Here is an 888,612-nt window from a genome sequence, read left to right as displayed (position 1 = left end):
CGCGGTCGATGCGCACGATGGCAAGGCCGCGCGTGCCGGAGACGCTGCCGAGCGTGCCGATCGGCTTGCCGCCGGCCAGAAGCTCGGTACCGGATGCGGGAAGGGCGGTTTCTCCGCTGACGATGACCGGGCGGCGCCGCGCGGTGCCGCGATGCTGCATGCGGGAGACCACCTCCTGGCCGATATAGCAGCCCTGACGGAAGGAAAGACCGTCGGTAAGGTCGAGCAGCACGTCGTGCGGGAAGGCGTCGCCCAGCGCGTAGTCGCGGCCGGCCTCCGGGAGGCCGGCGCCGATGCGCAGGGTGTCGTAGAGCGCCGGATCGTCGCTGCCGCCGGCGCCCGGGCGGCGCGAGACGGCAAGGCCGGCCTTGGCGAAGCGGCCGTCCCGCGGGGCGTCGGCCTCCGGCGCGTCCCAGTCTATCGCCACCCGATCCCCCTCGACGGCTGCAAGATCGACCGCCGCGCGCAGCTTGTACAGGGTAAGCCGTTTCAGCAGCGCATCGCGCTGTTCGCCCGCCGTCTCGATCAGGAAGGCGCCGTCGCCGTCGCGGCGGACAAGGAAGTCGAACAGGATCTTGCCCTGCGGCGTCAAAAGCGCGCCGGGGCGGATCTCGCCGGCCGGAAGGTCGGGCAGGTTGGTGGTGATGAGCGATTGCAGGAAGATCTCGGCATCGGCGCCGGAAATGCGAAGGAAGGCGCGGCCGGAAAGCGTGACGGAAGGCATGATTCGACCCAGGTTTTGCGCCCGCCGGCACCATGCGGCAGCGGGCGGTGCATGATCGCACCCGTTGAAACAGAAGTAGAACGGCAGGACGCCTTTCGCAAGGTCGCGCGGCCTTGCCTTGCGCGCCGCGCGGGGAAACGCGGCTCAATCTCCGGTGACGAAGAACTTCCACTGGCCGTCCGGCGTGATGCCGACGCGGTAGAAATTGTAGCTGCCGAATTCCTTCATGTCGGCGAAATCGCCGGCCGTGACGATGCGCAGCAGCTCCACCTTTTCCGGCGCCGTCAGGCTCGCGAGCGGCTTTTCGGCGAAATAGGGCCAGACATACATCTCGTCCGCCGTGCCCTTGCCGACATGCACGAAGCCGGTCGCCAGCACGTCGAGCAGGATCGCCAGGACCTCGATGCCTTCCTCGTCGCCCGACTGGCCCTTGAGGGTCTCGACGGGGCCTTCGTCGGTCTCGACGATGGAGACCTGCGTTTCCGTCATGCCCTTGCCGAGCAGCGGGCGCAGGCGCTCGATATCGCCGGAGGCGGCGGCCTCGACGATGAGTTCGCGCATGCGGCGCACGGGTTCCGGCGCCTTGGCGATGTCGGAGAAGAACTCGACCGGAACCTCCGGCGCGTCGACCGCCGTGTCGTCGGTGACGGGCGCGTCGTCCGAAGGCTCGGTCACGGCCTGGTTCCGGCGAATCAGCGGGTCGGGCAGCGGCAGTTCGAGGGGAGCGGTCTCTTCCTGCTCCTCCTCGACGGGCGGCGCTTCGCCGGCCTCGGCCGGCTTCTGCTGCGCCTCGCCCTGCTCGTTCTTCAATTCGCTGAGCGCGAAGGCGGGGCGGACGGGCGCGACCAGCGCCGTTGTGGTGAAAAGCACCGACAATACGATGAGGCTGCTGCGGAACAGCGTTTTGCCGTCAGGCGATGTCTGCATGACCTGTCTTTCCAGCCTATTGCAGGATGCGCTCGGGGGAGAACTCTCCGGCCAGCATGCGCTCGCGCAGCGATTCGAGCATCGCCTCCGCGCCCCGTTCGCCATGGATGCGGATCGTCTCGCGCATGGCGAGCGCGATGGCGGCATCGGCGATGATTTCCGGTTCGATGCCATCAGCCATGCCGTCGGCCCAGGCCTCGTTCTGGTATTCCAGAGCGGCCTGCATCTTCTCGTGCACGATCATCTCGTCGATATCGTTGAGAGTAGGTTCCATTGATCGGTCCATGCGAGGCATTCAGTTCTTACTTGACTGTTAACGACCTTAGCAGCCTTTTCCCAAAACGGCACTGGGTCGTGTAAAAAGAGGTTAATTAACCGCTAATTTCCAAAGCGCGCGGTAATTTCTGTGGCAAGTGTTGCCCCTTCGTTACGGTATCTCTCTTCTGCGACAACGGCCGAGTCGGTGCAAGCGGTATAGATGGCCGCGAAGGAACGATATCCCCGGTTGAATGCGGCTGTCAGTTTTTCCTGTCTTTTCGGCTCGTTAGCCGCTTCGAGCGCGATGAGGCGCTGCATGGAGGCCCGCCAGCCGTCCTCCGGCTTGTCCAGGCAGAGATTGCGCAGGTAGTGCACGGCGCCGAGGATTTCCGAGAGCCGTTCCAGCCGTGCGTCATAGGGCGCCGGCTTCTCCTCGATTGCGGCGGCCGGCGGGGTTTCCTTCGCCTCGCCCTTCGCCTTCTGGGCGAAGGCGGGCGCGGAAAACGTCAGGGCGAGGAGGAGGGCGAGCCGAATCACCGTCATTCCATCTGCCTCGTCCGCTCCGCCTCTAGACGCCGGATGCATTCGCGCACGCTGTCGGGCGCCGGCAGTTTTTCGATCTCCCCGGCCGTGTACCAGCCGACGGCTGCCGCATCGTCCGAGGCGACGGCGACGGTCGCGGCATCCGCCTTCACCCTGAAGACGGAGAGGCGGAACGACGGGCTGTCGGGGCCGTCCTCGCGGCCGGGCAGGTCGTAGGTGGCGAAAAGCGAGGGCTTTTCGGCGCGGATGCCGGTTTCCTCTAAGAGTTCACGCAGCGCCGTCTCGGCCGGCGTCTCGCCCTCTTCGCCGCGCCCGCCCGGAAAGGCGTACATGTCGGCCGAGGGCGGGTTGCTGCGCAGGACCAGGAGATAGCGTCCGTCGCGCTCGACGATGGCGGAGGAGGCGGGCTGGGGCGTCTTGGATGTCTTCATCGCGGTCCGGTCCGGTTGCGCTCGATTGACCCCTTATAGGCAAAGTGCGATGACGATGCCATGTGTGGACGATTTGCATTGCTGGCGAAGCGGGATCTGGCGCGCGACTATCTCGACCTTGCCGAACTGGACGACCTGCCCGAGCGCTACAACATCGCCCCGACGCAACCGATCCTCGTCGTCGTCGCGGGCGAGCGGCAGCAGCCCGGCAGCAACCTGCCGGAGCGCCGGGCCATGCTGGTGCGCTGGGGCTTCATGCCCGGCTGGGTGAAGGACCCGCGCGATTTCCCGCTGCTCATCAATGCGCGCGCCGAGACGGCGATCGGCAAGGCCTCCTTCCGTGCCGCCATGCGCCATCGCCGCATCCTCGTGCCGGCCTCCGGCTTCTTCGAATGGCGCCGGCCGGAGGGCAAGGGCGCCAAGGCCCAGGCCTACTGGATCCGCCCGAAGAAGGGCGAGATCCTGGCCTTTGCCGGGCTGATGGAGACGTGGTCGTCCGCCGACGGCTCCGAGGTCGATACCGGCGCGATTCTGACGACGGCGGCCAACAACGATATCGCCCGCATTCACGACCGCATGCCGGTCGTCATCCGCCGGGAGGATTTCTCGCGCTGGCTCGACTGCAAGACGCAGGAGCCGCGCGACGTGACCGACCTGATGACGCCGATCGACGACGGCTTCTTCGAGGCGATCCCCGTCTCCGACAAGGTGGGCAAGGTCGCCAATATGGGGCCGGATATCCTGGAGCCGGTGGAGGAGCGGGCCGAGGAGGCGCCGGCGGAAAAGAAAAAGGGCGCAGAGGCGCGCCCATCGTCCGACCAGCTTTCGCTGTTCTGAAACCGCGCCGGCGGGGCGGCCCGAAGGCGGCTCAATCGTAGAGCGGCTGGAGCACGGCGGGAATGTCGCGCTTGGGACGCTTGACCTCGGTCTTCGCCTCCGGCTTGCAGCGCGTGGCGGCCACCACGGCGGGCAGGCCGAGCGGCTTGTAGCGCGCCTGGAGAGGTTCGTCTGCTGCGCGGTCCTGCAGCGGTTGTTTCCTTGCGGTCGACATTGTCTTTCTCCTGAGTGTCGGGCAGCCCCGTTTCGTTCCCCGGTTGCTGCCCTCGATGCGCCAAGCCTTACGCGGCCCGTTCGGCCAAATTCTGCTCGAATTTTGATCGCTCTGCGGCAAGTGGCTGAAAATACGGGTTTTTGCGATCAACTATTGTGACCGGCGCAAACATTCATTTTCCCGGCCTCTTGCGCACCCTGGTCATCATCGCCGCCGCGACGACGGCGCGGATGCCGATCGGATTGTAGCGGGCGGCAAGGTCGGCCTCGGGGCGTGCTGCTGGCTTGCGGATCTTCATGGTCCTGTCCCTTTCGTTTGCCGGCGGCCTCCGCCGGTCTCGCCCGTTCCTTTTCCCATGCCGGCGGCCCCGGCCATGTCACCGCGGGAACACGGGCTCCGGCGAGATTTTCGCCCGGGAAGGCGCCGAGCCCGCTTGACCGGACGCGTGCAGGGCGCGATAAAGCAGGCCATGAAAACGGTACTCTGCATTCGCCGGAGCATTATTCGCTAGCGCACGCGCTGGCCCGGCCGTTTTCGTCCCTCAAAATCCCCGGATGACAACGACCCGGCCAGCCGGGTGCACGCCTTTTGGGGAGATTCTCATGGCTGAAAAGCCGGTCCTGACGCTGTACAACACGCTCACGCGCTCGAAGGAGCCCTTCGCTCCCATCGATCCCGACAATGTGCGCATGTATGTCTGCGGCCCGACGGTCTACGACTTCGCCCATATCGGCAATGCGCGGCCGGTCATCGTGTTCGACGTGCTGTTCCGCCTCCTGCGCCATGTCTTTGGCGAGGACCACGTCACCTATGCCCGCAACATCACGGACGTCGACGACAAGATCAATGCCCGGGCGCTGCGCGATTTCGGCACGGAGATCGAGAACGGCACGCTCTCGCTCAACGAGGCGATCCGCCGCGTGACGGAGAAGACGGCGAACCAGTTCCACGCGGATATCGCTGCGCTCGGCGCCATCGAGCCGACGCACGAGCCGCGCGCCACCGAGTTCGTCCAGCCGCGCGGCGACGGCAAGGTCGACATGATCACGCTGATCGAGCGCCTGATCGCGCGCGGCCACGCCTACCAGGCGGGCGGCGAGGTGCTGTTCGACACGCAGTCCATGGCGGACTACGGCCGGCTTTCGCGGCGCAACCTCGACGAGCAGCAGGCGGGCGCCCGCGTCGCCGTCGACGTGCACAAGAAGAACCCCGGCGATTTCGTGCTGTGGAAGCTCTCCTCCCCCGAGGAGCCCGGCTGGGAGAGCCCCTGGGGCCGTGGACGTCCGGGCTGGCACATCGAGTGCTCCGCCATGTCCGCCGCCTATCTCGGCGAGACCTTCGACATCCACGGCGGCGGCCTCGACCTCATCTTCCCGCACCACGAGAACGAGATCGCCCAGTCGCGCTGCGCGCACGGCACGCCGGTCATGTCGAATGTCTGGATGCACAACGGCTTCCTGCAGGTCGAAGGCCGCAAGATGTCGAAGTCCGAGGGCAATTTCCTGACGATCTCGGAACTCCTGCACGAGGAGAGGTTCGGCGGCCGCAAATGGCCGGGCGAGGTGCTGCGCCTCGCCATGCTGATGACGCATTACCGCGAGCCGATCGACTTTTCCGTCAAGCGGCTGGAGGAGGCCGAGCGGCTGCTCGCCAAATGGCCGGCCGGCGGCGATCCGGCCGAGGGCCGGGTGGACGAAAGCGTGCGCGCGCCGCTGCTCGACGACCTCAACACCGTCGCGGCCGTGCAGGCGCTGCACGCGCTCGCCCAGTGCGCCAATGCCGATCCGCTGATGCTGCCGGTCTTCGCCGCCAGCGCCGCGCTTCTCGGCGTCCTGCCGAAGAAGGCCGAGGTCTCCAGGGCGCTGGAGGACAGCATCGAGGCGCTGATCCAGCTTCGCCTGGACATGCTGAAGGCGAAGAATTTTGCCGAAGCCGACAGGATCCGCGACGACCTTTCCGACAAGGGCATCCAGCTGAAGGATGGCAAGGATCCGCAGACCGGCGAGCGCGTGACGACGTGGGAGGTGAAAAGGTGACCACACCCTTCTACACCGGCGGGTGCCAGTGCGGGGCCGTGCGCTTTCATGTCGAGGGGGCGCTCGGCGATGCGTCGGTCTGCCATTGCCGCATGTGCCAGAAGGCGAGCGGCAATTTCTACCTGCCGCTCGTCTCCGTGCGGCAGGCGAAGCTCACCTGGACGCGGGGCGCGCCGAAGCGGTTCCGGTCGTCGAACCACGGCTATCGCGGCTTCTGCGCCGATTGCGGCACGCCGCTGACCTACGAGGCGCCGGACGGCGTGGCGCTGACCATCGCCGCCTTCGACGATCCGGCCGGGATCGCCCCGCGCATCCAGTGGGGCATCGAGGCGAAGCTGCCCTATGTGGACGCGGTCCGCGACCTGCCGGGCGAGGACACGATGGCCGACCAGGACGCGGCGTCCTTCCTCGCCGACCTCGTCTCCTACCAGCACCCCGACCACGACACGGACGAATGGCCGCCGGAGGACCGTCCATGACCGTCGTCCTCTATCCCGCTTACCGTTGAAGGAGCCGTCATGAGCGTCGAACAGGAAGAGACAAGAACCGGCGGCTGCCAGTGCGGCGCCGTGCGTTTCCGCATCAGGGGCGGGCTCGGCCGCCCGTCGATCTGCCATTGCCGCATGTGCCAGAAGCAGTTCGGCGGATTCTTCGGCCCGCTCGTCACGGCCAAGGGCGAGGTGGAATGGCCGCGCGAGGAGCCGGCCTATTTCCAGTCCTCGGTCAACATCGCCCGCGGCTTCTGCCGGCAGTGCGGCACGCCGCTCACCTACAAGCATCCCGGCGGGCTGGAGATCGCCATCGGCGCCTTCGACCTGCGCGACGACCTCGTCCCGCAGGTCCAGGTCAACTACGGCTCGCGCCTGCCCTGGGTGGAGGAGATCTTCGCCGCGCCCGCCCATGACGACCCGGATTACTACAGCCATCAGGAGAAGATCATCTCCTTCCAGCACCCCGACCATGAAACCGAAAACTGGCCTGCCCACGGAATGAAACTATGACCGAGACCCTGCGTACCCTCTATCCCGAGATCGAACCCTATGCCTCCGGCCATCTCGATGTCGGCGATGGGCACAGCATCTATTGGGAGCGCGCGGGCACGCCCGGCGCCAAGCCGGCCGTGTTCCTGCACGGCGGCCCCGGCGGCGGGTTCTCGCCGGACCATAGGCGCCTGTTCGACCCCGCGCTCTACGACGTGACGCTGTTCGACCAGCGCGGCTGCGGCAAGTCCACGCCGCATGCGGCGCTGGAGGCCAACACGACCTGGCACCTCGTTTCCGACATCGAGCGGCTGCGCGAGATGGCCGGGGCGGAGACGTGGCTGGTCTTCGGCGGCTCCTGGGGCTCGACGCTGGCGCTCGCCTATGCGGAAAAATATCCCGAACGGGTGTCCGAACTCGTCGTGCGCGGCATCTACATGCTGACGAAGGGCGAGCTCGACTGGTACTACCAGTTCGGCGTCTCGGAGATGTTCCCCGACAAGTGGGAGCGCTTCATCGCGCCCATCCCGCCGGAAGAGCGCCGCGAGATGATGCATGCCTATCACCGCCGCCTGACGAGCGACGACAAGGCGACGCGCATCGCCGCCGCCCGGGCCTGGAGCCTGTGGGAGGGCGAGACCATCACGCTCTTGCCGGAACCCTCGACGAGCGACAAGTTCGGCGAGGACGAGTTCGCCCATGCCTTTGCCCGCATCGAGAACCACTTCTTCGTCAATGGCGGCTGGATGGACGAGGGGCAGCTCCTGCGCGACGCGCACAGGCTGACGGGCATTCCCGGCCTCATCGTGCACGGGCGCTACGACATGCCGTGTCCGGCCAGGCAGGCCTGGGCGCTGCACAAGGCCTGGCCCGAGGCGGAATTCTATCTCATCGAGGGGGCGGGCCACGCCTATTCGGAGCCCGGCATCCTCGACCGGCTGATCTACGCGACGGATAAGTTCGCGGGGAAAGAGTAGGCGCCGTGCCTGCCGCTTTTACCCCCTCTGCGTGCAAGTATCATCCCTCAGGAGGGAACAGATGAAGAAAGACCGTATCCATCTTTTCGACACCACGCTTCGCGACGGCCAGCAGACGCCCGGCATCGACTTTTCCGTCGAGGACAAGATCGCCATTGCCGGCATGCTGGATGCGTTCGGCCTGGATTATGTCGAGGGCGGCTATCCCGGCGCCAACCCGACGGATACGGCTTTCTTTACGAAGAAGCGCACCGGCCGCGCGAAATTCGTCGCCTTCGGCATGACGAAGCGCGCCGGCGTTTCCGCCTCCAACGATCCGGGCCTTGCCGCGCTTCTCGATTCGAAGAGCGACGCGATCTGTCTCGTGGCCAAGAGCTGGGACTATCATGTGCGCGTGGCGCTCGGCTGTTCCAACGCGGAGAACATCGAGAGCATCGCCGAATCGGTCAAGGCCGTCGTCGCCTCCGGCCGCGAGGCCATGGTCGACTGCGAGCATTTCTTCGACGGCTACAAGGCCAATCCCGACTATGCGCTGGCCTGTGCCGCCACGGCCTTCGCCTCCGGCGCGCGCTGGGTGGTGCTGTGCGACACCAATGGCGGCACGCAGCCTTCCGAGGTGCAGGCGATCGTCAAGACGGTGATCGCCGCCGGCGTGCCGGGCGACAATCTCGGCATCCACGCCCACAACGACACGGGGCAGGCCGTCGCCAATTCGCTTGCCGCCGTCGAGGCCGGCGTGCGCCAGATTCAGGGCACGCTGAACGGCATCGGCGAGCGCTGCGGCAATGCCAACCTCGTGACGCTCATCCCGACGCTGGCGCTGAAGGAAACCTATGCGACGCGCTTTTCGATCGGCATCGACACCGAGGACCTCACCGGCCTTACCAAGCTGGCGCATACGTTCGACGAACTCCTGAACCGCTCGCCGGACCATCAGGCGCCCTATGTCGGCGCCTCCGCCTTCGCCACCAAGGCCGGCATCCACGCCTCGGCGCTCCTGAAGGACCCGCGCACCTACGAGCATGTGACGCCGGAAAGCGTCGGCAACCTGCGCAAGGTCATGGTGTCCGACCAGGGCGGCAAGGCGAATTTCATCAATGCGCTGAAGCTGCGCGGCATCGCCGTCGGCAAGGACGATCCGAAGCTCGACCGCCTCATCCAGATCGTCAAGGAGCGCGAGGCGACGGGCTATGCCTATGAGGGCGCGGATGCGAGCTTCGCGTTGCTCGCCTACCGCACGCTCGGCACGGTGCCGGATTTCTTCCACGTCGAGAGCTTCCGCGTGATGGTGGAGCGCCGCTACGACGCCAACGGCCAGCTCAAGACCGTGTCGGAGGCCGTCGTGCGCGTCATCGTCGACGGCGAGACGATGATGTCCGTCGCGGAAGGGCACGGCCCCGTCAACGCGCTCGACCTTGCGCTGCGCAAGGACCTCGGCAAGTACCAGGCCGAGATCGCCGATCTGGAACTGGCGGACTACAAGGTGCGCATCCTCAACGGCGGCACCGAGGCCATCACCCGCGTCCTGATCGAATCGACCGATGCGACGGGCGCGCGCTGGTGGACGGTCGGCGTCTCCGACAACATCATCGACGCCTCCTTCCAGGCGCTGATGGATTCCATCGTCTACAAGCTCCTGAAGAACCGCGGCGAGGCGGGCCGGGCGGCGGCGGAATAGGCGGACAAGGTTCAGCGCGGCTCATCCTCCCTTCACCGGAATGAATTGGTGCATTCACGGTTGTTGGAGTATCCCGTCAGAAAATCCATAAATTGACGGGATGCCACACCATGGCCGACGCAAAAAACACCAGCGGCCCCCAGACCGGCGATTCGCCCCGCGGTTTCGCCTTCGCCTTGACGGCCTACGTGCTCTGGGGGTTCCTGCCCTTCTTCATGAAGGCCGTCGCGCATATTCCCGCCGCCGAGGTGGTGGCGCACCGCATCGTCTGGTCGGTGCCGCTGGCCGGCCTGGTGCTCATCTGGCTCGGCCGGACCGCAGACATCAAAGTGGCGCTGCGCTCGCCGCGCATGCTCGCCATGGCGACGCTGACGGCGGTGCTGATCACCATCAACTGGGGCATCTATGTCTGGGCCATCGCCGCCGGCCGGGCGATCGAGACGGCGCTCGGCTACTATATCAACCCGCTCTTCTCGATCTTCCTCGGCGCGGTCCTCCTCAAGGAGAAGCTGGACCGGGTGCAGATCCTCGCCATCGTGCTTGCCGCCCTGGCGGTGGGGATCCTCGCCTTCGACGCCGGCGGCCTGCCCTGGGTGTCCCTCAGCCTCTGCATCTCCTGGGGGTTCTACGCCTTCTTCCGCAAGACGCTGCCGGTCGGGCCCAACCAGGGCTTCTTCCTGGAGGTGCTGCTCCTGAGCGTGCCGGCGCTCGGCTACATCCTCTGGCTCGAATCGTCCGGTGAGGGTCATTTCGGCGATACCGGCCTTGCGGACGTGCTGTGGCTGCTCGCCTGCGGCGTCGTCACCGCCGTTCCGCTGATGGTCTACGCCAACGGCGCGAAACTGCTGCGCCTGTCCACCATCGGCATCATGCAGTATATCGCCCCGACCATGATCTTCCTCATCGCCGTCTTCGCCTTCGGCGAACCCTTCGGCACGACGAAGCTCATCGCCTTCGCCTTCATCTGGGCCGCGCTCGTCCTCTATTCCAGCTCCATGGTGCGCACGGCGCGGGCACGGCGCCTCGCGGCGGCGGAACTCAGGCCGGCGGAATAGACGGGGCGGGGAAGGGACTGTTCCGGGGAATTGCCTTGGAGTCCGTCAGGTTCATTCTGAACCGGACAGACTCTGGGCTTCCTTGTTTTCGTTTGTCTCTTCGGGAAAACCGGTTCCCACTTTTCCCTGATGAACTCTAGAGCCGGGCGATGATGTCGGCTTCGCCCTCGCGGTCGACCTGGCCCGCCCAATGGCCGACGAGCGCGGCGACGATCTCTTCCGGCTCGTCGATGACCATCGGCTGGACGAGATGGGCCGTGTGGATGAAGCCCTCGTCGGCCATGTGGCGGATGAGCTTCAGCATCGGATCCCAGAAACCGCCGATATTGGCGAAGACCATCGGCTTGCGGTGGCGGCCGAGCTGTGCCCAGGTCATCACCTCGACGATCTCCTCCAGCGTGCCGATGCCGCCCGGCAGCGCCACGAAGGCGTCGGCGCGCTCGAACATCTTGTGCTTGCGCTCGTGCATGTCCGGCGTGACGATGAGTTCGCTGAGCTGGCCGAGCGAATGGCGGGTGGCCTCCATATCCACGAGGAATTGCGGTATGATGCCGGTGACGCGGCCGCCATGCGAGAGCACGCCGCTGGCCACCGCCCCCATGATGCCCTTCGTGCCGCCGCCGTAGACGAGGCGGAGATGGTTTTCGGCCATCGCCTGGCCGAGGCGCCGCCCGGCGGCGACATAGACGGTTTCGCGGCCCGGCTGGGAACCGCAGTAAACGCAGACGGATCGAATCGGCAATGTTTGTTCGCTCATGGCGGGATTCAGCCACCCGGCCGGCTGCCCGTCAAGGATAATGACGAAAAAGCACGGGGCGGCGGCCCCGGAACGTGTCGGGAACCTTGTGCGGGCCATTGGGAATCGATAGCAATTTCAGGAGGGGACCCCCGGGAAACCGGGACAGAGAGAGAGTTGATGATGAAGAACAAGACCGGTCTGGTGGCCTTGATCGTGCTGGCGGCGGCAACGCTGCTCATGGTTTTCTTCGTGCTGCCCAACATGAACAAGGACAAGCCGGCGGAAACCCCGGTCGCGACCCTTACCGACACGACGACGCAGGGCGGTGGCGAGACCACGACGGCCGGCGGCAAGCAGGCCCGTCCGACGACGGGGACCGGCGAGGCGGCAACGGGCGAGACGGCGACCGATACGCAGGCCGCCGCGGGAGGCGACAAACCGGCCGATGCAACGGCGGGCACGGCGGCGACAGCCACCGAGGAGGTCGCCAAGGCGGAGACGACGCCGGCCGATCCGGCCGCCGGCTGGGTGACGCCGGCCTTCGACGTCCTGCGCGTCGAGCCGGACGGTTCCACGGTGATCGCCGGCCGCGGCGAGCCGAACACCAAGCTTGAGATCAGGAACGGCGAGACCGTCGTCGCGACGGCCGATATCGGCCCCTCCGGCGATTTCGCTGCCGTCTTCGACCAGCCGCTCGCGGCCGGCGACTACCAGCTCACCTTGAACACGACGGACGACAAGGGCGCCTCGAAGACCTCGGAGGAGGTGGCGACCGTCTCCGTGCCGAAGGATACCGGCGGCGAACTGCTCGCCATGGTCTCGAAGCCCGGCGAGGCGAGCCGCCTGATCACGGTGCCGGAGACCGCGGAAAAGGCGGCCGGCGAGGCCACCGCCGCGGCGGAAAAGACGATCGACCAGCCGGCCGGCGAAACCGCCGCGGCCACGGATACGGCCGCTGCCACGGACACCGGCGCGGCCGCGGCCGTTGCGGACGACAAGCCCGCCGCGAGCGAAACGACGGAGGCCGCCACCGAGACCTCCACGGCCGCCGCCACGGCGACGGAGACCGCAAGCGATGCCGCCAGCACGGCGACGGAAACGGCGGCCAGGCCCCAGGCGCGCGTTTCGGCCGTCGAGCTGGAAGGCGAGCGCATGTTCATCGCCGGCACGGCCCGGCCCGGCGCGCTGGTGCGCATCTATGCCGACGACAAGCTCGTCGGCGAGGCGAAGGCCGACGACGAGGGCCGCTACGTGGCCGACGGCACGATCGATCTTTCGGTCGGCCGCCACACCGTGCGCGCCGACGTGATGAGCCCGGATGGCGGCAAGGTCGAGTTCCGCGCCTCCGTTCCCTTCGACCGGCCGGAGGGCGAGCAGGTCGCCGTGGTCGCGCAGGAGAACGCCACGGGCGATACCAGCCCGGCGCTCGGCCTCATCGGCGGCGGCACCTTCGACAAGCTGCGCGCCGAGGCCGACAAGGCGCTGGCGCTGCTGAAGGGGCTCTATGCCGACGGCCGCACCCCGACCGTCGAGGAACTGGCGGCTGCCCGTTCCGCGACGGAGATCGCGCTGAAGTCGCTGTCGGAATTCAAGCCCGGCCCGGAAGAGGGCGAGGCCGCCCGCGCCATGGCTGCCAAGGTCTCGGCCGCCGCCGCCTCGGCGCTCGCCCGCCTCCAGGCGCTGCCGAAGGACAGCGCCGCCGTCGGCGAAGCCCTCGGCGCGATCGAGACCGCCGTCGCCGACGCGCTGGCGCCGGCCATCGAGACGGCGCAGGCCGTGGCGGGTAGCGCTTCGGCCGCCGTGGACAGTTCCATCGAGGCGCTGGCCGGCCAGGCGACCGCGCTCCGGCAGCAGTTCGTGGCGCTATTTTCCGACGGCCGCAACGCGACGACGGCGGAGATCCAGACCGCCCGCACCGCGCTCGAAGGCGCCCTCAAGGCCGTCACCGGCTTCACGCCGCCGGCCGACGCGGCCGCGGACGCGGCGGCGGCGATCGCCAGGCTGAAGGGCTGGGCCTCGACCGCGCTCGACCGCCTTGCCGCGGTTCCGGCCGGCGCCGGCAAGGAGGCCTACCAGCAGGCGCTCGCGGCGCTCGAGGGCATGCCCTCGCTGACCGCGGCCGCCAATGCGGTGGCGAGCGGCACGCAAGAGGAGGCCGGCACGCCGGTCGCCGAGGCCGCAAGCCCGGCGGAGGAAACGACGACGGCTGGCGAAACCGCAGCCGCGACCGGCAGCGAGGGCGGTACAGCCGCCTCGGGCGAAGCGGCCGCGACGGGCGGCGGGGTGGTCGCCGGGGAGCCGGAGACGGTGGAGCAGGCGCCGCTGCAGGAGAGCAAGACCTCGGTGATCATCCGCCGCGGCGACACGCTCTGGCAGATCTCCCGCCGCATCTACGGCAAGGGCGTGCGCTACACGACGATCTACCTCGCCAACGAGGACCAGATCACCGATCCCGACCGCATCATTCCCGGCCAGGTCTTCGGCGTGCCGGACAAGACGCTGGAAAGCGATGCGGAGGCGGAAGAACTGCACCGCAAGCACGTTCGCGGCGATTGACCCGGCGGGTTCCGGCGGCCTTGCCGGAATTGCGCAAGGACAATTTCCGGCCGGCTGTTGCGAAGCGGCCGGCAAGGACCTATCTCCCCCATGCGGCGCCCCACCGGGCGCCGCATTTTCATTCGGCAGGTCCGGGACGAAACGAAGACGGGAACGCGACGGCGACCCGGCGGAGGCCAGCGTGGCAACGACGACGAAGAAGACGGTTTCGGCCGACAGCGGCAATCTCCTCCAAACGCTGGTGAACCTCTGGCCCTATATGTGGCCTTCCGACCGGCCGGACCTGAAGATGCGCGTCGTCTGGGCCTCGGTCTTCCTGCTCGCCTCCAAGATCGTGCTGCTGCTGGTGCCCTATTTCTTCAAATGGGCGACGGATGCGCTGAACGGCAAGGCGGATGCCGTCGCGCTGCTGCCGGCCTTCCTGCTCGGCGCCGTCATGCTGGTCTTCGCCTATAACGGCGCGCGCATCCTGCAGGCCGGGCTCAACCAGTTGCGCGACGCGCTCTTTGCCAGCGTCGGGCAATATGCCGTGCGCCAGCTCGCCTACCGCACCTTCGTGCACCTGCACCGCCTGTCGCTGCGCTTCCACCTGGAGCGGCGCACCGGCGGCCTTTCGCGCGTCATCGAGCGCGGCACCAAGGGCATCGAGACGATCGTGCGCTTCACGATCCTCAACAGCGTGCCGACCTTCATCGAGTTCCTGCTCACCGCCGCCATCTTCTGGTGGGGCTACGGGCTGCAATACCTTCTCGTGACCGCCGTCACCGTCTGGCTCTACATCTGGTTCACCGTGCGCGCGAGCGACTGGCGCATCTCCATCCGCCGCGCGATGAACGACAGCGACACCGAGGCCAACACCAAGGCGATCGATTCGCTGCTCAACTTCGAGACGGTGAAATATTTCGGCAACGAGGCGATGGAGGCGCGCCGCTTCGACCAGTCGATGGAGCGCTACGAAAAGGCGGCCACCCAGGTCTGGACGTCGCTCGGCTGGCTGAACTTCGGCCAGGCGCTGATCTTCGGCGTCGGCATGGCGGTCATGATGGGAATGTCGGCGCTTGCCGTGCAGCGCGGCGAGCAGACGATCGGCGACTTCGTCTTCATCAACGCCATGCTGATCCAGCTCGCCATCCCGCTCAATTTCATCGGCTTCGTCTACCGCGAGATCCGCCAGGGCCTGACGGATATCGAGCATATGTTCGAGCTGCTGGAAGTGGAGGAGGAGGTCAAGGACAGGCCGGGCGCCGCCGACCTCGTCGTCGCCGACGGCGCGATCGCCTTCAAGGACGTGCATTTTTCCTACGATCCGGCCCGGCCGATCCTCAAGGGCATCTCCTTCGAGGTGCCGGCCGGCAAGACCGTCGCCGTCGTCGGCCCTTCCGGCGTGGGCAAATCGACGCTCTCCCGGCTGCTCTACCGCTTCTACGACGTGCAGCAGGGCGCGATCACCATCGACGGGCAGGATGTGCGCAACGTCACGCAGAAGAGCCTGCGCGCGGTGATCGGCATGGTGCCGCAGGATACCGTGCTGTTCAACGACACCATCGCCTACAACATCCGCTACGGCCGGCCGGGCGCAAGCGACGCGGAGGTGGCGGCGGCCGCCGAGGCCGCGCAGATCGGCCCCTTCATCCGCCACCTGCCGGACGGGTTCCGGGCGATGGTGGGCGAGCGCGGGCTGAAGCTTTCCGGCGGCGAGAAGCAGCGCGTCGCCATCGCCCGCACGATCCTGAAAAGCCCGCCGATCCTCATTCTCGACGAGGCGACCTCGGCGCTCGATACCCGCACGGAGCAGGAGATCCAGGCGGCGCTCGACGTCGTTTCGAAGAACCGCACCACGCTCGTCATCGCCCACCGCCTCTCCACCGTCATTTCGGCGGACGAGATCATCGTGCTGAAGGACGGCGGCATCGCCGAGCGCGGCACCCATGGCGAACTGATGCAGCGCGAGGACGGCCTCTACGCCTCGATGTGGAACCGCCAGCGCGAGGCCGTGCAGGCCGAGGAGCGGCTGAAGCAGGTGCGCGAGAGCGACGAGCTCGGCGTCATCGTGCGCGGCGCGCCGGCAGCGGAATAGGAATTCGGCAGTAGGCAATAGGCATTAGGGAAGGACGGCGCGGCTGCCCCGCTTCCCTTCCCCCGAATTCCTACCGCCTACCGCCTACCGCCTAAAACATTGCCCCCATCGCCATTTCACGCTAGGTCGATGGCGTGAAATCATCAGGAGATGTCGGAAGATGAGTTTGGTCGATACGATACGCAGCACCCTGGTGCCGATCCATCGGGAGGGCTGGAAGTTCGTGGCCGGCTTCTTCGTCGCCTCGCTGCTGCTCGGCCTGGCCTGGGAACCGCTGATGTGGATCGGTTTCGTGCTGACGGCCTGGTGCGCCTATTTCTTCCGCGATCCCGAGCGCCTGACGCCGCAGGATGACGATCTCGTGATCAGCCCGGCCGACGGCCGCGTCTCGGCCGTCGCCATGGTGACGCCGCCGGCCGAACTGGAACTCGGCGACCAGCCGATGATGCGCATCTCGGTCTTCATGAACGTCTTCAACTGCCATGTGAACCGCGCGCCGATGCGCGGCCGCGTTGCGCGCGTCGCCTATCGCGCGGGAAAGTTCCTCAATGCCGACCTCGACAAGGCGAGCCAGGAGAACGAGCGCAACGGCCTCGTCATCGAGAGCGCGCACGGGCCCATCGGCGTCGTGCAGATCGCCGGTCTCGTGGCGCGCCGCATCCTGTGCTGGACCAACATGAACGACAGCCTGGAGGCCGGCGAGCGGTTCGGCCTCATCCGCTTCGGCTCGCGCCTCGACGTCTTCCTGCCCGAGGGCGTGCAGCCGCGCGTCAGCGTCGGCCAGACGGCGATCGCCGGCGAGACGGTGCTGGCGGAATTCGGTTCGGCCAAGGGGCCGGTCATCAGCCGCAGGGGATGAGGAAACGAGGAGATAGGCAGTAGGCAGTAGGGTTCGAGAAACTATCTTCCACTGCCTACAGCCTGAAAACAGCGAAGCGAAACGCGATGGATACACCCTTTCCGCCCTATGAGCCGAATGGACCGAACGACGAGGCGCGCGGCCCGCGCCTGCGGGAAATCCCGCTGCGCATCATCATCCCGAACCTCATCACGGTGCTCGCCATTTGCGCGGGCCTCACGGGCATCAGGCTCGCCTTCGAGAACCGCTACGAGCTTGCGGTCGGCATGGTGCTGCTCGCCGCCTTCCTCGACGGCATCGACGGGCGCATCGCGCGCCTGCTGAAGGCCACCTCGAAATTCGGCGGGCAGATGGATTCGCTGGCCGACATCGTCAATTTCGGCGTGGCGCCCGCGCTGGTGCTCTACGTCTTCATCCTCGACCAGGCGCGCTCCTTCGGCTGGATCGCGGCGCTGATCTACGCCATCGCCGCCGGCCTGCGCCTCGCACGCTTCAACGTCATGGCCGAGCGCGAGACCAAGGCGAAGTGGCAATCGGAATATTTCGTCGGCGTGCCGGCGCCGGCCGGCGCCATGCTGGTGCTGCTGCCGATCTATCTCGGCTTTCTCGGCCTGGCGCCGAGCCCGCTCTTCGCCTACCTCGCCTCCGGCTATACCGTGCTGATCGGCTTCCTGCTGGTCAGCCGCCTGCCGGTCTGGTCGGGCAAGTCGGAAGGCAGCCGCATCCGCCGCGACCTCGTTCTGCCGGCCATCCTGCTCGTCGTGCTCTATGTCGCCACCTTGATGAGCTTCACCTGGGAGACCATGGTGGTGACGGTCGTCGCCTATCTCGCGACCCTGCCGTTCGGCGCCCGCTCCTGGCAGCGCAAGTACGGCGGCTGGACGGCGCCGGTAACGCCCGGCGCCAGCGAGTTCCCCGAGGAGCCCGACGGGCATTAGAGCGTTTCCGCTTTTCTTCGAATCGCGAAAACGCTCTATCTTTTTGTTTTAACGCAATTTCGGACGCAAAACCGCTGCGCACTTTTGCTGAAATTGCTCTAGCCCGCCATCTCATCCGCTTGAACCTTTGACAGGCCCTGTCCGCACAGCGCGGGCGGGGCTTGATTTTTTGTTGCAGGTCGATTATCCAGCAGTCAAATAGATAGCAAGCTAATTGTATTTGGGCTACCGAGATGAGCACATCCGATCCGCGCGAGCGTATCCTCGACGACCTGTCCCGCGTGCAGCGCAAGATGCGCGCCCTGTTCGATGCCCGGGTGAAGGAGCGGGGGCTGACGCTGCCGCGCGCCCGCGCGCTCCTGATCCTCGGCCGCGGCGTCAATCTCAACCAGCGGGAACTCGCCGACGAACTCGACATCGAGACGCCGACGCTCGTGCGCCTGCTCGACGGCATGGAGAAGCAGGGGTTCATCGAGCGCCAGTCGGTGGAGGGCGATCGCCGCGCCAAGCAGGTCGCCATGACGCCGCACGGCGCCAGGGTCGCCGAGGAGGTGCTGGACCTTGCCCGCTCGCTGCGCGCCGACGTCCTGAAGAGCATATCGGTGGGCGACATGTCGACCACCGTCAAGGTCTTCGCCGCCATGTCCGACAATATCGCCAAGAGCTGTCGGGAGAGCGTCGAGGCATGAGCAACGTTCCCGCTTCCGGCGGGCGCGAAGGGGAGGGCGAGCCGCCGCGGTCCGGGGCGGTGGCGCCGGCCGGCGGCCTGCCGGCCGCTCCGCCCCCGCCGCCGCCGATGGCCCCGCCGCGCGCCGCCGCCTACATGGTCGCGTCCACCCTGCTTGCCATGACGCAGGGTTTTGGCCTGAACCTCGTGGCCGCCAATATCCCGCAGTTGCAGGGCCCTTTCGGCGCCACCGCCGCGGAGGCGACCTGGCTGATGGCCGCCTACATGGCGCCGAACGCCTCGCTTTCGCTGGCGCTCATCAAGATCCGCAACCAGTATGGCCTGCGCCCCTTCGCCGAACTCGGCATCGCCGTCTTCCTCCTCGTGTCGGTGGCGCATATCTTCATCACGGACCTGCAATCGGCCCTCGTGCTGCGCTTCTTCGCCGGCATCGCGGCCGCGCCGCTCTCCTCGCTCGGCTTCCTCTACATGCTGGAGGCCTTCAGCCCGGCGCGCAAGCTGACGATCGGCATCTCGCTGGCGCTGACCAATATCGGCCTTGCCGCCCCGCTCACCCGGCTCGTCTCGCCGGCGCTCATCGATATCGGCGGCGTCCGGGCGCTGCTGCATTTCGAGTTGGCGCTCGCTATGCTCTCCTTCGCGGCGATCTACCTCCTGCCCCTGGCGCCGCCGCCGCGGGTAAAGGTCATCGAGAAGCTCGATATCGTCAGCTATCTCCTCATCGCCGTCGGTTTCGGCTCGGGCGCCGCCGTGCTCGTGCTCGGCCGGCAATATTGGTGGCTGGAAGCGCCCTGGATCGGCGAGCTGCTCGTCGTCATGGTGGGCACGCTCACCGCCGCCGCCGTCATCGAGCTCAACCGGGAGAAGCCGCTGATCGACCTTCGCTGGCTGTTCAGCCGGGAGATCCTGCACTTTGCCGCCGTGCTGGTGCTGTTCCGGCTGATGCTGGCCGAACAGACCGCCGTCGCCGGCAATTTCTTTCAGATCACCGGCCTGCAGAACGACCAGCTCGCCGGGCTCTACGGCTGGGTCGCGCTCGCCACCGCGGCCGGCGGTCTCGTCTGCGCCGCCATCCTGAAGCCCGGCCGCGAGCCGGCTCTCCATATGGCGGCGCTGCTTTTGATCGGCGTCGGCGCCTTCCTCGACAGCCGGGCGACGAACCTGACGCGGCCGGAGCAGATGTATCTCAGCCAGGCGATGATCGCGGCGGGCGGCAGCCTGTTCCTGCCGCCGGCCATCGCCTCCGGCTTCACGCTGGCGCTGCGCAAGGGGCCGCAATACATCCTCAGCTTCATCGTCGTCTTCCTGGTGACGCAGAGCCTCGGCGGGCTTGCCGGCTCGGCGCTCTTCGTCTCCTTCATCACGCTGCGCGAAAAGTTCCACTCGAACATCCTCGCCGAGGCGATGACGCTCGCCGATCCGCTCATCGCCGGCCGCGTGGCTCAGCTTTCCGCCGCCTATGGCCGCACGATCACCGATCCGGCCGTGCTGAAGGCGGAGGGCGTCGCGCTGCTTGGCCAGCAGGTGACGCAGGAGGCCAATGTGCTCGCCCACAACGACGCCTTCCTCGTCATCGCGCTGCTCGCCGTCGCCGCCGCCGTGGCGCTCGCCATCCACATGCTCTCCGTCCGTATCAGAGAGGCCGGCGCCCGCAAGGACGGGCCGGCGGCCGTTGAAGGTTGACCGAAATGAAGACTTACATCCGCAACACCGCCACCGCGCTCGCCCTTGCCCTCGGCGTGACCGGCATCGGCGCCGTGCTCTACGCCTGGCAGCTTCCGCCGTTTGCCAGCGACGTCCAGACGACGGACAACGCCTATGTGCGCGGCTACGTGACGCTGATCAGCCCGCAGCTCGCCGGCTATGTCACCGAGGTGTCCGTCAAGGACTACGAGACGGTCAGGGCCGGCGCGGTGCTCGCGCGGCTCGACGACCGCATCTTCCGCCAGAAGGTCGAGCAGGCCAAGGCCACGCTCGCCAGCCAGAAGGCGGCGCTCGCCAATTCCGAGCAGCAGGAGAACGCCGCAAAAGCCCGCATCGGCGCCAGCGAGGCGGCGCTCGACAGCGCGACCTTCGCCAAGCGCCGGGCGGAGGAGAACTGGAACCGCATCGAGGAACTGTCGGACAAGGGCATCGCCACCCAGAGCGACCGCGAGCAGAGCCGCACCACGCTCGACCAGGCCGAGGCCGCCATCGCGCAGGCGCAGGCCAATCTCGAAGTCTACCGCCAGGACCTGCAGACGATCATCGTCGGCCGCGATTCCCTGCGCGCGGCGGTGGCGGGCGCGGAGGCTTCGGTGGAGCTTGCCAGGATCGACCTTTCCAACACCGTCATCACCGCCCCGCGTGACGGCGCGGTGGGCGAGGTGGGCGTCAAGCTCGGCCAGTATGTCGCCGCCGGCACGCAGCTCATGGCCGTCGTGCCGCACGACACCTGGGTGATTGCCAATTTCAAGGAGACGCAGCTTGCCTATATCAAGCCCGGCCAGAAGGTCGAGGTCAGCGTCGATGCGCTGAAGCACGCGGTGCTGACCGGCCATGTCGAGCGCTTCTCACCCGCCGCCGGCTCGGAGTTCAGCGTGATCAAGCCCGACAACGCCACCGGCAACTTCACCAAGATCGCCCAGCGCGTGCCGGTGCGCATCGCCATCGACGCGGGGCAGGAGCTCGCGAAGCACCTTGCGCCGGGGCTTTCGGTGGTGGTGAGGACGGTTGTGGGAGAGTAGGGGCGCCGCTGTTTGCGGGTGTGGCGTGGATCCTCGGGTCAAGCCCGAGGATGACGGAGGAGAGGAAGCGGCCGAACAACGTCAACGGCTTATCCGAAAACCTCCACTCCACCCTCCGTCATCCTCGGGCTTGACCCGAGGATCCACGCGCCACGCTCAACGTGACCGATTCACTCCGGCAGGCGATAATCCAGCAGGCGCCCCTGCCGCATGTCGAACAACTTCCCCGTCTCGGCATAGTCAGGCGCCACCAGCGACAGGACGACCTTCGCCACCTCCGAGGGGTGCTGCAGCGTCGAGGGGTCCTCGCCGGGGATCGCCTGGGCGCGCATGGCGGTGCGGGTGGCGCCGGGGTCGAGCGAGGTGATGCGCAGCGCCGTGCGCTGCGTCTCGCCGGCCCAGGTGCGCGCCAGCGCCTCCACGGCGGCCTTGGAGGCCGAGTAGGGGCCCCAGAAGGGCTTGCACTTGTGCGCGGCGCTGGAGGAGAGGATGACGGCGCGGCCGGCATCCGACTTCAGGAGCAGCGGCTCGAGCGAGCGGATGAGGCGCCAGGTGGCGGTGACGTTGATCGTCATCACCTTGTCGAACACCTTCGCCTCGATATGGCCGATCGGCGAGATCGTGCCGAGCACGCCGGCGTTCGCCACGAAGATGTCGAGCTTGCCCCAGCGCTCGAAGATCGAGCCGCCGAGCTTGTCGATCGCCGCCATGTCGGCAAGGTCGAAGGGCACCAGCGTCGCCGAACCGCCGAGCGCCTTGATCGCATCGTCCAGTTCCTCCAGGCCGCCGACCGTGCGGGCGCAGGCGATGACATGCGCGCCGGCCTTTGCGAGTTCGAGGGCGGTGAAATAGCCGATGCCGCGCGACGCGCCGGTGACCAGCGCGAGGCGGCCTTTCAGGTCGATGCTCATAATGTCTTCAATTATCCGTTGCTTGCCAGAACCGAGACCTTCCGTCCCATCGTCTCGCCTTCCTTGTCAAGGAGGCGCGTCGGATAGTCGCCGGTGAAGTAGTGGTCCGTGAACTGCGGGCGGGCCGGGTTGCGGTCCTCGCCGCCGACCGCGCGGTAGAGCCCGTCGATGGAAATGAACTCCAGCGAATCGGCCCCGATATACTTCGCCATCGCCTTGACGTCGTTGTACTGGTTGGCGAGCAGCTTGTCGCGATCCGGCGTGTCGATGCCGTAGAAATCGGGGTAGAAGATCATCGGGCTGGCGACGCGGATATGCACTTCCTTGGCGCCCGCATCGCGGATCATCTGCACGATCTTCAGCGAGGTCGTGCCGCGCACGATCGAATCGTCGACGAGGATGACGCGCTTGCCGTCGATCATCGCGCGGTTGGCGGAATGCTTCAGCTTGACGCCGAAGGCGCGGATCTGCTGCGTCGGCTCGATGAAGGTGCGCCCGACATAGTGGTTGCGGATGATGCCGTATTCGAACGGGATTCCGCTCTGCTGCGCATAGCCGAGCGCGGCGGGCGTGCCGCCGTCCGGCACCGGCACGACGACATCGCCCTTGACCGGGTGCTCCTTGGCGAGGTTCATGCCCATGTTCTTGCGCGCGACATAGACCGAGCGGCCGCCGACGACGGAATCGGGACGGGCGAAATAGACATATTCGAAGAGGCAGAGGCGTTCGGGCTGCGCATTGCCCGATTTCTTCGCTTCGATGGTGATCGAGCCGTCCGGCTGGATCTCGCAGACGACGATCTCGCCGTTCTCGACATCACGGATGTATTTCGCGCCGATGATGTCGAGCGCGCAGGTTTCCGAGGCGAAGATGGGCTTGCCGTCGAGTTCGCCCATGACGAGCGGGCGGATGCCCGTGGGGTCGCGCGCGGCGATGAGCTTCGTGCGGGTGATGCCGAGCATCGAATAGCCGCCTTCCATCTGGCGGATCGCGTCGATGAAGCGGTCGGTCGTGGAGGTGTAGCGCGAGCGGGCGATGAGGTGGAGCACCACTTCGGTGTCCGAGGTCGACTGACAGATGGCGCCGCCGGCGATGATCTGCCGGCGCAGCGTCATGCCGTTGGTGAAATTGCCGTTATGGGCGACGGCGATGCCGCCGACCTCCAGTTCCGCAAAAAGCGGCTGCACGTTGCGCAGCGCCACTTCCCCGGTCGTGGAATAGCGCGTGTGGCCGATCGCCATGTTGCCGGGCAGCTTTGCGAGCGTCACCGGGTTCGTATAGTGGTCGCCGACGAGGCCCATATGCTTTTCCGTATGGAACTGCTTGCCGTCGAAGGAGACGATGCCGGCGGCCTCCTGGCCGCGGTGCTGCAGCGCGTGCAGGCCGAGCGCGGTCAGCGTGGCGGCTTCCGGATGGCCGAGAATGCCGAAGACGCCGCATTCTTCGTGAAGCGTATCGCCGTCGAGATCGTCGTCGTGGCGGCCGGGAAACAGGAAATCGCTCATTGCTGCAAGCCTTTGCTCGGGACCTTGGAGGTTGCGCGGGGGTCTTTCGTCGCCCATATGGGTATCGCCGGAAGCATTTGCCACCGAGGCCCGGAAGCGTCAGTGGCGATGGTCTATACTACCAGAAAATCAGAAAGCCCGCCTTCGTCATTTCTCGCGAGCGGCGGGCTCTCCTCGTCTCATCATCCGTTCGTGGCGGGCGTCTCTTCGGCGGGCGCCTGGTTCGTGCCGCCGGTGGCGCCGTCCGGGTCCTCCGTGGCGCCTTCGCCCTCGGCGGGCTTGCCGCGCAGGCGGTCGAGGATCGTCGCATCAGCGTCTTCCGGCAGCAGCGCCACGAGGCGCGAGCCGAGATTGTCGAGCAGCGGCTTGGATTTCGCCGTGGTGACCCAGGAAGGCTGCTGCTGCGGGGCGACCAGCCAGTTGAAGAACAGCATGGCGACGACGACGAGCAGGATGCCGCGCGCCGCGCCGAACAGGAAGCCGAACGTGCGGTCCAGCGCGCCGATGCGGCTGTCGATGATGAAATCGGCAATCCGCATGGTGATGAAGGAGATCACGATGAGCGCGACGAGGAAGACGGCGGCGGCGGAACCCACCATGGCGACCGTGTCGCTCGTCGTATAGTCCTTCGCATAGGGCAGGAGGACCGGATAGAGGAAATAGGCGGCGGCCGCGGCACCCACCCAGCTTGCGACGGAGAGCACCTCGCGCGAAAAGCCGCGCACCATCGCCAGTACGGCGGAGAACAGCGCGACGCCGATGACGATACCGTCGAGAATTGTGATGGGCATGTTCGTCCTACTCCAAACCCGAAATGTCGCCGGGCCCCGCCTCGTTCAGGCGGGGGCACCTTAGCGGAAGGCGTCTTCGCCGTCTCAGTCCGGCACGCCGGCGGCCGATGTTTCCCACAGGCCTTTGCCGTCAAACGTCCTCGTCGTCCCGTTTCAGAGCCGCCTTCGATCCGGCAATGCGCGCCACCAGATCCGGAAGGCTGTCGATCTCGCTCCAGCGGCCGCCATTGCCCTTGGGCAGATCGACGGAACCGGCGGGCAGGACGGCCTGCGAAAACCCCAGCTTTTCCGCCTCCTTGAGGCGCTGGGCGGTGTGCGCCACCGGGCGAATGGCGCCCGACAGGCTGACTTCGCCGAAATAGACGCAATCGGCGGGAAGGGCAAGACCGGCGAGCGAGGAAACCAGCGCCGAGGCGACCGCAAGGTCCGCCGCCGGTTCCGTGATGCGATAACCGCCCGCGACATTGAGGTAGACGTCGTGCTGCCCGAGGCGGACGCCGCAATGGGCTTCAAGCACCGCGAGGATCATCGAGAGCCGCGCCGAATCCCAGCCGACGATGGCGCGGCGCGGTGTGCCGAGCGAGGTGGGGGCGACCAGCGCCTGAACCTCGACGAGAACGGGCCGCGTGCCCTCCATGCCGGCGAAGACCGCGGCGCCCGGCGATTTCGCATTGCGCTCGCCGAGGAAGAGTTCCGACGGGTTGGAGACTTCGCGAAGCCCCTTGTCGGACATTTCGAAGACGCCGATCTCGTCCGTCGGCCCGAAGCGGTTCTTCACCGTGCGCAGGATGCGGTAGTGGTGGCCGCGGTCGCCCTCGAAATAGAGCACGGCATCGACCATGTGCTCGACGACGCGGGGACCGGCGATCTGGCCGTCCTTGGTGACATGGCCGACCAGCACCATGGCGGCGCCCGTCTGCTTGGCGAAGCGGATCATCGCCTGCACGCCGGTGCGCACCTGCGTCACCGTGCCGGGCGCGGCTTCCGCCGTGTCGCTCCACAGCGTCTGGATCGAATCGATGATGACGAGGTCCGGCCGCCGGCCTTCGCCGACGGTGGCGAGGATGTCCTCGACATTGGTCTCGGCGGCGAGCAGCACGTCGGTCTCGGCGGCCTGCAGGCGCTGGGCACGCAGGCGCACCTGCGCGACGGCCTCTTCGCCCGAGACATAGACGATGCGGTGGCCGCGGCGGGAGAGGGCGGCGGCCGCCTGCATCAGCAGCGTCGACTTGCCGATGCCGGGATCGCCGCCGATCAGCACCGCCGAGCCGCGCACGAAGCCGCCGCCGGTCGCCCGGTCGAGCTCGCCGATGCCGGTGTGGATGCGCGGCGCCTCCTCGATCTCGCCCGAAAGCGCGGTCAGCGCGACCGGCCGGCCCTTCTTCGGCACCTTGCCGGGGCCGGAGCCGATGCCGCCCATCGGGTCCTCCTCGACCACGGTGTTCCACTCGCCGCAGCCCTCGCATTTTCCGACCCAGCGGGAATGCGCGGTGCCGCAGTTCTGGCAGACAAATTGGGTGCGGGCTTTCGCCATAAAATCTCGCTTTCCGGAATCGCTCCGGAAGTCCCTAGCACAAAAGGGGAACGTGTCCTATTTTTTCGCCGCCTCGTAGCGCCGCTCATAGCGGCTGCCGAGGCTGGTCAGGAGCTCGTAGTCGATGGTGCCGCCGGCGCGGGCGACATCCTGAATGGGCATGTTGCGGCCGAAGAGCTCGATGAAGTCGCCGGCCCTGACGCTGCCCGCCGGCAGGTCCGTCACGTCGAAATGGGTGAGGTCCATGGTGACGCGGCCGATGAGCGGCACCGTGCGGCCGTGCAGCACGCCGCTTGCGCCCGGGATGTGCGCCGTGCGCAGCGGCACGCCGGAGCCGGAAAGCGCGCGCATGTAGCCGTCCGCATAGCCGACGGCGGCGACCGCGATGCGGCTGTCGCGGGCAAGGACGGTCGAGGCGCCGTAGCTGACGCTCTCGCCGGCCTTCGCCTCGCGCACCTGCAGGATGCGCGCCTCGGCGGTGACGACGGGCTTCATCGGGTTCGGCACGTCGTTGACGGCCGCTCCGCCATAGAGCGAGATGCCGGGGCGGGTGAGGGTGAAGTGATAGTCCTCGCCGAGGAAGATGCCGGCCGAATTGGCGAGCGTCGCGTCGATGCCGTCGAAGGCGTCGACGACGGTGCGGAAGCGCTGGAGCTGCTGGCGGTTGAGCGGATGTTTCGGGGCGTCGGCGCAGGCGAGGTGGCTGAGCAGCATGATCGGCGAGAAGCTCGCCGGCCGCGCCACGTCGCCGGCCAGCGCCAGCGCATCCTCGACGCGCAGGCCGAGCCGGCTCATGCCCGTATCGACATGCAGCACGCAGGGGTGGTCGCTGCCGTCGGAGACCGCGGCCATGAAGACGGCGAGCTGCTCTTCCGAGGCGATGACGGGCACGAGGTCGAATTCGAAGAACAGCCGCTCGGAGCCGGCCCACATCCCCGACAGCACGTAGATGCGGGCATCCGGCAGCGTGGCCCGCAGCACCGCGCCCTCCGCGGGCGTGGCGACGAAGAAATCGCGTGCGCCCGCCAGGTGGAAGGTCCTTGCCGCCGGCTCCAGCCCGATGCCGTAGGCGTCGGCCTTCAGCACCGCGGCCGTGCGGGCGGCGCCCGAGCGCCGCGCCATGGCCCGCCAGTTGTCGGCCAGCGCGGAAAGCTCGACGGTCAGGCGGGCATGGTCCTCGCCGGCGACGGGCAGGGTGGCGCGGGGGGGCGTATGGTGCGTGCTCATGGCTCCTGAAATACAGCCTGTGGACCATGGCGGCAATACGGCCGCCCGCCGCATTGCCGCCGGGAGGGGCGGCCTCTATGGTGCAACGCGCAAAAGCGGGGAGGGACATGCGGCTGCGGAGACGAAAGACCTTGTGGGCGGCAGCGCTCGCCGCGGCTTCCTGGGGGCCGGCGGCCGCGCAGGATGCGCCGGGGGACGCCGCCCTGCGCGAGGCCCATGCGGTCCTGCTCGGCCTTGCCCAGGGCGGCGGCGAGCCGGTGCGCGAGGCGGGCGCGGACATCTACTATTCGATCGTCGACAATCCCGATGCGCCGCGGCTGGTGACGCGGCTGGAGGTTTCGGCCGCGCCGTGCCGCGCCCGCACGACCTCCGCCCTGCAGTTTCCCGGGCAATGGGCGACATTGACGCTCGGCCTCGTCGATCTCGGCCGCGTCGCCTCCGTTGCCGCCTATGCCTCGGCCGACGACATGATCGCGGAGATCAATCCCGTCCCGCTCTATTCGCCCGAAGCCGAGCAGGTCGTGCTGACCGGCGTGGGGCTCTACTGCACGAGCCGTCTGTCGCTCTCCGGCAGGAACGCCTCGGACGAGACCTGTTCGGACAGGCTCGACCTGTCGATGACGGACGAGGAGCAGAAGGCGCGCGGCCGGCGCGCGCTCGCCATCGTGGCCGACATCTGCAAGGCGCCGGCCTTCGGGAGGAAGTGAGGGGACGTTGGAAAACACTTCCCTCTGCCCGGCAGGGCAAAAGGGGCATTGCTCGACTCGTGCTACCGCCCGTCAGTGCTCGTACTGGGTGAAGGACGGGTCGGCGAGGTCGGTGAAGCGGGTGTATTCCGACTGGAAGGCGAGCTTGACCGTGCCGGTGGGGCCGTGGCGCTGCTTGGCGATGATGACGTCGGCCGTGCCCTTCACGGCCTCTAACTTCATCTTCCATTCCTCGTATTTCGGGTCGAACTCGTCGCGCGGCTCGAGGTTCTTCACGTAGTATTCCTCGCGGAACACGAAGAGCACCACGTCGGCGTCCTGCTCGATCGAGCCCGATTCGCGAAGGTCGGAGAGCTGGGGGCGCTTGTCCTCGCGGCTTTCCACCTGGCGGGAAAGCTGGGAGAGCGCGATGATCGGCACGTTCAGTTCCTTGCCGAGCGCCTTCAGGCCCGTCGTGATCTGGGTGATCTCCTGCACGCGGTTGTCGCTCGATTTGCCCGAGCCGGTCATCAGCTGGATATAGTCCACCACGAGGCAATCGAGGCCGCGCTGGCGCTTCAAACGGCGCGCGCGGGCGGAAAGCTGGGCGATCGAGATGCCGCCGGTCTGGTCGATATAGAGCGGCACCTTCTGCATCATCTGGCTGCAGGCGACGAGCTTTTCGAAATCGGCCTCGGAAATGTCGCCGCGGCGGATCTTCGACGAGGAGACTTCCGTCTGCTCGGAGATGATGCGGGTGGCGAGCTGCTCGGAGGACATTTCGAGCGAGTAGAAGCCGACGACGCCGCCGTTCTTCGCCTTGAAGGAGCCGTCCGCCTGCACTTCCGGCTCGTAGGAGGCGGCGATGTTGTAGGCGATGTTGGTGGCAAGCGAGGTCTTGCCCATGCCGGGGCGTCCGGCGAGCACGATCAAGTCCGAGCGCTGCAGGCCGCCCATGCGCGCGTCGAGCGAATGGATGCCGGTGGAAATGCCCGACAGCGAGCCGTCGCGCTCGAAGGCGGCGCCGGCCATGTCGATCGCCAGCGCCACCGCGTCGTTGAACGACTGGAAGCCGCCGTCGTAGCGGCCGGTCTCGGCCAGTTCGAAGAGCCGCCGTTCGGCATCCTCGATCTGGCTCTGCGGCGGCATGTCGAGCGGCGCGTCATAGGCGATGTTGACCATGTCCTCGCCGATATTGATCAGCGAGCGGCGCAGCGCCAGGTCGTAGATGGCGCGGCCGTAGTCTTCCGCGTTGATGATCGTCACCGCCTCGGCGGCAAGGCGCGCCAGATATTGCGGGATCGTGAGGTCGCCGACCTTGCCGTCCGAGGGCAGGTGGGTCTTCAGCGTGATCGTCGTGGCGATCTTGCCCATGCGGATCGTGTCGCCGGCAAGCTCGTAGATCTTGCGGTGCAGCGGCTCGTTGAAATGCATCGGCTTCAGGAAGTCCGAGACACGGTAATAGGCGTCGTTGTTGACGAGGATCGCGCCGAGCAGGGCCTGTTCCGCCTCGACGTTGTTCGGGGCTTCACGGTGGTGCAGTTCGGTCGTGTCGCGACCGGCCTGGCTGAGCTTGCGCGCGGCGTCGTTCATCGTCCCGAATCTCCCGTAGCCGTTTCATGAAGCCCGGTGGTTTCGGACCTTTCCGCCCATGGGTCAAGCGGTTCCGCCGCCGCCTTCGTTTTAGGCCCGGTGTTAGACTTTTCCACAGGCGCCCGGGACACGGCAGGCCCGGATCGCGCCGGGCCTGCCCGCTTTCGGTTGACAGCACCTGCGAATCTCAGAGCGAGGCCTCCTGCGGGAACTGCCGCGCGCCGCGGCGCTCGCCCTTCGGGTTGTCTTCATGCGCCTTGAGGCAGTCCTCGCCGCGCCCGATATAGTCGCGCGTCAGCGGCACGGCCCGCTGGTCATGCGCCATCTGGAGCTGGAAGACGACGAGGTTCTGCCAGCGGAAGGCGCTTTCGGAGGCGGCGAGGTAGAACTCCCAGATCCGGCAGAACCTTTCGTCGTAAAGTGCCCTGGCCTCGTCGCGCCGGGCCATGAAGCGCTCGCGCCAGTGGCGCAGCGTCTCGGCATAGTGCAGGCGCAGGATCTCCACGTCCGTCACGGCAAGGCCGCTCTTTTCCACCGCCTGCATCACCTCGGAAAGGGCCGGGATGTAGCCGCCCGGAAAAATGTACTTCTCGATGAACGGGTTGTTGGCCGAAGGCTGGTCGGTGCGCCCGATCGTGTGCAGCAGCATCACGCCATCCTGCTTCAGCAGCGATGCGCTCTTCTTGAAGAAGGTCGGGTAGTTCGGCCGGCCGACATGCTCGAACATGCCGACGGAGACGATCCGGTCGAATGGACCCTCGACATTGCGATAGTCCTGCAGCAGGAACTTGACCTCCTCCGTCAATCCGGCCTCGACGGCCCGCTTCTCCGAGAGCGCGTGCTGCTCGTCGGAGAGGGTGACGCCCGTCACCCGGGCGCCGAGCTGGCGGGCGAGGTAGAGCGCCATGCCGCCCCAGCCGCTGCCGATGTCGAGCACGCTCTGGCCCGGCCTGATAATGTTGAGCTTGGCCGCGATGTGCCGCTTCTTGGCAAGCTGCGCCTCGTCGAGCGTCTGGTCCGGCCGTTCGAAATAGGCGCAGGAATATTGCCGGTCCTGGTCGAGGAAGAGATCGTAGAGTGTGCCCGTCAGGTCGTAGTGGTGCTGGACGTTGCGGCGGGCGCGCACGATGCTGTTCTTCTCGCGCGCCCAGCGGAAGAGATAGCGCACCCGCTCGAGCAGGCGGTTCCAGCGGCTGTCGTAGTACTTGAAATCGGGATTGCCGGTGAAGACGGCCCTGAGCAGGCCGTACATGTCGCCCTCGACGATGTCGATATCTCCGGTGCCGTAGTGATGGCCGAGATAGTAGGCGGGGTCGATGGCGATCCCCCAGAGGGCCTTCTTCGTGTTGAGGCGCAGGTGGACGGGATTGCCGGTGCCGTCGCCGAAGGTCTGGCTGGTTCCGTCGGGATAGGTGATCTTGAGGTTCCCGGTCTCGACGAGGCGGGAAACGAGTGTCTGCACAAGGAATTTCATTCGCTAAACTCCGTCACGCTTGAAAATCTGGCGGAAACGGGTCTGGTCGGAAACCGGCCTTGCAAGCGGCCCAACCGCCAATCCAGTCTAACGGAATATAGATATTGATGGAAAAGGCGCGATTTCAAGCCGTGCTTTCTGGCCCTTCAAACGAAACGGGCCGGCAAGAGCCGGCCCGTCCTGTAGCATCCGTCGAAGGCGGATATTATGCGTCTTCTTCTTCGATGCCCTCGGCTTCCGGGTCGAAGAAGTCGGCAGCCGTCAGCGCGTCTTCGTCGACGCCGTAGATCGCGTCGGCCGACGTCAGGCTTTCGCCCTTCGACTGGCGCTCGGCTTCCTCGGCGGAGCGGGCGACGTTGACTTCGACCGAGATCTCGACTTCGGCGTGCAGGTGCAGGACGACCTTGTGCAGGCCGATCGCCTTGATCGGGGTGTTGAGCTCGACCTGGTTGCGGCCGACGTTGAAGCCGTCGGCAGCCAGCGCCTCGATGACGTCGCGGGCAGCGACCGAGCCGTAGAGCTGGCCGGTTTCGCCCGCGGAGCGGACGATGACGAAGGACTTGCCGTCGAGCTTCTCGGCAACCGCCTGGGCTTCCGACTTGCGCTCGAGGTTGCGGGCTTCGAGCGTCGCGCGCTCGGATTCGAAGCGCTTCTTGTTGGCTTCGTTGGCGCGCAGCGCCTTGCCGAGCGGCAGCAGGTAGTTACGGGCAAAGCCGTCGCGAACCTTCACGGTTTCGCCCATCTGGCCGAGCTTGGCGATGCGTTCGAGGAGAATGACGTCCATTTTAGAGTTCCTTTCTGAATGTCAGCTGTTCTGGTTTTTCTTCTCTCCCGGGCCGGCGGGCGTCAGCGCGATGGTGCGCCGCGTGTCCATCAGGCCCAGGACGAGGATGGCGAAGATCGGTATGGTGAAGAGCAGTACCGAGATATAGGCGAACCACAGGGCAAAGAGCCGCCACGGCTTGCCGCGCGTCCTGAAATGCAGGCTCGCGAAGCCGGCAAGCACGAAACCGGCCCCGAAGGTGCCGCAGACGAGCGCGCCGATGATCGCCGGCACGCCGCCCATGAAGGCGAGGACGAGGCCGGCGAGGAAGAAGAAGATCGCGTTGCGGTGCATGCGCAGCGTCGAGGGCATGTCCTCGCGCGGGCGAAGGCCCCGGCCGGACAGGCGCACGATGAAGGTCGCGACATAATAGGCCGCAAACAGCAGGAAGACCCAGAGCGCGCCCTGCACGAGCGGCAGGGCGAGCGCGAAGATGGACTTCAACTGCGCGACGGCGGCCGCGTCGGGATCGTAGAGCGGCTCCTGGGCCTTCAGCGTCTGGATGACGATGTCGACGAGCTGGCTCGCCATGGCGCTGTCGTAACCGACGATCGCGCCGACGGCGATCATGCCGAGCGTCACCATGACGGCGAGGTGCGCGAGGATGTTGGACAGCGGATACCAGGCGAGCGCGTCTTCCGGGCCGCCGAGTTCGGAGGCGGGGCGCGCCAGGTTCGCAAGGTTGGACAGCCAGCCGGCCGGGATCAGCGTGATGATGACGATCAGCAGCGCGAAATGCGAGGAGACCAGCATGGAGGCGGTCGCCCCGCCGGCGACGACGGCGATCAGCGCGCTGGCATTGCCCCAGCCGAGGCCGGCGATCAGGATGGGAAGGGCGGACGCGGCGTAAAGCACGATCGCCAGCGTCGACTGCGCATTCGCGCTCAGCGAAAGCAGAGCGGCGGTCACACCGGCAATCAGGCCGGTCGCAATCGATGTCGGCGTCAGGGTCTTCACGGCTTCGCTGTCCTGTCCGGTCAGACAGTTAGAGGAGTTTCCTGAAAGATTGATTCAGGACCGTCTCCCCAACATGGGATTTTGACTTCAGATTTCCCGCAATCCCGGACGCAAAACCGTTTCACACTTTTGCTGGAATTGCTCTGAAAGTCGGCGGCTCCGATCCGCGCCCAACGCGGAAGGGAAAGGGGAAGGCGGCAGGGCCGTCTTCCCCGGAGTCATGTGTCCCGGCCCGACCTTGAGTCAGGCCGCAGAGTCACGTCCTTACGCTACGACGTAGGGCAGCAGGCCGAGGAAGCGGGCGCGCTTGATCGCCTTGGCGAGTTCGCGCTGCTTCTTCTGGGAAACGGCCGTGATGCGGGACGGAACGATCTTGCCACGCTCGGAAATGTAGCGCGACAGAAGACGGACGTCCTTGTAGTCGATCTTCGGAGCGTTCGCGCCCGAGAAGGGGCAGGTCTTGCGGCGGCGGTGGAACGGACGGCGTGCCGGAGCGGAAGAAACATCAGCCATAGTCAAAATCTCCTTCTGCTTCGATTACGCGCGGTCTTCGCGGGCCGGACGGTCGCCACGCGGCGGGCGGTCGCCGAAGTCGCGGCGCGGACGGTCGCCGAAATCGCGGCGCGGGCCGCGGTCGTCGCCGTCACGACGCGGACGGTCGTCGCGGTCGCGCTTCTGCATCATGGCCGACGGGCCTTCCTCGTGGGCTTCCACGGCGATGGTCATGTAACGAAGAACGTCTTCGTTGATGCGCATCTGGCGTTCCATCTCGTGGATGGCGGCGGCCGGGGCGTCGATGTCCATCAGCGCGTAATGCGCCTTGCGGTTCTTCTTGATGCGGTAGGTGAGGGACTTGAGGCCCCAGTTCTCAACCCGGCCGACCTTGCCGCCGAGCGATTCGATCACACCCTTGTACTGTTCGACGAGAGCGTCGACCTGCTGGGCGGACACGTCCTGGCGGGCCAGGAAGACATGTTCGTAAAGAGCCATGTGGCTTTGCCTTTCTTGCGTTTACACCCGAAACCGGCGCCAAGCCTCAACGACAGTTCCCAAGGGCTTCAGGAAGCCCCAGCCAAGAAAAGCGTTTAATCCAGACGGTCGAGAGCGGAGACACGGGAGGCCGGAGCCCTTGGCTCCAAACGGCGATTTTCAACGATCGCCGGCCCTCCGTTCAGCCACCAGCCGATTGACCGGGTGTGTTGAACAGCGCGCCTTATACGGGTTTTCCGGCCGAAAGCAAGACCCGGAGCAAAATACAAGACCCGAGACCGGAACGCGTTGCCTCGTTTTGCGACAGGCTGGAACCAAAAGGAAGACGCCGCGTTGTTCATTGCGATCCAACCAGATGGAGTGACCGAAATGCAAGACCCGAACCTTGTCAATCGTCCCCCGGAAGATCGCATCACGCGCCCGGTGGATGATCGCGGACCGACCGTCGTGAACCAGAGCAGCGGGAGGGGCACGGGCGGCTGGGCCGTGGCCGTCATCCTTGCGGTGCTCGTCGCCGTGGGCATCTTCTATTTCGTCGGCAGCGGAACGCCGGGCGACGGCGTCGACCCGAACGCCAACACGTCGGCCATCGGTACGACGGACACGGCGCCGGCCGGCGGCACGGCCACGGATGGCCAGGCAGACGGTGCCACCGGCACGCAGCCGCTGGAAAGCCAGCCGGACGGCGGCGGTGCCGAGGGTGGTGCGACCACCACGAACCCGTAACGTCACCCCGCATGTGGCAAAGAAAAACCCGCCGGAAACGGCGGGTTTTTCTGTTTATCACATGGGCGCCGGGTAGAGCCTATGGATGCGGCGGATGCCGTTCAGCACATCGGGCGGGAGCGTCACGTCCGCCGCGCCGATATCCGTCTGCAACTGCTCCATCGTCGTCGCGCCGATGATGACGGAGGCCATGAAGGGCCGCGTCAGGCAGAAGGCCAGCGCCATCTGGCCGGGATCGAGTCCATGCTCCTTCGCCAGATCTACATAGGCGCGCACGGCCGGTTCCTGCAGCGGCTGGTAGCGTCCGCCGAGATCGCCGTTCTTCGTCAGGCGCGAGCCTTCCGGCCGGGCGCCGTCGAGATATTTTCCGGTGAGAAGCCCGGCGGCGAGCGGCGAATAGGCGAGAAGCCCGACATCCTCGTGATGCGAGACTTCCGCAAGGTCGAGATCGTAGGCCCGGTAGAGCAGGTTGTACTCGTTCTGGATCGAGGCGACGCGGGGCAGGCCCTTGTCCTCGGCGAGCGTCAGCATCCGCATCGTGCCCCAGGCCGTGTCGTTCGACAGGCCGAGCGCCCGCACCTTGCCGGCCTTCACGAGGTCGCCGATGGTTTCGAGTATCTCCAGAAGCTCGGCGGCGACCTTTTCGCGATCCTGCTTCGACGGGTCGTAGCTCCAGGAATTGCGGAAGTGGTAATGTCCGCGGTTCGGCCAGTGCAGCTGGTAGAGGTCGACATAGTCGGTCTTCAGGCGCTGGAGGCTGCCGTCGATCGCCGAAAGGATGCCGGCGCGGCTCATCGGCGCTCCGTCGCGGATATAGGGACGGCCGGGGCCGGCGACCTTGGTGGCGAGGACGACCTTGTCGCGGTTGCCGCGCGCGGCCATCCAGGTGCCGATGAAGCGTTCGGTATCGCCGTAGGTTTCGGCGGAAAGCGGGGTCGTCGGATAGAGTTCGGCCGTATCGATAAAGTTCACGCCCCGGGCGAACGCGTAGTCGAGCTGGTCGTGCGCGTCCTTCTCGCTGTTCTGCGAGCCCCAGGTCATCGTGCCGAGGCAGATTTCCGACACGCTGATGCCGGTCCGGCCAAGCGGATTGTATTTCATGGGAGGAGAAATCCTGTTGTGGGAACGGCGCGAATGTAGGCGGCTACCCGCGAAGCGCAAGATGCAAAGCGGCTTTTCCCTGTGCGAAGGCCTTGGAAATGCCGGCTTCGGGGTGCCGGAAGCCCGCCGCACGCCTTGACTCGCCGGGCCGGAATGTGAATGGAAAAGAAAACATGAGACGGGAGAGACCCCTATGAGCGTAGCATTCACCTTCCCCGGCCAGGGCAGCCAGGCCGTCGGCATGGGCAAGGATCTCGCGGAAGCCTTCCCGGAGGCGCGCGCCGTTTTCGCGGAAGTCGACGAGGCCCTCGGCCAGAAGCTTTCCGCCATCATGTTCGAGGGACCGGAAGAGACATTGACGCTGACGGCGAACGCCCAGCCGGCGCTGATGGCCGTGTCGATCGCCGTCATGCGCGTGCTCGAGGCGCGCGGCCTGTCGCTGAAGGACCAGGTCTCCTACGTCGCCGGCCATTCGCTCGGCGAATATTCGGCGCTCTGTGCCGCCGGAACCTTCACGCTGGCCGATACCGCGCGCCTCCTGCGCATCCGCGGCAATGCCATGCAGTCCGCCGTGCCGGTGGGCGAGGGCGCCATGGCGGCGATCATCGGCCTGGAGCAGGCGGATGTCGAAGCCGTCTGCAAGGAAGCCTCCACCGGCGGAAGCTGCCAGATCGCCAACGACAATGGCGGCGGCCAGCTCGTCATCTCCGGCTCCAAGCCGGCCGTCGAGGTCGCCGCACGGCTCGCGACGGAGAAGGGCGCCAAGCGCGCGCTGATGCTCACCGTCTCCGCTCCCTTCCATTCCGCCCTGATGGCCCCGGCCGCCGACGCCATGCGCGAGGCGCTGGCGGGCGTGTCGGCGAAGGCCCCGGTCGTGCCCGTCCTCGCCAATGTCCGCGCCGCCCCGGTCAGCGATCCGCAGGAGATCGTCCGCCTGCTCGTCGAGCAGGTCACCGGCCAGGTGCGCTGGCGCGAGACGGTCGAATGGTTCGCGGCAAACAACGTCACGACGCTTTACGAGGTCGGCTCCGGCAAGGTCCTGACCGGCCTTGCCCGCCGCATCGACAAGTCCGTCACCGGCATCGCCATCAACGGCCCGGCGGATATCGACAATGCGTTGTCGGCGCTGATCTGAGGAATTAGGCAATAGGCAATAGGGCCTGGAACCGGCCTCGAATGAGCATCCCTATCGCCTAATTCCTACTGCCTAATTCCTGTTTCCATTTGCTCAACACACAGGAGCCTATCCATGTTTGATCTTTCCGGCCGCAAGGCTCTCGTTACCGGCGCATCCGGCGGCATCGGCGAGGAGATCGCCCGCATCCTCCATGCCCAGGGGGCGATCGTCGGCCTGCACGGCACGCGCGTCGAGAAGCTGGAAACGCTGGCCAACGAGCTTGGTGAGCGCGTCCACATCTTCCCGGCGAACCTTTCCGACCGCGCCGAAGTCAAGGCGCTCGGCGAGAAGGCCGAGGCCGATCTCGGCGGCGTCGACATCCTCGTCAACAATGCCGGCATCACCAGGGACGGCCTGTTCGTGCGCATGAGCGACGACGACTGGGACGCGGTCCTGGAGGTCAATCTCACGGCCGTCTTCCGACTGACGCGCGAACTCACCCATCCGATGATGCGCCGCCGCTACGGCCGCATCATCAACATCACCTCCGTCGTCGGCGTCACCGGCAATCCGGGCCAGGCGAACTACTGCGCCTCCAAGGCCGGCATGATCGGCTTCAGCAAGTCGCTCGCCCAGGAGATCGCGACGCGCAACGTCACGGTCAACTGCGTGGCCCCCGGCTTCATCGAAAGCGCGATGACCGGCAAGCTGAACGACAAGCAGAAAGAGGCGATCATGGGGGCCATCCCGATGAGGCGCATGGGCACCGGCGCGGAAGTCGCCTCCGCCGTCGCCTACCTCGCTTCGTCCGAGGCCGCCTACATGACGGGCCAGACGCTGCATGTGAACGGCGGCATGGCGATGATCTGAGGAAGGCCGAATGCCCGGCCCAAGTGCCCGGCGTTGCAGCATGAATAGCATGTTGACCGCTGGCGCGCCGGGCATTTTCGCACTTTGCGGCGGACTTAAACCGTGTTAATCGGGCCATGACTGTCAGCAGTCGACCGGTTAATGCCCGAGTGATCCGACGGTACGGAACAGTATCGCCGATGCCGCATTGCCAGTTGAATGGCCCGGTTGAAGGGATTGCCGGATGTGTTCTTGAGGCACATCGGGCGTGTTGAGTGTCCGGTGCCGTGACAGGCGCCGATCAAAAACAAAGGTCGAGGAATCCGACATGAGCGATATCGCAGAACGCGTAAAGAAAATTGTCATTGATCATCTGGGCGTTGACGCCGAAAAGGTCAGCGAAGGCGCAAGCTTCATCGATGATCTTGGCGCGGACTCGCTCGACACCGTCGAACTGGTCATGGCGTTCGAAGAAGAATTCGGCGTCGAGATCCCGGACGATGCCGCCGACTCGATCCTGACGGTCGGCGACGCCGTCAAGTTCATCGAGAAGGCCCAGGCCTGATCTGATCTCCGGCGGGCCGCCTTCGGGCGGCCCGTCCACGGCCCTTCCGGGGCCGCACCTCCTCTTGGGGCAATAGGCATAGAATACATAAGGGTGGATCACGGACGATGAGGCGTGTCGTTATCACGGGTACCGGCATGGTATCCCCGCTTGGCTGTGGCACCGAAATTACCTGGAGCCGGCTTCTCGAAAGCCGCAGCGGGGCTGCCAGGGTAACCACCTTCGAGGTCGAGGACCTTCCCGCAAAGATCGCCTGTTCTATCCCGCTCGGCGACGGCACCGACGGCACCTACAATGCCGACCAGTGGATGGAGCCGAAGGAACAGCGCAAGGTCGATCCCTTCATCGTCTACGCCGTCGCGGCCGCCGACATGGCGCTGGCCGACGCCGGCTGGCACCCGAAGACGAACGAGGACCAGATCGCGACCGGCGTGCTCATCGGCTCCGGCATCGGCGGCCTCGACGGCATCGTCGAGGCCGGCTACACGCTGCGCGACAAGGGCCCGCGCCGCGTCTCGCCCTTCTTCATCCCCGGCCGCCTGATCAACCTCGCCTCCGGCCAGGTCTCCATCAAGCACAAGCTGCGCGGCCCGAACCATTCCGTCGTCACCGCCTGCTCGACGGGCGCGCATGCCATCGGCGACGCCAGCCGCCTGATCGCGCTCGGCGACGCCGACGTCATGGTGGCGGGCGGCGCCGAATCGCCGATCTGCCGCATCGCGCTCGCCGGCTTTGCCGCCTGCAAGGCGCTCTCCACCGCCCGCAACGACGACCCCACCGCCGCCTCGCGCCCCTATGACCGCGACCGCGACGGCTTCGTCATGGGTGAGGGCGCAGGCGTCGTCATCCTGGAAGAGCTGGAGCACGCCAAGGCGCGCGGCGCGAAGATCTATGCCGAGGTCGTCGGCTACGGCCTTTCGGGCGACGCCTATCACATCACCGCCCCGTCGGAAGACGGCGACGGCGCCTATCGCTGCATGCAGATGGCGCTGAAGCGCGCCGGCATCCCGGCGAGCGAACTCGACTATATCAACGCGCACGGCACCTCCACCATGGCCGACACGATTGAGCTTGGCGCGGTGGAGCGCCTCGTCGGCGATGCCGCCTCCCGCGTCTCCATGTCGTCCACCAAGTCGGCGATCGGCCACCTGCTCGGCGCCGCCGGCGCGGTCGAGGCGATCTTCACGGCGCTGGCGATCCGCGACAACATCGCCCCGCCGACGCTGAACCTCGACAATCCCGATGTCGAGACGGCGATCGACCTGGTGCCGCACAAGGCGCGCAAGCGCGAGATCAACGTGGCGCTGTCCAATTCGTTCGGCTTCGGCGGGACGAATGCATCGCTTGTTCTCAAGCGTTACGCCTGAACCGGGGCCCGTGCTCCGGCACGCCACACACCCGAATGCGCAGGGCAGGTTCATCCTGCTTTTGCCGTATTGCTCTGCTGGAAGACAGTCGAGCAATGCCCGAACATGAGGACAGTCCGTGAGCGACACGAACGAACCCGGCGAGACGCAGTTTGGCCGCGGCGAGGCCTCCGGCCAGTCGCGCATCATCCCCAAGTCCGCCAACGAGGCCCTTCGGCCGGAACAGGTGCCGCAGCCGCCGAGCCGGCGGCGTTCGCGCAAGGCACGCAGCCAGATCGTCATCTTCCTCAATTTCGTCATGACCGTGGTCGTCTTCGCCACGATCGTCGGCATGGGCATCTTCTACTACGGCGTGAAGCGCTACGAGGAAGCGGGCCCGTTGACGGCAAACACGAACTTCATCGTGCGTGCCGGCGCCGGCACGAACGAGATTGCGGCCAATCTCGAGCGCAACGACATCATCTCCGACAGCCGCGTCTTCCGCATTCTCTCGCGCATCTATCTCGACGGCGAGACGCTGAAGGCCGGCGAATACGAGATCAAGGCCGGCGCGACGATGCGCGAGATCGTCGAATTGCTGAAATCCGGCAAGTCGATCCTCTACAGCGTCTCCGTGCCGGAGGGGCTGACGGTCAAGCAGGTCTTCAGGCGCCTGTCCGACGATCCGGTGCTGGAAGGCGACCTGCCGGCCGACCTGCCGGCGGAGGGCTCGCTGATGCCCGACACCTACAAGTTCTCGCGCGGCACCAAGCGCGCCGACATCCTCCAGCAGATGCTGGCGGCGCAGAAGACCCTCGTCGACCAGATCTGGGAGCGCCGCGACGACAACCTGCCGATCGCAAGCCGCGAGGAATTCGTCACGCTCGCCTCGATCGTCGAGAAGGAGACGGGCCGGGCCGACGAGCGGCCGCGCGTCGCCTCGGTCTTCCTCAACCGCCTCGACAAGGGCATGCGCCTGCAGTCCGACCCGACGATCATCTACGGCATCTTCGGCGGCGACGGCAAACCGGCCGACCGGCCGATCTTCCAGTCGGACCTCGAGAAGCAGACGCCGTTCAACACCTATATCATCAAGGGCCTGCCGCCGACGCCGATCGCCAATCCGGGCCGCGCGGCCCTGGAGGCGGTCGCCAACCCGTCGCGCACGCCGGACCTCTACTTCGTCGCCGACGGCACCGGCGGCCACGTCTTCGCCGAGACGCTGGACGAGCACAACCAGAATGTCCGCCGCTGGCGCAAGCTGGAAGCGGAGAAGGCGGCCGAGGCCGCGAAAGAAGCGGAAGCCGCCGGCTCGCAGTAAGAGCGCCTTCCTTCCCTGCGGAAAGACCCCGGCATCGCCGGGGTCTTCTCGTTTTGGGGCATGCTTTCCGGCTCATCCCCACCTTTGATGTGGATCGCGCGCCGTTCCCGGCGCTCCCCCGTTTCCAACCCCGTGAAACTGCTCCACTTTGGGAGATGGCTTTTCGCGCCTGCGGCGCGTTTCGGCGGCCCGGCTTTCCGGCTCGACCTGCCGTCGCCGGGCGCCACTGGAGGATGACATGACATTGCAATCGATGACCGGCTTTGCGCGGGTCGAGGGAACCAGCGGGCGCACGCGCTGGGCGTGGGAACTGCGCTCGGTCAACGGCAAGGGCCTCGACATCAGGCTACGCCTGCCGCCCGGCTTCGAGGCGCTGGAGGCCGATGTGCGTCCCCTTGCGGGCGAAACGCTCGCGCGCGGCAATCTCCAGATCGCGCTTTCCGTCAGCGTCAGCGAGGCGCAGGTCGAGGCGGTGGTGAACCAGGGGGCGCTTGCCGCCGTGCTGGCGCTGCGCACGCAACTGGCCGGCACGATCGACCCGGCGCCCCTGAAGCTCGATACGCTGCTGTCCATGCGCGGCGTCGTCGATTTCCGCGAGGCGGACGAGAGCGAGGCCGAGCGCACGGCACGGGACGCCGATATCCGCGCGGGGCTGGCCGAGGCGATCCGTCGCCTGGCCGAGATGCGGCGCCGGGAAGGGGCGGCGCTGGCCGGCGTGCTGCTCGGCCAGGTCGCCCGCATCGCGGCGCTGACGACGGCCGTCGAGGCCGATCCGTCGCGCAGTATTTCTGCCGTCGCCGAGCGGCTTTCCGCGCAGGTCGCCCTCCTCATGCAGGGAACGACGGCGCTCGATCGCGACCGCCTGCACCAGGAGGCGGCGCTGCTTGCCACGAAGGCGGACCTGCGCGAGGAGATCGACCGGTTGAAGGGGCATGTCGCCGCGGCGCGCGAACTCATCGCCGCGGGCGGGCCGATCGGCCGCAAGCTCGATTTTCTCGCACAGGAATTTAACCGGGAATCGAATACGATCTGTTCCAAGTCGAACGCCGCTGCTGTAACGGCTGCAGGTATCGAACTGAAGGTCGTCATCGACCAGTTCAGGGAACAGGTCCAGAATCTGGAGTAGGCCATGGCCGAGCCGTCAAAGCATATCCAAATCGAACGCCGCGGGCTCATGCTCGTCATCTCCTCGCCGTCGGGCGCCGGCAAGTCGACCATCGCCCGCAACCTCCTGGAGGCCGATCCCGGCCTCAGCCTGTCGGTCAGCGTCACCACGCGCCAGCGCCGGGCGAGCGAGATCGCCGGCCGGCACTACCATTTCATCAACCACAAGGAGTTCGAGCGGCTGCGCGACAGCGACGCCCTGCTCGAATGGGCCGAGGTGCACGGCAATTTCTACGGCACGCCGCGCGAGCCGGTGGAGGAGGCGATGTCGGCCGGCCGCGACATGCTGTTCGACATCGACTGGCAGGGCGCCCAGCAATTGCAGGAGAAGATGCCGGCCGACGTCGTCTCCATCTTCATCCTGCCGCCCTCGATGACCGAGCTGCAATCGCGCCTGCATCGTAGGGCCGAGGACACGGAGGAGGTCATCCAGACCCGCCTTGCCAATTCCTGCGCCGAGATCGAGCACTGGCGGGAATACGACTACGTCATCCTCAACGACGACCTCTCCGTCGCCTTCGACGCCGTGCAGAGCATCGTCAAGGCCGAACGCCTGCGCCGCGACCGGCGGCACGGGCTGTTCGAGTTCGTGACGAAGCTGGTGACGGAGAAGCCGGTTCTTTAGGGTCGCCCGGCTGAGGCCGCCCCCCTACAGCACGTTCGCCAGCCGCACGAACTCTTCCACGCTCAGCGTCTCCGCCCGCCGCTGCGGATCGATCTGCGCGCGCGCCAAAAGGGCCTCGCCGCCGAGCGACTTGACGCTCTGGCGCAGCATCTTGCGGCGCTGGCCGAAGGCGGCGTGGGTGACGCGCTCCAGCGCGCGGGCCTCGCAGGGCAGGGGATTGGGCACCGGCTCCAGATGCACCACGGAGGAGGTGACCTTCGGCGGCGGGGTGAAGGCCTGGGGCGGCACGTCGAAGGCCATGCGGGCATGGGTGCGCCAGCCCGAGAGCACGCCGAGCCGGCCATAATGGTCGTCGTTCTCCTCCGCCACGATGCGCAGGCCCACCTCGCGCTGGAACATCAGCGTCAGCGTGTCCCAGAAGGGCGGCCAGGCCTTCGGCAGCAGCCAGTTGACGAGAAGCTGCGTGCCGACATTGTAGGGGAGGTTGGCGATGATGCGCACCGGCTCGCCGGGCGCCAGCGCCTCGAAATCGGTCTTCAGCGCGTCCCCTTCGATGACCGTCAGGCGGCCGGGATAATGGTTCGAAATCTCCGCCAGCGCCGGCAGGCAGCGCGCGTCGCGCTCGATGGCGATCACCCGCTTGGCGCCGAGCGCCAGGATGGCGCGCGTCAGGCCGCCCGGGCCGGGGCCGACCTCGATGACCGTGTGGTCCTCGATGGGTCCGGCGGTGCGGGCGATCTTCTGGGTGAGGTTGAGGTCGAGCAGGAAATTCTGGCCGAGCGCCTTCTTCGCGTCCAGCCCGTGGCGCTGGATGACGTCGCGGAGCGGCGGCAGCCCGTCGAGTGCGGCCATCAGCCGGTCTCCTTTGCGGCCCGTTCGTGCCGGGCGAGGTCATGGGCAAGGCGGAGGGCGGCGAGCAGGCTGTCGGGTTTGGCGACGCCCCTGCCGGCCAGCGAGAAGGCCGTGCCGTGGTCCGGCGAGGTGCGGATGAAGGGCAGGCCGAGCGTGGCATTGACGGCGTCGTCGAAGCCGAGCGCCTTGGCGGGGATCAGCGCCTGGTCGTGATACATGCAGAGCGCCACGTCGTAGGTGGCGCGGGCGGCGTCATGGAACATCGTATCGGCCGGCAGCGGGCCGACGGCGTCGATGCCGGCTGCCTTGAGCCGCTCCACGGCGGGGCGCACGACGGCGTCGTCCTCAAGGCCCAGCGCGCCGCCTTCGCCGGCATGCGGGTTGAGCCCGGCAAGGGCAAGGCGCGGACGGGCGATGCCGAAGCGTTGCCGCAGGTCCCGCTCGGTGATGGTCGCCGTCTCCACGATCAGCGCTTCCGTCAGCGCCTCCGGCACGTCCTTCAGCGGAATGTGGATGGTGACGGGCACGCTGCGCAGCTTCGGCCCGGCCAGCAGCATGACGGGCAGCGCCTGCCGGCCCGTCGCCTTTGCGGCGAGATCGGCGAGGAATTCGGTATGGCCGGGAAAGCCGAAGCCGGCATCGTAGAGCACGGCCTTGGCGATCGGGTTCGTCACGACGGCGGCGGTGCGGCCGGCGAGCGTCAGGGCGACGGCGGCTTCGATCGCGCCGGTGATGGCGCCGGCATTGCGGGAATCGGGCGCGCCTGCCACGGCCGGAACGGCGAAGTCGCTGGCGAGCACCGGCAGGGCGGCCGGGAAGAGGGCGGCCGCCGTCTCCGGCTCCGCCGCCGCGACCGTGACATCGAGCCCGAGGGCGGCGGCGCGTTCGCGCAGCACCGCGGCATCGCCGATGAAGAGGAAGGGCGGCAGGGAAAGCGCCTTGCGGGCCGACCAGAGGGCAAGCGTGATATCCGGCCCGATCCCCGCCGGATCGCCCATGGTGAGCGCCAGCGGAGGGAAACTTGTCGTCGTCATGGGACCCTGCCGTCAGCGGGTTGGGGGAAGCGCCGCGCGGGCCGCGGCTGCGGCATCAGCGTTCGGTGATCGTCGCCTTCTTGCGCAGTTCGGCGATGTACTTCTGGCTGTTCTCGTCGTTCTCGTTGCCCTTGGCCTTGCTGAGGTCCTCGGCGCGGAAGACCATTTCGGCGGCCACGTCGTCATTGACCTCGCGCTTCTTGCAGATGGCGAGATATTCGACGCCGCGCTCGGTGACGCGCGTGCCCGTCGTCATGCCGTTCGCCTTCTCGACGAGCGGCTTCCAGTCCGCCGGCATTTCCGGCTCCAGCACGCGGCCGAGATCGCGGATCGAGACGTCGCGCATGGTCGCGGCGAAGACCTTCGCCTGGTCGCAGCCGGGGAATTTCGAGCGCGAGGCTTCCGCCTCCTGCTTGCGCTTGCCGAGAATGGCGTTGCGGCGCTTCTCCGGCACGACGAAGATGACCTGCTTGAGGAAATATTCGGTGGTGACCGGCTTCTTGCCGCCGTTCTCCTGCATGCGCTGGACCAGCGTCTTGCTGTCCTTGGCGGCGCCGTAGCGGGCGTTGACGACGCGCGGCCAGCTCATCTGGATGGCGATATACTGCTTGAAATGATCCGAACCGACGCCGGCGCGGCTGAGGATCTCGCCGAGCTGCTGCACCGACATCTTGTTGGAGGCGGCAAAGCGCGCATAGGCGGCATCCACCTCGGAGGTGCTGACGGACATCTTGAGGCGCAGGATCTCGGTGCGCTTCAGCACCTCGTCGATCATCTGCTCGCGGGCCTTGGCGCGCAGGTTCCCCCCGGTGCGCTGCAGGCGCAGGAAGGCGGCGCGGCGCTCGACCTCGCCGGAGGTGACCGGCGTGTTGTTGACGACGGCCACGATACCGCTTGCGGCCTGGACCGTGCCAGCCGGAACCGCGATCGTCGCCGCGGCGGCAAGCGCCACGCCCATCATCATGGAGCGAACCAGAGAGTGTCTGCCCGTCATGCCAGTCCCTTTCCCAAACCCATTTCGCGCGCGCCGGTATCGTTCGTGCGGGAAGGCCGTCCACGCAGGAGGCCTTCGCCGGCGGGCGTTTCTCCCGGATGTGCATAATACATGCGGCCAAACGATGACAAGAGCGCGGCGGCGCTCACTCGAAGCCGGTCAGCGTCGTGTCGCCGACATTGATGTCGCCGAGCGTGCGGAACATCAGCCGCGCGCCGATCGACCAGTCGTTCGCCGTCGTGCCGGATTTGTCGCGCGTCTGCTCGTAGACGATCGAGAAGACCGTGTCGCGATCGTCATAGGAGAAGCCGATGCCGTTGCGCGACAGGCTCTGGCGCTTGATGTCGTAGGTCAGCGACCCGAACACCGACCAGTAGTCCTCGAACTTGAAGGCGGCGGCGCTCTGGATCTCGCTGGAATCCTCAGCGAGGCCATAGGCCGGCTGCGCGGCGATGCGCGTGTAGGTGATCTCCGTCTCGAAGCGGGCGCCGTCGAAGCGCACCGAGGTGTCGGCGCGGCGCATGGAGAAGTCGTCCTTGTCGAGGCGGGCGCTGTGGGTGATCGACAGGCCGTTCGGCAGGTCGATGCCGGCCATGCCGACATAATCGGACGAATCCGTCTCCAGCCCCGAATTGGCGCCCGCATTGACGAGATCGGGCGTGGCGAAGGAGTTCACGCCGCCGAGATGGAAGGACTGGCCGACGATGGAGCGCAGGCGCAGGCCGTTGTCGAAGGTGCCGGTATAGCGCAGGCCGAGATTGGCGCGCGAACCGCCCTCGATCCGGTCGAAGCCGGAGAACTTGTCGCGTTCGAAGAGGTTGGTGGCGTCGAAGACGAAGCTCTGCGCATCCTCGTTCGGCAGGCCGCCGGCATGGTCCTCGTCCGGGCGCAGGTAGACCTGCGCGACCGGCTCGAACAGATGCGTGCTGTAGTCGGTCGTCGCGAGGATCGGGTAGCGCGCCTCCAGGCCCGCCGTCAGCATCGTGCGTGTCGCGCTGTTGTCGTCGACATAGTTGCCGGCATAGCCGGCACCGGGATCGTTCATGTCGAGGCGGTGGATATCGCCGCGCGCCGCCAGCAGCGGGGTCAGCACGAGGCCGCCCGGCACGACGAACTGGCGCCGCCATTCCACTTCGCTGGTCAGCCGCGTCGTGCCGCCGGCAAGGCCGCGGAACCGGTCGTTGCCGCGCACGCTGTAGGCGTCGCGCAGGTCGCGCTCGACATTGGTGATGTTCGTGGTGATCGACAGTTCGCCGCCCAGCACCGGCTGCGGCACGATATATTCGTGGTCGAGCGTCTGGGCGATCGCCTGCTTGCGTTCAAGCTTGTCCTGCGGGTCCGCGTCCTGCACGTCGAAATAGAAGGAGCGCAGGTCGAGGACGTTCCGGTCGCCGAGGCCCGTCAGGTAGACCTGGTTGGCGTGGATGCGGTCTTCCAGGCCGTCGAGGTCGTAGGTGCGCGAGAAGTTGTTGTCGGTCTGCGCCATGACATCCCAGCCGAAGGACCAGCGGGGATTGATCTTGAAGCGGCCCTCGGAGGCGACCATGCCGCGGAAGTCGTCGCGCCGGTCGCTCGTGCCGGCGGTGAAGACGCTCGGGTTCCACTGGTCGATGCCGGCGGCGCGCAGCGTGATCTGGCCGTTGTGGAAGCGCTTGCGGAACTCGCCCTCGACGAGGAAGCCCTGGCGGGTCAGCACGGTCGGCGAGAGCGTCGCGTCCATGTCCGGGGCGATCGCGAAATAATAGGGCGTCGTGATGCCGAGGCCGAGCTTCTGCTCGTAGCTGAACTGCGGGAAGAGGAAGCCGCTCTTGCGCTTGACCGTATGGTCGGGCACTTCCAGCACGGGAATATAGGCGATCGGCCTGCCGAACATCTCGAAGCGCGCGCGCTCCATGCGGATGGTCTTGGTGCGGCCGTTCTGCACGATGCGCTCGGCCTTGACCTGCCAGAGCGAGCGGTGCGTGGGATCGGTGGCGCAGGGCGTGCAGGCGGTATAGACGGCGTGGTTGAGGATCATCTCCTCGCCGTTGACGCGCTCGCCGCTGGTCGCCGCCAGCTTGGTGAGGTCCGTGGTCTCGATGCGCAGCGCGTTGACGAAACCGTTGGCGAAATCGTCCGACAGGTCCATCTCGTCGGCATAGACGCGGTTGCCGGTCGGCTCGATGAGCTCGATATTGCCGTGCGCCGTCAGCCGGCCGGTCTTCTGGTTGTATTCGACCTGGCGGGCGACGAGCTTGTAGCCGCCATAGTTGATCTGCACCGCGCCGCGGGCGATCACCTTCTCGGTATCGTTGTTGTAGACGAGCTCGTTGGCCGCCAGCAGCAGCTTGGCGTCGTCGGGGATCTTCGGTTCCATCGACTGGATGTCGGGCGCCTGCGCCCGGGCGGGAAGCGCTGCGGCGGACACGATGGCGCCCATGGCCGCACCTGCAAGCAGGGCGGCTTTCAACCACCTGTTCGTTTTGCGGTCGCCTGCCGCCACTAGCCATCCTCCTGATGGAGAAGAATCGTCGCGCCCAACGACATTGCGACGACCACTGGGAGCCAGGCCGCAACGAACGGAGGAACAACACCGCTGCTTCCGAATGCTTTCACAAGCACGGTGACGACATAAAGCATGAAGCCTGAAAGGATTCCACCCAGAATCACCGCACGCGATTGATTAAACCGGCTAAATTTCAGTGATACACAGGCCGCGATCAGCGTCATGGCGACGAGCAGCAGCGGCAGCGACAGCATGGAATGAAACTGCGTTTCCAACGCATCCGTCGGGAAGCCGAAGGACTTTGCCGCCTCGATCTTGCGCCCGAGGCTCAAAAACGGAATGGATTCAGGCTTTTCGAGGCTTTCCTGGACGAATTCCCGTTTCAGGTTGGTACGAAGCTGTAGCTCAGCGAGACGGGCCGGCAATTCGCCGTTGCGCGTCTCGTGTACGTTCTTAAGGAGCCAGTAACCATCTTCCAAGGTCGCCGAATCGGCATCCTGCCGCAGCACGATGCGGCCGTCGGGATCGAAGTGGATGACGGTGACGTTCGCAAGGCGCGTGCCGCCGTCGAGAACGGCCTTGGCGCCGATGATCGCCTGGTCGTCGCCGTAGATCTGGCGCAGCCACGGCACGGCGGTCTCGGTGCGCGCGGCATTGCTGGCGCCCCAGCCCGATTCCAGCTCCGCCGCCTTCCTGGCGCCCCAGGCGGCGATGGGGTTGATGGCGAGCACGGCCATGACGCCGAACAGGAAGGCGCCGATGATGAAGGGGCGCAGGAACTGCCAGACCGAAATGCCGGCCGCGCGCGTGACGACCAGCTCGTAGCGCCTGTTGAGCGAGATCAGCGCCGCCATGCCGGAAAAGAGCGCCACGAAGGGCACGGTCTGCATCAGGATCATCGGGATGCGCAGCGCCGTCACCAGGAGGCCGCTCGTCAGCGTATAGCCCGGCAGAACGCCGACGCGGTTCGACATCTCGCTGAAATCGATGATGAAGATCAGCGAGAAGATGCCGGCGAGGAACCAGACCGTCGTGATGATGTAGCGGCGGAAGAAATAGAAGCCGAGGGTGGGGATCATGGCGTGCCGCCCCCGCCGCTGGAGGCCGGGCCCGTTCGCGAAAGACGCGCCAGCAGCCGGTCGCGCAGGTCGGTCAGCCGCTCGCCCAGCGTCACCGGAATGTCGAGGCTCTTGTTGCGCCCGAGATAGCGGATCGCCAGCGCCCCGGTGACGACCGGGATGATGTACATGATCGGGATGTAGTAGCCGGAATCGTCCGCATTGTTCGACGCGTAGAAGCTTGCCCAGCGCACGAAGAGGGCTGTCAGCAGCGCCGTGATCATCGGATGAACGCGGGCCTCGCGATGCGAGCGGGCATCGCCGCTGACGACGAGCGCGATGAGGCCGAAGACTGCCGGGAAGAGCCATTCGGTGAAGCGGCGGTGGATTTCCGCGGTGAAGGCGCCGGGATTCTTCTTGTATTGCGGATCGTCGGTGTCCGGATCGAGAAGATAGAAGAAGTCGCGGTCCTTGGCCCGGATGTTGGACTTGCCGGCGGCCTGGGTGAGGTCGGCGAGGTCGAAGGCGTAGGAATCGAACTTGATGATCGAGACGTTGCCGTCCGGCAGCTTGCGGTGCACCTCGCCGTCCTTCATGACGAGCGCCGAGCTGTTCTCGTCCACCGCGCCCTCGCGGGCATAGTAGACGAGCTCGAAGCGCGGATCGCGCGTATCGGCGACGAAGAGGCCGCCGAGCACGCCGCCGTTGCGCCGTTCCGCCACCTGCACGTAGAGGCCGTCGGTGATCTTGCGGAAGGTGTTTTCCTGCACGACGGCCGAGAGCATGTCGGCATGGGCCGTCGCGATCATCTTGCGCACGGCGGTGCGCGAATAGGGCTCGACGAAATTGTCGACGGCGAAGGAGACGAAGCTCATCGCCACGGCGAGGATCATCACCGGGCGGATGATCGTCATGCGCGAGGCGCCGGCCGAGTTCAGCACCGTCAGCTCCGAATCGGAGTTCATGACGGTCAGCGTCTGCGACACGCCGATGACCAGCGCGAAGGGCAGGATGATGGGGATGACCGAGGGCAGGACGAGCGAGGCGAGCTTCAGGAAGGCGAAGATCGACTGGCCGCTGTCGGTGACGAGGTTGATGCTGCCGAGGGCCTGCGTGACCCAGACGATGCCGAGCAGGGGCACGAGCGTGGCGACGAACATGAGCGACGCTCGCCGCAGGATATAGCGCTCGATCAGTTTCATCGTTTCGTCCGCGTTTGCGACAGGCAGCTCCGGCCCTGGGCGGGGGCGCCCGCCGGAACAGCCATGGGCATATAAGCTTTCTTCAGGCTGACGCCATAGGCAGGAACCCGCATCTGCATGGAAAATTTATGGCGAACAAGCATGCCCATCCATCTGTAAACAAGCTGTCGCATCTTGCCAAGCGCCGCAAAAGCGACAAGGAGTTGATGAGATTGGCGGCCTCCCGGGCGGGATGACAGGCCTGCCGGCACTACATTCGGAGTAAGTCATGGCTTCCAGGTTCGACATCGGTTTCACAAAGACGGCGCGCGCTTCGGGCGGCCTGGCGATCCTTCTGCAGATCGCCGGCGAGGCCGCGGCCGGCCTCGGCGAGGTCGATCCGGAAGGCGTCGTCGCGCGGGCGGCGGGCGTCGCGAAGTTCACCGGCAAGGCGCTGAAGACGCTCGACGTCCTGGCGCCGCACGGCGCGCCGGTCGACCGCATCCTCGTGCTCGGCCTCGGCGAGGCTGAAAAGCTTGCGGCCCATGACTGGCTGAAGGCCGGCGGCGCGGCGGCGGGCAGGATCGGCCGCGCGGAGAAGGCGACGGTCTATCTCGATGCGCCGGGCGCCGACGTGACGGCGAAGAACGCCGCCGATTTCGCCCTCGGCATGCAGCTCGGCGCCTACAGCTTCGACACTTACAAGACGAAGAAGGGCGAGGACGACGAGGCGAAGGCCCAGAAGGCCGTGAAGGTGACGATCGTCACCGCCGCCGCCAGCGCCGCCAAGAAGGCGAACGAGCTGTCCGAGGCGCTCGCCGAAGGCGTGATTCTCGCCCGAAACCTCGTCAACGAGCCGGCCAACGTGCTCGGCCCGGTCGAATTCGCCGACAAGGCCAGGGCGCTCGAAAAGCTCGGCGTCGAGGTGGAGATCCTCACCGAGCGCGAGATGAGGAAGCTCGGCATGGGGGCTTTGCTGGGCGTCGCGCAGGGCTCCGTGCGCCCGCCGCGCCTTGCGGTCATGCACTGGAAGGGCGGCAAGGAGAAGGACCGGCCGATCGCCTTCATCGGCAAGGGCGTCGTCTTCGATACGGGCGGCATCTCCATCAAGCCGGCCGCCGGCATGGAGGACATGAAGGGCGACATGGGCGGCGCCGCCGCCGTCATCGGCCTCATGCACACGCTCGCCGCCCGCAAGGCGAAGGCCAATGTCGTCGGCATCCTCGGCCTTGTGGAGAACATGCCCGACGGCAACGCCCAGCGCCCCGGCGATATCGTCAGGTCGATGTCCGGCCAGACGATCGAGGTCATCAACACGGACGCGGAAGGCCGCCTCGTGCTGTGCGATGCGCTCTGGTACTGCAACGAGACCTTCAAGCCGCAGTTCATGGTGAACCTCGCGACGCTGACGGGCGCGATCATGGTGGCGCTCGGCAGCCATCATGCCGGCCTCTTCTCCAACGACGACACGCTCGCCGCGCGCCTCACCGCCGCGGGCCTGTCGACCAACGAGCGGCTGTGGCGCATGCCGCTCGGCCGCGAATACGACAAGATGATCGACAGCAAGTTCGCCGACATGAAGAACACCGGCGGGCGCTATGCCGGCTCGATCACCGCCGCGCAGTTCCTGCACCGCTTCGTCAAGGACACGCCCTGGGCGCATCTCGACATCGCCGGCACGGCCATGGGCTCGCCGACGGACGAAATCAACCAGTCCTGGGGCTCCGGCTTCGGCGTGCGCCTGCTGGATGAGCTGGTGCGCGCGAATTACGAAGGGTGAGGAGAGGGTGAGCGAAGTCCTCTTCTACCACCTGACCGAATCGAAGCTCGAGGACGCGCTGCCGCCGCTCCTCGACAAGAGCCTCGAACGCGGCTGGCGCGTCGTCGTGCAGACCGGCGACGCGGAACGGCGCGATGCGCTCGACACGCACCTCTGGACCTTCCGCGAGGAGAGCTTCCTGCCGCACGGCACCGACGAGCAGGCCTTTCCCGCCGACCAGCCGGTGCTTCTGACGACCGCCGCCGACAATGCCAACGGCGCGACGGTGCGCTTCCTCGTCGCCGGCGCCGAACCGCCGGCGCTCGATGCCTATGCGCGCGTCATCTTCATGTTCGACGGTTACGACCAGACCGAGGTGGAGACAGCGCGCGCGCACTGGAAGCGCCTGAAGGGCGAGGGGCACCAGCTCACCTACTGGCAGCAGAACAGCGACGGCCGCTGGATGAAGAAGGCCTGACCGCGTTCAGGCAGGCCTTGCGTCCGGCTTGTCGTGGGTATATGCCCGCAAGCATGTCCAGGGATATCTGCCACTGCATCGTCCTGCGCAAGGCCTCGCGAAAGGTCTCGTCCTACTATGACGAGGCGCTGGCGCCGCTGGGCGTGAACATCGCCCAGTTCAGCCTGCTGCGAACCATCGACCGCATGGCCCCCGTCTCGCTGACCGACCTCGGCGCGCGCGTCGAGCTCGACCGCTCGACGGTCGGCCGCAATGCCAGGGTGCTGGAGCGCATGGGGCTGGTCGCCATCAAGCCCGGCAAGGACCAGCGCGAGGCCATGCTGACCATCGCCGAGCCCGGCCGTGCGGTGCTGCGGGAAGGGGCCCCGCTTTGGGACGGCGTGCAGGATGCCATCGAGGCCCGGCTGGGGCCGGACGGCGCCCGGCAGTTGCGGGACCTGCTCGCGGCGCTGTGATTTTTTGACGATAATAGGGGTATCTACCCGCAAAATCGGCCGCACCGGCGGCAACGAGGAAAGGGACCGAACCATGATCTCGACAGGCGTCGCCCGCTGGATGGCCGGGCGCAATCTTCACTACGGCTGGGTGGTGGCCGCCACCACCTTCCTCACCATGCTGGGGACGGCCGGCGCGATGGGCTCGGCCGGCGTCATGATCCAGCCGCTGCATGAGGAATTCGGCTGGGACATCGCCGATATCTCGTCCGCCATGGCGGTGCGGCTGGTGCTCTTCGGCCTGCTCGGCCCCTTCGCCGCCGCCTTCATGAACCATTTCGGCATCCGCCAGGTGGTCGCCACGGCCCTGGCGCTGATCATGGGCGGTATCGTCGCCTCCTTCCTCATGACCGAGGTCTGGCAGCTTCTCGTACTCTGGGGCCTCGTCATCGGCGTCGGCACCGGCATGACGGCGCTGGTGCTCGGCGCCACCGTCGCCGCACGCTGGTTCTCCAGGCGCCGCGGCCTCGTCGTCGGCCTGATGACGGCGAGCAGCGCGACCGGCCAGCTCGTCTTCCTGCCGCTGCTCGCCGCGCTGACGCAAGCCTATGGCTGGCGCGCGGCCCTGACGCTCGCCGTCGCCGTCATCGCCGCGGCCATGGTGCTCGTCCTTCTCCTGATGCGCGATCATCCCGCCGATCTCGGCCTGCCGGCCTATGGCGAGACGGCGGTCGTCCGCCCGCCGAAGCAGGACCACAGCCTGCGCGCCACGCTGCTTGCGCCGCTCGTCACGCTGAAGAGCGTCTCCGGCAACGCGGTCTTCTGGGTGCTGTTCGGCACGTTCTTCGTCTGCGGCCTGTCCACCAACGGCCTCATCCAGACGCACTGGATCTCGATCTGCGGCGATTTCGGCATGGCGGCGGTCACGGCCGCCGGCACGCTCGCCGTCATCGGCCTCTTCGATTTCTTCGGCACCGTCTTCGCCGGCTGGCTGTCCGACCGCTACGACAACCGCTTCCTGCTCTTCTGGTTCTACGGCCTGCGCGGCCTGTCGCTGCTCTACCTGTCCTTCTCCGGCTTCGGCGTGGTGGAGCTTTCGGTCTTCGCCGTCTTCTACGGCCTCGACTGGGTCGCGACCGTGCCGCCGACCGTCAAGCTCGCCGCGGAGAATTTCGGCCGCGAGAAGGCCGGCCTCGTCTTCGGCTGGGTTTTTGCCGGCCATCAGCTCGGCGCTGCGACGGCGGCCTTCGGCGCGGGCTATCTCAAGAGCGATTACGATACCTACATGCCCGCGCTGCAAGTCGCCGGCCTGATGTGCATCCTCGCCGCGCTCTCGGTGCTGCTGGTGAAGCGCCCGGGCCCGGCCCCGCTCGGCGCGCAGGCGGGGTGATGGCAAAAGGCCCGCCGGTTGGCGGGCCTTTTGCCTGTTCAGTCGTGGAAGGTCTCGACGAACTTGCGCCGGCCGAGCATGAAGGCATCGGCGACGTGGCGCAGCGGCGCGAGGTCGACGTCGGACTTCCCGGCCTTCACCAGTTCGGCGAAGCGCCTGTAGAGCATCGGATATTCCTGCTCCGGCGCCTCGTGCACCAGCTTGCCGTCGATGGAGAGCTTCGCGCCGCCCTCCGACAGGACCATCGCGCCGGCCTCGGTCTCGGCAACGATGTCCCAACTCTGCTTGCCGGTCTGGCGCCAGTCGAATTCGGCGGCAAGGTCGAGGCCCTTCGCATCGGTGAAGGTCATCGCGGCGGCGATCGGCGCGTCGCGGTTTTCCGGGAATTCCAGCGTGGCCGCGGTGATGAAGACGGGGCGCGGCAGGATATGGGTGACGATGGAGAGCGCGTTGATGCCCGGGTCGAAGACGCCGAGGCCGCCCGCCTGCCAGATCCATTCCTGGTTCGGATGCCAGTGGCGCACGTCCTCCTTCCAGATCACCCGCATGGAGCGGATCGTCGTGCCGGCAAGAAAGCTCTTTGTGGCCTCGACGGCCGGCGCATAACGCGAATGCCAGCTCGCGAAGAGCGAAACGCCCTTGGCGGCGGCTAGCGCTTCGAGGTCGGCGACTTCGGAGAGCGTCGCGCCTGGCGGCTTTTCGAGGAAGACGTGCTTGCCGGCCGACAGCGCCTTTTCGGCCGCCTCGTAGCGGTATTGCGGCGGCATGCAGAGCGAGACGGCGTCGATCGCGGGCACGGCGGCCAGCATCTCGTCGATCGACTTGAAATTGTCGATGCCGTCGACCGTGCCGTGGCGGCTCGCCGCGGCGATCAGCCTGTAGTCGGCATCCTTCGCGACGGCCGGAAGATGCTGGTCGCGCACGATTTTGCCGACGCCGACGATTGCGAGATTGATCGGGGACATGGCTCCACCCTCATTTGTATGATGATTTGGCGCTGTTGTAGCAGAACCGCGGAGGGGGGCAAGGGTGCCCGTGCGCGCGGATTTGCCTATCGTTTGTGCAATGCGGCCGAAGCCCTCTTCGCCTTTCGTCTAATGGAGGCTCTCAGGCCGGGAAAACCGGACCGCGGGCTTGAAACGGGTCTTGAAATCGGCACTCTGGCTGTGCTTGGCACTAAAGCAATAACACACCAAGCGGGGAGGAGTTCTCATGAAAGCGCTGCTGGCCTTCAGCCGGCTCATCGACGTGATCACGGAAAACATCGGGAAGGCCGTCGGCTGGCTCATCCTGGTCGCCGTGCTCGTCAGTGCCGGAAATGCCGTCGTCCGAAAAGCCTTCAACACATCGTCCAATGCCTGGCTCGAGGCGCAATGGTATCTCTTCGGCGGTGCCTTCATGCTCGCCGCCGCCTATACGCTGGCGCAGAACGAGCACATCCGCATCGACGTGGTCTACGGCAAGTTTTCGCGCCGCGTGCAGCACCGGATCGACCTTATCGGCCATTGCCTCTTCCTGATGCCCTTCGTGCTGCTGATGGTCTATTTCCTCGTGCCCTACGTCCTGATGTCCTTCCGCTCGGGCGAGGGGTCCTCCAGCGCCGGCGGCCTCATCGTCTGGCCGGCCAAGGCCGTGCTGCTCGGCGGCTTCGTGCTGCTGGCCTTCCAGGGCGTTTCCGAGATCATCAAGAAGATCGCCATCATGCGCGGCGACATGGAGGACCCAACGCCCTACGTGCCGTCGCATGCCCCGCTCGAATCGGCCATCGCAGAGGAGAAGGGCGCATGATCGAGTTCATCGCGGAAAACCTCGCGCCGATCATGTTCATGTCGCTGATCGTGTTCCTGCTGCTGGGCTATCCGGTGGCGTTCTCGCTGGCGGCGAACGGCCTGCTCTTCTTCATCGTCGGCGTGGAGCTCGCGCCGCTGTCCGATTCGATCAACCTCTCCTGGCCGCTGCTGAACGCGATGCCGGAACGGCTCTGGGGGGTGATGTCGAACGACACCCTGCTCGCCATCCCCTTCTTCACCTTCATGGGGATCGTGCTGGAGAAATCCGGCATGGCCGAGGACCTGCTCGACACGATCGGCCAGCTTTTCGGGCCGATCCGCGGCGGCCTTGCCTATGCGGTCATCTTCGTCGGCGCGCTGCTTGCAGCCACCACCGGCGTCGTCGCCGCCTCGGTCATCGCCATGGGCCTCATCTCGCTGCCGATCATGCTGCGCTACGGCTATGACCGGTCGATCGCCTCGGGCGTCATCGCGGCCTCCGGCACGCTGGCGCAGATCATCCCGCCGTCGCTCGTCCTCATCGTGCTTGCCGACCAGCTCGGCCGCTCGGTCGGCGACATGTATGCCGGCGCGCTCATCCCGGGCCTGGTGCTGACCGGGCTCTACATGCTCTATATCCTGCTGATGACCTTCCTCAAGCGCGACGCCATGCCGGCGCTGCCGCTGGAGGCGCGCTCGCTCGGCGCGGGGGTCACGTCGCTGGCCATAGCGCTCGCGGTGGCGGCCGGCTTTGCCTATGCCGCGCATATCTTCCTCTATCCGACCCAGGGCGAGAACGCCGACATCCTCGGCGCCACCGTCGGCGTCATCTTCATCTATATCGTGGCGGTGGCCGACAAGGCGTTGAACACCAACATGATGTCGCGGCTCGCCCAGCAGGTCATCATCGTGCTGATCCCGCCGCTGGCGCTGATCTTCCTCGTGCTCGGCACGATCTTCCTCGGCATCGCCACGCCGACGGAGGGCGGGGCCATGGGCGCGGTGGGGGCGCTCGCCATGGCGGCGGCCAAGGGCCGGCTGAGCATGGAGGTCGTCCGCTCCGCGCTGACGGCCACCACGCGGCTTTCGTCCTTCGTCATGTTCATCCTCATCGGCGCCCGCGTCTTCTCGCTCACCTTCTACGGCGTGAACGGGCACCTGTGGGTCGAGCACCTGCTGGTCTCGCTGCCGGGCGGCGAGACGGGCTTCCTGATCGCGGTGAACGTGCTGGTCTTCTTCCTGGCGTTCTTCCTCGATTTCTTCGAGCTCGCCTTCATCATCGTGCCGCTGCTGGCGCCGGCCGCCGACAAGCTCGGCATCGACCTCATCTGGTTCGGCGTGCTGCTCGGCATCAACATGCAGACGAGCTTCATGCATCCGCCCTTCGGCTTCGCGCTGTTCTACCTGCGCTCGGTCGCCGCCCGTGTCCCCTATCTCGACAAGGTGACCGGCAAGGTGACCCAGCCGGTGACCACGACGCAGATCTACTGGGGCGCCGTGCCCTTCGTCGGCATCCAGGTTGTCATGGTGGCGCTCACCATCCTCTTCCCGGGCATGGTCATGCACTACAAGGGCGAGGGGACCGGCATCGATCCGGCCACCATCAAGATCGAGGTGCCCGGCTTCGGCGGCGGCCTGACGCTGCCCGACAATGGCGGCGGCCTCGGCCTGCCCGGCGGCCTGCAGCTTCCCGCCGGCAACCCGCTGGAGGGCGGCGAGCAGAAACCGGCCGAGGGCGGTGACCAGAAACCGGCAACGGACCTCTCCAGCCCACCGTCCTTCAACTGATGAACTGCCAATGGGGCTGGCGCAAGCCGGCCCTTCAGACTGATGGCGAAGTGCAGCAAACCTCTCCTCTCCGTCATGGTCGGGCCTGACCCGACCATCCACGCTCCGGGCGCGGAGGTGGATCCTCGGCTCAAGGCTGAGGATGACGTCGTGGGTGGTGTGAGGTCTGTCAACAAACCGAGGAGTCGCCGCAAGCCAAAGAAAAACCCCGGAGCATCGCTGCTCCGGGGTTTTTTGCGGTTTCCGGCGGGCGCTTACAGCTTGTCGCTGCGCTGCTGGATCATCATGAACGTGTCGTAGTTGTATTCGGCGATCTGGGCGTTGAGGTAGTATTCGCCGCGGAAGCCCTTGATCGAGTCCCAGATCTTCTTGAAGGTCGGGTTCGAGGCTTCCATCTCGGCATAGACCTCGTTGGAGGCGTCGAAGCAGGCCGACAGGATTTCCTGGCTGAACGGGCTGAGCTTCGCGCCGGCGGCGACGAGGCGCTTGATGGCCGAGGGGTTCAGGTAGTCGTATTTCTGCAGCATGTTCGCGTCGGTCGCCTGGCAGGCCGTGCGCAGCAGCGACTGGTAGGCCTTCGGCAGGCCGTCATAGGCCGCCTTGTTGAACATGGCATGCACCGTCGGGCCGCCTTCCCACCAGCCGGGATAGTAGTAGTAGGGTGCGACCTTGTAGAAGCCGAGCTTCTCGTCGTCATAGGGGCCGACCCATTCGGCGGCGTCGATCGTGCCCTTTTCGAGCGAGGGATAGATGTCGCCGCCGGCGATCTGCTGCGGCACGACGCCGAGCTTCTCGACGACCTTGCCGGCAAAGCCGCCGATGCGCATCTTCAGGCCCTGCAGGTCGGCGACGGTCTTGATCTCCTTGCGGAACCAGCCGCCCATCTGCACGCCGGTATTGCCGCCGGGGAAGCCGACGAGGCCCTGGGTGGCGAGGAATTCGTTGAAGAGGTCGATGCCGCCGCCATGGTACTGCCAGGCGTTCATGCCGCGCGCGTTGAGCGCGAAGGGCACGGCCGCGCCGAGCGCCCAGACCGGGTCCTTGCCCCAGTAGTAATAGGCCACCGTGTGGGCGGCCTCGACCGTGCCGGCGGCGGCGGCATCGGCGGCCTGCAGGCCGGGCACGATCTCACCGGCCGCGAAAGCCTGGATCTGGAAATTGCCGTCCGTTGCTTCGGAGACGTATTTCGACAGCACTTCGGCGCCGCCATAGATCGTGTCGAGCGATTTGGGGAAGGAGGAGGCGAGGCGCCAGTTGATCTTCGGATTACTCTGCGCGATGGCCGGGGTCGCAAGTACCGTGGCGGCCGCACCGCCCACGCCGGCGACACCGGCTTTCTTCATGAATGAACGACGATCCATAATGTTCCTCCCAATGGCGAGCGGTGCTTTTCCCGCTCCTTGTCATCACCGGGAACCTAACCATGTCGGCAAGGGGGTTTCAAGCCGGGGCGGGAAAGAACGCGAAAGCGCCTTCTACAACTTTCGTCTTAGGCGTCGATTCTCCGCTATCTGCCTGTTTTTTGGACTTTTCCGGCGCTTTCCGGTGCCGGTTGACAGCCCTTGCCGCGATTGAAAGATTGGGCGGGAAACGACGGGGCGGAAGGCGACAGCATGGATATCGAGATTCGCAGGGCCTATCGCGACGAACTGGTCGAGATCCTCGACTTCGCCGCGGCGGAAGGATGGAACCCCGGCCTCGGCGATGCCGCGCCGTTCTGGGTGGCCGATCCCGAGGGCTATCTCGTGGCGGAGGCCGACAAGCGCCTCGTGGGCGCGATCTCGCTGGTGCGCTACGGCGCGCATTACGCATTCCTCGGCTTCTACATCGTGCATCCGCAGGCGCGCGGGCAGGGCGTGGGCCTGCGCCTGTGGAACGCGGCGATGGAGCTTGCCGGGGGCCGCACCGTCGGCCTCGACGGGGTCGTCACCCAGCAGGAGAACTATCGTCGCGCCGGCTTCGCCTTCGCCCATGCCAACATCCGTTATGGCGGCCGGGTGCAGAGCCCGATGCCGGGCGATCGGCGGCTGACGCCGGTCTCGCCCGTCCACATGCCGCTGATCGTCGACTACGATGCGCGTTTCCATCCCGCGCGCCGCGAGGCGTTCCTGCGCGAATGGCTGAAGGAGCAGGAGACGCGCCAGAGCGTCGCGCTGCTGCACGGCACCGGCATTTCCGGCTACGGCACGATCCGCGCCTGCCGGGAGGGTTTCAAGATCGGTCCGCTGTTTTCCGACACCGATGTGGGGGCGGAACTGATCTTCCGCGCGCTGGTCGCAAGCGTCGGCGGCGGGGAGGTGTTTCTCGACATTCCCGCGCCGAACGCCGAGGCGAAGGCGCTCTGCGTGCGCCACGGCCTCTCGCCGGTCTTCGAGACGGCGCGCATGTATCGCGGCGCGGCGCCGGACCTGCCGCTCGGCCATATCTTCGGCATCACCACCTTCGAACTCGGCTGAGCGGCGCTACCCGGCCATCGCTTCCTCGTACTGCGCGGAAAGCTCCAGCCACTGTTCCTCGGCGTCGTTCAGCTTGCCGGCCGCCATGGCGCGCAGCTTGGCCTTTTCCGTGGCCTTGGCCGGGCTCTTCTCGTAGAGCACCGGATCTGCAAGCTCCACGTCAAGAAGCTGAATCTGCTTCTGCAGCTTTGCCGTCAGGGATTCGATTTCATTGATCTTTTTCTTCAAGGGGGCGAGCTGGGCGCGCCGGTCGGCATTGGCCTTGCGCAGGTCCGCCTTGCTGGCCTCGCCGCCGTTGGAGGCGGATTTCTCCCTGTCGTCCTTCCTGCCGGACTGGACGATGAGGCTGCGATATTCCTCCATGTCGCCGTCGAAGGTCTTCACCGTGCCGTTGTTGACCAGCCAGAGCCGATCGACGGTCGCCTCGATGAGGTGCCGGTCGTGCGAGATGAGGATGACCGCGCCCTCGTAGTCGTTCAGCGCCTCGATCAGCGCGCGGCGGCTGTCGATGTCGAGATGGTTCGTCGGTTCGTCGAGGATGAGGAGGTTCGGCGCGTCGAAGGCCGCAAGTCCCATCAAGAGGCGCGCCTTCTCGCCGCCGGAAAGGTCCTTTGCCGCGGTCGACATCTTCTCCGTCGCAAGCCCCATCTGGGCCACACGGGCGCGCACCTTCGCCTCCGGCGCCTCGGGCATCAGCCGGCGCACATGCTCGACCGGCGACTGCTCGGGGACAAGGTCGTCGAGCTGGTGCTGGGCGAAGAAGCCGATCTTGAGGCCCGGGGCGCGCTTCACCGCGCCCGATTCAGCCTCCAGCCGGCCGGAGATGAACTTGGCGAAGGTCGACTTGCCGTTGCCGTTCGAACCCAAGAGGGCGATGCGGTCGTCGTTGTCGATGCGCAGGCTGATCTGTTTCAGGATCGGCTTGCCCGGCACATAGCCGACCGCGCCGCCCTCGATCGCCACGATCGGCGAGGCGGGCTGCTTTTCCGGCTCGGGGAAGGTGATCGGCTGGACATGCGTTTCGACGACGGCGGCGACCGTGCCCATGCGCTCCAGCGCCTTGACGCGGCTCTGCGCCTGCTTGGCCTTGGTCGCCTTGGCCTTGAAGCGGTCGATGAAGCTCTGCAGGTGTTTTCGCGCGGCCTCGTTCTTGGCCTTGGCCTTCATCTGCAATTCGTCGGCTTCGGCCTTCTGGCGCTCGAACTGGTCGTAGGAGCCGCGATAGAAGGTCAGCTTCTGCTGGTCGAGATGCACGATGGCGTTGACGGCGGTGTTGAGCAGGTCCCGGTCGTGGCTGATGATGATGACCGTGTGCGGATAGCGCCGCACGTAATCCTCCAGCCAGAGCGTGCCTTCGAGATCGAGATAGTTGGTCGGCTCGTCGAGCAGCAGCAGGTCCGGCTCGGAGAACAGCACGGCCGCCAGCGCCACGCGCATGCGCCACCCGCCGGAAAAGCTCTTCGCCGGGCGCTGCTGCGCCTCGTGGTCGAAGCCGAGGCCGGAAAGGATGCTCGCCGCGCGCGCTTCCGCCGAATGGGCGCCGATATCGCCGAGCCGCGTCTGGATCTCGGCGATGCGATGCGGGTCGCTCGCCGTCTCCGCTTCCTTCAGGAGGCTTGCACGCTCCTTGTCGGCGGCCAGCACGATCTCGATCAGCGGATCGTCCGTGCCCGGCGCTTCCTGCGCCACCTGGCCGATGCGCGCGTTCTTCGGCAGCGAGATGCTGCCGGCCTCGGAGGCGAGCTGGCCGGTGATGACGCGGAACAGCGTGGACTTGCCGGTGCCGTTGCGGCCGACGAGACCCACCTTCACCCCGCTCGGCAGCGAAAGGGAGGCGTTATCGATGAGGAGGCGCCCGGCAACGCGGGCGGTGAGGCCGGAAATCGTGATCATGCCGGGTCTATAGAGCAATTCCCGCGAAAGTGCGAAGCGGTTTTGCGCCCGGAATCATGCCAAAAGAGAAGACGGCGCGCGTCAGGCCGCCGCGCCGCCGCGATAGCCCCGGCCGGACCGGTCGGCGACCTCGGCCGAGTAGATGCGCAGCGCGATGCCGGTTTCGCCGGCATAGGCGAGCGCCTGCCCGGCCTGGTCGTAGAGCATGGCCGGCGTCGTGGCCGCATCGCTCATCGAGACGCCGGCCGTCAGCGTCAGGAAACCGGCCGGCAGTTCGCGCTCCATGAAGGGGAAGGGCTTTTCCGCAACCCGCGCGGCGATGCGGCGGGCGATGGTCACCGCGATCTCGCGGCTGACGTCGGACAGCAGCAGGCAGAAGACGTCCGGCCCGGTACGCGCGACGAAATCGCCCTTCTTGACCGAACGGCGGAAGATCGCGGCGAGGCGCTTCAGCGTCTTTTCCGCCGCGCCCGCCGGGTGGGTCTCGGCAAATTCCCTGAGCTGCTCGACGCGGAACATCAGAAGGGCCGCGGTCTCGCCCGTCGCCTCGCCCTGGAAGAAGGCCTTCAGCAGGCCGAGCAGCGCGGCGTGGTTGCCAAGGCCGGTCACGGGATCGTGGGTCAGCGCCTCGCGGCTGACGGAAAGGCCCGAGCGCAGGCCGTCGAGATGGGCCTGCAGGTCTTCCAGCCGCGCGGTGGACGCGCGGTCGGCGCCGAGGATATCGCGCAGGATCGACAGGAGTCGGCCGGCATCGCTGGAAAAATCGGAAATGCCGAGCACCGGGTCCTGGCGCATGCGGGCGGCGATCTCTTCCAGTTCCTGCAGGGCGACCGCGCGGTCGCGCCGGCTGGCTTCCCCCGCCGCCGCGATTTCGCCGAGCACCCGCACCGCTTCGCCCGCCGCCTGGCCGGCCGCCAGCGCATTGTGGCTGGGCAGGGCGTAGCGCAGCGCGATCGAATCGAGCGACGCCTGGTCCGGCGCCTTGCCGAGCGCCGCGATCTCGCGTGCCACGCCCGCATTGCCGTTCATCGCCTCGAACAAGAGTTCGTAATTGCGCGGCAGGCCGGTTATGCCGAGATTGGCCATCACATGGGCGATGCGCGCCGTGATCGGCGGCACGGCGGGCTGCGTGTTGGGGGCGGTGCTGTCCTTGCTGCTCATGAGACGCCGTCGGGTGGTGCGCCGGCGGACGGCCGGCGCTGGAGCTATCGATCGGCGTAACTATCGGATCGCGCGGTTAATTTTGCGTGTGCCGGTGAAAAATTCAGGCCAGAGTTGATTAACCGCAAGACGGGTGGACCGCATCCTCGTACGGCGGCATCCGCGGTTGCCGCCGTACGAGGAGGTGGTCCGGACCCTCATGCCGTCCGGCGGGCAAGCGGGATCACCCGCATCACCTGCCCGAACACGGTGGTGCGGGGCGGCTGCGCGGCGCGGGGCGCGCGATTTTGCTGGAGGTCGCGCAGGGCTGCCGCATATCCCTCCGCGCGCGCTTCCTGCAGCGCCACGTCCAGGGTCTTCTCGATCACCGGATAGCACTCCTCCGGCAGGTAGGCGTTCGGGGCGTCGGTGCCGTAGACCCGTGCCATCTTGCAAAGCGTACTGCCGAGCAGGGCTGCCCACTCTTCGGTCGTTCTTGCCATTGTTCTTCCCTCTTTCAGGAGAGGCCCGTGCCGTCCCGCACCGGCCTCAATGGCAGCGACTATCCCATTACCGATCGCCCATGCCTGTCACTTGGGTGACAGGGCGGAGCAGCCCCCTTGATCGATGCCGAGCACTCCCATACCGCGCGACTGTATCACTACTCTTGCAGGAGCAGGAAGAGGCACTCACCCTAAAATTTATAGGAATTCCCTTCCGTCCGTGCGCGCGAAATAGATGAGATCGAGTGTGATGCTCGGCCCGCCGACCATCGTCAGCATGGCATGGCACTGGCCGCGATGGTGGGTCTGGTGGTTGAACATGTGGGTGAGGGCAGGGCCGAGCGGGTGGGTGATGACAGTGGGATTGGTGAGCGGGCTATAGGTGATATCGGCGGCGATCGTCTCTTCCGACAGCGAATCGACATAGGCGGTCAGCCGCGCGTCTTCCGCCTGCCGCGCCGCCAGCAGGCCGGGAAAATCCTCGTGGAGGATCGCGTCGAGGCACGTCGGGGCGTCGCCGGCACCGGTAAAACGCTTCAGCCAGATGCGGTCGGCGGTCAGCAGATGGTTCAGCGTGCGGTGCAGCGAGCCGAAGAAGGCGCCGAGATCCCGGCGGAAGGCCTCGTCGTCGAGCTTGCCGACCTCGGCATAGAGGGTGCGGTTGGCCCAGGCATTGTAGGCGGCGTACAGGCGGTAGTGGTCGCGCATCGTGGTCTCCGTGATCTGCCGGGACTATAGCCGAAGCGCGCATCGGCGGCATGAATGCCATTCATGAAATTATCTGATTTGCGCCAGGCGCCGTCCTGCGGTCCAATGGCGGCAAACCGAACGACGAGGCCTTCATGACCAGACTGCTCTATGCGCTTTCCGGCGCCGACCGCACCCGCCAGTTCTCGCCCCATGTCTGGAAGACCGTCATGTCGCTCGCCCACAAGGGCCTTTCCTACGAGACGGTGCCGGTCGGCTTCACCGAGATCCCGGCCATCGAGGACGGCAGCACGGCGACCGTGCCGCTGCTGCGCGACGGCGACCGGCTGGTGCGCGACAGTTTCGACATCGCGCTCTATCTCGACGTGGCCTATCCCGACCGGCCGTCGCTGTTCGGCGGGGAGGGCGGCAGGGCGATGGCCCGCTTCGTCGAGAGCTGGTCGCAGTCGGCCCTGCACATGGCCGTGACCCGCATTGCCATCCTCGACATCCACAACCTGCTGGAGCCGGCAGACCAGACCTATTTCCGCCGCAGCCGCGAGGAGCGCCTCGGCGCCTCGCTGGAGGACATCGCGGCGGCCGGCAAGGCGGAGATCGAGGGCTTTTCCAAAAGGCTCCAGCCGCTGCGCAACATGCTGAAGGCCCAGCCCTTCATCGGCGGCGAAAGCCCGCTCTTTGCGGACTACATCGTCTTCGGCGCGCTGCAATGGCTGCGCACGACGGCCGGCACGAAAGTGCTGGAGGAGGGCGATGCCGTCGCCGGCTGGTTCGCCCGCTGCCTCGACCTGCACGGCGGCGTCGGCCATCGTGTGACGGCGGCGTGAAACTTTGCCGCCGGCGGCGCCAATCGCGGCGCCCCTCTTGTTTTGCTGGGCGCGGGCGGCTATGGAACCGGCCACTTTCACCGGAAAACCAAGGGAAACGGGAAAATGGCGATTGAACGCACCTTTTCGATGATCAAGCCGGACGCGACGAAGCGCAACCTGACCGGCGCGATCACCAAGATGCTCGAAGACGCGGGCCTGCGCGTCGTTGCTTCCAAGCGCGTCTGGATGAGCAAGCGCGAAGCCGAAGGCTTCTACGCCGTTCACAAGGAGCGTCCGTTCTTCGGCGAGCTCGTCGAAGGCATGACCTCCGGCCCGACGATCGTCCAGGTCCTGGAAGGCGAGAACGCCATCCTGAAGAACCGCGAAATCATGGGCGCCACCAACCCGGCCAACGCCGACGAGGGCACGATCCGCAAGACGCACGCCCTGTCGATCGGCGAGAACTCGGTTCACGGCTCGGACGCTCCGGAAACGGCTGCCCAGGAAATCAAGTACTGGTTCTCCGACACCGAAATCGTCGGCTGAATCGGTTTGTCCGGCTGCGGCCGGAAGCCTTTGACAGGATTTGGGAACCGGGGCCGAAAGGCTCCGGTTCTTCATTTTTCCGGATCGAACTTGAAGATCGGCTGGCCGGCGAAGAGCAGCGCTTCGGCCGGATGGTGCAGATAGCTCGCGCAGCCGCGATCGAGGCGGATCGCGAAATCCGTGGCGAGGGCAAGCCTCGTTTCGGCCGGCTCGACGGCAAGGACGAAATCGGCAAGGCGGGCATGGTCGCCGGCAGCGAACAGCAGTTCCGCGACAATCGGCGCCTTGACCGGGTCTTTGCCGAGCGGCGTCAGCGGCACGGATTTCAGCGAGCCGGAAAGCTCCGTCCACAAGGGCCATTCCGCCTGGAATTTCGCGCTGATATCCACCGGCATTCCCGGCAGGACATCGGCTTTGCCGGTGAGATAGGGCCCGAGCGCGTCGATCGCGACGACCCGGTCGAGGAGGTCCCGTATAGAGACATTGCCGGTCGGGGGAACGATGCGGCGCGTGTTGATGGACATGCTTTCGAGCGTCGTATCGACCACGGCGGGATCGTGTCCGGCAGCGCGAAGCGTCCGGTAGGCCACAAGCCATGCGGGATCGAGCAGGCCTTCCTGCCTGATTCGCCCCGCCGCGATCTCGGCCAGGACCGCGTTCGCCGCCTTTTCCGCCGCGGCGATGTCGCCGGTCTGGTTCAGATAGGTCATCAGGAAATCGCGTTCCGGCGCCCTCGCCGCCATAATCCAGACGGTGTGCAGGCTCTTCTGCGTCGCCTGGGCCGCGGCGTCGGGCACCGGGATCCGCGGCAGGGCCGGATTGCCGACGAGCGCCGGCGTCCAGCTCCACATCCGCGTCAGGTCGGAAAGCCGGCTCGTATCGGGAAAGCCGGCGACGAAGGCGGACCAGGCATTCGCGTCGCGCCGGCTCGCCACGAGACCGGCCTGGAGGAAGAACAGCTTGTGGCGGCCCGCCGATGCGGCAAGTTCCGCCTTCTCCTCGTCGGGCCTGTCCGCGATGACGGGCACGATCCGTCCGCTGACCGGGACTTGCCGTTCCGGCGGCAGGCTGGCGATGGCGGCCAGCAGCTTTTCGCCGTCGCCGTGCAGCAGGATGGCCCGCAGGGTGGAAACCAACCCGTTCAGCTGAACCGGATCGGCATTGTCCAGCGCGCCGAACCCGTCGCGCGTCGCATCGATGGCGCCGGCAAGATCGATCGCTTCCCGCACGCCGGCATCGCGCAGGGCATGGGCGAGCTCCGCCGCCGCGTCCATGGAAAGCCCGCCATAGCGGATCTTCAGATAGGCCGCCTCCGCCCCGAACCCGCGCGCCTCCAATCGCGGCAGCGTCTCCCGATCCGCCAGCACCATGTCGGAAAAGGCGAGGATGACGGGTTGTGCCGGGCAGGCTGCCGCATCCTCGGCATGGGCCGCGGGGGCGAGCACGGAAAGGCCGAGCGCCAGGCCAGGCAGGAATCGCATTGGTCCGATCCTTGAAGAAGCACCTTCGAAGGGAACGCACGAAACCCGGCGAATATTCGTCAGCCGGCGGGGCACGTCGCCGTTTCGAAATGCGCGGGCGCCTTGCCATCCTTGAACACCTCCGGGTTCCGGTCGTAGCCGGGGCCGACGACGAGGGCCTTTGCCGGCAGGATGCTCTGGTCGGCACTGGAGGTGACCTGGGTTTCCAGGCTTTGCAGCACGGCGCCGTCAGGCCCGACCACCCGGATCGACACCTTGTAGGGCACGCCCTTCTTCACGCAGGAAATATCCGGGCTCTCCAGCGCGACGCGGGTGAGGTTGGCGAATAGCCTGCGCTCCAGCGTCAGCGGCGCGCCGCCCGCCGGGTTCTCGAACTCGGCCCGCACCACGGAGCCTTCCGGCACGGGTTCGGTACGGTCGAGCGTGACCATGTAGGTGGCATAGGCGAGGCGGTAGTTGAAGACGAACATCTTGCCCGTCAGCGTCAGCGGATCGGTTCCCGTCTCGCGCTGGCAGGCGGCAAGGACAAGCAGGAGCGGCAGCAGCATCAACCAGGATTTTCTCATAGCGCTTTCTCCTCGCGGTTGCGGTGGTAATGGCGGCTGGCCTTCGCCCGGTTGCCGCAGACGGCCATGTCGCACCAGGCGCGCGAACGGTTGCGGCTGCGGTCGAGGAAGAGCCAGTGGCAGTTCGGGCAGATCTTCAGCCGTTCCGGCTCCGGGTGCGCCAGCAGCAGCAGCGCGGAGCGCGCCGTCGCGCTGTCGAGCGCCCGCGGCCGGGTGCCGGAGCGGCGCAGCGTCGCGGCGATCGCCTCCAGCAGGTCGGCAAGCAGCGCCGGCGTCCCATGCCCCAGCACCTCGGCGCGGAAATGCCGGTCGATCGCCTCGCGCAGCGAAACGAGCCCGGCGCGCGCCTCCCCGGTGACCCTTTCGAGCGGGCCGAAGAGCGCGCGTTCCGCCCCGTGCCGGTCCGCTCCGGCGGAAAAGGCGTCCATGGTGGCGGGATCGGCGAAACGGTCGATCCGCCGTTCCGGATCGCCGCGCAGCACGACGGAATTGGCGACGTCGAGGGCGAGCGCGCCGCCGGAGAAACGATGCGGGGTCCAGGAGAAGGTCATGCGATATTCTAACTGGTAAAAGCATTTTTACCAGTTATAATTTGCGCGCTCCTCCAGAACGGCCGGCCGCCGTTTTCCGGGAAGCCGATGTGACGAAGCGGAAGAGCCCGGAGCCGGGATGGCCTATTTCCTCCAGCAGATCGCCAATGCCGCACCGGTCGCCGCGCTCTATGCGGCGCTCGCCTTCGGCTATGCGATCGCCTTTGCCGTGACGCGCCGGGCGGATATCGGCTATGGCGCGCTCTTCGCCTTCGCCGCGCAGATGTTCGTCTTGTTCTCCGGCTACGGCTGGGACCGGCTCTGGCTGGTTCTGCCTGCCGCTCTCGGCTTCGGCGCGACTGTCGCGCTGCTCTACGGCGTCGGGGCCGGGCTCGTCGTCGGGCGCCATGTCATGCGCCCGCTCGCCTTTTCCTCGGACAATACGGTGGTGGTCGCCGCGCTCGGCGTCGTGCTGGTGCTGATGGAGACGGCGCGGCTCGCCTCGGACACGCGCAGCCTCTGGCTGCCGCCTTTCCTCAACGCGCCGGTCGTCCTGTGGGGCGATCCCGCCTTTCCCGTCGCGCTGACGGTGCTGCAACTGGCGAACACCCTCGCCATGGCGGCCATCGTCCTTGCCGGCCACGTCTTCCTCGCCCGCTCGGCCTGGGGCCGGCGCTGGCGGGCGGTCTCCGAGGACCGGCAGGCGGCGGAGCTTTGCGGCGTCGATGCGGCGGGCGTCTATCTCTCGGCCTATGCGCTCGCGGCCCTGATCGCCAGCCTCACCGGCATCCTCGCCGTCTCCTACTACGGCAATATGGATTTCGGCGGCGGCCTCGCCTTCGGGGTGAAGGTGCTGTTCATCGCCGCCATCGGCGGGGCCGGCACGCCGCTCCTCTCGGCCCTCGGCGGCGCGGCCATGGGCCTCGCCGAAACGCTGTGGAGCGCCTATGGCGATTTCCTGTGGCGGGATCTCGTGATCTTTTCCGCGCTGGTGCTGCTGCTGGTGATCTTCCGGCGCGAGCGGCCGGTGCCGTAGCGGGCGCTACGACCACGCCTCCCGCGCCCGGTCGTCGCTCTCCTTGGCGTCCACCCAGTCGCCCTCGCGACCGTCGGCGAAATGCTCCTTCTTCCAGAAGGGAGCGGAGGTCTTCAAGAAATCCATGACGAAGGACGCGCCGTCGAAGGCGGCGTGGCGATGCGGAGCCAGCGCGACGACGAGCACGATGTTCTCGCCCGGCGCGATCCTGCCGACCCGGTGGATGGCGGCGATGCCGAGAAGCGAGAAGCGCTCCACCGCCTTCCGGCAGATGCGGCCGATCTCGGCCTCGGCCATGCCGGGATAATGTTCGAGTTCCAGCGCGGAGAGCCTGCCGCCCTCGTCGCGGCAAAGGCCGGTGAAGGTGACGACGGCGCCGGCATCGCGCCGGCCGGCGGCAAGGCGGGCAGCCTCCGCGGCCGCATCGAAATCGTCCGTCTGGACGCGCACGACGACCGGGGCGCCGGTCACCGCTCAGCCCCCCGTCATCGGCGGGAAGAGGGCGATCTCGCGCGCGCCGAGGATGGGCTCGTCGTGCTCGACATGCTCCTGGTCGATCGCGATGCGGATGACCTTCTCGTGCTCCAGCGCGTGGGCATAGTCCTCGCCGCGCGTCTTGAGATAAGCGAGGAGGTCGCCGCCGGTCGTGACGGAGGCGGGCAGCTCGATCTCTTCCTCGCCCTTGCCGATCCGTTCGCGCACCCAGGCGAAATAGACGAGCCTCGTCATCTCACTCGTCCACGATATGCTTCAGGCCGACGCGGAAATAGTCGTAGCCGGTATACATGGTGATGAGCGCGGCGGCCCAGAGCAGGGTGATGCCGATCTCGGTCGTATAGGGCAGCACCTTGTCGCCGGCGGGGCCGGCCAGCAGGAAGGCGATGGCGAACATCTGGAGCGCCGTCTTCCACTTGGCGATGCGCGTGACGGGCACGGAGACCTTGAGGTCGGCGAGATATTCGCGCAGGCCCGAGACGAGGATCTCGCGGCACAGGATGATGATCGCGGCCCAGATCGCCCAGCCGGCGATGGTGCCGTCGGCGGCCATCAGCAGCAGTACGGAGGCGACCAGCAGCTTGTCGGCGATCGGATCCAGCATGCGGCCGATATTCGACGTCTGGTTCCAGATGCGGGCGAGATAGCCGTCGAGATAGTCGGTGATCGAGGCGACCACGAACAGCCAGAAGGCCGCCCAGCGCGCGAAGTCCGACGATTCCAGCCGCCCCTCGACGAAGAAGCAGAGCACGATCAGGGGTACGGCCACGATGCGGGCGTAGGTGAGGAGGTTCGGGATGCTGTATGCGCGGGAAGCCATGGATTCTTCGATCTCGACAGGTTTGCGGGTAGATGAGGTCTTTGTGACAGCGCCGTCAACCTTTGTTTCCGGCAATTCTTGGCGAATTTACGGAGCGCGGGGGAATGTCGCAGCCATTTGCGGCATTCCGCGCGGGACCGGCTATCCGGCCGCGTCGTCGTGGAAGTGGTTGTAGACGATGCGCGCGACGCTTTCCGAAATGCCGGCGACCGCCATCAGGTCGGCCATCGCCGCGCGGGACACGGCCTTGGCGGTGCCGAAATGCTGCAGCAGGGCGCGCTTGCGCGTCGGGCCGACGCCGGCGATCTCGTCGAGCGGGTTCTTCACCATCTCCTTCTTGCGCCGCGCCCGGTGCGAGCCAATGGCGAAGCGGTGCGCCTCGTCGCGCAGGCGCTGCACGAAATAGAGCACGGGGTCGCGCGGCGGCAGGGAGAAATCCGCAAGGCCCCTCATGAAGAAGCGTTCGCGCCCGGCCTCGCGGTCGGCGCCCTTGGCGACGCCGATGGCGATGACCTGGTCGGTGATGCCGAGTTCCTCCAGGATGGCGCGCACCGCCGTCATCTGGCCCTGGCCGCCGTCGATGAGGATGACGTCGGGCCAGGCGGGGAAGGGCAGGTCCGCCGCGTCCGTGCCCGGGTCGGCGCTGCGGTCCGGCAGGCCCTCTTCCTTGATGAGGCGCGCGAAGCGCCTTGTCATCACTTCCTTCATCATGCCGAAGTCGTCGCCGGGCGTGATCTCGGTCGATTTGATGTTGAACTTGCGGTACTGCCCCTTCACGAAGCCTTCCGGCCCCGCCACCACCATGCCGCCGACGGCATTGGTGCCCATGATGTGCGAGTTGTCGTAGATCTCTATGCGGCGCGGCACGGTGGGCAGCTTGAAGGTGGCGGCCAAGCCCTCCAGCAGGCGCGATTGCGAAGCGGTTTCCGCCAGCTTGCGGCCATGCGCCTCGCGCGCGTTGGCCACCACATGGTCGACGAGGTCCTTCTTCTCGCCGCGCTGCGGCACGGAAATGGCGACCTTGTAGTTCGAGCGCTCGGAGAGCGCCTGGCCGAGCAGGTCCATCTCCTCGACGGCCTCCGAAAGCAGGATCTGCCGCGGACAGGGCTTGTCGTCGTAGAACTGGGCGAGGAAGGCGTTCAGCACCTCCGCGCCCGAAAGCTGCGGGTCGGCCCTGGGGAAATAGGCGCGGTTGCCCCAGTTCTGCCCGGTGCGGAAAAAGAAGACCTGGATGCAGGAGACGCCGCCCTCGTGGTGGATGGCGAAGATGTCGGCCTCTTCCACGCCGGCCGGGTTGATGCCCTGGTGGCTCTGGACGTGGCTGAGCGCGGCCAGCCGGTCGCGATAGACGGCGGCGCGCTCGAAATCGAGGTCTTCCGCCGCCTCGTTCATGGCGGCGGCCATGTGCGCCTTCACCTTCTGGCTTTTGCCGGAAAGGAAATCCTTCGCCTCCTGCACCAGGTCCGCATAATCGGCATCGCTGATCTCATGGGTGCAGGGGGCGGAACAGCGCTTGATCTGGTAGAGCAGGCACGGCCGGGTGCGCGTCTCGAAGACGCTGTCGGTGCAGGTGCGCAACAGGAAGGCGCGCTGCAGCGAGTTGATCGTGCGCCCCACCGCGCCGGCCGAGGCGAAGGGGCCGAAATAATCGCCCTTGCGGCTGCGCGCGCCGCGATGCTTGAAGATCGCCGGCGCGCGCGTGTCGCCGGTCACGAGGATGTAGGGAAAGGACTTGTCGTCGCGCAGGAGCACGTTGAAGCGCGGGCGCAGCCGCTTGATGAGGTTCGCCTCCAGCAGCAGCGCCTCGGTCTCGGTGCGCGTGGTGACGAACTCCATGTTCGCCGTCTGGCGGATCATCTGCGCGATGCGGTTGGAATGGCCGCGGCCCTGCGCGTAGTTCGTCACGCGCTTCTTGAGGCTGCGCGCCTTGCCGACATAGAGCACGTCGCCGGCCGCGTTGAACATGCGGTAGACGCCCGGGCTGTTCGGCAGGCGCTTGACGAAGAGCTGGATCAGCTCTGCGCCCAAAACGCCCTCGGGCGCGCCGCCGCCTTCGTTCCAGTCTATGCCGGGCGTGACGGCGGCGGTCGCCGCGGGGGCTTCCTGCAGCTCGTCCTCGTCGTCCGTCTCGTTCTCGTCATAGAGGATGCCGCCATCCTCCACCTTCCGGCCGTTCATTCCGATATTCCCCCGACATCGGGTGTTTCCCAGGCGAGATGCTGCCCGCCGTCGAGCGCTATCATTTGCCCCGTAATGGAGGGCGTGTCGAACAAAAAGCGAACTGTGCGGCCGAATTCGTCGAGACCAGGCCCGCGACGCAGGATCAGGCCCTCCACCTGCGCCTGGAAGGCGGCATCGTCCTGCCGCTCGTTCGGCAGCGACGGGCCGGGGCCGATGGCGTTGACGCGCACGCGCGGCGCAAAGCTCTGCGCCATGGTGCGGGTCGCCATCCACAGCGCCGATTTGGAGATCGTGTAGGAATAGTAGCGCGGCGTCGGGTTCCAGACGCGCTGGTCGATGATATTGACGATCGAGCCTGCGACGTCCTGCGGGAGTTGGCGCACGAAATCGCGCGCGAGGATCGACGGCGCCTTCACATGCACGGCGAAATGCCGGTCCCACAGCGCGTCGTCGAAGGCCTCCGCCGTGTCGGGCTTGAAGAGCGAGGCGTTGTTGACGAGGAGGTCGATGGGCCCGAGCGCGTCCGCCGCCGCGTCGATCAGCCGGCCCGTCGCGGCGCCGTCGGCAAGGTCGCATCGCAGGGCGACGGCCCGTCTGCCGCCGGCATTGAAGGCGCGGGCCATCGCCTCGGCGTCTTCCAGGGATGTGTTGGCGTGGATGGCGACGGAAAAACCGTTCGCGATGAGGTCTTCGACGATGGCCTTGCCGATGCGTTTCGCGCCGCCCGTCACGAGGGCCGTCCTGAGGGGCTTGTTCACGAAAATCCATCCTGCCGATTCATTTGTTTAACCGGACCAAGATATAGACATCCCGGCGCAGGCTTAAACTCCCCCCTGACAATTGGTTGCGGAAAAATTAACCGGAAAAGCACCTTCAAAGTAATTTGAAGTATATTTTACCGATTTTTGTACTTATTGATTTTATGGTTAACAAATCTCCTGGTGCGCAAAAGTCACATCTAATTTGCGCCGTGTCGCTGCCACAATCATTTCACATTTTGGCTCTTTCAATTCCTCAATCTTTATTCAATTTCCGCTCAACCGGGCGGGACTGAATTGGAAATGACGATGCCCGATCGCCTCCCACAGAGGGCGTCGTTCAGTAAAGGAGAATATCATGCGTACACTCATCGCCACCCTCGTCGCTTCGACCGTTTCCCTGGTCGCTTTCCAGGCCGCTCACGCTGCTGACGCCATCGACGAAATCCCGCAGGCTCCGGCCGCCGAATATTCCGAGCCGGTCGCCAGCGGCAACTGGGCCGGTGCCTATGCCGGTGGTACGGCAAGCTGGCAGCGCGGCGACTTCAACCGCCAGGGCGATGCCAAGGCGAACGGCCTCGGCGGCGGCGTCTACGGCGGCTACAACATGCAGAGCGGCCAGATCGTCTACGGCGGCGAAGCGGACCTCAACTATTCGGGCGTCGATGCCGAGCGCAACGGCCTGAAGGGCAAGCAGGGCGTCAACGGCTCGATCCGCGGCCGCGTCGGCGTCGACCTGAACCCGGTCCTCGTCTACGGCACGGCCGGCATCGCCGGCACCAATGTCGAGATGAAGAACGCCGCCGGCAAGGACGACCGCAACATGGTCGGCTGGACCGCCGGTGCCGGTGCCGAAGCCTTCGTGACCAACAACGTCACGGCGCGTATCGAATACCGCTACAGCGACTACCAGAAGAAGAGCTTCGACCTCGGCGGCACCAAGGTGAAGTCCGGCTTCGAAGACCACAGCGTCCGCGTCGGTCTCGGCGTGAAGTTCTAAGCCGAACGGCTTTGGAAATGCGGAAAGGCCGGGCGAAAGCCCGGCCTTTTTGTTTGTCGACTTGTCTTTTGAAGGTTGCCCCTTACCCTGACCCTCTACCCGCAAGCGGGGAGAGGGGACTTGCCCCACGAACGGGTCGTGATTGAGGAAAAGGGCGCGGCATAAGCCCTTCGCCCCGCTTGCGGGGAGAAGGTGCCGGCAGGCGGATGAGGGGCATTCCTGCGGTTGGACCCTCAATCCTTGAACTGCGCGTAATCCGGGAAAACCGCCTCGAAGCGCGAAAGGAAGCGCTTCAGCTTCGGCCGGCCGCGCTGCCATTTGCCGGCAAAGCGCAATTCGATGTAGCGCAGCATGGCGGCCAGCGCGAAATGGCCGGCATTCGGCTTCTTGCCGAGGCGCGGCATGTTGGCTTCCAGGTGATCGAGCGCGCGCTCAGCCTTTTCCCACTGGCGGTCGATCCACGGCTGGTGGATCTTCTCCTCCGGCCGCAGGCGGCGCTCGTAGACGATGGCGAGCAGGCTGTCGCAGATGCCGTCGGCCGTCGCCTCCAGCACGTCCACCTCCGTGCGCTTGGCCGCATTGCGCGGGTAGAGCGAGCCGCGCGTCTGGCGGTCGATATAGTTCATGATCGCGCGGCTGTCGAAGACGGCAAGGCCGTCGTCCGTCAGAAGCGTCGGGATCTTGCCGAGCGGATTGGCGGCCAAGAGTTCCGCCGGGTCGGCATTGGTATCGGTCGCCACCGACTGCGCGGCAAGGCCGGCGAAATGCGCGGCCATGCGCACCTTGGTGGAATAGGGCGAGGCACTCGAATAGAAGATCTTCATCAGCGGCATCCTGTTCTAGCGAATGGGCGGTTGGTCGATGGAGTTGGCCCGGCAGCCGGCACGGTCGACGGCAGGGCAGGTGCGGAAGGAAAGGTCGGCCGTCATGCAGATGCGAACTTCCTCCAGCCGTCCGCCCTCGCAGGTGACGGCGATGCCCTTGCGGTCGAGGCCGGGATTGGCGGCGATGAAGGCTGCCTCCACAGCATCGGGAGAAAGCCGGCTGCCGCCGCGCTGCGGCGTGAGGGCGGCGGGAATGTAGACGCGCTCGAAGGCGGCGCGGGTGACGGCGAAATAGTCCTTCTGGCCGAGGCCCGAGCAGGAGCCGTGCTTGCGCCACTGATGGCCGATCAGGCCCATGGAGGGGATGATGTCGAGCACGGTGTGGCCGAGGCTCTCCGGCACGCGGTCCGGCTGGCGCGTCGGGCAGAATTCCGGATGGCCGCGCTCGTTCTGCGGCCACAGCCCGTGCACGATGAAGCCGTTGTCCTCGCCGCGCCGGCATTGCTGCGTCCGGCCGCCGGCATCGTTGCCGGCGCACCAGGTCGGCGACCAGGAGAGCGACAGGACGTAGAAGTCGAACCCCTTGCCGAGCGGCACCGCCGCGCGCCGCTCCGGCGCCTTGCGGCTCGTCTCCGTCTTCGGCTTGTCGGCCGGCTTCTCCTCGCTGCAACCGGCAGGCAGCGCCAGGCCGGCGAGCAGCAGGAAGAGCGGGCGGGCGAGGGGAATGCGGGGTAGCAGGCTCATGGGCGGGCGGCACGAAATGGCGTCATCGAGGTTTTCCAGTTCGGCGCGCGATTGTTGCCGCCGGGCGGCAAAGGTCAAGAGGCCTTCGTCTCCCCGGCGATCCAGAAGGCGCGGGCCGAAGCGAAGCGATCCTGCGCCAGCCGCTCCTTGAGGAAGGGCAAGAGGACGTCGAGTTCCTGCTTCAGCGTATAGGGCGGGTTGACGACGATGAGGCCGGAGCCCGTCAGGCCCGTCGTCTCCCGGTCGCTCCTCACGGTAAGCTCGGCGCAAAGCATTTTCGCAATGCCCGTCTCCTTCAGCGCCTTGTGGAAGGCGGCGACGGGGGCGTTCTTCTTCAAGGGATACCACAGGCAGTAGACCCCGCCGGCAAAGCGGCGCACGGCCTTTTCCAGCCCGTCGACCAGCCGTTCGTACTCGCCCTCGATCTCGAAGGGCGGATCGACCAGCACGATGCCGCGCTTCTCCTTCGGCGGCAGGTGCGCGCCGAGCGACAGCCAGCCGTCGAGCCTTGTGATGCGGCTCTGGAAATCGCCGTCGAACACGCGGTGCAGCGTCTCGTAGTCGTCCGGGTGCAGTTCCATGGCGGACAGCCGGTCCTGCGGGCGGAACAGCAGGCGCGCGAGTTTCGGCGAGCCCGGATACCAGGTCAGCCCGCCCTGCGGATTGAGGTCCTGGACGGCTTTCAGGTAGGGTGCGAGGATGTCGGCCACCGCCGCCGGCATGTCGCCGGCAAGGAGCCGGCCGATGCCGTCCCGCCATTCGCCGGTCTTCTGCGCTTCCTCGCTGGAGAGGTCGTAGAGCCCGATGCCCGCATGGGTGTCGAGCACGCGAAAGGCCTTGTCCTTGCCCTGCATGTAGAGGATGAGGCGGGCGAGCACGGCATGTTTCAGCACATCCGCGAAATTGCCGGCATGGTAGATGTGGCGGTAGTTCATTTCAGGCCCCGGCGACGCCCACGATCATCCGCGCTGATGCGACGATGAATTGTTGCAATGGTAGAATGATTTGCCTTTTGGCACTTCGTACTCTGCAATATAGAAAAGCCATGAACGTTGCGACCCCCCATCTCGGAAAACCGCGCATCGGCCATTCGGCCTGTCCGCACGACTGTCCCTCCACCTGCGCCCTCGATGTCGAGATCAGCGCGGACGGGCGCATCGGCCGCGTCAAGGGCAGCGCGGACAACAGCTATACCGCCGGCGTCATCTGCGCCAAGGTCGCCCGCTATGCCGACCGCCTCTACCACCCCGACCGGCTGATGAAGCCGCTGGTGCGCAAGGGCGACAAGGGCGGCGGCGAATGGGCCGACATCTCCTGGGAGGCCGCGCTCGATGCCATCGCGGAGAACTTCGTCAGGGCCGAGCAGGCCCATGGCAGCGAGGCGGTCTGGCCCTATTTCTATGCCGGCACGATGGGCCTCGTGCAGCGCGATTCCATCGAGCGCCTGCGCCACGCGAAGCGCTATTCCGGTTTCTTCGATTCCATCTGCACCAATCCGGCCTGGACCGGCTTTTCCATGGGCGCCGGCACTTTGCGCGGGCCCGATCCGCGCGAGATGGCGAAATCGGATTGCGTGGTGATCTGGGGCACCAACGCCGTCTCCACGCAGGTCAACGTGATGACCCATGCGGTCAAGGCGCGCAAGGAGCGCGGGGCGAAGATCGTCGTCGTCGACATCTACGACAACCCGACGATGAAGCAGGCCGACCTCGCGCTGAAGCTGCGGCCGGGCACAGATGCGGCGCTCGCCTGCGCCGTCATGCACGTCGCCTTCCGCGACGGCTATGCCGACCGCGCCTATATGGCGAAATTCGCCGACGATCCGGCCGGCCTCGAAGCGCATCTTGCGAGCCGAGATCCCGCATGGGCGGCGGCGATCACCGGCCTTGCGGTCGAGGAGATCGAGGCTTTCGCCGCCCTCGTCGGGCGCACGCAAAAAAGCTTCTTCCGCCTCGGCTACGGCTTTACCCGCAGCCGCAACGGCGCCGTCTCCATGCATGCGGCGCTCTCCATACCCACCGTGCTCGGCTCCTGGCAATATGAGGGCGGCGGGGCGTTCCACAGCAATTCCGGCATCTTCCGCCTGCGCAGGGGCGAAGTGATGGGCATGAAGCTCGTCGATCCCGATATCCGCACGCTCGACCAGTCGCAGATCGGCCGCATCCTCACGGGCGATGCCGTCGCGCTGCGCGGGCGCGGCCCGGTCACCGCCATGCTGATCCAGAACACCAATCCGGCCAATGTCGCGCCCGAGCAGCGCCTGGTGAAGCAGGGGTTCCTGCGCGACGACCTCTTCGTCGCCGTGCACGAGCATTTCATGACCGATACGGCGAAACTCGCCGATATCGTGCTGCCGGCCACCATGTTCGTCGAGCATGACGATATCTATCGCGGCGGCGGCCACCAGCACATCCTGCTCGGCCCCAAGCTCGTCGAGCCGCCCGCGACGGTGCGCAGCAACCTCTTCGTCATCGAGGAACTGGCACGGCGCCTCGGCGTCGGCGACATGCCGGGCTTCGGGCTCTCCGCGCAGGAGCACATCACGCGCATGCTGCCCTATTACGATCTCGATTTCGACGGCCTGAAGGAGGAGAAGTGGATCGACTGCCAGCCGGATTTCGAGACCGCGCATTTTTCCAGGGGTTTTGGCTTTCCCGACGGGAAGTTCCGCTTCCGGCCGGACTGGACGAACACGCCGGCCCCAAACAAGCCGCCCAAGGTGCTCGGCGCCTTCGGCCCGCATGAGGACCTGCCGGCCTTCCCGGACTATGTTCCGGTCATCGAGGTGGCGGACGAGAAACATCCTTTCCGCCTCGGCACGTCGCCCGCCCGCACCTTCCTCAACTCCACCTTCACGGAGACGAAGGGGTCGCGCGAGCGGGAAGGCCGGCCGGAGGTGATGATCCATCCGCAGGATGCGGCCGCGAACGGCATCGCGGAGGGCGATATCGTGCGGCTCGGCAATCCCCGCGGCGATATCCGCCTGCATGCCCGGGTCACCGACGGCGTGAAGCCGGGCGTCCTGATCGCCGAGGGCATCTGGCCGAATTCCGCCCATCTCGACGGCGAGGGCATCAATGTCCTGACCGGCGCCGACCCGATCGCGCCCTATGGCGGCGCCGCCTTCCACGACAACCGCGTCTGGCTGCGCAAGGTCTGAAGAGGTCCCCCGATGCTTGATTCTGCCTCTCCCATCCGCATCGTCGACCAGCAGACGGTCTGGAAGCGGTTCATCCACCTTCGCACCGTCGTGGTCGAGCAGAGGCGGGCGGACGGCCGGGTCGAGCGGCTCGACCGCGAGGTGCACGACCACGGTGCGGCGGCCTGCGTGCTGCTGGTCGATCCCGCCCGCCAGTCGCTCGTTCTCGTGCGCCAGTTCCGCCCCGGCGCCTTCTTCGGCGGCCATCCGGACGGCTTTCTCACGGAGGTGCCGGCGGGCCTGCTCGACGACGACGCGCCCGAGGTGGCCGTCGCCCGGGAGGCGATGGAGGAGACCGGCTATGCCGTGCGCGACGTCAGCCACCTCTTCGACCTCTATTCCAGCCCCGGCACGCTGACCGAGCGCGTCGGCTGCTACGTCGCCCGCATCGACGCCACGGCCCGCGACGGCAAGGGCGGCGGCGTGGACGGGGAGGGCGAGGATATCGAGATCGTCGAAATGCCGATCGACGACGCCTACGGCCTCATCGCGACGGGCGGCATCCAGGACGCCAAGACGATCGTCATGCTGCAATGGCTGATGCTGCACCGGGCGGAGTTTCGCTGATTCCTTGCCGTGGATCGGTTCACCGGCACGGCGCGCAGCCCCTCACCCTAACCCTCTCCCCGCAAGCGGGGAGAGGGGACGTGCCCCACGAACGGATGCTGGTTGAAAAAGGCGCGGCATATCCCCTTCGCTCCGCCTGCGGGGAGAAGGTGGCGGCAGCCGGATGAGAGGCGGAGACAACCGGCGGCTTGCCCAAAAGCCCCCCAAGCCTTGACAAACAGCCCCGGCCATGCGCTTTTCCGCGCGATTTTTCTTGGTCGCTGCGCCGGGTTCTTCCTGCGCGGCCTATCAGCATTTCAGGATACCACGATGCACCGTTACCGCAGCCACACCTGCGCCGCCCTTCGCAAGTCCGACGTCGGCCAGACCGTCCGTCTTTCCGGCTGGGTCCACCGCGTTCGAGATCATGGCGGCGTGCTCTTCATCGACCTGCGCGACCATTACGGCATCACCCAGGTCGTCGCCGACCCCGATTCGCCGGCCTTCAAGAAGGCCGAGACCGTGCGCGGCGAGTGGGTGATCCGCATCGACGGCCTCGTCAAGGCGCGCACCGAGGACACGGTCAACAAGGCCATGCCGACCGGCGAGATCGAGCTCTACGCGCAGGAGATCGAAGTGCTCTCGGCCGCCAGGGAACTGCCGCTGCCGGTCTTCGGCGAGCCGGAATACCCGGAAGACGTGCGCCTGAAATACCGCTTCATCGACCTGCGCCGCGAGACGCTGCACAGGAACATCGTCAAGCGCACGCAGATCGTCTCCGCCATGCGCAAGGGCATGGGCGAGGCGGGTTTTGCCGAATACACGACGCCGATCCTCACCGCCTCCTCGCCGGAAGGCGCGCGCGACTTCCTCGTGCCGAGCCGCATCCATGAAGGAAAGTTCTTCGCCCTGCCGCAGGCCCCGCAGCAGTACAAGCAGCTCCTGATGGTCGCCGGCTTCGACCGCTATTTCCAGATCGCGCCGTGCTTCCGCGACGAGGACCCGCGCGCCGACCGCCTGCCGGGCGAATTCTACCAGCTCGACGTCGAGATGAGCTTCGTCACCCAGGAAGACGTCTGGGAGACCATGGAGCCGATGATGACGGCGGTCTTCGAGGAGTTCGCCGAGGGCAAGCCGGTCACGAAGAAATGGCCGCGCATCCCCTATGACGAGGCGATCCGCAAATACGGCTCCGACAAGCCGGACCTCAGAAACCCCATCGTCATGCAGGCCGTCACCGATCACTTCGCGGGCTCCGGTTTCAAGGTCTTCGCGAACATGATCGCCTCGAACCCGAAGGTCCAGGTCTGGGCGATCCCGGCCAAGACCGGCGGCTCGCGCGCCTTCTGCGACCGCATGAACGCCTGGGCGCAGTCGACCGGCCAGCCCGGCCTCGGCTACATCTTCTGGCGCAAGGAGGGCGAAAAGCTCGAAGGCGCAGGTCCCCTTGCCAAGAACATCGGCGAGGAGCGCACGGAAGCCATCCGCACGCAGCTCGGCCTCGATGACGGCGATGCCTGCTTCTTCGTCGCGGGCGACCCGGCCAAGTTCTACAAGTTCGCCGGCGAAGCCCGCACCCGCGCCGGCGAGGAACTGAACCTCGTCGACCGCGACCGCTTCGAAATGTGCTGGATCGTCGATTTCCCGTTCTACGAATGGAACGAGGAGGAGAAGAAGGTCGACTTCGCGCACAACCCCTTCTCCATGCCGCAGGGGGGGCTTGAAGCCTTCGACAGCAAGGATCCGCTGGAACTCAAGGCCTACCAGTACGACGCGGTCTGCAACGGCTTCGAGATCGCCTCGGGCTCGATCCGTAACCAGTCGCCCGAACTGATGGTCAAGGCCTTCGAGAAGGTCGGCCTTACGCAGGACGACGTGGAAGAGCGCTTCGGCGGCCTCTACCGGGCCTTCCAGTACGGTGCCCCGCCGCATGGCGGCTGCGCCTTCGGCGTCGACCGCGTGGTCATGCTGCTCGTCGGCGCGAAGAATCTCCGCGAGATCTCGCTGTTCCCGATGAACCAGCAGGCGCAGGACCTCCTGATGAACGCCCCGTCGCCGGCCACCCCGACGCAGCTTCGCGAACTCGCGCTGCGCGTCGTGCCGTCGCAGAAGAAGGACTGAGCCCGAACGGCTGTATCCTGCGGAAGGGCCGGTGGAGACACCGGCCCTTTCCTTTTGCGCTGACGCCACAATGCCGCGAATTCGCCGCCGGTCGATCCCAATTCCGCGCGCAATCAGTCGAAATGCACCCCTAGCGTGAAGCTGCGCCCGAAAGAGGCGATTCACGACTGGAGGGACTTTTCATGACAACCACCGAAGCGGACGATCCCGTCCCTGCATCCCCGCGCCATCCGAATGTCGAGCCGCGCGCCCTTGCCACGTTCCTGCGCTCGCCCGGCGTCAAGTTCATCATGATCGGCATCATTTCCGTGGCGCTGCTGGTGCCGCTGCTCCTGGTCTGGGGGCTGACGGAGGAGCGCGCGCAGCGCGCGGCCGATGTCTCCCGGCGCATCGCCCATGGCTGGGGCGGCGAGCAGGCGATCAACGGCCCCTATCTCGCCGTGCCCTTCGAGGTCGAGCGCAGCCGCGTCCTGGAGGCGCGCACGGTCGTCGAGCGGGTCACCGAATGGGTGCTCGTCATGCCGGAAACGCTCGACGTGACGGCCAACCTGAAGGCCGAGGAGCGCAGGCTCTCCATCTACACGCTGCCGGTCTATAACGGCGCGCTGACGCTGAAGGGCCGCTTTGCCGGCAACATCCTGCAGGACCTCGCGCAGTTCGACGGCACGCCGCAACTCGACCGGGCGTTCCTCGTGCTCAACATCAACGACATCACCGGCATCCGCTCCGATGCGGGCGTGGCGATCGACAACGGCGCCGCGCGGCCGTTCGATCCCGGCATGCGGCAGATCTCCGCGATGGCGAGCACGGGCACGGACGGCTACGCCTCGCCGCAGACGAGCGCCGGCGTGCACCGGACGATCGAGCGCCCGCTCGTCGAGAACGGCTTCGCCTTCGAGATCGCCCTGTCGCTCAACGGCTCGCGCAGCTTCGCCGTCGCGCCCGCCGGACAGACGACGAGTTTTTCCGCCAGGGCGAACTGGCCGCATCCGGGCTTCGAGGGCCTCTTCCTGCCGGAGGAGAAGACCGTCACCGCGACGGATTTCTCCGCCAGGTGGACGATCCCCTATCTCGCCCGCGGCATCGACCGTGTCGCCGCCGGCCCGACCCTGCCGCTCTCGGGCAGCATGATGTCGATCAACCTCGTGGAACCCGTCCAGTTCTACCAGGTGATCTCGCGTACGCTAAAATATTCGATCGGCTTCATCTCGCTCGTCTTCCTCGCCGTCTTCGTCGTGGAGCTGAAGGGCGGGCGCATGGTGCACTGGATCCAGTACGTGCTGACGGGCCTTGCGCTCATCGTCTTCTACGTGCTGCTGCTGGCGCTCGCCGAACATACCGGCTTCACCATCGCCTATGCGGCGGCTTCGCTCGCTACGACATTCCTCATTGCCGCCTATCTCGGCAGCGCGACGGGCAGCCGCAGGAACGGCCTGTCGCTCGGCGCGGTGCTGCTCTCGGCCTATGGCGTCATGTACCTGGTGCTGCGCGAGGACGAATATGCGCTGCTCGCCGGCGCGCTGATCTCCTTCGTCACCATCGCCGCGACCATGTATGCGACGCGGCGCGTCGAGTGGTCGGCGCCGGTGCCGCAGGCGATCGCGGCCGGCTGAAAGAAGAAGGCCCGGGGCGATTGCCCCGGGCCTTTCCCGTGCGTGCGATGGGCCGCGTGGCGGCTTACATCTCGTTGTTGGCCGTGACCGTGACGCCGAGAACCTGCGGGATGGTCTGCGGCGCACCCATGGCGGCGCCCATGATCATCGGGAACGGCACCGGCTCCTTCGGCTCGGCGCTGATCGTGATACTCTTGGGATCGTCGAGATAGGCGTTGGCGGCTTCGGCGATCTGGTTCTGCAGGTCGGGCATGTTGAGCTGGGCGATCATGATCGGGATGAGGCCCTTCAGCGACTGCGCCATCTGGTCGCCCGAAACGCCCTGTTCGCTGCCGGCGTAGTCGAGCAGCTTCCTGGTGATCGAGGCGTCCTCGAAGGAGATGGAGGCGCTGTTGAAGGTCAGCTGCTGGACGAGGCCCATCATGGACATGCCCATGGCGGCGTTCGCCTCTTCCTTGTTCGGGTTGGCTTCGGCGGCCTTGATGGCCTCCTGCATGCCCTTCAGGAAGTCGAGCGTGTAGCCGGAGAACTCCAGCGAGAGGCTGAGGCTGCCGACGTCCTTGAAGTCGAAGGTGTATTCGTCGACGGCGAGCTTGCCGCTGGCCAGCTCCCAGCTGCCGGACATGGTGACCTTGCCGTCGAGCGAGCTCATGCCGAGCTTGGCGAGCGCGTCCTTGGCCTTGGGATCCTCGACGCTCGTCAGGTCGGCCTTGAGGTCCGACAGGGTGGCGTCGAATTCGAGGCCGGCATCGCCGTCCATGCGCGTGATGTTCGCCTCCATGCCGGACATGGAGAAGACTTCCTTGCCCTTGGAGGTGACGGAGACCGGGCCGGCGGTGGCCGATTCGTACATCAGCAGCGATTCCAGCGTGCCGGGAACGACCGTGCCGGGAATGGTGACGCCGTTGATGGCGATGTCCTTGGCCGAAACCGTGGCCTCCGCCTCGGTGGCGTTGATGTCCTGGAACGAGACGGTCTCGACGGTGTAGCCGCCTTCGCCGTCTTCCTCCACGCCATCCATGGTGATGGTGCCGAGCTTGATCGGGGCCTCTGCGCCGGTGGCTTTCAGTTCGGCATTTTCCAGCGTCACGGTGGAGCCGTCGGTGGCGACGTTCGACGAGCTGACCGTCACGCCGCTCGTGGCATAGGTGGCGTTCAGCTTGGCGAGCAGATCCGCGCCGTCGAGCGCGAAAGCGGGGCTTGCCAGGGTGGCGAGCGCGGCGCCGGCGAGCAGGGAACGGAAATGGGAGGTGCGCATCATGTGAGGCTCTCTTTCTGGATTTTTGGACGGCTGCCTTGCCGTTACCGCTGCTATACGTGCGGTGCGGCGACTATATTCGGGCCGCCGTAACTTTCCATGGAAATCTCATGCGCCGCATGGATTTCCCGGACGGCTTTCGGAACGCTATCCACAGGTCGGTCGCCCGGTTTCCTTGCCGCGAATCGGCAGGAACGCTAAGTCAAGTCCCATGGGACAGAACACTTTGCCGCCCGATGGCGGAGACGACAATATCCTGCCGGTCGACCTCAAGGCGGCGCTGGAAGAGCGCTACCTCGCCTATGCGCTATCGACCATCACGCAGCGCGCGCTGCCGGATGTGCGCGACGGCCTGAAGCCGGTGCACCGCCGCATCATCCACGCGATGAGCGAAATGGGCCTCAGGTCCAATTCCTCCTTCAAGAAATGCGCGCGCATCGTCGGCGACGTCATCGGTAAGTTCCACCCGCACGGCGACCAGTCCGTCTACGATGCGCTGGTGCGCCTGGCGCAGGACTTCTCGCAGCGCTATCCGATCGTCGACGGGCAGGGGAACTTCGGCAATATCGACGGCGACAACGCCGCCGCCTACCGATACACCGAAGCGCGCATGACCGAGGTCGCGACGCTGCTGCTCGAAGGCATCGGCGAGGACGCCGTCGATTTCCGCCTGACCTACAACGAGGAGGACGAGGAGCCGATCGTCCTGCCCGGCGCCTTCCCGAACCTGCTCGCCAACGGGTCCTCCGGCATCGCCGTCGGCATGGCGACGTCCATTCCCTCGCACAACGTCCATGAACTGTGCGACGCCGCGCTGCACCTCATCCGCCATCCCGAGGCGGATGTCGAGAAGCTCACCGAATTCGTGCTCGGCCCGGATCTTCCGACCGGCGGCATCATCACCGACGGTCGCGAAAGCATCATCGAGGCCTACAAGACGGGCCGCGGCGGCTTTCGCGTGCGGGCGAAATGGGAGACGGAGGATCTCGGCCGCGGCGGCTACCAGATCGTCGTCACCGAGATCCCCTACCAGGTGCAGAAGTCGCGGCTGATCGAGAAGATCGCCGAACTGCTCATCGCCCGCAAGCTGCCGCTCCTGGAGGATATCCGGGACGAATCGGCGGAAGACGTGCGCATCGTGCTGGTGCCGAAGAGCCGCACCGTCGACCCGACGATCCTGATGGAATCGCTGTTCAAGCTCTCCGAGCTGGAAAACCGCATTCCGCTCAACATGAACGTGCTGTCGATGGGGCGCGTGCCGAAGGTCATGGGCCTGAAGGACGTGCTCGTCGAATGGCTTGCCCACCGGCGCGAGGTGCTTCAGCGCCGCTCGCGGCACCGGCTCGCGGCCATCGACCGACGCCTGGAAATCCTCGGCGGCTACCTCATCGCCTATCTCAACCTCGACGAGGTGATCCGCATCATCCGCGAGGAGGACGAGCCGAAGGTCTCCCTGATGGAGACCTTCTCGCTCACCGACGTGCAGGCCGAGGCGATCCTCAACATGCGCCTGCGCTCGCTGCGCAAGCTGGAAGAGTTCGAGATCCGCACCGAATTCGACAACCTGTCGAAGGAGAAGGCGGAGATCGAGGCGCTGCTGGCGTCCGACGAGAAGCAGTGGCAGACCGTCGCCTGGGAAATCGGCGAGGTCCGCAAGAAATTCGCGAAAGCCACCGAAATCGGCCGCCGCCGCACCCAGTTCGCCAGCGCGCCCGAGGCCGATGTCGAGGCCATCCAGCAGGCGATGATCGAGAAGGAGCCGGTCACCGTCGTCATCTCGGAGAAGGGCTGGATCCGCGCGCTGAAGGGCCATATCGCCGATACGTCGGGCCTCACGTTCAAGGAGGGCGACGCGCTGAAGGTCGCCTTCCCGGCGCAGACGACCGACAAGGTGCTGATCATGACGACGGGCGGCAAGGTCTATACGCTCGGCGCCGACAAGCTGCCGGGCGGGCGCGGCCACGGCGAGCCGCTGCGCATCATGGTGGACATGGAGAACGATCAGGACGTGCTGACGGCCTTCGTCCACGACCCCGCGCTCAAGGTCATCGTCGCCTCGCAGGCCGGCAACGGCTTCGTGGTGGCCGAGAGCGAGATGGTCGCCAACACCCGCAAGGGCAAGCAGGTGATGAATGTCGGCATGCCCGACGAGGCCAAGCTGGTGGTGCCGGTGCGCGGCGACCACGTCGCCGTCGTCGGCGAGAACCGCAAGATGCTGGTCTTCCCGCTGGCGCAACTGCCGGAAATGTCGCGCGGCAAGGGCGTGCGCCTGCAGCGCTACAAGGACGGCGGCGTCTCGGACCTGCGCTGCTTCGCCATCGCCGACGGCCTCACCTGGGACGACAGCGCCGGCCGCAATTTCGTGCGCAGCAAGGAGGAGCTTGCCGAGTGGCTGGCCGACCGCGGCAGCGCCGGCCGCACCGTGCCGAAGGGTTTCCCGCGCAGCGGCAAGTTCAGCGGCTGATCAGCGGGAATACGGGACGCTGACGTCGCGAAGGAAGCGCGTCGTCAATGCTTTGCGAGTTCCCGGAGCGCCTCTTTGTATTTTTCCATGGCTATGCGGGCAGCGTCCAATTGTCTCGCCGTGTTCTCGTCGTCGGGCGGCCGCTGGCTGTCGCGCTGTTCATCGCTCTGCGCCATGGATGCTTCCTTCACCCTATGCTCTCCTGTGTTGAGTTCGACTGGAGCATAACACGTCACCCCGTGACCGGAAACTCCGCCGCCGTGTCGCCCTCCCTGGCGGCGCGGGCCTTCGCGCGCATCTGCCAGAGCGAATGGGCCAAGAGCGCGAGGATGAGGATGGAGCCGCCGGCGAGGGTCTGGCGGCTGGGCGTTTCGGAAAAGACGATCCAGACCCAGATGGGCGCGAGCACCGTTTCCACGAGGTAGAACATGCCGACTTCCGGGGCGGAGAGATAGCGCGGGCCGGTCGCCAGGCACCAGAAGGCGAGGGGAAGGAGCACGAGGCCGTTGAACAGGATATAGGCTGGCTCGACGATCGAAACGCCGCCGGGCGGCAGCAGGAACAGCGCGACGACGCCGGAAAGCGCGGCCGCCACGAGCGGCACGAAGCCCATGTCTGCGCCGCTCCTGCGGCTCAGCGTCAGGGCGATCGCCAGGAGCAGCGCCGAACAGGCGGCCATCGCGTCGCCGAAGAGGTTTCCGCTTGAAAGCCCGTCATGCACGATCAGGAGGACGCCCGCGACCATGGCGGCCATGGTGAGGAGCGTGGCGTTGGCGGGACGCTCGCCGAGGAAGATCCAGGAGAGGACGGCGGCGAACATCGAGGTGAAGGCGAGGATGAAGACGACATTGGCCGTCGTCGTGTTGAACACCGCCAGCATGAAAGTCAGCCCGTTGATGGCGTAGCAGAGGCCGATCAGGAGGCCGATGCGCCCGGGAACGAGCACCGTCCGGCGACGCAGGACGAAATTCAGGCCAGCCCAGAGCGCGATCGCCACCGCGAACACCGAGATGTTGCGCACGGCGACCATCGACCAGACGTCGCCGTCGGCCGAGCGGATCAGCGGAATGTCGAAGGAGAGGGCAAGGCCGCCGATGGCGGTGATGATGAGGCCCTTGCGGTGAAGGGCGGGATCGCTTGTCAGGGGCACGGCGGGACCGAATCTGTGGTTACGGGGCGTTGGTCTCGTCGTTATAGCGTTCCCAGCCGCGCGGCATCAGGTGTTCCTGCGGCAGAAACTTTGTCTTGTAGTCCATTTTGCGCGATCCCCTGACCCAATAGCCGAGATAGACATGCGGCAGGCCGAGCGCCTTCGCGCGGCGGATGTGGTCGAGGATCATGAACGTGCCGAGGGAGCGCTCCGCCGCCTCCGGCTTGTAGAAGGAATAGACCATCGACAGGCCGTCGCCCATGCGGTCGGTCAGGGCCACCGCGAGCAACTCGCCCTGCGGGCGCTCCTTGAGGCCAGAGCCTTCCTCGCGCAGGCGGTATTCGATGATCTTCGTGTGGACATGGGTGTCCTCCACCATCATCGCATAGTCGAGCACCGACATGTCCGACATGCCGCCCTTCTGGTGGCGGGCGTCGAGATAGTGGCGGAAGAGGGAATATTGCTCACTGGAGGGTTCGGCCGGGTATTCATGCGAGACGAGATCGGCGTTCGCCGCCAGCACCCGCCGCATGGAGCGGCGCGGTTCGAACTGGTCGACGAGGATGCGCACGGAGATGCAGGCGCGGCAGGTCTCGCAGGCCGGGCGATAGGCGATGTTCTGCGAGCGGCGGAAGCCGCCCTGCGTCAGGAGATCGTTCAGTTCCGGCGCGCGCTCGCCCACCAGATGGGTAAACACCTTCCTCTCCATCTCCTGCGGCAGATAGGGACAGGCCGCGGGCGCGGTGAGATAGAATTGCGGAGAGGATGTTGCCTGCGTATTCATCGGTCGTGCGGCGACTCCGTCGCTGTGTGACGCTTCTATGCCAATACCATGGCCTAGTTCGAGAAAAGGTCAACCGGCGCATGACCCTTCGAGCCGGAATCGGTCCGTTCCCTCAGTAGCGGTTGCGGCGAACCATCACCGTGCCGAGCAGGAGATCGTGCAGCAGGCGGCCGCGATCGGTGAAGAGGCCGACGAGCACGATGAACGGCGTCAAAAGCGCATTGCCGATCCAGAACAGCACCAGATGCACGATCGCCGTCAGGAAATCGACCGGCCGCCCGTCCACGCGGGCAAGGGCGAGGCCCATGACGTTCAAGCCGGCGCTCGCCTGGCCCGGACCGCCCATCGTCAGGCCGAAATACAGCATGGCGACGATGGCGAACAGCGCCGGATAGAGGAAGAATCCGAGACCGAGCGTCAGGATGCCGAGGAAGAAGACCACGACGGCGGCCGGGATCCAGAGCAGGGCGACGATGGCATAGTCGATCAGAAACGCAAAAATCCGGCGCGACAGCACGCCGCGATAGGCTTGCCAGTCCGTCGTCGGAGCCTGCGTTTCGTTGAAATCAGCGCTCATCTGCCTGTCTCCTGGGTGGAACATGCGTTTTATATGGGAAGGTTTCCGCAGGAAAACAACAGGTGCGGGCACGGCTTGCTGATATGGCGCGTGCCCCTCTCCCCGCAGACAGGGAGAAGGTGGCCGGCAGGCCGGATGAGGCGCCCCGACCTCAACCCTTGCGGGCGAGATGCCGCGCCACGTCCATCGCGAAATAGGTCAGGATGCCGTCGCACCCCGCCCGCTTGAACGCCAGCAGGCTCTCCAGCATGACGCGCTCGCCGTCGATCCAGCCGTTCATCGCGGCGGCCTTGATCTGGCTGTATTCGCCGGAAACCTGGTAGGCGAAGACCGGTAGGCCGAAGGCCTCCTTCATGCGCCAGCAGATGTCGAGATAGGGAAGGCCCGGCTTGACCATCAGCATGTCGGCGCCTTCCTCCACGTCGAGCGCCGCGTCGCGGATCGCCTCGGTGCCGTTGGCCGGGTCGATGTAATAGGTCTTCTTGTCGCCCTTCAGGAGGCCGCCGGTGCCGATCGCGTCGCGGTAGGGACCGTAGAAGGCGGAGGCGAACTTCGTGGCGTAGGACATGACGCCGACATTCTGGTGGCCGGCGGCGTCGAGCGCCTGGCGGATCGCGCCGATGCGCCCGTCCATCATTTCCGACGGGGCGATGATGTCGGAGCCCGCATCGGCCTGGATGACGGCCGCGCGCGCCACAAGCTCGACCGTCTCGTCATTGGCGATGACGTCGCCGCGCAGCACGCCGTCATGGCCGTGGCTGGTGAAGGGATCGAGCGCGACGTCGGTGATGACGCCGATGTTGGGCACCGCCTTCTTGATGGCGCGCGTCGCCGCGTTGATGAGGTTGTCGGCCGCAAGGCTGTTCGAGCCGGTCTCGTCGCGAAGATGCATCTCGATGTTCGGGAAGGTGGCGATGGCGGGAATGCCGAGGTCGGCGGCTTCCTTCGCCGCCTCCACCAATCTGTCGATGCTCATGCGGTCGACGCCGGGCATGGCGGCGACGGGATCGACGATATTTTCGCCCGGCACCACGAAGACCGGCCAGATGAGGTCGTCGACCGTCAGGCGGTTCTCCTGCACGAGCCGACGCGTCCAGTCGGCCTTCCGGTTGCGCCGCATGCGGCGGTGGCCGGTGATCTCGTCGACGATGTTCCTGCTGCCGGTCATGATGCCATTTCCTTGCCTGGGCCGTTTTCCGCTTCCTTATCACGCCGCAGGCGTCAATCAAATCGCCGGCGGCGCGGGGGCGTGCGGCATATGGCCGTGCATGATCGCGGTTACGGGCTTTATGCCGGCCGGCCTTGCCCTTACTGTCCGCGCCATGGTTGCTGATTCTGCCAAGGGCCCGAGGCCAAGCCTGACCGAGACGCTGTTCGCGCTGTTCCTGCGGCTGGTGGCGGTGAGTTCGCTGTGGTTCGCGCTGCAATACTGGGCGATGCTGACGGGCTTCTCCTTCGGCGGGCAGGGGCGCTTCGACCTGTTGCCGCCGGCCTGGAAGGCGGCCTATACGGCGCTTGCCGTGCTGTTCCCCGTCGCGGCCGTCGGCCTCTGGCTCCTCGTCTCCTGGGGACCGGTGATCTGGCTGATCGCGGCCGCCACCGAGATCGCCATGCACGAGGTCTATCCCTCGACCTTCGGCGTCAACCGGCTCCTGGTCGTCACCCACGGCGCCATCGCCCTTCTCTTCCTTCTTTTCCGCATCGCGCTCTTCGTCCAGCGCCGCCGGCAGGCCCGCACGGTAAGGACTGATTCACCCTGAGACAGGGTCGCCTTCCGGTAAGGCGCTGTTAAGCCTGCGGTTTAAGTAGAATTTTAGATGCATTCGATAGGGTCTCACTCAAGGCGGGAAAACAAACCACACCGCCAAACAAAACAGTGAGGCAGTAACCATGAACACCAAGATGAAGCCGCAGCAGGCCCCCGTCGCCGATCCGCAGGAAGACGCGATCCGCAATCTCTACCTGGAATCCCTCCACCTCGTCGAGCGCCTGCACCGTCGCCTGCTCGACGTCATCAAGGACGAATTCGACCGCGCCGGCCGCTCCGACGTCAACGCCATCCAGGCGCTGCTCCTCTTCAACATCGGCAATTCGGAACTGACGGCCGGCGAACTGCGCTCGCGCGGTTACTATCTCGGCTCGAACGTCTCCTACAACGTCAAGAAGCTGGTCGACCTCGGCTTCATCAACCACCAGCGCTCGCGCATCGACCGCCGCTCCGTCCGCATCAGCCTGACGGAAAGCGGCCAGGAAGTCGCCGAGACCGTGGCAAAGCTCTACGAGCGCCATATCGGCTCGATCCAGAAGGTCGGCGGCATCGGCGAGGGCGAGTTCAACCAGATGAACAAGCTGCTCCAGCGCCTCGATCGCTTCTGGAACGACTCGATCCTCTACCGCCTGTAATCGGCGTTCCTTCTCGACCTCCTCCCCAAAAGCCGGCCGCGTCCCCTGCGCGTCCGGCTTTTCACGTTTTCGCGCGGGCGCTCGGGATGGCCCGCACCCTGCCGAGACACGAATTGGCCATATTGCTGTGACACCCGGACACTGGGCTTAGGTATGCGCGGGCGGCAGGGCCGGTTTGCGTTTGTTAACCCTGTTCGTGATAGCTGCATGGGGTATGGACCCTTCGGGGTCGCCGTGCCGTGCGCACCGCGCCGCCCCTGGCGGCGCCCAGGAGATGGTAGGATAAATGTCTCGCAAAACCGGATTTGATGTGTTCTCGCGCCGCGCCTTCCTGCGCTCCGCCGCAAGCCTCAGCGCCGCCGCCGTGGCCGGCCCGACGCTCGCCCAGACAGCGCTCGACGACATCCTCAATGCTCCGCGCCGCGGCAACTGGGACGACCAGTTCGACGCTGCGGCCTCGCGTACCGCCACCGCCATCGTCTCCAACAACCCGATCTTCGGCTCGGGCACCACGGGCTATCTCCAGCAGGCGATCGTCGATTACCAGAACATCGTGTCGAACGGCGGCTGGCCGACGGTCAACACGCAGCAGAAGATGGAGATGGGCGTCGCCGACCCGGCGGTCGCGCAGTTGCGCCAGCGCCTGATCATCTCCGGCGACCTGCCGCGCTCGGCCGGCACGAGCGGCGCCTTCGATTCCTATGTGGACGGCGCGGTAAAACGCTTCCAGGCGCGCCACGGCCTGCCGGCCGACGGCGCGGTCGGCGAATACACGCTGAAGGCGCTGAACGTCCCGGCCGTCACCCGCCTCGGCCAGCTCCAGACCAATCTCGTGCGCCTGCAGGCCATGTCCGGCGACCTCGGCCGCCGCTACGTCATGGTCAACATCCCGGCCGCCTATATCGAGGCGGTCGAGAACGGCCGCGTCGCCTCGCGCCACACCGCCATCGTCGGCAAGATCGACCGCCAGTCGCCGGTGCTGAACTCCAAGATCTACGAAGTGATCCTCAATCCCTACTGGACCGCGCCGCGCTCGATCATCCAGAAGGACATCATGCCGCTGATGCGCAAGGATCCGACCTACCTTTCGCGCAACGCGATCCGCCTGTTCGACGGTTCGGGCAGCGAGGTCTCGCCCGAGACGGTCGACTGGAACGCCGAGAAGGCGCCGAACCTGATGTTCCGCCAGGACCCGGGCAAGATCAACGCCATGTCCTCGATGAAGATCAACTTCCACAACGAGCACCAGGTCTACATGCACGACACGCCCCAGCAGGGCCTGTTCAACAAGCTGATGCGCTTCGAATCGTCCGGCTGCGTGCGCGTGCAGAACGTGCGCGACCTCTCGGTCTGGCTGCTCAAGGAAACGCCCGGCTGGTCGCGCTCTCAGATGGAGACGACGATCAAGAGCGGCGTCAACACGCCGATCAAGCTGGCCGAGGAAGTGCCGGTCTTCTTCACCTACATCACCGCCTGGTCGGCCAAGGACCGCGTCGTGCAGTTCCGCGACGACATCTACCAGAAGGACGGCGCCACCGAACTCGCCCTCCAGACCAACTACAACCAGGAAGGCGGCCAGGCCGTCGACAGCGATCTGTTGCCGCAATAGGCGCAATCCGCCCGACGTTTTTCGAGGGTCTCGCTTTCTGCCGGAAGCGGGGCCTTTTTGCTGACAAGCCTCGCCCCACGCGGCACCCGCGGCTGTGGATGGTCGGCTCGAAGGCCGACCATGACGGAGGAGAGGTTTCCGGAACTGGTTGGCGGTCTGGCGGGCCGGGCCATCCCTGTCGCTTTTATCGCATAAGCCGCATTGAAATGGCGCAAACCGTGGAGCGGATATTGCCCTTGCCATGCGAGGACGGTAAACACCGTGCCACTTGACCCTAAGGAGCCTCGAGGATGAGCAATTCTTCCGCTACCGACGTTTTCTTCACGCGTTCCCTTGTCGATACCGATCCGGAGATTTTCGGCTCGATCCAGAAGGAGCTCGGTCGCCAGCGCCATGAAATCGAACTGATCGCCTCTGAAAATATCGTTTCGCGCGCCGTGCTCGAAGCCCAGGGCTCGATCATGACGAACAAATATGCCGAGGGCTATCCGGGCAAGCGCTATTACGGCGGCTGCCAGTTCGTCGACATTGCCGAGGAACTCGCCATCGAGCGCGCCAAAAAGCTGTTCGGCGTCAACTTCGCCAACGTGCAGCCGAATTCCGGCTCGCAGATGAACCAGGCCGTCTTCCTCGCGCTGCTCCAGCCGGGCGACACCTTCATGGGCCTCGACCTCAATTCGGGCGGCCACCTGACGCACGGTTCGCCGGTCAACATGTCCGGCAAGTGGTTCAATGTCGTCTCCTACGGCGTGCGGGAAGAAGATCACCTGCTCGATATGGACGACGTCGCCGAGAAGGCGCGCAAGAACAAGCCGAAGCTCATCATCGCCGGCGGCACCGCCTATTCCCGCATCTGGGACTGGAAGCGTTTCCGCGAGATCGCCGATGAGGTCGGCGCCTACCTCATGGTCGACATGGCGCACATCGCCGGCCTCGTCGCCGGCGGCCAGCACCCGTCGCCCTTCCCGCATTGCCATGTCGCCACCACCACCACGCACAAGTCGCTGCGCGGCCCGCGCGGCGGCATCGTGCTGACGAACGAGGAAGACATCGCCAAGAAGATCAACTCGGCCGTCTTCCCGGGCCTGCAGGGCGGCCCGCTGATGCACATCATCGCCGCCAAGGCCGTCGCCTTCGGCGAGGCGCTGCAGCCGGAGTTCCAGGACTACGCCGCGCAGATCGTCAAGAACGCCAAGACGCTCGCCGAGACGCTGAAGGCCGGCGGCCTCGACATCGTTTCGGGCGGCACCGACAACCACCTGATGCTCGTCGACCTGCGCAAGAAGAACGCCACCGGCAAGCGCGCCGAAGCCGCGCTCGGCCGCGCCTATGTCACCTGCAACAAGAACGGCATCCCGTTCGACCCCGAAAAGCCCTTCGTCACCTCGGGTGTGCGCCTCGGCACGCCGGCCGGCACGACGCGCGGCTTCAAGGAAGCCGAGTTCAAGGAGATCGGCAACCTGATCGTCGAGGTTCTCGACGGCCTGAAGGTCGCCAATTCGGACGACGGCAATGCCGCGGTGGAAGCCGCCGTTCGGGAAAAGGTCGTCAAGCTGACGGACCGCTTCCCGATGTACACCTATATGTAAGGAGCCCAGATGCGCTGCCCCTATTGCGGTTCGGAAGATTCGCAGGTGAAGGATTCCCGTCCGGCAGAGGACGGGGCCGCCATTCGCCGCCGGCGCATCTGCCCGGATTGCGGCGGTCGCTTCACGACCTTCGAACGGGTGCAGTTGCGGGAACTGATGGTCGCCAAGAAGACGGGCCGCAAGGCCCCCTTCGACCGCGACAAGCTGCTTCGCTCCTTCGAGATCGCGCTTCGCAAGCGGCCCGTCGATCGGGATCGCATCGAACGCGCGGTCTCAGGGATCGTCCGCCGGCTCGAAAGCTCCGGCGAGACGGAAATCTCCTCCGAGGAGATCGGGCTCCAGGTGCTGGAGGCCTTGAAGGCGCTCGATGACGTCGGCTTCGTGCGCTACGCCTCGGTCTATCGCGACTTCTCCCATGTCGACGATTTCGAGAAGATCCTTTCCGAGGTCGCCGCCAAGATCGCCCGCGATCCGGGCGCCGACGGTTGAGAATGTCCGGCGCGGCGACAGGCGATGCACGCTTCATGGCAGCGGCCATCCGCCTCTGCCGCCGCCATCTCGGCCTGACGGCCGCCAATCCCTCCGTCGCCTGCCTCATCGTCAAGGACGGCGTGGTCCTTGCCGCCGCCGTCACCGCGCGCGGCGGCCGGCCGCATGCCGAAACGCAGGCGCTGGCGGACGCCGGCGAAGCCGCGCGCGGCGCCACGGCCTATGTGACGCTCGAACCCTGCTCGCATCACGGCAAGACGCCGCCCTGCGCCGATGCGCTGATCGCCGCGGGCGTCGCGCGCGTCGTCGTCTCGGTGACGGACCCGGACGAGCGTGTGGCGGGCAGGGGGCTTTCGATGCTGCGCGATGCCGGCATCGTGGTCGAGACGGGCGTGCTGGAGGCGGAAGGCCGGCAAGCGCTTGCCGCCTATCTCACCCGCCAGACGAAGAAGCGGCCCCATGTGACTTTGAAACTTGCCGTTTCCGCCGACGGCATGCTCGGCCGCCTCGGCGCGGGGCAGGTCGCCATCACCGGCCCGGTCTCGCGCGGCCAGGTGCATGTGCTGCGCGCCGAGACGGATGCGATCCTGATCGGCATCGGCACGGCGATGGCCGACGACCCTGAACTGACCTGCCGCCTGCCGGGGCTCGAAGCCCGCTCGCCGGTGCGCATCGTGCTCGACCCGCGGCTGGAACTGCCGCCGGCTTCGAAGCTGGCGCGGACGGCGAAGGACGTGCCGGTCGTCGTGGTGACGTCGAAGGGTGCGGAAGCGCCCCCCTCTGACCTGCCATCCGCCAACGCCCGCGACCTCGAAGCCGCCGGCGTCGAGATCCTGACCTGCGACCCGCGCCGGCTCGATGACCTGCTGGTGGCGCTGGCGACGCGCGGCATTTCCTCGCTGCTCGTCGAGGGCGGCGCGCGCACCGCGCGCTCCTTCCTCGATGCCGGCCTCGTCGACCGCATCCTGCTGTTCGAGGGGGCCGGCACCATTGGCAAGGACGGGGTCGCATCCCCATCTGTGCCGGGGCGCGTGCCGGATGGGTTTTCGCTCCGGAACACGGCGCGCCTTGGCGCGGACAGTTGGCACGAATACGAAAGAGACGATTGATGTTTACCGGCATTGTCACGGATATCGGAACGGTCGAGGCGGTCGAGCCCATGAACGAGGGGGTGCGCCTGCGCGTGCGTACGGCCTACGACCCCGCCACCATCGACATGGGCGCCTCCATCGCCCATTCGGGCACCTGCCTCACCGTCACGGCGCTGCCGGAAGAGGGGGCGAACGGCCGCTGGTTCGAGGTCGAGGCCTGGGAGGAGGCGCTGCGCCTGACGACGATCGCGACCTGGACGCCCGGCACCCGCATCAATCTCGAACGCTCCCTGAAGATCGGCGACGAACTCGGCGGCCATATCGTCTCAGGCCATGTCGACGGCAAGGCGGAGATCCTCTCCGTTGCGGCGGAGGGCGACGCGACGCGCTTCCGCATCCGCGCGCCGGAAGGCCTGGAGCGCTTCGTCGCGCCGAAGGGCTCCGTCGCGCTCGACGGCACCTCGCTCACCGTCAATGCCGTGGACGGCGCCGTCTTCGACGTGCTCCTCATCCGCCACACGCTGGAGGTCACCACCTGGGGCGAGCGCAAGGCGGGCGACTTCGTCAATTTCGAGGTCGACACCATGGCGCGCTATGCGGCGCGGCTTGCGGAGTTCCCGGCACCGAAGGCGTGACGGCGGCGTGACACGCGCAAAATTCCGTCGCGGATCGGCACAGCCGCGCGCGGCGGCCCGTCTTTAAGGTAACGATATCGATACTTCTTGGTCTCTAGTGTGCGCGCACCGGATCGCTGGAGACCGTCGTCACATGGCGCCTGACTACCCAACCCTTCTGCTGGCGATCGGGCTGGCGGGCTTCTGCCTGTCGGCCACGCTGTTCGCCTCGTGGATGTCCGCCCGTGTCGAGCGCTTCCTGCTCTGCTGGTCCATCGGCATCGGCTGCATCGTGCCGGCCGTGGCCGTCTATAGCCTCTATATCGACCGGGTGAGCGTCGCGGTCGGCTGCCTTGCCTTCCTGCTACATTTCCTCGGCTTTGCCTTCATCTACGGCGCGGCCTACCGGTTCCGCACCGGCCGGCGCGCACGCCGGCGCATAGCGGCCGTCTTCACGGCCTGCCTTGCCGTTGCGCTTCCGCCGCTGGTGGCCGGTTACGACGGCATCGCCTTCATCGCGCTCAACCTGCTCATCGCCGGCTGCCTTGGCGCGACGGCCCTGGAATACTGGCGCGGCCGGGCGGAGGCGCCGCTGCCGCTGACCGGCATCGTCATCCTCTATCTGCTGACCGCCGTCTCCTTCCTGCTGTGCGCCGGCGTGCTCCTCCATGACGGCCGGTGGGTGATGGGCCATGCGCCGGACAACTGGGCGGAAAACCTCAACCTGGTCGCCGCGATCATGGGCATCACCGGCATCGGCGCCATGTCGCTCGCGCTCAACCAGTGGCGCATCGCCGGCAGCCACCAGAGGGCGGCCATGACCGACGCGCTGACCGGCCTGTTCAACCGCCGTGCCCTCTTCGACCGCTACGGGGCGCTTCCGGTCGAGGAACACCATGCGGCGATCGCCTTCGACCTCGACAATTTCAAGGCGATCAACGACCGGCACGGCCATGCGGCAGGCGACGCCGTGCTGATGGTCTTCGCCGATGTCCTGCGCGATACCTGCGGGGCGGCGGCCTACCTTGCCCGCCTCGGCGGCGAGGAATTCGTCGTCGTCCTGGAGCGCACCCCGCCGGACCGAGCCCAGCGCATCGCCGAGCGAGTCCGCGAGGATTTCGCCGCCAAGCTCATCCCGACGGGCGGCCGGTCGATCACCTGCACCGTCAGCGCCGGCATCGCCTTTGCCGGCGAAAACGGCACGAGCTTCGATTCCCTCCTCAGCAATGCCGACAAGGCGCTTTACACCTCCAAGCGCAACGGCCGGAACCGGGTGTCTCTCGCCGCCTGAGCGGGCCTCAGGCGCCGGGCTCGCCCTCCCAGTAGTCGACGTCCTCACCCGTGCGGCCGATGGTGCGGAACTCCGTCCGCCCGCCCGCGGCAAGGCGCGACTTGGCGAGGAACTTTCCGGAATCCGGATATTCGCAGATCTCCGTCGCCGCCATGGACGAGATGGACAGGTATTTCAGCGGCACGGTGCCGGTATTGACGATCTGGTGCGCCGTTTCCGGCCCGCCGGCCGGCGCGCCCAGCACGTCGCCGGGGCCGACGAGATGCCGCGCGCTGCCATAACGGTAGGTGCCGTGGCCCTCCAGGATGACGAAGAGCTCGTCCTCGACATGGTGGCTGTGGAAGGGACAGCCGGATTTTCCGGGCGGCACCTCGCCATAGCCGATGCCGAGGTCCTTCAGGCCGAGGCGCGCGCCGAACGACGCGTCGCGGGATTCGTAGAGCGTGCCCTGCGTCCAGTGCTCCAGCGCGAGCCTGGCGATATTGACGATCGGCGGTTCCTGCGCGTCCATGCCTGCTCCTCCGCGGCTCTTGACATATTGTTCTCTTTTTGTTCCATTGTGTCAATCCGGTTCGTGCGATGCGGCTCCTGCCGGGGCGCCGAAATCGCCGCAGGGGGTGGAAAATGCTTGCCAAGCTCCGTCCGTCGTGGTTTGACCGCCGCCTCTGCCCGCTGATGCGTGGCCTGCCTCCAATGTTCAGGTGATTTATGGCCAACACCGATAATCCCCATCTTCTCATCGTCGAGGCGCGCTTCTACGACGACATGGCCGACGCGATGCTCGACGGCGCCAGGCACGCGCTCGATGCCGCCGGCGCGACCTACGACGTCGTGACCGTCATGGGCGCGCTGGAAATCCCCGCGGCCATCTCCATGGCCCTCGACGGCATGGAAAATGCCGGCACCTGGTATGACGGCTTCGTCGCGCTCGGCATGGTCATTCGCGGCGAGACCTACCATTTCGACATCGTCGCCAACGAATCGAGCCGCGCCCTGATGGACCTGTCCGTCAGCGAGGCCCTGCCGATCGGCAACGGCATCCTGACCGTCGAGAACGACGCGCAGGCCTGGGCGCGCGCCCGCCGCTCGGAAGGCGACAAGGGCGGCTTTGCCGCCCGCGCGGCGCTCACCATGATCGATCTGAAGAAGAAACTGGGCGGCGAACAGTGACGACGGACAGGGATCAGCAGCCGGTGAAGCCGGCCAACCAGCGCGGCGCGGCGCGTCTTGCCGCCGTGCAGGCGCTCTACCAGATGGATATCGGCGGCACCGGCGTCTTGGAAGTCGTCGCCGAATACGAGGCGCATCGCCTCGGCCAGGAAGTCGACGGCGATACCTACCTCAAGGCGGACGCCTCCTGGTTCCGCTCGATCGTCGCGGGCGTGGTGCGCGACCAGCGCCTGCTCGACCCGATGATCGGCGCCGCCCTGCAGGACGACTGGGCGCTGTCCAGGGTCGATTCCACCGTGCGCGCCATCCTGCGCGCCGGCACCTTCGAGCTGAAGGAGCGCAAGGACGTGCCGGTCGCCGTGATCGTCACGGAATATGTCGAGATCGCCAAGGCGTTCTTCGAGGACGAGGAGCCGAAGCTGGTGAACGCGGTGCTCGACCGCATCGCCAAGCAGCTTCGGCCGGACACACGCAAGTAAGACACGGCGAGTAAAACGGTAGGCGGCATGAGCACGGGCACGGTCGAAGGTCTTGAACGGGAACTTTCGGCCGCGCGCCGCAACGTGTTCCTCCTGATGATCGCACAGGCCCTGCTTGCCTCGGCCGGGCCGATCGTCTTTTCCGTCGGCGGCCTTGCCGGCTACAACCTGCTCGGCGCGGACAAGTCGCTCGCCACCGCCCCGCTGACCGGCTTCAATGTCGGCGTGGCGCTCGGCGCCGTGCTCGTCGCCATCGCGGCCCGCATGCTCGGCCGCACCTACGGCTTCATCGTCGGCGCGCTGATCGGCGCGGGCGGCGGGCTCGTCGCCGCCATCGCGCTGTTCCGCGGCGATTTCTGGCTCTTCGCCCTCGGCTTCGTGCTGGTCGGCATTTCCAGCGGTTTCGCCCAGAAGATCCGCTTCGCCGCAGCCGATGCCTCGCCGTCCTTCTACAAGCCGCGCGCCATTTCCTGGATTCTCGCCGGCGGCGTCATCTCCGCCGTGCTCGGCCCGCAGGTCGTCATCCTCACCAAGGACCTGTTCGAGCCGGTGCTGTTTGCCGGCGCCTTCGTGGCGCTGGCCCCGCTCTGCCTTGCCGCGATCGGGCTCTTCCTGTTCCTGCGCCTGCCGGACCACAAGGCGGCGGCCGTGGCGACGGGCGAGGCGGCGCGGCCGCTCGGCGAGATCGTGCTGACCCAGCGCTTCCTCACCGGCATGGTCTGCGGCATCTCCTCCTACGCGCTGATGACCTTCATGATGACCGGCGCGCCGCTCGCCATGGTCATCGGCTGCGGCTTCTCGCCGGAGCTGGCGACGCTCGGCATCCAGTGGCATGTGCTCGCCATGTTCGCGCCGAGCTTCTTCACGGGCATGCTGATCCAGCGCTTCGGCACGGAGAAGGTGGTCGCCGCGGGCCTCATCATCCTCATGGCCTGCGCGGCGGTCGCCCATGCCGGCATCGCGCTGTGGAATTTCTGGGGCGCGCTGATCCTGCTCGGCATCGGCTGGAACTTCGGCTTCATCGGCGCCACCGCCATCGTCGCCTCCAGCTACAAGCCGCACGAGGCCGACAAGGTGCAGGGCTTCCACGACATCATCCTGTTCGGCACGGTGGCGCTCGCCTCGTTTTCCTCCGGCAAGGTGTTCAACGCCTATGGCTGGCAGACGATCAACCTGATGTTCTGGCCGATCACCGGGGTGAGCCTCGTTCTCGTTCTTCTCCTGCTTTTGCGCAGCCGCCGCCAGGCCGCCTGAGCCCGGCCGTCGACCGACGCCGAAAAATCCAGCGTAGCGCGTCGCTTGCCGCATTGCGGCGGCTTGACGCAACCGATTCGCAAACGCACTCTGGCCTCGCGCCGGCCCCGTCTTGTGAGGAGGCAAACGGGAGCGGGCGCATATCGGCTGCGGGGAGAGGACCCCGCCGCCTTCAAGGAGGACAGAGCGAAATGACCATATTGTTGGGCGTTATCGCATGCGGGTTGCTCTCGGTGGTTTATGCCATCTGGGCGACACGGTCGGTGCTTGCCGCCGATCAGGGGAATGCCCGCATGCAGGAAATTGCAGGCTATATCCGGGAAGGGGCGCAGGCCTATCTCACCCGGCAGTACAAGACCATTGCCATCGTCGGGGTCGTCGTTTTCGTCGGCACCTGGCTGCTGCTTTCCGCAACGGCCGCCATCGGGTTCCTGATCGGCGCCGTTCTCTCCGGTGTCGCCGGTTTCATCGGCATGCATGTGTCCGTCCGCGCCAATGTGCGCACGGCGCAGGCCGCATCCGTCAGCCTGTCCTCCGGCCTCGACATCGCCTTCAAGTCGGGCGCGATCACCGGCATGCTGGTCGCCGGCCTCGCGCTGCTCGGCGTGTCGATCTACTATTGGGTCCTCACCGGGCTGCTCGGTCAGGAGCCGGCCTCGCGTGAGGTCATCGACGCGCTCGTCGCGCTCGGCTTCGGCGCCTCGCTGATCTCCATCTTCGCCCGTCTCGGCGGCGGCATCTTCACCAAGGGCGCGGATGTCGGCGGCGACCTCGTCGGCAAGGTGGAAGCCGGCATTCCGGAAGACGATCCGCGCAACCCGGCCACCATCGCCGACAATGTCGGCGACAATGTCGGCGATTGCGCCGGCATGGCGGCCGACCTGTTCGAGACCTATGCGGTGACCGTCGTCGCCACCATGGTTCTCGCGGCGATCTTCTTCGCCGGCACGCCGGTTCTCGGCACCGCCATGATCTATCCGCTGGCCATCTGCGGCGCTTGCATCATCACCTCGATCATCGGCACCTTCTTCGTCAAGCTCGGCTCGAACGGCTCGATCATGGGCGCCCTCTACCGGGGCCTCATCGTCACGGGCGCGTTGTCGATCCTCGGCCTTGCGGCCGCCACGTCGGTCACCGTCGGCTGGGGTGTCGTCGGCACCGTCGCCGGCAAGGAGATCACCGGCACGAACCTCTTCATCTGCGGCCTGCTCGGCCTCGTGGTGACGGCGCTCATCGTGGTGATCACCGAATATTATACCGGCACCAACAAGCGCCCGGTGAACTCGATCGCCCAGGCATCGGTCACCGGCCACGGCACGAACGTCATCCAGGGCCTCGCGGTCTCGCTGGAATCGACGGCGCTGCCGGCCATCGTCATCGTCGGCGGCATCATTTCCACCTACCAGCTGGCCGGCCTGTTCGGCACCGGCATCGCGGTTACCGGCATGCTCGGCATTGCCGGCATGATCGTGGCGCTCGATGCCTTCGGCCCGGTCACCGACAATGCCGGCGGCATCGCCGAAATGTCGCACCTGCCGCCGGAAGTGCGCAAGTCGACCGACGCGCTCGACGCCGTCGGCAACACGACCAAGGCCGTAACCAAGGGTTACGCGATCGGTTCGGCGGGCCTCGGCGCGCTGGTGCTCTTCGCCGCCTATTCGAACGACCTCGCCTATTTCGCGGCAAACGGCGACAAATATCCGTATTTCGCGGATATGGGGCCGGTCTCCTTCGACCTCTCCAACCCCTATGTCGTCGCCGGCCTGATCTTCGGCGGTCTCATCCCGTACCTCTTCGGCGGCATTGCGATGACCGCCGTCGGCCGTGCGGCTGGCGCCATCGTCGAGGAAGTGCGCAGGCAGTTCCGCGAGAAGCCCGGCATCATGGCCGGCACCGAACGGCCGGACTATGGCCGCGCGGTGGACCTTCTCACCAAGGCGGCGATCCGCGAGATGATCGTGCCCTCGCTGCTGCCGGTGCTGGCGCCGCTCGTCGTCTATTTCGGCGTGCTGCTGATCTCCGGCTCCAAGGCCTCGGCCTTTGCGGCGCTCGGCGCCTCGCTGCTCGGCGTCATCGTCAACGGCCTCTTCGTGGCCATCTCCATGACCTCCGGTGGCGGGGCATGGGACAATGCCAAGAAGAGCTTCGAAGACGGTTTCGTCGACAAGGACGGCCAGCGCCACATGAAGGGCTCGGAGGCCCACAAGGCCTCCGTTACCGGCGACACCGTCGGCGACCCCTACAAGGACACGGCAGGCCCGGCGGTCAACCCGGCGATCAAGATCACCAATATCGTGGCGCTCCTGCTGCTGGCCGTTCTCGCCTGACGGGCAGCGCCGTCCGGCGACCAAAAAGAAACCGCGGGGAGCGATCCCCGCGGTTTCGTATTTTCAGGGACGGGCGAAGGCGCCTTATTTCGGGCCGCCGCCGCCGAAGATGTTCTGGATCGCCGCGCCCGGCGCACCGCCGGTGCCGCGCAGGAGCTGGCCGAGGAAGGTGAGCTCGACGCCGCCGGTCGGCGTGACGCGCGAGATCATGTCGAAGACGCGGCCGTCCTTCAGCGTGTAATGCGCGAGGCGCTCGACGACGCCTTCCTTGTCGAAATAGATGGCGAGGACGCTCTGCTCGACGACCTTCGGCTTCATGAAGGCGACGGGGCGCTTGCGGGTCTGCGAAACGTAGTAGAAGACCTCGTTGTCGAAGGTCGCGGTGGCGGACGGCGAGCCGAGCGAGAGCAGCACCTGCTCGCGCGAGGAGCCGACCGGCGCCAGCGCCAGCGTTTCCTGGTCGACGACGTAACCCTGGTGCAGCACTTCGCCGGGACCCTGGCAGCCTGCGAGAACGGACGAGGAAAGCGCGATGGCAATGGCGGCGTTACGCAACAGCTTCATGTTCAGAGCATCTCTCTTCAACAACATCCCCGGGACTGTGATGGCCGCGCAGCCATTGCAATTCATGCCTGCTTCGGTAAACCAGCTTCGAGCGTCATGCAACATGACTTGCGACGGCTCCATGGTTTGAATCGGGCAAAACTAGGCTTTATGATGATTTTCGGCCTGTTCGGCAAAAAAAACGGCAACCGGCGTATCGTCGAAAAGCAGTACGCGACGCTGACGACGGCGGCGCGCCATCCCTATCTCTATGAAGTGCTTGATGTTCCCGACACGGTGATGGGCCGTTTCGAGATGCTCTCGGCCATGCTGATCCTCTACTTCCGGCGCACCCGCGCAAGCGGCACGTCCGGCCAGGAGATCGCCCAGGAGATCGTCGACGCCTTCTTCGAGGACGTGGATCATTCGATTCGCGAGCTCGGCGTCGGCGATGTCGGCGTGCCCAAGCGCATGAAGAAGTTCGCCGGCATGTTCTACGGCCGGCTGGAATCCTACGCTGCGGCGCTCGATACCGGCGACCGGGACGGCCTTGCCACCGCCCTCCGGCGCAACATCCACCCGGAGGCCGGGGAGGATGCGCCGTCGATGGCCGACCTCGCCCACTATCTCTTCACGGCCGAAAAGGCGATGATTGCCGTCGGCGAGGACGAGATCCGGGTCGGCGCGCTCACCGTCGCGGAGCCGGAGCGCAGGGACACGCCGCCTGAGGGCGGCCAAAAGGGAATAGAATGAAGACAGACGACGACACGCCCTTCTCCTATCCGGTCAAGGTGGGGCACATTTCCGCCAATCCGGTCGAGGTGACGATCCGCGCCGATGCCGAGGAGTGCGCGGGCCTTGCCAGGATCTGGTCCGTGCTGGAGGTGAAGGCGCTTTCCGCCACCTTCCAGCTCCAGCGCTGGAAGCGCGACGGCGTGCGCCTCAAGGGCCGCGTCACGGCGGATATCGTGCAGGCCTGCGTCGTCACGCTGGATCCCGTCGAGGCGCATATCGACGAGCCGGTCGAGGTGGTCTTCGTGCCCGAGGGCTCCAAGCTGGCACGGCTTCCGGTCGCAAGCGAGACCGGCGAGATGCTGCTCGATCCCGACGGGCCGGATGCGCCGGAGATCTTCACGGGCGACACGGTCGATGCCGGCGTGGTTGCGGCCGAACATGTCGCACTCGCCATCGACCCCTATCCGCGCAAGTCCGGCGTGGGCTTTTCCGGTCACATCGAGAGCACCGGCAAGGACGACAGAAAACCGTCGCCTTTCGCCGTTCTGAAGGACTGGAAAAAAGACTGAACGTCTCCTGCGACGCCCGATAATTCAGTTGTGCCCCCGGCGAAAAGCGGTATTTTGACCGGATTCCGCCGCGGCAGCCCTCTGTCCCTGGAAAACAAGAATTAAGGCAAGACACGCGTGGTCAGAATTTCCGTCGATGTCATGGGTGGCGATTTCGGCCCCAAGGTCGCTATCCCGGGCGCAGCCAAGGCTCTCGAGCGCCATCCCGACATTCGTTTCGTGCTCTTCGGCAATGCCGCCGAATGCGAGCCGCTGCTGGCGCAGCATCCCAAGCTGAAAGCCGCCAGCATCTTCCACCACTGCGATGTCGCCGTCGCCATGGATGAGAAGCCGAGCCAGGCGCTACGCCGCGGCCGCGGCAAATCCTCCATGTGGCAGGCGATCGATGCCGTCGCCAAGGCCGAGGCCGACGTCGCCGTTTCCGCCGGCAATACCGGCGCGCTGATGGCCATGTCGAAATTCTGCCTGCGCATGATGGCCAATATCGAGCGCCCGGCGATCGCCGGCATCTGGCCGACGCTCAAGGGCGAGAGCATCGTGCTCGATATCGGCGCGACGATCGGCGCGGATGCGAACCAGCTCTTCGATTTCGCGCTGATGGGCGGCGCCATGGCGCGGGCCCTGTTCGGGATCGATAAGCCGACGCTGGGTCTGCTCAATGTCGGCGTCGAGGAGATCAAGGGCCAGGAAGAGGTGAAGGCCGCCGGCCAGCTCATCCGCGAGGCCAATTTCGACACGATTGACTATTACGGCTTCGTCGAAGGCGACGATATCGGTCGCGGTACGGTGGACGTGGTGGTCACGGAAGGTTTTGCCGGCAACATTGCGCTGAAGGCGGCGGAAGGCACGGCGCGGCAGATCGCCGAGTACCTGCGCGCCGCCATGTCGCGTACCTGGATGGCCAAGCTCGGCTATATCCTCGCCAAGAGCGCCTTCGACCGGGTGCGCGAGAAGATGGATCCGCGCAAGGTCAACGGCGGCGTGTTCCTCGGCCTCAACGGCATCGTCATCAAGAGCCATGGCGGCACGGACGCCGAGGGGTTTGCCGCGGCCGTCGACGTCGGCTACGACATGGCCCGCAACGGCCTGAAGGACAAGATCGAGAGAGATTTGCAGAAGTATCATGCCGGCCGCCCCGTCGAAGGTGCCGCCCAGGGCATGAGCGACGAGGTATAGAATGATTCGTTCAGTGGTCCGCGGCTTCGGAGCGGCGCTTCCGAAGCGGGTACTTACCAATGCCGAGCTGGAAAGCATGGTCGACACGTCCGACGACTGGATCGTGCAGCGCACCGGCATCCGCCAGCGCTACATCGCCGGCGAAGGCGAGACGACCGCATCGCTCGGCGAGGGCGCCGCGCGCGCCGCGCTCGACAAGGCGGGCCTGACGCCCGCGGACATCGACGTCATCATCGTCGCCACCTCGACGCCGGACAACACCTTCCCGGCGACCGCCGTCAACATCCAGAACCGCCTCGGCATGCACCATGGCTTCGCCTTCGACGTGCAGGCCGTCTGTTCCGGCTTCGTCTATGCGGTGACGACCGCCGACGCCTATATCCGCGGCGGCCTTGCCAGACGCGTGCTGGTCATCGGCGCGGAGACCTTCTCGCGCATCCTCGACTGGACCGACCGCACGACCTGCGTGCTTTTCGGCGACGGCGCCGGCGCCATCGTGCTGGAGGCCGCGGAAGGGGCGGGCACCAATCAGGACCGCGGCGTGCTGACGACGCAACTGCGCTCCGACGGCGCGCACCGCGAAAAACTCTTCGTCGACGGCGGCCCGTCCACCACGGGCACGGTCGGCCATCTGCGCATGGAAGGCCGCGAGGTCTTCAAGCATGCGGTCGGCATGATCACCGACGTGATCGTCTCGGCCTTCGATGCCACGGGCTTTGCGGCCGAGGACGTCGACTGGCTGGTGCCGCACCAGGCGAACAAGCGCATCATCGACGGCTCGGCCAAGAAGCTCGGCATTCCGCTCGAAAAGGTCGTCGTCACCGTCGACCTGCACGGCAATACCTCTGCCGCCTCGATCCCGCTGGCGCTGGCTGCGGCGGCCGGCGACGGGCGAATCAAGGACGGCGACCTCGTGCTGCTGGAGGCCATGGGCGGCGGCTTCACCTGGGGCGCGGTGCTGCTGCGCTGGTAGTCGCTTCCCCCTGGAAGACGGGCAACGGGCAGGCTCCGGCCGTCCCTTCGCCGGGGTAGAGCGCCGGTCGGGCGCCCTATCCCGCGTCCGGGCGCAGGGGCCGCTTGACCCGGGGGGGCAAGGACAATACTCTTCCGCCACTTAACCATAGGCTTTCAATGGGATATCGGTGAGGAACGATGAGCGGCAAGACGGTGACACGCGCAGATTTGGCCGAATCGGTTTTCCGGAAGGTCGGCCTTTCGAGGACCGAATCCGCAGAGCTTGTCGAAACCGTGATCGACGAGATCTGCAATGCCATCGTGCGGGGGGAGAGCGTGAAACTCTCCTCCTTCGCCACGTTCCAGGTGCGCGACAAGAACGAGCGCATCGGTCGCAACCCCAAAACCGGCGAGGAAGTGCCGATCTCGCCGCGCCGGGTGATGACCTTCAAGGCGTCGAACGTGCTCAAGCAGCGGGTGCTGAAGGCACATATCGCACGCAAGGCGAAACAGAAGCCGGCGTCGCCCGCCTCCTGAGCGTTTTTCTGCCGATTGCCGGCGGATCGGCAATTTGAAACTTGAATATCGTCCGGCAACCCGCTGAAATGAATACGATTCGGCAGGGCCTTCCGTTGCCGTGCATGGGTTTTCACCGAGGGTAGAATGGACAAGAGTCCGGACGCGTTCCGCACCATCAGCGAGGTTGCCGACGATCTCGACCTGCCGCAGCATGTGCTGCGCTTCTGGGAGACGCGCTTCACGCAGATCAAGCCGATGAAGCGCGGCGGCGGGCGCCGCTACTATCGCCCGGAAGACGTGGACCTGCTGAAGGGCATCCGTCATCTCCTCTACGACCACGGCTATACGATCAAGGGCGTGCAGAAGCTCCTGAAGGTCAACGGCAACCGCTTCGTCGCCGCCATCGCCAGCGGCGACCTTGCCACCGTCGAGGCGCTGGCCGCGGCGAGCCACGAAGAACCGCCGCCGCCCAAGGCCGGCAGCGACGAGGACCAGATCGTCGGCCGCGCCAAGGCGCCGGCCAGCCGCCGCTTCTTCTCCTTCGTCGGCGGTGGCGACGAGGCGCCCGAGATCTCGATCGGCAAGACCAGCGTCGGCAAGGAAGACCGCGCGCTCCTGCAGGAAGCGCTCTACGATCTCCTGGAATGCAAGCGCCTGCTCGACCAGGTGCGCTGAGGGAAGAAAAGGCCCCGCACGGTGGCGGGGCAAACAAGCGTCACGCTTGGCTCTTTGTGACGCGGGGGAGTGCTCGCAAATGACAAGCGAGCGGGGCCACACTACGACTTTCGTCTAAGGCCCGGGAAGGTCTGATTCGGGGTTTCCGGTACGGTCGTGCGAAAAATTGTCGTGCGAAAAATTGCGCTTTTCGGCCTTCCGGCCGGCGGCGCCTGTATGGACCGGCGGCTTTGTCCGGCGTCAATAAGCGCTAAGCATATTCAGAACTTCCGGTGGGACTTTCGGTTTCCACCTGCGCCTATCCATCCCGTTTGTTCCTTTTCCGTGCTTTCTGTAAAATTCCCCCTTGCATCCAAGTGCCCGAGACTATAGGGGTTTCGGCGGTCCGGAATGTAGCGCAGCCCGGTAGCGCACTTGACTGGGGGTCAAGGGGTCGCGGGTTCGAATCCCGCCATTCCGACCATTTTCCTTTTATTTTCGACAGGATGCATGGTTCCGCCGGAACCTTGCGGGCTTTCTTGCGTTTTCTTCGGCCGGCCTCGTTCGCCGGTGATATTGGCAGGGTCAAGGAGACGGAAATGGAAGATGCAGGCGTTGGCTGGATTGCGGCCATCATCATCGGCGGTGTAGCGGGATGGCTCGCCGAAATGTTCATGAAAAGCAATATAGGCGTGCTGATGAACATCGTGCTCGGCATCGTCGGCGCGGCGGTGGCGAACCTCTTGCTCGGGCTGATTGGCGTGTCGCTCGGCGGCTGGATCGGCTATCTGATTGCGGGCTTCATCGGCGCCTGCATCCTCATCGCGTTGGCGCGGGCGATCCGGCGCTAGAGTTTGTCAGGGAAAAGTGGGAACCGGTTTTCCCGAAGAGACAAACGAAAACAAAGAAATCCAGAGTCTGTCAGATTCACAATGAACCTGACAGACTCTGGAGCCAATCCCGCGAAAGCCGCCGCCCCGAAAGGGCGGCGGCTTTCGCTTTCAGGCGATAAGGCCGCGATAGATCGTCTCGGTCTCGCAGACCATGCGCTCGAGGCGGTATTCGGGGCTGCGGGCACGGGCGAGGGCAGCGACCGTGTGGCGGGCGAGCTGGCCGGGATCGCTGAGCCGCAGCATGGCCTCGGCGAGGGGCGCCGGATCGTCGGCGTTCTTCAGGAGGATGCCGTTCTCGCCGTCCTTCAGCACCGTGGAGACGCCGCCCACATCGGTGAGGATCAGCGGCCTGCCGGCGGCGGCCCCCTCCAGCATGACATAGGACATGGCCTCGTAGCGGCTCGGCATGGCCAGCACGTCGATGGCGGCCATCGCCTCCACGCCGGTGAAGCCCGTTGTGAGGTGGATGCGGGCCGCCTGGCCGCTCGCCTCGACCTGCCGGCGCACCTCCCCCTCCATGTCGCCGCTGCCGATCATCAGCAGGCGGGCGTGCGGCACGCGTTCGGCGACGCGCGCGAAGGCCGCCACCAGGCGTTCCGGCGCCTTCTGGTGGCAGAGCCGGCCGACGAAGCCGAAGAGCAGCGCCTCCATTGGAATGCCGAGCGCCTGGCGCACGGCGGCGCGGCGATCGGCCGGCGGCGTCTCGACGCCGTTGACGACGATCGACAGCTTTTCACGCGGCATGCCGAGGGCGCGGGCATGAGCGTATTCATCGGCGGAAACGCAGATGACGCGATCGGTGAAGCCGCGGGCGAGCAGTTTTTCGATCGCGCCGTAGACGTGGCGGCCGAGCGTGCCGAGGCCGGGATCCATCGTGTAGAAGGCATGCGGCGTATAGACCCGCGGGATGTGGCGGCCGGGCAGGCGAAGGCGCGCCAGCGCGCCGGCCTTGGAACTGTGGGCATGGACGACGTCGAAGGGGCCGGCGCTGCGCATGACGGCGCGGATCTGCCGCCAGGCGTAGAGGTCCGACGGGCCGGGTGCGCGCGTCATGGCCACGGCGTGCAGCCCGGCAAGGCCGAGCGCCTGCATCTCCTCGACGAAGCGTGCCTCCGCCCGCAGCGGCGAGTAGATGGCGTGCACGGCGTGGCCGCGGGCCGTCAGGCCGCGGCACAGGTCGATGAAATGCCGGCCGGAGCCGCCGCCGCCGGTCTCCAGCACCTGCAGGAGGCGCATCCGGCGCAAAACCCTGTCCTGTCTTCTTGTCATGGTTCTGTCAGTCCGGGGCGGTCTGCCTGTTGTGGCGCTTCTCGAGGGCAAGGCATCCCCAGACGATCCCGAGCAGCAGGTAGAAATGCCGCCAGTGATCCGTGTCGATGACGAAGCCGATCGCGGTATGGCCGGCGATGGTGATGTAGGAGATCATCAGGAAGGGTTGCCAGGGCCGGTTGCGCAGGAGCGCCTTGAAGCCGGCCGAAAGCGTCCAGAGGATCAGCGCGAGGTAGGCGGTGAAGCCGAGCCAGCCGTAGGTGGTCAGCGATTTCAGCCAGATATTGTGCTCGTCCTCGGGGAACAGCTTGCTGAACTCCATGGGGCCGATGCCGAGCGGCTTTTCCATCGCCATGAGGAAGCCGATGCGATGGCGCTCGAAGCGGCCGAGATGGCCGCCGTCATAGTCCTGCACGAGCTGGGTGCGGCTGGAGAAGAGGTTCGCCACCTTGTCGAACTGCAGCGCGACGACGAGCGCCACCACCATCAGGCCGGCGGCCGAGAGGCTGAGGATGAGGATTTTCAGGCGGAACGCCCCGGTGCGCTCCTTCAGCAGCATGACGAAGACGAGCGCGACGACGCAGAGGAGATAGAGCCCCCAGGCGGCGCGCGAGAAGGACAGGAAGATGCCGAGCGCCAGCACCAGCACGCCGAAGACCTTCAGCGGCGCGCCGAGGATGCGGCCGGAGAGCAGGCCGTAGAGCAGGTAGAGCGAAGGCCCGACGAGGAAGGGGCCGAAGACGTTGGGGTCCTGGAAGGCGCCCTTGGCGCGGTCGTAGAGCGTGAAGGCCTCGGCGCCGGGAAAGGCATGGAAATAGCCGAGGATGCCGAACGCGGCGGTGATGAGCGCGCCGGCCACCCAGGCGCGGAAGATCAGCACCAGCCGCGCCGGATTGGCCTCCACGATGGCGGCGAAGAACACGCTGGAGAGCGCCAGGAAGAGCGAGACGGCGATGTACATCGGCCCGACCGACAGGTCGTCGAGCATGGTCAGCGACAGCATGCCGCCGATGTTGAACAGGATGAGCAGCACGAGCAGCGGCGCGATGCCCCGCGAGATGCGCAGGCCGACGGTCGCCCACAGGCCGATGAGCCCGGCCATGAAGAGCTCGTAGGGCGCCGGCTCGCTGATGACGAAGCCGGAAAGGAACACCCCGACCGCCACCAGCAGCGAGCCGATGATGCCGAGGGCCGCCAGGCGCGGCCGGAACGGCGCCGCATAGGGGAGGGCCACGTCGCTCAATAGGCGTTTTCCGTGTTGAGCAGGCGCATCGGGGTCAGGACGAGGATCTTCAGGTCCAGCCAGAGCGACCAGTTCTCGATGTAGTAGAGGTCGAATTCGGTGCGGAAGCGGATCTTGTCGTCATGGTCGATCTCGCCGCGCCAGCCGTTGATCTGCGCCCAGCCGGTGACGCCCGGCTTGACCCGGTGGCGGGCGAAATAGCTCTCGATGACGTCGACATACTTGCGGTCGTTCGACTGCGCCTGGATGGCGTGCGGGCGCGGGCCGACGAGGGAGAGGTCGCCTTTCAGCACGTTGAAGAACTGCGGCAACTCGTCGATCGAGGATTTGCGCAGGAACCGCCCGACGCGGGTGACGCGCGGGTCGCCCTTCGTCACGGCGGCCTTGGCCGTGGGATCGGCAAGATGCGTGTACATCGAGCGGAACTTGTAGACCTCGATGACCTCGTTGTTGAAGCCGTGGCGCTTCTGCTTGAAGATGATCGGGCCGGGCGAGGAGAGCTTGACCGCGATGGCCGCGCCAAGCATCACCGGCCAGAGCAGGACCAGCGCGACGATGCTGAAGAAGATGTCGAAGAGGCGCTTGGCGACATTGTCCCAGTCGGCGATCGGCTTGTCGAATATGTCGAGCATCGGCAGGTTGCCGACCTGCGAATAGCTGCGCGGGCGAAAGCGCAGGCCCTTGGAATGGGCGGCAAGGCGGATGTCGACCGGCAGGATCCACAGCTTCTTGAGAAGCGCCAGGATGCGCGCCTCGGCCGAGAGCGGCAGCGAGATGATCAGCATGTCGATGCGGGCGAGGCGGGCGAATTCGACCAGTTCGGCGATATTGCCGAGCTTCGGGTAGCCGGCGATGACGGCCGGCGAGCGGCGCTCGTCGCGGTCGTCGAAGATGCCGCAGATGCGGATGTCGTTCTCCGGCTGCTGTTCGAGCGTGCGGATGAGTTCCTTGGCCGGCTCGCCGCCGCCGACGATGACGGCGCGGCGCTCCATGGTGCCGTTGCGCGCCCAGCGGCGGATCGAATAGGCGATCACCTGCCGTTCGATGACGAGGTATACGGATCCGGCGAGGAACCAGGAGGCGAACCAGATGCGGGAATACTGGTCGCCGGACTTGAAGAAGAACACCATGAGCGCCATGGCGCCGAAGGCCAGCGCCCAGGCTGTGAGGATGCGCGGCGTCATGCGCCAGGGCGAGCGCAGGGCCGGCACCTGGTAGGCATCGGCCAATTGGAGCATCAGGACGCCGATGCCGGCGCCGGTGCCGAGCACCAGGAGGTAGAAGAAGGGCATGCCCATGTCGCTGACGTAAAGCGCATGGATGACGTAGCCGAGCGCGAGCAGCGCGCCGAATTCGAGAAGGCGCAGGAGGCCGATGATCATGCTCGGCGAATAGGTGTCGACGCGGAACTGCGCCGCGATCTTGCGGGCGAGCGGGTTGAGTTCGACGGTGATACCCGCATCCTGGCTTTCGCCCGGTCCGTTGACCGATATTTCGGACACCTTGCGCCGCAGGGCTTCCGGATCGAAGGAGACGGGCTTGTCGACATGGTTCATGGCACGCACCTGTGGGGGCTTTGCCCCGGAAATAGCACGAAGCCCCTAAGAAACGTTTACGTTGTGATTGCCGTAACGTCAGGCGCCGTGCCGGTTCGTGCCGGCCTGCCGGGCGAGGATGTCGTAATAGAGGTCGAGCAGGGCGTTGGCCATGACGGAGGCGGAGAAGGACGCCTTGAAGGCGGCCGGCTCGGGCATCACCTTGCGCGGCCAGTCCGCATCGGCGATCGCCGCGGTCATCAGCGCGGCGAGCCCGTCGGGATCGCCCGGTTCGGCAAGGGCGATGCTGTCGCGGCCGAGCACTTCCGGAATGCCGCCGACGCGCGTCGCGATCACCGGCTTTCGCGCCGCGAGCGCCTCCAGCACGATATAGGGCATGGCCTCGGCGCGCGAGGGCACGACGACGTTGCGCGTCAGCGCGAAGGCGTCGTGCGCCTTGCGCGCCGGCAGCATGCCGATGCGCCGGCCAAGGCCCATGCGCAGCATCATGTCCTCGTATTTCGCCCTGTCCGGCCCGTCGCCGATCACGAGCGCCGAGAGCGGGCGGCCGACCAGCCGCTCCGTGCGGGCGAAGGCCTCGACGAAGACGTCCGGCCCCTTCAGGTCGCGCAGCATGCCGATATAGAGGAAGTCGACGGCGTCCTCGCGCGAATGGACGGGCGCGAAGTCGCGGTCGTGGATACCGTTGTAGATGCGCTCCGCCCTGACGCGCGGCCGGCCGACGCGCGCGGCATAGGCCTCGCGCTCGTAGTCGCACACGAAGACGAGCGCGTCGCCGAGCCGTTCGAGCACCTGCTCGGCGGTGAGGATCGCCAGGCCCGTTGCCGAGCGGCGATTGTAGTGCAGGCTGCCGCCGTGCGGCGAATAGAGGCGGGCTACGCGATACCTGTTGACCCGCAGGGCTGAGCCGATGAGCCGGGCGATGGCGCCACCCTTGGCGCCGTGCCCGTGCAGGACGTCCGGCTGCAAACCTTTTATTTCGTGATAGCTGCTCCAGAAGGCGCCGATGTCGCGCGGGCTGATCGACCGGCTGATCGGCAGGCGCGTGAGGCCGAGCGAGAGATAGGGGCGGATTTCGTCGAACAGGCCGTCCTCGTAGGAACTGCCGGTAAGGCTGTCGCAGACGATGCCGACGTCGTGGCCCGCCTTGGCGTGGAACTCGGCGAGATCGCGCACATGGCGGAAGATCCCGCCGATGGGCGAGCGGAAGCAGTGAATGATGCGCAGAGGCCCATCGTCCGCCATGTTGCTCAGAACAACCGTTCGCGGACGTAGATCGTGTCGCCGGCCAGCACCGGATCGGAGATGGAGACGCGGCCCGTGAGGACCTTGCCGTTGATCTTGCGCGTGACGTCGACATCGCCCTGGTTGGCGCGCGGCGAGAAGCCGCCGGCGAGCGCGATGGCGTTCTGGATCGTCATGCCGGCGACATAGCTGTACTGCCCGGCCTGGCCCACTTCGCCCATGACGTAGATTGCACGGTAGCGATCGACCTCGATGGAGACGTCCGGATCGCGCAGGTATCCCTGCCGGAGCTTCGTCGCGATGATGCCTTCCAGTTCCTGGAGCGTCTGCCCGCGCGCCGGCACGGCGCCGATGAGCGGGAAGGCGACATAGCCGGCCTGGTCGACGGAATAGGTGTTGCTGAGGCCGGCCTGTTCGAAGACGGTGATGCGCAGCCGGTCGCCGCTGTCGAGGCGGTAGGGCTGGATGGTTGCCTCATGGAAGGCCTTCGGGGCGGGGCGATAGCCGCTGCAACCGGCAACCGCCGGCACGATGAGCGCCAGCGCCAGCAGCATGCCCTTGTTGATCGTTGCGAATGCCATTCGCTTTCCCAATCCGGATTAAGAAGTCTGGCGCCCGTTATCGATCCGTTAGGGTTAATGGTCGGTAAAGGGGCGGCGCGGATGGGCCGGGCGACGCGGGTTTTTTCGCATTGCGGGCCGGGGAAGGGGCGCCGCACAACGCCCGGGGGTTAACCCTTGCGTTACCATGTTTGTTTACCGTGCGCGGAAATTGCGGTGTTTGGAGTTGGGATATGTCGGGCGCACACAGCCAGCAGGATGTCGATATCGATCTTGGCGGCCTCTTCGGCGCGATCTGGCGCAACCGCCTGCGCGTGCTGCTCGCCACGGTCGCCTGCGCGGGTGTCGCCTTTGCCGGCGCCAGCCTCGTTGCGCCGCGCTACAAGAGCGAAGCCCGCCTCCTCATCGAAACGCGCGAGCCGGCCTTCACGACGGGCACCGACCGCGCGCAGGGCCGCGAGCAGCCGCCGGCGTTCGATGAACTCGGCATCGCCAGCCAGGTCCAGCTCCTCAAGTCCGCCGACCTCATCAAGCAGGTCGCGCGCAACATGAAGCTCTACGAGCTGGAGGAGTTCGACCCGGCGTCGAAACCCTCGGCCATTTCCGACCTGCTCGTCCTGTCGGGCCTGAAGAAGAGCCCGCTCGAACTCGAACCGGAAGAGCGCGTCCTGAAGGAGTTCATCGACAAGCTCGTCGTTTACCAGGTGGAGCGCTCGCGCGTCATCGGCATCGAGTTCTCCTCCAAGGACCCGCACCTTGCCGCCGAGATTCCCAACGAGATGGCGAAGGTCTATCTCTCGCTGCAGAGCGGGGCGAAGCTCGACACCAATTCCGAGGCGACGCGCTGGCTGGAGCCGGAGATCGCCAATCTGCGCGAGAAGGTGCGCGAGGCCGAGCAGAAGGTTGCCGAATACCGCTCGCAGTCCGATCTCCTGCCGACCGGCGACAATTCCAACTTCGCCGCGCGCCAGCTCACCGACATCTCGACCGAGCTTGCCCGCGTGCGCGGCGAGCGCGCCAATGCGGAGGCGCGGGCCGGAAGCGTACGCGCCGTGCTGAAGACCGGCGGCGCGCCGGACACGCTGAGCGACGTGGTCGGGTCGCAGATGATCCAGCGGCTGAAGGAAAGCGAGGCGCAGATCCAGGGGCAGATCTCCGATCTCTCCACCTCGCTGCTCGAAGGCCATCCGCGCCTGAAGGGCCTGCGCTCGCAGCTTGTCGGCATCCGCGGGCAGATCAAGACGGAAACGCAGAAGATCCTGTCGAGCCTTGAAAACGAGGCCAAGACCGCCGAGCTGCGTGAAACCCAGCTCCTGCAGCAGCTCAACCGGGTGAAGGCGAACAGCGCGCGCGCCGGCGAGGACGAGGTCGGCCTCAAGGCGCTGGAACGCGAGGCGACCGCCCAGCGCCAGCTGCTGGAGACCTATCTCGCCCGCTACCGCGAGGCGACGTCGCGTACCGACAGCAGTTCCACGCCGGCCGACGCCCGCATCATCTCGGCCGCCGTCGAGCCGACCGAGGTGGCGTTTCCGAAGATCGTGCCGATCACCGTGGTCGGCGGCGTCGCCGGCTTCATGCTGAGCGCGATCGCGGTCCTGCTGGCCGAACTGTTCAGCGGCCGTGCGCTAAAACCCGTCGGTGCGATTGCGGCGGTGCCCGCGGCCCACGCTGCGCGGCGCGAGGAGGAGGGTCGCGAGGACGAGATCGAGGCGGACGCCGTGGCGGAGACGCCGGCCGTCAACAGGGACCCCGTCACGCGCCGCGATCCGGTCGCGCGGCTCGATCCGGCTCCCGTGCGCGCTCTGCGGGCGCCGGCCAGGTCGCTCCTCGCCGACATCACGCCCGACGAGGACGAGGAAGAGGCCGGGAACGTGCCGGAGGAGGGCGCGCGCGCTTCGCTGCTCGATACGCTCGACAGCGAGGAGGAGGACGAATTCTCCATCGCCGCCGTCGCCCGCTACATGGTCGAGAACAATATTTCGGTCGCGGTCTCCGTCTCGCCCTCCGGCGACCGCGGGTCTACCGCCACCGTCATGCTCGCCCGCCGCATCGCCGAGGAGCATCGCAAGACGCTGGTCATCGACCTCACCGGCTCGGCCTGCCCGACGCGCCTGATGGCCCAGTCCGTCCATGTACCCGGCATCACGGACCTGCTCGTCGGCGACGCCGTCTTCGGCGACATCATCCATGGCGACCGGCTCTCCGGCGCGCACATCATTCCGCGCGGCAATGCCAACATCAAGCGCGCCATGCGCGGCATCGACCGGCTGGCGGTGGTCATAGCCTCGTTCGCCGATGCCTATGACACGGTGATCGTCGAGTGCGGCCCGGCCGAGGTGGAGGGCGTGCGGCGCCTGACGCGCGACCAGGAGACCGACATCATCCTCTCCCTTCCGGGCGCCGACGAGGACGAGATCGTCGAGATGATCGACGCCTTCGGCGCGGCCGGCTACAGCGAGGTCATGCTGATGACGGGCGAGGGTGCCGATCCGCCGCGCTATCCGGGCCGCCGGGCGGCTTAGGACCGCTCGGCATCCGGCCTTGGGGGATCACTCCGCGCTGTCCTCGCGCAGCCGCGCCGCCTTGCCGGAGCGCAGGCGTTGCAGGAAGGCGTAGACCTGCGGCTTTTGCTTGATGAGGCGTTTCGCGCCGGTCTTGGCCCGGTGCAGCGCGGCCATGGTCGCCCCGGTCATCGTGGTGGGCCAGATAAGGTCGTGCTGCCGCGTCTCGATCGTGCACCAGGAGCGCTTGTAGGCCTGGTCGCCGATGCCGAAATCGAACAGGCGCACGCCCTCGCCGCAGAGTTTCCTGATGGCGAGGTAGAACAGGAATTCGCCGGGGCTGGCATCCGCGGCGATCGTGTCGTCGATCGAGCCGAACTGGCAGATCACATGGTCGCCCTTGCGCGACAGGCCGGCAATGGCAACGATGCGGCCGTGGTTTTCCCCCTTGAGGCGCACGGCATGAAGCTGAAGCGGATAGCCGCCGTCCGCCTCGGGCACCGACACCAGGCGGCGGAAGAAATCCCGCGTGCCTTCGTCGCGGAAGACGTCCGGCAGGCCCATGGCGTCGAAACGCGCGGCCTTCTGCCCGAAGAAGGTCTCCAGCAGCGTCCGGCTTTCAGCGCCCGCCCCGGCAATGACATGCTCGTAGCCGCCGAGCGCCGCCAGGCGGCGCTCCGAGGCGCGGAACTTCTTGCGGCGGCGGCGGGCGTTGAGCTGTTCCAGCGTGCGTTCGAAATCGGCGAGGAGCTCGATCTGGAAGGCGGCGTTCTGGTTCAGCACCGCGGGAAGGTCGCAGAAGGGGCTGGCGTCGCCGCGCCAGTCGAGCGGTATGTTCTCCAGAAGGAAGACGTCGCAGTGGCGGGCAAGCTGGCTGCGCACCGCCTCGAACGCCTGCCTGAGGCGCGGCGGAGCGGAAAGGCTGCGGAACTCCCGCGAATAGAGGCCCGTATTGATGTTGCTGAACGGTGCGGCGAGGAAACGGGCGATACGGACCGGCCCGCGGCGCACCACTTCGAACGGCAGCAGGAGGTGGGTGCGCCCGCCGGAAAAGCCCTCGACGATCAAAAGCTTGCAGGCACGGCTTGCCACCCAGGCGCGGCACCAGTCGTAGCTGTGGTGGAGCGAGAGGCCGCTATCCGCTTCCAGCGCCCGCCAGCGGGCCTCCAGCGGCTCCATCTGCCCGTGCAGGCGGATCGAAAGCGGCATCGGCCGGGTCTGGTCCTCTTCGGCCGCCGGCGACAGGGCGCCGCGGGCAAGCTCGCGTTCGGACGGCATGATCTGGAAATGGAGTTGCATCGCTCCCATGGGCTTGCCTTCGTGCATTCGGTTGCCGCGGCCACACCATAGGCGCTAGGCTTGCGCAATTGGTTTAAATCCGCGCGCGCCGGCCCGCATGCCGCGGGAAATCGGCCGGCGCGGTTAGCAAGTCGATAACGAGAGCGGCGGGCGGCGGGCCCGCCGGCGGGAGGAACCCATGCAGACCTGGCGGCCGCCGCAGAAGATCCATGTGAAGGTGCTGGGGCTTGCCTGGCACGGCGGCCGGCTGCTGGCGGCGGAAGTGACGCGCGACGACGGTACGGTCAAGGGCGTGCGCCCGCCTGGCGGCTCCATCGAGTTCGGCGAAACGCGGGAAGAGGCGCTCGCCCGCGAGTTCCGCGAGGAACTCGGCTGCGAGATCGCCATCGACGGCCCGTGGACGGCCTTCGAGAACCTCTTCTGGCATGAGGGCGCGCAGGGCCACGAGTTCATTTTCGCGGCGACCGTCTACCTGCTCGACGAAAGCCTCTACCGCCGGCCCGAGATCGCGCTCGTCGAGCACGACCGTTCGGTCTGGACGGCGCGCTGGTTCTACCCGCTTGCGCTGCCGGCCGGCGTGGAGCTCTACCCCGCCGGCCTTGCGGCCCATCTCCAGACGTGACCTACTCGTCGCGCGGCTTGCCGGGCTTTTCCATCCACTTGATGATCAGCATGGCCGGCAGGATCCACAGGAGGCCGGTGACCGTGAAATAGACGAGGTGCACATACCACGGCGACTGGCCGAGCGTCGCGGCGGCGATGGTGGTCGCCACCAGCGCGTAGACGAGCACGAGGATGATGATCAGGACCGTGCCGATCAGTTTTCGAAGGCGAGGGGGCATGGGCAGTCTTTCAATCGGGTAGCGGCAAAATGGCGCGACGGCGCGCCGCAAGGGTTCGGGCCTTGTTTTGCACGGGCCGGTCAGGCAAATCAACGCCACAGTCATTCCGCGGAGGCCGCGCGCGCGGTTTCGCATCCGGAGGGACGCAGGAAAGCAACCGGAATGGCGGGCCGGCCGCCGTTCCGGAAAAGGAGCCGAGACGATGAGCGCCACGACCGCGACCGCATACCGCAACCACAGTGACACGGACAGGATCGACCGCGACCGCCGCCAGGTGCGCCGCTGGCTCGGCTTCGTGCTGTTCACGCTGTTCGTGCTGGTGCTGGTGGGCGGCGCGACGCGGCTCACCGAATCCGGCCTCTCCATCACCGAATGGAAGCCGATCCACGGCGTCATCCCGCCGATCGGCGACACGGCGTGGCAGGAGGAGTTCGACCTCTACAAGCGCATTCCCCAGTACCAGCAGATCAACAAGGACATGACGGTCGAGGAATTCAAGACGATCTTCTGGTGGGAATGGGCCCACCGGCTGATCGCCCGTTCCATCGGCTTCGTCTTCGCCGTGCCGCTCGCCTTCTTCTGGCTGACCGGCCGCATCGAGAGGAAGCTGCGCTGGCCGCTGATCGGCCTGCTGGCGCTCGGCGGCTTCCAGGGCTTCATCGGCTGGTGGATGGTGTCGTCCGGCCTTGCCGAACGGGTCTCCGTCAGCCAGTACCGGCTGGCGACGCACCTCACCATCGCCTGTCTGATCTTCGCCTGGACGACGTGGCTGATGCGGGCGCTCTCGCCGCACAGCGGCGATGCCGCGCCGACCGATGGCTCCCGCCGCATGGCCGGCATCATCGCCTGCATGGCGATCTTCCAGATCTATCTCGGCGCCCTCGTCGCCGGCCTCGATGCCGGGCTTTCCTACAACACCTGGCCGCTGATGGACGGCGCCGTCGTGCCCGGCGGCCTCTTCGTGCAGCAGCCCTGGTGGATCAACCTCTTCGAGAACCCGAAGACGGTGCAGTTCGTCCACCGCATCGGCGCATACGCGCTCTTCGCGCTCGCCCTGGCCCACCTGATCGGCTCTCTGCGCGCCGCGCCCGAGACGACACATGCCCGCCGCGCCCTCGTGCTCTTCGGCCTCGTCTGTCTCCAGGCGACGATCGGCATCCTCACGCTGATCTGGCAGGTCCCGCTCGGCTGGGCGCTGGCGCACCAGGGCGGCGCCCTCATCGTGCTCGGCTTCGCCATCGCTCACTGGCGCGGGTTTTATGGGGAAATGCAACGGGCGTGACTTGATGCGCCGTTTCTTCTATAATCGGGCATGTTTTATAGAAGAGGTGTCCCATGGCACTCAGCCTGAAGGATGCGGAGACGGACCGGCTCGCCCGTGAAGTGGCCGCCCTCACCGGCGAGAGCCTGACGGCCGCCATCCGCAACGCACTTGCCGAACGCCTTGCGCGGGAGCGCCGTCGCCGCGGCCGGTCGACGGACCTGAAGGCGCGGCTGCTCGCGATCGGCGCGGCCTGCGCAGCCTTGCCGGAACAGGACAACCGCGCCGCCGACGAGATCGTCGGATATGACGACGACGGGCTTTGGTGATGGTCGTCGATACCTCGGTGCTGGCGGCCCTTCTCTTGCTGGAGGACGACGCCGAGATTTATGCGGGCGCACTGGCCGGCGTCCAGAAGTGCTTTCTGTCGGCGGTCACCCGCGTTGAAATCGCTTTCGCGATCGAGGGGCGCAAGGGCGCAACCGGTCGGGAAACGCTGGAAACCTTCCTCGAAGTCCTCGATCCGGAAGTGATACCTGTCGATGCGCGGCAGGCCGACCTCGCGATCCACGCATTCCGCACCTACGGAAAAGGCCGGCATCCTGCCGGCCTCAACATTGGCGACTGCTTTTCCTACGCGCTGGCAAAGGCACTCGACGAGCCCCTGCTCTTCAAGGGCAACGATTTCGGCCAGACGGATATCCAGTCCGCCTTGGGCTGAGACCTCATCCCTTGAGCATCAGGTCCATGTTCTGCACGGCGGCGCCCGAGGCGCCCTTGCCGAGATTGTCGAGCAGGGCGACGAGGTTGACATGCGGGGCGCCGGCGGTGCCGAAGACGTAGAGCTTCATGCGGTCCGTATCGGCGAGCTCCACCGCGTTGACGCGGGCAAGGCCGGCGCTTTCCTTCAGGTCCACCACCTCGACGATGTCCTGGCCGGCATAGTGGTCGGCCAGCGCCTCGTGGAGCGAGCCGAGCGAGGCGCGGTCGTTGAGGTCGGAAAGGCAGAGCGGCACCTGCACGATCATGCCCTGCGGGAACTTGCCGACGGAGGGCGAGAACAGGGGCGCGCGGGTGAGGAGGCCGTGCACCTGCATTTCCGGCACATGCTTGTGCTTGAGCGTCAGGCCGTAGAGGAAGTGCGGCGCGTCGATGCGCTCGGGATGGCCGGCATCCTCCATCTGCGCGATCATCTGCTTGCCGCCGCCGGTATAGCCCGACACGGCGTTGACCGTCACCGGATAGTCCTCCGGCAGGATACCTGCGAGGCGCAGCGGGCGCAGGAGCCCGATCGCGCCGGTCGGATAGCAGCCGGGATTGGCGACGTAGCGGGCGCCGGCGATCGCCTTCGGCTGGTCGCGGTCCATCTCGGCAAAGCCGTAGGCCCAGTCCGGATGGACGCGGTGCGCCGTCGAGGTGTCGATGATGCGCACGGAATTGTTGCCGGCGACCATGGCGACGGCTTCCTTGGCCGCGTCGTCCGGCAGGCAGAGGATTGCGACGTCGGCGCCGTTCAGGAGGTCTTCGCGCAGCCTGGCGTTGCGGCGCTCGGCCTCGGGGATGGAGAGGAGCTCGACATCGCCGCGGCCGGCCATGCGGGTCCGGATCTGCAGGCCCGTCGTGCCGTGTTCGCCATCGATGAAGATCTTCGGTTTCATCTCTCGTCCCATCCTGTTCTGCGCGTCCGCCGTCGATATAGCCCCTTGCCCTGTCGTATTCAACGCCGTGTTTCAGCGTCGCTCCGCCAGTGTCTCGGCATGGAGGCCGAGCATGTACATGGCGATGCTGGAGCCGGCGATGGCGGTGATATCCGCATGGTCATAGGCCGGCGCGACCTCCACCACGTCGGAGCCGACGATGTTCAGCGCGCCGAGCTTGCGCAGGACCGAAAGGATGCGGGCGCTGGTGGGGCCGCCCGGGACGGGCGTGCCGGTGCCCGGCGCGAAGGCCGGGTCGAGGCAGTCGATATCGAAGGTGAGATAGGTCGCCCGGTCCCCGACATGATGGGCGATCGCGTCGGCGATCTCGCCCGCGCTCATCTCCTCGACGTCGTATCCATAGAGGATGCGGATGCCGCAATCCTCGGGCGCATGGGTGCGGATGCCGATCTGGATCGAGCTTTCCGCGTCGATCAGCCCCTCGCGCACGGCGGTGCCGACGAAGGAGCCGTGGTCGATGCGGCCCTTCTCGTCCGCCCAGGTGTCCTGGTGCGCGTCGAACTGGACGAGGGAGAGGGGGCCGTATTTTTCCGCATGGGCGCGCAGGAGCGGCAGCGTGATGAAATGGTCGCCGCCGAGCGTCAGCAGGTAGGCGCCGGATTTCAGGATCTTCCTCGCCTCGCGCTCGATGGTGCCGGGCGTCTTCTGGTGGTTGCCGTAGTCGAGCAGGCAGTCGCCGTAGTCGATGACGGCCATGTCCTCGAAAAGATCGCGCTCGAAGGGATATTGCGGATCGTTGTCCATGATCGCCGAGGCGCGGCGGATGGCCTGCGGCCCGAAGCGCGCGCCCGGCCGGTTGGAGGTCGCCGCGTCGAAGGGGATGCCCCAGACGACGGCGTCGACATCCTTCAGCACCTTGGTGTAGCGGCGGCGCATGAAAGAGAGGATGCCCGCATGGGTCGGGTCCGAGGCGGCGCTCTTCAGCGTCCTGGCCGTGATGGCATGGTCGATCGTCTTGTTGGCCATGAAAGATTCCCCCGAATGTGGCGGGACGTTCGCCAATCATCGATGTGAAGGCAAGGGATTTTTGGGGGCGCTTTCCCCTGAAAACGAAAAGGCCGGGGCGAGCCCCGGCCTTTCCTGAACCAAAAATCGTCCGAGCGCTTAGCGCTTGGAGAACTGGAACGAACGACGGGCCTTGGCCTTGCCGTACTTCTTGCGTTCGACGACGCGCGAGTCGCGGGTCAGGAAGCCGCCCTTCTTGAGGACCGGGCGCAGGCCCGGCTCGAAGTAGGTCAGCGCCTTGGAGATGCCGTGACGAACGGCACCGGCCTGGCCGGAAAGGCCGCCGCCGGCGACGGTGGCGTCGATGTCGAACTGGCCGTCACGGGCAGCCGCGACGATCGGCTGCTGCAGGATCATCTGCAGGACCGGGCGGGCGAAATAGGCTTCGAACGACTTGCCGTTGATGGTGATCTTGCCGGAGCCCGGCTTGACCCACACGCGGGCGACGGCGTCCTTGCGCTTGCCGGTGGCGTAGGAACGGCCCTGGGCGTCAACCTTCTTGACGTGAACCGGGGCGGAGGCGGCCGGAGCTGCAGCAGCGACGCCGAGGTCCTTGAGCGAGGAGAGGTCGGCCATTATCAGGCGCTCCTTGTGTTCTTGCTGTTCAGCTTGGCGACGTCGAGGGCGACGGGCTGCTGGGCTTCATGCGGGTGGTTGGCGCCGGCGTAGACGCGCAGGTTCTTCATCTGGCGACGGCCGAGGGGGCCGCGCGGAACCATGCGTTCGACAGCCTTCTCGAGGACGCGCTCCGGAAAGCGGCCTTCGATGATCTGGCGCGCCGTGCGCTCCTTGATGCCGCCCGGGTAGCCGGTGTGCCAGTAGTACTTCTTGTCGGAGTACTTCTTGCCGGTGAAGACGACCTTCTCGGCGTTGATGACGATGACGTTGTCGCCGTCATCGACGTGGGGCGTGAAGGTCGCCTTGTGCTTGCCGCGCAGGCGATTGGCGATGAGGGTAGCGAGGCGACCGACAACGAGGCCTTCGGCGTCGATGAGGATCCACTTCTTTTCTACCTCGGCGGGCTTCTGTACGAAGGTTGCCATGGGAGATGTCTTTCTTTTGCGATCCCGCGGCTTGAGGGCGGCGGGCGTTTCTTGTTGCTTGGTTTGGCTCCTTGCGGATGCCAAAAATCGAAAGCGGCCCGTGAGGACCGCGATCTGGGGCGGCTTATAAGCGAGCGCCGATGGGACGTCAAGGGATGCGATCCGGGCGGCCCTAAAGATATGTAAGCAAAAACAATAGCTTATGATTGAGGTATTTTGATACCGCAATTTATCGCGGCGGAATCGAATAGGTCGCGGTGGCATGGGCCACCGGATCCTCGCCGTCCGCGCCGAAGATCGACGCCTCGATCACCGCCAGCCGCTTGCCGAGCTTGAGCAGCCGGCAGGCGCAGGTGAGGGGACCGGGCTCGGGCTTGCGCAGGAAGTTGATGTTGAGATTGGTGGTGACGGCGAGCGCCACGGGGCCGATATGCGCCAGCACCACGCAATAGGCCGCGACGTCGGCCAGCGCGAACAGGGTGGGGCCGGACACCGTGCCGCCGGGGCGCAGGTGCCGCTCGTTCGGATCGAGCCGCATGACGACCGTGCCGGGGCCGACTTCGGTCACGTCGAAAACCTTTCCGTCCGTATGGATCTGCGGAAAATCGGTTTCGAGGAACCGGTTCAGGGCGTCCCTATCCATGATGGGGGTCAGATTCACGGGCGTTCTCCTCCGCTGCCTTGCGTTTACAGACCGATTTGCGCCGCGGGGCAAGCCCTCCCGAAGTCTATGCCGCCGGCTTGAAACGGGGTGCCGCGAAGCGTAGGACGCTGGGGACGAACGAAAGGGAGGCAGTCATGGCGGATGTGGTGTCGTTCAGGAAAGAGGAGCCGGCCGGCCCGGTGCGCATCGAGCGGTATGAGCCGATCCTGCGGATCACGCTCGACAACCCGCCGGCCAACGCCCTCTCCATCGCCGTCATGGAGGCGCTCGGCGAAGCGCTCGATGCGGCGGCAGGCGACGGGGCCATCCGCGTCGTCGTGCTCGCCTCGACCGGAAAGGTGTTTTCCGCCGGCCACGACCTCAAGGAGATGACCGCCCGCCGCGACGACCCGGACGGCGGGCGCGGCTTCTTCGAGAAGACGATGCGCATGGCGGCGGATATCATGCTGAAGATCGCCGCGCTGCCGCAGCCGGTCGTCGCCGAGATCGACGGGCTCGCGACGGCCGCCGGCTGCCAGCTCGTCGCGAGCTGCGACCTCGCCATCTGCACCGATACCTCCACCTTCTGCACGCCCGGCGTCAATATCGGGCTTTTCTGCTCGACCCCGATGGTCGCCGTCACCCGCGCCGCCCATCCCAAGCAGGCGATGGAGATGCTTTTGACGGGCGAGACGATCGACGCCTCGACCGCCAAGGATTTCGGCCTCGTCAACCGCATCGTGCCGCGGCAATACCTGCGCCAGGTCGTCGACAAATACGCCGCCGTCATCGCCTCGAAGTCGCCGCAGGCGCTGCGCATCGGCAAGGCCGCCTTCCGCGCCCAGGCCGGCCTGCCGCTCGCCGAAGCCTATGACGTCGCCGTCGCGGCAATGACGGACAACATGCTGGTGGACGACGCGAAGGAGGGGATCGGCGCGTTTCTCGGCAAGCGCATGCCGGAGTGGAGGCAGAAGTAGTGGCCCGGATTACACATTTTCAGCGCGACCAAATGGACCGCCTTCAGCTTCACGACGAAGTTGATGCAAAGCTGTTTGTTCAAAACTACGATGGTCGAAAGCTTGTTCAAATATCAACTTATGGGCGTTCCAGCCGGCAGGATGTTGGCAAGATGAGCCAAACGTTTCAATTGGACGAGGAAGCGGCCCGCCAATTGTTTGGGATTATGAAGGCTGAATTTGGCTTTGAGTAGCTGCTAAGCCAGCTTCAGCACCAGCACGCCCGCCGCGATCACCGCGCCGGCGATGTAGCGCCAGATGCTGGCCTTCTCCTTGAGGACGAAGACCGAGATGAGGAGGGCGAAGAGGATGGCGGTCTCGCGCAGCGCCGCGACGGTGGCGACGGGCGCCTTCGTCATGGCCCAGAGCGCAAGGCCGTAGGAGGCGATGGAGCCGGCGCCGCCGAGGAGGCCGCGCGCCCAGTTGCGGCGCACATGCGTCCAGACCGGCCGGCTGCCCCGCCGTGCGACGGCCCAGCCGAAGAGCAGCACCGGCGGCAGCAGCGACATCCACAGCGTATAGGAGACGGCATTGCCCGATATGCGCGCCCCGGCGCCGTCGACGAAGGTGTAGGTGGCGATGACGGCGGCGTTCGCCAGCGCATAGACGATGGCGCGGCGGCTGCCGTGGCGCGCTTCGAAGGCGAGCGTGAGCACGCCGGCGGAGATGACGAGAACGCCGGCCATCGCCCCCGCCGTCAGGTGCTCGCCGAGGACGATGCCGCTCGTCGTCGCGACGAGGAGCGGTGCCGCGCCGCGCATCAGCGGATAGACGAGGCCGATGTCGCCGGCCCTGTATGCGGCGGCCACGAGCTGGAAATAGGCGAATTGCAGAACGGCCGAGGTGAGCACGAAGGGCCAGGCCGCGGGGGCGGGCATGGGCACGAACGGCAGCAAGGCAAGCCCGACCATGCCGCCGCCGAGCGAGACCATGGCTGCGTCGAGCGACTTGTCCGTGCCGGATTTGACGAGCGCGTTCCAGACGGCATGCAGAGCCGCGCCGAACAGCACGAGAAAGAGAACGTCTAACGGCAATCCGGGAACCTCGATGGGCAGGCCGTGGGGCGAGGGGCTGGGCCCTTCATCTGCGCAATTTCACCGATTTGCAATCGGGATTGTGGCGGATTTTCCGTCAGATCGGCCGAATCTGCTCCGGATTGGCACAATCGGCGGGCGAATGCCGGCGCCGAGGCGGTCGTCTTCTTTAAGGTTCTGCGCTAGTCTCGATGCCAGGAAGACATGTGAGAGACGGTCGCGAGCGCCGGAGGAGGCAACGATGAACCACGATCACTATCCCGACGGCTATATCCGCCACATCCTGAAATCCGTGCACACGATCGCCGTGCTCGGCGCCTCGCCGAACGATGCGCGGCCGAGCCATGGCGTCATGGGTTTCCTGCTCGGCAAGGGCTATCACGTCATCCCCGTCAATCCGGGCCATGCCGGAAAGACCATCCTCGGCCAGACGGTCCGCGCGCGCCTTGCCGATATCGAGGAGCCGATCGACATGGTCGACGTCTTTCGCACGGCAAGCCAGTTCGGCGCCGTCGTCGACGAGGTGCTGGCGCTCGATCCGCGTCCCGCCGTGCTGTGGGGCCAGTTCACCGTGCGCGACGATGCCGCCGCCGCACGGGCCGAGGCCGCCGGCATCCAGGTGGTCATGGATCGCTGCCCCGTGACGGAATATCCGGTGCTGATGCTCAAGGCTTCCTGAGCGCGCCATATTGACTTCACGCAACGTTACCCCAATTCTCCGGCAGCAAAACGGGGTAGCCGCATGAACCACGATTCCTATCCGGACTATTACATCGCCGACATCCTGCGCTCGACCGGGCTGATCGCGCTCGTCGGCGCCTCGCCCAATCCGGAGCGCCCCAGCCACCGGGTGATGGCCTTCCTGCTGCGCAAGGGATACCGCGTCATCCCGGTCAATCCCGGCCAGGCCGGCAAGGAGATCCTCGGCCAGCCGGTCGTCGCCCGCCTTGCCGATATCGTGGAGCCGATCGACATGGTCGACGTTTTCCGCGCGGCGGATGCGCTGCCGTCGGTCGTCGAGGAGGCGCTGGCGCTGAACCCGCTGCCCAAGGTCATCTGGGGTCAGCTCTCGGTGCGCCATGACGCGGCGGCGGCAAGGGCCGAGGCGGCCGGCATCAAGGTGGTGATGGATCGCTGCCCGGCGATCGAATATCCCCGCCTCGTCGCGTGAGCTGTGCCATTGCCGCAATGCGTATTGCCGTGCCCCGCGCTTTTCCGGAAAATCTTTCTTTGACCGGCTCTTAGCTCTCTGGAATAGTGCGCCCGACTCTAGCCAGGGAGGCCATTTCATGACGAAGAACAAGCCCGGATTCGCAACGCTCGCCATCCATGCCGGCGCCCAGCCGGACCCGACGACCGGCGCGCGCGCGACGCCGATCTACCAGACCACGAGCTTCGTGTTCAACGACACGGACCACGCCGCCTCGCTCTTCGGCCTGCAGGCCTTCGGCAACATCTACACCCGCATCATGAACCCGACCCAGGCGGTGCTGGAGGAGCGCGTCGCGGCGCTGGAAGGCGGCACGGCGGCACTCGCCGTCGCCTCCGGCCATTCCGCCCAGCTCCTCGTCTTCCACACGATCATGCGCCCGGGCGACAATTTCATCGCCGCCAACCGGCTCTACGGCGGTTCGATCAACCAGTTCGGCCACGCCTTCAAGAACTTCGACTGGCATGTGCGCTGGGCCGATCCGGCCGACCTCTCCTCCTTCGAAAGCCAGATCGACGACAGGACCAAGGCGATCTTCGTCGAGAGCCTGGCCAATCCGGGCGGCACCTTCGTCGATCTTGCCGGCATCGCTGACGTGGCGCACCGCCACGGCCTGCCGCTCATCGTCGACAACACCATGGCGACGCCCTATCTCGTGCGCCCGCTGGAGTACGGCGCCGACATCGTCGTGCACTCGCTGACCAAGTTCATGGGCGGCCACGGCAATTCCATGGGCGGCGTCATCGTCGACGGCGGCACCTTCGACTGGACCGTCTCCGGCAAGTATCCGGCGCTGTCCGAGCCGCGGCCGGAATATGCCGGCATGGTGCTGCACGCCACCTTCGGCAACTTCGCCTTCGCCATCGCCTGCCGCGTCCTGGGCCTGCGCGATTTCGGTCCCTCGATCTCGCCGTTCAACGCGTTCCAGATCCTGACCGGCATCGAGACCCTGCCGCTGCGGATGCAGCGCCATTGCGACAACACGCTCACTGTCGCCAAATGGCTGAAGGGCCACGACAAGATTTCCTGGGTCAATTACGCCGGCCTCGATGACGATCCGAACCACGCCACCCAGCAGCGCTATTCACCGAAGGGCGCAGGGGCCGTCTTCACCTTCGGTCTCAAGGGCGGCTACGATGCGGGCAAGCGCTTCGTCGAGGGCCTGGAAATGCTCTCGCACCTCGCCAATATCGGCGACACGCGCTCCCTCGTCATTCACCCGGCCTCCACCACCCACCGCCAGCTCAGCGAGGAGCAGCAGGTCGCCGCCGGCGCCGGCCCCGATGTGGTGCGCCTGTCGATCGGCATCGAGGACGTCGCCGACATCATCGCGGATATCGAACACGCGCTGGCCAAGGCGTGACACTCTCCGGGCGGCCTTCGGGCCGCCCGTCCCATTTCGGAAGGTGGATTGACCCATGAGCAACGCGCAACCCTTCGACACCTCCGGCATCGAGCCCGAGACGGGCCGCCCGGCCGCCGACCGGCTGATCTCGGGCGATCCGGTCTTCACCACCTGGAACATCGAGGAGGCCGATGGCGGCCTCTATGCCGGCATCTGGCAGTCGACGCCGGGGAAATGGCGCATCCAGTACGATGAGTGGGAGTATTTCCACATCCTCGAAGGCCGCTCCATCGTGACCTCCGACGACGGCACGGTTTTCGACCTTGCGGCCGGCGACCGCCTTATCCTCAGGCCCGGCTTCAAGGGAACCTGGGAAGTCGTTGAAACGACTCGCAAGGACTACGTCATCCGGCTGTAATCACCATTCCAGTTCCAGCGCCTCCAGGCCGTGGAAGTGATAGACGTCCTTCACCACGGGTGCTTTCGCGATCTTCAGCCCCGGCAGGCGCTGGAAGAGGATCGGCAGGGCGATGTTGAGCTCCAGCCTTGCGAGCGGCGCGCCGATGCAGAAGTGGATGCCGGCGCCGAAGGAGAGGTTCGCGCCCTCCTCGCGCTCCGGCTTGAAGGCGAGGGGATCGGTGAATTTCCTCGGGTCGAGGTTGGCGGCCGCGAGGATCATCGCCACCTTGTCGCCGCGGCGGAAATGGATGCCGTCGCGTTCGACATCCTCCAGCGCGAAACGGTCGAAGATATGCACCGGCGCGGAGATGCGCAGGCACTCCTCGACCGTGCGTTCCGTCGTCTTCGCGTCGGCAAAGAGCACGGCCGGGTCCGCGTCGTTCTCCAGGATGGTGCGCACGGCATTGCCGATCTGGTGCACGGTCGCCTCGTGGCCGGCATTGAGAAGCACGATGGTGGTCGAGACCAGCTCGTCCTCGGTCAAAAGCTGGCCGCGATGCTCGGTATGCACCATGTGCGAGAGCAGGTCGTCGCGCGGCTCGGCCCGCCGCTCGGCGATGACGCTGCGGACATAGGCGGAGAATTCTTCGGCCGCCCTGTCGGCCGCAAGCTCGTCCTCGCGGGTGCGGCCGAACATGTACATGCGCACATAGGCATGCGACCATTTCAGGAGCTGCGGGCCCATTTCGTCGGGAATGCCGATCATGCGGGCGATCATCGTCACCGGCAGGATATCGGCGAAGGCGGCGAGCAGCTCGACCCTGCCGTCCTTCTCGAACCAGTCGATCGCCGCGTGGCAGAGCGCGGAAATCTCCGGCGTCAATCTCTCGATCATGCGCGACACGAAGGCGCGGTTGACGAGGGTGCGCAGCCGCGTGTGCTCCGGCGGTTCCAGCTCCAGCAGCGACCAGGCCTCCGCCGCGTCGAAATGGGCAAGATGCGCCTGCGGCTCCGGCAGGCCGAGCTCCTCGCGCCCCGCCACATGCAGGATCTGCCGGCCGAAGCGGCGGTCGCGCAGGAGGCCGTTCACATGGTCGTAGCCGGTGAAATACCACATCTTCTGCTCTTCCCACCAGAAGGTGGGACAGTGCGCGTGCAGCGCCGCGTAGACCGGGTTCGGATCGCGGTAGAAATCGGGGTTGCGGCCGTCGAGCGAAACGCGGCGGCTGGCGGGATCGATGGAGAGGAAGGGGAGATGTGCCGTGGTCATGAGGGATGGGTAGCGTATTCCGGCGTCGGGTAAAACCGGAATTTGATTAATCCGGAGCAATGGACTAAGTTCATCGGACTAAGTCCATGGAGCGGCGATGCGCACGTTCAATATTCATGATGCGAAGACCAACCTTTCGCGCCTGGTCGAGCAGGCGGCGAAGGGGGAAAGTTTCGTCATCGCCAAGGCGGGAAAGCCGATGGTCAGGGTCGTGCCGCTCGAAACGGTGGGTGAGGGTGAGACGAGCCGTTTCGGCTTTTTGCGCGGGGAACTGACGGTTCCTGACGATTTCGACCGGATGAGCGAGGATGAGATCGCCCGGCAGTTTTCCGGTGAAGAATGAAACTCCTCATCGACACGCATCTCCTGCTCCGGGCGGCGGCGAGCCCGGAGCGCCTCGGCGAGGCCGCGACGGCACTGATGGCGAATCCGGAAAACGCCCTCTATTTCAGCGTCGCAAGCCTCTGGGAAGTGGCCACCAAATCGAGCCTCGGCCGCGAAGACTTCCAGGTGGACACCGCGCGGCTGCGGCGCGGCCTGGTCGACAACGGCTACATCGAGCTGCCGATCGTCGCCGGCCACGCCATCGCCGTGGCGGAGCTGCCGCACCTGCACCGCGATCCTTTCGACCGCATCCTCATCGCGCAGGCGAAGCATGAGGGCCTGCTGTTGCTGACGGCAGATGCACGCGTTGCCGACTATGGCGGGCCTGTTCGCCTCGTCTGATCCTATTTCCCGACCGCAATCCCCTCCCGCCGCGGGTCGGCGGCGCCTGCAAGGCCGTCGGGGGAGATGGCGATGGCGTGCAGGCCGGAGTTCATCTCGCTCAGCTTCACCTCGTAGCCGAGGGCCTTCAGCGGTTCGGCGAGCTTTTCGGCGTCGGTGCCGGCTTCGAGGTCGTAGGGGCCGAAGCGGTTGATGAGGTGGGGCATGGCGACGATCGCGCCGACATCCATGCCCCAGTCGATATGGGCGATCAGCGCCTGGGCCACATAGCCGATGATCTGGCTGCCGCCGGGCGAGCCGATGGCCAGCACGGGCTTTCCGTCCTTCATCACGATGGTCGGCGACATGGAGGAGCGGGGGCGTTTTCCGGGCTCCACCCGGTTGGCGACGGGCAGGCCCGCATCGTGGGTCTTGAAGGAGAAGTCGGTGAGTTCGTTGTTGAGCAGGAAGCCGCCGGTCATCAGCCGCGAACCGAAGCCGTTCTCGATGGTCGTCGTCATGGAGACGACATTGCCCGCCTTGTCGACGATGACGAAATGGCTGGTGGAAGGCAGTTCGAGCGCGGCGTCGCGGCCGAAATTGAGTGCGTGGTCCCATTCCGGCTTGCCCGCCGCCACGGCATCGGCGCCGAGCGCCCTGTCGCCGTCGAGCAGTCTTGCCCGCTCGCCGAGATAGGTTTTCTCCAGAAGCCCCTTGATCGGGGCGGGCACGAAATCCGTGTCGGCGAGGTAGCGCTCGCGGTCGGCGAAGGCGAGGCGGTGGGCGTCGCCGATCAGCCGCCAGCTTTCCGGATTGTCCCTGCCGAGCGCCTTGAGGTCGAAATTCTCCAGCATGCCGAGCATCTGGCCGACGGCCACCGCGCCGGAGGAGGGCGGCCCCATGCCGCAGACGTCGAGGGCGCGATAGGCGATGCAGACCGGGCGGCGCTCCTTCACCTGGTAGTTCTGAAGGTCGGCGAGCGAGAGCACGCCGGCGTTCTTGCCGGAGCTGCGCACCCTATCGACGATGCCCTGGGCGATCGCGCCGGTATAGAAGGCCGGCGCGCCGCCCTCGGCGATGGCGGACAGCGTCTCGGCATAGGCCGGGTTCCTGAGGACGGTGCCGGCCTTCAGCGGCGCGCCGTCCGCGCCGAAGAAATAGGCGGTCGTCGCCTCGAAGGTCTTCAGCCTGTCTCCCTCGGCGGCGATCAGGCCGGCAAGGCGCGGCGAGACGGCAAAACCGTCGCGGGCGAGTTTTTCGGCGGGGGCGAAGAGGTCCTTCCAGGGTTTTGCGCCCCAGCGGTTGTGCGCTTCCTGCATCAGCATGACGGTGCCGGGCGTGCCGACGGAACGCCCGCCGACGACGGCGTCGAAGAACTGCATCGGCGCGCCCTTGTCGTCGAGGAAGAGCTTGGGCGTTGCCTCCATCGGCGCCGTCTCGCGGCCGTCGAGCGTGGTGAGGCGCCCGGTGCCGGCGTCGTAGTAGACGAGGAACGCGCCGCCGCCGAGGCCGGAGGATTGCGGCTCGACGAGGCCGAGCACGGTCTGGACGGCGATCATGGCGTCGATCGCGCTGCCGCCGTCCGAAAGCACCTTCTCGCCGGCATCCGCCGCAAGCGGATGGGCGGCCGCCACCATATGGGCCTTCGCGGTGGCGACCTTCGCCGCCGCAAGGCCGGTCGCCCGCTCGGGCGCGACGCTGTCGGAGGCCTGCTGGGCGGGCGCCCCGGCCGATGTGAGGAAAAGAAGCCCGAGGGCGACGAGGGATCGTTTCATCATGGTTGCCTCCGCTGGGAAGGGATATAGTGCGGGCAATCGCCCGGAGGAGGCAAGGCGTCGACCGGGATTCATCCTTTCTTCACCGTGCCGACGCTCCGCTTGTGGAAATCGCCGCCAGCCGTTGCGTGAGTTAACCGCATTCTCGCATAGAGCGTCGCAAAACGCGTGCCTGTCTTGAAGTCCGCTACCCTCACACTCTATGTAGGGAGGACGAAACTTGCTGATTCCCAACGTTTGCGAAGGGTTTCAGGGCCACACCGATGAAGGATTGACATGAGAAATCCCGTAGATACCGCCATGGCTCTGGTGCCGATGGTCGTCGAGCAGACCAACCGCGGCGAGCGTTCCTACGACATCTATTCGCGCCTCCTGAAGGAGCGCATCATCTTCCTGACCGGTCCGGTGGAAGATCACATCGCCACGCTCGTCTGCGCGCAGCTTCTCTTCCTCGAGGCCGAGAACCCGAAGAAGGAGATCGCGCTCTACATCAATTCGCCGGGCGGCGTCGTCACCTCGGGCATGGCGATCTACGACACGATGCAGTTCATCAAGCCGGCCGTCTCGACGCTGTGCATCGGCCAGGCCGCCTCGATGGGCTCGCTGCTTCTGGCCGCCGGCCACAAGGACATGCGCTTTGCCACGCCGAACGCCCGCATCATGGTGCACCAGCCCTCCGGCGGCTTCCAGGGCCAGGCCTCCGACATCGAGCGCCACGCCAAGGACATCCTCAAGATGAAGCGCAAGCTGAACGAGGTCTATGTCAAGCATTGCGGCCGCACCTACGAGGAAGTGGAGCAGACGCTCGACCGCGACCATTTCATGAGCGCCGACGAGGCGAAGGACTGGGGCCTTGTCGACCGGGTCATCACCAGCCGCGAGGCGATCGAGGGCGCGTGACGCCATGGTTTTGCCGCGGATGAAGCTATTGTGACACATTTGTAAGGGTCACGGGCTTTATCCGCATCGTAAAGCCGGTAATATTGGCCGTTAATGCTATGTTGATGTGTGACGGCCTAGCATTTGGTATTTCGGTGGGGGACTCGTTGCCACCGGTTTTGGGCGAAGCCCTGTCCGGTCAGTACCCCTGGAGCCTTTGAAGGAAAGCGCGAGCGGCTCCGGCAAAGGCGGTTTGAGTGGTCCGGCCATCTTCCGGGAGATGAACGGCGTGCTGGAAGGAAAGTGATATGAGCAAGGTCAGCGGCAGCAACGGCGGCGACTCCAAGAATACCCTCTACTGCTCCTTCTGCGGCAAGAGCCAGCACGAGGTCCGCAAGCTTATTGCAGGGCCGACGGTGTTCATCTGCGATGAATGCGTCGAATTGTGCATGGACATCATCCGCGAGGAGAACAAGACCTCGATGGTGAAATCCCGCGACGGCGTTCCCACGCCCCAGGATATCATCAAGGTCCTCGATGAATATGTCATCGGCCAGCAGCAGGCCAAGCGCATCCTGTCGGTCGCGGTGCACAACCACTACAAGCGCCTGGCGCATGCCGCCAAGGGTTCTGACGTGGAACTGGCGAAGTCGAACATCATGCTGGTCGGCCCGACGGGCTGCGGCAAGACCTACCTCGCCCAGACGCTCGCCCGCATCATCGACGTGCCCTTCACCATGGCCGACGCCACGACGCTGACCGAAGCCGGTTACGTCGGCGAGGACGTGGAGAACATCATCCTGAAGCTGCTTCAGGCCGCCGACTACAATGTCGAGCGCGCCCAGCGCGGCATCGTCTATATCGACGAGGTCGACAAGATCTCGCGCAAGTCCGACAATCCGTCGATCACGCGGGACGTCTCGGGCGAAGGCGTGCAGCAGGCGCTGCTGAAGATCATGGAAGGCACGGTCGCCTCCGTTCCTCCGCAGGGCGGCCGCAAGCATCCGCAGCAGGAGTTCCTGCAGGTCGACACGACGAACATCCTGTTCATCTGCGGCGGCGCCTTTGCCGGTCTCGACAAGATCATCTCGGCCCGCGGCGAAAAGACCTCGATCGGCTTCGGCGCGACGGTGCGCTCGCCGGAAGATCGCCGCGTCGGCGAGGTGCTGCGCGAGCTGGAGCCGGAAGACCTGGTGAAGTTCGGCCTCATCCCGGAATTCATCGGCCGACTGCCGGTTCTGGCGACGCTGGAAGACCTCGACGAGGATGCGCTGATCCAGATCCTGTCGGAGCCGAAGAACGCGCTGATCAAGCAGTACCAGCGCCTGTTCGAGATGGAAGACGTGGAGCTCACCTTCCACGAGGACGCGCTGCGCGAGATCGCCAAGCGCGCCATCATCCGCAAGACCGGGGCCCGCGGCCTGCGCTCGATCATGGAGAAGATCCTGCTCGACACGATGTTCGAACTGCCGACGCTGGAAGGCGTTCGCGAGGTCGTCATCTCCGACGAGGTGGTCAAGGGATCGGCCCGTCCGCTCTACATTTATTCGGAGCGCACCGACGAGAAGGCCAACGTCTCGGCCTGACCGGCCCGCCGACACCGGCCCTCATCCCGCTGCCGCGACCTTCTCCCCGCAAGCGGGGAGAAGGTGCCGGAGATGGATGAGGGCTTCACGCCGACGATCAAGGACCCGCCGCGGCGGGTCTTTTCATGTGAGCCGCCTAGCGACATTTCGTGACTGGCCGCCCGCTGCGGGAAGGGGCATGATGCGTGACCTTCCGCTGCTTCGGCGGGCCGTTGCGAAACGCCCCGCGCCAAGCCAGAATGGAAGACTTCGATTCTGTCTCGCGTATGCTCCGGCGGTATCGCCGGGGGGAAGGCCGCAAGTTCCGCGACAGCGCGGAAGACTAGACTTCCGTCGTTGGTCCGCTTGTCCGTTGCAGGGTGGGGCACTCCGCAACCGGGCTTGAAAATGTGTTAGCCGCACGCCACTTGTGGATGGAAAAGATCGCCGGCCCGGCACCCCAAGCGCCGAATGGTCCGGTTCCCGGAAACGGGACGTTTGAAAGGAAATGACATGACGAAAAAGACGTCTGCGTCGCACGACACCACGGCCTTCCCGGTCCTGCCCCTGCGCGACATCGTGGTGTTCCCGCACATGATCGTCCCGCTGTTCGTCGGCCGCGAGAAGTCGATCCGCGCCCTGGAAGAGGTGATGGGCACCGACAAGCAGATCATGCTTGCCACCCAGATCAACGCCTCCGACGACGACCCGGAAACCGACGCGATCTACCGCATCGGCACCGTCGCCAACGTGCTCCAGCTCCTGAAGCTGCCGGACGGCACCGTCAAGGTGCTGGTCGAGGGCCGCGCGCGCGCCGAGATCGACGGCTACACCGACCGCGAGGAATTCTACGAGGCGATGGCCCATGTCCTGGCCGAGCCCGAGGAGGACCCGGTGGAGGTCGAGGCGCTGTCGCGCTCGGTCGTCTCCGAGTTCGAGAACTACGTGAAGCTCAACAAGAAGATCTCGCCCGAAGTCGTCGGCGCCGCGAGCCAGATCGAGGATTATTCGAAGCTCGCCGACACGGTCGCCTCGCACCTCTCCATCAAGATCGTCGAAAAGCAGGAAATGCTGGAGACGACGAGCGTCAAGCTGCGCCTTGAAAAGGCGCTCGGCTTCATGGAAGGCGAAATTTCCGTCTTGCAGGTCGAGAAACGGATCCGCTCGCGTGTAAAACGCCAGATGGAGAAGACGCAGCGCGAATACTACCTCAACGAACAGATGAAGGCGATCCAGAAGGAACTCGGCGACGGCGAGGACGGCCGCGACGAGATGGCCGAACTCGAAGAGAAGATCGCCAAGGTCAAGCTCTCCAAGGAGGCCCGCGAGAAGGCGGACGCCGAACTGAAGAAGCTGCGCCAGATGAGCCCGATGTCGGCGGAAGCCACCGTCGTGCGCAACTACCTCGACTGGCTGACGGGCATTCCGTGGGGCAAGAAGTCGAAGATCAAGACCGACCTCAACGCCGCGGAAAAGACCCTCGACGAGGATCATTTCGGCCTCGACAAGGTCAAGGAGCGCATCGTCGAATATCTCGCCGTGCAGGCCCGCTCGACCAAGATCAAGGGCCCGATCCTGTGCCTCGTCGGCCCTCCGGGCGTCGGCAAGACCTCGCTTGCGAAATCGATCGCCAAGGCGACCGGCCGCGAATATATCCGCATGGCGCTGGGCGGCGTGCGCGACGAGGCCGAGATCCGCGGCCACCGCCGCACCTATATCGGCTCGATGCCCGGCAAGGTCATCCAGTCGATGAAGAAGGCGAAGAAGTCCAACCCGCTCTTCCTGCTCGACGAGATCGACAAGATGGGCATGGATTTCCGCGGCGATCCGTCGTCTGCCCTGCTGGAGGTGCTCGATCCGGAACAGAACTCGACCTTCATGGACCATTACCTGGAAGTCGAATACGACCTGTCCAACGTCATGTTCGTGACGACGGCGAACACGCTGAACATTCCCGCGCCCCTGATGGACCGCATGGAAGTGATCCGCATCGCCGGCTACACGGAAGAAGAGAAGCTGGAAATCGCGCAAAGGCACCTCCTGCCGAAGGCGATCCGCGACCACGCGCTGCAGCCGAAGGAATTCTCGGTCACCGACGGCGCGCTGATGGCGGTCATCCAGCAGTACACCCGTGAAGCCGGTGTGCGTAACTTCGAACGCGAATTGATGAAGCTCGCCCGCAAGGCGGTCACCGAGATCATCAAGGGCAAGGCGAAGAGCGTCGAGGTCACGGCGGAGAACATCCACGACTTCCTCGGCGTTCCGCGCTTCCGCCACGGCGAAGCCGAGCGCGAGGACCAGGTCGGCGTCGTCACGGGTCTTGCCTGGACGGAAGTCGGCGGCGAACTGCTCACCATCGAAGGCGTCAGCCTGCCGGGCGGCAAGGGCCGCATGACGGTCACGGGCAACCTGAAGGACGTGATGAAGGAATCGATCTCGGCGGCGGCCTCCTATGTCCGCTCGCGCGCCGTCGATTTCGGCATCGAGCCGCCGCGCTTCGACAAGACGGACATCCACGTCCACGTTCCCGAGGGCGCGACGCCGAAGGACGGTCCGTCCGCCGGTATCGCCATGGCGACCGCCATCGTCTCCATCATGACCGGCATTCCGGTCTTGAAGGATATCGCGATGACGGGCGAGGTGACGCTGCGCGGCCGGGTGCTGCCGATCGGCGGCCTGAAGGAAAAGCTGCTCGCGGCGCTTCGCGGCGGCATCAAGAAGGTGCTGATCCCGGAAGAGAACGCCAAGGACCTGGCCGACATTCCGGACAATGTGAAGAACAGCATGGAGATCGTTCCGGTCTCGCGCATGGGCGAGGTGATCAAGCACGCGCTCGTGCGCCGGCCGGAGCCGATCGAGTGGGACGCAACGGTCGAGGATGCCAAGGTTCCGGCGGTCGAATCGACCGACGAGGGCACCGGCGCGATCGCCCATTGAGCCTTGCAGCCGGGCGACATACCCCGGCATTTTCGAGCGAAACGGGAAAAGACCGGCCTTTCGGCCGGTCTTTTTCGTTGAAAAACGTGTGCAAACCCTGGATTCTCAGGGTTTTGCGACGAAATTTTCTTGCGGGGCGAGGGGCGATGCGTATTCTGCCCCCGACTTGTATGAGTCGTTTCAAACCGAATGAAAGGGGTGGAAACATGAACAAGAATGAACTCGTATCCGCAGTGGCTGAGAAGTCTGGCCTCTCCAAGACGGACGCGGCATCGGCTGTCGACGCCGTTTTCGAGACCATCCAGGGCGAACTCAAGAACGGCGGCGACGTTCGTCTCGTCGGTTTCGGCAATTTCTCCGTATCGCGCCGTGAAGCCTCCAAGGGCCGCAACCTCTCGACCGGCGCCGAGATCGAGATCCCGGCACGCAACGTGCCGAAGTTCTCGGCCGGCAAGGGCCTGAAGGACGCCGTCAACGGCTGATTCTCCGTTCGGGCAGAGCGGTTATCCACTCCGCCGCCAAACCTGGAATTCAGGGTCGGGGTCCGGTTTTTCCGGGCCCCTTTTTATTTGCGGGGGGAAGGGCCGGGCGTGTCGCCGAATTGTCATCGGCCTGTAACAGGAAAGCCTCAGAACCGCCGGGTTCCTTTTGACCGGATCCCGGAGGATTTCATGAAGACCCGTTCGATCACCGCCGCGCTCGCCGCGGTCCTCGCCGCTTCGGTGGCCTCTGCCGCCAGCGCCGAGCCCGTATTCAATCGCATTGCGTCCTTCGCCGTCGCCGACAACCTGCCCGAGGGCGTCGACAAGGCGAGGCCGACCTCGTCGGAAATCATCAGCGCCTCGGAAGACGGCAACACGCTCGTCTATTCCGACAGCCCGAACAAGGCGATCGGCTTCATCGACATCACCGATGCGAAGGCCCCGAAGGCCGGCGGCACCGTCGCCTTCGACGGCGAGCCGACCTCGGTCACCATCGCCGCCGGCAAGGCGCTCGTGGCGATCAACACGCGCGAAAGCTTCGTGAAGCCGTCGGGCGTCCTCGCCCAGGTCGATGTCGCCTCCAAGGCCATCGAGGCGACCTGCGATCTCGGCGGCCAGCCGGATTCGATCGACCTCAACAAGGACAGGACGATCGCCGCCATTGCCATCGAGAACGAACGCGACGAAGAGGTCAATGACGGCGCCATCCCGCAGATGCCGGCCGGCGATCTCGTGCTCATCTCCCTGAAGGACGGCGTCGTCGATTGCGGCTCGATCAAGCATGTCACGCTGACCGGCCTTGCCGACGTTGCCGGCGAGGATCCCGAACCGGAATTCGTCTCCTTCAACAACCTCGACGAAGTCGCCCTGACGCTGCAGGAGAACAACCATATCGTCATCATCGACGGCAAGACCGGCACGGTGAAGTCGCACTTCTCCGCCGGCACGGTCAGCCTCGAAGGCATCGACACCAAGAAGGACGGCGCGCTCACGTTCACCGGCGAGATGAAGGATGTCCCGCGCGAGCCGGACGCCGTGAAGTGGCTGGACGACAACCGCCTGGTCGTCGCCAACGAGGGCGACTGGAAGGGCGGCGCGCGCGGCTTCACCATCTTCGACAAGCAGGGCAAGGTCCTCTACGAGAACGGCGCCGGCTTCGAGCGCGAGATCGCCCGGATCGGCCATTACCCGGACAAGCGCAACAAGAAGGGTGTCGAGCCGGAAGGCATGGAAGCCGCCAAATTCGGCGACGACAACCTGTTCTTCGTGCTCGCCGAGCGCGCCTCGGTCGTCGGCGTCTACAAGGATACCGGCGGCGAGCCCGAGCTTCTCCAGTTGCTGCCGTCGGGCGTCGGGCCGGAAGGCGCCGTCGCGATCCCCAGCCGCAACCTCTTCGTGACCGCCAACGAGACCGACCTCGTCGAGGACGGCGGCGCCCGTGCGCATGTCATGATCTATGAGCGCGCCGAAGGCGAGGCCGCCTATCCGCAGATCGTCTCCACCGACAAGGACGGCGAACTCATCGGCTTCGGCGCCCTCTCGGGTCTCGCGCCGGTCGAGGACAAGCCGGGCATGCTCTATGCCGTCAACGATTCCTTCTACGCCTCGCAGCCGACGATCTTCACGATCGACGCCACCGCGAAGCCGGCGAGGATCGTCGATGCGCTGCGCATCACCCGGGGTGGCGCCGCCGCCCAGAAGCTCGACAGCGAAGGCCTGACGCCGGACGGCGAGGGCGGCTTCTGGCTCGCCAACGAGGGCGATGCCGACAAGCTCTACAGCCACGCCATCCTCCATGTGAACGGGAAGGGCGAGATCCAGAAGGAAATCGCCATTCCCGCCGCGCTGCGCGCCGGCGAGAAGCGCTTCGGTTTCGAAGGCATCGCCAGCGTCGGCGAAGGCGACGACAAGGTGCTGTGGATGGCCATGCAGCGCGAATGGGGCGACGACGAGAAGGGTTTTGTGAAGCTCGTCTCCTACAAGCCTTCCTCGGAAGAATGGGGCGCCGTGCGCTATCCGCTCGAAAAGACGGAAAGCGGCTGGGTCGGCCTTTCCGAGATCACCGTCCATGGCGACCATGCCTATATCATCGAGCGTGACAACCTGATCGGTGAGGCCGCCAAGCTGAAGAAGCTCTACCGCGTGGCGCTTTCAGACCTGAAGCCGGCCGCGCTCGGCGGCGATCTGCCCGTCGTCAGGAAGGAAGAGGTCCGCGACCTCATCCCGGACCTCAAGGGCGCCACCAACGGTTTCGTCGTCGACAAGGTCGAGGGCTTTGCCGTCGACGCCGCCGGCAACGGCTTCGTGGTGACCGACAATGACGGCGTCGACGATTCTTCCGGCGAGACGCTGTTCTTCGGCATCGGCCCGATGAACGCCATGTAAGCCGGCATCGGCCGAGCGACTATCACAAACGAGAAAGGCCGGGATCGCAGGATCCCGGCCTTTCTACCGTCTTCCGTTGCCGCCCGGCTCAGCCGATGGCGCGCAGGGGGCGCGCGGCGTCCGTGCCGCTCTCGGCCTTGTCCCGCTCGCGTTGCAATTCTTCGGTCTTCTCGCTGAGGCAGCGGACGATTTCCTTGAGGTGCTGCTTCTGGTCTTCGGTCAGCACCGCGAAGATCGCCTCGATCGTCTTGTGCTGCGGCTGCTGGGCGGCGGAGATCACCGTGCGGCCCATATCCGTGATCGAGACGATCTTGGCGCGGCGGTCCTTCGGGTCCGGCTCGCGCTTGACGAGCTTGTCGCGCTCCAGCCCGTCGATCGCCTCCGTCACCGTGCGGGGCGCGAAACCGAGCGCGCAGGCGATGTCCGTCGAGCGCTGCGGGCCCTGACATTCCAGAAGAAGCAGGAACTTGCTGCGGGCAAGCGACACGCCTTCGTCCATCATGCACTCGTTCACCAGGCGGCTCACCTGATGGTAGAGTTTGAACATGCCCTGGGAGATTTCTATCGTGCTACTCATGAGGGGAAATATAGGTATTATGAGGGACCATGTCAAATGATCGTGAAGGTTTTCGGATAATTTGATCATATATATTGAACGATCTCTGTAAATGCGAACGGTCAGGTCGCGGCGGTTATTCCCGTTCTTTCCCGGAATTTTCGGGGTGGGGTGATTTCTCTCCTGCATAACCTTGCCGGCGGGGCGCCAAGCATTGACCCGGCGGAAGGGGAAAGCGATTGTCCGGGGATGCCGTTCCGCTTCATCCACACTGCCGATCTCCACCTCGATTCGCCCCTCACGTCGCTCGCCTTGCGCAATGCCGAGCTTGGCGACCTGGTGCGCGGGGCGACGCGCAAGGCGCTGGAGCGCATCGTCGACCTTGCGATCACGGAAGCGGTCGACGCGCTCATCATCGCCGGCGATCTCTACGACGGTTCGCAGACCTCCATGGCGACGGCGCTCTTCCTGATGGGGCAGATGCGCCGGCTGGAGGCGGCCGGCATCCGCGTCTTCCTCATCCGCGGCAACCACGACGCCCAGTCGCAGATCACCCGCGAACTGACCTTTCCGCCGAACGTGCACGTCTTCGACGGCCGCGGAAAGCCGGTGAGGGCCGGCATATTGGCGAGCGGCCGCGAAATCCACGTGCACGGCATCAGCTTTGCCCATCCCCATGCCCCGGCCTCGCTGCTGCCGGGCTTCCGCGCCCCGGTGCCGGACGCCGTCAATATCGGCCTCCTGCACACCAGCCTTGCGGGCGCCAGCCGCCACGATCCCTATGCGCCCGTCGGCGTGGCCGATCTTGCCGCGCACGGCTTCGACTACTGGGCGCTCGGCCATATCCACCAGCGCCGGGTGCATCTCGAAAAGCCGTGGATCGTCATGCCCGGCAATCCGCAGGGGCGCGACATCAACGAGGGCGGGCCGAAGGGCGTGACGCTCGCCACCGTCGAGGACGACGGCACGATCACCTGCGCGCTGCATCCGGTGGCCGTCGCGCTGTTCGAGCGGCTTTCCGTCGATCTCTCCGGCGTCGACGACTGGCGCGGCATGCTCGACCGTGTCGAAACCGCGCTGGGGCAGGCGAGGGCCGGGGCGGGCGGCGCCCATCTCGTCGCGCGCCTTTCCCTTGCCGGCGCCACGCCGCTCGCCTGGCGCCTGCGCCGCGACGAGGACCTCCTCACGGCCGAGTTGCAGAACCTTGCCGCCTCGCTCGGCGAATGCTGGATCGAGGCGGTGGAGCTTTCCGCCGCCGTGCCGCTGGCGGCGGCCGGTGCCGATGCCGGCCCGCTTACCGAACTGTCGCGGCTGATGCGCGAGGACGTCCTCGGCAATCACGCCTATCGCGAGGAACTGCGCGAGACGCTGGCCGATCTCCTGCGCCAGTTGCCGAAGGAGGCGCGCAGCCTGCTGGCCGCGGACGAGGCGGCGGAGGAAGCCCTGCTGCAGGACCTTGCCCTTCGCGGCGCCGATGCCGTTCTCGCGCGCCTCGGCGGCGAAGGCGCGGGGGCATAGCCGATGCGCCTCGATCGCTTGGACCTCGTCCGATACGGGAAATTTACGGACCGCAGCCTCGATTTCGGCACGGCCACGCCCGGCAAGCCGGATTTCCACCTCGTCTACGGCCCGAACGAGGCGGGCAAGTCGACGCTGTTCTCCGCTTATCTCGACCTGCTTTTCGGCATCGAGAAATCCAGCGCCTACGGCTTCCTCCATCCCTATGCGCTGATGCGCGTCGGCGGGCGCTTCTCCGTCGGCGCCGAGCGCCACGAGGCCTATCGCCTGAAGCGCAACCAGGCCTCGCTCGTCTCCGCCGACGATCGCCCCTTGCCGGAGACGCTGTTTGCCGGCGTGCTCGGCGGCATGGACCGCAATGCCTATCGCACCATGTTCTCGCTCGACGACGAGAGCATCGAGAAGGGCGGCGAGGACATCCTGAAAAGCGAGGGCGAGCTTGGCGCGATGCTCTTTTCCGCCAGCTCCGGCCTTTCCGACATGGCCACGGGCCTTGCGGCGCTGAAGGCGGAGGCCGACGAATTCTACCGTCCTTCCGGCCGCAAGCACGGGCTCTCCGCCCTTAAGGCGGATATCGAGGCATTGGCGGCCGAGCGCAAGGCGCTGGACGTCGCGGCCCGCGACTACGGCCTGCTGGTGCGCGAGCGGGACGCCGCCGCCGCGCGGCACGGCGAGATGACGGCCGCCCGCGCCGAGGTGCGCGCCGCGCTGGCGCTGGTCGAGCGCAGCCTTTCCGCACTGCCCTCCCTGCGGCGCCTGCGGGCCCTGCGGGCCGAACTCGGCGCCTTCGACCTCGGCGAATCGCCGCCGGCCGCCTGGCGGTCGCTTTCCGGCGAACTCGCGCGCGAGGAGGCGGAGATCGCCGCCCGTGCCGCGCGCACGGAGGCCGAGCGCCTGCATCTTGCCGATGAGCTGGCGGCGCTGCCCGAGGACGAGGCGGTGCTCGCGGCCGAGGCGGATATTACGGCCCTTGCCGGCTCGGCGCTCGAAGCCCGGTTCCGCACGGCGGCGATGGACCTTGCCGCCCGCGAGGCGGAGCGGGACCGGGTCACCCTTGCCATCGGGGCGGGCCTTGCCGTCTTCGGGCTTCCCGCCGATGCCGATCCGGCCGGCATCCTGCTTCCGCCGGGCCTCGGCGAGACGTTGACGACCCACTTGTCGCGGCGGGCGGCGCTTGCCGAACGCGCCGAGACGGCGCTGCGCGAGCGCGCCGAGGCGGACCGGGCGCTCGCTGCGGCGGGCGGCGAGGCCGGTGTCGTTTCGCAGGAGGACGCGCAGGCGGATGCGGCGCTGCAATCCATGCTCGCCGCCGCCCTGCGCGCCGCCCGGTCCGGCGATCTTTCGGCGCGCCTTCGCGAGGCCCGTCGTCTTGCCGCGCTCGCCCGGCAGGAGGCGGACGGTGCGATGGCGCGCCTTGCCCCCTGGTCCGGCAGCCCCGCGGCCCTCGAAGGCCTGGCGGTGCCGCCGCCGGCCGAAATCGAGAGCCTGCGCAAGCGATACGATGCGGCAGCCGAGGCGCTGCACCGCCAGGAGGAGCAGGCCGCGGCGCTGGCGCTGGACGTCGCCTCCGCCCGCGCGACGCTCGCGGCGCTGCAGGAGGCGACGGGTGCGGCCGGCGAGGAACAGGCGGGCCATCTCAGGACGCTGCGCGAGGCGGCCTGGCACAGGCATCTCTCGACGCTCGACAGCGGCACGGCGGCCAGTTTCGAACAGGCCATGCGCGACGACGACCGCGCCGTGGAGGCGCGCCTCAACACTGCCGACCGGCTTTCGGAACTGCGCATCCTCGAACGCACGGCGGCGGAAGGCGCGGCGCGGCTGGAGACATTGGGCGGCGAAGCGACCCGTCTGGCCGACGCGCGGGCGGAGGTCGAGGCGCAGGTCTCTCTGCTTGCGGCACGTCTCGGCCTGCCCCGCGGGACGACGCTGGCGGAGATGGCGGGCTGGCTCGAACGGCGGACGACGGCGCTGGATGCGCGCGCCGCGCTTGCGCTGCGTACGGTCGAAGCCGATCTCGTCGATAAAGAGAAGCGAGACATGCTGGCGCGGCTCGCCGCCCTCCTGGGCGCGCCGCCGGCCGAGGACAGCCCCCTCGACGAGGCGCTGTTCCTTGCCGAGGAGCGGCTGGAGACATTGAAGGCGGCGGACGCCCGGCGACTAGCCGCTGCCGAGCGGCTCGCGCGCCTTGAGGCCGATGCCGGCATGCGCGGCAAGGCGGCGGACGACGCCGCGGCGGCGCTTGCGGCATGGCAGGCGGCATGGGAGCGGTCCATCGCCGGCACCTGGCTCGCGCGGCCGGACGCCCCCGCCGCGCCGGACCGCATCGCCGCGATCCTTCCGGCGCTGCAGACGCTCGCCCAGAATGTCGAGCGCTGCGCGGAGTTCGATCACCGGATCGCCGGCATGCGCCGCGACCAGCAGGATTATGCCGGCCATGCAAGCCGCCTCGCCGCGCGCCTGTCCGAGTCCTTCGACGCCGAAGACCCGCTTTCCACCGTCGCCGTCGTCGGCCGGCGGCTTGCCGCCGCGACGGCGGTGCGCCAGCGGCGCGAGGCGATGGACAAGGCGGCGCTGCGCCTCGACGAGGAAGAGAGGACGCTGGACGAGCGCCGCGCCGTGCTCGCCGCGCGGCTTGCGGAGATCTACGCCGTGCTCGGCTGCGACACGCTGGCGGAGGCCGACCTGATGCTCGAAGCCTATCGCAAGCGCGACGAGATCGCCGCGCGCGCCGACGATGCCGGGCGCGACCTCGCCCGGCAGCTGCGCACGGAAACGGCCGACGAAGCCGAGGCGCTGCTGTCGGCCGTCGACGACGACCAGCTTGCGGCGGAGAAGGACGACCTTTCCGCGCGGCTGGAAGAGCTCGACCGCGCGGTGCAGGAGCAGCATCTCCTGCGGGCGCGGGCGGAGGAGGCGCTGGCAAGGGTCGCCGGCAGCGACGAGGCGGCGGTGCTGGAGGAGCGGCGGCGCACGGTGCTGATCGACCTTGCGGAGAAGTCGCGGCGCTACCTTGCGACGCGCGCCGGCATCCTTGCGGCCGAGCAGGCGCTGCGGCTCTACCGCGAGCGCCATCGCAGCGCGATGATGGAGCGCGCCTCGCGGACCTTCCGCGACATCACGGCCGGCGAATATGCCGGCCTGTCCACCATCCTCGAAAAGGACAGCGAGTTCCTGGTGGTCAACGCCGCCTCCGGCGGCTCGAAGCTGGCGAAGGACCTTTCCAAGGGCACGCGTTTCCAGCTCTATCTGGCGCTGCGCGTGGCGGGCTATCACGAGATCGCCTCAAGCCGCGAGATCGTGCCCTTCATCGCCGACGACATCATGGAGACCTTCGACGACCGGCGCGCGCTCAATGCCCTGACGGTGATGGCGGCGATGGCGACGGGCGGACAGGTGATCTACCTCACCCATCACGAGCATCTCTGCGATCTTGCGAAAAAGGCCTGCCCCGACGTCGCGATCCATGAATTGTGAGGGCTGAAACGTCAGGGGGAGGGCAGGCGTCAAGGCCGAAACTTGACTTGGCCGGTGGTAAGTGGTTCTTGGCGCACCATCGGCATCGCTGCGAAGCCTGCTTCGCGCGGCGCTCCGCCCTGAAGAAACGGACGGATATGACGTTGAGGACCGGCAGAGAAGCGACGATCCGGGAGCGGGGTTTTGCGCCCCTCGGCTTCCTCGTGCTGCTCGTCACGCTGTTCCTCTCGCAGTTTTCCCTGCCCGACAGCGCCGCCGGCAGCGGCCATCCGCCTCCGGCCACCGCCGCGGGCGGGGTCGCGCCGTCGCCGCTCTCGGCCGCCGGCGACGACCTGTGGTTACCGGCGAGCGGCCACGCCGAGCGGCGCGTCGCCAAGGCCAAGAGCGGCCTGCTGGAGGGCGACGCCGCCGGCAAGGCGCTCGTGCCGGGCGCCGGTGTCGTGCTCTATCCCTTCGAGACCGCCGTCGCGGTGGTCTTCCTTGCTGCCGACGATGCGGCGCCCCGGCACCTGGGGCCTGCGTCCTTCCGCAGCCGCGCGCCTCCGGCTTTTTCCGCCTGAGGCCCTGTGGCGTCCCTGAACGCCGCGCCATTCGTTCGAAATTCCGAATCCCGCGGACGGCGCCGACCTCACGTCGCGCCCGTCCGGCAGTCTAGATGGAACAAACCCATGAAAACCTCCAAATGGGCATTGTTGGTCTATATCGCGATCATCCTCTTCGGGGTGCTCGCGGCCGTGCCCAACGTGCTGACGTCTGAACAGCAGGCGACATTCGGGCGCTACCTGCCCGCCAATCCCGTCACCCTCGGCCTCGATCTGAAGGGCGGCTCGCACCTCGTGCTGGAGGTCGATTCCGCAGCGCTCCGCAAGGCGCGCATGGACGTGCTGCTCAACGATACGCGTGCGATCCTGCGCACCGCCGGCGAGCGCGCCTCGGCCGCCCGCCTCAGCGGCACGACGCTGACGATCACGCTGCCCGACCAGGCGACGCTCGACAAGATCCTGCCGGAAGTGCGCAAGCTCGCGACGCCGACGACGACGCTCGGCTTTTCCGCCGGCAGCGCCGATATCGATGTGGCCACCAGCGGCAACCTGATCAACGTCATGCTGACGGAAGCCGGCATCAACGAGCGCATGTCGGCCGCCGTCGAGCAGAGCCTTGAGATCATCCGCCGCCGCGTCGACCAGGTCGGTGTCGCCGAGCCGCTGATCCAGCGCGTCGGCGGCGACCGCATCCTCGTCCAGCTTCCGGGCCTGCAGGACCCGACGCGCCTGCGCCAGCTGCTCGGCTCGACCGCGCAGATGAGCTTCCACATGGTCGACCAGACCGTGGACCCGAACAGCGTCGCCCCGCGCGGCGTGATGATCCTGCCGGGCGCCAACGATCCCGGCAAATATGCCGTGGAAGAGCGCGTCGCCATTTCGGGCGATCGCCTCGCGGACGCCAAGGCCGGCTTCGACCAGCGCACGAACGAGCCGATCGTCTCGTTCAGCTTCGATTCGACCGGCGCGCGCCAGTTCGCGGAGATCACCCAGGCGAATGTCGGAAAACCCTTCGCCATCGTCCTCGACGGCAAGGTGCTGACGGCCCCCGTCATCCGCGAGCCGATCATCGGCGGCCAGGGCCAGATCTCCGGCAACTTCAACCCGCAGGAAGCGACCGTTCTTTCCGCGCTGCTGCGCTCCGGCGCGCTGCCGGCGCCGCTCACCATCATCGAGGAGCGCACCGTCGGCCCGAACCTCGGTTCCGACTCGATCCGCATGGGTCTCTATACGGGTCTTGCCGGCCTTGCCGCCGTCGTCGTGCTGATGCAGGTGCTCTACGGCTCCTGGGGTCTCATCGCCAATCTCGGCCTCGTGCTGCACACCATCCTGACCATCGGCCTCCTCGGCCTTCTCGGCTCGACGCTGACCCTGCCCGGCATCGCCGGCATCATCCTCGGCATCGGCATGGCCGTCGACGCCAACATCCTGATCAACGCCCGTATCCGCGAGGAGACGGCGGCGGGCGCGGGGGCCATGAAGGCGCTCGACGTCGGCTTCAACAAGGCCTATGCCACCATCGTCGACGGCAACATGACGACCATGGTGGGCATGATCCTGCTCTTCATGTTCGGCTCCGGCCCGGTACGCGGCTTCGCCATCACCATGATCATCGGCCTGGCGATCTCGATGTTCACCTCGATCACCTTCGTGCGCCTGCTGATGCGCGAGGTGGTCATCCGCCGCAAGATGAAGAAGATCGACATCCATTCGATCTTCGGCCAGGTCTGGGCGATCCCCAGCTTCTCCTTCATGCGCGGCCGCTATATCGCGATCGCCATGTCGGCCTTCATCTCGACGAGCTCGATCATCCTGTTCTTCACGCCGGGCCTCAACTACGGCATCGACTTCGTCGGCGGTATCCAGGTCGAGGCGACCTCCAAGACGCCGATCGACCTCGCCCCGCTGCGCGAGAAGATGGAAGGCCTCAACCTCGGCGAGGTCGCCCTGCAGGAATTCGGCCAGGGCACGTCCGTCCTCGTGCGCGTCCAGCGCCAGCCGGGCGGCGAAGAGGTGCAGACGGCGGCGCTCCAGATGATCCGCGACGGCGTCGCCGAAGTGATCCCGGACGCCAGCTTCGAGCGCACGGAAGTGGTCGGCCCGACCGTCTCGACCGAGCTTGCCCGCTCCGGCTTCCTTGCCGTCGGCCTCGGCATGCTGGCGATCCTGATCTACATCTGGTGGCGTTTCGAGTGGCACTTCGCCGTCGGCGCCATCGCGACGCTGATCCTGGACATCACCAAGATGGTCGGCTTCTTCGCGCTGATGCAGATCGACTTCAACCTGACGGCCATCGCCGCGGTGCTGACGCTGATCGGCTATTCGGTCAACGACAAGGTGGTGGTGTACGACCGCATGCGCGAGAACCTGCGCAAGTACAAGTCGATGCCCTTCTCGGACCTCATCGACCTGTCGGTCAACCAGGTGGTCATGCGATGCATCTTCACCTCGGTTGCCGTGGCGGTCTCGCTGCTGCCGATGGCGATCTGGGGCGGCGACACGGTAAAGCCCTTCGCCTGGCCGATGCTGTTCGGCGTGGTCGTCGCGACGACCTCGTCGATCTATATCGGCGGCCCGATCCTGCTCTTCCTCAGCCGCTGGTGGAAGGACCGCGATACCGCCCGGGCGCCCGGCCCGGCAACGACGCCGGCAAGCGAGGCTTGAAAATGGAACGGGCGCCCCTGAGGCGCCCGTTTCGTATCGAAATGCCTGAGATGCGGCAGCCTACCAGCGGTCGTGCACATGCGGCGCGACGAGCCGGTAATAGACCTCGCGCGTCGCCTCCATCACCTCGTCCGAAAGCGCCGGCAGGCTGGCGGCCCGGGCGTTCGCCTCGGCCTGCGCGGCGTTGCGCGCGCCCGGAATGACGACGCTGACCGCATCGGCCATCAGGATCCAGCGCAGCGCGAAGGCGGCCATGGCGGTGCCGGCCGGCACCAGCGCACGGATTTCCTCGACGGCCTTAAGGCCCGTCTCGAAGGGCACGCCGGCAAAGGTCTCGCCGACATCGAACGCATCGCCCTGTCGGTTGAAGTTGCGGTGGTCGTCGGCGGCGAACGCGGTGTCGCGCGTGATCTTGCCCGAGAGCAGGCCGCTTGCCAGCGGCACGCGGGCGATGACGGCGACCTGGCGACGGGCGGCTTCCTTGAAGAAGAGCTGCGCCGGGCGCTGGCGGAACATGTTGTAGATGATCTGCACGCTGGTGACGCCGGGATATTCGATCGCCTTCAGCGCCTCCTCGACCTTCTCGACGCTGACGCCGTAATTGGCGATCTTGCCGGCGGCCTTGATCTCTTCCAGCGCATGGAACACCTCTGGCCGGTAATAGACCTCCGTCGGCGGGCAATGAAGCTGCAGGAGGTCGAGCCGCTCCACGCCGAGGTTCTGCAGGCTGCGGTCGATGAAACCTTCGAGGTTTTCCTTGGTGTAGCCATCGGCCACATGCGGGGAAAGCCGGCGGCCGGCCTTGGTGGCCACCATCGGGCGCTGGCCGCCGCGGTCCTTCAGCACGTCGGCGATGATCTTTTCCGAGCGGCCGTCGCCATAGACGTCGGCGGTGTCGATGAAGGACATGCCGGCGTCGAGCGCGGCGTTGAGCGCGGCACGGCCGTCCGCCTCGCTGACATCACCCCAGGAACCGCCGATCTGCCAGGCGCCGAAGCCGATATCCGTGGTGGTGAAACCCGTGCGGCCGAATTTGCGATGTCTCATGAAAATTTCTCCCGACAAATGCCCAATGAATGAATGTGTCGGGAGGTAGCACTCCGCTCCGGCGCGGACAAGGAAATCGCGTCCCCGCAAAGGGTCAGTCCTGGATGATTTCCACCAGATAGAAGGTCGCCTCATCGCCGATCGGCACGACCTCCGCCGCCAATGCGCCGCCGAGCACGAGCGCATCGAGCGGCTGGAGCCCGACGAGGCCTTCCGGCGTGGAGACGCCGAGCGGTTCCAGCGCCAGCAGAAGACGTTCGCCCGTCGTTTCCGGCAGCGCCAGTGTATCACGCGTGACGTGATGCGTCAGCCGGTGTCGGAAGGCGCCGCGCCGGGTCATCACGTTGAGGTCGGTGATCGGCCCGCCCGTGAGGCGCGCCGTGGTCGGCGCATCGGCCGGGAAGGCGAGGGGCGCGGAGGCGGGCGTCAGCAGCGTCTCGCCAAGTCCCTCGATCGAGAGCGCCATGCCGTCGCCCGATAGCACGGCCAGCGTGCGGTCGATGCCGGGAAAGACCGAGAAGGGCCCGTCGCCCGCCACGCGCGCCATGCTGACGCGCCAGCCGAAATCCGAAAGGCTCGCGCCTTCCGGATGGACGATCACCTCGACCGTCTCGCCGCCGCCGTTCTTCCACGGCATGCGGCGATGGTCGGCGTTGCGCAAAAGGCGGGTCATCAGTTACCGAGGATGCCCGGCAGGCGCAGGCCCTTTTCGCGGGCGCAGTCGAGCGCGATGTCGTAGCCGGCATCGGCGTGGCGCATGACGCCGGTCGCCGGGTCGTTCCACAGGACGCGGCCGACGCGCTCGGCGGCCTCATCCGTGCCGTCGCAGCAGATGACGACGCCCGAATGCTGCGAGAAGCCCATGCCGACGCCGCCGCCATGGTGGAGCGACACCCAGGTCGCGCCCGAGGCGGTGTTGAGCAGGGCATTGAGCAGCGGCCAGTCGGACACGGCGTCGGACCCGTCCTTCATGGCTTCCGTCTCGCGGTTCGGCGAGGCGACGGAGCCCGAATCGAGGTGGTCGCGGCCGATGACGATGGGGGCCTTCAATTCGCCGTTCTTCACCATCTCGTTGAAGGCGAGGCCGAGGCGATGACGGTCGCCGAGGCCGACCCAGCAGATACGCGCCGGCAGGCCCTGGAAGGAGATGCGCTCCCTGGCCATGTCCAGCCAGTTGTGCAGGTGCTTGTTGTCGGGCAGGAGTTCCTTCACCTTGGCGTCGGTCTTGTAGATGTCCTCCGGATCGCCGGACAGCGCCGCCCAGCGGAACGGGCCGATGCCGCGGCAGAACAGCGGGCGGATATAGGCCGGCACGAAACCCGGGAAGGCGAAGGCGTTTTCGAGGCCTTCGTCCTTGGCGACCTGGCGGATGTTGTTGCCGTAGTCGAAGGTCGGGATGCCCATGTCCTTAAAGGCGATCATCGCTTCGACATGCTCGCGCATGGAAGCGCGGGCGGCCCTCTCGACGGCCTTCGGGTCGCTTTCGCGCCTGGCCTTCCACTCGGCCATGGTCCAGCCCTTCGGCAGGTAGCCGTTGATCGGGTCGTGGGCGGAGGTCTGGTCGGTCACCATGTCGGGGCGGATGCCGCGGCGGATCATCTCGGGGAGGATTTCCGCGGCGTTGCCGAGCAGGCCGACGGACTTGGCTTCGCCCGCCTTCGTCCAGCGGTCGATCATCGCCATGGCCTCGTCGAGCGTCTCGGCCTTCTCGTCGATATAGCGGGTGCGCAGGCGGAAATCGATCGAATCCGGGTTGCATTCGACGGCAAGGCACGAGGCGCCGGCCATGACGGCGGCGAGCGGCTGGGCGCCGCCCATGCCGCCGAGGCCGCCGGTCAGCACCCACTTGCCCTTGAGGTTGCCGCCATAGTGCTGGCGGCCGGCCTCCACGAAGGTCTCGTAGGTGCCCTGCACGATGCCCTGGCTGCCGATATAGATCCACGAGCCGGCCGTCATCTGGCCGTACATGGCAAGGCCCTTCTTATCCAGCTCGTTGAAATGGTCCCAGGTGGCCCAGTGCGGCACGAGGTTGGAATTGGCGATGAGGACGCGCGGCGCGTCCTTGTGCGTGCGGAAGATGCCGACCGGCTTGCCGGACTGCACGATCAGCGTCTCGTTGTCTTCGAGGTCGCGCAGCGAGGCGACGATCCGGTCGAAATCCGCCCAGGTGCGGGCGGCGCGACCGATGCCGCCGTAGACGACGAGTTCGTGCGGGTTTTCCGCGACGTCCGGGTCGAGGTTGTTCATCAGCATGCGCAGCGGCGCTTCGGTCAGCCAGCTCTTGGCGGTGCGTTCGGTGCCGGTGGCGGCGCGGACTTCGCGGATGTTGTGGCGGGGATTGTCGGTCATGGCTGTTCTCCAGGATCAGCGTGCAAGGGTGGAGGCGAGGGCCTCGATACGGTTCAGGATGTCCTTGAGGGGAATGCGCAGTCTTGCGGCCTTCGCCTCGTTGAGGTCGAAGGGCGGGGCCTCGGTGGCAAGGTGGCTCGCCTGCGCAAGCTCCATCTGGATGGCGTGCACGCCGGTCTCCGGCCTGCCGTAGTGGCGCACCGTCCAGCCGCCCTTGAAGCGGCCGTTGAGGATGCTGGTATAGCCCTCGGCCTTGGCGCAGATTTCGAACGTCGCCGTTTCGATTTCCCTGGCGCAGGTGCGGCCCATGTCGGTGCCGACATTGAAATCCGGCAGCCGGCCTTCGAAGAGGAAGGGGATATGCGAGCGGATCGAGTGGCAATCGTAGAGGATCGCCACGCCATGGATCGCCTTCACACGCTCGATCTCAGCGGCGAGAGCCGCATGGTAAGGCGCATGGAAATTGGCGAGCCGATAGGCGATATCGGCTTCGGTCGGCGCTTTGCCGTCCTTCCAGATCGGCTTGCCGTCGAAATCCGTTTCCGGAACGAGGCCCGTCGTGTTCTGGCCGGGGTAGAGGCTGACGCCGGCCGGATCCCGGTTGGCGTCGATGACATAGCGGTGGAACGTGGCCCGCACCGTCGTTGCATCCGGCAGGAGGCCGGCATAGAGGCGCTCGATGTGCCAGTCCGTATCGGCGAGGAGGCGGCCGTTGTCGTTCAGGCGCTCCCATATGTCGGCCGGCACATCCGTGCCGGTATGCGGGAAGGCGAGGATGACGGGCGAGGTGCCCTGGTGAAGTTCGAACAGCGTCACCTTACGCCTCCAGAACCGGCAGGATGCCCTTGGTGAGCGAGGCGGCGAGGGCGCCGGAGGAGACGAAGGTGCCGGCGGCGGCAAGGTCGGGCGCCATGTAGCGGTCTTCTTCCAGCGTCGCGACGACCGTGCGCAGCGCGGCGACGACCTTCTGCAATTCCGGGCTGGTGACGAGCGGGGCGCGGAACTCGATGCCTTGGGCGGCCGTCAGCGCCTCGATGCCGACGATGGCGGAGAGGTTTTCGGTCATGCGCAAGAGGCGGCGGGCGCCGTGGCAGGCCATGGAGACGTGGTCTTCCTGGTTGGCGGAGGTCGGCGTCGAATCGACCGAGGCCGGATGCGCCATCTGCTTGTTCTCGCTCATCAGCGCGGCCGAGGTGACTTCCGCGATCATCAGGCCGGAATTGAGGCCCGGCTTCCTGGCGAGGAAGGCCGGCAGGCCGAAGGAGAGGGCGGGATCGACGAGCAGCGCGATGCGGCGCTGGGCGATGGCGCCGATCTCGCAGGTCGCAATCGCGATCTGGTCGGCGGCGAAGGCGACGGGCTCGGCATGGAAGTTGCCGCCCGACACGACGCTGTCGTCGGAAAGGACCAGCGGGTTGTCGGTGACGGCGTTGGCCTCGATTTCGAGCGTGCGCGCGGCGGAGCGCAGGAGGTCGAGGCAGGCGCCGTCGACCTGCGGCTGGCAGCGGATGCAATAGGGGTCCTGCACGCGCTCGTCGCCGGTGATGTGGCTTTCGCGGATGACGGAACCGGCAAGCAGCGCGCGCAGCGCGGATGCGGCGTCGATCTGGCCCTTGTGGCCGCGCAGCGTGTGGATATCCGGATGGAACGGTGCGGAGGAGCCCATGGCGGCATCGGTGGAAAGCGCCCCGGTGACGAGGGCGGCCTGGGCGGCGCGGTGCGCGCGGAAGAGGCCGGCCAGCGCCAGGGCGGTCGAGACCTGCGTGCCGTTGATGAGGGCAAGCCCCTCCTTGGCGGCGAGGACGACGGGCGTAAGACCGGCCTTTTCAAGCGCCTTGCCGCCGGAAAGGCGCTCGCCGGCATGATAGGCCTCGCCTTCGCCGATCATCACCGCCGTCATGTGGGCGAGGGGGGCGAGGTCGCCGGAAGCGCCGACGGAGCCCTGTTCCGGAATGACCGGGATGACGCCCTTCGCCTGCATCGCCTCGATGAGGCGCACAACCTCGATGCGCACGCCGGACGCGCCGCGGCCGAGCGAGATCAGCTTCAGCGCCATGATGAGGCGCACGATGTTTTCGGCAAGCGGTTTGCCGACGCCGCAGCAATGCGACAGGATCAGGTTGCGCTGGAGCGTCGCGACGTCCGCCGGCGCGATCTTGATGGAGGCGAGTTTGCCGAAGCCGGTATTGATGCCGTAGACCGGCTCGTCGCCGCCGGCGATTTGCGCGATGCGCGCGGCGGCCTTCTGAATTCCGGCGTCGAAGGACGCGTCGAGCCGGGCAGCTTCGCCGGTCCAGTAGATGGTCTCAAGGGTTTTCAAGGGCACGGAGCCCGGATGGAGCGTGATCGTCATGGTACGGTTCCCGATGCAGCGCTGTGCTGCGTATTGAATGGATCAGTGTCCGCTGCGGATACGGGCATGCATGGGGTTGTAGCCCATGCGATAGACCAGTTCCGCCGGCCGGCCGATGTCCCAGAGGACGAAATCGGCCCATTTCCCGGCTTCGAGCGTTCCCACCTCGTCGACGAGGCCAAGGGCACGGGCGGCCTCGCGCGTCGCGCCGGCGATGCATTCCGTGACGGTCATGCCGAAGAGGGTCGCGGCCATGTTCATGGTGAGGAGCAGCGAGGTGAGCGGCGAGGTGCCGGGATTGGCGTCCGTCGCGACGGCCATCCGGACGCCGTGCTTGCGGAAGAGATCGACCGGCGGCTTCTTCGTTTCGCGGATGAAATAGAAGGCGCCGGGCAGGATGACGGCGACGGTGCCGGCCTTCGCCATCGCCGCCGCGCCCGCATCGTCGGTATATTCGAGGTGATCAGCCGACAGCGCGCCGTAGCGGGCGGCCATTTCCGCGCCGTGCAGGTTGGAAAGCTGGTCGGCATGCAGTTTCACCGGCAGGCCGTGCGCCTTGGCGGCGTCGAACACCCTGGCCATCTCCTCCGGCGAGAAGGCGATGCCCTCGCAGAAACCGTCGACGGCATCGGCAAGCCCTTCGGCCGCGACGGCCGGCAGCATCTCACCGACGACCTTGTCGATATAGGCCGTCTTGTCGCCGTTCATTTCCGGCGGCAGCACATGGGCGCCGAGGAAGGTGGTGCGCACGGTGACGTCGCGCGTCTCGGCAATTCGCCGCGCGGCACGCAGGGATTTCACCTCGTTCTCGGTGTCGAGGCCGTAGCCGGATTTCAGTTCGACGGTGGTCACGCCCTCGGCGATCAGCGCATCGAGGCGGGGGAGGGTCTGACGCACCAGTTCGTCCTCGCTCGCGACGCGCAGCGCCTTGACGGAGGAGACGATGCCGCCGCCGGCCCGGGCGATCTCCTCATAGGAGGCGCCGGCTAGGCGCAGCTCGAATTCGTGGGCGCGGTCGCCGGCATGGACGAGATGGGTATGGCAGTCGATGAGGCCGGGCGTGATCCAGCGGCCTTCGCAGTCGATGGTCTGCGCGGCGGAGAATTCGGCGGGAAGCTCGGCCTCGGGCCCGGCAAAGGCGATGCGGCCGTCTTGGACGGCGATCGCGCCGTTCTCGATAATGCCGAGGTCCGGCAGGCTCTCCTTGAGCGTCGCAAGCCGGGCATTGCGCCAGACCCGGGGACTGTCCTTTTCCGGTGTCGTCATCGTGATTGCCTCTTCCCTGTGATGAAGATAATGTATATACATAATTGAGAGGGCGCAAGAGCCAATTTGCGGGCGCGGCGCTAGGGATGCACGATCGGGAGAAGGAACGGGCGATGGCGATCATTCATGCAAGGCAGGCGCTGCTTGCGGGCGGCTGGGCGAAGGATGTCCGCATAAGCATTGCGGACGGCCGCATCGCGACGCTTCAAACCGGCGCCGCGCCGGCGCCTGGCGACGAGCGCCACGACGCCATCGTCGCCGGCATGCCGAACCTGCACAGCCACGCCTTCCAGCGCGGCATGGCGGGGCTGGCGGAAACGCGCGGGCCGGGCAGCGATTCGTTCTGGAGCTGGCGCAATGTCATGTACCGCTTCGCGCTGTCGATGACGCCCGACGACGTGGAGGCCGTTGCCGGCCAGCTCTATGTGGAGATGCTGGAGGCCGGCTTCACCCGCGTCGGCGAGTTCCACTATCTGCACCATGACAAGGACGGCGGGCACTATGCCGATATCGCCGAGATGGCCGCGCGCATCGCCGCCGCGGCGTCTAAGACCGGCATCGCGCTGACGCTGCTGCCCGTTTTCTACGCCCATGCCGGCTTCGGCGGCACCGCGCCGGGCGAGGGCCAGCGCCGCTTCATCAGCGACCGGCAGTCCTATGCCACATTGCTGGAGCGCTGCCGTGCGCTGACCGATGCGCTGCCGGGAGGCATCACCGGCGTCGCCCCGCACAGCCTGCGCGCCGTCACCCCGGACGAGCTTTCCGACGTCGTGGGTATGGCGGGTGACGCGCCGGTCCACATCCATATCTCCGAGCAGGTCAAGGAAGTGGAGGACAGCCTCGCCTGGTCCGGCCGCCGCCCGGTGGAGTGGCTGCTCGACAACCAGGCGGTCGACGGCCGCTGGTGCTTCATCCACGCGACGCACATGAGCGAGGCCGAGACGCGCGGCATGGCGAAGGCCGGCGCGATCGCCGGCCTCTGCCCGGTGACGGAGGCCAATCTCGGCGACGGCACCTTCCCGGCGCCGGATTTCCTTGCCCATGGCGGCCGTTTCGGCGTCGGTTCGGATTCCAACGTGCTGATCGGCCTGCCGGACGAATTGCGCCAGCTTGAATATTCTCAGCGCCTCGCCCACCGCGCCCGCAACGTGCTTGCCGCCCCCGGCGGCTCGACGGGCCGGGCGCTCTTCGACGGCGCGCTGCTCGGCGGCGCGGCGGCGCTCGGCGTCGAACCTGGCCTTTCGGCCGGCAGGCCCGCCGATTTCGTCAGCCTGAAGGCCCGGCACGGCCTCGATCTTGCCGGCGACGCGCTGCTCGACGGCTGGATCTTCGCCAATGGCGCGGCGGTCGATTGCGTTTGGGTCAACGGCCGAAGGCAGGTCGAGGGCGGCCGCCATGTGGCGCACGAGGCGATCGGCCGGCGCTTCACGGCCGCCATGCGGGCCCTGGCCGAGGCCTGAAGACGTATTGAAAGGCGGCCCCGCCTTTCCTATGACTTTTTAGACCGGGCGAATCTGCGCCCGGCAAGCGCGGAGGCGACCATTTCCACTCTCGGGGACAACAGGCAGGCCGAGGCCAAGGAGCCCTCGCTGCACCGCCGCATCCTGGAGGATGTGGAGGGCAGGATCCTTTCGGGCGAGTGGCCGCCGGGCCACCGCATCCCCTTCGAGCACGAACTGACCGAGCAGTACCAGTGCTCGCGCATGACGGTGAACAAGGCGATCACCGAACTCGTCAAGCGCGGCCTGATCGAGCGCCGGCGCAAGTCCGGCAGCTATGTCACCCATCCGCACGCCCAGTCGGCGGTGCTGGAAATCCACGATATCCGCCTGGAGGTCGAATCGCTCGGCCTGCCGTATCGCTACGCGCGGCGCACGCGGGTAAACCGCGCCGCGAAGGCCGCCGACCGGCGGCTGATGGAGCTTTCCGAAAAGGCCCGGCTGACGGACATTTCCGCCCTGCATTTCGCCGGCGCGCAGCCGTTTTGCCTGGAAGACCGCCTCATCAACCTCGAAGCGGTGCCGGAAGCGGCCGACGAGAGCTTCGAGGATACCGCGCCGGGCGCCTGGCTGATCAGCCGCGTGCCCTGGAGCGCCGCCGAGCACCGCATCCGCGCGGTCGGCGCCGATGCCCGCGCCGCCGAACTCCTGGCGATCGCGCCCGGCACGCCCTGCCTCGTCGTGGAGCGCCGCACCTGGAGCGGCGGCCTCTACGTCACCCATGTGCGGCTGACCTATCCCGGCGAGAAGCACGAATTGGTCGCCGAGTTCGCGCCCTCGCATCCCAAACAGGGCGCGTAGGGCCTATGCCCCGCCGGGCACATGCTCGGACCGGACGGTCGCATAGTAGGGCGCGAGCGCCGGGGCGGCCTCGATCAGCGTGTCGAAGGCCGCATCGTCGGCGGTGAGCCGCCCGGCATACTTGTCCTCGACGAAACGGGCATGCAGCGCCTTCGCCGCGTCCGGCAGGGCGCGAATGGCGGTGAAGACGGGGGCGGCGACGCTGCGACCCTTGACGGTGATGCGGTCGAGTTCGAGCACCGCGAAATCCGCCGCCGCCAGCCCGGCCGTGCTTTCGCCGATCAGCAGCGGCACGCCATAGGCCTTCGAGGCACCCTCCAGGCGCGAGGCGAGGTTCACCGCATCGCCGAGCACCGAATAGTCGAAGCGCTGCGAGGAGCCCATGTTGCCGACCACGCATTCGCCGGTGTTGATGCCGATACCGATGCGCAGCGCATGGTAGGGGCTGCCGCTTCCCGCGGCCTCCGCCTGCAGCTTCGCGTTCAGCGTCGCCATCACGTCGAGCATGTCGAGCGCGGCGGCCACGGCATGGCGGGCGTGGTCCTCGTCGTCGAGCGGCGCGTTCCAGAAGGCCATCACGCAGTCGCCGATATATTTGTCGATCGTTCCGCCGTGCTGCAGCACGATGTCCGAGAGCGGCGTCAGCAGCCGGTTGATCAGCGTCGTCAACTGCTCCGGGTCGTCCTTCATCGTCTCGGCGATGGTAGTGAAGCCGCGCACGTCGCAAAACAGGATGGAGAGCGTGCGCCGCTCGCCGCCGAGCTTGAGCTGGGAGGGATCGCGCGCGAGGCGCTCGACGAGGGTGGGCGAGAGATACTGCGAGAAGGCACGCACGATCTCGCGGCGCCGGCGCCGCTCCTCCGCGTAATCGAGCGCCGTCTGGCCCGCCGCGACCAGAAGGAGCGCGATGGTGGGGCCGATGGGGGAGACGAAGAGGTGGGCCTCGCGCAGGAGCGCGAAGCTGAGGAGGGCGAGCGCCACGCTTGCAAGGCCGCCGAGCACGGCCGTCTGCCAGCGCGTCGCGCGGCGCACGATCGCCGCCGCGAGCAGGGCGGCGAGCGCGACGGCGAGGATGGAAAGCGGCGTGCCGGCCCGCGCGATCGCAGCGCCTGCGGTGAGATTGTCGAGGATCGTCGCCTGGATTTCCGCGCCCGACACCAGCCGCCCGGTATGGACCGTATAGGGCGTGGCGAAAGCGTCCGCGCCGCCGGAATTGATGACGGGCGCATTCTGCAGGCTGAGGCCGACGATGACCACGCGGCCCCTGAACGTATCCTTCGGCAGCATGTTTTCCGGATCGAGCGCCTGGTAATAGGAGACCGTCGGATAGCTGCGCGCGGGGCCGAAGGATTGCAGCAGCTTGTCCTCCGGTGAGACCGCGGCCTTGCCCGCGATGCGGGCGAGCGCGAGCGCAAAACCGTCCTCGTAGCGCGGCAGGTCGCGGAAGACGCCGTCGCCGCCGAGCGTGATCGCGGCGATGCCCGTCGCCGCGCCCGCTTCGGTGAAGGCCGGCAGCGGGGTCGTGCGCAGAAGCTGTTCGGCCTGCGGCGTGACGATGACGCTCTCGTCGCCGGCCAGCACCACGTCCGGGCCGAGCGTTGCGGCAAAGGCGGCATCGGAGGCGGGATTGGACGGCTCGGCGAAGATGATGTCGAGGCCGATCGCCGTGGCGCCGGCCCGGCGCAGGCTTTCCACCAGCCGGCCGTGCAGCTCGCGCGGCCAGGGCCATTGCGCATTGATCTCCGCGAGCGACGGCTCGTCGATCGCGACGACCACCGGGCCGCCCGCCGGCGGGCGCGGATCGTCGATGGTGGAAAGATAGTCGAAGGCGCGCAGGTCCGCGAGCGACCAGGCCGGAAGCTGCGCGAGCGCCGACACGAGCGCGCTGACCGCAAGGGCGAGCACGGCCAGCCGGCGGGTGCGGCGCGACCAGCGATGGGGAAGGCGCAGCGCCGCGCTCATGCGCGGCTCCCGGCGGCACGCCGCGAGGCTGATAAGGTCGGCGGGCCGGGCGGCGGGCTGAGGTTCTGCATGCAACCAGAACTCGTCATCCCCCTGAAAAAGTCAAGCGGCGGCAAGGCCCGGCCGTTGCTTTCCCAAGGCACTCGGCTATCAGGGAGCGAATGCAGGAAGGATAGAGGCGACATGACGGCACAGGAAACGCGGCAGACCGGCCTGGAGCGGGCCCTCGACGGCACGCAGGGCATCGCGCTGGAACATTTCGATCATCTGCGCCGCATCAACGACGTCTTCTACGACCAGGTGAAGATCTCCGACCAGAAGGCCGCCTATATCTTCACCTTCATGATCGCGCTGCTGGTCACCTCCACCGAAAGCCGCGCCGTCTTCACCTGGGCGCGCTATGCAGAGGGCAACCTCACGACGATCGTGTTCTCCGGCCTGCTCGCCTTCGCGCTGATCTTCTCCATCGTCTCGGCGATCCTCGTCGTGCTGCCGCGCCGCGTCGACAAGGCGACCTCGCTGTTCTGGGGCGCCTGGCCGCATCACCGCGAGGGTTTTCGCAAGGCGGCGCAAGAGCGCGATATCGGCTATCTCTTCGAACAGTACCTGCAGAATGCCGACGTCATGGCCTCCATCGCCCGCGACAAGTACCGCTTCGTCGGCTTCGCCTTCCGCGGCCTCCTGATGACGGTCATCGCCTATGTCGCGCTGCTCGCGACGCGCTAGGGGCTGACGCGATCGCCGATTCCAGCCGCGCCCGGACGGACGGGATCGATCCCGGGGCGACGGATTTCATCCTCCAGGCCGGCCTTCGGCCGCGCATTGCCGGCGCATGACGAGCGTTGCGACGGCAAGTCGTTCCTCGACGGCGTCCCGCTCGGCGATCAGCGTGCGCAGAGCCTCCAGCGCATCGCCGTTGTGAAGGGCGAGGATCTCGGCGGCCTCCTCGCGCACGATACCGCCCTGTCGTCGCATGGGCATCATTGCAGCCGCAGCTCCAGCTGGGCCTTGGATTTCAGCACATAGAGAGGCTTGGCGACCGCCTCCAGCTTGCGCTGGAATTCCGCCCGGTGCGCCTGCTGTTTCTCGCGCAGGGCCCGGCAGGCGGCAACTTCGGCCAGGGCTCGTTCGACGGCATCGCTTCGCATCGGCACCTCCGTTTTGTTCCCTGTATGTTCTTATTTTTCGCAACGCCTGTCAAGTGTGATGCGCCCGGCGGGCGTCAGACGGAAACGGGCGCGTCGACGAGCCGGCGAAGCGCGTCGCTGTCGCGGAAGCACAGGACCTCTATCGGTTCCTGCTTGCCGGCCAGCATGACGGGCGCGAAGGTGAAGTCGTGCGGTTCGCCCGCCGCCATCAGGACCGCCTCCTTCGAGGCGATCAGCGTTGCGCCCAATTGCTTGGTCTGGGCCTCCAGGCGCGCGGCGACATTGCCGGTGTCGCCGAGGAAGGGCATGCCTTCAAGGCCGCCCGTCCATTCCGTTCCGATCACCGCGACCCCGACATGCAGGCCGATGCCGATGCGCAGCGGCTCGCTCAGCTCCTGTCGCAGCTCGCCGTTCAGCGCGTCGATCCCCTCCCACAGACGCAGCGCCGCCCGAAAGGCGTCGCGCGCCGCATCATGCGTCGGCCCGTCGGTGCCGAAGACGCTCATGACGCCGTCGCCGGCGATGTTCGTCACATGGCCGCCGCTCGCCCGCACCGCCGAGGACACGGCCTTGATGTAGCGCTCGACGATGAAGAAGGTGTCGTAGGGCAGGCGATCGTCGGCAAGCCGCGTGGATTGGCGCAGGTCGACGAAGAGCGCCGCCACCTCCGCCTCCCGGCGGGCCGCCGCCGGCCCCAGCCCGCCCTTCGCCGGCTGCGCCGCGGCGGCGGAATGGACGAGCGGCACGACGGCAAGGTCGTGGTCCGGCCGGATCTGGCAGGCGAGCCGCACCGCGGGCGGGGCCCCGATGCGCCGCAGGAGGCGCTGCTCGTCGCCGCCGGGCGGCGGCAGCGTCTCGCCGCCGGCGGTGACCTCGACGCGACAGGTCGAACAGCGGCCGCGCCCGCCGCAGATGGAGGCATGCGGAATGGCCGACCAGCGGCTCGCCTCCAGCACGCTGAAGCCGACGGGAACGGAGACGACGCGGCCGCCGGGATAGGTGATCCGGACCGAATCGAACCGCGTGGCATGCCAGTCCCGCGCCATGCGCAGGATGAGGATGCCGGCCAGCAGCGCGAGATAGCCCATGGTGAGGCGGTTTGCGATCGCGTTGGCCTCGGCCGCCGCGGCCGCGCCGGGCGAACCCGGCAGGTCGACAAGGCCGGGCCGCAGCACGCCGGCGCCCTGGGCCGCGAGATCGCGCATGTCGAGACCCGCATTGATGAAGCCGAGCACCGCCAGCACCGGCAGCAGGGTGGCGAGCGACATCAGGACCGGCACATGGCGCGGATACCACGGTTTTCCGCGCAGCCAGGCGCGCACGCCGATGCAGCCGTGGATCCACACGACGAGGATCAGCAGGAACTGGCGGGGCAGGGCGACGTCGGGGCTGAGGACCCAGAGCATGTAGACGGTCTTGTCGAAATCGATTCGCGCGCCGTAGACGCCCTTCAGATAGGCGATCGCCCCGGCATGGGCGAAGAGCACGGCCGGGATCGCCAGGCCGAAGACCAGCTGCACGGCATCGACCGTCGGAAGCCGCAGATGGCGCCGCCGGTAGAGCGCCCGCAGCCCGAGGGCCGCGTGGATGGTGAGCCCGCCGTAAAGCAGCACCCGCCCCGGCAGGCTCTGCCACGGCTCGAAGAGCACCGTGCCGGCCATCTCCATCGCCGCCAGCGAGCGGATGCCGAAGGCCTGGTTGAGGAGGTGCATCGTCGCATAGAGGAAGAGGATCAGCCCCGTCCACTGCCGAAGCCGGCGCAAGAACGCGCGGGAGACCGCCGGGCGCTCGTCGGTTTCACTGCCAAGACGCTGTTCCGGCGTCACCTTGCCGCTCAAGCAGAACCCCTCATATGCGTTCCATCCGCGCAATCCTGCCCGATCTGTCGGCGGATTGCCGGTGCATGGACATCATAGACCGAACTTTCGCTGCAAATCCGCTCTTTTCTCAGTCAACTAGTGGCTCAGGTCCTGATTGCAATCGGAATTTGCCTCCCGCAGGACAATTCTCCGCGATCTGCGGCAAGCCTTGGAAAGGACGGTTCCCCGCGCCAAGCGCGCGCTGAATTCATTTATGAAATTGAATTTTCGGGGAAAATGGTGGGCGATGAGAGACTCGAACTCCCGACATCCTCGGTGTAAACGAGGCGCTCTACCAACTGAGCTAATCGCCCGCCGCGTTGGTGGCCGTGATCTATGCGGAACCGGATCAATCCGCAAGAGGCAATCGCAAAGTTTTTGCATTTTTTTGAATGCGGCCATGGCGATGCGGGAGGCTGTGGAAACATTTTCGGACGCGTCATTCTTTTGTCGTGAAACCTGCTTGACACCCAAAGGCGAACCCCTTAGTTAGCCGCTCATCGAACGGCTCAAGGCCGCTCGGGACGGATGGTTCGCCATCCGGTCGCTTTCGAGGATGCGGGTGTAGCTCAGTTGGTTAGAGTGCCGGCCTGTCACGCCGGAGGTCGCGGGTTCGAGCCCCGTCACTCGCGCCACTCGAAGGGCCGGACGAACCATGCGGGGCCGCAAGGCCACAAGATGCGCGGGTGTAGCTCAGTCGGTTAGAGTGCCGGCCTGTCACGCCGGAGGTCGCGGGTTCGAGCCCCGTCACTCGCGCCATTTTTTCTTCTCCTCCATATATCTGGCGCCGTTTCTTCACGCGATGCTTCATATGATGCGATCGAATCGGCGGGGCGATGCTTCGTGTGGTCTCTCGCGGATAATCGGACTTCGTCTTGCTGGTGCAGATTGACGCACCTCAAGCCGCCGTTTGGCGTGATCCCGATGCCAATTGGAGGTGGGGCAGGGCAGGCGAAGTGATTTCTCTTCGCACCTGCGGCGAAACGCCCGGAATGCCGCCCGTCATGAAATCGTAACGATTTAAATGGCTTTGCCACCTGCCTTTCCGGGCGGTCGGGAAAACAGCACAATGATTGCGGCGAAAGCCGGACAAAGCCTTGCGCGGTTGCTCTCACTGCGCTAACGACGTGGCGTTGCAACATACTTTTTCGGCTTGCAGGTCACCGACCAACAGGCGTCTTCCCGGCGCCAGCAGCAGGCAGGATGGACGCCAATGACTGAACTTCTCGGTTCCTATATCCCGATCGCCATCTTCATCGGTATCGCGCTCGTGATCGGCATTGCACTGCTGGTCGCGCCGTTTGCCGTCGCATACAAGGCCCCCGATTCGGAAAAGCTCTCCGCTTACGAGTGCGGCTTCAATGCGTTCGACGATGCGCGCATGAAATTCGATATCCGCTTCTACCTGGTGTCGATCCTCTTCATCATCTTCGACCTCGAAGTCGCCTTCCTCTTCCCCTGGGCCGTCTCCTTCGGCGACCTGGGCTGGTTCGGCTTCTGGTCGATGATGGTCTTCCTCGGTGTGCTGACCATCGGCTTTATCTACGAATGGAAGAAGGGAGCGCTCGAATGGGAGTAGCCCACACCAACAACACACTCGTCGCGCCGCAGGCCAAGGGGATCATCGATCCCAATACCGGCAAGCCCATCGGCAGCAACGACGCCTTCTTCGGCGAGATCAACAACGAACTCGCCGACAAGGGCTTTCTCGTCACCTCGACCGACGAGCTCATCACCTGGGCCCGCACCGGCTCGCTGATGTGGATGACCTTCGGCCTTGCCTGCTGCGCCGTGGAAATGATGCAGCTTTCGATGCCGCGTTACGACGTCGAGCGCTTCGGCTTCGCCCCGCGCGCTAGCCCACGCCAGTCCGACGTCATGATCGTCGCCGGCACGCTGACCAACAAGATGGCGCCCGCGCTGCGCAAGGTCTACGACCAGATGCCCGAGCCGCGCTACGTCATCTCGATGGGCTCGTGCGCCAATGGCGGCGGCTATTATCACTATTCCTATTCGGTGGTGCGCGGCTGCGACCGCGTCGTGCCGGTCGATATCTATGTACCAGGCTGTCCTCCCACGGCGGAAGCGCTCCTCTACGGCGTGCTCCTGCTGCAGAAGAAGATCCGCCGGACCGGTACGATCGAACGTTAAGGGCAGGGGACTTTAAGATATGAGCGAAGCCCTCCAGGAGCTTTCCTCCCATATCGGCGAAGCGGCGGGCAACCTCGTCGCCGCCGCCGATATCGCCTTTGGCGAACTCACCCTGAAGACGGACGGTGCGCGCATCCTCGATCTTCTGACCTTCCTGCGCGACGACGTGCAGTGCGGCTTCGTCAACCTCGTCGATATCTGCGGCGTGGACTGGCCGGCTCGCGCCGAGCGTTTCGACGTCGTCTACCACCTCTTGTCGCCGCGCCAGAACGTGCGCATCCGCGTCAAGGTGGCGACCGGCGAGGACCAGCCCGTTCCCTCCGCCTGCGCGGTCTATCCGGGCGCCGACTGGTTCGAGCGCGAAGCCTACGACATGTACGGCATTCTCTTCACCGGTCACCCGGACCTGCGCCGCATCCTCACCGACTACGGCTTCGAGGGGCACCCGCTGCGCAAGGATTTCCCGACGACCGGCTTCGTGGAGGTGCGCTACGACGACGAGGTCAAGCGCGTCGTGTACGAGCCCGTCGAACTGAAGCAGGAATTCCGCAACTTCGACTTCCTCTCCCCCTGGGAAGGCACGGACTATGTGCTGCCGGGCGACGAGAAGGCGAAGCAGAACTGATTTTGGGTCGCGCGGCCCGAAAGGGCGCCGGTCTCTGGAGCAAGCGGCAATGAACGAGCACAACGTTCGCAATTTCAATATCAACTTCGGCCCGCAGCACCCTGCGGCGCACGGCGTTCTCCGTCTCGTTTTGGAGCTGGACGGCGAGATCGTCGAGCGCGTCGATCCGCATATCGGCCTCCTGCACCGTGGCACGGAAAAGCTGATCGAGACGAAGACCTATCTTCAGGCCGTGCCCTATTTCGACCGCCTCGACTACGTGGCGCCGATGAACCAGGAGCATGCCTTCGCGCTCGCCGTGGAAAAGCTGACGGGCACGGAAGTGCCGATCCGCGGCCAGATCATCCGCGTGCTCTATTCGGAAATCGGCCGCATCCTGTCGCACCTCCTCAACGTGACGACCCAGGCCATGGACGTCGGCGCGCTGACGCCGCCGCTCTGGGGCTTCGAGGAGCGCGAGAAGCTGATGGTGTTCTACGAGCGGGCCTGCGGCGCGCGCATGCACTCGGCCTATATCCGTCCCGGCGGCGTGCACCAGGACCTGCCGCACGAGCTGGTGGAAGATATCGGCAAGTGGATCGATCCGTTCCTGAAGACCGTCGACGACATCGACGAACTGCTCACCGGCAACCGCATCTTCAAGCAGCGCAACGTCGATATCGGCGTGGTGAAGCTGGAGGACTGCTGGGCCTTGGGCTTTTCGGGCGTCATGGTGCGCGGCTCGGGTGCGGCCTGGGACCTGCGCCGCTCGCAGCCCTACGAGTGCTATTCCGACTTCGACTTCGACATCCCGATCGGCAAGAACGGCGACTGCTACGACCGTTACGTCATCCGCATGATCGAGATGCGCGAATCGGCCAAGATCATGCGCCAGTGCGTCGACCGCCTGCTCGGCGACGCCAAGATCGGACCGGTCTCCTCGGTCGACGGCAAGATGGTTCCGCCGAAGCGCGGCCAGATGAAGCGTTCGATGGAAGCGCTGATCCATCACTTCAAGCTCTACACCGAAGGCTATCACGTTCCGGCCGGCGAAGTGTACGCGGCCGTCGAGGCGCCGAAGGGCGAGTTCGGCGTCTACGTCGTCGCCGACGGCACCAACAAGCCGTACCGCTGCAAGATCCGCGCGCCGGGTTACGCACACTTGCAGGCGATGGATTTCATCTGTCGCGGCCACCAGCTCGCCGACGTGTCGGCGATCCTCGGCTCCCTCGACATCGTGTTCGGCGAGGTCGACCGCTGATGCCGAACGCCGCCCTTGCCACGCTGATCCTGCTTGCAAGCGCCGCTGCCGCGAACGCGCAGCAGGACGTTGCGGTCGGCGCTTCGGGCGCCACCATCGGCGCATTGGCGAGCCAGGGCTACGAGATCAAGGCGGCGGCGCAAAATGGCAGCCGCTACGTCGTATTCATGCAGAAAGACACGTCGGCCTACGCCTGCGAATTCGTCAACACGACGCAAACGCAGTGCCGGCAGATCAACTGAGACAAGGCGTTACAGAATGTCCGTTCGTCGACTAGCCGATGACAATGTCCAGCCCGCAGGCTTCGCCTTCACCAAGGAGAACGCGGCCTGGGCCAAGGCAACGATCAACAAGTATCCGAAGGGCCGCCAGCAATCGGCTGTCATCCCGCTCCTGATGCGGGCGCAGGAGCAGGACGGCTGGGTCACCAAGGCGGCGATCGAATCCGTCGCCGACATGCTCGACATGGCCTATATCCGCGTGCTCGAGGTCGCGACCTTCTACACCCAGTTCCAGCTGCTGCCGGTCGGTACGCGCGCCCATGTCCAGGTCTGCGGCACGACGCCCTGCATGCTGCGCGGCGCGGAAGACCTGATCAACGTCTGCAAGAAGCGCATCCATCCCGAGCCGTTCCATCTCAACGAGACGGGCACGCTCTCCTGGGAAGAGGTCGAGTGTCAGGGCGCCTGCGTCAACGCGCCGATGATCATGATCTTCAAGGACAGCTACGAGGACCTGACGGCGACGCAGCTCGAGCACATCATCGACCGTTTCGATGCCGGCAAGGGCGCGACGGTCGAGACCGGCCCGCAGGTCGACCGCATCTTCTCCGCCCCGGTCGGCGGCCTCACGAGCCTCAACGAGCCGGAAGCGGCCGCGAAGAAGGCGCCCGCCCGTGCCAAGAAGACCGCGGAGGAAAGCGTCAGCGTTCCCCCGTCGAACGCCGCAAAGCCGAAGACGGACGCCGTCGAGACGGATCCCAAGCTGAAGACGCCGGCGACTGCCAAGGCGGAAGCCGCCGCCAACACCAAGGCGACCGGCGACACGCGCGCCGAAGGCGGCGATGCGGACGTCAAGCAGCCGGTCGCGGCCGCCGTCGGCAAGCCGTCGCTGGACGACAAGAACCGCCCGGCCGGCATCGCGCGTCCTGAAACGCCGGACGACCTGAAGCTCATCTCCGGCGTCGGCCCGAAGATCGAGGGCATCCTGCACGAACTCGGCATCTTCACCTTCGCGCAGGTTTCCGCCTGGAAGCTGGAAGAGCGCGAATGGGTCGATTCCTATCTGAATTTCAAGGGCCGCATCGAGCGCGACGACTGGGCCAGGCAGGCCGAGGCGCTCGCTACGGGCGGCGAAGCGGAATACATCCGCGTCTTCGGCAAGAAGCCGCGGTAAAGAGGTGAACCATGCTTAAAGACCAGGATCGCATCTTCACCAATATCTACGGCACCAAGGACAAGTCGCTGAAGGGCGCCATGGCCCGCGGCCATTGGGACGGCACCAAGCAGCTTCTCGAAAAGGGCCGCGACTGGATCGTCAACGAGGTCAAGGCTTCTGGCCTGCGCGGCCGTGGCGGCGCAGGCTTCCCGACCGGCCTGAAATGGTCCTTCATGCCGAAGGAGAGCGACGGCCGTCCGCACTATCTCGTCGTGAACGCCGACGAATCCGAGCCCGGCACCTGCAAGGACCGCGATATCCTGCGCCACGATCCGCACACGCTGATCGAAGGCTGCGTCATCGCCTCCTTCGCCATGGGCGCCAACGCCGCCTATATCTATGTGCGCGGCGAGTTCATCCGCGAGCGCGAGGCGCTGCAGGCGGCGATCGACGAGTGCTACGACGCGGGCCTCCTCGGCAAGAACAACAAGCTCGGCTACGACATCGACATCTATGTCCACCACGGCGCCGGCGCCTATATCTGCGGCGAGGAGACCGCGCTGCTCGAAAGCCTCGAAGGCAAGAAGGGCCAGCCACGCCTCAAGCCGCCGTTCCCGGCGAATATGGGCCTCTACGGCTGCCCGACCACGGTCAACAACGTCGAATCGATCGCCGTGACGCCGACCATCCTGCGCCGCGGCGCAAGCTGGTTCTCCTCGTTCGGCCGGCCGAACAATGTCGGCACCAAGCTGTTCATGATGTCCGGCCACGTCAACCGGCCCTGCACGGTCGAGGAGGCCATGGGCATCTCCTTCAAGGAGATGGTCGAAAAGCACGGCGGCGGCATCCGCGGCGGCTGGGACAACCTGCTTGCCGTCATCCCCGGCGGCGCATCCTGCCCGGTCGTCAAGGCCGAGGACATGATGAACGTGACGCTCGACTTCGACGGCCTGCGCGAGGTGAAGTCCTCCTTCGGCACCGGCGGCATGATCGTCATGGACCGCTCGACCGACATCATCAAGGCGATCTGGCGCATCTCGGCCTTCTTCAAGCATGAGAGCTGCGGCCAGTGCACGCCGTGCCGTGAAGGCACCGGCTGGATGATGCGCGTCATGGAACGCATGGTGCGGGGCAATGCGCAGAAGCGCGAGATCGACATGCTGTTCGACGTGACGAAGCAGATCGAGGGCCACACGATCTGCGCGCTCGGCGATGCGGCCGCCTGGCCGATCCAGGGCCTCATCCGCAATTTCCGCCCGGAGATCGAGGCGCGCATCGACCAGTACACGGCCAACGCCATGGCGCACGGCGCCGTGCTGGAAGCAGCGGAGTAAGACGATGACGAAGACGCCGGCGGGACAGGATGCGCATGCAACCAGAGTTCAGCCGGCTGAAGCCGGCGGCGACGATCCCTTCGGGCTCGCGCCCTGGCTGAGAGAAATGCCGGACGTGCCGCTGCATCCGCTGATGGCCCATCCGATTGCGGCCATGGCCGCGACGACCGCGATCGGCTTCGGCATTGCGGGCCAGATGGCGGGCGCGATGCTGGGCCTGATGCAGAGCGCGGCGGAGCGGGCGAAAGCGGCGCTGGAGGAGACCGCGGCGCAGCCGCAACCGGTAGAGCCCGTCAGGGCGAAGCCGGTGCTGACCGTGGTGCCGAAGGCGGAAAAGCCCGCCGTGGCGAAGAAGGAGACGGTGGCGCGCCAGAGGAGCGCGACGCCGAAGACGGCGGACGCAAAGCCGGTGCGCAAGGCGCCGGCCGTGAAGACCGACAGGGCCGACGACCTGAAAGCGATTTCGGGCATCGGGCCGAAGCTGGAGCAGGTGCTGAACGGCATGGGCTTCCGGCGGTATGTCGACATTGCGGGCCTGAAGCCCGCCGATGTCGAAAGGATCGAAGCCGAACTCGGTTTCGCCGGGCGCATCGCCCGCGATCACTGGGTGGAGCAGGCAAAGGCGCTGGCGAAGGGCGGGGGCTGAACCCCGCCGGAACCGGCAGATGGAACAAGGGCTAAGGGGACGCGACGCGGACCCGAGGCTGGAGAGAATGGCGCTGGCAGGACGCGGGGTTTTCCGGCGTCAAAAGCGGGATTGAGATATGGCAAAGCTGAAAGTCGACGGAAAAGAAATCGAAGTCCCGGATCACTTCACGCTGCTTCAGGCGTGCGAGGAGGCCGGCGCCGAGGTTCCGCGCTTCTGTTTCCACGAGCGGCTGTCGGTTGCCGGCAACTGCCGCATGTGCCTCGTCGAGGTGAAGGGCGGCCCGCCGAAGCCGGCGGCCTCCTGCGCCATGGGCGTCAGGGACCTGCGCCCCGGCCCGAACGGCGAGCCGCCGGAAGTCTTCACGACCACGCCGATGGTCAAGAAGGCGCGCGAAGGCGTGATGGAGTTCCTGCTCATCAATCATCCGCTCGACTGCCCGATCTGCGACCAGGGCGGGGAATGCGACCTGCAGGACCAGGCGATGGCCTACGGCGTCGATTCCTCGCGCTACCAGGAAAACAAGCGCGCGGTCGAGGACAAGTATATCGGTCCGCTCGTCAAGACGATCATGACGCGCTGCATCCACTGCACGCGCTGCGTCCGCTTCACGACGGAAGTGGCCGGCATTTCCGAACTCGGCCTCATCGGCCGCGGTGAGGATGCCGAGATCACCACCTATCTCGAAGAAGCGATGACCTCCGAGCTGCAGGGCAACGTCGTCGACCTCTGCCCCGTCGGCGCGCTCACCTCCAAGCCTTTCGCCTTCACGGCCCGTCCGTGGGAACTCAACAAGACCGAATCGATCGACGTCATGGACGCCGTCGGCTCCGCGATCCGCGTCGATACGCGCGGCCGGGAGGTCATGCGCATCCTGCCGCGCGTCAACGAGGCGGTCAACGAGGAGTGGATCTCCGACAAGACCCGCTACATCTGGGACGGCCTGAAGACGCAGCGCCTCGACCGCCCTTATATCCGCAAGGACGGCCGCCTGCAGCCGGCCAGTTGGGCCGAGGCCTTCGGCGCCGTCAAGGCCGCCGTTTCCGCGACGTCCGGCGACCGCATCGGCGCGATCGCCGGCGACCTCGCCTCGGTCGAGGAAATCTACGCGCTGCGCGAACTGATGACCGCGCTCGGCTCGACCAATACGGACTGCCGCCAGGACGGCTCGGTGCTCGACCCGTCGCTCGGCCGCGCCAGCTACCTGTTCAACCCGACCATCGAAGGCATCGAGCAGGCCGATGCGCTGCTCATCGTCGGCGCCAATCCGCGCCTCGAGGCCGCCGTGCTCAACGCCCGCATCCGCAAGCGCTGGCGCATGGACAATTTCCCGATCGGCGTGATCGGCGCGCAGGGCGAACTGCGCTACGGCTACGACTATCTCGGCGCCGGCCCGGACACGCTCTCCGGCCTTCTCGACGGTTCGGTGAAGTTCGCCGCCAAGCTGAAGAAGGCCGAGCGCCCGATGATCATCGTCGGCCAGGGCGCGCTGTCGCGTCCCGACGGCCTCGCGGTCCTCTCGGCCGTCTCCGCGCTGGCGGAGAAGGTCGGCGCGGTGAAGGCGGACTGGAACGGCCTTGCCGTCCTCCACACCGCAGCCGCGCGCGTCGGCGGCCTCGACCTCGGCTTCGTGCCGGGCGAGGGGGGCAAGACGGCAGCCGACATACTCACCGGCACCGACGTCGTGTTCCTGCTCGGCGCGGACGAAATGAACTTTGCCGGCAAGACCGCCTTCACGGTCTATATCGGCTCGCACGGCGACAATGCGGCGCATGTCGCCGACGTCATCCTGCCGGGCGCGACCTACACGGAAAAATCCGGTACGTGGGTCAACACCGAAGGCCGCGTCCAGGTGGGCAACCGCGCCGGTTTCGCGCCGGGCGACGCCCGCGAGGACTGGGCGATCCTGCGCGCGCTTTCCGACGTGCTCGGCAAGAAGCTGCCCTTCGATTCGCTCGTCCAGCTCCGTGCGAAGCTTTACGAAGCACACCCGCATTTCGCCGCGATCGACGAGATTGCGGCCGGCGATATCGCCGATCTTTCCGCGCTTGCGAAAAAAGGCGGGACGATGGCGAATTCCGGGTTTGCGTCTCCGATCAAAGACTTCTATTTGACGAACCCGATAGCGCGCGCCTCCGCGGTCATGGCCGAATGCTCGGCGCTGGCCCGCAACAATTTCAAAGCCGCGGCGGAATGAGCGCGAAGGAATAGACGGTAATGGACGCTTTCATTTCGACCTATGTCTGGCCCGGCGTGATCATGGTGGCGCAGTCGCTGCTGCTGCTCGTCGCGCTCCTGGTCTTCATCGCCTACGTGCTTCTGGCCGACCGCAAGATCTGGGCGGCCGTGCAGCTTCGCCGCGGCCCGAACGTCGTCGGCCCCTGGGGTCTCTTCCAGTCCTTCGCCGACCTCCTGAAGTTCGTCTTCAAGGAGCCGGTCATCCCGGCGACGGCCAACAAGGTGATCTTCCTGCTCGCCCCGCTCGTCTCCGTGACGCTGGCGCTCGCCACTTGGGCGGTCGTGCCGCTCAACGACGGCTGGGTGATCGCCAACATCAATGTCGGCATCCTCTACATCTTCGCGATCTCCTCGCTCGAAGTGTACGGCATCATCATGGGCGGCTGGGCTTCGAACTCGAAGTACCCGTTCCTCGGCGCGCTGCGCTCGGCCGCGCAGATGGTCTCCTACGAAGTGTCGATCGGTTTCGTCATCGTCACGGTGCTGCTCTGCGTCGGCTCGCTGAACCTGACGGATATCGTCAATTCGCAGCGCGACGGCGTCGGCACGATGATCGGCCTGCCGGGTTCTTTCCTGGATTGGCACTGGCTGGCGCTGTTCCCGATGTTCGTGGTGTTCTTCATCTCGGCGCTGGCCGAGACAAACCGCCCGCCCTTCGACCTGCCGGAAGCCGAATCCGAACTCGTTGCCGGCTTCATGGTCGAGTACGGCTCCACCCCCTACATGATGTTCATGCTCGGCGAATATGCAGCCATCTGCCTGATGTGCGCGCTGACCACGATCCTCTTCCTCGGCGGCTGGCTGCCCCCGGTCGACGTCTGGTTCCTGAATTGGGTCCCGGGCATCGTGTGGTTCGTGCTCAAGGCCTCCTTCGTCTTCTTCATGTTCGCGATGGTGAAGGCCTTCGTGCCGCGCTACCGCTACGACCAGCTCATGCGTCTCGGCTGGAAGGTCTTCCTTCCGATCTCGCTCGCCATGGTCGTCATCGTTGCATTCGTGCTGAAGCTCACGGGCTGGTCCGCATGAGGACCGCCCCGACCCTCAGCAGCATTGGAGCTTGAAATGGCTAGTCTTTCGCAAGCCGTAAATTCGCTGTTCCTCAAGGAATTCGTGGCCGCGTTCTTCCTGTCGATGCGCTACTTCTTCCGTCCCAAGGCGACGGTGAACTATCCCTTCGAAAAGGGCCCGGTCTCCCCGCGCTTCCGCGGCGAGCATGCGCTGCGCCGCTACCCGAACGGCGAGGAACGCTGCATCGCCTGCAAGCTGTGCGAAGCCATCTGTCCGGCCCAGGCCATCACCATCGAGGCGGGTCCGCGCCGCAACGACGGCACGCGCCGCACCGTGCGTTACGACATCGACATGGTGAAGTGCATCTATTGCGGCTTCTGCCAGGAAGCCTGCCCGGTCGACGCCATCGTCGAGGGGCCGAACTTCGAGTTCTCGACGGAAACGCGCGAGGAGCTCTACTACGACAAGCAGAAGCTGCTCGAGAACGGCGATCGCTGGGAGCGGGAAATCGCCCGCAACATCGCAATGGACTCGCCTTACCGCTGATTTTTTGGCGAGAAGGCAAAACGAAAGCATGTGCCTGACGGCCTAGGGACGTCAGGCTTCGACGGGGAAGGGCGGCAAATAAGCCAGGGCCCGCCCTGGGGAAGACGAAAAGGCACCAAAATGGGTCTGCAGGCTCTATTCTTCTATCTGTTCGCCTTCGTGGCGGTGGCGTCCGCCTTCATGGTGATCGCGTCCAGGAACCCGGTCTATTCCGTGCTGTTCCTGATCCTCACCTTCTTCAATTCGGCAGGCCTCTTCCTCCTGACGGGCGCCGAGTTCCTGGCGATGATCCTGCTGGTCGTCTATGTCGGCGCCGTCGCGGTCCTCTTCCTCTTCGTCGTCATGATGCTCGACATCGATTTCGCCGAACTGCGGGCAGGAGCGCTGGATTATGCGCCGGTCGGCGCGCTGATCGGCCTGATCCTGGCAATCGAGCTCGTGGTCGTCGTCGGCGGCTCGACGCTCTCGCCGGAGATCGCCAGCAACGCCTCGATGCCGATCCCGCCGGTCGCCGAGCGGCAGAACACGGCCGCCCTCGGCGACGTGCTCTATACGCACTACGTCTACTTCTTCCAGATCGCCGGCCTCGTGCTGCTCGTCGCCATGATCGGCGCGATCGTGCTGACGCTGCGTCACAAGCCGCATATCAAGCGCCAGGATATCCCGACGCAGGTCGCCCGCTCGCCGGAGACCGCCGTCGAGGTCGTCAAGGTGAAGCCCGGTCAGGGCATCTGAGGCAGCGCGGGACCCAAGGAAAAGCATCATGGAAATCGGTATTTCCCACTATCTCACCGTCAGCGCCATCCTCTTCGTTCTCGGCGTCTTCGGCATCTTCCTCAACCGGAAGAACGTCATCATCATCCTGATGTCGATCGAACTCATCCTGCTTTCGGTCAACATCAACATGGTCGCATTCTCGCACTTCCTGAACGACATCGTCGGCCAGGTCTTCGCGCTGTTCATTCTGACCGTCGCGGCTGCGGAAGCGGCCATCGGTCTTGCAATTCTCGTCGTCTTCTACCGCAACCGCGGTTCGATCGCCGTCGAAGACGTCAATATGATGAAGGGCTGATCGGGTCATGGATACCATCATCAAGGCAATCGTCTTCCTTCCGCTGATCGGCTTCCTGATCGCCGGTGTCGGTGGCAATGCCATCGGCGCCAAGGCGTCCGAATATGTCACGTCCGGCTTCATGATCATCGCCGCCGTGCTGTCGTGGATCGTCTTCTTCGACGTCGCCATGGGCGAGACGGAGATGGTCAAGGTCAGCGTGCTGCGCTGGATCCAGTCCGGCGGCCTCGACGTCGAATGGGCGTTCCGCGTCGATACGCTGACGGCCGTCATGCTCGTCGTCGTCAATTCGGTCTCGACGCTCGTGCACGTCTATTCGATCGGCTACATGCACCACGACCCGCATCGGCCGCGCTTCTTCGCCTATCTCTCGCTCTTCACCTTCGCCATGCTCATGCTGGTGACGTCGGACAACCTCCTGCAGATGTTCTTCGGCTGGGAAGGCGTGGGCCTCGCGTCCTACCTCCTCATCGGCTTCTGGTACAAGAAGCCGTCGGCCTGCGCGGCCGCGATGAAGGCCTTCATCGTCAACCGCGTCGGCGACTTCGGCTTCATCCTCGGCATTTCCAGCGTCTTCGTGCTGTTCGGATCGATCAACCTGGAGACGATCTTCGCAACGGCGGCGACCTACCTGCCGGCCGAAGGCGCCGCGGACGCCGCCGATCCCGTCATCACGCTGTTTGGCATGACGCTCGACAAGTCGCACGCCCTGACCGCCACCTGCCTCCTGCTCTTCATGGGCGCGATGGGCAAGTCGGCGCAGTTCCTGCTGCACACCTGGCTGCCGGACGCCATGGAAGGCCCGACCCCGGTCTCCGCGCTCATCCATGCCGCGACCATGGTCACCGCCGGCGTCTTCCTCGTCGCCCGCATGTCGCCGATCTTCGAACTGTCGCACACCGCGCTCGTGGTCGTGACGCTGGTCGGCGCCATCACCGCCTTCTTCGCGGCGACGGTCGGCCTCGTGCAGAACGACATCAAGCGCGTCATCGCCTATTCGACCTGCTCGCAGCTCGGCTACATGTTCGTCGCGCTCGGCATCGGCGCCTATGGCGCGGCGATCTTCCACCTGTTCACCCACGCCTTCTTCAAGGCGCTGCTGTTCCTCGGCGCCGGTTCCGTCATCCACGCCGTCGACGGCGAGCAGGACATGCGCTACATGGGCGGCCTCAGGAAGCACATCCCGGTCACCTTCTGGATGATGACGATCGGCACGCTGGCGCTGACCGGCGTCGGCATCCCGGGCACCGTCATCGGCTTTGCCGGCTTCTTCTCGAAGGATGCGATCATCGAGAGCGCTTTCGCCTCGCACAGCCCGCTCGCCGGCTTCGCCTTCGTGCTCCTGGTCATCGCCGCGCTGTTCACCAGCTTCTATTCCTGGCGCCTGGCCTTCATGACCTTCTTTGGCAAGCCGCGCGCTTCCGCGGACGTCATGCATCACGTCCACGAATCCCCGGCCGTCATGCTGATGCCGCTCTATCTGCTGGCCGCCGGCGCGGTCGTCGCGGGCGTGATCTTCGTGGAGTACTTCTACGGCCATCACTATGACGAATTCTGGCAGGGCGCGCTCTTCACGCTCTCCGACAACCACCTCGTCCATGAATTCCACAATGTGCCCCTGTGGGTGAAGTGGAGCTCGTTCGTCGCCATGGCCGTCGGCTTCGTGCTGGCCTGGTACATGTACATCCGTTCGCCGGAAACGCCGAAATACCTCGCCGAGCAGCACCGCGGTCTCTACCAGTTCCTGCTCAACAAGTGGTATTTCGACGAACTGTACGACTTCATCTTCGTCCGTCCCGCCATGCGGATCGGCAAGTTCCTCTGGAAGAAGGGTGACGGCGCCGTCATCGACGGTCTCGGCCCGAACGGCATCGCCGCCCGCGTGGTCGACGTCACGGATCGCGTCGTCCGCCTCCAGACCGGTTACCTCTATCACTACGCATTCGCGATGCTGCTGGGTATTGCAGCACTCGTTACCTGGATGATGCTCGGGAGTTCCCTCTGATGACCGATTGGCCCATTCTTTCAGCGGTCACCTTCCTCCCGCTCGTCGGCGTGGCGCTTCTGCTGCTGACCCGCGAGGACAGCCCCTACGGCCGCCGCAACATCCTGAACGTCTCGCTTCTGACGACGGTCTTCACCTTCGTCCTCTCGCTCTTCATCTGGATCGGCTTCGACAATTCGAACCCCGGCTTCCAGATGGTCGAGAAGGCCGAATGGCTCGGCACCGGCATTTCCTACCATCTCGGCGTCGACGGCATCTCCATGCTGTTCGTCATCCTGTCGACCTTCCTGATGCCGTTCTGCGTGCTGGCGAGCTGGCATTCGGTGGAGAAGCGCCTGCGCGAATACATGATCGCCTTCCTGCTCCTGGAAGTGTTCATGGTCGGCGTCTTCGTCTCGCTCGACATCGTGCTGTTCTACGTCTTCTTCGAGGCGGGCCTCATTCCGATGTTCATCATCATCGGCGTGTGGGGCGGCAAGGATCGCGTCTACGCATCCTACAAGTTCTTCCTCTATACGCTGCTCGGCTCGGTGCTGATGCTGCTCGCCATCATGGCGATGTACTGGCAGGCCGGCACGACGGATATCACCGAACTGCTCGCCTACAACTTCCCGGCGCACATGCAGACCTGGCTGTGGCTCGCCTTCTTCGCCTCCTTCGCGGTGAAGATGCCTATGTGGCCGGTGCACACCTGGCTTCCCGACGCGCACGTCCAGGCGCCGACGGCGGGCTCCGTCATCCTGGCGGGCGTGCTCCTGAAGCTCGGCGGCTACGGTTTCATCCGTTTCTCGCTCGCCATGTTCCCCGTCGCCTCGGACTATTTCGCGCCCTTCGTCTTCGCGCTGTCGGTCATCGCCATCATCTACACCTCGCTGGTGGCGCTGATGCAGGACGACATCAAGAAGCTGATCGCCTATTCGTCGGTCGCGCACATGGGCTATGTCACCATGGGCATCTTCGCGGCGAACGTGCAGGGCCTGCAGGGCGCCATCTATCAGATGCTGTCGCACGGCATCGTCTCGGGCGCGCTGTTCCTCTGCGTCGGCGTCGTCTATGACCGGCTGCACACCCGCGAGATCTCGGCCTATGGCGGCCTCGTCAACAACATGCCGAAATACGCCGTCGCCTTCATGATCTTCACCATGGCGAATGTCGGCCTTCCTGGCACCTCGGGCTTCGTCGGCGAGTTCATGACGCTGATCGGCGTCTTCCGCGCCAACACCTGGGTCGCGCTCTTCGCGACGACCGGCGTCATCCTCTCGGCCTCCTACGCCCTCTGGCTCTACCGCCGGGTGATCTTCGGCGCGCTGGAGAAGGAAAGCCTGAAGGCGCTGCTCGACCTCGATGTGCGCGAGAAGCTGCTGCTCTACCCGCTCCTGATCCTGACGATCTTCTACGGTGTCTATCCGGCGCCGGTATTCGATGCGACGGCGGCTTCGGTCGACGCGCTGCTCAATAACTACTCCGCGGCTCTGCAGGCGGCGCAATCCGTTGCGCTTTCGGCGAACTGACGACGGGATTCGAAGACATGACCGCTGATACGATCCTTGCCAGCCTTCAACTCTCGACCCCCGAGATCATCCTTGCCGTGGGCGCCCTGGTCCTCCTGATGATCGGCGTGTTCTCCGGCGAACGCTCGGGCACGACCGTCACGGGGCTTGCCGTCGCGCTGCTCATCATCTCCGGCCTCTGGCTGGTTCTCGCCACGGGCGAGGGCCAGGCCTATGGCGGCGCCTTCGTCTCCGATCCCTTCGCCAAGTTCATGAAGGTGCTGGCGCTGATCGGCTCGATCACCGCCATGGTGATGACCGTCGGCCATGCCCGCTCGGAACAGCTCGACCGCTTCGAGTTCCCGGTGCTCATCGTGCTGTCGACGCTCGGCATGCTGCTGATGATTTCCGCCAACAGTCTGCTGTCGCTCTATCTCGCGCTGGAACTCCAGTCGCTGGCGCTCTACGTCGTCGCGGCGATCAACCGCGAGAGCCTGCGCTCGACGGAAGCGGGCCTGAAATACTTCGTGCTCGGCGCGCTCTCCTCCGGCATGCTGCTCTACGGCATGTCGCTGGTCTACGGCTTCACCGGCCATATCGGCTTCCAGGAGATCGCCGCCGCGCTGACGGCCGAGGGCCGCTCGCTCGGCCTCGTCTTCGGCCTGGTGTTCATCCTCGCCGGCCTTGCCTTCAAGATCTCGGCCGTGCCGTTCCACATGTGGACGCCGGACGTCTATGAAGGCGCGCCGACGCCGGTGACGGCCTTCTTCGCCGCCGCCCCGAAGGTCGCCGCGATGGCCATGCTCGTGCGCATCGTCATCGATGCCTTCGAACCCGTCGTGGCCGACTGGCAGCAGGTCATCGTCTTCATCTCGATCGCCTCCATGCTGCTCGGCGCCTTCGCGGCCATCGGCCAGAGGAACATCAAGCGCCTGATGGCCTATTCCTCGATCGGCCATATGGGCTATGCGCTGGTCGGTCTTGCCGCCGGTTCCATGGCAGGCGTGCGCGGCGTCGCGCTCTACATGCTCATCTACATGGTCATGACGCTCGGCACCTTCGCGATCATCCTCGCCATGCGCCGCAAGGAAGGCGGCAATGTCGAGGATATCAACGACCTCGCCGGCCTCTCCTCGACCAATCCGTTCATGGCGACCGTGCTGACGGTCCTGATGTTCTCGCTCGCCGGCATCCCGCCGATGGCAGGCTTCTTCGCCAAGTATTTCGTCTTCATGGCGGCCATCGAGGCGCATCTCTATGCGCTCGCCATCATCGGCGTGCTCGCCTCGGTCGTCGGCGCCTACTACTACCTGCGCATCATCAAGGTGATGTGGTTCGACGAGCCGACGGGCGAGTTCGCCCGCACGGCCGGCGAACTGAAGCTGGTCTTCGGCCTTTCCGGCCTGTTCGTCCTCGGCTATGTGCTGATCGGCGGCCCGATCGGCGCGGCGGCCGAAGCCGCGGCCCGGACCTTCTTTTGACCGGGTCCGGCACGCACCGCCGGATGTCGCTCGGCGACTTCCGGCATGAGGCGCTGGCCGACGTGGGCTCGACCAATACGGAATGCCTGGAGCGCGCCCGAAAGGGCGCGCTTTCCGGTCTCTGGATCACGGCGACCCGGCAGACGGGCGGCCGCGGCCGGCGCGGGCGCGCCTGGTTTTCCGAACCTGGAAACCTCTATGCCTCGTTGCTCCTGATCGATCCGGCGCCGATGGACCGGCTGGGCTCCCTGCCGCTCGCCGTCGCCGTCGCGGTACAGGATGCGGTGAGCCGCATCATGCCGCCCGATGCGCCCGACGTGCTCATCAAATGGCCGAACGACATCCTCGTCGACCGCCGCAAGGTCTGCGGCATCCTGATCGAGGGCGAGACGCTTCCCGACGGGCGCCACGGGCTGGTCATCGGTTGCGGCATCAATGTCTCGGTGGCGCCCGATGCCGGGCTCTATCCCGTCGCGACGCTGCGTGATTTCGGCGCGTCCGCTTCCCCTGAGGAATTGTTCGCCCATCTCTTCCAGTCGATGGCGCAAACGCTGTCGCTGTGGGACGGCGGGCAGGGCATCGCCGCCATCATGGAGCGCTGGAAGCAGGTGGCGGGCGGCATCGGGGAAAACATCACGGTCAATCTTCCCGACCGTTCTATTTCCGGGCGCTTTTCCGGAATTGATGATACAGGTCTCCTGAAACTGGAGACGGATGACGGCGGCGCGCGACTGATCGCGGCCGGCGACGTGTTTTTTGGATAGGAATTTTAGAAGCCGATGGCAAAAGAAGACGAACTGGTATTCCTGCCGCTTGGCGGCGTCGGCGAAATCGGCATGAACCTGGCGCTCTACGGCTACGGCCCGAAGAAGAACCGCCAGTGGATCATGGTCGATTGCGGCGTCACCTTTCCGGGGCCGGACCTGCCGGGGGTCGATCTCGTGCTGCCCGATATCCGCTTCCTCGCCGGGGAGCGCAAGAACCTCAAGGGCATCATCATCACCCATGCGCACGAGGACCATTACGGCGCACTGAACGAGCTCTGGCCCGGCCTCAACGTGCCGGTCTACGCCTCGCCCTTCACCGCCGGCATGCTGGAGGCCAAGCGCAACTACGAGAAGAGCCGCACCGAGATCCCGGTGACGATCTTCAAGCAGGGCGACCGCATCAATGTCGGCCCGTTCGAGATCGAGGCGATCGGCGTCAACCACTCCATTCCCGAGCCGATGTCTCTGGCGATCAAGACGCCGCTCGGCACCGTCATCCACACCGGCGACTGGAAGATCGACATCGACCCGTCGCTCGGCCCGCTGACCGACGAGGCGCGCTTCCGCAAGCTCGGCGACGAGGGCGTGCTGGCGCTGATCTGCGACAGCACCAATGCGGTGCGCGACGGCGTCTCGCCCTCCGAGCATGAGGTGTCGGAAAGCCTGACGAAGATCATCGAGGCCGCCGAGGGCAGGGTGGGCATCACCACCTTCTCCTCGAATGTCGGCCGTATCCGCTCCATCGCGCAGGCCGCCGAGGCCGCCGGGCGCGAGGTGCTGCTGCTCGGCAGTTCCATGAAGCGCGTCACCGACGTCGCCCGCGACATCGGCCTCATGGAAGGGCTGAAGCCCTTCATCGCCGAGGACGAGTTCGGCTATATCCCGCGCGACAAGGTCGTCGTCATCCTGACGGGCAGCCAGGGCGAGCCGCGCGCCGCGCTGGCGAAAATCGCCCGCGACGAGATGCGCAACGTCGCCTTCACGGGCGGCGACACGATCATCTTCTCCTCGCGCGCCATCCCGGGCAACGAGAAGGCGATCAACGACATCAAGAACGGCCTGATCGAGCAGGGCATCAACATCATCACCGACGGTGAGGCGCTGGTGCACGTTTCCGGCCATCCGCGCCGCCACGAGTTGCAGCAGATGTACGGCTGGACGCGCCCGAAGATGGTCGTGCCCGTCCATGGCGAGGCGGCGCATCTCGTCGCCCATGCCGAGCTTGCCGAACAGTCCGGCATCGCCGAAGTGCCGCGCGTGCGCAACGGCGATATCCTGAAGCTCGCACCGGGCGAACCGGAGGTCGTCGACCACGCGCCCTTCGGCCGCATCTTCAAGGACGGCAATCTCATCGGCGACTATGACGAGATGGGCATCGGCGATCGCCGCAAGCTCGCCTTCGTCGGCCATGTCGCCGTCAGCATCCTGCTCGACAGCCGCTATGATTTCCAGGGCGACCCGGAGGTCGAGCCCTTCGGCCTGCCGCAGTTCGACGACGAGGGCGAAGATATGGGCGATACGCTCTACGACGCCGTGCTCGGCGCCGTCGAGAGCATCCCGCGCGCGCGCCGCAAGGACCTGGAGATGGTGCGCGAGGCCGTGCGCCGCACCGTGCGCTCCACGGCGAACGAGATCTGGGGCAAGAAGCCCGTCGTCACCGTCTTTCTGAGCAAGGTCTGACGATGCGGGGGAACGCCGCCCATCCCGCCGCCCGCGCTGCGGGTGTGACAGCACGCCGCCGTCGCACCCGTTTGAACTTCGCTCGCGACAGGCGTAAAAGACCGGCTGTCGCACGAGGGGCCGTCCATGCAGTTCTTTTCCTACTTCGCCGTCTATTTCATCGTCTGGTGGATGACGCTTTTCGCCGTGCTGCCCTTCGGGCTGAAGACGCAGGCCGAGGCGCAGGACGTGGCGCCCGGCACGGTGGAGAGCGCGCCGGCGCGCTTTCGCGGCGGCCGCGTGATGCTGACGACGACGATCGTCTCGGCCGTCATCTACGGGATCTGGTACGTCCTGTCGGTGCGCCTGGGCTACGGCATCGATTCCCTTCCGCAGTTCATCCCGGATTTCAAATAGGCGTCTGCCACAAAGGTTAACGCGCTCTTCGCGCCCGCAGGCAAGCCATTCTGCGTGATCGCTCTCTGTTGGAAAAGTTTTCCTGCAGCCCTCGCGCTCTCCTTGCCGGAAAGCGGCATGTCGCGTCGCTCGCCGACACCGGGACGCGCGCATCCGGCCAAATTTGCCTTACCCGGGATGAGGCGGAGTGTCGCGCCGCGCGGGGCGCGGCCGCCCTTGCGGCATGGGCCGAACGGACGACGATGCCGAAAGCGCGGTGCCCTCGGAAAAAAGCAAAAAAAAACAAGGCTTAGAGCCTTGTTTTACAGGTATCGCGTGATCTTTATCCGTTGTGCGGTGGCAGCGTCTACGCGCGCCAAAGATCTGATCCTCCCAAGACTTGACCGCGAAATGGCAAGAATTTGCACTTCTTGCCTGTTTTGTGGCCTGAAACTAGCCCAAACGTTAGGCGTTGTCATCCGGTTTTTTTGCATTTTTGCTACACTGGAATAAAATTTTTCCATTGACAACGCATACGCAATTTCTGTTATTGGCAGGCCCATTTTTCTGCCACATTCATCCGGGCCATCGTGAGCGGTGGACAGTGCTTCGCGCCGATGCCGCCGGCCGGCCGGCCGGGTTTCCTTCCTGTGACGAAGCGTTTATGAACGCATCGAAATCAACGTCATTTTGCCCGATTCCCGAAATAGGGCGGATCAGTCATTGCGGAACCCGATATGCGCCTTTCCCGTTTCTTCCTGCCCATCCTCAAGGAAAACCCCAAGGAGGCCGAGATCGTCTCGCACCGGCTGATGCTGCGCGCGGGGATGATCAAGCAGCAGTCCCAGGGCATCTATACCTGGCTGCCGCTGGGCAAGCGCGTCCTCGACAAGGTGAACGCCATCATCCGCGAGGAGCAGAACCGCTCCGGCGCCGTCGAGCTTCTGATGCCGACGTTGCAATCCGCCGAACTCTGGCAGGAAAGCGGCCGCTACGACGCCTACGGCAAGGAGATGCTGCGCATCAAGGACCGCCAGGAGCGCCCCATGCTCTACGGCCCCACCAACGAGGAGATGATCACCGACGTCTTCCGCTCGTTCGTGAAGTCCTACAAGGACCTGCCGCTCAACCTCTACCATATCCAGCTGAAGTTCCGCGACGAGATCCGCCCGCGCTTCGGCACCATGCGCTCGCGCGAATTCCTCATGAAGGACGCCTATTCCTTCGATCTCGACCGCGAGGGCGCCGTGCACGCCTATAACCGCATGTTCGCGGCCTATCTGCGCACCTTCTCGCGCCTTGGCCTGCGCGCCATTCCGATGCGCGCCGACACCGGCCCGATCGGCGGCGATCTCAGCCACGAATTCATCATCCTGGCCGATACGGGCGAGTCGGAAGTCTTCTGCCACAAGGACTTCCTGAACTTCGACATTCCCGGCGAAGACACCAACTTCGAGGATGTGTCGGGCCTCAAGGGCATCTTCGACAAGTGGACCTCGCGTTATGCGGCCACGTCCGAAATGCACGACGCGCCCGTCTTCGAGGCGATCCCGGAAGGCGAGCGCGTGTCGGCCCGCGGCATCGAGGTCGGTCATATCTTCTATTTCGGCACGAAATATTCCGAGGCCATGGGCGCCAAGGTCCAGGGCCCCGACGGCAAGGAGCATATCGTGCATATGGGCTCGTACGGCATCGGCCCGACGCGCCTCGTGCCCGCCATCATCGAGGCCTCGCATGACGAGAACGGCATCATCTGGCCGAAGGCCGTCGCGCCCTTCGAGGCGGTCGTCATCAACATGAAGTCGGGCGATGCCGCGTGCGATGCGGCCTGCGAAAAGGTCTACGGCGCGCTGCTGAAGGCCGGTATCGACGTGCTCTACGACGACAAGGACGAGCGCGCCGGCGCGAAGTTCGCGACCGCCGACCTCATCGGCGCGCCGGTGCAGGTCATCGCCGGTCCGCGCGGCGTCGCGAACGGCGAGGTCGAGATCAAGGACCGCAAGACCGGCGAACGCGAGACGCTGACCATCGAGGCGGCGATCAACCGCCTGACATCCGGCAATTGATGCCCGCAGGCGCAGGCGGCAACGGGAGGAACCATGGCTGACGCAGCGAGCGGTGCATCTGCAACCGGGGTGCAGGCCCTCAAGACGAGCCGCCCGTTTTCCGCCTTCGAGCGGATGGTGGCCTGGCGCTACCTGCGTTCCCGGCGCAAGGAAGCCTTCATCTCGGTGATCGCCGGCTTCTCCTTCATCGGCATCATGCTGGGCGTGGCCACGCTCATCATCGTCATGGCGGTGATGAACGGATTCCGCACCGAGCTGATCTCGCGCATCCTCGGCATCAACGGCCACATGATCGTCCAGCCGATCGACACGCCGCTGAACAACTATGCCGCGCTTGCCGACCGGCTTTCCGCGGTCCCGGGCGTCACCATGGCGATCCCGCTCGTCGAGGGCCAGACGCTGGCCTCCGGCACGGCGGGGGCGGGCACAGGCGCGCTGGTGCGCGGCGTGCGTGCCGACGACCTTGCCAAGATGAAGGCCGTCTCGGACAACATCAAGGAAGGCGACCTCGTCGGCTTTGCCGCCGGCAGTGGCGTTGCGATCGGCTCGCGCATGGCCGAGCAGCTCGGCCTCAGCGCCGGCGGCCAGATCACGCTCGTCGCGCCCGAGGGAGACGTGACGCCGCTCGGCGTCAATCCGCGCGTGAAGACCTATACGGTCTCCGCCATCTTCGAGATCGGCATGTCGGAATACGACGCGTCGATCATCTACATGCCGCTCGAGGAGGCGCAGCTCTATTTCAACGCCGAAGGCATCGTGCAGTCGATCGAACTCTTCGTCGCCAATCCCGACGACGTCGACACCCTGCGCCAGCCGATCGAGGCGGCCGCCGAGCGGCAGATCTTCATCACCGACTGGCGCCAGCGCAACCGCACCTTCTTCTCGGCGCTCGAGGTCGAGCGCAACGTCATGTTCATGATCCTGACGCTGATCGTGCTCGTCGCCGCGCTCAACATCATCTCCGGCCTCATCATGCTGGTGAAGGACAAGGGCAGCGACATCGCGATCCTGCGCACCATGGGCGCCACGTCCGGCGCCATCATGCGCATCTTCTTCATGACGGGCGCGGCCATCGGCACGGTCGGCACCTTCGCCGGCGTGCTGCTCGGCGTCATCGTCTGCCTCAACGTGGAATCCATCCGCCAGTTCTTCTCCTGGATCTCGGGCACGACCCTGTTCAATCCGGAACTCTATTTCCTCAGCCAGCTTCCGGCCGACATGAATGCCGGCGAGACAGTCTCGGTCATCGTCATGGCGCTGGCGCTTTCCTTCCTCGCGACGATCTTCCCCGCCTGGCGCGCCTCCAAGCTCGATCCGGTCCAGGCCCTGCGGTATGAATAGGATAAACGCATGACTGCGCGCGTCGCTCTGGAACTGAAGGGCATCGAACGGCACTACGGCCAGGGCGAGACCCTGCTGTCGATCCTGAAAGGGGCCGATTTCACGCTGAAGAGCGGCGAGACCGTCGCGCTCGTCGCCCCGTCCGGCACCGGCAAGTCGACGCTTCTGCACGTCGCCGGCCTGCTGGAAAAGCCCGATGCCGGCGAGGTCTTCGTCAACGGCCATTCCTGCGCCGCGCTTGCCGACGACCAGCGCACGGCGATCCGCCGCGGCGAGATCGGCTTCGTCTACCAGTTCCATCACCTCCTGCCGGAATTCAGCGCGCTGGAAAACATCATGATGCCACAGCTCATCTCCGGCCTCGGCAAGGCCGAGGCGCGCGAGCGCGCCGCCCAGTTGCTCGACTACATGCGCATCGGCCATCGCGCCGACCATCGCCCGTCGGAACTGTCGGGCGGCGAGCAGCAGCGCGTCGCCATCGCAAGGGCCGTCGCCAATGCGCCGCTCGTGCTTCTGGCCGACGAGCCGACCGGCAATCTCGACCCGGAGACCGCCGGCTACGTCTTCGAGGCGCTGGAGGCGCTCGCCCGCCAGTCCGGCCTTGCCGCGCTCATCGCCACCCACAACCACGAGCTTGCCGGCCTGATGGACCGCCGGGTGACGATCGAGGACGGCGTCGTGCGCGAACTCGCCTGACGCCGCCTCTTTCCGTCAGTTGTCGAGCCCGCAGATCGAGCGGGCGATATCGTCCCGCCAGTCCTTGAGCAGCACGAACTGCGCCTTGCCGGCGATGGGCTGGCCGCGCAGCTTGCCCTTGCCGGTGAGGACATTGAGGTCGCATTCGCTGCCGCCATCCGGATCGAGCGTGTCGTAGGACGAGAACGTATAGCCCGCGACGATGAAATCGAAATTGCGATAGGCGACGGTCAGCGACTGCCGCCAGCGATCCCGGCCGACCGCGTCGTTCTTCGTCGTCAGCGTGAAGGAGCCGTTGGCGAGCGCCGCCAGCTCCGGCTCCTGCCCATGCAGGTTGAGGTTCCCCCAGACGGTGTAAGGCAGCGCGAGCGCCAGCGTCAGCCGGTTCTCCTCGGGTTTGGCGAGATAGACATAGAGGCCGTTGTCCTCCCCGCTGTCGTCGCCGGGCGTCGCGACCAGCGCGAGGTCGGCGACGCCGTCCTTGTTCCAGTCGCCGCTCGCCATGGCCATGACGCGTCCGGCCGGAAAATCCGCGGCCCCGGCCGCAAGGGGCAGGGCGATCGACAGCACGAGCGCGGCACTCAACGACTTCATCGCATTTCCTCCGTTTGATCGAGGCGACCTTATTGCGCCGAGGAAGGCCGGTCCAGAGGGCCTGTGGATAAGGGTTGACATTGGAACAAAAATAGAACAAAAGAAAAACATAAAAGGAAAGGGAGCCATAATGACCGATTTTCTTCGTGATCTTGCTGCATTCACCTCCATGGCCATGTTCGTCGCCACCTTCTCCGTCATCCTCTTCGGCATCTGACCCGTCCGCGCCGGCCGTTAAGGCCTGCAGCCGTGGAAAGCGGGTGCAAAGCCAAGAACGGTCTGGACGGGAGGGGTGCGAATCCGCTTAAGCTTCCGGCCTTGATCGGAAGGACGGTGACATGGCGGATGCAGCGCGCACGACGGACGACGGAACGACCGGGGACACGCCGCAATTCGTGCATCTGCGCGTCCATTCGGCCTTCTCGCTGCTCGAAGGCGCCCTGCCGATCAAGAAGATCATCGGCAAGGCGACGTCGGACCAGCAGCCGGCGATCGCCATTACCGACACGAACAACCTGTTCGCGGCGCTTGAATTTTCCCAGAAGGCCATCGGCGACGGCATCCAGCCGCTGATCGGCTGCCAACTGTCCATCGACATGGAGGACGAGGGGGAGGGCGAGCGGCGCGGCGGCCAGGCCCAGCTTGCGAAATTGCCCTCTATCGTGCTTTTGGCCGCGACGGAGGCCGGCTATGCCCGGCTCGTCGCCCTCGTCAGCCGCGCCTATCTCGGCGGCGAGGGCAGCCAGGCGATCCGCATCGCCTATAGCTGGCTGCAGGAGAAGGGGACGGAGGGGCTGATCGCGCTGTCCGGCGCGCTCGGCGGCCCCGTCGACATGGCTTTCGTCGCCGGCCAGCCGGCCGTGGCGCGCGCGCGGCTTCATGCGCTGAAGCAGGCCTTCGGCGACAGGCTTTATATCGAGCTGCAACGGCATGGCCGCTACGACCGGCAGCACGAACGGTGGATGGTCGAGCTTGCCTATGCGGAAGACCTGCCGCTGGTGGCGACCAACGAGCCGTTCTTCCCGGCGCCGGACGACTACGACGCGCATGACGCGCTGATGGCGGTTGCGCACAACGCCATGGTCTCCGACGACAACCGCTTCCGCCTGTCGCCGGACCATTACCTGAAGAGCCGCAAGGACATGGTGAAACTCTTCGCCGACCTGCCGGAGGCGCTGGAGAACACGGTGGAGATCGCGCGGCGCTGCTCCTTCGTGCTGAAGACGCGCGGGCCGATCCTGCCGCGCTTTACCGGTGCGACGGACGATCCGGAGGAGGCGGAGCGGGCAGAGGCGGCGGAGCTGCGCCGGCAGTCCGTCGAGGGCCTGGAAAGTCGCATGGCGCTGCTCGGCCTGACGCCGGGCTATACGGAACAGGATTATCGCGAGCGGCTGGATTTCGAGCTCGGCGTCATCGAGCGCATGAAATTCCCCGGCTACTTCCTGATCGTCGCCGACTTCATCAAATGGGCCAAGCAGCAGAATATCCCGGTCGGCCCGGGCCGCGGCTCGGGCGCGGGCTCGCTCGTCGCCTATGCGCTCACCATCACCGACGTCGATCCCTTGCGCTTCTCGCTGCTCTTCGAGCGCTTCCTCAACCCGGAACGCGTCTCGATGCCGGACTTCGACATCGACTTCTGCCAGGATCGCCGCGAAGAGGTGATCCGCTACGTCCAGCAGAAATACGGCCGCGAGCAGGTGGCGCAGATCATCACCTTCGGTTCGCTCCAGGCGCGCGCGGCGCTGCGCGACGTCGGCCGCGTGCTCGAAATGCCCTATGGCCAGGTCGACAAGATCTGCAAGCTCGTGCCGAACAACCCGGCCAACCCGACGCCGCTCTACAAGGCGATCGAGGAGGAGCCGAAACTGCAGGAGGAGGCGGAGAAGGAGCCCGTCGTCGCGCGCCTGCTCGACATCGCCCAGAAGATCGAGGGCCTCTACCGCCACGCCTCGACCCACGCCGCCGGCATCGTGATCGGCGACCGGCCGCTCTCGCAGCTCGTGCCGATGTACCGCGATCCGCGCTCGGACATGCCGGTCACCCAGTTCAACATGAAATGGGTGGAACAGGCCGGCCTCGTCAAGTTCGACTTCCTCGGCCTGAAGACGCTGACGGTGCTGAAGACGGCGGTCGATTTCATCCGCAAGCGCGGTATCGAGGTGAAGCTCGAAAGCCTGCCGCTCGACGACCAGCTCACTTACGAGATGCTGTCGCGCGGCGAGACGGTCGGCGTGTTCCAGGTGGAAAGCGCCGGCATGCGCAAGGCGCTGATCGGCATGCGGCCGGACTGCATCGAGGACATCATCGCGCTCGTGGCGCTCTACCGCCCCGGCCCGATGGAGAACATCCCGGTCTACAACGCCCGCAAGCACGGCGAGGAGGAGATCGAATCGATCCATCCGATGATCGACCATCTCCTGAAGGAGACGCAGGGCGTCATCGTCTACCAGGAACAGGTGATGCAGATCGCCCAGGTCCTGTCCGGCTATTCGCTCGGCGAAGCCGACCTCCTGCGTCGCGCCATGGGCAAGAAGATCAAGGAGGAGATGGACAAGCAGCGCGCCCGCTTCGTCGACGGCGCCGTCAGGAACGGCGTGTCGAAGCCGCAATCGGACCTCATCTTCGACCTCCTCGCCAAGTTCGCCAATTACGGCTTCAACAAGTCGCACGCCGCCGCCTATGCCATCGTCTCCTACCAGACGGCCTATCTGAAGGCGCATTACCCGGTCGAGTTCCTCGCCGCCTCGATGACCTACGACATGTCCAACACGGACAAGCTGAACGATTTCCGGCAGGATGCCGGTCGGCTCGGCATCGAGGTCATCCCGCCCTCGGTGCAGACCTCGTTCCCGCATTTCGAGACCGGCGAGAATCGCATCTATTATGCGCTCGCCGCCATCAAGGGCGTCGGCGCGGCCGCCGTGCAGCACATCGTCGACGTGCGCGGCACGGCGCCGTTCAGGAGCCTTGAGGATTTCTGCGTCCGCATCGATCCGAAATTCGTCAACCGCCGCGTCTTCGAAAGCCTGATCGTCGCCGGCGCCTTCGATTGCTTCGGCCACGACCGCGCCGCGATGATCGCCGGCCTCGACCGGCTCCTCGGCGCCGCCCAGCGCGCGCAGGAGAACAAGGCGAGCGGCCAGGGCGACATCTTCGGCATGGGCGCCGCGACGGGCCCGGAAGTCATCACGCTTCCCGCCTATACGCCCTGGCTCGCCTCGGAAAAGCTGCACCGCGAGTTCCAGGTGCTCGGCTTCTACCTGTCGGCCCATCCGCTCGACTTCTATGCGCCGATCCTCTCCAAGATGCGCGTGCAGACTTTTGGCGATTTTGCCGCCGCGGTAAAGCGCGGCGCCACCGCCGGTCGCCTCGCCGGCACGGTCACCTCCAAGCAGGAGCGCAAGACCCGCACCGGCAACAAGATGGGCATCGTCGCCTTCTCCGATTCCTCCGGCCAGTTCGAGGCGGTGCTGTTCTCCGAAATGCTGAACCAGTACCGCGACCTGCTGGAGCCCGGCAAATCGCTGGTGATGACGGTTCAGGCGGAGGAGCGGCCGGAAGGCATCGGCCTGCGCATCCAGACGCTGCGCTCGCTGGAGGAGGAATCGCTCCAGACGCAGAAGGCGCTGCGCGTCTATGTGCGCGACAGCGGCCCGCTGCGCTCCATCGCCGCCCATCTCAACACGAAGGGCGACGGCCTCGTCTCCTTCATCGTGATCAAGGACAACGGCCAGCGGGAAATCGAGGTGGAGCTGAGCAAGCGCTTCCGCATTTCCTCCGAGATCGCCGCCGCCATGCGCTCCACGCCGGGTGTTCTCGACGTGGAGCTGGTGTGAGGCTCAAGCGGCCGTCGGCACGCGGGCCACGACCTTGATCTCGAAGTCGAAACCGGCGAGCCAGTTCACGCCGATTGCGGTGTTCCAGGCGCTTGCGACGGGCCTCCTCCCCCGGCCTGCCTGACGGGATGCGCGCAATTTCTGCTGCGGTGTTTCGGCAAGGGACGCGACGAAAAGAGCCGCCGCGCCGGAAGAGCGAGCGGCCCTGATGTCATGTCAAACGTCTCCGGTCAGTTGATGACGGAGACCGACGACGCCTTCTTCTTTTTCTTCTTCTTGACGCCCTGCACCGTCGTGGCGACCGCCTTCTGCGGCACCTTGCGCGTCACGGTGATGAAGTCCGTGCCGTTGCCGGTCTCCGGGCCAAGGCCCGTATCGGAGATCGAGAGGGAGGCGCCTTCGCCCATCAGGCGGGAAATGCGCATGCGCATCTCTTCGGGGATATCGAGGCGGTCGAGGGTCTTTTCCAGCGCGTCGGGGGCGGCGGCGTCGGCTTCGGTGGTAATGCCGAGACGCTTCAGCGTCGCCGGCGAGAGCTGGTTGTCCATGCTCACGCCGTACCATTCGGCCGTCCCCTTGTCGCCGTCGACCGCGCGGGCGATGAGGAAATGCGTGCCGAGCGCGATCTGCGGGTCGCGGATGACGATCGGCGTTTCGAGCACGGGCTTGAACTTCTGCCGCACGAGGATCTGCCCGTTCGGCGGCGCGCCCTTGCCGGCCTTGGCATAGACGGCGGCGACAAGCTCCGGCGAGACCACGCCGTCTTCCTTGAGGCCTTCGGCGAGCTGGAAGGCGCGGATGGCGGTCACGGTCTGCTTGCCGTGCAGGCCGTCGGGAACGCCGGCATCATGGCCGAGTGCGGTCAAGAGGGCCTGCAGGTCCATCAGCGTCTCGCGCGCGCCACGGCGGGTGATGAGGATGCGGATCGGGTCCTCTTCGGTCTTCTGCACGATGGGGGTGACGATCGCCGGCTTCGGATCGGTCATCGCCACCTCGACGCTCTTGTCGCCGGCTTCGATGAGGGTGGGGCGAAGGCCGGCCTGCGAGAGCAGCGGCGTATCCGGCAAGACGACGGACGGCTTGAACAGCGTGGCGTGTGCGATGTGGCGCGGCGCGATCTCGCGGTCGGTGATGAGGACATGGCCGCCGCGGCGCGTCGTGCTGAACAGGATCTTTGCGAAATCGTTCGGCAGGCGCACGCAGCCGTGCGAGGCGGGATAGGCGGGCACGCTGTTGGAGGCGTGCAGCGCGATGCCCGACCAGGTCAGCCGCTGCATGAAGGGCATCGGCGCGCTGTCGTAGAGATTGGAGAAATGCGTGCGCTTCTTTTCGAGGATCGAGAAGATGCCGGTCGGCGTCGAATGCCCGGCCTTGCCGGTGGAGACGCGCGAGGTGGCGACCACCACGCCGCCGTCATAGATCTTCAATTCCTGCAGGTCCTTCGACACCATGATCTGGAGCGGACCTTCGAGGGTGCCGCCGAGCGCCGTGGCGCAGCTCAGCATCAGGCCCACTATGCTCATGCCGGTAACGAGGCGAAACGTCATGCGACCCATCCATACGCAATACAAACCGGCAGGAAGCATAGTGCATGCGGTTTAAGGAAGGCTTGCTGCACGCGACGATCCCCCGATCTGTGCCATCCCGATGCAGTCAAGAACGCCGGCCTGCCGGGTTTTATTCGGCGGGGTCGCCGATTTTTCCGGCGGTCTTGAACGTCAATTTTTCGTGAAAGCGACTGGGGCCGGATTTGCCGAACGTATAGCCGGTCTCCACGCTCGCCTTGCCGAACTTGTCGCGCAGCACGTTCATCGCGGCCTCGGCGGCGGCGCGGCGGGCGGCGGCGGGATCGACGAGATCGGGCGGATCGGTCCGGCCGGGATCGGCAAGGTCGCTGACGCCGATGCCGATCAGCCGGTACTTCGTGCCGTCCGCCTCCTTGCGCAGCAGGTCGATGCCGGTGCGGAAGATGCGGTCGGCGAGCATGGTCGGGTCTTCGAGCTTGCGGTTGCGCGTGCGGCCCTTGAAATCGGCGGTCTTCAGCTTCAGCACCACCGTGTGGCCGGCAATGCCCGATTTGCGCAGCCGCGTCGCCACCTTCTCGCTGAGGCGGCGCAAATGCGCCACCAGCTCGTCATAGCCTGAAATATCGTCGAAGAAGGTGGTTTCGGCCGATACGCTCTTGGCGGGGTCGTTGGGGTGGACCTCGCGGTCGTCCTGCCCGCGCGAAAGGTTGAAGAGGCGCTTGCCCATCACGCCGTAGCGGCGCATCAGGTCGGTCTCCTCCATGGTCTGGAGCTGGCCGACGGTGCGGATGCCGTCGCGCTCCAGCGTCTCGGCAAAGGCCTTGCCGACGCCCCAGATGAGGCGCACCGGCTTTTCGCGCAGGAAGGCGAGCGCCTCCGCTTCGCCGATGACGGAGAAGCCGCGCGGCTTGTTGAGGTCCGAGGCGACCTTGGCGAGGAACTTGCAGTAGGAAAGGCCGATCGAGATGGTGATGCCGACCTCTTTTTCAACCCGCTGGGCGAAGCGGGCGAGCACGCGGGCGGGCGGATCGTGGTGCAGGCGCTCCGTGCCCTTGAGCTCCAGGAAGGCCTCGTCGATGGACAGCGGCTGCACCAGCGGCGTCAGCTCCTGCATCATCGTGCGTACCTGGCGGCCGACAGCGACGTATTTCTCCATGTCCGGCTTGATCACCACCGCATCGGGGCAGGCCTCCAGCGCCTTGAACATCGGCATGGCCGAGCGCACGCCGTGGATGCGCGCGACATAGCAGGCGGTGGAGACGACGCCGCGCTTGCCGCCGCCGATGATGACCGGCTTGTCGGCAAGCTCCGGATTGTCGCGCTTCTCGACCGCCGCATAGAAGGCGTCGCAGTCGATATGGGCGAGCGTCAGGCCGAAGAGCTCGTCATGATAGACGAGGCGGGGGCTGCCGCAGGCGCTGCAACGGCGCAGGCCGGCCTTCTGCCCGGCAAGGCAGTCGCGGCAGAAGCCCGGGAAACGCGAGTCGGCGATGCTCATCTTATGGAACAAATATTGAACATCGCGACATTACTGCTTAAATTCATGAGTCTCAAGTGCTGCGGGAGGCGAATGCATGACGACGAACAGACAGGCACGCGGCGACCATCGCGGTTCGCCGGTTCAGAAATCCTCGCTGCCGTATGGCCCGGAGAGGATGGCATGGGCCTGCACGACGGCCTCCGGGGGGACGCCCGTCGCCGCGCTGAAGGCGAGAAGGGTCGGCTCGTGGTCCATCAGGAAACCGACGAGGCCGGCAAGGAAACCGGGATCGCCGACGGCATTGCGCACCTCGCCGGGCGCGACGCCTGTCAGCGCAAGGAAACGCGACAGCAATTCCGGTTCGCCGGCGAGCCAGCCGAGGATGGCCGCGGCGGTCGCCTGCGCATCGGCAACCGCGGGTGTATCTTTTTGGCTCTTCATCGTTTTCCCTCGGGAAATTTACCTTTTAATCAACCAAGTCGCGCTAACGTTGCTGCGGACAAGCTGGGTGACTTCGGCTTTGCCGCAACTTATCGATCCCCCGGAAGGTTGCAAGGCCGGCGAGAGGAACAGGGACGAACGATGCCCAAGCAGGTGATGATTGTCGAGGACAACGAGCTCAACATGAAGCTCTTCCGGGATCTCATCGAGGCGTCCGGCTATACGACCATCCAGACCAGGAATGGCATGGAAGCCCTCGATCTTGCCCGCAAACATAGGCCGGACCTGATCCTGATGGATATCCAGCTTCCGGAGGTCTCGGGCCTTGAGGTCACCAAGTGGCTGAAGGAGGACGACGAGCTCCATGTCATCCCGGTGATCGCCGTAACGGCCTTCGCGATGAAGGGCGACGAGGAGCGCATCCGCCAGGGCGGCTGCGAGGCCTATGTCTCCAAGCCGATCTCGGTGCCGAAATTCATCGAGACCATCAAGACCTATCTCGGCGACGCATGAGGTAGAGGTCAGGGCCATGACAGCACGTATCCTCGTCGTCGACGACATTCCGGCCAATGTGAAGCTGCTCGAAGCGCGGCTGCTCGCGGAATATTTCGACGTGCTGACGGCGGAGAACGGCTATGATGCGCTCGCCATGTGCGAGCGCACCCAGGTCGACCTGATCCTGCTCGACATCATGATGCCCGGCATCGACGGCTTCGAGGTCTGCGCGCGGCTGAAGGCCAATCCGCGCACCGCCCATATCCCGGTCGTCATGGTGACGGCGCTCGACCAGCCCTCCGACCGCGTGCGCGGCCTCAAGGCCGGCGCCGACGATTTCCTGACCAAGCCGGTCAACGACCTGCAGCTCATGTCGCGGGTGAAGAGCCTCGTGCGGCTGAAGACGCTGACCGACGAATTGCGCATGCGCGCGGCCACCGCCCGCGCCATCTCCCTGGAGGACGGGCTGGACGACAATCTCGGCGACGAGCCGGGCGAAGTCCTCCTCGTCGACGGCCGCGCCAGCTCGCAGGAGCGGATCGTGCGCGCGCTGAAGCCGGTCGCCGAGGTCACCTCCATGTCGGACCCGCAGGCCGCGCTCTTCCAGGCGGCCGAGAGCAATTTCGAGCTGGTGATCGTCAACGCCAATTTCGAGGACTACGATCCGCTGCGCCTGTGTTCGCAGCTCCGCTCGCTGGAGCGCACGCGTTTCCTGCCGATCCTGCTGATCGCCGAACAGGGCGACGACGACATGGTGGTGCGCGCGCTCGATCTCGGCGTGACGGACTACCTGGTTCGGCCGATCGACCCGAACGAGCTGATCGCCCGCAGCCTCACCCAGATCCGCCGCAAGCGGTGCAACGACCGCCTGCGCGCCAGCGTGCGCCAGACGATCGAACTGGCCGTCACGGACGGCCTGACGGGCCTGCACAACCGCCGCTACCTCGACAACCACATGAAGCTGCTGGTCGACCGGGCGATGGCGCGGGGCCGGCCGCTTTCCGTCTGCATCACCGATATCGACCGCTTCAAGCTGGTCAACGACACCCACGGCCACGATGCGGGCGATGCCGTGCTGCGGGAGTTCGCCAACCGCGTGCGCTCGGCCGTGCGTGGCGCCGACCTTGCCTGCCGCTACGGCGGGGAGGAGTTCGTGCTGGTCATGCCGGATACGTCCGCCGAGATGGCGGCGGGCGTGGCCGAGCGCCTTCGCGCGATCGTCGAGCAGGAACCGTTCCGCCTGCCGGGTACGGATGTCCTCCTGTCCATCACCGCCTCGCTGGGCCTTGCCAGCGCGCTGCCGGCAGGCGACCGCCCCGAAGCCCTGCTGAAGCGCGCCGACACGGCGCTTTACGAAGCGAAGCGCTCCGGCCGCAACCGGGTCGTGGCCGCCGCCGCGTGAGTCGGCCCCGCGCGGCCGAATTGTCCACAGGGCGATTTCGATTTGGGCATCTGCCTTGAAAATCGGGCATTCGCCCCGCATTGCGCGGCCTCTGCGGACAGGGCCCCGCAAGACCCCTGAAATCAGGTCATGTCGTGAAATCTGGCTATAAACCGTACTATTTTGGTTTCGCAAACCTTATCAACAGGTTGTATCGCGCGCAATCTTTTCGCGCCGCAAAGATGACATCTGTCAGGGTTGCAGGGTCTCGCGCAATGGTTGAATCCTGCCGGCGCGGGATTGTCGTGATCCGTAACGCAACCGCCGCTCAATGGCACAATCGTCCCCGCCGCGGTTAACTATGAGACAAGGAGAGGGCGGGGGAGCGTTAAGAATTCGTTGATTTTTTTTCTTTTTCGCGCGATGCTCAACTCATGGGCGGAAAACAAGCCCGCACAACCGGTTACCCCATGATGCTAGGTCCGCCGCATCTCCTGGGTCGTGGGGTCGGTCGGTCAGCTACGATAAATACGGAATCCTCGTGCCGTTGTCGTGTCTGGCCGACCCCCATTCGACGCCGCTCCCTTCCGGGGAGCGGCGTTTTTGATTCGGGGGGATGCCGGGCCGCAATCCCGGGCAAAAGAAAAGGCGCCGGACGTTGCCGTCCAGCGCCTTTGCGAACCGAAACGGTCCCCAGGATCACTTGATCTTGGTTTCCTTGAATTCGACGTGCTTCTTGACGACCGGGTCGTACTTGGTCTTGGTCATCTTGTCCGTCATCGTGCGGCTGTTCTTCGTGGTTACGTAGAAGAAACCGGTGTCGGCCGTCGACAGCAGCTTGATCTTGATGGTGGTAGCCTTGGCCATGGTCGTCCTGCCTTTATGAAAAACGAAGCCGCGGACAGCCAGTCTGCTCCACGGCTTAAATCTGGGCGGAAACTACAAATCGCGCCCGAAAAGTCAACCCCGTTTCGGCCGGAAAACCATCCGGGCGAGAGAAAGTACGAGGTAAAACCCGAAGAAGGCGACGATTGCCCAGGCGAAACCGTCATTGCCGGAAACGTCCATCGCCGCGCCGATCGCCTGCGGGCCGACGACGGTGCCGACGGCATAGCAGAAGATGAAGGCGGCGTTGGCCGCCGCGAGGTCCGCGCCGACGAGGCGTGAGCCGAGATGGCTGAGGCCGACCGTATAGAGGCCGGCGACGCAGCCGCCCCACAGGAGCAGCACGGTCGCCATCAGCACCCAGCTGTGCGAGATGAGCGGCAGGCAGAGGGCGCCGACGAGGCCGATGACCGCCAGGACCGTCAGGAGGCGCCTGCGGTCCGTCAGGCGGTCCGAGAGCATGCCGAGCGGGATCTGGAACGCCATGTTGCCGATGCCCATGACGGTGAGCAGCAGGGCCGCCTGCGGCTCGCTAAAGCCGGCCCGCGTGGCATAGATGGGAAAGAGAGACAGCCCGCCGACCTCCACCGCGCCGAAGATGAACACGGCCGCCGTCGCCGTCGGCACGAGAAGGACGTAGCGCATGAAATGCAGTTCGGGCTTCTCGTCGATGATCGGGCTTTCGCCGCGCGCGGCGAAGATCGGCACGGCGGCAAGCAGGATGATGGCCGCGCCCACCGCGAAGGGCAGCACGCCGTCGCTGCCGAGCAGCGAGAAGAGCAGGGGCCCGGTGGCGAAGCCGAGCGAGAGCACCGTGGCGTAGATGCCCAGCACCAGGCCGCGCCGGCGGGGCGGTGCGGCGGCGTTGATCCAGAATTCGGAGAGGATGAACAGCGTGGTGATCGCGCCGTGGAAGACGAGGCGGAGCGGGAACCACAGCCAGAAATTCTGGATGTAGTAGAAGCCGAGGCCGCTGACGGCCGCCAGCAGGATGGCGGCCAGCATGGTCGTCGCGGTGCCCCAGGCATGGGCGAGGCGCGTGGTGAAGGGCGCAGCGGCCATGGCGGCGATGCCGGCCATGGCGGAATTGATGCCGATCATCGTGGAGGAGATGCCGCGCTTCTCCATGATGATGGAGAGCAGCGGCAGGCCGAGCCCGATGGCGATGCCGACGGCGGAAATGGCGGCGACGGCTGCAATGAGGGATCGCCAGTGAATGCTCTCCACCGGGCCGGAGGTGCCGGATTGCGGCTGCGTCATGGGTGACCGATCCTCAAAGAAGGTCCCGAAGGAAACGCCCGCGCCGGGTGTGGTACAGCGGCGCGGTTCTTCCGAAGGGCAGAGACTTGTCTTCCTGAAGGCTTTTTTGAAGCTCTTCAAGGATCAATACGGTTATGTCGGGCATCTCGATGCCGCCAGGATCAAAAATATCCATCCAGCGCAGGTCTTCCAGTTCGTGGCTCGCCGTCGCGCCGGCCGGATCGATGCCCGCCTCGTCGGCGAAGAGCGCGAAGAAGCGTGTGTCGAACCGCCGGATCATGCCGGCCGGCGTGATGGCGCGGGCCAGGAAACGCAGCCTGGAGAGGTCGGGGCGGAAGGGCAGGGCGTCCGACGCCGCCGCATCGAGCGGCGGGCCGACCGAGATGCCGGCCTCCTCGTAGAGTTCGCGCAGCGCCGCGACGCCGAGGGCGCGCAGGCGCGAATCGGAACAGCGCGTGCCGCTGCGCAGCGCCAGCCGTTCGCAGGCCGCCGGATGCAGCGGGTTGGCGACGGAAACGAGGCGGTCGGTGGCATCGCGCCGGCCGCCGGGAAAGACATAGACGTTCGGCATGAAGACATGCTTGCTGCTGCGCCGGCCGACGAGCACGCGCACGCTCTCGTCCGACCGGTCGAGAAGCAGGATCGAGGCCGCATCGACGGGCCGGGCGGCTGTCATGCCGTGCGGTCGCCGTAGGCGGGTGCCGTTTCCGTTTCGGTTTCCGTCTCTTCCGGCTTGTCGCCGAAGCCGTGCATCTTCAGCGCCCATTGCAGGCCGATGGCGCCGCCCTTGATGGGCTGGAGCAGGAGAAGCGACAGGATGACGGTGATCGGCGCCCAGATGGCGAGGTGCTGCCAGGTGGTGAGCGGCCAGACGAGGTCCGTCCCCATATAGCCGCCGACCACGACATGGCCGACGATGGTGATGACGAGATAGGGCGGCAGGTCGTCGGCGCGCTGGTGCGTGTAGTCCTCGCCGCAGGCCGCGCAGTTTTCCACGGGCTTGACGAAGGACTTGAACAGGCGGCCGGAGCCGCAGGCGGGGCAGCGGTTCAGGAGGCCGCGCTTGATGGCGCGGCCGAGCGGGCGTTCCGCCGGCCGGGCCTCCGGGCTGTCGCCGAAATAATGCGTGCTGCCGCTGGTCTCGTTCGCCTGCATGTCCTGTCCTTCCGCCGGCCGTCCTGCCGGCCCTCTGTCTTCGCGCGGGCGCTATATAGCTCAGCGCCTGCCGCGGGGCGGGCGCGTGCCCGGCTGGTGGCGCGCCGCGCTGCCCTTGCGTCGGCCCGACTTGTGGAAGGAACGCACCGCCGTCGGCATCTTGCGTCCCTCGCTGATCATGTCGAAGCGGAGCGAACCGGCCAGCGGCACCGCTTCCGCGAGCTTGACGCGCACCTCGTCGCCGAGGCGATAGCCGAGCCCGGTCTTTTCGCCGGACAGCGCCTGATGCGCCTCGTCATAGATGAAGTAATCACGTCCGAGCATAGATATAGGCACGAAACCATCGGCACCATACGCCGGCAGGGTGACAAAAAGTCCCGCCTTGGTGACGCCCGAAACGCGCCCGTCGAACTCCTCGCCGATGCGTCCGGCGAGGTGATGGGCGATCAGCCGGTCGACCGTGTCGCGCTCGGCGGCCATGGCGCGGCGCTCGAAGGTCGAGATCTCGGCCGCGATATCGTCGAGCACCGCTTCCTCGTCCGGCGTGATGCCGCCCTCGCCAAGCCCGAGCGAGCCGACCAGCGCCCGGTGCACGATGAGGTCCGCATAGCGGCGGATCGGCGAGGTGAAATGGGCGTATTTCAGGAGGTTCAGGCCGAAATGGCCGATATTCTCCGGGCTGTAGATGGCCTGGCTCTGCGAGCGCAGAACCATCTCGCTGACCATCTGCTCGAAGGGCTTGTCCTTGGCCTTCGAAAGGATGCCGTTGAAATGGTTGGAGCGCATGTTGCCGCCCTTGACCAGCGAGATGTCGAGGGTCTGCAGGAACTCGCGCAGCACCTCCTGCTTGGCGAGCGAGGGCGCGTCGTGCACGCGGTAGATCAGGGCCTGCTTCTTCTTTTCCAGCGTCTCGGCGGCCGCGACGTTGGCCTGGATCATCATCTCCTCGATGAGCTTGTGCGCATCGAGCCGCGGCGGCACGACGACGCGATCCACCGTGCCGTCCTCCTTCAGGAGGACCTTGCGCTCGGGCATGTCGAGTTCGAGCGGCTGGCGGCGGTTGCGGCCGACGGTCATGATGCGGTAGGCCTGCCACAGCGGCTTCAGGATCGTCTCGAGGATCGGGCCGGTCTTGTCGTCGGGCGCGCCGTCGATGGCGGCCTGGGCCTGTTGATAGGAGAGTTTCGCCGCGCTCTTCATCATGATGCGGTGGAACGTGTGGCTCGCCTTGCGGCCCTCATGCGAGAAGACCATGCGCACGGCGAGCGCCGGCCGGTCGACGCCTTCCTTCAGCGAGCAGAGGTCGTTGGAGATGCGCTCCGGCAGCATGGGCACGACGCGGTCGGGGAAATAGACCGAGTTGCCGCGCTTCAGCGCCTCGCGGTCGAGCGCCGATTTCGGCCTTACGTAAAAGCTGACATCGGCGATGGCGACGGTGACGATCACGCCGCCCGGATTGTCGGGGGACGGGTCGGGCTCGGCGAAGACGGCGTCGTCGTGGTCCTTGGCGTCGGCCGGGTCGATGGTGATGAGCGGCAGGCTGCGCCAGTCCTCGCGGTGCGACATGGTCGCGGCCCCTGCCGCTTCCGCCTCGCGGATCACCGCGTCGGGGAAGATATGGGGAATGCCGTGGGAATGGATGGCGATCATCGAGATCGCCTTTTCCGAGGCGACGGAACCGATCACGCCCTTGATCTGCGCGCGCGGCAGGCCGTAGCGGCCCATGCGCACGACGTCGATCTCCACGAGATCGCCGTCCTTGGCTCCCGCCGTGAACTCGGCGTCGACCTCCATCTCCTCGCCGCGCCGGTCGATCGGCATGATGCGCCCGCCGCCGCCCGCCAGGGAGCGGAACACGCCCATGCCGGAATTCTTCTTCTTGTCGAGCACCTTGATGACCCGCGCCGTATAGGCCGGGCCGCCGCGCTCCTTGGCCGGGAAGATCTTTGCCAGCACGCGGTCGCCGAGGCCGGCGACGGGCGCCTTGTCCTTGCGCACGCCGCCCGACTGGCGGATCAGCACGGCGGGCGCGACGCCCGCGTCGTCGAGCCATTCGGCCGGCCGGCCGATCAGTTCGCCGTCGACGTCGCGCGTGGTGATGTCGAGCACCGTGACCGGGGGCAGGGCGCCGGGTCGCACCAGCGACTTGCGGCGTTTTTCCAGGAGCCCGTCTTCCTCGAAGGATTTCAGGAGCGCCTTCAGTTCGACGCGCGCCTCGCCCTTCAGGCCGAAGGCCTTGGCGATCTCGCGCTTGGAGGCCTGTTCCGGATTGTCGGCGATGAAGCGCAGCAACACGTCGCGCGGCGGGATGACGCCGTGGATGATCGGGATATTGTCCGCCGGTGGCACGTCACGATCTGCGCGGCCGGGCCGCGTGGATCGTCCTGCCCGGCTGCGTGGTTCTCTCGTCATGCCGTCAGGCCTTCTTTGCCTTGGTTGCGGGCTTGGCCTTGGGCGCCGCCTTCGGCTTTGCGGCCTTGGCATCGCCGGACTTCGCCGCCTTGGCCTTGCCCTTGGCAGGCGCCTTGCCGGCCTTCTCGGCGATCAGCACGAGCGCTTCCTCCAGCGTGACGCTGTCGGCGGCCTTGCCCTTGGGCAGGGTCGCGTTGACCTTGGCCCAGTTCACGTAGGGGCCGTACTTGCCGTCCCGCACGGTGATGGGGCCGCCGTCCGGATGGTCGCCGAGCGTCTTCAGGGCGGCCGGCGTGCCGCGCGAACGCCCGCCGGGGCCTTTCGACGCCTTGTCGGCGATGACGGTCACGGCGCGGTTGAGGCCGATCGAGAACACGTCCTCGACGCTTTCGAGGTTCGCATAGCCCCCGTCATGCAGCAGGAACGGACCGTAGCGGCCGATACCGGCCGAGATCATCTTGCCGGTTTCCGGATGCTGGCCGATGTCCCGCGGCAGAGAGAGCAGCGCAAGCGCCTTCTCGTGGTCGATGCTGGCCGGCGTCCAGCCCTTGGGCAGGCTGGCGCGCTTGGCCTCCTTGCCGTCGCCGCGCTGCACGTAGGGTCCGAAGCGGCCGGTGCGTAGCGTGATCTCCTCGCCCGTATGCGGATCCTTGCCGAGGTTCTGCGGCTCGTTGGAGCCGTTCGCCTCCGCATCCGAGCCGTTGTCGGCGGAAAGCTGGCGGGTGTAGTTGCAGTCCGGATAGTTCGAGCAGCCGACGAAGGCGCCGAATTTCCCCAGCTTCAGCGAGAGCTTGCCGGTGCCGCAGACCTGGCAGATGCGCGGATCGCTGCCGTCCTCGCGCTTGGGGAAGACGAGCGGGGCAAGCTCCTCGTTGAGCGCGTCGAGCACGTTGGTGACGCGCAGTTCCTTGGTGTCCTCGATCTGTGCGAAGAAATCCTTCCAGAAGTCGCGGAGAACCTGCTTCCAGTCGAGTTCGCCGGCCGAGATCTTGTCGAGCTTTTCTTCGAGATCCGCCGTGAAATCGTATTCGACATAGCGGGTGAAGAAGCTTTCCAGGAAGGCCGTGACGAGGCGGCCCTTGGTTTCCGGGATCAGCTTGCGCTTGTCGATCAGTATATATTCGCGGTCGCGCAGCGTGGCGAGCGTGGCGGCATAGGTCGACGGGCGGCCGATGCCGAGCTCTTCCATCTTCTTGATGAGCGAGGCTTCGGAATAGCGCGGCGGCGGCTCGGTGAAGTGCTGGCTGGCATTCACCTTCTGCTTGTCGAGCTTTTCCTGCGCGTTGATCTCGGGCAGGCGACCGTCGTCGTCACCGTCGTCCGACTGCTCGCCGTCTTCCTTCTGGTCGGTATAGGCGGCGATGAAGCCGTCGAAACGGATGACCGAGCCGGTGGCGCGCAGACCCGCCTTGCGCCCGCCATTGTCCGCCTCGATCTCGACCGTCGTGCGCTCGATCTCGGCCGACGCCATCTGGCTGGCGATGCCGCGCTTCCACACGAGGTCGTAGAGCCGCAACTGGTCCGGATCGAGGTAGCGCTTCACCTGGTCCGGCGTGCGGTTGAAGGAGGTGGGGCGGATCGCTTCGTGCGCTTCCTGGGCGTTCTTCGCCTTGGTGGAATAGAAGCGGGGCTTTTCCGGCACGTAGCGTTCGCCGAACTGTTCGGCGACGGCGCGGCGCGCCGCGTCGATCGCCTCGGGCGCCACCTGCACGCCGTCGGTACGCATATAGGTGATGAGACCGACCGTCTCGCCGCCGATATCGATGCCCTCGTAGAGCTTCTGCGCCACCTGCATGGTGCGGGAGGCCGAGAAGCCGAGCTTGGAGGAGGCGGCCTGCTGCAGGGTGGAGGTGGTGAAGGGCGGCGCCGGGTTGCGCTTCGTCGGCTTGGCCTCGACGCTTTCGACGCGGTAGGCCGCGCCGTCGAGCAGCGCCTTGAGGCGGTTCGCCTCCTCGCCGTTGCCGATCGCCCGCGCCTGCAGGCGTTTGCCTTCGGCCGAGACGAGGCGTGCCTCGAACTCGTCGCCGCGCGGCGTCTTCAGAAGGGCGGAGAGGTTCCAGTACTCTTCCGAGACGAAACGCTCGATTTCCGATTCCCGGTCGCAGACGAGGCGCAGAGCCACCGACTGCACGCGCCCGGCCGAGCGGGCGCCCGGCAGCTTGCGCCAGAGGACCGGCGAGAGATTGAAGCCGACGAGGTAGTCGAGGGCGCGGCGGGCGAGATAGGCATCGACCAGCGCGGTATCGATGTCGCGCGGATTGCGCATGGCGTCGAGCACGGCCGACTTGGTGATGGCGTTGAAGACGACGCGCTTGACCGGCTTGTCGCCGATCACCCGCTTCTTCTTCAGGACGTCGAGCACATGCCAGGAGATGGCTTCGCCCTCGCGATCCGGGTCGGTCGCCAGAATGAGGCCGTCGGAGGATTTCACGGCGTCGGCAATATCCTTCATGCGCCGGGCCGAGGCGCTGTCCACTTCCCAGGTCATTTCGAAATCCTCGTCCGGGCGCACGGAGCCGTCCTTGGCCGGCAGGTCGCGCACATGGCCGAACGAGGCGAGCACCGTGTAGCCGGGCCCGAGATACTTGTTGATCGTCTTGGCCTTGGCAGGCGATTCCACAACTACAACATTCATCATCATTTCTCTGAGTACGGGTGCCGCACGCTTGGATGCACGGCAAAACGGGCGCCTTGCGCCGGAAAGTCGTGCCTCGACATGAACAGACAAAGCGTTCCGGTCAAGAGGTAGGGGTGAAATTAGTGGGATGCAACGCAATGCAACCATTGCGCGATTAATCGTAGATTGCAATTTTCGCTAATCGTTGTATCTTCCGCTGGGTACAGGAATTGCAACCTGACGGTGATTGTGAAGCGTAGGTGCAATGGACGCGCTATGAGCTCGAAACCAGCCAAACCCGCTCTCCCGCCGCATACCGCGGAGGAGAACCTCGCCTATACCCGGCAGATGCTCGGCGAGCTGCGCACGGTCGTGAACGCCGAAGGCGCCGACATGCTGGGTTACCTGATCGAGATGGCCTATGTGGAGGCGGGGGACATCCTCTCCGGCCTCCGGCCGCTTTCAGTCGGGGGTCAACGAGACCCGGCCGTCGGCATGCCGCTGAAGCCGGCCGGCAAGATCAAGCTCTAGGAGGACGAGATAGACGGTCGCCGCGGCGATGCCGGTATGGCGGATGATCTCGTCGATTTCGGCCGGCACCTGGCTCAGCGCGTCGGCTATGCGTTCCCGCTCGCCGTCGCCCGGCGGCAGCCGCAGGGCGGGCGGCGTGTCCTCGCCCGGCTCGCCGGCGCCGGGGCGGGGGGCGAAAAGGTCCGGCTCGGACAGCGGGCGCAGGCTTTCCAGCACGTCCTCGGGCGTGGTGGTGATCGTCGCGCCGTCCTTGAGGAGGCCGTTCGTGCCCTCGCAGCGCGGATCGAGCGGGGAGCCCGGCACGGCGAAGACCAGGCGGCCGAAATCCGCCGCGTTGCGCGCGGTGATCAGCGAGCCGGAACGCACCGCCGCCTCCACCACGACAAGGCCGAGCGACATGCCGGCGATCAGCCGGTTGCGGCGGGGAAAGTCCCGCGCCCGCGGCTCCCAGCCGAAGGGCATTTCGCTGATGGCGAGGCCTTGCCCTTCAGTGAGTTCGGCAAGCAGGCCGATATTCTCCGGCGGGTAGGGCTTGTCGAGCCCGCCCGCCATGGCCGCGACCGTGCCGGTGTCGAGGCTGGCGCGATGGGCGGCCGTGTCGATGCCGCGGGCAAGACCCGAGACGATGGTATAGCCTGCCCGCCCGATCGCGCGCGCCAGCAGGCCTGCGAATTTCGTGCCGGAGAGGGAGGCATTGCGCGCGCCGACGATGCCGACGGCCGGCGCCGCCGCGACGGCCCGGTTGCCCTTGACGGCGAGCAGCGGCGGCGCGCCGTCGATCTGGCGCAGGAGGTAGGGATAGTCGGGTTCGCCGATGCCGACGAAGGCGGCGCCGTGCCGCTCGGCCATGTCGAGTTCGCGTTCGGCCTCGCCCCGGCTGGCGACGCGGATGGCGCGCGAGGCGCCGCCGCGGCGGGAAAGTTCCGGCAGCATGTCCAGCGCCGTCTCGGCGCTGCCGAAATGATTGATGAGTTCGCGGAAGGTGACCGGCCCGACATTGTCGCTGCGGATCAGGCGCAGCCAGGCGATCCTCTGTCTTTCCGTCAGCGCAATGCCCCTTGTCCTTGCGCTGCGCTCGTCCATCTCTATCCCTTGCTGCCGATCCTGCTTTCGGTGCCGTTCAGGAGGCGGCCGATATTGGCGCTGTGTTTCCACCAAGTGATGAGCGTGAGCAGCACGAAGAGCACTGCCACCTTCTCGTGACCGAGGAGCCACAATACAACCGGAGATGCGGCGGTTGCAACCAGGGCCGAGAGGGACGAATAGCGCGTCAGGTAGGCAAGACCGATCCAGACGACGGCGAAGACGGCGAGCATGAGCGGTACGAGGCCGAGCAGCAGCCCGACATAGGTCGCGACCCCCTTGCCGCCCTTGAAGCCGAGCCAGACGGGAAAGAGGTGGCCGAGGAAGGCGGCGAAGCCTGCCGCCAGCCCGGCATCGAGCCCCCAGCGCGAAGCGATGGCGGTGGCGGCGGTGCCCTTCAAGGCATCGAGCAGCAGGGTCGCCGCGGCGAGCTTCCTGTTGCCGGTGCGCAGCACGTTCGTCGCGCCGATATTGCCGGAGCCGATCTTCCGCACGTCGCCGAGCCCGGCCATGCGGGTGAGGATCAGGCCGAAGGGGATGGAGCCGAGGAGGTAGCCGAAGGCGAGCGCGGCGAGCGTCGGCACGGCGCCGAGCTGCCAGGTGAAGATGTCGGACACGTCAGTTCCCCCGTTCCAATGTCTGCATGCGGGGCGTGGATTCTCCGGTTCGACCCGAAAATCAACACGCTCCGCCGGACCAACGTCCCTTTCAGTCCAGCGAATACACCCGTTTGCCGGCAACATAGGTGCTAATCGCGCGTCCCGTAAAGCGGGCATCTTCGAAGGGCGTGTTCTTCGAGCGCGAGACGAAGCGGTCCTTGGTGGCAAGCCAGGGCTCGTCGGGATCGATCAGCACGATGTCGGCGCTGGCGCCGGGCGCAAGCGTGCCGGCATCTAGGCCGAAGATCTGTGCCGGCCGCGTCGAGAGCGCATCGAGGAGCCGCATCAGCGGAACCTCGCCGCTGTGGTGCAGCCGGAGCGCCGCCGCCAGCATGGTCTCGAGGCCGATCGCGCCGTCGGCGGCGTCCGCGAAGGGCAGGCGCTTGGTGTCGACGTCCTGCGGATCGTGCGAGGAGACGATGATGTCGATCTCGCCGCGGGCGAGCGCGTCGACCATCGCCTTGCGGTCGTCCTCGCCGCGCAGAGGCGGGGAGAGCTTGAAGAAGGTGCGGTATTCGCCGATGTCGTTCTCGTTCAGCGTCAGGTGGTTGATCGAGATGCCGCAGGTGACGTTGGCACCGCGTTCCTTCGCGGTCTTCACGGCTTCCGCCGATTCCGGCACCGAAATCTGCGCCGCGTGGTACTTGCCGCGCGTCAGGCCGGCGATGCGCAGGTCCCGTTCTAGCGGGATCAGCTCGGCCTCGCGCGGGCTGCCGGAAAGGCCGAGCCAGCTTGCCAGCAGCCCCTCGTTCATCACGCCGCCGGCGCCGAGATACTTGTCGCGGGTCTCCAGCGCGATGACGCTGCCGAATTCGCGGGCATAGGTCATGGCCCGGCGCAGCACCTGCGCATTGTGCATCGGGTTGCGGCCATTGGTGAAGGCGACGGCGCCGGCATCCTTCAGGAGGCCGAACTCGGTCATCTCCTCGCCGGCAAGCCCCTTGGTGAGGGCGGCTGCCGGATGGATATTGACGATCGCCTTGTCGCGGGCGTTCTTCAGCACGAACTCGACCAGCGCGATGTCGTCGATGACGGGGTCGGTGTCCGGCATGGTGATGAAGGTGGTGACGCCGCCGGCCGCCGCGGCGCGGGAGGCCGATTCGATCGTCTCGCGGTGCTCGGCGCCGGGCTCGCCGACGAAGACGCGGGCATCGACCAGACCGGGGGCGGCGATGAGACCGCGGCCGTCGACGACCTCGGCGCCTTCCGGCGCGCCCTGGTTCTGCGCGCCGCTGCCGATGGCGGCGATCCTGCCGTTCTCGATCACGATGGAGCCGGTTTCGTCCAGGTTGCGCGAGGGGTCGAGGATGCGGAGGTTCTTCAGGACGGTGGTGCGGGTCATGCGCGGACACCCTGGTTCTGCGAAACGAGAAGCGTTTCCATCACGGCCATGCGGACGGCGACGCCCATCTCGACCTGCTGCTCGATGACGCTCTGCGGCCCGTCGGCGATCTCCGAGGCGATCTCCACGCCGCGGTTCATCGGCCCGGGATGCATGACGAGCGCATCCTCCTTCGCCGCCTTCAGCTTTTCCGCGTCGAGCCCGTAATAGTGGAAGTATTCGCGCACCGAGGGCACGAAGGCGCCGGACATGCGCTCGCGCTGCAGGCGCAGCATCATCACGACGTCGGCGTCCTTCAGCCCTTCCTCCATGGAATGGTAGACCTCCGCCCCCATGTCGGCGATGCCGCAGGGAAGCAGCGTTGCAGGCGCCACGACGCGCACGCGCGCCCCCATGGCGTTGAGCAGCAGGATGTTGGAGCGGGCGACGCGCGAATGCAGCACGTCGCCGCAGATCGCGACGATGATGCGCGACAGCTTGCCCTTGGCACGGCGGATGGTCAGCGCGTCGAGCAGGGCCTGCGTCGGATGCTCGTGCTGGCCGTCGCCGGCGTTCACCACCGAGCAGGAGACCTTCTGCGCCAGGAGCGCGGCGGCGCCGGCGGAGGAATGGCGCACGACCAGCACGTCCGGGTGCATGGCGTTCAGCGTCATCGCCGTGTCGATCAGCGTCTCGCCCTTCTTCACCGAGGAATTGCCGACCGACATGTTCATCACGTCGGCGCCGAGGCGTTTGCCGGCAAGCTCGAAGGAGGATTGCGTGCGGGTGGAGGCTTCGAAAAAGAGGTTGATCTGCGTCAGGCCCCGAAGGGTCGACGTCTTCTTCTCCCGCTGCCGGGAGATTTTCACCGCCTCGTCGGCGCGGTCGAGCAGGTGGGTGATCTCCTGCTCGGTCAGGTCCTTGATGCCGAGAAGGTGGCGATGCGGAAAGAAGTCCATGAAACTCCGCCTCAACTGTCGTGGATACGCGGGGTCTATAGAGGGTCGGTTCCCTTGCGGCAAGGCGAAGCGGCGGCGAGCCCGCGCATTCCCACGCTTTTGTGACGTGCGGGGCGCCGGCAGCCGCAAGGCCCCGTTTCGCCCCGCCGCGACTTGGGCTAGAACCCGCTCATGACTCGCGACAAGACGACCGAACAGAAACTCGCCGATCTCAACCAGCCGCCGCTCTGGTCGGGCATCAACGCCTATCGCTCCGACCCGCTGCTGGTCGACGCCACCGACGCCATGCCCAAGGGGCTGCGCGACGAGTTCGACGCGATCGGCCGCTACGTGACCTCGCCGGAAGCACAGGAACTCGCCCGCATGGCGAACGAGGGCGTGCCGCAACTGCGCACCCACGGCCCGCGCGGCGAGCGCCTCGACGTCGTCGACTACCATCCCGCCTGGCACGCGCTGATGCGCCGCTCCATGGCGGCGGGCCTGCATTCCTCGCTGTGGGAGAATGTGCCGGAGGAGAAGGGCAGGGCGCACAAGGCGCGCGCCGTGCGCTTCTATCTCACCGCCCAGCTCGAATGCGGCCATCTCTGCCCATTGACGATGACCAGCGCCTCGGTCGCCGCCCTCTCCGTCTCGCCGCAGGTGCAGCGCGAATGGGGGCGAAAAATCCTGTCGCGCAAGTATGACAGCACCAACAAGCCCGCCATGCAGAAGAGCGCCGTCACCATCGGCATGGGCATGACGGAAAAGCAGGGCGGCACGGATGTGCGCGCCAACACCTCCACCGCCGAGCGTGTCGGCGAAGGCATCTACCGGCTCTCCGGCCACAAGTGGTTCATGTCGGCGCCGATGAGCGACGGTTTCGTCATGCTCGCGCAGACGCGCGAGGGCGTCGGCTGCTTCCTCGTGCCGCGCCTGCTGGAGGACGGCTCCAGCAACGGCCTGCGCTTCCAGCGCTTGAAGGACAAGATCGGCAACCGCTCCAACGCCTCGTCCGAGGTCGAGTTCTCGGAAACGTTCGGCTTCCTGCTCGGCACGCCCGATGCCGGCATTCGCACCATCCTCGACATGGTGACGCTGACGCGGCTCGACTGCGCGCTGGCCTCCTCCGGCATCATGCGCGCCTCGCTCGCCGAGGCCGTCCACCATACGCGCGGCCGCAGCGTCTTCGGCAAGCCACTGGTCGCCCAGCCGATCATGACGCGCGTGCTCGCCGACATGGCGCTCGACGTCGCGGGCGCGACCGCGCTCTCCCTGCGCCTGGCAGAGGCCTTCGACAAGGCGCGCGACAGCGCCGAGGACGCGGCCTATGCCCGCATCATGACGCCGGTGACGAAATACTGGTGCTGCAAGATCGCGCCCGCCCTGATCTACGAGGCGATGGAGTGCATCGGCGGCAGCGGCTATGTCGAGGAGCGGCCGATCGCCCGGCACTACCGCGAGGCGCCGGTCAATGCGATCTGGGAAGGCTCGGGCAATGTCATGGCGCTCGACCTGATGCGCGTCATCGGCCGGGGCCGGGACCTGTTCGAGATGCTGTTCGCCGGGCTTGCCCGCGATCTCGGTCCCGCCGGCAAGAAGACGGTGGACGTGCTGCGCGCCGCCATGTCGCTGTGCGAGCGCGACGAGGGGGCGGCCCGCATGCTGGTCGAGCAACTGGCGCTCGCCGCCGCCGCGGCCGAGCTCTACCGCGCCGGTGCCGGCCGCATCGCCGATGCCTTCCTCGAAACGCGGCTCGCCTCCGGCTGGCGCTCGACCTACGGCATGCTCGATTCGCGTTTCGATTCGGCCTATATCGTCGACCTGCTCTATCCGCCGGCGAGGTAGGCGGTCGCGGCCAGCACGACGGGGATGGTGAAGAACGAGGCGATCGTCTGCAGCGTGGCGACGGCGGCATAGAGCGGTGCGTCGCCGCCCATCTGCTTGGCCAGCACATAGCCGTTCAGCGCCGTCGGCACGCTCGCCCCCATGGCGATCGTCAGCAGCGGCTCGCCGCGCATGCCGAGCGCATAGGCGGCCGCCGTCATGACCAGCGGCATGAACAGCAGCTTCAGGACGACCGGCAGCAGCGCCAGCGGCCGGGGTTTCAGCGCATCGGCCAGCTTCAGCCCGGCGCCGACCATGATCAGCCCGAGGCTGAGCGAGGTGTCGGCGACGAGTTCCGTCGCCTGCATCAACGGCGCGTAGATCGGGATTTTCAACAGGTTGATCGCAACGCCGAGCACCGAGCCGATGATCATCGGGTTGGTGACGATTTTCTGCGCGAAGGACTTCAGGCTCCGCGTGCCGCCGCCGAACCAGACGAGAACGGCGATATTGTAGAAATTCAGGGGAATGATGATCAGCGTCGCCACGAGCGCGACGAGGGCAAGGCTGTCCGCGCCGTAGAGTTTTTCGCCGATCGCCAGCGCGATGAAGGCATTCCAGCGCGTCGAGGTCTGGAAAACCGAGGTGAACGAGGCGCCCGAAACGTGCGCGGCGCGAAAAAGCGGCCAGGTGAGCGCCAGAAGCGCCGCGATGAGCGTGACGGAACCGATGGAGCCGAGCGCCACGCTGCCGGCGGCGATGCCGGAGAACTCCGCCTTGGCGAGCGTCGTGAACAGGAGGGAGGGGAACAGCACGAAGAAGCCGAGCTGCTCGAGCCCGTTCCACATGTCGCGGTCGATCAGCCGCCAGCGCTTGAGGAAGGCCCCCAGCACGACGAGCAGGAAGACGGGAAGGATGCTTTCGAAGATGGCGAGCATGGAAACCGGGGCGTGGCCGAGAAAGGGTCGCCGCTCATTTCATGCCTTGCGCGGGGTTGCAAGGCTTCCCTCCGGCAGGGCCGGTGTGGAAATTAACCTTAATGAAGGGTTTACGTTGCACAAACAGGGTTAACGGGTGAAGCTGCCGTTTACCTGGTGTTAACCATGCGAGCGAGTGCAGCCTATGGCCAGAACGGCCCGGATTTCGGTCATGACGACCCTGTTTTGTTTTGCGGCGGTGGATATCGTCGTCCCGCTGCTCGTCATCGCCACGGGCGTGGCGGTCAGCGAGATCGTCTTTGCGGCCGGTGACCTTCTCGCACCGAGGGGGAGGGCGGCATGAAGTGGTTCCTCATCCTGTGGGCAGGCCCCATCGCGCTGCTCGGCAGCTGGTACGGGCTTTCCTACTACGACATGAGCTTCGGCATCTTCATGCTGACGCGCGATGCGCATGACCTGGTGTTCCAGATCTACGGTCATATCCTCGGCATTCCGCCGGAGGACCTGCCGCCGCTGGTGCTGCGCGCCATCATCGTCGACAGTTTCCTGGTGCTGGGGCTCATCGCCTTCCGCCGCCGCAAGAAGATTCTTGCCTGGTGGCAGGCGCGTCGTCAGTCCGCGTCCGCCGCCCTCGCCAATGACGAGAGCCTGTCCAGCGCGCCCTGAAGGATGAAGGAGGCGGCGGCCGAATCGATGCGTTCGGCCCGCTTCTTGCGCGACACGTCCATCTCGATCAGCGTGCGCTCCGCCGCCACCGTCGACAGCCGCTCGTCCCAGAAGACGAAGGGGATGTCGGTCTTGTCGGCCATGGAACGCACGAAGGCGCGCGTCGCCTGGACGCGCGGCCCGGCGCTGCCGTCCATGTTCATCGGCAGGCCGATGACGAAGGCGGCGACCTTCTCCTTGGCCGCGAAGGCCAGCAGAACCTCGGCATCCTGGGTGAACTTCACGCGTTTCAGCACCGGGCGCGGCGTCGCCAGCCGCCGGCCGAGATCGGAGACCGAGAGGCCGATGGTCTTTGTGCCGAGGTCGAGGCCGGCGATCGGCTGGCCGGGAGCAAGGGTCCCGGCCAGGTCTTCCAGTGTCAGCGTTGCCATGGGAAACCCCTCTCAGCGCTTGCGCACGAATTCCGTGCGCAGGACCAGCCCCTTGATGGCCTCGTGCCGGCAGTCGATCTCCTCCGGATTGTCGGTGAGGCGGATCGACTTGATCACCGTGCCCTGCTTCAGCGTCTGGCCGGCGCCCTTCACCTTCAGGTCCTTGATGAGCACGACCGAATCGCCATCGGCCAGCACGGTGCCGCTGGCATCGCGCACCTGGTTCTGCGCCGCCTTCTCCGCGGCGATTTCGGAGGCCGGCCGCCATTCGCCGGTCGCCTCGTCATAGATATAATCGTCGTCGGCCATGATGGCTCCTTCACTGCCCCATTTCAAAAATCACGCTTATAACGATACCACCACGGATGGAAACGGCCTTCGCCGATTCTATATCGCGCCAAGACACCAATCGGGAGAACAAGCATGAAAATCACCTGGCTCGGCCACTCCGCCTTCCGGATCGAAACGGCGAAAGCCAGGATACTGATCGACCCCTTCTTCACCGGCAATCCCGCCTTCGACGAGGCAACCCGCAGGGACGCGGTGGCGGGCCTCACCCATGTGCTGCTGACCCACGGCCACGGCGACCATGTCGGCGACACGGTCCAGATATCCAAGGAGACCGGCGCGACCGTGCTCGCCAATGCGGACCTTGCCGCCTGGCTCGGCGCCAAGGGCGTGGAAAAGGTCGACATGGGCAATACCGGCGGCACCGTTCATTTCGACGGGTTCTCGACCACCTTCGTCAACGCGCTGCATTCCTCCGCGCAGATCACCGAGGACGGCGTTTCGCATTCGCTCGGCAATGCCAACGGCCTCGTCCTGCATTTCGAGGACGAGCCGACGGTCTATCACATGGGCGACACCGACATCTTCTCCGACATGGCGCTGATCAACGAGCTGCACCAGCCGGAAATCGGCCTCGTGCCGATCGGCGACCGCTTCACCATGGGCGGTGCCGTGGCGGCGCTCGCCTGCCAGCGCTTCTTCAAGTTCGATACGGTCATCCCCTGTCACTACGGCTCCTTCGGCATCGTCGCGCCGACGGCCGACCTCTTCGTCAAGGCGATGGACGGCGCGTCCGCGAAGATCGAGGTGCCGGGCGTCGGCAGCGCGGTCTCGCGCTGAGGGAGCGGAAAAGGGGCGAGGGGGCGTGGAACGGACCATTCCCCCGTTGCGCCCCTGGGGCTTGGTCAGTATAGCGGGTAGAAATTTCTGAGCGGAGACCACCCATGTCCGTAGATCTAGCCACCGTGAAGCGCGTCGCGCGCCTTGCCCGCATCGCCGTCAGCGAGGAAGAGGCAAACCGCATGACCGGCGAGCTGAACGGCATCCTCGGCTTTGTCGAGCAATTGTCCGAAGTGAACGTCGAGGGCGTCGAGCCGATGACCTCGGTCACGCCGATGGAGATGCGCAAGCGCCAGGACGTCGTCAACGACGGCGACAAGGCCGATGCCATCGTCGCCAATGCGCCGGCCACCGACCGCAATTTCTTCCAGGTTCCGAAGGTCGTCGAGTAACGTCCTCTTCGTCGCCCGAGCCGTCCGACCCCGAAAGAGCCTTCCCATGACCGATCTGACCCGCCTGACCATTGCCGAAGCCCGCGAGAAGCTCGGCGCCAAGGAGATCACCGCCGTCGAGCTGACGGACGCCTATCTCGGCGCGATCGAGGCGGCGAACCCTGTCATCAACGCCTATATCGCCGTGACGCCGGATAAGGCGCGCGACATGGCGAAGGCTTCCGACGATCGCATCGCCGCCGGCAAGGCCGGCGCGCTGGAGGGCATCCCGCTCGGCATCAAGGATCTGTTCGCGACCGAGGGCGTGCATACGCAGGCCTGCAGCCACATCCTCGACGGCTTCAAGCCGAAATACGAATCGACCGTCACCCAGAACCTCTGGAACGACGGCGCCGTCATGCTCGGCAAACTGAACATGGACGAGTTCGCCATGGGCTCGTCCAACGAAAGCTCCTACTACGGCGCGGTCAAGAACCCGTGGCGCGCCACCGGCTCCAATGCCGACCTGGTGCCGGGCGGCTCGTCCGGCGGCTCGGCGGCGGCCGTCGCCGCGTTCCTGTGCGCTGGCGCGACGGCGACGGATACCGGCGGCTCGATCCGCCAGCCCGCCGCCTTCACCGGCACCGTCGGCATCAAGCCGACCTATGGCCGCTGCTCGCGCTGGGGCGTCGTCGCCTTCGCCTCCTCGCTCGACCAGGCCGGCCCCATCGCCCGCGACGTGCGCGATGCGGCGATCCTCCTGAAATCCATGGCGAGCGTCGATGCCAAGGACACCACCTCCGTCGACCTGCCGGTGCCGGACTACGAAGCCGCGCTCGGCCAGTCGCTGAAGGGCATGCGCATCGGCATTCCGCGCGAATACCGCGTCGAGGGCATGCCGGAGGAGATCGAGGCGCTCTGGCAGCAGGGTATCGCCTGGCTGAAGGAGGCCGGCGCCGAAATCGTCGACATTTCCCTGCCGCACACGAAATATGCGCTGCCGGCCTACTACATCGTCGCGCCCGCCGAAGCCTCGTCGAACCTCGCCCGCTATGACGGCGTGCGCTACGGCCTGCGCGTCGACGGCAAGGACATCGTCGACATGTACGAGAAGACCCGCGCGGCCGGCTTCGGCCACGAGGTCAAGCGCCGCATCATGATCGGCACCTACGTGCTGTCGGCCGGCTATTACGACGCCTATTACCTTCAGGCGCAGAAGGTCCGCACGCTGATCAAGCGCGATTTCGAGCTTGCCTTCCATGCCGGCGTCGACGCGATCCTGACACCCGCGACGCCGTCCTCGGCCTTCGGCATCGCCGACGAGGACCTGGCGTCCGATCCGGTCAAGATGTATCTGCAGGACATCTTCACCGTTACCGTCAACATGGCGGGCCTGCCGGGCCTTTCCGTGCCCGCCGGCCTCGACCACAAGGGCCTGCCCCTCGGCCTCCAGCTCATCGGCAAGCCCTTCGAGGAGGAGATCCTCTTCAAGACCGCCCATGTCATCGAGAAAGCCGCCGGCCGCTTCACGCCGGCCAGGTGGTGGTAGGGCGATAACCGGCCGTCGAGGCGGCCGGGCCACCATTGCCGTGGATAGCCGCGTGCATCTCTCTCGCCAAACCGGCCGTCCGGTGTTTTGATGGCAGTGAGAGAGGTTGCCCGCATGATCACCGTCCGCAATGCCCTGGAAGAGGATGTTCCGGCCCTCGTCGAGATCGGCGTCAGGGCCTGGGCGGCGGCCGTCGTGGGGGTGGCCGATCTCGAAGTGCGGCGCGATCATGCCCGCCATGCCTTCGAACAGTTCCTCGCCGGCCGCTGGCTTCGGGTAAGCGTTGCCGAACTCGACGGGGTCCGTGCCGCCTGGGCCGCGCGTGAGGCGCTCAACGACGAGATCAGCGACCTCTGGGTCGATCCGCCGCTTCAGAAGAGGGGACTGGGGTCCGCCCTGCTGGCCGCCATGGAGGCGGAGATCGTCGCGGCCGGCTTCGAGGCGGCGCGGCTCCAGACCCATGCCCGCAACGTTTCGGCCGTCGGCTTCTTCCAGAAGCACGGCTATTCGGTGAACTGGCTTTCCATCGACTATTCCGAACGCCTCGACCGGGATGTCGAATCCGTCGGCTTGCGCCGGCAACTCGTCGCGGACGAACCGATCGGCTACGGCCCGGGCGGGTTTTGAGGAGGAGGCGGGCCTTCGCCGCGCCTCCCGCCCGTTCACTGGTTGTCCTGCTGGGCGCGCACCAGTTCCAGGCCCCGCTGGGTGATACGATAGGGCCTGCCGCCGGAGGAGGCGATGCATCGCCGGCGTTTCAGCTTGCGGAAGAGGCCTATGTCGAGGCCGCTCGCCCGCCAGCCGTCCCGCGTGATGCAGGCGACCGTCGTGATCTTCCGGTTGTCGTCTTTTTCGATGTCGATCCTGCCGCCCTGGGCGAGCAGGTGGAGAATGCGCTGTTCGGCGCGCGAAATGTCCATTGTCTTGAAAATCCGTCCGGCGTTCGGATGAACGCGAAAAAACGTTCCGCCACCCGCTAGGTGGCAGGGCTCATCGTTTTTCCAGACCCTGCGCGCACGCTGTGGCGGGCAGGGTCCTCAGCAGGTCTCAGACGAGTTGGACATCAAAACTCCATTTGCGGATGCCCCGAGATAGCCGGGGCATCCGCTAAGGTCAATGCATCGGCCAGATCAGGGAATGGTGCAGGAAGACGGCGGTTTTCACGCCATTGGCCGAGGCGAGCGTGATGTTGGCCGGCCCGAGCGCGATATCGCCGGCCGCATAGAGGCCGGGCAGGGAGGTCTGGCCCGTGTCGTCGGTGTAAAGGATGTTGCCGATCGGCGTCTCCTTCAGCGTCAGGCCCCGCCCGGCCGGAATGGCGCTGCGCACCCGCGCCTCCGGCATCACGAAGAGCGCCTTGACGAGGGTGGGGATGCCCGGCCCGGTCTCGACGGACAGCATGCCGTCCGGCCCGTCGGCGATGGCGGTGACGCGGCCCGGCCGGAGCTTCACATTGCGCTCGGCGAGCACCGCAAGGGCCGCGTCGTCCGGTTCCGGCGTCATGTTGGTGAAGAGCGTGACATCGCCCCAGTCGGCGACCACCGCCGCGAACCGTGCCGCCTCGGCGGTGCGCGCCAGGACGCCGACCGGCCCGCCGCCGACCTCGTAGCCATGGCAATAGGGGCAATGCAGCACCGTCTTGCCCCAGTGCTCGGCAAGGCCCGGGATATCAGGCAGTCGGTCCTCGAAGCCGGTGGCGAGCAGCACGCGGCGCGCCGCGATCCGCCCGCCGTCGCCGGTGGTGACGGAGAACGCGTCCTTCTCCCCCTCCAGCCGCTCGGCAGGCACGTCGCGGAAGGTGACGGTCCCGTAGGCGGCGAGTTGCCGGCGGGCATCGGCGAGAATGTCGCGGCCCGGCCGGCCGTCCTGGGCGAGGAAGCCGTGCGAATGGGCGGCGAAGCGGTTGCGCGGCTCGCCGGTGTCGAGAACGGTGATGCGGCGGCGGGCGCGGGCGAGCTGCAGGGCGGCGGAAAGGCCGGCAAAGCCCCCGCCGATGACGATGGCATCTTCGGTCATGGTTGATCCTTTCTGTGGAGCGTGCGGCATCGTTCGCCCGACGGGTGCCGGCCGTTCGATGCAGGGTATCGGGAGGGCGTTTCCGCTTAGCCGGTATCGGCCCGGCAGCGTTTCGCCGCCACCCGGAAATCGGCGGCGAGGTCGGCGAGCGTCGTGCCGGCGAAGCGCGCCATCAGCATCGCCTCGGCATCCTTCAGCGCCTCGCCGATCACCCGGTTGACGGATTGCTCGACCACGCAGCCCGGCATTTCCGTCGCCGGGCCGATCTGGAAGACGATCGGCTCGCCGAGCGCGTTGTAGATGTCGAGCAGTGAAATGTCGGCAAGCGGCCGGGCAAAATGCCAGCCGCCGCCATGGCCGCGGCCGGACTGCACGATGCCGGCCTCGCGAAGGCCTGCCATGGTGCGCCGGACGACGACGGCGTTGGTGTCGAGGCAGAGCGCGAGGTCGTCCGAGGTCATCGGCGCCTCGCGTTCGGCCATGTGCATGAGGGCGTGGAGCACGGCGGAAAGGCGGCTGTTTCTTTTCATGTAACAATAATAGTTACGAATCCGTTCGCCTGTCAACCGGCGGCGCGGGAAGAGGAGGCGGATACGCGGCAAAGCCTTGCACCGGCCGGCCATATGTTCTACCGAGACAGGGAAAATCGAGGCCTTTGCGAAGAGCATCCCATGACCCTAGTCGACGTCCGCACCCCTGATCCGAAACGCTTCATTCCCGGCGCCACCGGCGACTGGGAGGTGATCATCGGCATGGAGGTGCACGCGCAGGTCCTGTCCAATTCCAAGCTGTTCTCCGGCGCCTCCACCGAATTCGGCAAGGCGCCGAACGCCAATGTCTCGCTGGTCGACGCGGCCATGCCGGGCATGCTGCCGGTCATCAACGAGGAATGCGTCAGGCAGGCGGTGCGCACCGGCCTCGGCTTGAAGGCTCAGATCAACCACCGCTCGATCTTCGACCGCAAGAACTATTTCTACCCGGACCTGCCGCAGGGTTACCAGATCTCCCAGTTCAAGGACCCGATCGTCGGCGAGGGCAAGATCGTCATCTCGCTCGGCCCCGACCGTCAGGGAAACTTTGAAGACATCGAGATCGGCATCGAGCGCCTGCACCTGGAGCAGGACGCCGGCAAGTCGATGCACGACCAGCATCCGACCATGTCCTATGTCGACCTCAACCGTTCGGGCGTCGCGCTGATGGAGATCGTCTCCAAGCCGGACATGCGCTCGTCGGACGAGGCCAAGGCCTATATGACCAAGCTGCGCTCCATCGTGCGCTATCTCGGCACCTGCGACGGCAACATGGACGAGGGCTCCATGCGCGCCGACGTCAACGTCTCCGTGCGCCGCCCGGGCGAAGCCTTCGGCACGCGCTGCGAGATCAAGAACGTCAACTCCATCCGCTTCATCGGTCAGGCGATCGAATACGAAGCCCGCCGCCAGATCGGTATTTTGGAGGACGGCGGTTCGATCGACCAGGAAACCCGTCTCTTCGATCCGGGCAAGGGCGAGACGCGCTCCATGCGCTCGAAGGAGGACGCGCACGACTACCGCTACTTCCCCGATCCGGACCTCTTGCCGCTGGAATTCGACAACGAATTCGTCGGCAGGCTGCTTGCCGATCTGCCGGAACTGCCGGACGACAAGAAGATCCGCTTCGTCAAGGACCTCGGCCTGTCCGTCTACGACGCCTCCGTGCTCGTTTCGGAGAAGGCGATCGCCGACTATTACGAGGCCGTGGCCGCCGGCCGCGACGGCAAGATCGCCGCCAACTGGGTGATCAACGACCTGCTCGGCGCCTTGAACAAGGATGGCAAGGCCATCGAGGAGACGCCGGTCTCGCCCGCACAGCTTGGGCAGATCATCGATCTCATCAAGGACGGCACGATTTCGGGCAAGATCGCCAAGGACCTCTTCGAGATCGTCTGGACCGAGGGCGGCAACCCCGCCGAGATCGTCGAGGCGCGCGGCCTGAAGCAGGTGACGGATACCGGCGCCATCGAGAAGGCCGTCGACGAGATCATCGCCGCCAATCCCGACCAGGTCGAGAAGGTCAAGGCCAAGCCGACGCTTGCCGGCTGGTTCGTCGGCCAGGTGATGAAGGCAACGGGCGGCAAGGCCAATCCGCAGGCCGTGCAGGCTCTCGTCAAGGCCAAGCTCGGCATCGAGGACTGAAGCAATTCCAGGAAAAGTGTGAAGCGGTTTTCCGTCCGGAATTGCTTCCAAACAAGGGAATTTTCCATGTTCTTCGTCCGCACGGCTTCGGAGCGCGATCTGGCGAAGGTCAGCGCGCTGCTTTCCGAGACGTGGCACGCCACCTATGACGCCCTCTACGGCGCCGACAGGGTGCGCGAGATCACCGCGCGCTGGCATTGCGTGCCGGCGCTCAAAAGCCGGCTGGAGCGCAAGGACAGCGAATTCGTCGTTGCCGACAACGGCAGGGAACTTGTCGGCATGGGCTATGCCGCCATGTCGAAGGACCGGCCGAAGACTGCTCTCCTGCACCAGCTCTACGTGCTGCCGCGCCACCAGCGCCAGGGCATCGGCCGCGACATGTTCGCAGAACTCGAAACCTGCTTTCCCGATGCCGATGCCATGCTGCTGGAGGTCGATCCGCGCAATGACGCGGCCGTGGCCTTCTACGCCGCGCATGGCTTCGTGAAGGTGGGTGAGGCGCGGCATACGGCCGATGACGTGTCCGGCGTTCCGCTCCATGTCTACGAGAAGCCGCTCGGCGGCTGACCCGCGGCGAAAAGCCGTGGGCGAAGGGGCGGGAATCGCTGGACATTCGGGGGCCGTCGCGCCATAAGCGGAAGAAATATCAGTCTCGGGCCGCATCCCAAGCACGGCCCTGCCAAGGACGCCAGCCCATGAACCTTCTCAAGCAGATCTTCACCTGGTGGAACGGTCAGACGATCGGCACCCGCTTCCACACCTGGCGCTTCGGCACAAGGGTCGGCCAGGACGAATTCGGCAATGTCTATTATCAAGGCGGCGCGAAGGATTCCGAGGGCCGCACGCGCCGCTGGGTGATCTACAACGGCTATGCCGAGGCCTCCGCCATTCCAGCGGGCTGGCATGGCTGGATGCACCACCGCACCGACGTTTCCCCGGCCGACGAGACGTACCAGGCCCGCGAGTGGGAAAAGCCGCACCGCCAGAACCAGACCGGCACGGCTGAGGCCTACCGTCCGCCGGGCTCGCTTGCCGCCGCCGGCGAGCGCCCGCGCGTGTCGGGCGACTACGACGCCTGGACGCCGGGCAACTGATACCGATTTGGCCACATTTCGCCGCTAGCTCCAAGCGACCGGCGCGCGCCGGAGCGGTTCGCAGGAGACGGCATTCATGACATCAGGGTTTTTCTCGGCAAACGCCGGACGGCGGTTCCTCGCCGTCGCGCTCGGGGCGGCGGCGGCGCTGTCGCCGATGGCCGCCAGGGCCGCCCGCATCGAGAACCCGGTCGCCGTCTTCTCCGGCATCGACAAGATCACCGGCCGCATCACCAATTTCGACGTCTATCTCGGCGAGACCGTGCAGTTCGGCGCCCTCCAGGTGACGCCGAAGGTCTGCTACAGCCGCGACGACACCGAGGCGCAGAAGGTGACCTCCTTCGTCGAGGTCGACGAGATCACCCTCGACCGCAAGATTCGCCGCATCTTCACCGGCTGGATGTTCGCCGACAGCCCCGGCCTCAACGCCGTCGAGCACCCCGTCTATGACGTGTGGCTGACCGAATGCAAGGCGACATCCGAGGTGCCGCCGCCGGAAGATTCCCAGGCGAAGGCCGAGTAGACCGCTTTCCGCGCCTTTTCATCAAAACGGCAGATGCGGCGAGGCGAGGGCATTGGCCAGCATGTCCTCGTATTCGATCTTCGGCACGTCGATCGCGCCGAACGTAATGAGGTGCCCGGTGGTGAACTGCGTGTCGAGCAGCCGGAAGCCGTTCGTCTTCAAGCGCTCCACCAGATGCACGAGGCAGATCTTCGAGGCGTCCGTGCGCCGTGAAAACATGCTTTCGCCGAAGAAGGCCGCGCCGAGCGATACGCCGTAGAGGCCGCCGACGAGCCGGTCTTTCTCCCACGCTTCCACCGAATGCGCATGGCCCATGCGGTGCAGGGTGCCGTAGAGCGACTTGATCTTGGCGTTGATCCAGGTCGAGGGCCGGTCGGGCGCCGCCTCGGCGCAGGCGGTCAGCACGGCGTCGAAGGCGGTGTCGAAGCGGATGTCGAAGGGCTTTTTGCGGATCGTCTTGGCGAGGCTGCGCGAGACGTGAAAGTCATCGAGCGGGATGACGCCCCGCATGTCCGGCTCGACCCAGAAGAGCTCCGGGTCGTCGGCCGAATCGGCCATCGGGAACAGTCCGATGGAATAGGCGCGCAGGAGCAGGTCCGGCGTTATGTCCGGGTGCCGGCGGCGTCGCCCTGCCATGACCGACGCCCCTCAGGCGTCGGTTTTGCCGGCCAGATAATTCTCCAGCCAGTGGATGTCGTAATCGCCGTTGGCGATGTCCTGGTTGCCGATCAGGTCCTGGAAGAGCGGCAGCGTCGTCTTGATGCCGTCGATGACGAACTCGTCCAGCACGCGGCGCAGGCGCATCATGCATTCGACGCGGGTGCGGCCGTGCACGATCAGCTTGCCGATCAGGCTGTCGTAATAGGGCGGAATCTTGTAGCCCTGATAGGCGCCCGAATCGACGCGCACGCCAAGGCCGCCCGGCGCATGGAAATGCGTGATCGTGCCCGGCGAGGGAACGAAGGTGCGCGGATCCTCGGCATTGATGCGGCATTCGATGGCATGGCCGGAGAAGACGATGTCTTCCTGCGTCACCGAAAGGCCGGCGCCGGAGGCGACGCGAATCTGCTCGTGCACAAGGTCGATGCCGGTGATCGCTTCGGTGATCGGGTGCTCCACCTGCAGGCGCGTGTTCATTTCGATGAAATAGAACTCGCCGTTCTCGTAGAGGAATTCCACCGTGCCGGCGCCGCGGTATTTCAGCTTCTTCATGGCGTCGGCGCAGACCTGGCCGATCTTCATGCGCTGTTCCACGTTGAGGGCGGGGGAGTTGGCCTCTTCCCAGACCTTCTGGTGGCGGCGCTGCAGCGAGCAGTCGCGCTCGCCCAGATGCACGGCATTGCCCATGCCGTCGCCGACGACCTGGATTTCGATATGGCGCGGCTTGCCGAGATACTTTTCCATGTAGACGGCGTCGTTGCCGAAGGCGGCGAGCGCCTCGGAACGGGCCGTGGAGACGGCCTCTTCAAGATCCGCCTCCGACCTGGCGACCTTCATGCCCCGGCCGCCGCCGCCGGCGGTGGCCTTGATGAGCACGGGAAAGCCGATCTTGCGGGCGACTTCCAGCGCGTTTTCCGGCTTCACCTCGCCATCGGAGCCGGGAACGACGGGGATGCCGAGTTCCTGCGCCGTCTGCTTGGCGGTGATCTTGTCGCCCATGATGCGGATGTGCTCCGCCGTCGGGCCGATGAAGGTGATGCCGTGCGCGTCGAGGATCTCGGCGAACTTGGCGTTTTCCGACAGGAAGCCGTAGCCCGGATGCACGGCGTCGGCGCCGGTGATCTCGCAGGCCGCGACGATCTGGTGGATGTTCAGGTAGCTCTCGCGCGACGGCGGCGGGCCGATGCACACGCTCTCGTCGGCGAGGCGTACATGCATGGCGTCGGCATCGGCCGTCGAATGCACGGCGACCGTGGCGATGCCCAGCTCCTTGCAGGCCCGAAGAACCCGGAGGGCGATTTCGCCGCGGTTGGCAATGAGGACTTTGGAGATCATGGGGGCCGCCTTATTCGATGACGATCAGCGGCTCGCCGTATTCGACGGGGCTTGCATCCGAGACGAGGATTTCGGTGACCTTGCCCGAGCGCGGCGCCGGGATCTGGTTCATCGTCTTCATGGCTTCGATGATGAGGATGGTCTGGCCTTCCTTGACGCTCGCGCCGACCTCGATGAAGGGGCGGGCGCCCGGGGCGGGCGAGAGATAGGCGGTGCCCACCATCGGCGCCGTCACGGCGTTCTTGTTGCTGCGGGCATCGACAATCGGGGCGGCTGCCGCGACGGCCGGTGCGGCAAAGGCCGGGGCGGCGGCGATGGGCGCCTGAACGTATTGGGGCGTGCCGGCGCGCGAGACGCGGATGCGCATGTCGTCCTGCTCCACTTCGATCTCGGTCAGGTCCGTCTCGTTGAGGATGTTGGCGAGGTCGCGGATGAGCGCCTGATCGATGCCGTGTTTCTTGTCAGCCATGGAGATGAGCCTCTTGTTTTTCTTATTTCGTGATGGATGAAAGCGCGTGAAGCGCGAGGATGTAGCTGTGCGCGCCGAAACCGCAGATGACGCCCTTGACGGCGGGCGCGATCATCGACTTGTGGCGGAATTCTTCGCGGGCATGCACATTGGAAAGATGCAGCTCGACCACCGGGACCTTGATGGCGCGGATGGCGTCGTGCAGGGCGATCGAGGTGTGGGTATAGGCCCCGGCATTGATGGCGATGCCGGCGGCGGTGTCGCCGCCTTCGTGGATCCAGTCGACCAGGTCGCCCTCGTGATTGGACTGGCGGAAATCGACGGCAAAGCCGAGTTTCTCGCCCTCCGCCTTGCAGAGCGCCTCGATATCGCTGAGCGTGTGCCCGCCATAGATGCCGGGTTCACGCTTGCCGAGGGCGTTCAGGTTGGGACCGTTGAGCACGAAAAGGGTGGAAGCCATTCACAATTCCGCATGCTGGATAGACAATTACCTATAGACCGGCGGTTTCCACAGGGAAAGCCCCAAGGGCAGGGGCTTTGCCGGTCGAACGGGGCGATGTCCACAAGCAGCGACGGCTGAACACGGCCGGCATCACAGGAAGATGGCGGTTCAGCAGGTCGCCTTGCCGCACGCCCTGACATTGGCGATCTTCTCGCGAAGGTCGTCGGCACCGACCGCGCCGAAGACCATCTCCTGGCCGAGCACGTAGGAGGGCGTGCCGGTGATGCCGAGCTCGTTGGCCAGCGAATAGGCCTCGCGCACCGCGTCGTCATGCGGCTTGTCGGCCATGGCCTTGCGGATATCCGCCTCGGCAAGGCCCATGGTCGCGGCAAGCGCTATGGCGCTTTCCTCCGTCGCACGGCCTTCGCCGCCGAGCAGCGCGCGGTGGAATTCTCCGTATTTGTCCGGCGCGATGTCGCGCACGGCCGCGCTCACCTTGTGGGCGGCAAGCGAATCGGGGCCGAGGATCGGCAGTTCCTTCAGCACGAAGCGGAGGTTCTTGTCCTCTTCCAGCATGGCGTCCATGTCGGAGAGGGCGCGCTTGCAGTAGCCGCAATTGTAGTCGAAGAACTCGACGATCGTGACGTCGCCCTTCGGATTGCCGAGCGCGATGTCATAGGGCGAGGCGAAGATCGCCTTCTCGTTGTCGGTGATGGCGCCCTGCGCCTTGGCCTGCAGCTGGGCTTCCTGCTTCTTCTGCAGCGCCTCCTGCACCTCGATGAGGATTTCCGGGTTCTCGACGAGATATTCCCTGATGAAATCGCCGATTTCCTTCTTCTGCGCATCGTCGAGGGCAAGGGCGGGCAGGGGGGCTGCGAGCGAAAGGGCAAGGGCTGCCGTGGCCGCGAGCTTCGTCTTGAATGTCATGTCTTTCCTGTCCTCGTCGTGATGCGCCGGAGAAGTGCCATTGGCGGCCCTGGACGTCAATGCGGGCCGCGGCGCTTTCAACGACCTTATGGTCGGGTGGGGGCAAACGACAGGGTAAAAGCGGCGGATTTTCGGCCCTCGCGGGATTGTGAAGAGGGGCGTCTTGCGGCAGGAAGACGCGACCCGAAGAACCGGAAGGCAGTCCCATGAAACTCTCCCGCCGCGGCGCCGTCGAACCCTTTCACGCCATGGACGTGCTGGCCGAGGCGACCAAGCGCCGCGCCGCCGGCCGGCCGGTGATCTCCATGGCCGTCGGCCAGCCCGTCCATCCCGCGCCGCAGGCCGCGCGCGAGGCGGCCCGCCAGGCATTGGAGGTGGGCCGCATCGGCTATACGGATGCGCTCGGCCTTCTTTCGCTGCGCAGCGCCATTTCCGATTTCTACAGGCGCCGTCACGGCGTTGCCGTCGATCCGGGGCGAATCGCCGTCACGACCGGTTCTTCCGCCGGCTTCAACCTCGCCTTCCTGGCGCTGTTCGATGCGGGCGACCGCGTCGCCATCGCGCGTCCCGGCTATCCCGCCTATCGCAACATCCTCGCCGCGCTCGGCATCGAGACGGTGGAGATCGAGGTGAATGCGGAAAACGGCTTCACGCTGACGCCGGCGGCGCTGGAAGCGGCCACCGCCGCCCATGGCCGCATCGACGGCGTGCTGCTCGCCAGCCCCGCCAATCCGACCGGCACGGTGACCGGCCGCGCCGAGCTTGCCGCGCTCTCGGCCTATTGCCGGGACAATGCCATCGCCTTCACTTCCGACGAGATCTACCACGGCCTCACCTTCGTCGGCGAAGAGGCGACGGCGCTGGAATTCGGCGAGGAGGCGGTCATCGTCAACTCCTTCTCGAAATATTACTGCATGACGGGCTGGCGCATCGGCTGGATGGTGCTGCCCGAGGCGCTGGTGCGCCCGGTCGAGCGCATCGCCCAGAGCCTGTACATCTCCGCGCCGGAGCTTTCCCAGATCGCCGCGCAGGCCGCGCTCGGCGCCGAGGCGGAGCTCGACGTCTACCGCGACGCTTACCGGGAAAACCGCGACTTCCTGGTGAAGCGCCTGCCGGAGATCGGCTTTTCCATCGCCTCGCCGATGGACGGCGCCTTCTACGCCTATGTCGATGTCAGCCGCTTCACCAATGACAGCATGGACTTCGCCCGCCGCATGCTGGCGGAGACCGACGTCGCGGCGACGCCCGGCGCCGATTTCGATCCGCGGGACGGGCATCACACGATGCGCTTCTCCTATGCGGGGTCCTTCGAGGAGATGCGCGAGGCGGCCGACCGCCTCGCGCGCTGGCTGGCCTGAGCGGAAAATGATTCCCGTTCAACCCGTTGCGGCCGGAAACGGATTCAATCCCGCAAGGCCTTGATTCTCCTTGTGAGCGTCAGACCCGGTTGATCGACACGCCGCCATCGACGAGCATCGCCGTGCCGGTCGTGAAGCTTGCGGCATCCGAGCAGAGGAAGAGCGCCGCCTCGGCGATCTCCTCCGGCGCTGCGATGCGCTTGAAGGCGTTGAGGCCGGCGATGAATTCGCGGGCTTCCGGCGTGCTTGCCACCGATCGCCCCATCGGCGTGTCCGTCGCGCCCGGCAGCAGCGCATTCACGCGAATGCCCTTCGGCCCGTATTCCGAGGCGAGCACCTGCACGAGGCCGACAAGGCCGGATTTCGAGGCTGCATAGGCGGCAAGCCCCGGAAAGCCGGCCGTGTAGCCGACGAAGGTCGAGGTGAAGACGATGCTGCCGCCGCCTTGCGCTTCCATGGCGGGAAGCTGGTACTTGGCGGCAAGGAAGCCGCTCGTCAGGTTGACGGCGACGACCTCCTGCCATTCGGCCAGGGAAAGATCGGTCAAGGGGCCGACCGGACCGGTGGTGCCGGCATTGTTGAAGGCGATGTCGAGGCCGCCGAACTCGGCCTGCGCCGCCGCGACCAGTGCCCGGTGGTGTGCCTCGTCGCTGACGTCGCCCGGCACCGCGACGGCGCTGCCGCCGGCAATGCGGATCTCATCGGCAAGCTTTTCCAACGGTTCGCGCTTGCGGGCGGAGAGGACGAGCCTTGCGCCCTGCCGGGCAAAGAGAAGCGCGGCGGCGCGGCCGATGCCGGAGCTTGCGCCGGTGACGATGGCGATCTTGTTGTCGAGACGGGTCATGGATTTCTCCCTTGCTGGTTTCCTGCGGGCCCGGATGTCGCAGAAGGGAGCGGCGGGAACCACCCGATTCCCGCGCATAAAAAAGCCCGGACGATGCCGGGCTTTTCTGATTTCCTGGATGCAGGCGGCGCTTAGAAGAAGCCGCGGCGCTGCCACCAGCCGCCCTTCTTGGGCTTTTCCGGTTCGTCGTCCGGCGTCGCTTCCTTCGCCGTGGAGGACTTCACCACCGGCTCGGAGGCGATCTTGGAGAGATCGCGGTTGGCGCGGGCGGGCTTGGCCGTCTCCTCGATGTCGGCGGCAGCGGCTTCGACCTCCGGCTCCGCGGGCGCCGTCTCCTCGACGGGGGCGGCGGCGGCCGGCTGGGCTTCGATCTCGCTGCGGGCGGCCGCGTCGGTGGCGGCCTCCTCGGTGGCCTTGGCACGGCTGCGGCGGGCACGCTTCGGCTTGGCCGGCGGCTCTTCGGCCACCGCCTCGACGGGAGCTTCCTCGGCAGCGGCGGTGACCTCCGTCACCTCCTCCACCGCGACGGCTGCGACCTCTTCGGTCTCGTCCGCGTCGGCGTCGCCATCCTCGGCCTCGTCGGCGCCGGCTTCGAGCGCACCGTCCTCCGGACGGTTGCGGCGGCCGCCCCGCTTGCCGCGGCGGCGGCGCTTGCGGCGGTCGGATGTGTCGTCGGCCTGTGCCTGGGATGCTTCCGCATCCTCTTCCCCGTCGACCTCGTCGTCGTCGAGCACTTCGTCATCGCCGGCCTGCTCGCCGCCGAAGGAGGCCGTGTCGGTGCCGTCGCCGTTCTCGCGGCCACGGCCACGACGGCGGCGGCGGCGCTTGCGCTTGTTGCGGCCGTTCTCGTCGGAAGAGGCGGCGGCGGACGATGCCTGCGCGGCCGCGGCCGGACGCGCGTCGTCCTCTTCCTCGTCGATCTCGTCCTCGATCACGACGTCTTCGTCTTCGGGCTCGGGTTCGAAATGCAGGATCTGCTCGATCTTGACCGGGCTCTCGACGGCTTCGCCGCGGTCGATCGCGAAGTGCTGCGCACCGACATGGGCATCCGCCTCGATGATGATCTGGACGCCGAAGCGGGTCTCGTAATCGATGATCGTGCCGCGCTTGTGGTTGAGCAGGTAGAGCGCGATATCCGGCGTGGTGCGCACGGTGATGTTGTGCGTCGTGTTCTTGAGCAGATATTCCTCGATGCCGCGCAGGACATGCAGCGCGACGGACGACTGCGAGCGTACATGGCCCGTGCCGTTGCAGTGCGGGCAGGTCTGCATGGTCGATTCGAGGACGGAGGCGCGGATGCGCTGGCGCGACATTTCCAGAAGGCCGAAATGCGAGATGCGGCCGACCTGGATTCTCGCGCGGTCGTTCTTCAGGTGGTCCTTGAGGCGCTTCTCGACGGAGCGGTTGTTGCGCTTCTCCTCCATGTCGATGAAGTCGATGACGACGAGGCCGGCAAGGTCGCGCAGGCGCAACTGGCGCGCCACTTCCTCGGCGGCTTCCAGGTTCGTCTGGAGCGCGGTCTCCTCGATGGAGTGCTCGCGCGTCGAGCGGCCGGAGTTGACGTCGATCGAGACGAGCGCCTCGGTCTGGTTGATGATGATGTAGCCGCCGGACTTCAGCGTCACCTGCGGCTGCAGCATGCGGTCGAGCTGGGCCTCGATGCCGGAGCGCGAGAAGATCGGATGCACGTCGCGATAGGGCTGGACGACCTTCGCATGGCTCGGCATCAGCATCTTCATGAAGCCCTTGGCTTCGCGATAGCCTTCCTCGCCGGCGACGATGATCTCGCTGATGTCCTTGTTGTAGAGGTCGCGGATCGAGCGCTTGATCAGCGAGCCTTCCTCATAGACGAGGCAGGGGGCCGTGGAGGCGAGCGTGAGCGTGCGCACGTTCTCCCACAGGCGCATCAGGTACTCGAAGTCGCGCTTGACCTCGACACGGGTGCGGTTGGCACCGGCGGTGCGCAGGATGACGCCCATGCCCTGCGGAACCTCGAGGTCGCGGGCGATCTCCTTCAGGCGCTTGCGGTCCTGCAGGTTGGTGATCTTGCGGGAAATGCCGCCGCCGCGCGCCGTGTTCGGCATCAGGACGGAGTAGCGGCCGGCGAGCGACAGGTAGGTGGTGAGCGCCGCGCCCTTGTTGCCGCGCTCTTCCTTGGCGACCTGCACGAGCAGGATCTGGCGGCGCTTGATGACTTCCTGGATGCGGTACTGCTTGCGCGGCTTGCGCTGCACGCGGTCCGGAACCTCTTCCATCGCGTCTTCGGCGCCGACCGATTCGATGACTTCCTTCTCCTCGCCGTGATGATCGTCGTCATCGTCGTCGTCGCGGCGGCGACGGCCACGCGAGCGTTCGGCGGGCTCGGAGACCTCGTCGGTGTCGACGGCCATGGCCATCACGCCGCCGGGCGTCTCGTCGTCGCTGCCCTCGGCGGAGGGGGCGGGCTCTTCGGCGGCAACCTCGACGGGGGCTTCCTCGGCCTTCGCCTTGGGCTTGCGCGGGCGGCGCGGCTTCTTCGGCTTTTCGACCGGGGCCTCTTCTTCAAGGGCGGCGGCCGCTTCGACGACTTCCGGTTCGGCAGCGGTTTCGGCTGCCTCGGCTTCGACGGTGGCCGGAGTCTCTTCGGCGACAGCCGGGGCCTCGGCCGCTTCCGCATCGTCGGAAAGGTCGCCCGCGGTCTCGACCGGCTCGATGTCGTCGTCGTGACGGTGCTCCTCGGCCTCGGCCCTCAACAGGGCCTGACGGTCGGCAAGCGGGATCTGGTAGTAGTCCGGGTGGATTTCGGCGAAGGCCAGGAAGCCGTGGCGGTTGCCGCCGTAGTCGACGAAGGCCGCCTGAAGCGACGGTTCGACGCGTGTGACCTTGGCAAGGTAGATATTGCCGCGGATCTGTTTCTTGTGTTCGGATTCGAAGTCGAATTCTTCTATGCGGTTTCCGCGTACGACAACGACGCGCGTCTCTTCAGCGTGAGACGCATCGATAAGCATTTTCTCTGCCATGTAGATTGAGCTCCTCGGCGCAGCCGCAATCCCGGCGGCAAACCGTTCCCATCTGGGGAAGTGCCGGGGGAGGAGAGGGATGCGCCGGATATGTAAGTTCTCGTCGGGCCCCGGTGCGGGGTTGGCGGACGGAGGGTGGCCGGTACGCGAGCGCCCCGGTGCCTGTTACCCTCTGATAGAATCCGCTGTGACAACATCAACGTCCAACGAGAATGCCTGTGCCATAGACCTGATCGGTCCGATGAAATTGCCCTTTGGTAAGGGCGAGCGGTGGAAATCCACCTTGACTGTTCCGGCCACCGCCGGCTTACGCGATCTTATCGGCCGGGAAAAAGCGGTGCGACGGCGGATGAAGACTCGGTTCGGCGCCAAGCCCCGAAGGAGTGGCTGCCTGCTCAAGCGATTCTATCCCGTCTAATCTTTTTCCCTGATTTTGCTTTTATGGCGGATATGTCACAATGGCAAGGGAAAAGCCAAAAGCGTCATAATCTTGATGGATTTGCCCCTATGGCTGCGCCTGTGCTGCGGCGGCCCCCTGGCAAGCTTCGGTTAACCATATGGGGGCATCTATGGGGCTTGTCCTGTGCCGCGTCGCGCGGTTTCCACGCGTTTGAACGGACTTGCCGGTGGTGATGCTACGCCTTCTGACAGAATTCCTCTTCCGTGTCGCGGCCGGCGCGGCCGTCGTCGCGCTCGGCCTGTCGCTCGCCACGCCCGTCCTGGCGGTCTCCGCCTCGGCGGCCCCGCTGCTCGCCTTCTCCGCGCGCATCGCCGGTGACGACGCCCGCACCCGCCTCGTCATCGATTTCGACCGCAAGCCGGACTTCAAGGTCCACTATGTTGCCAATCCCTATCGCGTGCTGATCGACCTGCCGGAGACCGCCTTCGGCCTCAAGGCGGAAGAGCTGGAGGCGCGCGGCATCTTCTCCGACATCCGCTACGGCACCATGGCCGCAGGGCGCTCGCGCATCGTGCTCACCGCATCGCGCCCCGTCGGCGTCGTGCTGGCCGAGGTGCAGGAAGAGCAGGGGGCGGCGAGCTACCGGCTGGTCATCGACACGGCGATCGTCACCGACCAGGCCTTCCAGGGCCTCATGGAAAAGCAGAGCTGGCAGGAAGCCGCCGTATCGGCGGGCGCCGGCGAGGCCTCTGTCATGCTGCCCGGCAGCCGGGCGGACGGCCCCTTCGTCATCGCGGTCGACGCCGGCCACGGCGGCATCGACAACGGCGCGCTCGGCGGCGTCACCAGGACGCAGGAGAAGCACGTCACGCTCGCCTTCGCCCGCCAGTTGACAGAAGCGTTGAACAAGCTGCCCGGCACGCGCGCCGTCCTCACGCGCGAGAAGGACGAGTTCCTCTCCCTCTCGCAGCGCGTGCAGCTTGCCCGCCATGAGGGGGCGAACCTGCTCATCTCCATCCACGCCGACACGCTGAAGCAGAAGGACATCCGCGGCGCGACGGTCTACACCATCTCCGACAAGGCGTCCGACAGCCTCGCCGCCAGCCTCGCCGAGCGCGAGAACCTGTCCGACCAGGTCGCCGGCATCTCCTTCGTCGACGAGCCCGCCGAGGTCGTCGATATCCTGCTCGACCTGACGCGCCGCGAGACGCAGGCCTTCTCGATCAATCTCGCCCAGAGCGTCGTCCGCAATTTCAAGGACCAGGTCCTGCTGATCAACAACCCGCACCGTCATGCCGGTTTCCGCGTATTGACGGCGCCGGACGTGCCCTCGATCCTGCTCGAACTCGGCTTCCTGTCGAACAAGGAGGACGAGCAATTGCTGATCGACCCGGCTTGGCAGAAGAAGGTGGCGGGCCTCGTCGCCAGGGCCGTGGAACAGTACCGCTCGACGGTCGTGGCCAACGGCGGCTGAGGTTTTACCGGCGGGCCGGCGGGGAACGTGATAGGGTCCGCTGTGCCGGAAAAGTGACAGCGCTCGCCATTGTGCGGTGGCGAAGCCGGGATGCATGCTGTAAGCCCTATTTTCCTCACATTCCGCTCGCTAGACGGGATCGGGAAAACGGGACGACTCGTCCCCGACGGGAGAGCGCAACGGCCGCACGAGCCGGGGCGTGCAAGGCCGGGCAGCGGGTCTGCCTGATGACATGACAAGCATAAGGCACCGGTAACTGGCTCATGATCAGACTGATTGGATATTTCTTCGGGATTGGCGCCGTCTTCTTCCTCGCGGTGGCGGGGGCGGTCGCGCTCTATCTCGGAAGTGTCACCAAGGATCTTCCCGATTATGAGGTCTTGAACAGCTATGCGCCGCCGGTCACGACGCGCGTGCATGCCGGCAACGGCGCGCTGATGGCCGAATATGCCCGCGAGCGCCGCCTCTACCTGCCGATCCAGGCGATTCCCGACCGTGTGAAGGCCGCCTTCCTCTCGGCGGAAGACAAGAACTTCTACCAGCATCCCGGCGTCGACGTGACCGGCCTCTTCCGCGCCATCGTCACCAACCTGCAGAACATGGGCTCCGGCCGCCGTCCGGTGGGCGCGTCGACCATCACCCAGCAGGTCGCCAAGAACTTCCTGCTGTCCTCCGACCAGACCATCGACCGCAAGGTCAAGGAAGCGATCCTCTCGTTCCGCATCGAGCAGGCCTATTCCAAGGACCGCATCCTCGAACTCTATCTCAACGAGATCTTCTTCGGCCTGAATTCCTACGGCATCGCCGGCGCGGCGCTGACCTATTTCGACAAGTCCGTCACCGAGCTGACGATCGCCGAGACGGCCTATCTCGCCGCGCTTCCGAAGGGCCCGTCGAACTACCATCCCTTCCGCCGCACCGAGGCCGCCATCGAGCGCCGCAACTGGGTCATCGACCGCATGGTCGAGAACGGTTACGTCACCCAGAGCGACGGCGCGGAGGCGAAGGCCCAGCCGCTCGGCGTGACGCCGCGCCACCGCGGCTCCTACCTCTTCGCCTCGGAATTCTTCTCCGAGGAGGTCCGCCGCCAGATCATCGAGCGCTACGGCGACAACGCGCTCTACGAGGGCGGCCTTTCCGTGCGCACCTCGCTCGATCCGCGCATCCAGGTCGCCGCGCGCAAGGCCCTGCAGCATGGCCTCATCAACTATGACGAACGCCGCGGCTTCCACGGACCGATCAAGACCATCGAGATCGGCGGCGACTGGGGCGTGGAACTCGCCAAGGTCGACACGCTCTCCGACGTGCCGGAATGGAAGCTCGCCGTCGTGCTGGCCGTCGACGACGGCGGCGCGGACATCGGCCTTCAGCCGAGCAAGGAAGCGTCCGGCAAGGTGGTCGAGGAACGCGTGACGGGCCGCATCGACGCGAAGGCCATGACCTGGGCCTATCGTTCGGCCAAGGGCGACCGCAAGACGGCGAAATCGCCGGCCGGCGTCTTCTCCGCCGGCGACGTCGTCTATGTCGAGCCTGCGGAGGACGGCACGTACCGGCTGCGCCAGCCGCCGAAGGTGCAGGGCGGCCTCGTGGCCATGGACCCGCATACCGGCCGCGTGCTCGCCATGGTCGGCGGCTTCTCCTACAGCCAGTCGCAATTCAACCGCGCCTCGCAGGCCATGCGCCAGCCCGGCTCCTCCTTCAAGCCCTTCGTCTACGCCGCCGCGCTCGACAACGGCTATACGCCAGCCTCCGTCATCATGGACGCGCCGATCGAGATCGTCGCCGGCGGCCAGGTCTGGCGCCCGCAGAACTATGGCGGCGGCGCTGCCGGCCCTTCGACGCTGCGCCTCGGCATCGAGCGCTCGCGCAACCTGATGACCGTGCGCCTCGCCAACGACATGGGCATGAACCTCGTCGCCGAATATGCCGAGCGCTTCGGCATCTACGACAAGATGTATCCGGTGCTGGCCATGTCGCTCGGCTCGGGCGAGACGACCGTGCTGCGCATGGTCTCGGCCTATTCGGTGCTCGCCAACGGCGGCAAGCAGATCAAGCCCTCGCTGATCGACCGCATCCAGGACCGCTACGGCAAGACGATCTTCCGCCACGAGGAGCGCACCTGCGAGGACTGCAACGCCAACGACTGGGAGAACCAGGAGGAGCCGACGCTGGTCGACAATCGCGAGCAGGTGCTCGACCCGATGACGGCCTACCAGATCACCTCGATGATGGAAGGCGTCGTCACGCGCGGCACCGCCGCCGGCAAGATCAAGCTCGACCGCCCGACCGCCGGCAAGACCGGCACGACCAACGATGAGAAGGACGCCTGGTTCGTCGGCTATACGCCGGATCTCGTCGCCGGCCTCTATATCGGCTTCGACAACCCGGCTCCGCTCGGCCGCGGCGGCACCGGCGGCTCGCTCGCCGCGCCGATCTTCAACGAGTTCATGCAGGCGGCCCTCGAAGGCACGCGCCCGACGAAGTTCATCGTGCCGGAAGGCATGAAGTTCATCGCCGTCAACCGCAAGACCGGCATGGAGGCCTTCGAGGGCGAGCCGGACACGATCATGGAAGCCTTCAAGCCCGGCACCGGCCCGGCCTCCGTCTTCTCCGTCATCGGCGGCGAGGACTATGCCAGCCCGGAAGAGATCCTGAAGAGCTCGCCGCAGGCCAACCAGGCCGTCACGGGCGGCAGCGGCGGCCTGTTCTGATCACGGGATGATGGAGTTCGAGGGCGGGCGCGGGGCTTTACATCCGCACCCGCCCTCTCTATTTCACGGCCACCGGAATTGCACCGAAGAAGAAGGCGGACATGCGCGCGGAAATCGAAAACGTCGTCGACGAAATCAAGCAGGCCATAAGCCTGCTGAGGAGGCATCTTTGACTGGGATCAGGCGCTGAGACGACTGGACTGGTTGAACAACAAGGCAGAGGATCCGAGCCTGTGGGACGATGCCCAGGAGGCCCAGAAGCTGATGCGCGAGCGCCAGCAGCTGGACGAGGGCATCAATGCCGTAAAAGCCATCGAGCAGCAGCTCAAGGACAATATCGACCTCATCGAACTGGGTGAGGAAGAGGGCGACGCCTCGATCGTCAAGGAAGCCGAGGACGCCCTGAAGGTGGTCCGCACCGAGGCCGCGCGCAAGCAGGTCGAGGCGATGCTGTCCGGCGAAGCGGACACCAACGACACCTATCTCGAAGTGCATTCCGGCGCCGGCGGCACGGAAAGCCAGGACTGGGCCAACATGCTCCTGCGCATGTACACCCGCTGGGCGGAGCGTTCGGGCTACAAGGTGGAGCTTCTGGAAGTCCATGACGGCGAAGAGGCCGGCATCAAGTCCGCGACGATGCTCGTCAAGGGCCACAACGCCTATGGCTGGCTGAAGACCGAATCTGGCGTGCACCGCCTGGTCCGCATCTCGCCCTATGACAGCAATGCGCGCCGCCACACTTCGTTCTCGTCGATCTGGGTCTATCCGGTCGTCGACGAATCGATCAACATCGAGGTTAGCGAAAGCGACTGCCGCATCGACACCTACCGCTCGTCGGGCGCCGGCGGCCAGCACGTCAATACGACCGACTCGGCCGTGCGCATCACGCATATCCCGACCGGCATCGTGGTCGCCTGCCAGCAGGAGCGTTCGCAGCACAAGAACCGTGCCAAGGCCTGGGACATGCTGCGCGCGCGCATCTACGAGGCCGAATTGAAGAAGCGCGAGGAAGCCGCCAACGCCGAGGCCGCCTCCAAGACGGATATCGGCTGGGGCCATCAGATCCGCTCCTACGTCCTCCAGCCCTACCAGCTGGTCAAGGACTTGCGCACCGGCGTCGAAAGCACCGCGCCCTCGGACGTGCTCGACGGCGAACTCAACGAGTTCATGGAGGCCGCGCTCGCCCACCGCGTCAACGGCGGGGCGGATGCGGTCGTGGACGACCTGAACTGAAATCTTCGATAAAAGACATCGTGACGGGCGCTTCGGCGCCCGTTCTCAGTTCGTCGCACGCTCGACCTTGATCTCGCCGAGATCGTCGATCAGCACCGTCCAGCTCTCGGGCTCCATCGCCTTGGGGTCGGTTTTCAGGTAGACTGTCGCGAAAAGCCCCGGCTGGGTGGTGATGCCCGTGGAGTTTTCCGGCCGGATGTCTGTGACATAGGGTTTTATCGCCGAAAACTCCTCCAGCACCGTCGAGGAGGCGATCTTCGGGCCGTCAGGGGTCGCCTCGATCTGCTGGAGATGGATCTCGGCCGTGCCGTCCGGCTGGCGCACCGCGATCAGCTTGTAATAGCCGCGGCGCAGCGCGGCGGGCTCCGCCGTTTCGGTGGTCTCCGGCTTGGCGGTCGCCGCATCGTCCTCTTCCGCCTCGACCGGCTCTTCCCAGAAGCCGGTGCTGACGACGAAGGTGATGGTTTCCGCGACCGGCGATTCCTGCGCGAGGGCAGGCGGGCCGGCAAGGAAAAGCAGGGCGAGGGCGGTGGCGAGTGCATGCCGCGTCATGGCGAAACTCCTGTCCCTGGTCCGGGTAGCCCCGTGTCAGTAATCGAATTGTTCGGCAAGAATCCGGTCGGACCAGGAATGATCCGGATCCGAAAGGATGCGCGCCGAAAGCCCGGCCGATTCGGCGATGCGCACCGAGGTCACCGACTTGACCTCGGTATTGTCGGCGACCGCGTTGACCGGCCGCTTCTCCGCTTCCAGCACCGCGATCTCGACCGTCACTTTGTTGGGCAGCAGTGCTCCCCGCCAGCGCCGCGGGCGGAAGGCGCTGACCGGCGTCAGCGCCAGCAGCGGCGCCTCCAGCGGCAGGATCGGCCCGTGGGCGGAAAGGTTGTAGGCGGTCGAGCCGGCGGGCGTGGCCAGAAGCAGCCCGTCGCAGACCAGCTCCTCCAGCCGCACCCGGCCGTCGATGCTGACCTTGAGCTTCGCCGCCTGGTAGGACTGGCGGAAGAGATAGACCTCGTTGATGGCAAGCGCCCGGCGCTCCTGGCCGCTGGCATCGCCGGTGATCATCTCCAGCGGCCGGAAGGCGTTTTCCACCGCGTTCTCGATACGGTCCGGCAGGTCCTTCGGGTCGTAGCGGTTCATCAGGAAGCCGATGGAGCCGCGGTTCATGCCATAGACGCGCTTGCCGGAATTCATCGTGGTGTGCAGGGTCTGCAGCATGAAGCCGTCGCCGCCGAGCGCGACGATGACGTCGGCCTCCTCCGGATCGGCATTGCCGTAGATCGAAACCAGCTCGTTGCGCGCTTCCTGCGCTTCGCTCGCCTGCGAGGCGACGAAGGAGATGGAATTGAGGTTACGCGCCATGCCGCCGATCCGCATCCTTTAAGCAAGCCCCGGCGCATCCTGCATCAAGGCCGGTCTTTGTCGCATGCCTTTACGGCATGCGCATCTGAAAAATATGACAGGACGCCGTGAGGGCGGCGGCGCTCAGGCCTTCGCCGATCCCGCCCGCTCTTCCAGTATCTTCAGCACGGCCTGCCCGTTGGCGGCGGCCTCCATCGGATTGCCGAACGGCCCCTTCACCGGATAGGTGACGCCGCGGAAGGTGAGCGCGTAGAAATACTTTCCGTCCAGCCGCTTTTCGACCACCACTTTCGAAACCGGTCCCTTGTCCTGCGCCACGTTCGTTCCTCCATCATGGGTCTTGCGAGGGGCCGGTGTCGGCCGGCGCCGCGAGACGGGAATGCGGGCGCCCGTAGCGCCCGTCGACGAGACGCCTATAGGCCAGTCGGCCCGCAACGGCAATCGACGACGGCGGCCGACATGGAAAAGCGGGCAGCGCAGGCGCTGCCGCCAGGGATACGCCCGTGCGGGGAGCGGGCAGGGTTCGAAGCGCTGTTTTCCGGCGTCTATGCCGCTGCGACATAGGTGCGGGGGCGAAGGCTCTTGTAGCTCTTGGAATAGGTCTTGGTCCAGAAGTACTTGAACCACTTGATCATCGCGACTTTCGACGGGAACCAGAACTCGCCGTAATTGGGATCCATGAACAGCGCGTCGGATCCGTCGTACCACGCGCAGACGGCATGCCCGCCGCCGGCGCCCGAATCCGTCTTCTTCAGGCTGATCATCTTGTAGCCGTTGACCGACGTGATCAGCGCCGCCGCCTGGTCGGCGGTGCTGGCCGTCAACGGCATGTAGACGTTCGGGATCTGCATGCCCGCAATCGACTTGTTCCGTAGCTGGACGCCGAACTTCAGCATGAAGGAATCGAAATAAGCGAGCTGCTGGCCCGAGGACATATGGTGCTCGACGACGATATTGGTGGCAGCGCCGGTGTTCAGCCCGCCCTCGTTGAAGAGATAATCCCAGACGGACCGCCCCTTGGTGAACGGGTTGCCGCCCTTCTTGTCCTGCATGGCATGGAACACCACCCAGAACGCGCACATGGTCATGCAGACGCCGCCCATGGGCTGGCCGTTCCGCAGGACCATCTTGTACATCTTGCCCTGGCTGGGATCGTCCGTCTCGATGACCTTGAAGGCCTGGGCCTGGCTGAAATCGTAGGTCCTGAACCCTCCTACGGTCTTGGCGAAAGCATCAAGCGCGTCACTGGTCGGACTCTTGCCCATGATCAATTCCCCCGTCGCCGTTCAACTCCCAAGGATCGGAGCGCGTGAATTTGCGCGCGGATGGTCTCACACCCTTTTTTGCAGCACAACGAGAACCATCGGCCGCAAGCAGAAAATCGGCACCGAGGAGCCGGCCGACGGCCGGGATCGCGCATGGACGCGAGGCGGCGGATCGAGGAGAGCCACAGAATGAAGGGGAACCGGCGGGATGGGTTGGCGGACAGCGTCGCGCAAATAAAAATGGTGCCCCCACCAGGCATTGAAGTGCCGTAGCGCGGGAAAACTCATTCTAACTTTACGTCGCGAACCGCCTGAATCTCCAGGTTGGTTCTTGTTTCATTCTCAAATTGTGAGTAACTTATTGTCGCAATGCGTCGTCAGCGCAAAGGTGGACCGAAAGGGGGGCTGGTTTGGCACGTTCGCTCAACAAGCTTTCTGCTCTCTCGGTGAAGGGCGCGCGCCCCGGTAAATACTCGGACGGTGGTGGCCTCTGGCTGCATAAGGCTGAGGCTGGCTCAGGAAAGTGGGTTTTCCGCTTCACGATTTACGGCCGGCGCCGGGAGATGGGCCTGGGCTCCATCAACGACGTATCCTTAAAGGATGCTCGGGAGGCGGCCGAGAGGTGGCGCGGCATCGCGGCCAAGGGGCTCGATCCGATTAAGGAACGCGAGCGCGAGCGTCGGGAAGCTGAAAAGCGCCTCCACCTTCTGCGGGAGGTTGCCGAGGACGCCTACGAAAGCCGCAAGGCCGAATTGAAGGGTGATGGTAAGGCTGGGCGATGGTTCAGCCCCCTGGAGCTACATATCCTTCCCAAGCTCGGAAAGACCCCTGTCGCCGAAATCGACCAGACCAGCATTCGCGATGTGATAGCGCCTATCTGGCACACAAAGGCCGAGACAGCGCGAAAGGCCATGAACCGGCTTGCCATCTGTATGCGCCACGCCGCCGCCCTGGGGCTGGAAGTTGACCTTCAGGCAACGGACAAGGCGAGGGCGCTCCTCGGGCAACAGCGCCACAAGGCCGGGAACATTCCAGCTTTACCGTGGGCTGAGGTGCCGGCTTTCTATGTGTCGCTCTCCGAACCTACCATTTCAGGCGCGTCCATTTCAGGGATTCGAAATCCGAGCTTTGCCTTCAAATGGTCGACATTCTGCTTGGGGCGACATCTCACCGGATCAATGGCCATCACCTGCGGGAAGGCTCATCCGCTACAAAGAATGGCTTCGCGCAATATATCCTGGACCGCGCCGGCATCGCTGATGCCACGAAAGACACCAGTAAAGCTGGGTCGTTCACAATCTGGCATCGGCGCCTGAGGTAGGGCGTCCCGGCGAACTAGACTGAAAGCCACCGTCTTGAACGGGCCCACAACACATGGCAGCGGATTCGCTCGCCGGGAGGGCTCCATTGTACTGGATGGTATTGGATCGCACAACATAGCACTCGGTTGCGCGACCCTCCACCCTTCCTACAACTGCCGTCGACTCTTCCTTACCGGCGGGCCTTTTCGTAGGTGCCGAAGGCATTCCCCCGGTCACTCGTCCCAAGCCTGGATCATCGTTTGCCGCGCGATTTTGCCGCCGGCTATGTCGATCATTGCGGCGCAGAATACATGCGTCCCATCCGGATAGGCGCATGTCTCGGTAAGGGAAATACGGCTCCCCTCTGAGACCAAGGCCTCTACCTTGTGCTGCATCTCTCTGCCGCAAACATCATTCCAGAATTCTGCGATTTGAACCTTTCCAGCCAACTCTCGCGGATTGCTGGGAGGATTGTGCTTGTCGATTATTCGCAGCACAGCATCGTCGGCATAGAAATCCGCCAATGCATGCCCGTCCCGTCCCTCGATGGCCTTCTGTATGGCCATGCCATCTACAGCCTCGCTCGGTTGCATTGTTGCCTCCTCCGGCTAAAGAAAACGCACTTAGATGCAGACTGAATTTTAGCACATACTACAAAAACTCGAAAGCCGAACTGCGGTCCCGATGTAGCCCTCTTACCGGCGGGCTGTATTGTGCGCTCAGATGAGCAGCGCACATAGTCTTGATCTCATCAGGGGTGGAACATGAGCGATTTCTTTAAATGGCGACCGGAAACGGGCTTGGAGCCGTGGTTCGAAATAGACCCCCATCATCCCCGGCGCCTGGTTCCGGTTGCTTCCGCGGGCCGCCGTGCGCTTTGGATCCTCATGGCAGGGATGGCCTCTGCTATCCCCCTTGTGCTGCTGTTGGCCCTTCTTGACCCTCATTACCTTGTCGTGCTCGTCGCCATCCTATTGGTCGAGCTCGGTTTTCCGATATGGTTTCTCTGGACGATACGGGGGCGGGTCAGGGAGATGACATAGGGGGGCGCCCCCGATAAGCGCGGGCGCCCGCTTGCTAACTCGGTGCTACCGGTCGCCACCACTTTCGTCGGCCAGTAAATCGAGGAATGTCGTCCCATCGCGACCGTTTACAGGCGTATCGAGCGACGCGGTTTTAAAGTGGTCGAACTCGCGATTATAGGCAGCCAGATATTTTCGCGCCTCCTGGCCGATGTTCTCGATGAATAGTTTGCCCTCGAGAACGGCTAGGCACATGGAGGAAACGATTTCGTCTCTCGCGAACCCTGGAAGCGCCCTTGGCACCGCTTTGTCGATCAAGGTGAAAATCTGGTCTGGCGATCGATTGATCTCCCGCTTTGCTTTTTTTGCCATCGCACTCCGATGCTTCCGAGCGCGCTCCTTGTCGAGGTTGCGATGATATTTCTCGCGTGCTTTCGCTCTGGTTGTTTCGACATCGGCCCAATAAATCTCGCGCATCTTCGCGCGAAAGGGCTCGGGATTTTCCCTCCAACGTTCCCTGATACGCACGCGCACCTTTGCTTCTCGGGCCTTGTGCCTGGCAAGCAGTAGGGGATTCGTTTTCATTCTGCGATACCAGCCCCTGAGACGAATACGCTGACGGTCGGACTCCGCCATTGCGATCCATTCACAGACCGGCACGCCAAATCGATTGATGTTGTCGGCGGCGTCCTCTCGACCTCGCGCGTGCCTGAAGGCTTGAAGCCAGCATTCTCGATGAGGGGTCTTACGATATGGGCAGGAGTCTTCTTCCAGGTTTTTGTGCTGCGCTGTTGCATGCCCCAGGCGGTGCGCTTTCTCAACGCTGTCGAGCGAACGCTTTTGCCCTGGGCTTGGGGCGTCGCCGGTTCGCTCACGAATGATCGACAGTAGATTAGCCATCGCTATCTCCTCGCAATTAACTGACTGCGGAAATTGTGGTCGCGTCGGCGCCGAGAGGCAGCAATATGGAGTTGCTCCGCCTCAAATTAGCGGGCGGCGCTCATCGTCTACGCAATCAACAGAGGGCGATGCATGGACCCGCGGCGTATGCCGCAGTGGGTAGCTAACATTCCTTCTGGGCGAGGCGAGGTCACGGATGTGGCGATGCTGCGGATTTTGCTTGGAATAAAGGTGGCGTCTGGTCGCGGCGACGTTCGCCATCAGGGCTCGGCATTTTCCCAACTCGCAGTTTTGGGAGTAGCACCCCGGCGCGGGTTATGGTGCGTTATTCGCAAGGGAGAGCGCCAATGATCAAAAGCACCCACTTCGCCGTCCAACTCAGCCGTAGCGTTTGGCTCGTGACCTTCGTGAGCGAGATAGGGATTACGGAAACTAGGCGAATGACCAGCGTCGAGTTCGTCGCAATGATCGAGGGGGAGGCGCGCCTGGGTGGTGATGGCGCCGAGCGCGAGCTATAGAAGGCCCTACGCTAGTCAGCAGAAGGCTGTCCACGACGCCAAGCGGGGCGTATGGAGGGGGTGGTTTGTCTTGCCCTGCGGATGCTCGGGCAAGTCGGGCAAAGCACAAGAGCCGATGCTGATGGTGAACTAGGGCGCGAGATAAACGGCTGCTGTCGTCGCGAGGGCGAATGCGAACAGCGCTGCTGCAGCGACTAGGGCGCCGAACTGACCGTGTGACAAGCGGTCGAGCCACACCTTACGACGGATATCCTCGGCGAGCACTTTCAGCTTTTCGTGGGGATTCCCCCACTTGACGCGCCGGAATTTGTAGACGTTGTTGACCATGGCGAGGCGACGACGGATCCGGCTATAGGCAGGTCTCACAGAGCGGGTTGTCGGGGTCGGAGGCTTGCCAGCGGAACATCGGGCGTTGGCAATGCAGGCACGTCGTGTCGCCTCCATCTGGCACCGACAACTCGGTTTCCTGCCGATTTCTTCGCTCCAGCCAGGCCGTGCGCTCTTCCTCGGTAAAGCCGCTCATCGTTATCTTCCCTTGACAGACAGGCGCCGCAACTGGTGCTGAGTTGAACCGGCGTGATATCGTGCCTGCGTGGTTCTTCAGAATTTGGCCACGTCGCTCATTGTAGTGCATCTTTCCTTGATGGATACCAACTCAGATTGAAGTGCCTTTCTCCCACTTGCAGCGGTGGCTTTGATCTTCTGGAGCATATTCTTAGGCGCGTCGGATATCATTTGATCATCAGCCCCTGAATCGCGGGCGACCTCGAACATGACTGTCGCCAACGCAGAGATGCCGGAGCGTTGGTTTTGTGGAGCATTCTTGACCATGACGGCGTAAAAGCCACCACATTCCAAAGCCCCCTCCATAACCACGGTCTGCTCTTCGGAACGACCTGTTGTGGCGATGTGTGCTTGGGCAATTGCATGAGCGGTTTCGACAGATGCGGCGGCCTCATGCTTTGCAACCTCGACTGCGGCATCGGCCTTCTTCGTTTCGACCTTCTCAATCGTCTTAGCTAGGTCCGAAGCGATGGCGGCGTTAGAAGCGGCACGGACCTTTTCGCGTTCCAATGCGGCGCTCTCCATCGTGGTCGTCATCTCGGCGATTTTTCCCGTGACAGCAATCTTCGCTTCCGCATCCACTTTGGCAATATCCGTGGCCGCGCCAGCAACAATGCGCGTGGACTCAACGGCTGCCTTGTTTTTGTCAATCGCGATTTCGGCACTCTTTTCGATCGCGAGACGATCTGTCTGCGCTGTCACCTTGGTCACTTCGATGGTTGTCGCAGCGTCGATTTTCTTCTCTTCCAACCCCAGAGCCATTTCCTTTGCACTGAGTTCGCCATTTGTCTGAATTCTCAGACGTTCATTTTCCGCATGGATTTTCGCTAATTCTAACGCGTGCTCGCGGTCTGCTGCTATCGTCGCACGCATCGCGGCCTCTGCTTCTTTTCTCCTTGCTTCAGCTTCGAGCGCTTCTTTGCGCTCGGCGTCCGCCTTCTTAGCCGCTACCCAATCGACACGCACGTCCTCTGCTTCGTAGACGAGGTCTCGGCATTGTTGGGTGAGGGCGCGCACTTTTGAGCGTGCGTTCATGGGGCTCAGTTGAAGCTCGTCTTCAAACTCGGCACTGATATCTCGAACGGCCCGGCGCCGGTCGGCATCCATCCCCTCATCGCCCAAAAGGAATTTGAGAGCACCCTTGGTCGAAACGCGCATGGTTGCCAGGCCATCGACAGAGTGGCCAGCGTCGTGGGCCACGTCGAGTTTGGCAACGCACGCGGTCATTTCTTCCACAAGCTCAAAGCGCACGTCCGGTTGAGAGGCGTATGCAATCGTCGTGGACGCGAGCAGCAATTTTATTGAGAAAGCGAAATGAAACTTGCGCATAGCTAATGCCCCCTACTTTGTTATTCGCTTTTAAGTTGGGTGCATTTAAAAGTTCGCATACTGGCAAGGTTAAAATTCCGCTAGAGGCGACTTCTCTCACTATCTCCCTGAATCAAGTGCATCGCGGATATGCAGACGCCGCCTCCTATTTCGAAGTTCAGAGACGACGCCCGCACGTAGCCGCCGCAGGGCAGGCCTTCATTATCGCCAAATTGGGGAGGACCAGCACACGGTAGCTCTAGTGGCGCCCGCCGGCCTTCAAAATCCGGTCGTTTTGTCATGAGAGTGCCAGCTAATTCGCCCCTCTTTCAATACGAGTTGGATCGGCTTGACGACGGCGCTCGCGTCAAAATCGCTCCATGTTGCTGGTCGAGGGTGCAGAAAATTAGCTGGGGTAGCGCTCCATCGCGAGAGTGCATGGTCAAAATTTCTGCGCTCACCATCAGGCCCGACCTGTGCACCCTGCGGATCGCGGCGTTCAGAATGCGCATCGCCTCAGCCAGGTGCTCCTCGGCTTCAGCTCGTTCCTCGAGTGTCGAAAGTTCTATGTCCATTCGTCGACTATGGCGGATGGCGCAGACTCCCACAACATCTAGCCCATCACCGCCAATATCGAGCGATGGCAAGAGTGGTTGACCGAATGGAGCGCCAGCGCTTAAGCTCAGCGCCGTAAGGTCTAATCTTCTGCAACGCCCCGCGGCCTATTGGGTTGCGGGGCTTTTTTCGTTTTTAGGGTCTGACAGACACGTCAGCCTCCGCGGCAGCTTTCAGAAAGGCTTCTCGGGCAATCTCTGCATCCGATTTTCCCTGGAGAACCAACAGGCAAGCGGCTTTCGCCCTCTTCAAAGCCTTCCCCCGATCCATTGGCCAGTGCTCGAGCAGCACCCGCGCTGCTTCGGCCGTAGACGATATCGTCAGATACACTCCGAGCTTTTCGGTTTCGAAGATGACCGGGAGGCTCCATTCGCCTCTGTCCATGCTTTCCTCCACGCAAAACAAAGGCCCCGCCAGGAGCGGGGCAGGTGGAAAAGATAGAGTGAACGTGCTGGGGAACGCACAGCCGGAGATGTTGTTCCCCTAGAGCGAATTTATAATCGGCGCCGGCCGCCCGGTAAAGCGGGAGCTGTTGATGTCCCGGCTGACCCGGTGCATCTGCATCTGGCCGTCCAGGTGGTGCCCGAGGATGCCCCTCAGGTTCTCCTTCGGCGTTGCCGGATTCAGCCACCCCTCAAAAACGTCAGGATCCAGGATGACAGGCATCCGGTCGTGGATCTGGCTGATGGGTGCGATCGACGGTGCCGTTATGATGGTGCAGCTGGTCACGTCGAGCTTGCTGTTATGGGCCCAGAGGCCGGCAAAGGCGAAGGGTTTATCGCCCGGCATCTGGATAAGCCATGGGTCCTTGCCGCCGTCCTCGGCCTTGGTCCACTCATAGAAGCCATCTGCAGGAATGAGGCACCGGCGCATCTTGAATGCGTCCCGAAATGCAGGCGAGGTATCGACGGTCTCGATCCTCGCGTTGAACATCGCGGCTTTGGGCATCTCCTTAGCCCAGTGAGGCACGAGCCACCACCGGCCGTCATCGACGATCTGGTTGCCGTCGTCGTCCATGCGGACAAACGGGACGGTCTGGGTCGGGGCGATGTTATAGCGCGCCTCGGTGTTGCGGATCAGGTATTTGTCCGTCAGGCGATAGAGCGCCACCAGTTCGCGCCATGACAGCATCTGCGTGAAGCGGCCGCACATGCAAGCACCTCAAATCGAGAAGAAAAGATATCGAGCCAGCGGCGGCCCAACGGCTATGATGGCACATGCAAGAAGCGAGACCACGATTAAGTACGTGGAGGGGCTGTGCGGGATCATTTCGGCCCCCGGAGGACGAGGCCGTTGGAATCTGCGATGGCAATCCTGCGATGAAGGTCCGCGTCGGCAAGATGCGCAAGAACCCGGTGATCGGATATCGACGCAACGGCGACGCAGACCTCCTCCAGGTCCCATCCGGCCTCTATCGCCTGATCGACGAGCCGAAAAACTTCAACCTCCAAGGCGGCCTCACAGTCAGTGAGGCGGTCGGGATGGTCCGGGCTGCGCTTTGGTCCCGAGATTGGCATGACTTCCTCCGAAAAAGGAGGATAGGGCGGCGCGGTCAGGCCGGCAAGATAGCGTCGGTACGCGTCGATCGGCATCGTAGGCGACCGGTTCCATTCCCGACCGCGGCCTTCCGTCCAATGTGCGTGCGTGCCGAGGGCGAGCACGTTAGATTAGAAGGCAAGATCGGACCAGTTCTCCTTGGTGTCAGGAGCTAGACCGCCCGTCATTGATTGCCGTTCGGCTTCTGTCAGTGCAGATAGAGGAAGGACTGTGACCACCAGCGTATTCATGTCGATGCGCAGAACGCTATCCGTCTTCGCTGCGGCCCTGATCAGGCGCCCGAGGTCGGCTTGGCGCAGTAGTGCAGATCGGGTCATGAGCTCCCTTCCGGTTTGCTGGCTCGGATGAATGCAAATGAACGCATCCGGTAGCCGGGCGGATTTCCGAATCGGCGCTGGCGGAAATGTGCCCGTGGGGCATATCTATAAGCCCAACTGCGGCGGTCGAGGCCTCAAAGAGTGTGATCCTACCGCGCTCTCAAAGGTGGTCTGTTAGGTGGACCGGGAAAGACAATCAAGCCTTAAGCACCTGAAAAACCAGCGTTCTTAGAAAAAAATTGGTGCCCCCACCAGGACTCGAACCCGGGACCCCCTGATTACAAATCAGGTGCTCTACCAACTGAGCTATAAGGGCACACAGCGAGGGAGTTAGCATATTCTCCGGCGCTGTAAAGGGGAAAGGGCGTGGGTCAGATCGACCAGTTGCTGTCCAGCGCGGTTATGGGGACGATTTCCTGGCAGCGCATGATGGAGCGGGGCAGGTTTTCCGCCAGGTGATCGATGAGGGCGCGCACGGCCGGCAGCATGCCGTGGCGGGAGGTGAAGACGGCGTGCACGGTGGATTCCGCGCTCGACCATTCCGGCAGCACCGGTGTCAGGAAGCCGCTGCGGAAGCCGCGCTCCACGATCATGTCCGGCAACAGGGCAAGGCCGATGCCCTCGATCGTCGCCCGTTCCAGCACGCTGAAATCCGAGCACAGCAGCACGGGGGAATGGGAGACGTCGTGGACGTCGCCGTTCCGGTGGTGGAGCGTCCAGATCGCCCGGGCGCTGTTTTCCTGCATGGAGAGCGTCGGCACGCGGCCGATCGCCTCCAGGTCGATCGGCCCGTGCCGCTCCAGGAAGCGCGGGCTCGCCGCAAGATGGCGCCGCGTGCCGGCGAAGCGACGCACGATCAGCGACTGGTCCGTGTCGTAGCCGTCGCGCACGCGCAGCGCGATGTCGATGCGCTCCTCGATGAGGTCGACGGCGCGGCCGGTGGTGAGGATGGACAGGCGCACCCCGGGATAGCGCTTCATGAAGCCGGGCAGCACGTCGGCCACCATGGGCGCGAAGCCCGGCGGCATCGACAGGCGCACGGTGCCGGCGGGCTCGGCCTTGGCGACCGCGACCACCGCTTCCGCCGCCTCGACGCCGGAAAGCACCGCCTCGCAGCGCTCGTAGAAGGACTGGCCGATATCCGTGATCGCGAGCTTGCGGGTGGAGCGCTCGATCAGGCGCACGCCGAGCTGCTCCTCGAGGGCGGCGACACGCTTGCTGATCTTGGACTTCGGCACGGACAGCGCATTGGCCGCCGCGGTAAAACCCTTGTGCCGCACCACGGCGGCGTAGAGCGCGAGATCGTTCAGGTCCTGCATGGGATATCTCCGGCGGTTTTGCGAATTATTGTTTCCCGGGTGAAACAGTCAATTGGATTTTTGCCGTCTAATCGCTCGATTGTTTTCGGAACATATCTCTTGCACCCAAACCGAAACGAAGGTGCAGACCCATGAACATCCTCCATATCGACTCCGGCATTCTCGGCGATCATTCCGTCTCCCGCCGCCTGACGGCCGCCGTCGCCGCCCAGATCAAGGCCGAACAGCCGGCCGCCGCCGTTACCTATCGCGACCTTGTCGCCAATGCGCTGCCGCACCTGTCCGGCGCCCATCTGATGGCCGTCAATGCGAAGCCGGAAGAGGTCGACGCCCAGATTGCCGCCGAGGTCGCCGAAAGCAAGGTGGTGCTCGACGAGTTCCTCGCCGCCGACACGATCATCCTCGGCGTGCCCATGTACAATTTCTCTCTGCCGAGCCAGCTGAAGGCCTGGATCGACCGCGTCGCCGTCACCGGCAAGACGTTCCGCTACACCGCCGAAGGCCCGGAAGGCCTCGCCAAGGGCAAGAAGGTCATCGTCGTCTCCACCCGCGGCGGCCACTATTCCGCAGGCCCGGCGGCGGCCATGGACCACCAGGAAAGCTACCTGAGGGCCGTGCTCGGTTTCCTCGGCATCACGGATGTGGAAGTGGTGCGCGCCGAAGGCCTGAACCTCAGCCCCGATTCGAAGATCGAGGCGATTTCCGAGGCCGAGCGCACCATCAACGATCGCGGCGCCCTGAAGCTTGCCAGCTAGGCGTCGTCCTTCGACATCGAAGGGCCCGCCGGTGGAAGCCGGCGGGCCCTTTGCGTTTGGCTCAGCCCAGGAGATGGCGCTGCGTGGCGTAGAGCGCGATCGCCGCGGCGTTCGACACGTTCAGCGACTTGATCGCGCCGGGCATGTCGAGCCGGGCGAGCGCCTTGCAGGTGGCGCGCGTCTTCTGCCGCAGGCCCTTGCCCTCCGCGCCCATGACGAGCGCGATGCGTTCGCCCGACAGCGTGCCTTCCAGCGGCGCCGGGCCCTCCGAATCGAGGCCGATCGTCAGGAAGCCGAGCTTGTGCAGCTCCTCCAGCGCGTCGGAGAGATTGGTGACCTGGATATAGGGGATGAGTTCCAGCGCGCCGGAGGCCGTCTTGGCGAGCACGCCCGATTCGGTCGGCGAGTGGCGCTGTGTCGTGATGACGGCGCCGGCATTGAAGGCGACGGCCGAGCGCATGATGGCGCCGACATTGTGCGGATCGGTCACCTGGTCGAGGACGAGCAGCAGTGGGCTGTCCTTCAGCGCCTCCAGGCGGCGCACCGGCAGGGGTCGCGTCTCCAGCATCACGCCCTGGTGGATCGCCTCCGGGCCGAGCACCTTGTCGAGGTCGGACGGCAGCACGGTCTCGACCGGAAAGGGCAGGGTGGAGAAATCCGGCAGCTCCAGCCGCTGGGCGGCGTTCTGGCTCACCGAGAGCTTGACGATCCTGCGCTGCGGATTGTCGAGCGCGGCGCGCACCGTGTGCAGGCCGTAGAGATGGACCTGGTCGGGCGCCGGGGTGGGGGCCTTCCAGCCGTCCGCCGGCTTGCGGCGGCGGTCGTCCTTCGGCGTCGGGATCTCGCCGCGTTCGCGCCGCTGGTCGCGGTGCGCGCGGCGCAGCTTGGCGTAATGGGTGTCTTTCGCGGACTTGCCGCCGGGATCGTCTTTGCTCATGCGGCCTTATAGAGCATGTCGCGCGCAACGCGCAAACGGGGCGTCCGGCCGCCGGCTGGGGACGATGATGTTTTTCGCAATTTTTTCCGTGGCCTCGTGTTGACAGGACGATTTGTGCCCGTCATATACGCCGCCAGATCGAAGGCGCCGCCCGCGAGGCGCTGCCAGCCGGTCGATACTGGTCGCTTGATCCCGACGGAATATGGAGGGATGCCCGAGTGGTTAAAGGGGACGGACTGTAAATCCGTTGGCTCAGCCTACGTTGGTTCAAATCCAACTCCCTCCACCATTCCGTCAGACGGATCAAGACCCCCGCGGGTATAGCTCAATGGTAGAGCAGCAGCCTTCCAAGCTGAATACGCGGGTTCGATTCCCGCTACCCGCTCCATTTTCCGGCTTCATGAAAAACAATCAGCGCTTCTGTCTAAGGCCCTGCCTTGAAAAAGCGATTCCGCATTGCGATTTAACGTCTATCCGGCTTGCCCCAGCCCGTTTCCGGCATAATTCTCCCGTGCATTTAAGGCTTGCGCATTCGTTGCGAAAGCCTTAAACGCCTGCCAAACCGGACGGGCCGGTTAGCCCAACTTTCGTTCAGTAGGAATAAAAACATGGCAAAAGGTAAGTTTGAGCGCAACAAGCCTCACGTAAACATCGGCACGATCGGCCACGTTGACCATGGCAAGACGTCGCTGACGGCAGCGATCACGAAGTATTTCGGCGAGTTCAAGGCGTATGACCAGATCGACGCCGCTCCGGAAGAAAAGGCCCGCGGCATCACCATCTCGACGGCACATGTCGAGTACGAGACGCCGAACCGCCACTATGCGCATGTCGACTGCCCCGGCCACGCCGACTACGTCAAGAACATGATCACCGGCGCTGCCCAGATGGACGGCGCGATCCTGGTCTGCTCTGCCGCCGACGGCCCGATGCCGCAGACGCGCGAGCACATCCTGCTCGCCCGCCAGGTCGGCGTTCCGGCGATCGTCGTGTTCCTCAACAAGGTCGACCAGGTCGACGACGCGGAACTGCTCGAACTCGTCGAACTGGAAGTTCGCGAACTTCTGTCGTCCTACGACTTCCCGGGCGACGACATCCCGATCATCAAGGGCTCGGCTCTGGCCGCTCTCGAAGATTCGGACAAGAAGATCGGCGAAGACGCGATCCGCGAGCTGATGGCTGCCGTCGACGCCTACATCCCGACGCCGGAGCGTCCGATCGACCAGCCGTTCCTGATGCCGATCGAAGACGTGTTCTCGATCTCGGGCCGCGGCACGGTCGTGACCGGTCGCGTCGAGCGCGGCATCGTCAAGGTCGGTGAGGAAATCGAGATCGTCGGCATCCGCCCGACGACGAAGACGACCTGCACGGGCGTGGAAATGTTCCGCAAGCTGCTCGACCAGGGCCAGGCCGGCGACAACATCGGTGCGCTTCTGCGCGGCGTCACGCGTGACGGCGTCGAGCGTGGCCAGATCCTGTGCAAGCCGGGTTCGGTCAAGCCGCACAAGAAGTTCATGGCCGAAGCCTACATCCTGACGAAGGAAGAAGGCGGCCGTCATACGCCGTTCTTCACGAACTACCGTCCGCAGTTCTACTTCCGCACGACGGACGTGACGGGCATCGTCTCGCTGCCGGAAGGCACGGAAATGGTCATGCCGGGCGACAACGTCACGGTTGAAGTCGAGCTGATCGTTCCGATCGCGATGGAAGAAAAGCTGCGCTTCGCCATCCGCGAAGGCGGCCGCACCGTCGGCGCCGGCATCGTCGCCTCGATCGTCGAGTAACGCTTGCTGACGATGGCGTAAGCTTGCCGACGGAATCAAAAGTGTGCAAATGGCGCGCAAGCGCGATTTGCACACGGCGCCGGCATCGTTGCCTCGATCGTCGAGTAATTTTCGGGTCAATGACCTGATGAGAGCCCCGCGGGAAACCGCGGGGCTTCTGCTTTGAAATGCCGGGCTTTTTTAGCTCTTCGCGATAACTCGCCAATCCTGGGGATGGAGGCGGGCGGCGCTTGCGGGTAGATTTGCCGCGTCGCCTGGAGCGGCATGGCCTGACGGGCGATGAGCCGCGGGCCCGGCGCCGAGGGATCGTTTCGATCCGGTGTATTGCGGCGGCGCCCCGGCATGCGGCAGGCCTCGGGCCGTGCCGTGCGCATCACGGCAATCAGACGCGGACCCGAAACACCATGAACGCTCTTGCAGGCGCAGCGCGCGCAGCATGCGCTCTCTCGATGATTCTCGCGATCCTGCCGGCGGGCGCGGCGAGGGCGCAGGAGTCCCTCCTCATCTGGTCCCCGGCGAAGATGTCCAGCTATGCCTACCGCCTGCGCCTCGGCGCCAGGACCGCGACCGCGGCCGGCGTGAGCGGCGGCGTCGACCTCTCGCTTACCGCGTCGTCGACGGGGCGGATCCGCGACACGCGGGACAATGCGCGGCTCTGGGCGGAACTGCACGGGGCAGGGCCGTCCGGGGCGCAGCGCAACGTGGCAGCCGGCTATAACCCGTTGACCGGGCGCGTTTCGGCGAGCGTCGGCCTGTCGCGGCTGTGGATGGCGACGCCCTCCATCGACATCGTCCTGGCGCCGGCGGTCTCCGCCGATGCCAATATGCACGAAGGCGATCCCGGCAGCGTGCGCATGACGCAGCAGGCCCGCCTCCAGGCGCTGCATACCGGCACCGCCTTCGTCGCCACCGGTTCGGCGGCCAGCGGCCAGGAGCGGATCGGTGCGGAGTTCGCCATCGAGCAGCGCGTCTTCGACGGCCTCGACCTGCGCGCCTCCGTGCGCCGGCGCGATACGGTGCTGACCGGCGCGGTCAGGGCGCAGCTGCATTTCGACTGGTAGGCGGGGTAAGGGAAGGGCCGGGCCGCTAAGTTGTGAAAAAATCTCGTCTTTGGGCTTGCCAAGTCGGCCCGTGCGCCGTAAAGACGCCATGCCTTGCCGGCGACGGGTGTTTCCCCGCCGGGCGGCAGGCGTCTAGGGGTATAGCTCAGTTGGTAGAGCGGCGGTCTCCAAAACCGCAGGTCGGGGGTTCGAGCCCCTCTGCCCCTGCCATCCTCACCGGACAGCGCGGACCACTTGCAGCGACGGGGCGGATGGCATGGCGGCGTTTGCCGTCATAATTCGTTAAAAGTCCGGTTGCCTCTTGTGAAAAAGAGAATCGGGCTTTATGTAGGGCAAAACAGACACGCGGTGCGTGGGGCTGATAATTCAGCTTTACGTGCCGTAATGGCGTGGACATTCAATGGCATCGAAAACAAATCCGATTGCGTTTCTGCAGCAGGTTCGCTCCGAGACGGCGAAAGTGACTTGGCCTTCGCGGCGCGAGACGATGATCTCGACCGTCATGGTCTTCGTCATGGTTTTCCTGGCTGCAGTGTTCTTCTTCGCTGCGGACCAGTTGATGGGCTGGCTGATCGGCCTCGTCCTCAGCGCCAGCGCCTGATTGGTTGGAGATGAACATGGCTTCCCGTTGGTACATCGTCCACGCCTATTCGAATTTCGAGAAGAAGGTCGCAGAGGACATCGAGAACAAGGCGCGCCAGAAGGGCCTTGATCACCTCTTCGAAAAGATTCTCGTGCCGACCGAGAAGGTTGTCGAGGTGCGTCGTGGCCGCAAGGTCGACGCCGAGCGCAAGTTCTTCCCCGGCTACGTGCTGGTGCGGGCGAACCTGACCGACGAGGCATACCACCTGATCAAGAACACGCCGAAGGTCACGGGCTTCCTCGGTTCCGACAATAAGCCGGTTCCGATCCCTGACAGCGAGGCCGAACGCATCCTGGCGCAGGTCCAGGACGGCGTCGATCGTCCGAAGCCCTCGGTCTCCTTCGAGATCGGCGAGCAGGTCCGCGTCTCCGACGGCCCGTTCGCCTCGTTCAACGGCACCGTGCAGGATGTCGACGAGGAGCGGTCGCGCCTCAAGGTGGAAGTGTCGATCTTCGGCAGAGCCACCCCGGTCGAACTGGAATACGCCCAGGTCGAGAAAATCTGATTTTTGGGCGGTGCCTCCGGGCGCTGCTTGAGGGAAATCCAATCCTCTCATCGAGGGTTGGTGGCGGAAGTTTCCGCCGATCGCGTGGAAGGGCAGGCGGCCTGTAGCCGGGCGCCCCGTCCGCACCACGCAACCGCAGCCGCCGGTCTTTTGGCCGGCATCACGGGCCGGGCGACCGGCCGCATTCTGAAAGGCAGAGAGAAATGGCTAAGAAAGTTGCAGGCCAGCTCAAGCTTCAGGTCAAGGCAGGATCGGCAAACCCGTCCCCGCCGATCGGCCCGGCGCTTGGTCAGCGTGGCATTAACATCATGGAATTCTGCAAGTCGTTCAACGCAGCGACGCAGGAAATGGAAAAGGGTATGCCGATCCCGGTCGTCATCACCTACTACCAGGACAAGTCCTTCACGTTCGTGATGAAGCAGCCGCCGGTGACCTACTTCCTCAAGAAGGAAGCCAAGATCACGTCCGGCTCGAAGACCCCCGGCAAGGGCGGTGCCATCGGCAAGCTCACCAAGGCTCAGATCCAGTCGATCGCCGAAGCCAAGATGAAGGATCTCAACGCCGCCGATATCGAAGGCGCGATGGCAATGGTCGAGGGCTCCGCCCGCGCCATGGGCCTGGAAGTGGTGGGTTAAGACCATGGCCAAGATTGCAAAGCGTCTCCAGAAGATCCGTGAAGGCATCGACCCGACCAAGCTCGTTGCCCTGTCCGACGCCATCGCCCTCGTCAAGGAGCGTGCGACCGCCAAGTTCGACGAGACCGTCGAAGTCGCCATGAACCTCGGCGTCGACCCGCGCCACGCTGACCAGATGGTCCGCGGCGTGGTCAACCTGCCGAACGGCACCGGCCGCGACGTTCGCGTCGCCGTCTTCGCCCGTGGCGCCAAGGCTGACGAAGCCAAGGCCGCCGGTGCGGACATCGTCGGCGCCGAAGACCTGGTCGAGATCGTCCAGGGCGGCAAGATCGAGTTCGACCGCTGCATCGCCACCCCGGACATGATGCCGCTCGTCGGCCGTCTCGGCAAGGTTCTCGGCCCGCGCGGCATGATGCCGAACCCCAAGGTCGGCACCGTCACCATGGACGTCGCCGGCGCCGTCAAGGCATCCAAGGGCGGCGCTGTCGAGTTCCGCGTCGAGAAGGCCGGTATCATCCATGCCGGCATCGGCAAGGCTTCCTTCGACGCCAAGGCCCTGGAAGAGAACATCAAGGCTTTCGCCGACGCCGTCATCAAGGCAAAGCCGACCGGCGCCAAGGGCAACTACGTCAAGCGCGTCGCCATCTCTTCGACGATGGGCCCGGGCGTCAAGATCGACCCGTCGACGGTCGCTTAATTCCGGTTCGGCTCCGGCCGAACCGCAACAGAATTCCCGGCCTTGTCTGGCCGGGGATTTCCGGGGCAACCCGGAACTCCTGTCCGAGATTGCAGGTGGTTATCCCTTAATCACTTTAGCCTGCATGAGACGGGGTGAGACCTGGATTTCTTCCGCGTCGGATGACGCCGAAATTCGGTTCGAACCTACCTTACCTTGTGTCGCGGCCATTCGGTCGAGCGCGGGGGGACAGGATCCTCGAGCGTCGCTCGGGATCCCTTTTGAAGCGGATCCCTGGCGGCAAAGGTAAACCCGGCAGGTCCCGTGAGAAGTCACGGTCCTGTCAACTGGAGATAGGCACAGTGGAAAGAGCGGAAAAACGCGAATTCGTCACGGAGCTGAACGAAGTCTTCAAGGCTTCCGGTTCGGTTGTCGTGGCCCGCTACGCCGGCATCACCGTCGCACAGATGAACGATCTTCGTACGAAGATGCGTGCGGCCGGTGGCACCGTCAAGGTCGCGAAGAACCGCCTGGCCAAAATTGCCCTTCAGGGTACGGAGTCGGAAGGGATGTCTGATCTCTTCCAGGGTCAGACGCTCATTGCATATGCAAATGATCCGATGATCGCTCCGAAGGTAGCCATGGATTTCGCCAGGACCAACGACAAGCTCGTTGTTCTCGGTGGCGCCATGGGTGCGACCACACTCGACGCAGAAGCAGTCAAGTCGCTTGCGACCCTGCCTTCGCTCGACGAGCTTCGTGCAAAGCTGCTGGGCCTCCTTGCAGCCCCGGCCACGCGCGTCGCCACGGTCGTTGCAGCACCGGCAAGCCAGCTTGCCCGCGTGTTCGCAGCCTACGCCAAGAAGGACGAAGCCGCTTGAGGCGGTTTTTCGCTGTAAATCAAACTAACCAGTTCGAACCGAATATAAGGAACTATGACAATGGCTGATCTCGCAAAGATCGTTGAAGACCTCTCCGCTCTGACCGTTCTGGAAGCTGCTGAGCTTTCCAAGCTGCTCGAAGAGAAGTGGGGCGTCTCGGCTGCTGCTCCCGTAGCTGTCGCTGCTGTCGGCGGCGGCGCTGCTGCTGCTCCGGCTGAAGAAGAAAAGACCGAATTCGACGTTATCCTCGTTGACGCTGGCGCCAACAAGATCAACGTCATCAAGGAAGTCCGCGCCATCACCGGCCTCGGCCTCAAGGAAGCCAAGGACCTCGTCGAAGGCGCTCCGAAGCCGGTCAAGGAAGCCGTCTCGAAGGGCGAAGCTGCCGACCTCAAGAAGAAGCTTGAGGACGCTGGCGCGAAGGTCGACGTCAAGTAATACCGGAATGCGATGGGGGAGGGTGAAAACCCTCTCCCATTGATGATTCCTCCGAACTGATTACCCAAAAGCCGCGAAAACCGGCTTTTGGGTAATGGGTTCTTCAAGAGGATGGTCTTCCACCGAGCGACTGGCAATCCGGCCCGTCAACCGGCAGGCGAGACGAGATTGAACCAACCCATTGGTCGACGGGATCGACTGGCCAGCGAACCCCGTCCGTTGCAGGCCCGGATGCAAATTTGAAGGAGCGACGATGGCTCAGACCCTTTCGTTTAACGGTCGTAGGCGCGTACGCAAGTTTTTTGGAAAAATCCCCGAAGTCGCAGTCATGCCGAACCTCATCGAGGTTCAGAAGGCATCCTACGACCAATTCCTGATGGTCGAAGAGCCCGCCGGCGGTCGCCCGGACGAGGGCCTTCAGACCGTTTTCAAGTCGGTCTTCCCGATCACCGATTTCTCCGGCGCTTCCATGCTGGAATTCGTCTCCTACGAATTCGAGCAGCCGAAGTTCGACGTCGAGGAATGCCGCCAGCGTGACCTGACCTATGCAGCGCCGCTCAAAGTGACGCTGCGCCTCATCGTGTTCGATATCGACGAAGATACGGGCGCCAAGTCCATCAAGGACATCAAGGAACAGAACGTCTACATGGGCGACATGCCGCTCATGACCGACAACGGCACGTTCATCGTCAACGGCACCGAGCGCGTCATCGTTTCCCAGATGCACCGTTCGCCGGGCGTGTTCTTCGACCACGACAAGGGCAAGAGCCATTCCTCCGGCAAGCTGCTCTTCGCGGCCCGCGTCATCCCCTATCGCGGTTCCTGGCTCGACATCGAGTTCGACGCCAAGGACATCGTCCATGCGCGCATCGACCGCCGCCGCAAGATCCCCGTCACCTCGCTCCTTATGGCGCTCGGCATGGACGGCGAAGAGATCCTGTCGACCTTCTACACGAAGTCGCTCTACCAGCGCGACGGCGAAGGCTGGCGCGTACCCTTCAACCCGGACGCGCTGAAGGGCCAGAAGGCCGTCTCGGACATGGTGGACGCCGATACCGGCGAAGTCGTCGTTGAGACCGGCAAGAAGCTGACGCCGCGCCTTCTCAAGCAGCTCTCCGAAAAGGGCCTCAAGGCCCTCAAGGCGACGGACGAAGAGCTTTACGGCAACTACCTCGCCGAAGACGTCGTCAACTATTCGACGGGCGAGATCTATCTCGAAGCCGGCGACGAGATCGACGAGAAGACCCTGCCGGTCATCCTGGCGGCCGGTTTCGACGAGATCCCGGTCCTCGACATCGACCATATCAATGTCGGCGCCTATATCCGCTCCACGCTCGCCGCGGACAAGAACGAGAACCGCCAGGACGCGCTGTTCGACATCTACCGCGTCATGCGCCCGGGCGAGCCGCCGACCATGGATTCGGCCGAAGCCATGTTCAACACGCTGTTCTTCGATGCGGAGCGTTACGACCTCTCCGCCGTCGGCCGCGTGAAGATGAACATGCGTCTCGACCTCGAGGTCGCCGACACGGTCCGCACGCTGCGCAAGGAAGACATCCTCGCCGTCGTGAAGATGCTGGTCGAGCTGCGTGACGGCAAGGGCGAGATCGACGACATCGACAACCTTGGCAACCGCCGCGTCCGGTCGGTCGGCGAACTGATGGAGAACCAGTACCGTCTCGGCCTCTTGCGCATGGAGCGCGCGATCAAGGAACGCATGTCCTCGATCGAGATCGACACGGTCATGCCGCAGGACCTGATCAACGCGAAGCCGGCGGCTGCCGCCGTTCGCGAATTCTTCGGTTCCTCGCAGCTCTCGCAGTTCATGGACCAGGTGAACCCGCTTTCGGAAATCACCCACAAGCGCCGTCTCTCGGCCCTTGGCCCGGGTGGTCTGACCCGCGAGCGCGCGGGCTTCGAAGTCCGCGACGTTCACCCGACCCATTACGGCCGCATTTGCCCGATCGAAACGCCGGAAGGCCCGAACATCGGTCTCATCAACTCGCTTGCGACCTTCGCCCGCGTCAACAAGTACGGCTTCATCGAAAGCCCGTACCGCAAGATCGTCGACGGCAAGGTCACGAACGACGTGGTCTACCTCTCCGCCATGGAAGAGGCCAAGTACCACGTCGCCCAGGCCAACTCGGTGCTCGAAAGCGACAGCTCGTTCGCTGAAGAGTTCGTCGTCTGCCGTCACGCCGGCGAAGTGATGCTCGCCCCGCGCGACCAGATCAACCTGATGGACGTCTCGCCGAAGCAGCTCGTTTCGGTCGCGGCCGCGCTCATCCCGTTCCTTGAGAACGACGACGCGAACCGCGCGCTCATGGGCTCGAACATGCAGCGTCAGGCCGTGCCGCTGCTGCGCGCCGAAGCCCCGTTCGTCGGCACCGGCATGGAGCCGGTCGTCGCCCGTGACTCGGGCGCCGCCATCGCGGCCCGCCGCGGCGGCGTCGTCGACCAGGTCGACGCGACCCGTATCGTTATCCGCGCCACCGAGGACCTCGATCCGTCGAAGTCCGGCGTCGATATCTACCGGCTGCAGAAGTTCCAGCGTTCCAACCAGAACACCTGCGTCAACCAGCGCCCGCTGGTCACCGTCGGCGACGTTCTGAACAAGGGCGACATCATCGCGGACGGTCCGTCGACCGACCTCGGGGACCTGGCTCTCGGCCGCAACGCGCTCGTCGCGTTCATGCCGTGGAACGGCTACAACTACGAAGACTCGATCCTCATGTCCGAGCGCATCGTCTCGGAGGACGTGTTCACCTCGATCCACATCGAGGAATTCGAAGTCATGGCCCGCGACACGAAGCTCGGCCCGGAAGAAATCACGCGCGACATTCCGAACGTCTCGGAAGAAGCGCTGAAGAACCTCGACGAAGCCGGTATCGTCTATATCGGCGCAGAGGTTCAGCCGGGCGACATCCTGGTCGGCAAGATCACCCCGAAGGGCGAAAGCCCGATGACGCCGGAAGAAAAGCTCCTGCGCGCCATCTTCGGTGAAAAGGCCTCCGACGTTCGCGACACCTCCATGCGCATGCCGCCCGGCACCTTCGGCACGGTCGTCGAAGTTCGCGTCTTCAACCGCCACGGCGTGGAGAAGGACGAACGCGCGATGGCGATCGAGCGGGAAGAGATCGAGCGTCTGGCCAAGGACCGTGACGACGAGCAGGCGATCCTCGACCGCAACGTCTACGGTCGTCTGGTCGACATGCTGCGCGGCCACGTCGCCGTCGCCGGCCCGAAGGCCTTCAAGAAGGGCACCGAGCTGTCGAACGCCGTCGTTTCCGAATATCCCCGCTCGCAGTGGTGGATGTTCGCCGTCGAGGACGAGAAGGTCCAGGGCGAGATCGAAGCGCTCCGCGGCCAGTACGACGAATCCAAGTCGCGCCTCGAACAGCGCTTCATGGACAAGGTCGAGAAGGTCCAGCGCGGCGACGAGATGCCTCCGGGCGTCATGAAGATGGTCAAGGTCTTCGTCGCCGTGAAGCGCAAGATCCAGCCGGGCGACAAGATGGCCGGCCGTCACGGCAACAAGGGCGTGGTCTCGCGCATCCTGCCGATCGAGGACATGCCGTTCCTCGAAGACGGCACGCATGTCGACATCTGCCTCAACCCGCTGGGCGTGCCCTCGCGCATGAACGTCGGCCAGATCCTCGAAACCCACCTTGCCTGGGCTTGCGCCGGCATGGGCAAGAAGATCGGCGACCTGCTCGACGAGTACCGCAAGACGATGGACATCTCGGACCTGAAGCGCGAGCTGACGGAAGTCTACGAGAGCGAAGCCAAGGACGAAGTCGCGCATTTCAACGACGAAGCCCTGGTCAAGCTCGCCGAGCAGTCCCGCAAGGGCGTTTCCATCGCGACCCCGGTCTTCGACGGTGCGCATGAGCCGGACGTCGCCAGCATGCTGGAGCGCGCGGGCCTCAACTCCTCCGGCCAGTCGGTTCTCTACGACGGCCGCACGGGCGAGGCCTTCGACCGCAAGGTCACGGTCGGCTACATGTACATGATCAAGCTGAACCACCTTGTCGACGACAAGATCCACGCACGCTCGATCGGCCCGTACTCGCTCGTTACCCAGCAGCCGCTGGGCGGCAAGGCGCAGTTCGGCGGACAGCGCTTCGGGGAAATGGAAGTCTGGGCGCTCGAAGCCTACGGCGCCGCCTACACGCTGCAGGAAATGCTGACCGTGAAGTCGGACGACGTGGCGGGCCGCACCAAGGTCTACGAGGCGATCGTGCGCGGCGACGACACGTTCGAGGCGGGCATTCCCGAGAGCTTCAACGTTCTCGTCAAGGAAATGCGCTCGCTCGGCCTGTCGGTCGAACTCGAGAACTCCAAGGTCGATCCGAACGCGGAAGCCGGCCAGCTTCCCGACGCGGCGGAATAAGCCTGATCAGGTGCGCGCCTAAGAGGCGCGCACCGTTTCCGCTCCCGCCGGAAGGCCGGGGGCGGCTCATCCGTTTCAAGCAGCCTTGCGGCACCCGGGTATCGCCGCAATCGGCTGCTAAGCAGAGGGCCATTGGCCCACGAAGGAGATAGGCATGAACCAAGAGGTCATGAACCTTTTCAACCCGCAGGTGCCTGCGCAGACGTTCGATTCCATCCGTATCTCGATCGCGTCTCCGGAAAAGATCCTTTCCTGGTCGTACGGCGAGATCAAGAAGCCGGAAACCATCAACTACCGCACGTTCAAGCCCGAACGCGACGGTCTGTTCTGCGCGCGCATCTTCGGGCCGATCAAGGACTACGAGTGCCTGTGCGGCAAGTACAAGCGCATGAAGTACAAGGGCATCATCTGCGAGAAGTGCGGCGTCGAAGTCACGCTGTCGCGCGTTCGCCGCGAGCGCATGGGCCATATCGAGCTCGCCGCGCCCGTCGCCCATATCTGGTTCCTGAAGTCGCTGCCGTCGCGCATCGCCACGCTCCTCGACATGACGCTGAAGGATGTCGAGCGCGTTCTCTATTTCGAGAACTACATCGTGACGGAGCCGGGCCTCACCGCGCTCAAGGAAAACCAGCTTCTTTCCGAAGAAGAATACATGATCGCCGTCGACGAATATGGTGAAGACCAGTTCACGGCGATGATCGGCGCCGAGGCCATCTACGAGATGCTCGCCTCGATGAATCTGGAAAAGATCGCGGGCGACCTGCGTTCGGACCTGGCGGACACCACGTCGGAGCTGAAGCAGAAGAAGCTGATGAAGCGCCTGAAGATCGTCGAGAACTTCATGGAGAGCGGCAACCGTCCGGAATGGATGATCATGAAGGTCGTTCCGGTGATCCCGCCGGACCTGCGCCCGCTCGTCCCGCTGGACGGCGGCCGTTTCGCGACGTCCGACCTCAACGATCTCTACCGCCGCGTCATCAACCGCAACAACCGTCTGAAGCGCCTCATCGAGCTGCGCGCACCGGGCATCATCATCCGTAACGAGAAGCGCATGCTTCAGGAATCGGTTGACGCCCTGTTCGACAACGGCCGCCGCGGCCGCGTCATCACCGGTGCCAACAAGCGCCCGCTGAAGTCGCTGTCCGACATGCTCAAGGGCAAGCAGGGCCGCTTCCGCCAGAACCTGCTCGGCAAGCGCGTCGACTATTCCGGCCGTTCGGTCATCGTGACGGGTCCGGAACTGAAGCTGCACCAGTGCGGCCTGCCGAAGAAGATGGCGCTCGAACTCTTCAAGCCGTTCATCTACGCTCGCCTCGACGCGAAGGGTTTCTCCTCGACCGTCAAGCAGGCCAAGAAGCTGGTCGAGAAGGAAAAGCCGGAAGTCTGGGATATCCTCGACGAGGTGATCCGCGAGCATCCGGTTCTCCTGAACCGCGCGCCGACGCTGCACCGCCTGGGCATCCAGGCCTTCGAACCGATCCTGGTCGAAGGCAAGGCGATCCAGCTGCACCCGCTCGTCTGCACGGCCTTCAACGCCGACTTCGACGGCGACCAGATGGCCGTCCACGTCCCGCTCTCGCTGGAAGCCCAGCTTGAGGCGCGCGTGCTGATGATGTCGACGAACAACATCCTGCATCCGGCGAACGGCGCACCGATCATCGTTCCCTCGCAGGACATGGTTCTCGGCCTCTACTACCTGTCGATCCTGAACCAGAACGAGCCGGGCGAAGGCATGGCCTTCTCCGACATGGGCGAACTGCACCACGCTCTGGAAAACAAGGTCGTCACGCTGCATGCGAAGATCCGCGGCCGCTACAAGTCGGTCGACGGCGAGGGCAAGCCCTACACCAAGATCTTCGAGACGACGCCCGGCCGCATGATCATCGGCGAATTGCTGCCGAAGAACGGCAACATCCCGTTCGACATCTGCAACCAGGAAATGACCAAGAAGAACATCTCCAAGATGATCGACACGGTCTACCGTCACTGCGGCCAGAAGGACACGGTCATCTTCTGCGACCGCATCATGCAGCTCGGCTTCAGCCACGCCTGCCGCGCCGGCATCTCGTTCGGCAAGGACGACATGGTCATTCCGGACACCAAGGCGAAGATCGTCGGCGACACCGAAAATCTCGTCAAGGAATACGAGCAGCAGTACAATGACGGCCTGATCACCCAGGGCGAGAAGTACAACAAGGTCGTCGACGCCTGGGGCAAGGCCACCGAAAAGGTCGCGGAAGAGATGATGGCGCGCATCAAGGCCGTCGAATTCGACCCCGAGACCGGCCGCCAGAAGCCGATGAACTCGATCTACATGATGAGCCACTCGGGCGCCCGCGGTTCTCCGAACCAGATGCGCCAGCTGGGCGGCATGCGCGGCCTTATGGCGAAGCCGAGCGGCGAGATCATCGAGACACCGATCATCTCGAACTTCAAGGAAGGCCTGACCGTGAACGAGTACTTCAACTCGACGCACGGCGCCCGCAAGGGTCTGGCGGACACCGCCTTGAAGACCGCGAACTCCGGCTACCTGACCCGCCGTCTCGTCGACGTCGCGCAGGATTGCATCGTCACGCATGTCGACTGCGGCACCGACAAGGGCCTCACCATGACGGCGATCGTCGATGCCGGCCAGGTCGTGGCCTCGATCGGCACCCGCGTTCTCGGCCGTACGGCTCTGGACGATATCGATCATCCGGTCACGGGTGAGCGCATCGTCGATGCCGGCAAGATGATCCTCGAAGCCGACGTCGTGGCGATCGAGAAGGCTGGCATCCAGTCGATCCGCATCCGCTCGGCGCTGACCTGCGAGATCCAGACCGGCGTCTGCGGCGTATGCTACGGTCGAGATCTTGCACGCGGCACGCCCGTCAACATGGGCGAGGCCGTCGGCGTCATCGCGGCGCAGTCGATCGGCGAACCAGGCACCCAGCTCACCATGCGTACCTTCCACCTTGGCGGCACGGCGACCGTGGTCGACCAGTCGTTCCTGGAAGCCTCGTATGAAGGCACGGTGCAGATCAAGAACCGCAACATGCTGCGCAATTCCGACGGCACACTCGTCGCGATGGGCCGCAACATGGCGATCACCATCCTCGACGAGCGCGGCGTGGAACGCTCCTCGCAGCGCGTCGCCTACGGTTCGAAGATCTTCGTCGACGATGCCGACAAGGTGAAGCGCGGCCAGCGTCTCGCCGAGTGGGACCCCTACACCCGTCCGATGATGACGGAAGTCGAGGGCACCGTTCACTTCGAAGACGTGGTCGACGGTATCTCGGTTCTGGAATCGACGGACGAATCCACCGGCATCACCAAGCGTTCGGTCATCGACTGGCGCTCGACGCCGCGCGGTACGGACCTGAAGCCGGCGATCATCATCAAGGACAAGAATGGCGCCGTCGCCAAGCTGTCCCGCGGTGGCGAAGCCCGCTTCCTGCTCTCGGTCGACGCGATCCTCTCGGTCGAGCCGGGCCAGAAGGTCTCGCAGGGTGACGTTCTTGCCCGCTCGCCGCTGGAAAGCGCCAAGACCAAGGACATCACCGGCGGTCTGCCGCGCGTTGCCGAACTGTTCGAAGCCCGTCGTCCGAAGGACCACGCCATCATCGCGGAGATCGATGGTACGGTTCGCTTCGGCCGCGACTACAAGAACAAGCGTCGCGTGATGATCGAGCCGGCGGAAGACGGTGTCGAGCCGGTCGAGTACCTGATCCCGAAGGGCAAGCCCTTCCACCTTCAGGACGGCGACTATATCGAAAAGGGCGACTACATCCTCGACGGCAACCCGGCGCCGCACGACATCCTGGCGATCAAGGGCGTGGAAGCACTCGCTTCCTACCTCGTGAACGAAATCCAGGAAGTCTACCGTCTGCAGGGCGTGGTGATCAACGACAAGCACATCGAGGTGATCGTTCGCCAGATGCTGCAGAAGGTCGAGATCACGGATGCCGGCGACTCGAACTACATCGTCGGCGACAACGTCGACCGGATCGAGCTGGAAGACGTCAACGACGGCCTGATCGAGGAAGGCAAGAAGCCGGCTTACGGCGATCCGGTCCTCCTCGGCATCACCAAGGCGTCGCTGCAGACCCCGTCGTTCATCTCGGCCGCATCCTTCCAGGAGACCACCAAGGTCCTCACGGAAGCTGCGATCGCCGGCAAGACCGATGGCCTGCAGGGCCTCAAGGAGAACGTCATCGTCGGCCGCCTCATCCCGGCCGGCACCGGCGGCACCATGACGCAGATCCGCCGCATCGCGACGGCCCGCGACGAGATGATCCTCGACGAGCGCCGTAAGTCGACCGGCGCCGGCGTTGCAACCCCGATGCTGGCGGACCTCGCCGGCGGCGAGAACGCAGCGGCCGAGTAAGGTTGCAGGGCAGGGCGGTTCGCTGCCCTGTCGTCCCAGACAAAAAAGCCGCCCGGTGGTCGCCGGGCGGCTTTTCTGTCTTCAGGCGGCGGGATCATGCGAAGCGGATGATCGCCACTTCCCCTTCGAGCGCGCCCTTGTAGGCTGAGGCATGCGGCTCGTCTTCGGGCGTGCCGGTCAGCGTGCCGATCTGGTCGAGGTCGGCCTCGAGGAAGCCTTCCTCGGAGAGTGCGTTCAGCGCCTCGCGCACGGCGGTGTCGTCGTCGGGCGCGCGCAGCATGACGTGGATGTCGATACCCTCGTCGCCCTCCCGCTCGTAGGCCTTGCCGATGATGATGAAGACCATCGGGTCGTCGAGCGTGTTGTCATTATCGGCATTGGACGGCATGGGCGTTCCTTTCGGGTCGATGATACCGGTTCCTATAAAGGGTAGGGCGGGCGAGCCCAAACGCAAAATCGGGGCCGGCCGGAAAAGGTGATGGAAGGGAATCAGTGGATGCATCCGGCGCCTGCCGACCCTTCCGGTTGATTCCGTCTTCACGCTTTCTTAATATCGTGCGGCGATGACGGTTCGGTCTGAAATCTCCTCGCACCTGGCAGGGAAGGGCGCTGAAAGCCCTGCTTTTCAGGCGGGCCAGCCATGCGGCCCCGGGATTCTTTCGCCCCGCCCCTTGACCTTTTGCCCTTAAGTCAGTAGACCGCACGCCATCAGAGCCTATGTGAGGCTGGCTGGTTCGGAACGACTCGTTCTGAAGTTCGCCTCAAACAGGGCTCGACGCACGTTGAGAACATGAATGCTGCACGCATGACGCGGTTATATCGCGTCCTCTGCCTATGGAGGTCGTCTGCAGAAGCGGATCGGCCTCTTATTGCGCATGAACACGCGTGTGGCCATGTATCCGCCCGCAAGGGTAAACGAGACTAGATTTGCAAGGGATGGTTCTATGCCTACCGTAAACCAGTTGATCCGCAAGCCGCGCCAGGCGTCGGTAAAGCGCAACAAGGTTCCTGCTCTGCAGGAAAACCCCCAGAAGCGCGGCGTCTGCACCCGCGTCTACACGACGACCCCGAAGAAGCCGAACTCGGCTCTGCGTAAAGTCGCCAAGATCCGCCTGACCAATGGCTTCGAAGTCATCGGCTATATCCCGGGCGAAGGCCATAACCTGCAGGAACACTCCGTCGTCATGATCCGTGGCGGCCGCGTGAAGGACCTTCCGGGCGTGCGCTACCACATCATCCGCGGCGTTCTCGACACCCAGGGCGTCAAGAACCGCAAGCAGCGCCGCTCCAAGTACGGCGCGAAGCGTCCGAAATAATACAGTAACCGGCGCCATTTCGCTGGTCGGAACCATTTGAAGAAAGACGAAAAGTATGTCCCGTCGCCATAGAGCAGAAAAGCGCGAGATCAACCCGGACCCGAAGTTCGGCGATCTCGTCGTCACCAAGTTCATGAACGCCATCATGCTGGACGGCAAGAAGTCCGTCGCCGAAACGATCGTTTACGGCGCCTTCGATGTCGTTCAGGGCAAGGCAAAGGCCGATCCGCTCGGCGTGTTCCATTCGGCTCTCGACAACGTCGCGCCGCACGTCGAAGTGCGCTCGCGCCGCGTTGGTGGTGCGACGTACCAGGTTCCGGTCGACGTTCGTCCGGAGCGTCGTCAGGCTCTGGCCATCCGCTGGCTGATCGCTGCTGCCCGCAAGCGTAACGAAACGACCATGGTCGAGCGCCTTTCCGGCGAACTCATGGACGCAGCGAACAACCGCGGCAGCGCCGTCAAGAAGCGCGAAGACACGCACAAGATGGCCGACGCCAACCGTGCGTTCTCGCATTACCGCTGGTAACCGAAACTAGACGTCTCGAAAGGAGTCCGTTAATGGCTCGCGAATACAAAATCGAAGACTACCGAAATTTCGGTATCATGGCGCATATCGACGCCGGCAAGACGACGACGACCGAACGCATCCTCTACTACACCGGCAAGTCCCACAAGATCGGCGAAGTCCATGACGGCGCCGCCACGATGGACTGGATGGAGCAGGAGCAGGAACGCGGCATCACGATCACGTCCGCTGCCACCACGACCTTCTGGAAGGGCCGTGACGGCAAGACCCGTCGCTTCAACATCATCGACACCCCCGGCCACGTCGACTTCACCATCGAAGTCGAGCGCTCGCTGCGCGTGCTCGACGGCGCGATCGCCCTTCTCGATGCCAATGCCGGCGTAGAGCCGCAGACGGAAACCGTCTGGCGTCAGGCCGAGAAGTACAACGTTCCGCGCATGATCTTCTGCAACAAGATGGACAAGACCGGCGCGGACTTCTACCGCTCGGTTTCCATGATCAAGTCGCGCCTCGGTGCGACCGCCGTCGTCATGCAGCTGCCGATCGGCGCTGAAAGCGACTTCAAGGGCGTCATCGACCTCGTCGAGATGAACGCACTCGTCTGGCGCGACGAATCGCTCGGCGCGCAGTGGGACGTCGTCGAGATTCCGGAAGACATGAAGGAAAAGGCCGAGGAGTACCGCGAGAAGCTCATCGAGACCGTCGTCGAGATCGACGAGGCCGCGATGGAAGCCTATCTCGAAGGCAACTACCCGGACAACGAAAAGATCCGCGAACTCGTTCGCCGCGGCACCATCGAGGTGAAGTTCCACCCGATGTTCTGCGGTACGGCGTTCAAGAACAAGGGCGTTCAGCCGCTGCTCGACGCCGTCGTCGACTACCTGCCGTCGCCGGCCGACATCCCGGCGATCAAGGGCATCGACGTGAAGACGGAAGCCGAGATCGAGCGTCATGCAGACGACGCCGAGCCGCTCTCCATGCTCGCGTTCAAGATCATGAACGACCCCTTCGTCGGTTCGCTCACCTTCGCCCGCATCTATTCCGGCAAGCTCGAAAAGGGCACGTCGGTCATGAACACGGTCAAGGAAAAGCGCGAGCGCGTCGGCCGCATGCTGCAGATGCATTCCAACTCGCGTGAAGACATCGAAGAAGCCTTTGCAGGCGACATCGTCGCTCTCGCCGGCCTCAAGGACACGACGACGGGCGACACGCTCTGCGATCCGCTGAAGCCGGTCATCCTGGAGCGCATGGAATTCCCCGAGCCGGTCATCCAGATCGCGATCGAGCCGAAGACCAAGAACGACCAGGAAAAGATGGGCCTCGCGCTCAACCGTCTCGCGGCCGAAGACCCGTCCTTCCGCGTCAAGACCGACGAGGAATCCGGCCAGACGATCATCGCGGGCATGGGCGAACTTCACCTCGACATCATCGTCGACCGCATGCGTCGCGAGTTCAAGGTCGAAGCAAACGTCGGCGCCCCGCAGGTCGCCTACCGCGAGACGATCACGCGCAAGACCGAGAAGGACTACACGCACAAGAAGCAGACCGGTGGTACCGGCCAGTTCGCCCGCGTGAAGCTCGTTTTCGAACCGAACCCGGAAGGCGAAGATTTCGCATTCGAATCCAAGATCGTCGGCGGTGCTGTTCCGAAGGAATACATCCCGGGCGTCCAGAAGGGTATCGAAAGCGTTCTGTCCTCCGGTCCGCTCGCAGGCTTCCCGATGCTCGGCGTCAAGGCGACGCTCATCGACGGCGCCTTCCACGACGTCGACTCCTCGGTCCTCGCCTTCGAAATCGCCTCGCGTGCCTGCTTCCGTGAAGCATCCCGCGAAGCCGGCGCCCAGCTGCTGGAGCCGATGATGAAGGTCGAAGTCGTGACGCCGGAAGACTATGTCGGCGACGTCATCGGCGACCTGAACTCCCGTCGCGGCCAGATCCAGGGCCAGGAATCGCGCGGCGTCGCCGTCGTGATCGCCGCCAACGTGCCGCTGGCCAACATGTTCAAGTACGTGGACAACCTGCGCTCCATGTCGCAGGGCCGCGCCCAGTACTCGATGGTCTTCGACCACTATGCGCCGGTTCCCTCGAACGTCGCGCAGGAAATCCAGGCAAAGTACTCCGGTCAGAAGTGACCGGGGTACGCCCCACCAATTGTATGAATTTCCCCTCGCGGGATCAGGAACGGAGAGCCGGAAATGGCAAAAGGTAAGTTTGAGCGCAACAAGCCTCACGTAAACATCGGCACGATCGGCCACGTTGACCATGGCAAGACGTCGCTGACGGCAGCGATCACGAAGTATTTCGGCGAGTTCAAGGCGTATGACCAGATCGACGCCGCTCCGGAAGAAAAGGCCCGCGGCATCACCATCTCGACGGCACATGTCGAGTACGAGACGCCGAACCGCCACTATGCGCATGTCGACTGCCCCGGCCACGCCGACTACGTCAAGAACATGATCACCGGCGCTGCCCAGATGGACGGCGCGATCCTGGTCTGCTCTGCCGCCGACGGCCCGATGCCGCAGACGCGCGAGCACATCCTGCTCGCCCGCCAGGTCGGCGTTCCGGCGATCGTCGTGTTCCTCAACAAGGTCGACCAGGTCGACGACGCGGAACTGCTCGAACTCGTCGAACTGGAAGTTCGCGAACTTCTGTCGTCCTACGACTTCCCGGGCGACGACATCCCGATCATCAAGGGCTCGGCTCTGGCCGCTCTCGAAGATTCGGACAAGAAGATCGGCGAAGACGCGATCCGCGAGCTGATGGCTGCCGTCGACGCCTACATCCCGACGCCGGAGCGTCCGATCGACCAGCCGTTCCTGATGCCGATCGAAGACGTGTTCTCGATCTCGGGCCGCGGCACGGTCGTGACCGGTCGCGTCGAGCGCGGCATCGTCAAGGTCGGTGAGGAAATCGAGATCGTCGGCATCCGCCCGACGACGAAGACGACCTGCACGGGCGTGGAAATGTTCCGCAAGCTGCTCGACCAGGGCCAGGCCGGCGACAACATCGGTGCGCTTCTGCGCGGCGTCACGCGTGACGGCGTCGAGCGTGGCCAGATCCTGTGCAAGCCGGGTTCGGTCAAGCCGCACAAGAAGTTCATGGCCGAAGCCTACATCCTGACGAAGGAAGAAGGCGGCCGTCATACGCCGTTCTTCACGAACTACCGTCCGCAGTTCTACTTCCGCACGACGGACGTGACGGGCATCGTCTCGCTGCCGGAAGGCACGGAAATGGTCATGCCGGGCGACAACGTCACGGTTGAAGTCGAGCTGATCGTTCCGATCGCGATGGAAGAAAAGCTGCGCTTCGCCATCCGCGAAGGCGGCCGCACCGTCGGCGCCGGCATCGTCGCCTCGATCGTCGAGTAACATTCAGGCCATAGGCCGCTGAAATAGGAAGGGCAGGGGGCAACCCTGCCCCTCCGGTCTTTGAAAATGTAGCGGACTGGCCTTTCGGCAATTGTGTTTTCGTGTGCGTTCCTTTATGGAACCGCCAGAATCAAAAAGCGCGCTTTCCCAAGAGAATCGCGCGGATAACGAACTAAGGAAAAGTCGTATGAACGGCCAGAACATCCGCATCCGCCTCAAGGCGTTTGACCACCGGATCCTTGATGCCTCCACGCGCGAGATCGTGTCGACGGCAAAGCGCACCGGCGCAAGCGTCCGCGGTCCCGTTCCGCTCCCGACCCGTATTGAAAAGTTCACGGTCAACCGCTCGCCCCACGTCGACAAGAAGAGCCGTGAACAGTTCGAGATGCGCACCCACAAGCGCCTGCTCGACATCGTAGATCCGACGCCGCAGACGGTCGATGCTCTCATGAAGCTCGACCTGGCGGCCGGTGTAGACGTAGAGATCAAGCTCTAAGTCCGGCGCAAGCCGAAATAACAAGGAAGGTACGTGGCACTAAGCCGACGTCTTCTGAAAACGGGAAACCCGACGGCCGAAAAGCCCGAGTGGAATCCTTAAACCAAGAGGCATGACGGGACGTCACGATCCCGCCAGGACTTCTAAGAGGATTGAACCATGCGTTCAGGTGTGATTGCACAGAAAGTAGGGATGACTCGCGTCTATAATGACGCAGGTGAGCACATTCCCGTAACAGTATTGCGACTGGACAACGTCCAGGTCGTCGCCCAGCGTACGCAGGACAAGAACGGCTACACGGCCGTCCAGCTCGGCGCCGGCTCTTCCAAGGTGAAGAATACGGCAAAGGCCCTGCGCGGCCAGTTCGCCGCCGCAAGCGTCGAGCCGAAGGCCAAGCTCGTCGAGTTCCGCGTTTCGGAAGACAACCTCATCGAGATCGGCGCGGAACTGACCGCGAGCCACTTCGTCGCCGGCCAGCTCGTCGACGTCACCGGCACCACGATCGGTAAGGGTTTCGCCGGTGCCATGAAGCGCCACAACTTCGGCGGCCTTCGTGCAACGCACGGCGTTTCCGTTTCGCACCGCTCGCACGGTTCGACGGGTAACAACCAGGACCCGGGCAAGGTCTGGAAGGGCAAGCGCATGGCCGGTCACATGGGCCAGACGCGCGTCACCACCCAGAACCTCGAAGTCGTCTCCACCGACGAAGAACGCGGTCTCATTCTCGTCAAGGGCGCAGTCCCGGGCTCCAAGGGCGCCTGGATCGTTGTCCGTGACGCCGTCAAGTCCGGCACCCCGTCCGACGCGCCGCGTCCGGCCGCCGTGCGCGCCGCAGCCAAGTAAGGGAGCCTGATCATGGATCTCAAAGTCACGACCCTCGACGGGAAGGACGCCGGCAAGGTCTCTCTTTCCGACGCGATCTTCGGCCTCGAGCCGCGCGAAGACATCATTGCCCGCGTCATCCGCTGGCAGCTCGCCAAGAAGCAGCAGGGCACGCACCAGTCGCTGACGCGCAGCGAAGTGTCCCGTACCGGCTCCAAGATGTACAAGCAGAAGGGTACGGGTCGCGCTCGTCACCATTCGGCGCGCGCTCCGCAGTTCCGCGGCGGTGCCAAGGCCCACGGCCCGGTATCGCGCAGCCACGCCCACGACCTGCCCAAGCAGGTTCGCGCGCTCGGCCTGCGTCACGCCCTCTCGGCCAAGATCAAGGCTGACGACGTCATCATCGTCGACGACCTCGTCGCCGCGGAAGCAAAGACGAAGGCTCTCGCCGGCGTATTCGCTTCGCTCGGCCTCACCAATGCCCTCTTCATCGGCGGCGCGGAACTTGACGGCAACTTCAAGCTCGCAGCACGCAACATCCCGAACGTGGATGTTCTTCCGATCCAGGGTATCAATGTTTACGACATCCTGCGCCGCGGCAAGCTCGTGCTCTCCAAGGCTGCTGTAGAAGCCCTCGAGGAGCGGTTCAAATGACGGATCTTCGCCACTACGATGTGATCGTATCCCCCTCGATCACCGAAAAGTCGACGCTGGTCTCCGAAAACAACCAGATCGTCTTCAACGTTGCCAAGCGCGCTTCCAAGCCTGAAATCAAGGCTGCCGTGGAAGCTCTCTTCGGCGTCAAGGTCACGGCTGTGAACACGCTCGTCCGCAAGGGCAAGATCAAGCGTTTCCGCGGCTTCGCCGGCCGGCAGGGAGATGTCAAGAAGGCTATCGTCACGCTCGCTGACGGTCAGTCCATCGACGTCTCCACCGGGCTCTAATCGGGCAGTCGGCTAAAGAGGAAACAAGAAAATGGCATTGAAACACTTCAATCCGACCACTCCGAGCCAGCGCCAGCTGGTCATCGTCGACCGGTCGGGCCTTTACAAGGGCAAGCCCGTCAAGGCCCTGACCGAAGGTCTCTCCAAGAGCGGCGGTCGTAACAACCTCGGTCGCATCACCGCCCGCTTCATCGGCGGCGGTCACAAGCGCACCTACCGTCTCATCGACTTCAAGCGTCGCAAGTTCGACGTCGAGGGCACGGTCGAGCGTCTGGAATACGACCCGAACCGCACGGCGTTCATCGCTCTGGTGAACTATGCCGACGGCGAGCAGGCCTATATCCTTGCCCCGCAGCGCCTGGCAGCCGGCGACAAGGTCATCGCCTCCAGCACGGCCGTCGACGTCAAGCCCGGCAACACCATGCCGCTGCAGTACATCCCGGTCGGCTCGATCGTTCACAACGTCGAGATGAAGCCGGGCAAGGGCGGCCAGATCGCCCGCTCCGCCGGTACGTTCGTTCAGCTCGTCGGTCGCGACCAGGGCATGGCGATCCTTCGCCTGAACTCGGGCGAACAGCGCCTGGTTCACTCGTCCTGCCTCGCAACGGTCGGCGCCGTATCCAACCCGGATCACGGCAACATCAACGACGGCAAGGCCGGTCGCACCCGTTGGCGCGGCAAGACCCCGCACAACCGCGGTGTCGTCATGAACCCCGTCGACCACCCGCACGGCGGTGGTGAAGGCCGCACCTCCGGTGGTCGTCACCCCGTATCCCCGTGGGGCAAGCCCACCAAGGGCAAGCGTACCCGCTCGAACAAGTCGACCGACAAGTTCATCATGCGCTCGCGCCACTTGAAGAAGAAGTAAGAGAGGTTAGTCAGAAATGGCTCGTTCAGTATGGAAAGGCCCGTTTGTTGACGGCTATCTTCTCAAGAAGGCTGAGAAGGTTCGTGAAGGCGGTCGCAGCGAAGTGATCAAGATCTGGAGCCGTCGCTCCACGATCCTGCCGCAGTTCGTCGGTCTCACCTTCGGCGTCTACAACGGCTCGAAGCATATCCCGGTGGCCGTCAATGAAGACATGGTCGGTCACAAGTTTGGTGAATTCGCTCCCACCCGGACCTACTACGGTCACGGTGCGGACAAGAAGGCGAAGAGGAAGTAACGATGGGTAAGGCTAAAGCCGAACGTCGGCTGAAGGATAACGAGGCGCAGGCTATCGCGCGCACGATCCGCGTCAGCCCCCAGAAGCTCAACCTGCTTGCTGCGCTCATCCGCGGCAAGAAGGTCGACCGGGCTCTCGCCGAGCTTGAGTTCTCACGCAAGCGTAGCGCCGAGACCGTCAAGAAGACGCTCGAATCCGCGATCGCCAACGCGGAGAACAATCACGACCTCGACGTTGACTCGCTCATCGTCGCAGAGGCGTATGTCGGCAAGTCGATCGTCATGAAGCGCTTTGCCGCTCGTGGCCGCGGCCGTGCATCGCGGATCGAGAAGCCCTTCTCGCATCTGACGATCGTCGTCCGTGAAGTCGAAGCCAAAGGGGAGGCCGCATAATGGGCCAGAAGATTAATCCGATCGGTTTCCGCCTCGGCATCAACCGTACCTGGGACAGCCGCTGGTTCGCCGACAACGCCGAATACGGCCAGCTGCTCCACGAAGACCTGAAGATCCGCAAGTTCGTCATGGACGAGCTGAAGCAGGCCGGTATCGCCAAGGTCGTCATCGAGCGCCCGCACAAGAAGTGCCGCGTCACGATCCACTCGGCTCGCCCGGGTCTGATCATCGGCAAGAAGGGCGCGGACATCGAGAAGCTTCGCAAGAAGCTTTCCGAGATGACGAATTCCGAAACGCACCTCAACATCGTTGAAGTGCGCAAGCCGGAAGTCGACGCGACCCTCGTCGCCCAGTCGATCGCCCAGCAGCTCGAGCGCCGCGTGGCTTTCCGCCGTGCGATGAAGCGCGCTGTTCAGTCGGCCATGCGTCTTGGCGCCGAAGGCATCAAGATCACCTGCGCCGGCCGTCTCGGCGGTGCGGAAATCGCCCGTACGGAATGGTACCGCGAAGGTCGCGTTCCGCTTCACACGCTGCGTGCGGACATCGATTACGGTACGGCTGAAGCCGAAACCGCATTCGGCATCTGCGGCATCAAGGTCTGGATCTTCAAGGGCGAGATCCTTGAGCACGACCCGATGGCTTCGGAGCGTCGCGCGAGCGAAAGTGACAGCCAGGGTCCCGCCAGCCGTGAACGCGGCGATCGTGGCGACCGTCGTCGTGAAAACGCGTAACAGTCGCGTTTGGCAGCCAATATCGGAGAAGTAAAAAAATGTTGCAGCCAAAGCGTACCAAGTACCGCAAGCAGTTCAAGGGCCGCATCAAGGGTGTCGCCAAGGGCGGCTCCGAGCTCGCCTTCGGCGAGTTCGGCTTGAAGGCTCAGGAACCGAATCGCGTGAACGCTCGCGAGATCGAAGCGGCCCGCCGCGCGATCACCCGTTACATGAAGCGTGCCGGCCGTGTGTGGATCCGCGTGTTCCCCGACGTTCCGGTCACCGCCAAGCCCACGGAAGTGCGCATGGGTAAGGGTAAGGGTTCGGTCGAATACTGGGCGGCCAAGGTCAAGCCCGGCCGTATGATGTTCGAGATCGACGGTGTATCCGAGGAAATTGCGCGTGAAGCGCTTCGCCTCGGCTCGGCCAAGCTCTCGGTCAAGACGCGCTTCGTACAGCGCATTGCAGAGTAAGGAGCGAGCGCCATGAAAGCCGCAGACGTCAAGGCGCTGAGCGCCGACCAGCTCAACGAAGAGCTTGCCAAGCTGAAGAAGGAGCAGTTCAACCTGCGCTTCCAGAAGGCTACCGGCCAGCTCGAGAAGACCTCGCGCGTCAACGAAGTCCGCAAGGACATCGCGCGCGTCAAGACCATTGCCCGCCAGAAGGCGGCAGAAGCCAAGGCCTAAGGACCGAATAATATGCCGAAACGCATTCTGCAGGGCACTGTTGTCAGCGACAAGAACGACAAGACCGTTGTCGTTCGCGTCGAACGCCGTTTTGCCCATCCGCTGCTTCAGAAGACCGTTCGCCGGTCCAAGAAGTACAAGGCGCATGACGAAACCAACCAGTACAAGGTCGGCGACGTCGTTTCCATCGAGGAATGCGCCCCGATCTCGAAGGACAAGCGCTGGACCGTCGTGTCGGCCCACGCTTAATAGCATCGGATTTTGCGCCGGGCCCTTGTGTTTGGCGCAAAACCCTGTATGTAGCAGCGCAAGGACGCTCGGAATCACGAGCGTTCTTTTGCTTTGAGCGCACGGAAGGTCCATCGGTTCGCCGACGTGGAAACCACCCTGGCAAAAGACCATCCCGCGCGAAAACATGAATTTCCATAAGCTGGAACAGGGGGCTGACACCCAACCGGTCCGGTAAAACAAGAAGGCGACCTGACATGATTCAGATGCAGACTAACCTCGACGTCGCGGATAATTCCGGCGCACGTCGTGTCATGTGCATCAAGGTGCTGGGCGGCTCCAAGCGCAAGTACGCTTCGGTCGGCGACGTGATCGTCGTCTCGATCAAGGAAGCGATCCCGCGCGGCCGCGTGAAGAAGGGTGACGTGATGAAGGCGGTCGTCGTGCGCACCGCCAAGGACATCCGCCGCCCCGATGGCAGCGTCATCCGTTTTGACAACAACGCAGCCGTCCTCATCGACAACAAGAAAGAGCCGATCGGCACCCGTATCTTCGGACCGGTTCCGCGCGAACTTCGCGCCAAGAACCACATGAAGATCATCTCGCTGGCTCCGGAAGTACTGTAAGGAGCGATGGCTATGCAAAAGATTCGTAAGGGCGACAAGGTCGTCGTGCTCACCGGCAAGGACAAGGGCCGTACCGGTGAAGTCGTACAGGTCATGCCGAAGGAAGACCGCGCGGTCGTCAAGGGTATCAACCTGGTGAAGCGTCACCAGCGCCAGACCCAGACCCAGGAAGCCGGCATCATCACCAAGGAAGCTTCGATCCATCTGTCGAACATCGCGATCGCCGACCCCAAGGACGGCAAGCCGACCCGCGTCGGTTTCAAGATCGAGGGCGACAAGAAGGTTCGTGTAGCAAAGCGTTCGGGAGTGTCGATCGATGGCTGACATCAAGTATGAGCCGCGCCTCAAGAAGGAATACGTCGAGCGTATCCGCAAGGCGCTTCAGGAGCAGTTCTCCTTCGCCAACGAGATGCAGATCCCGCGCCTCGACAAGGTCGTCATCAACATGGGTGTTGGCGAATCGACGGGCGACTCGAAGAAGCCGACCGTAGCGGCTGGCGACCTCGCAGCGATTGCCGGCCAGAAGCCGGTCATCACGCGCGCCCGCAACTCCATCGCCGGCTTCAAGCTGCGCGAAGGCATGCCGATCGGCGCGAAGGTTACGCTCCGCGGCGCCCGCATGTATGAATTTCTGGATCGCCTCGTGAACATCGCGCTGCCCCGCGTACGCGACTTCCGTGGTCTGAACCCGAAGTCCTTCGATGGCCGTGGCAACTTCGCCATGGGTATCAAGGAGCACATTGTGTTCCCGGAGATCAACTACGACAAGGTTGATCAGATGTGGGGCATGGACATCATCGTTTGCACGACGGCAAAGACGGACGACGAAGCACGGGCTCTTCTGAAAGAGTTCAACTTCCCGTTCCGCGCCTGACCGTAACGACAAGCGTAAAGAAGGATAACAACTGTTATGGCTAAAACCAGCGCAGTCGAGAAGAACAACCGCCGCCGCAAGCTGGTCGCCGCTCAGGCGTCCAAGCGTGCCGCCCTCAAGGCGATCATCCAGAACCAGTCTCTTCCCATCGAAGAGCGCTTCAAGGCGACCCTGAAGCTTGCCGAAATGCCGCGCAATGGCTCCAAGACCCGCATCCGCAACCGTTGCGAAGTCACGGGCCGTCCGCGCGCTTTCTATCGCAAACTCAAGATGTCGCGTATTGCGCTTCGCGAACTGGGCAATCTCGGCAAGGTGCCGGGCATCGTCAAGTCGAGCTGGTAAGGAGACGGGCACATGGCAATGACTGATCCCTTGGGCGATATGCTCACCCGTATCCGCAACGGCGCCGCACGCCGCAAGTCCAGCGTTTCGACGCCGGCTTCCAAGCTGCGCGCCCGCGTTCTGGATGTCCTTCAGTCCGAAGGTTACATCCGCGGATATTCGGAAGTCGAATTCGGCAACGGCAAGTCCGAGCTGAACATCGAACTCAAGTACTACGAAGGCGCGTCCGTGATCCGCAAGATCGACCGCGTCTCCAAGCCGGGCCGCCGGGTCTATGTCTCGGTAAAGTCCATTCCGCAGGTCGCGAACGGCCTCGGCATCACCATCCTTTCGACCCCGAAGGGCGTGATGGCCGATCACCAGGCACGCGAACAGAACGTTGGTGGCGAGATTCTTTGCTCGGTCTTCTAAGGCTGAGCAGGAATTTCCATAACGAACAGACAGGATAAAACAATGTCTCGTATCGGTAAGAAGCCCGTTCCGGTTCCCGCTGGTGTCACCGCGACCGTCGATGGTCAGAAGGTCACCGCGAAGGGCCCGAAGGGCGAACTGTTCTTCGTCGCGAACGACGAAGTTTCGGTGAAGCTCGAAGACAACTCCGTTGTCGTCCAGCCGGTCAACGATAGCAAGGATGCTCGTTCCAAGTGGGGCATGTCCCGCACGATGCTCGAGAACATCTTCAAGGGCGTCAAGGACGGCTACGAGCGCAAGCTCGAAATCAACGGCGTCGGTTACCGCGCGTCGCTGCAGGGCAAGAACCTGCAGCTGGCCCTCGGCTTCAGCCATGACGTCGTCTACCAGACGCCGGAAGGCATCTCGATCGCTGTTCCGAAGCCGACCGAAATCATCGTCTCCGGCATCAGCAAGCAGCAGGTCGGCCAGGTCGCCGCGGAAATCCGCGAATACCGTGGCCCCGAGCCCTACAAGGGCAAGGGCGTCAAGTATGCCGAAGAGCGGATTGTCCGCAAAGAAGGCAAGAAGAAGTAAGGATCACGCGAAATGGCTAGCAGGAAAGAAGCTCTCCAGCGCCGCGCCAACCGCGTGCGCCGTTCCATCAAGGCGGTCGCCAATGGCCGTCCGCGCCTGTCTGTTCATCGCTCGTCGAAGAACATCTACGTACAGGTCATCGACGACGTGGCCGGCACGACGCTTGCGTCCGCCTCCACGCTCGACACCGATCTGCGCTCGTCTTTGAAGACGGGCGCCGACACGGCAGCAGCCGCTGCCGTCGGCAAGCTCATCGCCGAGCGTGCCGTCAAGGCAGGCGTCAAGGAGGTCGTTTTCGACCGTGGCGCCTTCATCTATCACGGCCGCATCAAGGCTCTCGCCGAAGCTGCCCGTGAAGGTGGTCTGAACTTCTGATCATTCGGCCGGGCGCGTTTCGCGCCCCGCCGATCCTCAGCAGGGTATCGGTCGCTTCCATTTCCATGAAATGGGGGCGACTTTCGTCAATCTGCCGATTGCACCCGGAAAAGAAAAAGGAAAAGGACAATGGCACAGGAAAAGCGCGGTCGCGATGACCGCCAGAACCGCGAAGAGCGCGACAGCGAGTTTGTCGACAAGCTCGTCGCGATCAACCGCGTCGCGAAGGTCGTCAAGGGCGGCCGTCGTTTCGGTTTCGCAGCGCTCGTCGTCGTCGGCGACCAGAAGGGCCGCGTCGGCTTCGGCCACGGCAAGGCTCGTGAAGTTCCCGAAGCGATCCGCAAGGCCACCGAAGCCGCCAAGCGCGACCTCATCTTCGTTCCGCTGCGCTCCGGCCGCACGCTGCACCACGACGTGCACGGCCGCCACGGCGCCGGCAAGGTCCTGCTTCGTTCGGCCAAGGCCGGTACGGGCATCATCGCGGGCGGCCCGATGCGCGCCGTCTTCGAAACCCTCGGCGTCCATGACGTCGTCGCCAAGTCGACCGGTTCCTCGAACCCGTACAACATGATCCGTGCGACGTTCGACGCTCTCAAGAGCCAGATGCACCCGAAGGACATCGCGGCACAGCGCGGCATGAAGTACGCCACGCTGCAGGCCCGCCGTCAGTCCGCCGGCGTCGCTGCCGAAGAATAAGGAGCACTGATCCATGGCTAAGAAAGAAACCGCCAAGAAGACGGTGACTGTCGAGCAGATCGGCAGCCCCATCCGCCGTCCGGCCATCCAGCGCGCAACGCTCGTCGGCCTGGGCCTCAACAAGATGCATCGGGTTCGCACGCTGGAAGACACCCCGTCTGTCCGCGGCATGATCCGTGCCGTCCAGCACCTCGTTCGCGTCGTCGAAGAGAAGTGAGGGGATAGATCATGAAACTCAATGAAATCAAGGACAACGAAGGCTCTTCGAAGGGTCGCAAGCGCCTCGGTCGCGGTATCGGTTCCGGCAAGGGCAAGACCGGCGGTCGCGGTGTGAAGGGTCAGAAGGCTCGTTCGGGCGTCGCCATCAACGGCTTCGAAGGCGGCCAGATGCCCATCTACCGTCGCCTGCCGAAGCGCGGCTTCAACAACATCTTCTCCTCCGACTTCGTCATCGTCTCGCTGGACCGCGTCCAGAAGGCGATCGATGCCGGCAAGCTCGATGCCAAGGCGACCGTCGATGCGGCCGCCCTCAAGGCAGCCGGCGTCATCCGCCGCGAGAAGGACGGCGTGCGGATCCTGGCCGACGGCGAACTGAAGGCCAAGGTGGCCTTCGAGGTCGCCGGCGCTTCCAAGCCGGCGGTCGAGAAGATCGAAAAGGCCGGCGGCTCGATCAAGCTTCTTGTCGCAGCCGCGGAAGCCGCTGAATAATTCGACGAAATTATCGCCCGGTGTGCTTCACACCGGGCGATTTTGCTCCCATATGTGAGCCTCACAACGACGGCCGGGATTCTTCTCTCCGCTGTTGTCCGGAATTAAAAGCCAGGGTGAGGCCGGGATTGCTTGACAATCCGCGTTTCAACCGGTTTAGGCTCCATCCGCCCGCTTTGCCGCACCGGCAGAGGGGCAAGACGAATTTCAGCATGCGCCGTCGGTCCGAGGAGGGGCGAGGGGGCGTGCCAACGGATCAGCCAATCCGGACCTGGCCGGGCTCACCGCCGCCGGATCGGCTTCGCGGAGAAATGCATGGCTTCGGCAGCGGAACAACTTGCCTCTAATCTCAACTTCTCGACTTTCGCCAAGGCGGAAGACCTGAAGAAGCGTCTCTGGTTCACGCTGGGCGCGCTGCTCGTCTATCGTCTCGGCACCTATATCCCTTTGCCGGGCCTCAACCCCGATGCCTTCGCGCAGGCCTTCCGCGGCCAGTCCGGCGGCATCCTCGGCCTCTTCAACATGTTCTCCGGCGGCGCCGTCGAGCGCATGGCGATCTTCGCGCTCGGCATCATGCCGTACATCTCCGCGTCGATCATCGTGCAGCTCATGACCTCGGTCGTTCCCTCGCTGGAGCAACTGAAGAAGGAAGGCGAGCAGGGCCGCAAGATCATCAATCAGTACACCCGCTACGGCACAGTGCTGCTCGGTACGCTGCAGGCCTACGGCATCGCGGTGGGCCTGGAGAGCGGGGCAGGGCTCGTCAACGATCCGGGCTGGTTCTTCCGCCTCTCCACCGTCATCTCGCTGCTCGGCGGCACGATGTTCCTGATGTGGCTGGGTGAGCAGATCACCTCGCGCGGCATCGGCAACGGCATCTCGCTGATCATCTTCGCCGGCATCGTCGCGGCCCTTCCGAGCGCGCTGGCCGGCACGCTGGAACTCAGCCGCACCGGCGCGCTCTCGATCGGCGTCGTCATCGCTGTCGTGGTCATGGCCGTCGGCGTCATCGCACTCATCGTCTTCGTGGAGCGCGCCCAGCGCCGGCTGCTGATCCAGTATCCGAAGCGACAGGTCGGCAACCGCATGTTCCAGGGCGACACGTCGCACCTGCCGCTGAAGCTGAACACCTCGGGCGTCATCCCGGCGATCTTCGCCTCCTCGCTGCTGTTGTTGCCGGCAACGCTCGCAGGCTTCTCGAACACCGCCGAGCTGCCGTCCTGGGCGACCATGGTCATTGCCGCACTCGGCCACGGCCAGCCGCTCTACATGCTGTTCTACGCGGGCATGATCGCCTTCTTCGCCTTCTTCTACACGGCCATCGTCTTCAATCCGAAGGACACGGCCGACAATCTGAAGAAGCACGGCGGCTTCATTCCGGGCATTCGCCCGGGCGAGCGCACCGCCGAATATATCGACTACGTGCTGACCCGCATTACGGTCGTCGGCGCGCTCTATCTCGTCTTCGTCTGCATCCTTCCCGAAATTCTCATCGCTCAGACAGGGGTGCCGTTCTACCTTGGTGGTACGTCGCTTTTGATTGTTGTCAGCGTGACCCTTGATACTGTAGCACAGATTCAGGGTCACCTGATTGCTCAGCAGTATGAGGGGCTGATCAAGAAGTCGAAGCTGCGTGGAGGAAAGAGGGGACGATGAGACTGATTTTTCTGGGACCGCCGGGCGCTGGCAAGGGGACACAGGCCAAGCTCCTGACGGAGAAGCACGGTATTCCGCAGCTCTCCACGGGTGACATGCTGCGGGCGGCCGTCGCCGCCGGCACGGATGTCGGCAAGCGCGCCAAGGCCGTTATGGATGCCGGCCAGCTCGTCTCCGATGCCATCGTCAACGAGATCGTGTCGGATCGGATCGATTCGGCCGACTGTGCCAGGGGCTTCATCCTCGACGGTTACCCGCGCACGGTTCCGCAGGCAGAAGCCCTCGACCGGATCCTCGCCGGCAAGGGCATCGCGCTCGACGCCGTGATCGAGCTGAAGGTCGACGAGGATGCGCTGGTCAAGCGCATGGAGACCCGCGTGGCCGAGACGATCGCCGCCGGCGGCGCCGTGCGCTCCGACGACAATCCGGAAGCCTTCAAGCGCCGCCTGACGGAATACCGCGAGAAGACCGCGCCGCTGTCGACCTACTACGCGTCGACCGGCAAGCTCCAGACGGTCGACGGCATGGCCAATGTCGACCAGGTGACGGCCGAGATTGCCGGAATCCTGGAGAACGCCTGAGATCGGGCGAAAAAGGACCGGCCGGGAGTTGACTTTTTCGGCCGATTCCCCTTATGACAGCGCCAACTCGCGACATACCATTGCGATCGGCGCGGATTTCAGAAGAACGAAGTCCGGGTGCGGTCGTTTTCGACATGTCCCGAACCTCAATTGAGCAGCGGCCTTTCCGGCCGTATCGAATGAAGAAGACCACTTGCCGGATGGCAACTGGAAGCAAGGAGAACAGGCGTGGCACGTATCGCTGGCGTCAACATCCCGACCGCGAAGCGCGTGGTTATCGCGCTGACCTACATTCACGGGATCGGCCCGAAGTTTGCACAGGAAATCATCGAGAAGGTCGGTATCCCGGCCGATCGTCGCGTACACCAGCTGACGGATGCGGAAGTCCTGCAGATCCGTGAAGCCATCGACCGCGACTACCAGGTCGAAGGCGACCTGCGTCGCGAGACCTCGATGAACATCAAGCGTCTCATGGACCTCGGTTGCTACCGTGGCCTGCGTCATCGCCGCAGCCTGCCGGTCCGCGGCCAGCGCACGCACACCAACGCCCGCACCCGCAAGGGCCCGGCGAAGGCCATCGCAGGCAAGAAGAAGTAATTTCCCGGAAACGGGGAACGGGAGGCTGGCGCTTCGCGCCGGCCTCTTTTGAGTTTCGAGCGGGGCTTGGCGCCAGGCCTGTGCCCCGGTCGGTGGAGCTGCTGGCATTACGGCAGTGACGATATCGCCGCATGCCGGGCCTTCGGGCGGGTATGCAAATTTTATTCAGGGCAGGGGGTTTCTCCCGCCCGGTGGAGCCGCTGGAACTACGGCGGTGTCGAGATCAACGAAAGGACTATCCATGGCCAAGGAAGCCGCACGCGTCCGCCGTCGCGAACGCAAGAACATCACCTCGGGTGTTGCTCACGTCAATTCTTCGTTCAACAACACGATGATCACCATCACCGATGCACAGGGCAACGCGATTGCCTGGTCGTCGGCCGGTGCAAAGGGCTTCAAAGGTTCGCGCAAGTCGACCCCGTTCGCCGCCCAGATCGCCGCCGAAGACTGCGCCAAGAAGGCCCAGGAACACGGCATGAAGTCGCTGGAAGTCGAAGTCTGCGGTCCGGGTTCCGGTCGCGAATCGGCTCTGCGCGCCCTCCAGGCCGCCGGCTTCATGATCACGTCCATCCGCGACGTGACCCCGATCCCGCACAACGGTTGCCGCCCGCGCAAGAAGCGCCGCGTCTGAATCATCGCATTCGAATTACTGCGGAAGCCGGCTGACGGCTTCCGCGGATCTTCAGGGCTCGGCCGCCACGATTGGATGGTGGCGGCGAACGGAAGGCAAAACATATGATCCAGAAAAACTGGCAGGAACTGATCAAGCCGAACAAGGTCGAGTTCACCTCCTCCGGCCGTACCAAGGCAAGCCTTGTTGCAGAGCCGCTGGAACGTGGCTTCGGCCTGACCCTCGGCAACGCGCTGCGTCGCGTTCTCCTGTCGTCGCTGCGCGGGGCGGCCGTGACCGCCGTGCAGATCGACGGCGTGCTGCACGAGTTCTCGTCGATCCCGGGCGTCCGGGAAGACGTGACCGACATCGTGCTGAACATCAAGGAAATCGCCATCAAGATGGATGGCGACGATTCGAAGCGCATGGTCGTGCGCAAGCAGGGCCCGGGCGTCGTGACGGCCGGTGACATCCAGACGGTCGGCGACATCGAGATCCTGAACCCCAACCATGTCATCTGCACCCTCGACGAGGGCGCGGAGATCCGCATGGAGTTCACGGTCAACAACGGCAAGGGCTATGTCCCGGCCGACCGCAACCGTTCCGAAGACGCGCCGATCGGCCTCATCCCGGTCGACAGCCTGTACTCGCCGGTCAAGAAAGTGTCCTACAAGGTGGAAAACACCCGCGAAGGCCAGGTTCTCGACTACGACAAGCTGACGATGACCATCGAGACCGACGGTTCCGTCACGGGCGAAGATGCGATCGCGTTCGCGGCCCGCATCCTCCAGGACCAGCTCTCGGTCTTCGTCAACTTCGACGAGCCGCAGAAGGAAGCCGAAGAGGAATCGGTCACCGAGCTCGCCTTCAACCCGGCGCTCCTCAAGAAGGTCGACGAACTGGAACTTTCCGTCCGTTCGGCGAACTGCCTGAAGAACGACAACATCGTCTATATCGGCGATCTCATTCAGAAGACCGAAGCCGAAATGCTTCGCACTCCGAATTTCGGTCGCAAGTCGCTCAACGAGATCAAGGAAGTTCTCGCTTCCATGGGCCTGCACCTCGGCATGGAAGTGCCGGCATGGCCGCCCGAGAACATCGAAGATCTCGCCAAGCGCTACGAAGACCAATACTAAGGCCGCATGCGCCCCGAAAGGGGCGCATAAAGCTGGCCTTAGCATCTATAAACTGCGCATGTAGCTGACATGCGCCACCATCAAACGGCAGGCAACTGCCTGCATGTGAAGGAGAACCGAGATGCGCCACCAGAATTCCGGTCGCAAACTCAACCGTACTGCCAGCCACCGCAAGGCGATGTTCGCCAACATGGCTGCCTCGCTCATCCAGCATGAGCAGATCGTCACCACCCTGCCGAAGGCGAAGGAAATTCGCCCGATCGTCGAAAAGCTCGTCACCCTCGGCAAGCGCGGCGACCTGCACGCTCGCCGCCAGGCGATCTCGCAGATCCGTGACGTCGCCGTCGTTTCGAAGCTGTTCGACGCGATCGCGACGCGCTATGCCAGCCGCAACGGTGGCTACCTGCGCATCATGAAGGCCGGCTACCGCCACGGCGACAATGCCCCGCTCGCCGTCATCGAGTTCGTCGACCGCGACGTCGATGCCAAGGGCGCAGCCGACAAGGCCCGCGTTGCCGCTGAAGCGGACGCTGCCGAAGCCGCCTGATCCTTTCGGGGCTGGGAATCGAGAAAGGCCGGGAGAGCGATCTCCCGGCCTTTCTGTTGGCGTTCGGCGCCCCTCATCCCCCTGCCGGGACCTTCTCCCCGCCTGCGGGGAGAAGGGGCAGAACGGCGCGCCCAGCGCTCCTCGCCCCGCCTGCGGGGAGAGGATGCCGGCAGGCAGGTGAGGGGCTATGCCCGATGGAACTGCGTTCTGCCGTCGCTGCCACGCTTCCAGCGATTGAAATACGGCCGCATCAGCCGCCACAGCAGGAGCAGGGCCACGAGGCCGATATAGGTCCACGGCTCCAGCCCGACCACCTTCACCGACATGGCGAAATGCAGCGCGCCGGCGGCGGCGATGCCGTAGACCAGCCGGTGCAGCTTCACCCAGCGCGGGCCGAGCCTGCGGATCGACCAATTGTTGGACGTCAGCGCCAGCGGGATGAGCAGCACGAAGCCGGTCATGCCGATGGTGATGAAGGGCCGTTTGGCGATGTCGGCGAGGATCGCCGGAAAGTTCAGGTACTGGTCGAGCAGCATGTAGGTCGAAAAATGCATCAGCACGTACCAGAAGGCCAGAAGGCCGAGTGCCCGGCGATAGCGTACCCAGTTGATGGCGAAGAGATCGCGGAGCGGCGTAACGGCCAGCGTGGCGACGAGGAATCGCAGCGCCCAGAGGCCGAGCAGGTGTTCGAATTCCTTGACCGGATTGCCCGGCAGGCGGCCCGTGGCGCCGAGCCAGAAGCCCCAGGCGGCCGGCACGAGGCCGACGGCGTAGAGCAGCCAGATCGAGGCCGCATGGTATTTGCGGGGCAGGGCCGGCGGGCGCGCCATCAGTAGTTCGCCCTGAGGTCCATGCCGCTGTAGAGGCCGGCGACCTCCTCGGCATAGCCGTTGAAGGGCAGGGTCGGCCGGCGGTTGGCGCCGAAGAAGCCGCCTTCGCCGATGCGGTTCTCGCTCGCCTGGCTCCAGCGCGGATGGTCGACCTCCGGGTTCACATTGGCGTAGAAGCCGTATTCGTTCGGCGCGGCAAGGTTCCAGGTAGAGGGCGGCTGCTTGTCGGTGAGCGTGATCCTGACGATCGACTTGATGCCCTTGAAGCCGTATTTCCATGGTACGACGAGGCGGATCGGCGCGCCGTTCTGGTTGGGCAGCGTCTTGCCGTAGACGCCGACAGCGAGGATCGCCAGCGGATGGCGCGCCTCGTCGAGCCTCAGGCCCTCGACATAGGGCCAGGGCAGCGACTGGAAATAGCCGGACTGGCCGGGCATCTCCTCCGGCCGGACGATGGTTTCGAAGGCGACGTATTTCGCATCGCCCAGCGGCTCCACCTTGTCGAGCAGGCTGGCGAGCGGAAAACCGATCCAGGGGATGACCATGGACCAGGCTTCCACGCAGCGCATGCGGTATACCCGCTCTTCCAGCGGCAGGGCCAGCAGCTCCTCCAGCCCGAATTCCTTCGGCTTGCCGACGAGCCCGTCGACCTTCACCGTCCAGGGCGTCGGCTTGAATTTTTCGGAGTTGGCGAGCGGGTCGCCCTTGCCGAGGCCGAACTCATAGAAATTGTTGTAGCTGGTCACGTCCTTTTCGGGCGTCACGGCTTCGTCCACCACGTAGGGCGATTTCGATGCCTTGAGGGCTTCGGCGAAGGCGGGCGCCCCCGATGCCAGAAGCGCCCCGCCGGCGGCGGCCGCGAGGAAAGAGCGGCGGCCGAGGAAACAGCGTTCCGGGGTGATCTGCGAAGCGGGGATGCGGGGTGGACGGTAGAGAGACATGGCGGGGCTCGATCTGTTCGGTTGTTTTCCCTGATACCTACGTAAAGGCTGCCCGTGTTGTTTCAACGGCGGTGAAGGATTTGCGGCAACCACATTTTCGTGCGTGCCGCGTGAGATCGCGCGAGAGGCTTGGCCTCCCGCGGTTTGCCTTTTCTCCTGCGAAATCCTATCTGATCTTGACGCAGAAACGAAGGAGACTCGTCCATGCCGAACGTCCGCATCCTGCTTGCCGCCCCGCTTGCCGTCGCCCTCGCCCTTGCGGCGCCCGCGGCGGCGGAAGAGCGCGCCGTGCCCCAATCGCGCACGGAAATGCAGCTCTCCTTCGCGCCGCTGGTCAGGCAGGTCGAGAACGCGGTGGTCAATGTCTATGCCGAGCGCGTCGTCGAGCGCCGCTCGATCTTCGACGGCGACCCTTTCTTCGAGGAGTTCTTCGGCCAGCGCATGCCGAACCGCAGCGAAAAGCAATCCTCGCTCGGCTCGGGCGTCATCGTCGGCACCTCCGGCATTGTGGTGACGAACAACCATGTCATCGAGGGGGCGAGCGACATCAAGGTCGCGCTGGCGGACGGCCGCGAATATGAGAGCACCGTCGTTTTGAAGGACGAGCGCGTCGACCTTGCCGTCCTGAAGATCAAGGCGGATGCGCAGTTCACGGCGCTGCCGCTCGGCGACAGCGACGCCGTCGAGGTCGGCGACCTGGTGCTGGCCATCGGCAACCCGTTCGGCGTCGGCCAGACGGTGACGAGCGGCATCGTCTCGGCGCTTGCCCGCAACCAGATCCGGTCGGGCGATTTCGGCTTCTTCATCCAGACGGACGCCTCGATCAATCCCGGCAATTCCGGCGGTGGCCTCATCAACATGAACGGCGAACTGATCGGCATCAACACCGCGATCTTCTCGCGCGGCGGCGGCTCGAACGGCGTGGGCTTCGCCATTCCGGCCAATCTCGTGAAGACCTTCGTCGCCAGTGCCGAGAACGGCAGCGCCACCTTCGACCGCCCGTTCATCGGTGCCACCTTCGATCCGGTGACCTCGGAGGTCGCCGAGGCGCTCGGCCTCGACCGCGCCCGCGGCGCGCTGATCTCGCAGGTGCAGGCCGGCAGCCCTGCGGAAAAGGCCGGCATGAAGCCGGGGCAGGTCGTCACCGCCGTCAACGGCATTCCGGTCGAGCATCCCGACGCGCTCGGCTACCGCCTCACCACGGTCGGCATCGGCGGCACGGCGCGCATCACCGTCGTCGCGGGCGGCAAGGAGCAGGACCTGACGCTCTCCCTCGACCGAGCGCCCGAGACGACGCCGCGCGACGAGCGGCTGATCGAAGGCCGCAATCCCTTCTCCGGCGCGGTCGTCGCCAACCTGTCGCCGCGCGTGGCGGAGGAACTGCGCATGCCGACCAACCGGATCACCGCTGGCGTGGTCGTGACCGAGGTCAATCGCGGCTCGCCGGCCGCGCGCATCGGCCTCAAGCCGCGCGACATCGTCATCGCGCTCAACGGCACCGCGGTCGCCTCCACCGAAAGCCTTGCCGCGCTGGTCGACGAGGACCCGTCCATCTGGCGCGTCGAGATCGAGCGCGACGGCCAGCGAATCCGCCAGTTCTTCCGATGAGCGACCTCTTCGCCCCGCGTGAACCGGAGGAGATGGCGGCGAAGCGGCCCCTGGCCGATCGCCTGCGCCCCCGCACGCTGGGCGAAGTGTCGGGCCAGGAGCACCTGACCGGGCCTGACGGCGTGCTCTCGCGCATGATCGAGGCCGGCTCGCTCGGCTCGATGATCTTCTGGGGGCCGCCCGGCACGGGCAAGACCACAGTGGCGCGCCTCCTGTCCGGCGAGACGGGGCTCGCCTTCGAGCAGATCTCCGCGATCTTCTCCGGCGTCGCCGATCTCAAGAGGGTGTTCGAGGCGGCGCGCCAGCGCCGCATGGGCGGTCGGCAGACCCTGCTCTTCGTCGACGAGATCCATCGCTTCAATCGCGCCCAGCAGGACAGTTTCCTGCCCGTCATGGAGGACGGCACGATCGTGCTCGTCGGCGCAACGACGGAGAACCCGTCCTTCGAACTCAACGCCGCGCTTCTCTCCCGCGCCCGCGTGCTCACCTTCAAGCCGCATGACGAGGCGAGCCTGGAAGAACTCCTCAAGCGCGCCGAGGCGATCGAGGAAAAACCGCTGCCGCTCGACGAGGAGGCGCGCGCCTCCCTGCTGCGCATGGCCGACGGCGACGGGCGGGCGGTGCTGACGCTTGCCGAGGAGGTCTGGCGCGCCGCGCGCGCCGGCGAGACCTTCGGGCAGGACGACCTCTTCCGCATCGTGCAGCGCCGGGCGCCCGTCTACGACAAGTCGCAGGACGGCCACTACAATCTCATCTCAGCGCTGCACAAGTCCGTGCGCGGCTCCGATCCGGACGCGGCGCTCTACTATCTCACCCGCATGCTGGATGCCGGCGAGGACCCGCTGTTTCTCTGCCGGCGCATGGTGCGCATGGCGGTGGAGGATATCGGCCTTGCCGATCCGCAGGCGCTCGTCGTCTGCAACGCCGCCAAGGATGCCTACGATTTCCTCGGCTCGCCGGAAGGCGAGCTTGCGCTGGCGCAGGCCTGCGTCTACATCGCCACCGCGCCGAAATCGAACGCCGTCTACACCGCCTACAAATCCGCCATGCGCGCAGCCAAGGAGAACGGCTCGCTGCTGCCGCCGAAGCACATCCTCAATGCGCCGACGAAGCTGATGAAGGGCGAGGGTTACGGCGAGGGCTATCGCTACGATCACGACCAGCCGGACGCCTTTTCCGGCCAGGATTATTTCCCGGAGAAGATGGGCCGCAAGACCTTCTACGATCCGCCCGAGCGCGGCTTCGAGCGCGAGTTGAAGAAACGGCTGGAATGGTGGGCGAAGCTGCGCCGCGAGCGCGGCTGAGGCGCGCCGCGCCCGTCAGGAGGCAGTGCTGAAGCGCTGCACGGGCTTCTGCGCGACGACCGGGACGACCTTGATCGACGATTCGGCCTTGCCGAGATGACCCTCCATGTCGACCACCACATGCCAATGGCCGTTTTCCGGGATCTTCAGCCGGATCGGCGATTGCTTGGCGACGCCGCCGAGGAACTTGTGCTGGCGGGCATTCCTGAAGAGGTCGAAATTGCCATGGCTCATCAACCGCACATTGGCGACCGCCGAGAGCGTGATTTCGATCATCGTGCCGGCGCGCTGCATGTCGAGGTCGTAATGCGTGTAGGAGAAGCTGTGTGTCATGGCCTGCCCGGATATGTCTGGTCTCGCGCGGATAGTCGCATGGCCGGGTTAATGTTCCCTTCCGCGCCGACCCGCCGGGGCAACCGGAAATAGAACAGGGTTTTCAATCCGTTGCATCTGCAGACGGATTCAATCCGGCAAGAACCTGAATCGCATTCGCAAGCGTTTTTGCAAAGACTTGACGCGTTCTCTCGGACGCCGTCGGGCCGGGCGGGTGAACGGCGCTTGAATAGGAAAGTGAAGCCCGGATGCGAAATCGCATCCGGGCTTCGTCGCGTCCGTGAGGCCGTCAGCCGGCGGCAGCCGCGCTGCGATCGACCCCAGATCGGGGGCGCCGCCTAGTGGCAGACGCGGACGCGTTTGACGATCGGGTTGCCGTAGTAGTCGTAGGTCTTGATCTTCTTGACGAAGCAGGCGGGCTGGTAGCCGTAGCTGTCGTAGCCGGCCTCCGAGGGGCCGGCGAAGCCGGCGACGGCGGTGAAGGCGATGGCGGCGGCGAGGAGGAGGTTGCGCATGTCGGGGTCCCTTCTGGTTCGGTGGGGATGGTTCGTTCCATCCAGTGACCGAACCTTCGCATGGGACGGGCCCTGGCGCTGTTCCGTGCGGAACAGGCGTCAGCCGAGCGTCTGCGCCCAGGCTTTCACCGTGCGCGCCATGGTGGCAAGATGGTCGGCGGCGGAAAAGCCGGAGACGGACTTGCGGGGCTTGAGGTCATGGTCGCCGTCTTCCAGCCACAGGAAGCCGATGCGCTCCGGCAGCCCGTAGCCCGGCACCTCGTTCTTCGTGCCGAAAGGGTCGCGCGTGCCCTGGCAGATGAGGGCGGGCGTCGTAAGGCCCATCAGGTGGGCCGTGCGCAGCTGCGCCGGCTTTTCCGGCGGGTGGAACGGATAGCCGAGGCACAGGAGGCCGGCGATGCGGCCCTCGGCGAACAGGTCGTCCGCCACCATGCTGGCGACACGCCCGCCCATCGATTTCCCGCCGATAACGAGCGGGCCTTTGGCCGCCAGATTGGCGACGGCCGCGCGAAATTCCGGGTTCAGCGTCTCGGCCTTCGGCGGTGGCCTGCGGCTGCCGTGGGTCCGCCGGGCCGCCATATAGGCGAACTCGAAGCGCGCGACGCGCAGGCCCTCGGCCGCAAGGGCGTTCGCCGCCGCGTTCATCGCCGCCGAATCCATCGGCGCTCCGCTGCCATGGGCAAGGAGCAGGGTGACGGCGGCGTCGTCCGGGCCGGTGAAGAGAAAGAGGGCGCCCATCGCCGCTCAGGTCGTCCGCCGCAGCGCCCGGCCGCTCACTTGGCGTGGTCCTTCACGTCGCCGGGGGCGATCGGGTCGCTGGCCGGGAAGGTCTCTTCCAGCGCCTCCTCCAGATAGTCGTCCTGTTCGGCCTTCGCCGATTTCCGCTTCTGTCGGGCGCGCTCTTCCTCCAGCGAGGCCCTGGGGCTGTCCTTTTCCGTCGGCATGGTCGTCTCCGTCACAATGGGTCTGCCTCTAAGATAGGGTGTTTTTCCGCCCGGGCGAGGGGGATCAGTTTTCCGGCAGCGCGAGTTCCGCGATCACCGGCAGGTGGTTCGAGCCGAAATCCGGACCGACGTGGCGCGCCCTCACGGAAATATCCGGCGAGACGACGATATGGTCGATCGAGGCGCCGACATAGGCGATCGCGTCGAGCTTCAGGCTGAAGCGCGTGACGGGCTGCAGCCAGCCGCTCGCCGTGGAGGCAAGCCCTGCCTGCTTGAGGAAGGCGCGGAAGAAGGGCGACCAGGTCGGCGTGTTCCAGTCGCCGGCGACGATGACCGGCGCCGTCTCCAGATCGCCGCGCACCGCGTCGGCGGCGGCCGAAAGATAGGCATTGCGGTCGCGCCACTGCCAGAGCCGGCGCGGCGTTTCGGGGTGGAAGGCGTAGAGGAAGAGCGGCTTGCCGTCGATCTCCAGTTCCAGCCGCAGCGGCTGCTTGTAGGCGCGCTCCTCGGTGAAGGCGCGTTTCAGCGCGGTCTCGGCGCGGATCGGCAGGCGGGAGAAGACCTTCAGCGCGTCCCGCTCGCGCGCCTCCGCGCTGCTTTGATAGGCATAGAGGCCGGCGGCGGAGAGCGTCTCCTCCAGCGCCCCGGTCGTTTCCTGCAGCACGACGATGTCGGGTTTTTCCGCACGCAGCAGCGCAAGCAGCGGCGCGGGATCGTCGAGATTGCGGCCATAGAGATTGGCGGTCATCACCTTCAGCCCGCCCCCTGCGGCGGCAAGGCGCGCGGTCGGCACATCGGCGGCCGGAATGAGGGCGACGGCAAGGCCCGCCAAGGCCATGACGATTGCCTTCAGCCGCCGCGTCACCAGCGCCGCCGCGGTGAGCATCGCGCCGGCAGCGACGACATAGGGCCAGGCGAAGGTAAGAAGATCGACGAGCCAGAACCTGTCGGCGGCAAGCACGACGATGCTGACGGAAAAGAGATAGGCGATGACGCCGGGCAGGACGAGGACGCGGTAGGCAAGGGCGATCGGCCCCCGGTGCGGCGCTATCGGCATCGACTGTTCCTTCTCAATCGTCGGACGGCGGGTCGCTTCCCGTAGCGGGAGGTTTGCATGTAGCCTGTGCTTTCCGCTACGGCAATGACGCGTGGTTCCTCGCCATTCCATCCGAAAAAAATACCCCGGCAAATCGCCGGGGTATCGCATGCGGTCGTCTGTATATGCCCGGCCTCAGCTGCAACCGCTCGTCGCGCCGCAGGTGTCGCACTTCTCGCAGGTGCCGTTGCGCACCATCGTGAAGTTCTGGCACTCCGAGCACATGTTGCCCGTGTAGCCCTGCGCGATGGAGCGCATGCGGCGTTCGTTTTCCAGCTTCTTGGCGTCGGCCTTGGCGCTGGCGGCTTCGGCGGCGGCCTTGTCGGAGAAGAGGGCGGTGACGCTCTGGGTGCCTTCGTCGGCGACGTCTTCGGCGACCTCCTCCACAAGCTCGGCGGCGCGCTCCTCGTAATCGCGCTTGAAGGCGACGATTTCGGAGGTCGAGATCGCGGTCGTCGGCTCGATCTTGCGCGCGGCGCTGCCGGCGAACGAGGTGACGTTGCTGCCCGAGGAGGCCTTGGCGGGAGCGGCGGTGGCCGCGCCCTTCGGCTCGGAGAGCTGGCGTTCGCCGCCCTGGCCGCCCTGGATCAGCGTCGGCTTGTGGCCGCGCGTCCAGCCGGTCGAGAACGGGTTGGTCTTGCCTTCCTGGATGCCCTTGCCGAGCGCGGTGTTGGAGAAGTCCGACTGGTCGACATGGGCGAGGTCGTGACGGCCGAGATAGGAGACGGCAAGTTCGCGGAAGACGTAGTCGAGGATCGACGTCGCGTTCTTGATCGCGTCGTTGCCCTGCACCATGCCTGCCGGCTCGAACTTGGTGAAGGTGAAGGCCTCCACATATTCTTCCAGCGGCACGCCGTACTGCAGACCCAGCGAGATGGCGATGGCGAAATTGTTCATCATGGCGCGGAAGGCGGCGCCTTCCTTGTGCATGTCGATGAAGATCTCGCCGAGGCGGCCGTCACCGAATTCGCCGGTGCGCAGATACACCTTGTGCCCGCCGACGACGGCCTTCTGGGTGTAGCCCTGGCGGCGGTTCGGCAGTTTTTCCCGGTCGCGCACGACGCGCTCGATGATCTTCTCGACGATCTTTTCCGTGACGGTAACGGCCTGGGCGGCGGCGGGTGCGGCGACCAGCGCCTCGACCGCATCGTCCTCGTCGTCCGCATCCTCGATCAGCGAGGCATTGAGCGGCTGGGAGAGCTTCGAGCCGTCGCGGTAGAGGGCGTTGGCCTTCAGCGCGAGCTTCCAGGAGAGCATGTAGGCGTTCTTGCAGTCCTCGACGGTCGCCTCGTTCGGCATGTTGATCGTCTTGGAGATCGCGCCCGAGATGAACGGCTGGGCGGCGGCCATCATGCGGATGTGGCTTTCCACCGAAAGATAGCGCTTGCCGATCTTGCCGCACGGGTTGGCGCAATCGAAGACCGCCAGGTGCTCGTCCTTGAGGAAGGGCGCGCCTTCCAGCGTCATGGCGCCGCAGACGTGGATGTTGGCAGCCTCGATCTCCTTCTTCGTAAAGCCGATATGCTCCAGGAGGTTGAAGGAGATGTCGGAAAGCTGCTCGTCCGAAACCTTCAGCGTCTCCTTCAGGAAGTCGGCGCCGAGCGTCCACTGGTTGAAGGCGAACTTGATGTCGAAGGCGGACTTCAGGCCGGCATTGACCGCCTCGATCTTGTCGTCCGGGAAGCCCTTGGCCTTCAGCGAGCCGGGGTTGACGGCCGGCGCCTGGTTGAAGTTGCCGTGGCCGACGGCATAGGCCTCGATCTCGGCGATCTGGCTTTCGGAATAGCCGAGCGTGCGCAGCGCTTCGGGAACGGCGCGGTTGATGATCTTGAAGTAGCCGCCGCCGGCGAGCTTCTTGAACTTGACGAGGGCGAAGTCGGGCTCGATACCGGTCGTGTCGCAATCCATGACGAGGCCGATCGTGCCGGTCGGCGCGATCACGGTCGTCTGGGCGTTGCGGTAGCCGTGCGTCTCGCCGAGCGCGACAGCCTTGTCCCAGGCGGCCTTGGCGTGGACGACGAGGGTCTGGTCCGGGCACTCGTCATGGACGAGGGCGACCGGGCTGACCGAAAGCTGCTCGTAGCCGGTGGTCTCGCCATAGGCGGCGCGGCGGTGGTTGCGCATGACGCGCAGCATGTTGTCGCGGTTCGGCGCGAAGTTCGGGAACGGGCCGAGCTCGCTCGCCATTTCGGCAGACGTCGCATAGGAGACGCCGGTCATGATGGCGGTGAGCGCGCCGGCGATGGCGCGGCCTTCGGTCGAATCGTACGGGATGCCCGAGGACATCAGGAGGCCGCCGATATTGGCGTAGCCGAGGCCGAGCGTGCGGTATTCGTAGGAGCGTTCGGCGATCTGGCGCGAGGGGAACTGCGCCATCATGACCGAGACTTCCAGCACGATGGTCCACAGGCGGACGGCATGTTCGTAGTCGGCGATGTTGATGTTCTTGGTGGCCGCGTCCTTGAACTGCAGGAGGTTCAGCGAGGCGAGGTTGCAGGCCGTGTCGTCGAGAAACATGTATTCCGAGCACGGGTTCGAGGCGCGGATCGGGCCCGCGGCCGGCGAGGTGTGCCAGTCGTTCATCGTCGTGTTGAAGTGCAGGCCCGGATCGGCGGACGCCCAGGCGGCGTAGGAGATCTGCTCCCACAGGTCGCGCGCCTTCAGCGTCTTCATGACCTTGCCGTCCTTGCGGGCGGTGAGGTTCCAGTCGCCGTCATTCTCGACGGCGCGCAAGAAGTCGTCCTTCAGCGAGACGGAGTTGTTGGAGTTCTGGCCGGAGACGGTGAGGTAGGCTTCCGAATCCCAGTCGGTGTCGTAGGTCTTGAACTCGAGGTCCTTGTAGCCCTGCTTGGCGAACTGGATGACGCGCTTGATGTAGTTTTCCGGAACCTGGCTCTTCTTGGCGGCGCGGATCTCGCGCTTGAGGGCCGGGTTCTCGGCGGGGTCGAAGCACTGGTCGCCGTCGGCCGAGCAATTGACGCAGGCCTTCATGATGGCCTTGAGGTGGCCGGCGACGATCTTCGAGCCGGTGACGAGGGCCGCCACCTTCTGCTCTTCCTTGACCTTCCAGTTGATGTAGGCCTCGATATCGGGATGGTCGATGTCGACCACGACCATCTTGGCCGCGCGGCGGGTCGTGCCGCCGGACTTGATGGCGCCGGCCGCGCGGTCGCCGATCTTCAGGAAGCTCATCAGGCCGGACGAGCGGCCGCCGCCGGAAAGCTTTTCGCCTTCGCCGCGCAGGTGCGAGAAGTTCGAGCCGGTGCCCGACCCGTACTTGAAGAGGCGCGCCTCACGCACCCACAGGTCCATGATGCCGTTCTCGTTGACGAGGTCGTCCTCGACGGACTGGATGAAGCAGGCGTGCGGCTGGGGATGCTCGTAGGCGGACCTGGACTTGACGAGCTTGCCGGTGAAGGGGTCGACATAGAAATGGCCCTGGCCGGGGCCGTCGATGCCATAGGCCCAGTGAAGGCCGGTGTTGAACCACTGCGGCGAATTCGGGGCGACGCGCTGCGTGGCGAGCATATAGGCGAGTTCGTCCTTGAAGGCGGCAGCGTCTTCCTCGGAGGCGAAATACTTGCCCTTCCAGCCCCAGTAGGTCCAGGTGCCGGCGAGGCGGTCGAAAACCTGGCGGGCATCGGTTTCCGAGCCGTAGCGCTCACCCTCGGGGAGCGCCTTCAGGGCTTCGATATCCGGCACGGAGCGCCACAGGAAGGAGGGGACGTCGTTTTCCTCGACCTTCTTCAGGCGCGCGGGCACGCCGGCCTTGCGGAAATATTTCTGCGCGAGGATGTCCGCGGCGACCTGGGAGAACTGGGCCGGCACGTCGATATCGGCGAGGCGGAAGACGATCGAGCCGTCGGGGTTCTTGATCTCGCTGACGGCCTTGCGGAATTCGATGTCCGCATAGGCCGACTGGCCGGGTTTGGTGAAACGACGTTCTATGCGCATTGTTCGTTGTCCTTCGCTGCCGCTTCCTGCCTCAAAACAGGGCGCAAATTATCCCCGTCCGGCCGCAATGCCCTTGCAGCCAGCTCAAATCGTCCAGTCCGTGCGGGAAAGCCGATCGATCTCGGCCTCCTGTATCTTGTGCTGAATGTGGCTGCAAATACTAAATATAGTATCAACAGCTTCTTTTTTCCAGTCCAATCGGTCGCGATGGCGTTTCAGGAAAAAGAGCGCGAAAAAACCCGTGCAGCGAGCGGATCATCCACCCGGCCACATGCGCATGATACGCGATTTCATGATGAGAACCGACCTCGTAACACTCCGGTCCAGTCGCCGCCGCAACTTGGATTTCATTAACCTCATCTGCCCGATTCCCGTCAAGGGCTGGTTTGTGAAGGAAGTTTGAACGCTACATCTTGTGCCTGCCGGCTGTGGAAAATGGGGACATCGCCGGATGCCTGAAAAATCAGCGGGTTCCGGGCAAAAGACGCGCCGTCGCGGCATGCGACTGTGGAAAAGCGGGAAAAATTACAGGTAAATTTCCGGGGTCTTTTCCCCTCCCGACTTCAAGGAATAGCCATCCGGGCGCAGTTGTGATCCGTGGATAAAGTGATTCTCTTGCGTAGCGTCAGAGCGCGTCGAGATCGACGCCGACGGTGATGGCGCCGATGACGGCGCCGGTCGCAGGGTCGCGGATCGGCAGGCTCGCCTGGGACTGCATGAGCTGGGTCGACTCGTCGCGTTCCGGCTCCTCGACATGAAGCGCCCTGCCGCCAAAGCTCTCCAGCCACTTCGCCTCGTCGCCCTGCCAGTAGTCGGAGGTGATGTCGCTCTGGCCGACATTCAGGCCGCGATTGTCCATGACGAAGATCTCGGTGATCACGCCTTCGGCCGCGCGCTGGCGGCCCTTGAGGTAGAGCGAGAGGGGATTGGAGAGAAGCGCCTCGATCACCGGTCGGTCGGCGCGCGAAAGCTCGCCGCGCCAGTGGGCGTCGAGGGCGTCGATCTCGGCCTGGTCGAGCCCGGCATGGGCGGCGTTCTGGGCGATGAAGGCGTTGAGGATCGCAGGATCGCCCAGCCAGGGGCGGACGTTGCCGTCGATGAATTCGGCGACCGCGGCGACCCGCACGTCCTGCTGCGCGACGGCCGCCTGGCCGAAGATGAGCGCCCCGGCGAGGACTGCCGTGAATATCGGCCTTGCGTAGCCCATCCGTGCCCATGCCTCCCGCCACCGCACGCGTGCGATGAATATAAGAATTATCTTTAGCAGGGGTTTCGGAAGGATTAAGCTGGCGGATGCGGCCCCGCACCCGCCGGCCATGGGGACCGGTGTGTCGCGGCGCGGCACCGAGCCCGTTTCGCGCCGCCGCCCGTGCGTGTCAGCCGCGCGTGCCCTTGGCGATCGGTTCCTGATAGGTGAAGCCCATGTCCCAGGGGAAGTAGATCCAGGTGTCCTGGCTGACCTCGGTCACGAAGGTATCGACCAGCGGGCGTCCCTTCGGCTTGGCATAGACGGCGGCGAAATGTGCCTTCGGCAGCATGGCGCGGACTTCCGCGGCGGTCTTGCCGGTGTCCGTCAGGTCGTCGACGATGAGGATGCCTTCGCCGCCTTCCTTGCTCAGGTCCTCCGAGATGCCCTTCAGGACATGCATCTCGCCCTGCGAGACATAGTCGTGGTAGGAGGCGACGCAGACGGTCTCGATGACGCGGATGTTCAGTTCGCGCGAGACGATCGCCGCCGGCACGAGGCCGCCGCGGGTGATGCAGACGATCGCCCGCCATTCACGCCCGCCGTCCGCCAGCCGCCAGGCAAGCGCGCGCGCATCGCGATGAAACTGATCCCAGGAAACGGGGAAGGCTTTGTCGGGCAGCGACATGACGGGCTCCTGATAGGCGGAAAAAGAAGATTCCCTCTCCCTAACGCAGTTCGATCCCCGTGAACATCGTCGCCCGGCCGCCGAAGCCGGGCGATCCACAGCCAAGTCGCAGCAAAAGGCCTATCGCGACATCAGCGCCGGCACGCGGGCATGGCGCATCATGGCGCTGGTGACGCCGCCGAAGAGGCGCTGGCGCAGCCGCGAATGGCTGTAGGCGCCCATGACGATCAGGCCGGCGTCGATTTCGCTCGCCCGCCGGTTCAGCGCCTCGGCCACCGAATGGCCGCCGGAGACGCCGGAGGTGACCGTGGCGTTGACGCCGTGGCGGGCAAGCGTCGCCGCAAGCTCGGCGCCGCAGAAATCGCGCGACTGCATGGTGTTTTCGGGCGGATCCACGGTGAAGATCTCGACCTCCTTGGCGCCCGTCAGGAAGGGCAGGGCGTCGAAGGCGGCGCGGGCCGCCTCGCGCGAGCCGTTCCAGGCCAAGAGCACGCGCTCGATCGGCGCGGGGCCGGCCGGGGCGTTGGAGACGAGATAGACCGGCCGGCCGCTCTCGTAGAGCAGGTCCTCGATATCCTCGCGCGCCGGGCCGTCGAGATCGGGGTCGAACTGGCCGGCGATGACGATGTCGGCGCCGCGCGCGCTGTCGATGATGCCGGCCGAGGCGTAGCCGGCGGTGCCGGTGAAGAGGCGCCATTCATAGGAGATGTCGTCGCGCTCGCAGCGCGACTTGAAGGCCTGCTCGACCTCGCGCGACTGGCGCCGGGCACGCTCCTGCAGATCCAGGACGGCGTTGGGGTCGGGATATTCCATGGGCGCGATCAGCGTGACCACGACCGGCGTTTCCGCATGGATGCCGATGACGTGGCCGCCGGTCCGGCGCGCGAGCGCCAGCGCGTGGTCCGTCACCTTGCCGGCGTCCTCGGCGGCGCTCAGCACCGCAACGATGGTCTTGTAGGTCATTTCGGCCTCCTGTTCTGGGTCTTCGGAAGCATGCGTGCGCCGTGGTCACCTGGCCTTGATCCGGATCAAGACGCGGCCTTGGCCGCGGCGATTTCGGCGATCATCTGAAGTATATCACGTTCGGCGGCTTCCGCCGGGGCTTCTTCGCGGCTGCGGATGACGATTTCCGTCGAGAAGCGGTTCTCGGTGAAGCGCGGATAGGAGCCGATGCTGGTTTCGGGATGCTTCTTCTGGATCTGCGCCAGCGCGCTGCCGATATCGCCCTCGCCGAAGGGCGAGGCGACGGAGCGCGAGAGCATCGGCACGCCGCCCTCGAGCTTCGGCACGACTGTGCCGAGCATGGCGGTGAAGACCTGCGGCACGCCGGCCATGACATAGACGTTGCCGATGTTGAAGCCCGGCGCCGTGGAGACGGCATTCTCGATATGGACGGCGCCCTGGGGCATGCGCGCCATGCGCCGGCGCGCCTCGTTGAACTCCACGCCGCGGCGCTCGTACATGGCGCCGAGCAACTGCATGGCGAGCGGATCGTGGACGCAGGGCACGCCGAAGGCCCGGGAAATGGCGTCCGCCGTGATGTCGTCATGGGTCGGGCCGATGCCGCCGGAGGTGAAGACATAGGTATAGCGGGCGCGCAGCGCATTCAGCGCTTCGACGATCGCATCCTCGTCGTCGCCGACGATGCGCACCTCCTTGAGGTCGATGCCGGCGAGGAAGAGCACGTCGGCAAGCTGGCCGATATTCTTGTCCTTGGTGCGCCCGGACAGCAGTTCGTCGCCGATGGCGAGCATGGCGGCGGTGGCGATGGGACGGGAACTCATGGGCGCTCTCTGAAGTTCGGATAGAAATGCCGACCGGAGGCGCGGCATTGTCAATGGTGGGTGAACAGTCTGTCGACCGCGCAGCCGCTGGGGACTGCCACCCCGAAGTGCTACATCCAACGAGACGCCGCGATCAAGCGGAAAGGCATCATCGAAACAGGAGACGACGATGGCAAAAGTATTGGTTCTCTACTACTCGGCCTATGGCCATATCGAAGCCATGGCCCATGCGGTCGCGGAAGGCGCGAAATCGGCCGGTGCCGACGTGACCGTCAAGCGCGTTCCGGAACTGGTGCCGGAAGAGGTGGCGAAGGCCTCCCATTTCAAGCTCGACCAGAAGGCCGAGATCGCCACCGTCGCGGAACTCACGAGCTACGACGCCATCATCGTCGGCGCCGGCACGCGCTTCGGCACGGTCGCCTCGCAGATGCGTAATTTCTGGGACCAGACCGGCGGCCTGTGGGCGCAGGGCCAGCTCGTCGGCAAGGTCGGCTCGGTCTTCACCTCCTCGGCCACCCAGCACGGCGGCCAGGAATCGACCATTCTCGGCTTCATCCCCACGCTGCTGCACCACGGCCTCGTCGTCGTCGGCCTGCCTTACGCCTTCCAGGGCCAGATGGGCGTCGAAGCCGTCAAGGGCGGCTCGCCCTACGGCGCCTCGACCATCACCGACGGCGACGGCTCGCGCCAGCCCTCGGACATCGAGCTGGAAGCCGCCCGCTACCAGGGCGCCCATGTCGCCAGGATCGCGACAAAGCTCTCGGCCTGACGTTCTCCTGAAGCGTCGCCGGTGAAGAGGGTGCGGCCCGCGTCGGGCCGCACCCGCATGCATGCGGGGCCGGCCGGATCGGGAACGATCAGTAGATCCCGACCTTGTCCGGCTCGAAGCCGCCGGCCTTCAGTTCCTTGCGGAAGTGGACGACCAGCGCGGAGAAGGAGCCGAGCGGCTGGTAGGCGCCATTGCTGTTATAGGTCGCCCCGACCCCTCCCACGCCCCCGAAGCCGTGACGGCCGCCGTCGTCGAGCATGGTGACGACCTGCGACTGGGCGGTGTTGAAGAGATCGGCAGTCACCGTGGTCTCGCCCATCTTCTGACGCAAGGCGCCGAAGAAGCCGCCGACACCGCCGCCATGATTTGTCATCTTGGCGGAAAAGGTGCGGCCCACCGCGGAAATCGCGTTGTTCGTGTTCGCGCTGATCGTTTTCTGCAGGTCCGACGAGATGTTGACGATCCCGATATAGCCGGTTTCGGACAGGTCCTGCGGGATGTTGCCCTGGATGAACCAGTCGTTGAGGAAGGCCGCCTGTCTCTTGCTGCGGCTTTCATGGAAAGCCTCCACCAGCAGGAAGAAAATCGCCTGATCCTGAATGAAGCGGGTGGTGCAATAGTTGTAGAAGGTGTTGCGACGCTTCGGGGTGTTCGTATAGGTGCGAAACTCGTTGATACCGGCCATGTCCTGTCCTGCCTCGAATATGCATCGGTCGCGGGACGTGGGGATCCCGGGGGAATTTTCTCAATATCGGCGGCACAATGCCATGAATGCCGGTTAAGATTTGATGAAAGCCGGGGCGGCGCCCGAAAATACGTTTTGCAGAACGCGAAGGATGTCCTGCGAAACATCCCCTTGCTTTTCCGCCGAACATGTCCAAGAAAAGCGCCGGAGCGGGCGTGGCGAAACTGGTAGACGCAAGGGACTTAAAATCCCTCGGCCTTGGCTGTGCGGGTTCGATCCCCGCCGCCCGCACCATACAAGTATCTGAAAATACTGAATATTTTTTGCTGCCATTTGAGGGGGGGGCGGAATGCGGCCTCGCGCTGAAATTTTGTCAGCGCAGGTGTCAACAGCAGGGGAGAGAATCGCTTTGCCCGCCATGGCGACGGAACAGGGCCGAGGGGCGCGTCAGCGCGTGCCGATCTCCAACGCCTCGTCCAAGGCGTCGAGTGCGAGCGCCCACGCTTGACCGCATCCGGCGCGGTGCGCGTAGATGGCGGCACCGGCCGCTGCCACGGCGGCGTGATCTTCCACTTCTCCAAGAACGCCACGGCCGCCGATGATGAGGTGGTGCGCCGCTCGGGCTGCTTCATGCGCGCGGTGGACCGCAAAGGCGACCGGGCTGAGGTCGCCTGCCGGTGCGAGCGCGTCGCGGATGCGCCTCGTCTTCTCCATCGCCTTGAAGAGGTCCGTCTGGCGCTCCAGTGCGCGGGCGGTGGCCGCCCGGCGCTTCGAGCGCGACGACGCGCGCAAGGCGGCCGGTGCGATGACGCGGACGGCGTGCCATGCGAGGGATACGGCGCGCTCTACCTCCTCTGCCTCGGTGCCGGCGGTGCCGATCAGTCTCGGGGCGACAAGGGCGAGGCGCTGCCGGTCGTCGTCCGGCATGTTGTCGTTCAGGCGGCGGACGTAGGCGGCGAGCATGGGGCTCGCGCAACGCGGGTTGTCGCTATGGGTTTCCCCAGCCAGAAGCGCCGTAAGCTCCATGGCACAAAGGCCCTCGGCGGGCAGCGCGTGCCGGCCGGCGGTCAGATGGATGGTCATTAAAATCCGAGCCCTTCAGGGTTTCTGTCGGGCTTGAGGATAGTGGCTAGCCACTTGGGCGGCAAGCCTTGGGCTTAAAGCTGCCGCGATGGCTGGGGTAGTCCTGCCTTGCCAAACGCCATCGCGGCCATCTAGCTTAGCGCAGCAACCCCAAGGTGTTGAAAGATGACGAGCAAACAGGACCGTGGCTATTGGATGGGATGGATTGTCGCTGCGGGAATTGCTGTCGCGTTCCTCGGCACCATCGCCATCTATATGTTCCTTACCAATGCTTTCTGTACAGGCGTTAGCGGCGAGCATTGCGTGCGGGAATGGGTCTCTGCACTCGGCGCGTGGGTAGCTCTTCTGGCCGCGATCCCCACGGTTGCGATACTGTTTCGTCAGGTCCTTGATGCGAAGCAACATCATCTGGACAATGCGATGCTCAGCTTGCGTCGGAGGCGCAGTATCTGCGAGCGCGTCCTAAACATCGCGGATGAGTACAATGAATACATCAAGGGGAGCGAGAAGAATTGGACCGAAAGCCTCACCTCTTACGTAGACATGAAGACCGCTGCGGGTATTGAACTCCACCTTTTAGAAAGTGTCGTTGACAGGACGACCTTTGAAAATTTTGAGGCGGAAATCGAGATACCGATTGTCTCCGCTGGGAGATTTTTGGAGCGAGTTCAGAGTATCAGAAGTGCGATAGAACGTCCTTCAAACGACGGAGAGTATCAAGAACTCGTTGAGATACATCATCGAATGGCATCGTTGTATGAGATGGCCGATACGCTGTTCATCGACGCATCGGCGAAGGCTCGCGCATTCATCGCCGACACTAACCACTTGATGGAAACGCGCTTGAAATCTGAGTGAGGTCATGTCGTCATGCCTCTTCGATTTCAGGGCCTCGCGGGCGGTCAGCGCCCGAGAGTGAGCAGCGGCGGGAAGGTCGCCGGCAGCGGCACGAGGCCGCTGCCGGGATTGGGATAAAGTGGCTAGCCACTCGGTTTCAGGGCGGCGCTGGCGGGCGATCAGCGGCCGATGGTGAGCGGCGTGGTGGCGGAACGCTGCGCGCGCTGGTGCTCGGCGTTGACGGCGTGGCCCTCCATGCGGTCGTCAAGCTGCTGCTGTAACCTTTCGTGCTGATCCTGCCGGGCCTTCGCTTTCATAGCTTCGGTGGCGAAATGTAATCTCATCGCCCGAATGGCGCGCGTGCCGGCTTCAAGCGCCGGATCGCTCGCGGAAATCGCGCCCTCGCGACGGGCCGCCCAAGAGGCATAGCGGAGGCTCCAAGCCTTATCCGTCTCACCCTTGCGAACGAGCTTCAGCTTGTCGGCGATCACATGCATGACGCGGGCGCGGAAATCCGCCTCGTCCTCGTCGTCGGTCGGGAAGATGTCCAGCGCCATCGCGGCGAAGACCAGCCGGCGCGCGGCATAGGTCGCGTCGCCCTCGTCATCGTTGCGGGGCGTGTGCATCTGCTTGGCCCAGTAGCCGGGAGCTTTGATCGGCCGCTTGCCGGGGTTGGCGGGGGCTTTGAAGGTCGCGGCAGAGGTCTCCATGGTCGCCCAGACGCGCGCCTCCCATTGCGCATCGCTCTCGCCCTGCCGGACGGGTTCCGGCGGCAGGTTCTTGGCCTCGGTTCGCAGGCCCGCGACCGCTGCCGAGCGCAGGGCGTCGAGATGAAGGTAGAGGTCGAGGCGTCCACGCTCCTTGGCCTGCTCGGCTAGGCTCGTGAGGTTGAATACCAGCTCGTCCAGCTCGATGCCGAGCCCGCCGATGATGTTCGCATGGTGCACCACGGCTTGCAGGCGCTGGACGTAGCGCGGCACGTCTTTCGTGACGAGCGCGCGGGCGCGTTCTTCAAAGGCGCGGTCGTTCTCGTCCGCGCGGGCCTTCTCGGCTTCGGCCGTCGCGCGGGTGAGCGCTGGGCGCAGCATGTCGATTGCCGCCTTGGTTCTGACGGTATCGGCGAGATAGGCGTCCATCGCGGCTGGGTCGAGCACGTCAACGTCGGCCTTGTTCGCCTCAAGCTCGTGCAACTTGGCCTCCGCCGCGTCCAGTTCAGCGGCGATTTTCGCGGCGCGCTCGTCCAGCTTGTCGGCGGAGGCGAAGGCATGCGCGAGGTCGGCGACACCCTCGCCCTTCCGGGGACGGCCCGGCGGGCGCGGATGGATCGAGCGGAAGCGTTCAAGGATACCGTCAAGCGCCGCGCTGCCGGCAACCGCCGGCAGACCGGGGTCGTCAGGTTCGGGCGTGTCGGTCGTGAGGTCCGGCAGCGGCTGTGCGGCCCTCGCGGCCATCGCGGAGCGCCGGATGCGCTCCTGCTCGCTTTCGCCCTTGGGCTCGGGGACGGACGGCGCGTTCGGGTACAGGGGGTCTTTAATGATGAGTGCCATGGTCTCGGTCTCCGGTGAACCACTTCAACACTCTGACGCCCGCCCGGTCTGCCTCTACCGCGTTTCCGACGCGCGCTCTCCGCCGCATCGGCGATGTTCTGGAGTGCCGCGAGCACGTCACCACGCTCAAGGCCGCTCTCGGCGTGCGGGGCTATCTTCCTCGTGGTGTGCTCTCGTTCTGCCGGCCCGAATACATCCTGCCCCCAGAACGCGGTATGCGCGCGCGGGTGATCTCGCAACTCGTGCAGTTCTTCGATTAACGCTTCGGCACGCCTGCGCAGTTTGTCGAGCCGGTCGTCATCCGCGTCAGGCACGGCGCGCGGGGCAACCACATTGGCGAGCATGACCCCGAGCGGCGTCTGTCCCGACTGCGGCGGCGTGGCCGGGTGGAGCGCAGCCTCCAGCTCCGCGCGCGCCCTCCCATCGTTGCGCGCGATGCCCGCAAGGTCGAGAAGGGCGTCAATAGTGGTGGCGTCCGTCATGCCGCGCCTCCGTTCAACGGCACTACCTGTCCACGCTTGCCGGCCGCCTCGACGGCCTCGCGCCTGCGCGTCATCGCGTCGTGGGCATGCGCCGTCAATTCCTCCTCGCTCACATGAGCGTAGCGCATGGCCGTGGCGACTGACTTATGCCCCATGATCGCCATGGCTATCGGCAGCGGGATCGACTTGTCTGTATAGGTCTTGGTGGCGAACCAATGGCGGATCAGATGCAGGGATGCGTTTTCGCCCGCGACGACGCCCGCCGCCTTCATGATGCGCTTGAAGCCGTCTTCCAGCGCCTCGATACGAAGGTGCTCGACTTTCCGCTTGCCGCCACGAGGAGGCACGCCGGCCGGCGGGCAGACCCATGGAACGCCGACGACACGCGCCTTGTGCACGGCCTCCAAGAGGTCGCGGGCCTCATCCGTCATCGGCTTTTTCAGGTAGCCGGTCTTGGTGTCGCCCCAACGCAGCAAGCTTCTATCGAAATCAACGTCTTCCCAACGAAGCCCGCAGATTTCGTCAGCACGGCATCCAGTTGCGAAGAGAAGCCGGACACCCAAAGCGACTTGGGGCTTCAGCCGTTCCTCCAGTTCCAGAGCATGGCAGGCATCTTTCATGCGGGACACCTCGTTGTCGCTGAACAGCCGCTCCCGGCGGCGTGTGCTCTTCAGCTTGACCTTGGCCGGGTTGGAGCCGGCGTCGCGATACCCTTGCTCCTCCGCCCAATCCATCGCCGAGGCGAGGACGCGGATAGCGCCGTCCGCTTGCGTGGTGGCCAGCGTGTCCTTCCGCCCTCGGGACGGCATGGCGCGCAGCTCGTCGCGCAAGGCGGCAACGTCGCTCGACTTCAGTTCCCTGATAGCAATGTCGCCGATGCGCGGTTTGAGCAGCTTTTCGACGTGGCGCTTGTAAGACGTCTGGGTCTGGGGTTTCAGCCCGGCGACATGGATCGCCACGAAGCTGTCGAGAACGCCGCTGACTGTCGTTGCGGTCCTTTTCTCTTTCGCCTCCTTGGCCGGGTCGCCGCCCAACTGAACCTCCGCCGCCTTCTTCCTCGCCGCCGCGCGCGCCAGTTCCACGGTCAAGCCTTTGTCCCATCTGCCGATCAGGTAGCGGCCTTCGCGCCCTTCCTTGGTCCGATAATTGAAAATGAATGCCTTCGCGCCGCCTGCCGTGACCCTCAAGCCAAAGCCCCTGAACTCGCTGTCCCAATGAATTTTCTGACCTTTCTCCGGGGTGGTCAGATTCTTCACGACGGGTTCTGTCAGCTTGACGGGCATATTCGGGCCTCCTTGGAACGCGTGTCAGTACCAGTGTCAGTCCGACAGTGGCGAGATGCTGATACGCAATGTCCTGCAAAGTCCGCATGCCGTCAAGTATTTTCATGTTGAATTTCAATGGCATGAAGGGGGATTTCGGTGTTTTGCGAGTCTGCTCAATGGGTTAGAAAAACACCATATTGAAGAACTTAAAATCCCTCGGCCTTGGCCGTGCGGGTTCGATCCCCGCCGCCCGCACCAGTTCCGCCGGGACAGTCGCCCGGTGCCGAAAGGATGATTCGCCGTTCGCACGGGTGGATTTCGGCCGCCGCCGGCTGGTGTCGACGATGCTTTTCCACCGGTCCCTGCCCGGAATGTGCCGGCCCTGCAACACATGCCGCTTCCGTCTACGCCGGCGAAACACAATCGGAAGTGGCTCTCTTGCCAGTTGAGAAAACTTTCGCTTTTTTAGCGCCCGATGTTTCAACCTGAAGCACCTTGGGGGGCGCTCATGAAATTTCCGAAGTACCTGACGAAAGCCTATCTGCAGAAGACCTACGGTTCGCTGAACGGTGTCGGCGATTTCACCGTCAAGCTGACCAAGTACAGCCTGACCTCCACGACGCTGAAGGCGACCGTGGAGATCGACAGCAGCTTCGGCGACAGCACCACCAGCATCCTGATGAAGGTGGGCAAGACGACGACGAGCCTGTCGGTGAAGATGCAGGGCGAAGGCTACAGCAGCACGCTCGCCTATTCCACCGCGCAGACGAAGGCCGGCGTCACCATCAAGGCGACCTATACCGACAGCTTCAAGACCAAGATTAACTACAGCCTGAACCTCGAAAAGGACGGCGATTTCAGCAAGTTCAAGATGGTCTATGCCCTCGGCACCGAGAAGATGACCATCACCTCGACGAAGATTTCCGGCGACGTGGTGACGTTCAAGGCCGTGGACGGCGACGGCGACGTGATCGGCACCGCCAAGCTGAACCTCAAGTCCTACGGCACCTATTACGACAAGAGCGACAAGTATCTTTTCGAATCGGCCAAGACCGCCGAACTCTTCAGCAAGCTCCAGCTGAAGTTCACCGGCGTGAAGAAGAAGGCCGGCGAATTGGCGGACGACGATCACGGCGGCGCCGACGCCTTCGTGTTCAAGAAGATGGCGGCGGCCGGCAGCGATCACGGCGATGCGGGCTTTGCCGCGCGGCCCTTCGCCATCGACGATGCCTCGGGCGCGACGCGATCCGACGCGTTCGACTTCCTCGCCTCGCAGGACCACGGCCACGCGGTCCACGCGGTCAAGCATGTGCCGGACCTCTTCTGAGCCGGCTTGAGACGACGTGACGAAAAACGGCGGAAGCGGCAGCGCTTCCGCCGTTTCCGTTTGCGGTCACCTCAACCGGCGATGGCGTCGATGACGAGGTAGAAGAGGGCGGAGATCGCGGCGGCGGACGGCAGCGTGACGATCCAGGCGACGACGATGTTGCCGGCGATGCCCCAGCGCACGGCCGTGACGCGCCGCGCGGCGCCGACGCCGATGATCGCGCCGGTGATCGTGTGCGTGGTGGAGACCGGGATGCCGAGCCAGGTGGCGGCGAAGAGGGTGATCGCCCCGCCGGTTTCCGCGCAGAAGCCCTGCATCGGATTGAGGCGGGTGATCTTGGAGCCCATCGTGTGCACGATGCGCCAGCCACCCATCAGCGTGCCGAGCGCCATGGCCGCCTGGCAGGTGATGACCACCCAGAAGGGGACATAAAACTCCCCGCCGAGATAGCCCTGCGAATAGAGCAGCACGGCGATGATGCCCATGGTCTTCTGCGCGTCGTTGCCGCCGTGGCCGAGCGAATAGAGCGAGGCCGAGACGAACTGCATGACGCGGAAGGTGCGGTCGACGGCAAACGGCGTCTGGCGCACGAAGAGCCAGGAGACGACGAGCACGAGGATCAGCGCGAGCAGGAAGCCGAAGGCGGGCGACAGGAAGATGGCGCTCGCCGTCTTGATGAGGCCGCCCCACACGACGGCGTCGAAGCCCGCCTTGGCAAGGCCCGCGCCCACCAGGCCGCCGATGAGGGCGTGCGAGGAGGAGGAGGGGATGCCGAAGATCCAGGTGACGACGTTCCAGATGATCGCGCCCATCAGCGCCGCGAAGATGACGAGCGGGCTGACGATGCCGGGATCGATGATGCCCTTGCCGAGCGTCTCGGCGACATGCAGGCCGAAGAACAGGAAGGCGATGAAATTGAAGAAAGCCGCCCACATGACGGCATATTGCGGGCGCAGCACGCGCGTCGAGACGATCGTGGCGATCGAGTTCGCCGCATCGTGCAGGCCGTTCAGGAAATCGAACAGCAGCGCGATGCCGACGAGGCCGACGAGCAGCGGGAAGGCGAGGGAGGCGTCCATCAGACGTTCTCGATCACGATACCGCTGATTTCATTGGCGACGTCCTCGAAACGGTCGACGACCTTCTCCAGTTCGCCATAGATCTCGCTGCCGATGATATAGGCCATCGGGTCGGTCTTGCCATATTGCCGGAAGAGGTCCTTCAGGCCCTGGTCGTGCAATTCGTCCGAGCGGCCCTCGACGCGGGTGACCTCCTCGGCGATCGCGCTGAGGCGGCCGGCATGCACGCCCACCTTGTCGAGCAGCGGAATGGCCTCGGCGACGAGATGGGCGGCCTTGACGATGACCTCGCCCATCTCCTGCATGCCGGGCTGGAAGCTCGTCTGCTCGTAGAGGCGGATGGTCTTGACCGTCTTGTGCATCATGTCGATGGCGTCGTCCATCGACTGGATCAGGTCCTTGATGTCGCCGCGGTCGAAGGGGGTGATGAAGCTGCGGCGCACGGCGAGCAGCACTTCCCGCGTGATGTCGTCGGCCTTGTCTTCCAGTTCGACGATGCGGTTGCAGTGTCTTTCCATCTCCGGCCCGCCGGCAAGGAGCGCCTGGAGCGCCTCGGCGGCGCCGACGACGGTGCGGGAATGTTGCTCGAAGAGATCGAAGAAACGATCCTCGCGCGGCATGAGTTTGCGAAACAGCGAAAGCATGGGTGCCCCTTACGTGGCTGGGGTTGTCATGCCGCTGTCATAATTGACCGCCTATCCGCTGAAAAGCGCTGATTCGCGCTTGTCACAATTCTGTTGCAGTTGCGGTAAACGGGCCGCGGCCCGCTCAGGGAACGATCTTGAAGGGCTGCTCGCTGATCGCGACCGCCCCGCTTGCCGCATCGCGGAAGCGATAGCGCAGCACATAGTCGCCGGCCGGCGGGCCGCTGAGATTGAGCGTCAGCTTGGCGAAGACCTCCTGGTTGCGCACGCTGCCCTTGAAGTCGAAGGAGCCGAAGGCCTTCTGCTCGGCCAGCACCGTGCCCTTCGGGTCGAGCAGTTCCAGGTCGACGGTGAAATGCGATTCGAGCAGTCCGCCGTCGGCCGGCCGCCAGGTGAGGCCGACCGGCTCGACATAGGAGATCAGCGCCTCGCCGGCCTTGAAGCTTGCCTCCGGCCGCACCGCATACATGCCGTAGCCTTCCGGCGCCGCCGAGACGAACACGGCCTTGCCGATCGAGAAGGGCAGCGTGGCGGCGAAGGCGCCGAAGGCGTCGCGGATCGTGGTGTGCGCGCCGACCGTGTCGCCGGCAGCCGCCTGCTCCTCCGCCTTCCTGGCCGCGTCCGCAAGCGGGCCGGCAAGGGCGAACGTGGGCGCGAGCGCGGCGATAAAGGCCATTCGCAACAGGGACTTCGACACGAACATTCCGTCTTCCTCCAGCCGGTTGGTCGGCAGGATGCGAAGAAGCATGGCAACAGTCAAGAACGCCGTCCGCGTCGCCCGCAATCAGCTCTTCCAGAAGAGCGGGGTCAGGATGACGAGCACGGTCAGGATTTCGAGACGGCCGAGCAGCATCAGGAGGGAGAGCACGTAGAGCGCCGCGTCGTGGAAACCGGCGAAGGTGCCGGCCGGCCCGATCGCCTGCGTGACGCCGGGGCCGACATTCGACAGCGAGGTGGCAGCGGCCGAGATCGCCGTCAGGACGTCGTAGCCCATCAGGCCGAGCAGGATCGCCCCGAGCGCCGAGATCGCGACATAGGTGATGAAGAACAGGAAGACGCTGCGCTGGAAATCGGCGTCGACGGTCATGGAGCCGTAGCGCACGGCATGGATGCCGTCCGGATAGATCAGCCGGTAGAGGCCGGTGCGGATGAAATTGAACAGGATGATCAGGCGATAGGCCTTGAGGCCCCCGGACGTCGAGCCCGAACAGCCGCCCATGAAGGTGGCGACGAAGGCGAGCGCCACGATGAAATGGCCCCATTGCGTATAGTCGTCGCTGGCAAAGCCCGTCGTCGACAGGATGGATGCCACGGTGAAGAAGGAATGGGCCAGCGCCTCGTGGAAGTTGACGCCGTTCTCCAGCCGCTGGAACACGCTCGCCGCGACGGCGAAGAGCGCGAGATAGCCGAGGAAGACGCGGATCTGCGGGTCGCGCCACGCATCGAGCCGCCCGCGCACGACGAAGAGGATGAGCAGCGAGAAGGGCAGGCTGGAGAGCGTCATGAAGAAGGTGGCGCTCCACAGGAGCGGCAGGCTCCTGAAATAGCCGAAGGAGGCGTCGTGCGTCGAGAGCCCGCCGGTCGCCACCGTCGACATGGCGTGGTTCAGCGCGTCGAAGCGGCTCATGCCGAGCGCGGCGTAGACGACGGCGCACAAAAGCGTGATGCCGACATAAAGGGCGAGGAAGGCGCGGGTGTAGCTGGCGATGCGGGCGAAGGGCTTGTCGGTCGTATCGGAGGATTCGAGCTTGAAGAAGGACAGGCCGCCGACGCGCAGGTAGGGCATGACGAAGAGGCCGAGCGCGAGAATGCCGACGCCGCCGAGCCAGTGCAGCAGCGAGCGCCACATGAGCACGCCCGGCGGCGCGTCGTCGAGGCCGGTTATGACGGTCGAGCCCGTCGTGCTGATCGCCGAGACCGATTCGAAGAAGGCCTGCGCGAAGGTGAGGTTCAGCGAGGACAGCCAGAGCGGAATGGCGCCGATGATGCTGCCGGAAAGCCAGAGCATGTTGACGACGAGAAAGCCCATGCGCTTGTTGAACGGCGGCGGGCCGGCGCGCGTGGCCGCGGCCGTCGTCAGCGACAGGCCGCCAGCCATGAAGGCGGAGAAGAAGAAGACCTCCGAATCGGGATGTCCGTAATAGACGTCGATGATGGCCGGGATTAGCATCGCCACGGAGAGATAGATCCCGCTGATCGCTGCGATATTGATGGCGGATCGGAAGATGGTGGCGTTCAAGTTCGGGTCTCGAAGCGGCCATGGCGGCCAGGGCGGGTGGTAACCGTCGCGTCGATATGCCATAGCCTTTGCATCGTCCAAACTCAAGGACGGCCGCGACGGTCGTCCGTCGCGGTCCGGACCGGTTCCGCTTCGGGGCGGATGCGGCCGCGCGGCATCGGAAAGGTTTGAAGAATGACCGGCCCTGCCTGCCTCTGTCCTTGCCCCAGGGCGGGATACGCAGTTTCCTGAACCCAATCCATCGAACACGGACCAGAGCATGACATCCGACGTCGACACGGCCATGGAGGCCCTGCGCGGCCTCTTCCCCGAAACGCCGCTCCAGTTGAACGAACACCTTTCCGCCCGCTACGGCGCGGAAATCTACCTCAAGCGCGAAGACCTTTCGCCGGTGCGCTCCTACAAGATCCGCGGCGCGTTCAACTTCTTCCGCAAGGTTCTCGCCGATCCGGCCGGCGCGCGCAGCTTCGTGTGCGCCTCGGCCGGCAACCACGCGCAGGGCTTCGCCTTCGTCTGCCGCCATTTCGGCGTGCCGGGCGTGGTCTTCATGCCGGTGACGACGCCGCAGCAGAAGATCGACAAGACGCGCATGTTCGGCGGCGACTTCGTGACGATCCGGCTCGTCGGCGACTTCTTCGACCAGTGCTATGCGGCCGCCCGCGACCACGCGGCGGCGACCGGCGCGCTGATGGTGCCGCCCTTCGACCATGCCGACATCATCGAGGGACAGGCGACGGTGGCGGCGGAATTCGTCGCGCAGCTTCCCGACGGCAAGCTGCCGGACCTCGTCGTGCTGCCGGTCGGCGGCGGCGGCCTCGCCTCGGGCATAACGGGCTATCTCGACGGCAGGATCGGCCCGTCGAGTTTTATCTTCTGCGAGCCGGCGGGCGCGCCGAGCCTCAGGCGCAGCCTGGAGAGCGGCGCGGTGGTGACGCTCGACCAGGTCGACAATTTCGTCGACGGGGCCGCGGTCGGCCAGATCGGCGCACTCAATTTCGCCGCGCTCAGCCGCTTTTCCGCCGACCAGGTGATGCTGCTGTCGGAAAACGCGATCTGCGTGACCATGGTCGACATGCTGAATGTCGAGGGCGTGGTGCTGGAGCCGGCCGGCGCCCTGTCGCTGACGGCGCTCGATGCGCTCGGCCGCGAGGCGCTGGAGGGCAAGACGGTCGTCGCCGTCGTTTCCGGCGGCAATTTCGACTTCGAGCGCCTGCCGGACGTCAAGGAACGCGCCATGCGCCATGCGGGGCTGAAGAAATACTTCATCCTGCGCCTTGCCCAGCGCCCCGGCGCGCTGCGCGATGTCCTCAACCTGCTCGGCCCGGACGACGACATCGCCCGCTTCGAGTACCTCAAGAAATCCGCCCGCAACTTCGGCTCGATCCTCATCGGCATCGAGACGAAGGCGCCGGAGAATTTCGCCGCGCTGAAGAAGGCCTTCGACGGGGCGAGCCTGCGCTACCAGGACATCACGGAAAACGAGATTCTGGCTAATCTCGTCATCTAGCATGGCCTTGCCCCGCCGCCTCGCGGCGGGGCTATCCACAGCTCTCCCCTTGGAGCGCGCCGCGGCCTGTGTTAGCAATCGGCCATGGCATCGTTCTTTTCAAAACTCTTCGGTCGCGGCGGCGACTCGGCGGCTCCCGCGAAAATCGCGGAGGAAACCGAGGCTTACAACGACCTCACCCTCGTTGCGGCTCCCATTGCGGAAGGCGGGCAGTATCGCCTTGCCGGCCGGATCGAGAAGCGGGACGGCGAGCGGGTGCTGACCCGCAGCTTCATCCGCGCCGATCTGTTCTCCTCGCGCGACGACACGGTCGCCGCGACCTTCCGCAAGGCCAGGCAGATCGCCGACCAGCACGGCGCCTCGCTCTTCGGCGACGGCGTGGAGAGCCGGCAGGTCTGACGGTCCCGGGCGGGTTTTTGCCCGCCCCGCGCAAAAAGTGGTTCCCGATTGCACGAAGGCGCTGGAGAACCGGCGCGATTGCCTGTATCCGCGGGAAAACAACTTGTTGCGACTCTCCCGCTGCGCTTAGCTGCCGGACAGTCGAAGATGCTGCGGACCGGCCATGGGCACTGAAAACCTGATTCTGCTTCTCATCGAGGCCGGGTTCTACTTCGTCTTCATGGTGGGTCTTCTCCACCTGCGCCACCAATTGGGCATCGGCATGTTCATCGCCGCGCTCGGCGTCATGCATTTCCTCGAGACCTACCTCGCCGCGGTCTTCTATATCGAGCTGCCCTTCGGCGTCATTTCGCCCGGCTCCTCGGTGCTGTTCTCCGGCAAGCTGATGATGATCCTCCTTCTCTATGTGAAGGAGGATGCCTCCGTGGTGCGCGCGCCGATCTACGGCCTGCTCGCCGGCAATTTCCTGACGGTCGGCCTCGGCTTCTTCCTGCGCCATCACCAGACCATCGGCGTGGTGCCCGGCCGCATCGCCGATCTCGCCTTCATCGACGAGATGGGCTGGCTGATGCTGTGGGGCACGACGCTGCTCTATCTTGATTCGCTGGCGATCATTCTGCTGTACGAGCGGCTCGGCCGGGTCTTCCGGAAAAGCACCGCCATGCGCTTCTTCGTTTCCGGGGTTGCCGTGCTCACCTTCGACCAGGTCGGCTTCTTCGCCGCGCTGCATTTCCTGAACGGCGCGCCCACCGCGGTTTTCTGGGGCGGCTGGATCGCCAAGATGATGGCGGCGTGCGCCTATGCCGTCCTCATCACCGTCTATCTGCACTATTCGCGCATTTCGGCCATTCCCGTTTCGCCGCGGCCGATCTCGGATATCTTCGCCGATCTCACCTTCCGCGAGCGCTACGAAGACCTGCTCGATCGCTCGGGCCGCGACGCGCTGACCGGCGTCTATGACCGCAGCCGTCTCGAATTCGAGGCGCCGCGCATGCTGTCGGCCATGCTGGCGGGCGGCAAGCCGATGGCGCTGATGATCATCGACGCCGACCATTTCAAGGACGTCAACGACGGCTTCGGGCATCTTGCCGGCGACGGCGTGCTGAAGGATACCGCGGCCTGCCTGCAGCGGACCCTGCGCCCCGGCGACCGGCTGTTCCGCTTCGGCGGCGAGGAGTTCGTGGTGATCTGCGAGGATCTCTCCCCGCCGGCCGGCGCCGAGCGGGCGGAAAGGCTGCGCCGGACCGTCGAGGCCGAGATCCGCCGGCCGGACGGCGTGCCGATGACCGTCAGCATCGGCGTCGCCAACAGCTACAGCGACGGCACGACGCTGAACGCGCTGCTCTCTGCCGCCGATGCGCGGCTCTATGCGGCCAAGGATGCCGGGCGCAACCGGGTTATTTCCAGCTAGACCCCGACATTCGGCCGGTCGATGACCTCGCGCAGCGCGAAGCTCGAATTGATCTTCACCACATGGGGCAGCGCCGACAGCCAGTCGCGGTGGATGCGCTCGTAGTCCTCCAGGTCCTTGGCGGCGACGCGCAGGATGTAGTCGTATTCGCCCGACATCAGGTAGCAGACCAGCACATTGGGACAGAGCTTCACCGCCGCCTCGAATTCCGCGAGCGTCTTGGCGAACTGGCCGGACAGCGAGATGTGCACGATGGCGATCATCTTGTAGTCGAGCGCCTTGGGCGAGATGCGGGCATGGTAGCCGGTGACGGTGCCGGATTTTTCCAGGATATCGAGGCGGCGCGAGCAGGCCGAGGGCGACAGGCCGACCCGCTCGGCAAGCTGCGCGTTGGAGATCCGTCCGTTCTGTTGAATCACTTTGAGGATCGCAGCATCGATTGCATCCAGATGCGTCATTCGAATTTCCTTCGAAAATTCTGCTGATATTCGGAGAATATTCGACACGCGAGCATTTCGCAAACCGGCTTTGCAAGGACATTGCGTCCGTCCTCTGCTTCCATGATGATCCCCGCCCAGAGCGGCGGCAATGAAAACGGGAACCCACTGGGAAAGGAACGCGCATGCGTGTCGGTTGTCCGAAGGAAATCAAGAATCATGAATATCGGGTGGGTCTGACGCCCGGTGCCGTGCGTGAATATGTGGCCCACGGCCACGAGGTTCTCGTCGAGACCAAGGCCGGCGCCGGCATCGGCGCAGACGATGACGCCTATCGCGCCGCCGGCGCGAAGATCGCCGCCACCGCCGCAGATATCTTCCAGAAGTGCGACATGGTGGTGAAGGTCAAGGAACCGCAGCCCGCCGAATGGGCGCAGCTCCGTGACGGACAGATCCTCTACACCTATCTGCATCTTGCGCCCGATCCGGACCAGACCAAGGGTCTGCTCGCCTCCGGCGTCACCGCCATCGCCTATGAGACGGTGACGGACGAGCGCGGCGGCCTGCCGCTGCTCGCGCCGATGTCCGAGGTCGCCGGCCGGCTTTCCATCCAGGCGGGCGCGACGGCCTTGCAGAAGGCCAATGGCGGCCGCGGCATCCTGCTCGGCGGCGTGCCGGGCGTGCTGCCGGCCAAGGTCGCGATCATCGGCGGCGGCGTCGTCGGCCTGCACGCGGCGAAGATGGCCGCGGGCCTTGGCGCGGACGTGTCGATCCTCGACCGCTCGATCCCGCGCCTGCGCCAGCTCGACGATCTTTTCGGCGGACGGATCCACACGCGCTATTCGACGATCGACGCGCTGGAGGAAGAAGTCTTCTCCGCCGATCTCGTCATCGGCGCGGTGCTGATCCCCGGTGCCGCGGCGCCGAAACTCGTCACCCGCGAAATGCTCTCGGGCATGAAGAAGGGCGCCGTCATCGTCGACGTCGCCATCGACCAGGGCGGCTGCTTCGAGACCTCGCATGCCACGACCCATTCCGACCCGACCTACGAGGTCGACGGCGTGGTGCACTATTGCGTCGCCAACATGCCGGGCGCCGTGCCGGTCACCTCGGCCCATGCCCTGAACAACGCGACGCTGCATTACGGCCTGCAGCTTGCCGACAAGGGCCTGAAGGCGATCGCCGAGGACCGGCACCTGCGCGCCGGCCTCAACGTGCACAAGGGCCGCGTGACGAACCGCCCGGTCGCCGACGCGCTCGGCTACGAGGCCTGTGCGCCCGAAGCGGTGCTGAACGTCGCCTGACCGGGGCCACGGCAGGACAGGAAAGGAAAGGCCCGGAGCGATCCGGGCCTTTTTCATGCCCGCTCGACGCGGCATTGGTAGCAGTTGTTGCGGGCCGAGCGGATGTGCAGATAGGCGACGTCCTCCCGCGCCAGCAGCGTTGCGGCATAGCCCGGAATGTCGGGCGTCGGCACCACGGCGCCGGTGCCGTAGAGGATGCGGTTCTCCGTCGAATAGCCGCGCACGATGTAGTCGCGGCTGTCCAGCATCGGCGGCAGGCTTTGTGAAGGCTCATGGGCCTCGCAGGGCTCGGCGTGCAGGAAGATCGGCCCGGTTTCCGCATAGGGCTGCACGGCCGGGAAGGGGCGGTGCGCAAGGATGAGATAGGGATCGCCCGCGCCGACAAGCCGCAGGCAATGGCGGCAGGGCACGCCGGTGCCGTCGGAGACGTGGCGCTCGGGAACAAGGCCGTAGGCGTCCCTGCCGCCGGTCCAGTAGGCGGCGGCGGTTTCGGTCGGCAGGGGCAGGAAGCGGATCGGCATGGCGGGGACTCCGGTTGGCGGGCCCGCATCTTCCCGTTCCTGCCGCGGCCGCGACACCCGTTTCTTGCGCGTCAGCCCGGCTTGCGGAAGCGCTTGTCGCACTGTTCCAGAAGGCGCACGGGATCGATCGCCGGATCGGCGAGGCAGAGGCCGACCATCGTCCTAGCGATATGCCGGTAATAGGCCTCGTTCTCCCCCGCGGAGGCGATGTTCCTGGCGATGGCGGCGCGCCGCTCCGTCACCCGCTTGCGAATGGCGGGCGGCAGCACGCGCTCGCCGGCCGCCAGCAGGCGGTCGCGGATGACAAGGTGGCGGATGCGTCTTTGCCGCGCGGCAAGCAGACGCGTGGCGGCCGTGAAGACGAGATCCGCCGCGTGGCGCTGCCAGATATCGGCGAGGGCGGCGGGGCAGGCGGCGAGATAGCCCTGCAGCAGGCCCCGCCGCTGCGCGCCCTGGCGACAGAAGGGGCGCATTAAGGTGGCGGCAAGCTCGATGCCCGACACGTCATAGGTCATCAGCTCGTAGTCGATGAGGCCGATCGCATGGTCGTCCTGCTCGATGATGTTGCTGCCGTAGAGATCGCCGTGGGTGAGCTGGTTGGCGGGCAGGCGGCGCATGCGGGCAAGGCTCTCCTCGATCCAGCGCCGCTCCTCTTGCGTATGGGCCTGCACTTCGCGGGAAAGATAGGCCTCGTGCGGCAGCACGGGCCGCCGCCGCTCGAAGAGCGCGCCGGATGCGGCGCCCTCGATGGCGTTCAGCTTCGCCAGCGTTCCGCCGAGCGCGGCGAGCGCCTGCGGATGGGCCTTGCGCGTCAGCGGCGTGCCCGGCAGGAAGGAGAGCGCCAGCCAGTGGCCGCCGGCCCGCAGGGCGTCGCGCCGCGAGCGGGTGCCGGCACAGACATGCTGGGCGGAAATGCCGGCGTCCTGGAGCTTGCGCACCGCCGCCTCGAACCGGTCCTTCGTCGACTTGCGCAGGAAGAAATGCAGCACATAGGCCTGCTCTTCGAACACCACGATGCGCTTCTGGATGCTGAGGCGTCGCTTCGTGTGCAGGATGCGCACCCGCTTGCTGAGCAAATCGCGAAGGTCGGGCGTGCGGCTGTCCATGCGAGCGAGAAATTCCGTTTGTCTGCCGATCGATCCGTCCACCGATCCATCGCCTCCGGAACTGCGTGTGACAGTCATATGGCACAGCTATGACATGGTTTCCAGCGGCGAATTGGCCGATTGTTCGGTGCTCGCAAAACCATCACCGCGGCGCCGGAAGGGCCGGCCCGCGGTGATTTCGCCTGCTTCGAACGGCTTCAGCGCACGAATTCGTCGATGCGGCGCAGCGTCACGCGGCGGTTGCGCCATTCTTCGCTCAGCGTCTGGACGAGCAGGTAATCCTCGCCGTAGCCGACCGTCTCTAGGGCGCGGGCGGGGATGCCGAACTCCTGCACGAGCAGCCGCTTCAGCGATTCGGCGCGGCGTTCCGACAGGACCTGGTTGGAGGCGGCCGAACCGACGGCGTCCGTATGGCCCTCGATCAGGAAGACGGCGCGGCGGCGGCGGTTGATGAGCTGCTCCAGGGCGCGGGCGATCTGGCGCACCTTGCTGTATTCCGAGCGCGGGATATCCGCGGAGCCGAAGGCGAAGTTGATCGACTGGATGTTGATCGAGGGCGCGGCGCCGCGCAGGTCCGGCCGGCGCTTGAACTCGCGCACCGTCACCCGTTCCTCTTCGCGCAGGCGCCGTGCGGGCGCCGCATCGAGCCGGCGCAGGATGATCTCCGAGGAGGGGGTCTCCTGTGCGACGGCGAAACCCGAAAAGGCGGGAACGGCGAGGGCGGTGGCGAATGCGGTCAGAAAGGCGCGGCGTTGCATGGCGGTGTTTCCTTGCTCGATTGATCGTCTGTTGGCGTGAAAGTGCCACAGCCGATCTGAAGCGCACCTGAACCTGCCCTTTAGGTTCCGTTCAGGGTGGTTAACGCGCTTCGCCGGGCAAAAGGCAGTCGCGCTTGGCGAGCGCCAGGAGTTCGGCATCCGACAGGGGCACGAGTTCTGTATCGCGCGTGCCGACCGGCGAGAAGCCGAACATCTGGTAGAGTTGCAGCGCCCGCGGATGGTCGAGATTGTTGGTATCGACCGTCACGCGCGTGGGGCCGAGCGCCCAGGCGGCATAGAGCGTCTGGAGCAGGAACCATTTGCCGATACCGAGGCCGAGCGCCCGCTCGAACAGGCCGAAATGGGAGAGCTCGACCACCGTGTCGTCCACCTGCAGGAGTTCGAAGAAGCCGGCGGGCGCGCCGTTCACGTAGAGCACCGTCACGCTGTTGCGCTTGTCGTGCAGCGTGGCGGCCAGCGTCTCGTCGTCCATGCGCAGCCGGTCGACCCAGTGCCAGCGCCCGCCGACCTGCCGGTAGAGGAAGCGGTAGAAGGCGAGCGGGATGTCGGGCGCGCTGAGGATGGCGGTGTGCACGTTGACCGGCACCGGCAGGCTCTGCTTCGGCGGCGCGGTCATTTCCAGCGTGGTGACATGCACCGCGATCGGTGCGGGCCGGGCTTTCTTCGCCATCAGTCTTTCCCCGTCGCCACGGGCGTGTCGTCCCGACCGCCCCATTCGGACCAGGAGCCGTCATAGAGCGTGTTGTCCTCATGGCCGAGCGAATGGAGGGCCAGCGTGATGATGGCGGCGGTGATGCCCGAGCCGCAGGTCGTGACGACCGGCTTGGAAAGATCGATGCCGCTCTCCTCGAAATGCCGGCGGAGGGCGGAAAGATCCTTGAAGCGGCCGCCGTCGGAGAAGGTGCCGGACGGCATGCTTCTTGCGCCCGGCATGTGGCCGGAGCGCATGCCGGCGCGCGGCTCGGCCTCCTGGCCGGTGAAGCGGCCGGCGCCGCGCGCATCGGCGATCTGCCGTGCCCCGGTCGTCACGATGCCGCGCATCTCCTCCAAGGAGGTGACGGCATAGGGATTGAAATTGGTGTGGAAGACGGCCGGCGCCGGTTCCGGCAGGTCGGTCTCAAGCGGCCGGCCCTCCTTCTTCCACCCGTCGAGGCCGCCGTCCAGCACGAAGACGTTCTTCGCGCCCATGGTGCGCAACAGCCACCAGACGCGCGGCGCGGTGAAGATGCCGGGGCCGTCATAGACGACGATGGTGTCCGTATCCGAAATGCCGAGCTTGCCGACTTCGGCGGCGAAGACTTCCGGGGAGGGCACGGTGTGCGGCAACGAGCCGGAATGATCGGCGATCACGTCCTGGTCGAAGAACACGGCGCCGGGAATGTGGCCTTCGGCATATTCGGCCGCGCCGTTGCGGTTTTGCGCGGGAAGATACCAGGCGGCATCGACGATGCGGAATTCCGGTGCGCCGAGCTGCTTTTCCACGAAATCCGCCGAGACGACGAACCGGCTCTTGTCGTTGGACATGGTCTTCTCCCTGTCAGGCCGGCAGCGCCCGGAAGGTGCGCTCTGCGCGAGGGGCACTGCAATAAACTGAATATGCTGGAAAATATCCTAGATCGATTTTCGCCCGGAGCCTACCCGTCAGGCCTCAGGCCTCAGGCCTCCGGCGTCCCGAATCGGATGCGGAACCGGCGGTTCTCCTTGCCCTTCTTCTCGATCTTGGCGATGTGGATGGCGCCCACTTCCTGGGTTTCGGAGACATGGGTGCCGCCGCAGGGCTGGCTGTCGATGGCGGAGTTCTCGCCGATGCACACCAGGCTGACCCGGCCGAGGCCCAACGGCGGGCGCACGTTCTTCGATTTGATGATGCCGGGATTGGCGGCAAGCTCCGCGTCGGTGATCCATTGCACGAAGATCGGGTGGTTTTCGGCAACGAGCGCCATCAGCTTCGCCGTCACCTCGTCCTTGTCGATCGTTTCCGTCATGTCGAAGTCGACGCGGCTGTCGTCCTCGCCGACGGCCGCACCGGTAATCGGGTAGGGGCAGACGACGGAGAGCAGGTGGCAGGCGGTGTGCATGCGCATCAGCTTGTAGCGGCGCGCCCAGTCGATATGGGCGACGATCGTCTCGCCGACGAGCGGCAGCGCCTCGCCGTCCAGCGGGCGATGGAGGATGATGTCCTTGGTCGCGCCCGTCACCGCCGGGCCGAGCGTAATGCGCGAGCCGTCGGCGCGCTCCAGGAAGCCGGTGTCGCCGGGCTGGCCGCCCGACGTCGCGTAGAAACAGGTCTGGTCGAGCTCGATGCCGCCGTCCTGGTGCACCGCCGTCACCACCGCCTCGTTCGTCGAAAGATAGAAATCGTCGCGGAAGAGGGCAGTGGTGGGAAGGGACATGGGACCTATTCGACCGGCTGGTAGGGGACCTTGACCGCCGATTTCGCCTTCAGCCATCCCGGAACGGGCAGGCCCTTCGAATCGAGGAAGTCCGCGTTGAAGAGTTTCGACTGGTAGCGGTTAGCATAGTCGCACAGGATCGTCACGATCGTGTGGCCGGGGCCGAGGTCGCGGGCAAGCCGGATCGCGCCGGCGATGTTGATGCCCGAGGAGCCGCCGACGGCGATGCCTTCCTTCTCGATCAGGTCGAAGACCAGCGGAACGGCCTCCGAATCGGGGATCTGGTAGGAATAGTCGGGCGTAAAACCTTCGAGATTGGCCGTGATGCGGCCCTGGCCGATGCCCTCGGTGATGGAACTGCCGGAAGATTTCAGCTCGCCATGCGCATAATAGTTGTAGAGGGCCGCGCCGTCCGGGTCGGCAAGGGCGATCTTGATGTTGGGGTTCTTCGCCTTGAGGCCGGCCGCAACACCGGCAAGCGTGCCGCCCGAGCCGACCGCCGAGACGAAGCCGTCGACCTTGCCGTCCGTGTCGCGCCAGATCTCCGGTGCCGTCGTCTCGATATGGGCGTCGCGGTTGGCGACATTGTCGAACTGGTTCGCCCAGATCGCGCCGTTCGGCTCGGTCTTCGCGAGTTGCTCGGCAAGGCGGCCGGAGAGTTTTACGTAGTTGTTCGGGTTCTTGTAGGGAACGGCCGGCACCTCGACCAGTTCGGCGCCGAGCAGCCGCAGCGCGTCCTTCTTCTCCTGGCTCTGGGTTTCCGGGATGACGATGACGGTGCGATAGCCGAGCGCCTGCGCGACGAGGGCGAGGCCGATGCCCGTATTGCCCGCCGTGCCCTCGACGATGACGCCGCCAGGCCGCAGGGCGCCGGAACGCTCCGCCGCGCGGATGATCGAGAGCGCCGCGCGGTCCTTGACCGACTGGCCGGGGTTCAGGAACTCCGCCTTGCCGAGGATTTCGCAGCCCGTCGCCTCGGACGCCCCCTTGAGCCGGATCAGCGGCGTGTTGCCGATTGCATCCAGAACGGACGGAAGAATTGCCATGGAACCCGAGCCTCGCGTTATCTGCCTAGATTGGAAAGCGTCTTTTCGGCCGACGAGCGGCGGTTTGCAAGAAATCGTGTTCCCATGGAACGTGCTTCCAGAGGGATTTTTTCCATCTCCGACCGTCAGGCGAGGGGACGCGTGTAGACGACCTGGCGAACGTCGATGTTGCGCGCCCTGAAACCCGCCTCGCAATAATAGAAGTAGAACTCCCAGAGCTTGCGGAAGCGTTCGTCGAAGCCGAGCGGCACGATGCGCTCCCAGGCGGCCCAGAAGCGGTGGCGCCATTCGGCGAGCGTGCGGGCATAATCATGGCCGAAGCCGATGTCGGAGGCGGTCGAAAGCCCGACCTGCCGGCCGAGCGAGGCGAGATGCTCGCGGGTCGGCAGCATGCCGCCGGGAAAGACGTATTTCTGGATGAAATCCGGATTGGCCCGGTACTCGGCATAGGCCTCCTGCAGGATGGTGATGATCTGCAGCCCGGCCCGGCCACCCGGCTTCAGGCATTCGCTGAGCTTGGCGAAATAGGCCGGCCAGTAGCGCTCGCCGACCGCCTCGAACATCTCGATGGAGACGATTCGGTCATAGGTGCCGGTCTCGTCGCGGTAGTCCTGGAACTTCAACTCGACCCGGTCGGCAAGGCCGGCCTTGGCCATGCGCTCGCGCGCGAAGGCGAACTGCTGGCGGCTGATCGTCAGGCCCGTCACCTTGCAGCCGATCTCGCCGGCGGCGAATTCCGCAAAGCCGCCCCAGCCGCAGCCGATTTCCAGCACATGGTCGTTCGGGCCGATGCCGGTCGCCTCGGCCAGCGCGCGGTATTTCGCCACCTGCGCGGAGGTGAGGTCGTTCGCCCCGCGCGAGTAGAGCGCGGAGGAATAGGTCATCGTCGGGTCGAGCCACTGCGAATAGAACTCGTTGCCGAGATCGTAATGCGCCGAGATGTTGCGCTTCGAGCCGCGGCGGGTGTTGGCGTTCAGCCAGTGGCGGAATTTCTCCACAAGAAGGAAGAGGCCGCGCGGGCCGTTGGTATAGGTCCGGCCGACACTCGTATTGACGAGGAAGAGTTCGAGGAAGGCGCCGGCATCCGGGCTCTCCCAGTCGCCGTCCATGTAGCTTTCCGCGACGCCGATCGTACCGGCGCTGACGGCGCGGTGGACGAGATTCCAGTTCTTGAGCCGGACGGTGGCGCAGGGGCCGGGTGCCTTGCCGCAGATCGCGAAGGTCCGCCCGTCCGGCACGCTCATGGCGAGCGCGCCGACCTCCAGGCCGAGGAGGCCCCGCAACACCATTTTGGCGCGCAGGGGCAGGCGTTTCGTGCGTTCGGCGAAATTGGCCTCCGTCAGTGCATCGTGGTCTGAAAATGCCTTTTCTGAAATCATTTCAGTCGTCATCGATTGCCCCTCTGCCAACCCGACGTTGGGTGAAGGCTATCGTCAATGACGGCGAACGCCAAGACGCAAATCCTGACAGGGCGGATCGAAAATCGGCCCGGGGGCGCGGCAAACGTGCCGGGTTTTAACGGACTGTTAGGAAGCATGGTTAATTTTGCGTCTATGCGGCGCTGGCGGGAACGCAAGTCCTGCCGGGCCGTTTGCAGGGAAACTGGAGATACCATGATGCTTTTCGGATTTTTTCAGGTGAACCCGGCCAGGCCCGAGGACGATATCGCAACCGGCACCTATCCGGACGGCGCGGTCGGAACGCCGCTTGCCGACCCTTCGGCCCCGCCGCGCGACCGCAGCCAGGCCTTCCGCCGCACGCATGCGGAGAGGGACTATGGCCTTTCCCGCAAGGCCGGCCAGTCCGGCGCCGGAATGGTGGCCTGACAGGAAGGGCGGAGGGAACAAGACCCCGCCCGCCGCATTCCTCCTCCGTTCGACCATCGAACGGAGGATCCGATGACGCACCATATCGACAATCGCCAGTTCAGCCCCCGCCAGACCCGCCGCGTCCTCGACGTCATCGCGCATTGCCGCAGGAACGGCCTGGACAAGGCCGAGGAGCGCAAGCTCCTCATGCTCTTCGGCCGCTTCGCCAGCCGCCACGAACTCCAGATGAACACGAAGCGCCCGCCCGTCGTTCGAGGCTAGCCGCAAACCGTTCGGTTCAAGGCAAAAATGGTTCAATGGCTGAAAAGCAGAAGGGCCGCGCTATTCAGCGCAGCCCTTCAAGAATCTGGCTCCCCGGGCCGGATTCGAACCGGCGACCTGTCGATTAACAGTCGAATGCTCTACCGCTGAGCTACCAGGGATCATCCGCTCGCCGCGGAGTGAGCGCGTAATACAAACGCCTGATCGATTTGCCAAGCGCTTTTTGACAAAAAAATGCACGAGGCTTGATTGATTGTGGAGAAGTCTCCAACTGGGAGAGGGACGCGCCTTGGAAAACCAGGCGTTTGCGCGAAATGGACGGCGGATGGCGAGGCGGAAAACAAATATGCATTTCGGGATAGATCCCCGCACGCGGGAGATCGTCATCGGCTCCTTCCGCATGAAACTGCCGGAATCGCGCTGGATGCGCACCACGATCGGCGTCCTTCTCGTCGTCGGCGGCCTTCTCGGCTTCCTGCCGGTGCTCGGATTCTGGATGGTGCCGCTCGGCCTTCTGGTGCTTTCGCACGATTCCGCCTTCGTGCGCCGCCAGCGCCGCCGCCTCGCCGTCTGGTGGGCGAGCCGCAAGGCGCGCTGACCGGCTGATTGCATCGTCCCGGCGGACCTGCTCTAACCGTGCCGGCAACGCTTGGGGCGAGGGGATCATATGGAATTGCTGTTGAAGGGCGTGGCGATCGGCACCGGCGCCACCGTGCTGATGGACCTGTGGGCGATCTTCCTCTGGAAGGTCCTCGGTCAGGCGCGGCCGAACTGGGCGCCGGTCGGCCGCTGGTTCTGGCATCTGAAGAACGGCACCGTCTTTCATGACGACATAGGCACGGCGCAACCCTATGCGGGCGAACGCGCGCTCGGCTGGATCGGCCACTATGCCGTCGGCATCCTTTATGGCGTGGTTTTGGCGCTGATCGTCGGACGCGCCTGGTTCGCCGCGCCGACCTTCCTGCCGGCCTGGATCCTCGGCATCGTTACGGTCGGCGCCGGCTGGTTCCTGCTCCAGCCCGGCCTCGGCATCGGCGTTGCGGCCTCGAAGCTGCCGAATGCCAACACGGTACGGTTCCTCAATCTGGTGGCGCATACGGTGTTCGCGCTGGGGCTCTACGGAACGGCATTGCTGCTGCGGTAGGGGCAGGCGCCGGATCGAAGCGGCGGCCCGGGCGATCGGTCGTTATCGCGGATGGCGTGGGGCGGCCGGCGTGGTCTCGCGGCAGCGACGTGACGTCAATCGGTCGCCCGACCCCGATCTAAAACTATCGGCAGTCGCGCCCCGTGTCGCTTCTGACAGGTTGCGGTGCGTTCGTCTAGCCGCGCGGCGATTTGGCGGAGCGGGAACCGTCTATCGTGCGCGGCCGAAGTCGACGATGTCGATCCGGCGCCGGGAAATGAGTTCCAGGGACCGGTCCGGCGTGATCCGGTAGACTTCCATATAGTCATCGCCGAACTGATCGCGGAAGTGGTGCTCGAACGTGCTGCCGATCGGCGCCTTCGTCAGTTTCGTCCTTGGCTGGCCCTTGTAGATGATGCTCCCCGGTATCGGTTCCACGGCGGATGCGGCGGTGCAGCCTGCCAAGCCAAAGGCAAAGGCGATGGCCGCGAGGGCTTTGAGACTGGGCATCGGACTCTCCTGTTGATCCCGCGTGCACCCGCCGTCCGCCGGAAACCCGGCTTCGGCGGCGCGCGTGAGGGCGCGTCCCATCATAGCTGGGATATTGGGGAATAAAATCAAGAGGGTAGATCGTCGAAAGGGCGGAAGTGGAGGCCTCGCCGAGAATCGAACTCGGGTGCAAGGATTTGCAGTCCTCTGCGTCACCACTCCGCCACGAGGCCATCCGTTTTGCTATAAAGCGTGTGGTGCCGGGCGTTTAGAACGAATTGAGAAAGGGCGCAAGGGGCTTATGCCGAACATGCCGTTTTTTTCATCCGGGCGGACATGTTCGAAGCGTGCGGTCGCGTCCGCAAGTGCCGCCGGGGCAGGGCGGCGCGCCCGCAGGCGCGCCGGGCATTTTATTGCTGCTGCGCCGGGGCGCCGCCTTCGAGGCCCACGAGGGCGATCTTGCCGTAGCCAGCGCCGCGCAGGAGGTTCATCACATCCATGACATTGCCGTAGTCGACGGCCTTGTCGGCGCGCAGCAGGATGCGGGCCTCCTTGTTGCCGTCCGTCACCGCGTCGAGTTCCGGGCCGAAATTGTCGCGGGCGATCTCGCCGTTGCCGATCGAGACCGTCAGGTCCTTCTTCAGCGTCATGAAGACCGGCTTGTCCTCGCGCGGCGTCGGCTGGGCGACGGAGGAGGGCAGGTCGACATTGATGTCGACCGTGGCGAGCGGGGCGGCCACCATGAAGATGATGAGCAGCACCAGCATGACGTCGATGAACGGCGTCACGTTGATCTCGCTGTTCTCCTCCAGGTCGTCGCCGCCGCCTTCCTTGATCTTGCTCGCCATGGCCTCACCCGATCTTCACGACGGAACCGGCGGCCCGTTCGCTGCGCGGCGCGCCGTGGCGCAGCGAGCGGCGAACGTCGAGGTCGCGGCTGGCCAGCCGCTCGATGGCGGCCGAGGCGTCGGCGAGGTTCTGGCGGTAGCCGGTGATGGCGCGGGCCAGGAAATTGTAGATCACGACGGCGGGAATGGCGGCGACGAGGCCGATGGCGGTCGCCAGCAGCGCCTCGGCGATGCCGGGGGCGACGATGGCAAGGTTCGTGGTCTGCGCCTTTGAGATGCCGATGAACGAGTTCATGATGCCCCAGACGGTGCCGAACAGGCCGACGAAGGGGGCGGTGGAGCCGATGGTGGCGAGAAGGCCGGTTCCCTTGGCGATGCGGCGGCCGGCATGGACCTCCATGCGGGTGAGGCGGGAGGAGATGCGCTCCTTCACGCCGCCGTCCGAGACGTGGTCGAGCACGGCCTCGGAGGCGTCCATTTCCTCGCGCGCTGCGCGTGTCATGCGCGCGACGGTGCCGCGGTTGCGGCCGAGCGCCCGCTCGCCGTCATCGAGGCCGCGGGCGGCGTTGAGCTGCCGCACGGCGCGGCTGGCGGAGCGCTGCGCTGCGGCGAGCTCGACCAGCTTGGCGAGAAGCACGGCCCAGGTGACGACGGAGGCGAAGGCGAGGCCGATCATCACGCCCTTGACGACGATGTCGGCGGCCATGAACATGCCCCAGGGGGACAGGTCGTGCGGCAGGCCGGCCTGCCGCACGCCGGCGTCATCGACCGCGTCGAGTTCGGTCGCCTCTTCGTCGATGGCCATCTGGTCGGTTTCGGCGTCGGTATCGCCCGTCACGGGCCGGGACGTCGTGTCCGTGGTCGTCGTCGCGCCGCCGCCGGACTGCCCGGCTTCCGGCTGGCCGTCCGCCTGGGTGGAGGTTCCCGGGGTCTGGCCCTGGATGTCCTGGGTCTGCGCCAGCACGGCCGGCGGGGTGGCGAGCGCCATCAGGATGATCGCGAATAGCAGTCGAGACCGTTTCAGCACGGCGTATTCCTCTTGCATGTCTCAATTATACGGTGCCCGTTCGGGAAAACGGGGATGGTGGGGCCGCGGGGCGCCGCGAAAACCTGACCGCTCAATACGACATTTTGCCGGGAGCAGGCAATAATATGTTGAGTAATTTGTTCATGATAAACCCCGGAAATTCCCGCGGGCCATCGGGGCGGAGCCGGGCGGACGCGGTTTTTGCGCGCAGACGATCGGCGCCTATGGACACCCGGGCCGAAACCGCTCTAAGAGAATTGCGACGCATCCGGCATAGCAACCGGGCCTTCGTGCCGCGGTCTGCCGCTTATTCACAGGGCTAGAGATGATTGACTACAAAGCAGCGCGCACGAAGATGGTGGACAACCAGATCCGTACGACGGACGTGACGGCGCACGAGGTGCTCGACGCCTTCCTGACCGTCGCGCGCGAAGAATTCGTGCCCGCGGCGGTCAAGCCGCTCGCCTATATCGACGACGATATCCAGATCGCCCCCGGCCGCTACCTCATGGAGCCGTCGCCGCTGGCCAAGCTGATCCAGCTTGCCGAGATCGCCGGCACCGACGTCGTGCTGGAGGTCGGCTGCGGCACCGGCTACGCCTCGGCGGTCGTCTCGCGCCTGGCCAGCTCCGTCGTGGCGCTGGAAAGCGATGCCGCCCTCGCCGCGAACGCGACGGAGACGCTCGCCCGCCTCGGCTATGACAATGTCGCCGTCGTCACCGGCGATCTGGAAGCCGGCTACGCGCCGGAAGCGCCCTATGAGGTCGTCTTCGTGCATGGCGCGGTGGAGTTCGTCCCGGCCGCGCTCTTCGCCCAGCTGCGCGACGGCGGCCGCCTCGTCGTCGTCGAGGGCTACGGCAACGCCTCGCAGGCGCGTCTTTATATCAAGGAAGGCGGGCGCGTTTCCGAGCGCAACGTCTTCAACACGGCCGTCAAGCCGCTGCCGGGCTTCCGCAAGGCGAAGGAATTCGTCTTCTGAGTGAGCGCCCGCGCGCAGCGTTCCGGCAGGCCCGTTTGTTGCACTTTCGCAACGGGCCTGCCCTATTGTCGTTACCAAATCCTTCCTGACGGGCCTGACGACTGTTCCTGAATGGGCGAAGAGGCATTATCGCGTGCGGCGCGGCCCTGTCCGCCACCGGCCACCGATGCCGATGAGATGTGCCCGGCTCCATGCCGGTGAGAAGTGTGTAAAGGCAGCTCCCGCGACGGGCTGGCCAGGATCGGAGTTTCGTACTGTGTCCCTTCTTCGTCGAACCGCCCTTGCGCTCGCGCTCGCAACCGCCCTTCACGCCCTGCCGCAGGCGGCGCTCGCCGAGACGCTGGCCGGCGCCATGGCCAAGGCCTACGAGAACAATCCCGACCTCAACGCCGCCCGCGCCGCGCTGCGCGCCATCGACGAGAACGTGACGATCGCCAAGTCCGGCATGCGGCCGCATGTGACGGGCGTGGCGGAGGTGGAAGGCACCCGCACGAACCTCGACGTCCGGCCGCCGGCCAATCTTTTCGGGCAGCGCGCCGGCCGGCAGACCGATTACGTCGCTTCCAGCTACGGCATCACGATCAGCCAGCAGGTCTTCGACGGGTTCCAGACGCTCAACCGCGTCAGGGCGGCGGAGGCGAATGTCCTGGCGAACCGCGAATCGCTGCGCGCCCAGGAGATCTCCATCCTGCTTGCCGCGGTGGAGGCCTATTCGAACATCGCCCGCGACCAGCAGATCGTCTCGATCCGCAAGAAGAACATCGCCTTCCTCAAGGAGCAGGTCGCCGCCGCGAATGCGCGCCTGAACGTCGGGGAGGGCACGCGCACGGATGTCAGCCTGTCCCAGGCGGAGCTTGCCTCGGCCAATGCGGAGCTGACCGCCGCGATCTCCTCGCTCAAGCAGAGCGAGGCGACCTATGTCCAGATCGTCGGCGAAACGCCGAAGGGCATCAAGCAGCCTTCGACGGCCAGGAAGGCGATGCCGAGTTCGCTGGACAACGCGGTGGCGACGGGCATGCGCGAGAACCCGAACATCCTCGCCGCCATGCGCGGCGTCGATGCCGCCGGCTTCAATGTGAAGGAGGCGGAGGGCGCCATGCTGCCCGGGGTCTCCCTGCAGGGCAGCGTCTACAAGTCCGTCAATACCGAGGACGGGCCGAGCGACAGCCTTCAGGGCACCGTGTCCGCCCGGCTGACCGTTCCGATCTATCAGGGCGGCGCCGAATACGGCCAGATCCGCCAGGCGAAGGAGCGGCTCGGCGAAAGCCAGTTGCAGGTCGATTCCGCCCGCATGGAGGTCCAGCGCACCATCGCCGCCGCGCATGCCCAGTACGAGGCGTCGAATGCCGCGATCTCGGCCATCCGGGTGCAGATCGACGCCGCCAACCAGGCGCTGAACGGCGTGATCGAGGAGCGCAATGTTGGCCAGCGCACGACGCTCGACGTGCTCAACGCCCAGCAGAACGTGCTCGAAGCCCAGGAGGACCTCGCCGCCGTGCAGCGCAACGCGGTCGTGGCGAGCTATTCGCTGCTTGCCGCCACCGGCAGCCTGACGGTGCGCAGCCAGGGCCTGGAGGTCGCCGAATACCGCGCCGAAGTGCACTATGAGGCCGTCAAGGACAAGTGGTTCGGCCTGAGGACCGTCGACGGTCGCTGAGCCTTGCCCTTGGCAGGGCAAACAAATCTGTGCATCACTGAGGACACATGATTCGCAGCGATTTAGTTCGTCTTCGAACTCGCCTAGGGTTTTCGTGATGTCCGGCAGGTCCCGCAGCGGCTGGCCACAGGGACGCCGCAGAGAACGGGGATTGAAATGGCCCAGCCGAATGTAGCGCGTGAACCGTCCATGGATGAAATCCTGGCGTCGATCCGCAAGATCATCGAGAACAACGAAGCCATGCCGGAGCTTGGCGCCGATGCCGACGACGACGGCGGCTTCGACATAACGACGGAGAGCGAGGGCCGCACCCTGCTCGATCATCCGGGCGTGGTGGAACGGTTCCATGCCGAAGAGCAGCGTTCGGCCACGATCCAGCCGATGCCCCGTGCCGAACCGGCGCAGGGCGGACAGCCGGCCCTGTCGCTCGCCGATGTCGCCGCCCGCGTTCGCGCCGCCTCCGAGCGCCATGTCGCCAACCGTGAAATGCCGGAACACGAGCCCGCTTCCATCGAGCCGGTTCAGGCGCCCGCGCGCGGGGAGAACCCGCTCGTGACTGCGCGCATGGCCGCAAATACCGGCCGTGCCGTACCGGCGTTCGAGACTGTCGCGGAGGTCGAACCGGAAGAGGTCGCGACGCCCGAAGCCGCGCCGGCCGATGCCGGCCGCGAGGTCGCCGCGATCGTCTCGCCCGATGTCGGCGCACGCGTGGCCCAGTCCTTCGGCGCCTTGGCCCACGCGCTTGACGCCGGCCCGCGCCGCTCCTTCGACGAGATCGCCGAGGAGATGCTGCGCCCGATGCTGCAGGAATGGCTGGACGACAACCTGCCGACGCTCGTCGAGCGGCTGGTGCGCGAAGAGATCGAACGGGTGGCGCGCGGCCCGCGCCGCTGACCGACGCGACCAATTCTCAAAAAGATTGGTTTAAGCCGCGCCGGAGCCCCGGGGCGGCTTTTCTTCTGATATTGTTGACTTCGCCCCGGCCATCCGGTTTAGAAAACGTAACCGACAAACAGCAGGCCACGCACGAAAATGCTTGAAAAAAATTATGATTCCGCAGCGGTCGAGCCGCGCATTGCCAAGGCATGGGAAGATGCGGACGCGTTCCGCGCCGGCGAGGGCGCCAAGCCCGGCGCCGAAACCTTCACCATCGTGATCCCGCCGCCGAACGTGACGGGCTCGCTGCATATGGGCCATGCGCTCAACAACACGCTGCAGGACATCATGGTCCGCTTCGAGCGCATGCGCGGCAAGGACGTCTTGTGGCAGCCGGGCATGGACCATGCCGGCATCGCGACCCAGATGGTCGTCGAGCGAAAGCTTGCCGCCGAGAAGCAGCCGAGCCGGCGCGAGATGGGCCGCGAGGCCTTCGTCGAGAAGGTCTGGGAGTGGAAGGCGGAATCGGGCGGCCTGATCTTCAACCAGCTGAAGCGCCTCGGCGCGTCCTGCGATTGGTCGCGCGAGCGCTTCACCATGGACGAGGGCCTTTCCGACGCCGTCCTCGAAGTTTTTGTGTCGCTCTACAAGGAAGGCCTGATCTATCGCGGCAAGCGGCTGGTCAACTGGGACCCGAAGTTCGAAACGGCGATTTCCGACCTCGAGGTCGAGAACCGCGAAGTCGACGGCCACATGTGGCATTTCAAGTATCCGCTGGCCGGCGGCGAGACCTACACCTATGTCGAGAAGGACGCCGACGGCAACGTCGTCTTTGAGGAGGAGCGCGACTACATTTCCATCGCCACGACGCGTCCCGAGACGATGCTGGGGGACGGCGCGGTCGCGGTCCATCCCTCGGACGAGCGCTATGCGCCGATCGTCGGAAAGCTCTGCGAGATCCCGGTCGGCCCGAAGGAGCACCGCCGCCTCATCCCGATCATCACGGATGAATATCCGGAACCGGATTTCGGCTCCGGCGCGGTCAAGATCACCGGCGCGCACGATTTCAACGACTACCAGGTTGCCCGCCGCAACAACATCCCGCTCTACCGCCTGATGGACACGCGCGCGGCGATGCGCGCCGACGGCGAGCCCTACGCGTTTTATGCCGCGCAGGCGCTGGAGATCGCGAAGACCGGCACCGTGCCGAACGAGGCCGAGGTCGACGACATCAACCTCGTTCCCGACGAATATCGCGGCCTCGACCGCTACGAGGCCCGCAAGCGCATCGTCGAGGCGATCAATGCCGAGGGCCTGGCGGTCACCGTCAAGGACGCCGAGGGCAACGACGTGCCCTTCGTCGAGAACAAGAAAGTCATGCAGCCCTTCGGCGACCGCTCCGGCGTCGTCATCGAGCCGATGCTGACCGACCAGTGGTTCGCCGACGCCGCGACGCTGGCCAAACCCGCCATCGCCTCCGTCCGCGAGGGCCGCACCAACTTCGTCCCGAAGAACTGGGAGAAGACCTATTTCGACTGGATGGAGAACATCGAGCCGTGGTGCATCTCGCGCCAGCTCTGGTGGGGCCACCAGATTCCCGCCTGGTACGGCCCGGACGGCCAGGTCTTCGTGGAGAAGACCGAGGAGGAGGCGCTGCACGCCGCCATCCAGCACTACATCGCCCATGAAGGCCCGTGGAAGGCCTGGGTCGAGGAGAAGCTGGAGAATTTCGCGCCGAGCGATATCCTGACGCGCGACGAGGACGTCCTCGACACCTGGTTCTCCTCCGCGCTCTGGCCGTTCTCGACGCTCGGCTGGCCGGAACAGACGCCGGAACTGGAAAAATATTACCAGACCGACGTGCTGGTCACCGGTTTCGACATCATCTTCTTCTGGGTCGCCCGCATGATGATGATGGGCCTGCACCTGATGAAGGACGAGTACGGCAACCCGGTCGAGCCGTTCCACACCGTCTATGTCCACGCCCTGGTGCGCGACAAGAACGGGCAGAAGATGTCGAAGTCGAAGGGCAACGTCATCGATCCGCTGGAACTGATCGACGAATACGGCGCGGACGCGCTGCGCTTCACGCTGGCCATCATGGCTGCGCAGGGCCGCGACGTGAAGCTCGACCCGGCCCGCATCGCCGGCTACCGCAATTTCGGCACCAAGCTGTGGAACGCCACGCGCTTCGCCGAGATGAACGGCGTGGCGTCCGATCCGAAATTCGTGCCGGAAGCGGCCTCGCTGACGATCAACCGCTGGATCCTGACGGAACTTGCCCGCACGGCGCGCGACGTCACCGAGGCGATCGAGACCTACCGCTTCAACGATGCGGCGAGCACGCTCTACCGCTTCGTCTGGAACCAGTTCTGCGATTGGTATCTGGAACTGCTGAAGCCGGTGTTCAGCGGCGAGGATGCGGCCGCCAAGGCGGAGTCGCAGGCCTGCGCGGCCTATGTCCTGGAGGAAATCTACAAGCTCCTGCACCCGTTCATGCCCTTCATGACGGAAGAGCTCTGGGCGCATACCGCCGCCGAGGGCAAGGCGCGTGACAGCCTGGTCTGCCACGCTGAATGGCCGTCGCCGGCCTATGGCGACGAGGCGGCCGCCGACGAGATCAACTGGCTGATCGACCTCGTCTCCGGCATCCGCTCGGTGCGCGCCGAAATGAACGTGCCGCCGAGCGCGACGGCGCCGCTCGTGATGGTCGACGCCAACGCGATGACGCGGAAGCGCCTCGAAACGCACGATTCGGCCATCCGCCGCCTTGCCCGTGTCGAGCAGATCGGCCTGGAGGACACGGCGCCCAAGGGCGCGGCGCAGATCGTCGTCGGCGAGGCGACCGCCTGCCTGCCGCTCGGCACGCTGATCGACCTTTCGGCCGAAAAGGCGCGCCTCGAAAAGGCCATCGAGAAGGCGAAGGCGGAAGCCGCGCGCATCCAGGCAAAGCTGTCGAACGAGAAGTTCGTCGCCAATGCCAAGCCGGAGGTGGTCGAGGCCGAGCGCGAGCGCTTTGCCGAACTGGAGCAGCAACTCGCAAGCCTCGCGGTGGCCCTCGGCCGGGTGAGCGAAGCGGGCTGAGTTCCTTCAGATCTGCGTAAATGCCAGGAAAGCGCGTCGGAACCTCCGGCGCGCTTTTCGATTCGTCGGCCCCTCCGCAAAATTCCGCCTGTATCCCAAATGTAACAGGTTACTACCATTATGGAAAAGATAACCCTTTATTAGCGGGAAGGTCGCTATTGTTGAAAAATCGTTTCCGGTGGTGCAACTGCTGAGGGGCTTCATGAAAAACTTACGTAACTTCTTGAATACCCGCCGGAAGTCGCGGGTAAAAACGCGGGTTTGCCAACCTCGCGGTCCTCTTCGATAGTCGCAGTGGAGAGGCGCAGGACGGAAGACAGCCGTCCGGGGCGCGGGGCTTTGCAGCGGAGGATTGCATGAGACGGAAGACCATCGGCATCGGAACGATGACGGCGATGGCCCTGCTGGCGGCTACCTCGGCACAAGCGGGCGGCCTGGAGCGGGGCGGCTACAATATCGACCTGTTGTTCGATCCTTCGGACTATGCCATCGAGACGGCGGTGACCTATGTCAACCCGCAGCGCGAGATGAACAATGTCCGCGACAACATCCCGCTCGACGGCGACCTCAGCGGCCTGCCCGACGACGGCGTTCGCGACACCGAGGGCTACTGGGTGCCGCGCATCGGCTTCAAGGCGGCGATCACCGACGCGGTCGACTGCATGGCCGATTATTCCCAGCCCTGGGGCGTGCACGTCAATCCCGGCCGCAACTGGGCGGGCGCCAACGACAATGTCGAGACCAAGATCGAGAGCGACAATTACGCGGCGACCTGCTCCTATTCCTTCGACATGGGGCCGGGCAGGCTGCGCCTGATCGGCGGCGGCTTCTACCAGGAGGTCTCCGGCTTCAAGGACCGCCTCGTCTTCGCCATGCCCGACGGCGCGCCGCTGAGCGGCATGGGCCGCCTCGAACTGGAGGGCGAGGGCTGGGGCTGGCGCGCCGGCATCGCCTACGAGATCGAGGAATACGCGCTGCGCGCCAGCCTCGTCTACAACAGCGCGGTGAAGCTCGACGACATTACAGGCACGATGGACCTCCGGCAGGTTCCCGGCGCCGTCCTGCCGGGCATTGCCGGCATCAACACGCCGGTCTTCGGTTCCGCCGAAATGCCGGATTCGCTGGAGTTCAAGTTCCAGACGGGCATCGCGCCCGACTGGCTGGCCTTCGGCTCCGTCAAGTGGACCGACTGGAGCCAGCTTCAGAGCCTGCCCTTCTGCCCGATCGCCACGCGCGGCATCGACTGCCGCACGAGCGGCCCGACGGAGGTCACCTCGCTCGATTTGCTCTATCGCGACGGCTGGACCGTTTCCGGTGGCGTCGGCCACAAGTTCAACGACAGGCTGAGCGGCGCCGTGAGCCTGACCTGGGACCGGGGCACGAGCACCGGCATCGGCGCGCAGACCGATACCTGGACCGTCGGCACGGGCATTTCCTATGCGGCGAACGAGAATGTCGAGTTCCGCCTGAGCGGCGCGCTGGGCATTCTGACGAGCGGTTCGTCCGGCCAGGTCGTCAAGGACGGCCGCACCTTCGGCCGCCGCGTCTCCTATGATTTCGACAGCGACCTGGTGACGGCGATCTCCACCTCGCTGAAGATCAAGTTCTGATCGGCCGGACCAGGAACGGCCAGAATCAGGCCCGGTGTCATCACCGGGCCCTTTTTCCTGGTTAACGTTCCGTTGCCTTGCGGCAGGCTTGACGGGAAGACCACAGCGACGCCTGAAAATATGTGACGGAATCGCAACACTTTTTTCCCAGAGTTTGCTACACCTTCGGGGAAGCGACGAAATGTCCATTTCCCGCCACAAACGGGGCGCAGCGATACGGACATGCAGACGCGTGGAACCGCGCCCAAGGAAACGATGAGCCAGCCGATGTCATTGCCGCCGGAGTTGCCGGAAATCCGCACGGAAGTCGTGCGTTCCCGGTTCGGCGGATGCAAGCCGGGCCGGCGCGGAATTGTAGAAGTGATGCCGAAGTCCGAGTTGATGCCGATGAAAGCAGTGGTATTGGGTCTTTGTCTCTCGCTCCCTCTCGGAGCGGCGTCCCAGGCTCTCGCATTCGATCCCCAGTCCGGCGTCAGCAAGGAAAGCGGGCCCTTCGATCTCTTCAAGTTCGGCTTCTTCTCCTACAAGGAGGGGCGCAAGAGCGATGCCGTCGAGGCCTATCGCTACGCCGCCGAAAAGGGCCATACCGGTTCGCGCTGGGCACTCGCCAACATGTATGCGGACGGCGACGGCGTGCCGGAGAACGATCTCGAAGCCTTCAAGATGTACAGCGAGATCGCCCAGGCCGGCGTCGAACCGGGCTCGGAGGACACGGGTTATTTCGCCAATGCGCTGATCGCGCTCGCCAGCTACTATCGCCGCGGCATTCCCGACAGCCCCGTCAAGGTCGACATGGCCCAGGCCCGCCAGCTCTATTTCCAGGCGGCTTCCGCCTTCGGCATTCCCGAGGCCCAGTTCCAGCTCGGCCGCATGATGCTTTCGGGCGAGGGCGGCGGCGTCAGCGTGCACCAGGCCAAGAAGTGGCTGAACCGCGCGCGCAACAACGGCCATGCGGGCGCCATGGGCCTCTTCGGCAACATCCTCTTCCAGGAAGGCCAGACGGCCCGGGGCCTTGCCTTCATGACCGCCGCGCTCGACCATTGCCCGCCGAAGGACTGCGGCTGGCTGCAGGCCACCCAGGAGGAAGCCTTCTCCGTCTCCAGCGAGGCCGACCGCCGCAAGGGCGTGGCGCTCGCGCAGAGCATCCGGTTCAGCCCGGAAGAATAGCGGCCGGTGGGCGCGCGCTCTGTCCTCTACGCCGCGTAATCCAGCACCGCCACGACCGGCACATGGTCCGAGGGCTTTTCCCAGTTGCGCACATGCTTTTCCACCGCCGTCGAGACGAGGCGGTCGGAGGCTTCGGCCGACAGCATGAGATGGTCGATGCGGATGCCGAAATTCTTCGGCCAGCAGCCGCCCTGGTAGTCCCAGAACGTATAATGCGGCACGGCATCGGTGGAGGCGCGCACGGCATCCGTGAGGCCGAGATTCTCCAGGCGCCGGAAGGCCTGGCGGGTCGGCGGCAGGTAGAGCGCGTCGCGCTGCCAGACTTTCACGTCCCAGCAATCGTGCGGCTCGGGAATGACATTGTAGTCGCCGGCAAGGATCAGCGGCTCCTCCAGCGCCAGCCGGTCCTCGGCAAAGGCGACCAGCCGGTCCATCCAGGAGAGCTTGTAGGGATATTTCACCGGATCGTCCGCCGGGTTGCCGTTCGGCAGGTAGAGCGAGCAGAAGCGGATGACGCCGCCCTCGACGGAGAAGACGCCCTCGATGAAGCGGGACTGCTCGTCGCCGTCGCCGCCGGGAAGGCCGCGATTCACCTCGTCGGGCCGGATTTTCGAGAGCAGGGCGACGCCGTTGAAGCCCTTCTGGCCATGCGTCTCGACGTGATAGCCGAGCGCTTCGATCTCGCCGCGCGGAAACCCTTCGTCGATCGTCTTGATCTCCTGGAGCCCGACGATGTCGGGACTGGACTCCTTCAGCCAGGCGACGAGATTGTCGATGCGCGCCCGCACGCCGTTGATGTTCCAGGTGGCAATCTTGATCGGCATGCGGGTTCCCGTCTTGGTTTCTGGAAGGTCAGATCGAGAAGCTGGTGCCGCAGCCGCAACTGGCCACGGCGTTGGGGTTCTTGATCTGGAAGGACTGGCCGAGCAGGTTGTCGACGAAATCGATCTCGGACCCGTCCATGTAGACGAGGGAGAGCTGGTCGATCAACACTTTCGCATTGTCCCGCACGAGCACCAGGTCGTCGTCCTGCTGGTCCGCGACGAGGTCGAACTTGTAGGAAAAGCCGGAACAGCCGCCGCCTTCCACCGAGACGCGCAACGCCTGCTTTTCGGGCGCGGAGGTGAGGATCGACGCGATGCGCCGGACGGCGGCGTCGGAAATCGTAACGGATTTGTCGGTCATGTCTGCCTCCTGCCGGGGTCAAGATCCGGAGAGAATCGCTATCCTTCGAGGACGGCCGGTTTGCCGTCCCGGGCGTGACCCGCTGCGAGCCGTCTCACACAAATCCTTGAAAAGGCTTGTATTTCACGCTCGGCTTGCAGCCGGACTTGCCGCTGTGCACACTATAGGTATGAAGGCATTGCGGCCGCGTCAATGGGCGGCGTGAATGCAGGTGAAGAATGACGTTCGACAAACATGCGCTGGGTTTTGGCGCGGGGCAACGCGCCACCTATGCCTCCGACCCCTGGGCGACCCGTGGACGGCTCCATCCCGAAGCGGAAAGCCCTACGCGCTCGGATTTCCAGCGCGACCGCGACCGTATCGTGCACACCACGGCCTTCCGGCGCCTCAAGCACAAGACACAGGTCTTCATCGCCGCCGACGGCGACCATTATCGCACGCGCCTGACCCACACGATCGAGGTGGCGCAGATTGCCCGCGCGCTCGCCCGCGCCCTGAGGCTCGACGAGGACCTCGCCGAGGGCGTGGCGCTGGTGCACGATTTCGGCCACACGCCCTTCGGCCATACCGGCGAGGATGCCCTGCACGAGGTGCTGAAGGCCTTCGGCGGCTTCGACCACAACGCCCAGTCGCTGCGCATCGTCACCAAGCTGGAGCGGCGCTATGCCGAGTTCGACGGGCTGAACCTCACCTGGGAGAGCCTGGAGGGTCTCGTCAAGCACAATGGGCCGCTGATCGGCCCGACGGGCGAATGCACCCATGGCGAGGAGGTACCCCGGCCGATCCTCGATTATTGCGCGTTGCACGACCTGGAACTCGGCAGCTTCGCCAGCATGGAGGCGCAGGTCGCGGCGATCGCCGACGACATCGCCTACAACACGCATGACATCGACGACGGGCTGCGCTCGGGCTATCTGACCTTCGAGATGCTGGAGGAGGTGCCGTTCCTCGCCGGGCTGATGCGCGACGTGCGCCAGCGCTATCCGGACCTCGAAGCCTCGCGCTTCACCCATGAGATCATGCGCCGCCAGATCACCGCCATGGTAGAGGACGTGATCGGCTATGCGCAGCAGGCGGTGCGCGAGGAGCGGCCGGAAAGCGCCGACGACGTGCGCAAGGCGCGCCGCTGCCTTGCCACCTTCTCCGCGGAGATGGCGCGCACCGACAAGGAGATCAAGAAGCTCCTGTTCTCGCGCATCTACCGGCATCCGGAGGTGATGCGGGTGCGGGCGAACGCCGCCTCGATCCTCACGGACCTCTACCACGCCTATATGGACGACCCGCAGCTCATGCGGGGGCACTATTGGGTGGACCGGATCGCCACCATGCCGGAATCGGCCCGCGCGCGCCATGTCGGCGACTATCTGGCCGGCATGACCGACAACTACGCGGTCGACACGCATCGCCGGCTGTTTGACCATACCCCCGATTTGCGATAGTCAGCCGCCACCTGAACTTCTTCGCAGAAATGGCCCGAAACGGGCCGCTGCGTGCGGATGGACGAGATGAACCTTTTTACAGACTTCGACAGCAGAATCAAAAACGTACTCGAAGGACTTGAGATCGTGCGTGAAAAGCGCGCCGACCTCGACTTCGGCCGCATCGCCGTCGAGCCGCCGCGCGATGCGAGCCATGGCGACGTTGCGACGAATGCCGCGATGGTGCTGGCAAAGCCGCTCGGTCTCAATCCGCGGGCGCTGGCCGATCTCATCGTCGCCGAGCTGAAGAAGGATCCGGAAGTGGCCGATGTCAGCGTCGCCGGTCCCGGTTTCATCAATGTCCGCCTCTCCGTGCCCTATTGGCAGAAGCTGCTTGCCGCGATCGTTTCGGCCGGCACGGACTACGGCCGTGGTGCGCTCGGCGCCGGCCGCAAGGTGAACGTCGAATATGTCTCTGCCAACCCGACCGGCCCGATGCATGTCGGCCATTGCCGCGGCGCCGTGGTCGGCGATGCGCTGGCCAACCTGCTCGCCTTCGCCGGCTATGCCGTGACCAAGGAATATTACATCAACGATGCGGGCTCGCAGATCGACGTGCTCGCGCGCTCGGCCTTCCTGCGCTACCGCGAGGCGCTCGGCGAGACGATCGGCGACATCCCGTCGGGCCTCTATCCGGGTGACTATCTGGTCCCGGTCGGCGAGGCGCTGGCGGCGGAATTCGGCACGACGCTGCGCGCCATGCCGGAACACCAGTGGATGCCCATCGTCAAGGACAAGACGATCGACGCGATGATGGCGATGATCCGCGCGGACCTCGCCGCCCTCAACGTCACGCACGACGTCTTCTATTCCGAGCGCTCGCTGCATGCCGGCAACGGCGCGCCGATCCGCACCGCGATCAACGACCTGACCTTCAAGGGCCATGTCTACAAGGGCGTGCTGCCGCCGCCGAAGGGCCAGTTGCCGGAAGACTGGGAAGACCGCGAGCAGACGCTCTTCCGCTCGACGGAGGTCGGCGACGACATCGACCGCCCGCTGATCAAGTCGGACGGCTCCTATACCTATTTCGCCGCCGACGTCGCCTATTTCAAGGACAAGTTCGACCGCGGCTTCGACGAGATGATCTATGTGCTCGGCGCCGACCACGGCGGCTATGTCAAGCGCCTGGAGGCCGTCGCGCGCGCCGTTTCGGAGGGTAAGTCGAAGCTGACCGTGTTGCTCTGCCAGCTGGTCAAGCTGTTCCGCGACGGCGAGCCGGTGAAGATGTCGAAGCGCTCGGGCGACTTCGTCACGCTGAGAGACGTCGTCGACGAGGTCGGCCGCGATCCGGTGCGCTTCATGATGCTCTACCGCAAGAACAGCGAGCCGCTCGATTTCGATTTCGCCAAGGTGACCGAGCAGTCCAAGGACAACCCGGTCTTCTACGTGCAGTATGCCCATGCGCGCTGCATGTCGGTGTTTCGCCAGGCCGCGGAAGCCTTTGCCGACCTCGACGTCGCCGCGCTCGATCTTGCCGCCGCCATCGAGGGCAACATCGCCGATCCGAGCGAATTGCAGCTTCTGGCGAAGCTCGCAGAATATCCGCGTGTGATCGAGGGCGCTGCACTGGCGCACGAGCCCCATCGCATCGCGTTTTATCTCTATGATCTTGCCAGTGCATTCCATGCGCACTGGAACAAGGGCAAAGAACAGCCGGAATTACGGTTTGTTAACGATAAAAATAGAGAATTGACCATCGCCAGACTTGGGCTGGTGCACGCTGTCGCCTCCGTTCTCAAGTCGGGCCTGTCCATTACAGGCACGGCTGCTCCGAACGAAATGCGGTAAACGTCACCATTTGCCCACAATAAGCTGGCAAACGCGTCTTTGTAGCTTGTGAGTGGGAAGCAGTATGGCAGACAAGAACTTCGCGCGAAGCGGAACCGCTGACACGGATCTTCTGGCGGACGACGATCCGTTGGCCGAGCTTGCCCGTCTCGTCGGCTACGAGCCGCGTCCGGTTCCGGATGCCGGCAGGCCTTCCCCGGAGCCCGACCATGCGGCTCCGCGCATGGACAATCCCGTGCTTGCGCTCGAGGACGAGCTGATGCGCGCCTTCGAGCAATATGATGCGCCGCCCCGCGAGAGCGTCGAGCCCGTTATTGCCGAGCGCGCCGCGCCGCAGCATGTCGAGCCGGTCTTCGACATGCCGGAGCCGGGCGCGGAAGCACGCGATGCCATCCTCGACGAGGTGCCGACGCGGGATGCCGCGCCGCGCGATGTCGTCCACCACGAACCTTCCTTCGAGGAGCAGTTCTTCCACGCCGAGCCGTCCTTCGAGGAAGATGCCTCGGTCGCGGTAGAGCAGCCGGAAGTCGCCGTGAGCGACGTCACTTTCGATGCGCCCGCGGCCGAGCCCTCCTATGCGCAGGAGGCCGTGGCCGACGCGCAGCCCGCAGACGTCGAGCCGGAACTGGATTTCGATCCGGCCCTGCTGCTGGCCGACGAGCTTGAGACGGCCGTGCACGACGTGTCGCCCGTCGATGCCGAGCCGATGGCGCATGCCGGCCACCGGTTCGCCGACCGGCTGGAGCCGCGCTTCGAGCCGTCCGTGCGCAACGAGCCTATCGTCGAGACGCCGGTCGCCGTCGATGCCGAGGAGCACCGGCCCGTCGTCCTTGGCTTCCAGCCGCTCGCGCCGGAGGAAAATCCGATCGACGAGATCGGCCTCGATCTCGAGCGCGAGCTGGAGCTTTCGATCGGCGACGGCTTTGCCGGCGACCTGCTTTCCGACGTCCGCGATGCCGCCGCGGTGGCCCATCCGGTCTCCGAACCGTTCCATACCGAGCCGGCCTATGCCCGCGACGAGCCGCATTTCGTCGCCGAGATGCCGTTCGAGACGCGCGAGGACCGCGCCCGCGCCGTGGCCGAGGCGGAGACGCAATGGCGGGGCGCCGAGCCCGCGCAGGATCTGGAGCCCGACTACCGGCTGGAATCGGTCGAGCCGGGCCAAGGCTACGACCCGGATTCGCTGCTGGCCGAGGTCGAGCGCTATCCCGTGCCGGACAGCCGCTCGCCGCTTACGGCCGCCACGCTCGCCTCCGTGAGCACGACGCCGCGCGCCAGCATGGCCCATGTCGCCTCGATCTTCGGCCGCGCGACGCCCGTCGCGCACCGCCAGCCGCTAGAGGACGCGGCCCACGCTCCGCTGGCCGACGCTGTTCCTGTTCAGGAGGCCGAAGCTTACCGCGAGCCGGTCGCCATGCCGATCCCGGCGGCGGCCGAGCCGGACCTCGATATCGAAAACCTCGAATTCGACCTCTCCGACATCGATTTCTCGCTCGACGAGGAGCCGGTGCGGCAGGAGGCCAAGGTGGCGGAGACCCGCCCGGAAACCACCGTCGAGGCCGCAGGGCCGGTCGGGATGCAGACGCCCCTGCGCCGCGAGCCGGCGGTCGCCGTTCCCGTCTCGACCTATATCGCGCCGCAGCCGGTGGCCGCCGAGACGGCCGACGGCGCGCTGCCCTTCGACCCGGCGATGATCGCCGAGACCGACGAGGGCGTCTCCCCCGTCACCGAGCTCGACGTGCCGCAGCTTCCCGTCATCGAGAAGGAGAAGCCGCCGGCCTACCAGCCCGATTATGATTTCGACATCGACGCGGAAATGGCGCAGCTCTTCAACGAGCCGGCCGCCAAGACGCGCGGCGAGGACCTGTCGGCCGGCGTTTCCGCCGGCGCGGTCGCGGCCGCCGTCAGCCAGCCCGCGACGCAGATCAACGACGTCGACGATTTCGAGCGCGCCCTGGAAGAGGACTTCCGCCGCTCGCTGAACCAGCCCGAGCGCATGGCGATCCCCGTCGATCCGGGCCAGGCCAACACGCTCTATGCCGGCGACGGCTATGACGAGGAGCGGTCCCGCCCGCGCCGCGGCCTCTTGATCGCCGCCTCCGTCGCGGCCCTGCTCATGGTCGGCGGCGGCGGTGTCTATGCCTGGTCGAGCTTTACCGGCGGCACCGCGAACTCCGGCGAACCGCGCGTGATCCTCGCCGACAAGGAGCCGATCAAGATCGTGCCGGAGGAGAAGGGCGGCAAGACCGTGCCGAACCAGGACAAGGCGGTCTATGACCGCGTCGCCGGCGACACGGCCGCGACCCCGCAGCAGGAACAGCTCGTCACCTCGACGGAAGAGCCCGTCGACGTCGTGCAGCGCACGCTGACGCCGGAAACCCTGCCGTTCGACGGTCCTGAAGACGGCGTCGAGGCGGTCATCGCCGCGGAGAACGAGAACCGCGTGCTGCCGGGCGTCGACGAGCCGGAAACGGCGGCGGCCGAGGGCGGCAACACGCCGCTCGTCTCGCCGCGCAAGGTCAAGACGATGATCGTCAAGCCGGACGGCACGCTCGTCGCCCGCGAGGAGACGGTCGGCGAGCCGGCGGTGGAAACCGCCTCGCTCGACGCCAAGGCGACCGCCACCACCGGCAGCGCCTCGGGCGAAATCGCCGCCACGGCCAATGCGACGGTCGACACCAATGCCTCGCTCGCCGCCGAGCAGGCGGCCGGCGAAGGTCAGCCGCGCTCCGCGCTGGCGGAGGTCGCCAATGCCGACGTCGACGACACCGCGCCGGTGCGCACCGTGAAGACGACGACGATCGGCGCGAGCGCCACCTCGACGGACGGCAATGCGCCGGTTCCGGAAACCCGCCCCATCGACCAGCCGGTCACCGTGGTCGGCACCGTCACCGAAAACGGCAACGTCTCGGGCACCCGGACGGCCGAGGCGACGCCGACGCAGACGGGCGAGCAGACGCAGGTCGCAGCCGTCGCGCCCGGCAGCTATGTCATCCAGATCGCCTCGCTGCCTTCCGAAGCGGAAGCCCAGAAGAGCTACAACACGCTCTCCTCGAAGTTCTCGTCCGTCATCGGCGGGCGCGGCGTGGATATCAGGAAGGCGGAGATCCCGAACAAGGGCACCTATTTCCGCGTCCGAATCCCGGCCGGCTCGCGCGAGGAAGCCAATTCGCTCTGCAGCCGCTACAAGAGCGCCGGCGGCAGCTGCCTCGTCACCCGCTGAGGCGGCGACGATTTCCCGGGGAGGCGCGGCCTGGTCCGCGCCTCTTCGATTCCGACGGCACATCCTTCGTTTCCCCACGAACCTTCAAGATTGCGGACATGAGCGAATCGAAATCCTTCCTTTCCGGCTGCAAGGGCCTCAGCCTGACCGCCGACGAAAAAGCCTTCTTCCGCAGCGAGCGGCCCTGGGGCTTCATCCTGTTCGGCCGCAATATCGGCGAGCCGGCGCAGGTGGCGGACCTGACCGCCGAAATGCGCGACTGCATCGGCGGCGGGGCGGACATTCCGGTGCTCATCGACCAGGAGGGCGGCCGCGTCCAGCGCATCAAGCCGCCGCATGTCCAGCAATATCCGAACGCCGCCGCGCTCGGCGCCATCTACCGCGCCGATGCCGAGAAGGGGCTGCGCGCCGCCTGGCTCATGTCGCGCCTGCAAGCCTTCGATCTCCTGCGCCTCGGTATCAATGTCGATTGCCTGCCGGTGCTCGACGTCACTGTTCCGGGCGTGCACGACGTCATCGGCAACCGTGCCTACGGGCAGGAGCCGGAGATCGTCTGCGTTATGGGCAAGGCGGCTGCCGAGGGCCTCAAGGCCGGCGGCCTGCTGCCGATCATGAAGCACATGCCCGGCCACGGCCGCACCATGGTCGATTCGCACCATGACCTGCCGGTCGTGCACGCGAGCCGCGCCGAGCTGGAGGCCTGCGACTTCGTGCCTTTCCGCCGCATGAAGGACGAGCTGATGGCGATGTCCGCGCATATCGTCTTCACCGCCATCGATGCCGACAATCCGGCGACCACCTCGGCGAAGGTCGTGCGCGAGATCATCCGCGGCCATATCGGTTTCGACGGGCTTGTGATGTCCGACGACGTGTCGATGAACGCGCTGAAGGGCGATATTGCCGCAAGAAGCCGGGGAATCATTGCCGCCGGCCTCGACTTGGTGTTGCATTGCCATGGCATCATGGAGGAAATGATCGCGGTGACCGAGAACGTTCCGCCGCTCACCGGCGACAGCCTGCGGCGGGCGAATGCGGTGCGCGCGGGCTTCCCGACGCCGGACGGGGCGGACGAGGCGGCGCTGCGCGAGGAATTCAACGCCATGGTCGCGGTGGCCTGACGACCGCCGCGGGGCGAAGAGAGGGGCGACGTGCAGGGAACGGGGTCGAAGCCACCGAGGAAGGGGCGCGGCGCGCAGGCGCCGATGGCCGACCTGTGGCAGGACGCCGAGGCGCGGGGCCTTTCCGAGGAAAGCCTCGTCGTCGACCTTGCCGGCTTCGAAGGCCCGCTCGACCTTCTCCTGCATCTCGCCCGCACGCAGAAGGTGGACCTCACCCGCATCTCGGTGCTGGCGCTCGCCGAGCAATATCTCGTCTTCATCGAGCGGGCGCGCAAGATCCGTATCGAGCTTGCCGCCGACTATCTCGTCATGGCGGCCTGGCTCGCCTATCTGAAGTCGCGCCTGCTCATCCCCAGACAGGCCAAGGACGACGGCCCTTCCGGCGAGGAGATGGCGGCGAGCCTCGCCTTCCGGCTGAAGCGGCTGGAGGCGATGCGCGATGCGGCAAGCCGGCTCGTCAACCGCAACCGCCTCGGCCGCGACGTCTTCGCCCGCGGCATGCCGGAGCACATCCCGACCGAGCGGCGCTCCTCCTTCGAGGCCTCGCTCTACGACCTGCTCAGCGCCTATTCCTCGCTGCGCCAGCGCCACGCGGTCACCCATGTGACCATCGAGAAGCGCACGGTCTGGTCGCTCTCCGACGCGCGCGAGATCCTGTCGCTGCTGGTCGGCGGCTTCGAGGACGACTGGGCGGCGCTCGACAATTTCATCCTGCGTTACCTCAGCGATCCGGCCGAGCGCACCACGGCGATCGCCAGCGCCTTCGCGGCGACGCTGGAACTGGTCCGGGAAGGGCGGCTGGAACTGCGCCAGGACGGCGCCTTCCAGCCGATCTACCTGCGCCGCGGGCCGAACCCGGACGGCGACGAGGACGGGGGCGACGATCGTGGCTGAGGCGGGAGACGACGCACCGCGCGATGCGGACGCCGGCACGATCGTCGATCCGCGCCGGCTGCACGAGGCGGCGCGCATCGCCGAGGCGCTTGTCTTCGCCTCCGCCGGGCCGGTCCCGCAGGCCTATATCGCCGACCGGCTGCCGCGCGGCGTCGACGTGCTGCATGTCATGCGCGAACTGAAGGCGCTCTATGCGGGCCGCGGCGTCAATCTCGTGCAGCTCGACGACAGCTGGGCCTTCCGCACCGCGCCGGACCTCTCCTTCGTCATCCGCACGGACGAGACGGAGGTGCGCAAACTGTCGCGCGCCGCGCTCGAGGTCCTGTCGATCATCGCCTATCACCAGCCGGTCACCCGCGCGGAGATCGAGGATATCCGCGGCGTGCAGACCTCCAAGGGCACGCTGGACGTGCTGATGGAGGCGGGCTGGGTGCGGTTTCGCGGCCGCCGGCGTTCGCCGGGGCGCCCGGTCACCTTCGGCACGACGCGCGATTTCCTCGATCATTTCGGGCTGGAGGACCTGCGCGACCTGCCGGGTCTCGAAGAGCTCAAGGGCGCGGGCCTCCTGTCCGGCCGCATCCCCTCCAATTTCCAGGTGCCCCTGCCGCTGCGCGAGGACGAGCTTGCGGAGGACGAGGACCCGATCACCCAGCTCGACCTGGAGGAACTCGGTCTCTTGACACCGGGCGGAAAAGAAGACGAATAGACGAAGCTTATGACAGGACTGCATCGTCGGCGGGAGCCGGCGACAGGGAAAGACTTCGGCACATGGTTCTGGATCCGTCAGGCTCCAACGATATCGGGACGAGGCGGGCATCGGCGGTGACCTTCGCGGCGAGCCTGTCCTTCGAGGATATCCACCATAGCTACCACAACAAGGAAACGATCCGCGGCATCTCGTTGACCGCGGAGCCCGGCGAGGTGCTGTGCCTGCTCGGCCCGTCCGGTTCCGGCAAGACGACGCTTCTGCGCATTGCCGCCGGCATCGAGGCACAGACGGCCGGCCGCGTGCTCTTGAACGACCGCGAGGTTGCCGGCCCCGCCGTCTTCCTGCCGCCCGAGCGGCGCGGCGTCGGCCTGATGTTCCAGGATTTCGCGCTCTTCCCGCATATGACGGTGCGGGACAATGTGCGATTCGGCCTGACGGCCCTGCCGCGCGCCGAGGCGGAGGCGGAGGCCGAGATCGCGCTCGATCGCGTCGGCCTGGCGCATTATGCCCGGAAATTTCCGCATGTCCTGTCCGGCGGCGAGCAGCAGCGCGTGGCGCTCGCCCGGGCGCTCGCGCCGCGCCCCTCGGTGCTTTTGATGGACGAGCCCTTCTCCGGGCTCGATTCGCGCCTCAAGGATTCGATCCGCGCCGATACGCTGGCGATCCTGCGCCAGTCGCGCGCCAGCGCCATCGTGGTGACCCACGATGCGGAAGAGGCGATGCGCATGGGCGACCGGATCGCGCTGCTGAAGGACGGCCGGCTCGTGCAGGTGGGAACGGCCGAAGAGCTCTATCTTCACCCGAAGAACATCTTCGCCGCCGCCTTCTTCTCCGAAATCAACGAATTTCCCGGCCATGTGCGCGGCGGCGTGGTCGAAACGCCGCTCGGCAATGTCGACGGCACGCGGTTTTCCGATGGCCAGAAGGTCCATGTCGCGGTGCGCCTTTCGGGGCTGCGGGTGATGGAAACGGGCGGCGATATCCCCGCCCGCATATTGTCGCGGCGCTTTCTCGGGGTGGTCGAACTGCTCGATCTCGCCGTGCCGGGCACGAACCGGCCGATTAGGGCCCGCGTGAGGGCCGATCTGTTAGCATCCGGATTGCGCGACGTCACGCTTTCGGCTAACCACCGCGACATTCTAGTGTTTGAAAAAGACGGCTGAACGTCTTACATCGGGGTACGAGTTCGAAAGGGAGTCGAGATTATGGGTTCATTCAGCATCTGGCATTGGCTGATCGTTCTGGTGGTGGTGCTGCTGCTGTTCGGCCGCGGCAAGATTCCGGAACTGATGGGTGATGTCGCCAAGGGCATCAAGAGCTTCAAGAAGGGCATGTCCGACGACGAGGCCGCCGCTGCCGACAAGGCCAAGACCGTCGACCACAAGGCCGACGAGGTCAAGTGACCGGCGTCGAACCTGGATTTGCCGGGTCGGCCCGTGCGGCCTGACCCGGCGGCCGCGAGCGGCGGTTCGCGGTCCATGAGGACAATATCCTATGCTTGATGTCGGCTGGACCGAAATACTCGTCATCGCGATCGTCCTGATCATCGTGGTCGGTCCGAAGGACCTGCCGCAGATGCTGCGCACCTTCGGCCGCATGATGACGAAGATGCGCGGCATGGCGAGCGATTTCCGCCAGCAGTTCGACGAGGCGCTGCGCGAAGCGGACCTCGAGGACGTCAAGAAGACGATCGGCGAGGCGCAGAAGCTCAATCCGCTGAACACCATCCGCGAGGCGGTCAATCCGCTGCGCCAGATGGGCGACGAGATCAAGGCGGACCTGCAGAAGACGACCAGTTCCGTCTCCTCGGTCGCGCCGCCCGCAACGCCGGCCGAAAGCGTCACCGCCGGCACGCCGGTCGCCGTGCCGTCCGAGGCGCAGACGCCTGCCTCGGCCGAGCCCGTCGCGGCCGTGCCGCTGAAGGCCGGGCCGGTCAAAAAGACGGCGGCAGAGAAGCCGGCCGCCGCCGACAAGGTGGCAAAGCCGCGCAAGGCGGCCGCCAAGGCTGAAACCGCCGAGAAGCCGGCCGCAAAGGCGTCCGCCGAGAAGAAGGCGGCGCCCGTACGGGCCAGAACTGCAAAGACCAAGAAGGGCGACGCATGAGCGGCGACATCGAAGACAAGCCCCAGCCGCTCATCGAGCACCTGATCGAGCTCCGCCAGCGCCTGCTGTGGGCCGTCGGCGCATTCTTCGTCGCCTTCCTCGTCTGCTTCTATTTCGCCAAGCAGCTGTTTAACCTGCTCGTCCTGCCCTTCAAGTGGTCGGTGGAGTGGGCGGGGCTTTCGCATCGCAATGTCGAACTGATCTACACGGCGCCGCAGGAATTCTTCTTCACGCAGATCAAGGTCGCCATGTTCGGCGCGCTGGTCATCGCCTTTCCCGTCATCGCCCAGCAGGTCTACAAATTCGTCGCGCCCGGCCTCTACAAGAACGAGCGCGCCGCCTTCCTGCCGTTCCTCATCGCCTCGCCGGTCCTGTTCCTGATCGGCGCGGCGCTCGTCTATTTCTTCTTCACGCCCATGGTCATGTGGTTCTTCCTGGCCATGGAGCAGGGCGGCGGCGAGGGGCAGGTCTCGATCCAGCTCCTGCCGAAGGTCTCCGAATATCTCAGCCTCATCATGTCGCTGATCTTCGCCTTTGGCCTCGTCTTCCAGCTTCCGGTGGTGTCCTCGCTTCTGGTGCGGACCGGCTTCATCGATTCGAAGGCGCTCGCCGACAAGCGCAAATATGCGATCGTCATCGCCTTCGTGGTCGCCGCCGTGCTGACGCCGCCCGATCCGGTTTCCCAGATCGGCCTTGCGCTGCCGGCCATCCTTCTCTACGAGATTTCCATCTATACGGCCCGACTCATCGAACGGCAGCGGGCGAGCGCCTCGAACGCGCAGGATGCGGAGAACGAGGTCGTTGCGACGCCGGAAGAGGCCGACAAGGCCTGATCTTCGGCGTTGCCGCACTGTGCTGCCGGGCGCGGGTGGGCCTCAATCCACGGAACGCCTGGAACGACAATGCTTGATATCAAATGGATCCGCGACAACGCCGCCGCTCTCGACGCCGCTCTTGCAAAGCGCGGCGCGAGCCCCCTGGCACAGGCCCTCATCGATCTCGACGAGAAGCGCCGCAGCGTCATCCAGAAGGCGCAGGACATGCAGTCGCGCCGCAACGCCGCCTCCAAGGAGATCGGCGCCGCGATGGCGGCCAAGAACAGTGAGCTTGCCGAGAGGCTGAAGACCGAGGTCTCGGCCATCAAGGACCAGCTTCCCGCGGCGGAAGAAGAGGAACGCCAGGTCACGGCCGAACTCAACGACGCCCTGTCGCGCATCCCGAACATCCCGCTCGACGACGTGCCGGTCGGCACGGACGAGACCGGCAATGTGGAAAAGCTGAAATGGGGCAGCAAGCCCGGCTGGAACCACAAGGCGCTGGAGCACTACGAGATCGGCGAAGCGCTCGGCTACATGGATTTCGAGGCCGCGGCCAGGATCGCCGGCTCGCGCTTCACCGTGCTGAAGGGCCAGCTCGCCCGCCTCGAACGCGCCCTCGGCCAGTTCATGATCGACGTGCACACCGGCGAGCACGGCTATACGGAAGTGCACGCGCCGCTGCTGGTGCGTGACGACGCCATGTTCGGCACCGGCCAGCTGCCGAAATTCTCCGAGGACCTGTTCCGCACCACGGACGGCCGCTGGCTGATCCCGACCGCGGAGGTCTCGCTCACCAACCTCGTGCGCGAGGAGATCCTCGACCAGGAGAAGCTGCCGCTGCGCTTCACCGCGCTTACGCCGTGCTTCCGCTCGGAAGCCGGCTCCTCGGGGCGCGACACGCGCGGCATGCTGCGCCAGCACCAGTTCATGAAGTGCGAGCTCGTCTCGATCACCGACGCGGAAAGCGCGATCGACGAGCACGAGCGCATGACGGCCTGCGCCGAGGAGATCCTGAAGCGTCTCGGCCTGCACTACCGCGTCATGACGCTGTGCACCGGCGACATGGGTTTCGGCGCGCGCAAGACCTATGACCTGGAAGTCTGGCTGCCGGGGCAGGATACGTTCCGCGAGATCTCGTCGTGCTCGGTCTGCGGCGACTTCCAGGGCCGCCGCATGAATGCGCGCTACCGCGGCAAGGACGACAAGGCGACGAAGTTCGTGCACACGCTGAACGGTTCGGGCACGGCCGTCGGCCGCGCGCTGATCGCCGTCATGGAGAACTACCTCAACGCCGACGGCTCGGTCACCGTGCCGGACGCGCTGCTGCCCTATATGGGCGGCCTGAAGAAGATCGAGAAGGCTGCCTGAGGCGGAGGCGGAAACGACATGCGCATTCTACTGACGAACGACGACGGCATCCACGCCGAGGGCCTCGCGGCCCTCGAACGGATCGCCCGCGAACTGACCGACGACGTCTGGGTCGTCGCGCCGGAGACGGACCAGAGCGGCCTTGCCCATTCGCTGACGCTCTCCGAGCCGCTGCGCCTCAGGAAGATCGACGACAAGCGCTACGCGCTGCGCGGCACGCCGACGGACTGCGTCATCATGGGCGTGCGCGAAGTGCTCGACGAGAAGCCGGACCTCGTGCTGTCGGGCGTCAATGTCGGCGCCAATATGGCCGACGACGTCACCTATTCCGGCACCATCGCCGGGGCGATCGAGGGCACGCTGCAAGGCATCAAGTCCATGGCGCTGAGCCAGGCCTACCACCATGCCGGCGGCCGCGTCGTGCCGTGGGAGGTGGCCGAAAGCTTCGCACCGAAGCTGATCCGCCAGCTCATGGATGTCGAGCTGCCGGACTGGACCTTCTTCAACATCAATTTCCCGAACTGCGCGCCCGCGGACCTCAAGGGCGTCGAGGTCACCAGCCAGGGCAAGCTCGATTTCGGCCTGACGATCGAAGAGCGCGAGGACGGGCGCGGCTTCCCCTATTACTGGCTGCGCTTCGGCGAGCGGAAGGGCGATTTCCGCACCGGCACGGATATCCATGCGGTGAAGAACCACAAGATCTCCGTGACGCCGCTGAAGCTCGACCTCACGGACTATACCGTGCTGGACCGCGTGCAGCGCGTGCTCAACGGCGAGGACGTGGATTGAACACGGGGCGGGTGATCGAGAAGGAGGGCTTTGCCGCGCTGGCCTTGCGCCTGCGCGGCCAGGGCATCAACGATCTCGACCTGCTCACCGCCGTGGAGCAGACGCCGCGCACGCTTTTCGCGCCGCCGCAATTCGCCGGCGAGGCCTATTCGCGCCGCGTGCTGCCGCTCGACTGCGGTTCCTTCATGGAGGGCATCGACCTTGCCGTGCGGCTCCTGCATCTCCTGAACCTCAAGGCCGGCCAGCGTATCCTGGAGGTGGGCACCGGTTCCGGCTTCACCGCCGCCGTCATGGGCCGCCTGACGGAACGCGTGCTGACGGTCGACCGTTACCGCACGCTCGCCACCAACGCGCAGCAGTCGATCGAGAAGGCCGGCATCCGCAACGTCATCGTGCGCCAGGCCGACGGCAGCAACGGCATGCCGGGCGAGGGGACCTTCGACCGTATCCTCGTCACCGCAGCCTTTCCCGCCCTGCCGCGCTTCTTCGCCGAGCAGCTCGTGTCCGGCGGCATGCTGATCGCCCCGGTCATGGTCGGCGAAACCGAATGCCGCATGCTGAAGCTGGTCAAGACCGGCAGCCGTTTCGACCGCGAAGACCTCTTCGACGTGCCCTACCTGCCGATCGTCCCCCAGATGGCACAGGCCCTCTGACCCGTCCCCGCAACCCGTCCGTTCTCGTCCGGCAGGCCTCCGCCTCTTGAGTCCTTTTCGCGTTTTTGCCGGAAAACCGGCATGGGCGGGGCGCCCGTCTGCGCGTTCCGCGCGAATTCCTGACGCGAATACAGCGCGTTAACCTTTTGTTAACCAGCGCAAGCTTCGCGCAAGCTTCGGGGCGTAGGCCGGTGACGAAGCAGAAACTTCCACCCAGGACGCCGGTTTTCCAACGCGACGGCCGTTCCGATGGAGAGGGAAATGCACGTCTCGAACAGGATCGCCAGCAGCTCGACCAGCGACAGCCTCGCCTACCTTGCGACCAAGGCCGCGGGCAAGGCCGTCGAGGAAAGCACCGAGGCCGGTTCGACCGCGAATCTGGCCGGCGGCAGCTACGACCCGTCCGCCCATGTCGGCCTTTCGGTCGATGCGCTGCTCGTCCTCAATGTCGCACGGGAAGAGACGGCTTACAGTCAGCCCGCCCTTACCGAAGCGGAGCGCGAGAACCTCGATACCGATGCGCTGGAGAAGCGCGAATATGCCGCTTTCGGCCACTTCCTCGATGAGGGCGACCGCAAGGCCTATTATCGCGCCTATATCGAATATTTCGACAGCATGCCGGCCGAGGACCAGCGCAGCGCCCGCTATGCCGGCACGCGCGAGCCGGCCGTCACGGCGCTGCACGCCATCGCCTATAATGAAAGCGCCCTCGACATGACGGCGCCCGATGCCGCCCTCGAAAACGCCACCGCCGGCGAGGGCAAGGGCAGCAGGCGCGCGACCCCCATCTCGGCGATCTTCCAGCCGAGCCAGGTCGATTTCGAGAACGCCGCCCGCGTCGTCACCAGCCGCATCTCGCGCGCCGACACCATGTACGCGACCGGCTTCTGAAGCCTTTGCCGCGGCGGCGCGGACGCGCCATGGTTATCAATTCACCAAAAAACCAATACGGATAGCCCTGCTTTAACCGGGCAGTAACTCTAACGCGCTTTAATCGGTCCACATCAAGTAGCGTACCGATTGGGTAATCATATGCGTAAGAGTGTATCGCCGAGTTTTGCCAGGACCGCGACCCGCCTCGCGGTTGCCGTCTTGCTGGCCAGCGTCGCGACCGGGTGCAGCTCGGACGCCTCGCGTTTCGGCGGTCTCTTCTCCTCCTCCGGCCAGGACAATATGACGACGAGTTCGGTCCCGCGCCGGACGTTGTTCGGTGGCAATCCGGTTCCGCGCGGCACTGTCGGCAACGGCCAGCAGTTCGCGACGGCCGACCAGCTCGGCTCGCGCGAGGAAGCGCTCAACCAGCCGTTCCCCGATCAGGGCGCCGTTTCCTACGATCCGATCAACACGGCGACCACCGGCGGTTCCGGCACACGGCTCGCGACGACGCCGATGAGTGTCCAGCGCGGCGAGCTTGTCGACCCGACCGCAGGCGCCCGCCAGGCCGCCGAGCGCGAGGTCGCCCTCGGCCAGCAGCTTCCCGGGCGCAAGGCGAAGGCCATCGTCGAGGATGCCGATACGCTGACGACGGCAACCGTCAACAAGGGCAAGGCCGGCTGGTCGACCGCCAATGCGCCGGTCGTCATGCTGCGCCAGGGCGAGAGCGTGAAGACGCTCGCCAACCGCTACGGCGTGCCGGAAAAGGAAATCCTCGCGGCCAACAACCTGAAGCGCGCCTCGGATGCCGAGCCGGGCCAGAGGATCGTCATCCCGACCTTCAGCACCACGGCAAGCGCCGCCAAGGCCTCGACCGACAGCACGCTGAAGGTCGACAACAAGCTGCCGACGCCGGAGCGCAGGGGCGAGCAGAACGTCGCCATCCTGCCGACCACCTCCAATCGGGAGAAGCTGAAGTCGGAGAGCGACCAGACGAATTCGAACGTCGCCGATGCCGGCGAAGGCAAGGGCAAGGGCGGCTACGAGGTCAAGCCGGGCGATTCGCTCGCCAAGATCGCGCGCAGCAACGGCGTTTCCGTCGATGCGCTGAAGAAGGCGAACGGGCTGACGACCGCCTCGATCCGCATCGGCCAGAATCTCGTCATCCCGGCCGGCGGCAGCGTGGCCGCGGCCGAAACGACCACCGACAAGACGGTGACCGCATCGGTTCCGGCGAAGAAGGAAAAGGCCGTCGAGACGGCAGAGAAGAAGCCGGAAGCCTACAAGGCGCCGGTGAAGACCGTTTCGGTCACGGAAGTGGCGGCGAAATCCGACGTCACGGACGAGGCGCCCGAATCGACCGGCATCGGCAAGTATCGCTGGCCGGTGCGCGGCGCGGTCATCGCCGGCTACGGCGCGAATGTCGACGGCAACCGCAATGACGGTATCGACATCTCCGTTCCCGAGGGCACGCCCATCAAGGCCGCCGAAAACGGCGTGGTCATCTATGCCGGCTCCAGCCTGAAGGAACTCGGCAACGCCGTCCTCGTGCGCCACGACGACGGCACGGTCACGGTCTACGGCCATGCCGGCGACCTGAATGTCCAGCGCGGCCAGAAGATCCAGCGCGGCCAGACCGTCGCCACCTCCGGCATGAGCGGCAACGCTACCCGCCCGAAGGTTCACTTCGAGGTGCGCAAGAACGCCACGCCGGTCAACCCGATGACTTTTCTGGAATAGGGGCGATCGCTTTCGGAAAGACACCAAGGCCCGGCTCGACCGGGCCTTTCACGTTCCGGGCACATCGGAGGCGGGAGAAGGACCTCGGCACGCGGAGGCCGGCCCGTCGTCCCTTATTTGACGAGCGGCTTGCCCAACCTGCCTGCAAGGTCCTGCACATATTGCCAGGCGACGCGGCCGGAGCGCGAGCCGCGGGTCGTCGACCATTCCAGCGCTTCCGCATGCAGTTGCTCGGCCGGGATGCCCAGGTCGAAGTGCCTGGCGTAGCCGTCGATCATCTCGATATATTCGGCCTGGCTGCACTTGTAGAAGCCGAGCCAGAGGCCGAAGCGGTCGGAGAGCGAGACCTTCTCCTCCACCGCCTCCGACGGGTTGATCGCCGTCGACTGCTCGTTCTCCATCATGTCGCGCGGCAGGAGGTGGCGGCGGTTGGAGGTGGCGTAGAGCAGCACATTGTCCGGCCGGCCTTCCACACCCCCGTCGAGCGCTGCCTTCAGCGACTTGTAGGACGTGTCGTCATGGTCGAAGGACAGGTCGTCGCAGAAGATGATGACCGGGCAGGGCGCTTCCTTGAGGATATCCATCAGCGCCGGCAGCGTGGCGATGTCCTCGCGGTGCACTTCCACCAGCTTCAAGCTGCCGCCCGTCTCCTCGGCGGCCAGCGCATGGACGGATTTGACCAGCGAGGACTTGCCCATGCCGCGCGCGCCCCAGAGCAGCACGTTGTTGGCCGGCAGGCCGCGGGCGAAACGCACCGTGTTGTCGACGAGGATGTCGCGCACATGGTCGACGCCGCGGATCAGCTCGATCTCGATGCGGTTCGGCCGCCTCACCGGCTGCAGGTGCTGGCGGGCCGGCGACCAGACGAACACCTCGGCGGCGTTCCAGTCGTTGACGGCGGGCGCGGGGCCGGCCAGGCGCTCCAGCGCGGCGTTGATGCGGCCGATTTCGGCGAGCAAGAGCTTGACGTGATCTTCCTGCAATTTCTTTCTCCTCATGCGTCCCTGCCGGGTAGCATGCGGCGACGGGTCGCGAAAAGGGGGAAAGCGCTTGAAAACAGGCCGCTTCGAAAGGACGTGTGTTGCATTCAAGGCTCGCTTGCCTATATTCCGGCAACCGAAACGGCCCCGCAGGCCACCCGAATTCACGATTTCAAGGAGTAGTTGATGTTCATTACCGAGGCCTTCGCGCAGACGGCACCCGGCGGGGCAGGCGGCGCAGACATTCTCATGTCGGTCCTGCCGTTCCTGCTCATCTTCGTGGTGATGTATTTCCTCATCATCCGCCCGCAGCGCGCTGCCATGAAGCGTCGCGATGAGCTTCTGAAGAACATCCGCCGCGGCGACCAGGTCGTCGCCGGCGGCATCGTCGGCAAGGTCACCAAGGTCGTCGACGACAACGAACTCGAAGTCGAGATCGCCGAAGGCATCAAGATCCGCGTCGTGCGCAGCGGCGTCAGCGAAGTCCGCGTCAAGGGCGAACCCGTCAAGGAATGACTTGGCCTGCCGCCTGGCCGGGGAAACGTTCCCGGCCGGACGGCCCGACTGGTTTTCAGCCGGCGGCCCGCCGGATTAGTCGAGATCGCGATGCTGCCATCCGCCCGCTGGAAGACCTTCTCCCTCTGGCTTGTCCTCGCGGCGGGCCTTCTGGTCCTTCTGCCGAGCCTTCTTCCGGCCCGCCTTTCCGCCGGCCTTCCCGGCTGGATGACGGATCATCGCCTCGTTCCGGGCCTCGACCTCACCGGGGGCTCCCGCCTGGTGCTGGAGATCTCGCGCAGCGATATCGCCGCCGAGCGCCTGCGCGCCGCCGTCGAGACCATTGGCAATACCCTGCGCGCCGCGCGCATTCCCCATAGCGATCTCAACGGCGCGGACGATACGATCGATGTCACCGTGACGGCGCCCGCCCGCCTCGATGCGGCCCGCACGGCGCTCGCAGCCCTTGGCCTGGGCACGCTCAGCGAACCGGAAAACGGCACGTTCCGCCTCGTGCTTTCCGCCGATGCGGTGGAGAGTGCCGCAAGCGCCGCCTCGCTCGGCGCCGTCGATGCGGTGCGCCGCCGCGTCGAGAGCCTCGATATTCCCGAACTCGTCGTCGGACGCGGCGAGCATGACCGCATCGTCGTCGCCATGCCGGGCCTGACCGACCCGCAGCGCGTCAAGGACATGCTGGCGGCGGTCGGACGGCTTTCCGCTCGCCTCGTCGACGACAGCGTGCCGGTCGACACGGCCATCGGGGACGGCGCACCGGCAGGCACCGAAGTGCTCTACTCCACCGGCGAGCCGCCGGTCGGCTATCTCGTGCGGCAGGACGATCTCTTCACCGCGATCGACGTCGCCTCGGCCCAGCCCGCCGCCAATGACGAGCCCTTCATCGAATTCGTGCTGAAGGCGGATGCCGCCGAACGGCTCGCCGCCTTCACGCGCGAGAACAGCGGCCGCACCATCGCCATCCTGCTCGACGGCCAGGTGATCTCGACCTCGCGCATACAGGGCGCCATCACCGACGGCGTCGGCCGCCTTTCCGGCGATTTCGACGCCCAAGGGGCGGCGAACCTCGCGCGCATCATCGCCAGCGGCCCGCTGCCGGCGCCGCTCACCATCATCGAGGAGCGCTCGATCGAGCCGGCGCTCGGCACGACCTCGGCCACGACGGTGGTCGTCGCGCTCGCCGTCGCCATCGCCGCCGTCGTCGCCTTCATGACCTTCTTCTACGGCGTGCTCGGCGTCATCGCCTCCTTGTCGCTCGCCTTCGCCATGGTCCTCTCCTTCGCGGTGCTGGCGCTTGTTGGCGCGCCGGTCTCGCTGTCGATGATCGCCGGCATGGTGCTGACCGTCGGCATCACCGTCGATGCCAGCGTGCTGATCTTCGAGCGTATCCGCGAGGAGGTGAAGGGCGGACGGGAACTCTCCCGGTCGGTCCTGGTCGGCTTCCGCCGTGCCCGTGCCACAGTGCTCGATTCCTCCGTCACCATGTTCATCGCCATCGCGGTCCTCTTCCTGCTCTCGGCCGCGCCGGTGCGCGCCTTCGCGCTTGCCGTCGGCATCGGGCTTTTCGCGACGCTCGCCACCACCTTCACGCTGACGCGCCGCCTCGTCACCGTCTGGCTCAACCGCAGCCACGCGACGCACCTGCCGAAGGGCGTGCGCTCCGGCTTGTTCGACAGCCTCAACCTGCGCTTCATGGCGGTGCGCAACGGCGTCTTTCTGCTGACGGCGGTGCTGTCGCTCGCCATTGCCGGCCTGCTCGTCGCCGGCAAGCTCAAGCCCGGCATCGATTTCACCGGCGGCGCGGCGCTGGAGGTGCAGGCGAAGGCCGGCAATGCCGATCTCGACGACATCACCGCCCGCCTCAACGATGCCGGCGTCGACGTGCTGAACGTGACGAAGCAGCGCGACGCGCGCCACGCGCTGGTGCGGCTGACCTCGGCCGGCGAGGGCGAGAACGCCGAGCAGACCTCCGTGCTGGTCGCCCGCGGCGAGCTGGAGGACGACTACGACTTCCGCCGCGTCGAGGTGGTCGGCCCGGCGATTTCCGGCGAACTGATCGACACGGCGACGCTCGGCTTCGTCGTCGGCCTGCTTGCGCTTACCGCCTATATCTGGGTCCGCTTCGAATGGCATTTCGCCATCGGCGCGATCATCGCGCTGGCGCATGACGTGTTCTTCACGCTCGGCTTCCTGGCGCTCGCCAAGATCGAGTTCAACGTGACCGCCGTCGCCGCGCTCCTGACGGTCGCCGGCTATTCGCTCAACGACACGATGGTCGTCTACGACCGCGTCCGTGAAAACCTCCGGCATTTCAAGCACATGCCGCTGCCGATCCTGATCGACGACGCGATCAACCGCACGCTGTCGCGCACGGTCCTCACCTCGGCGACCACGCTGATCGCGCTCGCGGCCCTCGCGCTGTTCGGCGGCGAGGCGATCGGCACCTTCGCGCTGACGCTGCTCTTCGGGGTGGCGATCGGCACCATATCCTCTATCTACATTGCCGGACCGATCCTCATCCTGTTCCGCCTGCAGCCGGAGCGCTACCGCCCGGGCAAGGGCGGCAAGGGGCCGGTCACGGAGGCGACGGGAGAAAATGGCTAAAGGCATCGAAATCCGGGAGGCGCATTTCCCCGGGCGTGCGCCGATCGACGCATATGGCAATGGCGGCTTCCGCTTCGCCGACATGTCGCATCGCGGCTCCATCCTCTGCCTGCCTTCGGGCATCCACGGCTGGGACAAGGAGGAAGGCACGCCGCTGACGCTGGTCGACCTGCAGCGCGTGCTGGACGAGGCCGGCGAGATCGAGGTACTGCTCGTCGGCACGGGCAAGGAGATCCGCCCGCTTTCGGCCGAGATCAAGGCGGCGCTCACGGAGCGCAAGGTCCGCTCCGACCCGATGAGCACGGGCGCGGCCGTGCGCACCTTCAATGTCATGCTGGCCGAGAGCCGGGCGGTCGCCGCCGCGCTGATCGCCGTGTGACACCCGACATGACCGATCTGCGGCAAGACCATTACGCCCATTGTCTGGCGATGCTTCGCGACACCGATCGCGACCGCTATCTCGCCTGCCTGCTGGCGCCGGCGGAAAAGCGCGGCGCGCTCGCCGCGCTCTATGCCTTCAATGCGGAGATCGCCCGCGTGCGCGACGTGGTGCGCGAGGCGCTGCCCGGCGAGATCCGCCTGCAATGGTGGCGCGACGTGCTCGACGGCACGGCCGAGGGCGATGCCATGGCCAATCCGCTCGCCGCCGGGCTGATGGCCTGCGTGAAGGAACATCGGCTGCCCGTCGCCGTGCTGACCAACATGACCGAGGCGCGCATCTTCGACGTCTACAACGACCCGATGGAAAGCCGCGCTGCCTTCGAAGGCTATGCCGGGGAAACCGCCTCGGCGCTGATCCAGCTCGCAAGCCTCATCCTCGATCCGGCGGGGGCGCCCGGATCGGCCGAGGCCGCGGGACATGCCGGCGTGGCGCAGACCGTCGCGGGCACCTTGCTGATGCTGCCGATCCACCGGCGGCGCGGCCAGGTCTACCTGCCGGCCGATCTTCTCGCCGCCACGGGCCTGACGCCGGAGGCCCTGCTTGCCGGCAACGATGCGGCCGCCGCCGCGCGGGCGGTGGACGCCTTCGTCGGCCTCGGCCGGGAGCATCTTGCCCGCGCGCGGGCCGCCGGCGGCGTTTCGCCGGCCAACCGGCCGGCCTTTTTGCCGATCGCCCTCGTTCGCCCTATATTGGACGCAGTGGAGAAGGCCGGCGCGGCGGTGCTCGAACGTTCCCTCCAGCCGTCGCAATGGCGGCGGCAGTGGTGGATGTGGCGGGCATCGCGTCGCGGGCCGTTCTAAACGCCTCGCAGGACGCAAAACTGGCGCAAGCCTTGTCCGTTACAGCGGCAGCATGTTTTTCGGGGAGGAATCGCACGATGCTCTGGACCGTCACCATTGTCTGCCTCGTTCTGGCCGGCCTCGTCTTCCGCCAGGTGTTTCGCCGGGAGGACGAGCAGGAAATGGCGGGCGAGGATGCGGGGCTCGCCATCCTGGAATTCGGCCGGGCCTTCCCCGACGAGGCGATCCGCGAGGTCATCGCCACGGCGGACGGCCGCGCCGTGTTCCTGCGCCTGCATGACGGCAAGGCCGGCTGCATGCACGCCCACGGCCACCACTATTCCTGCCACCTGATCGAGCCCGGCGCCGTGCGCGTGGAGAGCGCCGGCCCCAGGCGCCTCGCCGTGAAATTCGCCAATGCCGCCTTCGAGGGCGGCGTCTTCGAATTTCGCGACGAGCGGGAGACCGCGGAGGTGTCGCTCTGGCTGCTCGGCAGCTTCATGCCTGCGGTGGCCGGACGTGGGGCCGAGACCGCAGGGCGAACCAGCTAGAGCATTTCCAGCCGAAGCGAAATCGCTTCGGCGTCGGATAAAGCGGCAAAAACAAGAATCTGGACCTTTCCAGTGAACCGGGGTTCACCGGAAATGCTCAGGAATCAGCGGCCGAGCCAGCGGGCGCAGTCTTCCAGCGCCCGTGCGGCGGTCGCCTGCTTCTTGGCGAGGGCCTTGTCCTTGCCGCGGAACCGCTTCATGCCTTCCGGCTTCGTCACCGCGCCCGCCTCCAGCGGCGGGAACAGGCCGAAATTGATGTTCATCGGCTGGAAGGAGCGCTTGCCCGGCTCGTCGTCCGAAACGATATGGCCGCCGGTGATGTGCCCGAGCAGCGAACCGAAGGCCGTGGTTTCCGGCGGCAGCGAGGGCGTTTCGCCGCGCCGTTCGGCAACCGCGAAGCGGCCGGCGAGCAGGCCGATGCTGGCGCTTTCCACATAGCCCTCGCAGCCGGTGATCTGGCCGGCGAAACGCAGGCCCGGCCGACCCTTCAGCGAAAGCGAGCGGTCGAGCAGCGTCGGAGAATTGATGTAGGTGTTGCGGTGAAGGCCGCCGAGGCGGGCGAATTCCGCATTCTGGAGGCCCGGAATCAGGCGGAAGATTTCTGCCTGCGCGCCGTATTTCAGCTTCGTCTGGAAGCCGACCATGTTGTAGAGCGTGCCGAGCGCATTGTCCTGGCGAAGCTGCACGACGGCATGGGGCTTTACCGTCGGGTTGTGCGCATTGGTGAGGCCCATCGGCTTCATCGGGCCGTGGCGCAAGGTCTCGCGGCCGCGCTCGGCCATCACTTCGATCGGCAGGCAGCCGTCGAAATAGGGCGTGCCTTCCCATTCCTTGAAGCCCGTCGTGTCGCCGGCGATGAGGGCGTCGATGAAGGCGTTGTACTCAGCCTCGTCCATCGGGCAGTTGATATAGTCCTTGCCCGTGCCGCCGGGGCCGACCTTGTCGTAGCGCGACTGGAACCAGCAGATGTCCAGGTCGACGCTCGCCGTGTGCACGATCGGCGCGATGGCATCGAAGAAGGCGAGCGAATCGGCGCCGGTGCGCTCCTGGATCGCCGCGGCGAGCGAGGGGGCGGTGAGCGGGCCGGTGGCGATGATCGCCTGGTCCCAGTCCTCCGGCGGCAGGCCGGTGACCTCCTCGCGCGTGATGGTGATCAGCGGGTGGCTTTCGAGCGCGGCGGTGACGGCGGCGGAAAAGCCGTCGCGGTCGACGGCGAGCGCGCCGCCGGCCGGCACCTGGCTGCCATCGGCCGCGCGCATGATCAGCGAGCCGGCAAGCCGCATCTCGGCGTGCAGCACGCCGACCGCGTTGCTGGTCGCGTCGTCCGAGCGGAAGGAGTTGGAGCAGACGAGTTCGGCAAGGCCGTCCGTCTTGTGGGCATCCGTGCCGCGCACGCCGCGCATTTCATGCAGGATGACGGGGACGCCGTTCTCGGCGATCTGCCAGGCGGCTTCCGAGCCGGCAAGGCCGCCGCCGATGACGTGGATGGGAGCAAGGGAAGAGGTCTGTGTCATGGGCGGTTCGTTACCATGCCCACGGACCGACTTCCATCGCGGAGATTGAAAAGCCGGAATCAAAAACGGCACCGTATGGTGCCGTTTGAAGCGTTCCTCGCGCGTCGCCGTTTCCGGCCGCAGCGGTGGAAACCGGCTATGTCTTAGCGGAAGGAACGGGCTGCGATGTCGCGGATGTCGTAACGGGTCAGGCCGATGTCGGACAGCGTGTGGTTCGACAGGTTGCCGAGTTCGTTCATCGTGCGGCGGTAGGAAATCCAGTTCTTTGCAATGCGGATCGGGTTCATGGTCGTCTCCTCGACGTGTTGGCCGGCAGGTCTGTCTCGCCGGTGTGTGAACTCTATATAGGCGATGCGCCGGTTAATGTGCAGTGCAAAGAAAATGCATCTGCTATGCATTTGTGCAATAAGACGACCGCCAATCGGGCAGATGGTCCGCTCACGGGCATCTTTCGGAGAAAATTCCGCTATTCCAGGCGGATAGGGGAAAGGCGTCGCGCCGGGTCGATGGCGCGTCGCGTGTCGCTGAGAGAGAATTGCGACATTGTGCGGCGCAAAAAGACAGGCAAACGAAAACGCCCTCCGGCGGAAACCGGAGGGCGTTCGAAAAGGGACCGTTGAAGGTCGTTCGGCTTAGTTGGCAGCCTTGCGGGCGATATAGGGGATATCGCTGCGGCCGATGCCGAGGTCGCGCAGTTCCCGGTCCGACATACGGCCGAGTTCGCTGATGGTCTGACGGTACTTGCGCCAGTTGTTGAAAGAGCGTGCCAGGTTCATGTTCTTACCCCTTTCTTGGGCTTCCTGCTGGGCGGCCGCTCGTCCTTGGCGCCGCCCCGATCTGATGGCTTGGACTATACGCTGCACCGCCGAAAAGAACAGCGCTGTTACAGCACGGCACCTATGCATTTTGAGCATGTCAAGCGGAAATTTCGGCAAAATTCTGGCGAAAATCCGGGCTTTCGGCCACAAGAGTTAAGCCGCAATGCATCACGGGTTGGGTGCGGTGCAAAAAAACAACGCCCGCCGGGGGAGGAGATCCGGCGGGCGTTGCTGATATCGATTGGCAGCCTGGGAGGAGGAGGGAGGGCCGCCAATCCTGTCGGGGGACGTTGGGAGGAGGAGATCGTCGCCCGACCGATGAGACTTATATAGATCGTGCCCGCCTTGCGGGGAAGCGCGAGATGGGAATGGCACCTATGCGTCTAATGCATGGATCTTGCGGCGCATAGACGAATGTTGCCCAGGTTTTGGGCGGAAAGAGTGTCTGTTCGGGGTGTTTGGTTGCCTTCGGGCGGGCTGCCATGCGTCTGGCGCAAATAATAACGCCCGCTGGGGGAGGAGATCCAGCGGGCGTCACTAAGAGTGATTGGCAACTGGGAGGAGGAGTGTTGCCAATCGTATCGAAACGACACTTGGGAGGAGGAGTGCGTCGTTCCGAATTCCTGTCGATCCCCGTTTCCGCGGCTCGGGTCCTTCGGCGTCATGCCAGGCGTTCGACCAATTCGCCTTCCCGTTTCTCTGTCGCCCTACGTTACGCGGCGCCTTGATCGGCGGGCCGGATCGCTTCTGATCCGATGTCTGGACTATAGACCCGTCCGTTGATTTTGTGCAGTGCAATATGAGCATGGATGATATGCGCCATCTGCATGTCCGAAACCACCGGTCAAAATCGGCCTGTCGAGGCCAGTTTTATCAGGTTATTCCTTATTTCCAGTTAATCTCGGTGGTCGCAGGCCCGTCTTCAAGGGCGGGAACGGCGAATAAATGCTCTTTTTGCGGATTTTTGCTCCGATTGCGAATTTCCGGCCTATCTGTATCGTCCCTGTTGACAGTGCCGGAATCGGCAGGAATCGCAGGCATTTTGCGAACGGAGCGGGAACGGATGTACAGGGGCAGGCTGGAGCGCGATCTCAAACACTGGACGGCACACGGCCTGCTCGACGCCCCGACGGCCGGGCGCCTGCTGCGGGAATACGATTCCCGCCCCGGTTCCTTCAGCCTCGGGCGGGTGCTGATGATCATCGCGGCGCTGCTCGTTTCGGCCGCGGTGCTGCTGCTCGTCGCGGCCAACTGGGAGGCGATCCCGCGGCTCGTCCGGCTCGTCGGCATCGTCGTCCTGATCTGGGGCGCCTATCTTGCCGGTGCGGTGCTGACCACCCGCGGTGCGGGGCGGCTGGCGGCCGCCTTCCTCGTCTTCGGCACGCTCGCCTTCGGCGGCGCGATCGCGCTCGTCGGGCAGATGTATCATCTGTCCGGCGATACGTTCCAGGCGATGCTCGTCTGGTTCGCCGGCGCGGTCGCCGCCGCCGCGCTCTTCCGCTCCGGCGCCGTCACGGCCATTGCCGGGTTCCTCGCCTTCGTCGTGTCCGGCGCCGACTGGACGCAATCCTACAACGTCGACGAAACGGTGCTGCTCTGGCTGATGCCGCTGATGGCGGTCGTCGTCATCCTTCTCGTGCGCTATACCGGCGCGGCGCGGGTGCGCCATCTTGCCTATCTGCTGCTCGTCGCCTGGCTCGCCTTCATCTACGGCGAATACGAGACGCCCGGAACCGCCATCGCGATCGCCGGCTTCGGCGCTGTCGCCTATCTCCTTGCCGCCGCGCCGCAATCGCCGCTCCATGCGCTCGCCCGCAGCGCCGGCGCGGCGCCGGCCTTCTATTCGTATCTGGTGCTGGCGGTCGGCCTCCTCGTGCTGCATGCCGAATTCGACGACATGGCGAACCGGCTGTTCCTCGGCATCGTCACGCTCGTCGCGGCCATCGCCGGCATCGCGCTGTCCGGCAAGGAGAACGGCGCGGTGCGCTATCTCGGTTACGCGACCTTCGCCGCCGAGACGCTCTATCTCGCCTCCGAGACGATCGGTTCGATCATCGGTACGTCCGGCTTCTTCCTGGTGTCCGGCCTTGTCGTGGCGCTGGTCGCCTGGGCGGTGATCGTGCTGGAGCGGCGCTTTTCCCGGGCTGAAACGAAGGCGGAGGCCTGACCATGACGACATCCCGCTTCTTCCGCGTGCCGCCGCTCGTCGCCGGCATCCTCGCCGCAGCGCTGCAGACGGCCGTTCTCGGCTACATGGTGGAAAGCCGCGCCTCGATCCTGCGCAGCGGCGCCGACATCAGGCTGAAGACGCTGCCGGTCGATCCGCGCGATCTCCTGCGCGGCGACTATGTCATCCTGTCCTACCCGATCTCGACCATTTCGAAGGCGATCGTCACCGGCGAGGCGCCGAAGACGAGCGGCCGTGTGCGCCTCGCCGTCCGCCTGAAACCCGGCGCGGACGGCTTGTGGACGGCGAGCGAGGCGCGGTTCGGCGATCTTGTGCCGGAGGAAGGCAGCGTCGTCCTGCGCACGCTGCCCTTCGACTACTATTCAGCCGGCGACGGCGGCCTGCCCGAAACCCTCTTCGTCAACTACGGCCTGGAGCGCTACTATGTGCCGGAAGGCGAGGGCAGGCTGCTGGAGGATGCCCGCAACCAGGAGGAGCTGGTGGTGGAGGCGCGCGTGAAGGATGGTACGCCGCAGATCGCCCGGCTCGTCCTTCGCGGCGAACCCGTCTATGACGAGCCGCTCTATTGAGCGCGGCACCGAAAAGCTGCTCATTTTTCCTTTGATCCGCCCGAAACGGGTGATATAGAGACGCCGCGCTCGGAAGGCGCCGCGGCGCGCGCATGCGCTGCCCGCGGCAATGCGGTTTCTGAGACGCGGGTATGGTGAAATTGGTAGACACGCCAGATTTAGGTTCTGGTGCCGCAAGGCGTGGGAGTTCAAGTCTCTCTACCCGCACCAGAGCCACCGAACGCCGAAACAGGAGGTTTCGGCGGGTTGTGGACATACGAGAGCGCCATTTTGCTTGCCAAAAGGCCACGAAATTCAGTAAAGCCACTGCCGGCAAATGGACCGGCGGGGTGTTCGCCATAACCGGCAGGCCGGTTTGAGCACCGCCAACTCGAAATGAAGGTTTGAACATGCAGGTTATCGAAACGCTCGCTGAAGGGCTGAAGCGCGAAATCAAGGTCGTCATCCCGGCCAAGGACATGGAAGCTCAGATGAACGAGCGTCTTGAAGACGCCAAGGGCCGTGTCCGCATCAACGGCTTCCGTCCGGGCAAGGTGCCCTTCGCCCATCTCAAGAAGATGTACGGCAAGTCCATCATGGCCGAACTCGTCAACGAGATCGTCCGCGACCGCCCGTCGGCCATCCTTTCCGAGCGCGGCGAAAAGTCCGCGACGCAGCCGGAAATCGCGATGACCGAAGACCAGGACGAAGCGGAGAAGATTCTCGCCGGCCAGGCCGATTTCGAATTCACGCTGTCCTATGAAGTGATCCCGGCGATCGACCTGAAGGACAATACCGGCATCGCCGTCACCCGGGAAGTCGTCGAAGTCGACGCTTCCGAAGTCGACGAGCAGATCCTCAAGATCGCCGAAAGCGCCCGCACCTACGAGACCAAGAAGGGCAAGGCCGCCAATGGCGACCGCGTCACCGTCGACTATCTCGGCAAGGTCGACGGCGAAGCCTTCGACGGCGGCAAGGACGAGGACGCCGAACTCGTTCTCGGCTCCAACCGCTTCATCCCGGGCTTCGAAGAGCAGCTGGTCGGCCTGAAGGCCGGTGACGAGAAGGTCATCACGGTCACCTTCCCGGCCGATTATCCGGCGGCGAACCTCGCCGGCAAGGAAGCCACCTTCGACATCAACGTCAAAGACGTCGCCGCCCCGGCGGATGTCGAGATCAACGACGAGCTCGCCAAGACGCTCGGCCTCGAATCGGCCGACAAGCTACGCGAGATCGTCCGCGGCCAGATCGAAAGCCAGTACGGCTCGGTCACCCGCCAGAAGGTCAAGCGTCAGATCCTCGACCAGCTCGACGAGATGTACAAGTTCGACACGCCGGAGCGCCTGGTGGAAGCCGAATTTGAAAACATCTGGCGCCAGATCAACACGGACCTCCAGCAGTCCGGCAAGACCTTCGCTGACGAGGACACGACGGAAGAAGCCGCTCGCGAGGAATATCGCAAGCTTGCCGAACGCCGCGTGCGCCTCGGCCTCGTTCTGTCGGAAATCGGCGAGAAGGCCGGCGTCCAGGTGAGCGACGAGGAAATGCAGCAGTCTCTCTACCAGCAGCTCCGCCAGTTCCCGGGCCAGGAAAAGCAGATCCTCGAATACTTCCAGAAGACCCCGGGCGCCGCCGCTTCGCTCCGCGCGCCGATCTTCGAAGAGAAGGTCGTCGATCACCTGCTCGGCGAGATCAAGGTGACGGACAAGACCGTCTCCAAGGACGAGCTGATGGCGGACGACGAAGAGGGTTCCGAGAAGGAAACCAAGAAGGCCGCGCCGAAGAAGAAGGCCGCCAAGGCCGAAGCTGCGGAAGGTGAGGAAGCCGCTCCGAAGAAGAAGGCCCCGGCCAAGAAGAAGGCCGCCGAAGGCGACGCCGAGTAATTTGAACTGTGCAATTGATTGCAAACGGAAAGGCCGCCCACCGGGCGGCCTTTTTGCATTTGGTGAGGCTGGAATCTGGGGCGCCCCTCATCCGGCTGCCGCCACCTTTGTAACTTCCCTTCTGCTGCGATTGGCGATGTATTGCCAGTTGCGGTGGCAGATGAGAGACCGCAGCACCTTTGGGCATTGAAGCCCGTGGGAGAGCTTGGGTCATCATCCGCCGTTCCATCGAACCCGAACAGTCGCCAGGGCCGCTCGCATGTGCGAAGCCCGCTTAGGCAAGGATGGGATCAGATGGATGTGATTGTTGGTATCGATGTTTCCAAGGATCGGTTGGATGTGCATGTGCAGCCAGTCGGGGAGAGCTTTTTCGTCGGCAACGACCATGCCGGCGTGGACGGCCTGATCCGCCGGCTGCGAGACGCAAAAGCCGATATCGTGGCGCTGGAAGCGACCGGTGGCTACGAAATGCTGGCAGCTGCCAGCCTGTCATCAGCCGGCTTTGCCGTTGTGGTGGTCAATCCGGCGCAGGTGCGTTCCTATGCCCATGCGCTTGGCAAACGCGCCAAGACAGATCCGATCGATGCCGCTGTGATCGCAGCCTTCGTCGCAGCAACCAGACCGGAGATCCGGCCCTTGCGCGATGAGGAGAGCGAGGCCTTCTCGGCCATCGTTTCGCGGCGCCGCCAGATCGTGCAGATGATCACGGCGGAAGAAAACCGGACACGGACGGCCCAGGCCAAGGAAACGCAGAAGAGCATCAAGCGGCTGCTTGCAGCGCTCCGACGTGAACTCGCAAGCCTCGACGGCGATCTCAACGGACGCATCCGCAAGTCGCCCTTGTGGCGGGTGCGCGAGGCGCTTTTGACCTCGGTACCGGGTGTAGGACCAACCACGGCCCGCACGCTGATGGCCGAACTGCCGGAACTCGGTAGCCTCGACCGGCGCCAGATCGCCGCATTGGCCGGGGTGGCGCCGTTCACTCGGCAGTCGGGCAAGTGGCGCGGCAAGAGCTTCATCGGTGGCGGTCGCGGCAAGGTGCGGGCTGTGCTGTTCATGGCAGCGCTGGTCGCTGCCCGTCGTAACCCGGTCCTCAAGGCCTTCCGCGATCGTCTCGTTGAAGCCGGCAAGCCCAAGATCGTCGCCATCGTCGCGACCATGCGCAAGCTTCTCACCATCCTCAACGCCATCATCCGGGACGGAAAACCATGGCAAAGCGCTTGACAGACAAGACAGTCGCTCTCCCCGCAAGCGGGGCGAAGGGAAACGCGGCGTAGTTTTCCTGCGCCCTGTTCGTCATCGGTTTCCTCGTCTGCCGGACGAGGGGCCGGGGCATCACGCCTTCTGCGACAGGTCACCCATGCGGTTCCAGGCGTCGAGGCCGGCGATCTTGTAGGCTTCGGCGAGCGTCGGATAGTTGAAGGTGTTTTCCACGAAATATTCGACGGTGCCCTTCAGGTTGAGCACCGCCTGGCCGATATGGACGAGTTCCGTCGCGCCTTCGCCGACGATATGCACGCCGAGAAGGCGCCGCGTCTTCAGCGAGAAGATCATCTTCAAGAGGCCGGAATTGAGGCCCATGATGTGGCCGCGCGAGGTCTCGCGGAAGCGCGCCATGCCGCATTCATAGGGAATGCCGCGTTCCTTCACCTCTTCCTCGGTCAGCCCGCAGGTCGAGATCTCCGGCACGGCGTAGATGCCGTAGGGGAAGTATTTCGGCGGCTCCTTGGCGATCGCGCCGACGGCGACACGGGCGGCGATGCGGCCCTGTTCCATGGAGGTGGAGGCAAGGCTCGGGAAGCCGACGACGTCGCCGGCGGCATAGATATGCGGCACGTCGGTCTGGAAGGTTTCCGGGTTGACGCTGAGGCGGCCACGCGAATCGGCCGTCAGGCCCGCTGCGGCGAGGTTCAGGCTGTCCGTCGCGCCGACGCGGCCGGCGGCATAAAGCACCATGTCGCAGGTGACGTGGCGGCCGTTGTCCAGCGTGATCTCGCATTTGCCGTTCGGCAGCTTCTCCACCTTGTCGGCCTTCTGGCCGAGGATGAGCTTCATGTTGCGGTCGCGCAGATCGTGGATGAACTCCTCGACGATCTCCCGGTCGATGAAGTCGAGGATCGTCGGCTTCGGGTCGATGACGGTGACCTGCGTGTCGAGCGCGGAGAAGATCGTGGCATATTCGATGCCGATGACGCCCGCGCCGATGACGGCCATGGAGCGCGGCAGCTCCTTGATATCGAGCAGTTCGTCGCTGTCGAGAACGCTGACGCCGTCGAAGGGGATGCTCTCCGGGCGGTACGGCTTGGTGCCGACGGCCAGCATGATGCTCTTGGCCTGGACGTGAACGATCTCGCCGTCGTCCTTGGCGATTTCCATCGTGTCGGCCGTCACGAACTTCGCCTTGCCGCGGATGTGCTGCACGCGGTTGCGGGCGAACTGGTGCTCCAGCACCTCCACCTCGTGGTCGAGCGTGATCAGCAGGCGACGGCGAAGGTCGTCGGCGCTGATCTCCTGCTTGACGCGGTAGGCGCGGCCGTAGAAGCCGCGCTCGCGCCAGCCGGAAAGGTTGAGCGCCGTCTCTCGCAGCGTCTTCGACGGGATCGTGCCGGTATGCACCGAGACGCCGCCGACGCGCTTTCCCTGTTCGATGACGAGGACCTTGCGCCCGAGCTTTGCCGCCTGGATGGCGCCGCGGCGGCCTGCGGGGCCGCTGCCCACGACGACGAGATCATATTCCTGCATGTAAGATGGCCCCAGCCCTTTGTGGAAAGAATCATATTGCGATGCAGCAATTGTCTTCGCCGTACAAATTTTCGTCAACCGAATGTGGCAGCAAACCGTTTCAAACGGATGAAGGAACGCGCACCCGATTTCGTTGTTTTGTAACGCGATTCGGCAATGTCCCGGGACGCCGCCTTGGTTTTCAGATCAGTCTTAGCCCCTTGAGGCTGGCATGCCCGTCCTTGCCGATGATGATGTGGTCATGCACCGTGATACCAAGCGGCCGCGCCGTTTCCACGATCGTCTTCGTCATATCGATGTCCGCCCGCGACGGCGTCGGGTCGCCGGACGGGTGGTTGTGGAACTCCATTACCAATCTAGCATCCTATTGGAATATATGGACGAAATTGCTGCCTTAAGAAAAGCGGTGCCGCTTATTGGGTGAGGTAGGAACTGCCCTACTGGGATCATCCCCTTGAACATCGGGCCGCATGGCCAGTCCCTTCGGCTCACGGCAAATCACTATGTTTTTTTTGTCCCATGCTTCAAGTTCGCCGATGGGGTAGAGGACGGACTTGCCGATTTTCATGTATGCAGGGCCGATCCTCATGGCCCTCCAGTTGCGGAGCGTGCCGATTGATACACCGCCCCGATAGCGTTCTGCGACTTCTTTGGGTGTAAGAAATTTTCCGTCAGTCATGGTCAACTCCTCAATGGACAGCGTTACTGATGCCTCACGGCGGGACGATTTCTGTGTTCATTTTTTTGTCGTGTCATCGTGCAGATCACGGAGACGAAAACCGGCGCACGATCATTCACAATCCTGCGTCTTTGCAGGTTGCAGCCGGTGCTGGAGCATAGGAAGCGGATAAAGTGGGGCGAAGTGGAAACGGATATTGCTGGCTGCATATAGGACGGGGAGATTTGTTCTCGCAATGAGTGCAATGCGCGGAGTGCGCCGAGATTCTCGACTCTCGATGGTTCGTAGATTTGGACGGAATTGAAGCACGTGCTCGACGATGATGAGCACCATGTCTACGTTATGGCCCTCATAGAGTTGCGGGCGAACGGTGTTGGGGTGGGGTAGCGAACCCGCTCGCGCGGGATTGGCGGCAGCTTCACGGTAAGCGGTCTGAAACGAGCGCAGTGCACTGATTGAGCGTCGCCCCTGTGTGGGCGGATAATCTTGGCTCCGTTCACCGAATGGAGCCCTGTGATGAACACCCTACCTATTCCCGCCGTATCGGTTAGCCCCCTGCGCCAGCGCCTGATCGACGACATGACGATGCGCCGGTTCACGGCCGAGACGCAGGGCAACTATCTCCGCGACGTTGGCCGTCTGGCATCGTTCCTCGGGCGGCGTATTCGGCGTGGGGTGGAAGCTTGGGCCGCTCGAGTCAGCAGGCAGCTTCTGCAAATCGATGACGACAATCTCGGTATTGCCACTCAAACCGTTGAGTGCAACCCCGTTGTCGTGACATCAGACGTTGACTTCATGCATACGATCTAACCATTCGTGCCGGAACTGCTCGTGCAACTCGTGTAGCGATCGTATCACCATGCCCATAACTGCCTTGCAGAAGCTTAGATACCACCTTTAGTGTATTGATCCTGATCTGCCCGGAACCTGGTTCCAGGTTGAAGGCCACTGAGCAGGTCATATTTCGTTGTAACGTCTTTGGGGGGGCAGTGATGGTATGGGCAGATCGCCGAGAGGCATGGCAGCAACGATCATTCGACGCGCGCACGCCAGGTGATGTTGATTACGCTGTCGAGCGTCTACCTAGGCGACGACGAATACGGCCACCCTCGATTTGACACGACGCGCTCAGAGCCCGGCGAGGCGCTATACCAGCTTAAATATCGAGCCGATTGGAATCAGGTGCAGCCGCTCGCAGCCCAAGTGCAGCAATCCTTGCTGCCGTTGTTCGGCAAGATCGGTCTGATTATCCCGATGCCCGCCTCCACGGTGCGTGCGCGCCAGCCGGTCAATGAGATCGCCACCGAACTCGGCAAGTTGACGAAAACGCCAGTGTTCGACGACATCATCATCAAGGCGCCCGCGCCCGAAGGCAGCTCGCAGCTCAAGAACCTCTATGGCCGCGAGGCGAAGGACGCCGCATTGGAGGGGCGGTTCAGCATCAACCCGTCCATCACCAACGAAGGGTGTTGGAACGCGCTCGTCCTAGACGATCTCTTTGACACGGGCGCCACGATGGACGCCGTCTGCAAAACGCTGCGTACGTACAAGAAAATCAACCACGTCTACGCCGCTTCGATCACATGGAAGTAATGTCATGACCACTGTCTTCATCGCCGGATCGATCTCCATCAGCCGCCTGCATGAGAAGGTGGCGGATAGGATCAACAAGATCGTGTCTTCAGACTTCAACGTCGTGGTCGGAGACGCCGATGGCGCCGATACCTCAATTCAGGAATGCCTCCAACGATACAAGGCCGGAAAGGTGACTGTATATTGCACCGGGAACTTGCCCCGGAACAATGTCGCAGAATGGCCGGTCCATAGGGTCGTCACAAAGGCCAAAGCGGGCACGCGCGCCTATTTTACCGCCAAAGACCTGGAGATGGCGCGCCACAGCGACTATGGCCTCATGGTCTGGGATTGCAAAAGCACCGGCACGCTCAGCAATGTCATCGAGCTTCTTCGAGAAAAGAAGAAGTCCGTGGTCTTCGTGAATAAGAACAAGGATTTTGTCACTGTATCGGACAAGGACGGCTTGGAGCACCTTGTCGCCTTCATGTCGGATCATGCTCGCGCAAAGGCGGAAGAGAAGATTGGCCTCACCGCGAAGATCGCCAACATCGCCCAGGAACAATTCTCGCTGGACATCGGTGCTAACAGCGAATTGTCAGCAAGCCCGGTGAAGGAGCGGGAGCCGTCAGCACCAGCCGAGGCGAGCCCGGAGCAAACCGAGAGCGTAAAGTTACGCGCGGCGCTCATGACGGCTCTCAGAGAGCATATTTCGCGCGCACATCTCAGTCAGTCTCAGGCCGCCAAAGTCTTTGGGGTAACCCAGCCGCGGATCTCAGATCTCACGCGCGGCAAGGTCGACCTGTTCGGCCTCGACGCCTTGGTTAACATGGCCGCTACGGCGGGCCTGTGCGTGGAGATGCACGTTCGCGAACCTCGCGCAACTGTCGGCTGACACGGTTCGAGTCTCTTAGTAATGTTAGTCTGAGCGCCTCTGGATTGCTCAGATTCATATTGATCTTGAGCATGCTCTATAGCGGTATAGCTGCCACACACACGTTAGGGCGGGCACGCCGAGTATTGGCTTATTCGCCCAGATTTGAACGTGCGATGCCTTGAGGAAAATCCGCTCTAGCGAAGCGCAGATGGTGATTTCAGGCGGCCGGGAACCCTGAAGACGATGAGATGCCGGGCGAGCGCGCCACCTTCGGGAACATATGCGCTATGCCAGAGACATTCCTCTATGCTCGGCACCGGCCCTGGGCGATCGACGAGTTCGAGCGCACCGAGAAATCCGAGCCGGACATTGGCCGCTTGGTAACTGGTTGCCTGCGCCCGGTAGCGGTTGGCAGCCTCGGGTGAAAACTCGCCCTCATGCTTTTTGAGCTCGATAACGAAAGCCGGGCCACCTAGACTGATGTAGAGATCTGTCCGGCCAGTCGCGACGCCGCGCACTTCGGACAGCACCTCCGCGCCGACGAGATTGCCCTTGAGGAAGTCGCGGAGGTCTGACTGGAGGTCGGCCTCGCTCGGATCCGAGGCGCGCAGATAGGCACCGCGCGGGCCGAGATCGCGGATCTCGGCATTCTGCCGGTCACTGCAAAACATCAAAATCTGTTGGAGTACGGCGTCGAATGCCTGCTGGACCTCGCCTGTATATTCACTGCTGGCGGCCAATTGATCACGCAACGACGCCAGCACACGTTGCAGGACCGGATTGGCAAGTGCGCGGCCGTGCGCGACATAGCCGGCGAGCCCGACCTCAAGCGATCGTGCCATGTCGGAGGGAATCTGCTCGGTCGAGGCGCCCTCGGGGAGAATGCGCGCGAGCAGCGGATATTGCTCATTCTCCCCGGCTTTTCCCGGCCCAGCACTGGCGCGGTAAGCCTCATCCAAAACGGCGCGAAGATTTTGCGCGATCGTTAGCTGTGCATCGGGCCATCGGCCTTCGCTGAGCAGATCGTCGAGATGGGCCGCTAGGCCGCGTTCGCGCAGGAACGAGGCCTCCACCCGGGGACGCAATGCGAACCGCAGGCCGTCGCCGTGCGCGATGGTGCAACTTGCGTCATAGACGGCGAGGATCCGATCCATGGTCGTAGCGGCATTAATCCAGCTCGGACGGGCAAGATCGTCGGCCGCGCGCTGGACCGTGCGCGCGAGTTCAAACCATTCAAGATCCACGTCCTGACGGGGCGCAAGCCATGGCGTCACGTGGCCGGTGCGCAGCACCGCTGCACGGTCTCGCGCAGCGGCCACCAGATCAGTCAGCGTCCCCTGCATCTCCGCAGCGCTCCGGTTCGCGGCAAAGCCGAGAACGAGATCAATCGCCGATAAATAGGCGCGTGCGTCCGACCGATCATCATCGACCTCGCACGCCCGCTCGAAAAGCAGCCGCGCCGTGCCCAAGCCGGCAAGGATCGTTGCCATATCCTTGCCGTCGAGCGCACGCGCCAGATGTGCGAGCCCGAGCTCAAACGCCGCTTCGCTTTCTGCTTCCTCATTGTCGAGCAGCCGGTGGAGCATCGTCAGCAGATCATCATCACCCCATGCATGGAAGGCGGCCCCACCAATCTTTGCGACATGTTGAGCGAAGGATCCCGGCACATCGGATGCGACCTCGGCGAGCTCTAGCAGGGGTCGGTGACGGCTCACATCGCCTTCCAGCGCAAGACGGAAAAGGCCTTCCAGCGCATAGGCAGCGATCAGCGTCTCGCGCTCGGTCGCGCGTTCCCGAATTCGCCGCGTGAAGATCGCGACGACAGCCTGCGTGATGGCAGCGCGCAGCGTCGTGCTCCTGATGAGCCGGTCGATCGCGTCGCGGAAGGATTGCGGATCGCGCGCCACATCGAAGCCGCCCACCAGAAAATCATGCAGCCGCGCGCCTTCTATGGGCGGGGCCACACTGATCATGTCGGCAAGAATGTCGAGGAAGGGCGCTGCGTGGAGCCGATCAGCGTCGGCGAGGATCTCATCCACGCCGCCAAGATCGTCGACCGTGATCGGCTGGCTCTCCGCCAACCGCGCCTCGAGAAGTTCAAGCGCTCTCATGCTGAAGAGCCCGACGGCGACAGCGCTACCATAGATAATCATCGCCCGTCGCGGACCGGCACCATTGTTCGCCGAGCCGATCGACAATCGCGCTGGCGTTGGCGCTCCCGATGATGATCTGCAGTCCCTCGGTTTCCCGTGAAATCGCCTGAAGCTCGCTCAGTACGGCGGTCAGGTCATCGGGACTCACTTCTTCAGCAGCTGGGGAATCGACGATCAGGAGACCGGGATGGCGACCGAGGCCCCGTTCCCGACCGACACGAAGCAGAGCCACCGCAGTCGCGATCCGCAGCCGCAGTCGCTCGCCCGCCGTCACCTTGCTGAAGCTGGTCGGCTCGCTGCCCTTGGTCAGAAGGAGAGAGGCGTTGGTGTTGAGCTTGACCTCCTCCAGCATCTGCACGCCGAGCCGCTGTCCCAGCGCGAGAATCTCCGCGTTCAGCCGATCGAGGATGTCGCCGCGACCAGCCTTATAGGCTTTGTCTGCCTCTGCGTGAGCCGCGCTGACGAGCGCTACGTCGGGAGAAACGGCGACGGGTGTCGCAGGCGCGTGGCGCTCCTTCAGAGCGCCTTCCAGTCGCGCGACCTCGAGTTCTGCCTTGCGGCGCTGTTCGAACGTGGCGCTCGTCGCCGCCTTGATGAGTGCTTGGCGTGCCTCTTCGAGCTCGGTGCTGCTCGCCTTCGACTGCCCCCCGAGTGCCTTGGCGTTGGCACGCGCGCGACCGGCGGCAGCCTTGGCAGCCGCTAAACGCTGTTCGCTCGCGTCCAGCCCCTCGCTTGCGCCCTCCATCTCGTCGATGGGGATATCCTCGGCGCAGAGCGAACAGCTCAGATCAGCGCTTTCGCGCTTCAGCCGTTCGCCCGACACTCGCGTCTCGCAACGCGGGCAGCAAACAGGCTGCAGGCCGTTAAAGAATTGCGTCGCGATGATGTTCTCCCGCAGATCACGCACCGCCCGCTCGTCCGCGGTCGCGAGGCGTTCCAGTTCGGTCGCTTCGGTCTCGGCGCGGGCTAGGCGCTGCGCGAGATCGAGAGCAATCGGCGAAAGGCGGGCTACCTCGCCGGCAAGTCGCTCGAGCTCGGCGGCCGTACCGGTCGCCGGCGCGAAACCTTCGAGAATTTTCTTCGCTACCTGGAGTTCGCGGTCGATTCGTGCGCGTGCCGTCTCCGCGTCTTTCGTGGCCGTCGTGGCAGCCTTGGACGCTTTCTCGGTCTCTTGGTCGAGTTCGCGCTTTGCCGTGCCCGCCTGCATGACCGTCGTCGCCCAAGGCATGCCAATATACATCTGCAGCATCCGCGCGGGCAGGCCGGCCATTTGGACGTCGCCGAGCAACTGCTTGTGGTCGCCGCCAAAATAGAGACCGCCCGAGAGCGCGGCCCAACCATGCTCGACGACCTGGCGCTCGTCTTCCTTACCCTGCATCGCCGTGATCGGGTCGAGATCGAGCGTGTTCATCATGAAGCGCGACATCGCGGCCTCGAATCCCTCGTCCGACATGAAGCGGTCCAACTCGTCAATCTCACCCGACACGCGGCGACGCGCCAGGCTGCCGCGCGGAACACGCTCCTCGACCGCAAACTCCACCACGTAATGCTGATCATCGACATCGAATTCCACGCACACAGAGGACAACCACCGGCGCACATCGTCCTGCAGGCCCTTGGGTGTGCCTCGCAGCGCCCACAGCAGGATCTCCAGCACGGTCGATTTGCCACGGAGGTTACGTTCGCTCGTTACTGCCCAGACGCCAGCGGCAAGGTCTGACCAGTCGAAGTCGATCGGACCTTGTGCGGTTCCGCGCTTCTCTCCCTTGAAAGCAATGCGCCGCACTGTCAGCTTTCGTGCGGGACGCAGGGGCCGGTCCGCCGTGATCCCTCGCTTGCGTAGAGCCAACTCCGCTTCTGCGGGGCGCATGCCAGCCTTTTCCGCGACCGTCTCCAGCCAACCACTGCTCATTCGCCGAGCCCTTCCAAGATTGCCGCGAGCCGTGCCAGCACCCGATCGGTGACCGGCTGGATCAAATGGCTAAGTTCCGTTCCTGCATATTCAGCCTGTAGATACTGTCGGTCCTTCAACGCCTTGCCGCCCTGTTCACCCGCCACCCGCGCCACGATACAGGCACGATCGCGATACCAGCCAAGCTCGGGCGCTGCAGCGGCGATCCGCCCCAGCGCGTCTTCGCCTGCGCTGGTCAGCAGATAGAGATGCTCGCGGATCTTGCCGGGAACACCTTCACGCTTGATCCGAATGAGGTCTGCTGCCCTCAGGATAGCCAGCGCATTGTCGAGCGGTTCGAACGCCCCGAACAGATAGCGTACCATCGGCAGGCGCCGAAGATCGGGTTCACGATCATCGAATATACGCTGTGCGATCGTCAGCAGACCGCGTTCGCCGGACGTCTCGAATTCCGTCAGGAGTTCGTTGGCGAGGTAATCGGGATTGCGCATCCAGAAGTCGAGAGCCTGCAGGCGCGACTGGGAGTGCAGGACGCACACAACATCGCTTCCCCAGCGGATTGCATCATTTGCGTCGCCGGCCGCCTGAATGCAGGCGAGCAAGCGAATGGCTGTTTGTCTTTCGCTGGCAACAGCTATTTCTGTCACTTCAAATTCACCCTGCTGTCGATCTTCGTCAACTTGCCTCGCCGAAACCCACTTTTCTTATGTACCCGATCGCTCGGTAAAGACTAGTCGCAGCAGATATGCTCCACGCACAATAAAAATTATCGAGATTTGAGTTGGCGGTGGTGAGTACCGTTCGCCTGGATGGCGTCTGTTAGGGATGAGCCGTGAATCGATGGCGGCCTTCAGAACGCTTCATTGCAACACCAAACGCCAGCATGTCAGCGGTAATCGTCGGCGCTGGCACATGAATAATCGACGGTTATCAAGAGGCCCATCTAAGCCGCTGAATGAAGGCCATTTGCTTCCATCGGAATCCGTCAAGCCTGTAGCGGCTGCGAATGGAGGGAGCTCTGCGGCTCCATCGCTGCGTCCGGATATCAGGGTGTAGCTCTGCAGGGCTTCCGATCAACTCCCGCAGAGGGTTCGTAACGAGAGACTGTGGGGCGCTTTGCCTGGCGTAGAGACGCCGTATTTGCCAAGGCAAGTGTTTGGCAAATACGGCACCGATGGCCTTCACCAGCAGTTCGAGCGCGCGGTAACGGCGGCCACCGGCCGGGATCTCAAACATGCCGGTCTCATTGCCGTCGGCGTCGACGACGGGGCGCACGTTGAGGCCCTGAAGCAGGCCGCGCCGGGCGATATCCTGCGACAGTTCCTCGATCGACACGCCCGCCTTGACCTTGCGGACGTTCGACTGGCTGAGGACCAGTTTGTTGAAGGGGATGTCGCGTGAGGACGACAGGGTGATTTTCTGAGCACCAGTAGTCATCGGGATATTCTCCGCGACGGGCGCCGAGAGCCTCTCTCTCGACCTCAAACCCGTCACGAAAATCCCGTCCTCCCTCTCACTCTATTTGCGGCGTCGTATGATTGGGGACCGTGCCGCCAGACTTAATGCACCCGACAAGAACGGGCCACGTATCGGCGGTCTGGGCGAGGTGCTCGATTAATGTGCGAAACGCTACGCGTTTGCGCGACGTATCTCCATAGGGTTCAGGTCTGTGCCTGCGACGGAAGCGCATCAGATGCTCCCCGCCGAGCGCGAGCTACAGCATAGACGATGTGTTCGGCTGCGCGGATGCTGCCGGCGCGATGTGCCGCCTCGGCCCAGACCGCGATCGACAGATCGCCGGTGAAGAGGATGTCACGTTCGATTCCCATTCCGAAGGGCAGGCTAATTGATGACATCTCCTTGAGCGAGAAATAGCCAAGCTCGGGTTCGCCGATATCGGCAAGGCCGAAGAGCGTGTCACCGTCAGCGTCCAGTTCGGTTGCGAGCCAGACGCCTTCGCCGAGCGGATTGAAGGACTTCACCACCGGCACATGATCGATATCGCGCTGGCGACCATTGGCGAGAAGCTGCTCGCGCAGTTTGTCGGACAGGATGATCATGCGGACCTCCTGTCGATGATGGTTTTGGCCGCATTGCCGGATTGCTGCTCCTCCGGCAGGAAGGAGAGCAGCCAATCGGTGGCCTTGCTGGCCTGACTGGCCGCGCGGACGATTGCGCGTGAATCTTCGCGCATCACCTCGAGCCAATTGCCGATATAGTCGGCATGGCGCACGGTCGGCACGATGCCGAGAGCCGCGCAACTGAAGGCGGAAATCTGTTCAGCGATCATCTCCTCGAAGGCGTATTTCTTGGAGCCGAAAGAGCCGGTCAGATCGCGGTTCAGCCGGCTGTGATGGCCGCTTGCGTGCCCGACCTCATGTAAGGCCGTCCTGTGCCAATTGATCGGCTCGAAGTAGGCTTGAGGTGGAGGTACGACCACATAGTCCTGGGACGGGACATAGAAGGCCCGGTCGCCGCCGATGCGGAAGTCGATGCCGGTCGCCTTGATGAGCGCCTCGACCCTGGGCTCGATGAGGCCGGGTGGCGGCGGTGGCGCCACGTGGTGGACCTCCTCGGGCAGGCCTTCACATTGCGAGACGTTGAACACAGTGAAGCGCTTCAGGAAGGGGATCGCCGGGGCTTCCTCACCGGTTTCCCGGGCGCGCCGTTTCTCGTCCTCGGGCGTGAAGCGGTCGGCGTAGACGACAGTGGTACCGCGTTCCCCCTTCATGACGTTGCCGCCGAGCGAGAGGGCCTGGCGAAACGTCAGCCAGCCCTGGCCGGGAAAGCCGTGCTGCATGACGGCACCCCAGAGGATGAGAATATTGATGCCGCTGTAGGTGCGGGAGGTTGCGGCGTTCTTCGGCAGCCCGAGCGGCGCTTTTGCTACTGACGTACCCCAGGGTTGGACCCAAGGCACGCGGCCTTCCTCCAGCTCGGCGATGATCTTGTTGGTGATGTCGTCATAAAGGTTCGTCCGGTCCGAGCCGGGGCGCGCATTGCGGTCATATCTAGACATCGCGGGTCTCCGCGACGGGCGCCGGAAACCTCTCTTCCAGCCCTCAACCCGTCACGGAGACCCCGCCCGCACTCTCACTTTAAAGGGGGCGTTGCGGGGCAGGCTGTGCAGAAACTCGCAGACGATTCAGTGCGGGCGCGATGAGGCGAACTGAATCGAGCGGGGCTCTCAGCCTCGCGACATCAGCGCTCCGGTCCCGAAGGCGTTCGAAGCGCGGATGATGTTGAATGCCAGGACCGAGAGGGCAGCTTCGGCTTTCACCCGCCGCAAACCGCGGGTCAGGAAGCGGCCTCCGCCAGACATTCGCTTGATGGTGCCGAAGGGATGCTCGACCGTGCAGCGACGGATCACCATGAGATCGGGATTCTCGTGGACCCGACGCTCCATCCGATCGAGCGCACCCTGATCCACGAGCCTGTGGATCGTGCGTTGATATCCCGGCGTACACTGCGGTTTGATCTGGCAGGTCTGGCACGCGGGCGTTCTGTATCGGATCGCCCGATTTCGGGTATGTTTGCCCTTGGGATGCATGGTTTCACCAGCCGGGCAGCGGATCGTGTCGGTTTGTTCGTCATGGATGAACTGCACAGGGCGGAAGAATTCTGCGCTCATGGCGCCACGCTTGATCGGTGCCGCCACGTGAACACCATCTTGCTCGCAGCGCGCGACCTCCTGCGCATTCGAATAGCCTCCGTCCGCCAGCACTTCGAGCTGGTCGACGTCGAGCACTTGCTTTGCCGCAATCGCCATTGGATGCAGCAACTGGCTGTCGTTGGCTTCGTTGGCGACATCGTTGTGAATGATCAGGCCACTTTCGATATCGACGACACTCTGGAGATTATAGGCTGGAAACTTCGGCGCCCGGCCATATCCCATTGGTCGTGAATCCGGTTCCCCGAAGACCACGACGTTTGTATCGTGCTCTGCAAGTTCGGCCTGCCGTTTCTCCAACCTCCGCTTTCGGCGCTCCAGCGATGCGATGGCGCCGGCAAAAGCCGCGCGATTGACTGTCTGATCGCGCACGTCCGCCGGGTGTTGATCCGCTATGTTGAGACGGTCGAGATAGTAGGCGATTTCCGTTTCAGTATGAGCGATGTCGCGCGCCAGGCGATCTGCTCCAGCGATGTTCTTCGCGCTGGCAACCGCCCGCATCTTGGTCCCGTCCAGTGCCACCTTGCCGGGAGTAACAAGGCCGTTCTCGCGACAGAAGCTGATGAACGCGGCGCCTGTGCGAATGATCGCTTCGGGATTATCGTGCCGGAACGCTGCGATGGTCCGATAGTCCGGGGTCATGCGCCGCATCAGCCAGATGGCCTCCAGGTCGCGCTGGCAGGCTCGCTCCAACTGGCGCGAGGAGCGCAACTGGTTCAGGTAACCCCAGATATACAGTCGCAGCATATCGCCGGGGTGATAACCGGGTCGCCCTGTTGCGGCCGAGACAGTGCGCTCGAAGCCGAGCGCCGTGAGATCGAGGGTTTCGACGAAGCCATCAACGACGCGGACCAGAGATTCCTGCGGAACGTAGTCATCGACGCAGGCAGGTAAAAGAAGCGGCTGGCTTCGATCATATCCCTCAATAAAGCGTCCCATTTTGCCCCCGCGTCGCAAGTAATCAAGTGTAGCATCGGCAGCCGAATAATCCCAGTAAATGCTTGGCAATACGAACAATATCTACTGTGGCGCCATCAGAACATGTTGCTCGCACCAGACTGGTGATAGACAATGAAGCTTCGGGGAACGCGCGCGCTGCCGCACGCTCGGGATGCGGACCATGATGAGGTTCTGGCAAGGTGGAATTGGATGGACTCTGGCTCGCGGTGGCCTTCTTCCTCATCGCACTGATCTATGCGTCGGTCGGCCAGGCTGGGGCATCTGGCTACATCGCGATCATGGCGCTGGTCGGCTTTGCGCCGTTGGCCATGAAGACGACCGCGCTCGCCCTCAATCTGCTGGTCGCAGCAATCGGGACAGCCATGTTCCTGAAGGCGGGAAGGTTGTCGTGGCGAAGTGTCTGGCCTTTTGCGATCCTGGGCTTCCCGTTCTCTCTGCTCGGAGGATCTGTTCAGCTACCGGCGGATATCTATTATCCGGTCGTCGGGGCGGTCCTCGTCCTGTCGGCCGTCCAGATGGCGCGGACGGCCCTTCGTAGATCTGGATCATCTGCGGACCTGCCGACCGATCCGCCCTTCATCCCGGCGCTGGCCACGGGTGCGATCATCGGCTTCATATCCGGCACGACCGGGACCGGAGGCGGAGTATTCCTCGCACCGGTGATCCTCGCGATGAACTGGGGGACAGCGCGCCAGACTGCCGCGACAACCGCCGTCTACAATCTGATGAATTCGGCTGCTGCACTGCTTGGAGCCTATGCCTGGTGGGATCAGATCCCTAGTGCGCTACCCGGGTGGCTGATCGCCGTCGCTGTTGGCGGCTCGCTCGGGGCCTTCATCGGCAGCCGTTACCTCCCCGAACTATGGCTGCGCATCATTCTGGCGGCAATCCTTCTCGCCTCGGGTCTGAGGCTGCTGTTTGGGTGACGGCCAGCTTTCCTATCACAAGCGAGTTTCAGCGGTCTCCCGACGAGGCGGAAACTATGTGCCGTCCCGGTCTAGACTCCAGTCCATATGTCGATTAGTCTCGACATATGGAATCAGAAAACGCCATCCTCGCTTTCGCCGCGCTCGCGCAACCGACCCGCCTCGACGTGTTCCGCCTGCTGATGGAGCACGAGCCGGACGGATTGCCCGCGGGCGAAGTCGCCCGCCGGTTGGATGTCCCGCACAACACCATGTCCACGCATCTGGCGACGCTGACGCGCGCCGGTCTGATTGATGCTGAGCGGCATAGCCGCTCGATCATCTATCGGGCGCGGCTCGACGCTGTGCGGGAGCTCGCGGGCTTTCTCGTCAAGGATTGCTGCGGTGGCCACCCGGAAATCTGCGCGCCCCTGATCGCCGATTTTTCCCCTTGCTGCTCACCGCAAACCCTCGCCGCCAAGGAGGCCACCCATGACTGACCGCATCTACAATGTTCTGTTCCTTTGCACCGGCAATGCCGCGCGCTCGATCCTCGCCGAGAGCATTCTGAAGAAGGACGGCGATGGTCGCTTTCGCTCCTTCTCTGCCGGGTCGCAGCCGAAGGGAGCGGTCAATCCCTTTGCGCTGAAGGTGTTGCGGAGCTTCGACTACCCCGCCGAGGGCTTCCGCTCGAAAGGTTGGGAGGAGTTTGCCGGAGCCGACGCGCCTGTCATGGATTTCGTCTTTACCGTCTGCGACAGTGCCGCCGGTGAAGCCTGCCCGGTCTGGCCCGGCCAGCCCATGACCGCCCATTGGGGGATCGAAGACCCTGCCGCCGTCGATGGGCCGGACATCCAGAAGGAAGCCGCCTTCGTCGCCGCTTTCCGCTATATGAAGAACCGCATCTCGGCCTTTACGTCCCTACCAGTCGCCAGTCTCGACAAGGCGTCGCTCCGCACGAAGCTGACTGAGATCGGCCAGTCCGAAGGTGCGTCGTCTCCACGCAACAGCGCGGCGTGAGGCAGGCTATGGACGTCATCATCTACCACAACCCGGATTGCGGAACCTCGCGCAACACCCTGGCGATGATCCGCAATGCAGGCGTCGAGCCACATGTCATCGAATATCTCAAGACACCGCCGTCTAGGGACATGCTCACCCAGCTCATCGCGCGCATGGGTATCCCCGTCCGCGCCCTGCTGCGCGAGAAGGGCATGCCCTATGCAGAGCTTGGCCTGGGCAACCCGGCACTGAGCGACGAGGAGTTGCTTGATGCGATGATGGCGCATCCCATCCTGATCAACCGGCCCATCGTCGTCAGCCCGAAGGGCGTTCGGCTTTGCCGACCGTCCGAGGACGTCCTCGACCTGCTGCCGCCGCAGCACGGCGCGTTCGTCAAGGAAGACGGCGAGCGGGTGATCGACGAACACGGCCGGCGCGTGCCCACGGCCTGAAGGAATTCCATGTCTACTTTTGAACGCTACCTCACCCTCTGGGTCGCATTGTGCATTGTCGTCGGCATCGCGCTCGGCCATTTTCTGCCGGGCGAATTTCATGCCATCGGCGCGATGGAAATTGCCAAGGTCAACCTGCCGGTAGCCGTGCTGATCTGGCTGATGGTCATCCCCATGCTGCTCAAGATCGACTTCGCCGCATTGGGCGAGGTCGGCCGCCACTGGCGCGGCATCGGCGTGACGCTGTTCATCAACTGGGCGGTAAAGCCGTTCTCGATGGCTCTATTGGGCTGGCTGTTCATCGGCTGGCTGTTCCGGCCCTATCTGCCGGCAGATCAGATCGACAGCTATATTGCCGGTCTCATCATCCTCGCGGCCGCGCCTTGCACGGCCATGGTGTTCGTCTGGTCGAACCTGACCAAGGGCGAGCCACATTTTACGTTGAGCCAGGTCGCGCTCAATGACGCCATCATGGTCGTTGCCTTTGCGCCGATTGTCGGCCTGCTGCTGGGCCTGTCAGCCATCACCGTGCCATGGGGCACGCTGGTCCTGTCCGTGGTGCTCTACATCGTCATTCCCGTCATCATCGCGCAGATCGTCCGTCGCCGGATGCTGACAAGTGGCGGGCAGGCAGCGCTTGACCGGCTGCTTGCAAAGCTCGGCCCGGCATCACTTGTGGCGCTGCTCGCGACGCTGGTGCTGTTGTTCGGCTTTCAGGGCGAGCAGATCATCGCGCAGCCGGCAATCATCGGCCTGCTTGCTGTGCCTATCCTGATTCAGGTCTATTTCAACTCTGGCCTTGCCTATCTGCTCAACCGGATGGCCGGCGAACAGCATTGCGTGGCGGGTCCCTCGGCGCTGATCGGCGCGTCGAATTTCTTCGAACTGGCGGTCGCCGCCGCCATCAGCCTGTTCGGCTTTCACTCGGGCGCGGCGCTCGCCACGGTGGTCGGCGTGCTGATCGAGGTCCCGGTTATGCTCTCGGTCGTCTGGATCGTGAACCGCTCCAAAGGCTGGTATGAACGCGGCGGCAAAGTCTCCAGACTGGCGGAGGCGCAGCGCTGATGCCGGACGAGCTTCCCAACCTTGATGCCGGTTGCGCTGATGTTCCCAGTTTGGACCGTCTGCGCGCAGCGACGCCGTCTACCCATCCGCCGCGTATCCTGCTGCTTTACGGCTCGCTCCGCGAGCGATCCTACAGTCGCTTCCTGACATTCGAAGCCGAGCGTCTGCTCAAGCATTTCGGCGCGGAAACTCGTATCTTCGATCCGTCCGGCCTGCCGCTGCCGGACGGGGCTGAGGTCAATCATCCCAAGGTGCAGGAATTACGTGAACTTTCGCGCTGGTCGGAAGGTCAGGTCTGGACCAGCCCGGAGCGTCACGGTGCGATGAGCGCGGTGATGAAGGCGCAGATCGACTGGATTTCCCTTTCGGACGGCGCGGTAAGGCCAACGCAGGGTCGGACACTCGCCGTCATGCAGGTCTCCGGCGGCTCGCAGAGCTTCAACGCCGTCAACCAGATGCGTGTGCTCGGCCGCTGGATGCGGATGGTGACGATCCCCAACCAGTCCTCCGTCGCCAAAGCCTTTCAGGAGTTCGACGAGGCGGGCCGGATGAAACCGTCTTCCTATTATGATCGAGTGGTCGACGTGATGGAGGAACTGATGAAGTTCACACTGCTGACGCGCGACGTCTCTACCTACCTCACCCACCGCTATTCCGAACGCAAGGAGAGCGGCGAGGCTCTGATGCGGCGGGTCAACCTGACGACTGCAACCTGAGAATCTATCTCGCGCCGATCGCACGTCATCGTTTGCAAGAATGCCCCAACCAATGAGGTCTCCTGAATGGATCATAGCCCGCAACAGTCGCAAGGAAGCGTCTCCGAGGTATTCCGCGCATTCCTGAAGCTGGGGCTCACCTCCTTCGGCGGACCGATCGCGCATCTGGGCTATTTCCGGGACGAACTGGTGACGCGGCGAAAATGGCTGAGCGAAAGCGCATATGCCGATCTGGTGGCGCTATGCCAGTTCCTGCCCGGTCCGGCCTCCAGCCAGGTCGGCTTTGCTCTTGGTCTGACGCGGGCGGGATGGCTCGGCGCGTTTGCAGCTTTCCTCGCCTTCACCCTGCCATCGGCCATGATCCTTCTCGCGCTTGCCATGACGGCTACGCGGCTGGAAGGTCCACTTGCGCTTGGCGTCCTGCATGGTCTCAAGATCGTCGCCGTCGCCATCGTGGCGCAAGCCGTGTGGGGCATGGCAAAAAACCTCTGCCCCGATAAGGAGCGCGCCACGATCGCGGTCGTGGCCGTGCTTCTGCTTGCCTGGGCGCCGGGAGTGATCGGGATGATGGCGGCCATACTGCTGGGCGCACTCGCCGGGCTGGCTCTTGGCAAAGGACAGGTCACGATTGGCGAGCATCTGCCTGTGCCGGTTTCACGCAAAGCCGGGCTGACGGCCTTTGCGCTGTTCGCCGTCTTGCTGATTGGTCTCCCGATCCTTGCGGGGCAGGCTCAGGGGTGGGCGCTTGCGGACAGCTTCTATCGTGCTGGCTCGCTGGTCTTTGGTGGCGGACATGTCGTGTTGCCACTGTTACAGGCCGAAACGGTCGCGCCGGGATGGGTGTCCGATGATGCCTTCCTCGCGGGCTATGGCGTAGCACAGGCGGTCCCCGGACCGCTCTTCACCTTTGCCGCCTGGCTCGGAGCGGTCATGGGACCGGCGCCGAACGGCGTGGCCGGCGCGATGATCGCTCTTGTCGCAGTTTTCCTGCCGGGCTTCCTGATCCTGATCGGGGCGCTGCCCTTCTGGGATCAGTTGCGCCGCACGACATGGGCGCAGTCGGCCATGCAGGGCGCCAATGCCGCCGTCGTCGGCATTCTCGGCGCTGCGCTTTATTCGCCTGTCTTCACCAGCGCGATCGGCGGCATGCCGGATTTCGCACTGGCCTTGATTTGTTTCGTGGCGCTGATGGCCTGGAAAGCTCCGCCATGGGTCGTCGTGTTGCTGGCGGCCGTGGGCGGAGCTGCGCTTAGCCTGATGATGTAAAACGTTTCGACAACCTTCGGGCGTTCACTCTGTCAGACCGAGCACATTGATCGAAGCAAGCTGATGCACGGCTTGCAGGATATATCCAAGCCCATTGAGGTCCGGATGAGTTTCTGCACAGCCTGGGGGTCTCCCCGCTGATGGGGGTGCGCCGGCAACGCAGTGCCGGCCAGGGGGAAGGCTTTCCCCGCCAGCATTCTCCAGGACTATCGGTGTTTGCGCATTTCCTCGTCGGCGATTTCCTGGACCACCTTCATGTCCATTTCCGCGACAGGTGAAAGCCTTGCCACCTCGGAGGCGACTTTTGCTCAATGCCAGAAACCGGACCTGTCTCGTATTGCCCGGCTGCGCGCCGCCAGCCGCTGCGCCTCGTAGTAGGCATGTCGTCCGTGCCTTTCGACCATTGTCTGAGCGTCCCGCTGCCAGCCGCGGCGGATCTGTCTGCGCTTTTCGATCCAGTCGGTAAGAATACGGAACATTCGGTCTCGCTTTCCAGGCTGGCCGACGTGGTGTGCGCGGTCTTGGTAGGCCGCCCCACCATGAACAGTGAAAACTACCGCATTTCTGCGCCTTTCCGGCACCCGCAACTAGCATTATGGTTGCTGGGCATTTGTGCAACAACCTGATGCACAACTTCTGAATCGCTTGGACGCAGCTAGGCTCCTTACTGGTCGCTCAATGAAACGAGCCTCTTATTTCACGGTCGTGCCAAGCGTCGCTGCTGTGTTCGGAAATCGGTCTGCATCTTGATTTTTCCGGCCGTTGGCCGTACATATGGCCGATGGAACGGAGATTGCAAAATGGCTGAAGCAGCAAAGAGGTCCACGACTGCTCGCGTCCGGGGGGAACGCCTTGAAACGCGTGTGACCGCAGACCAAAAGCGTCTGATCGAACATGCCGCTGCCCTGCAAGGGCGAACGGTGACGGATTTCGTTTTGACAAGCGTACAGGATGCAGCGCGGCGCGCCATCGAGGAATATCAGCATCTGGAGCTTTCTGTACGGGACAGTCAGGCGTTTGTTCAGGCTCTGGTTGAACCACGGCCGGTCAACGAGCGACTGGGCGACACCGTTCGCCGCTATCGCGAGAGAACAGGCGTCTGACGAGTGGGGGGAGTGGACGATAGCCTGCGGGTTGAAATCCTCGGCCCACAACATGATCGATCCGGCTTTGAAAGCGGTGTAGGGCCGCTCGACCGATATTTTCGGACGCAGGCCGGACAGGACGCTAGAAAGAAGATGGCAGCGCCATTTGTCCTCGTGCTGGAGGACGGCAGCATCGCCGGATATTATACGCTCTCATCGTCAGCAGTACGGCTTCCGGAAATGCCTGAGGCCGTTGTCCGCAAGCTGCCGCGTTATCCTCTGATCCCAACGACTTTGCTCGGTCGTCTTGCTGTCGATCAACGCTACCAGGGCAAGGGGTACGGTCGATTCCTCCTCGCGGATGCGCTCTACCGGGCCGTGCGCAGCGAGATAGCGTCCTTTGCGGTGATCGTGGACGCCAAGGACGAGAACGCGAAACGTTTCTACGAGCGCGAGAGTTTTTTGCCGTTTCCGGATCAGCCGCTGAAGTTGTTCCGGCCGATGGTGGATATTGAAGCATTGTTCAAATGAGGGGGTGTTCGTGGCGGATTCCGATGGAGAAGAGCCTCAGAAATTGACATTCAGATTTCTGAGGGGCGTCGAGGCAGATGCCGGTGAGCTTGAATGGCCGGCCGGCGCCGATGTCGTCAGGAAGGCACTGTCGGAATCATTGAACGCAAAGAATGTGGCGTTCCTGCTCGGGGCGGGATGTTCGTCGTACTGTGTTAAGGAAACGGACATTTTCGACGAAGAGGTATGGCGGGAGCTTGGCATTCCGACCATGGCGCCGCTCGCCGCCGAGTTCACGAAAGCGCGGACTGCCGACGAGGCAGGATTTCCGACCGTCGCGGAGCGGAATGTTCTCATAGACGAACTCGGGATCGATATTGGCGACAAGGAATATGCCCGCAACCTTGAACGGTTGATGGAACTGTTGTTCAGCCTTCGGTTTTCGCTGTCTCGAAGCACGCTTGCGAGGGCGAGTGACAATCTGAAGGTCGTCAATTCGATCATCAACAAGGTTCAGGCCTTTCTGTGGGGCAAATGCACGAATGGAGCGTTTGCCAATGGGGACAGCACCGTCGGGACGCTCTACGAGACATTCTATAGAAAGCTGGTTCTGCGTGACCGCTCACTGCCGCGTCCGTGGATTTTCACCACCAACTACGACCTTTTCAACGAGACGGCGATGGACCGGCTCGGCTTGCCTTACGCTAATGGCTTCTCCGGCGTGGTCGAGCGCCGCTTCAATCCGGCGACTTTCCGTTACGCACTTGCCGAGCAGCTCGATCTGACCAACAGGAAATGGTCGGCTGTGGATGGCTTCGTCTATCTCTGCAAGATCCATGGGTCGATTAGCTGGACCGAAGACGATCACGGCCTGTTCCCGATCCGCGAAATGGCTGTCTTGAAGGGGCAGGAACCGGGGAAGGTGATGATCTATCCCACCCCCGCGAAGCAAAATTCCAGCCTCGGATCGCCCTATGCCGACCTGTTTCGTGAGTTCCAATCGCGGATCGTGAGGGAGCAAAGCGTTCTCTTCACCATGGGGTATGCCTTCGGCGACGAGCACATCAACAACATCATCTACCAGGCACTCACCATACCGACGTTTCGCCTGATAATTTTTGTCGATCCGACACTTGAGGGAGAAGTTGCCAAGCTCCGCGCTCTAAATGACCCTCGCATTTGGATCATCGGCGGCAGCGGCCCGGAAGCCGACCGCAAGGCGCATTATTTCGATACGATCATCGACGAGTTCCTGCCCCAGCGGCCGAGCGAGCGCATCGATGATGCGATCCGGAAGGTGCTGGAGGCGATGTCCTCCAAGAAGGCCGAAGCTCCTTCCGCCGACGGAGAGAGCGAATGAGCCGCGACGATCGCAAACGCGCCATCGGCAAGGTGGTCTCAGTCGCGGCCGACCGCTTTGTCGTCGAGATGCACGCCGGCACGGACAATTTCACTATCGTCGGGTTCGACGATGTTCACTATGTCGCCCGTCTCGGCTCGTTCCTGATGATTCCGGTTCAGACGGAATACGTCGTGGTCGAGGTCGTCGGCCTGCGAGAGCGGGACATCGCAAGCGCCGGGCGCGGAGAAGGGGAATTGGACAAGGCGGCGTCCGCAAAATATCTCGACGTCGTACCGGTTGGAATGCTGCCTCAGAAGCGCGGCGATCCGTTTCGCTTCGGTGTCTCCATCTTTCCGTCGCTCTACGCGGATGCGCTGTATGCTCTCGATGCGGAACTGGATCGTGTGTTCGAGACTGACAGGCCAAGCGAACCAGCGCCGGGCTTGAATGGCGCTGGACCAGTGCCTGATAATGCGACGCGTTTTCGCGCGCTTTCGATCGGTCGCTCGGTCGTGTTCGAGGGCTACGACGTCAAAGTCCGGATCGACGATTTTTTCGGTGGCCATACCGCTGTCCTCGGGAATACGGGGAGTGGAAAGTCATGCACTGTTGCGTCAGTGCTCCAGTCATTGTTCGACAAGGCGGACGAGTTTCACGCCCGAGGAGCGACCTTCGTGGTCTTCGACGTGAACGGCGAATACGCCAATGCGCTAATGCCGCTCGCCAAAGAGAAGGGCATTGGCGTCGCCCATGTCGTGCTGGATGGGACAGCGTCCGACGGAAAGTTCCGCCTTCCGCATTGGTTCCTGGAACAATCCGAATGGGAGTTGCTGCTGCAAGCCAGCGAGCGGACCCAAATTCCGATTCTTCGTACAGCTTTGGGTCTTACAGGGCTGTTTCGGGAGAGCACTCCGGAAGCGCTGGCGATCAAGGAGCACTTTATCGCCACCTGTATCATTGAATGCTTCCGGGGTGCTGATGGGGACTCGCCGGTCGCGAAGTTTCAGCGTGTCGTGTCATTATTGCAGAAATATCCGACGAAAGAACTAAATACAAACCTTCTGCAAAAATACGGGGCAAACTACCAGTACGGTAATTTCTCCGGCGGAAACCTGGCCCCCTTTCTGGATGAGGTTAGGAAAAAGCTCCGGGAAGATGTTGATCTGCCATCCTATAATCGGGCGCCGTTCACATTTGATGATCTTGAAGAATGCCTGGATTTTGCAATCCTCTACGAAGAGGCGCATGGCAACAGGCAAATTCGCGACTACTGTTCGCAGATGTTTACGCGGTTCAAGTCGCTTCGCGATAGGTCCGAATATGCCTTCATGCGCTATGACATCAAGCCCGGTGAAGCCATACCGACCATGGAGGCTTTCCTTGAACAGCTCCTTGGACTGTCAAAGAATGGCGTGAATTGGCAAAAACGCCATCAGATCATTATCGTCGACATGAATTCGATTGAAGACGAGGTGGTCGAACTGGTCTCGTCGGTACTCGCACGCATGACGTTCCGCCTGCTCAGGCAAGCGGAACCAAGGAACCGTTTTCCTGTCCACCTCTTGCTTGAGGAGGCCCATCGCTACATCTCTGAGACTCCGTCAAAATTCGCGATCGACGCCAGCAAGATCTACGAGCGTATTGCCAAGGAGGGGCGAAAGTACGGGCTTTTCTTGTTGGTCGCCTCGCAACGACCGAGCGAACTTTCTAAAACCGTTCTCTCGCAATGCTCGAATTTTGTGGTCCATAGAATTCAGAATCCGGATGACCTCTCCCAGATCCGACAGATGACGCCATTCATCTCAGATGCGGTTCTGAAGCGTTTGCCGTCTTTGCCGAAACAGCACGCGCTCGTCTTCGGAACATCCGTGAACCTCCCGACCACCTTCAAGGTCCGAGAGGCGAAGCCGCTGCCGAAAAGCGATGACGCGAAGATCAGGGAACTCTGGTTCCACGAAGAGGGACGGGCGGCTCTGGTCAGGATTGCGCCACCTGGCCCAGGAGGGGCCGCCGACCCGGCCACAGCATGATGGATCAGCCGGACGCAGTAGCGCTGGAAGCTGCGGCAGCTCTCCTGGAGGCGAGCCAGGACTATCAGGTTCTTCGTCGCCTGCAGCCGCGCGCGTCAGTTACGGGAATACCTGAACAGGATACCCGCCTCGGGCTGTTCGTGGACGTGGAAACGACAGGTCTCGATCCGTCGAAGGACGAGATCATAGAGCTTGCTATGGTGCCATTCCGGTATTCGATTGAGGGTATCATCGTCGATGTTGGGGAACCATTTGATCGACTTCGAGAGCCATCGACTTCCATACCGCCCATGATAGCCGCTCTAACAGGTATAACTGATACGATGGTGGCCGGCCAAAGGATCGACCCGGAGGAGGTTACGCAGTTTGCGCTTTCCGCAGCCGTTGTCATTGCCCACAACGCGGCCTTTGATCGCAAGTTCCTGGAGCGCTTCTGCCCCTCGTTTTCCTTTAAACCCTGGGCATGTTCGATGTCGGAGGTCGACTGGGCCGCGGAGGGATTCGAGGGCACCAAGCTTGCATATCTCGCGATGGGTTGTGGTTTCTTCTACGATCGGCATCGCGCGGCGAATGACTGTTTGGCGGCGGTGGAGATGCTGTCGCGCGCGCTTCCGAAGTCCGGCGTAAACGCACTTGCCCACTTGCTCGCGCGTGCGCGCCTGCCGACATGGCGCATCTGGGCTGAAGGCTCGCCGTTCGAGTTCAAGGATCAGCTCAAGTCTCGGGGGTATCGTTGGAACGGAGAGGAGAACGGTCGTCCCCGTGCCTGGTACATTGACGTTGCGGATGAACAAAGAGACGCAGAACTGGTCTTTCTGAAGACGGAAATCTATCAGCGTGACGTTGACCTGAAACCTTCGAGGATCACGGCCTATGAACGGTTTTCTGAGCGAGTGTAGCAGGGTTGCAGTCGCCTCGGCGCGGAGAGGTGGCGGTAGGGAGGTTATGCGCCGCCTTCAGGCGTTTCTTCGCCAGCGTGGTCCAGGCGAATTTGATCCTGTTGTATCAATCGTCAATCTAACTGCCGAAGGTGAAGTTGTTTTTTGGATAAAACCTAGAGGCAAGGTCAGCAACGCTCGCCTTGGAACCGATTTATGTCTAAATTTAAGTAAATGCATAAAGTAATTGCGCGATTCGGCGCGAGCAGGGGATTAATCCGAACCGATGTGGCCCGACAATGTGTTGATTGCCACTGAGAACTGACCCGGCGTTTCCACCGAGAATTGACCCGCCTGTTAGGTATGTTTCGGGTCTGCGGTCGTGGTCAAGTTCCTCGTTTTCTCCTTTGTCGTTTTGGTGTCGTGCGCAGAGCTGTTCTTGAAGCGGAAGCTGTCGTTTCCGGTTTCAAGGATGTGGCAATGATGGGTAAGCCGATCGAGCAATGCCGTGGTCATCTTGGCATCACCGAAGACGCTGGCCCATTCGCTGAAGCTGAGGTTCGTCGTGATGATGACGCTGGTTCGCTCGTAGAGTTTGCTGAGCAGGTGGAACAGCATCGCACCGCCCGACGCGCTGAACGGCAAGTAACCGAGCTCATCGAGGATGACGAGATCGGAGTGGACGAGCCGATTGGCGATCTGGCCGGACCGTCCTTGCGCCTTTTCCTGTTCCAGCGCGTTGACCAGCTCGACCGTCGAGAAGAACCGGACCCGCTTATGGTGGTGCTCAATGGCCTGGACACCGATCGCCGTAGCAATGTGCGTCTTGCCCGTGCCGGGACCGCCGACCAGGACGATGTTGTTGGCATCGTCGAGGAAGCCGCAGCCATGGAGTTGCTGCACGAGCGCCTCGTTAATCTCGCTGCTGGCGAAGTCGAAGCCGTTCAGATCACGATAGGCTGGAAAGCGTGCTGTCTTGAGCTGATAGGCCGTCGATCGGACCTCTCGTTCGGCCGTTTCCGCCTTGAGAAGCTGGGACAGGATCGGAATGGCCCCCTCGAACGCCGGCGATCCTTGCTCGGTTAGTTCGCCGACAGCTTGTGCCATGCCGTGCATCTTCAGTTGCCGCAGCATAATAACGATTGCGCCGCTTGCTGGATTATGACGCATGGCGAGCCTCCGTCTTTCTCAGGGCATCGTATCGTTCGACATTGGCCTGAGGCTCGTTGATGAGCGTCAGGGCTTGCGGCGCATTGATGGTCGGCGGCGTGAAGGATTTGCCGTCGACAAGTCGATGCAGCAGGTTCAGCACATGCGTCTTGGTCGGAACGCCGGACTTCAGCGCCATTTCGACTGCCGACAGGACGGCCTGTTCATCGTGCTGAAGGACGAGCGCCAGGATATCGACCATCTCCCGGTCTCCGCTTGGCTTCTTGAGCAGATATTGCTGCAAGGTCCGGAATGCATCGGGGAGCTCGGCGAACGGTGCGCCATTGCGAAGCGCACCAGGCTTTCGCTGCACCACCGCCAGATAATGCCGCCAGTCGTAGATCGTCTGCCCTGGCCTGTCGTGGGAGCGGTCAATGACGCGACGATGCTCGCAAACGATTTGTCCTTCTGCGGCGACCACAATACGGTCTGGGTAAACCCGTAGGCTCACCGGCCGATTGGCGAAGGATGCCGGGACGCTGTAGCGATTACGCTCCAGATGCACGAGGCAGGTCGGAGAAACACGCTTGGTGTATTCGACAAACCCATCGAAAGGTCTGGAAACAGGCATAAGCGCGGGTACTTCCTCCGCCCAGATGTCGGCAATGGTGCCGCGCATCTGACCGTGGGGCGTCTTGGCCCAGAACTCCTTGCAACGCTGCTCAAGCCAATCGTTCAGGGCCTCCAGTGATGGAAAGCGCGGGATCGGTTGAAAGAAGCGATGACGCGCATCCTGCACGTTCTTCTCGACTTGTCCCTTCTCCCAGCCGGAAGCCGGATTGCAGAACTCGGGTTCGAACAGGTAGTGGCTGGCCATCGCCTGGAAGCGGACATTGACGTCACGCTCTTTGCCGTGGCCGACCTTGTCGATCGCGGTGCGCATGTTGTCGTAAATGCCACGTCCCGGGATACCTCCGAACACGCGGAATGCATGATTGTGGGCATCGAACAGCATCTCGTGCGTCTGCAGGAGATAGGCCCGCACGATGAAGGCCCGGCTGTAGCTCAGCTTCGTGTGCGCCACCTGCAGCTTGGTGCGCTCATTGCCGATGATCGCCCAGTCCTCTGACCAGTCGAACTGGAAGGCTTCGCCGGGGTCGAACGCCAGGGGCACATATGTCCCGCGGCCGGTCGTCTGCTGTTCCCGCTGTCGATCATCACGCCATTCCCGAGCAAATGCTGCCACGCGATTGTAGGACCCCTCGTAGCCGAGGCTCACCAGATCGGCGTGCAACTGCTTCATCGTCCGCTTCTGCTTGCGGCCCTTTTTGGATTCCGTCTTCAGCCAGGCCGACAAGCGATCCGCAAATGGATCAAGCTTGCTCGGCCGCTCAGGGACCTTGAACTTCGGCTCCACGCCGTCCAGGCGCAGGTATTTGCGGATGGTATTCCGGGATAGGCCGGTCCTGCGGCAAATCTCCCGGATCGATAGTTCTTCTCGAAAATGCCAGCGTCGGATCACGCTCAATAACGCCATGTCGATCACTCCATAGCCCCCGCTGAAAACATGCGAGGGAAGGTTGGAACATGGGTCAATTCTCAATGGAAATATCAGGCCACGCCGGGTCAGTTCTCAGTGGCAATCAACATGTGGTACTTCTATCCGGCGGGTTAGACAGTCTGATCGGAGCAATTGATCTAACCGCCACTGGCCACAAGCCATTCGCAATCAGCCAGACAGTTCGAGGCGATGCGGACAAGCAGATCGACTTTGCCGCAAAGATCGGGGGCGGTCTCGGACACCTGCAACTGAACCACAATGCACATACTTCGGGCGTGCAAGAAGCCTCGCAACGAGCGAGATCGCTTGTTTTTATCACCTTCGGCGTAATTGCTGCCACGGCCCTTAAAGCCTATCGGGAGGGCGCAGAGGTGCCGCTCTTCGTGTGCGAGAATGGCTTCATCGCCATTAATCCGCCTCTGACCGGCGGGCGGCTTGGAAGCCTCAGCACGCGCACGGCGCACCCGGAGTTCCTGGCTCGTCTGCAAAAGGTGCTGGATGCGGCCGGTCTCCGTGTCAAGATCACCAACCCTTATGCCACTAAGACCAAGGGCGAAATGCTCAAAGAGTGCGCTGACCAGAAATTGCTCGGTGCGGAAGCTGCGCGTACGACGAGCTGTGGTCGATTCCAAAGGTTCAACTATCGCCAATGCGGGCGATGCGTTCCGTGCCAAGTTCGCAGGGCGGCATTCCTCGCGTGGGACGCTACCCTGGATACGACCGACTACGTCTACGAACAGATCGGAAAAGACGATGCCGATCACTCGGGGTTCGATGACGTGCGCTCAGTCGCGATTGCGCTTGCGGCCATCAAGGCGGATGGCATTGAGGCGTGGCTCGGTCATGCGTTGGCGTCCCCGTTCATCGCCGATCGACCAGCTCTCATCGGTATGCTTGAGCGCGGTCTTGAAGAGCTTCGCGCGCTTGATCGGGCTTACGGCGTCAAATGATCGATTTTCACGCGCATCTGGACCTGTATCCCGATCCCCACACCGTAGTGCGCGAATGTGTCGCTCGCGATCTCTATGTTCTTTCCGTCACGACAACGCCCTCGGCCTGGTCCGGAACGGCGGCGCTGACAAAGGACGCGCAGCGTATTAGAACCGCGCTCGGCCTCCACCCCCAAATCGCGCATGAGCGGAAAGGTGAGCTTCCGCTGTTTGAGCGCCTGTTACCTGGAGTGCGGTATGTTGGTGAAATCGGCCTCGATGGTAGTCCGGAATATCAACGATACTGGCCGGATCAGGAGCAAGTCTTCTCCCGTGTGCTCAGTCTCTGTGCTCGCGCAGGAGGTCGCATCATGACCATTCATAGCCGTCGCGCGGCCACCCAGGTCCTTGACGCTCTAGCGATGGAGCCTCGCGCGGGCATTGCGATCATGCACTGGTTTTCGGGAACGCAAAGGGAGCTTGCGCGCGCAGTCAATTTGGGTTGCTGGTTCAGCGTTGGCCCAGCCATGTTGGCCGGCAACAAGGGACGGGCATTGGCAGCGAAAATGCCACGGGACAGGGTCCTTACCGAGACGGACGGCCCTTTCGCGCAGGTTGATGGGCGCGCGGCATGGCCGTGGGACGCGGATCTAGCATTAGAAGTACTATCGAATGTCTGGTCAGAACCCATCAAAACGGTGCAGTGCCAGCTCAAAAGCAACCTCCGCCGTCTAACCAGCCATGGAAGTGCATGCGGCGGGCCGCCGAATTTTGGCGGATGACTTACGACATAAGAGTTTTCGCGTCCTATGCTCTTCTGGCACTGCACGTATTGAGAGAACCGGGTTGGCCCCATCCTTCCTCGGCTCAGGAGACGGTCGTCTCTTTTGCTTCCGGGGGCTTAGTGGCCGGGACCATCTTATTCGTGGTCCCCCAAATACCTAACCGCTCGAAAATGTTATCGCCAAAAACTAGAAGAAGCGCCGCAAGAACGGCAAGAGCACCTGCTGCCCACAGCGGCACTTGGAGCCATTCTTCACGCGCGGCAAGCAGGAAAATACCACATAGCATGAAGAAGATGATCGCAAGCAAGCCGCTTCGCTGGCAACGGTGCAGTCTGAAGAGCTTTTCAGTATTCGGTTGAACCGCCTTCCGGTACTCCCAGATCAACCCCGCGATTTCTTCGCGCAGGGCATCCGGCCGGGCGAGCGGCTGAAAGTCGAAGACAGTGTCGATCTCCAGTCGGTACATTTTAGAGACCCCAAGAACGCGCACTGCGTTGTAAAGTCCCTTCACGAGAAACAGCAGCGAACCTAGGAAGAGTACCAGCAAGGACCACTTGCCGTCGCCCTTCGCCGCTTCAACCATCCCAACGAGCGGCACGATGAAGCCGGCCAGGATGCCAAGAATGGCAAGCATCGCCGTTGCCCGTGCTTCTGCAACCTTGCCGCGCTCGGCTTCTTGCGCACCACGCGCGCTGGCAAAGCGCAGCGACTGTTCAAGAACGTCGATATCCTCCGATACCAGCTGCTCTCGGATTTCGCGAATCTCACGCATAAGCAGCGCTCCGCATAGTCAGGCGATCTATGATCGCATCGCGGATCGGATAGCCGGTCTTTTGCTCGATCCACGCCCACTGGCCATTGGGATTTACTTCCAGGAAGTAGAAGAGGCCATCGGTTCCGTGCACCAGGTCGATTGCAGCAAAGCCCAGATTGAAGTGCTTGGCAATCGCGCGGCAATACGCGGCCACCTCCTGCGGAAGCTCAATCTGCTCATGCTTGAGGTCGAAAGCGCTGACATCCCAAAGACGCCAGTCAACTTCAGTATCCTCCCGCTCCTGCGAATGGATGGCAACCGGGAACAACTGATCTCCGATCAAAGTCACACGGACATCATATGCTTTTATGATCTCGCGCTGATAGATCATCGGCACGGTCGCATAGCTGTCGAAATTGTCGATAAATGCGCGTTCAACGCGCCGCGTCATTGCCAGTGTGACCGTATCGCCCTCATGGCTGAAACCATTCTTCACGGCTTTGCAGATGATGCGGCCGCCATGTTCGTCATAGAACGCGCGCACTCGCGCAGCCGACATGCTGACGCAGGTTTCCGGGATGCGGAACCCCAGCCTACCGGCGATGGCAAGCTGTTCAAGCTTGTTTGAGGCAAGCCACAGATTGCGGGGATGATTTAGCCACTTCCTGGCATCGATCAGCCGCCATAGGCCACGGAGAGTTTCCTTGATCTCGCGCTGGACGAACAGGCGGTCACTGTCGGCTGTCCCATTCGGCACAGCGGGCGCGCGCGGCTGCCTGAAATAGACTCCTGTAATCTCCTCGCTTTCCAGCATTTGTCCATCCTCGAACACGAGTCGGCATTCGGGGCGGCCGTTAAACGAGATGTCGATCTGGAATGCCCGGCCAAAATCTTCCGTGTTCAGGCGGAGAAACCGGATGCCGCGCTCCTTGAGGCGAAGTATAAGATAGTCGCAGGCAAGGTCAGACTTATTCGTGACGACTAGTAGCATCCCTCGTCCTCAGGGTCCGGATCGTCATCGCTGGGGGCCTGCATTGTCTTCGAGCCCGTGCTTGCGAACCAGTCCAGCGTGACGACGGGACGCGTTTCGCCGTCCTGTTGCGCAATGTTCAACTGCTCCGTGACGCAATAAGCCGAAGAAATGGATGTCATTTCGAAAGTTCTTGCGCCCTCAAGAAGATAAGATCGCTTCTCTTCCATAATCCCCCCATTGACGGCGGATAATTGTGCGCCGGTTCATGAACTGTCGCGAGAGTTGAGCGTTTCGTCAATGCAGATTGCAGTTAAAATCGCATCTCCGCTTTCCTTCTCGGATCACGGCCTATAAGGGCTTCTCCGAGCGAAGGTAGAGGGCGGTTTTCACCATCCCGCTGCGGGGGGAACGCACGGCCTTGGGTGGCCGGGAGATCATGCGGCAGCTTTCATGCGGTTTTTCGCCAGCATGGCTCGGACGAATTTATCCCATTTGGCCATGCCGGCACGCTTCTCCACCATATAGTTCCAGCGGTCGTAGTGTTTCGAGCTGACGTCCTGCAAGGCGTGGTTTTGCAAGCGATCGCGGATTTCCTTCGGCACGCCTGCCTTGCCGGCCAGCGTCTTGAACGTTCGGCGCAGGTCGCGGTTGGTGGCGTAGGGGATGACGCCACGATCGCGCTGGCGCCAGACGAAGCTGTAGAGCGTGCCGTGGCTTACAGGCTTCGACGGGTCTTTGGCCGAAGGGAAGAACCAGCCCCACTCGTTCGGCTTGATCGACCCGATCAACTCGGCAGCAAGCAAGGGCACAGGAACAGCATGGGGCTGGTCATTCTTGGTCTTGGACCAGTCGATGATCCGTTCCTTGGCATCCCATTGATCGAGGTGCAGGCGTGCGATCTCCTCGACGCGCTGGCCGGTCAGCATGATGAGCTGCACGGCGCGCGGGTAGGAGGGATGGACGGGCGTGTCGGGGCAGTCGAGCCAGCGATAGAGCTGGACGAACTCGTCTTCATCGAGCCAGCGCGTGCCCTGCACCTTGGGTTCGGTCGGGATACCTGTGGCCGGGTTGAAGGGGATGCGGAAGCGGCGAGCGGACTGCTGCCGATAGTCGTTGTCGGATTTCATGCCCCAGCTAAAGGCGGCATGGAGATAGGAGCGCACATGGTCGGCCATCGACTTGGCGCCACGCTCATAGATCGGGCGGATAAGCTCAATGATTTCCTCGGCCTCAATCTCGCGGGCGAGGCGGTTGCGCCCCAGTGTATCGGCGATCTTGTTGAGGCCCTTTTCGGTTTCCTTCCAGGACGGCTTCCCAGCGCCCTTGAGTGCCGCGACGTAGCCTTCGAACAGGTCGGCGACCGTACCAGGGCGGGTGTCGGTCGCGATCTTGATACTGCGGCCCTTCTGGATCACGTCCGCGAAGTCTCGCTTGTAGATCTCACGAGCCTGCGCGAGAGACATCGAGGGGTAGGCGCCCATCTTCTTCTTTGTGCGTTTGCCGTCCCGCCATTGCTGCGCCATCCAGTCGGCGGTGACGCGCTTGGGCATGGGCTTTAGAACGAGGACGAGACGACCAGTGCCACGTCCTTCGCCATCGGCGAGGTTCTCCTGCTTGCGGCTGATCTCGACGCGCTTCAGCGCATGTCGAATCGCTGTGTCAGTTAGGGCGGGCATAGCGTTTCCTCCTTTCCGGAACTGGGGTCAGTCGAGGAGAAACGGGGATCGCTTGCTGGGATCGGGAAGCCTGTTTCTACCCCTTTTACAGCCCCCAATTTGCCATAACCGCCCCCACTACGCAACGGCTAAAAAGGCTAACTTTCCCAGTGTTTCAGCGGGATTTTGCGTGACCGTGCGTGATCGAAATAAGCAAGTGGGGTGGTTGTGTACGAGGATGATCGCCGTCGACGACAGTTCCAGCGCGCGGCGCACCACCTCGCGCGGATAGACCGGCGTATGGTCCACCGTGCCGTGGCCCTGCACCTCGTCGGCGATCAGCGTGTTGCGCTTGTCGAGGAAGAGGATGCGGAACTGCTCGCGCGGCTCGTGCGCCATGGCGGCGTGGCAATACTGGATGACCGAGGACCAGGAGGCGAGCACGGTCTTGTTGCGGATCTCGCTCTTCAGCGTGCGCTGGGCGACGGCCGAGATGAGCTTCAGGTCCAGCGCCACCGCCTCGCCGATGCCCTTGACCTCCTGCAGCAGCGCCGGCGTCGCGCCGAAGACGCCGGAAAGCGTGCCGAAGCGTTCGAGCAGGGCCTTCGCCATCGGCTTCGTGTCGCGACGGGGAATGAAGCGGAAGAGGAGGAGTTCGAGGATCTCGTAGTCGGCGAGCGCCCCGTCGCCGCTGTCGCGGAAACGCAGCCGCAGCCGGTCGCGGTGGCCGTGATAGTGCTTGTCTTCCGCCGCCGCGATGGCCTTGGCGGGCGTCGCGCGGGCGGGGCGCTCGAAGAAGTGGCCCCGCTCGTCAGGGGTGTCGAAGAGGTCGTCGGCGTCCGGCGGGCCGTTTCCCGTATCGTGGGGGGAGGTCGTGTCCGTTCGTCCGCGCGGCCCCGTCATGGGCGGCCTTAAGCGGAAAGGCCGGGGCGGTCGAGGCCGCCGGGCGAAAGCGTGAAGATCTCGCAGCCATCCGCCGTCACGCCCACCGTGTGCTCGTACTGGGCGGAGAGCGAGCGGTCGCGCGTCACCGCCGTCCAGCCGTCGGAGAGCACCTTCACATGCGGGCGGCCGAGATTGATCATCGGCTCGATGGTGAAGATCATGCCCTCCTTCATTTCCGGCCCTTCGTTGGCGCGGCCGTAATGCAGGATGTTCGGCGCGTCGTGGAAGAGGCGGCCGACGCCGTGGCCGCAGAAATCGCGCACCACCGAGCAGCGCTCGGCTTCCGCATGAGCCTGGATCGCCTCGCCGATGGCGCCGGTGCGTGCGCCGGGCCTTACGGCGGCGATGCCGCGCATCAGGCATTCATGCGTCACTTCCAGCAGGCGCTCGGCGGCGCGCTTGATCTCGCCGACGGGATACATCCGGCTCGAATCGCCGTGCCAGCCGTCGAGGATGAAGGTGACGTCTATATTGACGACATCGCCCTCGCGCAGCGGCTTGTCGTTCGGAATGCCGTGACAGACGACGTGGTTGATCGAGGTGCAGCTCGACTTGGTGTAGCCGCGATAGTTCAGCGTCGCGGGCAGCGCGCCGTGATCCATGCCGAATTCGAAGACGAAGCGGTCGATGACGTCGGTGGCAACGCCCGGCTTGACCAGCGGATAGAGCGCATCGAGGCAGCGCGCCGTGAGCTGGCAGGCCTTGCGCATGCCGGCAAAGGCCTCGGCGTCGTAGAGGCGGATCACGCCCGTGTTCTTCAGCGGCGCGGAGGTCGCGTCGATATAGGTCACCATGGTCGAACTTTCGCTAGTCTGTCCGCATGTTCATAGATCAGCCAGACCGGGTTCGTCCATGGCGATCGACGCCACGGGCCGGATTTGCTGGGATGTAACGGCGCATTTGACCGCATAGGCCTCCACGCCGCGCGAAAGCGCGCGGCGGAAGCCGGCCGCATAGACGGGGTCGAGATCGGCGCAGATGCGGAACCGCGCGCAATCCTCCCGTTGGACGAGATAGAGCATCACCGCGCGAAAACCCGCCTCGGCCATATCGCCGAGTTCTTCGAGATGTTTCGCGCCGCGCGCCGTCACCGTGTCGGGGAACTCCGCAAGGCCGGCGGTGCGCCGGAAGTGCACGTTCTTCACCTCGACATAGGCGAGCGGCCGGTCCGGCGCGGAGAGGAGGATGTCGATGCGCGAATTGCGGCCGTATTTCTTCTCCCGTTCGAGAACGGGGTAGCTGCCGAGGTCGGAAACGAGGCCGGCGCGGATCGCTTCCTCCGCCAGCCGGTTCGGCAGGCCGGTATTGATCCCGACGACGGTGTCGTCCGCCTCCACCAGTTCGAGGCGATGGCGGTGCTTGCGCGTCGGGCTGTCGCTCTGCGACATCCAGATGCGCGAGCCCGGCGCCGTCAGGCCGCGCATCGAGCCGGTATTGGGGCAGGAGCCGGTGATCGCCGATCCGTCGTCGAGGATGGCGTCGAACAGGAAGCGCTTGTAGCGCTGCACGAGGGTGCCGGAAACGAGCGGCGGATCGAACTTCATGGGCGTTTTGCTGTCAGGCGCGCACGCGCACATAGGAGCCGGGCGCCTCCTCGATCGAATTCATGGTGCCGCCGGTCTTGCGCGCCGGCACCATGCGGTCGTCCTGCGTCTTGATCCAGTCGTGCCAATGCGGCCACCAGGAGCCCGGCGCTTCTTTCGCCTTTTCCACCCAGTCCTCGAATTCGCCCTTCACCGGGCCGCCGGTCCAGTACTGGTATTTCATCTTGTCCGGCGGATTGACGACGCCGGCGATGTGGCCGGAGCCGGCCATCACATAGGTCACCTTGCCGCCGAAGAGCTTGCTGCCGACGAAGACCGATTTCGCCGGCGCGATATGATCTTCCCTGGCGGCGAGGTTGTAGATCGGGATCTTGACGTCCTTCAGCGACAGTTTTTTGCCGGCGAGCTCCATCTCGCCCTTCGAGAGGGTGTTATTGAGATAGCAGTTCCTCAAATAAAACGAATGGTTGGCGGCAGGCATTCGCGTGGAATCTGAGTTCCAGTAGAGCAGGTCGAAGGGCATGGGATCCTGGCCCTTCAGGTAGTTGTTGACGAAATAGGGCCAGATCAGCTCGGAGGCGCGAAGCATGTTGAAGGCGGTCGCCATCTTCGAGCCGTCGAGATAGCCGGTCGCCTTCATGCCGCGCTCGATGAGGTCGATCTGCTCCTCGTCGGCAAAGACCTTCAGGTCGCCGGCATGGGTGAAGTCGACCTGCGTGGTGAAGAGCGTCGCCGTGCGGATGCGCTTGTCGCCCTCCTGGCCGTGCAAGGCGAGGGTGGCTGCGAGCAGCGTACCGCCGACGCAATAGCCGATGGCGTTCACTTCCTCCTCTCCGGTCGCCTGCTTGATGGTGTCGAGCGCGAAGCCGACGCCCTCGCGGGCATAGGATTCCCAGTCCTTGGCCGCATGCCGCTCGTCCGGGTTCACCCAGGAGATGACGAAGACCGTGTGGCCCTGGTCGACCGCCCACTTGATGAAGGATTTCGCCGGGTTGAGATCGAGGATGTAGAACTTGTTGATCCATGGCGGGCAGATCAGCAGAGGGCGCTTCAGCACCTTCTCCGTCGTCGCGTCGTACTGGATGACCTGGCAGACGTCGCTCTGCGCCAGCACTTTTCCCGGCGTCAGCGCCATGTTCTCGCCGATCGCGAACTTGCTCGTGTCGGTCTGGCGCAGCTTCAGGTCGCCGCGGCCGGCGGCGATGTCCTCGGCCAGCATCTTCATGCCGCGCACCAGATTGGCGCCGTTCGAGGCGACCGTCTCGCGGTAGAGCTGCGGATTGGTGGTGACGAAATTCGTCGGCGAGATCGCGCTGGCGATCTGCTTGACGTAGAAGCCCGCCTTGTGGCGCGTGTGCTCGTCGAGCCCCTCGGCATCGGCGACCAGCTTCTCCGCCCAGTCGGAGGTCACGAAATAGGCCTGGCGCAGGAAATCGAAGAACGGGTTCTTCACCCAGTCCTCGTCGGTAAAGCGCTTGTCCTTGCCGTGCGGATCGGGCGCGGGATCCTGCGGCTGGCCGGAAAGGCGCCCCAGCGTGCGCGACCAGATATTGAAGTAGCTGCCGAGCAGCAGCGTCTGCGCCTCCAGCGTGCGGCGCGGGTCCGTCAGCCAGTATTCGGAGACTTTGGAGAGGGTTTTCACCATGTCGACCATCGGCTCGGAGACCGTGTCGACCTTCTCGCCGCTTTCGCGCGGGGCAAGCCAGGCGGAGGCGGCCTTGCCGAGCTGCTCGATGGTGCGCGCGAAATTGACCGTCAGCGCCTCGGGATCCTTGACGATATAGGGCTCGATCGCCGCGGCATCGAAGGGCTGGAAACCGGGCGTGTTTCCGGCCGCGTCGCGTTCATTCGCCTTGCGTTCGTCGGCCATGGTTCCCTCCCGATTTTATTGTTACTTTTGTATTTTTACATTCTCTACGAAACAGATTACAAGGGCCTGACAGCCGCACAAGGCAATATCGGGAACCGGTCGTTTCGACAGGAGCATACAGCCACATGGCGTTCGAAATCAGGCGCTTGCGCGCCGCTCTTCTCATTGCCGCCGCCGCGGCGCTCGCGTCCTGCGCTTCGAGCGAGACGGCATCGACCGCGACGGTAAATGCCGGCGCCAACCGGGCCGACGTCTATCCCGACATCACGGCGATCGTCAGCGCCGAGACGCAGCAGATGAGCGACGAGGAGGCGGCCGGCTACAGCGCGCGCCTGACCGCGCTCTCGGGCAGCCGCCGCTCCGGCGCGATCTCGGAAGCCGAATACCGCCGTAAGCTCGCCGAATTGCAGGCGCTGCGCGACGGCCACGGCAAGGCGGCGCTTTCGCAAATCGAGAAGACGAATTAGCGCTTGCGTTTCCTGCCGTTTGGCAGCAAAGCGGAAGATGGCCAATTGGCCGTCGGCCGGGCGGAGCGCCTTCATTTCGAACGCTTTCGCCCGTATCCGATTTCTTGATTCGCACGGAGTTTTGCGCCGTCCGGCAAGGCCGCCGGAGGGGCTTCGTGCCTAACGGGGTTGAAGATGGAAGAGTTTCACAAGGTCCGGCGTCTGCCGCCGTATGTTTTCGAACAGGTCAACCGTTTGAAGGCAAGCGCGCGAGCGGGTGGCGCCGATATCATCGACCTTGGCATGGGCAACCCCGACCTGCCGACCCCCAAGGCCATCGTCGACAAGCTCTGCGAAGTGGTCCAGGACCCGCGCACTCACCGCTATTCCTCGTCCAAGGGCATTCCGGGCCTGCGCCGCGCCCAGGCCGCCTATTACGCGCGCCGCTTCGGCGTGAAGCTGAACCCGGAGACGCAGGTCGTCGCGACCCTCGGCTCCAAGGAGGGTTTTGCCAACATGGCGCAGGCGATCACCGCGCCGGGTGACGTCATCCTCTGCCCGAACCCGACCTATCCGATCCACGCCTTCGGCTTCCTGATGGCCGGCGGCGTGATCCGCTCCATGTCCGTCGAACCGGACGAGAGCTTCTTCCCGCCGCTCGAACGCGCCGTGCGCCACTCGATCCCCAAGCCGCTGGCGCTGATCCTCAACTATCCGTCGAACCCGACGGCGCATGTCGCCACGCTCGATTTCTACAAGGACGTCATCGCGTTTGCGAAGAAGCACGACATCATCGTGCTGTCCGACCTTGCCTATTCGGAAATCTATTTCGATGAGAACGCGCCGCCGCCGTCCGTTCTGGAAGTGCCCGGCGCCCTCGACCTGACGGTTGAATTCACTTCCATGTCGAAGACCTTCTCCATGCCCGGCTGGCGCATGGGCTTTGCCGTCGGCAACGAGCGGCTGATCGCCGCGCTGACCCGCGTCAAGTCCTATCTCGACTACGGCGCCTTCACGCCGATCCAGGTCGCCGCGACCCATGCGCTGAACGGTGACGGCTCGGACATCGCGGAAGTGCGCAACATCTACAAGCGCCGCCGCGACGTGATGGTCGACACCTTTGGCAAGGCCGGTTTCGAAGTGCCGCCGCCGGCCGCCACCATGTTCGCCTGGGCCAAGATCCCGGAAAAATTCCGTCACCTCGGCTCGCTGGAATTCTCCAAGCTTTTGGTCGAGAAGGCCGACGTCGCGGTCGCGCCGGGCATCGGTTTCGGCGAGATGGGCGACGACTACGTCCGCCTGGCGCTGGTCGAGAACGAGCACCGCATCCGCCAGGCTGCGCGCAGCATCAAGAAATTCCTCTCCACGGCGGACGAGACGATGCACAACGTCATCTCGCTGAACGCCCATCGCTGAAAAACCCGCCCTCCGCGCCTCTGCGGAGGGCCCTCTTCCAAAACGTTAGGACATGACCATGGCTGATGCCCTGAAGATCGGCATTGCGGGCTTGGGGACCGTTGGTGCCTCGCTCGCGAAGATTCTCGTCGAACGCAGGGACATGCTTCAGACGACGTGCGGCCGGCCGATCGAGATCACCGCCGTGACGGCCCGCAGCAAAGGCCGCGATCGCGGCGTCGATCTTTCGGCCGCCGAATGGTATGACGATCCGGTCGCGCTCGCCCGCGAGGCGAAGATCGACGTCTTCGTGGAACTGATGGGCGGCGCCGGCGATCCGGCCCGTGCCGCGGTCAAGGCGGCGCTATCGCGCGGCGTCCATGTCGTGACGGCGAACAAGGCGCTGCTCGCCGCCCATGGCGTGGAGCTTGCCGGCATCGCGGAGGAGAACGGCTCGCTCCTCAACTACGAGGCCGCCGTCGCCGGCGGCATTCCGGTCATCAAGGCGCTGCGCGAGTCGTTGACGGGCAACACGATTTCCCGCGTCTACGGCATCATGAACGGCACCTGCAACTACATCCTGACCAAGATGGAGAAGGAGGGCCTCAGCTTCGAGGCCTGCCTCAAGGAAGCCCAGCGCCTCGGCTATGCCGAGGCCGATCCCGCCTTCGACATCGAGGGCAACGACACGGCGCACAAGCTGTCGATCCTGACGACGCTCGCCTTCGGCACGAAGATTTCGGCCGACGACATCTATCTCGAAGGCATCACCAACATCTCGATCGACGACATCCGCGCCGCCGCCGATCTCGGCTACCGCATCAAGCTGCTCGGCGTGGCGCAGAAGACCGACACCGGCGTCGAACAGCGCGTACATCCGACCATGGTGCCGCTCGACAGCGTCATCGCGCAGGTGGACGGCGTGACGAACGCCGTGGCGATCGAATCGGACATTCTCGGCGAGCTGCTGATGGTCGGCCCCGGCGCCGGCGGCAATGCGACGGCCTCGGCCGTGCTCGGCGACATCGCCGACATCGCCAAGAGCCGCCCGGGCGCGCAGAGGGTGCCGGCGCTCGGCCGCCCGGCCGCCTCGCTCCAGCCCTACACGCGCGCGCAGATCCGCAAGCATCACGGCGGCTACTTCATCCGCCTCTCGGTGGAAGACCGCACCGGCGTCTTCGCCAGCATTGCAAGGCACATGGCGGAAAACGGCATCTCGCTGGAATCCATCGTGCAGCGCGCGCAGTCGACGACCGAATCGACCGACCCGAAGACCATCATCCTCGTCACCCACGCGACGATGGAGGATTCCGTCCGCAAGGCCGTGGCCTCCATCAAGGGCGAGGGCTACCTCGTCGGCGAACCGCAGGTGATCCGCATCGAGCGGCCGAAGACGGCCTGATTTGAGGTCCTCTTGACGCGGCACAAGATTATCGAAGACCTCGGCAATGGTTTTCGGTAACCTGTGCCACACGCTCCGTCATCCTCGGGCTTGACCCGAAGATCCATGCCTCACCCGCGACGGTGGATCCTCGGGTCAAGCCCGAGGATGACGAAGGAGAGGTTTTCGAGGGAAAGGTCTTCGCGACTTGTCTGCAGTCCAGAGCATTTCCAGCAAAAGTGCGAAGCGGTTTTGCGTCCGGAAATGCGGCAAAACAAGGAGATAGAGCGTTTTCGCGATACGGAGAAAAGCGGAAAAGCTCTCGTTGCCGGAGCCGCCATGAGCATGCTGGAAAACGCCGATCCCGTCAGCCGGGCCTTCCTCAATGTCGAGCGCTCGGTGACCGGCCAGCGCTGGGTGGCGCGGCTCGACCAGGCGGGGGAGAACCGGGCGCTGGCGATGAGCCAGAGCCACGGCCTGCCGGATCTCATCGCGCGCGTGCTGGCCGGGCGGGGCGTCGCCTTCGAGACCGCGCTCGAATTCCTCGACCCGACGCTGCGCCGCCTGATGCCCGAGCCCTACAGCCTGATGGACTGCGAGGCGGCGACCGAAAGGCTGGCGCTGGCCATCGAACGGCGCCAGCGCGTCGCGATCTTCGGCGACTATGACGTCGACGGCGCCTCCTCCTCGGCGCTGCTCTATCGTTTCCTCGCGCATTTCGGCGTCCAGGCGGAAATCTACATTCCCGACCGCATCTTCGAGGGCTACGGCCCCAACCCCAACGCCATCGCCCAGCTCATCGAGCGCGGCGCCGAGCTGATCGTCACGGTCGACTGCGGCTCGACCAGCCACGAATCGCTTGCCGTTGCCAAGGAGCGCGGCATCGACGTGGTCGTCATCGACCACCACCAGGTGGGCGAGGCGCTGCCGCCGGCCCATGCGCTGGTCAATCCGAACCGCGAGGACGACCTGTCGGGGCAGGGACACCTGTCGGCTGCCGGCGTCGTCTTCCTCGTCCTGGTGGCCTTGCAGCGGCTTTTGCGCGCGCGCGGCGATGCGCGTGCGGCCGGCTTCGATCTCCTCGCCATGCTCGACCTCGTGGCGCTCTCCACCGTCTGCGACGTCGTTCCCCTGAAGGGGCTCAACCGCGCCTATGTGGTCAAGGGCCTCGTCGCCGCGCGCCATCTCGGCAATGCTGGGCTGACCGCGCTCCTGAAGCAGGCGGGCATCGGCGGGCCGGTGACGCCGTATCATCTCGGCTTCCTCGTCGGCCCGCGCATCAATGCCGGCGGGCGCATCGGTGATGCGGCGCTCGGCAGCCGGCTTCTCACCATCGACGAGCCGGGCGAGGCCGAGCGCATCGCCAAGCAGCTCGACGACCTCAACCGCGAGCGACAGGCCATGGAGGCCGCCATGCTGGCCGAGGCGGAAGCCGAGGCGCAGGCGGAATACGGCACCGGGGACGGCGCCTCCGTCATCCTGACGGCCCGCGAGGGCTGGCATCCGGGTGTCGTCGGCCTGCTCGCCTCGCGCCTCAAGGACCGCTTCCGCCGCCCCGCCTTCGCCATCGCCTTCGATCCCTCCGGCAAGGGCACCGGTTCCGGCCGCTCGATCAGCGGCTTCGATCTCGGCCGCATGGTGCGTGCCGCCGTCGACGAGGGCATCCTCGTCAAGGGCGGTGGCCATGCCATGGCGGCAGGGCTGACGGTGGAGCGGGAAAAGCTCGGCCGCCTGCGCGGCTTCTTCGAGGAGCGCGCCGCGCGCACGGTGCGCGACCTGGTGGCGGTGGAAATGTTGAAGATCGACGGCGCGCTCAGCGCCAGCGGCGCGACGCTGGCGCTCGCCGACCGGCTCGAACAGGCCGGCCCCTACGGTTCCGGCCATCCGCAGCCGATCTTCGCATTGCCGGCGCACCGGATACGCGACGTCCGGCCCGTCGGCGTCAATCACCTGCGCCTGGAGCTCGAAGGCCCCGATGGCGGTCGTCTCGGCGCCATGGCCTTCCGTGCGGCGGAAGCCGATCTCGGATCGTTCCTGATGAAGCAGCGCGGACAGACGGTCCATGTCGCCGGCACGCTTTCCGCCGATAGCTGGCAGGGCAGCCGGCGCATACAGTTCCGCGTGCTGGACGCCGCAAAGGCGTTCTGACGGAACGGTCTCGATTACATCATGGGGAAGGGGTGGCACGCCCTAGGGGAGTCGAACCCCTCTTTTCAGAATGAAAATCTGACGTCCTAACCGATAGACGAAGGGCGCGTGCGGTGGGCGTCTTCTAGTCGGGGTCGCCGATTTGCGCAAGCCCTAAAGGCAGGAATTTTCAGTTTTTTCCTCGGCTCGAAGAGGCGCGGCCGTCATCGCTGCAAAGGCGTTCCGGCGGGAGGGTCTGCTTGTCGTCAGAAGGAGGGTGGCACGCCCTAGGGGAGTCGAACCCCTCTTTTCAGAATGAAAATCTGACGTCCTAACCGATAGACGAAGGGCGCGTGCGGTGGGCGTTATCTAGTCGGGGCCGGGCGGATTCGCAAGACGGAAAATCGCGGGCGGGGCAACTTTTTCACAAGCAAGGCAGCCCTGCCGCCCGGGCTGGATTTGACCACTGGCAATTCGGCGGCGGCCTTCCCATATATCCTTGGTGCTGAGGACCTGAGACTGCCGCCGTTCGACCCTCCCGGCGGTGCCCGTTGGCTCGGCTCGTTGCCCTGTCGGCAACACGCAGCCCCCGTCCGGCAAGCTGGGCCGGGCGGGCGGCGCGATTCCGCGCGGTTCGAGACCCCGGAGCGCTGGGCCAAGCTCGACGGGGCCTCTCTCCCGGCCGCGCAAGATGGCAGCCGTGAGGGGTAAACGTTTCCCGCCGTGCATCGTTCCGAAAAACGCGCGCAAACGCCCGCGCCGGACCATGCCGTCACATTTCTTACTGCATATGCATCGGGGGAGGGGTGGCACGCCCTAGGGGAGTCGAACCCCTCTTTTCAGAATGAAAATCTGACGTCCTAACCGATAGACGAAGGGCGCGTGCGGTGGGCGTCTTATAGAAGGGCATCCGGTCTTCCGCAAGCCGCAAAAAGCCTGTCATGACAAAAAAATGAAAAGCCGCCCAGGGGCGGCATTTCCAGTGAAAAGGCATTGATCGCAAAGGGTTACTTGCGCCGGCGGCAGCGCCAGTTCCAGTCGCGCTCCGGGCCGATGTCGATATGCACGGATTCGGTATGGCAATAGGTGCCGACGCCGCCGCGCCCCGGCATGGAGCGCAGATATTCGGCAAGCTCCCACTTGCTGACGCCGGAGATCTGGATATCCGCCGCCTCGCAGCGCGTGTGCAGCGATTGCTTTGCCCGCTTGACCTTAATGTCGCGCAGGCCCGAGGTCACGATGATCGGCTTGTCGTAATGCTTTTCGATCGTCTTCAGCACCTGCAGCAGTTCCGGCTTGAAACAGCCGGTGCGCACCTTCTCCGTCTGCAGCCACAGGCCGTTCGGCGCAAGGCGGGCAAGGCCGGCGAGCGAGGCGACTTCCTTGAACTGCGGGCCATCGTCCTCGACCTCGTCGGCTTCCGAATGATCCGTCGAGAACATGGCGCTGGCCATCGAGACGCCGGGCAGCGTGCCGAGCGAGGCCTTGCGGGTGGTGCCCGCGCTTTGCCGGTCGAGCACGCGGCGCGGCTGCTCGGCGAACCGGTCGCCATCGAACTGCTGCTTGGCCTCGCGCTTGTTCGCGAAGAGCGAGGCGAGCGTCATCGTCTTGCGCGGCTCGCTTTTCTTCGTGCGCGTTTCCGCAACGTCTTTCTGCGCCGGCGTTGCGAGCGCCAGGTCCGCGGCATTGCCGGCGGCGGCCTCCGCGGTCAGGGCCGTGCGCGCCGTCTTGGGAATCGGCCCGTTTTCTGGCAGCGTGACCTCGACCTGTTCATCGCTAGGGGTAGCGACCGGCGGCATGTCCTCGACCGGCAGGCGTCCGGACTGGTCGGCCGTCTGCGCTGCGCCGCCATTGGCATAGAGGTTGTTGATGGCGGCGTTCGTGCCCGCGGTCTGCGTGGCATAGGCATTGCCGGTCGCCACCGCCCCGCCGCCATTGCCGTAGATGCTCGCCCTGCCGGCATTCAGCGTCGTCGGCTGCATGACGAGGCCGGCCCGGTCGGCCGCCGCATCGCCCGCGGCCTGCTGGTCCGTCGCCATGGCCGAAGTGGCGTCGGCGACGACGGAGGCGTCCGTGGCGGCGTCTGCGGTCGTCCCGGCGCTCACCACGGGCGTGGTGGTCTCATCCGTGCCGCCTTCGGCGACCGTGCCCTCGTTTTCCTGCGCGGCCCTGTTGTCCGCGCGCATATCCGTGGAGACTGCGGAAACGCAGCCCGAGAGCGTGGCGACCGAAACGGCCAGCAGCAATCCATACCGCAGCGCCTTCAGGCCTGGCCACTTTCCCTGCATGTCCTGCAAAGGCTTTCCCCCGCTTTCGACGTTCGTGCCCTCGGTCTTGCCGCCGATAGGGCCATTTCTTCAAACAGTCGCAACCGCAATTGAGAAAAGCCGTCGGGCCAGGCTGCGGTTGCTGCGATGTTAACGTTTCGGCCGGTGGTGTAAAGGCCGAAGCATGCGAGGCCGTGGACGCGGAACGGGAGGCAGCCGGCTCGAACCGGCCAAGGCACCCTCTCGCTGGCGATCGACCGGAAGGGCAAGAGATTTCCGGTCAAATACGGCGGAACGATGATCGTTGCAGGCATCCATAAAACGCAAGCTTTGCCCGGAGCTTGCGTCCCTGTCCCGGCGCTACCAGGCGCCGGTATTGCCCATGGAGGCCCAGGGTTCGGCCGGCGCCAGGCTTTCGCCCTTCTGCAGGATCTCGATGGAAATGCCGTCCGGCGAGCGCACGAAGGCCATGTGGCCGTCGCGCGGCGGGCGATTGATGGTGACGCCGTTGTCCATCAGCTTCCGGCAGGTCGCGTAGATGTCATCGACCTCGTAGGCGAGGTGGCCGAAATTACGTCCGCCTGCATAATCCTCGCTGTCCCAGTTGTAGGTGAGTTCGAGGCAGGGCGCGGCGTTCGCCCGGGCGGCGTCGATATCCTGGGGGGCGGCGAGGAAGATCAGCGTGAAGCGGCCTTTCTCGTTCTCGATGCGGCGCACTTCCTCAAGGCCGAACAGCGTCGAATAGAAATGCAGCGACTGGTCGATGTCCTTCACGCGGACCATCGTATGGAGATAACGCATTGGAATATCCTCTGAATGTGGAATCGTCCGGAAGAGTAGGGTTTTGTCAGCCTCAGGCAAGCCTTGCGGCTTACCAATGGGGCCGGCAAAACTTTCAAAGGGGCTTGCGCATTCGCATCGGGACAATGTTATTCTGGTTATCAAGAATCAGTTAACCGTAACTCATGTGACGCGTAAATGAGGGGCTGGCAGGTCATGACGGACAGGGTGTCTTCAAGGGAAATCACGGATCGTGATGACCAGAGCAATGACGCCGTCGATCTCGTCGAGATCACCGGGGTCATCAAGTGGTTCGACGTCGCCAAGGGGTTCGGCTTCATCGTGCCGGACAACGGCGCGCAGGACGTGCTGCTGCATGTCACCTGCCTGCGTCGCGACGGCTACCAGACGGTTCTGGAAGGCACGCGCGTCGTCGCGCTGATCCAGAAGCGCGACCGCGGCTACCAGGCCTTCCGCATTCTTTCCATGGACCAGACGACGGCCGTGCATCCCTCGCAGATGCCGCCGGTCAAGACCCATGTGCAGGTCACGCCGTCGAGCGGGCTGGAGCGGGTTCTGGTCAAGTGGTTCAACCGCACCAAGGGGTTCGGATTTCTGACGCGCGGCGAGGGCACGGAAGACATCTTCATCCATATGGAGACGCTGCGCCGCTTCGGCCTGACGGAACTGCGTCCCGGACAGGTCGTGCTCGTGCGCTTCGGCGATGGCGAGAAGGGCCTGATGGCGGCGGAAATCCACCCGGACATGCCGGTTCCCGGCAACAGGGCCCACTGATGGGCCTTTTCGCGCGGACGGCCGGTTTCGCGCGTCTTGCGAGCGCCGTCCTGGCGCTTTTCCTCTGCTTTTCCCTCGCCGCCTTCGCGGCGGAGACGTTCGACACCCAGCCGCTGGCGATCGTCACGAAGGACGGCAAGAGCCATGCCTTCACGGTGGAACTCGCCATCACGCCGCGCCAGCGCGAGCAGGGGCTGATGCACCGCCGCGAAATGGCGCCGGACCACGGCATGCTCTTCGCCTTCGGCGAGACGCGGCAGGTCTTCATGTGGATGAAGAACACCTATCTGCCGCTCGACATGCTGTTCATCGCCAAGGACGGCAAGGTCCGCGCGATCAAGGAGAACGCCGAGCCGCATTCCGAATCGATCATCGATTCGCAGGGACCGATCGACTACGTCCTGGAGTTGAACGGCGGCACCGTGAAGCGCCTCGGCATACGCGCCGGCAACCGCGTCGAGAACGAGCTGATGGATTCGCTGCGCAAGGCGAAGTAAGCCCGCCATTTCCCGCGACAAGCGCTTGAAAACGCCCATTGCCTGTTGCGGCGGGGGGCGGATGCGTGTATCTCCCCATCGCCGGGACGGACGGAGTGTAGCGCAGTCTGGTAGCGCATCTGGTTTGGGACCAGAGGGTCGGGAGTTCGAATCTCTCCACTCCGACCACCGGCACATACTGAAAAACCGGGAAATCCCGCAATTCCAGTAGGTTCAGCCCAGCTTTCTGTTACAAACCTTGTTACAGAACGGGTTCTGACAGATGGCCGCAAACAACAAATACCTTCTCAATCGTGATGGACGCTATTTCGCCCGCGTCGTGATTCCCAAAGACCTTCGCCCCTTCCTCGAAAATAAAACCGAACTTCGCGCACCGCTCGGCGCTGACCGACGCACTGCGCAGGCCCGGCTTCATACGGCCGTCGCAGAGCTTCAGGCGCGCGTTGCCGTCGCCGAACGCCGCAAGGCACTGGCGAAGGGCGAGGCGATCACGCCCGGCCGCTATCCTCTTCCGGTCGATCAGATCGCCCTTCGGAACTATAACGAACGTCTCGCCTTCGATGTGGAGCTTCGGAACACCAATCCGACCTATGCGCGGATCGGCATTGATGACCGGCTTGTGGAACTGCTTCGCGAGGGTATCGCTGGCGGGCTGGACGACAGCACCCTTGAAACCCTTGTCGGTGATCGGATCGAGCGCTATCGCCGGCTCGGCAACACGACCGTCGCTATCGGCACGGTCGAATGGCGGACGCTGGCCCGCGCGCTTTGTGTTTCGGAACTGGAAGCGCTCGGCCGGGCGATGGAGCGCCATGAAGGCGACTTCACCGGCCAGCCGGAACATCCGATGCTTGCGGCAGCGGTTGAAGCCGATCCGGTTGCAGAAGACGTTTCGGCGGCGGAGTTCAACAACCTGACCTTTGAGGCTGTCATTCAGGAGAAGGAGCGCCTGACCGGCTTGGGGTTAGGAGGCAACAAGAAATCCGCTTCGACCTTGGGAAAGTATCGCCATACGGTTTATGATTTCGAGCACCATCGCCGCAGCAAGAAAATTGCGACCGTCACGCTTGAGGAGGGCGAGGCGTGGCGCAATGCCATGCTTGAGGCTGGCAAGCTGTCCCGCAAGACCGTCCGCGACAAGCTTGCTGCGATCCGGGCAATCCTGACTTGGGGACAGGAGCAATGCCGGGGCAAGCTTTTCCCCAACACGCCGAAGGGAACGCCCTTCGACTTTCTCGAATTGCCCGTCGCCGAAGTGACGGACAGCGCCACGCGCACCTATACCCTTGAACAGGCCCGCAAGGTGCTTGAGGCAGCACGCCAGCAGACGGACAAGCCGAACTTCCGCTGGATACCTTGGTTGCTCGCTTATAGCGGCATGCGCGTCGGCGAAGCTCTACAATTGGAGAAGGCCGACCTTTTCGAGCTTCAGGGCAATTGGTTTGTTCATATTCGTGTCGGCGAAGGCCGCACGACAAAGACCCGCAAAGGCCGCAAGGTTCCAATCCATCAAGCACTTATAGCCGAAGGCTTCATTGAGTTTGTGAAGTCGCGACCGGACGGGAAGCTGTTCCCCGGCACGTTCCAAGACCAGCGTATCCGCGAATGGCTTAAGGAAGGACCGTTGAAGGGCTATGACGATACCCCGCCGCCGAACCATGCCTTCCGGCACCTGTTCGAAGACGCGCTATTCGGTGACGTGAACCACAAGGCCGCGCTTTACATCGCCGGCCGGTCTTCCGGTTCGTCGGCCGACGACTACGGCGGTAGCGATCTCAAGCTATTGGAGCTTGCCGCGCAGATGAAGAAGGTCCGAAACATCGTCGATTTGTGAAATAAATCCTAATTAATGTAGGAAAATATTCATTTTCGGGATTCACAATTGAGTCCTGATATGAGATTCTGTCCTCAAGTTGAATTGAGGACGGATTGCTTGAATTTCGATAGCGTTGTTTCGAGTCTGAAGAAGGCTATCGGCCTTCCTATAGAACAGAAGGCATATTCCCTTAGTGACGCTGGTATCGCCGATATCTTCGGCATCCGGCCCACTTTCTCAGGCGTGAACATGAGCGGCAATTCGGCGCTCTACGTTCCCGCCGTTCTTCAGGCCGTGCGCCTTATCTCCGAAACCATCGGCTCGCTGCCCTGCAAGGTCTATCGGGAAACCGCAGACGGCAAGGAAGCGGCCAAAGATCATTCTTCTTATTGCATCGTCCATCGCCGGGCGAACGAGTGGACCGGCGCGGGCGAGCTTCGCACCGTCCTGACGGCCGACGCGCTCATTCATGGCAACGGCTTCGCGAAGGTGGTCCGATTTGAAGACGGCCGGCTGTTTGAGCTTCACCGGCTGGAACCCGGCACCGTTTCGATCCTGAAGAACCCGGCGACCGGCGCACCCATCTATCGCGTGCAAGAGGCTGGCCGCTCGACCGACTATCCCCATACCGAAATTCTTCATGTCCCGTCCTTCCTCGGCACGTCGCCGATTGCGTTCGGCCGCGAAGGTATCGGCCTCGCCGCGATCCTTGAGCGCCACGGAGCGCAGTTCTTCGGTTCCGGCGCACGCCCGACCGGCATCATTTCCAATGAGAAGCCGCAGGCCGGTGAAGCTGGCGCGAAGGCCGTTGGCAATATCCGCAAGTCCTTCCGCGAATGGCAGAAGGGCGCTTCCGGCGATCCGCTCATTCTCGATGCCGGCTGGAAGTATGACCAGCCGGCCATGACCTCGACCGATGCGCAGTTCCTTGAGCACCGGCTTGAACAGGTCCGCGAAATCTCCCGCATCTTCGGCGTCCCGCCGACCATGCTTTTCGAGCTTACGCGCGGAACGTGGTCGAACACCGAACAGATGGGCGCGCAGTTCCTTCAGCTTTGCCTTCGGCCGTGGCTGGACCGTTGGCAGGACGCGATGACGACCGTCCTTCTCGGCGAGGACGAACAGGACACCCACTATTTCGAGTTTGTCGTGGACGACCTCATGCGCGCCGATATGGCCGGCCGCACCGCGAACATGACCGCGCTCGTTACGAACCGCATCATGACTCCGAACGAGGTTCGGGCGATCCTCAATCTTCAGCCGCTTCCGGGCGGCGACGAACTCACCAATCCGCACACGACCAGCAACGCCGGGCCGGCCACGGTTCCGGCGAAGGAAGCCGCATGATCCAGCATACCGCCTTCTTCGGCGACGGCGAAAAGACATTCGCCTTCCCGACCCTCGACCTTATCCGCGAACTTGAGGCCAAGACCGGCCACGGTATTGGCGCTATCCATGACTGTTTCCGCTTTGGCCGCTTCAGCCTGTCCGACATTGAACAGGTGATCCGGCTCGGCCTTATAGGCGGCGGCACTGCCCCGGCAGACGCCGCACGGCTTGTTTCGACCTACCTTGTCGGCCGGCCGTGGCGCGAAAACATGGACCTTGCCGGCGATATCATCGCGGCCCTGTTCTACGGCACCGAAGACGACGCCCAGGACGAAAAGCGACAAGCCGCAGCGTCCGGCGACCTCTCCGCAGCAATCAACGACGCCCTTGAACAGGTGCCGGCATGACCGAACGCCTCGAAATCAAGGCCGCGCTCACGGTTGACGACGCCGGCACTATCACCGGCCTCGCATGGCCCTTCGGTTCGCCGGATCGCGTCGGCGACGTGATCGAAAAGGGCGCGTTCGCCTCGCCGGAAGTCCTGCCAATGCTCTTCGCCCATGATCAGGGGCAGGTTATCGGCGTTTGGGACGAAATCAGCGAAACCGCGGACGGCCTGACCGTCAAGGGCCGCTTGCTTGTCGATGACGTGGAGCGTGCCCGCGAAGTGCGCGCCATGATCCGCACGAAGGCCGTTTCCGGCCTGTCCATCGGCTTCCGCACGAAGGCCAGTAAGCCCCGCCAACGCGGGCGCACCATTACCGCCCTCGACCTTCACGAAATTTCTGTTGTCGCCGTTCCGAGCCATCCGGGCGCGCAAATCACCAGCATCAAGGCCGCCGATGGCACGGCAGACCAGAAGGAACCTATCTTGGAAAACGAAGCAGAACTTGAAACGAAGAACGCCGACCCGGTTGTCTCGCCGGAGGAACTGAAGGCTCTGAAGGCCGACATTGCCACGATCAAGGCGAAGCTCAACCGCCCGACTGCCGCGAACAACAATCAGCCGGACGGCGCGAATGACAACGCCGTCGAGCGCAAGGCTTTCATCGACTTCGCCCGCCGTGGCGTCGAACGCATGGAACAGAAGGCTGTCGCCGCGCTGACCGTATCGACCGACTCGCAGGGCGGTTATCTCGCCCCGGAAGCCTTCGGCTCGGAAATCCTGAAGAAGATCGTCGAATTCTCGCCGGTTCGCGCTTACGCGAAGGTGACGACGATTGCCGCACCGGAAATTAAGCTTCCGCGCAAGCTGACCGGCACGGCTGCAACGTGGGTATGCGATGGAGAACCGGCGACGGGGCGCACCGTGACACGGTTCACGCCAGCAGCGATTGAGAAGCACATACGCCGCAAGCACCCCGGATGCCCTGATTTCGCAGTGGCGTTCTTCGTCGGCGAGATCGCTAAGAAGGACTGGCAAGGCGTGTCGATAGGGAAAGCGGTCGGCATCACTATGCAGACCGTCCTTCGCCATTCCATGACCGACTATGACCAGATGCTTTTATGTGGCGTGGATCGCAAGGACGCGCGGCGACGGGTGCAGCCGAAAGTGAACGCCATGATAGGTAGTTGGCGGAGACGTAGAGCATAGCCTACGCACCGCCAATTATGGTCTTACCCGCTAGTCACCCGGAACCGAATTAGGCATCATTGATGTGATGTGGCTTCGGGGAGTTGATGATGCGTGGTCGGGGGTCTGTTGCAATTGATCTCAGTGTTGATGAGCGCGGTTTTCTTGAAGCCCAGTTGCGCAGGCACAAGGCAGCGCGGTCGCTTTCGGACAGATGCCGGATCGTGCTTCGATGCGCGGATGGCCTGAACAGCAAGGAAGTTGCGGCCGAACTCGGCCATTCTGAGCACACGGTCGGCAAGTGGCGGCGGCGCTTTGCCGAACACCGGATCGAAGGGCTTTCGGACGAATATCGCGCGGGCCGGCCACGCACGGTGTCCGATGCGCAGGTGGCGGCTGTCATCACCCGCACATTGGAGACCACGCCGAAGGATGCCACCCATTGGTCGATCCGTTCTATGGCCTCCGTCACGGGGTTGTCGCACACTACAATTCGCCGGATCTGGACCGCCTTCGGCTTGCAGCCGCATCGGAGCGAGACCTTCAAGCTCTCGACCGACCCGCTGTTCGTGGACAAGGTGCAGGATATCGTCGGCCTCTACATGGCACCGCCGAACCGGGCCATCGTCTTGTGCGTGGACGAAAAATCCCAGATCCAGGCGCTTGATCGGGAACAGCCCGTCCTGCCGATGGCCCCCGGCGTGGCCGAACGCAGGACCCATACCTACATCCGCCACGGCACGACATCGCTCTTTGCCGCGCTCGACATCGCGACCGGGGCGGTGATCGGCAAATGCTACAAGCGCCATCGCGCTACCGAGTTCCTCGATTTCCTCAAACGGATTGACACGGCCATGCCGCCAGAGCGAGACGTGCATCTGGTGATGGACAACTATGCCACCCACAAGACCCCGAAGATCAAGGCATGGCTCGCGCGCCGCCCACACTGGCATGTCCACTTCACACCCACCTCAGCATCGTGGATCAATCAGGTCGAGCGCTGGTTTGCGGAACTGACCCGCAAGCAGTTGCTGCGCGGCGTCCACCGTTCTACCGCCGAACTGGAGGCCGACATCAACGCCTTCATCGAGGCACACAACGAAAACCCCAGGCCCTACCGATGGGTCAAATCCGCAGATGAGATCCTCGCAGCCGTCAAACGCTTCTGCCAGAAAACGATGACACGAACTTCAGATTCGGGTGACTAGTTCCGTAAACCCGCCGGGTAAGTTCGGCGAGCCTTTCATATTGCACTCTATTCAGCCATCAGCGAAGAATGAGCGAATAGCTGGAGGCCACATGGATAAAGAAACCGCCGATTGTATTCTGAAACTGGATGACCAGATAAAACATCTGTGGAATTCCCTAAAATATCGCGCCGAGGCTGAGGAGTATGAAAGGGCCGCAAGAGAGTGGCGTGAAAAAGCCGAGGCGCTGGATAAGCAAATTCGCGAATACAAAAATGAACTTGCGACCCACATAAAAAGTGTCAATGAAGAAAGTTCGCGATACGTCAACATTGTATCCGTTATCGGTTATGCAGGATACTTTACCACTTGGGGATTTACGCGAGATATTCTTGGTAGAGAGGCAACTATTTTTGTTGCATCAATGGGGATGGCTTCTGTTTCTCTTTTTGTTCTATGGGAAATGTTCGCGATATATATGCGCCTGAAGTCAGTTGGAATGCTCGGGCAAATGTTTCGAAATAGCGTCTCTGTAGAGGCCTTTGAGGAGCTGCGCGCGCAGCTATTAAGCGACGAAGCGCGGACTACCGCGATCATCAATCCAGTGCACAAGGTCGTTTTCATCGTCAGCTTCGCCGCAGCAATAGCGGGTGGGCTTGCCATGATGCAGAAACTCTACATGAGTTTATGAAAGGAGCGCCTTCTATCGATCAATGTTGGCTATTGCTCATATGGATCGATTCGCACAGAAGCGTCTTTTAGTTCCTGTCGAGCAAGCGCCACAAACGTCTCCCACGACTTGCTCAATGCACTGGTCTGACGATTTAACTGCGAAATCTCTTCCATCACCCTGTTGTATTGTTCGTCCGGCAGCCAGCGTTCGTCGGCCGTTCGCCAAGTCATGCGGCCACGACCGTCAGAAGTATAAAGATGGTAGAAATTATGAAGGAATGAATCGGCGTCTTTGCAAAATTTCTCATAAGCGGCCTGAATTTTTGCATTATGGAACGGAAATATATCATCACTATAATAATATTGGAGATCGCGAAGCCCGTCATAGTCCGTATCGTTGATATATGTCTCGATAGCGTGTTCCCGCAAGATGTAAGATTGCCTCCTGTCGATAATCTTTAGTAGCGCGTTCACCTTTTTAACATCGTCATTTAGGGTGTTGTCTTTGCCGATGTTTTCAGAACCAAGATCAGCTAACTCCATGCTGACCCAACTCACGAACGACGCCAGCAGAAGAATGCCGGGGGCAAAATTGAAGTCCCGCAGGTTGATCGGCCATTGAACCCAGATCAGCGAACCCATGACTGTCAAGCAGGCTCCAATCCTAGCGAGCTTGTTAGGGTGCTCAGGCGCTATCCGCATATTCATCTCTCCTATCTGTCGTCATCTAGCCGATGACGGAATGCGAGCGAAAGGGGTGATGAGCAATTTATAGGAGAGTCAAATTTGCAGATTGCCGCGCGGTGCTTTTGAGGCTATAGCCTCAATGAAATCTGTAACAAAAAGCAAGCCGGTCCAACGTTACAAAGAGTGGAAATTATCGTTGAAAAACAACGATATATATGATTTCGAATCTCTCCACTCCGACCAGTCCGGCGGGCGTTTCGATGCCAAAATGCTCCTCCGGTCATTCCCCCTTTACGGAATCCGGGTTATGCATTTTCGAACGCGCGCCGGCGGATCGGTGCGCCTTTATGCGAGAATTCTGGAGCCGCTTCGATGACCGCGAAGATCTATCGTCCCGCCAAGACCGCTATGCAATCCGGCCAGGCCAAGACCCATCTCTGGGTCCTGGAATTCGACGCCGAGAAGCCGCGGACGATCGACCCGATCATGGGCTATACGAGCTCCGGCGACATGTACCAGCAGGTCAGGCTCACCTTCGAGACCAGCGAGGAAGCGATCGCCTATGCCGAGCGCAAGGGCATCGACTACCGCGTGATCGAGCCCAAGGAATCGACCCGCAAGCGCGTCGCCTACCCGGACAATTTCCGCTTCAACCGCATGCAGCCCTGGACCCATTGAGGTTTCGCTGGCTTTCCGCCAGCCTATGGCCCCTTAGCTCAGCTGGATAGAGCATCTGCCTTCTAAGCAGAATGTCGCAGGTTCGAGCCCTGCAGGGGTCGCCAAAATTGCTTCGAACCGGAATGGGCGGTTCCTGGCGGAGGAGGGAACATCGTTGCGCAGGGGCTTGCTTGAAACCGTCATCAGCGGCGTGAACGCGCGGACCAGCCATGCGCAGGTCGTCAACGAACTCGGCAGGGCGATCATCGCGGGCGAGTATCCCGTCGGCGCCACCTTGCCCGGAGACGCCGAGCTTGCCGCCCGCTTCAAGGTTTCCCGCACGGTGCTGCGCGAGGCGATGAAGACGCTCGCCGCCAAGGGCCTCGTCGTGCCGCGCGCGCGCATCGGCACGCGCGTAACGCCGAACACCCAGTGGAACCTCTTCGACAGCGATATCCTCACCTGGTACTTCGCCGTCGGCGTCAACGAGGAATTCCTGCTGCACCTGTCCGAAGTGCGCCTGGCCTTCGAGCCGCAGGCGGCGGCTCTCGCCGCGCAGCACGCGACGGAGGCCGATATCAGCCACATGATGCGGCTCGCCGTCGCCATGGGCGATCCGGAGCATACGGCCGAAAGCCTCGCCGTGGCCGACCTGAAATTCCATCTCTCCGTGCTGGAGGCCTCGCGCAATCCCTTCCTGCGCACGCTCGGCAGCCTTATCGAGGCTGGCCTCGTCGGCGCCTTCAAGCTCTCCTCGCCCGCCGCCGACCGCGGCAAGATCGGCGACGTCTCGACGAGCCACATCCGCATCGTCGAGGAGATCGACAAGCGCGACGAGGACGGCGCGCGCCGGGCGATGGAGAACGTCATCAAGGTGGGGCGCGAGCGCGTCGTGCAGGCGCTGCGCGAGAGAAATTAGCCCATCAAGGACAAGATACGTCAGTCGTCGTTGCTGGCGTTCAGCTCTTCCGGCCGCTTGCCCTCGTCCGCCGCGCGGGTGGCAAGCTGGGCCGCCCCCATCGACTGGTAGAGGTTGAACAGCGCCTCGCTCGCCCGGGCAGCCAGGCGGAACCATTCGCCATTGCCGGCGATGGCAGGGTGGTGGAGAAGCTGGTCGTCGACGAGATCGAGCACGATGGAGGCGGTATGCACCGCCTCGTGAAAGCCGAAGGAGCCGGACGCATAGTGCGACAGCAGCTCCGGCGGCGTGGTGGCGCGTTCCTGCGCCAGAATGTCGAGCAGCCGCAGCCGCTCGTCTTCCAGTTCGATATCGGTGCTTTCCAGCATTGTCGTCTCCATGGCCTGGCTCACCTCAGAAATACTCGATTCGCACGTAGCGGTGGATGAGGAGAAGCGAACGATCCGGCTGGATACGGTAGGTTTCCACCACGGGGCGGCCATAGCGGTCGTTGAAGGTGTGCTCGAACGTGCTGCCGATCGGCGCCTTGGTGAGTTTCGTGCGCGGCTGGCCGCCATAGGTGATGCTGCCCGGGATGGGCTCGACGGCGCGGGGGCCGCCCGTCGTGCAGGCGGCAAGGAAAAGCGCGGCGAAGGCGGCAAGGGCGATACGGGTCATGTGAAAACTCCTCCCATCCGACACTAGAGCATTTTCCAGCCGAAGCGAAATCGCTTCGGCGTCGGATAATACGGTAAAAGAGCATTTCCGCTGAACCGGAAATGCTCTGGCAGAACGTTCCCGCACGGCAAGGAAAAGGGCGGCCGAAGCCGCCCGTCTTCCTGTCTCAGCCCTGCGGCGTAAGGGTCACCGATGTGCCGGTGGCCGCGAGGTTCAGGCCGATCTGGCCGCTGACGCTGATCGTCTGCAGGTGGATCGAGCCGGACGTGCCGCCGACGAGCACATTGGTGCCGACGCCGAAGCCGAGCGTGGCCTCGGCGGTCGCGCCCTGGTAGAGGCCGCCGAGCGAGCCCTGGTGGTAGCCGGCCGTCGGGGCGAAGACCGCCCAGACGATGCGGCCCTGTGTGGTGAAGCCGAGATCGACGCCCATCTTGCGGATCACGCCGCTATAGACGTCCTCTTCGCCGCGGGTCGAGGAGAAGACGCAATCGACGCTCTTGGCCGAGCCGATGACATAGCCGACGCCGCCGCCGACATCGCAGGTCAGCATGCCGATCTTCACGCCGTCGCGATCGCCCCCGCGCTCGACATAGGTCGGGGCGGGATCGCGGATCACCATGTCCGCCGCGCCAGCGGTGGTTGCGAAAGCCTGCGCAAGGCCCATCGCAAGGACAGTTCCAAGCTTCTTGTTCATTTGTGCACTCCTTCTAGCTGGCACGATAATGGCGAATCCGGTGCATTGGTTCCCGACCGCAAGCCATCTGATGGAGAAGATCGTGGCGGAGTGTGGGCGGGTAACGGTTTGATAACATTTTGCGCCGGCAGGCCTGCGCGGCATTTGCCGGGCGCGGCTTTTCGACCACATGTCCGCAGAGGCCGCAGGCCTACACGCGATTGATGGTGGGCAGGAGGGTGATCACCTCGTCGCGGCGCCGGTCGTCGAGCGGGGCGATATGGTCGTTCCAGAACGCCTCGGCTGCCGGCGTCTCCTGCGTCCATTGCCGGACGCCGACGTGGTTGTCGTCGATTTTCGCACGCCGGCTGCCCCCGAGGCGCAGATATTCGGCAGCCAGCGATGCGGCGGTTGTCTGTTCCATGACCGGTCTCCTGCGGTTGGGAAGGAAACCGCGCCGGCCCGGGGATTGTTCCGGCAATAAAAAAGGCCGGGGCGAAAACGCACCGACCTTCCTCATCATCACCCTTTTCACCAGTGCCAGTACATCCGTGGTCAAAGGCATCAGGTGATGGCGGCAATTGCGAGCGGCAGAAGCTTTCCAGCGCTCATCAGCAATGCCGATGAGGGACATATAGGCGGCCATTGTGTTCAAAACAAGGGGTGGACGACGAAGTCTGCTTCAAGCCCTCTCGCGCACGTTGACGATACGGCCAGAACTGCTAAAAAGCCGCATCGCCCGAAGGGCGGCGAAGCGCTCGGAAACTTGGTTTCCCCGCCGCTTCAGCCGGATGGAAGAGTGTCCGAGTGGTTTAAGGAACCGGTCTTGAAAACCGGCGTGCGGGAGACCGTACCGTGGGTTCGAATCCCACCTCTTCCGCCAGATCCTATTTAATCAATGCCTTGGAAATCTGTTCCGCCTTGCGGCGCAAGGCGTGCCCCCATGCGCTGCACCACGTAAAAAAGGGCCGGAGCATCTTGCGGGATGCTCCGGCCCTGGGCTGTTGTGCCGCGGACTTTGGACGTCGTTAGTGCAGGATCTGGCTGAGGAAGAGTTTCGTGCGCTCGTGCTGCGGATTGTCGAAGAACTCTGCCGGCGAGTTCTGCTCGACGATCTGGCCCTGGTCCATGAAGATGACGCGGTTGGCGACCTGGCGGGCGAAGCCCATCTCGTGCGTCACGCACAGCATGGTCATGCCTTCCTCGGCGAGCGAGACCATCGTGTCGAGCACTTCCTTGACCATTTCCGGGTCGAGCGCCGAGGTCGGCTCGTCGAACAGCATGATCTTCGGCTTCATGCAGAGCGAGCGGGCGATCGCCACGCGCTGCTGCTGGCCGCCGGAAAGCTGGCCGGGATACTTGTTCGCCTGCTCGGGAATCTTGACGCGCTTCAGGTAGTGCATCGCCACTTCCTCGGCGTCCTTCTTCGGCATCTTGCGCACCCAGATCGGGGCGAGCGTGCAGTTTTCGAGGATCGTCAGGTGCGGGAAGAGGTTGAAGTGCTGGAACACCATGCCGACCTCGCGGCGCACCTCGTCGATCTTCTTCAGGTCGTTGGTCAGCTCGATGCCGTCGACGACGATCCGGCCCTTCTGGTGCTCTTCGAGGCGGTTGATGCAGCGGATCATCGTCGACTTGCCGGAGCCCGACGGACCGGCGATGACGATGCGCTCGCCCTTCATGACCTTGAGGTTGACATCGCGCAGCACATGGAAGTCGCCGTACCACTTGTTCATGTTGACGATCTCGACCGCGACATCCGTCGCCGAGACCGTCATCTGTTGCGCCTGGGCCTGATTTGCCATTGTTGTTGTTTCCTCTCGGTTATCTTTTGTGGTTCGTGTCGAGCCGGCGTTCCACGAAGGCCGAGTAGCGCGACATGCCGAAGCAGAAAATCCAGAACACGAAGCCGGCGAAGATCAGGCCGGTCAGCGGCGTGACCGGCGTGATCCAGCCCGAATCCCCAAAACTCGCCTTCACGATGCCGAGCAGGTCGTACATCGAGATGATCGTGACGAGGGAGGTATCCTTGAACATGCCGATGAAGGTGTTCACGATGCCGGGGATCACGAGCTTGATGGCCTGCGGAAGCACGACGAAGGTCATCTTGTGGAAGTAGTTTAGACCAAGGGCGTCGGCCGCTTCATACTGCCCTTTCGGGATCGCTTGAAGACCGCCGCGAATAACCTCCGCCATATAGGCCGAGGCGAAGATCGACACGCCGATCAGCGCGCGCAGGAACTTGTCGATGTTGTTGCCGGGTTCGAGGAACAGCGGCAACAGCACGCTCGCCATGAACAGAACGGTGATCAGCGGCACGCCGCGGATCAGTTCGATGAAGGCGATGCAGACCGTCTTGAGGATCGGCATGGTCGAGCGGCGGCCGAGCGCCAGCAGGATGCCGGCGGGCAGCGAGACGACGATGCCGACGAAGGAGATGATGAGCGTCACCATCAGCCCGCCCCACAGCGAGGTCTCCACGTGGCGCAGGCCGAACGCCCCGCCGAGCAGCAGGAAGAAGGAAACGATCGGGAAGACGACGAGCAGCAGCAGCGCGTTCAGCCCCTTGCGCGGCGCCTTCGGTATCAGGAAGGGTATGAGCAGGCCGACGAACATGGCGACGACGAGCAGCGGGCGCCAAAGCTCGCCGCGCGGGTAGGAGCCGAACATGAACTGCACGAAGCGGTCGTTCACATAGGCCCAGCATGCGCCGCTCCACCCGGCGGGAAGCTGGCCGCCCTGTTCGGTGGTGAGGCAGGCCGTGCGGTCTGCCCCGGTCCACACCGCGGAAAGGAAGAGCCAGTTGAGGGCCGCCGGCAGATACCAGACGATCGCCAGGATGGCGACGATGGTCATCGCCCCGTCGGTGGCGGAGGCGAAGAGGTTGCGGTGGATCCAGGCGATCGCGGAACGGTCGGAGGACGGCGGCTTTTCCGCTTCGAGGAACCGGTCGCGGACATAGGTAATGCTTTCAGCCATCTCAGCGCTCCACCAGGGCCATCTTGGCGTTGAACCAGTTCATGAACAGCGAGGTGATGAGGCTGATCGAGACATAGATCAGCATCCAGATCGAGATGATCTCGATCGACTTGCCGGACTGGTTGAGGATGGTGCCGCCGACCGCGACGAGATCGGCATAGCCGACGGCGACCGCGAGCGAGGAGTTCTTGATGAGGTTGAGATACTGCGAGGTGAGCGGCGGAATGATGATTCTCAGCGCCTGCGGCAGCACGACGAGGCGGGTCGCCTGGCCGGGCCGCAGACCCAGCGCATAGGAGGCTTCCGACTGGCCCTTGGACACGCCGCGAATGCCGGCGCGCACGATCTCGGCGATGAACGAGGCCGTATAGAGCGACAGCGCGAGGTAGAGCGCCAGGAATTCCGGCCCGATGACCATGCCGCCCCTCATGTTGAAGGAGCCCGGCACCGCGTAGTCGAGCGTCACGGGGCTGCCCATGACGAGGAAGACGAGGAACGGGAACAGCACGACGAGGCCGAGATTGACCCAGAGCACCGGCGGACGCTGGCCCGTGGCGCGCTGGCGCGCATTGGCCCAGACCGTGAAGGCGATGGCGGCGACGACGCCGATCGCGAACGCGATCGCCACGACCCCGAAGCCCTCGCCGAAGACCGGTGCGGGCATGTAGATGCCGCGGTTCGAGATGAAGAAGACGGTGTCGGGATCTTCCTTGAGATGCTGGAAGATGGTGCGGATCGACGGCAGCAGGGCGAGAACGCCGAGATACCAGAAGAAGATGACGAGCAGCGGCGGAATGTTGCGGAAGATTTCCACATAGACCGTGCAGAGCCGTGCGATAAGCCAGTTGTGCGACAGCCGCCCGATGCCGACCAGGAGGCCGACGATCGTCGCCGTGATGACGCCGGCGGCGGCGACGACGAGCGTGTTGATGAGACCGACCTGCAGCGCTCGGAAATAGGTCGAATCACTCGAATAGTCGATCAGGCTTTGCGCGAGGTCGAAGCCGGCACGGCTGTTCAGGAAGCCGAACCCGGCCGTCATGTTGGCGCGGGCGAGGTTCTGGACGACGTTGTTCCACGCATACCAGACGGCCGCGACGATCACGACGAGCGTGACGACCTGATAGACGATGCTTCTCAGCGCCGGATTGTAGAGAAGAGATACCTTCGGCGGTTCGCCGGACCCTGTTCGGGCATCCGCAAGAGCCATGCATTTCCCCTGACGTTGGTTCGCCCTGTTTTCCGGGCGTTCTGTTTGAAGGGGAGGGCGGTTATCCGCCCTCCCGGTAGGATTGCGCGCGGGCCGCTTAGCGGACCGGCGGGGCGTACTGCAGGCCGCCCTTCGTCCACAGCGCGTTCAGGCCGCGGTCGATCTTGAGCGGGGAGCCTTCGCCGACATTGCGCTCGAAGGATTCGCCGTAGTTGCCGACGGACGCGATGATCTGCACGGCCCAGTCCTTCGGCAGGCCGAGGTCGGCGCCGATCGTCGAATCAGCCTCTTCGCCGAGGAAGCGCTTGATGTCCGGGTTGGCGGACTTCTTCATTTCCTCGAGATTGGCCGTCGTGATGCCGAATTCCTCGGCGGCGACCATCGCATAGTGCGACCAGCTCACGATGTCGAACCACTTGGAATCGTTCTGGCGAACGGCCGGGCCGAGCGGCTCCTTGGAGATGATTTCCGGCAGGACCATGTGGTCGTCGGGATTGGCCATCTTCAGGCGGATCGAGTAGAGGCCCGAGGCGTCGGTCGTGTAGGCGTCGCAGCGACCGGCATTGTAGGCGGCGTCCGCTTCGTCCTGCGCTTCGAAGACGACCGGCTTGAAGTCCATGTTGTTGGAGCGGAAGTAGTCGGCAAGGTTCAGTTCCGTCGTCGTGCCGGACTGCACGCAGACCGAGGCGCCGGACAGTTCCAGCGCGGACTTCACGCCGAGTTCCTTCTTCACCATGAAGCCCTGGCCGTCATAGTAGTTCACGGCGCGGAAATCGAAGCCGAGCTGCGAATCGCGGCTGACGCTCCAGGTGGTGTTGCGGGCAAGAAGATCGATTTCGCCTGACTGCAGGGCCGGGAAGCGGTCCTTGGCCGAGAGCGGGGTGAACTTCACCTTGGTGGCATCGCCGAAGACGGCAGCGGCCACGGCCTTGCAGAGATCGATGTCGAGGCCGGCCCAGTTGCCCGACGAATCCTGCGCGCCGAAACCGGCGAGGTTCGAGCCGTTCACGCCGCACTGCACGAAGCCCTTGGCCTTGACGTCAGAAAGCGTATCCGCCTGTGCCGCCGTTGCGCCAAGCCCCAGTACGGCAGCACCGACGAGCGCCGTCACGATTTTTTTTTGCCATTTTTTCACAACCTTTTTCTGTTGTCTTTGTTTTGTCCGCAGGACCCGCACCCTCGATGGGCACGCCCATGGAACTCGCCACCCTCCCGGCGCGAGGTGGCTTATCTCATGCTCAAAATTTCACAGGGTCAAGTGAGCGCGACCATTTTCCGTCCGGTAACCTAAATTTGTCGGCATTTGACGGCATTTTGGGCGGAAGTTCGTGGAATTGTGCAGTAAACCGCTCAAAAATTCGCGTCTTTCCCACTTGAAGCGCTTTGGAAGCCCCGTCCACCCCGTCGCATGGGGTTGACCTGCCGCCGCGCCTGTCCAAAAGTCTGCTCCTCAAATCCCCTCGCATCTTCTCGGATCGATCATGAAAAACAGAGACGAAATCCTCGCCGGCGCCGGCGTGAACACCCGCCTTGCCCATGCCGGAAACGACCCGGCGGACTATCACGGTTTCGTCAACCCGCCCGTCGTCCACGCCTCCACGGTGCTCTTTCCCAATGCGGCGACGATGGAAAGCCGCGCGCAGAAATACACCTACGGCACGCGCGGCACGCCGACGACGGATGCGCTCTGCGCGGCGATCGACGACTTGGAGGGCTCCGCCGGCACGATCCTCGTGCCCTCGGGCCTTGCCGCCGTCACCGTGCCGTTCCTCGCCTTCCTGTCGGCGGGCGACCATGCGCTCATCGTCGATTCGGTCTATCACCCGACCCGCCATTTCTGCGACACGATGCTGAAGCGCCTCGGCGTTACGGTCGAATACTACGATCCGGCGATCGGCGCCGGCATCGAGGCGCTGATCAGGCCGAACACGAAGCTGGTGCACACGGAGGCTCCGGGCTCCAACACGTTCGAGATGCAGGATATCCCGGCGATCGCCGCCGCGGCCCACAAGCGCGGCGCCGTCGTCAGCATGGACAACACCTGGGCGACGCCGCTCTATTTCCGCCCGCTGGATTTCGGCGTCGACATCTCCATCCACGCGGCGACGAAATATCCGGCCGGCCATTCGGACGTGCTGTTCGGCACCGTCTCGGCCAATGCGGCCCATTGGGAGCAACTGCACGAGGCGCAGATCACGCTCGGCACCTGCGCTTCGCCCGACGACGCCTACCAGGTGCTGCGCGGCCTGCGCACCATGGGCGTCCGGCTGGAGCGGCACCAGGAAAGCGCGCTGGAACTGGCGCGCTGGCTGGAGGGTGTCGACGACGTCTCCCGCGTGCTGCATCCGGGCCTGCCGAGTTTCCCCGGCCACGACCTGTGGAAGCGCGACTTCAAGGGCGCGAGCGGCATCTTCTCCATCGTCCTCGATGGCGGTTCGCCGGAGCGCTACAAGGCGAAGGCCCATGCCTTCCTCGACGCGCTCGGCATTTTCGGCCTCGGTTATTCCTGGGGCGGCTTCGAATGCCTTGCGGTGCACGTCCATCTCGGCGACCGCCGCGTGGCCAAGGGGCCGTCGGAGGGCCCGGTGCTGCGTCTCCAGATCGGCCTTGAGGACGTGAAGGACATCAAGGCCGATATCGAACGCGGCCTGGCGGCCGCGCGGGCGGTCTGAGGGGCCAGATCAATCCGGGATGCGGTAGCCGTAGAGCCAGTCGAGATCGCCGGCGAGGCTTTCCGGGCCGCGCAGCGACAAGACGAGATTGCGGCCGAGCGCGATGGGGCCGCGGGCGTGATAGGCGAAGCGGTTGAAGGTGCCGCGGCGGCGCACCCTGGCGACCCGTTCGCGGCGGGTTGCCTCGAACTGCCGCAGCGCCTCTGCCGTCCCGGATGGATGGGCGAGGGTGTTCGCCAGCAGCGCCGCGTCCTCGATCGCCATCGCCGCGCCCTGGGCGGCAAAGGGCGTCATGGCATGCGCGGCATCGCCGATCAGCACGGTCCTGCGTCCATCCGTCCAGGCCCCGTCGGGGCATTCGAAGAGCGGCCACATCAGCGGATCGCGCGCTTCGGCGAGCAGGCGGCGGATATCGGCATGCCAGCTGGAGAAGGCGTCGAGCAGGCGGGCGGCATCGCCCGTGCGCGACCATCCGGCGGCGGGCGCTTCGCGCTGCGCATGGAGCGCGACGATGTTGAAGGCTTGCGCTTCGACGAGCGGATAGGCGACGAGATGGGCCTGCGGGCCGAGGAAGGCCGTGACGGCGCACGGATCGAGGAAGGGCGGCGCAGCGCCATAGGGCACGAGGAAACGCCAGGCGACGGTGCCGGAATAGTGCGCGGGCAGGGCGCCCGGCACGTCCTTGCGCAGTCTTGACCAGACACCGTCGGCGGCGATCACCAGATCGGCGGGCGCGGCGGCGAGGGCCTCCTCCGTAGAACCGATCCGCCGACCGGTCGTCAGCGTGCAGAGCGATTCCCGACGGACGGCGTCGAGCAGCACGGCCTGCAGCGCGGCGCGGTGCAGCACGCCGTAGGGCGCGCGCCAGCGCTTGCGTGCGAAAACGCCGGCCGGGACGGCGGCGAGCGGGGCGAGCGCATGGCCGGAGGAGAGCAGGATGCGCTCCGGTTCGCTCCAGCGCGCGGCGAGGGCATCGAGAAGGCCGAGACCGGCGAGGATGCGCGACGCATTGGGCGAAAGCTGCAGGCCGGCGCCGACTTCCTCCAGCACGGGGGCCTGTTCCAGGACATGCACGGCGATGCCCTTGCGGGCGAGCGCAAGGGCCGCCGTCAGGCCGGCGATGCCGGCCCCGACGATGCATGCTGATTTTACGGAGGACATGTCTGCGGCGGCCTTCCGGCCGTCACGCCGCGACCTGGTTGGTGAAGGTGCAGCCGGCCGGATCGGTCTGGCTGGCCTTGAGCGCCGGGTTGTAGCGGTAGAGGGTCGAGCAGTAGGGGCAGACCTTCTCGTTGTCGTCGCCCATGTCGAGGAAGACGTGCGGATGGTCGTAGGGCACCGAGGCGCCGACGCACATGAATTCCTTCACGCCGATCTCGATCGAGCGATGGCCGCCGTCGTTCTGGAAATGGGGAATGCTGTGGCCAGCCATGTCGATGCTCCTGGGATGCCGTCTTTCTGGCGCGGACCATAGTCGCCTTCGCTGCAAATGTGTAGATGCAAAACCGCCGCGCCCGGGGAGATTTCCGCACGCCTGCCGTTTTCTCCGCCGGCAAAGGACGGTAAGAGCAGGACATGCAAACGAAAGACGGCCTGCGATGAACCTCGATCCCCCGCCCTTTTCCGCTTTCAACCATGACGGCCTGGAGCTTGCCTTCTTCGACGAGGGCGACCCGTCGGGCCTGCCGGTGCTGCTGATCCACGGCTTTGCCTCCAGCGCCAACGTCAACTGGGTGTTTCCCGGTTGGCTGAAGACGCTGGGGGACGCGGGCTACCGCGTCATCGCGCTCGACAATCGCGGCCACGGCAGGAGCGCCAGGCCGCACGATCCCGCGCTCTACACGCCGCCGCTGATGGCGGGCGACGCCGCCGCGCTGCTCGATCACCTGGCGATCCCCGAAGCCCATGTCTTCGGCTATTCGATGGGTGCGCGCATCACCGCCTTCATGGCGCTCGCCCATCCGCACCGGGTGCGCTCCGTCGTCTTCGGCGGGCTCGGCATCGGCATGGTGGAAGGCGTCGGCGACTGGGACCCCATCGCCGATGCGCTGCTGGCGCCCTCGCTCGACGTGGTCACGCACGAGCGCGGCCGCATGTTCCGCGCCTTCGCCGACCAGACGAAATCCGACCGCCAGGCGCTCGCCGCCTGCATCATGACCTCGCGCGATCTCCTGACGGAAGCGGACATGGCGCGCATCGACATGCCCGCGCTGATCGGCGTCGGCACGAAGGACGATATTGCCGGCGCGCCGCAGCCGCTCGCCGACCTGATGCCGGATGCGCGCGCGCTCGACATTCCCGGCCGCGACCACATGCTCGCCGTCGGCGACAAGGTCTTCAAGCGCGCCGTGCTGGAATTCTACGCGGAAATCGGCGGCCGCTGACCGGCCGTTCACGACGATGGTCGCCGGCCATTTCGCGCGGGCGCCATTTGCTCTATATAGAGTGGGACAGACGACAAGGAGTGCGGCGATGGTCGCGATGAACGAAATCAGGGCCGGCGAGAAACTCAAGGCCATGGATCCGATCTGGGACAGCCTGCGCGAGGAGGCCCGCGTCGCCGCCCAGGCCGAGCCGCTGCTCGCGGCCTTCCTCTATTCGACGGTGTTGAACCACCGCTCGCTGGAGGAAAGCGTGATCCACCGCGTCTGCGAGCGGCTCGACCATCCGGACCTGCAGGCCAACCTCCTGCACCAGATCTTCGACGAGATGCTGGAGGACTGGCCGGAATGGGGCGGCATCCTGCGCGTCGACATCCAGGCCGTCTACGACCGCGACCCCGCCTGCCTGCGCTTCCTCGACGCGGTGCTCTATTTCAAGGGCTTCCACGCCATCCAGACCCACCGCCTGGCGAGCTGGCTCCACGCGAAGGGCCGGCGCGACCTCGCGCTCTATCTGCAAAGCCGCTCCTCCAGCGTCTTCCAGACGGACATCAACCCCGCCGCGCGCATCGGCAAGGGCTTCTTCCTCGACCACGCGACGGGCCTCGTTGTCGGCGAGACCGCCGTCATCGGCGACAATGTCTCGATCCTCCACAATGTCACGCTCGGCGGCACCGGCAAGGAGGGCGGCGATCGCCACCCGAAGATCGGCGACGGCGTGATGATCGGCGCGGGCGCAAAGATCCTCGGCAACATCCATATCGGCCATTGCTCGCGCATCGCCGCCGGCTCGGTCGTGCTCAAGCCCGTGCCGCCGAAATCCACGGTCGCCGGCGTGCCGGCCAAGGTCATCGGCGAGGCCGGCTGCAACGAGCCGTCACGCGCCATGGACCAGCTCCTGGCCGCCTTCGACTACGATCTCTAGCAAGGTCGGCGGGCGGCCCGGCATCGGCGATCCCAATGCGGGAAAAGTCGCTTTCCCGCGGAGATCGTGGGTTTACACGGCCGGGAGCAGGTGCGAGAAGCGCGGCACATCAATCGACGACGGAGACGTATCGTGAAGCCGGAAGAAATCAGGAAGCTCGAGGCCTACTTCAAGCGCAATCTCAACAAGGAGATTGTCATCAAGGCCCGTCCGCGCAAGGACGAGTCCGCGGAAGTCTATCTCGCCGACGAGTTCCTGGGCGTCATCTTCCGCGACGACGAGGACGGGGAACTCTCCTACAACTTCTCCATGGCGATCCTCGACATCGATCTGTGATCGGTGGGCGCATCCAGACAAGCAAAGCCCGGCTGCCCATGGCGCCGGGCCTTTTGTTATCCTTTTGCGACAAATCGGCATTTGCCAGGCCCAATGATCATACCTGACGCGCAAGGTGTTGCTTTGCCTGCGAAATATTGCGTTGCAGCAATTCATTGACTTTTTTGTGCGCTGCATATAGATTTCGGCCATATCACCGGGATCCAAAGGAGACTTCGATGTTCAATTTCGACGAGGCAAACAAGAAGGGCAAGGAAGCCGTGGACACGTTCGTCAAGAGCTACACGACCGCCGCCCAGAGCTGGCAGGCGATCGCCACCGAGACCGCCGACTATTCGAAGAAGTCCTTCGAGAACGGCGTGGCCCACGTCGAGAAGCTCTCGGGCGTCAAGAGCGTCGAAGCCGCTCTGGAGTTGCAGACCGCCTTCGTGAAGTCCTCCTATGAAGGCTTCGTCGCCGAAGCCACCAAGCTTGGCGAAATGTATGCCGACCTCGCCAAGGGCGCCTACAAGCCCTACGAAGCGCCGGTCGCCAAGGCAGCTGCCGCTGCCAAGGGCGCGGTCGCCGCCTGATCCCATCGACGACGGCATACGCGCATAGCGTTCAAGGGCCGGCTGCGGGCAACCGCAGCCGGCCTTCGCGCGTTGCGGGGATTGCGCGAGGCTGACGCTGCGGCAGCAAATTTCGCTATTTCCTTCGGATGACCCGCGATTATGATTGCAGTGCGAAGCGGGGGTCTTACAATCGCGGGCCGAGACATTAGATAACAGGTCCGAAAGTAACCTTTGACACACGGTGCGCCACGGGCCGGCGACCGGGACGAACCGCCCGAAACCAGGGGAATGAAGACGAAAATGGATGTGAGACGGGTTCGGATGCAGGATGGCGAAGGCGGCGGCGACACTCCCGGTCGCAGCACCTCCGTGATCACCCGCACGAAACCCAAGACGAAGAAGCCGAGCCTGTACCGCGTCCTGCTTCTCAACGATGATTATACGCCCATGGAGTTCGTCATCCACATTCTGGAGCGCTTCTTCCAGAAGGATCGCGAGGCGGCCACGCGGATCATGCTCCATGTGCACAATCATGGCGTAGGCGAGTGTGGCGTGTTCACCTACGAGGTTGCCGAAACCAAAGTGACACAGGTGATGGATTTCTCCCGCCAGCACCAGCACCCGCTGCAATGTGTCATGGAAAAGAAATGAGGAACGAACGTGCCAACATTTTCTGCAAGCCTTGAGAAGGCCCTCCACCAGGCACTGACCTACGCGAACGAGCGCCATCACGAATATGCGACGCTCGAGCACCTTCTGCTCGCCCTGATCGACGACGGCGACGCGGCCGCCGTGATGGGCGCCTGCAACGTCAATCTCGATGTGCTGCGCAAGACCGTCACCGATTATGTCGACCATGACCTCGCCAACCTCGTGACGGGCTACGAGGAGGATTCCAAGCCGACCTCCGGCTTCCAGCGCGTCATCCAGCGCGCGGTGATTCATGTCCAGTCCTCCGGCCGTGAGGAAGTGACCGGCGCCAACGTGCTCGTCGCGATCTTCGCCGAGCGCGAGAGCCATGCCGCCTATTTCCTGCAGGAGCAGGAGATGACGCGCTACGACGCCGTCAACTTCATCTCGCACGGCATCGGCAAGCGCCCCGGCTCCACCGAAGAGCGCAAGGTGCGCGGCGCCGACGAGAGCGAGAACGAGCAGAAGCAGACCCGCAACGGCAACGAGCAGGAAGAGCCCGCCAAGAAGCAGGACGCCCTGACGGCCTATTGCGTCAATCTCAACGAGAAGGCGAAGGGCGGCAAGATCGATCCGCTGATCGGCCGCCATGCCGAGGTCAACCGGACGATCCAGGTCCTGTGCCGCCGTTCCAAGAACAACCCGCTCTATGTGGGCGATCCCGGCGTCGGCAAGACCGCCATCGCCGAAGGTCTCGCCAAGCGCATCGTCGAGGGCAAGGTGCCCGAAGCGCTCGCCGACGCGACGATCTTCTCGCTCGACATGGGCACGCTGCTCGCCGGCACCCGCTATCGCGGCGATTTCGAGGAGCGCCTGAAGCAGGTCGTCAAGGAACTGGAAGACTATCCGGGCGCCGTCCTCTTCATCGACGAGATCCATACGGTCATCGGCGCCGGCGCCACCTCCGGCGGGGCGATGGACGCCTCGAACCTGCTCAAGCCGGCGCTCTCCTCCGGCGCGATCCGCTGCATCGGCTCGACGACCTACAAGGAATACCGCCAGTTCTTCGAGAAGGACCGGGCGCTCGTCCGTAGATTCCAGAAGATCGACGTCAACGAGCCGACCATCGACGACACGATCGAGATCATGAAGGGGCTGAAACCCTATTTCGAGGAATATCACAAGCTCCGCTATTCCAACGAGGCGATCAAGACGGCGGTGGAACTGTCGGCACGCTACATCAACGACCGCAAGCTGCCGGACAAGGCGATCGACGTGATCGACGAGACCGGCGCGGCCCAGATGCTGCTGCCGGCCGGAAAACGCCGCAAGCTGATCACCGAGAAGGAGATCGAGGCGACGATCGCCACCATGGCCCGCATTCCGGCCAAGACGGTGTCGAAGGACGACGAGCAGGTGCTCGCCAACCTCGACAAGGAGCTGCGCTCCGTCGTCTACGGCCAGGACCTCGCCATCGAGGCGCTGTCCTCGGCGATCAAGCTTGCCCGTGCGGGCCTGCGCGAACCGAACAAGCCGATCGGCTGCTACCTGTTCACCGGTCCGACCGGCGTCGGCAAGACGGAGGTCGCCAAGCAGCTCTCCAACTCGCTCGGCGTCGAACTGCTGCGCTTCGACATGTCGGAATACATGGAGCGGCACACGGTTTCGCGCCTGCTCGGTGCGCCTCCCGGCTATGTCGGCTTCGACCAGGGCGGCCTGCTCACCGACGGCGTCGACCAGCATCCGCATTGCGTGCTGCTGCTCGACGAGATCGAGAAGGCGCATCCGGATCTCTACAACATCCTGTTGCAGGTCATGGATCACGGCTCGCTGACCGACCATAACGGCAAGAAGATCGACTTCCGCAACGTCATCCTGATCATGACGACCAATGCGGGCGCCTCCGACATGGCCAAGGCCGCCATCGGCTTCGGCTCGTCCAAGCGCGAGGGCGAGGACATGGAGGCGATCAACCGCCTGTTCACGCCGGAATTCCGCAACCGCCTCGATGCGATCATCCCGTTCGGCTCGCTGCCGACGCCGGTCATCCATCAGGTCGTGCAGAAGTTCGTCATGCAGCTGGAAACCCAGCTTGCCGAGCGCAACGTCACCTTCGATCTCCAGTCCGAGGCGATCGCCTGGCTGGCGGAGAAGGGTTACGACGAGAAGATGGGGGCCCGCCCGCTGGCGCGTGTCATCCAGGAGAACATCAAGAAGAAGCTCGCCGACGAGATTCTCTTCGGCAAGCTCAAGAAGGGCGGCGTCGTGCGCGTCTCCGTCGGCGTGAAGGAGGACGGCTCGAAGGGTCTGATCCTCGACGCCGTGCCGGAAACCGCGCCGATCAAGCCGAAGGCCGAGGTCGAGGAGGCCGCCGCCAAGAAGGCCAAGCCGCGCAAGGCGAGGGAGACCGTCGCCGCCGAGGCCGCGCCCGCCAAGGCGCGCTCTTCGAAGAAGGCGGCCGAGGCCAAGGCCGACGCGCCGAAGGACGAGCCGCCGCGCAAGGCCTCCGGTGCCGTTCCCAAGGTGCCGCGCAAGAAATAGCGGTTTGATGAATGAATGGGCCGGGCAGGCGACTGCCCGGCCCATATTGTTGAGGACGTGGGCAAACCTCGCCCCACTCTCTGTCGTCATCCTCGGCCCTGAGCCGAGGATCCACAGCTGCGGGCATGGCGTGGATGGTCGGGTCAAGCCCGACCATGACGGAGAAGAGCGGGGGCGCGGTTTGCGATCGTATGGGACCAGGCTGAGCAACCAATCGCCCCGCATTCTTTCGCTGCAAGAGAACATCATGACCGCCGAGCCAGACCCCCAATCCCAGATCCACTGGTTCCTCCTCGGCATGCGCGGCATCTTCAGCCTGCCCGCGATCATCCTGATGCTGTCCTTCGTCGGCTTCGCGGCCTTCACCGCGGAGGCGAAGGTGCCGGTCGAGCAGGTGATGTTCATGACCGGGATCGTCTGGGCGCTGCCGGCCAAGGTGATCCTCGTCGGCTCCATGCTGTCGGACGCGCATGTCGCGACGGCGTTCCTCGCGGTAACGCTCTCCTCCGTGCGCATGATGCCGATGGTCGCCGCGCTCGTCCCGGAAATCCGCACGCGCCGCACGCCGACCTTTCTGCTGCTGGTCATCTCGCATTTCGTCGCCATCACGGCCTGGGTCTTTGCGATGCAGAAGGTGCGGGAGGTGCCGCGCGGCGGCCGCGTCGCCTTCTTCGCCGGTTTCGGCGTGACGCTGACGCTCAGCAACGTCGTGCTCGTCGGCCTCGCCTATGGCGCGGTCTCCGAATTCCCGCCGCTCGTCTCGGGCTGCCTGTTCTTCCTGACGCCGGTCTATTTCCTCACCTCGATCTGGATTTCCGCGCGCCACCAGGTGATCTACTGGGCGCTCGGCATCGGGCTCGTGCTCGGCTACGTCTTCGCGGTCATCGCGCCGCAATACGATATCCTTCTGACCGGCCTCGTCGGCGGCACGCTGGCCTGGTGGGGCGAGCGCGCGCTGCGTCGCCGGGAGGCCGCGCGATGAGCTTCGAGGGCCTGTGGCCCTATCTCTACATCGCCATTGCCGGCTGGCTGGCGACGGATCTCTGGCGCTGGGCGGGCGTCATCGCCGGCAATCGCCTCGACGAACGGTCGGAGGTCCTGAACTGGGTGCGGGCGGTGGCGACGGCGCTGGTGGCCGCGGTCATCGCCAAGCTGATCTTCTTCCCGACCGGCACGCTGGAGGCCTCGTCGCTGTGGCTGCGGCTCGCCGCCGTGGTGTTCGGCTGCCTCTGCTTCTTCATCGGCGGCCGCTTCCGCCAGATCGCCGGCATCGCCGGCGCCATCGCCTTCCTCGCCGCGGGTCTGGCCTTGCTGGGTGTTTGAAACGGAGCGCGCCGTCCGCGCGCCCCGTATCGGGCGTTCGTGACGTCTGTTACCGCGCCAGCGCCGCGCGCAGCTTCTCGGCATTGGCGGCGAGCACGCCCTGGTCTTCCATCGTGCCGGAATGCGGCTTCAGCGGCTGGCCCTCGATGCGCGGGATGATGTGGAAATGCAGGTGGTAGACGGTCTGGCCGGCGGCCGGCTCGTTGAACTGCATGACGGTGACGCCGTCGGCCTCGAAAGCCGCCTTGGCGGCGGCCGCCACCTTCTGCACCACCGGCAGCAGGCGAGACAGCGTCTGGGGAGCGGCGTCGAGGATGTTGCGCGACGGCGTCTTGGGGATGACGAGCGTGTGCCCGTTGGCCTGCGGCATCACGTCCATGAAGGCGACGGCGTCGTCGTCCTCGTAGACGCGGTGCGCGGGGATCTCGCCGCGCAGGATCTTGGCGAAGATGTTGTTCGTGTCGTAGGCGGTCATGCTCGTCTCCGATTGCTCAGTCGTTGTCGTTCGTGCGGCGGAAGGGACCGTGTTCGGCAAGATATTCGCCCGTCGCCTCGACGTCACGGCGCTCGCGCTCGAGATAGTCGGCGACGGCGTGGCGCAGGCCCGGATGGGTGATGTGATGGGCCGAATGGGTGGTGACGGGCAGGTAGCCGCGCGCCAGCTTGTGCTCGCCCTGCGCGCCTGCCTCCACGCGCGCCAAGCCCTTCTCGATCGCGAAATCGATGGCCTGGTGGTAGCAGACCTCGAAATGCAGGTAGGCATGGTCCTCGATGCAGCCCCAGTGCCGGCCGAAGAGCGTGTCGCCGCCGATGAAGTTGATCGCGCCGGCGATGTAGCGGCCCTCGCGCCTTGCCATGATGAGCAGGACGTCGTCCGCCATGCGCTCGCCGATCAGGCTGTAGAAGCGGCGGTTGAGATAGGGGCGGCCCCATTTGCGGCTGCCGGTGTCCATGTAGAAGGTGAAGAACTGGTCCCAGATTTTCTCGGTCAGGTCGCTGCCGGTCAGCCAGTCGATCTCGATGCCGTGCTCCAGTGCCGTGCGCCGCTCCTTCTTCAGCGCCTTGCGCTTGCGGGAGGCCAGCGTCTCCAGGAAATCGGCATGCGAGTCATAGCCCTCGTTGAGGAAATGGAACTGCTGGTCCGTGCGGTGCAGGTAGCCCGCGGCCTGGAAGACCGGCATTTCCTCTTCCGGCACGAAGGTGACGTGCGCAGAGGAGACGCCGTGGCGCTTCGACAGTTCCTTCAGCCCCTCGGCAAGCGCCGCCTGGGTGGCGATAACCGGCTGGTCGGGGCGGTGCAGCAGCCGCGGGCCGGTCGCGGGCGTGAAGGGGATGGAGGCCTGCAGCTTCGGATAATAGTGCCCGCCGGCGCGTTCGAAGGCGTCGGCCCAGCCGTGGTCGAAGACATATTCGCCCTGGCTGTGGTTCTTCAGATAGGCGGGCAGGGCGCCGAGAAGGGCGCCGTCGTCGCCCTCCAGCAGGAGATGCTGGCCGAGCCAGCCGGTCTCGGCGATGGCGCAGCCCGACTGTTCCAGCGCGGAAAGGAAGGCGTGGCTGACGAACGGATTGTAGGGCACCTGCGCGTCGCCTCTGGAGGCGCCGGCAAGGCGCCCCCAGTCGTCCGCCGGAATGTCGGCGAAGCTCGTTTCGACACGGATGCGCACCGTCCCGTCCATGTTACGCCGTCAAGGCCTCGCGCGGATCGAAACCCTCGAAGGTCATCTGGTCCGCGTTGAGTGCCGTGATCGTGCGCGCCTCGTCGTCGCGCACGGTCCAGGTGATGACCGGTAGGCCGAGGTCGCGCTGCCGGCTGATGAAGGCGTTCGGCAGGTGGCCGTAGTGATAGGAGATGAAGTCGAGCCCGAGCTGCATGGCCTCCTCGTGAACGGCAAAATTCTCCGGCCGGGCGCCTTCCGCCGTCAGGCCGACGGGGCGGCTGGTGCCGATGGCCGTGAGGTCCTTCAGGAGCCAGTGGTCGAAGCTCATCAGCGCGACGGGGCCGTCATAGGCCTCGATCGTGTCGAGCACGGCCATGGCGAAACCGTCGTCGTCTCCCTCGCGCCCCTTCAGTTCCAGGACGAGCGGCACGCGGCCCTTCACGAGGTCGAGGAGCTGCCGCAGCGTCGGCACGCCGTCCTGCGTGCCGCCGACCTTGAGGAGACCGAGTTCGGCGGCGGTGCGCTGGCGCACGTCCCCCTCCGTGCCGCAGAGCCGCTTCAGGTCGTCGTCATGGAAGACGACGGGAATGGCATCGGCGGCATAGTGCAGGTCGCATTCGATGGCAAAGCCCGCATCGGCCGCGCGGGCGAAGGCGGAGAGCGTGTTTTCCCAGACCTTGCGGTTGAGGTCGTGATAGCCGCGATGGGCGATCGGCCGCTCCGTCAGCCAGGGGAATTTCTGCATCAGGCGATTTCCATGATGGCGTCGATCTCGACGGCGGCGTTGAGGGGGAGGGCTGCCATGCCGACGGCGGCGCGGGCATGCTTGCCGGCATCGCCCAGGGCACCGACGAGGAAGTTGGACGCGCCGTTGATGACGAGGTGCTGCTCGACGAAATCGGGCGTCGAGGCGACGAAGCCGTTGATCTTGATGATGCGCTTGATGCGCGCAAGGTCGCCGAGGGCGGCCTTGGCCTGGGCGAGAAGGCCGAGCGCGCACAGTTCCGCCGCCTTCTGGCCGCCGGCGACATCGACGTTCCGGCCGAGATGGCCGGTCACGGCAAGCTTGCCGTCGAGCATCGGCAGCTGGCCGGAAATGTGGAGGATGTTGCCGCTGATGACGAAGGGCACGTAGTTGGCGGCCGGCGCCGCCGCCACGGGAATGTCGTAGCCGAGTTCCTTGACGCGATTTTCGATTTCAGCGGACATTCCGGTCTCCGTTTCTTGATGCCGGTCCATAGATGGGAGCGGCAGGGGGCGGCTTTGAGGGGCGTTGCGACGATCCGCGCCGCAACGGTGGAAATGAAGTTGGCAAGAGGTGGATATTGCCTCGCTTTTGCCGGAAGAGTTCATATAACATCGCGACCGACTTCAACAGGAGGAAACGGATGTTTCGTTCAGCCTTTGTCGCGGCCCTTGCGGCCGGGGCATGCTTCGCCGGCAGCGGCGTGTCGAGCGCCTTTGCCACGCCGGCGACCGGGCTTGCGCCGCACCGCGCCGTCTACGACCTCAAGCTGAAGGACGCGACCGAGCGCTCCGGCATCGCCGGCATGTATGGCCGCATGGTCTACGAGTTCAACGGCAGCCCCTGTGACGGCTACACGGTGAGCTTCCGCTTTGTCACGCAGGTCAATACCGGCGAGGAAACCCGCCTCACGGACCAGCAGACGACGACCTACGAGGACCTGAAGACCGGCAGCTTCCGCTTCCTCACCCGCTCCTTCACCGACGAGAAGCTGGACAAGGAGGTGCGCGGCACGGCGCGCGAGGACAAGGAAGGCGTCAGCGTCGACCTGACCGCGCCGGATACCAGGCAGGTGGACCTCGCCGCAAGCCGCTTCCCGACCGAGCACATGCTCGACGTCATCGATCACGCCAGGAAGGGCGATCGCTTCTTCGAGGCGCGCCTCTTCGATGGCTCGGATGCGGGCGACAAGACGCTGATGACGACCGCCGTCGTCGGCAAGAAGGAAACGCCCAAGGCGGGCGACCCGGATGCCGACAAGGCCGGCTCCTTCTCCAAGGAAGCCTTTTGGCCGGTCTCCATCGCCTATTACAACGACACGAGCGAAGGCGACGCGCTGCCCGTCTATCGCATGTCCTTCAAGCTCTACGAGAACGGAATCACCCGTGACCTCACCATGGACTACGGCGAGTTCGTGCTGAGCGGGAAGCTGGCCCAGCTGGAGATGTTCAAGCCGCAGGAATGCAAGTAGGCTGCGGGCGAAGGACGTCCGCTCAACCTCTCCTCCGTCATGGTCGGGCTTGACCCGACCATCCACGCCGCGGGCGCCAGGTGGATCCTCGGGTCGAGCCCGAGGATGACGACAGTGGGTGGGGCGGCGTTCGTTGTCGATGTGGCCCCTTTGGAGACACAGAAGGGGCGCCGACCGCCGTGCAAATGCCAAGGGCAACGTCCTGCATATCCACTTTTTTACCCCTCGGCCCTTGATTTTCCGGGAAACTGCGGGTAAAGGGCCGCTCATTCCACACGTAAGGCATGGGATCGTCCGGGAGAAATCCGGACCGTTCCGCCCGGTGGCGCTTCCGAAGGAAGTGCTGTTCGCCTTGCGGAGGTTCAACCGGAAAAGGATGACTAGGCATGGCATTGCCCGATTTCTCTATGCGCCAGCTTCTGGAAGCTGGTATTCACTTCGGCCACCAGACGCACCGCTGGAACCCGAAGATGAAGCCGTACATCTTCGGCGACCGTAACAACGTTCACATCATCGACCTGGCACAGACCGTTCCGCTCTTGTCGCGCGCCCTTCAGGTCGTGTCCGACACCGTCGCCGGCGGCGGCCGCGTCCTCTTCGTCGGCACCAAGCGCCAGGCGTCCGACATCATCGCCGATGCCGCCAAGCGTTCGGCCCAGTACTACGTCAACGCCCGCTGGCTCGGCGGCATGCTGACGAACTGGAAGACCATCTCCAATTCGATCCAGCGCCTGCGCAAGCTCGACGAGATCCTGGCTTCGGAAGGCTCCGGCTATTCCAAGAAGGAACGCCTGACCCTCGAGCGCGAACGCGAGAAGCTTGAAAAGGCCCTCGGCGGTATCCGCGACATGGGCGGCACGCCGGACCTGATGTTCATCATCGACACCAACAAGGAGTCGATCGCAATCCAGGAAGCCAAGCGTCTCGGCATCCCGGTCGTCGCCATCATCGATTCGAACTGCGATCCGGACCCGATCGACTTCCCGATCCCCGGCAACGACGACGCCTCGCGCGCCATCGCCCTCTACTGCGACCTGATCGCGCGTGCCGCCATCGACGGCATCGCCCGCCAGCAGGGCGCTTCGGGCCGCGACCTCGGCGCCTCCGCCGAGGTTCCGGTCGAGCCGGCTCTCGAAGCCGAGGCATAAGGCCAAGGCCGGAGCGACGTCTTTCGCTCCCGCTTTCCAGATGACCGAGGCCAGAGAGACGATCCCTGGCCTCGGCGTTTTTGAAGACCCTGTCTGCCACGATCCTGGAGGATCGCCTTTGCGGCGACAGGTCTAAGGTGATCTTCATCACCCTGTCACACTTCCGGGTACATTCGTTCCCAAAACCTTGAGTTCGCCGAGGTTTTCCGGCGATACGCAACAAGAACCGACAAGAGGCTCACAATGGCTGAAATCACCGCTGCACTGGTGAAGGAACTGCGCGAAAAGTCCGGCGCAGGCATGATGGACTGCAAGAAGGCGCTGGCTGAGAACAACGGCGACATCGAAGCGGCAATCGACTGGCTGCGCGCCAAGGGCATCGCCAAGGCCGACAAGAAGTCCGGCCGCACCGCCGCTGAAGGCCTGATCGGCATCGCCAGCGCCGGCACGAAGGCCGTCGTCGTCGAGATCAACTCGGAAACCGACTTCGTCGCCCGCAACGATGCCTTCCAGACCATCGTGCGCGGCGTTGCCGACGTGGCGCTCAGCACCGACGGCACCGTCGAAGCCGTCGGCGCCGCCACCTACCCGGCAACCGGCAAGTCGGTCACCGACACGATCAAGGACGCCGTCGCCACCATCGGCGAGAACATGAATCTCCGCCGCTCGGTCCTGCTGTCGGTCGAGGACGGCGTGGTTGCGACCTACATCCACAACGCCGCCGCCGACCGCCTCGGCAAGCTCGGCGTTCTCGTCGCGCTGAAGTCGACCGGCGACAAGGAAGCCCTGAACACCATCGGCCGCCAGGTCGCCATGCACGTCGCCGCAACGGCGCCGCTGGCCATCCGCGCCGAGGAAGTCGATGCCGCCGTCGCCGAGCGCGAGCGCAACGTCTTCATCGAGCAGTCGCGCGCCTCCGGCAAGCCGGACGCCATCATCGAGAAGATGGTCGAAGGCCGCATGCGCAAGTTCTTCGAGGAAGTCGCGCTGCTCTCGCAGGCCTTCGTCATGAACCCCGACCTCACCGTCGGCGCTGCCGTCAAGGAAGCTGAAAAGACCGTCGGCGCGCCGATCGAAGTCGTCGGCATGGCCCGCCTGCTGCTCGGCGAAGGCGTCGAGAAGGAAGAAACCGACTTCGCCGCCGAAGTCGCAGCCGTCGCTAAGGGCTGATTTTCTTAATCGCGATTGGGAAAAGAGAAGGGCGCCGCGTGACAACGCGGCGCCCTTCGTGTATCCGGCTTGCCGAAATGCCTGCCCCGAAATTTCTTCTGCGGCGATGGCTGCCCTCAAGCGGGACCGCCTCGGTTCTGCCCGGCTGCCGGTTCGGGTGACGAGGCCACGAGTTCAGGAGCGACCATGACGGCCAAGCCAATCTACAAACGTGTTCTGCTGAAAGCCTCCGGCGAGGCGCTGATGGGCTCGCAGGGCTTCGGCATCGATGTCGCCGTGGCCGATCGCATCGCCTCCGACATCGCCGAGGCGCGGGCGCTCGGCGTGGAGGTCGGCGTCGTCGTCGGCGGCGGCAACATCTTTCGCGGGGTGGCGGTCGCCTCCAAGGGCGGCGACCGGGTCACCGGCGACCACATGGGCATGCTGGCGACCGTCATCAACGCGCTGGCGCTCGCCACGTCGCTGCGCAAGCTCGACATCGACACCGTCGTCCTGTCGGCCATCGCCATGCCGGAGATCTGCGAAAGCTTCTCCCAGCGCGCGACGCTCCATCATTTCTCGCTCGGCCGCGTGGTGATCTTCGCCGGCGGCACGGGCAACCCGTTCTTCACGACCGATTCGGCCGCCGCGCTGCGTGCCGCCGAAATGGGCGCCGAGGCGATCTTCAAGGGCACGCAGGTCGACGGCATCTATTCGGCCGATCCGAAGAAGGACCCGGCGGCCACCCGCTTCGACCGCCTGACCCATAGCGAAGTGCTCGAAAGGGGCCTTGCCGTCATGGACGTCGCCGCCGTGGCGCTGGCCCGTGAAAATTCCATCCCGATCATCGTCTTCTCCATCCACGAGAAGGGCGGCTTTGCCGAAATATTGACCGGCGGCGGGCGCGGGACCATCGTAACCGACAACTGATTCTTGAGGCGCGCACGTGCATCCGCGTGCAGCCGCTCTGTGAAAACGGGAGTATCCGATGAGCGAAGGTATTGACCTGAAGGAACTGAAGCGCCGCATGGACGGCGCGATTTCGGCTTTCAAGAACGACATCGCGTCGCTGCGCACTGGCCGCGCCTCGGCCAACGTGCTCGATCCGGTGCAGGTCGAGGCCTACGGTTCGCGCGTGCCGCTGAACCAGGTCGCCAACATCTCCGTTCCGGAGCCGCGCATGCTGTCGGTCTCCGTCTGGGACAAGGGCATGGTCGGCGCCGTCGAGCGCGGCATCCGCGAATCGAATCTCGGCCTCAACCCGATCATCGACGGCCAGAACCTGCGCATTCCGCTGCCGGAACTCAACGAGGAGCGCCGCAAGTCGCTCGTCAAGGTCGCCCATGACTATGCCGAAAAGGCCAGGGTCGCGATCCGCCATGTGCGCCGCGACGGCATGGACGACCTCAAGAAGTCCGAGAAGGACGGCGATATCGGGCAGGACCTCTCCCGCAGCCAGTCCGAAAAGGTGCAGAAGATGACGGACGAGACGATTTTGGACGTCGATCGCTTGCTTGCCGAGAAGGAAAAGGAAATCATGCAGGTTTAAGGCATTCGCCACCTGCATTCGTTTTCCTTTTCCGGATTGCCCATGAACCAGCTTTCGCCCAGCACCGCACCGGCCCACGTCGCCATCATCATGGACGGCAACGGGCGCTGGGCGAACGCGCGCGGCCTGCCGCGCGCCATGGGGCACCGCAAGGGTGTCGAAGCGGTGCGTGAAGCCGTGCGCACCGCCGCCGAATGCGGCGTGCGCTATCTCACGCTCTTCGCCTTCTCCTCGGAAAACTGGAACCGGCCCGAGAGCGAGATCACCGACCTGATGGGGCTTTTGAAGACCTTCATCCGGCGTGACCTTGCGCTGTTGCACCGCGAGAACGTGCGCATCCGCGTCATCGGCGACAAGACGAACCTGTCGAGCGACATCCTGCCGCTGCTGCTGGAGGCCGAGGACACGACCCGGGCGAACAGCGGAATCACCCTCGTCATAGCCTTCAATTACGGGGCGCGCGACGAGATCGCCCGCGCCGTGCGCCGGCTTGCGGTCGACGTCGCCGCCGGCCGCCTCGATCCTTCCGAGATCACCGCGGAGCGCATCGGCACCTCGCTCGACACGTCCGGCATTCCCGACCCCGACCTCATCATCCGCACCAGTGGCGAGGAGCGGCTCTCCAATTTCCTGCTCTGGCAGGCGGCCTATGCGGAGCTGATGTTCATTCCCGAATTCTGGCCCGATTTTTCGCGCGACACCTTCGTTTCCGCGCTGTCGCGCTACGGCATGCGCGAGCGCCGATTCGGCGGCCTTCAGGCGGCAAAGACGCTTGCGGTGGGCTCGTGATGCGCAGTGAACTGCGCCTGCGCATCCTCTCCGGCATCGTGCTCGCCGCCGTCGTGCTCGTCGCGACCTGGCTCGGCGGCCTGACCTTCCGGGTGCTCGTCGCGGCCATCGCGCTCCTCGTCTACTACGAGTGGTCGACGATCACCCGGCTGCCGGAAACGGATTTTCGCGCCAATGCCTTCGGCTGGCTGTCGGTCGTCCTCGTGTCGGCGATGGTGCTCTTCGGCTTCGAGGAGGCGCTGGCCGTGCTTGTCGGCGCCACGCTCGTCGGCATCGCCTATGCGCTGGCGATGAAGGGCAGCGGCTGGCTTGCCGGCGGCATCGTCTATTCCGGCCTGACGGCGATATCGCTCGCGGCGATCCGCGGCGACAAGGCCGACGGCTTCGCCGCGATGCTGTTCATCTTCGCCGTCGTGTGGGCGACGGACATTCTCGCCTATTTCATCGGGCGCGCCATCGGCGGGCCGAAGCTCGCCCCGCCCATCTCGCCCGGCAAGACCTGGTCGGGTGCCATCGGCGGGGCGCTTTCCGCCGTCGTCGCCGGGACGCTCCTGCACATGGCGTTCTTTCCGCTGAACGGTCTCTGGGTGCCGGTGATCGCGCTGGTGCTCTCGGTATTCAGCCAGATCGGCGATCTTTTCGAATCCTTCATCAAGCGCCGCTTCGGCGTGAAGGACTCGAGCCGCCTCATTCCGGGACACGGCGGCGTCATGGATCGGGTCGACGGCCTTGTTTTCGCCTGCTTCGCCGCGTTCCTCATTCTGCTCGGGAACGAGATCATGTCGGGCACCGCGGGCACGCCGGCCGGCGTGTTCCTTTTCGGCCCGTAGCGGCGCCATATTGGGGATTGGGTTCATGGACATGCTGGCTGGCTCCGTCGGATTCGTGACGGGCTATATCCTTCCCTTCCTCGTCGTGCTGACGCTCATCGTCTTCGTGCACGAGATGGGCCACTATCTCGCCGGCCGCTGGTCCGGCATCGGCGTTACCGCCTTCTCGGTCGGCTTCGGCCCGGAGCTATTCGGCTTCACCGATCGCCACGGCACGCGCTGGAAGCTCTCGGCCATCCCGCTCGGCGGCTATGTGAAGTTCCTCGGCGACGACGACCCGGCCTCCATTCCGGACTACGGCTCCGTCGCCGCGCTGCCGGACGAGGTGCGCAGGCGCACCTTCCTCGGCGCCGCGCTGTGGAAGAGGGCCGTCACGGTCGCCGCCGGCCCCATCGCCAACTTCATCCTCGCCATCGCCATTTTCGCCGTGATGTTCTCCATCTACGGCCGCCAGATCGCCGATCCGATCGTCGCGGAAGTGCGGCCGGACAGCGCCGCGCAGGCAGCGGGCGTGCTCCCGGGCGACCTGCTGGTCGCGCTCGACGGCAACCCGGTCGTGACCTTCGACGACGTGCGCCGCTATGTCAGTGTTCGGCCCGAACTGCCGATCACGGTGACGGTGCGCCGCGACGGCCGGGATATCGACCTGTCCATGGTGCCGAAGCGCACCGAGATCACCGACCAGTTCGGCAACAAGATCGAGCTCGGCCTGATCGGCATCGCGACCAACGAGGAAAGCGGCAATTTCCGCGTCGTCGAATACGGTCCGGTGGAGGCCCTGGGGCAGGGCGCGGTGCAGAGCTGGCACATCGTGACGGGTACGTTCGACTACCTGTCCAACCTCGTCACGGGGCGCATGAAGGCCGATCAGCTCGGCGGGCCCATCCGCGTTGCGCAGGCTTCCGGCCAGATGGCGACGCTCGGTGTTGCCGCCCTGCTGCAGCTTGCGGCGGTTCTGTCTGTTTCCATTGGGCTTTTGAACCTTATGCCGGTTCCGGTACTTGATGGCGGCCATCTGATGTTCTATGCGGTGGAGGCTATCCGGGGCAGGCCTGTCGGGCCCGGGGCGCAGGAGATCGCATTCCGCATCGGCATGGCGCTGGTGCTCATGCTGATGGTCTTTGCGACCTGGAACGACATTTCCATGCTTCTCGGCTAAGGTTTGCCGGCGCGCCGGCGGGAATCGAAAAAGGGGAGCCGTCTTTTCTGGAGCTGTCGCGCTAACGCTCTGTTTACCGTAATGAAACGGATGTAGTGACCTTCGGGCCACGGTTGGAATTGAAGTAAACAGAAATTAACGCGTGACCTTGCTTGTATGGCAAAAGCGGTTAAAACGGCAAACGTGACCGGAGTCGGGCGCGCGCCTGCCGGGACGTTGAAACGAAGGTAAGTAGTGAAGATGAAAGCTGGTTCAAACTTTTTGAACGCCGTGTCGGCCGTTGCGTTGTCGGCCAGTATGGTTGTCACGGGCGGCTCTTTTGCCACGCTTGTCTCCGCCAGCGTCGCGGAAGCAGCCGTTATCCGCAACATCCAGGTGCGTGGCGCCAGCCGTGTGAGCGCCGATACGGTCAAGGCGAACGTCACCATCACGCCCGGCAAGAATTTCTCCAACGCCGATATCGACGCGTCCGTGCGCCGTCTTTTCGCGACCGGCTATTTCTCGGACGTGAAGATCTCCGTTTCCGGCAGCACGCTCGTCGTCACGGTGGATGAGAACCAGTTGATCAACCAGGTCGTCATCAACGGCAACCGCAAGATCAAGGACGAGAAGCTCACGCCCGTTCTGCGCTCGCAGTCGCTCGGCCCCTACAGCGAAACCGCCATCGAAGCCGACAAGCAGGCCATTCGCGATGCCTATGCCTCGATCGGCCGTTCTGACGCCACCGTCACGACGCAGGTCTATCCCCTCGGCAACGGCCGCGTGAACGTCGCCTTCATCGTCGACGAAGGCGACCGCACGAAGATCTCGCAGATCAATTTCGTCGGCAACCAGGCCTACAGCAACAGCCGCCTGCAGGCCGTCATCATCACCAAGAAGTCGAACTTCCTGTCGTTCCTGACCCGCAAGGACGTCTACAGCGAGGACAAGCTGCGCGCCGACGAAGAGGCGCTGCGCCAGTTCTACTTCAATAACGGTTATGCGGACTTCCGCATCGTCTCGTCGGAAGCCGTCCTCGACGAAGCCTCCAACGAATATGTCGTGACCTTCACGGTCGAGGAAGGCCAGCGCTACGACTTCGGCGAGATCAACGTCGAGTCGACGGTGGACGGCATCGACGGGGAGGAACTGAAGGGTCTCGTCGAATCGCGCCCGGGCAAGATCTACCGCGCCCGCGACGTGCAGGACACGATGTCCGAGATCTCCAAGCGCGTCGCGGCCAACGGCTATCCGTTTGCCCGCGTGACGCCGCGCGGCAACCGCGACCTCGGCAACGGCACGATCGCCGTCGACTATCTGGTCGACCAGGGCGAGCGCGCCTATGTCGAGCGCATCGAGATCCGCGGCAACACCCGCACGCGCGACTACGTCATCCGCCGCGAGTTCGATATCGGTGAGGGCGACGCCTTCAACCAGGAAGTCATCACGCGCGCCAAGCGCCGTCTCGAAGCGCTCGGCTATTTCTCGACCGTCAACATCACCACGGCGCCGGGCAGCTCGTCCGACCGTGTGGTCCTGGTCGTCGACGTGCAGGACCAGTCGACCGGTTCGTTCGGCATCGGCGCGGGCTACGAGACGGGCGACAAGGGCGGCTTCAAGCTGGAAGCCTCGGTCGAAGAGAAGAACTTCCTCGGCCGCGGCCAGTATATCCGCGTCGCTGCCGGCGGCGGTGAGCATTCGCGCGACTACAACCTGTCGTTCACCGAGCCCTACTTCCTCGGCTACCGCCTGGCGGCAGGCTTCGACGTCTTCAAGAACGAGGACGACAGCGAGGATTACTACAGCGTCGATACGCAGGGCTTCACCCTGCGCGTGACGGCTCCCATCACGGAAGACCTGTCGACCTCGCTGCGCTACAACTACACGAAGCTCGACTACAGCTCCGGCGACCTCTCCGAGCTGTCGTCGCCCTACCAGCACGCCGTGGTCAACGGCCCGTGGGTTCGCTCCTCGATCTCGCACAGCCTGACCTACGATACGATCGACGACCGGACGCTGCCGCGCGACGGCATCTTCGCCCAGATCACGCAGGAATTCGCCGGCCTCGGCGGCGATTCCGATTTCTACAAGATCTCGGGCAAGGCGCGCTACTTCCACACCCTTCTGGAAGACGCCGACGTCATCGGCTCGATCGCCGTCAGCGGCGGCCACATGTGGGGTCGCAACGACGTGAAGGTCTACGACCAGTTCACGCTGTCGGCGAACGACCTGCGCGGCTTCGAATCGGCCGGCATCGGCCCGCGGGCCACCTCGACCCGCGATTCGCTGGGCGGCACGACCTACTTCACGGCCTCTGCGGAAGCATCCTTCCCGCTGCCGTTCATCGCACGCGACTCGGGCTTCCGCGGTGCTGTCTTCGTCGATGCCGGCACGCTTTACGGCAACGACGTCAAGACCGTGGCGGCCGACAAGGTCCGCGGCGATGACATGAGCCTGCGTGCGTCGGTCGGCGCATCCATCATCTGGGCTTCGCCGTTCGGTCCGCTGCGCGTCGACTACGCGGTTCCGATCAAGAAGGAATCCTTCGACGAGGTGCAGCGCTTCAAGTTCGGCATCGCGACCCAGTTCTGAGGTAGGCAGTCCAGAACTGCGAGAAAACGGACGTTCTGGAGTCATGCCTATGGAGCATAACTGGTTTTTTCCGCCCCATGACGGCATTCGTCTGGGTGACCTTGCCGCGAGGCTTGGGGCGGAACTCGCCGATCCTGCGCATGCCGAGCGTATCGTGCGCAGCGTCTCGCCCGTGAGCCGGGCGAAGGACGGCGATCTCTGTTACATTCTTTCCCGCAAGTTCCGCGCCGAACTCGAGACGAGCGAAGCGACCGCGATCCTGTGCGACCGTGCCCTGGCTTCCCTTGTTCCCCCGAAGATCGCCGTCCTGCTTTCGGCGAGGCCGCACACCGCCTTCGCGCGTGCCGGCGAGATGCTGCATCCCTCGGCCATGCGGCCGGAGGCGACGACCTCGGTGCCGGCCGGCATCGCACAGGGCGCCTATGTCGATCCACAGGCGCGCCTCGAGGACAATGTCTCCGTCGAACCCATGGCTGTGATCGGCAGGGGCGCGGAGATCGGCGAGGGCAGCCGTATCGGCCCGGGCGCGGTGATCGGCGCGGGCGTGCGCATCGGCCGTGACTGCACCATCGCCGCGGGCGTCACGATCCAGTGTGCGCTGATCGGCAACAATGTCATCATCCATCCCGGCGCCCGCATCGGCCAGGACGGGTTCGGCTATGCGCCCGGCCTCAAGCCCGGCATGATCAAGATCGTCCAGATCGGCCGCGTCATCATCCAGGACCATGTCGAGATCGGCGCGAACACGACGGTCGACCGCGGCACGATGGACGACACCGTCATCGGCGAGGGGACCAAGATCGACAACCAGGTGCAGGTCGGCCACAACGTGCGCATCGGCCGCCATTGCGGCATCGTCAGCGGCGTCGGCATCGCCGGCAGCACGCGCATCGGCGACGGCGTGATGATCGGCGGCGCGGCGGGCATCAACGGTCATATCACCATCGGCGACGGCGTGCAGATTGCCGCCATGAGCGGTGTCGTCGCCGATATTCCACCGGGCGAGAAATACGGCGGCATTCCCGCGCGCCCGATGCGCGATTTCCTGCGCGACATGGCGGAGATCGCCATGCGCTCCAGCACTCGAGTCCAGAAGAAGGGGGGCAACGATGAGTGAAGAGACCAAGGCGACGCTCGGCGTGGCTGATCTGCGTGAGATTCTGACGCTGCTTCCTCATCGCTATCCGTTCCTGCTCGTCGACAAGATCGTCGATATCGACGGCGACGATTCGGCCGTCGGCATCAAGAACGTCACGGCCAACGAGCCGCAGTTCATGGGCCATTTCCCCGACCACCCGATCATGCCGGGCGTGCTGCTCATCGAGGGCATGGCGCAGACGGCCGGCGCCATCTGCGCGCGCAAGACGCGCTCGGGCTCCAACCTCGTCTATTTCATGACGATCGACAATGCGCGCTTCCGCAAGCCGGTCGTGCCCGGCGACCGCGTCGAGTTCCATGTCGTCAAGCAGAAGCAGCGCGGCAATATCTGGAAGTTTCATTGCGATGCAAAAGTTGATGGGCAACTCGTCGCGGAAGCTGATATCGGCGCGATGATCGTCAAGAAGGAAGATGCCTGACCATGATTGCCGCCAGCGCGAAGATCCATCCGCTCTCCGTCATCGAGGACGGAGCGGTCATCGGTGAGAACGTCGTCGTGGGACCCTTCTGCCATGTCGGGCCCAAGGTCGTTCTCGGCGAGGGCGTGGAGCTTCAGACGCATGTGGTGGTCACCGGCCGCACGGAGATCGGCCGCCGCACGCGCATCTTCGCCAATGCCGTCATCGGCGGCGATCCGCAGAGCGTGCATCACGACGGCGCCGAGACGACGCTTGCCGTCGGCGAGATGTGCGTCATCCGCGAAGGCGTGACCATGAACGCCGGCACGACCGAGGGCGGCGGCAAGACCGTCGTCGGCAGCCACAACCTGTTTCTCGCGAATTCGCATGTCGCGCACGATTGCCGGCTCGGCGACCACATCATCCTGTCGAACAATGTCATGCTCGCCGGCCATGTGACGGTGGAGGACCGTGTGATCCTCGGCGGCGGCTCGGCGGTGCACCAGTTCACCCGCATCGGCCGCCAGGCCTTCATCGGCGGCCTTTCGGCGGTCGCCTACGACGTCATTCCCTATGGCATGCTGAACGGCAATCCGGGCATTCTCGGCGGCCTCAATGTCGTCGGCATGAGCCGCGCCGGCATGGAGAAGGCGACGATCCACGAGGTCCGCCGCGCCTTCAAGCAGATCTTCGAAGGCGAGGGCTCGATCCGCGCCAATGCGGCGGCGATCCGGGCGGATTACGCCGATAGCGTGCCCGTCATGCACATCCTCGATTTCATCGCCGCCGAAAGCGACCGCGCGCTCTCTTCCCCGAACCGCGGCAAGGGCTGAGCGGCGTGGCGGACGGCCGGCCTCTCGCGCGCGACCGGCTGGCCATCATCGCCGGCGGCGGGCTTCTGCCGCGCTATGTCGCGGATGCGGCCCGCGCCCGTGGCGAAGACCCCTACGTCCTCGCGCTGCGCGACGAAGCCGGTCCGGACTGGTCGGGCTTCGACCATCAGGTCATCTCCATCGGCGACTATGCCGGCATCGGCGCCACCTTCCGCACGAAGGGGATCGGCCGTGCCGTGCTGTCGGGCTCCGTCCGCCGCCGGCCGGAATGGCGCGATATTCATGCGCCGCTGAAGGCGCTGGCCGCCGTTCCCGCCATCATCCGCACGCTGCTGAAGGGCGGCGACGACGCTGTGCTGAAAATGGTCATCCGGCTGATCGAGGCCGAGGGGGTGCACGTCGTCGGCGCGCATGAGATCGTGCCGGATCTCCTCGGGATCGAGGGACCGCTCGGCGCGGTCGCGCCGGATGCCGCCGCCGAGGCGGATATCGCCGCCGCCGCCGCCGCCGCGCTGGCGCTCGGCCGCCTCGATGTGGGGCAGGGCGCCGTCGCGCTCGGCGGGCGCGTGGTGGCGCTGGAGGGGGCGGAAGGCACCGACGCCATGCTGGAGCGCGTGGCGGGCCTGCGCGCCGCGGGCCGCATTTCCGCGCGGCGCAAGGGGGTGCTCGTCAAATTGTGCAAGCCGGAGCAGGACCTGCGCGCCGACCTGCCGTCCATCGGCATGGAAACCCTGCGCCGTGCCCGCGCCGCCGGCCTTGCCGGCATCGCGGTGGAGGCGGGGCGCTCGCTGGTGCTGGAGCGCGCCGCGCTCGTTGCCGAAGCGGACGCGCACGGCCTGTTCGTGACCGGCATCGTGCCGGAGAGGGCGGAGGCGCCGCGATGACGGAAAGGCCCCTGACGATCGGCGTCGTCGCCGGCGAGGTGTCCGGCGATCTTCTCGGCGGCGACCTGATCGCCGCCCTGCGGGCCGCCCATGCCGGGCCGGTGGCCCTGGTCGGCGTCGGCGGCGAGGCGCTGGAGCGGCAGGGGCTCCACTCGCTGTTCGATTTCTCCGAACTCTCCATCATGGGCATCTCGCAGGTGCTGAAGCGCCTGCCGTCGCTCATCCGCCGCATCCGCCAGACGGCGGATGCCCTGATTGCCGCACGGCCGGATGTGCTCCTCATCATCGACAGCCCGGATTTCACCCACCGCGTGGCGCGCCGCGTTCGCAAGGCGCTGCCGGACCTGCCGGTCGTCAACTATGTCTGCCCGAGCGTCTGGGCGTGGAAGGAAGAGCGCGCGCCGCGCATGCGCGCCTATGTCGACCATGTCCTCGCGCTGCTTCCGTTCGAGCCTGCGGTGATGGCGCGGCTCGGCGGTCCGGCGACGACCTATGTCGGCCACCGGCTGATCGGCGATCCCGATATCCGGCGTGTGCGCGCCGCGCGCCTTGCCCGCACCGGCGAGGCGCCCGGCGGGCGCACCTGCCTCCTGCTTCCCGGCTCGCGCGGCACCGAGATCACCCGCCTGCTGCCGGTCTTTGGCGAAGCGGTACAGGAAATCACGGCCCGGAACCCCGGCACGCGCTTCCTCCTGCCCACCGTGCCCCGGCAGGAGGCGCTGGTGCGCAAACTCACGGCCGACTGGCCGGTAAAGCCCGGGATCACCGTCTCGACCGGGGAGAAGTGGCAGGCTTTCAGCGAGGCCGACGCGGCGATCGCGGCGTCCGGCACGGTCATCCTGGAACTGGCGCTCGCCCGCGTGCCCGTCGTCTCGACCTATCGCTTCGACTGGCTCGCCAACCTCTTCCTCGGCAAGGTGAGGATCTGGACGGCGGCGATCCCCAACATCATCGCCGACTATCCCGTCGTTCCGGAATATCTGAACGACATGGTGCGCCCCGGCAGCCTGACGCGCTGGTTCGAGCGGCTTTCGGCCGACACCGCCCAGCGCCGCGCCATGCTGGAAGGCTACGACCTCGTGCACGACCGCATGCAGACCGGAAGACCGCCCGGCGAGACCGGCGCGGCGGTCATCCTCGACCTTCTCGCAACAAAAAAGCCCGGTCGAAACTGACCGGGCTTTTTTCATGGGTATCTGCCGAAATCAGCGCTTGGAAACCGGCACGTAGTCGCGCTTCGGGGCGCCGATATAGAGCTGGCGCGGGCGGCCGATGCGCTGTTCGGGGTCCTCGATCATCTCGTTCCACTGGGCGATCCAGCCGACCGTGCGGGCGAGCGCGAAGAGCACGGTGAACATGGTGGTGGGGAAGCCCAGCGCCTTCAGCGTGATGCCGGAGTAGAAGTCGATGTTCGGGTAGAGCTTCTTCTCGATGAAGTAGTCGTCCGTCAGGGCGATGCGCTCCAGCTCCATCGCGACTTCCAGCATCGGGTCGTCCTTGATGCCGAGTTCGCCGAGAACCTCGTGCGTCGTCTTCTGCATGATGCGCGCGCGCGGATCGTAGTTCTTGTAGACGCGGTGGCCGAAGCCCATCAGGCGGAACGGGTCGTTCTTGTCCTTGGCCTTGGCGACATATTCCGGAATGCGCTCCACGGAGCCGATCTCGGCGAGCATGTTGAGCGCGGCTTCGTTCGCGCCGCCATGGGCCGGGCCCCAGAGGCAGGCGATGCCGGCCGCGATGCAGGCGAACGGGTTGGCGCCGGAGGAGCCGGCGAGGCGGACCGTCGAGGTGGAAGCGTTCTGCTCGTGGTCGGCATGCAGGATGAAGATGCGGTCCATGGCGCGCGACAGCACCGGGTTGACCACATAGTCCTCGCAGGGCACGGCAAAGCACATGCGCAGGAAGTTCGACGCATAGTCGAGGTCGTTCTTCGGGTAAACGAAGGGCTGGCCGATATGGTACTTGTAGGCCATGGCGGCGATCGTCGGCATCTTGGCGATCATGCGCAGCGAGGCGACCATGCGCTGGTGCGGATCGGTGATGTCGGTGGAATCGTGGTAGAAGGCCGACAGCGCGCCCACGACGCCGCACATGACGGCCATCGGATGGGCGTCGCGGCGGAAGCCGGTGAAGAACTTGGACATCTGTTCGTGCACCATGGTGTGGTGCGTGACGCGGTAGTCGAAGTCGTCCTTCTGGGACTTGGTCGGCAGTTCGCCGTACAACAGGAGATAGCAGGCTTCGAGGAAGTCGCCGTGCTCGGCCAGCTGCTCGATCGGATAGCCGCGATGCAGCAACACGCCTTCGTCGCCGTCGATATAGGTGATCTTCGATTCGCAGGAGGCGGTGGAGGTGAAGCCGGGATCGTAGGTGAAGGCGCCCGTATTCTTGTACAGCGTGCCGATATCGATCACATCGGGGCCGATCGTACCGGATCGCGTCGGCAGCTCGACTGTCTTGCCACCGATCGACACACCTGCGCTTGTTCCTGTCATAACGATCCTCCGTTGTTTCCGATGGCGGCACGAAGATGTGCCGGAACCATGAACATGCTCGTTTTGCTAGCCCATTTGCACCTGCCTGCCAAGCGAGACGAAAGACAAATTGTGCATTGCGGAAATAGGCTTTCCGGCAACGCAATATCTACCCTTTCCCGCAAGTTTCAAGCAACTTTTACGCGTGTTTCGTGGATGCGGAGGTGGCATCCTTTCTGTCTGGCTTAGCACTTGCCGCGCCCACTCCTGATTGAAGTTTCGTTCATTCGATTGCACAATGGTGGTGTGATCGGGCGGGGCCGGGACCATGGAGAAGCTCGACGTCGCGGAACGACGGGAGGTGCCCGAGGCCCATGCCTGGCGGGCAGCGCCGGATGACGCCCCCCTGCCGGTTCCGGCGCGCGATGCGGCCTGCAGCGGCGCGCATGCCCGCCTCCGACAGGCGGCAGAATACCTGCGGGGACGGCCCGCCGCGCGGCAGGCCTGCGCCGCAGCCTTCGCGCAGGAGCGGGCGCATGGCCATTTCTTCCTCTTCGTGCCGGTCTTCCTTGGCGCAGGGGCGGCGCTCTGGTTTGCCGCCGCCGCCGATCCGCCGCTTGCCGCCGTGCTGCTTTTCGCCGCCTTCGCGCTCTGGCCGGCCTGGCGCCTGCGCCATCGCGAGGACTGGACCGCGCTTGCGGCCGGCGCTGCGCTCCTCCTTCCCGTCGGCATGCTGCTGGCGGCGTTCGAAAGCGCGCGGCTCGGCACGGTCGTGCTTGATGCGCCGGTCACCACCGAGATCAGCGGCCGGGTGTTGTCGCGCGAAAGCGACGACCGGGGCGCGATCCGCTACCGCGTCGCGCTCGATACGACCCGCGACCCGGTGCTGAAACGGCCGCCCCGCGTGGTGACGGTGCTGGCCCGCAGCCCGCATGCGCCTATTGCGATCGGCGGCGGCATAACCGGGCGGGCACGGCTCGCGCCGGCCTCCGGCCCGGCGCTTGTGAACCTCAACGACTTCGCCTTCGACGCCTATTTCGCCGGCACCGGCGCCGTCGGCTATTTCTACCGCGCCCCGACCGCGGTTGCCTTGGCCGCGCCGGGCGTCGTGGACCGGATCCGCCAGGAGATCGCGGCCTGGCGAAGCAACCTCACCGAGCATATCCGGGGCCGGATCGGCGGGGATGCCGGCGCGATCGCCGCGGCGCTGGTGACCGCCGAGCAGCGGGCGATCGGCACTGAGACGGTGGAGGCGCTGCGGCAGGCGGGGCTTGCCCATGTGCTCGCCATTTCCGGGCTGAACATGGTGCTCGCGGCGGGCACGTTCCTTGTCGGCGCGCGGGGGCTGATGGCGCTGATCCCGGGCTTTTGCGAGCGCTATCCCGCCAAGAAGATCGCCGCCGCCGGCGCGCTCGTCATGGTGACGCTCTACATCCTCGTCTCCGGCGGCGCGATCTCCGCCGTGCGCTCCTGGATCATGATCTGCATCATGCTGGTGGCGGTGCTGTTCGGCCGCGCCGCGATCAGCCTGCGCAACGTGGCGCTGTCGGCGATCGTCATCCTCGCCGTCACCCCCTCCGCCGTCACCAATCCGGGCTTCCAGATGTCCTATGCGGCGACGCTCGGCCTCGTCGCCGGCTATGCCGCCTGGCGCGAGCGTCCGGTGCGGCGGGAGGGCGGGGAAGGGCGCTTCAAACTGTTCGGCGGCGCGCTGGGGCGCTTCCTAGGCGGGCTCATGCTGTCCTCGCTGATCGGCGGGGTCTCGACGCTGGTCTATTCCGTCGGCCATTTCCATCGCATCCCGGCCTATGGGCTTGCCGGCAACCTGCTCGCCATGCCCGTCATCAGCGCCGTCGTCATGCCCTTCGGCCTTGTCGCGGTGCTGCTGATGCCCTTCGGGCTCGACGCCGTGCCCTTCGCGATCATGGGCAAGGGCATCGAGTGGATGATCGCGCTTTCGATGTGGGTCGCGGGCTGGAAGGGCGAGATCGTCACCGGCCGCATCCCGCCCGCCGCCTTCCTGCTGATCGGCCTCGGCGGCGGGCTCGTCTGCATCCTGCGCACGCGGCTGCGCCATGCCGGAACGCTGCTTGCCGCCCTCGGCCTTGCGATCGCCTGCCTTCCCGCCGCGGGCGCCAGGCCGGAAATGCTGGTATCGGAGGACGGCCGCCTGGTCGCCATCCTGCGCGGCGAAACCGTCGCGACGAACCGTGCAAGGCCCTCCGACTTCATCTATTCCCAGTGGCGGCGGGCCTTGCGGCTCGGCGATCTTGCAAAACCGCAAACGCGCAGGAGCGAGGGCCTGACCCTGGAGGAAACGGATGATACTGCGGCAAGCGGGAAACCGCCGCGCCGCAAGGCCGACCGGCAGAAGGCGAAGGAGGCCATGGCGTGGGCGCTCGCGGCAGCCCGGACGGGCGGAAGTTTCGTCTGCGAGGCGAAGGCATTCTGCGCCGCCGTCTCGCCGAGCGGCTGGCGGGTCGTCACCCTGGACGACGTCGCCTTCCTGGGGACGGCCTGCGATGCCGCGGACCTCGTCGTCGTGCCCTTTGCCCTGCGGCTGGAAGCCTGCCGCTCCGGCGCCCGCCTGGTGACGGCGCGTCACCTCAGGCGAACCGGTGCCCTCGAAATCCGGCCGGCGGCCGAAGGGGCTTCCGGCACCTTTTCAGAGGCACACATGACGCCCGCCGTGGAAAGCCTCGACCGGCCCTGGACCCGCCACCGCACCTATGACTGGCGCACCGGCAGCTTCGATCCGCCGAAGGATCAATGATAGCGGCGGATGAGGCCGACCAGCTTGCCCTGGATCTTCACCCGGTCCGGCCCGAAGATGCGGGTCTCGTAGGCGGGGTTTGCCGCTTCGAGCGCGATGGAGGCACCCTTGCGGCGGAAGCGCTTGAGCGTCGCCTCCTCCTCGTCGACGAGGGCGACGATGATCTCGCCGGGATTGGCGCTGCTGGCCGTGCGGATGATCACCGTGTCGCCGTCGAGGATGCCGGCCTCGATCATCGAATCGCCCTTGACCTCCAGCGCATAGTGATCGCCGTTGCCGATCATCTCGGCCGGCACGGTGATGTCGTGGGTGTTGTTCTGGATGGCGGAGATCGGCACGCCGGCGGCGATGCGGCCCATGACCGGAACGGAGACGGAGGAGGAAATCTCCGCAACGGGCGTGCGCTGCGGCGGGGCGGCGACGGCTGGCGGCTGCTTGCCGCGGCTGCCCTCGATGACGGCCGGCGAAAAGCCGCGGCGCGGCTGCAGGCTCTGGCTATAGGCTTCGGGAAGCTTGATCACCTCCAGCGCGCGGGCCCGGTTCGGCAGGCGCCGGATGAAGCCGCGCTCCTCCAGCGCCGTGATGAGGCGGTGGATGCCCGACTTGGACGCGAGATCCAGCGCATCCTTCATCTCGTCGAACGAGGGAGGAATGCCGGACTCCTTCATCCGTTCATGAATGAACAGGAGAAGTTCCTGTTGTTTCCGCGTGAGCATGGCCCCTCCACCGAGAATCGAGTGAAACAAATCCAGAACGGACACTATCTGTTCCATATGTGTTCCGCAAGGGGTTGCTGAAACAATAATAATACTGTTCAGGCGGAGGGTTCGCGCAGGAGAAGCACAGTGCAGGGCGCGCCCGCGGGGATCGCGGGCGCGTGCGGCGGGCGGATGAGGAGGCCTTCGGAGGCCGCGAAAGCCTTCATCATGGAAGAATCCTGCTTGTCCAGTGGCGTGACCATGAGGTCGCCGGCGGGGCCACGGGCAAGGCGTGCGCGCACATAGTCCTGCCGATGGTCGTTTTCCTTGAGGGGCACGGCGGCGATTGCCGGATACTCGCGGCTTACCGCCGGCAGGTGCGCGAGGCGGCGCACGAGGGGAACGAGGAAGAGGTGGGAGCAGACGAGACTCGAGACGGGATTGCCGGGCAGGCCCATGACGTGCACGGCGCCGAGGCGGCCGACCATCAGCGGCTTTCCCGGGCGCATGGCGATGCGCCAGAAGTCGAGCTCCATGCCGGCCTCGCCGAGCACGGGCTGCACGAGGTCGAAGTCCCCGACGGAGGCGCCGCCGAGCGTGACGAGCCCATCGATATCGAGCGACAGCGCCCGGCGCACGGCCTGAAGCATCGCCTCCTTGTCGTCCGCGACGATCCCGAGGTCGATCACCTGCGCGCCGGCCGCACGGGCGAGGGCCGCGACGCCGTACGTGTTGGAGGCGATGATCTGGCTGGTTCCCGGCGGCGTGCCGGGCGGCACGAGTTCGTCGCCGGTGGCGAGCACGGCAATGCGTGGGCGGGCATAGACGGACAGCGCCGCATGGTTCATGGCCGCCGCGACCGTCAGGCGGCCGGCATCGAGCATGTCGCCGGCTTTCAGGACGACCTCGCCTTCGGAAAAATCCTGGCCTCGCGGGCGGATGTGGCGGCCCTTCGGCGTGAGGAAGGTGGTGCGGATGCGGCCGTCCTCCAGCACCGCGGCGTCTTCCTGCAGGAGCACGGTATCGGCGAAGGCCGGCAGCGGGGCGCCGGTGAAGATGCGCACGGCCTCGCCGGGACCGGCGGTGCCTTCGAAGGCGTGGCCGGCGGAAGACATGCCTGCAACGGTCAGGATCGAGCCGAGCGCGGCGATATCCGCGTGGCGCACGGCATAGCCGTCCATCGCGGAATTGTCGAAGGGCGGCTGCGTCAGCCGGGCGGCGACGTCCTCTGCCAGCACGCGGCCGTCGGCCTCATGCAGCGGGACCGTCTCGGTGCGCCGGGTCGGCCGGGCGGTGGAAAGCAGGCGATGGAGGGCGTCTTCGACGGGCAGCAGCGACATCAGCCGGCGTCTCCGCGCCGGTAGTCGCCGGAGCGGCCGCCGGATTTCTCCACGAGGCGGATGCCGCCTATCTCCATCTCCCGGTCGGCGGCCTTCGCCATGTCGTAGATGGTGAGGCAGGCGACGCTGACGGCGGTGAGCGCCTCCATCTCCACGCCGGTGCGGCCGGTGAGCTTGGCCATCGCCTCGACGCGCAGGCCCGGCAGGGCGCGGTCCTCGCGAATATCGACGGCGACCTTGGTCAGCATCAGCGGATGGCAGAGCGGGATGAGGCTGGCGGTCTGCTTGGCGGCCATGATGCCGGCAAGCCGCGCCGTACCGATCACGTCGCCCTTCTTGGCATTGCCGGTCAGGATGAGGTCCAGCGTTTCCGGCGCCATGCGGATGCACCCTTCGGCAAGCGCGACGCGCACCGTCTCCGCCTTGTCGCCGACATCCACCATGTCGGCCTTGCCGGAGGCGTCGATATGGGTGAGCGTGCGGGCCTCGCCCGTCATGTCGGGACCGCCATCATTCCGCCGCCAGCATGCCGGCCGAGCCGGTGAGGAGTTCGCCGGTGGCGGCCGCCACGTCGTCCTTGCGCATCAGGCTTTCGCCGACGAGGAAGGTCGAGATGCCGACCTTGCCGAGCCGTTCGCAATCCGCATGGGTGAAGATGCCGCTCTCGCCGACCAGCAGCCGGTCGTCCGGCACCATGCCGGCAAGCTTTTCCGACACGGCGAGGTCCACCTCGAAGGTGCGCAGGTTGCGGTTGTTGATGCCGACGAGCTTGGACTTGAGCTTCAGCGCCCGCTCCATTTCGGGCGCGTCGTGCACCTCGATCAAGACGTCCATGCCGAGCGAGAACGCGGCGTCTTCGAGTTTCTTCGCATCGTCGTCGCCGAGCGAGGCCATGATGAGGAGGATGCAGTCCGCGCCCCAGGCGCGCGCCTCCAGCACCTGGTAGCTGTCGAACATGAAATCCTTGCGCAGCGCCGGCAGGCCGCAGGCCGCACGCGCCGCCGTCAGGAATTCCGGCGCGCCCTGAAAACTCGGCGTGTCGGTGAGGACGGAAAGGCAGGCCGCGCCGCCGGCCTCATACGCTTTCGCCAGCGCCGGCGGATCGAAATCCGGCCGGATGAGGCCCTTGGAGGGGCTGGCCTTCTTGATCTCGGCGATGAGGCCGAAGCGGCCTTCCGCCTTTTTTGCCGTAAGGCTCGCGAAGAAGCCGCGCGGCGGCTCCTGGTCGCGGATGCGGGCGCGAAGTTCTACGGGGGAAACGCGCGTCTTGGCGGCGGCGATCTCTTCCAGCTTGTAGGCTTCGATCTTCTTCAGGATATCGGTCATGGACAATCCTACTCCGCCTGGCCTTCGTTGGAAACTGCGACAAGGCGTTCCAGCGCGGTGCGGGCGCGGCCGCTTTCCAGCGCTTCGGTGGCGAGACGCATGCCGTCCTTCAAAGTTTCCGCCCTGCCGGCGACGACCAGCGAGGCGGCGGCATTGGCCAGCGAAATGTCCCGGTAGGGCATGTGCGCGCCGCCGAGCACGGAGAGGAGGGCGGCCGCGTTGTGCGCGCCGTCGCCGCCGCGCAGGTCGTCGAGCGTCACCTGGGGCAGGCCGAAATCGGCGGGCGTCAGCTCGAAGGTGCGAATCCTACCATCCTCCAGCGCGGCGACCTTCGTCGTGCCCGTCGTGGTGATCTCGTCGAGGCCTTCGCCATGCACCACCCAGATGCTTTCCGAGCCGAGGTCGCGCATCACCTCGGCGATCGGCAGCAGCCAGTGCGGCGAGAAGACGCCGAGCAACTGGCGCTTGACGCTGCCGGGATTGGAAAGGGGGCCGAGCAGGTTGAAGATCGTGCGCGTGCCGAGTTCGACGCGCGACGGGCCGACATGCTTCATGGCGGGATGGTGAAGCTGGGCGAACATGAAGCCGAGGCCGGCGTCGTGCACGCAGCGCGCGATCTCCGCGGGGCCGATATCCAGCTTGACGCCGAGGCAGGACAGCGCGTCCGCCGTGCCCGATTTGGAGCTCAGCGCCCGGTTGCCGTGCTTTGCGACCGGAACGCCGGCGCCCGCGACGATGATCGCCGCGAGCGTCGAGATGTTGTAGGTGCCCGCGCCGTCGCCGCCCGTGCCGACGATGTCGACCGCGTCGGCGGGAACAGCGACCGGCAGCATGCGGGCGCGCATCGAGCCGACGGCGCCGTAGATCTCGTCGACGGTCTCGCCGCGCACGCGCAGCGCCATCAGGAAGCCGCCGATCTGCGAGGGCGTGGCGGCGCCGGACATGATGATCTCGAAGGCGCCGCGGGCGTCGTCGCGGTCCAGCGTGCCGCCGCCGGCGACCTTGGCGATATAGGGTTTCAGGTCGGACATGCGGTTCCCGTCTCCCTTCCTATCGGGCGATGCTCTGCTCGGCGAGCGTGCGGTTGATCGAAACGCCGTAAGAGGTCTGCAGGGCGCTCACCATCTGATCGAGGATGTCGTCGCCGCTGGCGCGGGCAACGGCGGCGATCTGCTGCTCGTCGCCGGAAAGCGCGTCGGTGGCGGCCTCGGCGTTCACCTCGGTCACCTTCAAGAGGATCTGGCCTTCGCCATCGACGCCGGGCGTGTTGGCGACGTGGCCGACGGGACCGGCAAAGGCGGCGGCGACGGCCGCCGGGCTCAGCACGGGATCCTGGGCGCCGCGGTTGAGGCCCGCCTTGTTCTCGACGGCCATGCCGAGTTCACCGGCAATGGCTGCGATATCGCCGCCCTTGCGCACGCGCTCGGCCAGTTCCTCGGCCTTCCTGGCCAGCGTCTGGCGCTGCTGCTCGGCGGTCCAGTCGGCGACAACGCGCTCGCGCACCTCGTCGAGCGTGCGGTCACGGTCCGGGATCACGTCGAGCACTTCGAACCAGGCATAGCCCTCGCGGCCGACATTGATCGGCTGCGTTTCCGTGCCGACATCCGTCTTGAAGATCTCGCCGAGAAGGGCGGCCCTTTCGGGCAGGCCGTCGATCTCCTCGCCCTTCTGGTCGTTGCCCTGGGCGTCGATCGCATCGATCGTCACGGCCTTCAGGTTGTTGTTGGCGGCGGCTTCCGCAAGGCCGAAACCCTCGGCGCGGGCATCCTCCAGCCGGTCGTGCACGGCGAGGATGCCGTCGGCGGCCTCGCTCAGCGCCAGCTCGTTGCGCAGCTCCTCCTTCACCTCGACGAAGGTCTTGACGTTTTCCGGGCGGATGTTCGTCACGCGCAGGATGATCGGGCCGAAGGTGCCGTCGATGACCGGCGTCGTGCCGCCGTTTTCAGCGACGGCGAAGGCGGGCTCTGCGAACTTCTGGTCCGGCACGTTCGCCTGCGTGAAATCGCCGAGCAGCACGTCGGCGGCCGTCTTGCCCTGTTCGGCGACGATCGCGTCGAAGGTCGTGCCGGAGGCGAGCTTGGCGGCGGCGGCGTCCGCGCTGGCGCGGTCGGCGAAGGTCAGCTGCTCGATCGTGCGGGTGGCCGGCGTACGGTACTTTTCCTTGCTCTTGTCATAGTCGGCCTGAAGCGCCTCGTCGGTGATCGCGGCCGTGTCGACGATGTCCTTCGGCTCCAGCGAGACATAGACGACCTTGCGGTATTCCGGTGCGCGGTACTTGGCCTTGTTCTCCTCGAACCAGGGGGCGAGCACGTCGTCGCCCGGCGCCTTGACCGGGTCGATATTGGCGTTGCTGAGGATGAGATAATCGATGGTGCGCGCTTCGTTGCGATACTGGCGCAGCGCCGCCGTCAGCACGTCGGGCGCCTTGTAGCCGTCGGACACCGCCTCGACGACCTGGGCGCGGACGGCCACCTGGCTGCGGTTGTTGATGTAGTCGTTCTCCCTGAGGCCCGCATTGCGCAGCACGGAGGAGAAGATCATGCGGTCGAACTGGCCGTTGACGCCGCGGAAGGCCGGGTCGTCGGCGATCAACTGGGCAAGGCGGCCCTCGGAAAGGCCGAGATTCATGTCGCGCGAGAGCTGGTCGAGCGCGGCGCCGGCCACGAGTTCGGCGAAAACCTGATTCTCGATGCCGAAGGCGCGGGCCTGCTCGGCGTTCAGCCGCATGCCGAAGCGCTGCGACATGGTGGCGACCTGGCGCTCGTAGGCAAGGCGGAAGTCCGTCGGCGAAACGCTGACGTCGCCGACCGTGATCACGGAATTGGCCGTGCCGTTGACGAGAGAACTCGAAACGCCCCAGACAGCGAAGGAACCGACCAGAACGATCAGCAGGGCTTTTGCCACCCAGGTCTGGGAGGCGCGTCTCAGGGCTTCGAGCATCGTCTAAATTTCCTCAATCTCGGCGGCCGTGCGGCCGGAAACCGTCTCTTAACGGAAAGTTCGCGGGAATTGAAGTCCGCCGGGTGCTTGCAATGCGCGGGAAATCCGGTGCCGGCGCAAATGTGTCAACGAGCAGCGATTTATTTTGCCGGCAAACAAACACTTTTTGAAATTATTGACGGAATACCGCCAAAATGGCCTATCACGATGGAAAACTTCGTGCTCGGATACTCGATCGGGCCGGTGAGTCCCGTTTTCACCGGTAAGGAAGGGGCAAAAGCGTGGACTCCACGATTGTCATGATCAATCTTTTCGGCGCGGTCGCGCTGCTGCTCTTCGGCCTTGCGCAGGTGAAGGACGGCATGACGCGCGCCTTTGGCGTGCGGCTGCGCTCGGGCCTGGCGCTCGGCACGCGCGGGCCGTTCCGCTCCTTCTTCGCCGGCTTCATCGCCACCGTCGCGCTGCAGAGCTCGACGGCGACGGCGCTGATGATCGCCTCCTTCGTCGAGCGCAACCTCGTCAGGGCGCGCATGGCGCAGATCGTGCTGCTCGGCGCCAATGTCGGCACGGCCGTCACGGCCTGGCTGGTGGCGACGGGCATCGAATCGGTTTCCCCGCTCATCATCCTGATCGGCATCGTCTTCTATAAATCCAGCAGTTCCACGGCCCGGCAGGGCCTCGGCTCGGCGCTGGTCGGCATCGGCCTCATGCTCCTGTCGCTGCATCTCCTCAGCCTTGCGACCGAGCCGATGCGCCAGTCGCCGGCGCTCGGCGCCTTCCTGACGCTGCTCGACGGCGCCTGGCCGGTGGCGCTCGCCTTCTCCACGGTCCTCGCCATCATTTCGTCCTCCAGCCTTGCGGTCGTCGTGCTCATCATCTCGCTGACCGCGATGGGCATCCTGTCGCCGGCGCTGACCGTCATCCTCGTGCTCGGCGCCAATCTCGGCGGCGCCGTGCCGCCGGTCATCGCCACCATGAAGGCGGCGGCCTCGGCCCGGCGCGTCACGCTCGGCAACCTCATCGTGCGCGGGGTCGGCTGCCTTGCCGTCCTGCCCTTTGCCGGACATGTCGCCGACCTCCTGGCCCTCCTGCCGCTCCCGGCGGCAAAACTCCCCGTCGACGTGCACCTGGCGTTCAACCTTGTCGTGGCGTTGGTCCTCTGGCCGTTCTCCGGCCCGCTTTCCAGGCTGATGGAAAAGCTCGTGCCGGAGGAGAAGCAGTCGGAGACGGGGCCGAAATATCTCGACGATGCCGCGCTTTCGAACCCCGTCGTGGCGCTTTCCGGCGCCACGCGCGAGGTGCTGCGCGTCGGCGACATCATCGAATCCATGCTGATCGGCACCATGCGGGCCTTCAACGACAACAACCTGACGCCGCTGAAGGACGTGGTCGAACTGGAGCGGCAGGTCGATGCCTTGCAGCAGGAGGTGAAGATCTACCTCTCGCGCCTCGGCCGGCAGGGCATCACCGGCGAAAGCGCCGCCCGCTCCATCGTCATCATCGACTATGCGATCAACCTCGAACATATCGGCGACATCATCGAGAAGGGCCTGCAGGAGCAGGTGCGCAAGAAGATCGCGGGCGGCCTGAAATTCTCCGACGACGGCTACAAGGAGCTCGCCAACCTCTTCAACCTGACGATCGAGAACCTGCGCATCGCCCAGACGATCTTCGTGACGCGGGACGCCGGGCTCGCCCGCCAGCTCGTCGAGGTGAAGGTGGATGTGCGGCGCATGGAGAAACAGTCGTCCGAACGCCACCTGGCGCGCCTGCGCGACGGGCGGCTCGACAGTCTCCAGACGAGTTCGCTGCATCTCGACATGCTGCGCGACCTCAAGCGCGTCAACGCCCATCTCGTCTCGGTCGCCTATCCGATCCTCGACGAGAGCGGGCTTCTGACGGAAAGCCGCCTGCGCAGCAGCGCCGGCTGAAACGGGGGCGGGCGGGACGCGCCCGCCGGCCTTTGAGAAATCCCTTTGTCTCCGCCGCTCCGTTTTTGCTATGGAACGGCGTCGATTTCGGGTGAACGAGGATTCCCATGACTGCAACGAAGCGCACCTGCCTGGCCGTCATCCTGGCTGCCGGCGAAAGCACGCGGATGAAATCCTCCCGTTCGAAGGTGCTGCATCCCGTCGCCGGCCGGCCGATGATCGGCCATGTGGTCGATGCGCTGGCGTGCGCCGGCATTGCCGATATCGCGCTGGTGCTCGGCCGCGACGCGGACAGGGTCGAGGCGGCGGCGCAGAACCCCGCGGTCACCAGTTCCGTGCATATCCAGACCGAGCGGCTCGGCACCGCCCATGCCGTGCTGGCCGCCCGCGAGGCGATCGCGAAGGGCTATGACGACGTGCTCGTCATCTTCGGCGACACGCCGCTCGTCACCGAGACGCCGCTGGCGGCCGCCCGGGCGGGCCTTGCCGGCGGCGCGGACGTCGTCGTCATCGGTTTCGAGACGGCGGACTCGACCGGCTACGGCCGGCTGATCGTGGAGAACGGCGCACTGCTGGCGATCCGCGAGGAGAAGGACGCGAGCGCGGCCGAGCGCGCCATCACCTATTGCAACGGCGGCCTGATGGCGATCGACGGGCGCAAGGCGCTCGACCTCATCGGCCGGATCGGCAATGCCAATGCCAAGGGCGAATATTACCTCACCGACATCGTCGAGGTGGTGCGCGCGGCAGGCGGCCGGGCGATTGCCGTCGAGGCCCCCGAGGAAGAGCTGACCGGCTGCAACACGCGCGCCGAACTTGCGGTTATCGAGCGGCTCTGGCAGCAGCGCCGCCGCCACCGGATGATGCTCGACGGCGTGTCGATGATCGCGCCGGAGACCGTGTTCCTCGCCTATGACACGAAGATCGCGCCAGATGTGACCATCGAGCCGAACGTCTTCTTCGGACCCGGCGTCACCGTGGAAAGCGGCGCGCTCATCCATTCCTTCTCGCATATCGAGGGGGCGCATATCGCCGAGGATGCCGAGATCGGCCCCTATGCCCGCCTTCGGCCGGGCGCCAATCTCGGCCCGCATTCCAAGGTCGGAAATTTCTGCGAGGTGAAGAAGGCGGAGATCGGCGCGGGCGCCAAGGTCAACCACCTTACCTATATCGGTGACGCCATCATCGGCGAAAAGACGAATATCGGCGCGGGCACCATTACGTGTAACTATGATGGCATCAACAAGCACCTGACCCGCATCGGCGGCCACGCCTTCATCGGCTCCAACACGTCGCTCGTCGCCCCCGTTTCGATCGGCGACGGCGCCTATGTCGCCTCCGGCAGCGTCATCACCGTGGATGTGCCGGACGATGCCGTCGCCTTCGGCCGGGCCCGGCAGGAGAACAAGGAGGGCAGGGCCGTCCTCATCCGCGAGCGCAACCAGGCGATCAAGGCCGCGAAGAAGAAGGCCGCCGAATAGTCGCTGCCCGCGTTAACGCTTGCAATCGAAAGTGAGTACCGTCGTGTTGCACCGCGGCGGAAAACCTCTACGAAACGAAGGCAATAGAACGAAGCGAACCTGCGGAGCGGGCCATGTGCGGAATTGTCGGTATCGTCGGAAACCAGCCGGTCGCGGATCGTCTTGTCGATGCCCTGAGGCGCCTTGAATATCGCGGCTACGATTCGGCCGGCGTCGCCACCATTGTTGACGGCAAGCTGGTGCGCCGCCGCGCCGAAGGCAAGCTCTTCAACCTCGAAAAGCGCCTCGCAGAGGAGCCGCTCGCCGGCACGACCGGCATCGCCCACACGCGCTGGGCGACGCACGGCGCGCCGACGGAGACCAATGCCCATCCGCATTTCGTCGATGGCGTCGCCGTCGTGCACAACGGCATCATCGAGAATTTTTCCGAGCTGAAGGACGAGCTTGCCGCGGGCGGTGCGACCTTCGCCACGCAGACCGACACGGAAGTCGTCGCCCAGCTCGTCGCGAAATACCGCCGCGAGGGCCTCGGCCGGCGCGAGGCGATGCATGCCATGCTGCGCCGCGTCACCGGCGCTTATGCGCTTGCCGTCATCTTCGAGGACGACCCGTCGACCATCATGGCCGCGCGCAGCGGCCCGCCGCTCGCCATCGGCCATGGCCGCGGCGAGATGTTCCTGGGCTCGGATGCCATCGCACTCGCCCCCTTCACCAGCGAGATCACCTATCTCGTCGACGGCGACTGGGCGGTGCTCGGCCGCGACGGCGCCTTCGTCTTCGATATTGACGGCAACCGCGTCGAGCGGCCGCGCCAGGTCTCGTCCGCCGCCGCCTATCTCGTCGACAAGGGCAACCATCGGCATTTCATGGAAAAGGAGATCCATGAGCAGCCGGAAGCGATCTCGCACGCGCTCAGCCATTATGTCGATTTCCTCGGTCATAGGGTGCGGCCGGTCGCCTCGGGAATCGACTTCGCCACCGTGCCGAGCCTTGCCATCTCCGCCTGCGGCACCGCCTATCTCGCCGGCCTCATCGGCAAATACTGGTTCGAGCGCTATGCCCGCCTGCCGGTCGAGATCGATGTCGCCTCGGAATTCCGCTACCGGGAGATCCCCTTGAACCCGGCCTCGGCCGCGCTCTTCATCTCGCAATCCGGCGAGACGGCCGACACGCTCGCCTCGCTGCGCTACTGCAAGGAGAACGGGCTGAAGATCGGCGCGGTCGTCAACACGAAGGAATCGACGATCGCCCGCGAATCGGACGCCGTCTTCCCGATCCTCGCCGGCCCGGAGATCGGCGTCGCTTCCACCAAGGCCTTCACCTGCCAGCTCGCCGTGCTGGCCGCGCTCGCCGTCGGCGCGGGCCGGGCGCGCGGCACGATCAGCGCGGCGGAAGAAAAGGCGCTGGTGCGCAATCTCGTCGAGATGCCGCGCATCATGGCCGGCGTGCTCAACACGATCCAGCCGTCGATCGAGCAGCTTTCGCGCGATCTCTCCAGGTGCAAGGACGTGCTCTATCTCGGCCGCGGCACCAGCTATCCGCTGGCCATGGAAGGCGCGCTGAAGCTCAAGGAGATCTCCTATATCCATGCCGAGGGCTATGCCGCGGGCGAACTGAAGCACGGGCCCATCGCGCTGATCGACGAGAACATGCCGGTCATCGTCATCGCCCCGCACGACCGCTTCTTCGAGAAGACCGTCTCGAACATGCAGGAAGTGGCCGCGCGCGGCGGGCGGATCATCTTCATCACCGACGAGAAGGGCGCCGCCGCCTCGAAACTTGAAACCATGGCGACGATCGTGCTGCCGAATGTCGACGAGATCATAGCGCCGATGATCTATTCGCTGCCGATCCAGCTTCTCGCCTACCACACGGCCGTCTTCATGGGCACCGATGTCGACCAGCCGCGCAACCTCGCCAAGTCCGTGACCGTCGAATGATCTTTCTGCGCCCGGAACGGCCCGGTGATGGGGACGCCATCCGCGCGCTGACGGAAACGGCCTTCAGGACCGCGCCGCATGCCGACGGCACCGAGCACATCATCATCGACCGGCTGCGCGCGGCCGGCGCCCTGACGCTCTCGCTGGTGGTGGAGGCGGACGGCGTGATCGTCGGCCATGTCGCCTTCTCGCCGGTCACGGTCTCCGACGGCAGCGCGGGCTGGTACGGGCTGGGCCCGATTTCCGTCGATCCGGCCCGACAGGGCGAGGGCATCGGCGGCAGGCTCATCGGGGAGGGGCTGCAACGCCTCAGGGCCCTCGGCGCGACGGGCTGCGTGCTGCTCGGCGACCCCGCCTACTACACCCGGTTCGGCTTTGCCGCCGATCCGAAGCTGGTGCTCGACGGCGTGCCGCCGGAGTATTTCATGCGTGTGGCGTTTTCTCCGGTTTACGGCGAGGGAACCGTTTCCTATCATCCGGCTTTCTACGGCTGAGTGTCTTCCCGCGCTCGCTGGAGCATTTCCGCTTTTCCTCGAATCGCGAAAACGCTCTATCCATATGTTTTTCGCATTTCCGGATGCAGAACCGCTGCACACTTATGCTGGAAATGCGCCAGGTGCTGGATACCCGATGACCGACCTCGTCCCGAGACCGTCGCTTGCCATGCGGCTGCGCAACAATTTCCTGACCGGCCTCGTCATCTGCGCGCCGATCGCCATCACCATCTGGCTGACCTGGACCTTCATCCGCTGGGCCGACAGCTGGGTAAAGCCCTATATTCCCGCGCAGTACAATCCGGAGAGCTATCTCCAGTTCGCCATTCCCGGCTTCGGCCTCCTGACGGCGCTGGTGCTGATCACGCTCGTCGGCTTCCTGGGAAAAAACCTCATCGGCCGCACCATCGTGGAGTTCGGCGACGGGCTGTTCAACCGCACGCCGCTGGTGCGCACGGTGCACAAGAGCCTGAAGCAGATCTTCGAGACGGTGCTGAAGGACAAGGGCACCTCGTTCAACAAGGCGGCGATGATCGAATATCCGAGCCCGGGCCTGTGGGCGATCGTCTTCGTGGCGACGGATGCGCGCGGCGAGATCGCGACGAAATTCCGCTCCATGGGCAAGGACATGGTCGCCTGCTTCCTGCCGCCGACGCCCTTTCCGACGGCCGGGTGGCTTGTCTATGTGCCGCGCGAAAAACTGGTGCCGCTCGATATGAGCGCGGAAGACGCCGCCAAGCTCATCATCTCCGTCGGCCTCGTCACGCCGCCGGAAAAGACGTTGCAGCTCGTCGAGAGCGAAGAGCAGCGCAAGGCGAAGGGCAAGAAGAAGGGCTGAGGGAGGCTTCCAGCGGTCGTTTGCCGAGCCCTCTCCCATCCTTCACGTCATCCTCGGGCTTGACCCGAGGATCCATGCCGCGAGTGCCGTGTGGATCCTCGGGTCAAGCCCGAGGATGACGGAGGAGAGGTTTGTAAACCTTGCCGGCATTTTGGACCGCCCGCAAAAAATGGGGCGGTTCCAACGGCTTATTCGGTTACAGTCGCGTCTTTCTGTTCTTCCAGGATGATCTTGCCTTCTTCCGCCGGCAGGCGGGACTGCTTTTCGGTTGTGTTGACGCTTGCCGTGGTGATCGTCCTGTCGACGTCGGCCTCGGCCGAGCCCTTGGTGTGCCAGGCGCAATCCGCAAGGGCGGCGGATGCCGAAAGGCCAAACGTTGCTGCGACTACGAGAACTGTCTTCATGGCATTTCTCCTTCTTCGCTGATGCGGCCAGCAGTATGCCTTCACGCGCCCTCTCGGCGAAATCACGATTTTGTGGTCATCCCGCACGCAGGAACCGGATCGCCTCGTCGCGGCGGTAGAGATAGAGCAGGGTGCGGATCGCTTCGCCGCGTTCGCTCGTCAGGTCCGCGTCGCGCTCCAGCACATAGGCGGCGTCCTTGCGGGCGATTTCGAGAAGGTCGCCATGGGCTTCGAGGCTGGCCACCAGGAAGCCGGGCGTGCCGGACTGGCGGGTGCCCAGAAGCTCGCCTTCGCCGCGCAGCTTCAAATCCTCCTCGGCGATGCGGAAACCGTCCTCCGTCTCGCGCAGGATCGAAAGCCGCGCCCGGCCGTTCTCGCTGAGCGGCCCCTTGTAGAGGAGGATGCAGCTCGACGCCTCCGCGCCGCGCCCGACGCGGCCGCGCAACTGGTGGAGCTGGGCAAGGCCGAAGCGCTCGGCATGCTCGATCACCATGATGGAGGCATCCGGCACGTCGACGCCGACCTCCACCACGGTCGTCGCCACCAGAAGTCGCGTCTCGCCGGTCTTGAAGGCCTGCATGGCGGCGTCCTTCTCCGGCCCGCTCATCCGTCCGTGCACGAGCCCGGCCGCCTCGCCGAAGACGCTGGCAAGCGTTGCATGCCGCTCCTCGACGGACATCAGTTCGCTCTCTTCCGTCTCCTCCACCAGCGGGCAGATCCAGTAGGCCTTCTTGCCCTCGGCAAGCGCCGTGCGCAGGCGCTCGACGATATCGCCGAGGCGCTCCTGCGGCATGACGACCGTCTGGATCGGCTTGCGGCCGGCGGGCTTCTCCGTGAGCTTCGACACGTCCATGTCGCCGAAGGCGGCGAGCACCAGCGTGCGCGGGATGGGTGTCGCCGTCATCACCAGCATGTGCGGCGAGATGCCCTTGGCCGTCAGCCGCAGCCGCTGGTGCACGCCGAAACGGTGCTGCTCGTCCACCACGGCAAGCACGAGGTCCCTGTAGGCGACATTGTCCTGGAATAGCGCATGGGTGCCGATGACGATCTGTGTCTCGCCGGAGGCGATGCGTTCGAGGATCGCGTCGCGCTCGCGGCCCTTGGTGCGGCCGGTCAGGACGTCGATGGTGACGCCCGCGGGCGCCGCCATGCGCGAAAGCGTCGAAAAATGCTGGCGCGCCAAAATTTCCGTCGGCGCCATCAGCACGGCCTGGCCGCCCGATTCGACGGCCGCCAGCATCGCCATCAGCGCCACCGCCGTCTTGCCCGCGCCGACATCGCCCTGGAGGAGCCGAAGCATGCGCTGCTCGCCCGCCATGTCCGTCAGCACTTCGGCGATCGCCGCCTGCTGGCTGCCCGTAAGCGAGAAGGGCAGGGCGACGATGACCGGGCGGCTCAGCGCCCCGGTCGCGATCACCGGCCGCCCGGCGACCTTGCGCAGGCGCTGGCGCACCAAAGCGAGCGAGATCTGCCCCGCCAGGAACTCGTCATAGGCGAGCCGGCGGCGGGCGGGTGCCTGCGGATCGAGATCCGTCTCGTCGCGCGGATCGTGCAGGCGGTGGATGGCGTCGAAGGCGGAGGCAAAACCCTGTCGCTGCAGCAAGGTCGGCTCGATCCATTCCGGCAGGTGCGGCACGCGCGCGACGGCCGCCTCCACCGACTTGCGCAGCACGCGCGCGGTAAGGCCGGCGGTAAGGCCGTGCACGGGCTCGACCAGCGGCACCGTGTCCGCCTCGCCGAGCCGCGCCATATAGTCCGGATGCACCATGGAAGGGCGGCCGTTGAACCAGTCGACCTTGCCGCTCACCACCACCGTCTCGTCGATCGGCAGGGCCTTTTCCAGCCAGTTGCCCTTGACGCGGAAGAAGGTCAGCGCCAGTTCCCCGGTCTCGTCATGCAGGAAGACGCGGTAGGGCTGGCTCGATTTGCCGGGCGGTGGCGGCTGGTGGCGGTCGACGCGGCCGGTGACGGTGACGATCACGCCCTGCGGCGCATGCGCGATGCCCGGCTGGTTGCGCCGGTCGACGATCGAGTGCGGAAAATGGAAGACGAGGTCGATGACCCGGCAGTCCTCGATGCTCTCCTGGCCGAGCAGGCGCGCGAAGAGATCGCCGAGCTTCGGGCCGATGCCGGGAAGCGAGGAGAGGGGAGCGAAGAGCGGATCGAGCAATGCAGGTCTCATGGCGGCCAAAATCGCCGGACCGGGACGCTTTGGCAAGGCTGACAAGCGGCTTTTGCCGGTCTATAGAAACGCGGAATTACATCTCCGTGAAAGAAAAGCGAGCACGATCATGACGGGAACGACCCGCTCCAGCGCCGAGATCGACCCGCGCCGCAAGCGCATCCTCTTCCGCTGCTGGCATCGCGGCATCCGCGAGATGGACCTGGTGCTTGGCGGCTTCGCCGATGCCGAGATCGATACGCTTTCCGAGATCGAGCTCGACGAGCTGGAGCGCATCATGGCTGAGGAGGACAACGACCTCATCAAGTGGGTGACGGGCGAAAAGCCGGTGCCCGACGCGTTCCGCGACGGCCTCTTCCCGCGCATCGCCGCCTATCGCCCCGATTTCTCGCCGCTCTTCAAAGACGACCGCCCATGATCCCCGGTTTTTCCCCCGAACGCATTGCGGCCGCCGGCCGGCCGTTGACCATCGGCGCCGTGCCGTCCGGCGTCGAGCCGCTGATCCTCGCCGAGCTTGCCCGCACCGGCGGCCCGCTCGCCTATGTGCTGTCGGACGGCCAGCGCATCTCCGATCTCGAACAGATGCTCGGCTTCGTCGCGCCCGACATTCCGGTCCTGACCCTGCCGGGCTGGGACTGTTTGCCCTATGACCGCGTTTCGCCGAGCGCGGAAGTCTCCGCACGGCGCCTGTCGGCGCTTTCCGCGCTGATCGCCCACCAGAAGAAGCCGCATGCGGCCATCGTGCTCGTCACCGTCAACGCTATGCTGCAGAAGACGGCGCCGCGCGACGTCATCGAAGGCCTTGCCTTCTCCGCCCGCCCCGGCAACCAGGTGCGCATGGACGACATTGCCGCCCGGCTGGAGCGTAATGGCTTCGAGCGCGTGGCGACGGTGCGCGAGGTTGGCGAATATGCCGTTCGCGGCGGCATCCTGGACGTCTTCGTACCCGGCAGCCTTGAGCCGGTGCGCCTCGATTTCTTCGGCGACACGCTGGAGAGCATCCGCTCCTTCGATCCCGCCAGCCAGCGCACGACCGGCCAGGCGCGCTCCCTCGACCTCAACCCGATGAGCGAGGTGACGCTGACGCCGGAGACGATCTCGCATTTCCGAAAACACTACCTCTCCTCCTTCGGCGCGGCCACGCGCGACGACGCGCTCTACCAGGCCGTTTCCGAGGGGCGGCGCTATGCCGGCATGGAGCATTGGCTGCCGCTGTTCTACGACGGCCTCGAAACCGCCTTCGACTATCTCGCCGGCTTCCGTATCGTCACGGACCATACGGTGCGGGAGGCGGCCGTTGAGCGCTCCCGCCTCGTGCGCGACTATTATGACGCCCGCGTGGCGTCCGCGACGCCCGGCAAGGGCCAGGTGACGCAGGCGACGCCCTACAAGCCGGTGCCGCCGGGCCTCCTCTATCTCGACGCGGAACGCTTCGCCCGCGACCTCGACGAGCGCGCCGCCATCCGCCTCTCGCCCTTCAACGAGCACGAGGGCGAGGCGCGGCATGTCGAGACCGTCGCCGCGCGGCCCGGCATGCGCTGGGCGCGGCCTTCCGGCAGCGAGGATGCCGACAGCGCCCGCGTCAACGTCTTCGACCAGGCGGTCAAGCACATCGCCGACAAGCGCGCCTCCGGCGCAAAAGTGCTGGTGACGGGCTGGTCGGAAGGCTCGCTCGACCGCCTCCTGCAGGTGCTGGCCGAACACGGTCTCGGCAATGTCGTGCCGGTCGGGAAATTCTCCGATCTGCGCAAGCTGAAGCCGGGCGAGGCGGGTTCGGCCGTGCTCAGCCTCGAAAGCGGCTTCGAGGCCGGCGACGTCGTCGTCATCGGCGAGCAGGATATTCTGGGCGACCGCATGGTGCGGCGCTCGAAGCGGCGCAAGCGCGGCGCCGATTTTATCACCGAGGTCGCCGGCCTCGACGAGGGCTCGATCGTCGTCCACGCCGAGCACGGCATCGGCCGCTTCGTCGGCCTCAGAACCATCGAGGCCGCCGGCGCGCCGCATGCCTGCCTCGAACTCGTCTATGCGGACGAGGCGAAACTCTTCCTGCCGGTGGAAAACATCGACCTGCTCTCGCGCTACGGCGGCGAGGGCACGGATGCGCTGCTCGACAAGCTCGGCGGCGTCGCCTGGCAGGCGCGCAAGGCCAAGCTGAAGAAGCGCCTGCTCGACATGGCCGGCGGGCTCATCCAGATCGCCGCCGCCCGTCTCGTGCGCCATGCGCCGGTGCTCGTCTCGACGGAGGGCGTCTACGACGAGTTCGCCGCCCGCTTCCCCTATGACGAGACCGACGACCAGGCGAACGCCATCGATGCCGTGCGCGAGGACCTTGGCGCCGGCCGGCCGATGGATCGGCTCGTGTGCGGCGACGTCGGCTTCGGCAAGACCGAGGTGGCGCTGCGCGCCGCCTTCATCGCGGCGATGAACGGCGTGCAGGTCGCCGTCGTCGTGCCGACGACGCTGCTCGCCCGCCAGCATTTCAAGACCTTCTCCGATCGATTCCGCGGCCTGCCCATCCGCGTGCAGCAGGCCTCCCGCCTCGTCGGCTCCAAGGAACTGGCGCTGACCAAGAAGGAATTGTCCGAGGGCAAGACGGATATCGTCGTCGGCACCCATGCGCTGCTCGGAGGTTCCATCAAATTCGCCAATCTCGGCCTCCTGATCATCGACGAGGAGCAGCATTTCGGCGTGAAGCACAAGGAGCGGCTGAAGGAGCTGAAGAGCGACGTGCACGTCCTCACGCTCTCGGCGACGCCCATCCCGCGCACCCTGCAGCTCGCCATGACGGGCGTGCGCGAACTCTCGCTCATCACTACGCCGCCGGTCGACCGCATGGCGGTGCGCACCTTCATCTCGCCCTTCGACCCATTGGTCATCCGCGAGACCTTGATGCGCGAACACTATCGCGGCGGCCAGAGTTTTTACGTCTGCCCGCGCGTCAGCGACTTATCGGAAATTCACGACTTCCTGCGCCAGGATGTGCCGGAGCTGAAGGTTGCCGTCGCGCACGGCCAGATGCCGGCGACCGAACTCGAAGACATCATGAACGCCTTCTACGAGGGCCGCTACGACGTGCTGCTCTCGACGACCATCGTCGAATCCGGCCTCGACGTGCCGACGGCGAACACGATGATCATCCACCGCGCCGACATGTTCGGCCTCGCCCAGCTCTACCAGCTGCGCGGCCGCGTCGGCCGGTCGAAGGTGCGCGCCTTCGCGCTTCTGACGCTGCCGGTCAACCGCACGCTGACGGGCACGGCCGAACGGCGCCTGAAGGTGCTGCAATCGCTCGACACGCTCGGCGCGGGCTTCCAGCTCGCCAGCCACGACCTCGATATCCGCGGCGCCGGCAATCTGCTCGGCGAGGAACAGTCCGGCCATATCAAGGAGGTCGGCTTCGAGCTTTACCAGCAGATGCTCGAAGAGGCCGTCGCCGAGATCAAGGGCGACGAGGAGGTCACGGACACCGGCTGGTCGCCGCAGATCTCCGTCGGCACCCCTGTCATGATCCCCGACGACTACGTGCCGGACCTGCACCTGCGCCTCGGCCTCTACCGCCGCCTCGGCGAGATCACCGAACTCGGCGATATCGATGCCTTCGGCGCCGAACTCATCGACCGCTTCGGCCCGTTGCCGATCGAGGTGCAGCACCTGCTCAAGATCGTCTACATCAAGTCGCTCTGCCGGATGGCCAATGTCGAGAAACTCGATGCGGGGCCAAAGGGTGTCGTGGTGCAGTTCCGCCACAAGGAATTCCCCAACCCGGCGGCTTTGGTCGGCTACATCGCCAAGCAGGGTACGCTGGTAAAAATCCGGGCGGACCAGAGCCTGTTCCTCTCCCGCGACTACCCAACGCCGGAAAAGCGCCTGACGGGCGCGGCGCAGGTGATGACGCAGCTTGCGGGGCTGGCGAAGCAATAGGTGCGTGGCGCCCGGATGGGAGGGAGGATGAAGATGTCTGCCGTCACCGTCTACGGCGCCGCCTACAGCGTCTATGTCCGTATCGTGCGGATCGCCCTTCACGAAAAGGGCGTGCCCTACGATCTCGTGCCGGTCGATGTGTTCGCCGAGGACGGATTGCCGACGGGCTACCGGGCAAGGCATCCCTTCGGTCGCATTCCCGCCTTCGACCATGACGGATTCTGCCTCTACGAGACGAGTGCCATTACCCGCTATGTGGACGAGGCCTTTACCGGCCCGACGCTCCAGCCGCGCGGCGTGCGTGAGCGGGCGCGGATGAACCAGATCATCGCCATGTTGGACAACTATGCCTATCGGCCGATGGTGTGGGACGTCTATGTCCAGCGCACGGAGAAGAGGTCCGCGGACGAGGAACTTGTCGCCACGGGACTTGAAAAGACGCGCACCTTCCTTGCGGCGCTCTCGATCCTGCTCGGTGGGGGGAACTGGCTGGGGGGAGCGGCGCCATCGCTCGCCGATTTTCACGCCGCACCGATGTTCGCCCTGTTCGAAAGAGCACCGGAAGGGGCCGCGCTCGTTACGGAATTTCCGGAAATCCTGGCCTGGTGGGAGCAGGTCAAGGCCCGCCCCTCCTTCATGGCCACCGGAGCGTGAGGCCGGGGGGCAAGGTTGCCCCTCAGTTCTTCCCGACGCGCTCCTGCGCCTTCAGGGCCGCGATCTCGCGGAATGCGTTGGCCAGCACGTCGACCGACTGTGCGCCCATCACGGCATATTTGTTGTCGATGATGAAGCAGGGCACGCCCGTCACGCCCATGTCGCGGGCCATGCCGATCTCCTCCTTGACCGAATCGACGTCCGCGCCGGCCGAGAAGAGGGCGGTGACGACGGCCCGGTCCATGCCGCAGGCTTCGGCGATGTCGAGCAGGACGGCGCGGTCGCCGACATTGCGGCCGTCCTCGAAATAGGCCTTGAAGAGGGCGACCGCGGCGCGGTGCTGCACCTCGGGCCCTTCGATCATCGCCCAGCGCAGGAGGCGGTGGGCATCGAGCGTGTTCGGGCTGATCTTCACCGCGGGAAAGTCGAAATCGATGCCGGCTTCCCGGCCGAGGCCGGCCAGCATCTCATGGGCGCGCGTGACGGCCTCCTCGCCGCCGAGCTTCTCGGCAAGGTGCTTCTTGTGGTCGACGCCGTCCGCCGGCATGTCGGGATTGAGCTGGTAGGGGCGGAACGTCACGGCGACCGCAAGGTCCTCCTTGACGGCTTCGATCGCCTGGTCGAGCCGCTTCTTGCCGAGGTAGCACCAGGGGCAGACGACATCGGAGACGACATCGATCGTTATGGCTTCCATCCGGGTTTCCTTTCAAGCGCCGGACAATCCCGGCCGCCGCACGGCCACGTCTGGAGGGCTGCGCGACAGTGTCACATCTTACCGCCGAGATAGGCCGGCTAGCCGCGGCTTTCAACAGGTTACCTGGAGGTAACCCCAATTCTGGGGATGGCCTCTTTTCATTGCGCCTTTTCATCCCACCAGGCCGGAAGCTGGAACCCCCAGAGCGGCGTCGTCTGCGGCCGGCCGATGTGCTTGTTGCGCGCGATCCATTGCTCGCCGAGATGATAGAGCGGCACGATATAGTTGCCGGACAGCAGCATCCTGTCCTGGGCCCTGACGGCCGAGCGAAAATCCTCCGCCGTGCGGGCGGACAGGATGGCGGCCATGACGCGGTCGAGGTCGGGATCGGCGACGCCGGCGAAGCTCTCGCTGCCTTCCGCGTCGCGGGCCCGCGATCCCCAGCGCCGCACCTGTTCGAGGCCAGGCGACAGGGACGAGAGGAAGGCCTTCATGATGACGTCGTAGTCGAAGGTCTGGCTGCGGCTCTGGTACTGCGAATCGTCGACGGTCCTGAGGGTGATATGGATGCCGAGCGCGGCGAGGAAGCGCTGGTAGGCGAGGGCGAGTTTTTCCTGGTCGGCGTTCTGCGTCATGATCTCGAAGGCGAGCGGCGTGCCCGACGCATCGACCATCCGGCCGTCCTTGATGGAATAGCCGGCATTCTTGAAGTGGTTCATCGCCTCGCGCAGCACCTTGCGGTCGCGGCCCGAGCCGTCGGTCACCGGCAGGCGGTAAGTGCCGTCGAGGATGGCCGGATCGATCCGGTTCACGGCCTCGCCGAGGATTTCGCGCTCGCGCGCATCGACCGGCGCGTTCATCGACGACAGTTCGGTGTTCTGCCAGAAGCTTTCCGTGCGCGTATAGGCGTTCTCGAACAGGGTGCGGTTGACCCATTCGAAATCGAAGGCATAGAGCAGCGCCTTGCGCAACTCCGTGTTCTGGAAGACCGGTCGCCGCGTGTTGAAGACGAAGCCGAACATGACCGGCGGCAGCTTCGACTTGACGGCATCCTTGATGACCGTGCCGGACTGGACCGCGGGGAAATCGTAGCCGCGCGCCCATTTCGTCGGGTTGCCTTCCTGGTAGACGTCGATCGCCCCCTTCTTGAAGGCCTCGAACAGCGAATTGTCCTGCAGGAAATACTCCACCGAGATCTCGTCGTAATTGTCGAAGCCGATCTTCGAGGGAATGTCCTTGCCCCAGTAGTTCGGATCGCGCTCGTAGACGATGCGCTCGCCGGGCTTCACGGCCTTGACCTTGTAGGGGCCGGAGCCGAGCGGGAAGGCGAGCGACGACCGGTCGAAGCTCTCCACGTCCGTCGCGTGCTTCGGCAGGATCGGCGACAGCGCGATGAGGAGCGGCGCCTCGCGGTCGCCCTTCTCGTTGAAGGTGAAGCGGACGCTGTGCGCGCCGGTCTTCTCCAGTTTCCCCACGCTGTTCAGGCGCAGGCTGAAGGGCGCGCGGCCCTTGTCGCGCATCAGCTCGAAGGTGAAGATGACGTCCTCGGGCGTCACGGGCTTTCCGTCCGCCCAGCGCGCCTTCGGATTGAGATGGAATTCGACGAAGCTGCGGTCGTCGTCCCATTCCACGCTTTCGGCGAGAAGGCCGTACATGGTGAAGGCCTCGTCGCGCGAGCGCGCCATCAGCGATTCGTAGACGAGATTGCCGAATTCCGGGTCCCACATGCCGCGCGCCGTGGTGCGCATGCTTTTCAGGATGAAGGGGTTGAGGCTGTCGAAGGTGCCGACGACGCCGTAGGAGATGCGCCCGCCCTTCTTCACGTCCGGATCGACATAGCTGAAATGCTTGTAGTCCGCCGGCAGGGCCGGCTCGCCGTGCATGGCGATGCCGTGAACCGGGGCGGCATGGGCGAAGCTGGCGGGCAAGGCGAGAAGGCAGGCGGCAAAGGCCGTAAGCAAGGGGCGCAACGGGGTCTCCTTGTGGGGTCCGGATGATTCTCGTCCATTATACGCGCTCGGAACGGGACGGCAGCGTGGCGGGCCGGCGAAATCGAATGTGCGCGGGAATTTCGTCAAGAAAGGCTGGATATGCGGCGCGGCCCATTGTAACAGGGTTCCCCGAAGCGGGTCATGCAAATGCCTCATTTCGCCGACAGGAGAGCGCACGGCTGACCAAATCGCCCGAAAGGGACCCAAGGGGCGCTGTCGCTCCGGCACCGGATTTTCAGGAGACCGAAATCGTCATGATCTTCACATCGCACCTCATCAAGCGGACCGTGCTTTCCGCCTTCGCTGCTTCCGTTGCCCTGGCGGCCGCTCCTTCCGCCTCGCTGGCACAGCAGCAGTCGGCGCTGCCGCCGAAGGGCTGGTTCAAGGTCTGCACCAAGCAGGAAGACAACGACGTCTGCATCGTGCAGAACCTGCTGGCGGCCAACAGCGGCCAGCTCATCACCGCGGTCGGCCTCATCACCGTTTCCGGCAAGACGAACCGCAAGATCATGCAGGTCTCCGTGCCGAGCGCCCGCCTGATCCCGCCGGGCGTCCAGATGCAGATCGACGGCGGCAAGGCCCAGAAGCTCGACTACGCCATCTGCATGCCCGACAAGTGCGTCGCCGAAGTGCCGCTGACCGACCAGATGATCGGCAGCCTCAAGAAGGGCGGCGAACTCGTGCTCACCTCGGTCAACTTCCAGCGCGCGCCGAACCCGATCAAGATCTCGCTCGAAGGCTTCACCGGCGTCTTCGACGGCGAGCCGATCGAACAGTCGCAGCTCGAAGAGCGCCAGCGCCTGCTGCAGGAAGAAATGCAGAAGAAGGCGGAAGAAGCCCGCAAGAAGCTCGAAGAGGCCCAGAAGGCCGCCAAGAGCCAGTAAGCGCTTCGCAAGACTACGAAAAACCCGGCCATAGGCCGGGTTTTTTGTTGGCGGCTAGTGGAAGATGCCGCTCTGTTCCTTCCAGCGGTAGTGGCCCTGCTCCACGTCCATCAGGGCGCGCACCTGCGGATGGCGGATCGGCTGGCCGCTTTCGTCGGGTACGAGGTTCTGCTCGGAGACGTAGGCGACGTATTCCGTATCCTCGTTCTCTGCGAAGAGATGATAGAACGGCTGGTCCTTCGACGGCCGGATTTCGGCGGGAATGGCGTTCCACCATTCCTCCGTGTTGGCGAATTCCGGATCGACATCGAAGACCACGCCACGGAAGGGGAACACCCGGTGGCGGACGATGTCGCCAATGGCAAATTTTGCGTTACGCATTTTCATGGCGTACCTACCTTTCCACTTATATTTGGGTAAATACGCCGAAACATCAATAGTTCGGCGGTCTCGCACGTCTTTATCAGGGCAGGTGGCGCGCTTGCGCCACGGGTGGTTTCGGCGTACCTCGAAAGGGGCGTTTCAGCTGGGTCGGATGGCATGAACAATCAATGGGGCAGGAGCGGCGGCGGACCGTCGGCAGGCAGCGGCATGGGGGGCATCCTGTTCGCCTCCGTGGTCTGCCTGGCGCTCGGCGCGGCCGGCGGCTATGGCGCCTTCCGCCTGATGGACGACGCAATCCCGCAAAGCGAACTCGATACGCGCGACAAGCGCATCGCCGACCTTGCGCGCGAACTCGACGCCCGCGCCGCGCAGGTCGCGGAGAACAGCGGCAACACGCAGGCGCTCGTCGCGGAGAACGACGCGCTCAAGCGCCAGCTCGACGCCTTGCGCAAGGATGCGGGCGCGTCGGATCCGGACGTCGCGGCGATCGCCGCCGAACGCGCGAAGCTTGCGCAGGAGATCGTGCCCGCGCTGGAAGACAAGCTCCAGCTGCTCGGCCAGCGCGTCGCGGATGCCGAGGCGGGGCGGAAGACGGCCGAGGAGGCCGTCAAGGACCGCGAGCGCAAGCTCTCGCTCCAGGCCGACAGGCTCGCCGGCCTCGAAAAGACCTGCACGCAGCAGGCCACCGCGCGTGGCGCGGAGGCCGAGGGCCTGAAGGCCGAGGCCGCAGGCCTCCGCGCGGAACTCGACAAGGCGCGTAAAGCCGAGGAAACGCTGCGCACGAAGGACCTGCCGGCGCTCGAGGACGAGATCGGCCGCAAGGACAAGGAGATCGCCGCCCTCGGCGAGCGGACCAAGGCGCTGACGGGGCAGGTCGAGGCGCTGGAAGCGGCAAGCTGCATGGCGCTGCCGAAGGAGCCGAACGACAACGGCAGGAAGACGGTGCCGGAAAAGAAGGTGACCGGCGATGCCGCCCGGGACGTCGCCATCCAGCCTCTCGATCCGCGCAACGGCGCGCGCGTGGCCGAGGCGATGCGGGAGACCCCCGGCCTCGATACCCTCACCAGCGTGCAGCGCGACCAGCTCGAACGCTCGCTTGCGGCGGGCGAATGCGTGACCAGCGCGCTCGGCGGCGTCTTCCGGCGCGTTCCGGTCCTCGCGCTGCGAAACCTGATGCGCGACCTCGACAGCGACTGCTGAGCCGTAACCGTGAACCCGTCCTCTAAGGGAGACCAGGAATGAAGCGATCTGTTCTTTTGGCCGCGCTCGGCCTGGCGCTTTCAGGCGCAGGCGCTTTCGCCGCGGATTTCGAGCGCAACATCATGACGGGAGGCCCGCAGGGCACCTATATCAAGATCGGCCGCGACATTGCCGCGCTCGGCGCCGAATGCGGCCAGACGCTCAATGTCTTGGAAAGCGCCGGCTCGCTCGAAAACTTCGTCGGCGTGCGCAACCGGCGCAACACCCAGTTCGGCATCGTGCAGAGCGACGTGCTCGAATACCTGAAGACCTTCGAGAAGAACGACCCCGAGGTGCAGAAGGCGGTCAAGGGCGTGCGCATCATGTTCCCGCTCTACAACGAGGAGATCCACGTCCTCGCCCGCACCGACATTGCGGGCCTGAAGGACCTCGCGGGCAAGAAGGTGGCGGTCGGCAAGAAGGATTCGGGCACTTTCCTCACCGCCACGCTCATCATGGACATCCTGCAGGTCAAGGCCGGCGCGCGGCTGGACATCAACCCGGACGAGGCGCTGCCGAAGCTTCTCTCCGGCGAGATCGACGCCTTCTTCTACGTCGCCGGCGCGCCGGCCTCGCTCTTCACCGGCAACGCGATCGACAAGGCGAAATTCCACCTCGTGCCGATCACCGAGGCGCCGCTGCTGGCCACCTATACGCCCTCGCGCATCGAGCCTGGCACCTATTCCTTCCAGGACGAGCCGGTCGACCTCATCGCCGTCAAGGCCGTGATGATGACCTACGACTACGACATCAAGCGCAACGCCTACCATCGCGACAGCTGCAAGACGGTGGCGGACTTCTCCAACCTCATCGTCACCGGCCTCGACAAGCTGAAGGCGACGGGCCACCCGAAATGGAAGACGGTGGACCTCACCGCGCTGCCGCCCGGCTGGAAGGTCGGCGTCTGCGTGAAGGCCGGCATGGCGCTCGACTACAAGCCCGCCTGCAAGGCGCCCGCCGCCGCCTCCCGTGCCGCCGACGACAGCAACGAGGAATATCTCAACCTGCTCAAGCAGCGGCTCCAGCCGTAGACGAATATTCTTCGCTTCCGGCATCCGACGCGGCTTGGATCCTCGGGTCAAGCCCGAGGATGACGGGGAGGAGAGGTTGGCCGCCTATCGAACGGTGCGGCATAGGGCATGTCCGCTTGTTTTGCTCGGCATCCCTTCCTGCGTCATCCTCGGGCTTGACCCGAGGATCCACGTCCCACCCGAAACCTTCCGACAAACAAAAAACCCGGCCTGAGGCCGGGTTCTTCGTTTGAAACCGCCGCCGCTCAGGCGGAGTAGTACATGTCGAACTCGACCGGGTGCGGGGTCATTTCGAAACGCATGACTTCCACCATCTTCAGTTCGAGGTAGGAATCGATCTGGTCGTCGTCGAACACGCCGCCGGCGGTCAGGAACTTGCGGTCCTTGTCGAGGCTTTCCAGCGCTTCGCGCAGCGAGGCGCAGACGGTCGGGATCTTCTTCAGTTCCTTCGGCGGCAGGTCGTAGAGATCCTTGTCCATGGCCTTGCCGGGATGGATCTTGTTCTTGATGCCGTCGAGGCCGGCCATCAGCATGGCGGCGAAGCCGAGATAGGGGTTGCCGAGCGGGTCGGGGAAGCGGATCTCGACGCGCTTGGACTTCGGACCCGTGCCGAACGGGATGCGGCAGGAGGCCGAGCGGTTGCGGGCCGAGTAGGCGAGCAGGACCGGCGCCTCATAGCCCGGGACGAGACGCTTGTAGGAGTTCGTCGTCGGGTTGGTGAAGGCGTTGATCGCCTTGGCGTGCTTGATGATGCCGCCGATGAAGTAGAGGCACGATTCCGACAGGCCGGCATATTCGTCGCCGGCGAACTGCGGCTTGGAATCCTTCCAGATCGACAGATGGACGTGCATGCCCGAGCCGTTGTCGCCGAAGATCGGCTTCGGCATGAAGGTGGCCGTCTTGCCGTAGGCATTGGCGACCTGGTGCACGACGTACTTGTAGATCTGCACCTTGTCGGCGCTGCGCACCAGCGTGTCGAACTTGACGCCGAGCTCGTGCTGGGCGGCGGCCACTTCATGGTGCTGCTTCTCGACGGTGACGCCCATCTCGGTGAGGACCGTCAGCATTTCCGAGCGCATGTCCTGGCAGCTGTCGACCGGCGGAACCGGGAAGTAGCCGCCCTTGACGCGCGGGCGATGGCCGAGGTTGCCGGTCTCGTAGTCGGTGTCGTCGTTCGACGGCAGCTCCGAGCTGTCCAGCTTGAAGCCGGTATTGTATGGGTCGGCCTTGTACTTGACGTCGTCGAAGACGAAGAATTCCGGTTCCGGGCCGGCATAGACCGTGTCGCCGATGCCCGAGGCCTTGAGATAGGCTTCCGCCTTCTTGGCCGTGCCGCGCGGGTCGCGGTTGTAGCTCTCGCCCGAGACCGGGTCGAGGATGTCGCACATGACGACCATGGTGGACTGCGCGAAGAACGGGTCCATGTGCACGGTGGCCGGATCGGGCATCAGCACCATGTCGGACTCGTTGATCGCCTTCCAGCCGCCGATCGAGGAACCGTCGAACATGACGCCGTCGGCGAACATGTCTTCGTCGACGCAACCGACGTCCATCGTGACGTGATGCATCTTGCCGCGCGGGTCGGTGAAGCGCAGGTCGACGAACTTGACGTCGTTTTCCTTGATCTGCTTGAGGATTTCATTGGCAGTCGTCATTGTATGGGGTCCCTGTGTGAGATGACGAGATGGAAGCCGCGGCCGGATGGCCGGGCGGGATTAGATGGCGTCGACGCCGGTTTCGCCGGTGCGGATGCGAATGACTTCCTCGACGTTGGAGACAAAGATCTTGCCATCGCCTATGCGGCCCGTCTGGGCCGCGTTGCGGATCGCCTCGATGACGGCCTCCGCATTTTCGTCCGCCAGAACGACCTCGACCTTCACCTTGGGCAGAAAGTCGACGACGTATTCGGCGCCACGGTAAAGCTCCGTGTGACCCTTTTGGCGTCCAAAGCCCTTCGCCTCGGTGACGGTGATGCCCTGCAGGCCGACTTCCTGGAGGGCTTCCTTCACTTCGTCGAGCTTGAAGGGCTTGATGATCGCTTCGATCTTTTTCATGAGGAAATGTCTCTCCGCTTCTTGCGTTTGCGCCCGTTTTGCGCGCGCTGCCTACCCAAATGCATGTATCATGCCAACTTGAAGCAGGATGCCTGTCGTCGCGGATGAAATCCGCTTCTCCGGCGATCCTGCCCGTCCTCACGCGGCGGATGATGCGGCTTTCCGGGCAAAAGGGCCAGCGGAATTTGCCTAAAAAATGTCACTTTCAACGCCGGGCGGCGGCCGCGCGCGGCGGGGTCGGCGGAATTGCCGCCTAAAGCTGCAAATTTGAGCATATCGAATATGCAGATGCTTAAAAAACGGGCTTTGCGCCGGATCGATCCCCGGGCTTGTCTGCGCCATCGCTTTGCGCGCATGGTGTCGGCATGCACAAGGACCTCGACACACTCATCGTCACGCCCGAGGAGATGGGCCGGATCGACCGCGCCGCCGCCCTTAACCTTTCGAGCTGCGGCCTGATGGAGCGGGCGGGACAGGCGGTCGCCGCCGCCGCGCTGCGCCGCTTTCCCGGCGCGCTGCGCTTTGCCGTGCTGTGCGGCCCCGGCAACAATGGCGGCGACGGCTATGTCGCCGCCCGCGCCCTGCAGGCGGCGGGGGCTGTGGTCGCGGTCCATGCGCTGGGGGACACCGGGGCGCTGACGGGGGATGCCGCGACCGCCTTCGCCCGGTTTTCCGGCGCCGTCGCGCCGCTTGCCGCCTACGTGCCCCGGCCGGGCGACGTCGTCGTCGACGCGCTGTTCGGCGCGGGCCTGTCGCGCGACGTGCCGCCGGCCGTTGCCGACCTCATCGAGACGGTGTGCCGCAAGGCGATCCTGCCCGTGCTGGCCGTGGACCTGCCGTCCGGCGTCGACGGGCGGACCGGGCAGGTGCGGGGCGCGGCCTTCGAGGCCGCCGCGACCGTCACCTTCATGTGCCGCAAGCCCGGCCACCTGCTGCTGCCCGGCCGCAGCCTGGCGGGCGATCTCGAAGTCTTCGACATCGGCATCCCCGCGCGCCTGCTCGCCCGCCATGCGGATCACATGCGGGTGAACGTACCGGCGATCTGGCGCCTCGCGCTGCCCGCGCCGGACGGCGGGACCCACAAATACGGGCGCGGACACCTTGCCGTCTTCTCCGGCCCGGCGGCGGCGACGGGCGCCGCGCGCCTCTCCGCCGATGCCGGCCTTCGCGCCGGCGCCGGCCTCGTCACGCTGCTCTCGCCGCGCGAAGCGCTTTCCACCAATGCCGCGCACCTGACCGCGGCGATGCTGAAGCCCGTCGACGGCGGCGCCGACCTTTCGGCCCTGCTGGAGGATCGGCGGATGGAGACCTTCGTGCTCGGCCCCGGCTTCGGCGACGGCAGGCGGGCGAGGGACTATGTGCGGCTGCTGGCCGAGAGCGGCCGCCGCCTCGTGCTCGATGCCGACGGCATCAGCGCCTTCCGCGACGATCCCGCCGCGCTCTTCCTGCAGTTTTCCGAGGGAAGCCCCCGGCTGGTGCTGACGCCGCATGACGGCGAATTCGCCCGTCTCTTCCCGGATCTTGCGGCGGACGAAACCCTGTCGAAGATCGACCGCGCCCGCGAGGCGGCCGCGCGAAGCAACGGCATCCTGATCCTCAAGGGCGCCGATACGGCGATCGCCGCGCCGGACGGCCGGGTCCTCGTCAACGCGAACGCGCCGCCCTGGCTCGCGACGGCCGGCTCGGGCGACGTGCTCGCCGGCATCGTCGGCGCCCATCTCGCCCAGGGCATGCCCGCCTTCGAAGCCGCCGCCAGCGCCGTCTGGCGCCACGGCGAGGCGGGCCGGATCGCCGGCGAGGGCCTGACGGCGGAGGATCTGCCGGGCGCCGTTCCGCCCTTGCCGCGCTAGAGCATTTCCAGTCGAAGCGAGGTCGCTTCGACGTCGGATAATGCGGTAAAAACAAGAATCTAGAGCATTTCCGGTGAACCGGAGTTCGCCGGAAATGCTCTAGGTCGGCCTCAGCCGGCGCGCCGCTGCAATTCGCGCGCGCCGTTCGGCGCGTTCACCTTGCCCGAGGTGATGAAGAAGGCGAAGACATCGCGCGGCCTTTTCGCCGGCTTGCTGTCCGGGTCGATCTTCGGCAGGTCCTCCGGTTCTCCGCCGCCGGCCCAGTCCTTGAGCCGCGTCGCCCATTCGCCGAGGGCCTTTTCCGGATAGCAGGTCTTGATGTCGTCGGAGCCCTTCTGCAGGCGGGCATAGACGAAATCGGCCGTCACGTCGGCGATCTCGGGATAGTCCTCGTGCTGCGCATAGACGATCGCCATGTTGTATTTGCGGACAAGCGCTGCGAAGTCGGGCGTCATGAACGTCTCGTTGCGCACTTCCAGCGCATGCTTCAGGGGCAGGCCGTCTAGCTTTTCCGGCAGGAGCTTCAAAAAACCCTCGAAATCCTCCGGCTCGAATTTCTTCGTCGGCGGGAACTGCCAGAGGATGGGGCCGAGGCGGTCGCCAAGCTCGGTGAGGCCCTGCGTCAGGAATTTCTGAACCGACTCGCCGCCCTCGGCCAGGACCTTGCGGTTGGTCGTGAAGCGGCTCGCCTTCAGCGAGAAGATGAAGCCGTCCGGCACCTCGGCCGCCCATTTGGCGAAGGTCTCCGGCTTCTGCGAGCCGTAATAGGTGCCGTTCACCTCGATGGCTGTCAGTTCGCGGCTGGCGAATTCCAGTTGCCGCTTCTTCGGCAGCTTCTCCGGGTAGAACGTGCCTTCCCAGGGATCGAAGGTCCAGCCGCCGATGCCGGTTCGGATGGTGCCGGATGTGCTCATGTCAGTCCTCCTCGACAGACGGATGGCGGCGCGCCTCAGGCGGGCGCGACGAAGGGCTGCGAAATCTCCAAAAACACCGGCAGCGCCTCCATGCGGGCGCAATGGGCGGCAAGCGCCGGACAGGCCGCCGGATCGACGAGACCGGGATGGGCCTCGCCGACATGCCGCAAGGCGCAGGCGACCGCGATATCCGCATGGCTGAGGCGGCCGAACCAGTAGGGTTGCGGCCGCGCGGCACGCTCGGCCTCCAGCGCGGCCAGCACGGCCGAGATCTGCGCGCGGCAGCGCTCGACGAAGAAGGCCGAGGGCGCCTCGTGCAGGTGCAATTCGTAGAACAGGCTGACGCCCTTGTCGGCAAGGCCGGTCGCGAAGGCCATCACCCTCAGCGCCTGCCGCCGCTCGGGCTCGGCCTGCGGCAGCAGGCGGCGTTCCGGCGGCACGAGGCCGTCGAGATGATCGAGGATCGACGGGCTGTCGGCCACCACGTCGCCGTCGTCCAGCACCAGCGTCGGCACGCGCATCAGCGGGTTGAGCGCCTGCACCTTGTCGCCTTCGCCGAACACCGACCAGGGCCGATGCTCGAAGGGGAGATCGTAGAGCCGCAGCGCGATGCCCACGCGGCGCACGAAGGACGAATCGTACTGGCCGATCAGGATCATGGGGCTACTCCGCCGCCACCGTCTTGATCGGCCGGCGCTCCAGCAGCTCCTTGAGGAAATGGCCGGTATAGGAGCGCTTCACCTTCACCACGTCTTCCGGCGTGCCTTCCGCGATCACCTCGCCGCCGCCGTCGCCGCCCTCGGGGCCGAAGTCGATGATCCAGTCGGCGGTCTTGATGACCTCCAGATTGTGCTCGATGACGACGACCGAATTGCCCTGGTTGACCAGTTCGTGCAGCACTTCGAGCAGCTTGGCCACGTCATGGAAGTGCAGGCCCGTCGTCGGCTCGTCGAGGATGTAGAGCGTGCGGCCGGTCGAGCGCTTCGACAGTTCCTTGGCGAGCTTGACGCGCTGCGCCTCGCCGCCCGACAGCGTGTTCGCCTGCTGGCCGACCTTGATATAGCCAAGGCCCACCTGGTTCAGCGTCGTCAGCTTGTCGCGCACCGCCGGCACGGCGGCGAAGAACTCGACGCCTTCCTCCACCGTCATGTCGAGCACGTCGGCGATCGACTTGCCCTTGAAGGTGACGTCGAGCGTTTCGCGGTTGTAGCGCTTGCCGTGGCAGACGTCGCAGGTGACGTAGACGTCGGGCAGGAAGTGCATCTCGATCTTGATGACGCCGTCGCCCTGGCAAGCCTCGCAGCGCCCGCCCTTGACGTTGAAGGAAAAGCGGCCGGGCTGGTAGCCGCGGGCTTTCGCCTCCGGAAGCCCGGCGAACCAGTCGCGGATCGGCGTGAAGGCGCCGGTATAGGTCGCCGGGTTGGAGCGCGGCGTGCGGCCGATCGGCGACTGGTCGATGTCGATGACCTTGTCGATATATTCGAAACCGTCGATCCGCTCGTGCTCGGCGGGGATTTCGCGCGCGCCCATGATGCGGCGGGCGGCCGACTTGTAGAGCGTCTCGATGAGGAAGGTCGACTTGCCGCCGCCCGAAACGCCCGTCACCGCCGTGAAGACGCCGAGCGGGATCGACGCGGTGACGTTCTTCAGATTGTTGGCCTTCGCACCGACGACCTTGATTTCCTTCTTCTTCTTCGGCTTGCGCCGTTCCGCGGGAACCGCGACGGAAAGCGCACCGGAGAGATACTGGCCGGTCAGCGAGGCCGGGTTGGCGATGACCTCGCCGGGCGTGCCCTGCGCGATCACCTCGCCGCCGTGGATGCCCGCGGCCGGACCGATATCGACCACGTAGTCCGCCGTCAGGATCGCGTCCTCGTCATGCTCCACGACGATCACCGTGTTGCCGATGTCGCGCAGGTGCCGCAGCGTGTCGAGCAGGCGCGCATTGTCGCGCTGGTGCAGGCCGATCGAGGGCTCGTCCAGCACGTAGAGCACGCCCGTCAGGCCCGAGCCGATCTGCGAGGCGAGGCGGATGCGCTGGCTCTCGCCGCCCGACAGCGTGCCGGAATTGCGCGAGAGCGAAAGATATTCGAGGCCGACATCGTTGAGGAAGCGCAGGCGCTCGCGGATTTCTTTCAGGATGCGGACGGCGATCTCGTTCTGCTTGGCGTTGAGGTGGCCCGGCAGCGCCTCGAACCAGTCGCGCGCCACGCGGATCGACATGGCCGTCGCCTCGCCGATATGCAGCCTGTTGATCTTCACCGCCAGCGCCTCGGGCTTCAGGCGGAAGCCGCTGCAGGCCGGGCAGGGCGCGGCCGACATGTAGCGCTCGATTTCTTCACGCGACCATGCGCTGTCGGTCTCCTTCCAGCGCCTTTCGAGGTTCGGCACGATGCCCTCGAAGGTCTTCACCGTCTTGTAGGAGCGCGCGCCGTCCTTGTAGTTGAACTCGATCTTCTCCTTCGTGCCGTTGAGGATGGCGCCCTGCGCGGCTTCCGACAGTTCCGACCAGCGGTTGGAGAGCTTGAAGCCGTAGGCGGCGCCGAGCGCCTCCAGCGTCTGGTTGTAGTAGGGCGAGGAGGATTTGGCCCAGGGCGCGATGGCCCCGTCGCGCAGCGTGCGCTCCGCCTCGGGCACGATGAGGTCCGGGTCGATCTTCTGCTGGCTGCCGAGGCCGTCGCAGGTCGGGCAGGCGCCGAACGGGTTGTTGAACGAGAAGAGGCGCGGCTCGATCTCGGGGATGGTGAAGCCGGAGACAGGGCAGGCGAACTTTTCGGAAAACAGCACGCGCTCATGCGTGTCGTTCAGCGACTTGTTGGCCGAGCCGCCGGCCGCCGTCTCCTCGACCGGCAGCGGCTTGTCGGCGAATTCGGCGATGGCGAGGCCCTCGGCGAGCTTCAGGCAGGTCTCCAGGCTGTCGGCGAGGCGCGAGGAAAGGTCGGCCCGCACCACGACGCGGTCGACCACCACGTCGATGTCGTGCTTGTACTTCTTGTCGAGCGCGGGCACGTCGGCGATCTCGTAGAACTGGCCGTCGACCTTGACGCGCTGGAAGCCCTTCTTCATCAGCTCGGCGAGTTCCTTCCTGTACTCGCCCTTGCGGCCGCGCACGATGGGCGCGAGGATGTAGAGGCGCGTGCCTTCGCCGAAATCGATGACGCGGTCGACCATCTGGCTGACCGTCTGGCTCTCGATCGGCAGGCCCGTCGCCGGCGAATAGGGAACGCCGACGCGCGCGAAAAGCAGGCGCATGTAGTCGTAGATCTCGGTGACCGTGCCGACGGTCGAGCGCGGGTTCTTCGAGGTCGTCTTCTGCTCGATGGAGATGGCCGGCGACAGGCCGTCGATCTGGTCGACGTCCGGCTTCTGCATCATCTCCAGGAACTGCCGTGCATAGGCCGAAAGGCTCTCGACATAGCGCCGCTGGCCCTCGGCATAGATCGTGTCGAAGGCGAGCGACGACTTGCCCGAGCCCGAAAGCCCGGTCATGACGATCAGCTTGTTGCGGGGCAGGTCGAGATCGATGCCCTTGAGATTGTGTTCGCGCGCGCCGCGAATGGAAATGGTCTTGAGTTCGCTCATCGTATCCAGCGTCAAAGGTCGTTGCGCATCGGTGCGGGGTCCGGCCCCTATGTAGGGACGGGATGGGCCATGTCCATGCGCGGGTCTGAGAATTCCGTGCCCGTTTCCGATTCGGTTGACAAGAGTGTAGGGAATTATTAGAACAAAAAAAGAACGAATTTTTGCAATTGATCTGTGGATTACCGCTCATGCGGGGCGGCGCGGGCGCGCGGCAGCTTATAAGATGCCGCATTCGTGTAGTGAGATGATGCCGGGCAGCGAGCGCCCGGTGCAAAAACGGGAAATACGGGTATGGCTGGAAGCGTCAACAAGGTGATCTTGATCGGCAATGTCGGGGCGGACCCGGAAATCCGGCGCACGCAGGACGGTCGGCCGATCGCCAACCTGCGCATCGCCACGTCCGAGACCTGGCGCGACCGCAACAGCGGCGAACGCCGCGAGAAGACCGAATGGCACAATGTCGTCGTCTTCAACGAGGGCCTGTGCAAGGTCGTCGAGCAATATGTGAAGAAGGGCGCCAAGCTCTATATCGAGGGCGCGCTGCAGACCCGCAAGTGGCAGGACCAGACCGGTAACGACCGCTATTCGACGGAAGTCGTGCTGCAGGGCTTCAACTCGACGCTGACCATGCTCGACGGCCGCGGCGAAGGCGGCGGCGAGCGGCGGGGCGGCGGCGATCTCGGCGGCGGCGCGCCGAGCTACGACGACTACGGCTCGCGCCCGTCCCAGGGCGGTGGCGCCGGTGGCGGTGCAAGCCGTTCGAGCGGCTCGCTCTCGCGCGACATGGATGACGACATCCCGTTCTGATCGTTCCCCTTTGCCTTTCTCGGCATGATCCGGGCGCGGACGCGTGCAGCGATCCGCGCCCGCTTCGTTTTCGCGGACGGCGATCGCTGCGCCTTCAGAGCGCGAAAGCGGACTTCACCCCGTCCACCACAAACTGCACCGCCAGCGCCGCGAGGATGACGCCGAGCAGGCGCGTCAGGATCGCGCGGCCGGTCTTGCCGAGGAAGCGGTCGATGCGCTCGGCGATGACCAGCGACATGAACAGGATGACGAGGCAGAGCGCGATGACGCCGATGAGGGCGACGCGCTCAAGCGCCGAGGGGAAGGAGCCGGAGGTGAGGATTGTCGCGGAGATCGCGCCGGGGCCGGCGATCAGCGGCAGGGCGAGCGGGAAGACGGCGATGTTGTGGATGTGGTCGCGGGTGATCGCCACCTCGCTGGTCTTTTCCTTGCGCTCGTTGCGGCGCTCGAAGATCATCTCGAAGGCGATCCAGAACAGGAGCAGGCCGCCGGCGATGCGGAAGGCGCCGATGGAGATGCCGAGCAGCGACAGAACGCCGGAGCCCGTCAGCGCGAAGACGGCGAGGATGCAGAAGGCGATGAGCGAGCCGCGCAGCGCCACCTGCGTGCGCTGCGGGCGCGTCATGCCGACCGTGAGGCCGAGGAAGATCGGGGCGAGGCCCGGCGGATCGATGGTCACGAGCAGGGTCGTGATCGCATTGACCAGAAGATCGATGTTGAGCATGTCGGGCGTTCCCCTCGCCGTTGCGCGGCCGATTTGTCCCGGCCTTGTCCGGTTATTGTTAGGGTAGGGCGCCGTGCAAGGGAAGGGCGGCCGGACGTATGCGGCGCCACGGCCATGAAAATGCGCAAATAGGCGGATTTTACTTGGAAAAGCCTGTTCAAAACCCCCTGCGAAATTGGCGCTTCCAGCGCCGGTAGGCTATAAAATTCCCTTGTGATTCTGAACAACGATCGTGACCGAAATTGACAGAACAATCGACACCCGGCGGCAAGAACCCTCCCGGCATTGAGCCCATCTCCATCATCGAGGAAATGCAGCGGTCCTATCTCGACTACGCCATGAGCGTGATCGTGTCCCGCGCGCTGCCCGATGTACGCGACGGCCTGAAGCCCGTTCACCGGCGCATCCTCTACTCGATGAGCGAGATGGGCGTCGACTGGAACAAGAAATACGTGAAGTCGGCGCGCGTGACCGGTGACGTGATGGGTAAATACCATCCGCACGGCGACGCGGCGATCTACGACGCGCTGGCGCGCATGGCGCAGGACTGGTCGCTCCGCCTGCCGCTGATCGACGGCCAGGGCAATTTCGGCTCCATCGACGGCGACCCGCCGGCGGCCCAGCGCTACACGGAATGCCGCCTGGAAAAGGCCGCCCATTCGCTGCTCGACGACCTCGACAAGGAAACGGTCAGCTTCCGCGACAACTACGACGGCACGATGAGCGAGCCGGTCGTCGTTCCGGCGAAGTTCCCGAACCTGCTCGTCAACGGCGCGGGCGGCATCGCCGTCGGCATGGCGACGAACATTCCGCCGCACAACCTCTCCGAAGTCATCAACGGCTGCATCGCGCTGATCGACAATCCGGCAATCGAGCTGCTCGACCTGATGCAGTACATTCCCGGGCCGGACTTCCCGACCGGTGCGCTGATCCTCGGTCGCGCCGGCATCCGCCAGGCCTATGAGACAGGCCGCGGCTCCGTCATCATGCGCGGGCGCGCCCATATCGAGCCGATGCGGGGCGACCGCGAGCAGATCATCGTCACGGAAGTTCCCTTCCAGGTGAACAAGTCGTCGATGATCGAGAAGATGGCCGAACTGGTGCGCGACAAGCGCATCGAGGGCATCTCGGACCTGCGCGACGAATCCGACCGCCAGGGCTACCGCGTCGTCATCGAATTGAAGCGCGACGCCAATGCCGAGGTCATCCTCAACCAGCTTTATCGCTACACGCCGCTGCAGACCTCCTTCGGCTGCAACATGGTGGCGCTGAACGGCGGCAAGCCGGAGCAGATGACGCTGCTCGACATGCTGCGCGCCTTCGTCGCCTTCCGCGAGGAGGTCGTCAGCCGCCGCACGAAGTATCTGCTGCGCAAGGCGCGCGACCGCGCCCACGTCTTGGTCGGCCTCGCCATCGCCGTCGCCAATATCGACGAGGTGATCAACCTCATCCGCCGCGCGCCCGATCCGCAGACGGCGCGCGAGCAGTTGATGGAGCGCCGCTGGCCGGCCAAGGACGTCGATGCGCTGATCCGCCTCATCGACGACCCGCGCCACCGCATCAACGAGGACCTGACCTACAATCTTTCCGAAGAGCAGGCCCGTGCGATCCTCGAACTGCGCCTCGCCCGCCTCACGGCCCTCGGCCGCGACGAGATCGACGAGGAACTCAACAAGATCGGCGAGGAGATCAAGGACTACCTCGATATCCTCTCCTCGCGCCTGCGCATGATGAACATCGTCAAGGACGAGCTCATCGCCGTGCGCGACGAGTTCGGCACGCCGCGCCGCACCGAGATCGCCGAGGGCGGTCCCGACATGGACGACGAGGACCTGATCGCCCGCGAGGACATGGTCGTCACCGTATCGCATGCCGGCTACGTCAAGCGCGTGCCGCTCGCCACCTACCGCGCGCAGCGCCGCGGCGGCAAGGGCCGTTCGGGCATGGCCATGAAGGACGAGGATTTCGCCACCCGCCTCTTCGTCGCCAACACGCACACGCCCGTCCTGTTCTTCTCCTCGCGCGGCATCGTCTACAAGGAAAAGGTCTGGCGCCTGCCGATCGGCACGCCGCAGTCCAAGGGCAAGGCGCTGATCAACATGCTGCCGCTGAACCCCGGCGAGCGCATCACCACCATCATGCCGCTGCCCGAGGACGAGACGACGTGGGAAAACCTCGACGTCATGTTCTCGACGACCCGCGGCACGGTGCGCCGCAACAAGCTCTCCGACTTCGTCCAGGTCAACCGCAACGGCAAGATCGCGATGAAGCTGGAGGAAGAGGGCGACGAGATCCTCAATGTCGAGACCTGCACGGAGCATGACGACGTGCTGCTGACGACGGCGCTCGGCCAGTGCATCCGCTTCCCGGTCGACGACGTGCGTGTCTTCGCCGGCCGCAACTCGGTCGGCGTGCGCGGCATCTCGCTTGGCAGCGGCGACCGCATCATCTCGATGACGATCGTCAGCCATGTCGCGGCCGAGCCCTGGGAGCGCGCCGCCTATCTGAAGCGCTCCGCCGCCGAACGCCGCGCCAGCGGCGTCGACGAGGAGGATATCGCGCTGGTCGGCGAGGAGGTCGGCGAAGTCGGCGATCTCACGGACGAGCGCTACCAGGAACTCAGGGCGCGCGAACAGTTCGTCCTCACCGTCTCGCAGAAGGGTTTTGGCAAGCGGTCGTCGTCCTACGATTTCCGCACCTCCGGCCGCGGCGGCAAGGGCATCCGCGCCACCGACACCTCGAAGACCAGCGAGATCGGCGAACTCGTCGCCGCCTTCCCGGTCGAGGAGAAGGACCAGCTGATGCTCGTCTCCGACGGCGGCCAGTTGATCCGCGTGCCGGTCGACGGTATCCGCGTCGCCAGCCGCGCCACGAAGGGCGTCACCATCTTCTCCACGGCAAAGGACGAGAAGGTCGTCTCGGTCGAGCGCATCAGCGAGCCGGAAGGCGACGATGACGAGACGGACGGGATCGCCATGGAAGGCGATGTCGACTCCGCCGAGGGAACGCCTCCTGCCGAGGAATAAGGCCTCTTCTTCTGAAGACGAAAAAGCCGGACGGGCAGGGAACGACCGTCCGGCTTTTCATTTGTGCGGGCAGCCCGGAGGAAAGGCTACCCGCTCTGACGGCGGCATACGTGCTGCGGCAGCCATGCGCGGAGGGGCGCTTGCCGCAGGGAGACGTTCTCAGACGCCGAAGCCGCCTGCTTGGGTTTTCAGCCTGGCCGCCTTCAGGGCGGCGCGATCCCGTTTCAGATCCAGGATCGTGTGCGCGAAGTCGAAGGTGAAGACGACGCTGATGAAGAGCGTGAAGACGATGGTGAGCGCGGCCATGGTGCCATACCCGCTCAGTGCAGCCACTTGCCGCGCCCGGCGATCTTCGGCGCTGCCGGGCGATCCTCTTCCCGCAACGCATGGATCGTTGCGGCGGTAAGGGCGATGAACATCGTCATGCAGAGTAGAGCCAGAGCCATTTTCGTGTTCCTTCAAGCCAGAGGAAACGCATTACTTGTTTCAGTGTATTCGACGGGGAGAATGCGCGGACGCGTCTTTTGTTCCCGGCTTCGATGCTGCCATTTAGACATGCCGCGCCTGAAATGGTCTTGAACGGCCCGTTCATGCCGCGTTCATGTTCTTGGCAGGGGACAGTGCGGGTTGCGACAGGCCGCGCCCTTGCGGAAAGGGGCCGTCCGTGACAAAAGGCGGCAAACGGGACCCTGCCGATGACAGTCGCCTTCTACCCTGGCTCTTTCGATCCGATCACCAACGGCCATATCGACGTCCTGGTGCAGGCGCTGAACGTGGCGCCGAAGGTCATCGTCGCGATCGGCATCCATCCCGGCAAGACACCGCTCTTCTCCTTCGAGGAGCGCGCGGACCTCATCCGCCGATCGATCGCCGAGGCGCTGCCGGCGCGGGCAGGGGATGTCAGCGTCGTCTCCTTCTCCAATCTCGTCGTCGATGCCGCGCGCGAGCACGGCGCGCGCCTGCTCATCCGCGGCCTGCGCGACGGCACGGATCTCGACTATGAAATGCAGATGGCCGGCATGAACCGCCAGATGGCGAGCGACGTGCAGACCGTCTTCCTGCCGGCGGGCGTCGCCTCGCGGCCCATTACCGCCACATTGGTCCGCCAGATCGCGGCCATGGGCGGCGATGTCGGCGCCTTCGTCCCCGCGCCCGTCTTCACGGCGCTGAAAGCCCGCAAGACGCGCTGAGCCCATCATCCTGAACCCCCTTAGGGAGCTATCATGAACATCCTCCGTTTCGCCTTTGCAGGAGCCCTGTTCCTTGCCGCCACGACGAGCGCCGTCGTTGCCCAAGCGGCCGAATTCATCACGATCCAGCTCAAGGACGGCCCCGTCGTCGTCGAACTGAACGACCAGGTGGCGCCCAAGCATGTCGAGCGCATCAAGGCGCTGGCCGCCGCCGGCGAATATGACAATGTCGCCTTCCACCGCGTCATCGAAGGCTTCATGGCGCAGACCGGCGACGTGCAGTACGGCGACATGGAAGACGGCTTCCAGCCCGATGCGGCCGGCACGGGCGGCTCCAGCCAGCCGGACCTGCCGCAGGAATTCTCCAACGTGCCCTTCGAGCGCGGCACGGTCGGCATGGCCCGGTCGCAGGACCCGAACTCGGCCAATTCGCAGTTCTTCATCATGTTCGCCCCCGGCGACTTCCTGAACGGCCAGTACACGGTCGTCGGCAAGGTCGTTTCCGGCATGGAGAATGTCGACAAGATCAAGCGCGGCGACGAAGCCAATAACGGCGCGGTCACCGATCCCGATCGGATGATCAAGGTCACCGTAGGCAAGTAGTTCACTTTTCGGTGTGTCGCCCGTTGTAATCGCAGAACGGCGACACACTTTCTGCACAACCGCCTTTGAAGGAGAAAGACCATGGCCGAGATCAAGGATCCGGAAAACACCATCATCATGGAGACCACGAAGGGCAAGGTGGTCATCCAGCTTCTTCCGGATCTCGCACCGGGCCACGTCGCGCGCGTCAAGGAACTGACGCGCGAAGGCGCCTATGACGGCGTCGTCTTCCACCGCGTCATCGAGGACTTCATGGCCCAGACGGGCGACGTGCAGTACGGCAAGACCGGCGGCAAGGACTTCAACCCGGCCCGCGCCGGCATGGGCGGCTCGGAAAAGCCGGACCTCAAGGCCGAGTTCTCCAACATGAGCCATGTGCGCGGCACCTGCTCGATGGCCCGCAGCCAGATGCCGAACTCGGCAAACTCGCAGTTCTTCATCTGCTTCACCGACGCCCCCTGGCTCAACAAGCAGTATTCCGTCTGGGGCCAGGTCGTCGAAGGCATGGAGAACATCGACAAGATCAAGCGCGGCGAGCCGGTGCGCGATCCCGACACCATCGTCTCGATGAAGGTTGCCGCCGACGCGGCCGCCTGATAGAGAACCTTCGTTTTCGACCGCGCTCGCCCCGGCGGGCGCGGTTTTTCTTTGAGCGCTTTTCAAGAGACGACGTCATATGGCTGCTTTCCTCTGGGCGCTGCTCGGCATTGCGGCAGGCGCGTGCATCGCCATCCAGGCCCCCATCAACGCGCTGCTGGGCCGGGGGCTCGCCATGCCGGTCGCGGCCGCCTGCGTCTCGTTCTTCGCCGGCGCGCTCGTCCTCGCTCTTGTCGTCTTCGCCACCGCCGCCTTCGAGGGCCGGGCGCCCGACTGGCGCGGCCCGGATGCCTGGGTCTATTTCGCCGGCGGTGCGCTCGGCACGGTCTATGTGACGACCGCCATCTACCTGACGCCGCGCATCGGCGCTGCCGCCGTCATGGCCTTCGCCGTCTCCGGGCAGCTTCTCGCCGGCATCCTGCTCGATCGCATCGGCTTCCTCGGCATGGCCGTGCGGGAAATCTCCGTCGGCCGCATCGCCGGCGCCGTGCTGCTTGTCGGCGGCGCGCTCATGATCCGCTTCACCTGAGCCCGCCCATGCGCGTCGACCTCTTCGATTTCGATCTGCCGGAAGAAAACATCGCGCTGCGCCCGGTAACGCCGCGTGAGGCGGCAAGGCTGCTCGTCGTTCAACCGGGCAGGGACGCACCCTACGAGGACCGCACCGTCGGCGACCTGCCGTCGCTGCTGCGCCCCGGCGACGCGCTGGTCTTCAACGACACGCGGGTCATCCCGGCCCAGCTCGAGGGCATCCGCCACCGCGAGGGCGCGGGCGGCCAGAAGGTTTCTGCAACGCTGCACATGCGCATCGCCGGCGATCGCTGGAAGGCCTTTGCCAGGCCCGGCAAGCGCATCAAGCTGGGTGACCGCATCGCCTTCGGCGCGGCGGAAGCGCTTTCGGCGACCGTCGAGCAGAAAGGCGAGGGCGGCGAGGTCACCCTGCATTTCGACGCCTCCGGTCCCGATCTCGACCGGGCCATCGCCGCCGTCGGCCATATCCCGCTGCCGCCCTACATCGCCTCCAAGCGCGAGGACGACGAGGCGGACCGCCGAGACTACCAGACGATCTATGCCCGCGAGGAGGGCGCCGTCGCGGCGCCGACGGCGGGCCTGCATTTCACCGGCACGCTCTTCGAAACGCTCGACGTGCTCGGCGTCGAGCGGCATTTCGTGACGCTGCATGTCGGCGCCGGCACCTTCCTGCCGGTGAAGGCGGACGATACGACCGACCACGTCATGCACGAGGAGATCGGCTACGTCTCCGTGGAGACCGCCGCCGCGCTCAACACTGTGCGGGCGAGGGGCGGGCGCATCGTCTCCGTCGGCACGACCTCGCTGCGCCTCCTCGAAAGCGCCGCCGGCGAAGACGGCACGATCAAGCCGTGGTCCGGCGCGACGGGCATCTTCATCACCCCCGGCTACCGCTTCCGCACGGCCGACATGCTGATGACCAATTTCCACCTGCCGAAATCGACGCTCTTCATGCTCGTCTCCGCCTTTTCGGGCCTGGAGACGATGCGCGGCGCCTATGCCCATGCGATCGCTGCCGGCTACCGCTTCTATTCCTACGGCGACTCCAGCCTGCTTTTCCGGAACGACCGATGACCGAGACCTTCCAGTTCAAGCTCCTCGCCACCGACGGCAAGGCCCGTCGCGGCGAGGTTTCCATGCCGCGCGGCGTGATCCGCACGCCGGCCTTCATGCCGGTCGGCACGGTCGGCACGGTCAAGGCGATGTATCTCGACCAGGTGCGCGACCTCGGCGCCGACATCATCCTCGGCAACACCTATCACCTGATGCTGCGCCCCGGCCCGGAGCGCGTCGCGCGCCTCGGCGGCCTGCATGAGCTCATCCGCTGGCCGCATCCGATCCTCACCGATTCGGGCGGCTTCCAGGTCATGTCGCTGTCGGGCCTGCGCAAGCTCGACGAGCAGGGCGTCACCTTCAAGAGCCATATCGACGGCGCGCTGCACCACATGTCGCCGGAGCGCTCGATCGAGATCCAGGGCCTGCTCGACAGCGATATCCAGATGCAGCTCGACGAATGCGTGGCCCTGCCGGCCTCGCCGAAGGAGATCGAGCGCGCCATGGAAATGTCGCTGCGCTGGGCCGAGCGCTGCAGGGTGGCCTTCGGCGACCAGCCCGGCAAGGCGATGTTCGGCATCGTGCAGGGCGGCGACATTTCGCATCTGCGCGTGCGCTCGGCCGAGGCGCTCGCCGGGATGAACCTCAAGGGCTACGCTATCGGCGGCCTTGCCGTCGGAGAGCCGCAGGAGGTCATGCTCGACATGATCGACACGACCGTGCCGCACATGCCGGCCGGGAAGCCGCGCTACCTGATGGGCGTCGGCACGCCGGACGACATCATAAAATCCGTCGCCCGCGGCATCGACATGTTCGACTGCGTGATGCCGACCCGCTCCGGCCGTCATGGCCTCGCCTTCACGCGCCGCGGCCGCATCAACCTGCGCAACGCGCGCCACGCCGAGGACATGCGCCCGCTCGACGAGGAATCGTCCTGCCCGGCCGCCCGCGACTATTCGCGCGCCTACCTGCACCACCTCATCCGCGCCAACGAATCGCTCGGCGGCATGCTGCTCACCTGGAACAACCTCTCCTACTACCAGGACCTGATGGCCGGCATCCGCAAGGCGATCGACGAGGGGCGCTTTGCCGATATCATGGCGGAGACGCAGGAGAACTGGGCGAGGGGCGATCTTGCCCCTCTCTGAGGGCGTCTTCCGTGCTTGGGGTGGTCAGATCTCCGGCCCCGGCGCGGTGCGCACCATGTGCACGCCGTTGATCTTGTAGCTGCCGTCCGGCTGCTTCACGACCTGGTAGAGCGCCGTCCAGTCCTTGCCGTCCGGCCCCGAGATCAGCACTTCCTGCACGACCATGCCGTCCGCGACCTTCGCGCGGCCGAAGGCGAAATTGCCCGGCCGGTAAACGGGCGCATAGCCCTTCTTCACCATGTCGAAAAAGGCGTCCTCGGTCGGGAATTTTCCACGGATGGTCGGCGAGGCGAAGGAATAGGCGGTCTTCGCGTCGTCGTTCAGGAAAGCGGTGATCTGGCTCTGGATGATGCCCTGAACCGTCTCGACGGGTTCCGCCGACCGGGCGGCGCAGGGCGGGGCCAGCGAAACGCAAAGGAACACGGCGGCAAGCATTTTCATGGCGCACACTCCGTTTCGGCCGGCGCCAGAATAGCATGGGCGCACGAAAAGGCCGATGCCTTACGCCGGAGCCTTGCGGAAGAGGACGATATCGCTTCCCAGATAGGTCGAGCGGGCGAATTCGCGGAACCCGTGCTGCTCGGCAAGGCGAATGGAGGCCGCGTTGGCGGGGTCGATGATGCAGGTCACCGGCAGGCCGCCGTGGTTGGCTTCCGCCCAGGGCAGCATGGCGCGCAACGCCTCGCTGGCATAGCCGCGGCCGTGGAAGCCCGGAAGCAGGCCCCAGCCGGCCTCCAGCGTGTCCTCGATACGGGGCGTCATATCGCGGCGCATCTCATGGAACCCGGCTTCGCCGATGAGCTGGCCGGACCTCTTTTCGGTGATCGCCCAGAAGCCGAAGTTCATGACGCTCCACATGCCGATCTGGCGCAGCAGGCGCGTCCACGACTGTTCGCGCGACAGCGGCACGCCGCCGATATAGCGCACGACCTCGGGCATCGCCCACATCGTCGTCATGGCTTCGAGATCGTCGGCGCGAAAGCCGCGCAGGACGAGACGGTCGGTTTCAAGAACGGGGATATCGGGCATCGGGATCGTGGCGGAATGAAAAGCGGCTGGGCGGGTGAGGGATACCTTACTACGCTTCGGGCGAAACCGTCGATATGTCGCACTTGGAAATAGAATGTACCCGGTACAAAGCAAAAGTCGCATAAGATAGATTATGGAACATGGCGATGATTGCAACATGCCCCGAACCCTCCGAAAGTCCGGTTTGCGCCTTGACCCTTTACCATCCCTGGCCTTAAGCGGAACGGCAGATGAAACCAACAGCGAAAGCCTGTCCCGATGAGCGAGTTGCGCATTCTCTCCGACGCCCATATCCCGGAACTGCCGAACCGCTACAACGGCAAGGTCCGCGAGAACTACGACCTTGCGGACGGCAGCCGCGTCATCATCGCGACGGACCGGCTCAGCGCCTTCGACGTCATCCTCACCGCCATTCCCTTCAAGGGCCAGGTGCTGACCCAGACGGCGCGCTACTGGTTCGAGGAGACCGCCGACATCTGCTCGAACCATGTCATTTCCTATCCGGACCCGAATGTCGTCATCGGCACGCGGCTCGATATCCTGCCGGTCGAGATCGTCGTGCGCGGCTATCTCGCCGGCACGACCAGCACCTCGATCCTGACGAAATACCGCAAGGGCGAGCGCGAAATGTACGGCATGACGCTGCCCGACGGCCTGAAGGACAACGAAAAGCTGCCCGAGCCGATCATCACGCCAACCAGCAAAGCCTTCGACGGCGGCCATGACGAACCGCTTTCGGGTGCCGAGATCCTCGCGCAGGGCCTGCTGACGGCCGAGCAATGGGAAACGGTGTCGCGCTATGCGCTGGCGCTGTTTGCGCGCGGACAGGCCCGCGCGGCCGAGCGCGGGCTGATCCTCGTCGACACCAAATACGAGTTCGGCACGGATACGGACGGCCGCATCGTGCTGGCCGACGAGATCCACACGCCGGATTCGAGCCGCTACTGGATCGCCGACAGCTACGAGCAGAGTTTTGCGACGGGCGGTCGCCCGGCAAGCTTCGACAAGGATTTCGTCCGCGCCTGGGTCACCGAGCGCTGCGACCCCTACAAGGACCCGATCCCGGAAATCCCGCGCGACCTCGTCGAGCAGACCTCGAAGGTCTATATCCAGGCCTATGAGCAGATCACCGGCAAGACGTTCACGCCCGATCTTTCGGGCGCGACGGTGCTGGACCGCATCCGGGAAAATCTGAAACCCTATTTCGCCTGATCGTCCGCAAGGACGATCTCGAAGCTGAGCCCGTCAAACGCCGGTTCCACATGAGCCGGCGTTTCCCTTTGCACCGTGTCGTAGTCGAGCGGCACATGCATATGGGTGAGGATGGCGCGCGCCGGCTTCAGCCGCTCGATCCATTCCAGCGCCTGGCTGAGCGACAGGTGGCTGGAATGGAAGCGGTATTGCAGCGCGTCGACGATCAGCATGTCGAGCCCTTCGAGCCGCTCGACGGTTTCCTCCGGGAAGTCGCTGATATCGCTGCAATAGGCGACGTTTCCGATGCGGAAGCCGAGCGAATGGATGGAGCCGTGCACCTGGAGGAGGGGTTGGAAGGTGATCGCGCCCCCTCGCCCGTCGATCGTCAGCGGCGCGTCCATCGGCTCGATCAGGTTTTCCGTCACGATGGGCGGATACATGCTGCCCGGCGGCGTCTTCAGGCAGTAGCCGAACCCCTCGCGGATGCGCTCCATCGTCGCCGGATCGGCCCAGATCGGCACCTGCCTGTGGTTCTGCAGCACGAAGCCGCGGATATCGTCTATGCCGTGGATATGGTCGGCATGGGCGTGCGTATAGAGCACCGCATCGATGGCCTCGACGCCCGCGGCGATCATCTGCGTGCGGAAATCCGGCCCCGTGTCGATGACGACGGTCGTCGTGCCCTGCGGGCCGATCTGCTCGACGAGGAAGGCGGCGCGGGTGCGGCGGTTCTTCGGGTTGGCCGGATCGCAGGCGCCCCAGTCGCCGGTGATGCGCGGCACGCCGGGCGACGAGCCGCAGCCGAGAATGGTGAAGCGCCGCGTGCAGGCCACGGCTACACCCGCGGCATCTTCGAGAAGATGCGGAAGGCGTTTTCGGTGGTGATGCGGGCGATCTCGTCTTGGCCGATGCCGACGGTCTCGGCCAGCACCGCGGCGGTGTGCGCCACATAGGCCGGTTCGTTGCGCTTGCCCCGGTAGGGTTTCGGCGCAAGGTAGGGCGCGTCGGTCTCGACCAGCATGCGCGCCAGCGGCACGGTTTTGGCGATCTCGCGCAGCTCTTCCGATTTCGGGAAGGTCAGGATGCCGGAGAAGGAGACGTAACCGCCGAGCGCCACGCCGGTTCGGGCAAGCTCCGGGCCGGAGGAAAAGCAGTGCAGCAGGAAGGGGAAGGCCCCCTTCCCCGTTTCCTCGGTCAGGATCGCCGCCATGTCCTCGTCCGCCGAGCGGCTGTGAATGACGAGCGGCAGACCGGTTTCCCGCGCGGCGGCGATGTGGTTGCGAAGGCCGATGGCCTGCGCCTCGCGCGGCGCATTGTCGTAGAAATAATCGAGCCCCGCCTCGCCGATCGCCACGACGCGCGGGTGCTTGGAAAGCTCGACCAGTTCCGAGACCGGGATGTCGAGCTCCTCGTCCGCATTGTGCGGATGCGTGCCGACCGAGCAGAAGACGGACGGATATTTCTCCGCGATCGCCAGGATCGTCGGAAACTTTTTCACCCGGGTCGAGATGGTGATCATCTGCTTCACCCCGGCAGCGTGCGCCCGCGCGACGATGGCGTCGCGCTCCGCTTCGAAGTCGGGGAAATCCAGATGGCAGTGCGTGTCGATCAGCATTTACGCCTCGGGTGCGACATAGCGCGGGAAGACCGGGCTCGGCGCTTCCAGCGGCGTGCCGCTGACGAGACGACCGGCTTGGCCGAGCGCCGCGAAATCGCGCTTTTCGACGGGCGCGGCGACGAGATCGAGCAGCTTGCGGCCGGATTTCGGCATGAAGGGCTGCAAGAGGATTGCGATCTGCCGCACGACTTCCGCCGTCACGTAGAGCACGGTGCCCATGCGCACGGGATCGGTCTTCTTCAGCGCCCAGGGCGCCTCGCCGGCGAAATAGCGGTCGGCCTCGGAGACGACGGCGATGATCGCGGCAAGCGCCTTGTGGATCTGCTGCTTGCCCATCTCTTCGCGCGTCAGCGCATGCAGCGCATCGACGGAGGCGAGCATGGCGCTGTCGGCCTCGGAAAGCGCGCCGCACTCCGGCACCTTGCCGTCGCAGTTTTTCACGATCATCGACAGCGAGCGGCTGGCGAGATTGCCGATGCCGTTGGCGAGGTCGGAGTTGATGCGGGTCGCGATGCCCTCCTCGCTATAGCTGCCGTCCTGGCCGAAGGAGACCTCGCGCAGGAAGAAGTAGCGGATCGGATCGAGGCCGAAATGGTTGACGAGGTTGACCGGGTCGACCACGTTGCCGAGCGACTTCGACATCTTCTCGCCCTTGTTGAGCAGGAAGCCGTGGGCGAAGACGCGGCCCGGCAGCGGCAGGCCCGCCGACATGAGGAAGGCCGGCCAGTAGACGGCGTGGAAGCGGATGATGTCCTTGCCGATGATGTGGATGTTCGCCGGCCAGTATCTGGCGCGCTGTCCCTCGGGATCGGTGAGATAGCCGGTCGCGGTGATGTAGTTGGTCAGTGCGTCGACCCAGACATACATGACATGCGCCGGATCGTCCGGAACCGGAATGCCCCAGTCGAAGGTGGTGCGCGAGACCGACAGGTCCTTCAGGCCCGATTTGACGAAGGAGATCACTTCGTTGCGGCGCTCGGCCGGGCCGATGAAATCCGGATTGTCCTCGTAGTGCTTCAGCAGCCTGTCCTGGTAGGCGGAGAGGCGGAAGAAGTAGCTCTCCTCCTCCACCCATTCGACGGGCGTGCCCTGCGGGCCGTAGCGCACGCCGTCGTCGCGCTTCTCCGTCTCGTTCTCCTGGTAATAAGCCTCGTCGCGCACCGAGTACCAGCCGGCATAGCCGCCCTTGTAGATATCGCCGTTTGCGGCCATGCGGCGCCAGATCTCGGCGCAGGCCTCGTAATGGCGCTCTTCCGTCGTGCGGATGAAGTCATCGTTCGAAGCATTAAGAAGGACGGCCATATCCTTGAATTCTTTTGAATTCCGATCTGCGAGTTCGCGCGGCGAAATGCCTTCCTTCTTCGCCGTCTGCTGCATCTTCTGGCCATGCTCGTCCGTGCCGGTCAGGAAGAACACGTCGCGCCCGTCGAGCCGCTGGTAGCGCGCCATGGCATCCGTCGCGATCAGCTCGTAGGCATGGCCGATATGCGGCTTGCCGTTCGGATAGGAAATGGCGGTCGTGATGTAGAAACGGTTCGTGTCGGTCATGGCGGGTGCATTCTGTCTTCGGTTGTGCAATGCCGCAAGGTATTAGACCATGCGGGCGGCAAGGGAAACAGCAAGTTCACTTAAAGCGCGGCGCGGATGTCGTCGAGCACCGTGATGATCGTCTGCTTGCGATCGAGATTGTAGCCGGTCGCAATCGCGATGCGCTCGCCGAGCTGCGCGGAGAGCTGGGCGAGGCGGTCGGCGCGGGAAAGGTCGCCGGCAAGGGCCGCCGCACGCGCGGCATCCGTCACGAAATCCGTGGCATGCTGGCAGAAGAAGGAGAAGACCGTGTCGCTGTCCCTGGCCGACAGTACGTCGGCGAGCTTGTGCACGTCGCGGCGCGGCGGCTCGCCCGGTGCTTCCACTATGCCGCGGAAGGCCTCCACGATATCGAAGCCGCCGTAATTGGTGAGCTTGAGGGCTTCGGAGACGCTGCCGCGGGCGGCCGAAAGCACCTCCCCTGCCCGCGGGCCGCCCGGTGCGGCGCCGAGACTGTCGAGGGCGGCCGCAAGGTCGTCCCGCGACAACGGCGACAGGGGGAGCGGCAGGCAGCGCGAGCGGATGGTCGGCAGGAGCTTTCCGGGGGCATGCGTGAGCACAAGGAAGAGCGAGCGCTTCGGTGGCTCCTCCAGGATCTTCAGGATGGCGTTGGCGGCATTGCGGTTGAGGTCGTCGGCTGGGTCGATGATGACGATGCGCCAGTTGCCCGTGCCCGATGTCTGAGCCAGGAATTTTCCGGCCTTGCGCACCTCGTCGACCGTGATGAAGGCCTTCACCTTGCCGGTCTTCTCGTCGACCGGGCGGGCGAGGTGCAGGAGATTGTGCGAGGCGCCGGCGGCGAGCTGCCGGGTGATCGGCGAGGCGGGCGACGGGTCGGCGATGGTCTCCGGCGCCTCGGCGGGTTCAGGGTGATGGAGGACGTGGTTGGCGAAGCGGAAGGCGAGCGTCGCCTTGCCGATGCCGTTCGGCCCCTCGATCAGGATGGCATGGTGCCCCTTGCCCGAGCGATAGGAGCGCGCGAGAAAGTTCTCCGCCTCGGCATGGCCGAAGAGCTTCGTCTGCTCGGCGGGATGCACCGCACCGTCGAGAATGCCGGGCCGTTCCTCGCTCACGAGACGCGCTCCGGGTCCTGCCGGCCGTGGGCGGTGATGGGCAGCAGAGGCTCGACCAGCGCAAGCACCTTGGCGGCGATGGCATCCTGCGCCTGCGTGGCGTCCACGACGCGGCACCGCAGCGGTTCGCGCTCGGCAATGTCGAGAAAGGCCTCGCGGCGCTTCTCGTGGGTTTCCAGTTCCTCCTTCTCGAAACGGTCGGGCGTTTCGCTCTCGCCGGCGCCGCGCCTGCGGGCGCGCTCCAGGCCGATGGCGGCGGACAGGTCGAAGATGATCGTGCAGTCGGGCACGACGCCGTTGACGGCGACGCGCTCCAGCGCCTCGATGAAGGACGGCTCCAGATTGCCGGTAATGCCCTGGTAGACGCGGGACGAATCCATGAACCGGTCGCACAAAACGACCGTGCCGGCGGCAAGCGCCGGGCGGATGACCTCTTCGACATGGTCGCTGCGCGCGGCGGCGAAGAGCACCGCCTCCATGCGGATGCCATAGGGTTCGGCGGCGCCGGAGAGAAGGACGTGGCGCACCGCTTCGGCCCCCTTGGAGCCGCCCGGCTCGCGCGTCATCAGCACGGTGAGGCCGCGCGCACGCAAGGCTGCCGCCAGAAGCCGGATCTGCGTCGACTTTCCGGCGCCCTCGCCGCCCTCGAACGTGACAAACAAACCCGGTGCGGCCGCCAAATCCTGTTTCCGTCTTTACGCGCGATATCCGGCAGGGCCGGAATGACTCGGGACACTACTACCCCATGTTTCCGGCCGGCGAAACGCTTTTCGCCCCGTCAGATCCAGAAGAAGAACAGTTCGATCAGCGCGTCGAGCGCCCGCGCCCGCAGCGTGCCGACGCCGACGGTGCCCGCCGTTTTCACCGGCACCTCGCGCAGAAGCTGCTTGTCGTTCCAGATCTTCAGCGTGCCGACCGTCTGCCCCGGCGTGACCGGCGCGCGCACCGGCCAGTCGTAGACGACGCGCGCGACGAGACGCTGCGAATTGTCCTTCGGCAGGAAGACGTCGACCTGCTCGCCGGCGACCAGCGGCACGGTCGAGACATCGCCGCCATAGACGCTGGCATCGGCGATCGCCTCGCCCTCCTTGAACAGCGTGCGGCGCTCGAAGGAGGACAGCGCCCATTCGATGATGCGGCGGGATTCCTCGATGCGAGCCTTGTCGTTCTCCATGCCGCCCATGGCGAGTACGAGGTGCTTGCCGTCCCGGTTGACCGCCGCGACGATGGAATAGCCGCCCTCCTCCGAAAAGCCGGTGACGAAGCCCGTCACGCCGATATCCAGCGCCAGCAGCGGATTGCGGTTGCGCTGCTTGATCTTGTTCCACTCGAATTCCGGCTCGGCATAGTAGCGCATGTGCTGCGGATAGGCCGTCTGAAGGTGCCGGGCGAGCGTGACCATCTCGCGCATCGTCACGATGTTGCCGGGGTTCGGCAGGCCGGTGGCATTGGCGAAGGTCGATGTTTTAAGGCCGAGCGCCCTCGCCTCCACCGTCATCCGTTCTGCAAAGGCCGTTTCCGAGCCGGCAAGGCCCTCGGCGAGGATGATGCAGGCATCGTTGGCGAACTGCACCGTGACGCCGCGGATCAGGTCCTCGACGCGCGGAGTGGATTTCAGCGCAGCGAACATGGTGGAGGTGCGCGAGGGCGCCCCGCCCGTGCGCCAGGCATGTTCCGTGACGGGATAGGTCGTCTCCAGCGTCGTCTCGCCGCCCGAAAGCGCCTTGAAGACGCTCGCCATGGTCATCAGCTTGGCGAGCGAGGCGGCGGGCACGGCCTCGTCCTCGGCGCGCGCGAAGAGCACCGTTCCGGTCTCCGCCTCGATGAGGTAGACCTGCCGGGCCTTGACGTCGAAGCCGGCCTGGGGGGCGGCCGACTGGGCGAATGCAAGGCCCGCGAAGGAGACGAGAAGAACGAGGACGGTGAAAAGGCGGCGATGCATGGTGACTCCGGATGTCGTCACACTCCCACAGCCGTTCGCATTGCGCAAACGGCTTGGGGAAAGCGGGCGGTCAGCCCGCGTTGCCGGCAAGCGCCGAGAGCGGCGTCAGCCTGCCGTCGATCGTCAGGATCGCATCGAAGGCGCCGGCGGCATCGCGCACGCGCTCGTCCGCATAGGCCGCGGCATAGCTCGGATCGGCGGAAAGCTGCGGCACGAAATTGGGCCGGTCGAGCGGCAGCGGGCCGATTTCCGGCAGCATGACGAACTGTTCCATCACCTGGAAGGCGTCGGACGCGGGCGCCGTCTTGGCGAGCGCCGTCATGGTGCTTTCGGCCGGCACGGTCAGCACGCCCTCACCTTGGCCGATGCCCGGCAGCATGCTGTTGTCGGCCGAGGCCACCATGACGCCCGTGGCGATCTGGCCGCCCGGGTCGACGGCGGGCACGCGCGAGCCCTTGGTGACGTAGGAGGCCATGAGATAGGGCATGTCGTTGCCCTCGAGCGGCGCCTTGCCGACATATTGCACGCGGACCTTGGCCGTGCCGGTGCGCTTCATGTCGAGGAGATCGGCGGTCTTGGAGGAGACGTCGATCACGCGCCCCTCATGGAACGGGCCGCGGTCGTTGACGCGCACGACGACGGAGGTGCCGTTTTCCATGTTCGTCACGCGGGCATAGCTCGGCAGCGGGAAGGTCGGATGCGCGGCGGACAGATGATACTTGTCGTAGACTTCGCCGTTGGCGGTCTTGCGGCCATGGAAGGCGGAGCCGTACCAGGAGGCAAGGCCGGTCTTGTTGTAGCCGGGCTCTTCCTTCGGTTTGTACCACTTGCCGCGGACCTGGTAGGCCTTGCCGAGCTGGTAGCGGCCGCCGCCCTTGGGCACGGACTGGCCCTCTTCCACGATGCGCGGGCTCGCCTTCACGCCATATTCGGATTCGGAGAAATACTCCTTGCTGCGCACTTTCTTCTTGGGCGCGGGCGTCGTCGTCGCACAGGCCGCAAGGCCCGCGCAGATCAGCGGAATAGTCAGCAGCCGCAGGCTCTTGCCGAACCGGGTCGCATCGATCTTCGATTTTTTATGTCCCACGCCGCTATTGTCCCCGACGGTGCGCCAGCCAACTGCCTTGCCCCTTGCAAGCCGGCCGTCAATGCCACTCAGTAAATAACAGTCCGTTAATCATGCCAATAAGATGGCAAAATTGCGAATGGATGGAAACCCCGCCGCCAGCTTCCATGAATTATGGTTTATGCATGGTTAAGCCCCGGCGCCCATCCGTCTCGCGACGGCTGGGCCTGCAGCACGTCGAAAAGCTGCTCGGGGTCGCGCACGCCGTGCCGGTAGAGCGTGATGATCGACCGGGCGAGCGAGCGCGCACGCGCCTCGTCGAGGCTGGGGGTGTTCGCCGCCGTCAGGCGGGTGAAGACGCCTTGCAGGACGACGAGGTCCTGAGGCTCGAACATGCCGATATGCGTGGGGTCTCGAAGCGCGTCCATGGCTGACTCCCCTGTTGCGCATCCGGCCGGCAGAATTGCAGTCGGGTGCCGGTACCATTTTAGGAGTGGAATGCGTCAGCAACAAGTCGGGAAATCTTGGAGGGGCCAAACCCCGACCCGCGCCGGCCGCAAAGCCGATCTCAACCGAAAATTAACCCTGTTCGCACAGGGTCGAGACGGCGCAGAAAGCCGATTCCGGCCGGCCACAGGTGGACGAGATGACAGCGGCAGCAACCGGCAATGACGAACACGCCCCCCTCATCTCCCATCGCCTGCTGACGCGCCTGACGATCGGCGTCGCGGTGCTGGCCGGCCTGACGGTGGCGATCGCCGTCGCCGGCCGCGTTCTCGGCGAGCGCATCGCGCTGGCGGGGCATACGGAAAATGCCGCGCCCGTCGATATCGTCATCGGCCAGGACCAGATCCGCCTGCCCGCCAACGCGATCCGCTTCGAGGAACAGCGCCGGACGGGCCGCGCCGAGCGGGTCGACCTCTATCTCACCTGGCCGGAAATGCGGGGCTATTCCCATGCGCAGCGCAGCCGGTTCAACGATGCCGGCCATCCGGAAAGCCTGGTCTTCCTCAATCTGTCGCAGAGCACCATGTCGAAAGACATGTCCGGCCGGCTGGAGCCGATCTACAGCCACCTTTTCGGCGCGACGTTCGAGCCCGGCCCTGCCGGCCTCGTCCTGCGCCGCCTAAAGGAGAATTCCGGCTACGGCGACGAGGTGTTCTTCACCGGTCGCCTCCCCGACGGTTCCGACTACGCGGTGCGCTGCATGATGCCGGCCGACGCGGCGCGCTCGACCAGCGCCGACTGCCAGCGCGATATCCACATCGGCGAGGACCTTTCCGTGCTTTACCGTTTTTCGAGCAGACTTTTGCCGCAGTGGCAGGCCATGGAGGCGCGCGTCCGCGACTATCTCGGCCGCTCGCTCATCCGCAACGGCCGCCCCGCGTCCACCGGCTCCGGTCGGGAAAATACCGCTGATCTCGGAAACCGATGATTCATCATAAACCGATTGGTAACGCTATCCCGCTACTGTGCCGGAATTGGTCGATCGGGCGGTCGCGCCCGGGCAACATGTGCAATCCGAGAATGAAGAGTAACGTAGTGTCCCGTTCCGTATTCCTCGATTTCCTCCCCCGCTCCTGCCAGGCGGTTGCCACTGTGGCGAAAGGCTTGGTGATGATCGGAATGGTCGCCACCGTTGCCGTCGCCACCCCCGCGGAGGCCAATCCGAAATATTCCGGCATCGTCATCGACGCCAAGACGGGCAAGGTGCTCTACAGCGAGGATGCGGACGCGCTTCGGTATCCCGCCTCGCTCACCAAGATGATGACGCTTTACCTCACCTTCGAGGCGCTTGAGGCCGGCAAGATCCGGCTCGATACCCGCGTGCCCTTCTCCAAGAACGCGTCCAGCGAGCCGCCGACCAAGCTCGGCGTCGGCGTCGGCAAGTCGATCACGGTCGAGCAGGCGATGCTCGGCCTCATCACCCGCTCGGCGAACGACGCCTCCACGGCGCTCGCGGAGTTCCTCGGCGGCTCGGAAGAGCGTTTCGCCCGCATGATGACGCAGAAGGCGCGCGCCCTCGGCATGACGCGCACCGTCTATCGCAACGCCAACGGGCTTCCCAACACGGCGCAGGTGACCACCGCCCGCGACCAGGCCCGCCTCGGCATCGCGCTGCGCCAGCATTTTCCGCAATATTACGACTATTTCTCCGTCCAGAGCTTCCGCTTCGGCAAGCAGGTCATCCGCGGCCACAACCGGCTGCTCGGCACCGTGCGCGGCGTCGACGGCATCAAGACCGGCTATACCCGGGCGTCCGGCTACAATCTCGTGACCTCGGCCGTTGCCGACGGGCGCAGCGTCGTCGGCGTCGTCATCGGCGGCCGTTCGGGCGCCAGCCGCGACCAGCAGATGCGCAAGCTCATCGCCACCTACATGCCGAAGGCCTCGCGCCGCGGCGGCGGCGAACTGATCGCCGAAACGAAGGATGCGCCGACGCTGACCGCCGAAACCGCCGGCAAGGTCGCCACCGCCTCGGTTACCGGCAGCCTCGACCTGCCGGAGAACGGCCCGGTCCCGACCTATCGCTACAACGAATCCCGCATCGAGACGGCCTATGCCGCGACGTCGGCTTCCGCCTCGGAAGTCGTGGGCAAGCGGGCGCTCGCCGCGACGCTGAAGATCCAGCGCGAGGCCGCCGTGCCGCCGGAGGACCTGACGGAACAGGGCGACACGAGCGGTACGCTCGACGAACTGACCACCTCCTCCACCGTCGCATCGGAAACGATGCCCTCGGGCTGGGTCATCCAGATCGGCGCGACGCCGGACAAGGGCCAGGCACAGGACCTGCTTTCCAAGGCGAAGGACCAGGGTGGCAAGGCGCTTTCCAGCGCGCAGCCCTTCACCGTCGCCGTCAACAGCGGCAGCCAGCAGCTCTACCGCGCCCGCTTCGGCGGCTTCGACAACCAGGACCGCGCGACGGCCGCCTGCAAGGCGCTGAAGCGCAAGGGTTTCGCCTGCTGGGCCAGCCAGCAGTAAGGACGACCGGAGGCGCCGACCTCCGGCGCTCCCTGAACTACCGCCTTGCCCCAATAGCGTCACCGGACAGGTAGTGCGTCCCGGGACTGCGGAGCAAGGCAGGCGGAATGCCGCGAAGGCGGCTCTGCCATCCTCGATTGGGTAATGCGTACGAGGCAGATCATGGCGATGAACGAGAACCTGTTCGATGTCCCCCCCGCGACCGGCGCGCAAAAGCGCCGGTCGCTCAAGGGCACGCTCCACCCGCTGCACGAAGCGGCGATGCGGATTGCGGATATCGGGCTCGGCCGTTCACGCAACAGGACGAAGGATCTCGTCGGTATGCTGCTCGCCCATGGCGCCAGGGCCTGGCGCTCGGGCCAGCCGGTCGCCGGGATCCATCTCCATGTCGGCGCCAGCGAGCGCCGTCACCCGGTTCGCCTGCGCCTGCGATAAGCAATTCCAGCAAAAGCGTGAAGCGGTTTTACGTTCGGAATTGCGCAAGACAGGAAGCTTAGAGCAGGCCGAGTTCGGCGAGTTCCCGGCGCAGTTCCAACGGCAGGTCGGCCGCTCCCTCCCCCATGTTCTTCAGGTCGCGCGGCGCGTCGTCGTTCGTCAGGTAGCGCCAGCCCTGGAAGGCGCGGCGCGGCTGCAGTTCGGTCTCCACGACCTCCGGCCCGAGCACCAGCTCGCAGCGCGAGATGCCGTCGGTATCCGTGAAGGTCTTGATGTCGAGGAGCGGCTGGCGCGCCTGTACCTGGCCCTTGATCACCCAGTAGAGCGAGCCGCCCTCGAGCAACTCCCGGTCGCGCTTAGGAACCATGCGGGTGATGTGGCTCGAATGCGGTTCCATGCCGGCCGCGATCGCGATCAGCGAACGCTCGGACACCCATTCACGCAGATCGTCGATGGAATCCGCGCCGACACAGAGTTTGATGAGATGGAGGGCCATGCCCCTTTGAACGCTCTTGCGGCGGCCCGGTCAAGGGGCCGCCGTGTCGCACTCCACAGCGTTCGCCGCGAAAGCCTCAGCACTCCACCACGTTGACGGCGAGGCCGCCGGTGGAGGTTTCCTTGTACTTCTCGTTCATGTCGACGCCGGTCTGGCGCATCGTCTCGATGCAGGCGTCGAGCGGCACGAAATGCGTGCCGTCGCCCTTGATGGCGAGCGAGGCGGCCGTCACGGCCTTCACCGCGCCGAGCGCGTTGCGCTCGATGCAGGGCACCTGCACGAGGCCGGCGATGGGATCGCAGGTCATGCCGAGATGGTGTTCCAGCGCGATCTCGGCGGCATTCTCCACCTGTTCCGGTGTGCCGCCCATCACGGCGGCGAGGCCGGCGGCGGCCATGGCGGAGGCGGACCCCACCTCCCCCTGACAGCCGACCTCGGCGCCCGAGATCGAGGCATTGTGCTTGATGATGCCGCCGACGGCGGCCGCCGTCAGCAGGTAGTCGCGAATGCCGTGCTGGTCGGCATCCTCGTGGAAATGCAGGTAGTAGCGGATCGTCGCCGGCACGACGCCGGCCGCCCCGTTGGTCGGCGAGGTGACGACGCGCCCGCCCGCCGCGTTCTCCTCGTTGACGGCCATGGCGTAGACCGAGAGCCAGTCGTTGGCGAGCAGCGGGTTCGCCTTGTTGGAGCGCCACTCTTCCTGCAGCTTGTCGTGGATCGAGCGGGCGCGGCGGCGCACCTTCAGGCCGCCCGGCATGATGCCCTCGTTCTTGAGACCCCGGTCGATGCAGTTCTTCATCGCGCCCCAGATGCGGTCGAGGCCGGCATCGAGGTCGTCGCGCGACATGGTGGCTTCCTCGTTGGCGCGCTTCATCTGGGCGATGGTCATGCCAGAGCGCTCGGCCATCTCCAGCATCTGCTTGGCCGAGGCGAAGGGGAACGGCACCTTCTTGTCGCTCGCCTTGGCCTTGCTGGAGCGCATCTGCTCCAGTTCCGTATCGGTGACGACGAAGCCGCCGCCGACGGAATAGTAGATGCGCTTGAGGAGCAGCCGGTCGTCACGGTCATAGGCGGAGAAGGTCATGCCGTTGGCGTGACCGGGCAGCGGGTTCTTCTTGTCGAAGATCAGGTCGTCCTTCGGCCGGAACGCATAGCCGGGATGGCCCGGCGGCGTGATGCGGCCGGTGCGCTCCACCTCGGCGACGATGGCGTCCATGCGGTCGGGATCGACCGTGTCGGGCCGCTCGCCCATCAGGCCGAGGATGACGGCGCGGTCGGAGCCGTGGCCGACGCCGGTATAGGCGAGCGAACCGTGCAGGCTCATGCGGATCGTCGCGACCTGCGCGCCCGACGGGCGCGGCCAGTCGGCCGACAGGATCAGGTCGAGAAAGCGGTTCGCCGCCGACATCGGCCCCATCGTGTGGGAGCTCGACGGCCCGATCCCGATCTTGAAAACATCGAATACCGAAAGAAACATGTCCCGAACTTCTCCCTTGCCTTGGCAGGCGCATTGATCCTTGAAGCTACGTCATCATAAGGCGCCCGTAAGGCGATCTCCCGACATCGGGTTTTACCTGCGCGACATGTCCCTTCCAACAGGCCCTGAATCAAAAACAGCGCGCTTCACGAGGAAGCACGCTGTTCATATAAGGATTCCGGACCGGTGTTTCAGATGCCGCCGAAGAGATAGGCGATGACCAGGACGGCGCCAAAACCGAGGACTGCACGGGCGGTTACGCCCCAGCAGGATTTCTGAACGGTACTTTCCATGATTTCCCCGAATGGAAGATGTCGTCGCAGCGGCCGAAAAGGCGCTGCACGGCGCTCTGTTTAATGAAGAATTCATGAAACCGCAATCGACAAAAATGGCGAAACCAAGGCGTCCCGATCATAGGAGCCCCGCGCGGGGCGCATGACATGTCGCAAAATCAGACGGTTGGGCCGCATGGCCGCGAGGGCGGACCGCCGCCTTTTCGCCCGAGGTCTGAACGGGGCCGCAAGGCCGTCCCGGCAGCGCTTGCAAAATGCCGAATCCGTGGCACAACGCTTGCCATGAGCACACCGGATTTCGCCGCCCTCGCCATCTTCCTCCTGCTGTGGACGGGTTATTCCTGGATCACGGAACGGGCGAAGTTCCTCGACCGCGTCAGCCTCACGCGGGCGATGAGTTCGCAGCGCGCCGTGTGGATCCGCAACGCGATGCACCGCGACCTGCGCATGATCGACACGCAGATCATGGCCGGCCTGCAGAACGGCACGGCCTTCTTCGCCTCCACCTCGATCCTGGCGCTCGGCGGCTGTTTCGCGCTGCTGGGCGCCACGGAGCAGGTCTTTGCGATCTTCAGCGACCTGCCGCTGGTCTTCCAGGGCAGCCGCGCCGGCTTCGAGATGAAGGTCGGCGGCCTTGCCTGCATCTTCGGCTACGCCTTCTTCAAGTTCGGCTGGTCCTACCGGCTCTTCAACTACTGCACGATCCTGCTCGGCGCGATGCCGATGACCGGCGACATCCACAAGGACCCCGCCGGCGCCGACCTTGCCGCCGACAAGGTCATCCGCATGAACATCCTCGCGGCAAAGCATTTCAACATGGGGCTGCGCGCCATCTTCCTGTCGATCGGCTATCTCGGCTGGTTCGTCAGTCCCTATCTCTTCATCGCGACGACCGCCGGCATCATCACCGTGCTCGTGCGCCGGCAGTTCTATTCGCAGGCGCGCCTCGCCGTGCTTGAACGGATCGACTGACGACCCCCTTCCTGCGGCCACCTTTCGGCCATCCGCCCGGCGCAAGCTTGGCGTGACATTCTCCCATGGACCAAAGCAATGCGGCGACCCCGACCCATGACGACGACGGTGATTGACGGCAATGTGGCAGGAGATGGCGCGGCACCGCGCCGCCTTCCGCGCATCCCGCTGATCGACCAGCTCCGCGCCCTCGCCCTGATCGCCATGGCGGTCTACCATTTCACCTGGGACCTCGGCTTCTTCGGCTATATCGAACCGGAGACGGCGACGACCGGCGGCTGGAAGCTCTTCGCCCGGGTGATCGCCGGCTCCTTCCTGTTCCTCGCCGGCTTCAGCCTGGTGCTCGGCCACGTCCGGGGTTTTCGCGCAAAGCCTTTCCTCGTCCGCCTCGGCAAGATCGGCCTTGCGGCGGCGGCGATCACGATCGCCACCTGGTTCGCCTTCCGGGAAACCTTCATCTTCTTCGGCATCCTGCATGCCATTGCCGCGGCAAGCCTCGTCGGCCTCCTCTTCCTGCGCCTGCCGCCCTTCGTCACGCTGCTCGCCGCCGCCGCCGCCGCCGTCGCGCCGCTCTATCTGCGCGCGCCGCTCTTCGACCACCCGGCGCTCTGGTGGGTCGGGCTTTCGGTCGATATCCCGCGCTCGAACGACTATGTGCCGCTCCTGCCCTGGCTGGCGCCGGTGCTGCTCGGCATCGCGGCCGGCCGGCTCTTCGTCGCAAGCCCGCTGCCCGAACGGCTCGCAGGCTTCGGGGGGCAGGCGAACGACCGGTGGAAAAGCCTTCTGGAAACCGCCGGCCGCCACAGTCTCGCCATCTACCTTATCCACCAGCCCGTGCTGATCGCGCTGGTCTATGGCTTCTCCCTCGTCGTTCCCGCACCCGCGGCCGATCCCGTCGTTAGCTATACGAAGAGCTGCATGCGCGCCTGCCAAAACGAGCGCGGCGAGGGTTTCTGCCGGAGCTTCTGCGGCTGCACGCTGGACGGGCTGAGGCAAGAGAACCTTTTCACCGGCCTCATGCGCGGTGCGATCGATGTCACGAAGGACGAGCGCATCGCCGCGATCTCGTCGCAATGCACGATGGATGCGGAAACGAAGACCGACCCGAAGGAGTAGGATCATGAATGCCTATCGCATGAAGCCGCTCGCCTTTCCCTGGCCGCCGCTGATCTACGGCGCGGCGCTCGCGGCGGCCTTCCTGCTCCAGGCGCATTTTCCGCTCTCGGCGGCCGAGACGAACGTCTGGATCGCCCGCACGGCCGGCGGCATCCTCATCCTTGCGGCCGTCGTGCTGGATGTCTGGGCGATGCGCACGCTGCTCGACTGCCGCACGACGATCCTGCCGAACCGCTGCTCGACCTATCTCGTGACGTCGGGCCCCTATCGCTTCACCCGCAACCCGATCTATCTCGGCTATACGCTGGCCACCGCCGGCATCGGCCTTGCGGTGCTCAATCCCTGGTGCCTGGTGACCGCCATGCTCGCCGCCGCGCTGACGAGCATCGTCGCCGTCAAGCGCGAGGAACTGCACCTGCTCTCGCGCTTCGGTATCGATTTCGAACGCTATTGCAACGGGACGACGCGCTGGATCTGACGGTGCGCCGTCAGGTGCCGACGCCGATTTCGGCAAGGCGCGTCAGGCAGGCTTCCTCGACATTGTCGAGTTCGGCCAGCGTCTCCTCGATATCGCGCCGCTTCTGGCGCAGTTCGTCGCGCTTCTCGCTGACCTTCGCCATCAGGAGCTCCAGCTGCCCGACTTCACCCGGCGGGTCCTTGTAGACGCGGATGATGTCGCGGATCTCGGCGATGCTGAAGCCGATGCGCCGGCCGCGCAGGATTTCCTGGATGAGGCGGCGGTCGGCCGGGCGGAAGAGACGCGTGCGGCCGCGGCGCTCGGGGTTGATCAGCCCCTCGTCCTCGTAGAAGCGCAGGGTGCGGGTGGAGACCCCGAATTCGCGCGTCAGTTCGGTTATGGTATAAAGCTTGTCCACGCCTGCTCCGATCCTCTGTGGGTCGGCATTTTATTGACTTTTACGTGTAAGTCAATTTTTCCGCTTTCGCGGGCGCCGGTCCGGCCGCAAAACCGGCCCCTAGCGGATGGCGAACCACCAGGTCGCAAGCCCGAGGAATGCGAAGAAGCCGACGATATCGGTGACCGCCGTCACGAAGACCGCCGAGGAGACGGCCGGGTCCGCTCCCGCCTTGTCGAGGAAGAGCGGAATGGCGATGCCGGCGAGTGCCGCCGCGCTCATGTTGATCAGCATGGCCGCCGCGATGACGCCGCCGATATTGGCATCATGGAACCATATGCCGGCGACGAGGCCGATCATCAGCCCGAAGGCGACGCCGTGCAGGAGGCCGACGCCCGCCTCGCGCCGCACGACGCGCCAGGCATTGTGGATGTCGAGGTTGCGGGTCGCCAGTGCCCGCACGGTGACGGTCATCGTCTGCGAGCCCGCATTGCCGCCCATGCCGGCGACGATGGGCATCAGCACGGCGAGCGCCACGATCTCCTCGATCGTCGCCTCGAAGAGCGAGATGACCGAGGCGGCGATGAAGGCCGTCAGCAGGTTGACGAGCAGCCAGGGTGCGCGCGAGCGCACGGTCTCGATCGTCGTGTCCGACAGTTCCTCGTCGCCGACGCCGCCGAGGCGCATCAGGTCCTCCTCGGCCTCCTCCTGGATGACGTCCACCACGTCGTCGATGGTCAGGACGCCGACCAGCCGGCCGTTCTCGTCGACGACGGCGGCGGAGAGAAGGTCGTACTGCTCGAAGAGCTGCGCGGCCTCCTCCTGGTCCATCTCCGCCGGGATCGGATGGTTCGTCTCGCGCATGACCGCCTCGATCTTCATGCCGCGCTTGGTGCGCAGCACGCGGTCGAGGTCGATGGCGCCGAGAAGACGGAAGGTCGGGTCGATGACGAAGATCTGCGAAAAGCTTTCCGGCAGGTCGGCGTCCTCGCGCAGGTAGTCGATCGTCTGGCCGATCGTCCAGAACGGCGGCACGGCGACGAATTCGGTCTGCATGCGGCGCCCGGCCGTGCTTTCGGGATAGTCCAGCGAGCGGCGCAGGCGGATACGCTCGGTGAACGGCAGCTTGGAGAGGATCTCTTCCTGGTCTTCCTGGTCGAGATCTTCCAGGATGTAGACGGCGTCGTCCGAATCCATCTCGCCGAGCGCGGCGGCGATCTGCTCGTTCGGCATGTGCTCGACGATGTCGAGGCGGATCGCCTCGTCGACCTCGGTCAGCGCCGCAAGGTCGAAATCGTCGCCGAGCAGGGAGACGAGCTGGCGGCGCTGCTCCGGCTGGATCGCCTCCAGGAGGTCGCCCATTTCCGATTCATGCAGCCGCGCGACGTGCCGGCGCAGGAACAGGAGGTCGCGGTCGGCGATCGCCGCGCCGACATGCATGAGGAAGTCCGAGCGGATCGAACCGTCCTCGGCATAGATGTCCTCGCCGTCGAAGGTGCTGTGTTCCGCCTGCCCCTGATGGATACGGTCGTCGTCGCCGGTGTCGTCCATCGGGCCGCTCCTTGTATCGGGCGCGTCCCGGCCGGCATGTCGCGGCGCTGGGACGACGGGGATTGCATGCGGGGTTCAGGCGCAGCGCGCCGTCTGGCGGATGCGCTGCCCTATCCCTCTGCTAAAGCAAAGAACGCGGCCGGTCCATCGCCGAAAGCGGCAAAAGCCGGCCGGATGCGAGATTTTCGCAACCTGTTGCAATTTCACGATAATCACACGAATCGCTGCCCCCTGCCCGGTCCCGGCGTTTTCCCCCTGCCGGAAACAGGCTAGGAAGGGCACGCAACCGCTCCCGGAGGCCCCATGGCGATCCTTCCCATCCTCAGATACCCCGATCCGCGCCTGCGCCAGCCCTGCCGGGCGGTCGAGACCTTCGATGCGCGGCTGGCGCAGCTTGCCGACGACCTCGCCGCCACGATGCGGGCCGCCCCCGGCATCGGCATCACCGCCGCCCATGTCGGCATCCTCGAACGGCTCACGGTGATCGAACTCGACGGGCCGGCCTCGCTCAGGGTCTATGTGAACCCGCATGTCGAATGGTTCTCGCCGGAAAGGCAGCGTCACGCGGAGGGCAGCGTCTCCATGCCGGGCGTCACCGACGAGGTGGAGCGCCCTGCCCGCATCCGCCTTGCCTACCGGGACCTTTCCGGCGCGTCGCACACGGAGGAAGCCGACAGCCTCCTCTCCGTCTGCCTGCAGCACGAGATCGATCAGCTCGACGGCATCTTCTGGATCGACCGTCTGTCTCGGCTGAAGCGCGAGCGCATCGTGAAGAAGTTCCGCAAGCTGGACGCATAGGCAAAGGCGGAAAACAAAAAACCCGGCTTTGCAGCCGGGTTTTTTTGGTGCGGTCGAGAAGACTCGAACTTCCACGGGTTGCCCCACAGCGACCTCAACGCTGCGCGTCTACCAATTCCGCCACGACCGCATCGTGGTAGGTGTCGTCTTGCGGCGACGGGGGTGCATGTAGCAAAAGCATTTGGGGTGCACAAGGCCGTCGCGAAAGAAAAATGACGAAAAGCGAACAATTTCAACAGAGCCTGTGCAAACACCCTGAAACCCCTGAAATCCTTGCAGGATCGCGCCTATATCTGGCACAACGGAACGAAAAGGACGGGCCATCATGCAGCGCCAGGACATCTCCATTTCCCTTCTCGCCATCCCGGGCTCGCCGCCGGTGCGCTGGCGCATCGCGCAGGGTCTCGTCGGCTATGACGACGCCGTCGAAACCATGGAGAAGGAGGCCGCGGCGATCGCCAACGACGAGGCCGACGAACTCGTCTGGCTGGTCGAGCACCCCCCGCTCTATACGGCCGGCACAAGCGCGAATGCGGCCGACCTCGTGGCGCCGGATCGCTTCCCCGTATTCGCCACCGGCCGCGGCGGCGAATATACCTATCACGGCCCCGGCCAGCGGGTCGTCTATGTCATGCTGGACCTCAAGCGCCGCCGCCAGGACGTGCGCGCCTTCGTGGCGGCGCTGGAGGAGGTCGTCATCGACGCGCTGTCCTCGATGAATGTGCGCGGCGAGCGGCGCGAGGACCGGGTCGGCGTCTGGGTGCGCCGGCCGGAGCGCCCGCCGCTGCCGGACGGTTCGCCGGCCGAGGACAAGATCGCGGCCATCGGCATCCGCCTGCGCCGCTGGGTGAGCTTCCACGGCTTCTCGCTCAATGTCGATCCGGACCTCGACCACTTTTCCGGCATCGTGCCCTGCGGAATCCGCGGTTACGGGGTGACCAGCCTCGTCGATCTCGGCCTGCCCGTCATGATGAGCGATGTGGACATGCGCATCCGCGATTCGTTCGAGCGTGTCTTCGGCCCTACCGCCACTGACGCAGACTGTCAGCCGAGCAGCCTGTCACAGGCATAGACGATGGCATGGCCGTGCAGCGCGATGGCGGCGTAGAGGCCGACGCCTGCCAGGAGCCGCTGCGGCACCGTCATCGGGTCCAGCGCCGCCTTCGGCTTCACGCCGCCCGCGCCGAGGAGGCTCAGCACCGTGAAGACCGCAAGGCCCGCGATCAGCAGGCCGGCCGGCAGGCCGATCCGCCAGCCGACCCAGAGAATGGCCAGCGTCACGAGGAAACTCGCCGCCAGCAGCCCGGGACGGGAGGAGAAAACCTGGCGCAGCACCTGCCCGCCGTCGAACCTCTGCATGGGCAGCAGGTTCAGGAGGTTGAAGGCGCCGAGAATGAGCAACAGGACGAGCAGCACGATGCCCGACGGCCGCTCCGCCAGATCGTGCAGCGCGATGAGCGGCGGCACCAGGAAGGCCGACATGCCGGCGCCCATCAGCGCGCAGACCGCCACCTCGAAGCGTGAATTGTACGGCCGCCCACCGACGGCGATGCCGCCGAGCAGCGGCACGAAGATCATGCGCACCCGCTGGTGCCCGAAGGTCCTATAGGCGGCCATGTGGCCGAATTCGTGCAGGACGATCACCACCGTCAGAAGGCTCGACAGCAGGAGGCCGCGCGCCGTCAGCCCGAAGAACGGCCAGAGCAGCAGCGTGGAGAGTACGGCAAGGGCGACCTGCATGGCCGGTCGCTCCAGCACGCCGCGCACCTCGCCGCTGCCGGTCTCCAGCCATTGCTCCAGCGCCTTCATCTCCCGGCGAAGCTGGATGTAGCGGAAAAGCAGGAAGGCGACGCCGCGATAGCGGTCGGTCTGCGCGACGGTCAGCACCGTGCCGCCCGGCACCGGGCGCAGCGTGCGCCGCTCCACGTAGTTTTTCCAGAAGGCGGCATCGAGCGCGCTGTCCTCCACCACCCGCGTTTCGCAGGAGATGTTCTCCGCGTCCACCACGTCGCGCACCGCCAGCGTCCGGAGGATCGGGTTTCCCCGCCGGTCGGGCTGGCGCAGGGTCTGCCGCACCCGGCCGGCCGGCAGCCGTTCGACGGCGACGACGGACGGATGCCAGTCCGCCTCGACGCCGAGCGGGCTGACGAGGGCCGCAAGGCGCGGCGGCGAGGCCTTGAAGGTGCGGGTGAGATAGAGGGTCCGGCGGCCGACCGGCGCGGCGATCAATAGCCAGATCAGGCCGAGATTGATCGCCAGAAGCAGGATCACCGAAACCGATGTCGACATGCCGTTCTCCCTGGCCGTCATGGCGGGCGGCATTCAGGCTAACGGCAATCTCCTAACAAATGTTAAGATTTTGCCACGGGACGATCGTCAGTCGAAGGCGATGTCGGCCCTCGGCTTGCTGTTCCTGTGCTCGCGCCAGATGATGAACAGGCCGGACGCGACGATGATAGCGATGCCGAGCCATTTGGAGGGCGTCGGGAAGTCGCCGAAGATGGCGTAGCCGAGCACCGTCGCCGAGATGATCTCGAAATACTGGAACGGAGCGAGCAGCGAGAGCGGCGCCAGGCGGAAGGCCCGCACGACCAGCATATGGGCATAGCCGGAGAGCGTGCCGAGGATGAGGAGCAGGAACAGGGCGAACAGCGAGCCCGGCAGCGAGGGTTCGAAATCGGCAATGCCGGCCGAGGCGCCGAGGAAGAGCGCGGCGCCCATGAAGAGGGTGCCGCCGAAGCCGGCGATGGTCTGCATGGTCAGCGGCGAATCGGCATCCCCGAGCGCGCGGTTCATGAAGAGATAGATGGAATAGAGGAAGGCGCAGGCGACCGGCAGCAGCGCCGTCCAGCCGAACAGCATGAAGCTCGGCTGGATGACGATCAGCGCGCCCCCGAAGCCGACGACGATGGCAAGCCACCGCCGCCAGCCGACCTTGTCGCCGAGGAAGGCCGCGGACATGGCGGTGAGAATGAAGGGCTCGACGAAATAGATCGCGAAGACGTCGGCAAGCGGCATGTATTTCACCGCCGCGAAGAAGAGCAGGCTCGCCGCGCCGTGGATCGCGCCGCGCAGGAGGTTGAGCCACGGCCGCTTCGGCCGCAGCGTGGCGCTGCCGGCCGCCGTGAGGATCAGCGGGACCGTGCAGATCACCTGGAAGAAGAAGCGATAGAACGTCACCTGACCCGGCGACATGTCCGCGAAGGTGGCCATGTATTTGGCGATGGCGTCCATGCCGGGCAGAACCAGCATGGCGACCGCCATCAGCGCCACGCCCTGCATCGGGCCGGCGCCCGGCTGGTCGGTGGTGTCGGCCCCGGTGTTCATGCTGCGACTCCTTGCGTTCGCCCCTTGCATATTCCTTTTCCGCCCGCTGGCAATGCCGGAAATCGCGTCACGACGGCGGCGCATTTGAGGTAGCCCCCCGGCGCGCCTTGCCTGTAGACTTGCGGCAGAGACAATGGAGGCCGCGATGACCTTTCCCGGCGAGAGCAACACCATCCCCTTCCCTTCGGGCCGCGCCGACGGCGACACGCTCGGCGGGCGCATCTGGCGGGCGCGCGATGCGCTGGGGCTCGGCCTGGAAGACCTCGCGTCCCGCCTCGGCCTGCCGGAAGGCACCGTGAGCGGCTGGGAGCGGGACCATGCGGAGCCGGAGACGAAGGCGCTGTTCATGCTGGCGGGCGTGCTCTCCGTCTCGCCCTCCTGGCTGATCGCCGGCATCGGCGAGGCGCCGGCCGATCCTTCGGGCGAGGAGCACCTGCATCCGCTGCTCTGCCGGCTGAGCGAAATCCACCAGCTGCACGAAGAGACGGGCAAGGCCATCGCCGCGCTCGAGACCGAGCTTGCAAAGTTGATCAAAAAAGATCAGCGCTGACTTTTTTCCACCTACCGCACTTGAGGGGCCGGACCCGCTCTGCAATGGTCGGCCCGACACAGAATCCGCATGAGGAGAGACGAACATGGACGTACGCGCCGCCGTTGCCGTTCAGGCCGGAAAACCGCTTGAAATCATGACCGTACAGCTCGAAGGCCCGCGCGCCGGCGAGGTGCTGGTGGAGGTGAAGGCGACGGGCATCTGCCACACCGACGATTTCACCCTGTCGGGCGCCGATCCGGAAGGCCTCTTCCCGGCCATCCTCGGCCATGAGGGCGCCGGCATCGTCGTCGATGTCGGCCCGGGCGTCACCTCGGTGAAGAAGGGCGACCACGTCATTCCGCTCTACACGCCGGAATGCCGCGAATGTTACTCGTGCCTGTCGCGCAAGACCAACCTGTGCACCTCGATCCGCGCCACCCAGGGCCAGGGCCTGATGCCCGACGGCACCTCGCGCTTCTCGATCGGCAAGGACAAGATCCACCACTATATGGGCTGCTCGACCTTCTCGAACTTCACGGTCCTGCCCGAGATCGCGCTCGCCAAGGTCAATCCGGACGCGCCCTTCGACAAGATCTGCTACATCGGCTGCGGCGTGACGACCGGCATCGGCGCCGTCATCAACACGGCGAAGGTGGAGATCGGCGCGACGGCCATCGTCTTCGGCCTCGGCGGCATCGGCCTCAACGTGCTGCAGGGCCTTCGCCTTGCCGGTGCCGACATGATCATCGGCGTCGACATCAACCCCGACCGCAAGGCATGGGGCGAGAAGTTCGGCATGACGCATTTCGTCAATCCCAAGGAGGTCGAGGGCGACATCGTGCCGTACCTCGTCAACCTGACGAAGCGGAACGGCGACCTGATCGGCGGCGCCGATTACACGTTCGACTGCACGGGCAACACCAAGGTGATGCGCCAGGCGCTGGAAGCCTCGCATCGCGGCTGGGGCAAGTCGGTGATCATCGGCGTTGCCGGCGCCGGCCAGGAGATATCGACGCGCCCGTTCCAGCTCGTCACCGGCCGCAACTGGATGGGCACGGCCTTCGGCGGCGCACGCGGCCGAACGGACGTGCCGAAGATCGTCGACTGGTACATGGAGGGAAAAATCCAGATCGACCCGATGATCACGCATACGATGCCGCTCGAAGACATCAACGAAGGCTTCGAACTGATGCATTCCGGAAAATCCATCCGCGGCGTGGTGGTCTATTGATCGTGACGCCTCCCTACAGCGTCGATGTGCGGAGACTGGAGGCCTTCTCCGCCATCGAGCTTTACGCGCTGCTGAAACTGCGGGTCGATATCTTCGTGGTCGAGCAGGCCTGCGCCTATCCGGAACTCGACGGCAAGGATGGCGAAGCGCTGCATCTCAGGCTGCTGATCGACGGCAGGACGGCCGCCTATGCGCGGCTGTGGCAGCCGGCCGGCGCGCCGCCGCGCATCGGCCGGGTGCTGGTTTCGCCCGACCATAGGGGGAATCGTCTCGGCGAGGCCCTGATGCACGAGGCGATCCGGACCTGCGAGGCGCATTTTCCCGGCGAGCCGGTTGCCCTTTCGGCGCAAAGCCACCTGGAACGTTTTTATGCCGGCCTCGGCTTCTCGCCGACATCGGAGGAATATGTCGAGGACGGTATCGCGCATATCGACATGGAGCGCCCCGTCAGCCCCTTGAGTGCAACAGGATGATCTATGTCGATGCGGATGCCTGCCCCGTCAAGGCCGAGATCCTGAAGGTCGCCGAGCGGCACGCGATGGCGGTGACCTTCGTCGCCAATTCGGGCCTGCGCCCGTCGCGCGATCCGATGGTGAGGAACGTCATCGTCTCGGGTGCCTTCGATGCGGCGGACAACTGGATCGCCGACAATGTCGGCGCCGACGATATCGTCGTGACGGCCGACGTGCCGCTCGCCGTGCGCTGCGTCGAGAAGGGCGCGCATGTCACCGGCCCGACCGGTCGGATTTTCGACCGGACGAATATCGGCATGGCGAGCGCCATGCGCGACCTGGGCGCGCATCTGCGCGAGACGGGCGAGAGCAAGGGCTACAACGCCGCCTTCTCCCCGCGCGACCGCTCCGCCTTCCTCGAAATGCTGGACCGGCTCTGCCGCCGGGCGAAGAACGCACAGGCAGGCCCGTCCCCATGAGACGCGCGCCGGGATGCCGCCTCGGTCCGGTCTCCTGCGCGCGACCGTTTCCTCCTTCCTCAAAGCGGCGGTGTCGCCGGCTTCCCGAAACACACGGAGTTTCCAGATGAAAGTACTTTCCCAGAACACGGCGTTCGGCGGCATGCAGGGCGTGTTCGCCCATGATTCCGAGGCCTGCAAGTGCGAGATGACCTTCGCCGTCTTCGTGCCGCCGCAGGCGATCCACGAGCCGCGCCCGGTGCTCTGGTATCTCTCCGGCCTCACCTGCAGCCACGCCAATGTCATGGAGAAGGGCGAATACCGTCGCATGGCCGCCGAGCTCGGTCTCATCGTCGTGTGCCCGGACACCAGCCCGCGCGGCAACGACGTGCCGGACGAGATCACGAACTGGCAGATGGGCAAGGGCGCCGGCTTCTATCTCGACGCGACCGAGGCGCCCTGGGCGGAACACTACCGGATGTACAGCTACGTGACGGAGGAGCTGCCGAATTTCGTCAGCCAGCATTTCCGCACGGACATGACGCGCCAGGGCATTTTCGGCCATTCGATGGGCGGTCACGGCGCCATGACGATCGCGCTGAAGAATCCGGACCGTTTCAGGAGCTGCTCGGCCTTCGCGCCGATCGTCGAGCCCTCTACCGCCGACTGGTCGGCCCCGGCCTTCGAAAAGTATCTCGGCGCCGACAAGGCGGCCTGGCGGCAGTACGACACCTGCGCGCTCGTCGCCGATGGCGCCCGTTTCCCGGAATTCCTCATCGACCAGGGCAAGGCCGACGGCTTTCTGGAAAACGGCCTGCGCCCCTGGCTCTTCGAGGAAGCGGTGAAGGACACCGACATGAAGCTGACGCTGCGCATGCACGAGCGCTACGACCATTCCTACTACTTCATCTCCACCTTCATGGACGATCACCTGAAATGGCATGCCGAACGCCTCGGCTGAGCCCGTGCCATGGCGGGGGCGCATGGCTGGCATGCCGCCCTCGTCCTTGCCCTTTGCCGCTCCCGCCCTATAATCCGCCGCGGTAGACGGCTACCGCCGGAGCGCATCCGGTCACGACCGCGGGGACGGCCTCGCTCCTTTCTTGTGGAGTGGGCAATGCCCTGGATCTACCTCACCCTCGCCGGCCTGTTCGAAATCGGCTGGGCGATCGGCCTCAAATATACCGACGGCTTCACGAAGCCCCTGCCGACGGTGCTCACCGCCGGCTCGATGATCGTCTCCATCGTGCTCCTCGGCCTTGCCGTGAAGACGCTGCCGATCGGCACGGCCTACGCGATCTGGACCGGCATCGGCACGGTCGGCACGGTGATGCTCGGCATCTTCCTCTTCGCCGAGCCGGTGACCGCCATGCGCATGGGCTGCATCGCCCTCATCGTCACCGGCATCCTTGGCCTGAAATTCGCCGTTTAACGACGGTTGTCGAGCGCGAAGGCCCCGGGGCCTGCCGCCGTCAGGTACAGGAAGACGAAGCAGAACAGCACGGCGGCATCGCCGCCGTTGTTGACCGGGAAGAAGCTCTGCGGCGCATGGGCCATGAAATAGGCGACCGCCATGAAGCCGCAGAGCACCAGCGCCGCAGGCCGGGTGAAGAGGCCGAGAAGAATGAGAGCGCCGCCGACGATCTCCAGCGCGCCGGCCACCCCGATCAGGTTCATCAGGTCGCCGAAAGGCTGTTCGGCCGGCGGGAAATCGAAGAATTTCTGCGTGCCGTGCTCGATGAAGAGCAGCGCTGTCATGATGCGCAGCGCGGCGAGCGCCTGTGGCCGGTAGGCGGATAGTCCCTCGAACATGCCGTTCACTCCTCTCTTTTTCAACGGGAGGGGAATGGTATCACGCTTTCCGTGCGGTTTCGCCGGGCGGCCGCGGGAGAATCAGTCGCAGCTGATCGCCTGCGTGACGACGCAGGGCGCGATCTTCTTCGCCGAGCCTTCCGGCAGCGCGCGCGAGCGCACGTTCAGCGCCGCCTCGGTGGGAATGACCAGCGGGCGTTTCTGCCCGCCCGAACGGGCCTCGACGGTTGACGCCGTCGCCGCGTGGCGCTTGCCGCCGGCATATTTACGGCCCTTGCCGGGGCGCTTGCCATGAAAAACCTTGCCGGCCGCGACCGGTGCGAGATGATAGGCGAGCGCCACGCGCTTGGCGATGGCGTCGCCGAGCGCGGCCTCGCGGCCCTTCTGCCTGGGCGGCATGAAGCTGTTGATCGTCAGCGTCCGGCTCGACGACGTGCCGGGGCCGCTGAGCGTGACCGTCACCCGCGCGGTGCTCTGGCCGTCGCGGTCTTCCCTGACGCCGGAAACCCGCACGTCCATCGTCGCCCGGTCGATCGCCACCGCCCGGCGTGTCGCCTTCGCGGAGCGCTTCAGGTGCTCGCCGGTGCGCTTCAGCACCGTGGCGGACGCGCTGTCGTCGCCGCTGACGACGATCTTGCGGATATCGCGGACCGGAAAGGCCTCGTCGGCGCCGGCGGCAAGGGGGGTGGAGAACAGGAGGCTGGCGGAAAGAAGCGTGCGAACAAGGAACTGCATGAAAATACCGGTATGCGATGTCGGATGCGGTCGCGCCAAAATGGTGCCGACCGCTTAACAAAGTCTTTCAGCGCGGAATGTCGGCCAGCACCGCGGCGGCGACGTCCATTTCCGCCCGGCGCAGTTCGCGGCGGCGGAAGGCTTCCTCGTCCGTGCCCCAATGCTCGATCTGCCAGTCCTCGTCGACATGGGCGAGCGTCCAGGCCCGGTCGGCGTCGATGACGCCCTCGATGAGCGCCAGCGCCAGCAGGGCCGAGCCGGTGAGCGTCGTCACCGTATGGAGGCAGGCGAGCGCCAGCGGATCGCGGAAGGCGGCGAGCGCCTTGGAAAAGGCCTCGATCGCCGGAACCGGCTGTTCCCGGTGCATCACGCCTTCGACGAGGATGAAGCGCGCGCCCCTTGCCTCGCCCGCCCAGCGGAGGATCGGATCCCAGCCCTCGCGCTGGCGCTCGACGAGCCCTGCCGGCGAATCCGCGCGGTAGCAGAGCATGTCCGTGCCGGCAAAGCGCACGACCTCGTCGAAGACCGCATCGAAATTCTCCGCGACGCCGTCGACGGCCGTGTTGACGAGGCGCGTCACCGGCATCTTCGCGGGGTCGATCTCCTCGCCCTGCCCGTCCCATTCGGCGACGAGGCGGTCGGCGATCGGCCGGACCGGCACGGCGAGCAGCTTCTTGCCGGGCGTCCTCACCGGGCGGCCGTCGAGGAGGATGCGGTGGCCCTCCTCCACCTCGTCCGTCGACACGGCCTTGTAAAAGCGCTTGGGCAGCGGCCGCTTCATCTGGATCTGCGCGCGGCGCACCGGATCGGGATCGCTCATCGCGTCGGAAAGGTCGCTCAGGATGTCACGCATTGGAAATCTCCAGCCATTCGAGAAGGTCGGCGGGCGTGCGCAGGATGTGGTCCGCGCCGGCCTCGACCAGTTCGGGCACGGTGGCATAGCCCCAGGAAACGCCGATCGCCGAAGCGCCGGCCGCCTTCGCCATTTGCATGTCGTAGATCGCATCGCCGATGACGACCGTGCGGGCCGCATCGACGCCCGCCTCGCTGCAGCATTCCGTCACCATGGCGGGATGCGGCTTGGAAGGGCAGTCGTCCGCCGTGCGCGAGACGAAGAAGGTCCTGTCGAAGCCGTGCGCGTCGCGGATGAGATCGAGGCCGCGGCGGGATTTTCCCGTCACCGCGCCGAGGATCAGGTCGTCCTGCCGTTCCAGATGCGCCATCATGGCGGATATGCCGGGAAAGAGCGGCTCCTGGAAGCCGGGCTCGGCGCGCACGCCCGAATAGGTCGCCTTGTAGTGCGCGGTCATCGCCAGCGCCTCGTCGTCGACATGCGGCTTGCCCTGCATGCGGGCGATGGCGATGTCGAGCGTCAGGCCGATGATCGCCTTGGTCTCGGCAATATCCGGCCGCTCATGGCCGAAATCGACGAAGGTGCGCGCCATGACCTCGTGGATCAGCCCGGCGCTGTCGACCAGGGTGCCGTCGCAATCGAAGAGAACGAGCCGCATCAGTCTTCCTCGTCGACGGCGCGCTGGTCGAAGCCGAAGAGGTTCCAGGTCTGCACCATGTGCGGCGGCAGCGGCGCGGTGACGCGCAGGCGCCCGCCGGACGGATGCGGTATGTCGATATGGCGGGCGTGGAGGTGCAGGCGGTTCTGCACGCCGCCGGGAAACGGCCAGTTGATGTCCGCATCGAAATATTTCGGATCGCCGAGGATCGGATGGCCGATATGGGCGGCATGGACGCGCAGCTGGTGCGTGCGGCCCGTATAGGGCTCCATCTCCAGCCAGGCGAAGTTCTGCCCGGCCTGCTCGACGACGCGGTAGAAGGAGACGGCGTGGTCCGCACCGTCCTCGCCGTGCTTGGCGATGCGCATGCGGTCGCCGTCGGGCGTCTGTTCCTTGACCAGCCAGGTCGAGATCTTGTCCTCGCGCTTCTTCGGCACGCCCTTGACCAGCGACCAGTAGGTCTTCTTGGTGTCGCGCTCGCGGAAGGCGGCGGTCAGCTTCTGCGCCGCGCCGCGCGTGCGGGCGATGACGAGCACGCCCGACGTGTCGCGGTCGAGCCGGTGCACGAGGCGGGGCTTCTCGCCCTTCTGGCTCGTCCAGGCCTCCAGCATCTTGTCGATGTGCCGGGTGACGCCCGAGCCGCCCTGCACGGCGATGCCGGCCGGCTTGTTGAGCACGAAGACCTTGTCGTCCTCATGCAGCAGCATGCGGGCGAGCAGTTCGCCATCGGGAGAATGTTTCAGGTCGCGGCCGGCAATGGGGCCGGCCTTCGGCCCCTTCGCATCCACGTCCATCGGCGGGATGCGGACCATCTGGCCGGGCTGCACGCGCGTGTCGCTCTTGGCCCTGCCGCCGTCGACGCGCACCTGGCCGGAGCGCAGCAATTTCTGGAGCGGGCCGAAGCCGAGGCCCGGATAGTGGATCTTGAACCACCGGTCGAGCCGCATGCCCGCCTCGTCGTTCTCCACCTGCTTGTGTTCGATGCCTGCCATCTTCGCCTTCTTTCGTTGCGCCGTGCTTTAGCGCAAGAACGGGCGAAGGGGAATATTGGAAACGGCGCGTCAGAAGGCGCGGAACGTCAGCGTGGTCAGCGAGCGCACGATTCCCGGAATGGAGGCGACGTGGTCGTTGATGAATTTGCCGATATCCTCCTCGCTGTCGACATAGATCTTCAAGAGAAGATCGTAGTCGCCGCTCGTCGAATAGAGCTCCGAAATGAGTTCCGTAGCGTAAAGCGCGTCGGCCACTTCATAGGTCTTGCCCGGAGCACATTGCAATTGCACGAAAATCGGCTTCATCGGTCCTCCCGCGCCATCGGCGGCATGCTTGTTTCCGCCCGATTCCGGCGGCGTTCGACACCTCTTATGGCGGAATTCCGCCGGCAAAGGCAAGGCCGGCGGAATTCCGCACGATCCGTTAAAATTCGATGAAAATGCAACCGCCGCGCTTCACACCCCGGAAAGGCGCAACTGCTAGATTGTGACACCACAACCAACTCCGTTGAACGCCATGACACAGATCGTGACAGTTTCGCCGGCAACGGCCGCCTATGCATCGCTGGGGATGCGATCGCAGACGCGCGCGCACACCCTTTTCGAGGAGCGCATCCACGCCTGGAGCGAGGAAGCCAAGGTGCGTGGCGATGCCCGCGCGATCGCCGCCCTCAACGTCATCCATCCGCCGGCGCTCGCGCTGGCGCTGATCACCGCCCCGGGAAGCACGCCGCAGGTGACGGTCGCCGAGGCGCAGCGCCTCTATGACGAGAACGAACTTCCCGCCCTGCCGGACCCTGCCTGATCCTCCCCGCGAAACAGCCGCCCTCCAATCTGCAGCCCCTTCGGGGGCTTTTCTTTTGGAACATGTTTCCCCCTATCTTTCCCGCGACGACAAAAATTCGCTTGGTAGCGACGCAACGCTCTTGCCAAAGCGCCGGCAACGCCGTTATCTGGATGCAACCTCGCTGGGAGAAGCCGGCCGTCCGAACAAGGGCATGGCCGGTGCCGAAGGAGCAACCGCCCCGGAAACTCTCAGGCAAAAGGACCAGCAAGGTGCCGTCGGAACTCTGGAGAGAAGCGCTTTTCGGGCGCTCGCCGAAGGGATAACAATCTCAGGCGAAGGGACAGAGGGGGCTCAGGAGAGCGGCGCGAAAGCGCCGGTATTGTGAGCCGGTGCCCGTTGGATCGTGGGCGCCACAAGACTGGAGGGCGCCTTTTGGACGGATCGTCTGAGCTCAAGAAAACCCCGCTTCACGCGCTGAACCTGTCGCTCGGCGCCCGCATGGTGCCGTTCGCCGGCTATGAGATGCCGGTGCAATATGCGGCCGGCGTCATGAAGGAACACCTGCACACCCGAGCCGCCGCCGGCCTTTTCGACGTGTCCCATATGGGCCAGGTCACCGTGCGCGCCCGCTCCGGCGACAATGCGGACGCCGCCCGGGCGCTCGAAACGCTCGTACCGGTCGATGTCCTCAGCGTTGCCGAAGGCCGCCAGCGCTACGCGCTTTTCACCAATGACGAGGGCGGCATCCTCGACGATCTGATGATCGCCAATCGCGGCGACCATTTCTATGTCGTCGTCAACGCCGGCTGCAAGGAGGCGGATTTCGCCCATATGCAGGCGAAGATCGGCGACATCTGCGAATTGACGCTGCACGACGACCGTGCGCTCATCGCCCTCCAGGGCCCGCATGCCGAGGCCGTGCTCGCGGAACTGTGGGCGGACGTCTCCTCCATGCGCTTCATGGACGTGCGCGCCTGCGACCTGCACGATGCCGACTGCATCGTCTCGCGTTCGGGCTATACGGGCGAGGACGGGTTCGAGATCTCCATTCCCGCCAGCCTTGCCGAAGCGGTCTGTCGCCGCCTGCTCGACCATCCGGACGTGCTGCCGATCGGCCTCGGCGCGCGCGATTCGCTGCGCCTCGAAGCCGGCCTCTGCCTCTACGGCAACGATATCGACACGACGACGACCCCGGTGGAAGCCGGCCTCGAATGGGCCATCCAGAAGGTGCGCCGCACGGGCGGCGACCGCGCCGGCGGCTTTCCGGGCGCGTCCGTCATCCTCGATCAGCTCGAAAACGGCGCATCCCGCCGCCGCGTCGGCCTGAAGGCGGAAGGCCGGGCGCCGGTGCGCGGCGGCGCGGTGCTCGCCACCGACGCCGAGGGCGAGGACGTCGTCGGCACCGTCACCTCCGGCGGCTTCGGCCCCAATGCCGACGGCCCCGTCGCCATGGGTTACGTCACCAAGGCGGCGATGGCGCCCGGCACCCAGCTCTATGCCGGCGTGCGCGGCAAATTCCTGCCTATCACCGTCGCGGCGATGCCCTTCGTGAAAAACACCTTCAAACGCTGATCGGCGAACAGATTTTCCCAGGAGAGGAACGACCATGCTGAAATTCACCGAAGAACACGAGTGGCTGAAGATCGAGGGCGGCGTTGCGACCGTCGGCATCACGGCGCACGCGGCCGAACAGCTCGGCGACCTCGTCTTCGTGGAACTCCCCGAGGTCGGCGCGACCTTCGACAAGGGCGGCGATGCGGCCACCGTCGAGAGCGTCAAGGCGGCCTCCGACGTCTATTGCCCGCTCGACGGCGAGATCGTCGAGATCAACGAGGCGATCACCGCCGATCCTTCCCTCGTCAACAGCGACCCGCAGGGCGCCGGTTGGTTCTTCAAGCTGAAGCTCGCCAACCCCGCCGATGCGGACGGCCTGATGGACGAGGCCGCCTACAAGGAGCTTGTCGGCTGATGTCTCTCCCCAAGGATTTCGCCTTTACCGACTACCAGCCCTACGACTTCGCCAACCGTCGCCATATCGGCCCCTCGCCGAAGGAGATGGAGGCGATGCTGAAAGTGATCGGCTATGACAGCCTCGATGCGCTGATCGACGACACCGTGCCGAAATCGATCCGGCAGGCAAAGCCGCTGGAATGGGGCGCGCCGATGACCGAGCGCGAGGCGCTCGACAAGCTGCGCGAGACCGCCAACCGCAACAGGAAACTCGTCTCGCTGATCGGCCAGGGCTATTACGGCACGATCACCCCGCCGGTCGTCCAGCGCAATATCCTGGAAAATCCCGCCTGGTACACCGCCTATACGCCCTACCAGCCGGAAATCAGCCAGGGGCGGCTCGAAGCGCTGCTCAACTACCAGACCATGGTCTGCGACCTGACCGGCCTCGACGTCGCCAACGCCTCGCTGCTCGACGAGGCGACGGCGGCCGCCGAAGCCATGGCCATGGCCGAGCGCGTCTCCAAGTCGAAGGCGAAGGCCTTCTTCGTCGACGAGAACTGCCACCCGCAGACCATCGCGCTTTTGAAGACCCGTTCCGAACCGCTCGGCTGGCAGATCGTCGTCGGCGATCCCTTCACCGATCTCGACCCCGTCGATGTCTTCGGCGCGATCTTCCAGTATCCCGGCACCTACGGCCATGTGCGCGATTTCTCGGGCCTGATCGCCCGCCTGCACCAGACCGGCGCCATCGCCGTCGTCGCCGCCGATCCGCTGGCCCTCGCCCTCCTGAAATCGCCCGGCGACATGGATGCGGACATCGCCATCGGCTGCACGCAGCGTTTCGGCGTGCCGGTCGGCTACGGCGGGCCGCATGCGGCCTATATGGCCGTCAAGGACGCCTACAAGCGCTCCATGCCCGGCCGCCTCGTCGGCGTCTCCATCGATGCGCGCGGCAACCGCGCCTATCGCCTGTCGCTGCAGACGCGCGAGCAGCACATCCGCCGCGAGAAGGCGACCTCGAACATCTGCACCGCGCAGGTGCTGCTCGCCGTCATGGCCTCGATGTACGCCGTCTTCCACGGGCCGCAGGGCCTGAAAGCCATCGCCCAGAGCGTGCACCAGAAGACCGTGCGTCTCGCCGAGGGCCTCGAAAAGCTCGGCTACACGGTCGAGCCCGACGTGTTCTTCGACACGATCACCGTCCATGTCGGCAAGCTGCAGGGCATCATCCTGAAGACCGCCGTCGCGGAAGGGGTGAATCTCCGCAAGATCGGCGACGACCGCATCGGCATCAGCCTCGACGAGCGCTCGCGCCCCGTCACGCTGGAAGCCGTCTGGCGCGCCTTCGGCGGGAATTTCGAGGCGTCGGAATTCGAGCCGGACTACCGCCTGCCGGAAGACCTCTTGCGCACCAGCGAATACCTGACGCATCCGATCTTCCACATGAACCGCGCGGAAAGCGAGATGGTGCGCTACATCCGCCGCCTCTCGGACCGGGACCTCGCGCTCGACCGGGCGATGATCCCGCTCGGCTCGTGCACTATGAAGCTCAATGCGACAGCGGAAATGCTGCCGATCACCTGGCCGGAATTTTCGGAGATCCACCCCTTCGTGCCCGCCGACCAGGCGCAGGGCTATCGCTACCTCATCGAGGACCTGTCGCAGAAGCTCTGCGACATCACCGGCTACGACGCCGTCTCCATGCAGCCGAATTCCGGTGCGCAGGGCGAATATGCCGGCCTCCTGACGATCCGCGCCTATCACCTCGCCAATGGCGATGACCATCGCGACGTCTGCCTGATCCCGACCTCCGCGCACGGCACCAATCCGGCCTCCGCGCAGATGGTCGGCATGAAGGTCGTCGTCGTGAAAGTGTCGGATAACGGCGATATCGACATGGATGATTTCCGTGCGAAAGCAGAGCAGTATGCGGAAAACCTCTCGTGCTGCATGATCACCTATCCCTCCACCCACGGCGTCTTTGAAGAGAATGTGCGCGAGATCTGCGAACTCGTCCACAAGCATGGCGGCCAGGTCTATATCGACGGCGCGAACATGAACGCCATGGTAGGCCTTGCCCGTCCCGGCGATATCGGCGGGGACGTTTCGCACCTCAACCTGCACAAGACCTTCTGCATCCCGCATGGCGGCGGCGGCCCCGGCATGGGCCCGATCGGCGTCAAGGCGCACCTTGCCCCCTTCCTGCCGGACAGCCCGACCACCGGCGAGGCGGGCGCGGTCTCCGCCGCTCCCTTCGGCTCGGCCTCCATCCTGCCGATCTCCTGGAGCTACTGCCTGATGATGGGCGGCGCGGGCCTGACGCAGGCGACGAAGGTGGCGATCCTCAACGCCAACTACATCGCCGCCCGCCTCAAGGGCGCCTATGACGTGCTCTACGCCTCCGCCAGGGGGCGGGTCGCGCATGAATGCATCATCGACACGCGCCCGCTCGCGACGAGCGCCGGCGTCACCGTCGACGACGTCGCCAAGCGGCTGATCGATTGCGGCTTCCACGCGCCGACCATGAGCTGGCCGGTGGCAGGCACGCTGATGATCGAGCCGACCGAATCGGAGACCAAGGCCGAGATCGACCGTTTCTGCGAGGCGATGCTGGCGATCCGCGAGGAAGCCCGCGCCATCGAGGACGGCACGATGGACAAGGACAACAACCCGCTGAAGAACGCGCCCCACACGGTGGAAGACCTCGTCGGCGAATGGGACCGCCCCTATTCGCGCGAGCAGGCCTGCTACCCGCCGGGCGCCTTCCGGGTCGACAAGTACTGGTCGCCGGTCAACCGCGTCGACAATGTCTACGGCGACCGCAACCTCGTCTGCTCCTGCCCGCCGCTGGAGGACTATGCCGAGGCTGCCGAGTAGGATCTTGCCTGATCCCAGACCAATGAACCCCGGCCGATGCCATCGGCCGGGGTTTTTTCATGGCGGGCAGGGAAAGTTCACGGCGAGACGGCGACGTCCACCCAGAAGCGGGTGAACCCTTCGGCGAAGTCGCGGTAGCCGCTCCGCGTCGAGGGCTTGACGGCATAGGCGTTGGCGCCGTTCTCGTAGGCGCGGTTGACGTCGGCGGTGCTGGAGGAGGAGGACAGCATGATGACGGGCGTCACCGCCGTGCGGGTGCGTCCGCGCAGCCGCTTGAGCAGGTCCATGCCGCTGGTGCCGGGCATGTTGATGTCGAGCAGGATGTAATCGAAGGCCTCCCGGTCGAGCCGGTCGCTGGCCAGTTCCGCATCGGCGACATGGGTGATCTCGATCATGCTGCCGGCATCGCTGAACGCGCGCATCACGAAGCGCACATCCACCGGATCGTCGTCCACGACGATCAGCTTCCTAGCCGAGCCTCCCACGATCGTTCCCCCTTGATTTCACGGGTTGCGGAAACGTCACGACGAAGCGTGCGCCCGGACCGTACTGCGTGTCAAGCGCTATCACGCCATTGTGGCTCTCGACGATCCGGCGCGCCAGCGCCAGCCCGACGCCGGTGCCCTGATACACCGTCTCGTCGCGGTGAAGGCGTTGAAACACCTCGAAAATCCGTCCGACGTGCTGCGGGTCGATGCCGATGCCGTCGTCCTCGACGATGAACTGGATGCCCTCAGCGCGCTCGCGGCAATAGACGCGCACGACCGGCGGCGTGTCGGGCCGGCGGTATTTCAGCGCATTGCCGATCAGGTTCTGCGCCAGCCGTTTCAGGAGTTCGGGATCGCCCAGGACCTCCGGCATCGGCGCCGTCTCGACGCGTCCGCCGGCTTCATGCACATGGCTTTCCAGAAGCACCAGCGCTTCGCGCACCACGTCGGAAAGGGAAACCGGCTTCGGCGTAGCGATCCGGTAGGCGATCTGCGAGAATTCCAGGAGGCTGTCGATGATCCGCCGCATGCGCGCGGCGCTCTTGCGCACATGGTCGGCATAGTGCGGCAGTTCGGCGATGTCGCCGCGGTGAAGGTCCTCCGAGATCATCTCGGCGAACATGGACAGATGGCGCAGCGGTGCCTTCAGGTCATGCGAGACCGTGGCGGTGAACTGGTCCAGCGCCTCGTTCTTGCGGCGCAGTTCCTTCGTCTGGGCCTCCACCTGCTGCTGCTGGCGCTTGGCCTCGGTGATGTCGCGGCCGGTGCTGACGATCTCGCAGACGCCGCCCTCGTCGAAGATCGCGACCGTGGTCCACAGGAGCCAGGTCTCCTGGCCGTTGCTCCCTTCCAGGCAGAGTTCCAGCGTCTTCATCGGTTCGGCCCGCGTGTAGCTGTCGATGTCCATCAGCACCGCCGTATGCTCCAGCGAGCAGGAAACATCCGGCAGGTAGCGTCCGATCAGCTCGTCGGTCGTCGATCCGACGAAGCCGGCATATTTGTCGTTGGCAAAGCGGATCGTCAGGTCCCGGTCGAAACGCAGGATCATGTCGGGCAGGATCTGTAGCAGCGAGAGATATTCGCGGCGCCTCTCCTCCAGCGCCGCCTCGGCGCGCTTCAGTTCCGAAACGTCGATGCGCAGCGCCACGATGTCCCCGGTCTCTGCGACATGACTCTCGCCGCGGATCCACCGGTCCTTGCCGAACTCGAAGACCGTTCCGCCGCTGTCGGTGTTGCGGTGGCTTTCCAGCCGCGAGCGCACCATCGCCTCGGCCTCCGGCGTGCCCTCCCGGATGCCGGGAAACATGCCGGCGCGGATATTGGCGCGCGTAATGTTTTCGAGGGTCACGCCGACGCGCACGGCGTCGCGGGCAGGCCCGCAGCGCTCCTTGTAGGAGCGGTTGAACATGACCAGGCGCTCGCCGCCGTCGAAGATCGCAAATCCCTCCGTCATCGTGTCGAGCGCGGCGGCGATGCGCTGGCCGAGCAGGATCTGCTCGCCGTGGCTGCCGCCGCTGAGCAGGCTGCGCAGGAGAAGCGCATAGGTCGGGAGACCGCCCGCATCCGGCATGTCGATCACATGGGCAGTCGCGTCGAAGGTGGTGCCGTTGTCGTGGCGGAAGCAGAGCGCATGGGTGTTTTCGCGCCCGCCCGCGGCCTGACGGGCAAGGAGCGCCCCCGCCGCCGCGCCTTCGAGCACGACCGTGCCCGCCGGGTCGCAGGCGTCGCGGGTCCAGCCGAAGGTACGGGCCGCCGCGTCGTTATGGGAAACGAGGCGCGCCTCCGCATCGACGACGACCACGGGAAAGGGCAGGTTCTGGTACAGTGTCGCGGCCAAGCCGTCCATCGCGCGCGCCTCCCGCCGGCAATCGTGTCGGCACCGGATGATCGGGCCGCCCGGGCAGACTAGGCAAAACCGCCGGGGAAGAAAAGCCGCAAGGACTGGCCGTCGCCGTTTCCCGGCATTCCGGGCTCACCCGGCGCGCACCACCGGTTGGCCGGAGGCGGCAAGGGCCGCAAGATCGGCCGGCTTCAGTTCGACCGATTCGCCGCAGCCGCAGGCCGAGGTCTGGTTCGGGTTGTGGAAGGTGAAGCCGGAGCGCAGCGTCGTCACCTCGAAATCCATCTGCGTGCCGAGAAGGTAGAGCACCGCCTCCGGCGCGACCCAGACGCTGGCGCCATTGCGCTCGATCAAGTCGTCCTTGGCGTTCGGCTCGGTCACGAGGTCGATGGCATATTCCATGCCCGCGCAACCGCCCTTCTTGATGCCGACGCGGATGCCCTTGGCATCGCCGCCGGCATTGTCGACGATCGCCTTGACGCGGTCCGCCGCCGTATCGGTGAGTGTCATCACTGCAAAGGCCATGGGCCGTTTCTCCTTCGCCGGCCGGGTTCAAGGCCCGGCGGTTCGCGACTCTGAATCTAGTGTCGGCGGGTTAACGGATCAAGTCACGGCATCGAGAGTTCGCCCCTCACGTCAATACCAGCCGACGGCGACCTGCGCCTCTTCCGACATGCGGTCCGGCGTCCACGGCGGGTCGAAGGTCATTCTGACCTCGACGCCGGACACGCCCTCGACCGCGCTGACCGCGTTCTCCACCCAGCCCGGCATCTCGCCGGCGACGGGGCAGCCGGGGGCGGTCAGCGTCATGTCGATCTTGACCATGCGGTCGTCTTCGATGTCGATCTTGTAGATCAGGCCGAGTTCGAAGATGTCGGCGGGGATTTCCGGGTCGTAGACCGTCTTCAACGCGGAGACGATATCGTCGGAAAGGCGCGTCAGTTCATCGGCCGGGATCGCCGAATGGACGATGCCGTCGCGGACGTCGATCTTGTCTTGCGTTGCGTCGAGGGACATGGGGCTCTCCTTCAGGCGAAGAATTTGCGGGCATGGTCGAGCGCGTCGGCCAGGGCGTCGACTTCGGCGCGCGTATTGTACAGGCCGAACGATGCCCGGCATGTGGAGGTGACGCCGAAGCGTTTCAAGAGCGGCTGGGCACAATGGGTGCCGGCGCGCACCGCCACCCCTGCCCGGTCGATGACCATCGAGACGTCGTGCGCGTGGATGCCTTCCAGCTCGAAGGAGAAGATCGAGCCCTTGCCGGGCGCCGTGCCGAAGATTTTCAGCGAGTTGATCGCCGACAGCCGCTCGTGGGCATAATCGCGAAGATCCGCCTCGTGGGCGGCGATCGCCGCGCGACCGACCTTCTCCATGTAATCGAGCGCATGGCCGAGGCCGATCGCCTGCACGATGGGCGGCGTGCCGGCCTCGAAACGGTGCGGCGGGTCGTTGTAGGTGACGATGTCCTCGGTGACGTCGACGATCATCTCGCCGCCGCCCTGGAAGGGACGCATCTCCTTCAGCCGGTCCATCTTGCCGTAGAGCACGCCGATGCCGGAGGGGCCGTAGAGCTTGTGGCCGGTCATCACGTACCAGTCGCAATCGATGTCGCGGACGTCGACCGGCATGTGCACGGCGCCCTGCGAGCCGTCGACCAGCACCGGAATGCCGCGTTCACGGGCGATGCGGCAGATCTCCTTGACCGGCACGATGGTGCCGAGCGCATTCGACATATGCGTGATGGCGATGAGCCTGGTGCGCTCCGTCAGGCACTTCTCGAAGTCTTCGATGTGGAAGGCGCCCGCATCGTCCACCGGCGCCCAGACGAGCTTGGCGCCCTGCCGCTCGCGGATGAAATGCCACGGCACGATATTGGAGTGGTGCTCCATGATCGACAGCACGATCTCGTCGCCTGCGCCGATCTTCGGCATGCCGTAGCCGTAGGCGACCGTGTTGATCGCCTCGGTCGAGGACTTCGTGAAGATGACCTCGTCGACGGAGGAGGCGTTGAGGAAGCGGCGCACCTTTTCGCGCGCCGCCTCGTAGGCGTCCGTGGCGGCGTTCGACAGGAAGTGCAGGCCGCGATGCACATTGGCATATTCGTTGGAATAGGCGTGCGAAATCGCGTCGATCACGGCCTGCGGCTTCTGCGCCGAGGCGCCGTTGTCGAGATAGACCAGCGGCTTGCCATAGACCGTTTTCGACAGGATCGGGAAATCCTTGCGGATCGCCTCGACGTCATAGGCTGCTGTGGGCAACGCGTGTTCCATCTCGTTCGTCCTCGTTTACGCAATCCCGGACGCAAAACCGCTATACACTTTTGCTGGGATTGCTCCTGTTACGCGTGCTTTTCGAGCCAGGCGGCGATGACGCTTTCCAGCGCCTCGACCAGCGGCTCGTCTTCCAGTTCCTCGACGATCTCGGCGACGAAGGCGTTGATCAGCATGGCGCGCGCCTTGTTCTCCGGAATGCCGCGGGCCATCAGGTAGAAGAGCTGGACGTGGTCGATGTCGATCACGGTCGCGCCGTGGCCGCACTGCACGTCGTCGGCAAAAATCTCCAGCTCCGGCTTGGCCGAAAAATCGGCTTCGTCGGAGAGCAGCAGCGTGTTGCACGACATTTTCGCGTCGGTCTTCTGCGCATCGGGCGCCACGCGGATCTGACCCTGGAAGACGCCGCGGGCGCGATCGAAGATCACGTTGCGGATCACTTCCGTCGAGGTCGTGTTCGGCACGTCGTGGCCGACCGTGAAGGTCACGTCGGTATGCGTCTCGCCGCCGAGCAGGTTGATGCCGCGCAGGATGAGGTCGGAGCCCTCGCCCGCCACCACGACATGGATTTCCTGCCGCACGAGCTTGCCGCCGGCATTGACCACGTAGAGGCGAAGCTTCGCATCCGTGCCGAGCGTGATGAGGATCTGGCCGAGATGGGTATCGGCCGCGCCCTGGCCCTGGAAGATGACCCAGGTGATATCCGCGCCTTCGGCAAGCGAGATGTCGCTGACCGTCGTGACGAAGGCGGCATTGTCGCCGGCTGCCGCATGGCGCTCGATGACGGTCGCCCTCGCGTTGGCGCCGAAGGTCACGGGAAAGCGCGTGTGCGCCTGGCCCGCATTCTGCACCGTCTGGATTTCCAGCGGGGCCGCAAGCTCGGTGCCGGCCGGGACGTCGAGCACGAAGCCGTCGCGCACGAAGGCGCCGTTGATACGGCCGATCGTGTCGTCGCTGTCGCGGGCGACGAGGCCGTCCGCCGCGGTGCCGTCGGCCAGCGCATCCTTGAAGGCGCGCACCGTCACGCCCGCGACGGTCGCGCGGGCATCCGCGATGCCGTTGACGACGGACAGCACCGTCGAGCCCTCGACGAGCGGGCCGAGCCGCGCGGCGGAGGCCGCGGGATCGAAGGCCGGGACGGCGCGCAGCAGCGCCTTGAGGTCGGTATAGTGCCAGGCCTCGACGCGGCGCGTGGGAAGGCCGGCATCCTTGAAGTCGCTGATGAGGACGTCGCGGGCGGCGAGCACGGCGCCGTCGCCCGGCAGTTCGCCGAGCGCGTGGTCGTAGGCCTCGCAAAGCGCCGTCTCGGCGACGGAAAGCTTCATGCCTGTCTGCATGTTCATGGGATCACTCCTTCGCCAGGCCGTCAGGCGGCGGCGCCGATGATGTCGGCGTAGCCGTTCGCTTCCAGCTCGTGCGCCAGCGTCTTGTCGCCGGACTTGATGACCTGGCCCTTGTAGAGGACGTGCACCGTATCGGGCACGATATAGTCGAGCAGGCGCTGGTAGTGGGTGATGACGATAACGGCGCGGTCGGGCGAGCGCAGCGCGTTGACGCCGTCGGCGACGATCTTCAGCGCGTCGATGTCGAGGCCGCTGTCGGTCTCGTCGAGGACGCACAGCTTCGGTTCGAGCAGCGCCATCTGCAGGATCTCGGCGCGCTTCTTCTCACCGCCGGAAAAACCGACATTGAGCGGGCGGCGCAGCATTTCCGGCGCGATCTTCAGTCCCGCGGCGGCGTCCTTGACGCGGCGCATGAAGTCCGGCGTCGTCAGCTCCGCGTCGCCGCGCGCCTTGCGCTGCTCGTTCATCGCGACCTTCAGGAACTGCATGGTGGCGACGCCCGGGATCTCGACCGGGTACTGGAAGGCGAGGAAGATGCCCTTGGCGGCGCGCTCGGCCGGGTCCAGTTCCAGGATGCTCTCGCCGTTGTAGAGGATGTCGCCTTCGGTGACCTCGTAGTCCTCGCGGCCGGAGAGGATGTAGGACAGCGTCGACTTGCCCGAGCCGTTCGGGCCCATGATGGCGGCCACTTCCCCGGCCTTCACGGAAAGGTTCAGGCCGCGGATGATCTCGGTGCCGTCCTCGGCGATGCGTGCGTGCAGATTCTTGATTTCAAGCATGGTTTCTCGGTCCTGCGTTCGGAGCGGTCAAACGCTCCCGTCTTGGTTTCAGAAGCCGAGGACGAAGTGGACCACCGGAAGGAGCGTCGCCGAAAGGGCACCCACCCCGAACCCCAGCACCAACCGCACGATCCTGTTCGTGAGCGTCGGCGAATAGGCTGCAAGTCCACCGCAAACCACGGCGTAGTATGTCAGATTGACCGGATCCATGTCGTCGCCTCCGGATGAGAGCCGCATCCGCTACTATAACGGATCACGCGGGAACTTCATCGAAAGCCTGTCCGGCCCCCCGGCGGAAACCGCCGGGACATTCCTTCACCCGATCAGCCGACCGAGCCTTCCAGCGAGATGCCGATGAGCTTCTGCGCCTCGACGGCGAATTCCATCGGCAGTTCCTGGATGACTTCCCTCACGAAGCCGTTGACGATCAGCGCGATCGCCGCCTCGGTCGGGATACCGCGCTGCAGGCAGTAGAACAGCTGGTCTTCCGAGATCTTCGAGGTGGTCGCCTCGTGCTCGAACTGCGCGGTCGCGTTCTTCGCCTCGATATAGGGCACGGTATGCGCGCCGCACTTGTCGCCGATCAAAAGCGAGTCGCACTGGGTGAAGTTGCGCGCGTTCTCCGCCCTGCGGTGGGCCGAGACCTGGCCGCGATAGGTGTTGTTGGAAAAGCCGGCGGAAATGCCCTTGGAGACGATGCGGCTCGACGTGTTCTTGCCGAGATGGATCATCTTGGTGCCCGAGTCGATCTGCTGGTGGCCGTTCGAGACGGCGATCGAGTAGAACTCGCCGCGCGAGCCGTCGCCGCGCAGGATGCAGGACGGGTACTTCCAGGTGATGGCGGAGCCGGTCTCGACCTGCGTCCACGAGATCTTGGAGTTCTTGCCCCGGCAATCGCCGCGCTTCGTCACGAAGTTGTAGATGCCGCCCTTGCCTTCCTTGTCGCCCGGATACCAGTTCTGGACGGTGGAATACTTGATCTCGGCATCGTCGAGTGCGACCAGTTCGACCACGGCGGCATGAAGCTGGTTCTCGTCGCGCTGCGGCGCGGTGCAGCCTTCGAGGTAGGACACGTAGGCGCCCTCTTCCGCGATGATCAGGGTGCGCTCGAACTGGCCGGTGTTCTTCTCATTGATGCGGAAGTAGGTGGACAGTTCCATCGGGCAGCGAACGCCCTTCGGCACGAAAACGAAGGAGCCGTCGGTGAAGACCGCGGAGTTCAGCGTCGCGTAGAAATTGTCGGTCGTCGGCACGACGGTGCCGAGATACTTCTTCACGAGATCGGGATGCTCGCGGATGGCTTCCGAGATCGACATGAAGATCACGCCGGCCTTCTTCAGCTCTTCCTTGAAGGTGGTGACGACGGAGACCGAATCGAACACGGCGTCGACGGCGATCTTCGAGGTCTGCACGCCGGCAAGGACTTCCTGCTCGCGCAGCGGGATGCCGAGCTTCTCGTACATCTTCAGAAGCTCGGGATCGACCTCGTCGATGGACTTCGGGCCGGTCTGGTTCTTCGGCGCGGCATAATAATAGAGGTCGTTGAAGTCGATCTTCGGATAGTCGACGCGCGCCCAGGTCGGCTCTTCGAGCGTCAGCCAGCGGCGATAGGCCTCCAGGCGCCATTCGAGCATCCAGTCGGGTTCGCTCTTCTTGGCGGAGATGAAACGGATGATGTCCTCGGAAAGACCCTTCGGGGCCTTGTCCATTTCGATCGTCGTTTCGAAACCGTATTTGTACTGGTCGACGTCTATCTGACGGACCTGATCGATCGTTTCCTGCACCGCAGGCATATCGTTCTCCAATCTTGCCGGATACAAGGTCCGGCAGTTTGTCAACGTCTGGCGGGACCTCCCGCCGCTTATGTAAGCGCCAAAGGCGGATTTTCCCACCTTTTGGCAAGCGAAAACTTGCGTTCCCGCAAGATTCCCGTCAGGCCGCCCGTCGCCGCGCGACGACGCGCGAGAAGGCGGCCAGGAAACGCTCGACATCCGCCTCGCTCGAAGCGGGCCCGAGCGAGACGCGAAGCCCGCCGAGCGCCGCGTCGAAGCCCATGGCGACGAGCACATGGCTCTGCCCGACCTTGCCGGAGGAGCAGGCCGAACCCGCCGAAAGCGCGATGCCCTCCAGATCGAAGGCGATCTGCCCCGTCTCCGACTTCAGGCCGGGCAGGCTGAAGAACGAGGTGTTGGCGATGCGCTCCACATCCGCCCCGTGGATGACGACGTCGTTCGTCGCCGCCCGCATGCCGTTCTCCAGCGCGTCGCGCAGCGCGCCGATCCGTCCGTTGCGCCCGGCAAGGTCCGCCGCCGCCGCGCGGGCGGCCGCGGCAAAACCGGCGAGCGCCGCCGGGTTCTCCGTGCCGGAGCGATGGCCTTTCTCCTGGCCGCCGCCGCGGATCAGCGGTGCGGGCATCAGCACCTCGCCGCGCGCGATCAGTGCCCCGGCGCCCTTCGGCCCGCCCAGCTTGTGCGAGGAGACGATGAGGAAATCGGCGTCGAGCGCCGCAATGTCGACCGGCACGCGGCCGGCGGCCTGCACGGCGTCGACGACGAGGAGGCCGCCGTGGCGGCGCACGATCTCGGCGACGGCCTTCACCGGCTGGACGATGCCCGTCTCGTTGTTGGCGAGCATGACCGCCACCATCGGCAGGCCCTTCGCCTTGTCATGACCGTCGAGAAGCGCCGCCAGCGCATCGAGGTCGACGATGCCGGCGCGGGTGACGAGGATCGTCGTCACGGCCTCGCGCGCAAAACGCCCGCCCTCGCGGATCGCCGGGTGCTCGATCTCGGACACATAGAGATGGCCGATGGAAAGCGGCGTGCGGCCCATGCGGTAATCGGGCGTCAGGGCGAGGTTCGCCGCCTCGGTCGCGCCGCTCGTGAAGATCACATGGGCCGGCGCGGTGTTGGCCAGCATGGCCACGTCGCGGCGCGCGGCCTCCACCAGCATGCGCAGCGCCCGGCCCTCGCCATGCACGGAAGACGGGTTGCCGACGGTGTCGAGCGCGGCAAGAACGGCCTCGCGCGCCGCCGGCAGCAGCGGCGCCGTGGCGTTCCAGTCCAGATATGTGCGCTCCGTCTTCGTCATTTCCCATCCATGCGCGCACGATACATTCGGTACGGCGTGCATTTTCCTTGAATTTCCCGTCGGGCTTGCCTTATGACACCAAACTCACGGCGTCCCGGGGACGCCCCTACAGTTTCGAATGGTTCTAAACTAGGTTCTAGAAAAGCTGACTGCTTTCGTCAAGACTTCAGTTGACAAGAATCCTGTCCGAACGCGAACGTGCCGGAGTAAGAATGCCCGAAATCATCTTCAACGGACCCGCCGGTCGCCTTGAGGGCCGTTACCAGCCGTCCAAGCAGAAGAACGCCCCCATCGCCATCGTGCTGCATCCGCACCCGCAGTTCGGCGGCACGATGAACAACCAGATCGTCTATCAGCTCTTCTACATGTTCCAGAAACGCGGCTTCACGACGCTGCGCTTCAATTTCCGCGGCATCGGCCGCAGCCAGGGCGAATTCGACCACGGTGCGGGCGAACTGTCGGATGCGGCCTCCGCGCTCGACTGGGTGCAGAGCCTGCATCCCGATTCGAAGAGCTGCTGGGTCGCCGGCTATTCCTTCGGCGCCTGGATCGGCATGCAGCTCCTGATGCGCCGCCCGGAGATCGAAGGCTTCATGTCGATCGCCCCGCAACCGAACATCTACGACTTCTCGTTCCTGGCCCCCTGCCCGTCCTCCGGCCTCATCATCAACGGCGATTCCGACAAGGTGGCGCCGGAGAAGGACGTCAACGGCCTCGTCGAGAAGCTGAAGACGCAGAAGGGCATCCTGATCACCCACCGCCTGGTGCCCGGCGCCAACCACTTCTTCAACGGCCAGACGGAAACGCTGATGGCCGAATGCGAGGACTATCTCGACCGGCGCCTCGCCGGCGAGCTGACACCGGAGCCGGCCGCCAAGCGCATCCGCTGACCGGCCGAAACCCGAAGGATAGACCCGGTGGTTCCGCCACCGGGTTTTTCTGTGCCTGCACGACGTCGAGCGGCAGGCCGCAATGGCCATGAAATACTCCAGATTCTTGATTTTACCGCATTATCCGGCGCCGAAGCGATCTCGCTTCGGCTGGAAATGCTCTAGTCCGCGGCAGCGGGTTTCCGCAGGACGCCGCCGGTGACGGGCGCCTTGACGCCCGTCGTGCCCGGGAAGGTGAGCGGCAGGCCGTCGAGCGCGCGCACCGCGAGATAGGCCCAGGCCTCCGCCTCCATGCTGTCGCCGCCGAGACCGACCGCCTCGGCCGTCACCACCTCCGCCCCCTCCGTCTCGGCAAGCGCCGCGAGATCGCCCATGATCACCCGGTTGAGCCGGCCGCCGCCGCACACGACATAGAGCTTCGGCCGTTCCGGCAGGTGGCGGGCGGAGCGGATGACGGCGGCGGCCGTGACATGGGCCAGCGTGCGCGCGCCGTCCTCCAGGCTCGCCTCCGCGCCCGACGGCGGGGAAAAATCGTTACGGTCGAGCGAGCGGCGCACCGGATCGGTGAAGAAGGCATGGCCGAGATAGCGCCCGGCAAGGCCGGGATCGACGCGGCCCTCCGAGGCGATCATGCCGCCCTGGTCGTAGGGAATGCCCGCATGGGCCTCGACCCACTGGTCGATCAGCGTGTTGCCGGGGCCGCTGTCATAAGCGACGATCGCCCCTTCGGCGCCGATGAAGGTGATGTTGGAGATGCCGCCTATATTGACGAAGACGACCGCCCTGCCGGCAGGGCCGGAAAGGCCGGCGGCGAGCGCGGCGTGATAGGCGGGAATGAGCGGCGCGCCCTGCCCGCCATGCGCCATGTCGTTCGCCCGCATGTCGTGGACCACGTCGATGCCGGTCTCACGCGCCAGCAGCCCGCCGTCGCCGAGCTGGACCGTCAGGCCGGCATTCGGCCGGTGCAGCACGGTCTGGCCGTGGAAGCCGACGACGTCGATATCGGCGGGCCTCAGGGCGTTTTCAGCGAGGAAGGCGCGCACGGCCTCGCCGTGGCGCAGCGTCAGGTCGCGCTCGATCTCGGCCAGGTCGCCGGGCCGCTCCGTCCGCTCGCCGATGGCCTTGGCCGTTTCCAGCGCGCCTTGCAGGCGCCGGCGGAAGGCGGCGTCATAGGGCCGGCCCATCGAGGGGCCGCGCTCCACGACGGCCTTGCCGTCCGTGCGCAGCAGCGCCACGTCGATGCCGTCGAGGCTCGTGCCGCTCATCAGACCGATCGCCGTTCGCAGTCCCGTCATGCCGTCCGCTCCAGAATCACTTTTTGAAGTGATTATGCGGTGAAACAGTGCTAAACGCCCGGCGGTTCGCCGGAAAATTATGTCCGGCCGCAACATCCCGCCCAAAAGCATCCCGGCAAGAGAGACAGGCCATGTCCGAATTCAAATCCGATTTCCTTCGCACGCTGAAAGAGCGCGGCTTCATCCACCAGATCTCCGATGAAACCGGCCTCGACGACCTTCTCGCCAAGGAAACCGTGACGGCCTATATCGGCTTCGATCCGACCGCGCCCAGCCTGCATGCCGGCGGCCTCATCCAGATCATGCTGCTGCACTGGTTCCAGAAGACCGGCCACCGCCCGGTCTCGCTGATGGGCGGCGGCACCGGCATGGTCGGCGACCCGTCCTTCAAGGACGAGGCGCGCCAGCTGATGACGCCGGCCACGATCGACAGCAACATCGCGAGCATCAAGAAGGTCTTCTCGAACTACCTCACCTATGGCGAGGGCCCGAAGGACGCATTGATGATCAACAATGCCGACTGGCTGCTCGGCATCAACTACCTCGAATTCCTGCGCGATGTCGGCCGCCATTTCTCGGTCAACCGCATGCTCTCCTTCGACAGCGTGAAGCTGCGCCTCGAGCGCGAGCATTCGCTGTCCTTCCTCGAATTCAACTACATGATCCTGCAGGCCTACGACTTCGTCGAGCTGAGCAAGCGCTACGACGTGCGCCTGCAGATGGGCGGCTCGGACCAGTGGGGCAATATCATCAACGGCATCGACCTCGGCCACCGCATGGGCACGCCGCAGCTCTACGCGCTGACCTCGCCGCTGCTGACGACCGCGTCGGGCGCCAAGATGGGCAAGTCGCTCTCCGGCGCCGTCTGGCTCAACCCGGACATGCTGTCGGCCTATGATTTCTGGCAGTACTGGCGCAACACGGAAGACGCCGACGTCTCGCGCTTCCTCAAGCTCTACACGACGCTGCCGATGGACGAGATCGCCCGGCTCTCCGCGCTCGGCGGCGTCGAGATCAACGAGGTGAAGAAGATCCTCGCGACCGAAGTGACCGCGATGCTGCACGGCCGCGAAGCCGCCGAACAGGCCGCCGAAACCGCGCGAAAAACCTTCGAGGAGGGCGCGATCGCAGAGAACCTACCGTCGATCGAAGTCGCCACGGCTGAACTCGAAGCGGGCATCGGCCTTCTCAGCCTCGTCGTCAAGGCCGGCCTTGCCGCCTCCAACGGCGAAGCCCGCCGCCATGTGCAGGGCGGCGCGGTGCGCATCAACGACGCCGCCGTCTCCGACGAGCGCCGCCTCGTCGGCACCGCCGACGTCTCGGCCGACGGCGTCGTCAAGCTGTCGCTGGGCAAGAAGAAGCACATCCTGGTGCGCCCGGCCTGACGGAAGCTCCAGCCCCTCATCCGCCTGCCTCACTGGAATTCGAAGATGTTGCGGAAGACGCCGGGGGCGATGATCGACAGCGGGTTGATCGTCAGCTTCGGCTTGTCGAAGGGGCCGGAGAGCTTGAAGGTGATGCCGATCAGGCCGCGGTCGTTGCCGTTGCCGAGGATGATGCCGATCAGCGGCAGCTCGGCGAACAGCCGATTGAGGCCGTAGGCCGGCATGAAGGTGCCGGTCATGTCCGTATGACCGTTGGCGTCGCGCACCGTGCCCTGGAAGGTGGCGCCGACGGTTTCGCCGCGCACCACGCCGTTTTCGAGGCTGAGCGTGCCGCCGCCGGTGCGCACCTGGGCAAAGCCGCGGGAGAATTTCACGGCGCTGACGTCGATCTCGCGGCGCACCGCCTCGTTGAGGCTGCGACCGCTCTCGCCGGCCGGCGTCGAGACGAGCGAGCGCAGGCGCTCCTCCCCGACGAGCGAGAAGTTGCGCACGTCGACGGAACCGCGCCAGCCGCTGCCCGCCGTCTCGCGCAGGCGGACATTCAAAAGGCCGCCGCGCATGTGGCCGTAGATGTCGGCGAACCGGGCGATGGCGCCGGCATCGCCGCTGGTTAGCTGGATGGCGTCCGAGCCGCCATTGCTGGCAAGCTGCGCCACCACCGGCGCGCCGCCCTTCGTCACCGCCGAGAGGTCCAGGCCGGAAATGCGGCCGCCGGCCGTGCTGTAGCGGAAGGAGACATTGGAGAGCGTCTCGCCGTTGAAGCCGACGGCGCGGGCAAGATCGGCCCGCACGGTAACGCTCTGCTTCTCGCCGCCGTCGCCGCCGCTCGCGTTCTTCAGGCGCGCCAGCACGGCGCGCACGTCCGCCGCCTCGCCGTCGGCCACCACGACATAGCCGGACTTTCCGCGCTCCACCTTCAGGCGGAAGCGGTCGTCGGCCGAAAGCCGGACGGTGGAGAAAGTCGCCGCATCGAGCCGCGCGCCGCGGAAGGCGAGATTGCCCGCCACGTTGAACCCGTCGCCGGAAAAGCGGAAGTCGGACACGCGGGTGACGCCCTCTTTGCTATCCGCCGTCAGCGTGACCTTGCCGCCGATGCCCGCGCCCTTGGTCCAGCCGATCCACGGAATGGAGACCGCGGCCGCCCCGATATCCGCCTCCACCAGGCGCGGCCCGTCGCCCTCCTGCTCCAGCCGCACGTCGACCCGGCCCTCCACCACGTCCTCCAGGCCCGGCAGCAGCTTGCGGCGGTCCTTGTCGTCGAGCGTGCCGGACAGCACCGTCCTGCGCTTGAAGCCGGCTTCCTTGCCGACGGGCTCGGCCAGTTCGAGGTCGAGCGTCACCCCGTCGATATCGCCCCTCGCCTTGAGGTCGGCACGCTGCGGGTCGATGGAAAGAAGGCCGCGCAGGCCTGTCACGGTGCGCCCGGCGACCGGCTTGCCAAGATCGACGTCGTCGAGCGTGAGGGCCGCCGTCCATTGCGGCGGCGGCGGGTTGTGGGTGGCGATGACGCCGAAATGCGCCTTCACCTTCGCCGTCACATGGCCGGCGAAATCGCCCGGCGCAAAGCCGGTCGCCGGCAGGGCGCGGATCGGCCGGTAGGTCGCCAGCTCCGCAATGGCATCGGCATTGCCGGCGACGTCGATATCCATGTCCGCCATCAGCGGCTTGGTGTAGTTGTCGGGCAGCACGAAGGTGCCGCCCGTCAGCGCGACGGAGCGGCCGGAGGGGAAATAGGCGGTGCCGCCGTTGATCGTGATCTGCGTGCGCGGCCCGCGCAGGCGGAACTTCCCGGACGTATCGCGCAGCGGCGGGATTTCGCCGGCGACGTTCATGCGCGCGCCCTCGATGTCGAAGTCGATCTTCAACTCCTCCGCACCGAGATGCATCGGCACGCCCGGCAGGCGCTCGCGGCCCTCGGCAATGTAGAATTCGATGCGGCCGTTGGTGACGGTGCCGCCGAAGATGTTCTTGATCACCCAGCTGCGCGCCGGCTTGGCTATCCAGAACGGCCAGAGCTGCTTGACGGCGACCGATTCCAGCTCGCTGGCGATCATCACGAAGCTGACCTCCGGCTCCCGGTCGCTAAAGCGCATGGCGAGCGAGCCGGCGGCATTGCCCTTCTCGCTGGAGACGGCCATCTCCTCGAAGAGGAGGTTCTTCGTCTTCGGCAGATAGTAGCCGTTCACCTTGGCATCGAAGCGGATCGGCGCCTCGTCGGAATCGACGGGGCGGCTCACCGCATCGCTGAAGACGAGATCGATGGCGAACCCCTTGTCCGGCCGGTCGGAGACCCGGTCGAGGTCGATGAGGCCGCCGGTGAAGGGAAAACGCGACTGGCCGACGCTCGCGTCCTGCGAGGCGAGTTCGATCGAGCCCTTGTCGAAATTGTAGCCGACCTTCAGGGTGGACGGGCGCAGGTCGGCCGCGATGCCGTCGCCGTAGATCGAACCCGCGGCAAGCGCGACGTCGAGGCCGAGCACCGGCCGCGTGCCGTCGATCTCGCGCACGGCCTGCACCGAGACGTCCGCCGTCGTGTCGATGCCGGCATGCACGTTGCCGTAGACGTCGTTGCCGAGCAGGAATTTTCCCAGCGCCACGTTGCGGATCGAGCCCTCCAGCCCGCGCACCGCCCCGTCCGCGCCGGAGGCCGTCAGGTCGATCTCGCCCTCGGCGCCGTCCATGGTGAAATGCCCGTCGATCGACATCGTGCCGTCGTCGTCGCGGGTGAACTGAAGGCTGGCGATGGACAGCGTCAGCGGCTTGCCGCCCGGCCCCTGGAAGGTCGCGCCGAGGTCGGACACCTTGACGGTCTGCATGCCGTTCGCGTCGATCAGGTGGCTGACGCCGTCGAGCCGCTCGAAGGTGGTTTCCAGATAGTCCGGCACGTCGGAAATGCGCAGCGCCGCCAGGTCGAGCGGCTTGCTCCTGGGCAGCAGCGCGGCATTGAACATCGCCCCGTCCACGTCGAGCCGCGAGACGGCGATGCGGCCGGCGGCAAGCCCCAGCGGGTCGAGCGCGATGCCGATCGAATCCGTCCTTGCCAGTTCCTTGCCGGATTCGACCTCGACGATGCGGACGTTCTCCGCCTTCAGCGCAAATCCGTTGAAGCCGGCAAGCCGCAGCACGGTATGGTCGACGGAGGCGCGGTAGCGCGTGCCGAGCGCCTGGTTGAGGGCGGTGACGGCGCGCGCGTTCAGCGTGCTGTCGAAGAGGCCGGTCTCCACGAGGCCGATGAGCACGGCGCCGAGGAACAGGACGAGCGCGACGGTGGCGGCGACGATGCGGCAGGCGATGCCGGTGCGGCTCGCGCTGCCTGCGTGCAGGACGATGGGTTCATGCGCCTGCGCGGACGGCAGTTCGTGCAGCGGAACGATGTCCTTTCTGCGGAACACGACCTTCTCGTCGCGGAGTTCTGCCATCGCGCGCTGGTTTCCTTTGCCCCATTTCGCAGCGTTATCCCATGGAATCGCTGCCTGCCGTCCGCTCGCCGCTGGACGATTCTGCCTGCCACTATATATGCGGGAGGCCGGCTCCTTGACTCAAAAAGCCGGCCAAAGAAAGGAAATCCCATGGCAGAACTGGCCCCGGGCGCCATCGCCCCGGACTTCACCCTTCCGCGTGACGGCGGCGGCACCATTTCGCTCTCCGCCTTGCGCGGCCGGCCCGTCGTCCTCTTCTTCTACCCGAAGGATGACACGGAAGGCTGCACGACGGAAGCGAAGGATTTCACCGCCGCGAAGGCGGATTTCGAGGCGGCCGGCGTCGCCCTCGTCGGCCTTTCGCCCGATCCCGTGAAGAAGCACGACAGGTTCGTCGCAAAGCACGCGCTCGCCGTGCCGCTCGCCTCCGACGAGAGCCTTGAGACGCTGGAAGCCTATGGCGTCTGGAAGGAAAAGAGCATGTACGGCCGCACCTATATGGGCGTCGAGCGCACGACCATGCTCGTCGATGCCGAAGGCAGGATCGCCGAGATCTGGCCGAAGGTGAAGGTCAAGGGCCATGTCGATGCCGTGCTCGAAGCGGCGAAAAAGCTTTAAGAACCGAAGGCAATATATTGGAATGACGGAATTACCGCACATCGAAAGCCTTCGCGGCGGCACCACGGCGGCCATCAGCGCCGCCGATCTCGACCTGAAGACGGCGCTGGCGCAGGAGACGGCGCGCCGCTGGTTCGCCCGCACGCTCTCGATGCGCTCGCCGCGCGACCCAGCCCTGCCGGCGCGGCCCGGCCGGCCGGAAAGACCGGAGCTCATTCCACCGAAGCACATGGAGAAGCGCTCGCTGCACACGCTGAAGGGCCGCATCGCGCTTCTGCATGCGCTCGCCCATATCGAGCTCAACGCCGTCGATCTCGCGCTCGACATCGTCGCGCGCTTCACCACGGAGCGCGTGCCGCATTCCTTCTTCGACGGCTGGATGCAGGTGGCCTTCGAGGAGGCCAAGCATTTCCGGCTCATCCGCGACCGCCTGCGCGATCTCGGCGCCGACTACGGCGACCTGCCGGCCCATGACGGGCTCTGGCAGGCCGCCCATGACACGCGCAACGACCTGACCGCCCGCCTTGCCGTCGTGCCGCTCATCCTGGAGGCGCGCGGGCTGGATGTGACGCCGGCCCTGCAGGCCAAGATGCGCGAGACCGGGGACGATGCCAGCGCCGACATCCTCGACATCATCTACAACGACGAGAAGGGCCATGTGGCGGTGGGGGCGAAATGGTTCCGCTTCCTGTGCGCCCGCGAGAAGAAGGACCCGTCGGCCACCTTCAAGGACCTCGTTCGCACGAATTTCCGCGGGCCGCTGAAGCCGCCGTTCAACGACGTGGCGCGCGCCGAGGCCGGCCTTACGCCTTCCTTCTACCGTTCCCTCGTTTCCGTCAGCCAGAGCTGATATTCTCGGCCCGCAACCCTTCCGTGAAAGGCTTTGTTAACCCTAACGATGTGTAATTCCCGGCATGAGACCTTGAGAATCGGCCGGGGAGCAGATCGTGGCGGAGCGTCCTGAAAACCGCGTCTTCGGAAAGCGTGCGCAGCAGCATGTGGTGATTCTCGCGAGCGGCGACAGGATTCGCCACATGACCGTCCGCCCGTGGATGGTCGCCGTCACCTTCTGCTTTGCCGGCATGTTCACCGTCGGCTATCTTGCCGCCACCTCCTATCTCGTGCTGCGCGACGACCTGATCGGCGCCACCATGGCGCGCCAGGCTCGCATGCAGCACGACTACGAGGACCGCATCTCCGCGCTGCGCGCGCAGGTCGATCGCGTCACCAGCCGCCAGCTGCTCGACCAGCAGGTCGTGGAGGAGAAGGTCGAGAAGCTGATGCAGCAGCAGCTCGCCCTCTCGGCCCGCCACGGCAAGCTCGACGCACTGCTGAACCGCGCCGAGAACGCCGGCGCCGCCCCCCTCACCGACGAGACGCCCGCCGTGGACGGACGCCGGGCCGATGCGGCCGGCGCCATCGACGCCATCATGGGCGGGGCCGGCGGCACGCCGAAGAAGACGGCAGCGCTTGCCTATGCCGCCACAGGCGAATCGGTCGCCGACCGCGCCGACCGGCTCTTCTCCAAGGTCACGCTCTCGCTGAAGGACCTCGAACACGACCAGATCGACCGCATCCAGTCGCTGACGGCGGGCGCCTCCGAGACCGCCGACGCCATCCGGACCATCCTGCGCCGCACGGGCTTCGACGTCACCGTGGAGGCCGCGGATGACGATTCGGAGACGGCGATCGGCGGCCCGTTCGTCGAACCGGTCGACGTCACCGATCCGTTCGAGGCATCGATCAACGATCTCGACACGGCGCTCGACCGCCTCGACACGGCACGCCGCACCGCGCGTAAACTGCCCTTCGGCAACCCCTCGCCCGCCAGCAGCATCACCAGCCGTTTCGGCAACCGCACCGACCCGTTCCTCGGCCGCCTCGCGCTGCATGCCGGCATCGACTTCCGCGCCCGCACGGGCACGCGGATCGGCGCAACCGGCGCGGGCACGGTCGTCGTCGCCGGGCGCAACGGCGGCTACGGCAACATGGTGGAGATCGATCACGGCAACGGCCTGACGACGCGCTACGCCCACCTTTCCCGCGTCCTCGTCAAGGTCGGCCAGCGTGTGGAGGCGACGACGCCCATCGGGCTTTCCGGCACGACGGGCCGCTCCACCGGCCCCCATCTCCACTACGAAGTGCGCCGCAACGGCAAGGCGCTCGACCCCATGCGGTTCCTCACCGCCGGCATGAAACTGACGACCTATATGGATTGACGTACCGCAAAACGAAGCGCCTCCCCGCGGCAAAAATACCGGCCATCGGCTTCAAATCGCTGGCCGATTTACCAAATTCGCTGATTTCCTTGACTTTCCGGCACTTTCGGCATATCTGCGCTGCATCCTCGCGGCGATCGGCCGCTGAAACCCATTGCGTTCGCAAGAACCGGAACGGAAACTGTTTTCCCTTTGACCACTTTTGCTGATCTTGGCCTGAGCCCGAAAGTCCTGTCCGCCGTCACCGACGCGGGGTACACGATCCCGACCCCGATCCAGGCCGGCGCCATTCCGCCGGCGCTCGCGCGGCGCGACATCCTCGGCATCGCCCAGACGGGCACCGGCAAGACCGCCTCCTTCGTGCTGCCGATGCTGACGCTGCTCGAAAAGGGCCGTGCCCGCGCCCGCATGCCGCGCACGCTCATCCTGGAGCCGACGCGCGAGCTTGCCGCCCAGGTTGCGGAAAACTTCGAGAAATACGGCAAGAACCACAAGCTGAACGTCGCCCTCCTCATCGGCGGCGTCTCCTTCGACGAGCAGGACCGCAAGCTGGAGCGCGGCGCGGACGTTCTGATCTGCACCCCCGGCCGCCTGCTCGACCATTGCGAGCGCGGCAAGCTGCTGATGACCGGCGTCGAGATCCTCGTCATCGACGAAGCCGACCGCATGCTCGACATGGGCTTCATCCCCGATATCGAGCGCATCGCCAAGCTCATTCCCTTCACGCGCCAGACGCTGTTCTTCTCGGCCACCATGCCGCCGGAAATCCAGAAGCTCGCCGACCGCTTCCTGCAGAACCCGGAGCGCGTCGAAGTCTCGGTCCGCTCCTCAACCGCGACGACCGTGACGCAGCGCCTCGTCGCCACGCACAGCAAGGATTACGAGAAGCGCGCGACGCTGCGCGACCTCATCCGCGCCCAGGAAGACCTGAAGAACGCCATCATCTTCTGCAACCGCAAGGTCGACGTTGCCGATCTCTTCCGCTCGCTCGACCGCCACGGCTTCTCCGTCGGCGCGCTGCACGGCGACATGGACCAGCGGGCCCGCACGACGATGCTGGCCAACTTCAAGGAAAACAAGCTCACCCTTCTCGTGGCATCCGACGTCGCGGCCCGCGGCCTCGACATTCCGGATGTGAGCCACGTCTTCAACTTCGACGTCCCGATCCATGCCGAGGACTATGTCCACCGCATCGGCCGCACCGGCCGTGCCGGCCGCTCGGGCGCCGCCTTCACCCTGGTATCCAAGCGCGACGGGAAGTTCCTCGACGCCATCGAAAAGCTGATCGATCAGAAGATCGAATGGCTGAGCGGCGGCATCGAAGACCTGCCGCCGCAGGCCGAGAGCGAGGAGCGCGAGCGTCCCCGCGGCGGCCGCGATCGGGGCGGTCGTGACCGCGACCGCGATCGTTCCCGTGGCCGCAAGGGCGAACCCCGCGCAACCGAAACGCGCATCGAGACCAGCGAGAGCGAAGAGAAGGTGGAAGCCGTGAAAGCTGAACGCAAGGCGGAAGGGCGGCCGCAGAATCCCGCTCGCAATCCGCGTGCCGCAAACCATGCCGCACCGCGTCCGGCCAATGACGACAGCCGCGATCGCCGCAGCCGTTACCGCCGCGACGACGATGACGGCCCGACGCCGCTCGGTTTCGGCGACGAGGTTCCGGCCTTCATGCTGATCGCCGGCAAGGCCTGATCTTCCGGAATGTCCATTCCAGGCATCGATGTGCCAGGCCTCGGTTGCGGCCTGGCGATTTTGCGTGAGGGCAAGCTCCTGCTCTACCGGCGCCTGCGCGCGCCGGAAGCGGGCGCATGGAACATCGTCGGCGGCAAGATCGACCATATGGAGCGTGCCGTGGATTCCGCCCGCCGGGAGGCGGAGGAGGAATCGGGTCTGACCATCGGCGCCGTCGATTTCCTGTGCATTTCCGAGCAGATCATCGCGGACGAACGCCAGCACTGGCTGTCGCTCGTCTATGTGACGGAGGATTTCTCCGGCGAGCCGCGCGTCATGGAGCCGGAAAAGCTGCCGGAATTCGGCTGGTTTTCCCTCGACGCCCTGCCCGCACCGCTCTCGCGCTTCGCCGCCGATGCGGTGAAAGCCTTGCGGAAATGATCAGAACCGGGCCGTCGCGCCGATGATGAAGGTGCGGCCGCGGCCGTTCTTGACGCCGCCGTAATTGTCCATCAGGCCGGAATTCGCCTTCATGTAGCTCTTGTCGAAGACGTTCTCGACATTGAGGAAGACTTTTGCATTCTCGTTGATCTGCCAGGAGGCATGCGCGTCGAACAGCGTATAGGCATCGACGTCGAAGGCCATGTCCTGGTTGATATAGGCCTGGCTGCTCTTGCCGACATATCGCATCCGGCCGCCGACCGTCAGCGTTTCGTCCAGGAAGCGCATGCCGGCGTCGATGGTCAGGAAATCGTCCGGCAGTTGCCCCGTATCGCTGCCGACGCCGGCGGCGGCGCCTTCCGGCTGGTCGGTGTCGGCGAGCGTCAGCGAGAAGCCGGCATAGTAGCGGCCGGCATCGTAGCCGCCCTCCACTTCCAGCCCCTTCATCACCGTCGTGCCGGTCACGTTGACCCAGCGCGCCGCCCCGTCCGTGTCGATGTCGTAGGTGATGTAGTCGCGGATGCGGTTGTGGAAGTAGCCGCCTTCAGCCAGGCGGAATCGCCCGGCGTCAGAAGGTCGACCGCCGTCATGTTGACGCCGAATTCCCAGCCGCGGCTCTTTTCCGGCATGAGGTTCGGGTTGTTGTTGACCGGATCCGAGGAGCCGTCGAAGCTGTGGCCGCCGGGATAGAACATCTCGGCCGCCGTCGGCGGGCGGGCGGTATGGGCATAGGTCACGTAGGGCTGCAGCCATTCGAGCGGGCGGGCGGAAAGCGTGACCTTGGGGTTGAGGTCGCCGCCGTCGCGCGACAGCGTCTCCATCGGGCACGGATCGCCGCCGGCAGCGCAGCCGTTGGTGCCGGGCGCGTCGTAGCCGCTGATGCCTTCGAGCGACCAGTAGTCGTAACGCAGGCCCCCGGTAAGGTCGAAGATGCCGTGCGAGAGCGTCGCCTCGCTGAAGACGCCCGCCTTCACCAGCGTCCCGTCCGGATTGGCGCCGCGCTTGGCGTTGCCTTCGTAGCGGTCGCGGCTGTAGGCGCCGCCATAGGTGAGCTTCAGTTCCGTTCCCTCGCCGAGATCGAAGCGCATGCGGTTGGAAATGTCGAAGCCGGTCGTCGTGTTGGTGCCCTTGCGGCCGTCGAACGTGCTGACATTGCCGTTGGTGCCGTCGAATTCGAGGTCGGTGATGTTGAGATAGGCGTTGATCGACAGGTCGATCAGGTCGTTGCCGGGCTGGTAGCGGTATTTCGCCGTATAGGTCTGGTTCTCGACGATCCAGTTGTAGCCGGAACTGCCGGGCAGGAACTCGTTGCTGTACCAGATGCCGCCGAGCGACAGGGTGTGATCGGAATTCGGCGACAGGTTGACCTTGAAGAGGCCCGATTTCGGATGCTGGTCGCCGGCATTCGGGTAGAGGGCGCCGTCGCCGTTCTCGTAGGGGCTTTTCTTCGTGTCGCTGAGCGCGCCGACGATGCCGATCTCGCCCTCGCCCATCTTCGCGCGCACGGCGCCGCTGACGAGGCGCGAATAGTCGAAGCCGTTGGTGCCGGCGCGCACCGAGGTCATCGCGCCGTAATCCCTGCCGGGCAACAGCACGTCGTCGACGTCGAGCGTGCGGAAATTCGCCGCCCCCGCCAGCGTCCCCATGCCCTCGGCGCCGGAGACCGCGCCGCGCGTCACGTCGACGCCGACCAGCATGTTCTGCTCGACATAGAGCAGGCTGTCGAAGGTGCCGCCGTGGCCGGAAAGGTTGTTGAAGGTCTGCGGCACGCCGTCGATCATGCTGTTGACGCGGCCCATGCCCTGCATGCCGCGGATGTTGACGGTGATGCCCGGCTGGTCCGCCGGCTCGCGCGTGAACGTGCCCGGCGCCGAGCGCAACACCTGCATCACGTCGCCGGCATAGCGCTCCTGGATCTTCTCGCGGTCGGCGGTCGAGACGCCGGCCGGAACGTCGGCGACGCCCTCGCCGTTGCCGTCGCCTTCCACGTTGATCTGCTGGAGGTTGGTCACCGTCGCATCCTGTGCGATCGCGGGGCCGGCGGTGGCCATCGGCGCAAGCGCCATGGCCGTACCGGCAAGAAGCGTAAACGCGTGGAAACGAACGTTTTTCATGGAGACCTCACCGCACCCTGCCACACGCGATCTGACGCGCGGACCGTCCGGTAATGGACAACATGATAAAATAAGTCAAGTTTAAATGCGGCGCTTTCCGGGCATCGTCATTTCGCCCGCAGCGCCGCCTCATAGGCCCGGCGCACCCAGAGCGCCATGAGGTCGGGATCGTCGAAGGCCTCGTCGGGAACGGACCAGTAGGGCATCTTCACCGGCTTGCCGCCCTTGCCGTCATAGGCCCATTGCCGGCAGCCGGCGGCCGAAAAATCCGGCGCGCTGACCGCATCGGCCTTGAAGAGGATCTCGTCATGGACTTCCAGCGCCAGGATGCGGCCCTGGTGGTAGATGCCCTTGCCGCCGAACATGCGCTTGATCGTCACCGGTCCCAGCGCCTGGAACATCTCCTCGATCGCATCCCGATCCATGGTCTACCCTTTCAAAACCCCGCCGGCGGCCAGCACCGCCTCCGGCGTGTCGACATCGACATGCGCCGCCGCGCCGATCTCCACGTCGATGATGTCGAGCCCGGCGCTCTCGACGATATGGCGCGCGCCGACATCGCCTTCAAGCTGCAGGATCGCGGCGAAGGTGCTGCGCGGCAGCACGACGGGATTGCCGCGCTTGCCGCCGGAGACGGCCCGCACGATGGCATGGCCGCCGGCCGCGGCGAAGGCGTCGAGCAGCCGGCGCACATCCTCGCCCGTGACATGCGGCATGTCGGCCAGCATGACGACGACGCCGTCGCAGCCCGGGCCGAGCGTTGAGACGCCCGCCCGCAGCGAGGTGGACATGCCCTGTGCATGATCGGGATTGCGCACGAGATCGACCCGAAGGCCGGAAAGCTCAGCCTCCACCTCCTCCGCCCTATGTCCCGTCACCACCAGCACGCGCGCCGGCCGCGCGGCCAGCGCCGCCTCGGTCGAGCGACGGACAAGCGCCTTGCCGTCGAAGGCGGCGAGCAGCTTGTGGCTGCCGTTCATGCGGCTGGCGCGGCCGGCGGCGAGCACCAGGGCGGTGACGGAAAGCGGCCGTTCCGCCGCGCGGACATCGCGCGGCTGCGGCCGGCTCGGGATTTCGGCGAGAAGGCCGCCGACGCCCATGCCGGTGATCTCGGCGGGGCCGGGCGTTTCGCCGGCAAGGATGCGGGCGAGGATCCAGTCGAAGCCGTTCTCCTTGGGGCTGCGCGCGCAGCCTGGTGCGCCGATGACCGGCACCGTGCCGAGGCGCCCGAGGACCAGGAGGTTGCCGGGATCGACCGGCATGCCGACATGCTCGACCACGCCGCCGGCCGCCCTTATGGCTGCGGGGATGACGTCGTTGCCGTCGGTGATGGCGGAGGCACCGAAGACGAGCACGAGGTCGTTGCCGGCCGCCGCATCGCGGATCGCCTCGGCGACGCCGGAGGCCTGATGCGGCACCCGCACCTCCCCGGTCAGATGGCTGCCGGAAGGGTGAAGGCGCTGCTCGACGAGCCGGCGCGTCTTGTCCATCACGGAGGGTTTCAGGGTCGGCAGTACCGTCGCCACAAGCCCGACGCGGCGGGGCACGAACGGCTTGACCTCCAGCACCTGGCCGCAGGCCATCACCGCCGCCGCCTTGCGCGCGAGATCGCCGGCGACGGCCAGCGGAATGATCTTGATCGTCGCCACCATGTCGCCGGTCGTCACGCTTGCATGGTCCGGCAGGGTGGCGATGGTGATGGCCGGGTCGATCCGGTTGAACCGGTCGATGGCCGCCCGGTCGGCGACGAAGAGGCCGTTGGCGGCGGCATGCAGGTTGATGCGGCCGGTGGCGGGCGAGGTGAAGGTCAGGTGATCCGGCGGGATCGCCCCGGCGATCAGCGCCGCCGCCGCGTCCTCGTCGAGATCGCCGGCTTCCAGACGCACGGCGACGACGGTCGCGACCCCGGCGGCCAGCAGCCCGTCGCAATCCGCCTGGCTCATCACATGGCCCTTGCGCAGCGACAGGCCCTCGATGCGCACGCCATGCGCCAGCCGCGCGCCCTGTGCCTCCGATACCGGAACCTCCCCGAAGATCATGGCCCGGCCCCGATGAGCGGCCGGCGGCGCAGATGCGCCACGATATCGGCGAGGATGGCGACGGCGATTTCCGCGGGGCTCGCCGCGCCGATATCGAGGCCGATGGGCGCCGAGATGCGGGCGATCTCCGCCTCCCCGTGCCCAAGCGCCGCCAGGCGCTCGACGCGTTTGGCATGGGTCTTCCGGCTGCCAAGCGCGCCGATATAGAAACAGCCGGTGGCAAGCGCCTGCGACAGCGGAAAGTCGTCGATCTTCGGATCGTGCGTGACGGCGACGAGGGCGGTATAGGCATCGAGCGGCCGCGCTTTCAGCACATCCTCCGGCCAGTCGGCGACGAGGTCGATGCCGGCAAAGCGTTCTTCCGTCGCAAAGGCCGTGCGCGGGTCGATGACGGTGATGTCGAAGCCGGCGATCTTCGCCATCCGCGCCAGCGCCTGGCTGATATGGACCGCGCCGATGACGACGATGCGGGCGGGCGGCAAGTGGACGTTGAGGAAGAATTTTCGATCCTCGCCCTCCACAAGGCCGGACCGGCCGGAGCGCAAGGCGCGCGCGATCGCCTCGCCGAGCGGGCCGTCGACCGGTTCGCCCTCGCGGATCACCCGGTCGCGGCCTTCGCCGAGATCGGTGAGGTGGATGACGGCGCGGCGGGCGGCGCGCGCTCGGTTCAACTCGCGCAGGAGAGAAAGATCCATCAGCCGACGCGCTCCACATAGACCCGGATGCGCCCGCCGCAGGAGAGCCCGACGCGCCAGGCCGTCTCGTCGGCGACGCCGAATTCCAGGAGTCGGGCCACGCCGCCCGAAATCACCTCCATCGCCTCGCCGATCACCGCCCCCTCGACGCAGCCGCCGGAGACCGAGCCGTGGAAATTGCCCTCGCCGTCGATCACCAGATGGCTGCCGACCGGGCGCGGCGCCGACCCCCAGGTCTCGACGACCGTGGCGAGCGCCACGCTGCGCCCGTCGTCCATCCAGCGTTCCGCGATGGCCAGCGGATCGAGCACGTCGTTGGTCTCCATTCTCCCCTCCTCATGCCGCCGGCAGGAAACGCCGCGGGTCGCCGGCGCCGCGCGGCGCCTCGCCGGAAAGCGCCGCCACCAGGTCGGCCATTGCCTCCAGATTGTGCACCGGCCGCAAGTCGTCGACATGCGGCAGCATCGCCCGCACCCCGCGCGCCCGCGCCTCGAACCCCTCGAAGCGCAGCAGCGGGTTGAGCCAGACGAGCCGCCGGCAGGAGCGGTGCAGCCGGTCCATCTCCTTTTCGAGGAGGTCGATGCCCTCGCGCTCCAACCCGTCGGTGATGAGCAGCACGACGGCGCCCTGCCCCAGCACGCGGCGCGACCACAACCGGTTGAATTCCTTCAGCGTCTCGCCGATGCGCGTGCCGCCGGACCAGTCGCTGACCGACCGGCTGCACGCCTCCACCGCGATATCGGGATCGCGGTGGCGCATCTGGCGCGTGACGTTGCTGAGCCGCGTGCCGAACAGGAAGGCGTGCAGGCGGCGGCGGTGCTCGCCGAGCGCATGCAGGAAATGCAGGAAGATGCGCGTGTACTGGCTCATCGAGCCCGAAATGTCGGCCAGCACCACCAGCGGCGGATGCACCGTCTTCGGCTCCCTGTGGCGCGGCAGGATCAGCGCGCCGCCGGTGCGCATGGCGTGGCGCATGGTGGCGCGCGCGTCGATCGCCGCCGGCCGGGTGGACCGGCGGAAGCGGCGCGTGCGCACCTCGTCGAGCGGCAGAACGAGGCCGGCGATGGCGCGCTTGGCGGCGGCAAGCTCGGCCGCGGACATCTGCGCGAAATCCGTCTTGCGCAGCATCTCGCTGCCGGAGGCGGTGAAGCGGGCGTCGATCTCGATATCCGGCTCCTCGCGCGGCGGGCGCTCGTCCTGCCGGCCGCCGAACAGCGCGTCGGAAACGCGCGTGTCGCCCGCCTTGCGCTTTTCGCGCTCCTCCTCGCGCCGCACCACCGGCGACATCATCGCGATCATCTTGCCGACGAGATCGCGCGAGCGCCAGAACAGCCGGAACGCCTCGTCGAAGACCGCATCGTCCTCATGCCGCTTGACCAGCGTCGCATGCAGCGCAGTATAGAACGCCTCGCGCTCGCCGATGCCGATGGCCCGCACCGCCTCGATGGCGTCCGTCACCGCCGCCGGTCCGATGCGCAGGCCCGCCTTGCGCAGCACGCGGGCAAAGAACACGATATTGTCGGCAAGCCGCCCTTCGAAGGCCACGCCTGCCAGGCTGTTGTCCGCCGCCGCCCTCATCGCTCAGCCCGCCGCCGCCAGATCGGCCTTCACGCCGTCCAGCAACCTGCGCCCTTCCCCGCCCTCGATGCGGGCGATGTCGTCCTGGTATTTGAGCAGCGTGCCCAGCGTGTCGGACACGGTCTCCGGGTCGAGCGCGACGCGGTCGAGTTCGGTGAGCGCGCTCGCCCAGTCGATGGTTTCGGCAACGCCCGGGTTCTTGAAGAGATCGAGCGCGCGCAGCTTCTGCACATAGGCGACGACCTCCCGCGAGAGCGCCGCATTGCAGCCCGGCACCTTGCGGCGGATGATCTCCAATTCCTGCGCGGCGGCGGGATAATCGACCCAGTGGTAGAGACAGCGGCGCTTCAGCGCGTCGTGCACCTCGCGCGTGCGGTTCGTCGTGATGATGACGATGGGCGGCTCTGCGGCGCGGATGGTGCCGAGTTCGGGCACCGTCACCTGGAAATCGGACAGCACTTCGAGGAGGAAGGCCTCGAAGGCCTCGTCGGTGCGGTCCAGTTCGTCGATCAGGAAGACCGGCGCCCGGCCGCCCGGCGAGGAGAGCGCCTGCAGCACGGGGCGGCGGATGAGATAGCGCTCGGAGAAGATATCGGCCTCGATGCGGCCGCGATCCGTGGTGCCGGCGGCCTCGGCAAGGCGGATCTCCAGCATCTGCGCCGGATAGTTCCACTCGTAGACCGCCGAGGAGATGTCGAGGCCCTCGTAGCATTGCAGGCGGATCAGCGGACGGTCGAGCGCGCCGGCCAGCACCTTGGCGATCTCCGTCTTGCCGACGCCGGCCTCGCCCTCCAGGAAGAGCGGCCGCTTCATGCGCAGCGCAAGGAACAGGACGGTCGCCAGCGACCGTCCGGCGAGGTAGTTGCCCGCCGCCAGCATGTCCACGGTCTCGTCGATGGATTGCGGGATGTTTCCGCGTTGATGGGCCACGCCGTTCCTCCGTCTGGAAGAACGAACTTATAGCGTGCGATAGCCCCGGTCCATATAGAGAAGGGCCTGACCGTGCTCGCCGAAGGAGACGCCCATCACCTCGCCGATCAGCAGCATGTGCGTCGCCATGACCTTGAGTTCGACGAGCCGGCAATCGAAGGCGGCCATCGCCGTCTTCAACACGGGCGCGCCCGTCACCAGTTCCTGCCAGTCGCCAAGGGCGAAGCGCTGCTCGGCCGTCAGCGACGGATCGCGGCCGGAAAATGCGTTGGCAAGGTCGACCTGGTCGGCCGAGAGCGTGTTCAGCGCGAAGTTGCCGCTCCGGGAGAAGATCGCGTTCTTCGGGTTGGAGGCGTTGACGCAGGCGAGCACCATGGCCGGGTTGTCCGACAGCGAGCAGGCGGCGGTGATCGTCACGCCGCGCTTCTCGCCGGCATGCGCCGTCGTCACGATCTGCACATGGCCGGCATAGCGGCTCATCGCATCCCGATAGAGCGACGGGTCCAGCATCAATCTGTCCAACACGGCATTCTCCTTCACACAGGAGATACATGGCGAAAATGACGCAAAATGTAACCCCCGTTGCCGAATTTTCCTGTCCTGCCGGAGACGAGGCGGGATTTGCGGCCATATTTCTCTTTGACGCTGCCGGCCCGATCCTTACAAAGAGCGTCATCGCGACCGATGGATTGAGAATGAGAACCGCTTTCCTTGCCAGCCTGCTCGGCGCCTCCCTGTTCGCCACCTTGCCCGCGGGCGCGGCAGGCCTCACCTTCGCCGTGGTCGCGCCGACCGAAGGGCCGCTCGCCATTCTCGGCCAGCAGGTGCGCGACGGCGCACGCTTTGCCGCGCAGGCGAACGGCGACACGGTGGTGGAAATTCCCGAGGCCTGTGACGAGAGCGACGGGGCGGCGATAAGCAAGGCGATCCTGGCGGCGGACGCCGTCGCCGCGGTCGGTTTCCTCTGCACGGAGGGGCTTGCGGCCGCCCTGCCCGCCCTTGCCGAGGCGAAGGTGCCGGCGGTCACGCTTTCCGTGCGCTCGGGCATCCTCATGGAGGATGCGCTGAAGAAGAACTGGCCGCTCTTCCGCCTCGCCCCCGGCCCGAAGGCGGAGGCCGACAAGGCGGTCGAGGTCATCGTCCGGGACTGGAAGGCAGAGCCCTTCGCCCTCATCGACGACGGCACGATCCATGCCCGCGAACTGGTCGAGACGATCCGGCTGCGGCTGGAGGAGGTCGGCATGAAGGCCGCCTTCGTCGATACCTATCGCCCGGCGCAGGAACAGCAGCTCACCCTCGTGCGCCGCCTCGCCCAGACGGGCGTCACCCGCGTCTTCGTCGGCGGCGACCGGACGGATATCGCGGTGATCGCCCGAGATGCGAAGGGGGAAAAGCTGGCGCTGGCGTTTCTCGGCGGCGAGGCGCTGATGGGCGCCGACCCGCTCGCGCCGATGACCGACGGCGTCGCGGCGATCGCGCTGCCGGACTACCCGGCCCTGCCGGAGGGCAAGGCCGTGGCGGCGGCGATGAAGGAGCAGGGCATTTTCGCGGAAGGCTACGTGCTGCCCGCCCATGCGGCCGTCACCGCGCTTGCGACGGCGGCCGGCCGGGGCGGCGACCTTGCGGCCGCGCTTTCGGGGACGCCTTTCGCAACCGCGATCGGCACCGTCGCCTTCGGGGCCGATCACGAACTTGCCGAAAACCCTTATCGCCTGCTCGTCTGGCGCGCCGGCGCCTTCGTGCCGGCGGAGACAGAATGATGCGGCCCGGCCCGAACAACCGCCTGACGGACGTCGCCGGGCTTCTGGTCGGCAACGCCACGGATCACCGCCTGCGCTCCGGCGTCACCGTCGTCCTGTGCGAGGAGCCGGCGACGGCCGCCGTGCAGGTGCTCGGCGGCGCGCCGGGCACGCGCGAGACCGATCTCCTCGAACCGCACAACACCGTCGAGGCCGTCGATGCGCTGGTCCTGTCCGGCGGCTCGGCCTTCGGGCTCGATGCGGCATCGGGCGTGCAGGCGGGCCTTCGCGAAATCGGGCGCGGCTTTGTCGTCGGCCCGCATCGCGTGCCGATCGTGCCGGCCGCCATCCTCTTCGACCTGATGAACGGCGGCGACAAGGACTGGGGCCGCTATCCGCCCTATCGCGAACTCGGCCATGCGGCGCTTGCCGACGCGGCCGCGGATTTTTCCACCGGCAGCGCCGGCGCCGGCACCGGCGCGCTGACGGCGACGTTCAAGGGCGGGCTCGGCACGGCCTCCAGCGTGGTCGAGGGCGGCTTCACCGTCGGCGCGCTTGTCGCAGTCAATGCGCTCGGCTCCGCCACCGTCGGCGACACCCGGCATTTCTGGGCGGCACCCTTCGAGGAGGGCGACGAATTCGGCGGGCTCGGCCTGCCCTTCCCTTTCCCGGCGGATGCCCGCACGCCGCGCACGAAACTGTCGCTCCGGCCGAGCGGCACGGAGAACACGACGATCGCCGTCGTCGCCACCGACGCCGTCCTCACCAAGGCAGAGGCCAAGCGGCTGGCGATCGCCGCGCATGACGGTTTCGCCCGCGCCCTCTGGCCGGCCCATACACCGCTCGACGGCGACCTCGTCTTCGCATTGGCAACCGGCCGACGCGGCCGCCGGCCGGCACCGGAAGACTTCATCATGCTCTGCGCCGCGGCAGCCGCCACCATGGCCCGGGCCATCGCCCGCGGCGTGCACGATGCGACGCCGATGCCCGGCGATGTATTACCGGCGTGGGCGCTGCGCTGATTCGGCCGTTGTCCGCTCCTGCCGGGAATGGTATGGCGACGCCAAATCCCTTCCTCACGGAGCCTGACATGACCCTCCCCATCCGGATCGCGCCCTCCATCCTCGCCGCCGACTATGCGAAACTCGGCCAGGAAGTGCGCGACGTCGTTGCGGCCGGGGCGGACTGGATCCATCTCGACATCATGGACGGCCATTTCGTGCCGAACATCTCCTTCGGCCCCGACGTCATCAAGGCGCTGCGCCCGCATACCGACGCCTTCTTCGACTGCCACCTGATGATCGCGCCGGCCGATCCCTATCTGGAAGCCTTCGCCAAGGCCGGCTGCGACGGCATCACCGTGCATGCCGAGGCAGGCCCCCATCTCGACCGCTCGCTGCAGGCGATCCGCGCGCTCGGCAAGCGCGCCGGCGTGTCGATCAACCCGGCCACCTCGGAAAGCGTGCTCGACTACCTGCTCGACAAGATCGATCTGATCCTCGTCATGACGGTCAATCCCGGCTTCGGCGGCCAGAAGTTCATTCCCGCCATGCAGGAAAAACTGCGCCGCGTGCGCAAGATGGTCGGCGACCGGCCGATCGATATCCAGGTCGACGGCGGCATCGCGGTCGACACCATCGCGATGCCCGCCGCGGCCGGCGCCAATGTCTTCGTCGCCGGCTCGGCCATCTTCGGCGGCGGCCATGTTGACGCCTATCGCAAAACCATCGACACTCTGCGCAGCAATGCGGAGGGCGCGCGGGGGTGAGGATTTTCCGGAAAGCGGCGAGCGCGCTCGCGGCCGTCCTGCTGACGACGTCGGGGGCGACGGCCGGTGATTTCTCCGCCTTCCAGTCGCTCGGCTTCTCGCCCGACGGCAAGGTCTATGCCTTCGAGGAATTCGGCGTCCAGGACGGTTCGGGCTTTCCCTATTCCACCGTCTATTTCATCGACACCGAGAAGGACGCCTATCTCCCCGGCACGCCGATCCGCGTGCGCATCGACGACGAGGCGGCGGACATCGCGAAGGCCCGCGCGCAAAGCCGCGACAAGGCCAAGGCGCTCATCGAGACGCACAGGGTATTCTCCCATCCCGGCGTCCTTTCCGCCTTCAACCCGATGGGCGAGGTCGGCGCCGACAGGGGCCGCATCGAATACCTGCAACACGCCGTCGAGCCGGTGCCGGGCGGCAGCTTCGCCCTGGCGCTGGAGGAGATCCCGCTTCCGCTCTCCGACACATGCCGCGACATCACGCCGGAGGGCGGCAAGGGGTTTCGCCTGAAACTCGTCAGGCGCGACGGCGCGGCAGTCGATACCGTCGTGCATGAGGATACGCGCGTGCCCGAAAGCCGCGCCTGCCCGCTCTCCTACCAGCTTTCCGGCGCGCTGACCTTCCATCCGCGCGAGGGCGGGCCGGTCCATGTCGCGCTCGTCCTGGTGCGCAGCTTCGGCTTCGAGGGCAGCGACGGGCGCTGGATCGCCCTGCCCTTCCGGCCCTGACGGTGGAGTTGGTCGCGGCAGGACGAGGCGGACCCGAGGCTGCAAGGCTTCGGCCGTCGATGCCGGTCTTCCCTTCGCTGCCGGTCTATCTCGGCGGCGCCCTCGGCTGGGGCGTGCTGATGGCCGCGGGCGCCTTCCTGGCGCTGCGCCTGCAGGGGCGCGCGGAAAACTTTCAGCTCGTGCGGATCCTCGCGGTTTACTTTGCCGGCGGCCTTGCCACCTGGCCTCTCGCCCTGCCGCTGGCGCGGATCCTCACTCGCCGCCGGCCGTTCGAAACTCGTTTCGCCGCCCATTTCGCGCTGCTCAGCCTCGGCACCATCGCCGTGACGGCCTTCTTCTTCGCCCTCGACTACCGGCTGTTCTACGCGCAATGGCACCATGCGCCCGGCACGCGCATCTGGCTCTACCAGTTCGTCTTCACCATTGCCGGGGCCGTCTATCAGTTCCTCGTCATGGGGCTCAGCCTCTATCTGCCGGTCGGATTGCCCGTCGTTGCAGGCACCAGCCTGTGGCTCTCCCGATCCATACGTTGAGCTTGCCGGCCATCTTTGCTAAAGCGGCGGCAACTCCCACACTGCCAAGGAAAGCCAAGAGCCGATGATCCCTCGCTATTCCCGACCGGACATGGTCGCCATCTGGTCGCCCGAAACGAAGTTCCGCATCTGGTTCGAGATCGAAGCCTATGCCTGCGACGCGCTCGCCGAGCTCGGCGTCATCCCGAAATCGGCCGCCGAGACGATCTGGGAGAAGGGCGGCAAGGCCGAGTTCGACGTCGCCCGCATCGACGAGATCGAGGCCGTCACCAAGCATGACGTCATCGCCTTCCTGACGCACCTTGCCGAATTCGTCGGCCCGGACAGCCGCTTCGTGCACCAGGGCATGACGTCCTCCGACGTGCTCGACACGACCTTCAACATCCAGCTCGTGCGCGCCGCCGATATCCTGCTTTCCGGCATGGACCGCGTGCTCGCGGCGCTGAAGACCCGCGCCTTCGAGCACAAGGATACGATCCGCATCGGCCGCAGCCACGGCATCCACGCCGAGCCGACAACGATGGGCCTGACGCTCGCCCGCTTCTATGCCGAGATGGATCGGGGCCGCGCCCGCCTCGTCGCCGCCCGCGCGGAAATCGCCACCGGCGCGATCTCCGGCGCCGTCGGCACCTTCGCCAATATCGATCCGCGCGTCGAGGAACATGTCTGCGCCAAGCTCGGCCTCGTGCCGGAGCCCGTCTCCACGCAGGTCATCCCGCGCGACCGCCACGCCATGTTCTTCGCCACGCTCGGCGTCATCGCCTCGTCCATCGAGAACGTCGCCATCGAGATCCGCCACATGCAGCGCACGGAAGTGCTGGAGGCGGAAGAATTCTTCTCGCCGGGCCAGAAGGGCTCGTCCGCCATGCCGCACAAGCGCAACCCGGTGCTGACGGAAAACCTGACGGGCCTCGCCCGCCTCGTGCGCATGGCCGTCACCCCCGCCATGGAGAACGTGGCGCTCTGGCACGAGCGCGACATATCCCATTCCAGCGTCGAGCGCGGCATCGGCCCGGACACGACGATCACCCTCGACTTCGCGCTGAACCGGCTTGCCGGCGTCATCGAGAAGCTGGTGATCTACCCCGACAACATGATGAAGAATCTCAACAAGTTCCGCGGGCTCGTTCATTCGCAGCGCGTCCTGCTTGCCCTTACGCAAGCCGGCGTCTCGCGCGAGGATTCCTATCGTCTCGTGCAGCGCAACGCCATGAAGGTCTGGGAACAGGGCAAGGACTTCCTGGAGGAACTGCTGGCCGACGCGGAGGTGCGCGCCGCGCTCTCCGAGGAGCAGATCCGCGAGAAATTCGACCTCGGCTACCACATCAAGCATGTCGACACGATCTTCCGCCGGGTCTTCGGCACGGTATAGGCGAAACCGGCCGGCGAAGACGCTTCGCCGGCCGCATTCTTCGAATTTGACTTCCCTTGCGCGGGTCGCCGGAAACAGCGATGGCGCCGATGGCGCCATCGCTCCCCTCTGACGGGCGGCCTTGCACTCTCCTCCCGGCGCGTGCCGCCCGCAAACGGCGTCACCGCTTATCGTCGACGACGATCTTGCGATAGAGATGCCAGGTGGCATGGCCGAGGATCGGCATGATCACGGCAAGCCCGACGAAGACCGGGATGGAGCCGACGACCAGCAGCGCGGCGACGATCAGGCCCCAGCAGGCGATGGGCACCGGGTTGACCAGCGTGGCGCGCAGCGAGGTCTCGATGGCCGCCACGGCGCCGGCGTCGCGGTCGAGCAGCATGGGAAAGGCGATCACGGTCGTCGCCAGCACGACGAGCGCGAAGCAGAAGCCGATGGCATTGCCGGCCAGCATCAGCAGCAGGCCGTTCTCCGAGCCGAAGATCGAGGCGAGGAACAGGGCGAGCGACTGCGGCGGCTCCGGCCCGAACAGGCTTGTATAGAGCACTTGCGCGAAGACCAGCCACGCGATGAACAGCGCCATCAGCATGGCGCCGACGGCAAGGATGGACGGCAGGGCCGGCGAGTTGCGCACCTCCAGCGCATGGCGCCACGAGGCATCCATGCCGCGCTCGCGCCGCCGGCTGATCTCGTAGAGACCGAGGGCGAAGAACGGCCCGAGCAGCGCGAAACCGGCCACCAGCGGAAAGATCAGCGGCAGCATGTTGGCGCCGGAACTCCAGGTGACGAGCACCACGCCCGCGATGGGGTAGATGAGGCTGAGAAAGACGTAGTGGGACGGCTTGGCGCGAAAATCCGCAAAGCCGAGGCGAAGCGCGTCCATCACGTCGGAAAGACCGATCCGCCGGATCGCCGGGCGCGCCGCCATCTCGCCGTCGCCCGTCATCACATGAAATGTCGTCATGACAAATCCTCCTTGCCGGTTCGAGACCGTCTCGGCGCGCGCGGAGGGCAATCGTCCGCCAGCACAGCGGGCCGTGATTGGCATTGAAGAGGGCGAAGCATACACCCCGGGCGATGATTTGTCCCGCCCCCTTGACTTCAGCACTTCGTGAACGCACATGCCGGCGCATGAAAGCCTCAGAAGCAGAAATCCTCATCGTCCCGGGCTACACCAATTCCGGGCCCGAGCACTGGCAGAGCCGCTGGCAGTCCAGGCTCGGCTCGGCGCGGCGCGTGGAACAGGCCGAGTGGTCCAAGCCCGTGCGCGAGGACTGGGTGCAGCGCGTGATCGAAGAGGTCGCGGCGGCGACGAAGCCCGTCGTGCTCGTCGCCCATTCGCTCGGCGTGGCGGCGGCGATCCATGCCGCCCCGCATCTCGGCGGCAAGGTCGCCGGCGCCTTCCTCGTGGCGCCGCCCGACGTCGCCAACGAGGCCGTCCGGCCGAAACACCTGATGACCTTCGGCCCCTATCCGCGCGAACCGCTCGACTTCCCCTCGCTCGTCGTGGCGAGCCGCAACGATCCGTTCGGCACCTACGAGCATGCCGACGACATCGCCGCCGCCTGGGGTTCGCTGCTGCTCGACGCGGGCGAGGCCGGGCATATCAACACGGAGTCCGGCCACGGGCCCTGGCCGGAGGGCACGATGGTGTTCGCCCAGTTCCTGAGCCGGCTCAAGGCGCCCGAATAGCAGGCGCTCCAGCCATTAAGGGGAATTTCATAGAAATCCGGCACGCTGTTCCCGTTGAGTTCCAAGCAGGCGCCGCGTTTCATGGCCAAACCCTCCGGTTCGACCTCCATTGCCGTGCATGAAACGGAGCGCGAGCCGTTTTATCGCCGGCTTTTCGCGCGGTCCGGCTTCGGCTTTGCCGCGCTCGACGCCGAAGGACGCGTCGTCGATGCGAACGGGACGTTCCTGCGCGCCTTCGGGGTCGCCACCCTCTCCGTCCTGCCCCCCTTCGCCGAATGCGTCTCGCCCAAGGATCGCGCCGTCATGGCCTTCGCCATGCGCCCGAGCCTTGCCGAGCAGGCCCCCTGGGAAATCCGCCTGCAGCGGCCGGATGGCGCGGAATTCTGGGTGCTCGCCTCCTTCCTCGAGCCTCCGCCCCTGCCCGGCGAGCCGTCCGCGCCCGCCCTCATCGTCCAGATCACCGACATAGACGAACGCAAGCGCAACGCGTTCGAACTGGCCGAGCGGGAAAGCCGCTGGAACCATGCGCTCGAATCCGCCGGCCAGGGCGTGTGGGACCACGATTTCGCACGCGGCGACCTCTTCTATTCCCGCCAGTGGCGGGCGATCCGCGGCCTGCAGCCGGACGATCCCATCCAGCCTTCCCTTTCGGACTGGCTGCAGAACGTGCATCCGGACGACCGGGCGCATGTGCTGGAAGAGATCGACAAGCAGGAGACCGGCCAGACGCCGTTCAACGTGTTCTCCTACCGCGAGCGCCACAAGGACGGCCACTGGGTGTGGATCGAGAGCCGTGGCGCCGTCGTCGACTACGGGCCGGATGGCAAGCCGGGCCGCATCGCCGGCACCGACACGGACATAACGGAGCGCAAGGAGGCGGAAGAGCGCCTTGCCCAGATGTCCCGCCGGCTGGAACTGGCGTTCGGCGTCTCGCGCATCGGCGTCTTCGAGGTCAACCTGCGCACCGGCGAGGTGCGCTGGGACGAGCGCATGATCGAGATATACGGCCTTGCCGGAGAGCCCGACGCGAAGAGCTGGGAGCGCGCGCTCCATCCGCAGGACCTGCGCAAGGCGATGGCCACGGTCGAGGACGGCCTCTTCGGCAACCAGGATTTCGCCAACGAATTCCGCATCATCCGCGGCGACGGGGAAGTCCGCCACATCCGCGGGCGCTCGGCGCCCTATGTCGACATGGCCGGCGTGCCGCGCCTCATCGGCGCCAACTGGGACGTCACCGACGACATGCGCCTTCGCGAGGAGCTGGAACATGCCAAGGAACTGGCGGAGGCGCGCAATCTGGAGCTGGAGACCGCCCGGGCGCGCATCGAATACACCGCCCTGCACGACCACCTGACCGGCCTGCCGAACCGCCGCTATCTCGATGCCGCCATCGAGGCCGCCGCGCAGGAGGCGCAGCAGTCCGGCAGCCGCCTTGCAGTGCTGCATATCGATCTCGACCGCTTCAAGGAGATCAACGACACGCTCGGGCACCTTGCCGGCGACCGCATGCTCGTCCACGCCGCCGGCGTGCTCAACGACCTGAAAGGCCCCGACGACTTCGTCGCGCGCATCGGCGGGGACGAGTTCGTCTTCCTGTCGAACGGTTCTGCGGGACGCAACCTCGCCTCGCTCGCCGAGGCCATCGTGGAGGCGATGCGCAAGCCCGTCACCTTCAACGGCCATATGTGCCGCTTCGGGGCCAGCGTCGGCATCGCCAGCCAGTCGGGCAGCGCCATCGATGCCAAGCAGCTCCTCGTCAATGCCGACCTTGCGCTCTATCGCGCCAAGAACCGCGGGCGCAGCCGGCACGAATTCTTCACCAGCGATTTCCAGGCGCAGATCATCGTCAACAAGAAGACGGCCGACGAGATCCTCACCGGCATCGAGCAGCAGCGTTTCCTGCCCTACTACCAGCCGCAGTTCTGCGCCCGCACGCTCGATGTCGTCGGCGTCGAGACGCTGGCGCGCTGGAACCATCCGACCCGGGGGATCCTCGCCCCCGACGCGTTCCTGAAGATCGCCGAGGATCTCGACTGCGTGGCGATGATCGACCGCGTCGTCCTGGAAAAGTCGCTCGCCGACTATGCCGAATGGCAGGCGCTCGGCCTCGGCATCGAGAAGATCTCGGCCAATGTCTCCTCCAAGCGCCTGCACGATCCGGAGCTGGCGCGGTCGCTGCACACGCTGGGCATCCGCCCGAAATCGCTTTCCTTCGAACTCCTGGAATCGATCTTCCTCGACGATTGCGACCGCGTCGTGCTGGAAAACCTCGCGGAGATGCGCAAGCTCGGCATCGACATCGAGATCGACGATTTCGGCACCGGCCATGCCTCGATCGTCAGCCTGATGAAGCTCTCGCCGCGCCGGCTGAAGATCGACCGGCAGCTCATCAAGCCGGTCAGCCGCTCGCCCGGCCAGCGCAAGCTCGTCGGCACCATCATCGAGATCGGCCGCTCGCTGAACATCGAGGTCGTGGCCGAAGGCGTCGAGACGCCCGCCCACGTCGCCATCATGCGCGAGCTCGGCTGCGATATCCTGCAGGGCTACGCGCTCGCCCGGCCCATGCCGGCACACGCTATTCCGGATTTCGTGCGCGGTGAGGAATGGCGCCACCAGGACGGCAATGTGCGCGACCTCCAGAGCGAGGCGCGCCGGGCCGGCATCCGCTAGAAACGGGAAAGCCGCCCGGTTTGGCCGGACGGCTTCCAAAGACGCGGCGGAGGCGTGAAAACGCGGCTCAGCCCACTTCGAGCTGCGCGATGGCGACGGCCAGCAGTTCGATCATCTGGACGCGGATTTCGTCTTCGCTGCGGGCAACGCCGGCCGCCACGAAATCGGCCTTGATCTTGCGCACGACGTCCTCATGGCCGACTTCCTCGAAATCGGCGGCGACGACCTCCTTGGCATAGGCTTCGGCCTCGCCGTCGGTCTTGCCGAGCAGGCCGGCAGCCCACAGGCCGAGCAGCTTGTTGCGGCGTGCTTCGGCCCTGAAGCGAAGCTCCTCGTCCAGCGCGAACTTGGCCTCGAAGGCCTTTTCCCGATCCTGTATGCTGGTCATCCATGGCTCCCGTAGATTCTTTGACCCGATAGGCTTTCCGCCCATAAATCAAAACAATGGCAAAAGTGCAATGCGAACTTTCGTGAGGTCCGAACTTCCCGGAAATCGGGGGATCGGGCGCGACAGCGATTGTTAAACTGCGGCATTTCGTTTATGGGAGCGCAAACGAACGACACCTGCGCGGCCCAAGCGCGCCAACAACAGAGACAAAATCCATGAACCGTCGCCGCCGTATCTACGAGGGCAAGGCCAAGATCCTGTACGAGGGTCCCGAGCCGGGCACGCTGATCCAGTTCTTCAAGGATGACGCCACCGCCTTCAACAAGAAGAAGCACGATGTCATCGACGGAAAGGGTGTGCTCAACAACCGGATCTCCGAGTACCTCTTCACCCAGCTGAACAAGATGGGAATCCCGACCCACTTCATCCGCCGCCTCAACATGCGCGAGCAGCTGATCAAGGAAGTCGAGATCATCCCGCTCGAAGTGGTCGTGCGCAACGTCGCCGCCGGCTCGCTGTCCAAGCGCCTCGGCATCGAGGAAGGCACCGTGCTGCCGCGCTCGATCATCGAATTCTATTTCAAGGCCGATGCGCTGGAAGACCCCATGGTCTCCGAAGAGCACATCACCGCCTTCGGCTGGGCGAGCCCGCAGGAACTCGACGACATCATGGCGCTCGCCATCCGCGTCAACGACTTCCTCTCCGGCCTCTTCCTCGGCGTCGGCATCCAGCTCGTCGATTTCAAGATCGAGTGCGGCCGCCTCTACGAAGGCGACATGATGCGCATCATCATCGCCGACGAGATCTCGCCGGACAGCTGCCGCCTCTGGGATATCGCCACCCAGGAGAAGATGGACAAGGACCGTTTCCGCCGCGACATGGGCGGCCTGGTCGAAGCCTATCAGGAAGTGGCCCGCCGCCTCGGCATCATCAACGAGAACGAGCCCGTGCGCGGCACCGGCCCGGTTCTGGTGAAATAACACGCCTTCCAAGGATGGACAGACAGACATGATCAAGGCACGCGTAACGGTTACGCTCAAGAACGGTGTTTTGGACCCGCAGGGCAAGGCGATCGAGGGCGCCCTCGGCAGCCTCGGCTTCGACGGCGTCGGCCACGTCCGCCAGGGCAAGGTCTTCGATCTGGAACTCGCGACCGCCGACCGCGCCAAGGCCGAAGCCGACCTCAAGGCCATGTGCGACAAGCTGCTGGCCAACACGGTAATCGAGAACTATACTATCGCCCTCGCCTGACGGTTGAAGGGGATGGCAAATGGCGGATGCGACACACGACCTGCTCCATGAATTGCTGAAAAGCTTTCATGTCCGCATGGACAAGTTGGACAGGGGTTTGGCCGACCTCCGCAGCGAGATGATCACGATGCGCGGTAACATCGTGACCATCCAGCAGGATGTGCATCACATCTACTCGCGCCTGGACCGCGTGGACCAGCGCCTCGACCGTATCGAAAACCGCCTCGAACTGCGTGAACGCGCCGAGGCCCAGGCAAGGTTTGAACCACACCCATGAAGTCCGCCGTCGTCCAACTTCCCGGCCTCAACCGTGACCGCGACATGATCGCGGCGCTGACCAAGATCTCCGGCACCGCGCCGGTCACCGTCTGGCAGACGGAAACGGACCTGCCCGACGTCGACCTGATCGTCATCCCCGGCGGCTTCTCCTACGGCGATTACCTGCGCTGCGGAGCGATTGCCGCCCGCATGCCCGTCATGCAGGCGATCAAGGCGAAGGCCGAGGCCGGCGTGAAGGTGCTGGGCGTGTGCAACGGCTTCCAGATCCTGCTCGAATCCGGCCTCCTGCCCGGCGCGCTGATGCGCAACGCCTCGCTGAAATTCGTCTGCCGCGAAGTGAAGCTCGAAGTGGTGAACGCCGAGACCGACTTCACCCGCGCCTACGACAAGGGCCAGATCATCCGCTGCCCGGTCGCCCATCACGACGGCAACTATTTCGCCGACGCCGAGACGCTGGCCGCCGTCGAAGGCAATGGCCAGGTCGTGTTCCGCTATGCGCAAGGCACCAATCCGAACGGCTCGATCAACGATATTGCCGGCGTGATGAACGCGAAGGGCAACGTGCTCGGCCTGATGCCGCATCCGGAAAACCTCATCGAGGCCGCCCATGGCGGTTCGGACGGCCGCGGCCTCTTCGCCTCGGTGCTCGACGTCATCGCGGCCTGACAGGCGCTCGAAAACCGTTCCGGCGGGGATGGGCGCGGCTCGTCCCCGGCCGCGCGCCGCTTCGTCAGGCTCTCTTAACGCCCGGCTGCTATCAAGAGCGCCTGTCCATCCCCGAAAGGCCTTCCATGCGCTCTCGCCCCGCCGCCAAGCTTCTCCTGCCGCTGCTGTCCGTCGCGGCCCTGGCGGCCTGCCAGGCGACGCCGCCCGCGCCGAAGGTCGATGGCGGCGCCCTGCCGACCATGGAGCGTGTCGCGCTCGGCGCCAATGGCTGCTGGTTCAAGTCGGGCGATCCGGCCTTCAAGGCCTACCGCCTCGCGCCGGAGCTGAATTCCTTCTCCGGCCGCCCGCGCATCCTCGTCGTCCACCGCAACTCGCCGGAATCGCGCCCGCTGCTCGTCGTGCAGGCGGAAGGCAATCCGGCGAAGCTCGATGCCTTCGGCCCGCTGATGGCCGAGGCCGCCGGTGCGCGCATCACGGCCGACGTCAGGCGCTGGGCCGGCGGCGGCAAGGGCTGCTGACCGCCCGCCCTCAATCCCAATAGATCGATTTGCGGATCTCCCGCGTCGCCTCGGCGCGGCTGAGGCCGATGTCGCGAAGCTGTTCGTCCGTCATCTCCAGCAAGGCATGGCGCGTGCGCCGCGTGATGCTCCAGGCGTGGCATGCGCCCCAGGCGCGATGCAGCATTGCACGCAGGCCACCGGGCCGATTGCATGCCTCCGTCGCGGACATTGTATCGATTGCCATGATCGTCTCTCCTGAAGCATTGCGACCCGCCACAATGAGCGGTGCATTCAGGAAATAATTGACTTCATCCGCGGTGCAATCTAGGAATTGACACCATGACAAATTGGCTTCCCGATCTGCAGGCCTCCGACGGCCCCCTTTATGTGCGCATCGCCGACCAGATCGAGCAGGCGATCAGCACCGGCGCGCTCGCCTCCGGCAGCAAGCTGCCGCCGCAGCGCAACCTCGCCTACGATATCGGCGTGACCATCGGCACCGTCAGCCGCGCCTATACGATGGTGCGCGAACGCGGCCTCGTCAGCGGCGAGGTCGGCCGCGGCACCTATGTGCTCGGCTCGACGGAAGGAGACGATGCGGCGGCGCTGGATCCGGTCAGCGCAAGGCTGGTCGGCACCCGCGCTGCCAATGCGCCGCCCGGCAAGCTGCGCTTCGACACGACGGCGGCGACCGATGTGGGCCAGTCGGGCGCGGTCACCGACATCCTCGCCGACATCTGCCGCGAGCAGGCGAACGAGATCGCCAGCTATACCCGGAATTTCCCGCCGCAATGGCTGGAGGCCGGGCGGCGCTGGCTGAGGCGCGACGACTGGCAGCCGGCGATCGAGAGCATCGTGCCGACGCTCGGCGCCCATGCCGCCGTCATCGCCGCCGTCTCGGTCATCACCGCGCCCGGCGACCGCATCGTCTTCGAACACGTCACCTATTCGCAGGTGAGCCGCGGCACCGCCCTCATCGGCCGCCAGACGGTGCTGGTCGAATCGGATGCGGAGGGCGTGATCCCGGAGGATTTCGAGCGCGTCTGCGTACAGCAGCACCCGAAGCTCGCCTTCCTCATGACATCCGGCCAGAACCCGACGCTCTCCATCATGCCGGAAGAGCGGCGCCGCGCCATCGCCGCCATCGCCCGGCGGCACAATGTCTTCCTCATCGAGGACAATCTCTATGGCGGCACGATCGACGCCGGCATTCCGCTTCTCGCCGAAATCGCGCCCGACCGGACCTTCCTCGTCGGCGGCCTGTCGAAGAGCGTGGCGGCGGGCGTGCGCGGCGGCTGGATCGCCTGCCCGCCGCACCTTTCCCAGCGCGTGCGCATCGCCCACAAGATGGTGAGCGGCGGCCTGCCCTACCTGCTTGCCGAACTCGGCGCCCGGCTGGTGCTGTCGGGCACGGCGGACGCCATCCGGGCGAAGGTCTCCGCGGAGGTCGAGGTCCGCGAGGCGCATGCGCGAGAAATCTTCGCAGGGCTCGATTTCAATTCGCACCCGCGCGTGCCCTTCCTCTGGCTGAAGCTGCCGGACCCGTGGCTGTCCGGCACGTTCCGCCAGGCGGCTTTCGCAGAGGACATCCTCATCGACGACGAGGACGAGTTCAAGGCCGGCCGCTCGGAGAGGACGTTCTACCGCGTGCGCATCGGCCTTTCCTCGCCGGAAAGCCGCGCGGACGTCGTCACCGGCCTGACGCGGCTGCGCCGCCTCATCGCCCACGGCCCGACGGGCTATGACAGCCCGGCCTGAAACCGCGCGGTTTCGCCTGTGATCGGGGTCATTTTCCTGTCGCACTGCCCGGCGGCATAGGTTAAAGAGACCGCAATCCTGCCCTCCACGACAAGACGAGCGACGATGACCATTTCGAACACCCGCCCGATCACCCCGGAGCTGATTGCCGCCCATGGGCTGAAGCCGGATGAATACGACCGCATCCTCTCGCTGATCGGCCGCGAGCCGACCTTCACGGAACTCGGCATCTTCTCGGCCATGTGGAACGAGCACTGCTCGTACAAGTCCTCCAAGCGCTGGCTGCGCACGCTGCCGACCAAGGGTCCGCGCGTCATCCAGGGCCCGGGTGAGAATGCCGGCGTGGTCGATATCGACGACGGCGACTGCGTCGTCTTCAAGATGGAGAGCCACAACCACCCGTCCTATATCGAGCCCTACCAGGGTGCGGCGACGGGCGTCGGCGGCATCCTGCGCGACGTCTTCACCATGGGCGCGCGCCCGGTCGCGGCGATGAACGCGCTGCGCTTCGGCGCGCCCGACCATCCGAAGACCCGCCACCTCGTCTCGGGCGTCGTCGCCGGCGTCGGCGGCTACGGCAATTCCTTCGGCGTGCCGACGGTCGGCGGCGAGGTCGAGTTCGATCCGCGCTACAACGGCAACATCCTCGTCAACGCCTTTGCAGCCGGCCTTGCGAAATCCAACGCCATCTTCCTGTCCGAAGCCAAGGGCGTCGGCCTGCCCGTCGTCTATCTCGGCGCGAAAACCGGCCGCGACGGCGTCGGCGGCGCCACCATGGCTTCGGCCGAATTCGACGAATCCATCGAAGAGAAGCGCCCCACCGTGCAGGTCGGCGATCCCTTCACCGAAAAGTGCCTGCTGGAAGCCTGCCTCGAACTGATGCAGACCGGCGCCGTCATCGCCATCCAGGACATGGGCGCGGCCGGCCTCACCTGCTCGGCCGTCGAGATGGGCGCCAAGGGCGACCTCGGCATCGAGCTGAACCTCGATCTCGTGCCGGTGCGCGAAGAACAGATGACGGCCTACGAGATGATGCTGTCGGAAAGCCAGGAGCGCATGCTCATGGTTCTGGAACCCGCCAGGGAAGAGGTCGCCAAGGCGATCTTCGTCAAGTGGGGCCTCGACTTCGCCATCGTCGGCAAGACGACGGACGACCTGCGCTTCCGCATCCTGCACCAGGGCGAGGAAGTCGCCGACCTGCCGATCAAGGACCTCGGCGACCAGGCGCCGGAATACGATCGCCCCTGGCGCGAGCCGGGCAAGCCCGCGCCGCTGCCGGCCAACCTCGTCGCCGAGCCCGCCAGCTATGGCGAGGCGGTGCTGAAGCTCGTCGGCTCGCCGAACCAGTCGAGCCGCCGCTGGGTCTACGAGCAGTACGACACGCTCATCCAGGGCAACTCGCTGCAGATCCCCGGCGGGGACGCCGGCGTCGTGCGCGTCGAAGGCCATGCCAGCAAGGCCCTTGCCTTCTCCTCCGACGTCACCCCGCGCTATGTCGAGGCCGATCCGTTCGAGGGCGGCAAGCAGGCCGTCGCCGAATGCTGGCGCAACATCACTGCGACCGGCGCCGAGCCGCTCGCCTCCACCGACAACCTCAATTTCGGCAATCCGGAAAAGCCGGAGATCATGGGCCAGTTCGTCAAGGCCATCCAGGGCATCGGCGAAGCCTGCCGCGCGCTCCACTTCCCGATCGTCTCCGGCAACGTCTCGCTCTACAACGAGACGAACGGCATCGCCATCCTGCCGACCCCGACCATCGCCGGCGTCGGCCTCCTGCCCGATTGGTCGGTCATGGCGAAGATCGGCGGCGCGAAGGACGGCGACCAGCTCGTGCTGATCGGCGTCGACGGCAGCCATCTCGGCCAGTCCGTCTATCTGCGCGACGTGCTCGGCCTTATCGACGGCCCGGCGCCGGAAGTGGACCTGCACGCCGAACGCCGCAACGGCGATTTCGTGCGCTCGGCCATCCGCAACGGCCAGGTCACGGCCTGCCACGACATCTCGTCGGGCGGCCTTGCCGTCGCGCTCGCGGAAATGACGATGGCCTCCGGCAAGGGTGCCAAGGTCGATCTTTCCACGGCGAACGGCCCGGCCCATGCGCTGCTCTTCGGCGAAGACCAGGCGCGCTATGTCCTCGCCGTCCCGGCCGATCTTGCGAATTTCCTGTGCGCCAATGCGGAAGGCGCGGGCGTGCCGTTCCGCCGCCTCGGCACGGTCGGCGGCGATGCGCTCGTGGTGGACGGCCTCCTGTCGCTGCCGATTGAGCAATTGCGCGACACCCATGAATCGTGGTTCCCTGACTTCATGGATGGCAACGGCACCGCCGCTGCCGCCGCGGAATAACGATAAGGGAGCAGTTCACATGGCTATGTCACCCGGCGATATCGAAGACATGATCAAATCCGGCATTCCCGGAGCGAAGGTGGTCATCCGCGATCTTGCCGGCGACGGCGATCACTACGCCGCCGAAGTCGTCGCGGAAGCCTTCCGCGGCAAGACCCGCGTACAGCAGCACCAGATGGTCTACGACGCGCTGAAGGGCAATATGGGCGGCATTCTGCACGCCCTCGCCCTGCAGACCTCGATCCCGGAGTAGAATCCGACCATGGTCGATCTCCTCAAGGAACTCGTCAGCGGCGTGGTCGATGCGGCCCTCAAGGAGGTGCTGAAGAAGACCGGCGTGCGCAAGGCCTCGACCAAGCGCACGCGCCGCAGGACGACGACGCGCAAGAAGCCGTCCGGCGGGATCCTTGGCGATATCATCGAGGCCGCGCTGAAGCCGGCAACGAAGACGGCCAAGCGCCCGAGAAAACAGGTGAGCCGCCGTCGCACGGCGGCAAGCCGCTCGCGCCAGCGCGCGCGTTAGGCGCGTCCCCCGCGCAACACCCCGGAAATGGTAAGGAAGCCCCTTGCATTTTTTGTCGCGGGGCTTCTGGCATTTGGCACCCGAGGTTGTTATCTAGGGCGAATGGTTCATCGCATCGGCCCTTGAAGCCGATTTGCTAGGGAATACGGCTATGAGTGGCATCCACGATTTCATCAAAAACGAAGTGAAGACGAACGACGTCGTCCTGTTCATGAAGGGCACGCCGGAATTCCCGCAGTGTGGGTTCTCCGGTCAGGTCGTGCAGATCCTCGACTATGTGGGCGTGGGCTACAAGGGCATCAACGTGCTGGCCGACGCCGACATCCGCCAGGGCATCAAGGACTATTCCAACTGGCCGACCATCCCGCAGCTTTACGTGAAGGGTGAGTTCCTCGGCGGTTGCGACATCGTGCGCGAGATGTTCCAGTCGGGCGAGTTGCAGTCGCACCTCCAGGAACAGGGTATTTCGATCAAGGGCGCTGCCTGACGCTTAACGGTCTTTGCGAAGGCCCCAAGCTTTTCAAAGGCGCCGCATCGCTGCGGCGCCTTATCTCTTTCATGGAACAATTGATTATGTCCGGACTTTCCCCCGAATCGGCCCAGCGCCTCAAAGGCATGGGCAAGATGGAATTCATTGCGCTCATGGCGCTGCTGATGGCGCTCAATGCGCTCGCCATCGACATCATGCTGCCCGGCCTCCAGGAAATCGGCGCCAGCCTCGGCGTCGAGAACGAGAACCACCGGCAGTATGTCATCTCCGCCTACCTGATCGGCTTTGCCTTCGCGCAGCTCGTCTACGGGCCGATCTCCGACCGGTTCGGGCGACGCATCCCCATGTTCGTCGGCCTTGCCATCTACATCGTCTCCTCGCTCGCCGCGATCCTCGTGCCGAGCTTCGCCGCGCTTCTGGCGCTGCGGTTCATCCAGGGCATCGGCTCGTCCGCCATGCGCGTCATCACCATCTCGATCGTGCGCGACGTGTTCGGCGGGCGCGCGATGGCCGAGGTCATGTCGCTCATCATGATGGTCTTCATGGTCGTTCCGGTGCTGGCGCCGGGCACGGGCCAGGTCGTCATGCTGTTCGGCGACTGGCACCTCATCTTCGTGTTCATGGCGGTCATGGCCGCCGCCGTCTGGGCCTGGATGTATCTCCGCCTTCCGGAAACGCTCCATCCCGAGGATGTGCGCCCCTTCACGGTGCGCTCGGTCCTCGGAGGCTTCCGCATCGTCCTGACGAACCGCGTCGCGCTGTGCTACACGCTGGCCAGCACCTTCATCTTCGGCGCGCTGTTCGGCTTCATCAACTCGGCGCAGCAGATCTATGTCGGCATCTACGGGCTCGGCGTCTGGTTCCCGGTCGCCTTCGCGGGTGTCGCCGCCTTCATGGCGCTGTCGTCCTTCGTCAATGCGCGGCTCGTCGGCAGGTTCGGCATGCGGCGCCTGTCGCACGGCGCGCTGATGGGCTTCCTCGGCGTCAACGCGCTGTGGCTGCTTCTGACGCTCGTCTGGACGCCGCACCTGCCCTTCCCCATCTTCATCGTGCTCTTCGCGCTGTCGATGTTCCAGTTCGGCTGGATCGGCTCGAACTTCAACTCGCTCGCCATGGAGCCGCTCGGCCATGTCGCCGGCACTGCCTCCTCGGTGCTCGGCTTCATGGGCACCGCCGGCGGCACGATTTTGGGCGCGATCATCGGCCAGGCCTTCAACGGCACGGCCCTGCCGCTGGTCATGGGCTTCTTCGTGCTGTCGATCATCGGCCTCGTCTTCGTCCTGATCGCCGAGCGCGGAAAACTGTTCCAGCCGCACAACCAGCCGGTTTGAAGGCCATGCCTCTCCTTTGGCAAAGTACGAACAAGAAGGACGCCATGCCTCTCTTCCGTCATGGTCGGACTTGATCCGACCATCCACGCCGCAAGCGCCAATGGATCCTCGGGTCAAGCCCGAGGATGACAGGAGGAGAAGTACGGCGACAGAGAAAAGGCCCGGTTGCGGATGCAGCCGGGCCTTTTCCTTGAGAAAAATCTGCTCAGTCGACGAAGACCTCGCGGCGCAGCATCTCCCAGCTCTCCTTGTCGGGTGCGACCAGCAGGCCGCCCTCGACATGGTGCGGCCTGTAGGGCGAACCGTCGAAGCGGGCGGCATAGGCCCCGGCTTCCTGGGAGATCAGCGTTCCGGCAAGGTGGTCCCAGGGCATCAGCTTGTTGTACATCAGGTAGTGCAGGTTGCCGCCGGCGAAGGTGCGGTATTCGTGCGCCGCGCAGCGGTAGTTCGAGACGAAGGCCACCTTGGCGAGGTTCGACAGGACGCGCGCGCGGCGCTCCCGGTCGAGGAAGCTCGTGGAGGCCATGCCGGTCATGGCCTCCAGCGGCGCGCCGCCCCGCGCCTTCAGCCGCACGGCCGGGCGATGGTCGCCGGTCTGCCAGGCCCCGCCGCCCTTTTCCGCCATGACGAAATCGTCGCCCATCGGATCGTAGATGATGCCGCCGACCGTCTCGCCGCCGGAGACGATCGCCGCCATGACGCCGAAGAGCGGCACGCCGGTCGCGAAGTTGAACGTGCCGTCGATCGGGTCGACGACGATGGCAAGGTCCGCATCCTTGAGCTTCGGCAGGAGCGCCGGATCGGCCGCGACCGTCTCCTCGCCGACGAACAGCACGCCCGGGAACTGCGCCGCCACTTCGCGGCTGATGAAGCGCTCGGCCGCCTCGTCGGCTTCCGTCACCAGGTCGTTGGCGTCTGCCTTGGTGCGGATGTCGCCCTTGGCGAGCGCGCGGAAGCGCGGGCGGATTTCCGCCGCCGCCGCCTGTGCAAGCACGAGCGCGAGGGCATTGATGTCAATCGTCGTCATGGGGCCTTACCGTTTCGAGGGAGGAGAAATCGAAAAGCTTCGGGTCGAGAAGATGGGACGGGTTGGTATGGCCGAGCGCGCGCAGCATGGCGTCCTTGCGGCCCGGCATGCGCGTTTCGATATCCGCCAGCATCGCCTTCATCGCATTGCGCTGGAGGCCGTCCTGCGAGCCGCAGAGATCGCAGGGGATGATCGGGAACTGCATGGCGGCGGCGAATTTCGCAAGGTCGTCCTCGGCCGCATAGGCGAGCGGACGCAGCAGCATGACGTCGCCCTCGTCGTTCAGGAGTTTTGGCGGCATGGCGGCAAGCCGCCCGCCGTGGAAGAAGTTCATGAAGAAGGTTTCGAGAATGTCCTCGCGATGATGGCCCAGCACCAGCGCGTCGCAGCCCTCCTCCCGGGCGATGCGATAAAGATTGCCGCGCCTCAGCCGCGAGCAGAGCGAGCAATAGGTCGCCCCCGACGGCACCTTCTCCTTCACGATGGAATAGGTGTCGCGATATTCGATGCGGTGCCTGACGCCGATGGATTTCAGGTAATCCGGCAGGATGTGCTTCGGAAAATTCGGCTGGCCCTGGTCGAGATTGCAGGCGATGAGTTCGACCGGCAGCAGGCCGCGCCATTGGAGGTCCATCAGCAGGGCCAGCAGGCCGTAGCTGTCCTTGCCGCCCGAAAGGCCGACGAGCCAGCGCTTCTGGCCCTTCAGCATGGAAAAATCGTCCATCGCCTGCCGCACCTGCCGGAGCAGGCGCTTGCGCAGCTTGTTGAAGGAGACGCTGGAGGGCGCATCCGCAAAGAGCCGATGGCGGCCGGCATCCGGTGCGTCGTCGTCGGTATCAGCAAAAGCCAGGGTCGTAGTTGCCGTCATGGGCCTGCAATGCCCCGAACCGGCCGCACAATCAAGCCCCGAAGACGGACCAGCCGGTGCGCGCCGCCAGCATTTCCAGCGCCAGCGAGCCGAGCAGCGAATTGCCGTTCTCGTTGAGCCCCGGCGACCAGACGGCGACCGACGCCTTTCCGGGCGCGACGGCGAAAATCCCGCCGCCGACGCCGCTCTTGCCCGGCAGGCCGACGCGATAGGCGAAATCGCCCGAACCGTCATAGTGGCCGCAGGTCAGCATCAATGCGTTGATACGCCGCGCCCGAAGATGCGGGACGACGCGGTGGCCGGTCAAAGGATTGGTGCCGCTGTTGGCGAGGAACAGCCCCGCCTTGGCAAGCTGCCGGCAGCTCATCGCCAGCGCGCATTGATGGAAATAGACGCCGAGCACCAGTTCGGCGGCATGGTCGAGCTTGCCGAAGGAGCGCATGAAATTGGCGAGCGCGAAATTGCGGAACCCCGTCGCCTGCTCCGAGCGCGCCACATCCTGGTCGATGATGATGTCGTCCTCGTCCGCCAGATAGCGCAGGAACCGCACGATCTCACCGATCGCCTCCTTCGGCGTGTGCCCGGCAAGCACGAGGTCGGTGATGGCGATGGCGCCGGCATTGATGAAGGGATTGCGCGGAATGCCGCCCTCGTGCTCGAGCTGGACGATGGAGTTGAAGGCCGAGCCCGACGGCTCGCGCCCGACGCGCTTCCAGATACCCTCGCCGTGCTTGCCGAGCGCCAGCGTAAGCGTGAAGACCTTGGAAATGCTCTGGATGGAGAAGGCCTCCTCCGCGTCGCCGGCAAGATGCACCGCGCCGTCGGTCGTCACCACGGCGATGCCGAGTTTCCTGGGGTCCACATGGGCAAGCTGCGGAATGTAGTCCGCCACCTTGCCCTCGCCGCGCCGTGGCGACAGCGCCGCGTGAATCTCCTCGACGATGCCCTGCAAATCCGTCATGCGATTTCCCCCCAAAGAAAAAGCCGCCAATCTCTTGGCGGCTTTTTCAGATTGCGCAAGGTGTCGCCCGCGAATTAACGCGAATAGAATTCGACGACCAGGTGCGGTTCCATGACGACGGCGTAGGGCACGTCGGTAAGAACCGGAACGCGAACGAAGGTCGCGGTCATCTTGTTGTGGTCGGCTTCGATATAGTCCGGAACGTCGCGTTCAGCCAGGCCAACGGATTCGAGAACCGTGACGAGCTGCTTGGACTTTTCCTTGACTTCGATGACGTCGCCCGGCTTGCAGCGGTAGGAACCGATGTTGACGCGCACGCCGTTGACCTTGACGTGGCCGTGGTTGACGAACTGACGGGCAGCGAAGACCGTCGGAACGAACTTGGCGCGGTAGACGATCGCGTCGAGACGCGATTCGAGCAGGCCGATCAGGTGTTCCGGGGTATCGCCCTTGCGGCGCTCGGCTTCGGCGAAGATCGCGCGGAACTGCTTCTCGCGGATATCGCCGTAGTAGCCCTTAAGCTTCTGCTTGGCGCGGAGCTGAACACCGAAGTCCGAAAGCTTGGACTTGCGGCGCTGGCCGTGCTGGCCCGGGCCGTATTCGCGGCGGTTGACCGGGGACTTCGGACGGCCCCAGATGTTTTCGCCCATGCGGCGGTCGATTTTGTACTTGGATGCAGCGCGCTTGCTCATCGCATTTCCTCTAAGTCTTGTTATCGCCTGCCCGTTGCCGGGCCGGCTGAAGGAAACACGCCCTCCTCTGAACCTTTCGGGTTCCGACAGGCTTCTCACGATCGCGACCGGAGAATCCACGGGACATGTCAAATGAAACACCGGACATTTCTGCCCGGCGCTGGCGGGTCATTAGGGGAGTTTTACAGGACTGTCAACGAGCAAGACCCGGAAAATCCGCCTATTCCGCCGCATCGCGGTGGGAATCGGCAAGGTCCGGCCCGTTGGCGTCGCCCGGCAGCGTCTCGCAGTTCAGATCCGGGAAGGCAACGATGCGGTGGCCGGCAAGATCGCTGTGCACCACCACCAGCCCCTGCTCCTCGAAATAGCCGAGCAGGCGCCGCGCCCGGCGGGCCGAATGCGTGCCGTAGGCCCGGGCGATCCGGGCATCCGAGGGGCAGGAGAGCCCGCGCACCGCGGCCTGCGCGACGAGCAGGAACACGCCCTGCAAATCCTCGGTGACGCTGCGCGACAGATCGAGCGCCCTGCCCCAGACTTCCGTCGCCGCCGTCTCGGCATCGACGCCGGAGCGCGCGACCGCCATCTTGCGGCGGAAGGCCGAAAGCGACAGCGGCGCGCCCGGCACGCGGCGGATGCGGCAGCGCACGAGGAAATCCTGGAAAAGCTCGGCATCGGCCCGGAAGGCCGCGTCGGGATTGGCGAGAATTTCGGCGAGCGCCTGGTCGAGCAGGCCTTCCCGCTCCTGCGCAGAAATCTCGGGTGCCGGAGCCTTCGCCTCCGCCTGCATCGGCTCCGGCCGCGCGCGCGACAGTTCGGCGAGGATATCCGTCGTCGGGCGCGGCGCCGGCGGCGCGCGGCGGACGAGCGGTCGGGAAAACTCCTCCGGGTCGGGCGTGAAGATCAGGTCCTCCACATCCTGAGGCGCATCCGGCAGCGGCATCAGCTTGGGGCTGGTCGAGCGCGCCGAGGTTTCCACCGCGCCGATCTCCACCGGCAACGGGCGGCGCGACAGTGCCGGGCCGAGCGCCACGAAGGAGCCGCGCGGCAGGTCGCGGAACATTTCCGCCTGCCGGCGGTCGAGGCCCAGAAGGTCGGCGGCGCGCGCCATGTCGATGTCGAGGAAGGTGCGGCCCATCAGGAAGTTGGAGGCCTCGGCCGCGACGTTCTTGGCAAGCTTGGCGAGGCGCTGCGTGGCGATGACGCCGGCAAGGCCGCGCTTGCGGCCGCGGCACATCAGGTTGGTCATCGCGCCGAGCGAGAGTTTTCGCGCTTCTTCGGAGACCTCGCCGCTGACGGCGGGCGCGAAAAGCTGCGCCTCGTCGACGACGACGAGCACCGGATACCAATAGTCGCGATCCGCATCGAACATCGCATTGAGGAAGATGCCGGCCGCGCGCATCTGCTCGTCAGCCTCAAGACCCTCCAGCGAGAGCACGCAGGAGACGCGATGCTGGCGGATGCGGGTGGCGATGCCGACAAGCTCGGCTTCCGTGCGTTCGCCATCGACCACGACATGGCCGAACCGGTCGGAGAGCGTGACGAAATCCCCTTCGGGATCGATGATGACCTGCTGCACCCATTGCGCGGACTGTTCGAGCAGGCGCCGCAGGAGATGCGACTTTCCCGAGCCCGAATTGCCCTGCACGAGCAGGCGCGTCGCCAGCAGTTCCTCGATATCGAGCCTGGCCGGTGCGCCGCCCTGCACCGTTCCCATGTCGATGCCGACCTTCATCCCGTTCCTCGTTCAAAAAATTCCTGATTCGCCGGCCGCCACCGGACAACCGGCAAGCCCTAACACGAAATCCGCGGGCGTCACGCCCGGCTTTGTGAAAAAATCCACAAGGTTCTCGCCATGGCCGCGCTCAGGCAGCCTTGTCGTCCAGCGGCTGCACGTCGGGCTGGCCGCGCTGCATCGCCTGCGCCAGATCGAAATTGGCCTGCATGGCAAGCCAGGCGCGCGCCGTGCTGGCCCCCGCCCGCTCAAGGCGCAGGGCAAGGTCGGGGCTGACGGCGGCGCGGCCATGGAGCACGCGCGAAAGAGCGACCCGGGACATGCCGAGCCGGCCGGCCGCATCCGTCACCGACAGGCCGAGCGGCTGAAGCACGTCCTCGCGGAGCAATGCGCCGGGATGGGGAGGAAATTTCATCATCGCCGCGATCCTTTCAATGATAGTCCTGATAGTCGACCAGTTCGACATCCGCCCCGACGAAGCGGAACGTCACCCGCCAGTTGCCGTTCACCCAGACCGACCAATATCCCTTCATCGTTCCCTTGAGGGGATGAAGCCTGAGGCCCGGCAGGTTGACGTCGGCCGGCGAACTCGCGACATCCAGCAAGCCGAGGATACGCCCCAGCTTGGCGGCATGCGATGCCTGGATCCCCTTCGTCGAACCCGACATGTAGAAGAGTTCCAGGCCTTTGTGCCGGAAACTGACGATCATGGCGCAATGTATCGCGTATCGATACGCGATACAAGATTCAAACGACCCGGAGCCCGAATCCCTGCATCAGCCGCCGCGTCGAGAAATCCGGCCTGCCGGAGGTGAAGACGGCGATGTCCTCGCCGGGCGCCAGCGTTTCCAATGGCGGCACGAGGCGGCGGGCCTGGCGGGCGATGGCCTCGGCGGGGTCGAGCCAGTCGACGGGCCACGGGGCGAGCTTGCGGAAGAGGTTGGCCATGAAGGGATAATGCGTGCAGGCGAGCACGACGATATCCGTCTTGCGGCCGTTCTCGTCGACGAAGCACGGCATGATCTCGGCGCGCACGGCCGCGTCGGAAAAGGTCTCGCCGCGGATATAGGCTTCCGCCATGCGGGCAAGGTTTTCCGAGCCGACGAGGCGCACGTCGCACTGGCTGGCGAAGGACTGGATGAGGTCGCGCGTATAGGCGCGCTTCACCGTGCCGGGGGTCGCAAGCACCGAGACGAGGCCGGAGCGCGTGCGCTCGGCGGCGGGCTTGATGGCGGGCACCGTGCCGACGAAGGGCATGCCGGGGAATGCGGCGCGAAGGTCGCCACCCACCAGCGTGAAGGCGGTGTTGCAGGCGATGACGCAGATTTCCGGATCGTGCTCGGCGAGCAGTTTTCCGAAGAGGTCGACGATGTGCGCCTTCAGCGCCGGCTCTTCCCAGCCGCCATAGGGAAAGCCGGCATCGTCGGCGACATAGGTGAAGTGCCGCTCGGGCATCAGCACGCGCGCCTCGCGCAGCACGGTCAGGCCGCCGATGCCGCTGTCGAACATCAGGATGGGTTTCGGGCTAGTCGTCGCCACGGGGCACCTTGGGCCGGCGGTTGCGGGTGCGGTTCGGGTTGGCCGCGCCGCGCGGCGATTCGCGCGTGAAGCGATCGAGGCAGGAGATGATGCCGCGCATGACCTGGATCTCCGTGCCGGTGAAGGAAGGACGCGTCAGGATGGCGCGCAGGTTCTCCACCAGTTTGGGCTTTTTTTCGGCGGGCCGGAAATAGCCGCGCGCATCCAGCGTCTCCTCCACATGGTCGAAGAGGCCCTGCAGCTCCTCCTTCTTCGCCGGGCGCTGCGGCAGCGCGTCGAAGGGCGTCTCCTCGACGGAAGCAAGGCCGCTCTTCATCCATTCGTAGCTCATGAGGAGCACGGCCTGGGCAAGGTTGAGCGAGGCGAAGGCGGGATTGACCGGGAAGGTCACCAGTTCGTCGGCCAGCGCGATCTCCTCGTTGGTGAGCCCCGTGCGCTCGCGGCCGAAGAGGATGCCGGTCTTTTCCCCGGCGCGAAAGCGCGTGCGCAGGTCGTCGGCGGCGACGACCGGCGAGCGGACCTCCTTGTAGCCGTAGCGATCGCGCGCCGTCGTCGCATAGACGAATTCGAGATCGGCGACGGCCGCCTCCAGGGACGGATAGACCTTCGCCGCCTCGATGACGTGATCGGCCTTGCTGGCGGCGGAGATCGCCTTCTCGCTCGGCCAGCCGTCACGCGGATTGACGAGGCGCAGTTCGGCCAGGCCGAAATTCGCCATGGCGCGCGCCACCATGCCGATATTCTCGCCGAGTTGCGGATGAACGAGGATGATCGCCGGTCCTTCGGCGATCAGCGTGCGTTCGCTGTTCGTGCCTGCCATGCCCAAATATCCCTGGAAAGTTCGGGCCTCACTCGCACAATAAGCGGCAAATGAAAAGCATGAAGCCGCTCATTCGGGGGATTCGGTGGCGCTGCCGCTGCCGCCATTGGCGCCGGCCTCGGCGATCTCCACCATTTCCTTCTTCAGCGACGCGCCCTCCTCGAAGCTCGGCCGCTCGATATCGTCGATCACCGCCCTTCCGTCCTCCTCGATCATCTTGAAGACCAGCTTTTCCGGCTGCCAGTCGCCGGCCCGCTCGCCGAAGCAATGGCTGTTGTCGAAGGTCACGGTCACGTCTTGCGCGCCGTTTGCCGGCTGGCCCTCGGCGGTCGTAACGTCCTTCAGCGCGCAGCCGTCCTGGCCGCCGATGATCGGGTCGTAGTCGAAGGGCGAGCCGCCGTCGTCATAGGCGGGGAATTTCGCCGCCTGGCTGTATTTTTCGGCGAAGTCCCGGCTGTAGAGACGCTTCAGGAAATCCTCGGAAAAATAGTCGGCATAGGGCGGCGGCGTGTCCAAGTCGGTGCCCAGATCCTGCCAGTTGGTCGTGGCGGCGGCCATGACATCGGCGACGGGCGCCTTGAAATCGGCAGCCTGCGCGCCGACGGGAACGAGAAGGGCAAGCGCCACGAGACCGAAACGCGACATCATATTCTCCATTGGATGACGGCGGACCGGACGGGCCGCCGGATGGTTTCCTGAAACGGAATTTCGGCGAAACTTATTCTCAAGCCGAACGAAAATAAACCGTCTCGGCAATTGGTTGGCTTTGCCTTCGGGGCGTCGAGTGCTATAGGGCCAGAGTTCCTTTCAAGTCCACGATCCGGGGCGCTAGGCCCCGACAAAATACGAGGCTCTCCATGGCAAAGATCAAGGTCGCCAACCCCGTCGTCGAACTCGACGGCGACGAGATGACGCGCATCATCTGGCAGTTCATCAAGGACAAGCTGATCCATCCGTACCTGGACATCGACCTCGAATATTACGACCTCGGCATGGAGAACCGCGACGCGACGGACGACCAGGTGACGATCGACGCGGCCAACGCGATCAAGAAGCATGGCGTCGGCGTCAAGTGCGCGACGATCACGCCGGACGAGGCCCGCGTCGAGGAGTTCAAGCTGAAGAAGATGTGGAAGTCGCCGAACGGCACCATCCGCAACATCCTCGGCGGCGTCATCTTCCGCGAGCCGATCATCGCCAAGAACGTGCCGCGCCTCGTTCCCGGCTGGACCAAGCCGATCATCGTCGGCCGCCACGCCTTCGGCGACCAGTACCGCGCCACCGACTTCAAGTTCCCCGGCAAGGGCAAGCTGACGATGAAGTTCGTCGGCGAGGACGGCAAGGAGATCGAATACGACGTGTTCGACGCGCCGTCCGCAGGTGTCGCCATGGGCATGTACAACCTCGACGATTCGATCACCGAATTCGCCCGCGCGTCTTTCAACTACGGCCTGCAGCGCAAGGTGCCGGTCTATCTGTCGACCAAGAACACCATCCTCAAGGTCTATGACGGCCGCTTCAAGGACATCTTCCAGCAGGTCTTCGACGCCGAATTCGCCGAAAAGTTCAAGGAAGCCAAGATCTGGTACGAACACCGCCTGATCGACGACATGGTCGCCTCGGCGCTGAAGTGGTCCGGCGGCTATGTCTGGGCCTGCAAGAACTACGACGGCGACGTGCAGTCCGACATCGTCGCCCAGGGTTTCGGCTCGCTCGGCCTGATGACCTCCGTCCTGATGACGCCGGACGGCAAGACCGTGGAAGCCGAAGCCGCGCACGGCACGGTGACGCGCCACTACCGCCAGCACCAGAAGGGCGAGGAGACCTCGACCAACTCGATCGCCTCGATCTTCGCCTGGACGCGTGGCCTTGCCCACCGCGCCAAGCTGGACGGCAATGCGGAGCTTGCCAAGTTCTCCGAAACGCTCGAGCGCGTCTGCGTCGAGACCGTCGAATCGGGCTTCATGACCAAGGACCTCGCGCTCCTCATCGGTCCCGACCAGCCGTGGCTCTCCACCACCGGCTTCCTCGACAAGATCGACGAGAACCTCAAGAAGGCCATGGCGGCCTGATCGAAAAGACCAAGGAAAGCCCGGCCTTCGCGCCGGGCTTTCTCGTTGCCTCCCCTTGCGGCAGGCGCCATCTGCCCTATCCTCCCGTCAGCGCTTGCAGGAGGAGGACCCGCATGGCCGAGGAACTGGTTTTCTACAGCAACCCGATGTCGCGCGGGCGCATCGCCCGCTGGATGCTGGAAGAGGTCGGCGCGCCCTACCGCGTCGAGTGGCTGACCTTCGACGGCTCGATGAAGTCGCCGGACTTCCTGGCGGTCAACCCCATGGGCAAGGTGCCGACCATCCGCCACGGCAACACCGTGGTGACGGAGGCGGCGGCGATCTGCGCCTATCTCGCCGATGCCTTTCCCGAGGCCGGCCTCGCCCCGCCGCTCGAAAAGCGCGGCGACTATTACCGCTGGCTCTTCTTCGCCGCCGGTCCCCTGGAAATGGCCGTGTCGCTAAAGGCCTTCGGCCTGGAAGTCCCACGGGAGCGCGAACGCAGCATCGGCTGCGGCCGCTACGAGACGGTCATGGACGCCCTGTCGCTCGCCGTCACGCGCCATCCCTATATTGCCGGCGACACCTTCACCGCCGCCGATGTCTATGTCGGCGCCCATATCAGCTGGGGCCTGCAATTCGGCTCGCTGGAGCCGCGCCCGGAATTCAAGGCCTATTGGGACCGCCTCAAGGAGCGGCCGGCAAGCAAGCGCGCGACCGCCCTCGACGACGAGGAGATGCACCGCCAGCTCCAGGCGGAGAAGGGTTAAGGCGGCCCTGCCGTTCAGGCCGCGGGCTGGAGCGGCAGGCAGATTTCCGTCAGAAGCGCGTTCGGCGGCACCTCGCGCGGGTTGTTGAGATAGGCCTCGAACATCACCTCGTCACGGATCGAGCGTCCCGAGGCGGGAAGCCATGTGCCGTAGAGCCAGCGATAGGCCGGCCCCATATCCGCGTAAGGCCCCTGGTGGCGCAGCACCGCGTAGTCGCCGCCCGCCAGCGTGCGGCGCACCAGCGGCGCCTCGGCCGGGATATCCGCCCCCGCCGTCACACAGGCGAAGGATCGCAGCGCCTCCTCCGCCACGAGATCGGGATCGTCGAGGAAAACGCCGATCATGCGCATGTCCGGCCGGAAGAGGTTGCGGGAAAAGAGCACGCCATGCAGCGCCTCGAAAGCCTTGCCGATGCCCATATAGGCGCCGGAATGGGGAACGGCGAGCAGCGGCTGCTCGGCAATGGTGCGAATGGTTACATCGAACATGCGCGAGGGTTCCTTGTCGTTTTCGGCCTCATAGGCGCGATGGGAGCCCTCCTTGCGGTAGCGTGCCGGCGGCATGCCGTAGGCAGCCGCAAAGGCACGCGTGAAGGACTGCAGGTTGGGGTAACCCCATCGCGCGGCGATGTCCCGGACGGAGCGGTCGCTGCGCACCAGATCGCCCGCCGCGCGGTGCAGCCGCAGCCGGCGAACGGTGCCCGCCAGCGTCTCGTCGTGCACGGCGCGGTAGACACGGTGCCAGTGATGGGCGGAAAGGCAGGCGATCTCCGACAGCCGGTCGAGGTCGAGATCCTCTTCCAGGTGCTCGTGGATATAGGCTGAAACCCGGAGCAGGCGCTTCTCATAGGCTGTCCAGATCGCGCTCTCGCTCATGCCGCTTTCCCCTCGCCGGAACGCATTCAATCAAGCACGGAGCGATTTCACAAATCCTGCGCTTCTTCTTGCCTTGCAAATTTTGCATGGCCCTGCCTTGCGCCATTGCAAAAACGGGCGACTCGGCGTGAGATGCCCGCGCCGGCCCCTCCTTCCTCCATCCCCGGCCTTTCGAGGCATCCATGACCGATACTTTGACGCCGAAGCTCGCCAGCGTTTTCGCGGAGGGCTACGGTCCCGCGCGTTTCAAGGCCGATGCGCTGTCCGGGCTGACGGTGGCGATCGTCGCGCTGCCGCTGTCCATGGCGATCGCCATCGCCTCGGGCGTCACGCCGGATCGCGGCCTCTACACCGCCATCATCGGCGGCTTCCTCGTTTCCGCGCTCGGCGGCAGCCGGTTCCAGGTGGGCGGGCCGGCCGGGGCCTTCATCGTGCTCGTCGCGGCCACGGCCGCCCGCCACGGCGTCGAGGGCCTGCTGCTCGCCACGCTGCTTTCCGGCCTCATGCTGGCGCTCGCCGGCTATCTCAGGCTGGGCAAATACATCAAGTTCATCCCCTATCCCGTGACGGTCGGCTTCACGGCCGGCATCGCCGTCATCATCTTCGCCAGCCAGATCGGCGAATTGCTCGGCCTGACGCTGGAAGAGCGCGAGCCGGGACCGATCGTCGAGAAACTGGAAGCGCTCTGGGCCGCCCGCCCGACGTTCAACCCGGCCGCCCTCGGCGTCGCCGGCCTCACGATCGCCGTCATCCTCTTGCTGCGCCGCTTGCGCCCGGGCTGGCCGAACCTCCTCATCGCCGTGACCGTCGCCTCGCTCGCCACCGCGCTTTTCTCCCTGCCGGCGGATACGATCGGCACCCGCTTCGACGGCATCCCGCGCGGCCTGCCGCTGCCGGCGCTGCCCTCCTTCTCGCCCGAACTCGTCCTCGCCGTTCTGCCGGATGCCGTCGCCTTCGCGCTGCTCGGCGCCATCGAATCGCTGCTCTCGGCCGTCGTCGCCGACGGCATGACGGGGCGCAGGCACCGCTCCAGCATGGAGCTGGTCGCCCAGGGTTTCGCCAATATCGGCTCGGCGCTGTTCGGCGGCATCTGCGTGACGGGCACCATCGCGCGCACCGCCACGAACGTCCGCTCCGGCGCCACCAGCCCGGTCTCGGGCATGCTGCATTCGCTCTTCCTGCTTCTCTTCATGCTCGTCGCCGCGCCACTCGCCAGCTACATCCCGCTCGCCGCGCTTGCCGGCGTGCTCGCCGTCGTCGCGTTCAACATGGTGGAGCGCCCGGCCATCGCCGCGCTCTTCCGCTCCTCGCGCGGCGATGCGGCGGTGCTCGCCGTCACCTTCCTGCTCGTCGTCTTCCGCGACCTGACGGAGGGCATCGTCGTCGGTTTCCTCATCGGCGCGGTGCTGTTCATCGACCGCATGGGCAAGGCCGTCGATATCCGCGAGGAGACCGTCCCGCGGGTCGTGCGGGCCATCGAGGATGCCGGCGAGGACGACGGCCTGCCGGAGCGGCCGGTCGTCGCCGACGATCCGGACACCGTGATCTACCGCATCAGCGGCGTCTTCTTCTTCGGCGCGGCGGCCAGCGTCGGCACGGTGCTCGACCGCATCGCCGACCAGCGGCGCAACTTCGTGCTCGACTGCGCCGACGTGCCGCTGCTCGATTCGACCGCCGCCAGCGTCATCGACGGCCTGGTGCGCAAGGCCGAGCGGGCGGGCGTGCGCGTCTTCATCGTCGGCCTGAAGCCCGAGATGCGCCGCCTGCTGGAAGCCCACGAGCTGCACGCGCCGCGCGTCACCTTCACGGCGACCGTGGAGAACGCCATGGATGAGATCGCGACGACGGCGCGCTAGAGTATTTCCAGCCGAAGCGAGATCGCACCGGCGCCGGATAATGCGATACGAACAAGAATCTAGAGCATTTTCCGACGCCGCTGGAATGCTCTAACCGGCGCGGGCGACGGCATCCGCGCCGGCCGGGGCCTTCATGCGGTCGGCGACGTCGGAAAGCCCCAGCGAGGGCGCCGCGCGCTTGACCTGGTTGCGGCCCGCTTCCTTTGCCGCATAGAGCGCGCCGTCGGCGGCCGAATGCAGGCGGTCGAAATCCGCCCCGAAGGTGGCGATATCGGCAAGGCCGATGCTGACCGAGACGGCGATCTCCCGATCGCCGATGCGGACCGGCAGGGCTGCCACCTCCTGCCGCAGCGCTTCGGCAAACCCTTCGGCCGAGGCCATGTCGCGCCCCGGCGTGAAAAGCGCGAACTCCTCGCCGCCGAAGCGGGAGAACAGCATGTTCGCCTCCAGCCGGGCGGCGACCTGCGCGGAAAACCGCTTCAGGACGAGATCGCCGGCGACATGGCCATAGGTGTCGTTGATCGCCTTGAACCGGTCGAGGTCGAAGATCATCAGCGTGCCCTGCGCGGGATCCGCGAGCCGCGCGCGCATGTCGTCCAGGAACGAACCGCGATTGGCGATTCCCGTCAGCGCGTCGGTGCGCGAGGCCTGGCGATAGAGCGCCTCGCCCCGCTCCTTGATCAGCACCAGCATGGTGACGGCCGCCAGGATCGTGTGGGCGAAGAGTTCCAGCGAGAAGAGCGCGAACCAGGCGGAATAGGCCGTGCCATGGCCGAAGGCCGCGGGCACCGTGATCGCCATGGGAATGCGCAGGCCGTAGATGACGCCGTGGCTGACGAAGAAGGCGGCGGCAAGGGTGCGGGTCGGCAGCACTTCCCTGCCGCGCCCGCGCCAGACATCGACGCCGATCCACAGCGAATAGGCCGAGATGATGACGGAGGAGACGATGATGCGGGCGTTCACATCCGCCGTCACCTGCGGAACGAGGAGATAGGCAAGGCACCAGAGGGCCGGGCCGGCGAGGACGACCGAAAGATGGGCGCGGCGGCGATCGAAGACGCGGAAACCGGCCCACATGAACGCATAGCCGAGGGCGGCGAGCAGGTTGCCGAGGCCGACGGTGAGAAGCGGCGGGCCGACCGCGCGCAGCGCGAAGAGAAGGGTGCAGAGCGAGCCGATCCACATGGTCAGGCACCAGTGGCCGGCCGCCGCGTGCCGCCGGTCGGTCAGCCAAACCTGCAGGAGAAAGATCCCGACGACGGTGGTCGACAGGAACGTACAGATCATCAAGGTTGATATACTGATGACATTTTCAATCAAAACAAGCCCCCCGCACGCGCAGGATGCTAAGGGTAAACCTTGAAGACTTCGCAAACAAAAGCGGCGGCCGAAGCCCGCCGCCGTGATCCTTCTGTATCGGGGCCGGCCGATCAGCCGGCGATGACGGCGGCGAGCGCCTCGATCGCGTCGCCCGCCTTCGCGCCGTCCGGGCCGCCGGCCTGCGCCATGTCGGGACGCCCGCCGCCGCCCTTGCCGCCGAGCGCCTCGGAGGCGCGGCGCACGAGATCGACGGCGCTGAACCGGCCGGTGAGGTCGTCGGTGACGGCGACCACGGCGCTCGCCTTGCCGTCGGCCGAGACACCGATGAAGGCGACGACGCCGGAGCCGAGGCTCTTCTTGCCGTCGTCGGCAAGGCTCTTCAGGTCCTTCGGCTCGACGCCGGTGACGACCTTGCCGAGATATTTCACGCCCGCGACGTCGCGCACGCCGTCGTCGCCGCCGGCGGAACCGCCCGAAAGGGCCAGCTTCTTCTTTGCCTCGGTCAGCTCGCGCTCCAGCTTGCGGCGCTCCTCGACCAGCGCCTCGACGCGGGCGAGCACGTCGGCGGGCTGCGCCTTCAGCGTCGTGGCAAGCGTCTTCACGCGCTCGTCCTGCTCGGCGAGATAGGCGCGGGCCGCCTCTCCCGTCAGCGCTTCGAGACGGCGCACGCCGGAGCCGACCGCGCTTTCCGAGAGGATGCGCACGAGGCCGATCTCGCCGGTCGCCGAGACATGCGTGCCGCCGCAAAGCTCGACCGAATAGGGCCGGTTCGCCTTGGCGCCGTGCAGGCCGGTGCCCATGGAGACCACGCGCACCTCGTCGCCGTATTTCTCGCCGAAGAGCGCCATGGCGCCTTCCGCGATCGCGTCGTCCACCGTCATCAGGCGGGTGGTGACCGGGGCGTTCTGCACGATGATCTCGTTCGCCATGTCCTCGATGACGCGCAGCTCTTCCGCCGACATGGGCTTGGGATGCGAGACGTCGAAGCGCAGGCGTTCGGGCGCGACCAGCGAGCCCTTCTGGGCGACGTGGGTGCCGAGCACCTCGCGCAGCGCCTCGTGCAGGAGGTGAGTGGCGGAATGGTTGGCGCGAAGGCGCGACCGGCGGGCATGGTCCACCGTCAGCGCGACCGCGTCGCCGACGGCAAGCTTGCCGCTCTCGACGACGGCGCTGTGGACGAAGACGCCCTCGCCCTTCTTCTGCGTATCGGTCACGGCAAGGCGCGCATGGTCGCTGACGATCACGCCCGTATCGCCCATCTGGCCGCCCGATTCGCCGTAGAACGGCGTCTGGTTGACGACGATCTGGACGGTGTCGCCGGCACTGGCGCCGTCGATCGTCTTGCCGTCCCTGACGATCGCCTGGACGACGCCCTCGGCCGTCTCCGTGTCGTATCCGAGGAATTCGCTCGCGCCGTGCTTTTCCTTCAGTTCGAACCAGACCGCTTCCGTCGCCTTGTCGCCGGAGCCGGACCAGTTGGCGCGCGCTTCCGCCTTCTGGCGCTGCATCGCGTCGTTGAAGCCGGAAAGGTCCACATGGATGTCGCGGGCGCGCAGCGCGTCCTGCGTCAGGTCGAGCGGGAAGCCGTAGGTGTCGTAGAGCTTGAAGGCCGTCTCGCCGTCCAGCATGTCGCCCTTGTGAAGCGTCACCGTGGCGTCCGACAGCAGCGACAGGCCGCGCTCCAGCGTCTTGCGGAAGCGGGTCTCCTCCAGCTTCAGCGTCTCGGAGATCAGCGCCTCGGCGCGCACGAGCTCGGGATAGGCACGGCCCATCTCGCCGACCAGCGCGGGAAGCAGCGACCACATCAAAGGTTCGCGGGCGCCGAGCAGCTGCATGTGGCGCATGGCGCGGCGCATGATGCGGCGCAGAACGTAGCCGCGGCCCTCGTTCGACGGCAACACGCCGTCGGCGATCAGGAAGGCGGAGGAGCGCAGGTGATCGGCGATGACGCGGCAGCTTGCGGCCGCCTCGCCTTCCGCCTTGATGCCCACCGTCTCCTCGACGGCCGAGACCAGCGTGCGGAAGAGGTCGGTCTCGAAGACGCTCTGCACGCCCTGCAGGATGCAGGCCATGCGCTCCAGGCCCATGCCGGTGTCGATCGACGGGCGCGGCAGCAGGCTGCGCTCGCCGGGCGCCGTCTGGTCGAACTGCATGAAGACGAGGTTCCAGAATTCGAGGAACCGGTCGCCGTCCTCCTCGGGCGAGCCGGGCGGGCCGCCCCAGACGTGCTCGCCCTGGTCGATGAAGATTTCCGAACAGGGGCCGCAGGGGCCGGTATCCCCCATCTGCCAGAAATTGTCGGAGGTCGGGATGCGGATGATCCGGTCGTCGGAAAGGCCGGCGATCTTCTTCCAGAGGATCGCCGCTTCCTCGTCCTCGGAATAGACGGTGACGAGCAGCCGGTCCTTCGGCAGGTCGAAGCCCTTCGTCACCAGCGTCCAGGCAAGCTCGATGGCGCGCTCCTTGAAATAGTCGCCGAACGAGAAGTTGCCGAGCATCTCGAAGAAGGTGAGGTGCCGCGCGGTATAGCCGACATTGTCGAGGTCGTTGTGCTTGCCGCCGGCGCGCACGACCTTCTGGGCGGTCGTCGCGGTGGAATAGGGCCGCGATTCAAGGCCCGTGAAGACGTTCTTGAACTGCACCATGCCGGCATTGGTGAACATCAGCGTCGGGTCGTTGCGCGGCACGAGCGGGCTGGACGGCACGATCTCGTGGCCGTTCTTTCGGAAATAGTCGAGGAAAGTCGACCGGATCTCATTCACGCCGCTCATATCGCGTCCTTCATCTGTGCCCATTTCGCGCCGGAAGACCGGCGCATCGCCCACCCAATGTCGCTGCAACGACGGTAAAACCGCCTCGCCGGCCGGAGTGCCCGCCCGGAAGACCCCAAGGCCGCCCTTTCGCGAATTCCGTCGAAACCGCCCGCGCCTGCCGCTTAAGGATGCGGACGGTCGAAAACCTTGGCGCGCGCGAGAACTGAAGGCTTTTATCGCCCGCCTCGGCGCCTGTCCAGACACCAAAAAACCGGCCTTTCGCGAAGAAGAGGCCGGTCTTTGCTGTTTTGCGAAACCGTTGCGCGGCGATTACATGCCGGCCGCGTCGTCCGCGTCGTTCGCGTCGTTCGGATCCGGCCCGCCGTTCTCCAGGAAGCGGTCGGCGATGAGGCCGGCATTCTGGCGCAGCGCCGTCTCGATCTCGCGGGCGAGATCCGGATTGTCGCGCAGGAACGTCTTGGCGTTCTCGCGGCCCTGGCCGAGGCGCTGGCTGTTGTAGGAGAACCAGGCGCCGGACTTCTCCACGATGCCCGCCTTGACGCCGAGGTCGATGAGCTCGCCCGTCTTGGAGACGCCCTCGCCGTACATGATGTCGAACTCGACCTGCTTGAAGGGCGGGGCCATCTTGTTCTTGACGACCTTGACGCGCGTCTGGTTGCCGATCACCTCGTCGCGATCCTTGACGGCGCCGATGCGGCGGATGTCGAGGCGGACGGAGGCGTAGAACTTCAGCGCGTTGCCGCCCGTCGTCACTTCCGGCGAACCGTAGACGACGCCGATCTTCATGCGGATCTGGTTGATGAAGATCACCATCGTGTTGGACTTGGAGATCGAGGCGGTGAGCTTGCGCAGCGCCTGGCTCATCAGGCGCGCCTGCAGGCCCGGCAGGCTCTCGCCCATCTCGCCCTCGATTTCGGCGCGCGGCGTCAGCGCGGCGACCGAATCGACGACCAGCACGTCGACGGCGCCGGAACGCACCAGCGTGTCGGTGATCTCGAGCGCCTGCTCGCCGGTGTCGGGCTGCGAGATCAGCAGGTTCTGGAGATCGACGCCGAGCTTGCGGGCATAGACCGGGTCGAGCGCGTGCTCGGCATCGACGAAGGCGCAGATGCCGCCCGTCTTCTGGGATTCGGCAATGGTCTGCAGCGCCAGCGTCGTCTTGCCCGAGCTTTCCGGGCCGTAGATCTCGACGATGCGGCCCTTGGGCAGGCCGCCGATGCCGAGCGCGACGTCGAGGCTGAGCGAGCCCGTCGACACCGTCTCGATCTCGATGATGCTGTCCTTTCCGCCGAGCTTCATGATGGAGCCCTTGCCGAAGGCGCGCTCGATCTGGGAGAGTGCCGCTTCGAGTGCCTTGCTTTTATCCACTGCTTTATCCTCTACGAGCCGCAAAGTGTTCTGTGCCATTTGGTCCACCTTTAGGTTATTGAAGCAAGACAGGCAACGAAGCCGTCGATGAAAGCTATGTACACATTTTGTTCTCTTTTTGCAAGGTCCATTCATCCATTTGAATGATTTCGTGAATCGAGCGTGTGTTCTCTTTTCGTTTACGTCTGTTGAAAGCCGTGGCGGAACAAGGATGTACCCGCGTGGACGCGTCGCTCTTGCCGGCGAATCGCGCGCCCCGCGGGAATGAAGGAAGACGATGACGGGAAAGACGATACTGGTGATGGGCGGCGCCCATGTGGACAGGCGCGGACGCATCGCCGGCGAGACGGCGCCGGGGGCGAGCAATCCCGGCGCCTGGTTCGTGGAGGCGGGCGGCGGCGCCTTCAACGCGGCGCGCAACCTTTCGAGGCTCGGCCGGACGGTGCGGCTCGTCTCGCCGCGCGGGGGCGATGCGGACGGCGCCGTCGTGGCGGCCGCGGCGGCGGCGGCCGACGTCGAGGACAGGCCCTTCACCTTCCTCGACCGGGCGACGCCGAGCTATACGGCGATCATCGAGCGGGACGGCAACCTCGTCATCGCGCTGGCGGACATGGAGCTCTACCGCCTGTTCTCGCCGCGCCGCCTGCAGCAGCGGGCGATGCGCGAGGCGATCGCGACGGCGGGGCTGATCCTCACCGACGCCAACCTGCCGGCCGAGACGCTGGCGGCCATGACGGCGGCGGCGGGCGCGGCCGGCGTGCATATCGCCGGCATCGCCATCTCCCCGGCGAAAGTGCCGCGGTTCCAGGAGAGCCTTCCCGCCCTCGCCTTCCTCTTCATGAACGAGGCGGAGGCCCGCGCGCTGACGGGCGCGGCGCCGGAGGACCCGGCCGACTGGCCGAAGGCGCTGCGCGCGGCCGGCCTTCCCGCCGGCGTCGTGACGCGCGGCGGCAAGGGCATCATCGCCTTCGACGCGAAGGGCGCCGTGCGTGTCGCGCCGCCGCAAGCGCCCGCGCTCGGCGACGTCACCGGGGCGGGCGATTCGCTTGCCTCCGGCTTCCTCGATGCCTGGATGGCCGGCCACGCTATCGGCGAGGCGCTGCGCCGCGGGGTCGCCGCCGCGGCGATCACCGTGCGCTCGCCGCTTGCCGTCTCCGAAGAAATGTCGCAGGCGGCCCTTCAGGCCGCACTTTCCCTTGTGCCGGAGGCCGAAGGAATGGCATGAGACTTTTTTGCCGAAATTCCTGCAAGGACACCGCATGACCAGACCCGTTTCCACCCTCCTGCCGATGCAGTATTCGGACGAAGTCGCCGCCGCCAAGAGCCGCGGCGCGCCGATCGTCGCGCTCGAATCGACGATCATCACCCACGGCATGCCCTATCCGGGCAATCTCGACATGGCCCGCAGCGTCGAGCGCATCATCCGCGAGAAAGGCGCCGTGCCGGCGACCATCGCCGTCATCGACGGCGTGCTGCATATCGGCCTCGACGAGGCGCGGCTGGAAAAGCTGGCGCAGACCGAGGGCGCCATGAAGCTGTCGCGCGCCGACCTCGCCTTCGCCATCGCCGAGCGCCGCACGGGCGCGACCACCGTGGCGGCGACGATGATCGGCGCAGCCCGCGCCGGCATCAGGGTTTTTGCGACCGGCGGCATCGGCGGCGTGCACCGCAAGGCCGAGGAGACCTTCGACATCTCCGCCGACCTCGACGAACTGTCGCGCACCGGCGTCATCGTCGTCTGCGCGGGCGCTAAGGCGATCCTCGACATCCCGAAGACGCTGGAAGTGCTGGAAACGCGCGGCGTGCCCGTCGTCACCTATGACAGCCCGGTCTTCCCGGCCTTCTGGTCGCGCGATTCGGGCCTCAAGAGCCCGCTGACGCTGAACAGCCCGGCCGCCATCGCCAATTTCCAGAGGGTGCGCGACCAGCTCGGCGTCGACGGCGGCATGCTGATCGCCAATCCGGTGCCGCAGGCCGACGAGATCGAACGCGAGGAGATGGAGATCTACATCGCCCGCGCGCTCGACAATGCCGAACGCGACGAGATCGCCGGCAAGGCCGTGACGCCCTACCTGCTCGACAGCCTGTTCCGCCTGACGGACGGCCGCAGCCTCAAGACCAATATCGCGCTCGTCGAGAACAATGCGCGGCTGGCGGCGGAAATCGCCGTGGCGCTGGCGGACTGAGCCGCCATGCGGGGCAGCCGCACGGCCTGCCCTGCCCTTCCGGTCGGCCGAAGAGCTCCCCAACGGCAAGGCCCTGGCGTGTGGAATGAAGCCTGCGCCACATTCCCCTTCTCCCCCGGGGAAAGGTGCCGGCAGGCGGATGAGCGGGCGGCACGCCAAAAACCGTCCTTTCATCGACATCCCCCTCATCCGACCCTTCGGGCCACCTTCTCCCCGAGGGGAGAAGGGAAGAGCGGCAATGTCGAATCCCGGATGCACTTGCTTTCCGTCGAAGAGATGCCTGCAGCCTGGCCCCTCATAAAACAAAAACGGCGGCAGCGCTTGCACGCTGCCGCCGAAAAATGCCGTGGGACCGATCAGCCGCGCAGGATGCCGCGGCCGGCGTATTTCGCCTGGGCGCCGAGCTGTTCCTCGATGCGGATCAGCTGGTTGTACTTGGCGGTGCGGTCGGAGCGGGCGAGCGAACCGGTCTTGATCTGGCCGCAGTTGGTGGCGACGGCAAGGTCGGCGATCGTCGAATCCTCGGTCTCGCCCGAGCGGTGCGACATGACGGCGGTGTAGCTCGCCTTGTGCGCGGTCTCCACGGCGTCGAGCGTCTCGGAGAGCGAGCCGATCTGGTTGACCTTGACGAGGATCGAGTTGCCGACGCCCATCTTGATGCCGTCGCGAAGGCGCGCCGAGTTGGTCACGAACAGGTCGTCGCCGACGAGCTGCACCTTCTTGCCGATCTTGTCGGTCAGCGCCTTCCAGCCGTCCCAGTCGTCTTCCGCCATGCCGTCCTCGATCGAGAAGATCGGGTATTTGCCGGCAAGCTCGGCGAGGTAGTCGGCCATGGCGCCCGGCTCCAGGGTGCGGCCTTCGCCTTCGAGCACATACTTGCCGTCCTTGAAGAACTCCGTCGAGGCGCAGTCGAGCGCGATGAACATGTCCTCGCCCGGGCGGTAGCCGGCCTTCTCGATCGACTTCATGATGAAGTCGAGGGCGGCGGGAGCGGAAGCGAGGCCCGGCGCAAAGCCGCCTTCGTCGCCGACATTGGTGTTGTGGCCGTCGCTGGCGAGCTGCTTCTTCAGCGTGTGGAACACTTCCGAGCCCATGCGCACGGCATCGCGCACCGTTTCGGCGCCGACCGGGACGATCATGAATTCCTGGAAGTCGATCGGGTTGTCGGCATGGGCGCCGCCATTGATGATGTTCATCATCGGCACCGGCAGGATGCGGGCGTTCGGGCCGCCGACATAGCGGTAGAGCGGCAGGTTGGCGGCTTCCGCGGCGGCCTTGGCGACGGCGAGCGAGACGCCGAGGATGGCGTTGGCGCCGAGGCGCGCCTTGTTCGGCGTGCCGTCGAGCTCGATCATCGTCTGGTCGATCTCGATCTGGTCTTCCGCATCGAGGCCGCCGATCGCTTCGAAGATCTCGCCGTTGACGGCGGCGACGGCGTTCTCCACACCCTTGCCGAGGTAGCGCTTGCCGCCGTCGCGCAGTTCGACGGCTTCATGCGCGCCGGTGGAAGCGCCCGAGGGAACGGCCGCACGGCCGAAGCTGCCATCCTCGAGATGCACGTCCACTTCGACGGTGGGGTTGCCGCGGCTGTCGAGAATCTCGCGGCCGATGATGTCGATGATTGCAGTCATGGATATCGTCCTGTTCCGGGGTTTATAAATCGATTAAAATCCACTTTTAATCGACGATGCAGAAATTACAATGGCGTTTCCGCAGCAGAAAAACGGATGACATGCCTCCATGTCATCCGTTTGAAATGTCAGGCCTTGGCGATGTCGTCGAAGGCGACGAGCTTTTCCAGAAGCCGCGGCATGTCCTTCAGGTGCACCATATTCGGGCCGTCGGAGGGGGCGTTGTCGGGGTCCTCGTGGGTCTCCACGAAGAGGCCGGCAATGCCGACGGCGATGGCCGCGCGCGCCAGGGTTTCGACGAACCGGCGGTCGCCGCCCGTCGAGCCGCCCTGCCCGCCCGGCTGCTGCACCGAGTGCGTGGCGTCGAAGACGACCGGCGCGCCGAGCGAGGCCATGATCGGCAGCGAGCGCATGTCGGAGACGAGCGTGTTGTAGCCGAAGGAGGCGCCGCGCTCGCACAGCATGACGTTGGGGTTGCCGCTCTCGGTGAACTTCGCCAGCACGTTCTTCATGTCCCAGGGCGCCAGGAACTGGCCCTTCTTGACGTTGATCGCGCGGCCGGTCTTGGCGGCGGCGACGAGCAGGTCCGTCTGGCGCGACAGGAAGGCGGGGATCTGCAGGATGTCGACCGTCTCGGCGACGACGGCGCACTGCTCTTCCGTGTGGATGTCGGTGACGACCGGAAAGCCGAAATCCTTCTTGAGGTCGGCGAAGATTTCCAGCGCCTTTTCAAGGCCGATGCCGCGCTTGCCGGAGAGCGAGGTGCGGTTCGCCTTGTCGAAGGAGGACTTGTAGACGAGGCCGATGCCGAGCTTGTCGGTCATCTTTACCAGCGCCTCGGCCATCATGTAGGCGTGGTCGCGGCTCTCCATCTGGCAGGGGCCGGCGATCAGCGAGAAGCGCTTGTCCTGGGCGAAGGTAACCTTCTTGGCGCCTTCGCCGACGACGACGGTGGAATTGGTGTTCATCTTATTCTCCGAAGACAAAGTGGACGCCCTGCCCCGGTGCCGGCGGCACGAGGAGACGGTTGTCCCGTTTCTGGAAGGCGACGCCGCGCTTCGTCAGCAGGCGTTCGCATTCCGCTCTATTTTCAACCTTGAAGACGACCGCGCGCCCTTTCAGGCCGCGGTCCGTGCCGGGGACCGGCGCAATGCCGTAGAACCCGTCGAGGCCGGCATCGTTGAGCACGGTGATGCGCCCGCGCGGCGTGTCGACGGACATGCCGAAGGACAGCGCCTCGACCGCGCGCTCGTCGGCCGCTTCCTGCACGAGATACTGGAAATCCGTCGGGTTCTGTTCCGACAGCACGACCTCAGACAGCGCGACGACGCCGTTCTCGTGCGCTTCCAGCGACTTGCGGTCGGCCGGCAGCGGCAGGATGCGCTGCGAGGCGAAAAAGAAGAAATCGGGGCTGCGCAGGTCGGCGGCAAACGCAAGGCGGAAGCTGCCCGTCGCGCTGGTCCCGTCGGGCAGCAGCATGTCGCGGGAGAATTCCAGCACCTCGCCGCCGGAAAGGCCGGCATCGGTGTAGCGCTGGTCGTCCTCCCAGGCGTCGCCGCTCGCCATGGCGATGCCGGAAAAGCCCTCGAGGCCGCGGCGGAAGCGGAAGGTCTGGTCGCGCGCCACGAAAACGTTGCCGCCGCGCGCCGCTTCCTCGCATTCCTCGCGATTGGCGATGCCGAGCGGCTCCAGATAGGAACCGTCGGCGAGGAAAACGCAACAGTTCTCCGTGCCGAACGGGTGGCGGGCGTCCTTCGCGACGGTGAAACCGAGTTCGGCCAGGCGCGCGCGCGCCACCCCGAGGTCGGACACCGGCAGCACCAGATGGTCGATCGGGCGGGGCGTTCTCGAACTCACGGTCATGGCGAAAAATCCGGCGTGTTTCAGGCGCCCCGTGCTTTGCCCGCTTTCGGCGCGCAATGCAAGCGCCAGCACGGCCCGCCGCGCCGCGCGGGAACTTTTCCGTTCGCCGGCCATTCCCGCCGCGTCCCCGCACCGGAGCCGGCCCATTTCCAGATCCCGCGACATCACCCGCCAGCGCGACCTGCACGAATCCCGTCCCCTCTGGGCCGGCTCGCCGCGCCTTGCGCTGCGCGCGCGGCAAAGGCCGTCGCAGACCGACCATGACGTCATCATCGTCGGCGCCGGCATTTCCGGGGCGCTTGTGGCCCATGCGCTGGCGGACGGACGGCGCTCCATCCTCGTCGTCGACCGGCGCGTCCCCGTGCACGGCAGCACGCTTGCCAGCACCGCGATGATCCAGCACGAGATCGACATCCCCCTCTCCCGGCTCTCGCAGATGATCGGCGCGCCAAAAGCCCGCCGCGCCTGGCAGCGCTCGGCCCGCGCCGTCGAGCGCCTCAGCGAGACCGTCGCCGATCTCGGCCTGTCCTGCGGCTTCGCGCGCAAGCAGACGCTGTTCCTCGCCGGCGACGTCTATGGCCACAGGGCCCTTGCGGCCGAGGTCGAGGCCCGCCGCGCCGCCGGCATCGCGGCCGATTATCTGGACGCCGCCACCCTTGCCGAACGCTTTTCCATCCAGCGCACCGGCGCCATCCTCAGCGATATCTCCGCCGCGGCGAACCCGGCCCAGATGGCGGCCGGCATCCTGCGCGCGGCGATGGCGCGCGGCGTGGAGCTTGCCAGCCCGCTCGAAATCACCGACCTGCGCGCGACGGGCGACCGCGTCTTCCTGGCGACTTCCGACGGCCGGATCCTGTCTGCCGGCCATGCCGTGTTCTGCTCGGGCTACGAATTCCTGGAGGCCGTCGCCGACAGGGAGCACGCCATCGTCTCCACCTGGGCGCTCGCGACGCCGCCCGGCACCCCGCTGCCGCACTGGCTGAAGGACTGCATCGTCTGGGAGGGAGCCGATCCCTACCTCTATCTCCGCCGCACGCGCGACGGGCGACTGATCGTCGGCGGCGAGGACGAGGACAGCGCCGAGGCCTACGCCTCCGCGACGAAGCTGCGGAAGAAGGCGGCGGCCATCCGCCGCAAGGCCGAGGCCGTGCTCGGCCTTGCCCTGCCCGAGCCGGACCATGTCTGGGCCGCCCCCTTCGGCACCACCCGCACCGGCCTGCCGCTGATCGGCCGCGTGCCGGGCCTCGAAAACGTCTTCGCCGTCATGGGCTTCGGCGGCAACGGCATCACCTTCAGCCAGATCGCCGCCGAGATCGTCGCGGCCGAGATCGCCGGCCATGCCGATGCGGATGCCGACCTCTTCGCCTTCCGCGGCCGGCCGGCCTGACGCCGCCGCGGCAAATTCGCCGTTGCGAAATCGCGTCCGGCGGCGGAACCCCCCCCCGCATCAATCGCGAACGCAAGGGAGCCGCCATGAGCAAGCGCGCCATCATCATCGTCGACCTCCAGAAGGACTATCTTTCCTCCGGCAGCTTCGCGCTGACCGGCATCGATGCCGCCGCCGCCAATGCCGCGCGCATCGTCGAGGCCGGGCGTGGCCGGGGCGACCGGATCGTCCATGTCCACCACATTGCCACGGACGCCGCCTCGCCGCTCTTCGCGCCGGGCACCGAGGGCATCCAGCCGATCCCGGCCGTCACGCCGCGAGAGGACGACACGGTCATCGTCAAGAACTACCCGAATTCCTTCCGCGAGACGGCGCTCGACGAGACGCTGCGGGCGGGCGGCATCGAGGATGTGGTGGTCGTCGGCGCGATGAGCGACGTGTGCATCGACGCGACGGCGCGCGCCGCCGCCGACCTCGGCTACAATCTCACGGTGGTGCACGATGCCTGCGCCACGCGCGACAAGGCCTTCGGCGATTCGCGCGTCCCCGCCGCCCAGGTCCACGCCACCATCATGTCGGCGCTGGAATTCGGCTACGGCAAGGTCACCACCACCGCCGACTTCCTGGCGTAGCCCTGAGACGGCAGGGCGATGCCGTCTGGAGTTCGAGATCGCCTTTCCTCCCTTCTCCCCGCCGGGGAGAAGGGGATGTGGCGACGGTTCCTTCCCATACCGCGCGCCGCCAAAACCCATCCAACCCGCCCGTCATTCGCCTGTCATGCGACAATGGTGTCTCTTCCCGCGTGAATGCACCCCGGCGGCCGCGATCCGGCGCCCAGCGGAGTACGCGTGAATGGATACGGCTCAGGCCCTGGCCCTTGCCTCGGGCGCCCTCGTCGCCACCAATCTCCTCAGCATCCTCATCGCCGGCCGGCGGCTGAAGCCGACGGATGCGGCGCCGCCCGAGATCGAGGAAACGCCGCCCGTCTCCGTCGTCATCCCCGTGCGCGGCATCGAGAATTTTTCCGCCGAGACGCTGGAGCGCGCCTTCCGCCTCACCTGGCCGGACTACGAGCTTCTGTTCTGCGTCGCCCATTGCGGCGACCCCATCGTGCCGCTGATCGAGGCGACGGCCGCCGCCCATCCGCATGTCGCCGCGCGCATCCTCGTCGGCGACGACCGCATCGGCGCCAATCCGAAGCTCAACAATTGCGTCAAGGGCTGGCAGGCGGCGCGGCACGACTGGGTGGTGCTCGCCGATTCGAACGTCCTGATGCCGCCGAACTATATCCGGCACCTGATGGGCGGCTGGCGCAGCGATTCGGGCCTCGTCTGCTCGACGCCGCTCGGCTCGCGCCCGGACGGCTTCTGGGCCGAGGTGGAATGCATGTTCCTCAACACCCAGCAGGCGCGCTGGCAATATGCCGGCGAGGCGCTCGGCCTCGGTTTCGCGCAGGGCAAGAGCATGCTCTGGTACAAGCCGATGCTCGATGCCAATGGCGGCATCCAGGCGCTGAATGCCGAGATCGCCGAGGACGCCGCCTCCACCAAGCTCGTCAGCCGGCTCGGCCTCAAGGTGCACCTCGTCTCCTCGCCCTTCGAGCAGCCGCTCGGCCGGCGCTCCGGGCAGGAGGTCTGGTCGCGCCAGGGCCGCTGGTCGCGCCTGCGCCGCGTCACCTTCCCCGCCTTCTTCACGCCGGAAATCCTGCTCGGCGCCGTCCCGCCGCTGCTTCTCATACTCGCGGCGGTGCTGACGGACGATATGCCGCTCCTGCCCGCCGTGCTTGCCGTGCTTGCCGGCCTCTACCTTCCCGAGACCGCCCTTGCCCTGGCCAAGGGCTGGCGGCTTTCCGTCTGGTCGGTGCCGGCGATGATGGTGCGGGACGTCATGATGCCGGCCATCTGGCTGCGCGCCTGGATCGGCGGCGCCATCGACTGGCGCGGCAACACGATGACGATCGGGACGAATGCCTGCGAGCTGAAAGAGGCACCGGCGGGGCCGTAGGCGCCCCTCAGGCGTTGACGCGCAGCCCATCCAGCAGCGTGCGGAACCCCCTGACGGCGCGCTTCGAGGTGTCCTCCGGATCGTCGGACTTGGCGATCCACAGCGCCGCGTGGCTGCTCGCCCCGTTGATCAGCCGGGCGGCCGCCTCCGTGTCGATCTCCGCCATCACGCCGTCGGCCTTCAGCTGCGCGATGCTGCGGCTGAGGGCGGCGATGCAGCCATTGTTGGTCGGCCATTGCGAAACGTCGCCCAGCACGGCCGGCCCGTCGCGGAACATGATGCGCTGGATCTCCGGCTCCAGCGCCATCTCGATATAGGCGACGCATTCCGCGACGAAGCCCTGCCAGCGGTTGGGCGCTTCGGCCGAGATCCGGTTGAGCCGCAGGGTCATTTCCGCGTCGATCTCCTGGATGACCGCCTGGAGCAGCCCCTTCTTGTCGCCGAAATGGTGGTAGAGCGCGCCGCGCGTCAGCCCGGCCCCGGCCGTGAAATCGTCCATCGACGCGGCGGCATAGCCCACCGTGCCGAAGGCCTGCCGCCCGGCGGCGATCAGCTTGGCCCGTGTCTCAGCGATCATTTCCTCGCGCGGCTTGCGCATGGCGTCTCCTCATTCACATACGTCGCGTATTTTATTTGACATACGCCAGGTATGCAACTATCTCTTCGACATACGCTGCGTATGTAATTATAGAACCCGTCCCTTTCCAGGAGCAGGCCATGTCCAACCCCTACAAGGAAATCTTCAGCGTGCCGGGAACCAGGGCGTTCTCCGCCGCCGGCTTCCTCGCCCGCCTTCCCATCGCCATGGCGCCGATCGGCATCGTCGCCATGCTCTCGCAGACGCACGGCGAATACTGGCTCGCCGGCGCCGTCTCCGCCACCTTCGCGCTCGCCAATGCGCTCATCGCGCCGCAGGTCTCCCGCCTCGTCGACCGCTTCGGCCAGTCGGCGGTGCTGACGCCTGCGACCATCGTCTCCGTCCTCGCCTTCCTCGCGCTGATCGCCGCTACCCACCAGGGCTGGCCGATCTGGACGCTCTTCGCCGCCGCCTTCCTCGCCGCCGCCATGCCCTCGATGCCGGCCATGCTGCGCGCCCGCTGGACGGAGATCTTTCGCGATCGGCCCGAGCTCAACACGGCCTTCGCCTTCGAATCGGCCGCCGACGAGCTGGTCTACATCGCCGGCGCCTCGCTCTCCGTCGGCCTTGCCGTCGTGCTCTTCCCGCAGGCCGGCATGCTGATCAGCACCGCCTTCCTCGCCCTCGGCACGCTCGCCTTCGTGCTGCAGCGCGCGACGGAACCGGCCGTGCAGCACGTCGCCGGCAGCGCGCCGCAGACATCGGCGATCCGCCTGCGCCCGGTGCAGATCATCACGCTCGCCCTCATCTTCGTCGGCGCCACCTTCGCCACCGCCGAGGTCTCGGCCGTGGCGATCACCAAGGAGCTCGGCCAGCCGAATGCCGCCAGCCTCGTCATCGGCGTCTATGCCGTCGGCTCCTTCGTCGTCGGCCTTGTCCTCGGCGCGCTGAACCCGAGGATGGCGCTGCAGAAGCAGTTGATGATCGCCGTCGCCGTGCTGGCGCTCACCGCCCTGCCGCTGCCCTTCGCCGGCACGGTGCCGCTGCTTGCCTTCGCCGTCTTCGTCAGCGGCATCGCCATCTCGCCCACCTTCATCACCGCCTTCGGCCTCGTCGAGCGCCGCGTGCCGTCCGCCATGCTGACGGAGGGCGTCACCTGGGTGACGACCGGCATCGGCATCGGCATGGCGCTGGGCGCCTTCGTCGCCGGCTGGGCGGTGGACACGTTCGGCGCCCAGAACGGCTTGTGGGTCTCCGTCGCCGCCGGCCTCGGCGCGGCGCTCACCATCGCCATCGGCCAGCGGGTGCTTGCCGGAGAGGATTGCGGGAGCGAAGAATGCCCGCTGGCACAGGCCGCCGAATGACAAAAAGCCCGGCATCGCTGCCGGGCTTTTTCGTGGCCTCAAAACAATCCTCAAACGAGGCGGCTCTGTTCCAGCGCCGCTTCCACGAAGCTCGCGAAGAGCGGGTGCGGATCGAGCGGGCGGCTCTTCAGTTCCGGATGGTACTGCACGCCGATGAACCACGGATGGTCGGGATATTCGACCGTCTCCGGCAGGATGCCGTCCGGCGACATGCCGGAGAAGACGAGGCCGCAGCCTTCCAGCCGGTCCTTGTAGTCGATATTCACCTCGTAGCGGTGGCGGTGGCGTTCGGAAATCTCCGTCGAACCGTAGATGTCGGCGATCTTCGTGCCGCCCTTCAGCGATGCGCGATAGGCGCCGAGACGCATCGTGCCGCCGAGATCGCCCGAAGCCGAGCGCTTTTCCAGTTCGTTGCCCTTCACCCATTCCGTCATCAGGCCGACGACGGGTTCCGCCGTCTTGCCGAATTCGGTGGACGACGCCTTGTCGATGCCGGCAAGGTTGCGCGCCGCTTCCACGACCGCCATCTGCATGCCGAAGCAGATGCCGAAATAGGGCACCTTGCGCTCGCGGGCAAAGCGCGCCGCGTTGATCTTGCCCTCGGAGCCGCGCTCGCCAAAACCGCCGGGAACGAGGATGCCGTGCACCTTTTCGAGATAGGGCGCCGGGTCCTCCTTCTCGAAGACCTCCGACTCGATCCATTCGAGCTTGACCTTGACGTGGTTGGCGATGCCGCCGTGGTAGAGCGCCTCGATCAGCGACTTGTAGGCGTCCTTGAGGCCGGTATACTTGCCGACGATGGCGATCGTCACCTCGCCTTCCGGCGTCTTGATGCGGTCGGAAACGGTCTGCCAGGCTTCGAGGCGCGGCTTCGGCGCCGGCTCGATGCCGAAGGCGGCCAGAACCTCGTCGTCGAGGCCTTCCTTGTGATAGGCGAGCGGCACGTCGTAGATCGATGCAACGTCGAGCGCCTGGATGACCGCCGTCGGGCGCACGTTGCAGAACAGCGAGAGTTTTCTGCGCTCGGCCTCGGGGATCTCGCGGTCGGCGCGCACCAGCAGGATATCCGGATGGATGCCCATCGCCTGCAGTTCCTTGACGGAGTGCTGCGTCGGCTTGGTCTTCAGCTCGCCCGCCGCCGGGATATAGGGCATCAGCGTCAGGTGGACATAGACGGCGGTGCCGCGCGGCAGGTCGTTGCCGAGCTGGCGGATCGCCTCGATGAACGGCATGGCCTCGATGTCGCCCACCGTGCCGCCGATCTCGCAGATGACGAAATCGTACTCCTCATTGCCCTCGGTGACGAAGTTCTTGATCTCGTTGGTGACGTGCGGGATGACCTGCACGGTCGCGCCGAGATAGTCGCCGCGGCGTTCCTTGTCGATGATGTTCTTGTAGATGCGGCCGGTGGTGATGTTGTCGGTCTTGGTGGCCGAGCGGCCGGTGAAGCGCTCGTAATGGCCGAGGTCGAGGTCGGTTTCCGCGCCGTCGTCGGTGACGAACACCTCGCCGTGCTGGGTCGGGCTCATCGTGCCCGGGTCGACATTGAGATAGGGGTCCAGCTTCCTGAGGCGGACGCGGTAGCCGCGGGCCTGAAGGAGAGCTCCGAGTGCAGCGGCGGCAATGCCTTTTCCGAGGGAGGAGACCACGCCGCCTGTGATGAATACATATCGCGCCATGGGAGTCACCGGATACCTTTTCAAAATCGATTCCGCCACCGAAAAATCACCTTGGGCGTGATTTCGGAAGGCGCAATCGGCGTTTTACACAAGAAGAAGGCCGGTTGGATTTCGCCAACCGGCCGGTTCGTTTTCGGTCCTGCGGCTTACTGGCCGCTCGGGACGCCGGAATTCTGCTCCGTGCCCGTCGCGGGCGTGTTGCCGGTGCCGGTTGCCGCGCCGCCTTCGGTCGGAACGGCGTCGGTGCCGGTCGTCGCGGGAGTCTGGTTGTTCTGGGTGCCCTCGCCCTGCGATGCGCCGCCGAGCGCGTCGAGCACGCCGCCGGTGCCGGTCGTGCCGGGGATGCGGTCGAGGATGTCGGTCGGCTGCGTCTCGTAGCGGGCGAAGATGCCCATGCCGAGCGCCAGCACGAAGAACAGCGCGGCGAGGATCGCCGTGGTGCGCGTCAGGGCATTGGCCGTGCCGCGCGCCGACATGAAGCCGGAGCCGCCACCGATGCCGAGGCCGCCGCCTTCGGAACGCTGGATCAGCACGACGCCGATCAGCGCGACGACGACCATGAGATAGATGACGAGCAAGATGGTCTGCATGTTTTCGGTATCCCGGCCAGATGGCCCAAATGTCAGGTTCGCGGCTCAATATACCAAGCCGCGCACCATTCCAAGCCCTAGCTGTCGATCCGCCCGCCGTTTTGGCCGAAGCGGATCAGGGGCGCCCCGAAGCGGGCATTGTGAAAGTCAGGCGGTCAGCGCTTCGTATGCGCGGTAGATGGCGAGGAAATCGTCCGATTTCAAGCTCGCCCCGCCGATCAGCGCGCCATCGACATTGGCGACGCCCATCAGTTCCTGCGCATTGCCCGGCTTCACCGAGCCGCCGTAAAGGATGCGCATCTTCGCCCCCTCGCCGGCAAGGCGGCCGGTCAGCTCCGCGCGCATGAAGGCGTGCGCCTCCTCGACGTCGGAGGCCGTCGGCGTCAGCCCCGTGCCGATCGCCCAGACGGGCTCGTAGGCGATGACGGTGTTTTCCGCCGTCGCGCCGTCGGGCACGGAGGCGGCAAGCTGCGCCTTCAGCACGTCGAGCGTCCGGCCCGCCTTGCGCTCCTCGCCGGTCTCGCCGATGCAGATGATCGCCACGAGGTCGTTCGCATGGGCTATCTCCGCCTTGGCGCGCACCAGCGCGTCGCTTTCCTTATGGTCCGTGCGGCGCTCGGAATGGCCGACGATGACATGGGTGCCGAAGCAGTCGGCGATCATCTCGGCCGAGACGTCGCCGGTATGCGCGCCGGAGGCCTTTTCGTGGCAATCCTGCGCGCCGATCATCAGCGGGCTGTCGTCGCAGAGCGCGGTGGCGACATAGAGCAGCGTCGCCGGCGGGCAGATCAGCGTCTCGACCTTGTCGGAAAGCGGCCCCTTCACGCCTTCGGCCATCGCCTTGATCTGGTCGAGCGATGCGCGCGTGCCGTTCATCTTCCAGTTTCCGGCAACGAGCGGGGTTACATCCGGTGTCATGAGACCTCCCTGTCCTTGAAATTCGCGTGGCTTGCGGCGTAGCAAATCGAAGGCCGCAAGAAAAGCCGGATAGTTCCGGGTGGACCGAATAGGCCGCCCGCCTCAGCCGTACCATTCCAAGGCGCGGGGGGCGCCGAGGGGAAGGCGACGATGCCGCGCACAGGGTCCTTGACAGGCTGTTTCCTCATGCTGCTGGCGGGATTTTTCCTCGCCGGCGGCGTCTTCGCGCAGGCCCCGACCGCCGAGGAGAAGACGCGCGGCCTGATGGGCATCAGGACCCGGGTCGAGGCCGGCACGACCGCCGAGACGGCGCAGGCCGCCCCCTCCATCGCGGCAAAGCGCGTCGCGCTGGTCATCGGCATGTCGGCCTACACGTCCATAGCGCCGCTGCGCAACACGGCCGCGGATGCCGAGGCCGTCGCCGACATGCTGCAGCGGCTCGATTTCTCCGTCGATCTTATGGTCGACGCGCCGCTTGCCCGCCTGCAGGACACCATCGTCGCCTTCGCGCGCAAGGCCGAGACGGCGGAGATCGCGCTCGTCTACTATGCCGGCCACGGCGTGGAGGCGGCGGGCGAGAACTATCTCGTGCCGATCGACGTTTCGGTCGACGACCCGGCGACGATACCGCAGCAGGCCGTCAGCCTCGCATCTATCCTCGCCAGCGTGGAAAGCGCGCGAAAACTGCGCGTCGTCATCCTCGATTCCTGCCGCAACAACCCGTTCCCCACCCTCGTCGGCGCGGCGGCGGCAAACGACATGACATTCGGCGGCGCCGGCCTCTCGCCGCCCGATCCCGCCCAGGGCATGATGGTCGTCTATGCCGCGGAGGGCGGCAAGGTGGCGCTCGACGGCGACGGCGCGCACAGTCCCTTCGCCACCGCCATCCTGGAAAGCCTGCCGCGGCCGGATGTCGAGATCGGCCTCGTCTTCCGCCAGGTCCGCGACCGGGTGATGGCGCTCACCGCCAATCGCCAGCAGCCGCATTTCTACGGCTCGCTGTCGGGCGCGCCCTATTTCCTCGCCGGCAAGGACGCCGCCGTCGCCGACCCTTCCGACAAGGCCGCGCAATGGCAGGCGCTGAAGCCGGACCAGGAGGTGCAGCTCGCAGCGCTCGTCAGCGAAGGCAATACCCGCGCCATGATCGGCCTCGGCTACATGGCGCTGACGCCGGACACGGCAAAATTCCAGCCGGAAAAGGCCTTCGCGCTCTTCGGCAAGGCGGCGGCGGCCGGCGATGCCGAGGCGATGTTCGAGCTGGCGAAGCTCCACGAGAAGGGCATCGGCACGGCGCAGAACGTGCCCGAGGCGATCGAACTCTACCGGCGCGCTGCCGATCTCGGCTTCGCCGATGCCATCAACGATCTCGGCTTCCTCTATTACCAGGGCGCGGACGGTCTGGCGCGCGATCCGAAGACGGCGGTGGAGCTGTTCATCCGCGCGGCGGACCTGCGCCACCCGCAGGCCATGTTCAACGTCGCCGCGCTGATCGACGACGGGCTGGTGCCGGGCAAGACGCCGGAGGACGCCGCCGCCTATCTCTACAGCGCGCTGCGCTCGGGCGTGAACGACGTGCTGGAGCAGCTCACCACCCGCCCGACCATGTTCAAGCCGGCGACGCGCCGCGCGCTCCAGGCGGAGCTGCGGCGCAACCGGTTCTATGCCGGCGCCATCGACGGCGACATCGGCGCGGGCACGCAGCGCAGCATGCGCATCGCCTTCGGCCAGACGCAGTAGCAAGGGGGATCTCATGTTTTCGACCAGACGGATGCAAGGCCTTTACGCCGCGGTCCTCACCGCCGCGCTCGCCCTCACCGGCGTTTCCGACGGCTACGGCCAGTCCACCGACAATCCCAGCCACGGCGCGAGCGATTCGCGCACGGAAGGCGAGACGACGCCGAGCGATTTCGTCACCAACGCCATCATCGCCAATCTCGCCGCCGCGCGCTCCGAATGCGGCAGCTACGACCGGGTCTACCGCATCGACTGCCTGCGCCAGCGCATGCTCGACATCGCGCGCCGCATCCCGCAGGGCCCGGCCTATGCCCAGGCGCGGCAGATCGTCGGCCGCGCGGCAAGCCGGCTCGGCACCATCCAGTCCGCCAATGCCGATACAAGGGTGAAGAAACAGCGCTCGCGGCGCAACGCGCGGCTGCGCGAGGCCAAGGTCTACACCGCCATCAAGCAGGAGAAGCTGAACCAGGCGATGCAGCAGGCGAGCCGCGTCATCGAGGAGGCGACCACGCAATTGCTGCGCGCCGGCGAGAACTCGGAAAAGCGCTCGGCCCATTATCAGAAGATCGCCGCCGCCGTCGGCTCGACCAAGGTGCTGCTGCGCTCGGCCTGAATGTCTACTGCGAAAACAGCCAGTTCAGCGTCTCGCGCCAGTCGGTCATGCGCACGGGCGTGCCGTGGCCGCCGGTCTGGAACAGCACGAAGCGCGCCGGCACGCCGGCCTTGCGCAGCTTGCGGAACACCGCGATCTGGTCGTTGGCGGCATAGACGCCGTCGCTGTCGCCGTGGGTGAAGAAGACCGGCAGCCTCGCCTTGAAGGCGGCCGTCTTCGCATAGTCCCCGTCCGCCGCCCCGCCCATCAGCACCATGCCGGCAAGGCTCTTCACCGCCGCCGGATCGCGCGCCACGCGGGCGCAGATGAAGCTGCCCATCGAGGCGCAGGCGAGGATGACCGGCGCCTGCGGCGACAGCGCCTTGGCCGTCAGGATGAGGCCGGCAACGCGGGCCGCGCCCTTGTCGTCGAAGGAGGGCACGCTCGGCGCGTAATAGACGCCGCCGTTCTGCGCCGCGAGGTTCTTCAGCCGGTTGAAGTTGCCGCCGAAGTTCCAGTCGTTGTTGCCGAGCCGCCGGTCGCCGCCGCGGCCGTGGATGAAGATGACGGTGAAGGCCGCGCCCTCCGCCTTGCCGGTCATCGCGACGTCGATCGGCCCGGCCGGCGTTCCGATCGCCGCGTTCTTCTGCGCCTTCTTCACCGCCGTCGAGACATAGGCCGATTTCACCCGGCGCTCCGGCACCTGGTCGCGGCCGTTGATGTCGCGCATCTCCTGGTAGTCGACGACGCGCAGCGCCCCGTCGTCGCTCGTCTCCACCACCGTGCCGTAGCCGAACAGGTCGTCCTTCCAGGGCTTCAGGCTCAGCGCCGCCGCCTCGCCGGCCATGCAACACGCGAGCACCGCGGCCAGAAACAGCCGGGAAAGGCAATGAACTGTGGACTGGCGCATGAACTGTGGCTCCCTGAAGGCTGCGATACTTGCCATCCGCCCGCCCGCAACGCAATCCTCAGGCAGCGATAGGCGCGGCGGCGCGCCGTCCCGGAATCGCGAAAGCCCGCGGAATCTGGCAGGATCGCAAGTGATTCGCGTAACCACCTCTTCTGCGCCCGACCCCGATCCGCCACGGACCGGCGGGAAACCGGCAAACGGAACAAAATCTGAACGGCCCATGCAAGACGACAGCAACGACCTCTTCGCCCACATGCCTTCCCAGCCCGTCGCGCCACGGGTCGAAAAGCCCGCAGCGGCAGCCGCCCCTGCCCGCGAGGCGCGTCCCGCGCCGCCGAGCGAGGGCACCGGCGGCTACGACGCCTCGGCGATCCGCGTGCTGGAAGGGCTCGAACCGGTCCGCTTGCGCCCCGGCATGTATATCGGCGGCACGGACGAGAAGGCGCTGCACCACCTCTTCGCCGAGGTCATCGACAACTCGATGGACGAGGCCGTCGCCGGCCATGCCAATTTCATCGAGGTCAATCTCGACGCCGAGGGCTACCTGACCGTCACCGACAACGGCCGCGGCATCCCGGTGGAGAACCACCCGCAGATGCCGGGAAAATCCACGCTGGAGGTCATCCTCACCGTGCTGCACGCCGGCGGCAAGTTCGACGGCAAGGCCTACGAGACCTCGGGGGGCCTGCACGGCGTCGGCGTCTCGGTCGTCAACGCCCTCTCCGACCATCTGGAGGTCGAGGTCGCCCGCAACAAGAAGCTCTACCGCCAGCGCTTTTCGCGCGGCAAGCCGGTCGGGGGCCTAGAAGAACTCGGCGACGTGCACAACCGGCGCGGCACGAAGGTGCGCTTCCATCCCGACCCGGAGATTTTCGGCGCGCATGCGCGTTTCGATCCGGGCCGCGTCTTCCGCATGGCTCGTTCCAAGGCCTATCTCTTCGGCGGCGTCGAGATCCGCTGGAGCTGCGATCCCTCGCTGCTGCCCGAAGGCTCCGAAACGCCGGAAAAGGCCGTCTTCCACTTCCCCGGCGGCCTCAAGGACTATCTCCAGGCGACGCTCGGCAAGGACTATACCGTCACCCGCGAGATTTTTGCCGGCAAGAGCGAGAAGTCGGGCGGCCACGGCTCGCTGGAATGGGCCGTCACCTGGTACGGCGGCGATTCGCTGATCCACTCCTATTGCAACACCATCCCGACGGCCGACGGCGGCACGCATGAGGCCGGCCTTCGCATCGCCCTCACCAAGGGCCTGAAGAACTATGCCGAGCTGACGCAGAACAAGCGCGCCGCCGCCATCACCACCGACGACGTGATGATCTCGGCCGTCGGCATGCTCTCCGTCTTCATCCGCGAACCGGAATTCGTCGGCCAGACGAAGGACAAGCTCGCCAGCGTCGAGGCCCAGCGCATCGTCGAGAACGCGCTGCGCGACCCCTTCGACCACTATCTCGCCGACAATCCGGGCGAAGCCGCAAAACTGCTCGACTGGGTGATCGAGCGCGCCGAAGAGCGCCTGCGCCGCCGCAAGGAAAAGGAAGTCAGCCGCAAGACCGCCGTGCGCAAGCTGCGCCTGCCGGGCAAGCTCGCGGACTGCTCGCAGAATTCCGCCGACGGCGCCGAACTCTTCATCGTGGAGGGCGATTCGGCCGGCGGCTCGGCCAAGCAGGCGCGCAACCGTGCCAACCAGGCGATCCTCCCCTTACGCGGAAAGATCCTCAACGTCGCCAGCGCCGGCCGGGAAAAGCTCGGCGCCAACCAGCAGATCTCCGACCTGGTGCAGGCGCTCGGCTGCGGCACGCGCTCGAAATACCGCGAGGACGACCTGCGCTACGATCGCGTCATCGTCATGACCGATGCCGACGTCGACGGCGCGCACATCGCCTCGCTGCTCATCACCTTCTTCTACCAGGAGATGCCGGATCTCATCCGCGGCGGCCATCTCTATCTCGCCGTGCCGCCGCTCTACCGCCTCAGCCAGGGCGGCAAGACGCTCTATGCTCGCGACGACCCGCATCGCGAGGAACTGATGCGCACCGAGTTCAACGGCCGCGGCAAGGTCGAGATCGGCCGCTTCAAGGGCCTCGGCGAGATGCTGCCGGCGCAGCTCAAGGAAACCACGATGGACCCGAGGAAGCGCACGCTTTTGAAGGTGGCGATCGACGACGTCGACTTCGAGGGCACGCGCACCGCCGTGGACGACCTGATGGGCACCAAGCCGGAAGCCCGCTTCCGCTTCATCACCGAACGCGCCGTCTTCGCCGACAACCTCGATATCTGAGCCAGTCGCGCCTTATTTTCGCGGCAAAGCATGCCTCTAACCGCCGGAAACAAGCCCCGAAAGGACGGCCATGAAAGCTGCGCTCATCGTCATGACGATCATGGGCTGCGACGACAGCGCGACCCGGTGCCACTATATCGATACGGTCGGCAAGAGCTGGCAGACCGTGGCGCTATGCGACGCGCAGGCCGAGACCTGGATCAACCGCCACCAGGACAAGAACTATCCCGTCATCGTGGCGGTCTGCGAAAGCTCCGGCGACCGCATCACCGCGGATGTCGCCAGGCCCTCCGTCGATGAGACGCCGCCGGCGACCGCGGCCGAGGTTTCCGTGCCGGCCCGGACGGCCGAGGCCCGCCAGGGCCTTGCGATCCGCGCGCTGAATTTCGTGAAGAAGGCCATTCTCGGCGAGGCCGACCTGAAGGCCGCCGTCACCACGCCGGTGCGCTATGCCGAGGACGGCTATTCCTGGGTGGTCAAGCGCTTCGCCGACTGAGACCCGAAGCGTTGGGCCTACGCCGCCTCGCGTGCGGCGATGAGGGCGTAGCTGCGCGCCGTCTGGCGCTGTTCGGCGATGGCCAGCCGCTCGACAAGCTCCAGCATGGACCGGCAGGAGGCATCGCCCGCCGTCCGCGCCTGCGAGAGCAGGCGCTCGGAAACCGAAAGCCCGCCGTCCCCGCCCTTCGCCTCACGCCGCCAGAGCATCGTCGCCTCGGCAAAGAGCGCGCCGATGTCCCGGCCGAGGCCGGCGGTCTCGTAGAGCGCGCGCACCGCCGCCTCGCGCCCGTCGGACAGGATGGAGCGCACGCGCCGCTCCGCCTGGCCGGAAAGGTCGGCGATGGCGGCCGCGAAGAACTCGGCCCGCCCCGTGCACAGCGCATGCATCAGGAAGACCGGCGTCAGCCGGCCCGTCAGCCGCAGGTGCTCGACGAGCGCGGGCATTTCGGCCGCCGGGATCTCGCCCGCCATGCCGATCGTCGCAAGGTCGCAGGCCTCGCGCGTGATGCGCTCGACGCGGCTCGTGCCGACCGCCGCCTGAATGAGGCCGAAACCGGCCAGTGCGGTTCCGATCTTCTCCACCAGCGCATGGCGCGCATCGCTCGGCAGGTCGTCGCGGTCGAGCAGCAGGGCGCGGATCTCCGCGTCGTCGCCGAGCCGGTCGGCGATGCGCGCCAGGCTGCGCCGCGAAAGGACGGCGCCGGCATTCTCCAGCAGCACCAGCACGTCGGGCACATCGCCGATTTCCGCCAGCGCCGCCGAAACGGGGCGCGAGACGAAGGCGCGATGGGCGATCAGCATGCGCGTCGTCGCGCTGCCCTTGGCGGCGAGGTCGACGAGGTCGCCATCCGTCAGCAGCAACGAACGCAGGATGACATGGGCGGCGATCTCCGGCTGGTCCTCGGCCAGCGGCAGGATGACGGCGCGCGGTGCGTCGTCGCAATCGGCAAGGGCTTCGGCGAGCGCCAGCCGCACCTTCGGCGCCGGATCGTCGAGCAGGAAGATCATCGCCATCTCCGCGCCGCGGCGGTCTTCCGCCGAAATGCGCGCCCGCGCATAGGCCCGGGCCAGCACGCTGGCCGCCTTGGCCCGGTCGGCGGCCCGTGCGGTCTCGACCCAACGGAGAAAAGCATGAACGATCAATGGACGCCCCAAACGCCTGGAAAACCTACTGGAAACACGCTAGCGCCAAAGTGTTTAAGATTGGTTCACCATAGCCGTTAACCGGATGGTCATTGCCAGGCCTAGGGGCCCGCGCCTATGAAAGGCCATGAAACCGCTGCCCCGCGCGCTTGTCGAAGCGACAGACATCCTCCCCGCCCTTCGCGAAGGGTGCGGCACGCTGGTGCGCGCCGGCGATCGGGGCATGAAAGACGGCATCGTCCATGTCGACGCGGCGATCGGCGTCGAAACTCTCCGCCGCGCCATCGGCGGTGGCGCAGCCGCTTTCGCCCTTGCCGGCTGGCGGACGGGCGCGGATATCCAACGCCTCGCCGCCCTCCTGTCCGTCGCCGAAGCAGAGGAAGGCCGCGCGGACGGCGCCACCCCCATCCTCGCGATCACCGACGGCATCCTGCCCGCCCCCGTCTCATGCGAGGACCTGGCGGCAAAATCCACGCGGCTTGCCGCTCTGGTCTGGGACCAGAAGGTTCTCAAACGCACCCTCGGCGCAGAACGCGCCCTCACCGTGGCCGGCGAATGGACCGCCGTCTTCGCCGCAGCGCGCAGCGCTGCCCTCCTTGCCGCCGCGGCGGCCGGCCTGCCGGCCTATGATTCGCTACCGGACAGGGTGGGAGAGGCGTTGGAAAAGGCATGCGAACGGTCGCGCGACGACGGCTTCTTCGGCGCCCTTGCCGGGAACGCGGCGCAGGTCGCGACGATCCGGACCGTCTACGGCCGCATCATGGAAAAGACGCCCGCCCCGCCGTCGCAATAATCCATGTAGCCCATGCGGCCGAGCGGGCGGGCGACGCCCATGTCGACCATGCCGTCGTGCAGGATCTCGGGGCTGATATGGATGCCGACCACCTGGCCGAACACCACCCAGTTGTCCGTCTCCCGCCCGTCGAGATCGAGGGGGCGGAAGGTCTGCGTCATGCGGCATTCCAGCGCCGCATGGGCCTCGCCGACATAGGGCGCATCGACGAGGCGGCCGGCGACCGGCGTCAGGCCGGCAAGCGCGAACTCGTCGACGTCCTGCGGCACGACCGCCGAACTCGCATTCATCGCCTCGGCGAGATGCCGGCCGGCCAGCGAGCAGGTGAAGACGCCGGTCTCCTCGATATTCGTCACGCTGTCCTTGTGGCCACCGGAGGAGAACATCACCAGCTTCGGCCGGTCGCCCACCGCATTGAAGAACGAATAGGGCGCAAGGTTGCGCCGCCCGTCCGCCGCCTTCGTGCCGATCCAGCCGATCGGCCGCGGCGCGACGATCGCCTTGAAGGGATCGTGCTTCAGGCCGTGGGCGTTCTGCGCCGTCTCGTAGAACAGCGCGTCAGGCCTCATCGCCGACCCATGTGACGATCTCGCCAAGCTCCGGCCGCGGCCGCTCGGTCGGCGGCACGGTGGGCGTGCCGATATGGATGAAGCCGGCGACCTTCTCGCCCGCCGTCACGCCGAGGATCGGATAGGCGCGCTCGTCGAAGGCGTACCATTCGGTCAGCCAGTTCGAGGCGAAGCCGTGCGCATTGGCGGCCATGACGAGGTTGAGGCAGACGGCGCCCGCCGACATCACCTGCTCCCATTCCGGGATCTTGAAATGCGGCGCCGCGCGGCTGACGACGGCGACCACCACGGGCGCGCGGGTGAGCCGCGTGTTCTCCACCTTGACCATCTCGTCGGAAAGGTCCGGCTTGTCGGCGATCGCGATGGCGGCCAGTTCCTCGCTGATGCGCCGGCGCTCCTCGCCGCGATAGACGATGAACCGCCAGGGGGCGAGCTTGCCGTGGTCGGGCACGCGCGAGGCGAGCGTCAGCATCTCCTCCACCTCGCCCTTCGCGGGGCCGGGTCCGCTCATCTGGAAGGCGGGGATCGACCGGCGGGTCGAAAGATAATCGATCAGCTTGATTTCGGTTTTCATCGGGCGGGAGTTCCAATACCTTGGCGCACGGACGCGGCCTTGAAAATGCCATTAGCCGGGTCTTCAAGTGGAGCCTTACAGTCAGGAAGTCAACCGTCCCCATGCGCATGCCCGCCCGTCCCGTCCTCGCCGCGTGCCTTGCCGTGGCCAGCCTCGCCTCGTCGTTCGCCCCGGCCCGTGCGCAGGAGGCGCTGGACAGTTTTTCGCAGATCGCCACGCCCACGAAAGGCGGCAAGCTCACCTCGTTCAACCCGATCGTGGCGGGCGAGGCGACGCCGGCGAACCTCAGGGACGTGAGCTGCGAGGCGCTGCTGACCAAGGACGGCAGCGCCATGCAGCACGGACTGACCTGGCGCGTCTTCTCGCCCATCCCCGGCGCCGACGGCAAGCTGCCGCTGCTGGCCACCTCCGAGGGCGGCTCGGCCGCCTTCCAGCTCGTGCCCGGCGAATATTTCGTCAACGTCGCCTTCGGCCGCGCCGGCGCCACCAAGAAGCTCGTCGTGCCCGATAGCGGCGACGTCGACAAGCAGGTCATGGTGCTCGATGCCGGCGGCATCATGCTGAACGCCGTCTCCGGCTCGGACGTGCGCATTCCGCCGAAGGAGCTCTCCTTCTCGGTCTTCGCCGCCGACGTGCGCGAGGACGGCGAGCGCAACCTCGTCGTCGCCGACGTGAAGCCGAACTCCGTGGTGCGCCTCAATGCCGGCACCTATCACGTCGTCTCCGACTACGGCACGGTCAATGCCGTGATCCGCGCCGACATCCAGGTCGAGGCCGGCAAGCTGACGCGCGCGACGATCCAGCACCGCGCCGCGAAACTCACGCTGAAGCTCGTCTCCGAGCCCGGCGGCGAGGCGATCGCCGATACGGCCTGGTCGATCCTCACCTCCTCGGGCGACACCGTCAGCGAAAGCGTCGGCGCCTTCCCGACGCTGGTGCTGGCCGAGGGCAGCTACATCGCCGTCGCCCGCAACAAGAACAAGATCTACCAGCGCGATTTCGCGGTGAAGGCCGGCGTCAACACCGATGTCGAGGTGCTGCTCGACGAGAACGCCAACGAGGAGAAGGCCGCCGCCGAGGATGTGGCGGACTAAAACAGTTCAGCCGGCGCGCCGCAGGAACGGGCGCGGCCGCGGCGCCATGGCGAAGACGGCCTCGTAGAGCCGCGCCATGATGGTCTTTCGGTCGCCCGCATCCAGCTCCGCCCAGGGGATCACGCCGCCGATGCGCGCGGCGATCGTCGAACCGGAAAGCCTGCGGAACTCGCGGATCAAAAGCGACAGGCGCAGCGTCAGCGAGACCTTGCTGGCGAGATGGAAGAGCCGGCCGTTCTGCCCCTCGAAATAGACCGGGATGACATTCGCCCTCGCCGACTGGATGAGCTTTGCCGGGAACATCTTCCACGGCAGGTCCTCGGCCCGGCCGAACACCTTCTTCGCCGTCGCCACGCCCCCCGCCGGAAACACGATCACCGTCGTGCCCTCCTTGAGGAGCCGCACGGCCTCGGCGCGCGTCTTCATGTTGAGCGCCAGCGCTTCCTTCGTCTCCTCGAAGGAGACCGGCAGCGCATAGGGCAGCATTTCCGGCACTCTGAGGAGATCGTTGTGGATCATCACCCTGAACGGCCGGCCGAGCTGCTCGGCGAGCGCCAGCACCGCGATGCCGTCGCCGATGCCGAAGGGATGGTTGGCGACGATGACGACCGGCCCCTCGGGCAGTCCCGGCGGCGGCCAGGCGCCCTCCACCCGCAGCCCGACATCGATGAGGTCGAGCATGTCGCCGAACACCCGCGCGCTCCGCCCGACGATCGAACTGCGCCAGACATGGTAGAGCCGGGCGTAGCGGCCCCGCCCGGCAAGGCCTTCCATGGAGCGGATGAACCATCGTTTGAGGCGCGGATCGTTTTCGTTGGCGTAGGAGAGTTCCTTGAACCGCACGGTGTTCCCCGAAAAAGAAGTCCCGTGCCGGGTGCACGAGACCTTCGACCCTCGACCTGCGACGCCCTCTCCTCCGTCATCCTCGGGCTTGACCCGAGGATCCAAACCCTCGAACGAAGGTGGATCCTCGGGTCAAGCCCGAGGATGACGGAGGAGGCGGAGCACGGCCTGTCGCCAGCCTGATCCCGCGCTCACTAGCACGGGACTATTGCAGTTTTCCGACAGTTGCCGGGAAGGCTCACGCCTTGCCGAGCTTGCACTTCAGGTCCGGCGCCATGGCTTCGAGCGACAGCGTCGCGATCGCCTCCTCCAGCGACATCACCGTCTGGTTCTGCGAACCGAGGCGGCGGATGTTGACGGAGCGTTCCTCCGCCTCGCGCTTGCCGCAGACGATGATGACCGGAACCTTGGTCACCGAATGCTCGCGGACCTTGTAGTTGATCTTCTCGTTGCGAAGATCGGTCTCGACGGTCATGCCCGCATCGCGCAGCGTCTCCGCCACTTCCCGCGCATAATCGTCCGCCTCGGAGGTGATGGTCGCCACCACCACCTGCATCGGCGCGATCCACAGCGGCATGTGCCCGGCGAAGTTCTCGATGAGAATGCCGAGGAAGCGCTCCATCGAGCCGCAGATGGCGCGGTGGATCATCACCGGCTGGCGCTTTTCCGACGCCTGGTCGATATAGAACGCCCCGAACCGCTCCGGCAGGTTGAAGTCGACCTGCGTCGTGCCGCACTGCCATTCGCGGCCGATGGCGTCCTTCAGCGTATATTCGAACTTCGGCCCGTAGAACGCGCCCTCGCCGGGCAGGATGCCGGTCTTGATGCGCCCGCCGGACTGCGCCTCGATCTGCTTCAGCACGTCCATCATGACGCTTTCCGCCCGGTCCCACAGCGCGTCGGAGCCGACGCGCTTTTCCGGCCGGGTCGAAAGCTTCACGACCACCTCGTCGAAGCCGAAATCCTTGTAGACCGAGAGGATGAGGTCGTTGATGCGCAGGCATTCGGCCGCCATCTGCTCGTCGGTGCAGAAGACATGCGCATCGTCCTGCGTGAAGCCGCGCACGCGCATCAGCCCGTGCAGCGCGCCGGAAGGCTCATAGCGATGCACGTTGCCGAATTCCGCAAGCCGCACAGGCAGTTCGCGATAGGACTTCAAGCCATGCTTGAAGATCTGCACATGCCCCGGGCAGTTCATCGGCTTCAGCGCGAAAACGCGCTCGTCGTCGGTCTCGTCGCCGGCGACGGTCACCTTGAACATGTTGTCGCGATACCAGCCCCAGTGGCCGGACGTTTCCCAGAGCGACTTGTCGAGCACCTGCGGCGCGTTCACCTCTTCATAGGTGCCGGCGAGGCGACGGCGCATATAGGCGACGAGCGTCTGGAACATGCGCCAGCCCTTGCCGTGCCAGAAGACGACGCCCGGCCCTTCCTCCTGGAAATGGAACAGGTCCATTTCGCGCCCGAGCCGGCGATGGTCGCGCTTTTCGGCCTCGGCGAGAATGTTGAGATAGGTGTCGAGCTCCTCCTGCGTGCGCCAGGCGGTGCCGTAGATGCGCGTCAGCATCGGATTGTTCGAATCGCCGCGCCAATAGGCGCCCGCGACCTTCATCAGCTTGAAGGCCGTGCCGATCTGGCCGGTCGCGGCCATGTGCGGGCCGCGACACAGGTCGAACCAGTCGCCCTGGTAATAGATCTTCAGGTCCTGCCCCGGGGGAATCGCATCCACCAGCTCGACCTTGTACTTTTCGCCCTTGGAAGCAAAAACCTCCTTCGCCTTGTCGCGCGACCACACTTCCCGGGTAAAGGGCTTGTTGCGCTGGATGATCTCCTTCATGCGCTTTTCGATCTTGGGCAGATCGTCCGGCGTGAAAGGCTCGTCCTTGGCGAAATCGTAATAGAAGCCGTTGTCGATGACCGGCCCGATGGTCACCTGCGTGCCCGGCCAGAGCTCCTGCACGGCCTCGGCCATCACATGCGCGGCATCGTGCCGGATCAGCTCCAGCGCCCGGTCGTCCTCGCGCGTGACGATCTCGATCCGGCCGTTCGAAACGGTCTCGGAGAGATCGCGCAGCTCGCCGTCGAGCGCAATGGCAATCGCCTTCTTGGCCAGCGACTTGGAAATCGCCTCGGCCACATCACGCCCCGTCGAGCCCGCGGGATATTCGCGAACGGAGCCATCGGGAAACGTGAGGGAAACGGGTGCAGACATGAAAGAATCTCCTATCCAGTCCCGCCAACGAATGCGGGTGGTATGCGAGGGAAGTGGCCGGATGCGCCGGCGCGTGCGTCGCGCGGTATAAGGGGATTTTGGGGGGATTGGAAGGGTTAAGGAACCTCCAATACTGAGATTGCGATTATTGCGAGAGTAATGGTAGCCGAGGAGGGCAAGGAACGAGTTATTTTTCCCCACCCCCAAAACCCGCGCTATCCTAAACCTCCTTCCGCCGCCGGACGGATCGCGTAACGTGTCGATGCGGGCGGGAGGAGGCGCTTTCGTCTTCTGCCGAAACGTACGGCAGGGGCGGAAGAGGCGCAGAACGCTGCGGGAATGCGAATTTCCGTTGTGACAGGCTTCCCCCTTCCCCGGGTCTTGCGGGGTCGGTTTGGGTCCGCCATGCAAGCAGGATGGGGTGCATGTCCGCAAGGCATATGCGCCAACAAACTGCGCAGCGAAGCAGTTTTGCGCCTGAAGGAGACCGGACCGTCTCCGAAGAACGCCTTGGGCCGCGCGAAAGCGATGCCGCACATCCCATATCCCTGAGGCAACGCTTTCGCGCGGTTCTCCGGACATGAGCAAACCCGATGGAGCGCCTGCGGGGCGTTTTCGCACGCCCGCAGGCAAGGCCGGAATGGCCGCATCATGAAAGGCAGGAGCGATGGACGAGCTGAAGGACGTAGCGACCACGATGAGTGCGCTGGAGCGCCGCCACATCCGGCGCGTCCAGCCGGAGCTTCGCGCAGCAGCGACGGAAGCAGGCCACCACCGCACCTGCCGCCTGCCGAAATGCCAGCGGGCCAAGCGCTGCACCGGCTGCTATCCCGCCGACGAGATCGCCACGACCTTCTTCAAGACCTTTCCGCCCTGCGTGCGCGACGACGCCACGCAGGCGAGCCTGCTTGCCGGCTGGAAGGTGCTCTGCGACCGCTACGAACAGGCAATGCTCGCCGCCGGCTACACGCCGGAGGCGCTGGACCGGCTCGGCGAAGAGCGAAACCGCGCCCTGGAGGAGGACGACGACTGGCCGGAGGATCCCCTCTGCCCGCCGCCGCGCAATGCCGTCGCGTGAGGCCGGGTCAGGAAACGCCCAGCGCTTCGGCGGAAATCCAGAACACCGCGTCCTGCGATTGCTCCGTTTCCAGCCAGACGAAGTCCAGATGCGGGAATTCCTCTTCCAGGATTTCGCGGCCCGAGCCGATCTCGCAGATCATGCCGCCGCCGGGATTGAGGTGGTCGGCCGCCGCGGCGAGGATTTTTCGCACGAGGTCGAGGCCGTCCTCGCCGCCGTCATGGGCCATTTCCGGCTCGGCGCGGAATTCCGGCGGATAGCCGGCGAGCGCGTCGTGGTCGACATAGGGCGGATTGGTGATGATGAGGTCGTAGGTGCGGCCGGAAAGCGGGGCGAAGAGATCGCCCTCAAAGAGCGTCACCTGGTCCTCGACGCGGTGTTCGGCAAGGTTGCGTTTGGCGACCTCCAGCGCGTCGGCCGAAAGGTCCACCGCGTCCACCTCCGCCTGCGGGAAGAATTTTGCCGCGAGAACCGCAAGGCAGCCCGAGCCCGTGCAGATGTCGACGGCGCTCTCCACCAGCATCGGATCGGGCAGGAAGGACGAGCCGTGCTCGCCGAGATATTCGGAGAACAGGATCTCGCCGATATGCGAGCGCGGCACGATCACCCGCTCGTCGACGAAAAAGCGCACGCCCTGGATATAGGATCGGCCGGTGAGATACGCCGAGGGTTTGCGCGTGGTAATGCGCGCCTCGATGCGCGCCGCCAGCAGCGCCCGCTCGGCCGGCAGCAGGCGGGCGTCGAGGAAGGGATCGAGCGCGTCGATCGGCAGGTCGAGCGTGTCGAGCAGCAGGAAGGCCGCGTCGTCGCCGGCGGTCGTCGTGCCATGGCCGTAGCTGAGATCGGCCGCGTTGAAGCGGGAGATCGCATAGCGCCAGTAATCGCGCAGCGTGACGAGTTCGTTCGTGATGTCGTCCTTGGTCAACGGCGGCCTCGCTTGGGATATATTGGGCTGGACGGACCCGGCTTTAGAATGGCATGGGCTGGCCGGTCAACCGCGGTGAGCAAGGGTTTTACGGGCAGAATGGCGAAAGACAGAGGCAAACGGCCAAAACCGGCCCCCGCCGGCAGGGCAGCGCCCGCCGCACGGCCGAAGGCCGCCCCAGACGGCAAGCGCGCCACCCTGTCGCGCGCCCTGTCAAAACTCGGCTTCTGCTCGCGCACGCAGGCGGAAGGGCTGATCGCCGCCGGCCGCGTCGCCCTTGCCGGCCGCATCGTCACCGATCCCGAAACCTGGATAGACCTTGCCGATGCCGCAATCACGGTGGACGGCGCGGCGGTCGCCGCACGAAAACCCGTCTATTTCATGCTCAACAAGCCGCGCGGCCTCGTCACCACCCGGCACGACCCGGAGGGCCGGCCGACGGTGTTCGACTGCCTGAAGCATCTCGACCCCGCGCATCTGTCCCCCGTCGGCCGGCTCGACAAGGCGAGCGAGGGCCTGCTCCTCTTTTCCAACGACACGGAATTTTCGAACGCCCTGCTCGATCCGAAGACTCATGTCGAAAAGACCTATCACGTCCAGATCGACCGCCGCGCCGACCGGGCGGTCCTCGAAGCGCTGGAAAAGGGCGTCCACCACGACGGCGAGTTCCTGCGCGCAAGGACGGTGCGTCACCTCAGGGACGGCGAGCGCAATTCCTGGCTCGAGATCGTGCTCGACGAGGGCCGCAACCGCCAGATCCGCCGCATGCTGGAGGCGCGCGGCATCGCGTGCCTGCGCCTCGTGCGCGTCGCCATCGGCACCCTTGCGCTGGGCGATCTGGAAAAGGGCGCGGTCCGCGCGTTGACGCAGGCGGAGGTCGAGGACCTGCGTCGCCTCGCCGCGCAGGCGCCGCGCAAGGCCCGGAGATAGGCCATGGCGTCAGGGCTTGCGCGCCGCGATGCTCCAGAGCCGCCAGGGCGCCCACCAGCGAAAGCGCGGCGCCAGCGCCTCCGGCACGGGGTCGAAACCATGGGTGCCGCCGGGCCCGCAGCGGGCGACGCGGAACAGCGCCAGGAAACCGCCGCGCCACAGGCCGTGGCGGGCAACGGCCTCGTAGCCGTATTCCGAGCAGGTCGGCAGGTGGCGGCAGGCATTGCCGATGAAGCCGGAGAGAGTCAGCTGGTAGAGCCGGATGAGGCCCATGCCGAAAAGGCGGCCCGGCGTGCGGCGGAACGGGCCGTGCCAGTTGCGGCCCCGATAGGCAGGCCGCGCGCCGTCATGCCGGCAGTCGGGCGCCTCGCACATCGTCCCTCACCCGGCCTTTTCCAGCCGCTTCGCCTCGATCTGGCCGATGGCGTCCACCACCGCGTCGAAGGTCAGCATGGTGGAGGCATGGCGGGCCTTGTAGTCCTTGACGGGCCTCAGGAACCGCATGTCCTCGAAGCGGCCGTCCGGCCCCTCGCCGTCTGCCTTCAGCATGGCGAGCATTTTTTCGCGCGCCGCGCGGATTTCCGCCGCCGTCGCGCCGATGACATGGCGCGCCATGATCGAGGACGAGGCCTGGCCGAGCGCGCAGGCCTTCACCTCATGGGCGAAATCCGTGACCCGGTCGCCGTCGAGCTTCAGGTAGACCCTGACGCGCGAGCCGCACAGCTTGGAATGGGCGCCCGCCTCGCCGTCGGCGTCGGCCAGCGTGCCGATGCGCGGGATGTTGCCGGCGAATTCGAGGATACGGCTGTTGTAGATATCGTCCATCATGGTCCCGTTTTCCGCATTTTTTGCGGAATCTTCAATGATCCGAGGAGATTATTCCGGCCGCGTCGGTAAAAAAGCACGGCGTGTCGTCTCAAGCCTCTTCGCAGGCCTTGCTCGATACTATATGATAACTCGTATTGGGGTGAGCGTTTTGCAAGACGCAAGCAATTCCGGGAAACGCGCGAAGCGGTTTTCCGTCCGGAATTGCGTAGGGCAAAAAGCAGATCGTTCACCTGTTGTTTGGGAAACCGTGCCGGACGGTCAGCGCACTGAGAAGCGAAGACCTGAAAGCCCCGGAGCCCGCCAACGGAACCCAAGCCTGCAGGGTTAGGCGAATGGCCAGTGGCGAGTCCGATAAACACGTCAGGTAACCTGCAGAAAGGTCAATGGGTCCATGGACGCCATAGTCACCAATTTTCCGCGTATCGACGATCCGTCGGGCCGTCCTTCGCAGAAGGAAGCCGAGGATGCCGTCCGCGTCCTGTTGCGCTGGGCGGGCGACGATCCGGCGCGCGAGGGGCTGCTCGATACCCCGGCCCGCGTCGCAAAATCCTATCGCGAACTTTTCTCCGGCTATGACCTTGCCGCCGAGGACGTCCTCGGCCGCACCTTCGAGGAGGTCGCCGGCTACGACGACATGGTGCTGGTGAAGGACATCCCGTTCTTCTCGCATTGCGAACACCACATGGTGCCGATCATCGGCAAGGCGCATGTCGCCTATCTGCCGAACGGCCGCGTGCTGGGCCTGTCCAAGATCGCCCGCGTGGTGGAGATCTACGGCCGCCGCCTGCAGACGCAGGAGACGATGACGGCGCAGATCGCCAAGTCGATCGACGAGACGCTGAACCCGCGCGGCGTCGCCGTGATGATCGAGGCCGAGCATATGTGCATGGCGATGCGCGGCATCCAGAAACAGGGCTCGACAACGCTCACCACCACCTTTACCGGTGCCTTCAAGACCGAGCCGACCGAACAGGTCCGGTTCATGACGATGATCCGGAGCTAGGCGAGGACCGGCTCCCTTGCGACGGAGCCGACCGCCATGCCGATCACCTTCCAAAGCCCCTCCAAGGACAAGGCCGAGCTCGAAACGGGCACGGCCTTCACGCCGCGCTTCGACGAGCACGGCCTGGTGACCGCCGTGGTGACGGATGCGAAGGGCGGCGAACTGCTGATGGTCGCCCACATGACCGCCGAGGCGCTGGCGCTGACCGTCGAGACGGGCATCGCGCATTACTGGAGCCGCTCGCGCAAGGCGCTGTGGAAGAAGGGCGAGACGTCGGGCAACCTGCAGACCGTCGTGGAGCTGCGCACGGATTGCGATCAGGACGCCGTGTGGCTGAAGGTATCGGTCGCCGGCCACGACGCGACCTGCCACACCGGCCGCCGCTCCTGCTTCTACCGCACCGTCTCGAACGGCCCCGACGGCGCCGTGCTGACGGTCACCGGCGGCGCGCCGCACTTCGACCCCGCGGCGGTCTACGGGAAAAATTAAGCATCCCGGCGAATTCCGTCCGGTTTCGGCACGGATTCATCAATTGGCAACCGGTGCCGACGCCTAATGTCCCCCATGGCGGCCCCTACCCCCGCCATCGGATCAGGACATGGAACCCCATCGCTCTCGTGCGTCACGACCGGTTTCCAAGACCACCCTCACCGGGGCGACGATCCTGCGGGCAAAAGCCCTTCTCCAGCGACGACCGGACGCACACGGAACGGCCCGCCGGCAGATTCTTTCCGGCAAAGTTCCCCGCGTCACAGAGTGCATCTATCCTGTCATCTATTGTGTTGCCGAGGGCGTTGAGGCGCCGGAACCGATTGCCTCGCCGCGAATTCCTCTTGGTAACGGAGGTCCGGAATGTTGAACTGGAGTTTCAATCGTAGTCTCGTAACGGCGGATGCATCCGACCCCGGCGGCCCTTCCATGAATGACATGTCCCATATTCCCGCGCCGGCCGCGCCGCGCAAATCGAAGATCGCGCTGGCGCTGGGTGGCGGTGCCGCCCGCGGCTGGGCCCATATCGGCGTGCTGCGGGCGCTGGACGAGGAAGGCATCGAGGTGTCGATGATCGCCGGCACCTCCATCGGCGCGCTGGTCGGCGGCTGTTATCTCGCCGGCAAGCTGGACGAGCTGGAGGCTTTCGCCCGTTCGCTGACCATGCGACGCATCGCCAGCCTCCTCGACTTCACCATTCGCGGCTCCGGTCTCTTCGGCGGCATGCGGCTGACCAGACGCATGCAGGAGCATCTGGAGAACCTGTCGATCGAAAGCCTCGACCGCCCCTTCGTCGCGGTCGCCACCGAGGTCAACAGCGGCCACGAGGTGTGGATCAACAGCGGTTCGCTGATCACCGCCATCCGCGCCTCCTATGCCCTGCCCGGTATCTTCGAGCCGATCAAGTGCAACAACCGCACGCTGGTCGACGGGGCGCTGGTCAATCCGGTGCCGGTGTCGGTCTGTCGGGCCAACGAGGAGCCGCTGGTCGTCGCCGTCAACCTCAACTACGACCTCTACGGCCGCTCGGCGGTGATCAAGCACAGCGCCAGCGAACAGAAGATCGACGAACCGAAACAGGAGGACAGCGCCGCCCGGCTCGGCCTGACGAGCGTCATGGTGCAGTCCTTCAACATCATCCAGGATCGCATTTCCCGCGCGCGCCTTGCCGGCGACCCGCCGGATCTCGCGCTGCATCCAAAACTTTCGGATATCGGCCTGTCGGAGTTCCACCGCGCCGGCGAAGCGATCGATCGCGGCTATCTGGAAGCCAAGACCCGCATCACCGAGATCAAGCGCATGCAGGAGGTCGTGCTGATGCGCTGAGGAAGGGCTTGCATTTCAAATGCCGGAGCGGGCGGAGCGAGGCATCGTTCCGCCCGAAACCGTTCGGGTAACGGTCGTCAGCCGGCGATATAGGCCTTGATGGCATCCGCCTCGTGCTGGATCGCCCGGATATGGGATTTCACCACGTCGCCGATCGAGATGATACCGACGAGCCGGCCGTCCTTTTCCACCGGGATATGGCGGGCGCGCAGCGTGCTCATCATTTCCATGAGTTCGTCGACGGTCTGGCTTTCGCCGCAACGATGGACATTGCCCCACATGATGGAGGAAATGGGTTTGTCCAGGCATTCGGCCCCGTTGCGGGCGACGGCGGCCACGATGTCGCGCTCGGTCGCAATGCCGGCGATGCGGTCGTTGCGGTCGAGGATAACGATGGCGCCGATATGGTTTTCATGCAGGTAGACGGCAGCCTGCCTGACGGTGAGCTGCGGGCCGCCGGTTACGACGTTGCGGCCTTTTTCGTCCAGTATCGTCTTTACATACATGCGTACCTCCCGTGTGCATCATGACGCAGAGAGGCGGGACACCCGCGCAGGGATGCCCTGCCAGTACCGGCGGCATCCGCTTCCTCCTGCGAAATGCCGCTTGCGTTCCGGTGTGCATGTGCGAACCGGAACACATCCATGGTGCGCCACGAAAGAGGCGATTGCAAGACCGCTAATGGACTATCGTTAATCCCGGCGGCTTTCCGGCGCGCCGACGTCGAACAGAGGGAAGAAGAGGAAGCCGAACAGGAAGCCGCCGATATGGGCTTCCCAGGCGATCACGCCGCCGGCGTCCGAGCCGAAGACCTGGCCGAAACCGATCAGGAAATTCGTCAGGAACCAGATGCCGGAAAAGACGAGAACGGAGCGGTTGGACAGGGCCTCCGCTATTGTCAGACGCCTGTTGAGATGGGCGAACTGCCGGCTGATGCGCCCGCTCGGCGAGAAGACGAAGCGCGCCGCCGCCCCCATCAGGCCGGACACGACGCCGGAAGCGCCGACGACGATGATCATCGCCCCCCAGTGCAGCGCGGTGTGGAAGGCGACGGCGGCGACGGCCGAAAGGCACCAGAACAGGAAGAAGCGCGCAAGGCCGATGCGGCGCACCACCGGCGCCCCGAAGGCGACCATCCAGAAGGCGTTGAAGATCAGGTGTTCCCAGCCGCCGTGCAGCAGCGAATAGGTGACCGGCCCCCACAGCCAGCCGAGATCCTGCTCGGCGAAGGGAATGGCATAGCGGCCGGGGATGAAGGCGAAATGCAGGAGCACGAACTCGTCCGCCGGGGCCGAGAGAAGATAGGTGCGGATCCCGTGGATGGCGGTCAGCAGCGCCAGCACCGCCACGAGGCTGCCCGGCAGGTTGAAGGCCGGCTCGCGCCTGCGGATATCCGCGCCGCCACCGCGCATCTCGACGTCTTCGTTGCTCATGACCGGTCCACCAAATTCATAAAATACGAATCGCGCTTATACAGAGAAAAGAAAGGCCGTGCAGCTTGCGCTGACGGCCGGCGCCCCCAATCCCCGGGGCTGAAATCGATGTGCAGTAAACCATTCCCTCATGGAGGGATGCCCGGATGTTCCTCCAGGCCGGCCGCAAGCGCAATCGAAACCGAATGTTAACCTTAACGCCGCGCTGGCACGAAACTCGCTCCTTCCCCCGCAAGACCCCCGTTTGCCCGGCCTTTCGTGCCGGAACGGAACAGAATCGATTGGAAATGAGCATGCAGACGAAGGCCGTCACGGTCCTTTACGATTACTGGACGCGCCAGCGCGGCGATCGCCGCGTCCCGTTGCGGAGCACCATAGAGCCCGCCGACGTCGCGCCCATCCTGCCCGACCTCTTCATCCTGGAAGGCGGCCGGCTGCACGATCCGCGCTTCCGCCTGGCGGGCACGCGTCTGTGCGCCCAGTTCGGCCGCGAACTGAAGGGGGCCGCATTCGACACGCTCTTTGCGCCCGACCAGCGCGCCCGGGTCGCGCAGACCGCGGAGACCGTGATGGCGCATGCCGCGCCCGCCGTCCTGCAGGTCGCGCTCGTCGAGGGCCGGCTGGACACGACGGAGGCCGAGATCGTGCTATTGCCGCTTGCCAGCACGGGCAGGACGGCCGATCGCATCATCGGCGCCTTCGCCCCCCTGCCCGGCCAGCGCCCGCCGCTGAGCGCCTTTCGCTATGCGACGCTCGGCGCGCTTTCGCTCATCGACCCGAGCCGGCCGCACAGCCTTGAGGGCAACCGGCCGGCCATCCCCATGCCGACCTCCGTCATGGCGGTGCGGCCGGCCGGCCTCGGCCAGACGGTGAGCCGCGTGCTGCATCTTCGCATCTTCGAGGGCGGTCGCCCGACTGACGATGCGTGAGGCAAGCGATGCATGCACAACCAAAAACGCCCCTGAGTTGTCCGAACCGGCCCCTTTCGCTGCTTTTCCCTGCCGTGGAAAACCTTCTGTTAACCCCGAAAGACTAAGACTTGGAAAGAGATAGGATCACCAGGCCCGCGCGCACATGTATTCATTCCAGCAAGCATCGCCCGCGGCCCGCAAGCCGCAGCCAGAGCAGCGCAGCTTCCAGCGCGTCTCGGTCAACCTGCCCGGTCGGCTGATGCTGCCCAACCATGACGAATACGACTGCACCGTGCTCGACATGTCGCCGGGCGATGCCAGCTTCGTCTGCGTCGCCCGCCCGCGCATGGGCGAGCGCATCATCGCCTATGTCGACCATCTCGGGCGCATCGAGGGCAGCGTCGCCGTCCTCAACGATACCGGCTTCGCCATCCTCCTCACCGCCACGGACCGCAAGCGCGAAAAACTCGCCGCGCAGCTGACCTGGATCGCCAACAAGCATGAACTGGGCCTGCCGGAAGACCGCCGTCACAACCGCCTGACGCCGCGCAACACCCGCACGGAACTGACGCTCGACGACGGACGGCGCTATCCCTGCCGCATCATCGACCTGTCGCTGTCCGGCGCGGCCGTCGACATCGACGTGCGGCCGGCGCTCGGCACGCCCGTGCAGCTCGGCAGCATGAAGGGCCGCGTCGTGCGCCACTTCCAGGAGGGCGTCGCCGTCGAGTTCTCCTCCGTGCAGTCGAAGGAAGCCCTAACCGCCTTCCTGTAGCGTTCCGGGACAATCCGGCGCCGACCTGTTCCACAAGGGCCCCGCGGGGCCCTTTGCTATGGAATAAATAAACCTCCACCTTCGGTGGAGGACTGGACGCGTTCTACATATTGATTGAGAGACCTCCGCGCTTGGACCGTTGGATTGGCTGAGACATAGAACGGAGGTTTTATGGACGTACGATCGCAATCACACGCGACGTGGGACTGCAAATACCATGTGGTCTTCGCGAGCAAGTACCGAACGAAACGCCTTTACGGGGACGTAAGGCGTGAGTTGGGTGAGTTGCTGCATACTCTTGCCCGACAAAAAGGCTGCGAAATCCAGGAAGGGCATCTGATGCCAGACCATGTGCATATGCTGATCTCGATCCCACCGAAATTCTCGGTGGCGCACATAGTCGGCTTTTTGAAGGGCAAGACCGCGCTTTACGTTGCCAACAAATATGCCCGCAAGCGGCGCTACAAGGGCTATCACTTTTGGGCGCGAGGGTATTTCGTCTCTACGGCTGGCTATGATGAGCAGGTCGTCAGACGTTATATCCGTAATCAGGAAAAGGCCGACAAAGCTTCCGACTTTGCCGACCTCTTTAATCGTAGCTACTAACTTATCGCAAAACCGCTTCTAGCGGTTCAAGCGCAGCGTTTCAAACCTCCACCTCTGGTGGAGGTCATGACTTGTTTCAGGACGGCACAATGCCGCCCGCGCGGAAAAAATAATCGCAAAAACTTTTTGTGGCCGCGCGAGGCGTTTTTTCGCCGTTGGCGATACCCGCCGGACTTTCCCAGCCTCCGCATGACCTCGCGCCTAGAGCTTCCCGCATCCTCCCGGCATGTCCCGGCCGCCGATTCCCCGTCGGCAAGATCGAGTGAAATTGCAAAATATCATTATGAGGCAGCATCTTAGCCGAGAGGCGGCCGCTATGGCGGCAGCCCGTTTCCATTCAAATTTTAATCAAATACCGCTCAAATACAGATCAAAACAATTTCGAATTTTATTCTTGTTTTATACTTATGTGATCTTGATTTGAACTAAGTTATACTACGGCTTTTCGCGCAAGCTCAAAACATAGCTGTCATTGTCGCCTCATCGAACGGGGACAGACACAATGACAAAAGCGATCAAGACAGGGACGTTTGCATTCCTCTTCTCTCTCGCCGCCGCCGGGGCCGCGATGGCCCTGCCCGCCAACATTCCCTTGGCCGGCGCGACCAACCAGCCCATCGGGCACTATGAATTCTGCAAGCGGTACAGCGACGAATGCAGGGCGACCGGCAAGGATGCCGGCCCGCTCAAGCTGTCGCAGGAAAACTGGAAGACGATCCTCAACGTCAACTACACGGCGAACACCGAGTTCATGCCGCTGACGGACATGGAGATCTACGGCGTCGAGGAGCAGTGGACCTATCCCGCCGGCGCGGCGGATTGCGAGGACTACGTGCTCATCAAGCGCAAGCGGCTGATGGAGGCGGGCATCGCGCCCTCCAACCTTCTCATCACCGTCGTGCTGCAGCCGAACGGCGAAGGCCATGCCGTGCTGACCGTGCGCACCGACCGCGGCGACTTCGTGCTCGACAACATGCGCAACAAGGTCCTGCTCTGGTCGCAGACCGAATACCGCTACCTGAAGCGCCAGTCCTCGGTGAATGCCGGCAAGTGGGTCAAGCTCCAGGACGGTCGTGCCGACGCCGTCGGTAGCGTCAAGTAGCAACCGGTCGCCGCAAGGCGCCGCATGACGAGATTGCCCGGCGCAGCCGCCGGGCGCGAAAAAGGGCCCGGTCAGTCCCCCAATCCCCGTCCCGACCATGGCCCTGCGGCCGGTTCTGCTGTCCCGGAACCGGCCGCGCTCTATTTCGCCCGCTGCTCCGCCCGCGTTTTGAGCGGGCTTGCGCCGAAATGATTGCGAAAGGCGCGCGAGAAGGCCGACAGGCTGTCGAAGCCGCTGCGCAGCGCCACCTCCTGGATCGAGAGCGACGTATCGCGCACCAGCCGCTGGGCGGCCGTCAGGCGCAGGCGCAGGTAGTATTTTCCCGGCCCGATGCCGAGCCCCGCGGCAAACAGCGTCTCCAGCCTGCGCGTGGAAAAGCCGAGCCGCCGGGCGAGCGCGGCAATGGTCAGCGGCCGGTCGATGGTGCGCTCCATCAGGCGGATCGCCGCCGCGAGATCCGGCTGGTGCTCGCCCAGCCGGCCGAGCGAGACGAGCGGCTGCGCATCCGTCGCCGCATGGGTCTCGTCATAGACGAAGATGCTCGCCACATCGAGCGCCACCGCCGAGCCGAAGCGCGCGCGCACCAGATGCAGCATCATGTCGAAGGTCGGCGAGGCGCCGCCGGAGGTCCACAGCGGCCCGTCGGTGACGAACCGGTCGGCCCTGACATTGAGAGCCGGAAAGGCGGCGGCGAAATCCTCCAGTTCCTCCCAGTGGGCCGTCGCGTCGCGCCCGTCGAGCAGGCCGGAACGGGCCAGCAGCCAGCAGCCCGATTCGATGCCGGCCACCACGTCGAACCGGCGCGCCACCTTCTTGAGCCGCGAGACGAAGGCCCGGTCCGCATGGCGGTCCTGGTTGAAACCGGCGATGACGAGCAGCGCGTCGCCGCTCGTCACGTCGGCAAAGGCGCCGTCCACGCCGATCTCCACGCCGCAGGTCAGAAGCACCGGCCTGCCGAGCGGCGACAGGATCGTCCAGCGGAAGACCGGCTCCGGCACGACGCGGTTTGCCGCGCGCATCGGGTCCAGTGCCGAGGCGAGCGACATGATCGAGGATTCGGGCAGAAGGACGATGGTGATGTCGAGCGGGCCCTGCCGCGGCGCTTTCTTGCTCATGTGGAAATTGTCAAAAAATATGCGGATTCTGTCAATCGAGAAAATCCCGTTCGGGCATGATCGGCGGCACAGGAGATCTGGAGATGCAGCCGGATCATGGTGAGAACCCCTGTACCCCGAACACCCTGATCCGCATTTTACCGGAACGGGTTGGCGAGCCGACAAGGCGGACCAGCCCGTTTTTTTTGCCCTTTGCCCCCGCATCGCGGCGCGCCTTCGTGGTCGGAGGGAACCTCCCCGCTCCTGCGGCGTTCTCTAGTCGGAAAAGCAGGAAAGGTTTTTGCCATGTTCAATTTCAAGACTGGTCTTGCCGCGGGCGCGCTCTCCCTGGCGCTCGCGCTGACCTCCGTCATCCCGGCCCAGGCCGTGACCTTCGCAAGGGTGCCCGTGCCGGAGGCCTCCGCGGTCGAGAAAGTACAGTACCGCTCTGATCGCCGCGACCGTCGCGATCGCTATGAACGGCGCACCGACCGCCGCTGGCATGGCCATCGCGGCTCAAGGGACTATCGCCCGGGTTATCGCCGCCATTCGGACGGCTGGTGGTATCCGCTTGCCGCCTTCGGCCTCGGCGCCGCCATCGGCGGCGCCATAGCCAACCAACCGCAGGCCGGCAGTGGATCCCACACGAGCTGGTGCGCCAACCGCTACCGCTCCTACAGGGCCTATGACAACACGTTCCAGCCCTATAACGGCCCGCGCCAGCAGTGCGTGTCGCCCTACTCGTAAAGGCGGCCGGATGCGCAAAAGGCGCCCCTTTCGGGGCGCCTTTCGTGTTTCTCGCGGGTCGCTGCGGGCTTACTTCGGCAGCTGGTCGTCGACGCCGGCGATGTAGAAGTTCATGCCGAGCAGCGTGCCGTCGTCGGAGACGGCGCCGTCCGCCAGCCAGTCCGAACCGTCCTGCTTCTTGATCGGGCCGGTAAAGGGGTGCAGTTCGCCGGAGCGGATCCTGGCTTCGGCCTCTTCCGCCAGTTTCTTCACGTCGTCGGGCATGTTGGTGTAGGGCGCCATGGTGAGGATGCCGTCCTTCAGGCCGTCCCAGATCTGGCCGGTCTTCCAGCTGCCGTCCAGAACCGCCTTGGTGCGCTTGATGTAATAGGCGCCCCAGGTGTCGACGATGGCGGTGAGCTGGGTGTTCGGGCCGGCGGCGATCATGTCGGATGCCTGGCCGAAGGCCTTGATGCCGCGCTCGGAGGCGACCTGCATCGGCGCGGTCGTATCCGTGTGCTGCGTCAGGATATCCACGCCCTGGTCGATCAGCGCCTTGGCAGCGTCGGCTTCCTTGCCCGGGTCGAACCAGGTGTTCGCCCAGATGACCTTGACCTTGAAGTCCGGGTTCACCGACTGCGCGCCGTGCACGAAGGCGTTGATGCCCATGACGACTTCCGGGATCGGGAAGGAGGCGATGTAGCCGGCGACGCCCTTTTCCGACATCTTCGCGGCGATCAGGCCCTGGATGTAGCGGCCTTCATAGAAGCGCGAATTGTAGGTCGCGACGTTGTCGGCCGACTTGAAGCCCGTCGCGTGCTCGAACTTCACGTCCGGGAATTTCGCGGCGACCTTCATCGTGGCGTCCATGAAGCCGAACGAGGTGGTGAAGACCAGCGCGCAGCCGGAACGGGCCATGCGCTCGATCGCACGCTCGGCGTCCGGGCCTTCCGGCACGTTTTCGAGGAAGGGCGTTTCGATCTTGTCGCCGAATTCGGCCTGCAGCGCCTGGCGGCCGATATCGTGCGCCTGGGTCCAGCCGCCGTCGGTCTTCGAGCCGACATAGATGAAGCAGATCTTGGTCTTGTCCTGGGCGGCTGCGGCGGCGGCAAAGCCGAGAACGGCCGCCGAGGCTGTAAGAGCGAGAATGATTTTCTTCATTTTATCCTCTGTGGTTATCAGGAGTAGGTTTCCCGTCTTCTTGTTCTTCGTCACCGGTCGGGCACGAACGGCTTTCCAAGCGAGGCAGGCGTGTTGATCAGCGTCATCCGCCGATTGTGCGATATCAGGATTAGTACGATAACGGTGGCCGCGTAGGGAAGAGCCGACAGGAACTGCGAGGGGATGCCGAGGCCGAGCGCCTGGGCATGCAACTGGCTGATCGAGACCGCGCCGAAGAGGTAGCCGCCCGCCAGCAGCCGCCAGGGCCGCCAGGAGGCGAAGACGACGAGCGCGAGCGCGATCCAGCCGCGCCCGGCGGACATGTTCTCCACCCATTGCGGCGTGTAGACCAGCGAGAGCTGGGCGCCGGCAAGTCCCGCGCAGGCGCCGCCGAACATGACGGCGAGATAGCGCGTGCGGATGACGTGGATGCCGAGGGCATGGGCCGAGGCATGGCTGTCGCCGATCGCCCGAACCTTCAGGCCCGCGCGGCTGCGGAACAGGAACCAGTTGACGCCGAAGACGAGCGCGATCGACAGGTAGAAGATGATGTCCTGACTGAAGAGCAGCGGCCCGAGGAACGGAATGTCCGACAAGAGCGGGATGGCGATCGGCTGGAGCTTTATGCCCGACATGCCGACATAGGGCTCGCCGATCTGGCCGGAAATGCCGAGGCCGAGGATGGTCAGCGCAAGGCCGGTCGCCACCTGGTTGGCGACGAGCGTCAGCGTCAGGAAACCGAAGAGCAGCGAGAACAGCGCGCCGCAGGCGATGCCGGCGAGAACGCCGATATAGGGCGAACCGGTCGCCTGCGTCGCCGCGAAGGCCAGCACGGCCCCCATCACCATCATGCCCTCGACGCCGAGATTGAGCACGCCGGCCCGCTCGCTGACGAGTTCGCCGAGGGAAGCCAGCACCAGCGGCGTCGCCGCGGTGATGACGGTCAGGAGGATCGCTTCGACGATACCCATCAGTGCGCTCCGCCTTCGCTGGTCGGGTTGAACCGCGAGAAGACCAGCCTGATCTTGTATTGGATGAGCGTGTCGCAGGACAGCACGAAGAACAGGAGCAGCCCCTGGAAGACGCGCGTCACCTTGTCGGAGACGCTGAGCGTCAGTTGCACCGCCTCGCCGCCGACATAGGTGAGCGCCAGGAACAGGCCGGCGGCGATGATGCCGAGCGGATTGAGGCGGCCGAGGAAGGCGACGATGATCGCGGTGAAGCCGTAGCCGGGCGAGATGATCGGCTGCAATTTGCCGATCGTGCCGCTGACTTCGGAAATGCCGGCAAGGCCGGCGAGCGCGCCGGACAGCAGCATCGAGAACCAGATCATGCGCTTCGACGAGAAGCCGGCGAAGCGCCCTGCCCGCTCCGACTGGCCGAGCACGGTGATCTCGAACCCCTTCAGCGTGTAGCGCATCATGATCCACAGGCCGACGGCCGCGAGAACGGCGAAGGCGAAGCCGAGATTGGCCCTGCCCGACGCGACGAGCTCGGGAAGGATCGCTTCCGGCGCGAAATCGCGCGTCACGGGGAAATTGTAGGCGTCCGGGCTGCGCCAGGGGCCGCGCACCAGCCAGTCGAGGAAGAGCTGGGCGATATAGACCAGCATCAGGCTCGTCAGGATCTCGTTGGTGTTCATATGCGCCTTGAGAAAGGCGGGGACGGCGGCATAGAGCGCGCCGCCGATCATGCCGAAGACCAGCATCAGGGGCAGGACGAGCGAGGAATGCCAGTCATGGAAGACGACGGGCACGATGGCGCCGGCAATGGCGCCCATGATGAACTGGCCCTCGGCGCCGATGTTCCAGTTGTTCGAGCGGTAGCAGATCGAAAGGCCGGCGCCGATGAGGATCAGCGGCGCGGCCTTGATGGCGATCTCGTGCAGCGACCAGATGTCGAGCAGCGGCTCGATGAAGAAGCTGTAGAGCGCGGAGACCGGGTCCTTGCCGATCAGCGCGAACATGATGCCGCCGGCGATCACCGTCAGGCCGAGCGCCAGGAACGGCGAGAGGATGGAATGGAGCGTCGAGGGATTGGCGCGCTTTTCCAGTTCAATGCGCATGGGCCACCTCGCCTTCCGTCTTGCCGTGCATGCCGCCCATCAGGAGGCCGATCTTCTCGCGGGTCATTTCGTGCGCCGGATAGGCATCGGACAGCCGTCCCTCGCTGATGACGGCGATCTCGGTCGCGACTTCGAAGATCTCGTCGAGGTCCTGGCTGATGACCAGCACCGCCGAGCCAGCCCTGGCGAGATCGACCAGCGCCTGGCGGATGCGGCTTGCCGCGCCCGCGTCGACGCCCCAGGTCGGCTGGTTGACGATCAGCACCGCCGGCTGGCGGTCGAGTTCGCGCCCGACGATGTATTTCTGCAGGTTGCCGCCGGAGAGCGATCCGGCCGCCGGGTTCTCGCCGCTCTTGCGCACGTCCATCGTCTCGGAGATGCGCCTGGAGGCGATGCGCACGACCGCATGGCGTATGACGCCGAGCACGCCGCCGGCAAGGAACGCCTTGCGGTCGGACTGGTTGCGCGCCAGGACGAGATTGTCGGAGAGCGGCAGGGCCGGCACGGCGGCATGGCCGTGGCGCTCCTCCGGCACGAAGCCGGCGCCCATCAGCCGGCGCGCCGTGATGCCGAGATTGCCGGCCGCCTTGCCGCGGATGGAGACGGCGGCGGCTTCCGGCACCGGATATTCGCCGGACAGCGCATCGAACAATTCGCCCTGGCCGTTGCCGGCGACGCCCGCGATGGCCAAAACCTCGCCGCCGCGCACCTTCAGACAGACATCCTTCAGCGCCACGGCAAAGGGCGTGCGCGACGCCACGCTGAGATGCCGCGCTTCGAGCAGCACGTCGCCCTTCGTGTTGGTGCCGGCCGCCGTCACCGAGGCGACGTCGCTGCCGACCATCATGCGCGCCAGCGAGGCCGGCGTCTCCCGGCGCGGATCGCAGGCGCCCGTCACCTTGCCGTGGCGCAGCACCGTGGCGCGGTCGCAGATGCGCTGCACCTCTTCCAGGCGGTGGCTGATATAGAGCACCGAACGCCCCTCGGCCTTCAGCTTGGCCAGCGTCTCGAACAGCCGGTCGGCCTCCTGCGGCGTCAGCACCGAGGTCGGCTCGTCGAGGATGATGAGCTCCGGGTTCTGCAGAAGCGCGCGCACGATCTCGATGCGCTGGCGCTCGCCGACGGAAAGGTCGGCGACATGCGCCTTCGGATCGAGCGGCAGGCCGTAGAGATGGGAGAGGCGCGAGGCCTCCTCCGCCACCCTGGAAAGCGAGATGCCGGGGCTCAGCGACAGCGCGATGTTTTCCGCGACCGTCAGCGCCTCGAACAGCGAAAAATGCTGGAAGACCATGCCGATGCCGAGCCGGCGCGCGGCGCCCGGGCTTGGTATGCGCACGGGCTCGCCCTTCCACAGGATCTGCCCGCCGCTCGGCGCCAGCACGCCGAAGAGCATCTTGACGAGGGTGGATTTGCCCGCGCCGTTCTCGCCCAGCAGGGCGTGGATTTCGCCGGGCTGGATATCGAGATCGATGGCGTTACACGCGGCAAACGAACCGAATAGCTTTGTCAGGCTGCGGACAGCCAGCAACGGGCTGCCCCCGGACGCTCCAACGGCTGACACTCTTCCCCTCTTTCCTGTAACCCAGTCCTGCCGTCCGTTCGGATCGTGTCAGGGAATGAGCAACGTCGTTCCGCTTGTTTTTCTTGCTTCCAGATCCGTGTGCGCGCGTCCCGCCTCCGCCAACGGATAGGTCTGATGAATATTGATACGCACTTTGTTGCTTTGCACAACATCAAAGAGCGAGTTTGCACATGCATCCAGCGCCGCGCGGGTCGCGATATAGGTGAAGAGCGTCGGGCGCGTGGCGTAGAGCGAGCCCTTCTGCGAGAGCAGGCCGACGTTGAAGGCCTCGACCGGGCCGGAGGAATTGCCGAAGCTGACGAAGAGGCCGCGCGGCTTCAGGCAGTCCAGCGACTGCGGGAAAGTATCCTTGCCGACGGAATCGTAGACGACGTCGACGCCTGCCCCGCCCGTCAGGTCGCGCACCCGGGCGACGAAGTCCTCCTTGCTGTAGTCGATGACGTGGTCGTAGCCGTTGGCGAGCGCCAGGTCGATCTTGGCCTGCGAACCCGCCGTGCCGATGACCGTCGCGCCGAGCGCCTTCGCCCATTGCCCGGCAATCAGCCCGACGCCGCCGGCGGCGGCATGGAACAGCAGCACCGTGCCCGGCTTCACCTCAAAGGTCTGGAGCAGCAAGTATTGCGCCGTCATGCCCTTCAGCATCATGGCTGCCGCCGTTTCCAGCGAGATGCCGTCCGGCACCTTGACGAGATGTCGCGTCGCGACGTTGCGTTCGGCCGCATAGGCGCCGTCCGACGACGCATAGGCGACGCGGTCGCCGACGGCGAAATCCGTCACGCCCTCACCGAGCGCGGTGACCGTGCCGGCGCCTTCCTTGCCGGGAATGAACGGCGGATCGGCCTTGTAGAGGCCGGTGCGGAAATAGACGTCGATGAAATTGAGCCCGACGGCCGCCTGCCTGATCTGCACTTCGCCCGGGCCCGGCGCGGAAAGCGGCACGTCCTCCAGCTTCAACACTTCCGGTCCGCCGAGACTGCGGACGACGATCGCCTTGGTCATCGAAAATCCTCCCGATTGTTGTTTCTACCGGCCGAGATTGGGGAAAACCTGTAGCACGGCCCCGACGACATAGAGATAGACCCCCGTCGCCACCACGCCCCAGACCACCCAGGCCGGCGTATCGAAATGCAGGAGCAGCGCATAGCCGCCGAGCAGCGCCCAGAGGAAGAAGACCGTAAGGTTCAACGCCCGCAGCCGCTGGACGCGCACCGGATGCAGGAAGTTGATCGGCATGAAGGTGAGGAGGACGGAGACGAAGACGATGATCGACGCCGTCAGTTCGCTCGCCTGGATGACGAACAGCGTGAACACCACCATGTTCCAGACGACGGGAAAGCCGGAGAAGAAATATTCGTCCGTCTTCATGCCCATGTCGGCATAGTAGATGGCGCTCGAAACGACGATCGCCCCTGCCGCCACGAAGGACCACGGCACGCCGATCATGCCGCTCTGGTAGAGCGCGAAGGCCGGCAGCAGCACATAGGTCACATAGTCGATGACGTTGTCCAGCGTATCGCCGGACCAGTTCGGCAGCACTTCCTTGACCCGCACTTTCCGCGCGATCGGGCCGTCGATGCCATCGACCAGCAATGCCAGGCCGAGCCACCAGAACATGTCGACGAAGCGATGCTCGGCCGCGGCCACCACGCCGAGAAAGGCAAGGAACGAGCCCGACGCCGTCAGGATATGAACGGAAAAGGCACGAATCTCCGCGTAGGGTACGCGTTTGTAGTTGAAAAACTTCATAGCCCTTCGCGGTTCCATTCCCCGGGGTTTCGTCGGCGACACGCCGGCAGCCCTCTTACGCGGTCACTGCCCGTAATATGCATTGATTGCCGGGCATCGCCAGTGCAAATCGGAGGCTTGGCGGGCGGCCTGGCGCCCTGCGCCGATTCATCCCATGGAAATTGCCTCTTTGCCGGCCTAGATTCTGCCGGTAGAAGCATCCCGAACCTGTGGGTAACGCTTGCCGCTTCGGAGGTCGGTCATGAGACAGTTCGATATCGCGATCGTCGGCGCCGGCCTTGCCGGCAGCCTTGCGGCCTTGGCGCTCGCCGATTCGGGCGCGCGCGTCGCGCTGGTCGCCCCGCCCGCCCGCGCAGGCGACGGCCGCACGACGGCCCTGATGGACCAGTCCATCGCCTTCCTGAAGACGCTCGGCCTGTGGGAGGAGATCGCCCGCCATGCCGCGCCGCTTGCAACCATGCAGATCCTCGACGGCACCGCCCGCCTGCTGCGCGCCCCGCCCGTCGCCTTCCGCTCCGGCGAGGTCGGGCTGGAAGCCTTCGGCTACAATATCCCGAACGCGCCCTTCCTTGCGGTGCTCGACGCCCGCATTGCGGCGACCGGCAATATCGAGCGGATCGAGGGCGGCGTGACCGTCGCCAATGCCTTCGAAGAGCATGTCGAACTGACGCTCGAAGACGGCCAGCGGGTTGTCGCCGGCCTCGTCGTCGGCGCGGACGGCCGCAAATCGAAGATCCGCGACAGCGCGAGCATCGGCGTCAGGGCCTGGTCCTATCCGCAGGCCGCCCTCGTGCTCAATTTCGCGCACGAACGCCCGCACGGCAATGTCTCGACGGAGTTCCACACGGAAAGCGGCCCCTTCACGCAGGTTCCCCTGCCCGGCAACCGCTCCAGCCTCGTCTGGGTGCTGCCGCCGAAGGAGGCCGCGCGCCTCAAGGAACTCTCCGCCGCCGATCTCGGCCGCGCGGTCGAGGTGCGCATGCAATCCATGCTCGGCAAGGTCACCGTCGATGGCCCGGTGCAGAGCTTCCCGCTCTCCGGCATGACGGCCGAACGGTTCGGCAAGGGGCGCATCGTGCTCGTCGGCGAGGCCGCCCATGCCTTCCCGCCCATCGGCGCGCAGGGCCTCAATCTCAGCCTGCGCGACATCATGGCGCTGAAGGACCTGCTTGAGGGCGCGACGCCGGCGGGCCACGCCGGGATCGGCGAGCGCTTCGACCGCAAGCGGCAGGCGGACATCCGCTCGCGCACGCTCAGCGTCGACCTGCTCAACCGCTCGCTGCTCTCCGATTTCCTGCCCGTGCAGTTCCTGCGCTCGGCCGGCCTGCACCTGCTCTCCGCGCTCGGCCCGCTGCGCAGCATCGTCATGCGCGAGGGCATCGAGCCGCTTGGCTCGCTGAAGGCCTTTCGCGACGGCCTACGGGAACGGGTCGCCCGCAAGCAGGCCTGACTTGATGAGATAGAGCAGGACCGTCACCGTGGCGACGGACAGCACCGTCGTGACGAGGATGGTCGCCGAGGCCCGTTCCTGCCACACGCCGTATTGCTGGCCGATGACGAAGACGTTCGTCGCCGTCGGCAGGGCCGCGAGCAGGACGGCCGTGAAGACCCAGACCGGATCGAAATTGCCGGCAAGCCCGAGGATCAGATACATGGCGACCGGCAGCAGCAGGAGTTTTGCCGGCACGATGTAGCCGATCTCCACCGGCACCCGCTTCAGCGGCCGCAGCGCCAGCGTGACGCCCATGGCGAAGAGCGCGCAGGGCGCGGCCGCCTGCGCCAGGTAGTCGATCAGCCTTTGCAGCGGTGCCGGTGGCTCGAAGCCGGCAAAGGCCGCGACGAAGCCCGCCGCCGTCGCGATGATGAAGGGATGGGTGACGATCTTGCGCAGCACCCCGGCGGCGATCCTGAGCGCCGGCTGCTTTTCTCCGCCGCCGAGCGCCATCAGCGCCGGCGCGACCGTGAAATGCAGCATGTTCTCGAAGCAGAAGACCAGCGCCACCGGCACGGCCGCCGGCTCGCCGAAGGCGAGCAGCGCCAGCCCCGGCCCCATATAGCCGATATTGCCATAGGCCGCCGCCAGCCCCTGGATCGTCGCCTCGCCGACCGTCGCCCGCCGCAGCCAGAGGCCGATAGCGAAGATCAGGCCGAAGACCAGGTAGGTCGCGCTGATATTGGCAAGGATGAAGTCGACCCGCGTCAGCTGCTCGATCGGCGTCTTGGCGACCAGCTTGAAGAACAGCGCCGGCAGGGCAATGTAGATGATGAAGGTGTTGAGCCAGCCGAGCGCCTCGACCGGCTGGCGCGTGATGCGCGCGACGACATAGCCCAGCAGGATCATGCCGAAGAACGGCAGGACCAGTCCGATGATGTCAGCCATGATGCGCAGCGACTCCGCTTGTCGGGGTAGGATTCCGACCTAGCCGATTTGCGAGAGAATGGGAAACGTTTGCTGGAACCAGATGGCAACAGTGCTGATATAGCCGAAGATGAAGGCAAGGCCCGTGAGAATGAGCAGCACGCCCATCATCTTCTCCACCGTGCCGAGATGGCGGCGGAAGCGCATGAGGAAGCGCATGAAGGCGCCGGAAAAGCCGGCCGCGATCCAGAACGGCACCGCAAGCCCCAGCGAATAGACCGCAAGCAGCACGGCCCCGTCGCCGACCGTCTCGCGCGCCGCGGCGACGCCAAGGATCGCCCCCAGCACAGGCCCGATGCAGGGCGTCCAGCCGAAGGCGAAGGCAAGGCCCATGACATAGGCGCCGGAGGCCGTCGCCGGCTTGCCGCCGCCCTGGAACCGCGCCTCGCGGGCAAAGAGCCCGATCCGCAGCACGCCGAGGAAATGCAGGCCCATCAGGATGATGACGACGCCGCCGATCTGCGCGAGGATGTCGAGATGCCGGCGCAGCACCATGCCGATCGTCGAGGCCCCGGCGCCGAGCGCCACGAAGACCGTGGCAAAGCCGAGCGTGAAGCAGACGGCCGCGAGGAGCACGGCCCCGCGCGTCTCGCGCCGCATCGCGACCGCATCCCCGCCCTTGAACTGCTCGACGGAAATGCCCGCCATGTAACACAGATAAGGTGGAACGAGCGGCAGGACGCAGGGCGACAGGAACGAGAGAGCGCCGGCAAGAAGTGCGCTCAGAAGGGAAATATCGGCGATCGACAATGAACTACTCCGCAGCGGCGGTCAGAGGCGGGCCGGCCCGAAACCGGCCGTCCCCGCCCCTCCGGTGGCGCCCCTAGTATCCGCGCAAACCCTCTCCTGCCAATCACCTTTTGGAGAACGCGGCGAAATGCAGCAAAAGCTGTTTTTCGCCGCATTTTCCGGGTTGACCCGGCAAATCCTCCTGCCTATGTTCCGCCCACTTCCGCGGGGCGCCTTCGCACCGCCTGGGAGCGCGTAGCTCAGCCGGTAGAGCAACTGACTTTTAATCAGTAGGTCCAGGGTTCGAATCCCTGCGCGCTCACCAAAAAATCAAGCGAAATCAGCGATTTAACAAGATTGCATTAGCGCTTCACAATGAAACCTGAGATGTGCGTCGCGATTTGTATGTAGGATTGTAAGTATCCGACTCGCGTCAGCGTGCGCCGATCTCCAGCGCCTCGTTGAGTGCGTCGAGCGCGAGCGCCCACGCTTGACCGCACCCGGCGAGATGCGTGTAGATGGCGGCACCGGCCGCTGCCACGGCGGCGTGGTTCTCCACTTCGCTCAAAACGCCACGGCAACCAATCGACAGATAAGCTGCGCCACGCGCCGCCTCCAGCGCGCGGTGGACCGCGAAGACGGCCGGCGACCATTCGCCACCTTCCTGACGCGCTAGCCTGTCCCGCACGCTCTCGCATTTCGTCCACGCCTTGAAGAGGTCTGTCTGGCGCTCCAGTGCGCGGGCGGTGGCCGCCCGGCGCTTCGACCGCGACGACGCGCGTAAAGCGGCCGGTGCGAGGACGCGGATGGCGTGCCATGCGAGGGATACGGCGCGCTCTACCTCCTCCGCCTCGCTGCCGGCGGTGCCGATCAGTCTCGGGGCGACAAGGGCGAGGCGCTGCCGCTCGTCGTCGGGCATGTTGTCGTTCAGGCGGCGGACATAGGCGGCGAGCATGGGGCTCGCGCAGCGCGGGTTGTCGCTATGGGTTTCCCCGGCCAGAAGCGCCGTAAGCTCCATGGCGCAAAGGCCCTCGGCGGGCAGCGCGTGCCGGCCGGCGGTCAGATGGATGGTCATTAAAATCCGAGCCCTTCAGGGTTGCTGTCGGGCTTCAGGGTACTGGCTAGCCACTCGGGCGGCAAGCCTTGGGCATGAGGGGGTGAAGTAATCCACCCGCCAACGGCACGCAGGCCCGGCCTGAGGGACGGCCGAAGACCACTTGCTCGCCGTGTTAATAGGGCGGCGATCTTGGTTTCTGATCGGGCTCAACGCGAATAAAATTCGGAGGCGGCCCAAGTCTCGTATCGAATTTTCAGATTGCCGTCCTTTGACCCGTTTTCCATCGGGCCATGCAGTTCTTTAAACTTAGGTAATCCAATCAGATGCGCCACGAGGTGCGTTTGCTGCTCGAAACCGGTATGCGTCAAACCGTATGCGGGGGCGGCCGCGATCATATCTTCAGGCGTCGAAAACTTCGGGATTCCAAGGCCCTCTAGGCCGACGACGGTAATTTCCATGGGAACTATCTCTTATAGAGGCTTCACGATCAACGGCGGATTCGCTCGTATCACACTAATATGGCTGGACAGAAACGGTTTAGTCCAGCCCCCCTATACGCGCGCTCTTCAATGCGGCGACAGTAAAAGTTATCGGAACTTAAACCCCTCAAACGCCCTAACTGGATAAGCAGCGAAGGCATAGCTTCCTTGATAGGGCCGTTTCGGCCTACAAAAGGGGGTGTCCGCGAGGATTTCAAAGGGGCAATATGAAGCTGATATTTAGACTTGCGGTCATTACTACGCTGATCTCGGGTGTTCCGGCAAGCGCGGCTGAAATCACGGCCGAAGAATGCGCCGCGATCCGCAACTTAAGCACAAATCTAGCGGTCGCAAATCTCGAAGCAAACAAGGCCATGCTTGAGGCTCACCACGCTATCATGGCGCTGATGGTTACAAATATCGAGAACTCAAATTCGGAATCGCAATCGAAGATGCTTGACGGCCTGAAGAATCTAACGAAAACGCTGAAAGCCAAAGACCTTGACAACAAAATATTGGTCAAGGGGCTGAAGGCGCTCAATAGGGTTTGTCCTGCTTAACTCGTCGGTAGCAAAGACGGCACGGCCGCTGAGGCGGCCCGCCATCTTGAAGAGTGTTGGCACGAATTGAAGACTCGATCAATTTTCGGTAAGCCGAAGTCCTTCTGGTCGAGCACTCGGACCCTTATTTTCTTCGGAGCGGCGCATGAAAGTTCGGCGGGCGGTAACGATTATCAAGTTCGCGCACTTGGCGATGATACCACCGACAATTGCCTGCGCTCAGGAAGGTTCATCCGGCGGGTCGGGCCTCCGTTCATTTCTCGATTACTACGGGCTGAACCTTCTGGGCGACACCCTCGCAGGCGTTTTCGCTCCCATCGCTTTTTTTGTTATCGTCGCAACTCTCATTCTCCAGCGGCAGACGGTCGCGGATATTAAGGAGCAGAACCGACTATCAAGGGATTCAGCAGCGGCCAACTACAAGCTTGCCATTCATGACAAGCGGCTGGCGGTTTACCTTCGCCTCAAGGAGTGCGCGGTGGCGCTTAGTATTTCGGGATCGATTGAGAGGGAGTCGTATGACAAGATTTTCGCCGCCGCTGAAGACGCCAAGTTTGTCTTCGGCGAAGATGTGACGGGCTATGTGACCAATCTCAGAGAGAAAGCTTGGGAGCTTGTAAGGTTCGGATTTCGTAGACAGCGACTAGATGCAAGGCAAAATAACGGGCTTCTCTCGGAGGCCGAAGCTGCTCAACTGGAAGAGACGATTCAAGGGCTACATGCGGTGGAGGACTGGTTCTACGAGAACCTTACTGATGCTCGGCTAGATGAAACCTTCGGTCCCTCGTTAAAGCTGCCGAGTGAGATAAGCTAGGCGTGCTAGCTAGTGTGGGCGGCGGAGAAATCGCCGGCAGCGACGCGAGGCCGCTGCCGGGGTAAAGTGGCTAGCCACTCCGTTTCAGGGCCGCGCTGGCGGGCGGTCAGCGGCCAAGGCCAAGCGGCGTGGTGGCGGAACGCTGTGCGCGTTGGTGCTCGGCGTTGACGGCGTGGCCCTCCATGCGGTCGTCAAGCTGCGCCTGCAACCTGTCATGCCGCTCCTGCCGGGCCTTTTCGCGCATCGCTTCGGTGGCGAAGTGCACGTTGATGGCTAGGATCGCCCGCTTGCCTGCTTCAAGCGCCGGGTCGCTAGCGGTGAAAGAGCTGTCACGGCGGGCCGCCCACGAGGCATAGCGGAGGCTCCAAGCCCTGTCCGTCTCGCCCTTGCGGGTGAGCTTCAGCTTCTCGGCGATCACATGCATGACGCGGGCGCGGAAATCTGCCTCGGTCTCGTCGTCAGTCGGGAAGATGTCCAGCGCCATCGCGGCGAAGACCAGCCGGCGGCCGGCATAGGCCGTGTCGTCCTCCCCATCCTTCCGGGCCGTATGCATCTGCTTCGCCCAATAGCCGGGACCTTTGATCGGCCGCTTGCCGGGATTGGCGGGGGCTTTGAAGGTCGCGGCAGAAGTCTCCATGGTCGCCCAGACGCGCGCCTCCCATTGCGCGTCGCTCTCGCCCTGCCGGACGGGTTCCGGCGGCAGGTGCGCGGCCTCGGTTCGCAAGCCCGCGACCGCTGCCGAGCGCAGGGCGTCGAGATGAAGGTAGAGGTCGAGGCGTCCACGCTCCTTGGCCTGCTCGGCTAGGCTCGTGAGGTTGAATACCAGCTCGTCTAGCTCGATGCCGAGCCCCCCGATGATGTTCGCATGATACACCACGGCTTGCAGGCGCTGGACGTAGCGCGGCACGTCTTTCCCTTGTGACGGACGCGCTCTTTGAGAATGCGCTGCCCCGCGAGGCCGTGCAGGAGAAAACCAAGCTCGTGAAGCGCAACGGCGCGCCTGACGAACTGCATGTCACCACGACACGCGAGCGCGTTGCGGGCGACACGGCCGCCCAACGCATTTTCCTGCAAGCGGCCCGGCCCGACATCTATCGCCCGGACGTGCAGGCGAAGGTCAACATTCTCAACGCGCAGGTGAACCCCATGACCGTAGACGATCATCGCAAGGACCCGCGCCATCTCGCCATGGCGTTGCTTGGCCTCATCCGCGAAGGTGTAATGGCCGCCGAGCAGAACGGCCCGCTGGAAATCGACGCGGAAGCCGTGCCGCTCGCCGCCGTCGAGCGAGAGCCCGAGCCCCAGCCCAGCCCGACCGGCGGCGCTTGGCCGCTGACTGAACCCGCCTATAGCGACGGCATCCCCAGCCGCCGCGAGCAGCGCAAGGCAGAGCGGCACGACGGCGGCTACATCTTCGGACCCGAGGATGAGGACCACGCCGCCGATTTCGACACGGACTACGACCCGCGCGACGAAGACCATGCCGCCGACCGCGACGCGGACGACTACGATCCGAGGAACTGAGAGGCGATGGCGGCTGTTTGACTCACAGCGAGTCGTTAGCGCGCGTTTGGCATCTGCCCGCCCTCTGGGACTCGCCGAGGCCGGAACCGCGCCAGCGGCCCGCCCTGAGTCAAGGCGGGCATTTGTGATAGGGGCGGCCGATTGGCCGCACGGCGCTTGCGCGGAAAGCCTGCCTCGACCCGGCGCTGAAAGGAAAAAATCCTCCGCGAGCCGATCACACTTTCGAGAGGTCGCTGTCAAAGCGCCCGGCGGGCTATGACAGCGCGTGATTAACTTTAGCCAGCACCATGCCAGATGACACCTACTAATGGTTCAGTAGTAGACGTTCCGCAGCATGTCCATGACAAATTATTGATATTATTGATGTAAGTTTTCTTCCGCTCTAGAATCACCCTCAAGATCGAACGGTTGTAAGTGCCGTCGTCAGTAAATTTTGAGAAATCGGAGCCGAAAACCTTTGCCGCTCGCCCAGAAAGACCTCGACCAAATCGCCGCCATCCGACGCGCGCTGAACGACGTCGCCTACCGGATGACGTGGGCCACCGGCCCGGCCGAGCGCGCTAGGCTGCGTCGTCGCCTCACCGTCGCTGAGAGGGCGCTTGCCGGCAAGAGCGAACAGGAGGACTGACCATGGCACGCGATAACATCGACGGCGCGGCGATTGATGAGGTCAGAAAGGCGTTGGCCTTGCTGGAAACGCGCATCGACGTGGCCGACAGCCAAGCGAAGAAAGAGGCGGCCCGCGCCGACCTGAAGCGGTTGCGCGATATCGCCGTGCAAATCACGAGGGCGAGACGATGACCCCTAGCCGAAACGACAACCACAATCTGGAGACCCTTCGCGAAGCGCTCCGAAAAATTGAACATGCCTTGCTCTGGGCCGAAACCGCCACACAGCACGGTAAGGCGCGCGCCGACCTTGGCGCGCTCGCCGCTGTCATGGTGCTGCTCACAGCGCGCGCCGACCGATACGAGGCCGCCCGCCAGAAGGCCGTCGAGATCATCGCGGTCGCGACCTCCACCGCCCGCAAGCTGGACGACGCCGAGGCCGCACCGTCCGCCCGCCGCGCCATCCTGAATATGCACAGCGCCGTCATGGCGGCCCAGAAGATATCGGAAGGCAAGGTGGCGTGATGGTCAAGCCCTTCGACCGACACGACCCGCTGAAGTCCTTCCGCGACCGCACCACTGGCAAGGCCGACGCACAAGCGGTCGCCGCCGGGATCGTCGCGCTCGAAGCGGAGCACGCCGCCGCGCGCGGCATGTCCAAGCGCCGGCAGGCCAAGAGGAAGCTGGGGGAGGCACAGCCATGACGAAGCCGATCAGCCGCCAGCAGTGGCGCGTAGTGAAATCTTTCCGCAATCCCAAGACCGGCGCTATCGACCTTAACGCCTTGCGCCGGGAGGTCGAACGTTTCGTAAACTTCGCCGCTGACGACCTCAGCAACCCCAAGGCGCGTCGCGAGACGAGAGAGATCGGAAAACGGTTGAGGAAAGCACTCGCCGCCCTTGAACGACTGGAGATTTGACCATGCCGACGACCGCCTACAACCCCGCCAAGGAACTCGCCGACGTCCGCGCCGAACGTGACGCCCTTGCGTTGGCCCTCGCCAAGGCGGAAGCCGAACGCGATGCCCTCGCCAAGGAACTCGCTGGTTTCCGTGCTGACGCCGAAACCGCAAGTTACGCCTTGAAAGACGCCCTCGCATACGGCGGCTGCGACGACGAAGCCGTGCGCGAAGCCCTGAGTTACCTCGACTGAGGCCGCGAACGCTTCAGCCCTTTGACCTGCCTCACCGGAGACCGAGACCATGGCACAAATTCTTAAAGACCCGCGCTATCCGAACGCGCCGTCCGTCCCCGAGCCCAAGGGCGAAAGCGATCAGGAGCGCATCCGGCGCTCCATGATGGCCGCCCGGACGCTGCCGGACCTCACGACCGACGCGCCCGACCCCGACGACCCCGGTCTACCGACGACCGCCGGCAGCGCAGAGCTTGACCGCATCATGGAAAAGTTCCGCTCGATCCACCCGCGCCCGCCCGGCCGTCCCCGGAAGGGCGAAGGCGTCGCCGACCTCGCGCACGCCTTCGCCTCCGCCGACAAGCTGGACGAGCGCGCCGCGAAAATCGCCGCCGAACTGGACGCGGCGGAAGCCAAGTTGCACGAGCTTGAGGCGAACAAGGCCGACGTCGATGTGCTCGACCCGGCCGCGATGGACGCCTACCTCGCCGATACCGTCAGAACCAAGGCGGCAATCGACATGCTGCGCCCGGCGCTCGCCCGCGCGACGGCCGAAGCCGAGAAGGCCCGCGCGGACGAGAACGACCGCGCCTTTGAAGAACGCGCCCGCGCGCTCGTCACGAAATGCGCGCCTCGTCCCCGCAGTGCAAGGCGTCATGGAACGCCTGATCTTCGACGGCCCAGCATTGCAGGTGGTTGACGGTCGTGCCGAGCGCGTCGGCAATGGCGCGCTGGGTCGTGCCGCCCTTGGCGAGTTGCTGGATGGAGGCGAGCGTGGCGAGGCGCTGGCGGCCCGTCATGTCGAGCACGGACGGCGGCAGGCTGGGACCGGGCGGCGCGGGCGCGGGGCTCGTGGCGGCGGCTGGCGGTGGTGTCGGCTGAGCCTGTGCCTGCCGCTCGCGCCGGGCCTCAGCGCGAGCGGCCTGCCGGGCGGCAATGCGGTCCATGGCGGGCGGCTCGGCCGCTGCCGCTGGGGTTGCTGCCGGCTGGCTGGCGTTGCGGCCTCGGGTCCGTTGCTGTCGGTTCATGGGTTCAATCCTTGTGTCGGGCCGTCAGGCGGCAATTGCATCGGGCTTCAGGCGCAGGCCGACAAACACATGGGTCTGCACGGTGCCGTAGCGGCGGTTCGCTGTGCGGAGGTCCTGCCCCACGACGCGGATAAGCTCGCGGCTGAATAGCGGCAGCGCCATGCGCGGGGCACGTTCCTGAATGGCATCCATCGCTAAATGTAGTATCGACACCTTGTTAACTTTTTCGGGCCGCCACTCGGCGCGTCCAGCAACCGCTTACCAACACCGCTTAAATCCAACCTGATACTTTGACGCTATTTAAACGGTCGGCGTGCAATGTGAGGTGGTCTTCCGCCTACATATTGAGGGTGCTATGTTTTGGTTCTGTGTAATCGTAATCGTGGTTTTGGGCGTCGGGATCATAGGGGCGCAAGCCGATGCTGAGAAAGCCGCTCGGAAGGCCCGTCAGCAAGGCAAGGCTCTTTCAAATATTCCGGATTTCCAACCCGCCATAGTTTTTGAGGGCAGTTCCGGCAATGCGGGCCTCGCACTCGATCCAACTAACAACAAATTTGCCATAGCTAGAGGCGCGCACAACACTAAGGTCTTCAACTTCAGCGATTTAGTGGGCGTCGAAGTATTAAGAAACGGATCATCTATTCATAAGACAAACAGAGGAAGCCAAGTTGCAGGAGCTGCTGTTGGGGCAGTTCTACTTGGACCAGTTGGGCTCCTCCTCGGTGGATTAACCGGATCAAAAAGATCGGTTCAAAAAATTGATCGTCTTTCTCTTAAGATTTTTACAAACGATCTCATAACTCCTGTTCACGAGATTGTATTCTACAACGTGCCCGGCTCGAAACCTGAATCTAAGGAGGTGAAGAGGGCTTCGCAACGACTTGATAGTTGGCATGCTCGTTTTCAAACCATCCTTGCAATGAGCAATCGAAGCGCCGAATGCATAGTTCACGCCAATTGATAAAATTATACTTGTTTGCAAAACCAGCAATTTGCGAGTTTGAGCACTGAAAAATCTCAACCTCTCGGGCTTATAAGCGGGGCGTTCGCATGAGTAACAATTGGATCAAGGCGGCCGCCTTCGCTGCCGGAATACTTCTAGGGGGCGGATCAGGCTATGCTCAGGAAGGGGCGAAAACTGACCGTAAAACACCTTCAATAGTTTACTATGGCGCAGGACTGAATCAACGCGTTGACGAACAGAAATATCTAGCAAATCAACAGCAGATTTCTGTCTCGCAGCCGCACTACACCGAAGGCCGGCAAGGCCAGCACCTTGCGAGAATGGAAGAAGCAACACGCCAACGAACCGCCACCGGTTATGGTGCTATTTCAGACACCACTGGCAACACGCGAACGATCTTTGTTACGGGGCATACACGCGCAAATGGCGAACGTGTTCGCCCCTACTACAGAAGCAAGCGCTAGAGACCGATTATAATGCGAGACGGGTCACGCCGCGCCCCCTTTAAGAGGCACCACCTGCCCGCGCTCGCGTTCACGGGCAAGCCGTTCGCGCCGCCGGTCTGCCTGCCCCTGCCCGTCCTCTGCTAGTTCCTCGTCGCTGAAATGGGCGTAGCGTTGGGCGGTGGCGACCGACTTGTGGCCGACAAGCTCCATCTGCTTGAGCGGCGCTAATTCCTTGTCGCCATAGGTGTCGGTCGCGAACCAGTGGCGGATGAGGTGGGACGTCGCGTCCTTGTCGGTAACACCTGCCTCTTCCATGGCCCGCTTGAATATCTTCCCCAATGTGTCGGGGCGCAGGTGCGGTGTCGGCGGCCTCTTGGCCTTGCTGTTTCGGTTTCCGGGTTTCAGCGGCGGGCAGACCCACGGCTCACCGACGACGCGCGCCTTGTGCGCCGCTTCCAAGAGGTCGCGGGCCTCGGCCGTCATCGGCTTCCGCAGCGCGCCGGTCTTGGTGTCGTCCCATCGCAGCATGCCGCTTCTGAAATCGACATACTCCCAGCGAAGACCGCAAATCTCGCTCGCCCGGCATCCGGTGACGAACAAGAGGCGGATGGCCAAGGCGGCGGTCGGGTGCAATCTGCCGTCCGCCGCCATGGCATCGACGGCATCCTGCACGCGCGGCACCTCTCCGGTGAAGAGCACACGATCCCGCTTGGGCGTGCCCTCCAGCTCTATTCTAGCCGGGTTCATTCCATCCGGCCGATGGCCCGCCCCCACCGCCCACGCCATTGCCGCCGACAGGAAGCGCATCGCAGCCGTGGCCTGCGTCCGGGCGCGGGGGATGTCTTCCGCCTTGAGGTTCTTCGCCTTCGCGATGCGTCTAGGCATTTTTTGCAACTCTGAATATAGGGCAGCGACGGCCGGGGCCGCCAGCTCAGCAGCCTTCACCGCGCCGATGCGGGGCTTCAGCACCCGGTCGGCGAGCCGCTGATACTCCTCCAGCGTCTTATCCTTGGCCTTGCGCTTGCGGCCGTCCACCTTGCGGGCTGCGACATAGCCGTCGAGCACGTCGGCGACCGTCACCGCCAAGCGCTCGGCCTCTGCCGCCACCCGCTTTGCTTCCCGGTCGGCCTTCGCCTTGTGTTTCTCCTCGTGCGGAGGTCGGCCGGCGGCGATCTCAGCCTTGAGCCTCTTCGCATCGTTGCGGGCCGCTCCGGTCGTCCATTCCGGCCGCGATCCGATTGTGTAGCGGAACTCTCCCCCAGCGGCGCGGTTGCCATATTCGAGGATGAACGAACGCTTTCCGCCGGCATTCACACGGCAACCGAAGCGTGCCTCCTTACTGTCGTAGTAGAATTTCTGCCCCTTCTCAGGGACGGGCAAGGCGTCAACGGTCTTGTCGGTGAGCAGGATAGGCATGGGGCGGTCCTCTGTATGTATTTTGTAAGTGTCCGCGCTGTCCACGCCGCGACATTCACCTGACATACAGAATCATACAGACGCCGCCATTCGTCAATCTCTGTCAGTAAATCAAAGACTTAACAGATGTAAGCAATTGATTTTAGATGGTTATTTTTGCATCGGCTAATAACTTTTAATCAGTAGGTCCAGGGTTCGAATCCCTGCGCGCTCACCACCTTCACCGGATTTTCCCGACAAGATTCCAGCGCGCCAGCAATTTCAGAACGTTGCCGGCGGGGGTCAGTAGACCGTGTATTTCAAGAGGCCGAGGGACCAGTTGACGCTGCGGTTTTCCGTGTCGCGAGTCCAGGTCTGCTGCAGCGTGCCGGCGATGTCGGCGATGGTGGTGCGGGCGTCGAGTTCCCTGGTCAGGCCGTAGTCGCTGGGCGCGACCTTGGTGAGGTCGACGTCGTCGGCGATGACGATGGCGACGAGCACGTTCTCGCTCGGCCCTTCCGCCTCGAAATCGAAACCGTAATAGTCGTCCGGGATGGTGAGCGGGGCATTGGCCGTCAGCGGCGTGATCTTGCGGGCCGATTCGTTCGGGAAGATCTGGGTCGCCTTGCCGTCCTTGTCGACGTCGTAGAGGATGAGGTGGCCGCCCGTCGTGCTGGTGACGCTGATCTTGAAGACGTCGCCGCTCTTCAGGTAATCGGAGGAGAGCGCCACCTTGACGTCGCCGCTCTGCGCCTTGCCGAGGATATCGCCGACGGCGTCCACCGGGTCGGCAGCGACATAGGCGGTCTGCTGGGTGTTCTCGACCTTCACCTCCTCGACCTTGCCATAGTCGGGCGTCTGCTGCTGGGTGTCGCCGCCCGTCTGCGGCTGCTGGTATTGCTGGGCGGTGGCGTCGGCCGTCGGCGTCGTGGCGCTGGCGCCGAGCAGGGCGTAGTTCACCTCGAGCTGCGGGTCGAGGCCCTGGCACTGGGCCTGGGCGGCGCAATAGGTCTGCGACTGCTTCTTCACATATTCGAGCAGCTCGGCATTGGAGACGATGCCGTTGCCGTTGCTGTCGCCCGCGGCGACCTCGTGGCCGGTCACGTAGGAGAGCGTGAAGACGCCGTGGCGGTCGTCCGGCGGCAGGCGCGTGTCGTCCCAGGCGACCTGGTAGGAGGACGCCGCGCTCCAGGCCTCCACGCCGTTCTGCCTGGCGATCTCGGGCTTGTCGACCACGGCGACGTCGATGCGCAGGCCGCGCGTCTTGACCGCCTCCGCCGGCTTGGCGAAGGGGCGCGGCAGGAAGCGCGCGCTTTCCAGCGCCTCGCCCACCTTGGTGGAGAGCGACCGCGAGATCGTGCCCGAATGGCAGGCATCGATGACGATGGAGACGGCGCGGTCCTTGAGTTTGGCGAGCATCGCGTCGATCTCGTCGTCGAGGATGACATTCGTCCAGTCGCCGTCGCCGGCGGTAATATCGAAGGTGGACAGCGCCTCGTCGAGCCCGTCCTCCTCGTCGCCGCTCTGGTCCTTCACCTGGAGGCCGTGGCCGGAGAAATAGAAATAGACGCGGTCGCCGGGCTGGGTTCCGGCGACCAGCCACTCCTCGATGCTGGCGAGAATGGCGGCCCTGGTCGCGTCCTTGTCGCTGAGGATGCGGATCGATTCCGGGGCGAAACCCTGCTTTTCCTTGAGCAGCGTCTCGATCAGCGGCACGTCGTTCTTCGGCCCTTCGAGGAACATCTTTTCCGGCAGCGTGGCATAGGTGCCGATGCCGATGAGAAGCGCCCGGTCGGCGGCGGCGGCACCGGAAACGAGAAAGAGCGAGAGGACAAGCGCGGCGGCGTGACGGATCATCAGAGCGTTTCCCGCGTGTAGAGGGGTTGGATGGCGACGCTCGCCTCCCTGCCGTCGAGCCGGGTCAGGAGCGCCTGCAGCAGGGTTTCGGAGGTCACATTCTTGTCGGCGAGCACCGCGCCGATCGCATCGACGGGTTCGCCGGTCCAGATCGTGATCAGGTGGTCGGCGCCGAAGGGCTTGACGACCTCGACATCCGTCAGCTTGAACTGCGAACTGGCGGTGCCGGCCGCCTGCATGTCGAGGAACTGCACCTCGCCCGTATTGGCGAGGTTGAAGACCAGCATGTTGGGATAGCGGCCGGGCGGGGCGTCGAAGCGCAGGCGGTTTCCGGCGGCATAGATGTCCTTCACCGGCGTCAGCGAGACGGAACCCGGATTCTGGCTGGCGAGCGCCTTCAGGAAATCGAGCAGGACATATTTGTCGACCACGGCCTGGATACGGTCCGCCCCGACATTCTCCGCCGCCACGTCGCCGTTCGGCGTGTAGAACACGCCGCTCGCCACGTCCCAGCGGTAGGGCGTGCCGGTGCCGTCCGCATTCTTCGGCTTCTCCGCCGTGCCGGCGATCTCAAGCGCGATGCTGCCCGTCCAGCCGAGGTCCTTAGCCGGCTTGATGATCTTCTGCGTTTCGGTGCCGGCGGTGCCGGCATCGGTGTTCGTCCCGCCCGTGTCGGCGGCGACGGGAATGCCGCGCGTCAGCGTCACGACGACCTCGCCCTCGGAACGGGCGACCTGCGGCATGAAATTCGGCACCTGCAAGGCTTCCGACCGGTTCTTCACGTTGGAGAAGATATAGTCCTCCAGTTCGATGCGGGTGATGAGGCCGTTGCCGTCGCGGTCGGCGCTGCCTTCCACGGCGCGGGCGAAGCTCCAGCTCAGCGCGCCGCGCGGCTCGCCGTCGATGATGACCTCGGGCGTCGGCTGGCTTTCCAGCGAGGCGGCGAGCACCGTCACCTGCTTGAAATCGATCTCCTTGAGATTGGCCCCGGCCAGCGCCTCCTGCGAGGGCGGCGCGAGCTTGACCGTGACGGCCGGCGCAAGCCGGCTCTTGCCGGTGACGGAGCGGCTCATGCCGCCGGAAAAGCAGCTGTCGGATACGAAGAGCACATGCACGCCCTTGCCTTCCGCCTCGCCGAACCAGGCGTTCATCTCGTTGTCGACGATGATCTCGTTTGCGGTTTCCTCATGGCGGTTGCGATCGAAGCCCGGCAACTGGAGGAATTCGTCGAGCCCGTCGGCCTCGTCGCCGGCGACGAGTTCGGGCATCTGCGCGCCGTGGCCGGCATAGGTGAAGATGATCGTATCGCCCGCCGCCGCCCCGGCCACCATGTCGGTCCAGGCCTTGCGGATATCGTCCTTGCGCGCCTCGGCATCGGTGAATTTGCGGACGGTGAAGCCGGCGGCGCTCATCGCGCGCGCGACGTCCTCGGCATCGCGCACCGCGCCGTCGAGGCTGACATCGTTGGGATACTGGTCGACCCCGACGACGAGCGCATGGGTCTGCGCGGCAAGGGCCGGAAGCGGCGCGACGGCGGCAAGGCAAAGGGCCAGCGCGGTTCCGGCAAGGGAACGACACAACCTTCCCCGGACGGGGAAAACAGGCTCCAGCGGGCGCGACAGCGGGCGCATCACTCCACGTCCACTTCCACCCGGCGGTGCAGCTGGTTCAGCGTTTCCGTATCATAGGCGCTGGCATCGTCCGGCTTGAAGGGCTGCTCCTCGCCCTTGCCTTCCACGGCGATCGTGCCGGCATAGCCGTTGCCGGCAAGATAGGTCTTCAGCGTCTCGGCGCGGGCGACGGAAAGCCTGTAATTGGCCTCCGCCGAGCCGACGGGATCGGTGTGGCCGATCAGCGTGATCGCGGCGGGCTTGACCGTCTTCAGGCATTCGGCGAGGTCCTTTGCCGCCTCGATGCCCTCCGGCGTGAAATCTGCCGTGCCGAAGACGTAGCGCACGGGCGTCGACTTCTTCTTGATCTTCACCCCGCGGAAGGAGACCTTGCAGCCGCCGCGCATGGCAAGCTGCACGGGCCGCGGCGCGGCAAGGCGCATTTCGCTGGCAAGCTTGTCGAGGCGCAGGATGTATTGCTCGTCCGGCGCCATCCAGTCCGGCGTCATCGTCTCGTTCGAGCCGTCCTCCAGGGCAAGCTGGTAGAAGCGGGCGGCCTGTTCGTAGTCCTTGCGCTCGCGCGCCAGGTCGCCCAGCGCGTCCAGCACCTGCCACGGGCCGCCATACTGGCGCTGCAGGTCTTCCAGCGCCTGCCGGTGATCGGCAAGCCGGCCGCCGTTGCCGACGGCGGTCGCGATGCGGTTGAAGGTGGTCAGCGCCGCGACGCGGCCGGTCAGCGCGCGCTCGTTGGCGCTGCAATTGGCCGTGCCGGCGGTTTCCGCAAGCACCCGGGCCTTCTCCTCGTCCCCTGAATTGAGCGCCTCGACGACACCGGTAAAGGCCTCACAGGCCGCGGCGGCGGGCGCCGTCCCGGCCAGTACGAAGAGTGTCGCTGCAAGGGATCGCATCAGCATTGTCGGTCCAGCCCTCATGTCCTCATGGAAGAAATCGGCAGGGGCCGGACGGCCCCTGCCCTTTTGTCATTTGATCTCGAAGGTCACCATCTGGACGCCGCTTGCCCCGTTGTCCTTCTCGGCCTGCTTGGCGAGATTGACGGCAAGGCCGCGCGTCAGCGGCTGCTTCGAGCCTGCGGCCAGTTCCTTGGCCTTCTCGGCCGTCAGCTTCTGGTCTCCGAGGCCGCCGACGCGGCAATAGGCGATCATCGTTTCGCCGGGAGACGGCGAATCGAAGGTCAGGTTGCCCGTGCCCGGCTGCGGGATCAGGCGGCGTTCGCCGGCATTCAGCGTCGTGCTGCCGATCATCACGTCGGGGATGATCTCCACGTTACCCGTGTCCTCCACATACATCACCTGCAGCTCGCAGGCATGGTTGGTGCTCAGCTCGAAGGCAAGGTAATCGCCGACCTTCGCGCTTGTCGAGGGCACATGCACGGCAAGCTTCACCTTGCTTTCCTGCGCCTTGTCGTCCTGCTTGTAGGACGGGACGTAGGCCTTCTCCTCGGGCTTGGCGTACTGGTCGCCGCCCGAAGCCTGGTCGGCCGGCTTCTGCTGGTAGTCGCTCGCGGCCTGTTCCTGCTTCTGTTCGGGTTTCTGCTCCGGCTGCTGGTAGCCCGAATTGTCGGCCGAATACTGGCCGGCACTACCCTCCGGGTTGACGCCGCGCTTCAGGGGTTCGAGCTGGAGAAGCGGCTGGAGCATGAAGGCATATTGCTCCTCGACCTCGACGCGCGGGATCGTCGCGCCCGATTCGAGCGTCGCCACCCAGTCGATGCCGATGCGCAGCGCATTGACGTCGGTGAGGCGGCGGATGTCGGAGGCGAACTCCTCCGGCGTCATGTCGAACTCGGCGGCAAGCTGCTCGAAGTTCAGCTCGTCCTCGTACTTGTCGGCGAAGTAGGTGAAGATCTCCGCCCCGCCGGGGGCCTTCAGGCTGGTCTTGCCGCCGCCGGACGTGGCTTCCGTGATGCCGAGGCGGTCGAGCGCGGCGACGAAGCGGTCCGTATCGCGCTTGTAGACCTCGTTCAGCTCCTCCTGCGGCACGTAGACGGCGAGCAGTTCGTCCTGCTGATCCTTGGAGAACAGCGTCGACGTCTCGATATGCTCGCGGATCTGGTCGCGCTTGGACAGGATGCCGTCGAAGTGGCAGTCGAAGCACGAGCGGGCATTGATGATCTCGACGCCCTTGCCGATCGGCCGCTTGCGGAAGGAGACGATCGCCGTCGGGCCGATATCGAGCTGGTCGCCCTTGTCGGTCGACAGGTAATAGCCCTGCATGCCGTTCGGGAGCGAGAAGATCATTTCGCCGCCGTCATGGTCGAAGGCTTCGAGGCCGGCCTTGAGGCGCACGCCCTCCGGCCCCGCCGGGAAGCGTTTCAGCACCTGCTTGCCCACGTCACCGGCAAAGTCGTAGGACTTCCAGTAATAGCCGCCGAAGGGCATGTCGTGCCGCTCCAGCAAGCGGTTGTGGTCGGAAACCCCGGAGGAGCCGTCGGCAAAGCCGGCGCGCACGATGCGGCGACGCTCGATGTTCTGCTCGACGGGCACGCCGAAACGCTTTTCCAGTTCGGAAATGTTCGTCGGCAGCTTCATGAGGCGGTTATAGACCTTCGGCCTTGCGCCGTTGCTCATGAACCAGTCGACGCGCATGATCGGAAGCTGGGTCTGCGTCGCCTTGGCGAGCGAGTGCAACTGGGCGTCGCTCGCCGGGTCGACGCCGTAGAAATACTCGTTGATCAGGAAGTCGTAGTCCTCCTGGCTCCATTCGAGGTCGCGCAGGTCGACGCGCACGAGCAGGCCGTCGGAGCCCTCCACCTCTTCCGGAAGCACCAGTTCCGGCCCGTAGGACAGCGAATTGAGCAGCTTCTTGAAGCCGCCCGCCAGCACACGCATGCGCTTCAGGAAGGTTTCGTGGCTCTCGCAGCTCATCATGCCGTTATACTGGTCGCGATAGCTGAAGTAGCGCATGAACGGCTGGTCGTGCTCGTCGACCTTGGAAACATCGCGCAGCGCCAGTTCGACGAAATCGAGATATTTCAGCATCGGCCGCGCGCGCTCGGTCTTCATGGCCGAGACTGCTGTAGGAATGGCATCCTTGTTCAGCGAGTTGATCCAGTTGGCAAGGCTCTGCACCTCCGCATCGTCGGGGCGCTTGCCGAGCGGCATGCGGCCGCTGGTGACGCTGGTGTAGAGCAGCGACTTGGCGGCATCGCCCGGCGTCACGAAGGCCGGGTTGGCGGCGATCGAGGCAAGATCACCCGAAGGGAAGGAACCTTGCGAGCTTTCGCCCGGGCCATGGCAGTTGCGGCAATATTTGCCGATGAACGCGTCGGCCGCCGAAGCGAATTCGGCGCTGCCGCCACCGGCGGAAAGCGCGGTCTCGGCGGTCGCCTCGCTGCAGACCGGCGTCGGGCTGGTCTCGACCGGCGTCACCTTCACCTCGCGGTCGGCGAGGAAGGCGTACATCGCCTGCTTGTCCTCGTCCGACAGCGTCGAAAGGCCCTGTGCGATGCGGCGCATCACCGGATCGGAGAGCGGCGAGCCGGAGAGCTTCTTGCCCTCGTCGATCAGGCCGCGGGTGAAGACTTCGTGCGAGGCAAGGCCGCTCATGCGCGCCTTGGTGATGTCGGGCGCGACGGCGCCCGTCAGGCCCTTCTCGCCCTCGTAGGCGCGGGCGAGGTCGAGGCCGTAGGTCGTGGTGCGCGGGGTGTGGCAATCGCCGCAGCCGCCGACATTCTCCACCAGATAGCGCCCGCGCTCCATCTGCGTCTCCTCGCGCGGCTGGTAGGCCTGCACGGTGAAATGGCTGCGCTTCCAGAGCGTGATCGTCGTCTGGCGGCTGAACGGGAAGGCGATCTCGTGCTCCTGCGAGGCGGCGTCGGATTTCGGCAGCGTCTCGATATAGGCCTTGATGTCGAGCACGTCCTCCGGCTTCATGCCGCCGTAGGACGTATAGGGCATGACCGGATAGAGGTTGTCGCCGTCCTTCTTGAGGCCGACCATGACGGCATTGAGGAAATCCGCATTGGACCAGCCGCCGATGCCGTTCGGATGGGCGGAGATGTTCGGCGCGAAGAACTTGCCGATCGCCGTCTGCATCTCCATGCCGCCGGAAAGCAGCTCGATATTGTCGCCCGAACCGTGGCAGGCGCCGCAGCCGGCGGCGCCGAACAAGAGCTTGCCGTTCTCGGCATTCGCCTTGTAGGTGCCGTAGGCATCGGGCGCGAACTGGTCGATCGCAAGCGCTCCGGTGGGACAGAACGCCGCCATGGCAAGGCCGAAGGCAGCCGCAAGCCGGGCGCGGGGGCGGGAGAATGATGTCCTGAACATGCGCATGGCTTGTTCCTTTCGCTCCATGAGGCCGGCACGCCGGCTGGAAATGCAGTCCTTCGGGTCACAATTCCGGATGACAAACCGCTTCGCAGTTTCCCCGGAAACTGCCCTACCGAAATTCGAAACGCTCGAACTCGACGCGGCGCGGCGCCTTGCCGAGTTCCTTCAGTCCCTTTTCGATCGCCATCCGCAAGGGCGGCGGGCCACAGAACCACAGATCGGCTTCCGCGGGGTTCATGCTCGTCCCGGCAACGAGCTTGGAGGCGTCGAAGCGGCCGTCCGTCGCCGAATTGTGCAGCACGAAGTTGAAGTTCTCGAGCTTTTCGGCCTGCGCCCGGAACGTGTCGAGGCCGATCGCCTCGGCCCCGTCGCGCACGCAGTAGACCATGTGGATATCCTGCCCCTCGTCGCCCTTCAGCCGGCTCGCCATGGCGAGGAACGGCGTGACGCCGATGCCGCCGGCAAGCCAGATCTGCTTCTTGCCGCCGCGCTTGTGGTTGAAATGACCGTAGCCGCCCTCCAGCGTCAGCGCGTCGCCGACCGCGACAGCCTCGCGCAGCGCCTTGGTGTAGTCGCCGAGCGGCTTGATGGCGAAGCGCACGGACCCGTCGTCCTCGATGCCGGCAATCGTGAAGGGATGCGGCTCGCGCAGGCCCGGACGGTTGACGCGGAAGAAGCCGAACTGGCCGGGCATGGCCCGAAGCTTGCGGCCCGTGGGCCTTGCCGAGATGATCGTCGCCCCGTCGTGGCGCTCGACATTCACCACCTCGTATTTTCGCGTGCGCAGCCAGGGCAGCAGCTGGGTATAGGCATAGCTGACGATGCCGAGCGCGGCGAAGAGGTTGAGATAGACCGCCAGCAGCACCGTGCCGTCATAGGGCCGCTTGATGAACATCTGGTGGAAGGCGACGAGCACGAAGAGCAGGCCGATGAACCGGTGCGTGATGCGCCAATACTGGTAGGGGATCTGGAAGCGCGTCTTTGGGATCACCTTCACCAGGCTGAGGACGAGCAGGAAGACGAAGCCGTAGAAGGCCCACTCGCCCGCGGTCCTGGCGAGCACGTTGAGGCCGCTCGTCACCGAAAGGCCCTGGAAATCCGGCGCCACGAAATAGTGCACGAGGATGAGACAGAGCACCGCGATGCCGATCTTGCGATGGAACTGGTAGATGCGGTCGAGCCCGCCGAACAGCCGCTCGATGAAGGGCGGACGCGTCGCCATGAACTGCGCGATGCCCATGGCGACGAAAGCCATGGAGGAGGCCATCAGGGAGAAGGTGGTTCCCGCATTGGTATGGCTGACGGCAGGCACGGCCAGCAGCCCGGCAAAGATGATCAAGATCGTCGCGACGATGGAACCCGCAGTCAATGTATGCCCCCACAAATTCAACTGGTCCGGTCGGAAATCCACGGGCATGCTGGCAAGGCCCATGACGTTCGTCAACCGCATTCCTCCTATCGACGGGCGGGCGCACGGCTTTATTCGGGATGGTTTATTAGGGAGGGGAAACGTCCGGAAAGAGCGCGGGGCGGATGCGCAAAGGGCGCCTGACGGCGCCCTCTTCAGATCGGTCTCACGGGGGCGGCTATTTGCCGAACCCCTTGATCTCCTCGCGCGCCCGTTCGGCGAGCGGATGGTCGGGATGGCGCGCGATGAACAGTTCCAGCGCCTCGCGCGTGCCTTTCGACTTCAGGTTTTCATATTCCGCCTGTACGGCCTTCTCGGGATCGGAAGGCCGCGCCATGATGCCGCCGGTGCCCGGGGGCGCTTCGCCGGCCGCCGCAAGCAGGATGCTGGCGGTCGCCACGATAGATATCTTGGGTAGCAATTTTAACCTCCGGTCGAATACCATTCGGCAATAGTCCGTTCTGATCCAGGGGCTTCCATTTCATCACGATAGGCCTGCATCTTCAAGCGACCCCAGAATCGGCCTGAATTGCGGTCTATCCAAGGCACACCAGACGACATCCCGCATAGGAGGAGAATGCGACATGACAGGAACAGGCAAGACCACCAAGACGATCGGCAAGACCGGCATAGGGATCATCGACGGCGTTCTGTCGGGCACGGCCTGGTCGGGCTCGGTGACCTATGCGTTTCCGACGTCCTCGTCGGTCTACACCTATGCCGGCGAACCGGACAACGCCTTCGGCGCGATCTCCTCGATGCAGCAGACGGCCGCCCGCTTCGCCCTGGACACGGCATTCGGCAATGCCGCGAACAACGGCTTTTCGGTCGAGGGTTTCACCAACCTTTCCGTGTCGAAGGGGACCACGACGGGCTCCAACCTGCGCTTTGGCGAATCGAACGACCCACCGACGGCCTGGGCCTACTATCCCGGGGAAACCGACGGCGACGGCGACCTGTGGTTCGGCCGCGCCGAGGACTATCGCTCGCCCGTCGCCGGCAACTATGCCTGGGCGACCATGCTGCACGAGATCGGCCATGCGCTCGGCCTCAAGCACGGCCATGAGTCGGAAAACGGTTTCTCGGCCCTGCCCGCCAGCAAGGATTCGATGGAATATTCCATCATGACCTATCGCGCCGCGATAGGCGACTCGGCGAGCGACGGCTACAGGAACGGCGAGTTCGACTATGCCCAGTCCTACATGATGGCCGACATCGCCGCCCTGCAGCGCATGTACGGCGCCGACTTCACGACCAATTCTGGCAACACGGTCTATAAGTGGAAGCCGGGCAACGGCGACACGCTCGTCAACGGCAAGGTCGCCATCGATGCCGGCGGCAACCGCATCTTCGCCACCATCTGGGACGGCGGCGGCAAGGACACCTACGACCTCTCCTCCTACAAGACGGGCGTCAGCGTCGACCTGCGCCCCGGCCAGCATTCGAAATTCAGCGACGCCCAGATCGCCCTGCTGAACTTCGAGACCGACGTCTATGCGCGCGGCAACATCTTCAACGCTCTCCTCTTCAAGGGCGATACGCGCTCGCTGATCGAGAACGCCAAGGGCGGCAGCGGAAGCGACGTCCTGCGCGGCAACCAGGCCAACAACACGCTGCAGGGCAATGCCGGCGCCGACAAGCTGTTCGGCATGCTCGGCAACGACAAGCTCAACGGCGGCACCGGGAACGACACGCTGACCGGCGGCAAGGGCTATGACGACTTCATCTTCAAGAAGGGCTACGGCCGCGACACGATCACCGACTTCAAGGACAATGTCGACGATATCGACCTGCGCTCCTACAATTTCTCCAGCGTCAAGAAGGTGCTGGCGAAAGCCGACCAGGTCGGCAGCGACGTGCATATCGAGCTTGGCGGCAACGACGCCCTGATCCTCAAGAAATTCGACCTCGACAATCTCGACAAGGGGGATTTCCTGCTCTGATTTCCAGCAAGAATCCGAGCGCAGCACAGGCCGGAACCCGGGTTCCGGCCTTTTTTCCCGCCTCTCCCCACTCCGTCCGCGACCCCGCTGATATATCACGACGATGGACAGCCGCTCCGCGGCGTGCCACGGTGTGATATATCAACAGGGTGCCCGACATGACGGAAAGCGCGGCCTCGCAAGCCCACCTCGCCTATCTCGCCCTTGAGGGGCTGATCGTCACGCTCAGGCTGAAGCCGGGCTCGCTCGTCACGGAACGCCAGCTCATCGAGCATGCCGGGCATGGCCGCACGCCGGTGCGCGAGGCGATCCAGAAGCTGGAATGGCAGGGCCTCATCGCCGTGCGCCCGCGCGCCGGCCTGCAGGTCACGGCGATCCGCCCCGAGGATCACGCCGAGGTGATGGCGACGCGCCGCCAGCTCGAACCGCTTGCCGCCGATCTCGTCGCCCGTCATGCCGGCGAGGCGCACCGAGAACAGCTCGTCGCCTGCGCACAGGCGATGACGGCCTGCTCGATCCATTCCGACATGGAAGGCTTCCTTGCCGCCGACAAGGCCTTCGACGAGATCATGGAGGCCGCCTGCCCCAACCGCTTCCTGACGGTCGCCCTCGCCCCGCTGCAGACCCACGCGCGCCGCCTCTGGTTCGCGCGTGCCGACAACCGGCACATGGACCGCTCGGTGGACCTGCATGTGAAGGTCATCCGCGCCATCCGCAACGCCGACGGCCCGGCCGCCGCCGCGGCCATGGCGACCCTCGTCGACGATCTCACCGGCTGAAACGAAAGGGGCGGCCCGAAAGGCCGCCCGTTCGTGTTCAAGAGATTCGCGCGCTCAATCGACGAAGGCGCGCTCGATGACGAATTCGCCGGGCTTGTTGTTGGCGCCCTCGATGAGGCCCGCCTCTTCCAGGAGCGCCTTGGTTTCCTTCAGCATGGCCGACGAGCCGCAGATCATGCCGCGATCGACCGCCGGGTCGAAATGCGGCACGCCGAGATCGGAGAACATCTTGCCGTTGCGGATGAGGTCGGTGATGCGGCCCTGGAACGGGTAGTCCTCGCGCGTCACGGTCGCATAATGGCGCAGCTTGTTGCCGACGACTTCCGAAAGGAATTCGTGGTTGCGGATCTCCTCGACGAGGTCGAAGCCGTATTTCAGCTCGGCGACCTCGCGGCAGGTATGCGTCAGGATGACCTCGTCGAACTTCTCGTAGGTTTCCGGATCGCGGATAAGGCTGGCGAAGGGCGCGATGCCCGTGCCGGTCGAGAACATGTAGAGCCGCTTGCCCGGCGTCAGCGCGTCGAGCACCAGCGTGCCGGTCGGCTTCTTGCGCATCAGCACCGTGTCGCCCGGCTTGATCTGCTGGAGGTGGGAGGTCAGCGGACCGTCCGGCACCTTGATCGAGAAGAACTCCAGTTCCTCGTCCCAGGAGGGGCTGGCGATCGAATAGGCGCGGTAGACCGGCTTGTCGCCGACCATCAGGCCGATCATCGCGAATTCGCCGGAGCGGAAGCGGAAGCTCTCGGGACGCGTCATGCGGAAGCGGAACAGGCGATCCGTATAATGCTGCACGCTCGTCACCGTCTCGGCGAAGACGCCGGCGGGAATGGCGGAGGCCACAAAATCTTCGGTCTTGGCAGGTGCGTTCATTTCGGGATCGGTCCTGGCTTCGCGTCGAGAAAATTTGACGATAGGCAAATATTACATGTTGAGCTGCAAAGGAAGGTATTCCGTTCCAATGCGCCGATTGGCCGCGCAATAGTTTGCCGTTCGCGCCGATTTTGCGTGAAGCCGGCCGCGCCGCCTTGATCTGGCGCAAGCCTGCCACAAAATTGCGGCTATTCGCCGGCCGGCTGTCGCCGTCAGGCCCGCCGGCGCCAGCTGTAGGAACCGGCGTCCCCGGAAGGGCGCGCGGTCGGCTGGTAGTGGTTGTCGATGCCCGGCAGGCGGTTTTCCGCAAGCCGCTTCAGCGCCGTCGCATTGGTGACGGAGAAGCTGTCGATGCCGCAGCGCAGCATCAGCGGGATCTGGTCGATCAGCACGTCGCCGACCGCCCTCACCTCGCCCGTAAAGCCGAGGCGCGCGCGCAAGAGCGAGGCGTGGCTGAAGGCCCGCCCGTCGCTGAACGCCGGAAAGGCGACCGCCACCAGCGCGATGCGGTCGAGATGGCCTTCCAGCCTCTGCACGTCGTCGGCCGGATTGACCAGCACGCCGAGCCCGGTCTCGTCGGTCTCGGCCACCTTCGCGAGGAAATCGCCGAGGCCGAGGATCGCCTTCTCGTTCGAGCCGGCCTTGGTCTCCTCGGTCTCGACCACCCAGGGATCGTCGGTCACGAAGCCGGTCTCGTTCCAGATTTTCGTCATCGTCGTTCTCCTCAGGCTGCCGCGGCGGTCTTGTCGCCGTAGAGCGCATCCTTGAACGGCTGCGGCCCGACGCGGCGATAGGCCGTCAGGAAGGTCTCGGAGGGATCGAGGCGAAGGCCGAGATAGGTGTCGACGATCACCTCGATCGCATCCGTCACCTTCTCCGGCTCGAAGCCGCGCCCGATGATCTCGCCGATCGACGTGTTCTCGTCGCCGGAGCCGCCGAGCGTGATCTGGTAGAGTTCCTCGCCCTTCTTCTCCACGCCGAGCAGGCCGATATGGCCGACATGATGGTGGCCGCAGGCATTGATGCAGCCGGAGATCTTGATCTTCAGCTCGCCGATCTCGGCCTGGCGCTCGGGCGAGCCGAAGCGGGTGGAGATCTCCTGCGCGACCGGGATCGAGCGGGCATTGGCCAGCGCGCAGTAGTCCAGCCCCGGACAGGCGATGATATCCGTGATGAGGCCGGCATTGGCGGTTTCGAGCCCGGCGGCGACGAGGCTGCGATAGACCGGCTCCAGATCGGCCAGCGCCACATGCGGCAGGATCAGGTTCTGCTCGTGGCTGACGCGGATCTCGTCATGGGCATATTCCTGCGCGATGTCGGCGACGGCCTCCATCTGCGCGTCCGTCGCATCGCCCGGAATGCCGCGGATCGGCTTCAGCGAGATCGTCACGCTGGCATAGTCGGGATGCTTGTGCGGATGCACGTTGTGCTGCACCCAGCGGGCGAAGTCGGCATCGGCCTTCTTCGACTGCGCAAGGCTCGCCCAGCCCTCGGCGCGGGCGGCAAGCGCCGGCGGCGCGAAATAGGCGGCGATGGCGGCGACGTCCTTTTCCGGCAGCTTCAGCTCGGAGTTCCGCAGGGCGGCGAACTCGACCTCCACCTGCCGCGCCAGTTCCTCCGCGCCCGTCTCGTGCACGAGGATCTTGATGCGCGCCTTGTACTTGTTGTCGCGCCGGCCGTGCAGGTTGTACACGCGCATGACCGCGGTCGTGTAGGACAAGAGGTCCTCTTCCGGCAGGAAGTCGCGGATCTTCTTTGCGACCATCGGCGTGCGGCCCTGCCCGCCGCCGACATAGACGGCAAAGCCGATCTCGCCCTTTTCGTTCTTCTTCAGGTGCAGGCCGATGTCGTGCACCTGGATGGCCGCGCGGTCGCGCTCGGCGCCGGTGACGGCGATCTTGAACTTGCGGGGCAGGAAGGAGAATTCCGGATGGACGGAGGACCACTGGCGCAGGATTTCCGCATAGGGACGCGGATCGGCGACCTCATCGGCGGCGGCGCCGGCGAAATGGTCGGCCGTCACGTTGCGGATGCAGTTGCCGGAGGTCTGCAGCGCATGCATCTCGACCGTTGCGAGATCGGCGAGCGCATCCGGCACCTCGGACAGCTTCGGCCAGTTGTACTGGATGTTCTGGCGCGTGGTGAAATGGCCGTAGCCGCGGTCGTACTTGCGGGCGATATGGGCGAGCATGCGCATCTGGCGCGCATTCAGCGTGCCGTAGGGAATGGCGACGCGCAGCATGTAGGCGTGAAGCTGCAGGTAGACGCCGTTCATCAGGCGCAGCGGCTTGAAGGCGTCCTCGGCGAGTTCCCCGGACAGGCGCCGGCCGACCTGGTCGCGGAACTGCTCCACCCGGCCGGAAACAAAAGCGTGGTCGAATTCGTCGTAGCGATACATGAAGCGTTCCTCAGGCGGCCGTTGCGGCCGTCGCGGTCAAGCCGGCATAGCCGGCGGCATAGGCGATGGTCGGGCCGGCGGCGCGGATGCGCTCGCGCATGCGCAGCGGCCGGAGCACGCCGTCGACTTCCTCGACGTCGACGACATTGACGTCGACCACCTTGTTGTCGGCATAGGCCTGCCTGCCGGTCGCTTCAAGCGCGTCGACGGCCTCCTTGTGGCGCGCGACGAAGGCGGCCTGGAGCTGTTCGTTCCAGTTGCCGCTCGCATCCAGCCAGACGGAGATGCCGTCGGAAAGGCGGTTGGCTGTCAGAACCTTGTCGGCCATGTCATGCTCCCAATGCTGCTGTGGTGCGCACCGGCTCGCGGGCGGCAAGCGGTGCGGAATGTTCGAAATTGGCGCCGGCGACGGCATCGCCGATGATCACCATGACGGGGCCGGTCAGTTCGTCGCGATGTTCCAGGCCCGGCAGGTCCTTCAGCGTGCCGTGCAGCAGCCGCTTGTCGCGGCGGCTGGCATTCTCCACGACGGCGACCGTCGTCTCGGCCGGCAGGCCCGCCTCCATCAGCCGGGCGGCGACGGAAGCGGCGACCGTGCGGCCCATATAGACGGCGACGGTGGCGCCGGAGATCGCAAGCCGCGCCCAGTCCGGCAGCACGGCGCCGGTCAGGTCGTGGCCGGTCGTGAAGACCAGCGAGGAGGCGACGCCGCGCAGCGTCAGCGGCAGTTCGAAATCGGCGGCCGCGGCGAAGGCCGAGGTGATGCCGGGCACGACCGCGTAGGTGATGCCCGCCCGGCGCAGCGCGGCCATCTCCTCGCCGGCGCGGCCATAGACCAGCGGATCGCCGGATTTCAGGCGCACGACGCGCTTTCCCGCCCTGCCGAGTTCGATCAGGAGGTCGTTGATCTCTTCCTGCGACTTGGAATGGCAGCCCTTGCGCTTGCCGACGGAAAGCCGCTCGGCATCGCGGCGCCCCATGTCGACGATGGCCTGCGGCACGAGCGCATCGAAGACGATGACGTCGGCTTCCATCATCACGCGCTGGGCGCGCAGCGTCAGGAGGTCTTCCGAGCCCGGGCCGGCGCCGACCAGCCAGACATGGCCGGCGGCGCGGCCCTGCGAGGTCAGGAGCGAATCGGCCGTCCGGGTCGCCAGGTCGATATCGCCGTTGTTGACGGCATCGGCGACCGCGCCCTGGAAGAAGCGGCGCCAGAAGACGCGGCGCGTCACGCCGCGCGGCAGGATGCGGTCGGCGGCCTCGCGGTAGCCGTTGGCAAGGCTCGCGAGCCGGCCGAGCGAGGGCGAAAGGATCTGGTCGACCTGCGCGCGGATCATCTGCGCCAGGACGGGGCCGGCGCCCTCCGTGCCGATGGCGACGGCGACGGGCGCCCGGTTGACGAGCGCCGGCGTGAAGAAATCGCAATAGTCCGGCTGGTCGACGGCATTGACCGGGATGCGCAAAGCGCGGGCCGCGGCGGCGATGGCGCGGTCGGCGGCGGCCTCGCCCGTCGCGGCGAAGACGAGCGTCGCATCGGCGATGGCCTCGCCGGAAAAGGGCGCGCGCACCAGCACCAGGCCGTTGTCGGCGATGAAGCGGGCGAAATCGGCCTGCGGCGCCTCTGCGAGCACGACGATCCGCGCATCCGTGTTGGCGAGCAGGCGGGCCTTGGCGAAAGCCTCCTCGCCCGCGCCCACGACAACGACCGTCCGGCCGCTGACGCGGAAGAACGCCGGGAATGTCGAAAGCTTCTGGTGCGCTGCTGTCATGGTCTGGTCCGGTTGAAGTGTGCGCACTATCGCGAAAAAAGGCCATAAACAAAAGAAACAGAAATTCCAATGGCTCGGGGGGCGCGTATTGTTTTGCTCGCACCTCCGGCATTTTGAGCATAAGTCACCGGCCGCACTTGCCTGCCCGCCGCGGGGGCCGCTAAGGAGGTTCCTGTCACGCCAACGGGGATTCCCATCATGGACCAGTCCGCCCTCGCAAAGCGCCTCCTCGATGTCATCGAAGTCGATATCCTGCCGCTGACGCGCGCCGGCGTCGCCGCCGGCAACAAGGTTTTCGGCGCGGCGATCCTCGACAAGGCCGATCTGTCGCTGGTCATCGCCGAAACGAACAACGAGACGGAGAACCCGCTCTGGCACGGCGAGGTGCACACGCTGAAGCGCCTTTACGAGCGCGTCGAGAAACCGGACACGAAGGACTACGTCTTCCTCTCGACGCACGAGCCCTGCTCCATGTGCCTTTCGGCCATCACCTGGGCCGGCTTCGACAATTTCTACTATTTCTTCAGCCACGAGGATTCGCGCGACAGCTTTGCCATCCCGCACGACCTGAAGATCCTGAAAGAGGTCTTCCGGCTCGACCCCGGCGGCTATGCGAAGACGAACGCCTTCTGGCATTCCGCCGCCATCGCCGATCTCATCGCCACCTCCGACGAGACCGCAAAGGCGGCCTTGCAGGCGCAGGACGCGCGGATCCGCGCCGCCTATGACGGCCTGTCGGACGCCTACCAGTCCGGCAAGACCGGCAACAACATCCCGCTCAACTGAGAACCGCGATGGAACCGAGCCGCGACATCGAACGCCTGATCGAGATCATGGAAGCCCTGCGCCAGCCCGGGACCGGCTGCCCCTGGGACGTCGTCCAGACCTTCGAGACGATCAAGCCCTATACGATCGAGGAAGCCTACGAAGTCGCCGACGCCATCGAGCGGAACGACATGGACGACCTGTGCGAGGAACTGGGCGACCTCCTCCTCCAGGTGGTCTTCCATGCCCGCATGGCCGAGGAGCAGGGCGAATTCGACTTCGGCAGCGTCGTCGAAGCCGTCACGCGAAAAATGATCCGCCGCCATCCGCACGTCTTCGCCCGCTCGGATGCCGACACGCCCGAGGCGGTGAAGCTGCAATGGGACGCGATCAAGCAGGTTGAGAAACGCGAGCGCAAGGAGCGCCGCGCCCGGCGCGGCCTGCCGGAGGATCCGCTGCGCGGCCATCTCGGCTCCGTGCAACGCTCCTTCCCGGCGCTCGTCGAGGCGCTGAAGCTCCAGGAGCGCGCCGCCAAGGTGGGCTTCGACTGGTCCGAGCCGGCGCCGATCCTCGACAAGATCGAGGAGGAGATCGGCGAACTGCGCGAGGCGCTGCGCAACGACGATCAAAAGGCCGTCGCCGACGAACTCGGCGACCTCATCTTCGCGCTGGTCAATATCGGCCGCCATGTCGGCGCCGATCCGGAAATGGCCCTGCGCGGCACGAACTCCAAGTTCCGCAACCGTTTCTCGCATATCGAGGAGAGCCTTGCGGCGACCGGCGAAAGCCTCGAAGAGGCGACGCTGGAGCGGATGGAAGCGCTGTGGCAGGCGGCGAAGGGGATCGAGCGGCAGTTGGCACGGTAAGCGCAAATGCATTAATTTGCCGGCAAATTGCTTCGTCCACGCCCCACCCAATGCCGTCATCCTCGGGCTTGACCCGAGGATCCACGCGGCACCCGCCGTTGTGGATGGTCGGGTCAAGCCCGACCATGACGGAGGAGAGGTTCTATGCCTTCCGACCTGAATGGACAGGTGGATGAGGGGCAAATCAGCCCGGCGCCCTTACCGCTCCCAATCCTCACGCGCCGCCTTCTGGCCGATGCCGAGCCGACGGTCGAGTTCGGCGGCTTCCGTTTCCGTCAGCCGCAGTTCCAGCCGCACATTGCCGTCTTCCATGTCCTCGCGCGCATCGACGATCGAATGATCGTAGACCCAGGGCAGAAGCTGCAATTGCTTGACCGGCAGGACGACGTCGCGGTCGACCAGCACGCCGGACAGCCGCTGGTTGATCTCGGAAAGCAGCCCGTCGACGCCCTCGCCGGAAATGGCGGAGACGGCGATGACGTTCGGCTGGGTCTCGGCCTTCTGCACCAGCGCCTCGCGCGCCTCCGGCTCCAGCCGGTCGATCTTGTTCCAGACCTCCAGGATGCGCTCGGCGCCGTCCTTCTCGTCGATGCCGAGATCGGCGAGGATGCGCAGCACGTCGGACGACTGCGCGCCGTTGTCGGGGTCCGACATGTCGCGCACATGGAGAATCAGGTCCGCCTCCAGCACCTCTTCCAGCGTCGCGCGGAAGGCGGCGACGAGGTGGGTCGGCAGGTCGGAGATGAAGCCCACGGTGTCGGACAGGATGACGGTGCGGCCCTGCGGCAGCTTCATGCGGCGCAGCGTCGGGTCGAGCGTGGCGAAGAGCATGTCCTCGGCCAGCACCCCTGCCCCGGTGATGCGGTTGAACAGCGTCGACTTGCCGGCATTGGTATAGCCGACGAGCGCGACGATCGGGTGCGGCACCTTCTTGCGCTTGGAGCGGTGCAGCTGGCGGGTGCGGCGCACCTGCTCCAGTTCGCGCTCCAGCTTGACGATCTTGTCCTGCAGGAGCCGGCGGTCGGCCTCGATCTGCGTTTCGCCCGGGCCGCCCATGAAGCCCGCGCCGCCGCGCTGGCGTTCAAGGTGGGTCCAGCTGCGCACCAGCCGGCCCTTCTGGTAGTTGAGATGGGCAAGCTCGACCTGCAGCGTGCCTTCCTTGGTGGAGGCGCGCCGGCCGAAGATCTCGAGGATGAGGCCCGTGCGGTCGATGACCTTGGCGCCCAGCTCCTTTTCGAGGTTGCGCTGCTGCACAGGCGTCAGGGGATGGTCGACGATGACGAGGCCGGCATCGTGCTCGTCGAGCGCCGCCTCGATCTCCGCGATCTTGCCGGTGCCGAGCAGCGTGCCGGGCTTCGGCTGGCTGACGGGCACGATGGCCGAATGGGCGACGGTGAGGTCGATGGCGCGCGCAAGGCCGACGGCCTCTTCCAGTCGCGCCTCGTCGGAGCGGGTAATCGCCGTCGGATCGGGCTTTGCGCGCGCGGCCTTGAGGACCGGCACGATGACGACGGCACGCATGTCGTCCCGGTGCTTTTCAGCCTCCGGAACGATGGATTCCTTGGCTTTATCGGATTTCTTAATGGTCTTGGGTCCTGTCAGGAGCCGCTTTCCTCGGTCTCGAACATCTGCAGCGGCTGGCCGGGCATGATGGTCGAGATCGCGTGCTTGTAGACGAGCTGCGAGTGACCGTCGCGACGGAGCAGCACGCAGAAATTGTCGAAGGAGGTGACAACCCCGGTCAGCTTGACCCCGTTGATGAGAAAGATCGTCAGGGAAATCTTTTGCTTGCGAACGGTATTAAGAAAAAGATCCTGCAGGTTCTGAGAACGTTCCGCCATCGCGCCGCTTCTTTCTGATTGCCGGCCCTTGAGACCGGTTGACTAAAATAATTGCCCCCAGGTCCGGCATAAACTCCCGGACCGTCGGTTTTGGTATCAAATCGCGGTCTTCTCCGCAACGGCGAAAAAGGCTTCGCGGATTTTCTGTGCGGTCATGCCGGGATGACCGTTGGCGATCGTCCGGCCGTCGATCGAAACGACCGGCAGGCAGATCGTCGTCGCTCCCGTCACGAAGACTTCGCGCGCCTCCAGCATCTCCGCCACGGAGAAACGGCGCTCTTCGACGGGAAGCCCGAGCTTTCCGGCGACATCCATCAGCGTCGTGCGGGTGATGCCGTTGAGGATGGCGTGGTCGGCCGGCCGCGTGACGAGCGTCCCGGCCTTGTCGACGATCCAGAGGTTCGTCGCGGCGCCCTCCGTCACATGGCCCTCGGCATCCACAAAAATCGCTTCCTGCGCGCCGGCCTCCTTCGCCTGCTGGCGGGCGAGAACGTTCGGCAGCAGGCCGACGGTCTTGATGTCCACCCGCCCCCAGCGGTTATCGGCAACCGTGACCGCCTTGACGCCCGTCGCGTATTTGGCGGCGTTCAGCGCGGGATCCAGGCTTTTCGCCGTGACGACGAGCGTCGGGCGCACCTCCGGCGCGGGAAAGACGTGGTCCCGTTTCGCCACGCCCCGCGTCACCTGGAGATAGACCATGCCTTCGGTAACGCGGTTGCGCCGCAGCACCTGCCGCAGGATACAAACCAGGGCGGCGCGCGGCATCGGCGGCCGGATGCGCAGCTCCCCCAGCGACCGGTCGAGCCGGTCGAGATGGCGCGAAAGATCGACGAGAAAACCCTGCCGGACCTGGCAGACCTCATAGACCGCATCGGCGAAGACGAAGCCGCGGTCGAGGATATGCACCGCCGCATCGGCATGGCGGACATAGCGGCCGTTGACATAGGCGATGCGCGGCATGGGCGTTCCTGTTCAGAAATACTGGATGCTGACGCGGAAAAGCTGCTCGACATGGCGCACGGCCGCGGCGGCGGCGAACAGCACGACGCGGTCCTTCGCCTTGATCTTCGTGCTGCCGTCCGGCCGGATCACCGTCTTGTCACGGTAGATCGCGCCGATGCGGATGCCCGGCGGCAAGTCGATCTCGCGCAGCGGCCTGCCGACCAGCGGCGAGGTCTCCAGCGCCTCCGCCTCGATCACCTCGGCCGATCCGCGCTGCACCGCATAGACCGCGCGGATGCGCCCCTTGCGGACGTGCTGCAGGATGCCGGAGATCGTCACCGCGCGCGGATTGATATGCGCGTCGATGCCGAGCGTCTTGGTGAAGTCCTGGTACATCGGGTCGTTGATCAGGACGAGGTTCTGCTTGCAGCCGAGCCGCTTGGCCATCACGCTGCCGAGGATGTTGATCTGGTCGTTGTTGGTCAGCGCGACGATGAGGTCGGCGTCCTGGATGTCGGCCTGGAGCAGCATCTTCTGGTCGAGCGCCGAGCCGTGCAGCACGACGGCATGGCGCAGCTTGTCGGCGATCGCGACGGCCCGCTCGCGGTCGCTCTCGATGATCTTCAGCCGTGTCTTCGCCTGGTAGTCCTCGATGGCTTTCGCGACGAAATAGCCGATATTGCCGCCGCCGGCGATGACGATGCGCGCGGCCTCCTGCTCCTCGTGGCCGAACAGCGCCAGCGTGCGCCGCACATGCTCCTTGTCGCAGACCACATAGGCGAGATCGCCCGAATGGAGCTGGTCGGTGGAGTTCGGCACGAACAGCTTTCCGTTGGAAAAGATGCCGGTGACGGTGGCGTTGAGGTCTGGGAAAAGTTCGCTCAATTGCTTCAGCGGCGTCTCGACGACCGGGCAATCCTCCATGCACTCGATCGCCACCATGACGATGCGGTCGTCGGCAAAGCGCACGACGTCGTTGGCGCCCGGGAAGGAGATGCGCCGCAGCACCATCTTGCCCACCTCGATTTCCGGCGAGATGGTGACGTCGATCGGCATGTCGTCGCGCGAATAGAGGTCGGAATATTCCGGCGCGAGATAGCTCTGCGAGCGGATGCGGGCGATCTTCGTCGGCACGTTGAACAGCGAATGGGCCACCTGGCAGGCGACCATGTTGATCTCGTCGAACAGCGTGACGGCGATCAGCATGTCGGCCTGGTCGGCGCCGGCCTTGGCCAGCACCTCGGGATGCGCGCCGTGGCCGACGACGCCGCTGACGTCGAGCGTCTCGGTGATGGCCGATATCAGCGAGGGCTGCGTGTCGATCACCGAAACGTCGTTGCCTTCTTCCGACAGCCGTTCCGCAATACCGTAGCCGACGCGGCCGGCGCCGCAGATGATGACTTTCATGCCGTAACTTCCCTCAAGCCGCCCGGCGCTTATACGCCAAGCGACTTCAGTTTGCGATGGAGCGCGGAGCGCTCCATGCCGACGAATTCGGCGGTGCGGGAAATGTTGCCGCCGAAGCGGTTGATCTGGGCGATGAGATAGTCACGCTCGAACATCTCGCGCGCCTCGCGCAGCGGCAGCGTCATGATGTGCTGGTCGCCCTGCGTGGAGATCTTCGGCAGCATGTCGCCCACTTCCGTCGGCAGCATGTCGGCGCTGATCGGCGTGTCCGGGCCGTCGCTGCGGGCAAGGATCATCAGGCGCTCGATATTGTTGCGCAGCTGGCGGATGTTGCCCGGCCAGTCGTGCGCCTGCAGCACGGCCAGCGCGTCGTCGCCGATCTTGCGGGCGCGGATGCCCGCCTGCTCGCTCACCTGGCGCATGAACATGTCGACGAGGAAGGGAATGTCCTCGCGCCGCTCGGCAAGCGGCGGCACGCGCACGGGCACGACGGCGAGCCGGTGGTAGAGATCCTCGCGGAAACCGCCCTCGGCGATCAGGCTTTCCAGATTGTAGGCGGTGGAGGAGATGATGCGCACATCCACCTTGACCCGCTTGGAGCCGCCGACGCGCTCGAACTGCTGGTCGACGAGCACGCGAAGAATCTTGTTCTGCGTCTCGCGCGGCATCTCGCCGATCTCGTCGAGATAGAGGATGCCGCCATGCGCCTCCTCCAGCGCGCCGGTCTTGCGCGGCTGGCCGGGCGTGCCCTCGGTGCCGAACAGCGCGATCTCCATGCGCTCGGGCGTGATCGCCGCCGCGTTGAGCACGACGAACGGGCCGTTCGCGCGGGTCGACTTGCGGTGGATCATGCGCGCCACCAGTTCCTTGCCGGAACCGGAAGGGCCGAGGATCATGATGCGGCTGTTGGTCGGAGAGACCTTCTCGATGTTCTGGCGAAGCTGCGAGACGGCGACGGAGGTGCCGATCAGCTCCACCGGATCGCCGGACCGCTTCTTCAATTCCGTCACCTCGCGGCGCAGCTTGGAATTTTCCAGCGCCCGCTCGGCGATGAGGATCAGCCGGTCCGCCTTGAACGGCTTCTCGATGAAATCGTAGGCGCCGCGGCGGATGGCCGAGACGGCCGTCTCGATATTGCCGTGGCCGGAGATCATCACCACCGGTAGGTCCGGATGGCGGCTCTTGATCTCGTCGAGCAGCGCCAGGCCGTCGAGCTTGCTGCCCTGCATCCAGATGTCGAGGAAGACGAGGCGCGGCACGCGGTCGCTGATCGCCGCGAGCGCGCTGTCGCTGTCATAGGCGGTGCGCGTCTCGTGCCCCTCGTCCGAAAGGATGCCGGAGACGATCTCGCGGATGTCCTCCTCGTCGTCCACCACAAGAATATCAGACGCCATGGCTCACTTCCTTGTTCTTTTCGTCCGCATCGACGGCCACCGTTTCCTCGTAGGGCAGGATCACGCGGATCATCGCCCCGTGGCCGTTGTCGAAATCCGCGGGGGCATCGTGCAGTTCCAGCTGCCCGCCGTGGTCCTCGATGATCTTCTTCACGATGGCGAGACCGAGCCCCGTGCCCTTCTCGCGCATCGTCATGTAGGGTTCCAGGATCCGGTGCCGGTTCTCCATCGGCAACCCCTTGCCGTTGTCGATGACGTCGACGACGAACCGCCGTCCCGCATCGTCGGGCGTCGCGCGCACGAGGATCTTGCGCTCTTCGCGCGCCACCTCCGGCGGCAGCGCCTCGATGGCCTCCACCGCGTTCTTGATGAGGTTGCCGAAGGCCTGGCCGAGCATGCGCGTGTCGAACAGCCCTATGAGCGCCGCCTCGCCGAGATCCTTGCGGAAATCGACATGGGTATTGCCCATCTCGCGCAGGAACACCGCGTCCTTCAGGATATGGCGCAGGTCCGAACGCTCCTTCGTCGGCTTCGGCATGCGCGCGAAGGCGGAGAATTCGTCCACCATGCGGCCGATATCCTCGACCTGCCGCACGATCGTGTCCGTACACTGGTCGAAGACCGCGCGGTCCTCCGGGTCGATCTGCTTGCCGTAGCGGCGGCGGATGCGTTCGGCGGAAAGCTGGATCGGCGTCAGCGGGTTCTTGATCTCGTGCGCGATGCGCCGCGCCACGTCCGCCCAGGCGGTGGAGCGCTGCGCGATGACGAGATCGGTGATGTCGTCGATGGTGATGACGTAGGATTCCTTGGCGTCCTTCGCCTCCTCGCGCGTCACCTGGACATTCAACGTCCGCTCCTTGCCGCCGTGCATGATGTTGATCTGCTTGCGGTAATTGTTGCGGTGGCGGGTCGAGCCCTCGGCCAGCACCGCGGCCATCTCCGGCGCCACCTCGGTCAGCGGCTGGCCGATCAGGTCGTTGGCGCTCTGCCCGAGGAGGATTTCGGCGGAGAGGTTGGCGATGGTCATGCGCCCGTCCTCCTCCACGCCGATGACGGCCGCCGTCACACCCGAAAGCACCGCCTCGATGAAGCGGCGGCGGTGATCGACCTCGTCCTTCGCGTCGAGGATCTGCGCCTGCTGCGCGCGGATTTCCGCGATCATCTTGTTGAAGGTGCGCGAGAGGTTGCCGACGTCGCCGTCGACCGTGCGCACCGGCACGCTGACGTCGAGATTGCCCGAGGCGACGCTGTCGGCCGCGCCGATCAGCTGGCGGATCGGCCGCACGATGCGGTCGGCGACGGCGATCGCGGTCCAGATGGCGGCGAGCAGCACGATGAGGGCGAAGCCGAGATAGAGCACGCCGAAGGCGATCTGCAGCGTCGTGCGCCCGGCCTCCAGAGCCCGGTATTCCGCCGTGTTCTCCTCCATCAGCCGCATGGAGCGCATGACCTCGGGATCGACGGTGCGGATCGTGTAGAGGAAGGCGTTCGAGATATTGTCGAGCTTGATGATGGCGCCGACGAGATTGGTCGTGCCCGGCGGTATCAGCGTCGGCTGGCCGGCGGCGGACGCCTTCAGCGCATCCTCCGGCACGGCCGGCAGCGGGACTTCGATCTGGATGTTGGCCTGCAGGATGGTCGAGCCGTCGGCGCGCAGGAGGAAGGCGCCGAGCATGCCGCGCCCGCGCGCCTGCCGCGTCATCAGGTCGACGAAACCCGTGCGGTCGAGGCTGTAGAGCTGGCGGTTGCGGTCGAGGTCGTTCGCCATCGAGGCCGTCTGGCCCTGGAGGTAGCTGGCATTTTCCAGCACGTAGGCCTGGGCCACGTTGAGCGAGGAGCTGACGATCGACTGGGTGCGGATGGAGAACCAGCGGTCGAGGCCGACATCGAGCGTGATGGAGGCGAAGATGGCGACGAGCACGGCGGGCGTGATCGCGACGATGGAGAACAGCGCAACGATGCGCACATGCAGGCGCGCGGCGGCGCGGCCGCGGCGACGGGCGCGCAGCAGGCGCAGGATCTCGCGGCCGATCAGGAACATGAGGCCGACGATGAAGACCGCGTTGATCGCCGCCGAGGCGATGACGACATTGGCCTCCGGCTTGATCGGCGTCAGGCCGAGCAGGATGAAGAGCGAGATCGTCGCGGCGACGAGGGCGCCGCCGGCCAGCACCAGGCCGGGCAAGGCGAAGGAGGCGCGCCGGTCGCCGCCCGCTCCCTTTCCATTCTCGCTCGAAAGCAGGCTCACGCCGTCCGTCATCTGCCGCATCGCTTCCCCGGCCGGGCATCCCGAAAGGCGCCGGCGTTCTCCTCGTGTTTTCCGGAGTAGCGCCGACCGCATGGGGGCCGGCCGCATTCGCACCCGCATCCATGACGATCAGGCGCGCAAGCCTATTCGGCCGCAAACCCCTCTGTTACCCTCAAGCAACAGATTGTGGCCAAAATGCAACGCCCCCTGCCGTTAAGTCAAGCAGAACGCGAACTTCTGTACACAGACACACCCAGTTCGCGAATTTTCTTGCGCAGCGTGTTGCGGTTGAGGCCGAGCAGGTCGGCGGCCTTGATCTGGTTGCCGCGCGTGGCGGTGAGCGCGGCGAGGATCAGCGGATACTCCACCTCGGCGAGCACGCGCTCGTAAAGCCCGGCCGGTGGCAGGCCGTCGCCAAAACTCGAAAAATACTGCCGCATGTTCTCCTCCACCGCCTGGGATATGGAGAACGAGCCGCTGCGCACCACGGTCTTCTCGATCGGGCTGTCGGGAATGTCGGCGCGCAGCTCCGTCTCGATGATCTCGCGGGTGATGATATCCTGCGGATAGAGCGCGGTGAGCCGGCGCACGACGTTTTCCAGCTCGCGCACATTGCCCGGCCAGGGATGCGCCTTCATCAGTTCCAGCGCCTCCTGGTCGAAGCGCTTGGCGTCGAGCCCTTCCTTCTCCGCCTGCTGCACGAAATGGCGCACCAGGTCCGGAATGTCCTCCGCCCGGTCGCGCAGCGGCGGCAGGCGCAGCGGCACGACGTTAAGGCGATAGTAGAGGTCTTCCCGGAAAAGCCCTTGATTTATCGACTGTTTCAGGTCCTTGTTGGTCGCCGCCACGATGCGCACGTCGGTGCGGATCGGCGTGCGGCCGCCGACGGTGGTATATTCGCCCTGCTGGAGCACGCGCAGGAGGCGGGTCTGCGCATCCATCGGCATGTCGCCGATCTCGTCGAGGAAGAGCGTGCCGCCCTCGGCCTGCTCGAAGCGGCCGGTGGAACGGTTCTGCGCGCCGGTGAAGGCGCCCTTCTCGTGGCCGAACAGTTCCGATTCGATGAGGTCGCGCGGGATCGCCGCCATGTTGATGGCGACGAAGGGGCCGTTGCGGCGCTTGCCGTAGTCGTGCAGCGCGCGGGCGACCAGTTCCTTGCCGGTGCCCGATTCGCCGGTGATCATCAGCGTCAGGTCCGTCTGCATCAGCCGGGCGAGCACGCGGTAGATCTCCTGCATCGCCGCCGAGCGGCCGACGAGCGGCATGCCGTCCTGCGTGTCGTCGTCGAGCCGCGCGGGCTTTCGCTTCGGCTCGGACAGCGCCCGGCCGATGATCGCGATCAGCTCGGTGAGGTCGAAAGGTTTCGGCAGGTAGTCGTAGGCGCCCTTCTCCGAGGCCTTGATCGCCGTCATGAAGGTGTTCTGCGCGCTCATCACGAGCACCGGAAGGTCCGGCCGCGCCTTCTTGATGCGCGGCAGGAGGTCGAAGGCGTTCTCGTCGGGCATCACCACGTCGGTGACGACGATGTCGCCCTCGCCGGCGGCGATCCAGCGCCACAGCGTCGCCGCATTGGAGGTGATGCGCACGTCATAGCCCGCGCGGCTGAGAGCCTGGTTGAGAACCGTGCGGATCGCGGCATCGTCATCGGCAACGAGGACTGTGGCGCCTGTCATCAATCATGTCCTTTGGTCTTGGGAAAGTCGTCGTCTTCGCTGACGCCGCGGGAGGCCGGCATCAGCACGCGGAAGGTGGTCCGGGAGCCCTGGCTGTCGCATTCGACGATGCCGCCATGCCCGCCGATGATCTTGGCGACCAGCGCGAGGCCGAGGCCCGAGCCGTTGGTCTTGGTGGTGATGAAGGGATCGAAGAGATGCGGCAGGAGGTCCGCCGGCACGCCCGGCCCGTTGTCGTGCACGCAGAATTCGAGCGGCAGCGAAATCTTCTCCCGCGTGCCGGCGACCGAAAGCCGGATGCCCGGGCGATAGGCGGTCGTCAGCAGGATTTCCCCTTCCGCGCGGTCGCCGATCGCCTCCGATGCGTTCTTGATGAGGTTCAGGAACACCTGCACGAGCTGGTCGCGATTGGCGAAGACCGGCGGCAGCGACGGGTCGTAGAGTTCGGATATCTTGATGTTGCGCGCGAACCCGGCCCTGGCGACGATCTTCACGTGGTCGAGCACGGAGTGGATGTTGAGCGGCACGCGGTCGACCGGCCGCTCGTCGGAAAACACCTCCATGCGGTCGACCAGCGAGACGATGCGGTCCGTCTCGTCGCAGATGAGCCGCGTCAGCGCCCGGTCCTCGTCGCTGACGGAGGTTTCCAGAAGCTGCGCGGCGCCGCGAATGCCCGACAGCGGGTTCTTGATCTCGTGCGCCAGCATGGAGGCGAGCCCCGTCACCGAGCGCGCCGCGCCGCGATGCGTCAGCTGCCGGTCGATCTTGTCCGCCATCGAGCGCTCCTGGATGACGACCACCACCGAACCCGGCTCTGTCGTCACCGGCGCGACATAGATGTCGACGAGCTTTTCCGCGCCGAGCCGCGGGGAGCTCAAGTCCACGCGGTATTCGCTGACCGGGGCCTTGCGCTCGCGTACCTGGTCGATCAGCGTCAGGAGCGGGCTGCCGAAGGGAATGAAGGCGGAGATGTCGTGGCGGGCGAGATAGCCGGCGCTCGCGCCGAAGAAGGATTCCGCCTCCCAGTTGGCAAAGGCGATCAGCCCGCCCGCATCGACGAGGATGACCGGGTTCTGGATGGCGTTGAGCACGGCGAGCGCCAGGTCCGGCGCCTTCGCGGCATTGGGATCGACCGGCTTGCTTGTCATGCCGCTTCTCCGAATGCTGGTGCCGCGCCGGCGAGCAGCGCCTCGCCCAGCCGGTCGGCGACGAAAGCGCTGTCGCGCGCCGTCATGACTTCCGCCTTGGCCGGCCCGGTGAAGCCGGGGGCGAAGCGCTCCAGATACCAGCCGAGATGTTTTCGCGCGTGGCGCAGCCCCGCCTCGGCGCCGTAGAAATCGAGCATCATGCGATAGTGCTCCACAGCGAGCGCCGCAATCTCCGCCGTCGAGGGATGCGCGCAGGCGCCGGCCAGCACCGCCGGATGCCACGGGCGGCCCTGCGCCGAGCGCCCGACCATCACCGCATCGGCGCCGGAACGGCGGAGAATCTCCTCGGCATCCTGCGCCGTGTCGACATCGCCGTTGGCCACCAGCGGAATGGAGAGCACGTCGCGCACCGCGCGGATCGCGTCCCAATCGGCCCGGCCCTCGTAGAACTGCATGCGCGTGCGCCCGTGCACGGTGATCATCGCCGCGCCCGCCGCCTCGGCGCGGGCCGCGATGTGCGGTGCGTTGATCGAGCCGTGATCCCAGCCGAGCCGCATCTTCACCGTCACCGGCACCTTTACCGCGTTCACGGTCGCCTCGATCAGGCCGAGCGCGTGATCGGGATCGCGCATCAGCGCCGAGCCGGAATAGCCGCCGATCACCTTCTTGGCGGGGCAGCCCATGTTGATGTCGATGATATCGGCACCCTCGCCCTCGGCGATCCTCGCCGCCTCGGCCATCCAGTGTGCCTCGCGGCCGGCAAGCTGCACCATGTGGGGGCGGATGCCGCAATTGCGGATGCGCGACCAGCTTTCCCGCGCGTTCAGCGCCAGTTCCCGGCTCGCCACCATCTCGGTGACCACCAGCCCCGCGCCAAAACGCCAGGCGAGATCACGGAACGGCAGGTCCGTGACACCGGACATCGGCGCCAGGACAACCCGGTTGCGAAGGCTCCGGCCGCCGACATCGAGCGGCGCCGACAGGGTGGGGATCGTCAAATGCTCATCTTTCAAGCAGGTCATGTACGTGCACTATTTTTAGCCATTCTTGTCGTTCTTGCCAAGCCGCAATCACGCACCGCCGCAATTTTCCAAAGGATGCTGGAATTGCGCCGGCCTTCCGGCTAAACCACCGCAAAACGCTTTGAGCCGGGAGGTGTGAGACCGAAATGCAAGCGGAAAATGCGCTATCCTGCGGCGTGGTGATCGTTGCCGCCGGGCGAGGCGAGCGGGCCGGCAGCCATGCCGACGGCCCCAAGCAGTACCGCCGCATCGGCGGAAGGCCGGTCATCTCCCATACGCTCGATCTCTTTGTCAATTGGCCGCATGCCCGGCATATCGTGGTGGTGATACATCCCGATGACGCGGCGCTGTTCGAAACGGCCCGCGCCGCCGCCCTTCCCGCCGGGGAGCGCCTTACCGTCGTCCATGGCGGCCCGACCCGCCAGCAATCCGTGCTGGCCGGCCTGGAGGCGCTTCCGGCGGACGAGGTCAGCCACGTCCTCATCCAGGACGCCGTGCGCCCCTTCGTCGAGCCCACCATCCTGGAGCGCACCCTCGCCGCCTTCCAGCACGGCGCCCGCGCCGTGTTGCCGGCCGTCGCGGTGGCCGACACGCTGAAACGGGCGGACGCCAACGGCAATGTCGCCGAGACCGTGTCGCGCTCCGGCCTCTTTTCCGCCCAGACGCCGCAATCCTTCCACCTCGCCACCATCCTGGAGGCCCACCGCCGCGCCAGCGCCTCCGGCCGCACGGATTTCACCGACGACGCCTCGATCGCCGAATGGGCGGGCGTGCGCGTGCATCTCGTCGAGGGCTCCGCCGGCAACGTCAAGCTCACCTTGCAGAAGGATATCGCCATGGCCGACCAGCGGCTTTCCCACGGCCTGCCGGACGTTCGCACGGGCAACGGCTATGACGTGCACCAGCTCGTCGAGGGCGACGGCGTCACGCTCTGCGGCCTCTTCATTGCGCACGACCAGAAGCTCTCCGGCCATTCCGACGCCGACGTCGCGCTGCATGCGCTGACGGACGCGCTGCTCGCCACCTGCGGGGCCGGCGACATCGGCGATCATTTCCCGCCCTCCGATCCGCAATGGAAGGGTGCGGCCTCGCGCATCTTCCTCGAACATGCCGCCGGCATCGTGCGCGCCAAGGGCGGCACGATCATGAATGCCGACGTCTCGCTGATCGCCGAGGCGCCGAAGATCGGCCCGCACCGCGAGGCGATGCGCCAGAACCTCGCCGATTTCCTCGGCATCTCTATCGACCGCTGTTCGGTCAAGGCGACGACCAACGAGAAGATCGGCTTCATCGGCCGCCGCGAGGGCATCGCCGCCATCGCGACGGCGACCGTCGTCTACAAGGGAACCGACGCATGAGCCTCTGGCCAAGGGACATCGAAGAGGCCGCGCGAAAAATCGTCGCCGACTTCACGGAACGGGGGCTGCTGATCGCCACCGCCGAATCCTGCACCGCCGGCCTCATCGCCGGCGCGATCACCGAGATATCCGGATCGTCGAGCGTCTTCGACCGCGGCTTCGTCACCTATTCCAACGAGGCCAAGCGCGAGATGATCGGCGTCGCCAACGCCACGCTGAAGGCGCACGGCGCCGTCTCCCGCCCGACCGCGCTGGAAATGGCCGAAGGCGCCATCGGCAATTCCGGCGCGAACATTTCCGTCGCGGTCACCGGCATTGCCGGCCCCGGCGGCGGTACGGACGAAAAGCCCATCGGCCTCGTCCACCTCGCCGCCGCCCGCAGGGGCCATGAAACGCTGCACCGGGAAATGCGCTACGGCGATATCGGCCGTAGCGCGGTGCGGCTTGCGACGGTGCGCACGGCGCTGGAAATGCTGATCGAGATCGCCAGGGCGGAATGATCTATTTCGTCACGCAGAGGCCGGTGACGTCGAGCAAGGCTTCCATATGGGCGTTCACGTCGTCCTGTTCCCACCAGGGAATGCCCGTCGCCAGATACTCCTTGACCATCCAGGCGTCGTTCGTCTCATGCTCACGGCGAACGGCATCCTTATACTCCTGGCCGGCGCGTTTCTCCGCCATGCATTTGGCATAGGCATCGCTCGCAAGCACGCGGCTGGCATACATGCCCTCGAAATCTCCCGTACTCCCGGCCGTGCCGGTCTCGATGTCGGCGACGCGCGCCGCCTGCTCGCGGGAAATGTCGAGATCGAGCGTCTCGATATAGACCCGCCGTCCCCAGTCCATCTCCTTGTTCGCCGGGTCCGTCGGCGCGATCTCATAGATTCTGCTGAGCAATTTCGCGCCAGCCATGGTCTCGGAGACAACGGCGACCGTGGTGAGCCTGTAGGTCAGCTTTCTCACTTCGGCCTTTTTCGCAAGCCGTCCCACCGGTTCGTATTCGCGCGTCACCGTCGCCGTTTCACCGACCGGGATGGCCCTGATATCGGGCGTCACCGTCTCCTTCCCATTGAGAAAAAGATACATGTTGGCGACGCGGCCGGGCGGGAAATCCTGGTCGCTATAAAGAAGCGACTGCGGATAGGAGCCGGGATTGCGCGAATGCGTGCTGACTTTTAGCCCTTCGGAGAGCCAGTAATTGCCGGCGATCGGGCGTTTTTCCGCATCGAGCAGCAGCACGTAGCTTCCCGGCTTGCGCAGGAGCGCGAGGTCCGGCTCGGCGGATGCGCCATGGGCCGCCAATATCGAAGACGCCAGTAGAAAACAGCGTAAACGTCCCATCGCCCGCCTCCCGGCCGTTGACCTTCGGGTGGATGACGGATGACCGGGGCTTTTTGTTCAACCGCCGTAGATCGCCGCGGCGCGCTTCTCGAAGGCGTCGGTGAACATGCGGAAGGCGCGGTCGAACATCGAGCCCATCAGCGCGCCGAGAATGCGGCTCTTGAACTCGTAGTCGATGAAGAAATGCACCGAGCAGCCGCCGTCGGGCAGCGCCTCGAAACGCCAGCGATTGTCGAGATAGCGGAACGGGCCGTCGATATATTTGACGTCGATCGCCCGCTCGGCGGGGTTCAGCAGCACCTGCGTGGTGAAGGTCTCGCGGATCGCCTTGTAGCCGACGGTCATGTCGGCGACGAGGAGTTCCTTGCCGTCCCGCTCCTTGCGCGAGCGCACCGTCAGCCCTTCGCAGAGCGGCAGGAACTCGGGGTAGCGCTCGACATCGGCGACGAGGGCGTACATCTCTTCGGGCGTATGGGGAACCGGGCGGCGGGTTTCGAACTGGGGCATGGCCGAGAGCTAATATTGCCGCGCCGGGATGGCAAGTAGCTGGCGGTTCTGCGCCTTCGATTTCAACACGCAAACCGGCACACCCGGTCCATATGCCGCAAGCTTTTCCTCGATTTCGGGGCTCTCCGTCTTCTCGAAATTCCAGATATAGGTCAGGAATTCGCGCGTCATCCGCTCCGGGCAGCCATCGGCCATTTCCGGCCGCGACTGGCCGCGGAATTTCAGCCAGCGCGACAGCACGCCGTAAAGCGAAGCCCAGCGCGGCGGGCGAAGCCAGAGGACGAGATGCGTGCGCGGCAGGCGCACCGGCAGGGTGCCGGGGCTGGTGCCGTCGATGATCCAGCGCTCCTGCGCCACGATTGCCTGCAGGCGCGCCAAAGCCTGCGCGCGCGGACGCACCGTCCAGCCCGGCAGCCAGAAGATCTCGCGGTCCATGGAGATATAGGAAAGGCCGAGCCGCTCGTTCAGTTTTCGCGCCAGCGTCGATTTCCCGCTGCCCGAGCAGCCCATGACCAGCACGCGCTGCGCCGTTCTCAGCCGCTCGGCCGCGTCCTCCATCGTGATCGAAACCGTCATCGCCATCCCCGAAACGAAAAACCCCGCCGTCGGGCAAGACGGCGGGGCTTAGAGGAAGGCGGCGGGAAAGTCTATTCCGCGGCGGCAAGAAGTTTGCGCTCGCGCGCCGCCCGAAGCCGGGCGAAATCGTCGCCGGCATGGTGCGAGGAGCGCGTCAGCGGGCTGGAGGAGACCATCAGGAAGCCCTTGCTGTAGGCGACGGTCTCGTAGGACTTGAACTCCTCCGGCGTCACGAAGCTCATGACGGCATGATGCTTGCGCGTCGGCTGGAGATACTGGCCGATGGTGAGGAAGTCGACGTCGGCGGTGCGAAGGTCGTCCATCAACTGGAGCACTTCGTTGCGCTCCTCGCCGAGGCCCACCATGATGCCCGACTTGGTGAACATGGTCGGGTCGAGTTCCTTCACGCGCTGCAAGAGGCGGACGGAGTGGAAGTAGCGCGCACCCGGACGAACCGTCAGGTAATTGCCCGGCACGGTCTCCATGTTGTGGTTGAAGACGTCCGGCTTGGCGGCGACGACGCGCTCCAATGCGCCGGGCTTTTTCAGGAAGTCGGGCGTCAGGATCTCGATCGTCGTCGAGGGCGAGGCGGCGCGGATCGCCCAGATCACCTTCTCGAAATGCTCGGCGCCGCCATCGGCGAGGTCGTCGCGGTCGACGGAGGTGATGACGACATGGGAAAGGCCCATCTGCCGGACGGCCTTGGCAACGTTCTCCGGCTCTTCCATGTCGAGCGCGTTCGGCTTGCCTGTCGCCACGTTGCAGAAGGCGCAGGCGCGGGTACAGATCTCGCCCATGATCATGAAGGTGGCGTGCTTCTTGTCCCAGCATTCGCCGATGTTCGGGCAGCCCGCCTCCTCGCACACCGTCACCAGCTTGTGCGAGCGCACGAGCTCGCGCGTCTCCTGGTAGCCCTTGGAGACCGGCGCCCTGACGCGGATCCATTCCGGCTTGCGCAGCACTTCCGTGTCCGGCCGGTTGGCCTTTTCCGGATGGCGCACCCGCTTGGCGTCGGGCGAGAGATTGGTGCGGTCGAGAATGGTGACCATGTCGTTTCAACTTTCCTGGCGGGCGGCGTCGCGCCCATCCTGCGGACCGAAAATAGGAGCCCGCCTCATGTGGAGGCAGGCTCTAGCACGTTCAAGCGTTCAGCGCACGCCCATAGGCGTCGAGCACGCTTTCCTTCAGCGTTTCGGAAATCGTCGGATGCGGGAAGATCGTGTGCATCAGCTCTTCCTCGGTCGTCTCCAGGTTCATGGCGATGACGAAGCCCTGGATGAGTTCCGTCACTTCCGCGCCGACGAGGTGGGCGCCGATGAGTTCGCCGGTCTTCCTGTCGAAGATCGTCTTGACGAGGCCCTGGTCCTCGCCGAGCGCGATCGCCTTGCCGTTGGCGACGAAGGGGAAGCGGCCGACACGGATGTCGCGGCCCTGCTCCTTCGCCTTGGCCTCCGTGAGGCCGACGGAGGCGACCTGCGGGTGGCAATAGGTGCAGCCCGGGATCTTGGACTTGTCCATCGGGTGGACGTTCGGCAGGCCGGCGATCTTCTCGATGCAGATGACGGCTTCGTGCTCGGCCTTGTGGGCGAGCATCGGCGGACCTGCGACATCGCCGATGGCGTAGATGCCGGGCACGTTCGTCTTGCCGTAGCCGTCGATGGCGATGAAGCCGCGGTCGGTCTTCACGCCGATGGCTTCAAGGCCGATATTCTCGACATTGGCCTGCACGCCGACCGCCGAAATCATCCGGTCGGCGGTGATCTTCTCGACCTTGCCGTCCTTCATCTCGACATGGGCGGTGATGGAGTTGGCGCCCTTCTCCACCTTGGCGACCTTGGCCTCCAGGTGGATCTTCATGCCCTGCTTGTCGAACTGCTTCTTGGCGAGCGCGGAGATTTCCGCGTCCTCGACCGGCATCACCGTCTTCATCACCTCGACCACCGTCACGTCGACGCCGAGCGTGCGGTAGAAGGAGGCGAACTCGATGCCGATGGCGCCCGAGCCCATGACGAGCAGCGACTTCGGCATTTCCTCCGGCTTCATCGCTTCGAAATAGGTCCAGATCAGCTTGCCGTCCGGCTCGATGCCCGGCAGTGCGCGCGGACGTGCGCCGGTGGCGATGACGATGTGCTTGGCGGTATAGGTCCCCTCGGGCAGAACGTTCTTCGGCAGCGGCGCCTGCGGCTGCTGGATCGCCTTCGTCGTCTTGGACACGACGATCTCGCCCGGCTTGGTGATCCTGGCCTCGCCCCAGATGATATCGACCTTGTTCTTCTTCATCAGGAAGCCGACGCCGCCGTTCATGCGGCTTGCGATGCCGCGCGAGCGGGCGACGATGGCCGGAAGGTCCGGCGTGACCTTGCCTTCGATCTTCACGCCGTAGTCGCCCGGATGCTGGGCGTAGTGGAAGATTTCGGCGGAGCGCAGCAGCGCCTTGGTCGGGATGCAGCCCCAGTTGGAGCAGATGCCGGCGAGATGCTCGCGCTCGACGATGGCCGTCTTCAGGCCCAACTGGGCGGCGCGGATGGCGGCGATGTAGCCGCCCGGACCCGAACCGATAACGATGACGTCGTAAGTCTGAGCCATGTCGTTTCCTGCCTTCTTCCTGGCGCGCGGATCGCCGCCGCCTGTTGTCTTTTTAAAGTCCGAGCATCATGCGCACGACGGGCTCCAGCCCGCGGCCGATGGCCCGTGTGTTCTCCGCATCGAGATGCACGCCGTCGAGCGGCGTCGTCCGTGCGACTGAACCCGCGTCGAAGAAGCCGCAGCCGGCCTCGTCCGCAAGGTCCGCATAGAGCGTCGCCAGCATCGCCGATTGCTCGACGCCGCCGGCGAACATCGCCGCAAAAGCGGTGTTCGCCGTCTCGCAGATCGGCGGCGGCGAGACGAGCAGGATCTCCGGCCCCTCCTGCCCGCCGAACGACCAGGCGTGGTGGCGCGTGAGCTCCACCAGCCGCTCCATGCCCTGCACGGCGCCGAAGGCCGTCCCGCAGATCGTGGGCTTCATGTCGTTGGCCCCGAGCAGGATGATCACGAGGTCGATCGGGTCGTGGCTGTGCAGGATCGTCGGCAGGATGCGCGCTCCGTTGCGATCGCAGTCCGCCAGGTGATCGTCATAGGCGGTGGTGCGGCCGTTCAGGCCCTCGGCAATGACGGTGACCTCCGGCCCCAGCGCCTTGGCGAGCACGCTCGGCCAGCGATCCTCGAAGGAATGCCGGTCGAGCGTTTCCGCACTGTAGCCCCAGGTGAGACTATCGCCGTAGCACAGAACCGTCTTCATGGCCGCACTCCGCTATCAGACGAGCATCCCCATCGGGCTTTCGATATAGCGCTTGAAGGCCCCGAGCAGTTCGGCGCCGAGCGCCCCGTCGACGCAGCGGTGATCGGTGGAGAGCGTGACCGTCATCGCGTTGACGATGACCATCTGGCCCTTCTTGACCACGACCCGCTCCGTGCCGGCGCCGACCGCCAGGATCGTCGCATGCGGCGGGTTGACGACGGCGGCGAAGTTCGAGACGCCCATCATGCCCATGTTGGAGACGGCGGTCGTGCCGCCCTGGTATTCCTCGGGCTTCAGCTTGCGTTCCTTGGCGCGCTTGCCGAGGTCCTTCATCTCGTTGGAGATGGCCGACAGGCTCTTCGTCTCCGCCTTGCGGATGATCGGCGTGATCAGGCCGCCCGGGATGGAGACGGCGACGCCGACATCCGCGTGCTTGTGCTTGACCATGTTGGTGTCGGTCCAGGAGACGTTGGCGTCCGGCACGTCGCGCAGGGCAAGCGCCATGGCCTTGATCACCATGTCGTTGACCGAGAGCTTGTAGGCCGGCTTGCCGTCCTTCTCCGGCGCGGAACCGTTGATCTGGGCGCGCAAGGCCAGCAGCGCATCCAGCTCCACGTCGACCGAGACGTAGAAATGCGGGATCGTCTGCTTGGATTCCTGCAGGCGCTTGGCGATCGTCTTGCGCATGCCGTCATGCGGCACCAGCTCGTAGGAGCCTTCGTCGAAGAGCTTGAGGACGGCGTCCTCCGACATGCCCTTCGGCGCGGCGGCGGGCGCGGCAGCCGGGGCTGCGGCAGCGGGCTTGGCACCACCCGAGGCAAGCGCCTTCTCGACGTCGCTCTTGACCACGCGGCCGTGCGGGCCGGAGCCGGAAACCGCCGAGATGTCGATCCCGGCTTCCCTGGCGATGCGGCGGGCGAGCGGCGAGGAGAAGAGGCCGTTGCCGACCCGCGGCGGGCTTGCGGCGGCCGGTGCGGAGGCCACAGGCGTCGGAGCTGGCGCGGCAGCCGGCTTTTCGGCTTCCTTCGGCGCTTCGGCCTGCTTGGCCTCCGCCTTCGGAGCCGAGCCACCGCCGGCGGCGGCAGCGCTCACGTCTTCGCCGTCGGCGGCCAGGATGGCGATCAGGCTGTTGACCTTCACGCCTTCCGTGCCGGCCGGAACGACGATCTTGGCGACAACGCCCTCGTCGACGGCTTCGACTTCCATCGTCGCCTTGTCGGTCTCGATCTCGGCGATGACGTCACCGGATTTCACGGTGTCGCCTTCCTTGACCAGCCACTTGGCGAGGTTGCCCTCTTCCATGGTGGGCGACAGGGCGGGCATCGTAATGTTGATCGGCATTTCGGCGCCCTCCCCTTATTTGTAGCAGACGGTTTTGACCGCCTGGACGACTTCGCCGACATTCGGCAGCGCCAGCTTCTCGAGGTTCGCGGCATAGGGCATCGGAACGTCCTTGCCGGCGATCGTCAGGATCGGCGCGTCGAGATAGTCGAAGGCCTGCTGCATGACGCGGGTGGCGATCTCGGTGCCGACGGAGGACTGCGGATAGCCCTCTTCGACGACGACGAGACGGCCGGTCTTCTTGACCGATTCGATGACGGTCGGCAGGTCCATCGGGCGGATGGTGCGAAGGTCGATCAACTCGACGTCGATGCCGTCCTTCTCCAGTTCCGCGATCGCCTTCAGCGCATAGGTCATGCCGATGCCGAAGGAGACGACGGTGACGTCGCTCCCCTTCCTGTGCACGCGCGCCTTGCCGATCGGCAGCACGAAATCGTCCAGCTTCGGCACTTCGAACTGCTGGCCGTAGAGGATTTCATTTTCCAGGAAGATCACCGGGTTCGGGTCGCGGATCGCGGCCTTCAGGAGACCCTTCGCGTCGGCTGCCGTGTAGGGCATGACCACCTTGAGGCCCGGAACGTGGCTGTACCAGGCGGCATAGCACTGCGAGTGCTGGGCGGCGACGCGGGCTGCTGCCCCGTTCGGGCCGCGGAAGACGATCGGCGCGCCCATCTGGCCGCCGGACATGTAGAGCGTCTTGGCGGCGGAGTTGATGATCTGGTCGATCGCCTGCATGGCGAAGTTGAAGGTCATGAACTCGACGATCGGCTTCAGGCCCGTCATCGCCGCGCCGACGCCGACGCCGGCAAAGCCGTGCTCGGTGATCGGCGTGTCGATGACGCGGCGGGCGCCGAATTCCTGCAGCAAGCCTTGCGTGATCTTGTAGGCGCCCTGGTATTCGGCGACTTCCTCGCCCATGACGAAGACGTCCTCGTCGCGGCGCATTTCTTCCGCCATGGCGTCGCGCAGCGCTTCACGCACCGTCGTCATCACCATTTCGGTGCCGGCCGGAATATCCGGATCAGCGGCGGCTTCGGTCTTCGGCTGGGCCGGAACGGGTGCGGCGGCGGCCGGTGCCGGTTCAGCGGCCTTGGGCGCCTCGGCTTCCGCCGGCTTTTCGGCGGCCTTCGGTGCGGCGGCGGCATCGGCGCTTTCACCGTCCTGCAACAGCACGGCGATCGCCGTGTTGACCTTGACGCCCTCGGTGCCGGCGGCGATCAGGATCTTGCCGATCACGCCCTCGTCGACGGCTTCGACTTCCATCGTCGCCTTGTCGGTTTCGATTTCGGCGATCACGTCGCCGGACTTGACGGCATCACCCTCGTTCTTGACCCACTTGGAGAGCGTACCCTCTTCCATGGTCGGAGACAGGGCGGGCATGAGAATCTCGATTGGCATTGGTGTCCCTCCCCGGATTACAGCAGGATGTCGGTGTAGAGTTCGGATGCATCCGGCTCCGGATCGGCCTGCGCGAAATCGGCGCTGTCGGCGACGATGTCACGGACGTCCTTGTCGATCTGCTTGAGATCGTCCTCGCTTGCCCACTTGTTCTCCAGGAGGCGGGCGCGCACCTGCTCGATCGGATCGTGCTCGGAGCGCATCTTCTGCACCTCGTCCTTCGAGCGGTACTTCGCCGGGTCGGACATGGAGTGGCCGCGGTAGCGGTAGGTCTGCATTTCGAGGATGATCGGCCCCTTGCCGGAGCGGCAATGCTCGACGGCCTCGTCGGCGGCGGCCTTGACGGCGCGCACATCCATGCCGTCGACCTGGAAGCCGGGGATGTTGAAGGAGGCGCCACGCTGGGAGAAGTCCGTCTGGGCCGAGGCGCGCGAGACGGCGGTGCCCATGGCGTAGCGGTTGTTCTCGATCACGTAGACGACCGGCAGCTTCCACAGCGCGGCCATGTTGAAGCTCTCGTAGACCTGGCCCTGGTTGGCCGCGCCGTCGCCGAAATAGGCGAGCGAGACATTGTCGTTGCCGCGGTAACGGTTGGCGAAGGCGAGGCCCGTGCCGAGCGAAACCTGCCCGCCGACGATGCCGTGGCCGCCGTAGAAGTTCTTTTCCTTGGAAAACATGTGCATGGAGCCGCCCTTGCCCTTGGAAAGGCCGCCGCGACGTCCGGTCAGTTCCGCCATCACGCCGCGCGGGCTCATGCCGCAAGCGAGCATATGGCCGTGGTCACGATAACCGGTGATGACCTGGTCACCCTCTTTCAGCGCCAGCTGCATGCCGACGACGACAGCTTCCTGGCCGATATAGAGGTGACAGAAGCCGCCGATGAAGCCCATGCCGTAAAGCTGGCCGGCCTTCTCCTCGAAACGCCGGATCAGCAGCATCTCGCGATAGGCCTTGAGGTCGTCTTCCTTGGAGAATTCGGCGATGGTGCCGCCGGTGAAGTCTTTTTTCGCAGGCTTTGCCGCGGGCTTGCGGCTGGACGTGGACGCGGTTTTACGCGGAGCCATTCGTTCCTCCCTATGTTTGCCTCTTGACGGAAACCATAGGGGAGAAATCCAGTCGCAGCAATGCTATAAATGCATGGCTTATATTCTCGACAAACCGCTGATTACTAAGGGATATTTACGATTAACCAGATTTCGGTTAATCGACATTCTCAATGGAAAATCACGATTTCGTCGGCCCTGGACATGTTGAGATAGAAGCGCGCCTTTTCGTCGAGCATGTCGCGCTCGAGCGAGCCGTCGCTCATCAGGGCCACCTCTTTTTCCAGGGTCTGGCGCTGCCGCACGAGGACGTCCAGGCGCGCCTGACGCTCTATTCTCTGCCGTTCGAACTCCTCCATTCCCCTGAGGCCGAAATCGCCATGGACGGAATGATAGCCGAAATAGGAGAGGAATGCGACTGTAATTGCCGGCAGAGCCAGCCGGCCGAATTTCCGCTTCTTATGGTGTTTGGTCCACATGCACAGCAGCCCCGATACGCAATACGGGTTCGACACTAGCGGCAAGCGGTTAACCGACCATTGACCATGATCGCCGCGCACGGAAAAAACCGCATCCGCCGACGCGGCCTTCATTTTCCCCGCATAACAAGCAGCACGGCAGTCAGGCGTCGAGCATTTCCCGCACGGCCTCGGCGAGCTGCTTCAGCGAGAAGGGCTTCGGCAGGAAGCCGAACTTGGCGTCCGCCGGCAGGTTGCGGGCGAAGGCGTCCTCCGCATAGCCGGAGACGAAGATGAACTTGAGGTCCGGGTAGGTCTTGCGCAATTCGCGCAGCAGCGACGGGCCGTCCATCTCCGGCATGACCACGTCGGAGACGACGATGTCGACGGCGCCGTCCAATTCCTCCATGATGTCGAGCGCCTCGACGCCGGAGCCGGCCTCGTGCACGGTATAGCCGCGCGTCTCCAGCATGCGCTTGCCGCCGCGGCGCACGGCCTCCTCGTCCTCGACGAGCAGCACCACGGCCGAGCCGCCGGTAAGGTCGCGCGGCTCCTTGTCCGCCGCCGGCATCGCCGCTGCCGCCTGCTGGTCGCCGGCCTGCGGCAGAGCGCGCGCCTCGCCGGCCGCCTCCGCCGGCACCGCCTCTTCGGTGTGGCGCGGCATGAGGATGCGGAAGGTCGTGCCCCGGCCGACCTCGGAATCGAGGTAGATGTAACCGCCGGACTGCTTGACGATGCCGTAGACCATGGAAAGGCCGAGACCGGTGCCCTTGCCGACTTCCTTGGTGGTGAAGAAGGGCTCGAAGATCTTGTCGATGATCTCGGGCGGAATGCCGGTGCCCTGGTCGGCCACTTCCACTTCGACATAGTCGCCCGGCGGCAGGTCGCGCAGGTTGCGCGCCGCCGCCTCCTCGGCCTCCACATTGCGGGTGCGGAAGGTGATGGTGCCGCCCTCCGGCATGGCGTCGCGGGCATTGACCGCAAGGTTGATCAGCACCTGCTCGAACTGGCCGAGATCGGTCTTCACCGACCAGAGGTCGCGGCCATATTCGACGTCGATCTTGACGTTCGTGCCGGTCATGCGGTCGACCAGCATGCGCAGGTCGCCGATGACGTCGGTGAGGTTCATGACGGTCGGGCGCATCGTCTGCTTGCGCGAGAAGGCGAGAAGCTGGCGCACCAGCACGGCCGCCCGGTTGGCGTTGCGCTTGATCTCCATGAGATCGGCGAAGCTCGCATCGGACGGGCGGGCGGACAGGAGCAGATGATCGGAAGAGAGCAGGATCGCCGTCAGCACGTTGTTGAAGTCGTGCGCAATGCCGCCGGCGAGCGTGCCGACCGCATTCATCTTCTGCGTCTGCGCCATCTGCGTCTCGAGCGCCTTCTGCTCGGTGATCTCGACGGCATAGACGATGGCCGCCTCTTCCGGCGCCTCGTCGCTCTGGTCGATGACGGCGTTCACATAGAAGCGGAAATGCCGGTCGTCATCGGCCGGATGCAGCGAATCGAGCGGCGCGATGTCGCCCTGCCGGTCCTTCGCCGCGTCGAGCGCCGATTGCAGGCGCAGGCGGTCCGTCTCGTGCACGATGGTCTCGAGCTTGGCGCCGCGGTCGATGTCGTCGCGCGAGACGACGCCCGAGAAGAGTTTCAGGAACGGCGCGTTGGTGCGCAGGATCCGGCCGTCGCCGTCGACCGACGCGATGGCCATCGGCGTGTTGTTGAAGAAGCGCGTGAAGCGCATGGAGGCGATCGAGGCGGACTGGTCGTTGGCGCCGCCCTCCTCGCGCGCGAGAACGATGGTGCGGCTTTCGCCCGGCGCCCCGTCGCGCGTCGTGGAGACGCGGTGCACGATGCGCACCGGAAGGCTCTGGCCGTTCGTCTTGCGCAGGTCGAGGTCGAGCCTTTCCGTGCGTTGCAGGCCGGGCTCGGCCTGCACGGACTGGATGAGCGCCAGCCCCTCGCCCGCCACCACCTCGGCGATCGACAGCGAGCCCGGATGGAACTTGGCAAGGTCGATGCCGAGCCATTCGGCGAGCGTCGCGTTCAGGTAGACGATCTCGCCCTTGCGACCGGCGGAGAAGAAGCCGGCCGGCGCGTGGTCGAGATAGTCGATGGCGTTCTGCAACTCCTTGAAGAAGCGCTCCTGGTCGTCGCGCTCGGAGGTGATGTTGGAGATCTGCCAGATGTAGAGCGGCTGCTTCGGCTTGTCGCGGTTCGGCAGGATGCGCGCCTTGAGGCGATACCATTGCGCGCCGGAGCCGCCGGAAGCGGCCGGGTTGAGCGGCTTCGGGACGCGGAACTCCTCGGCCCCTTCCTTGCCCTCGTGCAGGCCGTTCGTCAGGCGATAGACGGCCTCGGTCGCATCGCGGTTGCGCGACAGCAAGGTTTCCAGCGTCTGCACCTCGGCGGCGCCGTTCGCCCCGGTCAGCGCGCCATAGGCGGCATTGGCATAGACGATGCGGCCCTTGCGGTCGGTGACGACCGTGCCGTCGGGATGGGTATCCAGAAAGACGCGCGCCAGCTCGTCCGAGCGCGCCGCCTGCGGCATGACCTCGATGAAGCCGATCAGCGCGGAGACGACGAAGAAGATGCCGGCCATGGCGAGGACGCCGAGCACGCCGAGCACGAGTTCGTTGTCGAGCTGGTTCTTGAAGACGATGAACGCCCCTGCCGAAGCCGCCAGCACGATCGCGAGCAGCACGACGCGCAGCGCCACCGCCGGCCGCACCCCGCGGTCCACGATCGGCACATTATCCCCGTCCGGCCGCTTCATCGTCGTCATCAATCCCTCGTCTGCAACAGTCCGGGCCTTGCGCTTGCCCCAAACCCGATGCCAGAATCATGTTTATCCGCACGAAGGAAGCGCAAAAAGCCGTCGAGGGGAAGCAAGGCCGCGAATTCACAGGGAATATTCCCGGCTCAAACATCGCAATTTCCCTAACCTGCCATACTTACGCGACGATGACGACGGCAATACGCGCTGGACAACCGGTGCTCCGCGCTTGTACGAGCCCCGGAAAAGCCGTCAAATGAGCCCATCGGCCCGAAAGGCCAAACTGCCGGTAAGGAGTGCGCGCGCCATGTTCCAGGAGATTCTCGCAGAGAACGGCACGAAGTTCGTCGTCGCCGCGGTGGTGGTGCTGCTCGGCCTTCTCTGCCTTGCGCTGGTGCTCTGGATCATCCGGGGCCGTCCCTCCTCGCCCTTCATCCGCGGCGGACGCAACCGCGCGCCGCGCCTTGCCGTGCTCGATGCCGCCGCGATCGACACGCGCCGCCGTCTCGTCCTGGTGCGCCGGGACGACGTGGAACATCTTTTGATGATCGGCGGCCCGACGGATATCGTCATCGAGACGCGCATCGCGCTCGCCTCGGCCGAAAGCGCCCGGCCCGCCGGAGACACGCCGCGCGCAACCGAGCGCGCCGACGCCGCCCCGGCGCTGCAGGAAAAGTCCGCCAAGGCGGCCGAGACCGCGGTCGCGGCCCGCTCGGGCGCATCGGCCGGCGCCGCCGCGACGACCGGCGGCGCCGTGGAACGCCGCCCGGCGGCAACGCCGGAGGGCGTGTCGGCCATGGCGAAGGTGCTCTATGCCGGCGACGAGGACGGCGTCCCCGGCACCCCGCCGGTCCACGCCGTCGCCCGGCCGGCCCAGACGGTCCAGCAGGGGCAGACGGCGGTGCAGCAGCGCACGCCGGAGCGCCGCATCGAGGACGTTCTTGACCAGAACCGCCAGCGCGTCCTGCCCCAGTCCACGGCGACGACCACGGCGCAGGCGAGCGCCGGCCAGGCGGTGCAGCACCCGCAGGCGACGCCGACGCTTGCCAGGCAGACGCCCCAGCTTGCCGACAACCAGGCCCTGGTGAGCGAATTCGAAAAGATCCTCGAAGCCGAGATGACCGGCAGGGCAGCCCCCGGCACCACGACCCGCACGGCCGCCCAGCCCACCCTCAACCCGACGCAGACCGCGGCCACGATCGGCCACGCACAGCCCGTCGCGAAGAGCCGCGAGGAAACGGAAGCGGAAATGGCGCGCCTGCTCGGCGAAATCGCCGCCAACCGCAAGGCGTAAGCGGGCACCGCTACACGAAAAAAGCCGCTGGAAACACGCGGTTTCCGGCGGCTTTGATTTTGGTATTTCCGATACCCGGCAGCACGAAATCCGCCGGCACCGGAAACATCCGGTGTTCGATCACCGAAACCTGTCCCCGGACCTCCTCAGATCCGCGGAAAAGGCCTACTCGTCGCGATACACCTTCTCCCGACGCTCATGGCGCTCCTGCGCCTCGATCGAAAGCGTGGCGATCGGGCGGGCGTCGAGACGCTTGAGGCCGATCGGTTCGCCCGTTTCCTCGCAGTAGCCGTAGGTGCCTTCGTCGAGACGCTGCAGCGCCGCATCGATCTTGGAGATCAGCTTGCGCTGGCGGTCGCGTGCCCGAAGTTCGATGGCACGGTCGGTTTCCGAAGACGCCCGGTCCGCAAGATCCGGATGATTGGCGCTTTCTTCTGCCAGATGCTCGAGGGTTTCGCGCGCTTCGCGCAGGATATCGTTTTTCCAGGCGTTCAGCTTCGCTCGAAAGTAAGCCCGTTGGTTTGCGTTCATGAATTCATCGCCCTCGTCGAGGACGAAATTGCTAAGATCGATCTTCTCACTCAACGCGATTCTCCTGAAGAACATCTCAAGGCGCGCTGTATATCCCCACGGGTAACGTGTTTCAAGCCTGCAGAAACTTACCCACGGTTTTTCGCGCCGCCTCTATCCCGAATCTTGCCAGACTAATATTTCATCAAGATTACAACGGGATGGCAAAACCGGTCATCGTATATCCCGCCGTTTCGCCCGGAGGGCGTCTCATCGTCTGCCTGTCGTATCTTGCTGCGCCGAATATAGGTACGCGGCCGCCGATCGGGGATGGAGGATAGAAGAATTTTCTTTCGCGAACCTGTCGCACCCGTCGAACCGGGCCCGCCACGCCGCGCGCTCGCGCGCAAAACCGGTTGATCTTTCCGGCAAGGACGGACATGAAGTCGGAACGCGGCGCGCATCGCCTGCCGCAGGCGGATGGAGGACACACTTGGCATCTCTGGGCACGCCGGCCTTCCGGCTCTACATCCTTCGCCATGCCCGCGCCGCCTGGGCCGAGTCCGGCCAGTCGGATTTCGACCGCGCCCTCGACGACGACGGCTTCGCCGAAGCCGAGGTGATCGCCGAGGAGGCGGCCGACCAGGGCTACCGGCCGGACCTCATCATCTCCTCCACCGCCGTGCGTTGCCGCCAGACCGCCGAGCCCTTCCATCGCTCGGTGAGCGAGGAGCTGACGATCGACTATGTCGATTCGCTCTATTCCGGCACGGCCGACACCTATGCCGAACTCGCCTTCGCGAACCGGCAGGAGACCGCGGTGATGATCGTCGGGCACAATCCGATGATCGAGGAGTTCTTCCACCGCCTCGTCGGCAAGGAGATCGCCGAGACCGTCGCGCCCTTCGGCTATCCGACGGCTGGCCTCGCCATCCTCGACTTCGACGAACGCCCGAGCGAGGACAATTGCAAAGGCGCCTGCCTTGCCGGCTTCATGACGCCGCGCTCGGCGCGTTGAGGCGCGGCGCGCGCCCTCGGGCCGCACCTTGGTTTCCGGCATCGCACCGGCGCAAAACCGCAGCGTGAAAAGGCGGCCTCTTTTTCCGCCCGATTTCGTTTCCTATATCGCCTTCGATGCTGGAAAGAGACCTTGCCCCCTAGCCTGACCACCCTGACCGACGAAGCCCTGCTCGCGCTCGACGCGCTGACCGGCCGCGCCACCAATCTCGTCAACCCGTCGATCCGCCTCGGCGTGACCGGCCTTTCGCGCGCGGGAAAGACGGTGTTCATCTCCTCACTGGTGCATAACCTGCTGAACGGCGGCCGCCTGCCGCTGTTCGAAGCGGGACGCTCGGGGCGCGTGTCGAAGATCCGGCTGGAGCCGCAGCCGGACGACGCCGTGCCGCGCTTCCAGTACGAGGACCATATCCGCGCGCTGGTCGCCGACCGCCTCTGGCCGGATTCGACCCGCGCCATCTCGCAGCTTCGCCTGACGCTCGACTACGAGAGCGCCTCCGGCTGGGGCCGCCTCCTCTCGCCCGGCCGGCTGTCGATCGACATCGTCGACTATCCCGGCGAATGGCTGCTCGACCTGCCGCTGCTCGCGCAGGATTTCCGCGCCTTCAGCGCCAACACCGTGGCGCTCGCGCAATCCGGCATCCGCGCGGAACTGGCGCGCGACTGGCTGGCCCTGTCGGCGACCGTCGATCCCGCCGCCGTCGCCGAGGAAGCGACCGCCCGCATGCTGGCAGACGCCTTCACCGCCTATCTGAAGGCCTGCAAATCCGACGAGCGCTCCCTCTCCACCCTGCCGCCCGGCCGCTTCCTGATGCCCGGAGACCTCGAAGGCTCGCCAGCCCTCACCTTCGCCCCGCTGCCGAACCTTCAGGAAGGCCGTCCGGCCAGGGGCTCGCTGCATGCCATGATGGAGCGCCGCTACGAGGCCTACAAGACGCACGTCGTGCGCCCGTTCTTCCGAGAACACTTCGCCCGGCTCGACCGGCAGATCGTGCTGATCGACGCCCTGCAGGCGATCAACCGCGGCGCGGAGGCCGTGCACGACCTGGAACGCGCGCTCGGCGACGTGCTCGATTGCTTTCGCGCCGGCGCGAACAGCTTCCTCTCCTCCTTCGTCACGCGCCGCATCGACCGCATCGTGATCGCCGCCACCAAGGCGGACCACCTGCACCACGAGAGCCATGCGCGGCTGGAGGCCGTCACGCGCCGCCTCGTCGAGCGCGCCATCGCGCGCATCGGCATGAGCGGCGCCGGCATCGAGGTGATGGCGCTCGCCTCCGTGCGCGCCACCCGCGAGGCGACCGTCAAGCATGACGGCGAGGACCTGCCGGTCATCGTCGGCGTGCCGATGGCCGGCGAGCGGATCAACGGCGAGACCTTCGACGGCGAACGGAAAACAGCCATATTTCCCGGGGACTTGCCGAAGGATCCGGATTCCCTTTTCAAGGAACTTGAATCCCTGCCCGAAGGCGCGGCGCCGCATCTCCTCAATTTCGTGCGCTTCCGCCCGCCGCATATCGAGGAGACGGGCGGCGGCCTGAAACTGTCCGTGCCGCACATCCGCCTCGACCGCGCGCTGCAATACCTGATCGGAGACCGGCTCGCATGAACGACCGCCCGCGCAAGCCCGCCGCCTTCTCGCTGCCCGCCGGCTCCCCGCAGCCGCCCCAGCGCGCAAACCCCCGTGCGCCCGCCGCCTTCGACGACGCCGTCACGCTGACGCCGGATGCCGAGGATCCCTTCATCGCCACCACCGCCGACCTGCCGGACCTGGCGCCGCCGGTCGCGACCCCGCGCCGTCGCCGCCTGACGCTCGGCCGCCTCGCCCTCGGCGCGCTCGGCCTCCTCGTCTCGCTCGCCGTCGGCCTCTGGGTCGACGCGCTGATCCGCGACCTCTTCAGCCGCAACGACTGGCTCGGCTATCTCGCGATCGCGGCCGCCGCCGTGGCCGTGCTCGCCGTGCTCGGCCTCGTCGCGCGCGAACTGATCGGCCTGCGCCGCCTCGCCGCGGTGCAGGACCTCAAGCGCGACGTCGCCGCGGCGGCGCTGGCGCCGGGCCCGCAGGCCGGCCGCGCCATCCTCGCCCGCCTCGTGCATCTCGTCGCCGCCCGGCCGCAGACGGCGCGCGGACGCGCCCGCCTTGCCGAGACCGAGGGCGAGATCATCGATGCGGCCCACCTCGTCGACCTTGCCGAACGCGAACTGATGGCGCCGCTCGACCGCGAGGCGCGCGCGCTGATCCTCGGCGCCGCCAAGCGGGTCTCCATCGTCACCGCCGTCAGCCCGCGCGCGCTGGTCGATCTCGGCTACGTCGTCTACGAAAGCAGCCGGCTGGTGCGCGGCATGGCGGAGCTCTACGGCGGGCGCCCGGGCAAGATCGGCATGCTGCGGCTGATGCGCGACGTCGTCGCCCATCTCGCCGTCACCGGCTCCATCGCCATGGGCGACAGCCTGGTGCAGCAGGTGCTGGGCCACGGGCTCGCCGCGAAACTCTCCGCCCGGCTCGGCGAAGGCGTCATCAACGGCCTGATGACGGCGCGGATCGGCATCGCCGCCATGGACCTCTGCCGGCCCATGCCCTTCCGCGCGCTGAAGCGGCCCGGCATCGGCGATTTCATCGGCGACCTGACGCCGGGCGTGGCGGGCGGCCGGCGCGACGAAGCGTGAGCCGCGCGCCCTTGACGGTGGCGCACTGTGGATTCGCTGCAACACCCCGGTTTTCCGGGCCTGCGCGACCGGTAAATCACGACGGGCGGGACGGCCGGAAACCGTCCATTAACCATTTTCGCGCAAATCTCGTCGCACACAAGCAGGCCGGATGGCCGTCGCCCATCAAGGATCGTTCATGTACCCGCGCACTTCTTTGATCGCCCGCGTCTCCGCAGCGGCCTTCCTCGCAGCCACCGCCATCGCGCTTCCGGCCTCCGCCGGCTCGCGCGACAAGGCCTTCTTCGAGCAGGTCACCGGCAATTGGCAGGGCAAGGGCGAGATCGTCGCCGGCAAGTACAAGGGCACCAAGTTCGCCTGCGACCTGACGGGCGACACGGCCCCCGCCAAGGGCGCCGGCATCCAGCTCGACGGCTTCTGCCGCGTCGGCGTCTTCAAGCAGCCCATGTCCGCCCTCATCACGCGCGCGGGCGGCACCTACAAGGGCAAGTTCCTCGACGGCGCCTCCGGCAAGGGCCTCGACATCACCTCCGGCCAGGTCAACGGCAACAAGGTGGTCGTCGGCATCAACCGCCAGAAGCTCAACGGCGCGATGATCGCGCGCCTCGACGGCGACAACAAGATGAACATCACCATCTCGGTGAAGGTCGCCGACAAGATGGTCCCGGTCATCGGCGTCTCGCTCGACCGCAATCTCGACGACATCGCCGTCGGTTCGATCAAGTAGCCTGCCACCAGTCGCAGCCGGCGCTCGCCGGCTCGATGCCGGCGACATCCGCATCCCCCAGCCATGCCGTCACCGTTCGCCCCTCCACCACGAGGGCGGGCGCCACGTCGGCAAGCGGCATCAGCACGAAGCCGCGCCCCGTCATGCGCGGATGCGGCAGGTCCAGCCGTCCGCCGGTCTGCGCCACGCCCTCATAGGTCAGGACGTCGATATCGATGGTGCGCGGCCCCCAGCGCTCCTTGCGCTCGCGCTTCATGTCGCGCTCGATGGCAAGGCAGGTGTCGAGCAGCGGCTCGGGCGCAAGCACCGTGTCGACCAGCGCGCAGGCGTTGAAGAACCAGTCCTGGTCGGTCTTGCCCCAGGGCGGCGTGCGGTAGAGCCGCGAGACGGCCGTCACGCGGCAATCCTCGCGCGCATCGAGCGCGCGCAGCGCCTCGGCCATGGCGCGCACGGGATCGCCGATATTGCCGCCGAGGCCGAGCGCGGCCCGGCGGAAGGGCTCAGACGGCATGGTCGACCGTCACCTGCACGAAGTCCAGCACGCCGGGCACCGGCGCGTTCGGCTTGCGCACCGTGATGCGCGCGCGGGAAATCTGCGGGAAACGGGCACAGAGCACGCTGGCGATCTCCTGCGCCAGCGCCTCGATGAGATAGCGCCGCTGGCCGGTGACGATCCGTTCGATCTCCTGGAAGGCGACGCCGTAGTCCACGGTCGATTCGATCGCGTCGTCGGAGAGCGGGCGCAGCGGGCGCACCTCCAGTTCCGCGTCGACGAAGAACCGCTGGCCGAGGAACTCCTCGGCATCGTGCAGGCCGTGACGGGCGAAGAAGGCGCAGTTCTTGAGCGTGATCGTGTAGGTGGTGGTCATGGGTCTTTCCTGTCTGGCTGCCTGTCAGGCGCGCGCCTCGCGCGCCGACACGTTGCGCCCCGCGGCAAGCATAGCATCCGCCATCGCCAGCGCATCCCTGTTGATTGCGACATCGTGCACCCTGAAGACCGCCGCGCCGGCGATCCGCAGCAATGCGGTGGAGGCGGCCGTGCCGGCGTCGCGGCCCTCCGCCTCCCGCCCCGTGACGGCGCCGACGAAGCGTTTTCGCGAGGTGCCGGCGAGGATCGGCAGTTCGAAGCCGTAAAGCTCGCCGAAACGCGCCATCAGTTCGAGGTTCTCGTCCGTATCCTTGGCAAAGCCGAAGCCGGGATCGAGCACCATCGCCTCGCGCGCGACGCCGGCCGCCCGGGCGATCTCCAGCGAGCGGCCGAGGAAGAGATACTGGTCCTCCACGACGTCCGGCCGCTTCTCGCGGTCCCGCCCGGTATGCATGATGCACAGCCCCGCCCCGGTCTTCGCGGCGACGCCGGCAATGTCGGGCTCGCGCTGCAGGCCGTGCACGTCGTTGACGATATGGGCGCCGGCCGCAACGGCAAGCCGCGCCGTCTCGGCCCTGTAGGTATCGACGGAGATGATCGCGTCCGTCGTGCCCGCCAGCGCCTCGATGACGGGCAGGATGCGGTCCTGCTCCTGCGCCGCCGAGACGAGAGCCGCGCCCGGCCGCGTCGATTCCCCGCCGATGTCGACGATCTCCGCCCCCTCTTCAAGACAGAGGATGGCCTGCGCCACCGCCTTGTCGGCGCTGTCGAAGCGGCCGCCGTCGGAAAAGGAATCCGGCGTCACGTTGACGATCGCCATCAAAATGCCGCGCGGACCGAGTTCCAGCGAACGGCCGTGGGCAAGCGCCCAGCGAAAGGGTTGAAAGGGCGAGAACATGGCGGTTTCCTCCCGCGGTTGACCACAGCGCCTCGGATATTCCCCGGCACCCTTAGCTTTAAATCAACGGATTCACCGCTAAGGCTGTCGAGCGGCGTCCCGGATAGGGTGTTGCGCTCGCCGAGCCTATGCCCCAAGCTCGGGGGAAGTTCAACCGGCCCCTTGGGCCGGTCTCCACGCCGGACGATCCGGTGGCGAAAGGAATGCTGACGGAATGACGACCACCGCTCGCCTGATGGCCCTGGCCGCCCTTGTCTGCCTTGCGTTCCAGCCGGCCCGCGCCGACACCATCACCTCCAAGACCTTCGCCTATTTTTCCGTCGGCGGACGCACGGCGGCCGAGCTCGACGAGGAGCTGTCGAAGCGCGGCCCGGTCATGAAGCACAGCGGCGCGCGCCATCCCGGCGCCACCCGGATCAAGTGGGGCGGCTCGGTGACCTATGTGCGCCGCGGCAGCCGATGCGCCGTCGGCGAGGCGCGGGTGACGCTCTCCACCGAGATCATCCTGCCGCGCTGGAAACACCGCAAGCGCGCCACCCCGTCGCTCGCCCTCATCTGGGATACGCTTTCGAGCGACATCAAGCGCCACGAGGAACGCCACGCCGAGATCGCCCGCAACCACGCCCGCGGCCTGGAGCGCACGTTGAGGAGCCTGCGCCCCGAAGCCGACTGCGAACGCATGCAGGCGCGCGTCGACCGGGTGACGGCCGACGCCGTCTCGAAGCACGATGCCGACCAGGCGCGTTTCGACCGCATCGAATCGAAGAACTTCAACGACCGGATGATGCGCCTGCTGGTGCACCGGTTGAAGAGCCGCGCCGAGTAAGGCGCGGCACCGGCAGGTATTTCTTGAAAGAGTTTTAATGGAACGGGACCGGGCGAAGGCCCGCGCGCCTTTTCATGCACGAAATGACTGGTTAGTTTTAGCGATAGCGCAATTCTGCAAATCGCCGTATTTTCATATCAACAGTGAACGGGAAGACGATTTTCCTTCCCGAAGTCGCATGAAACGGTTTGTAACAGGTTCTCCTGGCGCGTCCCAATCAAGGCAGCAGGCGTCTCCTCCCTCTCCTGCTGCGATGCGCCCTCCTGGCCTCGCTCGTCCTGACCGACCGGCGAGGCTCTTTTTTTGCCCTTCTATTCTTGCCGGCGTGAAAAAGCCCGCGATCTCTTCTTCCGTGATGAAGAAGAGACGGCAAGGCGACGGCCGGAACCGGCCGCGCGCTTCGGCAAATCCGGGAAGGGCGATGTCAGGCCTGGCGTTCGGGAACGTGGACGACGAGCCCGTCCAGCGCATCCGATATCTTGATCTGACAGGAAAGCCGCGAGGTCGGGCGCACCTCGTAGGCGAAGTCCAGCATGTCCTCCTCCATCGCTTCCGGCGGGCCGACGACCGCGCTCCAGGCGTCGTCGACATAGACATGACAGGTCGCGCAGGCGCAGGCGCCGCCGCACTCGGCCTCGATGCCGGGCACGGAGTTGCGCACGGCGTTTTCCATGACCGTGGAGCCGTTGGCGACGGTGAGGTCGTGGCGCGTGCCGTCGAAGGCGACGATGGTGAGTTTGCTCATGATGGCTTCCGGATCCTCAAGACTGCCCGGGCGGGCGAACGAACGGCCGGCGGGAAGGTGGTCGAACGCGCCGGTTTTCCGCGGACGTTTCCAACAAAACCCCTCTCCAGTCAACATCGCGCGCCCGGTAGGTTCCGGCCGGTCCGGGCGCGCCATCGGCTTTTCCCGCCGCGCCGGGACGGCACGGCGGGCCCGCGGCGATCAGCGGCAGAGCTTGAGGATGAAGTTTTCCGCCTCGACCACGGCGGCGGCGACGCCGGCGAGCGCCGCGGCATCGGCCGGGTCGTCCTCCAGCGCGGCGGCCGCCCTGCCGACCGCGGTGGCGCCGACGGACTGGGCCGAGCCCTTGAGGCGATGGGCGACGGCGGCGCGGGCGGCGCCTTCGGTGCCCGCCAGTTCCTTCATGCTCTCGCGCGCCTGCCGGCTGAACATCTGCAGCACTTCGAGTTCCAGCCCCTTGTCGCCCATGGTCTGGCGGGCGAGGTGTGCCAGATCGATCGGCTTCTCCCCGCAATGGGACATGCCGCCCGTATTGTCGGGTGCCTCGAATGCGATGTTGAGCGCTGCCATTTGCCAATATCCTTATAGACGCGGTGTACGCTTGTTTCTTTCTGGTGCACGCGGACCTTGAGGGTCATCCTGCGCGGCCGGCGCGGCTATCCGATTAAAAGACGGCGCAAAATGGGCATGAATCGCAAACTATGGTTAACGGCTGAAAAATTGCCGTTTTCACAGGTTTTCCATCGCGATACGGAATCGCCCGATCTTAACTTCCTGTTAAGTTTCGAGCGAAGGGAGATGGCAATGAATTGTGTGATACAGGCTAATGTGTCACTACGATACGACCGGATAGTCCCGGTGGATAAGCCGTGGGCGGAGATACACCGCTTCGCCTTTTCGGTCTATCGAGCGAATTTGGAATGAACGGTGGTCCGGACGCTGCATGCCATGAGGGTATGCAGCAAGACCGGCCGCCAACCGGACCGGTTCGAATGCGCCTGAGCAGCGGCAGCGCGCATGAAGCCCGATCCCGGACATGGTAACGAGGCGTATCCGCATGGCGACGAACAAGCCCACCGAGTCGATCGACGACAAGGCCTTCCAGGCCCTGGAAGAAGCACTGAAGATCGACTTTGATGATCTAGCGCCGGAGACGCCCTCGAAGAAGGACGCTTCGGAGGCCCATGTGTCTGAACCAGCAAGCCGCGTTCCGAACAAGGTGCAGGAAAAGCCCGCCAATCGCCCCGCATCCGGCGAAACCGCGCGCGGCCTCGGCCCCGAGCCGGCGCCGAAGACCCCTGCCTTCACCCCTGCCAACGACGGCTCCCGCAAGACGCCGGCCGCGATCCTGAAATCGCTGGACGTGCGCTCCGGCCGCGCCTCGATCCGCATGGCCGTCCTGGTGTCCGTCCTGTGGGTCATCGGCGGGCTCGGCGTTGCCAACCTGCTCTATGCACCCGAGATCTGGCAGATCCGCTCGGTCGCCGACCTCGTGGCGCTGCCCGGCGCCATCGGCATGGTCGTCGCCATCGTCATGCCGATCATGCTGTTCTTCGCCTTCGCGATCATGATCTCCCGCGCCCAGGAACTGCGCAGCGCAGCCCGCTCCATGGCGGAGGTCGCGCTGCGCCTGTCCGAGCCGGAAACCGTCGCCAGCGACCGCATCATGAGCGTCGGCCAGGCCGTCCGCCGCGAGGTCTCGGCGATGAACGAGGGCATCGAGCGCACCATCGCCCGCGCCACCGAGCTGGAAACGCTCGTGCATTCCGAAGTCAACGCGCTGGAACGCAGCTATTCCGACAACGAGATGCGCGTGCGCACCCTCGTCCAGGAACTCGGCTCGGAGCGCGAGGCGATCGTCAGCCATGCCGAGCGCATCCGCTCGTCGATCTCCGGCGCGCACGAGCAGCTCAAGGACGAACTGGCCAGCGCCGGCGACAACATCACCCAGCGCCTCGCCACCTCGGGCGAAGCCTTCGCCTCCATGCTCGACACCCGCGCCGCCATGCTGATGGAGAAATCCGACAGCGCGACGCAGACGATCGGCGCCATGCTGTCGGCCCGCACCGACAGCCTGCTGTCGACGCTGAACTCGTCCGGCCTCGCGCTCGCCAACGAGTTCGACAGCCGCCTCGACCAGCTCACCCACAACCTCGATTCGCGCGGCCGTGACCTCCTGCAGCAGTTCGAGACGCGCGCCACCTCGCTCGACACCAATACCGAGAAGTTGAACGCCGCGCTGAACGAGCGCGCCAAGCAGCTCAACGAGACGCTGATCGCCCGCACCCGCGAGATCAGCGAGAGCCTGTCGATCGGCCAGCAGGCCGTCACCGGCGGCCTCGACCATGTTCTCCAGTCGATGAACGCCGCGCTCGACGAGAAGGGCGCGCAGTTCCGCCAGAGCCTCAAGAACGCTGCCGACGACACGGTCATGGACCTCGACCTGCGCACCGGCTTCTTCGACGAGCGCATGCAGGCCACCGTCGGCCAGATCGCCAGCGCCTTCGACCACCGCGTCGAGGAATTCGCCCAGGCCTTCGACCAGCGCGCCGGCTCGCTCGACAGCAAGCTGATGGAGAGCCTTGCCCGCATCAACGAGACGGTCGCCAGCGGCCGCGACGCGATGGACGGCATCCTCACCTCCAGCATCGACCGCCTCGGCAACACGCTCACCGACCAGTCCTTCGCGCTGGCGACGACGCTCGCCACCAGCCAGGAAGTGCTCGAAAGCGCCGTCTCCGGCCATGCCGACGCCATTTCCAATGCCGTCGGCGGCGCGCATGAGCGCATGGGCGCGGTCCTCTCGGAAAAGTCCGCCATCCTTCTCGGCGGCCTCGCCGACGTGCAGAACCGCATCGAAAGCGGTTTTGCCACCCGTGCGGACGCCCTGGCGGAAAGCATTTCCGGCAGCGAGCGCCGCCTGACGGACGCGCTCGATTCGCGCGGCTCGGCCATCGCCACCGACATCGAGGCGGCCCAGGCCCGCATGGAAGAGGCCCTTGGCGCCCGCGCCAGCGCCCTGGTGGAAAGCATCTCCGGCAGCGAGCGCCGCCTGACGGACGCGCTCGATTCGCGCGGCTCGGCCATCGCCGGCGGGATCGAGGCGGCCCAGGCCCGCATGGAAGACGCGCTCGGCGCCCGCGCCGACGAGATCGCCTCGACGATCGCCGCCAGCCACAACCGCATCGACAGCGCGCTGTCCGAGCGCACCGCCGCCCTCTCCTCCATGCTGAACGAGACCGGCAGCCAGCTCGAACACTCCGTCGGCGCCGCCGCCGGCCGCGTCGAGAGCGCCCTGACGGGCGCCGCCCGCCAGATCGACGACGCCATCACCGGCCGCACGGCCAACCTCGCCTCGGTCCTGTCCAACAGCGCCGGCGCCATGCAGTCGGCCATCGACGCGGCGGCCGAGCGCGTCGGCACGGTTCTGTCGGAAGGCAACCAGCAGCTCACGGGCGTCCTGCACGGCCAGGCCGCCGAATTCGCCGAAGCGTTCTCCGGCCGCGCCGCCAGCATCGCCGAGCAGCTTTCGGGCCGCGCCTCGGAACTGGCGGGTTCCCTCGTCTCCACCCACGAGCAGATCCGCGCGACGCTGGACGACCGCATCGACGCGATCAACCTTGCCATCGCCGAGGGCCGCAACCAGATCAACGAGACGCTGAACGACCAGGTCACCTCCATCGGCACCTCGATCGCCACGAGCACGGGCATGCTGGAACTGTCGATGGAACAGCTTTCGGACAGGGCCTCGACGCTCACCGGCTCGCTGGTCTCCACCCATGACGAGATCCGCGCGACGCTCGACGACCGCATCAACGCGATCAACCTCGCCATCACCGAAGGCCGCGACCATCTCGCCGAGACGCTGAACGACCAGGTGACCACCATCGGCACTTCGATCGCCACCAGCGCCGGCATGCTGGAACTGTCGATGGAGCAGCACGAGGAGGCCCTGCGCCGCACCATCGACAGCAGCGGCACCCTGCTCGACCAGAAGGTGCGCGAAAGCGTCGGCGCCGTCGCCGAACGCCTTGTCGAGACCTCGGCCAAGATCGTCCAGGCCGCCGATACCTTCGGCAACCGCATGGAACAGACGGTCGACAGCGTCGCCAACCGCTTCGACACCACCGGCAGCCGCCTGGAGGAGAACCTCGGCAAGCTCGAATCCCGCATCGAGTACAGCGTCGATCATGTCTCCGGCCTCGTCGACACCGCCGCCTCGCGCATTTCCGACACGCTGTCTGAACGCCTCAGCGACCTCGATCGCGTGGGCGGCGACGTGTCGCTGCGCGTCTCCGACGCCCTCTCCCGGCCGATGGCCGAGGTGGAGCGCATCGGCGACGAGACGACCGCCCGCATCGCCGCCGCCCTCGCCGGCCGTGTCACGGATATCGAACGCCTCAGCGCCAGCGCGAGCGAGCGCATCGAGGGTGCCCTTGCCGGCCGCCTCACCGATATCGAGCGCGTCACCGGCGAAGCCGCCGCGCGCATCGACGGTGCGCTGGCAAGCCGCGCCGACCAGATCGCCCGCGTCGCCGGTGAGGCCGCCGACCGCATCGACGACACGCTGATCGCCCGCGCCACCCAGATCGAGATGACCGTCGGCAACGCCGCCGAGCGCATCGACGGCGCCCTCGTCGGCCGCGTCGAAGAGATCAACCGCGTCGTCGGGGAGGCTGCCGACCGCATCGACGACACACTGATTGCCCGCGCCACCCAGATCGAGATGACCGTCGGCAACGCCGCCGAGCGGATCGACGGCGCCCTGGTCGGCCGCGTCGAGGAGATCGGCCGCACCGTCGGCGAGGCCGCCGAACGCCTAGAGGGCACGCTCCTCAACCGGGCAAGCCAGATCGAGCGCACCGTCGGCAACGCCGCCGAACGGATCGACGGCGCCCTCGTCAACCGCGCCGACGAGATCAGCCGCGCCGTCGGCGAGGCCGCCGAGCGCATCGACAGCACGCTCGCCGCCCGCACCGGCGATATCGCCCGCATCGCCGGCGAGGCCGCCGAACGCATCGACGGCACGCTCACGGCCCGCACCGGCGACATCGAGCGCATCACCGGCGAAGCCGCCGTGCGCATCGCCGGCACGATCGACGAGAAGACCGGCCGCATCGAGGAACGCCTCGGCACGATGGACCGCGCGCTGACCATCGGCCTCGACAGCGTCAACCGCACGATCGACGGCAAGGCCGCCGGCCTTGCCGCCACGCTGCGCGATGCGGTGTCCCAGGCTGCCCAGGACATGGACGCCGAAGCGGTCCGCTCCGCCCAGTCGCTCGCCAAGACCGGCGAGGAATTCGCCAGCCTCAGCACGACGCTGCGCGGCGCGGTTTCCCGCGCAGCCCAGGAAATGGGCGCCGAAGCCCAGCGCGCCGCCGAGAACATCGCCCGCACGGGCGACGAATTCGCCGGCAACCTTTCGGCCCGCAACGAAGCCTTCGCCCGCGCCGTCGAGGAGACCACCTCGACCGCCGTCGCCCGCTTCGCCGAGACGGAAAACCGCCTCGCCGACCAGGCCCAGTCGCTGCGCGCCGGCCTCGGCGATGTCGAGAAGGCGCTGGAAGCGCGCGGCGCCTCCATCCGCTCGACGCTCGACGAGCGCACCCGCGAGCTCAACTCCATGCTGGCAAGCCGCACGGAAGAGCTTGCCCGCCTGATCGACGAGGAAGCCCGCCCGGTCATCGACAGCTATGCCGCCGTCGGCCGCGAGGCTGCCGAGGGCATCGGCGGCGTCGCCCGCGATGCGGCCGAGCGCATCAGCGGCGTTGCCCGCGAGAGCGCCGAGCGCCTGCGCAGCGAGAACAACGCGCTCATCAACGCGATCTCCGCCCGCACGGCCGACACGCTCGCCGCCATCACCGGCCGCACGGAAGAAGCCGCCGGCGCGATGCGCGAGATCGAAAGCGGCCTTGCGGCCAATGTCGAGAGCCTGATCGCCCGCCTTTCGGAAAGCAACGGCGCGATCGCCGGCATCGTCGATGCGGCCAGCCAGACGCTGGGCGCCATCGACGGCCGCCTGACGAGCACGGCCGAGCGCTTCTCCACCTCCGCCGAGCGCGCCTCCGACATGGTATCCACCACGTCGCGCCTGCTCGAAGGCAAGGTGGACCGCCTGTCCGACATCTCGTCCGGCACGCTCTCGCAGATCGGCGGCATCGTCGGGCGCTTCGAGGATCACTCGAAGATCCTGTCGCAGGCCTCCGACCTGCTGGCCGCCGCCCAGTCGAACCTCGTCTCGACGCTGGAGGAGCGCCAGGATGCGCTGCGTTCGCTCTCCGTCGGCCTCGTGCAGCGCTCGGAGGAGATCGAGAAGACCATGCAGTCGCTCGAAGGCATGGTCGAGGGCGCCTTCACCCGCGCCGAGGAGCGTTCGAACCTCATCGCCGGCAATCTGCGCGGCGGCATCCAGTCCTCCTTCGCCGAAGTCGGCCGCGTCCTTGGCGAGACCGAGAAGCGCGCCGAGGCCGCCGCCAACACGCTGCGCGAGCAGCTGATGAAGGCCGGCGAGGAAGCGGGCCAGTCGGTCGAGGGCTCCTTCGCCCGCGCCGAGGAACGCACCCGGGAAGTGGCGAACCGCCTGCGCGGCAGCGTCGGCGCCTCGCTCTCCGATGTCGATCGCCTGCTCGCCGAGAGCGGCAAGAAATCCGAGGCCGCCACGGCGATCATGCGCGACACGCTGCGCGAGGCCGTCGAGGAAGCCGTCGGCAAGTTCTCCGGCGCAACGGAAGAAATCCGCCGCGCCGCCGCCGATATCCGCAAGGAGCTCGACCAGACCCGCGGCGAACTGAAGCGCGGCGCCTTCGACCTGCCGGAAGAGGCCAAGGAGAACGCCGCCCAGATGCGCCGTGCCGTCAGCGAGCAGATCAAGGCGCTGCAGGACCTGTCCGACATCATCGGCAAGTCCTCCTCGGCGCTGGAAGTCTCCCGCCCGGCAGCGGTTCAGGCCAAGGCCGTGCAGCAGGCGCAGCCGGTGCAGGAAACCCGCGTCGAGCCCCGCCGCGAGGAGCCGGCCCCGTTGCGCGGCAGCCTCGGCATCGAGCGTGCCGCGCCGGCCTCCGTGCCCCAGCGTGCGCAGCCCCTGCCCGCGGAAGCCGAAGCCCGGACCGCCGGCGAAGGCGGCTGGATGCGCGATCTCCTGCGCGGCGCCGTCTCGCGCGAGGAGGCCCAGTTCAGCCAGCCGCGCGCAGATGGCCAGGCCGCCCGCCCGGACAGCCGCAACCCGCGCCATGTCGTCGAATCGCTGAACTCGCTGTCGGTCGATATCGCCCGCGCCATCGACCACGACGCCTCGGTCGACCTGTGGCGCCGCTACCAGCGCGGCGAGCGCGACGTCTTCACGCGCCGCCTCTACACGCTGAAGGGCCAGCAGACCTTCGACGAGATCAAGCGCAAGTACGAGCGCGAGCCGGAATTCCGCACCGCCGTCGACCGCTACATCTCGGACTTCGAGAAGCTGCTCGCCGATGTGGCGCGCAACGACCGCGACAAGGTGATGACGCAGACCTACCTCACCTCGGATACCGGCAAGGTCTATACGATGCTCGCCCATGCGGCAGGCCGCTTCAGCTAAGCGAAACCGAAAACGAACAGAAGCGGCCGCCTCAGGGCGGCCGTCTCGTTTTTGTGAACGGTGAACGCCGCTTTCCGCGTGAAAAACCCTTAAAATCCGGGCCTCCAGCCGCTATATGCGGTCCAACGCGCCATAAGGCGCATGGGAAGAGAGACGGAAATGATCTTGATACAGGGCTTTGGACGCATTCTGGCGACGCTCGCGGTCGCGGTGATGGTGATGATGACGATGGTCGACTTCGCGGAGGCCCGCCGCGCCGGCGGCGGCTTCGGCAGCCGCGGCAGCCGCACCTTCTCGACACCCTCGACGACGCGCACCGCCCCGACGGACGCCCAGCCGATCGACCGCACCATGACGCGCCAGCAATCGGCCCAGCCCTCCGCCGGCCGCAATGCGACGGCCACCAATCCGCGTCCCGGCCTCTTCGGCGGCTTCGGCGGCACGCTGCTCGGCGGCCTCATGCTCGGCGGTCTCGTCGGCATGCTGATGGGCCAGGGCCTCGGCGGCGGCATCGGCATGCTCGGCCTTCTCCTGCAGGTGCTGCTGATCGCCGGCCTCTTCCTGTTCCTGCGCCGCATGTTCGCGCAGAAGAACGCCCCTGCCTATGCCGGCAACGGCCATGCCCGCAATGCCGCGCCGCATAGGGGCCCGGATTTCAAGATCCCGAGCATCGGCGGCGGCAGCCGCAAGACCGCGCCGCAGCCGAAGGGCGGCGACGAGATCGGCATCCAGCAGGCGGACCTCGAACAGTTCGAAAGCATGCTGAAGGAATTGCAGGCGGCCTATGCGGCGGAGGATTTCCGCACGCTGCGCCAGATCACCACGCCGGAGGCGATGTCCTACCTTGCCGAGGAACTCGGCGACAACGCCACCCAGGGCCTGAAGAACGAGGTGCGCGACATCCATCTCGTGCAGGGCGACGTCGCCGAGGCCTGGCGCGAGGGCGCCGACGACTATGCCACCGTCGCCATGCGCTACGAGAGCATCGACGTGATGCGCGATCGCGCGACCGGCGCGCTCGTTTCCGGCGATCCGGATAATCTGACGGAAACCGTCGAGATCTGGACCTTCCTGCGCCGCAACGGCGGCGACTGGAAGGTCTCCGCCATCCAGGGCGTCGAAAACGCCTGACGGGATGGGCTGCGCATCGACGTGCGGCCCCTCATCCGCCTGCCGGCACCTTCTCCCCGCAAGCGGGGCGAAGGAGCAAGGGGCACGGCTTTCCAATCAGCATGGCGTTATTTGCCTGGGGAAACCCGCAAGGCACTCCCCTTCGCCCCGCTTGCGGGGAGAAGGTGCCGGCAGGCGGATGAGGGGCCTTTTCACCCCAAGACATCAGGAAAATCAGATCGCCGCCAGCGTCCAGCCGATGATATCGGCGGTGACCGCGGCGAAGGCCGCGTCGAGGGCCTTCACGAAGGCCGGGTTGCCAGTGCCGCCGACGGGCGCCGTCGCGCGAAACACCTTCTGCGCCCGCACCGTGCCGTTGCGGTCGTTGAGCAGCTTTGCCGAGATCTCCACCACCGCCGCATCGGCGCCGGCTGTCTGCACCTCGAAGGCGCGGATATCGGTGACGATCTGGTAGTCGATCGCAAGGCCCTGCCCGGGCATGCCGACGCCGCCGAGGCGGCCGGTGTTCTCGAAGGCCTGCACGAGCTTGGCCTGCACCATCTTGCTCAGGCTGTCGCTCCACTGCGCGCCGGCGAGATACTGGATTTCGGAGGCGGACGGGCGGATGACGATCTGCTCGCCGTCGAGCGCCTTCAGCGCTGCGGGCTGCGGCACGAGGATCTGCCGGCTCCTGGCCGAAGGACCGTCGGCGGTGGCGGTGGCGGTGGCGGTGGCGGTGAGCGCGAACGTATCGTTCTTGGCCTGCGTGCTGCCGCAGGCGGTAAGCGTTGCCGCCAGAACGGCGACGAGCGCGGCGCGCGCCGCAGTCCCGTTCCGCAACAAACCCATACCCGAACCCGTCATGTCGTCCTCAAACCCTTGTGCCTGCCTGTGTAGCAGCGGCACGGCATGCTGTCACGGCCGCGCGGGCGGACAAGTTCGCCTTGAGCCGCCAGTGCCTTGCGGTTGTGGGGATAGGGCCACACCTTGCGGCCGGGTCAGCGCCGGTTGCGGCCGTCATACTGCTTGACCGTCTCGCCGCCGAAGAGCAGGCGCTGCGGATTGCGCTCGAAACCGGAGATCGCGCCGTCGAGATTCTGGATCGTGCGGCGGGTATCGAGCACCAGCGCCTCGATATCGCGCAGGCCCGAGCCGGAGAATCGCTGCAACCCGTCGGCGATCGGGCCGATCCGGCCGTTCAGCGTGTCGGCCGCCTGCTTGATCGATTGCAGCGTCGCCTTGGCCTCGGCGAAGAGCGATTCGGAATCGCCCTCGCCCAGGAAGCCGTCGAGCTTGGCGAGCACGCCGTCGACGCGCGTGGAGGCGGCGTTCAGCTTGCCGCTCATCTGCTGCACGTCGGTGATGATCTGGTCGATATCCTCCTCGCGCGCGCCGATGCGGTCGGCGACGCCCGTGACGGAGGCGATGGCCTTGCGGGCGTCGGCGGTCGCGACGGAGATGTCGTTGATCGCCCCGCCGACCTTCTGCGGGTCGACCGCGGCGATCAGGCTGTCGATCTTGTCGAGCGAGGCCGTCGCCTGCCTGCCGAAGGTATCGAAGGTCTCGGCCGTCTTGCGGAAGCCCTCGACGGTGGTCTTGATGTCGCCGGAAGCGGCCGCGATATCCCTGCTGACCTTGTCGACATTGCCGACGAAATCCTCGACCTTCTTCGGATCGACCGCCTTGATCAGCGCGTCGACCGAGGCGAGCGTCGAATCGAGCTGGCCGGAAAGATTGCGGAAGGTCTCCGAAAGCCCTCCGACGCTCTGCAGGAATTGATCCACCTTCTCGCCGTTGCGGGCGAGCGCGCCGGAGAACTGCTCGGCGTTCTGGATCGTCGTCGTCAGCGGCCCGCGCGCATCGGCGACGAAGCCCTGGATATCGGTGATCGCCGCATCGGCGCGCTTGAGGATCTTGTCGGCGGTCGACAGGATGTTCGTCACGCTCGACTGCTCCGCCGTCAGCACGGCCGGAATCTCGCTGTCGAAGGCCTCGCGCAGGATGTTGGCGTCGGCGCCCTCGCCGCCGGAAAGCTCGATATAGGCCGCGCCCGTCAGGCCCTGGACCTCAAGCACCGCGGTCGTCGACTGCTTGACCGGCGCGCTGGTGGAGACCTCCGTCATGGCGATGGAAAAGCGCGGGTCGTCGGCATCGATGGCAAGGCTGCGCACGGAGCCGACCGGAATGCCGTTGAAGCGCACGGGCGAGCCAATGCTCAGCCCGTTCGCCGAGCCGGGGATGCGCACGGCAAGCTGCGCCATCTCGCCGCCGCGGCCGTATTGCGACATCCAGTAGACGAAGGCGAAGGCGGCAGCCATGACGAGGACGGTGAAGAAACCGACGAGGGCGTAATTGGCTTTGGTTTCCATGCTTCGGGCTATCCTGCTCGCAGTTCCATCCGCCGGGACCCGTCGCCCCGGACACGTCCTTACGTCGTGCGCACGATCGATCGCGCGCGCTTGCCCCGGAAATAGGACTGCACCCAGGGATCGTCAAAGGCCAGCATGTCCTCGATCGTGCCTTCGACCATGACCTTCTTCTGCCCGAGAACGGCGATGCGATCGCAAACCGAAAACAGGCTGTCGAGGTCGTGAGTCACCATATACACGGTCAATCCCAGGGTGTCGCGCAGTTTGGCGATCAGCTCGTCGAATTCCGCCGCGCCGATCGGGTCGAGGCCCGAGGTCGGCTCGTCGAGGAAGACGAGCGCCGGATCGAGCGCCAGCGCCCGCGCCAGCGCCGCACGCTTGATCATGCCGCCCGAAAGCTCGGAGGGAAATTTGTCCGCGGCCTCCGGGGCAAGGCCGACAAGCTCGATCTTCAGCCGCGCCAGCTCGTCCATCATCTCCTGGGGCAGGTCGAGATACTCGCGCATCGGCACCTGGATGTTCTCCTTGACCGTCAGCGAGGAGAACAGCGCGCCGTGCTGGAAGAGCACGCCGAGCTTCATGTCGAGCGCCAGCCGCTCGGCCTCGCTCGCCTTGTCGAAATCCATGTCGAAGATGCGGATTGTGCCGGAGCGGCGCGGCAGCAGGCGCAGCACCGTGCGCATGAGCACCGACTTGCCTGTGCCGGAGGCGCCGACGAAGCCAAGAATCTCGCCGCGATAGATATCGAGATTGAGCCTGTCGAGCACGATGTTGCTGCCGAAGCCGACGGTCAGGCCCCTGACCGAAAGCACCACTTCGTGCGACTTTGCCGAAACCTGCTCCATGGACATCCCTAGAAATCGATCGCGGCGTAGAACATGGCGAAGAGGCCGTCGACGAGGATGACGACGAAGATCGACTTCACCACGGCGGCGGTGACGTGGCGGCCGAGCGATTCGGCGCTGCCCCCCACCTTCAGCCCCTCGACCGAGGCGACGATGCCGATGATCAGCGCCATAAAGGGCGCCTTGATCATGCCGGACACCACCGTCGACAGGTCGATCGCCTCGCGAAGGCGCGACAGGAAGGTGTCGAAGGTGATGCCGGAATAGGACCAGGCGACGAAGGCCGCGCCGCCGAGCGCCGCGAAATTGGCGAGGATGGTCAGAAGCGGCAGCGCCACCGTCAGCGCGACGAGGCGCGGGAAGACGAGGACGCCGATGGGGCTGAGCCCCATGACCTTCAACGCGTCGATCTCCTCGCGCATCTTCATCGAGCCGATCTCGGCCGTGATCGCGCTGCCCGAGCGGCCGGCGATCATGATGGCGGTGAGCAGCACGCCGACCTCGCGCAGCTGGAGGATGCCGACGAGATCGACGACGAAGACCTCGGCCCCGAAATAGCGCAGCTGGAAGGCGCCCTGCTGGGCGATGATCGCGCCGATGAGGAAGGACATGAGCAGGATGATCGGCACGGCGCGCACGCCCATATGGTCGATCTGGTGCACGATCGCCGAGGGCGACACGCCGCTGCGGCGCCCGAGCTTCAACTGGGCCCCGCGCACCGCCGAGCCGAGGATGAACATGGCGGCGACCGTGTCGTCCCAGACGTCCATCACCGCGCGGCCGACCGGCGCGAAGGCGCGCTCGAACAGCGTGCCCTTCCCGCGGCCGGTGTCCTCGGGTTCGGCAAGCCTTTCCGGCAGCGCGGAAATCAGGTCGGCATAGCGCGTGCCCTCGCGGTCGGTGAGGCTCACCGCGCCGCCTTCGCCCTGCCGTTCGGTGATGGCCCGGCGCAGCAGCCAGGCGCCGGCCGTGTCCATGGCGGTGACGTCGCCGAGGTCGATTTCCAGCGCACCGCCCTGCCCGCGGCCGATATCCGCCAGCCGCCTGCCGGCGTCGACCGCGTTCGTGTTCACCCATTCGCCGGAAAGGCGCCAGACCTCCCCGCCTTTTCCAGGCAGGTTTTCGATCGCGATGTCGATGGGGGGACGGGCGGCGGTCAAGTCTCTTGCATCTTCCCGTGCTTGGGACAACATGCGCCTGTCTTACCGGCTCGCCGCCCGTCTGTCACCGAACGAACCCGCAAAAGCCCCGTCCCGCCTCGATTTTTTCAAGCCCGTCAGGATCAGCCCCATGCGCCGCACCTTGCTCGCCACCGCCGAAAGCTTCCCGATCGCCGGCACCTTCACCATTTCGCGCGGCGCCAAGACGACGGCGGAGGTGGTGACCTGCACGATCGGCGGCTCGGGCCGTTTAGGGCGCGGCGAATGCGTTCCCTATGCGCGCTACGGCGAATCGGTCGCCGGCGTGCTGGCCGCCATCGAGGAGGTGCGCGGCGCCGTCGAGGACGGCATCGGCCGCGAGGAACTGGCGCGGATCATGCCGGCGGGGGCTGCCCGCAACGCCCTCGACTGCGCGCTCTGGGACCTGGAGGCGAAGCTGTCGGGCGTGCCGACCGCGCAGGTCGTCAACGCCGCGCCGCCGCAAAAGCTCGTCACCGCCTATACGCTCTCCCTCGGCGAGCCCGAGGCGATGCGGCGGCAGGCGACGCAGGAGGCGGGCCGCCCCCTCCTCAAGGTCAAGGTCGGCACGGCGGACGACGCCGCCCGCATCCGCGCGGTGCGTGCCGGCGCGCCCGAAAGCGCCATCATCCTCGATGCCAACGAGGGCTGGACGCCGGAAAACCTCGCCTATCACCTGGCGCTCTGCGCCGAGGCGCGCATCGCCCTCGTCGAGCAGCCGCTGCCGGCGGGAAGCGATTCGGCGCTGCGCGAGATTGCCCGCCCCGTGCCGATCTGCGCCGACGAGAGCGTGCACCGCACGAAGGACGTCCAGAACCTCGTCGACCGCTACGACGCGATCAACATCAAGCTCGACAAGGCGGGCGGGCTGACGGAGGCGCTGGCGCTGCGCGCGGCGGCGAAGGCGCACGGGCTGAAGATCATGGTGGGCTGCATGGTCGGCACGTCGCTCGGCATGGCGCCGGCCGTGCTGCTGGCGCAGGGCGCCGATTTCGTCGATCTCGACGGCCCGCTGCTGCTTGCCCGCGACCGCGAGCCGGGCCTCACCTACGAAGGCTCGACCGTCTATCCGCCGGAACCTGCGCTCTGGGGCTGAGCGCGCGGCGCGACGAGGCGCCCGGCGATAACCGAGGCGAGGCCGGCCGCGGCGACGAACGACATGAGGTAGAAACCCTCGACGCCGTACCAGCTGAAGGCATAGCCCGAAACGAAGGTGGCAAGCGCGGTGAAGACGCCGGTATAGAAGTAATAGAGCCCCTGCGCGGCCGCCTCCTGCTCCTCCGCCACGCGCTCCACGAGCCGGCTCTGCGCGCTCATGTGGATCAGCGCATAGGTGAAGGCGTGCAGGCATTGCAGCGCGAAATAGCCGGCGAAGGACATGTCCATCGGAAAGAGGACCCAGCGGCCGACCGCCACGGCGCCGCCGACCATCATCATGGACCAGAGATCGAAGCGCCGCCGCAGCTGGACGGCGAAGAGGAAGAACACCACCTCGGCCAGCACGCCGGCGCTCCACAGGATGCCGACATCGACGCCGCTGAACCCCATCTTCTGCCAGTAGATCGCCGAGAAGGCGAACAGCATGGCGTGGCTCGCATTGACCAGCGAGACGCCGACCAGCATGAACTGCACGTCCGCCTGCCGCAGCGTGCTCTTCGTCGGCATGGTGGCGATCGCCGCGATGGGCGACGGGCGGCGCGGCTTGCCGATCTTCGGCGCGATCACCGCGCCGAGCACGGTCAGAACGAAGCCGGCGGCCATGGCCGGCAGCACCATGGCCCCGCCGTAGAGCCCGGCGAGCCACCCGCCGATCATCGTCGCGACGATGAAGGCGAGCGAGCCCCAGAGCCGCATCCTGCCGTAGTCGAAATTCCAGCGCCGCACGCCCGACAGCATGATCGCCTCGGTGATCGGCACATAGGGCGAATAGACGGCGCCCTGCAGCGCATAGAGCAGCAGCACCGGCCAGAAGGACCCGGTCGCAAACAGGGCGAGCGCCGTTAGAAGCGACAGGAGCCCCGACCAGAGCAGCACGATCGAGCGCTCGCCGAGCCGGTCCGCGATGATGCCGGCCACCGGCGCGGTGAAGACGCGCACGAACATCGGCACGGCAAGGACGATGCCGATCTGGAAATCGCTCATCGACAGCGTTTCCAGCCAGACCGGAAAGAACGGCAGCGCGATGCCGTTGACCATCATCGGCGCGCAGAAGACGAGGGCGATGCGCGCGGCGAAGAACGGCGGCGCGCCGGCGGTCACGGTAAAACCGGAGGGGGCATTCATGGATGGGGAACCTGATTGGAACGCCCACCGCTCTAGCATGACGATGTACGTACGCCAATCCGCTATTTCTGCCCGCCGCCGGCTTACGCCGCCTCCGGCGTGCGGACCCCGATCGCCGGCATCTGGCGCGAGACCGGAACCACCTCGGCGGGCGCCGCCGCCAGCTTCTGCCAGGTGATCAGCTCCATCTCGCCGTCGTGATGCTCAGCGATCGCCGTGCAGCTTTCCACCCAGTCGCCGCTGTTGATGTAGCGGATGCCGTCGATCTCGGTGATGACGGCGTGGTGGATATGGCCGCAGATCACGCCGTCGGCGTCGTGGCGCCGCGCCTCCTCGACGACCACCTTCTGGAATTCGCCGATGAAGTTCACCGCCGTCTTGACCTGCTGCTTGGCCCAGGAGGAGAACGACCAGTACGGCAGGCCGAGCCGGCGGCGGATGGCGGCGAAGACGACGTTGATGGCGATGGCCGCGTCATAGGCCCAGTCGCCGAGATAGGCGACGACGCGGGCATGGCGCACGACGACGTCGAACTCGTCGCCGTGCAGCACGAGATAGCGCTTGCCGTCGGCCGCCTCGTGGATGATGCGGTCGGCCACTTCCACGCCGCCGAAATGGGTGCCGGGGAACGCGCGCAGGAATTCGTCGTGGTTGCCGGGAATGTAGATGATGCGCGTGCCCTTGCGCGCCTTGCGCAGGAGTTTTTGCGTCACGTCGTTGAAGGCCTGCGGCCAGTACCAGTTGCGCTTCAGGCGCCAGCCGTCGACGATGTCGCCGACGAGCACGATGGTCTCGGCTTCGTGATGCCGCAGGAAATCGATCAGGAAATCCGCCTTGGCCGCCTTCGATCCCAGATGCACGTCCGAGATGAACAGCGTGCGGAAGTGGCGGACATTGGGGTCGGCAAGGGTCGCAGTCATGCGTCTTTACTCCGGGTGGCCGGCCGCCGCGGTGGTCGTCGGAAAGGGCGGCTTTCATCCCGTTGAAAACCAGACTCCTGTTTCAGATTGATGACACACCTATGCCTTTTTCGATGGCAAATAGGCATTGCACAGACCGCTGATTGCGGCTTTATGGAAGACTCGGAAAACTTCACGGCGCGGCGGTTTCGCAGAACGAAGGGTCGCAACGAAAACAGCATATGGCAGGGAGCATCATGAGCACGGGTGACAAATCGCGGACGCAGGACGGTCCGGCAAGCGGCGACATCGACCAGCAGGCCCTCTTCTTCCACCGCCACCCCCGTCCCGGCAAGCTCGAGATCAACCCGACCAAGCCGCTCGGCAACCAGCGCGACCTGGCGCTCGCCTATTCGCCCGGCGTCGCCGCGCCCTGCCTTGCCATCCGCGACGATCCCAACACCGCTGCCGACTACACCGCGCGCGCCAACCTCGTCGCCGTCGTCTCCAACGGCACGGCCGTGCTCGGCCTCGGCAATATCGGCCCCCTCGCCTCCAAGCCCGTGATGGAAGGCAAGGCGGTGCTCTTCAAGAAGTTCGCCGGCATCGACGTCTTCGACATCGAGATCGACGCGCCGACGGTCGACGAGATGGTCAATGTCGTCTCCGCGCTGGAGCCGACCTTCGGCGGCATCAACCTGGAAGACATCAAGGCGCCGGAATGCTTTGAAGTCGAGCGCCAGCTGCGCGAAAAGATGGACATCCCCGTCTTCCACGACGACCAGCACGGCACGGCGATCATCGTGGCCGCCGCGGTCCTCAACGGCCTGGAGCTCGCCGGCAAGGCGCTGTCGGAGGCCAAGATCGTCGCCTCGGGCGCAGGCGCGGCCGCGCTCGCCTGTCTCAACCAGCTCGTCTCGCTCGGCGCGCAGGTCGAGAACATCTGGGTGCACGACATCGAGGGCGTGGTCTACAAGGGCCGCGAGGCCCTGATGGACCAGTGGAAGAGCGTCTATGCGCAGGAGACGGACAAGCGCCAGCTCTCCGAGACCATCGACGGCGCGGACGTCTTCCTCGGCCTGTCGGCCGCCGGCGTGCTGAAGCCGGAACTGCTCGCCCGCATGGCGGAAAAGCCGCTGATCATGGCGCTCGCCAACCCGACGCCGGAGATCATGCCCGAGGAGGCGCGCGCCGCCCGCCCGGACGCGATGATCTGCACCGGCCGCTCGGACTTCCCCAACCAGGTCAACAACGTCCTCTGCTTCCCCTACATCTTCCGCGGCGCGCTCGATTGCGGCGCGCGCACGATCAACGAGGAGATGAAGATGGCCGCCGTGCGCGCCATCGCCTCTCTCGCGCGCGAGGAAGTCTCCGACGTCGCCGCCCGCGCCTATTCCGGCGACACGCCGAGCTTCGGCCCGAACTACCTGATCCCCTCGCCCTTCGACCAGCGCCTCATCCTGCGCATCGCGCCGGCCGTCGCGCGCGCGGCGGCGGAAACCGGCGTGGCGACGCGCCCGATCACCGATTTCGACGCCTATCTCGACCAGCTGAACCGCTTCGTCTGGCGCTCGGGCTTCATCATGAAGCCGATCTTCGCCGCCGCCAAGAACGCCGCCCGCAAGCGCGTGATCTTCGCCGAAGGCGAGGACGAGCGCGTGCTGCGCGCCGCCCAGGTGCTGCTGGAGGAGGACATCGCCAAGCCGATCCTCATCGGCCGCCCGCAGATCATCGAGGCGCGCCTCAAGCGCTACGGCCTGCGCATCCGCCCGCAGACCGACTTCGAGGTCGTGAACCCCGAGGACGATCCGCGCTACCGCGACTATGTCGACGACTATTTCCGCATCGTCGGCCGCCGCGGCGTCATCCCGGAGGCCGCGCGCACCATCGTGCGCACCAACCAGACGGTCATCGGCGCGCTCGCCCTCAAGCGCGGCGAGGCCGACGCGCTGATCTGCGGCGTCGAAGGGCGCTATGCGAAACACCTGCGCGACGTCAGCCAGATCATCGGCAAGAAGAAGGGCGTGCTCGACTTCTCCGCGCTCAGCCTGCTGATCTCGCAGCGCGGCGCCACCTTCTTCACCGACACCTATGTCACCTTCGACCCGACGGCCGAGGAAGTCGCGCAGATGACGGTGATGGCCGCGCAGGAAATCCGCCGCTTCGGCATCACGCCGCGCGCGGCCCTCGTCTCCCATTCGAACTTCGGCTCGCGCGATTCCGACAGCGCCTTCAAGATGCGCCGGGCGATGGAGATGGTGCGCGAGATGGACCCGAGCCTCGAGGCGGACGGCGAGATGCACGGCGATGCCGCGATCTCCGAGGCCCTGCGCCAGCGCGTCATGCCGAACTCGACGCTGTCCGGCGAGGCCAACCTCCTGGTCTTCCCCAATCTCGACGCGGCCAACATCACGCTCGGCGTCGTCAAGACGATGACGGACAGCCTGCATGTCGGCCCGATCCTGCTCGGCCCCGCCATGCCCGCCCACATCCTCTCGCCCTCGGTCACCTCGCGCGGCGTCGTCAACATGGCCGCGCTCGCCGTGGTGGAAGCCTCCAACCCGGCCTGAGCGGGCCGCAGCCCGCTCAGGAGGCAAGCTCCAGCCGCCGCGTCATGCCGATCGCCGCAAGAAACGCCTCGTCGTGGCTGACGACGAGGAGCGCGCCGTCATAGGTCCGCAGGCCCGCTTCCACCGCCTCGATGGCCTCGATGTCGAGATGGTTGGTCGGCTCGTCGAGGATCAGCAGCGCCGGCGGCGTGCTTGCGCCGAGCACGCAGGCAAGGCCGGCGCGCAGCAACTGCCCGCCCGAAAGGCTGCCGGTGACCTGCAGGGCGGCATCTGCGCGGAACATGAAGCGCGCCAGCGCCGCCCGGCAGGCGTTTTCGCCGGCCTCCGGGTTGATGCGGCGGAAATTGTCGCGGATCGACAGGGCCGGATCGAGCAGGCTTACCTTCTGGTCGAGCATGGCGACATCCACAAAGAGGCGCACGCTGCCCCGTGAGGGTTCGAGCGCGCCGGTGACGAGCGCGAGAAGCGTCGTCTTGCCCGAACCGTTCGGCCCCGTCACGGCCACCCGCTCCGGCCCCGTCATGGTGAAGGACAGGTCGCGGATGACCGGGCGTTCCGGCCGGTAGCCGGCGGTGACGGCGTCTAGCCGGAGCACCGTCTTGCCGGCGGCAAGACGGGTCGGCGGCACGGCGACGGCCAGCGGCTCCAGGACCTCGATGCGTCCGCGCGCCGTCGCCACCGCCTCGCCGGCCTGCGCCTGCCGGTCCTCGGCAAGCCGCGCATTGGCCCCGCTCGTCAGCTCGGCGCGCTCCTTCATGGCGCCCAGCATGATGCGCGGGATATCGCCGCGCGCCTTCTTGCGGCGGCCGGCGCTGTCCTTGCGCGCCTTGCGCTCGGCGACGGTCTGCATGGTGCGCGCCACCTCGGCGGCATGCTTTTCCGCATCCGCAAGGTCGCGGCGGGCGGCGGCAAGCTCCAGCGCCTTGCGCTCGCGATAGGCGCTCCAGTTGCCGCCGTAGCGGGTGGCGCCGAGCGTCGTCAGCTCGACGATGGCGTCCATCATCTCCAGCAGTTCGCGGTCGTGGCTGACAACGACGGCGCCCGCCCGCCAGCCGGCAAGGAGATCGACGACCGCCCGCCGCCCGTCGCGGTCGAGATTGTTCGTCGGCTCGTCGAGCAGCAGGAAGTCCGGTTCGCTGAAGATGAGGGCCGCGAGCGCCGCCCGCGTGCGCTGCCCGCCGGAGAGCGCGGCCAGCGGCGTTTCCGGCTCCGCCTCCAGCCCGACGCGGGCAAGGGCGGCGGCAAGCCGCGCCTCCAGCGTCCAGTCGGCGTCGGCAAGCGCCTCGGCGTCCGCCTCGCCGTGCGCGGCGCGGGAAAGTAGGTCGAGCGCCTCGACGATGCCGAACAGGCTGGCGACGGTCTCCTGCGCGTCGACCTGCACGATCTGGCGCAGGAGGCCGAGCGTGCCGTTCACGCTGACGGTGCCGGATTGCGGCACAAGCGTACCGGCGACGAGCTTCAGCAGCGTCGTCTTGCCGACGCCGTTGCGGCCGATGAGGCCGGCGCGCTCGGCGCCGAAGGTCAGGTCGAGATCGGAAAGAAGGGCGCGGCCGTCAGGCGTGGACCAGCGGATTTTGGAAAGGGTGATGGAATGCGGCATGGATACGGATTTCCCCGAGGACAAAACGAAGTCGGTTTGCGGTCGGGTCGAAATCCATGGTGCACCATCCGGTCGGCATTGCGTTGCCGGAAATCTAGGAACGAACCGGCCGCCTTGCAAGGGCGCAGGCCGGCTCGTCCGTTTTCAAAGGCTCAGGCCGAGGGCTGCTTCAGCCGCTTCGACCATTCGTCGGCCTTGCCCCGGCCGGCATCCTTCCAGGGCGAGCCCTTGAGGCCGAGCTTCGCGCGAAACCCCATGGCCGAGATGATCAGCCGGTTCATGCCGGAGGCGATGAAGGGCAGCGAGGCGATGTGCAGGCCGGTGAACGGCAGGAAGGGATTGCGGCGCAGCGAGCCGTAGATCTCGATGCGCGTCGTCGTCTTGTAGCTGGGGCTGCGGGCATGGAAGCCGTGCGTGTCGGCGACGATCAGCGTGTTCGCCTTCACCGTCATCTTGACCGGCTGGCCGTAGCCGAGCGCGGCAAGCTCGTCCGGCATGACGCGCAGCGAGCCGCGGGCGGAATACTTGTTCTCGATCGCATCGGCATTCTCGCTGATGCCGCGCTCCCAGGCGAGGCGCTGCGGCGTCATCTCGTGCGAGCCCGGCACATAGGCGAACGGGCCGTCCTCCTCGCCGACGTCGCGCAGGAAGAGCCACGCCTTGGCCGTCGGCTGGAACGTGTCGCTGTGCAGCGCGGTCTGCGGGTCGGTGGAGCCCTGCGTGATGACGGAGGGCAGCGCCATCACCACCTGCACGACGAGCAGCGGCTGGCCGGCATGGGACGAGACATAGCGCAGGAGATTGGTGACGCGCGGATCGTTGCGCGCCGCCTTGAAGCCCGGCAGGCTTTCCAGGTCGCTGTCGTCGATGATCGCGCGGCGCGTGACGGTGTCGCCCTGCAGCATGTCGTAGCGCTCGAAGTCGCGCTCGGCGATCTCGCGGGTGACCGCGGCGAACACGTCCGGCGACAGGAAATCCTCGATCTTCACGAAGCCGTTCTCGGCATATTGCCGGCGATGGTCCGGGGCGACGAGGTGCTCCAGCTTCCTGCGGCGCCAGGCGGCCATGCGCATGGCGAGCGACACGCGCTTCTCGTGCAGGCCCTTCCGGTTCAGCCATTTGCTGCCGATGATGGGATTGTCAGCGAAGGACTTTGCGCCGGACGCGAGCTGGAGCGCGTACCAGGGGCTGAGCAAGATGGAGGAGATCCGCATGAATACCTGCCTGCAAGGGCCGGTTTCCGCCAGGGGCGGATGCGCGGGCAAGGGCGCGGACCGGCTGTTGAGTTTGTCGAGAGTGCTACACCAAGGCCCAGGGGAGATCAATTGCGGGGCGCGGCCAAAAACATGAATATGAAAATCATATTTCCGGGAGCCGCGTTAATCACAAATGCGGGAGCACGTTGCGCTTCCCCCGCCACGGCCTATGATGGAAGCCTGACGCGGCCGGATTGCGGCCATCCACTCAAGGGATCGACGATTTGAAAGGGCGCCTTCGCCTCCTCCTTGCCATTGCGGCCGGCCTGCCGCTGCTTCTGTCGGGCGGCACGGCGGCGGCGGAGGTCTGCGAGCGCGTGCGGGCGGAGCTTGCCAACCTGCCGAAGGTGGTTGTCGACACCGCGAGCGCCCGCAAATATGCCGGCGCGATCGCCCGCCAGAACATCCAGCTTCGCAAGGCCAAAAGCGACCAGCGCCGCCTCGGCTGCTCGGGCGGCAGCATCATCGTCTTCGGCGGCGCGAATGCCGAGGCCTGCCACACGCTCGCGACCGTGATCGGCAAGATGGAGCGCAACCTCCAGATCCTCGACGGGAAGCGCCGCGAATTTGCCGGCGGCACCTCCTCGCAGGGCAAGCGCAACCGCCTTGCCGCCCTGCTGGAGACCAACGGCTGCAACGGCAAGGCGAAGGTCGTGCCCATCGCGGCGACCGAGACGCTGCGCACGCTCGACGAGAAGCGCACCCTGCCCCTCGGCACCGCGCCCGAGGGCAGCGAGCGCCTGCCATTGCGCACGCTCGGCGGCGGCAACGGCCACGGCAACCTGCGCACCGTCTGCGTGCGCACCTGCGACGGCGGGTTCTTCCCGATCTCGTCGGGCGCCACCCCGCTCGATTTCCGCCGCGACCAGAAGGTCTGCGCGATGATGTGCCCCGAGACGCAGACGGAGCTGTTCTACCAGTCGATGACGAGCGGCCAGGAAACCGAGCAGATGACCTCCACGGTCACCGGCCGGCCCTATTACGAAATGCCGAACGCCTTCTCCTACCGCACGCGCGACCTCTCCAAGCCCGGCGCCTGCGGCTGCAATCTCTCGGCCTATTACCAGGAGATGATCAAGCGCGAGAAGGCGCTGAAGGGCGACGATGCCGAGACGGCCCGTTCCGGCACGGGGGATGACGCCGACAGCGGCTCGATCACCACCATCCGCACCCTGCCGAAGAAGGAGGAGGCGCCGGTCAAGCTGCCGGCGCAGGTCGAGGAGCGCGACTACGACCCGGCCACCAGCAAGGTGCGCACGGTCGGCCCGGTCTTCCTGCCGGCCAACGAATCCGCCATCGATCTCGGCCGTCCGGTGGAGGCCGGCGTCAACTGACGCCCTCTTCCGGCCAGCGTTCCTCGAACACCAGGTCTTCCAGCGGCAGGCGCTGGCGCCAGCCCTTCACCGCCAGTTCCGGCTCGCTATAGAGCCGGTCGACGAAGCCGACGCAGAGCCAGGCGACGATCTCGACATGGACGGGGATGCCGAGGATCGCGCGGATGTCGCTGTCGTGGAAGATGCTGACCCAGCCGACGCCGACGCCCTCCGCCCGCGCCGCCAGCCACAGGTTCTGCACGGCGCAGACCGTGGAATAGACGTCCATGCGCGGATTGTGCGTGCGGCCGAGCACCACCGCGCCGCCGCGGGTCGGATCGCAGGTCACGCAGATCGACAGCGGCGCCTTCAGGATGCCCTCCAGCTTCAGCGCGCGGTATTGCGCCTGCCGCTCCCCTTCGAACATCGCCGCCGCCTCGCCATTGGCCTTCAGGAAGGCCGCATGCACCGCCCGCCGCGTCGCCTCGGCGCGCACCAGCAGAAAGTTCCACGGCTGCATGAAGCCGACCGAGGGGGCGTTGTGGGCGGCCTGCAGCAGGCGGCCGACGAGATCGTCCGGCAAGGGATCGGGCAGGAACTGGTCGCGCACGTCGCGGCGCGTCTCGATGGCACGGTAGACGGCCTGCCTTTCCGCACGGGAAAAGGCGCCGGCCCGGACGAGCGCGTGTCCGCTCTCCTTCGGATCGTGAAAACGCTCCGGCTCCGTCTTTCGCAATTCCGGACGCAAAGCCGCTTCGCACTTTTGCCGGAATTGCTCTTGGTCCAAGGGTTCGCTTCGCATCGTCATCTCCCCAACAACGCGTCACGACCTGCCGCCGTCCGCGCGGTTCGGTCTATCGTGCCAGGCCGGTCTTCTGACTTCGGGTCACGCGGCAGGCACCTGCCTTCCCGGTTGAACAACCAGTGGCAAAAGCCTGAATCGATTCAAGCTTTCATGGTGCGAGCCATCCCCGTCACAGCGTTGGGCACGTTCCGGACCTGGGCTTTTCGCCCGCACCGGATTCCCGATTCTCCCGCCGAAGCGGGCACCTGACGCGCAGGATATGCGCATGGCTTGCAGGCGCGATCAAGCCCGCCCGCGCCATGCATCGCCCTGGCTGCGCCTCACAGCGGCGCGTCCGGATGGGGCGAGCCGTCATAGGCGCCCCAGATCGACTGGTCGAAGCAGATGACCGAGCCGGTCATCAGGCCGGATTCCGCCGAGGAGAGATAGGCGCAGGCCCGCGCCACCTCGGCCGGATCGACCAGTCGCCCGAAGGGCTGGCTTGCCGCGGCCCTGGCCAGCCAGTCGTCGGCCGCGCCGTGGAATTCGCGCTGGATGCGGTCCTCGCCCTCCGAGGCCATCCAGCCGATATTGAGGCCGTTGACGCGGATGCGGTTGCGCAGCACGGCATAGGCCGTGTTCTTGGTCAGCGTCTCCAGCGCGCCCTTGGAGGCGCAATAGGCCGAGATGAAGGGCTGGCCGGCCTTGGCGGACATCGAGCCGATATTGACGATGGTGCCCTCGGTCTTCTCGCGCCGCATCACCCCTATCGCCTCCTGCATCAGGAAGAAGGGCGCGCGCACATTGACCGCGAACATGCGGTCGAAGAGTTCCGGGCTCGTGTCGAGGATGGTGCCGCGGTCGGTGATGGCGGCGGCGTTGACCAGCGCGTCCACCCGGCCGAAAGCCTTGTCGCAGGCGGCGATGACGGCGCGCGCATCCTCCACCGCGCCGAGGTCGGCCTTCACGTAGAGCGTCGCGACACCCGTCGCGCCGGAGATCTCCTTCGCCTTCGCCTCGCCCTTGGCGGCATTGCGCCCGCAGATGACGAGGCCCGCCGCGCCCCGCTCGGCAAAGAGCCGGGCGATCGTCGCGCCCAGTCCCTGCGTTCCTCCCGTGACGACGGCGATCTTGCCGTCCAGCCGCGCAGCCTCGCTCATGCCATGCCTCCTTTTGCAAACCGGCCGACGCGTCCTGCGGACCGCCCGTCGGCACCTTACGCATGTCCGCGAAGCAAAGCCTCTATCCGGCCGTCTTACAACTCATTTCTGGAGAGGGACGCCCGTGGCTCACGCCGCGCGCGCCGCACCGGCCGCGGCGACCGCCGCGCTGTCGATGTCGCCGGCATGGGCCGCCCGGTTGCGGCCGGCATTCTTCGCGGCATAGAGCGCCGCGTCCGCCATCACCATCACGTCGTGCAGGCTGCCGCCATGGTCCGGGAACTGGGCGATGCCCGCGCTGCCGCCGATCACCAGAAGCTGCCCGTCATGGGCGATCGGCATGCGCGCATCCCGCACGAGGCCCTCGGCGAGGTCGAGCAGCTCCTGCCGGCTGAAGGCGCCGGTGAGCAGCACGGAAAACTCGTCGCCGCCAAGCCGCGCGACCGAGCCGAGCGTGCCGATGCGGTCGGAAAAGCGCCGGGCGACGGCCTGCAGCACCGCGTCGCCCGCGGCATGCCCGTGCCGGTCGTTGACGGCCTTGAACCGGTCTAGGTCGAGCGCGAGGATGGCGAAGGGCTGGTTCTCGCCCTTGCGGATAGCGCGGCGCACCTCCTCGTCGAAGCCGCTGCGGTTCCTCAGGCTCGTCAGGGGATCGTGCCGCGCGAGGAAGGCATTCTGCGCCTCGCTGCGCTGCAGCGCCTTGACCAGCGCGGAAAACCGCATCGTGACGAAGAGCATGACGCCGGCGAAGACGAGTACGAATATCGCGATCTGCGGCAGCGCCGATTCCCAGACGAAGGCGCCCGGCATGTTCGGCCGCCAGGAGGCGACCATCGGATTGTAGGTGTCGGCGCCGACCGGCGTCATCACGAGGCCCGGTTCCTGCGTCACGATGGGCGAGAAGCCGAGATCGTGCACGCCGAGGCGCTCTTCGGTGTTGGCCAGCATCTTCTGCGAGACGGGCTTGACGGTGATCAGCAGCGTCGGCTGCAGCCGGCTTGCGGGAATGTAGAGCGATTTCGGAATGACCGCCTGCACGACCACGATGCTCATGACGCTATCGATGAGACGCATGCCGGAGACGTGGATCTCCGGCAGCGACGGCGTCAGGAGGTCGGGATCCTCCCAGGCGCGCTCGACCTGCCAGCCGCCGGGGCCGGGCGTCAGCGCGCCCCGGTAGGCCCGCTCGGCCTTGAGCGTGAGGTCGCTCACCCAATGCAGTTTTTCGCGCGCCTTGCGTTCGGAGACCTTTTCGCCGCGGTGGACGCCGAGCACCTTCTCGCCGCCCGGCGTGGTGAAGATCATCCAGGAAAAGCCGAAATCGGACCACATCCAGTCACGGATCTGGTCCCTGACGAAGACATCGCCCGGCATGCCGGCCTTCAGCTCCTCGAAGGTCTTGTCCCAGAAGGACATCTGGCTCTGGTACTGCACCACCTGGTCGATCTGGTGGCTGAACTCGTTGCGCACCAGCGTGCGCTCGGTCTGGGCGACGAAGCTGTCGGCCCGCTCGATCGCATGGTCGAGCACGAGATAATTGGCGACGCCGAACAGCAGGACGATCATCGCCGCCGCCGCCCGTATCGCCAAACCAACCCCACGTCGCCGCCTCGCGCGGCCAGCCTGCGTCTTGTCCGTCATCCGTTTCCCTGCCCGCTGCCCCCCGCCGGTTTCCCCGGCATTGTTGAACGAAGGCTAGCGGACAGACGGCAAAAATCGCTTAAACGGCCTGGTGAGCGAATGCTTAATTTCATCCGCCCCCGCTTCCCGGCGGCCCTAGCTGCGGTCGCGATAGCGGTTGGTGATCGGATAGCGCCGGTCGCGGCCGAAATTCTTGCGGGTGATCTTGACGCCCGGCGCGGACTGGCGGCGCTTGTATTCGGCGATGTAGAGCAGGTGCTCGATGCGGTGCACGGTCGCCGCGTCATGCCCGCGCGCGACGATCTCCTCGGTGCTCATCTCCAGTTCCACCAGGCATTCGAGGATATCGTCGAGCACCGGATAGGGCGGCAGCGAATCCTGGTCGGTCTGGTTGGGGCGCAGTTCGGCGGAGGGCGCCTTGTCGATGATGTTCTGCGGGATCACCTCGCCCGTCGGCCCGAGCGCCCCCGGCGGCACATGCCCGTTGCGCCAGCGCGAGATCGCGTAGACCTGCATCTTGTAGAGGTCCTTGATCGGGTTGAAGCCGCCGTTCATGTCGCCATAGAGCGTCGCATAGCCGACCGACATTTCCGACTTGTTGCCGGTGGTCACGACCATCGAGCCGAACTTGTTGGAGACCGCCATGAGGATGGTGCCGCGCGCGCGGCTCTGCAGGTTCTCCTCGGTGATGCCCTCCTCCGTGCCCTCGAAAAGTTCCGAGAGGGAGGCGAGGAAGCCGGTCACCGGCGGCTCGATCGGCGCGATGTCGTAGCGGCAGCCGAGCAGCCGGGCGCAATCGGCCGCATCCTTCAGCGAATCCTTCGAGGTGTAGCGGTAAGGCATCATGATGCAGCGCACCCGCTCCTCGCCGAGCGCGTCGACGGCGATCGCCGCGCAGATCGCCGAATCGATGCCGCCCGACAGGCCGAGCACGACATTCTTGAAACCGTTCTTGTTGACGTAGTCGCGGAAGCCGAGGAGGCAGGCACGGTAGTCCGCCTCCTCCCTCTCGGGAATGCGCGACGCCGGCCCGCCGTCGCAGACCCAGCCGTCGGCGCGCTTCTTCCAGGTGGTCAGCGCGATCGTCTCCTCGAACTGGCTCATCTGGAAGGCGAGCGACTTGTCCGCATTGAAGGCGAAGCTGGCGCCGTCGAAGACCAGCTCGTCCTGGCCGCCGAGCTGGTTGGCGTAGATGAGCGGCAGGCCGGTCTCGATGACCTGCTTCAGCGCGACCTGGTGGCGGATATCGACCTTGCCGCGATAATAGGGCGAACCGTTCGGCGACAGCAGGATTTCCGCGCCGCTCTCGGCCAGCGTCTCGCACACGCCGAGATCGCCCCAGATATCCTCGCAGATCGGAATGCCGAGGCGCACGCCGCGGAAATTGACGGGACCGGGCATCGCGCCCTGGTCGAAGACGCGCTTTTCGTCGAATTCACCGTAGTTCGGCAGGTCCACCTTGTCGCGCACGGCGATCACCTTGCCGCCGTCGAGGACGGCGACCGCGTTGTAGCGCCCCGTCTCGTCCTGCCTCGGAAAGCCGATGACGACGCCGGGACCGCCCCTGGCGGTGTCGGCGGCAAGATCGTCGACGGCGCGCCGGCAGGCCTTCAGGAAAGCCGGCTTCAGCACGAGATCTTCCGGCGGATAGCCGGAGATGAAGAGTTCGGTCAGCAGAAGCAGGTCCGCCCCCTGCCGGGCGGCATCCTCGCGGGCGGCGCGGGCCTTGGCGAGATTGCCGGCGATGTCGCCGACGGTCGGGTTCAATTGCGCAACCGCGATGCGCAGCGTCGCCCTGCCCTGATCTGTCATGTCTCGATCGGAAGTCATGTCTGCGGACCCATCTCCTCTGGTGTCCGAGCCTGCGGCCGCGCGTCGCTGTCGCACTCTCGAACAGTCGACAAGCTCTTTAGAGCATGACGGACGGTTTGGGAATGAAGCGCCGCGCCTTTGCCGGCGCTTTCGGCGCAAGCCCCCGGTTTTCAAAGGGTTCCCGGCACGACGGCGCCCGGCGAAGGGGGAACCAAAGCGGGGGACGAACGTTCTCGAAACCATTCATCTTCTGTTCAAGATGACATCCGTATGACAGATACACGAAACTTTCATGAAATCTGGAGACGGCCTTGGCCCTGTTCACCTCCGCAGCCGTGGCAATCGATGCAACCGAAGAACGCGCCGTCTCGGCGGGCTTCCTCGCACGCCACGCCAAGGCGCTTGCCGTCCTGCGTTCGCTGGCCGTTTCCGCCCTTCTCGCGTTCCTCACCGTCCTCGTCGTCGAATGGATCACCCGCGGCTCGCTCGCCCAGGTGCGCAACTATTTCACCAATCTGCAACAGCCCGCCTGGTCCACGACGGGCGTCTTCTTCGTGCTGTACCTCGCCGTGGACGCGCTGATCGGCCGCCAGCACAAGGCCGTCCTGCTCGTCTCGCCGCTCGTCGTGCTGATGGGCATCATCTCCCAGCAGAAGCAGGTGTTCCTCACCGATCCGCTCTATCCGACGGACCTGCTCTTCGGCCGCCAGATCCTGGAGCTCATGCCGGTGCTCGTGCAGGACCGGCCGTGGACGGCCGCCCTCCTCGCCGTCGCCGTCCTCGCCTCGGTCGTCGGCCTCGTCAGCCTCTGGGTCTTCGCCTGGCGCCGCTTCCGGCCGCTGACGGGGAAGGAGCGCCTGACGCGGCTTGCCGTCGCGCTGCCGCTTCTGGCCGGCTTCGTCTCCATCATGGACTACAACGAGTTCTCCTGGATGCGCGACCGGCTGAAGGTCTTCCCGATCATGTGGGACCAGGCGGAGAACTATCGCCACAACGGCTTCGTCATGGCGTTCGCCATCAACCTGCCGATGGCCAATGTGCAGGCCCCCGCCGGCTACATGACCGAGGCGATCGACAAGATCCCCTCGAAGCCCATGCCGGCCGGCACCACGCACCGCTCCAAGCCCGACGTCATCGTCGTGATGAGCGAATCGCTGTGGGATCCGACGCGCCTTGACAGCGTGAAGCTCTCGGCCGATCCGATGCCCGTCATCCGCGAAAACCAGGGCGGCAACGTCTTCTCGCCGGAATTCGGCGGCCTCACCGCCAATGTCGAGTTCGAGGCGCTGACGGGCTTCTCCAACGCCTTCCTGCCGACGGGCTCGATCCCCTACCAGCAATATGTTCGCAAGCCGATCCCGTCGCTCGCCACCTTCTTCCGCGCGGAAGGCTACACGGCGCGCGCCATCCATCCCTTCTCCGGCTGGTTCTGGAACCGCACCAGCGTCTACAAGGCCTTCGGCTTCGAGACCTTCAAGGACGTCGACAAGATGCCGCCGCTCGCAAAACGCGGCAACTTCACCTCGGACGAGGCGCTGACCCGCGAACTCATCCGCCAGGCCGACATGCAGGAAGACCCGTTCTTCTTCTTCACCGTCACGCTGCAGGGCCACGGCCCCTATGACGACGGCCGCTACGCCAAGACCGACATCGAGGTGGACGGCAGGCTCGACGCCCGCGAAAACCGCATGCTGGCAAGCTACGCCCAGGGCGTCAAGGAAGCCGACGGCAGCCTGAAGATGCTGATGGACTGGGCGAGCGCGCGCGACCGCGAGACGATCATCGTCGTCTTCGGCGACCACCTGCCGCCGCTCAACACGGTCTACAAGAATTCCGGCTACATGAAGAGCGTCACCGCCTCGCGCAAGGGTTCTGCCGAACAGATGAAGAGGGAGCACGAGACCCCGCTCGTCATCTGGTCGAACAAGACGGGTGCGCAGAAGGAGATCGGCACGATCAGCCCGGCCTTCCTCTCCTACCATGTCCTCAAGGAAGCCGGCTTCGAGCATCCCTACTACACCGGCTTCCTCGGCGCGGTGCACGACAGGCTGCGCGTCATCGACCGCTACATGCTGATCGACGCCAAGGGCAGCGCCACGGCCGGCTGGGCGCGCCAGAAGACGATCGACCCGCTGGTGCGCGATTTCCGCTTCCTGCAGCACGACATCATGTTCGGCAAGCAGTACGGCCTGGAGCGCTTCTTCAATTCCCACGCGGAACTGATGGCCGCAGGCTCCTGATTTTCCTCGCAACGCCGCTCCTGAGCCTTGCGGGACACCGCAACGGCCGGACGGCCTGCGCCGTCGCGGCCGAGGAAGACAATCGGCTGCAACCCTACATATATTAAATTGATATAATTCAATTAATAGGAGAAAATTAACCCGCGAGGCGCACCGTATGGATGCACCTCCGTGAGAGGCGCGAAGACCTTGTCAGCGGACAGTCCCAAGGAGGAGACGTCATGCGCACGCTGCCGAACCTGATAAAGGACCGAGCCGGAACGTCGGCTCTGGAATTCGCGATCATCGCCCCCCTGTTCTTCCTCATCCTCTTCACGCTGATCGCCTACGGCATCTATCTCAGCGTCACCCACGCGGTACAGCAGGTGGCGGCCGATGCCGCCCGCACCGCAGTCGCCGGCCTCAACCCGGCCGAACGCATCTTGCTGGTCAACCACTATCTCAACGCTTCGCATTTCGACTATGCCTTCCTCGACCGCGCCCGGATGCAGGTGGACGTCACCGACGACCCGTCCAACCCGGAGCAGTTCACCGTCAGGATCGTCTATGATTCCGGCGACCTGCCGATCTGGAACCTCTTCACCTTCGCCCTGCCGAGCCAGAGGATCGAGCGCTATTCCACCGTGCGCGTCGGAGGGCTGTGACGATGAGACGCCCCCGCGCCCTCCTTCCCGACCGCGCCGGCAATATCGGCACGCTCGCCGCCATCAGCCTGCCGCTGCTGATCTTCTCGCTCGCCCTCGGCGTCGACTACGGCTACCTCACCGTGCAGCAGCGCCAGTTGCAGGCCGCAGCCGACCTTGCCGCCATCGCCGCCGCCGCCGATATCGCCAGCGCGGAGAAATCCGCGGCCGGCTATTTCGCGCTCAACCACCTCCCCGTCGCGGTGACGGGCACGGACGGCACCACCATCCCGGCGGTCGTCACGGCGATCAATTCCAGGGCGACGCCGGCGACCGCGCTCGTCGAGCGCGGTCGCTACACCGCCGATCCGGACATTGCGCCGGAGGACCGCTTCAAGCCGGCAAGCGCCGATGCGGACGCCGCGCGCGTGACGCTGACCCGCGCCTCGGACCTCTTCGTCGCAACGCTCTTCACGCCCCATCCGCCGCTGCTGTCGGCGACCGGCGCGGCCGCCCGCTCCAAGACGGCGGCCTTTTCCATCGGCACGCGGCTTGCCAGCCTCAACGACGGCATCCTGAACGCCGTGCTCGGCAAAATGCTCGGCACCAACCTCTCCCTCAAGGTCATGGATTACCGGGCGCTGGTCGATACCGACATTTCCGTCCATCCCTTCCTGAAGGCGGTCGCGACGGACCTCGACCTGACCGCCGGCACCTATGAGGACGTGCTGGAGGCCGGCATCACCATGCCGCAGCTCCTCGCCTCCATGCGCGCCGTGGAGGGCCTGTCCGGGCCGGTGCGCTCGGCGCTGCGGCTCATCGAGCAGGCGACGGCCGGCAGCAGGGTGAAGCTTCCCCTCTCGCGCATCCTCAACCTCGATCCGAAGAAGGGTCTTGCGGTGGCGACGGGCGGCGACTGGAAAATGTCGATCAACGCCCTGCAGATGATCACATCGGCGGCCGCGCTCGCCAACGGCACGAACCAGGTGGCGCTCGACCTCGGCACGGCCGTGCCCGGCCTTGCCGCGGTCAGGGTGAACCTTGCGATCGGCGAGCCGCCGGTGGAAACGCCCGCGCACCGGCTCGGCGAACCGGGCAGCGCGGTGCGCAGCGCCCAGACGCGGCTTTCCGTCGAGGTGGGCATAGACGGCCTTGCCGCGCTCGCCGGCCTGCGCATCAAGCTGCCGCTCTATGTCGAGGTCGCGGCCTCGGAGGCCAAACTCAGCGATATCCGCTGCTTCGGCGGCACGCCGGCAAATGCCAATGTGGTGATCGATGCGGTGCCGGGCGTCGCCGAGGTGGCCATCGGCACGGTCGATCCGTCCGTGCTCTCGGATTTTTCCGACGAGGCGCGCGTCGTGAAGGCCCGAATCGTCGATTCGGCCCTCCTCGGCATCGAGGCGATCGCCCATGCCGAGGCGAAGAACCTCGGCAGGACCCGCCTCACCTACACGCCGACGGAGATCGCCAACGGGACGACGAAATCCGTCTCGACGCGGCATACCCTCACCTCTGCCGTGCGGACCCTGTTCGGCAATCTCGACCTCGACATCGACGTAAAGCTGCTCGGCCTGTCGATCGGCGTTCCGGGCATCGCGTCATCGCTCGGCAGCACGCTCGCCGCCGCGACACCGGCGGTCGACGACCTGCTCTACAACCTCCTGGTCGTCGCCGGCGTGCGCATCGGCGAGGCGGATATCCGCGTGACGGGCGTCTCCTGCCGGCGGCCGGCGCTGGTGCAGTAGAAGAGGTCCGGAAAGAAGCGGCGCGCCTCAATGGCCCTGCGCATATTGCGGCACGCCGTCCTCGATCTCGTAATAGTCGCCCTTGTCGGCACAGAAGATGTGCTTGCCGATGGCCAGCCCGGTCGGCTGGTCGAACGTGCCGGCCATGATCGAGGTATAGTCGGTATTGTCGCCCTTCCAGAACAGGGCCGAGCCGCAGGTGCGGCAAAAGCCCCGTCCCGCCGTGTCGCTCGCCCGATACCAGGTGACGTTCTCCCCGCCCTCGACCGCCAGCGCCTCGTCGCGCACGTTGGTCGCCGCGTAGAAATGCCCGGTCTGGCGCCGGCACTGGCTGCAATGGCAGGCGATCACCTCGCGCAGCGGCCCGCTGGTCCGAAAGCGCACCGCGCCGCACAGGCAGTGGCCGGTATGATCCTCACCCATAAACTCTCCCCCCAACGAAAAACCGGGCCAGCTTCGCCAGCCGGCCCGGTCCTGTCAATTTCACATTCCTGAATGCTTGCATCAGCTCCGCTAATCTACGGAGACGAAGCATGAACGGAAGGCGATCAGCCGTTCACAACCATGCGTTTTTCGTCGCGGCCGCCCTTCATGCGCTCGGCAAGAAGGAAGGCGAGCTCCAGCGCCTGGTCGGCATTGAGGCGCGGATCGCAATGCGTGTGGTAGCGGTCGGCGAGGTCGTCGCCCGACAGCGCCCGCGCACCGCCGGTGCATTCCGTCACGTCGTTGCCGGTCATCTCGATATGGATGCCGCCCGGATGCGTGCCTTCCGCGCGGTGGATCTGGAAGAAGCTTTCGACCTCCGACAGGATCCGCTCGAACGGACGGGTCTTGTAGTTGTTGAGCGTGATCGTGTTGCCGTGCATCGGATCGCAGGACCAGACGACCTTCTTGCCCTCGCGCTCGACGGCGCGGATGAGCTTGGGCAGGTTGTCGGCGACCTTGTCGTGGCCGAAGCGGCAGATCAGCGTCAGGCGGCCGGCCTCGTTGCCCGGGTTCAGGAGGTCGATCAGCTCCAGCAGGCCGTCGCCGGTCAGCGACGGGCCGCACTTGAGGCCGAGCGGGTTCTTGATGCCACGGCAATATTCGATATGCGCATGGTCGGCCTGGCGCGTGCGGTCGCCGATCCAGATCATGTGGCCCGAGGTGGCGTACCAGTCGCCCGAGGTCGAATCGACCCGGGTCAGCGCCTGCTCGTAGCCGAGCAGCAGCGCCTCATGGCTGGTGAAGAAATCGGTCTCGCGCAGGTTCGGGTTGGTTTCCGGCGTGATTCCGATGGCCTTCATGAAGTCCATCGTCTCGGAAATCCGGTCGGCGAGCTTGCGGTAGCGCTCGGCCTGTGGGCTGTCCTTGACGAAGCCGAGCATCCACTGGTGCACGTTGTCGAGATTGGCGTAGCCGCCCATCGCGAAGGCGCGCAGGAGGTTCAGCGTGGCGGCCGACTGGCGGTAGGCCATGATCTGGCGTTCCGGATTCGGCACGCGGGCCTCTTCCGTGAACTCGATGCCGTTGATGATGTCGCCGCGGTAGGAGGGCAGCGTCACCTCGCCCTGCTTCTCGATGCCCGAGGAGCGCGGCTTGGCGAACTGGCCGGCGATGCGGCCCACCTTCACGACGGGCTGCTGGGCGCCGAAGGTCAGCACCACGGCCATCTGGAGGAAGGCGCGGAAGAAGTCGCGGATCGTGTCCGCGCCGTGCTCGGCGAAACTCTCGGCGCAGTCGCCGCCCTGCAGCAGGAAGCCGTTGCCCTCCGCCACGCTTGCCAGCGAGGCCTTCAGGCGCCGGGCTTCGCCGGCGAAGACGAGCGGCGGAAACTTTGCGAGGCGCTCTTCGGTCGCCGCCAATGCGGCGAGATCGGGATAGTCCGGAACCTGCTGGATGGGCTTGTGCCGCCAGCTACTCGGGGTCCAATTCTCTGCCATGATACTCACCTGTCCTGATGCGCCCGCGAAACGCCGGGACGCCACGTCCGTTTGAAGATGCGGGCTTATAAACCGTTAGATGAGGCTTGCATAGCCGCAGTTCCAGCGGCAGGGCCGCATTTGCGGCGGTTGCGCCTTCGCTCCGGGACAGGCTGTAGAGCACCGGCGGCGACGGGTCTGGCCTAGAAACGACGCAGAATCGCACGCGTGCCGACGACCTGGTCCGGCAGGACCTGCCGCGTGCGCCTCGGCGCCGGCCGACCGCGACCGTTGAGGAGGCGCGAAAGGAGCGCACTCACCGCCTCCAGCCCCCGCCAGGTTTCCGCTTCCAACGGATCGGACAAGGGATCGGTCCGGCGCCTCCGCATATTCTTCTCCGCCCTGTCGAGGGCGATCATCCATTCCGGGCTCATGACGGCCTCCTGTTTCGATGTCCTTTTCGAGATAGCGACCGGACCCCGGCGGGCGTAGACGCGGAAATGAAACGCCCGTTTCACGGATGAGCGATGCGGGCCGGCGGCTTTTGCGCTAGAAGAAGGGGCAACAGGAGTGGTGCATGTCGGAAGTCGACTGGAGCGATCTGCAGCTTTTCTTCCACGTCGCGGCGGAGGGCGGGCTTGCCGGCGCCGCGGCGATCACGGGCGTCAGCGCGCCGACGATCGGCCGGCGCATGCTGGCGCTGGAGCGGGCCATGGGCCGCAACCTCTTCATCCGCAGCCAGCAGGGCTACCGGCTCGCCCCGGACGGCATGGTTTTGTTCGAGCATGTCCAGACGATCCGCCGCACGACCGCCGACATCACCCGCTGGCACGGCGACGCCTTCGCGCTGCCCATCGTTTCCATTACCGGCGATATCTGGCTGATGGGCTTCGTGGCGGAAAACAGCCGGGCGCTACGCGGCCCGACCGACAGCTTCCGCCTCTGCTGCAAGCACTTCCCGGCGGGAGAGGACCTGACCTATCGCCATGGCATGATCGGCCTCTTCCACGGCGCGCCGAAGACCGGCAATGTCGCCGTGCGCAGGTCGGTGACCGTCGCCTACGCGGTGTATCGCGCCGCCGACCTTGCCTTCGAAGCGGACCTGCCCTGGGTGTCGATCGGCACGGAAGTCGCCGTTTCCGATGCGGAGAAATGGGTCTTCCGCAACCACGAGCCGCAGATCCACACCTGGACGAACGCGCCGGCCGTGCTCGCCCGGCTGATCGCAAGCGGCGCGGGGCGCGGGGTGCTGCCGGCCTTCGTCGGCGATGCCATGCCGACGCTCGTGCGCGAGGGCGAGCCGATCGAGGCGCTCGCCCATCCGCTCTGGCTCGCCGTCAACGACGACGACCGCCACCGGCCGGAAATGCGACTCGCCCTCGATCGCCTTGCAAGCCTCTTCAAGCACCACGAAGACCGCTTCGCCGGCCGGCTGGCCCGCGGGAAAGAGCCATTCGTCAGACCCGCTGCCCGTTCCTGACCCGATAGCTCGGCTGGTACATGGTCACCAGTTCCTCGCTCGCCGTCGGATGCACCGCCATGGTGCGGTCGAAGTCGTCCTTGGTGACGCCCGCCTTCAGCGAGATGCCGAGGAGCTGCGCCATCTCGCCGGCCTCGTGGCCGAGGATATGGGCGCCCAGCACCTTGCGGTCGGCCGCGTTGACGACGAGCTTCATGATCGTCTTCTCCTGCCGGCCGGAAAGCGTCGCCTTCATCGGGCGGAATTCGGCGCGGTAGATCTCCAGGTCGTCGAACCTCTTCGCCGCCTCCTCCTCGCTCATGCCGACGGTGCCGATCTCCGGCTGGGAGAAGACCGCGGTGGCGATGAGGTCGTGGTCGGGCGAAACCGGGTTGCCGCGGAACTCCGTCTCGATGAAGCACATCGCCTCATGGATCGCGACGGGGGTGAGCTGCACGCGGTCCGTCACGTCGCCGAGTGCGAAAATGCCGGCGACGTTGGTGCGGGAATGGGCGTCGACGACGATCGCGCCCCGCTCGTCCGTCGCCACGCCTGCGGTCTCCAGGCCGAGGCTGCCGGTGTTCGGCACGCGGCCGAGCGCCAGCATCACCTGGTCGACGGCAAACGTCTCGCCGCCCTTGGTGGTGACCGACCGGCGCCCGCCCTCCGCTTCGGCGACGCTCGTGATGATGTCCTCGCAGATCACCCTTATGCCCTTGGCGATCATCGCCGCCTGCAGGCCGGCGCGCATGTCCTGGTCGAAGCGCGAGAGGATCTGCCTGCCCCGATAGATCAGCGTCGTCTCGACGCCGAGGCCATGGAAGATGTTGGCGAATTCGACGGCGATGTAGCCGCCGCCGGAGATGACGATGGATTTCGGCAGCTTCGGCAGGTCGAAGGCCTCGTTGGAGCTGATGCAGAGCTCGTGGCCGGGAAGGTCGGCATGCGGCGCCGGGTGGCCGCCGACGGCGATCAGGATGCGCTCGGCCGTCACCAGCTCGTCCGTCGCCGTCAGGCGCAGGGTGTTCGGCCCGACGAGCACGGCGCGGCTCGCAAGGATCGTCGCCCCGGCATTGTCGAGGCCCTTGCGGTAGAGGCCTTCCAGGCGGGTGATCTCCTTCTCCTTGGCGGCGACGAGCGCCTGCCAGTCGAAGCGCGTCTCGCCGACCTGCCAGCCGAAGCCGGCGGCGTCCTCGAAATGCTCGGGGAACTGCGAGGCATAGACATAGAGCTTCTTCGGCACGCAGCCGCGGATGACGCAGGTGCCGCCGAAGCGGAATTCCTCGGCGATGCCCACCTTCTTGCCCATGCTTGCGGCAAGGCGCGCGCTGCGCACGCCGCCGGAGCCTCCGCCGATGACGAAGAGGTCGTAGTCGAATGTCGGCATGGTGATCTCCTGCGGGCAAGCCTGGCCGGAAGGCCGTCTGACGGGACCGGCGCTCGCGAATCCGCCGCCGGGCGCTACACATATAGGAACAGTGCGGCCGAAAGGAAAAGACCACGTTGCCACAGCCCGGCGTGCAGGCAAATCTTCCCATTCACGTCTTCGCGAGATTCGCCCAAAAATGGGTAGGGCGGCGGCGGAAATTCCCGTTTACGTCCGCTCGCGCGCGCTCTAGGAATTGCACGCTCGATTGTGGGCTAACCGGATGACAAATATGCATAAATCAAAATATTTCATGAGCGCCGCCGCAGCACTCGTCATGCTTGCAGGCCCGGCCTGCGCAGAAGACCTCGTCTTCCAGCTCAAGAACGGCACCAAGTCGGTGCTCACCCATTTCTACTCGTCGCCGGTCGGCGTGGAAAAGTGGGAAGACGATGTCTTCGGCGACCAGGTTCTCAATCCGGGCGAGACGATCGAGATCACCATCGCCGACGGCCGCAGGGTCTGCGAATACGATATGCGTTTCGAGTTCACGGAGGATTCCGACCTCGACACGACCACCGACACGCAGAACCTCTGCGAACTCGGCGAATACACGATCGACGAATAAGATCGTACGGACCGCCGCACATTGCGGCGGTCCCACTCTTCTCAGGCCATGACAGAATCGCGCTCGACGGCCACCTGAAAGGCCTCGGAAATCGCCGAAAATTTGAGGGCCTGCCAACGCCGGTAGGCGAAAACGAGATCCGGCGACACCCAGCAATCGCCGCGATTGCCGGCAAGCGCCCAGCCGATCAGCCCTTCGTCCCGCGCCCTAGCCAGGATACGTGCCGTGTGGCTCTGCGAGATCAGGTAGCGCGCGGCAAGGCCGCTCGATGTCATCGGCCCGATCCAGACCCGCGTTTCCGGCAAGTGCCACGGCGCCCGTGCCGCGATATCGTGCAGGATGTTGCTGCCCGCTTCCGCCCGGGTGAACAGGCCGACGGCATTCGGCGGGCGACACCAGCCCTGAGCGGAAAGCAGCAGGCGCGCCATGTGTGTCTGCGCAAGAAGGATGAGGTCCGGCGCCACCCGCAGACGTTCCGCCCGCCCCGCGCCGTCCATGCGGTCGAGCGCTTCGAGATGGGTGCAGTACCAGCGGCGGATCAGGTCTTCCGTATGCGGCCGCGCAACGAAAACCCGTTGCCGGCGATCGGTATTCGCAAGCGGCTCGACGAGACCGTACTGCCGCATCTCGGCCAGGAAGGCGAGAACGGTGTTGCGGCTGGCGATCGGCGTATCGGCAAGGAAGCGCAGGAGGTTGCTGGGCGAAATCGGCGGGCGCGCCGGATCGAGGCGATGTTCGAAATGCAGCGCCAGCGTCGCCTGGCTGAGCAACCACTTCTGCAGGTCCGCCAGATAGCGCACCTCGCGGGGAATCTCGCGATGCGTGGCCAGGAGCTCGGCGGCGGAAAAGACGAGACAGTCCTGGAACCGACTGTCCGCAAGAAGGCGGTCAACGCTATAGACTATCATCTGGTCGGGGACGCGATCGACGGAAGATCGCTCTGGCAGCACGGGCGACAGGGCGGCACAACGGAAAAGGGCGGCTCGCGCCGCCCTTTCCTGATGCGATTACTGCTGCGCGGGCTGCGCTTCGCCGCCCTCGGCCGGCGTGGCGGCGCCGAGGATCGGGTTGAGCTTCTTGGCGCTTTCGGCGCGCAGGTCGCGGTCGACGCCGACGGCCCAGATCTCGGCGGCCTTCATGACTTCGCGCGTGGCGATCGGGCCGTCCGACAGCAGCTTCTTGCCGACGGGCGAATTGTAGAAGTCGGCGATCGCCTTCAATTCTTCCTGGGTGAAGGTCTTGGCGTAGATCGTCGCGGCTTCCTTCTCCAGGTCGGCGCGGCGCGGGGCGAGCGCCAGCGCCTGCTCGTCGACGGTGGCGTTGATCTCGGACTCGTGGTTGGGCGAGGCCTGGACGAGCGTCGCCTTGATGCGAACGGCAAGGCCCGGCAGGATGTTGTCGAAACCGTTCGTCGCGCCGATCGCGTCGATGGCGGCGCGGGCGGCCTTGACCTGTTCGTCGGTGACGTCCTGCGCCCTGGCGGCGCCGGCAAGCGCTGCCGAAACGATGAGGGTCGCCGCGAGGGTCCGGCCGAAACCAGCAAATTTGATCATGTCGGTCTGTGCTCCTGTCTAGTCTTTTGCCGTCAGCGTGCGCGCACCCGCGGGTCCCGCGATGATGGCCAGCGACGCCATGTTGATGAAGAGTCCGTGTTCGACGACACCGGGAATGTCATTGAGGCTGCTTGCGAGCGCATCTGCATCAGGAATGCGGCCAAAAGATGCGTCGAGAATGTAGTGTCCGCCGTCCGTCATGAAGGTGCCGTCGCCCGAGGCGCGCAGCGCGATCGCCCCCGAAAGCCCGAGGCGGGCGGCCGTCTTCTCGATGGCGATGCGGGTGGCGGCAAGGCCGAAGGGATTGACCTCGATCGGCAGCTTGAAGGCGCCGAGCGTGTCGACCACCTTGCTCTCGTCGGCGATCACGATCATGCGCGTCGAGGCGCTGGCGACGATCTTCTCGCGCAGCAGCGCGCCGCCGCCGCCCTTGATGAGGCGCAGCCTGCCGTCGACTTCGTCCGCGCCGTCGATGGTGAGGTCGAGTTCCGGCAATTCGTCGAGCGATTTCAACGGCACGCCGAGTTCGACGCAGAGCCGCGCCGTGCGCTCGGAGGTGGGCACGCCCTCGACCTTCAGGCCGTCGGCGACCTTCTCCGCAAGGAGCCGCACGAATTCCTCGGCGGTCGATCCGGTGCCGATGCCGAGGCGCATGCCGTCCTCGACATGGGTGAGCGCGGCCTCCGCGGCCTTGATCTTCATTTCCCGGGCGTCCATGACCCCAAAACTCCCTGAATGGTCGTGGCCCGGCGCCGAAGCGGCCGGAATTCCGGTGAGACACTTACACGCCCCCGCCGGCAAACGAAAGCCAAAATCGCCGCCCGCACCCTGCCCGCCGAGGCGGAGAAGGCGATTGCAAATACCCGTGCCATCGCATACCGGAAGGGCCTGCCCGCCCCTTCCCATGCAAGGTTTCCCCATGTCCGCTTCTCTCGTAGTCTTCGATCTCGACGGTACGCTCATCGACACGGCACACGATCTCGTGGCCAGCCTCAACCACACGATCGGCCTCGAGGGCCTCGATCCCGTCGGCTACGGCGACCTCACCTATCTCGTCGGCCATGGCGGCCAGGTGATGATCAAGCGCGCCTTCGCGCTGCGCGGCCGGGACATCTCCGAAGAGGAACTGCAGCGCATGATCGGCGCCTTCGTCGAGCACTATTCCGGCGCCATGCCCGGCGTCTCCGTGCCCTATCCGGGCCTTCTCGCCGCCATGGACCGCCTTTCCGGCGCCGGCTACCGCCTCGCCGTCTGCACCAACAAGCTGGAAGGCCTTGCCCGCCGCCTGCTCGACGGCCTCGCCCTCACCGCGCGCTTTTCCGCGATCACCGGCGGCGACACCTTCGCGGTGCGCAAGCCCGACGCCGAGCACCTGCTCGGCACCGTCCGCCTCGCCGGGGCCGAGCCGACGCGCACGGTGATGATCGGCGACAGCCTCAACGACATGCTCGTCGCCCGCAATGCCGGCGTGCCCTCGATCGGCGTGCCCTTCGGCTATTCGGACGTGCCCGTCGCCGCGCTCGAACCGAACCACGTCATCGCCCATTTCGACGAGCTGACGCCGGACCTGGTCGAGCGCCTCATCGCCCGCTGAAACGGCGAAGGCGACGCATCCGGAGGATGCGTCGCCTTTTTCCGGCCGGCTTGGGCGCGGGATCGAAAGCGCTCAGCCCTCGACCTTCCGCGCCTTCTGCGTGGCGGCGAAGGCCTTGCGCATGTAGCCGTCGCGGTCATAGACGTCGTCGAAATACTCGACCACGCCGTCCTTGTTCGGCCAGGCGGTGAAATAGGCGATGTAGATCGGGATATCCGCCTTGACGTTCAGCGCCTTGTTGCGGCCGGCGGCGATCTCCTTGCCGACCTCCTCCTCGCTGACGCCCAGCACGGCGGCCGCCATCTTGCGCGGCTCGGCAAGGCGCACGCAGCCGTGGCTCAGCGCCCGCATGTCCCGCTTGAAGAAGCTCTTCGACGGCGTGTCGTGCATGTAGATGGCGTGGCTGTTCGGGAACAGGATCTTCAGTTCGCCGAGCGCATTGTCGCCGCTCGGCGGCTGGCGTACGGAGACGCCGGCGGTCGAGCCGTACCAGTTGACCGAGGACGAGGCGACCGCGCGCCCGCCGACGGCGACCTCGTAGCCCATGCGGTCGAGATAGGACGGGTCGTTCCGGAGCTTCGGCAGCATCTCGTTGATGATGATCGACTGCGGCACGCCCCAATAGGGGTTGACCTCGACGGTCTGCACCTTGTCCTCGAAGAAATAGGTCTGGTTCGACTTCGAGCCGACCACCGTGCGCATCGAGAACTTCTCCGCGCCGTCCTCGTGGTAATAGACGCGGAAGGCCGGCTGGTTGATGAAGACGTGGCGGGCGCCGAGATCGACCGGCAGCCAGCGCGCCTGTTCCAGCGCCACCTCCAGCTTGGCGATCTTGTCGGCGACCGAATCGCCGCCCGTCAGCTTGCGGATCGACGCCTTGCCGACGATGCCGTCCGGCTTCAGCCCGTTCTCCTTCTGGAAGGCTTCGACGAGCGCGACCAGCTCGGGCGTATAGTCCGGCGTGTCCTTGTAGGTGGCGATGGCGAGCGAATGATCGGTCTTCAGCGCATCCGAGCCGTGCTTGACGATGCCCTTGACGATATTGACGAGTTCCGGATCGCTCTGGCCCGGCTTCAGGAGCGTGCCCTCGGCGATGACGATCCGGTCATCGCCGGCGTTTTGGGCCTTCAATCTGGCAAGCTCGGCCTTCAGCGCCTGGAAATCGGCGCTCGCCGGCGAGCGGCTTTCGAGATAGCCCTTGACGTTGCTGCTCATCGCCACGTTCTTCAGCGCCGCGACGAGGTTGACGTCCTTGCGCTTGAAATCGTGGTAGCCGGAAATCCGGTTCGGATCGATGCGGCCGCGCACGGCGTCCTCGACGTAAGTCGCGACGGCGGCGGAAAGGCCCACTTCGAAGGCGGCAAGCGCGCTGTAGCGGGCATTCATGTCGGCGCCGTCGAAATCGTCGGCCGGGATCTTGACCGCATAGTCCCAGGGATCGAGGCCGACGGAGGCCGCATCGGCCAGCACGGCGATGGCGCTCTTCGCCTTGTCGTTGATGCCGGTGCCGTCGACCCAGACGAATTTCTTCTGCGTCGCGTAGAAGGTCTCGACCGCCCTGGCGGCGTCGGGCGTCGCGCGCACGTCTATGGTGGAGAAGGCGGCGCGCACGCCGGCATCGCCCGCCGGCACGACATCGGCCGAAATCGAGCTGGTGACGACCGGGTCGGCCAGCTTGTCGACGGCGACGCGCTTCAGGGCGTCGGCCTTGTAGGTGTAGTAGCGCGGGCCGGTGACGCGCGGCAGCGGCTTGGCTTCCTGCTTCGTCTCGGCGCCGGGCAGCGCGAGACCGGTCGTCACGCCGGGAAGCGGTTCGGCCTTCTGCCTCCTCTTGCCGTTCAGCCATTCCATGACGGTCAGGGCGTTGGCGGGCGTCGCATGCAGCGAAACGGCGGCGCAGGAAAGAGCCAGCGTGGCGGCCAGCACGGCAGTCTTGGTAAGCTTCATCTGTATTCCATTCCCCGATTGAACCGTGGTGACGGTCTCTGGCGGCGCCCGAACCAGCAGGCCGGTAAGTTATAGGAAAGGATGGTTGATGAAAAGGAAACGCCCCTTCCCGCCACCCTCGCAAGGCCTCACGCTTGCGTGACGCCGGACCCTGGCAAGCCAGACGGATGAGCCCGCGTAAAAATTTGAATTGCCGTCGATTTTTCGAGCGGGAAGCCCGGATCTCGGGAGGCAGGCCGGGCGGCCGCAAAAAAACAAGCGGACGATTGTGATGGAAAAGGCACAGCGCCGGCTGCCCGGCCAAGCCCGTCGCCGGCCCATCGCCGGCCTGCCCGGCCTAATCGATTTTAACCGAAAGTCGCGTGCGCGCGATCGATCCGCCCCTTGCAACCCCGTCGCAGATAGGCCAGAGATTTGCGCGATTTTATCGCGCCAGCGCGGAGCCTTGGGGGCTCGCGCGTGCCCGGCCTGCCGCCTCCCATGCGGCGGCATCGCCGGCGGCTCACCGAAGCGCATGGGTATTTAGCGGGAAGCACAATGACGACGCGCACGGAAACGGATACATTCGGCCCCATCGAGGTGGAGAACAGCCGCTATTGGGGGGCACAGGCCCAGCGCTCCCTCGGCAACTTCAAGATCGGCTGGGAAAAGCAGCCCCTGTCGGTGGTGCGCGCCCTCGGCATCGTCAAGCAGGCCGCCGCCCGCGCCAACATGGAGCTGAACCGCCTCGACCCGGCCATCGGCAAGGCGATCACGGAAGCGGCCCAGGAGGTCATCGACGGCAAGCTCAACGATCATTTCCCCCTCGTCGTCTGGCAGACGGGCTCGGGCACCCAGTCGAACATGAACGCCAACGAGGTGATCTCCAACCGGGCGATCGAGATGCTCGGCGGCGTCATGGGCTCCAAGAAGCCGGTGCACCCGAACGACCACGTCAACATGAGCCAGTCGTCGAACGACACCTATCCGACGGCCATGCACATCGCCTGCGCCGAGCGCATCGTCCATGACCTTCTGCCGGCTCTGAAGCACCTGCACGCCGCCCTCGAAGCCAAGGTGAAGGCCTTCGACCACATCATCAAGATCGGCCGCACGCACACCCAGGACGCCACCCCGCTGACGCTCGGCCAGGAATTCTCCGGCTATGCCGCGCAGGTCGCCTCCTCCATCAGGCGCATCGAGATGACCCTGCCGGGCCTTTGCGAACTCGCCCAGGGCGGCACCGCCGTCGGCACGGGCCTCAACGCCCCGGTCGGCTTTGCCGAGAAGGTCGCAGCCCACATCACCGCGATCACCGGCATCGACTTCCAGACCGCGCCGAACAAGTTCGAGGCGCTGGCCGCGCACGATTCGATGGTCTTCTCGCACGGCGCGATCAACGCCGCCGCCGCCGCGCTCTTCAAGATCGCCAACGACATCCGCTTCCTCGGCTCCGGCCCGCGCTCGGGCCTCGGCGAACTGGCGCTTCCGGAAAACGAGCCCGGCTCGTCCATCATGCCCGGCAAGGTCAACCCCACCCAGTGCGAGGCCCTGACGCAGGTCTGCGCCCAGGTGTTCGGCAACCACGCCTCGCTCACCTTCGCCGGCAGCCAGGGCCATTTCGAGCTGAACGTTTTCAACCCGCTGATGGCCTACAACTTCCTGCAGTCCGTCCAGCTCCTCTCCGACGCCGCGATCTCCTTCACCGACAATTGCGTTACCGGCATCGAGGCGCGCGAGGACAACATCAAGGCGGCGCTCGACCGCTCGCTGATGCTCGTCACCGCGCTCGCTCCGAAGATCGGCTACGACAACGCGGCCAAGATCGCCAAGACCGCCCACAAGAACGGCACGACGCTGCGTGAGGAGGCCGTCGGCGGCGGTTATGTCACCGACGAGGAATTCGACGCGCTTGTACGCCCGGAAAAAATGATCATGCCGGGTTGAGGAAGAATTTCCGAATATTCTCCTACTAAGGCCGCAGATCGTTGAATCTGCGGCCTTTTTGCTGCCAGCTTTCCGTTGCGGCAGTCACAACCGTTAATCATTCCCAAAGAATTTTAGTCGTATTTTGCGGGTCGGGAGCCAATGAAGGAAATCAGGAGCCGCCGACATGAACACGGCCGTTGCGCAAAAGGTCCAGGTGCCGGATATCGCCGCGCAGGTGACCTATGCGATGCGCATAATGGGTGTCTCTCCCATTCCGCGGAACTACGAGCTGTTCTATGAGGCCTATATCGGCTCCAATCCCAAGCTGACGCGGGAACTGGCGGCGCTCGGCAGCAAGGCCTCGCAGGAGGAACTGGACGAGATCGGCGGGCAGTATTTCGGCCATCACCACGGCGCCACCGCCATCGACGGCGCCCATATGCGGATCGCCGGGGAACTGGACGGCCTGCTGCGCCTCCTCAAGCAGGAACAGACCTCGCTCGAGAGCTACAACAGGCTGCTCGACGAGACCTTCGTGCGCATCAACGGCAAGAGCGCCACCAGCGTCGAGATCATCAGGAGCGTCATCGACGTCCTGACGGAAGCGACCGGCGACACCATCAACCAGGGCAAGGAGATGGTCGAGAACGTCGCGCAGAAGTCGATCGAGATGGACAATGTGCGCAAGGAACTCGACGAGTACAAGCGCATCGCCAACACCGACTCGCTGACGCAGCTTTCCAACCGCCGCGCCTTCGACGACAAGCTCTCCGCCATCTACAATTCCACCCTGTCGCGCAACGTGACCGCGCTGATCCTCGCCGACATCGACCATTTCAAGAAGATCAACGACACCTATGGCCATCCCGTCGGCGACAAGATCCTCGCCTCCGTCGGCAGCCTGATCCGCGCGAACGTGCGCAAGGACATCCTCGTCGCGCGCACCGGCGGCGAGGAATTCGCCATGATCGTCGAGGGCAACACCGAGGAAGAGGCGATGGGGATCGCCGAGCGCATCCGCAGCGCGCTGGAGAACACGCCCTTCAAGAACTCCAGGACCGGCGTCAACTACGGCCCGATCACCATCTCGCTCGGCTTCTGCATGGCCTCCTGGGCGGAAGGCCCGGGCGAGCTCTATTCCAAGGCCGACATCGCGCTCTACTGCGCCAAGAACGGCGGGCGCAACCGCACCATGCCCTTCGAGGACGGCATGAAGAAGGACTTCACCAAGAGCTGGCTGATCTACCGCAAATAGGCGGCCCTGCCCTCCTTCGAAAACGGCGCCCCCGGGCGCCGTTGCGCATTTTGCCCTGCCCGCGGAACCGCAGCCGCCATCGCGCCGCAGGCAGGCCTGTTCCCGCAGGAACATCGCCGCGCCCGCCGCTGGCCTAGAACGTCCCCATCGAAGAACGAACGCCCGGCATCAAGCCAGAGGCGGAAACAGGGACCAGGACAATGAAGACGCTCGCCATCGCCCTCCTCGCAGGCCTCCTTTCCACCGCAGGCGCCGCCACGGCCGCCGACACCGAGGTCGCCTCGCTCTCCTCCTCCACCCAGAAGGCCGGCTGGCTGCAGGTGCTGTCGGGCGGCAAGCCGGTCAAGTCGGAAAAGAAGGTCGCCGCCGTCTCCCGCGCGCCGATCGCCCGCGAACTCGTCGCCTTCACCGAGAAGGTCGCGCCGGGCACGATCATCGTCGACAATTCTGAACGCCGCCTCTACCACGTCCTCGGCTCGGGCCTCGCCATGAAATACGCCGTCAGCGTCGGCCGCGAAGGCTTCATCTGGACCGGCTCGGAAAAGGTGACGCGCAAGACCGAATGGCCGACCTGGACGCCGCCGGAAGACATGCGCGCCCGGGAAGCCAAGAAGGGCAAGATCCTGCCGGTCTCGATGAAGGGCGGCCTCGACAATCCGCTCGGCTCGCGCGCCATCTATCTCGGCTCGACCATCTACCGCATCCACGGCACCAACCAGCCGTCCTCGCTCGGCAAGGCGCAATCCTCGGGCTGCATCCGCATGGCGAACGAGGATGTCGAGCACCTCTACGCCCAGGTCACGGCGGGCGTCACGGTCATCGTGCGCGATTGATTTCCGGGAAGCGGCAGAGAGCAACCCCTCGCCCCACCCTCCGTCATCCTCGGGCTTGACCCGAGGATCCAAGCGGCAATGACGGCGTGTGCGGTGTGGGTCCTCGGGTCAAGCCCGAGGATGACGCAGGAGAGGTTGGCAGACTATATCGGTCATCTCAGCGGCAGGCGGAAGCGCCTGCCGCCTTGGCGATCGCGAGGAGGTCCGGGCGATATTCGAAATGCATCGTATCGTAGTGATACCAGCGCCCGCCCCAGACGAAGCCGTGCCGCTCGAAGATCTCGACGATCTCCAGCGGATATTTGTTGGCATATGTCGGCACCCTGCCCGGCTTGCCGCCCGACCAGACCCAGTAGTCCGCGAATTTCGTGTTGAGATCGATGGCGGCGCCGAAACTGTGCACCGACATGTTCTTGGCGCCCGACACCTTTCGCCAGTTGAAGACACCGGCGGAGGGCGCAAGGTAACGCTTCAGCTCCGGTCTGGCCGCAAGCGCGTCGCGCACCTTCTCCAGCGCCGCCGCAGCCCCCTGCCGTTTCGTCACGCGCAGCGTCTCGCCGAACCATTTCACCGGAACGAGATCGGCCGAGACCGCCTTCGCCGAGGCGCCGTAGAGCCGCATCATCAGCGCGTCGCTGCGGATGCGGCCGGGATCGAAGTCGACCTGCGGCGTCCTCTCGCAGGCGCCGGGCGGATAGACCTGCCGCAGGCTGTCCTCGACATCGCCGGCGGCCAGCGCCCCCTGGTGGTCCTTCGCCCTGCCGTCGTCGATTTCGAGCGGCGGCCCGCCGTCCTTGAAGACGAGCGCGTTGCCCTCGACGCCGGCAAGGCTTTCCGGATAGGCGGCGACCAGCAGCTTCAGGCGGGCCGCGAGGTCGAGCTCCGCCGCGCCGGCCGACGACGCGGCGACGAAAAGCAGCGTTGCGGCGAGGAGGCGCCGGCTAGTCGACCGAGATGTTGATATAGTCGCCTCCCGCGCCGCGCCAGATTTCGACATGGATCTGCACGTCGCCGTCAAGCAGCCGGCGGGCGGCGCTGCGCTCGATGCGGCCGGCGCGGATCATGCGCTCGGCAAGCTCGCGGTTGCGCGCGGAGGCGAAGTAGCCGTCGAGGTCGTCGCCGGGCTGGCGCACGCCGAAACGGTGCACGTTGGCGCGATCCTGGCGGATGACCTGCCAGGGCTGCGTCAGCCGCGCATTGCTGGAATTGTAGAGATCGTCCTGGCCGATATAGGCGCCGTAGCTCTCGATCAGCTCGTCCGCCCTGGCCGCACCGGCCGAAGCCGCAAGCGCGGCGGCAAGAGCCGCCGCCAAAAGTCCTTTTCGCATTCCCTGCTCCACGTTACGGCCGGGGCCATCCCTGCCGAAGACAAGACGGGCGACGGCGACCGGATATTCGCCGCCCCTCACCACATGGACCTGGCGGCCCGGCCCGGCCATTCCCGGTCGCAGGCCGCGCCGTCGAACCCCTTCTTGACCGAGGCGAGCATCTGCCAGACGGTCGGCAGGCAGCACGGCGCGGGCGCACTGCGACGACGGAGCGCGGATGTTTCCCGTCCATCACGAAGCGCCCGGTGGTCTCGACACCGCTCCCTAGACAGTGGCGACATCGTCCGCCCGCGTCGATTTCAGCGACAGGAACTCCCAGAGCGCGACGGCGAACAGGACGGCGGCCGCGGCCATGAAGAGCTGGTAGGGCTCGGCGAAGGGCACGAGCGCCGAGAGCGCGAGCAGCGCGGCGATGCCGGTAAGATGCGACAGCGGCGCGCGGCCGCGGATCGCCGCCTTGAACCAGATGTTGCCAGTGAGGAACACGACGGGCCCGCCGATGATCGCGCCCGCCGTCCTCAAATCGACCGGACCGTGCGGATGGGCGAGCGCGAACTCCTCCGCCACCGCGGACAGGATGATGCCGGCGACGATCGGGATATGGGCATAGGTGAAGGCCGTGCGCGCGATGCGCCCCGGCGTCGCCGAATGTTCTATGAGATGGGCCGCCTCGCCGTGGCCGAAGCGGAAATAGATCCACCACATGGTGGCGGTCGAGAGGAACGCGACGGCGAGCAGGAGGACGGTGAAGCCGTCGAGCAGTTCCATGCCGGCGACCGTGCGGCCGGTGACGAGGATCGTTTCGCCGAGGCAGATGATGACGAAGAGCGCGCAGCGCTCCGCCATGTGCTCGCCGGAGACCTGCCAGTCGCCGAAGGTCGAGCGCCCGAGGCCCGGCACGGCGAAGCCGAGCGCCGGCGAGGCATATTCGATGCCGAGCGCGATGGCCCACAGGGCAAGCCGCGCCTCGTGCCCGACAAGCGCCCCCGCCAGCCAGAACACGGCGGAAAACAGCGTCCAGACGGTGATGCGGGTGAAGTTGCGGCTGTTTTCCGGCCAGTCGCGCCGCATCGCGAAGGCGGTGAAGGCCGAGCGGCCGACCTGCATGGCGACATAGGCGAGCGCGAAGAGCAGGCCGCCCGCCCCGAATGCCGTCGGTATCGCGATTGACAGCATCAGGCCGAGGAACATCAGGACGAAGAGCAGGATGCGCACCGGCGCCTTGTCGGGGTCCAGCCAGTTCGTCGCCCAGGTCGTGTAGATCCATACCCACCAGACCGCCAGCGTCAGCATCGCCGCCTCGCCAAGCCCGAGCAGCGAATAATGCGCCGCCAGCGAATGGGAGAGCTGGATGATCGTCAGCACGAAGACGAGGTCGAAGAAGAGTTCGGCGAAGGCGACCTTGCCTTCCTGTGCGGTGCCGCGCGCCCGGAGGCAGGCGGAATTGGCGAAGCGCTCGTCGGTCGTCGCCGTCATGGCGGGCGTTCCTTTTGGCGGGATCCCTTGGCGCAGGCCGCCGGTCCCGTCCCCGAAGGCATGCGCATTCCATGGAAGATCGCAAGCACCGCGAAGGCAAGGCCGCAGAGCCGCCCCTCGCCCTCAGCTCGCCTGGTCCTGCTCGATACGCCGGTGCTCCTGCTCGGCCGCCGCACGCTCGCGCGCCGTGCGCGCCGCGACGATGTCGGCCGGCTGGACATTGCCACGGATGAGCTGGCGGCCGGCATAGATGCCGCCGACCATCTCCAGGTCCAGCCGCTCGCGGTCGACGAGGCGGAACTCCTCCACCACCTCGGCGGCAAGGTCCTCGTCCTCGCCCAGCGCCTTCAGCGTCTCGCGGCTGAAGACCAGCGCCGATTCGAAGGTCTCGCGGATCTGGAAATCGACGCCGGCATGGATGAGGTCGACGGCGTGGCCGCGGTCGTAGGCGCGCGCGAGGATCGGCACCAGCGGGAACTCCTCGCGCACCACCTCGGCGATCTTCACGGCGGCCTCCTTGTCGTCGAGGCAGATGAGGATCGCCTTGGCGGTCGAGGCGCCGGCGGCATGCAGGATGTCGATGCGCCCGCCGTCGCCGTAATAGACCTTGAAGCCGAAATCGGCGGCATCGCGCACGAATTCCGCATCCTTGTCGATCATCGAGAGGGTGTAGCCGCGGGCGAGCAGCGGCTGGCTGACGATCTGGCCGAACCGGCCGAAGCCGATCATCAGCACGGTGCCCTCGACATTCTGCGGCAGCGTCAGCCCCTCGGTCGACGGCTGCTGCTTCGGCACGACGCGGTCGTGCAGGACGACCATCAGCGGCGTCAGGATCATCGAGATGATGATCGTCGCCGTCAGGATGGCGTTCTCCTCGCCGTTGAAGATGCCGGCGGAAACGGCGGCGGCATAGAGCACGAAGGCGAACTCGCCGCCCTGCGCCATCAGCACGGCCCGCTCCAGGCTTTCGGCATGGCAGGTGCCGAGAAGGCGCGCGACCCCATAGATCAGGAGGAGCTTCGCGATCATGTAGCCGACGACGCTCGCCGCCACGAGCTGCCAGTTGGCCGCGATCACCGAAAGGTCGATCGCCATGCCGACGCCGAGGAAGAAGAGGCCGAGCAGGATGCCGCGGAACGGCTCGATATCGGCTTCGAGCTGGTGGCGGAAGCTCGATTCGGAGAGCAGCACGCCGGCAAGGAAGGCGCCCATGGCCATGGACAGGCCGGAGACCTGCATGGCGAGCGCCGAGCCCAGCACCACGAGCAGCGCCGCCGCCGTCATCACCTCGCGCGCGCCGGAGGCCGCCAGCACCCTGAAGAGCGGATTGAGCAGGTAGCGGCCGGCCAGCACCAGCGCGACGATGGCGCCGATGGCGATGCCGATGGAAAGCCAGCGGTCGGAAGCGTCCGTCGCCGCCGCCCCCGTGCCGAGCAGCGCGGCGATGGCAAGCAGCGGCACGATGGCGAGATCCTCGAAGAGCAGGATCGCGATGATGCGCTGCCCCTTCAGCGTCGACAGGGTGCCGCGCTCCTGCAGCATCTGCATGACGATGGCGGTGGAGGTCAGCACGAAGCCCGTGCCGGCGACGAAGGAGGGAATGAGCGCAAAGCCCATCGCCACCCCGATGCCCGTCAGCACGAGCATGGCGCCCATGACCTGGACCGCGCCCAGCCCGAAAATGTCCTTGCGCATGCCCCACAGCCGGGAGGGCTGCATCTCCAGCCCGATGATGAAGAGGAACATCACCACGCCCAGTTCGGCGACATGGATGATCGCCTGCGGGTCGGCGAAGAACCCGAGGCCGAAGGGGCCGATCACCAGCCCGGCGGCAAGATAGCCGAGCACCGAGCCGAGGCCGATCTTCTTGAAGACCGGCACGGCCGCCACGCCCGCCGCCAGGAGCACGACGACCTGGGTGAGATCATTTGCATTCGCTTCGGCTGCCAAGGGCATCTCCCGTTCGTTTCTGGGTGGACGCTACCTTCGCAAGGCAGTCCGACATGTTACCGCGGTTTCTGCGAAATATCGCGGCTCATGCCTTTCTCCGCAAGCTCGCGCTCATAGGCGGCGAAGAGTTCGGCGCCTTTTTCCCCGAGTTCCCGCAGATAGGACCATGTGAAGATGCCGGTGTCGTGAAGGTCGTCGAAACCGATGCGCACGGCGTAATTGCCGGTCGGCGTCATGGCGATGATCGCGACATTGCGCTTGCCCGGCACCGTCACCTTCTGGCCCGGCCCGTGGCCCTGCACTTCCGCCGAGGGCGAGAGCACGCGCAGGAGCTCGGCGGAAAGATCGAAGCTCGCGCCGTCGTTGAAGGTCACGAGGAGGCGCTGGCGGTCCTTCGACACGCGCAGCTCGGTCGGCCAGAGATCGCTCATCCCGTTTCCTTTCGTCTGTTTTCGCGAAGGACTATGCGCCATATCAAGGATGCGCAAGGCGGAAAATGCTGTCATACTCGCGCGGGCCGGCTTGACGCCGCGCGCCCGGCGCACGACATGTCGGTAATGGAGGACGTGACTTGAATTCGTATGCAGGCCCGCTGGGTGGCGCGAACCTAATCGCGCAGTCCGATACACCGATGATCGACCCCTTCGGGCGCGCCATCACCTATCTGCGCGTGTCGGTGACCGACCGCTGCGATTTCCGCTGCACCTATTGCATGGCGGAGAACATGACCTTCCTGCCGAAGAAGGACCTCCTGACGCTGGAAGAGCTGAACCGGCTCTGTTCCACCTTCATAGCCAAGGGCGTGCGCAAGCTCAGGCTTACCGGCGGCGAGCCGCTGGTGCGCAAGAACATCATGCATCTCGTGCGCGAACTCGGCCGCCAGGTTGAGGACGGGCGCCTCGACGAACTGACGCTGACGACCAACGGCTCGCAGCTCGCCCGCCACGCGGCCGAGCTTGCCGATTGCGGCGTGCGCCGCATCAACGTCTCGCTCGACACGCTCGACGCGCAGAAATTCCGCGCCATCACCCGCTGGGGCGAGCTTTCCAAGGTTCTGGAGGGCATCGACGCCGCGCAGGCGGCCGGCCTCCACGTCAAGATCAACGCCGTGGCGCTGAAGGATTTCAACGACCGCGAGATCCCCGAGCTGATGCGCTGGGCGCATGGCCGCGGCATGGACCTCACCCTCATCGAGACCATGCCGATGGGCGAGATCGAGGAGGACCGCACCGACCGCTACATGCCGCTGTCGGAAATGCGCGCCCGCATCGAGGACGACTTCACCCTGACGGAAAACGCCTACCGCACCGGCGGCCCGGCCCGCTACGTCACGGTCGCTGAAACCGGCGGCCGCCTCGGCTTCATCACGCCGATGACGCACAATTTCTGCGAAAGCTGCAACCGCGTGCGCCTCACCTGCACCGGCACGCTCTATATGTGCCTCGGCCAGAACGACGCGGCGGACCTGCGCCTGCCGCTGCGCGCCTCCGACGACGACGCCCTGCTCTCGCAGGCGATCGACGAGGCGATCGGCCGCAAGCCGAAGGGCCACGATTTCGTCATCGACCGGCGCAACCGCCCGGCCGTCGCCCGCCACATGAGCGTCACCGGCGGCTGAACCCCGCTGGAAGCGAGGTTTTCGTGAAAGTCCTCCCGGTCCTCTTCCTTGCCGCCGCCCTTCCGTCCTTCGGCCTCGCCGCCGAGCGGCCGGAGGGCATCGCCGCCGCCGAGGCGATCGCCAGGGCCGCCCTCGGCGCGGATTGCGACATGAACGGCATGGAAGAGGTGCCGATGGCCGGGCCGGAGGCGGAAGGCTTCGGCCACGCCGTCCACCGCTTCGCCTACAAGCCGGACTACGACCCGAACGGCCCCGACGTCGAGGCCGAACTCTACCAGCTGTTCTGCGGCTCGGGCGCCTACAACATCCGCAACGCCTTCGTGCTGAAGACCGGCGACAGCGACACGCCGAAGCTCCTCGCCTTCGCCGCGCCGGACCTTGCCTATGCCTATGCGGACGAGGAGAACAGCCGCCTTGCCGCCGATCCGAAGGTCCGCGGCTTCCACGCCACCGCCCTGCTGGTCAATGCCTCCTTCGACGAGAAGACCCGCACCATCGCCAGCCACGCCGCCTGGCGCGGCATCGGCGATGCCTGGGACAGCGGCAGCTGGGTTTTTCGCGACGGCACCTTCCTGCTCGTCCGCTTCGAGGTCGATCCGACCTATGGCGAGCCGGACCCCGCGGCGCCGGAGAGCTACGTCGTCTTCGAGGCCGGCAGGTAAGGCCGGCGCAAACGAAAACGGCCGGGCTTCCACCCGGCCGTTTCGTTGATGGCGGACAGATCACGCCGCGTGGTGCTGGCCGTGGTAGCCGCCCTGCCGCATGTCGAGGTCGCGCGTCTTGAAGTGGTCGATCTTCTGGTTGAGGACCTCGACGCGCTGGCGCAGGCCGTGGATCTCGGCCGTGTTCTCCTCCACCATCGCCGCGTTCTGCTGGGTGATGAGCTCGACCTGGTGCACCGCCTGGTTCACCTCGTTGATGCCGTCGTACTGGGCGGCGGCCGCCGCCTCGATCTTGCCGACCAGCGTGTGGATCGAGGAGATGTGCTCGTTGATGACGCTCAGCGCCTCGCCGGTCTCCGTGACGAGGGCGACGCCGTTCCTGACCTGCGCCGAACTGTCGGAGATCAGGCCCTTGATCTCGCGGGCGGCACCGGCGCAGCGCTGGGCAAGCTCGCGAACCTCCTGCGCGACGACCGCGAAGCCGCGGCCCGCTTCCCCTGCCCGCGCCGCCTCGACGCCGGCATTGAGCGCCAGGAGGTTGGTCTGGAAGGCGATCTCGTCGATGACGCCGATGATCGTGCTGATCTTCTCCGACGACCGGTTGATCTCGCCCATGGCGTCGACCGCCTTGGCCACGACCTCGCCGGAACGCCGGGCATAGCTGTGCGTCTCGTCGACGGACACCGCCGTCTTCTGGGCGCTTTCGGCGGTCGAGCGCACGATCTCGGTGAGCTGGCGCAGCGCGCGCGAGCTTTCCTCCAGCGCCGCCGCCTGCTGCTCGGTGCGGCGGGCGAGATCGTCGGCGGAAGTGGCAAGGTTGCCCGTGCCGCCGTTGATCTCCACCGTCGTCGCACGCACATCCGAAAGGGTCACGCGCAGGGCCTCGACCGCATTGTTGTAGGTGCGCGCCATCGCGACATATTCGGCGGCGAGCGCTTCCGTCATGCTTTCCTCGAGATTGCCGGCGGCAAGCTGGCCGAGCACGTCCGAAAGGGCCGTGAGCGCCTCGGTCTGCTCCGCCTCGATGCGGGCCTGCTCGCTGGCGCGGCGGGCCTGCTCCTCGGCCGTCATCTGGCGCTGGGCCTCTGCCTCCAGCTCCAGGCGGACGTTTTCCCGCGCCGCGTCGCGGAAGACGGCGACCGAGCGCACCATGTCGCCGATCTCGTCGCCGCGATTGCGGCCGTCGATGCTGATGTCGAGATCGCCGCTCGCCAGCCGCGACATGGCCTCCGTCACCCGCTTGAGGGGACCGCGCAGGGTTTCCACCAGCATCAGGCCGCCGATGATGGCGAGCAGGGTGCCGGCGACCATGGCGATGATCGACACATTGGCCGAGCGCTGGCTGTCCTTCTTGCCGGCCTCCTGGGCGCTGGAGACGAACTGTTCCAGCGTCTGGCTGGCATCGGCGACGGAGGCATAGGCCGCGACGCGCGCAGCCCGCCAGGTCTCGCCGACGGAGATGAGGTCCTGCGTGCCCTGCTCGATGCTAGCGAGCGAGGGCGCGAGTTTTTGCGAGAGGTCGCGCAGGGCGGCGTTCTTCGTGCCGAGCTTGGCGAGTTCGGCGGCACTTGCGGCGACGGCCTTGACGTCCGCCAGCACGGCGTCGCGGCTCGGCTGGTCGAGCTTGCGATGCAGCTCGCTGATATGCAGGCGCGTCTCGTCGATGCCCTTGAACGTATCGCCCATCAGCGTGATCAGCGTCTTCAGGAGCGCGATCTCCGCATCCATGCCGACGAAGCGCTTTGCCGCCGTGTCGGAATTCTTGCCGGCCTCCTTGAGGAAGTCGGCGTCGAACTTCGCCAGCTTGCCGAGCACCGGCATGAACTTCGCCTTCTTGGCGTCCGCGTCGTCGGTGCCGGCAAGGATCTCCTTGACCGTTTCGAGTTCCGCCTCGAAGGACTTGATCTGCTCCAGCGCCTTCGGCGAGGCGATCGCCTTGGATTCGCCCAGTTGCTTGACGAGTTGCGGCAGGTAGGTCTCGGCCGCCTTGACCTTGTCCTCCGCCTTCATCGCCAGCGCGACGGGCTTGCGGAACTTGCCGATGCGCTCGGCCAGGCCCTGATAGGCGGCGGCATCGAACAGCAGCGCCTTGGCGAAGGCTTCCTTCTCGCCCGATTCGTTGCGGATGACGCCGATCTGCTTTTCGGCGAAGGCACCGTCCTTGGCCATCGTCGCCAGCGCCTCTTCCAGGTCCGCCGTCACGGCGTTGCGCTTCTGGTCGATCGACCAGAGCGTTTCGCTCTGCGCGCGCATGGTCCCGGCCAGCGCCACGACCGAGGCGATCTTCGCCTTCTCGGCCGCATCGGGCAGAAGGGCGTCGAGATCGCTGATGCCGGTCTCCTGCTCGTCGATGCGCTCGCCGAGCGCCGTCCGCGTCGCCTCGCCCGGCTTGTCCACGAAGTCCTGCAACCCGCTGCGCAGGTTCTGGAAATGCGACAGGCTGTTGATCGTCTCGCGCGTCACCGTCATGTGACCGTTCAGCGTGCTCGCGGTGAAGTAACCGACGAGGCCGATGCCCGCGATCAGCGCAACGAGCGGAATGACGAACAGCAGCACCTTGGTGACGATGCGGCGCTGCTGGAGCAGGCGGTCGATGAAGGACATGGGTTCCCCGACGTTTTTATGACGACCAAGATCCCCTCGGGTGTTCCTCAAAGCCGAAGCGGCCGCTCATGCTCGCTATGAGAGCGCGGCCGGTTTCGATATCAGGGCTTCGGCCGATCTTGCATCAGGCGGCCCGCCCTCACCCGTCGCATCATGCGATCGCTCATTGGGATGACCCAACGATAGGTCGGGAAGCTTAATGAATTGCTTCGGTAAAGCGGCAGGAATTCAAACCTTTGCGTCCGAAAGATCATACTTTTGCGGGCCGATGTCGAGGGGGCCGCCGCCGCGCGCGGCAATCACCCCGATTGTTCCAGCCTTGAGGGTGATGGCATGCGGCGGACAATGTGCCTAAGAATGGCCAAGACACGCTTGGAATCACCTGCATGACCTCTACCGCCAATGCCCGGGGCGCCCTGTTCATGGCCATCGCCATGGCCGCCTTCACCTGCAACGACGCGCTCGTCAAGTCCGTCACCGGGGACTTGAACACCGGCCAGATCCTGTTCGTGCGCGGGCTGATGACCACGGTGCTCGTCGTCGTCATCGCCCGCTGGATGGGCGCGCTCGGCTCCTTTCGGATCGTGCTGCAGCCGGTCGTCGCGCTGCGCATCGCCGCCGAGATCCTCGCCTCGCTCGCCTATGTCTCGGCGCTCGGCGCCATGCCGCTCGCCAATACGGCCTCCATCCTCCAGGCCCTGCCGCTCGCCGTCACGCTCGGCGCGGCGGTCTTCCTCGGCGAGAAGGTCGGCTGGCGGCGGTGGCTCGCCATCGTCGCCGGCTTTGCCGGCGTGCTCATCGTCATCCGCCCCGGGCCGGAGGGCTTTTCGCTCGCCGCCGTCTACGTCATCGTCTCCGTCGTCGGCGCCGCGGCGCGCGATCTGTGTACCCGCCGGATCGACACCGCCGTGCCCTCGCTGTGCATCAGCGTCATCACCGCGGTGTCGATCACGCTCGCCGGCGCCGTGATGATCGTGCCGATGGGCGGCTGGCAACCGATCCCCGGCGAGGCGCTCGGCCGTCTTGCCGGCGCCAGCGTGCTGCTCCTCGTCGGCTACCAGACCATCGTCATCGCCATGCGCACCGGCGAGATCTCCTTCATCGCGCCCTTCCGCTATACGAGCCTCATCTGGGCGATCACGATCGGCGTCCTGTTCTTCGGCGAGGTCCCGGATTTCTGGATGACCGTCGGCGTCGCCATCATCGTCGCCTCCGGCCTCTACACCTTCTACCGGGAGAACCGCCGCCGGGACGTGGGGGCGGTGGCGCAGGAGTCCAAGCCCGAATCGCCCTGACAGGGTTGCGGGCCGCGGCGGCACCGACTAGACCGGAAGCGTGAAACCTGCCGTTGGGAGCGAGATGACAGCGACGCATGCGATAGTGGGCGTGATCCTCGCCGGCGGGCTCTCCTCCCGCATGGGGCAGGACAAGGCGCGCATCCGTCTCGGCGGCGCGGCCCTCATCGACCGCGCGGCGCGGCGCCTCAAGCCGCAGGTCTCGGCCGTCGCCGTCAATGCCAACGGCCCGGTGCTCTTCGAGCGCGGCGAGGAACTGCCGGTCTTCGCCGATCTCGACGCGGCCCGCGCCGGCCCGCTCGGCGGCGTGCTCGCCGCCCTCGACTATGCGCGGCACCATCATCCCGAGGCGAGCCACGTCGCCACCGTGCCGACCGACAGCCCCTTCTTCCCGGCCGACCTCGTCGCCCGCCTGTCGCGCGTCGTCGACACGCCGGAGCGCATGGCCGTGGCGCGCTCGGCGAGCGGCCTGCATCCCGTCTTCGCGCTCTGGCCGGTGACGCTCGCCACGGACCTTGCCGAATGGCTGGCGGGCGGCGGGGCGCTGCGCGTGCGCAGCTATATGGAGCGCCACCAGGCCCGCGAGATCACCTTCCCGCCGGTCGAGACCTCGCGCGGGGCGTTCGACCCCTTCTTCAACATCAACACGCCGGACGATCTCGACGAGGCGGAAAACTGGCTCTGGGTGCTGGAACGATGACACGACCGAAGATCTTCGGCATTGCCGGGTGGAAGAACTCCGGCAAGACGGGCCTTGCCGTGCGCCTTGTGAGCGAGCTCGTCGCGCGCGGCTACCGCGTGTCGACCATCAAGCACGCCCATCACGACTTCGACATCGACAAGGTCGGCGCCGACAGCTACCGGCACCGCCAGGCCGGCGCGCACGAGGTCACCATCGTCTCCGGCACGCGCTATGCCATCATGCACGAGCTGCGCGGCGCCCCCGAGCCGAGCTTTAAGGAGATCCTCGCGCGCCTGGCACCCTGCGACCTCGTGCTCATCGAGGGCTACAAGCGCGAGCCGATCCCGAAGATCGAGGCCCGGAGGCTGGAGGCCGCCAACCGCACGCCCCTTGCCCCGGAAGACCCCCACATCGCCGCCATCGCCGCCGATCACCCCGTCCCCGACACGGCCCTGCCCGTCTTCGACCTCGACGACACGGCGACGATCGCCGACTTCGTCGTGGCGGTGACGGGTTTGGGCAAAGCGGGAGACTGAGCCGCAACGAAAAAGGCCGCGGGCAAGAACCCGCGGCCTTGCGTTCGACAATCGACGTCGCCCCACCCTCCATCGTCATGGTCGGGTCGAGCCCGACCATGACGAAGGAGAGGTTCGTCAGGACCGGCCGGTCACTCGGCCATCGCCACGGGCTTCACCAGCGGGGTGACGCGTCGGATGGTGACGCGGCGGTTGAGCTGTTCGCCGGCGTCCGTGTCGATCTTCAGGAAGCGCTCGCCATAGCCCTGGGTGGCCAGATTCTCCGGCGGGATGTCGTAGACGTCGGTCAGGATGTTGGCGACGGCCTCGGCGCGCTCGTCGGAGAGCAAGAGGTTCGACTCGTCCGAACCGACCGCATCCGTATGGCCCTCGATCAGGAAGGTCTCGCCCGCGTCCTTGTCGAGGATCTCGTTCATCGCCTCGGCCACCTCGCGCAGCGTCGCGGCCTGGTTCATCGAGATCTCCGCCGACCCTGTCGCGAAGGTGATCGTATCGAGGTCGATGCGGCGCACCTTGTCGCGGATGCGGGCCGAATACTTCACCTCGGCGAGCGAATAGACCCGCTCGACCGGCTCGACCGGCGGCCGCTCCAGGAAGGCGCGGTAGTCGACACCCTCCTCGGCGGAGGTGTCGACGATATATTCGTCGACCGGGATCGTCAGGCGCATCGGCGGCAGGCGCTCGCCGGGATCGACGAAGGTCGGCCGGCTGTCACGGTCGATTTCCGGCGCGTAGAACATCACATATTCCCGGCCGTCGCCGTCGATGCGCGAGCGCTGGATGACTTCGCCGTAGCGGTTGCGGATGGTGACGACGCGGTCGCCGTTCGGCCGCGCGATGACCTCGCGCACGCGGCCGTTCGGCAGGTCCTCGTAGTAGGTCTCCCGGGCGTTGCGCGACAGACGGCGGCCGTCGTCGGAGCGCACGATGATGCGGTCGCCGAAATTGATCACGGAGCGGTCGTCCACCTCGCGCTCGACGCGCCAGCCGTCGCGATCCTCGTAGCGCGGCCGGCGGTCGCGCCGCTCGCCGCGCTCGCGGTCGCCCGGCTCGTAGCGCATGCGCTCGCGCCCTTCCCAGCCGACCTGCGCGTCACGGTCGGATTCGGGAACCCGCACGCGCACGTCGCGGCGCTTCTCCTCGCGTTCGCGGCGCAGTTCCTCGCGCGAGCGGTCGCGGCGGTTGTCCCAGTCCTTGTCGCTGTCGAGAACGGCGGCGCCGTCGATGAACGGCAGCTCGATCGTCCCGGTCGTGCGCGACGGGTCGCGGGCGATGCGCTCGCGCTCCTTGTCCCGCTCGCGGCGCGGACGCCCCGCCGTCTCGTCCGGACGCTTGCGCTCCCGCTCGGCGTCGCGCTGGCGCTCGCGGCGTTCCTCGCTCGCCTTCTGCTTGCCGTCCTGCTGGCGCTGCTCGTCCTTTTCGGCGTCACGCTGCTTCTTGCGGCGTTCCTCGCGGTCGCGCTGCTGGTTCTCCTCCGCGCGCTGGCGGTCGCGGTCCGCGTCGCGCTCGCGCCGTTCCTCGCGCGCCTTCTGCTTGCCGTCCTGCTGGCGCTGTTCTTCCTGTTTGACGTCACGCTGCTTCTTGCGGTCCTGCCGCTCTTCCTTCTTGCGGTCCTGCCGCTCTTCCTTCTGGCGGCTCTCCTCGCGCTTGCGCTCGCGGCGCTCTTCGCGCTGGCGGTCGAGCTGCTCCTTGGCCTCGCGGTTGCTCGCGCCGCCGCCGTTGTCTTCGCGGTTGCGCTTGCGCTCCTTGCCTTCCTCGCCGCTGCCCTGGTCGTCGCGGTTGCGGCGCTTGGGGATGAGCAGGTCGTCGCCGAACTGGCCCTCCTCGGCCTGCACCTGCAGGACACGGGCGGGTGCGACATGCGGCAGCACCGGGCGCATCATGGCGGCCTCGACCGGCTGCCAGACGAAGGACAGCGATGCGATGGGCAGCGCAACGGTCGCCAGGAATCTCGTTCTCTTCAGCATTTGCGTTTCCTCGTTTGCCGGCGTTCGACGCTATTGCATCGGTTTTTTGGGCGAATTTGTGTTTCACGCACGCTCGCCCGTCTTCGATGCCGCACGCTAATTCACGGCAGATGAATTCGCGCTGAATGCGACGGGTCCGCCGGCGGCCCCCTTTAAACGCATGAGGACGGTATCGGTTCGCCCGCACTGCGGCGACAAAAGGTCCCGTGTGGAAAGACAGCACGAAACCAGTTGATTTTTTGACGAAAACCGGTCGATTATCGGCGCCAAGCGGGCAGCCCTGCCCGCTTCAATTCAAGGCCCGGACAACAAGAAAAACCCGAGCGCCTTCAAACAGAGAGGATCAACATGCGTATTTCCAAACGTTTCACGCTCGCAGCATCCGCTGCGGTCATCGCCCTCTTCGCGTCTTCCGCGATGGCTGAAGGCGAGAAGATCGTGATCGGTACGGAAGGCGCCTACCCGCCCTTCAACAACCTCGAATCCGACGGCACGCTGACCGGCTTCGACGTCGACATCGCGAAGGCGCTTTGCGAGGAAATGAAGGCCGAGTGCACCTTCGTCACGCAGGACTGGGACGGCATCATTCCGGCGCTCATCGCCAAGAAGTTCGACGCGATCATCGCCTCCATGTCGATCACCGCCGAGCGCAAGGAGAAGGTCGACTTCTCCAAGAAGTACTACAACACGCCGCCGGCGATCGTCGTGCCGAAGGATAGCGAGATCAAGGAAGCCACCCCGGAAGCGCTGGCCGGCAAGACGCTCGGCGCGCAGGGCTCGACGACGCATTCCAACTATGCCGAAGCGCATATGAAGGACGCCGAGGTCAAGATGTACCCGACGGCCGACGAGTACAAGCTCGACATCGCCAACGGTCGCGTCGACGCCGTCATCGACGACGTGGTGGTGCTCTCCGAATGGCTGAAGACCGACGACGGCGCCTGCTGCAAGCTGCTCGGCACGCTGCCGGTCGACCCGGTCATCAACGGCGAAGGCGCCGGCATCGCGGTGCGCAAGGGCGAGACGGCGCTGGCCGACAAGTTCACCGCGGCGATCGCTGCGATCCGCGCCAGCGGCAAGTACCAGGAAATCAACGCCAAGTACTTCCCCTTCGACGTCTACGGCGACTGATCCGCGGCAACGCCAAGTCATGCGGGTTTTTTCTGACCCGATCACCAGAATGCAGGGGCGGGAGGGCTTGCTCTCCCGCCCCTTTTGCTTGAGAACTTGCACATAAGAAAAGACGGGTGCATCAAGCGCCCGGACAACAAGCGCATGGCGCATCGGGGGTTCTTCTGGCATGAGCGGGTTCTTCACCGCCATCGTCGAAGCGGTATCCGCATTTCTCGGGATCATCGATCCCCTCTGCGGGCCGGTCGGCGTCTTCAATCTTTTTGCGGGCGACACGCTGCTCGCCTGCGGCGATGCCGGATGGGGCGACGAGATCGCCTTCGGCTTCCTGGTGACGGCGAGCCTCGCCATCGCCACCCTGCCCGTCGGCCTCGTCACGGGCTTCTTCATCGCGCTGGCAAAGCAGTCGGAAGAGAAGTCGCTGCGGCTGTCGGCCAATATCTACACGACGCTCTTCCGCGGCCTGCCGGAGCTCCTGACGCTCTTCATCGTCTATTACGGCCTGCAGATCCTCGTGCAGAACCTTGCGAGCGCCGTCGGCTATGACGGCGCGGTCGAGATCAACGCCTTCTTCGCCGGCATGATCGCGCTCGGCGTCGTCTTCTCCGCCTATTGCTCGGAAGTGCTCTTGTCGGCCTTCAAGGCCATTCCGCGCGGACAGTACGAGGCGGGCTATGCGCTCGGCCTGCACCACGGCCGCACCATGCGCCTCATCGTGCTGCCGCAGCTCATCCGCGTCGCCCTGCCCGGCCTCGGCAATCTGTGGATGGCGCTGCTGAAGGACACCGCCCTCGTCTCGGTCATCGGCCTGCCGGATATCCTACGCCAGACGGGCGTCGCCGCGCGCGTGACGAAGGAAGCCTTCCAGTTCTACGCCATCGCCTGCCTGCTCTTCCTCATCCTCGCCTTCCTGTCCTCGCTGGTCTTCTCCGCGATCGAAGGCTGGACCAAGCGTTCGGAGGCCGTGCGATGAGCCACGTCACCACCCTCATCGCGCCGCAGGCGCCGCCGGAAGCCCCGCCGCGGCCCTTCACCGCCGGCCGCTTCTTCGGCAATATCTTCATGGGCGTCTGGCTGGCGCTCACCGTCGGCGTCTTCCTGATGATCGTCGGCGGCTGGGATCCGGAAAAATTCTCGAAATACGGCCCGAGCTACCTTTCCGGGCTCGGCGTGACGCTGCTGCTCGTCATCTGCTCCGTCGCGCTCGGCGGCCTCATCTCGCTGCCGCTCGCCTTCGCGCGCATGTCGAAGAACCCGGTCCTGTCCTGGATCGCCTACGGCTACGTCTATTTCTTCCGCGGCACGCCGCTCCTGACGCAGCTCTTCCTCGTCTATTACGGCCTCGGCAGCTTCTCCGCCGAATTGAAGGCCTGGGGCCTGTGGTGGTTCTTCCGCGACGCCTGGAACTGCGCGCTCCTGACCTTCACGCTCAACACCGCCGCCTACCAGGCCGAAATCCTGCGCGGCGCCATCGAGAGCGTGCCGCGCGGCCAGCACGAGGGTGCCGCCGCGCTCGGCCTGCCGAAGAAGGTCGCCTTCTTCAAGATCATCCTGCCGCAGGCGCTCATCGTGGCGCTGCGCCCCTACGGCAACGAGATCATCCTGATGATCAAGGGCTCGGCCATCGTCGCCATCGTCACGGTCTTCGACCTGATGGGCGAGACCCGCCGCGCCTTCTCGCGCACCTTCGACTACCAGGCCTATCTGTGGGCCGCGCTGCTCTATCTCCTGATGGTGGAGCTCCTGCGCAACCTCTGGGCCTGGCTGGAGGCGCGCCTGACGCGCCACCTGAAGCGGTGACACCCTTGGCAGCACTCATCGACGGGTGCTGCCAAACACCTGATTTCAAAGAAATGTTCCCGCTACAGGCCGATCTTCAACAATTCGTTAACCTTGCAGGCGCTCAATCACAGGGACCATCATTCATCACGCGATGAGGTCCCTATGACGAACGACATGGCAATGCAGCTCAAGGGCTACGGCGTGACCACGGCCCAGATCCTCTACCGCATGCCGGATCACCGGCAGTTCCTGCAGACCTTTATCTGGCAGCACTACGACCTCGCCCCGGATTTCCCGGAGATGAAGAGCTTTCTGAAATTCTGGCAGGAGACGCTGGACGGGCCGCTGCACTCGGTGCGCTACGTCCACCGCCGGCTGATCTCGGCGACGGAATGGCGGGCGCTGAAGGGCGAGTTCGTCATCAACTGATCAGACGTGCACGGAACCGTGCGCCAGCTCGCTGTCGGACATGTCCACCTTCATCGAGAAATAGAGGATGACGGCATAGAGCAGCAGCACGATGGCGATCACCACGCCGCCGGGCACCGGCCCGAGCGCCGCATTGGCCACGACATGTTCGAGGGCGAGCGTCATGTCCTTGCCCGCCGTCGCCGGCCGCTGCATCATCGAGGACGAGATCTTCAGCGCCCAGGCGAGCAGCAGGATCAGGTAGAGCCAGCAATAGTTGCGCCGCAGCCGCCGGCAGGCCGCGTCGCGGTAGCTGATCAAAAATTCCGGCTTGCGCAGGCTCTTGGCGATGGGCGCGGCCCAGTCGAGGTCGAGCGCGGCGCGCGGATTGAGGATCTCGGCGAAGTAGAACCGTTCGAGCTGGCGCACCCGTGCCCGGTAGACGTCGAAGAACCGGTAGCGCCGCGCCTCGATCATCAGGAGCAGCGAGACCAGCAGCATCGCGAAGAGCAGCACGCCGTGGTGCGAGGTCGGCGTCGAGAGCGAGACGGACAGCAGCGCCGCCACCACGGTGATCGCCCAGTTCGAGGTGCGGTCGATGCGGTCGCGCCAGCCGGCCATGCGCCCGAGCTCGCCGCGATAGTAGTGCACCATCGTGTTGATCGTCTCCATCGGCGTTGCCGGCAGCGCCGGACTGCCGGTCCGTTTGGTGTCGGTGGAGGGCGGGAAAGGGGGCGTATCGGCGGGCATGTCATTCCTCCCAATGGTCTTTTTGGTTTTGGGAAGAGGATCATGCGCCTGTTTCGGCGATTGATAAATGCCTATTTTCGCTCGAAAGGCGCCATTGCCAAAGCCCCGCCCGGGCCGTAAGAGACGCCCCCATGAAGAAGATCGACGAAGACGCGCTCGCGGAAGCCTACAACCGCGCCCTCTCGCTGGAAAAATCCGGCGATTTCGACGCCGCAGCCAGGGCCTATGCCGAGGTGCTGGCGCTCGATCCGGAGGATCACGGCGGCGCTGCCGTGCGCCTTGCCTCGATGGGTCGCGGCGAGACGCCGGAAAAGGCGCCCGACGCCTATGTCGCCACGCTCTTCGACCAGCATGCAGAGGTCTTCGACAACGTGCTCGTAGACCAGCTCGGCTATTGCGTGCCGCTCACCGTGCGCCAGCGTTTCCAGGCCCTTGGCATGGGACCGTTCAAGCGCGTGCTCGACCTCGGCTGCGGCACGGGGCTGACCGGCGGGGCGCTGCGCGACATGGCCGAGGACATCACCGGCATCGACCTGTCGGAGAACATGGTCGAGATCGCCCATGAGAAGGATCTTTACGAGACGCTCTATGTCGCCGAGGCCGTCGACTTTCTCGACGACAACGACGACGAGCCCTTCGACCTCATCACGGCGACGGACGTGCTGCCCTATCTCGGCGCGCTCGAGCCGCTGTTCTTCGGCGCGGCCGAAAACCTCGTGCCCGGCGGCCATTTCATCTTCTCCTCCGAGACGCTGCCCGGGGAGACCTTCGCCGGCCGCCCCTTCATGGTCGGCCCGCACCAGCGCTTCGCCCACGCCGCCGCCTATGTCCGCCAGCGCCTGGCGGAGACCGGCTTCGACATCGTCGAGATCACCGACATCACGGTGCGCATGGAGGAAGGCGAGCCCATCCCCGGCCATCTCGTTCTGGCGAAATACCGCGGCTGACGGAGAAACACTTTCGCGCAAACCGATGATCCGCTACACCTCTGCCAGGAATTGCAGGAGGTTACAGCATGGCGAAAGTCGCATTCATCGGTCTCGGCGTCATGGGCTATCCCATGGCGGGACACCTCAAGGTCAAGGGCGGCCATGAGGTCGCGGTCTACAACCGCACCTTCGCCAAGGCGGAGAAATGGGCGGCCGAGTTCGGCGGCAAGGCGTTCCGCACCCCGGCGGAGGCCGCCGCGGACGCCGATTTCGTCTTCACCTGCGTCGGCAACGACGACGATCTGCGCTCCGTCACCATCGCCGGGAACGGCGTTCTCGACGGCATGAAGCCCGGCGCCATCCTCATCGACAACACCACCGCCTCCGCGGAAGTCGCCCGCGAACTCGACGCGGCCGCCCGCGACAAGGGCCTCGCCTTCCTCGACGCCCCCGTCTCCGGCGGCCAGGCCGGCGCGGAGAACGGCGTCCTCACCGTCATGTGCGGCGGCGAGAAGGAGACCTTCGACAAGGCCCGCCCCGTCATCGACGCCTATGCCCGCATGGTGGGCCTGATGGGCCCGGCCGGCGCCGGCCAGCTGACCAAGATGGTCAACCAGGTCTGCATCGCCGGCCTCGTGCAGGGGCTTGCCGAAGGCATGCATTTCGGCGCGAAGGCCGGCCTCGACATGGAGGCGGTCATCGAGGTCATCTCCAAGGGTGCGGCCGGCTCCTGGCAGATGGAGAACCGCCACAAGACGATGATCGCCGGCAAGTACGATTTCGGCTTCGCCATCGACTGGATGCGCAAGGATCTCGGCATCGTCCTGTCGGAAGCCCGCCGCAACGGCGCGAAGCTGCCCGTCACCGCGCTCGTCGACCAGTTCTACGGCGACGTGCAGGACATGGGCGGCAACCGCTGGGATACGTCCTCGCTGCTGGCGCGCCTCGAAAGGAAATGACGTGGCGCTCCGCCGCGCCCTCCTCGTCCTCGCCGCCGGCGCCGTGCTTGCCGCTCCGGCACGCGCGGACGAGGCGGGCCGGCAGGCGCTCGCCGCCGCGCTGAACGGCAAGATCGCCCGATGCTGGTCGGTGCCCTCGGACCTGCCGGATCATGTGCAGGCGGTCCGCGTGAAGTTCTCGCTGACGGAGGCCGGCGCGCTCGACGGCTCGCCGGCGATCGACGGCCCGGTCGGCGGCGATGCGGGAACGAAGGCCTTCGCCGCCGGCGCGGTGCGCGCGGTCGTGCGCTGCGCGCCCTTCGCGGGGCTGGCCGAGCTTGCGCCCTACGCGGACTGGAAAACGGTCGTGGTGACCTTCAGGCGCCCGGACCTCTGAAAGCGCCTGGAGCATTCCCAGCCGAAGCGATCTCGCTTCGGCGGCGGATAATGCGGTAAAAACAAGAATCTGGAGCATTTCCGGTGAACCGGAGTTTGCCGGAAACGCTCTAGTCCTCGCCGCTCTTCTGGTTGTCCACCATCATGTAGTCGAGCGGCAGCTCGGTCGTGTACTTGATCTGCTCCATCGCGAAGGCCGAGGAGACGTCGCGGATCTCGATGCGCGCGATCATGCGCTTGTAGAAGGCGTCGTAGGCGGCGATATCGGGCACGACCACGCGCAGCAGGTAGTCCACCTCGCCGCTCATGCGGTAGAACTCCACCACTTCCGGGAACTCGACGATCACCTCGGAAAAGCGCTTCAGCCATTCCGTCGAATGGGCGTTGGTGCGGATCGACACGAAGACCGTGACCTTGGTGTTGATCTTGACCGGGTCGAGCAGCGCGACGCGCTTGCGGATCACGCCGTCCTCTTCCATCTTCTGGATGCGCCGCCAGCAGGGCGTGGTCGACAGCCCTACCTTCTTGGCGAGGTCGGCCACGGCGAGCGTGGAATCTTCCTGCAAGAGGCGCAGGATTTTGCGGTCCAGACGGTCCATTGATGTCCCCTACGAAATTTAATTCCCTCGTATACCGCGATGGCGGTAAAATGAAAGAATTGCATTTCATTCCGTAAGGGTTTTCACCCGCTTTCGCAATTGCGGAAGCACCTCCGCCTCGAACCACGGATTGCGCTTCAGCCAGGCCGTGTTGCGCCAGCTCGGATGCGGCAGAGGCAGCACGGCCGGCCCTTCGTTGCGGTGGAGGTGCCGGCGCCAGTCGCGTACCGTCTCCGTCATGCTGGGGGCCTTGGACGCGCCCAGGTGCCAGGCCTGCGCATACTGGCCGATGCCCAGCACCAGCTCGACCTGCGGCATGGCGGCCATCACCCGGGCGCGCCACAGCGGCGCGCATTCCCGTCGCGGCGGCAGGTCGCCGCCCTGCGCGTCGTAGCCGGGAAAACAGAAGCCCATCGGCACGATGGCGAATTTCCGCGGATCGTAGAACGCTTCGCGCGTGACGCCGAGCCAGGTGCGCAGCCGGTCGCCGGAAGCGTCGTTGAACGGCAGGCCGCTCTCGTGCACCCTGAGCCCCGGCGCCTGGCCGGCGATCAGGATGCGCGCGGTGTCGGAGAGGACGGCGACCGGCCGCGGCTCGTGCGGCAGCCGGTGCGCCGGCCCCTTCGCCGGCGCGTCGCGACAGAGCCGACAGGCCGTGATCGCCGCGCCAAGGGCGGCGATCGCGTCTTCGGTCCCGGTCTCGTCCATCGCGTCGTCCCTCCTAGAGCATTTCCAGTCGAAGCGAGGTCGCTTCGACGGCGGATAATGCGGTAAAAACAAGAATCTGGAGCATTTCCGGAACCGGAGTTCGCCGGAAATGCTCTAGAAGCCGAACCTGTCCAGAATGCCGCCGAGGACGCCCGGTTCCGCGTCGTGCACCTCTTCCTGCGGCCGGCCGTTCGTCCGGCGCCATTGCTGCGGCATGTCGAACTCGGCGCCCCACAGCCCCTTGCGCTCGGCCCGCGCGAACCGTTCCTCGTCCTCGTAGCCGCCATAGGCGACCGCGAGCCCTTCGCGCACCATGCGCGCGCCGAGGTCGCCCGCCGCATTCTCGCAGCGCGCCAGCCAGCGGTCATATTTGTCCCTGCCCTGCATGCGGCAGGCGATGGGCCCGGCGCGCAACAACTCGGCAAGCCGCGAGCGCGCGGCCGCGCCGCAGCGCCAGTCCGCGCCGTCGCGCTTGCAGACCTGCGCCAGTTCCGGCGTATCCATGCCGAGGAGCCGGATGCGCTGGCCGTCGAGCGTCAGCGTATCGCCGTCCGCCGCCCGCGCCGCGCCGGTAAGGGTCTCGCCGTCCCCGCCGCCGACGCGCGCCACGATCAGCGCCGTCAGCGCCAGGATCGCCATCGCCACGCCGACATCGCGCGCCCGCCTGGAAAGTCCCATGGAATGGCCTGCCTCCGGAACGATGCAAAATGAAAGAAATAGGCTGTTTGCGCGATTCGGAGAAAGGCTGAAATGCCCCCGCGTCACGCCGTTACGTCATGCATGTGGCGCTCCTTCCGGGAAATGCCGGAATGGTTCGCAAATGGTTTATGCCCGGCAGCATCTTCTTAAGGATTCCCCCCTAGACTTCAACGCGTCCGCAACAGTTGCAATCGTGATGAGTACCGGCGTCAGCACATCGACCGACAAGATCATCGTCGACAAGTCGCGCAGCCATAGAAACAAGGCTGTCTCGCGCACCGTGCGCGCGACCCGGGAACGCCTGCAGACCGCCACGGGCCTCGCGCCCGGCTTCGAGCGCGAGATGTTGCAGCTGCACGTCGCCTCCGCCGCCCAGAGCGCGCTCGCCGTCCCCATCGTCGTGACGCTGATCGCCGCCGTCGGCGTCTATCTCACGCAGGAGGTCGGCCTTCTCGCCTGGGCCATCCTGGCGCTCAGCGTGCATGCGCTCGGCATGATCGTCGCCCGCCGCGCGCGCCGGCAGGAGATCACCGCCGACAATACGCGCGGCTGGCAGCGCGTCTTCATGGCGGCGCAGGTCGCCATGGGCCTCACCTGGGCCGCCTTCGCCCTGCAGACCTGCGGGGCCTGCGGCGGCGTCACCTTCGATTTCTACAAGGGCTCGGCCCTGCTCGTGGCGCTGGCCGTCACCGCCATCAGCACCCTGATGCTGCGCCATGCCGTGCTCTACGCCTTCCTGCCGACGGTCGTCGCGCTTTCCGTCTCGGCGCTGCTGCGCCCCGATCCCGCCACCTTCGGCATGGCGGCGGTCATCTCCGCCGCGCTGATCTTCCTCATCTTCATGACGAACCGCCTGCGCCACACCAGCGCGCAGCTGCTCTCCTCGCAATCGGAGAAGGACGACCTGATCGCCGAGCTGGAAGTGGCCAAATCCATGTCGGACGAGGCGCGCCGGCGCGCCGAAGAGGCGAACCTTGCCAAATCCCGCTTCCTCGCCTCCATGTCGCACGAGCTGCGCACGCCGCTGAACGCCATCCTCGGCTTCTCCGAAGTCATGTCCACCGAGGTGCTGGGGCCGCTCAACAACCCGGTCTACAAGGAATACACGTCCGACATCCACCGTTCCGGCCAGCACCTGCTCAACCTCATCAACGAGATCCTCGACCTGTCGCGCATCGAGGCGGGCAAATACGACCTGTCGGAGGACAGCGTGCACCTCGTCGATATCGCCGAGGACTGCATCGGCATGGTGCAGCTTCGCGCGCGGGCGAAGAACATCGCCATCTCCGCACAGGTCGAGGGCGACATGCCGGCCGTCTGGGCGGACGAGAAGGCGCTGCGCCAGGTCATCCTGAACCTTCTGTCGAATGCCGTGAAATTCACGCCCCAGGGCGGCGAGATCTTCGTCAAGGCCGGCTGGACGGCCGGCGGCGGCCAGTATGTCTCGATCCGCGACAACGGCCCCGGTATCCCGGAGGAAGAAATCCCCGTCGTGCTCTCCGCCTTCGGCCAGGGTTCCATCGCCATCAAGAGCGCCGAGCAGGGCACCGGCCTCGGCCTGCCCATCGTCCAGGCGATCCTCGCCAAGCACAACGGCGAGTTCATCCTGAAATCCAGGCTGCGCGAAGGCACCGAGGCCATCGCCATCCTGCCGGCCAAGCGCGTGCTGCAGAGCCTTCCCGCCGTCACCGAGACCCAGGCCGTCGCCCCGCGCAGGAAGAGTTTCGCCTGAGGCGGCGGCTACGCAACCGCTCAGATGAACTTCGACGCCACCACATAGCCGGCATAGACGGCATTGGCGACGATCAGGCAGAAGACGGCGAAGGAGCCGAGGTCCTTCGAATGCTTGCCCATCTCGGAAATCTCCGGCGAGACGCGGTCGACGATCTCCTCGATCGCCGTGTTGAGCGCCTCGAAGGCGATCATCAGGAGGAAGAGGATCGCCATGGCGACATACTGGAAGAACGAGGCGCCGACGACGGTGAACAGCACCATGGCGACGCCGAAGGCGATCAGCTCGTGGCGGAAGGCGGATTCGCCGAGCAGGCGCCGCGCGCCGGCGGCCGAATAGGTCGCGGCCGCGAACAGATGGCTGATGCCCGTCTTCTTCTCGATTGGTGCCTGGCCCATTCCCGCGATCCCGTTTCGGAGTTCTCATGAAACACGCCCGTGTGACGGGCGTGTTTCGAGGTCTCGATCCATGCCATTGAGGCTTTTTGCCGGCGCCGGTTACGTCCGGTTGCTGACGCCCGCCTGAACGAAGGTCGCCATGCCCGAATGGCAGGCCGCCGCCGCCTTGACGATGCCGGCGGCAAGCGCCGCGCCGGTGCCCTCGCCGAGCCGCATGCCGAGCGCCAGCAGCGGCGTCTTGCCGAGCTTGTCGATCGACTTGAGGTGCCCCGGCTCGGCCGAGACATGGCCGATCAGGCAATGGTCGAGCGCCGCCGGATTGGCCGCGCGCAGGATCGCGCCGGCCGCCGTCGCCACATAGCCGTCGAGGATGACGGGGATCTTCTGCATGCGCGCGGCGAGGATCGCGCCGGCCATGGCGGCGATCTCGCGGCCGCCGAGGCGGCGCAGCACTTCGAGCGGATCGGAAAGATGCGGCCCGTGCAGGTCGACGGCCTTCTTCACCGCCGCCACCTTGCGCTGCAGCACCTCGCCTTCCGATCCGGTGCCCGGCCCGACCCATTCCTCCGCCGTGCCGCCGTAGAGCGCCAGGTTGATCGCCGCGGCGATCGTCGTGTTGCCGATGCCCATCTCGCCGACGCACAAGAGGTCCGTGCCGCCGGCAACCGCCTCCATGCCGAAGGCCATGGTCGCGGCGCAGTCGCGCTCGGACAGCGCCGCCTCCTGCGTGATGTCGGCGGTCGGATAGTCGAGCGCAAGGTCGAAGACCTTCAGGCCGAGATCGTGCGTCACGCAGATCTGGTTGATCGCCGCGCCGCCGGCCGCGAAATTCTCCACCATCTGCGCGGTGACGGAGGACGGATAGGGCGTGATGCCCTGCTTTGTGACGCCGTGGTTGCCGGCGAAGATGGCGACGAGCGGACGCGTCACGGCCGGCGGACGGCCGGTCCAGGCGGCGAGCCAGAAGGCGATCTCCTCCAGCCGGCCGAGCGCGCCGGGCGGCTTGGTCAGCTGGCTGTCGCGCTCGCGCGCCGCCACCAGCGCCGCCGAATCGGGACCGGGCAGGTTGCGCAGCAATTCACGAAAATCATCGAACGGCAGGCCGCTGGCACTCATCTTGGGGAATTCCTTAAGTTTCGGCTTTCAAAGGCGGGTGTTTGGTGTCTCCTAATAGAGGCAGGGCGCGAATCCGACAACCGCATTTGCGGCGGCGGCCAGCGCGTTTTGCGGCGGGACGTTGGCGGCGTGCCGTGCAGGTGGATCCTCGGGCTTGACCCGAGGATCCACCTGCACGGCACCCCTTTCCATTAACGGGGACTCACTTGGCCATTCAGGACTATATCGACGACACGGCCCGCGCGGTCGGCTTCCTCTCGCGCGTGCCGGTGCCGCAGCGCCATTTCATCGGCCATGACGGGCGGCTGTCGCGCGCCGTGCGCGCCTTCCCGCTCGCCGGCGTGCTGATCGTGCTGCCCGCCGCCGCGCTCGCCGCGCTGCTCTCGGCCCTCCATGCGCCGCCGCTTCTCATCGCCTTCGCCGCGCTCGCCGTGCAGGTGCTCGTCACGGGCGCCCTGCACGAGGACGGGCTCTCCGACAGCGCCGACGGCATCGGCGGCGGGCGGGACCGGGAGAGCGCGCTTTCCATCATGAAGGACAGCCGCGTCGGCTCCTACGGCGCGGTCGCTCTCATCCTGTCCTTTGGTCTTCGCGCCGCGGCCATCGCGGCCCTTGCCGCCGCCCTCGGGCCGTCCGGCCTCGGCATGGCGCTGCTTGCCGTGGCCGCCGCCGGCCGCACCGCCATGGTCTGGCACTGGTCGCTGCTGCCGCCCGCCCGGCAGGGCGGCGTCGCCGCCTCGGTGGGCGAGCCGGAGGGCGGCGCGACCGTCGTCGCGCTTGCAACCGGCATCCTCCTTGCCGCCGCGCTGCTCCTGCCGCACGGCAGCGTGCTTGCCCTCGTGCTGGCGCTCGTCCTCGCCGTCGCCGCCGTCCTCGCCTTCAACCGCATCGCCATGCGCAAGATCGGCGGGCATACGGGCGATACGATCGGCGCCACGCAGCAGCTCGCGGAAATGTCGGTGCTCTTCGCCCTTGCCTTGGCGCTCTGAGCTGCCGATATAGGAAAAGACAATCTTCGGGAGCCGTGATGGAATCGCCCTGCATTCTCGTCTGTTCGATCGACATGGTGACCGGCTACTGCTTCGGCTGCGGCCGCACGCGCGACGAGATCGGCGCCTGGACGCTCTATACGTCCGATCAGCGCCGCGCCATCATGGCCGAGCTGCCGGCCCGCCTCGAGACCGTCGAGCGCAAGCCGCGGCGCGAGACCCGCCGCGCCCGCATGGCCCGGGAGCGTGGCGAGGCATGAGGCTCTATGTCCTGCTAGGCATCCTTGCCGTCGGCCTCGGCGCCCTGGTCCTCAACCACGACAGCGGCCGCACCATGGGCATGGACAACAACGATTTCGGCCGCCTCGTCACCCTGTCGGCCATCGCCACCATGATGGCGGCGGGGGTCCTTGCCGGGCGGCGGCAATGGGGCGAGAGCATCCGCCAGGCCGGCGTCTGGCTGGTGATCATCCTCCTGCTCGCCACCGGCTACCTCTACCGCTTCGACCTGCAACAGGTCGGCAACCGGCTCACCGCCGGCCTCATCCCCGGCCGCGCCGTGGTGACGACCGGCGCTGCCGGCGAGCAGATCCTCGTCATCCACAAGGGCGTTTCCGGCCATTACGAGGCCGACGTGACGATCGACGGCACGCCGCTGAGGATGCTGGTCGATACCGGTGCCAGCTCCGTCGTCCTTTCCTATAAGGACGCCATGCGCCTCGGCATCAACCCGGACAACCTCGTCTTCTCCATCGACGTGTCCACTGCCAACGGCCGGGCGCTCGCCGCGCCCGTCACGCTGCGCCAGGTCGCCATCGGCCCCATCCTGCGCGGCACCATCCGCGGCATGGTCACCGAACAGGGCCGGCTGGAGCAGAGCCTCCTCGGCATGAGCTTCCTCGAAACGCTCGGCTCGATCGAGATCACCCGGGACGAGCTGCGGCTCAAGGATTAGTTCTTCAGCTTGTAGCCGGTCTTGAAGATCCAGGCCGTGATCGTCAGGCACACCGCCAGGAAGCCCAGCACCGTCACGAGGCTGACGATGGGGTTCACGTCGGCGATCTCGTAGAAGCTCCAGCGGAAGCCGGAGACGAGGTAGAGCACCGGGTTGAAATGGCTCACCGTCTGCCAGAAGGGCGGCAGCATGTCGATCGAGTAGAAGCTGCCGCCGAGGAAGACCAGCGGCGGGACGATCAGCATGGGGAAGAGGTTGAGCTGCTCGAAATCCTTCGCCCAGATGCCGATCATGAAGCCGAACAGGCTGAAGCTGACGGCCGTCAGCACGAAGAACAGCACCATCATGAAAGGATGCTTGATCGAGATGTCGACGAAGAGCGAAGCGGTGACGAGGATGATCGTGCCGACGATCAGCCCCTTGGTCGCCGCCGCGCCGACATAGCCGATGACGATCTCGATCATCGAAATGGGCGAGGAGAGGATCTCGTAGATCGTGCCGGTGAATTTCGGGAAGTAGATGCCGAAGGAGCCGTTGCCGATGCACTGGTTGAGCAGCGTCAGCATGATGAGGCCGGGCGCGATGAAGGCGCCGTAGGAGACGCCCTGCACCTCCTGCATGCGCGAGCCGATCGCCGCGCCGAAGACGATGAAGTAGAGCGAGGTGGTGATGACGGGCGACACGATGCTCTGCAGCAGCGTGCGGCGCGTGCGCGCCATCTCGAATGCGTAGATCGACTTGATCGCCTCGATGTTCATCGGCCCTCTCCCACCAGTTCCACGAAAATGTCTTCCAGCGAACTCTGCTCGGTGGAGATGTCCCTGACCCGAAGCCCCGCCTGCGACAAAGCGGAGAGGAGCGAGGATATGCCGGTGCGCTCGCCGGAGCTGTCGAACTCGTAGACCAGCCGCTCGCCGCCCTCGCTGAGCGTCAGCCCGTAGGAGGACAGCGTGTCGGGCACGGCCGGGAGCGGCTCGGCGAGTTCCACGGTCATCTGCTTGCGCCCGAGCTTCGCCATCAGCGCCTTCTTGTCCTCGACCAGCAGGATGTGCCCGTGGTTGATGACGCCGATGCGGTCGGCGATCTCCTCGGCCTCCTCGATATAGTGCGTCGTCAGGATGATGGTGACACCGGAGGCGCGCAGGCGCTCGACGAGCTGCCACATGTCCTTGCGCAGCGAGACGTCGACGCCCGCCGTCGGCTCGTCGAGGAACAGCACCTTGGGTTCGTAGGAGAGCGCCTTGGCGATCAGCACGCGCCGCCGCATGCCGCCGGAAAGGTGGCGCAGCATCGTGTCCTTCTTGTCGTAGAGCGAGAGGTCGCGCAGGATGCGCTCGATCAGCGCCGCGTCCGGCGAACAGCCGTGCAGCCCGCGCGAGAAGGCGACCGTGTTCCACACCGTCTCGAAGGCGTCGAGCGTCAGCTCCTGCGGCACGAGGCCGATGATCGCGCGGGTCTTGCGGTAGTCGGCGAGGATATCGCCGCCGGCGACCGTCACCGAGCCGCCCGACGGCGTGACGATGCCGCAGACGATCGAGATCATCGTCGTCTTGCCCGCGCCGTTCGGCCCGAGGAGCGCCAGGATCTCGCCCTCCTCGATATCGAGGTTCACGCCTTTCAGCGCCTGGAACCCGGATGCGTAGCTCTTGGTGAGATTGCGAATGGAAACGATGGGCGCCATGGGAGGGTCCGGAAAGGAGGGATTCATGCGGAAGGACACCCTATATGGCGTGCCCTTCGTCGATTTTCACCCTGAGGGCGCAAAAAACTCGCTCAGCCGTAGATGCTGGCGAGAAAGCGCAGCGCGACGAGGATGAGGAAGATGCCGAAGCCGACTTCCAGTTGCCGCTTGCTCATCGAGTGCGCCAGCCGCACGCCCCAGGGCGTGACGACGAGGGCGATCGGCACGATGAGCGCGACGGCCACCCAGTTGATGAAGCCGGTGGAGAACGGCGGCAGGCCCGGCGCGCCCCAGCCGGCCCAGATATAGCCGACAATGCCGGGAATGGAGATCAGCACGCCGACGCCGGACGAGGTCGCCACCGCCTGGTGGATCGGCCGGCCGAAGGAGGTCATGTAGGTGTTGTTCAGCACCCCGCCACCAATCCCCATCAGGCCGGAGAGCGTGCCGATGACGACGCCCGCCAGCTGGTTGCCGATGCCCTTCGGCAGGTCGTTGCCGACGCGCCAGGTGTCGCGGTTGAACAGCATGCGCAGCGCCACCAGAAGCGCGATGCCGACGAAGATGAGGCGAAGGCCGACGCTGGAGATCACCGCCGCGATGACCGAGGCGAGGATGGCGCCGAAGGGCAGCGCGACGATCCAGCTCTTCAGGAGGTCCGTGTCGACCGCGCCGCGCAGCCGGTGCGAGGTGAAGGAGCGGATCGAGGTCGGCACGATGATGGCGATGGAGGTGCCGATGGACAGGTGCATGCGCACCGCCTCGGGCACGTCGAGGTAGCCGAACACCTGGTAGAAGACCGGCACGAGGATCGCCCCGCCGCCGATGCCGAAGATGCCGGCGAGCAGGCCCGACACGACGCCCGCCGCGACGAGCGCGAGCGCGAACAGGACAAGATCGGCGACGGGGGGCATGGCAGGCTCCTCAGGATCCGCCGGACGGCGGCGACTCGCGGGCATTTCGCAGGTGCGAAGCGCGCACTGTCATCAAACCGTGACCCATTTCAACCATTGTCTCGCGTAAGGCCGGCGGAAACGACCCGCACCCCGCGCATCGCGTCGCTTCCCTGCTGCCCCCCAGCGGCCTTGCTCCCGACCCTGAGGGAGTTTCCGGCGGTCCCATCCGCCCGCTTCCCCCGCGGAAGCACGCCTTTCGTCTTCGCCGGTCCGCGCCGGCGCGGGTGATGGAATGTGACGTTCCAGGCGGCCGCACCCCGCGCACCGCCACCCCTTTTGACCGGCGCCCCGCCGGTCTTTTTTTGCCCCGCGATCAGGCCCCTACAGGCTGCAGTGCCGGTAGCCGGATTTGCGCGCCCTGAGGTCGAAGTGGAAATGGTCCTTGTGGAAGCGGTCGCTGCCCGGGCCGAGCACGGTGGAGAAATACTTGCAGCTGTCGCCGCGCACCGACTTCAGCAGGCCCTTCTCGCGGAAGGCGAAGAAGCCCTTCTTCTCGATGGCGATCGCCTTGCCGTTCTTCAGCACGATCTTGCCGACGTCGATGGCGTTGCCCTTGGCATGCTCCGACATGGAAGCGCCGCGCTGCGAGTTCATCGTGCGGCAGGAATAGGAGGACATCTGGTGGATGGCCGAGACGCCGGAGAGGTAGCGGGTGCGGCTGGAGGGAACCAGCTCGTTCTTCACCCAGCGCGCGAAGGCCTCGGTGATCTGGCAGTTGACCTGCGCGGCCGGCTTGATCTGGATGCCGCCGGAAAGGCCGGACAGCTCGATCGGCCAGGATATGCCGCAGGAGCGCCCGCGCGAGATGCGCGGCACGTCGCGGAATTTCACGCCGAGCTTGTGCAGGCGTTGCCGGCAGGCCTTTTCCGAGGCCGGCATGCCGCCCATCGTTTCCGGCATCTGTATCGGGTTGCTAAGGCGCGGCAGGAAGGCGACCTGTTCGCCCTCGCTCGCCTGCCGGCGGCGGGCCGTCGCCTTGTCCGGCACCTGCAGGTAATCGCCGGCCTCCGACATCGGGATCGTCGCCGGCTGGCCGACCTGCTGCGGCATGTCCGAGCCGATGCCGTCGACGACGACCTGGGTGGCGGTGCCCTCCGCGATCTCGTTCGCCTGCGCCTCCGCCAGCCCCTCGACGCGCGCGACGCCGAGCCCGTCGTCCATGTTGACGCCGCCTTCCGGCACGGTCAGCACGCCGGCGGAGGCCCGGACGGGCTCGCCGATGCCCATCGCCTCGTCGCTGTCGATCATCGGCAGGCGCTTCTCTTCCGCCGGCGGCATATCGACCACAGCCGCCGCCTCGGCCGGATCGTCCGCGAGGTCCCCGCCCGTATCGCCGATATCGGCGGCGGGGCGCTGCGCGACCTCCTGCGACGGCCGGATGGCGCCGACGATGTCGTCGGGCGGCGTCATGCCGCCGGAACAGGCGGCCAGCATCGCCGGGACGAGGAACAGCCCGAGCGGCCGGCGCAGACGAGAAACGAACGCAATACCCATTGTCACTTCCGCCAGCCCTGCCCGCGTCCTGCGCGGTCCCGGTTGCGCACATTGTTGTCCGGTCATGGTGCAGGCCGCTTTTGTCCGCATTCGGACGGGAAAGGCCCGAAACCGGACGCGAGAAGCGATCCTCCTGCATTTCCAGGGGATTTTCGCGCAACAGGGTAAAGGAACCGTTTTCAGGCGACCCGCGAGATTGATGGGGGGCGAATGTGCTCCGTGGCACCCCCCTCTGCCCTGCCGGGCATCTCCCTCTTGACGGCAGGCGAACTGCATATGGAATGAGGCGACGCGTCTTGCCCCTTCTCCCCCGCGGGGAGAAGGTCGCGGCAGCGGGATGAGGGGGTGGCGCAAACGTCAGACGGTGTGCAAGCCCCCTCATCCGGCCCTTCGGGCCACCTTCTCCCCGTGGGGGAGAAGGAGAAAGCAGCAGCGTGCTGTTATATGCAATTCGCCTGCTGCCCGGCAGGGCAGAGGGGGCGCTGCCACACAGGACAACATTGCTCTTATGGGGGAGACACAGGCCTTCCGGATGACCTTCCCACTACAATTGCGCACGCTGCCAACGAAAAACCCCGGCGCCTGAAGCGCCGGGGCAAGATGGTCCGGAGATCGTCTTCTGTCTTATGCCGCGCGGCGCCGGTGGTCCGCCGCTCCGGCTGCGTTCAGCCGGAAATTGCCGAGCAGGGTCTTCAGCTGCTCGCTTTCCTGGGTCAGCGTCTGGCCGGCCGCGTTGGTCTCCTCCACCATGGCGGCGTTCTGCTGGGTCATCTGGTCCATCTGGTTGACCGCCGTGTTGACCTCGGCAAGGCCGGTCGCCTGCTCGCGCGCGGCGGTGGCGATGGAGTTCACCTGGTCGTTCACCTTGTTGACCAGCGCCTCGATCTCGGTCAGCGCATCGCCCGTCGAGCGCACCAGCGCCACGCCGGTGCCGACCTCGGTGGCCGAATTGCTGATCAGCCCCTTGATCTCCTTGGCCGCATTGGCCGAGCGCTGGGCAAGCTCGCGCACCTCCTGCGCGACGACGGCGAAGCCGCGGCCGGCCTCCCCTGCCCGCGCCGCCTCGACGCCGGCATTGAGGGCGAGGAGGTTGGTCTGGAAGGCGATCTCGTCGATGACGCCGATGATCTGGCTGATGCGGCTCGACGCATCCTCGATGCGGCTCATCGCGGCGACCGCGTCGCGCACGATGGTGCCGGAGCGGCCCGTCGACTGCTTGGTCTCGGCCACCATGCGGCTCGCCTCGGCGGCCCGGTCGGAGGCGTTGCGCACCGTCGCGGTGATCTCGTCGAGCGCGGCGGCGGTTTCCTCCAGCGAGGCCGCCTGCTGCTCCGTGCGGTGCGAGAGATTGTTGGCCGCCTCCGCGATGCCGCCGGCGCTGCCGTAGACGATATCCGTGGAGCGGGCGATGGCGTTGATGACGCTGGAAAGCGCGTCGACCGCGCGGTTGAAGTCGTCGCGCAGCTTGGCGTATTCCGGCGCGATCGCCTGGATCGAGACCGTCAGGTCGCCGTTGGCGAGGCGCTCCAGCGCCTGGCCGACCGTGTTCATGGCATCCGTCTGGCCCTGACTGACGGCGCGCTGGCGGCGCTCGCCCTCGCTGCGCTCCTCGTCGAGGCGAACCTGCTGCTCGCCCTCGCGCAGGCGAAGCTGGGCGCGCTCGGCCACCGACTGGCGCAGGATGGACATGACCTTGGCCATCTCGCCGATCTCGTCCTTGCGGTCCGTCTCCGGCACGTCGCCGGACACGTCCTCCTCGGAGATCGCCTGCATGGAGGCCTTCAGGCGCGAGACCGGGCCGGTCACGCTCTTCACGATGCCGTAGGCGGCGAGGATCATGGCGAGGCCGCCGAGGCCGAGGATGACCGCCGTCTCGATGGCGTTGCGGCGGAACAGGGCGGCAAGGTCGTCCGCATAGACGCCCGTGCCGACGACCCAGCCCCAGGGGGCGAAGCCCGCGACGTGCGAATATTTCAGCACCGGCTCCTCGAAGCCCGGCTTCGGCCACAGATAGTCGACGAAGTCCTGGCCGGTCGAGCTCGCCTTCACGGCCTTCACGAATTCGACGAAGATCTTCTTGCCGGTCGGATCGGCCATGCCGGACTGGTCCGTGCCGTCGAGCTCCGGCTTGATCGGATGCATGACGATCACGGAATTCATGTCGTTGATCCAGAAGTAGCCGTTGTCCTCGTAGCGCAGCGCCCGCACCGCGTCCTTCGCCCGCGTCTGTGCCTCCTCGCGCGTCAGCGTGCCGGCGGTTTCCAGCGCGTGGTAGTGCTGGAAGAGCGTCAGCATGCTCTCGTCCATCGCGGCCAGCTTCGACTTGCGCTCGGCCACCATCGCATCTTGATAGTGGTAGAGACTGTAGACGAGCGCCGCCACGATGATGGTCAGGGCAAGACCGACGAGCAATGACAGGCGCGTGGATATTCTGAAATTCTTCACCGGGCTCTCCTCCAAACGAACGGATGCGGCACTCCAATCTTTCCGAAGGTCTAGCAAACCCTTTAAAATCGCCTAAAACTGTAATCATCAATTTTTAGAGGGTGAGAATAAGCGGAAATACCGGGAGCGGTTTCGGCTCGCCGGGGCGCGCCCTCTTCCTCCGCCTTGCGCATTCCGCTAGAGCATGTCCGGTTCACCGAAAATGCTCTAGATTCTTGTTTTTGCCGCATTATCCGACGCCGAAGCGATTTCGCTTCGGCTGGAAATGCTTTAGACCGGTAATCAGCCAAGGAGAGGATGCGCATGACCGACAACAGCACGCCGAACGGACAACTCACCCTGCGCACGCTCGCCATGCCGGGCGATGCCAATGCCGCGGGCGATATTTTCGGCGGCTGGGTGATGGCGCAGATGGACCTTGCCTCCGGCATCCGCGCCGCCGAGCGCGCGCGCGGCCGCGTCGTCACCGCCGCCGTCAAGGAGATGGCCTTCGACCTGCCGGTGAAGATCGGCGACACGCTCAGCATCTATACGGACATCGTGCGCGTCGGCCGCACCTCGATCACGCTGTCCGTCGAGGCCTGGGCGCAGCGCTACCTCACCACCACGCTGGAAAAGGTCACGGGCGCCACCTTCGTCATGGTCGCCCTCGACAGGGACGGCCATCCGACGCCCGTTCCGATGGAATAGCGGCAGGTCAGCCGCGCAGATACGCCGCCCTCGCATCGAAGCTCAGCCCCGGGAACACCGCGGTCTCCAGCGCGCGCGCCGAAATGCCGAACTGCTGGCGCAGCATGGCGGCGGCGAGCTGGCGCAGATCCGTCGTCGGCCGGAGGTCGCGCCCGTCGAGCAGGTCGCCCTCCGACAGCGACGGCCAGTCGCCATAGACCTTGCCGCCCGCCACCGCGCCGCCCGAAAGGATCGCGACGCCGCCCGTGCCGTGGTCGGTGCCGGCCGAACCGTTCTCCCGCGCCGTCCGCCCGAATTCGGTGATCGCCAGGATCGCCGTCTTGCGCCAGACGGCGGGCGGCAGGCCGGCCTTCAGCGTGGTGATCGCCGTCGCGAGGTCCTTGACCGGCCTTGCGAAACCGCGCGCCTGGCTGAGATGGGTGTCCCAGCCGTTGATCGAGAAGCTGGCGATCCGGTGGTCGGCCGCGAGCATCCCCGCCGCGAGCGTCGCGACGGCGGCGATCCCGGCCGAGCGCTTGCCGTCCGCATCGCGGATCGCGTCCGACAGCATGTCCGTCGCCGTCGCCTCGCGCAGCGCGGCGGCAAACAGCGGGTCGTTGCGGTAGAGCCGGACGAAGAAGGCCTCCTCGTCCTCGGCCAGCGCCAGATCGGCCCGCGTCGACCAGACGTCGACCGGGTTGCCGCCCGAAAGGATCAGCTCGGCCGTGGTGGTGACGTCGATGGCGCGGCGGTCGGCCGGCCGCGGAATGGCGGCGATCGCCCGGTTGAGCCAGCCGGTGCGCTCGTCGCGCACCGCCGCGCCGCCGCTTTCCAGCATGTCCTGCCCGTCGAAATGGCTGCGGCCGTCGCGATAGGGCGTCGAGATCGCGTGCACGAAGCCGAGTTCGCCCGCCCTCCACAGCGGCATCAGGTCCGCGGCGGCGGGATGCAGGCCGAAGAAGCCGTCGAGATCGAGAAGCCCCTTGTCGGCGCCGAGCGCCAGCGTCGGCCGCAGCACCTTCAGCGCCGTATCGCCATGGGGCTGCACCAGCGCGAGCCCGTCCATCGCCCCGCGCAGCACGATCGTCACCAGCCGGTTGTCGCCGGGCATGGCCGCGAAGCTGACGGGCGTGACGAGCGGCGAGGCCGCCAGGCAGCACGCGCCGGACAGGAAGGCTCTGCGGTGGATCTCGCTTGCCATGCCCGCTCCTAACGCCGGTTGAACTCGGGGGACGCCAGCACCATTGCCAGCCCCACCGCGCGGTTCGGCGCCCGCGCCACGGTCTCGATCGTGTCCGCCCGCGCCGCATCCGCCATCGTCGCCTCCAGGAAGGCGCGCGGATCGGCGTCGCCGCCGAAGCGCGCCACCAGCCGCCGCGCCCAGGCGATGCGCTCGGTGACCTGGCTGGCGGTGATCCAGGCGGAAAGCCCCTCGTCCCAGCCCGCCGGGCTCGGCGCCGACCAGATCGGCTGGCCGAGCCGGCCGATGATGCCGACGGACAGCGGATTGGCCGTCAGCGCCGGCTTGCCCTCGGCGGTCATCATCGTCACGTCGGCGAGCGCCGCGACATCCGCCGCCGGCCGGCCGCCGCCCTTCTTCGCCCCGTCGCCGGGCGCGAGCGCCTCGGCCGGCACGTCGAGCGCGCGCAGGGCGGCAACGACGAAATCGAACGGCTGGCGCGCCTTGCGGCCCTCCTCCTGCGAGCTTCGCGGATGGTCGAGCATCGCGCGGTAGACGTCGAGCAGCCGGCCGTCGCTGCGCTTCCACGCCGCCGCCATGGCGTCCACCACCGCGTCCGGCGGATCGTCGGCGATGAAATGCACGACGAGCTTGCGGCAGATGTGGCGGCGCGTCTCCTTGCGCGCGGCAAGGTCGTCGAGCAGCGCATGGATCTCTTCCATATCCCGCCGCTTGCCGCCGTAGTCGCGCCCCAGCACCCGGTAGGTGCCGGGCTCGGCCGAGCGCGGGCGGAAGGCGGTCTCGTAGACCGGCGCGCGATACCACAGCCCGGTCAGCAGATAGGCGGCGGAGCGCACGTCCTTCTGGCTGTAGCCGCTGCCCGCCCCCATCGTGTGCAGCTCGATGAGTTCGCGCGCCAGGTTCTCGTTGAGCCCGCGGCCGGATTTCAGCCCCACGGCGGAATTCGGCCCGACGGAGCGCGTCTGGTCGAGATAGGCGAGCATGGCCGGGTGCAGCGCGGCCGCCTTCAGGAGATCGGCGAAGGAGCCGGCAAGGTTCGGACGGATCGCCTCCGCCTCGTGCAGCGGCGCCAGCAGCCGCATGGCGCCGCCCTTGCGCACGTCGATCGCGAAATGATCGCACCAGAAGGCGACGAGCCGCTCGTAGAAGCCGTTCGGCGAGAAGACCGCCTGGCGGACCTTCAGGTGCCGGTCGCGCTGCAGCGTGTTGGCGAGCGCGATGCCGTAGGGATTGATGGCGCGCGTGCCGACGGTCGTCAGCATGTTCTTCTCGCGCGCCGCCTTGTAGGCGGTGTCGAGCGCGCGATAATCGGGGAAAAGCGCCCGGCGGCCGGCAATGCCCCCGGCGGGGAAGAGACAGGTCTCGCGTGTGCCGCGCTTCACCTGGCGCAGAAGCGCCTCGACGCTCTCCGGCGCGGCCTCGCCCGGCCTGCGGCCGTAGCCGAAGCGCCGGGATGCCATGGTAGCGAAGGCTGTCGTCACGAAAACCTCATCCGTTCCACCGAAGGCTTGCGCCCGATTGCGACTATTTTGCGGGGCGGCCTATCCCTTGAAGACGAAGGCCGCGCCCGCCGCGATCAGCATGAAGCCGATGGCGTGGTTGAAGGTCAGGCTCTCCTTCAGCCAGAACACCGAGAAGCCGGCGAAGACGAGAAGGGTGATCACCTCCTGGATCGTCTTGAGCTGCGCGGCCGAATAGACCTCGTGGCCGATGCGGTTGGCCGGCACCGCCAGGCAATATTCGAAGAAGGCGATGCCCCAGCTCGCCAGGATCGCCACGAAGAGCGGCGCGGACTTGAATTTCAGGTGCCCGTACCAGGCGAAGGTCATGAAGACGTTGGAAAGGCAGAGCAGCACGATCGGCCAGACGGCCGCGGGAGAGAGGCTGAAGGGCATCGCGAATCCTGATTCCTGAGGAAGTCCGCAAAGGGCATATCCAACCGGCCGGCCCCGTCAAGCCCGCCGCCGCGAAATCGCCCGCTGGGGCGAAGCCTACCCGATGCGCCGCACGAGCTGCGCCGTCGCCAGCAGCGTCACCAGATCGCGGATCATCGGCCTGATGTAGCGGTCGAAGTCGATGGGCGTGTCCACCGGCGGCAGCTCGAAGAAATCCTTCTTCGTCGGCACCAGCAGGTAGCAGTCGTGCCCCTTGAGGGCGAGGCGGACCACGTCGTCCCGCCACACGCCCGCAAGGTAATCCAGCGCCTTGGCCAGCGCCCCCTGCACGAGGGGCGTCGCCGCCTCGGCCCGGTCGGTGCGGAATTCGTGCGAGGCGTCCACCTCCGGATTGCCGCTGGTGACCAGCGCCAGCGCCCCGCCGCCGAAGAGGTCGCGCACGAAGCGCTGCACGGCATTGGGCTTGCGCGCGGCGATCAGCAGGCCCGGAAACGCCTCCTCCCGCACGAAATGGAAGATCACGCCCTTGAAGGTGGTCTGCTTGCTCTTGCCGCTGCCGGTGCTCAGCTCCGTCTCCGACAGGGTGAAGGCCAGCCCGTCCTGCGCGCCGGCGATCATGTCGCCGTGCACCGCGCGGTCCCGCGGCACGAATTCCTTGCCCGGCATGCCCGCGATGAAGCGCGGCGCCGCGCCATGCGCATATCGCACCTCGTCGACGAAGCCGAAAACCAGCGGCAGCATGCGGTCGCGCAGGCCCTGCTGGAAGCGTTTTGCCGGCGCCACGGCGAATGACCAGACGAAGGTGCCGCCGATGAACAGCACGACGAGCGCGATGAAGGTCCAGTCCGCCTCGATCTGCGTCGCCACCAGATAGAGCACGAGCGCCGAAAAGAGCAGGTAGACGCCGAGGATCAGCGTGACGCTGATATACATGTCGCGCGCCACCTTCGGCCGCGCCGCGTTGTAGGCGGCGACCGCCGCCTGCAGGTCCTCCAGCGCCGCATCCTTCGGCATCAGCGCCGCCTCGTCCACCATCGCGTCCATGACCGCCCCCTTTTCGAGGATAACGGCCGGGACGCGCCGCAAATTCGTTTCCCTTTTGTACTCTTCCCCCCTTTCCTTTCCGGATGACTCTCTCCATATTCCCCGCATGGCCAGAACCCCGAAAAAATCCTCGCCCTCGAAGCCCGGTTTCGAGGAAGCCCCGCAGTCGCCGTTGTCAGGGACGCCCTTCGAGTGGAACGAGAAGGACAAGCGAGTCCCGGAAGAAGCAGGCGCACCGCTCTCGGGCAGCGTCTCGGATTGGGTCAAGCAGCTCGAAGCCGAGGCGGAGGCCGCCAGCGTCGAAAGCCGCCGCGAGGTCGCCTCCAAGGCGGGCAAGCACCGCAAGTCCGTGGAGAACGCCGCCCGCCGCCATACCGAGCAGGTGACCGTCTCGAAAACCTCGCGCGGCGTCTCGATCGGCGGCTCGTCCGACCCGAAGACCCGCGCCGCCGCCGGCCTGATGCCCGTCTCCGGCCTCGACGTCTCGCTGGAGGACGCCGCCGCGCTGGAGAAGGGTTCTGGCGTCACCGCCACGGTGGAAGCCCTGTCGAAGCTGATCGAGAGCGGCAATCCGCTCTTCAAGGACGGCAAGCTCTGGACGCCGCACCGCCCCGCCCGGCCGGAAAAGTCGGAAGGCGGCATCCCGATCCGCATGATCAGCGACTACGAGCCCGCCGGCGACCAGCCGACCGCCATCAGGGACCTCGTCGACGGCCTTTCCGAGGGCGAGCGCAGCCAGGTCCTGCTCGGCGTCACCGGCTCGGGCAAGACCTTCACCATGGCCAAGGTGATCGAGGAGACGCAGCGCCCCGCCGTCATCCTGGCGCCGAACAAGACGCTGGCCGCCCAGCTCTATTCCGAGTTCAAGAACTTCTTCCCGGAGAACGCGGTCGAATATTTCGTCTCCTACTACGATTATTACCAGCCGGAAGCCTATGTGCCGCGCTCCGACACGTTCATCGAGAAGGAGAGCTCGATCAACGAGCAGATCGACCGCATGCGCCACTCCGCCACGCGCTCGCTCCTGGAGCGCGACGACTGCATCATCGTCGCCTCGGTCTCCTGCATCTACGGTATCGGCTCCGTCGAGACCTACACCGCCATGACCTTCCAGATGGAGGTCGGCGAGCGGCTCGACCAGCGCCAGCTCCTGGCCGACCTCGTCGCCCAGCAATACAAGCGCCGCGAGATGGATTTCCAGCGCGGCAGCTTTCGCGTGCGCGGTGACACCATAGAAGTCTTCCCCGCCCACCTTGAAGATGCCGCCTGGCGCATCTCGATGTTCGGCGACGAGATCGACGCGATCACCGAGTTCGACCCGCTGACCGGCCAGAAGACCGGCGACCTGAAGTCGGTGAAGATCTACGCCAACAGCCACTACGTCACCCCGCGCCCGACGCTGAACGGCGCCATCAAGGGTATTCGCGAGGAACTGAAGCACCGCCTCGCCGAGCTGGAGAAGGCCGGCCGCCTTTTGGAGGCGCAGCGCCTGGAGCAGCGCACGCGCTACGACCTGGAAATGCTGGAGGCGACCGGCTCCTGCGCCGGCATCGAGAACTATTCGCGCTACCTGACGGGCCGCCGCCCCGGCGAGCCGCCGCCGACCCTCTTCGAATACGTGCCGGACAACGCGCTGATCTTCATCGACGAGAGCCACGTCACCATCCCGCAGATCGGCGCCATGTATCGCGGCGACTTCCGCCGCAAGGCGACGCTGGCCGAATACGGCTTCCGCCTGCCCTCCTGCTTGGACAACCGGCCCTTGCGCTTCGAGGAATGGGACGCGATGCGCCCGGACACCGTCGCCGTCTCGGCGACGCCCGGCGGCTGGGAGCTGGAACAGTCCGGCGGCGTCTTCGCCGAGCAGGTCATCCGCCCGACCGGCCTCATCGACCCGCCCGTCGAGGTGCGCCCGGCGAAAAGCCAGGTGGACGACGTGCTGGGCGAGATCCGCGAGACCGCGCAGGCCGGCTACCGCACGCTCGTCACCGTCCTCACCAAGCGCATGGCCGAGGACCTTACCGAATACCTGCACGAACAGGGTGTTCGCGTGCGCTATATGCACAGCGACATCGACACGCTGGAGCGCATCGAGATCATCCGCGATCTGCGCCTCGGCGCCTTCGACGTGCTGGTCGGCATCAACCTTTTGCGCGAAGGCCTCGACATTCCCGAATGCGGCTTCGTCGCCATCCTCGACGCCGACAAGGAAGGGTTTTTGCGCTCGGAAACGTCCCTCGTCCAGACCATCGGCCGCGCCGCGCGCAACGTCGACGGCAAGGTCATCCTCTATGCCGACACGATCACCGGCTCCATGCAGCGCGCCATGGACGAGACGACCCGCCGCCGCGAGAAGCAGGTTGCCTACAACGAGGCGCACGGCATCACCCCGGAATCGGTGAAGGCAAAAATCTCCGACATCCTCGACAGCGTCTACGAGCGCGATCACGTCCGCGCCGACATTTCCGGCGTCTCCGGCAAGGGTTTTGCGGATGCCGGCCACCTCGTCGGCAACAATCTCAAGGCCCATCTCGAAGCGCTCGAAAAGCAGATGCGCGACGCCGCTGCCGACCTCGATTTCGAAGCCGCCGCCCGCATCCGCGACGAGATCAAGCGCCTCAAGGCCGCCGAACTCGCCGTCATGGACGACCCGATGGCGCGCGACGAGGCGAAGGCGCAGGAAGGTGGCAAGGGCGGAAAGGCCGGCCCTTCCCCCTCCGGCACGCCCTCGGGAAAATCGCGCCCCACCTCTCCTCCGTCATCCTCGGGCCTGACCCGAGGATCCACAGCCACGACCGCAGACACCGCGTCAAAATCCCTCTTCCAGAAACCCTCGCTCGACGACATGGGCCCGGGCACCGACACCGAGCGCCCCCTCTTCCGCAAGCCGAGCCTGGACGAGATGGGCCGCGACGTCGCGACCCCGGCGGGCAAATCCCTCTTCCGCAGGAACACGCTCGACGAAATGACCGTCGGCCGCACCGAAAAACCCGTCACCGGCGCCCTGCCGGACCGCCCGGACGAAACCCTCAGCACCAAGAAACGCCCCGCCCCCCTCCCCGAAGCCCAGCCCGACCGCGCCAACGGCGCCGAGGACGCCAAGCCGGTGCGGCGCGGGAAGATCGGCGTCGGGAGCTACGAGGACCCGGCGGAGGCGAAGCGGAAGGGGCGGACCAAGGGGAAAACGGGGCGGCCGGGGCGGTAGCGTCTGCATCGCGCACGGCGCAAAACGCTTTAAAGTTCATTCTGGACTGAAAGAGTATGCAAAGCTCCGCGAGACATGTGGTTAGTGCTTCTGTCATTGACCGTACATTGTATCAGTAACAAGCGACGTAATTTTCCCCACCCCCCAAACCCCATGCCATACTCCCGTCATCCCGCCGCGGATACACCGCAAGGCGTTGCGGCGAGGCGGGGTCGGCGCTTTTGGCGGGGGACGGACGTAGGCCGTCGCCAAGGGGGCTCGCGGAAAATGGTCTCCCTCCGGCGACACGGGGGAAGCGTCGGGGCGTCGGACCGGCCCTGTCGTTTCAGCCCCGGACGGCGCGTCGGGCGTGCCTGTGCGGCACACAAGGAGGCAGGGCGTGACGGATGCGTCGGCATCGTCCGCCGGAGCGGCGTTTTCCCGGGAAAGGCGTAAAAAACCTTTCCGTCCGGGCAGGGCTCAAGGCGGGCCCGCCCGGCGCGCAAAACCGGAAAAAACCCGCCCCGGAAACCGGCGGCCAACATTCGTGCGCCCGGCCTTTGCAGAGAGACCCAGGTCGCGGGCAGAAACCGCCGAACGGGGCGCTGAAAGGCGCATATACATATTTCTGACCCGGCGACTTCCAGCGCCCCGTCCGAAACCCGATGCGCAAACCCCGGCGTGATGCTTTTCACGCGCGGCGCTGCGAGCGCTTGTCCCGACGTTTCCGGATCGAGCGGCCACCCGGCGCGGCCACGTCTGCGCCGCCGGCCCGCCTCCCTCCCAGAGGAGCCCCCGATGCCCAGGACCTGCCCGCTTCCCCCGCCCGACCGTCATCTGCTCGCCCGCGCGGCCGAGATGCTGGCCTTGCCGGAGCGTGTCTGCCGCCGCCGCGCCTGCCGCCGCAAGGGGTGCTGCGCCTGGTATTTCCCGGCGACGCAGGAGCCCTGCTGCCTTGCCAATCTCGACGCCGCGCAGCGCCGCCTCTTCGACGATTTCGTCGCGCTCGCGCGCAATGTCCGGGATCTCGGCAATGCGCGGGGAAAGGTCTCCTTCGCCTCGCCCTTCCGCGAGACCCGCGCCCTTCAGGACGCCGCGCTGGAGGTCGCCCGCCCGCTTCTGCGGGGCGCCGCGCTCGCCGCGTTCCGCGCCTTTTCCGGCGCGCGGGCGAAAAGCAAGCCGCCGGTGCGCCACGAGGGCGCCGAGCCGCCGCTCACCGTATGAGACGGGGCGGCCGCCTATTCCGCCGCCTCGCCCTTCACCTCGACCGGCAGGGGTTCGAGGGCGGCCGCCAGTTCGTAGGAATAGCCTTCCAGCATGGAATAGGCCTGCTCGATCGCCTGGATCTGGCCCTCGGCGTTGCGGATCGCCTCGGCGATCGACTGCGAGCGGGCGCGCAGCATGGAGCCGAGGAAATCCGTGCCGGCCTTGCGGCCGAGCCGGTCGATATGCTGGCGCACGCGGTTGCGGTGGCGCTCCAGTTCGAGGATGTGGAAGCGGCTCTTGACGATGTCGTCGGAGAGCTTTCGGCGCATGGCCGCCAGCGGATCGAAGCTGCCGGGCTCGCGCTCGTCGAGGATGACGTCGTTGACCAGCGGCTCCAGCAGCATCAGGCCCTTGAGGTCGCGCGGATCGGCAAGCTGCGGGTCGAAGCCGGTATCGTCGAAGACCTTGCGCCGCACGGGGTCGCGCAGGAGGTCGTAGCAGGCCTGGAGGCGGGCGAACTGGTCCGCATCGCCGCCGGAATCGGGATGCATGCCCTTGGCGGCCTTGCGGTAGGCGGCCTTCACCGCGATATCGTCCGCATCGCGCTCCAGTCCGAGTATGGCATAGGGATCGATCACGCGGCCACCTGTCGTCTTGTACTGCGTCGTCTGTCTAGCAAAGTCTCCGACCCCGAGGGGACGAAATTGTGGTGATGCCGCGGCGATGCACAGAAAGCGTTACTCCGCCGCCGCCGCCACGCACCGCGCGGCAAGAACGGCCGCGAAGGCCGCCGCGATCACCTCCGGCCCCGCCCCCGGCCTCGTCGCGTCCGCCGACAGGACCTGCCGGTATTTTCGCGCGCCCGGAAAGCCCTGGAAGAGGCCGATCATATGCCGCGTGACATGCGCCACCCGTCCGCCGCGGGCGATCACATCGCCCGCATAGGCCATCATCGCGTCCCGCACCGCCTCCCAGTGCTCGACCGGAAGATCCTGCGGAAAAGAGAGGCGGCCGGAGGGCGGGGTGCCCGCCTGAAGCGGATGCGCAAAAAGATCGTCCACGCCCGTCAGGATGCCGCTATCCTGATAGGCGGCCCGCCCGAGCATGACGCCGTCCAGCCCCGTCATCTCCTCGCGCGCCTGGTCCAGGCTGTGGAGCCCGCCGTTGAGCCCGACGAAAAGGTCCGGGTTCTCCGCCTTCAGCCGGCGCACCAGGCCGTAGTCGAGCGGCGGGATGTCCCGGTTCTCCTTCGGCGAGAGCCCCTGCAGCCAGGCCTTGCGCGCATGGACCCAGACGGCGTCCGCGCCGGCGGCCTTGACGCGAAAGACGAGGTCGCGCAGCGCCGTCTCCGGGTCCTGGTCGTCGACGCCGATGCGGCATTTGACCGTGACGGGGAGCGAAACCGCCGCCTTCATCGCCGCCACGCAGTCCGCCACAAGCTGCGGCTCGCGCATCAGGCAGGCGCCGAAGGTGCCGGATTGCACCCGGTCCGAGGGGCAGCCGACATTGAGGTTGATCTCGGCATAGCCGAACCCCTCGCCGATCCGCGCCGCCTCGGCGAGCTTGGCGGGATCGCTGCCGCCGAGCTGGAGCGCGACGGGATGCTCCACCGCGTCGAAGCCGAGCAGCCGCTCGCGGTTGCCGCGCAGGATCGCCTCGGCGACGATCATCTCGGTGAAGAGCAGCGCGTTCCGCGTGAGTTGCCGCGCGAAGACGCGATAGCGCCGGTCGGACCAGTCGATCATCGGCGCGGTGGCGAAAATCTTCGTCCCCGTCTCCACGGCCTGCTGGTAGAATGTGGCTGCATTGGTCATGGCCGGGCTCATACTCCATCGCCGGTCAAAAAACCACCCTCGCCTCTTTTCCCGCCCGGCCGGGCGGATGCTAGAGTAGCGGCGGGAATCAGAACCGCCGGAGGACCCCATGCCGCTTTACGCCCTCGATGACGCCAGGCCGACGCTTCCGGAGGGCGATCGCTACTGGGTGGCGCCGGATGCCAATGTCATCGGCCGCGTGGTCATCGGCGAGGATGTCGGCATCTGGTTCGGCGCCACGCTGCGCGGCGACAACGAGCCGATCACCGTCGGCGCGCGCTCGAACGTCCAGGAAGGCGTCGTCGTGCACACCGATCCCGGCAAGCCGGTGACGATCGGCGAGGACTGCACGATCGGCCACGGCGCCATCATCCACGGCTGCACGATCGGCGACAATTCGCTGGTCGGCATGGGCGCGACGGTGCTGAACGGCGCCGTCATCGGCCGGAACTGCCTCGTCGGCGCCAATGCGCTGGTCACGGAGGGCAAGGTCTTCCCGGACAATTCGCTGATCGTCGGTTCCCCCGCCAAGGCGGTCCGCACGCTGGACGAGGCGGCCATTGCCGGCCTCACCCGCTCGGCGGAAAACTACGTGCGCAACTGGCAGCGCTTCAAGAAGGGGCTGAAGCCGGTCGGCTGAGGGGCGGTTCCGCCTCAGGCACAGCCCGCGCAGGTGCCGCGGATCTCGATCGTCGTCTTGCCGGTCTTGAAGTTGCGGTCCATGGCAAAGCCCTTCAGCCGGTCCTCGATGACATGGTCGTGGAACTCGGTGACCTTGCCGCAGGTCTCGCAGATCGTGAAGGCGGTGATGCCGTGGGCATGGCACCCCTCCTCCGGATGGGCGCAGGCGACGAAGGCGTTGATGCTTTCGAGCCGGTGCACGAGGCCGAATTCCAGCAGCTTGTCGAGCGCCCGATAGACCTGCAAGGGCGCGCGAAACCCGGCGTCGCGCAGCTTGTCGAGGATCGAATAGGCGCTGAGCGGGCCTTGGGAATGCGTCAGCACGTCGAAGACGAGGCCCTGGTTGCGCGTCAATGGTTGCGTGGTCATGCCCGACCTCCCTGGCTTGTCGCCGAATGTTCCGCCCCGCTCGTCCTCGGCCTGGTGATGAGGCTTAGAATGAACAGGGCGAGTGCTGCCACCACGATCGAGGGACCGGAGGGCGTGTCGAATTTCAAGGAACCGAAGAGCCCGCCGACAACGGCAAGCGCCCCGACGACGGAGGCGAGCACCGCCATGATCTCCGGGCTCGTGGAAAAGCGCCGGGCGGTGGCGGCGGGGATGATCAGGAGCGAGGTGATCAGCAGGATGCCGACGATCTTCATGGCGATGGCGATGACGAGCGCCATCAGCAGCATGAAGGCGAGCCGCGTGCGTTCCGGCTGCAGGCCTTCCGCCTCGGCCAGTTCCGGGTTCACCGTCGAGGCGATCAGCGGGCGCCACATCCAGATAATGGCGAAGGTGACGAGGATGCCGCCGCCCCAGACGAGGTCCACGTCGGCGCGCGTGACGGCGAGGATGTCGCCGAACAGGAAGCCGACGAGGTCGATGCGCACCCAGGTCATGAAGGAGACGATGACGAGGCCGATCGCCAGCGTGGCATGCGAGAGGATGCCGAGCAGCGCGTCGGTGGAAAGCGTGCCGCGCCGCTGCAAAAGCAGCAGGAGGAGCGAGACGGAGGCCGCGACGATGAAGACGGAGAGGAGCAGGTTGAATTCCATCAGCAGCGACAGCGCGACGCCGAGCAGCGCCGAATGCGCCATCGTGTCGCCGAAATAGGCCATGCGCCGCCAGACGACGAAACAGCCGAGCGGCCCGGCGGTGATCGCCAGCCCCACGCCGGCGACGAGGGCGCGGATGAAGAAATCGTCAAGCATCGCGCCGCTCCCTGCCGTTGCCGGCCGGCGCCGGGCCGGGGTCGCAGCCGCAGTTCGGCCCATGCACATGGCCGATGCGCATCGGTCCCGCCCGCCCGCCGGTCGGCAGGATATCGACGGGGCGCCCGTCGTCCGGCCGGCAATCGTCGGTGATCGAGCCGTCGGCATGCAGCACGCGGCCGTCCGGCAGGTGCGTGTGGTCGTGGTTGTGGTTGTAGAAGGCGAGCGTCTGGCCGGCGCGGGCGCCGAAGAGCTTCAGATATTCCGGGCTCTGGCTGACGGTTTCCGGCGTGCCCCGGCAACAGACATGACCGTTGAGGCAGACGACGGTGTCGGTTTCCGCCATCACCACATGCAGGTCGTGCGAGATCAGCAGGATGCCGCAGCCGGTGGTGTTGCGGATCGTCTTGATGAGGTCGTAGAGCGCGATCTCGCCGGAGAAATCCACGCCCTGCACCGGTTCGTCGAGCACCAGGAGGTCCGGCTTGCGGGCGATCGCCCGGGCCAGCAGCGCGCGCTGGAACTCGCCGCCGGAAAGGTGCTGCACCTCGGCGCGCGCGAGATGGCGAATGCCCGTCGCCTCCAGCGCGGCGTCGATCTCCGCGCCCTTCAGCGAAGAGGTCAGCGTCATCAGCCGGTCGACGGTGAGCGGCATGGTCCAGTCGATCGAAAGCTTCTGCGGCACGTAGCCGACCTTGAGGCCGGCCTTGCGCTCCACCCTGCCCTCGTCGGCCTTGAGCACGCCGATCGCCGTCTTGGCGGTCGTCGACTTGCCGGACCCGTTGGGGCCGATCAGCGTGACGATCTCGCCCGGCGCGATGGAGAATTCCACGCCGCGCACGAGCCAGCGGCCCTGGCGGCGCACGCCGACGCCCGCAAGCGAGACGAGCGGCGGGAGGGTCCTGGTGGGGGTCTGCAGCATCATTTTTCCAAAAGCCTGTTGCGTCCGTCTATGGCACACGTTATAGCATAACGCAATTGATGTAATAACATTACATTCACATTCAAGACGGAGATTCCCATGCAAAAGGCCGTTCGCGCCCTCCTCCTCACCACCGCGCTTCTTTCCGCCGGCACCGTTGCCGCGCGGGCCGAAACGCCGAGCGTGGTCGTGTCGATCAAGCCGGTCCATTCCCTCGTCGCCGCGGTCATGCAGGGCGTCGGCGAGCCGGCGCTGGTCGTCGAGGGCGCGGCCTCGCCGCACACCTATGCGCTGAAGCCGTCCAACGCCGCGGCCCTGCAGGATGCCGATATCGTCTTCTGGGTCGGCCACGGCCTGGAAGCCTTCCTCGAAAAGCCGCTGGAAGCGCTCGGCGACAAGGCGACCGTCGTGGAACTGGAGGACGCTCCCGGCCTCGAAAAGCTGCCCTTCCGCGAAGGCGGCCCGTTCGAGGCGCATGAACATGAGGGCGAGGAAGGGCATGACCACGCCCATGGCGAGGAGGGCCACGACCACGGTGCGGAAGCCGGTCACGAGGGGCACGAGCACGGCGCCTTCGACATGCATCTCTGGCTGAGCCCGGACAATGCCCGCGCCATCGCCGCGGAGGCCGCGCGCGTCCTGTCGGAAAAGGACCCGGCCCATGCCGCCGCCTACCAGGCCAACCTTGCGGCGCTGAGCGAAAAGCTCGGCGCGCTCGACACGGAGATCGCCGCCACCGTCGCGCCAGTGAAGGACAAGCCCTTCGTCGTCTTCCACGACGCCTACCAGTATTTCGAGCACCATTACGGCGTGACCGCCGCCGGCTCCATCACCGTCAGCCCGGAAACCCTGCCCGGCGCCGCGCGCCTCACGGAGATCCGCGACAAGGTGAAGACCCTCGGCGCGACCTGCGTCTTCGCCGAGCCGCAGTTCGAGCCCAAGCTGGTGAACGTCGTCATCGAAGGCACCGATGCGAAATCCGGTACGCTCGACCCGGAAGCCGCGACGCTCGACCCCGGCCCGGACCTCTATTTCACCCTGATGCGGAGCATCGCCGCCTCGCTGCGTGATTGCCTCGGGCAGGCAAGCTGAGCGGGCAAGCCATCAGGAAGGAAAAAGGCGGGAGCATCCCGCCTTTTTCAGCCACACGAATGTAATAATATAACATTAAAAGGCATCGATCATGGACAACCGCCTTCCCGTCACCGTCCTTTCCGGCTTCCTCGGCGCCGGCAAGACGACGCTGCTCAACCATGTGCTGAACAATCGCAGCGGCCTGCGCGTCGCCGTCATCGTCAACGACATGAGCGAGGTCAACATCGACGCCGCCCTCGTGCGCGATGGCGGGGCGGACCTTTCGCGCACCGACGAACAGCTCGTGGAAATGACGAACGGCTGCATCTGCTGCACGCTGCGCGACGACCTCCTCACCGAGGTCCGCCGGCTGGCGGAGATGAACCGCTTCGACTACCTGCTGATCGAATCGAGCGGCATTTCAGAACCGCTGCCCGTCGCCACCACCTTCGATTTCCGCGACGAGAACGGCCGCAGCCTGTCGGATGTCGCCCGGCTGGACACGATGGTGACCGTCGTCGATGCCGCCAACCTGCTGAAGGACTACGCGTCCGAGGATTTTCTCGCCGATCGCGGCGAGACGGCCGGCGACGGCGATACGCGCACGCTGGTGGAGCTGCTCGTCGAGCAGATCGAGTTCGCCGATGTCGTCGTCATCAACAAGACCGGCGCGGCCGGCCCCGCCGCCCTGCGCGCCGCGCGCCAGATCGTCGCCGGTCTCAACGGCTCCGCCCGGGTCATCGAAACGGATTTCGGCCGCGTCGAACCCGCCGACATCCTCGGCACCGGCCGCTTCGATTTCGAGAAGGCGAGCGAGCACCGCTCTGGTTCAAGGAACTGCACGGCTTCGCGGACCATGTGCCGGAGACCGAGGAATACGGCATCCGCGCCTTCGTGTACCGCGCGAGGAAACCGTTCCATCCGGCCTGCTTCAAAGCCTTTCTCGACGAGAGCTGGCCCGGCGTCATCCGCGCCAAGGGGTTCTTCTGGCTCGCCACCCGGCCGCATCATGTCGGCGAACTGAGCCAGGCGGGCGCGCTGGTCAGGAGCGGCCGGCTCGGCCTCTGGCGGGCCGCCGTGCCGCGCCCGCACTGGCCGCAGGACCCGGCGGCGAGCGAGGCCATCGCCCGCGCCTCCGATCCCGTCTGGGGCGACCGGCGGCAGGAGCTCGTCTTCATCGGCGCGGACCCTATGGATGAAGCCGCGCTCCGCCGCCGGCTGGATGCCTGTCTCCTCGCGGCGGAAGCGTTCGAGCCGGCCCGCTGGGCGAACCTTCAGGACCCCTTCCCGCTCTGGACGCGCCAGGCGGGATGACGGTCCCTCACCGCGCGGTCGGTCCGTCAGGCGAGTTCGGCGGATTTCTTCCAGAGATTGATGTCCGCACCCTTGCTATGGGTGTCGATCGCGGCCAGTTCCTCCGCGGTGAAGGCGGTGTTTTCCAGCGCCTTGACGCAATCGACGATCTGCGCGGAGCGGCTGGCGCCGATCAGCGCGGAGGTGATGCGCCCGCCGCGCAGCACCCAGGCGATCGCCATCTGCGCCAGCGTCTGGCCGCGCCCTTCGGCGATCTCGTTCAGCTTGCGGATGTTGGCGATGATCTCGGGGCGGATGAAATCCGTCTTGAGGAAGTGGTTCAGCGCCGCGCGGCTGTCGCCCGGAATGCCGCCGAGATATTTCGCCGTCAGCATGCCCTGCGCCAGCGGCGAGAAGACGATGGAGCCGATGCCGAGCTCGTCCAGCGTATCGACGAGGCCGTCCGTCTCGATCCAGCGGTTGAGCATGGAATAGCTCGGCTGGTGGATGATGCAGGGCGTGCCGAGGTCCTTCAGGATCGCGGCGGCCTCGCGGGTGCGCTGCGAATTGTAGGAGGAGATGCCGACATAGAGCGCGCGGCCGGAGCGCACGATGTGGTCGAGCGCGCCGCAGGTCTCCTCCAGCGGCGTCTCCGGGTCGAAGCGGTGGGAGTAGAAGATGTCGACATAGTCGAGGCCCATGCGCTTCAGGCTCTGGTCGCAGGAGGCGATGAGATACTTGCGGCTGCCCCATTCGCCATAGGGACCCTGCCACATGTTGTAGCCGGCCTTGGAGGAGATGATCAGTTCGTCGCGCAGATGCGCGAAATCGCGGCGCAGGATCTCGCCGAAGGCGATCTCGGCCGAGCCGGGTGGCGGGCCGTAATTGTTGGCGAGGTCGAAATGGGTGATGCCGAGATCGAAGGCCGTGCGGCACATGTCGACCTTGCGCTCATGCGGCGTGTCGTCGCCGAAATTGTGCCACAGCCCGAGCGAGATCGCCGGCAGCTTCAGGCCGGAGCGTCCCAGCCGGTTGTAGGTCATCGTCTCGTAACGGTTGTCCGCGGGCTGCCAGGCCATGGTGAAATTCCTTCGTTCTTTCGGGGCGAGTCTCAATACCGCCCTCACGCGCATCGCGACAAGAGGCATTCGCCCCTCGCCCTGACCTTCTCCCCGCAGCCAGGGAGAAGGTGGCCGGCAGGCCGGATGAGGGGCGGGCACGAGCGATGCCTACCGCAACAACCCCCGCGCCTCCTCGATGCCCAGCGCCGCGGGCTGGGTGCAGGTGGTCGCGATGTCGATCGCCCTGCCCTCCTCGGCCGAACGCAGGATCGCGGTCAGGACGTCGATCGTGTGCAGCGACCGGTCGAGCGAGCAGCGATAGTCGCGGCCGCTCGTCACCGCCTCCATCATGTCGGCAAGGCCGATGCCGCGGTAGTTCGCCTGCAGGCCCCAGTCGAACTGGTAGTTCTGCGCCGTCAGCGGATGGTCCCAGACCTCCACCGGCTTCGGCTCGCGATCCCTGCCGGCGACCTCCACCGCGCCGCCGAAGAAATTCGGGTCCGGCACGAAGACCGCGCCCTCCGTGCCGTAGAGCTCCATGTTCTGGTGGCGATGCGCCCAGACGTCCCAGCTCGCCATCAGCGCGACCTGCGCGCCGCTGACGAAGTCGAGGATGGCGTGGATATTCGTCGCGACGGCCACCGGCACCTTCTCGCCGAGGCGCGGGCCGTTGCCGATGGTGCGTTCCTCATGCGCCCGGTTGGCGAGCGCCACGACCCGCCGCACCGGCCCGACGAGGTTGACGAGGTTGTTGACGTAGTACGGCCCCATGTCGAGGATCGGTCCGCCGCCCGGCGCGAAGAAGAAGTCCGGGTTCGGATGCCAGCTCTCCATGCCCGGGCCCAGCACATGCGCCGTGCCGGACATGATCTTGCCCACCGCGCCGCTGTCGATGAGATGGCGCACGAACTGGTGCGAGCCGCCGAGATAGGTGTCCGGCGCCGAGCCGACCTTCAGGCCCCGCGCGTCGGCGATGCGGCGCAGGTCCTCGCCCTGTTCCAGCGTCAGCACGAAGGGCTTTTCGGAATAGACGTGCTTTCCGGCCTCCAGCGCCCTTTTCGAGACGGGGTAATGCGCCTCCGGCACCGTCAGGTTGACGACGACGTCGACGGCGGGATTGGCGAGCAGCGCGTCGATCTCCTGCGCATCCACGCCGAACTCCTCCGCACGCGCCCGGGACGCGTCCGGGTTGATATCGGCGCAGGCGACGAGCTTCAGGTTCCTGAAGGTCGGGACCAGCCTGAAATAGGCGCTCGATATGTTGCCGCAGCCGATGATGCCGACTCCGTATTCCTTGCTCATGATGCCCTGTCCTCAAAATGCCTTGATGGTCGCGATCGAGCGCGTGGCGAGCCGCGCGATATCGCTGGGATTGTCGTGCTCGACGATGAAATGCCTGACGGGAGAACCGGCGAGCGCCTTGGCGAGATCGCCCCACGGCACCGTGCCGTGCCCGACATCCGCCCAGCCGTCCTCGTCCGTGTTCTCGCCCTTCGGCGCGATGTCCTTGACGTGAACGGCGGTGATGCGGTCCCCGTATTTCCGGATCCAGGCGAAGGGATCGGCGCCGCCGCGGATGATCCAGGCGATATCCGCCTCCCAGGCGAGATCCGGCCCGCCGGCAAAGAGATGGTCCTGCGGCACGCTGCCGTCGGGCAGCGCGAAGAACTCGAAATCGTGGTTGTGCCAGCCGAAGGCGAGGCCCGCCTTGCGGATCGGTTCGCCGGCCTTCTGGAGCCTTTCCCCGAAGGCGCGCCAGCCGGCGGCGTCCGTCGGGCGGTCCTCCGGCAGGAGGTAGGGGCAATAGACCGCGGTGATGCCGAGCGTGCGGCAGATGGCAAGCACCCGGTCCGGCTCCTTCTCCAGCATGTCGAGGCTGAAATGGGCGGTGGGCATGGTGAGCCCGCTTGCATCGAGATCGGCCTTCACCGCGAGGATCGCGGCATCGTCGAGCTCTCCATAGAGGGCGCCGTAGCCCTCGACTTGCTGGTAGCCGGCATCGGCAAGGATACGGAACACCTGCGAAAAGGGCTGGAAGTTGCGGGCGCTGTAAAGCTGGAAACTAACCGTCTGCATCGAGAACTCCTCGTCTTGCTTGAAATGGAAACCGGGGCCCCGGGAAGAGCCGCGCCGGCGCTAGATTCGCTCCTGCGTCCCCGCGTCGAACAGCGAGGCGAGCCCCATGTCGAAGGAGAGCGTCACGCCGGTCCCCGGCGCGAAGCGCCGCGCGCCGCCGACGCGCACGGAGAGCGTATGGCCGGCATGCTTCAGCCAGAGCAGGTTGTCGGCGCCCATCGGCTCCTCGATATCGACGGTCGCCTGGTGGGTGCCGTCCGCCTGCGCATCGACCGCGACATGCTCCGGCCGCACGCCGAGGACGACCTTGCGGCCCGGCTGCAGCGTCTCGGCCGCATCGTAGCCGTCGAGCGCGAAATCGATGCCGTTCGTCGTGAAGACCGGGTCGCCGTCCCGCCCGGCGATCTCGCCGTGCAGGAAATTCATCGAGGGCGAGCCGATGAAGCCGGCGACGAACATGTTCCTCGGCGCGTTGTAGATCGTGTTCGGATCGGCGAGCTGCTGGATGACGCCGCTCTTCATGATGGCGATGCGGTCGGCGAGCGTCAGGGCCTCGATCTGGTCGTGGGTGACGTAGATCATCGTGTTCCTCAGCGACTGGTGCAGCCGCTTGATCTCCACGCGCAGCTCCGAGCGCAGCTTCGCGTCGAGATTGGACAGCGGCTCGTCGAAGAGGAAGACGTCGACATCGCGCACCAGCGCCCGGCCGATCGCCACGCGCTGGCGCTGGCCGCCGGAAAGCTCCGAGGGCTTGCGCTTCAGGAGCGGGCCGATCTGCAGGATCTCGGCGGCGCGGGTGATGCGCTTGTCGATCTCCGGCCGCGACATCTTCGCCACCTGCAGGCCGAAGGAGAGGTTCTTCTCCACCGTCATCTGCGGATAGAGCGCATAGGACTGGAACACCATGCCGATGCCGCGGTCCTTCGGTTCCTCCCAGGTGACGTTCTTGTTCTTGATGAAGATCTGCCCGCCCGTCGGCTCCAAGAGGCCGGCGATGCAGTTGAGCAGGGTCGACTTGCCGCAGCCGGACGAACCGAGGAGGACGAGGAACTCGCCGTCGCCGATATCGAGGTTGAGGTTCTCCAGGACGTTGACGGCGCCGAAGCTCAAGGACAGGTCTTTGATCGATACGGAAGTCTGCATGATTCACCCCTTCACTGCGCCGGCGGCGATGCCGCGGACGAAGAGGCGTCCCGACACGAAATAGACGATGAGTGGGACCGCGCCGGTAAGCAGGGTCGCGGCCATGTTGACATTGTATTCCTTCACCCCCTGGACGGAGTTGACGATGTTGTTGAGTTGGACCGTCATCGGGTAATATTCCGGCCGGGTGAACACGACGCCGAACAGGAAGTCGTTCCAGATGCCGGTGATCTGCAGGATCATCGCGACGACGAAGATCGGCAGCGACATGGGCAGCATGATGCGCAGGTAGATCTGCCAGAAGCCCGCCCCGTCGATGCGCGCCGCCTTGAACAGCTCCTCCGGCAGCGCGGAGAAATAGTTGCGGAAGAGCAGCGTCAGGATCGGCATGCCGAAGATGGTGTGCACGATGACGAGACCTGTCAGCGTGCCGTAGACGCCCATTTCGCGCAGCACGATGACGATCGGGTAGATCATCACCTGATAGGGGATGAAGGCACCGACGATGAGGATGGTGAAGAAGATGTCCGCGCCCTTGAACTTCCAGTTGGCGAGCGCATAGCCGTTGACCGAGGCGACGAGGATCGAGATCAGCGTCGAGGGCACGGTGATGCGCACGGAATTCCAGAAGCCGCGCGAAAGGCCGTCGCAGTTGAGGCCGGTGCAGGCGCTCGCCCAGGCCTTGACCCAGGGCTCGAACGTCACCTCCACCGGCGGCGAGAAGATGTTGCCGAGGCGGATCTCCGGCATGCCCTTCAGCGAGGTGACGATCATCACGTAGAGCGGCAGGAGATAGTAGAGTGCCGCGACGAGGAGCGTGCCGTAGAGCATGATGTTGCGGCCGGAAAGCGCGCGGCGGGGCCTGGCGCCCCAGGGCTCGGCTTTCGACGCGAGGGCGGGGGCCGATGCGGAAACAACGCTGTCAGACACGCTTGCGCCCTCCGAATTCGAGATAGGCCCAGGGGATGATGATGATGGCGACGGTGACGAGCATCATGGTGGAGGCGGCAAAGCCCTGGCCGAGGTTCTGCGCCTGGAACATGTAGTCGTAGACGTATTTCGCCGGCACTTCCGAGGCGATGCCCGGCCCGCCGCTCGTCTGCGCCACCACGAGGTCGTAGACCTTGACGATGCCGCTCGCGATGATGACGAGCGTGGTGATGAAGACGGCGCGCATCATCGGGATGACGATGAAGAGATAGGTCTTCCACATCGGGATGCCGTCGACGCGCGCCGCCTTCCAGATATCCTCGTCGATGCCGCGAAGCCCCGCGAGCAAAAGGCACATGACGAGCCCCGTGCCCTGCCAGAGGCCGGCGATCAGCACGCCGTAGATGACGATCTTCGAATTATAGAGCGGATCGAAGGCGAAGCTTTCCCAGCCGAGCGCGCGCACGACGGACTGCACGCCGTATTCCGGGTTGAGGATCCATTGCCAGACGAGGCCGGTGACGATGAAGGACAGCGCGAAGGGATAGAGGAAGATCGTGCGGAAGGTATTCTCGAAACGGATCTTCTGGTCCATCAGCGCCGCCAGCACAAAGCCCATCACGAGACTGAAGACGAGCGTCAGCACGCCGTAGATCGCGAGATTCTGGATCGAGACGATCCAGCGCGGCGCGTCCCACAGGCGCTCGTACTGGTCGAGGCCGACGAACTTGGCCCGCGGCAGCAGCTTCGAATTGGTGAACGAATAGACGACCGTCCAGACCGTGCCGCCGAGAAAGATGACGACGGCGGTGAGCATCATGGGAATGGAGGCAATCTTGGCGTTGAGATTGCGCAGCAGTCTGCGGGGACGACCGGTGTGTGCCTGGCCCGTCATGGGTCACTTCCTCCTTGGCCTCGATCAGGGGTGGCCGGCGGCAAGCCGCCGGCCGTCTGCCGATCAATCCGCCGAAGCGATGATGTCGGTAAAGCGCTTCTGTGCGTCTTCCGGCGTCATCGAGGGGTTGGCGAAGAATTCGGAGAAGAGATCCTCCTTCTGCTTCTGGCTGTCGGCCGAAAGCAGCTGGTCGGTGCCCTGGATCACGTTGCCCTTGGCGAGGATATCGAGGCCCTTCTTCATGCAGTCGTTGGCGGCGGCAAGATCGACGTCGCCGCGCACGGGAAGAGAGCCCTTCTTCAGATTGAAGGCGACCTGCGTGGCGGGGGCAAGCAGCGTGGAGGCCAGAACCTCCTGCGCCTTGGATTTCGCCTCGTCCTCCAGAACCGGGAAGTAGAAGGCATCGCCGCCCGTCGAGATCACCTCATTCACGCCGAGGCCCGGAAGGCAGGTATAGTCCTTGCCGGCGACCTTGCCGGCAAGCGCGAACTCGCCCTGTGCCCAGTCGCCCATGATCTGGCCGCCGGCCTTGCCGGTGATCACCATGTTGGTCGCCTGGTTCCAGTCCTGCACATTCGTGCCCTTGGACATGCGGCGCGCATCCTCTGCCGCCTTGAAGACCCTTGCCATGTCCGGCCCGGCCGCGACGTCCGCGTCCTTGTCCTTGAACACCTTGTTGAACGTGTCCTTGCCCGCGATGGCCACCATCAGCACGTCGAAGGCACCGGCCGCCTGCCAGGGCTGACCGCCGACGGCGAGCGGCACGATGCCGGCCTTTTCCAGCGCCGGCGCGGCGGCGACGAACTCGTCCCAGTTCTTCGGCACGGGCACGCCCGCCGTTTCGAACGCGGCGTTCGACAGCCACAGCCATTGCCAGGAATGGATGTTGACCGGCGCGCAATAGATCTTGCCGTCGACCGTGCAGCTATCGAGCAGGCTGGCGGGCTTGATGATCTCCTTCCAGTTCTCGCGCGTCGCCACATCCGTCAGGTCGCGCAAAAGGCCGGCCTCGACCAGTTCTTCCGCCTGGCGGCCGTGGTTGAACTGGGTCGCGCCCATCGGATCGCCGCCGGTGATGCGGCTGACCATGATCGGACGCGCCGTGCCGCCGGCCCCGGCGATCGCGCCGTCGACCCACTTGTTGCCCGTCGCATCGAATGCCTTTGCGAATTCCGCGACCGCCGCGGCCTCCCCGCCCGACGTCCACCAATGGGTCACTTCCAGATCGGTCGCATTGGCGGCGGCGAACGGCAGGACGACTGTCGCTGCCAGCGCGGCAGCCCAAAATCGCATTTTCATGAGTTTCCTCCCTCACTGAAACGTTGCAGTAAAAACGTAACCCAATCGATTTCGTCGTGCAACGGGGTCGAGGCAGAAAAGCGGTTTTTCTTCCGCGGCGCGGCTCTACCACCCGCTGCAGTTGCTGCCGCGAGGGAAGGACAGAGCTTTGGAAAGCATAGAAGTTTCAATTAATATATTGTAATTACTTTAATATAACTGATCTCTTAAATACTTTCTACAGGCCTCGCCTTGCAAACGCACACTTTACCGTTTTGCGGTGCAATGCGGGCGTTAGTCGCTTTTTGCCCGCCGTCGAGGCACTTTTTGCTCGACAAAGAATCTGTATCGTTACAGTTTTGGGTAATCGAGCGTAAAGGAGTGGTGGGCGGAGGTAAAAAATGTATAACCGGCCCAAGGGGCGCAGAGGTGGCAGGCAGCGGATGGACAAGACGATGAGCGAAGACCCGGCGGCAGTGCCTGCGCCTGCGGGCGAGCGGCCGACGCTGAAGACGATCGCCTTCATGACCGGCCTCGGCATCACCACCGTTTCGCGGGCGCTCAAGGATGCGCCCGATATCGGCGCGGAGACGAAGGAGCGCGTGCGCCTCGTCGCGCGCCAGATCGGCTACCAGCCGAACCGCGCCGGCGTGCGCCTTCGCACCGGCAAGACCAACGTCATCAGCCTGATCCTCAGCCTGGAGGAAGAGATCATGGGCCTGACGAGCCCCATGGTCATCGGCATTTCGGAAGTGCTGGCCACGACGCAGTACCATCTCGTGGTGACGCCCTACCGGGCGCAGGGCAATGCGCTGGACCCGGTGCGCTACGTGCTGGAGACGGGGGCCGCCGACGGCGTCATCATCTCGCGCACCGAACCGAAGGATCCGCGCGTCGCGCTGATGATGGAGCGCAACTTTCCCTTCGTCACGCACGGGCGCACGGAAATGGGCCTTGTCCATCCCTATCACGATTTCGACAACGAGCGCTTCGCCTACGAGGCGGTGCGCAAGCTCGTCGAGCGCGGCCGCAGGCGGCTCATCCTGTTGCAGCCGCCGCCCTACCTCACCTTCTACCTGCACATGCGGGCCGGGTTCGAAAAGGGCATCCGCGATTTCGGCGCGATGGCCCTGCCCTTCAACCAGGTCAATCTCGACAACAATCTCGTCGATATCCGCACGGCCGCCGAGGCCCTGTTCAGCGCGCCGGACGGCCCCGACGGCATCGTCTCGGGCAGCGGCGGCGGCGCGGTGGCGCTGATCGCCGCGCTGGAGGCGAAGGGCCGTACGCTCGGCCGGGATATCGACATGGTGTCGAAGGAACCGCACATGTTCCTGCAATGGCTGCGGCCGGAGGTCGTGACCATGCGCGAGGACATCCGCCTCGCCGGCCGCGAACTCGCCAAGGCCGTCATCGGCCGCATCGAGGGCACGGCGCCGGAGAACCTGCAGACGCTGAGCTATCCGATCCCGACGAACGAGGCCTAAGTGCGTCGGATGCTTGCGGCCATTTCGTCCATGGCTATAGCGACACTTTCACCACACTCTCGACGTCATCCTCGGCCTTGAGCCGAGGATCCATGCCGCGCATAGAAGCCGTGCCGTGTTGAGTGGATCCTCGGCTCAAGGCCGAGGATGACGAAGGAGAGGTTTGCGGACAGAAGCAACGTCGTCAACGCCTCCAAAATAAAACGGCCCGGTTCCAAGACCGGGCCCTTTTATTTTACTTTGCCAGTTTCTCAGCCGTTGAGGCCGGAGCCCCACGGGCCGTGGTGGCTGTCGGCGCCGTCGACGCGGTCGAAGCCGTGCGCGCCGAAGAAGTCGCGCTGGGCCTGGATGACGTTGGCCGTGCCGCGGGCGCGGCGGTAGCTGTCGAAATAGCCGAGCGCCGAGGCGAGCGCCGGGACCGGCAGGCCATGCAGCGCGGCGGCGGAGACGACGCGGCGCAGCGCCCCGTCGGTTTCCTTGACCATGGCGGCGAAGGCCGGGGTGACGATGAGGTTGGCCGCATCCGGCGCCTTGGTGAAGGCGCTGGTGATCTCGTCGAGGAACTGCGAGCGGATGATGCAGCCGGCGCGCCAGATCTTGGCGATGGTCGGCATCGGCAGGTTCCAGCCATATTCCTTCGAGGCGGCGGACATCACCGCAAAGCCTTGCGCATAGGCGCCGATCTTGCCGGCGAGCAGCGCGCTTTCGAGGTCCTTGACGAAGGCGGCCTTGTCAGCGACGGCGAGCGCCGGCACGTCGGGCAGGCCGAGGATCTTCTCGGCGGCTTCGCGCTCCGTCTTGAACGAGGAGATCGAGCGCGCGGCGACGGCGGCCTCGATGCCGGTCGCCGGCACGCCCATGTTCTGCGCCTCGATGGCGGACCATTTGCCGGTGCCCTTCTGGCCGGCCTTGTCGAGGATCATGTCGACGATCGGGTTGCCGCTGATCGGGTCCTTGGCGGCCAGCACCTTTTCCGAGATCTCGATGAGGTAGGATTCGAGGCGGCCCTTGTTCCATTCGCCGAAGACGGCGGCGATCTCGGCAGCGCTCATCTTCAGGCCGTCGCGCAGGATGCCGTAGATCTCGGCGATCATCTGCATGTCGGCATATTCGATGCCGTTGTGGATGGTCTTGACGAAGTGGCCGGCGCCGTTCTCGCCGAGCCAGGCGACGCAGGGCTCGTCCTTGTACTTGGCGGCGATCGAGGTCAGCACCTTCTCGACGCGCTTCCAACTATCTTCCGTGCCGCCGACCATGATGGACGGGCCGTGGCGCGCGCCCTCCTCACCACCGGAAACGCCCATGCCGATGAAGGTGAGGCCCGAATCCTTCAACGCGTCGAAGCGGCGCATCGTGTCGCGGAAGTTCGCGTTGCCGGCATCGATCATGATGTCGTTCTGTTCGAGATAGGGGCGCAGCAGATTCATCTGCTGGTCGACCGCGGCGCCGGCCTGGATCATGATGATGATCGGCCGCGGCGGGCGGATGGCGGCGACGAATTCCTCGATCGTCTCGCAGGGCACGATCTGGCCCTTGAGCTCGCCGGCCTCCTCGTAGAATTCCTTCGTGCGCGCCACCGTGCGATTGAAGACTGCGATCTTGTTGCCCTTCTCGGCAATGTTGAGCGCAAGGTTGGACCCCATCACGCCGAGACCGATGAGACCGATTTCCGCCTGTGCCACGTTCATACCTCCGTAGGATGGCGCGGCGTGGGATATATCCGGACCGGTGCCGGAAACGCCGCGCAGAAAGAGATTGGGGAGCTCCGCTCCAGCGCTGGTGTTTTGGCATTCAAATCGATTTACGACAAGGGATTGTTTGCCTTTGGCGGGATTTTCGCCGCCACCTGCATCGTTGCTATGACCCCATATCCGGCGCCCTCAGCGCTGCGGCTTGTCGTCGCCGTCGTCGAGGACGCGCCAGGCGGCGCCCTCCACATCGTCGTACTGCCCGCTCTTCAGCGACCAGAGGAAAGCGGCAAGCCCCAGCCCGCCGAGGAAGAGCGCGATGGGGATGAGGAAGACCAGCGTGCTCATGCCGCGCGCACCTGGGGATCGACCGCACGGGCCTCGTCCGCCGCCCGCGCGGCGAAGGCCGGCAACCTCCCGCGCAGGCGCAGCGAGTTCACCACGACGATGATCGACGAGGTGGACATGGCGATGGCGGCGATCAGCGGCGTGGCGTGGCCGAGGATGGCGATCGGCACCGCGATGACATTGTAGCCGATGGCGAGCGCGAAATTCTGCCGGATCAGGCGACCGGCGCGGCAGGCGGTCTCATGGGCGAAGGGCACGGCCTCCAGGCTCTCGTGCAGGAAGACGAAGTCCGCCGCCTGCCGGCCGACATCCGCAGCCGTCGCCGGGGCGATGGAGACATGGGCGGCGGCGAGCGCCGGGGCATCGTTGATGCCGTCGCCGACCATCAGAACGCGATGGCCGGCGGCGGAGCGCTCGGCGACCGTCTCCGTCTTGTCCCTGGGCGAGAGCGCGGCGCGCCAGCGGGAAATGCTAAGCAGGCCCGCGATGCGGGCGACGGCCGGCGCGCGGTCGCCGGAAAGGATCGCCATGTCGATCTGCGCGCGCCTCAGCGCGGCGACGGCCTCGCCTGCGCCCGCCCGCAAAGCATCCTCGAAGCGGAAGGTTTCCAGCACCGTGCCATTGCGCGACAGGACGACCTCGGAAAGCCCGTGCGCCGCCTCGCCGGCTGCCGGCGCGCCGCCGGCGAAGGCGCGGTTGCCGAGGCGGTAGAGCCCTTGCGGCGTCTCGGCCTCGAGGCCGCCGCCGGCCACTTCGCTGACGCTTTCGACGAGCGGCATCGGCCCCGGCCAGGCGCCCGCCAGCGCCACGGACAGCGGATGGCGCGAATGGGCGGCGAGCGCGGCGGCGAGCGCCAGATGGGTGCGGTTGAGCTTTTCGCGCTCGACGAGGCGCGGCTTGCCGAGCGTCAGGGTGCCGGTCTTGTCGAAGACGGCGGTGTCGATCTCGGCAAGGCGCTCCATGGCCGAACCGTCCTTGACCATCACACCGCCGGCGAACAGGCGCCCCGCGGCGACGACCTGCACCACCGGCACGGCGAGACCGAGCGCACAGGGGCAGGTGATGATCAGCACGGCGATGGCGACGAGCATGGCGTGTTTCCAGTCGCCGTCGTAAAAACCCCAGCCGAGGAAGGAGACGAGCGCCAGCAGGTGCACGGCGGGCGAATAGATCTGCGCGGCGCGATCGGCGATGCGGCGATAGCGGGCCCTGCCCCCTTCTGCCGCCTCCATCAGGCCGATGACCTCCGACAGGAACGAATCGCGCGCCATGGCGACGGCCTCGACGGTGAGCGAGCCGGTGAGGTTCATCGCACCCGCTTCGAGCCGCGTGCCCGGCCCGGCGGCGACGGGGTCGCTCTCGCCGTTGACGATCGAGCGGTCGATATCGCTTGCGCCCGCAAGGACGCGGCAATCGACCGGGATGCGTTCGCCGGCGGCGATGGAAAGGTGCTCGCCGGCGGCGATCTCCTCGACGGGCCGGTAGTCGCGGCTGCCGTCCGGACGGATGACCATCGCGCCGCGCGGCGAAAGGCGGGCAAGGCCGGTGATGGCCGAGCGGGCGCGGTCGCGCATGACGTGGTCGAGCGTGCGACCGATGAGCAGGAAGAACAGGAGGCTCACCGTGGCGTCGAACCAGGCGTGCTCGGCGCTGTGCAGCGTCTCCCAGAGCGAGACGATATAAGACAGCGTGATGGCGAGCGCGATGGGCACGTCCATGTTGGTGCGGCCGTGGCGCAGCGCATTCCAGGCCGACTGGTAGAAGAAGCGGCCGGCATAGATCAGCGTCGGGCCGGCGATCAGCGCGGAGATCCAGTGGAACAGGTCGCGCGTCGCGGCCTCGGCGCCGGACCAGACGGAAACCGAGAGCAGCATGATGTTCATCGCGGCGAAGCCGGAGACGGCGACGGCGCGGATCAACTGGTTGCGCAGCCGGTCGTCGCCTTCCGCCGCCAGCGAGAAGAGATGCGCGTCGTAGCCCGTGGCGCGGATGGCGGCGGCGATCTCCTGCGGGTCGGTGCGCCGGCCCTCGACCTCCTCCTTCCAGACCACCGAGACGCGGCGGGTGGAGAGGTTGACGCGGGCGCGCTCCACGACCGGCAGCGCCTTCAGCGCGCCTTCGACGGTGGTGATGCAGGCGCCGCAATAGACGCCCGGCACGCTGAGGTCGCTCTGGCGCAGGCCCTCGCCGACCGGGCGGCTTGCCAGCATCAGCTCCTCAGAGGAGGGCAGCGCCGCGCGCTGTGCGTCGACGGCGCCTTCCGTGCCGGGTGCGCAGCAGCTCATTTCCCCCCTCCCGCAACGACGGTGCGCACGGTCTGGTGGAAGACCTTCGCGCCGTCCCGCTTCGTGCTGATATCGACGATCCACTGGCCGGCCGGCACGGCCTGCTCGGCCACGAACAGCCCCTCGCCTGCAGGCTCAAGGGCGACCGTGAAATCCTTGCGTTCGTCGACGGGCCGCTTGAAGACGGCCGAGACGTCGTCGGCGACAAGGGGCGTGCCCCCGGCATCGGTGACGCGGTAGGCGATGCGGCCCTCCTTCACGCTGAGGCTTCCTTCGATGCCGCTCGCCGCCAGCGCCCGCGCCTCGGCCACCTTGCCGTTGAACTGCTGGCTGGCGACATAGGTGTTGGGAACGACGAGGCCGCTCCAGCTTTTCGAGGCGTTCCAGGCCATGATCAGGTTGACGGTGACGATCGTGCCGAAGAACAGCACCATGACGCCCGCCATGTGCCAGCCGGTGAAGACGAAACCCTGTTCCTTGCGTTCGACGGTCATCACTTTGCTCCCGGCGTGTTGAAATTGGCGGAATAGGCTTCCCGCTCATGGCCCTGCCGGTCCTCGGCGATAATCTGGAAGCCTTCGGCCGCTTCCGCAAGCCGATCCTTCGGCAGGGTGACGAAAACACGCAGGGCCGTCACCTTGTCCGGATCGACCGGCACGTCGACGCTGCGCCCGTCGGCGCCGTCATGGCCGGCGATCTTCATCGTCGCGCCGGGCATGCCCTCGATCGACACCGCGATGACGCGCGGCTCGGGAATCATGTTGAGCAGCTTCACCGCATAGCCGTTGCGGACCGAGCCGTCCGATTCGACGACGAACTGCGGATTGCGGTCGTGGATGACGTTGAGGTCCAGCCGATCGCGTGACAGCAGCGCGAAGAGCAGCGCAAGACCCGCCAGCGACCAGACGCCGAAATAGAACAGCGTGCGCGGGCGGAAGATGATACGCCAGTCGAAGTGCCGGATCTTTTCATCGAAACGGCCCTCGGTATTGCGAACGCGCTTCGGATCGACCGGCGCGGTGCCGCCGGCGGTGGCGAGCGCCATGTTGGCGGAATAATCCGACAGCGTGGCATAGGCGATGAGGCCGCGCTCCTTGCCGATCTTGTCCATCACGTTGTCGCAGGCATCGATGCACAGGGCGCAGGTGATGCATTCGAGCTGCTGACCGTCGCGGATGTCGATGCCCATGGGACAGACGACGACGCAAGCATTGCAATCCACGCAGTCGCCGACGCTCTCGCCGGCGGCGATCGCCTTCTTGGCATGGCGGGTGCGCGGCTCGCCGCGCCAGTCGTTGTAGGTGACGACCAGCGAGCTTTCGTCGAGCATCGCCGCCTGGATGCGCGGCCAGGGACACATATAGGTACAGACCTGCTCGCGCATCAGCCCGCCGAAGACGTAGGTGGTGGCGGTCAGGACGGCGACGGTGATGTAGGCGACGGGCTGCGCCCTGAGCATCGCGAAATCGACGAGCAGCGTCGGCGCGTCGGCGAAATAGAAGATCCAGGCGCCGCCGGTCGCCACCGCGATCACCAGCCAGACGGCATGCTTGCTGACGCGCTTCCAGATCTTGCCCAGCGTCCACGGCCCGGCGTCGAGCTTCATGCGCGCGTTGCGGTCGCCCTCGATCGCCCGTTCCACGACGAGGAAGAGATCGACCCAGACGGTCTGCGGACAGGCATAGCCGCACCAGGCGCGCCCCACCGCCGAGGTGACGAGGAACAGCCCGAAGCCCGCCATGACGAGCAGGCCGGCGACGAAGAAGAATTCCTGCGGCCAGATCTCGATGAAGAAGAAATAGAACCGGCGGCCGGCAAGGTCGATGAGCACCGCCTGGTCCGGCGCATGCGGCCCGCGATCCCAGCGGATCCACGGCGTCAGGTAGTAGATGCCGAGCGTGATCAACATCACCAGCCACTTGAACTGCCGGAACCGGCCCTCCGCGCGCTTCGGGAAGATTTTTTTGCGCTTTTCGTAGAGGGGCTTTCGAACCTTCGCCGAGTTGACGGGTTCCGCCTCGTGGCGCTCGATGGAATTGTAGATCGTCGTCGTGTTCTGCTGCATGTCTGTCGGCCGCACCTGTCGTTGTGCCGGCACAATGACGCCAACGACAGCCTCCATCGTTGATCTACGTCAAGTTTTGGACGTGGCCGGACGTGGCGGGTTGCCGCACGCGGCCAATGTTCACTTTTTGTTCGACATGCGGCAGGCCGTTCGCTAAGATGGCTCCGGGGAGATTTCCAATGCCGACATCGCAAGCCCGCATCATCCACCGGACGATCGCCCGCAATTGGCGCGCCGTCTACGCCTTCGCCGCCCGGCCCGAGACCATGCCGGTCTGGGCCTCCGGGCTCGCGGCCGGGCTGACATGGGACGGCGAGGACTGGATCGCCGGCGGCGGGGCAGTCGGCGACGTGCGCGTGCGCTTTGCGCCGCCCAACGATTTCGGCGTGATAGACCATACCGTCACGCTGCCGGACGGGCGGATGGTGGAGAATGCGCTGCGCGTCGTGCCGAACGGCGACGGTGCGGAAGTCATGTTCACCCTGCTGCGTCAGCCGGACATGGACGACGCGGCCTTCGAGAGGGATGCGGCGCATATCGCCCGCGACCTCGAAACGCTGAAGAGACTGATGGAAGAGGAGGAGGCGCCGTAATGAGCAGCAAGGGCGCGGATCGCAAGATCGACTATATCGAGTTCAATGTCGGCGATATTGCCGCAAGCAAGGCCTTCTACGGCGCGGCCTTCGGCTGGACGTTCACCGATTACGGCCCGCAATATTGCGAGTTCCAGGACGGTCGCCTCACCGGCGGCTTCACGACGCTGGCGCCGGTCAACGCACAGGGCGGCGCGTTGATCATCCTGTTCGCCGACGACCTCGAAGACGCCCTCGCCCGCGTGGAGACGGCCGGCGGCAGGATCGTCAAGCCGATCTTCGACTTCCCCGGCGGGCGGCGCTTCCAGTTCGCCGACCCGGACGGGTATCAGCTGGGGGTCTGGTCGGACAGGTAAGGCCGCGGAAAACCGCGGCCTTCGTTCTCGATGCGTCGAGCGCCTACTCCCCGCCGCCCAGCGAGTGCACGAAGACGGCGAGCTGCTTGACGGCCGGGTCGCCGAGGCGGGGAAGCCAGGCGGGCATGACGCCGTGCCTGGGCGCACGGACCTGCCGGGCGACGGCGGCCTCGCCCTCGCCCTTCAGCCAGATGGCGTCGGCAAGGTCGGGGGCGCCCATCTCGCGATTGCCCCTGGCGTCCTCGCCGTGGCAGGCGGCGCAGTTGTCGGCGAAGATCTGACTGCCGGGCTCCACGAGGCCGGCATCCGACGGCGTGCCCGTCAGGCTGATCACATAGGCCGCGACCTGCCTGATCTCCTCCGGCTGGAGGATGTCGCCATAGGCCGGCATGTCCGAGATGCGGGTCTCGTCGTCGCCCGGATGGCGGATGCCGTGGGCGATCGTCTGGTAGATATCGTCCACCGTGCCGCCCCAGACCCAGTCGTCGTCGTTGAGGTTGGGGAAACCCGCGGCCCCGGCCGCACCCGACCCGTGGCACTGGGCACAGTTGACCTTGAAGGCCGAGGCGCCGCCGGCGATGGCGAACTGCGAGAGCTGCGGATCGGCCATGATCTCCTGCAGCGACGATTTGCCGATGCGCTCGACCATGCCGGCCTGTGCCTGCTTTGCCTCGGAAAGCTCGACCGCGACATTGGCGCGGCTCGACCAGCCGAGCATGCCGCTCGTCGCATCGGAGATCAGCGGCCAGGCCGGAAAGGCGAGGGTGTAGCCGATGGCCCAGACGATCGTGGCGTAGAACGACCAGACCCACCAGCGCGGCATCGGGTTGTTCAGTTCGCGGATGCCGTCCCATTCGTGGCCGGTGGTTTCGACGCCCGAGATTTCGTCGATATGCTTCTCGGCCATGATCAGTCCTCCTTGAGGGGGATTTCGGCGGCCCGTTCGGCCGCCTTGCGGGCACCGGGGCGAAGGGTGAAGGCGACGACGGCGAGGAAGAACAACGTCATGGCGACGAGGCCCCAGCTGTCGGCGAAGTGCCGCATGGCGGTATAGGTTTCCATCGCGTCCTCCTCAGCGGTAGCCGCTGGCATCGTCATAGGTGGAGAAGTCCACCAGCGTGCCGAGCATCTGCAGATAGGCGACGAGCGCGTCCATTTCGGTGAGTTTTGCCGGATCGCCGTCGAAGTCGCCGAGCTTGGCCTTCGGGTAGCGGGCCTCCACGCCGGACGTATCGGCGTTCGGGTCGGCCTGCGCCTTGATGTCGGCGGCGGCGTTGGCGATCATCTCGTCGCTGTAGGGCACGCCGACGGCGCGGCTCGCCGCAAGGTGCATCGAGACGTTCTTCACCTCCAGCGGCGTTTCCTTGAGGAAGGAATAGCTGGGCATCACCGATTCCGGCACGACCGAGCGCGGCTCGATCAGGTGCTGGACGTGCCATTCGTTCGAGTAGCGGTCGCCGACGCGGGCAAGGTCCGGGCCGGTGCGCTTGGAGCCCCACTGGAACGGATGGTCGTACATCGATTCCGCCGCCAGCGAATAATGCCCGTAGCGCTCCACCTCGTCGCGGAACGGCCGGATCATCTGGCTGTGACAGGTGTAGCAGCCCTCGCGGACATAGATGTCGCGCCCGGCGAGCTCCAGCGGCGAATAAGGCCGCATGCCCTCCACCTTCTCGATGGTGTTTTCCAGGTAGAACAGCGGGGCGATCTCGACGATGCCGCCGATGGTGACCACGAAGAGCGAGCCGACGAGGAGAAGCGTCGCGTTGCGCTCGAGGATCGCGTGTTTGTCAAGAATGGACATCGGGTCCCTCCTATTCGGCCGGCTGGAGCTTCGGCGCGGCACCCGGGATCGAGGCCTCGTCGCGCTGGTAGCCGAGGATTGTCATGGTCACGTTGTAGGCCATGATGAGTGCGCCCATGAGGAACAGCCCGCCGCCGGCGGCACGCAGCACGTAGTAGGGGAACATGGCGGCGATCGTCTCGGCGAACGAGTAGACCAGGAAGCCCTGCTCGTCGTATTCGCGCCACATCAGGCCCTGCTGGATGCCGGCGACCCACATGACGGCGGCGTAGACGACGATGCCGAGCGTGGCGAGCCAGAAGTGCCAGTTGACCATGCGGATCGAATAGAGCCGCTCGCGCTTCCACAGCTTCGGAACCATGAAGTAGATCGCGCCGAAGGTGATGAGGCCGTTCCAGCCGAGCGCGCCCGAATGGACATGGCCGATGGTCCAGTCCGTATAGTGGCTGAGCGAGTTGACCGACTTGATCGACATCATCGGGCCTTCGAAGGTCGCCATGCCGTAGAAGGCGACGGCCATGACCATCATGCGCACGATCGGGTCAGTGCGGATCTTGTCCCAGGCGCCCGAGAGCGTCATCAGGCCGTTGATCATGCCGCCCCACGAGGGCATCCAGAGCATGATGGAGAAGACCATGCCGAGCGTCTGCGCCCAGTCGGGCAGCGCGGTATAGTGCAGATGGTGGGGACCTGCCCAGATATACATGAAGATCAGGGCCCAGAAGTGGATGATCGACAGGCGGTAGGAATAGACCGGACGGTTCACCTGCTTGGGGATGAAATAGTACATCATGCCGAGGAAGCCGGCCGTCAGGAAGAAGCCCACCGCGTTGTGGCCGTACCACCACTGCGTCAGCGCATCCTGCACGCCGGAGAAGGCCGAATAGCTCTTCACGCCGAGGAACGAGACCGGAACCGCCAGGTTGTTGACGATATGCAGCATGGCGATCGTCACGATGAACGACAGGAAGAACCAGTTCGCCACATAGATGTGCGGTTCCTTGCGCGTCATGATCGTGCCGAGGAAGGCGACGAGATAGGCGACCCAGACGATGGTGAGCCAGATATCGACATACCATTCCGGCTCGGCATATTCCCGGCTCTGCGTGATGCCGAGCAGGTAGCCGGTGGCAGCCATGACGATGAAGAGCTGGTAGCCCCAGAACACGAACCAGCCGAGATTGCCGCCGAAGAGACGGGCGCGCGAGGTGCGCTGCACGACATAGAAGGACGTCGCGATCAGCGCATTGCCGCCGAAGGCGAAGACCACCGCGGACGTGTGCAGCGGGCGGGTGCGGCCGAAATTGAGCCAGGGCTCGATGTTGAGATCGGGAAAGGCGAGCTGGAGCGCCACGACGACGCCGACCAGGAAGCCGACGACGCCCCAGAACACCGTCGCGACGACGCCGTACTTGACGACGTCGTCGAAATAGCCCTCGTCATCCGGGGACGACTTGACCGCGACGGCCGGCGCGAAGGAGATGCGCCGGACCATGAAGAGCGTGCTGGCGAGCAGCACGAAGAAGAGGACCCACATATGGGCCTCGAAGAACCTGTCCTGGGCAAAGGCCGCGCCGAGCAGCGCGATGAACGCCCCCACGGCCAGGACGATCGTTTCCGTTACATATTTCATCGTTGGCATCCCCCAACTCGTCGATTTCCCGCAAGCGCCGCTTCCCTCGCGGAATCGGCGCTTGCGCTCGACCGAGCCTTCGCAGATGCGGCCGGAAGCATCCTTGACATGGATCAAGGCAGAGCGCGGATGCCGGCGGCATCTAGGGACAGGTTGACGCAGCCGCGCGTCGAAACGCTCGCGGCACGCCCGAACCGAGGGAACACGACATGACGGATTATACAGGGATCGCCCGGCTGCTTTCGGATACCCCGACGGACGCTGTTTCGCTGGACTGGCTGAAAAAGGCCCATGACGCGCAGCTGACGCTCTGCGAAGCGCTGGAGGATATCGCCGACAGCCTGCCGGCGAACGTCAACCGGCAGAAATGCATGTATGCGGCCAAATCGCTGATGCCGCTGGTGAACGGCATCCATCGCTACGAGGAGGACGCCGTCTTCCCGCTGCTGGAGCGCATGGCCTGCGGCGACCGGGATCTTTCCGAGTCCATCGCCCGGCTGAAGTTCGAGCATGTCGAGGACGAGTGTTTCGCCGAGGAACTGACCGACACGCTGACGCGGCTGGGCAGCGGCGATGGGTCCGTCAACGCGGAGGCCGCGGGATACATGCTGCGCGGCTTCTTCGAATCGATCCGCCGCCACATCGCCTTCGAACAGCAGTTCATGCTGCGCGGCACCGGCCTCGCCTCCTGAAATGTCAGGCGGCGAGCGGCCCCTGCTCCGCCGTTTCCTGAAGGACCAGGATGGCGCCGAGCACGTTTCCGGCGGCCGACAGGCAGGGCGTCATGCGGCAGCGCGTGATCGCCCCGCCGCGGCGCTGGGACACATAGTCGTATTCCACCACGTCGCCGGCGAAGCAATGGTCGAGACTGCGCTTCACCCGGCCCTCGAAACGCTGCACGCCGATGAACTCCACGATGTGCCGGCCGACGAGATCGATGGGCTTCCCGCTGAAGCTCTCGGCATTGAGCGGATTGGAATAGAGATAGCGGTAATCCGTCGTGATGACGGCGACGCGGTCGGGAAAGCTGTCGAGGATCGCCTCGTTGAGCAGTCCATCCTCCGCCACGCGCGGCGCGGAGACGGGCCGGCCGGCCTCGGGCATCTCCATCCGGGACGGCGCGGCGGCGTCCTCGGCCCCGAAACATCGATCCAGCAGCAGCTTGAGATGATGGGCCTGCCGGAGCACGCAGGCCTTGTCGTCCGCCTCCTCCCTGAGGAGATCCACGACGCACTGGAACTGGGCGCGAAGTTCGGAGGCGTCGCCCGCCTCCTTTTGCAACACGGCGGCCAGCGCCGGTTCGATCTCCCTGTCCAGCATGGAAACGAGCCTTTCGTTCCCGGCCTTCACGGCATGCTGAAGTTGTGAATACTTAAACCAGAACAACTCTACAAGAGCTTTCAATCCATGCTCCCTGAATTGCTGCAATGTACAGCAATAGAATCATCACACTATTTGAGATATTGAGAATCAAGATACGGTTTTGACCGTCTCCCCCTCGAAATACGCTGTCCAAAGCGCTTACATTAGCAAAATGGTAACAGCGAACGGGAGGATGTCAAACCCCAAATTTGACGAAAGTCAAATATCCCGCGAAAGTGAACGTATTCAAAATCGCGGTGGAAAGAAACGATCGTAAGCAGTCAAGTAATAAGGCCGCGCTTGATATTCCACCGGTCGTGATACCACAGCCACTGGCCGGGATATTCGCGCACCCATTGCTCGACCTTGTCGTTCAGCATCTGCGCGGTCGCGTCGACATCGACGGCGCCGTTCTCCTTGCGGGGAACGGCCATCGCCGGCTCCAGTTCCAGGCGGTAGCGGTTGCCCGGCAGGCGGATGCAGCGGGCCGGATAGACCTCGCAGTCGAACTGGCGCACCAGCTTGGCAAGCAGCGGATTGGTCTGCACCTTGCGGCCGAAGAAGGTCGTGTGCAGGCCCTTGTTGAACTTCTGGTCGACGAGGACGCCGACCGGACCGCCCGCCTCCAGCTTGCGGGCAAGCGTGAAGGAGGAGCCGGCATGCGAGGGCACCAGATGCCCCATGCGCGCCCGGCGGAACTCGAAGACCTTCTCCGCGACGTAGGGATTGTTCGGCGGCCGGAACAGCACCGTCACGTCGAGCCCGAAGGCGGCGCCGGCCACCGGCAGCAGCTCGAAATTGCCGGTATGCGCGGTGAAGACGATGAAGGGCCGCGGATTGTCGCGCAGGTCCACGAAGAGCGGAATGCCCGAGACCTCGATGCGGCCGGGCGACGGGCGCGCGGGATCGAAGTCGAAGAGACGGTCGAGGAAGACATATTCGGCGGCGAGCCGGCCCATGTTGCCCCAGGCGTCGAGCGCGATCGCCGAAATCTCCGCCTCGGACTTTTCCGGAAAGGCGTTCCGAAGGTTGGTCAGCGTCAGCGTGTGCCGCTTCGTCTTCGGCCCGATCCAGCGCGCCGCGCGATCGGCGAAACTGATCGCACCGTCCGCCGGCAGGAGCTTCAGGAGGCTGAGCAGGCCGAAGACGCATTGCGCCAGCGACCATTGCTTGAATTTCCGGAGCGCCAGGACGAGGCGTGTGACGATCATCCGCACGGCAATCAATCCAGCTTGAGGACGATCTTGCCGAAGATCTGGCGCGATTCCATGCGCTCCAACGCCGTCGCGATGCCGTCGAAGGTGATTTCCGTATCGATGACGGGGTGGACGATGCCGCGCGCCATCTTCTGCATGGCATTCGCCATGTTCTCCATGCGGCAGCCGAAGGAGCCGAAAAGCTTCAATTGCTGCTGGAACAGCATCATCAGGTTCATGTCGGTGGAGACGCCCGAGGTGGTGCCGCAGGTGACGAGGCGCCCGCCGCGCTTCATGCAGAGCATCGAGCCCGCCCAGGTGTCCTTGCCGACATGTTCGAAGACGACGTCGACCCCCTTCTTCTTCGTCAGCTTGCGCACGACGCCCTCGAAGCGGTCCTCGCGGTAGTTGATGACATGATCGGCGCCGAGCGCCTTCGCCTTCTCGATCTTGTCGTTCGAGCCGACCGTGGTGATGACGGTGCAGCCGATCTTCTTGGCAAGCTGGATCGCCGCCGTGCCGATGCCCGAACCGCCGGCATGGACGAGGATCGTCTCGCCGGCTTCGAGCTTGGCGTTATCGAACAGCATGTGCTCGACCGTGCCGAAGGTGACGGGGGCGAGCGCCGCGCCGACCGCGTCGACGCCGGGCGGGGCCGGCACGAGCAGGCGGGCGGGAAGGTTGACCTTCTCCTGCGCGAAACCGTCGAGATGGAAGCCGTGCACGCCGCCGACATGTTCGCAGAGATTGTCGCGGCCTTCGCGGCAGGGCTTGCAGAGGCCGCAGGTGCGCGCGCCGTAGATCGAGACGAGCTGGCCGGGCAGCACGTTGGCAACGCCGGGGCCGAGCGTTTCGACGACGCCTGCGGCCTCCGCACCTATGACGAGCGGCATCTTGCGCTTGGCAAAGGCCATGCCGCGCCAGCCCCAGACGTCGATATGGTTGAGGGCGACGGCCTTGACGCGCAGCGTCACCTCGCCGGGGCCGGGAGCGTCCGGTTCCGGAATATCGGTCAGTTCGAGCTTGCGGTCGTCGAGAAGCTGGAGGGCGCGCATGTCAAAATTCCTATCAGGCGGGTTCGGCCGTCATCACGAGGCTGGCGTTCTGGCCGCCGAAGCCGAAGGAGTTGGAAAGGACGGCGGAAACGCGCGCATCGCGCTTCACGTTCGGCACGACGTCGAGCACGATGGCCGGGTCGGGATTGGTGTAGTTGATCGTCGGCGGCAGGGTGCCGGTCAGCATGGTCTGGATGGAGAACACCGCCTCCACTGCGCCGGCGGCCGTCAGCGTGTGGCCGATCATCGACTTGTTGGAGGAGACCGGGATGTTCGCCAGCCTGTCGCCGAAGACGGTCGACATGGAGAGATATTCCATCTTGTCGTTTTCCGGCGTCGAGGTGCCGTGGGCATTGATGTAGCCGATGCCGCTCTCGTCGATTCCGGCGTCTTCCAGCGCCGCGCGGATCGTCGCGATGGCCGGGCCGCCGTCCGGCGAGGAGCGGGTGCGGTGGAAATGATCGGCCTTCTCGCCGCACCCCTTGAGGATGCCGAGCACCTTCGCGCCGCGGGCGATGGCGGATTCGAGCGATTCCAGCACCAGCGTCGCCGCGCCTTCGGCGATGACGAAGCCGTCGCGATCCTTGCTGAACGGCTTGGAGGCCTTGGTCGGCGGGTCGTTCTGCGTGGACAGCGCCGAGAGCAGCGCGAAACGGATCAGCGCCTCGGCCGTCACCGAGCCGTCGGTGCCGACGGTCAGCGCGCGGTCGGTGCGGCCCTGGCGGATCGCCTCGACGCCGAGCTGGATGGCCGTCGCGCCGGACGCACAGGCCGTCGAGAGCGTCACCGGCAGCCCGCGCGTGCCAAAGCGGTCGGCGAGGCGCTCGGAAATCGCGCCGAAGGCCCAGGCCTCGTGCAGGGCGGGCTCGGCCTTTTCGCGCAGCGCCGACAGGAGGCGGTCATAGGCATCGCCGGGGCGCTGCGACGGCGGGGCGCGGTCGGCAAGCGCGAAGCGGTCGCGCCAGTCCGGCTCGATCGGCGGGGCGGCAAGGAAGAGCGGGCCGCCGAACTCGCCGGAAAGGCCGGCCTGCGCCAGCGCCTCGTCCGTCGTCTCGCGGGCATAGGCATAGGAGCGCTCGACCGGGTTCTCGACGGGCAGCTCGATGAAATCGACCGTGCCGGAAATGCGGGTGTTCAGCCCGTCGACCGGAAAGCGCGTGATGCCGTGGATGCCGGACACGCCGCCGACGAGCGCGCTCCAATTGTCCTTGAGGCCCTGCCCCAGCGAGGTGATGACACCCATGCCCGTGACGGCGACGATCGGGCGGCCGAGATGATCCCTGTAAGCGGCTTTCGACATGGCCGGCTCCTACTTCTCTGCGGAAAGGATTGCGACGCCTTCGCCGCGCGCATGGCCGACCGTGGTGACCACGGCGCTTTTCGCCGCCGCGGTCATCGCGGCCTCGGCCGTCGCATCGAACGGGGCGACCTTGACGCCCGCGCCGAGCGTCAGGGCGGCGATGGCAAGGCCGAGCGGGAATTGCGCTTCCAGCGCCTGACCCGTCACGGCGCTGAAGCCGCGCACCGGACTGCCGGCGAACCGCGTGTCGAGCCAGGCCTTTTCGCGCGCCGTCGGGCCATGCTGGCCGGAGGCGCCGGAGAAGACGACGGTTCCGGCGCCGGCCGCGGCGCCCTCGGCGAGACGATCGAGGCGGGCTTCCAGCCGCCCCTCGTCGCGCGCGCCGCGATCGCCGCCGATGGCCTCGATGGCCGCATAGATGCGTGCGCCCCGCGCCTCGGCATGGGCCCGCGATTCCAGGACGAGGAAGGCCGCGGCCGTGCCGGTGACGATGCCGCCGCCGGCATTCTCGTCACGCGACCAGAGCGGCGTCCAGCCGCCCGTCGCATGCGCCTGCATGGCCTCGTAGAGCATGATGACGTCCTGCCGCTCGGCCACCAGCGCGCTGCCGACGAGCGTATGCGTCGACTGGCCGGCGCGGATGCGGTGGAAGGCGGTCTCGATGGCGGAGATGCCGGCCGCCTCCTCGCCCATGAAGGTGCGGGAGGAACCGGTGACCTTGTGGACGATGGAGATATTGCCGGCCAGCAGGTTCGAAAGCTGGGCGAGGAAGAGCGTCGGCCGGAGTTCCGTCGTCAGCTTCTCATTGAGCAGGCGTTCACGGTCGTTGCGCTTCAGGCCCTCGTCGACGATCAGCGAATCGACATTGATGTCGCGCTCGCCGCCGCCCGCCGCCACAATCATGTCCATCGTGCCGCAGGCGTCCGCGTCGTCCTTGAGGCCGGCATCGTCGAGCGCAAGGCCGGCGGTGAAGACGCCGAGGCGCTGCCAGTTCTCCATCTGGCGCTGGTCGCCGCGCTTGGGGATCTGCTGGTTCCAGTCGATCTCCGGCATCGGATGCACCGGATAGGGCGCGAAGCGCTCCGTCTCGACCTTCAGCGGGGGGGCTTCGGCGCCGCCAAGGATTTCCACATGCGTCGCCGCCCCGACACCCTGGCAGGTGACGATGCCGACGCCGGTGATGACCACATCGTTGTTCGCCATGCTCATTTTCCTTCCGCGGACGCTTCGAGCGCCTCGAACAAACCCACCTCGCCCGCGCGCGCCCGCACGATATCGGCAAGCGGCACCTCGGCAAACGGCATGGTGCGCAGCTTCAACTGCGCGTCGCACACCTTCTTGCCGGCAGACGAGATCTTCGCCTTGGTCACCGCATAGCCCGACCCGTCATGCTCCAGCACCGCCTCGATGTCGAGCACGGCATCCGGCGCGACGAAGCTGCGCATCTTGGCGCCGTCGACGCTCATCAGGAAGGGCATGGCGGCAAAATCCGTCGCGGCGAGCACGAGGAAGCCGGAGGCCTGCGCCATCGTCTCGATGAGCAGCACGCCCGGAACGAGCGGCATGCCGGGAAAATGGCCCTCGAAGACGGGGCTTTTCGACGGCACGACCGAGCGCGCCTTCAGCACGCGGCGTGCGCCGTCGACGGCCTCCACGCGATCGATCATCTGGAAATATTCGAGCAGCATCGGGATACCTCCGGCAGGTTCCGGAAATCGAAAGGCCTGCCGGGAACGGCAGGCCGTGCATCACACGCACCGGGATCGCCCGGAACACGGCCGCAACGGCGGCCGGCGCCGTTGCCTCAGGCCTTGGCGGCCCGCAGTTCGTCGATCTTGGCACAGAGGTTCTTCAGGACGAAATACTCTTCCGTCGCGACCTTGCCCTCGTTGACGTCCTGCGTCCACTGTTCCAGCGGGATCTTGATGCCGAATTCCTTGTCGATCGCGAAAACGATGTCGAGGAAGTCGAGGCTGTCGATGCCGAGATCGTCGATCGTGTGGCTGTCGGGCGTGATCGTCTCGCGATCGATCTCGCTCGTCTCAGCAATGATGTCGGCAACCTTGTCGAATGTAGCAGTCACGCCCATACCTCATGAATCTATAGTCGGGCGATCCTATATGGAAATACGACGCGATTGCCAATGGGTTTGATGAGGGCCCTGCGCAGTCGGCGGTGCTGTGTTGCGCAAACAGCATGGCCGGCCGCCCTCCCCGCTCCCGCGACAAATAAACCCGAAAGAGCCGCCGCCAATTGATTTCGATCAAGTAAAAGCCGCAAGGAGCGCGCTAGGATTTGACAATAGTCAGGAGGCGCTATTTTGCCGCGAGGCGGTACGCTTTATGTTCATCACCCTGTGCGGTAGCACGGCATTGTTGCGCCGCGGAAGCTGCGGGGCGAAAGGAAAGCCGATATGGAAGTTCGCCGCCAAGATATCCATAATTCCGATATTCCGCTCGTGTGCCGTGCCTGCGAGGCGCGCCATGGCGGGGTCTGCGGTGCGCTGACCTCCGAGCAGCTTTCCGAACTCAACAAGCACTCGTTCCGCAATCGCCTGGAAACCGGCGCCGAAGTCATCGGCCAGGGCGAGACGGTGGTGAACTATTCCAACATCATGCGCGGCGTGGTGAAGCTGACCAAGGTGATGGCGGACGGCCGCCAGCAGATCGTCGGCCTGCAGTTCGCCCCCGACTTCCTCGGCCGGCCGTTCCTGGAAGAGAGCGCCATCACCGCGGAAGCGGCGACGGAAAGCGAAGTGTGCAATTTCCCGCGCCATGTGCTGGACCGGCTCGTCAAGAAAACGCCGGAGCTGGAACACAAGCTGCACCGGCAGGCGCTGAAGGAACTGGACGAGGCGCGCGACTGGATGCTGACGCTCGGCCGCAAGTCGGCGCAGGAGAAGGTGGCAAGCTTCCTCTATCTCATCGCCACCCATATCGACCCGGATAGCGTCGACACCTCGACCTTCGACCTGCCGCTCTCGCGCGCCGACATCGCCGATTTCCTCGGGCTGACGATCGAGACCGTCAGCCGGCAGTTCACCAAGCTGCGCAAGGAAAACGTCATCCGGCTCGAGAACAACCGCAACGTCACCGTTCCCGACATGGACCGGCTGATGCGCTACGCCGGCAACGACTGAGCCGAAAGCCTCAGCGCGTGATGACGATGCGCGTGTTGGACAGCCCGCTGCGGTTGGCCATCTGGAAGAAGGTCGCCGCATTGTCGGGATGGAGGCGCACGCAGCCGTGCGAGGCCGGACGGCCGAGGCGCTTCGTCTCGTAGGTCGCGTGCACCGCATATCCGCCCTTGAAGAAGATCGCATAGGGCATCGGCGCATTGTTATACTTGCGAGAGCGGTGGTTGCGCGAGGCCCATTTCGCCGACCATGCGCCCGTCGGCGTGCCGTAGCCCTTGCGGCCGGTCGACACGCGCCAGCGATACTTCACCGCGCCGTTCTGAGTAACGACCATGGTCTGCGAAGAAAGGCTGATCCGGGCGACGAGATTGGCGGACAGGGCGGTCTGGGTCTGGAACAATACAAGAAGGAATGCGACTGCGGTCGCAAACAGGATGCGCATGACTTCCCCTCTATTCGATTGCGGATGGCTTTGACGCCATGTCTCACGGCGAGACAGGATATAGACGTTTCAGCCTTGCGCAATATTGGCGGGACCGGCAAAGGAAAACGAAGTTAAGGCATAAAATCTTACCGAATGCCGCGCCGCCCGCTCACAGCAAAGCCAAAAGAAGCGCTGCCGACAATACAGCGGCGGCAAGTGCAGCGCAGGCAGCGGAGAATATCCGCAAGGACAGATCGATATCCGCGACCGCCGCGACGATGCGCCCGCTGGCGTTCATCATCGGCTCGTCGACGCGCGTGCCGCCGTAGATGCGCGGGCCGGCAAGGCCGATGCCGAGCGCGCCGGCCATCGCCGCTTCCGGCCAGCCGGAATTGGGCGAGCGGTGAAGGCCCGCATCGCGCAGCGCCGTGCCGATCGCAAGGCGCGCTGCCGCCCTGCCCTTCACCGCCCATGCGCCGGCGGCGAGGAAGACGATGGAAAGCCGCGCGGCGGGCCAGTTGGCAAGGTCGTCCAGCCGGGCGGAAGCGCGGCCGAAATCGAGATATTTCGTATTCTTGTGGCCGATCATCGAATCGGCCGTGTTCAGCATCTTGTAGGCGAACAGGCCCGGCAGGCCGAGGAGCGCGTACCAGAGCGCGGGCGCCACCACGCCATCGGAGAAATTCTCGGCAAGACTCTCGATGCCGGCGCGGCAGATGGCCGGCTCGTCGAGCGTCGCCGGATCGCGCCCGACGATCATCGACACGGCCTGCCGCCCGCCCGCAAGGCCGCCGCGCCGCAGCCCCACGGAGACGGCGCGCACATGGTCGTAAAGGCTTTTCTGCGCGAGGAGGACCGCGACGACGACGATCTCGACAAGGTCGCCGACGATCCCGAGAGGTGCGAGGAGCCGGTGCAGGACGAGGCCGGACAGTGCACTGGCGGCGAGCAGCACGGCGATGCCGGCGGCGCCGTTGAAGCGCTTCGTTTCGGCCGAGAGGCGCTTGCCGTTGAAGAGCCTGTCCGTCAGCCCGATCGCCCGGCCGAACAACACGACCGGATGCGGCACGCGCCGCCACAGCCCGTCCGGATCGCCGACGAAGCGGTCGAGCAGCAAGGCCAGGAAGAGGAGGAGAAGCGACCCGCTCATCGCCCGGCCATCACCGCGGCCAGCGCCTCCGCCAGCCGGGCGTCGGAGGCGGCATCCGGCGCAAGCCCGAAGCGCAGCCAGCGCGCCTCGTAGTCGAAAGGCCGGACGAGGATGTGGTGGCGGCAGAGACCTTCGTGGAGGCCGGCCGCATCCGCATGGTCGACCAGCGAGAACAGGCCGGTGCCGCCGATAACGGCAAGGCCCGCCCCGGCAAGCACCGCGTCGAGCGCCGCCTTGCGCGCCTCGATCGACCGGCGGATGGCGGCGGTGTCGGAGGACATCAGGCCCGTGGCGATGGTGAGCGCCGGGCCCGACACGGCCCAGGGGCCGAGCCCGTCCTCGATACGGTCGATGAGCGATGTCTCACCGATGACGAAGCCGAGGCGCAGGCCCGCGAGGCCGAAGAACTTGCCGAAGGAACGGAAGACGACGAGCCCCGGCATGCCGTCGCCGGCGAGCGGCGCGACGGCGGCGTCGGGGCGCATGTCGCCGAAGGCCTCGTCGACGACGAGAAGGCCGCCGCCGCCGGCAACCCGCCGGTGAAGATCGAGCAGCGCTTCGCGCGAGAACAGCCGTCCGTCCGGATTGTTCGGATTGACGACGACGACCAGGCCATGGGCCTCGTCTACGGCATTAAGCCCGGCTATGCGATCCACCGCCACGCCGGCATTTTCCAGCACGCGGGCATATTCGCCATAGGTCGGCGAGACGACGGCGGCGCGGCGGCCGGGAGCGACGAGACGCGGCAGGAGCTGGATGACGGACTGCGTTCCGGGAACGGGAAAGGGCAAGGCGCCCGACGTGCCGTAATAGCGGGCGGCGGCGGCGCGCGCGGCGTCCTGGCGGTGCCGGTCCGGCAGGCGGTGCCAGGCGCCGGCGTCCACGTCGGGCAGCGCCGCGGGAATGGGATTGATGCCGGTGGAAAGGTCCAGCCAATCCTCCGGCCGGCCGCCGAAGCGCCGGGCGGCCGCGGCGATGCCGCCGCCATGGACGATGGCCGGCGCGGTCATGCCGCCTCCGGCGCAAGGTCGATAAGGTGCATGTAGGAGCCGCTGACGGCTCCGCGGCGCAGGCCCGCCTCGCCGAGGTCCTCGCCGATCGCGTCCGTGACAGCGAAGAGACGATCCGCGGCGCCCTCGCTCACGACGGTGGAATAGTGGAACTCGTGGGCGGTCATCGGCGCCGAGAAACCCGAGCCGGCAAGCGGCGTCACGCAGCGGTAGCCGAGATGGCGGCGGCGCTCGGCAAAGCTGGTGACGAGCGGCAAGAGGCCGAGCATTGCGTAGCGCGAACCATCCGCCGCGACCAGCGCTTCCCCCAATGCCATGTACCCCCCGCATTCGCCATAGATGCGCGCCCCCCGGCGCGCCGCATCCTGCATGCCTAGACGGAAGGCATGGGCATTGGCAAGAGCGGCCCCATGCAGTTCCGGATATCCGCCGGGCAGATAGACGGCATCCGCGTCGGCCGCGGGCGCCTCGTCGGCCAGCGGCGAGAAGAAGGAAAGGCTCGCCCCCGCCATGCGCCAGCCCATCAGGATGTGCTCGTAGCTGAAGGCGAAGGCGACGTCGCGGGCGACCGCGATGCGCTGGCCGAGCGGCGGCAGGCACGGCACGGCGCCCCGCGGCTGCGCCCGTCCCCGCTCCGCGATGGCGACCAGGCGGTCGAGATCGCAGCACCGCGTCACCACGGCCGCCGCACGGACGATGAAGCTTTCCAGCGTGCCGTGCTCGCCGGCCTGCACGAGGCCGAGATGCCGTTCCGGCATGGCGAGCAGCGGATCGCTCCTCAGCATGCCGAAAATCTCGATGCCGCTCGCCTCCAGCGCGCCGCGCAGCATGGCCTCGTGCCGGGGGCTGCCGATCTTGTTGAGGATGACGCCGGCGACGCGGATATCGCTGCGATGGTCCCGGTAGCCCTTCACCAGCGCGGCGACGGACTGGGACATGCGGCTGCAATCGACGACGAGCACGACGGGCAGGCCGAGCGTCGCGGCAAGGTCGGCCGGCGCGCCGGTGCCGTCGGCGGCGGCATCGAAAAGGCCCATCATCGCCTCGACCAGCAGGAAACCCTCGGGCCCGGCCTGCTCGGCGGCATTGGCGCGGATGAGGTCCGGGCGCATCGCCCAGGGATCGTAGTTAAGGCAGGCCCGGCGGCTGGCGGCAGCATGGAAGGCCGGATCGATGTAGTCCGGTCCCGCCTTGCCGGAAACGAGGCCGAGACCGGCATCGGCAAGCGCGCGCGCCAGCCCCAGCGTCACCGTCGTCTTGCCGGAACCGGAAGCGGGCGCGGCGATGAGCAGTCCGCTCATGCCGGGTCCTTCAATTCGCGCGCGCCGAACGGATCGGGCACCAGCGCGCGACCCTGCGTCAGCGCGCCGAGCCAGTCGAGCGAGGCGCGCAGGCGCACGACCTCGCCGACGACGACGACGGCCGGCGGTTCGAGGCCGGCGGCCGTGACGTCCGCCTCCGCGCGGGCGAGCGTCGTTTCCAGCACCTGCTGCTCGGCGGTGGCGGCATTGCAGACGAAGGCGACGGGCTCGTCCGGCGCCCGGCCGGCGGCGATGAGGTTGGCGGCGATCTGGCCGATATGCTTCATCGCCATGTACATGACGATGACGGGCGAGCCCTTGGCGATGCCTTCCCAGTTGATCCGATCGGGCACGAGGCCGGAGGAATCGTGGCCGGTGAGGAAGGTGACGGCGTGGTTGACCTCGCGATGCGTCACCGGGATGCCGGCATAGGCAAGGCCGCCGATGCCGGCCGTGATGCCCGGCACGATGCGGAAGGGGATGGCGTGCTCGATAAGGGTCAGCGCCTCCTCGCCGCCGCGGCCGAAGACGAAGGGATCGCCCCCCTTCAGCCGCAGCACGCGGTTGCCGGCGCGCGCCAGTTCCACGAGCCGCAGCGAGATGTCGCGCTGCTTGTGCGAAGGCTTGCCGCCGCGCTTGCCGGCGAATTCCAGCACCGCGCCCGGCCGGGCGAGCGACAGGCACTCCGCATTGACCAGCGCATCATGCACGATGACATCCGCCTGCTGGAGCGCATTGGCGGCATGCAGCGTCAGGAGACCGGGATCGCCCGGGCCGGCACCGACGAGCCAGACGCTGCCCTTCTGAAGGGATGGGAGGGCGGTGAACAGGGTTTGCATCAGGCAGGTTCCCGGCTTGAATCAGAATGCGAGGGCGCGGACTCGACCTCACAGGAAAGCGTCGCAAACGACTGGAACGATTCGGCGATCGCGACCGTGGCGTGGGGTGACTTCGTCTTCTCGACGACGAGCCTGCCGCCCTCGCCCGCCTGCGCCAGCGCCGCCGCCTCGGCGACGCCGTGGCAGCCGGTAAGGGCGAAGACGCGCTCCGAGGGATTGGCAAGGCGAGGCGTCTCGGCTTCGAGACGGGCGGCCGCAAAGGTCACCAGCGGCGCGCCGAAATGCCGGGCGACGGCATGCATGGCCGGCTCTCGCGCGCGCGCATCCAGCGTCGCGACGGCGGCGATGCCTTCGCGATCCGGGACGACGGAAAGGGCAAGGTCGAGGAGTTCGGCGGGCGGCGTGCCGCGCTCGCAGCCAAGGCCGAGGACGAGCAGGCGTCGTCCGGTGTCGGGATGTGGGGCTTCAGCGCGCATGGCGGTCTCTCGCAAAATTCCACGCGAAAGCGCCCGGCCTTGCCGTCCACCGACAGTTCCGGATGAAGCCCCTCTGGGTCAGCCGCACCGGACACCGCTCGGCCCGCTGCGCGGGCACCGTCGCGAGACCGTTCCCGCCTTTCCTGGAAAAGCGAAAACGCTCCATCTGTTTGGTTTCACGCAGTTCCGCAGGCGCAATTGCGTGAAGCTTCTTAGTACCGGAGGGCGCAAGGCCGGTCAAACCGGATTGCGGCATCGCCCGCACCGGATGCGGCATGCCGTCGCGGCGGCCCATCCCTGCACCGGGCATGGGCCTTGCTTTTGCCGCGCAGTCTGACAGAAGGGGTGGAAATCCTCTCCTCGCATCCCCCGAGACCCGTCGTGGCCGACATAGCCTTCCAAATCCTCGTCTTCCTGTTCCTCGCCGCCTTCCTGGCCGGCTTCATCGATTCCATCGCCGGCGGCGGCGGCATGATCACCATCCCCGCCATGCTGATCGCCGGCATTCCGCCGCTCGAAACGCTCGGCACGAACAAGCTGCAATCCCTTTTCGGCTCCGGCTCGGCGACGCTCGCCTATGCCCGCGCCGGCCATGTGCGCCTTGCCGAGCAATTGCCGATGGCGGCACTCTCCGCGCTCGGCGGGGCCTTCGGCGCCCTGCTCGCGACCATCGTGCCGGGCGACGTGCTGAAGGCGATCCTGCCGTTCCTGCTCGTCGCCATCGCGCTTTATTTCGGGTTGAAGCCGAATATCGGCGATATCGACAAGCACCGCCGCATGGGCGTCTTCCTGTTCACCGCCACCATCGTGCCGGCGATCGGCTTCTACGACGGCGTGTTCGGACCGGGCACCGGCTCGTTCTTCATGCTGGCCTTCGTGACGCTGGCGGGCTTCGGCGTGCTGAAGGCGACGGCGCATACCAAGCTCCTGAACTTCGGCTCGAATCTCGGCGCCTTCGCCGTCTTCCTCGCCTATGGCGTCGTCTTGTGGAAGGTCGGCCTCGTCATGGGCGCCGGACAGTTCCTCGGCGCGCAGGTCGGCTCACGCGTCGCGATGAGGATCGGCGCGAAGATCATCAAGCCGCTGCTGGTGGTCACCTCCATCGCCCTCGCCATCCGCCTGATGGCCGACCCGGGCCATCCGCTGCGGGTGTGGCTGGGGTGGTGAGAGGCGGGGCGCCCCTCGCGGTCAATATTCCACGCCCTGCTGCGCCTTGATGCCCGAGCGGAACGGGTGCTTCAGCAGTTCCATCTCGGTCGCGAGGTCGGCGATCTCGATCAGCTCTTCCTTGGCGTTGCGGCCCGTCAGCACGACATGGGTCATGTAGGGCTTTTCATTCGTCAGGAACGCGATCACCTCATTGACGTCGATATAGTCATAGCGCAGCGCGATGTTGATCTCGTCGAGCAACACCATGGAATTGCGCTCGTCGCGGATGAGTTCCTTCGCCTTCTCCCAGGCCTTCTGCGCCATCGCAACGTCGCGGGCGCGGTCCTGCGTTTCCCAGGTAAAGCCCTCGCCCAGCGTGAAGAACTGGCAGAGATCGGAGAAATGCGCCTCGATCAGGTCGCGCTCGCCCGTCACCATGGCGCCCTTGATGAACTGCACGACGGCGCAGGGCTTCCCGTGCGCGATATGGCGGAAGATCATGCCGAAACCGGCGGTCGACTTGCCCTTGCCCTTGCCGGTATGGACGATGACGAGGCCCTTCTCGTCGGTCTTCGTCGCCATGATCTTTTCGCGCGCCTGCTTCTTCTTGGCCATCTTCTCCGCGTGGCGGGCGAGTTCGGCTTCGGTCATGCCGGCGGTTTCGTCGTGGTTATCGCTCATCGTTCTTCCTTCCAATATCCCGTTACGACGCCTTGCGCCGGGTGAGGCCGTCCAGTTCGAAGCGCGCGGAGTTCGAGCGCGGCGTCCAGAGCTTCCGGTCGATCGCCTCGGCGAACCGCGCCGCCATTTCGGCAAGCGCCGCCGGATTCTTCTCCATCAGGAAATCGCGCACCCGCTCGTCCAGCACATAGGCCTGGTAGGCGGCCTCGAAATGGTGGTCCTTCACCGCGCCGGTCGTGGCGGCGAAGGCGAACATGAAATCGACCGTCGCGGCGATCTCGAAGGCGCCCTTGTAGCCGTGGCGCATGACGCCGTCGATCCATTTGGGATTGACGACGCGGGCGCGCACGACGCGGCCGATCTCGTCCTCCAGCGTGCGCACCACCGGTTTTTCGGGTCGCGACAGGTCGTTGTGGTAGACGACCGGCTGCTTGCCGGAAAGGTGCTCCGCCGCCGCGGCCATGCCGCCTTCGAACTGGTAGTATTCGTCGCTGTCGAGCAGGTCGTGCTCGCGGCTGTCCTGGTTCTGCACCACGGCCTGGAGGCTCCTCATGCGCGCCTCCAGCCGCTCGCGCATCGGCACGCCGTCGCTCGTCCCGTCATAGGCATGCGCACCCCAGGTAAGCCACGCCTCGGCAAGGTCGCCGCGTTCCGTCCACAGCCCCTCGTCCATCATCGTCTGGAGGCCGGCGCCGTAGCCGCCCGACTTCGCGCCGAAAATGCGGAAGCCGGCCTGCTTCAGCGCCTCGTCCTCGGAGGCGCCTTTTTCCGCCAGCGCCGCCGCCTCGGCCCGCATGCGGGCGGCGATCGGGTTGTCGGCATCGTCCTCGTCCAGCGCGCCGATGGCGCGCACGGCCCGGTCGAACAGCGCGATCTGCTCCGGGAAGGCATCGCGGAAGAAGCCGGAAATGCGCAGCGTCACATCGACGCGCGGATGGCGCAGCATGGCCGGCGGGATGATCTCGAAGCCCGTGACGCGGCGCGAGGCCATGTCCCAGGTCGGCTTGACGCCGATCAGCGCCATGGCCTGCGCGATGTCGTCGCCGCCGGTGCGCATGTTGGAGGTGCCCCAGGCGGTGATGCCGAAGGCGGTCGGCCATTCGCCGTGGTCCTGCGCATAGCGGGCGACGGTGAGTTCGGCGGATTTGCGGCCGAGTTCCCAGGCCGCCGGCGTCGGCACCGCGCGGCTGTCGACGGAATAGAAGTTGCGCCCCGTCGGCAGCACGTCCGGCCGCCCGCGCGTCGGCGCGCCGGAAGGGCCCGGCTCGATGAAGCGCCCGTCGAGACCGCGCAGCAGCGCCGCAATCTCCGCCGGGCCGCAGGCGGAGAGCGCGGGGCGGATAGTCGCGTCGATCACGTCGAGCACGGCGCGGGTGGCGTGCCAGTTTTCCGGGCAGGCAAGCGTCCCGTCCACGAGCCTTGCGGCAAGCAGTTCGATGCACTCGACCGTGTCGCCGTTGCTGCGCCAGGGGGCATCGGTTTGCGTGGCGAGGATTTGCGGGCGCGGGCCGGTCCAGGGATCGGAGGGGATGCAGTCGAGCGGGTCGAAGGAAATCGCGCCCCGGAACGCATCCGCCGCGATCGCCCGCTGCAGGCTTGCTTCGCCGCCCTCGCCGAGGCCGCGCGGCACGCGGGCGAGCGCCAGCGTCAGGTCGGTCAGGAGCCGTCCCTCGGGCGACACGCCGAAGACGTGCAGGCCGTCGCGGATCTGCATTTCCTTCAGGTCGCAGAGATAGGCGTCGAGCTTCTGCAACGCCGCCGCCTCGCCGTCCGTCCGGGCGATGCCGGCGTCGCGGTCGAGGCCGATGTCGCGCACGAGGTCGAGGATCTGCTTCGTCAGAAGCTTGATGCGCCGCGGATCGCCGCCGGAGGCGTCGTAATATTCGTCGACCAGCGCCTCGAGGTCCTTCAGCGGGCCGTAGGTCTCCGCGCGGGTCAGGGGCGGCGTCAGGTGATCGACGATGACGGCGGCGGAGCGGCGCTTGGCCTGCGTGCCCTCGCCCGGATCGTTGACGATGAAGGGATAGAGATGCGGCACCGGGCCGAGCACGGCTTCCGGATAGCACGCCTCCGACAGGGCCAGCGCCTTGCCCGGCAGCCATTCCAGATTGCCGTGCTTGCCCATATGCACGATGGCATGCGCGCCGAAATGCCGGCGCAGGAAGGCATAGAAGGCGAGATAGCCGTGCGGCGGCACGAGATCCGGCGAATGGTAGGTGTCCTTCGGATCGATATTGTAGCCGCGCGCCGGCTGGATGCCGACCAGCGTCTCGCCGAAACGGGCGAGCGGCAGGGCGAAGACGTCGCCGATGACGAAGGGATCGTCTTCCGGCGCACCCCAGCGAGCCGTCATCTCCGCCTGAATCTGCATCGGAAGGGAGGCGAAGAACGCCTTGTAATGATTGAGGGAAAATGTCTCGCGGATTTCGCGCCCGTCGCTCGCCGCATTGGTCGGGCCGGCCATCAGGTGGGCGATCAGCGCGTCGCCGTCGGCCGGCAGGTCCGCCACCGCATAGCCCTCCGCCGCCATGGCGCGCAGCACCTCCATCGTGCCGGCCGGCGTGTCGAGGCCGACGCCGTTGCCGAGGCGCCCGTCGCGGTTCGGATAGTTCGCCATGACGAGCGCGATGCGGCGCTCCGCCGGCGCCGCCCGCCGCAGCCGCGCCCAGCCGGCGGCCAGCCGGGCGGAAAAGCGGATGCGGTCCTCGACCGGATCGAGGCTGACGATGTTCGTCTCGACGCGCTCGTCATAACGCGCGGCCGCCTTGAAGGAGACGGCCCGGGCGAGCACGCGGCCATCGACCTCCGGCAGCGAGACGTTCATGCCGAGGTCGCGCGCCGTCAGCCCCTGGCCGGAGGCTTCCCAGGCTTCGCGCGAAGAACCGGAAAAGACGATCTGCAGGACCGGCGCGCCCGTTTCGTCGAGCACGGTCGGCTTGCGGCCGGCGCCGGGGGCGGATACGGCAAAGCTGGTGGCGTTCAGCACGACCTCGGGCCGGGCGTTCTCGAAGGCAGCGCGCACCGTCTCGATGGAGACGGGCTCCTTGAGGCTGGAGACGAAGAGCGGCAGGGCGCGGACGCCCTCGGCCGCCAATGCCTCGATCAGCATTTCCACGGGGCGTGTCTCGCCGCTCTGGACATAGGCGCGGTAGAAGCAGATGGCGGCGGTGGGGGCGTGCTCCTCCGAGGGAGGTACGGCACCCGCCAGCGCCCGCCACGTCTCGATGTCCACAACACCCCGCCCCGGCCACCAGATGCCGGCCTTTTCCAGCAGTGTGGCCGGTTCCGGCCTGTCGCCGCCGAAGACCAGGGCATCGGCATAGGCGAGGAAGCGGTCCGCATTGTCGGCGCCGCCCTCGTTGAGATAGGCCCAGAGGGTCTGGCGGTCGGTGTCGTCTATGCGGTTGAAGGGGACGAGGCCCTCGTCCGGCCGGTCGTCGCCGGGCAGCGCCACGAGCCGAATGCCGTTCGCCACCGCCGTCGCCAGCAGCGCTTCCAGCACGTAGCGGAAATAGCTGGCGCCGCCGAGGGCGCGGATGACGATGAGCTTCGCGTGCCGGGCGGTGCGCTCGACATAGGTATCGACCGACATCGGATGGGACAGCGTGGCGAGGCTGGCGAGCCGCAGCCGCGTTTGCGTGTCGCGCGCGCGATGGGCGGCGGCGATGGCGGCAAGCTCCGTGTCGGCGGCGGAGAGGAAGAGGATGTCGCCGGGCGTCTGCCCAAGGTCGATCGCCTCCCTGCCGTCGGCGATGGTGCCCTTCTGCGCTAGGAGAAGATGCATGCGGCGCCTCCCCTCCCGGCACGCCGCGAACGGGCTTGCCGGGCCGAAAACATCGAAGAAGGGAACCGCCGCATGCTCATGCCGAAACTCACACCGCCGCGGCGATGGCCGCGCGCACCGCGGCTTCGTCCATGTCGTGCAGGCCGATGACGACGAGGCGGGTGCCGCGGGTCTCGCCGGGGGCCCAGGCGCGCTCGAAATAGTGGTCGATGCGGCTGCCGACGGCCTGGACGAGCAGGCGCAGCGGCTTGCCGGGCACGTCGGCGAAACCCTTGACGCGCAGCACGTCATGGGTGGCGATCACGCCCTTGAGGCGTTCGATGAAGGCGGCCGGCTCGGCGATGGCCGGCAGGTCCACGACGAAGCTGTCGAACTCGTCATGGTCGTGCTCCTCACCGTTCTCGTGCTCCATCTCGTGGTGCGACTTGCGGTTGGCGATGTCGTCCTCCGTGCCGACGCCGAGGCCGAGCAGCACGGCGGCGGCGACCTCGCCGTTCCTCGCCTCGATCATCGTGGGCTTGCGGGCGGTGCGGGAGGCGACCTCGTCGCGCACGGCCTTGAGGCCCTCGGCGTCGATCAGGTCGGTCTTGTTGAGCACGATGAGGTCGGCGGCGGTGAGCTGGTCCTCGAACAGCTCCTCCAGCGGGCTTTCATGGTCGAGGTTCTCGTCCGTAACACGCAGCGCATCCACCTTGTCGTGGTCGTCGGCAAAGCGGCCGGCGGCGACGGCGGCACTGTCGACGACGGTCACGACGCCGTCCACCGTCACCTGCGTCTTGATCTCCGGCCAGTTGAAGGCGGCGACGAGCGGCTGCGGCAGGGCAAGGCCCGAGGTCTCGATGACGATGTGGTCGGGACGGTTCTCCCGCTCTAGGAGCTTCGTCATGGTGGGGATGAAATCATCGGCGACGGTGCAGCAGATGCAGCCGTTGGTAAGCTCGATGATGTCGTCCTCGGTGCAGGCTTCCGCGCCGCAACCCTTCAGGACGTCGCCGTCGACGCCGAGATCGCCGAACTCGTTGATGATGAGCGCGATGCGTTTTCCTCCGGCATTCTGCAGGAGGTTGCGGATCAGCGTCGTCTTGCCCGCGCCGAGGAAGCCGGTGATGACGGTGGCGGGGATCTTCTGTTGCAGCATGGCTCAACCCTTCATTTTCAGCGGCAATCCGGCCGCGATGAAATAGACTTCAGGCACGAGGGCGGCGACCTTCTGGTGCAGCCGCCCGGCATGGTCGCGGAATTCGCGCGCCATGCGGTTTTCCGGCACGATGCCGAGGCCGACCTCGTTGGAGACGAGGACGATGCGGCCGGGCGCCTGCCGGATGGCGTCCAGGAGGCTGGAGGATTCGGCGGCGATATCCCGCTCTTCCAGCATCAGGTTCGTCATCCACAGCGTCAGGCAATCGACGAGCACGGCCCGGTCGGCCCGCGCCACGGCGCGTATGCGCGCGGCGAGCGCCAGCGGCTCCTCATGCGTCTGCCAGCCCTCGCCGCGATCCTCGCGGTGCTTTGCAATGCGGGCGCGCATCTCGTCGTCGAAGGCGCGGCCGGTGGCGATATAGTGACGCGAGAGGCCGGTCTTGGCGACCAGCCTCTCGGCAAAAGCGGATTTTCCGGAACGCGCACCGCCCAGAACCAGGACGGCTCCGGGCGATGTCAGCGTCATATCAGGCGGCCTTGGCGATCTTCTCGTTGGCAAAGCCGAGCGAGAGGCCGAGCACGATCCAGAAGAACAGGGTCGTGGCAAGGGCGGCAACGGCGAATTCCGCGCCGAGCACGGCCGGAACGCTGCTGGAAATGTCGCCCGGCTGCGGTGCGCCATAAACCTGCGGCGCCGCGATCAGCACGATACCGACGATCTTGGCGACGATATTCGGCTTGAGGAACAGCAGGTAGAGGCCGGCCGCCGACAGGATGACGGTCGCGATCCACCAGACCTGGCGGTCGCCGAGATCGGCGGCGGGAAAGCCCGGAAGCTCCGGCGGCAGGCCGATGGCCGGCAGCATGTGCACGGCAAGCCAGCCGGCAGCCCCCCAGAGCGCCCCGTTCGCCACCGTGATCGGATGGCCGGAAACGAGGCTGAAGCCGGCGAGCAACAGGCCGAAGCCGGCGCCCGTGACGAGGTTGGCAAGGAGCGTTCCGGAGAACCGGCTCATGCCGAACATGATGCCGCCCTCCTCGTGGTCCTCGCCGTCATGGGCATAGGCGACGGAGACCGGCGAGAGCGCCGAGGCCATGTCGAGGATGACGGCGCCGAGCGAGGAATGATCCTGCGTCTGGGCAGCGCCTTCGGTGCCGGGTGTCGTGCCTTCGGTTGCGGGCGCGGCTTCGTCGCCGCCCTCGAATTCCTCGGCATGCAGGATGAGCGGCACGACTCGGGCCTCCTGGGCGGCCGTCATGAGCACGCCGGAGAACAGCCCGGCCACCAGGGCGGCCAGGAGATAACGAACGATCATGTCAAAAATCCTTAGTGGCAGGGAAAGCCGTAGGAGTGACGCGTATCGTGCGCCGTATCGTGCAACACGGCGGAATTCGCAAGGCCCGCGCCGAACACCAGGAAGGCGCCGAGCACGAGAGCGAAAACACCGGCGACGAGACGATCGTTTGCCGATAGGGTAACAGAAGACGTAGTCGAAACAGCCATGACAACCTCCGTGCAGGCAGCGGGGAAACCTCCCCAGGTCGGACGAAATGCCCTTACATTGGCTGGCAGGTCTCCTGGCTCGCAGCGTCCGGCGTTCAAAACGCCTGCGGGTCACCCTCGCCTTCCCAGGCTGCGGCATCACGAAAAGGCGGACGATTCGTAGAGAAAGAGGCGTCCCACCCCGGTTTATCGCAATGCCACCCAGTGGCTTTTCCGGCTGGTCCCCACGGCGCGGCCGACGGCACCATTGCCCCGTTCCGCGCAGATCCTCCCATCCGGATGAGCGTCCCTCGCCACTCTACAGTCGCGGGGTCGGCCGTGATTGCAGCGCCCTGATTGGGTCCGCCGCGTCACATTCCCATTTACTCCCCGATCCGTTTCCGGATCCGGGAACCATCCAATATGCTGGATGATTATGCTTCCACCCCTGCGAAGTCAATCGACCGGCAGCGTCATCGCCTGTGCCGAAACCGCCGCCGGGCCGTCGCAATCTCAATAGCCGGGAATGATCACCACGCCGCCGCCGTTGTAATAGCCGTCGTCGCGGTAGTAGCGCTCGTAATAGCCGTCGACCGGACCTTCGAGCATGTCATAGTCCTGCCGGTAGCGGCGCTGGCGATCCTGCCCGGCCTCGGCATATTGCGCGGCCTGGCGAAGGGCGCGGTACTGCTGGCGGGAGAGGTAGCCGTCGGCGCGGTAGCCCGACGCGCCCTGCCAGGCGGCGATCGCGGCGCGGCTGCGCGCGCCGAAGACGCCGTCGACGCCATAGGTGTTGAAGCCGAGCATGCTCAGCCAGCGCTGGGCCTGCGCCCGGATCGCGCGGTCCATATAGGCCTCGCGGCGATCGACCGCCGGCTGCTCCGCCTTGCGTTCGGTCTCCACGACGGCCGCTTTGCCGTCCGTCTTCGGCTTCGCCTCCTGCCGGGCCGTATTCGCCAGCGCCGAAAGGCGCGCACGCGCATCCGCGACGAAACGACCGTCCGGATATTCGTCGAGATAGGCGCGGAAGGCCTTTTCCGAGCCCTCCAGCACGGCTTTCTGGAACGTCTCCTCCTCGCGCTTTTCCGCGTCGGCGGCCTCTTCGACGGCAAGGCCGCGGTTCTTCCTGTCGGCCTCCTGCGTGTCGTCCTCGCGGGCAGCCGCGGTGTCCTTCGCCGCACGCTCGGCAGCGGCCGCTTCCTCGGCGCGCTTTTCGGCCTCCTCGGCAAGGCGGGCCGCTTCCGCCGCCTTGGCCTTCGCGTCGGCGGCGGCCCTGGCGGCCTCCGCCTTCAGCCGTTCCACCTCGGAGGCCTTCTCTTCCGCAAGCTTGCGGGCGGCGGCCGCCTCCTCTTCGATCCGTGCCTTCTCGGCCGCGGCGGCCTTTTCCGATTCGATGCGCTTGGCCTCGGCTTCGCGCCGGGCGGCGGCTTCCTCTTCGGCCCGCGCCTTTTCCGTCGCGGCGGCCTCTTCGGCCTTCAGGCGGGCAGCCTCTTCCGTCCTGGCCTTGTCCGCGGCAGCCGCGGCCTCCGCCTTCAGCCGTTCTGCCTCGGCAGCCTGCTCTTCAGCCAGCTTTCGGGCAGCCGCCTCCTTCTCTTCCGTCTCGGCCTTCAGGCGCGCCGCCTCTTCGACGCGCGCCTTTTCCGCCGCGGCGGCTTCCACGCGTGCCTTCTCCTCGGCCGCGGTCTTCTCCTCTGCAAGCTTGCGCGCCGCGGCCGCTTCTTCCGCCTTCTTCGCGTCCGCTTCCGCCTTCAGGCGCGCCGCCTCGGCATCGGCCTTCGCCTTTTCTACTTCCGCAGCCTTCTGCGCCTCCTCTTCGGCCTTGAGGCGCGCGGCTTCCGCATCGGCCCTGGCCTTTTCCGCCTCCGCCGTCTTCCGCGCCTCTTCCTCGGCCTTCAGGCGTGCGGCTTCCGCGTCGGCCTTGGCTTTCTCGGCCTCGGCGGTCTTGCGGGCCTCCTCCTCGGCTTTCGCCTTCTCAGCGGCGGCCTCGTCGGCCCTGGCCTTGGCGTCCGCCTCGGCCTGCTCGGAGGCGTCCGTCGCCGGCTTCGCCTTGGCGGCAGCCTGCAATTCCGCGATGCGCAGGCGCGCCATGGAGGCGAAGGTGCCGTTCGGATATTGCTTCAGATAGCCTTCGTACTGCGCGACGTCGCTTCCGGCCGAAACCTTCTGCCAGAGCGAGAATTCCTCTTCCCAGCGTTTTCCGGCGCTGCCGGCCTCCTTGCCGGTGGCGGCCTGCGCGAAGGCGACGGCCGGCTGGCCGGCGAGCGACAGCCCGACGATGCCGGCAAGGCCGAGCCGCACCAGAACGGAGCGTGCGAGAGGTCCAGAACCCATATATTCCACCCTTTCGGATCGCGCGAAGGCGCCAGCGCCCGGCGATCCCGGGCGGATTTCCATCACTCCTCGCACCGAATTCTGGCGCAACTTTGGTGCGGCAGGCCGGCGGCGGAGGAACCCGATAGCTGTACGTTTCAGGCGGGCGGTTTAATCAGCCCCGGCTTAAAAGACCGTCGAGCCAGCGCGGGTCGAGAACCGCCTCCAGCTCCGCCGCCACGCCGTCGAGCGCCGCATCGACGCTCGCCCGGTAATCGAAGCCGCCGCCCTCGATGCCGAAATCGGCAAGCAGGCCGGCGCGATAGGCGTCGCTCGACAGAAGACCGTGCAGATAGGTGCCCATCACCCGCCCGTCGGCCGAGAGTGCGCCGTCCGGCCGCCCGTCGATGCGGACGGCAGGGCGCAGCGTATCCGGCCCGGTGGTGCGGCCGAGATGGATCTCATAGCCTTCGAGCGGCACGCCGTATTGCACGGAGCGGGCCGTGCTGTTGCGCACGGTCTTTTCCGGCGCCATCTCGGTCTCGACCGCCAGCAGGCCGAGCCCCTCGACCTCCCGCGCGCCGCCCTCGATGCCGAGCGGATCGGTGACGCGGCTGCCGAGCATCTGGTAGCCGCCGCAGATGCCGATGACCCGGCCGCCGCGGCGCATGTGCAGCGCAAGGTCGCGGTCCCAGCCGGCGGCACGGAAATCCTCAAGGTCGGCGATGGTGGATTTGGAGCCCGGCAGAACGACGAGGCCGGCATCGGCCGGAAGCCGCTCGCCCGCTCGCACGAAGACGACGTCCACATCCGGTTCGGCCTTGAGCGGATCGAGGTCGTCGAAATTGGCGATGCGCGAAAGAACGGGCACCGCGACCTTCAGCGCCCCGCCGCCGCCCTTGGCAAGCCGCTCCAGCACGACCGAATCCTCGGCCGGCAGGCGCGCCGCCTCCCTCAGCCACGGCACGACGCCGAAACAGGGCCAGCCGGTGAAGCGGGCGATTTCGGCGATGCCGCTGTCGAACAGCGTTACGTCGCCCCGGAACTTGTTGATGAGATAGCCGGCGACCATGCGCCGGTCTTCCTCCGGCAGGATGGCGTGGGTGCCGACCAGCGAGGCGATGACGCCGCCACGGTCGATATCGCCGACGAGCACGACCGGCACGCCGGCGCGGGTAGCAAAGCCCATATTGGCGATGTCCCCGGCCCGAAGGTTGATTTCCGCCGGCGAGCCCGCGCCCTCGACGACGACGAGGTCGGCGCCGTCCGCGACCGTCGCGAAGCTCTCCATGACGGCGCCCATCAGTTTCGGCTTCAGCGCCTGGTAGTCGCGCCCCTTGGCCTGGCCGAACACCCTGCCCTGCACGATGATCTGGCTGCCGGTCTCCGATTGCGGCTTGAGCAGCACCGGGTTCATGTGCACGGAGGACGGCACGCGGGCGGCGAGCGATTGCAGCCATTGCGCCCGGCCGATCTCTCCCCCGTCGGCCGAGACGGCGGCATTGTTCGACATGTTCTGCGGCTTGAAGGGACGCACCTTCAGCCCGCGATTGGCGGCGATGCGGCAGAGCCCCGCCACCAATACCGTTTTTCCGACATCCGAGCCGGTGCCCTGGAGCATGATCGTTCTGGTCATGCGGCCCTCGTAGCATTCCCGCCGACCACCGAAAAGCCCTGATTCACCGCAATTCCGCCGCAATCTCGCAGCGCCCGCACAGGTCATCGGCGAGCCGATCGCCATGCGCGGCAAGCATGGCTGCCATGCCATTCCATTTGCGACATATTGCGCCGTGAACGACCCTGGTTTTACGCGGGAGAACGCCTATATCTGCGACATCACACAGCCGAGGCGCGTGGCTTCGGGTTTCAAGGACAAAGACCATGCTGTTCATCTTCAGCAAGCCGAACTTCGTACAGATCGCCTGGAACGGCGAAGCCCCCCAGAGCCAGTCCCGCGTGCGCAACGTCGTCATGGACGCGCCGCTCGGTCCCCTCGGCTTCATCCGCACGCGCAACGTCGGCTGATCCTTCGAGCGCGACGTCAGGTCCCGCTCGCATACGGCGCCGTCTCTCTCCGGGAGGCGGCGTTTTTTATTGCTTTCACGATCCCTGAAACGGCGAAAGCCGCGCATCCCTTGCGGTGATGCACGGCTTGCCAAAATACGCATGGCGGCATTCGACAAGAACGCGTCGAAGCCCAGGCACCCCGGTACGCAATACCTTTCCGGAGCGGGCGGCGGTGTCCCCCGCCGTGAGAGAACCAATAGCGGCACATCCTTACCGGACCGTTATCGGGAACTTAAGCAAAGATGAATCGCGCTCTTTTTTGAAAATTCCCGCGATCGTATCGCAAAAGGCCGCCGCGGCGCATTCGCGACAGGATCTGTCCGCTTTCGGCGACCATCGCGCCCGGTTACGCGAATGGCGCCCCGATCATTTGCCCCGATGCGAGCAAACGCCCAAAAATTCCACCGCAGGGTTGCTGGAATTTCAGCCTTTCGGCCGCCCGGAAGGACCAGGCCGCCGCGCAGGAGGTTGATTTCTCAATGAGAACCCGTAGGCTACCCCTCGCGACGTACGACGTAGGGTGCCGGTGACAGGGTTCCGCCGGCAGATCAGAAAAAGGCTCGGCGTCGCTGCAGCAGGGGGATTGGATTGGCTCGCCTCACCTGGCATCGGATCCCCGTGGCTGTCGCAAAACTTTCGGGCAGTCGGGATAACGCAGTAACCTGCGCTGCCCTCCGGGTTGATCGCTGCATCCAAGACTGGGAGGTCTTAATCCATGAAGAAGCTCCTCGCTTCCACTATCCTTGCCGCCGGCCTTTATGGCTTTGCCGGTTCTGCCCAGGCGGCAGACTGCGGCGAAGTCTCGATCGCCGAAATGAACTGGGCCTCGGCGGGCGTGGCCGCGCATGTCGACAAGCTCATCCTCGAGAACGGCTATGGCTGCACGGTCACGCTGGTGACCGGCGACACGATGCCGACCTTCACCTCCATGAACGAGAAGGGCGAGCCGGACGTCGCGCCCGAAATGTGGGTCAACGCCGTGCGCACGCCGCTCGACGCGGCGATCGCCGAAGGCCGCCTGATCCAGCTTGCGCCGCTCCTTTCGGAAGGCGGGGTCGAAGGCTGGTGGATCCCGAAATTCCTCGCCGACGCGCATCCCGACATCAAGACCGTGCAGGACGCGCTGAAGCATCCCGAACTGTTCCCCGCACCGGAAGACGCCTCCAAGGGCGCCGTGCACAATTGCCCCTCGGGCTGGAACTGCCAGGTCTCGACGGACAACCTCTACCGCGCGCTCGATGCGGACAAGGACGGCTTCACGCTCGTCGACACGGGCTCGGCCGCAGGCCTCGACGGCTCCATCGCCAATGCCTTCGAGAAGAAGAGCGGCTGGCTCGGCTATTACTGGGCGCCGACCGCCATTCTCGGCAAGTACGAGATGACGAAGCTCTCCTTCGGCGTCGACCACGACAAGGCCGACTGGGACGCCTGCACCGCCGTGCCGGACTGCGCCAACCCGAAGGTCAACTCCTACCCGACCTCCGACGTCTTCACCGTCGTGACCAAGGCCTTCTCCGAAAAGGCCGGCGTCGCCATGGACTACATGAAGACGCGCCAGTGGGACAACGGCACGGTCGGCAAGGTGCTGGCCTGGATGGGCGAGAACCAGGGCACCAACGAGGACGCCGCCCGGCACTTCCTCGAAAACTATCCGGACATGTGGACCAAGTGGGTCGCCCCGGACGTCGCGGAAAAGGTGAAGGCCGCGCTCTGACGGCAGCTTGCCGGCAGCCCATCCGGCTGCCGGCTTTCCCGCGACCTGAACGAAGGGCCGGCTTTTCCGCCGGACGCCCGCCAAGAAACTGCAGAGGTCGCAAACAGCACAATATCATGCTGCAGTTCGTGTCATGACGAACCTGCAAGCCGGGAACCGACAACAAGAATATCCCTGTGTGCGCCGTTCCGTTCGCAATTGCATCAATGTTCTATTGCGGCGCGGGACAATAACTTCCGGTAGAAGAGGGGAAGAGGATGGCAGGCCTATGCGAACTTTTGCCAGGCTTTCTTTGCAAGTTTCCGGCCTTCAGTGATGCCAGCATCCGCGGAGCTAGAAAAATCATCGACGACGGCTTCAAGAGCCTCGTCAGGAGTTACGTCAACATCATCGATGCAATGGTCCAGCCGTTGCAATCGTTCCTGAACTACCTGGAGCGGCTGTTCGTCAGCTCGCCCTGGCCGATCATCCTGATCGCGATGCTGGCCATCGTCTATTTCGGCAGCCGCAACATCAGGATTACCATCGGCACCGCCGTCTCCATGTGCGCCATCGGGCTTCTCGGCCTGTGGAACGACACGATGGTGACGCTCGCCATGGTGACGGTCTGTACGCTGATCGCCGTCATCGTTGGCATCCCGATCGGCATTCTGATGGCCCGCTCCGACCGGGTGCAGGCCTTCGTCAACCCGATCCTCGACGTGATGCAGACGATGCCGAGCTTCGTCTACCTCATCCCCGTCGTCATGATCTTCGGCATCGGCAAGGTGCCGGGCCTCATCGCGGTCGTCATCTATGCCGTGCCGCCGATGATCCGCCTCACCAATCTCGGCATAAGGCTGGTCGACAAGGAGGTCCTGGAGGCGGCGGACGCCTTCGGCTCCTCCGGCTGGCAGAAGCTGAAGAACGTGCAGATGCCGCTCGCCCTGCCCACCATCATGGCCGGCATCAACCAGACCATCATGATGTCGCTCGCCATGGTCGTCGTCGCCTCGATGGTCGGCGTCGGCGGGCTCGGCAAGAACGTGCTCCAGGCCATCAACAACCAGTTCTTCACGGTCGGGTTCCTCAACGGGTTCGCGCTCGTGGCCATCGCCATCATCTTTGACCGTACAAGCCAGGCCTACGGCAAGCGGCTGCAGAAGCATTCGGAGGTAATTCATGGTTAGTCATGCAATCGAGGTCCGCAATCTCTACAAGATTTTTGGCCCGCGGGGCGGTGACTATGTCGACGCGGTCAAGAACGGCCTCGGCAAGGCCGAACTGAACCAGAAATACGGCCATGTGCTCGGCCTGCGCGACATCAACATCTCCATGCCCGCCGGCGGCATCATGGTGGTGATGGGCCTGTCGGGCTCCGGCAAGTCGACGCTGATCCGCCACATCAACCGGCTGATCGACCCGACCGCCGGCGAGGTGCTCTACGACGGCGTCGACGTTTGTCGGATGAACGAGAACGACCTGCGCGAGTTCCGCCGCCACAAGACGGCGATGGTGTTCCAGAAATTCGCGCTGCTGCCGCACCGCACGGTGCTGGAAAACACGGTCTACGGCCTGGAAATCCAGGGCGTCGGGGCTTCGGAGCGGGAAAAGCGCGCAAAACAGTGGATCGACCGCGTCGGCCTTGCCGGTTTCGAAAACCACTATCCGAACCAGCTCTCCGGCGGCATGCAGCAGCGCGTTGGCCTTGCCCGGGCGCTGACCAACGACGCCGACATCCTGCTCATGGACGAAGCCTATTCGGCGCTCGATCCCTTGATCCGCGTCGACATGCAGACCGTACTGCTCGACCTGCAGAAGGAGCTGAAGAAGACCGTCGTCTTCATCACCCACGATCTCGACGAGGCGCTGCGCCTCGGCGACAAGATCGCGATCCTGCGCGACGGCATGGTCGTGCAGCAGGGCACCGGCCAGGAGATCGTGCTGAACCCGGCGGACGAATACATCACCGCCTTCGTCAAGGAGGTGAACCGCGGCCGCGTGGTCAATATCGAGACGATCATGGCGCCGCTCTCGGGCAATCCCGAGGGCATGCCGATCGCCAAGGGCACCGTGCTCGAAATGGCCGCCCGCGCCATGACGTCCGCCAACCAGACGCTCGCCCATGTCGTCGACGAGGCGGGCCGGCCGATCGGCGCCATCAGCCTCAGCGCCATCATCTCCTCGATGGTGACGCCGACCAGCCACGAGGCGAAGGCGGCCTGACCCACACAGACGAGCAGAGAGGGCGCCCCGGGCGTCCTCTCCCGTTTGGAAAGGTCCCTTCCTCACCCGCTTCCCCTTCCTTCGTCACCCTCGGGCTTGACCCGAGGGTCCACTCGGCACCCGCGGCTGTGGACGGTCGGGTCAAGCCCGGCCATGACGGAGGAGAGGTTGCGACCCCTCAGCTACCTTCCTCGAAGGAGCCGCCAATCCGTCGTTGCAATCACATAAAGAAATCTTTATATGATGTGACAAACAGAGGATCTGCCCATGACCGTGACGAACCCGCTTGCCCAGCTTCTTGCCGAAAAGCCCTTCCTGCTCGCCGACGGCGCGACCGGGACCTCGCTCTTCGCCATGGGCCTCGAAGCCGGGGAAGCGCCGGAACTGTGGAACGAGGCCAAGCCCGAGAACATCACGAAGCTGCACCAGGACTTCGTCGATGCCGGAGCCGACATCATCCTGACCAACACCTTCGGCGGCACGCGCCACCGGCTGAAGCTGCACCATGCGCAGGACCGCGTCTTCGACCTCAACAAAAAAGCCACCGAGATCGCCCGCGCCGTCGCCGACAAGGCGGAGCGCACGGTGATCGTCGCCGGCTCCGTCGGCCCGACGGGCGAACTGCTCGTGCCGCTCGGCGCGATGACCTATGACGACGCCGTTTCCGCCTTCGCCGAGCAGATCGAGGGCCTGAAGGCCGGCGGCGCGGACGTCGCCTGGATCGAGACCATGTCCTCGCCGGAGGAAATCCGCGCCGCGGCCGAGGCCGCCACCAAGGTCGGCATGCCCTTCGTCTATACCGGCTCGTTCGACACGGCCGGCAAGACCATGATGGGCCTGCACCCGAAGGACATCCACGGCGTTGCCGGCGATATCGGCGCAGGTCCCCTCGCCGTCGGCGCCAATTGCGGCGTCGGCGCCTCCGACATCCTCTCCTCGCTGCTCGACATGACCGGTGCCGACCCGGCCGCGACCGTCGTCGTCAAGGGCAATTGCGGCATCCCGGAATATCGCGGCGCGGAAATTTTTTACTCCGGCACGCCGCCGCTGATGGCCGACTATGCGCGCCTTGCCCGCGATGCCGGCGCGCGCATCATCGGCGGCTGCTGCGGCACGTCCTGCGAGCACCTCGCCGCCATGCGCGCGGCGCTGGACGCGCACGAGCCGCGCGAACGCCCGACGCTCGAAACCATCGTCGAGAAGATCGGCCCGCTGCGCAACAAGACCGCCGACGAAAGCGCCGCCGCGCCCGCCCGCGAACGCGGCCGCCGCCGCGGCTAGAGCATTTCCAGCCGAAGCGGAATCGCTTCGGCGTTGGATAATTCAGCAAAAACAAGAATCTAAAGCATTTCTTCCAAAAGGAACGAACGCCACGCGTCAAGCCCGGCATCGATGTTCCTGCGCCCGATGCCGACGCGGAAACGGTCCGCCGGCACCGGCAGGAGGTCCGAGACGTAGAGGCTGGAGGGCAGCAGCAGGACGCCCTTCTCCTCCACCAGCCGGCGGCAATGTTCCTCCACGCCGTCCCTGCCGAGATAGCGCGGGAAGGCGACGCAGCCGCCATCGGGCGCGACCCACTCATACAGGTCCGGATACTCGGCGAAGAATGCGCCGATCCTGGCGATGTTTTGCGCGCAAAGCGCGCGGTTGCGGGCGAAGATCGTCTCGCGCGCCCTGATCGCGATGCCGGCCAGCACCTCGGAAGGGCGCGCATTGCAGATGGACAGGTAATGCTTCATCTTCTCCATGCGCGACAGGAGGGCGTGGTCGCGGCAGGCGATCCAGCCGATGCGCAGGCCCGGCAGGCCGTAGGCCTTGGACATCACGTTGAGCGAGATGCCCTTGTCGAACAGGTCGGCGGCCTGCGGCAGGCGCTTTGCGGCGTCGATCTCCAGCCCGCGATAGACCTCGTCGGAAAAAAGATGGATGCCGCGCCCGGCGCAAAGATCGACCAGGCCGTGGAAGATTGCCTGGTCGGCGATGGTGCCCGTCGGGTTGTTGGGGAAATTGACGGCGATGAGTTTTGTTTCGGGGCGCAGCGCGGCGCGCACGTCGTCGAGATCGAGCTGCCAGCGGTTTTCCGGCCGGAGCGCGATGCCCGTGACATGGCCTGATATGGTGACCGGCATCGTCTCCATCGACTGGTAGTTCGGCACGGTGATGATGGCATGGTCGCCGGGCGCAAGCAGCGCCAGCATGGCGCAGTAGAGCCCCTCCTCCGCACCGGCGAAGGTCAGGATATCGGCGCCCGACAGCGTGTCATAGGTCGTCGCGATGGTCTCGCGCAGTTCGGGCGCGCCCCAGGTCTCGGTATAGCCGAGCGCGACGCGCTCCCAGGCCTCGCGATCCTCAGGCCCGGCCAGCGCCAGGAGATCCGACATGGCCATCGTCTCGGCGTCGCTCGCCGTCATGTGGTGGCGCGCCTTGAACTCCCAGCGCGAGAAATGGGTTTCGAGACGGAAATCCGGCAGCGTGGTCACGGGGTCCTGTCCTTCTGGCTCTGGCGCCGGGCATCGGCGAGGTAATTGTAGATCGAGGCGCGCGAGGCGCCGATGAGGCCGGCGAGATGGTCGACGGCGTTGCGGGTCTGGAACAGGCCGCGCTCGTCGAGCGCGGCGACCAGTGCCACCCGGTCGCCCTTCTTCAGCGCCGTCAGCGCCAGCCCGCGGGTGCGCAGCCAATCGTGCAGCGCGGTGTTGATCTCTTCCCGCCAGTCGCCGGCGAAAAGCGATGCCGGGCGGGTGGCCGCCGCGCCGGCAAAAGCCGAGAGCAGTTTTGCCGCGGCATCGAAATGCGAGACATCGATGTTGATGCAGAAAAGACCGAGCGCCTGGCCGAAATCGTCCTTCAGCACCGCCGTCACCGATTTCAGGCGCCGCCCGTCCTCGCCGGTCTTCTCGTAGGGGCCGTAGATGCCGCCCTCGCCGGCCTCCTCCAGCGCCGCCCCGACGAGCGATTCCATGCCCGCCTTGCGGCCGGAAAAGGCGTTCCAGATACCGGCGATCGTTCCCGTCTCCAGATCGTGCAGCACGACCTCGGCATGGGGATAGAACAAGGCGGAGACGGCCACGGCCGTCGCGGCGTGCTGGCGAAGCAAGATGTCGGCATTGGATGAATCGAACATGGCGGCATGACAATCCAAAAATGGAGAATTTGTCAATATTGGATTTTTAGTCCAAACATCCACTCCAGGCTTGCGACCCGCTTTTTCCCTGTCCTATCTAGGACAACAGCGATTCTTGGGGGACGAACATGAGTGCCGATCTTGCAGCCTTTCCCGACCGGGAGACCGTGGCCGACAAGCTGGATGCCCTCGGCGAGGCCGACCAGGCCTATCTGCGCCTCCTGATGGAAAACCCCCAGCAGGACGAGAACCTGCTCGAAGGCCTCGACGTGCACCTGAACCGCGCCGCCGCCGCCCGCTTCCTCAATTCGCTGAAGCTGGAAAGGCTCGGCGAATGGCTGGGCGAGACGGCGCCCGCGCGCCTGCAGATGCGGCTGACCGAGGCCGCCCGCTCCAGCCAGCACGCCGCGCATGCGGCCTTCCGCGCCGGCCTCACCCGCTCGGGCGGGCTCGAAAAGGCTTATCCGAAGGCCTGATCGGCTGCCGGCGCCAGCGGCCCGAAGGATTTGCGGATCATGTCGGCCATGCCGTCGATCGTCGGTCCGCTGCGCCGCGGATTGCGTTTCAGCACGACGCGGGAGGAATCGATCGGCGGAAAGCCCTCCGCCGCGGTCAGTTCGCGCGTGCCGGGCGGGATGGTGCTGCGCGACAGCGGCGCGACGGTGAGGCCGCTCACCACCGCCGAGCGCAGCCCGCCGCTGGTGTCGCAGGTATAGGCGATGCGGTGGGAGATCGCGTGGCGCTCCAGCGAGCGCAGGGCAAAATCCCGGCACCAGCTCGACCGCCAGTAGACGGCGACCGGCATGGGGCGCTCGAGGTGGCGGTTGTGCGCCACCGAGGTGACCCAGACCGTCGGGTCGATGGCCAGCAGCTCGCCCGAAACCCCTTCGCACCAGTCGAAGATGATGGCGAGGTCGAGGTCGTCGGCCTCCAGCGCCGCAAGCTGCTGCGCGGTGTAGCCGCACAGCACCGTCACCTCGGTGTCCGGATGGATCTCCGCGAAGGCGGCCAGCGCATTGGGCAGGACCGTCTGGTTGTATTCCTCGGGAATGCCGACCCGCACCGGCCCGTCGAGCGGCACCGCGCGCATCGCCGCCGTCGTCTCGTCGACAAGCCCGACGATGCGCCGCGCATAGGGCAGCAGCCGCTGCCCCTCCGGCGTCAGGGCGACGCCGCGCGGGCCGCGGGCAAAGAGCGTCACGCCCACCGCCTCCTCAAGCTTGCGCACCTGCATGCTCACCGCCGACTGGGTGCGCCCCAGCCTGTCGGAGGCATGGGTGACATTGCCGGCCTGCGCGACGGCGACGAAGATGCGGAGCAGATCGCTTTCGAGAGGGGGATACATGGCGCCATCGCTTTTTCTGATACCAGGCATCATCGCTATTCGTTTGTGAAATGTCCATGATTTTGATTGGCTTTGTCCGGCAAAGGAAGGCAGGGCCATGGGAATCATCGGAACACTACGCGACCACTGGATACGGTTTCGCCGGCGGCAGGCGGAGCGGGAGGCCTTGCGGCTCCTCCTCGCGCGACGCGACGCCCGGCTGCTGCGCGACGCGGGGCTGGCCCTCACGGAAGACGGCGCGGGCGGCTGTGAGGCGCTGCCGCGGGTGAAGGAACGGCACTGGACGGCGCCCCTCATCCGGCTGCGCCCGCCATCGCGCAAGCGGGGCGAAGGCGATGTTGCGCCGGCTCTCCACGGCACGCGGGAAAAGCCGGCCGCATAGGGCCGTTCCGTCCGCTTGGGGTAACCGCATATGGTGAGAGCCCCCCAACTTGTACATGTGTGATTACCCTACTCCGCCTTCTCTCCCGAAAGGCCGCCGGCGAGCTGGACGAGCTTCACGAACTCCGCACGATAGCCGAAGGGATCGTTGCCCTTCGCCGCTTCCGCAAGGCCGAGGATCGAGCCGTAGGCGTAGTCCTGCAGGGCGCCCACGCCCTTCAGCTTCTGCCCGAAGGCCGCGACGGCGACGGAGAAGCGCACGTCGGCGGAGGCCGCGCTCACGTCGGCGACCGCATTGGCGTCCGTCACCGGCAGGGTGACGAGTTCGCTCGTGTCGCTCGCCGGCGCCTTCCAGCGCATCTTCAGGAAGGCGAGTTCACCGCTTTCGGCCGCGGGCACCGCTGCCGCGTTCTCCTTGCCGTAGCGCAAGGGGTCGTTCAGCACGGCGGGGCTGCCCTTCGGCGTCACCTCGTAGATCGCCGTCACCCGGTGGCCGGAGCCGATGTCGCCGGCATCCACCTTGTCGTCGTTGAAATCCTCGCGGTTGAGCACGCGGGTCTCGTAGCCGATCAGGCGGTATTCGGCGATGCGCTCGGGGTTGAACTCGATCTGAAACTTGACGTCCTTGGCGATGGGGAAGAGCGAGGCGCCCGCCTCCTCCACCAGCGTCTTCTGCGCCTCGGCCAGCGTGTCGATATAGGCGGCCGTGCCGTTGCCGTTCTGCGCCAGCGTCTGCATCATGCCGTCATTGTAATTGCCCCGACCGAAGCCGAGCACGGAGAGGAAGATGCCGGACTTGCGGCGCGCCTCGATGATGCGCTTCAAATCCTCGTCGCTCGCCGGGCCGACATTGAAATCGCCGTCCGTCGCCAGCATGACGCGGTTGACGCCATCCGTCTTGAAGGCCTTCTCGGCCAGCCGGTAGGCCGCCTCGATCCCTTCTGCCCCCGCCGTCGAGCCGCCCGGCTGGAGCGTGTCGATGGCGTCGAGGATCTTTTGGCGGTCCTTCGCCGCCGTCGGCTCCAGCACCACGCCGGCATTGCCGGCATAGGTGACGATGGAGACGGTGTCCGTGTCCTTCAGCTTGCCGACAAGCAGGCGGAACGCGCCCTTCAGCAGCGGCAGCTTGTCCGGCGCGTCCATCGAGCCGGAGACGTCGATGAGGAAGACGAGGTTGGCCGCGGGCTGCGCCGTCGCCGCGGTCTCGAAGCCCTTGATGCCGATATGCAGCAGCTCGGTGTCCTTGTTCCACGGCGTCGGCATGACGGTGACGGTGGCGTTGAACGGCTTTTCCGCCGTCTCCGGCCCCTTCCAGTCATAGGGGAAGTAGTTGACCAGTTCCTCCACCCGCACGGCCTCCCTGTCCGGCAGGCTGCCGCCGAGCAGGGCGCGGCGCACATAGGAATAGGATGCCGTGTCGACATCGGCCGAGAAGGTGGAGACCGGATCGGTGGCGACGCTCTTGACCGGATTGGGATCGGCCGAGGCGAAGCGCTCGCGGTCCTCCACCGGCGTCGGCATCGCGATGGCATCGACCGCCGCGGAGGGTTGCATGACAGTGCGGCTGAGCGCCTGCACATCGGCCGCGCGGCCAACGGCGAGCGCTTCGGGCATCGCCGCGACAGCCTCTTCCTCGCGGCTTTCGGCAAGCGGTGCAGGCTCGGCGGCCAGCATGTCGGTCGCCGGGGCGGCATCCGCTTTCGCATCCGCCCCGGGCGTCGCATTGCCGCCATGGGCCTCGCCGCTTTGCAGGGCCGCGGACGCGTCGTCGGCGCGCGGCGTGGCCTTCCCGGTCTCCTGCTTGCGGGCACGCTGGCCCTGGTCGACGGGTTTCTCGGCGACCTCCGTCGTCACGGTCAGCGGCATCGTGCCGTTGCTTACCAGTTCATAGGTCACGAGGCCGGCGACGGGCACGACGAGCAGGGTGGCAAGGGCCGAGCCGGCGAGAAGTCTGCGGTTCATGATGGGGCTCCATATCCGGTTGAAGATGGAGCTCTGACGCCCGCCTGCGGACGATCCTTGGGGGCTGGCCGCATTTTTTTCCGCATCGTCGAACGCCGCCATGGCGGCGGCAAGCGCGCGGGCGCGGGCCGCAGGGTCGGCGGCGGGGGCCCTGTCGCGGGCAAGTTTTTCGAGGTCGAGATCGCTCATCGTCTGTCCTTCCGTCACGCGGCCGCATCGCGCAAAAGCACCTTCAGGCGCTTGCGGGCCTCGTGCACATGCCAGGAAATCGTCGTTTCGGCGCAGCCGAGCACATCGGCTGCCGCCGCATGGCTGAGGCCTTCGCCGTAGATCAAAAGCACGGCGTCGCGCTGCTTGTCGGGAAGCTGGCGCACGGCCTGCCAGAGCTCCTCGCTGCCGTCCTCGGCGGGGGCGCCGTCCAGCACCGCTCGTTCGCGCAGATAGGCGGCCTCGCGCCATTCGGCCCGGCGCCGCTTGCGCATCTGGTCGCGGGCGGCGTTCAGCGTCACCGTATAGAGCCAGGTGCTGAACCGGCTCGCCCCCTTGAAGCCGCGGATGGCGCCGGCAAGGCGCATGCAGACCTCCTGCGCCACGTCCTCGGCATCCTGCCGGTCGCCGCACCATCGCCAGGCGACGGCATGGATGAAATCATAGCGGCTTTCGACAAGCGCGGCGAAAGCCTGCCTGTCGCCCGATGCCGCCTTTTCGACGAGTTCTGTTTCCACGGGTCCATCCCGATTGCTGTGCACTATCCTTTCAGACGTGCGTCGGCCGGCGATCCTTGGGTGCTTTCGCGAAAAAATTTCTCACCAGGGCAGGTTCTTCACGACCGCGATGATGGTGCCCATCACGGCGTCCCGGTCGTGGCGCCGGATTTCCGGGGCGTAGAGGCTGGAAATGCTGCCGTCGAGGAAAAGCGCGTTGCGGCTCTGCAGCCGGTCGCGAAAGAGGGTCGCGAAATCGTGGAAGCGCACCGGATCGTTCGAGATGGCAA

Annotated in this window: 863 protein-coding genes, 20 tRNA genes, 6 pseudogenes and 3 riboswitches (2 of these 892 running past the window's edge); of the genes and pseudogenes, 444 read left to right on the top strand and 445 right to left on the bottom strand. The window is 65.6% G+C overall.

Going from position 1 to position 888,612, the window contains the following annotated elements:
• From AB3G45_RS18830 to AB3G45_RS18810, 5 genes are all read right to left on the bottom strand, one after another.
• A protein-coding gene (locus AB3G45_RS18830) for a folate-binding protein YgfZ (protein ID WP_367831985.1) crosses the window boundary here: on the bottom strand, window positions 1–724 show its 5' portion. The gene continues 122 nt to the left of window position 1, outside the view; 724 of the gene's 846 nt are visible here — the first part of the coding sequence; the start codon lies at window positions 722–724; its stop codon lies beyond the left edge, outside the window.
• A gap of 144 nt (window positions 725–868) precedes the next feature.
• The gene (locus tag AB3G45_RS18825) at window positions 869–1,651 is read right to left on the bottom strand and encodes a hypothetical protein (RefSeq protein ID WP_367831984.1); all 783 of its coding nucleotides are present in this window, start codon (window positions 1,649–1,651) and stop codon (window positions 869–871) included.
• A gap of 16 nt (window positions 1,652–1,667) precedes the next feature.
• Window positions 1,668–1,937: a hypothetical protein gene (locus tag AB3G45_RS18820; protein WP_037409294.1), complete on the bottom strand. Its 270-nt coding sequence runs from the start codon at window positions 1,935–1,937 to the stop codon at window positions 1,668–1,670.
• A gap of 92 nt (window positions 1,938–2,029) precedes the next feature.
• Window positions 2,030–2,452, bottom strand: a complete 423-nt coding sequence (locus AB3G45_RS18815) for a TIGR02301 family protein (protein ID WP_367831983.1) — start codon at window positions 2,450–2,452, stop codon at window positions 2,030–2,032.
• Window positions 2,449–2,883, bottom strand: a complete 435-nt coding sequence (locus tag AB3G45_RS18810) for an NUDIX hydrolase (RefSeq protein WP_367831982.1) — start codon at window positions 2,881–2,883, stop codon at window positions 2,449–2,451. The genes AB3G45_RS18815 and AB3G45_RS18810 overlap by 4 nt, the downstream gene beginning before the upstream one ends.
• 60 nt (window positions 2,884–2,943) lie before the next feature.
• Between AB3G45_RS18810 and AB3G45_RS18805 the strand changes: the two genes are divergently transcribed.
• Window positions 2,944–3,720 (top strand): SOS response-associated peptidase, encoded by a 777-nt coding sequence (locus AB3G45_RS18805; protein ID WP_367831981.1) that lies wholly within the window; start codon window positions 2,944–2,946, stop codon window positions 3,718–3,720.
• Window positions 3,721–3,751: 31 nt separating this feature from the next.
• Here AB3G45_RS18805 and AB3G45_RS18800 read toward each other — a convergent pair whose 3' ends face one another.
• Window positions 3,752–3,934 (bottom strand): hypothetical protein, encoded by a 183-nt coding sequence (locus AB3G45_RS18800; RefSeq protein ID WP_367831980.1) that lies wholly within the window; start codon window positions 3,932–3,934, stop codon window positions 3,752–3,754.
• Between the two features lie 172 nt (window positions 3,935–4,106).
• Complete coding sequence (locus AB3G45_RS18795; protein ID WP_367831979.1) at window positions 4,107–4,232, bottom strand: hypothetical protein; 126 nt, start codon at window positions 4,230–4,232, stop codon at window positions 4,107–4,109.
• Between the two features lie 304 nt (window positions 4,233–4,536).
• Here AB3G45_RS18795 and cysS point away from each other — a divergent pair, with 304 nt between their 5' ends.
• From cysS to rarD, 6 genes are all read left to right on the top strand, one after another.
• A complete protein-coding gene (cysS, locus tag AB3G45_RS18790; RefSeq protein ID WP_367831978.1) occupies window positions 4,537–5,970 on the top strand; it encodes a cysteine--tRNA ligase in 1,434 nt (477 codons plus the stop codon).
• Window positions 5,967–6,449: a GFA family protein gene (locus tag AB3G45_RS18785; RefSeq protein ID WP_367831977.1), complete on the top strand. Its 483-nt coding sequence runs from the start codon at window positions 5,967–5,969 to the stop codon at window positions 6,447–6,449. Before cysS ends, AB3G45_RS18785 begins: the two co-directional genes overlap by 4 nt.
• Window positions 6,450–6,488: 39 nt before the next feature.
• Window positions 6,489–6,971: a GFA family protein gene (locus AB3G45_RS18780; protein ID WP_367831976.1), complete on the top strand. Its 483-nt coding sequence runs from the start codon at window positions 6,489–6,491 to the stop codon at window positions 6,969–6,971.
• On the top strand, window positions 6,968–7,927 hold the full coding sequence (gene pip / locus AB3G45_RS18775) for a prolyl aminopeptidase (RefSeq protein ID WP_367831975.1): 960 nt from the start codon (window positions 6,968–6,970) through the stop codon (window positions 7,925–7,927). Before AB3G45_RS18780 ends, pip begins: the two co-directional genes overlap by 4 nt.
• A 61-nt stretch (window positions 7,928–7,988) precedes the next feature.
• Entirely contained in the window at window positions 7,989–9,605 is a 1,617-nt protein-coding gene (gene cimA / locus AB3G45_RS18770) for a citramalate synthase (protein WP_367831974.1), read from the top strand.
• Between the two features lie 110 nt (window positions 9,606–9,715).
• Window positions 9,716–10,660 (top strand): EamA family transporter RarD, encoded by a 945-nt coding sequence (gene rarD, locus AB3G45_RS18765; RefSeq protein ID WP_367831973.1) that lies wholly within the window; start codon window positions 9,716–9,718, stop codon window positions 10,658–10,660.
• 136 nt (window positions 10,661–10,796) lie between these two features.
• Here rarD and AB3G45_RS18760 read toward each other — a convergent pair whose 3' ends face one another.
• Window positions 10,797–11,417 (bottom strand): TIGR00730 family Rossman fold protein, encoded by a 621-nt coding sequence (locus AB3G45_RS18760; RefSeq protein WP_367831972.1) that lies wholly within the window; start codon window positions 11,415–11,417, stop codon window positions 10,797–10,799.
• Window positions 11,418–11,576: 159 nt separating this feature from the next.
• On the opposite strand from AB3G45_RS18760, the gene AB3G45_RS18755 reads away from it, so the two are divergent.
• The 7 genes from AB3G45_RS18755 (at window position 11,577) to AB3G45_RS18725 (ending at window position 21,243) form a co-directional block, all read left to right on the top strand.
• Complete coding sequence (locus AB3G45_RS18755; protein ID WP_367831971.1) at window positions 11,577–13,955, top strand: LysM peptidoglycan-binding domain-containing protein; 2,379 nt, start codon at window positions 11,577–11,579, stop codon at window positions 13,953–13,955.
• Between the two features lie 181 nt (window positions 13,956–14,136).
• On the top strand, window positions 14,137–16,032 hold the full coding sequence (locus AB3G45_RS18750; RefSeq protein WP_367831970.1) for an ABC transporter ATP-binding protein/permease: 1,896 nt from the start codon (window positions 14,137–14,139) through the stop codon (window positions 16,030–16,032).
• A 160-nt stretch (window positions 16,033–16,192) separates the two neighbouring features.
• Entirely contained in the window at window positions 16,193–16,891 is a 699-nt protein-coding gene (locus AB3G45_RS18745; protein WP_367831969.1) for a phosphatidylserine decarboxylase, read from the top strand.
• A gap of 86 nt (window positions 16,892–16,977) precedes the next feature.
• Window positions 16,978–17,829 carry a CDP-diacylglycerol--serine O-phosphatidyltransferase gene (pssA, locus tag AB3G45_RS18740; protein WP_367831968.1) on the top strand — a complete coding sequence of 284 codons (852 nt, stop codon included), beginning with the start codon at window positions 16,978–16,980 and terminating at the stop codon, window positions 17,827–17,829.
• A 233-nt stretch (window positions 17,830–18,062) separates the two neighbouring features.
• Entirely contained in the window at window positions 18,063–18,518 is a 456-nt protein-coding gene (locus AB3G45_RS18735) for a MarR family winged helix-turn-helix transcriptional regulator (RefSeq protein WP_367831967.1), read from the top strand.
• Window positions 18,519–18,625: 107 nt separating this feature from the next.
• The gene (locus tag AB3G45_RS18730) at window positions 18,626–20,200 is read left to right on the top strand and encodes an MFS transporter (protein ID WP_367833622.1); all 1,575 of its coding nucleotides are present in this window, start codon (window positions 18,626–18,628) and stop codon (window positions 20,198–20,200) included.
• A 5-nt stretch (window positions 20,201–20,205) separates the two neighbouring features.
• On the top strand, window positions 20,206–21,243 hold the full coding sequence (locus AB3G45_RS18725; protein ID WP_367831966.1) for an HlyD family secretion protein: 1,038 nt from the start codon (window positions 20,206–20,208) through the stop codon (window positions 21,241–21,243).
• 170 nt (window positions 21,244–21,413) lie between these two features.
• On the opposite strand, the gene AB3G45_RS18720 is transcribed toward AB3G45_RS18725, so the two are convergent.
• The 5 genes from AB3G45_RS18720 to alr form a co-directional block, all read right to left on the bottom strand.
• A complete protein-coding gene (locus tag AB3G45_RS18720; protein WP_367831965.1) occupies window positions 21,414–22,154 on the bottom strand; it encodes an SDR family NAD(P)-dependent oxidoreductase in 741 nt (246 codons plus the stop codon).
• Between the two features lie 11 nt (window positions 22,155–22,165).
• Window positions 22,166–23,659: an amidophosphoribosyltransferase gene (gene purF, locus AB3G45_RS18715; protein ID WP_367831964.1), complete on the bottom strand. Its 1,494-nt coding sequence runs from the start codon at window positions 23,657–23,659 to the stop codon at window positions 22,166–22,168.
• Between the two features lie 182 nt (window positions 23,660–23,841).
• A complete protein-coding gene (locus AB3G45_RS18710; RefSeq protein ID WP_367831963.1) occupies window positions 23,842–24,450 on the bottom strand; it encodes a CvpA family protein in 609 nt (202 codons plus the stop codon).
• Window positions 24,451–24,580: 130 nt separating this feature from the next.
• Window positions 24,581–25,984, bottom strand: coding sequence for a DNA repair protein RadA (gene radA, locus AB3G45_RS18705; protein ID WP_367831962.1), 1,404 nt, complete (start codon window positions 25,982–25,984; stop codon window positions 24,581–24,583).
• 57 nt (window positions 25,985–26,041) lie between these two features.
• Window positions 26,042–27,211 carry an alanine racemase gene (gene alr, locus AB3G45_RS18700; RefSeq protein ID WP_367831961.1) on the bottom strand — a complete coding sequence of 390 codons (1,170 nt, stop codon included), beginning with the start codon at window positions 27,209–27,211 and terminating at the stop codon, window positions 26,042–26,044.
• A gap of 107 nt (window positions 27,212–27,318) precedes the next feature.
• Between alr and AB3G45_RS18695 the strand changes: the two genes are divergently transcribed.
• Window positions 27,319–27,918: a hypothetical protein gene (locus AB3G45_RS18695; RefSeq protein ID WP_367831960.1), complete on the top strand. Its 600-nt coding sequence runs from the start codon at window positions 27,319–27,321 to the stop codon at window positions 27,916–27,918.
• Window positions 27,919–27,990: 72 nt separating this feature from the next.
• Here AB3G45_RS18695 and AB3G45_RS18690 read toward each other — a convergent pair whose 3' ends face one another.
• From AB3G45_RS18690 to rpsF, 6 genes are all read right to left on the bottom strand, one after another.
• Window positions 27,991–29,490, bottom strand: a complete 1,500-nt coding sequence (locus AB3G45_RS18690; protein WP_367831959.1) for a replicative DNA helicase — start codon at window positions 29,488–29,490, stop codon at window positions 27,991–27,993.
• A 187-nt stretch (window positions 29,491–29,677) separates the two neighbouring features.
• Window positions 29,678–30,964, bottom strand: coding sequence for a class I SAM-dependent methyltransferase (locus AB3G45_RS18685; protein WP_367831958.1), 1,287 nt, complete (start codon window positions 30,962–30,964; stop codon window positions 29,678–29,680).
• A 205-nt stretch (window positions 30,965–31,169) separates the two neighbouring features.
• Window positions 31,170–31,748, bottom strand: a complete 579-nt coding sequence (rplI, locus tag AB3G45_RS18680; protein ID WP_367831957.1) for a 50S ribosomal protein L9 — start codon at window positions 31,746–31,748, stop codon at window positions 31,170–31,172.
• A 21-nt stretch (window positions 31,749–31,769) separates the two neighbouring features.
• On the bottom strand, window positions 31,770–32,744 hold the full coding sequence (locus AB3G45_RS18675; protein WP_367831956.1) for a DUF2232 domain-containing protein: 975 nt from the start codon (window positions 32,742–32,744) through the stop codon (window positions 31,770–31,772).
• A gap of 264 nt (window positions 32,745–33,008) precedes the next feature.
• Complete coding sequence (rpsR, locus tag AB3G45_RS18670; RefSeq protein WP_023515801.1) at window positions 33,009–33,257, bottom strand: 30S ribosomal protein S18; 249 nt, start codon at window positions 33,255–33,257, stop codon at window positions 33,009–33,011.
• A 24-nt stretch (window positions 33,258–33,281) separates the two neighbouring features.
• Window positions 33,282–33,734 carry a 30S ribosomal protein S6 gene (gene rpsF, locus AB3G45_RS18665; protein ID WP_023515802.1) on the bottom strand — a complete coding sequence of 151 codons (453 nt, stop codon included), beginning with the start codon at window positions 33,732–33,734 and terminating at the stop codon, window positions 33,282–33,284.
• A gap of 369 nt (window positions 33,735–34,103) precedes the next feature.
• Between rpsF and AB3G45_RS18660 the strand changes: the two genes are divergently transcribed.
• The gene (locus tag AB3G45_RS18660) at window positions 34,104–34,460 is read left to right on the top strand and encodes a hypothetical protein (protein WP_367831955.1); all 357 of its coding nucleotides are present in this window, start codon (window positions 34,104–34,106) and stop codon (window positions 34,458–34,460) included.
• 57 nt (window positions 34,461–34,517) lie between these two features.
• On the opposite strand, the gene AB3G45_RS18655 is transcribed toward AB3G45_RS18660, so the two are convergent.
• Entirely contained in the window at window positions 34,518–35,561 is a 1,044-nt protein-coding gene (locus AB3G45_RS18655) for an aldo/keto reductase (protein WP_367831954.1), read from the bottom strand.
• A 193-nt stretch (window positions 35,562–35,754) separates the two neighbouring features.
• Between AB3G45_RS18655 and fabD the strand changes: the two genes are divergently transcribed.
• From fabD to gmk, 7 genes are all read left to right on the top strand, one after another.
• On the top strand, window positions 35,755–36,696 hold the full coding sequence (gene fabD, locus AB3G45_RS18650) for an ACP S-malonyltransferase (RefSeq protein ID WP_367831953.1): 942 nt from the start codon (window positions 35,755–35,757) through the stop codon (window positions 36,694–36,696).
• Window positions 36,697–36,810: 114 nt separating this feature from the next.
• On the top strand, window positions 36,811–37,548 hold the full coding sequence (fabG, locus tag AB3G45_RS18645) for a 3-oxoacyl-[acyl-carrier-protein] reductase (protein WP_367831952.1): 738 nt from the start codon (window positions 36,811–36,813) through the stop codon (window positions 37,546–37,548).
• A gap of 307 nt (window positions 37,549–37,855) precedes the next feature.
• Window positions 37,856–38,092: an acyl carrier protein gene (locus AB3G45_RS18640; protein WP_003531676.1), complete on the top strand. Its 237-nt coding sequence runs from the start codon at window positions 37,856–37,858 to the stop codon at window positions 38,090–38,092.
• Between the two features lie 107 nt (window positions 38,093–38,199).
• Window positions 38,200–39,459, top strand: a complete 1,260-nt coding sequence (gene fabF, locus AB3G45_RS18635; protein ID WP_367831951.1) for a beta-ketoacyl-ACP synthase II — start codon at window positions 38,200–38,202, stop codon at window positions 39,457–39,459.
• A 118-nt stretch (window positions 39,460–39,577) separates the two neighbouring features.
• Window positions 39,578–40,759, top strand: coding sequence for an endolytic transglycosylase MltG (gene mltG, locus AB3G45_RS18630; RefSeq protein WP_367831950.1), 1,182 nt, complete (start codon window positions 39,578–39,580; stop codon window positions 40,757–40,759).
• Window positions 40,760–40,997: 238 nt separating this feature from the next.
• A complete protein-coding gene (locus tag AB3G45_RS18625) occupies window positions 40,998–41,885 on the top strand; it encodes a YicC/YloC family endoribonuclease (RefSeq protein WP_367831949.1) in 888 nt (295 codons plus the stop codon).
• A gap of 3 nt (window positions 41,886–41,888) precedes the next feature.
• Window positions 41,889–42,548 carry a guanylate kinase gene (gene gmk, locus AB3G45_RS18620; protein ID WP_367831948.1) on the top strand — a complete coding sequence of 220 codons (660 nt, stop codon included), beginning with the start codon at window positions 41,889–41,891 and terminating at the stop codon, window positions 42,546–42,548.
• A gap of 24 nt (window positions 42,549–42,572) precedes the next feature.
• Here the strand turns inward: gmk and rsmA are convergent, their stop codons facing one another.
• From rsmA to lptF, 6 genes are all read right to left on the bottom strand, one after another.
• Window positions 42,573–43,400: a 16S rRNA (adenine(1518)-N(6)/adenine(1519)-N(6))-dimethyltransferase RsmA gene (gene rsmA / locus AB3G45_RS18615; protein WP_367831947.1), complete on the bottom strand. Its 828-nt coding sequence runs from the start codon at window positions 43,398–43,400 to the stop codon at window positions 42,573–42,575.
• On the bottom strand, window positions 43,400–44,434 hold the full coding sequence (gene pdxA / locus AB3G45_RS18610; RefSeq protein ID WP_367831946.1) for a 4-hydroxythreonine-4-phosphate dehydrogenase PdxA: 1,035 nt from the start codon (window positions 44,432–44,434) through the stop codon (window positions 43,400–43,402). The genes rsmA and pdxA overlap by 1 nt, the downstream gene beginning before the upstream one ends.
• 55 nt (window positions 44,435–44,489) lie before the next feature.
• A complete protein-coding gene (locus tag AB3G45_RS18605; protein WP_367831945.1) occupies window positions 44,490–45,428 on the bottom strand; it encodes a SurA N-terminal domain-containing protein in 939 nt (312 codons plus the stop codon).
• A 145-nt stretch (window positions 45,429–45,573) separates the two neighbouring features.
• Window positions 45,574–47,910, bottom strand: coding sequence for an LPS-assembly protein LptD (locus tag AB3G45_RS18600; RefSeq protein ID WP_367831944.1), 2,337 nt, complete (start codon window positions 47,908–47,910; stop codon window positions 45,574–45,576).
• Window positions 47,910–48,992: an LPS export ABC transporter permease LptG gene (lptG, locus tag AB3G45_RS18595; protein ID WP_367831943.1), complete on the bottom strand. Its 1,083-nt coding sequence runs from the start codon at window positions 48,990–48,992 to the stop codon at window positions 47,910–47,912. The genes AB3G45_RS18600 and lptG overlap by 1 nt, the downstream gene beginning before the upstream one ends.
• Window positions 48,989–50,173, bottom strand: coding sequence for an LPS export ABC transporter permease LptF (gene lptF / locus AB3G45_RS18590; RefSeq protein WP_367831942.1), 1,185 nt, complete (start codon window positions 50,171–50,173; stop codon window positions 48,989–48,991). The genes lptG and lptF overlap by 4 nt, the downstream gene beginning before the upstream one ends.
• A 268-nt stretch (window positions 50,174–50,441) precedes the next feature.
• Between lptF and AB3G45_RS18585 the strand changes: the two genes are divergently transcribed.
• The 4 genes from AB3G45_RS18585 (at window position 50,442) to AB3G45_RS18570 (ending at window position 54,213) form a co-directional block, all read left to right on the top strand.
• Complete coding sequence (locus tag AB3G45_RS18585) at window positions 50,442–51,932, top strand: leucyl aminopeptidase (protein WP_367831941.1); 1,491 nt, start codon at window positions 50,442–50,444, stop codon at window positions 51,930–51,932.
• Window positions 51,933–51,939: 7 nt separating this feature from the next.
• The gene (locus AB3G45_RS18580) at window positions 51,940–52,389 is read left to right on the top strand and encodes a DNA polymerase III subunit chi (RefSeq protein ID WP_367831940.1); all 450 of its coding nucleotides are present in this window, start codon (window positions 51,940–51,942) and stop codon (window positions 52,387–52,389) included.
• Between the two features lie 53 nt (window positions 52,390–52,442).
• Window positions 52,443–52,844, top strand: coding sequence for a MarR family winged helix-turn-helix transcriptional regulator (locus tag AB3G45_RS18575; RefSeq protein WP_367831939.1), 402 nt, complete (start codon window positions 52,443–52,445; stop codon window positions 52,842–52,844).
• Between the two features lie 73 nt (window positions 52,845–52,917).
• Window positions 52,918–54,213: an MFS transporter gene (locus AB3G45_RS18570; RefSeq protein WP_367831938.1), complete on the top strand. Its 1,296-nt coding sequence runs from the start codon at window positions 52,918–52,920 to the stop codon at window positions 54,211–54,213.
• A 38-nt stretch (window positions 54,214–54,251) separates the two neighbouring features.
• Here AB3G45_RS18570 and AB3G45_RS18565 read toward each other — a convergent pair whose 3' ends face one another.
• A complete protein-coding gene (locus tag AB3G45_RS18565) occupies window positions 54,252–55,178 on the bottom strand; it encodes a Gfo/Idh/MocA family protein (RefSeq protein WP_367831937.1) in 927 nt (308 codons plus the stop codon).
• Window positions 55,179–55,425: 247 nt separating this feature from the next.
• Between AB3G45_RS18565 and AB3G45_RS18560 the strand changes: the two genes are divergently transcribed.
• Window positions 55,426–56,001: a TRAP transporter small permease subunit gene (locus AB3G45_RS18560; RefSeq protein WP_367831936.1), complete on the top strand. Its 576-nt coding sequence runs from the start codon at window positions 55,426–55,428 to the stop codon at window positions 55,999–56,001.
• Window positions 55,998–57,770 carry a TRAP transporter large permease subunit gene (locus AB3G45_RS18555; protein ID WP_367831935.1) on the top strand — a complete coding sequence of 591 codons (1,773 nt, stop codon included), beginning with the start codon at window positions 55,998–56,000 and terminating at the stop codon, window positions 57,768–57,770. Before AB3G45_RS18560 ends, AB3G45_RS18555 begins: the two co-directional genes overlap by 4 nt.
• A gap of 254 nt (window positions 57,771–58,024) precedes the next feature.
• Here the strand turns inward: AB3G45_RS18555 and AB3G45_RS18550 are convergent, their stop codons facing one another.
• On the bottom strand, window positions 58,025–59,131 hold the full coding sequence (locus AB3G45_RS18550) for a TRAP transporter substrate-binding protein (RefSeq protein WP_367831934.1): 1,107 nt from the start codon (window positions 59,129–59,131) through the stop codon (window positions 58,025–58,027).
• A gap of 252 nt (window positions 59,132–59,383) precedes the next feature.
• On the opposite strand from AB3G45_RS18550, the gene AB3G45_RS18545 reads away from it, so the two are divergent.
• Complete coding sequence (locus tag AB3G45_RS18545; protein ID WP_367831933.1) at window positions 59,384–60,226, top strand: GNAT family N-acetyltransferase; 843 nt, start codon at window positions 59,384–59,386, stop codon at window positions 60,224–60,226.
• Window positions 60,227–60,232: 6 nt separating this feature from the next.
• Here the strand turns inward: AB3G45_RS18545 and AB3G45_RS18540 are convergent, their stop codons facing one another.
• The 4 genes from AB3G45_RS18540 to AB3G45_RS18525 form a co-directional block, all read right to left on the bottom strand.
• Window positions 60,233–62,119, bottom strand: coding sequence for an ABC-F family ATP-binding cassette domain-containing protein (locus tag AB3G45_RS18540; protein ID WP_367831932.1), 1,887 nt, complete (start codon window positions 62,117–62,119; stop codon window positions 60,233–60,235).
• A gap of 81 nt (window positions 62,120–62,200) precedes the next feature.
• Entirely contained in the window at window positions 62,201–63,280 is a 1,080-nt protein-coding gene (locus AB3G45_RS18535; protein ID WP_367831931.1) for a GGDEF domain-containing protein, read from the bottom strand.
• A gap of 197 nt (window positions 63,281–63,477) precedes the next feature.
• The gene (locus AB3G45_RS18530) at window positions 63,478–63,762 is read right to left on the bottom strand and encodes a hypothetical protein (RefSeq protein WP_367831930.1); all 285 of its coding nucleotides are present in this window, start codon (window positions 63,760–63,762) and stop codon (window positions 63,478–63,480) included.
• Window positions 63,763–63,960: 198 nt separating this feature from the next.
• Window positions 63,961–64,470 carry a DinB family protein gene (locus AB3G45_RS18525; RefSeq protein ID WP_367831929.1) on the bottom strand — a complete coding sequence of 170 codons (510 nt, stop codon included), beginning with the start codon at window positions 64,468–64,470 and terminating at the stop codon, window positions 63,961–63,963.
• A gap of 134 nt (window positions 64,471–64,604) precedes the next feature.
• Here AB3G45_RS18525 and AB3G45_RS18520 point away from each other — a divergent pair, with 134 nt between their 5' ends.
• Both AB3G45_RS18520 and ndk read left to right on the top strand, forming a co-directional pair.
• The gene (locus AB3G45_RS18520) at window positions 64,605–65,294 is read left to right on the top strand and encodes a glutathione S-transferase family protein (protein WP_367831928.1); all 690 of its coding nucleotides are present in this window, start codon (window positions 64,605–64,607) and stop codon (window positions 65,292–65,294) included.
• Window positions 65,295–65,399: 105 nt separating this feature from the next.
• Window positions 65,400–65,822 (top strand): nucleoside-diphosphate kinase, encoded by a 423-nt coding sequence (gene ndk, locus AB3G45_RS18515; RefSeq protein ID WP_028736091.1) that lies wholly within the window; start codon window positions 65,400–65,402, stop codon window positions 65,820–65,822.
• A gap of 71 nt (window positions 65,823–65,893) precedes the next feature.
• On the opposite strand, the gene AB3G45_RS18510 is transcribed toward ndk, so the two are convergent.
• From AB3G45_RS18510 to AB3G45_RS18500, 3 genes are read right to left on the bottom strand one after another with little or no spacing between them, the layout of a single operon-like run.
• Window positions 65,894–67,303 (bottom strand): hypothetical protein, encoded by a 1,410-nt coding sequence (locus AB3G45_RS18510; RefSeq protein ID WP_367831927.1) that lies wholly within the window; start codon window positions 67,301–67,303, stop codon window positions 65,894–65,896.
• A gap of 59 nt (window positions 67,304–67,362) precedes the next feature.
• Window positions 67,363–67,869, bottom strand: a complete 507-nt coding sequence (locus AB3G45_RS18505; protein ID WP_367831926.1) for a hypothetical protein — start codon at window positions 67,867–67,869, stop codon at window positions 67,363–67,365.
• Entirely contained in the window at window positions 67,866–68,420 is a 555-nt protein-coding gene (locus AB3G45_RS18500; protein ID WP_367831925.1) for a CGNR zinc finger domain-containing protein, read from the bottom strand. Before AB3G45_RS18500 ends, AB3G45_RS18505 begins: the two co-directional genes overlap by 4 nt.
• A gap of 118 nt (window positions 68,421–68,538) precedes the next feature.
• On the opposite strand from AB3G45_RS18500, the gene AB3G45_RS18495 reads away from it, so the two are divergent.
• Complete coding sequence (locus tag AB3G45_RS18495; RefSeq protein ID WP_367831924.1) at window positions 68,539–69,435, top strand: branched-chain amino acid ABC transporter permease; 897 nt, start codon at window positions 68,539–68,541, stop codon at window positions 69,433–69,435.
• Window positions 69,436–69,441: 6 nt separating this feature from the next.
• On the opposite strand, the gene AB3G45_RS18490 is transcribed toward AB3G45_RS18495, so the two are convergent.
• The 5 genes from AB3G45_RS18490 to AB3G45_RS18470 all read right to left on the bottom strand — a co-directional run bounded on the left by AB3G45_RS18490 (window position 69,442) and on the right by AB3G45_RS18470 (window position 73,689).
• Window positions 69,442–69,906, bottom strand: coding sequence for a molybdenum cofactor biosynthesis protein MoaE (locus tag AB3G45_RS18490; protein WP_367831923.1), 465 nt, complete (start codon window positions 69,904–69,906; stop codon window positions 69,442–69,444).
• A 3-nt stretch (window positions 69,907–69,909) separates the two neighbouring features.
• The gene (gene moaD, locus AB3G45_RS18485) at window positions 69,910–70,164 is read right to left on the bottom strand and encodes a molybdopterin converting factor subunit 1 (RefSeq protein ID WP_367831922.1); all 255 of its coding nucleotides are present in this window, start codon (window positions 70,162–70,164) and stop codon (window positions 69,910–69,912) included.
• Window position 70,165: 1 nt separating this feature from the next.
• Window positions 70,166–70,750 carry a CDP-diacylglycerol--glycerol-3-phosphate 3-phosphatidyltransferase gene (gene pgsA / locus AB3G45_RS18480; protein ID WP_367831921.1) on the bottom strand — a complete coding sequence of 195 codons (585 nt, stop codon included), beginning with the start codon at window positions 70,748–70,750 and terminating at the stop codon, window positions 70,166–70,168.
• 141 nt (window positions 70,751–70,891) lie between these two features.
• On the bottom strand, window positions 70,892–72,928 hold the full coding sequence (gene uvrC, locus AB3G45_RS18475; RefSeq protein WP_367831920.1) for an excinuclease ABC subunit UvrC: 2,037 nt from the start codon (window positions 72,926–72,928) through the stop codon (window positions 70,892–70,894).
• Window positions 72,925–73,689, bottom strand: a complete 765-nt coding sequence (locus AB3G45_RS18470; protein ID WP_367831919.1) for an SDR family oxidoreductase — start codon at window positions 73,687–73,689, stop codon at window positions 72,925–72,927. The genes uvrC and AB3G45_RS18470 overlap by 4 nt, the downstream gene beginning before the upstream one ends.
• 358 nt (window positions 73,690–74,047) lie before the next feature.
• On the opposite strand from AB3G45_RS18470, the gene AB3G45_RS18465 reads away from it, so the two are divergent.
• Window positions 74,048–74,689 carry an outer membrane protein gene (locus AB3G45_RS18465; RefSeq protein ID WP_367831918.1) on the top strand — a complete coding sequence of 214 codons (642 nt, stop codon included), beginning with the start codon at window positions 74,048–74,050 and terminating at the stop codon, window positions 74,687–74,689.
• A 233-nt stretch (window positions 74,690–74,922) separates the two neighbouring features.
• On the opposite strand, the gene AB3G45_RS18460 is transcribed toward AB3G45_RS18465, so the two are convergent.
• The 3 genes from AB3G45_RS18460 to AB3G45_RS18450 form a co-directional block, all read right to left on the bottom strand.
• A complete protein-coding gene (locus AB3G45_RS18460; RefSeq protein ID WP_367833621.1) occupies window positions 74,923–75,516 on the bottom strand; it encodes a glutathione S-transferase family protein in 594 nt (197 codons plus the stop codon).
• Window positions 75,517–75,528: 12 nt separating this feature from the next.
• Window positions 75,529–76,257, bottom strand: coding sequence for a ribonuclease T(2) (locus tag AB3G45_RS18455; RefSeq protein ID WP_367833620.1), 729 nt, complete (start codon window positions 76,255–76,257; stop codon window positions 75,529–75,531).
• 74 nt (window positions 76,258–76,331) lie between these two features.
• Entirely contained in the window at window positions 76,332–77,192 is an 861-nt protein-coding gene (locus tag AB3G45_RS18450; protein ID WP_367831917.1) for a 23S rRNA (adenine(2030)-N(6))-methyltransferase RlmJ, read from the bottom strand.
• 44 nt (window positions 77,193–77,236) lie between these two features.
• Between AB3G45_RS18450 and AB3G45_RS18445 the strand changes: the two genes are divergently transcribed.
• The 4 genes from AB3G45_RS18445 to creD all read left to right on the top strand — a co-directional run bounded on the left by AB3G45_RS18445 (window position 77,237) and on the right by creD (window position 83,736).
• Window positions 77,237–79,417, top strand: coding sequence for a molybdopterin-dependent oxidoreductase (locus AB3G45_RS18445; RefSeq protein ID WP_367831916.1), 2,181 nt, complete (start codon window positions 77,237–77,239; stop codon window positions 79,415–79,417).
• 12 nt (window positions 79,418–79,429) lie between these two features.
• The gene (locus AB3G45_RS18440; protein ID WP_367831915.1) at window positions 79,430–80,023 is read left to right on the top strand and encodes an NUDIX domain-containing protein; all 594 of its coding nucleotides are present in this window, start codon (window positions 79,430–79,432) and stop codon (window positions 80,021–80,023) included.
• 309 nt (window positions 80,024–80,332) lie between these two features.
• Window positions 80,333–82,123, top strand: coding sequence for an aspartate--tRNA ligase (gene aspS / locus AB3G45_RS18435; RefSeq protein ID WP_367831914.1), 1,791 nt, complete (start codon window positions 80,333–80,335; stop codon window positions 82,121–82,123).
• Window positions 82,124–82,305: 182 nt separating this feature from the next.
• Window positions 82,306–83,736: a cell envelope integrity protein CreD gene (gene creD / locus AB3G45_RS18430; RefSeq protein ID WP_367831913.1), complete on the top strand. Its 1,431-nt coding sequence runs from the start codon at window positions 82,306–82,308 to the stop codon at window positions 83,734–83,736.
• A 64-nt stretch (window positions 83,737–83,800) separates the two neighbouring features.
• Here the strand turns inward: creD and AB3G45_RS18425 are convergent, their stop codons facing one another.
• Window positions 83,801–84,997: a hypothetical protein gene (locus AB3G45_RS18425; RefSeq protein WP_367831912.1), complete on the bottom strand. Its 1,197-nt coding sequence runs from the start codon at window positions 84,995–84,997 to the stop codon at window positions 83,801–83,803.
• A 208-nt stretch (window positions 84,998–85,205) separates the two neighbouring features.
• On the opposite strand from AB3G45_RS18425, the gene parC reads away from it, so the two are divergent.
• A complete protein-coding gene (gene parC, locus AB3G45_RS18420) occupies window positions 85,206–87,458 on the top strand; it encodes a DNA topoisomerase IV subunit A (protein ID WP_367831911.1) in 2,253 nt (750 codons plus the stop codon).
• Between the two features lie 44 nt (window positions 87,459–87,502).
• Here the strand turns inward: parC and AB3G45_RS18415 are convergent, their stop codons facing one another.
• The 5 genes from AB3G45_RS18415 to hemB all read right to left on the bottom strand — a co-directional run bounded on the left by AB3G45_RS18415 (window position 87,503) and on the right by hemB (window position 91,137).
• The gene (locus tag AB3G45_RS18415; RefSeq protein ID WP_367831910.1) at window positions 87,503–87,634 is read right to left on the bottom strand and encodes a hypothetical protein; all 132 of its coding nucleotides are present in this window, start codon (window positions 87,632–87,634) and stop codon (window positions 87,503–87,505) included.
• Window positions 87,635–87,690: 56 nt separating this feature from the next.
• The gene (locus tag AB3G45_RS18410; protein ID WP_367831909.1) at window positions 87,691–88,608 is read right to left on the bottom strand and encodes a DMT family transporter; all 918 of its coding nucleotides are present in this window, start codon (window positions 88,606–88,608) and stop codon (window positions 87,691–87,693) included.
• A 19-nt stretch (window positions 88,609–88,627) separates the two neighbouring features.
• On the bottom strand, window positions 88,628–89,392 hold the full coding sequence (locus tag AB3G45_RS18405; RefSeq protein ID WP_367831908.1) for an arginyltransferase: 765 nt from the start codon (window positions 89,390–89,392) through the stop codon (window positions 88,628–88,630).
• A 112-nt stretch (window positions 89,393–89,504) separates the two neighbouring features.
• Window positions 89,505–89,969, bottom strand: a complete 465-nt coding sequence (locus AB3G45_RS18400) for an RDD family protein (protein ID WP_367831907.1) — start codon at window positions 89,967–89,969, stop codon at window positions 89,505–89,507.
• A 151-nt stretch (window positions 89,970–90,120) separates the two neighbouring features.
• Complete coding sequence (gene hemB / locus AB3G45_RS18395) at window positions 90,121–91,137, bottom strand: porphobilinogen synthase (protein WP_367831906.1); 1,017 nt, start codon at window positions 91,135–91,137, stop codon at window positions 90,121–90,123.
• A 100-nt stretch (window positions 91,138–91,237) separates the two neighbouring features.
• Here hemB and AB3G45_RS18390 point away from each other — a divergent pair, with 100 nt between their 5' ends.
• From AB3G45_RS18390 to AB3G45_RS18355, 8 genes are all read left to right on the top strand, one after another.
• On the top strand, window positions 91,238–91,729 hold the full coding sequence (locus tag AB3G45_RS18390) for a DUF6163 family protein (protein ID WP_367831905.1): 492 nt from the start codon (window positions 91,238–91,240) through the stop codon (window positions 91,727–91,729).
• Window positions 91,730–91,859: 130 nt separating this feature from the next.
• The gene (locus AB3G45_RS18385; RefSeq protein ID WP_367831904.1) at window positions 91,860–92,372 is read left to right on the top strand and encodes a MarR family winged helix-turn-helix transcriptional regulator; all 513 of its coding nucleotides are present in this window, start codon (window positions 91,860–91,862) and stop codon (window positions 92,370–92,372) included.
• A 286-nt stretch (window positions 92,373–92,658) separates the two neighbouring features.
• Window positions 92,659–93,981 carry a murein L,D-transpeptidase gene (locus AB3G45_RS18380; RefSeq protein WP_367831903.1) on the top strand — a complete coding sequence of 441 codons (1,323 nt, stop codon included), beginning with the start codon at window positions 92,659–92,661 and terminating at the stop codon, window positions 93,979–93,981.
• 290 nt (window positions 93,982–94,271) lie between these two features.
• Window positions 94,272–95,570 (top strand): serine hydroxymethyltransferase, encoded by a 1,299-nt coding sequence (glyA, locus tag AB3G45_RS18375; RefSeq protein WP_367831902.1) that lies wholly within the window; start codon window positions 94,272–94,274, stop codon window positions 95,568–95,570.
• A gap of 9 nt (window positions 95,571–95,579) precedes the next feature.
• Window positions 95,580–96,059 carry a transcriptional regulator NrdR gene (nrdR, locus tag AB3G45_RS18370; protein WP_023515610.1) on the top strand — a complete coding sequence of 160 codons (480 nt, stop codon included), beginning with the start codon at window positions 95,580–95,582 and terminating at the stop codon, window positions 96,057–96,059.
• A gap of 2 nt (window positions 96,060–96,061) precedes the next feature.
• Window positions 96,062–97,168 carry a bifunctional diaminohydroxyphosphoribosylaminopyrimidine deaminase/5-amino-6-(5-phosphoribosylamino)uracil reductase RibD gene (gene ribD / locus AB3G45_RS18365; RefSeq protein ID WP_367831901.1) on the top strand — a complete coding sequence of 369 codons (1,107 nt, stop codon included), beginning with the start codon at window positions 96,062–96,064 and terminating at the stop codon, window positions 97,166–97,168.
• Window positions 97,168–97,785, top strand: coding sequence for a riboflavin synthase (locus AB3G45_RS18360; RefSeq protein ID WP_367831900.1), 618 nt, complete (start codon window positions 97,168–97,170; stop codon window positions 97,783–97,785). Before ribD ends, AB3G45_RS18360 begins: the two co-directional genes overlap by 1 nt.
• A gap of 133 nt (window positions 97,786–97,918) precedes the next feature.
• A complete protein-coding gene (locus tag AB3G45_RS18355; protein WP_367831899.1) occupies window positions 97,919–99,055 on the top strand; it encodes a GGDEF domain-containing protein in 1,137 nt (378 codons plus the stop codon).
• A 7-nt stretch (window positions 99,056–99,062) separates the two neighbouring features.
• Here AB3G45_RS18355 and AB3G45_RS18350 read toward each other — a convergent pair whose 3' ends face one another.
• Window positions 99,063–99,566: a cupin domain-containing protein gene (locus AB3G45_RS18350; protein WP_367831898.1), complete on the bottom strand. Its 504-nt coding sequence runs from the start codon at window positions 99,564–99,566 to the stop codon at window positions 99,063–99,065.
• A 197-nt stretch (window positions 99,567–99,763) separates the two neighbouring features.
• Here AB3G45_RS18350 and ribH point away from each other — a divergent pair, with 197 nt between their 5' ends.
• The 4 genes from ribH (at window position 99,764) to AB3G45_RS18330 (ending at window position 104,285) form a co-directional block, all read left to right on the top strand.
• Window positions 99,764–100,225 carry a 6,7-dimethyl-8-ribityllumazine synthase gene (ribH, locus tag AB3G45_RS18345; RefSeq protein ID WP_367831897.1) on the top strand — a complete coding sequence of 154 codons (462 nt, stop codon included), beginning with the start codon at window positions 99,764–99,766 and terminating at the stop codon, window positions 100,223–100,225.
• On the top strand, window positions 100,222–100,704 hold the full coding sequence (nusB, locus tag AB3G45_RS18340) for a transcription antitermination factor NusB (RefSeq protein WP_367831896.1): 483 nt from the start codon (window positions 100,222–100,224) through the stop codon (window positions 100,702–100,704). Before ribH ends, nusB begins: the two co-directional genes overlap by 4 nt.
• A 27-nt stretch (window positions 100,705–100,731) precedes the next feature.
• Entirely contained in the window at window positions 100,732–101,958 is a 1,227-nt protein-coding gene (locus AB3G45_RS18335; protein ID WP_367831895.1) for an MFS transporter, read from the top strand.
• Between the two features lie 191 nt (window positions 101,959–102,149).
• Window positions 102,150–104,285 (top strand): sodium-translocating pyrophosphatase, encoded by a 2,136-nt coding sequence (locus AB3G45_RS18330; RefSeq protein WP_367831894.1) that lies wholly within the window; start codon window positions 102,150–102,152, stop codon window positions 104,283–104,285.
• Between the two features lie 84 nt (window positions 104,286–104,369).
• On the opposite strand, the gene AB3G45_RS18325 is transcribed toward AB3G45_RS18330, so the two are convergent.
• Window positions 104,370–104,876 carry an outer membrane protein assembly factor BamE gene (locus AB3G45_RS18325; RefSeq protein ID WP_367831893.1) on the bottom strand — a complete coding sequence of 169 codons (507 nt, stop codon included), beginning with the start codon at window positions 104,874–104,876 and terminating at the stop codon, window positions 104,370–104,372.
• Window positions 104,877–105,002: 126 nt separating this feature from the next.
• Here AB3G45_RS18325 and AB3G45_RS18320 point away from each other — a divergent pair, with 126 nt between their 5' ends.
• From AB3G45_RS18320 to AB3G45_RS18285, 8 genes are all read left to right on the top strand, one after another.
• Entirely contained in the window at window positions 105,003–105,581 is a 579-nt protein-coding gene (locus tag AB3G45_RS18320; protein ID WP_367833619.1) for a ubiquinol-cytochrome C chaperone family protein, read from the top strand.
• Complete coding sequence (locus AB3G45_RS18315; RefSeq protein ID WP_367831892.1) at window positions 105,578–106,132, top strand: DUF177 domain-containing protein; 555 nt, start codon at window positions 105,578–105,580, stop codon at window positions 106,130–106,132. Before AB3G45_RS18320 ends, AB3G45_RS18315 begins: the two co-directional genes overlap by 4 nt.
• 117 nt (window positions 106,133–106,249) lie before the next feature.
• Window positions 106,250–107,308, top strand: a complete 1,059-nt coding sequence (gene plsX / locus AB3G45_RS18310; RefSeq protein ID WP_367831891.1) for a phosphate acyltransferase PlsX — start codon at window positions 106,250–106,252, stop codon at window positions 107,306–107,308.
• Window position 107,309: 1 nt separating this feature from the next.
• Window positions 107,310–108,281, top strand: a complete 972-nt coding sequence (locus tag AB3G45_RS18305) for a beta-ketoacyl-ACP synthase III (protein ID WP_367831890.1) — start codon at window positions 107,310–107,312, stop codon at window positions 108,279–108,281.
• A gap of 179 nt (window positions 108,282–108,460) precedes the next feature.
• Window positions 108,461–108,799 carry an integration host factor subunit alpha gene (locus AB3G45_RS18300; protein ID WP_367831889.1) on the top strand — a complete coding sequence of 113 codons (339 nt, stop codon included), beginning with the start codon at window positions 108,461–108,463 and terminating at the stop codon, window positions 108,797–108,799.
• Between the two features lie 126 nt (window positions 108,800–108,925).
• The gene (locus AB3G45_RS18295) at window positions 108,926–109,456 is read left to right on the top strand and encodes a MerR family transcriptional regulator (protein ID WP_367831888.1); all 531 of its coding nucleotides are present in this window, start codon (window positions 108,926–108,928) and stop codon (window positions 109,454–109,456) included.
• A 386-nt stretch (window positions 109,457–109,842) separates the two neighbouring features.
• Window positions 109,843–109,919: transfer RNA gene (locus AB3G45_RS18290), tRNA-Pro, on the top strand.
• A 55-nt stretch (window positions 109,920–109,974) separates the two neighbouring features.
• Complete coding sequence (locus tag AB3G45_RS18285) at window positions 109,975–110,286, top strand: GlsB/YeaQ/YmgE family stress response membrane protein (RefSeq protein WP_367831887.1); 312 nt, start codon at window positions 109,975–109,977, stop codon at window positions 110,284–110,286.
• Window positions 110,287–110,436: 150 nt separating this feature from the next.
• Here the strand turns inward: AB3G45_RS18285 and AB3G45_RS18280 are convergent, their stop codons facing one another.
• From AB3G45_RS18280 to AB3G45_RS18260, 5 genes are all read right to left on the bottom strand, one after another.
• Window positions 110,437–111,597, bottom strand: coding sequence for a glycosyltransferase (locus AB3G45_RS18280; protein WP_367831886.1), 1,161 nt, complete (start codon window positions 111,595–111,597; stop codon window positions 110,437–110,439).
• Window positions 111,598–111,604: 7 nt separating this feature from the next.
• Window positions 111,605–112,840: an O-antigen ligase family protein gene (locus tag AB3G45_RS18275; RefSeq protein ID WP_367831885.1), complete on the bottom strand. Its 1,236-nt coding sequence runs from the start codon at window positions 112,838–112,840 to the stop codon at window positions 111,605–111,607.
• The gene (locus AB3G45_RS18270; protein WP_367831884.1) at window positions 112,837–114,396 is read right to left on the bottom strand and encodes an undecaprenyl-phosphate glucose phosphotransferase; all 1,560 of its coding nucleotides are present in this window, start codon (window positions 114,394–114,396) and stop codon (window positions 112,837–112,839) included. Before AB3G45_RS18270 ends, AB3G45_RS18275 begins: the two co-directional genes overlap by 4 nt.
• A 78-nt stretch (window positions 114,397–114,474) precedes the next feature.
• Window positions 114,475–115,641, bottom strand: a complete 1,167-nt coding sequence (locus AB3G45_RS18265; protein WP_367831883.1) for a glycosyltransferase family 4 protein — start codon at window positions 115,639–115,641, stop codon at window positions 114,475–114,477.
• Between the two features lie 5 nt (window positions 115,642–115,646).
• Window positions 115,647–116,222, bottom strand: coding sequence for a polysaccharide biosynthesis/export family protein (locus AB3G45_RS18260; protein WP_367831882.1), 576 nt, complete (start codon window positions 116,220–116,222; stop codon window positions 115,647–115,649).
• Between the two features lie 212 nt (window positions 116,223–116,434).
• On the opposite strand from AB3G45_RS18260, the gene AB3G45_RS18255 reads away from it, so the two are divergent.
• The gene (locus AB3G45_RS18255) at window positions 116,435–118,723 is read left to right on the top strand and encodes a Wzz/FepE/Etk N-terminal domain-containing protein (protein ID WP_367831881.1); all 2,289 of its coding nucleotides are present in this window, start codon (window positions 116,435–116,437) and stop codon (window positions 118,721–118,723) included.
• Window positions 118,724–118,750: 27 nt separating this feature from the next.
• Here AB3G45_RS18255 and AB3G45_RS18250 read toward each other — a convergent pair whose 3' ends face one another.
• The gene (locus tag AB3G45_RS18250) at window positions 118,751–120,010 is read right to left on the bottom strand and encodes a GNAT family N-acetyltransferase (RefSeq protein WP_367831880.1); all 1,260 of its coding nucleotides are present in this window, start codon (window positions 120,008–120,010) and stop codon (window positions 118,751–118,753) included.
• Window positions 120,011–120,179: 169 nt separating this feature from the next.
• Here AB3G45_RS18250 and AB3G45_RS18245 point away from each other — a divergent pair, with 169 nt between their 5' ends.
• Window positions 120,180–120,623, top strand: coding sequence for an NUDIX hydrolase (locus AB3G45_RS18245; protein WP_367831879.1), 444 nt, complete (start codon window positions 120,180–120,182; stop codon window positions 120,621–120,623).
• A gap of 1 nt (window position 120,624) precedes the next feature.
• Here AB3G45_RS18245 and AB3G45_RS18240 read toward each other — a convergent pair whose 3' ends face one another.
• Window positions 120,625–120,843 carry a DUF2842 domain-containing protein gene (locus AB3G45_RS18240; protein WP_367831878.1) on the bottom strand — a complete coding sequence of 73 codons (219 nt, stop codon included), beginning with the start codon at window positions 120,841–120,843 and terminating at the stop codon, window positions 120,625–120,627.
• Between the two features lie 202 nt (window positions 120,844–121,045).
• On the opposite strand from AB3G45_RS18240, the gene AB3G45_RS18235 reads away from it, so the two are divergent.
• From AB3G45_RS18235 to AB3G45_RS18225, 3 genes are read left to right on the top strand one after another with little or no spacing between them, the layout of a single operon-like run.
• Entirely contained in the window at window positions 121,046–122,125 is a 1,080-nt protein-coding gene (locus tag AB3G45_RS18235; protein WP_367831877.1) for a COX15/CtaA family protein, read from the top strand.
• 53 nt (window positions 122,126–122,178) lie between these two features.
• The gene (locus AB3G45_RS18230) at window positions 122,179–122,433 is read left to right on the top strand and encodes a type II toxin-antitoxin system VapB family antitoxin (protein ID WP_367831876.1); all 255 of its coding nucleotides are present in this window, start codon (window positions 122,179–122,181) and stop codon (window positions 122,431–122,433) included.
• Entirely contained in the window at window positions 122,433–122,825 is a 393-nt protein-coding gene (locus tag AB3G45_RS18225; protein WP_367831875.1) for a type II toxin-antitoxin system VapC family toxin, read from the top strand. The genes AB3G45_RS18230 and AB3G45_RS18225 overlap by 1 nt, the downstream gene beginning before the upstream one ends.
• A 4-nt stretch (window positions 122,826–122,829) precedes the next feature.
• Here AB3G45_RS18225 and argC read toward each other — a convergent pair whose 3' ends face one another.
• The 5 genes from argC to AB3G45_RS18200 all read right to left on the bottom strand — a co-directional run bounded on the left by argC (window position 122,830) and on the right by AB3G45_RS18200 (window position 126,531).
• Complete coding sequence (argC, locus tag AB3G45_RS18220) at window positions 122,830–123,762, bottom strand: N-acetyl-gamma-glutamyl-phosphate reductase (protein WP_367831874.1); 933 nt, start codon at window positions 123,760–123,762, stop codon at window positions 122,830–122,832.
• A 72-nt stretch (window positions 123,763–123,834) separates the two neighbouring features.
• Window positions 123,835–124,788, bottom strand: coding sequence for an agmatinase (speB, locus tag AB3G45_RS18215; RefSeq protein WP_367831873.1), 954 nt, complete (start codon window positions 124,786–124,788; stop codon window positions 123,835–123,837).
• Window positions 124,789–124,926: 138 nt separating this feature from the next.
• Window positions 124,927–125,403, bottom strand: a complete 477-nt coding sequence (gene rpsI, locus AB3G45_RS18210; protein WP_367831872.1) for a 30S ribosomal protein S9 — start codon at window positions 125,401–125,403, stop codon at window positions 124,927–124,929.
• A gap of 2 nt (window positions 125,404–125,405) precedes the next feature.
• Window positions 125,406–125,870: a 50S ribosomal protein L13 gene (gene rplM / locus AB3G45_RS18205; RefSeq protein ID WP_064329732.1), complete on the bottom strand. Its 465-nt coding sequence runs from the start codon at window positions 125,868–125,870 to the stop codon at window positions 125,406–125,408.
• A gap of 229 nt (window positions 125,871–126,099) precedes the next feature.
• Entirely contained in the window at window positions 126,100–126,531 is a 432-nt protein-coding gene (locus tag AB3G45_RS18200) for a PaaI family thioesterase (protein ID WP_367831871.1), read from the bottom strand.
• Between the two features lie 137 nt (window positions 126,532–126,668).
• Here AB3G45_RS18200 and AB3G45_RS18195 point away from each other — a divergent pair, with 137 nt between their 5' ends.
• Window positions 126,669–127,490, top strand: coding sequence for an enoyl-CoA hydratase (locus AB3G45_RS18195; protein WP_367831870.1), 822 nt, complete (start codon window positions 126,669–126,671; stop codon window positions 127,488–127,490).
• Complete coding sequence (locus AB3G45_RS18190; protein WP_050743013.1) at window positions 127,490–127,723, top strand: hypothetical protein; 234 nt, start codon at window positions 127,490–127,492, stop codon at window positions 127,721–127,723. Before AB3G45_RS18195 ends, AB3G45_RS18190 begins: the two co-directional genes overlap by 1 nt.
• A gap of 3 nt (window positions 127,724–127,726) precedes the next feature.
• Here the strand turns inward: AB3G45_RS18190 and AB3G45_RS18185 are convergent, their stop codons facing one another.
• Window positions 127,727–128,563: an EamA family transporter gene (locus AB3G45_RS18185; RefSeq protein WP_367831869.1), complete on the bottom strand. Its 837-nt coding sequence runs from the start codon at window positions 128,561–128,563 to the stop codon at window positions 127,727–127,729.
• Between the two features lie 241 nt (window positions 128,564–128,804).
• Here AB3G45_RS18185 and AB3G45_RS18180 point away from each other — a divergent pair, with 241 nt between their 5' ends.
• The 4 genes from AB3G45_RS18180 to AB3G45_RS18165 all read left to right on the top strand — a co-directional run bounded on the left by AB3G45_RS18180 (window position 128,805) and on the right by AB3G45_RS18165 (window position 131,536).
• Complete coding sequence (locus AB3G45_RS18180; RefSeq protein ID WP_367831868.1) at window positions 128,805–129,242, top strand: CoA-binding protein; 438 nt, start codon at window positions 128,805–128,807, stop codon at window positions 129,240–129,242.
• Window positions 129,243–129,305: 63 nt separating this feature from the next.
• The gene (locus tag AB3G45_RS18175) at window positions 129,306–129,734 is read left to right on the top strand and encodes a CoA-binding protein (protein ID WP_367831867.1); all 429 of its coding nucleotides are present in this window, start codon (window positions 129,306–129,308) and stop codon (window positions 129,732–129,734) included.
• Window positions 129,735–129,852: 118 nt separating this feature from the next.
• Window positions 129,853–131,136, top strand: coding sequence for an O-acetylhomoserine aminocarboxypropyltransferase (locus AB3G45_RS18170; RefSeq protein ID WP_367831866.1), 1,284 nt, complete (start codon window positions 129,853–129,855; stop codon window positions 131,134–131,136).
• 55 nt (window positions 131,137–131,191) lie between these two features.
• Window positions 131,192–131,536, top strand: a complete 345-nt coding sequence (locus tag AB3G45_RS18165; protein ID WP_367831865.1) for a cupin domain-containing protein — start codon at window positions 131,192–131,194, stop codon at window positions 131,534–131,536.
• Here AB3G45_RS18165 and AB3G45_RS18160 read toward each other — a convergent pair whose 3' ends face one another.
• Window positions 131,537–132,787: a cytochrome P450 gene (locus AB3G45_RS18160; RefSeq protein ID WP_367831864.1), complete on the bottom strand. Its 1,251-nt coding sequence runs from the start codon at window positions 132,785–132,787 to the stop codon at window positions 131,537–131,539.
• 97 nt (window positions 132,788–132,884) lie between these two features.
• Here AB3G45_RS18160 and AB3G45_RS18155 point away from each other — a divergent pair, with 97 nt between their 5' ends.
• Window positions 132,885–133,130 carry a type II toxin-antitoxin system Phd/YefM family antitoxin gene (locus tag AB3G45_RS18155; protein ID WP_367831863.1) on the top strand — a complete coding sequence of 82 codons (246 nt, stop codon included), beginning with the start codon at window positions 132,885–132,887 and terminating at the stop codon, window positions 133,128–133,130.
• Window positions 133,127–133,513 (top strand): type II toxin-antitoxin system VapC family toxin, encoded by a 387-nt coding sequence (locus tag AB3G45_RS18150; protein ID WP_367831862.1) that lies wholly within the window; start codon window positions 133,127–133,129, stop codon window positions 133,511–133,513. The genes AB3G45_RS18155 and AB3G45_RS18150 overlap by 4 nt, the downstream gene beginning before the upstream one ends.
• 2 nt (window positions 133,514–133,515) lie before the next feature.
• On the opposite strand, the gene ggt is transcribed toward AB3G45_RS18150, so the two are convergent.
• The gene (gene ggt, locus AB3G45_RS18145) at window positions 133,516–135,267 is read right to left on the bottom strand and encodes a gamma-glutamyltransferase (RefSeq protein WP_367833618.1); all 1,752 of its coding nucleotides are present in this window, start codon (window positions 135,265–135,267) and stop codon (window positions 133,516–133,518) included.
• 276 nt (window positions 135,268–135,543) lie between these two features.
• On the opposite strand from ggt, the gene clpP reads away from it, so the two are divergent.
• From clpP to AB3G45_RS18120, 5 genes are all read left to right on the top strand, one after another.
• On the top strand, window positions 135,544–136,167 hold the full coding sequence (gene clpP / locus AB3G45_RS18140) for an ATP-dependent Clp endopeptidase proteolytic subunit ClpP (RefSeq protein ID WP_367831861.1): 624 nt from the start codon (window positions 135,544–135,546) through the stop codon (window positions 136,165–136,167).
• A gap of 287 nt (window positions 136,168–136,454) precedes the next feature.
• Entirely contained in the window at window positions 136,455–137,732 is a 1,278-nt protein-coding gene (gene clpX / locus AB3G45_RS18135) for an ATP-dependent Clp protease ATP-binding subunit ClpX (RefSeq protein WP_367831860.1), read from the top strand.
• Window positions 137,733–138,224: 492 nt separating this feature from the next.
• Entirely contained in the window at window positions 138,225–140,648 is a 2,424-nt protein-coding gene (gene lon, locus AB3G45_RS18130) for an endopeptidase La (protein WP_367831859.1), read from the top strand.
• Between the two features lie 206 nt (window positions 140,649–140,854).
• Entirely contained in the window at window positions 140,855–141,130 is a 276-nt protein-coding gene (hupB, locus tag AB3G45_RS18125) for a DNA-binding protein HupB (protein WP_023516583.1), read from the top strand.
• A 189-nt stretch (window positions 141,131–141,319) separates the two neighbouring features.
• Window positions 141,320–143,515 (top strand): esterase-like activity of phytase family protein, encoded by a 2,196-nt coding sequence (locus tag AB3G45_RS18120; RefSeq protein ID WP_367831858.1) that lies wholly within the window; start codon window positions 141,320–141,322, stop codon window positions 143,513–143,515.
• A gap of 88 nt (window positions 143,516–143,603) precedes the next feature.
• Here AB3G45_RS18120 and AB3G45_RS18115 read toward each other — a convergent pair whose 3' ends face one another.
• Window positions 143,604–144,062 carry a MarR family winged helix-turn-helix transcriptional regulator gene (locus AB3G45_RS18115; protein WP_367831857.1) on the bottom strand — a complete coding sequence of 153 codons (459 nt, stop codon included), beginning with the start codon at window positions 144,060–144,062 and terminating at the stop codon, window positions 143,604–143,606.
• A 258-nt stretch (window positions 144,063–144,320) separates the two neighbouring features.
• Here AB3G45_RS18115 and AB3G45_RS18110 point away from each other — a divergent pair, with 258 nt between their 5' ends.
• The 4 genes from AB3G45_RS18110 to secD (AB3G45_RS18095) all read left to right on the top strand — a co-directional run bounded on the left by AB3G45_RS18110 (window position 144,321) and on the right by secD (AB3G45_RS18095) (window position 152,269).
• A complete protein-coding gene (locus tag AB3G45_RS18110; RefSeq protein ID WP_367831856.1) occupies window positions 144,321–145,589 on the top strand; it encodes an exonuclease SbcCD subunit D in 1,269 nt (422 codons plus the stop codon).
• Between the two features lie 3 nt (window positions 145,590–145,592).
• Window positions 145,593–149,063 carry an AAA family ATPase gene (locus AB3G45_RS18105; protein WP_367831855.1) on the top strand — a complete coding sequence of 1,157 codons (3,471 nt, stop codon included), beginning with the start codon at window positions 145,593–145,595 and terminating at the stop codon, window positions 149,061–149,063.
• 143 nt (window positions 149,064–149,206) lie between these two features.
• Window positions 149,207–149,623 carry a hypothetical protein gene (locus tag AB3G45_RS18100; RefSeq protein WP_367831854.1) on the top strand — a complete coding sequence of 139 codons (417 nt, stop codon included), beginning with the start codon at window positions 149,207–149,209 and terminating at the stop codon, window positions 149,621–149,623.
• Window positions 149,624–149,731: 108 nt separating this feature from the next.
• Window positions 149,732–152,269, top strand: coding sequence for a protein translocase subunit SecD (gene secD / locus AB3G45_RS18095; RefSeq protein ID WP_367831853.1), 2,538 nt, complete (start codon window positions 149,732–149,734; stop codon window positions 152,267–152,269).
• Window positions 152,270–152,329: 60 nt separating this feature from the next.
• Here secD (AB3G45_RS18095) and AB3G45_RS18090 read toward each other — a convergent pair whose 3' ends face one another.
• The 6 genes from AB3G45_RS18090 to hutI all read right to left on the bottom strand — a co-directional run bounded on the left by AB3G45_RS18090 (window position 152,330) and on the right by hutI (window position 159,284).
• A complete protein-coding gene (locus tag AB3G45_RS18090; protein WP_367831852.1) occupies window positions 152,330–153,316 on the bottom strand; it encodes an aldo/keto reductase in 987 nt (328 codons plus the stop codon).
• 94 nt (window positions 153,317–153,410) lie between these two features.
• Window positions 153,411–153,989 (bottom strand): HutD family protein, encoded by a 579-nt coding sequence (locus AB3G45_RS18085; protein ID WP_367831851.1) that lies wholly within the window; start codon window positions 153,987–153,989, stop codon window positions 153,411–153,413.
• On the bottom strand, window positions 153,989–155,665 hold the full coding sequence (gene hutU / locus AB3G45_RS18080; RefSeq protein ID WP_367831850.1) for a urocanate hydratase: 1,677 nt from the start codon (window positions 155,663–155,665) through the stop codon (window positions 153,989–153,991). Before hutU ends, AB3G45_RS18085 begins: the two co-directional genes overlap by 1 nt.
• A 15-nt stretch (window positions 155,666–155,680) precedes the next feature.
• Window positions 155,681–156,481, bottom strand: coding sequence for an N-formylglutamate deformylase (hutG, locus tag AB3G45_RS18075; protein ID WP_367831849.1), 801 nt, complete (start codon window positions 156,479–156,481; stop codon window positions 155,681–155,683).
• A gap of 1 nt (window position 156,482) precedes the next feature.
• The gene (gene hutH / locus AB3G45_RS18070) at window positions 156,483–158,018 is read right to left on the bottom strand and encodes a histidine ammonia-lyase (protein ID WP_367831848.1); all 1,536 of its coding nucleotides are present in this window, start codon (window positions 158,016–158,018) and stop codon (window positions 156,483–156,485) included.
• A gap of 42 nt (window positions 158,019–158,060) precedes the next feature.
• The gene (gene hutI / locus AB3G45_RS18065) at window positions 158,061–159,284 is read right to left on the bottom strand and encodes an imidazolonepropionase (protein ID WP_367831847.1); all 1,224 of its coding nucleotides are present in this window, start codon (window positions 159,282–159,284) and stop codon (window positions 158,061–158,063) included.
• A gap of 113 nt (window positions 159,285–159,397) precedes the next feature.
• On the opposite strand from hutI, the gene AB3G45_RS18060 reads away from it, so the two are divergent.
• Entirely contained in the window at window positions 159,398–160,744 is a 1,347-nt protein-coding gene (locus tag AB3G45_RS18060; RefSeq protein WP_367831846.1) for a formimidoylglutamate deiminase, read from the top strand.
• Window positions 160,745–160,825: 81 nt separating this feature from the next.
• Window positions 160,826–161,584, top strand: coding sequence for a histidine utilization repressor (gene hutC / locus AB3G45_RS18055; protein ID WP_367833617.1), 759 nt, complete (start codon window positions 160,826–160,828; stop codon window positions 161,582–161,584).
• Window positions 161,585–161,587: 3 nt separating this feature from the next.
• Here the strand turns inward: hutC and AB3G45_RS18050 are convergent, their stop codons facing one another.
• The gene (locus tag AB3G45_RS18050; RefSeq protein ID WP_367831845.1) at window positions 161,588–163,546 is read right to left on the bottom strand and encodes a CHASE2 domain-containing protein; all 1,959 of its coding nucleotides are present in this window, start codon (window positions 163,544–163,546) and stop codon (window positions 161,588–161,590) included.
• A 183-nt stretch (window positions 163,547–163,729) separates the two neighbouring features.
• Here AB3G45_RS18050 and AB3G45_RS18045 point away from each other — a divergent pair, with 183 nt between their 5' ends.
• Window positions 163,730–164,272, top strand: coding sequence for a Pycsar system effector family protein (locus AB3G45_RS18045; protein WP_367831844.1), 543 nt, complete (start codon window positions 163,730–163,732; stop codon window positions 164,270–164,272).
• A gap of 66 nt (window positions 164,273–164,338) precedes the next feature.
• Here AB3G45_RS18045 and AB3G45_RS18040 read toward each other — a convergent pair whose 3' ends face one another.
• From AB3G45_RS18040 to AB3G45_RS18025, 4 genes are all read right to left on the bottom strand, one after another.
• On the bottom strand, window positions 164,339–164,521 hold the full coding sequence (locus AB3G45_RS18040; RefSeq protein WP_367831843.1) for a hypothetical protein: 183 nt from the start codon (window positions 164,519–164,521) through the stop codon (window positions 164,339–164,341).
• 5 nt (window positions 164,522–164,526) lie between these two features.
• On the bottom strand, window positions 164,527–164,694 hold the full coding sequence (locus tag AB3G45_RS18035; protein ID WP_367831842.1) for a hypothetical protein: 168 nt from the start codon (window positions 164,692–164,694) through the stop codon (window positions 164,527–164,529).
• Between the two features lie 74 nt (window positions 164,695–164,768).
• Window positions 164,769–166,532 carry an adenylate/guanylate cyclase domain-containing protein gene (locus AB3G45_RS18030; RefSeq protein WP_367831841.1) on the bottom strand — a complete coding sequence of 588 codons (1,764 nt, stop codon included), beginning with the start codon at window positions 166,530–166,532 and terminating at the stop codon, window positions 164,769–164,771.
• Between the two features lie 259 nt (window positions 166,533–166,791).
• A tRNA-Val gene (locus AB3G45_RS18025) sits at window positions 166,792–166,867 on the bottom strand.
• Window positions 166,868–167,111: 244 nt separating this feature from the next.
• On the opposite strand from AB3G45_RS18025, the gene AB3G45_RS18020 reads away from it, so the two are divergent.
• The 24 genes from AB3G45_RS18020 to AB3G45_RS17905 all read left to right on the top strand — a co-directional run bounded on the left by AB3G45_RS18020 (window position 167,112) and on the right by AB3G45_RS17905 (window position 190,691).
• Window positions 167,112–167,188: transfer RNA gene (locus AB3G45_RS18020), tRNA-Asp, on the top strand.
• A gap of 47 nt (window positions 167,189–167,235) precedes the next feature.
• Window positions 167,236–167,312 (top strand) — tRNA-Asp (locus AB3G45_RS18015).
• A gap of 454 nt (window positions 167,313–167,766) precedes the next feature.
• Window positions 167,767–168,132: an NADH-quinone oxidoreductase subunit A gene (locus AB3G45_RS18010; protein ID WP_367831840.1), complete on the top strand. Its 366-nt coding sequence runs from the start codon at window positions 167,767–167,769 to the stop codon at window positions 168,130–168,132.
• Window positions 168,123–168,704, top strand: coding sequence for an NADH-quinone oxidoreductase subunit B family protein (locus AB3G45_RS18005; protein ID WP_367831839.1), 582 nt, complete (start codon window positions 168,123–168,125; stop codon window positions 168,702–168,704). Before AB3G45_RS18010 ends, AB3G45_RS18005 begins: the two co-directional genes overlap by 10 nt.
• A gap of 19 nt (window positions 168,705–168,723) precedes the next feature.
• Entirely contained in the window at window positions 168,724–169,329 is a 606-nt protein-coding gene (locus tag AB3G45_RS18000) for an NADH-quinone oxidoreductase subunit C (protein ID WP_367831838.1), read from the top strand.
• A 49-nt stretch (window positions 169,330–169,378) separates the two neighbouring features.
• Window positions 169,379–170,569: an NADH-quinone oxidoreductase subunit D gene (locus tag AB3G45_RS17995; RefSeq protein WP_367831837.1), complete on the top strand. Its 1,191-nt coding sequence runs from the start codon at window positions 169,379–169,381 to the stop codon at window positions 170,567–170,569.
• Complete coding sequence (locus tag AB3G45_RS17990) at window positions 170,569–170,811, top strand: hypothetical protein (protein ID WP_367831836.1); 243 nt, start codon at window positions 170,569–170,571, stop codon at window positions 170,809–170,811. Before AB3G45_RS17995 ends, AB3G45_RS17990 begins: the two co-directional genes overlap by 1 nt.
• A 16-nt stretch (window positions 170,812–170,827) precedes the next feature.
• Window positions 170,828–171,964, top strand: coding sequence for an NADH-quinone oxidoreductase subunit E (locus AB3G45_RS17985; RefSeq protein WP_367831835.1), 1,137 nt, complete (start codon window positions 170,828–170,830; stop codon window positions 171,962–171,964).
• Between the two features lie 11 nt (window positions 171,965–171,975).
• Window positions 171,976–173,280, top strand: coding sequence for an NADH-quinone oxidoreductase subunit NuoF (gene nuoF, locus AB3G45_RS17980; RefSeq protein ID WP_367831834.1), 1,305 nt, complete (start codon window positions 171,976–171,978; stop codon window positions 173,278–173,280).
• Window positions 173,281–173,284: 4 nt separating this feature from the next.
• Window positions 173,285–173,926 carry an NADH:ubiquinone oxidoreductase gene (locus AB3G45_RS17975; RefSeq protein ID WP_367831833.1) on the top strand — a complete coding sequence of 214 codons (642 nt, stop codon included), beginning with the start codon at window positions 173,285–173,287 and terminating at the stop codon, window positions 173,924–173,926.
• 118 nt (window positions 173,927–174,044) lie between these two features.
• Window positions 174,045–176,123, top strand: coding sequence for an NADH-quinone oxidoreductase subunit NuoG (gene nuoG / locus AB3G45_RS17970; protein ID WP_367831832.1), 2,079 nt, complete (start codon window positions 174,045–174,047; stop codon window positions 176,121–176,123).
• A 20-nt stretch (window positions 176,124–176,143) separates the two neighbouring features.
• Window positions 176,144–177,190 (top strand): NADH-quinone oxidoreductase subunit NuoH, encoded by a 1,047-nt coding sequence (nuoH, locus tag AB3G45_RS17965; RefSeq protein WP_367831831.1) that lies wholly within the window; start codon window positions 176,144–176,146, stop codon window positions 177,188–177,190.
• A 36-nt stretch (window positions 177,191–177,226) separates the two neighbouring features.
• On the top strand, window positions 177,227–177,718 hold the full coding sequence (gene nuoI / locus AB3G45_RS17960) for an NADH-quinone oxidoreductase subunit NuoI (protein ID WP_367831830.1): 492 nt from the start codon (window positions 177,227–177,229) through the stop codon (window positions 177,716–177,718).
• A gap of 120 nt (window positions 177,719–177,838) precedes the next feature.
• Entirely contained in the window at window positions 177,839–178,453 is a 615-nt protein-coding gene (locus AB3G45_RS17955; RefSeq protein WP_367831829.1) for an NADH-quinone oxidoreductase subunit J, read from the top strand.
• Between the two features lie 28 nt (window positions 178,454–178,481).
• Window positions 178,482–178,790, top strand: coding sequence for an NADH-quinone oxidoreductase subunit NuoK (gene nuoK / locus AB3G45_RS17950; protein ID WP_367831828.1), 309 nt, complete (start codon window positions 178,482–178,484; stop codon window positions 178,788–178,790).
• 7 nt (window positions 178,791–178,797) lie between these two features.
• Window positions 178,798–180,795 carry an NADH-quinone oxidoreductase subunit L gene (nuoL, locus tag AB3G45_RS17945; protein ID WP_367831827.1) on the top strand — a complete coding sequence of 666 codons (1,998 nt, stop codon included), beginning with the start codon at window positions 178,798–178,800 and terminating at the stop codon, window positions 180,793–180,795.
• Entirely contained in the window at window positions 180,795–182,306 is a 1,512-nt protein-coding gene (locus AB3G45_RS17940) for an NADH-quinone oxidoreductase subunit M (protein WP_367831826.1), read from the top strand. Before nuoL ends, AB3G45_RS17940 begins: the two co-directional genes overlap by 1 nt.
• 17 nt (window positions 182,307–182,323) lie before the next feature.
• Window positions 182,324–183,766 carry an NADH-quinone oxidoreductase subunit NuoN gene (gene nuoN, locus AB3G45_RS17935; protein WP_367831825.1) on the top strand — a complete coding sequence of 481 codons (1,443 nt, stop codon included), beginning with the start codon at window positions 182,324–182,326 and terminating at the stop codon, window positions 183,764–183,766.
• Between the two features lie 23 nt (window positions 183,767–183,789).
• The gene (locus AB3G45_RS17930) at window positions 183,790–184,530 is read left to right on the top strand and encodes a biotin--[acetyl-CoA-carboxylase] ligase (protein WP_367833616.1); all 741 of its coding nucleotides are present in this window, start codon (window positions 183,790–183,792) and stop codon (window positions 184,528–184,530) included.
• 15 nt (window positions 184,531–184,545) lie between these two features.
• On the top strand, window positions 184,546–186,213 hold the full coding sequence (locus AB3G45_RS17925; RefSeq protein ID WP_367831824.1) for a ribonuclease J: 1,668 nt from the start codon (window positions 184,546–184,548) through the stop codon (window positions 186,211–186,213).
• Between the two features lie 126 nt (window positions 186,214–186,339).
• Entirely contained in the window at window positions 186,340–186,609 is a 270-nt protein-coding gene (locus tag AB3G45_RS17920) for a DUF1467 family protein (protein WP_367831823.1), read from the top strand.
• Between the two features lie 716 nt (window positions 186,610–187,325).
• Window positions 187,326–188,654 (top strand): proline--tRNA ligase, encoded by a 1,329-nt coding sequence (proS, locus tag AB3G45_RS17915; RefSeq protein WP_367831822.1) that lies wholly within the window; start codon window positions 187,326–187,328, stop codon window positions 188,652–188,654.
• A gap of 33 nt (window positions 188,655–188,687) precedes the next feature.
• A complete protein-coding gene (locus tag AB3G45_RS17910; RefSeq protein WP_367831821.1) occupies window positions 188,688–189,995 on the top strand; it encodes a lipoprotein-releasing ABC transporter permease subunit in 1,308 nt (435 codons plus the stop codon).
• A 9-nt stretch (window positions 189,996–190,004) separates the two neighbouring features.
• Entirely contained in the window at window positions 190,005–190,691 is a 687-nt protein-coding gene (locus AB3G45_RS17905) for an ABC transporter ATP-binding protein (RefSeq protein WP_367831820.1), read from the top strand.
• Window positions 190,692–190,706: 15 nt separating this feature from the next.
• Here the strand turns inward: AB3G45_RS17905 and AB3G45_RS17900 are convergent, their stop codons facing one another.
• A complete protein-coding gene (locus AB3G45_RS17900) occupies window positions 190,707–191,285 on the bottom strand; it encodes a hypothetical protein (RefSeq protein WP_367831819.1) in 579 nt (192 codons plus the stop codon).
• A gap of 338 nt (window positions 191,286–191,623) precedes the next feature.
• On the opposite strand from AB3G45_RS17900, the gene dnaE reads away from it, so the two are divergent.
• On the top strand, window positions 191,624–195,121 hold the full coding sequence (gene dnaE / locus AB3G45_RS17895) for a DNA polymerase III subunit alpha (protein ID WP_367831818.1): 3,498 nt from the start codon (window positions 191,624–191,626) through the stop codon (window positions 195,119–195,121).
• 3 nt (window positions 195,122–195,124) lie between these two features.
• Here the strand turns inward: dnaE and AB3G45_RS17890 are convergent.
• From AB3G45_RS17890 to AB3G45_RS17875, 4 genes and pseudogenes are all read right to left on the bottom strand, one after another.
• Window positions 195,125–195,214, bottom strand: a pseudogene (locus tag AB3G45_RS17890) (RidA family protein); the annotation flags it as partial.
• Window positions 195,215–195,351: 137 nt separating this feature from the next.
• The gene (locus tag AB3G45_RS17885) at window positions 195,352–196,668 is read right to left on the bottom strand and encodes a L,D-transpeptidase family protein (protein ID WP_367831817.1); all 1,317 of its coding nucleotides are present in this window, start codon (window positions 196,666–196,668) and stop codon (window positions 195,352–195,354) included.
• 130 nt (window positions 196,669–196,798) lie between these two features.
• Window positions 196,799–198,145 (bottom strand): DNA polymerase IV, encoded by a 1,347-nt coding sequence (locus AB3G45_RS17880; RefSeq protein ID WP_367831816.1) that lies wholly within the window; start codon window positions 198,143–198,145, stop codon window positions 196,799–196,801.
• Window positions 198,146–198,268: 123 nt separating this feature from the next.
• Window positions 198,269–198,568, bottom strand: a complete 300-nt coding sequence (locus AB3G45_RS17875; protein WP_367831815.1) for a DUF3572 domain-containing protein — start codon at window positions 198,566–198,568, stop codon at window positions 198,269–198,271.
• Between the two features lie 141 nt (window positions 198,569–198,709).
• On the opposite strand from AB3G45_RS17875, the gene AB3G45_RS17870 reads away from it, so the two are divergent.
• Complete coding sequence (locus tag AB3G45_RS17870; RefSeq protein ID WP_003547430.1) at window positions 198,710–199,081, top strand: response regulator; 372 nt, start codon at window positions 198,710–198,712, stop codon at window positions 199,079–199,081.
• A 16-nt stretch (window positions 199,082–199,097) separates the two neighbouring features.
• Window positions 199,098–200,465, top strand: a complete 1,368-nt coding sequence (locus AB3G45_RS17865) for a PleD family two-component system response regulator (protein ID WP_367831814.1) — start codon at window positions 199,098–199,100, stop codon at window positions 200,463–200,465.
• A 678-nt stretch (window positions 200,466–201,143) separates the two neighbouring features.
• On the opposite strand, the gene rpmG is transcribed toward AB3G45_RS17865, so the two are convergent.
• From rpmG to topA, 6 genes are all read right to left on the bottom strand, one after another.
• Window positions 201,144–201,311, bottom strand: coding sequence for a 50S ribosomal protein L33 (gene rpmG / locus AB3G45_RS17860; protein ID WP_023512792.1), 168 nt, complete (start codon window positions 201,309–201,311; stop codon window positions 201,144–201,146).
• Window positions 201,312–201,404: 93 nt separating this feature from the next.
• Window positions 201,405–202,589, bottom strand: a complete 1,185-nt coding sequence (locus tag AB3G45_RS17855; protein ID WP_367831813.1) for an MFS transporter — start codon at window positions 202,587–202,589, stop codon at window positions 201,405–201,407.
• Between the two features lie 13 nt (window positions 202,590–202,602).
• On the bottom strand, window positions 202,603–203,265 hold the full coding sequence (locus AB3G45_RS17850) for a hydrolase (RefSeq protein WP_367831812.1): 663 nt from the start codon (window positions 203,263–203,265) through the stop codon (window positions 202,603–202,605).
• On the bottom strand, window positions 203,262–203,744 hold the full coding sequence (locus AB3G45_RS17845) for a DUF983 domain-containing protein (protein WP_367831811.1): 483 nt from the start codon (window positions 203,742–203,744) through the stop codon (window positions 203,262–203,264). Before AB3G45_RS17845 ends, AB3G45_RS17850 begins: the two co-directional genes overlap by 4 nt.
• Window positions 203,745–203,804: 60 nt before the next feature.
• Window positions 203,805–206,156 carry a ribonuclease R gene (gene rnr / locus AB3G45_RS17840; RefSeq protein WP_367831810.1) on the bottom strand — a complete coding sequence of 784 codons (2,352 nt, stop codon included), beginning with the start codon at window positions 206,154–206,156 and terminating at the stop codon, window positions 203,805–203,807.
• A gap of 4 nt (window positions 206,157–206,160) precedes the next feature.
• Window positions 206,161–208,791, bottom strand: a complete 2,631-nt coding sequence (gene topA, locus AB3G45_RS17835) for a type I DNA topoisomerase (RefSeq protein WP_367831809.1) — start codon at window positions 208,789–208,791, stop codon at window positions 206,161–206,163.
• A 258-nt stretch (window positions 208,792–209,049) separates the two neighbouring features.
• Here topA and AB3G45_RS17830 point away from each other — a divergent pair, with 258 nt between their 5' ends.
• Window positions 209,050–209,304 carry a hypothetical protein gene (locus tag AB3G45_RS17830; protein ID WP_367831808.1) on the top strand — a complete coding sequence of 85 codons (255 nt, stop codon included), beginning with the start codon at window positions 209,050–209,052 and terminating at the stop codon, window positions 209,302–209,304.
• On the opposite strand, the gene dprA is transcribed toward AB3G45_RS17830, so the two are convergent.
• The 4 genes from dprA to AB3G45_RS17810 all read right to left on the bottom strand — a co-directional run bounded on the left by dprA (window position 209,236) and on the right by AB3G45_RS17810 (window position 213,326).
• Complete coding sequence (gene dprA, locus AB3G45_RS17825; RefSeq protein ID WP_367831807.1) at window positions 209,236–210,387, bottom strand: DNA-processing protein DprA; 1,152 nt, start codon at window positions 210,385–210,387, stop codon at window positions 209,236–209,238. The genes AB3G45_RS17830 and dprA overlap by 69 nt on opposite strands.
• A gap of 2 nt (window positions 210,388–210,389) precedes the next feature.
• Window positions 210,390–210,995, bottom strand: a complete 606-nt coding sequence (gene plsY / locus AB3G45_RS17820; RefSeq protein WP_367833615.1) for a glycerol-3-phosphate 1-O-acyltransferase PlsY — start codon at window positions 210,993–210,995, stop codon at window positions 210,390–210,392.
• Between the two features lie 100 nt (window positions 210,996–211,095).
• Window positions 211,096–212,388, bottom strand: coding sequence for a dihydroorotase (locus tag AB3G45_RS17815; RefSeq protein WP_367831806.1), 1,293 nt, complete (start codon window positions 212,386–212,388; stop codon window positions 211,096–211,098).
• Window positions 212,385–213,326 carry an aspartate carbamoyltransferase catalytic subunit gene (locus tag AB3G45_RS17810; protein ID WP_367831805.1) on the bottom strand — a complete coding sequence of 314 codons (942 nt, stop codon included), beginning with the start codon at window positions 213,324–213,326 and terminating at the stop codon, window positions 212,385–212,387. Before AB3G45_RS17810 ends, AB3G45_RS17815 begins: the two co-directional genes overlap by 4 nt.
• Window positions 213,327–213,497: 171 nt before the next feature.
• Here AB3G45_RS17810 and AB3G45_RS17805 point away from each other — a divergent pair, with 171 nt between their 5' ends.
• Window positions 213,498–215,150 carry an acyl-CoA dehydrogenase family protein gene (locus AB3G45_RS17805; RefSeq protein WP_367831804.1) on the top strand — a complete coding sequence of 551 codons (1,653 nt, stop codon included), beginning with the start codon at window positions 213,498–213,500 and terminating at the stop codon, window positions 215,148–215,150.
• Here the strand turns inward: AB3G45_RS17805 and AB3G45_RS17800 are convergent.
• The gene (locus AB3G45_RS17800; RefSeq protein ID WP_367831803.1) at window positions 215,132–216,067 is read right to left on the bottom strand and encodes an AEC family transporter; all 936 of its coding nucleotides are present in this window, start codon (window positions 216,065–216,067) and stop codon (window positions 215,132–215,134) included. The two genes, AB3G45_RS17805 and AB3G45_RS17800, sit on opposite strands and share 19 nt — an antisense overlap.
• Before the next feature lie 211 nt (window positions 216,068–216,278).
• Between AB3G45_RS17800 and AB3G45_RS17795 the strand changes: the two genes are divergently transcribed.
• Complete coding sequence (locus AB3G45_RS17795) at window positions 216,279–216,410, top strand: hypothetical protein (protein ID WP_367831802.1); 132 nt, start codon at window positions 216,279–216,281, stop codon at window positions 216,408–216,410.
• Entirely contained in the window at window positions 216,407–216,733 is a 327-nt protein-coding gene (locus AB3G45_RS17790) for a DUF6105 family protein (RefSeq protein WP_367831801.1), read from the top strand. The genes AB3G45_RS17795 and AB3G45_RS17790 overlap by 4 nt, the downstream gene beginning before the upstream one ends.
• Here AB3G45_RS17790 and ruvX read toward each other — a convergent pair.
• Both ruvX and AB3G45_RS17780 read right to left on the bottom strand, forming a co-directional pair.
• Window positions 216,679–217,164 (bottom strand): Holliday junction resolvase RuvX, encoded by a 486-nt coding sequence (gene ruvX / locus AB3G45_RS17785; protein ID WP_367831800.1) that lies wholly within the window; start codon window positions 217,162–217,164, stop codon window positions 216,679–216,681. The genes AB3G45_RS17790 and ruvX overlap by 55 nt on opposite strands.
• 12 nt (window positions 217,165–217,176) lie before the next feature.
• Window positions 217,177–217,473 carry an alkylphosphonate utilization protein gene (locus AB3G45_RS17780; RefSeq protein ID WP_367831799.1) on the bottom strand — a complete coding sequence of 99 codons (297 nt, stop codon included), beginning with the start codon at window positions 217,471–217,473 and terminating at the stop codon, window positions 217,177–217,179.
• A 114-nt stretch (window positions 217,474–217,587) separates the two neighbouring features.
• Here AB3G45_RS17780 and AB3G45_RS17775 point away from each other — a divergent pair, with 114 nt between their 5' ends.
• The 4 genes from AB3G45_RS17775 to AB3G45_RS17760 all read left to right on the top strand — a co-directional run bounded on the left by AB3G45_RS17775 (window position 217,588) and on the right by AB3G45_RS17760 (window position 220,839).
• Window positions 217,588–218,292, top strand: coding sequence for a metal-dependent hydrolase (locus AB3G45_RS17775; protein ID WP_367831798.1), 705 nt, complete (start codon window positions 217,588–217,590; stop codon window positions 218,290–218,292).
• A gap of 104 nt (window positions 218,293–218,396) precedes the next feature.
• Window positions 218,397–218,684 (top strand): Asp-tRNA(Asn)/Glu-tRNA(Gln) amidotransferase subunit GatC, encoded by a 288-nt coding sequence (gene gatC, locus AB3G45_RS17770; protein WP_367831797.1) that lies wholly within the window; start codon window positions 218,397–218,399, stop codon window positions 218,682–218,684.
• 46 nt (window positions 218,685–218,730) lie between these two features.
• A complete protein-coding gene (gene gatA, locus AB3G45_RS17765; protein WP_367831796.1) occupies window positions 218,731–220,212 on the top strand; it encodes an Asp-tRNA(Asn)/Glu-tRNA(Gln) amidotransferase subunit GatA in 1,482 nt (493 codons plus the stop codon).
• A 114-nt stretch (window positions 220,213–220,326) separates the two neighbouring features.
• The gene (locus tag AB3G45_RS17760) at window positions 220,327–220,839 is read left to right on the top strand and encodes an N-acetyltransferase family protein (RefSeq protein ID WP_367831795.1); all 513 of its coding nucleotides are present in this window, start codon (window positions 220,327–220,329) and stop codon (window positions 220,837–220,839) included.
• Between the two features lie 35 nt (window positions 220,840–220,874).
• Here AB3G45_RS17760 and AB3G45_RS17755 read toward each other — a convergent pair whose 3' ends face one another.
• The 3 genes from AB3G45_RS17755 to AB3G45_RS17745 form a co-directional block, all read right to left on the bottom strand.
• Entirely contained in the window at window positions 220,875–221,132 is a 258-nt protein-coding gene (locus AB3G45_RS17755) for a YjhX family toxin (RefSeq protein WP_367831794.1), read from the bottom strand.
• A 193-nt stretch (window positions 221,133–221,325) separates the two neighbouring features.
• Entirely contained in the window at window positions 221,326–222,228 is a 903-nt protein-coding gene (locus tag AB3G45_RS17750) for an NAD(P)/FAD-dependent oxidoreductase (protein ID WP_367831793.1), read from the bottom strand.
• An 86-nt stretch (window positions 222,229–222,314) separates the two neighbouring features.
• Entirely contained in the window at window positions 222,315–222,758 is a 444-nt protein-coding gene (locus AB3G45_RS17745) for an Rrf2 family transcriptional regulator (protein WP_133033355.1), read from the bottom strand.
• A 141-nt stretch (window positions 222,759–222,899) separates the two neighbouring features.
• Between AB3G45_RS17745 and gatB the strand changes: the two genes are divergently transcribed.
• From gatB to AB3G45_RS17725, 4 genes are all read left to right on the top strand, one after another.
• Window positions 222,900–224,402 carry an Asp-tRNA(Asn)/Glu-tRNA(Gln) amidotransferase subunit GatB gene (gene gatB / locus AB3G45_RS17740; RefSeq protein ID WP_367831792.1) on the top strand — a complete coding sequence of 501 codons (1,503 nt, stop codon included), beginning with the start codon at window positions 222,900–222,902 and terminating at the stop codon, window positions 224,400–224,402.
• A 66-nt stretch (window positions 224,403–224,468) separates the two neighbouring features.
• On the top strand, window positions 224,469–224,969 hold the full coding sequence (locus AB3G45_RS17735) for an N-acetyltransferase family protein (protein WP_367831791.1): 501 nt from the start codon (window positions 224,469–224,471) through the stop codon (window positions 224,967–224,969).
• A gap of 128 nt (window positions 224,970–225,097) precedes the next feature.
• A complete protein-coding gene (locus tag AB3G45_RS17730) occupies window positions 225,098–225,496 on the top strand; it encodes an NADH:ubiquinone oxidoreductase subunit NDUFA12 (RefSeq protein WP_367831790.1) in 399 nt (132 codons plus the stop codon).
• 76 nt (window positions 225,497–225,572) lie between these two features.
• Window positions 225,573–226,019, top strand: a complete 447-nt coding sequence (locus AB3G45_RS17725; RefSeq protein ID WP_367831789.1) for a DUF2155 domain-containing protein — start codon at window positions 225,573–225,575, stop codon at window positions 226,017–226,019.
• A gap of 21 nt (window positions 226,020–226,040) precedes the next feature.
• Here AB3G45_RS17725 and aat read toward each other — a convergent pair whose 3' ends face one another.
• From aat to AB3G45_RS17700, 5 genes are all read right to left on the bottom strand, one after another.
• A complete protein-coding gene (aat, locus tag AB3G45_RS17720) occupies window positions 226,041–226,655 on the bottom strand; it encodes a leucyl/phenylalanyl-tRNA--protein transferase (RefSeq protein ID WP_367831788.1) in 615 nt (204 codons plus the stop codon).
• Between the two features lie 12 nt (window positions 226,656–226,667).
• A complete protein-coding gene (accC, locus tag AB3G45_RS17715) occupies window positions 226,668–228,014 on the bottom strand; it encodes an acetyl-CoA carboxylase biotin carboxylase subunit (RefSeq protein WP_367831787.1) in 1,347 nt (448 codons plus the stop codon).
• A 10-nt stretch (window positions 228,015–228,024) separates the two neighbouring features.
• Entirely contained in the window at window positions 228,025–228,483 is a 459-nt protein-coding gene (gene accB / locus AB3G45_RS17710) for an acetyl-CoA carboxylase biotin carboxyl carrier protein (RefSeq protein ID WP_367831786.1), read from the bottom strand.
• Between the two features lie 22 nt (window positions 228,484–228,505).
• The gene (gene aroQ / locus AB3G45_RS17705) at window positions 228,506–228,943 is read right to left on the bottom strand and encodes a type II 3-dehydroquinate dehydratase (RefSeq protein ID WP_367831785.1); all 438 of its coding nucleotides are present in this window, start codon (window positions 228,941–228,943) and stop codon (window positions 228,506–228,508) included.
• Between the two features lie 150 nt (window positions 228,944–229,093).
• Window positions 229,094–229,852, bottom strand: a complete 759-nt coding sequence (locus AB3G45_RS17700; protein WP_367831784.1) for a DsbA family protein — start codon at window positions 229,850–229,852, stop codon at window positions 229,094–229,096.
• Window positions 229,853–230,058: 206 nt separating this feature from the next.
• Between AB3G45_RS17700 and AB3G45_RS17695 the strand changes: the two genes are divergently transcribed.
• Window positions 230,059–231,210, top strand: a complete 1,152-nt coding sequence (locus AB3G45_RS17695) for a pyridoxal phosphate-dependent aminotransferase (RefSeq protein WP_367831783.1) — start codon at window positions 230,059–230,061, stop codon at window positions 231,208–231,210.
• 79 nt (window positions 231,211–231,289) lie between these two features.
• Here AB3G45_RS17695 and AB3G45_RS17690 read toward each other — a convergent pair whose 3' ends face one another.
• Both AB3G45_RS17690 and AB3G45_RS17685 read right to left on the bottom strand, forming a co-directional pair.
• Window positions 231,290–232,054 carry an SDR family oxidoreductase gene (locus AB3G45_RS17690; protein ID WP_367831782.1) on the bottom strand — a complete coding sequence of 255 codons (765 nt, stop codon included), beginning with the start codon at window positions 232,052–232,054 and terminating at the stop codon, window positions 231,290–231,292.
• Between the two features lie 131 nt (window positions 232,055–232,185).
• A complete protein-coding gene (locus tag AB3G45_RS17685) occupies window positions 232,186–235,053 on the bottom strand; it encodes a ribonuclease E/G (protein WP_367831781.1) in 2,868 nt (955 codons plus the stop codon).
• Between the two features lie 632 nt (window positions 235,054–235,685).
• Between AB3G45_RS17685 and AB3G45_RS17680 the strand changes: the two genes are divergently transcribed.
• The 3 genes from AB3G45_RS17680 (at window position 235,686) to prfB (ending at window position 240,871) form a co-directional block, all read left to right on the top strand.
• Window positions 235,686–236,927, top strand: coding sequence for an N-acetylmuramoyl-L-alanine amidase (locus AB3G45_RS17680; RefSeq protein WP_367833614.1), 1,242 nt, complete (start codon window positions 235,686–235,688; stop codon window positions 236,925–236,927).
• A 263-nt stretch (window positions 236,928–237,190) separates the two neighbouring features.
• A complete protein-coding gene (locus tag AB3G45_RS17675; RefSeq protein WP_367831780.1) occupies window positions 237,191–239,638 on the top strand; it encodes a penicillin-binding protein 1A in 2,448 nt (815 codons plus the stop codon).
• A 101-nt stretch (window positions 239,639–239,739) separates the two neighbouring features.
• Window positions 239,740–240,871 (top strand): peptide chain release factor 2 gene (prfB, locus tag AB3G45_RS17670; RefSeq protein ID WP_367831779.1). Its coding sequence is split into 2 segments (ribosomal slippage): window positions 239,740–239,808 and window positions 239,810–240,871, totalling 1,131 coding nucleotides; the frame shifts between segments, so codons are not numbered across the junction.
• A 45-nt stretch (window positions 240,872–240,916) separates the two neighbouring features.
• On the opposite strand, the gene AB3G45_RS17665 is transcribed toward prfB, so the two are convergent.
• The 4 genes from AB3G45_RS17665 to AB3G45_RS17650 all read right to left on the bottom strand — a co-directional run bounded on the left by AB3G45_RS17665 (window position 240,917) and on the right by AB3G45_RS17650 (window position 243,498).
• The gene (locus AB3G45_RS17665) at window positions 240,917–241,423 is read right to left on the bottom strand and encodes a hypothetical protein (protein ID WP_367831778.1); all 507 of its coding nucleotides are present in this window, start codon (window positions 241,421–241,423) and stop codon (window positions 240,917–240,919) included.
• Between the two features lie 36 nt (window positions 241,424–241,459).
• Window positions 241,460–242,233: an NAD kinase gene (locus tag AB3G45_RS17660; protein WP_367831777.1), complete on the bottom strand. Its 774-nt coding sequence runs from the start codon at window positions 242,231–242,233 to the stop codon at window positions 241,460–241,462.
• A 123-nt stretch (window positions 242,234–242,356) separates the two neighbouring features.
• Window positions 242,357–242,551, bottom strand: coding sequence for a hypothetical protein (locus tag AB3G45_RS17655; protein ID WP_367831776.1), 195 nt, complete (start codon window positions 242,549–242,551; stop codon window positions 242,357–242,359).
• Between the two features lie 227 nt (window positions 242,552–242,778).
• Window positions 242,779–243,498 (bottom strand): YopT-type cysteine protease domain-containing protein, encoded by a 720-nt coding sequence (locus tag AB3G45_RS17650; protein WP_367831775.1) that lies wholly within the window; start codon window positions 243,496–243,498, stop codon window positions 242,779–242,781.
• Window positions 243,499–243,908: 410 nt separating this feature from the next.
• Here AB3G45_RS17650 and AB3G45_RS17645 point away from each other — a divergent pair.
• Window positions 243,909–244,619: pseudogene (locus AB3G45_RS17645) on the top strand (tyrosine-type recombinase/integrase); the annotation flags it as partial.
• A 413-nt stretch (window positions 244,620–245,032) separates the two neighbouring features.
• Here AB3G45_RS17645 and AB3G45_RS17640 read toward each other — a convergent pair.
• Window positions 245,033–245,392, bottom strand: coding sequence for a nuclear transport factor 2 family protein (locus tag AB3G45_RS17640; protein ID WP_367831774.1), 360 nt, complete (start codon window positions 245,390–245,392; stop codon window positions 245,033–245,035).
• Between the two features lie 171 nt (window positions 245,393–245,563).
• On the opposite strand from AB3G45_RS17640, the gene AB3G45_RS17635 reads away from it, so the two are divergent.
• Window positions 245,564–245,842 carry a hypothetical protein gene (locus tag AB3G45_RS17635; protein WP_367831773.1) on the top strand — a complete coding sequence of 93 codons (279 nt, stop codon included), beginning with the start codon at window positions 245,564–245,566 and terminating at the stop codon, window positions 245,840–245,842.
• Window positions 245,843–245,887: 45 nt separating this feature from the next.
• Here AB3G45_RS17635 and AB3G45_RS17630 read toward each other — a convergent pair whose 3' ends face one another.
• Complete coding sequence (locus AB3G45_RS17630; protein ID WP_367831772.1) at window positions 245,888–246,721, bottom strand: hypothetical protein; 834 nt, start codon at window positions 246,719–246,721, stop codon at window positions 245,888–245,890.
• A 347-nt stretch (window positions 246,722–247,068) separates the two neighbouring features.
• Between AB3G45_RS17630 and AB3G45_RS17625 the strand changes: the two genes are divergently transcribed.
• Window positions 247,069–247,239 (top strand): hypothetical protein, encoded by a 171-nt coding sequence (locus AB3G45_RS17625; RefSeq protein ID WP_367831771.1) that lies wholly within the window; start codon window positions 247,069–247,071, stop codon window positions 247,237–247,239.
• A gap of 129 nt (window positions 247,240–247,368) precedes the next feature.
• Here AB3G45_RS17625 and AB3G45_RS17620 read toward each other — a convergent pair whose 3' ends face one another.
• The 8 genes from AB3G45_RS17620 to AB3G45_RS17585 form a co-directional block, all read right to left on the bottom strand.
• Window positions 247,369–247,566, bottom strand: coding sequence for a hypothetical protein (locus tag AB3G45_RS17620; RefSeq protein ID WP_367831770.1), 198 nt, complete (start codon window positions 247,564–247,566; stop codon window positions 247,369–247,371).
• 273 nt (window positions 247,567–247,839) lie between these two features.
• Complete coding sequence (locus AB3G45_RS17615; protein WP_367831769.1) at window positions 247,840–249,132, bottom strand: hypothetical protein; 1,293 nt, start codon at window positions 249,130–249,132, stop codon at window positions 247,840–247,842.
• Between the two features lie 729 nt (window positions 249,133–249,861).
• Complete coding sequence (locus tag AB3G45_RS17610; RefSeq protein WP_367831768.1) at window positions 249,862–250,110, bottom strand: DUF982 domain-containing protein; 249 nt, start codon at window positions 250,108–250,110, stop codon at window positions 249,862–249,864.
• A gap of 99 nt (window positions 250,111–250,209) precedes the next feature.
• The gene (locus AB3G45_RS17605; RefSeq protein WP_367831767.1) at window positions 250,210–250,878 is read right to left on the bottom strand and encodes an SOS response-associated peptidase; all 669 of its coding nucleotides are present in this window, start codon (window positions 250,876–250,878) and stop codon (window positions 250,210–250,212) included.
• A gap of 113 nt (window positions 250,879–250,991) precedes the next feature.
• A complete protein-coding gene (locus tag AB3G45_RS17600) occupies window positions 250,992–251,318 on the bottom strand; it encodes a hypothetical protein (protein ID WP_367831766.1) in 327 nt (108 codons plus the stop codon).
• Between the two features lie 75 nt (window positions 251,319–251,393).
• Window positions 251,394–251,600, bottom strand: coding sequence for a hypothetical protein (locus AB3G45_RS17595; RefSeq protein ID WP_367831765.1), 207 nt, complete (start codon window positions 251,598–251,600; stop codon window positions 251,394–251,396).
• A gap of 240 nt (window positions 251,601–251,840) precedes the next feature.
• Window positions 251,841–251,916, bottom strand: a tRNA-Thr gene (locus tag AB3G45_RS17590).
• Window positions 251,917–251,971: 55 nt separating this feature from the next.
• Window positions 251,972–252,919, bottom strand: coding sequence for a LysR family transcriptional regulator (locus tag AB3G45_RS17585; protein WP_367831764.1), 948 nt, complete (start codon window positions 252,917–252,919; stop codon window positions 251,972–251,974).
• A 131-nt stretch (window positions 252,920–253,050) separates the two neighbouring features.
• On the opposite strand from AB3G45_RS17585, the gene AB3G45_RS17580 reads away from it, so the two are divergent.
• Window positions 253,051–253,674 (top strand): FMN-dependent NADH-azoreductase, encoded by a 624-nt coding sequence (locus AB3G45_RS17580; RefSeq protein WP_367831763.1) that lies wholly within the window; start codon window positions 253,051–253,053, stop codon window positions 253,672–253,674.
• A gap of 61 nt (window positions 253,675–253,735) precedes the next feature.
• Here the strand turns inward: AB3G45_RS17580 and rlmB are convergent, their stop codons facing one another.
• Window positions 253,736–254,611, bottom strand: a complete 876-nt coding sequence (gene rlmB, locus AB3G45_RS17575) for a 23S rRNA (guanosine(2251)-2'-O)-methyltransferase RlmB (protein WP_367831762.1) — start codon at window positions 254,609–254,611, stop codon at window positions 253,736–253,738.
• Window positions 254,612–254,815: 204 nt separating this feature from the next.
• On the opposite strand from rlmB, the gene AB3G45_RS17570 reads away from it, so the two are divergent.
• The 13 genes from AB3G45_RS17570 (at window position 254,816) to rpoC (ending at window position 269,993) form a co-directional block, all read left to right on the top strand.
• Window positions 254,816–254,900 (top strand) — tRNA-Tyr (locus tag AB3G45_RS17570).
• 25 nt (window positions 254,901–254,925) lie between these two features.
• Window positions 254,926–254,999, top strand: a tRNA-Gly gene (locus tag AB3G45_RS17565).
• A 220-nt stretch (window positions 255,000–255,219) separates the two neighbouring features.
• Window positions 255,220–256,395, top strand: a complete 1,176-nt coding sequence (gene tuf, locus AB3G45_RS17560) for an elongation factor Tu (protein WP_367831751.1) — start codon at window positions 255,220–255,222, stop codon at window positions 256,393–256,395.
• Window positions 256,396–256,799: 404 nt separating this feature from the next.
• Window positions 256,800–257,456 carry a hypothetical protein gene (locus AB3G45_RS17555; protein ID WP_367831761.1) on the top strand — a complete coding sequence of 219 codons (657 nt, stop codon included), beginning with the start codon at window positions 256,800–256,802 and terminating at the stop codon, window positions 257,454–257,456.
• A gap of 134 nt (window positions 257,457–257,590) precedes the next feature.
• Window positions 257,591–257,666: transfer RNA gene (locus AB3G45_RS17550), tRNA-Trp, on the top strand.
• Between the two features lie 190 nt (window positions 257,667–257,856).
• On the top strand, window positions 257,857–258,057 hold the full coding sequence (gene secE, locus AB3G45_RS17545) for a preprotein translocase subunit SecE (RefSeq protein WP_024270434.1): 201 nt from the start codon (window positions 257,857–257,859) through the stop codon (window positions 258,055–258,057).
• 16 nt (window positions 258,058–258,073) lie between these two features.
• Window positions 258,074–258,604, top strand: coding sequence for a transcription termination/antitermination protein NusG (gene nusG / locus AB3G45_RS17540; protein ID WP_367831760.1), 531 nt, complete (start codon window positions 258,074–258,076; stop codon window positions 258,602–258,604).
• 203 nt (window positions 258,605–258,807) lie between these two features.
• The gene (rplK, locus tag AB3G45_RS17535) at window positions 258,808–259,239 is read left to right on the top strand and encodes a 50S ribosomal protein L11 (RefSeq protein ID WP_367831759.1); all 432 of its coding nucleotides are present in this window, start codon (window positions 258,808–258,810) and stop codon (window positions 259,237–259,239) included.
• A gap of 4 nt (window positions 259,240–259,243) precedes the next feature.
• Entirely contained in the window at window positions 259,244–259,936 is a 693-nt protein-coding gene (gene rplA, locus AB3G45_RS17530; protein WP_367831758.1) for a 50S ribosomal protein L1, read from the top strand.
• 341 nt (window positions 259,937–260,277) lie between these two features.
• On the top strand, window positions 260,278–260,796 hold the full coding sequence (gene rplJ, locus AB3G45_RS17525) for a 50S ribosomal protein L10 (RefSeq protein ID WP_367831757.1): 519 nt from the start codon (window positions 260,278–260,280) through the stop codon (window positions 260,794–260,796).
• A 60-nt stretch (window positions 260,797–260,856) separates the two neighbouring features.
• The gene (rplL, locus tag AB3G45_RS17520; RefSeq protein ID WP_367831756.1) at window positions 260,857–261,234 is read left to right on the top strand and encodes a 50S ribosomal protein L7/L12; all 378 of its coding nucleotides are present in this window, start codon (window positions 260,857–260,859) and stop codon (window positions 261,232–261,234) included.
• A gap of 253 nt (window positions 261,235–261,487) precedes the next feature.
• Window positions 261,488–265,627: a DNA-directed RNA polymerase subunit beta gene (rpoB, locus tag AB3G45_RS17515; RefSeq protein WP_367831755.1), complete on the top strand. Its 4,140-nt coding sequence runs from the start codon at window positions 261,488–261,490 to the stop codon at window positions 265,625–265,627.
• Window positions 265,628–265,781: 154 nt separating this feature from the next.
• Window positions 265,782–269,993, top strand: a complete 4,212-nt coding sequence (rpoC, locus tag AB3G45_RS17510; protein WP_367831754.1) for a DNA-directed RNA polymerase subunit beta' — start codon at window positions 265,782–265,784, stop codon at window positions 269,991–269,993.
• Window positions 269,994–270,087: 94 nt separating this feature from the next.
• On the opposite strand, the gene AB3G45_RS17505 is transcribed toward rpoC, so the two are convergent.
• The gene (locus tag AB3G45_RS17505) at window positions 270,088–270,381 is read right to left on the bottom strand and encodes a transcriptional regulator (RefSeq protein ID WP_367831753.1); all 294 of its coding nucleotides are present in this window, start codon (window positions 270,379–270,381) and stop codon (window positions 270,088–270,090) included.
• A 556-nt stretch (window positions 270,382–270,937) separates the two neighbouring features.
• On the opposite strand from AB3G45_RS17505, the gene rpsL reads away from it, so the two are divergent.
• The 31 genes from rpsL (at window position 270,938) to rplQ (ending at window position 290,382) form a co-directional block, all read left to right on the top strand.
• Window positions 270,938–271,309 carry a 30S ribosomal protein S12 gene (gene rpsL, locus AB3G45_RS17500; protein ID WP_022719193.1) on the top strand — a complete coding sequence of 124 codons (372 nt, stop codon included), beginning with the start codon at window positions 270,938–270,940 and terminating at the stop codon, window positions 271,307–271,309.
• 55 nt (window positions 271,310–271,364) lie between these two features.
• Entirely contained in the window at window positions 271,365–271,835 is a 471-nt protein-coding gene (rpsG, locus tag AB3G45_RS17495) for a 30S ribosomal protein S7 (RefSeq protein ID WP_023516514.1), read from the top strand.
• 32 nt (window positions 271,836–271,867) lie between these two features.
• Window positions 271,868–273,967, top strand: coding sequence for an elongation factor G (gene fusA, locus AB3G45_RS17490; protein ID WP_367831752.1), 2,100 nt, complete (start codon window positions 271,868–271,870; stop codon window positions 273,965–273,967).
• Between the two features lie 63 nt (window positions 273,968–274,030).
• A complete protein-coding gene (gene tuf / locus AB3G45_RS17485; protein ID WP_367831751.1) occupies window positions 274,031–275,206 on the top strand; it encodes an elongation factor Tu in 1,176 nt (391 codons plus the stop codon).
• Between the two features lie 187 nt (window positions 275,207–275,393).
• Window positions 275,394–275,702, top strand: a complete 309-nt coding sequence (gene rpsJ / locus AB3G45_RS17480; RefSeq protein ID WP_003507767.1) for a 30S ribosomal protein S10 — start codon at window positions 275,394–275,396, stop codon at window positions 275,700–275,702.
• 159 nt (window positions 275,703–275,861) lie between these two features.
• Window positions 275,862–276,545, top strand: a complete 684-nt coding sequence (gene rplC, locus AB3G45_RS17475) for a 50S ribosomal protein L3 (RefSeq protein ID WP_024270438.1) — start codon at window positions 275,862–275,864, stop codon at window positions 276,543–276,545.
• A gap of 12 nt (window positions 276,546–276,557) precedes the next feature.
• On the top strand, window positions 276,558–277,178 hold the full coding sequence (gene rplD, locus AB3G45_RS17470) for a 50S ribosomal protein L4 (protein WP_367831750.1): 621 nt from the start codon (window positions 276,558–276,560) through the stop codon (window positions 277,176–277,178).
• Window positions 277,175–277,468: a 50S ribosomal protein L23 gene (locus AB3G45_RS17465; protein ID WP_023517274.1), complete on the top strand. Its 294-nt coding sequence runs from the start codon at window positions 277,175–277,177 to the stop codon at window positions 277,466–277,468. Before rplD ends, AB3G45_RS17465 begins: the two co-directional genes overlap by 4 nt.
• Window positions 277,469–277,499: 31 nt before the next feature.
• Window positions 277,500–278,336 (top strand): 50S ribosomal protein L2, encoded by an 837-nt coding sequence (rplB, locus tag AB3G45_RS17460; protein ID WP_367831749.1) that lies wholly within the window; start codon window positions 277,500–277,502, stop codon window positions 278,334–278,336.
• 16 nt (window positions 278,337–278,352) lie between these two features.
• Window positions 278,353–278,631: a 30S ribosomal protein S19 gene (gene rpsS / locus AB3G45_RS17455; protein ID WP_023517272.1), complete on the top strand. Its 279-nt coding sequence runs from the start codon at window positions 278,353–278,355 to the stop codon at window positions 278,629–278,631.
• A gap of 2 nt (window positions 278,632–278,633) precedes the next feature.
• Window positions 278,634–279,023 carry a 50S ribosomal protein L22 gene (rplV, locus tag AB3G45_RS17450; RefSeq protein ID WP_023514179.1) on the top strand — a complete coding sequence of 130 codons (390 nt, stop codon included), beginning with the start codon at window positions 278,634–278,636 and terminating at the stop codon, window positions 279,021–279,023.
• The gene (rpsC, locus tag AB3G45_RS17445; protein WP_367831748.1) at window positions 279,023–279,754 is read left to right on the top strand and encodes a 30S ribosomal protein S3; all 732 of its coding nucleotides are present in this window, start codon (window positions 279,023–279,025) and stop codon (window positions 279,752–279,754) included. The genes rplV and rpsC overlap by 1 nt, the downstream gene beginning before the upstream one ends.
• A gap of 38 nt (window positions 279,755–279,792) precedes the next feature.
• A complete protein-coding gene (gene rplP, locus AB3G45_RS17440; protein ID WP_024270440.1) occupies window positions 279,793–280,206 on the top strand; it encodes a 50S ribosomal protein L16 in 414 nt (137 codons plus the stop codon).
• A gap of 12 nt (window positions 280,207–280,218) precedes the next feature.
• The gene (gene rpmC, locus AB3G45_RS17435; RefSeq protein ID WP_367831747.1) at window positions 280,219–280,419 is read left to right on the top strand and encodes a 50S ribosomal protein L29; all 201 of its coding nucleotides are present in this window, start codon (window positions 280,219–280,221) and stop codon (window positions 280,417–280,419) included.
• 12 nt (window positions 280,420–280,431) lie between these two features.
• The gene (gene rpsQ, locus AB3G45_RS17430; RefSeq protein WP_306034602.1) at window positions 280,432–280,668 is read left to right on the top strand and encodes a 30S ribosomal protein S17; all 237 of its coding nucleotides are present in this window, start codon (window positions 280,432–280,434) and stop codon (window positions 280,666–280,668) included.
• A 236-nt stretch (window positions 280,669–280,904) separates the two neighbouring features.
• Window positions 280,905–281,273 carry a 50S ribosomal protein L14 gene (gene rplN, locus AB3G45_RS17425; protein WP_062468282.1) on the top strand — a complete coding sequence of 123 codons (369 nt, stop codon included), beginning with the start codon at window positions 280,905–280,907 and terminating at the stop codon, window positions 281,271–281,273.
• A 12-nt stretch (window positions 281,274–281,285) separates the two neighbouring features.
• Window positions 281,286–281,597, top strand: coding sequence for a 50S ribosomal protein L24 (gene rplX / locus AB3G45_RS17420; RefSeq protein WP_064329857.1), 312 nt, complete (start codon window positions 281,286–281,288; stop codon window positions 281,595–281,597).
• Entirely contained in the window at window positions 281,590–282,147 is a 558-nt protein-coding gene (gene rplE / locus AB3G45_RS17415; protein ID WP_367831746.1) for a 50S ribosomal protein L5, read from the top strand. Before rplX ends, rplE begins: the two co-directional genes overlap by 8 nt.
• A 36-nt stretch (window positions 282,148–282,183) precedes the next feature.
• On the top strand, window positions 282,184–282,489 hold the full coding sequence (rpsN, locus tag AB3G45_RS17410) for a 30S ribosomal protein S14 (protein ID WP_244765686.1): 306 nt from the start codon (window positions 282,184–282,186) through the stop codon (window positions 282,487–282,489).
• Window positions 282,490–282,501: 12 nt separating this feature from the next.
• Window positions 282,502–282,900: a 30S ribosomal protein S8 gene (gene rpsH / locus AB3G45_RS17405; protein ID WP_023517482.1), complete on the top strand. Its 399-nt coding sequence runs from the start codon at window positions 282,502–282,504 to the stop codon at window positions 282,898–282,900.
• A 42-nt stretch (window positions 282,901–282,942) separates the two neighbouring features.
• On the top strand, window positions 282,943–283,476 hold the full coding sequence (gene rplF, locus AB3G45_RS17400; protein WP_367831745.1) for a 50S ribosomal protein L6: 534 nt from the start codon (window positions 282,943–282,945) through the stop codon (window positions 283,474–283,476).
• A 12-nt stretch (window positions 283,477–283,488) separates the two neighbouring features.
• Window positions 283,489–283,851, top strand: a complete 363-nt coding sequence (gene rplR, locus AB3G45_RS17395) for a 50S ribosomal protein L18 (protein WP_023515493.1) — start codon at window positions 283,489–283,491, stop codon at window positions 283,849–283,851.
• A gap of 129 nt (window positions 283,852–283,980) precedes the next feature.
• Window positions 283,981–284,547, top strand: coding sequence for a 30S ribosomal protein S5 (gene rpsE / locus AB3G45_RS17390; RefSeq protein ID WP_119258420.1), 567 nt, complete (start codon window positions 283,981–283,983; stop codon window positions 284,545–284,547).
• A gap of 13 nt (window positions 284,548–284,560) precedes the next feature.
• Window positions 284,561–284,764 carry a 50S ribosomal protein L30 gene (gene rpmD / locus AB3G45_RS17385; protein ID WP_064329863.1) on the top strand — a complete coding sequence of 68 codons (204 nt, stop codon included), beginning with the start codon at window positions 284,561–284,563 and terminating at the stop codon, window positions 284,762–284,764.
• Between the two features lie 11 nt (window positions 284,765–284,775).
• Window positions 284,776–285,255: a 50S ribosomal protein L15 gene (gene rplO, locus AB3G45_RS17380; RefSeq protein ID WP_367831744.1), complete on the top strand. Its 480-nt coding sequence runs from the start codon at window positions 284,776–284,778 to the stop codon at window positions 285,253–285,255.
• Window positions 285,256–285,570: 315 nt separating this feature from the next.
• Window positions 285,571–286,911, top strand: coding sequence for a preprotein translocase subunit SecY (gene secY, locus AB3G45_RS17375; protein WP_367831743.1), 1,341 nt, complete (start codon window positions 285,571–285,573; stop codon window positions 286,909–286,911).
• Entirely contained in the window at window positions 286,908–287,492 is a 585-nt protein-coding gene (locus tag AB3G45_RS17370; protein WP_367831742.1) for an adenylate kinase, read from the top strand. Before secY ends, AB3G45_RS17370 begins: the two co-directional genes overlap by 4 nt.
• Window positions 287,493–287,720: 228 nt before the next feature.
• The gene (gene rpsM, locus AB3G45_RS17365) at window positions 287,721–288,089 is read left to right on the top strand and encodes a 30S ribosomal protein S13 (protein WP_367831741.1); all 369 of its coding nucleotides are present in this window, start codon (window positions 287,721–287,723) and stop codon (window positions 288,087–288,089) included.
• A gap of 241 nt (window positions 288,090–288,330) precedes the next feature.
• Window positions 288,331–288,720, top strand: a complete 390-nt coding sequence (gene rpsK, locus AB3G45_RS17360; RefSeq protein WP_023513823.1) for a 30S ribosomal protein S11 — start codon at window positions 288,331–288,333, stop codon at window positions 288,718–288,720.
• A gap of 104 nt (window positions 288,721–288,824) precedes the next feature.
• Window positions 288,825–289,835, top strand: coding sequence for a DNA-directed RNA polymerase subunit alpha (locus tag AB3G45_RS17355; protein ID WP_064329868.1), 1,011 nt, complete (start codon window positions 288,825–288,827; stop codon window positions 289,833–289,835).
• Between the two features lie 121 nt (window positions 289,836–289,956).
• Window positions 289,957–290,382, top strand: a complete 426-nt coding sequence (gene rplQ, locus AB3G45_RS17350; RefSeq protein WP_023517174.1) for a 50S ribosomal protein L17 — start codon at window positions 289,957–289,959, stop codon at window positions 290,380–290,382.
• Window positions 290,383–290,567: 185 nt separating this feature from the next.
• Here the strand turns inward: rplQ and msrQ are convergent, their stop codons facing one another.
• Both msrQ and msrP read right to left on the bottom strand, forming a co-directional pair.
• Window positions 290,568–291,212 (bottom strand): protein-methionine-sulfoxide reductase heme-binding subunit MsrQ, encoded by a 645-nt coding sequence (gene msrQ, locus AB3G45_RS17345; protein ID WP_367831740.1) that lies wholly within the window; start codon window positions 291,210–291,212, stop codon window positions 290,568–290,570.
• Window positions 291,212–292,153, bottom strand: a complete 942-nt coding sequence (gene msrP, locus AB3G45_RS17340) for a protein-methionine-sulfoxide reductase catalytic subunit MsrP (protein WP_367831739.1) — start codon at window positions 292,151–292,153, stop codon at window positions 291,212–291,214. Before msrP ends, msrQ begins: the two co-directional genes overlap by 1 nt.
• A gap of 204 nt (window positions 292,154–292,357) precedes the next feature.
• Between msrP and AB3G45_RS17335 the strand changes: the two genes are divergently transcribed.
• Window positions 292,358–293,761, top strand: a complete 1,404-nt coding sequence (locus tag AB3G45_RS17335) for a DegQ family serine endoprotease (RefSeq protein ID WP_367831738.1) — start codon at window positions 292,358–292,360, stop codon at window positions 293,759–293,761.
• On the top strand, window positions 293,758–295,065 hold the full coding sequence (locus tag AB3G45_RS17330) for a replication-associated recombination protein A (protein WP_367831737.1): 1,308 nt from the start codon (window positions 293,758–293,760) through the stop codon (window positions 295,063–295,065). Before AB3G45_RS17335 ends, AB3G45_RS17330 begins: the two co-directional genes overlap by 4 nt.
• A 15-nt stretch (window positions 295,066–295,080) precedes the next feature.
• Here the strand turns inward: AB3G45_RS17330 and AB3G45_RS17325 are convergent, their stop codons facing one another.
• From AB3G45_RS17325 to AB3G45_RS17280, 10 genes are all read right to left on the bottom strand, one after another.
• Window positions 295,081–295,398: a DUF1883 domain-containing protein gene (locus AB3G45_RS17325; protein ID WP_367831736.1), complete on the bottom strand. Its 318-nt coding sequence runs from the start codon at window positions 295,396–295,398 to the stop codon at window positions 295,081–295,083.
• A 338-nt stretch (window positions 295,399–295,736) separates the two neighbouring features.
• The gene (locus tag AB3G45_RS17320; RefSeq protein ID WP_367831735.1) at window positions 295,737–295,913 is read right to left on the bottom strand and encodes a hypothetical protein; all 177 of its coding nucleotides are present in this window, start codon (window positions 295,911–295,913) and stop codon (window positions 295,737–295,739) included.
• Between the two features lie 99 nt (window positions 295,914–296,012).
• Window positions 296,013–296,651, bottom strand: a complete 639-nt coding sequence (locus AB3G45_RS17315) for an alpha/beta family hydrolase (protein WP_367831734.1) — start codon at window positions 296,649–296,651, stop codon at window positions 296,013–296,015.
• 35 nt (window positions 296,652–296,686) lie between these two features.
• On the bottom strand, window positions 296,687–296,857 hold the full coding sequence (locus tag AB3G45_RS17310) for a hypothetical protein (RefSeq protein ID WP_367831733.1): 171 nt from the start codon (window positions 296,855–296,857) through the stop codon (window positions 296,687–296,689).
• A 64-nt stretch (window positions 296,858–296,921) separates the two neighbouring features.
• Window positions 296,922–297,914 carry an endonuclease/exonuclease/phosphatase family protein gene (locus tag AB3G45_RS17305; RefSeq protein WP_367831732.1) on the bottom strand — a complete coding sequence of 331 codons (993 nt, stop codon included), beginning with the start codon at window positions 297,912–297,914 and terminating at the stop codon, window positions 296,922–296,924.
• A 174-nt stretch (window positions 297,915–298,088) separates the two neighbouring features.
• Complete coding sequence (locus tag AB3G45_RS17300) at window positions 298,089–301,907, bottom strand: vitamin B12-dependent ribonucleotide reductase (RefSeq protein ID WP_367831731.1); 3,819 nt, start codon at window positions 301,905–301,907, stop codon at window positions 298,089–298,091.
• A 625-nt stretch (window positions 301,908–302,532) separates the two neighbouring features.
• Window positions 302,533–303,114, bottom strand: coding sequence for a hypothetical protein (locus tag AB3G45_RS17295; protein ID WP_367831730.1), 582 nt, complete (start codon window positions 303,112–303,114; stop codon window positions 302,533–302,535).
• A 169-nt stretch (window positions 303,115–303,283) separates the two neighbouring features.
• Entirely contained in the window at window positions 303,284–303,781 is a 498-nt protein-coding gene (gene gpt / locus AB3G45_RS17290) for a xanthine phosphoribosyltransferase (protein ID WP_367831729.1), read from the bottom strand.
• A 120-nt stretch (window positions 303,782–303,901) separates the two neighbouring features.
• On the bottom strand, window positions 303,902–304,744 hold the full coding sequence (locus tag AB3G45_RS17285; protein ID WP_367831728.1) for a universal stress protein: 843 nt from the start codon (window positions 304,742–304,744) through the stop codon (window positions 303,902–303,904).
• Window positions 304,745–304,809: 65 nt separating this feature from the next.
• Window positions 304,810–305,565: a competence/damage-inducible protein A gene (locus AB3G45_RS17280; RefSeq protein ID WP_367831727.1), complete on the bottom strand. Its 756-nt coding sequence runs from the start codon at window positions 305,563–305,565 to the stop codon at window positions 304,810–304,812.
• A 169-nt stretch (window positions 305,566–305,734) separates the two neighbouring features.
• On the opposite strand from AB3G45_RS17280, the gene wrbA reads away from it, so the two are divergent.
• Window positions 305,735–306,334, top strand: coding sequence for an NAD(P)H:quinone oxidoreductase type IV (wrbA, locus tag AB3G45_RS17275; protein WP_367831726.1), 600 nt, complete (start codon window positions 305,735–305,737; stop codon window positions 306,332–306,334).
• An 88-nt stretch (window positions 306,335–306,422) separates the two neighbouring features.
• On the opposite strand, the gene AB3G45_RS17270 is transcribed toward wrbA, so the two are convergent.
• Window positions 306,423–307,019 carry a hypothetical protein gene (locus AB3G45_RS17270; protein ID WP_367831725.1) on the bottom strand — a complete coding sequence of 199 codons (597 nt, stop codon included), beginning with the start codon at window positions 307,017–307,019 and terminating at the stop codon, window positions 306,423–306,425.
• Window positions 307,020–307,228: 209 nt separating this feature from the next.
• On the opposite strand from AB3G45_RS17270, the gene AB3G45_RS17265 reads away from it, so the two are divergent.
• Window positions 307,229–307,313 (top strand) — tRNA-Leu (locus tag AB3G45_RS17265).
• A gap of 153 nt (window positions 307,314–307,466) precedes the next feature.
• On the opposite strand, the gene AB3G45_RS17260 is transcribed toward AB3G45_RS17265, so the two are convergent.
• Window positions 307,467–308,102, bottom strand: coding sequence for a hypothetical protein (locus AB3G45_RS17260; protein ID WP_367831724.1), 636 nt, complete (start codon window positions 308,100–308,102; stop codon window positions 307,467–307,469).
• Between the two features lie 165 nt (window positions 308,103–308,267).
• On the opposite strand from AB3G45_RS17260, the gene AB3G45_RS17255 reads away from it, so the two are divergent.
• On the top strand, window positions 308,268–308,960 hold the full coding sequence (locus tag AB3G45_RS17255; RefSeq protein ID WP_367831723.1) for a hypothetical protein: 693 nt from the start codon (window positions 308,268–308,270) through the stop codon (window positions 308,958–308,960).
• 158 nt (window positions 308,961–309,118) lie between these two features.
• On the opposite strand, the gene AB3G45_RS17250 is transcribed toward AB3G45_RS17255, so the two are convergent.
• A complete protein-coding gene (locus AB3G45_RS17250; protein ID WP_367831722.1) occupies window positions 309,119–310,486 on the bottom strand; it encodes a hypothetical protein in 1,368 nt (455 codons plus the stop codon).
• Window positions 310,487–310,500: 14 nt separating this feature from the next.
• Between AB3G45_RS17250 and AB3G45_RS17245 the strand changes: the two genes are divergently transcribed.
• Window positions 310,501–310,746 carry a hypothetical protein gene (locus tag AB3G45_RS17245; RefSeq protein WP_367831721.1) on the top strand — a complete coding sequence of 82 codons (246 nt, stop codon included), beginning with the start codon at window positions 310,501–310,503 and terminating at the stop codon, window positions 310,744–310,746.
• A gap of 218 nt (window positions 310,747–310,964) precedes the next feature.
• On the opposite strand, the gene AB3G45_RS17240 is transcribed toward AB3G45_RS17245, so the two are convergent.
• Complete coding sequence (locus tag AB3G45_RS17240) at window positions 310,965–312,251, bottom strand: tyrosine-type recombinase/integrase (RefSeq protein ID WP_367831720.1); 1,287 nt, start codon at window positions 312,249–312,251, stop codon at window positions 310,965–310,967.
• Between the two features lie 490 nt (window positions 312,252–312,741).
• Between AB3G45_RS17240 and AB3G45_RS17235 the strand changes: the two genes are divergently transcribed.
• Entirely contained in the window at window positions 312,742–313,560 is an 819-nt protein-coding gene (locus tag AB3G45_RS17235; protein WP_367831719.1) for a hypothetical protein, read from the top strand.
• A gap of 71 nt (window positions 313,561–313,631) precedes the next feature.
• Here AB3G45_RS17235 and AB3G45_RS17230 read toward each other — a convergent pair whose 3' ends face one another.
• From AB3G45_RS17230 to AB3G45_RS17215, 4 genes are all read right to left on the bottom strand, one after another.
• Window positions 313,632–314,639, bottom strand: coding sequence for an anion permease (locus AB3G45_RS17230; protein ID WP_367831718.1), 1,008 nt, complete (start codon window positions 314,637–314,639; stop codon window positions 313,632–313,634).
• Window positions 314,639–315,283 (bottom strand): DUF47 domain-containing protein, encoded by a 645-nt coding sequence (locus AB3G45_RS17225; RefSeq protein WP_367831717.1) that lies wholly within the window; start codon window positions 315,281–315,283, stop codon window positions 314,639–314,641. Before AB3G45_RS17225 ends, AB3G45_RS17230 begins: the two co-directional genes overlap by 1 nt.
• A 124-nt stretch (window positions 315,284–315,407) precedes the next feature.
• Entirely contained in the window at window positions 315,408–315,959 is a 552-nt protein-coding gene (locus tag AB3G45_RS17220; protein ID WP_367833613.1) for a hypothetical protein, read from the bottom strand.
• 108 nt (window positions 315,960–316,067) lie between these two features.
• Window positions 316,068–317,522, bottom strand: a complete 1,455-nt coding sequence (locus AB3G45_RS17215) for a TrkH family potassium uptake protein (RefSeq protein WP_367831716.1) — start codon at window positions 317,520–317,522, stop codon at window positions 316,068–316,070.
• A 259-nt stretch (window positions 317,523–317,781) separates the two neighbouring features.
• Here AB3G45_RS17215 and ilvA point away from each other — a divergent pair, with 259 nt between their 5' ends.
• From ilvA to AB3G45_RS17200, 3 genes are all read left to right on the top strand, one after another.
• A complete protein-coding gene (ilvA, locus tag AB3G45_RS17210; RefSeq protein WP_367831715.1) occupies window positions 317,782–319,029 on the top strand; it encodes a threonine ammonia-lyase in 1,248 nt (415 codons plus the stop codon).
• A gap of 84 nt (window positions 319,030–319,113) precedes the next feature.
• Window positions 319,114–319,428, top strand: coding sequence for an HlyU family transcriptional regulator (locus tag AB3G45_RS17205; RefSeq protein ID WP_367831714.1), 315 nt, complete (start codon window positions 319,114–319,116; stop codon window positions 319,426–319,428).
• A gap of 163 nt (window positions 319,429–319,591) precedes the next feature.
• Entirely contained in the window at window positions 319,592–320,839 is a 1,248-nt protein-coding gene (locus tag AB3G45_RS17200; RefSeq protein ID WP_367831713.1) for a diguanylate cyclase, read from the top strand.
• Here AB3G45_RS17200 and AB3G45_RS17195 read toward each other — a convergent pair.
• Window positions 320,836–321,297 (bottom strand): Lrp/AsnC family transcriptional regulator, encoded by a 462-nt coding sequence (locus AB3G45_RS17195; RefSeq protein WP_367831712.1) that lies wholly within the window; start codon window positions 321,295–321,297, stop codon window positions 320,836–320,838. The genes AB3G45_RS17200 and AB3G45_RS17195 overlap by 4 nt on opposite strands.
• Window positions 321,298–321,461: 164 nt before the next feature.
• Between AB3G45_RS17195 and ald the strand changes: the two genes are divergently transcribed.
• The gene (gene ald, locus AB3G45_RS17190) at window positions 321,462–322,580 is read left to right on the top strand and encodes an alanine dehydrogenase (protein ID WP_367831711.1); all 1,119 of its coding nucleotides are present in this window, start codon (window positions 321,462–321,464) and stop codon (window positions 322,578–322,580) included.
• A gap of 53 nt (window positions 322,581–322,633) precedes the next feature.
• Here ald and AB3G45_RS17185 read toward each other — a convergent pair whose 3' ends face one another.
• The 8 genes from AB3G45_RS17185 to AB3G45_RS17150 form a co-directional block, all read right to left on the bottom strand.
• Window positions 322,634–323,101, bottom strand: coding sequence for a DUF1203 domain-containing protein (locus tag AB3G45_RS17185; RefSeq protein ID WP_367831710.1), 468 nt, complete (start codon window positions 323,099–323,101; stop codon window positions 322,634–322,636).
• A gap of 71 nt (window positions 323,102–323,172) precedes the next feature.
• A complete protein-coding gene (locus AB3G45_RS17180) occupies window positions 323,173–324,207 on the bottom strand; it encodes a phosphotransferase enzyme family protein (RefSeq protein ID WP_367831709.1) in 1,035 nt (344 codons plus the stop codon).
• Between the two features lie 197 nt (window positions 324,208–324,404).
• Window positions 324,405–324,965, bottom strand: a complete 561-nt coding sequence (locus tag AB3G45_RS17175; protein ID WP_367831708.1) for an OmpA family protein — start codon at window positions 324,963–324,965, stop codon at window positions 324,405–324,407.
• A gap of 100 nt (window positions 324,966–325,065) precedes the next feature.
• On the bottom strand, window positions 325,066–325,656 hold the full coding sequence (locus tag AB3G45_RS17170; protein WP_367831707.1) for a GNAT family N-acetyltransferase: 591 nt from the start codon (window positions 325,654–325,656) through the stop codon (window positions 325,066–325,068).
• Window positions 325,656–326,510, bottom strand: a complete 855-nt coding sequence (sseA, locus tag AB3G45_RS17165; protein ID WP_367831706.1) for a 3-mercaptopyruvate sulfurtransferase — start codon at window positions 326,508–326,510, stop codon at window positions 325,656–325,658. The genes AB3G45_RS17170 and sseA overlap by 1 nt, the downstream gene beginning before the upstream one ends.
• Before the next feature lie 131 nt (window positions 326,511–326,641).
• A complete protein-coding gene (locus tag AB3G45_RS17160) occupies window positions 326,642–327,379 on the bottom strand; it encodes an alanyl-tRNA editing protein (protein WP_367831705.1) in 738 nt (245 codons plus the stop codon).
• A gap of 5 nt (window positions 327,380–327,384) precedes the next feature.
• Window positions 327,385–328,425, bottom strand: a complete 1,041-nt coding sequence (locus AB3G45_RS17155) for a cysteine synthase A (protein ID WP_367831704.1) — start codon at window positions 328,423–328,425, stop codon at window positions 327,385–327,387.
• A 125-nt stretch (window positions 328,426–328,550) separates the two neighbouring features.
• Complete coding sequence (locus AB3G45_RS17150; protein ID WP_367831703.1) at window positions 328,551–329,816, bottom strand: class I SAM-dependent methyltransferase; 1,266 nt, start codon at window positions 329,814–329,816, stop codon at window positions 328,551–328,553.
• A gap of 222 nt (window positions 329,817–330,038) precedes the next feature.
• Here AB3G45_RS17150 and AB3G45_RS17145 point away from each other — a divergent pair, with 222 nt between their 5' ends.
• Together AB3G45_RS17145 and AB3G45_RS17140 are read left to right on the top strand one after the other, a co-directional pair.
• Complete coding sequence (locus AB3G45_RS17145; RefSeq protein ID WP_367831702.1) at window positions 330,039–330,251, top strand: hypothetical protein; 213 nt, start codon at window positions 330,039–330,041, stop codon at window positions 330,249–330,251.
• Between the two features lie 72 nt (window positions 330,252–330,323).
• Window positions 330,324–330,515, top strand: coding sequence for a hypothetical protein (locus tag AB3G45_RS17140; protein ID WP_367831701.1), 192 nt, complete (start codon window positions 330,324–330,326; stop codon window positions 330,513–330,515).
• A gap of 86 nt (window positions 330,516–330,601) precedes the next feature.
• Here the strand turns inward: AB3G45_RS17140 and AB3G45_RS17135 are convergent.
• Window positions 330,602–330,676: transfer RNA gene (locus AB3G45_RS17135), tRNA-Asn, on the bottom strand.
• A gap of 185 nt (window positions 330,677–330,861) precedes the next feature.
• Between AB3G45_RS17135 and AB3G45_RS17130 the strand changes: the two genes are divergently transcribed.
• Window positions 330,862–331,113, top strand: coding sequence for a hypothetical protein (locus tag AB3G45_RS17130; RefSeq protein WP_367831700.1), 252 nt, complete (start codon window positions 330,862–330,864; stop codon window positions 331,111–331,113).
• Window positions 331,114–331,182: 69 nt separating this feature from the next.
• A complete protein-coding gene (locus tag AB3G45_RS17125; RefSeq protein ID WP_367831699.1) occupies window positions 331,183–331,659 on the top strand; it encodes a DUF2938 domain-containing protein in 477 nt (158 codons plus the stop codon).
• A gap of 210 nt (window positions 331,660–331,869) precedes the next feature.
• Here the strand turns inward: AB3G45_RS17125 and AB3G45_RS17120 are convergent, their stop codons facing one another.
• The 4 genes from AB3G45_RS17120 to exbB form a co-directional block, all read right to left on the bottom strand.
• Complete coding sequence (locus AB3G45_RS17120; protein ID WP_367831698.1) at window positions 331,870–332,148, bottom strand: hypothetical protein; 279 nt, start codon at window positions 332,146–332,148, stop codon at window positions 331,870–331,872.
• Between the two features lie 138 nt (window positions 332,149–332,286).
• Window positions 332,287–332,360: transfer RNA gene (locus AB3G45_RS17115), tRNA-Cys, on the bottom strand.
• 177 nt (window positions 332,361–332,537) lie between these two features.
• Window positions 332,538–332,975, bottom strand: a complete 438-nt coding sequence (gene exbD / locus AB3G45_RS17110) for a TonB system transport protein ExbD (protein ID WP_367831697.1) — start codon at window positions 332,973–332,975, stop codon at window positions 332,538–332,540.
• 4 nt (window positions 332,976–332,979) lie between these two features.
• Window positions 332,980–333,963, bottom strand: coding sequence for a tonB-system energizer ExbB (gene exbB / locus AB3G45_RS17105; RefSeq protein ID WP_367833612.1), 984 nt, complete (start codon window positions 333,961–333,963; stop codon window positions 332,980–332,982).
• A 367-nt stretch (window positions 333,964–334,330) separates the two neighbouring features.
• Here exbB and AB3G45_RS17100 point away from each other — a divergent pair, with 367 nt between their 5' ends.
• The 5 genes from AB3G45_RS17100 to AB3G45_RS17080 all read left to right on the top strand — a co-directional run bounded on the left by AB3G45_RS17100 (window position 334,331) and on the right by AB3G45_RS17080 (window position 342,208).
• On the top strand, window positions 334,331–334,981 hold the full coding sequence (locus AB3G45_RS17100) for a protein-L-isoaspartate O-methyltransferase (RefSeq protein ID WP_367833611.1): 651 nt from the start codon (window positions 334,331–334,333) through the stop codon (window positions 334,979–334,981).
• Window positions 334,982–335,237: 256 nt separating this feature from the next.
• On the top strand, window positions 335,238–336,638 hold the full coding sequence (locus tag AB3G45_RS17095) for a TolC family outer membrane protein (protein ID WP_367831696.1): 1,401 nt from the start codon (window positions 335,238–335,240) through the stop codon (window positions 336,636–336,638).
• 156 nt (window positions 336,639–336,794) lie between these two features.
• Window positions 336,795–337,532: a PopZ family protein gene (locus tag AB3G45_RS17090; protein WP_367831695.1), complete on the top strand. Its 738-nt coding sequence runs from the start codon at window positions 336,795–336,797 to the stop codon at window positions 337,530–337,532.
• A 138-nt stretch (window positions 337,533–337,670) separates the two neighbouring features.
• Entirely contained in the window at window positions 337,671–340,598 is a 2,928-nt protein-coding gene (locus AB3G45_RS17085) for a valine--tRNA ligase (RefSeq protein WP_367831694.1), read from the top strand.
• 356 nt (window positions 340,599–340,954) lie between these two features.
• Complete coding sequence (locus tag AB3G45_RS17080; RefSeq protein WP_367831693.1) at window positions 340,955–342,208, top strand: OmpP1/FadL family transporter; 1,254 nt, start codon at window positions 340,955–340,957, stop codon at window positions 342,206–342,208.
• Here the strand turns inward: AB3G45_RS17080 and AB3G45_RS17075 are convergent.
• Window positions 342,148–342,510 (bottom strand): hypothetical protein, encoded by a 363-nt coding sequence (locus AB3G45_RS17075; protein WP_367831692.1) that lies wholly within the window; start codon window positions 342,508–342,510, stop codon window positions 342,148–342,150. The genes AB3G45_RS17080 and AB3G45_RS17075 overlap by 61 nt on opposite strands.
• A gap of 61 nt (window positions 342,511–342,571) precedes the next feature.
• On the opposite strand from AB3G45_RS17075, the gene exoR reads away from it, so the two are divergent.
• The gene (gene exoR / locus AB3G45_RS17070; RefSeq protein WP_367833610.1) at window positions 342,572–343,375 is read left to right on the top strand and encodes an exopolysaccharide production regulator ExoR; all 804 of its coding nucleotides are present in this window, start codon (window positions 342,572–342,574) and stop codon (window positions 343,373–343,375) included.
• 26 nt (window positions 343,376–343,401) lie between these two features.
• On the opposite strand, the gene xth is transcribed toward exoR, so the two are convergent.
• The gene (gene xth, locus AB3G45_RS17065; protein ID WP_367833609.1) at window positions 343,402–344,193 is read right to left on the bottom strand and encodes an exodeoxyribonuclease III; all 792 of its coding nucleotides are present in this window, start codon (window positions 344,191–344,193) and stop codon (window positions 343,402–343,404) included.
• 34 nt (window positions 344,194–344,227) lie between these two features.
• Window positions 344,228–344,560, bottom strand: a complete 333-nt coding sequence (locus AB3G45_RS17060; protein WP_367831691.1) for a HesB/IscA family protein — start codon at window positions 344,558–344,560, stop codon at window positions 344,228–344,230.
• 218 nt (window positions 344,561–344,778) lie between these two features.
• On the opposite strand from AB3G45_RS17060, the gene AB3G45_RS17055 reads away from it, so the two are divergent.
• The 15 genes from AB3G45_RS17055 to AB3G45_RS16985 all read left to right on the top strand — a co-directional run bounded on the left by AB3G45_RS17055 (window position 344,779) and on the right by AB3G45_RS16985 (window position 362,114).
• Window positions 344,779–345,999, top strand: coding sequence for a deoxyguanosinetriphosphate triphosphohydrolase (locus tag AB3G45_RS17055; protein ID WP_367831690.1), 1,221 nt, complete (start codon window positions 344,779–344,781; stop codon window positions 345,997–345,999).
• A gap of 66 nt (window positions 346,000–346,065) precedes the next feature.
• Entirely contained in the window at window positions 346,066–347,826 is a 1,761-nt protein-coding gene (gene argS / locus AB3G45_RS17050) for an arginine--tRNA ligase (RefSeq protein WP_367831689.1), read from the top strand.
• 64 nt (window positions 347,827–347,890) lie between these two features.
• Window positions 347,891–351,049, top strand: coding sequence for an SPOR domain-containing protein (locus AB3G45_RS17045; RefSeq protein ID WP_367831688.1), 3,159 nt, complete (start codon window positions 347,891–347,893; stop codon window positions 351,047–351,049).
• Between the two features lie 98 nt (window positions 351,050–351,147).
• Window positions 351,148–352,167, top strand: coding sequence for a beta-N-acetylhexosaminidase (gene nagZ, locus AB3G45_RS17040; RefSeq protein ID WP_367831687.1), 1,020 nt, complete (start codon window positions 351,148–351,150; stop codon window positions 352,165–352,167).
• Between the two features lie 84 nt (window positions 352,168–352,251).
• Window positions 352,252–353,061, top strand: a complete 810-nt coding sequence (locus AB3G45_RS17035; protein ID WP_367831686.1) for a ScpA family protein — start codon at window positions 352,252–352,254, stop codon at window positions 353,059–353,061.
• Window positions 353,054–353,767, top strand: a complete 714-nt coding sequence (gene scpB, locus AB3G45_RS17030; RefSeq protein ID WP_367831685.1) for an SMC-Scp complex subunit ScpB — start codon at window positions 353,054–353,056, stop codon at window positions 353,765–353,767. Before AB3G45_RS17035 ends, scpB begins: the two co-directional genes overlap by 8 nt.
• Before the next feature lie 62 nt (window positions 353,768–353,829).
• Window positions 353,830–354,933: an ABC transporter ATP-binding protein gene (locus tag AB3G45_RS17025; RefSeq protein WP_367831684.1), complete on the top strand. Its 1,104-nt coding sequence runs from the start codon at window positions 353,830–353,832 to the stop codon at window positions 354,931–354,933.
• 42 nt (window positions 354,934–354,975) lie between these two features.
• A complete protein-coding gene (locus AB3G45_RS17020; protein WP_367831683.1) occupies window positions 354,976–355,173 on the top strand; it encodes a twin-arginine translocase TatA/TatE family subunit in 198 nt (65 codons plus the stop codon).
• A 91-nt stretch (window positions 355,174–355,264) separates the two neighbouring features.
• Entirely contained in the window at window positions 355,265–355,873 is a 609-nt protein-coding gene (gene tatB / locus AB3G45_RS17015; protein WP_367831682.1) for a Sec-independent protein translocase protein TatB, read from the top strand.
• Window positions 355,870–356,706 carry a twin-arginine translocase subunit TatC gene (tatC, locus tag AB3G45_RS17010; RefSeq protein WP_367831681.1) on the top strand — a complete coding sequence of 279 codons (837 nt, stop codon included), beginning with the start codon at window positions 355,870–355,872 and terminating at the stop codon, window positions 356,704–356,706. Before tatB ends, tatC begins: the two co-directional genes overlap by 4 nt.
• 69 nt (window positions 356,707–356,775) lie before the next feature.
• Window positions 356,776–358,059: a serine--tRNA ligase gene (gene serS / locus AB3G45_RS17005; RefSeq protein ID WP_367831680.1), complete on the top strand. Its 1,284-nt coding sequence runs from the start codon at window positions 356,776–356,778 to the stop codon at window positions 358,057–358,059.
• An 18-nt stretch (window positions 358,060–358,077) separates the two neighbouring features.
• A complete protein-coding gene (surE, locus tag AB3G45_RS17000; RefSeq protein WP_367831679.1) occupies window positions 358,078–358,848 on the top strand; it encodes a 5'/3'-nucleotidase SurE in 771 nt (256 codons plus the stop codon).
• Window positions 358,845–359,501, top strand: coding sequence for a protein-L-isoaspartate(D-aspartate) O-methyltransferase (locus AB3G45_RS16995; RefSeq protein WP_367831678.1), 657 nt, complete (start codon window positions 358,845–358,847; stop codon window positions 359,499–359,501). The genes surE and AB3G45_RS16995 overlap by 4 nt, the downstream gene beginning before the upstream one ends.
• A 261-nt stretch (window positions 359,502–359,762) precedes the next feature.
• Window positions 359,763–360,392: a hypothetical protein gene (locus tag AB3G45_RS16990; protein WP_367831677.1), complete on the top strand. Its 630-nt coding sequence runs from the start codon at window positions 359,763–359,765 to the stop codon at window positions 360,390–360,392.
• 141 nt (window positions 360,393–360,533) lie between these two features.
• Window positions 360,534–362,114, top strand: a complete 1,581-nt coding sequence (locus AB3G45_RS16985; protein WP_367831676.1) for a peptidoglycan DD-metalloendopeptidase family protein — start codon at window positions 360,534–360,536, stop codon at window positions 362,112–362,114.
• 113 nt (window positions 362,115–362,227) lie between these two features.
• Here the strand turns inward: AB3G45_RS16985 and AB3G45_RS16980 are convergent, their stop codons facing one another.
• Window positions 362,228–363,097, bottom strand: a complete 870-nt coding sequence (locus AB3G45_RS16980) for an ATP-binding protein (RefSeq protein ID WP_367831675.1) — start codon at window positions 363,095–363,097, stop codon at window positions 362,228–362,230.
• 183 nt (window positions 363,098–363,280) lie between these two features.
• Between AB3G45_RS16980 and yajC the strand changes: the two genes are divergently transcribed.
• The 5 genes from yajC (at window position 363,281) to AB3G45_RS16955 (ending at window position 367,980) form a co-directional block, all read left to right on the top strand.
• On the top strand, window positions 363,281–363,610 hold the full coding sequence (yajC, locus tag AB3G45_RS16975; protein ID WP_367831674.1) for a preprotein translocase subunit YajC: 330 nt from the start codon (window positions 363,281–363,283) through the stop codon (window positions 363,608–363,610).
• A 90-nt stretch (window positions 363,611–363,700) separates the two neighbouring features.
• A complete protein-coding gene (gene secD / locus AB3G45_RS16970; protein WP_367831673.1) occupies window positions 363,701–366,208 on the top strand; it encodes a protein translocase subunit SecD in 2,508 nt (835 codons plus the stop codon).
• Complete coding sequence (locus AB3G45_RS16965; RefSeq protein WP_367831672.1) at window positions 366,201–366,587, top strand: Mth938-like domain-containing protein; 387 nt, start codon at window positions 366,201–366,203, stop codon at window positions 366,585–366,587. Before secD (AB3G45_RS16970) ends, AB3G45_RS16965 begins: the two co-directional genes overlap by 8 nt.
• A gap of 8 nt (window positions 366,588–366,595) precedes the next feature.
• Window positions 366,596–367,450: a phytoene/squalene synthase family protein gene (locus tag AB3G45_RS16960; protein ID WP_367831671.1), complete on the top strand. Its 855-nt coding sequence runs from the start codon at window positions 366,596–366,598 to the stop codon at window positions 367,448–367,450.
• 77 nt (window positions 367,451–367,527) lie between these two features.
• A complete protein-coding gene (locus AB3G45_RS16955) occupies window positions 367,528–367,980 on the top strand; it encodes a hypothetical protein (protein ID WP_367831670.1) in 453 nt (150 codons plus the stop codon).
• A 104-nt stretch (window positions 367,981–368,084) separates the two neighbouring features.
• Here the strand turns inward: AB3G45_RS16955 and trmFO are convergent, their stop codons facing one another.
• The 3 genes from trmFO to AB3G45_RS16940 all read right to left on the bottom strand — a co-directional run bounded on the left by trmFO (window position 368,085) and on the right by AB3G45_RS16940 (window position 370,270).
• Window positions 368,085–369,494, bottom strand: a complete 1,410-nt coding sequence (gene trmFO / locus AB3G45_RS16950; protein ID WP_367831669.1) for a methylenetetrahydrofolate--tRNA-(uracil(54)-C(5))-methyltransferase (FADH(2)-oxidizing) TrmFO — start codon at window positions 369,492–369,494, stop codon at window positions 368,085–368,087.
• Window positions 369,495–369,637: 143 nt separating this feature from the next.
• Window positions 369,638–369,781, bottom strand: coding sequence for a DUF1127 domain-containing protein (locus AB3G45_RS16945; RefSeq protein WP_023511883.1), 144 nt, complete (start codon window positions 369,779–369,781; stop codon window positions 369,638–369,640).
• A gap of 345 nt (window positions 369,782–370,126) precedes the next feature.
• Window positions 370,127–370,270 carry a DUF1127 domain-containing protein gene (locus tag AB3G45_RS16940; protein ID WP_367831668.1) on the bottom strand — a complete coding sequence of 48 codons (144 nt, stop codon included), beginning with the start codon at window positions 370,268–370,270 and terminating at the stop codon, window positions 370,127–370,129.
• 1,105 nt (window positions 370,271–371,375) lie between these two features.
• Between AB3G45_RS16940 and AB3G45_RS16935 the strand changes: the two genes are divergently transcribed.
• From AB3G45_RS16935 to AB3G45_RS16915, 5 genes are all read left to right on the top strand, one after another.
• Complete coding sequence (locus AB3G45_RS16935) at window positions 371,376–372,479, top strand: DUF2157 domain-containing protein (RefSeq protein WP_367831667.1); 1,104 nt, start codon at window positions 371,376–371,378, stop codon at window positions 372,477–372,479.
• A 2-nt stretch (window positions 372,480–372,481) separates the two neighbouring features.
• Entirely contained in the window at window positions 372,482–373,069 is a 588-nt protein-coding gene (locus tag AB3G45_RS16930) for a GDYXXLXY domain-containing protein (RefSeq protein ID WP_367831666.1), read from the top strand.
• Window positions 373,070–373,194: 125 nt separating this feature from the next.
• A tRNA-Leu gene (locus AB3G45_RS16925) sits at window positions 373,195–373,279 on the top strand.
• A 179-nt stretch (window positions 373,280–373,458) separates the two neighbouring features.
• On the top strand, window positions 373,459–374,931 hold the full coding sequence (gene tig / locus AB3G45_RS16920) for a trigger factor (protein ID WP_367831665.1): 1,473 nt from the start codon (window positions 373,459–373,461) through the stop codon (window positions 374,929–374,931).
• A 294-nt stretch (window positions 374,932–375,225) separates the two neighbouring features.
• A complete protein-coding gene (locus AB3G45_RS16915; protein WP_367833608.1) occupies window positions 375,226–376,155 on the top strand; it encodes an IS110 family transposase in 930 nt (309 codons plus the stop codon).
• 111 nt (window positions 376,156–376,266) lie between these two features.
• On the opposite strand, the gene sthA is transcribed toward AB3G45_RS16915, so the two are convergent.
• From sthA to AB3G45_RS16900, 3 genes are all read right to left on the bottom strand, one after another.
• Window positions 376,267–377,673: a Si-specific NAD(P)(+) transhydrogenase gene (gene sthA / locus AB3G45_RS16910; RefSeq protein ID WP_367831664.1), complete on the bottom strand. Its 1,407-nt coding sequence runs from the start codon at window positions 377,671–377,673 to the stop codon at window positions 376,267–376,269.
• A gap of 181 nt (window positions 377,674–377,854) precedes the next feature.
• Window positions 377,855–378,028: a JAB domain-containing protein gene (locus AB3G45_RS16905; RefSeq protein ID WP_367831663.1), complete on the bottom strand. Its 174-nt coding sequence runs from the start codon at window positions 378,026–378,028 to the stop codon at window positions 377,855–377,857.
• 39 nt (window positions 378,029–378,067) lie between these two features.
• Window positions 378,068–378,352 carry a helix-turn-helix transcriptional regulator gene (locus AB3G45_RS16900; RefSeq protein WP_367831662.1) on the bottom strand — a complete coding sequence of 95 codons (285 nt, stop codon included), beginning with the start codon at window positions 378,350–378,352 and terminating at the stop codon, window positions 378,068–378,070.
• 516 nt (window positions 378,353–378,868) lie between these two features.
• Between AB3G45_RS16900 and AB3G45_RS16895 the strand changes: the two genes are divergently transcribed.
• The 3 genes from AB3G45_RS16895 (at window position 378,869) to AB3G45_RS16885 (ending at window position 380,819) form a co-directional block, all read left to right on the top strand.
• Window positions 378,869–379,162, top strand: coding sequence for a hypothetical protein (locus tag AB3G45_RS16895; protein WP_367831661.1), 294 nt, complete (start codon window positions 378,869–378,871; stop codon window positions 379,160–379,162).
• A gap of 246 nt (window positions 379,163–379,408) precedes the next feature.
• Window positions 379,409–379,945 (top strand): ComF family protein, encoded by a 537-nt coding sequence (locus tag AB3G45_RS16890; RefSeq protein ID WP_367831660.1) that lies wholly within the window; start codon window positions 379,409–379,411, stop codon window positions 379,943–379,945.
• 4 nt (window positions 379,946–379,949) lie between these two features.
• Complete coding sequence (locus AB3G45_RS16885) at window positions 379,950–380,819, top strand: helix-turn-helix domain-containing protein (RefSeq protein WP_367831659.1); 870 nt, start codon at window positions 379,950–379,952, stop codon at window positions 380,817–380,819.
• A gap of 176 nt (window positions 380,820–380,995) precedes the next feature.
• On the opposite strand, the gene AB3G45_RS16880 is transcribed toward AB3G45_RS16885, so the two are convergent.
• The 7 genes and pseudogenes from AB3G45_RS16880 to AB3G45_RS16850 all read right to left on the bottom strand — a co-directional run bounded on the left by AB3G45_RS16880 (window position 380,996) and on the right by AB3G45_RS16850 (window position 389,475).
• Window positions 380,996–382,912 carry a hypothetical protein gene (locus tag AB3G45_RS16880; RefSeq protein WP_367831658.1) on the bottom strand — a complete coding sequence of 639 codons (1,917 nt, stop codon included), beginning with the start codon at window positions 382,910–382,912 and terminating at the stop codon, window positions 380,996–380,998.
• A gap of 25 nt (window positions 382,913–382,937) precedes the next feature.
• Window positions 382,938–384,866: a hypothetical protein gene (locus tag AB3G45_RS16875; RefSeq protein WP_367831657.1), complete on the bottom strand. Its 1,929-nt coding sequence runs from the start codon at window positions 384,864–384,866 to the stop codon at window positions 382,938–382,940.
• Window positions 384,863–385,513: a hypothetical protein gene (locus tag AB3G45_RS16870; RefSeq protein ID WP_367831656.1), complete on the bottom strand. Its 651-nt coding sequence runs from the start codon at window positions 385,511–385,513 to the stop codon at window positions 384,863–384,865. Before AB3G45_RS16870 ends, AB3G45_RS16875 begins: the two co-directional genes overlap by 4 nt.
• A gap of 532 nt (window positions 385,514–386,045) precedes the next feature.
• Window positions 386,046–386,303: pseudogene (locus tag AB3G45_RS16865) on the bottom strand (ParB/RepB/Spo0J family partition protein); the annotation flags it as partial.
• Between the two features lie 224 nt (window positions 386,304–386,527).
• Window positions 386,528–386,926 carry a DUF2958 domain-containing protein gene (locus AB3G45_RS16860; RefSeq protein WP_367831655.1) on the bottom strand — a complete coding sequence of 133 codons (399 nt, stop codon included), beginning with the start codon at window positions 386,924–386,926 and terminating at the stop codon, window positions 386,528–386,530.
• A complete protein-coding gene (locus AB3G45_RS16855) occupies window positions 386,923–387,885 on the bottom strand; it encodes an ArdC family protein (protein ID WP_367831654.1) in 963 nt (320 codons plus the stop codon). Before AB3G45_RS16855 ends, AB3G45_RS16860 begins: the two co-directional genes overlap by 4 nt.
• A gap of 168 nt (window positions 387,886–388,053) precedes the next feature.
• The gene (locus tag AB3G45_RS16850) at window positions 388,054–389,475 is read right to left on the bottom strand and encodes an IS1182 family transposase (protein ID WP_176622684.1); all 1,422 of its coding nucleotides are present in this window, start codon (window positions 389,473–389,475) and stop codon (window positions 388,054–388,056) included.
• 200 nt (window positions 389,476–389,675) lie between these two features.
• On the opposite strand from AB3G45_RS16850, the gene AB3G45_RS16845 reads away from it, so the two are divergent.
• The 7 genes from AB3G45_RS16845 to chrA all read left to right on the top strand — a co-directional run bounded on the left by AB3G45_RS16845 (window position 389,676) and on the right by chrA (window position 394,902).
• Window positions 389,676–390,422 (top strand): sulfite exporter TauE/SafE family protein, encoded by a 747-nt coding sequence (locus AB3G45_RS16845; protein WP_058389677.1) that lies wholly within the window; start codon window positions 389,676–389,678, stop codon window positions 390,420–390,422.
• Between the two features lie 107 nt (window positions 390,423–390,529).
• A complete protein-coding gene (locus AB3G45_RS16840; protein ID WP_058389676.1) occupies window positions 390,530–390,901 on the top strand; it encodes a helix-turn-helix transcriptional regulator in 372 nt (123 codons plus the stop codon).
• Entirely contained in the window at window positions 390,894–391,421 is a 528-nt protein-coding gene (locus AB3G45_RS16835; RefSeq protein WP_058389675.1) for an arsenate reductase ArsC, read from the top strand. The genes AB3G45_RS16840 and AB3G45_RS16835 overlap by 8 nt, the downstream gene beginning before the upstream one ends.
• An 8-nt stretch (window positions 391,422–391,429) precedes the next feature.
• Window positions 391,430–391,855 (top strand): arsenate reductase (glutaredoxin), encoded by a 426-nt coding sequence (arsC, locus tag AB3G45_RS16830; RefSeq protein ID WP_058389674.1) that lies wholly within the window; start codon window positions 391,430–391,432, stop codon window positions 391,853–391,855.
• 9 nt (window positions 391,856–391,864) lie between these two features.
• Complete coding sequence (gene arsB / locus AB3G45_RS16825) at window positions 391,865–392,920, top strand: ACR3 family arsenite efflux transporter (protein WP_367831653.1); 1,056 nt, start codon at window positions 391,865–391,867, stop codon at window positions 392,918–392,920.
• The gene (gene arsH / locus AB3G45_RS16820) at window positions 392,920–393,636 is read left to right on the top strand and encodes an arsenical resistance protein ArsH (RefSeq protein WP_367831652.1); all 717 of its coding nucleotides are present in this window, start codon (window positions 392,920–392,922) and stop codon (window positions 393,634–393,636) included. Before arsB ends, arsH begins: the two co-directional genes overlap by 1 nt.
• A gap of 66 nt (window positions 393,637–393,702) precedes the next feature.
• A complete protein-coding gene (gene chrA / locus AB3G45_RS16815) occupies window positions 393,703–394,902 on the top strand; it encodes a chromate efflux transporter (RefSeq protein WP_058389671.1) in 1,200 nt (399 codons plus the stop codon).
• A gap of 308 nt (window positions 394,903–395,210) precedes the next feature.
• Here the strand turns inward: chrA and AB3G45_RS16810 are convergent, their stop codons facing one another.
• Window positions 395,211–395,381 (bottom strand): hypothetical protein, encoded by a 171-nt coding sequence (locus AB3G45_RS16810; RefSeq protein ID WP_367831651.1) that lies wholly within the window; start codon window positions 395,379–395,381, stop codon window positions 395,211–395,213.
• Window positions 395,382–395,702: 321 nt separating this feature from the next.
• Here AB3G45_RS16810 and AB3G45_RS16805 point away from each other — a divergent pair, with 321 nt between their 5' ends.
• Genes AB3G45_RS16805 through AB3G45_RS16785 form a run of 5 tightly spaced genes read left to right on the top strand, consistent with a single transcriptional unit; the run spans window position 395,703 to window position 400,768 of the window.
• Window positions 395,703–396,005 (top strand): DUF1778 domain-containing protein, encoded by a 303-nt coding sequence (locus AB3G45_RS16805; protein ID WP_367831650.1) that lies wholly within the window; start codon window positions 395,703–395,705, stop codon window positions 396,003–396,005.
• Window positions 396,006–396,008: 3 nt separating this feature from the next.
• Window positions 396,009–396,518, top strand: coding sequence for a GNAT family N-acetyltransferase (locus tag AB3G45_RS16800; RefSeq protein ID WP_367831649.1), 510 nt, complete (start codon window positions 396,009–396,011; stop codon window positions 396,516–396,518).
• Between the two features lie 10 nt (window positions 396,519–396,528).
• Window positions 396,529–397,857, top strand: coding sequence for an SIR2 family protein (locus AB3G45_RS16795; protein ID WP_367831648.1), 1,329 nt, complete (start codon window positions 396,529–396,531; stop codon window positions 397,855–397,857).
• On the top strand, window positions 397,854–399,869 hold the full coding sequence (locus AB3G45_RS16790) for an ATP-binding protein (RefSeq protein WP_367831647.1): 2,016 nt from the start codon (window positions 397,854–397,856) through the stop codon (window positions 399,867–399,869). Before AB3G45_RS16795 ends, AB3G45_RS16790 begins: the two co-directional genes overlap by 4 nt.
• Window positions 399,869–400,768, top strand: a complete 900-nt coding sequence (locus AB3G45_RS16785) for a 3'-5' exonuclease (protein ID WP_367833607.1) — start codon at window positions 399,869–399,871, stop codon at window positions 400,766–400,768. Before AB3G45_RS16790 ends, AB3G45_RS16785 begins: the two co-directional genes overlap by 1 nt.
• Window positions 400,769–401,104: 336 nt before the next feature.
• Here the strand turns inward: AB3G45_RS16785 and istB are convergent, their stop codons facing one another.
• Both istB and istA read right to left on the bottom strand, forming a co-directional pair.
• Complete coding sequence (gene istB, locus AB3G45_RS16780; protein ID WP_367829797.1) at window positions 401,105–401,917, bottom strand: IS21-like element helper ATPase IstB; 813 nt, start codon at window positions 401,915–401,917, stop codon at window positions 401,105–401,107.
• Entirely contained in the window at window positions 401,907–403,433 is a 1,527-nt protein-coding gene (istA, locus tag AB3G45_RS16775; protein ID WP_367829875.1) for an IS21 family transposase, read from the bottom strand. Before istA ends, istB begins: the two co-directional genes overlap by 11 nt.
• Window positions 403,434–403,483: 50 nt before the next feature.
• Between istA and AB3G45_RS16770 the strand changes: the two genes are divergently transcribed.
• Window positions 403,484–404,407 carry a 7-cyano-7-deazaguanine synthase gene (locus tag AB3G45_RS16770; RefSeq protein ID WP_367831646.1) on the top strand — a complete coding sequence of 308 codons (924 nt, stop codon included), beginning with the start codon at window positions 403,484–403,486 and terminating at the stop codon, window positions 404,405–404,407.
• Complete coding sequence (qatD, locus tag AB3G45_RS16765; protein ID WP_367831645.1) at window positions 404,404–405,168, top strand: Qat anti-phage system TatD family nuclease QatD; 765 nt, start codon at window positions 404,404–404,406, stop codon at window positions 405,166–405,168. Before AB3G45_RS16770 ends, qatD begins: the two co-directional genes overlap by 4 nt.
• 85 nt (window positions 405,169–405,253) lie before the next feature.
• On the opposite strand, the gene AB3G45_RS16760 is transcribed toward qatD, so the two are convergent.
• The 7 genes and pseudogenes from AB3G45_RS16760 to AB3G45_RS16730 form a co-directional block, all read right to left on the bottom strand.
• Window positions 405,254–405,943, bottom strand: a complete 690-nt coding sequence (locus AB3G45_RS16760; RefSeq protein ID WP_367831644.1) for a hypothetical protein — start codon at window positions 405,941–405,943, stop codon at window positions 405,254–405,256.
• Entirely contained in the window at window positions 405,936–406,916 is a 981-nt protein-coding gene (locus tag AB3G45_RS16755; protein WP_367831643.1) for an MvdC/MvdD family ATP grasp protein, read from the bottom strand. Before AB3G45_RS16755 ends, AB3G45_RS16760 begins: the two co-directional genes overlap by 8 nt.
• Before the next feature lie 416 nt (window positions 406,917–407,332).
• Window positions 407,333–408,574, bottom strand: a complete 1,242-nt coding sequence (locus AB3G45_RS16750; RefSeq protein ID WP_367831642.1) for a tyrosine-type recombinase/integrase — start codon at window positions 408,572–408,574, stop codon at window positions 407,333–407,335.
• Between the two features lie 198 nt (window positions 408,575–408,772).
• Window positions 408,773–409,456: pseudogene (locus AB3G45_RS16745) on the bottom strand (RadC family protein); the annotation flags it as partial.
• 8 nt (window positions 409,457–409,464) lie between these two features.
• A complete protein-coding gene (gene map, locus AB3G45_RS16740; RefSeq protein ID WP_367831641.1) occupies window positions 409,465–410,292 on the bottom strand; it encodes a type I methionyl aminopeptidase in 828 nt (275 codons plus the stop codon).
• 30 nt (window positions 410,293–410,322) lie between these two features.
• Window positions 410,323–411,042, bottom strand: coding sequence for a DNA/RNA nuclease SfsA (gene sfsA / locus AB3G45_RS16735; protein ID WP_367831640.1), 720 nt, complete (start codon window positions 411,040–411,042; stop codon window positions 410,323–410,325).
• 13 nt (window positions 411,043–411,055) lie between these two features.
• Entirely contained in the window at window positions 411,056–412,912 is a 1,857-nt protein-coding gene (locus tag AB3G45_RS16730) for a PHA/PHB synthase family protein (RefSeq protein WP_367831639.1), read from the bottom strand.
• A 125-nt stretch (window positions 412,913–413,037) separates the two neighbouring features.
• Here AB3G45_RS16730 and AB3G45_RS16725 point away from each other — a divergent pair, with 125 nt between their 5' ends.
• From AB3G45_RS16725 to recJ, 4 genes are all read left to right on the top strand, one after another.
• The gene (locus AB3G45_RS16725) at window positions 413,038–413,379 is read left to right on the top strand and encodes an SHOCT domain-containing protein (protein WP_367831638.1); all 342 of its coding nucleotides are present in this window, start codon (window positions 413,038–413,040) and stop codon (window positions 413,377–413,379) included.
• A 174-nt stretch (window positions 413,380–413,553) separates the two neighbouring features.
• Window positions 413,554–414,774: an LL-diaminopimelate aminotransferase gene (locus AB3G45_RS16720; protein ID WP_367831637.1), complete on the top strand. Its 1,221-nt coding sequence runs from the start codon at window positions 413,554–413,556 to the stop codon at window positions 414,772–414,774.
• Between the two features lie 58 nt (window positions 414,775–414,832).
• A complete protein-coding gene (locus tag AB3G45_RS16715) occupies window positions 414,833–416,155 on the top strand; it encodes a homoserine dehydrogenase (RefSeq protein ID WP_367831636.1) in 1,323 nt (440 codons plus the stop codon).
• A 318-nt stretch (window positions 416,156–416,473) separates the two neighbouring features.
• Window positions 416,474–418,282 carry a single-stranded-DNA-specific exonuclease RecJ gene (recJ, locus tag AB3G45_RS16710; RefSeq protein WP_367831635.1) on the top strand — a complete coding sequence of 603 codons (1,809 nt, stop codon included), beginning with the start codon at window positions 416,474–416,476 and terminating at the stop codon, window positions 418,280–418,282.
• 33 nt (window positions 418,283–418,315) lie between these two features.
• Here recJ and AB3G45_RS16705 read toward each other — a convergent pair.
• The 5 genes from AB3G45_RS16705 to gloA form a co-directional block, all read right to left on the bottom strand.
• A tRNA-Glu gene (locus AB3G45_RS16705) sits at window positions 418,316–418,390 on the bottom strand.
• Window positions 418,391–418,539: 149 nt separating this feature from the next.
• Window positions 418,540–418,614, bottom strand: a tRNA-Glu gene (locus AB3G45_RS16700).
• A gap of 454 nt (window positions 418,615–419,068) precedes the next feature.
• Window positions 419,069–419,143, bottom strand: a tRNA-Glu gene (locus AB3G45_RS16695).
• Window positions 419,144–419,268: 125 nt separating this feature from the next.
• Window positions 419,269–420,549 carry a D-Ala-D-Ala carboxypeptidase family metallohydrolase gene (locus tag AB3G45_RS16690; protein WP_367831634.1) on the bottom strand — a complete coding sequence of 427 codons (1,281 nt, stop codon included), beginning with the start codon at window positions 420,547–420,549 and terminating at the stop codon, window positions 419,269–419,271.
• A gap of 339 nt (window positions 420,550–420,888) precedes the next feature.
• Window positions 420,889–421,329, bottom strand: coding sequence for a lactoylglutathione lyase (gloA, locus tag AB3G45_RS16685; protein WP_367831633.1), 441 nt, complete (start codon window positions 421,327–421,329; stop codon window positions 420,889–420,891).
• A gap of 195 nt (window positions 421,330–421,524) precedes the next feature.
• Here gloA and AB3G45_RS16680 point away from each other — a divergent pair, with 195 nt between their 5' ends.
• The 9 genes from AB3G45_RS16680 to AB3G45_RS16640 all read left to right on the top strand — a co-directional run bounded on the left by AB3G45_RS16680 (window position 421,525) and on the right by AB3G45_RS16640 (window position 429,196).
• Window positions 421,525–422,103 (top strand): cold-shock protein, encoded by a 579-nt coding sequence (locus AB3G45_RS16680; protein ID WP_367831632.1) that lies wholly within the window; start codon window positions 421,525–421,527, stop codon window positions 422,101–422,103.
• Window positions 422,103–422,600 (top strand): DUF192 domain-containing protein, encoded by a 498-nt coding sequence (locus AB3G45_RS16675; RefSeq protein WP_367831631.1) that lies wholly within the window; start codon window positions 422,103–422,105, stop codon window positions 422,598–422,600. The genes AB3G45_RS16680 and AB3G45_RS16675 overlap by 1 nt, the downstream gene beginning before the upstream one ends.
• A 91-nt stretch (window positions 422,601–422,691) precedes the next feature.
• A tRNA-Pro gene (locus AB3G45_RS16670) sits at window positions 422,692–422,768 on the top strand.
• 94 nt (window positions 422,769–422,862) lie between these two features.
• Window positions 422,863–424,434, top strand: a complete 1,572-nt coding sequence (locus AB3G45_RS16665; RefSeq protein WP_367831630.1) for a DUF6538 domain-containing protein — start codon at window positions 422,863–422,865, stop codon at window positions 424,432–424,434.
• A 99-nt stretch (window positions 424,435–424,533) separates the two neighbouring features.
• Window positions 424,534–425,763, top strand: a complete 1,230-nt coding sequence (locus AB3G45_RS16660; RefSeq protein ID WP_367831629.1) for a phage portal protein — start codon at window positions 424,534–424,536, stop codon at window positions 425,761–425,763.
• The gene (locus AB3G45_RS16655) at window positions 425,760–426,152 is read left to right on the top strand and encodes a gene transfer agent family protein (protein ID WP_367831628.1); all 393 of its coding nucleotides are present in this window, start codon (window positions 425,760–425,762) and stop codon (window positions 426,150–426,152) included. The genes AB3G45_RS16660 and AB3G45_RS16655 overlap by 4 nt, the downstream gene beginning before the upstream one ends.
• Window positions 426,149–427,339, top strand: a complete 1,191-nt coding sequence (locus AB3G45_RS16650) for a phage major capsid protein (RefSeq protein ID WP_367831627.1) — start codon at window positions 426,149–426,151, stop codon at window positions 427,337–427,339. Before AB3G45_RS16655 ends, AB3G45_RS16650 begins: the two co-directional genes overlap by 4 nt.
• 89 nt (window positions 427,340–427,428) lie before the next feature.
• Window positions 427,429–428,526: an IS630 family transposase gene (locus AB3G45_RS16645; RefSeq protein ID WP_367829349.1), complete on the top strand. Its 1,098-nt coding sequence runs from the start codon at window positions 427,429–427,431 to the stop codon at window positions 428,524–428,526.
• Between the two features lie 91 nt (window positions 428,527–428,617).
• Window positions 428,618–429,196: a hypothetical protein gene (locus AB3G45_RS16640; protein WP_367831626.1), complete on the top strand. Its 579-nt coding sequence runs from the start codon at window positions 428,618–428,620 to the stop codon at window positions 429,194–429,196.
• Between the two features lie 29 nt (window positions 429,197–429,225).
• On the opposite strand, the gene AB3G45_RS16635 is transcribed toward AB3G45_RS16640, so the two are convergent.
• On the bottom strand, window positions 429,226–429,828 hold the full coding sequence (locus AB3G45_RS16635; protein ID WP_367831625.1) for a hypothetical protein: 603 nt from the start codon (window positions 429,826–429,828) through the stop codon (window positions 429,226–429,228).
• 408 nt (window positions 429,829–430,236) lie between these two features.
• Between AB3G45_RS16635 and AB3G45_RS16630 the strand changes: the two genes are divergently transcribed.
• The 3 genes from AB3G45_RS16630 (at window position 430,237) to AB3G45_RS16620 (ending at window position 431,440) form a co-directional block, all read left to right on the top strand.
• Entirely contained in the window at window positions 430,237–430,542 is a 306-nt protein-coding gene (locus tag AB3G45_RS16630) for an ETC complex I subunit (RefSeq protein ID WP_367831624.1), read from the top strand.
• A gap of 27 nt (window positions 430,543–430,569) precedes the next feature.
• A tRNA-Arg gene (locus tag AB3G45_RS16625) sits at window positions 430,570–430,646 on the top strand.
• Between the two features lie 50 nt (window positions 430,647–430,696).
• Window positions 430,697–431,440: a FadR/GntR family transcriptional regulator gene (locus AB3G45_RS16620; protein WP_367831623.1), complete on the top strand. Its 744-nt coding sequence runs from the start codon at window positions 430,697–430,699 to the stop codon at window positions 431,438–431,440.
• A gap of 20 nt (window positions 431,441–431,460) precedes the next feature.
• Here AB3G45_RS16620 and AB3G45_RS16615 read toward each other — a convergent pair whose 3' ends face one another.
• From AB3G45_RS16615 to AB3G45_RS16600, 4 genes are all read right to left on the bottom strand, one after another.
• Window positions 431,461–431,808: a hypothetical protein gene (locus AB3G45_RS16615; RefSeq protein WP_367831622.1), complete on the bottom strand. Its 348-nt coding sequence runs from the start codon at window positions 431,806–431,808 to the stop codon at window positions 431,461–431,463.
• A 25-nt stretch (window positions 431,809–431,833) separates the two neighbouring features.
• On the bottom strand, window positions 431,834–432,097 hold the full coding sequence (locus tag AB3G45_RS16610) for a hypothetical protein (protein WP_367831621.1): 264 nt from the start codon (window positions 432,095–432,097) through the stop codon (window positions 431,834–431,836).
• 166 nt (window positions 432,098–432,263) lie between these two features.
• A complete protein-coding gene (locus tag AB3G45_RS16605; RefSeq protein WP_367831620.1) occupies window positions 432,264–432,791 on the bottom strand; it encodes a DUF992 domain-containing protein in 528 nt (175 codons plus the stop codon).
• Window positions 432,792–432,981: 190 nt separating this feature from the next.
• Entirely contained in the window at window positions 432,982–433,194 is a 213-nt protein-coding gene (locus AB3G45_RS16600; RefSeq protein WP_367831619.1) for a hypothetical protein, read from the bottom strand.
• 369 nt (window positions 433,195–433,563) lie between these two features.
• Between AB3G45_RS16600 and AB3G45_RS16595 the strand changes: the two genes are divergently transcribed.
• A tRNA-Ser gene (locus AB3G45_RS16595) sits at window positions 433,564–433,653 on the top strand.
• Window positions 433,654–433,798: 145 nt separating this feature from the next.
• Here the strand turns inward: AB3G45_RS16595 and AB3G45_RS16590 are convergent.
• The 4 genes from AB3G45_RS16590 to AB3G45_RS16575 all read right to left on the bottom strand — a co-directional run bounded on the left by AB3G45_RS16590 (window position 433,799) and on the right by AB3G45_RS16575 (window position 438,094).
• The gene (locus AB3G45_RS16590; protein WP_367831618.1) at window positions 433,799–434,575 is read right to left on the bottom strand and encodes an amino acid ABC transporter ATP-binding protein; all 777 of its coding nucleotides are present in this window, start codon (window positions 434,573–434,575) and stop codon (window positions 433,799–433,801) included.
• Window positions 434,576–434,594: 19 nt separating this feature from the next.
• Entirely contained in the window at window positions 434,595–435,749 is a 1,155-nt protein-coding gene (locus AB3G45_RS16585) for an amino acid ABC transporter permease (RefSeq protein ID WP_367831617.1), read from the bottom strand.
• Between the two features lies 1 nt (window position 435,750).
• Window positions 435,751–436,959, bottom strand: a complete 1,209-nt coding sequence (locus AB3G45_RS16580) for an amino acid ABC transporter permease (RefSeq protein ID WP_367831616.1) — start codon at window positions 436,957–436,959, stop codon at window positions 435,751–435,753.
• A 97-nt stretch (window positions 436,960–437,056) separates the two neighbouring features.
• On the bottom strand, window positions 437,057–438,094 hold the full coding sequence (locus AB3G45_RS16575) for an amino acid ABC transporter substrate-binding protein (protein ID WP_367831615.1): 1,038 nt from the start codon (window positions 438,092–438,094) through the stop codon (window positions 437,057–437,059).
• Window positions 438,095–438,440: 346 nt separating this feature from the next.
• On the opposite strand from AB3G45_RS16575, the gene AB3G45_RS16570 reads away from it, so the two are divergent.
• A complete protein-coding gene (locus tag AB3G45_RS16570; RefSeq protein ID WP_367831614.1) occupies window positions 438,441–439,631 on the top strand; it encodes a cystathionine beta-lyase in 1,191 nt (396 codons plus the stop codon).
• A 9-nt stretch (window positions 439,632–439,640) separates the two neighbouring features.
• On the opposite strand, the gene AB3G45_RS16565 is transcribed toward AB3G45_RS16570, so the two are convergent.
• Both AB3G45_RS16565 and AB3G45_RS16560 read right to left on the bottom strand, forming a co-directional pair.
• Window positions 439,641–440,792 carry an FAD-dependent monooxygenase gene (locus AB3G45_RS16565; protein ID WP_367831613.1) on the bottom strand — a complete coding sequence of 384 codons (1,152 nt, stop codon included), beginning with the start codon at window positions 440,790–440,792 and terminating at the stop codon, window positions 439,641–439,643.
• Window positions 440,793–440,814: 22 nt separating this feature from the next.
• A complete protein-coding gene (locus AB3G45_RS16560; RefSeq protein ID WP_064330167.1) occupies window positions 440,815–441,063 on the bottom strand; it encodes a zinc-finger domain-containing protein in 249 nt (82 codons plus the stop codon).
• Window positions 441,064–441,229: 166 nt separating this feature from the next.
• On the opposite strand from AB3G45_RS16560, the gene AB3G45_RS16555 reads away from it, so the two are divergent.
• The 8 genes from AB3G45_RS16555 (at window position 441,230) to AB3G45_RS16520 (ending at window position 448,321) form a co-directional block, all read left to right on the top strand.
• Window positions 441,230–442,015, top strand: a complete 786-nt coding sequence (locus AB3G45_RS16555) for an alpha/beta fold hydrolase (protein WP_367831612.1) — start codon at window positions 441,230–441,232, stop codon at window positions 442,013–442,015.
• 88 nt (window positions 442,016–442,103) lie between these two features.
• Complete coding sequence (cysE, locus tag AB3G45_RS16550; RefSeq protein ID WP_367831611.1) at window positions 442,104–442,937, top strand: serine O-acetyltransferase; 834 nt, start codon at window positions 442,104–442,106, stop codon at window positions 442,935–442,937.
• 132 nt (window positions 442,938–443,069) lie between these two features.
• Complete coding sequence (locus AB3G45_RS16545) at window positions 443,070–443,273, top strand: DUF3126 family protein (protein ID WP_184141832.1); 204 nt, start codon at window positions 443,070–443,072, stop codon at window positions 443,271–443,273.
• Window positions 443,274–443,491: 218 nt separating this feature from the next.
• Window positions 443,492–443,845: a phasin family protein gene (locus AB3G45_RS16540; protein ID WP_367831610.1), complete on the top strand. Its 354-nt coding sequence runs from the start codon at window positions 443,492–443,494 to the stop codon at window positions 443,843–443,845.
• A 282-nt stretch (window positions 443,846–444,127) separates the two neighbouring features.
• The gene (gene clpS, locus AB3G45_RS16535) at window positions 444,128–444,478 is read left to right on the top strand and encodes an ATP-dependent Clp protease adapter ClpS (RefSeq protein WP_037408383.1); all 351 of its coding nucleotides are present in this window, start codon (window positions 444,128–444,130) and stop codon (window positions 444,476–444,478) included.
• Between the two features lie 9 nt (window positions 444,479–444,487).
• Complete coding sequence (gene clpA / locus AB3G45_RS16530; RefSeq protein ID WP_367831609.1) at window positions 444,488–446,998, top strand: ATP-dependent Clp protease ATP-binding subunit ClpA; 2,511 nt, start codon at window positions 444,488–444,490, stop codon at window positions 446,996–446,998.
• 247 nt (window positions 446,999–447,245) lie between these two features.
• Window positions 447,246–447,980, top strand: a complete 735-nt coding sequence (locus tag AB3G45_RS16525; protein ID WP_367831608.1) for an AzlC family ABC transporter permease — start codon at window positions 447,246–447,248, stop codon at window positions 447,978–447,980.
• The gene (locus AB3G45_RS16520; RefSeq protein WP_367831607.1) at window positions 447,977–448,321 is read left to right on the top strand and encodes an AzlD domain-containing protein; all 345 of its coding nucleotides are present in this window, start codon (window positions 447,977–447,979) and stop codon (window positions 448,319–448,321) included. Before AB3G45_RS16525 ends, AB3G45_RS16520 begins: the two co-directional genes overlap by 4 nt.
• Before the next feature lie 49 nt (window positions 448,322–448,370).
• Here AB3G45_RS16520 and AB3G45_RS16515 read toward each other — a convergent pair whose 3' ends face one another.
• Genes AB3G45_RS16515 through AB3G45_RS16500 form a run of 4 tightly spaced genes read right to left on the bottom strand, consistent with a single transcriptional unit; the run spans window position 448,371 to window position 451,188 of the window.
• Window positions 448,371–448,796, bottom strand: a complete 426-nt coding sequence (locus tag AB3G45_RS16515) for an HIT family protein (protein ID WP_367831606.1) — start codon at window positions 448,794–448,796, stop codon at window positions 448,371–448,373.
• Between the two features lie 16 nt (window positions 448,797–448,812).
• On the bottom strand, window positions 448,813–449,997 hold the full coding sequence (locus AB3G45_RS16510; RefSeq protein WP_367831605.1) for a GNAT family N-acetyltransferase: 1,185 nt from the start codon (window positions 449,995–449,997) through the stop codon (window positions 448,813–448,815).
• Window position 449,998: 1 nt separating this feature from the next.
• Window positions 449,999–450,724 carry a glycerophosphodiester phosphodiesterase gene (locus AB3G45_RS16505; protein ID WP_367831604.1) on the bottom strand — a complete coding sequence of 242 codons (726 nt, stop codon included), beginning with the start codon at window positions 450,722–450,724 and terminating at the stop codon, window positions 449,999–450,001.
• Entirely contained in the window at window positions 450,724–451,188 is a 465-nt protein-coding gene (locus tag AB3G45_RS16500; RefSeq protein ID WP_367831603.1) for a RidA family protein, read from the bottom strand. Before AB3G45_RS16500 ends, AB3G45_RS16505 begins: the two co-directional genes overlap by 1 nt.
• Before the next feature lie 179 nt (window positions 451,189–451,367).
• Between AB3G45_RS16500 and AB3G45_RS16495 the strand changes: the two genes are divergently transcribed.
• From AB3G45_RS16495 to lpxB, 14 genes are all read left to right on the top strand, one after another.
• Entirely contained in the window at window positions 451,368–452,195 is an 828-nt protein-coding gene (locus tag AB3G45_RS16495) for a cell envelope integrity EipB family protein (RefSeq protein WP_367831602.1), read from the top strand.
• A gap of 386 nt (window positions 452,196–452,581) precedes the next feature.
• The gene (rpsB, locus tag AB3G45_RS16490) at window positions 452,582–453,343 is read left to right on the top strand and encodes a 30S ribosomal protein S2 (RefSeq protein ID WP_367831601.1); all 762 of its coding nucleotides are present in this window, start codon (window positions 452,582–452,584) and stop codon (window positions 453,341–453,343) included.
• Between the two features lie 243 nt (window positions 453,344–453,586).
• Window positions 453,587–454,513 (top strand): translation elongation factor Ts, encoded by a 927-nt coding sequence (gene tsf / locus AB3G45_RS16485; protein ID WP_367831600.1) that lies wholly within the window; start codon window positions 453,587–453,589, stop codon window positions 454,511–454,513.
• Between the two features lie 186 nt (window positions 454,514–454,699).
• Complete coding sequence (pyrH, locus tag AB3G45_RS16480; RefSeq protein ID WP_367831599.1) at window positions 454,700–455,422, top strand: UMP kinase; 723 nt, start codon at window positions 454,700–454,702, stop codon at window positions 455,420–455,422.
• A 58-nt stretch (window positions 455,423–455,480) separates the two neighbouring features.
• Window positions 455,481–456,041, top strand: a complete 561-nt coding sequence (gene frr / locus AB3G45_RS16475) for a ribosome recycling factor (RefSeq protein ID WP_367831598.1) — start codon at window positions 455,481–455,483, stop codon at window positions 456,039–456,041.
• Between the two features lie 42 nt (window positions 456,042–456,083).
• Window positions 456,084–456,830, top strand: coding sequence for an isoprenyl transferase (locus tag AB3G45_RS16470; protein WP_367831597.1), 747 nt, complete (start codon window positions 456,084–456,086; stop codon window positions 456,828–456,830).
• The gene (locus AB3G45_RS16465) at window positions 456,830–457,660 is read left to right on the top strand and encodes a phosphatidate cytidylyltransferase (protein WP_367831596.1); all 831 of its coding nucleotides are present in this window, start codon (window positions 456,830–456,832) and stop codon (window positions 457,658–457,660) included. The genes AB3G45_RS16470 and AB3G45_RS16465 overlap by 1 nt, the downstream gene beginning before the upstream one ends.
• A gap of 25 nt (window positions 457,661–457,685) precedes the next feature.
• A complete protein-coding gene (gene rseP / locus AB3G45_RS16460) occupies window positions 457,686–458,819 on the top strand; it encodes an RIP metalloprotease RseP (protein ID WP_367831595.1) in 1,134 nt (377 codons plus the stop codon).
• 240 nt (window positions 458,820–459,059) lie between these two features.
• The gene (bamA, locus tag AB3G45_RS16455) at window positions 459,060–461,390 is read left to right on the top strand and encodes an outer membrane protein assembly factor BamA (protein ID WP_367831594.1); all 2,331 of its coding nucleotides are present in this window, start codon (window positions 459,060–459,062) and stop codon (window positions 461,388–461,390) included.
• Between the two features lie 49 nt (window positions 461,391–461,439).
• On the top strand, window positions 461,440–462,507 hold the full coding sequence (gene lpxD, locus AB3G45_RS16450) for a UDP-3-O-(3-hydroxymyristoyl)glucosamine N-acyltransferase (RefSeq protein ID WP_367833606.1): 1,068 nt from the start codon (window positions 461,440–461,442) through the stop codon (window positions 462,505–462,507).
• On the top strand, window positions 462,500–462,967 hold the full coding sequence (gene fabZ, locus AB3G45_RS16445) for a 3-hydroxyacyl-ACP dehydratase FabZ (protein ID WP_367831593.1): 468 nt from the start codon (window positions 462,500–462,502) through the stop codon (window positions 462,965–462,967). Before lpxD ends, fabZ begins: the two co-directional genes overlap by 8 nt.
• On the top strand, window positions 462,964–463,779 hold the full coding sequence (lpxA, locus tag AB3G45_RS16440) for an acyl-ACP--UDP-N-acetylglucosamine O-acyltransferase (protein WP_367833605.1): 816 nt from the start codon (window positions 462,964–462,966) through the stop codon (window positions 463,777–463,779). The genes fabZ and lpxA overlap by 4 nt, the downstream gene beginning before the upstream one ends.
• A gap of 5 nt (window positions 463,780–463,784) precedes the next feature.
• The gene (locus tag AB3G45_RS16435; protein WP_367831592.1) at window positions 463,785–464,663 is read left to right on the top strand and encodes an LpxI family protein; all 879 of its coding nucleotides are present in this window, start codon (window positions 463,785–463,787) and stop codon (window positions 464,661–464,663) included.
• Window positions 464,660–465,838, top strand: coding sequence for a lipid-A-disaccharide synthase (lpxB, locus tag AB3G45_RS16430; protein WP_367831591.1), 1,179 nt, complete (start codon window positions 464,660–464,662; stop codon window positions 465,836–465,838). Before AB3G45_RS16435 ends, lpxB begins: the two co-directional genes overlap by 4 nt.
• A gap of 30 nt (window positions 465,839–465,868) precedes the next feature.
• On the opposite strand, the gene gltA is transcribed toward lpxB, so the two are convergent.
• Window positions 465,869–467,158 carry a citrate synthase gene (gene gltA, locus AB3G45_RS16425; RefSeq protein ID WP_367831590.1) on the bottom strand — a complete coding sequence of 430 codons (1,290 nt, stop codon included), beginning with the start codon at window positions 467,156–467,158 and terminating at the stop codon, window positions 465,869–465,871.
• Window positions 467,159–467,465: 307 nt separating this feature from the next.
• Between gltA and AB3G45_RS16420 the strand changes: the two genes are divergently transcribed.
• Window positions 467,466–469,910: a ComEC/Rec2 family competence protein gene (locus AB3G45_RS16420; protein WP_367831589.1), complete on the top strand. Its 2,445-nt coding sequence runs from the start codon at window positions 467,466–467,468 to the stop codon at window positions 469,908–469,910.
• On the opposite strand, the gene lexA is transcribed toward AB3G45_RS16420, so the two are convergent.
• The 6 genes from lexA to AB3G45_RS16390 all read right to left on the bottom strand — a co-directional run bounded on the left by lexA (window position 469,904) and on the right by AB3G45_RS16390 (window position 476,214).
• Window positions 469,904–470,626, bottom strand: a complete 723-nt coding sequence (lexA, locus tag AB3G45_RS16415) for a transcriptional repressor LexA (protein WP_367831588.1) — start codon at window positions 470,624–470,626, stop codon at window positions 469,904–469,906. The genes AB3G45_RS16420 and lexA overlap by 7 nt on opposite strands.
• Before the next feature lie 98 nt (window positions 470,627–470,724).
• Window positions 470,725–471,948: a gephyrin-like molybdotransferase Glp gene (gene glp, locus AB3G45_RS16410; RefSeq protein WP_367831587.1), complete on the bottom strand. Its 1,224-nt coding sequence runs from the start codon at window positions 471,946–471,948 to the stop codon at window positions 470,725–470,727.
• Window positions 471,948–472,445, bottom strand: coding sequence for a cyclic pyranopterin monophosphate synthase MoaC (moaC, locus tag AB3G45_RS16405; RefSeq protein WP_367831586.1), 498 nt, complete (start codon window positions 472,443–472,445; stop codon window positions 471,948–471,950). The genes glp and moaC overlap by 1 nt, the downstream gene beginning before the upstream one ends.
• A gap of 13 nt (window positions 472,446–472,458) precedes the next feature.
• Window positions 472,459–473,274, bottom strand: a complete 816-nt coding sequence (gene trpC, locus AB3G45_RS16400) for an indole-3-glycerol phosphate synthase TrpC (RefSeq protein ID WP_367831585.1) — start codon at window positions 473,272–473,274, stop codon at window positions 472,459–472,461.
• Between the two features lie 8 nt (window positions 473,275–473,282).
• A complete protein-coding gene (trpD, locus tag AB3G45_RS16395) occupies window positions 473,283–474,305 on the bottom strand; it encodes an anthranilate phosphoribosyltransferase (RefSeq protein ID WP_367831584.1) in 1,023 nt (340 codons plus the stop codon).
• 19 nt (window positions 474,306–474,324) lie between these two features.
• Entirely contained in the window at window positions 474,325–476,214 is a 1,890-nt protein-coding gene (locus tag AB3G45_RS16390) for a SurA N-terminal domain-containing protein (RefSeq protein WP_367831583.1), read from the bottom strand.
• Between the two features lie 281 nt (window positions 476,215–476,495).
• Between AB3G45_RS16390 and AB3G45_RS16385 the strand changes: the two genes are divergently transcribed.
• The 5 genes from AB3G45_RS16385 (at window position 476,496) to AB3G45_RS16365 (ending at window position 482,898) form a co-directional block, all read left to right on the top strand.
• Window positions 476,496–478,145: a Na/Pi cotransporter family protein gene (locus tag AB3G45_RS16385; RefSeq protein WP_367831582.1), complete on the top strand. Its 1,650-nt coding sequence runs from the start codon at window positions 476,496–476,498 to the stop codon at window positions 478,143–478,145.
• 107 nt (window positions 478,146–478,252) lie between these two features.
• A complete protein-coding gene (gene glmU / locus AB3G45_RS16380) occupies window positions 478,253–479,626 on the top strand; it encodes a bifunctional UDP-N-acetylglucosamine diphosphorylase/glucosamine-1-phosphate N-acetyltransferase GlmU (protein WP_367831581.1) in 1,374 nt (457 codons plus the stop codon).
• Between the two features lie 113 nt (window positions 479,627–479,739).
• Window positions 479,740–481,566 (top strand): glutamine--fructose-6-phosphate transaminase (isomerizing), encoded by a 1,827-nt coding sequence (gene glmS / locus AB3G45_RS16375; RefSeq protein WP_367831580.1) that lies wholly within the window; start codon window positions 479,740–479,742, stop codon window positions 481,564–481,566.
• Window positions 481,566–482,060 carry a GNAT family N-acetyltransferase gene (locus AB3G45_RS16370; protein WP_367833604.1) on the top strand — a complete coding sequence of 165 codons (495 nt, stop codon included), beginning with the start codon at window positions 481,566–481,568 and terminating at the stop codon, window positions 482,058–482,060. The genes glmS and AB3G45_RS16370 overlap by 1 nt, the downstream gene beginning before the upstream one ends.
• A gap of 136 nt (window positions 482,061–482,196) precedes the next feature.
• A complete protein-coding gene (locus tag AB3G45_RS16365; protein ID WP_367831579.1) occupies window positions 482,197–482,898 on the top strand; it encodes a DUF502 domain-containing protein in 702 nt (233 codons plus the stop codon).
• Window positions 482,899–483,086: 188 nt separating this feature from the next.
• On the opposite strand, the gene AB3G45_RS16360 is transcribed toward AB3G45_RS16365, so the two are convergent.
• Both AB3G45_RS16360 and recG read right to left on the bottom strand, forming a co-directional pair.
• Window positions 483,087–483,302, bottom strand: a complete 216-nt coding sequence (locus AB3G45_RS16360) for a hypothetical protein (protein WP_367831578.1) — start codon at window positions 483,300–483,302, stop codon at window positions 483,087–483,089.
• A 76-nt stretch (window positions 483,303–483,378) separates the two neighbouring features.
• On the bottom strand, window positions 483,379–485,484 hold the full coding sequence (gene recG, locus AB3G45_RS16355) for an ATP-dependent DNA helicase RecG (protein WP_367831577.1): 2,106 nt from the start codon (window positions 485,482–485,484) through the stop codon (window positions 483,379–483,381).
• Between the two features lie 109 nt (window positions 485,485–485,593).
• On the opposite strand from recG, the gene AB3G45_RS16350 reads away from it, so the two are divergent.
• The 3 genes from AB3G45_RS16350 to AB3G45_RS16340 are packed head-to-tail and all read left to right on the top strand — an operon-like array spanning window position 485,594 to window position 490,059.
• A complete protein-coding gene (locus AB3G45_RS16350) occupies window positions 485,594–485,902 on the top strand; it encodes a succinate dehydrogenase assembly factor 2 (RefSeq protein WP_367831576.1) in 309 nt (102 codons plus the stop codon).
• Window positions 485,899–489,405, top strand: a complete 3,507-nt coding sequence (gene mfd, locus AB3G45_RS16345; RefSeq protein WP_367831575.1) for a transcription-repair coupling factor — start codon at window positions 485,899–485,901, stop codon at window positions 489,403–489,405. The genes AB3G45_RS16350 and mfd overlap by 4 nt, the downstream gene beginning before the upstream one ends.
• Window positions 489,406–489,420: 15 nt before the next feature.
• The gene (locus AB3G45_RS16340; RefSeq protein ID WP_367833603.1) at window positions 489,421–490,059 is read left to right on the top strand and encodes a glutathione S-transferase family protein; all 639 of its coding nucleotides are present in this window, start codon (window positions 489,421–489,423) and stop codon (window positions 490,057–490,059) included.
• 22 nt (window positions 490,060–490,081) lie between these two features.
• Here AB3G45_RS16340 and AB3G45_RS16335 read toward each other — a convergent pair whose 3' ends face one another.
• Window positions 490,082–490,753: a DsbA family oxidoreductase gene (locus AB3G45_RS16335; protein ID WP_367831574.1), complete on the bottom strand. Its 672-nt coding sequence runs from the start codon at window positions 490,751–490,753 to the stop codon at window positions 490,082–490,084.
• 158 nt (window positions 490,754–490,911) lie between these two features.
• Window positions 490,912–492,714 (bottom strand): extracellular solute-binding protein, encoded by a 1,803-nt coding sequence (locus AB3G45_RS16330; RefSeq protein WP_367833602.1) that lies wholly within the window; start codon window positions 492,712–492,714, stop codon window positions 490,912–490,914.
• Between the two features lie 284 nt (window positions 492,715–492,998).
• Between AB3G45_RS16330 and AB3G45_RS16325 the strand changes: the two genes are divergently transcribed.
• Entirely contained in the window at window positions 492,999–493,628 is a 630-nt protein-coding gene (locus AB3G45_RS16325; protein ID WP_367831573.1) for an invasion associated locus B family protein, read from the top strand.
• A gap of 54 nt (window positions 493,629–493,682) precedes the next feature.
• Here AB3G45_RS16325 and hspQ read toward each other — a convergent pair whose 3' ends face one another.
• Window positions 493,683–494,015, bottom strand: coding sequence for a heat shock protein HspQ (gene hspQ / locus AB3G45_RS16320; RefSeq protein WP_367831572.1), 333 nt, complete (start codon window positions 494,013–494,015; stop codon window positions 493,683–493,685).
• A gap of 153 nt (window positions 494,016–494,168) precedes the next feature.
• On the opposite strand from hspQ, the gene AB3G45_RS16315 reads away from it, so the two are divergent.
• Window positions 494,169–495,212: a hypothetical protein gene (locus AB3G45_RS16315; protein WP_367831571.1), complete on the top strand. Its 1,044-nt coding sequence runs from the start codon at window positions 494,169–494,171 to the stop codon at window positions 495,210–495,212.
• 38 nt (window positions 495,213–495,250) lie between these two features.
• On the top strand, window positions 495,251–496,282 hold the full coding sequence (locus AB3G45_RS16310; RefSeq protein ID WP_367831570.1) for a TAXI family TRAP transporter solute-binding subunit: 1,032 nt from the start codon (window positions 495,251–495,253) through the stop codon (window positions 496,280–496,282).
• Between the two features lie 245 nt (window positions 496,283–496,527).
• Here AB3G45_RS16310 and glnA read toward each other — a convergent pair whose 3' ends face one another.
• Together glnA and AB3G45_RS16300 are read right to left on the bottom strand one after the other, a co-directional pair.
• Window positions 496,528–497,937, bottom strand: coding sequence for a type I glutamate--ammonia ligase (gene glnA, locus AB3G45_RS16305; protein WP_367831569.1), 1,410 nt, complete (start codon window positions 497,935–497,937; stop codon window positions 496,528–496,530).
• A gap of 60 nt (window positions 497,938–497,997) precedes the next feature.
• Window positions 497,998–498,336, bottom strand: a complete 339-nt coding sequence (locus tag AB3G45_RS16300) for a P-II family nitrogen regulator (protein WP_003515720.1) — start codon at window positions 498,334–498,336, stop codon at window positions 497,998–498,000.
• Window positions 498,337–498,701: 365 nt separating this feature from the next.
• Between AB3G45_RS16300 and AB3G45_RS16295 the strand changes: the two genes are divergently transcribed.
• Window positions 498,702–500,186: an NAD(P)H-hydrate dehydratase gene (locus AB3G45_RS16295; RefSeq protein ID WP_367831568.1), complete on the top strand. Its 1,485-nt coding sequence runs from the start codon at window positions 498,702–498,704 to the stop codon at window positions 500,184–500,186.
• Between the two features lie 110 nt (window positions 500,187–500,296).
• On the opposite strand, the gene AB3G45_RS16290 is transcribed toward AB3G45_RS16295, so the two are convergent.
• Genes AB3G45_RS16290 through uvrA form a run of 3 tightly spaced genes read right to left on the bottom strand, consistent with a single transcriptional unit; the run spans window position 500,297 to window position 504,682 of the window.
• Complete coding sequence (locus AB3G45_RS16290) at window positions 500,297–501,100, bottom strand: DUF72 domain-containing protein (RefSeq protein WP_367831567.1); 804 nt, start codon at window positions 501,098–501,100, stop codon at window positions 500,297–500,299.
• Between the two features lie 35 nt (window positions 501,101–501,135).
• Window positions 501,136–501,759, bottom strand: coding sequence for a glutathione S-transferase family protein (locus AB3G45_RS16285; protein ID WP_367831566.1), 624 nt, complete (start codon window positions 501,757–501,759; stop codon window positions 501,136–501,138).
• Window positions 501,760–501,763: 4 nt separating this feature from the next.
• On the bottom strand, window positions 501,764–504,682 hold the full coding sequence (gene uvrA, locus AB3G45_RS16280; RefSeq protein WP_367831565.1) for an excinuclease ABC subunit UvrA: 2,919 nt from the start codon (window positions 504,680–504,682) through the stop codon (window positions 501,764–501,766).
• 291 nt (window positions 504,683–504,973) lie between these two features.
• Here uvrA and AB3G45_RS16275 point away from each other — a divergent pair, with 291 nt between their 5' ends.
• Window positions 504,974–505,489 (top strand): single-stranded DNA-binding protein, encoded by a 516-nt coding sequence (locus AB3G45_RS16275; protein WP_367831564.1) that lies wholly within the window; start codon window positions 504,974–504,976, stop codon window positions 505,487–505,489.
• A 94-nt stretch (window positions 505,490–505,583) separates the two neighbouring features.
• Here AB3G45_RS16275 and AB3G45_RS16270 read toward each other — a convergent pair whose 3' ends face one another.
• Window positions 505,584–506,213, bottom strand: a complete 630-nt coding sequence (locus tag AB3G45_RS16270; protein ID WP_367831563.1) for a MarC family protein — start codon at window positions 506,211–506,213, stop codon at window positions 505,584–505,586.
• A 242-nt stretch (window positions 506,214–506,455) separates the two neighbouring features.
• Between AB3G45_RS16270 and gyrA the strand changes: the two genes are divergently transcribed.
• Entirely contained in the window at window positions 506,456–509,239 is a 2,784-nt protein-coding gene (gyrA, locus tag AB3G45_RS16265) for a DNA gyrase subunit A (RefSeq protein WP_367831562.1), read from the top strand.
• A 159-nt stretch (window positions 509,240–509,398) separates the two neighbouring features.
• Here the strand turns inward: gyrA and AB3G45_RS16260 are convergent, their stop codons facing one another.
• Window positions 509,399–509,572 (bottom strand): hypothetical protein, encoded by a 174-nt coding sequence (locus tag AB3G45_RS16260; protein ID WP_367831561.1) that lies wholly within the window; start codon window positions 509,570–509,572, stop codon window positions 509,399–509,401.
• Window positions 509,560–509,685 (bottom strand): hypothetical protein, encoded by a 126-nt coding sequence (locus AB3G45_RS16255; protein WP_367831560.1) that lies wholly within the window; start codon window positions 509,683–509,685, stop codon window positions 509,560–509,562. The genes AB3G45_RS16260 and AB3G45_RS16255 overlap by 13 nt, the downstream gene beginning before the upstream one ends.
• A 249-nt stretch (window positions 509,686–509,934) precedes the next feature.
• Between AB3G45_RS16255 and coaD the strand changes: the two genes are divergently transcribed.
• The 6 genes from coaD (at window position 509,935) to tgt (ending at window position 514,361) form a co-directional block, all read left to right on the top strand.
• The gene (gene coaD / locus AB3G45_RS16250; protein ID WP_367831559.1) at window positions 509,935–510,429 is read left to right on the top strand and encodes a pantetheine-phosphate adenylyltransferase; all 495 of its coding nucleotides are present in this window, start codon (window positions 509,935–509,937) and stop codon (window positions 510,427–510,429) included.
• Between the two features lie 33 nt (window positions 510,430–510,462).
• On the top strand, window positions 510,463–511,032 hold the full coding sequence (locus AB3G45_RS16245) for a peptidylprolyl isomerase (protein WP_367831558.1): 570 nt from the start codon (window positions 510,463–510,465) through the stop codon (window positions 511,030–511,032).
• Between the two features lie 81 nt (window positions 511,033–511,113).
• The gene (locus AB3G45_RS16240; RefSeq protein ID WP_367831557.1) at window positions 511,114–511,629 is read left to right on the top strand and encodes a peptidylprolyl isomerase; all 516 of its coding nucleotides are present in this window, start codon (window positions 511,114–511,116) and stop codon (window positions 511,627–511,629) included.
• Between the two features lie 79 nt (window positions 511,630–511,708).
• Entirely contained in the window at window positions 511,709–512,158 is a 450-nt protein-coding gene (locus tag AB3G45_RS16235) for a DMT family transporter (protein ID WP_367831556.1), read from the top strand.
• Window positions 512,159–512,166: 8 nt separating this feature from the next.
• Entirely contained in the window at window positions 512,167–513,234 is a 1,068-nt protein-coding gene (queA, locus tag AB3G45_RS16230) for a tRNA preQ1(34) S-adenosylmethionine ribosyltransferase-isomerase QueA (protein WP_367831555.1), read from the top strand.
• Window positions 513,231–514,361, top strand: coding sequence for a tRNA guanosine(34) transglycosylase Tgt (gene tgt / locus AB3G45_RS16225; protein WP_367831554.1), 1,131 nt, complete (start codon window positions 513,231–513,233; stop codon window positions 514,359–514,361). The genes queA and tgt overlap by 4 nt, the downstream gene beginning before the upstream one ends.
• 24 nt (window positions 514,362–514,385) lie before the next feature.
• On the opposite strand, the gene AB3G45_RS16220 is transcribed toward tgt, so the two are convergent.
• Both AB3G45_RS16220 and AB3G45_RS16215 read right to left on the bottom strand, forming a co-directional pair.
• Complete coding sequence (locus tag AB3G45_RS16220) at window positions 514,386–514,796, bottom strand: DUF4864 domain-containing protein (protein ID WP_367833601.1); 411 nt, start codon at window positions 514,794–514,796, stop codon at window positions 514,386–514,388.
• A gap of 66 nt (window positions 514,797–514,862) precedes the next feature.
• Window positions 514,863–515,390 (bottom strand): GNAT family N-acetyltransferase, encoded by a 528-nt coding sequence (locus AB3G45_RS16215; protein ID WP_367831553.1) that lies wholly within the window; start codon window positions 515,388–515,390, stop codon window positions 514,863–514,865.
• 267 nt (window positions 515,391–515,657) lie between these two features.
• On the opposite strand from AB3G45_RS16215, the gene AB3G45_RS16210 reads away from it, so the two are divergent.
• On the top strand, window positions 515,658–516,602 hold the full coding sequence (locus AB3G45_RS16210) for a phosphoribosylaminoimidazolesuccinocarboxamide synthase (RefSeq protein WP_367833600.1): 945 nt from the start codon (window positions 515,658–515,660) through the stop codon (window positions 516,600–516,602).
• Here AB3G45_RS16210 and AB3G45_RS16205 read toward each other — a convergent pair.
• From AB3G45_RS16205 to AB3G45_RS16170, 8 genes are all read right to left on the bottom strand, one after another.
• Window positions 516,590–517,417, bottom strand: coding sequence for an MBL fold metallo-hydrolase (locus tag AB3G45_RS16205; RefSeq protein ID WP_367831552.1), 828 nt, complete (start codon window positions 517,415–517,417; stop codon window positions 516,590–516,592). The two genes, AB3G45_RS16210 and AB3G45_RS16205, sit on opposite strands and share 13 nt — an antisense overlap.
• A gap of 2 nt (window positions 517,418–517,419) precedes the next feature.
• The gene (locus tag AB3G45_RS16200) at window positions 517,420–518,199 is read right to left on the bottom strand and encodes a TatD family hydrolase (RefSeq protein ID WP_367831551.1); all 780 of its coding nucleotides are present in this window, start codon (window positions 518,197–518,199) and stop codon (window positions 517,420–517,422) included.
• A complete protein-coding gene (metG, locus tag AB3G45_RS16195) occupies window positions 518,200–519,750 on the bottom strand; it encodes a methionine--tRNA ligase (RefSeq protein ID WP_367831550.1) in 1,551 nt (516 codons plus the stop codon).
• 80 nt (window positions 519,751–519,830) lie between these two features.
• Window positions 519,831–520,862: a DNA polymerase III subunit delta' gene (locus AB3G45_RS16190; protein ID WP_367831549.1), complete on the bottom strand. Its 1,032-nt coding sequence runs from the start codon at window positions 520,860–520,862 to the stop codon at window positions 519,831–519,833.
• The gene (tmk, locus tag AB3G45_RS16185) at window positions 520,859–521,542 is read right to left on the bottom strand and encodes a dTMP kinase (RefSeq protein WP_367831548.1); all 684 of its coding nucleotides are present in this window, start codon (window positions 521,540–521,542) and stop codon (window positions 520,859–520,861) included. Before tmk ends, AB3G45_RS16190 begins: the two co-directional genes overlap by 4 nt.
• Before the next feature lie 98 nt (window positions 521,543–521,640).
• Window positions 521,641–522,804, bottom strand: a complete 1,164-nt coding sequence (locus AB3G45_RS16180) for a D-alanyl-D-alanine carboxypeptidase family protein (protein WP_367831547.1) — start codon at window positions 522,802–522,804, stop codon at window positions 521,641–521,643.
• A gap of 70 nt (window positions 522,805–522,874) precedes the next feature.
• Complete coding sequence (locus AB3G45_RS16175; RefSeq protein ID WP_367831546.1) at window positions 522,875–523,891, bottom strand: septal ring lytic transglycosylase RlpA family protein; 1,017 nt, start codon at window positions 523,889–523,891, stop codon at window positions 522,875–522,877.
• A gap of 158 nt (window positions 523,892–524,049) precedes the next feature.
• Window positions 524,050–524,298 (bottom strand): hypothetical protein, encoded by a 249-nt coding sequence (locus AB3G45_RS16170; protein ID WP_367831545.1) that lies wholly within the window; start codon window positions 524,296–524,298, stop codon window positions 524,050–524,052.
• Between the two features lie 218 nt (window positions 524,299–524,516).
• Here AB3G45_RS16170 and AB3G45_RS16165 point away from each other — a divergent pair, with 218 nt between their 5' ends.
• The 3 genes from AB3G45_RS16165 to AB3G45_RS16155 all read left to right on the top strand — a co-directional run bounded on the left by AB3G45_RS16165 (window position 524,517) and on the right by AB3G45_RS16155 (window position 527,287).
• Window positions 524,517–525,305: a hypothetical protein gene (locus tag AB3G45_RS16165; protein WP_367831544.1), complete on the top strand. Its 789-nt coding sequence runs from the start codon at window positions 524,517–524,519 to the stop codon at window positions 525,303–525,305.
• 77 nt (window positions 525,306–525,382) lie between these two features.
• A complete protein-coding gene (locus tag AB3G45_RS16160; protein WP_367831543.1) occupies window positions 525,383–526,852 on the top strand; it encodes a D-alanyl-D-alanine carboxypeptidase in 1,470 nt (489 codons plus the stop codon).
• A 162-nt stretch (window positions 526,853–527,014) separates the two neighbouring features.
• Complete coding sequence (locus AB3G45_RS16155) at window positions 527,015–527,287, top strand: hypothetical protein (protein WP_367833599.1); 273 nt, start codon at window positions 527,015–527,017, stop codon at window positions 527,285–527,287.
• Window positions 527,288–527,345: 58 nt separating this feature from the next.
• On the opposite strand, the gene AB3G45_RS16150 is transcribed toward AB3G45_RS16155, so the two are convergent.
• Together AB3G45_RS16150 and AB3G45_RS16145 are read right to left on the bottom strand one after the other, a co-directional pair.
• On the bottom strand, window positions 527,346–527,783 hold the full coding sequence (locus AB3G45_RS16150; protein ID WP_367831542.1) for a DUF1489 family protein: 438 nt from the start codon (window positions 527,781–527,783) through the stop codon (window positions 527,346–527,348).
• A 76-nt stretch (window positions 527,784–527,859) separates the two neighbouring features.
• Window positions 527,860–529,260 (bottom strand): L-serine ammonia-lyase, encoded by a 1,401-nt coding sequence (locus AB3G45_RS16145; protein ID WP_367831541.1) that lies wholly within the window; start codon window positions 529,258–529,260, stop codon window positions 527,860–527,862.
• A 575-nt stretch (window positions 529,261–529,835) separates the two neighbouring features.
• Here AB3G45_RS16145 and AB3G45_RS16140 point away from each other — a divergent pair.
• From AB3G45_RS16140 to AB3G45_RS16130, 3 genes are all read left to right on the top strand, one after another.
• Window positions 529,836–530,525 carry a DUF599 domain-containing protein gene (locus tag AB3G45_RS16140; protein ID WP_367831540.1) on the top strand — a complete coding sequence of 230 codons (690 nt, stop codon included), beginning with the start codon at window positions 529,836–529,838 and terminating at the stop codon, window positions 530,523–530,525.
• 96 nt (window positions 530,526–530,621) lie between these two features.
• Entirely contained in the window at window positions 530,622–531,641 is a 1,020-nt protein-coding gene (locus AB3G45_RS16135) for a heparan-alpha-glucosaminide N-acetyltransferase (protein WP_367831539.1), read from the top strand.
• A 4-nt stretch (window positions 531,642–531,645) separates the two neighbouring features.
• The gene (locus AB3G45_RS16130) at window positions 531,646–532,119 is read left to right on the top strand and encodes an isoprenylcysteine carboxylmethyltransferase family protein (RefSeq protein ID WP_367831538.1); all 474 of its coding nucleotides are present in this window, start codon (window positions 531,646–531,648) and stop codon (window positions 532,117–532,119) included.
• A gap of 10 nt (window positions 532,120–532,129) precedes the next feature.
• Here the strand turns inward: AB3G45_RS16130 and AB3G45_RS16125 are convergent, their stop codons facing one another.
• Together AB3G45_RS16125 and mgtE are read right to left on the bottom strand one after the other, a co-directional pair.
• The gene (locus AB3G45_RS16125; RefSeq protein WP_367831537.1) at window positions 532,130–532,516 is read right to left on the bottom strand and encodes a MerR family DNA-binding transcriptional regulator; all 387 of its coding nucleotides are present in this window, start codon (window positions 532,514–532,516) and stop codon (window positions 532,130–532,132) included.
• 99 nt (window positions 532,517–532,615) lie between these two features.
• Window positions 532,616–534,046 carry a magnesium transporter gene (gene mgtE / locus AB3G45_RS16120; RefSeq protein ID WP_367831535.1) on the bottom strand — a complete coding sequence of 477 codons (1,431 nt, stop codon included), beginning with the start codon at window positions 534,044–534,046 and terminating at the stop codon, window positions 532,616–532,618.
• Between the two features lie 303 nt (window positions 534,047–534,349).
• On the opposite strand from mgtE, the gene AB3G45_RS16115 reads away from it, so the two are divergent.
• A complete protein-coding gene (locus AB3G45_RS16115) occupies window positions 534,350–534,844 on the top strand; it encodes a peptide deformylase (RefSeq protein WP_367831534.1) in 495 nt (164 codons plus the stop codon).
• A 45-nt stretch (window positions 534,845–534,889) separates the two neighbouring features.
• Here AB3G45_RS16115 and AB3G45_RS16110 read toward each other — a convergent pair.
• Window positions 534,890–534,974, bottom strand: a tRNA-Leu gene (locus tag AB3G45_RS16110).
• Between the two features lie 195 nt (window positions 534,975–535,169).
• Here AB3G45_RS16110 and lipB point away from each other — a divergent pair.
• Window positions 535,170–535,916, top strand: a complete 747-nt coding sequence (gene lipB, locus AB3G45_RS16105; RefSeq protein WP_367831533.1) for a lipoyl(octanoyl) transferase LipB — start codon at window positions 535,170–535,172, stop codon at window positions 535,914–535,916.
• Here the strand turns inward: lipB and AB3G45_RS16100 are convergent.
• Both AB3G45_RS16100 and AB3G45_RS16095 read right to left on the bottom strand, forming a co-directional pair.
• Complete coding sequence (locus tag AB3G45_RS16100; RefSeq protein WP_367831532.1) at window positions 535,889–537,133, bottom strand: hypothetical protein; 1,245 nt, start codon at window positions 537,131–537,133, stop codon at window positions 535,889–535,891. The two genes, lipB and AB3G45_RS16100, sit on opposite strands and share 28 nt — an antisense overlap.
• A gap of 87 nt (window positions 537,134–537,220) precedes the next feature.
• Window positions 537,221–538,171 (bottom strand): DMT family transporter, encoded by a 951-nt coding sequence (locus tag AB3G45_RS16095; RefSeq protein ID WP_367831531.1) that lies wholly within the window; start codon window positions 538,169–538,171, stop codon window positions 537,221–537,223.
• Between the two features lie 145 nt (window positions 538,172–538,316).
• Between AB3G45_RS16095 and AB3G45_RS16090 the strand changes: the two genes are divergently transcribed.
• The 6 genes from AB3G45_RS16090 to AB3G45_RS16065 all read left to right on the top strand — a co-directional run bounded on the left by AB3G45_RS16090 (window position 538,317) and on the right by AB3G45_RS16065 (window position 542,276).
• Entirely contained in the window at window positions 538,317–538,721 is a 405-nt protein-coding gene (locus AB3G45_RS16090; protein WP_367831530.1) for a helix-turn-helix domain-containing protein, read from the top strand.
• A gap of 85 nt (window positions 538,722–538,806) precedes the next feature.
• A complete protein-coding gene (locus tag AB3G45_RS16085) occupies window positions 538,807–539,934 on the top strand; it encodes an S-(hydroxymethyl)glutathione dehydrogenase/class III alcohol dehydrogenase (protein WP_367831529.1) in 1,128 nt (375 codons plus the stop codon).
• On the top strand, window positions 539,934–540,407 hold the full coding sequence (locus AB3G45_RS16080) for a GNAT family N-acetyltransferase (protein ID WP_367833598.1): 474 nt from the start codon (window positions 539,934–539,936) through the stop codon (window positions 540,405–540,407). The genes AB3G45_RS16085 and AB3G45_RS16080 overlap by 1 nt, the downstream gene beginning before the upstream one ends.
• Window positions 540,404–540,865, top strand: coding sequence for a YaiI/YqxD family protein (locus tag AB3G45_RS16075; RefSeq protein WP_367831528.1), 462 nt, complete (start codon window positions 540,404–540,406; stop codon window positions 540,863–540,865). The genes AB3G45_RS16080 and AB3G45_RS16075 overlap by 4 nt, the downstream gene beginning before the upstream one ends.
• A 106-nt stretch (window positions 540,866–540,971) precedes the next feature.
• Window positions 540,972–541,805: an S-formylglutathione hydrolase gene (gene fghA / locus AB3G45_RS16070; RefSeq protein WP_367831527.1), complete on the top strand. Its 834-nt coding sequence runs from the start codon at window positions 540,972–540,974 to the stop codon at window positions 541,803–541,805.
• A gap of 156 nt (window positions 541,806–541,961) precedes the next feature.
• The gene (locus AB3G45_RS16065; protein ID WP_367831526.1) at window positions 541,962–542,276 is read left to right on the top strand and encodes a multidrug efflux SMR transporter; all 315 of its coding nucleotides are present in this window, start codon (window positions 541,962–541,964) and stop codon (window positions 542,274–542,276) included.
• On the opposite strand, the gene AB3G45_RS16060 is transcribed toward AB3G45_RS16065, so the two are convergent.
• The 6 genes from AB3G45_RS16060 to AB3G45_RS16035 form a co-directional block, all read right to left on the bottom strand.
• Entirely contained in the window at window positions 542,273–542,656 is a 384-nt protein-coding gene (locus AB3G45_RS16060) for a DoxX family protein (RefSeq protein ID WP_367831525.1), read from the bottom strand. The two genes, AB3G45_RS16065 and AB3G45_RS16060, sit on opposite strands and share 4 nt — an antisense overlap.
• Window positions 542,657–542,737: 81 nt before the next feature.
• Entirely contained in the window at window positions 542,738–543,391 is a 654-nt protein-coding gene (locus AB3G45_RS16055; RefSeq protein ID WP_367831524.1) for a hypothetical protein, read from the bottom strand.
• 67 nt (window positions 543,392–543,458) lie between these two features.
• Window positions 543,459–544,244 carry an ATP12 family chaperone protein gene (locus AB3G45_RS16050; RefSeq protein ID WP_367831523.1) on the bottom strand — a complete coding sequence of 262 codons (786 nt, stop codon included), beginning with the start codon at window positions 544,242–544,244 and terminating at the stop codon, window positions 543,459–543,461.
• Complete coding sequence (locus tag AB3G45_RS16045) at window positions 544,237–544,902, bottom strand: HAD-IA family hydrolase (RefSeq protein ID WP_367831522.1); 666 nt, start codon at window positions 544,900–544,902, stop codon at window positions 544,237–544,239. Before AB3G45_RS16045 ends, AB3G45_RS16050 begins: the two co-directional genes overlap by 8 nt.
• Complete coding sequence (locus AB3G45_RS16040; protein WP_367831521.1) at window positions 544,902–545,894, bottom strand: RluA family pseudouridine synthase; 993 nt, start codon at window positions 545,892–545,894, stop codon at window positions 544,902–544,904. The genes AB3G45_RS16045 and AB3G45_RS16040 overlap by 1 nt, the downstream gene beginning before the upstream one ends.
• 69 nt (window positions 545,895–545,963) lie before the next feature.
• The gene (locus tag AB3G45_RS16035; RefSeq protein ID WP_024271053.1) at window positions 545,964–546,200 is read right to left on the bottom strand and encodes an Lrp/AsnC ligand binding domain-containing protein; all 237 of its coding nucleotides are present in this window, start codon (window positions 546,198–546,200) and stop codon (window positions 545,964–545,966) included.
• A gap of 223 nt (window positions 546,201–546,423) precedes the next feature.
• Here AB3G45_RS16035 and AB3G45_RS16030 point away from each other — a divergent pair, with 223 nt between their 5' ends.
• The 4 genes from AB3G45_RS16030 to gcvP all read left to right on the top strand — a co-directional run bounded on the left by AB3G45_RS16030 (window position 546,424) and on the right by gcvP (window position 551,511).
• Window positions 546,424–546,699 carry a hypothetical protein gene (locus tag AB3G45_RS16030; RefSeq protein ID WP_367831520.1) on the top strand — a complete coding sequence of 92 codons (276 nt, stop codon included), beginning with the start codon at window positions 546,424–546,426 and terminating at the stop codon, window positions 546,697–546,699.
• A 154-nt stretch (window positions 546,700–546,853) separates the two neighbouring features.
• Window positions 546,854–546,955: riboswitch (glycine riboswitch) on the top strand.
• Window positions 546,956–547,113: 158 nt separating this feature from the next.
• Window positions 547,114–548,253: a glycine cleavage system aminomethyltransferase GcvT gene (gene gcvT / locus AB3G45_RS16025; protein ID WP_367831519.1), complete on the top strand. Its 1,140-nt coding sequence runs from the start codon at window positions 547,114–547,116 to the stop codon at window positions 548,251–548,253.
• A gap of 34 nt (window positions 548,254–548,287) precedes the next feature.
• Window positions 548,288–548,650, top strand: a complete 363-nt coding sequence (gcvH, locus tag AB3G45_RS16020) for a glycine cleavage system protein GcvH (protein ID WP_367831518.1) — start codon at window positions 548,288–548,290, stop codon at window positions 548,648–548,650.
• Window positions 548,650–551,511 carry an aminomethyl-transferring glycine dehydrogenase gene (gene gcvP, locus AB3G45_RS16015; RefSeq protein WP_367831517.1) on the top strand — a complete coding sequence of 954 codons (2,862 nt, stop codon included), beginning with the start codon at window positions 548,650–548,652 and terminating at the stop codon, window positions 551,509–551,511. The genes gcvH and gcvP overlap by 1 nt, the downstream gene beginning before the upstream one ends.
• A gap of 77 nt (window positions 551,512–551,588) precedes the next feature.
• Here the strand turns inward: gcvP and AB3G45_RS16010 are convergent, their stop codons facing one another.
• The 10 genes from AB3G45_RS16010 to AB3G45_RS15965 all read right to left on the bottom strand — a co-directional run bounded on the left by AB3G45_RS16010 (window position 551,589) and on the right by AB3G45_RS15965 (window position 561,321).
• Window positions 551,589–551,996 carry a response regulator gene (locus AB3G45_RS16010; RefSeq protein WP_367831516.1) on the bottom strand — a complete coding sequence of 136 codons (408 nt, stop codon included), beginning with the start codon at window positions 551,994–551,996 and terminating at the stop codon, window positions 551,589–551,591.
• The gene (locus AB3G45_RS16005) at window positions 551,980–553,845 is read right to left on the bottom strand and encodes an ATP-binding protein (RefSeq protein ID WP_367831515.1); all 1,866 of its coding nucleotides are present in this window, start codon (window positions 553,843–553,845) and stop codon (window positions 551,980–551,982) included. The genes AB3G45_RS16010 and AB3G45_RS16005 overlap by 17 nt, the downstream gene beginning before the upstream one ends.
• A gap of 126 nt (window positions 553,846–553,971) precedes the next feature.
• Entirely contained in the window at window positions 553,972–554,364 is a 393-nt protein-coding gene (gene sufA, locus AB3G45_RS16000) for a Fe-S cluster assembly scaffold SufA (protein ID WP_367831514.1), read from the bottom strand.
• Window positions 554,365–554,475: 111 nt separating this feature from the next.
• Complete coding sequence (locus AB3G45_RS15995) at window positions 554,476–554,856, bottom strand: SUF system Fe-S cluster assembly protein (RefSeq protein ID WP_367831513.1); 381 nt, start codon at window positions 554,854–554,856, stop codon at window positions 554,476–554,478.
• A gap of 11 nt (window positions 554,857–554,867) precedes the next feature.
• Complete coding sequence (locus tag AB3G45_RS15990; protein ID WP_367831512.1) at window positions 554,868–556,109, bottom strand: cysteine desulfurase; 1,242 nt, start codon at window positions 556,107–556,109, stop codon at window positions 554,868–554,870.
• 68 nt (window positions 556,110–556,177) lie between these two features.
• Window positions 556,178–557,452 (bottom strand): Fe-S cluster assembly protein SufD, encoded by a 1,275-nt coding sequence (gene sufD, locus AB3G45_RS15985; RefSeq protein WP_367831511.1) that lies wholly within the window; start codon window positions 557,450–557,452, stop codon window positions 556,178–556,180.
• A 23-nt stretch (window positions 557,453–557,475) separates the two neighbouring features.
• Window positions 557,476–558,231 carry a Fe-S cluster assembly ATPase SufC gene (gene sufC / locus AB3G45_RS15980; protein WP_367831510.1) on the bottom strand — a complete coding sequence of 252 codons (756 nt, stop codon included), beginning with the start codon at window positions 558,229–558,231 and terminating at the stop codon, window positions 557,476–557,478.
• A 48-nt stretch (window positions 558,232–558,279) separates the two neighbouring features.
• The gene (locus AB3G45_RS15975; protein ID WP_367831509.1) at window positions 558,280–558,441 is read right to left on the bottom strand and encodes a hypothetical protein; all 162 of its coding nucleotides are present in this window, start codon (window positions 558,439–558,441) and stop codon (window positions 558,280–558,282) included.
• Window positions 558,442–558,554: 113 nt separating this feature from the next.
• A complete protein-coding gene (sufB, locus tag AB3G45_RS15970) occupies window positions 558,555–560,024 on the bottom strand; it encodes a Fe-S cluster assembly protein SufB (RefSeq protein WP_367831508.1) in 1,470 nt (489 codons plus the stop codon).
• A gap of 139 nt (window positions 560,025–560,163) precedes the next feature.
• Entirely contained in the window at window positions 560,164–561,321 is a 1,158-nt protein-coding gene (locus AB3G45_RS15965) for a cysteine desulfurase family protein (RefSeq protein ID WP_367831507.1), read from the bottom strand.
• 212 nt (window positions 561,322–561,533) lie between these two features.
• Here AB3G45_RS15965 and AB3G45_RS15960 point away from each other — a divergent pair, with 212 nt between their 5' ends.
• Window positions 561,534–562,211 (top strand): alpha/beta hydrolase, encoded by a 678-nt coding sequence (locus tag AB3G45_RS15960; protein WP_367831506.1) that lies wholly within the window; start codon window positions 561,534–561,536, stop codon window positions 562,209–562,211.
• A 161-nt stretch (window positions 562,212–562,372) separates the two neighbouring features.
• Here AB3G45_RS15960 and AB3G45_RS15955 read toward each other — a convergent pair whose 3' ends face one another.
• Window positions 562,373–563,506 (bottom strand): anhydro-N-acetylmuramic acid kinase, encoded by a 1,134-nt coding sequence (locus tag AB3G45_RS15955; protein WP_367831505.1) that lies wholly within the window; start codon window positions 563,504–563,506, stop codon window positions 562,373–562,375.
• Between the two features lie 131 nt (window positions 563,507–563,637).
• On the opposite strand from AB3G45_RS15955, the gene tyrS reads away from it, so the two are divergent.
• On the top strand, window positions 563,638–564,891 hold the full coding sequence (tyrS, locus tag AB3G45_RS15950; RefSeq protein WP_367831504.1) for a tyrosine--tRNA ligase: 1,254 nt from the start codon (window positions 563,638–563,640) through the stop codon (window positions 564,889–564,891).
• A 29-nt stretch (window positions 564,892–564,920) separates the two neighbouring features.
• On the opposite strand, the gene AB3G45_RS15945 is transcribed toward tyrS, so the two are convergent.
• Window positions 564,921–568,310, bottom strand: a complete 3,390-nt coding sequence (locus AB3G45_RS15945; RefSeq protein WP_367831503.1) for an AsmA-like C-terminal region-containing protein — start codon at window positions 568,308–568,310, stop codon at window positions 564,921–564,923.
• 150 nt (window positions 568,311–568,460) lie between these two features.
• On the opposite strand from AB3G45_RS15945, the gene AB3G45_RS15940 reads away from it, so the two are divergent.
• The 5 genes from AB3G45_RS15940 (at window position 568,461) to AB3G45_RS15920 (ending at window position 573,259) form a co-directional block, all read left to right on the top strand.
• Window positions 568,461–568,928, top strand: coding sequence for a peroxiredoxin (locus AB3G45_RS15940; protein ID WP_367831502.1), 468 nt, complete (start codon window positions 568,461–568,463; stop codon window positions 568,926–568,928).
• Window positions 568,929–568,950: 22 nt separating this feature from the next.
• Window positions 568,951–569,778, top strand: coding sequence for a ferritin-like domain-containing protein (locus tag AB3G45_RS15935; protein ID WP_367831501.1), 828 nt, complete (start codon window positions 568,951–568,953; stop codon window positions 569,776–569,778).
• 97 nt (window positions 569,779–569,875) lie between these two features.
• The gene (locus AB3G45_RS15930) at window positions 569,876–571,147 is read left to right on the top strand and encodes a M23 family metallopeptidase (protein WP_367831500.1); all 1,272 of its coding nucleotides are present in this window, start codon (window positions 569,876–569,878) and stop codon (window positions 571,145–571,147) included.
• A 192-nt stretch (window positions 571,148–571,339) separates the two neighbouring features.
• Complete coding sequence (locus AB3G45_RS15925; protein WP_367831499.1) at window positions 571,340–572,839, top strand: DEAD/DEAH box helicase; 1,500 nt, start codon at window positions 571,340–571,342, stop codon at window positions 572,837–572,839.
• Window positions 572,840–572,848: 9 nt separating this feature from the next.
• Window positions 572,849–573,259, top strand: coding sequence for an NUDIX domain-containing protein (locus AB3G45_RS15920; protein ID WP_367831498.1), 411 nt, complete (start codon window positions 572,849–572,851; stop codon window positions 573,257–573,259).
• On the opposite strand, the gene AB3G45_RS15915 is transcribed toward AB3G45_RS15920, so the two are convergent.
• From AB3G45_RS15915 to AB3G45_RS15875, 9 genes are all read right to left on the bottom strand, one after another.
• A complete protein-coding gene (locus tag AB3G45_RS15915; RefSeq protein ID WP_367833597.1) occupies window positions 573,260–573,769 on the bottom strand; it encodes a TonB-dependent receptor in 510 nt (169 codons plus the stop codon).
• Entirely contained in the window at window positions 573,721–575,373 is a 1,653-nt protein-coding gene (locus tag AB3G45_RS15910; protein WP_367831497.1) for a TonB-dependent receptor, read from the bottom strand. Before AB3G45_RS15910 ends, AB3G45_RS15915 begins: the two co-directional genes overlap by 49 nt.
• Before the next feature lie 107 nt (window positions 575,374–575,480).
• A complete protein-coding gene (locus AB3G45_RS15905; protein ID WP_367831496.1) occupies window positions 575,481–575,798 on the bottom strand; it encodes a TfoX/Sxy family protein in 318 nt (105 codons plus the stop codon).
• A 3-nt stretch (window positions 575,799–575,801) separates the two neighbouring features.
• Window positions 575,802–577,412, bottom strand: coding sequence for an NTP transferase domain-containing protein (locus AB3G45_RS15900; protein WP_367831495.1), 1,611 nt, complete (start codon window positions 577,410–577,412; stop codon window positions 575,802–575,804).
• Complete coding sequence (locus AB3G45_RS15895) at window positions 577,409–578,107, bottom strand: XdhC family protein (RefSeq protein WP_367831494.1); 699 nt, start codon at window positions 578,105–578,107, stop codon at window positions 577,409–577,411. Before AB3G45_RS15895 ends, AB3G45_RS15900 begins: the two co-directional genes overlap by 4 nt.
• Entirely contained in the window at window positions 578,107–578,433 is a 327-nt protein-coding gene (locus AB3G45_RS15890) for an XdhC family protein (protein ID WP_367831493.1), read from the bottom strand. Before AB3G45_RS15890 ends, AB3G45_RS15895 begins: the two co-directional genes overlap by 1 nt.
• A gap of 10 nt (window positions 578,434–578,443) precedes the next feature.
• Window positions 578,444–579,685 carry a VWA domain-containing protein gene (locus AB3G45_RS15885; protein ID WP_367831492.1) on the bottom strand — a complete coding sequence of 414 codons (1,242 nt, stop codon included), beginning with the start codon at window positions 579,683–579,685 and terminating at the stop codon, window positions 578,444–578,446.
• A gap of 3 nt (window positions 579,686–579,688) precedes the next feature.
• Complete coding sequence (locus AB3G45_RS15880; RefSeq protein ID WP_367831491.1) at window positions 579,689–580,615, bottom strand: AAA family ATPase; 927 nt, start codon at window positions 580,613–580,615, stop codon at window positions 579,689–579,691.
• Window positions 580,616–580,642: 27 nt separating this feature from the next.
• On the bottom strand, window positions 580,643–581,125 hold the full coding sequence (locus AB3G45_RS15875; protein WP_367833596.1) for a flavin reductase family protein: 483 nt from the start codon (window positions 581,123–581,125) through the stop codon (window positions 580,643–580,645).
• A 185-nt stretch (window positions 581,126–581,310) separates the two neighbouring features.
• Here AB3G45_RS15875 and AB3G45_RS15870 point away from each other — a divergent pair, with 185 nt between their 5' ends.
• The 6 genes from AB3G45_RS15870 to purB all read left to right on the top strand — a co-directional run bounded on the left by AB3G45_RS15870 (window position 581,311) and on the right by purB (window position 586,758).
• Window positions 581,311–582,375: an ABC transporter substrate-binding protein gene (locus AB3G45_RS15870; RefSeq protein WP_367831490.1), complete on the top strand. Its 1,065-nt coding sequence runs from the start codon at window positions 581,311–581,313 to the stop codon at window positions 582,373–582,375.
• Complete coding sequence (locus AB3G45_RS15865; protein WP_367831489.1) at window positions 582,372–583,376, top strand: P1 family peptidase; 1,005 nt, start codon at window positions 582,372–582,374, stop codon at window positions 583,374–583,376. The genes AB3G45_RS15870 and AB3G45_RS15865 overlap by 4 nt, the downstream gene beginning before the upstream one ends.
• Window positions 583,377–583,444: 68 nt before the next feature.
• Window positions 583,445–584,122 carry a ribulose-phosphate 3-epimerase gene (rpe, locus tag AB3G45_RS15860; RefSeq protein ID WP_367831488.1) on the top strand — a complete coding sequence of 226 codons (678 nt, stop codon included), beginning with the start codon at window positions 583,445–583,447 and terminating at the stop codon, window positions 584,120–584,122.
• The gene (locus tag AB3G45_RS15855; RefSeq protein ID WP_367831487.1) at window positions 584,119–584,853 is read left to right on the top strand and encodes a DUF2259 domain-containing protein; all 735 of its coding nucleotides are present in this window, start codon (window positions 584,119–584,121) and stop codon (window positions 584,851–584,853) included. The genes rpe and AB3G45_RS15855 overlap by 4 nt, the downstream gene beginning before the upstream one ends.
• A gap of 59 nt (window positions 584,854–584,912) precedes the next feature.
• On the top strand, window positions 584,913–585,386 hold the full coding sequence (locus AB3G45_RS15850) for a hypothetical protein (protein ID WP_367831486.1): 474 nt from the start codon (window positions 584,913–584,915) through the stop codon (window positions 585,384–585,386).
• A 64-nt stretch (window positions 585,387–585,450) separates the two neighbouring features.
• On the top strand, window positions 585,451–586,758 hold the full coding sequence (gene purB / locus AB3G45_RS15845) for an adenylosuccinate lyase (protein WP_367831485.1): 1,308 nt from the start codon (window positions 585,451–585,453) through the stop codon (window positions 586,756–586,758).
• 160 nt (window positions 586,759–586,918) lie between these two features.
• Here the strand turns inward: purB and AB3G45_RS15840 are convergent, their stop codons facing one another.
• Entirely contained in the window at window positions 586,919–587,722 is an 804-nt protein-coding gene (locus tag AB3G45_RS15840) for a DUF2189 domain-containing protein (RefSeq protein WP_367831484.1), read from the bottom strand.
• Window positions 587,723–587,889: 167 nt separating this feature from the next.
• Here AB3G45_RS15840 and AB3G45_RS15835 point away from each other — a divergent pair, with 167 nt between their 5' ends.
• Together AB3G45_RS15835 and AB3G45_RS15830 are read left to right on the top strand one after the other, a co-directional pair.
• Window positions 587,890–588,450 carry an RBBP9/YdeN family alpha/beta hydrolase gene (locus tag AB3G45_RS15835; RefSeq protein WP_367831483.1) on the top strand — a complete coding sequence of 187 codons (561 nt, stop codon included), beginning with the start codon at window positions 587,890–587,892 and terminating at the stop codon, window positions 588,448–588,450.
• 81 nt (window positions 588,451–588,531) lie between these two features.
• A complete protein-coding gene (locus AB3G45_RS15830) occupies window positions 588,532–591,120 on the top strand; it encodes an EAL domain-containing protein (RefSeq protein ID WP_367831482.1) in 2,589 nt (862 codons plus the stop codon).
• 67 nt (window positions 591,121–591,187) lie between these two features.
• On the opposite strand, the gene AB3G45_RS15825 is transcribed toward AB3G45_RS15830, so the two are convergent.
• Window positions 591,188–591,508: a DUF1476 domain-containing protein gene (locus AB3G45_RS15825; RefSeq protein ID WP_367831481.1), complete on the bottom strand. Its 321-nt coding sequence runs from the start codon at window positions 591,506–591,508 to the stop codon at window positions 591,188–591,190.
• Between the two features lie 215 nt (window positions 591,509–591,723).
• Between AB3G45_RS15825 and purC the strand changes: the two genes are divergently transcribed.
• The 5 genes from purC to AB3G45_RS15800 all read left to right on the top strand — a co-directional run bounded on the left by purC (window position 591,724) and on the right by AB3G45_RS15800 (window position 594,222).
• Window positions 591,724–592,488 carry a phosphoribosylaminoimidazolesuccinocarboxamide synthase gene (purC, locus tag AB3G45_RS15820; protein ID WP_119258326.1) on the top strand — a complete coding sequence of 255 codons (765 nt, stop codon included), beginning with the start codon at window positions 591,724–591,726 and terminating at the stop codon, window positions 592,486–592,488.
• Between the two features lie 28 nt (window positions 592,489–592,516).
• Window positions 592,517–592,759, top strand: a complete 243-nt coding sequence (purS, locus tag AB3G45_RS15815) for a phosphoribosylformylglycinamidine synthase subunit PurS (protein ID WP_367831480.1) — start codon at window positions 592,517–592,519, stop codon at window positions 592,757–592,759.
• A gap of 19 nt (window positions 592,760–592,778) precedes the next feature.
• Window positions 592,779–593,036: a hypothetical protein gene (locus tag AB3G45_RS15810; RefSeq protein ID WP_367831479.1), complete on the top strand. Its 258-nt coding sequence runs from the start codon at window positions 592,779–592,781 to the stop codon at window positions 593,034–593,036.
• Window positions 593,033–593,704, top strand: coding sequence for a phosphoribosylformylglycinamidine synthase subunit PurQ (gene purQ / locus AB3G45_RS15805; protein WP_367831478.1), 672 nt, complete (start codon window positions 593,033–593,035; stop codon window positions 593,702–593,704). The genes AB3G45_RS15810 and purQ overlap by 4 nt, the downstream gene beginning before the upstream one ends.
• A 125-nt stretch (window positions 593,705–593,829) precedes the next feature.
• Entirely contained in the window at window positions 593,830–594,222 is a 393-nt protein-coding gene (locus AB3G45_RS15800; RefSeq protein ID WP_367831477.1) for a hypothetical protein, read from the top strand.
• Between the two features lie 10 nt (window positions 594,223–594,232).
• Here AB3G45_RS15800 and AB3G45_RS15795 read toward each other — a convergent pair whose 3' ends face one another.
• Window positions 594,233–594,448 (bottom strand): DUF1127 domain-containing protein, encoded by a 216-nt coding sequence (locus tag AB3G45_RS15795; RefSeq protein WP_367831476.1) that lies wholly within the window; start codon window positions 594,446–594,448, stop codon window positions 594,233–594,235.
• Between the two features lie 95 nt (window positions 594,449–594,543).
• On the opposite strand from AB3G45_RS15795, the gene AB3G45_RS15790 reads away from it, so the two are divergent.
• From AB3G45_RS15790 to AB3G45_RS15765, 6 genes are all read left to right on the top strand, one after another.
• Window positions 594,544–595,962 (top strand): PLP-dependent aminotransferase family protein, encoded by a 1,419-nt coding sequence (locus AB3G45_RS15790; protein ID WP_367831475.1) that lies wholly within the window; start codon window positions 594,544–594,546, stop codon window positions 595,960–595,962.
• Between the two features lie 105 nt (window positions 595,963–596,067).
• Window positions 596,068–598,305 (top strand): phosphoribosylformylglycinamidine synthase subunit PurL, encoded by a 2,238-nt coding sequence (gene purL, locus AB3G45_RS15785; protein ID WP_367831474.1) that lies wholly within the window; start codon window positions 596,068–596,070, stop codon window positions 598,303–598,305.
• 19 nt (window positions 598,306–598,324) lie between these two features.
• Window positions 598,325–598,558, top strand: coding sequence for a BolA/IbaG family iron-sulfur metabolism protein (locus tag AB3G45_RS15780; RefSeq protein ID WP_367831473.1), 234 nt, complete (start codon window positions 598,325–598,327; stop codon window positions 598,556–598,558).
• 9 nt (window positions 598,559–598,567) lie between these two features.
• Window positions 598,568–598,828, top strand: a complete 261-nt coding sequence (locus AB3G45_RS15775) for a hypothetical protein (RefSeq protein ID WP_367831472.1) — start codon at window positions 598,568–598,570, stop codon at window positions 598,826–598,828.
• Window positions 598,829–598,979: 151 nt separating this feature from the next.
• Window positions 598,980–599,315: a Grx4 family monothiol glutaredoxin gene (gene grxD / locus AB3G45_RS15770; RefSeq protein WP_367831471.1), complete on the top strand. Its 336-nt coding sequence runs from the start codon at window positions 598,980–598,982 to the stop codon at window positions 599,313–599,315.
• Window positions 599,316–599,443: 128 nt separating this feature from the next.
• Window positions 599,444–600,649 carry a multidrug effflux MFS transporter gene (locus tag AB3G45_RS15765; protein ID WP_367833595.1) on the top strand — a complete coding sequence of 402 codons (1,206 nt, stop codon included), beginning with the start codon at window positions 599,444–599,446 and terminating at the stop codon, window positions 600,647–600,649.
• 205 nt (window positions 600,650–600,854) lie between these two features.
• On the opposite strand, the gene AB3G45_RS15760 is transcribed toward AB3G45_RS15765, so the two are convergent.
• From AB3G45_RS15760 to AB3G45_RS15715, 10 genes are all read right to left on the bottom strand, one after another.
• Window positions 600,855–601,676, bottom strand: coding sequence for an inositol monophosphatase (locus tag AB3G45_RS15760; RefSeq protein WP_367831470.1), 822 nt, complete (start codon window positions 601,674–601,676; stop codon window positions 600,855–600,857).
• On the bottom strand, window positions 601,663–602,544 hold the full coding sequence (gene ttcA / locus AB3G45_RS15755) for a tRNA 2-thiocytidine(32) synthetase TtcA (protein ID WP_367831469.1): 882 nt from the start codon (window positions 602,542–602,544) through the stop codon (window positions 601,663–601,665). Before ttcA ends, AB3G45_RS15760 begins: the two co-directional genes overlap by 14 nt.
• Before the next feature lie 31 nt (window positions 602,545–602,575).
• On the bottom strand, window positions 602,576–603,505 hold the full coding sequence (locus tag AB3G45_RS15750; RefSeq protein WP_367831468.1) for a glutaminase: 930 nt from the start codon (window positions 603,503–603,505) through the stop codon (window positions 602,576–602,578).
• Window positions 603,506–603,579: 74 nt separating this feature from the next.
• Window positions 603,580–604,197, bottom strand: coding sequence for a 30S ribosomal protein S4 (gene rpsD / locus AB3G45_RS15745; RefSeq protein ID WP_367831467.1), 618 nt, complete (start codon window positions 604,195–604,197; stop codon window positions 603,580–603,582).
• Window positions 604,198–604,417: 220 nt separating this feature from the next.
• Window positions 604,418–605,929: a DUF87 domain-containing protein gene (locus AB3G45_RS15740; RefSeq protein ID WP_367831466.1), complete on the bottom strand. Its 1,512-nt coding sequence runs from the start codon at window positions 605,927–605,929 to the stop codon at window positions 604,418–604,420.
• Window positions 605,930–606,059: 130 nt separating this feature from the next.
• Window positions 606,060–606,347, bottom strand: coding sequence for a HigA family addiction module antitoxin (locus AB3G45_RS15735; RefSeq protein ID WP_367831465.1), 288 nt, complete (start codon window positions 606,345–606,347; stop codon window positions 606,060–606,062).
• Window positions 606,348–606,360: 13 nt separating this feature from the next.
• The gene (locus AB3G45_RS15730) at window positions 606,361–606,639 is read right to left on the bottom strand and encodes a type II toxin-antitoxin system RelE/ParE family toxin (protein WP_367831464.1); all 279 of its coding nucleotides are present in this window, start codon (window positions 606,637–606,639) and stop codon (window positions 606,361–606,363) included.
• A gap of 37 nt (window positions 606,640–606,676) precedes the next feature.
• Window positions 606,677–607,438: a glutamate racemase gene (murI, locus tag AB3G45_RS15725; protein WP_367833594.1), complete on the bottom strand. Its 762-nt coding sequence runs from the start codon at window positions 607,436–607,438 to the stop codon at window positions 606,677–606,679.
• A 16-nt stretch (window positions 607,439–607,454) separates the two neighbouring features.
• Window positions 607,455–608,288 (bottom strand): RNA methyltransferase, encoded by an 834-nt coding sequence (locus tag AB3G45_RS15720; RefSeq protein ID WP_367831463.1) that lies wholly within the window; start codon window positions 608,286–608,288, stop codon window positions 607,455–607,457.
• Between the two features lie 69 nt (window positions 608,289–608,357).
• Window positions 608,358–608,933 (bottom strand): hypothetical protein, encoded by a 576-nt coding sequence (locus tag AB3G45_RS15715; RefSeq protein ID WP_367831462.1) that lies wholly within the window; start codon window positions 608,931–608,933, stop codon window positions 608,358–608,360.
• Window positions 608,934–609,145: 212 nt separating this feature from the next.
• Between AB3G45_RS15715 and AB3G45_RS15710 the strand changes: the two genes are divergently transcribed.
• Window positions 609,146–610,360: an NADP-dependent isocitrate dehydrogenase gene (locus tag AB3G45_RS15710; RefSeq protein WP_367831461.1), complete on the top strand. Its 1,215-nt coding sequence runs from the start codon at window positions 609,146–609,148 to the stop codon at window positions 610,358–610,360.
• Between the two features lie 113 nt (window positions 610,361–610,473).
• Window positions 610,474–611,109 (top strand): glutathione S-transferase family protein, encoded by a 636-nt coding sequence (locus tag AB3G45_RS15705; protein ID WP_367831460.1) that lies wholly within the window; start codon window positions 610,474–610,476, stop codon window positions 611,107–611,109.
• 14 nt (window positions 611,110–611,123) lie between these two features.
• Here AB3G45_RS15705 and AB3G45_RS15700 read toward each other — a convergent pair whose 3' ends face one another.
• Window positions 611,124–611,984 carry a GyrI-like domain-containing protein gene (locus tag AB3G45_RS15700; protein WP_367831459.1) on the bottom strand — a complete coding sequence of 287 codons (861 nt, stop codon included), beginning with the start codon at window positions 611,982–611,984 and terminating at the stop codon, window positions 611,124–611,126.
• A gap of 182 nt (window positions 611,985–612,166) precedes the next feature.
• Between AB3G45_RS15700 and AB3G45_RS15695 the strand changes: the two genes are divergently transcribed.
• Entirely contained in the window at window positions 612,167–613,840 is a 1,674-nt protein-coding gene (locus AB3G45_RS15695) for a SulP family inorganic anion transporter (RefSeq protein ID WP_367831458.1), read from the top strand.
• 90 nt (window positions 613,841–613,930) lie between these two features.
• Here AB3G45_RS15695 and AB3G45_RS15690 read toward each other — a convergent pair whose 3' ends face one another.
• The 3 genes from AB3G45_RS15690 to recA all read right to left on the bottom strand — a co-directional run bounded on the left by AB3G45_RS15690 (window position 613,931) and on the right by recA (window position 619,341).
• On the bottom strand, window positions 613,931–615,127 hold the full coding sequence (locus AB3G45_RS15690) for a GGDEF domain-containing protein (protein WP_367833593.1): 1,197 nt from the start codon (window positions 615,125–615,127) through the stop codon (window positions 613,931–613,933).
• Window positions 615,128–615,270: 143 nt separating this feature from the next.
• Complete coding sequence (gene alaS / locus AB3G45_RS15685; protein WP_367831457.1) at window positions 615,271–617,931, bottom strand: alanine--tRNA ligase; 2,661 nt, start codon at window positions 617,929–617,931, stop codon at window positions 615,271–615,273.
• 312 nt (window positions 617,932–618,243) lie between these two features.
• Window positions 618,244–619,341, bottom strand: coding sequence for a recombinase RecA (gene recA, locus AB3G45_RS15680; RefSeq protein WP_367831456.1), 1,098 nt, complete (start codon window positions 619,339–619,341; stop codon window positions 618,244–618,246).
• A 238-nt stretch (window positions 619,342–619,579) separates the two neighbouring features.
• Here recA and AB3G45_RS15675 point away from each other — a divergent pair, with 238 nt between their 5' ends.
• On the top strand, window positions 619,580–620,527 hold the full coding sequence (locus tag AB3G45_RS15675) for a carbohydrate kinase family protein (RefSeq protein WP_367831455.1): 948 nt from the start codon (window positions 619,580–619,582) through the stop codon (window positions 620,525–620,527).
• A 34-nt stretch (window positions 620,528–620,561) separates the two neighbouring features.
• The gene (locus AB3G45_RS15670) at window positions 620,562–621,488 is read left to right on the top strand and encodes a pseudouridine-5'-phosphate glycosidase (RefSeq protein WP_367831454.1); all 927 of its coding nucleotides are present in this window, start codon (window positions 620,562–620,564) and stop codon (window positions 621,486–621,488) included.
• A 356-nt stretch (window positions 621,489–621,844) separates the two neighbouring features.
• Here the strand turns inward: AB3G45_RS15670 and eno are convergent, their stop codons facing one another.
• The 3 genes from eno to AB3G45_RS15655 form a co-directional block, all read right to left on the bottom strand.
• Entirely contained in the window at window positions 621,845–623,119 is a 1,275-nt protein-coding gene (gene eno / locus AB3G45_RS15665) for a phosphopyruvate hydratase (RefSeq protein WP_367831453.1), read from the bottom strand.
• 128 nt (window positions 623,120–623,247) lie between these two features.
• Complete coding sequence (gene kdsA, locus AB3G45_RS15660; RefSeq protein ID WP_272789342.1) at window positions 623,248–624,087, bottom strand: 3-deoxy-8-phosphooctulonate synthase; 840 nt, start codon at window positions 624,085–624,087, stop codon at window positions 623,248–623,250.
• 1 nt (window position 624,088) lies between these two features.
• Window positions 624,089–624,982, bottom strand: a complete 894-nt coding sequence (locus tag AB3G45_RS15655; RefSeq protein WP_367831452.1) for a VOC family protein — start codon at window positions 624,980–624,982, stop codon at window positions 624,089–624,091.
• Here AB3G45_RS15655 and AB3G45_RS15650 point away from each other — a divergent pair.
• From AB3G45_RS15650 to AB3G45_RS15640, 3 genes are all read left to right on the top strand, one after another.
• Window positions 624,981–626,369, top strand: a complete 1,389-nt coding sequence (locus AB3G45_RS15650) for an NAD(P)/FAD-dependent oxidoreductase (protein ID WP_367831451.1) — start codon at window positions 624,981–624,983, stop codon at window positions 626,367–626,369. The two genes, AB3G45_RS15655 and AB3G45_RS15650, sit on opposite strands and share 2 nt — an antisense overlap.
• Window positions 626,370–626,455: 86 nt before the next feature.
• Window positions 626,456–627,001 carry a cysteine hydrolase family protein gene (locus tag AB3G45_RS15645; RefSeq protein WP_367831450.1) on the top strand — a complete coding sequence of 182 codons (546 nt, stop codon included), beginning with the start codon at window positions 626,456–626,458 and terminating at the stop codon, window positions 626,999–627,001.
• A gap of 220 nt (window positions 627,002–627,221) precedes the next feature.
• Entirely contained in the window at window positions 627,222–628,373 is a 1,152-nt protein-coding gene (locus AB3G45_RS15640; RefSeq protein WP_367831449.1) for a ceramide glucosyltransferase, read from the top strand.
• A gap of 7 nt (window positions 628,374–628,380) precedes the next feature.
• Here the strand turns inward: AB3G45_RS15640 and AB3G45_RS15635 are convergent, their stop codons facing one another.
• The gene (locus AB3G45_RS15635; protein WP_367831448.1) at window positions 628,381–628,971 is read right to left on the bottom strand and encodes a TetR/AcrR family transcriptional regulator; all 591 of its coding nucleotides are present in this window, start codon (window positions 628,969–628,971) and stop codon (window positions 628,381–628,383) included.
• Between the two features lie 119 nt (window positions 628,972–629,090).
• On the opposite strand from AB3G45_RS15635, the gene AB3G45_RS15630 reads away from it, so the two are divergent.
• Window positions 629,091–630,314: an MFS transporter gene (locus AB3G45_RS15630; RefSeq protein ID WP_367831447.1), complete on the top strand. Its 1,224-nt coding sequence runs from the start codon at window positions 629,091–629,093 to the stop codon at window positions 630,312–630,314.
• 50 nt (window positions 630,315–630,364) lie between these two features.
• Here AB3G45_RS15630 and AB3G45_RS15625 read toward each other — a convergent pair whose 3' ends face one another.
• The 3 genes from AB3G45_RS15625 to tpiA all read right to left on the bottom strand — a co-directional run bounded on the left by AB3G45_RS15625 (window position 630,365) and on the right by tpiA (window position 633,501).
• Window positions 630,365–631,993, bottom strand: coding sequence for a CTP synthase (locus tag AB3G45_RS15625; RefSeq protein WP_367831446.1), 1,629 nt, complete (start codon window positions 631,991–631,993; stop codon window positions 630,365–630,367).
• A gap of 146 nt (window positions 631,994–632,139) precedes the next feature.
• On the bottom strand, window positions 632,140–632,583 hold the full coding sequence (gene secG / locus AB3G45_RS15620) for a preprotein translocase subunit SecG (RefSeq protein WP_367831445.1): 444 nt from the start codon (window positions 632,581–632,583) through the stop codon (window positions 632,140–632,142).
• Window positions 632,584–632,730: 147 nt separating this feature from the next.
• Complete coding sequence (tpiA, locus tag AB3G45_RS15615) at window positions 632,731–633,501, bottom strand: triose-phosphate isomerase (protein ID WP_367831444.1); 771 nt, start codon at window positions 633,499–633,501, stop codon at window positions 632,731–632,733.
• Between the two features lie 150 nt (window positions 633,502–633,651).
• On the opposite strand from tpiA, the gene AB3G45_RS15610 reads away from it, so the two are divergent.
• Window positions 633,652–635,238, top strand: coding sequence for a caspase family protein (locus tag AB3G45_RS15610; RefSeq protein ID WP_367831443.1), 1,587 nt, complete (start codon window positions 633,652–633,654; stop codon window positions 635,236–635,238).
• Between the two features lie 13 nt (window positions 635,239–635,251).
• Window positions 635,252–635,848 (top strand): hypothetical protein, encoded by a 597-nt coding sequence (locus tag AB3G45_RS15605; RefSeq protein ID WP_367831442.1) that lies wholly within the window; start codon window positions 635,252–635,254, stop codon window positions 635,846–635,848.
• A 4-nt stretch (window positions 635,849–635,852) separates the two neighbouring features.
• On the opposite strand, the gene AB3G45_RS15600 is transcribed toward AB3G45_RS15605, so the two are convergent.
• On the bottom strand, window positions 635,853–636,737 hold the full coding sequence (locus AB3G45_RS15600) for an alpha/beta hydrolase (protein ID WP_367831441.1): 885 nt from the start codon (window positions 636,735–636,737) through the stop codon (window positions 635,853–635,855).
• Window positions 636,738–636,990: 253 nt separating this feature from the next.
• Between AB3G45_RS15600 and parE the strand changes: the two genes are divergently transcribed.
• Window positions 636,991–639,015: a DNA topoisomerase IV subunit B gene (gene parE, locus AB3G45_RS15595; RefSeq protein WP_367833592.1), complete on the top strand. Its 2,025-nt coding sequence runs from the start codon at window positions 636,991–636,993 to the stop codon at window positions 639,013–639,015.
• A 70-nt stretch (window positions 639,016–639,085) separates the two neighbouring features.
• The gene (locus AB3G45_RS15590) at window positions 639,086–639,511 is read left to right on the top strand and encodes a hypothetical protein (RefSeq protein ID WP_367831440.1); all 426 of its coding nucleotides are present in this window, start codon (window positions 639,086–639,088) and stop codon (window positions 639,509–639,511) included.
• Window positions 639,512–639,528: 17 nt separating this feature from the next.
• Here AB3G45_RS15590 and AB3G45_RS15585 read toward each other — a convergent pair whose 3' ends face one another.
• Complete coding sequence (locus tag AB3G45_RS15585; protein ID WP_367831439.1) at window positions 639,529–640,656, bottom strand: DUF2336 domain-containing protein; 1,128 nt, start codon at window positions 640,654–640,656, stop codon at window positions 639,529–639,531.
• A 127-nt stretch (window positions 640,657–640,783) separates the two neighbouring features.
• On the opposite strand from AB3G45_RS15585, the gene AB3G45_RS15580 reads away from it, so the two are divergent.
• The gene (locus AB3G45_RS15580; protein WP_367831438.1) at window positions 640,784–641,449 is read left to right on the top strand and encodes a hypothetical protein; all 666 of its coding nucleotides are present in this window, start codon (window positions 640,784–640,786) and stop codon (window positions 641,447–641,449) included.
• Here the strand turns inward: AB3G45_RS15580 and AB3G45_RS15575 are convergent.
• The gene (locus AB3G45_RS15575; RefSeq protein ID WP_367833591.1) at window positions 641,404–642,003 is read right to left on the bottom strand and encodes a flavin reductase family protein; all 600 of its coding nucleotides are present in this window, start codon (window positions 642,001–642,003) and stop codon (window positions 641,404–641,406) included. The genes AB3G45_RS15580 and AB3G45_RS15575 overlap by 46 nt on opposite strands.
• 4 nt (window positions 642,004–642,007) lie before the next feature.
• A complete protein-coding gene (locus AB3G45_RS15570) occupies window positions 642,008–642,592 on the bottom strand; it encodes a nitroreductase (protein WP_367831437.1) in 585 nt (194 codons plus the stop codon).
• Window positions 642,593–642,693: 101 nt separating this feature from the next.
• Here AB3G45_RS15570 and AB3G45_RS15565 point away from each other — a divergent pair, with 101 nt between their 5' ends.
• Window positions 642,694–643,686 carry a hypothetical protein gene (locus AB3G45_RS15565; protein ID WP_367831436.1) on the top strand — a complete coding sequence of 331 codons (993 nt, stop codon included), beginning with the start codon at window positions 642,694–642,696 and terminating at the stop codon, window positions 643,684–643,686.
• A gap of 6 nt (window positions 643,687–643,692) precedes the next feature.
• Here AB3G45_RS15565 and AB3G45_RS15560 read toward each other — a convergent pair whose 3' ends face one another.
• Together AB3G45_RS15560 and thrS are read right to left on the bottom strand one after the other, a co-directional pair.
• Window positions 643,693–644,529: a lysophospholipid acyltransferase family protein gene (locus AB3G45_RS15560; RefSeq protein WP_367831435.1), complete on the bottom strand. Its 837-nt coding sequence runs from the start codon at window positions 644,527–644,529 to the stop codon at window positions 643,693–643,695.
• Window positions 644,530–644,767: 238 nt separating this feature from the next.
• A complete protein-coding gene (gene thrS / locus AB3G45_RS15555) occupies window positions 644,768–646,741 on the bottom strand; it encodes a threonine--tRNA ligase (protein ID WP_367831434.1) in 1,974 nt (657 codons plus the stop codon).
• 667 nt (window positions 646,742–647,408) lie between these two features.
• Between thrS and AB3G45_RS15550 the strand changes: the two genes are divergently transcribed.
• Window positions 647,409–647,819, top strand: coding sequence for a hypothetical protein (locus AB3G45_RS15550; protein WP_367831433.1), 411 nt, complete (start codon window positions 647,409–647,411; stop codon window positions 647,817–647,819).
• A 7-nt stretch (window positions 647,820–647,826) separates the two neighbouring features.
• Here AB3G45_RS15550 and prmB read toward each other — a convergent pair whose 3' ends face one another.
• The gene (gene prmB / locus AB3G45_RS15545; RefSeq protein ID WP_367831432.1) at window positions 647,827–648,744 is read right to left on the bottom strand and encodes a 50S ribosomal protein L3 N(5)-glutamine methyltransferase; all 918 of its coding nucleotides are present in this window, start codon (window positions 648,742–648,744) and stop codon (window positions 647,827–647,829) included.
• Between the two features lie 99 nt (window positions 648,745–648,843).
• Here prmB and AB3G45_RS15540 point away from each other — a divergent pair, with 99 nt between their 5' ends.
• Window positions 648,844–649,674: a pseudouridine synthase gene (locus AB3G45_RS15540; protein WP_367831431.1), complete on the top strand. Its 831-nt coding sequence runs from the start codon at window positions 648,844–648,846 to the stop codon at window positions 649,672–649,674.
• Window positions 649,675–649,683: 9 nt separating this feature from the next.
• Here AB3G45_RS15540 and yidD read toward each other — a convergent pair whose 3' ends face one another.
• Both yidD and AB3G45_RS15530 read right to left on the bottom strand, forming a co-directional pair.
• Window positions 649,684–650,049, bottom strand: coding sequence for a membrane protein insertion efficiency factor YidD (yidD, locus tag AB3G45_RS15535; RefSeq protein ID WP_367831430.1), 366 nt, complete (start codon window positions 650,047–650,049; stop codon window positions 649,684–649,686).
• Window positions 650,050–650,055: 6 nt separating this feature from the next.
• Complete coding sequence (locus AB3G45_RS15530; RefSeq protein ID WP_367831429.1) at window positions 650,056–650,502, bottom strand: iron-sulfur cluster assembly scaffold protein; 447 nt, start codon at window positions 650,500–650,502, stop codon at window positions 650,056–650,058.
• Between the two features lie 391 nt (window positions 650,503–650,893).
• Between AB3G45_RS15530 and folE the strand changes: the two genes are divergently transcribed.
• The 3 genes from folE (at window position 650,894) to AB3G45_RS15515 (ending at window position 653,320) form a co-directional block, all read left to right on the top strand.
• Window positions 650,894–651,505, top strand: coding sequence for a GTP cyclohydrolase I FolE (gene folE, locus AB3G45_RS15525; protein WP_367831428.1), 612 nt, complete (start codon window positions 650,894–650,896; stop codon window positions 651,503–651,505).
• 36 nt (window positions 651,506–651,541) lie between these two features.
• Entirely contained in the window at window positions 651,542–651,994 is a 453-nt protein-coding gene (gene hisI, locus AB3G45_RS15520) for a phosphoribosyl-AMP cyclohydrolase (protein ID WP_367831427.1), read from the top strand.
• 363 nt (window positions 651,995–652,357) lie between these two features.
• The gene (locus AB3G45_RS15515) at window positions 652,358–653,320 is read left to right on the top strand and encodes a patatin-like phospholipase family protein (RefSeq protein ID WP_367831426.1); all 963 of its coding nucleotides are present in this window, start codon (window positions 652,358–652,360) and stop codon (window positions 653,318–653,320) included.
• A 77-nt stretch (window positions 653,321–653,397) separates the two neighbouring features.
• Here the strand turns inward: AB3G45_RS15515 and AB3G45_RS15510 are convergent, their stop codons facing one another.
• On the bottom strand, window positions 653,398–653,826 hold the full coding sequence (locus tag AB3G45_RS15510) for a CBS domain-containing protein (protein WP_367831425.1): 429 nt from the start codon (window positions 653,824–653,826) through the stop codon (window positions 653,398–653,400).
• Between the two features lie 186 nt (window positions 653,827–654,012).
• Window positions 654,013–654,753: a rhomboid family intramembrane serine protease gene (locus tag AB3G45_RS15505; RefSeq protein WP_367831424.1), complete on the bottom strand. Its 741-nt coding sequence runs from the start codon at window positions 654,751–654,753 to the stop codon at window positions 654,013–654,015.
• A 293-nt stretch (window positions 654,754–655,046) separates the two neighbouring features.
• On the opposite strand from AB3G45_RS15505, the gene AB3G45_RS15500 reads away from it, so the two are divergent.
• From AB3G45_RS15500 to AB3G45_RS15485, 4 genes are all read left to right on the top strand, one after another.
• Complete coding sequence (locus tag AB3G45_RS15500) at window positions 655,047–655,682, top strand: PAS domain-containing protein (protein ID WP_367831423.1); 636 nt, start codon at window positions 655,047–655,049, stop codon at window positions 655,680–655,682.
• Between the two features lie 145 nt (window positions 655,683–655,827).
• On the top strand, window positions 655,828–656,439 hold the full coding sequence (locus AB3G45_RS15495) for a PilZ domain-containing protein (protein ID WP_367831422.1): 612 nt from the start codon (window positions 655,828–655,830) through the stop codon (window positions 656,437–656,439).
• Between the two features lie 171 nt (window positions 656,440–656,610).
• Window positions 656,611–657,045 carry an IS200/IS605 family transposase gene (gene tnpA / locus AB3G45_RS15490; RefSeq protein WP_367831421.1) on the top strand — a complete coding sequence of 145 codons (435 nt, stop codon included), beginning with the start codon at window positions 656,611–656,613 and terminating at the stop codon, window positions 657,043–657,045.
• Window positions 657,046–657,547: 502 nt separating this feature from the next.
• Window positions 657,548–658,147, top strand: coding sequence for a transglutaminase-like cysteine peptidase (locus tag AB3G45_RS15485; protein ID WP_367831420.1), 600 nt, complete (start codon window positions 657,548–657,550; stop codon window positions 658,145–658,147).
• Window positions 658,148–658,287: 140 nt separating this feature from the next.
• On the opposite strand, the gene AB3G45_RS15480 is transcribed toward AB3G45_RS15485, so the two are convergent.
• Window positions 658,288–659,262 carry a GlxA family transcriptional regulator gene (locus AB3G45_RS15480; RefSeq protein ID WP_367831419.1) on the bottom strand — a complete coding sequence of 325 codons (975 nt, stop codon included), beginning with the start codon at window positions 659,260–659,262 and terminating at the stop codon, window positions 658,288–658,290.
• 285 nt (window positions 659,263–659,547) lie between these two features.
• Here AB3G45_RS15480 and AB3G45_RS15475 point away from each other — a divergent pair, with 285 nt between their 5' ends.
• Window positions 659,548–659,988 (top strand): BA14K family protein, encoded by a 441-nt coding sequence (locus AB3G45_RS15475; protein WP_367831418.1) that lies wholly within the window; start codon window positions 659,548–659,550, stop codon window positions 659,986–659,988.
• Between the two features lie 69 nt (window positions 659,989–660,057).
• Here AB3G45_RS15475 and AB3G45_RS15470 read toward each other — a convergent pair whose 3' ends face one another.
• From AB3G45_RS15470 to pcsA, 6 genes are read right to left on the bottom strand one after another with little or no spacing between them, the layout of a single operon-like run.
• Window positions 660,058–661,128, bottom strand: a complete 1,071-nt coding sequence (locus AB3G45_RS15470; protein WP_367831417.1) for a BMP family ABC transporter substrate-binding protein — start codon at window positions 661,126–661,128, stop codon at window positions 660,058–660,060.
• Between the two features lie 50 nt (window positions 661,129–661,178).
• Window positions 661,179–662,099, bottom strand: a complete 921-nt coding sequence (locus AB3G45_RS15465; RefSeq protein ID WP_367831416.1) for an ABC transporter permease — start codon at window positions 662,097–662,099, stop codon at window positions 661,179–661,181.
• The gene (locus AB3G45_RS15460; protein WP_367831415.1) at window positions 662,099–663,193 is read right to left on the bottom strand and encodes an ABC transporter permease; all 1,095 of its coding nucleotides are present in this window, start codon (window positions 663,191–663,193) and stop codon (window positions 662,099–662,101) included. Before AB3G45_RS15460 ends, AB3G45_RS15465 begins: the two co-directional genes overlap by 1 nt.
• Window positions 663,183–664,754: an ABC transporter ATP-binding protein gene (locus AB3G45_RS15455; protein WP_367831414.1), complete on the bottom strand. Its 1,572-nt coding sequence runs from the start codon at window positions 664,752–664,754 to the stop codon at window positions 663,183–663,185. The genes AB3G45_RS15460 and AB3G45_RS15455 overlap by 11 nt, the downstream gene beginning before the upstream one ends.
• Before the next feature lie 48 nt (window positions 664,755–664,802).
• Window positions 664,803–665,774, bottom strand: a complete 972-nt coding sequence (locus tag AB3G45_RS15450; RefSeq protein ID WP_367831413.1) for a quinone oxidoreductase — start codon at window positions 665,772–665,774, stop codon at window positions 664,803–664,805.
• A gap of 24 nt (window positions 665,775–665,798) precedes the next feature.
• A complete protein-coding gene (pcsA, locus tag AB3G45_RS15445; RefSeq protein WP_367831412.1) occupies window positions 665,799–666,521 on the bottom strand; it encodes a phosphatidylcholine synthase in 723 nt (240 codons plus the stop codon).
• A gap of 241 nt (window positions 666,522–666,762) precedes the next feature.
• Between pcsA and AB3G45_RS15440 the strand changes: the two genes are divergently transcribed.
• On the top strand, window positions 666,763–667,971 hold the full coding sequence (locus AB3G45_RS15440) for a UbiH/UbiF family hydroxylase (protein WP_367831411.1): 1,209 nt from the start codon (window positions 666,763–666,765) through the stop codon (window positions 667,969–667,971).
• Here the strand turns inward: AB3G45_RS15440 and AB3G45_RS15435 are convergent.
• Complete coding sequence (locus tag AB3G45_RS15435) at window positions 667,939–668,901, bottom strand: AEC family transporter (RefSeq protein WP_367831410.1); 963 nt, start codon at window positions 668,899–668,901, stop codon at window positions 667,939–667,941. The genes AB3G45_RS15440 and AB3G45_RS15435 overlap by 33 nt on opposite strands.
• Before the next feature lie 39 nt (window positions 668,902–668,940).
• Window positions 668,941–669,690 (bottom strand): cytochrome c biogenesis CcdA family protein, encoded by a 750-nt coding sequence (locus AB3G45_RS15430; protein ID WP_367831409.1) that lies wholly within the window; start codon window positions 669,688–669,690, stop codon window positions 668,941–668,943.
• Between the two features lie 228 nt (window positions 669,691–669,918).
• Between AB3G45_RS15430 and AB3G45_RS15425 the strand changes: the two genes are divergently transcribed.
• Window positions 669,919–669,994 (top strand) — tRNA-Lys (locus AB3G45_RS15425).
• A 108-nt stretch (window positions 669,995–670,102) separates the two neighbouring features.
• Here the strand turns inward: AB3G45_RS15425 and AB3G45_RS15420 are convergent.
• Together AB3G45_RS15420 and AB3G45_RS15415 are read right to left on the bottom strand one after the other, a co-directional pair.
• Entirely contained in the window at window positions 670,103–670,744 is a 642-nt protein-coding gene (locus tag AB3G45_RS15420; protein WP_367831408.1) for a hypothetical protein, read from the bottom strand.
• A gap of 188 nt (window positions 670,745–670,932) precedes the next feature.
• On the bottom strand, window positions 670,933–671,184 hold the full coding sequence (locus AB3G45_RS15415; protein WP_367831407.1) for a hypothetical protein: 252 nt from the start codon (window positions 671,182–671,184) through the stop codon (window positions 670,933–670,935).
• A 248-nt stretch (window positions 671,185–671,432) separates the two neighbouring features.
• Between AB3G45_RS15415 and AB3G45_RS15410 the strand changes: the two genes are divergently transcribed.
• Together AB3G45_RS15410 and AB3G45_RS15405 are read left to right on the top strand one after the other, a co-directional pair.
• On the top strand, window positions 671,433–671,765 hold the full coding sequence (locus AB3G45_RS15410) for a hypothetical protein (RefSeq protein WP_367831406.1): 333 nt from the start codon (window positions 671,433–671,435) through the stop codon (window positions 671,763–671,765).
• Window positions 671,766–671,910: 145 nt separating this feature from the next.
• Window positions 671,911–672,579, top strand: coding sequence for a hypothetical protein (locus AB3G45_RS15405; RefSeq protein WP_367831405.1), 669 nt, complete (start codon window positions 671,911–671,913; stop codon window positions 672,577–672,579).
• Between the two features lie 106 nt (window positions 672,580–672,685).
• On the opposite strand, the gene AB3G45_RS15400 is transcribed toward AB3G45_RS15405, so the two are convergent.
• Window positions 672,686–673,486 carry a hypothetical protein gene (locus tag AB3G45_RS15400; RefSeq protein ID WP_367831404.1) on the bottom strand — a complete coding sequence of 267 codons (801 nt, stop codon included), beginning with the start codon at window positions 673,484–673,486 and terminating at the stop codon, window positions 672,686–672,688.
• A gap of 11 nt (window positions 673,487–673,497) precedes the next feature.
• On the opposite strand from AB3G45_RS15400, the gene AB3G45_RS15395 reads away from it, so the two are divergent.
• The 8 genes from AB3G45_RS15395 (at window position 673,498) to AB3G45_RS15360 (ending at window position 676,542) form a co-directional block, all read left to right on the top strand.
• Window positions 673,498–674,103, top strand: a complete 606-nt coding sequence (locus AB3G45_RS15395; RefSeq protein WP_367831403.1) for a hypothetical protein — start codon at window positions 673,498–673,500, stop codon at window positions 674,101–674,103.
• Window positions 674,104–674,560: 457 nt separating this feature from the next.
• Window positions 674,561–674,731 (top strand): hypothetical protein, encoded by a 171-nt coding sequence (locus AB3G45_RS15390; protein WP_367831402.1) that lies wholly within the window; start codon window positions 674,561–674,563, stop codon window positions 674,729–674,731.
• Window positions 674,732–674,733: 2 nt separating this feature from the next.
• Entirely contained in the window at window positions 674,734–674,904 is a 171-nt protein-coding gene (locus AB3G45_RS15385; protein WP_367831401.1) for a hypothetical protein, read from the top strand.
• Window positions 674,901–675,236, top strand: a complete 336-nt coding sequence (locus AB3G45_RS15380) for a hypothetical protein (RefSeq protein WP_367831400.1) — start codon at window positions 674,901–674,903, stop codon at window positions 675,234–675,236. The genes AB3G45_RS15385 and AB3G45_RS15380 overlap by 4 nt, the downstream gene beginning before the upstream one ends.
• The gene (locus AB3G45_RS15375; protein ID WP_367831399.1) at window positions 675,236–675,415 is read left to right on the top strand and encodes a hypothetical protein; all 180 of its coding nucleotides are present in this window, start codon (window positions 675,236–675,238) and stop codon (window positions 675,413–675,415) included. The genes AB3G45_RS15380 and AB3G45_RS15375 overlap by 1 nt, the downstream gene beginning before the upstream one ends.
• On the top strand, window positions 675,412–675,630 hold the full coding sequence (locus tag AB3G45_RS15370) for a hypothetical protein (RefSeq protein ID WP_367831398.1): 219 nt from the start codon (window positions 675,412–675,414) through the stop codon (window positions 675,628–675,630). The genes AB3G45_RS15375 and AB3G45_RS15370 overlap by 4 nt, the downstream gene beginning before the upstream one ends.
• Before the next feature lie 2 nt (window positions 675,631–675,632).
• On the top strand, window positions 675,633–675,863 hold the full coding sequence (locus AB3G45_RS15365) for a hypothetical protein (protein ID WP_367831397.1): 231 nt from the start codon (window positions 675,633–675,635) through the stop codon (window positions 675,861–675,863).
• A gap of 49 nt (window positions 675,864–675,912) precedes the next feature.
• Entirely contained in the window at window positions 675,913–676,542 is a 630-nt protein-coding gene (locus AB3G45_RS15360; protein ID WP_367831396.1) for a hypothetical protein, read from the top strand.
• Here AB3G45_RS15360 and AB3G45_RS15355 read toward each other — a convergent pair.
• Window positions 676,460–676,870 carry a hypothetical protein gene (locus AB3G45_RS15355; protein ID WP_367831395.1) on the bottom strand — a complete coding sequence of 137 codons (411 nt, stop codon included), beginning with the start codon at window positions 676,868–676,870 and terminating at the stop codon, window positions 676,460–676,462. The two genes, AB3G45_RS15360 and AB3G45_RS15355, sit on opposite strands and share 83 nt — an antisense overlap.
• A gap of 24 nt (window positions 676,871–676,894) precedes the next feature.
• On the bottom strand, window positions 676,895–677,032 hold the full coding sequence (locus AB3G45_RS15350; RefSeq protein ID WP_367831394.1) for a hypothetical protein: 138 nt from the start codon (window positions 677,030–677,032) through the stop codon (window positions 676,895–676,897).
• Window positions 677,033–677,225: 193 nt separating this feature from the next.
• Here AB3G45_RS15350 and AB3G45_RS15345 point away from each other — a divergent pair, with 193 nt between their 5' ends.
• A complete protein-coding gene (locus AB3G45_RS15345; protein ID WP_367831393.1) occupies window positions 677,226–677,831 on the top strand; it encodes a hypothetical protein in 606 nt (201 codons plus the stop codon).
• An 89-nt stretch (window positions 677,832–677,920) separates the two neighbouring features.
• Window positions 677,921–678,298, top strand: a complete 378-nt coding sequence (locus AB3G45_RS15340; RefSeq protein ID WP_367831392.1) for a hypothetical protein — start codon at window positions 677,921–677,923, stop codon at window positions 678,296–678,298.
• A gap of 24 nt (window positions 678,299–678,322) precedes the next feature.
• On the opposite strand, the gene AB3G45_RS15335 is transcribed toward AB3G45_RS15340, so the two are convergent.
• The 7 genes from AB3G45_RS15335 to AB3G45_RS15305 all read right to left on the bottom strand — a co-directional run bounded on the left by AB3G45_RS15335 (window position 678,323) and on the right by AB3G45_RS15305 (window position 689,239).
• Window positions 678,323–679,696 carry a tyrosine-type recombinase/integrase gene (locus AB3G45_RS15335; RefSeq protein ID WP_367831391.1) on the bottom strand — a complete coding sequence of 458 codons (1,374 nt, stop codon included), beginning with the start codon at window positions 679,694–679,696 and terminating at the stop codon, window positions 678,323–678,325.
• A 282-nt stretch (window positions 679,697–679,978) separates the two neighbouring features.
• Complete coding sequence (locus AB3G45_RS15330; protein WP_367831390.1) at window positions 679,979–681,532, bottom strand: caspase family protein; 1,554 nt, start codon at window positions 681,530–681,532, stop codon at window positions 679,979–679,981.
• Window positions 681,532–683,112, bottom strand: coding sequence for a caspase domain-containing protein (locus AB3G45_RS15325; protein ID WP_367831389.1), 1,581 nt, complete (start codon window positions 683,110–683,112; stop codon window positions 681,532–681,534). The genes AB3G45_RS15330 and AB3G45_RS15325 overlap by 1 nt, the downstream gene beginning before the upstream one ends.
• A 50-nt stretch (window positions 683,113–683,162) precedes the next feature.
• Window positions 683,163–684,050, bottom strand: coding sequence for an OmpA family protein (locus tag AB3G45_RS15320; RefSeq protein ID WP_367831388.1), 888 nt, complete (start codon window positions 684,048–684,050; stop codon window positions 683,163–683,165).
• Between the two features lie 72 nt (window positions 684,051–684,122).
• A complete protein-coding gene (locus AB3G45_RS15315; protein WP_367831387.1) occupies window positions 684,123–687,428 on the bottom strand; it encodes a c-type cytochrome in 3,306 nt (1,101 codons plus the stop codon).
• Between the two features lie 112 nt (window positions 687,429–687,540).
• Window positions 687,541–688,881: a ferric reductase-like transmembrane domain-containing protein gene (locus AB3G45_RS15310; RefSeq protein ID WP_367831386.1), complete on the bottom strand. Its 1,341-nt coding sequence runs from the start codon at window positions 688,879–688,881 to the stop codon at window positions 687,541–687,543.
• Window positions 688,882–689,017: 136 nt separating this feature from the next.
• The gene (locus AB3G45_RS15305; RefSeq protein ID WP_367831385.1) at window positions 689,018–689,239 is read right to left on the bottom strand and encodes a hypothetical protein; all 222 of its coding nucleotides are present in this window, start codon (window positions 689,237–689,239) and stop codon (window positions 689,018–689,020) included.
• A gap of 184 nt (window positions 689,240–689,423) precedes the next feature.
• Between AB3G45_RS15305 and AB3G45_RS15300 the strand changes: the two genes are divergently transcribed.
• A complete protein-coding gene (locus AB3G45_RS15300) occupies window positions 689,424–690,782 on the top strand; it encodes a M10 family metallopeptidase (RefSeq protein WP_367831384.1) in 1,359 nt (452 codons plus the stop codon).
• A 158-nt stretch (window positions 690,783–690,940) separates the two neighbouring features.
• The gene (locus AB3G45_RS15295; protein ID WP_367831383.1) at window positions 690,941–691,561 is read left to right on the top strand and encodes a GntR family transcriptional regulator; all 621 of its coding nucleotides are present in this window, start codon (window positions 690,941–690,943) and stop codon (window positions 691,559–691,561) included.
• Window positions 691,562–691,615: 54 nt separating this feature from the next.
• Here the strand turns inward: AB3G45_RS15295 and AB3G45_RS15290 are convergent, their stop codons facing one another.
• From AB3G45_RS15290 to cysG, 5 genes are all read right to left on the bottom strand, one after another.
• A complete protein-coding gene (locus AB3G45_RS15290; protein WP_367831382.1) occupies window positions 691,616–692,431 on the bottom strand; it encodes a ferredoxin--NADP reductase in 816 nt (271 codons plus the stop codon).
• Window positions 692,432–692,643: 212 nt separating this feature from the next.
• Window positions 692,644–693,144 (bottom strand): DUF934 domain-containing protein, encoded by a 501-nt coding sequence (locus AB3G45_RS15285; protein ID WP_367831381.1) that lies wholly within the window; start codon window positions 693,142–693,144, stop codon window positions 692,644–692,646.
• Window positions 693,145–693,155: 11 nt separating this feature from the next.
• Window positions 693,156–694,829: a nitrite/sulfite reductase gene (locus tag AB3G45_RS15280; RefSeq protein ID WP_367831380.1), complete on the bottom strand. Its 1,674-nt coding sequence runs from the start codon at window positions 694,827–694,829 to the stop codon at window positions 693,156–693,158.
• Window positions 694,830–694,839: 10 nt separating this feature from the next.
• The gene (locus AB3G45_RS15275) at window positions 694,840–695,157 is read right to left on the bottom strand and encodes a DUF2849 domain-containing protein (RefSeq protein ID WP_367831379.1); all 318 of its coding nucleotides are present in this window, start codon (window positions 695,155–695,157) and stop codon (window positions 694,840–694,842) included.
• A 1-nt stretch (window position 695,158) separates the two neighbouring features.
• Complete coding sequence (gene cysG / locus AB3G45_RS15270) at window positions 695,159–696,598, bottom strand: siroheme synthase CysG (RefSeq protein WP_367831378.1); 1,440 nt, start codon at window positions 696,596–696,598, stop codon at window positions 695,159–695,161.
• Between the two features lie 198 nt (window positions 696,599–696,796).
• Between cysG and AB3G45_RS15265 the strand changes: the two genes are divergently transcribed.
• Both AB3G45_RS15265 and mazG read left to right on the top strand, forming a co-directional pair.
• Window positions 696,797–697,384 carry a nucleoside deaminase gene (locus AB3G45_RS15265; protein WP_367831377.1) on the top strand — a complete coding sequence of 196 codons (588 nt, stop codon included), beginning with the start codon at window positions 696,797–696,799 and terminating at the stop codon, window positions 697,382–697,384.
• An 8-nt stretch (window positions 697,385–697,392) separates the two neighbouring features.
• Window positions 697,393–698,229 (top strand): nucleoside triphosphate pyrophosphohydrolase, encoded by an 837-nt coding sequence (gene mazG, locus AB3G45_RS15260; protein ID WP_367831376.1) that lies wholly within the window; start codon window positions 697,393–697,395, stop codon window positions 698,227–698,229.
• A 198-nt stretch (window positions 698,230–698,427) separates the two neighbouring features.
• Here the strand turns inward: mazG and hflX are convergent, their stop codons facing one another.
• The 9 genes from hflX to dusB all read right to left on the bottom strand — a co-directional run bounded on the left by hflX (window position 698,428) and on the right by dusB (window position 709,904).
• The gene (gene hflX / locus AB3G45_RS15255) at window positions 698,428–699,750 is read right to left on the bottom strand and encodes a GTPase HflX (RefSeq protein ID WP_367831375.1); all 1,323 of its coding nucleotides are present in this window, start codon (window positions 699,748–699,750) and stop codon (window positions 698,428–698,430) included.
• A 77-nt stretch (window positions 699,751–699,827) separates the two neighbouring features.
• On the bottom strand, window positions 699,828–700,070 hold the full coding sequence (gene hfq / locus AB3G45_RS15250) for an RNA chaperone Hfq (RefSeq protein WP_023514954.1): 243 nt from the start codon (window positions 700,068–700,070) through the stop codon (window positions 699,828–699,830).
• A 96-nt stretch (window positions 700,071–700,166) separates the two neighbouring features.
• Window positions 700,167–701,030: a D-amino-acid transaminase gene (locus tag AB3G45_RS15245; RefSeq protein ID WP_367831374.1), complete on the bottom strand. Its 864-nt coding sequence runs from the start codon at window positions 701,028–701,030 to the stop codon at window positions 700,167–700,169.
• Between the two features lie 12 nt (window positions 701,031–701,042).
• Entirely contained in the window at window positions 701,043–702,419 is a 1,377-nt protein-coding gene (gene trkA / locus AB3G45_RS15240) for a Trk system potassium transporter TrkA (RefSeq protein ID WP_367831373.1), read from the bottom strand.
• A 29-nt stretch (window positions 702,420–702,448) separates the two neighbouring features.
• Window positions 702,449–703,813, bottom strand: coding sequence for a sigma-54-dependent transcriptional regulator (locus tag AB3G45_RS15235; protein ID WP_367831372.1), 1,365 nt, complete (start codon window positions 703,811–703,813; stop codon window positions 702,449–702,451).
• Window positions 703,803–706,073: an ATP-binding protein gene (locus tag AB3G45_RS15230; RefSeq protein WP_367833590.1), complete on the bottom strand. Its 2,271-nt coding sequence runs from the start codon at window positions 706,071–706,073 to the stop codon at window positions 703,803–703,805. The genes AB3G45_RS15235 and AB3G45_RS15230 overlap by 11 nt, the downstream gene beginning before the upstream one ends.
• Window positions 706,074–706,279: 206 nt before the next feature.
• The gene (ntrC, locus tag AB3G45_RS15225) at window positions 706,280–707,734 is read right to left on the bottom strand and encodes a nitrogen regulation protein NR(I) (RefSeq protein WP_367831371.1); all 1,455 of its coding nucleotides are present in this window, start codon (window positions 707,732–707,734) and stop codon (window positions 706,280–706,282) included.
• Window positions 707,734–708,882 (bottom strand): nitrogen regulation protein NR(II), encoded by a 1,149-nt coding sequence (locus AB3G45_RS15220; RefSeq protein WP_367831370.1) that lies wholly within the window; start codon window positions 708,880–708,882, stop codon window positions 707,734–707,736. Before AB3G45_RS15220 ends, ntrC begins: the two co-directional genes overlap by 1 nt.
• Window positions 708,879–709,904 carry a tRNA dihydrouridine synthase DusB gene (gene dusB, locus AB3G45_RS15215; protein WP_367831369.1) on the bottom strand — a complete coding sequence of 342 codons (1,026 nt, stop codon included), beginning with the start codon at window positions 709,902–709,904 and terminating at the stop codon, window positions 708,879–708,881. Before dusB ends, AB3G45_RS15220 begins: the two co-directional genes overlap by 4 nt.
• Before the next feature lie 146 nt (window positions 709,905–710,050).
• Here dusB and AB3G45_RS15210 point away from each other — a divergent pair, with 146 nt between their 5' ends.
• Complete coding sequence (locus AB3G45_RS15210; RefSeq protein WP_367831368.1) at window positions 710,051–711,262, top strand: bifunctional 2-C-methyl-D-erythritol 4-phosphate cytidylyltransferase/2-C-methyl-D-erythritol 2,4-cyclodiphosphate synthase; 1,212 nt, start codon at window positions 710,051–710,053, stop codon at window positions 711,260–711,262.
• The gene (locus tag AB3G45_RS15205) at window positions 711,259–711,762 is read left to right on the top strand and encodes a CinA family protein (protein WP_367831367.1); all 504 of its coding nucleotides are present in this window, start codon (window positions 711,259–711,261) and stop codon (window positions 711,760–711,762) included. Before AB3G45_RS15210 ends, AB3G45_RS15205 begins: the two co-directional genes overlap by 4 nt.
• A 1-nt stretch (window position 711,763) precedes the next feature.
• Here AB3G45_RS15205 and AB3G45_RS15200 read toward each other — a convergent pair whose 3' ends face one another.
• From AB3G45_RS15200 to cckA, 11 genes are all read right to left on the bottom strand, one after another.
• Complete coding sequence (locus AB3G45_RS15200; protein WP_367831366.1) at window positions 711,764–712,603, bottom strand: hypothetical protein; 840 nt, start codon at window positions 712,601–712,603, stop codon at window positions 711,764–711,766.
• Between the two features lie 57 nt (window positions 712,604–712,660).
• Complete coding sequence (locus AB3G45_RS15195) at window positions 712,661–713,110, bottom strand: type II toxin-antitoxin system RatA family toxin (RefSeq protein ID WP_367831365.1); 450 nt, start codon at window positions 713,108–713,110, stop codon at window positions 712,661–712,663.
• Window positions 713,111–713,119: 9 nt separating this feature from the next.
• Window positions 713,120–713,686 carry an AAA family ATPase gene (locus AB3G45_RS15190; protein ID WP_367831364.1) on the bottom strand — a complete coding sequence of 189 codons (567 nt, stop codon included), beginning with the start codon at window positions 713,684–713,686 and terminating at the stop codon, window positions 713,120–713,122.
• A 71-nt stretch (window positions 713,687–713,757) separates the two neighbouring features.
• Complete coding sequence (gene lipA, locus AB3G45_RS15185) at window positions 713,758–714,735, bottom strand: lipoyl synthase (RefSeq protein ID WP_367831363.1); 978 nt, start codon at window positions 714,733–714,735, stop codon at window positions 713,758–713,760.
• A 91-nt stretch (window positions 714,736–714,826) separates the two neighbouring features.
• Window positions 714,827–716,272: a dihydrolipoyl dehydrogenase gene (lpdA, locus tag AB3G45_RS15180; protein ID WP_367831362.1), complete on the bottom strand. Its 1,446-nt coding sequence runs from the start codon at window positions 716,270–716,272 to the stop codon at window positions 714,827–714,829.
• Window positions 716,273–716,324: 52 nt separating this feature from the next.
• Window positions 716,325–716,966 carry an SGNH/GDSL hydrolase family protein gene (locus AB3G45_RS15175; protein WP_367831361.1) on the bottom strand — a complete coding sequence of 214 codons (642 nt, stop codon included), beginning with the start codon at window positions 716,964–716,966 and terminating at the stop codon, window positions 716,325–716,327.
• Window positions 716,967–716,981: 15 nt separating this feature from the next.
• The gene (locus AB3G45_RS15170; protein ID WP_367831360.1) at window positions 716,982–718,307 is read right to left on the bottom strand and encodes a pyruvate dehydrogenase complex dihydrolipoamide acetyltransferase; all 1,326 of its coding nucleotides are present in this window, start codon (window positions 718,305–718,307) and stop codon (window positions 716,982–716,984) included.
• A 15-nt stretch (window positions 718,308–718,322) separates the two neighbouring features.
• Window positions 718,323–719,705, bottom strand: a complete 1,383-nt coding sequence (locus tag AB3G45_RS15165; protein ID WP_367831359.1) for a pyruvate dehydrogenase complex E1 component subunit beta — start codon at window positions 719,703–719,705, stop codon at window positions 718,323–718,325.
• A gap of 17 nt (window positions 719,706–719,722) precedes the next feature.
• On the bottom strand, window positions 719,723–720,769 hold the full coding sequence (pdhA, locus tag AB3G45_RS15160; protein ID WP_367831358.1) for a pyruvate dehydrogenase (acetyl-transferring) E1 component subunit alpha: 1,047 nt from the start codon (window positions 720,767–720,769) through the stop codon (window positions 719,723–719,725).
• A gap of 149 nt (window positions 720,770–720,918) precedes the next feature.
• Window positions 720,919–721,227, bottom strand: coding sequence for a septum formation initiator family protein (locus tag AB3G45_RS15155; protein WP_367833589.1), 309 nt, complete (start codon window positions 721,225–721,227; stop codon window positions 720,919–720,921).
• A 142-nt stretch (window positions 721,228–721,369) separates the two neighbouring features.
• Entirely contained in the window at window positions 721,370–723,988 is a 2,619-nt protein-coding gene (cckA, locus tag AB3G45_RS15150; protein ID WP_367831357.1) for a cell cycle histidine kinase CckA, read from the bottom strand.
• Window positions 723,989–724,286: 298 nt separating this feature from the next.
• Between cckA and AB3G45_RS15145 the strand changes: the two genes are divergently transcribed.
• A complete protein-coding gene (locus AB3G45_RS15145) occupies window positions 724,287–725,273 on the top strand; it encodes a histidine kinase (RefSeq protein ID WP_367831356.1) in 987 nt (328 codons plus the stop codon).
• A gap of 165 nt (window positions 725,274–725,438) precedes the next feature.
• Here the strand turns inward: AB3G45_RS15145 and dksA are convergent, their stop codons facing one another.
• The gene (gene dksA / locus AB3G45_RS15140) at window positions 725,439–725,858 is read right to left on the bottom strand and encodes an RNA polymerase-binding protein DksA (RefSeq protein WP_367831355.1); all 420 of its coding nucleotides are present in this window, start codon (window positions 725,856–725,858) and stop codon (window positions 725,439–725,441) included.
• A 418-nt stretch (window positions 725,859–726,276) separates the two neighbouring features.
• Between dksA and AB3G45_RS15135 the strand changes: the two genes are divergently transcribed.
• The 4 genes from AB3G45_RS15135 to AB3G45_RS15120 all read left to right on the top strand — a co-directional run bounded on the left by AB3G45_RS15135 (window position 726,277) and on the right by AB3G45_RS15120 (window position 730,194).
• Window positions 726,277–726,801, top strand: a complete 525-nt coding sequence (locus tag AB3G45_RS15135; RefSeq protein ID WP_367831354.1) for a histidine phosphatase family protein — start codon at window positions 726,277–726,279, stop codon at window positions 726,799–726,801.
• A gap of 132 nt (window positions 726,802–726,933) precedes the next feature.
• Window positions 726,934–728,409, top strand: a complete 1,476-nt coding sequence (locus AB3G45_RS15130; RefSeq protein WP_367831353.1) for a YcjX family protein — start codon at window positions 726,934–726,936, stop codon at window positions 728,407–728,409.
• A complete protein-coding gene (locus AB3G45_RS15125) occupies window positions 728,406–729,467 on the top strand; it encodes a YcjF family protein (RefSeq protein WP_367831352.1) in 1,062 nt (353 codons plus the stop codon). Before AB3G45_RS15130 ends, AB3G45_RS15125 begins: the two co-directional genes overlap by 4 nt.
• Before the next feature lie 178 nt (window positions 729,468–729,645).
• On the top strand, window positions 729,646–730,194 hold the full coding sequence (locus tag AB3G45_RS15120) for a hypothetical protein (RefSeq protein ID WP_367831351.1): 549 nt from the start codon (window positions 729,646–729,648) through the stop codon (window positions 730,192–730,194).
• On the opposite strand, the gene folK is transcribed toward AB3G45_RS15120, so the two are convergent.
• The 3 genes from folK to folP are packed head-to-tail and all read right to left on the bottom strand — an operon-like array spanning window position 730,187 to window position 731,960.
• Window positions 730,187–730,705 (bottom strand): 2-amino-4-hydroxy-6-hydroxymethyldihydropteridine diphosphokinase, encoded by a 519-nt coding sequence (folK, locus tag AB3G45_RS15115; protein WP_367831350.1) that lies wholly within the window; start codon window positions 730,703–730,705, stop codon window positions 730,187–730,189. The genes AB3G45_RS15120 and folK overlap by 8 nt on opposite strands.
• Window positions 730,695–731,063 (bottom strand): dihydroneopterin aldolase, encoded by a 369-nt coding sequence (gene folB / locus AB3G45_RS15110; protein WP_367831349.1) that lies wholly within the window; start codon window positions 731,061–731,063, stop codon window positions 730,695–730,697. Before folB ends, folK begins: the two co-directional genes overlap by 11 nt.
• Window positions 731,064–731,087: 24 nt before the next feature.
• The gene (folP, locus tag AB3G45_RS15105) at window positions 731,088–731,960 is read right to left on the bottom strand and encodes a dihydropteroate synthase (RefSeq protein ID WP_367831348.1); all 873 of its coding nucleotides are present in this window, start codon (window positions 731,958–731,960) and stop codon (window positions 731,088–731,090) included.
• Window positions 731,961–732,174: 214 nt separating this feature from the next.
• On the opposite strand from folP, the gene AB3G45_RS15100 reads away from it, so the two are divergent.
• The gene (locus AB3G45_RS15100; protein WP_367831347.1) at window positions 732,175–732,786 is read left to right on the top strand and encodes a DUF922 domain-containing Zn-dependent protease; all 612 of its coding nucleotides are present in this window, start codon (window positions 732,175–732,177) and stop codon (window positions 732,784–732,786) included.
• Window positions 732,787–733,210: 424 nt separating this feature from the next.
• Here the strand turns inward: AB3G45_RS15100 and AB3G45_RS15095 are convergent, their stop codons facing one another.
• The gene (locus AB3G45_RS15095) at window positions 733,211–733,531 is read right to left on the bottom strand and encodes a 2Fe-2S iron-sulfur cluster-binding protein (RefSeq protein WP_367831346.1); all 321 of its coding nucleotides are present in this window, start codon (window positions 733,529–733,531) and stop codon (window positions 733,211–733,213) included.
• 201 nt (window positions 733,532–733,732) lie between these two features.
• Entirely contained in the window at window positions 733,733–734,101 is a 369-nt protein-coding gene (locus AB3G45_RS15090) for an Hpt domain-containing protein (protein ID WP_367831345.1), read from the bottom strand.
• Between the two features lie 487 nt (window positions 734,102–734,588).
• Here AB3G45_RS15090 and AB3G45_RS15085 point away from each other — a divergent pair, with 487 nt between their 5' ends.
• Together AB3G45_RS15085 and AB3G45_RS15080 are read left to right on the top strand one after the other, a co-directional pair.
• Window positions 734,589–741,107: a kinesin gene (locus AB3G45_RS15085; protein ID WP_367831344.1), complete on the top strand. Its 6,519-nt coding sequence runs from the start codon at window positions 734,589–734,591 to the stop codon at window positions 741,105–741,107.
• A gap of 159 nt (window positions 741,108–741,266) precedes the next feature.
• The gene (locus tag AB3G45_RS15080) at window positions 741,267–742,238 is read left to right on the top strand and encodes a Tim44 domain-containing protein (RefSeq protein WP_367831343.1); all 972 of its coding nucleotides are present in this window, start codon (window positions 741,267–741,269) and stop codon (window positions 742,236–742,238) included.
• 213 nt (window positions 742,239–742,451) lie between these two features.
• Here the strand turns inward: AB3G45_RS15080 and AB3G45_RS15075 are convergent, their stop codons facing one another.
• The 4 genes from AB3G45_RS15075 to AB3G45_RS15060 form a co-directional block, all read right to left on the bottom strand.
• Window positions 742,452–743,066, bottom strand: a complete 615-nt coding sequence (locus AB3G45_RS15075; RefSeq protein ID WP_367833588.1) for an ABC-type transport auxiliary lipoprotein family protein — start codon at window positions 743,064–743,066, stop codon at window positions 742,452–742,454.
• Window positions 743,067–743,215: 149 nt separating this feature from the next.
• The gene (locus AB3G45_RS15070; RefSeq protein WP_367831342.1) at window positions 743,216–744,586 is read right to left on the bottom strand and encodes an MlaD family protein; all 1,371 of its coding nucleotides are present in this window, start codon (window positions 744,584–744,586) and stop codon (window positions 743,216–743,218) included.
• Between the two features lie 59 nt (window positions 744,587–744,645).
• On the bottom strand, window positions 744,646–745,431 hold the full coding sequence (locus AB3G45_RS15065; RefSeq protein ID WP_367831341.1) for an ABC transporter ATP-binding protein: 786 nt from the start codon (window positions 745,429–745,431) through the stop codon (window positions 744,646–744,648).
• An 8-nt stretch (window positions 745,432–745,439) separates the two neighbouring features.
• The gene (locus AB3G45_RS15060; RefSeq protein WP_367831340.1) at window positions 745,440–746,591 is read right to left on the bottom strand and encodes an MlaE family lipid ABC transporter permease subunit; all 1,152 of its coding nucleotides are present in this window, start codon (window positions 746,589–746,591) and stop codon (window positions 745,440–745,442) included.
• A gap of 130 nt (window positions 746,592–746,721) precedes the next feature.
• On the opposite strand from AB3G45_RS15060, the gene dgcA reads away from it, so the two are divergent.
• The gene (gene dgcA, locus AB3G45_RS15055; protein ID WP_367831339.1) at window positions 746,722–747,705 is read left to right on the top strand and encodes an N-acetyl-D-Glu racemase DgcA; all 984 of its coding nucleotides are present in this window, start codon (window positions 746,722–746,724) and stop codon (window positions 747,703–747,705) included.
• Here dgcA and AB3G45_RS15050 read toward each other — a convergent pair.
• Both AB3G45_RS15050 and AB3G45_RS15045 read right to left on the bottom strand, forming a co-directional pair.
• Window positions 747,675–748,892, bottom strand: coding sequence for an MFS transporter (locus AB3G45_RS15050; RefSeq protein ID WP_367831338.1), 1,218 nt, complete (start codon window positions 748,890–748,892; stop codon window positions 747,675–747,677). The two genes, dgcA and AB3G45_RS15050, sit on opposite strands and share 31 nt — an antisense overlap.
• Window positions 748,893–748,975: 83 nt before the next feature.
• Entirely contained in the window at window positions 748,976–749,812 is an 837-nt protein-coding gene (locus AB3G45_RS15045; RefSeq protein WP_367831337.1) for a UDP-2,3-diacylglucosamine diphosphatase, read from the bottom strand.
• Window positions 749,813–750,048: 236 nt separating this feature from the next.
• On the opposite strand from AB3G45_RS15045, the gene AB3G45_RS15040 reads away from it, so the two are divergent.
• The gene (locus AB3G45_RS15040) at window positions 750,049–752,361 is read left to right on the top strand and encodes an NADP-dependent malic enzyme (protein WP_367831336.1); all 2,313 of its coding nucleotides are present in this window, start codon (window positions 750,049–750,051) and stop codon (window positions 752,359–752,361) included.
• A gap of 16 nt (window positions 752,362–752,377) precedes the next feature.
• On the opposite strand, the gene AB3G45_RS15035 is transcribed toward AB3G45_RS15040, so the two are convergent.
• Window positions 752,378–753,961 carry an ABC-F family ATP-binding cassette domain-containing protein gene (locus AB3G45_RS15035; protein ID WP_367831335.1) on the bottom strand — a complete coding sequence of 528 codons (1,584 nt, stop codon included), beginning with the start codon at window positions 753,959–753,961 and terminating at the stop codon, window positions 752,378–752,380.
• 152 nt (window positions 753,962–754,113) lie between these two features.
• On the bottom strand, window positions 754,114–755,175 hold the full coding sequence (locus AB3G45_RS15030; RefSeq protein WP_367831334.1) for a phytanoyl-CoA dioxygenase family protein: 1,062 nt from the start codon (window positions 755,173–755,175) through the stop codon (window positions 754,114–754,116).
• Window positions 755,176–755,441: 266 nt separating this feature from the next.
• On the opposite strand from AB3G45_RS15030, the gene AB3G45_RS15025 reads away from it, so the two are divergent.
• On the top strand, window positions 755,442–756,551 hold the full coding sequence (locus AB3G45_RS15025) for a DUF2865 domain-containing protein (protein WP_367831333.1): 1,110 nt from the start codon (window positions 755,442–755,444) through the stop codon (window positions 756,549–756,551).
• Here the strand turns inward: AB3G45_RS15025 and bluB are convergent.
• The 4 genes from bluB to AB3G45_RS15005 all read right to left on the bottom strand — a co-directional run bounded on the left by bluB (window position 756,544) and on the right by AB3G45_RS15005 (window position 761,945).
• Entirely contained in the window at window positions 756,544–757,278 is a 735-nt protein-coding gene (bluB, locus tag AB3G45_RS15020; RefSeq protein WP_367831332.1) for a 5,6-dimethylbenzimidazole synthase, read from the bottom strand. The two genes, AB3G45_RS15025 and bluB, sit on opposite strands and share 8 nt — an antisense overlap.
• Window positions 757,279–757,377: 99 nt before the next feature.
• A riboswitch (cobalamin riboswitch) is annotated at window positions 757,378–757,599 on the bottom strand.
• Between the two features lie 56 nt (window positions 757,600–757,655).
• A complete protein-coding gene (locus AB3G45_RS15015) occupies window positions 757,656–758,474 on the bottom strand; it encodes an SDR family oxidoreductase (RefSeq protein WP_367831331.1) in 819 nt (272 codons plus the stop codon).
• Window positions 758,475–758,603: 129 nt separating this feature from the next.
• The gene (locus tag AB3G45_RS15010; RefSeq protein ID WP_367831330.1) at window positions 758,604–760,115 is read right to left on the bottom strand and encodes a GGDEF domain-containing protein; all 1,512 of its coding nucleotides are present in this window, start codon (window positions 760,113–760,115) and stop codon (window positions 758,604–758,606) included.
• Between the two features lie 135 nt (window positions 760,116–760,250).
• The gene (locus tag AB3G45_RS15005; protein WP_367831329.1) at window positions 760,251–761,945 is read right to left on the bottom strand and encodes an NAD+ synthase; all 1,695 of its coding nucleotides are present in this window, start codon (window positions 761,943–761,945) and stop codon (window positions 760,251–760,253) included.
• A 317-nt stretch (window positions 761,946–762,262) separates the two neighbouring features.
• Here AB3G45_RS15005 and AB3G45_RS15000 point away from each other — a divergent pair, with 317 nt between their 5' ends.
• From AB3G45_RS15000 to AB3G45_RS14990, 3 genes are all read left to right on the top strand, one after another.
• Window positions 762,263–764,167 carry an LTA synthase family protein gene (locus AB3G45_RS15000; RefSeq protein WP_367833587.1) on the top strand — a complete coding sequence of 635 codons (1,905 nt, stop codon included), beginning with the start codon at window positions 762,263–762,265 and terminating at the stop codon, window positions 764,165–764,167.
• A 221-nt stretch (window positions 764,168–764,388) separates the two neighbouring features.
• Entirely contained in the window at window positions 764,389–764,811 is a 423-nt protein-coding gene (locus tag AB3G45_RS14995) for a TadE/TadG family type IV pilus assembly protein (RefSeq protein WP_367831328.1), read from the top strand.
• 2 nt (window positions 764,812–764,813) lie between these two features.
• Entirely contained in the window at window positions 764,814–766,535 is a 1,722-nt protein-coding gene (locus tag AB3G45_RS14990; RefSeq protein WP_367831327.1) for a pilus assembly protein TadG-related protein, read from the top strand.
• Between the two features lie 27 nt (window positions 766,536–766,562).
• On the opposite strand, the gene AB3G45_RS14985 is transcribed toward AB3G45_RS14990, so the two are convergent.
• From AB3G45_RS14985 to AB3G45_RS14975, 3 genes are all read right to left on the bottom strand, one after another.
• Window positions 766,563–766,958 carry a GFA family protein gene (locus AB3G45_RS14985; protein WP_367831326.1) on the bottom strand — a complete coding sequence of 132 codons (396 nt, stop codon included), beginning with the start codon at window positions 766,956–766,958 and terminating at the stop codon, window positions 766,563–766,565.
• Between the two features lie 125 nt (window positions 766,959–767,083).
• Window positions 767,084–768,457: a class II 3-deoxy-7-phosphoheptulonate synthase gene (locus AB3G45_RS14980; RefSeq protein ID WP_367831325.1), complete on the bottom strand. Its 1,374-nt coding sequence runs from the start codon at window positions 768,455–768,457 to the stop codon at window positions 767,084–767,086.
• A 182-nt stretch (window positions 768,458–768,639) separates the two neighbouring features.
• The gene (locus tag AB3G45_RS14975; protein WP_367831324.1) at window positions 768,640–768,870 is read right to left on the bottom strand and encodes a hypothetical protein; all 231 of its coding nucleotides are present in this window, start codon (window positions 768,868–768,870) and stop codon (window positions 768,640–768,642) included.
• A gap of 143 nt (window positions 768,871–769,013) precedes the next feature.
• On the opposite strand from AB3G45_RS14975, the gene AB3G45_RS14970 reads away from it, so the two are divergent.
• Complete coding sequence (locus tag AB3G45_RS14970; RefSeq protein ID WP_367831323.1) at window positions 769,014–769,916, top strand: LysR family transcriptional regulator; 903 nt, start codon at window positions 769,014–769,016, stop codon at window positions 769,914–769,916.
• On the opposite strand, the gene gor is transcribed toward AB3G45_RS14970, so the two are convergent.
• Window positions 769,894–771,282 carry a glutathione-disulfide reductase gene (gene gor / locus AB3G45_RS14965; RefSeq protein ID WP_367831322.1) on the bottom strand — a complete coding sequence of 463 codons (1,389 nt, stop codon included), beginning with the start codon at window positions 771,280–771,282 and terminating at the stop codon, window positions 769,894–769,896. The two genes, AB3G45_RS14970 and gor, sit on opposite strands and share 23 nt — an antisense overlap.
• Before the next feature lie 271 nt (window positions 771,283–771,553).
• Between gor and AB3G45_RS14960 the strand changes: the two genes are divergently transcribed.
• On the top strand, window positions 771,554–771,889 hold the full coding sequence (locus AB3G45_RS14960) for a hypothetical protein (RefSeq protein WP_367831321.1): 336 nt from the start codon (window positions 771,554–771,556) through the stop codon (window positions 771,887–771,889).
• 41 nt (window positions 771,890–771,930) lie between these two features.
• On the opposite strand, the gene AB3G45_RS14955 is transcribed toward AB3G45_RS14960, so the two are convergent.
• From AB3G45_RS14955 to rpiA, 3 genes are all read right to left on the bottom strand, one after another.
• Window positions 771,931–772,797 (bottom strand): hypothetical protein, encoded by an 867-nt coding sequence (locus AB3G45_RS14955; protein ID WP_367831320.1) that lies wholly within the window; start codon window positions 772,795–772,797, stop codon window positions 771,931–771,933.
• 99 nt (window positions 772,798–772,896) lie between these two features.
• On the bottom strand, window positions 772,897–773,442 hold the full coding sequence (locus AB3G45_RS14950; protein ID WP_367831319.1) for a DUF2059 domain-containing protein: 546 nt from the start codon (window positions 773,440–773,442) through the stop codon (window positions 772,897–772,899).
• A gap of 18 nt (window positions 773,443–773,460) precedes the next feature.
• Window positions 773,461–774,159, bottom strand: a complete 699-nt coding sequence (rpiA, locus tag AB3G45_RS14945; RefSeq protein WP_367831318.1) for a ribose-5-phosphate isomerase RpiA — start codon at window positions 774,157–774,159, stop codon at window positions 773,461–773,463.
• A gap of 202 nt (window positions 774,160–774,361) precedes the next feature.
• On the opposite strand from rpiA, the gene AB3G45_RS14940 reads away from it, so the two are divergent.
• The gene (locus AB3G45_RS14940; RefSeq protein WP_367831317.1) at window positions 774,362–775,036 is read left to right on the top strand and encodes an HAD family hydrolase; all 675 of its coding nucleotides are present in this window, start codon (window positions 774,362–774,364) and stop codon (window positions 775,034–775,036) included.
• Between the two features lie 72 nt (window positions 775,037–775,108).
• Here AB3G45_RS14940 and AB3G45_RS14935 read toward each other — a convergent pair whose 3' ends face one another.
• Complete coding sequence (locus AB3G45_RS14935; protein WP_367831316.1) at window positions 775,109–776,983, bottom strand: murein L,D-transpeptidase; 1,875 nt, start codon at window positions 776,981–776,983, stop codon at window positions 775,109–775,111.
• Window positions 776,984–777,463: 480 nt separating this feature from the next.
• Here AB3G45_RS14935 and fumC point away from each other — a divergent pair, with 480 nt between their 5' ends.
• From fumC to AB3G45_RS14920, 3 genes are all read left to right on the top strand, one after another.
• The gene (gene fumC / locus AB3G45_RS14930; RefSeq protein WP_367831315.1) at window positions 777,464–778,909 is read left to right on the top strand and encodes a class II fumarate hydratase; all 1,446 of its coding nucleotides are present in this window, start codon (window positions 777,464–777,466) and stop codon (window positions 778,907–778,909) included.
• 166 nt (window positions 778,910–779,075) lie between these two features.
• Window positions 779,076–780,146, top strand: coding sequence for a GGDEF domain-containing protein (locus AB3G45_RS14925; protein ID WP_367831314.1), 1,071 nt, complete (start codon window positions 779,076–779,078; stop codon window positions 780,144–780,146).
• A gap of 200 nt (window positions 780,147–780,346) precedes the next feature.
• A complete protein-coding gene (locus AB3G45_RS14920) occupies window positions 780,347–780,979 on the top strand; it encodes a L,D-transpeptidase (protein ID WP_367831313.1) in 633 nt (210 codons plus the stop codon).
• Between the two features lie 157 nt (window positions 780,980–781,136).
• Here the strand turns inward: AB3G45_RS14920 and AB3G45_RS14915 are convergent, their stop codons facing one another.
• From AB3G45_RS14915 to AB3G45_RS14895, 5 genes are all read right to left on the bottom strand, one after another.
• Window positions 781,137–781,976: a M15 family metallopeptidase gene (locus AB3G45_RS14915; protein WP_367831312.1), complete on the bottom strand. Its 840-nt coding sequence runs from the start codon at window positions 781,974–781,976 to the stop codon at window positions 781,137–781,139.
• Window positions 781,921–782,307 carry a hypothetical protein gene (locus tag AB3G45_RS14910; RefSeq protein WP_367831311.1) on the bottom strand — a complete coding sequence of 129 codons (387 nt, stop codon included), beginning with the start codon at window positions 782,305–782,307 and terminating at the stop codon, window positions 781,921–781,923. The genes AB3G45_RS14915 and AB3G45_RS14910 overlap by 56 nt, the downstream gene beginning before the upstream one ends.
• A 264-nt stretch (window positions 782,308–782,571) precedes the next feature.
• Entirely contained in the window at window positions 782,572–783,783 is a 1,212-nt protein-coding gene (locus AB3G45_RS14905; protein WP_367831310.1) for a low temperature requirement protein A, read from the bottom strand.
• A gap of 123 nt (window positions 783,784–783,906) precedes the next feature.
• A complete protein-coding gene (locus AB3G45_RS14900) occupies window positions 783,907–785,733 on the bottom strand; it encodes a monovalent cation:proton antiporter-2 (CPA2) family protein (RefSeq protein WP_367831309.1) in 1,827 nt (608 codons plus the stop codon).
• 56 nt (window positions 785,734–785,789) lie between these two features.
• Window positions 785,790–786,164 carry a gamma-butyrobetaine hydroxylase-like domain-containing protein gene (locus AB3G45_RS14895; RefSeq protein WP_367831308.1) on the bottom strand — a complete coding sequence of 125 codons (375 nt, stop codon included), beginning with the start codon at window positions 786,162–786,164 and terminating at the stop codon, window positions 785,790–785,792.
• Window positions 786,165–786,364: 200 nt separating this feature from the next.
• On the opposite strand from AB3G45_RS14895, the gene moaA reads away from it, so the two are divergent.
• Together moaA and AB3G45_RS14885 are read left to right on the top strand one after the other, a co-directional pair.
• Entirely contained in the window at window positions 786,365–787,351 is a 987-nt protein-coding gene (moaA, locus tag AB3G45_RS14890; RefSeq protein WP_367831307.1) for a GTP 3',8-cyclase MoaA, read from the top strand.
• 23 nt (window positions 787,352–787,374) lie between these two features.
• A complete protein-coding gene (locus tag AB3G45_RS14885) occupies window positions 787,375–788,013 on the top strand; it encodes a DUF1176 domain-containing protein (protein ID WP_367831306.1) in 639 nt (212 codons plus the stop codon).
• Window positions 788,014–788,073: 60 nt separating this feature from the next.
• Here AB3G45_RS14885 and AB3G45_RS14880 read toward each other — a convergent pair whose 3' ends face one another.
• Window positions 788,074–790,617 (bottom strand): methyl-accepting chemotaxis protein, encoded by a 2,544-nt coding sequence (locus AB3G45_RS14880; RefSeq protein WP_367831305.1) that lies wholly within the window; start codon window positions 790,615–790,617, stop codon window positions 788,074–788,076.
• 386 nt (window positions 790,618–791,003) lie between these two features.
• On the opposite strand from AB3G45_RS14880, the gene AB3G45_RS14875 reads away from it, so the two are divergent.
• From AB3G45_RS14875 to mobB, 3 genes are all read left to right on the top strand, one after another.
• The gene (locus AB3G45_RS14875) at window positions 791,004–791,912 is read left to right on the top strand and encodes a DMT family transporter (RefSeq protein ID WP_367831304.1); all 909 of its coding nucleotides are present in this window, start codon (window positions 791,004–791,006) and stop codon (window positions 791,910–791,912) included.
• A 64-nt stretch (window positions 791,913–791,976) separates the two neighbouring features.
• Window positions 791,977–792,612, top strand: coding sequence for a molybdenum cofactor guanylyltransferase MobA (mobA, locus tag AB3G45_RS14870; RefSeq protein WP_367831303.1), 636 nt, complete (start codon window positions 791,977–791,979; stop codon window positions 792,610–792,612).
• Window positions 792,609–793,130 (top strand): molybdopterin-guanine dinucleotide biosynthesis protein B, encoded by a 522-nt coding sequence (gene mobB, locus AB3G45_RS14865; protein WP_367831302.1) that lies wholly within the window; start codon window positions 792,609–792,611, stop codon window positions 793,128–793,130. Before mobA ends, mobB begins: the two co-directional genes overlap by 4 nt.
• Before the next feature lie 131 nt (window positions 793,131–793,261).
• Here the strand turns inward: mobB and AB3G45_RS14860 are convergent, their stop codons facing one another.
• Entirely contained in the window at window positions 793,262–795,097 is a 1,836-nt protein-coding gene (locus AB3G45_RS14860) for an OmpA family protein (RefSeq protein WP_367831301.1), read from the bottom strand.
• A gap of 348 nt (window positions 795,098–795,445) precedes the next feature.
• On the opposite strand from AB3G45_RS14860, the gene AB3G45_RS14855 reads away from it, so the two are divergent.
• The 4 genes from AB3G45_RS14855 (at window position 795,446) to AB3G45_RS14840 (ending at window position 798,439) form a co-directional block, all read left to right on the top strand.
• Window positions 795,446–796,228, top strand: coding sequence for an ABC transporter substrate-binding protein (locus AB3G45_RS14855; protein WP_367831300.1), 783 nt, complete (start codon window positions 795,446–795,448; stop codon window positions 796,226–796,228).
• Window positions 796,229–796,397: 169 nt separating this feature from the next.
• A complete protein-coding gene (locus AB3G45_RS14850) occupies window positions 796,398–797,201 on the top strand; it encodes an ABC transporter permease (RefSeq protein ID WP_367831299.1) in 804 nt (267 codons plus the stop codon).
• Window positions 797,198–798,028, top strand: coding sequence for an ABC transporter permease (locus AB3G45_RS14845; RefSeq protein ID WP_367831298.1), 831 nt, complete (start codon window positions 797,198–797,200; stop codon window positions 798,026–798,028). Before AB3G45_RS14850 ends, AB3G45_RS14845 begins: the two co-directional genes overlap by 4 nt.
• Window positions 798,029–798,172: 144 nt before the next feature.
• Window positions 798,173–798,439 (top strand): usg protein, encoded by a 267-nt coding sequence (locus AB3G45_RS14840; RefSeq protein ID WP_367831297.1) that lies wholly within the window; start codon window positions 798,173–798,175, stop codon window positions 798,437–798,439.
• On the opposite strand, the gene AB3G45_RS14835 is transcribed toward AB3G45_RS14840, so the two are convergent.
• Window positions 798,440–799,090 carry a DUF2270 domain-containing protein gene (locus tag AB3G45_RS14835; RefSeq protein ID WP_367833586.1) on the bottom strand — a complete coding sequence of 217 codons (651 nt, stop codon included), beginning with the start codon at window positions 799,088–799,090 and terminating at the stop codon, window positions 798,440–798,442. It abuts the gene before it with no gap.
• A gap of 209 nt (window positions 799,091–799,299) precedes the next feature.
• Between AB3G45_RS14835 and AB3G45_RS14830 the strand changes: the two genes are divergently transcribed.
• The 3 genes from AB3G45_RS14830 to AB3G45_RS14820 all read left to right on the top strand — a co-directional run bounded on the left by AB3G45_RS14830 (window position 799,300) and on the right by AB3G45_RS14820 (window position 801,432).
• A complete protein-coding gene (locus AB3G45_RS14830; protein WP_367831296.1) occupies window positions 799,300–800,115 on the top strand; it encodes a methyltransferase in 816 nt (271 codons plus the stop codon).
• Window positions 800,116–800,183: 68 nt separating this feature from the next.
• On the top strand, window positions 800,184–801,056 hold the full coding sequence (locus AB3G45_RS14825; RefSeq protein ID WP_367831295.1) for an NAD(P)-dependent oxidoreductase: 873 nt from the start codon (window positions 800,184–800,186) through the stop codon (window positions 801,054–801,056).
• Window position 801,057: 1 nt separating this feature from the next.
• Window positions 801,058–801,432: a hypothetical protein gene (locus AB3G45_RS14820; protein WP_367831294.1), complete on the top strand. Its 375-nt coding sequence runs from the start codon at window positions 801,058–801,060 to the stop codon at window positions 801,430–801,432.
• 109 nt (window positions 801,433–801,541) lie between these two features.
• On the opposite strand, the gene AB3G45_RS14815 is transcribed toward AB3G45_RS14820, so the two are convergent.
• The 3 genes from AB3G45_RS14815 to AB3G45_RS14805 all read right to left on the bottom strand — a co-directional run bounded on the left by AB3G45_RS14815 (window position 801,542) and on the right by AB3G45_RS14805 (window position 803,416).
• The gene (locus AB3G45_RS14815) at window positions 801,542–802,030 is read right to left on the bottom strand and encodes an Lrp/AsnC family transcriptional regulator (protein WP_367831293.1); all 489 of its coding nucleotides are present in this window, start codon (window positions 802,028–802,030) and stop codon (window positions 801,542–801,544) included.
• A gap of 66 nt (window positions 802,031–802,096) precedes the next feature.
• Window positions 802,097–802,738: a uracil-DNA glycosylase family protein gene (locus tag AB3G45_RS14810; RefSeq protein ID WP_367831292.1), complete on the bottom strand. Its 642-nt coding sequence runs from the start codon at window positions 802,736–802,738 to the stop codon at window positions 802,097–802,099.
• 114 nt (window positions 802,739–802,852) lie between these two features.
• Window positions 802,853–803,416, bottom strand: a complete 564-nt coding sequence (locus AB3G45_RS14805; RefSeq protein WP_367831291.1) for a thermonuclease family protein — start codon at window positions 803,414–803,416, stop codon at window positions 802,853–802,855.
• A 217-nt stretch (window positions 803,417–803,633) separates the two neighbouring features.
• On the opposite strand from AB3G45_RS14805, the gene AB3G45_RS14800 reads away from it, so the two are divergent.
• Entirely contained in the window at window positions 803,634–805,169 is a 1,536-nt protein-coding gene (locus AB3G45_RS14800; protein ID WP_367831290.1) for a sensor histidine kinase, read from the top strand.
• Window positions 805,170–805,189: 20 nt separating this feature from the next.
• On the opposite strand, the gene AB3G45_RS14795 is transcribed toward AB3G45_RS14800, so the two are convergent.
• Complete coding sequence (locus AB3G45_RS14795; protein ID WP_367831289.1) at window positions 805,190–805,567, bottom strand: diacylglycerol kinase; 378 nt, start codon at window positions 805,565–805,567, stop codon at window positions 805,190–805,192.
• 99 nt (window positions 805,568–805,666) lie between these two features.
• Window positions 805,667–806,683 carry a nicotinate-nucleotide--dimethylbenzimidazole phosphoribosyltransferase gene (cobT, locus tag AB3G45_RS14790; protein ID WP_367831288.1) on the bottom strand — a complete coding sequence of 339 codons (1,017 nt, stop codon included), beginning with the start codon at window positions 806,681–806,683 and terminating at the stop codon, window positions 805,667–805,669.
• 206 nt (window positions 806,684–806,889) lie between these two features.
• Between cobT and AB3G45_RS14785 the strand changes: the two genes are divergently transcribed.
• Genes AB3G45_RS14785 through AB3G45_RS14775 form a run of 3 tightly spaced genes read left to right on the top strand, consistent with a single transcriptional unit; the run spans window position 806,890 to window position 808,627 of the window.
• On the top strand, window positions 806,890–807,672 hold the full coding sequence (locus tag AB3G45_RS14785; protein ID WP_367831287.1) for an adenosylcobinamide-GDP ribazoletransferase: 783 nt from the start codon (window positions 806,890–806,892) through the stop codon (window positions 807,670–807,672).
• 38 nt (window positions 807,673–807,710) lie between these two features.
• Window positions 807,711–807,932: a DUF1289 domain-containing protein gene (locus AB3G45_RS14780; protein WP_367831286.1), complete on the top strand. Its 222-nt coding sequence runs from the start codon at window positions 807,711–807,713 to the stop codon at window positions 807,930–807,932.
• A complete protein-coding gene (locus tag AB3G45_RS14775) occupies window positions 807,929–808,627 on the top strand; it encodes a TIGR02281 family clan AA aspartic protease (protein ID WP_367831285.1) in 699 nt (232 codons plus the stop codon). Before AB3G45_RS14780 ends, AB3G45_RS14775 begins: the two co-directional genes overlap by 4 nt.
• On the opposite strand, the gene AB3G45_RS14770 is transcribed toward AB3G45_RS14775, so the two are convergent.
• From AB3G45_RS14770 to AB3G45_RS14750, 5 genes are all read right to left on the bottom strand, one after another.
• On the bottom strand, window positions 808,624–809,385 hold the full coding sequence (locus AB3G45_RS14770) for an ABC transporter permease (RefSeq protein WP_367831284.1): 762 nt from the start codon (window positions 809,383–809,385) through the stop codon (window positions 808,624–808,626). The genes AB3G45_RS14775 and AB3G45_RS14770 overlap by 4 nt on opposite strands.
• Complete coding sequence (locus tag AB3G45_RS14765) at window positions 809,382–810,308, bottom strand: ABC transporter ATP-binding protein (RefSeq protein WP_367831283.1); 927 nt, start codon at window positions 810,306–810,308, stop codon at window positions 809,382–809,384. The genes AB3G45_RS14770 and AB3G45_RS14765 overlap by 4 nt, the downstream gene beginning before the upstream one ends.
• Before the next feature lie 92 nt (window positions 810,309–810,400).
• Window positions 810,401–811,222 carry a sulfite exporter TauE/SafE family protein gene (locus AB3G45_RS14760; protein WP_367831282.1) on the bottom strand — a complete coding sequence of 274 codons (822 nt, stop codon included), beginning with the start codon at window positions 811,220–811,222 and terminating at the stop codon, window positions 810,401–810,403.
• A 363-nt stretch (window positions 811,223–811,585) separates the two neighbouring features.
• Window positions 811,586–812,752: an extensin family protein gene (locus tag AB3G45_RS14755; RefSeq protein WP_367833585.1), complete on the bottom strand. Its 1,167-nt coding sequence runs from the start codon at window positions 812,750–812,752 to the stop codon at window positions 811,586–811,588.
• A 630-nt stretch (window positions 812,753–813,382) separates the two neighbouring features.
• Window positions 813,383–815,203, bottom strand: coding sequence for a methyl-accepting chemotaxis protein (locus tag AB3G45_RS14750; protein ID WP_367831281.1), 1,821 nt, complete (start codon window positions 815,201–815,203; stop codon window positions 813,383–813,385).
• Window positions 815,204–815,506: 303 nt separating this feature from the next.
• Between AB3G45_RS14750 and AB3G45_RS14745 the strand changes: the two genes are divergently transcribed.
• Window positions 815,507–815,893: an acyl-CoA thioesterase gene (locus AB3G45_RS14745; RefSeq protein ID WP_367831280.1), complete on the top strand. Its 387-nt coding sequence runs from the start codon at window positions 815,507–815,509 to the stop codon at window positions 815,891–815,893.
• 7 nt (window positions 815,894–815,900) lie between these two features.
• On the opposite strand, the gene AB3G45_RS14740 is transcribed toward AB3G45_RS14745, so the two are convergent.
• From AB3G45_RS14740 to AB3G45_RS14725, 4 genes are all read right to left on the bottom strand, one after another.
• Entirely contained in the window at window positions 815,901–817,073 is a 1,173-nt protein-coding gene (locus AB3G45_RS14740) for a DUF1501 domain-containing protein (RefSeq protein ID WP_367831279.1), read from the bottom strand.
• Between the two features lie 8 nt (window positions 817,074–817,081).
• Complete coding sequence (locus AB3G45_RS14735; RefSeq protein ID WP_367831278.1) at window positions 817,082–818,554, bottom strand: DUF1800 family protein; 1,473 nt, start codon at window positions 818,552–818,554, stop codon at window positions 817,082–817,084.
• A 60-nt stretch (window positions 818,555–818,614) separates the two neighbouring features.
• Window positions 818,615–818,968 (bottom strand): DMT family protein, encoded by a 354-nt coding sequence (locus AB3G45_RS14730; RefSeq protein ID WP_367831277.1) that lies wholly within the window; start codon window positions 818,966–818,968, stop codon window positions 818,615–818,617.
• 96 nt (window positions 818,969–819,064) lie between these two features.
• Entirely contained in the window at window positions 819,065–820,012 is a 948-nt protein-coding gene (locus AB3G45_RS14725) for a hypothetical protein (protein WP_367831276.1), read from the bottom strand.
• Between the two features lie 106 nt (window positions 820,013–820,118).
• Here AB3G45_RS14725 and uvrB point away from each other — a divergent pair, with 106 nt between their 5' ends.
• Together uvrB and AB3G45_RS14715 are read left to right on the top strand one after the other, a co-directional pair.
• Window positions 820,119–823,217 (top strand): excinuclease ABC subunit UvrB, encoded by a 3,099-nt coding sequence (gene uvrB, locus AB3G45_RS14720; protein WP_367831275.1) that lies wholly within the window; start codon window positions 820,119–820,121, stop codon window positions 823,215–823,217.
• A 777-nt stretch (window positions 823,218–823,994) separates the two neighbouring features.
• Window positions 823,995–824,420 (top strand): hypothetical protein, encoded by a 426-nt coding sequence (locus AB3G45_RS14715; RefSeq protein ID WP_367831274.1) that lies wholly within the window; start codon window positions 823,995–823,997, stop codon window positions 824,418–824,420.
• Between the two features lie 14 nt (window positions 824,421–824,434).
• On the opposite strand, the gene AB3G45_RS14710 is transcribed toward AB3G45_RS14715, so the two are convergent.
• Together AB3G45_RS14710 and dusA are read right to left on the bottom strand one after the other, a co-directional pair.
• Window positions 824,435–825,040: a DnaJ domain-containing protein gene (locus AB3G45_RS14710; RefSeq protein ID WP_367831273.1), complete on the bottom strand. Its 606-nt coding sequence runs from the start codon at window positions 825,038–825,040 to the stop codon at window positions 824,435–824,437.
• A gap of 99 nt (window positions 825,041–825,139) precedes the next feature.
• The gene (dusA, locus tag AB3G45_RS14705; protein WP_367831272.1) at window positions 825,140–826,216 is read right to left on the bottom strand and encodes a tRNA dihydrouridine(20/20a) synthase DusA; all 1,077 of its coding nucleotides are present in this window, start codon (window positions 826,214–826,216) and stop codon (window positions 825,140–825,142) included.
• 109 nt (window positions 826,217–826,325) lie between these two features.
• Here dusA and AB3G45_RS14700 point away from each other — a divergent pair, with 109 nt between their 5' ends.
• Complete coding sequence (locus AB3G45_RS14700) at window positions 826,326–826,856, top strand: gamma carbonic anhydrase family protein (RefSeq protein WP_367831271.1); 531 nt, start codon at window positions 826,326–826,328, stop codon at window positions 826,854–826,856.
• 14 nt (window positions 826,857–826,870) lie between these two features.
• Here AB3G45_RS14700 and AB3G45_RS14695 read toward each other — a convergent pair whose 3' ends face one another.
• The 3 genes and pseudogenes from AB3G45_RS14695 to AB3G45_RS14685 form a co-directional block, all read right to left on the bottom strand.
• Window positions 826,871–827,266, bottom strand: coding sequence for a Fur family transcriptional regulator (locus AB3G45_RS14695; RefSeq protein WP_367831270.1), 396 nt, complete (start codon window positions 827,264–827,266; stop codon window positions 826,871–826,873).
• Window positions 827,263–828,093, bottom strand: a complete 831-nt coding sequence (gene znuB / locus AB3G45_RS14690) for a zinc ABC transporter permease subunit ZnuB (protein ID WP_367831269.1) — start codon at window positions 828,091–828,093, stop codon at window positions 827,263–827,265. Before znuB ends, AB3G45_RS14695 begins: the two co-directional genes overlap by 4 nt.
• Window positions 828,094–828,217: 124 nt before the next feature.
• Window positions 828,218–829,015, bottom strand: a pseudogene (locus AB3G45_RS14685) (ATP-binding cassette domain-containing protein); the annotation flags it as partial.
• A 99-nt stretch (window positions 829,016–829,114) separates the two neighbouring features.
• Between AB3G45_RS14685 and znuA the strand changes: the two are divergent.
• Both znuA and AB3G45_RS14675 read left to right on the top strand, forming a co-directional pair.
• Window positions 829,115–830,107, top strand: a complete 993-nt coding sequence (znuA, locus tag AB3G45_RS14680) for a zinc ABC transporter substrate-binding protein ZnuA (protein ID WP_367831268.1) — start codon at window positions 829,115–829,117, stop codon at window positions 830,105–830,107.
• A gap of 91 nt (window positions 830,108–830,198) precedes the next feature.
• Window positions 830,199–831,403 (top strand): annotated as a pseudogene (locus AB3G45_RS14675) (GTP-binding protein).
• A 26-nt stretch (window positions 831,404–831,429) separates the two neighbouring features.
• Here the strand turns inward: AB3G45_RS14675 and mgrA are convergent.
• From mgrA to AB3G45_RS14640, 7 genes are all read right to left on the bottom strand, one after another.
• Window positions 831,430–832,461, bottom strand: coding sequence for an L-glyceraldehyde 3-phosphate reductase (gene mgrA, locus AB3G45_RS14670; protein ID WP_367831267.1), 1,032 nt, complete (start codon window positions 832,459–832,461; stop codon window positions 831,430–831,432).
• 150 nt (window positions 832,462–832,611) lie between these two features.
• The gene (locus AB3G45_RS14665; protein ID WP_367831266.1) at window positions 832,612–833,745 is read right to left on the bottom strand and encodes a Gfo/Idh/MocA family protein; all 1,134 of its coding nucleotides are present in this window, start codon (window positions 833,743–833,745) and stop codon (window positions 832,612–832,614) included.
• 12 nt (window positions 833,746–833,757) lie between these two features.
• The gene (locus AB3G45_RS14660) at window positions 833,758–834,519 is read right to left on the bottom strand and encodes a sugar phosphate isomerase/epimerase family protein (RefSeq protein WP_367831265.1); all 762 of its coding nucleotides are present in this window, start codon (window positions 834,517–834,519) and stop codon (window positions 833,758–833,760) included.
• Between the two features lie 60 nt (window positions 834,520–834,579).
• Complete coding sequence (locus AB3G45_RS14655) at window positions 834,580–835,662, bottom strand: ABC transporter ATP-binding protein (RefSeq protein WP_367831264.1); 1,083 nt, start codon at window positions 835,660–835,662, stop codon at window positions 834,580–834,582.
• 3 nt (window positions 835,663–835,665) lie between these two features.
• A complete protein-coding gene (locus AB3G45_RS14650) occupies window positions 835,666–836,592 on the bottom strand; it encodes a carbohydrate ABC transporter permease (RefSeq protein WP_367831263.1) in 927 nt (308 codons plus the stop codon).
• Window positions 836,585–837,487, bottom strand: coding sequence for a carbohydrate ABC transporter permease (locus AB3G45_RS14645; RefSeq protein ID WP_367831262.1), 903 nt, complete (start codon window positions 837,485–837,487; stop codon window positions 836,585–836,587). Before AB3G45_RS14645 ends, AB3G45_RS14650 begins: the two co-directional genes overlap by 8 nt.
• Before the next feature lie 63 nt (window positions 837,488–837,550).
• Window positions 837,551–838,786 (bottom strand): ABC transporter substrate-binding protein, encoded by a 1,236-nt coding sequence (locus AB3G45_RS14640; RefSeq protein WP_367831261.1) that lies wholly within the window; start codon window positions 838,784–838,786, stop codon window positions 837,551–837,553.
• A gap of 434 nt (window positions 838,787–839,220) precedes the next feature.
• Between AB3G45_RS14640 and AB3G45_RS14635 the strand changes: the two genes are divergently transcribed.
• Window positions 839,221–840,252, top strand: coding sequence for a LacI family transcriptional regulator (locus AB3G45_RS14635; RefSeq protein WP_367831260.1), 1,032 nt, complete (start codon window positions 839,221–839,223; stop codon window positions 840,250–840,252).
• 251 nt (window positions 840,253–840,503) lie between these two features.
• On the opposite strand, the gene gndA is transcribed toward AB3G45_RS14635, so the two are convergent.
• The 5 genes from gndA to ccoG all read right to left on the bottom strand — a co-directional run bounded on the left by gndA (window position 840,504) and on the right by ccoG (window position 846,638).
• A complete protein-coding gene (gene gndA / locus AB3G45_RS14630) occupies window positions 840,504–841,934 on the bottom strand; it encodes an NADP-dependent phosphogluconate dehydrogenase (protein ID WP_367831259.1) in 1,431 nt (476 codons plus the stop codon).
• A gap of 198 nt (window positions 841,935–842,132) precedes the next feature.
• Window positions 842,133–842,288: a cbb3-type cytochrome oxidase assembly protein CcoS gene (gene ccoS / locus AB3G45_RS14625; RefSeq protein WP_367831258.1), complete on the bottom strand. Its 156-nt coding sequence runs from the start codon at window positions 842,286–842,288 to the stop codon at window positions 842,133–842,135.
• A complete protein-coding gene (locus AB3G45_RS14620; protein WP_367831257.1) occupies window positions 842,285–844,573 on the bottom strand; it encodes a cation-translocating P-type ATPase in 2,289 nt (762 codons plus the stop codon). Before AB3G45_RS14620 ends, ccoS begins: the two co-directional genes overlap by 4 nt.
• Window positions 844,570–845,067 (bottom strand): FixH family protein, encoded by a 498-nt coding sequence (locus tag AB3G45_RS14615; RefSeq protein WP_367831256.1) that lies wholly within the window; start codon window positions 845,065–845,067, stop codon window positions 844,570–844,572. The genes AB3G45_RS14620 and AB3G45_RS14615 overlap by 4 nt, the downstream gene beginning before the upstream one ends.
• On the bottom strand, window positions 845,067–846,638 hold the full coding sequence (gene ccoG, locus AB3G45_RS14610) for a cytochrome c oxidase accessory protein CcoG (RefSeq protein ID WP_367831255.1): 1,572 nt from the start codon (window positions 846,636–846,638) through the stop codon (window positions 845,067–845,069). Before ccoG ends, AB3G45_RS14615 begins: the two co-directional genes overlap by 1 nt.
• Window positions 846,639–846,817: 179 nt before the next feature.
• On the opposite strand from ccoG, the gene AB3G45_RS14605 reads away from it, so the two are divergent.
• Both AB3G45_RS14605 and AB3G45_RS14600 read left to right on the top strand, forming a co-directional pair.
• Window positions 846,818–847,231, top strand: a complete 414-nt coding sequence (locus AB3G45_RS14605; protein WP_367831254.1) for an SRPBCC family protein — start codon at window positions 846,818–846,820, stop codon at window positions 847,229–847,231.
• Window positions 847,231–847,587, top strand: coding sequence for a VOC family protein (locus tag AB3G45_RS14600; RefSeq protein ID WP_367831253.1), 357 nt, complete (start codon window positions 847,231–847,233; stop codon window positions 847,585–847,587). The genes AB3G45_RS14605 and AB3G45_RS14600 overlap by 1 nt, the downstream gene beginning before the upstream one ends.
• A 43-nt stretch (window positions 847,588–847,630) precedes the next feature.
• Here the strand turns inward: AB3G45_RS14600 and ccoP are convergent, their stop codons facing one another.
• Genes ccoP through ccoN form a run of 4 tightly spaced genes read right to left on the bottom strand, consistent with a single transcriptional unit; the run spans window position 847,631 to window position 851,024 of the window.
• The gene (ccoP, locus tag AB3G45_RS14595; RefSeq protein ID WP_367831252.1) at window positions 847,631–848,494 is read right to left on the bottom strand and encodes a cytochrome-c oxidase, cbb3-type subunit III; all 864 of its coding nucleotides are present in this window, start codon (window positions 848,492–848,494) and stop codon (window positions 847,631–847,633) included.
• Between the two features lie 2 nt (window positions 848,495–848,496).
• The gene (locus AB3G45_RS14590; RefSeq protein WP_367831251.1) at window positions 848,497–848,649 is read right to left on the bottom strand and encodes a cbb3-type cytochrome c oxidase subunit 3; all 153 of its coding nucleotides are present in this window, start codon (window positions 848,647–848,649) and stop codon (window positions 848,497–848,499) included.
• Window positions 848,650–848,659: 10 nt separating this feature from the next.
• The gene (gene ccoO, locus AB3G45_RS14585; protein ID WP_367831250.1) at window positions 848,660–849,391 is read right to left on the bottom strand and encodes a cytochrome-c oxidase, cbb3-type subunit II; all 732 of its coding nucleotides are present in this window, start codon (window positions 849,389–849,391) and stop codon (window positions 848,660–848,662) included.
• A gap of 10 nt (window positions 849,392–849,401) precedes the next feature.
• Window positions 849,402–851,024: a cytochrome-c oxidase, cbb3-type subunit I gene (ccoN, locus tag AB3G45_RS14580; RefSeq protein ID WP_367831249.1), complete on the bottom strand. Its 1,623-nt coding sequence runs from the start codon at window positions 851,022–851,024 to the stop codon at window positions 849,402–849,404.
• Window positions 851,025–851,233: 209 nt separating this feature from the next.
• Between ccoN and AB3G45_RS14575 the strand changes: the two genes are divergently transcribed.
• Complete coding sequence (locus AB3G45_RS14575; protein ID WP_367831248.1) at window positions 851,234–851,716, top strand: hemerythrin domain-containing protein; 483 nt, start codon at window positions 851,234–851,236, stop codon at window positions 851,714–851,716.
• 4 nt (window positions 851,717–851,720) lie between these two features.
• On the opposite strand, the gene AB3G45_RS14570 is transcribed toward AB3G45_RS14575, so the two are convergent.
• From AB3G45_RS14570 to AB3G45_RS14540, 7 genes are all read right to left on the bottom strand, one after another.
• Window positions 851,721–852,344 (bottom strand): PAS domain-containing protein, encoded by a 624-nt coding sequence (locus AB3G45_RS14570; protein ID WP_367831247.1) that lies wholly within the window; start codon window positions 852,342–852,344, stop codon window positions 851,721–851,723.
• Between the two features lie 323 nt (window positions 852,345–852,667).
• Window positions 852,668–853,597, bottom strand: coding sequence for a lipid A biosynthesis lauroyl acyltransferase (locus AB3G45_RS14565; protein ID WP_367833584.1), 930 nt, complete (start codon window positions 853,595–853,597; stop codon window positions 852,668–852,670).
• Window positions 853,598–853,608: 11 nt separating this feature from the next.
• On the bottom strand, window positions 853,609–854,637 hold the full coding sequence (locus AB3G45_RS14560; RefSeq protein WP_367831246.1) for a zinc-binding dehydrogenase: 1,029 nt from the start codon (window positions 854,635–854,637) through the stop codon (window positions 853,609–853,611).
• A gap of 13 nt (window positions 854,638–854,650) precedes the next feature.
• The gene (locus AB3G45_RS14555; RefSeq protein WP_367831245.1) at window positions 854,651–855,937 is read right to left on the bottom strand and encodes a beta-ketoacyl-ACP synthase; all 1,287 of its coding nucleotides are present in this window, start codon (window positions 855,935–855,937) and stop codon (window positions 854,651–854,653) included.
• 9 nt (window positions 855,938–855,946) lie between these two features.
• Window positions 855,947–857,146 (bottom strand): beta-ketoacyl-ACP synthase, encoded by a 1,200-nt coding sequence (locus tag AB3G45_RS14550; protein WP_367831244.1) that lies wholly within the window; start codon window positions 857,144–857,146, stop codon window positions 855,947–855,949.
• The gene (locus tag AB3G45_RS14545) at window positions 857,143–857,625 is read right to left on the bottom strand and encodes a 3-hydroxyacyl-ACP dehydratase FabZ family protein (RefSeq protein WP_367831243.1); all 483 of its coding nucleotides are present in this window, start codon (window positions 857,623–857,625) and stop codon (window positions 857,143–857,145) included. Before AB3G45_RS14545 ends, AB3G45_RS14550 begins: the two co-directional genes overlap by 4 nt.
• Before the next feature lie 116 nt (window positions 857,626–857,741).
• A complete protein-coding gene (locus tag AB3G45_RS14540; RefSeq protein WP_088016464.1) occupies window positions 857,742–858,026 on the bottom strand; it encodes an acyl carrier protein in 285 nt (94 codons plus the stop codon).
• 324 nt (window positions 858,027–858,350) lie between these two features.
• Here AB3G45_RS14540 and AB3G45_RS14535 point away from each other — a divergent pair, with 324 nt between their 5' ends.
• Window positions 858,351–859,076 (top strand): Crp/Fnr family transcriptional regulator, encoded by a 726-nt coding sequence (locus AB3G45_RS14535; protein ID WP_367831242.1) that lies wholly within the window; start codon window positions 858,351–858,353, stop codon window positions 859,074–859,076.
• Between the two features lie 10 nt (window positions 859,077–859,086).
• Here the strand turns inward: AB3G45_RS14535 and AB3G45_RS14530 are convergent, their stop codons facing one another.
• From AB3G45_RS14530 to AB3G45_RS14500, 7 genes are all read right to left on the bottom strand, one after another.
• Window positions 859,087–859,515, bottom strand: a complete 429-nt coding sequence (locus AB3G45_RS14530; protein ID WP_367831241.1) for a L,D-transpeptidase — start codon at window positions 859,513–859,515, stop codon at window positions 859,087–859,089.
• A gap of 151 nt (window positions 859,516–859,666) precedes the next feature.
• Entirely contained in the window at window positions 859,667–860,647 is a 981-nt protein-coding gene (gene cbiB / locus AB3G45_RS14525) for an adenosylcobinamide-phosphate synthase CbiB (protein WP_367831240.1), read from the bottom strand.
• Window positions 860,644–861,657: a threonine-phosphate decarboxylase CobD gene (gene cobD / locus AB3G45_RS14520; RefSeq protein WP_367831239.1), complete on the bottom strand. Its 1,014-nt coding sequence runs from the start codon at window positions 861,655–861,657 to the stop codon at window positions 860,644–860,646. The genes cbiB and cobD overlap by 4 nt, the downstream gene beginning before the upstream one ends.
• Window positions 861,654–862,958: a cobyrinate a,c-diamide synthase gene (locus AB3G45_RS14515; RefSeq protein ID WP_367831238.1), complete on the bottom strand. Its 1,305-nt coding sequence runs from the start codon at window positions 862,956–862,958 to the stop codon at window positions 861,654–861,656. Before AB3G45_RS14515 ends, cobD begins: the two co-directional genes overlap by 4 nt.
• Window positions 862,955–863,797 (bottom strand): uroporphyrinogen-III C-methyltransferase, encoded by an 843-nt coding sequence (cobA, locus tag AB3G45_RS14510; protein WP_367831237.1) that lies wholly within the window; start codon window positions 863,795–863,797, stop codon window positions 862,955–862,957. Before cobA ends, AB3G45_RS14515 begins: the two co-directional genes overlap by 4 nt.
• Window positions 863,797–864,273, bottom strand: a complete 477-nt coding sequence (locus AB3G45_RS14505) for a cobalamin biosynthesis protein (protein ID WP_367831236.1) — start codon at window positions 864,271–864,273, stop codon at window positions 863,797–863,799. Before AB3G45_RS14505 ends, cobA begins: the two co-directional genes overlap by 1 nt.
• Window positions 864,263–864,568 (bottom strand): hypothetical protein, encoded by a 306-nt coding sequence (locus AB3G45_RS14500; RefSeq protein WP_367831235.1) that lies wholly within the window; start codon window positions 864,566–864,568, stop codon window positions 864,263–864,265. The genes AB3G45_RS14505 and AB3G45_RS14500 overlap by 11 nt, the downstream gene beginning before the upstream one ends.
• An 86-nt stretch (window positions 864,569–864,654) precedes the next feature.
• Here AB3G45_RS14500 and AB3G45_RS14495 point away from each other — a divergent pair, with 86 nt between their 5' ends.
• Entirely contained in the window at window positions 864,655–865,440 is a 786-nt protein-coding gene (locus AB3G45_RS14495; protein WP_367831234.1) for a TSUP family transporter, read from the top strand.
• A 21-nt stretch (window positions 865,441–865,461) separates the two neighbouring features.
• Here AB3G45_RS14495 and cobO read toward each other — a convergent pair whose 3' ends face one another.
• The 8 genes from cobO to AB3G45_RS14455 form a co-directional block, all read right to left on the bottom strand.
• Window positions 865,462–866,103: a cob(I)yrinic acid a,c-diamide adenosyltransferase gene (cobO, locus tag AB3G45_RS14490; RefSeq protein WP_367831233.1), complete on the bottom strand. Its 642-nt coding sequence runs from the start codon at window positions 866,101–866,103 to the stop codon at window positions 865,462–865,464.
• 22 nt (window positions 866,104–866,125) lie between these two features.
• Complete coding sequence (gene cobN / locus AB3G45_RS14485) at window positions 866,126–869,887, bottom strand: cobaltochelatase subunit CobN (RefSeq protein ID WP_367831232.1); 3,762 nt, start codon at window positions 869,885–869,887, stop codon at window positions 866,126–866,128.
• 88 nt (window positions 869,888–869,975) lie between these two features.
• Entirely contained in the window at window positions 869,976–871,025 is a 1,050-nt protein-coding gene (gene cobW / locus AB3G45_RS14480; RefSeq protein ID WP_367831231.1) for a cobalamin biosynthesis protein CobW, read from the bottom strand.
• A gap of 3 nt (window positions 871,026–871,028) precedes the next feature.
• Window positions 871,029–871,553, bottom strand: a complete 525-nt coding sequence (gene cobU / locus AB3G45_RS14475; protein ID WP_367831230.1) for a bifunctional adenosylcobinamide kinase/adenosylcobinamide-phosphate guanylyltransferase — start codon at window positions 871,551–871,553, stop codon at window positions 871,029–871,031.
• A gap of 1 nt (window position 871,554) precedes the next feature.
• On the bottom strand, window positions 871,555–872,343 hold the full coding sequence (locus tag AB3G45_RS14470; protein ID WP_367831229.1) for a CbtA family protein: 789 nt from the start codon (window positions 872,341–872,343) through the stop codon (window positions 871,555–871,557).
• Between the two features lie 11 nt (window positions 872,344–872,354).
• Entirely contained in the window at window positions 872,355–872,531 is a 177-nt protein-coding gene (locus AB3G45_RS14465) for a CbtB-domain containing protein (RefSeq protein ID WP_367831228.1), read from the bottom strand.
• Between the two features lie 46 nt (window positions 872,532–872,577).
• A riboswitch (cobalamin riboswitch) is annotated at window positions 872,578–872,944 on the bottom strand.
• 79 nt (window positions 872,945–873,023) lie between these two features.
• Window positions 873,024–874,841: a peptidoglycan-binding protein gene (locus AB3G45_RS14460; protein ID WP_367831227.1), complete on the bottom strand. Its 1,818-nt coding sequence runs from the start codon at window positions 874,839–874,841 to the stop codon at window positions 873,024–873,026.
• Between the two features lie 154 nt (window positions 874,842–874,995).
• Window positions 874,996–876,456, bottom strand: a complete 1,461-nt coding sequence (locus tag AB3G45_RS14455) for a cobyric acid synthase (protein WP_367831226.1) — start codon at window positions 876,454–876,456, stop codon at window positions 874,996–874,998.
• A 245-nt stretch (window positions 876,457–876,701) separates the two neighbouring features.
• Between AB3G45_RS14455 and AB3G45_RS14450 the strand changes: the two genes are divergently transcribed.
• The 5 genes from AB3G45_RS14450 (at window position 876,702) to bmt (ending at window position 882,087) form a co-directional block, all read left to right on the top strand.
• The gene (locus AB3G45_RS14450; protein ID WP_023517380.1) at window positions 876,702–876,845 is read left to right on the top strand and encodes a hypothetical protein; all 144 of its coding nucleotides are present in this window, start codon (window positions 876,702–876,704) and stop codon (window positions 876,843–876,845) included.
• Window positions 876,846–877,602: 757 nt separating this feature from the next.
• Complete coding sequence (locus tag AB3G45_RS14445; RefSeq protein ID WP_367831225.1) at window positions 877,603–878,601, top strand: ABC transporter substrate-binding protein; 999 nt, start codon at window positions 877,603–877,605, stop codon at window positions 878,599–878,601.
• A gap of 257 nt (window positions 878,602–878,858) precedes the next feature.
• Window positions 878,859–879,770 (top strand): ABC transporter permease, encoded by a 912-nt coding sequence (locus tag AB3G45_RS14440; RefSeq protein WP_367831224.1) that lies wholly within the window; start codon window positions 878,859–878,861, stop codon window positions 879,768–879,770.
• Window positions 879,763–880,806 (top strand): glycine betaine/L-proline ABC transporter ATP-binding protein, encoded by a 1,044-nt coding sequence (locus AB3G45_RS14435; protein ID WP_367831223.1) that lies wholly within the window; start codon window positions 879,763–879,765, stop codon window positions 880,804–880,806. Before AB3G45_RS14440 ends, AB3G45_RS14435 begins: the two co-directional genes overlap by 8 nt.
• 267 nt (window positions 880,807–881,073) lie before the next feature.
• Window positions 881,074–882,087: a betaine--homocysteine S-methyltransferase gene (gene bmt / locus AB3G45_RS14430; RefSeq protein ID WP_367831222.1), complete on the top strand. Its 1,014-nt coding sequence runs from the start codon at window positions 881,074–881,076 to the stop codon at window positions 882,085–882,087.
• 59 nt (window positions 882,088–882,146) lie between these two features.
• On the opposite strand, the gene AB3G45_RS14425 is transcribed toward bmt, so the two are convergent.
• Window positions 882,147–883,286, bottom strand: coding sequence for an aminotransferase class I/II-fold pyridoxal phosphate-dependent enzyme (locus AB3G45_RS14425; protein WP_367831221.1), 1,140 nt, complete (start codon window positions 883,284–883,286; stop codon window positions 882,147–882,149).
• Window positions 883,283–883,930, bottom strand: coding sequence for a transcriptional regulator (locus AB3G45_RS14420; protein WP_367831220.1), 648 nt, complete (start codon window positions 883,928–883,930; stop codon window positions 883,283–883,285). The genes AB3G45_RS14425 and AB3G45_RS14420 overlap by 4 nt, the downstream gene beginning before the upstream one ends.
• 128 nt (window positions 883,931–884,058) lie before the next feature.
• Between AB3G45_RS14420 and AB3G45_RS14415 the strand changes: the two genes are divergently transcribed.
• Complete coding sequence (locus AB3G45_RS14415; protein WP_367831219.1) at window positions 884,059–884,406, top strand: hypothetical protein; 348 nt, start codon at window positions 884,059–884,061, stop codon at window positions 884,404–884,406.
• Here the strand turns inward: AB3G45_RS14415 and AB3G45_RS14410 are convergent.
• Window positions 884,391–885,275, bottom strand: coding sequence for a LysR family transcriptional regulator (locus AB3G45_RS14410; RefSeq protein ID WP_367831218.1), 885 nt, complete (start codon window positions 885,273–885,275; stop codon window positions 884,391–884,393). The two genes, AB3G45_RS14415 and AB3G45_RS14410, sit on opposite strands and share 16 nt — an antisense overlap.
• Before the next feature lie 97 nt (window positions 885,276–885,372).
• Between AB3G45_RS14410 and AB3G45_RS14405 the strand changes: the two genes are divergently transcribed.
• A complete protein-coding gene (locus AB3G45_RS14405) occupies window positions 885,373–885,657 on the top strand; it encodes a hypothetical protein (protein ID WP_367831217.1) in 285 nt (94 codons plus the stop codon).
• A 68-nt stretch (window positions 885,658–885,725) separates the two neighbouring features.
• Here AB3G45_RS14405 and AB3G45_RS14400 read toward each other — a convergent pair whose 3' ends face one another.
• The 3 genes from AB3G45_RS14400 to AB3G45_RS14390 form a co-directional block, all read right to left on the bottom strand.
• Entirely contained in the window at window positions 885,726–887,807 is a 2,082-nt protein-coding gene (locus AB3G45_RS14400) for a von Willebrand factor type A domain-containing protein (RefSeq protein WP_367831216.1), read from the bottom strand.
• 14 nt (window positions 887,808–887,821) lie between these two features.
• A complete protein-coding gene (locus AB3G45_RS14395) occupies window positions 887,822–888,343 on the bottom strand; it encodes an RNA polymerase sigma factor (RefSeq protein WP_367831215.1) in 522 nt (173 codons plus the stop codon).
• Window positions 888,344–888,424: 81 nt separating this feature from the next.
• Window positions 888,425–888,612, bottom strand: partial view of a phosphodiester glycosidase family protein gene (locus AB3G45_RS14390; RefSeq protein WP_367831214.1) — the 3' end only. The gene runs 565 nt beyond the window's last position; the window shows 188 of its 753 coding nt (coding positions 566–753); its start codon lies beyond the right edge, outside the window — the gene reads right to left on this strand; the stop codon is at window positions 888,425–888,427.

Origin of the sequence: Shinella sp. S4-D37 (assembly GCF_040812195.1) — a bacterium.
In the GTDB taxonomy this organism is placed as follows: domain Bacteria; phylum Pseudomonadota; class Alphaproteobacteria; order Rhizobiales; family Rhizobiaceae; genus Shinella.
The sequence above is the reverse complement of the archived record's forward strand: the minus strand, read 5'-3'. Positions and strand labels throughout refer to the sequence as shown.

What these genes read in the sequence shown, in the direction of transcription:
- AB3G45_RS18825 (WP_367831984.1), bottom strand. Translation starts at nt 1,651, where the DNA reads ATGCAGACATCGCCTGACGGCAAAACGCTGTTCCGCAGCAGCCTCATC.
- AB3G45_RS18820 (WP_037409294.1), bottom strand. Translation starts at nt 1,937, where the DNA reads ATGGACCGATCAATGGAACCTACTCTCAACGATATCGACGAGATGATC.
- AB3G45_RS18815 (WP_367831983.1), bottom strand. Translation starts at nt 2,452, where the DNA reads ATGACGGTGATTCGGCTCGCCCTCCTCCTCGCCCTGACGTTTTCCGCG.
- AB3G45_RS18810 (WP_367831982.1), bottom strand. Translation starts at nt 2,883, where the DNA reads ATGAAGACATCCAAGACGCCCCAGCCCGCCTCCTCCGCCATCGTCGAG.
- AB3G45_RS18805 (WP_367831981.1), top strand. Translation starts at nt 2,944, where the DNA reads ATGTGTGGACGATTTGCATTGCTGGCGAAGCGGGATCTGGCGCGCGAC.
- AB3G45_RS18800 (WP_367831980.1), bottom strand. Translation starts at nt 3,934, where the DNA reads ATGTCGACCGCAAGGAAACAACCGCTGCAGGACCGCGCAGCAGACGAA.
- AB3G45_RS18795 (WP_367831979.1), bottom strand. Translation starts at nt 4,232, where the DNA reads ATGAAGATCCGCAAGCCAGCAGCACGCCCCGAGGCCGACCTTGCCGCC.
- cysS (WP_367831978.1), top strand. Translation starts at nt 4,537, where the DNA reads ATGGCTGAAAAGCCGGTCCTGACGCTGTACAACACGCTCACGCGCTCG.
- AB3G45_RS18780 (WP_367831976.1), top strand. Translation starts at nt 6,489, where the DNA reads ATGAGCGTCGAACAGGAAGAGACAAGAACCGGCGGCTGCCAGTGCGGC.
- pip (WP_367831975.1), top strand. Translation starts at nt 6,968, where the DNA reads ATGACCGAGACCCTGCGTACCCTCTATCCCGAGATCGAACCCTATGCC.
- cimA (WP_367831974.1), top strand. Translation starts at nt 7,989, where the DNA reads ATGAAGAAAGACCGTATCCATCTTTTCGACACCACGCTTCGCGACGGC.
- rarD (WP_367831973.1), top strand. Translation starts at nt 9,716, where the DNA reads ATGGCCGACGCAAAAAACACCAGCGGCCCCCAGACCGGCGATTCGCCC.
- AB3G45_RS18760 (WP_367831972.1), bottom strand. Translation starts at nt 11,417, where the DNA reads ATGAGCGAACAAACATTGCCGATTCGATCCGTCTGCGTTTACTGCGGT.
- AB3G45_RS18755 (WP_367831971.1), top strand. Translation starts at nt 11,577, where the DNA reads ATGATGAAGAACAAGACCGGTCTGGTGGCCTTGATCGTGCTGGCGGCG.
- AB3G45_RS18745 (WP_367831969.1), top strand. Translation starts at nt 16,193, where the DNA reads ATGAGTTTGGTCGATACGATACGCAGCACCCTGGTGCCGATCCATCGG.
- pssA (WP_367831968.1), top strand. Translation starts at nt 16,978, where the DNA reads ATGGATACACCCTTTCCGCCCTATGAGCCGAATGGACCGAACGACGAG.
- AB3G45_RS18735 (WP_367831967.1), top strand. Translation starts at nt 18,063, where the DNA reads ATGAGCACATCCGATCCGCGCGAGCGTATCCTCGACGACCTGTCCCGC.
- AB3G45_RS18730 (WP_367833622.1), top strand. Translation starts at nt 18,626, where the DNA reads ATGGCCCCGCCGCGCGCCGCCGCCTACATGGTCGCGTCCACCCTGCTT.
- AB3G45_RS18725 (WP_367831966.1), top strand. Translation starts at nt 20,206, where the DNA reads ATGAAGACTTACATCCGCAACACCGCCACCGCGCTCGCCCTTGCCCTC.
- AB3G45_RS18720 (WP_367831965.1), bottom strand. Translation starts at nt 22,154, where the DNA reads ATGAGCATCGACCTGAAAGGCCGCCTCGCGCTGGTCACCGGCGCGTCG.
- purF (WP_367831964.1), bottom strand. Translation starts at nt 23,659, where the DNA reads ATGAGCGATTTCCTGTTTCCCGGCCGCCACGACGACGATCTCGACGGC.
- AB3G45_RS18710 (WP_367831963.1), bottom strand. Translation starts at nt 24,450, where the DNA reads ATGCCCATCACAATTCTCGACGGTATCGTCATCGGCGTCGCGCTGTTC.
- radA (WP_367831962.1), bottom strand. Translation starts at nt 25,984, where the DNA reads ATGGCGAAAGCCCGCACCCAATTTGTCTGCCAGAACTGCGGCACCGCG.
- alr (WP_367831961.1), bottom strand. Translation starts at nt 27,211, where the DNA reads ATGAGCACGCACCATACGCCCCCCCGCGCCACCCTGCCCGTCGCCGGC.
- AB3G45_RS18695 (WP_367831960.1), top strand. Translation starts at nt 27,319, where the DNA reads ATGCGGCTGCGGAGACGAAAGACCTTGTGGGCGGCAGCGCTCGCCGCG.
- AB3G45_RS18690 (WP_367831959.1), bottom strand. Translation starts at nt 29,490, where the DNA reads ATGAACGACGCCGCGCGCAAGCTCAGCCAGGCCGGTCGCGACACGACC.
- AB3G45_RS18685 (WP_367831958.1), bottom strand. Translation starts at nt 30,964, where the DNA reads ATGAAATTCCTTGTGCAGACACTCGTTTCCCGCCTCGTCGAGACCGGG.
- rplI (WP_367831957.1), bottom strand. Translation starts at nt 31,748, where the DNA reads ATGGACGTCATTCTCCTCGAACGCATCGCCAAGCTCGGCCAGATGGGC.
- rpsR (WP_023515801.1), bottom strand. Translation starts at nt 33,257, where the DNA reads ATGGCTGATGTTTCTTCCGCTCCGGCACGCCGTCCGTTCCACCGCCGC.
- rpsF (WP_023515802.1), bottom strand. Translation starts at nt 33,734, where the DNA reads ATGGCTCTTTACGAACATGTCTTCCTGGCCCGCCAGGACGTGTCCGCC.
- AB3G45_RS18660 (WP_367831955.1), top strand. Translation starts at nt 34,104, where the DNA reads ATGCAAGACCCGAACCTTGTCAATCGTCCCCCGGAAGATCGCATCACG.
- AB3G45_RS18655 (WP_367831954.1), bottom strand. Translation starts at nt 35,561, where the DNA reads ATGAAATACAATCCGCTTGGCCGGACCGGCATCAGCGTGTCGGAAATC.
- fabD (WP_367831953.1), top strand. Translation starts at nt 35,755, where the DNA reads ATGAGCGTAGCATTCACCTTCCCCGGCCAGGGCAGCCAGGCCGTCGGC.
- fabG (WP_367831952.1), top strand. Translation starts at nt 36,811, where the DNA reads ATGTTTGATCTTTCCGGCCGCAAGGCTCTCGTTACCGGCGCATCCGGC.
- AB3G45_RS18640 (WP_003531676.1), top strand. Translation starts at nt 37,856, where the DNA reads ATGAGCGATATCGCAGAACGCGTAAAGAAAATTGTCATTGATCATCTG.
- fabF (WP_367831951.1), top strand. Translation starts at nt 38,200, where the DNA reads ATGAGGCGTGTCGTTATCACGGGTACCGGCATGGTATCCCCGCTTGGC.
- AB3G45_RS18625 (WP_367831949.1), top strand. Translation starts at nt 40,998, where the DNA reads ATGACATTGCAATCGATGACCGGCTTTGCGCGGGTCGAGGGAACCAGC.
- gmk (WP_367831948.1), top strand. Translation starts at nt 41,889, where the DNA reads ATGGCCGAGCCGTCAAAGCATATCCAAATCGAACGCCGCGGGCTCATG.
- rsmA (WP_367831947.1), bottom strand. Translation starts at nt 43,400, where the DNA reads ATGGCCGCACTCGACGGGCTGCCGCCGCTCCGCGACGTCATCCAGCGC.
- pdxA (WP_367831946.1), bottom strand. Translation starts at nt 44,434, where the DNA reads ATGACGACGACAAGTTTCCCTCCGCTGGCGCTCACCATGGGCGATCCG.
- AB3G45_RS18605 (WP_367831945.1), bottom strand. Translation starts at nt 45,428, where the DNA reads ATGACGGGCAGACACTCTCTGGTTCGCTCCATGATGATGGGCGTGGCG.
- lptG (WP_367831943.1), bottom strand. Translation starts at nt 48,992, where the DNA reads ATGATCCCCACCCTCGGCTTCTATTTCTTCCGCCGCTACATCATCACG.
- lptF (WP_367831942.1), bottom strand. Translation starts at nt 50,173, where the DNA reads ATGAAACTGATCGAGCGCTATATCCTGCGGCGAGCGTCGCTCATGTTC.
- AB3G45_RS18585 (WP_367831941.1), top strand. Translation starts at nt 50,442, where the DNA reads ATGGCTTCCAGGTTCGACATCGGTTTCACAAAGACGGCGCGCGCTTCG.
- AB3G45_RS18575 (WP_367831939.1), top strand. Translation starts at nt 52,443, where the DNA reads ATGTCCAGGGATATCTGCCACTGCATCGTCCTGCGCAAGGCCTCGCGA.
- AB3G45_RS18570 (WP_367831938.1), top strand. Translation starts at nt 52,918, where the DNA reads ATGATCTCGACAGGCGTCGCCCGCTGGATGGCCGGGCGCAATCTTCAC.
- AB3G45_RS18565 (WP_367831937.1), bottom strand. Translation starts at nt 55,178, where the DNA reads ATGTCCCCGATCAATCTCGCAATCGTCGGCGTCGGCAAAATCGTGCGC.
- AB3G45_RS18560 (WP_367831936.1), top strand. Translation starts at nt 55,426, where the DNA reads ATGAAAGCGCTGCTGGCCTTCAGCCGGCTCATCGACGTGATCACGGAA.
- AB3G45_RS18555 (WP_367831935.1), top strand. Translation starts at nt 55,998, where the DNA reads ATGATCGAGTTCATCGCGGAAAACCTCGCGCCGATCATGTTCATGTCG.
- AB3G45_RS18550 (WP_367831934.1), bottom strand. Translation starts at nt 59,131, where the DNA reads ATGGATCGTCGTTCATTCATGAAGAAAGCCGGTGTCGCCGGCGTGGGC.
- AB3G45_RS18545 (WP_367831933.1), top strand. Translation starts at nt 59,384, where the DNA reads ATGGATATCGAGATTCGCAGGGCCTATCGCGACGAACTGGTCGAGATC.
- AB3G45_RS18540 (WP_367831932.1), bottom strand. Translation starts at nt 62,119, where the DNA reads ATGATCACGATTTCCGGCCTCACCGCCCGCGTTGCCGGGCGCCTCCTC.
- AB3G45_RS18535 (WP_367831931.1), bottom strand. Translation starts at nt 63,280, where the DNA reads ATGAGCAGCAAGGACAGCACCGCCCCCAACACGCAGCCCGCCGTGCCG.
- AB3G45_RS18530 (WP_367831930.1), bottom strand. Translation starts at nt 63,762, where the DNA reads ATGGCAAGAACGACCGAAGAGTGGGCAGCCCTGCTCGGCAGTACGCTT.
- AB3G45_RS18525 (WP_367831929.1), bottom strand. Translation starts at nt 64,470, where the DNA reads ATGCGCGACCACTACCGCCTGTACGCCGCCTACAATGCCTGGGCCAAC.
- AB3G45_RS18520 (WP_367831928.1), top strand. Translation starts at nt 64,605, where the DNA reads ATGACCAGACTGCTCTATGCGCTTTCCGGCGCCGACCGCACCCGCCAG.
- ndk (WP_028736091.1), top strand. Translation starts at nt 65,400, where the DNA reads ATGGCGATTGAACGCACCTTTTCGATGATCAAGCCGGACGCGACGAAG.
- AB3G45_RS18510 (WP_367831927.1), bottom strand. Translation starts at nt 67,303, where the DNA reads ATGCGATTCCTGCCTGGCCTGGCGCTCGGCCTTTCCGTGCTCGCCCCC.
- AB3G45_RS18505 (WP_367831926.1), bottom strand. Translation starts at nt 67,869, where the DNA reads ATGAGAAAATCCTGGTTGATGCTGCTGCCGCTCCTGCTTGTCCTTGCC.
- AB3G45_RS18500 (WP_367831925.1), bottom strand. Translation starts at nt 68,420, where the DNA reads ATGACCTTCTCCTGGACCCCGCATCGTTTCTCCGGCGGCGCGCTCGCC.
- AB3G45_RS18495 (WP_367831924.1), top strand. Translation starts at nt 68,539, where the DNA reads ATGGCCTATTTCCTCCAGCAGATCGCCAATGCCGCACCGGTCGCCGCG.
- moaD (WP_367831922.1), bottom strand. Translation starts at nt 70,164, where the DNA reads ATGACGAGGCTCGTCTATTTCGCCTGGGTGCGCGAACGGATCGGCAAG.
- pgsA (WP_367831921.1), bottom strand. Translation starts at nt 70,750, where the DNA reads ATGGCTTCCCGCGCATACAGCATCCCGAACCTCCTCACCTACGCCCGC.
- uvrC (WP_367831920.1), bottom strand. Translation starts at nt 72,928, where the DNA reads ATGAACGGCCGGAAGGTGGAGGATGGCGGCATCCTCTATGACGAGAAC.
- AB3G45_RS18465 (WP_367831918.1), top strand. Translation starts at nt 74,048, where the DNA reads ATGCGTACACTCATCGCCACCCTCGTCGCTTCGACCGTTTCCCTGGTC.
- AB3G45_RS18455 (WP_367833620.1), bottom strand. Translation starts at nt 76,257, where the DNA reads ATGAGCCTGCTACCCCGCATTCCCCTCGCCCGCCCGCTCTTCCTGCTG.
- AB3G45_RS18450 (WP_367831917.1), bottom strand. Translation starts at nt 77,192, where the DNA reads ATGAACTACCGCCACATCTACCATGCCGGCAATTTCGCGGATGTGCTG.
- AB3G45_RS18445 (WP_367831916.1), top strand. Translation starts at nt 77,237, where the DNA reads ATGAATTGTTGCAATGGTAGAATGATTTGCCTTTTGGCACTTCGTACT.
- AB3G45_RS18440 (WP_367831915.1), top strand. Translation starts at nt 79,430, where the DNA reads ATGCTTGATTCTGCCTCTCCCATCCGCATCGTCGACCAGCAGACGGTC.
- aspS (WP_367831914.1), top strand. Translation starts at nt 80,333, where the DNA reads ATGCACCGTTACCGCAGCCACACCTGCGCCGCCCTTCGCAAGTCCGAC.
- creD (WP_367831913.1), top strand. Translation starts at nt 82,306, where the DNA reads ATGACAACCACCGAAGCGGACGATCCCGTCCCTGCATCCCCGCGCCAT.
- AB3G45_RS18425 (WP_367831912.1), bottom strand. Translation starts at nt 84,997, where the DNA reads ATGATGCGCACCTCCCATTTCCGTTCCCTGCTCGCCGGCGCCGCGCTC.
- parC (WP_367831911.1), top strand. Translation starts at nt 85,206, where the DNA reads ATGGGACAGAACACTTTGCCGCCCGATGGCGGAGACGACAATATCCTG.
- AB3G45_RS18415 (WP_367831910.1), bottom strand. Translation starts at nt 87,634, where the DNA reads ATGGCGCAGAGCGATGAACAGCGCGACAGCCAGCGGCCGCCCGACGAC.
- AB3G45_RS18405 (WP_367831908.1), bottom strand. Translation starts at nt 89,392, where the DNA reads ATGAATACGCAGGCAACATCCTCTCCGCAATTCTATCTCACCGCGCCC.
- AB3G45_RS18400 (WP_367831907.1), bottom strand. Translation starts at nt 89,969, where the DNA reads ATGAGCGCTGATTTCAACGAAACGCAGGCTCCGACGACGGACTGGCAA.
- hemB (WP_367831906.1), bottom strand. Translation starts at nt 91,137, where the DNA reads ATGACCGGCAGCAGGAACATCGTCGACGAGATCACCGGCCACCGCCGC.
- AB3G45_RS18390 (WP_367831905.1), top strand. Translation starts at nt 91,238, where the DNA reads ATGATCGCGGTTACGGGCTTTATGCCGGCCGGCCTTGCCCTTACTGTC.
- AB3G45_RS18385 (WP_367831904.1), top strand. Translation starts at nt 91,860, where the DNA reads ATGAACACCAAGATGAAGCCGCAGCAGGCCCCCGTCGCCGATCCGCAG.
- AB3G45_RS18380 (WP_367831903.1), top strand. Translation starts at nt 92,659, where the DNA reads ATGTCTCGCAAAACCGGATTTGATGTGTTCTCGCGCCGCGCCTTCCTG.
- glyA (WP_367831902.1), top strand. Translation starts at nt 94,272, where the DNA reads ATGAGCAATTCTTCCGCTACCGACGTTTTCTTCACGCGTTCCCTTGTC.
- nrdR (WP_023515610.1), top strand. Translation starts at nt 95,580, where the DNA reads ATGCGCTGCCCCTATTGCGGTTCGGAAGATTCGCAGGTGAAGGATTCC.
- ribD (WP_367831901.1), top strand. Translation starts at nt 96,062, where the DNA reads ATGTCCGGCGCGGCGACAGGCGATGCACGCTTCATGGCAGCGGCCATC.
- AB3G45_RS18360 (WP_367831900.1), top strand. Translation starts at nt 97,168, where the DNA reads ATGTTTACCGGCATTGTCACGGATATCGGAACGGTCGAGGCGGTCGAG.
- AB3G45_RS18355 (WP_367831899.1), top strand. Translation starts at nt 97,919, where the DNA reads ATGGCGCCTGACTACCCAACCCTTCTGCTGGCGATCGGGCTGGCGGGC.
- AB3G45_RS18350 (WP_367831898.1), bottom strand. Translation starts at nt 99,566, where the DNA reads ATGGACGCGCAGGAACCGCCGATCGTCAATATCGCCAGGCTCGCGCTG.
- ribH (WP_367831897.1), top strand. Translation starts at nt 99,764, where the DNA reads ATGGCCAACACCGATAATCCCCATCTTCTCATCGTCGAGGCGCGCTTC.
- AB3G45_RS18335 (WP_367831895.1), top strand. Translation starts at nt 100,732, where the DNA reads ATGAGCACGGGCACGGTCGAAGGTCTTGAACGGGAACTTTCGGCCGCG.
- AB3G45_RS18330 (WP_367831894.1), top strand. Translation starts at nt 102,150, where the DNA reads ATGACCATATTGTTGGGCGTTATCGCATGCGGGTTGCTCTCGGTGGTT.
- AB3G45_RS18325 (WP_367831893.1), bottom strand. Translation starts at nt 104,876, where the DNA reads ATGTTGTTGAAGAGAGATGCTCTGAACATGAAGCTGTTGCGTAACGCC.
- AB3G45_RS18320 (WP_367833619.1), top strand. Translation starts at nt 105,003, where the DNA reads ATGATTTTCGGCCTGTTCGGCAAAAAAAACGGCAACCGGCGTATCGTC.
- AB3G45_RS18315 (WP_367831892.1), top strand. Translation starts at nt 105,578, where the DNA reads ATGAAGACAGACGACGACACGCCCTTCTCCTATCCGGTCAAGGTGGGG.
- AB3G45_RS18305 (WP_367831890.1), top strand. Translation starts at nt 107,310, where the DNA reads ATGATTCGTTCAGTGGTCCGCGGCTTCGGAGCGGCGCTTCCGAAGCGG.
- AB3G45_RS18300 (WP_367831889.1), top strand. Translation starts at nt 108,461, where the DNA reads ATGAGCGGCAAGACGGTGACACGCGCAGATTTGGCCGAATCGGTTTTC.
- AB3G45_RS18295 (WP_367831888.1), top strand. Translation starts at nt 108,926, where the DNA reads ATGGACAAGAGTCCGGACGCGTTCCGCACCATCAGCGAGGTTGCCGAC.
- AB3G45_RS18280 (WP_367831886.1), bottom strand. Translation starts at nt 111,597, where the DNA reads ATGACAAGAAGACAGGACAGGGTTTTGCGCCGGATGCGCCTCCTGCAG.
- AB3G45_RS18270 (WP_367831884.1), bottom strand. Translation starts at nt 114,396, where the DNA reads ATGAACCATGTCGACAAGCCCGTCTCCTTCGATCCGGAAGCCCTGCGG.
- AB3G45_RS18265 (WP_367831883.1), bottom strand. Translation starts at nt 115,641, where the DNA reads ATGGCGGACGATGGGCCTCTGCGCATCATTCACTGCTTCCGCTCGCCC.
- AB3G45_RS18260 (WP_367831882.1), bottom strand. Translation starts at nt 116,222, where the DNA reads ATGGCATTCGCAACGATCAACAAGGGCATGCTGCTGGCGCTGGCGCTC.
- AB3G45_RS18255 (WP_367831881.1), top strand. Translation starts at nt 116,435, where the DNA reads ATGTCGGGCGCACACAGCCAGCAGGATGTCGATATCGATCTTGGCGGC.
- AB3G45_RS18250 (WP_367831880.1), bottom strand. Translation starts at nt 120,010, where the DNA reads ATGGGAGCGATGCAACTCCATTTCCAGATCATGCCGTCCGAACGCGAG.
- AB3G45_RS18245 (WP_367831879.1), top strand. Translation starts at nt 120,180, where the DNA reads ATGCAGACCTGGCGGCCGCCGCAGAAGATCCATGTGAAGGTGCTGGGG.
- AB3G45_RS18240 (WP_367831878.1), bottom strand. Translation starts at nt 120,843, where the DNA reads ATGCCCCCTCGCCTTCGAAAACTGATCGGCACGGTCCTGATCATCATC.
- AB3G45_RS18235 (WP_367831877.1), top strand. Translation starts at nt 121,046, where the DNA reads ATGAGCGCCACGACCGCGACCGCATACCGCAACCACAGTGACACGGAC.
- AB3G45_RS18230 (WP_367831876.1), top strand. Translation starts at nt 122,179, where the DNA reads ATGGCACTCAGCCTGAAGGATGCGGAGACGGACCGGCTCGCCCGTGAA.
- AB3G45_RS18225 (WP_367831875.1), top strand. Translation starts at nt 122,433, where the DNA reads ATGGTCGTCGATACCTCGGTGCTGGCGGCCCTTCTCTTGCTGGAGGAC.
- argC (WP_367831874.1), bottom strand. Translation starts at nt 123,762, where the DNA reads ATGAAACCGAAGATCTTCATCGATGGCGAACACGGCACGACGGGCCTG.
- speB (WP_367831873.1), bottom strand. Translation starts at nt 124,788, where the DNA reads ATGGCCAACAAGACGATCGACCATGCCATCACGGCCAGGACGCTGAAG.
- rpsI (WP_367831872.1), bottom strand. Translation starts at nt 125,403, where the DNA reads ATGGCCGACCTCTCCTCGCTCAAGGACCTCGGCGTCGCTGCTGCAGCT.
- rplM (WP_064329732.1), bottom strand. Translation starts at nt 125,870, where the DNA reads ATGGCAACCTTCGTACAGAAGCCCGCCGAGGTAGAAAAGAAGTGGATC.
- AB3G45_RS18195 (WP_367831870.1), top strand. Translation starts at nt 126,669, where the DNA reads ATGGCGGATGTGGTGTCGTTCAGGAAAGAGGAGCCGGCCGGCCCGGTG.
- AB3G45_RS18180 (WP_367831868.1), top strand. Translation starts at nt 128,805, where the DNA reads ATGAACCACGATCACTATCCCGACGGCTATATCCGCCACATCCTGAAA.
- AB3G45_RS18175 (WP_367831867.1), top strand. Translation starts at nt 129,306, where the DNA reads ATGAACCACGATTCCTATCCGGACTATTACATCGCCGACATCCTGCGC.
- AB3G45_RS18170 (WP_367831866.1), top strand. Translation starts at nt 129,853, where the DNA reads ATGACGAAGAACAAGCCCGGATTCGCAACGCTCGCCATCCATGCCGGC.
- AB3G45_RS18165 (WP_367831865.1), top strand. Translation starts at nt 131,192, where the DNA reads ATGAGCAACGCGCAACCCTTCGACACCTCCGGCATCGAGCCCGAGACG.
- AB3G45_RS18160 (WP_367831864.1), bottom strand. Translation starts at nt 132,787, where the DNA reads ATGACCACGGCACATCTCCCCTTCCTCTCCATCGATCCCGCCAGCCGC.
- AB3G45_RS18155 (WP_367831863.1), top strand. Translation starts at nt 132,885, where the DNA reads ATGCGCACGTTCAATATTCATGATGCGAAGACCAACCTTTCGCGCCTG.
- AB3G45_RS18150 (WP_367831862.1), top strand. Translation starts at nt 133,127, where the DNA reads ATGAAACTCCTCATCGACACGCATCTCCTGCTCCGGGCGGCGGCGAGC.
- ggt (WP_367833618.1), bottom strand. Translation starts at nt 135,267, where the DNA reads ATGAAACGATCCCTCGTCGCCCTCGGGCTTCTTTTCCTCACATCGGCC.
- clpP (WP_367831861.1), top strand. Translation starts at nt 135,544, where the DNA reads ATGAGAAATCCCGTAGATACCGCCATGGCTCTGGTGCCGATGGTCGTC.
- clpX (WP_367831860.1), top strand. Translation starts at nt 136,455, where the DNA reads ATGAGCAAGGTCAGCGGCAGCAACGGCGGCGACTCCAAGAATACCCTC.
- lon (WP_367831859.1), top strand. Translation starts at nt 138,225, where the DNA reads ATGACGAAAAAGACGTCTGCGTCGCACGACACCACGGCCTTCCCGGTC.
- hupB (WP_023516583.1), top strand. Translation starts at nt 140,855, where the DNA reads ATGAACAAGAATGAACTCGTATCCGCAGTGGCTGAGAAGTCTGGCCTC.
- AB3G45_RS18120 (WP_367831858.1), top strand. Translation starts at nt 141,320, where the DNA reads ATGAAGACCCGTTCGATCACCGCCGCGCTCGCCGCGGTCCTCGCCGCT.
- AB3G45_RS18115 (WP_367831857.1), bottom strand. Translation starts at nt 144,062, where the DNA reads ATGTTCAAACTCTACCATCAGGTGAGCCGCCTGGTGAACGAGTGCATG.
- AB3G45_RS18110 (WP_367831856.1), top strand. Translation starts at nt 144,321, where the DNA reads ATGCCGTTCCGCTTCATCCACACTGCCGATCTCCACCTCGATTCGCCC.
- AB3G45_RS18105 (WP_367831855.1), top strand. Translation starts at nt 145,593, where the DNA reads ATGCGCCTCGATCGCTTGGACCTCGTCCGATACGGGAAATTTACGGAC.
- secD (WP_367831853.1), top strand. Translation starts at nt 149,732, where the DNA reads ATGAAAACCTCCAAATGGGCATTGTTGGTCTATATCGCGATCATCCTC.
- AB3G45_RS18090 (WP_367831852.1), bottom strand. Translation starts at nt 153,316, where the DNA reads ATGAGACATCGCAAATTCGGCCGCACGGGTTTCACCACCACGGATATC.
- AB3G45_RS18085 (WP_367831851.1), bottom strand. Translation starts at nt 153,989, where the DNA reads ATGACCCGCCTTTTGCGCAACGCCGACCATCGCCGCATGCCGTGGAAG.
- hutU (WP_367831850.1), bottom strand. Translation starts at nt 155,665, where the DNA reads ATGACCGACAATCCCCGCCACAACATCCGCGAAGTCCGCGCCGCCACC.
- hutH (WP_367831848.1), bottom strand. Translation starts at nt 158,018, where the DNA reads ATGACGATCACGCTCCATCCGGGCTCCGTGCCCTTGAAAACCCTTGAG.
- hutI (WP_367831847.1), bottom strand. Translation starts at nt 159,284, where the DNA reads ATGACGACACCGGAAAAGGACAGTCCCCGGGTCTGGCGCAATGCCCGG.
- AB3G45_RS18060 (WP_367831846.1), top strand. Translation starts at nt 159,398, where the DNA reads ATGGCGATCATTCATGCAAGGCAGGCGCTGCTTGCGGGCGGCTGGGCG.
- AB3G45_RS18050 (WP_367831845.1), bottom strand. Translation starts at nt 163,546, where the DNA reads ATGAGCGCGGCGCTGCGCCTTCCCCATCGCTGGTCGCGCCGCACCCGC.
- AB3G45_RS18045 (WP_367831844.1), top strand. Translation starts at nt 163,730, where the DNA reads ATGACGGCACAGGAAACGCGGCAGACCGGCCTGGAGCGGGCCCTCGAC.
- AB3G45_RS18040 (WP_367831843.1), bottom strand. Translation starts at nt 164,521, where the DNA reads ATGCGACGACAGGGCGGTATCGTGCGCGAGGAGGCCGCCGAGATCCTC.
- AB3G45_RS18035 (WP_367831842.1), bottom strand. Translation starts at nt 164,694, where the DNA reads ATGCGAAGCGATGCCGTCGAACGAGCCCTGGCCGAAGTTGCCGCCTGC.
- AB3G45_RS18010 (WP_367831840.1), top strand. Translation starts at nt 167,767, where the DNA reads ATGACTGAACTTCTCGGTTCCTATATCCCGATCGCCATCTTCATCGGT.
- AB3G45_RS18005 (WP_367831839.1), top strand. Translation starts at nt 168,123, where the DNA reads ATGGGAGTAGCCCACACCAACAACACACTCGTCGCGCCGCAGGCCAAG.
- AB3G45_RS18000 (WP_367831838.1), top strand. Translation starts at nt 168,724, where the DNA reads ATGAGCGAAGCCCTCCAGGAGCTTTCCTCCCATATCGGCGAAGCGGCG.
- AB3G45_RS17995 (WP_367831837.1), top strand. Translation starts at nt 169,379, where the DNA reads ATGAACGAGCACAACGTTCGCAATTTCAATATCAACTTCGGCCCGCAG.
- AB3G45_RS17990 (WP_367831836.1), top strand. Translation starts at nt 170,569, where the DNA reads ATGCCGAACGCCGCCCTTGCCACGCTGATCCTGCTTGCAAGCGCCGCT.
- AB3G45_RS17985 (WP_367831835.1), top strand. Translation starts at nt 170,828, where the DNA reads ATGTCCGTTCGTCGACTAGCCGATGACAATGTCCAGCCCGCAGGCTTC.
- nuoF (WP_367831834.1), top strand. Translation starts at nt 171,976, where the DNA reads ATGCTTAAAGACCAGGATCGCATCTTCACCAATATCTACGGCACCAAG.
- AB3G45_RS17975 (WP_367831833.1), top strand. Translation starts at nt 173,285, where the DNA reads ATGACGAAGACGCCGGCGGGACAGGATGCGCATGCAACCAGAGTTCAG.
- nuoG (WP_367831832.1), top strand. Translation starts at nt 174,045, where the DNA reads ATGGCAAAGCTGAAAGTCGACGGAAAAGAAATCGAAGTCCCGGATCAC.
- nuoH (WP_367831831.1), top strand. Translation starts at nt 176,144, where the DNA reads ATGGACGCTTTCATTTCGACCTATGTCTGGCCCGGCGTGATCATGGTG.
- nuoI (WP_367831830.1), top strand. Translation starts at nt 177,227, where the DNA reads ATGGCTAGTCTTTCGCAAGCCGTAAATTCGCTGTTCCTCAAGGAATTC.
- AB3G45_RS17955 (WP_367831829.1), top strand. Translation starts at nt 177,839, where the DNA reads ATGGGTCTGCAGGCTCTATTCTTCTATCTGTTCGCCTTCGTGGCGGTG.
- nuoK (WP_367831828.1), top strand. Translation starts at nt 178,482, where the DNA reads ATGGAAATCGGTATTTCCCACTATCTCACCGTCAGCGCCATCCTCTTC.
- nuoL (WP_367831827.1), top strand. Translation starts at nt 178,798, where the DNA reads ATGGATACCATCATCAAGGCAATCGTCTTCCTTCCGCTGATCGGCTTC.
- AB3G45_RS17940 (WP_367831826.1), top strand. Translation starts at nt 180,795, where the DNA reads ATGACCGATTGGCCCATTCTTTCAGCGGTCACCTTCCTCCCGCTCGTC.
- nuoN (WP_367831825.1), top strand. Translation starts at nt 182,324, where the DNA reads ATGACCGCTGATACGATCCTTGCCAGCCTTCAACTCTCGACCCCCGAG.
- AB3G45_RS17930 (WP_367833616.1), top strand. Translation starts at nt 183,790, where the DNA reads ATGTCGCTCGGCGACTTCCGGCATGAGGCGCTGGCCGACGTGGGCTCG.
- AB3G45_RS17925 (WP_367831824.1), top strand. Translation starts at nt 184,546, where the DNA reads ATGGCAAAAGAAGACGAACTGGTATTCCTGCCGCTTGGCGGCGTCGGC.
- AB3G45_RS17920 (WP_367831823.1), top strand. Translation starts at nt 186,340, where the DNA reads ATGCAGTTCTTTTCCTACTTCGCCGTCTATTTCATCGTCTGGTGGATG.
- proS (WP_367831822.1), top strand. Translation starts at nt 187,326, where the DNA reads ATGCGCCTTTCCCGTTTCTTCCTGCCCATCCTCAAGGAAAACCCCAAG.
- AB3G45_RS17910 (WP_367831821.1), top strand. Translation starts at nt 188,688, where the DNA reads ATGGCTGACGCAGCGAGCGGTGCATCTGCAACCGGGGTGCAGGCCCTC.
- AB3G45_RS17905 (WP_367831820.1), top strand. Translation starts at nt 190,005, where the DNA reads ATGACTGCGCGCGTCGCTCTGGAACTGAAGGGCATCGAACGGCACTAC.
- AB3G45_RS17900 (WP_367831819.1), bottom strand. Translation starts at nt 191,285, where the DNA reads ATGAAGTCGTTGAGTGCCGCGCTCGTGCTGTCGATCGCCCTGCCCCTT.
- dnaE (WP_367831818.1), top strand. Translation starts at nt 191,624, where the DNA reads ATGGCGGATGCAGCGCGCACGACGGACGACGGAACGACCGGGGACACG.
- AB3G45_RS17885 (WP_367831817.1), bottom strand. Translation starts at nt 196,668, where the DNA reads ATGACGTTTCGCCTCGTTACCGGCATGAGCATAGTGGGCCTGATGCTG.
- AB3G45_RS17880 (WP_367831816.1), bottom strand. Translation starts at nt 198,145, where the DNA reads ATGAGCATCGCCGACTCGCGTTTCCCGGGCTTCTGCCGCGACTGCCTT.
- AB3G45_RS17875 (WP_367831815.1), bottom strand. Translation starts at nt 198,568, where the DNA reads ATGAAGAGCCAAAAAGATACACCCGCGGTTGCCGATGCGCAGGCGACC.
- AB3G45_RS17870 (WP_003547430.1), top strand. Translation starts at nt 198,710, where the DNA reads ATGCCCAAGCAGGTGATGATTGTCGAGGACAACGAGCTCAACATGAAG.
- AB3G45_RS17865 (WP_367831814.1), top strand. Translation starts at nt 199,098, where the DNA reads ATGACAGCACGTATCCTCGTCGTCGACGACATTCCGGCCAATGTGAAG.
- rpmG (WP_023512792.1), bottom strand. Translation starts at nt 201,311, where the DNA reads ATGGCCAAGGCTACCACCATCAAGATCAAGCTGCTGTCGACGGCCGAC.
- AB3G45_RS17855 (WP_367831813.1), bottom strand. Translation starts at nt 202,589, where the DNA reads ATGACGCAGCCGCAATCCGGCACCTCCGGCCCGGTGGAGAGCATTCAC.
- AB3G45_RS17850 (WP_367831812.1), bottom strand. Translation starts at nt 203,265, where the DNA reads ATGACAGCCGCCCGGCCCGTCGATGCGGCCTCGATCCTGCTTCTCGAC.
- AB3G45_RS17845 (WP_367831811.1), bottom strand. Translation starts at nt 203,744, where the DNA reads ATGCAGGCGAACGAGACCAGCGGCAGCACGCATTATTTCGGCGACAGC.
- rnr (WP_367831810.1), bottom strand. Translation starts at nt 206,156, where the DNA reads ATGACGAGAGAACCACGCAGCCGGGCAGGACGATCCACGCGGCCCGGC.
- topA (WP_367831809.1), bottom strand. Translation starts at nt 208,791, where the DNA reads ATGAATGTTGTAGTTGTGGAATCGCCTGCCAAGGCCAAGACGATCAAC.
- AB3G45_RS17830 (WP_367831808.1), top strand. Translation starts at nt 209,050, where the DNA reads ATGAGCTCGAAACCAGCCAAACCCGCTCTCCCGCCGCATACCGCGGAG.
- dprA (WP_367831807.1), bottom strand. Translation starts at nt 210,387, where the DNA reads ATGGACGAGCGCAGCGCAAGGACAAGGGGCATTGCGCTGACGGAAAGA.
- AB3G45_RS17815 (WP_367831806.1), bottom strand. Translation starts at nt 212,388, where the DNA reads ATGACCCGCACCACCGTCCTGAAGAACCTCCGCATCCTCGACCCCTCG.
- AB3G45_RS17810 (WP_367831805.1), bottom strand. Translation starts at nt 213,326, where the DNA reads ATGGACTTCTTTCCGCATCGCCACCTTCTCGGCATCAAGGACCTGACC.
- AB3G45_RS17805 (WP_367831804.1), top strand. Translation starts at nt 213,498, where the DNA reads ATGACTCGCGACAAGACGACCGAACAGAAACTCGCCGATCTCAACCAG.
- AB3G45_RS17800 (WP_367831803.1), bottom strand. Translation starts at nt 216,067, where the DNA reads ATGCTCGCCATCTTCGAAAGCATCCTTCCCGTCTTCCTGCTCGTCGTG.
- AB3G45_RS17795 (WP_367831802.1), top strand. Translation starts at nt 216,279, where the DNA reads ATGACGACCCTGTTTTGTTTTGCGGCGGTGGATATCGTCGTCCCGCTG.
- AB3G45_RS17790 (WP_367831801.1), top strand. Translation starts at nt 216,407, where the DNA reads ATGAAGTGGTTCCTCATCCTGTGGGCAGGCCCCATCGCGCTGCTCGGC.
- ruvX (WP_367831800.1), bottom strand. Translation starts at nt 217,164, where the DNA reads ATGGCAACGCTGACACTGGAAGACCTGGCCGGGACCCTTGCTCCCGGC.
- AB3G45_RS17780 (WP_367831799.1), bottom strand. Translation starts at nt 217,473, where the DNA reads ATGGCCGACGACGATTATATCTATGACGAGGCGACCGGCGAATGGCGG.
- AB3G45_RS17775 (WP_367831798.1), top strand. Translation starts at nt 217,588, where the DNA reads ATGAAAATCACCTGGCTCGGCCACTCCGCCTTCCGGATCGAAACGGCG.
- gatC (WP_367831797.1), top strand. Translation starts at nt 218,397, where the DNA reads ATGTCCGTAGATCTAGCCACCGTGAAGCGCGTCGCGCGCCTTGCCCGC.
- gatA (WP_367831796.1), top strand. Translation starts at nt 218,731, where the DNA reads ATGACCGATCTGACCCGCCTGACCATTGCCGAAGCCCGCGAGAAGCTC.
- AB3G45_RS17760 (WP_367831795.1), top strand. Translation starts at nt 220,327, where the DNA reads ATGATCACCGTCCGCAATGCCCTGGAAGAGGATGTTCCGGCCCTCGTC.
- AB3G45_RS17755 (WP_367831794.1), bottom strand. Translation starts at nt 221,132, where the DNA reads ATGGACATTTCGCGCGCCGAACAGCGCATTCTCCACCTGCTCGCCCAG.
- AB3G45_RS17750 (WP_367831793.1), bottom strand. Translation starts at nt 222,228, where the DNA reads ATGACCGAAGATGCCATCGTCATCGGCGGGGGCTTTGCCGGCCTTTCC.
- AB3G45_RS17745 (WP_133033355.1), bottom strand. Translation starts at nt 222,758, where the DNA reads ATGAAAAGAAACAGCCGCCTTTCCGCCGTGCTCCACGCCCTCATGCAC.
- gatB (WP_367831792.1), top strand. Translation starts at nt 222,900, where the DNA reads ATGACCCTAGTCGACGTCCGCACCCCTGATCCGAAACGCTTCATTCCC.
- AB3G45_RS17735 (WP_367831791.1), top strand. Translation starts at nt 224,469, where the DNA reads ATGTTCTTCGTCCGCACGGCTTCGGAGCGCGATCTGGCGAAGGTCAGC.
- AB3G45_RS17730 (WP_367831790.1), top strand. Translation starts at nt 225,098, where the DNA reads ATGAACCTTCTCAAGCAGATCTTCACCTGGTGGAACGGTCAGACGATC.
- AB3G45_RS17725 (WP_367831789.1), top strand. Translation starts at nt 225,573, where the DNA reads ATGACATCAGGGTTTTTCTCGGCAAACGCCGGACGGCGGTTCCTCGCC.
- aat (WP_367831788.1), bottom strand. Translation starts at nt 226,655, where the DNA reads ATGGCAGGGCGACGCCGCCGGCACCCGGACATAACGCCGGACCTGCTC.
- accC (WP_367831787.1), bottom strand. Translation starts at nt 228,014, where the DNA reads ATGATCTCCAAAGTCCTCATTGCCAACCGCGGCGAAATCGCCCTCCGG.
- accB (WP_367831786.1), bottom strand. Translation starts at nt 228,483, where the DNA reads ATGGCTGACAAGAAACACGGCATCGATCAGGCGCTCATCCGCGACCTC.
- aroQ (WP_367831785.1), bottom strand. Translation starts at nt 228,943, where the DNA reads ATGGCTTCCACCCTTTTCGTGCTCAACGGTCCCAACCTGAACGCCCTC.
- AB3G45_RS17700 (WP_367831784.1), bottom strand. Translation starts at nt 229,852, where the DNA reads ATGACATTCAAGACGAAGCTCGCGGCCACGGCAGCCCTTGCCCTTTCG.
- AB3G45_RS17695 (WP_367831783.1), top strand. Translation starts at nt 230,059, where the DNA reads ATGAAACTCTCCCGCCGCGGCGCCGTCGAACCCTTTCACGCCATGGAC.
- AB3G45_RS17690 (WP_367831782.1), bottom strand. Translation starts at nt 232,054, where the DNA reads ATGACCCGTCTCGACAACAAGATCGCCATCGTCACCGGCGCAAGCTCC.
- AB3G45_RS17685 (WP_367831781.1), bottom strand. Translation starts at nt 235,053, where the DNA reads ATGGCAGAGAAAATGCTTATCGATGCGTCTCACGCTGAAGAGACGCGC.
- AB3G45_RS17680 (WP_367833614.1), top strand. Translation starts at nt 235,686, where the DNA reads ATGCTACGCCTTCTGACAGAATTCCTCTTCCGTGTCGCGGCCGGCGCG.
- AB3G45_RS17675 (WP_367831780.1), top strand. Translation starts at nt 237,191, where the DNA reads ATGATCAGACTGATTGGATATTTCTTCGGGATTGGCGCCGTCTTCTTC.
- AB3G45_RS17665 (WP_367831778.1), bottom strand. Translation starts at nt 241,423, where the DNA reads ATGACGCGGCATGCACTCGCCACCGCCCTCGCCCTGCTTTTCCTTGCC.
- AB3G45_RS17660 (WP_367831777.1), bottom strand. Translation starts at nt 242,233, where the DNA reads ATGGCGCGTAACCTCAATTCCATCTCCTTCGTCGCCTCGCAGGCGAGC.
- AB3G45_RS17650 (WP_367831775.1), bottom strand. Translation starts at nt 243,498, where the DNA reads ATGGGCAAGAGTCCGACCAGTGACGCGCTTGATGCTTTCGCCAAGACC.
- AB3G45_RS17640 (WP_367831774.1), bottom strand. Translation starts at nt 245,392, where the DNA reads ATGCAACCGAGCGAGGCTGTAGATGGCATGGCCATACAGAAGGCCATC.
- AB3G45_RS17635 (WP_367831773.1), top strand. Translation starts at nt 245,564, where the DNA reads ATGAGCGATTTCTTTAAATGGCGACCGGAAACGGGCTTGGAGCCGTGG.
- AB3G45_RS17630 (WP_367831772.1), bottom strand. Translation starts at nt 246,721, where the DNA reads ATGGCTAATCTACTGTCGATCATTCGTGAGCGAACCGGCGACGCCCCA.
- AB3G45_RS17625 (WP_367831771.1), top strand. Translation starts at nt 247,069, where the DNA reads ATGATCAAAAGCACCCACTTCGCCGTCCAACTCAGCCGTAGCGTTTGG.
- AB3G45_RS17620 (WP_367831770.1), bottom strand. Translation starts at nt 247,566, where the DNA reads ATGGTCAACAACGTCTACAAATTCCGGCGCGTCAAGTGGGGGAATCCC.
- AB3G45_RS17615 (WP_367831769.1), bottom strand. Translation starts at nt 249,132, where the DNA reads ATGCGCAAGTTTCATTTCGCTTTCTCAATAAAATTGCTGCTCGCGTCC.
- AB3G45_RS17610 (WP_367831768.1), bottom strand. Translation starts at nt 250,110, where the DNA reads ATGGACAGAGGCGAATGGAGCCTCCCGGTCATCTTCGAAACCGAAAAG.
- AB3G45_RS17605 (WP_367831767.1), bottom strand. Translation starts at nt 250,878, where the DNA reads ATGTGCGGCCGCTTCACGCAGATGCTGTCATGGCGCGAACTGGTGGCG.
- AB3G45_RS17600 (WP_367831766.1), bottom strand. Translation starts at nt 251,318, where the DNA reads ATGCCGATCGACGCGTACCGACGCTATCTTGCCGGCCTGACCGCGCCG.
- AB3G45_RS17595 (WP_367831765.1), bottom strand. Translation starts at nt 251,600, where the DNA reads ATGACCCGATCTGCACTACTGCGCCAAGCCGACCTCGGGCGCCTGATC.
- AB3G45_RS17585 (WP_367831764.1), bottom strand. Translation starts at nt 252,919, where the DNA reads ATGCAGGACCTGAACGATCTCGCGCTCTACGCCGCCGTGGTGCGGCAC.
- AB3G45_RS17580 (WP_367831763.1), top strand. Translation starts at nt 253,051, where the DNA reads ATGAACATCCTCCATATCGACTCCGGCATTCTCGGCGATCATTCCGTC.
- rlmB (WP_367831762.1), bottom strand. Translation starts at nt 254,611, where the DNA reads ATGAGCAAAGACGATCCCGGCGGCAAGTCCGCGAAAGACACCCATTAC.
- tuf (WP_367831751.1), top strand. Translation starts at nt 255,220, where the DNA reads ATGGCAAAAGGTAAGTTTGAGCGCAACAAGCCTCACGTAAACATCGGC.
- AB3G45_RS17555 (WP_367831761.1), top strand. Translation starts at nt 256,800, where the DNA reads ATGAACGCTCTTGCAGGCGCAGCGCGCGCAGCATGCGCTCTCTCGATG.
- secE (WP_024270434.1), top strand. Translation starts at nt 257,857, where the DNA reads ATGGCATCGAAAACAAATCCGATTGCGTTTCTGCAGCAGGTTCGCTCC.
- nusG (WP_367831760.1), top strand. Translation starts at nt 258,074, where the DNA reads ATGGCTTCCCGTTGGTACATCGTCCACGCCTATTCGAATTTCGAGAAG.
- rplK (WP_367831759.1), top strand. Translation starts at nt 258,808, where the DNA reads ATGGCTAAGAAAGTTGCAGGCCAGCTCAAGCTTCAGGTCAAGGCAGGA.
- rplA (WP_367831758.1), top strand. Translation starts at nt 259,244, where the DNA reads ATGGCCAAGATTGCAAAGCGTCTCCAGAAGATCCGTGAAGGCATCGAC.
- rplL (WP_367831756.1), top strand. Translation starts at nt 260,857, where the DNA reads ATGGCTGATCTCGCAAAGATCGTTGAAGACCTCTCCGCTCTGACCGTT.
- rpoB (WP_367831755.1), top strand. Translation starts at nt 261,488, where the DNA reads ATGGCTCAGACCCTTTCGTTTAACGGTCGTAGGCGCGTACGCAAGTTT.
- rpoC (WP_367831754.1), top strand. Translation starts at nt 265,782, where the DNA reads ATGAACCAAGAGGTCATGAACCTTTTCAACCCGCAGGTGCCTGCGCAG.
- AB3G45_RS17505 (WP_367831753.1), bottom strand. Translation starts at nt 270,381, where the DNA reads ATGCCGTCCAATGCCGATAATGACAACACGCTCGACGACCCGATGGTC.
- rpsL (WP_022719193.1), top strand. Translation starts at nt 270,938, where the DNA reads ATGCCTACCGTAAACCAGTTGATCCGCAAGCCGCGCCAGGCGTCGGTA.
- rpsG (WP_023516514.1), top strand. Translation starts at nt 271,365, where the DNA reads ATGTCCCGTCGCCATAGAGCAGAAAAGCGCGAGATCAACCCGGACCCG.
- fusA (WP_367831752.1), top strand. Translation starts at nt 271,868, where the DNA reads ATGGCTCGCGAATACAAAATCGAAGACTACCGAAATTTCGGTATCATG.
- tuf (WP_367831751.1), top strand. Translation starts at nt 274,031, where the DNA reads ATGGCAAAAGGTAAGTTTGAGCGCAACAAGCCTCACGTAAACATCGGC.
- rpsJ (WP_003507767.1), top strand. Translation starts at nt 275,394, where the DNA reads ATGAACGGCCAGAACATCCGCATCCGCCTCAAGGCGTTTGACCACCGG.
- rplC (WP_024270438.1), top strand. Translation starts at nt 275,862, where the DNA reads ATGCGTTCAGGTGTGATTGCACAGAAAGTAGGGATGACTCGCGTCTAT.
- rplD (WP_367831750.1), top strand. Translation starts at nt 276,558, where the DNA reads ATGGATCTCAAAGTCACGACCCTCGACGGGAAGGACGCCGGCAAGGTC.
- AB3G45_RS17465 (WP_023517274.1), top strand. Translation starts at nt 277,175, where the DNA reads ATGACGGATCTTCGCCACTACGATGTGATCGTATCCCCCTCGATCACC.
- rplB (WP_367831749.1), top strand. Translation starts at nt 277,500, where the DNA reads ATGGCATTGAAACACTTCAATCCGACCACTCCGAGCCAGCGCCAGCTG.
- rpsS (WP_023517272.1), top strand. Translation starts at nt 278,353, where the DNA reads ATGGCTCGTTCAGTATGGAAAGGCCCGTTTGTTGACGGCTATCTTCTC.
- rplV (WP_023514179.1), top strand. Translation starts at nt 278,634, where the DNA reads ATGGGTAAGGCTAAAGCCGAACGTCGGCTGAAGGATAACGAGGCGCAG.
- rpsC (WP_367831748.1), top strand. Translation starts at nt 279,023, where the DNA reads ATGGGCCAGAAGATTAATCCGATCGGTTTCCGCCTCGGCATCAACCGT.
- rplP (WP_024270440.1), top strand. Translation starts at nt 279,793, where the DNA reads ATGTTGCAGCCAAAGCGTACCAAGTACCGCAAGCAGTTCAAGGGCCGC.
- rpmC (WP_367831747.1), top strand. Translation starts at nt 280,219, where the DNA reads ATGAAAGCCGCAGACGTCAAGGCGCTGAGCGCCGACCAGCTCAACGAA.
- rpsQ (WP_306034602.1), top strand. Translation starts at nt 280,432, where the DNA reads ATGCCGAAACGCATTCTGCAGGGCACTGTTGTCAGCGACAAGAACGAC.
- rplN (WP_062468282.1), top strand. Translation starts at nt 280,905, where the DNA reads ATGATTCAGATGCAGACTAACCTCGACGTCGCGGATAATTCCGGCGCA.
- rplX (WP_064329857.1), top strand. Translation starts at nt 281,286, where the DNA reads ATGCAAAAGATTCGTAAGGGCGACAAGGTCGTCGTGCTCACCGGCAAG.
- rplE (WP_367831746.1), top strand. Translation starts at nt 281,590, where the DNA reads ATGGCTGACATCAAGTATGAGCCGCGCCTCAAGAAGGAATACGTCGAG.
- rpsN (WP_244765686.1), top strand. Translation starts at nt 282,184, where the DNA reads ATGGCTAAAACCAGCGCAGTCGAGAAGAACAACCGCCGCCGCAAGCTG.
- rpsH (WP_023517482.1), top strand. Translation starts at nt 282,502, where the DNA reads ATGGCAATGACTGATCCCTTGGGCGATATGCTCACCCGTATCCGCAAC.
- rplF (WP_367831745.1), top strand. Translation starts at nt 282,943, where the DNA reads ATGTCTCGTATCGGTAAGAAGCCCGTTCCGGTTCCCGCTGGTGTCACC.
- rplR (WP_023515493.1), top strand. Translation starts at nt 283,489, where the DNA reads ATGGCTAGCAGGAAAGAAGCTCTCCAGCGCCGCGCCAACCGCGTGCGC.
- rpsE (WP_119258420.1), top strand. Translation starts at nt 283,981, where the DNA reads ATGGCACAGGAAAAGCGCGGTCGCGATGACCGCCAGAACCGCGAAGAG.
- rpmD (WP_064329863.1), top strand. Translation starts at nt 284,561, where the DNA reads ATGGCTAAGAAAGAAACCGCCAAGAAGACGGTGACTGTCGAGCAGATC.
- rplO (WP_367831744.1), top strand. Translation starts at nt 284,776, where the DNA reads ATGAAACTCAATGAAATCAAGGACAACGAAGGCTCTTCGAAGGGTCGC.
- secY (WP_367831743.1), top strand. Translation starts at nt 285,571, where the DNA reads ATGGCTTCGGCAGCGGAACAACTTGCCTCTAATCTCAACTTCTCGACT.
- AB3G45_RS17370 (WP_367831742.1), top strand. Translation starts at nt 286,908, where the DNA reads ATGAGACTGATTTTTCTGGGACCGCCGGGCGCTGGCAAGGGGACACAG.
- rpsK (WP_023513823.1), top strand. Translation starts at nt 288,331, where the DNA reads ATGGCCAAGGAAGCCGCACGCGTCCGCCGTCGCGAACGCAAGAACATC.
- AB3G45_RS17355 (WP_064329868.1), top strand. Translation starts at nt 288,825, where the DNA reads ATGATCCAGAAAAACTGGCAGGAACTGATCAAGCCGAACAAGGTCGAG.
- rplQ (WP_023517174.1), top strand. Translation starts at nt 289,957, where the DNA reads ATGCGCCACCAGAATTCCGGTCGCAAACTCAACCGTACTGCCAGCCAC.
- msrQ (WP_367831740.1), bottom strand. Translation starts at nt 291,212, where the DNA reads ATGGCGCGCCCGCCGGCCCTGCCCCGCAAATACCATGCGGCCTCGATC.
- msrP (WP_367831739.1), bottom strand. Translation starts at nt 292,153, where the DNA reads ATGTCTCTCTACCGTCCACCCCGCATCCCCGCTTCGCAGATCACCCCG.
- AB3G45_RS17335 (WP_367831738.1), top strand. Translation starts at nt 292,358, where the DNA reads ATGCCGAACGTCCGCATCCTGCTTGCCGCCCCGCTTGCCGTCGCCCTC.
- AB3G45_RS17330 (WP_367831737.1), top strand. Translation starts at nt 293,758, where the DNA reads ATGAGCGACCTCTTCGCCCCGCGTGAACCGGAGGAGATGGCGGCGAAG.
- AB3G45_RS17325 (WP_367831736.1), bottom strand. Translation starts at nt 295,398, where the DNA reads ATGACACACAGCTTCTCCTACACGCATTACGACCTCGACATGCAGCGC.
- AB3G45_RS17320 (WP_367831735.1), bottom strand. Translation starts at nt 295,913, where the DNA reads ATGCGCAACCTCCTCCTCGCCGCCGCCATCGCCTTCACCGCCGTCGCC.
- AB3G45_RS17315 (WP_367831734.1), bottom strand. Translation starts at nt 296,651, where the DNA reads ATGGGCGCCCTCTTTCTCTTCACCGGCCCGGACGACGCCGCCGTCACC.
- AB3G45_RS17310 (WP_367831733.1), bottom strand. Translation starts at nt 296,857, where the DNA reads ATGCCGACGGAAAAGGACAGCCCCAGGGCCTCGCTGGAGGAAGAGCGC.
- AB3G45_RS17305 (WP_367831732.1), bottom strand. Translation starts at nt 297,914, where the DNA reads ATGCCGATAGCGCCGCACCGGGGGCCGATCGCCCTTGCCTACCGCGTC.
- AB3G45_RS17300 (WP_367831731.1), bottom strand. Translation starts at nt 301,907, where the DNA reads ATGCGCATAGAACGTCGTTTCACCAAACCCGGCCAGTCGGCCTATGCG.
- AB3G45_RS17295 (WP_367831730.1), bottom strand. Translation starts at nt 303,114, where the DNA reads ATGGGCTACGCAAGGCCGATATTCACGGCAGTCCTCGCCGGGGCGCTC.
- gpt (WP_367831729.1), bottom strand. Translation starts at nt 303,781, where the DNA reads ATGTCGCTGCCCGACAAAGCCTTCCCCGTTTCCTGGGATCAGTTTCAT.
- AB3G45_RS17285 (WP_367831728.1), bottom strand. Translation starts at nt 304,744, where the DNA reads ATGACCTACAAGACCATCGTTGCGGTGCTGAGCGCCGCCGAGGACGCC.
- AB3G45_RS17280 (WP_367831727.1), bottom strand. Translation starts at nt 305,565, where the DNA reads ATGAGTTCCCGTCCCATCGCCACCGCCGCCATGCTCGCCATCGGCGAC.
- wrbA (WP_367831726.1), top strand. Translation starts at nt 305,735, where the DNA reads ATGGCAAAAGTATTGGTTCTCTACTACTCGGCCTATGGCCATATCGAA.
- AB3G45_RS17270 (WP_367831725.1), bottom strand. Translation starts at nt 307,019, where the DNA reads ATGGCCGGTATCAACGAGTTTCGCACCTATACGAACACCCCGAAGCGT.
- AB3G45_RS17260 (WP_367831724.1), bottom strand. Translation starts at nt 308,102, where the DNA reads ATGACCATCCATCTGACCGCCGGCCGGCACGCGCTGCCCGCCGAGGGC.
- AB3G45_RS17255 (WP_367831723.1), top strand. Translation starts at nt 308,268, where the DNA reads ATGACGAGCAAACAGGACCGTGGCTATTGGATGGGATGGATTGTCGCT.
- AB3G45_RS17250 (WP_367831722.1), bottom strand. Translation starts at nt 310,486, where the DNA reads ATGGCACTCATCATTAAAGACCCCCTGTACCCGAACGCGCCGTCCGTC.
- AB3G45_RS17240 (WP_367831720.1), bottom strand. Translation starts at nt 312,251, where the DNA reads ATGCCCGTCAAGCTGACAGAACCCGTCGTGAAGAATCTGACCACCCCG.
- AB3G45_RS17235 (WP_367831719.1), top strand. Translation starts at nt 312,742, where the DNA reads ATGAAATTTCCGAAGTACCTGACGAAAGCCTATCTGCAGAAGACCTAC.
- AB3G45_RS17230 (WP_367831718.1), bottom strand. Translation starts at nt 314,639, where the DNA reads ATGGACGCCTCCCTCGCCTTCCCGCTGCTCGTCGGCCTCGTCGGCATC.
- AB3G45_RS17225 (WP_367831717.1), bottom strand. Translation starts at nt 315,283, where the DNA reads ATGCTTTCGCTGTTTCGCAAACTCATGCCGCGCGAGGATCGTTTCTTC.
- AB3G45_RS17220 (WP_367833613.1), bottom strand. Translation starts at nt 315,959, where the DNA reads ATGGCCTTTATCGCCGCGCTCGCGCCCACGTTCGCCCTTGCCGGCCCG.
- ilvA (WP_367831715.1), top strand. Translation starts at nt 317,782, where the DNA reads ATGACATCCGACGTCGACACGGCCATGGAGGCCCTGCGCGGCCTCTTC.
- AB3G45_RS17205 (WP_367831714.1), top strand. Translation starts at nt 319,114, where the DNA reads ATGGCATCGTTCTTTTCAAAACTCTTCGGTCGCGGCGGCGACTCGGCG.
- AB3G45_RS17200 (WP_367831713.1), top strand. Translation starts at nt 319,592, where the DNA reads ATGGGCACTGAAAACCTGATTCTGCTTCTCATCGAGGCCGGGTTCTAC.
- AB3G45_RS17195 (WP_367831712.1), bottom strand. Translation starts at nt 321,297, where the DNA reads ATGACGCATCTGGATGCAATCGATGCTGCGATCCTCAAAGTGATTCAA.
- ald (WP_367831711.1), top strand. Translation starts at nt 321,462, where the DNA reads ATGCGTGTCGGTTGTCCGAAGGAAATCAAGAATCATGAATATCGGGTG.
- AB3G45_RS17185 (WP_367831710.1), bottom strand. Translation starts at nt 323,101, where the DNA reads ATGCCGATCCGCTTCCTGCCCCTGCCGACCGAAACCGCCGCCGCCTAC.
- AB3G45_RS17180 (WP_367831709.1), bottom strand. Translation starts at nt 324,207, where the DNA reads ATGGACAGCCGCACGCCCGACCTTCGCGATTTGCTCAGCAAGCGGGTG.
- AB3G45_RS17175 (WP_367831708.1), bottom strand. Translation starts at nt 324,965, where the DNA reads ATGCAACGCCGCGCCTTTCTGACCGCATTCGCCACCGCCCTCGCCGTT.
- AB3G45_RS17170 (WP_367831707.1), bottom strand. Translation starts at nt 325,656, where the DNA reads ATGGCGAAGAAAGCCCGGCCCGCACCGATCGCGGTGCATGTCACCACG.
- sseA (WP_367831706.1), bottom strand. Translation starts at nt 326,510, where the DNA reads ATGTCCAACGACAAGAGCCGGTTCGTCGTCTCGGCGGATTTCGTGGAA.
- AB3G45_RS17160 (WP_367831705.1), bottom strand. Translation starts at nt 327,379, where the DNA reads ATGTCCCTTCCCACCACTGCCCTCTTCCGCGACGATTTCTATCTTTCG.
- AB3G45_RS17155 (WP_367831704.1), bottom strand. Translation starts at nt 328,425, where the DNA reads ATGGCAATTCTTCCGTCCGTTCTGGATGCAATCGGCAACACGCCGCTG.
- AB3G45_RS17150 (WP_367831703.1), bottom strand. Translation starts at nt 329,816, where the DNA reads ATGACGACTGAAATGATTTCAGAAAAGGCATTTTCAGACCACGATGCA.
- AB3G45_RS17145 (WP_367831702.1), top strand. Translation starts at nt 330,039, where the DNA reads ATGATGCTTTTCGGATTTTTTCAGGTGAACCCGGCCAGGCCCGAGGAC.
- AB3G45_RS17140 (WP_367831701.1), top strand. Translation starts at nt 330,324, where the DNA reads ATGACGCACCATATCGACAATCGCCAGTTCAGCCCCCGCCAGACCCGC.
- AB3G45_RS17130 (WP_367831700.1), top strand. Translation starts at nt 330,862, where the DNA reads ATGCATTTCGGGATAGATCCCCGCACGCGGGAGATCGTCATCGGCTCC.
- AB3G45_RS17125 (WP_367831699.1), top strand. Translation starts at nt 331,183, where the DNA reads ATGGAATTGCTGTTGAAGGGCGTGGCGATCGGCACCGGCGCCACCGTG.
- AB3G45_RS17120 (WP_367831698.1), bottom strand. Translation starts at nt 332,148, where the DNA reads ATGCCCAGTCTCAAAGCCCTCGCGGCCATCGCCTTTGCCTTTGGCTTG.
- exbD (WP_367831697.1), bottom strand. Translation starts at nt 332,975, where the DNA reads ATGGCGAGCAAGATCAAGGAAGGCGGCGGCGACGACCTGGAGGAGAAC.
- exbB (WP_367833612.1), bottom strand. Translation starts at nt 333,963, where the DNA reads ATGGCGCTCGCCACCCCGCCGGCCGTGCTGGCGCAGACCCAGGACATC.
- AB3G45_RS17090 (WP_367831695.1), top strand. Translation starts at nt 336,795, where the DNA reads ATGGCCCAGCCGAATGTAGCGCGTGAACCGTCCATGGATGAAATCCTG.
- AB3G45_RS17085 (WP_367831694.1), top strand. Translation starts at nt 337,671, where the DNA reads ATGCTTGAAAAAAATTATGATTCCGCAGCGGTCGAGCCGCGCATTGCC.
- AB3G45_RS17080 (WP_367831693.1), top strand. Translation starts at nt 340,955, where the DNA reads ATGAGACGGAAGACCATCGGCATCGGAACGATGACGGCGATGGCCCTG.
- exoR (WP_367833610.1), top strand. Translation starts at nt 342,572, where the DNA reads ATGCCGAAGTCCGAGTTGATGCCGATGAAAGCAGTGGTATTGGGTCTT.
- AB3G45_RS17060 (WP_367831691.1), bottom strand. Translation starts at nt 344,560, where the DNA reads ATGACCGACAAATCCGTTACGATTTCCGACGCCGCCGTCCGGCGCATC.
- AB3G45_RS17055 (WP_367831690.1), top strand. Translation starts at nt 344,779, where the DNA reads ATGACGTTCGACAAACATGCGCTGGGTTTTGGCGCGGGGCAACGCGCC.
- argS (WP_367831689.1), top strand. Translation starts at nt 346,066, where the DNA reads ATGAACCTTTTTACAGACTTCGACAGCAGAATCAAAAACGTACTCGAA.
- AB3G45_RS17045 (WP_367831688.1), top strand. Translation starts at nt 347,891, where the DNA reads ATGGCAGACAAGAACTTCGCGCGAAGCGGAACCGCTGACACGGATCTT.
- nagZ (WP_367831687.1), top strand. Translation starts at nt 351,148, where the DNA reads ATGAGCGAATCGAAATCCTTCCTTTCCGGCTGCAAGGGCCTCAGCCTG.
- AB3G45_RS17035 (WP_367831686.1), top strand. Translation starts at nt 352,252, where the DNA reads ATGGCCGACCTGTGGCAGGACGCCGAGGCGCGGGGCCTTTCCGAGGAA.
- AB3G45_RS17025 (WP_367831684.1), top strand. Translation starts at nt 353,830, where the DNA reads ATGGTTCTGGATCCGTCAGGCTCCAACGATATCGGGACGAGGCGGGCA.
- AB3G45_RS17020 (WP_367831683.1), top strand. Translation starts at nt 354,976, where the DNA reads ATGGGTTCATTCAGCATCTGGCATTGGCTGATCGTTCTGGTGGTGGTG.
- tatB (WP_367831682.1), top strand. Translation starts at nt 355,265, where the DNA reads ATGCTTGATGTCGGCTGGACCGAAATACTCGTCATCGCGATCGTCCTG.
- tatC (WP_367831681.1), top strand. Translation starts at nt 355,870, where the DNA reads ATGAGCGGCGACATCGAAGACAAGCCCCAGCCGCTCATCGAGCACCTG.
- serS (WP_367831680.1), top strand. Translation starts at nt 356,776, where the DNA reads ATGCTTGATATCAAATGGATCCGCGACAACGCCGCCGCTCTCGACGCC.
- surE (WP_367831679.1), top strand. Translation starts at nt 358,078, where the DNA reads ATGCGCATTCTACTGACGAACGACGACGGCATCCACGCCGAGGGCCTC.
- AB3G45_RS16990 (WP_367831677.1), top strand. Translation starts at nt 359,763, where the DNA reads ATGCACGTCTCGAACAGGATCGCCAGCAGCTCGACCAGCGACAGCCTC.
- AB3G45_RS16985 (WP_367831676.1), top strand. Translation starts at nt 360,534, where the DNA reads ATGCGTAAGAGTGTATCGCCGAGTTTTGCCAGGACCGCGACCCGCCTC.
- yajC (WP_367831674.1), top strand. Translation starts at nt 363,281, where the DNA reads ATGTTCATTACCGAGGCCTTCGCGCAGACGGCACCCGGCGGGGCAGGC.
- secD (WP_367831673.1), top strand. Translation starts at nt 363,701, where the DNA reads ATGCTGCCATCCGCCCGCTGGAAGACCTTCTCCCTCTGGCTTGTCCTC.
- AB3G45_RS16965 (WP_367831672.1), top strand. Translation starts at nt 366,201, where the DNA reads ATGGCTAAAGGCATCGAAATCCGGGAGGCGCATTTCCCCGGGCGTGCG.
- AB3G45_RS16960 (WP_367831671.1), top strand. Translation starts at nt 366,596, where the DNA reads ATGACCGATCTGCGGCAAGACCATTACGCCCATTGTCTGGCGATGCTT.
- AB3G45_RS16955 (WP_367831670.1), top strand. Translation starts at nt 367,528, where the DNA reads ATGCTCTGGACCGTCACCATTGTCTGCCTCGTTCTGGCCGGCCTCGTC.
- trmFO (WP_367831669.1), bottom strand. Translation starts at nt 369,494, where the DNA reads ATGACACAGACCTCTTCCCTTGCTCCCATCCACGTCATCGGCGGCGGC.
- AB3G45_RS16945 (WP_023511883.1), bottom strand. Translation starts at nt 369,781, where the DNA reads ATGAACCCGATCCGCATTGCAAAGAACTGGATTTCCTACCGCCGCACG.
- AB3G45_RS16940 (WP_367831668.1), bottom strand. Translation starts at nt 370,270, where the DNA reads ATGAACCTGGCACGCTCTTTCAACAACTGGCGCAAGTACCGTCAGACC.
- AB3G45_RS16935 (WP_367831667.1), top strand. Translation starts at nt 371,376, where the DNA reads ATGTACAGGGGCAGGCTGGAGCGCGATCTCAAACACTGGACGGCACAC.
- AB3G45_RS16930 (WP_367831666.1), top strand. Translation starts at nt 372,482, where the DNA reads ATGACGACATCCCGCTTCTTCCGCGTGCCGCCGCTCGTCGCCGGCATC.
- tig (WP_367831665.1), top strand. Translation starts at nt 373,459, where the DNA reads ATGCAGGTTATCGAAACGCTCGCTGAAGGGCTGAAGCGCGAAATCAAG.
- AB3G45_RS16915 (WP_367833608.1), top strand. Translation starts at nt 375,226, where the DNA reads ATGGATGTGATTGTTGGTATCGATGTTTCCAAGGATCGGTTGGATGTG.
- sthA (WP_367831664.1), bottom strand. Translation starts at nt 377,673, where the DNA reads ATGCAGGAATATGATCTCGTCGTCGTGGGCAGCGGCCCCGCAGGCCGC.
- AB3G45_RS16900 (WP_367831662.1), bottom strand. Translation starts at nt 378,352, where the DNA reads ATGACTGACGGAAAATTTCTTACACCCAAAGAAGTCGCAGAACGCTAT.
- AB3G45_RS16895 (WP_367831661.1), top strand. Translation starts at nt 378,869, where the DNA reads ATGAACACCCTACCTATTCCCGCCGTATCGGTTAGCCCCCTGCGCCAG.
- AB3G45_RS16890 (WP_367831660.1), top strand. Translation starts at nt 379,409, where the DNA reads ATGTTGATTACGCTGTCGAGCGTCTACCTAGGCGACGACGAATACGGC.
- AB3G45_RS16885 (WP_367831659.1), top strand. Translation starts at nt 379,950, where the DNA reads ATGACCACTGTCTTCATCGCCGGATCGATCTCCATCAGCCGCCTGCAT.
- AB3G45_RS16880 (WP_367831658.1), bottom strand. Translation starts at nt 382,912, where the DNA reads ATGAGAGCGCTTGAACTTCTCGAGGCGCGGTTGGCGGAGAGCCAGCCG.
- AB3G45_RS16875 (WP_367831657.1), bottom strand. Translation starts at nt 384,866, where the DNA reads ATGAGCAGTGGTTGGCTGGAGACGGTCGCGGAAAAGGCTGGCATGCGC.
- AB3G45_RS16860 (WP_367831655.1), bottom strand. Translation starts at nt 386,926, where the DNA reads ATGATCATCCTGTCCGACAAACTGCGCGAGCAGCTTCTCGCCAATGGT.
- AB3G45_RS16855 (WP_367831654.1), bottom strand. Translation starts at nt 387,885, where the DNA reads ATGTCTAGATATGACCGCAATGCGCGCCCCGGCTCGGACCGGACGAAC.
- AB3G45_RS16850 (WP_176622684.1), bottom strand. Translation starts at nt 389,475, where the DNA reads ATGGGACGCTTTATTGAGGGATATGATCGAAGCCAGCCGCTTCTTTTA.
- AB3G45_RS16840 (WP_058389676.1), top strand. Translation starts at nt 390,530, where the DNA reads ATGGAATCAGAAAACGCCATCCTCGCTTTCGCCGCGCTCGCGCAACCG.
- AB3G45_RS16835 (WP_058389675.1), top strand. Translation starts at nt 390,894, where the DNA reads ATGACTGACCGCATCTACAATGTTCTGTTCCTTTGCACCGGCAATGCC.
- arsC (WP_058389674.1), top strand. Translation starts at nt 391,430, where the DNA reads ATGGACGTCATCATCTACCACAACCCGGATTGCGGAACCTCGCGCAAC.
- arsB (WP_367831653.1), top strand. Translation starts at nt 391,865, where the DNA reads ATGTCTACTTTTGAACGCTACCTCACCCTCTGGGTCGCATTGTGCATT.
- arsH (WP_367831652.1), top strand. Translation starts at nt 392,920, where the DNA reads ATGCCGGACGAGCTTCCCAACCTTGATGCCGGTTGCGCTGATGTTCCC.
- chrA (WP_058389671.1), top strand. Translation starts at nt 393,703, where the DNA reads ATGGATCATAGCCCGCAACAGTCGCAAGGAAGCGTCTCCGAGGTATTC.
- AB3G45_RS16810 (WP_367831651.1), bottom strand. Translation starts at nt 395,381, where the DNA reads ATGTTCCGTATTCTTACCGACTGGATCGAAAAGCGCAGACAGATCCGC.
- AB3G45_RS16805 (WP_367831650.1), top strand. Translation starts at nt 395,703, where the DNA reads ATGGCTGAAGCAGCAAAGAGGTCCACGACTGCTCGCGTCCGGGGGGAA.
- AB3G45_RS16790 (WP_367831647.1), top strand. Translation starts at nt 397,854, where the DNA reads ATGAGCCGCGACGATCGCAAACGCGCCATCGGCAAGGTGGTCTCAGTC.
- AB3G45_RS16785 (WP_367833607.1), top strand. Translation starts at nt 399,869, where the DNA reads ATGGATCAGCCGGACGCAGTAGCGCTGGAAGCTGCGGCAGCTCTCCTG.
- istB (WP_367829797.1), bottom strand. Translation starts at nt 401,917, where the DNA reads ATGCGTCATAATCCAGCAAGCGGCGCAATCGTTATTATGCTGCGGCAA.
- istA (WP_367829875.1), bottom strand. Translation starts at nt 403,433, where the DNA reads ATGGCGTTATTGAGCGTGATCCGACGCTGGCATTTTCGAGAAGAACTA.
- AB3G45_RS16770 (WP_367831646.1), top strand. Translation starts at nt 403,484, where the DNA reads ATGGGTCAATTCTCAATGGAAATATCAGGCCACGCCGGGTCAGTTCTC.
- qatD (WP_367831645.1), top strand. Translation starts at nt 404,404, where the DNA reads ATGATCGATTTTCACGCGCATCTGGACCTGTATCCCGATCCCCACACC.
- AB3G45_RS16760 (WP_367831644.1), bottom strand. Translation starts at nt 405,943, where the DNA reads ATGCGTGAGATTCGCGAAATCCGAGAGCAGCTGGTATCGGAGGATATC.
- AB3G45_RS16755 (WP_367831643.1), bottom strand. Translation starts at nt 406,916, where the DNA reads ATGCTACTAGTCGTCACGAATAAGTCTGACCTTGCCTGCGACTATCTT.
- AB3G45_RS16750 (WP_367831642.1), bottom strand. Translation starts at nt 408,574, where the DNA reads ATGCCCGCCCTAACTGACACAGCGATTCGACATGCGCTGAAGCGCGTC.
- map (WP_367831641.1), bottom strand. Translation starts at nt 410,292, where the DNA reads ATGGTGACCTATATCGACGCGACCTCCGCGCCGCTGAAGAACACGGGC.
- sfsA (WP_367831640.1), bottom strand. Translation starts at nt 411,042, where the DNA reads ATGAAGTTCGATCCGCCGCTCGTTTCCGGCACCCTCGTGCAGCGCTAC.
- AB3G45_RS16730 (WP_367831639.1), bottom strand. Translation starts at nt 412,912, where the DNA reads ATGGCCGACGAACGCAAGGCGAATGAACGCGACGCGGCCGGAAACACG.
- AB3G45_RS16725 (WP_367831638.1), top strand. Translation starts at nt 413,038, where the DNA reads ATGGCGTTCGAAATCAGGCGCTTGCGCGCCGCTCTTCTCATTGCCGCC.
- AB3G45_RS16720 (WP_367831637.1), top strand. Translation starts at nt 413,554, where the DNA reads ATGGAAGAGTTTCACAAGGTCCGGCGTCTGCCGCCGTATGTTTTCGAA.
- AB3G45_RS16715 (WP_367831636.1), top strand. Translation starts at nt 414,833, where the DNA reads ATGGCTGATGCCCTGAAGATCGGCATTGCGGGCTTGGGGACCGTTGGT.
- recJ (WP_367831635.1), top strand. Translation starts at nt 416,474, where the DNA reads ATGAGCATGCTGGAAAACGCCGATCCCGTCAGCCGGGCCTTCCTCAAT.
- AB3G45_RS16690 (WP_367831634.1), bottom strand. Translation starts at nt 420,549, where the DNA reads ATGCAGGGAAAGTGGCCAGGCCTGAAGGCGCTGCGGTATGGATTGCTG.
- gloA (WP_367831633.1), bottom strand. Translation starts at nt 421,329, where the DNA reads ATGCGTTATCTCCATACGATGGTCCGCGTGAAGGACATCGACCAGTCG.
- AB3G45_RS16680 (WP_367831632.1), top strand. Translation starts at nt 421,525, where the DNA reads ATGACGGACAGGGTGTCTTCAAGGGAAATCACGGATCGTGATGACCAG.
- AB3G45_RS16675 (WP_367831631.1), top strand. Translation starts at nt 422,103, where the DNA reads ATGGGCCTTTTCGCGCGGACGGCCGGTTTCGCGCGTCTTGCGAGCGCC.
- AB3G45_RS16665 (WP_367831630.1), top strand. Translation starts at nt 422,863, where the DNA reads ATGGCCGCAAACAACAAATACCTTCTCAATCGTGATGGACGCTATTTC.
- AB3G45_RS16655 (WP_367831628.1), top strand. Translation starts at nt 425,760, where the DNA reads ATGATCCAGCATACCGCCTTCTTCGGCGACGGCGAAAAGACATTCGCC.
- AB3G45_RS16650 (WP_367831627.1), top strand. Translation starts at nt 426,149, where the DNA reads ATGACCGAACGCCTCGAAATCAAGGCCGCGCTCACGGTTGACGACGCC.
- AB3G45_RS16645 (WP_367829349.1), top strand. Translation starts at nt 427,429, where the DNA reads ATGCGTGGTCGGGGGTCTGTTGCAATTGATCTCAGTGTTGATGAGCGC.
- AB3G45_RS16640 (WP_367831626.1), top strand. Translation starts at nt 428,618, where the DNA reads ATGGATAAAGAAACCGCCGATTGTATTCTGAAACTGGATGACCAGATA.
- AB3G45_RS16630 (WP_367831624.1), top strand. Translation starts at nt 430,237, where the DNA reads ATGACCGCGAAGATCTATCGTCCCGCCAAGACCGCTATGCAATCCGGC.
- AB3G45_RS16615 (WP_367831622.1), bottom strand. Translation starts at nt 431,808, where the DNA reads ATGCTGGAAAGCACCGATATCGAACTGGAAGACGAGCGGCTGCGGCTG.
- AB3G45_RS16610 (WP_367831621.1), bottom strand. Translation starts at nt 432,097, where the DNA reads ATGACCCGTATCGCCCTTGCCGCCTTCGCCGCGCTTTTCCTTGCCGCC.
- AB3G45_RS16605 (WP_367831620.1), bottom strand. Translation starts at nt 432,791, where the DNA reads ATGAACAAGAAGCTTGGAACTGTCCTTGCGATGGGCCTTGCGCAGGCT.
- AB3G45_RS16600 (WP_367831619.1), bottom strand. Translation starts at nt 433,194, where the DNA reads ATGGAACAGACAACCGCCGCATCGCTGGCTGCCGAATATCTGCGCCTC.
- AB3G45_RS16590 (WP_367831618.1), bottom strand. Translation starts at nt 434,575, where the DNA reads ATGGCAAATCAGGCCCAGGCGCAACAGATGACGGTCTCGGCGACGGAT.
- AB3G45_RS16585 (WP_367831617.1), bottom strand. Translation starts at nt 435,749, where the DNA reads ATGGCTGAAAGCATTACCTATGTCCGCGACCGGTTCCTCGAAGCGGAA.
- AB3G45_RS16580 (WP_367831616.1), bottom strand. Translation starts at nt 436,959, where the DNA reads ATGGCTCTTGCGGATGCCCGAACAGGGTCCGGCGAACCGCCGAAGGTA.
- AB3G45_RS16570 (WP_367831614.1), top strand. Translation starts at nt 438,441, where the DNA reads ATGAAAAACAGAGACGAAATCCTCGCCGGCGCCGGCGTGAACACCCGC.
- AB3G45_RS16565 (WP_367831613.1), bottom strand. Translation starts at nt 440,792, where the DNA reads ATGTCCTCCGTAAAATCAGCATGCATCGTCGGGGCCGGCATCGCCGGC.
- AB3G45_RS16560 (WP_064330167.1), bottom strand. Translation starts at nt 441,063, where the DNA reads ATGGCTGGCCACAGCATTCCCCATTTCCAGAACGACGGCGGCCATCGC.
- AB3G45_RS16555 (WP_367831612.1), top strand. Translation starts at nt 441,230, where the DNA reads ATGAACCTCGATCCCCCGCCCTTTTCCGCTTTCAACCATGACGGCCTG.
- cysE (WP_367831611.1), top strand. Translation starts at nt 442,104, where the DNA reads ATGGTCGCGATGAACGAAATCAGGGCCGGCGAGAAACTCAAGGCCATG.
- AB3G45_RS16540 (WP_367831610.1), top strand. Translation starts at nt 443,492, where the DNA reads ATGTTCAATTTCGACGAGGCAAACAAGAAGGGCAAGGAAGCCGTGGAC.
- clpS (WP_037408383.1), top strand. Translation starts at nt 444,128, where the DNA reads ATGGATGTGAGACGGGTTCGGATGCAGGATGGCGAAGGCGGCGGCGAC.
- AB3G45_RS16525 (WP_367831608.1), top strand. Translation starts at nt 447,246, where the DNA reads ATGACCGCCGAGCCAGACCCCCAATCCCAGATCCACTGGTTCCTCCTC.
- AB3G45_RS16520 (WP_367831607.1), top strand. Translation starts at nt 447,977, where the DNA reads ATGAGCTTCGAGGGCCTGTGGCCCTATCTCTACATCGCCATTGCCGGC.
- AB3G45_RS16515 (WP_367831606.1), bottom strand. Translation starts at nt 448,796, where the DNA reads ATGACCGCCTACGACACGAACAACATCTTCGCCAAGATCCTGCGCGGC.
- AB3G45_RS16510 (WP_367831605.1), bottom strand. Translation starts at nt 449,997, where the DNA reads ATGGACGGGACGGTGCGCATCCGTGTCGAAACGAGCTTCGCCGACATT.
- AB3G45_RS16505 (WP_367831604.1), bottom strand. Translation starts at nt 450,724, where the DNA reads ATGCAGAAATTCCCCTGGCTGACGGAGCGGCCGATCGCCCATCGCGGC.
- AB3G45_RS16500 (WP_367831603.1), bottom strand. Translation starts at nt 451,188, where the DNA reads ATGTCCGCTGAAATCGAAAATCGCGTCAAGGAACTCGGCTACGACATT.
- AB3G45_RS16495 (WP_367831602.1), top strand. Translation starts at nt 451,368, where the DNA reads ATGTTTCGTTCAGCCTTTGTCGCGGCCCTTGCGGCCGGGGCATGCTTC.
- rpsB (WP_367831601.1), top strand. Translation starts at nt 452,582, where the DNA reads ATGGCATTGCCCGATTTCTCTATGCGCCAGCTTCTGGAAGCTGGTATT.
- tsf (WP_367831600.1), top strand. Translation starts at nt 453,587, where the DNA reads ATGGCTGAAATCACCGCTGCACTGGTGAAGGAACTGCGCGAAAAGTCC.
- pyrH (WP_367831599.1), top strand. Translation starts at nt 454,700, where the DNA reads ATGACGGCCAAGCCAATCTACAAACGTGTTCTGCTGAAAGCCTCCGGC.
- frr (WP_367831598.1), top strand. Translation starts at nt 455,481, where the DNA reads ATGAGCGAAGGTATTGACCTGAAGGAACTGAAGCGCCGCATGGACGGC.
- AB3G45_RS16470 (WP_367831597.1), top strand. Translation starts at nt 456,084, where the DNA reads ATGAACCAGCTTTCGCCCAGCACCGCACCGGCCCACGTCGCCATCATC.
- AB3G45_RS16465 (WP_367831596.1), top strand. Translation starts at nt 456,830, where the DNA reads ATGCGCAGTGAACTGCGCCTGCGCATCCTCTCCGGCATCGTGCTCGCC.
- rseP (WP_367831595.1), top strand. Translation starts at nt 457,686, where the DNA reads ATGGACATGCTGGCTGGCTCCGTCGGATTCGTGACGGGCTATATCCTT.
- bamA (WP_367831594.1), top strand. Translation starts at nt 459,060, where the DNA reads ATGAAAGCTGGTTCAAACTTTTTGAACGCCGTGTCGGCCGTTGCGTTG.
- lpxD (WP_367833606.1), top strand. Translation starts at nt 461,440, where the DNA reads ATGGAGCATAACTGGTTTTTTCCGCCCCATGACGGCATTCGTCTGGGT.
- fabZ (WP_367831593.1), top strand. Translation starts at nt 462,500, where the DNA reads ATGAGTGAAGAGACCAAGGCGACGCTCGGCGTGGCTGATCTGCGTGAG.
- lpxB (WP_367831591.1), top strand. Translation starts at nt 464,660, where the DNA reads ATGACGGAAAGGCCCCTGACGATCGGCGTCGTCGCCGGCGAGGTGTCC.
- gltA (WP_367831590.1), bottom strand. Translation starts at nt 467,158, where the DNA reads ATGACAGGAACAAGCGCAGGTGTGTCGATCGGTGGCAAGACAGTCGAG.
- AB3G45_RS16420 (WP_367831589.1), top strand. Translation starts at nt 467,466, where the DNA reads ATGGAGAAGCTCGACGTCGCGGAACGACGGGAGGTGCCCGAGGCCCAT.
- lexA (WP_367831588.1), bottom strand. Translation starts at nt 470,626, where the DNA reads ATGCTCACGCGGAAACAACAGGAACTTCTCCTGTTCATTCATGAACGG.
- glp (WP_367831587.1), bottom strand. Translation starts at nt 471,948, where the DNA reads ATGTCGCTGCTGCCCGTCGAAGACGCCCTCCATCGCCTGCTTTCCACC.
- moaC (WP_367831586.1), bottom strand. Translation starts at nt 472,445, where the DNA reads ATGACGGGCGAGGCCCGCACGCTCACCCATATCGACGCCTCCGGCAAG.
- trpC (WP_367831585.1), bottom strand. Translation starts at nt 473,274, where the DNA reads ATGACCGATATCCTGAAGAAGATCGAAGCCTACAAGCTGGAAGAGATC.
- trpD (WP_367831584.1), bottom strand. Translation starts at nt 474,305, where the DNA reads ATGTCCGACCTGAAACCCTATATCGCCAAGGTCGCCGGCGGCGGCACG.
- AB3G45_RS16390 (WP_367831583.1), bottom strand. Translation starts at nt 476,214, where the DNA reads ATGCTCGAAGCCCTGAGACGCGCCTCCCAGACCTGGGTGGCAAAAGCC.
- glmU (WP_367831581.1), top strand. Translation starts at nt 478,253, where the DNA reads ATGACTGCAACGAAGCGCACCTGCCTGGCCGTCATCCTGGCTGCCGGC.
- glmS (WP_367831580.1), top strand. Translation starts at nt 479,740, where the DNA reads ATGTGCGGAATTGTCGGTATCGTCGGAAACCAGCCGGTCGCGGATCGT.
- AB3G45_RS16365 (WP_367831579.1), top strand. Translation starts at nt 482,197, where the DNA reads ATGACCGACCTCGTCCCGAGACCGTCGCTTGCCATGCGGCTGCGCAAC.
- AB3G45_RS16360 (WP_367831578.1), bottom strand. Translation starts at nt 483,302, where the DNA reads ATGAAGACAGTTCTCGTAGTCGCAGCAACGTTTGGCCTTTCGGCATCC.
- recG (WP_367831577.1), bottom strand. Translation starts at nt 485,484, where the DNA reads ATGAGACCTGCATTGCTCGATCCGCTCTTCGCTCCCCTCTCCTCGCTT.
- AB3G45_RS16350 (WP_367831576.1), top strand. Translation starts at nt 485,594, where the DNA reads ATGACGGGAACGACCCGCTCCAGCGCCGAGATCGACCCGCGCCGCAAG.
- mfd (WP_367831575.1), top strand. Translation starts at nt 485,899, where the DNA reads ATGATCCCCGGTTTTTCCCCCGAACGCATTGCGGCCGCCGGCCGGCCG.
- AB3G45_RS16340 (WP_367833603.1), top strand. Translation starts at nt 489,421, where the DNA reads ATGGGAGGGAGGATGAAGATGTCTGCCGTCACCGTCTACGGCGCCGCC.
- AB3G45_RS16335 (WP_367831574.1), bottom strand. Translation starts at nt 490,753, where the DNA reads ATGGAAGCCATAACGATCGATGTCGTCTCCGATGTCGTCTGCCCCTGG.
- AB3G45_RS16325 (WP_367831573.1), top strand. Translation starts at nt 492,999, where the DNA reads ATGATCTTCACATCGCACCTCATCAAGCGGACCGTGCTTTCCGCCTTC.
- hspQ (WP_367831572.1), bottom strand. Translation starts at nt 494,015, where the DNA reads ATGAAAATGCGTAACGCAAAATTTGCCATTGGCGACATCGTCCGCCAC.
- AB3G45_RS16315 (WP_367831571.1), top strand. Translation starts at nt 494,169, where the DNA reads ATGAACAATCAATGGGGCAGGAGCGGCGGCGGACCGTCGGCAGGCAGC.
- AB3G45_RS16310 (WP_367831570.1), top strand. Translation starts at nt 495,251, where the DNA reads ATGAAGCGATCTGTTCTTTTGGCCGCGCTCGGCCTGGCGCTTTCAGGC.
- glnA (WP_367831569.1), bottom strand. Translation starts at nt 497,937, where the DNA reads ATGACGACTGCCAATGAAATCCTCAAGCAGATCAAGGAAAACGACGTC.
- AB3G45_RS16300 (WP_003515720.1), bottom strand. Translation starts at nt 498,336, where the DNA reads ATGAAAAAGATCGAAGCGATCATCAAGCCCTTCAAGCTCGACGAAGTG.
- AB3G45_RS16295 (WP_367831568.1), top strand. Translation starts at nt 498,702, where the DNA reads ATGCACAAGGACCTCGACACACTCATCGTCACGCCCGAGGAGATGGGC.
- AB3G45_RS16290 (WP_367831567.1), bottom strand. Translation starts at nt 501,100, where the DNA reads ATGAGCACATCCGGCACCATCCGAACCGGCATCGGCGGCTGGACCTTC.
- AB3G45_RS16285 (WP_367831566.1), bottom strand. Translation starts at nt 501,759, where the DNA reads ATGATCCTGATCGGCCAGTACGATTCGTCCTTCGTGCGCCGCGTGGGC.
- uvrA (WP_367831565.1), bottom strand. Translation starts at nt 504,682, where the DNA reads ATGAGCGAACTCAAGACCATTTCCATTCGCGGCGCGCGCGAACACAAT.
- AB3G45_RS16275 (WP_367831564.1), top strand. Translation starts at nt 504,974, where the DNA reads ATGGCTGGAAGCGTCAACAAGGTGATCTTGATCGGCAATGTCGGGGCG.
- AB3G45_RS16270 (WP_367831563.1), bottom strand. Translation starts at nt 506,213, where the DNA reads ATGCTCAACATCGATCTTCTGGTCAATGCGATCACGACCCTGCTCGTG.
- AB3G45_RS16255 (WP_367831560.1), bottom strand. Translation starts at nt 509,685, where the DNA reads ATGGCTCTGGCTCTACTCTGCATGACGATGTTCATCGCCCTTACCGCC.
- coaD (WP_367831559.1), top strand. Translation starts at nt 509,935, where the DNA reads ATGACAGTCGCCTTCTACCCTGGCTCTTTCGATCCGATCACCAACGGC.
- AB3G45_RS16245 (WP_367831558.1), top strand. Translation starts at nt 510,463, where the DNA reads ATGAACATCCTCCGTTTCGCCTTTGCAGGAGCCCTGTTCCTTGCCGCC.
- AB3G45_RS16240 (WP_367831557.1), top strand. Translation starts at nt 511,114, where the DNA reads ATGGCCGAGATCAAGGATCCGGAAAACACCATCATCATGGAGACCACG.
- AB3G45_RS16235 (WP_367831556.1), top strand. Translation starts at nt 511,709, where the DNA reads ATGGCTGCTTTCCTCTGGGCGCTGCTCGGCATTGCGGCAGGCGCGTGC.
- queA (WP_367831555.1), top strand. Translation starts at nt 512,167, where the DNA reads ATGCGCGTCGACCTCTTCGATTTCGATCTGCCGGAAGAAAACATCGCG.
- tgt (WP_367831554.1), top strand. Translation starts at nt 513,231, where the DNA reads ATGACCGAGACCTTCCAGTTCAAGCTCCTCGCCACCGACGGCAAGGCC.
- AB3G45_RS16220 (WP_367833601.1), bottom strand. Translation starts at nt 514,796, where the DNA reads ATGCTTGCCGCCGTGTTCCTTTGCGTTTCGCTGGCCCCGCCCTGCGCC.
- AB3G45_RS16215 (WP_367831553.1), bottom strand. Translation starts at nt 515,390, where the DNA reads ATGCCCGATATCCCCGTTCTTGAAACCGACCGTCTCGTCCTGCGCGGC.
- AB3G45_RS16200 (WP_367831551.1), bottom strand. Translation starts at nt 518,199, where the DNA reads ATGCTGATCGACACGCACTGCCATCTGGATTTCCCCGACTTCGAAGCG.
- metG (WP_367831550.1), bottom strand. Translation starts at nt 519,750, where the DNA reads ATGACCGACACGAACCGTTTCTACATCACGACCGCCATTTCCTATCCG.
- AB3G45_RS16180 (WP_367831547.1), bottom strand. Translation starts at nt 522,804, where the DNA reads ATGCATCGCCGCCTTTTCACCGTCCTCGTTCTTCTCGTCTCCTTCGCG.
- AB3G45_RS16170 (WP_367831545.1), bottom strand. Translation starts at nt 524,298, where the DNA reads ATGGACGCGCTTCGAGACCCCACGCATATCGGCATGTTCGAGCCTCAG.
- AB3G45_RS16165 (WP_367831544.1), top strand. Translation starts at nt 524,517, where the DNA reads ATGACAGCGGCAGCAACCGGCAATGACGAACACGCCCCCCTCATCTCC.
- AB3G45_RS16160 (WP_367831543.1), top strand. Translation starts at nt 525,383, where the DNA reads ATGTGCAATCCGAGAATGAAGAGTAACGTAGTGTCCCGTTCCGTATTC.
- AB3G45_RS16155 (WP_367833599.1), top strand. Translation starts at nt 527,015, where the DNA reads ATGGCGATGAACGAGAACCTGTTCGATGTCCCCCCCGCGACCGGCGCG.
- AB3G45_RS16150 (WP_367831542.1), bottom strand. Translation starts at nt 527,783, where the DNA reads ATGGCCCTCCATCTCATCAAACTCTGTGTCGGCGCGGATTCCATCGAC.
- AB3G45_RS16145 (WP_367831541.1), bottom strand. Translation starts at nt 529,260, where the DNA reads ATGTTTCTTTCGGTATTCGATGTTTTCAAGATCGGGATCGGGCCGTCG.
- AB3G45_RS16140 (WP_367831540.1), top strand. Translation starts at nt 529,836, where the DNA reads ATGAGCACACCGGATTTCGCCGCCCTCGCCATCTTCCTCCTGCTGTGG.
- AB3G45_RS16135 (WP_367831539.1), top strand. Translation starts at nt 530,622, where the DNA reads ATGACGACGACGGTGATTGACGGCAATGTGGCAGGAGATGGCGCGGCA.
- AB3G45_RS16130 (WP_367831538.1), top strand. Translation starts at nt 531,646, where the DNA reads ATGAATGCCTATCGCATGAAGCCGCTCGCCTTTCCCTGGCCGCCGCTG.
- mgtE (WP_367831535.1), bottom strand. Translation starts at nt 534,046, where the DNA reads ATGGACGACACCGGCGACGACGACCGTATCCATCAGGGGCAGGCGGAA.
- AB3G45_RS16115 (WP_367831534.1), top strand. Translation starts at nt 534,350, where the DNA reads ATGGCGATCCTTCCCATCCTCAGATACCCCGATCCGCGCCTGCGCCAG.
- lipB (WP_367831533.1), top strand. Translation starts at nt 535,170, where the DNA reads ATGCAGCGCCAGGACATCTCCATTTCCCTTCTCGCCATCCCGGGCTCG.
- AB3G45_RS16100 (WP_367831532.1), bottom strand. Translation starts at nt 537,133, where the DNA reads ATGTCGACATCGGTTTCGGTGATCCTGCTTCTGGCGATCAATCTCGGC.
- AB3G45_RS16095 (WP_367831531.1), bottom strand. Translation starts at nt 538,171, where the DNA reads ATGAACACCGGGGCCGACACCACCGACCAGCCGGGCGCCGGCCCGATG.
- AB3G45_RS16090 (WP_367831530.1), top strand. Translation starts at nt 538,317, where the DNA reads ATGACCTTTCCCGGCGAGAGCAACACCATCCCCTTCCCTTCGGGCCGC.
- AB3G45_RS16085 (WP_367831529.1), top strand. Translation starts at nt 538,807, where the DNA reads ATGGACGTACGCGCCGCCGTTGCCGTTCAGGCCGGAAAACCGCTTGAA.
- AB3G45_RS16075 (WP_367831528.1), top strand. Translation starts at nt 540,404, where the DNA reads ATGATCTATGTCGATGCGGATGCCTGCCCCGTCAAGGCCGAGATCCTG.
- fghA (WP_367831527.1), top strand. Translation starts at nt 540,972, where the DNA reads ATGAAAGTACTTTCCCAGAACACGGCGTTCGGCGGCATGCAGGGCGTG.
- AB3G45_RS16065 (WP_367831526.1), top strand. Translation starts at nt 541,962, where the DNA reads ATGCCCTGGATCTACCTCACCCTCGCCGGCCTGTTCGAAATCGGCTGG.
- AB3G45_RS16060 (WP_367831525.1), bottom strand. Translation starts at nt 542,656, where the DNA reads ATGTTCGAGGGACTATCCGCCTACCGGCCACAGGCGCTCGCCGCGCTG.
- AB3G45_RS16055 (WP_367831524.1), bottom strand. Translation starts at nt 543,391, where the DNA reads ATGCAGTTCCTTGTTCGCACGCTTCTTTCCGCCAGCCTCCTGTTCTCC.
- AB3G45_RS16050 (WP_367831523.1), bottom strand. Translation starts at nt 544,244, where the DNA reads ATGCGTGACATCCTGAGCGACCTTTCCGACGCGATGAGCGATCCCGAT.
- AB3G45_RS16045 (WP_367831522.1), bottom strand. Translation starts at nt 544,902, where the DNA reads ATGCGGCTCGTTCTCTTCGATTGCGACGGCACCCTGGTCGACAGCGCC.
- AB3G45_RS16040 (WP_367831521.1), bottom strand. Translation starts at nt 545,894, where the DNA reads ATGGCAGGCATCGAACACAAGCAGGTGGAGAACGACGAGGCGGGCATG.
- AB3G45_RS16035 (WP_024271053.1), bottom strand. Translation starts at nt 546,200, where the DNA reads ATGAAGCCGATTTTCGTGCAATTGCAATGTGCTCCGGGCAAGACCTAT.
- gcvH (WP_367831518.1), top strand. Translation starts at nt 548,288, where the DNA reads ATGCTGAAATTCACCGAAGAACACGAGTGGCTGAAGATCGAGGGCGGC.
- gcvP (WP_367831517.1), top strand. Translation starts at nt 548,650, where the DNA reads ATGTCTCTCCCCAAGGATTTCGCCTTTACCGACTACCAGCCCTACGAC.
- AB3G45_RS16005 (WP_367831515.1), bottom strand. Translation starts at nt 553,845, where the DNA reads ATGGACGGCTTGGCCGCGACACTGTACCAGAACCTGCCCTTTCCCGTG.
- sufA (WP_367831514.1), bottom strand. Translation starts at nt 554,364, where the DNA reads ATGGCCTTTGCAGTGATGACACTCACCGATACGGCGGCGGACCGCGTC.
- AB3G45_RS15995 (WP_367831513.1), bottom strand. Translation starts at nt 554,856, where the DNA reads ATGTCCCTCGACGCAACGCAAGACAAGATCGACGTCCGCGACGGCATC.
- AB3G45_RS15990 (WP_367831512.1), bottom strand. Translation starts at nt 556,109, where the DNA reads ATGGAACACGCGTTGCCCACAGCAGCCTATGACGTCGAGGCGATCCGC.
- sufD (WP_367831511.1), bottom strand. Translation starts at nt 557,452, where the DNA reads ATGAACATGCAGACAGGCATGAAGCTTTCCGTCGCCGAGACGGCGCTT.
- sufC (WP_367831510.1), bottom strand. Translation starts at nt 558,231, where the DNA reads ATGCTTGAAATCAAGAATCTGCACGCACGCATCGCCGAGGACGGCACC.
- AB3G45_RS15975 (WP_367831509.1), bottom strand. Translation starts at nt 558,441, where the DNA reads ATGGATCCGGTCAATCTGACATACTACGCCGTGGTTTGCGGTGGACTT.
- sufB (WP_367831508.1), bottom strand. Translation starts at nt 560,024, where the DNA reads ATGCCTGCGGTGCAGGAAACGATCGATCAGGTCCGTCAGATAGACGTC.
- AB3G45_RS15965 (WP_367831507.1), bottom strand. Translation starts at nt 561,321, where the DNA reads ATGACGAAGACGGAGCGCACATATCTGGACTGGAACGCCACGGCGCCG.
- AB3G45_RS15960 (WP_367831506.1), top strand. Translation starts at nt 561,534, where the DNA reads ATGCCCGAAATCATCTTCAACGGACCCGCCGGTCGCCTTGAGGGCCGT.
- AB3G45_RS15955 (WP_367831505.1), bottom strand. Translation starts at nt 563,506, where the DNA reads ATGACGGGACTGCGAACGGCGATCGGTCTGATGAGCGGCACGAGCCTC.
- tyrS (WP_367831504.1), top strand. Translation starts at nt 563,638, where the DNA reads ATGTCCGAATTCAAATCCGATTTCCTTCGCACGCTGAAAGAGCGCGGC.
- AB3G45_RS15945 (WP_367831503.1), bottom strand. Translation starts at nt 568,310, where the DNA reads ATGGCAGAACTCCGCGACGAGAAGGTCGTGTTCCGCAGAAAGGACATC.
- AB3G45_RS15940 (WP_367831502.1), top strand. Translation starts at nt 568,461, where the DNA reads ATGGCAGAACTGGCCCCGGGCGCCATCGCCCCGGACTTCACCCTTCCG.
- AB3G45_RS15935 (WP_367831501.1), top strand. Translation starts at nt 568,951, where the DNA reads ATGACGGAATTACCGCACATCGAAAGCCTTCGCGGCGGCACCACGGCG.
- AB3G45_RS15920 (WP_367831498.1), top strand. Translation starts at nt 572,849, where the DNA reads ATGTCCATTCCAGGCATCGATGTGCCAGGCCTCGGTTGCGGCCTGGCG.
- AB3G45_RS15910 (WP_367831497.1), bottom strand. Translation starts at nt 575,373, where the DNA reads ATGAAAAACGTTCGTTTCCACGCGTTTACGCTTCTTGCCGGTACGGCC.
- AB3G45_RS15905 (WP_367831496.1), bottom strand. Translation starts at nt 575,798, where the DNA reads ATGGATCGGGATGCGATCGAGGAGATGTTCCAGGCGCTGGGACCGGTG.
- AB3G45_RS15900 (WP_367831495.1), bottom strand. Translation starts at nt 577,412, where the DNA reads ATGATCTTCGGGGAGGTTCCGGTATCGGAGGCACAGGGCGCGCGGCTG.
- AB3G45_RS15895 (WP_367831494.1), bottom strand. Translation starts at nt 578,107, where the DNA reads ATGGATCTTTCTCTCCTGCGCGAGTTGAACCGAGCGCGCGCCGCCCGC.
- AB3G45_RS15890 (WP_367831493.1), bottom strand. Translation starts at nt 578,433, where the DNA reads ATGGAGACCAACGACGTGCTCGATCCGCTGGCCATCGCGGAACGCTGG.
- AB3G45_RS15885 (WP_367831492.1), bottom strand. Translation starts at nt 579,685, where the DNA reads ATGAGGGCGGCGGCGGACAACAGCCTGGCAGGCGTGGCCTTCGAAGGG.
- AB3G45_RS15875 (WP_367833596.1), bottom strand. Translation starts at nt 581,125, where the DNA reads ATGCTGGACCCGTCGCTCTATCGGGATGCGATGAGCCGCTATGCCGGC.
- AB3G45_RS15870 (WP_367831490.1), top strand. Translation starts at nt 581,311, where the DNA reads ATGAGAACCGCTTTCCTTGCCAGCCTGCTCGGCGCCTCCCTGTTCGCC.
- AB3G45_RS15865 (WP_367831489.1), top strand. Translation starts at nt 582,372, where the DNA reads ATGATGCGGCCCGGCCCGAACAACCGCCTGACGGACGTCGCCGGGCTT.
- rpe (WP_367831488.1), top strand. Translation starts at nt 583,445, where the DNA reads ATGACCCTCCCCATCCGGATCGCGCCCTCCATCCTCGCCGCCGACTAT.
- AB3G45_RS15850 (WP_367831486.1), top strand. Translation starts at nt 584,913, where the DNA reads ATGCCGGTCTTCCCTTCGCTGCCGGTCTATCTCGGCGGCGCCCTCGGC.
- purB (WP_367831485.1), top strand. Translation starts at nt 585,451, where the DNA reads ATGATCCCTCGCTATTCCCGACCGGACATGGTCGCCATCTGGTCGCCC.
- AB3G45_RS15840 (WP_367831484.1), bottom strand. Translation starts at nt 587,722, where the DNA reads ATGACGACATTTCATGTGATGACGGGCGACGGCGAGATGGCGGCGCGC.
- AB3G45_RS15835 (WP_367831483.1), top strand. Translation starts at nt 587,890, where the DNA reads ATGAAAGCCTCAGAAGCAGAAATCCTCATCGTCCCGGGCTACACCAAT.
- AB3G45_RS15830 (WP_367831482.1), top strand. Translation starts at nt 588,532, where the DNA reads ATGGCCAAACCCTCCGGTTCGACCTCCATTGCCGTGCATGAAACGGAG.
- AB3G45_RS15825 (WP_367831481.1), bottom strand. Translation starts at nt 591,508, where the DNA reads ATGACCAGCATACAGGATCGGGAAAAGGCCTTCGAGGCCAAGTTCGCG.
- purC (WP_119258326.1), top strand. Translation starts at nt 591,724, where the DNA reads ATGAACCGTCGCCGCCGTATCTACGAGGGCAAGGCCAAGATCCTGTAC.
- purS (WP_367831480.1), top strand. Translation starts at nt 592,517, where the DNA reads ATGATCAAGGCACGCGTAACGGTTACGCTCAAGAACGGTGTTTTGGAC.
- AB3G45_RS15810 (WP_367831479.1), top strand. Translation starts at nt 592,779, where the DNA reads ATGGCGGATGCGACACACGACCTGCTCCATGAATTGCTGAAAAGCTTT.
- purQ (WP_367831478.1), top strand. Translation starts at nt 593,033, where the DNA reads ATGAAGTCCGCCGTCGTCCAACTTCCCGGCCTCAACCGTGACCGCGAC.
- AB3G45_RS15800 (WP_367831477.1), top strand. Translation starts at nt 593,830, where the DNA reads ATGCGCTCTCGCCCCGCCGCCAAGCTTCTCCTGCCGCTGCTGTCCGTC.
- AB3G45_RS15795 (WP_367831476.1), bottom strand. Translation starts at nt 594,448, where the DNA reads ATGGCAATCGATACAATGTCCGCGACGGAGGCATGCAATCGGCCCGGT.
- AB3G45_RS15790 (WP_367831475.1), top strand. Translation starts at nt 594,544, where the DNA reads ATGACAAATTGGCTTCCCGATCTGCAGGCCTCCGACGGCCCCCTTTAT.
- purL (WP_367831474.1), top strand. Translation starts at nt 596,068, where the DNA reads ATGACCATTTCGAACACCCGCCCGATCACCCCGGAGCTGATTGCCGCC.
- AB3G45_RS15780 (WP_367831473.1), top strand. Translation starts at nt 598,325, where the DNA reads ATGGCTATGTCACCCGGCGATATCGAAGACATGATCAAATCCGGCATT.
- AB3G45_RS15775 (WP_367831472.1), top strand. Translation starts at nt 598,568, where the DNA reads ATGGTCGATCTCCTCAAGGAACTCGTCAGCGGCGTGGTCGATGCGGCC.
- grxD (WP_367831471.1), top strand. Translation starts at nt 598,980, where the DNA reads ATGAGTGGCATCCACGATTTCATCAAAAACGAAGTGAAGACGAACGAC.
- AB3G45_RS15765 (WP_367833595.1), top strand. Translation starts at nt 599,444, where the DNA reads ATGGGCAAGATGGAATTCATTGCGCTCATGGCGCTGCTGATGGCGCTC.
- AB3G45_RS15760 (WP_367831470.1), bottom strand. Translation starts at nt 601,676, where the DNA reads ATGACGACGATTGACATCAATGCCCTCGCGCTCGTGCTTGCACAGGCG.
- ttcA (WP_367831469.1), bottom strand. Translation starts at nt 602,544, where the DNA reads ATGACGGCAACTACGACCCTGGCTTTTGCTGATACCGACGACGACGCA.
- AB3G45_RS15750 (WP_367831468.1), bottom strand. Translation starts at nt 603,505, where the DNA reads ATGACGGATTTGCAGGGCATCGTCGAGGAGATTCACGCGGCGCTGTCG.
- rpsD (WP_367831467.1), bottom strand. Translation starts at nt 604,197, where the DNA reads ATGAGCAAGCGCGCTGCATCCAAGTACAAAATCGACCGCCGCATGGGC.
- AB3G45_RS15740 (WP_367831466.1), bottom strand. Translation starts at nt 605,929, where the DNA reads ATGAAGGTCGGCATCGACATGGGAACGGTGCAGGGCGGCGCACCGGCC.
- AB3G45_RS15735 (WP_367831465.1), bottom strand. Translation starts at nt 606,347, where the DNA reads ATGATGAAATTTCCTCCCCATCCCGGCGCATTGCTCCGCGAGGACGTG.
- AB3G45_RS15730 (WP_367831464.1), bottom strand. Translation starts at nt 606,639, where the DNA reads ATGATCGTCAGTTTCCGGCACAAAGGCCTGGAACTCTTCTACATGTCG.
- murI (WP_367833594.1), bottom strand. Translation starts at nt 607,438, where the DNA reads ATGTTCGACAGCGGCATCGGCGGCCTGACCGTGCTGCGCGAGGCGCGC.
- AB3G45_RS15720 (WP_367831463.1), bottom strand. Translation starts at nt 608,288, where the DNA reads ATGGCAGGCACGAACAGCGAACGCACGCTGATCGCCGAAGGACCGGCG.
- AB3G45_RS15715 (WP_367831462.1), bottom strand. Translation starts at nt 608,933, where the DNA reads ATGTCGCGTTTCGGTCTCGTGGCGCTTGCCCTTCTCGTTCCCGTCGGC.
- AB3G45_RS15710 (WP_367831461.1), top strand. Translation starts at nt 609,146, where the DNA reads ATGGCAAAGATCAAGGTCGCCAACCCCGTCGTCGAACTCGACGGCGAC.
- AB3G45_RS15705 (WP_367831460.1), top strand. Translation starts at nt 610,474, where the DNA reads ATGGCCGAGGAACTGGTTTTCTACAGCAACCCGATGTCGCGCGGGCGC.
- AB3G45_RS15700 (WP_367831459.1), bottom strand. Translation starts at nt 611,984, where the DNA reads ATGAGCGAGAGCGCGATCTGGACAGCCTATGAGAAGCGCCTGCTCCGG.
- AB3G45_RS15695 (WP_367831458.1), top strand. Translation starts at nt 612,167, where the DNA reads ATGACCGATACTTTGACGCCGAAGCTCGCCAGCGTTTTCGCGGAGGGC.
- AB3G45_RS15690 (WP_367833593.1), bottom strand. Translation starts at nt 615,127, where the DNA reads ATGATCTGTACGTTCCTGTCGACCACCGTCGTCGGGATCTTTCTCCTG.
- alaS (WP_367831457.1), bottom strand. Translation starts at nt 617,931, where the DNA reads ATGAGCGGCGTGAATGAGATCCGGTCGACTTTCCTCGACTATTTCCGA.
- recA (WP_367831456.1), bottom strand. Translation starts at nt 619,341, where the DNA reads ATGGCACAGAACACTTTGCGGCTCGTAGAGGATAAAGCAGTGGATAAA.
- AB3G45_RS15675 (WP_367831455.1), top strand. Translation starts at nt 619,580, where the DNA reads ATGACGGGAAAGACGATACTGGTGATGGGCGGCGCCCATGTGGACAGG.
- AB3G45_RS15670 (WP_367831454.1), top strand. Translation starts at nt 620,562, where the DNA reads ATGACCAGACCCGTTTCCACCCTCCTGCCGATGCAGTATTCGGACGAA.
- eno (WP_367831453.1), bottom strand. Translation starts at nt 623,119, where the DNA reads ATGACTGCAATCATCGACATCATCGGCCGCGAGATTCTCGACAGCCGC.
- kdsA (WP_272789342.1), bottom strand. Translation starts at nt 624,087, where the DNA reads ATGAACACCAATTCCACCGTCGTCGTCGGCGAAGGCGCCAAGAAGGTT.
- AB3G45_RS15650 (WP_367831451.1), top strand. Translation starts at nt 624,981, where the DNA reads ATGGCGAAAAATCCGGCGTGTTTCAGGCGCCCCGTGCTTTGCCCGCTT.
- AB3G45_RS15655 (WP_367831452.1), bottom strand. Translation starts at nt 624,982, where the DNA reads ATGACCGTGAGTTCGAGAACGCCCCGCCCGATCGACCATCTGGTGCTG.
- AB3G45_RS15645 (WP_367831450.1), top strand. Translation starts at nt 626,456, where the DNA reads ATGAGCAAGCGCGCCATCATCATCGTCGACCTCCAGAAGGACTATCTT.
- AB3G45_RS15640 (WP_367831449.1), top strand. Translation starts at nt 627,222, where the DNA reads ATGGATACGGCTCAGGCCCTGGCCCTTGCCTCGGGCGCCCTCGTCGCC.
- AB3G45_RS15635 (WP_367831448.1), bottom strand. Translation starts at nt 628,971, where the DNA reads ATGCGCAAGCCGCGCGAGGAAATGATCGCTGAGACACGGGCCAAGCTG.
- AB3G45_RS15630 (WP_367831447.1), top strand. Translation starts at nt 629,091, where the DNA reads ATGTCCAACCCCTACAAGGAAATCTTCAGCGTGCCGGGAACCAGGGCG.
- AB3G45_RS15625 (WP_367831446.1), bottom strand. Translation starts at nt 631,993, where the DNA reads ATGGCGCGATATGTATTCATCACAGGCGGCGTGGTCTCCTCCCTCGGA.
- secG (WP_367831445.1), bottom strand. Translation starts at nt 632,583, where the DNA reads ATGCAGACCATCTTGCTCGTCATCTATCTCATGGTCGTCGTCGCGCTG.
- tpiA (WP_367831444.1), bottom strand. Translation starts at nt 633,501, where the DNA reads ATGACACCGGATGTAACCCCGCTCGTTGCCGGAAACTGGAAGATGAAC.
- AB3G45_RS15610 (WP_367831443.1), top strand. Translation starts at nt 633,652, where the DNA reads ATGCCGCGCACAGGGTCCTTGACAGGCTGTTTCCTCATGCTGCTGGCG.
- AB3G45_RS15605 (WP_367831442.1), top strand. Translation starts at nt 635,252, where the DNA reads ATGTTTTCGACCAGACGGATGCAAGGCCTTTACGCCGCGGTCCTCACC.
- AB3G45_RS15600 (WP_367831441.1), bottom strand. Translation starts at nt 636,737, where the DNA reads ATGCGCCAGTCCACAGTTCATTGCCTTTCCCGGCTGTTTCTGGCCGCG.
- parE (WP_367833592.1), top strand. Translation starts at nt 636,991, where the DNA reads ATGCCTTCCCAGCCCGTCGCGCCACGGGTCGAAAAGCCCGCAGCGGCA.
- AB3G45_RS15590 (WP_367831440.1), top strand. Translation starts at nt 639,086, where the DNA reads ATGAAAGCTGCGCTCATCGTCATGACGATCATGGGCTGCGACGACAGC.
- AB3G45_RS15580 (WP_367831438.1), top strand. Translation starts at nt 640,784, where the DNA reads ATGAAACCGCTGCCCCGCGCGCTTGTCGAAGCGACAGACATCCTCCCC.
- AB3G45_RS15570 (WP_367831437.1), bottom strand. Translation starts at nt 642,592, where the DNA reads ATGAAAACCGAAATCAAGCTGATCGATTATCTTTCGACCCGCCGGTCG.
- AB3G45_RS15565 (WP_367831436.1), top strand. Translation starts at nt 642,694, where the DNA reads ATGCGCATGCCCGCCCGTCCCGTCCTCGCCGCGTGCCTTGCCGTGGCC.
- thrS (WP_367831434.1), bottom strand. Translation starts at nt 646,741, where the DNA reads ATGTCTGCACCCGTTTCCCTCACGTTTCCCGATGGCTCCGTTCGCGAA.
- AB3G45_RS15550 (WP_367831433.1), top strand. Translation starts at nt 647,409, where the DNA reads ATGGACGAGCTGAAGGACGTAGCGACCACGATGAGTGCGCTGGAGCGC.
- AB3G45_RS15540 (WP_367831431.1), top strand. Translation starts at nt 648,844, where the DNA reads ATGGCGAAAGACAGAGGCAAACGGCCAAAACCGGCCCCCGCCGGCAGG.
- yidD (WP_367831430.1), bottom strand. Translation starts at nt 650,049, where the DNA reads ATGTGCGAGGCGCCCGACTGCCGGCATGACGGCGCGCGGCCTGCCTAT.
- AB3G45_RS15530 (WP_367831429.1), bottom strand. Translation starts at nt 650,502, where the DNA reads ATGATGGACGATATCTACAACAGCCGTATCCTCGAATTCGCCGGCAAC.
- folE (WP_367831428.1), top strand. Translation starts at nt 650,894, where the DNA reads ATGGACGCCATAGTCACCAATTTTCCGCGTATCGACGATCCGTCGGGC.
- hisI (WP_367831427.1), top strand. Translation starts at nt 651,542, where the DNA reads ATGCCGATCACCTTCCAAAGCCCCTCCAAGGACAAGGCCGAGCTCGAA.
- AB3G45_RS15515 (WP_367831426.1), top strand. Translation starts at nt 652,358, where the DNA reads ATGTTGAACTGGAGTTTCAATCGTAGTCTCGTAACGGCGGATGCATCC.
- AB3G45_RS15510 (WP_367831425.1), bottom strand. Translation starts at nt 653,826, where the DNA reads ATGTATGTAAAGACGATACTGGACGAAAAAGGCCGCAACGTCGTAACC.
- AB3G45_RS15505 (WP_367831424.1), bottom strand. Translation starts at nt 654,753, where the DNA reads ATGAGCAACGAAGACGTCGAGATGCGCGGTGGCGGCGCGGATATCCGC.
- AB3G45_RS15500 (WP_367831423.1), top strand. Translation starts at nt 655,047, where the DNA reads ATGCAGACGAAGGCCGTCACGGTCCTTTACGATTACTGGACGCGCCAG.
- AB3G45_RS15495 (WP_367831422.1), top strand. Translation starts at nt 655,828, where the DNA reads ATGTATTCATTCCAGCAAGCATCGCCCGCGGCCCGCAAGCCGCAGCCA.
- tnpA (WP_367831421.1), top strand. Translation starts at nt 656,611, where the DNA reads ATGGACGTACGATCGCAATCACACGCGACGTGGGACTGCAAATACCAT.
- AB3G45_RS15485 (WP_367831420.1), top strand. Translation starts at nt 657,548, where the DNA reads ATGACAAAAGCGATCAAGACAGGGACGTTTGCATTCCTCTTCTCTCTC.
- AB3G45_RS15480 (WP_367831419.1), bottom strand. Translation starts at nt 659,262, where the DNA reads ATGAGCAAGAAAGCGCCGCGGCAGGGCCCGCTCGACATCACCATCGTC.
- AB3G45_RS15475 (WP_367831418.1), top strand. Translation starts at nt 659,548, where the DNA reads ATGTTCAATTTCAAGACTGGTCTTGCCGCGGGCGCGCTCTCCCTGGCG.
- AB3G45_RS15470 (WP_367831417.1), bottom strand. Translation starts at nt 661,128, where the DNA reads ATGAAGAAAATCATTCTCGCTCTTACAGCCTCGGCGGCCGTTCTCGGC.
- AB3G45_RS15465 (WP_367831416.1), bottom strand. Translation starts at nt 662,099, where the DNA reads ATGGGTATCGTCGAAGCGATCCTCCTGACCGTCATCACCGCGGCGACG.
- AB3G45_RS15460 (WP_367831415.1), bottom strand. Translation starts at nt 663,193, where the DNA reads ATGCGCATTGAACTGGAAAAGCGCGCCAATCCCTCGACGCTCCATTCC.
- AB3G45_RS15450 (WP_367831413.1), bottom strand. Translation starts at nt 665,774, where the DNA reads ATGACCAAGGCGATCGTCGTCCGCAGTCTCGGCGGACCGGAAGTGTTG.
- pcsA (WP_367831412.1), bottom strand. Translation starts at nt 666,521, where the DNA reads ATGAAGTTTTTCAACTACAAACGCGTACCCTACGCGGAGATTCGTGCC.
- AB3G45_RS15440 (WP_367831411.1), top strand. Translation starts at nt 666,763, where the DNA reads ATGAGACAGTTCGATATCGCGATCGTCGGCGCCGGCCTTGCCGGCAGC.
- AB3G45_RS15435 (WP_367831410.1), bottom strand. Translation starts at nt 668,901, where the DNA reads ATGGCTGACATCATCGGACTGGTCCTGCCGTTCTTCGGCATGATCCTG.
- AB3G45_RS15420 (WP_367831408.1), bottom strand. Translation starts at nt 670,744, where the DNA reads ATGACCATCCATCTGACCGCCGGCCGGCACGCGCTGCCCGCCGAGGGC.
- AB3G45_RS15415 (WP_367831407.1), bottom strand. Translation starts at nt 671,184, where the DNA reads ATGGAAATTACCGTCGTCGGCCTAGAGGGCCTTGGAATCCCGAAGTTT.
- AB3G45_RS15410 (WP_367831406.1), top strand. Translation starts at nt 671,433, where the DNA reads ATGAAGCTGATATTTAGACTTGCGGTCATTACTACGCTGATCTCGGGT.
- AB3G45_RS15405 (WP_367831405.1), top strand. Translation starts at nt 671,911, where the DNA reads ATGAAAGTTCGGCGGGCGGTAACGATTATCAAGTTCGCGCACTTGGCG.
- AB3G45_RS15385 (WP_367831401.1), top strand. Translation starts at nt 674,734, where the DNA reads ATGGCACGCGATAACATCGACGGCGCGGCGATTGATGAGGTCAGAAAG.
- AB3G45_RS15380 (WP_367831400.1), top strand. Translation starts at nt 674,901, where the DNA reads ATGACCCCTAGCCGAAACGACAACCACAATCTGGAGACCCTTCGCGAA.
- AB3G45_RS15375 (WP_367831399.1), top strand. Translation starts at nt 675,236, where the DNA reads ATGGTCAAGCCCTTCGACCGACACGACCCGCTGAAGTCCTTCCGCGAC.
- AB3G45_RS15370 (WP_367831398.1), top strand. Translation starts at nt 675,412, where the DNA reads ATGACGAAGCCGATCAGCCGCCAGCAGTGGCGCGTAGTGAAATCTTTC.
- AB3G45_RS15365 (WP_367831397.1), top strand. Translation starts at nt 675,633, where the DNA reads ATGCCGACGACCGCCTACAACCCCGCCAAGGAACTCGCCGACGTCCGC.
- AB3G45_RS15360 (WP_367831396.1), top strand. Translation starts at nt 675,913, where the DNA reads ATGGCACAAATTCTTAAAGACCCGCGCTATCCGAACGCGCCGTCCGTC.
- AB3G45_RS15355 (WP_367831395.1), bottom strand. Translation starts at nt 676,870, where the DNA reads ATGAACCGACAGCAACGGACCCGAGGCCGCAACGCCAGCCAGCCGGCA.
- AB3G45_RS15350 (WP_367831394.1), bottom strand. Translation starts at nt 677,032, where the DNA reads ATGGCGCTGCCGCTATTCAGCCGCGAGCTTATCCGCGTCGTGGGGCAG.
- AB3G45_RS15345 (WP_367831393.1), top strand. Translation starts at nt 677,226, where the DNA reads ATGTTTTGGTTCTGTGTAATCGTAATCGTGGTTTTGGGCGTCGGGATC.
- AB3G45_RS15340 (WP_367831392.1), top strand. Translation starts at nt 677,921, where the DNA reads ATGAGTAACAATTGGATCAAGGCGGCCGCCTTCGCTGCCGGAATACTT.
- AB3G45_RS15335 (WP_367831391.1), bottom strand. Translation starts at nt 679,696, where the DNA reads ATGCCTATCCTGCTCACCGACAAGACCGTTGACGCCTTGCCCGTCCCT.
- AB3G45_RS15330 (WP_367831390.1), bottom strand. Translation starts at nt 681,532, where the DNA reads ATGATCCGTCACGCCGCCGCGCTTGTCCTCTCGCTCTTTCTCGTTTCC.
- AB3G45_RS15320 (WP_367831388.1), bottom strand. Translation starts at nt 684,050, where the DNA reads ATGCGATCCCTTGCAGCGACACTCTTCGTACTGGCCGGGACGGCGCCC.
- AB3G45_RS15315 (WP_367831387.1), bottom strand. Translation starts at nt 687,428, where the DNA reads ATGTTCAGGACATCATTCTCCCGCCCCCGCGCCCGGCTTGCGGCTGCC.
- AB3G45_RS15310 (WP_367831386.1), bottom strand. Translation starts at nt 688,881, where the DNA reads ATGCGGTTGACGAACGTCATGGGCCTTGCCAGCATGCCCGTGGATTTC.
- AB3G45_RS15300 (WP_367831384.1), top strand. Translation starts at nt 689,424, where the DNA reads ATGACAGGAACAGGCAAGACCACCAAGACGATCGGCAAGACCGGCATA.
- AB3G45_RS15295 (WP_367831383.1), top strand. Translation starts at nt 690,941, where the DNA reads ATGACGGAAAGCGCGGCCTCGCAAGCCCACCTCGCCTATCTCGCCCTT.
- AB3G45_RS15290 (WP_367831382.1), bottom strand. Translation starts at nt 692,431, where the DNA reads ATGAACGCACCTGCCAAGACCGAAGATTTTGTGGCCTCCGCCATTCCC.
- AB3G45_RS15285 (WP_367831381.1), bottom strand. Translation starts at nt 693,144, where the DNA reads ATGACGAAAATCTGGAACGAGACCGGCTTCGTGACCGACGATCCCTGG.
- AB3G45_RS15280 (WP_367831380.1), bottom strand. Translation starts at nt 694,829, where the DNA reads ATGTATCGCTACGACGAATTCGACCACGCTTTTGTTTCCGGCCGGGTG.
- AB3G45_RS15275 (WP_367831379.1), bottom strand. Translation starts at nt 695,157, where the DNA reads ATGGCCGACAAGGTTCTGACAGCCAACCGCCTTTCCGACGGCATCTCC.
- cysG (WP_367831378.1), bottom strand. Translation starts at nt 696,598, where the DNA reads ATGACAGCAGCGCACCAGAAGCTTTCGACATTCCCGGCGTTCTTCCGC.
- AB3G45_RS15265 (WP_367831377.1), top strand. Translation starts at nt 696,797, where the DNA reads ATGGACCAGTCCGCCCTCGCAAAGCGCCTCCTCGATGTCATCGAAGTC.
- mazG (WP_367831376.1), top strand. Translation starts at nt 697,393, where the DNA reads ATGGAACCGAGCCGCGACATCGAACGCCTGATCGAGATCATGGAAGCC.
- hflX (WP_367831375.1), bottom strand. Translation starts at nt 699,750, where the DNA reads ATGCGTGCCGTCGTCATCGTGCCGGTCCTCAAGGCCGCGCGCGCAAAG.
- hfq (WP_023514954.1), bottom strand. Translation starts at nt 700,070, where the DNA reads ATGGCGGAACGTTCTCAGAACCTGCAGGATCTTTTTCTTAATACCGTT.
- AB3G45_RS15245 (WP_367831374.1), bottom strand. Translation starts at nt 701,030, where the DNA reads ATGCCGCGCATCGCCTATGTCAACGGCCGCTATGTCCGCCATGCCGAT.
- trkA (WP_367831373.1), bottom strand. Translation starts at nt 702,419, where the DNA reads ATGAAAGTCATCATCTGCGGCGCCGGCCGCGTCGGCTACGGTATTGCG.
- AB3G45_RS15235 (WP_367831372.1), bottom strand. Translation starts at nt 703,813, where the DNA reads ATGGCGTCTGATATTCTTGTGGTGGACGACGAGGAGGACATCCGCGAG.
- AB3G45_RS15230 (WP_367833590.1), bottom strand. Translation starts at nt 706,073, where the DNA reads ATGACGGACGGCGTGAGCCTGCTTTCGAGCGAGAATGGAAAGGGAGCG.
- ntrC (WP_367831371.1), bottom strand. Translation starts at nt 707,734, where the DNA reads ATGACAGGCGCCACAGTCCTCGTTGCCGATGACGATGCCGCGATCCGC.
- AB3G45_RS15220 (WP_367831370.1), bottom strand. Translation starts at nt 708,882, where the DNA reads ATGACAAGCAAGCCGGTCGATCCCAATGCCGCGAAGGCGCCGGACCTG.
- dusB (WP_367831369.1), bottom strand. Translation starts at nt 709,904, where the DNA reads ATGACCTGCTTGAAAGATGAGCATTTGACGATCCCCACCCTGTCGGCG.
- AB3G45_RS15210 (WP_367831368.1), top strand. Translation starts at nt 710,051, where the DNA reads ATGCAAGCGGAAAATGCGCTATCCTGCGGCGTGGTGATCGTTGCCGCC.
- AB3G45_RS15205 (WP_367831367.1), top strand. Translation starts at nt 711,259, where the DNA reads ATGAGCCTCTGGCCAAGGGACATCGAAGAGGCCGCGCGAAAAATCGTC.
- AB3G45_RS15200 (WP_367831366.1), bottom strand. Translation starts at nt 712,603, where the DNA reads ATGGGACGTTTACGCTGTTTTCTACTGGCGTCTTCGATATTGGCGGCC.
- AB3G45_RS15195 (WP_367831365.1), bottom strand. Translation starts at nt 713,110, where the DNA reads ATGCCCCAGTTCGAAACCCGCCGCCCGGTTCCCCATACGCCCGAAGAG.
- AB3G45_RS15190 (WP_367831364.1), bottom strand. Translation starts at nt 713,686, where the DNA reads ATGACGGTTTCGATCACGATGGAGGACGCGGCCGAGCGGCTGAGAACG.
- lipA (WP_367831363.1), bottom strand. Translation starts at nt 714,735, where the DNA reads ATGGTCACCATTCTCGACCGCACCAATCTCTCGCCCGACGCCAAGCGG.
- lpdA (WP_367831362.1), bottom strand. Translation starts at nt 716,272, where the DNA reads ATGGCTCAGACTTACGACGTCATCGTTATCGGTTCGGGTCCGGGCGGC.
- AB3G45_RS15175 (WP_367831361.1), bottom strand. Translation starts at nt 716,966, where the DNA reads ATGAAGACGGTTCTGTGCTACGGCGATAGTCTCACCTGGGGCTACAGT.
- AB3G45_RS15170 (WP_367831360.1), bottom strand. Translation starts at nt 718,307, where the DNA reads ATGCCGATCAACATTACGATGCCCGCCCTGTCGCCCACCATGGAAGAG.
- AB3G45_RS15165 (WP_367831359.1), bottom strand. Translation starts at nt 719,705, where the DNA reads ATGCCAATCGAGATTCTCATGCCCGCCCTGTCTCCGACCATGGAAGAG.
- pdhA (WP_367831358.1), bottom strand. Translation starts at nt 720,769, where the DNA reads ATGGCTCCGCGTAAAACCGCGTCCACGTCCAGCCGCAAGCCCGCGGCA.
- AB3G45_RS15155 (WP_367833589.1), bottom strand. Translation starts at nt 721,227, where the DNA reads ATGTGGACCAAACACCATAAGAAGCGGAAATTCGGCCGGCTGGCTCTG.
- cckA (WP_367831357.1), bottom strand. Translation starts at nt 723,988, where the DNA reads ATGACGACGATGAAGCGGCCGGACGGGGATAATGTGCCGATCGTGGAC.
- AB3G45_RS15145 (WP_367831356.1), top strand. Translation starts at nt 724,287, where the DNA reads ATGTTCCAGGAGATTCTCGCAGAGAACGGCACGAAGTTCGTCGTCGCC.
- AB3G45_RS15125 (WP_367831352.1), top strand. Translation starts at nt 728,406, where the DNA reads ATGAACGACCGCCCGCGCAAGCCCGCCGCCTTCTCGCTGCCCGCCGGC.
- AB3G45_RS15120 (WP_367831351.1), top strand. Translation starts at nt 729,646, where the DNA reads ATGTACCCGCGCACTTCTTTGATCGCCCGCGTCTCCGCAGCGGCCTTC.
- folK (WP_367831350.1), bottom strand. Translation starts at nt 730,705, where the DNA reads ATGCCGTCTGAGCCCTTCCGCCGGGCCGCGCTCGGCCTCGGCGGCAAT.
- folB (WP_367831349.1), bottom strand. Translation starts at nt 731,063, where the DNA reads ATGACCACCACCTACACGATCACGCTCAAGAACTGCGCCTTCTTCGCC.
- folP (WP_367831348.1), bottom strand. Translation starts at nt 731,960, where the DNA reads ATGTTCTCGCCCTTTCAACCCTTTCGCTGGGCGCTTGCCCACGGCCGT.
- AB3G45_RS15100 (WP_367831347.1), top strand. Translation starts at nt 732,175, where the DNA reads ATGACGACCACCGCTCGCCTGATGGCCCTGGCCGCCCTTGTCTGCCTT.
- AB3G45_RS15095 (WP_367831346.1), bottom strand. Translation starts at nt 733,531, where the DNA reads ATGAGCAAACTCACCATCGTCGCCTTCGACGGCACGCGCCACGACCTC.
- AB3G45_RS15090 (WP_367831345.1), bottom strand. Translation starts at nt 734,101, where the DNA reads ATGGCAGCGCTCAACATCGCATTCGAGGCACCCGACAATACGGGCGGC.
- AB3G45_RS15085 (WP_367831344.1), top strand. Translation starts at nt 734,589, where the DNA reads ATGGCGACGAACAAGCCCACCGAGTCGATCGACGACAAGGCCTTCCAG.
- AB3G45_RS15080 (WP_367831343.1), top strand. Translation starts at nt 741,267, where the DNA reads ATGATCTTGATACAGGGCTTTGGACGCATTCTGGCGACGCTCGCGGTC.
- AB3G45_RS15075 (WP_367833588.1), bottom strand. Translation starts at nt 743,066, where the DNA reads ATGGGTTTGTTGCGGAACGGGACTGCGGCGCGCGCCGCGCTCGTCGCC.
- AB3G45_RS15070 (WP_367831342.1), bottom strand. Translation starts at nt 744,586, where the DNA reads ATGGAAACCAAAGCCAATTACGCCCTCGTCGGTTTCTTCACCGTCCTC.
- AB3G45_RS15065 (WP_367831341.1), bottom strand. Translation starts at nt 745,431, where the DNA reads ATGGAGCAGGTTTCGGCAAAGTCGCACGAAGTGGTGCTTTCGGTCAGG.
- dgcA (WP_367831339.1), top strand. Translation starts at nt 746,722, where the DNA reads ATGCGCCGCACCTTGCTCGCCACCGCCGAAAGCTTCCCGATCGCCGGC.
- AB3G45_RS15050 (WP_367831338.1), bottom strand. Translation starts at nt 748,892, where the DNA reads ATGAATGCCCCCTCCGGTTTTACCGTGACCGCCGGCGCGCCGCCGTTC.
- AB3G45_RS15045 (WP_367831337.1), bottom strand. Translation starts at nt 749,812, where the DNA reads ATGACTGCGACCCTTGCCGACCCCAATGTCCGCCACTTCCGCACGCTG.
- AB3G45_RS15040 (WP_367831336.1), top strand. Translation starts at nt 750,049, where the DNA reads ATGAGCACGGGTGACAAATCGCGGACGCAGGACGGTCCGGCAAGCGGC.
- AB3G45_RS15035 (WP_367831335.1), bottom strand. Translation starts at nt 753,961, where the DNA reads ATGCCGCATTCCATCACCCTTTCCAAAATCCGCTGGTCCACGCCTGAC.
- AB3G45_RS15030 (WP_367831334.1), bottom strand. Translation starts at nt 755,175, where the DNA reads ATGCGGATCTCCTCCATCTTGCTCAGCCCCTGGTACGCGCTCCAGCTC.
- AB3G45_RS15015 (WP_367831331.1), bottom strand. Translation starts at nt 758,474, where the DNA reads ATGAGCGAGGCTGCGCGGCTGGACGGCAAGATCGCCGTCGTCACGGGA.
- AB3G45_RS15010 (WP_367831330.1), bottom strand. Translation starts at nt 760,115, where the DNA reads ATGACGGACAAGACGCAGGCTGGCCGCGCGAGGCGGCGACGTGGGGTT.
- AB3G45_RS15005 (WP_367831329.1), bottom strand. Translation starts at nt 761,945, where the DNA reads ATGACTTCCGATCGAGACATGACAGATCAGGGCAGGGCGACGCTGCGC.
- AB3G45_RS14995 (WP_367831328.1), top strand. Translation starts at nt 764,389, where the DNA reads ATGCGCACGCTGCCGAACCTGATAAAGGACCGAGCCGGAACGTCGGCT.
- AB3G45_RS14990 (WP_367831327.1), top strand. Translation starts at nt 764,814, where the DNA reads ATGAGACGCCCCCGCGCCCTCCTTCCCGACCGCGCCGGCAATATCGGC.
- AB3G45_RS14985 (WP_367831326.1), bottom strand. Translation starts at nt 766,958, where the DNA reads ATGGGTGAGGATCATACCGGCCACTGCCTGTGCGGCGCGGTGCGCTTT.
- AB3G45_RS14980 (WP_367831325.1), bottom strand. Translation starts at nt 768,457, where the DNA reads ATGGCAGAGAATTGGACCCCGAGTAGCTGGCGGCACAAGCCCATCCAG.
- AB3G45_RS14975 (WP_367831324.1), bottom strand. Translation starts at nt 768,870, where the DNA reads ATGAGCCCGGAATGGATGATCGCCCTCGACAGGGCGGAGAAGAATATG.
- AB3G45_RS14970 (WP_367831323.1), top strand. Translation starts at nt 769,014, where the DNA reads ATGTCGGAAGTCGACTGGAGCGATCTGCAGCTTTTCTTCCACGTCGCG.
- gor (WP_367831322.1), bottom strand. Translation starts at nt 771,282, where the DNA reads ATGCCGACATTCGACTACGACCTCTTCGTCATCGGCGGAGGCTCCGGC.
- AB3G45_RS14960 (WP_367831321.1), top strand. Translation starts at nt 771,554, where the DNA reads ATGCATAAATCAAAATATTTCATGAGCGCCGCCGCAGCACTCGTCATG.
- AB3G45_RS14955 (WP_367831320.1), bottom strand. Translation starts at nt 772,797, where the DNA reads ATGATAGTCTATAGCGTTGACCGCCTTCTTGCGGACAGTCGGTTCCAG.
- AB3G45_RS14950 (WP_367831319.1), bottom strand. Translation starts at nt 773,442, where the DNA reads ATGATCAAATTTGCTGGTTTCGGCCGGACCCTCGCGGCGACCCTCATC.
- rpiA (WP_367831318.1), bottom strand. Translation starts at nt 774,159, where the DNA reads ATGGACGCCCGGGAAATGAAGATCAAGGCCGCGGAGGCCGCGCTCACC.
- AB3G45_RS14940 (WP_367831317.1), top strand. Translation starts at nt 774,362, where the DNA reads ATGTCCGCTTCTCTCGTAGTCTTCGATCTCGACGGTACGCTCATCGAC.
- AB3G45_RS14935 (WP_367831316.1), bottom strand. Translation starts at nt 776,983, where the DNA reads ATGAAGCTTACCAAGACTGCCGTGCTGGCCGCCACGCTGGCTCTTTCC.
- fumC (WP_367831315.1), top strand. Translation starts at nt 777,464, where the DNA reads ATGCGGCGGCATCGCCGGCGGCTCACCGAAGCGCATGGGTATTTAGCG.
- AB3G45_RS14925 (WP_367831314.1), top strand. Translation starts at nt 779,076, where the DNA reads ATGAACACGGCCGTTGCGCAAAAGGTCCAGGTGCCGGATATCGCCGCG.
- AB3G45_RS14920 (WP_367831313.1), top strand. Translation starts at nt 780,347, where the DNA reads ATGAAGACGCTCGCCATCGCCCTCCTCGCAGGCCTCCTTTCCACCGCA.
- AB3G45_RS14915 (WP_367831312.1), bottom strand. Translation starts at nt 781,976, where the DNA reads ATGTCGAAATCTGGCGCGGCGCGGGAGGCGACTATATCAACATCTCGG.
- AB3G45_RS14910 (WP_367831311.1), bottom strand. Translation starts at nt 782,307, where the DNA reads ATGCGAAAAGGACTTTTGGCGGCGGCTCTTGCCGCCGCGCTTGCGGCT.
- AB3G45_RS14905 (WP_367831310.1), bottom strand. Translation starts at nt 783,783, where the DNA reads ATGACGGCGACGACCGACGAGCGCTTCGCCAATTCCGCCTGCCTCCGG.
- AB3G45_RS14895 (WP_367831308.1), bottom strand. Translation starts at nt 786,164, where the DNA reads ATGAGCGATCTCTGGCCGACCGAGCTGCGCGTGTCGAAGGACCGCCAG.
- moaA (WP_367831307.1), top strand. Translation starts at nt 786,365, where the DNA reads ATGATCGACCCCTTCGGGCGCGCCATCACCTATCTGCGCGTGTCGGTG.
- AB3G45_RS14880 (WP_367831305.1), bottom strand. Translation starts at nt 790,617, where the DNA reads ATGTCCTTCATCGACCGCCTGCTCCAGCAGCGCCGCATCGTCACCAAG.
- AB3G45_RS14875 (WP_367831304.1), top strand. Translation starts at nt 791,004, where the DNA reads ATGACCTCTACCGCCAATGCCCGGGGCGCCCTGTTCATGGCCATCGCC.
- mobA (WP_367831303.1), top strand. Translation starts at nt 791,977, where the DNA reads ATGACAGCGACGCATGCGATAGTGGGCGTGATCCTCGCCGGCGGGCTC.
- mobB (WP_367831302.1), top strand. Translation starts at nt 792,609, where the DNA reads ATGACACGACCGAAGATCTTCGGCATTGCCGGGTGGAAGAACTCCGGC.
- AB3G45_RS14860 (WP_367831301.1), bottom strand. Translation starts at nt 795,097, where the DNA reads ATGCTGAAGAGAACGAGATTCCTGGCGACCGTTGCGCTGCCCATCGCA.
- AB3G45_RS14855 (WP_367831300.1), top strand. Translation starts at nt 795,446, where the DNA reads ATGCGTATTTCCAAACGTTTCACGCTCGCAGCATCCGCTGCGGTCATC.
- AB3G45_RS14850 (WP_367831299.1), top strand. Translation starts at nt 796,398, where the DNA reads ATGAGCGGGTTCTTCACCGCCATCGTCGAAGCGGTATCCGCATTTCTC.
- AB3G45_RS14845 (WP_367831298.1), top strand. Translation starts at nt 797,198, where the DNA reads ATGAGCCACGTCACCACCCTCATCGCGCCGCAGGCGCCGCCGGAAGCC.
- AB3G45_RS14840 (WP_367831297.1), top strand. Translation starts at nt 798,173, where the DNA reads ATGACGAACGACATGGCAATGCAGCTCAAGGGCTACGGCGTGACCACG.
- AB3G45_RS14835 (WP_367833586.1), bottom strand. Translation starts at nt 799,090, where the DNA reads ATGGAGACGATCAACACGATGGTGCACTACTATCGCGGCGAGCTCGGG.
- AB3G45_RS14830 (WP_367831296.1), top strand. Translation starts at nt 799,300, where the DNA reads ATGAAGAAGATCGACGAAGACGCGCTCGCGGAAGCCTACAACCGCGCC.
- AB3G45_RS14825 (WP_367831295.1), top strand. Translation starts at nt 800,184, where the DNA reads ATGGCGAAAGTCGCATTCATCGGTCTCGGCGTCATGGGCTATCCCATG.
- AB3G45_RS14815 (WP_367831293.1), bottom strand. Translation starts at nt 802,030, where the DNA reads ATGGACCGTCTGGACCGCAAAATCCTGCGCCTCTTGCAGGAAGATTCC.
- AB3G45_RS14810 (WP_367831292.1), bottom strand. Translation starts at nt 802,738, where the DNA reads ATGGACGAGACCGGGACCGAAGACGCGATCGCCGCCCTTGGCGCGGCG.
- AB3G45_RS14805 (WP_367831291.1), bottom strand. Translation starts at nt 803,416, where the DNA reads ATGGGACTTTCCAGGCGGGCGCGCGATGTCGGCGTGGCGATGGCGATC.
- AB3G45_RS14800 (WP_367831290.1), top strand. Translation starts at nt 803,634, where the DNA reads ATGAGTACCGGCGTCAGCACATCGACCGACAAGATCATCGTCGACAAG.
- AB3G45_RS14795 (WP_367831289.1), bottom strand. Translation starts at nt 805,567, where the DNA reads ATGGGCCAGGCACCAATCGAGAAGAAGACGGGCATCAGCCATCTGTTC.
- cobT (WP_367831288.1), bottom strand. Translation starts at nt 806,683, where the DNA reads ATGAGTGCCAGCGGCCTGCCGTTCGATGATTTTCGTGAATTGCTGCGC.
- AB3G45_RS14780 (WP_367831286.1), top strand. Translation starts at nt 807,711, where the DNA reads ATGGAATCGCCCTGCATTCTCGTCTGTTCGATCGACATGGTGACCGGC.
- AB3G45_RS14775 (WP_367831285.1), top strand. Translation starts at nt 807,929, where the DNA reads ATGAGGCTCTATGTCCTGCTAGGCATCCTTGCCGTCGGCCTCGGCGCC.
- AB3G45_RS14770 (WP_367831284.1), bottom strand. Translation starts at nt 809,385, where the DNA reads ATGAACATCGAGGCGATCAAGTCGATCTACGCATTCGAGATGGCGCGC.
- AB3G45_RS14765 (WP_367831283.1), bottom strand. Translation starts at nt 810,308, where the DNA reads ATGGCGCCCATCGTTTCCATTCGCAATCTCACCAAGAGCTACGCATCC.
- AB3G45_RS14760 (WP_367831282.1), bottom strand. Translation starts at nt 811,222, where the DNA reads ATGCCCCCCGTCGCCGATCTTGTCCTGTTCGCGCTCGCGCTCGTCGCG.
- AB3G45_RS14745 (WP_367831280.1), top strand. Translation starts at nt 815,507, where the DNA reads ATGACCGACAACAGCACGCCGAACGGACAACTCACCCTGCGCACGCTC.
- AB3G45_RS14740 (WP_367831279.1), bottom strand. Translation starts at nt 817,073, where the DNA reads ATGGCAAGCGAGATCCACCGCAGAGCCTTCCTGTCCGGCGCGTGCTGC.
- AB3G45_RS14730 (WP_367831277.1), bottom strand. Translation starts at nt 818,968, where the DNA reads ATGCCCTTCAGCCTCTCTCCCGCGGCCGTCTGGCCGATCGTGCTGCTC.
- AB3G45_RS14725 (WP_367831276.1), bottom strand. Translation starts at nt 820,012, where the DNA reads ATGGACGCGATGGTGGACGAGGCGGCGCTGATGCCGAAGGATGCGGCG.
- uvrB (WP_367831275.1), top strand. Translation starts at nt 820,119, where the DNA reads ATGGCCAGAACCCCGAAAAAATCCTCGCCCTCGAAGCCCGGTTTCGAG.
- AB3G45_RS14715 (WP_367831274.1), top strand. Translation starts at nt 823,995, where the DNA reads ATGCCCAGGACCTGCCCGCTTCCCCCGCCCGACCGTCATCTGCTCGCC.
- dusA (WP_367831272.1), bottom strand. Translation starts at nt 826,216, where the DNA reads ATGACCAATGCAGCCACATTCTACCAGCAGGCCGTGGAGACGGGGACG.
- AB3G45_RS14700 (WP_367831271.1), top strand. Translation starts at nt 826,326, where the DNA reads ATGCCGCTTTACGCCCTCGATGACGCCAGGCCGACGCTTCCGGAGGGC.
- AB3G45_RS14695 (WP_367831270.1), bottom strand. Translation starts at nt 827,266, where the DNA reads ATGACCACGCAACCATTGACGCGCAACCAGGGCCTCGTCTTCGACGTG.
- znuB (WP_367831269.1), bottom strand. Translation starts at nt 828,093, where the DNA reads ATGCTTGACGATTTCTTCATCCGCGCCCTCGTCGCCGGCGTGGGGCTG.
- znuA (WP_367831268.1), top strand. Translation starts at nt 829,115, where the DNA reads ATGCAAAAGGCCGTTCGCGCCCTCCTCCTCACCACCGCGCTTCTTTCC.
- mgrA (WP_367831267.1), bottom strand. Translation starts at nt 832,461, where the DNA reads ATGGCCTGGCAGCCCGCGGACAACCGTTACGAGACGATGACCTACAAC.
- AB3G45_RS14665 (WP_367831266.1), bottom strand. Translation starts at nt 833,745, where the DNA reads ATGAGCAAGGAATACGGAGTCGGCATCATCGGCTGCGGCAACATATCG.
- AB3G45_RS14660 (WP_367831265.1), bottom strand. Translation starts at nt 834,519, where the DNA reads ATGCAGACGGTTAGTTTCCAGCTTTACAGCGCCCGCAACTTCCAGCCC.
- AB3G45_RS14655 (WP_367831264.1), bottom strand. Translation starts at nt 835,662, where the DNA reads ATGCAGACTTCCGTATCGATCAAAGACCTGTCCTTGAGCTTCGGCGCC.
- AB3G45_RS14645 (WP_367831262.1), bottom strand. Translation starts at nt 837,487, where the DNA reads ATGACGGGCCAGGCACACACCGGTCGTCCCCGCAGACTGCTGCGCAAT.
- AB3G45_RS14640 (WP_367831261.1), bottom strand. Translation starts at nt 838,786, where the DNA reads ATGAAAATGCGATTTTGGGCTGCCGCGCTGGCAGCGACAGTCGTCCTG.
- AB3G45_RS14635 (WP_367831260.1), top strand. Translation starts at nt 839,221, where the DNA reads ATGAGCGAAGACCCGGCGGCAGTGCCTGCGCCTGCGGGCGAGCGGCCG.
- ccoS (WP_367831258.1), bottom strand. Translation starts at nt 842,288, where the DNA reads ATGAGCACGCTGGTCTTCCTCATCCCCATCGCGCTCTTCCTCGGCGGG.
- AB3G45_RS14620 (WP_367831257.1), bottom strand. Translation starts at nt 844,573, where the DNA reads ATGAGCTGCTGCGCACCCGGCACGGAAGGCGCCGTCGACGCACAGCGC.
- AB3G45_RS14615 (WP_367831256.1), bottom strand. Translation starts at nt 845,067, where the DNA reads ATGACCGTCGAACGCAAGGAACAGGGTTTCGTCTTCACCGGCTGGCAC.
- ccoG (WP_367831255.1), bottom strand. Translation starts at nt 846,638, where the DNA reads ATGCAGCAGAACACGACGACGATCTACAATTCCATCGAGCGCCACGAG.
- AB3G45_RS14605 (WP_367831254.1), top strand. Translation starts at nt 846,818, where the DNA reads ATGCCGACATCGCAAGCCCGCATCATCCACCGGACGATCGCCCGCAAT.
- AB3G45_RS14600 (WP_367831253.1), top strand. Translation starts at nt 847,231, where the DNA reads ATGAGCAGCAAGGGCGCGGATCGCAAGATCGACTATATCGAGTTCAAT.
- ccoP (WP_367831252.1), bottom strand. Translation starts at nt 848,494, where the DNA reads ATGGCCGAGAAGCATATCGACGAAATCTCGGGCGTCGAAACCACCGGC.
- AB3G45_RS14590 (WP_367831251.1), bottom strand. Translation starts at nt 848,649, where the DNA reads ATGGAAACCTATACCGCCATGCGGCACTTCGCCGACAGCTGGGGCCTC.
- ccoO (WP_367831250.1), bottom strand. Translation starts at nt 849,391, where the DNA reads ATGTCCATTCTTGACAAACACGCGATCCTCGAGCGCAACGCGACGCTT.
- ccoN (WP_367831249.1), bottom strand. Translation starts at nt 851,024, where the DNA reads ATGAAATATGTAACGGAAACGATCGTCCTGGCCGTGGGGGCGTTCATC.
- AB3G45_RS14575 (WP_367831248.1), top strand. Translation starts at nt 851,234, where the DNA reads ATGACGGATTATACAGGGATCGCCCGGCTGCTTTCGGATACCCCGACG.
- AB3G45_RS14570 (WP_367831247.1), bottom strand. Translation starts at nt 852,344, where the DNA reads ATGCTGGACAGGGAGATCGAACCGGCGCTGGCCGCCGTGTTGCAAAAG.
- AB3G45_RS14565 (WP_367833584.1), bottom strand. Translation starts at nt 853,597, where the DNA reads ATGATCGTCACACGCCTCGTCCTGGCGCTCCGGAAATTCAAGCAATGG.
- AB3G45_RS14560 (WP_367831246.1), bottom strand. Translation starts at nt 854,637, where the DNA reads ATGCGCGCCCTCCAGCTTCTCGACGACCGCAAGCTCGAACTGACCGAT.
- AB3G45_RS14555 (WP_367831245.1), bottom strand. Translation starts at nt 855,937, where the DNA reads ATGTCGAAAGCCGCTTACAGGGATCATCTCGGCCGCCCGATCGTCGCC.
- AB3G45_RS14550 (WP_367831244.1), bottom strand. Translation starts at nt 857,146, where the DNA reads ATGAGCATGGCGAACAACGATGTGGTCATCACCGGCGTCGGCATCGTC.
- AB3G45_RS14545 (WP_367831243.1), bottom strand. Translation starts at nt 857,625, where the DNA reads ATGCTGCTCGAATATTTCCAGATGATCGATCGCGTGGAGGCCGTCGAC.
- AB3G45_RS14540 (WP_088016464.1), bottom strand. Translation starts at nt 858,026, where the DNA reads ATGGGCGTGACTGCTACATTCGACAAGGTTGCCGACATCATTGCTGAG.
- AB3G45_RS14535 (WP_367831242.1), top strand. Translation starts at nt 858,351, where the DNA reads ATGGAAGTTCGCCGCCAAGATATCCATAATTCCGATATTCCGCTCGTG.
- AB3G45_RS14530 (WP_367831241.1), bottom strand. Translation starts at nt 859,515, where the DNA reads ATGCGCATCCTGTTTGCGACCGCAGTCGCATTCCTTCTTGTATTGTTC.
- cbiB (WP_367831240.1), bottom strand. Translation starts at nt 860,647, where the DNA reads ATGAGCGGGTCGCTTCTCCTCCTCTTCCTGGCCTTGCTGCTCGACCGC.
- cobD (WP_367831239.1), bottom strand. Translation starts at nt 861,657, where the DNA reads ATGACCGCGCCGGCCATCGTCCATGGCGGCGGCATCGCCGCGGCCGCC.
- AB3G45_RS14515 (WP_367831238.1), bottom strand. Translation starts at nt 862,958, where the DNA reads ATGAGCGGACTGCTCATCGCCGCGCCCGCTTCCGGTTCCGGCAAGACG.
- cobA (WP_367831237.1), bottom strand. Translation starts at nt 863,797, where the DNA reads ATGCAAACCCTGTTCACCGCCCTCCCATCCCTTCAGAAGGGCAGCGTC.
- AB3G45_RS14505 (WP_367831236.1), bottom strand. Translation starts at nt 864,273, where the DNA reads ATGCGCGCTGAAGCCCCACATCCCGACACCGGACGACGCCTGCTCGTC.
- AB3G45_RS14500 (WP_367831235.1), bottom strand. Translation starts at nt 864,568, where the DNA reads ATGGGCCGCCGCGACGGCATGCCGCATCCGGTGCGGGCGATGCCGCAA.
- cobO (WP_367831233.1), bottom strand. Translation starts at nt 866,103, where the DNA reads ATGAGCGATAACCACGACGAAACCGCCGGCATGACCGAAGCCGAACTC.
- cobN (WP_367831232.1), bottom strand. Translation starts at nt 869,887, where the DNA reads ATGCATCTTCTCCTAGCGCAGAAGGGCACCATCGCCGACGGCAGGGAG.
- cobW (WP_367831231.1), bottom strand. Translation starts at nt 871,025, where the DNA reads ATGCTGCAACAGAAGATCCCCGCCACCGTCATCACCGGCTTCCTCGGC.
- cobU (WP_367831230.1), bottom strand. Translation starts at nt 871,553, where the DNA reads ATGACGCTGACATCGCCCGGAGCCGTCCTGGTTCTGGGCGGTGCGCGT.
- AB3G45_RS14470 (WP_367831229.1), bottom strand. Translation starts at nt 872,343, where the DNA reads ATGATCGTTCGTTATCTCCTGGCCGCCCTGGTGGCCGGGCTGTTCTCC.
- AB3G45_RS14465 (WP_367831228.1), bottom strand. Translation starts at nt 872,531, where the DNA reads ATGGCTGTTTCGACTACGTCTTCTGTTACCCTATCGGCAAACGATCGT.
- AB3G45_RS14460 (WP_367831227.1), bottom strand. Translation starts at nt 874,841, where the DNA reads ATGGGTTCTGGACCTCTCGCACGCTCCGTTCTGGTGCGGCTCGGCCTT.
- AB3G45_RS14455 (WP_367831226.1), bottom strand. Translation starts at nt 876,456, where the DNA reads ATGACCAGAACGATCATGCTCCAGGGCACCGGCTCGGATGTCGGAAAA.
- AB3G45_RS14450 (WP_023517380.1), top strand. Translation starts at nt 876,702, where the DNA reads ATGCTGTTCATCTTCAGCAAGCCGAACTTCGTACAGATCGCCTGGAAC.
- AB3G45_RS14445 (WP_367831225.1), top strand. Translation starts at nt 877,603, where the DNA reads ATGAAGAAGCTCCTCGCTTCCACTATCCTTGCCGCCGGCCTTTATGGC.
- AB3G45_RS14440 (WP_367831224.1), top strand. Translation starts at nt 878,859, where the DNA reads ATGGCAGGCCTATGCGAACTTTTGCCAGGCTTTCTTTGCAAGTTTCCG.
- AB3G45_RS14435 (WP_367831223.1), top strand. Translation starts at nt 879,763, where the DNA reads ATGGTTAGTCATGCAATCGAGGTCCGCAATCTCTACAAGATTTTTGGC.
- bmt (WP_367831222.1), top strand. Translation starts at nt 881,074, where the DNA reads ATGACCGTGACGAACCCGCTTGCCCAGCTTCTTGCCGAAAAGCCCTTC.
- AB3G45_RS14420 (WP_367831220.1), bottom strand. Translation starts at nt 883,930, where the DNA reads ATGTTCGATTCATCCAATGCCGACATCTTGCTTCGCCAGCACGCCGCG.
- AB3G45_RS14415 (WP_367831219.1), top strand. Translation starts at nt 884,059, where the DNA reads ATGAGTGCCGATCTTGCAGCCTTTCCCGACCGGGAGACCGTGGCCGAC.
- AB3G45_RS14410 (WP_367831218.1), bottom strand. Translation starts at nt 885,275, where the DNA reads ATGTATCCCCCTCTCGAAAGCGATCTGCTCCGCATCTTCGTCGCCGTC.
- AB3G45_RS14405 (WP_367831217.1), top strand. Translation starts at nt 885,373, where the DNA reads ATGGGAATCATCGGAACACTACGCGACCACTGGATACGGTTTCGCCGG.
- AB3G45_RS14400 (WP_367831216.1), bottom strand. Translation starts at nt 887,807, where the DNA reads ATGAGCGATCTCGACCTCGAAAAACTTGCCCGCGACAGGGCCCCCGCC.